The sequence below is a fragment of the Providencia huaxiensis genome, assembly GCF_002843235.3.
Classification (GTDB): Bacteria; Pseudomonadota; Gammaproteobacteria; order Enterobacterales; family Enterobacteriaceae; genus Providencia; species Providencia huaxiensis.
Map to the genome: position 1 here is coordinate 2249192 of NZ_CP031123.2, position 922746 is coordinate 3171937.

Here is a 922746-nt window from a genome sequence, read left to right on the forward strand (position 1 = left end):
TGTACACCAAGGCGGTTGCTACCTATGCTCTGATGCTATGCGAGCGCTACGCCATTCACCACAACAGCAAAAAAGCCTACAAGAACTGACGCCCCGAGAACGGGAAGTGTTTGATTTATTAGTGGCTGGCTTGAGTGTAAAAGTGATCGCAGAGCAACTTGAACTAAGCCATAAAACTGTGCATGTGCACCGCGCAAATATTTTAGGCAAACTACAATGTGAAAATACCATCGACCTTGTTCATTACGCGTTAGAACATAACCTAATTTCAAGGTAATTCAGGCATGAATAAAAGCTTACGGTTAACGCTGCAATCCATCTTTTTATTTTTTACCTATTCCCTGTTATGGATTGGGTTGTGGATCATCGGCTTTTATTTAAGTCAAAACAGTTTTCAGGCAACGTTGTTTCTTCCACAAGGCTTGCGCCTAGCATTGATGATTATCCTTTGGCGGCGCTACTGGCCAACACTGCTGCTTAGCGAAGGAATATTGAATTTTTGGTTATCATCGGAGCAACTTCTCTTTCAACCTGTTTTGCTGTTGTCTCCATTATTAAGTCTCGGTGTTGCTTTTGTTATTCAAAACATCTGGTGGCGCTATACGTTATATTGGCAACGATTATTATTATTGCTCGCAGGTGTTGCCGCAAATAGTGTATTACATGCCTTATTATTCAGTGGGTTATCACCCTATTCCATTAGCCAGTTATTTCTAACAACATTCACAGGGGGAATACTCCTTTCTCCTTTTGTTTACCTTATTTATGAGTATCTCCACGAACAGCACTACCAGATGTTACTGGATTATGGAACGCCAGATAAACAATTGCGCACATCCTTAATTGTTTGGTGTTTTCTATTTTGTGTTGTCGGGCTCAGTGTCCAAGTTTTTTTCGCCCCCGAAATCGAACGGTTAATTGTCCTTCTGGTATTTATTCCTAACGTTTTTATGGCCTACCGCTATGGCTGGCAAGGTGGCGTACTTTCTGCATTATTAGGCAGTTTAATTATTACTTTTGCACGGCAATTTCACGGGGCATTTGCCGATTTAGAAGAGTTAGAAATGTTTCTCAGCACGCAGGCCTTAATTGGCATTGGGCTTGGGATAGCAATTAGCCGGCAGAAACAATTAGCCAGTAATTTACAGCGTTATCGCCAACGCCTAGAAGAGGAGTTAAAAGCACGCCGCGACTTAATGCGGCAGCTCGTGCACACAGAGGAGGATATCAAAAAAGCGATTGCCCGTGAGCTGCATGATGAGATTGGGCAAAATATTACTGCCATCCAAATTCAGTCGATGCTAGTGAAAAAAACGGCGCCAGATGATATTAGCCACCAAGCTGCAAGCCAAATAAATGAATTAGCCCAGCAAATTCACCAATCTACGCGGCAAATGTTACGCCAATTGCGCCCTCCCGTATTAGATGAAATGTCCCTTGAAAATGCACTTAAGCACTTAATTGCTGAATTTTCTTTCCCACAAAATAATATCCAGTGCCAATTTCATTATGGCTTACAAGAAACACCGATCAATGAAACGGTTTTGTTTACACTTTATCGTCTCGTCCAAGAGTTACTAAACAATATCAGTAAACATGCAAAAGCCACACAAATCCACATATCTCTTAAGCAAATAGGTGACTCGATCCAGCTAGTTGTTGATGATAATGGCGTTGGTATTCCATTTAGCAAACGCACGAGTGGCTTTGGTTTGCGCGGTATTGAGGAGAGAGTTCGAGCCTTAGGCGGTGACTGGACACTGACCACCCAAAATGGAACACAAATAAGTGTTAACTTGCCCACATTTTGAGATAAAACCTCACAAAACTAGGAATAATTCCTAGTCCTCTAATACCTTCTCTCATCCTTTTTGTTAAAAACTTGATTACATTCTGCCTAACAAGAGAAACCGCCCTATGACAGGTAAAGACACCTTGAGTCTGGATAACACGTATCGTTTTTGGCGTCGCCGCTTAATGCTATCAATGATTATTGGTTATGCCACTTTTTACCTTACGCGAAAGAGTTTTAACTTCGTGATGCCTGTCATGCAAAACGAGCTGTTTCTCGATAAAAGCGATATTGGCTGGATAGCGACTGCCTTTTATTTAACCTACGGTATTTCTAAGTTTTTATCGGGGATTTTCCACGATATTACCGGATACCGTTGGTTTATGGGCGTCGGTTTAGTGATGACTGGGCTACTGAATATTATTTTTGCCTATTGTTTATCGTTTCCCGCGTTATTAATTGTCTGGACACTAAATGGCTTTTTTCAAGGTTGGGGCTGGCCACCTTGCGCACGTATTCTAACGCACTGGTATTCACGCAATGAGCGTGGGTTTTGGTGGGGGCTGTGGAATATTTCCATCAACCTAGGTGGAATGTTACTGCCTTTGCTTACAGCACTATTGGCAACCCAGTACAGCTGGCAAATGGCGTTAATTGTCCCCGGGATTATTGGTGTCATCATTGGGTTATGGCTGTGCCGCCAATTACGTGGCACACCACAAGAAGAACAGCTACCAAGCGTGGGGCAATGGCGACAAGATGTTTTGGAGTTACGCCAAGAGCGTTTGTCCCCTCCCATGCCGATGTTAACGATTTTAAAAGATGCCATTATTTTTAACCGAATGATTTGGTTACTAGGCTTCTCCTATATTTTGGTTTATCTGATTCGCATGGCGATAAACGATTGGGGGAATTTATGGTTAACAGAAAAGCATGGCACTAACTTACTCAGTGCAAATGCCACACTGTCGTTATTTGAATTAGGGGGATTATTAGGTGCGCTCTGCTCGGGCTGGGGCTCTGATATCCTATTTCGTGGCCAACGTGCACCTATGATCCTACTGTTTTCATTGGGGCTTTGTGTCTCCGTGAGCGCCTTATGGTTAACACCAATTCATCACTACGCTTTATTGGCTGTATGTTTTTTTGCTATCGGATTTTTTGTTTTTGGGCCCCAAATGTTAATCGGTCTAGCTGCAACAGAATATTGTCATAAAAAAGCAGCTGGAGCGGTAACGGGCTATCTGGGTTTGTATGCCTATTTAGGGGCTGCAATCGCTGGATGGCCACTCTCTCAAGTCATTGCACACTATGGTTGGTCAGGGATGTTTTCTTTACTAGCCAGTGCCGCGGCTTTGATGGGATTACTGCTAATGCCTCTTTTGATTGCCAATGTCAGCAAACGAGAGCATTTAGCAGGCACTGTTTCACCCTCTGATAATAAAACCTGAATAAAGGACTGAAAATGAAACTGAAAACTCTCTCTACGCTTATCGCTGCGGGTTTATCCCTAGCGGCTATTTCTACCACTGTGAATGCGGCAGGCCGTTTAGTTGTTTACTGTAGCGCCACTAACGCCATGTGTGAAACTGAAACGCAAGCTTTTGCTAAGAAATACGATGTCAAAACCACCTTTGTACGTAATGGTTCTGGCAGTACTTTAGCCAAAATTGAAGCAGAAAAACGTAACCCACAAGCTGACGTGTGGTATGGCGGTACATTAGACCCACATTCACAAGCTGGGGAAATGGATTTACTTGAGCCATATAAATCGCCGAATCTGTCTGAGATCATGCCGCAGTTCCAAGACCCTGCAAAACGTAAAGGCAACTACTCTTCCGCTGTTTACATCGGTATTTTAGGTTTCGGTGTCAATAAAGACCGCTTAAAAGAGAAAGGCTTGCCAATCCCTACTTGCTGGAAAGATTTAACTAAACCTGAATATAAAGGCGAAATTCAAATTGCAGATCCACAAAGTTCAGGAACTGCTTATACCGCATTAGCCACTTTCGACCAATTATGGGGAAATGAGCAAGCCTTTGATTACCTGAAAAAACTAAACTCAAATATCTCTCAATATACTAAGTCTGGTATTGCCCCGGCACGTAATGCCGCTCGTGGTGAGTCGGCAATTGGTATTGGCTTCTTACATGATTATTCATTAGAAGTGGAAAACGGTGCGCCATTAGAACTTATCGCCCCTTGTGAAGGAACAGGCTATGAAATCGGTGGGATCAGTATCTTGAAAAATGCACGTAATATGGACAACGCGAAACTGTTTGTCGATTTCGTCTTATCGAAAGAAGCTCAAGAGCTGAGCTGGAAAGAAGGGAAATCTTATCAAATCCTGACCAATACGACGGCTGAATCCTCACCTATCTCATTGAAACTCAATGAGTTGAACCTAATTAATTACGATATGGATAAATACGGCGATGCTGACGTCCGTAAAAACCTTATCAACAAATGGGTTACTGAAGTCAAAATGAGCAAATAGTATTAAGTGCGGCGTTAACTCGCCGCACTGAGCACTTACTTAACTAAAATAAAAAATTAATTTAATTAAGCTTCGAGTTATGAGCGTTGCTACTAGGCGGTAAGTGACGTTATCTCTAAGAACATGCAAAAATATGTGACTAGGGTTAGCGAAATAAGCCAACACCGTGACAATGCAAAATATGACGAGCTTAGGGGGAACTATGTCTCAAACCCTAACCTTATCGACCCCAACCAAAAAAGATAGTATCTTTTTTTGGCTGCTGATTGCTTGGCTAGGTTTCGCATTACTACCTTCTTGGAGCCTAGATTATGGCGTTCTTGACTCAACACAAGACGAAATCATAGCGGCTTACGGTTGGAGTAGCCTAAACATTAGCTGGCTTTGGTATTTATTACCTTCCATTTTATTTATTCGCCCGTTAACACCAGCGGACCGTTATCACAAAACACGCCATTATTTCGATATTGGCGTGGCTGTTGTCACCGCTGCGGTGGTGATCTTAACCTCCTACTTTGAAGGGAAAGGGTTAGGTTACTCCGCTATTGTGCTATTTATCGCCTTGGGAATGGTGATGACATTGGCGTTAACCCGCCTTGAATGGCTCGGCGGAGACCAGTTTGTTATTGGCTCGCTGATCACCGTTGTTGCGTTGATAACACTGTTTATTGTGTTCCCAAGTGTTGCCATTTTTATCCCAATGTTTACGGATGGAAATGGCGACTTTGCGCCATTCGCCTTTGTGGCAATTTTGACACAATCTCATATTGTCCAAGTTATTATTAACTCAGTATTTTTATCGTTAGCAGTAGGAGCTGGCTGTACCTTCTTTGGCTTAATTTTAGCCATTTATACCACGCGTATTGCTAAACGCTCTGCCATTATTGGCCGTGTTTTTTCTATTTTGCCTATCGTCACTCCGCCATTTGTCGTCGGTCTCGGAGTTACCTTGATGATGGGGCGCTCAGGGTATATTACTGAATTCCTTGCGACCTATATGGGCCTTGAAAATACCAACTGGCTGTATGGCTTTACAGGGATTTGGTTAGCGCAAGTTCTCGCCTTCACGCCAATGTCATTCATGATCTTAGATGGTGCGATTAAAACCATTCACCCATCTTTAGAAGAAGCGTCTTATACTTTACGAGCCAACCGTTACCAAACTTTCTTTAATGTATTTATGCCATTACTGAAACCTGCTTTGGCAAACGCATTTTTAATCGTTATCGTGCAATCATTGGCTGACTTTAGTAACCCATTAGTTTTAGGCGGAAACTTCGACGTACTCGCAACACAAATTTACTTCTATATCACCGGGTCACAGCTGGACTATCAAGCCGCCAGTACCTTAGGTGCGTCACTATTAGTGTTCTCACTATTAGTATTCTGCGTTCAGTATATGTGGATAGGCAAGCGCTCCTATGTCACTGTGTCAGGAAAATCTTACCGTGGTGATGTTCAACCATTACCGACATCGTTAATTGCCACCGTAACAACTTTCTTAGCCATTTGGGTTGCATTTAACGTCTTGTTATACGGCAGTATTTTCTACGGCAGCTTTACCGTGAACTGGGGTGTTGATTACACATTAACCTTAGATAATTTTATTAAATTATTTGGTCAGGGTATGAGCGATGGGGCATGGCCGTCATTGTTGGATACCCTTCTGTACGCAGGTATTGCCGCACCTATTACCGCAATCCTTGGTTTACTGATTGCCTATATCGTGGTTCGCCAAGACTTCCGTGGTAAAAAGACCATCGAATTCACGACGATGTTGTGCTTTGCGGTTCCAGGTACCGTGGCTGGTGTGTCATACATTTTAGCCTTTAACGACTCACCGTTTTATTTAACGGGAACGGCTGCCATCGTAATTATTTCAATGACCATGCGTAACGTCCCTGTGGGTATCCGTGCTGGTATTGCAGGTTTAGGGCAAATTGATAAATCATTGGATGAAGCGTCACTCAGCTTACGAGCGGGTTCAATGCGTACCATCTTCTTTATCTTGTTGCCACTGTTGCGCCCTGCCATTCTCTCCGCGTTGATTTATAGCTTTGTCCGCGCGATAACCACTGTCAGTGCGATTGTATTCTTGGTTACTCCAGATACTCGCGTCGCAACGGCTTATATTTTGAACCGTGTTGAAGACGGTGAATATGGCGTTGCCATTGCCTATGGCTCAATCCTGATTGTCGTAATGTTGGCAATTATTTTCTTATTTGACTATTTGATTGGCGAAGCCCGTGTTTCACGTTCCAAAGCCAAAAATGCACAGTAATCATGGAGTAACTGACATGACACAACATCATTTTGTTGAACTAAAAAATGTGACTAAACGCTTTGGCAACAATACCGTCATCGATGATTTAAGTCTTTCAATCCCTCAAGGTAGCATGGTGACCCTACTCGGCCCATCAGGCTGCGGTAAAACCACCGTATTGCGTTTAGTGGCTGGCTTAGAAAAACCGACTGAAGGCCGTATGTTTATTGACGGTGAAGATGTGACAGACCGTTCCATTCAACAACGCGATATCTGTATGGTTTTCCAATCTTACGCCCTGTTCCCGCATATGTCCTTGGGGGACAACGTGGGTTATGGCTTAAAAATGTTAGGATTACCCAAAGCCGAAATAAAAAAACGAGTTGACGAGGCATTAGAATTAGTTGATTTAGCTGGTTTTGCTGACCGCTTTGTCGACCAAATTTCTGGGGGACAACAGCAACGAGTTGCCTTAGCTCGCGCATTGATCCTTAAGCCAAAAGTGCTGTTGTTCGATGAGCCATTAAGTAACTTGGATGCAAATTTACGTCGTAGCATGCGTGAAAAAATCCGTGAGTTACAGCAGCAGTTTAATATCACCTCTTTATATGTCACTCATGACCAAAGCGAGGCCTTTGCGGTGTCGGATATGGTTTTAGTGATGAATAAAGGGAAAATCATGCAGCTAGGCTCACCGCAAGAACTCTACCGCCAGCCAGCCTCAAAATTTATGGCGAGCTTTATGGGTGATGCGAATATTTTCCCTGCAACACTCAGTGCGGATTCTGTGGATATTTTCAATTATCGCTTACCACGCCCAGAACAGTTTGTGACTGATGAAACTGCGGTGACTGTGGGGGTTCGTCCTGAAGCCATCACACTGAGTTTACAAGGCGACGATAGCCAACGCTGTACGGTGACTCACGTTGCTTATATGGGGCCTCAATATGAGGTTACTGTTGATTGGCATGGTCAATCAATGTTGCTGCAAATCAATGCCACTCAATTACAACCTTCTGTTGGGGAAAACCTCTATTTGCAGATCCACCCATACGGCATGTTTATCTTAAACGAAAAAGAATAATCTCAAATGTAATAGCTTAAACCGTCACTTCATCGTGGCGGTTTTTTTCGTTATTAAGCCCAAATAAAAAACAGAAGAGTTTCCCCTTCTGCTTTTCTTAACAAACCAATTAATCACAAAAATGCTTTATATGGCAATTCAGGTTCATTTTTAAATATATCGTTAAAACCGCGGAAATGTTGATAATGCATACGGTCTTTATCCGTTGGATAAGTGTATTTTCCACCTACTTGCCAGAAGAACGGCGCAAATTTATATTGCAGACGCTCTTTTTTCATATTCCATAAAACTTCAATTTCACGTGGGTCGTTTTGGAAGTTCGCCCAAATATCATGGTGGAATGGAATAACACGTTCGCAATCCAATGACTCTGCTGCACGTAAAATATCTGATGAAGTCATTTTATCGGTCACACCACGCGGGTTCTCACCATAGGAAAGCAATGCCACATCAATTTGATAACGGTTACCGTGAGCCGCATAATAGTTTGAATAATGTGAATCGCCTGAATGGTAAATCGAGCCACCTGTCGTTTCAATCAGATAATTCACTGCACGTGAATCCATACCATCTAAAATTTGCTTATCATAGGAAGAAACGCCCTGTGGCAATGTCACTAACGCAGTACGGTCGAATGAATCTAATACACGGATTTTCATATCACCGATATCAATCACATCCCCCACTTTGGCGACCACACAGCGCTCTACGGGTACGCCCCACTTCGTCCATAAATCCACACAGGCTTGAGGGCCAATAAATTTAACGTGGTCACCGCAGTTTTGCATTACCGCAGCAGCAACATTGACATCTATATGGTCAGCATGGTCATGAGACGCTAAAATCGCATCAACCTCTTTAATAGCAAACGGGTCGAGAGGAAAAATTGCAGTACGTAAATTAGGTTGCAGCGCTTCTACCCCCCCCATACGCATCATTTGATGCTGTTTATTCATCAGTGGATTTTTTTGCGTTTTTTTCCCAGTTCCACACCAAAAATCGATACAAATATTGGTATTTCCCTCACTTTTTAACCAAATTCCTGTGCACCCAAGCCACCACATTGAAAAGGTATTGGGTTCAATAACCGTTTTTTCAATTTCTTCATTTAGCCACGTTCCCCACTCAGGAAACGTACTTAAAATCCAAGATTCACGTGTGATTTCATTTACTTTGCTCATAGTAACAATACCTTTTCTAGAATTTTAGATGTAGGGAGCCTGATGCCTTAATCGAGAAATTAAGGCATGGCGGCTGAATTTGTCTATATTAAAAAATCAGGTATTCGACGGAATTAAACCAGTATCACTCGCGTGCCCTGTGCAGCAATCGCTTTGATAACTTCAGAGTTGGCATTCCTCCCAGTGATAAGAACATCTATCTTCTTAGCTGGGCAAAATAACATTCCGGTTCGATGACCCACCTTGGAACTGTCTACAACAACGACTAATTTATCAATTTGGTCAAGCATTTGCTGCTCAGCTACCGCGGTTAGCATGTCAGCTTTATATAAGCCAGCTTCGGTTAATCCTTTACCTGAAGTGAACATCCAGTTACCTGCGTAACCCATTAACGTGTTCAATGCAGGGTTTAGAAAGATATTCTGAGCCTTATTATACTGCCCGCCGATTAAAATAACGTCATCATGGTCTTGGTCAATCAAATAGCTCGCTAATGGAAAATAATTAGTCACAATTTGTACATTTTTCCCGCACAATTGCTGCCCTAACATAAAAGCCGTTGAACCACAGTTAATGACAGCACTTTCCCCAGGAAGACACAGCTCCGCGGCTTTAATCGCGATTTCTGATTTTTCTTCATAGTGCTCAGTGCTATTGATGTTTAACGGTGACCACTTACGCTTTTTATTTTCAATGCGTTCAGCACCATTACGGACTTTTCGTAATTTACCTTGCCCATCTAACTTTGAAATATCACGACGAGCAGTTGCAGGAGACACACTAAATTGTTCGGTTATATGAGAAACATTGATCACTCGATGTGATTCCAATAACGACAATATTTCATTGTGTCTTTGCACTTCATTCATAATCATCGCCTTATTTGTTAATAATCACCACCATGATGACAAATGATTCAAAATGATTATCTGTGATTAGTTTTGATTCTATTTATCTCATCTAATGTTGTCAACCTTTGCTCATGCAAAAATACAACATTTGACATAAGTAAAAATTAACATATTGATATATATTGATAATTTAAATTTTACGTGATCAAGTCGCCATTTATTCATTTTTTTACTGGTAAAAAAACAGACAAATGCAAACAATCATAAAAGAGCAATTCGTGATTACATATGATCACCTTTGATTTTTGCGAGACTGTTTGACCGCTTTAAATGATTATATCGCAATAACACCAGATACGATCAATATGAATCATCTCTGACCCAGATAAATTACAAATACAATTTGATTAGAGGTAAAAATATGGATTTTTTATACGACGCTTTCTATATTTTTTACAGCCAAGTAATGACAAAAGCGCCTCTATTATTAGGCTTAGTCACATTTATTGGTTATTGGCTATTAAAGCGCGATGGTACGACGATCCTCAAGGGTACAATCAAAACAATTGTTGGATTTATGCTAGTTGGCGTGGGTGCTAGTACCTTAGTTTCCAGCTTTAAACCCGTCATAGAAAAAATGTCTGAATACCACGGACTGACAGGCTCAGTTATTGACCCTTACACTTCCATGATGGCCACGATGGAAGCGATGGGGGATAACTACTCTTGGGTGGGCTATACCGTCTTATTAGCCCTCGCCCTTAACATTCTTTTAGTCCTTTTTCGCCGCGTGACGGGTATTCGTACCATTATGTTGACGGGGCATATTATGTTTCAACAAGCTGGCTTGATCGCAGTTTTCTATTTTGTTCTCGGCTCAAGCATGTGGGAAACCATTTTATACTCCTCGGTTTTAATGGCGCTGTATTGGGGTATTTCCTCCAATATTATGTTCAAGCCAACACAAGAAGTTACGGGTGGTGCAGGTTTTTCTATCGGCCACCAACAACAGTTTGCTTCGTGGATAGCCACCAAAGTTTCCCCGAAATTGGGCGATAAAAATGACAGTGTTGATAATTTAAAACTGCCCAAATGGCTGCATATCTTCCACGACAGTATCTCCGCCACTGCCATTGTAATGACCTTATTCTTTGGTGTGATCTTAATTTCCTTTGGTATCCCCAACCTACAAACCATGGCAGGAACCACCCACTGGACCATTTATATTATTGAAACCGGCCTAAAATTTGCCGTCGCTATCCAAATCATTGTCACTGGCGTGCGAATGTTTGTTGCCGAGCTTTCTGAGGCCTTTAAAGGGATTTCCGAGCGTGTCATTCCTAATGCAGTGCTCGCCATCGACTGTGCGGCAATCTATGCATTCTCCCCTAATGCTATGGTATTTGGTTTTATGTGGGGTGCTATCGGGCAATTTGTTGCCGTTCTGGGTATGTTGGCATTTAATTCGCCAATTATGATTATCCCTGGTTTTATCCCAATGTTTTTCTCCAATGCCACTATCGGTATCTTTGCAAACCATTTTGGCGGCTGGAAAGCGGTCATGAAAGTGTGTTTCGTGATGGGCATCATCGAAGTATTGGGTTCTGCTTGGGCAATCAGCTTAATTAACAACCACGGAACTGAATTCAGCGGTTGGATGGGCATGGCCGACTGGGCACTCGCCTTCCCTGTCATTATGCAAGGTTTGTCGTTCACTAAAATGTTCTTCTTTGTCATTGTCGCCTTAGCCGTTGTCTACATGTATTTTGCGGCAAAGAAATTGCGTGCCGAAGAAGATGCACAGAGTACAAGCGAACCCGTCGTTAGTATTAGTGAAGAAGCCGAATCAGCGCCTATTGAACATAGTGGAGCTAAACCTGTACGTATCTTAGCCGTTTGTGGTAATGGGCAAGGCTCGTCCATGATGATGAAAATGAAAATTGGCCAGTATCTTGAGAAAAAGGGGATCCCACACATCATGGATTCCTGCGCAGTATCTGACTATAAATCGAAATTAACAGCGACAGACATTATTGTCTCTTCTAAGCATTTAAGCTCAGAGATGGATCCCGGTGATGGAAAATTTGTGCTTGGCGTACAAAATATGCTCAACCCCAACTCATTCGGTGATGAACTACTCGATATCATACATACCAATTTTATCGTAAATAAATAGCCTAAGTCATAGGAATAGATATCGCTCATGGCGGTATCGATTTCCTTAACATTAAAAAATAGGAACGCAATGATGGGATTTAAACAATCACTAATCGACAATAATTCGATACAGCTTCAAGCATCCGCTGATAACTGGCGTGATGCCATTAAGATAGGTACAGACCTGCTCATCGCTTCAGGTGCAATAAAACCCAGTTATCATGAGGCAATCATCAGCAGCGTCGAAAAACTCGGACCTTATATTTGCATCGCGCCTAGCTTGGCCCTGCCCCATGCTAGACCTGAAGATGGTGTGCTAAAAACCGCCTTTGCTTTAGTCACACTGAAAAAACCGATTATTTTTGAGGGTGAAGATGAACCGGTTGATGTGCTGATCACTTTAGCAGGCAGTTCATCCGATGAACATATGGAGGGCTTGATGGAGGTGACGCGCGTCCTCGATGATGAAGGCAGCGAAACCGGTGTCGACCTTGATAAATTACGTCGCTGCCGCACCATTGATGATGTTTATCAGGTTATTGATCAAGCATTATGCTAATTTAATGATAATAAAAGAATCATTAATTAGCGATAGAGGTAATCAACTATGTATAACGTATTAGCGCTTGACTTAGATGGCACAGTTTTAACCCAAGAACACACTATCCATCCCGCTGTCAAACAAGCTATTAACAACGCAGCAAAGCAATGCCATGTCATGATAGTCACAGGGCGCCACCACACCGCAGCCCGTCCCTATTATGATGAGCTTGGTTTAACCACGCCAATTATTTGTTGCAATGGTACTTATATCTATGATTACCAAAATGAAAAAGTTCTCACACACAATGCTCTCACCAAAGAGAATGCGCTTACTTTTATTGAATTAGCGCAACAGGACAAACTAAAAATGGTGATGTATATCACCGACGCCATGGTGTATTCAAAAATCGACCCTATCGATTACATGAGCGCGATGGAGCAATGGGCTAACAACCCAACCATGGCACATCCGCCAAAAATTTATCGCATTGATTCATTTGAAGAACAAGTCCAGCACGCTGACTATATTTGGAAATTTGTCGTCGAAGGTGAACCCGCTACGTTAGCGCGTTTCTTAAACTTGCCTTGGATAAAACAAACTTTTAATGCAGAAAAATCATGGTCAAACCGTTTCGATTTTGCTGCTAAAGGCAATAACAAAGGAACGCGTTTAGCTGAGTATCTTAACTCTCTAGGTTATGACTCAAACCAAGTTATTGCTGTTGGTGATAATCACAACGATATCTCCATGATTGAGCTAGCAGGCTTAGGAGTTGCAATGAAAAATGCCGATGACACCGTGAAGTCCCACGCGGATTTTGTTTGTGCGACAGATAACAATGGTGATGGCCTTGCGCGTCTAATACATGAAAATATTTTAGGACAATCACAATGACAAAGCCTTTGATCCAAATTGCTTTAGACCAAACCAACTTACCCGCTGCTCTCGAAGTGGCTGAAAATGTACACACTTTTGTTGATATTATTGAAGTGGGTACCATTTTGGCTTTCGCTGATGGCATGAATGCGGTCTCGACTTTACGTCAAAAGTACCCCAACCACATTCTGGTTTGCGATATGAAAACCACCGACGGGGGAGCCATTTTATCGAGAATGGCATTTGAAGCGGGAGCAGACTGGATCACGGTTTCAGCCGCAGCGCATATTGCCACTATTGCTGCCTGTAAAAAAGTTGCCGATGAGTTTAATCGTGAGATCCAAATTGAAATCTATGGTAATTGGACATTTGAAGATGCCAAAAATTGGGTCGAACTTGGTATTACGCAAGCAATTTACCATCGTTCCCGCGATGCCGAACTTGCTGGTATTGGCTGGACAAATGAAGATATCGAAAAAATGCGTAAACTGTCTGATTTAGGGTTAGAACTCTCGATTACAGGTGGAATAGTCCCTGAAGACCTTCATCTATTTAACGGTATCAAAGCGAAAGCCTTTATTGCTGGCCGTGCATTAGTTGGCGAAAAAGGCAAAAAAACGGCGGAAGCATTAAGGGAACAAATTGACCGTTTTTGGAAATAATGAGCTTTAATTAAACTGCTATATTCGCTCGAATACGGTCAGTTATAATACAGCTAGCCCTAAGACTATCAATAGGTTAGGGCTTCATATTTTATTCGCTCTATAACGTTAAAAATAAATCGCTCATGTACTTAATATTTTTTTGTACTTACCTTTTTGACAAAAAATTATTAACAAGTTGAGCTGGTTGCCAATGGTTATTTATTCTTTCAAAATCATTAATTCCACCGCTATTATATTCATCTTGCAACCGCATTTCTGCTAAAGTATTCACTAAATACTCAAGTTTTTGGGCTGTTGTATACTTTCGAGCCCCTGATAATGAATTATGATGAATAACGATTGGCTCTTGACTATTTTTGTGTTGGATAATCGTGACTTTATAACCAGACTCAGAGCTATAAATATAGTGAACTATTTCATTTTGGTTATCAGGCTCTATTAGTTCAGGTATTCGATTAAAGCTAATTAGGTGTATTTTGTCTTTATCATTATAGTGGTGAATAATACTCTCCCCTCTGAACTCCCCATTAACAATAAATATATTTTCTCCTTCTTGGTCACTTAACAACCCACTATGGCCATTAGCAATTAGTACGTCATTTCCTGCACCACCGTATAAATCAATATTTCCTTCTTCTGCATACAAGACATTATGGCCAGTATTATTGTGTGCCATAGATATACTTCCAGTACCCATATTGGCTTTAAATACTCGTCCGTGTTTACTTTCATCTATTACTTTATGTTGATTACCAGTAAATTGCATAACTAACTGAGAAGGTTTGGAATCCTTTGTAATATGGATCTCCGGTAAAGATAAATCGATTATTGCGTGATCCGAGTTTTCGAAAAAACCTTTAAAAGCAAACATCGGCTGCCATGGTAATAATGGAGATTCTCTTTTCCAATATTGTTTATGTTCTGCCAAGTACCTTACCATATGACTCATACTTTCCTTTACATCATTTGGGATATTACCAGGAAGCCTATCATAATGGTGAATATGATTTTTATTTATTTCATCAGAGGATATTCTTTTTATTTTCACCTCGCGTAACTTTGAATTTGACGTAAAAACTTGATACGTCACCCCATTTTCTTCTATATCTTTATATTTATTATTAAAATGCATTAAATGGATGTTGTTAATTCCATTATTATCATTGATAACTGTTATTCCGCTGCCTATAGAACCATCAACAATATAGTGATCATTACCATCATTGCCATTTAAGGTATCATTACCTAAATCTGATAATAATAAGTCCCCTTGCACACTGCCCTCTAAAAAATCATTCCCAGCACCACCATATAAAACATTCATTCCTTCATGTGCAGCGATTCTGTCGTTACCCTTTCCACCATTAACAACCATGCCAAAATAACTATAATTATAAATTTTATCATCTCCATCTAATGCATCAATAATCGCATTTTGATAAATCTCTCCTCTTCTATGGTAAAATTCATCAGATTGCTGAGTAAATAAATCGGGTCTTTTTTCAGTAACTATTTCATGTCCATCTACCTTTAGGTTAATCTTAAATAGATTATCATTCGCATCCTTTATATATATATGTTGGAATTCTTTATTTTCATAACCTACGAATTTGATATTCAGTTTTTTATCATTAAACATATTGGCAAAATATATTGAGTGACCCTCTGCACGTAACTGCTTTCCATATTCATCAAACAGCTTTATAATAATGCTATTATCGCGACCATCCCTTCCTTTCATATTACTAAGATCAACGGTCAATTCTGACTGTGCAAGACCACCTATTTTCAATTGATAAATATCATTCCCTTTTGTTGCTATAATATAGCTATCTCTATTTACCATAGTTAAGTTATCATCATTATGACTACCTGTGTACGTTAGGTTTTTAACATTCCCATTAGGATTAAAATCCCCCCATGACGGAGATGAATACCCCTGATTATTGATAATAATATTTTTCTTTTCTTGATTGATGATAACTTTGTCATTCTCAGCACGCCTCTTAAGATAATCTTTATCTTGAAAATAGCTAATCTCATAAATCTTATCAAAACTTTCCTTATTTCTATAATTTTTTAGAATAGGTGTTAAACAGAAACCATCATGGGTATAAAGTTGATAATGATGTTTTAATACTTTTCCATCTGCTGAATTTTGATACGCATTTTTTAATGTTAAGTTCAACTCTAAAGTATCCGTCGTTTTATAAGGCGACTTTGTCTTAATTGTTAACATCAGGTCATTATCAATGAGTTTTACATTAGCTATCTCATTTAGCGTATAACCTAAGTTAACTTCACTCTGGCTTTCAGTTTTTTCAACAATTCTCGCATTTAATTTAATTGTTTTTTTATTCTTAACATTCTCCCATTGATAACGGCGTAAATAATAATTATCATCGCCATCTCCACCTCGTGCAACACCCGACCGAAAAATAAGATGATCGTTTCCATCATACCCATTAATCGAAGCTTTCATTTTACCTGCATCTAATACATTGTTTTCTTTATTCCCTTTTATAAATAAATTTGATTTTACCTCCCCTGAAAAAACAACATTTCTAGTATTTTTCAGTTTAACTTCATGCCCTTCCTCCTCATTTAAATTAAGGCCATCTCTCATTAAATTAATGTATATTGATTTCTTATCAATATAATCCAAACCTTCAATTTCCTTATCATAAGACATCATCATTTTTAATTTATTTATAGCATCCATATTAACTCTCTAGAATTTTACCGTGAATATAAATAACTAAGTCATTCACTGCCTTAGCACTATTTAACATTCAACAATTTAGCACTTAATTTATTTTTTAATTAAAAAGTTAATCTGATATATTAATAAATTTATTCATGAAATAAATTAGAAATTAATTAATATTTAAATAATAAAAAAGCACTCTATCAAGTTGGCTTTATACCTAGTGATAGAGTGCTTGTATTCAAAATTTGCTTAGAGACTAATTTGCTTAAATGCTAATTAACCTAATTGCTTACGTGCGTTACGGAAAATACGCATCCATGGGCTATCTTCTCCCCAATTTTCAGGGTGCCATGAATTGCTCACGGTACGGAAAACACGCTCTGGGTGCGGCATCATGATCGTTGCTCGGCCATCTTTCGAGGTCACCGAAGTAATACCATTAATTGACCCATTCGGATTAGCTGGATATTGTTCTGTCACTTGGCCGTAGTTATTTACGAAGCGCATTGCCACCAGCCCATTATCTTCTAACTGCTGTAAATGTGCAGCCGCACGGGTTTCCACTTGCCCTTCCCCATGAGAAACCGCTATTGGCATACGAGAGCCCGCCATGTCTTGCAGCAACAGCGATGGGCTTTTTGCTATTTCAACTAAGCTAAAACGCGCTTCAAAGCGTTCAGAACGGTTACGCACAAAACGCGGCCAGAACTCTGCACCTGGAATAAGCGTATGTAAATTCGACATCATCTGGCAGCCATTACATACCCCCAGTGATAAGGTGTCTGCACGGTTAAAGAACGCAGCAAATTCATCGCGGACTTTATTGTTGAACAGAATAGATTTTGCCCAACCCTCGCCTGCACCTAATACGTCCCCATAAGAGAAACCGCCGCAAGCCACTAATGTTTGGAACTGTTCCAAAGACAAGTTACCTGCAAGTAAATCACTCATATGCACATCAACTGCGTCGAAACCAGCACGGTCGAAAGCGGCAGCCATTTCCACATGGGAGTTCACGCCTTGTTCACGTAAAACGGCCACTTTAGGACGCACACCAGACAAAATAAACGGTGCTGCAATGTCTTCTTCAATGTCATAAGTCAGTTTCACATTCAAACCAGGGTCTTGGTTATCCTGTTTTAATGCGTGTTCTTCATCTGCGCACACTTCGTTATCGCGCAAACGCTGCATTTGCCAAGTCGTTTCAGCCCACCATTGACGCAGTAAGCTGCGAGACTCACGATAAACAACGGTATCTCGGCTATTGATGATCACGGCATCATCCTTTATTGCAGAACCTAGATGATGAACACAGCCTGCAAGCCCTGCTTGCTCAAAGCATTCTGCCACATACGCTCTATCAGCTTCATGAATTTGAATGACCGCACCTAACTCTTCGTTAAATAACGCTGCCAGCGTGTCTTCATCAAAAGAGCTGATATCAACATTAATGCCGCAATGACCCGCAAAGGCCATTTCCACTAACGTCACGAATAAACCACCATCTGAGCGGTCATGGTAGGCTAATAGTTTTTGCTCTGATAATAACTTCTGAATGGTATTAAAGAAGCCGAGCAAGACTTCCGGGCTGCGTACATCAGGGGCTTTATTACCTAATTGACGATATACCTGTGCAAGTGCAGAACCGCCCAGTGCGTTATTGCCTTGTCCAAGGTCAATTAATAACAAGGCGTTATCATGGCCTGTTTTTAGCTCAGGTGTCACTGTTAAGCGGACATCTTCAACACGGCCAAATGCGCTGATCACCAAGGACAGTGGCGATGTCATTTCACGTTCTTCGCCATCTTGCTGCCAACGGGTTTTCATTGACATGGAGTCTTTACCAACTGGGATCGTTAACCCTAACGCAGGGCAAAGTTCTTCCCCAACCGCTTTAACCGCTTCATATAAACCTGCGTCTTCCCCCGGGTGCCCAGCTGCTGCCATCCAGTTTGCAGAAAGTTTTACACGTTTAAGATCTTGCACATAAGAACACGCTAAGTTAGTTAATGCTTCACCTACCGCCATACGCGCTGACGCAGCGAAATCCACTAAAGCCACTGGCGTTCTTTCGCCAATTGACATGGATTCCCCATAGTAGCTATCTAAGCTAGCAGTGGTTACCGCACAGTCAGCGACAGGAATTTGCCATGGGCCAACCATCTGGTCACGAGCAACCATACCTGTAACTGTGCGGTCGCCAATGGTAATTAAGAATGTTTTTTCAGCTACAGCAGGTAAATGCAGGACACGTTTTACCGCTTCATTTAAATTAATCGCCGTTCTGTCTAATGAATCCGGCTCTGCCTTTAATGTTTTCACGTCACGCAACATTTTTGGCGTTTTGCCTAATAAAACATCCAGTGGCATGTCTATTGGTTGGTTAGCAAAGTGTTCATCATTCAGCGTTAAATGACGCTCTTCAGTGGCTTCCCCAATCACTGCGAACGGAGCACGTTCACGTTCACAAATCGCGGTGAACACAGGAAGTTGCTCGGGTGAAACGGCCATTACATAACGTTCTTGAGATTCATTACACCAAACCTCCAGTGGGCTCATTCCTGGTTCATCATTGAGAATTTTACGTAGCTCAAAGCGCCCACCACGGCCACCATCACTGACCAGTTCAGGCATTGCGTTCGACAAACCGCCTGCGCCGACGTCATGGATAAATAAAATTGGGTTATCATCACCCAGTTGCCAGCAGCTATCGATGACTTCTTGGCAACGGCGTTCCATCTCTGCATTATCGCGCTGTACCGAAGCAAAATCGAGGTCTGCATCTGATTGGCCGGATGCCATGGATGAAGCGGCTCCGCCACCTAATCCAATATTCATCGAAGGGCCACCCAGTACAATGAGTTTGGCACCAACCGTAATTTCACCTTTTTGTACGTGATCAGCACGGATATTGCCGATGCCACCCGCCAACATGATAGGTTTATGATAACCACGTAACTCTTCACCATTGTGGCTATTGACCTTTTCTTCATAAGTACGGAAATAACCTAATAACGCAGGACGGCCAAATTCATTATTAAATGCCGCGCCGCCTAATGGCCCTTCCATCATAATATCTAAAGCGGTCACAATGCGTTCTGGCTTACCAAAATCCTCTTCCCAAGGCTGTTCAAAGCCGGGAATGCGTAAGTTAGAAACAGAGAAACCCACTAAACCGGCTTTTGGCTTAGCACCACGGCCCGTTGCGCCTTCGTCACGAATTTCACCGCCAGAGCCCGTTGCTGCGCCTGGCCAAGGGGAAATCGCTGTTGGGTGGTTATGAGTTTCGACCTTCATTAAGATATGAGCATCTTCTTGATGATAACGGTAGGTACGCCCTTCAGGCTCAGGGAAGAAACGCCCAACAGATGAACCTTCCATCACCGCAGCATTATCTTTATAAGCAGATAAAACATGGTCAGGTGTTTTTTCAAAGGTGTTTTTAATCATTTTAAACAGCGACTTAGGCTGTTCTTCACCATCAATAACCCAATCTGCATTAAAGATTTTGTGGCGGCAATGTTCTGAGTTTGCTTGAGCAAACATGTAAAGCTCAACATCCGTTGGGTTACGTTCTAACCCAATAAATGCATCTAGCAAGTAATCAATTTCGTCATCAGCTAACGCTAGACCCATTTCCCTATTTGCTGTTTCCAATGCAAGGCGGCCGCCCGTAATCACGTCAATAGATTTCATTGGTGCCGGCTGCTGCTGCACAAATAATGCGCTCGCTTGTTCAAAAGAAGAGAAAATGCTTTCCATCATGCGATCGTGTAACGCCGCGATCACTTCATGCCACTGTTCTTGGGTCAGTTCATCACCTTGAATATAGTAAGCAATCCCACGCTCAATGCGCTTTACTTGGCTAAGGCCACAATTATGGGCAATATCCGTTGCTTTTGAAGACCATGGAGAGATAGTACCCGGACGAGGGGTGACTAAAATAAGCTTACCGAATGGGTCGTGCTCTGCCAGAGAAGGACCATACTTTAACAAACTGCTTAGTTTGCCTTGCTCGCTATCACTCAACGGCGCTGATAATTCAGCAAAGTGCATATATTCAGCATAGATATCCGTGACAGGAAGCTGTTTTTCTGCAAACAGCGCCAAAAGGCGGGTAATACGAAATGCTGATAGAGCAGGTGAACCACGCAAAATTTCCATCGTCTTAATTTCTCTCTTTTAAACGCCAGCCCTGAACATGAAAGCAGGGAAACCGGAACACATTATAGAGCAATGTTCATCAATACGAAACCGTTTGCGTGATTAAAAATAAAGCGATTAGTTAAATATTATTCTGTGCTAAATACGATAATATAGGTTGCACCGTTCCTAAATGTTGAGCAAAATAGCCGACCACTGGAATTATAACCATTACTTAGCCATACTCTTTTATGGACATACAACACCAGTCAATGCACGAGAAACTATTATTTGAATAACTTAAAAGTTAACTATTTAATTGTCGTGGTCATCGCGCTACTGGCTACTATGGTCATCGGTTTTAACGTCCGTTGGCCCAATACGCAAGATTCACAAATTAATAAAATTATTTCTCAAGGTGAATTACGTATTAGTGCCGTTAGCTCACCACTTATCTATATTGATGAGCAAAAACAGCTGCGTGGGTTTGACTACGAGCTGGCTCAAGGCTTTGCCTCATACCTAGGAGTTAAGCTTAAAATAACCATCCGCCCAACATTCGAGCAAATATTCGATGACCTTGAAAATGGTGATGCTGATATCGCAGTCGCGGGCTTGCTGTATAACAAAGATCGTTTAGCCAAAACGAAAACAGGTCCAAGTTATCTTAATGTTACTCAACAGCTTGTCTATCGCAAAGGGACCAATCGACCTAAAAATTTCAATGAAATTAATGGTAAATTGTTAGTTACAGCAGGTACGGCTCATGCAAGTACACTGAAAGAACTGGCCAAAGAATACCCAAACCTAAAATGGGAAGAAACCTCAAAATACAATACCAATCAAATCCTTGAAATGGTTGCCGATGGTGAGGTTGACTACACATTAGAAGACTCTATCGCTGTTGCGCTACAGCAACGCATTCACCCTCAAATTGCCGTTGCTTTTGATCTCTTGGATGAACATGCTGTCACTTGGTACATGCGTCGTAGCAAAGAAAACAGTTTAGACGCTGCATTGCTTGATTTCTTCAATCTCAGCCATGAAACCGAATTACTCGCACGTCTTAATGAAAAATATTTTAGCCATGTAGAGTCTTTCGATTATTTCGACACAATGGCATTTATAAAAGCAATTGATAGCAAGCTCCCTGAATATCAACCACTTTTTGAAAAATACGCTCAAGTCATTGACTGGAAACTGTTAGCGGCTATCGCATGGCAAGAGTCCCATTGGGATCCTTTAGCAACTTCGCCTACAGGGGTACGCGGTTTGATGATGCTAACCAAGCCAACAGCAACAACAATGGGTATTGTGGACAGGTTAGACCCTGAAGAAAGTATCAAGGGTGGGGCCGCGTATATTGCTTATATTATGGAACGTTTACCTGAAACCATCGAAGAGGATGACCGTATCTGGTTCGCCCTTTCTGCCTATAATATGGGATATGGGCATATGCAGGATGTGCGTAAATTAACTGAAATGTTAGGTGGAGACCCTAACAGGTGGTTAGACGTAAAAGCCCGTTTACCCTTATTAACGCAGAAAAAATATTACTCACAACTCACTTATGGCTATGCTCGTGGCCATGAAGCTTATCGTTACGTTGAAAACATTCGTCGTTATCATCAAAGCCTAGTTGGTTACCTACAAAGCCAAGAAAGAAAGCAACATGCGCTTGATATTGCGCAAAAATCACTTATTTATTTAATTTCTCCAGAAGATCTTACCCCAGCAGGGGCTCAAACGATTCAAAACCAGTCCCCTGTTACTGAAAAAGTGAGTATTTCGCACTTAGAGAAAATGCGTTCTACGACACAACCCCCTAAAACTCTTGAAGAAAAAAGACTACCATTAGGAAAATATTTGCTTTCACTGCACCCATCGCAAAATACCGATGAGGCCGATGGTGATGCCGCTGTCTCTCCACCAAAAGCACCTGAAAACCCGCTATAAGTTGTGCAGAAATAAAAAATAAAAGCGCTAAATTTTATTGTGTTAGCGCTTTTGTTCTTTTTTTTGGGCTCTACGCAGTTTAAAAAAAGCACTCAGCATTGAAGAACACTCTTTTTCTAGAACACCACCAGTAACATCAACATAATGATTTAGCCCAGCTTGCCCCATGATATTTAGGTAAGAACCACAAGCTCCTGTTTTAAAGTCCTTCGCGCCATAAACTACACGGCTAATGCGGCTGTGGATCATTGCACCTGCACACATAATACAAGGCTCTAACGTGACATATAGCGTGGTATCTAATAGCCGATAATTTGATAGCGCTTGCCCTGCATGTTGCAAAGCTATGATCTCAGCATGTGCTGTCGGATTGTGATCAATAATAGAGCGGTTCCAACCCGAAGCAATTAAGCGGTTATCTTTAACTAAAACCGCACCAACAGGAATTTCTCCGAGATCTTGTGCTTTTAGCGCAAGTTCAATGGCTTGTTGCATCCAATATTCATCAATTTCTATTTGCGTCACTCTTACCTCTGGCCAATGCGTTTACACGTAATTATCCTTAAATGTTAGAGTGACCGCAATTAAAATGCTTTTGCCTCTATAATAACAGCCTAATTTTAATTACTAAAAATCGCTAATTTAGCGGCAAAACCCATAAAGAAAGCACCTACCGTACAATTTCCAAGCTTTGCAAGGAGTTGTTTTTCACGTAAAAAACGCGCTATCAAGTAACCACTAAAAATCAATAAGCTTAAGTATAAAAAACTAACTAATTCTAAGATCGTCGCGAGTACAAGGTAGGGCACCCATGCATGAGAGTAATTAAAATCAACAAATTGAATGAAGAAAGAGATATAAAATAAAATAGCTTTCGGGTTTGTTAAGCTAAGTACAAGGGCACGAGTAAAATGTTTTTCTGTTTTAATTGAGATAACGTCAATGCCGTCTTGATTCGATTTTTTACGCATAAAGGTGCTATATAAAATCTTACCGCCTAAATATAGCAGATAAGCCGCACCTAAATAGCGCACTATCATAAATAACGTTGGAGATGCTTTTATCACTGACGCGACACCGATAAATGATAGGAAAATTAATATCGCATCCCCAGTAAATACCCCTAGCGCAGCCCGATAACCAAACCGTGTGCCGCTCGATGTACTTGTTTTTAATACATATAATGAATTAGGCCCTGGTACGATAATGATTAGTACAAGCCCTGCCAAATAAGTCCAGAAGTTAAGAACGCCAAGATTTTCGAACATATTTTTAACCCTTTATCTTTTTTATTATTTCTATCATAACTTTCAATCTTTGTGAATGTTTATTCTATTAATTAGATATATGAAATGAACTAATAATAAAGATTATTTTAAATCTAACTTATTTATTTATGATAACTAGGCAATCACATTATTATTCATTATTAACATTAGAAGGAATAAATATATGGCTATCATTAGACGATTAGTACAAGATGGTTCATTTGAAGAGTTTTACCCAACAACAATGACGTTCAGTGCTGCAAAGCGTAATTATTTTTTAGGTCACTCAAAAGATAAAACTTACGTTGTATATTCTATGGCTGAAAATGGTAAAATTGACCCAAATGCTCCAGCACAAAAAGGAAAATTAAGATCCTACCTTGGTAACATTCAAGCATTCTATGATACGGTAGAGAATAAACAATATTTATATGGATATAATTTAAGCGAAAAAATTGTCGAGTTATATGAAATCGACGATAAAGCAGGTATAAAACTACTCTATGTTGATGAATTTACTGTTGGAAGTACGATTCAATCAGCAACTCTGTTTATCGCTAATGGGCTTATTCATATATTTAGTCAAGCTGAAAAAGATAAAAGCTGGAGAACTCATAGCTATAGTATCATATAATATCAGCCTTATATTTTATGAAAATTTAAATTAGTTTCCAAGGGGCACCATGCCCCTTATTTAAAATAACTAATTTTAAATTATGTTTTTATAAAAAATAAATAAAAATATTAATCATAAAAATATAAATTTATCAGCGTAAAAAACTCTATCATGAGTAATTAATTTAAAATAATAAATTTTATTTCACACATCTAAATTCAATTTTTTAGTACAAGTCTAGTTATATCCTCATCTAAGCTTACATTATTATTATATTCTAATTTACTGATTATTGTAAAATCAGAAGGTAACTATCCAGATATCACTCAAATAACAGAAAAGACTGCCAACATCTTGATGTAACAAAAATTGAACGCAAAAAACATAAATTTATCGTTTAAATGATATAAAGCATCTACATTATGATTTGTTGTTACTTTTTTCGAACTTTAAAGGTAAAATACACGACATAAAAATATAAAAACCAAACGAAAGTAACGAATAGGTGCAAGGTATAAGTTACTAGTTTTTAACTTAATACAATGTAAATCACTGATATGTCTTTATTAATTACAAAACGCTGTATCAATTGCGATATGTGCGAACCTGAGTGCCCAAATGATGCAATTTTTATGGGCGATGAAATTTATGAAATTGACTCAACTCTATGTACTGAATGTGTAGGCCATTACGACAAACCTACTTGCCAGTCCGTATGCCCAATTACTAATACGATCATCACTGATCCGCAACATATCGAAACTGAAGAACAGCTTTGGGATAAGTTTGTCGCCATTCACCATGCGGATAAAATTTAGGCTTAACTTCACTTTGTTTTCAATTATTCGCCTAGTTACCCCTAAATGCTGCCAGTAACTCTTACTGGCAGCTCAATATGACATCGGTTTAAGAATTACTTTCTATGATAACTGTCGCAGATGCATAGTGCCGCTCATCGGTAATAGAAACATGGCAATGCGTGACTCTTAACCGATTTGCTAGTGCCAATGCTTCTCCTGTTAGGCTTAGTAATGGTTTCCCCAATTTATCATTGCTGACTTCAAATTGGTTAAATGCTAAGCCATTACGGATCCCAGTGCCTAATGCTTTAGCTGCTGCTTCTTTCACTGCAAACCGTTTAGCTAAAAAGCGAGCTGGCTTTGACTGTTGTTGATATTGAACTAACTCAGTCTCCGTTAAGATCCTTTTTGCTAAGCTATCACCCGTTCGTTCAAGAACAGACTCAATACGTGCAATTTCAACAATATCCGTTCCCAATCCAACAATTGCCATTATTTGCGTGCTTCTAATAAGATTTTTTTCATGTCAGCAACGGCTTGAGCCAACCCACTAAATAAAGCTCGACCAATAATTGCATGGCCAATATTAAGCTCATAAATTTCAGGCAACTGCGCAATGCGTTGAACGTTATGGTATGTTAAGCCGTGACCTGCATTGACTTTAATGCCTTTACTTGCTGCGTACACGACGCCATCACGAATACGACGAAATTCTAACTCTTGCTCTTGTTCTGACTTCGCATCAGCATAAGCTCCAGTGTGAATTTCAATAAATGGTGCGCCACACGCTTGAGCAGCATCAATTTGTTGATGATCCGCATCAATGAATAATGAAACAAGAATACCCGCATCAGTTAGACGTTTTACAGCATCAGCCACTTTTTGCTTTTGGCCCGCAACATCTAAACCACCTTCAGTAGTGACTTCTTCACGCTTTTCTGGCACTAAACAGCAAAAAGTTGGTTTGATACGGCATGCAATTTCAACCATTTCCTCAGTTACTGCCATTTCAAGATTCATACGCGTTTGAATAGTTTCATTCAACAAAGCGATGTCTCTATCTGTAATATGGCGACGGTCCTCGCGTAAGTGCACTGTAATACCGTCAGCTCCGGCTTGCTCCGCAACAAATGCAGCTTGTACAGGGTCTGGATATTGAGTTCCTCTTGCATTTCTAACCGTTGCAATATGGTCGATATTTACGCCTAACAAAAGCTCTGCCATTTTTTATTCCCCATTAATAAACGCTAATAAACTTATCTACCCACTATCCTACTGTAATTTTCTCTGTTGAGGGAATAAATCTCTCACCATTCGAAGCAAATTCCAATCCGCACGCTCTGTTTCAGTATTTGAACTTTATTTTTGCGAAGCGCTTCGTAAGATTTTATATCGGCAAAAAATTTGCGTTGTCTGATTACGCTAATTCAGCTAAAAAGACACATGAGAAAAGGATATATGCTAGTAATAACGGCGTGACAAATTAGATAAAAATAAAATTAAAAACAGTTTTAACTCTGTTTGTTATGTTCAACGGGTGAATAAGTAAACTGACGAAATAATTCTCGGCTTTTTAATGGCTTACCACCTAAATAGGGTTTTAATGCCAACCGGGTAAAACGTTTTGCTGCTTTAAGCGTATCTGTGTCAGGGAATTCTCGACTCGCCAATGCTTTCAGTTGTTTCCCCGTAAAACTAAGTTGGTCAACAACCAAACTGCCAATGAACCCCTTTTCTTCTCTATACCGGTAAGTCATTGTGTCAGAAACAGGTTCCCCGCTACCAGCACAATGTAAAAAATCAACACCATAACCAAGGTAAGAAAGCAAAGCTAGTTCAAATCGACGCAATGCAAACTCGGGAGTGTGCTCACTTGCAGCCAGAATTTGTAAGCAGGAGAGGTAATCAAAAAATAGTGCGGAATATGGTGTACCAAACTCTAATACACGCGCGGTTAATTCATTAAGGTATAAACCGCTATATAGAACGGTACCTGTTAAAGGGAGGGCTAAAGATACGGGATCAGCATTAATTAAGGTTTTGATTTCACCTTTGCCACCCCAACGGATGAGCAAAGGTGTAAAGGGCTGTAAACAGCCCCTTAATGGTGAGCGATTACGGCGAGCGCCTTTTGCAAGTAAACGTATTTTTCCTTCACCTTCAGTAAAAAAATCGAGCAGTAAACTCGTCTCACTGTAAGGCCTTGAATGGAGTACAAACGCACGCTGCCAACCACTCACTTTGCCACCTACTATTTTAGGTCGTCAACATAACCTAGGCTGCGTAATGCTCTTTCGTCATCAGCCCAACCAGATTTAACCTTAACCCAAAGCTCAAGGTGAACCTTGTTATCAAACATTCTTTCCATATCGATACGCGCTTCGGTACCAATAGTTTTCAATTTGCTACCTTTGTTACCAATAACCATTTTCTTTTGGCCTTCACGCTCAACAAGAATTAAGCCATTGATATGGTAAATACCCACATCTGTTACTTTAAATTGTTCAATTTCAACTGTAACTGAGTATGGCAGTTCGTCACCTAAGAAACGCATGAGCTTTTCTCGGATAATTTCTGATGCCATAAAACGCTGCGAACGGTCAGTAATATAGTCTTCTGGAAAATGGTGCACTGCTTCAGGGATATGCTGTTTTACAATCTTAGCAATGGTATCAACACCTACACCTTTTTCTGCACTGATAGGAACAACATCCAAGAAATTCATTTTCTGGCTGATCATACCAATATGAGGAAGTAAAACCGTTTTATCAGTGACGTTGTCAATCTTATTAATCGCTAAGATCACAGGGCAGCGTAAGCTAGATAGCTTGGTCAGTACCATCTCATCATCAGCGGTCCAATTAGTCCCTTCAACAACAAAAATAACTAACTCAACATCACCGATTGAACTGGATGCAGCGCGGTTCATTAAACGATTAATTGCACGTTTTTCTTCAATATGAAGTCCTGGGGTATCAACATAAATAATTTGGTAATTATCTTCTGTATGGATCCCCATAATACGATGGCGAGTCGTCTGTGGCTTTCTCGATGTAATCGAAACTTTTTGCCCCAGTAATTGATTCAATAATGTCGATTTACCGACATTTGGCCGTCCAACTATGGCAACAAAACCACAGTGGGATTGTAATTCACTCATTCAAGCTCCAAAATTTTCAATGCTTGTTCTGCTGCTGCTTGCTCCGCTTTACGACGGCTTGAGCCAACGCCATTAATCGGTTGGTCAATACCACTGACTTGACAGTGGATCGTAAATTCTTGATCGTGAGCTTCACCCTTAACCTGAACAACCAAATAATTAGGTAGTGGTAAATGGCGCCCTTGCAGATATTCTTGTAACCTTGTTTTCGGGTCTTTTTGTTTATCACCCGGACTGATCTCAACCAGTCTACTTTGATACCAATCTAAAATAATTCTTTCGATCGTTTGGATATCACTATCTAAAAAAATACCACCGATCAGTGCTTCAACAGTATCAGCAAGGATAGATTCGCGACGAAAACCACCGCTTTTTAATTCCCCCGGCCCTAAACGTAAACATTCACCGAGTTCAAATTCACGTGCGATTTCTGCTAATGTATTTCCGCGTACAAGCGTTGCTCGCATACGACTCATATCCCCCTCGTCTACCTTTGGAAAACGATGGTATAAGTCATTTGCAATCACAAAACTTAAAATCGAGTCACCTAAAAATTCTAGACGCTCATTATGTTTGCTGCTTGCACTTCTATGTGTCAATGCTTGGATTAATAATTCGTTCTGTTTGAATTGATAACCAAGCTTACGCTGTAATCTTTCTAATAAAGAGGGGTTCATGTGCGCCCAACCATTTTTATTTGATAAAAAAGCACACGCAACAGACCTGTAAAATGTCCCATTTTACAAAACTGTTGCGTTTGCACTGACACCTTATTTTCCCACATTTTTTGCAGCTCAGTGGAACTAATTATAAAAAACCATTAGTTACAATAAGTTAAAATAGGTGAGTTAATAATTGAGGAGCCAATAATATTAATTAATTTACATTGTACACTGGGTAAAACAATAATGCTTCGGATAATGCGGATTTTCAAACAAAAACCCGCATTTTCAATATTTAGCTAAACTGACTAATCAAATTATAGTGGACCAATTCGACTAAAGCGTACACCCGTCGGCCATTCGTTTTCTTGCTTATCTAAACTTAACCAAATAAATACCGCACGACCAACTAAATTTTCTTCCGGTACAAAGCCCCACATGCGGCTGTCAGAGCTATTATCTCTGTTATCACCCATCATAAAGTAGTGCTTTTCAGGAACAATCCATTCATTCTTCGGCATGCCTGGTTGCAAATATTTTGCTTCAGTAATCGCTTGGCGAATAATAAGAATTTGATGCTCTACAGTATCTAATTTTTCGCTGCGCTCATACTGACGTAGTGCATTTCTTGGTAATGCTTGATCTAACGGAACTTCATAATTCCCTTTTTGGTTATCAACAACAGAACCGATATCAAGGAACATTGTCCACTCACTCGGGGCTAGAGGACCATAAACAATTGGCAGTTTCTCTGTGCACTTGTTGTCAGCACAATTAGGGTAAATTGTTAGCTCTTTAGCATCCGGGTTATAAACAATTTTATCTCCCGGTAGACCAATAACACGCTTCACAAAATCCACGTTAGTATCTTTCGGATATTTAAATACCGCGATATCACCACGCTTTGGCTTACCCGTTTCGACTAGTGTCGTTTGGGTAATTGGATCTTTTAGCCCATAAGCAAATTTCTCAACCAACATAAAGTCACCAACTAACAATGTTGGCATCATTGACCCTGAAGGTATTTGAAATGGCTCATAAATAAATGAGCGCACAATCAATACAATCGCTAACACAGGGAAAATAGACGACCCTGTTTCAAGCCAAGATGGACGGCGGACAGCATTTGCCACATCCGCTTCACTCACTGCGCCATTCGCTGCATCCTGTAACTGCTTGAGTTTTGCTTTACGCGCAGGTGCAAATTTAAACTTGTCTAAACACCATATAATCCCTGTGATTAATGTTGCCAGTGTTAGGATCAAGGCAAAGGTGTTCGCCATTGAGGCTCCTTGTAAACTTAGTCTTTACCAACGTGCAATATAGCAAGGAACGCTTCTTGTGGTAGCTCAACGTTACCAACTTGCTTCATACGTTTCTTACCATCCTTTTGCTTCTGCAACAGTTTTTTCTTACGGCTAACGTCACCACCATAACACTTGGCGAGTACGTTTTTACGCAATTGTTTAACTGTAGAACGAGCAATAATGTGGTTACCAATCGCTGCTTGGATCGCAATATCGAACTGCTGACGCGGGATCAACTCTTTCATTTTTTCAACCAGTTCACGGCCGCGATATTGAGAATTCGCACGGTGAGTGATCAAGGCCAAAGCATCTACACGCTCATTGTTAATAAGAACATCAACACGCACCATGTCTGATGTCTGGAAGCGTTTAAATGCATAATCTAAAGATGCATACCCACGAGATGTTGATTTTAAGCGATCAAAGAAATCCAATACCACTTCTGCCATTGGGATTTCGTAAGTCAGCGATACTTGATTACCATGATAGACCATATTGGTCTGAACGCCACGTTTCTCAATACAAAGTGTAATAACGTTACCTAAATATTCTTTAGGCATCAGCATGTGGCACTCTGCGATTGGTTCGCGTAATTCTTCAATATTGTTCAATGCTGGTAGCTTAGATGGGCTATCAACATACACAATATCACCGTTGGTCTGCTGCACTTCATATACTACAGTCGGTGCAGTGGTAATCAAATCAAGGTCATATTCACGTTCTAAACGCTCTTGAATGATTTCCATGTGCAATAAGCCAAGGAAACCACAACGGAAACCGAAGCCTAGCGCTGTCGAGGTTTCCGGTTCGTAGAATAAAGAGGCGTCATTTAGACTTAACTTACCTAATGCATCACGAAATGATTCATAATCATCAGAACTTACGGGGAATAAACCCGCATAAACCTGTGGTTTAACCTTTTTAAAACCAGGTAATGCTTTATCTGCTGGATTACGAGCGCCAGTTAACGTATCTCCAACTGGGGCGCCGGTGATATCTTTAATCGCACAAACTAACCAGCCCACTTCACCGCAACTCAAAGCATCACGGTCAATTTGCTTCGGTGTGAAAATACCAAGACGGTCTGCGTTATACACTTGCCCTGTGCTCATGACTTTAATTTTGTCGCCTTTTTTCAATGTTCCGTTCTTAATACGGATCAATGAAACAACGCCTAAATAGTTATCAAACCATGAGTCAATAATCAGTGCTTGTAAAGGTGCATCCACATCCCCAATAGGCGGTGGGATCTCTTTAACGAGGCGCTCAATCACATCTTGAACACCAATACCTGTTTTTGCAGAGCAGCGAACTGCATCATGTGCGTCAAGACCAACAATATCTTCTATCTCATCGGCAACACGCTCAGGATCGGCAGCGGGTAAATCAATTTTATTTAAAACCGGAACAACTTCTAAGTCCATTTCGATAGCGGTATAGCAGTTTGCCAAGGTTTGAGCTTCAACACCTTGCCCTGCATCAACTACCAGCAAAGCACCTTCACAGGCTGCTAATGAACGAGATACTTCATAAGAGAAGTCAACGTGACCCGGTGTATCAATGAAGTTTAATTGGTAAGTTTCACCATCTGAAGCTTTATAATCAAGCGTCACGCTCTGTGCTTTAATGGTGATCCCACGCTCACGCTCTAAGTCCATCGAGTCTAAAACTTGTGCCGCCATTTCGCGGTCGGTTAAACCACCACAAATTTGAATAATGCGGTCTGACAAGGTCGACTTACCGTGGTCGATATGAGCAATGATGGAAAAGTTTCTTATATTATTGATTTTCAAGGTAATATCTTCTTTTAAATTGCCTTACAAAATCAGTTTTGTGCAAATATCGCAACAAAACTAAAATGCTATGATTATCACAAGATTGTTAATTAGCTGCATTTTACATATAAGAACCCGCTAACACAAAGATTCAATGTAAAACAACTGTAAACCTGCATCAGGTTAATAGGTTAGTTGCCGTAATTCATCATTAATACGACCCACATCAACCACTTTTATAGCCATAATCAATCTATTGTAATTTCTAACTCAAAACTGACAAAATATGTTAATGACTTGATTTGTCATAATACTATATCTGTCATAATACTATTTGCCTGCTAACTAACTCTCATCCACAAAAAAGGGAAACATATGTTCCCCTTCTATTGATAATATCAAATTAACCTTCTAACTCAACATATTGAAATTTAGCAATTAATTTGCACTGAAAGCTCGTTTGGAGGTAACCCAATCTGTAAAACGACGGGTTGAAAAGCTTCATCATCACGCCAATTTGATGCAAGTCTACGCGCGACATAAAAACCAATAATACCACCAATTACACCTGAAATCGCTATCCAGAACTGTTCAAAATCAAACGCCTGCGCTAAGCCAGCAAAAATAAATAACCCCAAAATAGGCGTTAGATAAACTAATAGCGCTGAACGAATCAAACTTCCTTCAGGAATACCGACTTCAATTTTTTGTCCTTCAACTAACGGTTGTTCAATCGCAATTTCTAATTCATGTTCCGTATTTGGCCCTATTTTGCTTAAAGCATAAGAACCACAGGTTTTACGAGCACCACAACTGCCACACCCGGACGAAGAACCATAGCGCAATAAAGCCCTACCGTTTTGCCAACGGACTACTGTTGCCCACTCTTTTACCATAATTTACTCCCGAAACTGAATACTACCAGCGACCACTTGTGCTGTTGCTAACGGTAATTCACCGATGATAGTGATGACATTTTGCTTTTGCGTCATGGTGTAAATAGTCCGACGCCCATTTTGAAGCGGTTGGTCAAGTAACGGGCCTTTAGTCGATTTTGTCACATTTACAGAAAAGGTAAATAAACCATCACTAAACATTGCGGTTTCTACCACGTCATCTTCAGCTAATTTTCGCGAAGAGCGGGATATTTCTTCAAAACCAGGTGGTAACATGCCAACTTGCCACTTAAAGGAAGGATTTCCATTTTTAGGGGAAATCAATAATGGCGGCATATTTACCTTACTTAACGCAAGTAATGAATCCTTAACTGTTTGGCTATCTAGCACCGTCGAGATCACACGAAATTGTTCTAATGTTTGGCTATTATTATCGAGAAGGTCGATACGTAATGGCAATTTCGTTTCTTCGTCGATCAATACTACATAGTTAAACCGAGAATTGTCTTTCGATATTATGCGAATTACTAATGCTGGCCTATCGCCAATGTGGGTACGCCCAGCATCAATAAAATTATAATAAGGTTTAATCTGTTGATAATTGGCAAAAACTACTGATGGTAAATTATCAACTATATATTTACCACTTAAGCTAAATGCATCAAAACCAGGTTCAAAGTAACTGATACTATTGCCTTTCTGAACAATTTCACGACGCGATGAGTCCATTTGGATCATTTGTGAAACAGGCTCACCATTAATGATTGCGTGGCGGTAACGTACTGGTGTTATTGATTGCGGACTGAATGTCATATAAGACATTTCATAAGAAAGGTTCTGGGCAGCATTTCCCATTTCTTTAAAAAGAACATCGGCATCTAGTTCAGATGCCGAAGCTTGATTAGAAATAATCAGGCTGCCCGTCAGGCAGATGACGGATAACCATTTGTTCATTATTGCAATTTAACTCCTGCTGAAGACGCAGGTTGTGCAGACTCTTGATATTGCTGGTTAAGCATCGAGCGTCTTTCAATTTCATATTGTTGAAGCATCGCATTAATGCGTTGATTTTGCTGTTCAACTTGTTGAATTTGCTGTTCATTACCAAATAATTGGTTATCTGAGATATTCAAGCTAACTGGCGCCCCACTACCAACAGGGATCGTGTTGAACATTGGCTCGTCAACAGGAGAGTCAACAGCACTACTTTGGTTATATTGTTGAACACCAACAATCACGGCCAAAGATACACAAGCTGCAACACCAATTTGAGTTAACTGGCTCGCCCAAGGACGAATTTTGCCCCAGAATGGGAAAGCCCCCCAAGTCGCAGGTTCTGGCTGCGATTCGACAACTACCTGAGGATTAATACGCACAGCTTCATTCTCTAATGCTGCCGCAACTTTACTTGCAATATCAAAGTGCATGACTTCACTAGTATCGTTACGCAGAGTATCACGAATAAGATGATAGCTCTCCCAACGTTGTTTTAACGTTGAATCACGTGAAATAGCGTTGACCAGTTCTAAGTCTAGTACTTCGCCATCCATCATTGCGGAAAGTTTCTCTCTTTGCATGCCCAATTACCTTCAGTTAATTGCATCACAATTATATTTAATTGACTGACTTAACATATCAATATTGTTGAATCAGTGGCTGAACTTTATTGTCAATTGCTTCCCTTGCCCTAAAAATTCGAGAACGTACGGTGCCAACTGGGCAATCCATTATTTCTGCGATTTCTTCGTAGCTCAACCCATCTAACTCGCGAAGCGTAATTGCCATTCTAAGATCTTCAGGCAGCGATTCGATGGTTCGGAAAACAACTTTCTTTAATTCATCAGACAACATTAAGTTCTCTGGGTTCGAAATTTCTTTTAAGGCACCTGCGGTTTCAAAGTTTTCTGCATCACTCGCTTCCAAGTCCGACGCAGGTGGGCGTCTATCTTGGGCAACTAAATAATTTTTAGCTGTATTTACCGCAATCCGATAAAGCCAAGTATAAAACGCGCTGTCACCACGAAACGAACCAATGGCACGATAGGCTTTTATAAATGACTCCTGCGCAACGTCAGGCACATCTGCTTGCGGTACATAGCGGGATACTAGGCTCGCGACTTTATGCTGATATTTTATCACCAATAAGTTGAAAGCTTGTTGATCGCCTTTCTGTACCTTTTCAACCAAAATCTGGTCGGTCAGTTGCTCGCTCATTCCAGGAAATATCTCCCGAATTCAGGCCGATAATATGTTAACTTGATCATGTTCTCCCTTCCTAAAGCAAGCACTACTTTGAGTAGTAGAATTCGTTGAAGTTCAATTTAATCTAAAAAAATAGTCAAAAATTTACAAAACTGATAAAAAAATTACTTAGATGATCTTAAAGATCCTTATTAAAACAACTGCCTATAATAATCTTGCAGACTCATATGACAGCATACAGATTTTAAATACGAATGCGATAGCTATCACAGTAAAACCATTTGAATACGTAAATAGCGCTAGGTCAATATACTGTGTCTTAACAGATATCCACTAATAGCAATAGGGCACTCGATAGGCTAACATAAAAAACTCAATACATACTATTATATACATGCAAACACTTATGAACGGATCCACACAGCATTACACTGATATTTTAATCATTGGGAGTGGTGTCGCAGGACTTTCAGCTGCCTTACGGCTCGCCCCTTTTCATCAAGTGACCATTCTCAGTAAAAGTAGCCTCAGTGAAGGGGCATCTTATTACGCACAAGGCGGTATTGCCGCTGTTTTTGATGACACTGACAGCATCGAATCTCATGTAGAAGACACGCTAATTGCGGGTGCTGGTATCTGCCAGAAAGAAGCGGTTGAGTTTATTGCCTCCAATGCGAAACATTGTGTTCAATGGCTTATAGACCAAGGTGTTTTATTCGATACTGAAATTACCGAGAACGGTGAAACACAGTATCATTTAACACGTGAAGGTGGTCACAGCCATCGTCGGATCCTACATCATGCAGATGCGACAGGAAAAGAAGTTGAAACCACCTTAGTCGACCTCGCTTTTGCCCATCCAAATATTCATATTAAAGAACGTTATAATGCCGTCGACCTTATCCTTTCTAATGAGGTTGAATCACCACGAATTCTAGGCGCTTACGTATGGAACCGCCAAAAAGAACAAGTTGAAACCATTCGAGCGAAAACGATTGTTCTCGCCACAGGTGGAGCGGCTAAAGTTTATCAATATACCACAAACCCAGATATTTCTTCTGGTGATGGCATCGCAATGGCATGGCGAGCTGGCTGCCGTGTTGCTAACCTTGAATTTAATCAATTCCATCCGACTTGTTTGTTTCACCCACAAGCACGTAATTTTTTATTAACTGAAGCATTACGTGGTGAAGGGGCTTACCTCAAGCGCCCTGATGGAAGCCGGTTTATGCCTGATCACGACGATCGTGGTGAACTTGCCCCTCGTGATGTTGTTGCGCGTGCTATTGACCATGAAATGAAGCGTCTTGGGGCTGATTGCATGTATTTAGACATCAGCCATAAGCCTAACGATTTTGTTAAAAATCATTTTCCAACTATTTATGCGAAATTGATGACTTTAGGGCTAGACCTGACCAAAGAGCCTATCCCTATCGTTCCTGCAGCCCATTATACCTGCGGTGGTGTTATTGTAGATGAAACCGGTATGACTGATATCACGAATCTCTATGCTATTGGCGAAGTTAGCTACACAGGCTTGCACGGTGCAAACCGTATGGCTTCCAATTCGCTATTAGAATGCTTGGTATACGGCTGGGCTGCGGCAGAAAACATTAATAAAACGATCAAACAGATCGATGAAATCCCCTATTTATCTGAATGGGATGAAAGCAGAGTACATAATTCAGATGAACAGGTTGTTATTCAACATAACTGGCATGAATTACGTCTATTCATGTGGGATTATATGGGGATTGTAAGAACCACAAAGCGCCTTGAACGCGCACTGCGTCGCATCCATCTATTACAGCAAGAAATTCATGACTACTATGCAAATTTCCGTATTTCAAATAACTTACTTGAATTACGTAACTTAGTTCAAGTCGCTGAATTAATGGTTCGTTGTGCATTAGAACGCAAAGAGAGCCGTGGGTTACATTACACCTTAGATTACCCAGAGCCACGTCCTAATTCAGGCCCCACTATTTTACAGCCTGAATAACCAAAACTTTAGCCGGCCCTTAGTGCCGGCTTTAGTATTTACCTAATTTAGTATTTCACATAAAATGGTTGGATTAGTTTACGAAATTCATCGGTATATTCCCCATTTTCTTCCTTGAGCGCTAATGATGTCACCTTAGTTTCAATATTCTGTAATCGTAAACCTAACAATATCCGATGATAAGGTGTTACCCTTTTATCACTCACATTGACGCGAAAAGCAGTAAACCAGCCAGAATCTTCGGCCATCTTCTGTAATTTTTCCCCTGCGTCATGTGGTAGCACTAAGCAAAATAGTCCATGAGCAGCAAGGCAAGCTTTCGCACTTTCAAGTAAAACATCATGTGTTAACGTTGATGTATATCTTGCTTGGTCTCGTTTTTCATCTCGACATGCAACCGCAGGCTCGAAGTAAGGTGGGTTACTGACAATTAAATCATATTGCGCGGGAGACGACTGGCTGTAACTTACAATGCCCTGGTTGATAACCTGTAAACGCTCAGCCCATGGTGACCCAATAAAGTTTTCTTGCGCTTGCGCTGCTGCATCACTATCTAACTCAACGGCATCAACACGTAATATTGTATTTCTCTGTGCTAGCATCAACGCGATTAACCCGCTACCGCTCCCAATATCTAAAGCAGACTGGATACCCTCTACAGGGGCCCAAGCACCCAATAGCACGCCATCCGTTCCCACTTTCATCGCACATCGGTCATGAGCCACAAAAAACTGTTTAAACGTAAAACCGCCTTTGCGGTAATTCTTTTGTTGCTTACACATTCAGGCACTCTAATTGGTTAATACTTATTCGATCATTCTCATTTTAAGCAAATAAAAGTGATAATTTAACCTATTTGCTACAATATAATTCTCATATTACGGGAATTATATTTGAGACGGAAAAAATTTACTGATAAGTTCGAAAAAAAGGAGATGCCATGAACAGTATAAATAGAACCTTAGACATCTTGTCTTACATTACAACTTGCGCCTCTCCGGTGACACCACAGTCTATTTCGTCAGCGCTAGATATCCCATTATCAACCGTTTATCGGTTACTAACAATTCTCATAGATTGGGAATTTGTATCTCACGCAAAACAATACGGTACATATTGCGTCGGTTCGCAGAGTATCAAAAATCAAGAAAAATACTATCACCACAGTTTATTGATGAGCGCCTCTAAACAAGAGCTACAAACTTTAGCGAAAAAAACCCAAGAAACCGTGGCAATTATCACCTCAAATCTACGAGAAACCATTTGTGTCGACATGATTGAGAGTGAACAAGCACTGCGCTGTTCCTTTATTATTGGTCGTGGTAATACCTTAATTAAAGGCGCCAGTGCGAAAACATTGTTAGCTTTTCGCCATGAACTCTATCAAAAACAAGTGGTTGAAGCTCATACAAAGCAATTAACCACTGAACAACAAAAAATAAAGCTACAACAAGATTTACAACAGATACGCCAACAAGGTTACGGCATGTCTGTAAGTGAAATCGATGAAGGCGTACTGGGTGTCTCTGCCCCCATTTTCAAAGGGAATGATGTATTAGCCGTCGTTTCAGTTATGGCACCTGAATTTCGTTCTACACATCGCGTGGATGAATTTATCACGCACACCTGCCAAGCCGCGCATAACATCACTAAACTAATTAACTTGGAGTAACTATGACACAACCTTTCCAATGGCAAGGGCGCACAGATGGTGAAACACAAGAACACTTGCGCATCCACCAAGTCATGAACAAACATGCACCCGCCAAATTTGCATTAATTGGTTTTGCCTCTGATGAAGGCGTCCGACGCAATAAAGGCCGCCAAGGCGCTAAAGCAGGCCCTGATGCAATTCGTCATCAGCTGGCAGGGTTGCCTATTCATCAACCACTTGCGATCAAAGACGTTGGTACAATCCGCTGTGATGATGGCAATTTAGAAGCAGCACAGCGCTGTTTATCTGACCAACTTATTGCTCTCCTCACTGATAACCAAAAGCCGATTGTCCTTGGCGGTGGTCATGAAGTTGCATTTGCAAGCTTCCAAGGTTTGTTTGACTATGTTGAACAGTATCAAACAGGTAAAACGATTGGCATTATCAACTTTGATGCACATTTTGATTTACGCGAAGCCCCTGTCGCCACATCTGGCACCCCATTTTTACAGTCCGCCATGCTGTGTCAGCAACACCAACGTCCTTTCCAGTATTTATGTTTAGGCATCGCTGATCATGGCAATACAAAAGTCCTATTCGATACCGCAGATAAATTGGGTTGCCAATATATCCGCGATAAAGAGTTAGCTTATTCCAAGCTACCTCAAGCTATTGAAAAAATTAAAAACTTCATTGACGCTGTAGACTATTTATATGTCACCGTTGATTTAGATGTATTTTCTGCAGCTATCGCACCGGGTGTGAGTGCGCCTGCACCGAAAGGCATTTCCACTGAAATTTTTGATGAACTATTTGCCATTATCAAGCACAGCCAAAAAATTGCTGTTTTTGATATCGCAGAATGCAACCCTGAATTTGATATTGACAACCATACTGCCAAACTCGCGGCTTATTTGATTTACCAATACTTATTCTAATAAAACAACACAACAACTCGACTGATAAATACACTGTTTCTCACGCTGTTAAGATAATTAATTTTCAAACACCACAATAAAAATAGCTTTGAAGTTGATTATCAAACTAGCCGTAGCGCAATAACTTAATGGTTTTTAACTATTGAATTTCGCGTTACAGCTAGGCGGCAAGTGACGTTATCCCTAGGAGCATACAAAAGTATGTGACTAGGGTAACGGAGCGCGGCCAACAACGCTGTAGCGCAATGACTTAATAGTTTTTAACTATTGAATTTCGCGTTACAGCTAGGCGGCAAGTGACGTTATCCCTAGGAGCATACAAAAGTATGTGACTAGGGTAACGGAGCGCGGCCAACAACGCTGTAGCGTGAAAGACAACAGTTAAAAAGGGAAAAATATGATTCTACACCTCGACACACTCTCCACCCTCTTCCTAACGGTGATCTGCCTACTCATGGGGATCCACTTAAAAAAACGCATCGAATGGCTACAACGCTTCTGTATCCCTTCTCCCGTCATTGGTGGTTTTCTCGTTAGTTTGATCATTTGGGGGCTTAAATCATTTAACCTAGCCGAAATCAACTTTGATACCAGTTTACAAACCTTCTTAATGGTCGCCTTCTTTACGACTATTGGTATTGATGGCAGCTTCCGCATCTTAAAAAGTGGCGGCCGGTTACTCTTTATCTACCTGTTTATCTGCTGGTTTGTGGTTATCTTCCAAGACACCTTTGGTGCAGGCCTTGCGCATTTACTCGGTGTTGACCCTGTTATTGGTATCATGGCTGGTGGTGTTTCACTTACTGGGGGCCATGGCGGTGCGGCTGCCTTTGGTGGAATGGCTGAAGGCCTTGGTGTGCAGTCTGCAACAGTTGCAGCAATTGCCGCGGCAACTTTTGGCCTAATTACAGGAAGTTTACTCGGTGGCCCTATTGCAACATTCTTAATTAAGAAATTTAATGTGCAGATTAAAGCAGATGAAAACGTTGAGCGAGTTCAAGTTCCTGAAACTATCGCAGGGAAAATTGAATCTATCGATGCTCATGCTTTTCTAAAAATGCTGGCGCTCGTCCTAGGGATTATGGTCATCGGCCAATTCGCTTCAGCGCAATTTACTAGAGCAACCGGGTTTTCATTACCCAGCTATGTTGGGGCGATGATCATTGCAATCGTAATTCGCAATGTTAATGACCAAGTAGAATTATTCCGTATTAACCAAAAGTCGGTTGACCTTATCTCTGAAGTTTCACTTGGCCTATTTTTAACTATGGCTATGATGTCACTGAAAATATGGGAACTAAAAGCTGTAGCTTTGCCACTATTCACCATATTATTGGCACAAGTCATTATTTTAATTCTATTAGTTGTCTTTGTCATTTTCCGCTTATTAGGCAAAAACTACGATGCCGCGGTAATGTGTGCTGGCTTGATGGGGCATGGTTTAGGCGCAACGCCAAATGCAATGGCAAATATGTCCTCTGTATGTGAACGTTACAAACAAGTATCAATGAAAGCTTTCATGATTGTGCCACTCAGTGGCGCGGTGCTCATTGACTTAGTTGGTATTCCTTATCATACATGGTTAATTAATATACTTAGCTAAGCATGATGAAGGAGGAGCTTTCTCCTCCTTCAATTATTTATCTTCCCTGTATTTCATTCATATGTATCGATATATCGCTCCCTGTCCGTAATGAAAACAGTTACACTTGAGCAAAGCTGATTTTTTCAGGTGAACAATTTTGCTAACCTGTTTATAATCAGCGCCCCAAATAGAGGTATATCATGACTGCATCCACTTTTACTGAACTTGAACTTGATGAAAGCCTAATAGATGCGCTTTCAGACAAAGGCTATCAACGTCCGACCGCTATTCAAGCGGCAGCCATTCCTGCTGCAATGGATGGCCGCGATGTATTAGGTTCAGCCCCGACAGGAACAGGTAAAACCGCCGCGTTTTTACTGCCTGCGATCCAACATTTACTTGATTTCCCTAGAAAGAAATCAGGTCCGCCTCGCGTTCTAGTTGTCACGCCAACGCGTGAATTAGCCATGCAGGTTGCTGACCAAGCAAAAGAATTATGCGCCCATAATCACTTAGATATCGCTACAATCACGGGTGGTGTTGCTTATATGAATCACGCTGAAGTTTTCAGCGAAAATCAAGACATTGTCGTCGCAACAACAGGCCGTCTACTCCAATATATTAAGGAAGAAAACTTTGACTGCCGTGCCGTTGAAATTTTGATCCTTGATGAAGCTGACCGCATGCTCGACATGGGGTTTGCAAATGACATAGAAACAATCGCAGGTGAAACACGCTGGCGTAAGCAAACCATGCTGTTTTCTGCCACTCTTGAAGGCGAAGCGATTCGTGATTTTGCTGAGCGCTTATTAGAAGACCCAATTGAAATTGATGCAGACCCTTCTCGTCGTGAACGTAAAAAAATTCAGCAATTTCATTACCGAGCTGACACGCTAGAGCATAAAACAGCCTTACTGTGCCATTTATTAAAACAAGACGAAGTCACCAAAGCCATCGTTTTCGTACGTAAGCGTGAGCGTTTACGCGAATTAGTTCAATGGCTACGTGAGGCCGGTATCGAGCCTTGCTATCTCGAAGGTGAAATGCCACAAGCTAAACGCAATGAAGCTGTACGCCGCCTAGTTGATGGCCAAGTTAAGGTACTCGTTGCAACAGATGTGGCTTCTCGTGGTTTAGATATCGAAAACGTTAGCCATGTATTTAACTTTGACTTACCGAGAACTGCTGATGTGTACTTGCACCGTATTGGTCGTACTGGTCGAGCGGGCCGTAAAGGAACGGCAATTTCCTTAGTCGAAGCGCATGATTTCCCTTTATTTGGTAAAATTACTCGTTATATTGAAGAGCCTATCAAGATCCGTGTTGTGGATTCTTTACGTCCAACAACTAAAGCCCCTTCAGAAGCGATGTTAAATAAACCAAAACCATCGAAGAAAGTACTTGCTAAGCGTAAAGAAAAGAAAAAAGAAGAACAAGCCAAGAAAAAAGAAAAAGTACGCCATCGCGACAAGAAAAATATTGGGAAACGTCGTACTCCTGCTAGCCCTTCCGTATCAACAGATAACGACAAAAGCTAGTCACTAAAAACGGGTTTAGGCCCGTTTTTTATTTAGCTCATCATTTGAAAAGCTTTATCTCGCATTTGTTTACCTTCAGGCGTTAATAAATCATATTTAATAATGTGGTTACCAAGTATATCCTTACAGTCTAACCCTTTATTATTTTTGATTCGCCAATCAGCCCCATTCTCTAATAATAATGCAGCAACATCGAGAGCATGGCTATTTAAGGCATCGTGTAAAGGAGTATTCCCAAAATTATCTCTAATATTAACTGCTAACCCATTTTTTAATAAAAGTTGTGATTGTACAAAACAGCCATTTTGCGCCGCTAAATGTAGAATACTTTTTTGTTCTCTTGATTGAAACATTTTAATTGTTTGACCATATCGGGATTCAATTAAAATTTTCATAAATTGCCCATTAGCCGTTCTAACTGAGTGTTGAGCCAGAAAATTAATGTCACAAGGTTTATGGCCTAATGATAAAAGTGCTGAAAACTCAGTTATATTCCCTTTTCTTATTGCACTTTCACAACACTCTTGCCAACTCATTTCCTGTTTTTCTTCTTTAATTGGAAACGTTTCTAATGGTATTTCTTTTACCTTATTATATTCACCTGTAATTGCATTCCAATTATTCCATGGTTTATACTTGCACATAACCCTAATAATTTTAAGCATTGAATGAGCAATAAAACTTCTTGTCAATAAACGGGTCGGTAACCAATCTTTCCAAGAACTATGTTCGCTATAAGCCATTTTAATACAATTTCCCAATGCAGAAGGGATCGGTAAAGAGTTTTGTAATCTATCGAGCCAGTCATATTGCACCGTGTAATAGCGTATCAACCCTTCTTGTGCCATTTTTTCAGCAATGTGATAATCAATCCCAATATTATTAATAGTGTTTTTTGCCAACCCTGCAGGACTGAATGCAATACAGGGGGATTGACTCGCTAACGCCGCAATTGAAGCTAGTCCTCCTCCTAATGAATGTCCCGTGCAAATCGTATTTCCATTTACTGCATTGAATAAAATATTCATCAAGTTAACAGCTTGATAATATTGAAACTCATAAAAACCAAGACCTTGACGAATATTACTGTAAAAATCGATAATATCATTAGTACCAGCAAAACAAAGAATATATAAATCATTAAATCGACAGATATTAGCTTGAAATCCTGTTTGATCGTCATTTAATAATTCAGCGTTAATTCCAAGATCATAAATCTCTTTATTATTTAATCTTTCAACTCCTTGTATATTCCGCCAATCTTTATGATAGGCCCCCTGCGATAGTAAAGCTAAAATATAATCGTTTTGTTGAGCATTCCCTCCTAAAAAATCCTCTCTTAATATATTTTTAGGCCATTGTTCTGTTATGCAAGGTTTAATCTCTTGGTGTTCTTGCCGTAAATAAATATTTAAATTTTCTCTAACAAAAACATATTCATCTTTTTTTGATAGTGTTTGTTGTGTAGATAATAACATGAATTCTCCCTAACAAGTGTATTTGTTGGAAGAATATTGAAATACAAATAACCAAGGAGGGAAATAATCAACTTTATTAGTAACAAATAAAAAGCCATTGATAACAATGGCTTTAGAATTTAATATACATTACTAGATGTAATTATATTTAATATTTATTACAAGCTTTCAGTGAAAGTACGAGTAATAACATCACGCTGTTGTTCTGGTGTTAATGAATTAAAACGCACAGCATAACCAGAAACACGAATTGTTAATTGTGGATATTTTTCTGGATTTTTGACTGCATCTTCTAATGTTTCACGGCTCAATACGTTAACATTTAAGTGCTGACCACCTTCAACGCGTACAGTTGGTTTCATTTCTAAAGGAACTTCACGATACTCAAAAGCACCTAATTCGTCTTTAGCAACGATTTGCCCTTCGTTATAATCGGCTTTCGCACAAACACAACGAGCTTCATTTTTTTCGTCATCGAGTAACCAGAACGAATTCAACAATGCTGCATTATCAGTTTTTGTAATTTGAATACCTGTAATCATGTCGACCTCCACGTTCGAGCTAGATTGCATTCGATTTGCTTAATAAATCGAAGCTACATTAACCATTAATCTTATGAAAACTTGCAATTGGATATTTGGTCTAACCAATGTATATAGGTATTTTATACCAGCTAGAACCCCTTTTTTCTTTGATATTTATCAATTATTCCACTTAGCAACTAATTTACTCAGCTCAACTTTATGATTTAAATCAAAATTCATAATTTGTTTTTTTAACTATTTTTATAAAATTTCAATTTTTTTTAAATTAATCGTCAATATCAGGGCTTTATCTCTCCCTCATGAACCAGTAAGCTTATAGCTATCAACTGGTTCATATAATTGTTCCTTCATAAATTCATTGTTATGGAATATTTCATGTCAAACTCCATTACGTGGCACGATGTTATTGGCCCTGAAAAATCAAAATCTTATTTCAAAGAAACATTGGCGTATGTCGCAGAGCAACGTAAAAATGGTAAGGTTATCTACCCTGCTCAAGACGACGTTTTTAATGCATTTAAGTATACCGAGCTTTCCGATATTAAAGTGGTTATCCTAGGACAAGATCCTTATCATGGACCAGGGCAAGCCCATGGTCTCTCTTTTTCCGTACTTCCTGGAATTAAGCCACCCCCATCATTAGTGAATATGTATAAAGAGCTCGAAAAGGATATTGATGGATTTCAAAGGCCGGCTCATGGTTACTTGCTCAGTTGGGCTCAACAAGGCGTTTTACTCCTTAATACCGTCCTCACCGTAGAACAAGGCAATGCCCATTCCCATGCGCATTTAGGTTGGGAAACATTTACAGATAAAGTCATTGAAGCAATTAATGAAAATACTGAGGGTGTGATTTTTTTACTCTGGGGCTCGCATGCCCAGAAAAAAGGTAAAATTATTGATACCAAACGCCATCATGTTCTGAAAGCACCTCACCCTTCTCCGCTTTCTGCTCACCGTGGTTTTCTAGGATGTGGACATTTTTCACAAACAAATGAAATTTTAGCTCAGCAGGGCAAAACCCCCATTGATTGGGCGCCAGTGATTAATGAATAATTTCAGATTGTAGACATAGAAAAAATGGGATACTTATGCATCCCATTTTATCAATTACTTAGACACAATAACCATTGCAGGTCTGAGTAAACGGTTATTTAGCGTGTACCCTTTTTGCATCACATTAATCACATGATTAGCTTGGTGATCAGGTGACTCTATCATCGTCATCGCCTGATGAACTTCAGGATTAAATGGCACATTCACTTCACTTACAGGCTCAATACCGAACTTAGCCACGGCATCTAAGAAGGTTTTCAGTGTTAAATTTAGCCCTTCTAACATCGCTTTAGACTCTTCACTTTCATGGTCTGCAGCATCTATTGCGCGTTCTAAGTTATCAATCACTGGTAATAATTCATTTGAGAATTTTTCCAATGCAAATTTATGTGCTTTCTCGATATCTTGCTCAGTCCTGCGACGAATATTTTCAATTTCGGCGTGTGCACGCAACATTGCTTCACGTTCAGTTTTTTGTGAAGCCTCTAATTGTTGCTCAAGCTCAGCAATACGCGCGGCTAACGCTTGTTCGTCTGCTTGTAATTCATCAGCTTGTTGAACGTCTACTTCTTGCTCTACTTGAACTTTTTGTGATTCATTTTGCTCAGAAGCTTGCTCATCATGCATGTTTTGGTCTTTACTACTCATGAATATCTCCGCGTATTTAGCATTAATCCCATATATGAGAGTATTATGGGGATCTAATACAGGGATTCAAGGGAAGTCATACAATCAGAGGCCAAAAAAGTATGCGAAAGGACAATAATACACCACCAACACATTTTAAAACGATAGGCATTGTCGGGCACCCTAGGCACCCTGAGGCATTGGCAACTCATGAATTAATATACCATTGGTTAATTTCAAAAAATTATCATGCCATTATCGATAAACAAGTTGCTAAAGATTTAAAATTAACTAATGCCAACACTGGGACATTAACTGAAATAGGCCAACAGGCTGATTTAGTTGTCGTCGTTGGCGGTGATGGCAACATGCTTGGTGCTGCTCGTATTTTATCTCGGTATAATAATAAAGTTATTGGTGTAAATCGTGGTAATCTCGGTTTCCTTACTGATTTAGACCCTGATAACGCATTACAACAACTTTCGAGTGTTCTTGACGGTAAATATCGTGAAGAAAGACGTTTTTTGCTCGAAGCACAAGTTATTAAAGCTAACCAAAAAGCACGTAAAAGCACCGCAATTAATGAGATTGTTCTCCACCCTGGCAAAGTTGCGCATATGATCGAATTCGAGGTCTACATTGATGAAAAATTTGCCTTTTCTCAACGTTCTGATGGCTTGATTATCGCCACACCAACGGGCTCTACAGCTTATTCTCTTTCCGCAGGTGGCCCTATTTTAACCCCAAACTTGGACGCGATTGTATTGGTGCCCATGTTTCCACATACCTTATCCTCAAGACCACTGGTCATTAGCAGTGACAGCAGTATTCGGCTGAAATTTTTACGAACAAATATTGATTATGAAGTCAGCTGTGATAGCCAAATCATGCTTCCTATTCAGGATGGCGAGGAAGTCATTGTTAAACGTAGTAATAAAAATCTTAATTTAGTTCACCCACAAGATTATAATTATTTCAATACGTTAAGTTCAAAATTAGGCTGGGCTAAAAAAACTTTCTAATTTTTTCATTCTGCCTCTTTACTGTATAAAAAAACAGTCATACACTGTATTAAAACACAGGTGTGTATTTTCACAGGAGAGCGCAGATGCTTACCCAACTAACAATTAATAATTTTGCAATCGTACGTGAATTAGAAATTGATTTCCGTAATGGTATGACCGCCATAACCGGTGAAACAGGTGCGGGTAAGTCTATTGCTATTGATGCACTTGGCCTGTGTCTAGGAAATCGGGGTGAAGCCAATATGGTACGCCCTGGTGCACAACGTGCTGACCTTTGCGCTCGCTTTTCCTTAGTAGATGCACAATTAGCTGCCAATTGGCTTACAGAACACCAACTTGATAACCAAAATGAGTGCTTATTACGTCGTACTATCTCTCCAGATGGTCGCTCCCGTGGCTTTATTAATGGCGTTTCAGTTCCTTTATCACAACTTAGAGAACTAGGCACATTGCTGATTCAAATCCATGGTCAACACGCACACCAGCTCTTGCTAGATAGCTCTCATCAAAAATCCTTGCTTGATGCCTATTCCAACCAGCGAGAACTACTGGTTCAAATGAAAAAAGCATGGCAAACATGGCATGATTCCTGCCAACAATTAGCCGTCTTTCAAAAGCAGGTGCAAGAGCGTGAATCTCGGCAGCAACTGCTGGAATATCATCTGAAAGAACTAAACGAATTCCGCCCTGTTCAAGGAGAGTTTGAAGAAATAGACCAAGAATATAAGCAACTCGCTAATCATGGGCAGTTTTTAGCTATTGGACAAACAACAACGCAAATACTATCCGAAAATGATGATTCGAATGTTATTAGCTTATTAAATATGGCAAAAAATGAATTGACTGACTTGGTTGCTCTCAATCCTAAATTCTCAGAGTTACTTGATATGCTTGAAGAAGCATCAATACAAGTCAGCGAAGTCAGCGATGAAATCAAGCACTATTGTGACCAATATGAGCTTGACCCTAATCGCTTGTTTGAACTGGAAAAGCGTATCTCCAAACAAATCAACTTAGCGCGTAAACACCATGTCACACCAGAAGCCTTACCTGAATTATTTCAGCAATTACTAAGCGAACAAGAACAGATAGCCAATCAGAATGAAGACGCAGAAGTCTTAAATGCACAAGTACAAGCAAATCATCATACAGCTCTCGAATGTGCAGAACGCTTACACCATGTACGCCTACACTATGCCCAAGAGTTAAGTACACTAATTACCAATAGTATGCATCAACTTTCAATGCCTCATGGCCTATTTACTATTGATGTAAAATTTATACCTGAACAACTACAAATCGATGGTGCCTGTAAAGTAGAATTCAATGTGACAACTAACCCAGGACAACCACACCAAACGCTTGCTAAAGTTGCATCGGGTGGTGAATTATCACGTATAGCATTAGCTATCCAAGTCATTACTGCTAAAAAAATGGATACCCCTGCATTAATATTTGATGAAGTCGATGTCGGTATTAGTGGACCAACCGCAGCAATTGTAGGGAAGTTACTACGTGAACTAGGTGAGTCAACGCAAGTGATGTGCGTGACACATTTACCACAAGTAGCTGGGTGCGGCCATCATCACTTTTATGTGAGTAAAGAGACAAACGGTGTAGAAACAGAAACTCACATGCAATTACTGGATAAAAAATCCAGATTACAAGAACTTGCGCGTCTTCTTGCTGGTTCTGAGGTAACAAAAAATACGCTTGCCAACGCGAAAGAGTTACTTGCAGCATAATTTTTGACAACTTTTTTATGCTTATGTGGTCTTAGAGTCGATAAGGAAGGTTTTAAATTGTATCAATGTCGATTATCATTGATGTTCTGACTCCAAAAGGAATGAGATATCCATGCGTTATAAATTGTTAACTGCTGCAGCACTATCACTCGCATTAATGTCTACGGGCTGTTCAATGATGGAACGTCTTGTCTATCACCCGGACATTAACCAAGGTAATTACCTCACAGCGAAAGATGTTGCTAAGATCCAAAAAGGAATGACACAGCAACAAGTCGCTTATACTTTGGGCACGCCAATGTTATCTGACCCGTTTGGTACTCAGACTTGGTATTATGTTTTCCGCCAAGAACTTGGTCATGACCCAGTTCAGCAAGAAACTTTAACTCTGATCTTTGATCGTAATGGCATTCTGACTGACATCAAAAACGAGAAAAATCTTGCCGCGCAGGAATCAATGGAAGCCGCTGAAACAAAAGTATCAGAAACTAAATCCGCTGACTAACCATAAGACACTAGGGCCACCTAGTATGATAATAACAGCCTGTCTTTTGAAAAGTTATTCAGGCGGGTTGTTATTATGAGAGCCTTTATTATAGATTTATTTAATCTCATTTTAACTAAATAAATTTCAATAAAAAAACCGAGCTTTTGCTCGGTTAGCTACAATAGAATAAAGTTACTTATTTTTAGCTTCTTTAGATTTTTCGGCTCGTTTACGCCTTAATTCTTTTGGATCAGCAATCAAAGGTCGATAAATCTCAACACGATCCCCATCTTGCACTAAATCAGTCAATTTAGCGGGTCGGCTATAAATACCAATCTTGTTTTTTTTAAGGTCAATATCATCCCTAAGGGCTAGGATGCCAGAAGCAAGTATTGCTTCTTCTATTGTGCTACCTTCTTTAACTTTAACTGATAACAAAAATTGCTTTTCAGGAAGCGCATATGTCACTTCAATGTTCAGCTCAGACACTGTAAACATCCTTTGCTCTTAAAGTGAAAGCTTGTACCATATTATTTGCTAATTCTTTGAAAACTTTGCCAAATGCAAGCTCTATCAATTTATTTGTAAATTCAAAATCAAGGTGAAATTCGATTTTACAAGCATCCGCACTTAAAGGAATAAATCTCCAACCACCCGCTAATTTACTAAATGGCCCTTCCACAAGTTGCATATGAATGCACTTGTTATCTTCTAGCACATTTTTTGTGACAAAAGTTTTGCTAATGCCTGCTTTTGACACCTCAACAGAGGCGGTCATCTCTTCAGAACTATGACTAATAATTTGGCTACCGACACACCCTGGCAAGAAGCTTGGATATGAAATAACGTCATTAACGAGTTTATACATTTGTTCTGCGCTAAACGGAACTAACGCAGAGCGGCTAATCTGTGGCATATCAATTCCTATCCCCAAAAACTGAGCGTATAATACCACCTTTGATTGGTTAAACAAAAAACAAAACCCACATAGGGCAAGATTTGCACAATCAAAAAAATATCAGCTTAGAAAGATTTCTTTCAACTCAGCTTACAGTATAATGATTGCACTATGACAAAGAAAAAACCATATAAACCCGGTTCAGCAACAATTGCTATGAACAAGCGTGCTCGCCACGAATATTCTATCGAAGAGGAGTTCGAGGCGGGTCTATCCCTACAAGGTTGGGAAGTTAAATCACTCCGAGCAGGCAAAGCCAACATTGGAGATAGCTACGTTCTTTTAAGGGACGGTGAAGCTTATTTATTCGGTGCAAACTTCACTCCACTGACAGTTGCATCATCGCATGTTGTATGCGACCCAACTCGTAGCCGTAAGTTACTTTTAAATCAACGTGAATTAGATACACTCTACGGTAAAGTTAATCGTGAAGGTTATACCGTTATTGCACTCTCCCTCTACTGGAAAAATGCATGGTGTAAAGTTAAAATTGGTGTTGCCAGAGGTAAAAAATCTCACGATAAACGTTCTGACATTAAAGAACGTGAATGGCAACTCGATAAAGCACGTATAATGAAACATTCTAATCGCTAACCTCTAGCTTTATAGAGTATTTTTCTGTTATACTGCGCTCAACAACTTGGGGCTGATTCTGGATTCGACGGGATTTGCGAAACCCAAGGTGCATGCCGAGGGGCGGTTGGCCTCGTAAAAAGCCGCAAAAAAATAGTCGCAAACGACGAAAACTACGCTTTAGCAGCTTAATAACCTGCTTAGAGCCCTCTCTCCCTAGCCTCCGCTCTTAGGACGGGGATCAAGAGAGGTCAAACCCAAAAGAGATCGCGTGGATGCCTTGCCTGGGGTTGAAGCGTTAAATTTAATCAGGATAGTTTGTTGGTGGCGTGTCTGTCCGCAGCTGGCAAATGAATTTAAAGACTAGACTAAGCATGTAGTACCGAGGATGTAGAAATTTCGGACGCGGGTTCAACTCCCGCCAGCTCCACCAAATTATCTTCTAAGGACGTCCAAAGAAGACTGAAAAGCCCGCTAACTCAATGAGTTGCGGGCTTTTTTATGTCCTGCGCAGTCTGATGTCACCTAATTAAATCCAATCATCTTAGGCACCTTGATAGGCACCTCGTAACCTTTGTAGTTTTTGAGGTGCCTAAAAACAATGGAACATCAAAAATGGCAAGACAAACCAAACCATTATCCGCAAAAGAGATCGATGCAGCAAAGCCAAAACAGAGTGATTATGTCCTCTATGATGGCGATGGATTAGAGCTATTGGTTAAATCCAATGGCAGCAAGCTGTGGTCATTTCGCTACATTCGACCTCTCACTAAGAAACGAGCTAAAAAGAGCCTAGGCTCTTACCCTGCCGTCAGCCTTGCTGATGCACGTAGTTACCGCCTTGAAGCAAGAACACTACTCTCTAAGCAGATAGACCCACAAGATCACCATAAAGAGCAGATCCGTAACACCTTAGAAGCTAAGGCAAATACCTTTCAACTAGTTGCTGAACGTTGGTGGGAAGTGAAGAAGTCCACCGTAACCGAAGATTACGGTAATGATATTTGGCGTTCACTTGAACGAGATGTATTTCCCGCCATAGGCGATATCAGCGTTACCGATATCAAAGCACATATATTGGTTCAAGCAATACAACCAGTTCAAGCTAGAGGTGCGCTAGAAACGGTTCGTCGCCTATGTCAGCGTATCAACGAAGTGATGATCTATGCTCAAAATACTGGCTTAATTGATGCCGTACCGAGTATCAATATTGGCAAAGCTTTTGAAAAACCCAAGAAAAAGAATATGCCAAGTATTCCCCCTGATCAGCTACCAAAGCTCATGAAGACAATGCGTACAGCTAGTATTAGCCTATCCACTCGATGCTTATTCATGTGGCAGCTGCTTACCATATCCCGCCCTGCCGAAGCCGCTGAAGCCCGTTGGGACGAAATCAACTTAGAGACTAAGGAATGGAAGATACCGGCTGCTAGAATGAAAATGAACCGTGAGCACACTGTTCCATTATCTGACGCTGCTTTAGCTATCTTAGAACTAATGAAACCACTCAGTGGTAATCGTGAGTTTATCTTTCCTAGCCGTATCAAGCCTACCCAACCAATGAATAACCAAACCGTCAATGCTGCATTAAAACGTGCCGGATTCGGTGGTGTATTGGTTTCTCACGGTCTTCGTTCAATAGCCAGTACCGCACTCAATGAACAATGCTTCCCACCTGATGTTATCGAAGCCGCCCTCGCCCACGTTGATAAAAATGAAGTTAGGCGTGCTTATAACCGCAGTGATTATCTAGAGCAAAGACGCCCTATGATGCAATGGTGGGCTGATTTTATTGAGGAAGCTGATAGAGGAAGTATTATTGAAGGTGGAATAAGAGGGATATCGCTAGTTGGGTGACTTGTGTACCAGCTCAAATTTGAGCTGGTACTAATAGTAGTACGAAGCTATACATCATCTAGATGTCAGTTCTGTGCCAGAAGCAGACCTTCAATGTGTCTGGAAACTAGGGGACATTCAGACGAGCATAGAGTTTAAAGATACACTTACTAAATAAAATGCCTCATGTACCCATAATAGCCCTACCGTAGATAAACTTGAATAATATCAGCTAGCCCTGATAACTAAGATAAAGTAAAATTTCACAATTCAAGGCTTTACTGAGTCCAATATCAATCAAGGAGTGGCTCGCCGAATGACAGCAGTTATAGATGATAGCTTAAACTCACCCGGAACCCATGCGCTGATCATTGGTGTAAGCGCGTATGACTATCTGATGGGCTCTAGTGAAGGGGAATGTAGTGAGCAAGGCTCAGATTCTGGCCTCAGACAACTAAGTGCGGCCGCAAGATCTGCTTCCCAGTTTGCGACGTGGCTGATGACGAAATATCGACGCAAAGACTTTCCGCTTCGGAGTTTACGCGTACTTTTATCGCCAGCGACTGAAGACGAAGTAGGTGTAGCCCTCAAAGATCATCTTAGAGATGATTCAATCCCAACAAGGGAAAATGTATCAACCGCATTTAGAAACTTTAAACAGGCTGCAGCAAGAAACCCGAATAATATCGCAATCGTTTATGTGGCAGGACATGGCGTTCAATTTACTAATACTGGCGCAGTACTCCTATTAAAAGATTTTGCCCATCCTGAGCATGAGGAAGAACGATATAAGGGGGCTGTAGATATTAGATCCATGCATGAAAACATGACGTATGCTAACGTAGCGCGGAGTCAGTTTTGGTTTGTGGATATATGCAGGCAAAGAGCTCCGGATGCTAAAGAGTTCGAGGAATTAGCTGGCGTACTAAAATTCAACATACCTGTCAAGACAAGTAGTTCTAGTGCGGCCACATGCTCTCCGCTATTTCTATCAGCATCATCGGGCGAGCAAGCGTTTGCCAAACCTGGAAAGTTAACCCTTTTCTGCGAGGCTTTGATGTCTGCTCTTGAAGAAGGTCATGCTGCTTCCTCCGATGGGGAACGCAGTTCACCATGGCTAGTGTCAACTAGCGGATTGCAGATGTATCTTCGAAAAACTGTAGAATCGTTAGCTGCCTGTCATGATGAAAAACAATTAATCGAATGTACAGGGATTTTTAGCGATGAAGTCTTTCATGAATGCGAAAAAGCTCCAAATGTAGATTTAACAATACAGATCAAAGACGGCTTACCTGGGACCCACTACAGTGCAAAATTGTCTCAACTCAGTAGAGTTCTTTATGATAATCATACAACATGGCCGCTTCGTGACAGTATACCTGCGGGTATTTATAAGATAGAAGTTACAACTTTAACCACTAATGAGAAAGACTCCGATAATCTCAGACTTTTGCCTCCAAGTCGGATAAAGGAACTTCCACTATGAATGGGATCGAAACTAAAAATATAAATCTTAGTATTAAAGTGAAGTCTAAGTTTAATTTCGGCGGACGATGTACGAAAATCGACATCCGAGATAGTGAACTGATTCTTGTTGAGAAGCTCACTACAAGAAGAGAGTTCAATCTCCCCCCAGGACTATATGAAGTTAGCACATTTCTTGGTGATGGAAAGAGAGCATCGCAAATCGTTGAAGTATTCGAATCACAATTAACTGAGATAAATTTAGAGCCAGACCTTGATTATCAGCCCGCGCCTCCAGAAGATGACAGCCAATTTAAGAAAATTGAGGAGTTGAATCAGGATGATTCACTGGGTTTGACTATCTTTGATAAAGATACTGACTTTACTATTTATCCGGCTAGAAACTATTGGATCGTACAGCATAAAGATGCAATGCAAAAGATGCCTATAATAACACTTGAAAAAAACGGGTCGTATATTCAAGCTAGTCTCCCTATTAGCCAAGGCCATCGTTTATCCGTTACTTGCCATGTGAAACAGGCCTTGAATTCGAAATATGGGCACGTAGAAATAAACATCTCGCAGTCTAGAGGGATGGCTTTTGGCTTGGAGTGCATGCTTAAAAGTGGGCAAATCATGAATGCAGCTGAGGTAGCTTCTAATGCGCTTGAAGCCTTGATAAAAAAATACACGGACCCTACAGGAGCAACACTTGCAGCACTGATTCTTTACAAGACGTGCCGACTAGATGAGTCGAGCATAATACATTTAATCGATTTGGCAAAAGAACATGATTGGCTACCTGATGCCAAAATAATATTAGCTCTATATTTCGCTCGCATTGGCAAGTTAGACGAATCAATGCAACTTGCGTGTGAAGCTAGCGAAAAACGCATTCTTTTAACTGAGTGCTTTTCATTATTATTGGATCTTCTTCGTTATTTACCAGATACAAAATACGATGAAAAAAGAAGTGAAGCTCTCGCACGTTTAGCGCAAACCGCGCCACTCGTAATTTGGAAGTCTATGTATCTAACAACCAGTATGGCCGGAGATTAAATTGTTCTCAATACAAATGCTACCTGCACGTGAAGGCGATGCAATTTTGGTGCGCTGGGGAGAGAAGCATCCTCATTATCAGATGCTTGTCGATATGGGTATTGAGGAAACAGGGAAGGAGATTAATGATAAAATTAGCGGCCTGCCCGATGAACAGCGGACCTTTGAAGCAGTTGTAGTCACACATATCGACGCTGATCATATTGGAGGATTATTGAGTTGTTTTGTTGACTGCGAAGAGCCGTGTGCCATAGTGAAAGACTTTTGGTTTAATGGTTACATGCATCTGGATGGTCACAGAAGCAACTCTGCTCTAGAAGGGCTAGGTGTAGCCCAAGCCGAAAGACTCTCTGAATGGTTGAGCACACAGCCCTGGAATAATTTGTATGATGGAGGTTCCATCTGTCGAATCGAGGGAGAACCGCTTAAAGTTATTGAGCTGGCTGGAGGCATGAAGGTAACCGTCCTTGGGCCAACTATGCAACGACTTGAAAAGCTTAAATCGGAATGGGACAAAGAAATAAAAAAAGTCTTACAAAAAAAACAAAAGAAATCCTCAGTATCTAATCTAGAATCTATGGGAGCAAGTTTACCATTGGAGATTCCAGATACTCAGTCCCTCAATCTTTTAGCAAAGCAAAGGCCCTTGCAAGACACTAAAGCTGCAAATGGGAGCAGTATTGTCTTACTATTAGAATATGATGGTAAAAATGTTCTACTCACTGGTGATGCGTTCGCTGAAGACTTGGTTGACGCTATTTTAGTTTTATCGAGTGAGCGCCCCTTAAAGCTCGATGCTTTCAAAGTCCCCCACCACTGTAGTCGTGGGAATATCTCAAAGAAATTAATTGAAGCTGTTGATTGCACAAATTGGCTTATATCGACAGATGGAAGCAGACATAAGCACCCCGACGACGAAGGGATAGCATCTATCCTGCGTTATAGGACAACTGATTTTGTAAATTTGTTTTTCAATGTAACTAGCGATTACAATTCAAAATGGTCGAACGATACGTGGCAGCAATGCTTCGGATATTCAGCAAACTATGGCTCTCAAGAAGATGGTTATTTGCTGAATCTTTGATTTCATAAATTTACCTTATTTAAGGTCAGCGAGTACTTGTGACCTTAATGTCCGCTTTTCACTCACAGCAGACCACCCGACGCTTCAGGTGACCAGTTTTATGTCAGGAGCGAAAGTTGCTAAAATGGTTTGCCGTGACCAATAGAGCCAGAAGGCAACAAATCTGCATGTTTTGAGATATAGACTGATTAGTTTTCTTAAATGCTATAGATTGCTTTTCTTAAATATTATAGATTGGCTTGATGCTAACATAACATAAATTAAGTGTGCTTAATTAAATGGACGGTTACTTGAGGCAATTTCACTTATTACAGATTGAACTTTCGGTTGGAGGCTGTGGGAGTTAGAATGGGACGGAGATCAGGATTTGAAGGTTTTATACGAGCTACAGGCAGAGCCGTTGCAGCAGCAGAGCGTGAGCGTAAGAGAGCAGAACGTCATTATTTGGCCGAAACTCGCCGTATAGAACGCGAAATAAAACGTGATAATGCTCAGAGACTTCGCGAGCAAAAAGAGGCTGATAAGTTAGCAAAAATAATGTATCTGGAAGAACGTCAAGATGAAGTTTCCGATCTAAACGCTGAGCTGACCGAGAATATCACTGCACTTTCTACACTTCTGGAACATACCCTCGAATTTGACGATTCAATTGATTTTTCGGTATTAAAAAAACGCCCAAAATTCGAAGACTTCAAAACCCCCAAACATCTCTTACCAGACCCTGAACCTGAGATGAAAGTCGTGAACGCTCCAGCCCTATGGATGACTATTTTCCCATGGGTAAAGAACAAATATTATCGAGAATTGCAGAGTGCAGAAGAATCTTTCAATAAAAATAAGGAAGATTATTCAGTTAAACTCTTAAATCAAAAAGTTGAGCTTGACGCTTTAGTTTCTGAGTATCAGGCCCGAAAAACTGCTTATCTTGAAGAAATAAAAAGTCAACACGACGAAATTGACCAATTTGAGCAAGACTATCTCAACTGCGATCCTGACAGCGTGTTGACTTATTGTGAAATGGTATTGACACGGTCGGAATATCCTGAGAAGGGCTTTCCCCAAACCTTTAGATTGGCCTATTTACCTGATAGCAAAGAGTTGGTAGTTGAATACAACTTACCTGAAATTGCAGTAGTTCCACGCGAGTTAGAATACCGATATATCAAATCAAGAGATGCTATTGATGCTAAGGCGCGAAAGATTAGCGAGATCAAAGAACTCTATCAGAATATAATCGCCGCGATCACACTCCGTACAATGCATGAGCTTTTCGAAGCTGACAAGGCATCTGCTTTAACGTCAGTTTTGTTTAACGGTGTAATCGAAACTATCGATCCTACAAGCGGACATGACACCAAAGTCACATTAGTATCTGCCCGTGCTCACAAGGACGATTTCATGCAAATAAAACTGGGAAGGGTCGAAAAGAGCGCATGCCTTAGAAGTTTAGGCGCACAAGTTTCAGGGCGGCCAGATGAGCTTCAAGCAGTAAAACCTATTATCGAGTTCAACATGGTTGATAAACGCTTTATTGAACAAGGCGACGCTTTATCTGCCCTCGAAACACGACCAAACCTTATGGAACTTTCACCATCAGAATTTGAGGTATTAGTATCAAATCTTTTCACTCAAATGGGACTGGACACCAAACTCACTAGAGGTACAAAAGATGGGGGTGTTGATGCAGTGGCATTTGACACTCGTCCGATCCTCGGAGGCAAAGTGGTGATTCAGGCTAAAAGATATAAAGACACCGTTGGCGTCAGCTCTGTTAGAGATCTTTATGGGACAATGATGAATGAAGGGGCTAACAAAGGAATTTTGGTGTGTACAAGTCAATACGGTAAAGATGCATATCGTTTCTGCGAAGACAAACCAATCGAACTGATTGATGGCGGTGGACTTCTTTACCTCCTAAAAGAGCATGCTGGAGTATCAGCACGTATCAATCCCAACTTTTAATTACCGTTCCAGACTTGGGCTAATGCTTGTAGCGAATGTTCACGAATAGAAATTCAGCACGAGCTTTTTAGTCGAGTAATTCAAGTATTTTAACAGCCATAATTAAATCTCAACGCCACAAGATATTTAATTATGGCTAAGCTACAAAATGTAGAACTACTTTTATGTTGTATAAACCTTGATGCGTGTATCTACCCGCTTGAAAACATTAACACCTTCAGATGATTGTTGCTCATCTTGAGTGAAAATACCAAGAAATCGATATAGTGTCCGGTTCAGCTCATCACGAGAGTGAGCCATTACGATACGATAACGCCACGTTTCCCTATAGTTGCGTGTTGGATTAAGACTTTTTTCCGTTATCAGGTCACCATCAGTGGAAAGTGAATTGTCCCACTCCCCCGCCTTATACAACCGTGGAAACCAAACCATTACATCTCCGTCCAAACCGATTGCTTTTACAACAGTCTCAGGTACCCGCCAGCTACCTGATTGGTGGTGTCCTTTATCCCCATAACCAAAGCACTGCAAAGCATCCTTGTGATATCGGAATACTGCGTAAGGACCCACTTCAATAACGCCTTCGTCAATATGCTTTTGAGAGGTATAACGGCTGTCATAGTCCCAAGGACGAAATAAGCCTTGGGCTTCCTGTTGGGCTTTTCTATCCCTAACAAGAAGGATGAATTCGTCAACGAGATGATTAATCTTGTCCAGTGTCGTGTTATTAGCTGGAATTCGTTTTTCAATAAATCCAGTCGCTTCCATGATGTCCAAACGGCGGATTCCGTCAGCCATTTTAGCTTCATCGCTATCATGGTGCGCCTCGTCTATTTCAAGATACAACTTTAGCTGTGGAAAAAGCAGGTCTGCGAGATAAATTTTTCCAGAGTGCCCTTCCTTTCGAATACACTGCTGGCAAACGAACTCAAGGTCAGGGTCATTCAACCTGTGAAAAATGCGATTGATAATGTAGTGTTCCCAGCGCTTATGAGAGATTTTTGATAGTGCCCGAAGAATATAGTCATCTTTACTCATGTTAATACCATTTAAAAACAAATAAATAACCAGACAAAAGACTTAACTAAGACGCCTGTATTCGCAAGCGTAGTATCAAAATAGTAAATATATCATCACCATAATACTTAGCACTGTAAATAGCGACGGGATGCTCAATTCCATCGACTTTCATCATAAAAAAAATTATTCCATTTGATTTTTTTGCCATTAAATTCGATAACGACAAGTTCAGATAACAGCTTTTTATCTGAACTCTCTTCTATTCTTTCCCAAATTTTTGCTATGCCCGCTGCTGAGTTAAAATAATTAGAAAGCCTTCTCTCAGATGCCTTATACTCTCGACTTTTACGCTCCCGAATTTCACTATCATATTCATCTTCATACGCTTTTTTTGCTCGTTTGAAATCTGATTCAGCCTCTAACAATACATTCATCCGAAATATGAATGTGCCTTGTTCTGAAAGAAAAATATCTTTGGTATCTTCAATATTTGTAGACTTTGCAACCAATACTTCTACCGCCCTTCTAACATTATTTTTGCATGATGCAGAATGTTCTTGATTAGGACCTAAGCGTAAATATGGCGAAATCGTTCTACCTAAACGCACAAAAGAATCCACCCAAGTCACATTCGCATCGCAATACTCGCAAATAAGCCCATCTTTACTGTCTTTTGTAATCGCAGAAATAGAAACCAATTGATCATCGTTTTTAGATTGTCTAGCAAAAAACATTTTTAAACCTTTCGCCATACCATCTCCCCCAATCTGTTTATCGCTATAAGGTGAAAATAACCTTATCATCACACGTATACAGCAACAAAAATTAGATAAAAACAATGAATTAATTATCTATGTCACGATAAAATGGAGCTTATTATAAAATAATAAGTATTATTGTGTATGTCGAATAGTAAACACCCTACACTCATTAAATTTAAATTCTGTATAAATCGAAAATCCAGTTCCAATCACTAATAAATACCCATCACGGAATTAAAAGCTGATATTAAATTTTATTTACCAAAAAATGCGATTTCATCTTATTGTCCTTCATGTCAATTTATGTAAATGTTAACAGTAAATTTAACTTAAGATAACGTTCTCAATGAAATTTAGCGACTCCCTAAATTCCGCACTTTAAACTCACGCTTAATCAGCGTCACAACGGATTTGTGGATGTATTAGCAAGGATGCCCTGAACCGATATTTCATCACTGGCACCGCCTTAATTCATTGGGTTAGATAACTACATGTATTGATTTATGAATTAGGCAAAAATATGCAGGAAAAAGCATTACCCTCCGCGCGTGGTCACGTTGGTGAGCAACACCGTTCATTAAAATGGAGTTTGCTAAGCTTATGTTTTATGTCAGCCCCCTTATTGGCTGACCCCGTCAACCAAGCACTCTCTATCGATGCCCGTGAACAGCAACGCCAGCAAGAACGTGAACGTATGCTACAACAGCAGAACAACCCCGTTGTGGATACACGTATTCAACAGCCTGATTTGTCACTGCCGGATTATCCGCAAAATGAGCAACCCTGCTTTACCATTTCCACTATTAGCCTTGATGGTGAATCCGCCGCCGATTTTCAATGGGCGTTAAAGGCCGTTAACGACGCCAAAGGCCAGTGCTTGGGTAGCCAAGGGATTTTGTTGGTCCTCAATAAAGTCCAAAATGCCATTTTAGAGAAAGGGTATGTGACTACCCGCGTGATGGCTCAGGAACAAGACTTGAATCAAGGTGAATTAGTCCTCACGCTCCAGCCGGGGCGCATTAACACCATTCGTTTTGATGAAGGCACCTCATGGCGTGGTCGCTTGTGGAATGCCGTTCCTGCTTCCTCGGGCGATATTTTGAATCTGCATGATATTGAGCAAGGGCTGGAAAACTTTAAACGCGTACCGAATGTCACTGCCGATATTCGTATCGAACCCGGCCCGATTGATGGCACCAGTGACTTAGTGGTCAGTTGGCAAGAAAAACGCCCTGTGCGATTAAGCTTAAGTTTGGACGATAGCGGATCAAAAAGTACGGGGCGCTATTTGGGCTCTGCGACGCTCGCCATTGATGCGCCGTTTGCCCAAAATGACATGTTTTACGCCAACATCAGCAAAGACTTGTTTGATAAAGGCCCTTTTGGTAACCGTTCTTATACCCTGAACTACTTTATTCCCGTTGGCAATTGGGGCTTTGCAGCCAATTACAATGAATATAATTATCACCAAAATATTCCCAATGCCAACGAAGTGCTGCGTTATAGCGGCAAGAGTGATACCGCACAATTTACCGTGTCACGGTTGCTGTTTCGCGATCAAACCCATAAAACCACGCTTAACTTACGTACCTACCGAAAAACGGCCAGTAACGCGGTCAATGACATTGATATTGAGCAGCAACGTCGCCGTACTGCTGGCTGGGAAGTCGGTATTAATCAGCGCAGCTTCTTAGGCAATGCCACACTCGATGCCAATGTCAACTGGCGTCGCGGTACAGGTGCGTATGGAGCTCGCCGTGCGCCAGAAGAAGATACCCACAGCGGCAGTGCCCGCGTGGGGATTTTGCTCGGAGACATCAGTTTCAATCAACCCTTCACGTTGGGTGAACAACCTTGGCGTTTGAATACCGCTTTACGCGGTCAATGGACTCAGCACGCCCTAACACCGCAAGAGCGCATGTCTATTGGTGGACGTTATACCGTCCGTGGTTTTGACGGTGAGCAAGTGCTGTCAGGAGAAAAAGGCCTGTTATGGCGCAACGAACTGGCGTGGAATGCCTTTTCTCAAGGGCAAGAGCTGTATTTAGCCGCTGACTACGGGCGTGTTGAAGGCCAGAGCACTAAATACCTTGTGGGGCATCAACTCGCGGGTACCGCATTAGGGCTGCGCGGCTCAATTTCATCACGTTTAAGCTACGACCTGTTTGTCGGCGTGCCGTTATATAAGCCGAAAAAATTCGATACATCAGGGGCGACAGCAGGCTTTAGCCTCAACCTTGAAATTTAATCGCATTTCATTGATTTGATAATCGATAGACATTTTCAGTTTTACCCGTGTCTGCACTGTTTTTTTTGAAGGAACTCCATTATGAACAAGCATTGTTATCGTTTAATTTTCAGCCGCACTCACGGGGAATTACGTGTTGTATCCGAGCTAGCTAAAAGCTGTAGTACCGAATCAGGCCAAACGCGCGGTTCAAATGGCGGCCGCCTGTGGGTCACTCTGCGCCGCACCTCGCTGCTGCTGTGGTTAGCCTTGTGGGGTGGCTCAGCCATGGCGAGCAGCATTATTGCCGATAACAATGCCCCTAAAAACCAGCGTCCTGATGTGATCAACACGCAAAATGGCATTCCACAAGTCAATATTGCGGCACCGAATGGTTCGGGCATATCCCATAACCAATATAAACAATTTGATGTCGATAACCGTGGCGCCATTCTCAATAACTCGGCGGTGATGACTTCAACGCAAACCGCGGGGATGATCCAAGGCAACCCGAACCTTGACCCAAACAAAGCCCCTGCGCGCGTTATTCTGAATGAAGTCAACAGTAATAACCCTAGCCAAATTAAAGGCTTCCTCGAAGTGGCTGGCGGTAAAGCACAAGTGATTGTCGCCAACCCATCGGGAATTATTTGTAATGGCTGCGGCACCATCAACGCTGGGCGCATGACCCTCACCACAGGTAAACCACAATTTAATCAAGATGGTAGCCTCGCGGGGTATCAAGTCGAGCGTGGTGTTATTCGTGTTGAAGGCGGTGGCTTGAATGCCGATAGCCGCCACGATACCCAATATGTGGATTTGCTCGCCCGCGCCGTTGAAATCAACTCCGGCGTGTGGGCGAAAGAAAAAATCGCGGTTGTCGCGGGTAAAAATAAGGTTGATACGCAAAATAACCCCACCCCGATAGAGAGCCAAACCCCACAACCTGAGTTTGCTATCGACATGGGGCAAATGGGCGGCATGTACAGCGGTTATATCCACATGGTAGGCACCGAAAAAGGCGTGGGCGTGCGTAACCAAGGCGGGCACATCCAAGCGGATAAAACCTTAACAGTCAGCAGCAACGGTAAGCTGATTTGGGGCAGTGCATCGCAGCAAGCCACCACCCAAGCCGGCAGTGATATTACCCTGACCGCTAAAGACGCCATCGACCACCAAGGTAAATTGCACAGCGGCGGCACCTTAAACATTGAAAGCCAAACAGGCTCAGTGAGCAATACCGGCACACTAGCTGCGCTAAAAGATGTCAATATCAATGCGAAAGGCGATATCCGCAGCCAAGGCAACGTGCTCGCAGGCAGTGATAACAAAAGCAATATTATTAAAGATGCTAATATCACCTTAAACAGTGACGGTAAAATTAATACCCGAGGTACACTTTTAAGTAAACAAAACGTCACAGTAGTAGGCCAGTCACTGGATTTAAGCCAAACACAAGTCGCCGCCTCGACGTTGGCACTCACCGCCAAACAAGGGGATATCGCCCTCACCCAAGGCAAAATTGACGCCAACAACGTCAAACTCAACAGCGCACGCGATATTCATACCGAGCAAGTGCAAGTCAAAGCCGCGCAATGGAACGTCAGCGCTAACAACTTGTTTAACCAGAAAGGCACATGGGTACAAACAGGGCAAAATGAGAGCCAATTTGCGCTTTCTGGGCAACTGAATAACCAAGGCGGCGCGATTGAAGCCAATCGCCTCAAGTTCAATGCCGACTCATTGAACAACCAAGCGGGCCGGCTGGTTGCGTTAGGCAATACCAAACAAGATTGGCTGGTGAAAAATAGCGTTAGAAACCAGCAAGGTGAAATCGGGGCGAATGGCGATTTAAGCCTAACAGCGAATGCGATTGATAACCAATCGGGCACCATTAAAAGCCAAACCACACTGGTATTGAATGCCAAAGAGCAGATTGATAATCGCGCGGGTAACCTTGTCGCAGGGAATGCCGTCAACCTGCAAGCAGGCAAATCGCTGAATAACGCATCCGGTACTATCAACAGCCAAAAAGTGACTATCACCACGGACAATCTCAATAATGCACTGGGTAAACTGATTAGCCAGACGACCCTCGATATTGTCGCTCGCCAACAGATGAATAACGCCAACGGATTTATTGGCTCAGGTGACAAACTCACTCTCGCCACTCCAAACTTGGTTAACAACCAACAAGGTACGGTGCAAAGCGATACTCAGCTCACGGTAGATGCACAACGTATTGATAACCAAAGCGGAAAAATACTGTCTGGGGAGCAACTTACTCTTAATGCAACGACTGACCTCGATAACCAAAGCGGAACGCTTTACAGCAAAGATATTACGCTGAATGCAAACAAGATTAACAACCAGCAAGGGCAAGTCGTTGGTGAAAATAGCGTTGATATCACTGCAAAAAATGCGTTAGACAACACCAAAGGTAAAGTGATTGCCAATGAGACATTAACCGCGTCTATCGGTCAGCAACTCGCCAACCAAGTAGGTTTACTGCAAGGGGGTAAGCAGGTTGCCATCACTACCAAAGCACTGGATAACCGAGATGGTCAAGTACTATCAGGCAAAGCCTTGGATATCACAACCACCGCGCAAATTGACAATGTAAAAGGCGAAATCAGCAGCCAAAACGTCAATATCCACACCGCTCACTTGGATAACCAAACGGGTAAAGTGATTGCGACCCAAAATCTCGACCTTATCAGTCAGAGCGATGTGAATAATCAGTCTGGCTTATTGGAAGCAGGCAATCAATTAACCCTCGATACCCAAGGGGATATCAACAACCAAAAAGGCACGCTGCAAGCAGGAAAACAGACGAACCTCAACGCAGAGAATATTGATAACACCCAAGGCCAGTTATTGTCGGGTAGCCAGCTCATCGTAAACACGCAAAATGACCTCAATAACCGCCAAGGCAAAGTCAGCGCTGGCAAAACATTGCAGTGGCAAGGTAATCACTTCAATAATACCGCGGGCTTGCTACAAAGTGGTGGCACATTAACGTTAACCGGTAACCAACTGAGTAATCAGCAAAAAGGCCAAATTCTCAGCCAAGATGCACTATCGTTCACCCTCAGTGGCGATTTTAATAACCAAGCGGGTATTTTGACCAGCCAAGGTGATACCGCAATTAGCGCTAATCTTGTCAATAACGCGCAAGGGGCACTCAATGCCCTTGGGCGCTTAGATATTCAAGTGGCACAGCTGATTGATAACCGCGATGGGCGACTCTTCAGCCAGCAAGCGCAAACACTCAACGCACATAATATTCTCAACCAACAGGGTTGGATGGGCAGCTTAGATTCATGGCAGGCTACGACTCAGTCATTGAATAACCAAAACGGTGAAATCCAAAGCCAGAAAAATGTTGAACTCACGGCAAACGCCCTGGAAAACCAGCAAGGCACATTGCAAGCGGGTGGCTCTGCATCACTCTTGGTTGCCAACGAAATCAATAATACCCAAGGCAAAATCAGTGCCAGTCAAAACCTCACCGCCACAGGGCAGTCCGTCAGAAACCTGCAGGGACAATTACTCTCCGGTGGCACATTGCAGCTCAGCGCGTCGAGTGTCGATAACTCGCAAGGCGGCTTACTGTATAGCCAAAAACAACTGTTGTTATCCATTGAAAATGCGCTGAATAATCGTCACGGCAAGCTGCAAAGTGGTGAAAACCTCACGTTAACCAGCCAAGCGTTAGACAATACATCTGGCAGAATAGAAAGCCAGCAAACCCTGAATATCACCAGTACCACGCTGATTGATAACACATCAGGGTCAATCCTCAGTAATCAAAACCAACAACTGGAAACAAAAACCTTTAAAAACCAGCAAGGGATGGTGAGTAGCCTCGGAGAGCTTGCGTTGAATACAACAGAGCTTGATAACACCCAAGGTACCCTCATTAGCCAACTCGCGGGCACCTACAACATCGCGCAGCTCAATAACACACAAGGGAAAATTCACAGCGGTGATACCTTGACGTTAACGGCTGCCGATATCCAAAACCAACAAGGGCAACTGGTTTCCACCAACGCACTGAAACTGATTGCGCTCACCTTGGATAATCGACACAACGGTATTCTCAGCAGTCAAGGTAGCCTCAGCCTGTTACTCAATGTCTTAGATAACCGTGAAAATGGACTGGTTCACGGCAGTAAAGAAACCACGCTGACCGTTAAAAATATCGAAAATACCCAAGGCCGGCTGCAAAGTAATGAAAACTTGACGTTTTCAGGGGTGAACATTCTCAATAACCAATCAGGTCAGGTGTTAGCCAATGGGGATATTGCGCTGAATACCGATGCCGCTTCCACCTCGGCTCAGCTTGCCCTCTCAAACCAACAAGGTACCCTGCAAAGTGGTTCGTCACTTGCCATCAGTACCCAGTCCATAAATAATCAGGGCGGGACAATCAAAAGTCAGAAAACGCTTTCGCTGACCGCGGCGCAGGACTACACGCACCGCGCAGGTGATACCCTCACTAGCAACCAATCGGTCACACTGAATATCACGGGTACTTTGACTAACCTCACTGACTGGTTATTACCAGGTGACTTTACCCTGTCGAGCCTAAACTTCACAAACCAAGGCTCATTGGTCAGTAAAAACCTCGCTATCACAACAGGTAGACTAAATAACCTGAATCGGTTAGAAGCCGATAAGATGGCGCTCGACGCCGACGCTTTAAACAATAGCGCGACATTGATGGGGGATGAGATCCGCGTTAAAGCTAAGACCCTTGATAATCAGGGGAAAAAGGCCGTCATTGCCGCAGCAAAACACATTGACCTACAAACAGAAAAAACACTCACCAACCGCGACCAAGCGCTGATTTACAGTGGCGATACCCTCACACTCACCAGTGCTGACTTAATTGAAAATAACGCCAGTTTTATTGAAGCGGAAGGCGCTGTTTCCATTACCGCACGTCAATTGAATAACTTACGTGAAGGGTTAGATATTCAGCTCGAGGCTGAAGTCGAAAATTATAAAAAGCAACTGTATAACTTTTACTGGCGTTCATTTGAAACTCAGGCCCATAAAAACCCAACTGCGATGGCACCGACCACGCAGCAATTGACCTTTCAAAACGATCAGGCCGCATTGGATAACAAGTATGGCACAATCTTAGACATTGATGCCAAAAATAAACGTGCACAAATGAAGGTGAAACAGCAGGATGGTCAAGTCACTACCCTGTGGGTCAATTATTTGGCGCTCACCCCCAATAGCGATGGCAGTTATGCCATGACCTTCTATGAGTCGCGTGGCATACCAGGACGTATCAAAACCCCTCCAACGCCTTACCATGGTGCGGTATGGCGTGTGCACAACCAATATCGCTATGAAGTATGGGATCCCAACCAACACATTGATGTGGCAACTGCAACCGGCATTGATGATTTCAGCTGGATACGCAATCGTTCGGTCACAGGCTCTGTCACCCGTGACAAATTGATCTCCGAAGGAATTGGCGCGCGCATTTTGTCGGGCGGCAATATGACGCTCAATATCACGGATTTACTCAAAAATGATGCCAGCACCATTACCTCAACCGGTGATTTGGATATCAAAGGTAAAGGGCACATTGAGAATACTGGCTATTCCGTGAATGAACGCCGTAAAGAATTTTATTCCGACCATTATGATGTCAGTAAAAGCCACTGGTATCCACAGTCCAGTAGTGACAAAACCACGGCACTCACCACCATCGATGGCATTATTTCGGGTAATGGCAATGTCACCATCACCAGTGCCAATATCACCAATACCACCGTCAATGCCGCGCAAATCACCACGCTAGAAGCGGCGATGAATGCCGCCAAAGCGGAACGTGCTGAATGGGAACGTAATCCACTGGCATTTGATATTGATGGCGTGAATAAACAAGACCTCAATACCACCATCAATGAGCAGGGAAAATCAGAGCTCAATCAAGCAGAGGGCACTTCGCCAATCGACCGCCCTCTGCTCCCTGCCGAATTGGCGTTAACCGAAAAACAGCACATCGGCGATGTGGCAACCTCTATCCCAGATAATGGCTTATTCCGTCCGAACTTAACCCCAGACAGCCCATTCTTAGTGGTCACCGACCCGCGCTTTACCGACAGAAATAAATTTATCAGTAGCGACTACCTACTTGAGCGGGTTGGCTACTCCCCTGCCGATGTGCATAAGCGTTTAGGGGATGGTTTCTATGAACAACGTCTCGTCCGCGAGCAGGTGCTGAAACTTACTGGTCGCCCTTCTCTGCGTGAAGAAGATGCCATGGCACAGTATCAATACCTGATGAATAATGGTGTTAAAGTCGCGGAAGAGTTCAACTTGCGTCCCGGTGTTGCTTTGACCCCGGCACAAATCGCTGCCCTGCAACAGGACATCGTATGGCTAGTCAGCGAGACCATCAACACCCCACAAGGCCCACAAACGGTCTGGGTTCCGAAAGTCTATTTAGCTAACACGACACTTAGCCTGACACAGCAAGGGGCGATGATCAGCGGTAAGACACTGAACTTATCCGCTGACAGCATCGATAATGCAGGGAACTTATTAGCAGAAAAAGGCCTTGAGGTCGATGCGAAACAATTTATGCACCGTGATGGGGATATCAAAGCGGATACTATCAATATCCAAGCCGATAGCCTCACGTTAAGCACCAACTTACAAGATGCACTGCGTCAAGCGACAATGAGCGCCACCGATATCACCTTAAGTGGGCATGACGTTCAACTACAAGGCGCGAAACTGGATGCAACAGGCGATATCAAGCTCAATGCACGTGACAATTTATCCATTACCGCAGTGAAAAGCACCCATACTGGCAGTATTGATGTGATTGCGGGGGCAATGGGTGAACGCGGTAATGAAGGCATGGATGCGACTGGTAGCCTCGCGCATATCAGCGGCGAATGGCAACTCGCACAAAGCAGTGAACTCAGCGCTGGTGGCAATCTCAGCCTCAATGCCGGAAAAGATGTCACCGTCAAAGGCAGCCAAGCGCAAGCTGGCGGCACATTAGATGTCAACGCGGGTGGCGATATCAATATCCTATCGGATAAAACCACCAATAAAAGCCAACTCGATGCACAAGGCAACGGTTCTTCCGTCAGCAACACCCGTGAAGAAGACCGTTTGGTGCTCAGTACGCTCAGTGGCGACAAAGGCGTTTCATTGAACGCAGGTAACAACTTGGTGGCAGAAGGCGCCCAAGTCGATAGCCAAGCAGGTAAAATCAGCGTCTCAGCGAAAGATGTGACTATCACGGCAGCAACTCAAGACACCCACGCGCTAGACCAAGAGCAAACGCGCAATGGCAGCAGCAAAGGCTCCCGAGTCGATGAAACCTCATCCCATGAGGTGGTCGGCAGCACCTTCAGCGGGCAAAACGGCATCGAAATCACGGCGCGTGATAAAGACATCACCGTCACGGGTAGCACCATCCACAGTGAAAAAGGCGAAATCACCCTTGATGCAAAACAGAATGTGACACTCAATACCGCCACGGAAGAAAATAAAAAATATGTTGAAGAGCAGCGTAGCAGTAAAGGCTTCTTAAGCGCCAGCAGTGAGCACACCATCCAAAACGATGAAACCACGCGAGAAAAAGGCAGCTTGCTCAGTGGCGAAAAAATCACCATTACCGCAGGGAACGACCTGACCGTTAAAGGCTCTTCCGTGGTTGCAGAGAATGATGTCAGCTTAACCGCTGGCAACAATGTGGATATCACCGCTGCGACCGAAACCGACTCACATTATCTGCTCGAAGAGAAGAAAAAAAGCGGCCTAATGAGTAGCGGTGGCATTGGCTTTAGTGTCGGTAAACAATCCTCCCGCCATGAAGTAGATGAAAAAGGCACCACTCAAAGCCAAAGTGTCAGCACCATTGGCAGCACACAAGGCAATGTCAACATCACCGCCGGCAACAAACTGCATGTGGGAGGAGCTGACCTGATTGCCCAAAAAGACTTAAACCTCACGGGCGACAGCGTCCAAATCGACCCGGGCTATGATGAACGAACTCGCACTGAGACATTTGAAACCAAGCAAAGTGGGTTTGGTATTTCTCTCTCTGGCAGTGCAGGCAGCGCCCTCAACACCGCCGTCAGCACTGCACAGCAAGCTCGCAAAGAAAGTGACGGTCGTTTAAGTGCCCTGCAAAACACCAAAGCGGTATTATCGGGTGTTCAAGCCCAGCAAGCCGTTGAATTAGATGGCCTTAAAACTGAGGCCGCCAATAACTACAATGCGGCAAACAACCTCAAGCCAGGTGATAAAGGCTACCAAAAAGGCGCGACCAATACGGTTGGCGTCAGCGTGTCTTACGGCAGCCAATCGTCGAAAAGTGAAACCCACACCGACAGCCGCCAGTCCCAAGGCAGCACCTTAAACGCAGGCCAAAACCTGTCGATTACCGCAACAGGTAAAAACAAAGATACCAACCCCGACAGCGGTAATATCACGGTCGTCGGCAGTGAGCTCAAAGCAGGCAAAGACTTATCACTGTCTGCCACGCAAGATATCAACCTCGTTTCTGCCCAAAATACCGAGCAGACAAACAGCAAAAATAGCAGCAAAGGTAGCAGTGTCGGGGTTGGTGTGGGCGTTGGTGAAGGTGGTTATGGAGTCAATATCTCAGCCTCCGTCAACCAAGGCAAAGGCCATGAAAAAGGCAATGGCCTCACCCACACGGAAACCACATTGGATGCAGGCAACAAACTCACCTTAAACAGTGGACAAGATACCACCCTCAAAGGGGCGCAAGTCAGTGGTGAGCAAGTCACTGTCAATGTCGGTCGTGACCTCACCCTGCAAAGTGAGCAAGACAGTGACCGTTATGATGCGAAACAGCAAGAGGTCAGCATCGGTGGCGGTTACACGATAGGTGGCACGCCAAACATCAATATCAGTGCCAGCAAAGATAAGATACACAGTAACTACGACAGTGTGAAAGAACAAACCGGTATCTTTGCAGGCAAAGGCGGCTTTGATGTCAACGTCAAAGAGCACACTCAGCTTGATGGCGCGGTGATTGCCTCAACAGCGGATAAAGACAAAAATCGCCTCGATACAGGTACGTTGGGCTGGAAAGATATCGACAACAAAGCCGACTTTACCGCCGAGCACACGGGCGGTTCGATTGGCACAGGTGGCCCAATTGGCGGTCAACTTCTCACCAATACCGCAGGAGGATTATTATCCAATGCCAATAACAGCGGCCATGCGGAAGGCACCACACAATCAGCGGTCAGTGAAGGCTCCGTGATTGTTCGCAATGAAGACAAGCAAAAACAGGATGTTAACGAGCTCAACCGCGATACCGAGCACGCCAATGACGGCAGCATCAACCCGATATTCGATAAAGAGAAAGAACAAAACCGCTTAAAACAATCCCTGTTGATTGGCGAAATCGGCAATCAGACCATGGATATCATCCGCACCGAAGGCGATATTGCAGGTCTGAAAGCGCAGAAAGACCCAGATGCGCTAGCCATCGCCAAAAAACAACTGGAATTAGAGGGGAAAACACTCACTGATGACGCGATTAAACAGCAAGCTTACAACAACGCCATGGCACAGTACGGCACGGGCAGCGACTTCCAAAAAGCCGCCCAAGCCGTCACTGGCTTGCTACAAGGGCTTGCTGGTGATAATTTAGCGGGTGCATTGGCAAATGCCTCCTCGCCGTACTTAGCGACCAAGATTAAAGAGCTTACAACTGACCCTGCTACTGGTGAAGTTAACAAAGCAACCAATGCCATGGCGCACGCCGTATTGGGCGCCGTCGTCGCTGAGCTAAATAACCAATCCGCCGCTGCGGGTGGATTAGGTGCTGGTGGCGGTGAGCTATCGGCTCATGTTATCTTGAACACCCTCTTCCCGGGCAAAGAAATTTGGGAACTGAGTGAAAGTGAGAAACAGCAAGTCAGCGCACTAAGCCAGCTGGCTTCAGGATTAGCGGGTGGACTGACTACCGGTGATGTGGCTGGGGCAATTACCGGCTCGCAAGCTGGGAAGAATGCGGTTGAGAATAACTCAATGGCACTTGGTGGAAACCTTGGGTTCTTATTTGCTGATATCCCAGATTGTGATGCGAGCTGTAAAGCAGACATAACTAAAGGCATTAATAATGGTAATTTAGTTGTGTCTGGAGCATCGATGGGCGTCGTTGCAGCTGGCTACTCATTAGTTATAGCACCAGAAATGATAGCAACTGTTCGAACTGCTTTAACAGGCTGTAAAGCAGCACCTGTAATATGCTTAAATGAAGTGGGTATATTTACAGCAGAGGTAGTAACACCGGGAGGAACTGGTGCCGGCGGTGCATTGATTATTGGTAAAACAGCACAAGAAGTCTCGACAGTTAAACAAGTAATACAGTCAGAAGCCAAGGCTGGTAAGATTAACTTGAATCAGTTGACGAGTGCGGAGTCAACAGTAATAAACTCAGGTAAAGATATCCTTAAATTACCTAATGGAAAACAAGGGACAGTCATACAGAATGCATTAGAACCTCATGAATACCAGCAAGCATTAGATATTGTTAAATATAAGGGCGGTAATTTTAAAGGAGTTGAAAAAGAAAATTTCCAAGGAATAGATGGATGGCTAGATGGTGTTCCGGTCCAATTAAAATTAGTAGAAGGGCAGAGCATCAACGCTGTTAGGCGCAATATTGTGAGTGGTGCCAAAGATATGCAAAAAGCTGGCTATCAAGGGGATCTATATGTGGATGCATCTAAAACAGGTGTAAGCATGAAAGAAATGATTGACCACTTTAAATCTGGCTCTCCAGTTAGCAATATCACAAAAGAAGGCACGGTAAATAATATTTACATTAAAACCCAAGATGGCTGGCTTAATGTTACAAGTGGTTCAATTAGTACCAATGGAGGAAAATAATGTCTAACGAAATTTTATTTCCAATTAAAAAGCTTCCTCAATTTGAAGATATCCTCAATAGTATCGTCGATGGGTTTAATGACTTTTCTTTGTCTACAAAACAATTAACTATAGGTATATCAGCTAAAAAAGGACTAAATTTACTTGATAAGTTTATTTATATACACGACCACCAATATGATTATTTTTGTTGGATAAGTTTTAACTTTATTGAAGAAAATCTACGTGATATAGATGATATAGAGTACCCATACATGGTAAGTGTCTCCACAAGAGGTGAGAGCAACTTAAAGTTTTCAGTTTTAATTTTGTATATAATATCTAGCTCATTGAATTCAAGAGTAATTTATGATGATGCTTATTTAATCCAAGCTAAAGAACCTTATCCATCTTCTGAATTAAAACTATTTGTTGAGCGTTACATTCAAGATCTTTACTCTATTAATTAATGAGACGATCCCAGTTATCTGCTGGGATCGTCCTTAAATATCTTACTCGTTCTCAACCAGCTGGATAATCAACTGTCCGGCTTGGTGGGAGAGGCTGTAGTGACTGCCCACCTCAAACCCCAACTCATTCAGCCACTTACCGCTTAAGGTGAGTTGCGGGCTGGGGGTGGGTTTACCGCGGTTGGGGGCGTAACCCACTGTATATTTTCTGGTTTTACCCCTCCCTTCTTCTTTAGCTGTCTAACTTTTTGCCTTACAACTGCGCACTAATGCCAATCGTCGAAAAGCAAAAGGCGGCTTTGATGTCAACGTCAAAGAGCACACTCAGCTTGATGGTGCGGTGATTGCCTCAACAGCGGATAAAGACAAAAATCGCCTTGATACCGGTACGTTGGGCTGGAAAGATATCGACAACAAAGCCGACTTTACCGCCGAGCACACGGGCGGTTCGATTGGCACCGGTGGCCCAATTGGCGGTCAACTTCTCACCAATACCGCAGGAGGATTATTATCCAATGCCAATAACAGCGGCCATGCGGAAGGCACCACACAATCAGCAGTCAGTGAAGGCTCCGTGATTGTTCGCGATGAAAACAAGCAAAAACAGGATGTTAACGAGCTCAATCGCGATACCGAGCACGCCAATGACGGCAGCATCAACCCGATATTCGATAAAGAGAAAGAACAAAACCGCTTAAAACAATCCCAGTTGATTGGCGAAATCGGCAATCAGACCATGGATATCATTCGTACCGAAGGCGATATTGCAGGTCTGAAAGCGCAGAAAGACCCCGATGCGCTAGCGGTCGCCAATCACCCCAGCTGATATTTTTTAAAATTCTCGGCTTGTTCCAGCACACTTTTATATACCTCGTCATTGGCCACTGGTGGGAAGCCATAACGGTGCAATAATAAAATCAGGTCAACTTTCAGCTTCGCTTTAATATCGTCCCGGTTGCTCCAATCAGGGTATTGCGTGCTGTCATCGACAATCAGCTTCATATCTTTAGCAAGCGCCAACATTTTGGCGTCATCGTAGGTAAAATCGTATTTCTGGCACATGTGCTGTAAAATATCGAGGAAAGCTTTTTCTTCCATATCGATACCAATGCCTTTAAATGACATCATTTCGGCTTTGATGTCACAAATCATCGTCGCCATTTGTTCAGTGAAATCGTCGAACTCTTCACCATTGAGCACATCATTCTCTTTGCGTTGGTTATATTGCTCGACTAAAGCTTGAAAACGCTTGGAAAAGTTGATCCCTTGGAGTTGATTGACCTTTTGAAAATCACTAATGGCTTTTTGTAGCATCTTTTGTAGCAGCTGCATTTTTGTGTTTGGCAGCTTGATTTTATTGATACGAGCCATGTATTCATCATCAAAAATATCAATGGTCTCCGCTTTGTCATCACCCAACGTGAAAATCTCTTCCACACCTTCGGATTTAAGGGCCTCGGCTATCATCTCTCGCACTTTTTGGTTCATTTGCGCTGTATCCGGTGCGTCCCCTTTCGTTAATTTGTAAACGATGGAGCGTACCGCGAGATAAAAATGAATGTGTTCCCGTTCATCTTGAGTAATATCTTCACTGCCCACACAGACATCATAAGCGGCTTTCAACCGCTTCACTAACCCCATAAAACGCAGTTCAACTTTCTTGGTTTGCAGGATAAATTCAGCCGCTCGATTAAGGCAGTCTAGCTGTCGTGTTGGCGAACCTGAAAAGTAATCATCGCTATCAAATTTATGGAATATTTGCGCCAATAAGTTCAAGTGATTACGCACTTCAACGATAGATTGCTGAATATCTTCGAAATTAGACTTATCCGCTTTCGAATACATGGCCAACGCCATATTCATGCGACTTTTAATACCAATATAATCAACCACTAACCCCTTTTCTTTCTCTTCAAAACGGCGATTCACGCGGGAAATGGTTTGAATAAGATTATGCTTTTGTAATGGCTTATCGATGTAAATAGTATCCAGCTCTGGCACGTCAAAACCGGTCAGCCACATATCAACCACAATGGCTATTTTGAAGTTGGATTTCGGGTTCTTAAATTGTTTATCTAACTCTCTGCGGTAATCTTTCGTTCCCAGCAAATTGTACATGGCCTCATGGTCATCTTTTCCACGAGTCATCACCATATTGACCATCGGCAGGCGCATCAATTCGCTTTTCTCTTGCTCAGTGAGTTCAGCACCCTCTATTGCCAGTTTCGCCTCAAACCACTCTGGCCGTTGTAACTTCAGGCTCTGATAAAATGCATAGGCAATATCACGGCTAGCGCAAACCACCATCGCTTTGCCTTTGATGGTCGAGCCTTCTTCAACACGTTTTTCATAATGTTGCGCAAAATCCTTCGCTAGCGCATCAATACGGTCAGGATCCCCTAAAATGGAGTTCATATTCGCTGTAGCTTTTTTGCTTTCTTCTATCTGATATTCGCTGGTGCCTTGCGCTTCACACTCTTGGTAATAGCGTTCGATTTCTTCTAATTTGCTGTTATCAAGGGCGATTTTAGCTGCACGCCCTTCGTACACAATGCGCACAGTAATTTCATCATTCACCGATTCGGTCATGGTGTAGCTATCGATAGTTTCACCGAATACATCTAAGGTGGCGTCGATAGGCGTTCCCGTAAAACCAACGTAAGTGGCATTCGGCAGTGAATCATGCAGATATTTAGCAAAACCATAGGTCTTTTTAACCGTGCCGTCTTCTTGGTTAATACTGATTTTTTGGTCGAGGTTAATTTGGCTGCGGTGAGCTTCATCAGAGATACAGATAATATTACTGCGCTCAGAAAGCAGTTGAATATCTTCTGTGAATTTATGAATGGTGGTGAGGAATACCCCGCCACTGGCACGCCCTGCTAACTTGTCGCGTAGATCTTGTCGGCTGGTGACCGGTACAATAATTTCATCGCCAATAAAGGCTTTTGCATTGCAAAACTGTTTGGCGAGTTGTTCATCAAGATCGGTTCGGTCGGTGATTAAAATAATGGTTGGGCTAGCGAAATCGACGCTTTTCATCAATAAGCGCGCTAAAAATTGCATGGTGTAGCTTTTACCACAACCAGTCGCACCAAAGTAGGTGCCCCCTTTACCGCTACCCCCGATGTTTTCACCGCCCGAGTTTATCTGCTTACGCTCTTTTTCGATGTTGTAAAACAGCTTACGAGCCGCATAATACTGAGGATAACGACAACATACTTTCACTTCGTGCTTGCTGGTATCAGGAAAGAAAATAAAATTTTTCAATACATCCAATAAACGAACGGGATGAAATAGCCCTTCGATCAGGGTATATAGGCCATTGATACCTTGTTTTTCCGTTGATTCGTTACCGCTGATTTTGCGCCATGCGTAGTAGAATTCATAAGGGGCAAATAGGTTACCCATTTTGTTATTCACGCCATCACTAAGAATACACAAGGCGTTATAAACAAACAGCTTAGGAATATCGCGGCTATAGCGAACGCAAAGCTGTGTCCATGCGTCAAATAGGGTAGCTTCTTCACCTCGCACCGCTGATTTAAATTCAAAGACCACCAGCGGTAAACCATTGACGTATAAAATTGCATCAGGGATGCGCAGTTGGACTCCCCCATCACGGGCTTGCCCTTCGATTTCGAGCTGGTTAACTAACCGATAGCGGTTATTATCTGCCTCCGATACGATATCTTCCCCGGCAAATAATTTAACCAATTGAGCAGGCAATGTTTGGGTATCGAGCAGTTCGATATACAGGTCTTTTTGCTTGCGGTCTTCGCGTTTGAGTAAAAAACCATTACTGAGCCAATGGCAAAAAGTTTTATTACTTTGGTAGAGGTCGCTGGCTGGTAAAGATTGTAATTGCAGAACAATCGTGGTGATTTCACTTTCAGTGATGCCATCAGCTTGATATTGGTTAGCAAGGTACTGACGTAAGTCGTCCACTATCAACACTTCGCTATTGTCTTTGCGTGGAATTGTGTTGCCGACATAATGCGGATAGCAGGTTTTTCCTGCATTGTTTGCATGTTGTCCTAGCAGTTCAATAATTGCCTGTTCCAATTTGGCTTCGGTGAAGATATGGCTCATGTCAGTAGCTTCTTGTCTGTTTTATAAATTGTTTTTTATCGTGTTTTTTAATTAAGCTAGTTTAATTGATTAGATAACAAAAACCGCTGCACAATAAGAAAAATGTGAAGCGGTCGAATAAATTAGATGAGTGTTTCTTCTGGAATGCCTATTTTGATATCGTCTAAAGACAGCTCGCCGGAGATCAGTTTAGGGAGGAGAGTGTCACGGAGATGCTCAAGAATAATATTTTGCTTTCTCATCTGAATGATTTTTTGGAAACTATCATTTGTTTTGTCATTGAATAGTTCCCTTATAGATTGTGGAGCAGTAATTAACGGCATTGCAAGAATATCTTTTGCACTTATATTCGGCTGAGCACTTCCTTGCGCTGTATTAACAATATAAGACTCGGTAATCTTTCTATTGAGAATACAATATAAATAAGCAGTACTTTCATCAATAGCCTCAAACTTTGCAACGCGTTGATTTAAATAATACGGTTCTTGATTTTCAGTGACAAGAAAACCAAATTTACCAACGGTTGCACCTGTCATAGCCATTAATAAATCTCCATCTTTAAGGCTAAAACGTTTAGCTTTCTCAGCTAATGAAATATCAATTCGTTGAATGTCACATATATCGACACTTTTATCATTACCGATATTTTTAATTTTTATGACACCGAATCCAGAATTTTGGAACTCGTTACTCTTAAAAGCAAAACCACTCAAAATATCAGTTACATCACTCAAATTACCGAGTTCCCATCCACTTGGCACCCATCCCCCAAGCCCTAACGTAGACTCTGTACATTCTTCAAAAGCATTAGGAAATAACTGACGAATATCTTCTGATAACGGCTTAAAATCATCACTTTCACGTACAGTTTTACGCAATTCAGCCCGACGCAGTAATTCTTCTGAAAAGGCTAAATCCTGCTCAAAAAAACCAGCATCTAGTGCATTATCGATAACAGGATCAAAATCCACAAACCATGATTTAAATAGGGCTTGCGCCATTTGCTCTAGGGTTGAATTAATTTGAGAATTAATATCTATCTTGTCATCGAGATCACCTAATAACTGAGCTATTGCCCTCTCATTATTAATACCTAATTCATTTACCAACAATGAGCTTAAATGATTTCGGTTCAGTGTGGGAACACCAGATCCAACATTAAATATAGAAAAATCAATGCTTCGCATTAAGTAATACACATACCGTGGGTCATGCCCCTTGAAATCTTTAATCCATAATGTGGTATTTAAAGGCCAAAATGGCTCCTTAATATACTGACCGCCACCAATGCTGCCACTTCGACCAATTACTACTCCAGGGGCTTCAACTTTAGCTATATTGTGATATCCACCAATACCTGTAGATGCAACAACAGGTATTGTTCCTTCTAACCTATCCCCCTTGGGAAGATCAAACCCTCTTTGTAAGGTAATAAATTCATTAAGCGGTACTTGTTTAATACCCATACCCCAACGCCTCCATATTTTTACGGATAGCTTTATCAAGCTCTGCCGCTTCATCCATCTGGCGATAAAGAGTTTGGGTTAGTTCCTGCATCTTGGTTTCAAACGACACACCGTCATCTTCAACTTCCGCAGCACCGACATAGCGCCCCGGTGTGAGTACAAAATCATTGGCCTTGATATCGTCAAGGGAGGCAACTTTGCAAAAACCGGCTTGGTCTTGATACTGCTCAATACTGATTTCATTGGCTACAACACGACGTTTCAGTTCACTTTCACTACTGCGCCATGCATGGAAGGTATCAGCGATAGTGGCGATATCCTCACCTGTAAGTTCTTTTTGGGTACGGCTGATCATCGTGCCAATATTACGCGCATCGATAAACAAGGTTTCCCCTTGGCGGTCACGATAACCATATTTGGCGCTCGCGTGTTTACTTTTACTGATAAACCACAAACAAACGGGGATTTGCGTGGTAAAAAAGAGCTGACCGGGCAAAGCTATCATGCACTCAATACGGTCATCTTCGATGAGTTTTTGGCGAATTTCGCCCTCACCACTGGTATTCGAGCTCATCGAACCATTGGCTAACACAAAGCCCGCAACCCCGTCTTCACTGAGCTTAGATAACATATGCAAAATCCACGCATAGTTAGCATTGCCCGTCGGTGGGGTACGGAAACCCGCAAAACGTGGGTCGTTGGTCAGCTCGGCTTCATTACGCCAATCTTTTAAGTTAAACGGCGGGTTCGCCATAATAAAGTCGGCTTTTAAGTCAGGGTGTTGGTCTGCGAAAAAAGTATCCGCTGGGCGTTCCCCTAAATTGCCCGTCAGCCCCCTCACCGCCAAGTTCATTTTCGCCAGTTTATAGGTGGTGCTGGTCAGCTCCTGCCCATAAATCGCAATATCTTTGCTTTTCCCTTGGTGGCTTTCCACAAATTTCAACGACTGCACAAACATACCGCCTGAGCCGCAGCACGGGTCATACACTTTGCCTTGGTAAGGCTCTAACATTTCAGCAAGTAGGGTTACTACCGATTTTGGGGTATAGAACTCGCCCCCGCCTTTACCTTCGCTCGCAGCAAAGCGCCCTAAAAAATACTCATAAACACGGCCGACGAGATCTTCTTCCCCTACCCCACACTCCGTGGCAAGGGTATCGATGTTTTCAATGCTGTCGATAAGTGAGGCGAGCCTTTTCGGTTCAAGCCCTTGACGAGAAAAATAGTTATCCGGCAATGCGCCTGTCAGTGATGCGTTGCTTTTTTCAATGGTGGATAACGCAGTATCAATAATCACCGCGATATCATCTTGTTTCGCACGCTCTTGCACATAAGACCAGCGGGACTGTTGCGGCAAAAAGAAAACGTTATCTTGTTGATAGAAAACATCCATATCAACAAAGGCTTCCTGACCATTTTTGATTAATTCGCTACGTTTGGCTTCGAATTTGTCACTAATAAATTTCAGGAACACCAAACTGAGTACCACATGCTTATACTCAGAGGATTCAACGCTACCACGCAGTTGATTAGCGGTATCCCAAAGGGTTTCTTCAAAGCCTTTGGTTGGTTTTTTCGCGGGTGATTTTGCCATGTCGATAGATTCTCTTTTCTTATCAGTTATTATCGGAGAGCACTGAGTTAGTGTTGATTGTTTTTACGCCAGCTGCCGATAATGTATACAAAATAGGTATGAAGAAGATTATCTCATAAAATCAGATGGGTTTGGGCGGCTACCGCTGAAATTCTTTTTGAAACATTCGCTTTAATGTCCAATGAGATCTTACCCATAATTAGCTGATACACAACAAAATTAGAGAATTAGCGTGGTATCGGCAGCAAAATCCAAAATAATAATTTCAAAATAATTAGAGAGAAAAACTTGAAGTTATATTGTTATGTTATAACATAACTTTCACGTATCGGATCTATATTGGGTTTATTAATGAGAACAACAGCATTAGCAACTTTTTTTATTTTATTTCTAGGGAACCATAATTCGAGTTTTGCCGTTTCTACTGCAAAAGACTCAACAATTACTGTCACAGCAACAGGTATAGAAACGGAACAATTTGAAGCACCTTCCATCGTTAATGTAGTACACAACAATACGGCATTAACTTATACCTCAATGACTGCAGGGGGACTGTTAAAAGGGATCGCGGGGCTCAGTGAAGTTGGCGTAGGTCGTACTAATGGGCAAACATTTAACTTACGGGGTTATAACAAAAATGGGGTTTTAGTTCTGGTTGATGGTGTGAAACAGGACACTGGAATGGATAAGGGAAGTGCGACATTTGTCGACCCATTTTTAATCCAAAAAGTTGAGGTTGTCAGGGGACCTATGTCAAGTTTGTATGGTAGCGGTGGACTTGGGGGAGTCATTGATTATCGTACTGTAAATGCAAAAGATTTTCTGAATGGTAACGAAAAATATAGCTTTCGCGTATTTACCGCAGGGGCAACAGGGGACCATAGCTATGGGACAGGTGTGATGGCATATGGGCGAACAGCACAATTTGATGGTTTGCTTTCGCTGAGTCAACGCCAGCGAGGTAATATTTATCAAGGAGATGGATACTCCGCACCAAATGATGAGGGAAATAATAGTTTGTTTGCCAAAGGTGAATATGCGATTGACGAAAACCAAAGTATAAGCGGCAGCATCAAACACTATAGTAGTAAATCAAAAGAACCCGGAAACCCAACAGTCACTAGTCCCAGTGTTGATAATTCAGAATACTATCACCGCAATACTACTCAGCGTGATATACAAATGAATTATCATTTTAACCCTACTTATTCAGGCTTAATTGATTTGAATACACGGCTTTATTCTTCTGAAGTGGATGTTCATTCAACACCTGCGGGACAAAAAAGTAAACACCGCAATAGTACAAGTTATGGAACAAAAATAACGAATACGAGTGTGATCCAATCGCCGTTATTTGGTCAACAAATTATTGTAGGTGGCGAATTTTATCATCAAAAGCACCAACCTTCAGGTGCTGAAACCGTCTACCCTGATGGGAAAATCAATTTTTACTCAGGGCTAATCCAAGATGAGATTACATTACGTGATTTACCAATGACTTTTATCATTGGTACTCGTTATGACCATTATCAAAGTAGCAATTCAAAATATGGTGATTTAACTGCTAGCAACTACTCGCCAAAAGCCGCAATTGTATTAAATCCAACCGATTGGCTGATGCTATTTGGTTCCGCATCCTCAGCCTTTCGGGCGCCCACAATGGAAGAAATGTATCGTGATGGATTACATTTTTATTCACGAGGGAAACCTAATTATTGGGTACCAAATCCAAACTTAAAGCCTGAAACTAATAATTCACAAGAGATTGGGGTAGGACTGACATTTGATTCTATTTTCTCTGATGGAGATAACATCGAACTGAAAGGCAGCTACTTTAATACCCATGCGAAAAATTATATAGCAACGCATGTCGATAGAAAAAAGGGAATTACCTATGCAAATAATGTCGCGTTAGCAAAAATTTGGGGATGGGATATCCAATCAAGTTATGAACATCGTGATTTCAAATTAGGCCTATCCTATAACCATACTGAAGGAATTGATGCAAATAATCGTGAATGGTTAGGAAATTTAAGTCCTGATACGGTGGTCACTTCTCTAGAAATACCCACATCACTCAGTGGAGTATCCGTCGGTTGGCGAGGCACTTTTGTCGCCCCAGCTCGCCATGTGAAAACAGGCACAGACACTCAAGCAGGCTATGTTTTAAATACATTTTCTGTGGATTATCAACCTCTCGAAAATCTAAAAGGCGTAACAGCTGCGTTAGTTTTAGATAATGCATTAAATAAGCAAGCGAATTCAATTCAAGGTGCTCCTATTGCGGGCCGCTCTGTTAATGTTTTTGTTAGTTACCAATGGTAAATAGGAATACTGAAATGAAAAACCAATTAATTACGATTAGTTTATCCACATTGTTGATGACATCTATAGCGTCCGCTCATGATGTTTGGCTCACTGCTAAGCCAATAAGCGACCGTATTATTGCTGAGATTGGCTATGGCCATGATTTCCCGTCGAAAGGACGTTTACCTAATCGACAGGATTACTTTGTATTACCGCAAATAACGACAGAACAAGGAAGTGAACCATTAGAAAGTACAGGAGCAGATTATGTTTATGAATATAAGCAAAATCTAAAGAATGCCGATAATTTCATTATATCAACAAATATGAAACCGATGTTTTGGTCTAGAACTAAGAAGGGGTGGCGGCCATTAAATAAGCAACAAGCAGAACAAGCGAGCTATTGCCAGTTTAGCGTTAAATTCGCTAAAACGATAGTGAGTGACGGTAATATCAAATTAGATAGTTATATCTTTAAACCAATAGGGCAAGAATTAGAAATAGTTCCAATTAATAATATTTTTTCTAAAAATGAGCAGGTAGATTTATTTCAGGTTTTTTACCGTGGTAAGCCACTTAGTTATAGTCAAGTTGAAATAGATTCTGCTGAGTATATTAAAAATAGTCATAACCATAGTCATACCGCTAATAACGAATCAAAGCACCCGCCACATACAGCGGAATATTCAGTGACGAGTAATAATAATGGCATTATTTCCGTTAAACATTTACCTGCCGGTGAATGGATGTTGTTAACTAAGTATAAGCAACCATTTGAAAATAGTGAGCAATGTGATGAAAGTGTGGCGGTAGCAACGTTGTCATTTAAACGTTAATCGCAATCTTTTTACTGCTCTGAAAGCTTTCTCATAGATAAAATTGAATTATAGGTGAGATAGCTTTTTCTCGTGGGGTTCGGGGCAATAGATAGCTAGTCTGATTTCAGTGTTTATGATAAGCCATTATTGCGCTTAACAAACGCAAAAAAATAAGGCGGGAATTACCTTTCCCGCCTTATGCTATCATTTTACTTATCAGCTTGTTCGATGTATTTCGTTACCAGAACAGTGCATATAAAACACACAAGATAACCATAATTGCGTATGACGCAATATTGAAACCTTTCGACGTTTTAAACGTTTCGGACGTTAGGATAATTGCACCCTCACAGTCATCGTCTTTTGCCGTTGTCAGGCTAATTAAGCCAATCACAACCGCAGTAAAGAAGAAGGTGTACATCATTTGGTCTAGGAATGGCATACCTAACGGCATCAGTTTTAAGAATAATGCAAACGGAATTGAGAGCAGCACACCGATGATCGCCCCTTTCGCATTAGTTTTCTTCCAAAACAAACCTAATAAGAATACGGCTAAGATACCTGGGCTAACTAACCCCGTATATTCCTGAATATATTGGAAAGCTTGTCCAATGTTACCCAGTAATGGGGCGATAAAGCATGCAACGATTAACGCAACGACTGCACTAATCCGCCCGACATTCACTAATTTATGATCCGCGGTTGATGGAGCAATGTATTCTTTGTAGATATCCATGGTGAAAATAGTTGCCACTGAGTTCAACATGGAAGCTAAAGAAGAGACGATAGCCGCAGCTAATGCCGCAAACACGACCCCTTTAGCGCCTACTGGTAAGAACTGAGTTAACCATGGGTAAGCTTTGTCCGCTTGGGCCAGTGTTGGTATATGTTCTTGTGCCATCGTTCCTAATCCCGCCAGTAATGCAGGGTCAGAAACAATCACAAATGCCGCAATACCCGGTACGACAACAAGGATTGGGACAATGAGTTTAAGAAATGCGGCAAAAACCAAGCCTTTTTGCGCTTCATTAATAGACTTAGCGGCTAATGCGCGTTGAATAATATATTGGTTAAAGCCCCAGTAATATAAATTGGCAACCCATAAACCACCAATTAACACTGCAATACCGGGTAAATTACTAAACTGTGGGTTGTCTTGGCTTAAAATCATTTCAAAATGCGCGGGTGCTTCACTTGCCATACGGCTCATACCTGCGAATAACCCCGCATCACCGCCAATATAGCTTACCGCCATTATTGTGGTTAAAAAGCCGCCTAAAATTAAGAAGAAAACTTGTACAACATCCGTCCACGCAACCGCAGACAGCCCGCCATAAAGAGAGTAAATCACTGCAAATAATGCTAAGCCGAAAATAGCATAATGCATTGGGATACCTAGGATTGTTTGTAGTGCTAACGACCCTAAATAAAGAACTGAAGTTAAATTAACAAAGATAAATAATGCCAGCCAGAACACGGCTAAGATCGTTTTTAACGTTTTATTGAAACGTTTTTCAACAAACTCTGGAATAGTAAAAATGCCTTTATCAATAAACACTGGCATAAAGTATTTTGCGACAATAATCAGTGTTAGTGCTGCCATCCATTCATAGGACGCGATAGCCAAACCTATTGAAAAGCCAGAGCCCGACATACCAATAAACTGCTCTGCTGAGATATTTGCCGCAATCAATGAAGAACCAATTGCCCACCAAGGTAATGTTTTTCCTGCTAGAAAATAGTCTTTTGTACCTTTCTTTTGCCCTTTTTTATCTCGAGAAACCCAAAGACCAACACTAATAATGACAAGCACATACAGAATGAATATTCCGTAATCTAATGTGCTTAACCCAACCCCTTCAGTTTGCATAGTCAAATTCCTTCGCCAAGTGATAACAAAGCAAGTGTAAACGTTACCACAAAATATCACCGTTAAATGAATCACATATTTTCACAATATCATCTAAAATATTAACTTAGTAAGCTAAATAGCCGGAATCAATACAAAAAATCACCGAGAAGTAGAGAGGAAGTGGCGAGAACAAACCTGTTTTATAATAAATTCGTGAAGTTCATCAAATACAAATGAAAACGTTTACATTTTTTTCGTCATTCTATGGACTATAAAATAATTAGGCGTGCAAAGGCCTAACTGAATTACGTTGAACCAATGTCGGAGAATAAATCAAACTTTCACCTGTCGTTTTTTCCCCTCTTGCTAAAGAGAGCGCTAGTTGAGTGGCTTTTTCTGCCATCATTTGGATAGGATAACGAATAGTTGTCAAGCGTGGATGGATATAGCGGGCAATCAACACATCATCAAAACCAATGACTGAGACCTGTTCTGGTGAGTGAATTTCATTTTCATCTAATACCGCGATGGCTCCCGCAGCCATAAAGTCGTTGTAACCCACGACCGCTGTGATTTCGAGTGATTTTATCAGCAAGTTAGTCATCGCTTGCTCCCCGCCTTCTCCATAAGGCGTACCATATTCAATATAACTATCAGACAGTTGAATGCCATTATTTTTTAACGCATCTCGATAACCCTGTAAACGCTGCACGGCATCCTCAATTTGGTGATTTGAAGAAATGTACGCAATTTTAGTATGTCCATGTCGAATGAGATGTTCTGTCGCTAAATAGGCTCCCTTATAGTTATTTAATGAAATACAACGGTTTGCAATTTCATCAATATGGCGGTTTATTAGTACCATACTTGGGACTTCTTTCGCATATTGCAGCAGTTCCGCATCATCAAGGGCTTTCGAGTGGATCACCAGAGCATCACAGCGGTTGTTGATCAACAGCTCAATAGATTGGCGCTCTTCCTTGGCATTGTGGTAACCATTACAAATCAGAATATGTTTACCGTTTTTATGCGCTACGCCATCAACGGCTTTGACCATAACGCCAAAAAAAGGGTCGGAAACATCGTTAACTAACACCCCAATGGTATTTGAACTTTGGTTCACAAGAGCACGAGCAGCGGCATTGGGGCGATAACCCAGCTTATTCATTGCACTCTTTACTGAGACAATAGAAGCTTGACTCGCCTTCGGTGATTGGTTAATCACTCGAGAAACAGTTGCAACCGAAACACCTGCTTCTTTTGCCACATCTTTGATTGTCGCCATCGTATACCTCTACAATTAGGATGGCTTATTAAACAATGCGCTAGAATTAAAAACAATGGCATAACGCATATTAAAATTATTTAAATTAAAATAATGGGTTTATGGTGCAAAAAAGAAAACACCGCTTAAATGCGGTGTTAATGATATATAGATTTAGAAAATAAATTGATAACAGGTTTCACTGCAATAAATTTGATTAGGCTGTGAAATTGGGCTGTATCGCTCTCCCCATTCAGGGTGATTAACGGCATCGGGTGGAAACTGCGTTTCAAATGCCACACCGGAAAAAGGCGTATACAATTTGGTTTTACCTGGCACTGAAACTAAATAATTCCCTGTATAAAGCTGCATGGTGGGCATCGTTGTAAAAATATTCATCTTTACGTCTCCCTCAGGAGCACTCAACGATGCCACTGATTTGCGCCCATCGATACAGGCTGAATCAAGCACAAAAGTGTGGTCATAGCCCCCAGCCGCAACTTGGTCACTATCTTGTAGAAAATCACGACCAATGAGTTTGCTTTGGCGAAAATCAAAATAACTCCCCGTAACATCACGCCAATCTCCACTCGGGATCCCTGCTTTATCTGTAGGTAAATAATAATCGCCGTGTATAGTAAGAGCGTGATCTAACACCGTTTTTTCGCTACCTTCCCCCGCCAAATTAAAGTAAGTGTGGTTGGTTAAGTTTACAGGACAGGCCTTCGTGGTTTGGTGTTTATAACGGATAATCACTTGATTTTCATCCGTTAATTCATAACTCACCTCAACCTTTAATTCCCCGGGGAAACCTTGGTCACCATCCGGTGAGGTGAGTGAAAAAATAACCTGTTGAGCACTCAGTTGCGAAACCGCCCAAATCCGATAACTAAAATTATCTTTCCCACCATGTAAGCAATGCGCTCCTTGATTGGCTGATACTGAATAATTTTCACCGTGAATGGAAAAACGTGCATTTGCGATACGGTTAGCCACACGCCCTACTGTTGCGCCCAAGTACACGTCCTGCTCTGTGTGTTTATCCACATTCGGTGAGCCTAAAACGACATCCCGTTTTCCACTCGCTAGCGGCAAAATGCAACTCATCCAACTTGCCCCTAGACTTGTCAGGGTAATTTCCATTCCATTTTTATTGGTCAACGCGATGACTTTGGGCGTACCTAATGTCGGGTCTTTCTCTTGAGTAAACGGCATTTTATCTCAACTTTTTCAATATATTAGTTTAGTTTTAACGCACTACACTCGCGCCTGAACTTGGTTGGCAAACATAAATATCGGCTTGCAAACCTGTCGCTTTCTGATATTGCGCTTCTACTGCGTCAATCACAGGCTGCACACATTGTTGCTGCATTAATGCCACCACACAACCACCAAAGCCTCCGCCTGTCATTCGCACCCCACCTTGAGCACCTAAAACGGACTTAACGATATCCACTAAAGTATCAATTTCTTGAACTGTAATTTCAAAATCATCACGCATAGAAATATGTGATTGCGCCATTAGCTCGCTTAGCTGCAATAAGTCATTCTGTGTCAATGCTTTTGCTGCCGCTAAAGTACGTTCGTTTTCACTGATCACGTGTTTAGCTCGCTTGGCAACGATAGGGGATAATTGATGTTGCTTCTGCAAAAACTCATCAAAAGTGACATCGCGTAACGCTTTCACCCCAAACAAATTAGCGGCTTCTTCGCATTGTTGGCGACGCGTATTGTATTCACTTCCAACCAAGCCGCGTTGTTTATTTGAATTAATTATCATCACAACTAAGTCATCAGGTATGGAAATAGGAAATAGTGCCAAACTGCGGCAATCAATCAATAGAGCATGGCCTTCATCACCACACGCTGAAATAAGTTGGTCCATAATGCCGCAGTTACAACCGACAAATTGGTTCTCAGCTTGTTGGCCATTAAGTGCGATATCTTGTTGACTAATATCTAATTGATACAATGTTTTCAGTGTTTGCCCAATCACGACTTCGAGTGAGGCAGAAGAACTTAAACCAGCCCCCTGTGGTACATTTCCACTCACAGCAATATCGCAACCGTTAAATGAAAACCCGCGTTGTAACAGAAACTTCACGACACCGCGAATATAGTTTGCCCACATTTTTTCAGGCAAAAATGCAATTTCGCTATCCAAACTGAATTCATCGCACTCATTATGGTAGTCAGCCGCAACGACTCGGATTATACGATCATCACGTTTTGACGCTGCGGTCATCGTTTGGTAGTCAATGGCACAAGGTAAAACAAAACCATCATTGTAGTCCGTATGTTCACCGATAATATTCACGCGCCCTGGGGCTTGAACATAAACTTCAGGTTGATAGCCAAAGGTTTTTTCAAACGACGTGGCAACAATTTGCTTTAACGTTTCCATTTTTAATTATCCTTAATGCATAATTTGCTTAACCCAGCAAACAGCTAAGTTAATTGTAATTTGATAAATTATTTAGCGGTTTAGCTTTGCTTATAATGGCAGTCACTCACATCACGCAAACGTTGTGCAGCTTGTTCTGGTGTGAGGTCTCGCTGGGTTTCCGCTAACATTTCATACCCCACCATGAATTTTTTTACTGTCGCTGAGCGCAATAATGGTGGATAAAACAAGGCATGTAATTGCCAATGTTCAATGCCTTGGCTTTCATTCATAAAAGGCGCAAAGTGCCATCCCATTGAATATGGGAAAGAACAGTGAAATAGATTATCGTAACGACTTGTGAGTTTTTTTAGCGCAACAGCAAGGTCTGCGCGAATGGCTTCACTCATTTCATCCATACGGCGAATATGTCGTTTCGGTAATAGCATGGTTTCAAATGGCCAAGCCGCCCAATAAGGGACAAGTGCAATCCACTCTTCAGTTTCGACAACAATCCGTGAGCCATCTTGTTGTTCAGCTTTAATGTAATCAATCAATAAATTACGGCCATGGCGTTGATAATATTGCGCAAGAAAATGGTCCTTGCGTGCAATTTCATTTGGTAAAAAATCACTCGCCCAAATTTGTCCATGAGGATGAGGTTGAGAGCACCCCATTATTTCCCCTTTATTTTCAAAAACCTGAACCCAAGCATAATGCTCACTTAACTCAGCGATTTGTTGCTGCCATGTTTCGACAACGCCTTCAATTTCAGATACAGACAGCTCTGGCAGTGTTTTACTGTGGTCAGGTGAAAAACAGATCACCCGGCTAACGCCACTCACCGATTGTGATTGAAATAACTCAGATGAGTTATCAGGTTGGGCGCAGGGTTGTGCTAATAACGCACCATGGTCATTTTGGAAGACATAAGTCCCTTGGTAGTTAGGATTCACTTCCCCAGAAACCCGTGTATTACCAGGGCAAAGGAAGCAATGCTCATCATATTGAGGTAAATTCTCTATTGATGGCTTTTCATCTTTACCACTCCACGGCCGTTTTGCTCGATGAGGAGACACCAGCACCCACTGCCCCGTTAATGGGTTATAGCGACGATGAGGGCAATCAGAAGGGTTAAATGGCATTGTATTCATATTATTTATCTCCTAAACCTCATAACCATTGGGATTTTTTGATTGCCAACGCCAGCTGTCAGCCGCCATATCCTCTAAGGTTCGCTCCGCTTGCCATCCGAGTTCGCGGTACGCTTTTTCCGGTGTGGACCAGTATTCTGCGATATCCCCAGCACGACGGGGTTCAATCACATAAGGGATGGCTTTTCCAACTGCTTTTTCAAATGCATGTAACATTTGCAAAACACTGGTGCCGTTACCCGTGCCTAGATTGTAGCAATGTAATCCAGCTTGATTTCCAACCCCTTGCAGGGCGGCAACATGGCCATCTGCTAAATCCATGACATGAATGTAATCACGAACCCCCGTTCCATCTACCGTAGGGTAATCGTTTCCATAAATCACCAGTTTTTCTCTTTTTCCCACCGCAACTTGGGTAATATAAGGCGTTAAGTTATTTGGGATCCCTTGCGGGTCTTCTCCCATCAAACCCGATGGATGGGCACCAACAGGGTTAAAGTAGCGTAATAATGTTAATGACCATGACGGGTCTGAGTGAAATACATCAGATAAACAACGCTCAACCATGTATTTACTCGTGCCGTAAGGGCTTTGTGTATTACCCGTTGGAAACGTTTCAGTGATAGGTAAACAACTGGGTTCGCCATATACCGTGGCTGACGAACTAAAAATCAAACTTTTCACGTTCGCTTTTTGCATACAGCGCATTAATACCAATGTTCCATTAAAATTAACATCATAGTATTTAAGGGGGTTTTCTACTGATTCTCCAACCGCTTTTAGCCCTGCAAAATGAATAACTGAATGAAATTGATGAGAAGAAAAAACAGATGCTAGTTGTTGCTCGTTGCGGACATCACATTGATAAAACACCGGACGTACACCGGTTAATGCCTCAAGACGATTAAGCACTTCTCGCTTTGCATTACACAAATTATCAATAATAACTGGCGATAGCCCAGCCTTTATTAATTGAACACAAGTATGACTACCGATATATCCAAGCCCGCCTGTAACGAGTATTTCAACCTGTTGCATCTCTTTTCCCCCAATACAGCCTAAATTACATTCTGTCTTCCAACGTGTCATTGCTACGGAGTATAACAACGAGTTGGGATAAGATTCTGTGATCAATCTCGACTTAGTGTAAACGTTTACACAAAATTATAAAATAGCCTATTTCTCACATAAAATGAACCGCATCAGGAAAAGATCATTCAAGCTAAACAAATTCTCCTGTTCTCACCAATAACTTATTTATCTATTTGCGTCCTTTCCATTGTTTCGCTAACAGGAACAGCTAAAAACCAAAAAAAATAGATTAATTTCAAATAATTACAGCAAAACCAAGAAAAAAAGATAAATAATAAGAACTGTTTTAGTGACCAACTTAACACGGATGCAACAAATCATTTACTTTGCATATTGTTTCATCTAAATATGTTTGTATTACAAAGCGGCACACTGTTCCTGCATCAGGAACAAAAATATAACAATAGTGCTAAGTCAATTGATTATAAACAGGGGAAGCTATGAATAACCGACTACAATCTGCTGGATTCGTATTAACCTTGTTAGATTGCTTTTCAATCAACAAGCCCATATGGGGAGTGCGTGAGTTAGCTCGTCATCTTGATAAGAGCCCTTCCGTCATACAGCGGGGTTTTAATATTTTAGAAGAGCAAGGTTTCTTACAAAAAAATAAGAATAAAGAATATTTATTAGGCTTGCGGTGTATTGAAATCGGTCATTTAGCCAATAACACACGCCATTTTTCACAATTAGCGAGTGACTACCTACGCCCTCTCGCTGATAAAACACATGAAACCATATTTATTTATCGCCGTTACAATGATATCGCTATTTGTAATTTCATTTTAGAAAGTGACCATCTTATCCGCTTTACATCTAAAGAAGGAGAAGCGTTGAGCTTACATGAAGCCCCATTTACACAAATAATTTTAAGCTCAATGGATATTTCTTATATTGATGAATATATTTCTAAACATAATTTGCAAAATAACACCTTATTAAGAAAGCAATTAAGTCTCTATGCTGAAGAAGGATATGCATATTCAAAAGAAGCTTATTTAGCAGGAACACAAGGGTTATCCGTTCCTATATTTTCTTTTGAAAAAGGAGTATTAGGCTCGTTATGCATTGCAGCATCAAGCCAAAGTAAAAATTTAACCGAGTATTACCCATTATTAAAATCCACAGCCAGTAAATTATCTGCCATATTTTAAACCTATGGTGAAATTAATAAAATAAAAAGCAGTTATTAATTATTAAAATAAAATAGGTAACTCTATGAATATATCTCATGATAAAAATGATACTGAGGTACGTGTATCTATTTTTTCTCCGGCACTACTCATCGCAATAATTATATTATCTTTTGTTGGTGCTATTATTGGCATTCAGATTATTGTCACACTAGGCATCTCCGCAAACACATCAATTATCGGAGCTGTTCTCGCCATTTTATTGTCTCGTGTCCCGCTTTCTATTTTCGCATCATTTAAATTTATAGATGCACAAAATTTAATTCAAACCAGCATCTCTGCAGCAACCTTTGCTGCAGCAAATGGGTTAATGGTTGCCATCGGTGTACCTTGGGTGTTGGGTATGCCTGAATTAATTTATCCGATGATGGCTGGGGCTTTCGTTGCGATTATCATTGATGGCACGATTTTATATGGTTTGTTTAATACCCGCGCCTATCCTGCCAGTGCTTCTTGGCCTGCTGGTGTTGCCACCGCAGAAACTTTATGGGCAGGAAATAAAGGTGGAAAGCGTCTTGGCGCATTGCTGACAGGCTTTGCTGCTGGAGCCATCGGTGCAGGTTTTGGTATCCCAATGGCATCCGCAGGGATCGCGTTGATTGGCAGTATTTTCGCGTTATTCATGTTTGCTGTTGGACTACTTATTCGTGGTTTTTCTGAGTCAGGGCTAATTACTTATAATTTATATGAAAACTATGTCCCACATGGTGTGATGATTGGTGCAGGTATCGTCGCCTTAATCCAAATCGGAGCCATTGTATTTCGCAACAAGAAAGATAGTCAGCAACAAAACGAGGAGAGTGATGAATTACGCCAAAGTAGCAAACGTATCAAGTCAACCTTAATCAAAGGGGCAATTTTCTACTTTTTAACCGCGTTAGCACTCACATTTATTAGCCAAATATTTGCCACTATGACATTGCTGCAACTTATTGGATTCCTCATTTTTGCGACCTTAGCCGCTTTAATCCAAGAGATGATTGTGGGTATGGCTGCAATGCATTCTGGCTGGTTTCCTGCAACTGCAGCAGCTCTTATCTCATTGATGATTGGCATTTTACTGGGGTTCCCTCCTGAAGCATTAGCTGTTTTAGTCGGTTTTTGTGCCGCGACAGGCCCTGCTTTTGCCGATATGGGTTTTGACCTAAAAACGGGGTTTATGATCCGCGGTTATGGTAAAAACCAATCTGCAGAACATTATGGAAGAAAACAACAATATTTTGCCGCTATTATCGGTTTTTTCTGCGCCTTGGTGGTGGTTGCGCTTACCTACGATTTTTATTTCGAACAAGACAAAATCGTTCCTGCATCAAGGCTTTATGCTGCTACTATCCAAGCAGGAAGCTCCTCAAATGTGGCGATGATGTTGCTATTGTGGGCCATACCGGGAGCCATCATTCAGTTGATTGGCGGTGCTAAAAATCAGATTGGCGTACTCTTCTCAACTGGCTTAATGATTAACTATCCTATTGCAGGTTGGACTGTTCTTACCGCACTCGCAGTTCGAATTATCATTGAGCGTTTCTTCAATATCAGTTCCGATAAAATTTCAACTTTCGCTGGTGGGCTTATTGCCGGCGATGCTCTTTACTCCACGGCTAAAGCTTTCCTGCCAACCCTCAAAGCGAAGCTACTTTCCTTCTGGGCTAAATAATTTTATAGGAAATAATAATGACGAATATCTGGTCGCAAGTGCAAAAAGACACGCTAGTTTCACAACATTACGCTTATTTTGATACGGGAGCCGCGGCACCACCACCAAAACCAGTAATAGACGCAGTAAAGCGCTATCTTGATAAAACCGCAGAGCAAGGGATTTATTTACCGAGCTTCCGCAAGCAAACTTATGAGCAAGTTGAAATTTGTCGAAAAAAGTTGGCCGCATTTATCGGAGCAAAGCCCAGTGAAATTGCATTTACCAAAAATGGTACAGAATCTATCAGTTTGATTGCTAGAGGTGTTTCTTGGAAAGCTGGCGATGAAGTGATAATCCCTGATACTGAGATGCTCAGCAATATTGCAATTTGGCAACTGTTAGCGCATGAAAAAGGAATAAAAATTATTAAGGTGAGTGCGGATAGCTATGGTGTCCTTTCACCTGAATCTATCGAGCAAGCGATAACCTCTAAGACAAAGCTCATCAGTTTCGTTGCGCTATCTAACATAACTGGGGTAATTCAACCTGTGCAGGCTATTTGTGAGATAGCCAGAAAGCATGGTGTACTTAGCCATATTAGTGCTTCACAAGCCATTGGAATGTATAACGTTAATGTTCAAAAATGGCAATGTGACTTTATGTCATCATGTGGCCGAAAAGGGTTGAGAGCTATAGAAGGCAGTGGCATTCTCTTTGTTCGTGAACCACTGGTCCCATCATTATCCCCCACACTGGTCGGTTGGTGGAATAGCTCAATTGACCCACAAACAGGGAACATTATTCTGCCTCAAACGGCAAAACGTTTTGAAGCGGGTTGCCCAAATATTCCGGCTATTATTAGTTTAGATTCGGCTTTAGACTATGCAGTAAATATCGGTATTGAGCAAATTGAGGAACGTAACCAAACACTTACTCAATATGCAATGCAGCAATTATCTCAACTTTTTGGTGTCGAAATTTATGGCCCTAATAATAGCCACCAGAGAATAGGAATAATTCCATTTAATATTAACGGAATTCCCTCTGACTTATTAATGCAAAAATTAGAAGCTAAAAATATCATTATTGAATCAGGTCACTTTATGGCAACCGCGATATTAGAGTTCTATCAAATAGAAAAAATGGCTCGCTTATCACTTCATTATTTTAATAGTGAAAAAGAGATTGATTTATTAATTAACTCAATAAAAGAAATCAAAAAGGAATATAGCAATGACTAATGCGTTATTAATGAGCAGCTCACGTATGGGGAATATGAATTATTTACAACATGCGGACGAACAAATCCATCGTTTATTACAACACAAAAAACAAAGTATTTTATTTATTCCTTATGCTGCAGTTACATTCAGTTTTGATGATTTTGAAGCGATTGTGAAACCAGTATTTAATGCTTTAGGTTATGAGTTAACATCAATTCATCACTTTAGCGACCCTGTTGCGGCAGTTAAACAAGCACAAGCGATTGCTATTGGTGGCGGAAATACCTTTGCTTTATTAAAACGCCTATATGATGCAAACATAGTAGAGCTGATTTCACAACGAGTTAAATACGAAAGCATTCCCTATATGGGATGGAGTGCAGGCAGTAATGTTGCAACACCGAGTATTCGCACCACCAATGATATGCCAATTATCCAACCCCCTACATTTAATGCACTGAATATTTGCCCATTTCAAATTAATCCGCATTTTATTTCTGGTAAACCGATTGGCCATAATGGAGAAAGCCGTGAAGAGCGGTTAAATGAGTTTTTAACGATTAACCCCATGGAAGAGTTGATCGCACTGTATGAAGGTACTGCATTATTTATTGAAAACGACCATGGCACCATTTTAGGTGAGCAAAATGCCTTATGGTTACGGGGACCTAATAAGATTGAAGAAATTGCTACCAACAAGCCATTCAAATTAAATATGATTAAAGGAGTGCAATAATGTCTTTGAATTACCTAAGCCAAGTTTATGACTTATTAGACACCCCTGATGTTGATGGCGAAAAAATGGCAGCGCTACTTCATTCTGTTGGCTCAAGTGATGCCATCATCACTGTTATTTCTATTCCTTATGAATCCCCAGAGGATACGAGTAAGTTATGCCATTTTATAAAAGTATTGATCCCAGGCTCTGAGGGCAAACACCGTGGAGGCGCTTACCCGACTTTAGGCATTATCGGTCGTTTAGGTGCACAGCAGGCACAGCCGAGTCGTATTGGGATAGTTTCTGATGCAGATGGGTCAATTGTCGCTTTTGCCAGCGCGATGAAGTTGTTGGATATGGCAGCAAAGGGGCAAACCCTCAAAGGGGACGTAATAATTAGCTCTCATATCGCCACGCATGTTTCGATTACGCCTCATGACCCTGTCGATTTTATGGGAATGCCAGTTTCATCCAATACCATGAACCAATATGAAGTCGATAAACAGATGGATGCTATTTTATCCATCGATACATCAAAGGGAAACAGCATCATTAAGCAGCGAGGAATTGCTATTTCTCCCACGGCTAAGCAAGGCTATATTTTACGCGTCGCACCTGATTTAGTACGCTTACTGGAGTATGCAACAGGAGATATGGCAAAGACGTTTCCTATCACCACACAAGACATTTCTCCTTATGATAACGGTGTTTATCACTTTAATTCTATAATGCAACCGCATATTGCAACACAGGCACCTGTTGTTGGCCTTGCCATTACGGCTAAATCGATTGTTCCCGGCAGTGAAACAGGCGCAAGTTATGAAAGCGAGTTAATCGATGCCATGCGGTTTACTGTAGAAGTCGCTAAGCAATTTTGCTGGGATAAAATTCGATTTTATCAGCAAGATGAATATGAGAGGCTTTATGATTTATACGGTTCATTAGCGCAGATTCAGGGGTAACCTTCGAAAGTAAAAAGCCCACATTTGTGGGCTCTGTCATTCATAAATCACGCTGTACTAGCCTTCTACACTGACTTTTTTCTTCGTCATTATCATTGCAATAATTAACATTAAAATTAAGAAAATGGATAAGACTAATAGCAAGGAATAGAAGCCATTCCATTGGTATTTTTCAATGACGATTGACAATGGATACCCCGCGATTGATGCCCCTATATACGCAAACAAGCTAACAAACCCTGTTGATGCTCCTGCGGCATTTTTATGCGAGTTTTCAGCGGCTGCCATCGCAATCAAGAATTGAGGACCAAAAATGAAGAACCCTGTCATAAAGAATAAGAAAGAAAATACATATTCGTTATCAACAGGAACAATCCATAAACAGAATGACGTGATAATAATTCCGAGCGCATAAATAACATTCATTTGCGCACGGTTTCCTTTAAAGATTAAATCGGAGCCCCATCCTGCAACAATTGCACCAAAGAAACCGCCAATTTCAAACATCATGACGACAGCATTGGCCGACAATAAATTAAAACCGTGCTCTTCAATTAAATACAGGTTTGCCCAGTCATTTATCCCTGTTCTGACGATGTAAATCACTGCATATGATATAGCAAGAACCCATAACACTTTATTTTTAAAGATATATTCGTTCAATATTTTGCCTAAAGGTAAACCCGCCCCTTTGGCTTCATATTTTAATTCTTCAAGGTCATTTCGCCATTCACCAACCGTCGGCAAGCCCATTGTCCGAGGCCTATCACGTAATAAAATACATAATCCAATACCAATCACAATGGCAATAATTCCCGGTATGATCATCCCATAGCGCCAACCAAGGGCTAATGCGACACCGCCCGATAGAATTGGAATTATCGCGCCACCAATATTATGTGATGTATTCCAAATGGCCCACCAGAGCCCACGTTCATTACGTGAATACCATGTATTAAGTATTTTTGCACAAGGCGGCCAACCCCAACCTTGGAAAAATGCATTTACCATCCACAACACGATAAACATACTGATTGAGGAGGTTAGCCCGAACAGGATGTTTACAACCCCTGTCGCTATCAAGCCAATCCCCATAAAATAACGTGGATTTGAACGGTCACCAATGATGCCAGAAAGGAATTTAGATGCCCCATAAGTCAGGTAAAATGCGGTTCCAACCATCCCTATATCGGCCTTTGTAATACCTAAATCAGTTAGCATTTCAGGCATAACAAAATTGAAGCTTTTGCGTGTGAAATAAAAAACGGCATAGCCAATATAACTGACAATCATTAAGTGTAATCGCCAGTATTTATATTTAGCGTCGATTTCAGATTTCGACATTATTACTGGTATATCTGGTTGTTCTTTAAATATTGACATATTCAACCCCGGCTAAAAGTACAAGCAGGCAAAAATATGACAATAATTTAGTGGCAACAATAAGTAAAAACACCTAATTGTTACATTTTTATTACAGTTTTATTACAAAACGTTACCTTCATCAAAAAATGAATATTTTTATCTATTCCCTATAACACTCAAAAGAAAAATGAACTACCCAGTGTTATATAAGCTGTTTAGATGAAATAACATGAACCCCTTTAGTGGGGCTCACTGCGGATTCAAATAATGCCTTCGCAATATGTGTTGCAGGGCTAACTTGGCAACTGGCAGGCAATACAGATGATAGAAAAGAAATAATTCGTATCACAACAACTTCCCCCAAACGCGTATGTTCACGCTCACCACCAATCACATTCGGCCGAACCAAAGTTAAAGAATCAAAACCCAGTGACATTAAATCTTGTTCAAGCTGCCCTTTGACTCGGCTATAGAAAAATGGTGACTTCGCATTTGCCCCCAACGCAGAAGTCAATACAAATGTTGGGCAACGCCATTTTTTGGCCAGCTGCGCACAGGTTAAAGGATAGGTGTAGTCTACTTGGCGAAATGCCGCCTTCGAGCCCGCCGCTTTGAGGGTTGAGCCCAGCGCACAAATCACAGCATCGACTTCCCATAATGCAGCCTCGTCAGGCAAATGATTAAAATCAACAATAGGTGCTTGTAATTTCTCATGTTCTGCTAATGCATGTCGTGTTGGCGCTATCACCTGAGTCACACGAGAGTCTGCCAGAGCCAATGATAAAACATGGCTGCCCACAAGGCCTGTCGCACCTAAAAGTAATATTTTCATTTTATTCACCCATGCAATGAATGGAGAAATTCAATTATAGCCTTGTCAGTGGGGTTCCACTAGATTAATGCTGTTTTTTCGTACTAACTTAGTTTTTTGTGGCTCTTTTGTTGTTTGATTGTGAAAATTGCTTGATATTAGCAATCATTCTAAAGATAATCATTCTCAATATCATTTCGATTATCAACAAACTTAGTATGGTAAATAATATGACAGCCCCAGTTGCAGAAAATACCGTCGAAACGGCAAAACACACCGTAAAAACTGACGTGATAGAAAGCCAACAATTATTGGGCCCTGCCGGTAAGGTCTCAATTCAACATAATGGCGAGCTTTATCAATTGAGACAAACACGTACCGGTAAATTGATCTTAACTAAGTAAGCCATACCCAAAGTAAGTCGCACCAAAACTTAATTCGCAAGCCACCTAGAGCAGTTATCCAGGCAGCCAGCTTAATCTAAACATAGGAAAAGGTTTCTTATGGAGTTTAAACTGACGTCTGTATTCCACATTTGTACCGCTAAATATCGAATTAGCAAGGATAGCCACTCGATACTTTACTATCGCACAGCGGTCGCTTTCATGTGCAAAACCCTAAATAGTCCTGCTGAACACAAACCAGTAGTCTGCTATTACCTCAGCTTTATACTTTCATTATGTGTTTACTCCTCTTGCTATGTTCAGACACTACTTACATGCAATTTTTCCTGTGTCATACCGAATTCAGGTCCTCCAGACCAACGCATCGTCATCAATTAATACGAATTCACTCTGCTTAATACAGATAAAAACTATATGGAGTATCACAATTATGTCCCCTGTTTTGCGAATGTCAGTCCTGACCAGCGCCATCTTAGGCGTGATAGCAAGTGCTCAAGCACAAACGACAGAGCCAACACCCAAAAAAAACCATCATGATGTGATGACCGTTTATGCGACAGGTAGCGAACGAGACAGTTTTGAAGCCCCGATGATGGTTACTGTGATTAAAAACGATTCACCTGAAACGCAAACGGCCAATACGGTCAATGATATTTTACGCAAAGTACCAGGGATTGGTGTCACGGGAACCAGTCGAACGAATGGGCAAGATATCTATATGCGCGGCTTCGATCGTAAAGGGATTTTGACCCTTGTGGACGGTGTACGCCAAGGCACAGATACAGGCCATGTCAACGGCACGTTTATTGACCCGGCTCTGATTAAGCAAGTTGAAATCATCCGTGGCCCTTCTGCTCTGCTCTATGGCAGTGGTGCTATGGGAGGTGTGATTGCTTGGGAAACTGTTGATGCCAAAGACTTGTTGCGTGAAGGCCAAGACCACGGTTTCCGTGTCTTTACCGAAGCTGCTACCGGCGATCATAGCTTCGGTTTCGGCGGTACCGCATTTGGTCGTAGTGATAACCTTGATGGGTTATTCAGCTTTGTGACAAAAGAAACCGGTAATGTCCGCATGAGTAATGGCGATGACATGAAAAACAAAGAAACCATCGGTAACCTGCTCGCGAAAGGTACATGGCAAATCGATGATGCACAAAAATTATCAGGCCAAATGCGCTACTATAACAACGATGCCTATGAGCCGAAAAACCCACAACAAATCACCAGTGCCAGTAAAAACTTAAAAGTGAACCGCACCACCCGCCAACGTGATGCGCAAGCTACTTACAACTTAAAACCGTCTTCGCAAGATTGGCTTAACCTGACAGTAACGCCCTATTATTCTGAGGTCAATATTACGGCTAAAGGCCAAGGCACTCCTTACGAGGGCCGGACACAGAAAACTTATGGGATGAAGGTTGATAACAAAACCAATTTCTATGATTTCCCTCTCGCTGCCCACAACTTAACGTATGGCAGTGAAGCTTATCAGCAAAAACAGACCCCTTATGCCAACACAACCCAATTCCCCGATGCGGACATCACCTTTGCATCCGGCTTTTTACAAGATGAAATTAGCCTAAAAGATTTACCTGTTTCCTTTATTGTCGGTACGCGCTATGACCATTATAAAGCCACATCGGATGGCAATGAAGATGTGAAAAAAGGTAAATGGTCATCTAAAGGTGCCGTTAGCATTACACCAACAGAGTGGTCAATGCTATTTGCGTCATATTCAGAAGCCTTCCGAGCCCCTTCTATGATGGAAATGTATAACGACGAGGTCCATTTCCAAATGGGGCCAATCGTTAATAGATGGAAGCCAAACCCTAATCTGAAACCTGAATCAACCCGTACTGCAGAATATGGTTTTGGTCTGCGTTTCGATGACTTATTGACGGATCGCGATAACCTGCAATTTAAAGCCAGTTATTTTGATACCAAAGCCAAAGACTATATCAATACTTACGTGACAACACCTGATTTTAGAAATCCTAAAAATAACTACACCACATCAATCAATACTAAACGCGCCAAAATTTGGGGATGGGATGCCTCGATGGATTATAAAACAGACTATTTCAACTGGAGTTTGGCTTATAACCATACTGAAGGAAAAGATGAATCTAATGGAAAATCAATAACATCAATTAAACCTGATTCTGTCACCAGTAATCTGGCCGTGCCTATCTCAGACAGCGGTTTTTCCGTGGGCTGGTTAGGGGAATTTACGCGCCATACTGAATTCAATAAAGCCTCTAAAGCAGAACAACAAGCGGGCTATGCCGTGCATGACTTCTACGTCAGCTACCAAGGTGACGGGCAACTCAAAGGGTTAGGAACCAGTGTCGTGTTAGGCAATGCTTTTGATAAAGAATATTACTCATCACAAGGCATTCCTCAAGATGGACGTAATGCCAAGCTGCTTGTCAGCTTCCAATGGTAATTCACACAATATTAAGGAGATAAACGTGAATTCAGCACTTTACGAGCGTTACCAACAAGCAAAAACAGATAACAAAGCCAAATACGCTCGCGATCTCGCCGCTTATTTAAATGTATCTGAAGCTCAGCTGCTGCATAGTCGTGTTGGCCACGACAAAGCGGTTCGTTTAAACGTCGATGCCCCCACTTTATTGACAGAATTAGCCACTGTTGGAAAAGTGAAAGCGATTACCCGTAACGAGTACGTGGTTCATGAGCAAGTTGGCCGTTATGACAATGCGACATTTAGCCCCCATGGCGGTTTGATTTTAAACCCTCGTGCCCTTGATTTACGGATGTTTTTCAGCCATTGGGACGCTATCTTTGCTTTGACAGAAGACAGCAAGCACGGTGAACGTCATAGTGTCCAATTCTTTGATAAACAAGGTGATGCACTACATAAAGTTTACACCACCGATGAAACGGACATGGCGGCATGGCAAGCACTGATTGAAAAATACGCTACGCCAGACAATGCCGAGTTAACCCACGAACCTGCGGCTGCATTTACTAATCAGCCCGTCAGCGAAGAACTGAAACAACAGTTAGAGCAAGAGTGGCGCAACATGACGGACGTTCACCAGTTCTTTGTTCTGCTCAAGAAAAACAACCTCAGCCGCCAGCAAGTTTTCGCTGCGGTTAGCGATGATTTAGCGTGGAAAGTGCCTAATGATTCCTTCAATCAGCTGATTAACACGGCGTTCAAAGATCAAAATGAAATTATGATTTTTGTGGGCAACCGCGGATGTGTGCAAATTTTTACTGGTGAAATCAAAAAAATCATGCCATATCAAAGTGAAGGTTCAGACTTAAAGTGGCTAAATATTTTCAACCCTGATTTCACCTTGCACATGATTGAAAATGGGATTGCCGAATGCTGGGTTACACGTAAACCAACACAAGATGGCCATGTAACTAGCCTTGAAGTCTTCGATAACCAAGGAAATCAAATCGCACAAATGTATGGGCAGCGTACGGAAGGGACTCCAGAGCAAGAGCAATGGCGCCAACAAGTCACCGCATTACCCCGCATTTAAAATAGGTAACTTATTATGAAACAATGGCTTCTAATCTTATCAACGCTGTTTATCTCTTTTGGTTCTTATGCAGCAGAACGTATCGTCACCTTAGGGGGTGATGTGACGGAAATTGTGTATGAACTCGGAGCACAGGAACAGCTCGTCGCCCGTGACAGCACCAGCCTTCACCCAGAGCAAGCCACCAAGCTCCCTGATGTAGGCTATATGCGTATGCTTAACGCAGAAGGCGTGCTGTCAATGCGCCCGACTTTAGTACTTGCGAGTGAGTTAGCCAAACCCTCAATGGCTCTCTCGCAAATCGAAAAAAGTGGCGTAAAAATTATTAAGGTGACAGGGAAACCCAGTTTAGAAGCCATTCCAGAAAAAATTACCACCATCGCTAACGTGGTCGGTAAAACAGAGCAAGGAAAGCAATTAGTTAATCAATTTAACCAACAGCTCAGCCAAGTAAATACAACTCCTATCGATAAAAAAGTCCTGTTCATTATGAGCCACGGTGGTGTTATGCCTTTAGCGGCAGGACGGCACACAGCGGCAGACAGCGTGATTAACGCAGTCGGTGCAAAAAATGCCATGAGCAGCTTCGACAGCTATCGTCCTCTATCCCAAGAAGGTTTGCTATCAAGCCAACCCGATTTAATCATTTTCACCAAAGAAGGGGTTAAATCATTAGGAGGAATAGAAAAAGTGTGGAAATTACAAGGAATGTCAATGACCCCCGCGGGGAAAAATAAAGCGCTTCTGGTTGTTGATGATGTCGGCATGCTCACCTTCAGTTTAGGTACGCCTGAAGTCATGAAACAACTACGTGAGGCATTAGAAAAATCCCAATGAGTCGCTTTAAAAACCCATTTTTGGTGATTATCGTTTTATTGTTCGCACTTGGTGGTTTAGTTCTCATCGCGTCGAATGCAGGCGCAATGAACTTTTCATTAAAAGCACTGTGGCAGGCATCTGCCACAGACTCGGATTGGCAGATATGGCTGAATATCCGCCTTCCTCGTGTGTTAATTGCCATTTTAGTCGGCCTTGCTTTGGCGGTGTCTGGTGCCATTATGCAAGGGTTATTTCGTAATCCTCTCGCAGATCCGAGCTTACTCGGTATCAGCAGCGGTGCAGCCCTATCCGTTGCTGCATTTATTGTTTTCTCGGTTTCATTACCTACCGTGATGCAAGGGTATGGCCATGTTGCTGCCGCTTTTATTGGTAGCCTAGCCGTTTCTTTTATTATTTTTAGCTTAAATCGCTCATCAAATGGCAACCTCGCAAAGTTACTTCTCGCAGGCATCGCTATCAATGCACTGTGCATGTCATTCATTGGCGTTCTTAGCTATATCAGCAATGACCAACAACTAAGAACATTCAGCTTATGGATGATGGGCACACTCGGTAATGTTGACTGGACGTCATTGACCATTGCAGCTTCCGTGATTCTGCCTATTTGTGCTATCTGTCTAATGCAGGGCGCTAAACTCAATATTCTGCAATTAGGTGATGAAGATGCACATTACCTTGGGCTTAATGTTGAACGAACCAAATTTATTTTATTATTCCTCAGTGCCATGTTAGTCGGTTGTGCTGTTGCTATGAGCGGCGTTATTGGTTTTGTTGGCCTCGTGGTTCCGCACCTCATTCGCATGACGCTCGGGCCTGATCATCGTTGGCTCATTCCAGGTTCAGCTATCGTCGGTGCGGGGTTATTACTCATTGCCGATACTGTCGCGAGGACTGCGGTTGCACCTGCTGAAATTCCTGTTGGTTTACTGACAGGTTTGATTGGTGGCCCCTACTTCTTATGGCTTATTTTACGCCAGCCTGCAGGGAGGATCTAAATATGCAAACAAAACCGTTCTTGTTAGAAGCCCAAAATTTATCGTATAAAATCAGTGAAAAAACGCTTATAGATAATGTGAGTTTATCTATTGAGCAAGGGGAATTCGTGGTGATTATTGGTCCCAATGGCGCAGGGAAATCCAGCCTATTAAAATTGCTAACAGGCTATAACACCCCAACTCATGGCGCATGTTTTATTGAGGGCCGAGCGATGGTTGACTGGGACCATAATGCATTAGCGCGAAAACGTGCCGTCATGAAACAACATAGTCACTTACAATTTGCTTTTACTGTTGAAGATGTCGTTGCGATGGGGAGAACCCCCTACGGCTCAGAGCACAAACACACCGCCATCGATGAAGCCTTATCACAAACCAGTTGCCAATCACTACGGCAGCGAGACTACCGCCAACTTTCAGGGGGGGAACAGCAACGCGTTCAATTGGCTCGAGTATTAGCGCAATTATGGCAACCCACAGCTCAACCCGCTTGTTTGTTTCTCGATGAACCCACTTCAGCGCTTGATTTATATCACCAACAACATAGCTTACGGCTACTACATCAACTTACACGTCAACGACCGTTAGGCGTTTGCTGTGTATTACATGACCTTAATCTAACCGCATTATATGCAGATAAAGTGTTATTAATTCATGATGGGAAGTTGGTCGCCCAAGGTTCCCCTACCGATGTTTTAACGACTGAAAACTTAACACGTTGGTACCAAGCTGACCTCGGTGTAACTCAACATCCTGAAAATAACACGCCTCACATTTATTTGCGTCACTAACTTAGGCTTAATAAGCACTTTATTTAACCCATTTTAAAGGTAAGGTGCTTTGTTATTTAGATCTTATTAAAAAATCATCAAGTCATATCTATTTTAATATTTAACTAATAGATTTAATAATCTTAATTTTTATATCAATAACCTTTACTCCCTTAGTGCACTTCAGTTAATAAAATAGTTATTAGCCTAAAAATGAGTAAAATCTATATAATCTATTAATAAAACCTTAAACTTCAAAAATAAATCTCAAGTACTTTCACTTAGAATACCTTGGCATCGTGTAGGTATTTCAAAGGGTTTACATGGAAAATAACATTATTGAAACATTAATTGAGTTAACACATCGTGGAAATGATGATGTTAAAATTGCAGCTATTTCAGCCTTAGGTGATTATAAAGTCACCGTTGAACAACAAAATGCAATCAATCGCTTACTTGAACTCTGTAAAGACCCTAATAGAGATGTTGCAGTGTCTGCAATAAAAGCATTAAGTAAACTCTCTGAACATTTTTAATCTAAAATCAATATCTTTCATTAATACTTTTTAAAACCAAAAGCTTTTAATTGAATCTCACCACCTCTCTAGTAGCTAACGGATGAATAGATAGTGATATTTCCACTTGTTCATCCGTTAGCTCCCCTCCATATTAACCAACACTCATATTAGTTGTGTTTTTTGATATTAATAAACCATTTCTTTTAGTAGCATTCCCAACATTGAGATTAGTATTTGAAAAAAATGAGTTTTAATTAGCTTATTTATTAATACCCATAAGTAGGATAATAAATGGATAGCAAAGTCATCAATACATTACTTGATTTAACAAAAAGAAAAAATGATGATGTGAAAATAGCCGCCATATCCGCTTTAGGTGATTGTAATATACGGCTAAAACAACATAGTACGATTAATCGGCTGCTTGAATTATGTAATGACCCAAATAAAGATGTCGCAATCAGTGCCATTAAAGCAATAAGCAAGCTCTCATACGGGGGCTTCGAATAGTGATTTAGTCTTATTATGGTAAAATTATAGAAATAGTTAGGTGAAACCAATTATTGGTCCCACCTAGTTATATTTAGCGATTATCGTTTAAATAGCGAGCATGAAATGCAATATGCTCACCAATAAAGCTACTAATAAAGTAGTAGCTGTGATCATAGCCATCACGAAGATTCAATCGATATTCAAATTGCTTTTTGTCACAAACACCAGCAAATAACTCAGGTTTTAATTGCTCTTGATAAAAAGGATCCGCAGTGCCTACATCCACTAAAATAGGTGGGATAGACTCAGATTTTTCAATCAGTTCAACTGTATCATATTGGGACCAACTACCCGTATCTTCCCCCAAATAAGCCGTAAAGGCTTTTCGTCCCCAAGGAACTTGGGTTGGCGCAACAATCGGAGAAAATGCAGATAAACTACAATATCGACCTGGGTTACGTAAGCCAATCATTAAAGCCCCATGCCCTCCCATTGAATGGCCAAAAATAGAGCGTTTATCCGTTACAGGCAAATGCGTTTCAACTAAAGCGGGTAACTCAGATACGATATAATCATACATTTTGTAATGATTGCGCCATGGCGCTTGCTGAGCATTCACATAAAAACCTGCACCTTGCCCTAAATCATATGCCTCGTCATCAGCGACCTCAGCACCACGAGGGCTGGTATCTGGTGCAATTAAGATCACGCCATATTCTGCCGCAAATTGTTGGGCTCCCGCCTTAGTGATAAAGTTTTGTTCATTACAGGTTAACCCTGATAACCAATAAATCACTGGGCAAGGCGCTGTTTTCGCTTGTGGCGGTAGGTAGACGGCAAACTTCATTTCACAGCCGAGTACGGTGGATTGATGTTGATAAACATCCTGCCAGCCCCCAAAGCACGCATGGCGTTCAATTCTCTCCATCAAAGACTCCTTAATCATAGTGAATAACGGTGCGGATTGATTTACCTTCATGCATTAAATCAAATGCGTCATTAATACTCTCTAATGGCAATGTGTGCGTCACAAATGGAGACAGCTCAATATCGCCCTTCATAGCATCTTCAACCATTTTTGGTAATTGACTACGGCCTTTCACACCACCAAATGCCGTGCCACGCCATGATCGCCCTGTTACTAATTGGAATGGGCGAGTTGAGATTTCTTGCCCAGCCCCTGCGACACCAATAATAATTGATTGGCCCCATCCTCGATGTGCACTTTCAAGTGCTGCACGCATAACATTAACATTACCAATACATTCAAAGGTATGATCAACTCCCCACTGGGTTTTCTCAATCAACACTTGTTGAATCGGCTTATCAAAGTCATTAGGATCCAAACATTCTGTCGCACCAAATTGACGCGCTAATTCAAACTTAGACGGGTTAGTATCAATGGCAATAATACGGCCAGCTTTTGCTTGTCTTGCCCCTTGAATAACTGCGAGGCCTATCCCACCTAGCCCAAAAACAGCAACAGAGTCGCCTTCTTGTACTTTAGCCGTATTATGTACAGCACCAATACCCGTGGTCACACCACAACCTAACAAGCACACTTCTTCATGATTAGCTTGAGGGTTAATTTTCGCCAAAGAAACTTCAGCAACCACCGTATATTCGCTGAATGTTGAACAGCCCATATAATGGTAAACCGGCTGCCCATTATAAGAAAAACGGGTTGTCCCATCTGGCATCACACCTTTACCTTGTGTTTCCCTAACAGAGACACATAAGTTTGTTTTACCTGATTCACAAAAAACACATTTTCCACACTCTGCCGTATAAAGAGGAATGACATGGTCACCCACGCTAACGCTGGTAACACCTTCCCCGACTTCCACAACAACACCTGCACCTTCATGTCCTAATACCACAGGAAATAAGCCTTCAGGATCATCACCTGACAATGTAAAAGCGTCAGTATGGCAAACACCTGTATGGCTAATCTTAACTAACACTTCCCCGGCTTTTGGTGGCATGACATCAATTTCGACAATTTTTAATGGCTCACCAGGGCCAAATGCGACTGCTGCACGTGATTTCATCGTTATTCCTTCTTTTTACCGCAAATATGTTCGAATTAATGAGATAGCGTCGTCTACAGAGTCTTTTTGCAACTGTGTTGTCGCAGACTCCTGAAGCCCTTCTCGTAAATGACTCTCTAATACCCCAGCCATCAAGCCATTAACTGCACCGCGAATAGCAGCAATTTGTTGTAAAATGGCTGCACATTCAACTTCATCTTCCAAGGCCGACTCCAAGGCAAGCAATTGCCCTTTCAACTTTCTGACCCGTGTAAGGACTGCTTTTTTTTCTTTTGGGGAATGTGGCATATTTAAGCCCCTTTGATATACATAGGGGGAGTATAGTATTAGTCAGATTATCTGTACAGAATTCCTTATTTTTATGACCAAAAAAGACAAAATAATACCCAGTGGAAAAGTGAAACAGTAAAACACCAATATCGAGCTTTACTGTCTCCAATTAGGAATAGATCAACGCTACAACAAGTTGAAGTATTTATCTGGCTGGTACTGAGGGGGAAGTGGTTTAATATCTAACATATCCAATGCATTACGTTCAATACTATTACAAATGGCATTAAGCGGTAAATCATTTGCAGCAATCCCAAAAGGATCCTCAAGTTCCTCCGCTAATGCATCCCACGCTAAGAAGGTATAAGAAATAAAAACAGACACAAATGGCGTCATAAAATGCAAGTCAACGACCAATGCAAAAGGAAGTAATGAACAAAATAAGTAGACTGTTCGCTGCAAAATGAGTGTATAAGCAAATGGGATCGGTGTATTCGAAATCCGCTCACAGCCACCAAGTACCTCCGATAGCGCATTAATATCTTTATTAATGGCTTGAAAGAGCACATCACTGATGACTTTTTTATCGCGTAATTCCCCCACCTTTAGGCCAATCTGCAATAATATTCGGCTAGTGGGAAACGGACTTTGGATAACTTCATCAAAAATAGCTCGGGGTAGCAACCTATACAAATCAATGACTGGGCTGGTTTTTCTTAATTCATGTTTAAGGCTCCAACCAAAAGCGATCAATAAATTAGCAAATTCCTTTTGAGCTGATGGGTCATTGGGTAATAATCCTTTAATATTTCTTAGAATATTTCTTTGGTTGATCAATAACGAAGCCCAAAGCGTCCTAGCCTCAATCAAGCGGCTATAACATGCGTTATTACGAAAACCTAGGAATATTGCGATAGCAATCCCTAGCAAACTAAAAGGGGCTATCGTTAAGTGTATACCTAATCGTTCGTACCATTGAAAACTGAGTACAGCCACGATGGATATCATTATATTTAGAGAAAGCCGAAATGTTATTTTTGACAGTACAGAACCATGCCAGTCAAATAACCGAAAAAACCAGTGTTGATGAGGGCGAATAACCATAAGAAGACATATTGTGTTAAGAAAACGACATTAACTTATTATTTCATTGATTAATTCAATACGCTAGCGCCAAACAAAAATTAAAGTGAAAGTTACTCTAATTATAACAAGCTGCAATAGTGCTAAATTCATCCAACACGGTTTTATTCTATAAATAATATTGGGTTTTAATATTACCTATTACATTATTTTTTAGCGGCTTTTAAGCGTTCGATTTCATCTTGTAACGCCTCTATCTGCTGCTCTAAATGATCAGTTTCAGTAAAACTATATCGATGATTTAGTTTAGTTGGGCCTGTCGCTCCAGAATAATGGTCATAGCAGTTATTTTGTACATTTGAAATCGCACGCTCTAATCCTGCAACCCTATTTCGATTCCCATGCATTTTGGCATATTTTAGTTGTTTTTCTAGTTGATAGATTTTTTTATCACAACCATAGTATTTATAACTTGCTTGAGCGGATACTGGAATAATCAGTGTTGATAAAATTATTAACAGTATTTTTTTCATATTACATTCCTAATTCAAGAAATAATTTACCAGTAACTATTTCATCACTTTGACACATTATTAATATAGGTAAGCTCCTAATTTAGCTTAAGCAAGATAAATATAACGAGCAATTCAAGTAAACCAACTAAAAATGATAACCGCAATTTATTATTAACATAGGAAAGCAAATGAAATCATTTTTTCACATGATTTATTACAGACAGACATATTTTTCCCTGATACTTTACAGCTAAAGGATTTCTCTACAAGGATGTAGCCCGTTTTTTGTATTTCAATAGATTGATAATACATGTTTTACTGAGTCGCCCATAAAAAAACATATCAGTTTAATTAATCCATAACTCACATTTTACCGTTTATACGGCTGGAATTATTCATTTATATTTATTTCCATCAAAAACACTTATTTAAATTGTCGGAATTTATTACTTTCGATGAAATCTGATTCAGAATAGGTCGAAACGTTCTTCCCCTGTCATATTTATTTTGCGATGATTAACTTAGTATGGATATACTCTTTGATTAAAAGAAGATCACATCAAATGAGAGTCGCATGCATCACACTGAATTCGAACTCACGTTCTCAAATGCTAACGAACAACAATTTCATATCGCATTAAAACAAGCAAGTCAGGAATATCTGCAAGCTAAACAAGATCACGTGTATGCCAGCCTAGCTGACCTTACTATAATTGGAGTCTTATTTATTGTTGCCCTTCTGAGTTATCTTCCAACACTCATGACAACATCTACCTCAATTTACATATTGTCCTATTTTGTATTTGTTTTACTTATCATGTTATTAAATGTAATTGGCCAGCACGATGCCTGCCACAATACCCTATTTAAATCAGGCTGGAAAAATCGGTTATTTGGCCGTTTGGTGACATTGCCATTAGGCTTAGAACCGGAGTTTTGGCGTACACGTCACGTTCATTATCACCATCACTACGCCAACATCGAACATTACGATTTAGACACTGAAGAAAATGGTATATTCCGCCAAACGCCATTTCAACGGTGGCGGCCTTTTATGAAATATCAGCATATTTATTGGCCTTTCATTGCATCGTTGTCACTCACATGGATAGCTCTCGTATTTGATTGGTCCGATAGGACTGGGAAAACACGCTTAAAGACGCAGAAAGTACTCGAGGGTAAACTGGGCTGGGGGCTATTTTTAGGCAGCAAAATATGCCATTTAATACTGATGCTCGGCCTCCCGTTGTTCGTAGCTCACAGCCATGGGATCAGCTTAGCAACAATATTTATCACTTACTTATTGAGCCAAATGGTCGCATCCATTTTTGTAATTTATTTATTACTAGGCACACATTGGGCAGAGACACAGTTTTTCACTGCGCCTGAAGATAAACAAATTCAGCATGGCTGGTACCACCATAATTTTGTCACGGCTTGTGACTGGCTACCTACCCCCCACTATTTATGGCGTTTAACAGGGGGATTAAACTACCACCTTACACATCATATTTTTCCTCATTGGCATCATCGTCACTACCCTGCTTTAGCTCAAATTTTAGCTAAGCTGGCGCAACAATATGATATGCCATACCGCTGTATTGATTACAAACAACTCGTTGCGGCTCAAATACGATTCCTAAAAAAAATGGGGCAACCGCCATTACAGTAAGAATATTAGTCATTTTGAAAATAATAACCTTCTCAATTATTATCTCTGAGCCCACGGGTTTAGAGATAATATCTAAATAAACCCTTAAGGTTTATCTTCCTTACCTTTGTTACACTTTAAATAGCAATTTCCACATTATTAATGTCGAATAATTAAAACAATCGATTGAATTATTGATATAAAAGCAGACAGATTCCCGGCTATTATTAACAAAATGGCTGTTATTTATCTTTTGTTTACTATTTATTGATTAAGAGATTATTAAATTGGTCGTTACATTTATTGATGCTTTATTTAAGTTATAAAAAATATAATCAAATAAAAATTAGATTTCATTTACACACTACAATATTAGAATGGTTGGTGCTCGCATGAAAAAAGCAGAGTATTTTATAAAAAAATTACGTACACTCATTATGAGTGATAATATCTATCTCTCTAATAAATTCACTAAAAAACTCAATTATCGCCCTGACTTTAAAGCACCAAAAAGCTTTAATGAGAAGGTCAACTTTAGAATGCTACGAGATAAAAATCCATTATATTCACAATTTGCGGATAAACTCACCGTTAGAGAATATATTTCCCGAACAATAGGAAATGAATATTTAGTTCCTATTATAGCTACTTATAAAAATGTCGATGAAATTGATATAAATAAACTGCCAGAGCGTTTTGTTTTAAAATGCAATCATGATAGTGGCAGTAGCATTATTTGTCGCAATAAAGCGCAATTTGATTGGCCAAAAGCTAAAAGCAAATTGGATTTTCACTTAACTAAAAATCTTTACTATATTACTCGAGAGCGCCATTATAAAACGATTCCCGCACAGATTATGTGTGAAGAATATATTGATTTATTCGCTAATAAAAACCGAAAGTTAGTGCCTGAAACATGCAGGATCCACTGCTTCTCTGGCAAGCCTGTCTATGCAGAGATTGACTACTCCGATGAATTTGGCAATGAATTTATTAATATTTACGATACCAACTGGCAATTGCAACCCGTGACTTTTGGTTATCCAAACATGATGGAACCCGTATCTGAGCCACCATTATTCAAAGAAATGTTACGGTTAGCAGAAATACTCGTCACACCCTTTGATTATTGCCGAGCTGACTTTTTGATGTCTGATGAAAATACGTTGTATTTCAGTGAACTCACTTTCGCCCCAAATGCAGGCAGAACAGAAATATCACCCCTGTCATGGGATTTCAAATTGGGAGAACTTTGGGAACAACGTATTGTACGTAACACAAGGCATTTACCCATCGAAGCACAACTTGCACCTTCAGCTGCAAGTAAAAAGAAATAATTAAAACGTAAAAAAGGCTCTGAGATAACTCACAGAGCCTTTTATTAATCAGTTTTATGTCGACAAAATTAATTTGCTAACACACTGGCTTTGCGGCGTAAGCTAGCAATTAACATATAAATTGCAGTCACTAACAGCACAATAAAGAAGAAATTCACTAACCCATTATATTGGCCTAAGAACGTCCCCGCAGCGATAGGTCCCATCGCTGAACCAATACTGTAACTAAACAGCATCACTTGGGTTGCAGCAACAATATAGGAGGAGTCTAAGCCATCACACGCTAACGTTATCGCTACAGGGTATAAGGCAAAAGTTGACATACCGAGTAACGCTAAAGCGACAATCATCACCAAGTAGTCACTCGAAATATAAATAACCCCCATAGCAAAAACACCTAATAATGAAACCATGGCAAGCAATAAGGTTTTACTCATTAAAATAGATAATTTGCTAACAACTGGCTGTATTAACATCCCACCAAGAATAATTGAAGCCATCAACACCCCCACTTGGTCGGTGGTGAACTGGTCTTTTTTCAATGATAACGGCATTAACCCATAGATAGTCCCCATGGTAATACCAGAAACCATACAACCAATAATTGCAGGTTTACTTAAACGAGCAATTTTCTTCAATGACAATTTTTGATGTGAACCACTATCTGGCTGGCCTTGACGTACCAATAACGGTGGCATTACCGCTAATAATAATAGCCCTAGTACCACCATAAACGGATAGGCACCATGGGTTCCAATGACACCAATAGCAAGCTGCCCAAGCGTTGTTCCGCCATACAATGACGTCATATAAAAACTTAAACGCTTAGCGCGCTCTTTCGGGTTATCACCAATCAATAACCAAGATTCGACAACCACAAAAATACCCGCTACTGCTACCCCCGCAATTAAGCGGTTCGGTAACCAAGATTCAATGGTCGGTGCCCATGGCAGTACGATAACTGTCGCGGCAAGCATCAATAAGAAACCTATAAATGCAAGGCGATGGCCTATTTTGGCAATAACTGGTTCAATTAACATTGAGCCAATTAATAGACCAATATAATACGCGCTCGCTAACCAGCCCGCATATTGCGTATCAATACCAAAGCTTCCCATCGATAATGGGATTAAGCTCATTAAATAACCCGATGCAATAGCAAAAATCGTTAACCCTGCAACAGGAACGAATGCATTGTCGCGTTTGCGCATGATAGTAGTGGACTGATTCACGCCCCACTCTCCAACTAACAAAATAAATAATATGCGCTGCAACTACATCGTAGAATACGACAACATTGTGTTCCTAATTAAAGAACACATTTCGGCGATTAGTGCAGTAGTAAAAAAACAAAGATAAGACTAATTTGAGCGCAATATAGAACGTTCAATCATGAAGTTAAAATGAGAAAATCTAATGGTGACTAACAAAATAATTTATGTGAGAAAAATCACGTTTTTTATGTCAGCGAATCCAGATCAAAAATGGCAGAAAAAAGAAGATAATCACTTAAAAAACAGCCAATTATAAAAACCGCAAATAAAGCCACCTCTGTTACTTTTAGATACAACTTAAACTAAATATAAAATACCTAAAAAGTGCTTAATCACAAAAAAAACTATTTATTGTTTTCTCCTGCTGCATAAGCTGATCGATGAAGCAAATTCACCTTGCTCAATTTACTAAAACAATTTATTTCACTTTTTAATTAAAATAGAGAAATAAATTTTCTAATAATAAAAATTAAGCCCATTTTGATTGGTCGCCAATAAGCGGATCTCCCAGACATTTCAAAGGATGATTAGGAATGTGAAGAAAGTCGCCGCCAAAGGGTTGTCCTGCTAATACCTAAATACTGAGCTACAGCTTTGCGGTCACCATTAAACCTAGCCATCACGTCAGTGAGTGATTCCTTACTTTTATCAATAACAACCTCATGACTAGTTGCTTCCCATTTGCGCTCAGGAGACAAACTCGCTAACATTTCCTCACTGATGGCTTTTTCGGAGTATGCGCTACAATAGAGAGCCACCCGCTCCATTAAATTTCGCAGCTCACGAACATTTCCTGGCCACGCGTAATTGAGAAAATAGTCACGACAACTTAACAGCTGTTGCACGCGAAAAGCAGGGAGTGGCAAGACCAATCCAGCAAAGGCTAACTTAAGTAGCCGCTCCGCTAATACTAAAATATCATCACCACGTTCATTGAGCGCAGGCACGCGCATTCTCAGCACCCCGAGCCGATAAAATAGATCGGCTCGAAAATGCCCTTCTTTCACCCAACGGTCTAAATCACAGTGGGTCGCACAAATGACTCGAACATTCACTTGTAGCGGTTTATACCCACCGACTCGTACTACAGAGCGTTCTTCGAGAACCCGCAACAACTTTGTTTGCAATGCGATAGGCATTTCACCAATTTCATCTAAAAACAGAGTTCCCCCACTCGCCAATTCAAATAGTCCTGCTCGGCCACCGCGACGAGAGCCAGTAAAGGCGCCTTCTTCATAACCAAATAATTCTGCTTCTAATAATGTTTCAGGTATCGCACCACAGTTAACAGCGACAAAAGGCATTTGCTGTTTACTACGCTTATGTTGATTAAATAAGGTATATTCGTGATGAATAGCTTGCGCCACCATCTCCTTTCCTGTTCCACTCGCGCCTTGAACCAATACTGTTGCATCAGAACGTGCATACAACATAATAGTTTGCCTAACACGCTCCATCGATAATGACGAACCAATCAGGTCGTTTATCGTATAACGAACTTTTGCGGGGTTAGGGGGAAGGTATTTACCTTGCGAATGGTTTTCACGCCTCGACATTCGGCTTAATTCGATAGCATCTGAAAATGCTTGCTGTATGGTTTCTGTGGAATAGACAAAAACCCCAGTCATCCCCATTTCATCCGCCAAGTCCATGATTAACCCAGCCCCCACGACAACAGAAATCCCCATAGCTTTTAGTGCTTTAAGCTGAGACCTTGCATCTTCTGCCGTGACATAACTCCGCTGCTCGATTTGTAAACCAAAGCGCTGCTGAAATTCATCTAATGAAGACAACGTTTTTTTATAATTGATGATCCCGACTTTATCGCTAATCTCTCGGGCTTTAGCCAATGCTTGCATAACATCGAAGCCACTGATTTTCACGATAATAACAGGGACTGAAACATGGCTTTTTAAATAAGCCCCATTTGAACCCGCACTGATAATGGCGTCACAGTGTCCATCCTTTAGTCGTTGACGAACAGCCTCTACCGCCTGTTCAAAACCAAGATTGAGCGGCGTGATTTCCGCTTGCTCACTAAATTCAGGGCTGATATCTCGAAACAATGTAAATAACCGGGACACTGAAACCGTCCAAATAATGGGTTTTTCCACCATCACCCTACCTTCTCAATACGTTTCAAATTTGTTTCATTTAACAATATATGGTTTCAATGAAACATGCCAACCGATTATTTTAAATTTGTTTTTCTTATCACAAATCGAGAAAATCATCACGCCATTGATTTTAAACACTTTTTACCTGTACGTAATTTAACTCAAGGTTGGCACGTCAATTGCTATATGACTATAGTTATCTCAATTTAATTACAATTAATTAACACCACATGAGGCTATTATGTCGTCATTTAGTGCAGGTCAAAAGTTTCGCGAGGCTATCACCCAAGAATCTCCACTACAGCTTGTTGGGGCCATCAATGCCAACCACGCACTCCTTGCTAAACAAGCTGGCTATAAAGCTATTTATTTATCTGGAGGTGGCGTTGCTGCTGGGTCACTGGGCATGCCGGACTTAGGTATTTCAACGTTAGATGATGTTTTAATTGATATTCGACGCATTACTGACGTATGTGACTTACCACTAATGGTTGATGCTGATATTGGCTTTGGCCCTTCTGCTTTTAATGTCGCACGCACGGTAAAATCATTTTACAAGGCGGGCGCAGCCGGGTTACATATTGAAGACCAAGTAGGCGCAAAACGCTGTGGCCATCGCCCTAATAAAGAGATTGTATCGACGCAAGAGATGGTCGACCGCATCAAAGCAGCCGTTGATGCACGAACTGATGACAGTTTTGTCATTATGGCTCGAACCGATGCATTAGCGGTCGAAGGCCTCGATGCCGCGCTGGAACGTGCACAAGCCTACATAGAAGCCGGTGCGGATATGCTTTTTCCAGAGGCAATCACTGAACTTTCTATGTATCAACAGTTTACGAGTAATACTTCCGCTCCCGTACTGGCCAATTTAACCGAATTTGGCCAAACCCCTTTATTTACCCTTGATGAATTACGCAATGTGGGTATTGCCATTGCGCTATATCCACTGTCTGCGTTTCGAGCCATGAATAGAGCAGCTGAACAGGTTTATACAACGTTACGTAAAGAAGGCTCGCAAAAAAGTGTCATTCCACTAATGCAGACTCGAGAAGAACTGTATCAAAGTATTCATTATTACGATTATGAACAAAAACTGGATGCACTATTTTCCCAAAAGAAATCATAATTTTTAAACACTTATCATTACTCAAAGTTGCATCTCTTCTGTCCCCTACAAGGAATAAATGATGAATGAACAACTTAGTCGTACTGAAGCACCTCAATTTAAACCTAAAAAATCAGTTGCACTTTCTGGTGTAGCAGCTGCAAACACAGCGCTTTGTACCGTTGGACGTAATGGTAATGACCTGCATTATCGCGGGTTTGACATTCACGACTTAGCCACACAATGTGAATTTGAAGAAATCGCACATTTGCTCATCCATGACAGGCTCCCTACGGCAACTGAGCTCGTTGCATACAAAGAAAAACTACAATCCTTTCGAGGGTTACCCGCAAGTGTCAAACAAACCTTAGAATCAATACCGGCGAACGCACACCCGATGGACGTCATGCGTACAGGCGTATCAATGATGGGATGTGTGTTACCCGAAAAAGAATCACACCCTTTTTCTGGCGCTAGAGATATCGCTGACCGCTTGTTAGCGTCACTGGGTTCGATGTTGTTGTATTGGTACCACTTTAGCCACCATGGACGACGCATTGAAACCCAAACGGATGATGATTCGATTGGCGCGCATTTTTTGCATCTATTACACGGTAAAAAGCCCCCTACTCAATGGGAAAAATTCATGCATATTGCGGCAATTTTATACGCAGAACATGAATTTAACGCATCCACATTCGCAGCTAGGGTTATTGCGGGAACAGGCACAGATTTTTACTCTGCAATGACAGGGGCAATTGCCGCCCTGCGTGGCCCAAAACACGGTGGTGCAAATGAAGTTTCATTAGAAATTCAGCAACGTTATGCATCAATGGACGAAGCGGAACAAGATATTATCGCCCGGGTTAAAAAGAGTGAGGTTATCATTGGCTTTGGCCACCCAGTTTATACCCTCGCAGACCCTCGTCATCCCATAATCAAATCTGTCGCCTTACAGTTATCAGAACAAAATCTAAATCGACATCTTTATACCGTTGCAGATCGCATTGAATCTGTCATGAAACGTGAAAAAAATATGTTTCCAAACTTAGATTGGTTTTCTGCTGTGGCTTATCACCTTATGGGCATTCCCACCGCTATGTTTACTCCATTATTTGTTATGGCCCGTACCGCTGGCTGGTCAGCACATATTATTGAACAACGACAAGATAATAAAATTATTCGCCCTTCAGCCAACTATGTTGGGCCTGAAAACCAATTATTTATTCCTATAGAACAGCGTTAAAAGGTAACCTAATGACAACACAAACCGTGCGTTCGCAACAAATTGAATTTGATAAAGTGATCAGCGATATTGTTGATTATGTAATGGATTACCCGATTATTTCTGAGCTCGCCTATGATACGGCTTATCATTGCCTGCTCGACACCCTTGGTTGCGGTATGGAATCCCTTGAATACCCTGCATGTAAAAAATTATTAGGCCCTATCGTCCCGGGGACTATTGTCCCAAATGGCACAAAAATCCCAGGTACACAATTTCAATTAGACCCTGTGCAAGGCGCATTTAATCTTGGCACAATGTGCCGCTGGCTTGATTTTAATGACACTTGGCTTGCTGCCGAATGGGGACATCCATCTGATAACCTTGGCGGTATTTTAGCTACTGCGGATTGGCTTTCACGCGAAAATATTGCGAAAGGCAAGCCCCCGCTAGTGATTAGAGATGTTTTGACGGCATTAATTAAAGCGCATGAGATTCAAGGCTGTATCGCATTAGAAAACGCCTTTAACCAAGTTGGGCTCGACCATGTTATTTTAGTCAAAGTGGCCTCAACTGCGGTTGTTTCTCATTTATTGGGCTTGGAAAGAGAGCAAATTCTCAATGCGGTCTCCCAAGCATGGATTGATGGGCACAGTCTGCGTACCTACCGCCATAGCCCCAATACAGGGTCTCGCAAATCATGGGCTGCTGGTGATGCAACATCTCGTGCGGTTCGGCTCGCTTTAATGGCTCAAAAAGGGGAGATGGGCTACCCAACGGCGTTAACCGCTAAAACCTGGGGTTTTTACGATGTTTTATTTAATGGGCAACCACTGCGTTTTCAACGCCCTTATGGCTCATATGTCATGGAAAATGTGTTATTTAAGATTTCTTTCCCTGCTGAGTTTCATTCCCAAACTGCAGTAGAAGCAGCGTTACAACTCCATCAAACCCTCGAAAAACTAGGAAAAACGGCTCAAGATATTGAGTCGATTGCCATACGTACCCATGAAGCTTGTATTCGTATCATTGATAAAAAAGGCCCATTACATAATCCGGCAGATAGGGATCATTGCATCCAATATATGGTCGCTGTCCCATTAATTTTTGGTCGTCTAACGGCCGCTGATTATGAAGACAATGTTGCTAAAGACGAACGTATTGATGCATTACGTGCAAAAATGCATTGCACAGAAGATGTACAGTTCACCCAAGACTATCATGACCCTGAAAAACGCTCGATTAGCAATGGATTAACCATTACATTGAAGGATGGGCAAGTGCTTGATGAGGTTGTTATCGAATATCCTGTTGGCCACAAGCGCCGCCGTAAAGAGGGTATGCCATTATTATTAAATAAATTTAGAGTTAATTTAGCAAGGCAATTCCCTGAGGCTCAACAAATTCGAATTCTAACAGCCTCTCTCGATAAACCAATGCTAGAAAAAATGCCCGTTAATGAATATATGGATTTATTTGTTATTTAAGTCTAAAGCAATTATTAGCGAGCAATTCAATTCAGCGCCTTAATATTGAGGCGCTGAACATTCACTGAGGTATCAAAAAACAAATTGGTAGCGAGTTTGGTTTCGGTACACTTGTTGAGGAAACGCAATCGAACTGTATTGTTCTCCCCACTCTGAATGGTTAATGGCATCCGCTGGAAACTGAGTTGCCAACACTACCCCTGAATAAGGGACATACGTTCGAGTTTTCCCCGATGTTGCAAGCAGGTTATTTCCACTATATACATGTAATGCAGGCTGTGTTGTTGCGATATTGAGCCATACATCCCCATTTGGCGCCCCCAGTGTTGCCACTGTCTGCTCACCGTCGGTTAATGCATCGTTTAATATAAACCCATGATCATACCCACCAACGCGGTGCTGCACATCGTCTTGTAAAAAATCTCGGCCAATACGCTTGCTTTGGCGAAAATCAAAATTGGTTTCAGCCACGTTATGCCATTCGCCCGTTGGAATACCGTCCATATCTGTCGGCAAGAATTGGTCTGCACCAATATATAAATCATGTTCCAAAGCCGTTCTGACCGAATCTTCCCCCGCTAGGTTGAAGTAGATGTGGTTCGCGAGGTTAACAGGGCAAGCTTCTGTCGATTGATAAGTATGGTGAATAACGACTTGATTATCTTCTGTGAGTTCATAGCTCACCTCAACCTCTAGCCGACCTGGAAAGCCTTGTTCACCGGCAGGAGACACTAAAGAAAAAATAGCCTTCTGGGGAGTTGGCTGAAAAATACCCCATATACGCTGGCTAAAATTATGCTTTCCACCATTCAAGCAGTGTACACCTTGGTTATTCGCAAGCTGATAACGCTGTTCATTTAACGTGAACTGTGAATTATTTATACGGCTAGCGACTCGCCCAACGGTTGAACCAAGGTATACTCCTTGTTCCATCTGTTTCGCCATATTGGGTGACCCCAAAACAACGTCTCGTTTACCTGTTACTAATGGAAGTATACAGCTAACCCAACTAGCGCCTAGACTACTGAGAATAATCTTCATACCATTTTGATTTGTAAGGGCAATAACCTTTGGGGCGCGAAATATCTGACATTGTTCTTGAGTTAACTGCATTTTTTCCTCAATCATTCAATAATTACTATAAAGAGCTGCTTGCTATATTTGCCCTTTACGTTGGAAAAATACTATATTGTGCCGTGCTGAAACAACATATTAATTTTCACCTTGTTATCAACTAGGTGCAATAATTAATGGAGCCTTTTTACATAATAGCTTGCAATAAAAAACCGAGCCACTTTTATGCTCGGTTCTTATCGGAAAATAAAATCAACCTATAATTAATGCTTAATCTCTTTGTCATATGGGTCAAGGTGTGTCATGACATCCAAAATTAATGGGTTTTCCATCAGCTTTTTACGCACATTTACCGCAATCTCATGGCCAACAGTAATACTCATATTTCCATCAAGCTCTAAATGTACATCTACCAATAAAAAGTCGCCTGACTTACGTGTTTTTAAATCATGATACCCTGATAATTCACTGATATTATCCAAAATAGAACGGATTTCCTGCAAAGTTTCTTCATCTGCACCTTTATCCATTAAATCTTGCATGGATTGATTGGTGAATTTAAACCCCATCCGAAAAACAAATGTCCCCACAATCAACGCGGCCAGTGGGTCAAAAATTTTAAATCCGCACAAGCTACCAACAATACCAATAGCCACCACTAAGGAAGAAGCCGCATCAGAACGAGCATGCCATGCATTCGCCACTAACATACTGGAGTTCACTTTTTTCGCGACATGCAGCATATAGCGAAACAGCCCCTCTTTTGCGACTAAAGCAATCAGTGCGACAATCAATGCAATTGAGTGAACTTCAGGAATTAACTCAGGTTTCAGTAATTTTTCAATCGCTGACCAAACCATTCCCACACCCACAATTAATAAAATAATACCTAATATTAATGACGCACCATTTTCATAACGAAAATGGCCATATGGGTGGTCTTCATCTGGCTTTTTGTGGCTTTTCTTATTCGCTATCAACACCACAAAATCAGCAACCAAATCCGATAATGTATGAATACCGTCAGCTACTAACCCGGAAGAATGAGAAAAAACGCCAACAATTATCTGCCAAATCGATAAGAAAATATTTACGACAACACTGACTAATGTGCTTTTTTTTGCGGCTTTAAATTTTATTTGTTGAATTTCAAAATCACTTTTTTTCTGTGCTGAAGCATTATTCATAGTCATAAAATGGGTTCTTTAATGAAAAACAAAACAATTATCATTCAAATAATACATTTAAATCAATTAGTTAAACAACTTACCGCAATATTCGCATATATTTTATTAAAAGTCTCTGTGTGATTTGTAAATAACACAGAGAGTTGATAATAATTATTCTTTCTTTTCAAAGAATAAGTTATGTCATTTTTAGATTATCGCCATAAATGCGCACGTTATAGCATTTATTACTTTTCATTTAACTTATAGTATATTGTAGATAACCTTTTGTAATTAATTTTAAATAATACGAAAATGAGGTAGCTATGTATAAAAAAATCCTAGTCCCTATTGATTTGTTAGAAGATGAATTAAACCAAGAGATCATCAAACACGTTGAGGCACTAGCGCAACTAAGCTCAGCCGAAATTCATTTTCTATCCGTTATTCCGAGCCTTGAGTTATTTTTTGGTATTGAAATTGCCGCATTACCAGAAAGTAACAAAGATTCTGCGGAACGTTCAATCCTTGCAATGCGTGCATTAGAAGAAGTCATTAAAGATATCAAAGTTGCTGATGAACGGATCCACTGCAAAATTGGTATTGGTTCAGCTAAAGATGAAATCTTAGATTATGCGCAAGACATTAGCGCAGACCTCATTGTTGTTGGCTCTCATCACCCAAGCACTTCAACCTATCTATTAGGCTCAACAGCCTCTGCAATCGTGCGCCATGCGAAAACATCTGTCTTCGTTATTCGCTAAATTGGTTCTATAAAAAATGCCGCTAAATGCGGCATTTTCTTGAATATTTATTTTGTAACTGAATCCATTAATTTATCGTCTGTAGACCAGATACGGTATTTTACTTGCATATCTTTCGGAGCATAAACCACAATCGGTAATTTGCTGTTATAACGCACAAATGCATCATCACCTAATTGAGTTGTCACAAAACGGTCTTTTGCAGGTTCAGAACACCCCATCATAGTAGATGCAGGGCCTTTTACTTCGTCAAGTTTATAATAATCATAACCCCAGCCTTCCAACGTCTTTCTGTCTAGGTCACCCATAAACCATTGGCGGTTACAATCTGCTTTGATCGTTTTTCCAATAACTAACTCAACCATAAAGTCATTTTCATTTTGTTGCTTGGTTAATTCAATCACATGACGAGTCATACCCGATTCTGCTTTTGGGTATGGCGCGATCTTTTCCAAATCCTCCGTTGCGACTGCACATGATGAAATTAATGCCGCTGCCATTACAGATAAAATCGCTTTTTTCATTATTTATTCCTATCTAGAAATACAAAATCAATTTTAAAAACCAGAATTTTATACATACTAAGTCATTTACACCGTAATTATCACTATAGATGATTCTTAATTACAAAAATATAGATAACCCGGGTAAAAACAATGTAATACTACTTAATTCTAGTTGAAGGATCATAAAACTAATAAAAATTATGTAAATTACAAGCTATTTGGATGTACAAAATGTACGCTCTGTTTATACTGAATCTGAGGCTTAATATATTCTGAGGAGGTAGTATGTTATCAGCAGATCAAGATTTAGTTTCAAAATTAATCTCTACGCATCCCCGTTTTCAAACGCTTTATGAAAAGCATCATCAACTCGACAAAGAAATCAGTAAATTAGAAGGCCCTTCTGGTGCTGGTTACAATGAGCATGTCGCTAAGCTAAAAAAAGAAAAATTACATCTTAAAGATGAAATGCAAAAAATAATGCTCTCGAGTCAATAGACTATCACGATAACAACATGTGTTGTTTTTCTAACATGATGAAAATAAAAAGATTAGCTAACACCCTAAAAAATGACGATGTTCTATTGTTCATTTAGTACCTAGCTAAGTATTTTTCATTCAACTAAAAGAGGGTAATTTTTACCCTCTTTTTTGTTACATTGAAAAACTCTTTATTTTGTTGAGCTCCATCAATAAAAGTAAGAATACATTATCATTAACTCGCTATCCTCATATAAAATTGTATATTAAATGTATGTTTGTTTTTTATAGAGACTTATTTTATGGCTGGTAAACGCATTCAACGTGAAATTAAAACGATTGAAAAAATGATAAAAATCTATGAAAAAACCTACCCCGCCCCCATAGAATCGCCTAATTTCTATCAAGAATTATTTTCCTATGCCGTTAATAGGTTAGAGAAATGCCGATATGGAGAAGAAAAACCAGCTTGTAAACAATGTCCAATCCATTGTTACCAACCCAAAATGCGAGAGCAGATGAAGCTAGTTATGCGCTGGGCTGGCCCTAAGATGCTAATCCATCACCCAATACTAGCTGTACGCCACTTACTTGATGACCGTAAACCCGTTCCTGACTTACCAGCTAAAGTGAATAAGCGAACAGCTAAAAGCATGGGTCATGATGAGTGAGACCCTAGCTCAAATTGGCACCCTCTATTTGAGGTTTCAAACAAAACACAGCATAAGGAGAAAAATAAGGCATAGGTAGGCTGAAAAATGATGAATAAAAAAGTAATAACATTTGAAATTATGCATAAAAATACATATTTAAAATGCCTATCAGAGCAATTGTACAAACCTATCATTATAAAAATGAGATACCTGTCGCAATAAACCCGCTATCCAGCCCTATCTTGATAAATTAATATTATCGATACGATAAGCATAATAAATAACTCAAGTTAACAATTATTTATTACATAAATAATATTAATCAATGATGGTTTTAACGAATTTTAATATCATCATTAACATAGCTAAAATTCACATTACTATACTAAAAATGACAATTGAGCAAAAAGTAGAAAAAAAACGCCTGTTATGCGTAAAAAACGATAACATATTAACAACCGACTAATTTTAGTATTTTAGATTAATAACCCAAACTAAAAAAAATAATAAAAATAAAAAACCAAATAAACTTTTTTTAACACTATAAATACCGAGCTAAAACCAAGAAAAGATCGGAAAAAACATATTTGGAAACATTTATTTATATTTAGAATTACAATGTGACACAAAATTAATCGATTTATATAATTTCAACCATACTAATAACACCCATGCTTTATATTACCAGATGGAAATTGTTGAATATTTTATTTTGAAATTATATTTGAAATACAATTAATGAAGGTATCGTCATGCAAGTAATAAATTCACCGAATCAATACGTAATTAAACAGATAAACATTAATAGTCACGCATCTCATAATATCATCGACTTAGAAACCAAAGGGCTTTTGATCATAGAACAAGGCTCTGTGTTACTAGAAACCCCAGCTAACTCACAACACTTAAATGAAGGTGATATTTTATATCACAAACAAGGGGCTTACTCCTTGCAACTCACCGAAGCCACAGATTGCAAATTACTTTGGATCCCCTTAAATGATGATTTCTTGCGTAACTTCATCTCCAATCATGGTGCAGAGTTAAGCGAAATAGACCGTAATGAAGCCTTACCATGTGATGTGATTAAATTTAATTCATCTCCTATCATTGATGAGATCAAAGCAAGCTTAAATGCATTTATCAATAATGAATACCCTGACGTCATCTTCACACTCCGAGTAAGCGAATTATTATTATTACTCAGCTACAGTGAACAAGGAGCTCTATTGTTATCTAATTTTAGGCAGCTGAGTAGTCGCCAAGTTGAGCGCTTGCAGTTATTTATGGAAAATAATTATCTTAAAGAATGGAGACTAAGTGAATTTGCACGTACTTTTGGTATGGGATTAACAACGTTTAAAGAATTGTTCAATACCGTTTATTCAACCTCACCACGCTCGTGGATTAGTGAAAAACGTATCATGTATGCACACCAGCTATTAATTAACACGACAATGAGCATTGTAGAGGTTTCAATGGAAGCAGGCTTTTCCAGTCAATCTTACTTCACCCAAACTTATCGAAAACGATTTGGATACACACCGAGTAGATCAAGAATAGCAGCTTAACCGCTCAGCAATCTTCGAACTCATGCCCTGTCAGTTATAGAAATATAATCTGGCAGAAAGGCAAGTCTCAGTCCCTTCCGTTACACAGCCATATTCACTTCTTAGACTTCTTAAATTTCTATAATCCCTTCAGATTGATATATCACAAAAAAAGGTAATTCGCCTTTCAGTGACAAATTACCTTTAAGATGAACTCAGACAAAAGCTATATTATTTTGCTTTGATTATTTTTAAATCAATGATTGACATGGAGTTTGGTGGCACTTCTCCTGGTATACCGTCAACACCATACCCTCCTTCAGGTTTAATATAGACTTTAACCATACCCCCTTCCCCTGCTCGTTCTACAAAGGAATTTAATGGCGTTGGTAACTGACTATAAGGTAATGTGACCGGGTTTTGGTCGGTGTACAATACCGTAACCTTACCATCCGTTAATTGCTCTCTCATAATAAAAGTCACGTCTTTATTTTTAACATCTTTTATAGGAGAACCTGCTTGAATGATTTTATAGTAAGTGTTGCTATCGAGCTTACTGTATTTTTGAGCGGTGATTTGCTCAATAATTTTTTGGTTTTTCTTCGCATTTTCTGCGGCAACCGCTTTTGCATCTTTGCTAGGTGGAACTCGCCCTGCCAAGCCAGTATTCGGTTTTGTGCCACTTCTCGCTTTTAATGCATCATTTTCATCTTGTAACTGAGTTATCAATCGGTTTAATTCCATAATTTGTGATTTTAAAGTTTCATCACTCGAAATGGATTTACGCGAATCTAGCTCTGTTTGTAATTTTTTCAACTTCTCTTGTGCTGATGCCAACTCTTTTTGAGAATTAGTTTTTAAATCACCAAGAAGTTTATTCGTCTCTGTCAGTTTTTGCTCAATCTCAGGCTGTTTCTTTGTTTTAGCCGCAATATCGCTTTCAAGTTTACTAATTTTGTCTTCTTGGGACTTAGCCTGTTTAACAAATTGCTGGTTTTGCTGCTCAAGTTTTTTCTTCTCACTTTCCTGGGCAGTCAGTGCATCATTAATTGATTTTTTCTCAGATTCCAACTTAGCTAAAGCGGCTTCTTTCTGTTTCAATAATGCAATTTGTTTATTTAAGTCTGTCGTTAACTCTTTGACTTGCTTGTCACTTGCTTGCCCTATTAGCGCCGTTTGTTTTTCAACATCTTTTTGCAACTTCAACAGATCCGCATTGGCCTGTTGCAATTGTTTTTGAGCATCAACAAAATTCTGTTCATTTTGCTTTAAGTTTGTTTGTAATTGTTCCTGTTGCTTTTGGCTCTCAGCATATTGTTTTGATAATGTATTTTGTGCTGCTTGCTGCTCAGCTAACTGTTTTTTCGCTATTGCTAATTCTGACTCTAACGCCACTTTCTGAGCCGCCTTCGCGGTCTGCTCGGCTAAAGAGGCTTGAATTTTGTCTGCTTGTTGCGCTTTTTGTTGCAGCTCGGCGGTCAGTTGCTGGTTTTTCTCCGCTAATACTTTTGCATCCGCTTGCTGCTTCGCTAAAGCCTCACGAGTAGTTTGGCTTTCCGTTTCCGCTTTCTTCAAACCGTCTTCTTTTTGCTTCAACAAGGCGAGTTGTTTGTTTAAATCGGCGGTCAGTGCTTTAACTTGCTGATCGCTCGCTTGATTCATTAAAGCGGTTTTCGTTTCGACTTCATTTTTTAACTTCTGTAAATCTGCATTCGCTTGCTTCAGCTGCGCCTGTGCTGTGGTGTAATTTTGCTCTTGTTGAAGGAGTTTTGCCTGCAAGTCTGCCTGCTGTTTTTCACTGTTCGCAAACTGTTTGGACAACGCATTTTGCGCAGTTTGGTGCTCGGCTAACTGTTTTTTCGCCTCAGCCAGCTCAGCTTCTAACGCCACTTTCTGAGCCGCCTTCGCGGTCTGCTCGGCTAAAGAGGCTTGAATTTTGTCTGCTTGTTGCGCTTTTTGTTGCAGCTCAGCCGTCAGTTGCTGGTTTTTCTCCGCTAATGCTTTTGCATCCGCTTGCTGCTTCGCTAAGGCTTCTCGAGTAGTTTGGCTTTCCGTTTCCGCTTTCTTCAAACCGTCTTCTTTTTGCTTCAACAAGGCGAGTTGTTTGTTTAAATCGGCGGTCAGCGCTTTAACTTGCTGATCGCTCGCTTGGCTCATCAAGGCAGTTTGTTTTTCCATATCAGCTTGGAGCTTCTGTAAATCTGCATTCGCTTGTTTCAGCTGCGCCTGTGCTGTGGTGTAATTTTGCTCTTGTTGAAGGAGTTTCGCCTGCAAGTCTGCCTGCTGTTTTTCACTGTTCGCAAACTGTTTGGACAACGCATTTTGCGCAGTTTGGTGCTCGGCTAACTGTTTTTTCGCCTCAGCCAGTTCGGCTTCTAACGCCACTTTCTGAGCCGCCTTCGCGGTCTGCTCGGCTAAAGAGGCTTGAATTTTGTCTGCTTGTTGCGCTTTTTGTTGCAGCTCAGCCGTCAGTTGCTGGTTTTTCTCCGCTAATGCTTTTGCATCCGCTTGCTGCTTCGCTAAGGCTTCTCGAGTAGTTTGGCTTTCCGTTTCCGCTTTCTTCAAACCGTCTTCTTTTTGCTTCAACAAGGCGAGTTGTTTGTTTAAATCGGCGGTCAGTGCTTTAACTTGCTGATCGCTCGCTTGGCTCATCAAGGCGGTTTGTTTTTCCATATCCGCTTGGAGCTTCTGTAAATCTGCATTCGCTTGTTTCAGCTGCGCCTGTGCTGTGGTGTAATTTTGCTCTTGTTGAAGGAGTTTTGCCTGCAAGTCTGCCTGCAGTTTTTCACTGTTCGCAAACTGTTTGGACAACGCATTTTGCGCAGTTTGGTGCTCGGCTAACTGTTTTTTCGCCTCAGCCAGTTCGGCTTCTAACGCCACTTTCTGAGCTGCCTTCGCGGTCTGCTCGGCTAAAGAGGCTTGAATTTTATCTGCTTGTTGCGCTTTTTGTTGCAGCTCGGCGGTCAGTTGCTGGTTTTTCTCCGCTAATGCTTTTGCATCCGCTTGCTGCTTCGCTAAAGCCTCACGAGTAGTTTGGCTTTCCGTTTCCGCTTTCTTCAAACCGTCTTCTTTTTGCTTCAACAAGGCAAGTTGTTTGTTTAAATCGGCAGTCAGTGCTTTAACTTGCTGATCGCTCGCTTGGCTCATCAAGGCGGTTTGTTTTTCCATATCAGCTTGGAGCTTCTGTAAATCCGCATTCGCTTGTTTCAGCTGCGCCTGTGCTGTGGTGTAATTTTGCTCTTGTTGAAGGAGTTTTGCCTGCAAGTCTGCCTGCTGTTTTTCACTGTTCGCAAACTGTTTGGACAACGCATTTTGCGCAGTTTGGTGCTCGGCTAACTGTTTTTTCGCCTCAGCCAGCTCAGCTTCTAACGCCACTTTCTGAGCCGCCTTCGCGGTCTGCTCGGCTAAAGAGGCTTGAATTTTGTCTGCTTGTTGCGCTTTTTGTTGCAGCTCAGCCGTCAGTTGCTGGTTTTTCTCCGCTAATGCTTTTGCATCCGCTTGCTGCTTCGCTAAGGCTTCTCGAGTAGTTTGGCTTTCCGTTTCCGCTTTCTTCAAACCGTCTTCTTTTTGCTTCAACAAGGCGAGTTGTTTGTTTAAATCGGCGGTCAGCGCTTTAACTTGCTGATCGCTCGCTTGGCTCATCAAGGCAGTTTGTTTTTCCATATCAGCTTGGAGCTTCTGTAAATCTGCATTCGCTTGTTTCAGCTGCGCCTGTGCTGTGGTGTAATTTTGCTCTTGTTGAAGGAGTTTCGCCTGCAAGTCTGCCTGCTGTTTTTCACTGTTCGCAAACTGTTTGGACAACGCATTTTGCGCAGTTTGGTGCTCGGCTAACTGTTTTTTCGCCTCAGCCAGTTCGGCTTCTAACGCCACTTTCTGAGCCGCCTTCGCGGTCTGCTCGGCTAAAGAGGCTTGAATTTTGTCTGCTTGTTGCGCTTTTTGTTGCAGCTCAGCCGTCAGTTGCTGGTTTTTCTCCGCTAATGCTTTTGCATCCGCTTGCTGCTTCGCTAAGGCTTCTCGAGTAGTTTGGCTTTCCGTTTCCGCTTTCTTCAAACCGTCTTCTTTTTGCTTCAACAAGGCGAGTTGTTTGTTTAAATCGGCGGTCAGTGCTTTAACTTGCTGATCGCTCGCTTGGCTCATCAAGGCGGTTTGTTTTTCCATATCCGCTTGGAGCTTCTGTAAATCTGCATTCGCTTGTTTCAGCTGCGCCTGTGCTGTGGTGTAATTTTGCTCTTGTTGAAGGAGTTTTGCCTGCAAGTCTGCCTGCAGTTTTTCACTGTTCGCAAACTGTTTGGACAACGCATTTTGCGCAGTTTGGTGCTCGGCTAACTGTTTTTTCGCCTCAGCCAGTTCGGCTTTTAAGGCGTTTTCTAATGCAACTTGTTGCTCTGCTTGTTCCGTTTTCTTCGCCAGAGAAACTTGAATTTTTTCTGCTAATTGTTCTTTTTCTACCAACTGAGTTTGTAATTGCTGGTTTTGTAACTCTAATAATTTACTTTTTTCTTGCTGGGCGACTAAAGACGATGCAACACCATCTTTTTCACTTTTAACGGTCGCTAATTCATTTTCTTTCTGTTTCAACAGTTCTTTTTGCTGTAAAAGTTCAGCTGTCACTGATTTCATCAGCTCATCAGCGTTACCCGCGACTTGCAGTTGATTTTTAGATTCCAACTCTAATTTTGCAATATCCGCAGTTAGTTGCTCAATTTTCAAATTTGCAGCAGCAAATTGCTGTTCTTTATCTGCTAATTGCTGTTTAAGTTGGGCTTGTTCAACGACACTTTCATTTAATTGTTTTTCAAGTTGAGCAATCGTTTCTTGGGTTTGCTGATTTTCTTGACTCAATTGATCAAGACTATTTTGCTTTTGCTCAATTGTTTTTTGAGCATCCGCCAGTTTAGTCTTTAATGTGTCAATTAAAGATTGGTCATCTGATGAATTGACAATTGCCTGTAATTTCGCGATTTGCTCTTTACTTTTCAGAACGTCATCATTTAGTTTATCAATCTCAAATTGTTTTTCCGTAATTGTATGCGTTAATTGCGCGATACTCTTATTATGATTAATGAGTTCAGAAACGAGTTGTTCATCATTGAGCAAATGATTATAGGCAATAAGTTGGCCTACACCTTGAGCAATACCAAACTTATATAGATGTGCTAATTGCTGACGTTCAATTAATTGCGCCAATTGCTCAAGATAAGCAGAGGTATTAATACCTGTTGGCTTGGCAAATTTAGATGCATATAAGCCGAGTGGGTCAAGAACCAATTGATATTTTGCAAAATCTTTGGCTAGATAAGCAGGATCCCATTGATTGCTTTGGAAGAAATAAGGGTAAGACGACAATAAAATAGGGGATGCCCCATTTTCTGTCGTCACCGCACACACTTCAGAAAAAGTCGTTTTTTCCGGTTCAGCAGGCTCTGCCTTCGCAACATCTACTTTCTTCGTTGATGCCGCAGTAGATTTATTCTTCCCTGTAGCTTTGCCTTTCGTTCCTTTATTCGCTGCCGCAGATTTTTGTTTCTCTTTTGGAGCAGGAACAGTAGATAGCGAAGAAAAGATTTCATAACCCTGGTTTTGTGTATTAACTGGCAATTGTTGCTTTTGTTCTTGTACTTTGCCTTCTTTTTCCATTTGAAGATAAGTATCAAAATCATCAATTACATTGTTAAAGCGCTCTGCTTTTGGAGCATGACTAAAAAAAGTCGTAACAAGTGCCAGTGACACACAAAGCCTAAGGTTTATTCTCATAATCCACTAATTTTCTTCAATGTTGATTCGGTAGACAATACTGAGTTATAACGAACTTTTGCACACAATACTTTGGTTTTAGATTCTATCGCCATTTGTAATAATTCAATTGTGTCAGGGCTAGCAGTCCCTTCAACTTGTCGATATAGACGGTTGATTTCGCTAACTTCTTTAAATGAACCTACTAAGCGATTGTAATCTTTTGGTGAGAGTGTTTTGAGCGCGTTTAATTCTTTAACACACGTATTCAAATGAGCAAATGTTTGCTGATCAGCACCCGCTTCACCATAAGTTGTAGAAGCAACTGGTGTACGGTTAATTGCGTTGTTTAAAACTTTTTGAGATTCAGGATAAGAGTTATCAGCCTGACCTGGATTGGTATCAACAGTCGATTGTGTTACCGGCTGAGTGGTACTTGTATTGACTACCTGTTTACTTGGGGTATTCGGTGTTGCTGTATTGTATGAGTCTGAGCCAAATGTACAACCTGAAAGAAGAGCTGTACCTGCTATAAGCAAAGATGCAACATAAAATTTATTTTTTAAAAACATATGGTTACCTTACCAGCACTTTTCTTCGCTATTATAATGATGTCAAAAAAACCTAGTGTAAGCTAAAAATTAGCTATTTTCTATAAGTCCGAATGTAGAAATAGAGTCATCTCATAAATTTAGATTAGCTTAACTTTAGTTTTAAAATTATTTTATTGCCACATTTTCATTAATTTTATGAGCTAATTCCCACTAGTCACCCTATAAAGGGATAATTCTACACCTTTGCCGTAATTTTTTATTATTTTATGTCAGAGAACGGTCGAGTTACTCTATAAACCTTGTAAGCGACCCAATTCTTTCCAAGTAAATTCTTATTTTAGTTCTGTCACCTGTAACAATTGTTAACAAATAAAATATTCACTCACAAAAAAATAAACCTTTTTCCATTTTTCAAGCTGCTAACACATTTTAAACTTGTGATATAACAATAAACGTCATCATACAAAAAATGAGTAACCTGCTTAATTCAATTCTACAGGCTAACAATAATTAAAAATTATAAATAGGATCAAGTTTTTATCAAAATACGTATTTATTGATGCTAAAAATGCGTAATAGAGCATAGCAGTTATCTGCCATAATTACTTATATTAAATTGATACGATTCGTAACTCAAATCTATTTTTAATAAAATACATTGATTACATAGCCATAATCACTAAAAAAACACTTTTCAGTGATTTTATTTCACCTTACTCATTTCGCGTCTAGTAAATAGTGTTTTATCTTATAACTAAAATGAACTGCTTGAATGAAACATAAGAGGAGTCAATATTGATAGCTTACAAATGTTAATATATGCCCGGTATTAACCGGGCATAATGGCATTTAAGCTTTGCTAGGACGTAAAGCTGGGAATAAAATAACATCGCGAATAGTATGACTATTAGTGAATAACATCACCATACGGTCAATACCGATACCTAAACCTGCTGTTGGCGGCAAACCATGCTCTAATGCGGTAACATAGTCTTCATCATAGAACATTGCTTCGTCGTCGCCTTCATCTTTTTGACGAACTTGCTCTGCAAAACGTTCAGCTTGGTCTTCTGCATCGTTTAATTCCGAGAAACCGTTACCGATTTCACGACCACCAATGAAGAACTCAAAACGGTCAGTAATGAATGGGTTATCATCATTGCGACGCGCTAATGGTGAAACCTCTGCAGGATACTCAGTGATGAATGTCGGCTGGATTAAGTGGCTCTCTGCAACCTCTTCAAAGATTTCACACTGAATGCGGCCAAGCCCCCAACTTTTCTCAATTTTGATACCAATTGATTGAGCAATTGCCACCGCTTTATCCATATCATCCAAATCAGCAACGTTGGTTTCAGGACGATATTTGCAAATCGCTTCTTTCATAGTGAGTTTGGTAAAAGGTTTACCAAAATCAAACTCTTGCTCACCATACTGAACAACCGTGTTACCTAAAACATTTTGTGTCAATGTACGGAACAAATCTTCTGTTAGCTTGATCAGATCACGGTAATCCGCATACGCCATGTACAGTTCCATCATGGTGAATTCTGGGTTATGACGTGGAGATAAGCCTTCGTTACGGAAGTTACGGTTAATTTCAAATACACGTTCAAAACCACCAACAACTAAGCGCTTCAAGTACAGTTCAGGCGCAATACGTAAGTACATATCGATATCTAATGCATTATGGTGAGTCACAAATGGACGCGCAGAAGCACCACCTGGAATGACTTGCATCATTGGGGTTTCGACTTCCATAAAACCGTAACCAACCATAAAATTACGCACTTCAGCAAGGATCTTAGAACGAACAATAAAAGTATGACGAGATTCATCATTCGCGATTAAGTCAAGGTAGCGCTGACGGTAACGTGTTTCTTGGTCTGATAAACCGTGGAATTTGTCAGGTAATGGGCGCAATGCTTTGGTCAATAAACGGACTTCATGACAATGAACAGTCAACTCACCTGTTTTGGTTTTAAATAAACGGCCTTTAGCGCCTAAAATATCGCCTAAGTCCCATTTTTTAAACTGTTCGTTATAGATGCCTTCCGCTAAATCATCACGGGAAACATAAATCTGAATACGCCCACCAACGTCTTGTAACGTTGCGAATGATGCTTTACCCATGATACGACGAGTCATCATACGGCCAGCAATCGACACTTCAATATTTAGGTCTTCAAGCTCTTCGGATGTTTTATCATCATATTGCGCATGAATTTTATCGGAAATATCTTCACGACGAAAATCATTTGGAAATGGAATACCCTTTTCACGCAGTGCCGCTAACTTTTCTTTACGGGCTTTAAGTTCGTTATTCAAATCAGGTGCTTGTTCAACACCTTGTTGTTCCTGAGACATTTTTTCCTCACAGGCCAGCTTTTAAACTAGCTTCAATGAATTTATCCAAATCACCATCCAGTACGGCTTGCGTGTTACGCGTTTCCACACCAGTACGTAAATCTTTTATTCTTGCATCATCAAGGACGTAAGAACGAATTTGACTTCCCCAGCCAATATCGGACTTATTCTCTTCCATCGCTTGCTTGTCTGCATTTTTCTTCTGAATTTCCAGTTCGTATAACTTCGCTTTTAACTGGCGCATCGCTTGGTCTTTGTTTTTATGCTGTGAACGGTCATTTTGGCATTGCGTCACAATATTCGTTGGAATATGTGTGATACGAACCGCTGACTCTGTTTTGTTAACGTGCTGACCACCAGCACCAGAAGCACGGTATACATCAATACGTAAATCCGCTGGATTGATTTCGATATCAATATCATCATCAACTTCAGGATAAATAAACGCAGAACTAAAAGAAGTATGACGACGCCCACCTGAGTCAAATGGACTCTTACGGACTAAACGATGAACACCTGTTTCCGTTCTTAACCACCCGTAGGCATAGTCACCAATAATTTTGACCGTTGCCGATTTTAGCCCAGCAACATCACCATCAGACTCTTCGATAATCTCGGTTTTAAAGCCCTTTGACTCAGCCCAACGCAAGTACATGCGCAATAACATACTTGCCCAATCTTGCGCTTCAGTACCGCCAGAACCCGCTTGTAAGTCAATGTAACAGTCTGCACTATCATATTCGCCTGAGAACATACGACGAAATTCAAGTTGCTCTAATTTGCCTTGTAATTGCTCTAACTCAGCTTCTGCTTCATTGAATGTGTCTTCATCATCCGCTTCAACCGCAAGCTCTAATAAACCTTCAACATCTTCAAGGCCTTGCGTCATCTGGTCAATTGTTTCAACAATTGCCTCAAGTGATGAACGTTCTTTACCAAGGGCTTGCGCTCTTTCGGGTTCATTCCAAACATCAGGCTGTTCAAGCTCAGCGTTGACTTCTTCTAAGCGTTCCTTCTTGGCATCATAGTCAAAGATACCCCCTCAGAACCACTGTCCGCTCAGACAGGTCCTGAATCTTACTTTTTATTGGGTTTATTTCAAACGTCATTTTTCAATATCTTATGGTTAGTCAAAAATATTTTTTTGTTCACAAACCGCTTAGTATAGCGGAATTTATCTCATGTTTATAGCGCCATAAAACGCTATTTCATCGTTATTCAGTGTGTTAATTACCCGTTTAATCCGGCCAAATATGTTCAATCATTAATTGTACGTTTTTTTGCCCTCGAAACTCGTTTACATCCAATTTAAAGGCTATTTTAGCTTTTTTGATACTATTATCTGGCCATCGGCGCACATCAATATTAAACATTATTGCATCTAACATTGGCCCGCCATTCACCGGCTCTAACATGAGTTTTAGATGACGCTCACCCACTAGCCTTTGCTGTAATAATTGGAATTCACCATCAAATACTGGCTCGGGGAATGATTGTCCCCAAGGGCCACTCTCTCGAATAAGTTCCGCTGTTTCTAAACAAAATTCATTGCGAGAAAGCTCACCATCACTCCATATCACTCCAGCAAGTTGTTCAGGCTGAATAAGTTCCCCCATCAATAGCTCAAAGTGATGTTTAAAAGCATCAAATTTATCCACTTCAAGCGTCAAACCTGCCGCCATCGCATGACCACCGAACTTCTGCATTAACCCCGGTTGTAAGGTATTCAAGCGTTCAAGTGCATCGCGCATGTGCACCCCTTGAATAGAGCGCCCTGAACCTTTTAATAAGCCATCACCAGCAGGGGCAAATGCAATAACCGGACGATGGTATTGTTCTTTGATCCTAGAAGCCAATATCCCTACAACGCCTTGATGCCATTCGGGGTGGTAAATGGCTAGGCCATTTGGTAACTGGTTTTCACCGTATTCGAATTGGTTAAAAAGCACGAGAGCTTCTTGCTGCATACCCGCTTCAATCTCACGGCGAGTTTGATTTAGCCCATCCAACTCATTTGCTAGTTCCCGCGCATAGGCCATATCGTCAGTCAGCAATAATTCAATGCTCACCGACATATCATCTAACCTGCCTGCTGCATTTAATCTAGGACCAAGTGCAAAACCAAAGTCATTTGCCACTAGCCTTGATAAATCCCGCTTGGAAACCTCAACGAGGGCTTTAATACCCGCGCAACAACGCCCCGCTCTAACACGATTAAGCCCTTGATGAACTAAAATACGGTTATTTACATCAAGAGGAACCACGTCTGCGACAGTTCCCAACGCAACCAAATCAAGGTATTCGGCTAAATTAGGCTCTGCCACGCCTTGTTGCACAAACCAACCTTGCTGACGTAAATACGCACGTAATGCCGACATTAAATAAAATGTGACACCAACCCCTGCTAATGATTTAGAGGCAAAGCCACACTCGTTTAAATTCGGGTTGATTATCGCATCCGCAGCAGGCAAAGTTTCCCCCGGCAGATGGTGATCAGTAATAATGACATTTATTCCATAATGGCTAGCTACTTCAACGCCTTCATGGGATGAAATGCCATTATCAACGGTAATAATGAGATTCGTTCCTTGGTTACGCGCTTCTTCAACCACCAAAGGCGTTAAACCATAACCATTTTCAAAGCGGTTCGGAACGATATAATTGATATTCCTATATCCCATTGATTTTAAAGCTCTAATCGCTAACGCAGTACTGGTTGCTCCGTCGGCATCAAAATCCCCAACAATGGTGATAGCCTCATGTTCATTTAAAGCACGATAAAGTAGCGGTAATGCCTTATCAATACCCGATAATGTCCGATAATCCAATAAATTGGCCGCTTTACGCTCTAACTGAGTGATATCGGTGACGCCTCGGTGTTGATAAATCCGTTGTAATAGTTCAGGCAAGCCAGGAAGTTGAGCAGCAGAACTTTGCTGCTGCCTTTGTTGTAAGAGTGTTTCTACATTCACAATAATTAACTATTTTTCGTTGAGTAATTGAACAAGGGCATCCGGTTTCATGTAGCCAGGTAGTAATTGCCCATCCGGTAGGATGATCGCTGGTGTTCCCGTCACTTTAAATAAATTACCCACACTCATATGTTTACTTAGGTCAATTTTGCAATCTTCAATCATGGCAATTTCCTCACCTTTAAACGCTTGAGTTAGCGCTTTTTGTGGTAGGCCATTACACCAGATAGACGCCATTTTTTTCCCTACGTCGCTGTCCGCACCTTGACGTGGATATGCAAGATAACGCACCGTGACACCTTGGCTATTTAGTTCACCAACAGATTCATGTAATTTTTTACAGTAACCACAGCTAATATCGGTAAAAACGGTCACAACATGCTTTTCCTGCGGTGCTTTAAAAACAATCATTTCACCTTTGAGCGCTTCTACTTTTTTCATTAATGGCTGATTACTGATATTAACCGGGCTTTTACCGCTCATATCATAAATTGGCCCTTGCAATAAATATTTGCCGTCATCAGTGATGTATACAACACCCGTTGATGTTTCAACAACATTCAGCCCAACAATGGGTGAAGGTTTAATCACTTCAACAACCATGTTGTATTTTTCCAACGTATCACGAATAACTTTTTCTTCCGTTGCCCCATAGACTGAGGAAGTCAACGTTGCAATACATGCAGCAGCCAATAATATCAATTTGCGTTTCATAAATAGTCCTTTAATCATGCATCACCCCCTTGGATGATGCTGCTCATGTAATACTCGTAACCGCTCAGTCGCTACATGAGTATAAATTTGTGTGGTTGATAGATCACTATGACCTAACAACATTTGTACCACGCGTAAGTCTGCCCCATGATTAAGTAAATGAGTTGCAAATGCGTGTCTTAAAACATGCGGTGAGAGTAGCTCGCTATCAATATGTGCAAGTACTGCGTAATATTTTATTCGGTGCCAAAACGTTTGCCGAGTCATTTTCGTGCCACGCTTACTCGGGAATAGAATATCGCTCGTTTTGCCATTTAATAAATCTGGGCGACCTTCATCAATATATTTCTCTAGCCAATATATTGCCTCTTCCCCCAAGGGAATCAATCTTTCTTTATCGCCTTTACCGACAACACGAATAACCCCCTGCCGCAAACTAATATCTGAAAAAGTTAAACCAATTAATTCAGAAACACGCAAACCACATGCATATAGCACTTCCAGCATCGCTTTGTCACGTAGCTCTAAAGCATCTTCGGTAGCAGGGGCATTCAATAAATCTTCAACTTGTCTTTCACTTAAATCTTTGGGCAAACGCTGCGGAATTTTGGGAGCAGCAATCACCGCTGAAGGGTCATCCAAACGGATTTTTTCCCGGTACAAATATTGAAACAACCGACGCATCGCACTTAATAAACGTGCTGAACTCGTTGCTTTATATCCACAATCAATGCGTTCAGCAAAAAAAGATTGTAGGTCAATTGATTGAACATTTTCTAAATGCAACTGATGTGCATCAAGCCATTTATCTAATAATTGAAGGTCATTACGATAAGAAGCCAATGTATTTTCGGCTAGATCTTGTTCAAGCCAAATTGTATCAAGGAATTGTTCAATTAATGGATTAAGTTGTTTGATTTCCACGACAGATAAGCTTCCTTTAGATAATACCACACGATTCTATTATGCCTGAATGTGGCTGCTTCTGTTACAATACATCTCTTGTGATGAAAACCATAGCTGGACATAGTAATAATATATATGAAAATAGGTCTTTTTTACGGTTCTAGTACCTGTTATACCGAAATGGTTGCAGAAAAAATACGTGATATTCTCGGCGATGATTTAGTCACACTTCATAACGTTAACGATACACCGCCGACAGAAATGGAACAGTATGATGTTCTTATTTTGGGAATACCTACGTGGGATTTTGGTGAAATACAGGAAGATTGGCTTGAAATTTGGGAAGCGCTTCCCAATCTTAACCTCGCAAATAAAATTATTGCGATGTATGGGCTGGGTGACCAAATAGATTATGGCGAGTGGTTTCTTGATGCCCTTGGGATGCTCTACCACCAACTGAAACCAACCGGTGCTAAATTTGTTGGCTTCTGGCCAACTGAAGGCTATACCTTTGATAGCCCTAAACCACTCAATGACACCGGTGATATGTTTGTTGGCCTTGCATTAGATGAAGTCCACCAGTTTGAACAAACTGATGAGCGCATCGCACAGTGGTGTGTACAGATTTTTGAGGAAATTGAAGCGTTGTTATAATGCAAGTATGGCGCAAGCTTATATTAGCTTGCTTATTGATAACCCAAAGTGAGGGTTATCTACATACTCTCAGGCTACCCATGCGGTTTATCGCCAGTGATCTTGGTAGCCTAGATATCAGGGTATTGCAGTAATAACTGGTTTAAATTACGCCAATTCTCTTCTGACACAGCATCTTTCGCTATCCATAAATGAACCTTTTGCGGTTTACCTTGCAAAGCTTCTAGTGTCAGCAATACCCCATAACGGCTAAGCCAAGGCGCTTTCAGTATTCTCCACTCATTTTTCTTCCATTGAACCTTATTGCCATTAACCAGTACAGCAACCCCTTTTATTTTACTGATATTTTTCTGGCTCTTTGCCCAACTCGCAACGACAACCACTAATAGCGGCAACCATATCATTGAGTTATCAGGGGACCATGGAGCCAATAGTAAAAACATCCCAACAACCCCATGAACACAGGTTGAGAACAATTGAGTTTTCCATGAAATGGAGAGATTAGATTTCCACAGGACCACGATTTTTATTTTTTTCCTGAATCAGTTTAATCATACGAAAAAGTTCGTCATCATCTGGGCGACCATGATTCATTAACCAATTGAATAAATCAGGGTCCGCACATTCTAATAAACGGACAAATACCTGCTTATCGTGAGTTGTTAGGTCATCATATTCATACTCAAAAAACGGCATGATTGAAATATCTAATTCACGCATACCACGACGGCATGCCCAATGAATTCGCGCTTTATTCTCAATATCCATTCTACTACGGCCTTTTTTGCAGTTAACTGATTAGATTGATTATTTTCCATACTCTAACAGATTATCCGCTAAGAAAACATGTTATAGACTACATTGTTGTAATTTTAGTAGTAAAATACCGTTTTTCTACAAACAGATGATAAAAAACTATTAGATAATACAGCTTCATCATAATAACTACTTGCAATGTTATCTAGCTATTTTACCATTAGGCACCTTTATCTATCAAAGAACAACAGGTGAAATCATGACTAACCACATTGATAGTACACAGCAGTTTCCTCTCGGATCTCAGTCTTTACCACTCGTTTTGATTTCACTGGAAAACTGGGAACTTATTCATCTCCACGGTGCTGATGCAGAGAAATACCTGCAAGGCCAAGTGACCGCGGATATTGCCATACTCACTCAGTCACATGCATTAACAGCACACTGTGATCCCAAAGGTAAAATGTGGAGTGATCTCCGCTTATTCCATCACTTAGACGGTTATTCATATTTATTGAGAACCAGCGTGGCCGATTCACAACTTGCTGAGCTGAAAAAATATGCAGTTTTCTCAAAAGTCACCTTTGAAAAAAAACCGGACCTAAAATTAATCGGGGTCGCAGGTAAAGGTGCAAGAGAAGCGCTGGCAACATTATTTACTGCATTACCTGACGAGCAAAACCAAGTCATTACAGACGGTGCTTCCACAATATTGCATTTTGCATTACCCACAGAGCGTTTTTTGGTGATCACCAACGAAGAAACCGCACAAAAAATGGCTCAAACCTTAGACGCTATTCAAGTTAATGATGAACAATGGCTAGCCCTTGATATCGAAGCGGGTTTTGCCGTTATCGATCAAGCAAATAGTGCCCAACATTTACCTCAAGCCACTAATTTGCAAGCCCTACCTCACGGTATCAGCTTTAAAAAAGGCTGTTATACCGGGCAAGAAATGGTTGCACGTGCAAAATTCCGTGGTGCAAATAAACGCGCGATGTACACCTTGAAAGGCACAGGCACCACTATTCCTGTTATCGGCGAAGGTGTGGAATGGCAGCTTGGTGATAAATGGCGTCGCACAGGAACTGTTTTAGCAGCTATCCGCTTAGGTAGTGGTGAAATTTATGTACAGGTCATTATGAATAACGATATGGAAGCCGATAGCGTTTTCCGTGTTATGGGTGATGAGCAAAGTCACCTAACCATCGCACCATTACCTTATACATTAGAAGAGAATTAATTGGAGTTTTTATGTCATCTGCATTAGGTAGCAAGCCCGTAGAGGTGGTTAATTTTGGGGCTTTTACCGAAGTCGTCCAATTTTTAATGGAATTAGATAAACTCAAAAGCGTTTATCGTAAAAATAAGTTATTGAACCGTGAACGCCAAGAAAATACGGCAGAGCACAGTTGGCAATTTGCGGTTGCAGCAATGAGTTTTGCACCTTATGTACAAGGCATTAATATCGAACATGCGATAAAGCTTGCCCTTGTGCATGACATTGTTGAAATTGACGCAGGTGATGTATTGGTCTTTGATAATGCAGCTCGTGATGCTATTCATGAAGAAGAAGTTAAAGCCGCTAACCGTATCTTTAACTTGTTGCCTAGCCCACAAGCTGAAACCCTTTTAGCATTGTGGAATGAGTACGATGCATTAGAAACGCCAGAGTCTGTCTATGCAAATGCCATTGACCGAGCGATGCCAATGCTAATGAACTTGCACAATCAAGGACAAAGTTGGGTTGAAAATAATATCCGCCTTGAGCAAGTACTCAGTAAGTGTGATTATATCGAGCAAATTCTGCCTGAATTTTATCAGCAGTTAAAATTACAGTTAGAACTCGCCCAACAAAAAGGTTGGTTGTTGTAATTTTCGCCAAAAGCGGCTGAAAAGCCGCTTTATTTAACGTGTTACACTCATCTAATTTATATTGTCCGTGACAAGATATACTTTTCACTAATTCATTATTTTAATTTAAATAATAAACTACTTTATATTCTATATATAATTATTAATCTCGACTAATAAAGAAATATCAATATTAATAACTTGCTAATTATTAATATCACTCCTATCTTTATCATTGAACATTTGCCTGAGAGGTTTAAAATGCAAAAATTCAATGAATATTCAACCCCTTACCTTTTGCTACTAGATGTCCATTCACCCGCAATAATTCAATTCAATAAATCAACACATCAAACAACCCCAATTATCGAAGGACTCGGTGGAACTCCTGACGGCATTGCCATTGACCCTACTAATCGATTAATTTATTGGAGCAATATGGGGGATGATTATGACGCTGACGATGGCTCCATCAATGTGATGAATTTTGATGGCACAAGCAGAAAAATGCTATTAGGCAATGGAAAAGTAAGAACGCCAAAACAATTACACCTTGATTTAGTGAATCAACGATTATACTGGTGTGACCGTGAAGGCGGTATGGTTTCATCATGTCATGTCGATGGTTCTGATTTATTAATCCATGTAGCAAGGCCTCGAGATAAACACAATAACGTAGATATATTAGACCAGTGCGTTGGTATTACTGTTGATGTTGCAAATAACTGGCTCTACTGGACACAAAAAGGCACCGCTAAAGGCAATTTAGGCCGTATTTTTAGGGCACCATTAACACCTAAAACCCAGCAACCAGCCAATCAACGCACTGATATTCAATTGCTCCTTCAAGACCTACCCGAGCCTATTGATTTATTGCTTGATGAAGAAACCCATATTTTATATTGGACAGATAGAGGCGCTGAGCCCGATGGCAATAGCTTAAATTGTGCCAATATTGCTTCTGATGGATTGAGCCATTACAAAGTAATAAGCCGTGGTTTTAAAGAGGCGATTGGGCTCACATATGATAAATCAGCACAACTAATGTATATCGCCGACCTTAATGGGGGTGTTTACCAAGTCGTTATGGAAACAGGCGAAGTGGAAAAACTATATCAAGGTAAAAATTACACGGGTATTTCACAATATTCGGGCTAGAGATACCCATAATAAAGGCTTGATTTCAGTAAACTACCGAAATCAAGCCTAAAAACAGTTAATTCACACTATTTAATGAAAAGCGTGATTTATTCCTACATATAATCTTCAATCGGTACGCACGAGCAGTGTAAATGGCGATCACCATACACATCATCAAGGCGTTTAACCGCTGGCCAGTATTTATTCGCTTTCGTTTGTGCTGTAGGGAACACGGCAAGCTCACGGCTATAACGATGTGGCCACTCCCCGGCTAACTCTGTTTGCACATGAGGCGAATTCACCAGAGGGTTATCTTCGAGTGTCCATTGGCCTTTCACTACTTGGTCAATTTCATCGCGTATAGCTAACATCGCATCAATAAAACGGTCAATTTCCGTCATACTTTCAGACTCAGTCGGCTCAATCATTAATGTCCCTGCGACAGGGAAAGACATGGTTGGCGCATGGAAACCATAATCAATTAAACGCTTAGCAATATCGAGCTCACTAATACCGGTATCTTTCTTTATTGGGCGCAAGTCAACAATACATTCGTGAGCCACATAACCGTCTTGCCCTGTATATAAAATGTCATAACGACCAGAAAGGCGCTTAGCAATATAGTTCGCATTTAAAATAGCCACTTGGCTAGCTTTACGTAAACCATAAGAGCCCATCATACGAATATACATCCAGCTAATGGGCAAAATTGATGCACTACCAAATGGAGCCGCAGATACCGCACCTTGGTCGGTTAACATTTCTTGCTCAACCACAGAATGCCCCGGTACGAACGGTGCCAAGTGTTTTTTCACACCAATAGGCCCCATACCAGGGCCACCACCGCCGTGAGGGATACAGAATGTTTTATGTAAATTCAGGTGAGAAACATCCGCACCAATAAAGCCCGGCGTTGTTAACCCAACCTGAGCATTCATATTTGCGCCGTCAAGGTATACTTGGCCACCATATTGGTGAATAATTTCACACACTTCACGAATACTTTCTTCATATACCCCATGTGTCGATGGGTAAGTTACCATCACACAAGAAAGTGCTTCGCTATGTTGCTGAGCTTTTTCACGTAAATCCGCTAAATCGATATTACCTTCATCATCACAACGCACTACCACCACTTCCATACCTGCCATATGCGCAGAGGCCGGGTTGGTACCATGAGCAGAAGCCGGGATCAAACAAATATTTCGTTCCCCTTCATTGCGACTTTCATGATAACGACGAATAGCCAACAAACCTGCATATTCACCTTGTGCTCCTGAGTTAGGTTGCATACAAACCGCATCATAACCGGTCAATTGCACTAACCAATGAGAAAGCTGCTCTATCATTTGGTGATAACCTTGAGCCTGCTCAGGTGGGCAGAATGGGTGTAACTCGCCAAATTCAGGCCACGTAATTGGGATCATTTCCGCTGCCGCATTGAGCTTCATCGTACAAGAACCCAGTGGGATCATCGCTTGATTTAAGGCTAAATCTTTGCGCTCTAAACTATGCATGTAGCGCATCATTTCGGTTTCACTATGGTAACGGTGAAAATTTGGATGCGCTAAAATTTCATCATTACGTAACATAGTGCTTGGGATCGCTTGCTCTGTCGCTGAAACCGATTGGTCTAGTTTTTCAAAATCCAACTTAGTTTCAATGCCTGTGATCACCGCAAATAATTCATTTAAATCTTGGCGAGTCGTGATTTCACTAAACGTCACGCCAACTGCACCACGAATATCAGTGCGTAAATTCACTTTAGCTTTCTCAGCACGTGCTAGCACCGCTGTTTTGTCTGCCACTTCAATACATAATGTATCAAACCAGGTTTTATGACGTGAAGTAACCCCTGCGTCTGCTAATGCTTTGGCAAAAATAGAGCTGAAGCGATGGATACGCTCAGCGATCATTTTCAGCCCTTTTGGCCCATGGTAAACCGCATACATGGCGGCAATATTGGCTAACAACACTTGGGATGTACAAATATTCGAGTTCGCTTTTTCGCGACGAATATGTTGCTCACGAGTTTGCATCGCCATACGCAGCGCGGTATTACCTGCCGCATCCCGTGAAACGCCAATCAGACGTCCCGGCATTGCCCGCTTAAACTCATCACGACAAGCAAAGAATGCTGCATGTGGGCCACCGTAGCCCATTGGTACACCAAAACGTTGAGCTGAGCCGAATACAATGTCAGCGCCCTGCTTACCCGGAGCAGCTAACAGCACAAGAGCCATCATATCTGCAGCAACGCAGCTGACAATTTTGCGCTCTTTTAGTTGAGCAAATAGCGAACTGTAATCATGGACGTTACCTGTCGTACCGACCTGTTGAAGTAGCACACCGAAAACGCCTTCGTGTTCCAGTGCTTTCTCTGCGCTATCCACAATCACTTCAAAACCAAAAGTCCCCGCACGTGTGCGAACAACATCTAGGGTTTGCGGATGAACATCATCTGCAACAAAGAAGCGTTCTGCATCTTTCAGTTTGCTGATCCGTTTTGCCATCGCCATGGCTTCCGCTGCCGCAGTAGCTTCATCCAATAACGACGCAGAAGCGAGGTCTAAGCCGGTAAGGTCGATAGTGACCTGTTGAAAATTCAATAATGATTCTAAACGGCCTTGAGACACCTCCGGTTGATATGGCGTATAAGCGGTATACCAACCCGGGTTTTCTAATAAATTGCGCAAGATAACTGGCGGAAGCACTGCGGGTGCATAGCCCATACCAATATAGCTTTTGTAGCGCTTATTGAGTGATGCTATCGCTTTTAATTCAGCTAAAGCTTCTTGCTCAGTTGCTCCACCACCCACTCTTGGCGGTTCTGCAAGCAGAATGGCTTTGGGGACAATTTTGTCCATCAAGGTATCTAATGACGTTGCACCCACGGTGTCTAACATGGTTTTTAATTGTTGTTCTGATGAACCAATGTGGCGCGAAATGAATTCTGAACGGTTTTCTAATTGACTCAGTGACATCGACATATCTGTGTTCCCATCCTTTGTCTGCTATGCATAAGTTGTAGGGCGGCTATTACGGAACTTGCGAGATAACGCTTAAAATCAATAATATTGCGGTTGTTTCTTGTTTCTTGTTTCTTACTAATTATATTTGTTCAACCCTCTAAATAGTTCACCTTGTGACTAGGGCGAATGAGCGAAGCCAACACCGCCACAAGATGAAATATGACGAGGTTGTGGCTAGGCGGCAAGCAAATGAGACCCTAGGAGCATACATCAGTATGTGACTAGGGCGAGAGAGCGAAGCCAACACCGCCACAACACAAAATATGACGAATAAACTATTCTTCGGCTTCGATCATAGAGGTATACCCCGCCGCATCAATCAAATCCGCCAGCTCTGCGGTATCTGATGCCTTAATACGGAAAATCCAACCTTCTTGATACGGTTGTTCATTCACGAGCTCTGGTGCGTCATTCAACTCACTATTAACCGCCACAATTTCTCCACTCAGTGGTGCGTAAATATCGGATGCCGCTTTAACTGATTCGACGACTGCAACGTCATCGCCTGCACTTACCGCAGTACCCACTTCGGGTAAATCAACAAACACCATGTCACCCAACGTCTCTTGCGCATGTTCGGTGATACCAACTGTAAATTCACCATTACCTTCATCGCGCAGCCACTCATGTTCACGGGTGTACATTAATTCTTTAGGTGTATTGCTCATCACTAGCCTCTCAATTTTTAAATTTATTAATTAGATTCGCCCAAATTACACTAAGCAGTTACCTTCACGGACAAAGCCCGGTTTAACGACTTCAACTGGCATTTCTCTTTGTCTGATTTCAACAATTGCTTTGTCTTGAATTCCGTTCGGGACACGCGCTAACGCAATACTAAAACCTAGGGTTGGCGAGAAAGAGCCACTGGTTATCACCCCTTCTTGTAGTTTCCCCAGTTCATCAGTAAAGCGGACAACTTGCCCTGCACGCAGTATACCTTTTTCACGCATCACAATACCGACAAGTTTTTCAGTACCTTGTTCGCGTAATTTTTCCAATGCTTCACGGCCAATAAATTGGCGATCTTCGGGTTTCCAAGCTACCGTCCATCCCATATTCGCGGCTAATGGCGAGATTGTTTCATCCATATCTTGCCCATATAGGTTCATACCCGCTTCAAGGCGCAAAGTATCCCGTGCCCCTAAGCCCGCTGGGTGAACCCCTGCCTTGAGCAACTTATGCCAAAATTCAATGACTTGCTCTTTAGGCATGGCAATTTCATAACCTTTTTCACCCGTATACCCAGTGGTTGCAATGAATAAATCCCCAGTTTGAACACCATAAAAGGGTTTCATTCCTTCGATGGCGCTGTTTTGTTCCGAACTGAGTAACGAATGAACCTTTTCTGGCGCTTGCGGCCCTTGAACAGCCAGTAACGCTAAATCATCGCGGACACGAATTTCAACCGCATAACCTTTAGCATGCTGTTCAATCCAAGCGAGGTCTTTATCACGTGTTGCTGAGTTTACAACGAGGCGATAAAAGTCATCAGCAAAGTAATACACAATCAGGTCATCAATAACACCACCAGAAGCATTCAGCATACCTGTATATAAAGCTTTACCTTGTTCTGTGAGTTTATTGATATCGTTGGCGAGAAGGTAACGCAGAAAGTCACGACAGCCTTCGCCGTGTAAATCGACAATAGTCATATGGGAAACATCAAACATCCCTGCTTCGGTTCTGACAAAATTATGTTCATTGATCTGTGAACCATAATGCAACGGCATCATCCAACCATGAAAATCGACCATTTTTGCACCGCAGGCTATATGTTCATCATATAGTGTTGTTTGCTTTACCATGAATACCCTCTTTACATTATTAATATGACAGGGTGATTGCGTGGTGAAAATTACCCATCTACAACAAAATACCTTGGTAATTTTAACCCAACGCAAACGATAACTTTTTAAAAACCTACCACTGTTTGCTGTTCTATCCTATAAAAAAAAATAGGGCTACCATTCCTCTGTATTACTGATTGCGCTCTGATTTTGCCAGCGCTTTTTGTTAAATAATTGAGAATGATCACTCAAAATCCTTACATACAGGGTCAAATGGCGCAAAATATAACCAAAAACAGAATTTGAATGATAGCTCTGCCAATAAAACCCATCACAGCAATATAAATAAAACTAATGCGAAAAATGAATGTAATTAGTTTTTTTCAGTCATGAAGGAAAGGGAAAGTTCCGCTTTTTATACTAAAACGTAATAATAAGAATTATTTTTATGCAGAGTTCAATAATGACGCTCTGTATTTTGATATAAGAAAAAGGCACAATTTTATGAACTGTGCCTTTTGAGAAAAGGATTTAGAGGGCGTCTTCGACTTGTAATTGTTCCAACCACTTAGGCATATCAAATAGCCCCATCGCATGGTTTAATAATTGCGGTTTAACCCCCGGCAAACTGTCCGCTAAGACAAGCCCAATATCACGGAGCAATTTCTTCGCAGGGTTATTACCATCAAACAACTCACGGAACCCTTGCATACCCGCTAACATCAGTGCTGCACTGTGTTTACGGCTGCGCTCGTAATCACGCAAGTATAAATATTGACCAAAGTCTTTACCTTCACGGTGCAAACGTTTAATTTCACCGATTAGCATGGCGACATCCATAAACCCAAGGTTAACCCCTTGGCCTGCTAATGGATGGATGGTATGTGCCGCATCCCCTAACAGCGCTAAACGTTGAGCCGCAAATTGCCTTGCATAGCGCCCCGTAAGAGGAATAGTTAATCGGTCACTTTCAACTTGGCAAAGGCCAAGGTGAACATCAAGCGAAACCGCCAGTTCTTTATTAAAATCAGCAGGTTCTAAAGACTTGCGCCTTGCTGCTTCAGTAGCCGGTTGAGACCAGACAATCGAACAAAGATGTGGGTCACTTAATGGTAAAAATGCCAAAATACTTTCGCCATCAAAAGCTTGGCGAGCAACGCCTTCGTGAGGTTTTTCAGTTCGGATCGTAGCAACTAACGCGGTATGTTCATAATCCCAAAAGGTTAATGGGATATCTGCATGGCTACGCAACCACGAGTTTGCCCCGTCAGCCCCCACAATTAACCGCGCTGTTAACATGTTTTCATCATCTAATGTAATGAAAACATCGTTTTCCCCCCACACCACTTTTTTAATCGTTGCGGGGGCTAATAATGTCACATCGCGAAGTTGCGATGCTTTTTGCCATAGGGCATCACGTACAACATTGTTCTCAACAATATGCCCTAAATGCGTTAGGTTACGTTCTTGAGCAGTAAACGTAATTCGCCCAAAACTGTCGTTATCCCAAACTTCCATGCCATTATAAGCAGAAGCTCGCATTCCTTTAATGGTTGACCATACACCTAAGTGGGTCAGTAACTTCTCACTTGCCGCATTAATGGCAGATACCCTTAATGCATGTGGCTCTGCTGCACTGAATGGCACCTGCGGTGGATGATTTTCAATGACCGCAACACGTAGCCCACTCCCCTCAAGCCCACAAGCGAGCGCTAACCCAACCATACCACCACCGGCGATAACCACATCAAATGATTGCATATTTTTTATTCCTCTTTATTTCGTGGTTATTGGTGTGCAACCCAGCCCAATGTTTGGCGAGCCAAAACATCACGAGCTGGTGGCAACATTTCCATTGCCATTAAACCTAAGTTACGCCCGACAATAAGCGGTAAACAGCGATTCGCAAATAAACGAACCAAACCGTCGGTTATCGTAACCGTTTTGTCTCTATCTTGTACCCGAGCTTGCTGGTATTGGCTTAGTAGCGAATAACGACCGATATCTTGCCCCTTCGCGTTTGCCTCTACCACAATATGAGCCAATTGCATCACGTCACGGATACCTAAATTAAAGCCTTGCCCCGCAATAGGATGCAGGGTCTGAGCAGCGTTCCCCACTAACACGACTCGGTGACTAACTGGGTTAAGCGCTTTACGTAATACCAGCGGATAACAATGACGCTTACCGGCCATGACGATTTCGCCTAGCCGCCAGCCGAACGCTTGCTGTAACTTACTAATAAATGTTTCATCATCCCACGCATTGATGTCTTCGGCCTGCTCCTGATGATGGCACCATACTAAAGAACTGCGCCCTTGTGACATGGGTAATAATGCCAAAGGACCGAATTCAGTAAAGCGCTCAAAGGCTTGACCTTTTGGGTCAATAGCAGTTTTCACATTGGCAATAATGGCCACTTGCCCATAATCGTCCTGTTGCCATTGCATATGACAGGCTTTGCCAATCGCAGAATGGCTGCCATCCGCAGCAATCAGTAATTCCCCAGTCACCTTATCTCCATTATCCAAGGTGACCGTAACGGCATCTTGTTCACGATGAACATTTTCTACTTTTGCAGGGCAATAAAGAGTGACTCCGGGCGCTTTACGTAACAATGAAAACAGACGGGCGCCCGCTTCGTGTAGTTCAATAACATTGCCTAGAGCATCGATCTGATAATCATCGGCAGCGATATTCACAAAACCAGCATGGCCTCTATCAGACACATGAACATGATTAATGGGGGTCACGCAATCCGCTAAAGCGGACCAAACGCCTATTTTTGCTAATGACTGGCAAGTACCGTGGGCTAACGCAATCGCACGTGCGTCGAATCCCGGATGTTTGCCATCAGGCAAAGCGGCCTCGATTAGTGAAACCGATAATTTTCCTTGGCTAAGGGATGATATCGCCAGTGCTAATGTTGCACCCGCCATACCGCCCCCCACGATGATCACATTCATGCGTTGTTTATTACCTTTCTATGATGACTGATATCTACCCTAAATTGTGCGTTGCAGCCGCCATTAGAGCTTCAATTTCATCAGGGTCTTTCACGACTAAATCCGTTAAGTTTTCATTTCCGTTTTCGGTGATCACAATATCATCTTCGATACGTACACCAATACCGCGATATTGTGGCGGCACATCTGCATCTGGAGCAATATATAAACCAGGTTCGACAGTTAATACCATCCCCACTTCAAGTATACGGTCTCGGTCTGTGCCGTAAAAACCTACGTCATGTACATCTAACCCTAACCAATGACTTAAACCATGCATAAAGAATGGATGATATGCTTTGTTTTCGATCAATTGATCCACATCGCCTTGTAAAATTCCAAGTGCGACCAGGCCTTCAGTTTTGATACGAACAATTTCACGAGTCACTTCATGGATACTGGTTCCCGGACGATATAGCGCTAACGCGGTATTTAACGCCTTAAGGACGATATCGTAAATTTCTCGTTGTGCTTGGCTAAATTTGCCATTAACAGGGAAAGTCCGTGTGATATCCCCTGCATAACCTTCAAACTCTGCACCCGCATCAATTAAGACTAATTCGCCATCCTTCATTAGGCTCTCATTTTCGGTGTAATGCAAAATACAGGCATTTTCACCACTACCTACAATGGAGTTGTACGAAGGAAAACGTGCACCATGGCGAGTAAATTCATGTTCTAACTCACCACAAAGTTGGTATTCATACATATTCGGTCGGCAAGTTTCCATAGCTCTGACGTGTGCTAGAGCAGAAATTCGCCCAGCCATACGCAGGGTATTAATTTCTTCTTCCGACTTAAATAAACGCATTTCATGGACAATCGGCCGCCAATCGACCAATGTTTGTGGCGCTCGTAAGTTACGACGGCTACCTTTACGTAGAATATCTAAGGCATCAAATACCAATTTATCGGCATAGGCAAACTCACCTTGTGCATGATAAACCACGTCGAGGCCATTTAGTAATTGATAAAGTTGCTCTTCTATTTCATTGAAAGGTAACGCTTTATCAACACCTAATTTTTCAGGTGCGGCGTCTTGCCCAAGGCGGCGACCAAACCAAATCTCAGCAGTTAAATCACGGACACGGTTAAAAAGAACAGTATGGCTATGTTTCTCATCGCTTTTAATCAGGACTAATACAGCTTCTGGCTCACTAAACCCCGTTAAATAAAGAAAATCGCTGTGTTGACGATACGGGTATTCGCAATCCGCATTACGTTGTGCTGAAGGCGCAGAGAAAATAATTGCTGCACTGCCTGATTGCATTTGAGCCAATAATGCATTGCGACGAGAAATAAATTCCTGTTTATTCATACCGTTTTTGCCTTATTATCAGAATAATTAGATTGCTGAATATATTGCTTGTGTTTAACCAATCACATAGCAACATACACTGGCGAAATGACTTAAATCTGGATACATCACGCTTTCAAGCACTTAATTTATCAATAATAAAATATTGATTGATAAAGTTAAGTGCTTTGAAAACTCACATTAATAGAAATTAATGAAGAACCGGTTTATCATTTTCCACGGCTGTTGGGCCTTTAGTCGGCTCAATCAACGCAATGTAACATAATTGCACCGCCACCCTGACATACTCAACCACTTCTTCTAACGCTTGCTCGAGTTCTTCTTGGTCTTCGTCTTCGTCATAACCAAGCATACCAATATTGCGTAAATCTGTGATAACCTCGCTTATCTCTTTTTTATCAGCCAGTTTCGGTTGTGTAACACCAACACCTAATAAAAAGTGATTTACCCAACCAGCTAGCGCATCAGCATGGTCAAAAACAGAAGCGTCTTCGTCAGGAAATAGCATAGTAAATGCAAATTCGCTGTCATCAAGTGCTTCGAATGTGGTATCGAAGAGCTCTCGCAGTGGCTGCGAAACCGTTTGTGGAAACGCTAAGCCATCGTTAGCAAGGTCATGGACCAACGTTTGCCAGCTATGGTCACGGCCCCCGCCACAGATCAACCCAGTTATTAGACCATGGATCTCCGCAGCAGTAAGTGCGATTGAGTGCTGTTGCAGTAATTTGTCCAGTGATTCATAGTTTGGTAAAGATTTTTGTATAGACATCTGAATTCGTCATGTTAGCTTATGATTCGTGATATGCTACCATCAAGGATAGCCGCTAGACCAGTATGCTTTTGTCTTATCTATTAATTGCGCCAAATATGATGTATTTACGGCGAGTATTATTCAGTATGGAGGTATAATGTCCGCACAACCTGTCGACATCCAGATTTTCGGGCGCTCAATGCGAGTCAATTGCCCAGCAGAACAAAAAGAAGCCCTTCTTGAGTCGGCTAAAGAATTAGAACAACGCTTGCAAAATCTGAAAGATAGAAGCGGTGTGACCAACACGGAACAACTTATTTTTATTGTAGCATTGAACGTCTGTCACGAATTAGCACAAGAAAAGACAAAAACGCGTGATTATGCTTATAATATGGAAGAGAAAATAAAAATGTTGCAGCTCACAATCGAACAAGCGTTGCACGATCAGGTGAAAATTACTGAGAGGCAGGTATTGCCCCTAGAGTAAATCTGCTTATTAATCAGACACTAGTAGAAAAAAATATACAAAATTAAGGTTGCATTTTAAATCTAGTTTCGTACAATGAAATCACTGAGTAACGATAAGTTCTCAAACCAAATTTCTCTGAGATGCGCGTGAGTGGGCGAGTCCCCTGAGCCGATATTTCAACTAAACAGAATGTGGTTATGGCGCTGGTGAGCATGCCTGATTCGCTCAGGAAGCCTAAAGGTTGCTAAACTGCGTTCACCTTGAACCAAGGGTTCAAGGGTTACAGCCTACAACGGCATCTTGGAGACCCCCAATTAAGTTCCTGCTTATTTTTCATTTGTTTCCTACATAACCTCTCATCTTGCGATATACTTTAAGTAATTTACTTTCTTGGTTAACTGTTTTTTATCGCATATACAACAGGTTATCACATGCAAGACTCCCTCTCGACACAACGCCAGCAGGTACGTCAAACAATCCGTCAAGCACGTCGTCAATTAAGCGCTCAGCAGCAATATGACGCAGCGGAACAACTCATGCATAATGCATTAAGCCACCCAAAAATTGCACAAGCCAACACTATTGCTTTGTTTCTTTCTTTTGATGGCGAAATTGACACAAGGCCACTCATTCATGCGCTCTGGGCTGAAGGTAAACAAGTCTATCTCCCTGTTTTGCACCCCTTTAGTCGCCACCATTTATTGTTTCTTCACTATCGCCCCGATAGCCAACTCGTTAAAAATCGATTTAATATTGATGAGCCACCGCTTGATGTCAGAGATGTGCTACCACTCGAAAAATTGGATATCATGCTTATCCCATTAGTGGCATTTGATACTCAAGGGCAACGGTTAGGGATGGGAGGTGGGTTTTATGATAGAACGCTTGCTAATTGGCAACAAACCAGGTTTTATCCCATTGGCCTTGCCCATAATTGCCAACAAGTAGAAAAACTCCCCATAGCTCATTGGGATATTCCTTTACCCGAAATTATTACGCCGCAAAAAATATGGCGCTGGTCATAAACACCCGCGCCATCATTTCACACACTTTTTAGCGTTACTTAGAACAGTAAACGCGCACGAATGGTTCCAGGTAAATCTTTTAATTTCTGGAGTGCTTCATCTGTTTGGTTTGGCGTTTGCATTAATACATCAATAACCACATAACCTACGTTGCCTGATGTACGTAAGTACTGGCCGACAACGTTAATGTTATTTTCCGTGAAGACTTGGTTTATGCTATTCAAAATACCTGGACGGTTTTCATGAATATGCAAGAAACGGTTGGTATCTTCAGTATGCACTGGCAAAGAAACTTCAGGAAAGTTAACCGCAGATAATGTTGAACCATTATCTGAATACTTAGCCAGTTTACTTGCCACTTCTAACCCAATATTTTCTTGAGCTTCTTCTGTCGAGCCCCCAATGTGCGGTGTTAAAATCACATTGTCGAACTTAATCAATTCAGAGATAAATGGGTCATTAGGGTCATTGTTCGCAGCGGGTTCACTTGGGAATACATCCACCGCAGCACCTGATAAATGCTTGCTTTCCAACGCGGCTGCCAGTGAAGGGATATCCACGACTGTTCCACGTGATGCGTTAATGAATATAGAGCCAGGCTTCATACGGTCGAATTGTTCTTTAGCAAACATATTCTTCGTACTTGGGGTTTCAGGCACATGTAAGCTAACCACATCGCTCATGTTCAGAAGTTCAGTTAAAGAACGAACTTGAGTTGCATTACCTAAAGGCAGTTTGTTTTCAATATCATAGAAGAAAACATTCATACCGATACCTTCAGCTAAGATCCCTAACTGAGTACCAATGTGGCCATATCCAACAATCCCAAGACGCTTACCACGCGCTTCAAAACAGCCTTTAGCTTGTTTTTCCCAAATACCGCGGTGTGCTTGCATATTGGCTTCAGGAATACGACGTAGTAAAAGTAATAATTGGCCTAATACCATTTCTGCAACGGAACGTGTATTTGAAAATGGTGCGTTAAATACAGGGATACCGCGTTTTGCCGCAGCATCTAAATCAACTTGGTTGGTGCCAATACAAAAGCAACCCACTGCAACGAGTTTTTCTGCTGCAGCGAAAATTTCTTCAGTAAGATGAGTACGGGAACGGATACCTACAAAACGTGCATCTTTAATCGCTTCTTTTAATTCTTCGTCGGATAACGCACTTTTGTGATATTCAATGTTGGTGTAGCCCGCGGCTTTTAAGTTATCAACCGCACTTTGGTGCACACCTTCTAGCAGTAAAAATTTAATTTTGTCTTTTTGCAAAGATACCTTAACCATTTCCCTACCCTATCGTGAACGTACTTAAGATTTATAACAGATGAACCTATGTGTTTGCCTAACATAGCTCAAGAGAGATAACATCCATCTACCTTGAGCTATGAAGCGTATACCAACATAGCAAAAAATAGCGCAGTAGCAATACAACCGTTTGCTTAATGGATGCTAAAAAGCGCGAAGAAAAAGAAGTAAAATGGTAGAAAATCAGGGGTGGTAACACAAAATAAGGATTTTTCCTGTACAATGCCTATTTGTGTGAGATATATCACCAAAATAGCCAGACATTAAAAAAAATAAAATAAATTTCAAATTGATGATATTTATAAAACTGGTTAATTAATTTAGCTTCTATCAAATCATAGACTAATGACAAAATACCAGTAAAACAAAAAAACCAGCGGGTATAACTCCACTGGCTTATTGGAATAATTAAATATGATATAGATTATAACTTGATGGTTTTAACGCCTTCGTTTGCAGTCCCCATCAATACAACATCAGCACCGCGATTGGCGAATAACCCAACGGTCACAACCCCCGCAATCCCATTAATCGTATTTTCTAATGCCACAGGGTCAACGATATTTAAATTATGGACATCTAAAATCACATTGCCGTTGTCTGTAATCACATTTTGACGGTACTCTGGCGTACCACCCAGTTTAACCAATTCACGTGCCACATAGCTACGCGCCATTGGGATCACTTCAACAGGCAGTGGGAATTTACCTAGTACATCAACTAACTTAGATTGGTCAACGATACAGACAAAGGTTTTTGCAATTGCGGAAACAATTTTTTCACGTGTTAAAGCCGCACCACCGCCTTTGATCATATTCATATGGTGGTCAACTTCATCAGCGCCATCAACATAAACATCTAATGAATCCACTTCATTACAATCAAATACTGTAATACCCAGTGATTTTAATTTTTGAGTTGATGCTTCTGAGCTTGATACCGCACCTTCTATTTGGCCTTTCATTGTGGCTAATGCATCAATGAAGTGTGAAGCCGTTGAACCCGTTCCAACACCAACAATAGTGCCCGGTTTTACGTAATCAAGTGCTGCCCAACCTACCGCTTTTTTTAATTCGTCCTGAGTCATACTCATGCCTTTTAAGATTTAATTGAGTCGTGATTAAGGTTATTAATAACTAGTATATACCGGACACCCAATAAGTTGCAGCTTTGTTCGCTGTATTTATGTCACGGTTCTTGGGATTTACGCCACAACAATAATATTTTTAAGTGTTGCGTGTAAAAATATGGCATAGTGCTTGGTAGAATAACAACAAGGAGATTTTTTTGATGAAGCGCCCTGACTATCGCGCATTACAAGCACTGGATGCCGTTATCCGTGAACGCGGCTTTGAGCGTGCGGCTCAAAAGCTCTGCATCACGCAATCTGCTGTGTCACAACGTATAAAGCAGTTAGAAAACCTGTTTGGGCAACCACTACTTGTGCGTACCGTTCCGCCGCACCCAACTGAACAAGGGCAAAAACTGCTAGCACTGCTTCATCAAGTTGAATTATTAGAAGAGCAATGGTTAGGTGATGAAAATAGTGGCTCAACCCCGTTGTTACTCTCACTTGCCGTCAACGCTGACAGCTTGGCAACTTGGTTTCTTCCTGCCCTAAACCCTGTATTAGGCAATAGCCCTATTCGGCTAAACATTCAGGTTGAAGATGAAACACGGACTCAAGAACGTTTAAGACGCGGCGAGGTGGTCGGCGCTATCAGTATTCAACCCCAAGCCTTACCGGGTTGTTTAGTCGATAAACTTGGCGCACTGGACTATATTTTTGTTGCGTCACCTGGCTTTGCGGCAAAATACTTCCCTGATGGTGTGACTCGCTCTTCGTTATTAAAAGCACCTGCGGTTGCTTTCGACCATCTAGACGATATGCACCAAGCCTTCGTACAACAAAACTTTGGTTTGTCACCGGGCAGTGTTCCATGCCATATCGTGAACTCCTCGGAAGCCTTTGTGCAGTTAGCGAAACAAGGTTCTACCTGCTGTATGATCCCACATTTGCAGATAGCCAGTGAATTAGCGAATGGTGAATTGGTTGATTTAACCCCGGGGTTATGTCAGCGACGGATGCTTTACTGGCACCGCTTCGCACCTGAAAGCCGTACAATGAAAAATGTGACTGACGCCCTATTAAAAACGGGGCGCCAGATGTTAAAACAAGAAGATGAACCCGCAAAAAGCTAGCGTTTTAATTCAAATACCACATCGACTTGGTCATTAAAATCAATACTCTGTTGTTCATAGGTCTCATCAATCTTGAGGTCTTGAGCAACAGAGGCTTTCATCGCCCCACCATAATTTCTTTCAGCCATTGGGTATGGCACCGCGGCTGGCGCATTATAGTTAATGCTATACACAGGACCTAACTGGACATTAAAGCCTTTTGCTAAGATATTGGCTTGTTCTGTCGCATTTTTAATCGCTTGAGACCGTGCTTCATCACGATACTGTTGCGGGTTAGCCACACCAAACTGTACTGAGTTGATTTCATTGAGACCTGCGGCTAAAGCACCATCTAACAAGACATTAAGTTGGTCTAATTTCTTCACTTCCACTTCAACAGAACGTGTTGCCGTGTAGCCTTCGATGGTTGATTTTTGCTTCACGCTACTGTAATCATATTTAGGCTGAGTTCGCACATTTGCCGCGTTGATATCTTCTTTTTCAATGCCATTTTTCTTAAGAAACTCAAAATACTCTGCAACTCGCTTATCGACGCCAGCTTTCGCAGCTGCCGCATCTTTTGCAGTGACTGTCACAAGAATGTTCAGCGTCGCCATATCTGGAGTCGCTTTCACTATTGCATTACCCGAAGTTGTAATGTGTGGGCCATTGGGTAACGGGTCAGCCAAAGACATGGTAGGAACCGCAGCACCTGCTACCATCGCAGCTAAAACTAAAGATTTTAATTTCACAGAACCTCCCAAGAAAATTATTTATCGCTAAAAAAGGGATAATTGGTAATAAACTATCCCTGAGCTCAATTTAACAGTAACACATGAAACAAAAAGTACAGTCAGAATAATGAGAAATTGAACTTTATTGCTTGTCTGTTGAAGATATATTGTTATTGAGAAATCAAACCGAGTCCCTTAAGCCCCTGTATCGCAAGTTGAAATGCAATAAACCACATCACACTCCCCACGAAAATGTTAATAATGCGCTGTGAACGCGGTTTATTTAACACAGGTGAAAACCAAGCAGCAAGTATCGCCAATGCAAAGAACCACACAAATGACGCCGTTAGTGCTCCAGCCGTAAACCAAGGTCGTAACTGGTTTTCTAGCTGTCCACCGACACTACCTAGAACCACAAAGGTGTCTAAATAAACATGAGGATTCAGCCAAGTGACGGCAAACAGTGTAACAATCACTTTCCACCTTGTGATAGCCCGGCTTTCCGTTTGAAGTATGACCTCATCAGGGCTGAACGCTGTACGAAACGCACCATAGCCATACCACATAAGAAATGCTACGCCAGCCCACGTGATCAATTGCATTAATATTTCAGACTGGCTGAGTAAAGCACTGCCACCAAACACACCTGCGATAATTAAAACGGTATCACTTAAAGCGCATAATAATGCACTCATTAAATGAAACTGCTTTCGGCTTCCTTGCTGTAAGACAAATGCGTTCTGTGGTCCTAAAGGTAATATCATTGCAGCACCTAATAGCGCACCCTGTAAATAGATCGAAAACATGTATTAATTCCAATTTTTTATTCAATTAATATGCATGAATATTAGCGATAAAAAGTTATTAGTGGAAATGATTAAGTCTAATAGGTCATAAGTATCACTTATAACCAAAAATGCATCGGTAAGAAAAATATCGGGGTGGAAATATAGGAGTGAGAAATGAATAAGAGCCCATCGAAGACAGGCTCTTATTTTCAGTGAAACTGCTGAATATGACTTTCTAAATATTACTCTGCAGCATCTTGCTTGATAGGCGCATTTTGCTTATGAACATGAACATCCATTTGTGGGAATGGGATACCAATATTATGTTTGTCCAGAGCGCGCTTAAACTCTTCTAGCAAATCCCAATATACAGGCCATGCATCACCATTAGTGGTCCAAAAACGCACTAAATAATTTAATGATGACGGAGCCATATCATGTAAACGGATAGTGACGCCTTTAGCATGCTGAATACGGCTATCCGCAGCGACGATATCACCTAATACTTTTTTCACCACATCAATATCAGAATCATAAGCAACACCCACAATAATATCTTGACGGCGATTAGGCTCACGACTGGTATTAATGATGTTATCAGCAATTATCTTCCCATTAGGAATAACAATAATACGGTCATCTGCGGTTCTTAACGTCGTTGAAAATATTTGTACATTTTGCACTGTGCCTTCAACAGCACCGATTGAGACATACTCCCCCGCTTTTAGTGGCCTAAATACCACCAGCAACACACCTGCCGCAAAGTTACCCAGCGAGTTTTGTAATGCTAAGCCAACAGCTAAACCGGCCGCACCCATTACCGCGATCACAGAAGCAGTTTGTACGCCAATTTTCCCTAATACCGCAATTAAGGTGAATGCAACAATGGTATAACGTGCTATCGCTGATAAAAAGTCACTGACTGTTGAATCAATACCTTTCATGGTCATCACGCGATGTAAACCACGCCCGACCCATTTTGCAATCATCATCCCGACAATCAAGATAACAATTGCAGACACGATATTCACAGCATACTGAACTAACAGATCTTGGTTTGCCACAAACCAATTCGTTGCATCATTCAACGCGCCTGTAACATCATCAGTATTCATATATATATACCCTTTAGGATCCAATTATCAATATTAACCCCAACCAGTAAATCTTTAAAAAAACGTTTAATGGTTGGCCGTACATTGCAAATAATAGCGATGATTCATTAAAACACAAAACAAATCACTAAATAAAATTATTCTATCTATTTTCTATAACAAAAATTCGATAATCCTTTAGCATTAATAAGAAGTCATCAGTGCCGCAAAATGCAACACTTTCATTATCATAATAACTCATTCCTTCTTCCAACCCTTCAGTTTCAAATGATAATTGGTTGGCGCGGATCATCACTTCTTCATCATCAAGCAACAATGTATATTCGTGGCCAATAAGCTCCCATTGTTTTTCACTGCCTTTGATTTTTTCGTAATTTTCTTCAATAGCATCTAACAGACTAAGGTCATTTTTGACCTCTTCATTAAGCCAATATCCAATAGCCTCATGATCCATCGAGAATTTAGCGGAGATAGCTCCGGTGATATCTTGGAAAAATTGGTAGTCCATATGCAGTCCCTCTACTCTTGCGTTATTGACGCTAGTATAACGCGAGTCAAACCGCTTTGTTGAGAGGTATTACCAACAGAAAAAATAAAATTGAGTAATGACGTGCAAAAGCATATTGAACAACAAGGTATAAAAATTATCGAAGAGCCGGTGAATCGGACTGGTGCTACTGGAGCAATTAGATCTATTTACTTACGTGATGTCGATTTAAATTTAATCGAAATTTCTGAATATATTTAGCGAATACACCCAATTAAAAAAGGCCCCTAACATTAGGAGCCTCCATAATTAATATTACCTTATTACACGGCTGTTTGGAAAATCACGCCATCCGCTTTTTCGGTATATTGTGATAACTGGTCAAAGTTCAAGTAACGGTAGGTATCCGCTGCTGTTTCATCGACCTTATCCATAAATTGCAGATATTCTGCTGGTGTTGGTAAACGACCTAATAAAGAGGCTACCGCTGCCAGTTCTGCTGATGCGAGGTAAACATTCGCACCTGTCCCTAAACGGTTCGGGAAGTTACGCGTTGAAGTGGAAACGACCGTTGCTCCATCAGCTACACGTGCTTGGTTACCCATACACAGTGAACACCCTGGAACTTCAATACGCGCACCACTCTTACCAAAGACGCTGTAGTAACCTTCTTCAGTTAATTGTGCTGCGTCCATCTTAGTTGGTGGCGCAACCCATAAACGCGTTGGTAATTGGCCTTTGTGGGAATCCAATAACTTACCTGCTGCACGGAAGTGGCCAATGTTTGTCATACAAGAACCGATGAAGACTTCATCAATTTTCTCGTTTTGCACATCAGACAATAAACGTGCGTCATCTGGGTCATTTGGTGCACACAGAATTGGCTCTTTGATGTCATTCAGGTCAATTTCAATGACTGCTGCGTATTCCGCATCTGCATCACCTTCTAGCAGTTGTGGATCCGCTAACCAGCTTTCCATCCCTTTGATACGGCGTTCAATAGTACGACGATCACCATAGCCTTCTGCTATCATCCATTTTAATAGAACGATATTCGATTGCAGGTATTCGATAATTGGCGCTTTATCTAATTTGATAGTACAACCCGCTGCTGAACGCTCTGCTGACGCATCCGCTAATTCAAACGCTTGTTCAACTTTCAGCTCAGGCAAACCTTCGATTTCTAAGATACGGCCAGAGAAAATGTTTTTCTTACCTTTTTTCTCTACGGTCAGTAAACCATCTTTGATTGCATACAGTGGGATTGCATGAACAAGGTCACGTAATGTGATACCCGGCTGCATTTCACCTTTAAAGCGAACCAGTACTGACTCAGGCATATCCAGAGGCATTACCCCTGTTGCTGCAGCAAATGCGACCAAACCAGAACCCGCAGGGAATGAAATACCAATTGGGAAGCGCGTATGGGAGTCACCACCTGTACCGACGGTATCAGGTAATAGCATACGGTTTAACCAAGAGTGAATAATACCATCGCCTGGACGCAGAGAAACACCACCACGGTTCATGATGAAATCAGGTAAGGTATGGTGCGTTGTGACGTCAACAGGCTTTGGATACGCAGCAGTGTGGCAGAATGACTGCATAACCAAATCTGCAGAGAAACCAAGACAAGCCAAGTCTTTCAGCTCATCACGGGTCATTGGGCCAGTTGTATCTTGTGAACCTACAGAGGTCATTTTTGGCTCACAGTATTCACCAGGGCGAATACCTGGGCGACCGCAAGCACGACCAACCATTTTTTGTGCTAATGAGAAACCACGGTTGCTTTGTGCAACGGATTTCGCGTGACGGAATACATCTGTTGCTTCTAAGCCCAGAGATTCACGTGCTTTGCTGGTTAAACCACGGCCGATAATCAGTGGAATACGACCACCCGCACGGACTTCGTCAATCAGCACATCTGTTTTTAATTCGAATGTTTCGAGTAGCTCACCCGTTTCATGGTTACGCACTTCACCTTTAAATGGATAGATGTCAATTACATCACCCATATTCAGTTTAGAAACGTCCACTTCAATTGGTAATGCGCCCGCATCTTCCATTGTATTAAAGAAGATGGGTGCAATTTTGCCGCCCAATACTACCCCACCGCCACGTTTATTTGGCACAAATGGAATATCGTCACCCATAAACCATAGCACGGAGTTAGTCGCTGATTTACGAGAAGAACCAGTACCGACAACGTCACCCACGTAAGCTAGTGGGAAACCTTTCTTATTCAGCGCATCAATTTGCTTGATTGGGCCAACATTACCCGCATCGTCTGGTTCAATACCATCGCGTGCGTTTTTCAGCATTGCTAATGCGTGTAATGGGATATCTGGACGTGACCATGCATCAGGAGCTGGCGATAAGTCATCTGTGTTAGTTTCACCAGTCACTTTGAACACAGTTACGGTCATTTTTTCAGCTAACGCAGGGCGCTCTTTGAACCACTCGGCATTTGCCCATGATTCAATAACTTGTTTCGCGTGAACATTTCCCGCTTTCGCTTTTTCTTCCACGTCGTAGAAGTTATCAAACATCAGTAAGGTGTGGGAAAGTGCTTTAGCGGCGATTGGCGCAAGTTTTTCGTCATCCAACGCTTCAATTAGTGCATGGATGTTATATCCGCCCTGCATAGTCCCTAGCAGTTCAATGGCTTTTTCAGGGGAGATAAGAGAAGAGGAAGTTTCGCCTTTAGCTATCGCGGCTAAAAATCCAGCTTTTACGTACGCTGCTTCGTCAACACCAGGGGGGACGCGGTTGGTCAGCAGGTCTAACAGGAAATCTTCTTCACCTTTGGGTGGGTTTTTGAGTAACTCTACCAGTGCAGCTACTTGTGACGCATCTAATGGCTTAGGGACAATCCCTTGAGCGGCACGCTCGGCTACGTGCTTACGGTATTCTTCTAGCACGACGTTCTCCTCGCTTCATTGTAATTTGTATACCCGGCTGTCTGCACCATACTGACAAAATTATCATCCGGTGCCAGGTCAGAGGAATTTGCTCGCATAATCTCAATGGCGGTAAAATTATGCCCAGCTTCGGGCGATCAGCATAGCAGAATTTAAACGTAATGTTAATTCATTCACAAGAAAGCAACATTTAACTACTAACTTTACGCCTTAACACTTCATTACTGGTTATTTTTCAGCTTAAGATACTATTAATCATCGTAAAATGCCGAAAAAACCATACTTTTTATAATGCATTTTAAAATTTAAAGCACCCTAATTAGTGCCTTTTTTCATCAGCTATCACAAATTATATTTTTTATCGCAATTTTATTTATATTACTAATTGATAAGGTAAATCATTGCGATTGGTTTTAATCCTTTTAAAGGTTTTAATGGATTTTACCGCCCTTTTAAACCAATTAAATTGCCAAACGGGTCTTCAAGTTGGCACATTCGGTTGTTACCATCTATTAACATTGGCCCGCGGTACAGTTTTGCCCCTAGTTGAGTGAAATGCTCAAAAGCCAAATCAAAATTATCGACTTGCCAATACAATACCGTTCCTTTTTTCCCTTCACTGACTTTTTTATCCGCTTGCACCACCTCTATCGTGAAGTCTCCGACATGCAGTAAGGTGAAATCAAATTCAGGCAAGTATTCTGCCTTTGCTTGTGGAAAAGCTTGCTGATACCAAGCCAAACCTGCTTGAACATCAGGGACATGAATTAAAATTGCAGTGGGTTTTAGTTCCATAGCGCTTTCTTATTAATAGGTATTATTTTGTTTTAGCTTACACCAATGATTGAAAGTTAGTAAATGTAGATAAGGTGTAAACAATGGCCAAACCAGCGATTGCTTACGCCTTGAGCATCATCAAGTCAGATCATTTTGCGTGTTTTTCTGATAAATAACGAAGAATGGCTGATATATTTTTTAAGTTATATTTTACGAGTAGTTCATTTTCTTTAGCTTTACATAACATCTCATAATCAGCTTCTAACTGCCCAATATCTAACTGAGCCGGCTCATTGTAAATATCATAAATAGATTCAGAAGGTACATTCCAATAAAAATCTGCATCTAAGTCTATATTATCCATTCCCTGTACTTTCATTTCTTTGAAAATGGCTACTATAGCCTCTTCCAGTAGACTCAGTTCTATTTTCATATTTTAACCTTTACCATTCTTAATTTCATTTATGTTCTTTTCAAATGTTTCAATTTATATTTCTAAACATTTAGTTAGTCATCAATAATATTAATTTCTTTATCAATTAACCGACCAAAATCTTCACTTTGTGAAATTACTGTGATGGTTTTCTGTATTAATTCCTCAATACTAGCTTGGAGCTGTTCTGGAATTAAACATTCAACATCGTCCAATTCGCAACCTAGGTTAATTATCCCTATTAATTTTTCATCTGAACCCATTTGTTCGAGTAGTTTAGCCAAATAAGGTTTGAAAACAAATCCTTCTGCCTCATCAATCGATATCAAATTTTTATCTAATGCAGTTAATACACCTAAAGTTAATAAGCTTATAAATTTGCTCGTCTGTTTATCACTAATACTATAATTAAGCCTAGTCACCTCTTACTCCAACCACATTTAATTTTCACATTAATGACTCTGCCACTTTGGTTCCCCCACGCTAAAAATGGAGGAACCAACCTGCTTATGCGGAAATTAAACTAAAGGTTCTAAACGTAAAAGATGATCTTTAGCTTTCTCTATCAATAATAAAAATTCACTGTAATTAAATTCTAAAAAACCCGAGTCAGGATAAATAATAATTTTCACCTCTTTCTTATCTTCAGACAGTGAAATTTCCCCCCACTGAACATCATTAAAAGAGAGCTCAGCATATAAATCATCTCGGCTTAAAGAACTTCCAACACTGTATTCCAACATAAAATCCCCCCATCAATCATTTGCAAACATTATGGCTCTCTAAAAACAATAAATTTCTTACCATCTATACTAAATCTTAATACCCGACCATCAGGTGATTTAGCATCAATCACTTCAATTCTTTTCCTATTTTCATAAATAGTTCTAGGTCTTATTATTACATTTGGATTATCTAATATTTCATCGATTAATGCTCTAGCTTCCTGATTCAATACTGAAGCTTTTTGGTTGGAATATGAGTATGCAGATCCTTCCCTACCCCCATGCTTTTGGAGCGATCTGCCAGCATTTGTTAAACCATTGCGATTGATTTCTGATGCTGCTTGCTTTAGTTCTTCTTTAGAAGGAAGATCATTATTTTTTATAGAGAACTCATCAGGTTCCCACCCCTCCGGTCCTCCTGCCCCAGAGCCCCCTGCCTCTACTTTATCTGAATTTGATAACTCTTTCCCAACATTTGGATTTTTTGCTGTTTTATCTAAATCATTTGAGCAACTCATGCCAAAAGAGCAATCAAACGTTTCCGCTAGGCCATCGCGAATATTACCTAATGCCTTTTCGATACCTTTTGCAATACTGCTATCTGCTGTTTGTGTTACTTGTGAATTTGAACCAACGCCATGAGGTAATGTAGGAACATTCGGTGTGGGAACGGCAAATACACTACTTTGGGCTATTTTCAGCTTATTTAATTCATTTACATTAAACTGAATTTTATCCGTAATATTTTTATGTTGTCTCTTAATTTCGAGCAATTGATTTCTAGCATCACGGTCAGCTCGCTTATTAACCGCATCTATATATAGATCTATATTATCAAAAGGAAACCTCGGTATACCCGGTATATTATCGTCAAAATCATCTGCGAGGAGCCTGTCTCTATCTTCAATTGTGCGAAATTTAAAGGTTGCTGAAATTTTTAATTTTGAGGAGTCTGAAGATTGAAAATGCCATTTGTACGTACATGGATATTTTTGTGGATCAATGATAAATTTCCAGCCAGGCGATTTTTCAATCTCCGCAATATCCTTTCTCAATATAATTAAATCATTTTCAATTAATGTTTGTTTAGATTTTAAATTATCCTTAATTTTAATCGAAGGATTTTTAAAAATGTCGACTTTGTGATTATTAACATCATCATGAATGTCAGTTAGTTTTATATTATCATAAAGATTTTCATGTAAAATACATTTTAATTTTTCATACCTCCCAGTTAAATCAATATCTTCATGAGCATTATCATAATTATTAAAATAATCATTAAGATGTTCTCTTGGATTGTTTCCCCATACAGTTATTGTACCTAGATGTGTCACATCATCCATAAACTAACTTCCTTATTAGTTATCAATAAAAAATAGAATAAAGAAATTAGAATTTAATATTTTTATAGTCAACTAACTGTTATTATTAATAAACATTCTATTATTTAAAATTAAATACACATTACTTATAAAATGATTAATATTGATTTTAATAAATAATTGGATAAAAGCATGTGACTAATTGTTTATATTCACAAAAACAAAAAAAAGCCAACGTGTTTCCACATTGGCTTCAATTCGCTTTGGTGATAAACAGCATACTAGAGATACTGTTTATCTATGCGATTAAAGAAAATTATTTTTTCTTTTTCGCTTTTGCGTTTGGTAAATCAGTAATGCTACCTTCGTAAATTTCAGCAGCCATACCGATTGATTCGTACAGTGTTGGGTGAGCATGGATAGTTAATGCTAAGTCTTCTGCATCACAACCCATTTCAATTGCTAAGCCGATTTCGCCCAGTAATTCACCACCGTTCACGCCGACAACCGCCCCACCGATAACACGGTTAGATTGCTTGTCGAAAATCAGTTTAGTCATACCTTCTGAGCAGTCAGATGCAATTGCACGACCTGACGCAGCCCATGGGAAAGTTGCAACTTCATAGCTGATATTTTGTTCTTTCGCTTCTTTCTCAGTTAAACCAACCCATGCAACTTCTGGCTCAGTATAGGCGATGGATGGAATAACTTTCGGGTCAAAGTAATGTTTCAGACCAGAGATAACCTCTGCGGCAACGTGACCTTCATGAACACCTTTGTGAGCCAACATTGGTTGACCAACGATATCACCAATAGCGAAGATGTGTGGAACGTTAGTGCGCATTTGTTTATCCACACGGATAAAGCCACGGTCATCAACTTCAACGCCTGCTTTGCCTGCATCCAAGTTTTTACCGTTAGGAACACGACCGATTGCCACTAATACTGCATCATAACGTTGTGGTTCTGCAGAAGCTTTTTTACCTTCCATAGAAACGTAGATACCGTCTTCTTTCGCTTCAACTGCCGTTACTTTAGTTTCTAACAGCAGATTGAATTTTTTACTGATTTGTTTGGTGAATACTTTAACCACATCTTTGTCAGCTGCTGGGATGACTTGGTCAAACATTTCAACCACATCGATTTGAGAACCCAGTGCATGATACACAGTCCCCATTTCTAAACCGATGATACCCCCACCCATAACCAGCAGACGCTCAGGAACTTCAGTCAGTTCTAATGCATCTGTTGAATCCCAAATACGTGGGTCTTCATGTGGAATGAATGGTAATTGAATTGGACGGGAACCCGCAGCAATGATTGCGTTATCGAAATTGATAGTTGTGCTACCATTTTCACCTTCAACAACCAGCGTGTTGGCACCTGTGAATTTACCGAAGCCGTTAACTACGGTAACTTTACGGCCTTTAGCCATACCAGCCAGACCACCCGTCAGCTGATTAATGACTTTTTCTTTCCATAAGCGAACTTTGGAAATGTCAGTTTTTGGCTCACCAAAAACGATACCATGTTCTGCTAAAGCTTTTGCTTCTTCGATCACTTTTGCAACATGCAATAACGCTTTAGAAGGAATACAACCAACGTTTAAACAAACACCACCAAGGGTTGAATAACGTTCTACTAAAACAGTTTCTAAACCTAAGTCAGCGCAACGGAAAGCCGCAGAATAGCCTGCAGGGCCTGCACCAAGCACAACCACTTGGGCTTTAATTTCAGTACTCATCATGACCTCTTTTTGTTTTGTCCAGCGGTACTGCTGAATAAACGATCTTCCACTGGAAAAGTACACACTGAGAGCAGTTTACAGAATTGTTAACACCCTGAAAAGGCTCATTTCGTGATGTAACTCCCAACCTTTCGTAGCGGCAGCAAAAAATTCTGCCCCAGCCTAAATAAAACAGACCGGCTTATTCGCCGGTCTTATTATTTACATCACTAAACGGCGAATATCGCTCATTAATTGCCCTACTAGGGTGATGAAGCGAGCTCCATCAGCACCATCGATTACACGATGGTCGAAGGACAGTGACATTGGCAGGATCAAGCGAGGAACAAACTCGCTACCATTCCAAACAGGTTTCATTGAAGAACGTGACAGCCCCATAATTGCAACTTCTGGTGCGTTCACGATTGGTGCAAAACCAGTTGTTCCGATACCACCAAGGCTTGAAATCGTGAAGCAGCCACCTTGCATATCAGACGCAGTCAATTTACCTGCACGCGCTTTCTTAGAAACTTCCATCAGTTCGCGAGATAACTCTAAAATGCCTTTTTTGTTTACGTCTTTGAAGACAGGAACAACTAAGCCATTTGGTGTATCTACCGCAATACCGATGTTGATATATTTTTTCAGGAACAGGCGCTGCGCATCTTCAGAAATAGAGCTATTAAAGCGCGGCATTTCTTCCAAAGCACGAGCAACCGCTTTCATGACAAAAACTAATGGTGTGATTTTCACATCCAGTTTTTTCTTTTCAGCTTCTTTATTTTGTTGCTTACGGAATTCTTCAACTTCAGTAGTATCCACTTCTTCCATCAGCGTAACGTGTGGGATCATTACCCAGTTACGGCTCAGGTTAGCACCAGAGATTTTTTGGATACGACCCAGTTCAACTTCTTCAACTTCACCAAATTTGCTGTAGTCCACTTTCGGCCATGGCAGCATACCAGGTAAACCGCCACCTGCTGCTGCAGGAGCTTCCGCACGTTTTACGGCATCTTTCACGTAAGCTTGAACGTCTTCACGCAGGATACGGCCTTTACGGCCTGTGCCTTTAACTTTCGCTAAGTTAACACCAAATTCACGCGCTAAGCGGCGAATAACTGGTGTTGCATGGATGTATGCATCGTTTTCAACAAATTCAGTTTTGCTGTCAGTTGTTTTTGCTGGCGCTGCTGGTGCTGGAGTGGCCGCAGGAGCCGGAGCAGATGACTGAGCTACTGGAGCCGCTGCTGGAGCTGCACCTGCCACTTCAAAGGTCATGATCAGCGAGCCAGTTTTCACTTTATCGCCAGTCGCAATCTTAATTTCTTTAACGGTTCCCGCAAATGGTGCAGGAACTTCCATTGATGCTTTGTCGCCTTCAACGGTAATGATTGATTGCTCAGCAGAAACGGTATCACCCACTTTTACCATCACTTCAGTGACTTCAACTTCATCACCACCGATATCTGGTACGTTGACATCTTTAACCGCTGAAGCAGCTGGCGCTGATGGCGCTGCAGCTTGAGCAGCCGGAGCCGCTACAGGAGCCGCGCCTGCAACTTCAAAGACCATAATCAGTGAGCCAGTTTTCACTTTATCACCGGTTGCAATTTTAATTTCTTTAACGGTTCCCGCAAATGGTGCAGGAACTTCCATTGAGGCTTTATCGCCTTCAACAGTGATTAAAGATTGCTCAGCCGTAACCGTGTCACCAACTTTAACCATAATTTCAGTAACTTCAACTTCATCGCCACCGATATCTGGTACAGCAACATCTTTCGATACCGCTGCGCTTGCTGCTGCCGCTGGAGCTGCTGGGGCTTCTGCAGGAGCTGGCGCTGCTGCACCCGCCTCCGCTTCGAATACCATGATTAATTTGCCTGTTGTCACTTTATCGCCAACAGCAATTTTAATTTCTTTTACCACACCCGCTTGTGGAGATGGGACTTCCATAGAAGCTTTATCACCTTCAACGGTAATAAGCGATTGCTCAGCTTCTACTTTGTCGCCAACTTTAACCATCACTTCGGTGACTTCAACTTCATCAGCACCGATATCAGGCACTTGGATTTCAATAGACATTGATTTTTACCTCTTATGCCAAACGTGGGTTAACTTTATCTGGGTTGATGTTGTATTTTTTAATCGCTTCTTCAACGACTTTTACATCAATCTCACCACGTTTAGCTAATTCACCTAACGCTGCAACAATCACATAGGATGTATCCACTTCAAAGTGGTGACGCAGGTTTTCACGACTGTCTGAACGACCGAAACCATCTGTACCCAGAACGCGGTAATCACTTGCAGGAACATAAGTACGAACTTGTTCTGCAAACAGTTTCATGTAGTCAGTTGATGCGACTGCTGGTGCATCGTTCATAACTTGTGCAATATAAGGAACACGTGGTGCCTCAGATGGGTGCAACATGTTCCAACGCTCACAATCTTGACCATCACGTGCCAATTCAGTGAATGAAGTCACGCTATAGACATCAGAACCAATTCCATATTCAGCAGACAGAATATCCGCTGCTTCACGCACGTGGCGCATCATCGAACCTGAACCTAATAGCTGAACTTTACCTTTGCTACCTTCAACAGAAGCCAGTTTATAGATACCTTTACGGATACCTTCTTCTACGCCTTCTGGCATTGCTGGCATGTGGTAGTTTTCATTCAGCGTCGTGATGTAGTAATAAACGTTTTCTTGTTTCTCACCGTACATACGCTCTAAGCCGTCTTGCATGATCACCGCAACTTCGTAAGCGAAAGCTGGGTCATAAGAAATACAGTTAGGAATAGTCAGTGATTGAATATGGCTATGGCCATCTTCATGCTGTAGACCTTCACCATTCAGTGTTGTACGGCCTGAAGTACCACCAATTAAGAAACCACGTGCTTGTTGGTCACCCGCTGCCCACATCAAGTCGCCAATACGTTGGAAACCAAACATTGAGTAGTAGATATAGAATGGGATCATCGGCAGGTTGTTAGTGCTGTATGATGTCGCAGCCGCTAACCAAGAAGAACCCGCACCCAGCTCATTGATACCTTCTTGCAGAATTTGACCTTTAGAGTCTTCTTTATAGTAAGCAACTTGCTCACGATCTTGCGGAGTATATTGCTGACCTTTAGGACTATAGATACCGATTTGACGGAATAGACCTTCCATACCAAATGTACGCGCTTCATCAGCGATGATTGGTACTAAACGTTCTTTGATCGATTTGTTTTTCAACATGACGTTCAACGCACGAACGAACGCGATAGTTGTTGAAATTTCTTTAGATTGTTCTTCCAATAATTGGCTGAAATCTGCCAGTGCAGGAATATCTAATTTTTCATCAAAGGTTGAACGACGAGCTGGCAAATAACCACCTAACGCTTGACGGCGTTCATGTAGATATTTGTACTCTTCGGAATCTTTTTCAAACGTAATGTATGGCAGTTTTTCAATTTGCTCATCAGCAACAGGCACATTGAACTGATCACGGAAATGACGAACGCCATCCATGTTCATTTTCTTCACTTGGTGAGCAATGTTTTTACCTTCTGCAGTTTCACCCATACCATAACCTTTGATGGTTTGCGCTAAAATAACAGTCGGTTTGCCTTTAGTTTCTTTGGCTTTTTGGAATGCAGCATACACTTTCTTCGGATCGTGACCACCACGGTTCAGAGCCCAAATCTCATCATCAGTCATATCTTTAACTAATGCTGCAGTTTCTGGGTAACGATTAAAGAAGTGTTCACGAACGTATGCACCGTCACGTGATTTAAAGGTTTGGTAGTCGCCATCTAAGGTTTCGTTCATCAGTTGAACAAGTTTACCGCTCGTATCTTTACGCAGTAATTCATCCCAACGGTCGCCCCACATAACTTTGATAACTTGCCAGCCAGCACCATTAAAGATACCTTCTAGTTCATTAACAATTTTACCATTACCAGTAACTGGGCCATCTAAACGTTGCAGGTTACAGTTGATAACAAAAACTAAGTTATCTAATTTATCGCGAGTTGCGATAGTAATTGCACCTTTAGATTCTGGCTCATCCATCTCACCGTCACCAAGGAATGCATATACACGCTGAGCTGATGTATCTTTCAGCCCACGGTTATCAAGGTATTTCAGGAATTTAGCTTGATAGATAGCATTAATTGGCCCCAGTCCCATTGACACAGTCGGGAACTGCCAGAAGTCAGGCATTAATTTAGGGTGTGGATAAGAAGACAGACCATTTCCACCAATTTCTTGACGGAAGTTGTTCATTTGCTCTTCAGTTAAGCGGCCTTCCAAGAACGCACGTGCGTAAATACCAGGAGAGATATGACCTTGGAAGAAGACTAAATCTCCGCCGTCATTGTTATTATGTGCACGGAAGAAGTGGTTAAAGCACACTTCATATAAAGTTGCTGATGACTGGAAAGAAGCCATGTGGCCACCCAGTTCTAAGTCTTTTTTGGAAGCGCGTAAAACAGTCATCACTGCGTTCCAACGAATTGCAGAGCGAATACGGCGCTCTAAATCCATGTTACCAGGGTATGCCGGCTCATCTTCAACAGCTATTGTGTTGATGTAATCAGAATGACCAGATGCACCAGCGGCAATATTAACACCGCCTTTACGTGCTTCGCTTAATACCTGTTCGATAATAAACTGAGCACGATCAACACCTTCTTCACGGATGACCGATTCAATCGCCTGTAGCCAGTCGCGAGTTTCAATCGGATCCACGTCATTTTTTAACATATCTGACATGGTGTATTCCTTATCTGTTATCTATTTTATATGTTTATGTGGAGCCTATCTTCCTGCTATTTTCCTCATTGCTGTAAAACAGCAGGAAGATAGGCCCTGATGTAGTTGCCGCTTTAACTCTTAATTAGAGTACTCACAATAATATAGACGCAGCAGTCAGGATCTATATTATTAATTCAAATCAGGATGTTGCTGTAACCGACGTAAAGAACGTTCTCTGCGAGTTTGCTCTCGGCTAATATCCAACAGTAGATCTTCGATAAAGGCTAAATGACGATGAGAAGCTTCACGTGCTTTTTCAGGTTCTCTTGCCATTATAGCGGCAAAAATCTGTGCTCGATGTTCACTAACTGCTTTATACATTTCTTTACGGGTATATAAGAACTCGAAATTCTGACGAATATTTTGTTCTAACATCGGGATCATACAACGCAAAAGGTGTAATAAAACGACATTATGAGCAGCTTCAGTCACAATGAGTTGATATTGTAATACTGCGTCTGACTCTGCTTCTAGCCCACCATTTTCTTGCGCTGTCTTAATTAATTCATAGCTTTGGCGAATCCGTTCAAGATCCTCATCTGTGCCACGAAGTGCTGCATAATAAGCTGCAATACCTTCAAGGGCATGGCGAGTTTCAAGGAGATCAAATTGAGATTCAGGATTGCCTTCAAGTAGCTGAGCCAAAGGGTCACTAAAGCTTTGCCACATTTTTTTTTGTACGAAGGTTCCGCCACCTTGGCGGCGAGATAAAAGGCCTTTCGCCTCTAACGTTTGAATTGCTTCACGCACTGATGGTCGAGATACGTCAAACTGCTTTGCAAGTTCGCGTTCAGGGGGCAGCTTTTCGCCAGGGCGTAATGTCCCTTCGAAAATAAGATGTTCGAGACGCTGCTCTATTACATCTGATAACTTTGGTTGGCGAATTTTACCGTAAGTCATAATCTGCCATATTCATAAGTGAGTAACTATTGATTACGTATTACCCAGTGTTAATTGGTAATACCAATTTATTTATGGGTTAATAAAGTAACAAAGTATTCACTATCTGTCCATAAAGACCTTGCGCTAAATCATAAAATCCTGCAAATCTTAACAAATTTTTTTAAAATTTAGCATGAATTGATAACCTAATATGTAATTTAGCATGACATATTTTAACATTAAAAACGATTTTTTATGCTAAAATGCAAAAACTGAACCGTTAAAGCAACCAGTTGAGTGAATTTAAATTCACAATTAATGAATTTAAAAACAAGCAACCCCCTTAATAGCAATTTTTACTCCCCAAGACTGCAAGTGTGTTAGTTTTATGTTAACAAAACAGTTCAACCCAAACTTAACTAAAATTTATTTGATAGATTTACATTCAAGCCTATCCATTACCTTAGAATAAAATTGATGTAGAAAATAAAATAGCGCTGTAATGTTTCAATTTATTGATGAACAAAAAAAATGCAGTAATGTTTCGATTGATGAGGAACTACAAATATTTCGTGGTAATCCCTTAATTCGTTGCAACCCCTTAGATATTTAAATCAATATCAAAGTACAGTTAGGCGATAAGTAAGTAGGATGCCCACATCCGACTTAACACGAATAGATAACGTGTATTAAAGCTTTATTAGCAATACTATGGCTAAGGCATCCCGAATTGATTAATTAGATCAATTACCCATTCTTATCAATAAAACGCATAGACAAATCCATGGCTTTAATATGCTTGGTTAACGCACCAACAGAAATAAAATCAATCCCTGTTTCTGCGAATTCTTTTATCGTTGCTAATGTGACATCACCGGAAACTTCAAGTGCGGCTTTTCCTGCGGTTAACACGACAGCTTCTTTCATCATAACTGGAGTAAAGTTATCTAACATAATGATATCAGCTTGCGCTTTCAGGGCTCGTAATAGCTCATCTAAGCTTTCAACTTCAATTTCAATTGGGACATCAGGATGTGCGTTACGTGCTAGTTCAACAGCTCGTTCAACTGAACCGGCCGATATAATGTGGTTTTCTTTTATTAAGTAAGCATCAGATAAACCTAGGCGATGGTTAAACCCTCCCCCCATCAATACTGCATATTTTAAAGCGGTCCTTAAGCCTGGGATAGTTTTACGTGTATCAAGTAACTTCGCTCTTGTACCTGTGATTTGTTTTACATATTCAGCAGTTATACTTGAAACAGAAGAAAGCGTTTGAATAAAATTCAAAGCCGTGCGCTCACCAGTTAATAAAATTTGTGATGGGCCATGCATCTCACAAAGAACTTGATTAGGAGCCACGGTTTCACCATCTTGAACCTTCCAATCAATTTTGACTTGCCCGCCAAGTTGAAGAAAGACTTCATCTAACCATTGCTTACCGCAAAAAACACCTTGTTCACGAGTAATAATTCGAGCACTCGCTTGCCTATCCGCATTTAACAACTGACCAGTAATATCCTTTTTATAATCAACAGATTGACCTAAGTCCTCTTTCAAAGCCACACTGACCATAAAAGGAATATCAATCTGTAACCGCTCAAAAAGTTTTTCGCGTCTTTGTTGTTCATCATATCGCCGTATAGTCATTTTTAACTCCAAAATATACACTCGCTTCGTTTCATCTATGCTAATCTTTCCGTTTGCAGATAACGAGTGCTAACAAAAAAGAAAAGAGAATACTATGGATAACGATATGAAAATACATAATGGTTGGCTAAATAATGTGACTCATATCCCTTCTCCACATCATGATGAGCGCCCCACTAATGCCATACCTTCTCTTCTAGTCATTCATAATATCAGCCTTCCACCGGGTCAATTTGGTGGCCCTTATATAAATCAATTATTTACAGGGACTTTAAACCCTGATGAACATCCATTTTTTAATGAAATTAAACACCTTCGTGTTTCAGCTCATTGCCTAATACGCCGTGATGGTACAATTATTCAATATGTCCCTTTTCATTTACGAGCTTGGCATGCAGGCCAGTCTTCTTACCAGGGCCATGAAAAATGTAACGATTTCTCTATTGGTATTGAACTAGAAGGTACTGATTTTGATCCATTTACAGAAGAACAGTATCAGTCCCTAACTTATTTAACTAATTTGCTTACAATTGAATACCCACTAATTAAAAATAATATTACTGGTCACAGTGATATTGCTCCTGATCGCAAAACAGATCCTGGACCATTTTTTGATTGGACGCATTATAAAAGTAAATTAAATAATTAGTGATTCAATTATTACTCCGGGTAATATCTCTATTGATCTTACCCGTGAATACAAAACAGGCACATTTATCTTCACTTAATTTATCAACAAATCCCACTTTCTATTTTATCTTTATTATTTATTGCGAAGCTGCTCGAAGAAAAATGCAATCTGATCTATTTTTCAATAAACATTTACAAAGTGCTTCGCACTGCTTTTTTTAACCTCTAACTTTAACTAAAAAATCTAATTATGATAAAACCTCACTTAACAACGGAGGTTTTTATTTATGAATCAACAAGGATTTTCACTCATTGAAATTATGGTAGTAATTGCAATTATATCAATTCTAAGTGCTATTGCGATCCCTGGCTATCAAAGCTATATGCAAAAAGCAGCGATTACTGATGTGCTCCAAACCGTCATCCCTTATAAAAACAGTGTAGAAATATGTAGTTTTAACCGGGGTAGTTTATCACAATGCAACGGGGGCAATGATGATATCCCTACCAATATAACCGGGAGATATATTAGCAAAATAGAAGTTAAATCAGGCGTTATTACATTCTCCACAGATAAATCACTAGCAGGCTTAAAGGTTACATTAACACCAACCATTCCATCCTTAAATGCTCCCTTTAATTGGGCAGTTGCTTGTGAAAACAAAAATAATATCAAATTAAAGTCATTGTGCGAAAAAACCTTTGTATTTTAATTGGAAACATACATATGAATATAGCTAGAAACGATCAATTTATTTATAAAGAACTTAAGAGTCTATGTGATAGGAATTACATTATAATCATCGACTATAATCAAAAACGGTTATCTATCGCTGTAGTTAAAAAACCGGATGATAATTTAATAGCCACATTAAAATTTATTGCTAGCGTCCCTGTATGCTATGACATTTGGCCAAAAGAAAAAATAGACCATTATTTCAATAATACAATACATGAAATAAAAGAGGAGGAGACCCATTATCAACCAAAAGAACCCGAGCCATTAAATACTTCATCCCCTGCGATTAACTTTGTGGATGAATTACTAAAAACAGCGGTTCATAAACGTTCATCGGATATACACCTTGAACCGACTAAGCATGGGTTGAAAATTAGATTACGAGTCGATGGAAAACTATATTTTATTCCTTCTCCTCCTTATGAGATTAATAGTGAAGTTATTGCTCGTATAAAAATACTCGCAAAAATGAATATTGCGGAAAAAAGACTTCCACAAGATGGCCAAATGAGTTGGTACTTTGACGGGCAAAATTATAGCATTCGTCTTTCAAGTATTCCGACAATTCACGGTGAAAAATTAGTCCTACGTATTTTGAATACACAATTAAAATATTCTTTAGAGCACATAGGGATGTGCTCTTCCCTTCTTGATTCATTAAAAGAATATTTAAATCGACCACAAGGGCTAATCTTAGTTACAGGGCCCACAGGAAGCGGTAAAACAGTAACTCTTTATAGTTACCTAGAATATTTAAATCAGTCCTCAAGAAATATAACAACCATTGAGGACCCAATTGAAATTCCACTACAAGGAATTAATCAAACCCAAGTTAATGAAAAATACAAACTTAATTTCTCTTTTATTTTAAGAGCACTTCTGCGACAAGACCCGGATGTCATTATGATCGGTGAAATTCGTGATGAAGAAACAGCCAAAATAGCGACTAGAGCAGCTCAAACTGGCCATCTAGTTTTGTCTACATTACACACAAATTGTACATTCAGTGCAATAGAGAGAATGAACCAACTAGGGATAGAAAATAGCCAACTAAAATCTTGTCTCAAAATGGTCATTGCACAAAGACTGGTACGAAAACTTTGCCCTCACTGCAAAGAAGCAATACCTAAGAAAACCAAACTACACGCTAACCATATAATAAATGAATGGTCCGCAAAAGGGTGTGAACTCTGTTTTTCTGGCTTTATGGGGAGAACCGCAGTTTATGAATATATCGACCATAAAAGCATCTGTGAAATACTCACAAAGAATACATTAGAGAATCCAAATAATTTTATTAGTCTTTTTAATGCAGGTATAGAACTTGTTGAAATGGGTGAAACAACTCTTCAAGAAATCTATTCCATTATCGGAAATGGAGTGAGTTAACATGTTTATTTATTCATATAGCGCCATTGATTTTAACGATCAACTAACACATAGTACGCTAATAGCGAAGAGTAAAAAGCAGGCTTTCATCAACATATCTGAAAGGAACTTAATTCCTATACACATAAAGCTAAAAACAATATTCACTTTAGACAAAAACAACATTAATTATAGAATTCATTTTTTTCATCAGTTATCTTTATTATCCTCATCCGGTATTAATCTTGTACAATGTTTGAAAATATTACAGACCAACTGCCAACTCCCCTTTTGGATTGATATTATTGAGAACTCAATAATTCATATTGAAAAAGGAGAAAAACTCTCACAGTACTTACAAAAATACCCAATAATCTTTGATGACACAGTAATAAGTATTATTACCATTGCAGAAAAAACAGGTCAATATGAGGAAAGCTTTAGTACAATCAACAAAATTTTAGAGCATAATAATAGAACATCACTACTTATCAACAAGTCAATACGATACCCAATAATCCTTTCTGTATTCTCAATAATATTATTATTCATTATGATGTTCTATGTCGTCCCCCAATTTGAGAGTATCTATGAAAATGTTACACATGAATTACCTCTCATCACAAAAATAATAACCTTTATCTCTAACTCCCTACGAGATTATTCCTCCTATTTATTTATTACTTCATTATTTGCATCCTTTATAGCATTTAAATTTAAGATGAAAATATTAGTTCTATTGAAAAGAACAATCATGCACCTACCCATATTCAAAAAATCATTACAGTTTCATAATTTAAGCCTATATTTCTTAACGATGCACTCAACTATTAACGTAGGATTGTCATTATCTGAATGCTTAAAATGTACAATTCAAACTATCAGCAATCCTCAATACCAAAAAGACTGTAAATACGTACATATGTCGGTACATAGAGGAGAATTACTGTCCTGTGCAATGAAGCAAACCAAATTTTTCCCTGATTTATCTGTACAGCTAATGTCTATTGCCGAAGAATCTGGAAAAATACACTATTTCTCAAATTATTTATTCAAATATTATTCAGAGCAATATGTTTTTATTACAGAAAGAAACTTAAAAAATCTTGAACCTATTTTACTCCTTTTAATTGCTATACTGGTAGGAATGATCATGTTAGCAATGTATCTACCGATATTTAACTTAGGAAATGTTATAACTGAGTTATAAATAATTTTATGTAGATATGAATATGGTATTTCACCTTAAATATTTTATATAAAAATTTGTTTTTTAACCTATTCATCGTAATATTACTTTGGATGAAGACAAATGATTTATTTCAGTGTAATCTATTTTTTTTCAACGAGTAAATGAATAATCATATGCCTTATATAGTTGCTTTAACTGGTGGTATTGGAAGTGGTAAAACAACCGTTGCAAATGAATTTGCTAAACTTGGAGTCCCCCTAGTTGATGCAGATGTGATTGCTCGGCAGGTTGTTGAGCCAAATACCCCTGCCTTAGAAAGCATTACACGCCACTTTGGTAAGGGTGTTATTCTTCCGAACGGAGAGCTAAATAGACAACGCTTAAGGGAAATTATTTTTTCCAAGCCCGATGAAAAAAAATGGCTGAATGCTTTGCTTCATCCATTGATCCAGCAAGAAACACAAAAGCAATTTCAGCAAATAAATTACCCTTATGTGTTATGGGTAGTCCCTTTATTAATTGAAAATAATATTCATCATTTGGCTGATAGGGTATTAGTTGTTGATGTTACTACTGAAGAGCAAATTCAGCGTACATTAAAAAGAGATAAGACCAGTTTAGAACAAGTTACTAATATACTTAATGCACAAGTTAGCCGTGAAAAACGACTTAATTATGCCAATGATATAATAACAAACCATTCTCATGATACGGATCTCTCAGGCAAGGTCGCTGCTTTTCATAACCAGTACTTAACGCTAGCAAAAATAAAAAAATAGGAATTAAAATGGGCGAATTAATTGCAACAAATTTTATTACTTATGAATACCCAATGAATGAAAAAATTCGTTCGTGGCTGCGCCTTGAAACACTTTTATCTCAAATTTATGAGCTAAGTAATATTACTTCCTACTCTACTGGTATTGCCTTTTTCCGTTCTGTTTCAGAACTAATTGAAATTCTAGATAGAGGAGAGGTACGTTCTGAGCTCATGAAAGAGCTCGAAAAACAACGGATCCAGTTAGCGAATTGGGCCGAAGCGCCTAATGCCGATAACCAATTAATTTCTACATTGCTTGAACAATTATCTGAAACAATCTCCAAATTAATGTCAGCCCCACGTTTTGGCCACCATTTACGAACAGATAAAATTATCAGTATGGTACGTCAACGTTTAAGCATCCCTGGTGGCTGCTGTAGTTTTGATCTCCCCACACTACAGCTTTGGTTGAACATTTCACAGATCGAGCGAAATAAGTCCATCAATGGATGGTTACAAAGCCTCGACCCACTGAAGAATGCATTAAACACCGTTCTTACATTAATTCGACAAAGTGGAAATTTTGAGATAAAAGAATCTCATAATGGTTTCTATCAAGATAATGTCGAGGGTAAAGAGTTACTACGCATCAAATTATCCATTGAACATCTCATTTACCCGCAAATTTCAGGCCATAAAACACGATTTGCCTTACGCTTTCTACATATCGACAGTGAGAATGGTATACTTCCAGATGTTATTAATTTTGAGTTATCCTGTTGCTAGCTAGAGATATATATTTATGAGTGAAATCATTGAAGTAAATTGCCCTACATGTAAAAAGATCGTTGTTTGGAATGAAAATAGCCCTTTCCGGCCATTTTGCAGTAAACGTTGTCAACTTATTGACCTTGGTGAGTGGGCTAGTGAAGAGAAACGAATTGCTAGCCAAGGGGATATATCTGACAGCGATGATTGGAGCGAACAACCAGATAAATAATACGTTAAGTCGCGACAGCATAAAATTAAGTGGAAAATATATCATTGTGTATTTTCCACTTAATATCAATATCAGCTATTATGTTGATCACTTCTCTGCGTTAATAAATCAACAATGATACGATTTGCTGGAGGGAATTCATCTGCAATAAGATCATGTTGATAAACCCAACGCGAGTCTTGCCCTTCTTTACCATACGGTTCATTTTCCCACGAAGAAACTACGAAAAAATAGAGTGTAATGAAACGATCATCAAACTCATGATCAACGCGATGAAATAACTCACTCTTAGTCACTATAATTCCAACTTCTTCTTCAAGCTCACGAACTAATGCTGCTTCAGGAGATTCATTAGTTTCAAGTTTTCCGCCAGGAAACTCCCAAAAACCAGCCATGTGTGAGCCTTCAGGCCGTTTAGTAATAAAAATTTTTTCCTGAGAATTACGAATGATCCCAGCTGCGATATGTAAATGTTTTTTTTCCATAATTTTTTCGTCAAAAAGGCGGGTTACCCCGCCTTTTCTTTATATTAGAGTTAATGATGAACTAGTTTAAGCGACCGTGACATTGCTTATATTTTTTACCTGAACCACAAGGACAAGGATCATTACGACCAATTTTATGACCTTGAGTTGCAATTTTAGCTTCATTTTCAGTCATTAAAGATTCAGCACCTGCTTCATGGCTTAATTGTTGCCTTTTCGCTAAACGCTCAGCTTCTTCACGACGCTGTTGCTCTAATGCTTCAACCTCTTCAGGTAAACGAACTTGTACCTTAGATAAAGTGCTAATGACTTCATATTTCAAGGCTTCAAGCATGTTAGCAAACATGCTGAAAGATTCACGTTTGTATTCTTGCTTAGGATCTTTTTGCGCATAACCACGCAAATGAATGCCTTGGCGTAAGTAATCCATTGACGCTAAGTGCTCTTTCCATAACGTGTCTAATGTTTGCAACATGACACCTTTTTCGAAATTACGCATCGCTTCTGCGCCAACAATTTCTTCTTTACGACCATAAACTTCAATCGCTTTTGCCATAATGCGTTCACGCAATGTTTCTTCGTGTAACTCAGGCTCTTTGTCTAACCACTCTTTGATTGGTAAATCGAGGTCAAAATCATTGACTAAACGCTGATGTAAACCTTCAATATCCCACATTTCTTCAAGTGATTGAGGTGGAATATAGGCATCCATAGTTGTGGTTAACACATCCTCACGAATGCTATCAACCGTTTCTTTAATATCACCGCCATCAAGTAATTCATTACGTTGAGTATAAATAGCACGACGCTGGTCACTTGCAACATCATCATATTCAAGTAACTGTTTACGAATATCAAAGTTGCGGCTTTCAACTTTACGCTGTGCGTTAGCGATAGCCTTAGTCACCCATGGGTGCTCGATAGCTTCACCCGGTTTCATACCTAACTTTTTCATCATTCCAGTAACGCGGTCTGAGGCAAAAATACGCATCAGCGCATCTTCCATAGATAGGTAAAAACGAGATGAACCCGCATCCCCTTGACGACCCGCACGACCACGTAACTGGTTATCGATACGACGTGACTCATGACGCTCTGTACCGATAATATGCAAACCACCCGCCGCTAATACTGCATCATGGCGTACTTTCCAGTTTGCTTTGATCTCATCGATTTGCTCTTGGGTTGGCTCTTCTAATGCTGCAACCTCAGTTTGCCAGCTACCACCTAACATAATGTCAGTACCACGACCTGCCATGTTAGTTGCGATCGTCACGGCAGCAGCTTGACCTGCATTCGCGATGATATCCGCTTCCATTGCGTGGAATTTAGCATTCAAAACATTATGAGCAATTTTGGCTTTTTTCAATGCATTAGAAATCAATTCAGATTTCTCGATAGAAATCGTACCAACAAGAACTGGTTGTCCATTGGCGGTTCTTTCGCGAATATCTTCAATAATTGCTGCAAACTTATCAGTTTCGTTCATATAAACGAGATCAGGTAAGTCTTTACGAACCATTGGACGGTTAGTTGGGATAACAATTGTATCTAGTTTATAAATTGAACTAAACTCAAATGCTTCGGTATCCGCAGTCCCCGTCATACCTGCAAGTTTTTCATATAAACGGAAATAATTCTGGAAAGTAATAGAAGCTAAGGTTTGGTTTTCATTTTGAATTTCAACCCCTTCTTTCGCTTCAACTGCTTGGTGTAAACCGTCAGACCAACGACGCCCTTCCATTGTACGGCCGGTGTGTTCATCAACAATGACGATTTGACCATCTTTTACAATATAATCAACGTCTAAGGTAAACAACGCATGTGCACGCAAACCTGCCATTACATGGTGCATTAACATGATGTTAGAAGGCGAATATAGGGACTCACCTTCATCCATTAAACCTTCTTTTACCAGAAGCTCTTCGATTAATACCAGCCCACGTTCAGTTATGGTCACTTGACGTGCTTTTTCATCAACAGAGAAGTGGCCTTCCCCTTGGAAAGTGTCTGAATCTTCTTTCTCTTGACGTTGTAGATGTGGAATAAGTTTATCTACTTTTTGGTACAATTCAGAGCTGTCTTCTGCAGGGCCTGAAATAATCAGCGGTGTACGTGCTTCATCGATAAGAATGGAGTCGACCTCATCCACCAATGCATAATGCAATTTGCGTTGAACACGCTCTTCAGGGCTAAATGCCATGTTGTCGCGTAAGTAGTCGAAACCAAATTCATTATTCGTACCGTAAGTGATATCTGCCGCGTACGCTTCACGTTTTGCAGGAGGAGCCATACCTGGCAGGTTGATACCTACCGTTAGGCCTAAAAATTCAAATAATGGACGGTTATTTTCAGCATCACGTTTGGCTAAGTAGTCATTCACCGTAACTACGTGAACTCCTTTGCCACTTAACGCGTTGATATAAGCGGGCAATGTTGCCGTTAATGTTTTACCTTCCCCTGTACGCATTTCAGCGATACAGCGTTCATTCAGTACCATCCCACCAATAAGCTGTACATCAAAGTGGCGCATACCAAATACACGTTTACTGGCTTCACGAACAGTTGCAAATGCTTCAGGAATGATGCTTTCTAAGCTTTCACCTTTCGTTAAACGTTCACGAAACTCCACCGTTTTTGCTTTTAGCTCATCATCAGATAATTTTTCGAAGTCTGGCTCAAGGCGGTTAATTTTTTCAACTTCTTTACGTAAGCGGCGTAACGTGCGGTCATTACGACTACCAAAAACTTTGGTTAAAATCTTTGTTAACATGTTTTAATCTCTAATAATCAATTAATTGTTTTAAATTTTAATAAATTTTATGACATAAAACAGCGCAGCAATAAGCTGGCTTGTCATGAATGAAGATTAGGCTGTTAACGGACCGGCACGAATACCGTGAACTTGGGCAATCCAAATTGCAGGTTGGTAGGCAATAATATGAGGATAGTTATAATGACTAAATTGGATAACACTTTCATCCCACTGAAGTGAGCGCTGTGCTAACATGGCATACAGCGTATCTAACATCAATTGTGGAACAATAAGCTGTTCAGTCTCTTTTGTTGCAGCGTTTACATCATCGTCTTCCGTTGCCGAAAAAGCAAAAGTTAGCTGCCGAATGACATTCCTTACCGCATGTTGCTGCCAGTAATTTACTGAATAAGATGACGATGATGACGAAGAGCGTTGGGAATTCTGTTGAGCAAATAAATTGTCAAAAGCATTAACAGCTTGGTTTTGGCGATTAACTGGTGAAGAGTTAACCTGTGTATGTTGAGACTCTGATAACGCATTTAAAATTGTAGGCAAGCCGACACCCGTGGCAACCACACCTAATAACAGGTGGGACCAAAAGTATTTTCTACCAAGTTGTCGCCAAAAATTTAAAATGCCCATCAAACTCTTATATAATAAATAAGTGACAAAATTATTATTTGTAATTCGTTGTTTCATTCTCAGCTGGAGCTAAAAATGAGAGATAGTCATCCACAAGCACTTTTTGATGTTCTTGAAGGATCATTGGCAACATCATCGAACACTTTACAAACTATTCAGCGTAATGCAAAAGCAATTATCAAACTGAATCGGGCTGTAAAAGGGTTACTACCGGCTGAAATTAAACCCATGTGCCGTGTTGCAAACTACCGTAATAATATTATGGTCATTGAAGTGGCAAATGCCAGTTGGATGACCCGACTTAATTACGAAAAAATCAATCTTCTTTCTGCATTAAGAACATCTATTCTACCATCTTTATCTTCTATCGACATCAGAATCAATCCCGATCTTGTGCGAAAATCGAAGCAAAATAGCTCAGTAACTAAGCAAACAGCTTCAACAAGTCAAAAAATGAACGAACGTCAGATAAGCACACAGACAGCGAAAACACTTTTGAAATTAGCGGAAAATAGCCCGAAAGGATTAAAAGAAAGGTTTGAGCGGCTGGCTGCACTAGCCGGAGAGAGTACTAGTGCAACCAACAGAAAAGGCTAGCTTCGATTAGCTTTCGAAGGTAGCTGCATAATCAAGTATTATGCAAACACCGTTGAAGGTGCTTTGAATGCGACAGGCAATTGAGCTTCGTCTTCAAATGTGACGAGGTCCCAAGCAGATTCTTTCGCTAAAACTGCTTGTAACAGCTTGTTATTCAATGCATGACCTGACTTAAACGCAGTGAATGCGCCAATAATGTTGTGCCCACACATGAATAAATCACCAATTGCATCTAACATTTTGTGACGAACGAATTCATCTTCAAAACGTAAACCATCTTCGTTAAGAACTTTATAGTCATCAACAACGATGGCGCAGTCGAAACTACCGCCTAAGCATAAGCCTTTTGATTGCAGATATTCAATATCACGCATAAAGCCAAAAGTACGCGCACGGCTAATTTGATTTACAAATGATTCCGCTGAGAAATCAAGTGAGTAGCGTTGTGTGCTACTATCAATTGCTGGGTGTTGAAAATCAATTGTGAAATCAAGGCTAAACCCATTATAAGGTCGCATTTCAGCCCATTTATCACCATCTTCAACGCGTACAGTTTCTTTTATACGTAAAAATTTCTTCGCACAATTTAACTCTTCAATACCGCCATCAAGCAGTAAGAATACAAATGGTGCTGCACTGCCATCCATAATAGGGATTTCAGGCGCATTGACTTCAATAACAATGTTATCGATACCTAACCCTGCTAAGGCAGCATTCAAATGCTCAACAGTCGAAATACGCACGTTATCTTCATTAACTAAGCATGTACATAACATGGTGTCACGAACTGATTTTGCATCTGCCGGAAAATCAACCGGTGGATTAAGGTCAGTACGACGGTAGATGACCCCGGTATTGGCCGGCGCTGGACGTAATGTAAGCGTAACTTTCTTGCCGGTATGTAAACCAACACCAGTCGCTGTAATAATACGTTTTAGTGTCCGTTGTTTGATCATCGTATTTTTCTCGCAATGTTATAAGTCCTACTGATCATCATACAAGATAATCAGTAGGAAATTTTAGCACAAAAAGCGGAGAAACCAATATAAATAAAATTAATCGGCCTGCTTACGCAAGAACGCAGGAATATCAAGATAATCTGGTTCTTTGTTTGTTTGCGTATTTTGGTCGTTAACTGCTTTAGCAGCTGGTTTCTCTTCTGTTAATGAAGACATGCTATTTTGCATTTGCTGATAGCGTTGCTCCATTGACGCCTGCTGAGACATTTTGTTGCTAACTAAAGTAATTTCTGGACGTTTGTCCATACCAATACCTGTAGCAACAACAGTGACACGCAGTTCTTCGTGCATTTCTGGGTCAAGAGATGTACCGATTACCACTGTTGCATTATCAGATGCGAAGGCACGAATAGTGTTACCTACCGTTTCAAACTCATCTAAACGCAGGTCGAAGCCAGCCGTGATGTTAACTAATACACCACGTGCACCAGACAGGTCGATATCTTCAAGAAGTGGACTAGAAATAGCCATTTCTGCCGCTTCTTCTGCTCTATCTTCACCACGAGCAACACCTGACCCCATCATCGCGTAGCCCATTTCTGACATCACAGTACGTACGTCAGCAAAGTCTACGTTCATTAAACCTGGGCGAGTAATCAGTTCAGCGATACCTTGTACTGCACCTTTTAGTACGTCATTTGCCGCACCGAAAGCATCCAGTAATGAGATACCACGACCAAGTACTTTTAATAATTTATCATTTGGGATAGTGATCAGTGAGTCAACATGTTTTGACAACTCAGTGATACCCGCTTCTGCGAATGCCATGCGTTTTTTCCCTTCGAAATTGAAAGGTTTAGTCACAACAGCAACTGTCAGAATACCCAATTCTTTGGCAACTTCGGCAACAACCGGAGCTGCGCCAGTCCCTGTGCCACCGCCCATACCGGCTGCGATAAAGACCATATCTGCGCCATCTAAAGCATTACGCAGCGCTTCACGGTCCTCTTCAGCGGCATTACGGCCAACTTCAGGGTTTGCACCTGCACCCAGACCTTTGGTAATACCTGTACCGATCTGGATAGTTTGTCCAACTGCGGTTTTACGCAGCGCTTGCGCATCTGTATTGACAGCGAAGAATTCGACGCCTTCAATACGTTCACGCACCATGTGTTCAACGGCATTTCCGCCGCCGCCGCCAACGCCGATGACTTTAATCACCGCATCGTTGGTTAGCTCCATTGGTTCAAACATAATGTCTCTCCGTTTTGTGCTTACTACTTTCGAAGCTAATAATATGCTTCTTTATCAAAATTAAAATTCTTTTCTCAGCCAACTGGTGATTTTACTAAACCATCCGCTAACTGATGCACGTTTTTCTACTTCGGTATCATCGCCTAAGTGACTTTCTTTACCGTAATGCAGAAGCCCTACTGCTGTTGAGTAATATGGCTCCTGCGCATAATCCGTTAACCCTGTGATGTTGAGCGGTGTACCAATTCGCACTTGCGTATGGAACACTTTTTGCGCACATTCGACTAGACCGTCAATTTGTGCGGCTCCACCCGTCAACACGATACCAGCTGCCAAATGGTGTTTGACACCTTGTTGACGCAACTGTTCCTGTAAATTTAAAATTTCTTCATTTACTAAGTTTAACAGCTCAGTATACCGTGGCTCGATAACTTCTGCTAAGGTTTGACGCTGTAAACTTCGTGGTGGTCGCCCACCAACACTTGGCACTTCGACAGTTTCATCTTTACTAACGATAGAACCGACTGCACAACCATGACGCACTTTAATGGCTTCGGCATCACTTGGAGGTGTTCCAAACGCATACGCGATGTCACTTGTCACCACGTTACCTGCATAGGGGATCACTTTCGTATGACGCAAAGCCCCACCAGTATAAACCGCCATATCCATAGTACCGCCGCCGATATCGACGACACATACACCTAATTCACGCTCATCTTCCGTCAAAACGCTATAACTTGCAGCGAGACCAGCAAAAATAAGCTGATCAACTTTTAACCCACAACGTTCAACGGCTTTAACAATATTTTTCGCCATATCGTTATGGCAGGTAATCAAATGAACTTTAGCTTGCATACGTACACCCGATAAACCAACTGGGTTTTTAATCCCTTCTTGGTAATCTATTGCAAATTCTTGCGGTATCACGTGCAAAATTCTGTGTTCATCACGAACACGCACTGATTTTGCTGTATGCACAACACTGTCAACATCTTCTTGCGTCACTTCTTCTTCTGAAACTGGCACCATACCAATTTCATTTTGGCAACTGACGTGCTTACCCGATAGTGCAAGGTAAACCGATGAAATTTGGCAGTCGGCCATAAGTTCCGCCTGATCAATGGCTCTTTGCACACATTTTACCACTGATTCAAGGTCGTTTACGCCACCTTTGTCCATTCCACGAGATGGACAACTTCCCACCCCAATAATATTAACCATACCATCGGGCAGAATTTCGCCAACAAGGGCTGATACCTTGGAAGTTCCAATTTCAAGGCCTACCACTAATTTTCTGTCCGTTGCTTTAATCATTTTTTCTGCCTAATTTTTGTTATTAGTCATCGTTTTTATTGTAACTCCGGTGGAGCATCGACCAAGAGTGGCGCCCAGCCCACCGCAGCACCACTGGAATAACGTAAGTCAACATAGTCAACACGTTTATCCGTTGTTTGCTGCAAAAGCGGATACAGTTCAAGGAACCTATTTAACCGCTCTGACACTTCTTTCTTACCTAATTCAATTCTAACATCGTTGTCTAAAATAATTTGCCATGCGTGTCTGGCTGTCATCGATAGTGATTTTAGCTTTAGGTTATGTGCCGCTAATGTGTTCTTAAAGATAGAATATTCTTTGAGAACCTCTTTCTGGCTACCTTGTGGCCCATAAAGCAACACATAATCCCCTTTACCATTTTCGCTAACCGGCAAATTAAATACTCGGCCTTGTTCATCCACCATGTTTTGATCATTCCACCTAGCGAATGGGCGGTATTCAACAATATGAATTTTCAATTCATCTGGCCATTGTTTACGCACTGTCACTTGGCGTACCCATGGCATCATACTTATTTGGTTTTGGATAGCGTTGACATCGACGGTCATAAACGTTCCCGGCTGCCCTAACGCTAAAATGGCCTTTCTGACATCATCATTTTTGGTGTAATGGCGTTCACCCGTTAGCACCAATTTAGACATCGGCAGCCTGTCAGCATCTTTCATCCAAGTCATCACCATCCAACCACTCCAGATGATAGTGCCAACCACAAATAGAAAGAAAAATAACCCACCTAAAAACGCACCATTACTTGGCCCTGAACGCGGGTCCTCGTCGTTCTTCTGATTATGATGCCTAACATTTAGTGCTGCTTGTGACATATCAACGAGCCAATTTCAAAATTTGTACAACTAACTGTGAAAAACTCATCCCCGCTTGACGAGCTGCCATCGGTACTAAGCTATGGCTTGTCATACCTGGCGATGTATTAACTTCCAGCAGATAAAATTGACCATCGTTATCTTGCATTACATCAACTCGTCCCCAACCTTCGCAGCCAACAACTTGGTATGCTTTCAGCGCTAAGTCTGTGAGTTCAGACTCGAGCTGTTCACCTAGGCCACTTGGGCAAAAGTATTGGGTTTCATCAGATAAATATTTCGCTTCGTAATCATAAAAAATACCCGGTGGTTGAATACGAATTGACGGCAGAGCGTTATCTCCCAACACTGCAACCGTGAACTCAGGGCCACTCAACCATTTTTCAATTAACAATGTTTCATCAAATTGAAACGCGAGATCCAATGCAGCGGGCAATGCCTCTAAGCTATCAACTTTACTCATGCCAACACTTGAGCCTTCTAGGCTCGGCTTCACAATGAGCGGTAACCCTAGCAATTGTACTTTAGCAACAATTTGTTCACGAGAAGCCTGCTTATACTGCTGCTTTGTTAAGTAAACATATGGCGACACACTTAGCCCTGCACCTTGCCATAATTGTTTTGTTCTCAGCTTATCCATGCTAAGTGCACAAGCCATAACACCACTGCCGGTATAAGGCAGATTTAATGTTTCTAGCAGCCCTTGCAATGTCCCGTCTTCACCACCACGGCCATGTAATGCAATAAAAACTTTATTGAAACCTGCATCTTTCAGTGTTTCTACAGGGAAATCTTGGGGGTCAATAGGATGAGCATCAATGCCTGCTTGGCGTAACCCCGCCAGCACAGCATTTCCTGACTGAAGTGAAACCTCACGTTCAGCGGATGAGCCCCCTAATAGAACCGCAACTTTCTCTGTCATTTTTATTCCTCAACCATCGGTGGCTGTAATTTTGCTTCTGCCAAGTTTTTGGCTATTTTACCAATATTTCCTGCGCCTTGAACTAAAATTAAATCATTTTCATCAAGAGTTTGAGCTAAAATATGTGGAATTTGTTCAGTATCTGCTACATAAATAGGATCAATCTGACCGCGGCCACGAATTGTTCTACATAATGAGCGGCTATCTGCACCCGGTACATGCTTTTCACCCGCTGAATATACATCTAGCATCAGCAGCACATCTACCTGCCCTAAAACATTAACAAAATCATCGTATAAGTCACGAGTACGAGTATAACGATGCGGTTGGAATACCATAACAATGCGTTTATCTGGCCAACCTGCTCTCGCTGCTTTAATCGTTGCGTCAACTTCCGTTGGGTGGTGACCATAGTCATCGACTAGCATCACTTCCCCCTCTTTACCATTCACATTGCGCAGAGGGAAATTCCCTAGGAAATCAAAGCGACGACCCGTACCTTGAAATTCAACTAGTGCAGATAAAATATGAAGGTCATCAATACCTTCTTCAGTTGCAACAGCAACGGCAGCTGTCGCATTAAGGGCATTGTGACGTCCCGGTGCATTTAGAACCACCGTCAGCTCTGGCATATTTTCACGGGCAATGGTGAAAAAGCCTTGATTTCCTTTTTGCTCATATTGGGTGATACGCACATCAGCGTCTTCACTAAAACCATAAGTGGTAATGTAACGACCAATTTTTGGTAGTAACGAGCGGATCACAGGGTCATCAATACACATCACTGCACGCCCGTAAAATGGCAGATTGTGCAAGAAATTAATGAACGTATTCGTTAAATTATCGAAGTCGCCTTGGTAAGTATCCATATGGTCTGCTTCGATATTTGTCACAACGGCAACTAACGGTTGCAAATGTAAGAACGAAGCATCGCTTTCATCAGCTTCTGCTATCAAGTAGCGGCTACTACCTAAACGCGCGTGTGTTCCTGCTGATTTAACTAAGCCCCCATTCACAAATGTAGGGTCAAGGCCTGCTTGTGCATAAATCCCAGAAATCATTGCTGTGGTGGTGGTTTTCCCGTGGGTACCTGCAACGGCAATACCATGACGGTAACGCATTAATTCAGCTAACATTTCTGCACGGCGAATAACTGGAATACGCAATTCTTTGGCGGCTTGAATTTCAGGGTTCTCGCTTGAAATCGCTGTTGATACGACGACAACGCTCGCATTTTCAACGTTCTCTGGGCGGTGATTAAAGTAAATCGTTGCGCCTAATGCGGTTAATTGTTGTGTCACTGCATTGGGTGCTAAATCTGAACCGCTAATTTCATAGCCTTCATTTGCCAACACTTCAGCGATACCACCCATGCCAGCACCGCCGATGCCGACAAAATGGATGTGCCTGACTCTTCTCATTTCTGGCACTGATGTTCTTAATTTCGCTAATTGTTGTGTATTCACTATATTTCTTCGCTTCTAATTAATTCGGTATCAATTATGGCTAATATTATTTAGCCACTTCACAAATCACGGCAGCAACTCGTTCTGTTGCATCAGTAATTGCACAGCTATGCGCTTTTTCAGCCATTGAGAGTAATTCGTTTCTATCCCATTGCTCTAATAAGCTCGCCACAGCATCTGCGGTAAATTGTGACTGTTCTAAAATTTTAGCCGCTCCCGCTTTTTCTAGCGGTAATGCATTCCAATACTGCTGACGGTCTTTATGTTGAAAAGGAACAAAAATAGCCGGTAAACCTGCGGCTGCAATTTCACTTACTGTTAGTGCACCAGACCGACAGACGACAATATCTGCCCATGCGTAAGCTTGCGCCATATCATCAATAAATTCAGTAACTTTATACTCGGAATTGCCTGAAACTTGCATATGCTCATTATACAATGCTTCTGTTGATTCCTTACTGCCTTTTCCCGCTTGATGCCAGATATTTAACTGTTTGCCTACTTTTTCAGCAACAAGAGGCATCACTTGATTCAAAACCCGTGCCCCTTGGCTACCACCAACGACTAATACGCGTACAGCGCCTTCTCGGTCTGCTAAACGTACCTGGGGTGCCGGTAGTGCTAAAACATCTTCACGTACCGGGTTCCCGACAACTGGTGCGTCAGGAAATGCGCCCGGAAAGGCTTGTAACACTCTTTTTGCGATCCGCGATAACCATTTATTCGTTAAACCCGCGATTCCATTTTGTTCATGAAGCACAACGGGTACACCGCATTGCCATGCCGCAATACCACCAGGACCTGAAACATAGCCCCCCATGCCTAATACTGCATCTGGCTGATAACGCTTGATAATCGTTTTTGCTTGGCGGATAGCTTTATAAATACGCCATGGTGCCCCCAGTTGTGCGGCAATACCTTTACCCCTGAGTCCCGAAATTTGAATGAATTCAATATCGATACCATGCTTAGGGACTAATGTGGCTTCCATTCGGTCAGCCGTACCTAACCAACGGATCTCCCAGCCTTGAGCCTGCAAATAATGAGCCACAGCTAACCCCGGAAAAACATGCCCTCCGGTTCCACCTGCCATGACGAGTAATTTCTTTGCCTGACTCATTTAGTGCTCCTTACAAACGCCTGCGCTTTTTCAAGGCGTGTTTCAAAATCAATTCTCAGTAATATCGCAATGGCGGCAGCCATCACCAGTAAACTCGAACCACCATAACTAATTAACGGCAGTGTTAAACCTTTTGTTGGTAACATGCCTGATGCGGCACCGACGTTAACCAAAGCTTGGAAGGTAAACCAAATACCAATTGAACAAGCCAAATAACCACCGAATAATTGGTTCGACATCAATGCGCGACGGCCAATCATCATTGCCCTAAATGCCAGCATAAAGACCATCAGCAGAACCAATACAACGCCAAAGTACCCGAGCTCTTCGGCTAAAACTGAGAAAATAAAGTCAGTATGTGCTTCTGGCAAGTATTCTAATTTTTGTACTGAATTTCCTAACCCTTGCCCAAACATTTCACCACGACCAAAGGCCATTAAAGATTGGGTTAGCTGATAACCACTGCCAAACGGGTCATCCCACGGGTTCAAAAACGACGTCACTCGACGTAAGCGGTACGGCTCGAACCAAATCAAAGCCAATACCCCCACCGCACAAGCGGCAATACCAATAATAAAGGGGGCTAACCTTGCTCCCGCTAAAAACAACAACCCCAGAGTGGTTACCACTAATACGATAACGGTCCCTAAGTCAGGTTGTAATAAAAGCAATGACGCCATCACAATCAAAATACACATCGGTTTGATAAAGCCAAGAAAACGGGTTCTGACTTCATCAGACTTACGCACTAAATAACTGGACACGTAACAGAATAACGTAAATTTCGAAATTTCTGCCGGTTGAATTTTAACCAAACCGATATCTATCCAGCGAGATGCCCCGTTAACTGAACTCCCAGCCACCAGTACCACGACGAGCATGCCAAGTGAAACCATCAACAATACGAAGTTGTACTTTTCCCAAACCGCCATCGGAATACGCATGACACCTAGGGCTAAAATAAATGCGATGACGATATACACCACATCACGCTTAGCAAAATAAAAAGGATCTTCCGTTAAGCGCTGGCCAACTGGCATGGAGGCGGATGTGACCATAATAAAACCCACCGCGGCTAAACCGAATGCCAACCACACCAATGTACGGTCGTAAAGCGTTGAGCCTGAAATCACGCCATTTTTTTCACCAATGACCCAATTTTTTAAACGCATCGCACCCGGTATCGTCATTAACCTAGCTCCTGGGCTAATTGAGCAAAGACAGTCCCACGCTGCTCAAAACTTTTAAACTGATCCAAGCTGGCACATGCAGGGGATAACAACACCATGTCCCCCGCTTTTAATTGTGGCGCAATTTGGCGTAAGCTTTGTTCCATAGTTTCAGTCAAGACGGATTTTTCAGGGGCCATATCAGCTAATGCTTTCCCATCACGACCAAAACAGTATAGACGGTAGTTATCCGCAGCAATATATTGTTTTAATGGTGAAAAATCAGCTGACTTACCATCACCACCCAATAATAAATAGATATTGCCATCCACATGTAACCCATTTAACGCCGCTTCCGTACTTCCAACATTTGTGGCTTTAGAGTCATTAATCCAGCGCACACCGTTGTTGAATAACACTAACTCGAAGCGATGTGCTAGCCCCGTATATTCTTTCAAGACTTGAAGGCATGCAGAGCGAGGAATATTCACGGCATCCGCCAATGCTAACGCGGCTAACCCATTGAGATAATTATGTTGACCCGTTAGGTGCATTTCGTTGACATCGAGCAGCTCTTTTCCTTTCGCCACTAACACCCGTTTTTGAGTATCAAAGAAATAATCACCACTATTTAAGCCAAAGCTTATGCATTCACCCAAAGTATGATTTGCGGGTAAGGTCAGCGCATCTTGTACGTTAACAATGCAGTTTTTAGCATTGTGATAAATTTTTAATTTTGCTTCACGGTACTGGTCTAGACCTAATGGATATCTATCCATATGATCTTCACTAATATTTAAGACTGTCGCAGCGGTCGCTTCTAGGCTTGATGTGGTTTCTAGTTGGAAGCTTGAAAGCTCTAAAACGTATAAACGATGCCCTGCATTGAGTAATGAAAGCGCAGGCGTACCAATATTTCCACCAACACCAACTGAAATACCCGCTACTTTCGCCATTTCACCCACCAATGACGTGACGGTACTTTTACCATTTGAACCGGTAATGGCGACAATCGGTGCATCCGCTTCACGGCAAAACAGTTCGATATCACCCACAATTTCGATGCTGTTTTCTGCCGCTTGCTGTAACTGAGGCGTTGCCAACGCAATTCCTGGACTAGCAACAATTAAATCGGCTGCTTGTAGCCAGCTATTATTCAAGCTACCACTATGACATTCCACATTTGCTGGGAGTTTATCTACACCTGGCGGCACTTCACGGGTATCCATAACACGGGGGACAACACCGCGTGCCAAGAAAAAGTGAACGCAAGATAGGCCGGTGATCCCCAGCCCAATAATGACTACGTTCTTACCCTGATAATCGACCATATTAACGCACCTTTAAGGTTGCCAGCCCAATCAGGACTAACATTAGCGAGATAATCCAGAAACGCACGATAACACGTGGCTCTGGCCAACCCTTCAATTCATAATGGTGGTGAATTGGTGCCATACGGAAAATACGTTGTCCGCGCAATTTAAATGAACCGACTTGTAAAATAACTGACAGCGTCTCAACGACGAACACACCGCCCATAATCACTAATAAAAACTCTTGGCGCAGTAATACCGCAATAGTCCCTAGAGCACCGCCAAGCGCCAATGAGCCAACATCCCCCATAAATACTTGCGCTGGATAAGTGTTAAACCATAAGAAGCCTAACCCTGCTCCAACAATGGCAGTACAGACAATCACTAATTCACCTGCATGGGGTAAGAATGGAATATGTAAGTAACTGGCAAAATTGACGTTACCTGTTGCCCATGCCACTAATGCAAAACCTGCGGCAACGAATACCGTTGGCATGATAGCTAAGCCATCCAAACCATCGGTTAGGTTTACGGCGTTACTGGTTCCAACAATCACAAAATACGTCAACAAAATATACAGCATGCCCAGTTGTGGCATCACATCTTTGAAAAATGGCACAACTAACTGAGTTGCCGGAGTATCTTTACCAATCGCGTACATGGAAAAGGCAACAATTAACGCAATCACGGATTGCCAAAAATATTTCCAACGGGCAATTAAACCACGAGTATCTTTGCGTACCACTTTACGGTAATCATCAACAAAACCGACAATACCATACCCAACGAGCACAAGCAGAACACACCAAACGTAAGGGTTGTCTAAGCGAGCCCATAGCAACGTTGAAACGGTGATTGAAAATAAAATCAATAACCCGCCCATGGTTGGGGTTCCACGCTTACTAAAGTGAGACTCAGGGCCTTCGTTACGAACGACTTGACCAATTTGCATTTTTTGTAGGTAAGCAATTAAATGAGGTCCCATCCACAATGCAATAGCGAGTGCTGTCAGCAAACCGACAATGGCCCTGAACGTCAAATAAGAGAAGACGTTCAGAACAGAAAACTTGTGGACCAACATTTCGGCAAGCCAGACTAACATTCGAAGCACTCCTTCAATGCATTCACCACATCTTCCATCGCGGAGCTGCGTGAACCTTTAACTAAAATAGAAACAACGTCCTTCTGCTGTGCTAGCGGAATTAGTCGGGTTAATAAATCTGCTTTCACTGTGAAGTGCTCACCACACTCACTAAATTGGCTGATCAACTCACTTAATTGACCAACACTGAATACTTTGTCTAAGCCAGCCTGCTTAGCGGCAACACCAACACGCTGATGGCAATCTTCTGCATAATCGCCCAGCTCCCCCATATCCCCAACCACCAAGATGCGGTAGCCCGGCATTTTTTCAAGGACATGAATTGCCGCAATCATCGAGCCATCATTCGCGTTATAAGTGTCGTCTAATACCACTTTGTGCTCACTCAAGCGCACTGGATATAAACGCCCTGGTACTGCTTGTGTTTTTGCTAAGCCGTTTTTGATGTCTTCTAGGCTAGCGCCAACTGAAATCGCCAATGCACTCGCTGCTAATACATTCGCGATATTATGTAGCCCCGGTAATGGCAAAGTGATATCAACGCTTCCAACAGGGGTATGTAACACAAAATCTGTTGTCAGCTGTTTCACTTGGATATCAGAAGGATAGAAATCCGCTTTTGCTTGTGGCGTTAGCGAGTAATACCAAACAGTTTGGCGTGGCTGAAACTGCCATTTTTCACTGTAGCTATCAAGGTTAACAATCGCGGTTCCTTCTTCAGGAACGCCTTGATAAATTTCACCTTTCGCTTTAGCAACCCCTTCAGGTGAACCAAAGCCCGCTAAGTGCGCAGCAAATAAATTGTTAACTAACGCCGCTTCTGGTTTAACAATACTGGTTGTGTAGGCGATTTCATTTGGGTGATTTGCACCCATTTCTATCACCGCGAAGTCATCATCATTTGTTAAACGAAATAGTGTCAAAGGCACACCAATATCGTTGTTTAAATTACCGGCGGTATATAAAGTTTTACCGCGCTCAGATAAAATGGATGCGGTCATTTCTTTGACCGATGTTTTGCCTGAAGACCCCGTCAAACCAACAATTCGAGCTCTACTTTGCTGACGAACCCATGCTGCTAATTGGCCCATCGCAATACGCGTGTCTTTTACGATGACTTGAGGGCAATCCACTTCCAGTTTGCGCTCAACGAGTAATGCTTTCGCTCCCGAAACCACCACTTGCTGTGCAAAATCATGGGCGTCGAAGCGTTCACCTTTTAAAGCAATAAAGAGACAATTTTCAGCAATTTTGCGGCTATCCGTACTCACTGCGCTAATCAAGAGCGTTGTATCCGCAACAGATTCAACCTGCCCTTGAGTTACTTGCGCCAATTGAGCGAGTGTTAGCGAGATCATGCGATTACCCCCAACAGACGTGCTACCGTTAAACGGTCTGAGTAATCTAATTTACGATTGCCAATAATTTGATAATCTTCATGACCTTTACCAGCGATCACAATCACATCATCAGGAGATGCTTGTAAAATGGTGTTTGTCACGGCTTCTGGGCGACCCGGAATGGCCAAAGCACGGCTCGAATCTAATAAGCCCGCCATGATGTCGTTGATAATATCAATTGGGTCTTCGCTGCGTGGGTTATCGTCAGTGATAACGATTTTATCTGCATACTCCTCTGCGGCTGCTCCCATCAGAGGGCGCTTGCCTTTGTCACGGTCACCACCGCACCCAAATACGCACCAAAGTTGCCCTTTACAATGTAAACGCGCTGCCGCTAAGGCTTTTTCTAACGCATCTGGTGTATGTGCATAATCAACAACAACGGTCGGTTTGTTTGGTGCACTGAACACTTCCATTCGACCGCAAACGGGTGACAATGAAGAGGCCGCCGCAAGCAGTTTATCCAATGGATACTCCATCATTAGCAAGGTTGCCATTGCAACTAATAAGTTGCTGACATTAAATGCCCCCATCAGTGGGCTTTCAAATGCGCCTTTGCCCCAAGTGGAGTCAAAATGAATGGTCGCGCCCTTGTCGTGGTATTCCACTTCAGTGGCTTTCAACCATGGTCCTTGCCAGTCTGCTGGGATACGGTTTTCCATCGTAACAGCGCAGGCTTGTGGTAAACGTTGTAGCCATTTCAAGCCAATAACATCATCTGCATTGATGATTTGCGATTTTGCATTATGTGTAGAAAACAATAGCCATTTCGCGGCTTCATAACTCTCCATGTCACCATGATAGTCAAGGTGATCACGGCTTAAATTAGTAAACACAACGGCATCGAACTGTAAAGCGGCAACACGACCTTGCACTAAGCCATGAGAAGACACTTCCATCGCGGTTAATGTCGCTTTTTGGTTTAATAACTGAGTCAATTCAAGTTGGATATCTACCGCAGAGCCTGTGGTGTTTTCGCTTGGTGATACATGGCCTAATAAGCCATTACCCACAGTTCCCATTACAGCGCTAGTTTCCCCTAGTCCATGAGCCCACTGAGCAATTAATTGTGTCGTGGTTGTTTTGCCATTAGTACCGGTCACGCCAACAAGTTTCATATTTGCTGATGGCTGCTGATAAAACTCACCAGCAAGAGCTGATAAACGGTTATTCAGGTCATTTAAATAAATAACAGGTACACCGTGAACAAAACGAATTTCGCCTTCAACGGCTTCACCTTCTGCTTCCGCTATCACAGCGGAAACCCCTTGAGCAATCGCTTGAGGAATATAGTGTCGCCCATCCGATTGATGGCCTTTTATTGCAATAAACAGATCGCCCGCGGCAGCCTTTCGGCTGTCTAGCGTCATCTCACGTAGTGAGATTGGAGTTGTGCTCACACCAAAGGGTGAGAGTAGATCACAAAGATTACGATCTGCCACTTTTAACCTCTTTTTGACTATTTACAATTTCATTTTGTTCATTTGGTTGCAATGCATCAGGTTCAACGTTCATCAACCGTAAAACGCCGCCCATAATCGAACCAAATACCGGTGCAGATACTGCACCACCATAATAACTACCCGCGCTTGGCTCATTAATAAGCACCACTAACGCATAGCGTGGATTGCTCGCAGGAGCAACACCAGCAGCGTAAGCTAAATATTTATTAATATAACGCCCTTCAGGCCCCACTTTTTTCGCAGTCCCTGTTTTAATCGCAATACGGTAGCCTTTAATTGCCGCTCGTGCTCCCCCGCCTCCGGGTAAAGCCACGCTTTCCATCATATGAACCACTGTTCGCATGATTGGTTCAGGAAAAACGCGTGTTCCTGACACAGGAGGATCAACTTTTGTGATGGATAGCGGCCGATAAATACCAAAACTACCAATGGTTGCGTAGGCTCGCGCTAACTGTAACGGTGTTACCATTTGCCCGTAGCCAAAAGAAAAGGTGGCCCTATCTAAATCAGACCACCGTGTTTTTTTACTTGGAAAGATGCCACTACTTTCCCCGACTAACCCCAGATTAGTCGGCTTGCCAAACCCAAAGCGGCTATACACATCCACCAGCTCAGTGGCAGGCATCGCTAACGCAAGTTTTGAAACACCTACGTTACTCGACTTCTGTAAAATCCCAGTAATTGTTAGCTCTGCATATCGTGCTACGTCTTTGATTTCATGGCCGCTAATACGATATGGATAAGTATTAATTACTGAGTTTTCTTTAATAATTCTGTTATGTAGCGCACTCATTACCACCATCGGTTTTACCGTCGAACCCGGTTCGAAAATATCCGTAATGGCGCGGTTACGCATTGCATCCATTGATGTACCGGTTAAGTTATTTGGGTTGTAGGATAGGCTATTCGCCATAGCTAAAATTTCACCGGTATGAACATCCACTAAAATTGCCACACCCGATTCAGCTTTGTTTTCCTGCACGCCACGTGTTAGTTCACGGTAAACAATCGATTGAATTCGTTCATCAATACTTAATGTCAAATTATGCGCAGCTTGGCTGTCAATAGACGAAATCGTTTCAATCACTCGCCCATTACGGTCTTTGCGGACAGTACGTTCGCCCGGCGCACCTTTTAACCAACGGTCAAAGCTTTTTTCAACCCCTTCAATCCCTTCACCATCAATGTTTGTTACCCCTAATAAGTGAGCGGTAACTGGGCCTGATGGGTAATAACGACGAGATTCTTTGCGTAAGTAAATACCCGGTATTTTTAATTTTTTAACGTAATCACCAATAGAGGGGTTAACTTGGCGCGCTAAATACACAAAACGGCCTCTTGGATTGGCCGATATTTTGCTCGTAATTTGTTCTAGTGGAATTTCAAGTGCGTCTGCCAGTGCTTTCCAGTGTTCGTCATTGCTGATCCCCCCTTTTTCAAACACCTCTTTGGGGTCTGCCCAAATCGCATTGACGGGCACACTTACCGCCAGTTGCCGCCCTTCTCGGTCGCTTATCATACCTCGAGAGGTTGCAACTTCTTGCACTCGTAAAGAGCGCATATCGCCTTCTTTCACCAGTTTCTCTGGCGCAATAATTTGCAGATAAGCCACCCGAGTTAGCAACCCTGCTAACGCCAAGACAATGCATCCGCACAGCAAAATAAAGCGCCAGCGGACAAAGCTGGTGCTTTCTTCTTGTTTCTTATTTTTCGCTGTTTTTGGTGCTTTCATTAGGAACCTTTTTTATTGCTTAGAAACAATAATTTTTTCTTGTGATGGTTCAACTTGTACCATCTGTAATTTTTCAACCGATAAACGTTCTATTCGGCTATGGCTCGCAAGGGCATTTTCTTCAAGGATCAGATTGCGCCATTCGATATCTAATAAGTCTTTTTCTTCATACAATTTATCTTTTGCGGCCGTTAACAAACGCGTTTCATGTGCGGTAGTCACGACAAAAACGGCACTAATTATAATTGCAGACAATAAAATCAAAGGAACGATGCCATAACGAAATAAATCACGCCCAATGACGCGTGCTAGGCTGTGCCTTTCTGGAACCATTATTCCGCCGCCTTTTCAGCAAACCGCAACACAGAACTCCGTGCGCGTGGATTTTCGTCAATTTCGTTTTCAGAAGGTTTCATCTTGCCTAGGTCACGTAACTGCGCTGCGCCTAATGCTTTAATCTGCGTTTCAGTTAGCGGAATACCTGCTGGTACTGATGGCCCTTTACTGTTTTTGCGGATAAACCGCTTTACTAACCTGTCTTCCAAAGAATGGAAGCTGATAACCGATAAACGACCTTGTGGAGCTAAAACGTTCATTGCGCCTTCTAGCGCTTTTTCTATCTCTTCCAATTCACTATTGATATAAATCCGTATGGCTTGGAAGCTACGCGTCGCTGGGTGTTTGTGCCGATCTTTCATCGGACTAACTTTTGCGATTAATTCAGCCAGGTGCCGTGTGCGTGTTAATGGCTCTTCTTCTGGGTTATGGTTACGCTCAACAATCGCTCTCGCAATTCGTTTCGCAAAACGCTCTTCACCAAAAGTTTTTAAAACCCAAGCAATGTCATCCGCTTCTGCGTCCATCAACCATTGCTGTGCAGATTGCCCTTTGGTTGGGTCCATTCGCATATCTAACGGCCCGTCACGCATAAATGAAAAGCCACGCTCTGGGTCATCTAACTGCGGTGAAGAGACGCCTAAATCCAGCAATACACCATCAATTTGCCCAACTAAACCTTCTTCTTCCACATACTCTGCAATCGCAGAAAATGGGCCGTGTTTAATCATAAAACGAGGGTCATCAATTGCTTGAGCTGCTTTTATCGCTTCTGGGTCACGGTCAATGGCGATCAACCGCCCTTGTTCGCCAAGCTGGCTTAATATCAGCCTTGAATGGCCCCCACGCCCAAATGTGCCATCGATATAGATACCGTTAGGTTTAATGTTTAAGCCGTTCACGGCTTCATCCAGTAATACTGTTACGTGTTTAAATTGCTGTTGCGTCATTATTAAAGTGACAAATCCTGTAAGCGGGCTGAAAGTGGTTCATTGGTAAGGCGCTCAGCGGCAATGTCATCTTCCACTTGCTGATACCAAGTTTGTTCATCCCAAAGTTCAAATTTATTAATCTGGCCAACCAACATGACCTCTTTTGTTAGCCCTGCATGCTGACGCAATGTATTGGCTAACAAAAGACGCCCCGCGTTGTCCATTTGACATTCACTTGCATGGCCCAGTAACAGCCGTTGCACGCGTCGTTCCGCTGGGTTCATCGTCGATAACCGAGAAAGCTTTTCTTCGATAATCTCCCACTCCGGTAAGGTATAAAGCAGTAGGCACGGCTGGTGAAGGTCAATGGTACAGACCATTTGCCCTTTCGATTCCTCGTTCAGCATACCTCGGTAACGAGTCGGCACGGTTAGACGCCCTTTGCTGTCGAGATTAACCAGTGTTGCCCCACGAAACATACCCGATTATACCCCTTTTATTTTCAATTCACCCACTTTACCCCACAATTCACCACATATAAAGTTTACGAATGGTATGAAAACGTTGTCAAGCCAGTCGCACTCAGCTTTAGCTTTATTTACAGAACAATTCAGAAAAAATAAGGATAGGTAAAATATAACTTGGAAAGAAAATGGGAAATAACAGGTTGATATAATTAATATATTTTATAGAGTGCAACTTAAATAAGCGTGATCACTATAGATTGCTGCAAAATCATACAAATCATCATAAATTCAACTTATGTCTCATTTTTAATCAGTATATCTTGTACCGGTAATTTACTTTTATTGAGTCCTCAAATAATCGTTAATATCTAGTGATGATAAAATCACCCCGAAAGAAAAATAAAATCATTAAATATCAACACAATAAATAACTGTTTTAATAAACAGTATTCAATTTTAAATATTTATCGCACGAATCAATAATACACCCACAATAAATTTGTATTAATTTCATAATCCAATTTAGCTTTCATTTTAAAATCAGCAATAAATATATTAAGATAAATCCTAAAGTTAAATATTTACCTATTTTTAGCCTATAAAAAAAAAGCCCCTACAAGATAGGGGCCGTTATATTACTCATTATTGTGACTAACATCACTCATTATCGTGTAAATATTCACTATTCGATTAAAGTTAGGCCTGTTTTATTACTGCTTACGACCTAAGCTTCCGCGGCGACATAAATCACGACGAATACGAGTAATACCCGCTTCTGGTTTTTGCTTTTCATCAAGGCTGGCAAGAACCAGTTCTAAGATACGTTCAGCGATATCTCTATGGCGCTGTGCAAGGGACAACACTGGGCATTCAAGAAAATCTAATAGCTCGTTATCACCAAATGTGGCAATAACCATGTGCTCAGGTAAACGACCACTGCGCTTCAACGCAACATCCAAGACACCTTGTAGTAAGGAAAATGATGTTGTAAATAACGCGTCTGGCATCTCATTACCGCTATCCAGCCAATGTGCAAACACCTCTGCGGCTGAATCGCGTTCATAGCTATTTGCATACAGGTAATCAATCTTGCGCGGGTCTTCATTCCACGCCTTACGGAAACCTTGTTCGCGTAGATAACTGACTGACAGTTCAGGTAACGCCCCTAAATACAACACTGACTCAGCTTTAAATTTGCGTAATTCTGCTGAAATCATGAAAGCATCTTCTTGGTCATCACCAACGACACTAATAAAGTGTTCTTTTTCAAGGGCTCTATCAAGTGCGATAATCGGTAACGAACGGTTCGCCCAACGCTGATAAAACGGGTGCTCTGGCGGTAATGCTGTCGAGACAATAATCGCATCAACTTGCCGCTGTAAAAGGTGCTCAACACAACGAATTTCATTGTCGGGTTGGTCTTCCGAGCATGCTATCAGCAATTGATAACCACGTTGACGCGCCTGCCTTTCAAGGTAATTTGCTATACGGGTATAGCTAGTATTCTCCAAGTCAGGGATCACTAACCCAATCGAACGGGTGCGCCCTGCTCGTAGCCCCGCAGCAACTGCATTTGGATGGTAATTGTGTTCTCTGACGACTGCCATCACTTTTTCTACAGTTTTATCGCTGACTCGATACTGCTTGGCCTTGCCGTTGATCACATAACTAGCCGTTGTGCGGGAAACACCCGCTAGACGGGCTATCTCATCCAGTTTCACGTTAACCTCTTTACAATTTTGGGAATAGCCCCGAGTCATTCGGGGCCTTAAACGCGTTTATTCTACCTTCGGATGATAAATTTTTCATCGCATAATTTTATCACCGCGTGAAACACCGACGATCCCTGAGCGTACAACTTCAACAATTTCAGCAACACCACGTACTGATTCGATGAAAGCATCCAGTTTTTCGCTTGTTCCCGCTAGCTGAACGGTATAAAGCGTTGGAGTGACGTCAACAATTTGTCCACGGAAAATATCCGCACAACGCTTCACTTCGTCACGCCCATATCCAGAGGCTTGTAGCTTCACTAACATGATTTCACGTTCGATATGTGCTGACGCCGTCAGCTCACTGACACGCAACACATCAACCAATTTATGCAGTTGTTTCTCAATTTGCTCAAGAACCTTTGCATCCCCTTTCGTTTGGATAGTCATACGTGACAAGGTTGGGTCATCTGTTGGTGCAACGGTCAAACTTTCAATATTATAACCACGCTGAGAAAACAGACCGATGACACGGGACAAAGCACCTGATTCATTTTCTAATAAAACGGATAAAATACGACGCATGATCAGGTCCTCTCTGTTTTGCTCAACCACATTTCATCCATTGCACCACCACGGATCTGCATTGGATAAACGTGCTCAGTTTCATCAATATTGACATCAACGAAGACTAATCGCTGATTTTCATTCACTTCAACAAGGGCTTGTTTTAGTTTTTCTTCCAGTTCATCAGGTGTTGATATTGAAATACCAACGTGGCCATACGCTTGCGCTAACTTGATGAAATCAGGCAATGACTGCATGTAGGATTGTGAGTGACGGCCTTGATAAATCATATCCTGCCACTGCTTTACCATACCTAAGAAACCGTTGTTTAAATTGAGAACCAAAACCGGTAAGCCATATTGCAGAGCGGTTGAAAGCTCTTGGATGTTCATCTGGATGCTGCCATCCCCCGTCACACAGACAACGGTTGATTTTGGATGCGCTAATTTCACCCCTAATGCGGCAGGCAAACCAAATCCCATCGTTCCAAGCCCTCCTGAGTTTATCCAATGGCGAGGTTTATCAAAGGGATAATACAATGCCGCAAACATTTGGTGCTGCCCAACGTCAGACGTCACATAGGCTTCACCTTTTGTTAAACGGTAAATCATTTCAATGGCTTGTTGTGGTTTAACTTTGGTTTGGCTTGTTTCGTAGCGTAAGCATTGTTTACTACGCCATTGTTCAATTTCTTTCCACCATGAGGTGAGTGCTTGGCTATCTTGTTTAGCTGAAGCTTGGTCTAACTGACCTAACATTTGCTTTAATGTGAGTTTCGCATCACCCACGATTGGGATATCCGCATTAACTGTTTTTGAAATAGACGTTGGGTCAACATCAATTTGAATGACTGTCGCATTTGGGCAGTATTTTTCTAAATTGTTCGTTGTTCTATCATCAAAACGAACCCCAACGGCAAAAATCACATCAGAGTTGTGCATAACCTTGTTGGCTTCGTATGTTCCATGCATTCCAAGCATCCCGACAGACTGCTTGTGAGTTTCTGGGAAAGCCCCTAATCCCATTAAGGTTGATACCACTGGTAATTGCAGTTTTTCTGCCAACTCAATAAGTTCAGCAGAGCAATTCGCGTTAATCGCACCCCCGCCAATATAGAAAACTGGTTTTTTTGCCGAAACCAATTTGGTTAATGCTTTTTTGATTTGCCCTTTGTGGCCTTGCAACGTTGGGTTATAAGAACGCAAAGAAACGTTTTCGGGATAACGGTAAGCAAACTTTAAGGCAGGGTTAACGGTGTCTTTAGGGAAATCAATCACTACAGGACCGGGGCGCCCACTTGCCGCAATATAAAAAGCCTTCTTAATCGTTTCAGGAATTTCTTCTGCGCTTTTAATTAAAAAACTGTGTTTAACTATTGGCCTTGAGATCCCAACCATGTCGCACTCTTGGAACGCATCATTACCAATTAGCGAGCTTGCGACCTGCCCCGATAACACCACCATCGGTACAGAATCCATATACGCGGTCGCAATACCAGTAATAGCATTCGTTGCCCCAGGGCCGGATGTCACTAACACGACCCCCACATCCCCTGTTGAACGTGCATAACCATCAGCCATATGCACCGCAGCCTGTTCATGACGCACTAATATGTGTTCTACCCCGCCAACTGTATGAAGTGCATCATAAATATCTAATACTGCACCGCCTGGATAACCAAACACGTGCTTTACTCCTTGGTCAATCAACGATTTGACGACCATTTCCGCTCCCGACAACATCTCCATGAGTTTGCCCCCAGACATTATTTGCAAGTGAAGAGGTATGATCTACCCCTTTATTTTTATCATTTAAATTATGAAATTCGTGCTATTAACATATCGCTCTGGCTGAAACGAAGCAAACACCATTTCAGTGCAAGGATCACGAAACTTTCACATCATCTTGAACATGGGTATTTGATAGATAAATTGACTGCAGATAAAAATAATGGGAGGAAAAATGACTGGTATGAATGAAAATACAGTGCCAATTTAATTAGTTGGCACCGTTAAAATTGTGATATTAAGCGATTATCTGAATAAATTGATAAAAATAGAACAAAAACAAGACCCAGCCTACCCATAATACGGGTAAGCCAGGTTACTTAAGTTATAAATTATTCTTTGTACATTGATTCAATTTCTAATTGATAGCGCTCAGAAATAATTTTACGTCGCAGCTTTAAAGTCGGTGTTAATTCGCCTTTTTCCATTGAAAAAGTTGTGGGTAACAAAGTAAAGCGCTTAACTTGGTGGAAGTTTTCGATATTTTTCTGTAAATCTCTTAAACGGTTTTCAAATAATGCCACAATATTCGAGTCTTTTAAGAGTTCTAAACGATCCCGATATTTCAAATTTATTGAGTTCGCATATTCTTCTAGGCTCTCATAGCAAGGTACGATCAGCGCTGAAACAAACTTGCGTGCATCAGCAATGACTGCAATGTGTTCAATAAACTTGTCTTGCCCTAATACGCCTTCAATCATTTGTGGTGCAATATATTTTCCGTTAGACGTTTTCATTAAATCTTTTAGTCTATCTGTAATATATAAATTGCCTTGTTCGTCAATTTTCCCTGCATCACCCGTTTTAAGCCAGCCATCTGCTGTAAACGTATCTAAGGTTTCAATCGGGCGGTTGTAATAGCCTTTCATAACCACCGGCCCTTTCACTTGTATTTCATCGTCCCTGCCAATACGCACTGAAACAGAAGATAGCGGTGTACCAATCGAGCCTAATGGGTATTTGCCCTCTTCCCAGCAAGATACCGTGGCGCAGGTCTCTGACATACCATAGCCATATTTGATGTTTACCCCTGCGGAAAGGAAAAACGCAATCACATCGTCATCTAGACGAGCGCCTGCGGCTGGCATGAAGCGAATTCGTCCACCTAATCCTTCACGAATTTTATTGAGTACCAGTTTATCGGCTATCGGGAAAATAGCGCGGTTAATAAAAGAGGGTTTGCGGCCTTTAGCTAAGGCTTTCACACGCTGCTTGCCAAGAGATATTGCGCAGCGAAATAGCGCTCTACGCACTAGAGGCGCTTTTGCTACTTTACTTTGTATTGCTGAATAAACTTTTTCATAAAAACGAGGAACCGCACACATCACTGTTGGTTTTATCTCAGCTAACGCTTCCCGGACCTGATTGGTGTCCGTTAAATAAACGTTTAGTGCGCCAACGTGCATAACGTAAAAGCTCCACGCACGTTCAAAAACATGTGAAAGTGGTAAGAAACTTAAAGAGACATCATCAGCAGTTAGTTGTAATCGTTCGTCATGGAGATACAGTTGCGCAGCCATGTTGTAGTAATCCAACATAACGCCTTTTGGTTCTCCGGTGGTGCCTGATGTATAGATGATGGTGAATAAATCACTGAGATTATGTGCAGCGATGCGTTCATCAAGTTCTGCTTGGTATGCCGCTTGTGATTGCGCCATAAAGGTGGATAAATGCAATGTGTCGATTGAGATATCAGCTAACTCAACATTGTCATTCATCGCAACAATCGTCGTTAATTGAGGGCAAAGAGCGGGTAATTGGCATGCAACTTGATATTGCGCATCGTCCCCAACAAACAGCACTCTAATATTCGCGTCATTAATAATATACGCGGCTTGCTCGATACTGCTAGTTGCATAAAGTGGCACCGTGACTGCCCTAATTTGTAGCGCGGCAAAGTCAACCAATGACCAGTTCATACTGTTATGGGCAAATAACCCAATATTTTCTTGTGCGATAACGTTTAATGCTAAGAGACGCAGAGAAATCGCTGATGTACGATCGCCTACCTCACCCCACGTTAATGAGCTTCGTTGCCCGTTATCCCATTGACTGAAAGCTATCCGGTTCGCTGATTCGTGTGCAGTGACCCTGCTACGTAAGCGATTAACCAAGTGGTATGGATATAGATTTTCAGTAATCAAAGTGTATTCCCTATAAGTCATTATCGATATAAGTTACCCGGCACATTCACAAGCACTTAACCATTCTTATTATTTCAGCTTACAAGTGTTAGCTGAATATTCGCAGTGTATCGACTAAAGAGATGCGTGAAAAGCATTTATATGTAAATTTTTTGCAAATGTTATGTCTGCAACAAAACACATCATAGGGCTAACTATAATGAGTTAATTACCTTATTGGTGTGTATATTTATAAGTGCGTCTGCAAGAACATAGAGATTGTAAGCCTTAACAAAATGACTATTTATTTTTCATCATGTCTAGGACAGCCTACAACCTCTCACAATGTTTAAATAGGCGTTCTACGCTGCTGCGGCTTGTTCAGGGAGTTCTTCAATCAATTGGTTAAATTGGGATTTCATCCATTGATGGCCTTTATCTCTAACCGTTGATTCATGCCACGTTAAATAGCAAGGTAGTGAGTCCCTAAGCCAAGGTAATGTTAATGTACGTAATTTCAGTTGGCCAAAGTAATGACCTACTAGCCATTTGGGTACAATAGCCACGAGATCCGTTTGAGCAACAATGCTCAATACACTATTTAAGTCAGTACCTTGATAGCTAATCGTATGCGATAACTCAGTATTATTGTAATAAGGTTTACTAAATGACCCCATGTTATCCATCGACATAATGGCATGACGTTCATTATTTAGTTCAATTTCAGAAATTGAATTACCAATACGTGGATGATGATTTGCAACTACTAAGACCAATTCATCATCAAATAAAACTTGATGTTGGAACTCTGCCTTTTCTAATTGGTTATAGCCAAGGAAAAAATCCATTTCTTGGTATTTTAATTGATGAGCAATCTTATTATCCATGAAAGAGTGGATAACTATATTAATATTAGGCGAAACTACCTTAAATTTTTCGACAATAATAGCAGCCAGACGAATGTCTAATGGCGAACAAATAGATAAATTAAATACTCGCTCACTATTTTGCGGATTAAAGCCTGCACTAGGTAACTCATTATGAACTAATTGTAATGCTTGCCTAATAGGCCCGAACAGTTGCTTAGCACGAGATGTCGGCTGAATACCACGCCCATAGCGCACAAACAATTCATCATTAAACATTGATTTTAAACGTGAAACTGCATTACTCACTGCAGGCTGAGACATCCCTAGAACTTGCGCCGCTTTTGTTACGTTTTGCATCTGCATCACTACGTCAAAAACCGTTAATAAGTTGAGGTCAACATTACGCAAATGAATATCGCTACTGTCTTTTTTAGCTGTTGAAATTGTATCAAAATCAGTCATTTTTTACTCCACTAATATATTTATCATTTTTCATTAACGAAAAGAGTCATTCATCTTAAAAACCGACGAATATATAAATTCATTAAATATTATTCTTAAAACAACTTATAGATAATAAGCTATTTCGCTTTCCCTGCATTTATTAAAACGACGTTTATATTACTTAACCTATTAATTAAACTTGCAGTATAAATATCATTATAAAACGTAAATATTCATCAACATAATGAATGATAACCACTTATTAGCCTTTCGCTCACTCACCATAAAAATAATAAAGCAATTTTTGCAAGAAATCATAATAAATCGCATTTAGAATCAATAAATATTCTCATTATCAGATTATTTTTTAAATACTCATTTATTAGATAATTAACTTAATTAAAAAGCATTGGCGAAGATGATTTATTCCCTGTATTGAGTCTCATTTCACATCAAAACAATAAAAACCACATAAAAATCAATGAGTTTAATCAAAACAACACTCAACCACACTTAACGAAAGAATTTTACCCTTATAACTACATAGAAATCCAGATAAAACAGAAGAGATACACCAAAAAAATAGCAACAACCACCAAGCGCGAGCCATAATTCATGATTGGTAAAAATATGCTAAAAATCTATGATTGACATTAACTTTAAGATAACGTATCAATAAATACAGTTTGATTAAGATACTCAAGAGAGACAGTTAAAATGACATTTTCTATTCGCCTACTAAGCCTACTACTACTCGCATTAAATTTGCGCGGTATGCTTATGGACGAAAAATAGAAACAAACTGTCCACAAACATGAAGAACCCGCGCAACCCGCGGGTTTTTTTATGCCTGCGGCTTTGGAAGAACATAACGCTAAGTAAAAACAAAATTCGATATGAGGAACACAATATGAGCAACCAAGTCATTATCTTCGATACCACCTTACGCGACGGTGAGCAGGCATTACAGGCAAGTTTGTCAGTCAGAGAAAAATTACAAATCGCCTTCGCATTAGAGCGTTTAGGCGTTGATATCATTGAAGCTGGTTTCCCAGTCTCTTCACCGGGTGACTTCGAATCTGTTCAAACTATCGCGAGAGAAATAAAAAATAGCCGAATTTGTGCATTAGCGCGTTGTATTGAAAATGATATTGATGTGGCCGCCGAGTCATTAAAAGTTGCCGAAGCTTTCCGTATTCATATTTTCTTAGCCACCTCCAACTTGCATATGGAGAAAAAATTAAATAAATCATTTGATGGTGTAATGGATATGGCAATCAACTCCATCAAGCGCGCTAGACGCTATACCGACGACGTTGAATTCTCCTGTGAAGACGCTGGCCGTACTGATCCCGACAATTTGTGCCGCATTGTAGAAACCGCGATTAATGCAGGCGCAACCACGATTAACATTCCAGATACTGTCGGTTATACAACACCTTACCAGTTTGGTGGCATTATCACTGATTTGTATAACCGAGTACCTAATATTAATAAAGCCGTTATTTCTGTTCATTGCCATGATGATTTAGGGATGTCCGTTGCTAACTCAATCAGTGCCGTGCAAGCCGGTGCCCGCCAAGTAGAAGGTACCATCAACGGCTTAGGTGAACGCGCAGGCAATACGGCATTAGAAGAAGTGATTATGGCCATTAAATTGCGCGAACAAATGTTGAATGTGCATACCAATATTAATCACAAAGAAATTTACCGTACCAGCCAATTAGTTAGCCAATTATGTAATACACCAATCCCAGCCAATAAAGCGGTTGTCGGCAGCAACGCATTTGCTCACTCATCAGGAATTCACCAAGATGGTGTGCTGAAAAACCGTGAAACCTACGAAATTATGACGCCAGAGTCCATTGGTTTAAAAGAACAGCAATTGAATTTAACCTCACGTTCTGGCCGCGCCGCTGTTAAGCACCGTATGGAGGAGATGGGGTATCACGAAGGTAAAGATTTCAAATTGGATGAATTGTATACTGCATTTTTGAATTTAGCCGATAAAAAAGGCCAAGTCTTTGACTATGACTTAGAAGCTTTGGCTTTCTTCACAAAACAACAAGATGAAACTGACCACTTCGTCATGGACTATTTCAGTACACAATCAGGCTCGAGTATCGTCGCAACAGCGACAGTCAAAATGCAGTGTGGCGATGAAGTAAAATCTGAAGCGGCAACCGGCAATGGCCCTGTTGATGCCATCTATCAAGCCATCAGCAACATTACCCAATTCCCTATGAAATTAGTCTCTTATCAGTTATCGGCTAAAGGCCACGGTGAAAATGCATTAGGCCAAGTGGATATCGTGGTTGAGTGCCATAACCGTAAGTTCCACGGGATGGGGTTAGCGACAGATATCGTCGAATCATCAGCAAAAGCCATGGTGCATGTGTTGAATAGCATTTGGCGCTCAGAGCAAGTTGAAAAAGAAAAACAAAAAATAAATCAAGAATCACAATCAAACACAAAGGAAGCTGTTTAACAATGTCTAGTTATAAAATTGCCGTATTACCGGGTGATGGCATCGGTCCAGAAGTGATGGCGCAAGCTCACAAGGTTTTAGCTGCTATCAGCAAACGTTTTGCAGTAACAATCAACACCACTGAGTATGATGTGGGCGGTGCGGCAATCGACAAACACGGTGAGCCATTACCACAGGCCACTGTAAAAGGTTGTGAGGAAGCTGATGCTGTCTTATTTGGTTCTGTCGGTGGGCCGAAATGGGAACACTTGCCACCCGACAGCCAGCCTGAGCGTGGTGCATTATTACCTTTACGTAAGCATTTTAAATTATTCAGTAATTTACGCCCTGCTCGTTTATATCAAGCATTAGAAGCATTTTGCCCATTACGTGCAGACATCGCAGCTCAAGGCTTTGATATTCTTTGTGTGCGTGAATTAACCGGTGGGATTTACTTCGGTCAACCCAAAGGCCGTAAAGGTGAAGGCCAAGAAGAGTATGCATTTGATACTGAAGTTTATCACCGCTATGAAATCGAGCGCATTGCACGTATTGCGTTTGAATCGGCTCGCAAACGTAATAACAAAGTCACATCAATTGACAAAGCAAACGTATTGCAAAGCTCAGTATTATGGCGTGAAGTGGTCAATCAAATCGCAAAAGAATATCCAGATGTTGAAGTCAGCCATATGTATATTGATAACGCGGCCATGCAAATGATCAAAGCCCCATCTCAGTTTGATGTGGTGTTATGTTCTAACTTGTTCGGCGATATTATTTCTGATGAATGTGCGATGATCACTGGCTCCATGGGTATGCTGCCTTCTGCGAGCTTGAATGAAGCAGGATTTGGTTTGTATGAACCTGCGGGCGGCTCTGCACCAGATATTGCTGGAAAAAATATTGCTAACCCAATCGCACAAATTTTATCTGCTTCCATGCTGCTAAGATTTAGCTTAGACCAAGCCGATGCCGCAGATGCCATCGAACGTGCGGTCAATAAAGCCTTAGAAGAAGGTTATAGAACATCAGACTTAGCAGGTGCAGGTCAGTCAATAAGTACCAGTGAAATGGGCGATATTATTGCTCGTTATATTGCAGAAGGGGTTTAACATGGCCAAGACTTTATATCAAAAATTGTATGATGCCCACGTTGTCCGTGAAGTCGAAAATGAAATCCCTTTGATTTATATCGATCGCCATTTGGTGCATGAAGTGACATCACCTCAAGCCTTTGACGGTTTGAGAACTAAAAACCGCCCGTTGCATCAGCCAAGTAAAACATTTGCAACAATGGATCACAACGTATCAACACAAACCAAAGATATCAATGCTTGTGGTGATATGGCCCGCATTCAAATGCAAGAATTAATGAAGAACTGTAAAGAGTTCGGCGTAACTTTGTATGATTTGAATCACCCATACCAAGGTATTGTCCATGTGATGGGGCCTGAGCAAGGTATTACTTTGCCCGGTATGACCATTGTATGTGGCGATTCCCACACCGCAACCCACGGTGCATTTGGCTCATTAGCCTTTGGTATCGGAACATCTGAAGTTGAGCACGTGATGGCGACTCAAACGCTGAAACAAGCACGCGCTAAAACAATGAAAATTGAAGTCGTAGGCAAAGCTCCAGCAGGTATTACCGCAAAAGATATCGTGTTAGCCATTATCGGTACAACTGGCAGCGCAGGCGGTACTGGCTATATTGTTGAATTTTGTGGTGAAGCCATCGAAAACTTGAGTATGGAAGGCCGTATGACTGTGTGTAATATGGCTATCGAGTTAGGCGCAAAAGCCGGGATTATCGCACCGGATGAAACCACCTTTGCCTATATGAAAGGCCGCCAATTTGCACCTAAAGGCCAACAATGGGACGATGCAGTTGCTTATTGGAAAACATTAAAAACCGATGACGATGCTAAGTTCGATAAAATCATCACAATTCAGGCTAGTAGCATCGCGCCACAAGTCACTTGGGGAACCAACCCTGGGCAGGTGATTGCCATCAACCAACCGATCCCTGCTCCTGAGTCATTTGCAGACCCCGTTGAGCGAGCATCTGCTGAAAAAGCATTAGCTTACATGGGATTAGAGTCTGGCATTAAATTATCTGACGTCAAAATTGATAAAGTCTTTATTGGCTCATGTACGAATTCACGTATTGAAGATTTACGTGCTGCTGCTGCAATTGCCAAAGGCAAAAAAGTGGCGAATGGCGTACAAGCCATTGTTGTTCCCGGATCTGGCCCTGTTAAGGCCCAAGCTGAGCAAGAAGGTTTGGATAAAATCTTTATTGAAGCAGGCTTTGAATGGCGCTTGCCGGGCTGCTCCATGTGTTTAGCGATGAATAATGACCGTTTAAACCCAGGCGAGCGCTGTGCATCAACCAGTAACCGTAACTTTGAAGGCCGCCAAGGTCGTGCTGGTCGTACCCACTTGGTTAGCCCAGCAATGGCAGCCGCTGCGGCGATTAATGGCCATTTTGCTGATGTACGTGATATTCAAATCTAAGGAGAAAATGATGGAAAAGTTTATTACACACGTCGGGATTGTCGCTCCTTTAGATGCAGCAAATGTTGATACTGATGCCATTATCCCTAAGCAATTTTTACAAAAAGTCACGCGGACGGGTTTTGGCCAACATTTGTTTAATGACTGGCGTTTTTTAGATGAGAACGGGCAACAGCCTAATCCTGATTTCGTATTAAATAAACCAGTTTTCAAAGGGGCAAGTATTTTATTAGCTCGTGAAAACTTTGGTTGTGGCTCATCTCGTGAGCACGCACCTTGGGCATTAACTGACTTTGGTATTCAAGTGGTTATCGCCCCAAGTTTTGCTGATATTTTTTATGGTAACTCGTTCAATAACCAATTATTACCAATTAAATTAAGTGAAACCGAAGTGGATGAGCTGTTTAATTATGTTAATAGCCATGAAGGTTGCCAATTTACGGTGGACTTAGAAGCCCAAACCGTGACCGCAGGAGATAAAACCTATCATTTTGAAATCGACAGCTTCCGCCGCCACTGCATGATGAATGGTTTGGATAGCATTGGTTTGACACTGCAATATGTCAACCAAATCAAAGATTTCGAAAGCAAGATCCCATCTTTTATGCAGTAAATTCTTTTCTACGCCTACTTTGGTGGGCGTAGTTCCTCTTTTATCTCACATTTTTTGTTATATAGCCGCTTTTCATCTCAAAAATGCGGAATTAATCCTTCTTAACAAATTTACTCTCCCAAACTGCTTCCTCATTAAATTTTTCCTGTATAATTAACCTAAATATTTTGCCCACCACAAAATTTACTTTTACTTTTACTTAACTATTTTTTCTAAATAGTTTGTGTTGTGGCAAGGCGGCAAACGAGGATATCCCTAGGAGCATACACCAGTATGTGACTAGGGTAGCGGAGTGAAGCCAACACAGCCACGGCGCAAAATATGACGAAAAAATAAAAAAAAGCCGGTAAAAACCGGCTCGGTGATAAACACCATTACTCTAAATGGGGGAGTCGGTCGGCAACATGCAGACCAAACGAGCTACTTACTGCCTTCTATTATCGTGAGATTTTAGGAAATTAAAATTGATGTGTTTTTTGCCGGAGTTCCTCTTTTATGTCTAATTCTCGATTACAAACCCAATTTATTCGTCTCTGGCAACATTTTCAGGGCCAAGACAGTGAAACAACGCTGCAAGATATCGCTGATACGCTGTTTTGCTCTCGCCGTCATGTTCGGACACTGCTTAATAATATGCAATCACACGGTTGGCTTAGCTGGCAAGCAGAGTCTGGTCGAGGAAAGCGCTCCACTCTTATTTTCCATGTTAATGGCTTAGAGCTACAACAGGCACAGGCTGAACAATTACTCAAAGAAGAAAGTATTGAGAAATTGGTTGCACTGGTTGGTGATAAGGAAACCATTCGCCAAATGGTATTGTCTGAACTGGAACGCAGCTATCGACAAGGTAAAAACTTATTACGGATTATTTATTATCGTGATTTTCCGACACTGCTTCCCGGTGCGCCAATGCGCCGCTCAGAAATTCACTTAATGAGCCAAATATTTAATGGCCTTACCCATATAAATGAGGAAAAAGGGGAAGTGGAAAATGGCCTTGCCCACCATTGGCAGTCCGTCAATGAGACCCAATGGCGTTTCTATTTACGCCCCGCTATTTATTTCCATCATGGGCGAGAAATGGTTGCTGACGATATTATCTATTCCCTTTTACGCTTAAAAACCTGTTGGCCTCTGTTCTCTCATATACAATCCGTCAGCTCACCACACCCTTATGTTATTGATATCACGTTAAGTGAGCCTGATAAACAACTGCCTTGGTTGTTAGGCAGCCATCATGCGGCTATTTTACCGAAGGAGTGGGAGAGCCTAGAAAATTTTAGCCGTTGCCCAATCGGCACGGGTCCTTATCAAGTGGAAAAAAACTTGCCACAAAAACTCACTATTACGGCTTTTGACCGCTATTTTGGTTATCGTGCGCTGCTTGATGAAGTGACTATTTGGGTGGTTCCTGAACTCTCAGAACAAATGGTTTGTACGACATTAAAAATGGATGGTGATAAGCACCATAATGGCTCGCTCGAAAGCCGTATGGAAGAAGGCTGTTATTTTCTGTTAATGGACCAGCGTTCAACCATTACTCAGCGTGAAGATGTCCGTAAATGGTTGTGTAGCTTTTTAACCCCAATCAACCTGCTTGCCCACTGTGAGCCGTTTTATCAGCGCCATTGGGCCCCTGCTTATGGCCTGTTACTCCATTGGCACCACAGTAAAATGCTAACCTTGTTCCCTAAGCCTGAAGATTTAACAGAGCTAACTGTCACTTTTTATCGCAACCACCATGAGTTCTATGCGATTAGCCAAATCATGAAACGCGTGTTGCAGCAGCAAGGTGTGGAGCTCAAGATCAATATTATTGATTACGATGATTGGTTTAATGGCAATGGGCAAAGTGATATCTGGTTAACAACCGCTAACTTTTTTAAACCTCTTGAGTTTTCCATTTTTGCAACCTTGTACGAAATGCCGTTGTTACGTCAGTGCCTTAATAACCCCCTCAGTGATGAACTCAATCTATGGCGTAATAACCAATTAGATGTTGAAGCTTGGTGTGAAAGCTTAATTGACTCACAAATTTTTCACCCCATCTTTCATCATTGGCTCGAACTGCAAGGCCAAAACACCATGCGCGGTGTACGGATGAACACCTTTGGCTGGTTTGATTTTAAATCCGCCTGGTTTAAACCTTCTGAGGATAACCTAACAAAATATTGATAGTTATGAACAGATAAAATGAATAATAAGGATGTTATTCACTTTTTCTGTGGATATCCATGTGAACAACCTCATGGTAATCAGGGTATATCCCCAAATCACTTTTTTATCAGAAAAAAGAAAAATTAAATAATCACTGATAAATCAAATAAATAAATAACGAAAAATCAGTTTATCCACTGACTATTTTTTTTACTAAAATGCCTAAGACTTCAACTGAGCAAAGATCAAACAACGTTGTATTTATCCACAAGATATGTGCTTAACTTACTCATATTCTGTGACTCTCGTCATAAAAACCGTTTCGTCAAGGCTGTAAATACACACAGTAATCTCGATTTTTCACAGTTATCCAGAAATCCTGTGGATAACCTAGTGCATGATCCTGTGATTATCTTGGGATGAACTTGAATAACCTCTGTAATAATTTATAATTCAGATGAATAAATAACATTATATTCATATATATCATATAGTTAGAAATACCATAGAAAAAGTGTTATACTTCTTAAGTTATATGTATTTCCACTGGCTACTTTTTATACATTACTATTCAAACCATGACGCCATTTATTGCACCGCCACCACCAGATAACGAAGCGACCTTAATGGCCCGAGCGCAAGCTCTTGCTGGCTACACGCTTGGTGAACTCGCCCAACATGCAGCGATCCCTATTCCTCCTGATCTCAAGCGAGACAAAGGCTGGGTTGGCATGTTATTGGAATATTATTTAGGCGCGAGCGCGGGAAGTAAGGCAGAGCAAGATTTCGCCCATATTGGTATTGAATTAAAAACTATTCCTATTGACCGTCATGGTGCTCCACTCGAAACCACCTTTGTTTCTGTTGCACCGTTAACGGGAAATAGCGGCTTAACATGGGAAAATAGCCATGTTCGTCGCAAACTATCCCGTATTTTATGGTTTCCTATCGAAGGGGAAAGGCAAATTCCGCTCTCACAGCGCCGAGTCGCAAACCCATTAATCTGGAGCCCCTCCCCCTTAGAAGAGCAGTTACTACGACAAGATTGGGAAGAGTTAATGGATCTCATTGTGTTAGGCAAAGTGGAAAGTATCACTGCACGTCATGGGCAGGTATTACAGATCCGTCCTAAAGCGGCGAACAATAAAGCATTAACTGAAGCTATTGGTGAGTTTGGTCAACCTATTATGACGCTACCTCGTGGCTTTTATCTAAAAAAGGATTTTACAGGCCCGCTGTTAGCACGGCATTTTAGTTTATCTTAATCAACAAGGTGTCGCCTGTACCAAAGCAGACGATAAAAATTTATCACTGTTTCATTGTAGAAGGTGCACAGATGTTTGAGTGGATACTCGACCCCAATGCATGGATGGCACTTGCCACCCTAACCATATTAGAAATTGTCCTAGGCATCGATAATATTATTTTTCTGAGTATTGTGGTGAGCAAGCTTCCGAGCCACCAGCAAAATAGTGCCAGACGGACAGGCCTTATTGCAGCAATGGTGATGCGCCTTGCGCTATTGGCTTCGATTGCTTGGTTATCACGCCTTACCACCCCACTTTTTACAGTTGCTGACCATGTGGTATCTGCACGCGATCTCATATTATGCGCAGGTGGAATATTCCTTATTTGGAAAGCAAGCCAAGAAATTTTTGAAACCATTGAAGGAGAAGGTGAAAATAATCTAGCCAATAAGAAAGTGAGCTCATTTTGGGGCGCTATCGTACAAATTGCTTTATTAGACATTATCTTCAGTTTAGATTCAGTGATCACCGCGGTGGGGCTTTCAGACCACTTATTTATCATGATGGCAGCAGTGGTCATCGCTGTACTCATTATGATGCTTGCGGCCAAACCCATTGGCGACTTTGTTGAACGTTACCCTTCCGTAAAAATCTTGGCCTTATCATTTTTGATTTTAGTTGGCTTCACATTGCTGCTTGAAAGTGTTCAAGTCCATGTTTCTAAAGGCTACATTTATTTTGCTATGTTTTTTTCTATGGCAGTGCAAGTTCTCAATATCTTGCGCAGTAAGAAATGGAAAACCAGAAACCAAACTGATTAAGATGGCAATCTAACCGCTTGTTTAGCCGCTAAAATAGCCCCTTCTACCGCTTTTTTTGCTTGTGGGCTATTTTTCCAGCAGCTTGAGCCTGTTAATGCGGCTCCAGAAATTAAAATTTCATCATAGGAGGCTTCACTTAATTGTGCGAGTGAACTAAACCCCATTTGTTCTAAACGGCTAATCACCATGGGGCCAACACCTTTGACAACCAATAAAATCTGTTTTTCTGATTCGGAAAATGCCATTTGACGATCCTCTTGTGAATGAATTGATATTTATTAAGCGAATATTTTGCATTTTACCTATTTAATACTTTAAAATTGCAACTATAACAATGCCAGTTTTAATAATTATTAACTGACCTATCTTATCACCCATCTGTACCTGCTTTGTGTTAGGAATTCACCATGTATAACGCGCCACTGACCAACCCACATCAACACACGATGCAATTACCTGATAGCCGTCAATTTTGCTGGTTTGAGTCGGGCCCTAAAACAGGCTTTCCTGTTATTTTTTGTACCGGTGCGGGTATGAGTGGTTCATTAGGATTTGGTTTGGATTTACTCGAACAACTGAATATTCGTTTGATTGTTCCTGAACGTGCGGGGCTTGGTGAGTCAACATTTCACCCTGAAAAATCATTAAAAAATTTTGCTATGGATGTTCAAGCACTGTTAGATAAGCAGTCCATTACTCAATATTCTGTCATCGGCTTTTCTCAAGGTGCTGTTTTTGCCATGGCTATCGCTCACTATTGCCAACCTATCTCACTGTCTATTGTGTCAGGGCAAGACCAATTTGAATACCCTGCAACTCGCGCAATACTCAGTGCTGATATCGTGAACATGCAAGAGCAAGCCCTTAACAGCCCTGAAGCGCTGTCTGATTGGCTATTAAAAAATGTCACTGGTGAGTGGCTATTGGCGTTTATTCTTAATTGCAGTGCAGAAATCGACCAACAACTCTACAATGAAGAACATTTCCTTGAGGCATATAGCCATTGCATGAGACGTGCTTTCGCCCAAGGCAACCAAGGATATGTTCAAGACTTATTAATTGCATTGCAGAAATGGGAATTCGCCCCTGAAACGACCTGCGTGCCCGTCTCTTTATGGTATGGCGAACTCGATATGAGCACAGTCCATTCCCCTGATTTTGGCAAAATATTAGCCAGCCGTTTTCCCAATTGCCAACATCATTTATTAAGCGATGAGGGAGGCTCACTACTTTGGACACAAGCGGAAGCTATTTTAGCCGATATTCAGCAGCACGCTGCATAAGCAAAAACCGCGATGAGTTATTCATCGCGGCTATTATTTACACCCTAAATTCACATGAGTGAATTAACGATAGACAATCCCACCGTCAGTCAAAATAGATTGACCAGTAATATAGTCAGAGTCATCGCTTGCTAAGAATGCCACTAGACCCGCGACATCATCAGGGGTTTGAGCACGACCAAGCGCGATCCCTTCAACATATTTTTTGTAAGTTTCACCTTTTGGCGCGCCTGTAATTTCAGCGAAGCGCTCATCGATTTCCACCCACATATCAGTACCAACAATACCAGGGCAATACGCATTCACCGTTATACCTGAGCTTGCGTATTCTTTGGCCGCGGCTTGGGTTAACGCACGAACCGCAAATTTAGTTGCAGAGTACACACCTAACATCGCGAAACCATCATGCCCTGCAATAGAAGATGCATTGATGATTTTCCCTTTATGTTTACGTTCTTGGAATTTCTCGCTCGCGGCTTGAATACCCCACATGGTGCCATCTACGTTAATTTTGAAGATTAAATCCATATCTTCTTGGCGAACATCAGCGATTGGCTTAACTTGTGCAATCCCTGCGTTGTTAATCATTACATCAAAACCACCTAACTCCGCTTCTGCATGAGCCACCGCGGCAAAGACTTGGTCACGCTGACTGATATCTGCAGCAAATGTGGTAACTTTACGGCCTAATGCTTCAATTTCTTTGGCAACATCTTGGAGTTTGTCTTTTTTCAAATCCACCAGTGCGATATCAGCCCCTTCTTTCGCTAAACGCAGTGCGATACCACGACCAATACCCTGCGCTGCACCAGTAACTAAAATAACTTTATTATTTAACGCCATACTTATCTCCTACTGAATAATAGCCAAATTGACTAGTCCACCAATCCTCATAAGTTAACAATAATAACAACAAGTTACAAAGTAATGATTTTTACCTACTATTCCTAACTAATAAAAAATATTTCACTATTGGGGCTGTGAATATTTTTTATTTACCAAAGAAAAAGGTATGAATAATGAAATTCGAAGATAATCTTTAATAAAAATCATTCTCAATAAGATAAACAAAAAATGCTATTCCTTTAACTTTATACGATTAATAAACAATTTAATGAGGTTTGAATATAAAAAAGCCACCGAGTAGGTGGCTTTTGTTCGCGTAAACGTTAAATTGTTTATTTTTTAGCGGCTTGAATATATAACATTTCTAATGCGATAGATGCGGCGGCTAATGCTGTGATCTCAGATTGGTCATAAGCGGGAGCGACTTCCACTAAATCCATACCCACGATATTTAATGACTGTATTCCACGCAATAATTTCAATGCACGATCTGACGTTAAACCACCAATAACAGGGGTTCCCGTTCCCGGCGCAAAGGCAGGGTCAAGGCAGTCAATATCGAAAGTCAGATAAACAGGCATATCGCCAACAATCTCTTTGATCTGTGCAACCATGTCATCCACACTGCGATCATTCACCTGAGCTGCATCCAGTACAGTAAAACCATTGTCGCTGTCATGTTCAGTACGAATACCAATTTGCACTGAATGAGTTGGGTCGATTAGGCCTTCTTTTGGCGCATGATAGAACATGGTTCCGTGGTCAAACTTGCTACCATTACCGTAAGTATCTGTATGTGCATCGAAATGAACTAAGGCCATTTTCCCAAAGTGTTTCGCATGAGCACGCAGCAATGGCAATGTAACGAAGTGGTCGCCACCAAAGGTCAAGCAACGTTTACCTGATTCAAGCAGTTTTTCAGTATGGGCTTGCAGTTTGTCACTCATATCTTGTGCATCACCGAAAGCAAATACCACGTCACCACAGTCAACCACATTTAAACGTTCAGTTAACTTAAAGTTCCATGGCCAGCGGTGGCTTTCCCACGCAAGATTCGTGGAAACTTGGCGAATTGCAGCTGGCCCATGACGGCTACCAGCACGACCAGAGGTTGCCATATCAAACGGTACACCGGTGATCACCCACTCTGCATCTGAGCTATAAGGCTGAAAATTCAGCGGAAAACGTAAGAAACCAAATGCGTTAGAAACCAGTGAGTTATCAACTTGATTACCTAAAGTACTATTAATCATTTCTGTTCCTCAAAACGGGCCGGCCCATTAGCAAGCCCTTTTAATATTCAATTCGAATAGTTTTTACCAAATTAACTTCGCACAGTATAAATAATAAACAAATCATATTATTTGCACAAAGTTATTATCTGTTCAGTATCTTAATACGTTATGACTCATATAGTGCGCTAAATAGTTCGTGCTGTCGCTAGGCGGCAAAATGAGCCAATCCCTAGGAGCATACACAAGTATGTGACTAGGGTTGGCAAATGCAGCCAACAACGCGACGGTGCGAAATATAACGCGCATTGAGCATTTATTCGTCTTCAAGATAAGTATACCCATACAAACCATTCTCGAACTCTTCGACAAAGTCTTTTTGCAACTGCTCACTCAAACCCGTGCCTTTTACTTGCTCTGTGAAACTTTCTAATAGGACTTCAGGGACTAATTTAACGTATTGCAGCATATCTGCCACAGAATCGCCCTCTTCACTTTGCAAGTAACGCAGGTTACCTTGGCTATCAACCCAGACATCTATTGCGGCAGTATCACCAAATAAGTTATGCATATTTCCTAAAATTTCCTGATACGCGCCAATCATAAAGAAACCTATCATCGGCGGGTTTTCAGGGTCATAAGCCGGCATTGGCATTGTGGTTTCAACGCCATCACCATCAACGTAGTGGTCAATAATACCATCAGAATCACAGGTGATATCTAACAATACCGCACGGCGGTCTAATGGTTTATCTAACCCTTCAATCGGTAATACTGGGAACACTTGGTCAATTCCCCAAGAGTCTGGCAGCGATTGGAATAAAGAAAAGTTCACATAAAACTTATCAGCCATGCGCTCTTGCAGTTCGTCGATGATTGGACGATGAGCACGATTGCTTGGGTCGAGATCTTGCTGGATACGACGGCAAATATTCAGGTATAGCTCTTCTGCCCATGCACGTTGAGTCAAATCTAACACGCCATGTGCATACTGAGTGTGCGCTTCTTGTAAGTCAAATTGGCTATCATGCAACCATTCACGTAATGAACGGCTATTGCCCTGATGCTGCATCGACTCCCAGGTATCCCATAAGGAAATTAATGAACGCGGTGCATCTTCATGTGGCGGTGTTGTTTTGGTAAATTCATTGCGTTCAACCCCAATCACATTGGAGACTAAAACGGTATGATGAGCGGTAAGTGCTCGGCCAGACTCCGTGATCACCGTTGGGTGCGGTAAATTAAACTCTTCACACGCATCCCCAATCGCCCAAATGACGTTGTTGGCGTATTCATTTAAGCCATAGTTGACGGAGCAATCGGATTGAGAACGAGTACCTTCATAATCAACACCAAGGCCACCGCCCACATCAAAGCACTGGATATTGACACCTAAGCGATGCAATTCCACATAAAAGCGGGCTGATTCACGGACACCAGTGGCAATATCGCGAATATTGGCCATCTGAGAGCCTAAATGGAAATGAAGCAACTGCAAACTATCTAGGCGATTTGCATTGCGTAAAATTTCCACTAACTGTAATACTTGGGTTGCAGCCAAACCAAATTTAGATTTTTCACCACCACTTGCTTGCCACTTACCTGAGCCTTGAGAAGCCAAACGGGCGCGAACCCCTAAGCGTGGCGTGACATTTAAGCTTTCCGCTTCTTTTAACACCATCTCAATTTCAGACATTTTTTCGATAACAAGGTAAACCTTATGACCCAATTTTTCCCCAATTAACGCTAATCGGATATATTCACGGTCTTTATATCCATTACAGACGATAACGGTTTGTGTTTTACCTGCGTTCGCTAAAACTGCCATTAACTCAGCTTTTGAGCCAGCTTCAAGCCCTAACGGTTCCCCAGAATTAACTAATGATTCAATGACTCGGCGTTGTTGGTTAACTTTTATTGGATAAACCAAAAAGTAATCGCCTTTATAGCCATAAGACTCACGTGCGCGTCTAAATGCTGCGTTTATTGAACGCAAACGGTGCTGTAAGATTTGCGGGAAACAAAACAGTGCAGGTAAGCGTAAATGCTCCTGCTCTTCTTTCACTTGATTAACAAGGTCAGCTAAATCAACAAAGGTGTCAGGGTTCTCAGGGTTCGGGCAAACACAGACATTTCCGCGCTCATTCACCTGATAGTAACCACCACCCCAATACGCGATGTTGTACGTCTGACGCATTTTGCGAGCGATATTATCATTCATAATAAACTCCTTTATGGAGGGGTGAGTGACGCGTTCTCCTTCCTGATGTATGTCAGTGAAGACATAACACTGCAAGGCAGTTATGTTGGGGAAACGGCAATACTCAGATTTTAATAAAAAGTGCTTAGAACTTCTAAACAGTGACAATATACGACCTTAAGCTGACAGATTAATGACTCAGCCTCGAAGGTGTATTAAAGATGTGACGGTAACTTCGTGATGAAGTAAAGAATGACAGGAAAGTAAATGCCAAAGTCACGCGGCGGTCCGCATATGACGGTTGGATACTGTTATTCAGTAGATTATGGATCATTACCCATTAACCCCCAATATAACTGTTTACCCTTTTAAAATTTCAATGTGGTAGCACTATTTTGGCAGGTTGACCTGTTGATTTAAGCTATATCACCTTATTTTTTATTGAAATTCAAAAGCTTATAAACATTCCTGATAGATAGCAGTCATTTTATATTATCCTGCTGGTATATAACGGGAAATAACAACCATCCGTTACGGTCGCAGTTTATACATCTATTACGCTCAAAAAGCAAAACCAAAATGACTAAATTGCGATAAAACTTTACCTATTGCTGTTTTATGTCCCTATTCGTTTTTTGTATAAATACAGGTAGAAATTTTTACTGTATGGGACTAAAATAGCCGTCTAGATGTTAAAACATCCAATTATAAATTTGCGAATTCTTAAGGTATTAATCTCATGGCTACACATCTCTTTACTTCTGAGTCTGTATCAGAAGGGCATCCAGATAAAATTGCTGATCAAATCTCTGACGCAGTACTTGATGCTATTCTGGAACAAGACCCGAAAGCTCGCGTTGCCTGCGAAACCTACGTCAAAACAGGTATGGTAATGGTCGGGGGAGAAATCACCACCAGCGCTTGGGTTGATATTGAAGAAATCACGCGCAAAACTGTTCGCGAAATTGGCTATACCAGTTCCGAAATGGGCTTTGATGCCAATTCATGTGCCGTTTTAAGTGCGATTGGTAAACAGTCGCCCGATATCAACCAAGGTGTTGACCGTGTTGACCCATCAGAACAAGGCGCGGGTGACCAAGGCCTGATGTTTGGTTATGCAACCAACGAAACTGATGTATTAATGCCTGCTCCTATTACTTATGCACACCGCTTAGTGCAGCGCCAAGCAGATGTTCGTAAAAATGGCACGTTGCCATGGTTACGCCCTGACGCGAAAAGTCAGGTTACTTTCCAATACGACAATAATAAAATTGTGGGTATTGACGCTGTTGTTTTATCTACTCAACATTCTGAAGATATTCAACAAAAAGACCTGCATGAAGCCGTGATGGAAGAAATCATCAAGCCAGTTCTCCCTGCAGAATGGTTATCAAAAGAGACAAAATACTTTATTAACCCAACGGGCCGTTTTGTTATCGGTGGTCCTATGGGTGACTGTGGTTTAACAGGCCGTAAAATCATTGTAGATACCTACGGCGGTATGGCTCGCCATGGTGGTGGGGCATTCTCTGGTAAAGACCCATCAAAAGTTGACCGTTCAGCAGCCTATGCAGCACGTTACGTGGCAAAAAATATTGTCGCAGCTGGCCTTGCAGACCGTTGTGAAATCCAAGTTTCTTACGCTATCGGTGTCGCAGAACCTACCTCGATTATGGTAGAGACGTTCGGCACAGGTAAAGTTGATGAATCACTGTTAATCCAATTAGTTCGTGAATTCTTTGACTTACGTCCTTACGGCTTAATTAAGATGCTGGATTTATTACACCCTATTTACCAACAAACTGCTTCATATGGCCATTTTGGTCGTTCTCAGTTCCCTTGGGAAAAAACGGATAAAGCAGAAGCATTGCGCGCCGCTGCGGGCTTGTAATTACTTTAGTAAATAAATTACATACAAAAAAACCCATCATTTGATGGGTTTTTTATTGCTCACAATGAACGATTAATTTTTTTGCGTAAACTGAAAAATTGCCATTCCAGCAACCATCGCTAATGTGAATATTATTCCTTGCGTTAATCCCATTCCTGTTAACAATAATGCAGGCCCTGGGCAGATCCCGGCTAGCCCCCACCCCACACCAAATAACACACTTCCAGTGACTAGTTTTTTATCAATCGTTTGATTTGTGGGTATTTGTAATGGGCAGTTAAGTAGGCTAACAGAACGTTTTTTGACCCATAAAAAAGTCATTCCACTAATTACCATTCCAACGGCCATCGTAATTAATAAAGAAGGATCCCACGTTCCAGTAATATCTAAAAACGCTAAAATTTTTGCTGGGTTTCCCATTCCGGCAATGACTAATCCTAGGCCAAATAATATCCCTGAAATTAATGCGATAAGAATAGGCATTGCTTTATCTCCCTATCCCAAAATGGTTGGCTAGAGCGACAGTCACAAAAGCAACGATCATAAAGAGCAATACTGCAACAATGGAACGACGGGATAACCTTGCCATACCGCAGATCCCATGACCGCTAGTACAGCCACTTCCCAGCCGTGAGCCAAAGCCGACAAACAGCCCAGCTAAAACTAAAATAGGTGTGCTGGTCGCAATGTTAACTTCAGGTGTATACGCCAACCATGTAAATAACATTGGAGCGCTCATCAGGCCAATAATAAAAGCCACTTTCCACGCTGTATCCCCCTTAGTCGGTTTCAACAACCCGCCTAGGATACCACTGATACCGGCAATACGACCGTTAAATACTAATAAAATTGCAGCGGCTAAGCCAATCAACACTCCCCCAACTGCGGCAGACAGTGGCGTAAAATTAGCCCAATCTATGGTCATTTCATTTCTCCTTCACGGGGCAATAAAGCTGATATAACGTATTGAGCAGCGTAAATAATTTCTCATCTGCAATCGCATAGTAAATACGCTTTCCTTCTCGGCGCGTCATCACTAAGCCTTCATTACGCAATACCGTTAATTGTTGAGAGAGTGTCGGTTGTAATATTCCTAGCTGCTCTTCTAACTCACTAACGCAGGCTTCACCCTGTGTTAACTGGCATAGTAAAATTAAACGATCTGGATTCCCTAGTGTTTTCAGTAACGAAGCTGTTTCTAACGCGGCCTGCTTCATCGCTAACAGTTGCTGTTCAGAGGTATTATTGTGCATATGTTATGTCTGACATTTATTATATAAAAATACAATATATCTTTCGGTATAATGTATGTCAATTATTGCTTGTTTATGTCCATTACCTTCACGTATCCTTTACCCCATGAAAACAATCCGTGTGCCACTCTTTTTACAGCAACAAGTCATGCGCATATTGCGAGAAAAGCTCGCACTTGCAGAGCACAAACTCGAGCAGTCATTTTCGGAACCAACGGTTAATTACAAGCAACGAGGGACAACCGCGGGGAGTGCTTATTTAAAAGAATGGGAAATCCGCCTTAACCCCAGTTTACTCATTGAAAATACAGAACAATTTATTGATGAGGTTGTGCCTCATGAATTAGCACATCTGTTGGTTTTTCATGTATTTGGCCGCAAAGGTATCGCTCCACATGGCAAAGAATGGAAATGGATGATGCAACATGTACTGGAAGTCACTGCGAAACGTACACACAACTTTGCGGTTACAACAGTAAAAAGTCGAACATTTCGCTACCGTTGTGCCTGTGAAATGACCCATGAATTAACCATACGCCGTCATAACAAAGTGTTACGTGGTGAGAACCAATATTTATGTCGAAAATGTGGGGAAGTGTTAAAACAAGAAGAGATTTCTATCGCTGCGACAGAAAATTAGCTTTTCTGCCGCATCAAGTTTGAGGTGTGCGCTTAAGCAAACTCCGTCATCACTAATTTTGCGATTTCAAAGTAGATAATTAAGCCAGTTCCATCAATAAAAGTCGCAATGAACGGTGCAGAAACAACTGCTGGGTCCACTTTTAACTTCTTCAATACCATTGGAATAATTGAAGAAACAACCGCACTCCACATTGTGATAGCAACGATGGTTAAGCTAACCACAATAGTGACCTCGTGGCCAACACCTAAAATCCACGCACGGATTAATGCTGCACCACCGATAGTCACCGCCACTAAAAATGAGGTGGAGACCTCTTTCTTCAGAACGGTACCAAGGTTGCGTAAACTCACCTCGCCGAGCGCCATTGCACGGACTAATGTCGATGTAATTTGCGTTCCACTATTACCGCCTGTACCAATCAACAGTGGAATGAAAAACGCTAACGAAATTGCTGCTTCGAGTTGTTCTTCAAACGCTTTTAACACTGTTCCTGTATACGCTTCGGCCACAAATAGCATCAACAACCAAACGACACGTTTACGCCATAGAGTTACAGGGCTTGTCGTTAAGTAAGGCTCATCTAACGGGGTGGTCGCGCCTTGTAACTGCGCATCAAGTGTATTCTCATCTTCAATCAGTTCGGCGATATCTTGCGGACGCAAAACACCCATTAATTTGCCAAATTGCACCACAGGTATCATATCTAAACCGCTATGATTAATCAGATCATAAACATCATGACGTGACTGTTCCGGGGCAACAGAAAAATAATTGTGTCGCATGATATCAGACACTAATAAATTTTCAGGTGAAGCTAATAATGATTTGACTGAAAGAATACCATTTAAATAATTGTCGTTGTCGACAACAAATAAATAGGTTGGGATTTGCTCGCCATCAAGATGCTCAATAAGATTTTGTTTCACGCAAGCTATTGAGTCCGCGACAGATACTGGCAAATATGATTGGCTCATATAAGCACTTACTGTTGCATCATCAACTTTTGGTGATTGTGTATTATTGTCTTTGAGGCGTGCGCCTTTCATTGCGGACTGAGCAATAGCAACTGCTCCCGCTTTGTTCTGGGTAGTGAATGTCATTTTTTAGTCCCTATTACTGTTGGTTACTCAAACAGTACTCACATAGGGGCGAAACCAGATGAGAGAATGCAAAAGCTATCTCTTCGTCTCGGTTTTAGCACTATACAACGTATCCTGACTTTAGCAGGAAGTTACATGGGGATATACCTTCGGTCGATATATCCTGTCCTGATCTTGGGCGTCTCTCGACGTCGTCAGATCAGTAACCTATGTTTGTATAGGAGCCTCGCCTAACGAGATACTGCACTTTGGATGCGGCGCGAATTATACCCACTGGTGAATTAATTGCCACCCTATATCTACGTTTTTTTACGCATGGGAAACTTATTGTTTAAGTTCTGTTTAAGTTCATATGAATTACATCCACATAATGTAATAAAATGTAACTAATAATAAAATTAGATATTCAAATTAAAATAAATATATTTAGTTACTTCCCTACAACCAATCCTTGAATAAATCAAAGTAAGATCTGTAATATTATTTAACAAATCTTATCGATAATTAGTCAAAACTTATCCTTCTATTTACCTTACAATACAAAAATAACAACATAAAGGAGTAAGCATAATTAAATATAAACAATACGCTCTATAAGAGTAGATGCAATAACTAATGCCAACTGCCAATTGGTTTTTTATATTAACAATGTGCAAATAAGCAAATAATGAAATAAGAAAATACACTTATGTCGCTATTTAAATCGACATTGTTATTGGAAAGCATTTTTTTAGATTGTTAATATTTAATATCAAGCATCAATTTAGTATTAAATATTACGGGAATTATCTTAGAATATTTTTTATTTTATTTAACAGTGAAAGTTTTATTATGGATAAAGTAATTGTTGGGATGTTAACAAATTTAACATTTCGCGTAAACGATGAAATCAAAATTGCAGCTATTTCCGCTTTAGGTGATTTCAAAGCAACGATTGAATATAATGATGCCATCATTCGGATCATAGAGTTATGTCAAGATCCAAACAAAGAAGTGGCTGTATCAGCGATTAATACACTGAGTAAGCTATCTATTTATTTTTTACGTGGTTCACTACCAGAACATTAATTACACTCTCATTCTGAGTACTGTAAATAATTACTATGATCTATTTTATAATACTGTCCCATTAATAATCTAATGAGACAGTTTGCGTATATTAAATGGTTTTACGCTATTTCAGTGTTACCTTGTAATTGGCAGCTGCAAGCTAAAACATAACCTTCAGCGATTTCTGCTTCAGTTAATGTCATTGTGCTTGTTGTTGTGTATTTCCCTGATAGCACTTTTGTTTTACAGCTTCCACAAACCCCTGCTCGGCAAGCCGCAATAACGGGCTGTTTATTTTGCTCCAGTGCAGATAATAAAGAAGTACCTACTGGGACTTTAAAATCGACCAATCGTTGACGAATTTTTAACGTAAGAATATCTTCACTATCAACAATATCTGGTTCAGTAGAAAAACGCTCCATAAAGAAATGTTCAGTAGGAACACCTAAATTCGCAGCAAATTGCTGTGCATTTTTCATATAAGGCACTGGCCCACATGTCATTACAATTCGTGAATCAATATCGGGTACTAAAGCTTTTAGTTTCTCTTCAGTTAAACGCCCTTGAGCAACATCGCCATTATCGGGAGTTTCTGGCATGACACACAACTGCAATCGTTCTGGGTATAGCTGAACCAGCTTTTGCCACTCCTGCGCAAAAATAACTTGCTTATCATCGCGAACATTAAAGAGTACTTTTACATGAGAACTCGGACGATTTACCATCAGCCAACGAGTCATTGACATAATCGGTGTCACACCACACCCTGCTGCTAACATCAAATACTGAGTATTTTTTAGATTAGCACACGTGAATTCCCCTTGCGCTTCAGAAAGCCAAAGATAGTCACCCTCTTTAACCGAACGTGTTAACCAATTTGACCCTTGACCATCATCTAAACGCCTGACTGTAATGGATATAAATCGACTTTGCCCGGGTGATGATGAAAGAGTGTAAGCACGCATGACATCATCACTATTTTTAATACTGACCAAGGCATATTGACCAGGTGAATATATATAAAAATCATGATTGATAAGATTGATTGTCCAGACATCCGATGTTTCTTGGATAATCGAATGAACTTGCATTCTATTTGGACATAAACTGCTTGGCATGGTCATCGCGCTACTCCTTTAAAGGGGGTCGCAGCCCCCGGCTTTCACATCGTTTTTAAGCTTTTTCTATCGTTTTATTGATCATGCAGGTAAGATTTCTGCCAGATCTTGCTCAACCGTCGTAATACTACGCATGCCAAACTTCTCATTTAGCACATTTAATAAGTTTTCAGTTAAGAAACCCGGTGCTGTTGGGCCGGTATAAATATTTTTCACACCCAACGCTAACAATGTTAAGAGGATAACGATCGCTTTTTGCTCAAACCAAGACAGAATCAAACTCAATGGCAAATCATTAATACCACAACCAAGTTTTTCTGATAGATTCACTGCAAGCATGATTGCAGAATACGCATCGTTACATTGTCCTACATCCAGTAAGCGTGGCAGCCCTTCTAATGTACCGAAATCTAATTTGTTAAAACGATACTTACCACAAGCAAGTGTTAGGATTAAGCAATCTTCAGGCACACTACGCGCAAAATCTGTGTAATAGCTACGCTCACCGCGGCTACCATCACAACCACCAACAAGGAATACGTGACGTAATTTTTTCTGTGAAACTAAATCAATCACCGCATCTGCCGCGCCTAACAGTGTTTGACGACCAAAACCAACGGTAATTTTGTGCTCGATTTCAGTATACGGGAAACCGGTAAGCGACTGAGCTTGAGCTATCATTGCAGAAAAATCATCGCCAACTAAATGTTTTGCACCCGGCCAACCCACAATACTACGCGTCCAGATACGGTCTTTATAATCTCCAACATCAGGGTCAATGATACAGTTAGAGGTCATCAAGATAGACCCTGGGAATTTTGCAAATTCCACTTGCTGATTTTGCCAACCGCTACCATAGTTACCGACTAAATGAGGGTATTTTTTCAGTTCTGGGTAACCATGTGCTGGCAGCATTTCACCGTGAGTATAAATATTGATACCCGTACCTTCGGTTTGCTCTAACAGCATTTTTAAGTCTTTCAGGTCATGGCCTGAAATCAAAATACATTTCCCAGCGACTGGGCGAACGTTGACTTCCGTTGGTGTTGGATGACCAAATTCACTCGTTTCACCTGCATCCAGAATTTCCATGATCTTGAAATTCATCAAACCAATTGCCATGGCATTATCAAGCAGCTCATTCATATCTGATGGCAATGTTCCAAGCCAAGCCATAATTTCATGATATTGACCATAAACATCATTATCATACTGGCCTAAAACATGGGCGTGTTCCATATAGGCTGCTGCACCTTTTAAGCCATACAGGCATAACATACGTAAACCGTGAATGTCTTCACCGACTTCAGCTTTATCAATATCTAATGAAAATTGAGCCGCCTGTTCCTGCAAGGTTGGAATATCAGTCCCATTTAATTGCAAATTAATTAATGGGTGATTGAAAGCCACTGCACTATTCACAGATAGGCAATGTTTGATTAATTTATCACGTAAATAAATAGCTTCACGGGCATAACCAATAATACGCTCTGAATCAAAGTTGACGTTGGTTAAGGTAGAGAAAAATGCGCGCGGAGCAAAACTATCAATATCATGGTCAATAATACCCAGTGAGCGAGCAGTGACTGCGCTTGCAGATAAGCTTTGCAATACAGCAACTAATAAATCTTGTAGGTCAGATGTTTCTGCTGTTTTACCGCACATACCCTGCGCGTATGCACAGCCATTTCCAGCTGGAGTTCTAATTGTTTGTTCACATTGCACACAGTACATGTTGTTGGCCTCTTAAAGTTGCATTTCAAATACAACATTAAGACTACGCTCTTTATTAGAATAAAAAAGTGGAATTATTCGTTATCTAACGGTTTATTGATCTATATTAATATTCATTGCAAATGAGAACTATTAACAATATTAAAAGTATGCTATTCGTGCTGATTAATTTTATTTTTCACCTTTCTTGCTTAAATTCCCTATTTTGCATTTTATTTTATTCCTGATAACGTTCTTACGATAACTCTTGTTATACTTACCTATAAGTGTTTGTTATTCCATCGTATAAAGAGAATCCAATAAAGATGAGCCAAGTAAATTCAGTAAGTAAATCTATGATGAAAAATAGATTGCGGATTTTTAAACGGTTAAAAGAGTCAGATAAAACACCTGTAAAAATCTTACTACTCGCCGCACTGATTGGTGCAGCAGTCGGTCTTATCGGCTCACTATTTGAATTAGGAACAACTTGGATTAGCAACTATCGCATTCAATCGGTGAGTGAATGGGTTGCCCCTAAATGGTTGATGGTTGTGGGGATGTTTTTTATCTCTGCACTTCTTGCCATGTTAGGTTACTACCTTGTTAAACGGTTCTCTCCTGAATCAGGTGGGTCTGGGATCCCAGAAATTGAAGGTGCATTACAGGATTTACGCCCTGTAAGGTGGTGGAGAGTCATCCCGGTTAAGTTTATTGGTGGATTAGGGACATTGGGCTCAGGCATGGTGTTAGGACGAGAAGGGCCAACCGTGCAACTTGGTGCGAACCTTAGCCAAATGTTCTATGATTTATTTCGTTTAAAAGACAATGAGTCACGCCATACGTTGCTTGCCTCTGGTGCTGCCGCGGGTTTATCCACTGCATTTAATGCCCCTTTAGCCGGTATTTTATTTATTATTGAAGAAATGCGCCCACAATTTAAATACAGTTTAATTTCAATTAAAGCGGTATTTATCGGTGTTGTTACCTCCACGATTGTCTATCGGTTAATTAATGGGGAAGCTATTGTATTAAATATCGGCCAATTTTCTTCTGCGCCAATGAATACTTTATGGCTTTATTTAATTTTAGGTTTAATGTTTGGTGTCATCGGTATCTGTTTTAATGGCTTTTTATTGTACTTACAAAGCAAATTTTTAGCATTTTACCAAAATAAAATTTCTCGCTTTGTCTTGATGGGCGGGTTAATTGGTGGTGCCTGTGGTGCAGTTGGTGTTTACCTGCCTGAAATTGTTGGTGGTGGTTATTCAGTGATCCACCAGATGGTTGCAGGCCAATTCACCATCACATTGTTATTCATATTTTTTGCTTTACGGTTTTTGACTTCAACGATCAGCTTTAGCTCTGGTGCTCCAGGGGGCATTTTCTCCCCTTTACTCGCCCTTGGGACCTTATTTGGTGGTGTTTTCGGCTATGCTGCCCTCGAAATATTCCCTAATTACCAAATTGAAGTGGCTACTTTCGCTATTGCTGGCATGGGAGCTTTATTTGCCGCAACCGTCAGAGCGCCATTAACGGGAATAGTTTTAGTTTTAGAAATGACAAATAACTACCAGTTAATCTTACCTATGATTATTACCTGCATTGGCGCCACAATGGTGGCTCAATTTTTAGGTGGCAAACCGCTTTACTCTGTGTTGTTAGAAAAAACCTTAGCCCGTAGCGAAAAAGAAACCGCTCCCCCCGCCACTGACAAACCTTAAATAGTAGAAGTAAAAAGAGTTGCCGACAGTGGCAACTCTTTTATTAAGATAACCTATGCTAGTTTCTTACTTATTTTTTCTTGGCAATGAGTGTCGCAAAGTTTAATTTAATACGGTTACCTTGTGAATCCGTGCGATGTAAGTGACCAGGATTTTCATTATATTTCAAAATATCCCAATCTTTATAGTACCCTTCTAGCTCGCCTGGTTTTAAGAAGCATTTGAATGGCACTAAATCCAGTGGTGCATCTGGCGTTTCAACAGCACACACAATAACGTTAACTCCCCCTGGCAGGGTATGTTCTTGCATATTAGTAATAACATTGGCAATTTTTTCTCTTTGCAAGAACATCAGTACAACAGTGGAAATAATAAGTTCGTAATCCTCTTGTATCTGGTGACTATTAATGTCGTAAACCGCTGTATGAATATTTTCAACTCCGGCTTGTTTTTTAACAAAGTCAATCGCTTGGATATGTTGAGGGTTAATATCTACCGAGGTCACGTCGTACCCCTGCAAGGCAAGATAAAAACTATTGCGGCCCCGCCCTGAACCTAAGTCCAATGTTTTACATGGCTTACTAAGGTGATTCTCACACAAATAGCGCACTTCTGAATGTGGGGTCGTTAGCCCGTGCTCTTTATAAAATTTCAGTTCTGATTTGCATAAAAAATCGAGTTGGCACTCCATGTCATCACTACACGCGGAAATGCGGTGCCAAACCTGAGGCTCAATAATAGGCGGTTGGTTATGAATATCAAAGGTAAAGTGTTGCTCGCTGCCATCTTCATTAAAAATGATAAAGTCTAAAGAGCCTTTTAGCACTTTCAACTGTGCGTATGTATCCTCTTTTGTATTATGGCGCTCTTGGAACATTAACGGTAAGGAATTTTTATTCCAAACTGGCATAGTTTTGTAACACACGAGATCATTCATATCATCACCACCAATAAGTTGCATTTTAAATACATCTTATACCGTTAGTTTGCTATCTGCAAAATATTCATGAATAAACTATCGAGGACTTGATTCATATCAACCCCCTAAAGGTAAAGGAGGCTGATATGCTTTATAAGCGATATTAATATCTTAATTGTTCCGCGCTTAATCCTAAGAATTCAAAAGGTTTTGAAACGACATAACTGTTGGTCGCATCCCCTGAATAGATATGGCTCTGCTCTTCACCAAGGTCCAATTTCTTCACTTTTCCCGTTTCAGCCGAAAAGTCAATTTTTGCTAAATCAGTCCAAAAAATATTTGGCGTTAATGCCGATTCAAAAAAGTAGAGCTGGCGTTTATGGTCAACTAATGTTCGCCAACGTGTAGATGAAATTTCAGGCGAACTTTCGGACGTCAATCCGTAAGGAACGGATACATTACGTACCACACTGAAAACGCTAGCTACCGCTTTATTAGGTGTTGTTTTTTGAGGGATTGCATTAATATAAAACTGAGCACGAGCAAATCTATCAGCGGAACGGTTAGTCCCCGGTAACATGACAGTGCCACCAATACCTTGCCAATATTCCTGCATTGCTAATTGCTTTTCATAAGCCGGTGAGTTAGTCATCACTTGATATTTGCGGCTATGATGAATGACCTGTTTACCATCAATATATTCAATAATTGCGCTATCGCCACTCGCATCTGATAATGATAAATGCAACGTTGCTAGTCTATCTTGTCCTGGAACATTATCCGTTGCGACGACAAGTGGATTTTTTTCTAGGTCAGCTACCGCTTCTTCTACTGTCGCATAATTATCTAGAACATATTGCGCCCATAAAGATATCGACAATGCAGGTTGCTTGTTATCGAGTTGAGGGTATTTTGATTCCGCAAGCCAGAGTAAATTAGCAACAAGGCCTTCCTCGTTCACTCCATCAGTCGTTGAAATGTCATAACCCGAGGCTATCACACTACCGTATTTTGATTTCCATTTTAAAGAGTTAGGCCCTGCAATACCGTCACGCTCCATGCCTCGAGGAAAGATCCATAGATTGGTACCAATATCATATTTCCAATCCATTGTTCTTCCGGTCATTATTTGTTCATTTTCACCTAAATAAACAACTCGGGTACAAGCTTGGCTAACTGTAATCGGCATTGATATCGCTGCAGTTGCGGCAAGTGCTACGATACTTTTCTTAATAAATTGCATGCCATCTCCAAAATAGTTAAAAATAAATTTACATAATAAGCATACTACATAAATACGAACTATTTATGCTCAAAGAATAATGTATTAAAAAAAGTGCGATTAACACAATGAAATATAATAAATAATGACACAAAATGGCACCCATATTAACCAGTGCCATTTTGCGAGAAAGAATTAATTATTTACTGATGAAAATAAAGAACGTAACAATGCGGCTTTTTTCGGATTATCTGGAATCGATAATATTTCATCATAAAAGCTGATAGAAATACGGCAAGCTAGTGCAGGAGATTTCTTCCCAGCCTCTAAATTCCCAAGGATTGCAGTATCTGCACCATACTTTGCAGAAAGACCGCTAGCAAGTTGCGTTAACTCATCCGAATACTCTTTAGAGGACATCAACGTCTGTCTTACGCCTTCCTCACTGGAAATTAAGAGTTCATTAGTTGCCTGAATTTGCTTCAGCAAAACAGCTTGGCTTTTTTGTGGCGGAATAATTTCTGCTGTTTCTCTTAGGTGCGGAAACAATGAATAAAAACATGTTTTTCCTGTTGGATCTTCTTCCAATAAGACTTTCAGGTAATCATTCACTCTACTGGTAAAATTAATCACGGAATCATCAGAGGCATATTCCATTCGTTCGAGTACTAACTTCATGACATTTCCAACAACCTGATCAAACAGTTGGCGGCGTAAGTCTTCATTAGCTGGGTCGTACTGTGTAATTAAGTGCTCAAAACTTTGGTAGGTTTCAGGGCTTATTTTCTTAACCGTCGCGATAATCGGCAGCTCTTTTTCTACTTGAGCAAGTGCTTCTGAATGAATGGCACTATTATTTTCTGTAGATAACACATTGTTATCTTTACTTAACCAATAAAAACCGAATGCAAATGCAATAAAAATAATGCTAACAATTAATGCGGTTTTACGTGAGTTATTTGTATTCAAAGTTACCCTGCCTTTTCTTGGTAAAACGGTTCCCCACAAACACTTTCAAGCTGATTATAGATTGCAAAACTAATTGAATATAATGTCATGGCATCTAAAAACGCTAATCTTCATGTATCTAAAGCGCTAATCCATGAATTGATCTATAAAAAGTGATAATGCTTATTTTAGCTTGTATCAAAGTCGTCTAGCTATAGGAATAAAGGAAATTGCGAGGTTAAGACGAGGGAATTTGCCACAAAGAAGCAATTTATAATACGTTGGATATAAAAAAACCTTCAGGATTCGAAAGCCCGAAGGTTTTTTATGGCAAAAATCTTATTTAACTTGAACACCTTCAACTGAAATTAACAGTTGTGCTTCTTGAGATTTAGGCCCCAAATCAGATTTGATGTTAAATTCTTTCAACTTGATATTACCTTGAGCTTCAAAACCTGCACGGTATCCACCCCAAGGATCTTTACCTTCGCCCATTAATTTAGCATCTAACGTAATCGGTTTAGTGACACCGTTTAACGTGAAATCACCCGTTATTTTGTATGCTTCACCGTCTTTCTTCACTTCTGTTGAAACGAATTTCGCTTCAGGGAATTTTGCTGCATTTAAGAAATCACCACTGCGTAAATGTTTATCACGCTCTGCATGGTTAGTGTCAATGCTGCCAGTCTTGATAGTCACTTCAACTTTATCTTTTGATGGATCTTTTGCATCATAAGTAAAAGTCCCATCAAAGTCTTTAAAACTACCATATACCCAGCTATAACCTAAATGCTGAATACGAAATTCAATAAACGCGTGTTGGCCTTGCTTATCAAATTGGTAAGTTTCTGCTAATGCTGAACCTGCCGTTAAAAAAAGTGCACCAGTAGCCAGACCAAGAACCGTTTTCTTCAACATAATTATCTCCACGTTACTTATCGGGGTTAAAACCCAATATTCTTTTTAATGTAATATCACGATCAAAAAAGTGATGTTTAAAAGCTGCAAAAGCATGCAACACTGATAATAAAACCACTGCCCAAGCTAAATATAAATGAACTTCACCTGCGGTATCCGCTTGTGTTGCAGCACCAGTAAATAGTGAAGGTACATCAAACCAACCAAATACACTGATAGGCTGTCCATCAGCGGTTGAGATTAAGTAACCGCTGTTCAAAATACTGAATAAAATAATATAAATCAGAATTTGAACAATAATAGAGCTAGCTTTCGTTAATTTACTGTAGCTTGCTAATGGCTTCGGTGGCGGTGAAATAAATCGCCAAATCACACGAAATGCCATAACAATAAATAATAATATTCCTATACTTTTATGTATCTCTGGAGCTTGATGATACCAACTATCATAATAACCTAGTGTCACCATCCATAAACCTAAAGCGAACATTCCATATACGACAATTGCGACCAGCCAATGTACGAGCAAAGAGATATGCCCATAGCGGCTTGCATTATTTTTCCATTGCATGATAAAAACCATTTAGAGAAGAAGGTAATATTTTATTAACTAAGCCGTAATAATCATAAGGTGAAATTAATTTTATTCCTATCCCAAAGTTAAACAAATATTTTGTTGAAGATATTCAAATACGATCAACATAATAAAAAATAGATTACTATTTGATTTTGTCTAGTTTTAATTATAAAAGTTGAATAAAGATTCTTCCACTTTTGTAAATGGTCGTAACTAAATACTTAGTTCATTTATTTATTAATTTCAATTAAATCTAACTTATTCCTAATGGATATAAGCTATTTTCGATAAAATAACATTTGTAGGTCTGCCTTTTTCCCCATACATTGGTATTCTTCCTTTTAACATTGCGAACTGACTGATAGGTTAAATACTATGTATAAACTTTGGATAGCAAATAAAAACTACTCTTCATGGTCATTGCGCCCATGGGTTTTACTAAAGGTATTACAAATCCCGTTTGAAGAAAATTTGTGTTTATTTGAAAACGGTAAAAGCAGCCATGAAAAATTCAGTCGTTTTTCCCCTACCGGTTTAGTCCCTTGTTTAATCGATGAAACCCAAACAATATGGGATTCTTTAGCCATTTGCGAATATATTGCAGAAGACTTTCCTCAAGTCTGGCCAAAAGATCGCAAAGCCAGAGCATGGGCTCGAAGTGCTAGCGCAGAAATGCACTCAGGTTTTAGTGCACTACGCCAGCAGTGTCCTATGGATGGTGCTCATAATGCACCACTTAATAATATTTCAATTGAATTACAAACTGACTTAAACCGCTTGCAGAAATTATGGCAAGATGGGCTAAACCAATTTGGTGGCCCTTGGCTTGCAGGTAGTGAATTTACGGCTGTAGATGCTTTTTTTGCACCAGTTGCCTTCCGAATTCGCAGTTATCATTTACCTGTAAACCCAGCGGCTAAACAATGGGTTGACCGAATTTTAGTTTTACCCGCAATGAAAGAGTGGCATGAAGCCGGCTTACAAGAGCCGAATATTGAGCATTAAAATGGGCGAATAAGGAGGCAATATGTGCCTCCATTTTATTTGATTAGAAAAAAATCACCTGCTCGAACATCAAAATTAATATTTAACCAATTTGCTGGCTATTCAAACCACGATAGGTTATTTAACAGACAATTAACCGCCTATAGCTTTTCATCCCAAGGGTCTGACGTCATCACGTCGCCAAGTGGTGTATGTAATGTAACTTGTTCATTTTTAAACCACTCAGCTAATGAAAACCCACCTTTAGGGGTTTCGATATGAATATCAATTGGGCAATAAGGAGTATTCGCCTTAATAGCAAACTCAGCAAAATCCTCTTTTTCTTGAGGATGTGGGCAGCGAATGACCACATCAAGGTCGCAGTCTGACAACATACTTTGGATATCTGTCGCTAAAGTGTAAGCACAACTCCCTGCAACTCCCCATTGCCAAGGCCATTTAGTCTGTGAAATTATCCATAAAACTTGAACTGGCGGTAATGCAATAAACATAGAACGTTGTAATTCAACTGAATTAGCAACCAGTGACTCAACATTCATAATGTGAGTGATCGCCGATTTTTCAATCTGAGTGGTCACACGTTGATGTGGTTTTATGCCTCTGATAGCAACTGTTAGCTTGTTATTTTCTGCTTTATCTCGATAAACAGTTAGAGGGAGTTTATTATTCCACTGTGAGGCGACCCATTCTGGAAGTGTATCTAGCGCAACGTCTTCATTACTACCAACCCAAACAAAATCATGCGGATTAATTATTTGCATTTTATTCCCTTTATGATTGCTACGACTGCTCCCCCCTATTATGCCTTTTTTGTCACATAAAAACAGAATATCGCAACCAACAATTTCACTGATGCCATTTAATGATAACTTGTCATAAATACTGAGTTTTCACCTTGAAATTTCATACCATATATTATCTAATTATGTTATTAATTAATAAGTTAGGTATCTTTTTTTGAGCATCGCATTATGAGAACGTTTCCTGCTATCCACGATGGCGTTATTTTTACCAGTTGTATGTTTTTTAGTGCCGCAACCGCTTTTGTGATTTTAGATGCACAAGCCGCAATGTGGGCAACATTCTCAACACTGTATTCATTCAATTTATTTAATGCGGCAAAAGAATATAAAAACTATGCCTACACGGCTTGTTGTTTGTTGATGATTTTAGTGGCTATTTTTATTGGCGATACCTTACGTCTCGGTACAGCATATTATATTTATCTCGCTATTTTTTCGTTCATTTATTACCAACTGTATGGCACAGATCCCGCGATGGATTTAACCATGAAGTTTATGATCATCATGTCAACAATTGGGACCATATTACCTGATATATCGAAGAGCTTGGCGTTAGGCTTTATTATTGGCAGTGGAGTCACGTTGATTACGTATTATGTCCTTAGCCATAAAATGACACGCCATAGCGTAATTACGAGTGCTTTAGTTGAACAAAATTTGTTTACCTTAAGAAAAAACATTATTCCACGTTCAATGATTTATACTTTCGGGCTATTACTCACACTAGCCATTCCACGCAGTATAGATCTAGGGCACTTTTATTGGACATTACTGACCTTCGTTTTTGTATTGCACCCAAAATCACAAAGTATCGTTAAAATTACTTTGCAGAGGGTCTTAGGCAGCCTCATTTCTGTCTTATTACTATATTTTCTGTTCAATTTACCCTTTATGCCATACATCGGTTTAATTGCAGTTGTGGTATTCGCCTTTTTAATGCCAATGAGTTTTCATCACGGATATACATTTATGACGTTTGTCGTGACAAGCTTAATTTTGTCCATTCTTGAGCTCGTTGTATATTGGCGTCACCCAACCTATGAACTATTGTTTGACCGCGTTCTTGAAACTGCCTTAGGGGGAGCCATCGCCATTATGACGAGTATTATCTTGAAGTTATTTAGAGAAACAAAATAAATTTAGGTATAAAAAAAGCCGGTAAATATTTACCGGCAAAGATAGATAACAGAACTTAATTCACATATTACTGTTTTGACTTACTTTTCACGGTGTTTAGCAGCATAGGCTTCGCTATTCACCCAGTTATGGTCTTTTTCCCATGTAAATAACCACTTACGTGTTGGCCCTGCCATCACATTAAGGTAATAGTTATCATAACCCGCCACAGTCGCCATTGGATGATACCCTTTCGGTACCATGACAACATCTTTGTTATACACCGCCATACACTCATCTAACTCTCGGTCATCCGTATAAACGCGCTGCATGCAGAAACCTTGAGATGGGTTTAAACGATGATAATAGGTTTCTTCTAGATAAGTTTCATTGGGTTCATTATCGGTGTCATGTTTATGACTTGGATAAGAACTAGTGCAGCCTTCGTCTGTAAAGACCTCCACAACTAATAAGCTGTCAGCCGCTTTATTATCCGGCAAAATATTATGCACATAGCGTTTGTTATAACCATGGCCACGTTGTTCCGCACTAATATCATCAGGGCCAATTAAACGAGTTGGATACGTTCCTTTTCCTTTAGCCTTACAAACTGCCAATTCAAGGTCGGTATCTGCGATGACTTCAGCAAACTCTTGTGCTGTAACATAGACCGCATAAGGTTTCTTGCGTTCGAAAGGCTCCATACGGTCGCCAATATTTTCAAACGTTTGATTAGGCGTTTTAATCGTCGCTTTCCCCGCCACCAGCACTAAGCACATTTCGTTTTCAGAAGCAGGCAAAGAGATTGATTCGCCTTGTTTTAATTCAAATACATCAAAGTGAACATATCCCCAGCTAGCAATTTGTGGAGTGATATGCTGAGTACGCTTATGTGCATCTGGAGCATGGTATTTCGACAGTAATTTTGACATAACTTTCCTCTGACACTTTTTAGGTTATAGATAGGTAATTCTTTTCAGCCACTAACCTTTTTATCAATTAAATATTTCAGTTTGTGGCTAGAGTTGGCAAACGAAGCCAACAACGCCACAGACTGAAATATGACGACGATTTAGATTAAACCTGCATCCTTAGCAAACTTAGACAGATTTTTATAACCCAGTGTGGCATAAGTCAACGGGTGTGCAATCGCAGGGTCTTGCTCTGCTTCAACCACTAGCCAACCATTTTCATATTGGCTATTTTTCAATACTTTAAACACTTCGGGATAGTTAACACAGCCATCTCCAGGTACCGTGAACACCCCTGCTAATACTGCATCTAAGAAGCTGGTTTTACGGTTTTTAACATCTTTTAGGACATCTGCACGGACATCTTTGCAATGCACGTGATTGATACGTTTTGCCCAACGTTTTGCCACTTCAACAGGGTCTGCGCCAGCAAAGGTTAAATGGCCAGTATCTAGCAATAAACCGACCTCATCACCCGTGTGCTTCATTAAATTATCCACATCCTCTGCAGACTCGATCACAGTTCCCATATGGTGGTGATAGGCAATTTTCACACCTTGAGATAACGTATATTTTGCGAATTCAGTCAGTTTCTTGCCGTATTCTTCCCATTGGTCGGCTGGGAACAATGGACGCATATGAACAGGTTTATTTTGATCGCCATGAATACAATGGGTCACTTCCGCAAAAACCATCACTTTAGCGCCTAAATCACGCAATAACGCTAAGTGCTCTTGTACCGCTTCAATTTCTTCTTCCACACTGCGAGATAATAATTCTCCCGAATACCAGCCTGAAACCAGTTGTAAGTCATGCTGTTTTAAAATCGGCCCTAAAATTTCCGCTTTACGTGGAAATTTATTACCTAACTCAAAACCAGCGAAACCTGCTTGACGGCCTTCAGTTAAACATGTTTCTAGAGACGTTTCTGCCCCTAAAGTGGGTAAATCATCATTCGTCCATGTCAACGGGTTGATACCAAGTTGGATTGCCATGATGAAGCTCCTGTGTAGGTAAAAGTAATATTATTTACGCTGACGCCATAGGGCTATCAGGTTTAAGTAATTAGTTTTGATTTTCTGTACCAGCTCATCGTCATTGATTTCACCTTTCATCCACTCCAACGAAGGCTTACCAAATAAAGTCCGGCCAACGGCAAATCCTTTGACGATTGATTTACCTGCTGCTGCATTGAAACCAGCTTGTAACTCAGCTTGTGGTGCATCAAGCCCTAAGAGCACGACACCGCGGCAATAAGGATCACGTTCTTGAATTAATTGATCAACGGCATCCCAGTTTTCCGCTTGTAGTGGTGGCAATTTCCACCAGTCAGGCTTGATACCTAAGTTATAGAAGCGTTTGATTGCGCGTAAGTACAGCTCATCGTTGCGTTCCATATCTGCGGGCAATATCACCTCGAGCAATAATTCATGCCCTGATTGGCAGCATGCGCTATACACTTCTTGAACGGTTTTTTCTTGCTCTAAGCGCAGTGGATGGTTGTCTTCTGGGTGGAAAAATACCAAACATTTCACAATATGCTCTTTTGGCCAGCTAATCAGCTGAGAGCCGATATTGCCATGCTCTAAACATAATGGTCTTGAGGCAGGTAGCTCGATTGGGCGGCCTATCCACCAACCACGTCCGGTCACATCATTCAATACGTCTTGGCCAAATGTACTATCACAGAGTAACCCTGCTTTTCCCTGCAGATTTGCCTCTTCGGCCACTTCACTACTAGCGCGGTAAATCAATTTTTTCAGGGTTGGAATGCAAGAAATATCAACCCCTGCGAGGCGTGCCATGTCAACAAATTGAATGCGATGGTCGAATGCCATGACACAAAGTTCATTCCATTGTGTGCTGCGTGTGGTTACACGGTGCAAATGGTTAAGCATCGGGTCGAGATCTGGGCGAGGAACTGCCGCAGCACGTTCAAGGTAATTATCTAACTCGATTTTTGTTGGCATTGCAGGCGCACAGCCATGGCGCGAAACCACTAAAGCCCCACAAGCATTCGCGTAGGCGCAGGCTTTTTCCCAACCATCACCGTTTAAATAACCGCGTAGTAGGCCAGACATAAATGCATCGCCAGCACCTAATACGTTAAGTACTTCAACTCTCACACCATGAACGGTGATCCCTTCGTCCAGCGTTTCAGGGATCGCACCGCTAAATACGGAGCAGCCAAGAGAGCCACGTTTACACACCAGTTCCGCATCCGTTAATTGGCGAATGTTCTTGAGTGCTTGTACAGTATCCGTTGTCCCACCTGCAATATGAAACTCCTCTTCTGTCCCGACAATCAAATCGAACATCGATAACACATCTTGCAGTTGTTGCGTGACACTATCGGAAGCAATAAAGCGCGTTTCACCATCACCCAAAGAGGTCAGCCCCCATAAGACTGGGCGATAATCGATATCAATAGCTGTTTTGACGTTATTACGTTTAGCATATTCCAATGCTTTCAATACTGCAGCGCGAGTTTTTGGATTAGATAAATGCGTTCCTGTAATTGCCAAGCAACGTGCGGATGCAATATATTCTTCCGTAAAATCATTTGGCGTAATCGCCATATCAGCACAGTTATCACGATAAAAAATTAATGGGAAAGTATCCTGATCTTTGATCCCTAAGATAACTAATGCCGTTAATCTGTCTTTGTCTGTTATAAGATGGCTGGTATCACAACCTACACGCTGTAATTCCTCACGTAAAAAACGCCCCATGTGCTCATCCCCCACACGGGCAAGCATTGATGATTTCAATCCTTGTATTGCAGTGCCGAATGCAACGTTTCCTGAAGAGCCGCCTAAATATTTGGCAAACGAGCTCACATCTTCTAAACGAGAACCTATCTGTTGTCCGTACAGGTCAACGGCAATACGACCCATACAGATAACATCTAACTTCTTCTGCTTATCCATTAATTACCCCTTAACTACAACAGAATTAATTGATTTCTTTAACGTTAACCCAACGTTGTTCATCATATGAACGTGCTATCGCGTCTAATATTCGTGATACTTTCCAGCCTTCTTCAAAATCAGGCCACATTGGTTGCCCTGTTGCAACACCATCAATTAAATCGCGTACTTCGACCGTTTTTTGGTCATTGAAGCCAATACCATGACCCGCACCATTACAAAATGGCGCGTAATCTGGGTGCTCTGGCCCAACAAAAATGGTTTTAAAGCCTTGGCGGTTGCTAGGTTCATCATGACGATAGAGCTTTAGCTCTGCCATTCGTTCTTGAGTGAAAGACAGCGTTCCTTTGGTGCCTGTCACCACATAGGTTAGCCCCATTTTACGGCCAGCTGCGATGCGTGAAGTTTCAATGACGCCCATGGCGCCGCCAGCAAAACGTACCATGGCATGCGCTTGGTCTTCATTTTCAACCGTAACCATAACGGTTGAACCCGCCTTTTCAGGACGCTGTTTAATCACAATTTCCATATCACCACAGACGGTTTCAATATCGCCTACTAGGAATTGCGCCATATTGATAATGTGTGCAGATAAGTCCCCTAAAGCACCTAACCCTGCTTTTTCTTTAAAACAATGCCAGTGAATTGGCGCGCTAGGGTCAGCCATATAATCTTCATTATGGGTGCCATAAAAATGGATAACTTCGCCGATTTCACCATTAGCAATAATTTCTTTGGCTAGTTGCGAGGTGGGGTTTTTCATATAGTTAAAACCCACTAACGTTAGGACGCCAGCCTTTTTAGCCGCTTCGACCATTTCTTTGGCATCTTCAGAATTGAGCGCTAATGGTTTTTCACAATAAACATGTTTACCATGCTTGATAGCTTCCATTGCCATTTCTTTGTGCAGGAAATTAGGCGAACAAATATCCACTACATCAATATTTGGATCTGCAACTAATTTGCGCCAGTCATCTGTTGCACGGTTAAACCCCATTTCCTGAGCTCGGGTTTGTGCTAGCTCAGGGGTAATTTCTGCAATCATTTCGCGAACCAATTTCCCCTGCAATGGAAAAACGGTTGGAGCTTGTGCATAAGCAATGGCATGAGCTCGCCCTATATAGCCAGTACCTATCATCCCGATACGGATCTCTTTCATCTGTTCTACCTCTCGCTCATTTCCTGTAGTGCAATGGCTGGCCCAATATTCGTTCCAGATTTTATTTCAATAATCATGTTATACGGAACATTCATTTCACTTTCAATATTATTGGAAATATTAATTTCATTATGTGATCTGACGTTAACTTTTGATGTAATCAGTTAATATATAAGAAAATAAACATTCAATTCAGAGGAATAGAAAACAGTAGGGACGTAATAAAGCGGAATGAAATGAAATAGAATAACTAGAAATGAAATTTATTGAGTATGGGATCCGGCAAAAATCCCATACTCTCTTCAAAAGCAAAAACTAGCGATGAAGAATACTTAAAAACTCTTCCTTACTTGACGTCAGAGACAATGCATTGGCAATAAATTCATCACTAAAAATCAATGCTATTTCCCTAAGTACATCAATATGTTCCCTTGATTTTGCAATCACACCTATTGCGATAAACATCACATTGGTTCTGTCCCATATCACACCATCAGGGAATTGAAAAATTTCAACACCAGTATGCAAGATAATATCATTGGCCGACTTAGGGAGATGTGGCAATGTGATACCATTCCCCAAGAATGTTGATATCTGTTGTTCCCTTTCCGTTAAGAAATGGACACAGTCCCTATCAACATAACCTTTATTTTTAAATTCCGTACCAACCATTTTGAGTACTTCAGCTTTATTTCTTGCCTGACAACCTAAATGCAAATTACTTGTGGTTAGTTGTTCTATCATATCCAACCCTCGATTAAGTTAATTAGGTATATTCACACCACCAATAAGTAATAATTACATTGATGAGAGCTCTTCTTCTAATTGCTCTAATGATTTGTTTGATGTTTCTGGCAATAACTTCACCACAAAAACGATAGCTAAGTAGTTTATTACTGCAAAAATTAAGAATACTGGGCCTAAACCAAGTTCTGCTTGTAATACAGGGAATAAATAACTCACAATCGCATTCATAATCCACATAAAGAAGACCGAGATCCCCATGGATAACCCGCGAATTTTAAGTGGAAATAGCTCTGCAAGAACAACCCACGTTAAAAAGCCCATCGTTCCTTGCATAACCCCAACAAATACCGCACCAAGTAACCAAATTAATGTGGCTTTAACATCCCCTGTTAAGAAGTAATCTGTTGCTGCAATCAATAAGTGTAGCGATGCCATTAGTGCAAAACCACCAACTATCAGTGTTTTACGTTTGAATCTGTCAACAAGGAATAACACCCCTATCACCATACCACCAACAGAAAAAACACCATTTAATACGTTGAAAACTAAAGAGGTTTGCTCAGAAAAACCCGCTGTTTTGAGAATTTCTGTACCATAATACATAATAACGTTAACCCCGGTCGTTTGCTGTAATGCCGCCCACACCATCCCAATTAATACCAATTTAAAAATCCAAGGCGTATTAAAAATTAACGCTAAATTTTGTTTATTGGCATTCGGATGACGTTTAGCTTCCGCAGCTTCAACATCTAACAAGGTCACGATATCTTCATATTCTTGAATGGCACGCTTTTCAGGGCGAATTTGCTTCAGTATTTTCAAGGCTTCTTCACGACGGTTTTTACTCATTAACCAACGCGGGCTTTCAGGTGCTTTCCACATACCAAATAGCAGGCACAGTGCGGGCACAGCTTGTACTAACAGCATATAACGCCAAACATCAGGAAGGTGGCCCCAAATTGAACCAATAATCGCATTGATAGCAAATGCCGCTAACTGCCCGATAACAATAGCAACTTCATTTAGCCCGGTAAGTTTTCCCCGCATTTCAGTCGGAGCCACCTCAGAGATAAATGTCGGTGCCGTCACAGAGGCCCCCCCCACCGCAAAGCCCAATATAAACCGAGCAATAAGAAGAATTTCAATATTTGGGGCTGCTGCAGATAAAAATGCCCCAAATAAAAACAGAAATGAGAGATAAAGCAAATAAGTCCGACGTCCAATAAAATCTGCTACACGTCCACCACACACACTGCCTAATGCCGCGCCCACTAATAGGACACTCATCACCAGCCCTTCCGTGGTTGGCGTTAAGCTCATGTTTTCTTTCAATGATGAAAATGCACCGTTAATGACGCCTGTATCATAACCAAATAGTAATCCACCAAAGGTTGCAACCAAGGTTATTTGGTGCAACCTTTTTCTCTGTTGTTGATTGAGATTCATGATTAATGACATATTATTACCTTATTATTTGAATCATTATGTCTTACCAAAAAAACAATTCTTCAATATTTAAATAAATGTTTAATGTTAAAGATTAAATAATGAAATGATTTCTGGCACTCTGGTTTGAATCGCTACTTTGCTAGCTTTAGGCCTGTTCTATAAACTTATTAAAAATAGTTTTCGCAAATTTAAAATAATAAATACAGCAGCTAAATTAAAAAAATAAGATTACAACAGCCTCAATTAATCTCTGTTCATTGAAAGCCTAAAGAGTATTAAATAAAATGTAAGGTCAATATTTTATATATTCATTGATAAATAAATATATTCACTATTGCGGCCAAAAAGCGTTTTTTAACCGCAAGTTTATAACCAAGTTAAATAGTATTATCGTATTAATTACAATTTAACTTCTTTACCTGTTTTGAGTGACTCCAGTGCTTTGTCTGCAAGATATAAAGCTAGCTCGCCATCGGTACCTGTCGTTTCAGGCACCGTACGACCTGCTAAGATATCAACAAAATGCTGCCACTCTGCTTTGTATGCTTCGTGGTAACGTTGCAGGAAAAAATATTCTGGCTTAGCAGATAAGCACCCAACTTCACTTAAAAGCGCAACGCTATTCTCTTTGATATTTCCTGCCGTTAATAAGCCCTTTTCACCATGCAATTCAATCCGTTGGTCATAACCATAACCTGAACGACGGCTATTAGAAATTGTCGCCATTGCACCAGATGGGAATTTTAAGATAATAAACGCGGTATCAATATCACCTGCTTGACCAATAGCAGGGTCTACAACATTACTGCCTTGTGCGTAGACAGAACAAGGCTCTTCACCAATCATAAAGCGAGCCATATCAAAATCATGAATAGTCATATCTCTGAACATACCACCAGAGACTTTAACGTATTCTGCGGGTGGTGGTGATGGGTCGCGAGACGTGATAATTAAAGATTCTGCTTTACCAATTGCGCCTTGTTGGAATAAATTTTTCAAGTGGCGAAATTGAGGGTCATAGCGACGGTTAAAACCAATGAACAGTGGAACATTATGGTCTTTCACACTTTTTAAACACTGTTTCACACGCTCAAGGTCTAGATGAACCGGTTTTTCACAGAAGATCACTTTTTTATGTTTAGCGGCTAGTTCGATTAAATCAGCGTGAGTATCTGTGGCTGATGCAATTAAGACACCCTGTACATTAGGGTCTTGCATCGCTTCTTCTGTCGTCTGCACTTTTGCTTGGTATTTTTCAGCCAAGGCAACCGCATTCGGTTGGTAAGGGTCGATGACAGAATAAAGTTTAGTTTCTTTATGGCCGGCAATATTAACAGCATGAACCTGTCCGATACGTCCTGCGCCGAATAGTGCTATATTGAACATTCAAATGCTCCTTGATACCTTAAATCCACTATTTGGATATTATGGAATATACCAAATAAAACATTCATTTCAATTTATAATTTTTTGAAAGTTATATTTTTGGGCTCTGGATAACAAATGTTATATTAAAGTGTATTTTTAGTGTTATTCAGATCACAAATTGACAATGTAAGCGAGAAGCATTTAACAATAAAGTCTGTGTTTGCTGGCATATTAATTTTTCATAGCCTCTTTTTTAAATTTTTACCCACCCCCAAATAAAACATATATTTCAATTATGCATTTTTTAAACTATAAGAATCATAAAAAACCCAGCCTAAACTGGGTATATGATCCAAATAATTCGAGTTAAACGTAGGCGACTAGCGTAGCGCAGTTCCCCATGCAACTTGAAGTATGACAAATATAGAACGACAAGTAATAACCACTATGTAAATTAAAACCAAAATGTAAATTAAAACCAAAGCAATCCTTGCTAAATTTCCAATAACTACCCTACTTAGTTACATCAGACTCATTAAGAAAACGAAGAACATTCCTCGACGGTAAAACACCGTCGAGTTATTTCGATAATATAAAGCACTACCGCAATAGATTGATTAATAAAGACGAACTTTATGCTCAATCATTTGTTTAATTTTTTCAGCGGAAGCAACTATTTGAGGCTTTTTAGAAACTTGTGCTGTTCCTGTCCTCCACCACGCTTCATAACCATCTGTCATTGTTTTTGGGAGTACTTTAATATCAATCAATACACAGCCTGAATGAGATTTAGCATCTTCCAGGGCCGCAATCAATTGTTTCTCATCATGTACCCGATAACTTTTACAGCCATAACTTTCTGCATTTTTGGCAAAGTCCACCTTCACTAACGGCCCATCCATCAAGCCCGTTTGTGGGTTCCTGTAGCGGTTTTCTGTACCAAAACTCCCCATTCCTTGGCTCATCTGCAGGTTATTAATACAACCAAATCCTGCATTATCAAACAGTAAGATGGTGACCTTGATATTCTCCTGAATCGCGGTTTGTAATTCGCTGTGTAACATCAAATAAGAACCATCTCCGACCATCGCATAAACAGGTTGCTTCGGCGCAGCAATTTTAGCCCCAACAGCGGCCGCAATTTCGTACCCCATGCATGAATAGCCATATTCAAGATGATAGGTATCTCTTTGTTTTGGTAGCCAAATACGTTGTAAATCACCCGGTAATGAACCTGCTGCCCCGACAATAATGGCATCGTCTTCCATGTATTGTTGCATCAAACCTAATACCCGTGTTTGCGCCAGCTCTGTACCTAACGTTTTACTGTATTCTTCAAGCTTATCATCAAGATGGCCTGCAATCTCAGGAACAAAATCCAATGGGCGATACTGAATACTAAATAATCGTTCTAGCTCATCCTTCCACTGTTGCTTAGCCTGCTGAATTTCATCCCCCCATTGAGTTTCATAGTGAGGATCTTTCAATTTTATACTCAGTGCTTGTAATGCTTCTTTGGCATCCGCAACCACTTTCAATGCATCTAACTTACTTGCATCAAACTCCGCAACATTGATATTCAAGAACTTCACATTTGGATGACTAAATAAAGACTTTGATGCGGTGGTAAAATCAGTAAAACGCGTACCGACACCAATAACTAAGTCGGCCTCTTTAGCTAACAAGTTTGCGGCTAACCCACCTGTCGTCCCAATTCCCCCCATATTCAAGGGATGGCTGGCAACCACAGTACTTTTACCCGCTTGGGTTTCACCAAATGGAATCTGATAATCTTCAGCAAATTGCAAAAATGCTTCGTGAGCTTCGGAGTAACGTACACCACCGCCACACACAAGCAGTGGTTTTTTCTTACTGCGGATCAAATTTACGGCTTCTTCGATACTCACCGTCGTCGGTGGCCTACGCTCAATACGATGAACCCGTTTTTCAAAAAAGTAATCAGGGTAATCCCACGCCTCACCTTGAACATCTTGCGGAAGGCAAATGGTTACTGCACCAGTATCTGCAGGGTCAGTTAACACTCGCATCGCATTGATCATGGCCGTCATCAATTGCTCAGGCCGTGAGATCCTATCCCAATAACGTGAAACAGGACGAAAACAGTCATTGGTGCTTATTGTTCCGTCACCATACTGTTCAACTTGCTGCAAAACGGGATCTGGCTGACGTGTTGCAAAGGTATCGCCTGGTAGTAATAACAGTGGGATGCGATTCGCCGTTGCTGTTGCTGCAGCTGTGATCATATTCGCAGCACCAGGGCCAACAGAGGACGTAACCGCAAAAATTTGTTTACGTTTTTTTTGCTTTGCAAAGCCTGTGGCAATATGTGCCATGCCTTGCTCATTGCAACCTTGGTAAACACGTAGATGCCCAGGCGCCTCTTCGAGCGCCTGACCTAAACCCACAACGTTGCCATGGCCAAAAATCGTAAATACTCCCTGAATAAACGGATACTGCTCACCATCAACATCAACGTATTGTTGGTTTAGAAATTTAACCAACGCTTGAGCTGTCGTCATTTTCTGCTTATTCATACGGGTCTCCGTTTATTCCATGGTAGGCATTGTGAAACTACTTTCATGGTGTTCTAAGCGAACGCTTGCAGGCCAACGGCTAGTGACTGTTTTCATGCGAGTATAGAAGCGAACACCGTCATTTCCATGTACATTTAATGGACCAAAAATAGAGCGTTTCCAACCACCAAAACTGTGGAATGCCATCGGTACTGGAATCGGAATATTGATGCCAACCATTCCCGCTTGGACATTTTCTTGGAATTCACGCGCAGTTTCACCATCACGGGTAAAAATCGCTGTTCCATTACCATATTCATGTTGGTTAATTAGTTTCAAACCTGTTTCGAAATCTGGAACACGCACCACCGCTAATACAGGCCCAAAAATTTCTTCTTTATAAATGTCCATTTCAGGGGTGACATTATCAAATAATGTTGGCCCTACAAAATAACCATTTTCGAAGCCTTTAACTTTAAAATCACGGCCATCAACCAATAAAGTTGCACCTTGTTTTTCACCGCTGGTAATATAGTCACAGATTTTAGCTTTATGCTGTGCTGAAATGACGGGTCCCATGTCATTTTCTTTGCCTTCGGTAATACCAGGACCAACGGACATTTTAGCAATTTGGCCTTTCAAGTTAGCAATGAGTGTATCTGCTGTTTCATCACCGACTGCCAAGACGACGGATAATGCCATGCAACGCTCACCTGCAGCGCCAAATGCCGCGCCCATAATAGCATTAGCTGCCTGCCCCATGTCCGCATCCGGCATTAAGATACAGTGATTTTTTGCGCCACCGAGTGCTTGGCAGCGCTTGCCATGAGCAGATGCCGTCGTGTAAATATATTCAGCAATAGGCGTTGAACCAACAAAACTAACTGCCTGAACTTCTGGCGCAGTTAAGAGCACATCGACAGATTCTTTGTCCCCTTGAACAACGTTAAATACGCCATCAGGTAAGCCAGCTTCTTTTAACAATTTAGCTAATGCTAAAGCTAAAGAAGGATCTTTTTCTGACGGTTTTAAAACAAAGGTATTTCCTGTTGCAATAGCCACAGGGAACATCCACATCGGTACCATTGCTGGGAAATTAAATGGCGTGATCCCCACACAAACGCCCAAAGGCTGCATTAATGAGTGGCTATCAACCCCTGTAGCAACATTGGCTGAGTGCTCACCTTTTTGTAAGTGAGGAATACCACATGCAAATTCAACAACTTCCAAGCCACGAGTTAATTCACCTACCGCATCAGAAAAAACTTTACCGTGTTCCTGTGATATTAAACGCGCCAGTTCATCCATATTCTCTTCAAGCAATGCTTTAAATTTGAATAAGATCCGAGAACGTTTCAAAGGAGAAAGTTTTGACCATTTAGGAAATGCTTTATTCGCAATTTCAATGGCTTTTTTTGTTTCATCGGCACTGCTAAGCACAACCTGAGCACTTTGCTCCCCCGTTGCTGGGTTGAATACGGGCGCAAAACGCCCACTTTTACTGGATACTATTTCACCACCAATAAAATTATGAATCTGTTCCATGTTGCCTCTCTTTAGCTGACAGAGTTACCTAGTTACTCAATGTATATGAAATATTTGTTTCATTTACAACTAAATTTGAAATAACATTCAATTTATGTGATCTAGACAAAGTTTTTATGCAATTTCTAATAGTGACGAAAAAACACCAGACTTAAACTTACTTTCATCACTTATTTATTGGCTATTTGGCTGTTGTGTTGAGCAAAATATGTCTTGCTTTCAATCAAGAAAACAAGAGAACAAATTGATGTAAGCTGTTCAATTTATTATCCCAAATTCAAATTATTTTGAGATTTCAAGAAAAGAAAATTTTTAAATATGAACTAAGTGTTTCAAAAAGATTCGACTAACGCCGTAAAACAACTACAATTAGAGCCAAATTCTGGAGGTTATATGTCAAGTGCATCAAATTTAAATGAGTTTCAAGAGCAGGTTCGCTCGCGATACGACGAATTAAGTAAACGGCTACAGCAAGTGGCACGCTACGTATTAGACAATACGAATAGCGTCGCATTTGATACTGTCGCCGTCATTGCGAAAGAAGCGAAAGTTCCGCCTTCGACACTGATCCGTTTTGCAAATGCGTTTAATTTCAGTGGGTTTAATGAAATGAAACAATTGTTTCGTATGAACCTTGTTGAAGAAACCGCCAGCTATACCGATAGAGCGCGCATGTTTCGTGAAATGGATGGCTCTCAAGAACTAAGTGATGATCCTTCACAAATTTTGAAGGAATTCGCGCACTCTAACGCCCAAGCTTTGCAACAAATGGCAGCTAGAACTCCCGCAGAGGATATCGAAAAAGCGGTATCGTTATTAGCGAACGCACAAAATATCTACATTATCGGTTTGCGTCGCTCATTCAGCGTTGCAACGTATTTGAGCTACGCCCTTAGCCATTTGGAATGTCGCCCAGTACTCATTGATGGACTTGGTGGGATGTTCAAGGAGCAGATCAGCCGGATCAGTGAAAATGACGTTGTTATTTCAATCAGTTTCACACCTTACGCCTCGGAAACGGTCATGGTAAGTGAGAAAGCAGCTCAAGCAGGCGCACAACAGATCGTTATTACTGACAGCCAAATCAGCCCGTTGGCAAGTTTCAGTGATGTTTGTTTTGTTATCAAAGAAGCCCAAGTAGATGCATTTCGTTCGCAATCAGCCACCTTATGTTTAGCACAATCACTGACAGTGGCATTAGCCTATCGCCAGGGCAGCAGCTTAGTCTAAGTTATACGGCTCTGTAATTAAACACCTCCATTAATTCAGAGCCTCTTCCAATCCTCTCCCTCATTAACATAAACGTATTTATTGAATGTTAATTAAGTTTCATCTTTTTCTTGGATTTGTGAATCTCATCAGAAAATACAAATTCTAAAAAGACAATCAAATGAAATTATTATTTCACCCTGCTATGTTGGGATTATATCTCGCGTTAGATAAAACCAAGAATGAGGGCTAAGCATGTTAAATACACACTTTCTTTATTTACTCGGCCACCTTCGTTTACTTGAAGAACAGCATTCTGTCACGTCAATTAATCGCTCTGGTATTGGTTTAATCGGCACAGCACCTTATAACCAACTTTATATTGATGCGATAAAATGCTGCACCCATCATAGTGAGCTAAAGTCAATTTGCCATTTGACTCCATCACTCCCTTCTATGACTGACTTTATGTGCCAAAAGAAAAAGATAGAAGAACTGATCAATAATGACGATGTTGATTGCATCATAATGACGTCCACTTGCAGTGATGAGTTACTAAAATTTGCTATTCAGATGGCTGTAACAGCAGGAAAAGATATCCTATTAAATGATATCCCCAACTATAGTGAAAGCGAATTGAAGGAAGTATTAAAGAAAGCAATATTCCATGACACATTGATTAACTATAGCCAGCCTCTTAGCTTTGATTACCAGTTCAACCAAATAAAAACGTCATTAATGTCTAAACGTGGCACAGAAACAGGGTTATTACGTATCGTAACACACAGAATATTAGAGACTGAAAACCAATTGCCATTCAATACATTACGAAACACTATCGCAAAAAATATAGAACTATTGTTATCTTTAATACCTGATGTTGTACTTTCAAACCCTGCGATCCAATACTCACATCCCTTTACGAAAAGAGCTGATGGCGATGTATTGATGATTAACTTTCGCCAAGAAGGTGGTTTATTGATTTCATTTGAAATCTTTTTCAATACAGGAAAGGTTTCAGACAAACTGTCTTTAAAACAATGTAATAACCGATATGAAGTAGAGAAAAATCTCCCTTTTAATGAAAGAAATCAAGAAATTAATCAAAATAATTTTATTGTAGAGCAACTCGACCAATTTGTTTTAAGACTCGGTAGCAACACAAAGTTAGCTAAGATTAATCAATGGAGTCGCGCTAATGAACTAACAGATAAAGTAATAAAACAGCTAAATACCTATGGATATATTTGATTTCTATAAAATATAAAGATAACCCTAATAGTAACAAGTAATATTATTCTACAAGTAAATAATGCAATATTATTTGTAACACACCTAAATCACTTATAATCAATGTATTGAGCTATATGTACCACCATTTACATTTACGACGCCATATAAAAAAGACGTAGGATCAACATTGAAAAGATAAGCAAATTGAAATAATGAATCAACATCAATGCAACTTTCGCCAGTCTCGAATCGATTCATTTCTTCTTCTGTTACACCGATTAAGCTTGCCATTTTTTCTATCGATATTTTATGGTTTTCTCGCTGTTTTCGGATTTTTATCCCTAGCATTTTAGCAATGCTTTCCTTGCCCATAATAACCTCTACTAAATATTAAAATGAATATTATCAACCGGTGCGTAAATTATCACCAACCGTAAATTTATAAATTGACTTAAAATAATAAAACTCTGATTAAATGAATCGTTTTAAGACAATCCATTAATGAAAAACAAACAGAAAAACCAGATAAGCAGATGATATAATTAGATTATATCTATTTCATTGTTACATTTTAGTTGTGATGGTCATCACATAACATTTTAAGACCCAATAAAGATAGAAACTAGGTTATAGTCAGTCACCAGCTAATAAATTGTATTTCCAATTTAATTTAAATTCTAGCTTACATTTCCAATTTGATAAAACTATATTGCCAAATTTAATGTTATAACCTTAGGAAATTCGTGACAATTTGTATTCATCCGTATCAATAAGTTTCCACAAAGCAATTATAATAAAGAAAAATTTTTTTCATCATAAAAAAAGACGTTTTTTTTTATTTATTAGTCGAAATAACAAGATTAGATTCAGGTAATAATAATAAGACATTCTATATTACGCTTATAAGGTTAAAGCACTTTTAAGATTAGTAAGTTACATTATTTCAATCTTATTTTGAATCTCTAAAATAGATTACTATAACAGATCGTCTTAGATGTAAATAAAATTATGTCTCACACTTATGCCATATTCATTACTTTCAGTCTATACACAGTATGTAAAAATTAGGCAAATTACGTAAACGCCTAACAAGTGTATTTAAGCATTCAATCTAACCCCTCCCTTATCAAAACTTACTTAACTTCACATCTTTTTAATAAAATTGTCAGTTAGCATGCTATCCTATTACGAGCACCTATGAATACTTACCAGTCATCACACTGAGTTATTATATGACCTCTTATTTTATTGGTAAGTAAAAGAGACCTGAAAGGATAATCATGCTACAAGAAAGTGTTATCAGGGAAATCATTCTCTGGATAGAACAAAATTTAGAATCTCGCCTATCCCTAGATACTGTTGCCGATAAATCAGGATACACAAAATGGCACTTTCAGCGCCTATTTAAAAACCAAACAGGACTCGCACTTGGCTCCTATATCCGAGCAAGACGTCTTTCTTGTTCTGCTGTCGCATTACGGCTAACAAATGACAGCATAATGGACATTTCTCTAAGATACCGCTTTGACTCGCAACAAACTTTTTGCCGCGCGTTTAAAAAGCAATTTAATCTGACCCCTTCTGAATATAGAAAACGAGAAGGATGGAAAGTTGAAGGGTTCTGTTTACCTTTACGAGAGAGTAAAGAGCTCAGTGTTCAAGTTAAATTGGCTCAGTTACCCGCAATCAACTTACTCGGAACCCCCCTGTGTCAGGATAGTTGTCGCCTCAGTTTTTCATAAAAATATAACAGGGAGCGGTAAGTTAGATATTAGTGAAGCATTATCCTGAAGATCATAAGAAAGCCATCATTAGAAAGCTGGTTGAAAGTGGCTTATCATTACGCCAATTCGCAAAGCTAGAAAGTATCAACTTATCTACTTTGTATTCATGGCGAGATAAGTATTTAAAAGCAGGTTCTAGTTTGGCTGATAGCAATAGTTCAGATGGTTGGTCACCAGAGCAAAAGTTCTCAATTGTTTTAGAAACAGCAGCATTGAGCGAAATTGAGTTAAGTGAGTATTGCCGTGAAAAAGGGCTTTACCCTGAGCAAGTTAAAGAATGGAAGCGAAGCTGCATTGCAGGCAATCAAACTAAAGCCCAGCAACGTAAGCAATTAACCCAAGAGCGAAAGGATGATCGTAAGCGGATTAAAGAGTTAGAAAGAGAGTTAAAGCGCAAAGATGCTGCGCTTGCTGAAACGGCAGCGTTGTTGGTGCTCAGAAAAAAGTTAAATGCCTACTGGGGGGAAGACGAGGACAATTAACCTCACTCACAGATAGGCAGCATTACGCATCTCTGATTGATGAAGCAGTCGGCTCAGGTGCTAGAAAAGAGAAAGCCTGTGAAGAAGTTGGTATGTCTGTACGCACATTACAACGCTGGCAGGAAAGCGGTGAAATCAGTGGTGACAAAAGACCTACAGCTGATAGGCCAGAACCGAGTAACAAGCTCACTGAGGAAGAGCAGCAAGCGATATTAGCTACCTGTAACCAAGAAGAATACGCCAATTTAGGGCCAAGTCAGATAGTGCCAATGCTGGCAGATAACGGGCAATATCTCGCGTCTGAATCGAGCTTTTATCGTGTGTTGAAAGCCAATGACCAGCTAGCCCATCGAGGTAAAGCAAAACCTAAAGGTAGCCGAGCTAAACCTAAGGGGTACACAGCGACAGCGCCAAACCAAGTGTGGACTTGGGATATTAGTTACTGCCCGTCAACGGTCATTGGTCGGTTCTTCTACCTCTACATGATAATCGACATCTTCAGCCGTAAGGTTGTCGGGTGGGAAGTTCATGACAGTGAATCAGGTGAACATGCTGCCCAATTGCTTGAGCGCACGCTCTGGTCTGAGAAATGCGTTAAAAAAGACGTGGTATTGCATTCAGATAACGGTAGCCCGATGAAATGTTTGACGATGCAAGCCAAAATGCTTGATATGGGTGTCATTGGCTCTCGTAGCCGCCCCGGTGTCAGCAATGATAATCCGTACTCAGAATCATTGTTCCGCACGGTCAAATACAGTCACCGCTGGCCAAGCGAAGGCTTTAAAAGCCTTGAAGATGCAAGAGCTTGGATGAAAGGCTTCGCTCAATGGTACAACACTGAGCACAGGCATAGTCGCATCAAATTCGTGACACCAGCGCAACGCCATAATGGTGAAGATAAAGCGATATTGGCAAGACGCCATGAGCTATATACCAAAGCGCAAAAAAAGAACCCTAACCGCTGGTCAAAGGGTATTAGAAACTGGGAGGAAATCGGTGATGTGAAATTAAACCCAGAGAACAAAAAAGAAGCTGCTTAACAGCTCAGGCGACAACTACCTTGAAAAACGCCGGAACTAAGCATCGTTATACTAAAGATATTAATGAGTGGAACCTAAAAACCGATGAACTGCGCCGATACTATTGGAGGGCTTTTTTTGAGAAAAACCCTTATGTCACGCAGCATTTATATGCTATCCATGGTATTGACCAAAGCGCTAATGCAGAAGGGCATTTCCTATATACCACGGCTCTAGATGAACAAGATGTTAGTATTGCGCTTCCGCAAGCAACTAACTTACAGTTACCCTCAGGAAATTATTTAGAAATCAAAATCACTAGTAGCCTTCATGGTATAGATTATAATGATATTATCTATACTGCTTATGGGAAGGTGCTTGCTGAAATGGATATCGTCCGTGGTGAAGGGCCAGATGTTGAGCAATATGTCCTAAAGTCTAAACCCTCTTATGAGGCATTCATTAATGATTCACGCCATTTCATTCAAGAACTAAATTATTATATTCCCGTTATTATTTAACGACTAGGTATTTAACAAATAGCTATTTAACAACTAGCTATTTAACAACCAGCCAGCAAGCAACCCACACAAAAGTTGTATGGGTTGTTGAGCTAATAATTAAAAAGTCACATTCATTTTTGCCCAGAAATTTCTCCCTGGTTCATTCACTGGCACGTTGGATGAATAGCCAAAACCGCTGTTTCCAGCTAAATTAAGGTGCTCGCTATAGGTTTTGTCAAAAAGGTTATCAACACCTGCGCTTAATTTCATGTTTTCATTAATTTTATACGCTGTATTTAATGAAAAAATTGTGAAACCCGCACTTTTGCTAAAATCTTTACCCACTACATTACCATCATTAATGGCAACGCGATTTTGGCGGCTCACGACTCGTACTAAGCCTGTCGTGGTCCAATCGCCTTTTTCCCACGATAAGCCAAATCGGCTTTCCAACGGTGGCATTTGCGGTAATGCCTTTCCATCTGTACGGTTTTCGCCCCATGAATACGCAAGGCTTGCATCCGCTTTCCACTCATCACTGAGTTTTTGTGCAACACCGAGTTCTCCTCCCATAATTAACGCATCCACATTTTCCACCTGGCTCATTCTTGGATTTGTTGCGCTATAACGGAAGAGAATAAAATCATCAACACGCCCTACATATGCAGAAACCCATGCATTGGTGTCTTCATGGCTATATTTAGCACCAATATCTAGCTGAGTCGTTTTTTCAGTTTTTAGCTTATCAAACACATTATTGCTACCATCCGGGCCGAGTTTAGGCGAGAACAATTCCCAATAATCAGGAAAGCGTTCTGTATAACCGACACCTGCATATAACATAACAGGCGTACCCGATAAAGAATGCTCATAACGCGCAAAGCCTGCTGGCATCACAGTATTACGCCCTGAAGAACCTACTCCGGTATTATTTTCGACTATCACGCGGTCTAAACGTACCCCGCTGACCACTTTGCCTTGCTCAGTTGGATGCCAAGTTAGCTCGCTAAAAACACCATAATCTTGAAATTGTGCATCTTTTTTCCAGCTATTGTGATTGTTTTTTCGATGCTTATTGGTTTGCATGTCTGCGCCGGCACGCAGTTCATAGTCTGACCATAACCATGTTCCCATCGTTCGCCCCCCCATGGTTTCACGGTCAACTCGCATTTTCATTGGCATATTCATCATGCCATGGCCACCATGCCCCATATGACCACCACTCATTCCGCCACCTGATGGAGAACGAAGCGAGTAGTTATCCATTATATGATCGGCATAATTGTAATAGACATTCGCTTCAATTTTATCTAACACATCGCTGAGATTACTTTTCTCAAAGCGCAATCCTAAGCTTTCGCGTTTAAACTGAGAGCCATCCATTCCCCTCCCCGCATAGCGAGCTTCCCCATCGCCTTTACCAGCAGTCAACTCTAATAATGTGTATTCATCAGGAGTCCAACCAACCGCAATATCAGTATTCCATTTGTCCCATTTAGACGGTACTTTGTCCCCATTACCATCTTTATAATCATTAGAACGTGACTTATTGCCAATAACGCGAATGTAGCCAGACTCATTACCTAAACTCACATCTGCATTGCCATCCCAACGCTCATTAGATGCGGCTAAAACACTCGCGTTTCCTTTCATTCCTGCTTCAGTAAATAGCGGTTTTTCACGTTCAAAACGGATGGTTCCCGCAGAGTTCCCAGGCCCCCATAAAACAGTTTGAGGGCCTTTAATCATATTCAGTACATCAAAGTTTTCCGGTGAGATATAAGATGTAGGCGCATCCATACGAGAAGGACATGCACCTAACATCTCGCTATCATTGGTCAAAATACGCAAACGCGAGCCGAACATGCCACGAAAAACAGGATCACCGTTAGTCCCACCGTTTCGTATTTGTGAAAAACCCGGAATAGTTTTGAGATAATCAGAACCATCACTCGCAGGGACGGGCTGCCTTGGTGTTTTAGGTGATGTCGTAATGGTTAATGGTGAATCAACTGGCGCAGTCACAATCATCACTGAGCTATCTGAGATTGGGCTTTGGTTAATTTCAGCTTTAGCGGCTGTAGACGCCGTAAAAATTGCACTAATTACCAGTGTTGCAATAGGAGCCACTTTAAAAATGTGTGTGTTCATTTTTTACCTGTTTCTTAGAGTATAGCTACGCTGCTTTCGCCTCTTAGCTTGCAAATACATTTTCAGCCCTCAAGGGGGAACCTCTTAAAAATCAAAGAAATTCAAGATGAACGAAAACGCTTTGCACAATAAAAGCAAAAGTAGCAATTTAATTAATTTGAAAATTTATAATATTAAGAAATCAGGAGATTGGTGGGGCTCGAGCGAGATGTAATGACCATGGTCTAAATAACCAAATGTGAGTGCAACTCTCAAAGGGAATAAATAGAGTTAGCGTGGCAAATTGCCGAATAACCGCAGCAATAAGTAAGATAAGAAATGGGAAGTGGATCAATAATTGGCAGTAACCACATGCAATATCTTCCATCGGAGACTGCCCTATCCCCGTCATTAACATATGGTTCATTGGTATAGAAACGTCACAGCCTTCAGACATAGGCATACTGTGATGCGAATGCATAGAAGAGTCTACCCTCTCACTTTGTATATCTGTACAAGTGTCCATATGCACCATGGACTTAGAAACCAAAGGTGCAATAAACAACATTGCAATGGCAAGCAAAGCAAGATAAGCGGATAGCTGTTTGATAAAAGGGCGCAGGTGCAACGTTTTTCCGTCATCTCAGTATGAATTTTATAGTGCGGAATTGTATCTTATTTGGAAGGGTGTTGTTATTTATTTTCAGAATTAATGTTAACCACAGCGCAGCATCGCATACAAAAGACTAAAAAACAGACAATTGCTGATTAAAATCAATCTATTGATTAAATCTCTATTCTCAATACAACAGATTGAAATTAAAGTAAATAATAAGCTCATTATTTACTTTAACATTATTTGGCTATTAACCATCTAACCCTAGCGATTTAGATGAGACCATTTTGTGTTAACCATTACCTTGGTTATCTCTTCTTTAGTTTGAATTGGCTTGAGTTTATCCAGTTCAATCCAAACCGTTTTGGTTGATTGAAATCGGTTATCTGGCGTCAAACCACTCAATTTAATCTGTAAATATTGCTCTTTTTCTTTATCGCTAACACCTTGTTTAAATTCTTCATAAGCAACCATATATTTTTTTACTTCCTTGCCAGCTAACCCTTTTCTGAAAGTGACCAAAATTTTATAGCTGAGCTTTTCGTTAAGAAAATTTTTAACCACATCAGAGAGTGATTGATATGCGGCGATCTTGTCGTCTTTTGCTTTTTGAATATATTGTGGGCTTCTTGGAGCCTGACTTGGCTGATAATTAGGTTGCGCTCTCGCTAATGTCCTCTTTTGAACTGGCGTCCTGTGGGAGCGATTTAGATTGCTTGGCTCCGAAGCCGACCGATTTAATGCCAATGCCCCTGATATATTTTTTTGATGAATACTTGAAGGCTCTGAATAGGCGCGCCTTAAAGTAAAAACCCGAGTGGGAATTTTTGACCCTATCAGGTCAATCTGTTTTTTTTTAATACTACCAGCAAATTTATTTAATTTTAGCTGCTGATTCACAAGCTTTGTTTTAACTTCTTTATCTAATGGGAGTTTATTCAAACCTGATACGACTGGGTGAGAGATATTGGTTTGATGATAATTACGCATTAGTCGAGTGGCCATATTGCTTCCTTTTATCTAGTTATAAACTCAAACTATATTAAAAGAATTGATATCAGCTATCTTTAACAAACCGAAGTAATCAAAATCGTGGATTGTAATATGAAAGGGAGTGTTATACAGGCGAACACCTGTATAACACTATCAGTGAAAAAACTTACTTATCGGAAGGCTGCCCTTTCTTTTCATGCACCATCATCAGAGCTTGTTCAACACTGCGTTCGATAATAGGACGACGTTGGTCATTCTCTGGCAGCAGTTTTAGCATCATTTGCCAAGCAGAAATGGCTTCAGCGTAGCGTTCTTGCTCAAATGCATTGAATGCAAAAATACTCAACGCTTTCACATTAGTGCGGTCTTCTGCGATCAGCTTTTTAAGTAATTCTGCACCTTGGCGGTTATCTTCAGGATCAGAAGAGCGCGTCAAAACCTCCGCATATCCCATCACTACATTTTCATTTTTAGGGGCTAGGCGATAAGCACGGCCATAGGCATCGGTTGCCATAGTAGCATTCCCCAACACCATACCAATACGGCCTAGCATTTCCCACGCTTCTACATTTTGCGGGTCTTCCTGCAATCGAGTGCGTAACCCTAAAGCAAGGTGTTCCATTTCCGCATTATTGAGTGGCGGCTCAGATGGGTCTAGTGCTCTATCTAACAAAGCAGGGGCTTGTTGATAGGCATTATTCCAATCTGCCACTTTCTCGTAACTGCCTACCTGATAATAAGCCCCACCCGCAACACCTAATGCGATGATAAACCCGGGTAAATAAACCCAATTGCTGGTACGAGAGGCCTCAGGCAATGCTTCCTCATCACCCTGCTCAACCTGTTTTAATCTAACGCGTTTTTTAGAACGGGCAAAAATGATCCAGCCGCCTACCGCTATAGCAACAAATGGTAACCCCCATAGCATCACCGTGAGCGGTGTCAGAGGTGGGTTATAAGTGACGAAGTAACCATAGCGCGCAACCATATAATCAACGATTTCATCGCGGTTTTTGCCTTCTTTCATTAACTCATACACTTTTTGACGCAAGTCCAGTGCAATCATTGAGTTAGAATCCGCAATACTGTTGTTTTGACATTTAGGACAACGCAGCTCTTCGGTTAACTTACGGAATTGCTGCTCTTGCTGTTCATTATCGAAAGTAAACACTTCTGTCGATGCATATGTCACCGTTGCACTTAACGCTAACATCAATAAACCCAATAAATACCTCATTGGTTCGCCTCCTGATTATAGCGCTCCCAAAGGGGTTTAAATTCTTTTTCCCAAACGCGCTCGTCCATTGCCCCTGCGTGACGATAACGGATCACACCATTGCCATCAATTAAGAACGTTTCAGGTGCACCATATACCCCTAAATCAAGGCCTAACATACCTTCACCATCAAATAAACTCAGAGCATAAGGGTTACCCAACTCACGTAACCACACAATGGCCTTATCCCGTTTATCTTTATAATTCAACCCGACCACACGGACACCTTGTGCAGACAATTTATTCAAATATTGATGTTCTGCACGGCATGTTGGGCACCATGTTGCCCAAACATTCAACAAGATAGGTTGCCCTTGTGTTAGCACATCCGATTCATAATGTTGACCGGGGTTTTCTAGTGACTCAAGGCGAAAAACGGGCACTGGCTTACCAATTAAAGCGGATTCTAATAAGCGAGGGTCATCCCCTTCTGCATTACGCATCAATTGCCATAACAGAACCGCAGCAATTCCTGCAAAAATAATAAAAGGAATTAAGAAGACTTTGCGGTTCATGCGGTTTCCCCTTGTAATTTACGACGACGATAACGTGGGTCAAACAAGCAAAATAACGCACCTATAGCCATTAATACGCCACCAGACCAGATCCAACGAACAAACGGTTTATAATACAAACGCATCGTCCACGTATCTTTAGCAATTTCCTCACCCAATGCGGCATATAAATCGCGAGTAAAACCGCCATCAATCGCGGCTTCGGTCATAACAGCTCGGCTAACGCTATAAAAACGTTTTTCTGGCATTAAAACACCGATGACTTTGTCTTTCTCTTTCACTGAAATACTGCCAATAACGCCTTGGTAGTTAGGGCCATCAGCCTCTTTTACCCCATTAAATACAAAGGTATAAGCACGAATTGAAATGCTATCACCCGGCTTCATTTTCACATCACGCTCAATACTGTAATTTTGGCTAAAGGCAATACCGACGATGGTTACCGCTAAACCTAAGTGCGCCAGTACCATTCCCCAATAACTTGGCGTGAGCTTGATTTTCTTACTGATGCGCACTCGCATTTCCGCGAACGCAAGAATAGCTATCCAGCACGCCATCATTAAGCCGACAACCGTCAGCGCTTCTACCCTATCTTCCATTAATAATGGCAAGGCAAAAGAGAGAATAACGGTTAATACCGTTGCAATGATTAATAATTTTTTGATAGCCGCAGGGCGGTCACGCCCCCAGCGTACGAGTGGGCCAATTCCAAGTAACAAGGCAAATGGCACCATCAACGCGATAAACATGGTATTAAAGAACGGTTCACCAATGGAAATCGTACCCAGACCAATTTGTTTATGGACCAACGGTAGCAATGTACCGAGTAACACGACTAACATCGCTGCTGTTAGGATAACGTTATTGCCCAATAACATGGATTCACGAGACCATAGCGCATTGTTAACTCTTGAGCGTACTTTGTGCCCACGCAGTGCAAACACCAATAAAGAGCCGCCAATCACTAACACCATGAAGGCTAAGATGAATAACCCTCGAGATGGGTCTGAGGCAAAGGCGTGTACAGAAACCAATACCCCTGAACGGACTAAGAAAGTCCCGAGTAAACACAGTGAGAAAGCAAAAATCGACAATAATAGTGACCAGGCTTTAAACGTGGCTCGCTGTTCAGTAACGGAAAGTGAGTGGATCAATGCCGTCCCCACTAACCATGGCATAAAGGAGGCATTTTCCACTGGGTCCCAGAACCACCAGCCTCCCCAGCCTAATTCGTAATAGGCCCATGCGGAACCTAGCATGATCCCCAGTGTTAAAAAGAACCATGCTGCCATCGTCCAAGGGCGAGCGAAGCGCGTGAAAGAGCTATCTAACCGGCCACTTAACAATGCCGCAATCGCAAAGGCAAATGCCACTGAGAAGCCGACATAGCCCATATATAACAATGGTGGGTGGAAAATCAGCCCGGGGTCTTGCAGTAATGGATTGAGGTCACGCCCTTCAATCGGAAAGGCGGGTAGCGTGCGCGAAAACGGATTTGAAGTGAAGATGATAAACAGTAAGAAACCAACGCTAACCATCCCCATGACGGCCAAAACACGGGCGACAATGTCGAGAGGCATTCGGTAACTGCAAATTGCTACCGCAAATGTCCAGCCGCTCATTAATAATACCCAAAGTAATAATGAGCCTTCGTGAGCTCCCCATGTTGCAGCAACACGATACCAAATTGGCAATTGCGTATTCGAGTTATTGGCAACATAAGTGACTGAGAAATCATTAACAACAAAGGCATTCACTAATACTAGGAATGCCCCTGTTACACAGAGAAAAAGTAACCATGCTAATGGACGCGATGATGCCATCAGGCGGGCATCATTGCGAGCCACTCCCCATAGCGGGTAAAAAGACAGCAAAACGGCAAGACCTAATGCCAAACACAGTAAAACGCTACCAATTTCAGGGATCATGATGCATTGTCCTTATAGGCAGCAGCTGGCCTGCGATGGTTTTCCTGCATCGCCTTTTCAACCTCTGGTGGCGTATAGTTTTCATCATGTTTAGCAAGCACTTCTTTCGCTAAAATATGATTATTCTCTTGTAATTCCCCTTGAACAACAACACCTTGCCCTTCTTTGAATAAGTCAGGCAAAATTCCATGATAACTTACGTCCACTTCACCTTCGGCATCATAAACTGTGAAAGTAATATTGACGGCATTAGAGACGGGGTAAGAATCACGTACCACACTACCGGGCATCACCATGCCGCCAACGCGCAAACGCTGCCCAACTTCAGGGATTTGCTGAGTTTCCCGCTTACCGTAGATGATTTCACCGGGGGTATAAAACAAGTCAATACTTGAGCGCAATGCGTAGAGAATCAATGCGAGGGTTAACCCCACGCCAACCAATATGGAACAGATCAACCAAAGTCGGTTACGACGACGAATATTCACACTCCCTCCCTACGCGCTCTTGCTGCTTTTTGTCTTACTTCACGAGCTTGCTGTTGAATAATTGCATTTATTATCATTTTTCTTTGTATGTATGTATGCAAACAGAGTAACAAAATAGGTATTAATGTCAGCGCAACCGCCAGCCATACATAAAAACCATAGCCGCCCATCGCCCAAAACTCACTCCAAGATGCAAATGCGCTAGTCATGATTGACGTCCTTTTTTATTCACAATATCTAATACCCATGGACGGTTACGTTCTAACATCAATAATTGGCTACGTAAACGGATTAACGTTAATGAGATAAAAAGAAATAGGTAACCAAGGATAGCTAAACGAAGTGGTGTACGCATAGCAGGGTTGATGCTTTCTTGCATACGTGTAGATGGTTGGTGCAAGGTTTGCCACCATTCAACTGAATAATGAATGATAGGTAAGTTAATCACACCAATTAATACTAAAATTGCAGCGGCCTTTCCTGCTGTACGGCGGTCATCAAACGCATGCCATAAAGCAATAATCCCCACATACAGAAAAAACAGAATTAATTCAGAAGTTAAACGTGCATCCCATACCCACCATGCCCCCCACATTGGTTTACCCCATGTCGCACCGGTAACCAATGCGATAAAGGTAAATACCGCCCCGACAGGCGCCATTGCAGCTATCGCCAATTCAGAGACTTTCATTTGCCATACGAGACCGACAAAAGCGGTGATCGCCATGGTGGCATAGATCCCCATTGACCACATTGCAGCAGGCACATGGATATACATAATACGATAACTTTGGCTTTGGACTTTATCGGTTGGCGCAAAGCCAAATCCCCAAATCCATCCCACTGCTAAACAAATTACACTCAATATGATAAACCACGGTATTAGACGCCCACATAACCGGTAAAGGTTAACTGGGATGGCAAGTTGATGAAGCTTTTTCCACATAGTTTAATTACCCTGATTTATTATATTGTTAGTAAATGCTGCGCGACAGAATCATACAATACACATTAAAAAAGCAAATATATTGATTTAACACAAATATAACTTAGGCTGATCATACTCAAACGCATAACCAGCCTATTTATTGATCATTACTTATAATTCATCGGTATAACTCATCATAAAATGATTACCTTAAATTAAAAGCCAGGTTCAACTTCACGCATGTCCGGCAACTTATGGGCGATCCCTTTATGGCAATCAATGCAGGTTTTGCCATCCGTGATGGCTTGGTCATGCATTTTAGCTGCAACCCCTTTTTGTGCCGTGAAATCCATATACTCAAAGTTGTGGCAGTTACGACACTCTTGTGAGTCGTTATTTTTCATCCGTCGCCACTCGCTTTGCGCCATCGCTAACCGATGGTCTTCAAATTTTTGAGGCGTGTCGATGATGCCAAAAATTTTTCCGTATAACTCCTTGCTCGCTTGAATTTTACGCACCATTTTGGGGCCGAACTCATGCGGTACGTGACAATCTGGGCAAGTTGCACGGACACCACTACGGTTAGTATAGTGAATAGTATCCATATATTCTTCATAGACATTCTCACGCATTTCATGGCAGCTAATACAGAACTCTTCCGTATTGGCCATTTCCATACCCGTATTGAAGCCGCCCCAGAAGATAACACCACTCACGAAACCAATCAGTAATAAGGTTCCTAATGCTAAACGGCTTGGCCTACGCCACCACCGCCATACTCGGCCGATTAGCCCAAACAAACCCTTTTTCTTCGGCTTGTCATCATGTGTTTGCTTATCATTGTTATTTGACATAATTCCCCCTTATTTCCCAAAACCTTTGGATGGGGTAAATGTGTTATCAACAATCGGTGCTGTGTCTGATTGCGGCACGTGGCACTGTAGACAGAAGTAACGGTTTGGTGCGACTTCGCCGAGGACTTTGCCTGTTGCATCCATAAAGTGCGTTGGGCTAACTCTTGGTGCCCCTGTGGTACGATAATTTTCCACGCCATGGCATTGCAAACAACGATTAGTATTAGTGGTAATTTGATAACCTTCAACACTATGTGGGATCATTGGTGGCTGATTCACATAGTTTAATGCCATTCTTTCTTGCTCTTTCGGAATATGAATGCTTCCTTCTGACGTACCGGATACTTCTGGTGATTGGGTCAGGTCTACACCATTAGCAGCCCAAACAAGACTGCTTACAACAAAGGCCATTCCAGCCACCCAACGGCTGATCGTCTTTTTCAGGACAGGATTTTTCATGATTTCGCTCCCGAACTCCATCTTAGTGTTATTTTAAAAACATCCTCAGAACAAACATCGATGCAACGACCGCAAGTGATGCAATCCTTATCTGATATCTGCGCTGGAGCTTGTTTATCTAGGACCGGTGCGCGCAGAACTTGCGGCTCCGGGCAAATGTGGAAACAGTCCATACAACGGCTACAGTTTTCTTTATTTTCCGCTGTAACAACCAATGCGCCTTTACACCCAGCTACGCCATATAGCGCACCTAATGGACAAAGGTGACCGCACCAACCATGTTCCACAACTAATAAATCGAATAAAAACAGTGCAACTAAAACCAATGCACCGCTGCCAAAACCAAAAATTAAACTGCGCCCCATTAATGAAACGGGATTAAGCCATTCCCAAAGTAAGGTGCCTGTAATCGCAGAGCCGATCAGGATCACCACCAGCAATACATAGCGAATATTGCGGGGTATGGTTGCAGACTGGTTAAAATCAAACTTACGTCTTAACCACGCTGCAGCATCCGTCACTGGGTTTACAGGGCAGACCCAACTACAGAAAATGCGCTTACCCAACAGTGCATAAACCCCAAATACGATAGCAGCCCCAATTAGCGCGGAGATCCCCGGTAAGTAACCACTTGCTAAGCTCTCTAACGTAATTAAGGGATCAGTCAAAGGTACGGTGTCTAACAATAAGCTACTGCTGTAGTTACCATGTAAAATCCACACCCCAAACCAAGGCCCACTTAGGAACATCGCTAACACCAGCAATTGGCTTATGCGTCTAAACACCAACCATTTGTGGCTTTGCCACCAGCCTTTTTTTGCCTGAGCTTCACGTCCGGCATCACGTTTACGATTCGCCATTGTTACCCTCCAGCCAACCAAAGCGGTAATGGTGCCCTAACTCACCTTTTGCCAACGACCTTGGTAATACCTTGATAGCTGCCTCTTCCAATACACAGGCTTGTTCACATTTACCGCATCCGGTGCAGTAGTTGCTATTGACTGTGGGTAAGAAGCGCGCGTGCTTACCGGTTCGGTGGTTTTGTTCCAGTTCCAATGTGATGGCTTCATCAATCAGTGGACATACGCGGTAGCATACATCACACCTTAGCCCTTGAAAATTCAGGCAGTTTTCCTGATCGAGTAAAACGGCTAACCCCATGCGTGCATCGTTAATCGACTCAATGTCTTTATCCAATGCGCCACTTGGGCAAACCTTAGCGCAAGGAATGTCCTCACACATTTCACACGGGTTTTCTCGAGCGATGAAGTATGGCGTTCCAGAAGCCAAGCCTGATGCCAATGTCGCTAACTTCAACATGTCATACGGGCAGGCTTGAACGCATTGCCCACAACGGACACATGCACTGGCAAATGTTTTTTCATCAAGGGCGCCCGGCGGGCGGAGCTTGACGCCACTCGCACGGGAAGTTTGTTGCTGAAGCCCCAGCACCACACCAACAGCCGCCAACCCGCCCGCAGTGCGGGCGACATCGCGTAAAAAGCGACGACGGCTGTTCTGGGACTTAGCCTGTTGAGACTTAGCTTTCTGGGGCATGAGCAATTACACCTTTTCCAGTTTAACGGCACATTTTTTGTAATCCGTTTCTTTTGAAAGCGGATCGGTTGCATCCAGTGTTAAGTTATTCACTAGCTGCGCAGCGTCAAAGAACGCCATGTAAACTAAGCCTTTTGGTGGTCTGTTACGGCCGCGTGTTTCAACAATTGTTGTCACATCACCACGACGTGAAACCACTTTGACTTTATCACCACGGCGTAAACCTCTCTCTTTTGCATCGATTGGATGAATAAACACTAGAGATTCAGGGAAAGCACGGTGTAATTCAGGAACACGACGAGTCATACTACCGGTGTGCCAATGTTCTAAAACACGACCTGTTGATAACCATAAGTCATATTCTTTATCTGGCGATTCAGCAGCAGGCTCAAATGGCAGTGCAAAAATTACCGCTTTACCGTCGGGTTTACCGTAGAATTGATAGCCAGCACCAGCTTCAACATAAGGGTCATTTCCTTCGCTGTAACGCCACTGAGTTTCTTTGCCATCAACCACTGGCCAACGGATACCGCGCGCTTTGTGATAGTCATCAAAATCCGCTAAGTCATGACCATGACCGCGACCAAAGCCTGCGTACTCTTCGAATAGCCCTTTTTGTAAGTAGAAGCCTAATTCACGTGATTCATCGTTAAGTTGGTCTTCTGCTAACTCGCTCACAGGGAACTTCGTTACCGCTTGGTTAGCGAATAACACGTCATACAACGTTTTACCGCGTAATTCAGGTTTTTTCGCGAGTAACTCTTCAGGCCACACTTCATCCGTTGTAAAGCATTTTGAGAACAACACCATCTGCATTAAGTCAGATTTCGCTTCGCCTGGTGCTTTAACTTGTTGGCGCCAAAATTGAGTACGACGTTCCGCATTACCGTAAGCGCCTTCTTTTTCTACCCACATTGCCGTCGGTAAAATCAAGTCAGCAGCTAACGCACTGACCGTTGGATAGGGGTCAGAAACCACGATAAAGTTGCGTGGGTCACGCCAACCAGGCATACGCTCTTGGTTGATATTCGGGCCCGCTTGCATGTTGTTGTTACACATAACCCAGTAAAAATTCAATTTACCGTCTTTTAAAGCACGGTCTTGGGCAACGGCGTGTAAACCGACTTTTTCAGGGATCGTCCCCGCGGGTAGTCCCCACACACCTTCGACTTTCTCACGGTGTTTTTCATTGGTAACCACCATGTCAGCAGGTAAACGGTGCGAGAACGTACCCACTTCACGTGCAGTACCACACGCGGATGGCTGGCCTGTTAATGAGAATGGCCCACAACCCGGTTGAGAAATTTTGCCTGTCAGTAAGTGCAGGTTATACGCTAAGTTATTTGCCCAAACACCACGAGTGTGCTGGTTAAAGCCCATGGTCCAGTAAGAAACCACTTTAGTTTTAGGGTCTGCGTAAAGTTTAGCTAACTCTTCTAACTGATCTTTTGGAACACCCGTCATTTCTGCGGTTTTGTCTAAAGTATATTCCGCAACAAAGGCTTTATATTCATCCCACGTCATTGGCTCAGATGCATCAGAACCTGCATTTTTCGCGTTTTGTTCGAGTGGGTGAGTTGGACGTAATCCATAACCGATATCTGTAGCACCACGACGTAAATTCACGTGTTTATCGAGGAATTCCTGATTAACTGCATTGTTTTGAATAATATAGTTTGCAATATAGTTCAGGATCACTAAGTCAGATTGTGGTGTAAAGACGATGCCGTTATCGGCTAATTCAAAGCTACGGTGTTTGAAAGTCGATAACACGGCAACACGCACGTCAGGGTTAGACAAACGGCGGTTAGTAATACGAGACCACAAGATTGGATGCATTTCTGCCATGTTTGAGCCCCAAAGGACAAACGCGTCAGCATGCTCAATGTCATCATAACAGCCCATTGGTTCATCCATACCGAAAGTACGCATGAAGCCCACTACCGCAGAAGCCATACAGTGGCGTGCATTAGGGTCTAAGTTATTAGAACGGAACCCACCTTTGAACAGTTTTGATGCTGCATAGCCTTCCCAAACTGTCCACTGGCCCGAACCGAACATACCGATCCCTTCTGGGCCTTTTTCTTTTAATGTGGTTTTGACTTTTTCTTCCATAACATCAAAGGCTTGTTCCCACGTAATCGGTGTGAACTCCCCATTTTTGTCATATTCACCGTCTTTCATACGCAACATTGGCTGCGTTAAACGGTCTTTTCCGTACATGATTTTTGGTAAGAAATACCCTTTGATACAGTTTAAACCACGGTTTACTGGCGCTTCTGGGTCACCTTGGCTGGCCACAATGCGACCATTTTGAGTTCCCACCAGTACCCCACAGCCTGTCCCACAAAAACGGCAAGGGGCTTTGTCCCATTTAATACTTTCTTGTTGACCAACCACTGCTTTCGCAATGCTCGGTGCGCCAATACCTGCCGCCGCAGCAGCGGCCGCTATCGCATTGGCTTTCATAAAGCTACGACGACTGAGTTTCATAATCTTCCTCACCTTGCTCTTCCTGCTGGTGGTAAACCAGCGAAACATCTAGTACGCCGTCAATATCGCGTACTAAATCAATAGTATCTAACAACGTTCTACTACCTTGCCCTTCAACAACCACAATCAGTTTTCCGTTTTCTGGGGCGCTTAACGCCACCTCACAATTAGAAAATTGATTAATTTCTTCGGCCACAGTAGACAGTCGCTCACTTTTTACTTGTACTATTAAACTGCACACTTGATAGTTACTGTGCATGTTCATGCTCCACGGTAATGGCTGAAACTGGGCAACCTGCTACACAAGCACCACAGCCTGTACAACCTGGTGTTTCTACTTTTGGCTGGTATATACCTGCCATTGACGGACGAAAAGAGATGACTTCAGGCTCACAACTGTCTTGGCAACGACGACATTCAATCGAAAGATAAGCAAGACAATTTTGGCCAATCGAAATTGAGATATCCCAAGGTTGGGAATGTTTTGGAAGGAAAATAGGTTCTGGACATGCTGTTGCACATGCATAGCAAAATGTACATTCACCACGCTTAAAATCAACAACAGGGTAGCCCCCTGCTCCCGGTTGGATAATTGCCGTTTCGCAACTCTCAACACAGGCATTGCAACGGGTACACAATTCAATAAATTGCGTTTCACTACCACTCCATGGCGGCCGAACCACTGGAGCCGCGCTGCGCCACGCACCAGTTAATACTCCCCGACGGGTGAGATCAACCATGTTTTTTTCCTTTACATTGCCAACAAAAAAACTAAAACGTATTGATAAACCGCATTTTTTATATGTGTATTTATGAGAAATATTAACGATAGCAGCTATAAAAATACATACTACCAAGTAGGTAAAAGAGGTAATTCCCCGTATACGACTAGAAATAACCAGATTTACGCTATTTGCTATGCATGACCTCAAAACAGCCTTAAAATGATAAAGGAATAGGGGTTTTTAATTATTTATTAACATTTTTTTAATGTGGATTATTAATTTAAACTCAATTTTTAATTTTTTAAATTATAACATCAACCAAAAACTACCACTAAAGTGGTATATGCAATGTCATTTAGCAAAAAAATATATGCATTTTTTTTGATATTAAACAAATTTTGTTTGTCACTTTTTTTTAAAAATAACCCAGAAATATTAAAGATAAAAAATTAATTAAAAATCAACAAACTACAACAAGCAAATGTAGAATGTCAAAATAAGAATCATTACTAATTAATTATTGGAACTAACAATTTAGAACTATTAAAAAATAACTATATCAATTTCAATAATACCTATTTTTTATTATTTTTTCACATTCTATTTCCTTATTCCAAATTAACTCTTGATCAAAAACAATATTTTTAGTGTGGTTTTTTGTTACACATATAAATTGGCAATGTCTTGATAGTCTCTGTGCGCTTACTATCAAACCTAAATAACAAAAAGATACCCAAAATAGTTCGAGTCATAGGTCACAATACAAAAACAACTCGAAAAATGAAGGGATGACTGGCTAAAATTACTCGAGGCCCTTTTTATGGCAAACATAAGAAATAATGCACTATGCTTATTGAGTCTGGTTGCAGGAATATTTCTCTTTACCTCTGTTCATGCTCAAACTCCTACCAAAGATAGTACATCCACTATTAACGCTCGAAATGAAACTTTCGAAGCTGCTCACCCTGATCAATACCACTCTTGGCGAGCAACATCCGAGCAATCAAACCGTGAAGATGCATTAGCGGAAGACCCTCGCTTAGTCGTACTGTGGGCTGGATACCCATTCTCACGCGACTACAACAAACCACGTGGCCACGCTTATGCCATTATCGACGTCCGTGAAACCTTACGAACCGGTGCACCGAAAGACGCCCAAGATGGCCCGCTCCCGATGGCATGTTGGAGCTGTAAAAGTCCCGATGTGGCGAGGCTAATCCAAGAACATGGCGAAGATGGTTATTTCGAAGGTAAGTGGGCAAAAGGTGGCCCTGAAGTGGTTAATGTTTTAGGCTGCGCTGACTGCCATAAAACAGATTCTGCAGATTTTGCAAAAGGCAAACCAGAGCTAACGCTTTCTCGCCCTTATGCGGAGCGTGCAATGGAAACGATTGGCAAACCGTTTGATAAAGCCAGCCGATTCGACCAACAGTCCATGGTGTGTGGCCAATGTCACGTGGAATATTATTTCTCTGGCGATAAAAAAGCCGTGAAATTTCCATGGGATAACGGCACCAAAGTTGAAGAGATGGAAGTTTACTACGACAATGTTGGTTTCTCTGACTGGACCAACTCATTGTCGAAAGCACCGATGCTGAAAGCTCAACACCCTGAATATGAGACTTGGAGTGCAGGTATTCATGGCAAAAATAATGTGACCTGTATTGATTGCCATATGCCAAAACTGCAAAACGAAAAAGGCGAACTGTATACCAGCCATAAAATTGGTAACCCATTCGACAATTTCGAACAAACCTGTAGCACTTGCCATACCCAGAGCAAACAACAGCTGCAAGATGTCGTTGCTGAACGTAAAGTCGCTATCCAAGAGATGAAAATCAAAGCGGAAGACCAATTGGTTCGAGCTCACTTTGAAGCGAAAGCCGCATGGGATGCAGGCGCAACAGAAGATGAAATGAAACCAATCTTAACGGATATTCGTCATGCACAATGGCGTTGGGATTTAGCTATCGCTTCCCACGGTATTCATATGCATGCACCAGATGAAGGCTTGCGCATGTTAGGTGGTTCGATGGATAAAGCCGCAGATGCACGAACCAAACTCGCTCGTCTATTAGGTTCAAAAGGCATCACCCATGAAATTGCCATTCCAGATATTTCAACTAAGGAAAAAGCGCAACAAGCTATCGGTTTAGATATGCAAAAAATCAATGCGGAGAAACAAGAGTTCTTAAAAACTGTGGTTCCGCAGTGGGATGAACAAGCTCGTAAAAATGACCTATTAGCCAAATAACCATGATTTGCCCCAAATAATGGGGCAATACAACCAATGGAGTGAATATGAGCGTACTACGTTCGTTATTAACTGCTGGGGTGCTGGCAACAGGCTTATTATGGGCAACAGCCGCATCCACAACCCCACAAATGGCCCAAGAAAATGCAGAAGGCCGTTGGGTTGTTACGCAGCAACGCAGTGCTGACAAAGCCTGTTTAGACTGCCATAAGCCTGACCAAGAAGGCATGCATGGTACCCACGCAGAAGTGATTAACCCTAACAATAATTTACCCGTAACTTGCACCAATTGCCACGGTAACCCAGGGCCTGATCACCGTGAAGGCGTCAAAGATGTCATGCGCTTTAACAACCCAATGTATACCGTTGAGCAACAAAACAGTGTCTGTCTATCATGTCACTTGCCAGAACAACTGCAAAAAGCGTTCTGGCCTCATGATGTCCACGTCACTAAAGTGGCCTGCGCAAGTTGCCATGACCTTCACCCGAAACAAGACACCATGAAGGTACTGACTGATAAGGGCAAAGTAAAAATCTGCGTCGATTGTCACTCAGACCAACGCAATAACCCTGATTTCAACCCAGCAGCGGTGAAATTGCGTAAGGAGCAGCCATGAGTTGTTCTCGTCGTCAATTCATTATCTACTCAGGAGCACTGGCGGCGGTAGGAGGAGTTGCTAGCCATGCGCTAGCTAACACCATGAAAATAGATGGCGTTCGCTACGGCATGGTGCACGATGAAAATCTGTGCATCGGCTGTACGGCGTGTATGGATGCATGCCGAGAGGTTAACCAAGTGCCGGAAGGTGTTTCGCGGTTAACTATCATCCGTAGTGAGCCTATTGGCCAGTTTCCTGATGTTAAATACCGTTTTTTTCGCCACTCCTGTCAACATTGTGAAAGTGCACCTTGTGTCGATGTTTGCCCTACTGGTGCCTCTTTTATTGATAAAACGACAGGGATTGTTGATGTCAACCCCGACTTATGTGTCGGCTGCCAATATTGTATTGCGGCCTGCCCTTATCGCGTCAGGTTTATTCACCCCATCAATAAAACCGCAGATAAATGCGATTTCTGCCGTAAAACGAATCTAAAACAGGGTAAGCAGCCGGCTTGCGTCGAATCTTGCCCGACCAAAGCATTAACCTTTGGTAATTTAGATGACCCTAAGAGCGATATTTCGTTGATGCTAAAAGAAAAACCGACTTATCGATTCAAAATTGCACTCGGTACTCACCCCAAAATGTATCGAGTTCCGTTCAAATATGGGGAGGTTAGCCAATGACAACAGCTTCTGCTTTCCATTTTGAATCCTTAGTGTGGGACTGGCCCATTGCGGTTTACTTATTTTTAATTGGTATTTCAGCTGGGCTCGTGGTTCTTGCGGTGCTTATACGCCAGTATTATCCCACTGCGGCTGGCAGTGATAGCACAATCATGCGCACAACACTGATTTTGGCGCCGACCACGATCATCTTTGGGTTATTGATCTTAATTCTCCATTTAACGCGTCCATGGACGTTTTGGAAATTAATGTTTCATTACAGCCCAACTTCAGTGATGTCGATGGGGGTGATGTTATTCCAAGTATATATGGCGGTACTTGTTATTTGGCTGGCTAAAATCTATGAAAAAGAGCTCATTGTTTTACAGCAAAAATGGCTGCCAAAATTGACGCTGATCCCAAGAGTATTAACCCTACTAAACCGTGCGATGCGTTTTCTCGATATTGTAATGCTAATATTGGCTGTTTTGCTTGGGGCTTATACTGGTTTTTTACTTTCAGCATTAAAATCTTATCCATTCTTAAACAACCCATTATTACCGGCTTTATTCCTATTCTCAGGAATATCTTCAGGTATCGCGGTATCGTTAATGGCAATCGCATTGCGCTATCGTAAAAATATCCATAATACTGAAACCGCATTTTTACATCGTATCGAAGGCTTTGTGATTTGGTTGGAGATATTCCTATTAGCGGCCTTTTTCGTCGGGCTAGCATTAGGAGACGATGGGAAAATTCGCTCATTAATTGCCGCATTAGGTGGTGGTTTCTGGACTTGGTGGTTTTGGATTGGCGTTGTTGGGTTTGGTTTTATTATTCCTCTTCTATTCAAAAAATGGATGGATAAAGGGCAAGGTGCAGTAAGAGTATTGATTATCAGTGGTGCAAGCCTACTGGGTGTCTTCTGCTTACGCTTTTTTGTGTTATACGCAGGGCAGTTGACCGTTGCATAATTCACTCAACAATAAGGGTAATCATTGGAACTAATACTCCCAGAAATTGGCTTTCTCTGCCTAACATTGGCACTTTGTATTGCCTGTTTTCAAGCATCATGTGGAGTTATTGGTTTTTTACGCCATATTCCGAGGCAAATGCCTCGGAATGTCCTTTGGACCTACTTACAATTTCTTTTCTTACTCGTTGCTTATTTTTGTTTAACCATCAGTTTTATTCAAAGTGACTTTTCTGTCGTATATGTGGCGCAGCATAGTCACAGGTTATCACCACTATATATTAAAATTGCGGCAGTATGGGGAGGCCATGAAGGGTCAATATTTCTTTGGTTGCTGTTTATTTCAGCTTGGAGTTGTCTATTTGCTTGGCGTTATCGTCGGCAAACTCACCCTGTATTTCCCCTCACATTAACCCTACTTGCCATTATTAGTGCAGCATTACTACTGTTTATCGTCTTTTATTCCGACCCTTTTGTACGCATTTTCCCACCCGCTATAGAAGGACGAGATCTCAACCCAATGCTGCAACATTGGGGGCTAATATTGCACCCTCCGCTACTTTATTTAGGCTATAGCGGGTTAATGGTCGTGACCGCCTTGGCACTTGCATCCACGCTGTGCGGGCAATTTAACCAAACTATTTCAGGACTTTGTTGGCGCTTTGTCGTTCCTAGTTGGTGCATACTCACTTTGGGTATCACTTTAGGGTCATGGTGGGCATACAGCGAACTTGGTTGGGGAGGATGGTGGTTTTGGGACCCCGTTGAAAATGCGTCGCTGTTGCCATGGTTAAGTGCAACCGCGTTACTCCACAGCCTCAGCGTTACATACAAAACAGGTCATTATCGCCATTGGTCAATACTACTGGCGATCCTCACGTTTATTTTATCTCTATTGGGCACGCTGATTGTCCGTTCAGGTATTTTAATGTCTGTCCATGCGTTTGCTTTGGATAACGTTAGGGCTGTTCCCCTCTTTTTATTGTTCAGTTTTCTGAGTTTCGGTGCTTTATGTATATATGGCTGGAAAGCTAAAAATATTGATGATTCACCAACCAACATTAATCGCCGTCAGCTTTACTTATTACTCACGTTAATCCTATTTTCAACTGTATTATTTATTGTCCTGACGGGCACACTTTACCCGATGATTTACACATTATTTGGTTGGGGAAAAATATCGGTTGGGGCACCTTATTTTAATCAAACATTATTACCATTTGGTATTTTGATGCTAATTATAATGGCGGTCAGTGCCATTTACCCGCAGAACAAAACTCGCATTAAACCCCGATGGCGTATTCTTTTAATCATACTTCCCAGTATGTTATTAAGCTTCTTTCTTTGGCCTAAAGGGCTTATTATCGCCCTTTCTTGCGGCTTTTTATTTGCAATTTTGCTTATCTTTTGGCTACGTCCTATACATGCTATTCGACAACAATTCCCATCCCTTATTGCTCATACAGGAGTTGTGATTTTTGCAGCTGGCATTGCCTTGTCAGTTGGTAGCCACCACGAAACCAGTGTTAGTCTTTCTATTGGGCAATCTATTTCTCTCGCAGGTTATCAATTTCAATTCAACGAGCTGCAGCTTGGTGCTAAATCTAACTACACAACCGAAAAAGCCATCATACAAATTAGCAAAGCGGATCAACCGTTACACCAGTTAATCACTGAGCGCCGGTTTTATACCGCTCGTCAGCAATTAATGATTGAACCCGGTATATATTGGGGGTGGCTACGTAATTGGTATGCGGTATTAGGTGAGAAAACGGGAACAAATAGTTATGCAATACGTCTTTACGTCCAAGATGGCATTCAATGGATTTGGAGCGGTGCATTTGTGATGTGTTTTGGCCTATTAATAAGCTGGATAAAAAGGAGGATAAGAAATGCTTAAAGCTCTATTCGCACTTTTTTTCCTATTTTGCTCTTTTATATCCAATGCTCAAATTGTTGATGTGTGGCAATTTAATTCCATTGAAGAACAAGAATATTCTTTGCAGATAGCCTCACAATTACGTTGCCCTCAGTGCCAAAACCAAAACTTACTCGAATCTAATGCCCCGACAGCTGTCAGTATGCGTCATCAAGTCTTCAAAATGGTCGCTGAAGGGAAAGATAAAGCACAAATTATGCACTATATGACCGAGCGATATGGTGATTTTGTACTGTATAATCCACCGCTGACTTTTGGAACTGCCCTGCTTTGGGTTTTACCTGGAATTGCTTTAGTTGGAATTTTTTATTTAACGTTCAAATTCAACCGGTCACATAAACAACGGATCATAGAGAACAACTTTAGCCATCGACAGATATCCGAACAGTTATTATCCTCAGATACAACAACACCATCAGCTGTCCGGCTACAGCATGTTAATAAAGTACTTACCATATTCATTGTGTCGATCGTTGTTGGTTACTTTTTCTCACCTCGATTTGAATTAGCCTATCAGGAATACCAACGTATTTCCGATCCCTTGCTATCATTCACACCATTACAGCAAGAACAAAATGATTTATTACGTTTGCAAAATGATATTCGCCAATCACCTAAAAACAGTGAGCTTTGGGCTACACTAGGTGAATATTATCTCTATCAAAATAGTTATGATAATGCACTGATTGCTTATCAGAGAGCTCTAAAATATGGAGGGGAAAATGCTCAAATATATTCCGCTATTGCAACCGTACTATATTATCAAGCAGGCCAACACCTAACAGATGATGTTAGAGTTGTAATCAATAAAGCATTAGAGATTGATAATCAAGAAGTTACTGCTTTGATGCTAGTCGCTTCAGATGCCTTTATGAATGCAAATTATGAGCAAGCAATTGATATTTGGCAAAAGTTATTAGATAGTAATAGTTCCCGTATTAATCGCTCTCAGCTCATTGAAGCTATTCATATGGCAAAAATAATGAAGAATAAAAAAGGCTAATCTTATTTTTATTATTAACTTTGTTACTTTAGGGATTAATACATAATAAATTATCACAATAGTGATTAAATATCCCTTAATGAAATGTCTATTTATTTAAATGTGTAATTTTTCGTTTCTTATTGATTACCATTGTTTCCCTTCTATATTACTTCAAATAATCTTATGTTAGATTGGCTCCAGTTAATTACCCCAAATGTAATTCAAGTATATCCACCTAAGTGAAATTAACAATTAAATTTAGCTTAAGTGCGGAATATTTCATTTCCTTTATATATTTTGGCATTCTTTGGGGATATCAAAAATAATTACATAAGAAATAAACACTATGAAAAATAAAATATTTTCATTTTTAGTCGTCGGCTTAATTGCGGGCGCTTCCTTTATAGGAGGCGTTGTAAGTAACTATACACCTGATTTAGATATCGTAGAAAAATCTCAAAAAGCAGTTGAGGATTTTTTAGCATTCCCCAAAACAGCTGAATATAAAAATGTTAAATATCATGAGATAAGAGAAACCTTAGATCATGGTATGCTAGGCTATGTATGTGGTGAGGTACTTATTTTCACTAGCCAAAACTCATATTCATTTCAGCGCTTTGTGGTCAAAACCTACCTTCATAATGATGGGCGTAATGTTGTTTCTATTCCATTAATAGATAGAGATGATAAAGAGTTTCCTGATAATGATTTTAATGTTATTTGGAATAAGTATTGTAATAATTAAAGAGATATAAGACCCAGTTTTTTAATAAGATATTTCCGAGAGTCACTTTTAATACTTCATTAATATATTAAGAAAATTTCAATTAAGTGATTACTTATATTTAATACATAAATAGCTATAAAAAATATTTACCATATTATTATTTACAGATTATCTCACACCACTGTATATATTAAGATAAACTAACAAATATCTTTTGAAGAACAACAGCATGCCAGTCCTCCAGTTAACATTACTTCTTGTATTGGAGGACATTTTACTGACCCATATGAACAAAAAACACAGCAATCCCCCTTTAATGGCTTTAATAATACCCCACAGTGCTTACATTCATAAAACCATTGGCAAGCGTCTGTCGACATTTCCTCGACTTGTTTAAAATGACACTCTGGACATGTTAGTTCTGATTTCAGTTCTATATGAAATTTACTCATCGACTTTCCCATAATTTTTTATCACACAGGTAGCTAAAAGCAGCATCTATTGAATACTAAATTCATCGAGATTTCTTTGCGCTTATACCCTATTTAGTGCCAATTCATACTGTTTTCCTCGTCACGCACCTAGCGTACATCACCCATCTTTTAATAGTAATTCATTGTTGCTTGATATAAAGTCTCAGCCTTTTTTCAAAATCGTTATTTTGGAGGCGAAATGTTTATTGGTTTTGATTACGGTACATCTAACTGTGCTGTCGCGGTCATGAAAAACGGGGTACCCACACTATTACCATTAGAAGGCGATAGTGTTTATATCCCATCAACCTTATGCGCGCCAACAAGAGAATCAGTCTCTGAGCATTTATTTCGCCATTGCAAAATATCCCCTTCAAATGAAATCGGGCAGCAAATTTTAAAAAGATCTATCGCGTTTAACCGTGATGAAGGGATCGATTTAATGCCTGAAGACATCGTATTTGGACAAGCCGCTTTAGATTTATATTTAAGCGACCCTAGAGATGTTTATTATGTAAAATCTCCGAAATCATTTTTGGGGGCGTCTGGCTTACATGATACCCAAATTAGTTTTTTTGAAGACCTTGTCTGCGCCATGATGAAAAATATAAAAGACACTGCAGAACAAAAGTTACAACAGATTATTGATGATACTGTCATTGGCCGACCTATTAACTTTCATGGCCGTGGGGGAGAACTCTCGAACCAACAAGCTGAATCAATACTCTATCGTGCCGCAAAGCGCACAGGGTTTAATCATATTGCTTTTCAATTTGAACCTGTTGCTGCAGGACTTGAATATGAATCAACATTGAATAAAGACCAGATTATCCTAGTCGTTGATATTGGTGGAGGAACAACAGATTGTTCATTAATCCAAATGGGGCCAACTTATCGAAATGCACAGGACAGAACACAATCCTTACTTGCTCATAGTGGGCAACGAGTGGGCGGAAACGACCTTGATATTTACCTTGCATTGAAACAATTGATGCCGCTATTTGGGATGGAGAGCCAATCTTTATCAGGTATTAAAATGCCATTTCTACAATTTTGGAACCCTATTGCCATTAATAATGTTGAAGCACAAAAAGAATTTTACTCACGACAAAATTTAACTGCGTTAACACGACTAAAACAAGATGCAAAAGAGCCTCAAAAAATAGCTCGATTGTTAGAAGTCTATAATGAAACACTAGGTTATAGCTTAGTACGTAAAGCTGAAGAGGCTAAAATTGCATTATCAGATACGCCTAGTTATTTAGCTCAAATTAAATTAGCTTCTGAAAAACTAGAGGTGGATATTCCACATGAATACATGGTGGAATCAATTGAATCACCGAAAAGTAAAATGATTGAGTTAGTTAAAGAAGCAGTCAAGCAAGGAGGAGTCAAGCCAGATGCCATTTACATTACAGGCGGGAGTGCTCGCTCACCAGTATTACACCAGGCTATTAGCCAAGAATTACCTAATATTCCGATAGTACGTGGGGACGACTTTGGTTCCGTTACCGCAGGATTAACACGCTGGGCTGAAACGTGTTTTAAATAAACAACAGAAACACTAATAGCGCAGAATAAATAAGATTCATATTTAGACTGCGCTATTGGTACAAATCTTATTTCTTAACTTTATGAACAATATCAAAGTACTTATCTTTATTATCTTGCTCTGGATAAATACGATATGTGTATTCTTCTGGGGTTACTGTGACATTTTCGACAACACGAGTAAATAAGACTTTACCATCGCCATCTTTTGCTGTTAATGAGCGGCTTTTGCCATTTTCATCAAATGACCAGTCACCTTTCATTTTAGGCTTTCCATCAAACGTGGTCATATTAAATGTACCATCTGGATAATACTCCGCTAAACCAAAAAAGTTAGCGACTTGTTTATCATCCGCATTAACTTCTTTTTTATCTTGATCTAAAGCTTCTGTCGTTGTCCAAACTTTGCCTACCATAATTTCTTCGTAAGCATTTAATTTATGTTCCGCACTCTGCGATTGGCTTGCTGCTGGAGTTGTCGCTGCCTGAACAGCAAATGACATAGTAGATACAACAGCAAAAAGTGTAGGTACTAATAATTTTTTCATTTTTATCCTCTAATAAATTAACTCAAACAACAATTTGATTAAGTTCAGATTAGCGATATAAAACCAATTTTTAAAATTATATTACGTTTATTTACAAGATAACATCTTATTACATTTAATATATATTGTTTTACAATATAAAATATATCGAAAATTAACAACTTTTAGCATTAACAATCTTAATCTTGGCTATTAAGCAACTTATTGACCAACCAATAACCGGCTTTTCCCGGTGGATTATTCTTAGACCAAACTAAATCCACATCAATTTTTCGAGGCCATAAATCATAATTAATACTCACCAAACGATTATGGCCAAATTGCTTAACTAACCATGTCGGTAATATAGCCCACCCAGCACCTTGTTCTGCCATTTCTAATAATAGTAAATAATTAGGTGCAAACCAGTTCTTTTCACTATTAATAATCATTTGGCTACTACTGCTTAGCCGTAGTTGGCGTGTCATTGTTAAATGCTGATAAGTTATTTTTTTCTCTTTAGCTAATGGATGGCTATTTAATACATACAAACCTAGTTCACCTTGAATAGGTAAACGAGAAAAGGAAATATCCGCAGGATATTCTGTTCGGGATTCCATCATTCCAACATGAGCTTGCTGGTTTTGGATCATTTCGATAACGTCATTATTTTCTGCAATTAAAAATTCGAATTCAAGATGTGGAAATTGCCTATCTAACGTCGTTAAAATATGCTCAGCATGTGGAGGTTGATAAATATCTGAAAAAGCACAACTTAGTCTAGGTTCAATATCTGGCAGTAATTCAACTCTTAGCGCTTGAAGACGCTCGTCTGCCGATAAAATATCCTCAACTAAACTCAAAACTTTTCTACCCGCAAAAGTTAATGTTGATTCACGCCCCTGCCTATTAAACAGCACAAACCCTAAATCATCTTCAAAACCACTGATCGTTGAGCTGACGGTTGATTGGCTTTTATTCAATTTACGTGCTGCAGCAGAAAATGATTTTAAGGATGCTGCCTCCACAAAGGTACGCAACGTTTCTATAGAATAATTCATAAGGTATCGCTTTTTTCGATGGCTGCCATTTTGTATATATATAAAAAATAGCAAATAATTGCACCCGATTTTTACCCAAAAAATAATTTTCTATATCTTTGAGGTAGTTATGAGCAAGCATACAAAAACATTAACTGAACGAATTTTTCATGCAGTTTCATTTGAAGTCATTGCTATCGCAATAACTGCACCGGTCAGTGCGTGGCTTTTAGGACGCTCAATTTTCCAAATGGGAACAGTGGCGATTGTCTTATCAACACTAGCAATGCTATTAAACGTAGTTTATAACATGATCTTTGACCATTATTGGCCTTTGTCTAAGGGGCCTCGCCCAGCCAAAGTGCGCGTTTTTCACGCCATTGGTTTTGAATTAAGCTTTGTTATCATGGGTGTACCCATGTTGGCGTTTTTACTCAAAATGTCATTCTTAGATGCATTCTTACTTGAAATCGGCTTTTTTGCCTTTTTCTTATTTTATACCTATGCATTTAACCTCGGATATGACAACTTACGTGACCGTTGGTTTGCGAATAAAGAGAACACAATACACGTATCAGAAACAGTGGTTAAACGCTCTTAATTTAAAATATTAATTAAATATTCTAACGCCGTGTAGCTTATTATCTACACGGCGTTATTTGTATTTCAAGACACCGATAAAGACGCCAAAATAATTCTCTTTTCTTTTGTGAATGTAAAATGATGAATGCGTTTTATGCACTCATCATTTGCATAGATATCAATTTTATCATTGAACACGATCACCTATATTTACGGCATCGCAATGATTATTTCTACGATAACTTTATAAAAATACAGCTTAGATAGTTTATCTATTCAATAACATACCTAAGATAGAGTGTGAAAATGGGCGTTAAAAATGCTTTGCCTTCATTTTTGAGAACTTATTTATATAAAGTTATCCATTATTTTGTCCAAAATATAGGCAATGTTATTTAAAGGTATTCCGATGAACAAATTATTTATTTCCTCTGCATTTTTATTGGTATTTAGTCTAAGTGCTCAAGCAGACGTAACTGCCCATAAAAATGCCATTATTTCTCTCAATTTTATTGAAAATAATACCGCTTATGCAAACCAAGCGGCTATTGCTAACCATGCAAAAGCCGCTAATTTATCTCCTAATGGTATTCAAGGTGTTACGAAATCTTTTGCACAAATGAATTTGCATGAAAAAGCAGTTACTGCATTAAGTTTCAATGAAAATAGTATGTCCGCAGCAAATCAAGCAGCGATTAATTCACATATAAAAGCGGGTAATTTATCAACAAAGAAAATTAATGGTATCAGTAAAAGCTTTTTAGCGATGGATGACCATGAAAAAGCCGCTGTCGCCTTGAGTTTTACCGAAAACAACCAATCCCCTTCAATCAAATACTCAGTACAACAACACTTAAGTAGGAGCCAGACAAAGTCGTAAAAAAGAGAATAGTATTTAGCTGATTTATCACATAGTTAGCCTCATTAAGGCTTGGTTACTCACCAAGCCTTTTTATTTGAAATAATATTCCTTAAAAATCAAAGGATTAATATGTAATGAAATACGCCCATCAAAGTTGATAATAACTATCATTTGCAATTGATAATTATTAACATATAATTCGAGTCATTATTTTATCTTATGAGTTACAGTTCAAACATAACTACTTAATACCTGTATGGTTTGCCCTCTTTAGGTTCAGTGAGAAAAAATATTGAGGTTTTATGATGAGTCGAAAATTAGTGACTTTTATTCTATCAATAACATTACATGTTCTTGTTATTGGGTATTTAACCTATGTTACGGCTCAATCATTATCCTTAAAAAACCAAGCACAACAGGATGCGCCTATTATCTCGATCGCATTAACTCAAGCTGTCAACGTTGCAGAACCTGAAGAGATCCCCCAACCTACAGACCCCCTTCGTGAGGTAAAAATAGATCCCAGCCCAATAGCGGAACACGCTGCTATTGTTGTACCTAAAAAACCAAAAAAGGTGATAAAAACGCAAAAAGAGCCTATAAAACCTAGAGAACTGACTAAAAGAAATGAAAATACTCATAAACAAGCTGATTCAGAGGTTAAAAATGATTTACCGATCGCACAACAACAAAAAGCAGGTGACCTTGTTTCGTCTCAATCAGCAGGAATAAAAGGCCCCAAAAACCAATATGCAACGAGTGATACTAATAGCCAATTAATTAATGCTTACCGTGAAAAACTACGCCAAGAAGTTGAGAGAAATAAACAATACCCTCGCCGCGCAAAAAAAATGAAAAACCGTGGTATCGCAACAATTCAATTTCAATTAAGCCAAACCGGAGAAATTAGCTTAATTCGCTTAGCAAGTAGTTCAGGAAGTGATTTATTGGACCAGGCTGCTTTACTTGCAGTACAAAAAAGTCGTTCTGTCGGTAAACCACCAGCAGGTTTTGCTCAATCGATAACACTCAATATTGAATTTAATTAACCACTTTTGAAAATAAAAACTATTCTCACTAAAAAGTTACACCTTAATAGGATATTAGATGAGCAATTTATAGATAATTATTCTGCATTTACTTTTCAATCCTTTTAATAATATTAAAGTTCATTATTTTTTTAGAATAACAAATGATCCGAGAGAAATTTATTATTATTTTCTGACAATACTGCCAAAGATATTTCCCCCATTTCCCGAAAACTCCTTACCAAGAGAAATATTTTCTATATTAAACCCAATATTAACATTTCCAAATTTTCAACCTCTAATAAGAAAATAGAGAAAACCTTTTTATTCATGATGTTAGAGTGATATCAATTATCATTAATATTTATTTATTATGAAAAAGTTACCAGTTTTACAAATATAACTTCGTTGATATGGCGCAAAAAAAACTAAATATGTCAGAGTAACATAGCCCTTGAATAACACTATATTTAATATGGTCATAAAGGCTAATATCAATGAATACAAAAAATAAATTATTAAATAGCCCTATCACAAGGCGCAATGTCGTGAAATCTGGCACTGCAGCGGTTTATTTGCTGCAGTCGGTGGTTTATCACTTCCTTTTAATGCAAAAGCAATCGATAACACTCAAAACTCAACATCCCCTGAAGAAAAAGCCGTTTGGAGTTCATGTACCGTTAACTGTGGTAGCCGTTGCCTATTACGCCTTCATGTTCGTGACGATGAGGTATATTGGGTTGAGTCTGATACCACCGGGAAAGATGAGTATGGTAATCATCAAGTAAGAGCTTGCCTACGTGGTCGTTCAATCCGCAGGAGAATGAATCACCCAGATAGATTGAAATACCCAATGAAACGCGTAGGAAAACGTGGAGAAGGCAAATTTGTCCGAATTTCATGGGAAGAAGCCCTAGATACTGTCGGCAATAGCTTACGCGATACATTAAAAAATTATGGTAATGAAGCCGTTCATGTTTTGTATGGAACGGGTGTTGACGGCGGTAATATCACCAACTCAAATGTTCCCTACCGCTTAATGAATTCATGTGGTGGTTTCCTGAGCCGCTATGGCAGTTATAGTACCGCGCAAATTCGTGCGGGTATGAATTATCTGTATGGTTCTCAAGAAGCCAATAGCCCTGATGATATCGCAAATACAAAATTAGTTGTGATGTTTGGAAATAACCCCGCGGAAACTCGTATGAGTGGTGGAGGTGTGACTTATTATGTCGAACAAGCACGTGAACGTTCCAATGCGCGCATGATAGTTATTGACCCTCGTTATAATGACACTGCTTCTGGTAGAGAAGATGAATGGTTACCTATTCGCCCTGGTACTGATGGTGCACTCGCTGCTGCATTAGCTTACGTGATTATTACTGAGGATATGGTCGACCAAGAGTTTGTTGATAAATACTGTATCGGCTATGACGAAAAAACCTTACCGGCTTCTGCTCCTCAAAATGGTCACTATAAAGCCTATATTTTAGGCCAAGGTACTGATGGTGTGGCTAAAACACCACAGTGGGCCGCTAAAATTACAGGTATTCCAGCAGATAAAATCATAAAGTTAGCCCGTGAAATAGGCCAAGCAAAACCCGCTTATATTGTTCAAGGCTGGGGTCCTCAACGTCATTCAAATGGTGAGCAAACCGTTCGAGCAATTGCCATGTTAGCCATTATTACGGGGAATGTTGGCATCAGTGGTGGAAATTCAGGCTGTCGTGAAGACACTTATGATTCCGGTGTTGAATGGTTTCCAATGCTCGATAACCCAGTCAAAACTCAAATTTCTGTTTTCACATGGACAGATGCTATCGAACGCGGTACAGAAATGACTGCTATTCATGATGGTATAAAAGGGAAAGATAAATTAGATGTTCCCATTAAATTTTTATGGTGCTATGCCAGTAACACATTGATAAATCAACACAGTGATATCGCTCGCACTCATGAAATTTTACAAGATGACAGCAAATGTGAAATGATTGTTGGTATCGACCACTTCATGACAGCATCTGCAAAATATTGCGATATTTTACTACCTGATTTAATGCCTACCGAACAAGAAGATCTCATTCCTAGTGAGTCCGCAGGAAACATGTCATACATGATCTTAGGCCAACCAGCCACTAGCGCTAAATTTGAGCGTAAGCCCATCTATGAAATTTTGTCTGAAATTGCTAAACGCTTAGGCCCTGATGTCGAACAAAAATTCACTGAAGGCCGCACCCAACACGAATGGGTTAAATATTTATGTGAAAAAAGCCGTGAACGCTTCCCTGACATGCCAACTTATGAAGAAATGAAAACCGTGGGTATTTTCAAACACAAATGCCCAGATGAGCATGTCATTGGATTTAAAGCCTTTCGAGAGGATCCTCAAGCCAATCCATTGAAGACACCTTCCGGGAAAATAGAAGTTTACTCTGAAAGCCTAGCTGAAATAGCGAAAACATGGCAATTAGCACCTGATGATGTGATTGACCCGTTACCAATTTACACCGAAGGCTTTGAAAGCCATATCGATAATCTTAATAAAAAATACCCATTACAAATGACAGGTTTTCATTATAAAGCCAGAACGCACTCCAGTTATGGCAACATTGATATCTTAAAACAAGCTTGTCGCCAAGAAATATGGATTAACCCAATAGATGCTAAAGCACGTGGTATTAAACAGGGTGATATGGTCAAAGTTTTCAATGACCGAGGTGAAGTTCATATTCCAGCAAAAGTGACACCAAGGATCATGCCAGGCGTGACTGCTATGGGCCAAGGGGCTTGGTTAGATGCCGATATGTTTGGCAAAAAAGTAGACCAAGGCGGGTGTATTAATGTCCTCACGACTCAACGCCCTTCACCGCTTGCTAAGGGGAACCCTCAGCATACTAACTTAGTTGAAATTGCTAAATTATAAGGAGCCCGGTATGTCACAACAATATGGTTTTTATATTGATACACAACGTTGCACGGGCTGCAAAACGTGCGAACTCGCCTGTAAAGATTTTAAAAACTTATCCTCTGATGTTCATTTTCGTCGTATTTATGAATATGCAGGCGGTGACTGGACTGAGCAAGATGGTGCATGGCATCAAAATGTATTTTCTTATTATGTTTCCATTTCATGCAACCATTGTGAAGACCCTGCTTGCGTTAAAGTTTGCCCAAGTGGCGCGATGCATAAACGTGAAGATGGCTTTGTCGTTGTCGATGAAAGTGTTTGTATTGGTTGTCGTTATTGCCATATGGCATGCCCTTATAGTGCACCTCAGTTTGATGCCGTTAAAGGGCATATGACGAAGTGTGATGGCTGCTATGAACGTGTAGCTGAAGGTAAAAAACCCATTTGTGTTGAGTCTTGTCCACTACGTGCATTAGATTTCGGGCCTATTGAAGAATTACGTACAAAATACGGTACTATCAATGAGATAGCTCCTCTACCAGCAGCACACTATACCAAACCCAATATTGTGTTAAATCTCAATGCAAATTGCCGTCCTGTTGGCGACACCACAGGTTATTTAGCAAATCCGGAGGAAGTTTAAAATGGGCGCAGGTTTACATGAATATCCGTTAATCTTCTTCACCGTTATAGGTCAAAGTGTTGCTGGCGCATTTATACTTATGGCTCTGGTATTATTAATGAAACCCATAAAAGAACAGCATCATAGAATTGTCATGAGCATGTTCGGTTTATGGGCATTAATGGGAATTGGCTTTTTACTGTCCATGTTGCATATGGGATCACCGATGCGCGCCTTCAATTCAATGATACGTGTTGGTCATTCAGCGCTCAGTAACGAAATAGTCAGTGGCTCAATATTCTTTGTCTTAGGTGGGCTGTATTGGTTACTGTCATTACTGAAGAAGATGCCCAAGTCTATTGGTACTATTTGGTTAATTGTCACAATTATTTGTGCGGCAATATTTATTTATGCCATATCTCGCGTATACCAAATTGATACCGTCCCAACTTGGTTTAATCATTATGGTAGTTTGCAGTTTATCTTAACCAGTTTTATTGCGGGGCCTGTACTTGCTGCATTTTTATTGCGCATAGCAAGCTATGATATCAATAACGTCCGCTTTTTTACATTAATCAGTATTGTTGCGGTGATTGCGAGTAGTATTTTGGTAACGGCACAAGGGTTTGAATTAGGCTCTATCCAAAGTTCAGTACAAAAAGCCTCAGAGCTTGTTCCTGATTATGCCTCGCTAATGGGATGGCGTACTGTTTGCTTAACATTGGGGCTAGCTTTCTGGATTTACCCGCATGTTAAAATGAAGAACCCTTCAATTATTGGGCTATTAGTCGCCGTCTTATTAGTAATTCTTGGTGAATTGATTGGTAGAGGCATATTCTACGGGGTGCATATGACTGTGGGTATGGCGGTTGTAGGCTAATTACTAATCCCTTGTTTTTGCGATGATAAGAAGGACAATTACCTTCTTATCATCGACAACAATCTCATGTTTCGCTACGATCACATCAACGCATCATCATCAACATAGCAAGTGGACAAATATGGAACAAAAATTATTGGCAGATTTTTCGCTTTGCGCGCAAACTTTGGGAGCATTATTTTATTATGATCCTTCTGATGCACGCGTAAATACGTTAATTGATTTATTTACAACGAGCGAATGGTTAGCTGAGTGGCCATTTACTCAGGATTATGATTGCCAATCTATTGATAAACTCTTTCAAGATAGTCTTTCTGAAACAGAAACATTACAAGAAGCCTACCAGCGCTTATTTATTGGCCCTTATGCATTACCTGCACCACCTTGGGGTTCCGTTTATCTTGATAAAGAAAATGTTATTTTTGGTATTTCGACACTTGAATTAAGAGCATGGCTTCGTAATAACCAAATTAATATTGAATTAAATCAAAAAGAACCTGAAGATCATGTAGGGCTATTATTTCTTCTCACCGCTTGGGTGATTGAAAATAAACCAGAATTATTACGTGAATTTCTAGAAATACATTTTTTACCTTGGGTATATCGCTATTTAGAAAAAATGCAATTGCAAAGTGGGAATGCATTTTATGTAGCCAGCGCGCTGCTCGCGACTGAAACTTTAAAACATATCCAACAAGCTGTTCAATTAAATCCTGTCAATAAAGAAATCTGTCTTTAATTTTACCTTACTCAAATAAGTATTTTGCGAAGTATAACGCCCTCTAAATAATCTGACTATTTAGAGGGCTTAAAATATTATGGGGGTTTTTTAGGTGTATGGCAGGTATCACTCAGAAGTAAAATGCATCACTAATGGCCTAATTACTGAACCTGCGATAAAGCAGAATCGACATCAGCGAGTAAATCATCTATATCTTCACAGCCCAATGAGAACCGTAATAACCCATCTGTTACGCCTTGCAATAATCTCTCCTCATCAGGAATACAAGCATGGGACATCATTCTGGGGTAGGAAATAATTGACTCAATTCCCCCTAAGCTGACCGCAACAAGTGGAATACGAACCGTATCTAAAAATCGTTTTACGTTTTCATAACTCCCTAAATCAAAGGAAACCACCATTCCGCCATTTTTAGACTGCTGCATATGAGTCATATGGTTTGGGTGTGAAGCTAACCCCGGATAAAAAACGTGTTGTACTTTTGGGTGCTCATTCAGATATTCTGCAAGCTTTTGTGCATTTTCACTGGCTCGTTCAACTCGCATTGCCATTGATTTTAAACCACGCATCGTCAGCCAGCTGTCAAATGGTGCAGCAATACTACCAATAGCAACTGCTGACTTATGTAACCACCTAGCGTATTCAGCGTTATTCGTTGCTACCGTCCCCAAGATCACATCACTGTGGCCATTAATAAATTTAGTCGCGCTATTAATAGAAAAATCAATTCCAAGAGAGATAACATCTGATAACAATGGCGTCATAAAGGTATTATCACAGATGGTGATCATATTATGCTGTTTCGCTATCCCAATAACAGTTTTTAAGTCAGTCACTTGTAATGTTGGATTAGATGGCGTTTCAATATAAAACGCTTTGGTGTTTTCCGTTATGGCTTGCTGATAATTCATTGGATTGGTCGCATCAACAAAGGTCACTGAAATGCCATAACGAGGCAGAAACTCAGTCATTAATTGAAAAGAACCACCGTAAATATTTTTGCAGGCAACGATATGGTCGCCCTGACTAAAATTAAGCAATACGGCACTTATTGCTGCCATTCCTGAAGAAAAAACCTCAGCAAATTTTGCATTTTCAATTGCGCAAATAGCCTCACTTAATGCATCTCTCGTTGGATTGGAAAAACGCGAATAAATATGGTCGTAACTTTCCTCAATATTGGCTTGTGAAAAAGTCGATGATTGATATAACGGGATAGAGGAACTTCCGGTATATTTATCCGTCATGGGGTAACCATGAATAACCTTAGTATTAATTTTCATAAATAAATCGCATTATCAAAAGTGTATTTAATCATTGCTACATTGATTTCAGAATAAGCAAAAATAGCGAGTGCACCACTCGTATAAATATCACGACCTAAGTATTCTGAAAGATTATTTAATTTTGCTAACGGTGTTAGCCCTTGAAGTAAATCTATTTTATTTATGGCGACTGATCGTTGTCTAATATTCGTTGAATTATTCACCTTATTAGTATGTAAAACCTAAATAAAGGTAAACCATCAGCGCAAATGCAGCTGTCACAGTGGCATAAGGCATTTGGGTACGAATGTGCTCAATATGGTCACAATCTGTTGCCATAGACGCCACAATTGCATCACTGGAAATGGGTGATGTCATGTCTCCGTATATTGAACCTGCAATGGCTGCACCAATCATATATTCAACAGGCATTCCAACTGAAAGCCCTAACTGCACACCGATTGGGATCATAATGGCAAATGTTCCCCACGATGTTCCCGTTGCTAATGACATCACCGCACTGATTAAAAAGATAAAACCAATTGAGAAAGCAGGCGAAATAACACCCGAGGTGACTTCTGCGATATAAGCACCGGTATTTAAATCGGAAGAAACGGTTCCCATTAAAAAAGCGAGGATCATCACTGAGCTAATTTTTACCATGCTGGCATAGCCGATATATAATTCTTTAAAGAAAGTCTCAATATTGAGTACTCGACGCGCTAAGAACCATACAAAAGAGACTAAAGTTCCAAACATGACTCCCCAATATACCGATGTTGAACCACTACCTTTACTAAAATCCCCATTACCTGTGATATAAAGCGCAACAGGTACCATTAAGACCGTTGATAAAATTGGGATAAAGAAGTTAAGAGAGGTATGACAATTAGGGTGCTCAATAATATCTTCATCATCCTGCTCAGTTTCTTCCGCGGATAACAGCGTTAAAGCCTGCTGCTCTGCACGTAAATCTGCCTTTTTCATTGGCCCCCAAGACACATTGGAGAAAATATAAAATAGCACTGAAGCGAGAGAAAACCACGCCATGATATTAAATACCATGGAGCCGGCTAAAATTTCAAAAGGTTCTCCAGTAATAAGGCCTTTAGATATTTGTACGCCAATAACGCCCATCATTGCCGCTCCCCAACCATTGATCATGGCTGATGAACACACTGATACACAGGAAGTCTGCACAATGTAGGACATTTTTTCTGGCGAAACACCGTATTTTTTCGCTAATGTTTTTGTTGATGCTCCAGCAATTAATTGGTTAATAGAGCTTTCAATAAAAATTAATGATGTAATAATCATCGCCATTAATTGAACAGCTTTTTTATTTTTAATTAACTTTGTTTTATTCGTTAATAATTTAACTAATGATCGCACACCACCAGTAACAACGACTAGCCGCATAATACCGCCAATCATAACCATAAATAGAATTGTTTTAGTATTTCCCGGTGATGCAAATGTATTGATAATACCATCGAGCGTTCCATTTATACCCAATAATATATTGTGATCATATATAACGGTAAAACCAACTAATATCCCCAGTAATAATGACAATATAACTTGTCGTGTAAAAATGGCTAGAAGTATCGTCACCATTGGCGTGACAATGGTCCAAATTCCATAATCATTCATTAGATGCTCTCTTATTATATTTTATTTTGATTTTAATAAATTAAGATAATGCGTTTTCTAAATCATTTAATAAGTCTGTGATATCTTCAATGCCTACAGATAAACGTAACGTAGTATCATAGACATGGATACTTTCTCTTTCTTCTTTTGTCATCGACCCATGTGACATGGTTGCCGAATGGTTTACCATGCTCTCAACACCACCTAGCGATTCCGCTAAAACAAAATATTTAACTTTAGATAAAAATATTTTGGTGTCTTCAATATCCCCTTTCAAATTAATCGTCACAACCGCTCCACCTGTACGCATTTGTTTTTTGCATAATTCATGTTGTGGATGTGAAGCTAACCCCGGGTAATAAACCTGCTCCACCTTCGGGTGAGTTGATAAATATTTCGCGACTTGTGCTGCATTGCTACATTGTGCCGCCATACGTAAAGCCAATGTTTTTAATCCACGTAAAGCAAGGTAGGCGTCAAAAGGAGAGGCAATTGCTCCAAGGGTCGTTTTTAGAAAATCGAGGCGGCTGGCTAAGTCTTCTCTTTGGGTGATCACCGCACCACCAATTAAATCGGAATGGCCACCAATATATTTACTTGCCGATAACATCACTAAATCGGCTCCTAATTCTAATGGTTTTTGGTTCCAAGCTGTTGCAAATGTATTATCAACACAAGTTAAAATATTATGCTCTTTGGCAAGTGAACAAATGACATTGATATCAACTAATTCTAATAATGGATTAGTTGGGCTTTCAATCCAAATTAAGCGTGTGTTATCTTTTATTTTTGTTTTAACTTCATCAAGATTATTCAAATCAACATAGTCTATTTGGTGACCGCTATTAATGGTTGAAACTCGTTCAAATAACCGAAATGTTCCACCATAAACACCTTTCATCGCAATAATATGTGAATCTTTTGGTAATAAATTTAATACTAAACTTGAAGCAGCCACACCGGAAGCCGTTGCTGTTGCATAGCTTCCACCTTCGATTTCAGCTAATAAGGTTTCATATGCATAACGCGTTGGGTTGCTGCAACGTGAATAACAATATTCGCCATGCTCGGTTAAACTTTGTTGAACAAATGTACTGGCCGTTGTAATAGCAGGAAAAATAGCATGATTAACAGTATCTTGCTGCTTCCCACCATGAATTAAAACTGTAGCAATATTCTTAGTCATAATCTAAAACCCAATATAGTAAAATAAAAACGATATCTTTATATTTGTTGCCAAAAGAAATATGCCACAGGGAAATAGAAAATTTTTTCTAAAAACTGATGCCTTTTTCCAAATTAAGAGAAAACTTTTCTATTTGGATGTTAATATTCTTTAAATTCATAACGTTAGTTAATTACCAGCAAATGAGCTAGCCGTCACAATATTATTATTTTGTTTCTCCTTCACAATCAACCATATCGCAAGAATCATATAACCCATTAAAATAAAACAATAAATGTTTTGTTTTGGTTAAATGTATCATCACGTAATGTAATTGATTGGTGGCAAAAACCGAGTTAATTTAACATTAATATCTGTAATTACTCTTAATTTCCATCGAGTAATACTATTAAAGAAGAATATGAGAGAAATTTATTCTCCCCCTCTCATTTCAGACATTTAACCCATATCGATGATTGTAGGGTTTAACGTTAATCTTGAATTAAAAACAGACAGAGTAAGGTAGGAATAGTATTATTAGCGCCATTATGTCTTTTATTCTATTTGAGATTGTATTGTGACTTCATTTGCTGACCTAAACGCGCTTTCTGCGGAACAACTCGCTAACTTGCAAGAGTTAGGCTACCTAAACATGACGCAGATCCAAGCGGCCGCTCTTCCCCCTATCCTTGCCGGAAAAGACGTTCGAGCACAAGCTAAAACTGGCAGCGGCAAAACGGCTGCTTTTGGTCTGGGTTTATTACAACATATTGACGCTAAATTATTTAAAACTCAGTCATTAGTTTTATGTCCAACTCGCGAACTGGCAGACCAAGTCGCTAATGAATTACGTCGTTTAGCTCGCGCGATCCCTAATATCAAAATTTTAACGCTCTGTGGTGGTGTGCCATTTAGTGTACAACGCGACTCCCTTGCCCATGCTGCTCATATTATTGTTGCCACCCCGGGACGTTTACTTGATCATTTAAATCGTGAAACAGTACAACTTGATGCATTGCAAACATTAGTTTTAGACGAAGCAGACAGAATGCTCGATATGGGCTTTATGCCAGATATTGAGTCCATCATTGACTACGCACCAATTAATAGACAAACACTATTATTTTCAGCTACTTGGCCAGATGAAATTGCACGAATTAGTCAGCAAATTCAGAATGCCCCTCAAACAATTGAAATCAATAGTGTTGATGAACTTCCTGCCGTTGAACAACAATTTTATGAAGTCGCTCGTCACGAAAAAATTGAATTATTACAAAAACTCTTGAGCCGTGAACAGCCAGCTTCTTGTGTCGTTTTTTGTAATACGAAGAAAGATTGCCAAGCCGTTTATGATGCCTTAACCGCAAGCAAGCAAAGTGTCTTAGTGCTTCATGGTGACATGGAACAGCGTGAACGCGACCAAACTCTTGTGCGTTTCGCTAACGGAAGTAGCCGTGTATTAGTGGCTACGGATGTTGCCTCCCGAGGGTTAGATATTAAAGCCCTCGAAATGGTGATTAACTATGAATTATCATGGGATCCTGAAGTGCATGTTCATCGCATCGGCCGAACTGCACGTGCTGGAGAAAGCGGTTTAGCGGTGAGTTTGTGTGCACCAGAAGAAGCCCAGCGAGCCAATGCTCTAGAAGAAATGTTAAATATGAAGCTTAATTGGCAAGCCGAGCCTACAGGTATACGTATCGCTCCGTTAGAAGCGACGATGATGACCTTATGCCTTGATGGTGGTAAAAAAGCCAAAATACGCCCCGGTGATATTCTCGGTGCCTTGACCGGCGAAGTTGGCCTCAATGGTGCCGATATTGGCAAGATTGTGATCCACCCTACCCATGCCTATGTCGCACTCAAACGTGAAGTTGCGGTACAAGCTTGGAAACATTTACAGCAAGGGAAAATCAAAGGAAAATCCGTTAAAGCTAGGCTACTAAAATAACCAATATTTTCTGTGTTTCCTTCCAATATAAAAAGGAAGGAAACACATTAGTCATTCTATAATGCCACGTTATTTTCTTGCGGTAATGCCGATTTCGGTAAACCAAATATTTTGTCGAAAGCCCAATTAAAAAAGAAAGTATAAATTGGGATAAAAATAATTAGGGCAAAATCAAGTATTAATGCTTGTAAAAGACTAATTGACAACCACCATGCAATTAAAGGAATTAAAAAAACCACCAACGTTAATTGAAATAATATGGCGTGTACAAACCGGCGCCTAAAAGTTCTAATGCGTGATTTTTGCTTTGATTCCCAATATTCAAACGCAGTATTAAAAATAAAGTTCCAGCTAACCGCAATCGTTGTTATGACTAAAGCTAATGGACCTGTTGTTTCCGCAGAATTACCAGAAAGAAAAGCTAATGCTAAAGCTGAAATTAACCAACCAATAACCTCATAAGCCGTTACAAAAACAATTTTACGTTTAATCCCCTGCATTTTTCCACCCCCAAAAATATCATTATCAATAAGGTGGTAAAATAAATATAATTCAATGATAATAAAAGTCAGCTTCTATCAGTTTTATTGAAAGGTCAACAATGCCATTTAATAGTGATAACTTAACAGTTTTTCTTACTGTATTAGATAAAGGCTCATTTTCTGCAGCGGCAAGGGCCTTAAAACGCGTACCTTCAGCGGTTAGCATGGCAGTAGCGAATCTAGAGGCTGAACTTGGATTTGAATTATTTGATAGACATACGCGGGAACCTAAACCCACAGAAAAAGCGCTTTCATTAGCGCCCTACGCACGACATATTATTGCCAATTTATCTCAACTCAATACTTTTTCTCTGGAATTATCTCAAGGTGTTGAAAGCACACTGACCATTGGTATTGCGGCTGGTATTAATGCCAATTTACTCTTTGATGCTCTACATATTTTAAGCCAGCGTTACCCTTTACTGCATATTGAGCTGATTACCGCACCTCAAGATGATCTTTTACCGTTACTACATGAACAACAAATTCATCTCGCGATTGTCTTTGGCGGTTTAAATGTTAATTCCCAAGAGCAATTTCATTACATTGGCGAAGAATCAATTATTGCCACCATTTCTGCTAAACATCCCTCTCTACAAAATAAAACTTCACTTTATATCGAAGATCTTGTTGAAAGTCGGCAAATAATTATTGCGAGTCGTCAGCGTGAACTGAGTGATATCCGCATTCTAGTTTCCAGTAATTATTGGAAAGCAGACAGTTTCTCTTTGGCTCTCGGTTTAGTCGAGAATGGTATGGGATGGGGAAATTTTCCTTTATCACTGATTAAAGATAAATTAAACGATGGCTCACTAAAACCCCTTGAGTTTAAAAATACCCCAAATGGCTTTAAGTTGCCTATTCATGCAGTATGTTTGAAAGGGCATGTGCTTAAACGTGGTGCACAAGAATGCATTGAATTACTAAAAAAAGTGACGCTACCCTCAACCCATTCTTAAATCGCCGCCATACTACTGATTCGGAGATAACCGTGCTTAATCAAACTATCAAACATATCCATAATATCCGTTTACCTGAGTGTGATGGGCTGTGGCGTATTGATATCGATAATCAGAAAATCCAAGCTATTCTTCCACAAATTGAAGGCGAAGTATTGCCAAACAGCGTAGACGGTGAAGGTGGTTTAGTAACCGCTCCCTTCGTTGAGCCACATATTCACTTAGATACCACTCAAACCGCTGGGCAACCCAATTGGAACCAGTCTGGAACGCTCTTTGAAGGTATCGAACGTTGGGCTGAGCGCAAAGCGATGCTCACCCACGATGACGTTAAAAGCCGAGCGTGGCAAACCCTTAAATGGCAAATAGCCAATGGTATTCAACATGTTCGCACCCATGTGGATGTGTCAGACCCGACATTAACTGCACTGAAAGCGATGTTAGAGGTAAAACAAGAAATCGCACCTTGGGTTGATGTGCAAATTGTTGCTTTCCCTCAAGAAGGTATCCTGTCTTATCCAAATGGCGAAGCCCTGTTAGAAGAAGCATTACGCCTCGGTGCCGACGTCGTCGGTGCTATTCCACATTTTGAGTTTACCCGTGAGTATGGCGTAGAATCTCTCCATAAAACATTCGCTTTAGCGCAGAAGTATGACCGTTTGATTGATGTCCACTGTGATGAAATCGATGATGAGCAATCCCGTTTCGTTGAAACGGTCGCAGCGTTAGCGCATGCACAAGGCATGGGCTCTCGCGTCACAGCAAGCCATACCACCGCAATGCATTCATACAATGGTGCTTATACATCTCGTTTATTTCGCCTGCTAAAAATGTCTGGGATTAACTTTGTGGCTAATCCGTTAGTGAACATTCACTTACAAGGCCGTTTTGATACTTACCCTAAACGTCGAGGTATCACCCGTGTTAAAGAGATGCTAGCCGCGGAGATTAACGTCTGTTTCGGTCACGACGATGTATTTGACCCATGGTACCCTCTAGGTACTGCCAACATGCTGCAAGTCCTGCATATGGGGTTACATGTTTGCCAATTAATGGGTTACCAGCAAATCAATGACGGATTAAAGCTGATCAGTGAATACAGCGCACGTACGTTGAACTTGCAAGATTATGGTGTGAGTGAAGGAAAACGCGCTAGTTTATTGATTTTACCAGCAGAAAATGGCTTCGATGCCGTGCGCCGTCAAGTCCCCGTGCGTTACTCTATTCGAGATGGTCAGGTGATCGCCAATACCCAACCGGCGGTAACCCAAATTCATTTAGAACAAACGGAAACAATACGTTATGGATATACTCCAAAAATCTAACCATTAATTTTTTATTCCAAAATGGCTCCCTATAATCATCGGTGAGCCATGTATCTTGTAGCTCATCATTAAATTTAAATATGATCAGCCCGAAAACTAATCTTAATCGGATAAAAAGCAACTAATAGCGTATTTCTTACACAAAAGTCATTCCTATATACTAGACTTAATCCAATACTTATTGCAGAGCTTAAAAAGCTTTGGAGTGCAAATAAACGTCTTATAAGAACTCCTTTTTTGGTTATAAGTGCCATTTCTACGTATTAAGTGCAATTTCTATTGAAATTCAATGTGAACGTTTTATATTTTTTAGAGAGTTATCTGAAACTGGATTTGAGCTTTATTTATAGCAACAATAACGCTAATACACTGACTGTCATGCAGTGGTGGTCAATATTCCTGTTTTGCTGTACCGCGAATACGTCACAAATAAAGTTCTCTGAATCCCACTTTGAAAAAAATTGGAGATCAGATGAGTACTGAACACATCGTTAACCAAAAAAACACTATCGACCCTTGGCAACGCATTGCTGCCGAGCTATTAAGTGAAGCTGGCATTAAAATTAATGGTTCCCGCCCTTTTGATATTCAAGTTCACAACCCCCTATTCTTTAAACGCGTGCTACAACAAGGTTCAATAGGATTAGGTGAAAGCTATATGGATGGTTGGTGGGATTGCGAGCGCTTAGATATATTTTTCCAATATGTATTACGCCATAGACTCGATAAAAAAATACCTCATAACTTCAGTGATACATTAAAAATTGCTGTTGCTCGTGTTCGTAATCTACAAACCTTAAAACGCGCTCGTATTGTTGGAGAAGAACATTATGACCTCGGGAATGACTTATTTTCCTTGATGCTCGACCCTTATATGCAATATTCCTGTGGCTACTGGAAAGGCCTAGAAACGGTTCCTGAAAACCTTCATCTCGCACAAGAACAAAAATTAAATTTAATTTGCGAAAAACTGCAATTAAAACCGGGGATGCGATTACTTGATATTGGCTGTGGCTGGGGGGGACTTGCCGCCTATGCGGCAAAAAACTTTGGCGTTTCTGTCACCGGTGTCACTATCTCCGCGGAGCAACAAAAATATGCTCAAGCGCGCTGTGCAGGCTTAGATGTCAATATTAAATTAGAAGATTATCGAGGTCTCAATGACCAATTTGACCGTATTGTCTCTGTCGGCATGTTTGAGCATGTCGGCCCGAAAAACTATGCGGCTTACTTTGATGTTATTCAGCGCAATTTAAAAACTCATGGCCTGTTTTTACTTCACACCATTGGCTCTAACCAAAGTAAAGTGAATGTCGACCCGTGGATCAATAAGTATATTTTTCCAAACGGCTGCCTACCTTCTGTGCAAAATATTGGTGAAACCAGTGAAGGTAAATTAGTGATGGAGGATTGGCATAATTTTGGTGCTGATTATGACCATACACTCATGGCATGGTACTCCCGTTTCCAAGCCGCTTGGCCTGAACTCGAATTTAATTATACACCTCGTTTCAAACGCATGTTTTCCTATTATCTAAATGCTTGTGCAGGTGCATTTAGAGCTAGAGACATTCAGTTATGGCAAATACTTTGGAGCCCACAAGGTGTGAATGGAGGCCTACGGGTTGCTCGCTAAGCTTCTATCTTGAACATATACCTTCGTTAATCTTACGGGCTAGTTAAAGAATCAATGTGTTTCATTCAACCATTGCTCAATAGCCTGTAAGCCTTGCTGCACATTATCTTTCAATTGAGTATCCGCCATTGGCTGCTGCTCTAATAACTCACAAGTTTTTACTGCACTTTGCATTCCTAAACTGGCACAACTGCTTTTTAACTGGTGCGCAAGGCGCTTGACTTGTTCTGTGTTATTTTCTGCTCGTGCAATGTCAATTTGGTCAATCAAAGGCAAGGAATGCTGTTTAAAAATACTCACCCATTCGCGAATTTTCGGAAGTCCCATTAGTTCGGCATCACTAATAAGCTGTTGTAAATCTATAAATTTCTCCTGAATACTAGGAGCAGGCAATGTATATTCACCGCCTGAAATATATTTAACGATTAACTTGTTTAACGTATCTCTTGGTACCGGTTTTTGAATAATTCCACGAAAAACTTGGCTGGTCCGTTGGCGTAAAGTTTCATCAATCAAATGAGCACTAAAACCAATCAAAATCAATTGGGGATAGGTTTTCGCTAATTGTTTAGCTAAGGTGATACCATCGATATCAGGTAAACCGAAATCCACCAATGCCGCGGTAAATTGTTGCCCAGTTTGTAGGGCTGCTAGCGCCTCAGCTGCAGACCCAACAATAGTGACCTGTGCCCCGCTGCGGGTTAACATTTCCCCACTAATTTTCTGAGTCAATGGGTTGTCTTCTATGAGTAATAAATGCACGCCCAACATGTCTAATGGCAGATCAGCCGATTTACTTACGGGATGCGAGGCGATACATAACGGCAGTGTTAAACGAAAACAGCTCCCGCTCCCTAATTGGCTACTAACCGTTAATTCACCGCCCATCGCTTGCGCTAAACTTGCACTAATTGTCAGTCCAAGCCCCGTTCCACCCCGCTGGCTATCTACTTGCACAAATGGCTTAAAAATATCCGTAAATCGCGAGCTATCAATGCCGCACCCTGTGTCTTCCACTTCAATAAACCAATATTTGCCATAACGGCAACTGCGTAACGTAATTTGCCCCTGTTGAGTAAAGCGCAATGCATTACTGAGTAAATTTGTGATAATTTGTCGGATCCGTAGCGGGTCCCCTTGTAAAGCAATCGGCAAATCATCCGCAATATCTGCAACTAACTGAATAGCAGGGTTTTTATTACTCGCATTCATTAAATACAAAGTACTTTCTAATAACGGCTTGGGTTCGAAAGGCTCATCATTGATAGACACATTATGTCCTCCGGCTTCAATTGCGGAGTAGTCCAAAATGTCATTTAAAATGGCTAATAAAGATTCACCTGAGTCAGTAATTGCATATAAATCATCATGATACTGATTAAGTACTTTATTTTCTAATAACAGTTGCGCTGTCCCCAAAATCCCATAAAGAGGAGTACGGATTTCATGGCTCATTGCCGCCAAAAATGCCGATTTCGCCTGATTGGCTTGTTCCGCTTCAGAACGAGCTTTTCGGTGCTCAACGACCATCACACGCAGTTCTGCCGTCCTCGCTTTGACTTCATCTGCTAGCTGTTCACGCTGATTATTTAAGGCATGAACACTTTCACGAAATGCATCCATTAAACGGCCAATCGTATCAAGCTCTTTCACTCCTGCGGTTTCAGGAAATGCGGAGTCAATATCGCCCTCTAACAACCGTTGAAGTGCTTGAGTCTGCTGCGCCAACGGTTTTGTCACTAAGCGATAAACCACTCGCCAAAGGATCAAAACCAATGAGAGTAGAGAGACAATACTCAATGCTAACAACCAATTCTGCCCCCGCTCACTGGCTTGCTTTAGTTGCCCCAATGCGGTTTGGTTACGCAGCTCAATGATGTTAACTAATTGCGCTACTTCACTACTAAAACGTGCAAATTGGTCAATATTATTTTGTGATAAAATCTGTAAACGTGTTGTGATGTCGTTATCTTGCCGGTACAACGCAATTAACTCTGTATAGCGCTTCACGCTATTTAACGCGTTTTCTACTTGGCCTCGCACTGCGGGGTCTTCAATATATTTTTGCCGACGTTGTAAGATTTTAACTGCAGAATTCAACTGTTTTTCTAATTCAGCCATATTACGGTGGGGCTGGTTTGAACCTAAATTAAGTACCATTTGCTGTACACGCATCGCGCTTAATCGAAGTTCATTCATTTGGCTAGCATATTCAAGGTCAATATCAATTAGTTGATCAAGGGCTTGTTGGGCTTGTTCCCCTTGATTCCTTTCGATAAGGTCATAAATACTGACCTGAGTTGCTCCCGCTGAAGTGGCAGCATTGTTTGCCTGACCATGTGCCATTTGGGCGATATCACCTGCCGCTGCAATTATATGCTGCCTTAATTGTTGTTGCTCTGCGCGCAGTTTTAAACGCTGCCCGACTAACTCACCCTGTTGGCTTAATGATTGAGCAATTTCTTTTTCTTGCTGTTCAATATCTTGTGTATTAAAACCTTGTTCTCGTAATGTTTTCAGTATATTCGTGATTTTCAGGCTTTGTGCTGTTAACATCCGCCCTTGTGCTAACCAAATACTTTCACTATCCGCATTTGTGAGATTTTGTGCAGAAAATAATTCCCAAGCACTTGCTTCGCTCAGTTGCCTTGCCATATTCATGGTTGGGATCAGAGCCTCGGTATTGGCCTGTTCAACTTGGCTAACAAAACGTAAGTTGTACCACCCTACAAGGGTGCTGATAAAGGTCAATGCGGCCATCAGCGCAAAGCCCATCCACAATCGTCTAGTTAGTGATAAATTCACGGTTTGGTTAGCCTAAAAATTAAAATGATTGAGTTAGTAGTAAGAAAGCATTTAGGATAACGGTTTCTGGTTTGTGAGGCTATCATGCGTGTATTGATTTTACTCCTGTTCATATTTCACTCGTTGTTGAACCTAGCAATGGCACAGAATAGTTCACTCATTCAGTGGCGTGATAACCTACATTTTAATCACCAAACACATGATCCCGTAACCGCCACAAAAACCTGGAAGTTGTGCGCGCTTTACCCTAGTTTAAAAGATTCTTATTGGTTATCAATTAATTATGGCATGCAAAAAGCGGCAAAACACTATGGCGTTGACTTAAACGTACTAGAAGCCGGTGGATATAACCAACTAGCAACCCAACAAAAGCAAATTACGCAATGCCAACAATGGGGAGCAGATGCTATCTTACTGGGAAGTAGCACCACAACTTTTCCAAACCTTAGCCAACTCGTGGGAAATACGCCTGTCATTGAAGTCATCAATGCCACCCACGATAACACAATAAAAACCCGTGTTGGTGTGCCTTGGTTCCAAATGGGCTATCAGCCGGGGCGCTATTTAGTGCAATGGAGCCAAAGCAAGCCATTGAAAGTTTTACTCATGCCAGGGCCATTAAATGCCGGTGGCAGCCATGAAATGGAACAAGGATTCCGAGAAGCTATTGCAGGTAGCCAAGTACAAATTGTGGACGTCGCACAAGGGGATAACGACCTTGAGGTGCAACGCAATTTGTTGCATGAAATGTTAGAGCGTAACCCTGATATTAATGTTGTCGTTGGCACAGCGATTGCCGCTGAGGCCGCAATGGGTGAAGGCCGTAACTTAACGAAACCACTTAATATTGTTTCTTTTTACTTGTCTCATCAAGTCTACCGAGGCTTAAAAAGAGGCCGAATAATTATGGCCGCCAGCGACCAGATGGTTTGGCAAGGTGAGCTAGTGATTGAACAAGCCATCAAAGTACTACAAGAGCAGCCGGTTCCAAACAATATCAGCCCGCCGATTTTAGTGCTTACTCAACAAAATGCCGATAGTGAACACTTACGCAATTCATTATCCCCTGGAGGCTTTAGGCCCGTATATCAATATACATCGGCAGCTAAAAAATAGCCTTCACCGTGCTGAGTTACTAATAAATCAGCATTGATTTTATGGCGTAAACGACGAATAAGTACATCCACGGTGCGTAAATCAGGGTGATCGACTCGTCGGGCAGATAACATACGTAACAGACGTTCTCGGGTTAAAATCTCCCGCGGGTTAGTCACAAACGCCACAAGTATTTCATATTCTGCCCGTGTGAGTTTGATAACCTGATTTTCAAATTGGAGTGTATGCATTGAGACATTTAGGCAATAGCCCGCAAACTGATAGCAATTATCTTGAGAAACAACTTGGGTTTGCGAAGGCTTAGCAAGGTCAATGCGCCAAAGTAAATTTTTAACGCGAACGACTAACTCCCTCAATTCCAAGGGTTTAGTAACGTAATCATCTGCTCCCATTTCTAACCCCACAATACGGTCAATTTGGTCACAGCGGCCGGTGACTAAAATAATCCCCACCGTGAAACGCTCACGTATTGCTCTTGTTAACATTAACCCGTTTTCATCCGGTAAATTAATATCTAACAGAATCAAATCAACGGCCTGCTGATCCATAATTTCACGTAGACCCGCACCATTCCCCGTCACAGAAACACGATATCCTTCTTGCTCAAAATAAGCCTGTAAGCGAGCCTGAGTAACGGGTTCATCTTCAACAACCACAATATGATGTGATGTCATTGATACACTCTCTTCTGTTCATATCTGTTCATATTTGCTCATATCTTGCCGTAAGCTGTTCATTCTGGCTAGTACCGCTATTCATATTAACTCAATAAGATTGCCTGTATTAAACCATATAATTACAGGGGCTATTATGCGGAAACTCTGGAGAGCGTTGCGAAAACCAAGTGCTCGTTGGTCAATGCTAACGTTAATCGTTGTCGGGATTGCAGTGGGTGTTGCGTTAATCGTTGTCCCCCATGTTGGGATGAAAGTGACTAGCACCACTGAGTTTTGTGTCAGTTGCCATAGCATGGAACCCGTTTACGAAGAATATAAACAATCTGTACATTTCCAAAATGCATCTGGCGTACGCGCAGAATGCCATGACTGCCATATTCCCTCCGACCTTCCAGGCATGATTAAACGGAAACTCGAAGCAAGCAATGATATTTATCAAACATTTATTGCTCACTCGATAGATACCCCAGAAAAATTTGAAGCCAAGCGTGCCGAACTTGCGGAACGCGAGTGGGCTCGCATGAAAGAGAATAATTCAGCCACTTGCCGCTCTTGCCATGATTATGACTCGATGGATCACGCAAAACAAAACCCAGAAGCGGCTCGCCAAATGCAAATTGCTGCGAAAGAAAATCAATCCTGTATTGATTGCCATAAAGGGATTGCCCATCAACTACCCGATATGAGTAGTGGCTTTCGTAAACAATTTGATGAGTTAAGAGCGAAAGCAAACAGTGATGCTGACATTCTTTATTCACTTGATATTAAACCTCTTTATGCCAATAAAGGGGATAAAGACCCCGCAGGCTCGTTACTTCCTGCCTCAGAGGTGAAAGTTCTAAAACGTGATGGCGATTGGCTACAAGTTGAAATAACAGGGTGGACAGAAACCGATGGTCGCCAACGCGTTCTATCTGAATTTCCGGGTAAGCGAATTTTCGTCGCTTCGATACGCGGTGATGTTCAAGAAAATGTGAAAAATTTAGAAAGCACCGTTGTCGCTGCAACAGATACGTCATGGAGCAAACTGCAAGCAACTGCATGGATGCAACAAGGCGATATGGTCAATGATATCAAACCGATATGGGCTTATGCAGATTCTTTATATAACGGTTCATGTAATCAATGCCATGGTGCGCCAGATATCGCTCACTTTGATGCTAACGGTTGGATAGGCACATTAAACGGTATGATTGGCTTTACCAGTTTAGATAAGCGAGAAGAGCGTACCTTACTGAAATACTTACAAATGAATGCATCTGATACCGCAGGATCTTCACACGGTGATAACGGAGTACAGAATGAAAAATAATCCAACTTTTCAAGCTTCTCGTCGACGCTTTTTGTTCCAGCTTGGCGGGCTCACTGTGGCAGGTATGTTAGGCCCTTCCCTATTAACACCGCGTAAGGCTAGCGCTGCGACAGTTGGCGAACAAGCTGCGGTAGTACAAGAAGGCATTCTGACTGGGTCACACTGGGGTGCAATTCGCGCCACTGTAGTTGATGGCCGTTTTATCGAAGCAAAACCTTTTGAACACGATAAATTCCCATCAAAAATGATTGCAGGATTGCCTGACCATGTACATGGCACCGCTCGTATCCGTTATCCAATGGTTCGTGTTGATTGGCTACGTAAACGTCATTTAAGTGATACTTCTCAACGGGGTGATAACCGTTTCGTACGTGTTTCTTGGGATGAAGCCCTTGATTTGTTCTATCAAGAGCTAGAACGTATTCAAACAACTTATGGGCCAAGTGGGCTGCTCACTGCAAATGGTTGGCAATCAACCGGGATGCTCCACAATGCTTCAGGCATGTTAGCCCGCGCCATTGCCCTGCATGGCAATAGTGTTAGTACTGGCGGAGACTACTCAACGGGGGCTGCACAAGTCATTTTACCTCGAGTCGTTGGGTCGATGGAGGTTTATGAACAACAAACCTCTTGGCCGCTAGTCCTGAAAAATAGTAAAACCATCGTATTATGGGGCTCTGACCTGATTAAAAACCAACAAGCTAACTGGTGGTGTCCTGATCATGACGTTTATGAATATTATGAACAACTCAAAGAGAAAGCGGCTAATGGCGAGATAAAAGTCATCAGTATTGACCCTATAATCACCTCAACTCATGATTACCTTGGACGTGCAAATGTTCAACATATCGCTATTAACCCCCAAGCGGATGTACCGCTGCAATTAGCCATCGCCCACACGCTTTACAGTGAAGGCTTGCATGATAAAACCTTCTTAAAAGAATATTGTGTCGGTTTCGAGCAATTTGTTCCCTACTTAATGGGAAAAACGGATGGACAACCCAAAGATGCACAATGGGCAGCTGAAATTTGCGGTATTGATGCCGACACAATCCGAGCTTTAGCTCGCCAAATGGCAGCAGATAGAACCCAAATCATTGCAGGTTGGTGCGTTCAACGTATGCAACATGGTGAACAATGGTCGTGGATGATTGTTGTTTTAGCTGCGATGTTAGGTCAAATTGGCTTACCGGGTGGAGGATTTGGCTTCGGCTGGCATTATAATGGCGCGGGTACACCAAGCCGTCAGGGGATTATTTTAAGTGGTTTTTCCGGCTCAACTAAAGTGCCACCCATTCATGATAACAATGACTACAAAGGCTACAGCAGCACCATTCCTATTGCTCGTTTTATCGATGCGATTTTAGAGCCAGGAAAAACAATCAATTGGAACGGTAAAGCAGTTAAATTGCCACCACTAAAAATGTGCGTATTTGCTGGAACCAACCCATTCCACCGCCACCAACAAATTAACCGTATTATTGAAGGTTGGCGCAAGCTTGAAACGGTTGTTTCTATTGATAATCAATGGACATCCACCTGTCGCTTTGCCGATATCGTATTACCGGCAACCACACAATTTGAACGTAATGACCTTGACCAATACGGTAACCACTCAAATCGTGGCATTATTGCGATGAAACAGCTCGTTGAACCGCAGTTTGAATCACGTAATGACTTCGACATTTTACGCGATCTATGTCGTCGTTTTGGCCGTGAAGAAGCCTTTACTGAAGGTTTAGACGAAATGGGCTGGCTAAAACGCATTTGGCAAGAAGGCAGCCAGCAAGGAAAAGGCCGTGGTATTCATTTACCATCCTTCGATACGTTCTGGGAAAAAGAAGGCTATGTGGAATTTGAACATCCACAAATGTTTGTTCGTCATCAAGCGTTTAGGGAAGATCCCGACTTAGAACCTTTAGGGACACCGAGTGGTTTAATTGAGATTTATTCGAAAACCATTGCCGACATGCAATATGATGATTGCCAAGGTCACCCAATGTGGTTCGAAAAAGCGGAACGCTCCCACGGTGGCCCTGGTTCAAAAAAATGGCCATTACATTTGCAATCTGCTCACCCCGATTTTCGCTTACATTCACAATTGTGCGAATCTCCTGTATTACGCCAATATTATTCCGTTAGTGGCAAAGAGCCTATCTTTATTAGCCCTAAAGATGCAAAAGCCAGAGGTATACAAAATGGTGATATCGTTCGTGTTTTCAACGACCGAGGGCAAGTGTTAGCCGGAGCCGTGGTTTCGGACCTATATACAGAAGGCGTTGCTCGTATCCATGAAGGAGCTTGGTATGACCCGACTAAGGGTGGAGAAATTAATGCTCTGTGTAAATACGGAAACCCAAACGTATTGACATTGGATATAGGAACCTCTCAACTCGCTCAAGCCACCAGCGCACATACGACGATCGTGGAGATAGAAAAATACACAGGGCAAGTGGATAACGTCAGTGCATTCGATGGGCCAATTGAAATGGTGGCTCAATGTGAATATGTTCCTGCATCACAGGTGAATAGATGACCAAAGAAATTACTTTATCGTCAGAACAAATAGCCTGTGTTTATGCATGGTTAGCACAATTATTCTCACGTGAATTAGATAGTGCAACGATAGCGCAACTTCAATCTAGCGAAATGATGGATTGGTTTACAACTATCGAACAGGAACCCGTTTTAATTTCGCCAATTCAAGAGGTTAAAACAAAAATCCAAGCGCTAATGATGCGAAATGATGCTCAGCTCGAATTAGCCGCAGATTTTTGCAGTTTATTCTTAATGTCAGATAAGCAATCCGCCTTACCTTACGCCTCAGTTTATCCAAACAGTGAGCATGGTAATGAACAGATTAAGTACCTATTAGCCGAGGCAGGAATGGAAACCAGTAAGGCATTTAACGAGCCTTCTGACCATATTTCAATTTTTTTGGAGCTATTAAGCCACTTACATTTTTCATTAAATGAAGCCCATTTGGCGCAAGAAAAAGTGGAACAATTACGCCTAAAAACGTTGTCACTTTTACTGCAATGGCTACCGATATTTAGCCAAAACTGCCAACGATATGATGAATTTGGTTTTTATGCTGCTTTGAGTCAGCTGTCGTTAGCGCTAGTTCAATGGGATAAGCAAACCTAATAGATACCATTTAAATAATTTATATATTATTCAACTATTATTAAAAACAAAGGGATATTAATAAATAATATCCCTTTTAAATCTTAGTCATAACACCTGAGTTACTGTAAAGAAATAAGTTTTTCACGGCTCAGCCCAGTGCTTTTCATTATTATCTCAATATTAACTCCTTGCTCCAAAAGATTCCGTGCAGTTGTTATATTTGCCTCTTCTTGGCCTTTTTGAAATCCTTCTTGCAGTCCTTCTTGTCGTCCTTTATCTTGCAATCGTTGCGCAATATTCATGATTGTCTCCTTATGCTTTTCTGTCTGTTCCCCTAAAACTTGAATAACTTGTTCAAAATTATGCGAGTCTAAAGCAATAAACAGATAATTGAGGATAGTTATGATGTCATTATCACTATTATAATGTTTATTGAGTGCCTTCGCCAAGAGAGGGAGTACCTGTTGGAATTCATCCCGAAGATATTTATGTTTCATCGCTAATTCCATTACCGCAATTTTTCGATGATTAACGAGTTCATTATCGTCAATAACGGTAATATCTACGAGTGGAAATGGTTGTGTGTATAACTCATGTGCAATCCCTGGTAATGGAAAACAATCCGTCCAAAGTTGTGTATATGGATAAGGCGAACGCGCCCCATGGTAAAATAATATCGGTACAACAATGGGTAATGTTGTTTTTCCTTGCTGCATATGCTGATTCATCGCTAAAAACGCATAATGCATTAAACGCCACGCCATGAGTTTATCGGGAGTTGATTGATGTTCAACTAAAAGATAAATATACCCTTCCCCTTGAGAGGTTTGTACTGAATACAATACATCCGATAACCGCGAGCGAAGTTGTTTATCAATAAACGAGGAATTTGTCAGCGATAACGTATTGAAATCACATAATGATTTTATATATTCCGGTAAATGAATTTCGAAGAAGTCTCGCGCATTTTCAATGTTTGCCATAAATCCTTTAAAAGCCGCATCATGTATCGTTGATGTCGTTTTTTTCTTCATTCAATAATCCTTATTGAAAAGAGCAACGACCACACAATAAAGCAAAATACCTAGATTGTCTGTTCAGTATAACAATATGATAAAATTCGAAATTTTGGAGTGAAATAATATTTATAATGTCAATATTATATTAATAAAAATAACGTTTGAGTAATACCACAAAGTATATCGATGGCTTTATTAAAAAGCACTAAAATAGTTTTTAACACTAGCACATTAAAATCACCACAACCTATTTTGAACAGCGATATACTACTCTACAAGCTTAACCATTTTTCCATTTTCTCCTCTTTGCAATTATTCCACGGTGCTAAATGACAATAGAATATAAACACAAACACACGTCTCAACTTTCAACAGAAAATAGAGAGGCATTGTATTCCGTGCTATATCAAAGCTTTGAGCAAGATTTTACCCATGATGATTTCGAACATGCTTTAGGGGGAATGCATGTTTTAGCCTATGACCATCAACAGATTGTTGGTCATGTTGCTATTATTCAACGCCATATGGCAATCGGTAACATGCCAATAACGGTTGGCTATGTTGAAGCGATGGCTGTACTAGAAAACTACCGTCGCCAAGGGATCGGTAAACAACTCATGCAGGCTACCAACCAAATTATTGCCAGTTGCTATCAGCTAGGCCTCCTTTCTGCATCAGATGAAGGCTTTCATGTATATCAATCTGTCGGTTGGCAGGTTTGGAATGGACCGTTGTATGAGCTCAACCAAGGCCATTATATCCACTCTGTGGATGAAGAAGGTGGTGTTATGGGGTGGTCAAAAAACAATTTAATTGATTTTTCACAGCCCCTATATTGTGACTTTCGCAGTGGAGACCAATGGTAGCCTATATGTGATAAAAGCCAGATAGGCTAAAAAACAACATTAGTTTTATTAAGCGGGTGTCAGGCCGGGCTGTACCACACTATAAATTTGTTTTTTCAATTCTTCTTGCTTAGCCAATTGGTAAACATGTGAAGCAACATCTGCGCGCATCACTAAACCATGAACTTCAACCTCTTGTTGAAGAACTGCTTTTCCCGTTGGCTCACCATGTAATAACCCACCAGGGCGAACAATCACATAATCTAACGAACTAGTTTGTAGCCATGACTCCGCAAGGGATTTTTCTCTCACTGCCTGGCCAAACGCAGCACGTGACCGAGCAGACAAATAAGGCCATGAGTCTCCACAACCTAGTGACGTGACTAGCACCATACGAGATATACCTGCTTGCTCGGCACAATCAATCACCGTGCGGTGAGCTAAGTAATCTTGCGTACCTCCCATGGTTGAAATAACCGTAGCAGTTGTTCCTGCGGAATGACAAGCTGCCTTAACCACCTCACTATCACAAGCATCGCCAATTAACACTTGTACCCCTAAAGCCTCTAAACCTGATGCGGATTGCCTATTACGTACAACTGCGATGACTGGGCGTTTCTCTGCTATTGCCAACTGAGCAACCTGATGACCAACACCTTTTCCACCCGCGCCAAAAATTAACCATGGAGCCATTTTTTTCTCCCTTTGTTTTGAGTGATACATCAATCTATTTGTGATTTAAAGATCTAAAATTACCACAATATAGATGATAATGCGCATTATTTGCATTTATTATTTGAATCTATTTAAGCCGCGAATAGCTATCATCAACGATGGAAAAGTAAACAACACTAACTTTAATGTTTTTTATGTAATTCATTTAATCAAACTCATTAAAATGTGACTAGTTTAACTTTTTCGTAAAAAAACACTTATCATAAAAAATGATAAACCAACAAATTAATTACAAAAATAAATCGTAATATCAACAACTAACAACAAACAAAATACCAGTATCCCATTGATACCCATAATTATTTTAATGTTAATGCGAAGAATTATCATTTGCATTTATATTATTATTTGATTTAATACCTACCGTCATATATATGCGAAATAATAATTTCTTAATCAATAGTATCGTTAATATCTTTAATAAAAATGGAGTATTTCGATGAAAAAGTTAACTATTATCGCCCTAGCATTCGCCACGAGTGGGGTCACTTTTGCCGCTTCTGCTGAGATCGGCTTTGACCAAAGCCAGCCTTTCAACCCAAATGAACCTTCCGTGCGCGTTGGTAAAACAGAAGGGACAAATGGTGGCCATGGTGGCGCTATCGGAGATCCCGGTATTGGTGTGCAAACTGTATATGGTGGAAAAATAATTTCATTCTCAGGCCTAACAAAAATGGCGCCAAAAAAACAGGGAAATGAAGCGCATGTGATTTCCATGCCTAATGGCCCTGGTTCACATGACAAAATGGGCGTATTTAACTTTGCCAAAGTCGCGGATGCTGAGGTGTATTTCGGTGAATGGTCATCGACAGGGCAAGTTAATGACACCACACACACGGCTTACTACTCAGGTAAAGACATCACCACCAATATGCCAACAGCGGGCACTGCGGAATACTCTGTTAAAGGAATAAGCCAATATAACGGAGGTGCAATGGCCGCAGGTACCCTGACAGCTAACTTTGGTACTAAATCTTTAGCAGGGAATATTGGTGCGACGAACATTGATGCCACCATTAAAAATAATGCTACCTTCGCAGGAGATGCGACACTTAATGGCGCATTAGGTGAAACCCGCGGGCACTTTTTTGGCGACCAAGCTAAACATATTGCTGGGGTAACTGAATTCAGCGACCACAGTAAAGATATGGCCTTTGGGGGAAGCCGTGGGAATATTTCCCAGTAATCCATAAATCAATCTCGGTGACCACAACAAAGCATCACACATTGCTGGTCACCACCCTTTATTACCGAAGCTAACCCTATGCAATATCTTTTATTAACCCTTGCCATCATGGTTACAATGGTCGCGCCCTCTGCATTTTCAACCAGTCTGGATACAGACCGTGAACAGTTGTTATGGCAAAAAGATAAACAAAATTATCGTGATAAAAGTGCAGTTGTCCCCCATAAAGACCAATTGCTACTCCCAGATGACCTATCAATCAAACTAAATGGGGAAAACTATACCCTAAAAAATAACGCTCAAGATCTAGGCCAGGCGATTTATTTGGCAATCAACCATCGGCAATTTCAAGACGTACAACGCTTATTGCCTCGCTACCAGCAGCTAACTGATGCGGACCCATTGCTTATTTTATTTGCAAAAGCAGAAATCGCTAAAACGCAAAACCATTACCCTGAAGCAATTGCCCACTACCAACAAATACTGGCACTGTCACCAAAGTTTCTTCGCATTAAGTTGGAACTTGCCCGAGCTTATTTTGACGATAATCAAAATAAGGAGTCTTTGGCTTTATTCCAAAACTTAATCAACGATGAAACACTTGCATTACCTGCCAGTGTAAAGCAGACCATCCAACAATTTATTAGCGCTATCGAAAACCGAACAGCTTGGAGCGGGAGTCTCTCTTTCGGATATAAAAATAACAGTAATATTAACCAAGTCCCTGATAAAAATAAAATTTGGGAAGTACCAGGTGGCACATTAAAAATGGACAACCCTATCGCGTCGTCAGGGCTCACCTATGACGCGAGCCTGAGTAAAATAATTCCTATCTCTGGCCATCATTCGCTGCAAATCAAGGGGACATCATATGGCGACCGCTATCCTCACTATGCCGAATTTAGTGAGAATACCACCTCTTTAGCTGCTTTATACCGTTTTAATGATGCGAATACCACTGTCGCCGTTGGCCCATTAGTTGAATTAAAAACAGTCAATGAAAAGCGTCGTTATTTAGGGATAGGTGGCAAAATTGAAGCTGATTATCAATTCAGCCCAAACATGATCCTCAGTATGTCCGCGGATCACCAACAGCTTCATTACCAAAAACCGTATGACAGTGCCGATGGTAATCGAAGTAGCCTACACCTAACGGGTGTCTATGGAATCACCCCAGATACCTCCCTATTTTTGGGAGCTGACGCGACGCGTCTCACCACAGAAGTTCGTAGTGATGATTATGACCAGTTGGGTGTCCGAGGCGGCTTCTATACCGTGATTACACCTGATGTGCATTTATTAGCACTAGCCACCTATCGAGAAAGCCAATTTCAAGCCTTCAATTACCTCCTGAATGTGAAACGCCATGATCGTGAAGCGATGTACTTTGCGCGGCTCAATTTTCCAAATTATTCATTTTTCACATTTACGCCTTATACCAGTTATCGCTTTCGTGACAATCGCAGCTCCGCAGATGGAATTTACTCCTATCACCAGCACGAAATTTCTATTGGGTTAGAAACCCGTTTTTAAGCGTTATGGCACAGAGAAAAACACTATGTATAAATACAAATTAACACCTATTACTACTGCAATTATTACTGCCCTTTTTATTCCATCGATTGCTTTAGGGGAAAAAGAAGAACACATCGGTACCATTACTGTTCAAGATTCCGCAAAAACTATCAAAGAGCGTGATCAACAAGGCTACGATGACCAATATGATGCAAAAGGCTCTAAAATTTATTTAGGAAAAGACCTTGTTGAGCGTTATAAAGGTACCAGTACCGCGGATGTGCTAAATAGCGCAGTTGGCGTCTATAGCGGTGACGCAAGAAACAGTGGTGCGTTAGACCCAAATATTCGAGGGATCCAAGGACAAGAGCGTGTTCCTGTTACGGTTGACGGAACAGAGCAATCACTAACAGTTTACCGGGGTTACAATGGGGCAAATAACCGTAATTATGTGGACCCAAACCTCATTAGTAGTATTGAGATTGAAAAAAGTGGTTCTCTTGCTGGTGATATAAAAACCTCTGTTGGTGGTGGGATAGCCATCAGAACCCTAGGAATAGATGACGTCGTCGCTCCAGATGAAAAGTTTGGTGTCAGCTTAAAATTAGAAACCAGCAGTAATTCAACTCGTGAACGTATTCCTCACTATGGTTATGGCGAAGATTACCGAGATCACCCAGAGATTTATAAAGATAATAACTCCGTATTCTCCGATCCTGTCGTCCACATCACACCGAAATCCCGAGGAAATGCACAATTTTTCAATTTTAAAGATAATGGCGGAAGAATAGCGGTTGGGACTCGACAAGAAAAATTCGATTTAATGGCTGCCTATGCCTATCGCCGCCAAGGCAACTATTTTGCAGGGAAAAATGGCGCTCACCGTTATAAAGAATCCGTTCAACTAAATGAACAACAAACAGTACAGCAACAACTTGGCCCAGATCCTTACTTACCTTTTGCCGCGAATGTATTTCTCCCCGGAAAAGAAGTGACTAATACCTCTAATGAGCTGGAATCTTATTTAGTTAAAACCAATTTATATCTCACTGAAAACCAAACACTACACCTTGGCTTTCGCCGGAGTGAAAGTACCTATGGTGAAATTATGCCCTCACGTTTAGGATTTGCTGAGCTTGAAGGTAAACAAGTGCTACCACAATGGCCGTTGGCTCACTTTACAGTCAATGCCTATAATGCCGAATACAAATGGAAACCCGAAGATAACCAATGGATTGACCTAAATGCGAATATCTGGATGACGCATTCCGTAGGAGATACCAATACCTCTGGCGGCTACCCTCGAGAGCCCAAAGAGCGTGACTGGGCCTTTGAGTATGGCTATGGCGATGGCAAAGATCCTAACATTGATGGCACGTTAATTAATACCGCAGCAACTAATTCTGAAAATGATCGCATTGGATTTAATTTACGCAATACCATGGCGCTCACCCCCGATCTTGATTTAACCATTCGCGGTTCAATGCTCAAAGAAAAATTAGACTCAAATGACGTTCCACCATCGCAAACTGCTAGCCCGTTTATTGCCCTTCCACGTAAAGGCCATCGACAAGAAACCAGTATTGCCTTTAACTTTAACTATCGCCCAACGAGTTGGTTGGAGTTGGATGCGGGAGCAAAATATATTGATGGCTGGACAGAAGATGATTACTTAAAAGAGCAAATGCGCAATCGAACCAAAGGCTTTCAAAACCCTGATGAACGACTTGCTAAACAAATCAATTACAACCGAATTTTAACCCAAGATGAATATAATAAAGCTATTGAAAATGGCTACCAACCCTTCAATGGTGGCTATAGGAACAAACAAATCTTACTCAAAACGATAGGGCTTGATGACACGAATTATACTGTTTTCATCACCAAGAGAAATAGCTCTCAACATCCAGAAGAAAATGGCGTTTTAGATGTCAATTTCCGCACGGAATGGAAATCAGATAAAGACGGGCGCTATACGACAAAAACGAACCCTTTCCATAACGGAACTTTTGACTCTCAAGCACGCGCTGTCGACCCAGTAACGGGTAAAGAAGTTTACGTCTATGGGGCAAGTTATTCGCATCCTTCAGATGATATCGAGCGAAAGCTCACTGAAGAAGAAAAATGGAAATTCTCAGGCAAACAAAAAAGCCATGGCTGGGCGCCTGCTTTTGGTGCAAATATTTGGTTGTCTGATAACGACCGCGTTTATGCGCGCTACATCGAAACAGTACGCTTGCCAAGTATTTTCGAAAATAGCATTGGGTTTGCTGGGGAAAGTGAAGCTCGCAAAGAGAAAATGTTATTCAAACCCGAACGTGCGAAAACCATAGAATTTGGCTATTCCCGTAATTTACAAGGGTTACTCGGTGCTGAACGTCACGCTGATGTGAAAATAGGCTATTACCATACTGTCATCGAAAATGCATTTGACCGTGATGGACGTCTTAATTTTGTTCAAGTAAAAGAGCATAAAACCGCGGGGATTGAAGCTTTGGCCCGCTACGATAATGGTGGGGTATTTATGGATATTGGTGTTGATTACCGCCTCAAAAATGAAGTTTGTGATGACTCCGCACCCGCTAATTTGGATCCAACTAACCGCTATAATATCTCTCAATGCACCACCGCAGGTTTCCCCGGTGGCTTTTTACGCACACAATTACAGCCTAAATATGCGATTAACTCTAACCTCGGCATGCGTTTTATGGATGAAACTCTCGAGGTGGGAACACGCTTACGTTATACCAGCAGCGTGCAAAATAAAGATGAACGGAAATTAATGCAGCAATTCCCAGGGAGTTATTCAATGGCGAATAATAGCCCAATGCACTGGACCCCGACCTTTACAGCAGATGCCTATGCCAGTTACCAAATTGATAAAAATATCAATGTCGAATTCTTAGTAACCAACTTAACTGATCGTTATTATATCGACCCACTAACACGCAGTATGATGCCAGCTCCAGGCCGCACACTACGCTTAGGATTAAATGCACAATTTTAGATAAATGCTGTTGATTTACCCACTATAAATATCCGCTGCTAACCTTAAGTAGGAGCGGATATTCATCACTTCAGTATCAGAAAAATAACCGCATAATGGTTTTGTCGAATTCATCTTGGTCTACAACTGCAAAACCAAACTGCTCAAAGAATGGTTTCATCATGTCGTTGCCTTCAACATAACAAATTGATACGGACTTATATTTGCCCAAATTTTTAATTTCTTCCAGAACTAGCGGAATAGCCTGAGAACCAAAGCCTTTTCGTTGATGCTTTATATCAATCATCAATTGGTCAATAAACACTTCTTCTGGCCAACCATTTTCATGGTTTGAATAATATTGAACAAAGCCAACAGGCTCATCATCAACATAAATCCCTCGATTAATATAATGATCAAAAAATTTTGAGGCTGCGATTGACTCTGAGTTAAGAGCAACAAAGTCTTCCTGCTCTTTGGTTATCTCGAGGCAGATGATATCCACCCAATTGTCTTTGGTGATATCTTTTAGGGTAATAATCATAAACACCTTGCTTTAGAATTTACCAATTACAATACCGTTGTGATAAAAAGATGGCTAAACATAAATTTAGCAATAAATACTTTTTTGTTCGCGCCATTCGTGCCTTTGTATTTTTCAAGACGCAATAAACAAATAGCAGTCGATATGTTACGGATAACATTAATATCAGCATTTAGACTAAAATAAAATTTCGACTCATTTATTGCTTTCTAATTAATGAATATTCAAAATTGGGATCCAAGTCAAATATCACAGCCAAATACAATATTATTGTAATTTATCAAATTTTTTTGAAGAAACCTTAAAAAAACAAATTGGTTTATTAAACTAATAATCAGACTCAAATCAGGTAAAAGCAAAACCAAAAGATATAATCACAATAATAAACTCCAATAAAATCTAAATTTTCATCATTATACAAACTCAATAAAAATAAAACCTTTTCATATAAAAATACATAAAACCTGAACAACCTCACATTTATTAGGTATTTGATAACTCTTCGCATTAATGCATCTAAAAATCAAAATCACTTATGAAATAACATGTTAAAAACTTAATAAAATATTGTATCAGACTGAAAAATAACAATATTTTTAATATTAAAATGCAAGAGAAATTCAATAAGCACATTTTTATTAATTAATTTTAATTAATTGATTTTAACCATGCCTTTTAGGCATGGCTAAGAGACTTTCGGAATATTGTCAAGAAAATAGTTTCATGGATAGTATGAATACGAAAATGATGCATTTTTATTATAAATATATACGAATAACTCTTAAAAACATTTCCAATGAAAGGTAACACTATGGGTATATTAAAAGATAGTAAGTTGCTTTTGGTTAGCTTACTTATCATTCTTCTTTCGGAAGCTATAGGGCAAATTAAAATCAGTTTAGTTATGGTTTTTCCAATGCTTTATTCCATGTTGATGGGTGGTATTATCAGTTTTCCAAAATTCAAAATCCTCAGCGAAAAAAACATGGCACACGCAAGCTCTATAATGAGTGTCGCGTTAGTTATCTTAATTGCAAAATTAAGCACCTCCGTTGGTGCATCTTGGGAAAAAATTATTCAAGCCGGTGGTGCATTAATCCTGCAAGAAATCGGTCACTTTATCGGTACCATTTTACTCGGTTTACCCCTTGCCATTATGTTAGGTATGGGTCGTGAAGCCGTTGGTGCAACTTACTCTATTGGTCGTGAACCCAATATCGCCATTATCGAAGCCAAATATGGTTTAAGTTCACCAGAAGGCCGTGGCGTTATGGCAATGTATATTTGCGGAACACTATACGGAGCCGTTTGGATGGGCATCATCGCCAGTGTTATCGCAGGACTCGATATTATGAGCCCTCTCGCTTTAGCAATGGGAGCCGGGGTCGGAAGTGGTTCGATGCTAGCTGCGTCAGTCGCACCATTATTGGAGCTTTATCCTGAACATGCTGCGGATATTCAAGCATTCTCATCCTCCGCAAACTTGATGTCTTCAGTATTAGGTCTGTACATCTATATTTTCTTCTCCTTACCGTTTGCCTCTTTCTTATACAACAAACTCAAAAGAAAACGTGCAACAGCATCAGCAGATACAGAATAAGGATATAAGATCATGAAAAAGATGGCAGAAATTGCAATAATCATCGTGTTAGTCATCATCTTCACTTCACTGGGTGATGCTCTCGGAGGCTCAATTTATGGCCGCGGCAGCTTTGGCGCAGTCTTTAGCGACTCACTTATCGCCATGGCATTATTAGGGGGTATGTCATTTGTGGCATACTTAATTGCACAGATCCCACCATTAGGTAAGTTACCTGTGATTTTCTGGGTATCTTTAATTGCTGCAGGTCTGTGTTCACCATTATTCCCTTACGATAAAGAAATGATCGCAATGACAGGTAAAATTTCACTCGCTGTCATCAGTACGACAGTTCTGGCATTTGCCGGTCTTTCACTCGGTAAAGATATTGATAAATTTAAAGCCATTTCATGGCGGATCATCCCAGTTTCACTGGCGGTCTTTACGGGAACTTTCTTATTCGCTGCACTTATTGGTCAAGTGACACTTTCATGGAGCGGCGTTATCTAACCAGAGGAAATATTTACCATGACAATGACCAAAGACCAATTGAAAGCCATCGTCTGCGAAACAATTGCATCCCATAAAGGGGATATCAAAAAATTAGCAGAAGATATTTGGGCAGAGCCAGAGCTAGGCTACAAAGAAACGAAAACAGCAAAAAAAGTGGAAGCCGCATTTTCTGCATTAGGCGTTAATTACCGAAACCAACTCGCATTAACAGGGGTTAAGGCACGTCTAAAAGGTGGAAAAGGTAGCAAATATAGCATTGCTGTGATTGGTGAGCTCGACGCGATTATTTGTGCTGAACACCCAGAGGCCGATGATTTAACGGGTGCAGCCCATTGCTGTGGGCACAATGCGCAAATAGCCAATATGATGGCTGTGACTATTGGTCTGGTTAAGTCAGGTGCTATGCAATACCTCGCGGGAGACGTCGTTCCTTTCGCCGTTCCCGCTGAGGAATATGTTGAACTGGCTTATCGTAATAAACTGATTGAACAAGGAAAAATTAGTTATATCGGCGGTAAGCCAGAGCTGATATCCCTTGGCGAATTTGATGATGTCGATATGGCTATGCAAATTCATTTAACCAGCGTCAAACCTGAGCGTGATACTGGTTTTATTGAAATGTCGACCACCACCAATGGGTTTATTGGCAAGTTGATTAATTACAAAGGGACTGCATCCCATGCAGCGGCAGCACCTCACTTGGGTGTCAATGCCCTCAATGCCGCAATGATGGGGATCATGGGAGTAAATGCTATTCGCGAAACTTTCCAAGAAAAAGATTACATTCGTTTCCATCCGATCATCACGCAAGGCGGTGATTTGGTCAATGTCACCCCAAGTGATGTCCGTATGGAAAGTTATGTTCGAGCGTCAAATGTCCCAGCAATGATTGATGCGAATGAACGTATTACTCGCGCACTTGTTGCTGGCGCAATGTCTGTTGGTGCAGAGGTAGAAGTTAAAGATTTACCGGGTTACCTTCCATTATATAACAACGATACATTGAACAGTTTATTGCAACAAAATGCCCACAGCTTGATTGGCGAAGAAAATGTTTGGATTGCTGGGCACATGACTGGAAGCACGGATACAGGGGACTTATCACATATTATGCCAGTGAGTCACCCATGGATTGGTGCAATTCGTGGTGGGTTGCATGGTAAAGATTACGTTGTTTTTGATGATGATATGGCCTATATCCGCCCTGCTCAAATGATGGCAATGGCAATTATTGACCTGTTATTTGATGATGCGTCCCAAGCTAATGAGATGTTAGCTGATTACACCCCATTAATGAGCAAAGAGGAATACCTCTCATTTATTGGCTCTTTTAAGAACTAATTATTAAAACATTCCCCTTATTGCTATGTTCATTATAATAAGGGGAATATGATTTTTAGCTTTTATCCCACTTTTAAAATTTTTTCTTCGCATTAATTTAATTTCTTTTTACATTGGCCATTTCATTTAAAACAATTCCTAAAATCATGCCTCTCCCCCCTACTTTAAATAAAAAATTTAACTTAAACCCTACTCATGCTCACTTTAAAATGCAAATATTCCCAACATTAAAAACATACCCATAACCTATTGATATAAATAGACTTAATAAGTTAAGCACTCTTTATATTATTGTTTTAATAAATTACCATCCTTATTATTCATGAGCCATGCAATACTGATATGATATAAATACGATCTCCGTCACGCTCACTTTTTTAATATCCACGTTAAAATTCACTCTATAAATTGATAGATAAAGAATAACGAGTAGAAGTAGAAATCATCCTATTTCTGAATCTAATTTTTAAAATACACATAAATTAAATGAGCGCGCTGTTCATTATTCCATGCTCACACCAGGGGCCCTTTAACAGCATTAAAAATGCTTTCTGTATACGGGATAAAACGTAATGACCAACAAATACAATATCAGTGAAAAGCTCTTTGCTTTAGAAACGTTTAGCAAAAAAACACGTCAGGATTTACATAAAATCCCTGAATTGTCTGGGCAAGAATTCAAAACCTCACAATATTGCCGTGAATTGATGGAAAGCTTTGGCTATAACATTCGTTTATTTGAAGGCTACACAGGCTTTACCGCTGATTTGATTGTCGACCCAACCAAGCGCTTAATTGCCTATCGTACCGACATCGATGGCCTTGAAATGCCTGATTTAACGTGCAATGAACACAGTTCTGTCCATGAGGGTTGCGCTCATAACTGTGGCCATGATACCCACATGACCATCGCCTTAACAGCAGCTAAATACCTCAGTGTGAACCGTTCTGAACTCACCCATAACGTCCGTTTTATCTTCCAGATGGCTGAAGAAGATATGCGCGTACCAGGTGCTAACAAAATGGTCGAAATGGGCTGTATGGAAGGCGTTGACGAGGTTTACGGTCTACACAATGATGCGGCCTTTGAAACGGGTTATATTAAATTCAATTCAGGGGTTATGTCCTCTTATGGCTCAGCGTGGACACTAGATGTCCACGGTGTTTCTGCTCACGGCTCAACCCCTCATAAAGGGTTAGATGCTATCCGCGAAGCAACGCGTATCATCGATTATATGGACTACATTGTTGCCAAAAAAACCGATCCTTTCAGCCCTGCCGTATTTGGTTGTGGCATGATTAACGGGGGAACCATCCCAAATGCGCTGGCAGATCATGTTCAGGCACGCGGAACCATCCGTTCAATGGATGAAGAAACGGACAAAATATTAAAAGCCAGCTTCAATGAAATTGTGGCTCGTAGTGAAGCCGGCGGGTTTAAAACAACACTGGAAGCCAGCGGGTATCCTGCTGTTGTCAACCACCCACAAGCAGCCAAAGTCATTTATGATGCCGCAGCCGCCTTTTTACCAATTGAGCATATTGATTCAAATGGTAAGCCAATGACTGGAAGTGAAGATTTCAGTTATATGATCAATGCCACTAAAGGTAAACTCGGTGCCATGTACTTTTTAGGAAGTGGTAATCAAGCAAAAGGGATTAATAATTACTTACATGCAAACCCTTATTTTGTTGATGACGACTGTTTGCTGATTGGCGCTCAAATTTTTATTAATATTGCCACTCGTTAGAATAAATATAATACACACAGTAATACTAAAGCCGAGTAAATCTCCTATTACTCGGCTTTTTTCTTAATCATCCGCAGATAAGTCATAGCTCAGGCAATTCTCTATATAACCTATCTTTCTCACTTTGTTCTGTAGGTACCCATTGGTTCGGTTGATGAATATAATTCAAATCAAGGTGAGGTGCGTAATGAGAGATAAAATCATACATATAATCTTTTAGGTGCATGTGCCGATTAATGCAAACATGTGTATAACTTGGCTTGACTAAGTGGCTAATATCAATACAGCGTAATGCCTCACTATCTTCCTCTGGGTCAAAAGCTACGGTTGAAATAATACCGACCCCAGCACCGCGTTTTACATAGTATTTAATAATTTCAGTATCTACGGCAGTTAAAACAACATTTGGCGTTAATTTATGTTGATAAAAGACTTGGTCGAGCTTCGAATGCCCTGTAAAACCAAATACATAGGTAATTAGTGGGTAGCCCGCAAGGTCTTCAATCCTAAGCTGTTCACATTGAGCCAATGGGTGGTCATGTGGAACAATAATACTGCGAGACCATTGATAACAAGGCATTACCAATAAATCATCATAAAGATGCATCGACTCGGTCGCAATGGCAAAGTCCACATCGCCATTATTCACCATCTCTGCAATTTGAGCTGGCGCACCTTGGTGAAAATGCAAAGAGATATTAGGGTAACGTGCGTTAAAACGCTCAATCACTTGCGGTAATTTATAACGGATCTGGGTATGGGTTGTTGCAATATGCAAGTTCTGTTTTATCGTCGTATCTTCATGAGAAACAATACTTTTTATTTTATCGAACTGAGCAAGAATATCACACGCGACATGATGAACTTTTTCGCCAATCGGGCTCAGAGACAATAAGTTATTATTTTTCCGATTGAATAATGAAACGTTCAGCTCATCTTCCAATATTTTAAGTTGCTTACTCACCGTTGGCTGAGAGGTATACAGTTTTTCAGCCGCATTAGTGATATTGAAATCACTTTTGACCACTTCAACAAAGCTTTTAAGCTGACTAATGTTCATTGCTGGGGTATCCAATGTAAAATGGACTAAAAATAAGATTTAAAAAATATAGCTGTATTGTGCGCTTATTATACCATAAGCAACCGTCCAGCTAGAAGCATCCTTTTAGCATTGCTGAGCTCGCATTTACATTTTTCACAAGATCCCCAAATAATACCGTTTTTATTTTCCCCATAGAAACAAAATACCGCTATCACCATAGCAGTATATGTAAACTGAACATACTTTTTTATAAAACAGACAGATATTAAAAATAAGTATAGAGAAAATTAGTCATTGGTGTTGCCATCTTCTTTGATGTCTTCATCAAATATAAAAATGATTATGTCTACATATAATTATTTTTAATAGCTTCTCTTTTAAGAAGCTATTAATTTTAATATTCTGCTTATAATGGGTAGCTCATATCAGCCTCACGCCCCAAAAAGTAATTTAAATCACACTCCAGTATATTTGCAAATATACATAAACGATAAATAGTGAAATTCTGTGTTCCTCTTTCATAGCGTGAAATTTGTTGTTGGCTCAAGCCTGATTTTTTCCCTAGTGTACTCGCAGACCAACCGAAAAGAAGACGGCGTTTACGAACCTGCTGCCCAATAAAACTATTAGAAATTTCAGTGTTATATACGTTCATACGTACTGTCCTAATTATAATGACACTATTATTTTTAGTGTTGTAGCCTTAAAATTTAACGCCCTGACATGCTATAAAAAAGCGTATTCGAGATTTACAACCTCAAATAAACTTATATTTCTCAAATAAAAACAAATCATAAACTCATATAATAAAAGTTATTAAACCATTACTATCAATTTAATTAATAAACTATTATGTTTTATATTAAAATTAACGATAATTAACACTAAACTCTGCATTTACATTCACTTTACCGTTAGTGATATCACTCGTCTTAATTAATGCACCATTATAAGTTAATAATTGTTCACTACTTGATGAATTGAAACGCCATGTCACCACTTTGCCTGAAGGGTTCTGAATTTCACCATTTGTGGACTTAATACGCAGTGCTATTCCTTTCGCTGAATCTTGGCTCGTGGAATCTAATGCAAAATAATCCGCATTAAAACTATCTGGAGTACCACTCATCGAAACATCAGCAACGGCGGCTGACTCACAATTTTGTAGTTTAATCGTAAATGGTTTCTCAGCTACAACACTTCCAGAAGGATAACTCACCGGCACATTGACCTTTTTAAAATCAACAGTCTGATCTTTTGATCCGGTATCAACCTCGCATCCCATTAATTTTATTTTGCCTTTAATCTGAACAGAAGCATCCAAAGCCAGTGCTCCTGATGAAACGAAGCTTATACCTGCGACTAAAACAGTTCTCCTAAATAAACAGCTTATGTTCATCCTCTCTCTCCCATATTAAATAACTATTATTTATTGATACCCAATACTGATATCAATACTCGCTTGTGCGAGACCACCGTCAACATTCCCTGTTTTATACAAAGTGGCTTCATAATCTAATGGCTGTGCCGTCGATGACCACTCAACAACTGTGCCATCGGGTTTTTGCTTTTTATTTTTATCCCCTTTTACGTTCACACCATAAACCAACCCTTGTGCACTGCCGGTGCCACTATTAATTGCAAAGTATTCAGGAAAGCCGGTATCAGCCTTACCAGACATACTCACGGAAACTTTATTAATTGTTCCCGCACAATTAGATAGTTTTAATGAAAATGGTTGAGTGACCAAGCCAGAAAGACCTGTTCCACTTTTTGTCGTTGTTACTGTTTTAAAATCGATTTCTTGATTCTTACCACTATTTCCAAATTCAACATCACATCCCGTAACGATTGCATTTCCAGTAAAATTTAACGATAAATCACTAGCCGATGAAAATAGAGGGCATAGCGAAAAAACCATGCCAAAAATATAGCAATACCTGTACGAATATAATTTCATAATCAGTCCAAATAATAATCGCAGATCAAAACTAACGAATAATGATGCTAGTTCTTGAATTAATCATTGCCTTATAACATGCATATAAATTATTGAATCACTTCTACAAAAAAAATAGATAAACTAAACTTTCTTTGTCGTTTTAAGAAAATAAAACGACAATGTTATCAGTTATTTTAAATATCTATAAAACCATTCAATATATTAGTATTTTATTTATATGCTACGCTAACTTCGGCAACTGAACGAACATCTCCCCCGGTTATCGCATCTAACGTTTTAACTAATTCAGCACGATAAGGTAAAGTCACGCTAGCCCCTGAAAGGCTTCCCCAAACAACCGTGTCACCAACTGGCTTCTGGACTTTTTCTCCACCGGTTGTCTTTGCAATAATTTTAACGCCTACGCCTTTAGACATGTTTGCACCTTTATCAATCGCAAACAGCTCTCCACCAGCCATATCAGTATCAGCAGTACCTTTCATTGAAACATCAATACCTTTTAAATCTGCACAATTTTGAAATTGCAGATTAAAATCCTTTTTAGCTATTGAGCTTCCTTTAACCGCATTTTTAACTACAGTAACATCCGAAAAATCAACTAATTGGTCTTTACCTGTGCCTGTTGAAATATCACACCCCGCCAACTTTATTGTTGCTTTCAATGTTAATGTTGCATCAGCCGCTTGTGCACCTGAAGTTAAAGCAATACCCGTCATAGCGCCCATTAGCGCTAATAGAAAATTTTTCTTCATTTATATAGCCCTTAATTCAATATTATTAGTAATAATATTTTTATATATGGATACTCTATTAATTATATTTTACAGTGACATTCACAAGCCCAGTAATTGCCCCCGCAGTTACTGCACCAGTTTTATATAATGTCGCTTTAAAAGGAATATTATTCGCTGTTGCTGTTTTTGCCCATAAAACCTCTTTCCCTGGTGACTGAACCGTTTTTGCTGTATCAGTTCCTTTAATACCAACCGCTAAACCACCAGCTTTACCAGCCCCCTCATCAATAGAATAGTAATCAGCAAAGCCCGTCACAGCTTTGGTTGTATCCATGACTAAACTAATATTTTTAAGATTCGCACAACTAGTGAAATCTAAAGAGAAATCCACATCTTTTAAGGCTGAACTCCCTGTTCCCCCCGCTGTCGCTTTAGCTAAATCCACAGTACCAAAAGCGATCGCTTTTGTTTTACTACTCGCTGAAATATCGCATCCTGTTACTGTTACATTTCCACTAAAGTTCAACGTAATATCCGCTGCATGTACTGCACCACTGACTGCAATCAATAATGATAAAGCCCCCACTTTTTTCATTGTTGACCACGGGAAATTACGACTATTTTCCATTGCATTACTCATAATAGTTATCTCCATTGTTATTATCTAAAGTCTAAACGCACAGTTACAATTGATGAATATTTACCAAGCGCAGGAGCTAGACCAGTACTACTGAAAGGATAAGTTTTGATTGTTACCGAACCATTTTGATTAGCATCTAATTGCAAAGGGAGTTTCCCTGTAGTCGGTGTTAAGCGGCCATTAGGCCCTTCTATTGCAATAGCAATATCTTTATTATCCGTACTAAAGCCATCAGTAGTGCTATTTGGGTCAGCAGTACCAATAAAGCGCATATCTAAATTTGCATAAGCATCCATATTTGAGCACTTCAAACTCAATGTTTTAGACTGCGGTACTACACCTGCGGGCATTCCTCCTTTACCTGCTGTGACGAAATTTCGCTGAGGAATATCATTAAACGGAATCGATATACTCTGACCCGCATTAATTTCACAGGACTGCGGGGCTGTAATGTCAACACTAATACCTACAGTAGCAATAGCAGGTCCATTCTGCTGAGGGGCATTATTTGCAAACAGAGTATAAAAATCTGGAATACTAAAAGTCGTACGACCAACAAATGGTTTCCTTATATAAAGATCCATTCTTCCGGTACCACCACTAGTTATAGTCTGCCTTATTCGACTTCTACCAAATTGGTTAAGCTCCGTATTTGGGCATACCCCTTCAGAGGTATAATTAGAAACACTTCTGAATGGAACTTCGGTCGAGTATTCAATGAGTTGATAATGGGGTAAACTGAGCTTTTCTGTTGAGGTTTAGTATGGCTACCATTTCAGTAAAATGCCGATTCTGTGGGTTAACCGACCCTGTTAAAAAACATGGCACCGGCAATGGAGGTCATCCCCGTTATCGCTGTCAGGCCTGTTGCCGCACTTTTCAACTCGATTATACCTACAACGCTTGTCAGCCCGGCATCAAAGAGCAAGTGGTTGAGCTTGCCATGAATAATGCGGGTATTCGTGACACCGCTAGGGCATTACATATCAGTATCAATGCCGTCGTCCGCACTTTAAAAAACTCTCGCCACGGAATGTAACAACACTGCCCCTAGATAACCTACAAATTCAGCTCATTTGTGAGGTCGATGAGATGTGGTCATTTATCGGTAACAAAAAAAGTCAGCGTTGGTTGTGGTATGCATGGGAGCCTCGCTTAAAGCGGATTATCGCTCATGTATTTGGTTCCCGAAGCAAGAAAACACTGGGGAAATTGTTAAAACTGCTGTCTGGGTTCCGTATCGCTTTTTGGTGTACGGATGGTTACAGGGCGTACAAAGAGACACTCCCTAGCGAAAAACACATTTTAGGAAAGCTATATACACAGCGAATTGAGCGTGAAAATCTGACGTTGCGTAACCGATTGAAACGACTTAATCGCAAGACGTTAGGGTATTCAAAATCATCCGGCATGCATGACAAGATCATTGGGACTTTCATTGAGCGAGAGTATTACGTTTGAAATGCCATCAACCCTTTGGATACGTGACCGGAACTTCATGCATGGAGGTAGTACCCGTATTTTGGTTCCAAATTGCAACAAAAGTTCTGACATCTATATACTCATTAGCTTTTTCCCAGCCCGGCGCATGGCCAGTAGTCGGCCCATTATTCCCCTTATAAAACGTTGAGTAATAAGTCTGATTCCATGATTCACCAGGTATGCATGCACAAACTATCTTGTATGATTTCCCATCATTCCAACTAAATTTCGATGGGAGTTCAACACCAGACTTATTAAATGATGAACCAATATCACCGGTAAGACTGAGTGTATACCTCGTTACTGCCCCATCAGGATGACAAATGTTATACCACTCAGTATCGATCCCACTTGCATGAGTATTTGGGACTATTAGAAATGGAGCAATCAATAAACTGGGGGCAAATAATAGTGCTGATATATGAATATTAAATAATTTTCTCATTGTAATCTCCCAATTACTGGCATACCGCTTGAGTCTGAATAATACCAATGGCATCTTTACTCAATGGTTTCACAGGTAATTGATAATTAACGAAGCAACTCTGTGCCGCTTGTTGTCCCCATTTAATTTCCAGCTTACCGCTTTCCGGTAACCCACTGATAAATAACTGACCACCTTCCCCAACTATCGAACTATTAACCGCTTTCCCATCATTTTGAACTAGCTGTGCGGATGCGCCAAAAGGGATCACTGTGCCATTTTTATGTTTTAGTGTGATTAAAGCTCGGTACCCTATTTGAGTAATAAACTCAACCCTAGAAATCGCCCCTTTACTCGGCACAACACTCTTAGCACTTTCTTGTAATTCCACGTTGTCACCCAATGTTTGTGTATCTAGCTCAACATGGTTAAATCGATAGGCTTGAGCAAAAGGTAATACGGCATAGCCCCGCCAGTCTGTCTTAACACCGGTATAACTTGTAATATTGGTATCTTTGGCACCAATAGCTTTAACTAGAATGGAGGTTTCATTAATTGGTTGAGAAAGCGTTACCCCATCCTCATGAACTAAAACACCACCCTCAACACCGTAGTTTAACTGCCTAGAATCTTTGCTATAGTTATAACCAAAGTTCATATTGCCGTAGCCACCTCGGTAACTGAGACTAGCTCCACCACCATTACCCTGTCCTTTCGAACCATAGCTCTCCTGAACGCTATAACTGAGATTATTATCATCTAATAATGTGCCTGAAATTCCCGCTTGATGAGTTATTGGCCCATGGCGCTGGCTAACCATGTTGTAAGTCGCCCATGTGTTAGGTAATAATGCAGAGAGTGGAAATGAACCATTAAAACTGAAAATTTGGTCTGTTTCTCTTTGGTTTGGGTATGTTGCTCGACTATAAGAAACACCGTAATTTAAAGGGCCCCAGTTATTGTTATAACCTACTTGTAACCGACTTTGCTTACCTTGCCCTTTCCAGAAATCTTGTCGGTTAGCAGAAAAATAGATAGACCCTAAATCTTTACCTAGTTGCTGCGTTAATGTTCCTTCAAGACGGTAGCGTCGGTGGTAAGAGTAGCGGCTATCATCTGCAAAATCCCAATCTTGATATCTACGCTCAACGGCTTCTTGGAAGGTATAAAACCCTTCCGTTGAGTAACGGTAGCCTAATAAACGAAAGTCCGTGCCCGTATTAGCAAAAGATTTAGAGTACAATAAGCGATAAGATTGGCCTGTAGCGCCATTACCATATCGTGTTACATCTTCGCTATGAGCTGTTGTAATATCAAAAGAATATGCACCAAAATCGCCGATATTCTGACCAACCCCTAGCACCAGAGAACGGTAGCGCTCTGCAACTTGCAGGCCTCCATATGCAGTCAAACTATTTAGGATCCCCCAGACCAGAGAGCCCTGCGTTATAAATGGCCGCTGGCTACTGTGACCATTTCGATATTGCCCCGCTGAAAATGCATACTTAATTTGCCCTTGGCGACGTAAAACAGGCACACTCGCAAATGGTTGAATAAAGCTTTGGATGGCTCTTTTATTTCTACCTCAAGGTCACCACTCGCAGCAGTTGGGTACAAATCCGTGATAGCAAATGGACCAGGAGCCACATAACTCTGGTAAACGGTATATCCATTTTGCTTAATCGTCACCGTCGCATTAGTACGCGCTATCCCACGTACCACGGGGGCATAGCCTTTCAGGCTATCCGCTAGCATGTCATCATCAGTACCAATTTGTGCACCACGAATTTGCACACTGTCGAAAATATCGCCCGGTGTATAGGTATCACCCATAATTATTTGCGACTTCAACTGCACAATATACCGCTGGAGATAGGTATTAATATTTCTCCAGCTATTATTACCATTACTGCTGTTCCACGTTGAATAATTACGTAAGCGCCATGCCCCCACGTTAACCCCAGAACGTAAACTCAAAAAATAGCTATCACTCGACTTATCACTAATATGACTGCCTGTATTCGTCGAATTACTCCCTGTAAAGCTATAGTTTGTTAGCAATGCGGGGATCCCTTCATCCCACATTGATGGGTCAATCGTTCCCTTTGCTAAATTGGTCAAAGATGCTTGAGGAAAACTCAAATACAATCTCTGCTGATTAAAATCAAAATGGGATGATGCATAAGGAATAATTTCTTCAAAAGCTGAAAATGGCTTACACTGAACAGGGTCTTGCGCATATTGAGCTAATTTAGGAAAAGCCTCAACACGGACACCATAAGCTTGTAATTGCTCATACGAAATACAAGGTTCTAATGATACGCCATCAGATGAATGATTAGCTTTATATTCCCTAGTACTAAAATTTACATTCTGCTTTGCCACTGCTTGTTCATTAACATATATATCGACCAAATACTCTCCGGGTAATTGATCCACATTGCCTTTTGACAATAAAGAAAAATCGGCAACGCTATTACTACTAATATTTTCTAAAAATTGAGAGTTAAACAATTCTTTCGCTAAAACAGGATAAGCGCTAAATATTCCCAATGTAATGCAAGAGAAAGCCAAAAGCTTCTTTCTATATCGTATTTTGTTCATTCCCTCGTTCCCTCTAATATATTGCGCAAAACTTTCTTATAAAAAAATAATAAAAGGTATCACACGACTTATCTTTCTATTAAAATTAACGCCTTATTTATTGAAGTGTCGCTTTTTGCAATTCAGAAGTGCCGCCATAATCATTGATAGTTGTAAATATTATCTGAGCACCCATATTTGCTGTTGAAGGTAACTTATAAACTGTACTGCTCATCGGTAGGACAAGGTCAACTTTATCTATTTCACTGCCATTAACTTTCACTTCACTTAATGTGACAGAAAAAGGAGTGTTATTAACTATACGCAATTTATCACCCTCTTTTTTCCATACTAGAGCCTTATAGGAATCCATTGGGTTACCTTTCAAGCCAGCAGGTCTATAGAATAATTTCATTCTAGTTTTAATTGCTAGTTGTAAAGTATTAGCACTTTCTTCAGCTGGAGCGGGTGGAATAGCTTTTACATTGACATAATAAACCGACTCACGATCTTCAGGTAAATCCCCACCTGCACGAATAATGCGAAGCATATTTTCTTTAACAGGCTCTAGTTTAAAAAGTGGCGGTGTTATAATGAATGGAGTTTTATTATTCCCTGAAGCATCCTCAACCCAAGATTGAATTAAATAAGTACTCTTATCATTATTATTTTTTAAACTAAGATTAGCTTCTTTCTTTGAGCCATCAAATACAACACGGGTGGAACCAACAACAACACCACCCGCAGCATAAATAGAGAAACTAAAACACATGAGTAAAAAAATAAGTATTAACTTATTAATAAAAAGGCTATTAAGAATCATTACATCCCCTTCGAACAAAAAAGCAGGCCACCAACATAGTGGCCTGAAGGAAATCAATATTATTTATATGTCAGGTTGAAATCTGCTGTTGCATTAGCAGAACCCGCTTTCACATCTTTCTTAGTAGAAACATAAGCTGCTGAGAAATAAAGGGTATTTGAACCAACTTGTAATGCAGTATCAGCTGTTGCTGTACCTAAAGCCAGTTTCTTACCTTTACCGTCATAGATAGCAACACCTACGTTTTCTGCTGAACCTTGGCCACCATCAAGTGCTAAAAGGGTTGCATCATCACCATTAGTTTGACCTGCAAATGAAACTGCAACATTTTTGAACTGAGCCACATCACAATTTAGTAGGCTAATTTGGAATTTTTTATCCGCTGATTTAGCGCCTGCATCTGCAAATGTAGCTGTTTTAACTTGAGACATCTGAACGGTTTGATCCCAAGAATTTTGTGCCACTTCACAAGGTGCAGTTACAATATCACCAACGAATTTAACCGTACCATCTTTAGCATTCGCAACTTGACCAACACAAAGCGCAGCAAAAATAGCAGTAGCAATAATCTTTTTCATTTCTAATTCCTTTTTACTGAATCAATATATAACCCAGTGTTAAAATATTTAATTTATTAATATATTATGGTTATCACTACCACATTAATTCCCATTAATGTTTGTGGCACCTGTTTAATCCATTAACTTATTAATCCTTATGCTATTAATCTGTTAAATAGAAATAGCCAGACACACTCCATGTAGTGAAATAGAGAAAAACATAGTTTCGTAAAGTTAGTTTCCATGATTGTCATTATCTATTAAAATAATATCATTCACCTCCTAGGTTTGGTTTAAGCTAATCTAATTATTAAGAATTGAAGGCTCTATTGTATTTTCCGTAAAACAGTAGAGGGTCACGTATCCAAAGGGTTGATGGCATTTCAAACGTAATACTCTCGCTCAATGAAAGTCCCAATGATCTTGTCATGCATGCCGGATGATTTTGAATACCCTAACGTCTTGCGATTAAGTCGTTTCAATCGGTTACGCAACGTCAGATTTTCACGCTCAATTCGCTGTGTATATAGCTTTCCTAAAATGTGTTTTTCGCTAGGGAGTGTCTCTTTGTACGCCCTGTAACCATCCGTACACCAAAAAGCGATACGGAACCCAGACAGCAGTTTTAACAATTTCCCCAGTGTTTTCTTGCTTCGGGAACCAAATACATGAGCGATAATCCGCTTTAAGCGAGGCTCCCATGCATACCACAACCAACGCTGACTTTTTTTGTTACCGATAAATGACCACATCTCATCGACCTCACAAATGAGCTGAATTTGTAGGTTATCTAGGGGCAGTGTTGTTACATTCCGTGGCGAGAGTTTTTTAAAGTGCGGACGACGGCATTGATACTGATATGTAATGCCCTAGCGGTGTCACGAATACCCGCATTATTCATGGCAAGCTCAACCACTTGCTCTTTGATGCCGGGCTGACAAGCGTTGTAGGTATAATCGAGTTGAAAAGTGCGGCAACAGGCCTGACAGCGATAACGGGGATGACCTCCATTGCCGGTGCCATGTTTTTTAACAGGGTCGGTTAACCCACAGAATCGGCATTTTACTGAAATGGTAGCCATACTAAACCTCAACAGAAAAGCTCAGTTTACCCCATTATCAACTCATTGAATACTCGACCCAGTAGAGACATCTGAACACAGCCACAGTGCATAGGTGTATTTTGAGAGGAATAGCCATAAAATGTAATAAGACAAAAAAGCAATTTATGTAAGTTAATTATTAAATTTATGACAGATAAATATTACAAAAATATACATTGCAGCAAATTAAAACGCTCATTAAACTAATAAAAAAAACAATTAATTTTTCATTTGGCACCTGCACCTAAGTTCATCGCGCTTTAATTTACTAGCCAGAAAGGGAAAAACATGAAAACAGTACTGATAGTCGATGACCATCCAGTAGCACGGCTTGCTGTAAGAATACTATTAGAAAAAGATGACATGACCATTGTAGGGGAAACCGCTGATGGCCATGAAGCTATCCAACTTGCCAAAACACTCTCTCCCGACTTGATCATGATAGATATAGATATCCCATCACTTAATGGGATTGATGTCATGCAACGATTGCGTAAGAATAACTACACTGGAGGGCTTCTTGTGCTATCTGCAAAAGATGATGACCATTACATCCGCCGCTGTGCAAGTGTCGGTGCTAGTGGTTTCATTAGTAAACGCAATAACTTAACGGAATTACATGTCGCCATTCATGCGATTAGAAATGGATATGGCTACTTTCCACTTAATCTCAATAAAATGGATACCTCCCCGAATAATCATCTTAATGACAAACAAAAAATCGCCGAGCTCTCTACAAAAGAATTACAAGTCTTACATTTATTAGCTAAAGGGATGAAAAGCATTAACATTGCACAACAAATGCGTATCAGCGATAAAACTGTTAGCACTTATAAAAGACGACTAATGCTTAAATTAGATCTTCACAATATTGCAGAGCTATACGACTTTATTCAACGCAATAATTTGGATTAATATATCGATGCGTAACCTAATCCTAATAGTTTGCTTGCTTATTGGTCTATTTCCTTGCTCATTTTCTGCATTCCAACCTTATGAAGTCAGACTTTATAGCCAAATTGAAATTCTTCCATCAAAATTTGAATTGAGTGATCGTGATTGGAGATGGCTAGGAGAAAAACAAGAATTAGCTATTGGTGTCTACGCTCCTAATAACCCCCCTTTTGATTTAGTATTAGAATCAGGAATTTATAAAGGAATTTCTGCAGATAGCATTATGACCATCATGCGTAACTTAGGTTTGCGCTTCAAAATCATCTACTACCCAGATAGAGATATGGCATTACAGGGCCTACTCAATGGTGAGATAGATATGTTAGCTGATGATGGCAAAAGACAAAGAAACGAAAGCTATGGTTTTCTCAAAAGCGCTCCATATATTCCTGATTATCCCGTACTTATTTCACGAAAAGCGGCAATGTCCAATAAGCACCCAATACCTCACGGTGCTCGTATTGCTACGGTTCAAGGCTACCCAAGCAATGAATGGATCAAAAAATATTTTCCCGACGCAAAGATTGAACGTTTTCCTTTACCACAAAATGCATTATCTTCCGTCGCATTTGGTGAAAATGATTATTTCCTAGGCAGAATGATCGTGGCTAATTTTTTACTTGAACGCCACTATGCAACAACATTATCCACTGCTGAGATTTTCTCTAATGAAAATATTGGCCCAGTCTTTCTCTTTCACCCTAAAAATGCGCAATTAAAGCGTACTGTGGATATCATTTTAAGCTCAATATCATTAGCTCAGCATGATATTATTTTTCATCATTGGAGTTCAAAACCTGATTTATGGGCACTAAAACAATCTGTTGTATTCACACAAAAGGAAATAGATTGGCTAAAACAACACAATGAGTTAAAAGTCGTCATTAATTCACTAAATGCCCCTTTCACATTTTTTGACTCACAAAAACAATTTCATGGCCTCTCTGCAGATATACTTAATCTGATCCATTTCAAAACAAATATTAATTTTAAAGTCATTGAAGCAAGCTCTGAAAAAGATGAGATTACTTTATTAAAACAAAATAAAGGGGATTTCATTGCTTCAATTACAAAAAACTCAAAAAATGATAAAGAATTATTATTTACTCGCCCCTATGTTCTCCCCCCATTTGTTTTAATTGTTAGGGACACACCATTAGCCCATAAAAAAATTGCTCAGGCAGCAAAACTTGCGATCACCCCAGATAATGCAATTCACGACTGGTTAACAAAGAACTACCCTCAAGTGGAATTAATTGAAACTAAAGATACCTATTCTGCTTTGCAAATGGTTAATGAAGGAAAAGTGGATGGTACCATCGAGAATCTTATCAGCGCTCACTATATGATTGACCGATATTTTCGTAATCGATTAAAAATCAGCGAGCAATTAAGCGAAGACACAGCTTATATATCGTTTGCCGTAGGACGTGACCAACCTGAGTTATATAGTATATTAGATAAAACAATTGCCTCTATTCCGCCGAGAGATATATCAGTATTAACTAATAAATGGCTAGGCTCACCAGATGTTGAAATGGATACATGGACAGTATACCGTGCCGAGTTCTACACATTAGCTTGCATTGCCGCTATTCTTATTATTACATCTTTAATATGGAATTATTATTTACATCGTGAAATTCGATTAAGAAAATATACACAAAAACGCTTACAGGAACAGGCTATATTCTTATAAACTCTTTATAATGGTACTCCTGTTCCTATTTATGTCATTGATAAAAACGGAACGATAATAAATAGCAATTCAGCATGGGAGAGCTTTTTCAGTCCTGATAATGAAAACATAAAACAACTTTCATTAACATCACAACAACACCCGCTATCGGCAATTTACCAAAAATTGTATTCTCTTTTTGATGATCCTAAGAGTCTAGTTTCTCCACCTAAACGTTATCAAATAAAAAACAGAATGGGTGAAAGGGTGATAGTGCATCAAGCCGTCGCATATAGAGACAACCAAGGTAATATTTCTGGTCTTATTTGTAGTTGGCAAGATATAACTGAACATGAACAACTCCTTACCGAGCTCTCTAGTGCTCGCCAACGCGCAGAGCATGCAAGCCAAACAAAAAGCAATTTCCTTGCTATCATGAGCCATGAAATTCGTACCCATATCAGCGCAATTATTGGGTTATTAGAATTAGCCGCCACGAATAAAAATCAACAAGATGATATTACGGAATCAATTCAAATACCGTATGAGTCCGCATTATCATTGATGGGGCTTATAGGCGATATTTTAGATATGGCAAAAATTGAGTCAGGCAAACTGGAACTCGTTCCTGAGTGGGTAAAAAGTAATGAATTAGCAACGCCCGTTGTCCGTTTGTTTGAAGGACTAGCTAAACAGAAAGGTATTTCTCTACATTATCATCTTAATGCTATCCATCCTGATGAAATATATATCGACGTTTTTCGACTACGTCAGGTTATTTCCAATCTACTTAATAACGCAATTAAGTTTACTACCGAAGGAACGATTGAGATTATCATTAATTACCTCCCCAAAAACCATGATCAAAATATTTTAAGGATCATTATTTCTGATACCGGAATGGGGATTGAAGAGAACCGACAAGAATTGATTTTTTCCCCCTATACCCAAGCTGAATCAAGCAGTAAACATAAAGGAACAGGCCTTGGCTTAGCTATTTGTAAACAACTTATATCCATGATGAATGGGACTATTACCTTATACAGCCAATTAGGGCATGGTACTCAATTTTTAATCGATATCCCCGTTAAGCATCGGAAAAATACTAGAGTTTCGCTTCCGACACTTTATAAGGCCACAAAAAATAATAAACGCTTACGAATACTTGCCGTTGATGACCACCCTGCAAATCGCCTGCTATTAGTACGCCAATTAACAAGATTTGGTCATCATGTCATTGAAGCAAAGAGCGGGAAACAAGCCCTAGAATTATGGAAAAAAAATGCAATCGACATAGTAATTACCGATTGCAATATGCCTGACATTGATGGGTTAGAATTGACTCGGCAACTACGAGAAATATCTTCCCAAACTCTAATTATTATTGGGTTAACCGCAGATGCAAGGCAAGAAGAACGCCAACGCTGTATAGAGGCTGGCATGGATGACTGCCTATTTAAACCTTTACGTCTATCTCAGATTGAAGCTCTGCTATTACGCTGTACCCTTCAACAAATAGAAGAAGATACAGAAGAGCCCATTCCTCCAATGTTAAATAGTTTAATCAATTTAGATGCATTAATGCAGTTGACTCAAGATGACCAACAGCTATTAAATAAATTACTTCAAACAAGTCTTCAAGAAAATATAGAAGATATACAACAAGCAGAACGTTTATTCGAAAAACAAGACTGGCTTAATTTAGCGCATTATTGCCATCGTTTAGAAGGTTCTAGCCAAATTATTGGTGCTAAGAAAATTGCATTGGAGTGTAAATTACTAGAAGAGTATTTCCTTACTGGTAATATATCTGATGAAGCAATATTAAAATTTAACCAAACAATGCGAACAATTAAAATCTTAAATCAAGCTATTGAAACATATCTTTCTATGCCACTTAAGTGCTAGATTTTCATGAGATAATTAGCAGACAAATAGAAAACGGGTGCGCCTTGGTGGTAATGCAAAGAAGTATGGGGTTAGAGTGTATTAAAACACTCTATCACTTGAGGTAATTTATAGCGGATCTGGGTGAATTGTTTTCCATACACAAGTTTTGTTCTATCGTCGTGTCTTCATAAGACACGATACTTTAAATTTTATCGAACTGCGAGGATGTCACACTCTACATAATGAACTTTGTCGCCAACCAAGCTCAGCGACAATAAGTTATTATTTTACCGATTGAATAATGAAATGCTTAACTCATGATAATCACAAAAAATAAGTCAACAAAGGCTGTAAAACTAATCCTGTCAGGTAAAGACCTAAACCAAATACACTATGAGATAATAAACTCATTAACCGAGCTTTATTAGGATTTGGCATCTTACTGGCTGCAATACCTGCTCCCATCGCTGGTTGCATAATAAAATAAGGGGCAGCAACTGTAATTATTCCAAAAAGTAGCGCAGGCCATAATACAGGAGATGTAAACCAAATTTCGCCTACCAATAATATAAATATAAAGGCAAAAATAATGCCCGTTACATAGTGAACACCCCAACCTAATGCATTCTCCGCAGGAATTATTGCCTTTTGGCCGATTGATGGGCGGTGTATAAACTGCCCATTTATCATATATCCTACCCAACGTCCTACCAGTGAAAATTTTAACGTCGATTGGCCACACAGTTTAAGGATAAGCGCCCATAAATCCATCACGATGGTTGCTCCCACCCCAAGAAAAACCACTAAAATTACTATTGAGAAAGTCATTATTAATTTCCTGTTCTATGAAAACTACCCACTACTTACCATCGAATAAGTCTGTAATATTAGCTAAAGCTGAATACAACGAAGGTAAAATAATGCTTTCACCTCCCCATGGAATAAAAACCGAAATAGAGGTTGACTTAAAGTCCACTTGAAGATGTAACATTCATGCTTTGATTTATCCAATAGCATAAATAGCTTTTCGAAAAAAAATGAATCGTAGTACAACTACGGCATAACCATTATCTATTTTATAAATTGAATACAAATTGTTAGTAAATAAATTCTAAGGCAGAATAAAGTGAGTACTTTCACAGATAACAGAAGTGCAATATTTAATAACACGTCACAAAACCTTTTAGTATGGGAACAGCAATTTAAAGCTGATGGCCCTGGTTTTACATATATGGCCAAATTTGACCATGGCGTATCCTATTCAGGTAACCTTGGGTTTGCTGAGCTGGAACAAAAAGAAGCATTAACACCCCAAACTATTTTTAATTTAGCCTCAGTATCAAAACAATTCACGGCCTTTGCTATCTTGCTATTAGAACAAAACAACAAGCTTGCTTTGCACGACCCTATTACTAAATATATTCCTGAATTACCTAAATACGCTAATGAGATTACGATTCAAGACTTGATTTATCATATTAGTGGCATGGTTGATTACATTGAATTGGCCTTGAATAAGGGGATTGATTATTCTGACGCCTTAGGACCAGAAGAAAGTTTGGCAGATTTAATTGCCTTCCCTCACCCACTTACCCCTGTCGGAACACAATTTGATTATTGTAATACAGGCTATTTTTTATTATCCATGATTATTGAGCGCGTTAGTGGCCAAAGTTATAACGAATTCGCCCAACAATATATTTTTAAACCATTACAGATGAGTAATACTTTTATTGTTGAATCGTATCCTGTTCACACAGCGATTGCTCGAGGTTATCGTGAAAATACTGAATCTGGCTATCAATTAAGCGAAAGTCTATGGACTCAAACAGGTGATGGCGCTGTTCATTCCAATGTCTTGGACTTAATGAAATGGGGTGAGAACTATACGAGTGGGAAAGTTGGTGGTAAAAAACTAGTCGAGAAAATGCTTCAAGCATTACCTTCCCATAATAGAACAGGTGAAGTCATTGAACATCACCAGCAATATGCCTATGGCGTTATTATTTCACAACACTTTGGCTTAATGCATTTCGAACATTCTGGGGGATGGGCTGGTTATGCCACCTATTTTCTACGTATACCTGATTTAGGCTTAACCGTTGCAGTTTTAGGAAATATTGAAGATTTAGATACGCAAAAAATTGCTTATGAGATCACCGATATCATTTTGACCCAATATAAGGAATTCTATGATGCCCCTGATAAATAATGATATTGCTGCATATTGGCTGAAAGAAAAAACTTCAGGCGAATGTTATTTAAATCAAAGTGATTTAGCCGTGTATGTAAACGCTCATATTGATGAAGACTATTTAGCGGTCGCTATTCAAGAACAAAATAAATATTGGCTTTCATTACATCCACAGCTCTGTGCTAAATTATCTATCACTCCCGATTTGACTAGAGAAGTTGCAGAAATATTGCGTGATACCCTCGCGGAACAATGGCATGGAGCAGACCAATTTTTTTATTTCAGCCAAGAAGCGTTATCAAAACTACAACAACAACAAATACTGAGTGATATTCGCGTATTAACAAATATAGATGCCGCCGTATTTCAATCTTTCTGTGAAGCATCTAGTGAAGATGATTTAGAAGGAGCGTCCGTAGAACTTGATCACTGGTTGGTGTACGGATTGTTTTCCAATGACCAATTAATTGCCGTTGCGAGTATGTATCCTTGGGATGATGAAAAGTTGGCTATCGCTGATTTAGGGGTTTTAACCTTATCTGAGCATCGTGGTAAAGGCCATGCACGCGAACTTGTCTCTGCCATTTGTAAAATCGCCTTAGAAAAAGGGTATCAACCACAATATCGATGCCAGCTAGACAATACTGCGTCCCTAGCACTAGCAAACTCGCTGGGGTTAATTCCATATATTAAATGGGATGTTATCGTTCACCCTAATGCTGAAATATAGAATCAATAGTAGAGAAAATAACTTTATGATTATTATAAGTAGTATTAATCAGGACAACTTATTTGATGTATGTGAATTGACCTCTAATTCAGATGGGATCGCCACAGTATTAGAAGACTATATCTGCTGTAATGCGACATCAATTGCAGAAGCAAGTTACTTCCCAAATTTTTACCCAAAAGCCTTATATTTCCAAAATAATTTAATCGGCTTTTTTATGTATAAGACAACAAGCTCTAATTTAAAAAAAGTTATGCTTTGTAGATATATGCTTGACTATAAATTTATTGGTAAAGGATTAGGTCGAAAGTCATTCAAAGCAATCCTCGATTTTTTCTCTGCGGAAGCTATCCAGCTTATTACATTAGGGATTAATGAAAAAAACACGGTAGCGAAAAACCTGTATCAGTCATTTGGCTTTGAATTTACAGGTAATATTATTGATGGAGAGCATATTTATCATTTAAATCTATGATGTAATATGTATTAATTGCCTTAGTAAGGTAATTAATTTATCGATATTTTGCTTGTTTTTAAGGGAAAAAGTCTCTATCACGAATTAGATTAACGCTCATTGGTCATCGTTTCAGTGGCCAATAGTAATAGGCAGTAACACATTGTTTTTATTACTAACGGTCACTGTGACCTCTTTAAACCTTAGCGTAACCTCACCGTTATTGGCTTAACCCTTGCTGTAATCTTGCCGATTATAATTGATATTTAACACTAAAAAATTATTGTAATTTCTATCGTCCTATTTCATATTCAAATAGAACTTAACTAAAATTAATGGGGCATTATGGACAAGGCATTAATTGTTATTGACGCACAAAATGACTATCTTTCTGATGGCCGGTTTCCCTTATGGAATATTGATACTACTTTGGAGCATATATCCAATAAAATTTTAGAGTATGAAAGAACTGATGATATTGTGATTTTTATTCAACACTTATCACCACAAGGAGCCGCTTTTTTTGATGAAACAACAGATGGTTGTGAACTTATCTCTAAGCTCACTAACTTATCTCCAGGCCATTTGATTGTGACTAAAAAGCATGGTAATTCCTTTGATGAAACAAATCTCAATGACTTGCTTATAACCCATAATATTAACCATATCGAATTATGCGGGATGATGACTCAAAATTGCGTCCTATTTACTGCTATTTCTGAACAAGCAAAAAAATATAAATTATCAGTATTAGGTAACTGCTGTACAAGCGTCTCACCTGTAATCCATACTGTAGCACTGAGGGGCTTATCTAGAATAACGAATGTTATCTAAATTACTATAAATACACACCAAGGCTACGAACTCGTAGCTTTTTCTATTATCTTTGAGGTAACTTATTGATATTCACTCAGAGGACCAAATTGTCCTGCAGGTATCGCAATGCTTATTTATATTGTGGTTACTTTTATCTCATGAGCATTATTAGAGTATTGCCAGCCAGTAACGAGCCACTAATTTCAGAGTCTCTTAATGATAAATTAACTATTGAACAATATAATCAGCGGTCAATATCATTATATTTCCACCATGTCCGTTGCAATCAATCCTAACTACATTTTTTGGTCTCTGTGTTATTAATGTGTGCGCGTTTTCGAAATGAGTTATTGATGTCAATTTATGATCGATTGCGCCAGATGTATAAATAGCCTCTACTGATAGCTTACATAAATCATAGTTCATTTTTTCAGCATAAAGAAAATCCCAATCACCATAATTAGACCTTTTTCCATCTGCTACTAATGGGTCAATACCATTACTAGAATGTGCATAAAAACCAGAGCAAGCAATCATTAGCAAGCTAGCAACTATGTATCCTTTCATCTCACCATTCCATCAATTAGTTTCAGTCATGTTAGCTTAGCGGGAGTGCAAATTGAAGTTAATTAGCTGGTGGCACATAGCCTGGAAACATAATCAAAGTGCAATACGTTATTAGAAATATGATTATGATTACGACTAACACCGTCATCCCAACCCAAGGATCCCATGGTTTCATCGAAAATCTCCATTTTTCATTGATAAAACATTATCCTGAAATGTTGGCATTTGGAGCTATAGTCATAGTGCATTTTGCTATAGCGAATATAATAGAGAAATATATTAAGTACCCAAGCCAATTACGCATATCACCCCCTCCAGTTGTATAGAAAACAAATACTAGGATAGATGCAGATTTCAGGCAATAACCAGCAATACCCCCAACAGTATGGAAAATAAGAGTTGATGATAATAACGCCTGGTATGCAGGATTAAAAAGAGCAGGAATAGAAAACTTCCGCTTTCATGCTCTGCGGCATACATGGGCGGCTGGAAATCGGTTGACATGGTGAGAAGATATGCCCACTTAGCACCTAATCATTTAACTGAACGCACGAAGCAAATAGACAATATTTTCGATACTTGCGTCCCAAATACGTCCCAGTTAGGAAAAGTGGAGAATTTTAAATGATGGTAAGTGATTGAAAATTAATGGTACCCCTACAGGATTCAATATAAACACATAATACACTGATTATAAACGCATTAAATTCATTCAATTTCGTGTCATGCCCCCAATTATGCCCCCTTTTTATTTTGTGACTCAAAAATTAAGAGGTTCAGGCTTCAGTATTCCCAATGCCACCAGCATTGCATAAATATCATCAATGGCAATTTTATTGCAGATAATGAAACACCAACCAGAAATAACCCTCCCCGTGTTTTTCACTGCCTCTGTTTCAAACGGAATGAGTGATTATCACTAATGCGATTTCAAGTGACGGCAATGATTATTTGCGCACCTCAATATGAGGTGTACAAAATAGAATAGGTAGGCTGGTGGACTTATTCGAACTGCCCCGATATTTTCGGGTTAGCTGAACCACATATCTTTAAGAGTTTTAGTTGTTAGCTAGTCTAATAATATTGGGTTAGCTTAAAGAGGAGAAATAACCTCTTTGGATTTCCCGATTTCAAATCGGCTTATTGATACTAACATTTACTAACAGGTAACTATCTGCGCCCCTGTTAGCTGATAACCATTAAACCATTCATAACGACCTGTAGCAGTTACTTTGTTTCCTTTCTGACAGGTCATTAGCTCCAGCGCGTTAATATCGAATGCCACTATCTTTAATGGGTACGGGCTACGCTTGTCACTCTCAGCCTGAATAGTCATTGTGGCCATAACTTTACCTGACGCTGTTTTAACTCGCTCAGGGGCTTTTATTACCGTTCCTGACGTGGTGATCCTTATTGATTTTACGCTTCTCATTTCTGGTTTATTCATCTTAATACCATCACAATATAAGCAATTGGTTAAAATATAATGCTATTGGGACTCTGGAAGGTCGGGTAATAATTCCAATTTCTAGGGGTGATCTAAACGTTAATTTATCCATGATGATACGGGATAATCCCGTATGTATCTATAAGCTATTGATTATGCTTAATTCCGTAAATCGACGGAATCAAAATATAACTAATTGATAACGTTTAATTCTGTCACAAAACCAGATTAACGCTCATTGGTCATCGTTTCAGTGACCAATGGTAAGGGGTGACAATACATTGTTTATATTACTAACGGTCAAATTGACCGCCTGAAACCTTAGCGTAACCTTAGTGTTAGTTTCCATTTCCTAAAGTGTGTTTTCACTGGAAACCATTATGGAAACCTCGCCCTAATCTCGCCCTGATTCCTTACCGTAACCTTACCGTTATCGGCTTAACCCTCCCCGCAACATCCCCGTCTAACCTTGCCGTAATCTTGCCGTTCAATCACATTATACGGACCGCAATAGGACCGTTATTTTAGCTTTGGTTATTCATGTTCAGAGTAGATAAACTATTGATTTACTCGGTAACGCATATTTGCGTCACGGTAACTTATTAGCATCTACAGATTGCAACAAAATATCATTTAATGAATATGGGCGACTAATCACCCATATTGCCAATGAGGTATCAAGCAAACCTATTTATTTTTACTTTTTTTCCAAATTATAAAATGAATAATCCCTAAACCACCGTGACCATAAATATAAATCTCAATTAAAATTGTGAGTGATTTATGAATACTTCTAGCCTCTAAAGCAAGTGGTGACTGCTGTAACCATAGAATAAACCATGCAATACCAGACAAAATAACAATTGATAAAGCACCTAACCCTAACCCTTGAACTGTCGCGGCAAGCCCTTTAGGTGAGCTGTCTGGTAGCTTTTTAGCTAAAAGAGAGTTTATATCTTCTTTGATTTGCTTAAAGTCCCCCCAGAGATAGGGATAAAAATATCTAAACCCTCGCTGGTTAAAACATAACACGACTAAAAAGAACGTTAAGAAAAAAAGCACAAAACCTGAAACGATATGAATCCAAGTGAATAAATAAGTCTCGTCAAAAAACGGAACAACTACTGACTTAGTTCCCGTCATCCAATTACTCACAATGATTTGTGATATTACCAAAAGTAGAATTAACGCATGTAAAATTCTTATTTTTTTAGTCTGATAAAGCCCAAAAAAATCCCAAATCGATTTTAATATGCTCACAATGCTTCACCTTTTTTATAATATTTCTCACAGACACAATTTAATAGCTTATAACACTCTTGTTTATGGCTTTAAGTCCTAAGCGTAGAATATTTTATATGAAATATAGTTCACATCTACCAATTAATTACGACCATCCTTTTAAGATGATTACATTTATCGTTATGAGATGTTTTTATTATCAGTATGAAATTAATATTCAGAGGACAAAATTGTCCTGTGGGTATCGCAATGCTTATTTGCATTGTGGTTACTTTTGGTGGTTACCAAAGTGGTTACTTTTATCTCATGGCCATGATTAGAATATTGCCAGCCAGTGACGAGCCTCCAATTTCAGAGCCTCATGACTCCTTAATCTCAAGGAGTCCTATTTAACCGCCTTAAGTACCCTTGATATCAAGGCAACCTATTATCGTTTTGGTGCTGGCTTAGTCCATTGGTAGGTTGGTGCTGTCATTCTCCGCCTATGACGCTCTTTAGCCTGCATTGTCTGCGCTACACCCGTTCTAATAGCTAACCTATCGCGTCCATTGAGTGATTGCCCTTGCTGGTGGGCTATCTCCATCATAACGGCTTCTATTGCCTCACGTTGTAACATGGCTATACCTCAAAGGTGTTGTGATTATCGCTATACCTTGATTGTGCTGAATTGGAACAATCAAAGCCCATCAATCCACTAGCATAAAACATGCTGTTTTGCTGGCAACCAGAGTGGCAACCGTCAAGATAGCAACCAAGTTATATCCGTCAAAACTAGTCCAAACTTATTACCCTTGTTTTGCTGCGTACCATTCTGCGTACTTTTATGCAACATCATGATTTTATTTAATTATAACGAATCGTTAGAATTAAATGTGTACCTACTGCGTACCTATTTGATTTTGGACGGGGCTTATAAATTTCTTTGGCGTGATGACAAGTTTTGACAAGTTTTCGACCACAACAATTAACAACATTTACTTTGTTCTCATGTCAGGTTTTGTCAGGTTCCCATGTCTGGTTTTGTCTGGTTCTGATGTCAACAATTGTCAACATTCAGCGGATGGAGTATCCAGTAAAATATAGCCTTTTCGGTGGATACCAAAACGGATACCTTACAATCACTATAACAACACCATAGTACCACCGTGGTTTATACTAGTACCATTTTGGTACGTTATTACCGTAAGTCTTTTTGATATCAAAATAACTACACCGTGTTTTTCGTATGGGTTAGCTGTACTGGCTAATACTTAGCTGCTTTGGCTAAAGACACTAATTTGTGGTTTTGATATGAGAGCTTCATTTCAAGCCGTCCTCAGTATCAAGGGTAACATTTCAACTGTCACCCTTTTCGACTATGGCCATAATCACAATCGTTAACCCTCCTCAATTTTGAGGGCATTGTTTCTATTGATAAATACAGGCTCAAAAATGAGCCGATTGATTCTATTGGTAAAATTAGACTGTGCTCAAATTTGAGCTTTGCCATGTATTCAGTTAGTTACAAGGCGCAATAATACGCTTTGCTTGTTTTACAGTAAGTTACCCTGACTTTGTTATATTAAGTTATACAATTACTCGTTAAATCCACCAGCAACTTGACATTTTCTAATCTGTATAACAGTGTTATACGCTGATATAATAAGCACTCACTGAGCTAATAACGGACTATTATCATGAGTAAATCTAATCTTATTGCCTTTCGTCTACCTGCTGAACTACAAGCCCTGTTTAATGATGCTGTATCGAACTCTGGTAGCGATAAAACATCGTGGATAGTCTCAGCTATCAAAGAGAAGTTAAACCACCCAGACAGCAATCCTGACGCTCGTATGTTATCGCTAGTGGAACGCCTAGAATCATCTGTAGCGTCTTTAATTGCTGGTAAGGCAGATATCCCACCGTATACCTATAATGAGTCTGCTGTCGTTTCTGTGGTTAATTTGGTGCTATCAGAGGGCATAGATAACGGGCGCGTTATCGCTGAACGAATTAACGAGGCTGGATATCAAACTAAAGGCGGTAAAGCGTGGGATAAGGATATTTATTCAGCGTGGAAGCGTCACAAGGATATAGCAGGTAAATTACATTCAAATATCTAACTGCATATTTTAATAACCCTCTGTAATATTGCTCGTCTGCTATCGCTTAATGGGTGCTGAATGGTATATGAAAGTTAATCAACTAAAAATCAGACATTACAATGATATCTTACCTGTACTTTCAGGAAGAATATTTCATGTTACTCCTACAGCTAATATGCCACTTATAAAACAATCTGGTGCTTTGATTCCGAATTCTGAACTATTGCAAGTTTCAAGATTTGGTAACTCCTCTAATGGTTTTTTTAGGAAGCGAAATTGTGTGTCTTTTTTCGACTATAGATGCTGTGGCTCCAAGTACTGGGAAGAACATGCATATAAATGCTTTCCTACTCTAATCCTTGAGCGTGGACGTGGTGATAAGATTTCAATACTGTTTCTTCACGAAAGTAAGTTTAACAAACTGATTCCATGGACACTCTGGAAAGAAGAGGAAGCATGGGGCGATAGGGTGGTCCCTTATGTTGAGGCTGGATATAACGGTATAGTGCCTCTAAGGTATATTACCGAGGAATTAGTTGTTGAGTATGACCACTAGCAGATCTAGACGGCATAGGAGGGTAAATCAAGCTTTCAATTATTGGTGAGTTGTCAGAGCCAATGATTATATATTAGGCGAAATCACCCCTGTAAAACTTGGCATTCAACTGCGCATTAAACCTTAGCATTTCTTAGCATCTAGTGCGCAATTTACTGATACATTCCGATACATATCAAACTGCGAATGATTACTAAGTTTTACTAAGTTCAACCTGAAGTTTTATGAAGCAGCAAACTGCGAACAACCTTAACAATTGTTAACAGGCCATCATTGAATAAAGCCACCCAGAAAGGGGCTTCAACACTACATTCCCACTTCATGGCCAACTGTGAAATTCGCACTTTTGTTCGCAATTTTCAAACTGCGAATTCGCAATTCTGTGCGCAGTTTTAGTGCGCAATTTTGGCATCAATGCGCAATTTCATTTAATAATAAATACTATCCACTTATCAATATGTTATCTAACAACAACTCATGTTAGCTGTTTAGAGTGCGCGTTTCGTTTTGCGCAATAACCTCTAGTTTTCCCTAGTAGCAAGGCTAGTTTTGGCTAGTAGTAAAATATTAATGGCGTGAGGTTTCGTGAGGTGGTATTGCGTGGAAATATTAGGCTATCCTTATCTTAATACCCGACGTTAATTTATCGACAAATGGTATAAATGCCTGCCAGTAATAATCCTCTAATCTTGCTTGTTCTGCTACTTTCTCCCTGAATTTCTCCCACCTCATGCCCTTGGGTTTATCGAAAGAATACACATGCTTGGTTAGGTTACTAACATCTTGGCTATAACCCCAAATAGCAAAGCGGCCTACTCGCACCTTGCGCCTTAATCGGTCAAGCTTGTTTTCACTCTGGCTGGCATAGTGGAAATTCCAACACGCTCTACAGGCTAAATCTTTACGACTAAAATAAAGCTCCGCTCTACGTTTACGGCAATAGGGGCATAAATACCAGTAGCGAACGCCATAACCTGCTTGAGTGGTGACGAGTGATAAAGAGAATCGCTTATCGCCTATAACGACCAAGTAATTATCACCATTTTTACCAATGATTAGTTTACCTGCGCTAGTATCCCACTGTAGGCCTTCACCATTGTTTTTAAACTTTCTGATAGCAGCAATAGTGCCATGCCCGATAGTTGGTAATGCGTCCGTATAGTGCCTTGATTGTGGTCTCATAATGCCTCGCCATTTTCAATCCGAAATAATATGAGTTTTTCATAAATTGTCATTATCGTTACTTCATCAATCCCTGTGATACCAATAGATACAAGCCTATTTCAAGGTAAGATTAATATTCTCTTTTTATGGACTCCGAAAACTCTTGCTACGATGTCCGAAAATTAACCGCTAACGTGTCCGATAATTCCGTCTAACGTGTGTAAAAACTCCCATTATACGATGTGTAAAAACTATCTAACTACCTTTGCTAACGTGCCCGAAAAGTCATATTTCTCCCTCGCGCGCGTACTGTTCACGAAAGTACCAAGTTAACGCTTCAATTCTTCCTGAATATACTTAGCTAAATTGGGTAACGTTTCCTCTACACCTTTTTTCAGGAACTCTTTTTTAGCCGTTGGACGCTTAAAGTTCTGCTTAACTTTCGGGTCATGCACATACGCGGCATAGCTGGCGGAATAACCAATACGCCCCGTTACTCGCGTACCGTTAATGGTGACTGTGCGAAACTGGCTATTGATCAATGTTGAGGTATCGATAGGCGTATAGACTGAGGCCTGTGCTCCAGCGTCGATAAGAAACCGCTGCATAGCTAAAGACACTCTTTGCTGAACATGGCTAACATAGCGGTCAAAGCTACCATTTCCTTTTTTACTGACAACTTTTACTTTTATCATTGCTGTACTCCAATAAAACTAAAGGGCAGAAATCTGCCCATACTTATTATATTTTGGGGCCTGCTGTTGTGTTGTTGATTACTGAACGGTGTATGGGCCCTTTCTCATTCATATCAGTGATAATGATCCTTGCCACATCTTCACCAGTAAGCCCTTTTTCCATTCTTGGTTCGATGGCGGCATTTGCCACATGGTTTTCAATTACCACACTGAAATTAACACTACTGCCACGTCCGCCCTGTAAATCTTTGTTTGATATAACTCGCCCATTGTCACCAGGGATCATGTATTGCTTGCCCGTACTCGCTTGGAATATCTCAGGCTTACCATTTTCACCGACACGATAATATTTACTCGCATCAACTACCCCGCCATTCTTACGCCCTCCGCCAAAGCCAATCATTGACATCGATGTAGCTTTCCCTGCGGCCTGTGCGGTTGTATACGCTGATAATCCCGTTCCTGATGCCGCCCCACCTGTTGCGATAGATGCCGCGATTGCCGCTGGTGTCCAAGCCGCTAATGCTGCCGCGCCTCCTGCTGTTGCTGCCGCTGCGTTCGCTGCCTGTGAAGCAACGCCAATTGTTTTGGTCAGGATGAAGTTTTTAAGCATCTCCACGCCAACCTGAGCAATGGAATTTACAACACTGTTTAGCATCGTATTACCTAACGAACGCAACGCCTCGGACGCATCCATTGAGCCAGTGATTAACCCTGTCATGACGTTTGAAACATTACCCGCCAGAGAATCAACCGCCGAGGCTAACATCTCATAGCCTAGGTTCTGCTGTCTCATTAACTCCCATTGTGCCGCTAACTGCTGCTGTTGATACTCTTTCTCTGCTGCGGTTCTGAGTAGCTGGTATTGCGCATCGGTTGCCGCTTTGGATGCGGTGAACTGATCATGGCTAATTTGTTGTTTTGCATAGGCTTCATTGAGTATTTGTAACTCTTGCGCCTTGTATTCTTTCATCATGGCCAACTTCTGAGTATGCTCATTAGCCAATGCCTGAATTGGGTCAAATTTAGCGCGGTTCTCCTCAATATAATTGACTGAGGCGTTGATTTTGATATCGGTCATTCCCTGATTAAATGACACCATCGCCTCACGCCCCATGCGCTCAAAATCTTCCTTGTTGATGAATCCCTCATCTAACAAACGCTTGAGGGTTTTCACTTCCTCACCAAAGGTATGCGCCAGTTTTAATTCTGGGGTGATTTCCTGAGCCGCAATGAAATCATTCACGCGCTGATTGAGGTCAAACAGTTCCGCAGCCTCTTTTGAGATAGCCGCTTTTTGTTTCTCTGTTGCCTGTGCTCCAAGTCGCTGAACAGCTTCATAGATTGCCATTTCGCGGTTAACATCGGCTGCGCCACTTTCCAGTAATCCATAGCGTTTTTTCAGTGTGGCCAATTGCTCACTCTGACGTTTTATCGCTTCATTCGCTTGGTTGGCGGCTTTAGCTGACTTGTTGCCTTTTGATTTACTGCTTAGTGCGGCTTCTTGGGCTTCACGTAACTTACGTATGGCTTCAATGGCTTTCGGGAGTTCGGTATTGTAGGCCGCTGAACCTTGTTGTAATCCCATTTGCATAAGGAGCAACGAGGCGTTGTATTCATCCAGTGCCGGTTTACCGTCTTTCATGCCAATAGTGAGGGCTTGGGTGCGCTGCTCAATCTCAGTAAGCGAGTTAGCAAGGTTCAAGCTGACCGTTTTATCAAACTCATCCGTTAATTCTTGGATTTTCTGTTTAAATATTTCAGAGTCTTTAACAAAGCCGTCAGCAATTAACGCCTTTTCTAGCTCTTTGATAGCCTGCTCTTTCTTAACTGCTGCCTCGCTGCCTAATTCCAGTGATCGGGCTACTTGTTGATTAGCATCAATCACGCCTTTAGCTTGGCGTTGATAAATTAAATCGGCTCTGGTCAGTTCATCCGTTTGTTGCGCTCTAACCTTAGCAATATCAGCGGCTTTGCCTTGTGATACCGTCCAGCGACGAATATTTTGCTCGCCTTCTGAAATAAGTAGCTCATATTGCTGCTGTTTCTTGGTGAGTTTTTCAATTTCCTTAACGAAATCATCTAACGAGTATGATGGGCTAACTTCTCCATCTTGCTTTTTAAGATCCTGAATTCCTTTTTCAATTCTGCCAAGTTCTTCTCTATGATTTCGTAGCTTTTCGTTTACGGCTTCAAGACTTTTTTTCTGTCCATCTAGCTCTGTGGTTGTTTCCGCTATCTTCTCGCCTAAGCGGTTAGCGACAACACGCGCCTGTTTTGCCGACAGTTCGTCAATTTTATCAATCCACTGATCTACCCTGTCATTAAACTCTTTAGTGGCGGTGTCATCGTTCATGGCGTTATACAATGCGTAAACACCTGCGGCAGCTAAAAAGAATACGCCAGTAGGACCACCTAATAACCCAACCGCGCCCCGTAACCCTTGCATAGCCATAGACTGAGTTTTAGCGGCTTGGGCTGCGCGGTTATTGGCTGCGGTCATTGCGTCCGTTGTGGTCGCTAGTGTGGTTTTCGCTTTTTGCTCTAATGCTAATGCCGCATTTAATTTATGGGTTGCGTTGGCTTCAACTTCTTTCGCTTTAGCAACTTGAGCCTCTACACGCGCAATTTCTTTCCCTGTTGTGGCTAAATGCGTTTTGATTTTGGTTTCTGTGGCATGTAGGGCGTTGCTGGCTTTGGTGACGCGTTGTAGATTTTCCTCACTCGCTGCCATTTGGTAGGTTATTTCGGCATCCTTGAGCTGTGCCGCCTGTCGTGCTCTCAGTGACTCTAAATCACGTTGCTTGGCATCGTTAGCCGCTTCTAGTGAATAAACGTGCTCTAACGCTGCCTGAGCCGCTTTTAACTCGGCTTGTGCTGATACCGTCAGATTTCTAGCGTTAATGACTTCTTGGGAGGCTGCGGCTTGTAATGCCTGTGCTTTCATTTGAATAGCGCGAGTATGTGAAACCTCGGCTTGTGTGGCGTTAATTGCCCCTTGAGTGTGCTGTAAGAGTGAGGAGGTCGCACTACCAATATTAGAAATATACCCCGCACCTAATAACCCAGAGACATTACTAATTATCCCTGTAAAACGCGCATTCGCGTTAGTTGCTCTATCTGTTGCGGCTGACGCTGCGCCAATTTGCCCCGTTAACTCGCTCATTTGACGTGATAATCGGTTAATTTCAGGCATTTTTAACGCACTGGAAACCGCGATTGCTGTTTTATCAAATCGGTAAAAGGCTTTTGACGTATCATCGGCCTGTTTACCCATTTCAGCCATTTTCCGTTTTGTTTCTCTAACCGCTTTCCCCGCCTCAAGAACGCCCTCGGTATCAGCTTTAATGATGATTTCAACCCCATCAATCTCAAACATAATGACCTCTCTTTTAATGTTTCGCTGATAACCCGCTGACATTACCGTCACGTAATGCAAAGCGTGTCATTTCGCCAATCACATAAATACACTGATCTGTGATGGAATATGGCTTAGTGAATACATTCAAATACGGACGCAATAAATCACAGGCCTTACTCTCAACGTCGAACGACTCACCGCGAGACTTAACAATTGATACCGCATTATCAAATAGCCCTGCCGCCAGCAATTCAGGGATCACCTCGCCTGTAATGCCGTTATAAGTCACTAATGTTGTTCCCGTTTCCGCTTTTAGCCCATCAACATAAATCTGAGCTATGGTACTTGCTAACTGCTGTAACTTTTCCATTAGAACCCCTCACGCTGTAAGGCATCACTTAATAGCCCTTGAATCAATTGGCTAATAGGCGCTCGTTGAATGAAAACATCTTTTTCACCCTGTTTTTCTTTAAATTTTTTAACGCGATCTACTATGTCGCTTTCAATTGACACTGCTTTGAAGGTTCTTTTTGGCTTATCCATGATTATTTATCCACCCTGTTGTTATATACACTACAATTATAATCCAGAGCAAAAAATAAACAATAATATATTGCTATAAATAATTATGAATGTAGAAATATTTTCTACTTATTTTGACTTTTATGAAATTAAGACAACAAAAAACCGACTCAAGGTCGGCTTTTCTTATAGGTAAGAGTTCTAGTTTTTGGGTTTTAGATAATTGGTAAGAATAGCTAATTTTTTATCTTTATTTCTTATCCCAACAGATACAGATGCTTTATAACCGTTATTATCATATTCTGCAGATATATCACTACATCCAATTTTATCTAAACAATCAAAGAAATTATTTTCATCATCAACTCTGGCTGTCTCAGCAGTAGGCTCACCATATATCAACTTTAAGTTATTAGTGACTTTAGTAAACTTATCAATCACATCTTTTTTATCGGTTCTTTCCAGTTCCTCAGAATGTAAGATTTGCACCAGTCCAGCATCAGGTGCAAATATTAAAAATGTAATTCCATCAGTGTTATCTGGCGTATTTTCTAACGTACAAGTAGCTAAACTACATCCTTCACCATCTAAGTTTAACTTTTGGATATCCTCCACCGATTGCCCCCACTTAAAGCCGTAGGGTGCTGGTGGACTGTTATCACATCCCGATAGAAACAAAGCCAATAAAGCCGTTATCATGATTTTTTTCATTTGGTTATCCTTTTAGTTGATAAGGCCAATTATACATAACCGCCTCGGCTTATGCTTTGGCGGTTGTTACCTTGCTATTTTTTAGCCCATTCCGCCAGCTTTTTCTCTGCTATGGCTTGCTGTTCTGGCGTGATTTCTCCGTTAGGTTGCCCGTACATATCAAACCGATTGCCACCCAAGATAAGAGCCTTTAAATATACCTTACGATTGATATAAGCGTGTAGCCCTTGCTTTATTTGCCCCTCTGGGATATTCAGACCTTTATCTTTAACCTCAGCAATCATAGCTTCCTTGATGCCAATCATTAGCGGCTTGGCTTCTGGCTCACTGAATAGCGTCCAATGCTGCGCTATACGGTCGATACGGTGTTGTTTCTTCTTCGCATGAACATCTGCCTTGTTTTTCTTCTTCGATTGCTGTGAGGCTTCCTGTGGCGTTTTAGCCTGTATGCTTTTTGGTGTGTTCATCACTGGTGAATTTGTTACACCATTGTTATTTTTTCTTAATGATAAAGTCACTCGGGTCATGATTTCTTTTTCCTCAAAAAAACTTTTCTATTAAATACGCGATCAGGTGTTGGTTCAGTCGGTTCAGTTGGTTCAATTTGTAAAGATGCTTGTTTTCAAAGTATTTATTTGAAAATACTGAACCAACATACCCATGATTTGAACCGACATTTTCTATGTATGAACCAACATCGAATTTAAAAATGCCATCCAGTGGAAAAACTCTTTAATTCTGTGTGTTGGTTCAAAATGCCACTTTGTCGGTTCAAAACAGCCTCTTGTTGGTTCAGTGTTGGTTCAATAAATGCTATTTTTCCCTTATAAATCAATAAAACTTATCTACTGAACCAACTGAACCGACACTAAAACGATAAAATCACGCACATGAAAAAAACATTATGGGATTTTCATCCCTCCGCTAGTTGTTGCTCAATTGTTATCTTCTTCTGTGCTCTCTGGAGCGAACTGCAAAACGTAAACATTAAATTGCCGTCCGTCTATGCGTGGGCTTTTTCGTTGATAACCTCTCCCACTGGTGGGTGGTGTTAACATGCCAGCCATTTTTAACACCTCAGCAAATTGTTTGTAGTTAAACCCTGCCGCGATTTCTTTCTCAAAGGCGGACGGGAAGGTATAAAAGATTATCGGGTCATCCTCGTTACTGCCTTTCTTCCTATATCCTGCAAGGTCTCTAATAGGTAGATCCCTAACATCATAAGGAATTGGGGCAAATCGGCTTAATCCGTGAGCATTCAAAAACGCCTCAGCTTGTTCTTTGATTTGCTCATACTCTTTGTTTCCCGTGCCGAACTCTGCGACCCATACGTTAAATATTGCTTGAACTACATCCCTACAATCTTGTTCACTCCACCCCGTAATCACACGGCCCATAATCAAAGCGGCTTCAATCGTGGCGAATCGGTCGCTCGCTCGGTGTACCTGTTCCCCGTAGCTACTTGGAATTAACTTATTCCAGCGTTGCTGGGCGGCTCTGTAGGCTTCTTTAGCTTCGTCTTTGTGATTTGATAGGTACTCAATCCAATAGCGTCCTGCTGCCCCGTAGCTATCACGACAATTCACCTTGATTAAATCTGCGTGGGCTTTCCCTGTTTCACATTCGTGTAGTTCGGTGGCGCGTTCAATGGGGATATTCAGTAATCGCACTAATTGCCCTGCGTTCACTTTCACACCTGAATTTAATAAAAAGGTCTCAATGTCCTTTTCCCCTGTACTGATAGCCACCGTCCGCCAGCTTTGAACCTGCCTATTGCCGCCATCTTTCGCACCTTGTATCTTGCCTTTGCCATTAAATAGCGTGTAAGCCGATTTATAGACGTGTTTAGGGTCTGCTCCTTGTCCGACTTCATCCAAATACAAAAGCCCGTCATTGTGCGCTACAGCCTCGTTAGTCATGCCGTATTCAGTGCCATACCACGTTAAACGCTGCAAATCGGGATCACCGTACAAACTCACAGCCATATCTGCGGTGGTGCTTTTCCCTGCTGTCGATTGGGCGTAAATGTGAATACCAAAACTGTCCGCCCCTGTGATACTCGTCATCGGTGCGGCTAAGGCTGCGCCAATCGCAAACATCATAAAACTATTACCGTTAGCCAATCGTGCAACATCATTCCGCCAGCTTTCTACTGTTCCGCTTGTCTGGTAGGCGGTAGCGGCTGCGCTTTGCCCGTTAAAAAATATCGGTTGCTCGGGTGTGCCAATAATTGAGCCGTCTGGCATGATGTACGCGCCTTTGTGCCAACCTGATTTATTGGTAATACTCCAATTCTTTTTGAATTTCTGGCGCAATAACCAATCAGACAAAGACTGTCTTAGCCCTGATTTAGTTGTCACAATTAGCCCTGCATTTTTAAGCGTTTTCCAGCCCTCACGCTCGCCAATATCCCCCATCGGAACGGCTTGAACATTGTTATTACCCCATTCGAAAATCAAATACTTTTGATTCAGGTCATTAACGCCTTTCGTAATGCGTTTTATGGCGTTAGATAACCATTGTTCATGATTGATGATCTCCCCTGTTTCTTTGTCCGCTTTAGGCGTAACCAGAAATACACCATCGTCGCGTGATTCAATGCGTATTTTCATGGGGTCGCTTGGTTTTACTGTTTCGGTAACGCTTTCCTTTGCCGTTTCAGGCAATGTAATCTCACTCATTGCCTCGTCTCCTTGTGGCTGATATATTCCCTCGCTGAAAGCAGAGGCAGTAGCTTCCCTCTCTCTGGATTGCAGGTAATCGTTCCAATCTCCCTGACAAGGTGGAATTGAAACATAGCCGCTAACTTCTCTCGCTGCGGCTTCTGCTTTCACCTTGCCCGTGTTAATCTCATTTTTACTGTCGTTATCTCCAGCAATGATAATTTGGCTCTCTGGGTACTTTGTCCGCATCACCTTAGCCACATGAATTAAGTTACCCGCATCAATTGCCGCTACTGTGTGCGCTTCTGGTTGGATTAACTGGCACGTCATGGCGGTTGCTAATCCTTCAGCGATAATCACCGTAGAAACGTTTACAGGCTCATTAATGGGGTAATAGCTGCCATTCTTCGCACTATCGAGTAATAGCCGTTTATCGCCATTGGGTTTAATCGTCTGTGCCGCTGTAATTGTGTCGTCAGCGTCCATCAATGGAATAATCAACGAACCATCGGCTAATAGAGTCACGGTGGTACTCTCAAAGCCTTTCGCTTTCAGGTATTCAGACTCGCCCTGTTTAGCATTGGCAATAGTGCGGCTGTATCGCGCTGTAAAGCGTTTATGCTTCTCTATCTGCTCGTTAGCTTGGTTCTGGGCTTGCTGTGCTTTCAATGCGTCCTGTTGCGCTTTTACCTCATGGCTACGGTAGGCTGGTGGATTATCTGAACGGGTATCAATTCCAATCATGCCTGCCACTTCATACGCTGCCTCAGTCACGCTGCCACCCAGAACACGCTGAACTAAGTCCAACCCATCCCCCGAGCCGCACTGACTACAAATAAACGTGCCGTTGCCGTCTTTGTCGTCGAATCTAAAACGGTCTTTACCGCCACAATGAGGACAAGCCGTGTGAATGTTTAGGGGCACTTCTGCCCCAAGGTTAGATAATATGTTTTGCCATTGTCCGTTAGCTTTCAGCTTCACATCACGGATAACATCAATCGGTTTCATCGTCTGCGCCTCCTGCTGGTTCAGCCATTTCATGAGACACACTTAAAATAGACTGATATAACGCTTCACCCTCCAGAGTAAGAAGCCCACAATCTACCGCTTTGGTTAATGCTTCCAGTGCGGCCGTTTCGTATTCTTCAAACTGGTCTATTAACGGCTCAATAAAACAAACCTCAGTTAAAAAACCAAGGTACTCAATCGGTGAAATTTGTTGCTTGTTAGTACGGCCTTGGCATGTTTCCGTGTAGGTGTAACATTCCTCAAAGTCATTAGGGCGGCTTTTAAATACAGCAAAAGCAAAGGCTTTCAGCGCATCATCAAGCGAGTTCGCTTTGGTCTTGAATGGAATAATGTTGCTCATTTATTTACCTCCTACCGCTTCGTTCATTTCATCCCTAATCGAATAAACAACAATCAACACCGCCCAGATCATGTTTCTGGTTTCGCCACACTCTTCAGCTTCCAGCCACGTAGAAAGTAAAGTAATTAGCATTAATACTTTTGCTTTGTGCGGCTCTAGTAACATTTCCACTTCGCGTTTCTGTTCCTGATTCATCACTTCACCTCACGCACATAGTTAATTCGGATATCGGTTAAACCGTCACGTTGCGCTTCTCGCATCACTTGCGATTGTGCGTCTTTCTGGGTGGCTGATATCACACGCTTGCTAATACCTAGCGTTAACCCTTTCGGTGTTGTGCCATACCCTGCGATTTGAAACGTTCTCATGAGCGATAATCCCCCATATCCTGAATGTGTAGCTGTGAGGCTTGTTCAATGGCCATTAGCATTGGTTTTAGTGCTTTCTTCTCCTTGCGACGTAGGTTCATGGCATAACTACCGCGCCTACCGTGACCTTGATAAGAGTCAGCTTCTAAACGGCTAATCAAGTTCTGAGCCTCACCAATTGGCATGGCTTCAAGTTCCGCCAGCGTGGGAATTTGAATGTGTTTAATTTCGGGAAACTCAGACAGTCGAAAGTAGCTGTTAACCATTGAGCGTTGAACCTGCCACGACAAATCATCGGTAAATGGCTTGGCAACCATCAAATAACCTGACTCAGTGATAAGCATTAACTCTTTTGCTTTCCCACCTATTTCCAGCTCGGGTAACTCGGTACGTATTACGTACTTAGTGAGCAAAAAGTAATCTACTCCATCAATGAAGTGCTTTTTATGCGTGTTGAATGTGCGCTTTGCTGTACCTTTCGGGCGTTGGTGTACCTCGTCAATCATGGCAAAGGTCACTACTCGCTTACCTTGATACATGAATGGACTTAGGCTGGTGGCATTGATAGTGACTTGTCTCATTTCATCACCTCCGCTAACCGAGTAATTTCTTTCCCTTGAGCATGTACAAGGCGATTAACTGCTCTCAGTAGAAAATGTGTATCTGTGTCAGCCTCATTCTCTACAGCCGTTAACAGTGGGATTAGTAACGCTTGGAGCTCCTCGTTAATATGCTCGACTTCTTCCAAGGTAGATAAGTGACCAACTTTTAATTTAATTGTTTTCATTTGGTCGCCTCCTCGAGGGATTCCCGAATTTCACCACTTAAATCACAAGCGATAGTAATTAGGTCTACTAATTCAGTCGGGCATCTCCCGTTAGCCTTTTCCAGTATGGCCATAATCAATGAATGGGCTTGTTGCGCCTTGTATGCAGCTACATCTAAAGAAATTGGCTTGCTCATACCTTTCCCTCCTGCGCTGCCACATCGTTCAAGAATGCGGCTACATCACCAGATAATTCAGACATAAGTGAGGAAATAGCGACGATATCGCTTGGTGTAAAATTACGAGGATAATTAGGGAGCATCAGGCTAAGCAGCTCTAACTGTTGCGCCTTTTCTGCTGCTTGATGAATGGTTATATCTGTCATAACTAAGCCCTCCCCGAATAGGTGTATTCGTTGCTGAACTGGCTTAATGAAACAATGACAGGGCTATCAAAGCCGTCTCGCTGAAAGGTCACACGGTTAAATTGAACCGATAGAACTCTGACGGTTTCGCCATTATTTTTGTGAGTGTAGAAATCATTAGGTTGAGGGTTACGCATGATGTTTACCTCCAATAGCAGGTAAGCGACCAGCGAATGACAGAATGTAATCACGTACAAGCATGAGCCTCGCATCGTGTTCGTTCGGTGCTGTAACAGCAATACGGCAAGGTTTCGCGGTGTAATCGCTACGGTTTAACGCGAGGAATAACCATCTGTACGATTGGTTAGGGGTGAGACTAGTCCGCCCTGTGACGGGTGTGTTAATATCTTGCATAGCTACCTCGATAGTATCAGTATCGTTGGTGGTCAGCCCTTGAGTGATACTGGTAATATCATTCGAGGGCGTTTTATTTTGCACATACTTCATGTTAGAGTACGTACATAACAAATAACATACTAAGGGATTACGTACGTACATGTCAACGCCAAAAAGAGACAAAACAGAAAAAGGAAAAGGGTTATCTCCTACATTCCAAATCAGGATCACGCCAGAACTTAAGGCGCAATTTGAATCTGCAGCATCTGAAGCGGGAATGAGTTTAGGTAACTGGCTTAAAACTCTTGGGCGAAAAGAGTTAGAGCGATTAGGTATTGAGCCTAAAAACTGATATTTGCCATACCAGAGAAGTAAGCTAATATTAATATTCTCACTTGCTCGGTATTTAATATCGACGTCTCCAAGGGTAGCCGATTGGCTGCCCTTTTTTATGGACTCCAAAAACTCAATTCGTTCCTTTTTTATGGTGTCTAATAACTCAATTTTCCCCTTTTTTATGGACTGACAAAACTCAATTACTTTGCCTTTTATGGACTGTAAAAACTCAATTCTGCCTCGTATAGTGATCCAGATTAAACCTTGCCAATGAGGATAATTCGCCTCTTTAGAAAGGTGAGAAAAATCACCTTTAGCTAATGGTGTAAATTCTCCACGTTTTGCGCTCCCCCGTTTTGGAGTGCTCAAATATTCACCAGAATTACAACCTGATAAATATTCCCCAGATTGATTTCCCGTAAATTTGGGTGATTGATTGGCGTAAATTTTCGCTGATACATCGGCTAAAGTTTTAGCCAGTTGCTGAGCCAAAATATTGACCGAGTAACCAGACGAAATTTTGTCTGATTGACTATAACTTGAAGTTAGATTCAAGATGGATAAAAGGGCGTCCACTTTAACCGACTCCCCACCTGCCAGTAGGGAATCATTCACTTGGTAGGCAATATTCCCCAACTCTGGGGATAATTGATTAATATTTGAACTTTGATACACCGCTTTGGGTGTACCAATCATTTGTAAGTTAATAGCCGTCATTAGTGGATTTCTCCATCAAGAAAATCAGGCTGGTACTTCTTCCACAATTCGCGTTCTTCACGCTGTAAATCAGCTTTCTTTTGCTTACAGGATTGCAGGTCACGCCCATGCTGTGAGGATGTAATTTGGTATTGTTGCTGACGTTTGGTGAAGTCATTTAACGCTGAGAATGGCACACCATACACGCCAGTTTTACGAATAGATGGGATAACGTCACGGAATACCCAATTAGTAAAACGATGTGCGAATGTGCCTTTAGTGGTTGCCTTGCGGCTACGGGCAATTAGTTTATAGAATCCAGACTCCGCTATAACCTGTCTGTTAGGGTTTCCCTGAATACCATAGTTTAAAGCTATAGTATTTTTTTCGTCCAAATCTAATGATTTTAAAGCATCACTTGAGTTTAATATTTCCAATGCGTCACAAACATCTTTAGCAACGAACCACGGATCATTATTAATTTTAACTATCCGTACCTCTATTCCCTCAAATCGAATAACGGAAATATCATCTGAATTAATATTTAAAATAGCCTCGTCGCTGAATTTAGGGTGAGCGAATCCACCAGCATTTAAGCTGTTATTTTTTAGTTTCATTTTCTTATTCCGTTATTTTGTCGGGTAGAGACTTAAAATGTTATTTACGTGTGCTTTATCCAGCGTTTGGTAATTACCTTGTTCAGCGCGTTCATTAATTAAATTGATGACCTTTTGCGCGTCCTGAGCCGTCTTAAAGCGGTAACGGTAGTGTGAGCCAATACCATCAGGATTAGGCTCATCAATACGTTCTAGTTCGATATTTAATAAACGTTCCAATTCATTTGGATAATTACGACCTGACGATAAGCGACAATGAATTAATATTTCATTCTCAGTAAATCCATTAATGCCAGTACCTAACATATATAAACGGGCACGGTGTTTTTTTGGTGGGTTCTTTGATAGAATAGATGCTGTCGCGTTATCCTGAGAAGCCACCTGTAGCGGGTGGTTTTTCTTTTCCATTATGCCACCTCACCAGTGCGTGATTCAGCAATCTTATTTGCTACCCATTCATCTACTTCAGATTCAACGAAAGCAATCGAACGAGTACCGATTTTTACTGATTTAGGGAATTGACCTGTTTCGATAAGGCGATAAATCCACGCTTTACCATAGCCAGTACGACGCATAACTTCAGGTAAGCGAATGAGGTTTTCTTTTAAGGTTGTTACTGTTGGCATGATGCCCCCTGTTATCTATTTCATAATACGCCTTGATAGACGTCCGTAGATCTCAGGGGAACTTTATGTATATTTGATACCGTAGTCACCGCAGTTGCGGTACTCTTTACCGCAGTTGCGGTAACTATTCTTTTAAGCTTCTTTTGGCCTCTGCAAATTTTTGTTCTAAAGTCCTAGGGCTAATACCCTGCTTACCTTCATGATAAGCTAATAACGCACTTATAATGCTTGCTTGATTATCATAAACAGATAGTTTGTTTCCTGATGGAGACTCACCGAGAATAATATCGAGTAATCCCCCAATAATATTCAAGTATGTCGTTTCTGCTCTGGAGCTAATATTAGGTTTATGGTTATCAACCATTTGTCTAAGTGAATCTCGCTCACCTTGTAACTCTGAAATTTGTTCTTTTTGTTGTTTAAATGTTTTTATCGCATCCTGCAATCTAATATTTAGGCGTTTATTTTCAGCTTCTATTGTTTGATATGCTTCAATAGTTATTCCAGCATGAAGTTTCTGCTCAACAGAATCAAATAGAAAAGGAGGTTTTTGATTTGGATAATTTTTCGACATCCAAATTTTCAAATCTGAATGCCTAATTGTTAATCGGTGCTTTGCTACCTGCTCACCTTCTCTAACAGTTTTTCCATCCCGCCCGTATGGTATTTCCCCATTATGAATAGCATCTAATATTTTTTCCGCATTAACCCTTAAGCACGGCCACTGTGGAAACATACCAACGGATGGCAAAACATCCATTCCTACCTTTTCGAGAATAAGCACCTCATGAGATATCAGATTACACCACCTCAACGCGGCCTCAACTGGAGTGTAATAAGCTTTTTCTAAAGAACTACAGCTATTTTTATCGTAATCAATCATTTTTCACCTCATCAGGGATAGCTTTTAGCTCATCGAACTCAAATCCTTTATCTTTTAAAACTTTTTTAGATTTAGAAAATCTTTCTTCTAAATTTCTTTTAGAAAATGGCTCAGCATCTTGGAATAGCTCAGTTAGTTCATAAATAACAGAACTCTGATTTTTTTTACTATTTTTGATAATGGTAACCAGCAACCCACCAATAATCGCATGAAGGTTATTTCTTTCTCTTGTTCTCATGGGTTTGTCTAGTTCCACTGAATGTGTTGTAACCGTTATTTCTTCTGTAGCTATGCCATCTGTAGAGTCTTCTCTTTTTGAAGGCTTAGTATCAACAATCTCAAGCTGCTCAGGAAATTTAATATTATGAGAATTTAAAAATGATTTAATTTCATCATATTTAAAATAAAATTCAGGAAAGAAACCTTGGTAATCATCGGGTAATCCAATATATTCATTCGGAGTTACCATGTAGCCAAACTCATATTCTGGTAACTCTTCATCATAAATTTGATACTGTTCGCCAATCGCTCTTATCAAATCAAAGCATCTTTCTTGAAACCATTGATCAGGATACGGATCGAAACCAGAAATTCGAGAGTACGTATAACACTGATATGCAGGAACTGAGATATTATCCAACTCTTCATCGGAGCAAATATCTGTTCTATTTCTATAAAAAAAGGCAGCGACAACATCAATTGGCTGTTCTTCTTGCTCTGCAATCGCGTCAAACAACTTTTTAAATTGAATAGCCTGATTTCTTTCCGCAATAAAGCTATTTAATACACTCACAACGCCACCTCACGCCCTCATTCTGTAGGAGCTATGCCAGCTAGTAGAGGTGTACTAGTTTTCGGGGATCAGCCTAGGCATAGCTTTATTCTTTATAGTCTACACAAGTCTACTACAGTCTATAATTACTGTCTATTTGTCCAGTTATGGCTATTTAAGGCACAAAAAACAGACCTTTTATTGTCTGGTTATGTATGTGGTTGCTGGTGGATTAAGCACGTTTAAAGTTGCCGTGTACAACATTATCCCCGTTCTCTAATGCCCCCATGTAATCAGCGTACCATTGAAGCATTTCTCTACGGCCATCAATATACTGAGCATGGTTATACGTTCCACGAATAGAGTTCTTATCAACGTGTGCTAGCTGTGTCTCAATCCATGCTGTGTTATAACCTTGTTCATGTAGGATCGTGCTCATTGTGTGCCTGAATCCGTGGCCTGTGGCTCTACCATCATAACCAATACGTTTTATGACCTGATTTATTGCCGCTTCACTCATCGGCTTAGAGGCATCATTCCTGCCATGAAAGATATACTTAAACCGCCCTGTTAAGGTTTGTATTTCTCTGAATAATTCTAACGCCTGTGTAGAGAGTGGAACCATATGGGGACGACGCATTTTCATACGCTCTTTGGGGATTTCCCAAATAGCTTTATCAAAGTCAATTTCTGTCCATTCAGCGGCTCTAAGCTCAATAGTACGAACACCTGTTATCATTAATAGCTTTGTCGCAATTTGAGTGATCTTACTTCCACTACATACAGATAGTGCCTGTAAAAAATCAGGTAATTCATTAACGTTTAAATGGGGGAAGTGTTTTGCTTTTGGTGTAGACAGTGCGCCAGCTAATTCTGATGCAGGGTTATACTCCGCCCGCCCCGTCACAATTGCATAGCGGAATACTTGGTTACATGCCTGTCTTATCTTCTTTAGCTTATCTAACACACCACGCTTTTCTAATTTTCTAAGCACCTCTAGCATATCTAGCGGCTTAATTTCTGTAATGCTAGCTTTACCAATATAAGGGAAGATATCTTTCTGGAAGGCTTCTAATAAGTCATCAGCATAACCTTGCGACCAATTCGGCTTTTTATAGTCATGCCATTCAAGCGTGATTTTCTCAAAGCTATTATTGACCTGAGACTCTTTTTCTCGCTTTTCGGCTTTCTTTACCAACGATGGATCATCACCTAACGCTAATATGCGCTTGGCTTCTTCTCTTTTAGCCCTAGCTTGTGCGAGTGATATTGATGGATATACACCTAAAGCCAGCCTTTTCTCTTTACCAGCATATCTATATTTCATACGCCAATACTTAGAGCCATTTGGAGCAACTTCTAAATACATGCCCCCACCGTCAGAAAGTTTATAAGCTTTCTCTTTTGGCTTGGAAGTATCTACTTGTCTGGCTGTTAGCTTCATTTGGGGGCACCGATTTTCATTGAACGGGGTAATGCCCCCAATTATGCCCCCACATAGTTGTAGATTTCAATAGACGTGACTAGACCTTGGAATACTATGATTTCTTGTGATAACTGATTTTATAAGGGTTTTATAGACTGTTGTAGACTTTGAAATACTTGAGAATGGTACGCCCTACAGGATTCGAACCTGTGACCTACGGCTTAGAAGGCCGTTGCTCTATCCAACTGAGCTAAGGGCGCATTGATAATGCAGGCAGCCTATCTGGCTGATGGCGTTGAATTATACGGTTGCTGAGCGCTGAGTCAATGGCTTTTCGCTACTAAAATAACTATATGCTCATTTTATGTAATAGTTTGAACTGACAATGGCGTTAACTTCTGACAAAATAGAGTCATTACCGTGTCTCATATATGGATTAAGTTACAGATGTTAGCAAAAATTATTGATGGGAAAACGATTGCGCAGACAATTCGGCAAGAAGTTGCCCAAAAAGTACAATTACGTTTAGAACAAGGAAAACGTGCTCCCGGCCTTGCCGTGATTTTAGTCGGTGCTAACCCTGCTTCACAAATCTATGTCGGCAGTAAACGCCGTGCTTGTGAAGAAGTCGGTTTTATTTCGCGTTCTTATGATTTACCGGACACAACGACAGAAGCTGAATTACTCAAGCTCATTGATGATTTAAACCAAGACCCTGAAATTGATGGAATTTTAGTTCAACTTCCATTACCTGCGGGTATTGATAACGTCAAAGTCATTGAGCGTATTCACCCAGACAAAGACGTGGATGGGTTTCATCCATACAATGTCGGCCGACTGTGCCAACGTGCACCACGCCTTCGCCCATGCACCCCAAAAGGAATTGTTACTCTGCTTGAACGTTGTGGTATCAACACCTATGGTTTAAATGCTGTAATTATTGGTGCATCGAACATTGTTGGTCGTCCAATGAGCCTAGAGCTTCTGCTAGCAGGCTGCACCACAACAGTAACCCACCGCTTTACTAAAGATTTAGAGCACCACGTTCGCCATGCTGATTTAGTGGTCGTCGCTGTGGGGAAACCTAATTTTATTCCTGGAGAATGGATTAAGCCAGGTGCAATTGTGGTCGATGTCGGTATCAACCGTTTAGAGAGCGGAAAAGTCACCGGAGATGTCGATTTTGACGAAGCCGCGAAAAACGCAGCTTGGATAACCCCCGTTCCTGGTGGTGTTGGCCCAATGACCGTTGCGACTTTAATTCAAAACACCCTTCAGGCATGTGAAGAGTACCACGATATTTAATGTAATTTTGGAGTTATCATGGATATATTCAATTTAAATGGCCACCCACACGTTGAATTGTGTGATTTGCTGAAAATTGAAGGCTGGGCGGAAAGCGGTGCAATGGCAAAAGCCATGATTGCAGATGGCTTAGTTGAAGTTGATGGCGTGGTCGAAACACGTAAACGCTGTAAAATTGTCGCGGGTAAAATCGTTTCAATGGGCAGCGAAAAAATTAAAGTTGTAGAATAATACCGTTAGATAGGCTGAAATATTTCAGCCTATCTCCTTTCTAAAACCAATAGTGCCCTCCCTCCCCCTTTTCTTCAAAGTAACAATATTTATTGTAAGAACGATAAAATGCTTTTTTAGGTTTTAGACAAATTTTTTCTGTGATCACTTTTTCTGTAATAAGCATCTAAACAATTACGCATATTGAAAATTTAATTCATTGTTTTATATAAATAAATAATTTCAGCAACCACTTCAGCTTTGTCATTAAACACACAAATCACACCCTTATAAAATTTAACTTAGATCTCATTTTTTGTATTTCACATGTTAATCGCATAGACAAGATTAAACGATTCAGCTAACCTTGTTAACGATAACATGATTAACAAATAATCAGATCCGCTTGCAAGTCTTCTGGCTGATCCGGCTACGAATAATAATCAGGAGAAATTATGTTTAACTTACCAATAAGCGATATCCACCTTGCAGCTGCTGCATCTGATAAAAAAAATGCAATAGAACAAGTTGCCAAATCATTAGAAAATGCAGGCTATGCAAAAAGCGGTTATGCGCAAGGAATGCTTAACCGGGAAACCCAAGCGCCTACCTTTTTAGGGAATGGTATCGCTATCCCACACGGGACAGTAGAGACGCGAGATCAGGTATTAAAAACGGGTTTTGCTGTCTTTCAATTCCCTGATGGTATTGATTGGGGTGATAACCAAACTGCTTATATTGTTATTGGCATTGCCGCTCAATCAAATGAGCATCTCGAATTGCTACGCCAATTAACCCACATAATCAGTGATGAACACACCGCTGATGCTATAGCCAAAGCTGACACCGCCGAAACCTTAAAGCAACTTCTAATGGGTGAGCGTCAAACTCAACCGGTGAAATTTGATGAATCAATGGTCACGGTTAGTGCTCAAGTTGATAATATAAATACATTGAAAATACAGAATATTATTAACCTACAAAACGCTGAAGCTATCAGCACCGACTTTATTTCTCGAGTTCTCACTCAAACCCCGTCATATTTAGGTCAAGGTATTTGGTTAAGTGATAGTCCAATCGGAAACATTGAGAATGCGATTGCGATATCGACGGTAAAAAAACCATTTAGCTTTCAAGGTAACCCCGTCAGCATTCTAATTACCCTCTCTTACGCTAATTATCAAATAGAGACTTTGTTACTAAAAATAAACAATTTATTGAAAAATAAAGAAGCAAATCTCATTCTCGAAAATGATAACGTTAACAAACTAATTGATTTATTGCGTCCTGATGACTCACACACAGAAAGTGATTCATTGAATACAAACATATCTGGAATAACTCAGGACTTCACCATTCTTAACCCACATGGGTTACATACGCGGCCTAGCACTCAGTTAGTCACTGCTATTAAGCAATTCGAAAGCACGATTACAGTCAGTAATCTTGATGGTACTTCGACTCCCGTAAATGGTCGAAGCTTAATGAAAATTGTCAGCTTAGGGGCTAAATGTGGGCATCGTTTACGCATTCACGCAGAAGGTGTAGATGCACAAGAAGCCATCAATACCATTGGTGAGGCAATCAATTCAGGACTTGGAGAAAAAGTCGCATGAGCAGAAGAGTCGCAACGATCACGTTAAACCCTGCCTACGATTTGGTTGGGCTATTACCTGATATTCATCGCGGGGATGTGAACTTAGTCAAAACAGCAGGCCTTCATGCCGCTGGAAAAGGCATAAATGTGGCTAAAGTACTTAAAAATTTAGGGATTGATGTCACTGTTGGTGGTTTCTTGGGTAAAGAGAATCAAGATGGCTTCCAAAAAGCCTTCAGCGAAACAGGAATTGCTAACCGCTTTCAAGTTGTTGAAGGCCGCACCCGCATCAATGTCAAACTAACAGAGCAAACTGGTGAAGTTACCGATTTTAACTTTTCAGGATTCAGTATTACTAAAGCGGATTGGCAGCGTTTCGTCACCGACTCATTAAGCTGGGCGGGTCAGTTCGATATGATTTGCGTCAGTGGCAGTTTACCTCAGGGCATTGATTTAAATGATTTTACTCAATGGATGTTACGCCTTAGAGAACAATGTATGTGTGTCATTTTTGATAGCAGCCGCGAGGCCTTTGTCGCTGGGCTCAAAGCTTCTCCTTGGTTAGTAAAACCTAATCACCGTGAACTTGAAATTTGGGCCGGAAAACCGCTCCCTACCCAGCAAGATATCGTAAATGCCGCAAATCAACTTCGACAACAAGGTATTGCCCATGTGGTGGTTTCTTTAGGCGAAAAAGGCGCTATGTGGGTCAATTCATCGGGCGCTTGGTTTGCTAAACCACCTGAATGTGAGGTTATCAGCACCGTTGGCGCAGGGGATTCAATGGTAGGTGGATTAATTTACGGGCTAATGATGAGGCAAACAAGTGAGCACACACTTCGCTTAGCTACCGCGGTTTCTGCACTTGCTGTCTCTCAACCCAATGTCGGTATCACAGACCGAGCGCAACTTGCACATATGATGACGAAGGTTGATTTACAACCGTTTACGGCTCAATGAGGATGAAAAACATGAAAATATTAATCGCTCCAAGCCACCAGCAAGGCCCTGCTATTTGCTGGCTAGCCATCGATGCCTTAAAAAATGTATCTGCCTTACAAAATATCACCTTCACAGAACAACTTACTGATGCAGATATTGTGATTTGTTTCGATACTCAGTTGCCGGAAAATTTTAATTGCTCAGATAAAAAAGTCTATTTCGGTCACCCCGATGTCGCTGTTAGGCAACCTGCTGAATTTCTGTCATCTGCAATTAACGAAGCGACACTGTGTGAGCAAAAAATTACCGAGCCGCAGCATGCGAAAGCTTACTCTGTATTAGCCGTTACCGCTTGCCCAACAGGGGTTGCGCACACTTATATGTCCGCGGAAGCACTCGAGGCTGAAGCAAAAAAACGAGGCTGGAATATCAAAGTCGAAACCCGGGGCTCTGTCGGGGTTGGAAATGAAATTACGCCAGAAGAGATAGCACAAGCTGATTTAGTCATTGTCGCTGCCGATATCGAAGTCAATGTGGATAAGTTTTCGGGGAAGCCAATGTACCGCACCTCCACCAGTGCCGCATTGAAGAAAACAGCACAAGAAATGGATAGAGCAGTAGAAGAAGCAAATATATTCACACCACAAAGCGGAAAAACATCAGCCCAAACGAGTAGATCGACAGAAAAACGCGGAGTGTATAAGCACTTACTTACCGGGGTATCATACATGCTCCCTATGGTTGTCGCTGGGGGATTATGTACTGCGCTTTCATTTGCTTTTGGTTTAGACGCATCCAATGTCGAAGGCTCTCTGGCTTGGGCACTTAGCCTAATTGGCGGACAAACAGCCCTTGCATTAATGGTGCCTGTACTATCGGGTTATATCGCCTATTCCATTGCTGACAGAACGGGGTTAACCCCAGGTTTGGTCGGCGGGGTACTTGCAACCACTTTAGGTGCAGGGTTCTTAGGTGGGATCATTTCTGGTTTTCTTGCCGGTTATAGTGCTCACTTTATTAGTACCCGATTAAAATTGCCGCAAACTATGGAAGCGTTAAAGCCAATTCTAATCGTACCGCTCATTTCCACTTTATTCACGGGTTTAGCGATGATCTATGTCATTGGCCACCCTGTAGCGTGGTTAATGGATTGGCTAACTAACTGGTTAAATACCATGGGAACCACTAATGCGGTGATCTTAGGCGCAATTCTAGGGGCGATGATGTGTACGGATATGGGAGGCCCAGTCAATAAAGCCGCATATGCCTTTGGTGTCGGTCTATTAAGTTCACAAACCTATGCGCCAATGGCAGCAATTATGGCGGCAGGAATGGTGCCACCTCTGGCAATGGGCGTTGCAACACTATTAGCACGACATAAGTTTGTACCTGCTGAACGCGAAGCGGGTAAAGCCTCTTTTGTTCTCGGTTTATGTTTTATTTCAGAAGGTGCGATCCCATTTGCGGCCAAAGACCCGATTCGTGTTCTCCCTACTTGCATTATTGGTGGCGCAATAACAGGGGCGCTATCCATGTATTTTGGTATTCAGCTAATGGCACCTCACGGTGGTTTATTTGTGCTGTTAATACCCGGAGCTATTAATCATGTATTGATGTATTTATTCGCGATAGTGGCTGGTACGGTGGTTTCAGGTGTGCTTTATGCCATTGTCAAAAAAGCGACACCTAAAGAAGCCCAACAAGAAATGGCGAGTATCGCTTAATCACACAACTTTAAGTTCCATTCCTAGTCCCTGTTGGTAGTCTTATTCCCCCCCTTAATTGGGGGGCTTTTTATCCAATGAGAAAAAGATAATATTATTACTCGAAGGCCTTTCTATTGGTTCAATATAACTATGCTGATATGAATCTAAACTTAAATTTTCTCGGTTTCTGATTACTGTTAGACATTTTATGAGTGGAGGCCTGTTAGGAGCATTAAGAGACAATGAAGCATCTTCTATCTTTATATTTTTAATTGTTTTTTGTCTATATTCGGAATAACTTTGGGGGCGGAGTTATCGACTTTACCAATATAACTAATAAAAGTTCGTTCTAGTGGTACAACCCTTTGAGAAGGTTTGAAAAAGTTTCGGAGTTTTTGAGTAAACCTCGTAATCGGCTGACTAATTTTATTTTTTATTCCTTTTATGCATCTAGCGATATTTTTGGATGCATTACTTGGAACTTTATGATCTTTCATATAGTTATTGATTAAATTCTCATCAGTACACCCACCTGATTTTACAGAACTTTGACTCGTCTTAATTACCATAATTACCCTTACTCAAACTTTAATTGATGAAAATATATTCTATGTGCATCAATTCTTTGGTAAATAAATAATTATTTCTTTCAATTTTAGCTAACAAAATAAAAACGGTTAGATACCAATACCTAACCGTTTGAATATATGAAAATTTATTTTTAAATCAATCAGTACTTAAAATGATAACTTGGGGAGCATACAAAAGTATGTGACCCAAGTAGCCAAGTGATGGCAACACCGCCACAGCGCGAAATATGACGCGTATTATTTGCGACGCCAAGTGGTCCCCTGTGCCCCATCCTCAAGCACAATCCCCATGGCAGTAAGTTCATCACGAGCCGCATCCGCTTGTGCCCAATCTTTATTCTTACGTGCATCTAGGCGTTGTTGAATTAATGCCTCAATTTTTGCCACTTCCGCATCATCTTCAGTTTGTGCACCGCCTTTTAAAAAGACTTCAGGGTCTTGTTCTAATAAACCCAGCACGCTTGCTAACTCACGCAATTGTGCAGCCATACCATTTGCTGCTGACATATCTTCTGATTTCAGGCGGTTAACTTCACGAACCATGTCAAATAATACCGAATAGGCTTCAGGTGTATTAAAGTCATCATTCATCGCTTCAATGAAACGTGCTTTAAACTCGTCACCACCTGCAGGCACAGCTGACTTATCCGTACCACGCAACGCAGTGTACATGCGCTCAAGCGCAGTACGTGCCTGTTTCAAGTTCTCTTCTGTGTAATTCAGTTGGCTACGGTAATGGCCTGATAACAGAAAATAACGCACCGTTTCTGCATCGTAATACTCAAGCACATCACGGATAGTAAAGAAGTTATTGAGAGATTTAGACATTTTCTCTCTGTCTACCATGACCATACCGGAGTGCATCCAGTAGTTCACATATGGGCCATCATGGGCACAGGTAGATTGCGCAATTTCATTTTCATGGTGAGGAAACATTAAATCAGAGCCGCCACCGTGAATATCAAAATGGTTGCCTAACGTTTTGCTGTTCATGGCCGAACATTCAATGTGCCAACCTGGACGGCCTAAGCCCCATGGGGATCTCCAGCTTGGTTCGCCTTCTTTAGACATTTTCCACAAGACGAAGTCCATTGGATTACGTTTTACATCAGCAACTTCGACGCGAGCACCTGCTTGCAGCTGTTCTAAATCTTGACGCGATAACAGTCCATAATTTGGATCGGTTTTGACTTCAAACATCACATCGCCATTCGCAGCAACATAGGCATGACCACGCTCTATCAAGCTTTGGGTTAATTCAATAATTTCACCAATATGACGTGTTGCGCGTGGTTCGCTATCAGGACGTAAAATATTTAACGCATCGAAATCTTTATGCATTTCAGCCAACATACGCGTTGTTAGCTCTTCGACACTTTCATTATTTTCTGCCGCACGTTTAATGATTTTATCGTCAATATCGGTGACGTTGCGTACATAATTTAAGTCATAACCCAAATAACGTAAATAGCGGCTAATTGCATCAAACGCCACAAATGTACGGCCATGGCCGATATGACACAAGTCGTAGATAGTGATGCCACACACATACATCCCAATCTTCCCTGCTTGGATGGGCTTAAACTCTTCTTTTTGACGACTTTGTGTATTAAAAATTTGTAGCATCTGAACTTTTCCATTTATTTGAAAAATGATTATCGATTTCTACCGATAAAATATCATGTTATTGAACCCCGATCACCTTAAGAATGCAAGGGTTTACCCCGCTTCCTTTTCAGTTTATTGATTAGGTTTAATACACATCTATTATGCTATAAACGGCCGACTAAGCTTCCTTCCGCTTCAAGTCAGGTTTTATCTGTGATATAAACGTGCTGATCTCAACGCTTTCGCAAGTTAGCGCACAAAAAACAATTATTCAGGATAGCTATTATGGTTACATTTCATACCAATCACGGTGACATTGTTATCAAAACGTTTGACGATAAAGCCCCCGTTACTGTCGGAAATTTTTTAACTTACTGCCGTGAAGGTTTTTACAATAATACCATTTTCCATCGTGTTATTAATGGCTTCATGATCCAAGGCGGTGGTTTTGAGCCAGGCATGGAACAAAAAAACACTAAAGCACCTATCAAAAATGAAGCTAACAACGGTCTAAAAAATACCCGTGGTACTTTAGCGATGGCTCGTACTAACGACCCGCATTCTGCAACAGCACAATTTTTCATCAACGTTGCTGACAACGACTTCTTAAACTTCCGTTCAGAACGCCCTGATGGCTGGGGTTACTGCGTGTTTGCTGAAGTGGTTGAAGGTATGGACGTTGTTGACAAAATCAAAGGTGTCTCAACAGGTCGTAGCGGCTTCCACCAAGACGTTCCACGCGAAGACGTCATCATTGAAAAAGTGACGGTCAGCGAGTAAACCTGAACGCATGTCCACTTACATCATTGCAGATTTGCATTTGAGTGAAGATGAACCGGCGATCACCGCCGGTTTTATTAATTTTATTCAACAGCAAGCCATCCATGCCGAAAGCCTATATATTCTCGGTGATTTTTTTAATTATTGGGTGGGCGATGATGATGCCAATCCGCTGCATCAGCTAGTTGCCAATGAATTGAAACAGCTCACAGAACGCGGCATTCCCTGCTATTTCATTCATGGAAATCGAGATTTTTTAATTGGTAAACGCTATGCGAAACAGTGTGGCATGACCATACTCCCACAAGAAACATTGCTCGAACTTTATGATAAGCGCATTTTAATTCTGCATGGTGATACTTTATGCACAGATGATGCCGCCTATCAAAATTACCGTAAAAAAGTTCACACGCCTTGGATCCAACGAGTGTTTTTACTACTCCCGCTCTTCATACGTCGCCGTATCGCACAAAAAATGCGGCAAAATAGCCAATATGCAAGCAGCATGAAAGCCGAGTCGATTATGGACGTCAATTCACAAGCCGTTATTGATGCATTACAAAGGCACCAAGCGCAATGGATGATCCATGGTCATACTCACCGGCCTGCCATTCATGAGATAAATATTGGTGGTAAATTGCATTATCGAGGTGTATTAGGTGCGTGGCACCACGAAGGTTCAGCCTTTGTGATTAACGAGCAAGGCATTGAACTAACTTTCTTTCCCTTTGAGTAATTTTGCCTGACTAACCATTTTCAATATCTCCCACAACTGTTTGCTTATTTATTAATCACGCAAACGTTTTCCTTGCTGCTTTACCATGATATGATCAAGACAATTCAATTTCCCACCTCAGGGTGATGTTTTTTTTCAATACAGGAAAGCACCAAATGACTGCCCAAGTTCCTGCTCAATCTGCGGCAAAAATCGCCATTGTTATGGGTTCGAAAAGTGATTGGACGACCATGCAGCACGCAGCTGATGTATTAACAGAACTCCAAATCCCTTTTCATGTCGAAATCGTCTCTGCGCACCGAACACCAGATAAACTATTTTCTTTTGCTGAAACCGCCAAAGAGAACGGATTTGATGTGATTATCGCGGGCGCGGGTGGTGCCGCACATCTACCAGGAATGATTGCCGCTAAAACATTAGTCCCTGTTTTTGGTGTTCCGGTACAAAGCACTGCATTGAGTGGTGTTGATAGCTTATATTCTATCGTGCAAATGCCTAAAGGCATTCCTGTTGGTACGCTAGCCATCGGTAAAGCAGGCTCAGCAAACGCAGCGCTGTTAGCCGCGCAAGTATTAGCGATAAGTGATACTGCTATTTTCAATCGCCTCATTGCATGGCGAGAAGCACAAACCAATGATGTGTTAAACAACCCAGACCCGAGGAACGCCTAATGAAACCCGTTTGCGTGCTTGGTAATGGCCAATTAGGCCGTATGCTACGCCAAGCTGGCGAGCCATTAGGCATTGCCGTTTTTCCTGTTGGTCTTGATGCAGAGCCCGAAGCGGTTCCTTATCAACAAAGCGTCATCACCGCGGAAATTGAACGCTGGCCGGAAACCCCGCTAACCAAAGAATTAGCTCGCCATAATGCCTTTATTAACCGTGATATTTTTCCACGTTTAGCGGATAGGTTTCCACAAAAAAGCTTATTTGATAGTTTGCAACTTTCCACTGCACCTTGGGCTCTATTAGAAACCCCCGAACAATGGCCTGAATTATTTGCCAAACTCGGTGATTTTCTCATTGTAAAACGCAGAACTGGCGGCTATGACGGGCGTGGTCAATGGCGTGTTCGCCCTGGTGATGAAAAAGACTTACCCGCTGAAATTTACGGTGAATGTATCGTTGAGCAAGGTATTCCCTTTGACGCCGAAGTCTCTGTCATTGGTGCCCGAAACGCAGCGGGAAAATCCGTTTTTTACCCGATAACCCATAATTTGCACCAAGAAGGCATTTTACGTACAAGCGTAGCTTTCCCTAAGTCGACTAACCCGCAGCAGGAACAAGCTCAAGCCATGCTTAGCGCTGTCATGGATGAGTTAGGCTATATCGGTGTAATGGCAATGGAATGTTTTGTCGTGGGTGATAACCTACTGATTAACGAGATTGCGCCTCGAGTACACAATAGCGGCCACTGGACACAAAATGGCGCATCCATTAGCCAATTTGAGCTGCATTTACGTGCCATATTAGACCTACCAATGCCGTCACCTGAAGTGTATAGCCCTGCTGTTATGGTCAATTTAATCGGTACTGATGTAAATATAGACTGGCTGAGCTTACCCCTCGTTCACCTTCACTGGTATGAGAAAGAGGTGCGCCCTGCTCGTAAAGTTGGCCATTTAAACCTTTCTCATAGTGACCACAACCAGTTATCTGCAACACTTAACGCATTGGCTTCACTTTTGCCAAATGAGTACAAAAGTGGCATTGAGTGGGCAAATGCAAAATTAGACTGGTACTCTCATCAATAAATAGGGAAAATAGCCCTATTCGATGCCCGAAACTATTTTCGGGCATTATGCTATTTTCGCCGTCATCCAGAAAACAAATATCCTGATTTAAGGTGTGCGGCATTACTGGAGTCAATATGTCCTCGCAGACTTTTAGTCCGTTTTATCAGTGGTGCATTCTTGTTCTGTTAGGACTTGTTTATTTTTTAGCCACCGCGACAACCTTTACCTCTCTTGGCGTGGTCTTGCCTGAAATGATAAGTGAGCTCAAATGGAGCTGGAGCGAAGCTGGGTTTGGCTTTACGCTACTGGGCTTAACTTGTGGACTTGCGAGTTTCCTCCCTTCTTTATTGATCCGTAAAGTCGGTGTACGGGCTACTTTATTGCTAGGTACCAGTGTCTTTGTTGCGGGCTTTTATAGTCTTTACTCCACCCAAGCCATTAGCACCTATTTTTTAGGTACCGCATTAATTGGTGTTGGTTTCACCTTACTCGCCACCGTCCCGGGGACTTACGTACTTTCGCGGCTATTTGAAAAACAATCCCTTGCCTTTGGGTTATATTTCACCATCGGGGGCTTGGGGGGTGTTGCAGGCCCTTGGATTTACTTTTACGCATCAAACCAATTAGGCTCATGGCGCATGCATTGGGTTCTATGTGCTGTTTATCTTAGCATCGTCACGTTAATCACGATTTTCATGCTACGTGAAGGTAAAAAAGAGCAAGAGCACGCAAAAAAGGTGATGCAGAAACAAGTTAGTGACGCAAGCAAGCCTATTTATCGCACTGCTGAAGTATGGACAGTCGGCAGAGCGCTACGTACATGGCAGTTCTACTTGATTGCTGCGACTTATACCTCGTTTTTATGGTGTGGCATTACCGTTAACAGTTTTGCTGTTGCCCATATTGAAGAGCGTGGATTTGGCATGACCGTGGCGGTTTCATTATTAAGCACAATGGCATTTGTGAATGCATTCTCAAGATTTATTGGTGGAGCCGCTGGTGAATGGTTAGAACCGAAGAAACTATTAATCGGTAGCCTAATTATCATGGTGTTAGGTGTTATTTTCCTCAGTATTGCCACGTCATGGCTATGGTTAATTTTGTTTGTGTTATGCGTTGGTATTGGTTATGGCATGACCTTTTTGGCATCCAGTGTTTTACTGTCAAATTATTTTGGTCGAGGCCCATACCTAGAGCTATTCTCTGTGGTGAATTTAATCTCAACCGTTGCCTGTTTAGCGCCTTTCATTGCCGGTGGTATCAAAGACTTAACAGGCAGTTTCACCCCTGCATTTTTGGTTATTGCCGCGCCTGTTATCATCATTTTATTGCTTACTTTGATGATGAAACCCCCTGCCCTCAATCACAAATAAAAAATCCCGAGTGATTAGCTCGGGAAAAATTGAAACCAAAGGGAAAATAAGCTTAAGACCAGATATTGGATCAAAACATAGCGTTTATTTGCGCCTCCGAAAAATCAAACAGAGGCGCAAAATTAATTAGGGTTTTAACAGCTCGGGGACTTTTAATAAGATAAATTCATTATCATCCGCTTTATTTGGTTCACGGCTAGATGAAAACGGAAAGTTATTGTCATTACCAACAATAATGTGTTCGCTATCAACCACATCAACGTTTTCAATGGTGAAGAATGGGAAGGTAAACACGCCATCATTTAATGGTTTTCTTGCCATATTACTTGGGTCTTTGATATTCATTAAATCAATATAAGCTTGCTTATCTACGGCTTTCCCTACGTTGTTATCTGAAAATTCAATACGATATACACGCTTGAATTTAGCTAAATGACTAAAGCAATTTTCAGTATTACTGTTTCCCGCCGTGCAGGCTTTATCTGCTGTACCTTCACCATTATCACGCTCAATGATTAGGCCGTGGGTATCATCAATAAGATTGAAATCACCAATGGCATTTTGATTGTCTTCAAAGACATACAACCAGCTTCTACCCGTCCAATCTTGCTTTTTCACATCAAACTCAAGAATACGTGCTGCGCGTTTACCATCAACATTTTCATAATCTTGCTTGTCATCAAGCCAAATCGCACCTTCTAGCATTGGGTAGAGCTTAGAACCGTCTGGTGATGACGCCATACCTTCAAAACCTTTCGAACGGTTGACTTGGAAATTCACTTTATCAGCAGGTTTACCCGGTGTTGTGATTTGGTAGTGATCAGGAGAAACAACTTTCTTTCCATCTACTTGTGTTTCAAACAAGGCTAATACCTTGCCATCCAAATCCATTTTGATTAGGTAAGGGCCAAACTCATCGCCAACCCATAGAGCACCACCTGCAAATTGAAAGCTTTCAGGGTCAAAATCACTTCCTGTTAAATAGCGTTCTTTTGTGCTCTCATTCGTAATATGAAAAGGAATAATTTTATCGGGATCATGGAAGAAAACCGTTTTTAATGGCGTTGTATTACCTGATTGAAAATCAATATCATATTGAGTGGCATACAACATAGAATCAGGGGAATTTACTTTATTGCCGAATCCATTGTCGGTTAAAACCCAATAAGTCCCGTCCGCCATGCGTTTGATACCCGAGTGCCCTTGGCGTGGCTGGCCTTTAATTGGAATATGCATTCCTGTTGGGCGATCTGCAGATTTACCTTCCACTTTCCCTAAACTATCAACACGAGCGCCAGTGGTAAATTTACCACTCACTTGCATGTCTGAAGGTGCATTTTCGGGGGAAGAAACCGTTGAATTAACTGGAAGAATGGAGTGCCCCGCTAACGTTGCGGTCACTTCTTGTTGTGCAAACCCTGTGATGCTAAATGAAATTAAACTAGCCAATAAAGATAACGAGCCCAGCTTACGTTTAATCGAATGGTTATTCTGCATTGTTATGTTTCCATTATAAGGCTATCAATAATTGATGGCGGAATCATAACGTCGATGAATGAAGCTTTTATGAAGGATTAGAGACAGTTATTTTACTGAAAAACAAGTTGTTTTTATAATGTTCAATAAATAGTGGCATTAAGATATTTCCCTAACACCACTATATTCTAAATAATTCGAGTTGCAGCTAGCTGAACGTAATCAACAACGCTGCAACTTGAAGTATGACGAGTATTTAACCATTCAAACGACGGTGCTGACTCCCCGTCCCTAATAAACGTAACCCCAACCAACCACCACAAATGGACAGTAAGAAAGCCGCGCTTAAGGGTAATAGCACCCACATACGCCACTCAGGTTGCCAAGGGAAATCAAACACTTTACTTTGCAACAACCATAAAGCAATTTCTGCCCCAAATGCCGCGGCAAGCCCTGCCATTAAGCCAAGCAATGCAAACTCGCTCCACAGGGTTCGACGCATCAATTTTTTACTGGCTCCCAGAGTTCGGTACACCACTAATTCACGTTCCCGTTGGCTCATACCGACTTGAATTTGAGCCAATAATAGCAACAGCCCACAGAAAATAACCAGAACCACCATCACTTCAAGGGCTTGGCTCACTTGCTGAAGAATTTGCTGGATTTGGGTGATAATTGCACCGGTGTCGAGCACATTAATGGTTGGGTAATGGCGGCTAAGTTGCGTTAATAGCTGCCCATCACCTTCATAGTGGAAGCTGCTCAACCAAGTGGCCGGCATCTGAGAAAGGCTTTCTTCAGAGAAAATAAAATAGAAGTTTGGTCGTAGGCTTTCCCAATCAACCGTACGAATACTACTAACTGTTGCACTAAAGACCTGGGCCCCTGCGTTAAATGTGAGTTTATCACCTAATTTCAACCCAAGCTCTTTAACGACCGTTTGTTCAATCGAGACTTCACCTGCTTTTGGTGGCCAAGTTCCTTTATCAACCACATTAGCTGGCGCTAAATCAGATTGCCAAGTTAGGCTCAATTCACGTCGCACCGTATTATTATTTGGATCACGTTGATCGGCCCATTCAATTGCTGACTGGTCATTAATATCGGTTAAGCGCGCTAACACCACAGGGTTGAACTCGGTGGGTTTCACGTCAAACTCAGCCAATAGCTTGGTGACAGGCTCAAGCTGTGACTGGTTCATATTGATCAAAAAATAGTTCGGGCTATCTGCGGGTAACTGTTGCTGCCAACGGTCAAGCAAATCACCACGCACTAAAATTAGCAGCGCCAACAACATAAATGACAGCGAAAATGCACTCATTTGTGTGATGGTTTGTAACGGCTGGCGCAATAGGCGACTAACGGATAAACGCAAACTTAATTGGCGAAACTTAATATGACGCAGCCCCCATAAGCCAACCCAACCAATCAGCGCAAGTAGAATGGCAACCACGACAATACCGGCCAAAATTGACCACAACAGAGGGTTAACGCCAGCAAACACAAATAAGCCGCCAACCACAATTAAAATAACAATTGGCAGATAATAATATAGCGGCCAAACAGGTGATTTGGCATCTTCACGTAATACCCTTGAAGGCTGTGTTGCCATCAGTTGGTAATAGGGGCGGCTGCCAACAATTATCGCAATAATAAATAATGTACCGATCGCCCAAACCCAAGGCATTAAACTTGCAGGCGGCAATTCCTTCGGCAACATAGCCCCTAAGATTTGCATTAAAATGCCTTCAAAAGCCAAACCTAATAATGAGCCGAGTAAAGCCGCAGCAATTAAAATCACTAACCACTGCCCAATAATCCACTGACGTAATGCGCTACGCCCTGCCCCTAAGGTTTTTAATACTGCAATTAATTGATGGCGGCTACGGCAGTAATGCGTCATTGAAACCACAACCGCAGCAATGGCTAGCAGCAGGGTTAATAAAACTGACAACAATAAAAACTGTTGGGCACGTTGGAAGGTTTTCCCCACTGCACCGTTATTTTCGCTTAACGTAAACCAACGCTGATCATTTCGTAGGTCTTGGTCATATTTTTGTTGAAATACATCAATAAGCTGGCGATCGCCGGCAAACATGTCGCGATAAGTTAACCGGCTGCCTAATTGAATTGCCCCTGTTAATGGTGCATCTTCAATTGCTATCAATACTCTTGGCGCAATCTGGAATGGGTTAAAACCGCTGTCAGGCTCTTGAATTAGTTTACCCGAAACTTTTAGCGTCGCATCTCCGATATCAATGTTATCCCCTACATTGAGGTTCAATAATTCTAATAACCGTGGTGCGACTAATATCTCCCCTTTTGTCGGGGTTACCCCAGCCGGTTCTGTGATGAGCTCGCCATATAATGGATATGCCTTATCCGCTGCTTTCACTAACACCAGTTGTGGCCGAGCGTCTTCATCTTCCGTCGCATAAGCCATGGTAGAAAATGATATTTGCTGGCTTAGCGTTAACCCCTCTTTTTGGGCCTCTTGTAACCATGCAGGGTCGCTTGGGTGAGAAGATCGTAAAACTAAGTCACCCGCTAATAGCTCACGGCTTTGGTAGCTCATGCTATTTTCAATGCGATCGCTAATTCGCCCTAAAGCCAGTACACAAGCAACCGCAAGGGTAAGCGCAAGCCAAACAATCAATAACGAGGGTGTTTTCCATTCACGCCAAAACCAACGCCAAATCATACTTCTTCCCTCAACTGCCCATCGACCAAGCGCAAGCGGCGTTGGCAGCGTGCAGCCAGCTCGTTATCGTGGGTAACTAAAATCAAGGTTGTTCCATGCTCTTTGTTCATATCAAACAGTAAATCTGCAATTTTATCCCCGGTGTGGCGATCGAGATTCCCCGTTGGTTCATCGGCAAATAAAATCTGTGGGCGGCCATTAAAGGCACGAGCAAGTGCAACACGCTGCTGCTCACCCCCTGACAACTGTGGTGGCATATGTTTTAGGCGATCTTTTAAGCCTAAATCCGTCAATAAACTTGCCGCGTGTTGGTAGCTTTCAGACTCAGATTCACCACGTAACAAAGAAGGAAGTTGCACATTTTCAATAGCATTTAAGGTTGGGATCAACATAAAGGATTGGAACACAAAACCGACACTTTGTGCCCGTAAACGTGCCCGTTGTTCTTCGTCCATTTTAGTAAGGTCTTGGCCTAATAAATTAACCGTTCCGCTTGAGCCGTCATCCAACCCCGCAATAATCCCTAACAAGGTTGATTTCCCCGAACCTGACTCCCCAATTAAAGCAATTGTTTGCCCGGACTCGACAATTAGCTCAACACCTTGCAATATAGTCAGTTCATGTTCACCTTGACCAACACGTTTAATGAGATGATGAACTTCAAGAATATTATTCGCCGACATATATTGGTATTTCTCCTGTTACTGACTGCAAGTGGGCACGCACTTGCGTCAACTAAGCTATTAATCTTAGGTGATAGCCTAAGTGCAGGCTACCGTTTACCGGCTGAGCAGGCTTGGGCCTCCTTGCTTGCCGAACGTTGGCAGAAACTTTCCCCACCCGTTGCTATTGTTAACGGTAGTATTAGTGGAAATACCTCTGCACAGGGGTTAGAACGCCTTTCCGTTTTACTCGAACAAAACAAACCTAACTGGGTATTGATCGAATTAGGTGCAAATGATGGCTTACAAGGTCTCCCTGTAGAGCAACTCGAAGATAATTTACAGCAAATTATCGATCAAATCGTGCAATCGGGTGCGAAACCGCTCTTAATGCAAATTCGCATTCCACCTAACTATGGCAAACGTTATACGACAAGTTTCGAAAAAGTCTATCCGAAATTGGCGCAAAGTAATCAAATTCCATTACTCCCGTTTTATATGGAAACCGTGATAACTAAGCCTGAATGGATACAACAAGATGGTATTCACCCTACCGTTGAAGCCCAGCCATCCATTGCTGATTTTATGGAAAAACAGCTTTTCGAACACATTTTACCGTCTAGTAAATAAAACAGACGTTAAACAAGGGTATTAAAACGCTCTTTTATACCCGAAATAGATTCAGCTGCATGAAACCAAGGTAAAGTTATGCAAACATCGGCACGAAACAAAAAATCAGTCCTAGTCACAGGTGCATCAAGCGGTATTGGCTTTTGTGCTGCACAGACACTTCGGCAGCGTGGCTACCATGTGATTGTTGCTTGCCGTAAAGAAAGCGATATTTTGCGCCTAAAAGAGCTAGGTTATGACACGGTATCCCTTGACCTCGATGATAAGAATAGCATAGAAACCGCGGCTAAAACGGTGCTAACACTCTGTAATCATCGCCTTTTCGGTTTATTCAATAACGCCGGTTTTGGGGTGTATGGCCCGTTAAATAGCGTCAGCCGTGAACAACTTGAAGCACAATTTTCCACTAACTTTTTTGGTGTTCACCAGTTAACCTTTTTGCTATTACCTGCAATGCTAGCGCACCATGAAGGGCGAATTATCCAAACTAGTTCAGTGATGGGGGTAATTTCAACCCCCGGTCGTGGCGCTTATGCTGCCAGCAAATACGCGCTGGAAGCATGGTCCGATGCGCTACGCTTAGAATTGGTAGGAACAGGGGTGAAAGTGAGTTTAATTGAACCGGGCCCGATCCATACGGCTTTTACTCAAAATGTTGAACAAACACAAAAAGATAAACCCGTTAAAAACCCAGGTATTGCTTCACGTTTCACCTTAACACCAGAACATGTGGTAGAAAAACTGATCCATGCGTTAGAAAGCCCCCGCCCAAAAGTACGCTATTCTGTCACGTTATTAACCGTCGCTGTGCGTATCTTAAAACGTATTCTACCTGACAAAATAATGGATAAAATACTGGCAAATCAGGGGAAAAAAGCTTGAAAAAAGCAAAATCAGCCCCACTTTATTACTATTGCTCACAAATTCTATTGATAACAAATTCAAAAGAGACTTCTTATGTTTGCTAACGCTCAGATAATTGATATTAACGAAACGAACCTACACCAAGTCATTGAACAATCAATGAACTTACCTGTCATGTTTTACTTTTGGTCACCGCGTAGCCCTCATTGCCAAGATTTCGGTACCATGTTGGAAAAAATTGCCAACGACTACGCAGGGTCATTTATTTTAGCTAAAGTTAATTGTGATGAAGAACAAATGATCGCAAGCCAGTTTGGCTTAAAAGCGATCCCTACTGTGTATGTGTTGCAAAATGGTCGCCCTGTTGATGGCTTTGAAGGGCCACAACCAGAAGAAGTGGTATTGGAAATTTTAGCTCGTGTGCTGCCAAGCCCAGAAGAAATGAAAGCAGCACAAGCCGCTGAATTAATAGCAGAAGGTAAAATACAAGAAGCACTGCCACTGCTAAAAGAAGCGCATCAGCTGAACCCCAAAAATAGCGATATCACATTATTATTGGCAGAAACCCAAATTGGTTTAAATCTCGTTGATGACGCACAAGCTACTTTAGAAGCTGTCCCATTACAGGATAAAGACAGTCGCTACCAAGGTTTAATCGCACAAATTGAATTATTAAAGCAAGCTGCGGACACCCCTGAAATTCAACAATTGCAAGATGAATTCAATCAAGATCCGCAAAATACAACGTTAGCGGTTCAATTAGCCCTAAAACTGCATGAAGTGAACCGCAACGAAGAAGCGCTGGAAATGTTATTCGGTTTTTTACGTACCGACTTGGGTGCAGGTGACGGCGCAGTAAGAAAAACCATGATGGATATTATGTCTGCAATGGGTACTGGTGACGCCATTGCCAGTAAATACCGTCGCCAAGTATATTCACTACTTTACTAATTAAGGGTTAAATATGGACTTGTTCGCCTTTGGTGCAATACCGATTATCATTTTTGTCGCTGTCGTTATTGTTTTTACCTGTGTTAAAACAGTACCTCAAGGCTTCCAATGGACGGTTGAGCGCTTCGGTCGCTATACCCGTACGTTGCAACCCGGCTTACATATTATTGTCCCATTTATGGACAAAATTGGCCGTCGCATCAATATGATGGAACAAGTCCTTGATATCCCATCTCAAGAAGTTATTTCTCGCGATAATGCCAACGTCACGATTGATGCTGTCTGCTTTATCCAAGTCGTTGACCCAGTACGTGCAGCCTATGAGGTTAGCAACCTTGAGCTTTCAGTCCTGAATTTGACGATGACCAATATTCGTACCGTATTAGGTTCCATGGAACTGGACGAAATGTTGTCACAACGTGATTCCATTAATAGCCGTTTGTTGCACGTGGTGGATGAAGCAACCAACCCTTGGGGTGTCAAAATTACCCGTATCGAAATTCGTGACGTGAAACCACCAAAAGAATTGATTAGTGCGATGAATGCTCAGATGAAGGCTGAACGTACTAAACGTGCCGATATTCTTGAAGCCGAAGGGATCCGCCAAGCGGCAATTTTGAAAGCTGAAGGTGAAAAACAGTCACAAATTCTCAAAGCCGAAGGGGAACGTCAGTCGGCATTTTTACAAGCCGAAGCGCGTGAAAGAGCCGCGGAAGCGGAAGCAAAAGCGACACAAATGGTATCTGAAGCGATCGCCGCTGGGGATATGCAAGCAATTAACTACTTTGTGGCGCAAAAATACACCGATGCACTGACCAGTATTGGTTCTGCCGAAAACAGCAAAGTCATCATGATGCCATTAGAAGCCAGTAATTTAATGGGCGCAATTGGTGGGATCACTGAGCTAATCGGCGAAAGCAAGAAAACCAGTGCCATGAAAAAGCAGGTAAAAGAATGATAGAGCTTATCAGTGCTCAACCCGCATGGTTTTGGCTGTGTCTTGGTGGGCTATTACTGATTGGTGAACTTCTTGGAACCGCAGGCTACCTTTTATGGTCGGGTATTGCGGCGGTACTTGTTGGGGTTATCGTTTGGGCTCTACCATTCATCGGTTGGGAGTGGCAAGGGGTCTTGTTTGCTATTTTTACCGTGGTCTCCGCTGTTTTATGGCGAAAATGGTTGAGTAATAGGCAAAAAAACAAGGCTGATAACGTCAACCAAATTAGCCATCAACTCATCGGTGTTAAAGGCCGTTTGTTGTCAGATACTGAAGAAGGTTTTAGCCGTGTACGCCTTGCTGATGGCAGTTGGCGTGTCTATAGCGACACGCCATTAAGTTCCAACACCGAAGTCGTCGTCATCGCAGTAGACGGCATCACCTTGCAGGTTAAGCCTTCGCATGGTGACAACACCCACGCGCCAAGTGGTCAATAATCGGGCAATCTGCACCATCATCCCCAGGGCACACGTCCACAAGCTCTTGTAATGTATCTCGAATGGCAGACAATTTAACGATTGTCTGCTCTATTTCATTTATCTTGGCTATCGTTGTCGTTTTTACATCTGCGCTATGTCTAGTTGGATTACGAAACAAACCTAATAGTTCGCCACATTCATCCAAGGTAAAACCCACATCTTTTGCCTGTTTGAGCAATACAAGTTCGTTTAAATGACGTTCTTGATAATAACGGTAGCTATTTTCCCCTCTTTCAGGGGGGGTAATTAGCCCTTTGTCTTCATAAAAACGAATAGCTTTTGCAGTTAGGCCAGTTTTTTTGGCAATTTCACTAATATTCATAATTCCTCTTGACCTTAACCTTGCTGGAAGGTGTAACCTTTGTTCATTGTCGAATTATAGACCTAATTGTAGATAAAGTTATAGACCCAATACATCAAACGGGTTTTAGAGACTGCAAAATGAGTAACATGATTATTTTAAAATTACAGGGACTAAGCTGCATGCATTGTGTCGGTTCAGTCACTAAAGCGCTCGAAGGGCGTGGCGATGTCGCTAACTTAAAAGTCACTATCGATTATGCCGTGATGGAAAGTGATGCCAATGTCGCTGACTTAATTAAAACCATCGTTGATGCAGGTTATGAAGCTGAAGTGGCTAACACTCCAGATACCGAGTTACAGCTTTCCGGCCTCAATTGTATGAAATGTGCAGGTAAAACACAAAAAGCTCTCGAAGAGGTTGACGGTGTCGCTGCCGCTGTTGTCGATACCTCCAGCGCCAAAGTGTACGGTTCAGCTGATGCACAAGCGTTAATCGCTGCCGTTCAACAAGCGGGCTATAACGCAGAAATTGCCCAAACTAAGGCGATCACTTTAGCCCTTTCGGGTCTAAGTTGCATGAAATGTGCCGCTAAAACGCAGCAAGCGCTAGAAGCCGTTGACGGCGTTGATAGCGCAACTGTCGATACCCAAACCGCTGTTGTCCATGGTACCGCATCCGCAGAAGCCTTAATTGCGGCAGTTCAAGCCGCTGGCTACCAAGCTACAGAGGAGGGATCTCACCCAAAAACTGAGCCGCTGAGTACCACAACTGAACAGCCGGAAGCTGATTCAGCGGCAATCTGTGAGATCCCGGCACAAGAGTCTGATTTAGGTGAACAACCTGAAATTAGCCCAATGGATGACAGTGTACAGTTACTGCTTGATGGCATGACCTGTGCCAGTTGTGTCAATAAAGTTCAAAAAGCCTTAAATAGCGTACCCGGTGTTGAAAATGCACGAGTCAACTTAGCTGAGCGTAGCGCTTTAGTCACCGGAACCGCTGAACCTAATGATTTAATCGATGCTGTTGTCAAAGCAGGTTATGGCGCAGAGATCATTCAAGATGAAGCCAAGCGTCGTGAGCGCCAACAAGAAGTTGCTCAAGCTAATATGCATCGCTTCCGTTGGCAATCAGCATTAGCACTTGCCCTTGGTATCCCTGTGATGGTGTGGGGGATGATGGGCGATAACATGGTGCTGACTGAGCAAAACCATACCATTTGGCTCACCATTGGTGTATTAACCCTTGCAGTCATGGTATTTGCAGGTGGGCACTTTTATCGCAATGCATGGCAAAGCCTGAAAAATGGCAGCGCCACTATGGATACCTTAGTTGCGTTAGGAACAGGAGCAGCTTGGCTCTATTCTATTGTGGTGAATATTTGGCCTGAATGGTTCCCTGATCAAGCCAGACACCTTTATTATGAAGCCAGTGCCATGATCATCGGTCTTATCAACCTAGGTCACGCCTTAGAGCAACGCGCTCGCCAGCGCTCATCAAAAGCTCTTGAACGTTTGCTAGATTTGACACCACCAACAGCACGCGTTGTCACAGAGCAAGGCGAAGTGGATATGCCACTGGAACAAGTCAAAAAAGGGATGGTTTTACGCTTAGCAACCGGTGATCGTGTGCCTGTTGATGGTGAAATTATCGAAGGCGAGGTCTGGCTAGACGAAGCCATGCTAACCGGTGAGCCGATCCCACAGCAAAAGAGTAAAGGGGATCAAGTCCATGCCGGAACCGTGGTACAAGATGGTACCGTACTATTTCGTGCCGCTGCTGTCGGTAGCCAAACGACTTTAGCACGAATTATCCACCTTGTTCGCCAAGCACAAAGTAGTAAACCACAAATTGGCCAACTTGCTGACCGAATTTCAGCCGTGTTTGTCCCCATTGTTGTGGGTATTGCCTTAATTTCAGGTGCTATTTGGTACTTTGTTGGGCCTGCACCACAGATTACTTACGCACTCGTTATCACAACAACCGTATTAATTATTGCGTGTCCTTGTGCGCTAGGCCTTGCAACACCAATGTCGATTATTTCTGGCGTGGGCCGAGCAGCTGAGTTTGGCGTGTTAGTACGCGATGCGGATGCATTACAGCAAGCCAGTGAATTAGATACTATTGTGTTTGATAAAACAGGTACATTGACTGAAGGAATGCCTCAAGTTACAGATATCCATGTGTTTAATGGGTTTGAACAAGACACCGCCTTACAGTATGCCGCTTCATTAGAAAATGGCTCTAATCACCCACTAGCTCGCGCTGTTTTAAATCGCGCAAAAGGTTTAACGCTGCCGGCTAATGAACAGTTTAGAACCTTAGCTGGGTTAGGTATTAGTGCAATAATTAACGGCCAAACTATTTTGTTAGGTAACCAAAAACTGTTAGCGCAAAATAATGTTGAAACCCGTGACGTGGAAGAAACGCTACACCAACAAGCGACTCAAGGCGTAACCCCTGTATTGCTAGCTATTGATGGAAAAGTTGCTGCGCTATTATCTATCCGTGACCCATTACGTGAAGACAGCATAAGTGCGCTGGCGCGTTTACATAAACAAGGTTTCCGTTTAGTCATGTTAACCGGAGACAACCCAGTAACCGCCAATGCGATAGCCAAAGAAGCGGGTATTGATGAAGTGATTGCAGGCGTCATGCCAGACGGAAAATCCGCTGCAATTGAAGCCTTACAAGCCAAAGGCCACAAAGTGGCGATGGTCGGTGATGGTATCAATGATGCCCCTGCTCTAGCCCGAGCTGACGTTGGTATTGCGATGGGTGGCGGTAGTGATATCGCGATTGAGACCGCATCCATTACCTTAATGCGCCAAAGCTTACATGGCGTTGCCGATGCAGTGTCTATTTCAAAAGGAACACTGCGTAACATGAAGCAAAACCTATTTGGTGCCTTTGTTTATAACACATTAGGCATTCCAATCGCGGCGGGTATTTTATACCCAATTACGGGGACTTTACTTAACCCTGTTGTTGCAGGTGCAGCAATGGCCTTATCATCCATTACCGTGGTCAGTAACGCCAACCGCTTATTACGCTTTAAACCTGAGAAATAATACCCAAAAGTGGGAGGAACATATGTTCTTCCCCTTTTTAATGATGAATGCTGTTCATATCTAAACTTTATCACCACAACACTTCATTTTCTTACTAAGTAAAAATCGCATCATTTTTTATGTCATTAATATCAAGCTAAGCCTATACTTATAAATAGTTAGTTATTTAATATTTGGAGTACAAAATGCTTAATATTGATCGTGAGAAACTCGCCAAACTTGCGGGAGAAGAGTTTAAAAAACAACGCACCTTTCTGGTGATCTTATCCATTTTACTGTTAGCTGGTGGGCTTTTTTGTATTATCAACCCGATGATCTCCGGTATTGCCGTCAGTACAGTACTGGGTGTATTGCTGATTATTGGCGGTGTTGGTGCGATAGTCAGCATCTTGAGTACGGTGATTTATACTGGTTGGTCACGGTTATTTGGTTTTGTTATTGGTCTTATTTATATTATTGTCGGCTACTCGTTTATTAAAGATCCGTTACAAAGTTTAGTGGCGTTGGCTATTTTGGTGGCCGCGTTATTTATTGTTGGTGGGGTGATCCGGCTCTATGTCGGCTTCCAACAAATTAGCTCTGCAGGTGGCTGGTTACAAATCATCATTGGGCTGTTAGATTTCTTTATTGCCTATTTACTCATCGGTAATGGTCCAATTACATCAATTACCTTACTGACAACACTAATTGGGATCGAAATGGTGTTTAGTTCCTTTAGCTTATTCGCTTTACTCAGTGTATTTAAAGGCATTAATAAGAATAACTAACCCTATGATGCCCCTTTATTAGGGGCATTTTTTTACTTTGTCTCGCCTCCACGAAAAATCAGTCAGCTAAAAAATGCGTAATCGGTGATGAGCATTCGCAAATTGCGGCAAGATTGTTTAACCTAGTAAAATGAGAAATAGCGCAGGGACGAAATCGTGGGCAAACTGATTGAAAATTTAAAAAACTGGCTTCATACGGAAACTGCTCCAGTTTACCCTTACCCTGCGGTTGATATTCGGCTATCAAAAAACCTTAAATTGCACGTTGTGGGGAGTATCCATATGGGAACAGAGAATATGTTTCCTTTGTCTGCCACATTATTAGATAAACTTAATTTCGCAGATGCCTTAATTGTTGAGGCAGATATCACTGAAACTCACTCCCCATTTCCTAATGATGTAGCAGAGCATCTTCCTGTAGAACAGCGGTTAACCGATGGTGAATATCATCTTTTTCAACAATATTGTTTAGAGCTCCGCCAATCCCCCGAACGCTTTGATACCTTACCCTCATGGCAAATCGCCCTGATCTTGCAAGCGACCCAAGCTCAAGAGCTCGGGCTCAGAGGCCATTATGGTATTGACTACCAACTTATCCGTAATGCGCAATCACAACTCAAACCAGTTATTGAGTTAGAAGGAACCGCCTCTCAAGTTGAATTGCTGCTTTCTTTGCCTAATAATGGGTTAGCGTTGTTACAAGACTCATTGAACCACTGGCGTGAAAATGCGCGCTCGCTACAGACAATGATAAGCTGGTGGCTAGATTACCAACCCAATAACCGCACGGCTTTACCCAATACGTTTAGCGAAGACATTTACCAAGTATTGATGAAGCAACGAAATGCGAATTGGAGTGAGCAGCTTAAGTCACTTCCTGATGGTAACTATGTTGTCGCTGTTGGTGCATTACATCTGTTTGGTGAAAATAGTCTGGTAGAATATTTGCGAAATTAAGCTATAAGTTATAAATAGAAGGCTCAAAATGACCCCAGCCGTGAAATTACTCGAAAAACAAAAAATTTCCTTCACTTTACATCCTTATGACCACGACCCAAATGAAAATAACTTTGGTGATGAAGCGGTACGAAAACTTGGGTTAGATGCCAAACAGGTGTTTAAAACCTTATTGGTTGCGCTCAATGGTGATCAAAAAACGTTAGCCGTCGCTGTTACACCTGTTTCAGGGCAATTAGATTTAAAACAGGTCGCCAAAGTGTTTAAAGTCAAAAAAGTTGAAATGGCAGATCCACAAATAGCCCAAAAGACTACTGGGTATTTACTTGGTGGCATTAGTCCATTAGGCCAAAAAAAGCGCCTGCCAACGGTAATTGACGACCAAGCTCAGCAATATGCCACACTGTTTATTTCAGGTGGAAAGCGTGGATTAGATATTGAACTTGCTCCTAACGATCTCGCAAAAGTACTGAATGCAACCTTCGCTGAAATACGTAAATAGCACTAAGCCATAATGGTTCTGGTGGCTGTTAAATCACCTTTAGCTAAAAAAGCCCCACCGCGAGCAGTGAGGCTTTCAAGGTAATAATGATTTAATTATTTATTATTATAAATAATTTCACCTTTGGGTTCATAGTCTGCCGCTTTCAGAGGGGAATGTTTTTCAATATACCCCTTGAGCACTTCCGCATCGACAAAGCCGGTATTAACGTAGTTAGGATGGTTGTCAATTTTCGGGTAACCGTCACCACCAATCGCATTAAAATTCAACGTGGCCATACGATAGGTTTTCGCTGGGTCAACAGGCTTACCATCAATTTTGACATCACTGATCGTGCCATCTTTATTCAGCGTTAAGTTCACATTGTAGAACTGGCCATATGCACCTGCATCCGGTTTCATATTCGCAACTGCGGTCAGGTATGGGATAACTTCATCACCTTTGAAATCCACATAAACTAACTCATTGGCAAATGGCTGAACTTTAAGAACATCTTTATAAGTGATATCGCCACTTTCGATAGAGTCACGAACACCGCCACCACTCATGATCGCGAAGTCAGCTCCTGCACGTTCTTTCTGTGCAGCTAACAGAAGGTGCCCCATATTGGTTTGTACAAAACGCACTTTGCTGCGATCGCCTTCGAGTTTGCCTTCAACAGATCCCACTTTAACACTCAGTTGCTTGTCACCTTTTTCTTGATAAGGTGTCAATAACTTCATCATGTCAGGGTTGTGAGCAATTTCTTGCGTATAATAAACACGCTCGCTAGTCCCATCTTCTTTTGTCACTTTTTTCTTCAAGTTAATTGGGATTAACTGGTAGTGCTTGAGCGTAAACTTGCCGTTTTTAAATTCAAAATCCGCACGGCCTACATATTTACCCCATTCATGGGCTTGCACAATCCAAGTTCCATTTTGGTTATCTGGCGCACACGGTGTACCTGGTACATAGTCTTCTTGCTTGTAGTTTTTCTTTTCTTGAGACATACAAACAGGGTCTTGTGAGTGACCACCCACTATCATATCTAAATAGCCAGCCGGTAAGCTGCGCGCCATTTCGACATCGCCTGGGGCATTGGAGCCATGACTGCCATCGTCATAGTGGCCCATATGCGTTGCTGCGATGATAATGTCTGGTTTTTCTGTTGCGCGGAGCTCTTCAACCACTTTTTTAGCTTCATCCGCAGGCACACGGAATTCAACATCAGGGAAGTTAGCAGGGTTACCGATACGTACGGTATCGTCAGTTGTCAGCCCCATCACTGCAATTTTTACACCTTGTTTATCAAAAACTTGATAAGGCTTGAAAAGACGTTTGCCTGTGCTGCTTTGATAAATATTGGCGGATAAAAACGGAAAGGTTGCCCACTTTTCTTGCTGACGCAGCGTTTCAAGCGGGTTATCAAACTCATGGTTCCCTAATGCCATCGCATCGTAACCCACTAAGTTCATTCCTTTAAAATCGGGTTCTGCATCTTGTAAATCAGACTCTGGTACACCGGTATTAATATCACCACCAGAGAGCAGTAAAACACTACCACCTTGCTTAGCGACTTCGTCACGAATTTCATCAACCACCGTTTTTTGCGCGGCTAAACCATATTCGCCATGGTCGTTGTGCCAGAAATGGCCGTGATGGTCATTGGTATGTAGAATGGTAATATTGTATGTTTTGTCTTTTTCCCACGCATTTGCCATAGTTGCGGGTATTAACGCTAACGATACCGTTAATGCGCATGCGGATGCCTTAAATGCAAACTTCATACATTTCTCCCTGCTGATATAGGAATTTTTATTCAGTCATATTAGATTATAGTTTGTCACTACCTGCTGTCTTATAGCATAAAAATATGATCAGGATTTGATACCTATTGCAGAATAAGAAATTCGTTTCATAAAAATGAGATCATCATCAAATAATTAACCGACACTAATTATTCACGTGATTTATTTATCCATTTAAATAAATTGTATTTCAGTTATATTGATAACAATTATGTAACACAGAAAGTTGATAATAATATGAGTGAGCAAACCACAAACCCTAACAACCCAAGCCCGTCAAAGCCAATAAACAAAACGGGGAAAACGGTCTTTAGTATCCTAACTGCCATCAGTGTCTCTCATTTACTTAATGACATGATCCAGTCACTGATCTTAGCCATTTATCCTTTATTACAATCTGATTTTTCATTAAGTTTTGCCCAAATTGGGATGATCACCCTCACTTATCAGATTACTGCATCATTACTGCAACCTATTATCGGCTATTATACCGATAAACACCCGCAGCCATATTCTCTGCCAATAGGTATGAGCTTCACGTTAACGGGATTAATATTGCTAGCAATGGCTGAAACCTTCCCGACTATATTACTGGCCGCGGCACTCGTTGGAACGGGCTCTTCCGTATTCCACCCTGAGTCCTCACGTGTTGCACGTATGGCATCAGGGGGGCGTCATGGCCTCGCACAATCCTTTTTCCAAGTGGGTGGCAACTTAGGGGCCTCCCTTGGGCCATTACTTGCAGCGCTGATTATTGAACCTTATGGTAAAGGCAATATTGGCTGGTTCTCACTGGCTGCCCTACTTGCAATTGTTATTTTGCTGCAAGTCAGCAGTTGGTATAAACACCAACATCGTGCCGCAAGTAAAAAACCGATCGGCGCGGGAAATGTAAAAGTTTTACCACGTAAAGTCATTGTTGGCTCTTTAGCTGTACTATTAGTCCTGATTTTCTCCAAATACTTCTATTTGGCCAGTATCAGCAGCTATTACACCTTTTATCTGATCGATAAATTCGGTGTTTCAGTGCAAAATGCGCAAATTCATTTGTTTGTTTTCTTATTTGCCGTTGCCGCTGGCACAATGATTGGCGGGCCAATAGGTGACAAAATAGGGCGTAAATACGTTATTTGGTTCTCAATCCTTGGTGTTGCGCCATTTACTTTAATTTTACCCTACGCATCCCTCTATTGGACTGGGGTACTTACCGTCATTATTGGTTTGATTTTAGCCTCCGCATTTTCAGCTATTTTAGTCTACGCACAAGAGCTGATCCCCGGTAAAACCGGCATGGTATCAGGGTTGTTCTTTGGGCTGGCCTTCGGTATGGGGGGCGTTGGTGCAGCAGTTTTAGGTCATATCGCAGACCAAACCAGTATTGAACAAGTTTATCATTATTGCGCTTTCTTACCATTACTTGGGATTTTTACAGTATTACTGCCAAATATTGGTAACAAATAGTTTTATTTTCTTATTTTACCCATACTTACCTAAAAATAAGTATGGGTCTTTCCTTCCTCAATCCAAACAAATTCCAGATAAAAATCTCACAAACATAGCGCTTGTAACGATTTAGCACCTTTAAGCTGTCTTTTTTTTAAAAACATTTCATTTTTTTAAGGAAATTTATCTCAAAAAAAGTTAGAATATAAAAACATGCAAATTGCATTTTAAAATGAAGGCCTCATTTTAAAAGTCAACGGCATGTACCCACCTTTCTATTTTTATATTCACCAGAGGAGACTAAATGGAGCATTCAACGCCCTTAATCACAACCATTGTTGGTGGTCTCGCCCTTGCATATTTGTTAGGTATGATCGCGCAGCGATTAAAAATTTCCCCTTTAGTTGGCTACCTTGCAGCCGGTGTTCTCGCAGGCCCATTTACCCCCGGTTTTGTTGCTGATGCAGCACTGGCACCTGAACTTGCTGAAATCGGTGTTATCTTACTGATGTTTGGGGTTGGCCTACATTTTTCATTAAAAGATTTACTTGCTGTTAAAGCTATCGCCATTCCCGGAGCCATTGCACAAATCGCAGTAGCCACCTTATTGGGTCTTGGCCTCTCTATGCTATTTGGTTGGGGAATATTTACAGGCGTTGTATTTGGCCTGTGTTTATCCACTGCCAGTACCGTCGTATTACTACGGGCCTTAGAAGAACGTCAATTGATTGAAAGCCAGCGTGGGCAAATTGCTATAGGCTGGCTGATCGTTGAAGACTTAGCCATGGTCTTAACACTTGTTCTACTGCCTGCTGCAGCCGCTATTATGAACACGGATGACGCAAGTTTCAGTGAGCTTGCATTAGGCCTTGCATGGACAATTGGTAAAGTAGTTCTATTCATATTCATTATGATTGTCGTGGGTCGTAAAGTGATCCCATGGATTTTATCACGTACCGCATCAACAGGTTCTCGTGAACTATTTACCCTTGCTGTTCTCGCACTTGCATTAGGTATTGCCTATGCCGCTGTGGCGATTTTCGATGCTTCATTTGCCCTCGGTGCGTTCTTCGCAGGGATGGTATTAAATGAGTCTGAGCTCAGCCATCGCGCTGCACAAGACACTCTGCCATTACGTGACGCCTTTGCTGTTCTGTTCTTTGTCTCGGTTGGGATGCTATTCGACCCAGTCGTGTTAATTGAACAACCTTTAGGGATTTTAGGGGTTCTGGCCATTATCATTATTGGTAAATCTGCAGCGGCCTTGGTTCTTGTCAGGATGTTTGGGCACTCACGGCGAACAGCGCTAACCATTTCCGTCAGTTTGGCGCAAATCGGTGAGTTTGCCTTTATCTTAGCAGGCATGGGCTTGACCCTTGGCGTGATGGATAAAGACGCACAAAACTTGGTATTAGCAGGCGCAATTGTCTCTATTATGCTGAATCCTGTGTTATTTAGCTTATTAGATAAGTACCTTGAGAAAACCGAGACTATCGAAGAGCAACTGCTGGAAGAGACTCTGGAAGAAGAAACTCAAGTTCCTGTCGATATCTGCGGCCACGCAATCATCGTCGGTTACGGCCGAGTCGGTGGCATGCTTGCAGACAAACTGCGTAGAAGGGAGATTCCGGTTGTTGTTGTTGAAGATACCCGCGCTCGGTTTGAAGAGCTTGCTGAAAATGGCTTTAGCGCAATTTTAGGCAATGGCGCAAATAAAGATATCATTAGTCTTGCACGTATTGAATGCGCCAAAACATTGCTTTTAACCATTCCGAATGGTTATGAAGCAGGGGAGATTGTCGCAACAGCAAAAGAAATGAACCCAGATATCACTGTGATTGTTCGTGCCCATTATGATGATGAAGTCAGCTTTATCAAAGAACGAGGGGCTGAGCATATTATTATTGGTGAACATGAAATTGCTAAATCTATGGCGACACTCATGTGCAATGATGTGGAAGAGTTCGGTTGTTCTATTGATGATTTTATTGATAACGACAATAGAAAAGTCGAAGGGAAAAACTTAGATGAATATCTAAAACCTAGCCACTAAACGCCGCCCTATCTTTAAAGCCGTAGCCTTTGGGTTACGGCTTTTTTGTGCACAAAAAAATCCATGACGATAAAACGTCATGGATCATCAAGATAGCGATAAATAAACGTTATTCTGCCATTTGTTCTTTGAACTCATCCCCTGTCCAAACCGGCAACCCTTGATCTTTAAAAAACTGAATTTCCGCTGCAACACCGCCGCTCTTCTCCCACCCCGGTAATGTCAGCACAATTAACCCATCACAACGCTTTAGAAACTCCATATCAATAGAAGACCAAGCGACTTTTTGTCCTTGTGAGGCAAGGTATTGGTTAATAGGATGGGTCATCGTGATTTGGCTATAAGTTGCTATACCTTTAAGCGCAAGCTCTGCCGCGAATTTAGTGCACTCTTGGAAGCGCATTTCCACAACATTGCTATCGGGGTCTGAATAAGGGCAAGCAATAAAATAGAGGCTCATAATAATTCCTAGTATTGGCGTTAATCAAATTTTGGGTAAAGTAACCCTATGAAAAATAATTAAATATATTTCATAGGGAGTGTTTATAATTAAATGATAAAAATTAAAGCTTATTCAACATCCGCAACAATAATCTTCGTTTTAGGGTGTTTTTTATTTTCAGGTAATTTAAACTCTTTGCTGGTTGTCACCAAATAGTCAATGTTTTCCCAACTTGTCACAAAATTAATCGCATGCTTATTGGCCTTTGTGCCATCTGCTAATACCATTAATTTATCGCTATTTTCCATCATCTTTTGCGCGATCGCAGCTTCATCGACGTGCTGGTCCATTACACCATGCAGAGCGTGTATCGCCCCTGCGCCAATCACTGCGTAATCAGCAAAAAATTCAGCAATGTTTTTTAGTGCTATCGCACCTAAGCATGCATTTTGCGCTGCATTAAATTGCCCACCAATCAAAATTGTTTCGATGGTTGAGTTTTCTTGTAACGTATTTGCCAATAAAGGCGAATTCGTAATGACGGTTAAATTATCAATCAACTTAATTCTTTGGCTAAATTCAAAGGTGGTTGTGCCAAAATCAATAAACAATGTGTCTCCGGGTTTTATCAGCTCAGCCGCTTTTGCTGCAATCGCTTTTTTCTCATCAACCGCGGCTTGTGCTCTTTCCGTAAAATTACGCTCAAATTTTGACTGGATATTAACGGCTCCACCATGGACTTTTTTCAGTAACTTTTGAGTTTCAAGTTTACTAAGGTCACGACGGATAGTTTCTTGCGCGACATTAAAATGTTTTGCAAGCTCCTGTACGTAAACCTGCCCTTGAGTAGAAAGCAGCTCAATGATGGTTTGATGACGTACTTTTGAGGAACGTCCCTCACACATAGTTTAATCCTTCTTAACCATTTAACTTTCCAGCACTATACAACAGTGATACTAATTTCAGTAGCGTCCCGTTGTATTTTTGTTAAATCAATATTTTTCAGTAAAATACGTCGTGTTGGTAAACAGCGATGGCGTTTTTCATATAACAGGGTATTTCCTGCCATAACTCGAATAGTTCCGCTCACAGGTTGTTCAACTTTGATATTAAAATCAATTTGTCGCACTGATAAATTATCAATATCAATACATGCAGGAACACTAAAACAAATTTTCGAGTCAAACTGCACAGGAATATGTTGGGTTTCTTTCAATTGTTGTTGATGATGATTCGCTAATAAATCGTCTGCTATCCGCCCTCCTGTCACTAAACCTTCTTGATAGCATTGGTCACCCATATCGGCCGGATGCAACATATTGCCCGCAGCATAATAACTAGCATCTGAGCAACGCCCATATTGGTCTGTTACCGGTTTTCCTGTCGCTGCATCAAACCCCAAATGGCTTTTACGGATTAAGGTGTTTTCACCAACAAATTGCCCCGTAAAAATGACCGAATCACACATAATTTTGTGGCTTTTACCTTTGGTTTCAATAACCACATATTCCACGCGATCTAATCCACCAATTTCAGTAATTTTACTATTCAAATAAACGGGGGTTCCCATCGCTTTGGCAAATAAAGTCGCGGGTTTAAACGCTAAAATCCGTTCGCCACTTTCAATCATCGCTTGGGCTTTAACACCTGCATTTTTTAGTGTCCATAATGCAGAAAAACTCACTAATTCACTGCCTACTATCACTGGATTGCGGCAAGGCTTCTTGCCGTTTAAATAAACAAATTGCTGTAATGCCCCGGCTGTTAATACCCCTTGAGGGCGCAAGCCTGAAACTAAGCGCGGGTGTCTAGGTGTTTCTCTGACCCCAGTCGCTATCAGAACCCGCTTAGCTTGCATTTCGACAAGGCCTTCTGGTGTTGAAACCGTTAATTTTCCATTAGGCTGCAGTGCCGTTACCGTACTACGGGTGAAAATTGGTGTATTTCCCAGTTGATTAACAATTTTTTCTGCAAATTGATTGCCTTTCATCGGGCGCTTGAATGCGAGTATGCCAAAAGTTGGGTGCTGGCAATGACGCGGAACGCCTCCTGCCTGCGCTTCACGTTCAATAATGGCGATATTTTGAATACCGCGACGACGCAAAGCCTGTGCAGCAGCAACACCAGTAGGGCCCGAGCCAATGATAATCACATCATAATTTAAACTCATTTTACGGCCTCCACTGCTAGTGTGTGGTCGAAACGACCATTAATGATTTCAGCCACCTGGCTACTACAATAAAACCCATTACAGCGCCCCATCATCACTCGCGTTCTGCGGCGTAAAGCGCCCAAACATTCGGGAGGAATATCCGAATCAAATGCGGCTTCAATCTCCCGCTGAGTCACTAATTCACAATGGCAAACAATACCGCCATTGCTTTTGCATTGGTAATCCCGCTGATGATATTCAGAAATCATTGGCATGGTTGGCCAAATTAGCGCTTCTGGCGGTGATAATTCAAAAAGTGGTGTGAAGTTTTCTTGATACAATTTACCAAGATAGCTTGCCACCCCTAAAGCCGAAGTTAAGCCTGTTGAACGAATTCCCCCCGCACATATCCACTGTTTTTCAGGGTAATCATTAATGCGGTAATATTTTTCTTCTGTGGCAGGACGTAACCCCGCATAGGTTGCGGTCACACTGTAATTGTGCAATGACGGTAACATACGTGAACCTTGGGCAATTAAGTCCTCAAGGACTTCTTGTTTTACTTCTGCCTTCCAACGGTCATCTTGTTCCTCCGCTGTTGGGCCAAGTAAGAGGTTGCCAAAGATGGTTTTTGATAGCAAAACACCTTTTGTGATAGCCGTTGGCACTGGCAAGATAATCGCATTGATATCTGCTGCTGCGGCTTTATCATAAACGAGGAACTGCCCTTTACGTGGTTTTATTTGGAACGGTGATGGGTGGCAAATTGATTCAACAATGTCCCCGTTGATCCCTGCGCAGTTAATGACTAAACGGGCAGAAAACTCACCTTTTGATGTGGTTAAACGCCATATTCCATCATTGAGTGCTCCACCGCTTACCTCACAATGAAAACAGTATTCAGCCCCATGTTTCACAGCTTGTGTTAAATACGAAAGTGGTGTACTCCATGGGTCGATAACCGCCTCACCTGGCACAGAAACGGCCGCAAGTGCGCCTTGTGCTAAATGTGGTTCTCTACGATAGAGTTCTTCTTTATCAATAATTGTCACATCTAATACATTATTAGTGTGCGCTTGCTCAACTATCGCAGGTAATTTACTGAGTTGCTCATCATTCCATGCAACCACTAATGCTCCTGTTTCAAGAAGAGGTAAATTCATTTTTTCTCTGATTTCAATGAATTCACGATACCCTTCTTGCATGCACTCAAGTTCTAGACTCCCTGGTGTGGCGTCAAAACCTGTATGTAATAGCGCACTATTTGCCTTACTTGCTCCCGAAAGAATGTCACCTCCACGTTCGAGTAACAACGTGTTGGCACCCATCAGTGTGAATTTGCGTGTCACTGCACAGCCAATGACACCACCGCCGATGACAATGACATCCCAAATCTTTTTATTATTAATTTCCATGGCTGAGATCCTTAACTTAAAACTTGCACACATAAAACCACACAATTCCCACAATCACAATAATTAAAACAACACAAAGCACAACAACAACCAAAAACTTACTCACATTGTTACTTTATTGTGAGTTTTGTCACATTAGTGAAACTTGCTGTGAGTTTTTTGTGGATTTTATTTCCGATTAAACGATAGTAAGCAAAAAAACAGACCTATTTACAACATTTATAACACTGGGAATACTGTGATGCTCAATCAACGTTATGCGGCTATCGATCAGGGAACAACGGGAACCCGGGTCGTTGTCTTTGAAGAAGGCGGCCATTACCACTCCCCTATGAGCATTCCTCATAAGCAAATCACATTGAATAGTGGTTGGGTTGAACACGACCCAGAGGAAATACTGGCAAACATCATTAAGTGCTTACACAGCTGTGAAGTTGTTGATGCTATTGGGCTTTGTCACCAAGGTGAAAGTATTGTGGCATGGGATGCGGACAGCAAGCGTCCTTTATACAATGCCATTGTCTGGCAAGACTTGCGGACAGAGAAAACCATCTCAATGCTCAAAGAGGCAGGGTTAGAGCCACTGGTGCAATCTAAGTCGGGATTACCTCTCGACCCGTATTTTTCCGCCAGCAAAATGGGGTGGATAATTGAAAATGTCGTCGGAGCAAAAACATTAGCGGATAAAAATAAACTACGTATCGGTACGATGGATGCTTTTTTTCTCGACCGTTTATGTGGCGTATTCGTCACCGACTATAACTCAGCATCTCGAACGTCATTACTCAACATTCATACATTAGAATGGGACCAAGAACTGTGTGACATTTTTGGTGTTCCCATCCACTGCTTACCACCAATTAAAGATAACATCGGTGATTTTGGTGCAGTAAATCTCGATGGGCATCTCACACCAGTCACAGCCATTATTGTTGACCAATTTGCTGGCACATTTGGCCATGGCTGTCGTGAAAAAGGTGATGCAAAAATTACCTTCGGTACAGGCGCTTTTTTGCAAGCATTGACTGGTACAGATATACCACAAACTCATGACAGCGGTTTACTACCCACACTCTGCTGGAAGTTCCCCAATCAACCCCCTGTATTTGGCTTAGATGGTGGCGTGTACAACGCAGCGTCTGCCATCAATTGGGCTCGCAAAATCGGTTTATTTGACTCATTCGATGAGCTTGGTGATTTCAGGGCTGAATCTGCGATTAAACGTGGTCTCGCCTTTGTCCCAGCGTTATCTGGTTTAGGCTGCCCATACTGGGATCGCAGTGCTGCGGGTCTCTGGGCGGGGCTTTCATTAGATACTGACAAAAAAGATATGATGCAGTCTGTTTTGGAAGGCATCGCAGCGCGCTCCGCTGAAGTTATTTTTGCAATGGAAAAAATTTCACCGTTAGGCCAATCAATCTCAGTCGATGGAGGGCTTTCTTCAAATCAATATTTTAAACAATTTTTAGCGAATTTATTACAGAAAGACATTGAAGCACCAGCAAATCGTGAAGTCACCGCACTAGGCGCAGCCTTGCTGGCTCGCAAAGGCATCGGTATCACTCACGAAATGGCGGTAAGACGCAACGCTACTGTGACACATCCTGATGGAACGAACATGCAAGGTGTGATGGAACAATATCGCGACATCATTGCCCGTTCTCGCCAATTAAGACACTAAAATAATAAAAGGAAACCCTACCATGGCTGAATTCGGAAATTACATTATTTACTTGATCATGTGCGGAGCCATCATTGGCGCAGTCGCATCCATTGTCAGACCCACCAGCGATCTTGGAAAAGAGTTTGTTAACGGGATCTTTTCTATTGGTCCCGTGTTTCTTGCTCAAGCGGGGATCATGGCTGCAGTTCCACTACTCTCACAGTTAATCTCTTACATTCTTGGGCCTGTCTTTTCCTCTGTTGGATCAGACGTTTCCATTGCGGCCTTATCGATTATTGCAGTTGACATGGGCGGTTACCAACTAGCCGATGCACTGACGACGAATCGAGACATGTGGATCACCGCAATGTTGATCGGTTATACCTCTGGGGCCACTATTGTTTACCTGATCCCAGTAGGGTTAACAATGCTAAATCGCAAAGATCATAAATACCTTGCGCTTGGTGCAATGGCTGGGTTGATCTCAATACCATTTGGCGTACTCGCTTCACTGCTATTAATTACGTTCAATAATATTCCTGTCAGGGATATTATCTCTACAAACTCACCGGCAGCACATCAATTAACCTTAGATTTCTTTACCATGTTGCAATACTTGATGCCGCTGTTTGTATTCTGTTTTTTATTAGCTGCTGGGCTAAAATATCGCCCAATGTTAATGGTAACGGGTTTCCTGATTTTCGGTAAAATCATGGATGCATTCGTCAAATTAGTCTTAGCATTTTCAATCGTTGAACACTTTACCGGGGTATTCACTAAAGTTTTCGGGGCATGGGGCTTCGACCCACTGTTTGCGGACCAAAATGAGTTATTCCGCGCCATCGAAATTGCGGGCTATATCGGTATTATGTTAGCGGGTACATTCCCAATTTGTTATTTGTTCCAACGCTACTGTAAACCTTTAGTGCGTGCATTAAGTAACCGTTTAAAACTGAGTGATACCGGGTCTTTGGGTTTTATTATGGTTATGGCAAACATTATTGCAACTTATCATTTATTCAAAGAAATGCGAGCTAGAGACAAAGTACTCTGCGTTGCATTTGGTGTTTGTGCGCAAGCCACCATCGGTGACCACCTTGCGTTCACGGCCAATTTCCAACCCACGCTTGTTTTACCTATTCTGCTTGGTAAGTTGGTTGGTGGCTTCTTAGCGGTATTTATTGCGATTAAAATATCAGTGCCACAAGCAATGCGCTATGAAGCTGAAGATATAAAAGCGGCTGAAATAGCCAAAGAAGAAAGTGAACTCGCTGTTGCGAAGCAACATTAATCATATTTATATATTTAAATATACAACTCGCTGCATACTAAATATAAATACTCATAAAGTAGTATGCAGCTTTTATTTATTTGCCTGAAATTAATTCAAACTCTCATCAATTATTAACATTGCACTCACTATATGGTTATTTATATTAGTCATCATTAACCATTACATTATTTATAGATGCATAATTTGAATGTAAATAATTACTTCAATTAATAAAATTTAGTGACAACAATTCATCAAAATAATTGTTCAAAAATAAAGGCACCTCAATAACAATTATATTGAAGTGCCTTAAAATCGATATCATTAATTAAAATGAGAATTATTTCGCTTTAACGTTCCCAATAAGATTCTTCTAAGCTATCTTCTTTTTCAGGTAAGCCACGAGTCAAGCGAGGCGAATGCTGAGTTAATACTTGATAACTTACACGATTAGCATATTTACACACTTGGGCTAAAGATGAATAAGTTAAGTATTGGCGCTCATGTTTACTGGAATTAGGCACATTAGAGCGATGGTAAGAATTGGCAGTAATATCGTGAAGTAATGCAGATAAAGCCCCGTCTCCCGCCCCATTCGTGTTCATGATTTTCTCAGGCCCGCCCATGTAAGGCTCAATATGCGAGAAAATTCGTAATGGAACTTGGCAATCTTGCTGACGCATTGCTCGGCTAAACTCGTATAAGTTAAATTCTGCAATCGCCCCCGGCAATAGTGGGTGCTGCGTCGTACGTTTATAAGCGTCTTCCGTATAGCCAGCCATATACAAGCCTGACGGGCCCGCTGTGCATAAAACTAAATCGACCCAGTCTAATGCCATATTAGAGGCAAGTAATGGGTCACTCAGCCCTGTCAGCTCCTGTGCTTCATCTTCATTCATTGCAACTACTGAAATATGTTCCGCTAAGAAATCACGCCAGAACTGAGGGTCTTGAGCGATGACAAATTTAGTTCCAAGCGTCAACACAACGGGAACATTATGCTTTTTCGCATACGCAATAGCCTGCATAGTCGCATCCGGCATAGTTTCTCCGGGTTTGCAGCGGACTAAATAAGCCGTTAAAACCAGCGCGGAAGCCCCCGCAATGATATCTTCGGGAATGCTATTTGGGTGCAAGCGGTTCATATGGCCTGGACTGATAGCAAAAGTTCGCTCGCCATTTTCAGTAACTAAGGTAAAACAACGCCCAATAGGGCCATCCACACCTTGTAGAAAATTTAAATCCATACGGCTTGAGGTGTGGCATAAATAGCGATAGGCATAGCTACCAATTTGGATGTTATTACACATTGTGCCCAATAACACAGATCTGTCATCGGCTAATACTGAATAATTGTGCAGTGTATTGCCAATTGTCCCACCCGCAAACTCATGAGTAATCAATGCATTATCTGTAAGTTCTTTATATAAAGCTTCAGCGGCATCATCTTCAATAACCAATGAATGTCCCTTACTCAACTGGTAGCGCTGAATGAAATCGTCATCCACTTTCGCTTCAATATCGACTAGTGTTTGATCGATACCAACGATATAGGACTTACAATTCTCATCATCCGCCAATGTTTCTTTTAAAGGCTGTAATAAAGGATCTCTGAGGCTAACAGGAAAATAGTGTTTTGACTTGCGTTGACCGGGGAATTTCATAATTAGAAGATTAACAATGGAACATCGCCCTATTCTAGCACGATAAAGTAAAGCCAGCACCTGCAAAGAAGGCACTGGCTCCATTGTTTGTCATTTGGAAGTTATTTTACTGATTTTGATATTTATAATCGCGGTAAAGTTCCCGACTTAACACAAATGCACAACTCAAAATTAAACCAAGTATTGCGCTTAATGCAACAATTAACGATGATTTTGGTGAATCTTTATGCAACGGTAAGTCTGGCGTTAAAATAAATTTAACTGGCGTAAAATTTAATTCTTTACTGGTTAACTCTTGTAAATCATCAATATAAATTTTACGGTTTTGTAGGTTTTCGCTCATCAATGCCAAATCACGATTTTGGGTTTCGATCAGTAATTTTTTCTCTAAAGCTTCAGTTCCTAACGCAATAGGGTAATCAGGGTCATCATTGATAGCAACAGAATCGCTGGCTATCGGCTTTTCAATTCCAGCCGCTTTTGCAATATCAACAGCTCGTTTAAGCCTTTCAACCTTAACATCGTATTCCGTTTGAATTTTGCTGACTTCGCGTTTTAGTGACTCACTGGCATAAATAAGTTTCTCTGAAATCATATTGTCGATTTCAACTTTTAACTGTTGCCTTACTTTCGATGCACTATAGCGAATATAACCTTCAAGTAAGTCCTGGGCTTCCGTTGGCAAAGGGGCAGTAAAGCTCAAAACAATATCACTTGAAGTACTGTTTTTCTCTTTTGAGAGATCTTGAATTTTAATATCATTAGAAATGATTGAGTTTACTAACCTTTGCTGAGCGATAACATCATCTTTTGGGTCAATTTTCTCTGCAAGATTATGATAATACTCAGTACTTCTTATATAACTCTCTTGATTAACTTTCGAACGATATTGGTCAATAAATGCAGTAAAAACACGTTGAGCACTGAGATCAATAGGAATATCTAAGACATCCAATTGCGCTTTAAATGCATTGACTTCTTTAAGCTCTTCAGATGCAGGAGGAATAACAATAGCAGTACTGCTCCATTTTTGAGGTAATAACTTAACAACACCAACACTTACCCCAATACAAACAATCGTAAATATAAGAATCAAAAATTTATGTTTTAACAAAATGGAAAACAAGGCCATCAAATCAATTTCATCGTTTTGCTGTATATGAAATTGATGAGCAGAAGACGACTTCTGCTCTATATTACCTTGTGGTGGCTGCTGCTTATTGCTCATATTAATTCCAAAAGACATAACATTCATTCAATCATTTATAATTTCAGATAAGTGATTATAGTCTATAATCAGCTTATTGATATATCGATAAGCAAACTTTTCTGCATTAATTTACTGAATTACTTATTTCAGTACATCTTGAATTATTGAATTAATCATATGAATACTATTTGGATTATCATTTAACGCCGGTATGTAATTATATTTATTGCCGCCACTACTCATAAAAAACTCTTTATTTTGCTCGCTAATTTCTTCTAATGTTTCTAAGCAATCAACTGAAAACCCTGGGCAAATGACCTGAACTGACTTTACTCCTTGTGCGGGTAATTCATGCATCGTTTTATCCATATAAGGCATCAACCAAGGCTCACGTCCAAAACGTGACTGGTAGGTAAGCATGACTTTGTCACTTGGATAATTCAGCGCCTCACGGAGTGCCTCCGCCGTTTTTTCGCATTCTTGCTGGTAAATATCTCCGGTATCACAATAACGCTGCGGAATACCATGGAAAGACAATATAAGCCTATCTGGCTCACCATGCAGAGCAAAGCTTTCTTCTATCGAGCTGACTAGCGCTTGAATATAAGCGGGATGTGTCGCATAGCTCCGAATAAATTGCACACTTGGAATGGTACGTCTGCTTGCAAATGCTCTCGTTAATGCATCATACACCGCTGCAGTTGTCGTACAGGAGTACTGTGGATACAGTGGAAGTACCACTAAATCGGTCACGCCTTGGTCTAGCAAGCTATCCACCGCACTTTTAATTGAAGGTGAACCATAACTCATACCTATCTCTACGGCAGTATTCGGCAATAATTCAGCGAGTTTTTGCTTTTGACGTAAAGAATAAACCAGTAATGGCGAGCCACCTTCTAACCAAATAGATTGGTATAATTTCGCTACCTTAGAAGAACGAAGCGGTAAAATCGCCCCATGCAAAATGGGTTTCCAAATCAAGCGGGGTACATCAATAACGCGTTTATCACTAAGAAATTCGGCTAAATAGCGTTTCACTGCTGAGGTCGTTGGGGCATCAGGGGTTCCTAGGTTAGCTAACAAAATGCCGTATTTTTTTTCTGACATGAAACAACTCCTAATTGATAATTATTCCCAACTTTAGCACAGTTAATTAACGATTTTTGTCACCAAGTGGTATAAAAAACAAAGGCAGCGATCATCGCTGCCTCCATATAATACCTTATACTTAAAATAATTCGAATTGCAGTGACTATTACTGCAATACACATCATGATAAGTACAAATATTAACCTAAAATTTTCGCCAGTTCTTCACTAACTTCTGCTACTTTACGCGTACCGTCTAATTTGAAGTACTTGGTATTCCCTTGTTTAGCTTCATTTTGGTAATACGCAATTAAAGGTGCAGTTAATGCATGGTATTCAACCAGACGCTTACGTACGGTGTCTTCTTGGTCATCTTTACGGATGGTTAGTTCTTCACCTGTTACATCGTCTTTGCCTTCAACCTTTGGTGGGTTAAAGTTGATATGATAAACACGGCCTGATGGTGCATGCACACGACGACCAATGATGCGCTCAACAATGATTTCATCAGGTACATCAAATTCCAGCACGTTATCAACAGTGATGCCAGCTTCTTTCATGGCGTCCGCTTGAGGGATAGTACGGGGGAACCCATCCAACAAGAAGCCATTGCGGCAGTCATCTTGTTTGATGCGCTCTTTAACTAATGCGATAACTAATTCATCAGTAACTAATTTACCGTTATCCATCAGCTCTTTAGCTTGTAAACCAAGTTCGCTCCCTGATTTAACAGCGGCACGTAACATGTCACCGGTTGAAATTTGAGGGATCCCAAACTTTTCCATAATAAATTGAGCTTGAGTGCCCTTACCAGCGCCTGGAGCGCCAAGCAGAATGATACGCATTGCGTAAACCCCTTGCTATTTAGATTTTTATAATTTGAAAAGAAAACAAGCTACCATACCATTAGCATGCCGCTTTACTCAAGAACACACGTAAACGATTTCGCATTTATCTTTTTTCGCAAAAGAAAAAAACCACGCTAAAGCACAAGCAAAAGCGTGGTTTATGCTCAATAACGAAAATACTAGATTAAATTACTTTAGAAGTAATTCATTGATTTTTCGTATAAATAGGTTTGGATCTTCCAATGTACCACGTTCTGCTAATAATGCTTGATCCAACAGGACATCAACCCAATCAGCAAACACGGACTCATCAGTGACTTCAGCTGCTTTTTTAACCAAAGGATGCGTTGGGTTCAATTCGAAGTTATATTTCACTTCTGGCGCGGCTTGTCCTGCTGCTGCAAACAGTTTCGCCATCTGTGTACTCATTTCATCTACATCTGTCGTGACAATTGCAGGTGTATCCGTTAAGCGATGCGTGAGTTTAACCTCTTTAACACGCTCACCTAGGAATGACTTAACGCGCTCAATAAAAGGCTCTAATTGCTTATCAGCTTCCTCTTGTTCCGCTTTGTTTTCATCCGCTAGCTTATCTAATGACTCATCGGCTTTACTTACGGATTGGAACTGTTTACCGTCGAATTCCGATAAGTAATTCATCATCCATTCATCAATACGGTCAGATAACAGCAAGACTTCTATGCCTTTTTTACGGAATAACTCAAGATGCGGGCTGCCTTTTGCCGCTGCATAGCTGTCTGCCGTGATGTAGTAAATTTTATCTTGGCCCTCAACCATACGGCTTACATAATCGTCTAAAGAGACGTTCTGTACACTGCTATCAGTATGAGTCGTTGCAAAACGCAGGAGTTTAGCAATAGTTTCACCATTTGCCATATCTTCCGCAGGGCCTTCTTTCATCACTAAACCGAATTGTTGCCAGAAGGTTTGGTATTTTTCTGCATCTGATTTAGCCAGTTTTTCCAGCATTTGCAGAACGCGCTTGGTTAATGCACTGCGCAAACTACGAGTTAATGCGCTGTCTTGCAGTATTTCCCGCGAAACGTTCAACGGTAAATCATTGGAGTCCAACACCCCACGAATAAAACGCAGGTAATTCGGCATGAACTGTTCTGCGTCATCCATAATAAATACGCGTTGAACATAGAGTTTCAAGCCGTGTTGTTGGTCACGATTCCATAAATCAAATGGCGCTTTAGAAGGTACATACAGCAGGCTGGTATACTCTTGCTTACCTTCTACACGGTTATGTGACCATATTAGTGGGTCTGCGTAGTCATGGGAAATATGTTTATAGAACTCGGTATATTCTTCGTCTGAAATTTCAGACTTACTACGCGTCCATAATGCTTTCGCTTGGTTAATTTTTTCCCAAGTGATCGTACCGTCTTCTTCATTTTTTTCTTCGATTTCAACTGGTAAAGCAATATGGTCAGAATATTTGCTAATCACTGAACGCAAGCGCCAGTTATCCAAATATTCTTTTTCGTCATCGCGCAAATGCAAGGTAATTTCGGTGCCGCGTTCGGCTTTTTCAATATCAGCGATGGTGTATTCACCTTCACCAGCAGATTCCCAGAACACACCTTCATTTGCAGGAGCACCTGCCGCACGGCTACGTACCGTTACTTTGTCAACCACGATAAATGCAGAATAGAAGCCCACACCAAATTGACCAATCATTTGGCTATCTTTGACTTGGTCACTACCTAATGATTCTAAGAATGCTTTTGTGCCGGACTTCGCGATAGTTCCGAGGTTTTCAATCACCTCTTCACGGCTCATACCGATACCGTTATCGCTGATGGTCAATGTACCTTGGTCTTTGTCAGCACTAATGCGCACGCGCAGCTCACCATCGTTTTCATACAGTTCGGGTTTAGATAATGCACGAAAACGCAGTTTATCCGCCGCATCTGATGCGTTGGAGATCAATTCGCGTAAGAAAATCTCTTTATTTGAATAAAGAGAGTGGATCATTAATTGGAGGAGTTGTTTAACTTCTGATTGGAAACCACGCGTTTCCTGTCCTTTCATACTCATTAATCGCCTCTATTTCATCAATCTAATTGGATAGGTTTGACTTATCGATGCAGATTAGTTGGGGGCGAAAAACAGAAATTCAAGCGAAAAGAACAAAAAATTTAAACCATCAGAACCAAAAGCTAATGATTAGAAAGAAAATAATCACATCCGTCATCATTCTAAAGGAAGTTGATGAAAGGGATCGTTTTAATCACCCCCAAACATATCCTCTAAATAATTTGTGCTGTAGCTAGGCGTCAAATGCGTTAATCCCTAGGAGCATACCAGTATATGACCTGAGTCACCGAGTGCAGCCCCCTACGGCTTAAATTAGTAACTGAATTCTATAGGGTAATTTTAGAAAAACGAAATCAATACTATCCTCTAAATAGTTCAAGTTGTAGGTAGGCGGCAAATGAGGAGATCTCGGGGAGCATACATCAGTATGTGACCCGAGTCGCCGAGTGCAGCCAACACCCCTACAGCTTGAAATATGACGAGGATATTACAACCGAGAGCGGCCGGAGAGCGAATGCGATAACGTCGTACTATCGACAAGCTCCAGTTCTCCGCCAACAGGCACCCCGTGTGCAATTCGGCTCGCCGCCACTCCATATTGGCCACACATTTGCCCAATATAATTTGCCGTCGCTTCCCCTTCTACCGTTGGGTTAGTTGCTAAAATCACCTCATTGACCGTCTCTGACGCCAAACGCTCTTCGAGCCTATCAAGACCGATATCCATAGGGCCAATGCCATCAAGTGGTGATAAATGCCCCATAAGTACAAAATAGCGGCCGGAAAATTGCCCGGTTTGTTCGATTGCATAGATATCTGCGGGGCTTTCAACCACACAAATTAAGCCATTCTGTTGGCGGCGTGGGTTATCACAAATATTACAAACATCTTGTTCTGTAAATGTTCTGCAATCACGACAGTGGCCTATTTCAGACATGGCTCGAGTGAGTGATTGTGCTAAACGCATTCCACCACTACGGTCACGCTGTAAAAGATGAAAAGCCATTCGCTGCGCTGACTTGGGGCCAACCCCCGGAAGACAGCGCAGCGCTTCCATCAACGATTCAAGAAGCGGACTTGTTTGCATTAGAATGGCATCTTAAAGCCTGGTGGTAATTGCATACCACTGGAAACACTCGCCATTTTTTCTTTCTGAGTTTCTTCGATACGACGTGCAGCATCATTGAATGCCGCGGCAATCAAATCTTCTAACATTTCTTTGTCGTCTTCAAGCAAGCTAGGGTCGATTTCAACACGACGGCAGTTGTGTGAACCATTAATGGTCACTTTAACTAAGCCAGCTCCAGACTCACCTGTAGCTTCGAGTTGAGCGATTTCTTCCTGAACTTTTTGCATTTTATCTTGCATTTGCTGGGCCTGTTTCATCAGGTTACCCAATCCACCTTTACCAAACATAGTTATCTCTCACAACTGAGGCTACAGCTTAACAATGAGACTGTAGCGTTAAACGGGGCGAATACTCTCTTCATCTAATTGCGCATCAAACATTGAGCGCAGTTTTTGAATCGTTTTATCCGCAATAATAGACTGGCGCGCTTGTGCCAGTTTTTCTTCATAAATCGCCTGTCGCCATTCTAGCGGGGTTTTCACCTCGCTATTATCATCATGAACGATTTTCAGTTCAACAGTACGACCATATAGTTCGCTCAGAGCTTCTTCCAACGCTTTGTGTGCCGATGGTTTATCGAGATGCTTCTGAGCCGAGCGCAAATGTAAAACAATTTGCGACTCGCTTAACTCTTCTATATATGAATTCAAAGCTAATTGTTCAACCAGTTTGGGAATATTTAATTTTGCAATTTTCCCTGACCAACTGTCACGAACTCGCCCTTCCTCAATAATTTTAACGGCTAACTCAGGCGTTTTTTCATATTCTAACGCCTCTTTGATCCCGCTTGGCGTTGTCACTGCCTCTTTTGGCGCCATCGCCTCTTCATTTTGAGGCTTCCATTGGTATTGCTTTGGTTTTTGTGGTTTTGCCGCCTGAGACGCTTTATTAACCACATTTTGTTGATGTTTGCTGGTCACGGCGGCCAGCCTTTCCAGTGCTGATGCCGCCGGCTTAGCCCTTTCAGGCGTCACCGGTTTAGCCTTTTTTGGGCTAGGATCCTCACTTTGTGGAGATTGTAACGCCTGCCTAGCCTTCAATAACTGTAACGTTGGGCTATTGTCTGGCAGATTTTCTGCTCGCGCTTGTGTCGGAGGCACCCTTTGCGTCATATTTGATGCCGCAGACGGTGCAGATTGAACAGCGGCTTGTGGAATAACTTTTGGCGGTGCTTCAATTTCAGCAATCACATTTTTAGGATGAAAAGCTAATGCACGTAATAGTGCCATTTCAACCCCCATACGCCGCTCAGGGGCATAGGGAAGTTCTTTCCTTCCGACTAATAACGTTTGGTAAAACAGTTGAAGGTCTGCAGGGGAAATGACCCTTGCGACCTGCCGTAGCCGCCCTTCTGTCGATGACGGGTCTGTTTCTTGTTCAGCAGGAAGCAGTTGGATCATAGCGATACGGTGTAATTGCGACAAAATTTCCACCAGCAAGTTCTCCCAATCCGCTCCGCGACTGGCAGCTTGCTCCACCTGCTCCATTACCGCCATGCTATCGGCACGTACTAGTGCTTCAATAATGGCTAATGGCTGCTCGTCATCAAGGGTTCCTAGCATTTGGCTGACAATATCAGCCGTGACTTTCCCTTGCCCCATCGCAATGGCTTGGTCAGTTAAGCTTAATGCATCACGTAAACTACCATCAGCCGCTCTTGCTATCAGCTGGCGAGCACGTTGGTCATGCTCAATATTTTCTGCATTTAGGATGAGTTCAAGTTGCTCACTGATTTGCGTGACATCTAACGCTTTTAGATGGAATTGCAAACAGCGAGACAAAATGGTCACGGGGAGTTTTTGCGGGTCCGTCGTCGCCAATAAAAACTTCACATGTTCAGGCGGTTCTTCAAGGGTTTTTAACAACGCATTGAAACTATGACGAGACAGCATATGTACTTCGTCAATTAAATAAACTTTGAAACGCCCACGTGCTGGTGCGTATTGGACGTTGTCTAATAATTCACGAGTGTCTTCGACTTTAGTACGGGAAGCCGCATCAATTTCAATTAAATCGACAAATCGCCCTTGTTCTATTTCAAGGCAATTAGCGCATTGTCCACAAGGCGAGGCGGTGATCCCTGTTTCACAATTAAGACCTTTAGCAAATAGGCGCGCAATTGTCGTTTTCCCTACACCACGTGTACCTGAGAAAAGATAGGCGTGATGAAGCCGCTGATGCGTTAGCCCATTAGCGAGTGCAGTCAAAACGTGCTGTTGGCCAACAACGTCTGAAAATTTTTGGGGGCGCCACTTACGGGCAAGTACCTGATAGCTCATGGATTCCACTGTCATTTAACATGGTACGTGAATATATATAATCATAGTACCATGCTACCACAGCCTCAACCTATACAGCGAGGCTGTGATAAAAATAGAGGGAAAATAAAGATTAGTGGCCTGGGAACTCAACAAGGCTATAAGAAGAAACACCTTCTTTTTGTAGACGTTCAACGCCGCCAAGATCAGGTAAACAGATGATAAATGCCGCATCAACAACATTAGCACCAAGCTGTTTGATCATTCTTACCGTTGCTTCCACGGTACCACCGGTCGCGAGTAAGTCATCAACAACTAAGACGTTATCTTCAGGGCTGATGCTATCTTTATGGATCTCAAGCGTATCGGTGCCATACTCAAGGTCGTAAGTCATACTCAATACTTCACGTGGTAATTTCCCTTTTTTACGCACAGGGACAAAACCTACGCCTAAACGTAATGCAACTGGCGCGCCAAATAGGAAACCACGCGCTTCAGTTCCTACAATTTTAGTGACGCCTTTATTTTGATAATGTTCCACTAACATATCAATCGTTGCTTGGTATGCAGCAGGGTTATTTAATAAAGTCGTAATGTCACGAAAGATCACGCCTTCGATTGGATAATTTTGAATCGATGCGATACTTTCTTTAATCAATTGCAGTTGTTGCTCTTTAGCGGTCATAATAAAAGCCATGTAGTAAACACGAAAGTGTAGAATCTATGTAAAGTACCATAAAAATGCAATAAGAAGCCGTCAATTTGGCATCAGTTTTGTTGCTGAATATCAATATTCCGCTATTTTTGACACTTAATGAGAACAAAAAATGAAAATTCCCGCTCTTTTGGACGCGTTAAAAAAGCAAATTGATGAATTGAAAACACGAGTGGAACCCATAAAGGATCTTGAGTTTTCACATTCACGCTTCGATATGCAATTGTTTAGTCGCAAATCAACCCGTTTGGGTGATTGCCAAAACGAATTACAGACCTTATACCAGCAATTGTGCCATAGCGTAACGTTAAACCACAGCGAGCAGGTCAATTTTCTGACTGAGAAAATTGTCCATCAAATGCAAGCAATTTCACGAGAGATCTCTACACAAACTTTACGTGAAAAAGAGTCTAGTTTCACTAAAAAAAGGGAACAGGTTGATTTATATGAACGTTTATCACAACACCAAGACTATGAACGACGCTTGCAGGCCATGGTGAGTGAAAAAGAACTTCATTTAAGTGAGCTAACCGACCACCGTTTGCAGCACCAATGCCAAAAAGAACTCGCTGTACTCGCAGGCCGTTTGTACCGATGCCGCCAAGCACTTTTGCGCATTGAAAAAGCCATTGAACATCAAGAAAATCAATACTTTGATTAAATATTAGAAGGGAACGCTATGAATTCGCTCAAAGATGCCCCACAAGAAGTACAACTTGCCGTTGATTTGATTTATTTACTCGAAAATTCAGATATTGAAGCCGATATTGTATTAAAAGCTCTTGATATTGTTAAAAATGATTATGTTTCCAAACAGATGCAGGCGGCACAAGCCACCCGCACAGATGAAATCTAATTAACTTGGTAGGTTGTCATCACTGTCTTTTGGTGTACGTTTCACTTCTTGCACTTCATCCCCTTTGCTATTATGCAAATGAACTTCTAACTGGTTGAATGCAATATCAATATCATTTTCTCGACATAATTTATCTATCGCACGGTTCACTTCATCGCTGGTCACACCACGGTCACCTATCTGCCGCACATAAAAACGCAATTCATGATCTAGCGTGCTCGCGCCAAAACTGGTGAAATAAACATTGGGAGCAGGTTCCGTCATTACCTTGCTGTTACTGGTTGCGGCAGATAGTAAAACGCGTTTTACTTTATCAAGATCAGAACCATACGCTACCCCGATCGCAATCGTAATACGTGTAACGGTGTCTGATAGCGACCAGTTGATCAACCGCTCAGTCACAAATGCTTTATTGGGTATGATCACTTCTTTACGATCAAAATCGACGATCGTTGTTGCACGAATGCGAATTTTACTGACTGTTCCTGAATAGGTCCCAATAGTGACCGTATCGCCAATGCGGATCGGCCGCTCAAACAATAAAATGATCCCTGAAACAAAGTTAGCAAAAATTTCTTGTAAACCAAACCCTAACCCGACCGTTAAGGCTGCCGCCAACCATTGCAGCTTGTTCCACGTGACACCAATCATCCCTAATGAGGCGATCGCCCCAATTCCCACAATAATATAAGTCAATATTGTCGTGATGGCATAAGTGGAACCTTGACGAAGTTTTAACCGCGACAAGACCAAAACCTCCAGTAACCCGGGGAGATTTCGCGTCATCACCCAAGCAACAATAATGATCACCAGAGCCAAAATTAAATTCGCTAACGTGACGAATTGTAAGATATTTCCTCCATCTGCCGATGTGGCGGTATAGCTCCACAAATTCACGCTATCTAAGAAAGAGAAAATAGTGATGAAATCAGACCAAATTGCGTAAAACGCCAATGCAAAGATAATAAACAACACCATCGTGGTAAGGCGTAACGATTGCTGGCTAATCAGCTCAATGGTCATTGGGGGTTCTTTAATAGGTTCGTTCTCAACCTCTTCTTGCTTCAACATCGCACGCCGCTCAATAGCACGCTGATACGCCAATTTACGGGCAACCAATGTTAACCCCCTCAAACACGCGCTATAAGTGATATACCACAGCAATAACAGGTATAAACTGTCTATCCAACGGTTTGCTAAGCGTAAAGTGGTGTAGTAGTAGCCTGCCATCATTAAGCCCACTAAAATTAATGGCGAAAATGTCAGCAATGTCACGACAATACTACGCGTTAAGTGACTACCCTTCTCTTGCCAAACTTGTTTGCAAAAAGGAACAGTAAAGATACATAACAGGATAAGAGAAACCAGCACGATCAACTGACCTATCACGTCCTCAGACACTTTCAGTGGGTTAGTAACCCCATAAGTGGAGAAGAAAATGAGTGGTACCAACGGAATCGATAACCGGAGCATTTGGCGCCGCGTCTGGGATATTTTCTCTTTTTCGATACCAAAATGTTTTCGAGCAATACCTTGCGGTTTTAACACGCGAAAAGTCAGCTCAAATAATGCCCAAAATATCGCCAACTGTTGGCAAAATTGCCAGAAGAATGGCCCTTGTACATTTCCTGTTTTCAAGAACCAATAGCCAAATGCCAGTAAAAACAGTGAAATAGGTAAGGTTTGCATTAATGTCAGCAGTAGCGCAAAAGGTGTGCTTAACACACTATCGTTACGCAAACTGGAAAGCCGTTGGTCAATATCTTGCAATCGATTATTAATTTTACGGTTAAACCAAATAAACAACAGCGCGACCAATACAAGTGGAATAACAACTAACAGTGAATTACTCATTCCCCGTTTAATACTGCGATTCGATAAACTAAAATCAAAGCTATTAATTTGTGTTGCTGCGGCTTCAGGGAAACCTTTAACCCATTCCAAATCAATTGGTTTATTACTATTCACCCAAAATATTTGCTGGGCTAATGTGTTTTCAAGAGAACTCACCACACTCAATAATTGGTTTTGATCCAATTGCAAGTTGATAGCTTGCGAAATTTGCCCACCAAGCTGCTGGTTAAGTTCGTCTAATAACCCCCGACGTACTTCCAATAGTTTCAATAACGAGGATTTATCTTCAGCTGATAATAATGTGCTATTTGCTGGCTCATCCCCTGTTTTTATCTCAAATTGCTGTTCCAACTTCGTAATATAATCATTAGGTTGGTAAAGCTCATCACGCTGTTGGTTAATATCAAACTGTTCAAGCCGCAAATCGGCAATCGTTGTAGGTAAATTCTTAGTTAAAATGTCAGGAGGCAAATCAATTTGTTGTTGAAATAAAATTCGTGAAAGCAATAAGCTACCGCGTAATACATTAATTTGTTCTTTTAGATTTCGTTCTGACTGCGTCGCTCTTTCAAGCCATGTTTTCACTCGAATACCATTTTGCACCAGTTTATTACTACTTTCTGTCACTGCGATTAAACGGTCACTGAGCGCATTATTAATCGCAATTTCTTTTTGAATAATGGGATTCTGTTGCGCTTCAATATCGGTTTCAGAAGTACTCAATGCTTCACGCACTGTTGATTGGGAGTCATTTAGGCGACGATGGCTAATCGCGTTTTGTACTTGCTGAATATGATGTTCCAATTGCTCAATATAGGCGGCGGTATAATCACGCTGTTTTTGCAGCACATCTTGTAATTGAGTGTTAGCCTGTAGAATACGTTTTTGATATTCATTTTGTTGCTGCAATAAATACTGTTCAACTTGCAGCATGGTAATTTGAGTTGGTCTTAAATTCACAGATTCATTCAATGAACTATTTAGCTCATTACGAATTTCCTGTAAGCGCCTCGCATTTTCCAACATCATCGCTTGTGCCCTTTCAGGCTGCGTTTGTAAGCCAATTAATTGGCTACTATAGGTTGCAAGGTCATTTTGTTCTGTTTGCAGATTTTCTAAATAAGAGGCTTGTAATGCTTCTAATTGTGAAAGAGAACTATCTTGTATTTTTCGTAGGAAATTTTCGGTGCGCTGCTCATTTTCATTTTTTATTTGCAACAAACCTTGTGCTGCTTGTTTCGATTCTTCACTCGCGTTACTCAGTTTTTTTTGCAGTTCAGCCGTTCGCTGTTCGAGTTTATCCAGCTCGTTATAAAAATCTGAGGTTTTTTCCAGATCAGCGAGAGCAAGTTTATCTTCTTCACTGAGTGAACTTTTTTTATTCAATGCGCTGAGCGCACTTTTTATTTCATTCTTATCAGGTAAGTTATTTGATGTTAATGCCGTAATTGAACTGGAAAAAGATATGATGAAAAAAAACAGTGTTATCGATACTAACTGCCGCCACTTCCATTGTTGTTTCATCATAATGGCATTCCTTTATACAAATAATTATATTGTTTAATTAAGCAAAGTGCCGATAGTCGCCTACCCACACTTACTTTCACCTAATTAAACATATTTTACGTAATATATTAGAAAGTTAATACTTTATCTGCCGTTAATGTCCAGCTTGCAAGCTCAACTAACGTGCCTACTTCAACACCATCAGCAAGAGTTAACTCACTTACACCGCGGGCATCTGTACAAGTTTTACATAATTTCACGGGGACATTTTGTGCCGTTAAAATCTCTAACATTTGTTGAAGATTATAGCCTTCTTTCGGCTTTTGAGCAGCCAATCCTGCGCCCACAGCATCTGACATCAGAAAAATTTTTAAATCTAACTGCGGCTCTTGCTCTTTTAACGTTATCGCTAGTCGTAATGAGTTGAACAGTGTTTCACTGCCGTAAGGTGCCCCATTGGCAATAATCAAGATAGAGGTCATATGGACTCCACTTATTCAGTTTGAATTGGTTTTAACCGGATTGTCGTACTACACTTTAGTGTTTCTAATAGTGTATCAACCAATGTAATTGTATGTTGATTAATATTAAAATTTTCTGATTGGAGTAGCCAGTTTTCTAATAAACCAGACATTAATGAACGGATCATAATCGCGGCTGCTTCCACATCAAGGTCAGCAGGAAGTTGACCTGCATCAATACAGGCAGTCAAATTGTCAACTATTCGGCATTGACTCGCAACATAGTTAGCGCGTTTAAAATCAACTAACTCTGCCATTTCACCCACTAATTCACACTTCAAAAAGAAAATTTCCATCAAAGCGCGATTTTTAGGACTTTCAATAAAACCAGTCAAAATATAAACTAATAATTCTCTTAGTATTGAAAGTGGATCATTGGTATATTTAGAACGATAATATTCTTCAGCTTGTATTATTTGGTTATCACCAAATTCACAAGCTTGATAAAAGAGATCAACTTTGTTTTTGAAATGCCAATATATTGCACCTCGGGTAACCCCCGCTGCTTTTGCAATATCGGCTAATGATGTGGCAGAAACTCCTCGTTCAGAGAATGTTTTGATGGCAGCATCTAATATTTCCTGACGGGTTTCTTCAGCCTGTTGTTTAGTTTTTCGTGCCATTGTGACCCGTTTCTATCGAAAGCTGATTTACATACATTCGTGTATGTTTGTACTATAGCACAGTGATAAATCATATTGTTTACCATTTTTCTTATTTTTGTTTTGAACTCATATTGATTAATTGAGGTTAACTTATGCGAAAAAACAGAGGGGTGTTACCTCTGGCTCTGTTAGTTCTTTCAGGTGGCTTGGCTTTATCTGGTTGTAACGATGAACAACAAGGTGGCGGAGAACGCCCGGCGCCTGAAGTAGGAATTGTTACGCTTAAAGCCGAACCTCTGACTCTCAAAACCGAGTTACCAGGCCGTACATCCGCATTTCGTGTTGCCGAGGTTCGCCCTCAGGTTAGTGGCATCATTTTAAAGCGCAACTATAAAGAAGGTAGCGACGTAGAAGCAGGGACATCTTTATACCAAATTGACCCAGCACCATTCCAAGCAACCTATGACAGCGCAAAAGCGGAGCTAGCAAAAGCACAAGCAAATGCAAATCTGGCTGCCTTAACGGTGAAGCGTTATAAACCATTGTTAGGAACTAATTACATTAGTCGTCAGGAATACGACCAAGCGACCTCAACCTATGCACAAGCACTTGCTGCCGTCAAAGCGGCTGAAGCAGCGGTTGAAACTGCACGTATTAACCTGAATTATACCAAAGTCACTGCGCCGATTAGCGGCCGTACTGGCAAATCGAGTGTGACTGAGGGAGCTTTAGTATCATCAGGACAAGCCACTGAATTAATGCGTGTTCAGCAACTTGACCCTATCTATGTGGACGTAACACAGTCGAGTGACGATTTCTTACGTCTGAGAAATGAGATAGCGAAAGGTGCTGTACAGCAAGAGTCAGGGCAAGCGCCTGTCCGTTTGATCAATAATAACGGTCAAGAATACGCACAAAAAGGGGTTTTGGAATTCTCTGATGTCACTGTTGATGAAACAACAGGGTCTATCACGATGAGAGCCATGTTCCCTAATCCGAACAAAGAGTTACTTCCAGGTATGTTTGTTCGTGCTGTATTAGAAGATGGTGTTGTTGAAAATGCGATTCTAGTTCCGCAACAAGGATTGTCTCGTACGGCTCAAGGAACTTCTCAAGTCATGGTTGTTGGCGCTGAGAATAAAGTTGAAGTCAGACAAGTTAAAGCAGGACAAGCAGTTGGCAACAAATGGCTGGTAACTGAAGGTCTACAAGCAGGTGATCGTGTCATTGTCATCGGCTTACAAAAAATCAAACCAGGAATTGTTGTGAATCCTAAGGAAGCAAACTTAGAAACGCAATCCATAGACAATCAGGCAAAACCTGAAGAAAAGTCTAAATAAGGGAGCGGCTGATTAATGCCTAAGTTTTTTATAGAAAGACCAATTTTTGCGTGGGTAATTGCAATTATCACCATGCTTGCTGGTCTGTTGGCAATTATCCAGTTACCTGTTTCACAGTACCCGACCATCGCGCCACCGGCTGTTTCTATTTCAGCTAACTATCCGGGAGCGGATGCTGAGACGGTACAAAATACAGTAACGCAGGTTATCGAACAGAATATGAACGGTATCGATAACTTGGTATATATGTCATCGAGCAGTGATTCATCAGGTTCTGCTAGCATTACGCTGACATTTGAAGCAGGAACTGATGGTGATATCGCGCAAGTACAGGTGCAAAACAAATTGCAACTGGCGATGCCATTGTTGCCACAAGAAGTTCAGCAACAAGGTATTAGTGTCGATAAATCAACTAGTTCATTCTTAATGGTTGCGGGTTTCGTTTCTAGCGATGGCTCAATGGGGCAATACGATATTGCCGACTACGTAGGGTCAAACATTAAAGACCCACTTAGCCGAGTTAACGGTGTAGGTGAAACTCAACTGTTCGGTACCCAATATGCAATGCGTATTTGGTTAAAACCAGAGCAACTCGTTAAGTACAACATGACCACAACGGATGTCATTAATGCGATCAAGGTACAAAATAACCAAGTCGCAGCAGGGCAACTCGGTGGTTCACCGTCTATAGCAAACCAGCGTTTAAACGTTTCTATCATTGCGCAGACACGTTTGAATAGCCCTGAAGAATTTAGCAATATTTTATTACGTGTAAACCAAGATGGTTCACAAGTGCGTATTAAGGATGTTGCTGATGTCCAATTAGGTGCTGAAAACTATAGTACGATTGCCCGCTTTAATGGTAAGCCAGCAGCAGGTATCGGTATTAAACTGGCAACTGGTGCGAACGCGTTAGACACGTCTAATAACGTCCGTGCTGCACTTGAGGAAATGAAACCTTTCTTCCCTCAAGGGTTAGAGATTGTTTATCCATACGATACAACTCCATTCGTTAAAATTTCAATTAACGAAGTAGTTAAAACGTTAGTGGAAGCAATCATGCTGGTTGTTGTCGTTATGTATTTGTTCCTACAAAACATCCGTGCAACGCTGATACCAACAATTGCAGTACCTGTCGTATTGTTAGGTACCTTTGCTATCTTGTCGGCATTTGGTTATTCCATAAACACCTTGACCATGTTCGCGATGGTACTCGCCATCGGGCTTCTCGTCGATGACGCCATCGTCGTTGTTGAGAACGTTGAGCGTGTTATGCAAGAAGAAGGCTTGTCACCAAAAGAAGCGACCAAAAAATCAATGGGTCAAATCCAAGGTGCGTTAGTCGGTATTGCAATGGTTCTATCTGCGGTATTTATCCCAATGGCCTTCTTTGGAGGTTCTACCGGGGCAATTTATCGTCAGTTCTCTATTACCATTGTATCGTCCATGATCTTGTCAGTACTGGTTGCGATGATCTTAACACCAGCACTATGTGCCACCATGTTGAAGCCAATTGAAAAAGGCAGCCATGGTAGCCAAAAAGGGTTCTTTGGATGGTTTAACCGTACATTTGAAAAACAAGCACACCACTACACCGACAGTGTAAGCCGTATGCTTAACGGCACTGGCCGCTATTTAGTGATTTACCTGCTGTTAGTGGTTGGTATGGCGTTCATGTTTGTTCGCTTACCGTCTTCCTTCTTACCCGCGGAAGACCAAGGGGTATTCTTGTCTATGATCCAGTTACCACCAGGATCAACACAGGAACAAACCCAAGCGGTATTGGATGAAGTAAATAACTACTACCATACCGAAGAAGCCAAAAACGTTGAATCGGTCTTTACCGTAGGGGGCTTTAGCTTCGCAGGTCAAGGACAAAATATGGGTCTCGCTTTCGTCGTTCTGAAAAATTGGAGCGAACGTAAAGGTGATGAAAACCACGTTGATGCGATTGTACAGCGCGCGAATATCGCACTGTCACAAAAACAAGAGGCATTGATTTACGCCTTTAACCTACCCGCAATTGTTGAGTTAGGTACCGCAGACGGGTTTGACTTTGAGTTAGTCGATAAAGGTAACTTGGGGCATGATAAATTAATGCAAGCCCGTAATCAGTTACTTGGATTAGCTGCTCAGCACCCAGAAATGCTTCAAGGTGTTCGTCCAAATGGTCAGGATGATACCTCGCAATACCGTATTTATATTGACCAACAAAAAGCACAGGCTCAAGGTGTTGCTATTAGTGATATCAACGCAACATTGAGTTCTATGTTTGGTGGAAGCTACGTGAATGACTTTATCGACCGTGGTCGTGTGAAGAAAGTTTACGTACAAGGTGACGCAGAAAGCCGTATGTTACCTTCTGACATCAGTAACCTATATGTTCGTAATAACCAAGGTAAAATGGTTCCGTTCTCTGCCTTTATGGACGAATCCAAGGACCCTTGGAAGTATGGTTCACCGCGTTTAGAGCGTTATAACGGTGTCCCTGCGATGAACATTCAAGGCCAAGCAGCTCCTGGGAAAAGTACGGGTGATGCGATGCTGTTAATGGAAAAACTCACCACTGAAAACCTGCCTGAAGGAATTGGTTACGAGTGGACAGGTATGTCATATCAAGAACGCTTAGCAGGTAACCAAGCCCCTGCTCTGTACGCAATCTCCTTGATAGTGGTCTTCCTGTGTTTGGCGGCTCTCTATGAAAGCTGGTCAGTTCCATTCTCAGTTATGTTAGTCGTTCCATTAGGTATTATTGGTGCGTTACTGTTTACCAGTGTTCGTGGTCTAGACAACGACGTTTACTTTAAAGTGGGTCTCTTAACAACCATTGGGCTCTCGGCGAAAAACGCAATCTTGATTGTTGAATTCGCCAAAGACTTGATGGAGAAAGAAGGTAAAGGGTTAGTCGAAGCAACGCTGAATGCAGTTAAAATGCGTTTACGACCAATTCTGATGACATCTTTAGCATTTATGTTAGGTGTTATCCCACTGGTGTTTAGTAACGGTGCAGGTTCTGCATCCCAGAACTCAGTAGGTACTGGTGTTCTTGGGGGAATGTTTGCCGCAACCTCATTGGCTATCTTCTTCGTGCCTGTCTTCTTCGTGGTGATCCGTCGCCGCTTTACCAAGAAGTCAGAGGATATTGAACACAGCCATCCACCAACAGCACAATAATTGCTGATAGGTAAATTGAAAAGAGCCACATAAGTGGCTCTTTTTTTGTGTATTAATTCTAACTTGCTGCAGACCGCCTCCCCTTTCAAGCTAATCAGTATCTGTGCCTTCGCTCTCTTGATAACCCAAATAGAGGCGTCTGATAACCAAAATAGAAACGCCCCTTAGTGCGGCTAGAATGAAAATATCGTGTTTCATCTAGGACAATGAGGGTCTGCGTATCATATTTTATTAAACCCAGCTAATTTTTGATTAGTAAAATAATCAACTCGGTGCATTATACTTTTAATCATAAAAGGAATTTTTACAGCAAGGAGCTACTAAAAATGAAGAAAACCATATTATTCACTCTATTAACTTGTACCTTGTATCACAATGCATCATTGGCCGAATCCCCTGATATCTCTAAGGCAAAAGTCATCAATATAGAAGCCCCTCTAAAGAACAACATTTCATTTAATACATTTGAAAGTCTCTCATCTAATGACGATGGCTTAATTTTCAATAATGACATTAACAGTAATACTAAGCTTAATAATAAAGCAGCAAGGCTTATTTTTGCAGAAGTCACAGGAACTGAAGCAAGCCACTTGCAAGGAATATTAGGTATTAAAGGGCAACGCGCTAACCTTGTTATCGCGAATCCTAATGGTATTTCATGGAAAGACGGCACCGTTGATAATATTAATAGCCTATCCTTAATTGCCGGTAAGTTTGAAAAAAAATATGTGAAAAACAAAGATAAAGACAACCAACTAGAACTCCAAAAATTGGAGGACTATAACCAATTGAAGTTTTCAACTCAGCCAGCTAGCCAAATCAGTATTAGCCAGCAACAAGGAAACCCAATTCAACTATCAAAGCTAAATGTAGTTGCAGACCAAATAAAGCTGCAAAACTCCCTTAATATCCACTCTGCCATACAAAATTATATCAGCGCATCTGGCAATAGCACCCTTTCCCCTAGTGAAGGCGTTGTCAAATACAGTTCAAAATTCAAAACTGATATTCCATATATTCAAGGTAATCAGTTAGAGCTAAATGAACAGGCTAAATTGACAGGTCGTAATATTGTGCTTGAAAGCCACCAATATCAATGTAAAGACAATTTTCTTTGCCCTCAAAATAAAATAGATATTCAAGGGGTTATAAATACGATGAGTTTCTCTGTACGCGGGGATGCAGACATTACATTTTCAGATAAAGGCATAATAAAAATAGGGAAAAACCAGCAAGCTCTTATTGCTAAAACGGCGCACTAATTTCCATTTGGAGTGCAAAAAATAACGGCCTCAAAAAGAGGCCGTCAGACTGCTGACAAACATATTATGTTTGGCTGCAAGTCGAATAGGCTTTGAAAATAAATTAGGAAAATCAATTTGTTGATTTTCGGCTGATAACACAAAGCGGGAAAAACCACGCTTTTATCCCGCTTTGCCAACAACCTTACGGCCTCAAAAAGAGGCCATTAAGTTAAGATGAATTGATACTAAGTTACATCCAGACAAACCAAGCAAACAATGAAATAACTAGGATACAGGCCACGTTCAATACCGCACCGACACGTACCATCTCAATCTGCCTAATATAACCTGAACCAAACACAATCGCATTTGGCGGTGTAGCGACAGGTAACATAAATGCACAAGATGCACCTATCCCGATAATCATGGTTAAGACAATGACAGGCATACCTAATGCTTCAGCAACTGTTGCAAAAATAGGTACTAATAAAGCTGCACTCGCCGTATTACTGGTAAACTCAGTTAGAATGATAATAAAGGTAGTAACAGCTAGAATAATAACAAACCAGTGGCTTTCACCAAATGTCATTTGCATCCAGTCGGCCATGATCTTACTTGCACCAGAAGAACTCAAGATTGCGCTCAGTGTTAAACCACCACCAAACAGCATCAATACGCCCCACTCAGTATTTTTTTGAATTTGAGACCAGCTAGCAACACCTGTTATACCGATTAAAATGGCAGCACTCATCGCAATAATTGTATCTAAATCTTTTACGCCACCTAATGCATCACTAATAAACGTACTTGTGATCCAACAAACTACGGCTAAAAGGAAAATCGTCATTGCGGTAATACGTTTGCCATTCCACTCAACGTGTTCTAACTCAATTTGAAAACGGTGTTTCAGGTTAGGGCGTAACATCATGTACATCAATACAAACATCATTGGCAGCAACACTACCATGATTGGAATACCGTATTTCATCCACGATAAGAAATCTAAACCTAAAGCTGCAGCTGCAATTGCGTTTGGTGGACTACCGACAATCGTACCTAAACCACCAATACTTGCACTATAAGCAACACCTAATAGAACAAACACAAAAGTGTTGCGCTCATGGCGGACATCGAGATTAGACAGTATACCTAATACTAATGGCAGCATCATTGCTGCGGTCGCTGTGTTACTAATCCACATAGACAGCAATGCAGTTACACCAAACAGTAATAATACCGCTACTGATAAGCGCCCACGAGCAGCCATGAGTAAGCGATTTGCAATTAGCCTATCAAGGCCTTGGATATGTAGAGCTGTCGCTAGCGCAAAGCCACCGAAGAATAAGAAAATGATTGGGTTTGCAAATGATTTCAATGCATCCCCTGTATTCATCAACCCTAAGCCGACTGCTAAGATAGGAATACACAATGCAGTAATGGTGACGTGGATAGCTTCAGTTAACCAAAGCACACCAATGAAAACCATCATTGCAAGACCTGCATTCGCTTTGTCATCGAATGGTAAATATTTTAGTAATAGAATTAATAGTACGATATCAACAGCTAAGATTATCCACCCTCGTTTGTTCGAGGGCGTTGGGCTCACTGATGGTGTTAACGATTCTGAAGCGTCCATGTTTACTCCATAGCTTTGGAAGCAAGTTTAGTTTTAGCGCGTGCATATTGTTAATAGTTATTTATAAGCTGTGAAATATAGAGTTAATTTATTGAGATGAAAATGTGGATAAGTTAAAAGTGCGATCTACCCCGCGCAATTTAATTCATTTTTGATTTAACCAACAAGAAATGCTTTATTTTCCTTACAAAAACCAAGATAAGTGTATCCCTAGCGACACAAAAGACTACAAAGCTAAATATTCAGCCCTAACCACCAATAAACAATTAAAAAAAGCGAATTAAAAAACAAAATAAAAACTTAAGCTACATAAGAAATATTTTAATTCAAATTAAGCCGTTTTATTAGCCAGCGCTGATGGCCGGCTAATTTATAATAATTTATAGTATATGTCCGATGTGAAGAGGGGGATTTGTTAAAGGGGATTGAACAATACGCTGATTGCTAAATGTACTCTCATCAGTATTCAACGACACTGCTGTGTCTGCCAGTTGTAACAATTGATTTTCATTTCTCAGTGCTATTTCTTCACTACTTTTATCAAGCTTACTGGTTTCGGACAAAAAACCATCAGTAAGCCCATAGCTTTCTACTATCGTTTTTACTTTGATTTCTTCTGTTGAATTTAAAAAACGCAGTTGTAGATGCTGATACTTTTCAGCATTTGGTTCAAAAGCCTTATTAATTAATAACATACTATTAGTATTGATATCAGTAAGAATAAGGTCATCGTCAAAACGGCTTACAACTAATGTTTCCATATCATCTACAGGTAAAACGAGAGTATCAGTTAAATAATCACTAGCATGATTGTTAATAATAATCACTTGGTAATGTAGCCAAGCCGCTCGGGAAATAATATAGCTATCTTGTTCATTTCCAGCACTCAAGACAATATTTTTGACATTATCAATAACAGGAGGATTAATAATATCTTTTTGATTCCCTCCTTTGATAAGCAATGAAGAAAGAAATTCTTTTTTACTACCTTCTGCATGAGCCATAGAACTGTCGTGATATAAGATTTCATTATTTGAAGTATACATGATCAACCCACTTGCTAATCTTTTAACTGTTTCAAATCTCATGTTAGGGTATATTTCATACAAAGATGGTAATGAAGCAGGGTTATACATTTTATTTCCAGTAAAGGCTTTATCTAACTCTTGAGTCGTTGCTAAAGGTTGCCAATAAAGTCGCTTACTTGACATATCATAAATAATAGCAGCAGAAGATTTTTCATCTACTCCTAAATATTGTAGTGTATTTTTAGAAGATAACTGGTGAGCTATAATAATATTTCCATTATCATACCAAGCAGGTATCACCTCATTATTATGCAATTTTTTAATCCCAAGTAATAAATATAAACCATTCTTATTATTTACTTCTTTTAAACTTTCCCACCAAATCGTTTTTTTATCAAACCAGTTTTCATTTATAGCAAAATTTTTCATTTCTCCTTTAGCTGAAACTTGGCTAACAATACCATCTTTATTAATAACAAGGAGTATCCCGTGAGAAAAAACAATGCTATCTACATTAGAAACTTCAATGCACTTAACTTGTTGTTCAACTATTTGAGATATATTAGGAGACGCACCAACCTGACGATAAATCCGGCTCTTATCTCGACTATAAAAATAAAATACATCATTACCCTCTTCATCAATTAGACTAGCGACCAATATAATATCTTTAGGTTGATTTAATTTATTGGAGTTAACGTTTTTTTTGTCAATAGAGTCTAAATAGGAAATGACATTTGACTTAATAACCGTGCCATCTTCATATTTTAACCAATAATGATAAACGTTATTATTCTTATCAACACCGGTAATTAATATTATTTCCGCAAAATTTGATGAGTTTGCATTATTATCAGTAACTAGTTTTTCATGATCACTCACTGACAGAATATACTTATCTAAAACCTGTTCTAACATTTTTTTAGGTATTTTATCTTGCCCTTCAGATAATTGGTAGTGTGTTAACTCATCGACAAAAACGCCAATAAATATAATACTATCACCATCAATCATGTAGGTCACAACTTCCGGTAAATCATGAGCTTGATAACGACATGAAAAATAAACAGCTCCATTATTTTCCCATATATTTATTAATTCAAAAGACTTACCCTGATTATTAACTAGCATATATTTGCATTTTATTTTATTATCAGAGCCAGTTACCCATATTAAATTGTATTTTTTAGAATAAAAATAAAACGAATCACCAAGAATAACAAAAGAGTCTGCACTATTCGTTTTATCATCAGAATAATGAGTAAAAATATAATGACCTGTAGATGTTTGATAAAATGCACGCCCCACATTCCTTCCATTATATTGATAGTTTTCAATTATTATATATTGACTATTAAACTTGTGTTGAGAATTTAATTCATCCAAATGTTCAGATAATCTATCACTTTTACCTATCCACTTATTACCATCTTCACTGATTAGATAGTAAGTTAAATTCAAACAATCAATCTTATAAATTTCATTTTGACTATTAATATACAATATATTATCTTTAGGCATTGAGGATGAAAAATAAACTTCCACTCCAGAAATAATAACTTTATCATGGTGAATTATTATTTCATCATTTTCAAAAAATGTTCCATCAATCAACCAATTAGAAGGTGATATAGAACCAGACTCATCAAACAATGTAATTTTAGTTCCTAATTGAGGTGCTATTCTATATACCCCACCATTTCCTTTAATAGAATAATTCAACTTACCGTACCATTCATTAGGGATTTTAGGAACAACCACATAACGATACTTATCATCTAAATTTACTTCTATTGATGTATCCACATACTCATGGAATATTTGTGTTATCGTATTCTCACTTGGAAAAATATAAAAGTCATAGTCAAATTTATCTGTATTTTCTAAGCGACGAATAATATCAAATCCATTATCATGACGTGTTGTTGCACCAGGCCACAGATTATAATTATATTTAATGTAAGATTTAGGTGTCACTGGTAAAACAATTATTTCAGCCTCTAAATAATCATAAGCTCTGTAGCTATTTGTATAACCAATACCTTGGCGTATATTTAGTGCTTGTTGCCGATCATGAAGCATTGTAGGGAAATTACCGGCCCAAAAAATATAATTTTTTCGTCCTCCACCCGCAGAATGCGGAGTTGTTCTATAAATATACTGGCTATCAAACTCTATCTGGTTATTTTTAAGATCTATTTTTTTGAACACTGCTCCAAATTTTGGCGTTGCTATTTTTCTTTTAGTCAAATAATCATATCCATTACTTTGATAAGCTTGATCTAACATATAAAAATAATGACCAACCGATTTTGCATCCTCTCCAATAACTACAAAATTACGGGCTAAACTCGTGAAGCCAATACTCAAACCCGCACAAATAACACCAGCCCCACTCATAAAGGTTGATACACCGCTAGCCCCTAAAAGCCCAGCACCTAAACTCGCGCCACCAGTGATCAAGTTTGCTGAGTCAAAAGCAAGCTGTGTGCCGAAGATGATCTTATATGGCTCGCTTTTTGCACGGGATAGCTCATATACATCAATACCAACTAATGCACCATTGAATAATATCGCTGTACTTTCATTCGCAGTTCGAGCCAATGAGGAAGAAAAAATATTAATGGCTTTAGACTCTACTATTAAATTATTTTTCAATCCTTTTCGAACAACCCCTACAATTTTAGATAAATCACTCATTATACCGTGTGAGATCATGCCATAATTAATATAACCATGAATCTTTAGAGCAAGTGCTAAATTAAAATCATCTGTTTCCATTGGTTTAATATTATTATTTTCATCAGAATACCATTGGATTAATGATTGAACAGCAACTCCCGTATTTAATCCATCAAAAGAGTGAATATCATTGTCAAACTCTTTAAGTTTAGTATCACGTTCTTCAACATGGGAATACTCTTTAAATTCTTCCATCTTTTTATTATAGTAATGGTTGAACTCTAAAAAAGTGGTATCTTCAGTTTCTACCCAATGACTTTTTTCTGGGTCGTCATAATTAACGAACTGTAGGCGATATTTGCCATTCTTAGTTTCTTGTAAAGTAGAGAAAATAGGAACCCATTTTTTAGTCATTTGATACTCAAATAACAAACCTTTGATTGAATTATCTAGCCTATCCCCCCATTGCTCTGCCTCTAAAATGCTGAGAGTTCCTTGTAACTGTAGGTCATTTTTTATTATATTCTGTTTTTCAATGACTCGACGGCTTTCTTGCTCCCTTTTAGTTAACTGACTAAGTTCATTTGAATCACTTAAGTTACCTACCTTTAAGCCATTACCAACAGAGACAATCGCCATATCTTCCGTTGAAATTGTAATAATCTCAAAATGAGGTTTTTTAGCGCTACCAAATGCCGAATAAAAGTCAGCCATTTTGTGTTCAACCATATACATTTTAAAAGCAATGAAGAGTTCTCGACTATTATTAAATGTAAATAGCCCAAAATTAGGATCATAAAAATAGTAATGTGATTGGTCATTCCCTACCGTTTTCCCAATCAGCATTGAGTGGTTTTGGCTATTAATAGCAAACATTACTGTTTTTTCCCCTGCGTCCAATAATTTTTGCGTCTCTTCAATTCCCATTCGGCCATGCGAAAAAGAAGCTTCAACCGCATCAATATTTGAATGGAGCTTCTCTAACGCTGATTTAAGCAGTATTGAGTCTTTATCTTTTGGACTCGCAGAGGCAATAAATAGCTTATTAATTAATACATCAGCACCATTTTCCCCATCTTTAGCTAATGCTACAGACATTGCCCTTACTAATGGATAACATCGCCCCTTAGTTTCTCCTCCCATAAGTGACAAATAGAAGTCTTGTGGAATTAACCGATTTGATTGACTATTAAAGGAATAAAACAGCTTGCTGACTTTACCTGCTTCACTCAATATATAATTTATGTATTCTTCATGGCTGACTTTGCTAATTCGTTGATACAATGCCCCACGCTCTATTGGGCTAAGTTCCAATGTTAAGTACAGCTTTTTTAATTCCAAAGACGACATTTTTCTATTAACACCTGAAATATTCACTTCATTGAAATCCTCCATGCCTTCGCTAAAACGTCGTCTAAATGGCATATTGTTTGAATTCTTATGTACAAAAACTAAATTTTCATAGCGCTCATTTACCGTTTTCTTGTTTTCATCACTTCCTCCTTGAATAATCTGTTCCCCTGCCTTTACAGCGGCGCTCATTCCATATTTTTCTTTTAACTGCCACCATAGCCAACTACGTTCAACTTGCCGGGCTTCTACCAGGGCTTTACTGTAACGGTTTTGATAAAGGTTAATGTATATATCACTCTGTATTATTTTTTGTTGTAGAACCTTTATTTTTATGCTTTCACTGGCTGAGATTTTATATAGTTGTTTTATTTTATTCCTCCAGCTATTTTGCACTTCATCTAATATTGAAATGTTTCTATTCAATTTTTTATAGATTATTGTATTCAAATCTCTCCACGTATTATTTATGGAACTTTCAGGAAAATCCTTATCTTGAATATAGAGACCACTATCTATCTTCTTTACTTCAATATTCAGCTCATTTGCTAATGATAATATATCTTGGTGTACTGCATCTCTATACTTTATAAACTCATTTTTATTATTAATTTCTTTGCTAGGTGAGTTTTGCACTAACCTGCCATTTCCGTTTAATATTAAATTTTTTTTACCTTCATAATATTTTGTTTCTTGCTTTTGATAGAATAATTGCCATTCATTATTAACATACTGCATATAAGCCGTTGCATTGCCACTATCCTTCCCTTTAATACGATAATCTTTATAATCAACAGCCATAACAACATTATCATATAATATAGAACTATTAATACGACAGTCATTGTATACCCGATAATGATCTTTATCATAATCAGTGACAATTAAAGAATGTTTATCTAGCGTATCTGTAAATAGAAAAAAACTGTCTGATGGTTCTTTAGGGATATCAATATAGTATGGATAAAAATGACTTTGGTCAGTTTTGTTATAACTCAAAAAATAACTATTAATTGAGAATTTACTTTTATTATCATCTTTTAAATACCTTACCACATAGCGATCATCTTTTGTTTTAATAAATTCCACTTTTCCTTTTTCAGCAATACCACTCGAATTTATTAACTCGCTTGTGTCTATCGTTGATTTTTTTGACATTTTTGTTAAATTAGCAATTTCATTACTGCGAGTAATATTATTTTCCGTAATCGTTTTTAGTGATTTAGTTTTATCATTATTCATATTCATTCCTTTGAATATATTGTATAAGTGAAGGGTAGAGCGGAAAAATAAAAATAGTTTATTATTAATAGAAAAACCACCACTGGCTTCTAATTTCAGACATACTTCTATTTAACAATAAAGTTGTTTTATATGTTTATTGGGGGGAAATATAATTGATTCAAACAAAAAATGGGAAGCGAACGCTTCCCATTAACTAATTTAGCTAAACAAAAATAAATTATGCTTGGCCTTTAACTTCTTTTAAGCCATTGAATGGTGCATTTTTACCTAATGCTTCTTCAATGCGAATCAGTTGGTTATATTTAGCTACACGGTCAGAACGGCTCATAGAACCTGTTTTGATTTGACCTGCTGCTGTACCTACTGCTAAATCTGCAATAGTCGCATCTTCAGTTTCGCCTGAACGGTGAGAGATAACAGCTGTGTAGCCTGCATCTTTCGCCATTTTAATTGCAGCCAAAGTTTCAGTTAAAGAACCGATTTGGTTGAATTTGATCAGGATAGAGTTAGCGATGCCTTTATCAATACCTTCTTTCAGGATCTTAGTATTCGTTACGAATAAGTCGTCACCAACCAGTTGGATTTTGTCACCAAGAACTTTAGTTTGGTATGCGAAACCATCCCAGTCAGACTCATTCAGACCATCTTCGATAGAGACGATTGGGTACTGTTTAGTCAGCTCTTCTAAATAATGAGTGAACTCTTGTGAAGTGAAGGTTTTGCCTTCGCCTTTCAGCTCATAATTACCTGTTTCTGCGTTATAGAACTCAGATGCTGCACAGTCCATCGCCAGAGTTACGTCTTTACCTAATACATAACCCGCTTGTTCAACCGCTTCTTTAATTGCTGCTAATGCTGCTGCGTTTGACTCTAAGTTAGGTGCATAACCACCTTCATCACCTACCGCAGTGTTCATACCTTTAGATTTCAGTACTTTTGCTAAGTGGTGGAAGATTTCAGAACCCATACGAACCGCTTCTTTCAGCGTTGGCGCGCCAACAGGCTGGATCATGAATTCTTGGATATCAACGTTATTATCTGCGTGCTCACCACCATTGATGATATTCATCATTGGCAGAGGCATAGAGTATTGACCGTGAGTACCATTCAAGTCAGAGATGTGCTCATACAGAGGCATACCTTTCGCCGCTGCTGCTGCTTTAGCACTTGCTAAAGATACAGCGAGAATTGCGTTTGCACCAAATTTAGATTTGTTCTCAGTGCCATCGAGATCAATCATGATTTTATCGATGTTAGCTTGGTCTTTAGCATCTTTACCAATCAGCGCTTCTGCGATTGGACCATTAACCGCTGCAACTGCTTTCAGAACACCTTTACCCAGAAAACGTGCTTTATCACCGTCACGCAGTTCCAGAGCTTCACGAGAACCTGTTGACGCACCTGATGGTGCCGCTGCTAAACCAACAAAGCCACCTTCTAAATGAACTTCAGCTTCTACAGTTGGGTTACCACGAGAGTCAATGATTTCACGACCGATCACTTTAACAATTTTGGACATTAGGTTTTCCTCAGTACAAGTTAAATTTTGGGAAGTTGGTGCACCTGCGCCGACTTCCCCATATCTTATTTCAACTCACCTTTCTGGTACTTACCAGCGGCTTTAACAAAACCTGCAAACAACGGATGACCATCTCTTGGTGTAGAGGTGAATTCTGGGTGGAACTGACAAGCCACAAACCATGGATGATTAGGGTTTTCAATAATTTCCACCAGCTTATTATCCACTGAACGGCCTGCAATTTTTAGACCTGCATCTTCAATGCGTTTCAGTAGTAAATTATTCACTTCATAACGGTGGCGGTGACGTTCAATGATAGTTTCTGAACCATACATCTCACGCACAAGGCTGCCATTCACTAAATGACATGGTTGCCCACCAACGCGCATTGTTCCACCAAGGTCGCTCTCTTCTGTACGCACTTCAAGGTTACCCTCTTCGTCACGCCATTCAGTAATCAGCGCAACAACAGGGAATTTACAATCCGCTTTAAATTCTGTTGAGTTTGCATCTGCCATGTTGGCCACATTACGTGCAAATTCAATCAATGCGACTTGCATACCCAAACAAATACCCAAGTAAGGGATCTTGTTTTCACGTGCATATTGAGCGGTCAGAATTTTACCTTCAACACCACGCTCGCCAAAACCGCCTGGTACTAAAATAGCATCTAAACCTTTTAATAACTCAACACCGCGAGTTTCAATATCTTGTGAATCAATCAATTTGATGTTCACGGTTAAACGGTTTTTCAAGCCACCGTGTTTTAATGCTTCAATTACCGATTTATACGCATCAGGTAACTCAACATATTTACCCACCATTCCAATGGTAACTTCACCAGCAGGGTTGGCTTCTTCGTAAATAACTTGTTCCCACTCAGCTAAATTAGCTTCTGGCACATCAATACGGAAACGGTTACAGATATATTCATCCAAGCCTTGTGATTTCAATAAGGCTGGGATTTTATAAATTGAATCAACGTCTTTGAGAGAAATAACGGCTTTCTCTGGCACATTACAGAACAGTGCAATTTTTGCACGCTCATTTGCCGGGATCACTCTGTCTGAACGACAAATTAACACATCTGGTTGAATACCAATTGACAGCAATTCTTTCACTGAATGTTGAGTTGGCTTAGTTTTCACTTCACCAGCCGCTGCAAGGTATGGCACTAAGGTTAAGTGCAAATATAATGTGCGCTCACGGCCGACTTCCGCCGCCATTTGACGAATTGCTTCAAGGAATGGTAGGGATTCGATATCACCTACTGTGCCACCAACTTCAACCAAAACAACGTCATGGCCTTCGCCACCACGGATGATGCGGTCTTTAATTTCATTAGTGATATGTGGGATAACTTGAATTGTCGCGCCTAAATAGTCGCCACGGCGCTCTTTGCGCAGAACTTCAGAGTAAACACGGCCGGTCGTAAAGTTATTACGACGAGTCATTTTAGTACGAATGAAGCGCTCATAGTGACCTAAATCTAAGTCAGTTTCAGCGCCGTCTTCTGTAACGAAAACTTCCCCGTGTTGGGTTGGGCTCATTGTGCCTGGGTCTACGTTAATGTAGGGATCCAGTTTCATAATAGTCACATTGAGTCCACGGGCTTCGAGTATAGCCGCCAAAGAGGCTGCGGCAATGCCTTTACCCAGAGAGGATACGACCCCGCCGGTCACAAAAATATAATTAGTTTTCATGCTGAACCTGAAAGTTTAGGTTTAAAAGATGATGGATATAACAGGACGGGAAAACAGTATACCCGAACCTTAATTTCGCTACAAATGTTCTAAGCATAATAAGGCTAAATTTCATCAATACTCTAATATTATCAGCAAGTTAAAAGCGAAAAAATATTTATCGCTTCAAAATTAGTCATCTTTATCTATTTTTATAGATTAACACAGTTCAATGATAAAAGCTAAATCCTTTCAGCTCATTGTATGGCATAAAAAATGCGATTCTGCACTAACTTTGATTTTGAATAACTATTTACTCTAACTCTCCACATTTAGCCTTCGAAAACTTCAACCTACTTATTATTTTTGAAGCTTTGTTTGGAACCATTGCATAAGGTAATTTTAGAACAAACCACATAGAATTTTTCTGTAGATGCTTCGTTCTATATATCATTCATGCTCTATATAGTTCGTTCTACAGCTAGGCGGCAAGAGAGGATACCCGGGGAGCATACACCAGTATGTGACCCGAGTAGCCGAGCGCAACCAACAACGCTGTAGTGCGAAACCCAACGAGCATTGGCTCTATATAGTTCGTGCTACAGCTAGGCGGCAAGAGATGATACTCGGGGAGCATACACCAGTATGTGACCCGAGTAGCTGAACGCAGCCAACAACGCTGTAGTGCGAAATATGACGAGCCATCTTATTCTTGGTTCTTAACCTGCTGCCAAAGCCCTTCCATCTCATCAAGTGTAGCACTTTCTGTCGTTTTGCCACTCTCTGCGAGGCTTTTTTCGATTTGGCGAAAACGACCTTCGAATTTCTTACAAGCTTTTTGCAGCGCTATTTCAGGCTTATGACCTAAATGACGAGATAAATTCACCGTTGCAAACAATAAGTCACCGATTTCTTCTTCTAAGCGAGCTTGGTCAACGACCACTTGCGTGGCTTCTTCCATTACCTCTTCAAGCTCTTCATGGACTTTCCCAACAACTGGCCCTAGCGTATCCCAGTCAAACCCTACTGAAGCACAACGCTTTTGAATTTTATACGCTTTCATCAATGCAGGTAGTGAATTCGGGATATCATCTAATACTGAAAACTGCGATTTTTCAGCTCGTTCCTTTGACTTACGTTTTTCCCAACCATCAATCACTTCTGAGCTACTCAGTGTGTTATTGGAATCGAAAATATGTGGATGACGATGTTCGAGTTTATCGCTCACCGCTTGGCAAATATCATTAAAATCAAACAATGATTTTTCATGCGCCATTTGCGCATAGAAAACCACTTGAAACAATAAATCCCCCAGTTCACCTTTTAGGTCAGAAAAATCCTCTCGTTCTATCGCATCAAGTACTTCATAAGTTTCTTCAAGCGTATAAGGCGCAATAGTTTTAAATGTCTGTACCTTATCCCATGGACAACCTGTTTGTGGATCACGCAGCTGTACCATAATGGATAATAAGCGTTCGATTTGGGGTTTTTCCTGACTCATTGTATTAACCTTTGATTTTCTTTTGTTTCTAATTGTCATCTTTATCTCAAACTTATCAGAAATGACACCCGTTCAACAAATTTTTCAGGAAAAAGCCATTTTCACTGATTAATAACAATTAAAAAACAATTCTAGGTAACCCGGAAAATGTGATTTTTAGAATATATCGGAGCCATTTTCAAAATAGTTTGAGTTGCAGCTAGGCGGCAAGTAAACGAAACCCTAGGAGCATACATCAGTATATGACTAGGGTGAGAGCACGCAGCCAACAACGCTGCGGCTCAAAATATGAAGAAAATCACCGACAATATAACAGAGCTATTTTCAAAATAGTTTGAATTGTAGGTAGACGGCAAGCGAAGATATCTCGGGGAGCATACATAAGTATGTGACCCGAGTAGCTAAGTGTAGCCAACACCCCTACAACTCAAAATATGAAGAAAATCACTGAGAATGACGTTTTGCTTCTATAACATCCGGCAACTGATTTAATTTTGCTAACACCCGACTCAGCACCTCAATATTATACAGCTCAATTGTCATATCTATCGTTGCCAATTGCTGCTTCACATCGCTGCGGCTACTGACGCCTAGCACATTAACCTTCTCATTCGCTAATATTGTCGTGATATCACGTAGTAGACCACTACGGTCATTGGCGACAACTCTAACCACCAGAGAATAGCCACTGGAATAGTTTTCACCCCAAACCGCATCAATGACACGTTCTGGTGCATGACTTTGTAATTCGGCTAATTGCTCACAATCTGCGCTGTGAATGGAAATGCCTCGTCCTTTGGTGATAAAACCAACGATTTCATCCCCTGGAATTGGTTGGCAGCAACGTGCAATATGGTGCATTAGGTTACCAACCCCTTCAACCACCACTCGGCCGCTACCATGGGATGGCGCTCTTGGGAGTGAAGACTTACTTTCCAATGTTTTCATTGCCGCGCGGTCTTCTTCTTCCGCAGTGGCTTTATTAAATTTGCTTTGCAGGAAATTCACTAATTGGTTGATACGGATATCACCACCACCAATTCCGGCTAAAACTTCATCCAATGAATGAACATTATAGCGCGCAATTAGCAGTTTCTCTGCTTCTCGCAGGCTGATATCAAGCTGTGATAATTCGCTATCTAGAATTTGGCGCCCGGCAAGGATGTTTTTGTCTCTATCTTGTTTACGGAACCAATTTTGGATTTTGGCTCGCCCACGGCTGGTTGTTACATACCCTAAGTTAGGATTTAACCAGTCACGGCTTGGGTTTGGGTGCTTTTGAGTAATAATTTCAATTTGGTCACCCATTTGTAATTGATAGCTAAATGGGACAATACGCCCACCTATTTTTGCACCAATACAACGGTGGCCGACATCACTGTGAATGTGATACGCGAAATCAAGCGGCGTCGAGCCTGCTGGCAAATCCACCACATCCCCTTTAGGGGTAAAGACATACACGCGGTCATCAAACACTTGGCTACGAACTTCATCTAGCATTTCGCCAGAATCTGCCATCTCTTCTTGCCATGCAATCAGCTTACGTAACCACGCAATACGGTTTTCGTAACTACTGCCCTTGCCAATGCCAGTCGCGCCTTCTTTGTATTTCCAGTGCGCGGCAACCCCCAGTTCTGCATCTTCATGCATTTGGCGGGTACGAATTTGAATTTCAAGGGTTTTACCGTTAGGGCCTAACACCACAGTATGAATCGATTGATAGCCATTAGGTTTCGGGTTCGCCACATAGTCGTCAAACTCATCAGGAAGGTGGCGAAAATGGGTATGAACGATCCCTAATGCAGCATAACAATCCTGCAAGCGTTCAACGACAATGCGCACTGCTCGCACATCAAACAGTTCATCAAATGCCAATGATTTTTTCTGCATTTTACGCCAAATGCTATAAATATGCTTAGGTCGGCCGTAGATATCTGCTTGAATACTCTCTTTTAACATGTACTTACGTAAGGTTGTAACGAAAGTATCTATATACTCTTCACGGTCAATACGACGTTCATGGAGGAGCTTTGCAATTTTTTTATATTCATCAGGATGTAGATAACGAAAACAGAAGTCTTCTAACTCCCATTTCAATTGCCCAATTCCAAGACGATTTGCTAAGGGTGCATAAATATTGGAACACTCTTTTGCGGCTAAAACGCGTTCGTCTTCAGTCGCATCTTTAACTTCACGTAAATGGGCAATTCGTTCCGCTAATTTAATGACAACACAGCGGAAATCTTCCACCATCGACAATAGCATACGACGAATATTATCGACTTGTGTCGAGCTTGTTTCGCTCGATTGTGTTGCTTTGAGTTGACGAATTGCATCCATTTCCAGCACACCTTTCACAAGTTCGTGAATGGATTTGCCAAATTCATCAATAACTTCTTGTTCTTCTAACTTCCCTTCTTCCACTAAGGGGAAAAGTAAAGCCGCTTGTAAGCTGCCGATATCCATACTTAATGTCGATAGGATTTCGGTCATTTCAATACCACGCCACAGTAATAGAGGGGCGATTTCTTGTCCGGCTAATTTATCGTGACAATATTGCCAGGTATGGATGAGCTTTTCTTCTGATTGTTTATTGCTCAATCCCAGGCCGTTAACCCACTTTTCTGGGGCAAACTCACCTGCTGGGGTAAGATGCGCACTTCTTACTGCAACCATATATTCTCCCTACCTATTAAACCTCTGGGCGACGGATAAATAACGCCATTGACTCTAAATGGCTAGTTTGCGGAAACATGTCTAGCATCCGCAACTGTAATAATTGATAGCCCCCATCAAGTAAAACTTTGCTATCTCTCGCCAATGTTGTGGGGTTACATGAAACATAGACAATTTTTTCTGGCATCAGTTTAATTAAATGTTCCATAACACCAGCTGCTCCAGCCCTCGCTGGGTCTAATAACACTTTATTAAAGCCATGAGCCGCCCAAGGTTGTGTGTGTATCTGAGCTTCTAAGTTTTCATTATAGAAGGTTGCATTACAAATAGTATTGAGCTGTGCATTGTTTCGAGCCTGTTCGACTAAATTTTCTACACCTTCAACACCCACAACGGATTTCGCTAACCGTGCAATTGGCAACGTAAAGTTACCCATTCCACAAAAAAGATCTAATACTCTATCTTCACTGTTTAGATCTAACCATGCTAATGCTTGTTCTACCATCTGCTGGTTAACTTGCCCGTTCACTTGAATAAAATTTAATGGATCAAATTTTAGTATCTCCCCAGCAACTTGATATTCAGGCTGTGGAGAAATTGCTGACAAAGCTTGTAAGTTTTCATCATTCCCCGCTAACCAGATAGACACTCCGTGCTGATTTTCAAAATCACTCAACCTTTGAGTATCTGATAACGAAAAAGGCGTTAAGTAACGAATCAATACAATCTTGCAATTGTCTGCACGAATAAGTTCTACATGACCCAGTTTTGCCTTATTACTGAGCTGGTTAATACATTCAGAAAGCGGCTTTAATAAGATATCCAATTCAGGGGAAAGTACCGGGCAATTTTTTATATCAACCAATGTGTTAGATTGAGGTTGACGGAACCCCATAATGACATTTTTACTTTTAGACTGATATTGTAGCCCTAATCGAGCTCGACGGCGGTAACCATATGGCTCACCACTAATCACCGTAGGAACGGATATATCTAGCGATGTTTCGCGCTGCATCAGGTAAGCTAATGCATGAGCTTTACTTTCTCTTTGCAGTGCAATGTCAACATGCTGCTGTTGGCATCCTCCACATTGATTAAAATAACGGCAATGAGGCTTTACTCTCTGGGAGCTAGTACTCAAACGCTTAACCACCTTTCCTTTAGCAAAATGTCGTTTCTCTTCCGTCAATGCAATGTGTGCTTCTTCGCCAGGCAATAAACCTGTTACAAAAATGGTTTTCCCTTCGATACGGGCGACACCTTGCCCTGCGGCATCAAGGCTGTCAGCAATAACCGTGATTTGACGGCGTGAAGTGGTACGACGAACAGGAGAGTAAAATTGAGCCATAAAGTAGTCACTACAGAGTATTAAGTTATAAAAATCATGATTGTCGAGTTTCCAATTTTAGTGCGATGTTTTTTTTCGCTAATTAATTAAGAAAAACGACCTATACCATTATACCTATTTTCCTATCATTTGATTGACTACTTTTCTATTTTTATCATTCCATTCAAGTATTATATTAATTGCTAACCATAAATTTACGATATTCTTCATAAGCATAGTGGTCGGTCATGCCACTAATATAGTCTTGAATCAAACGAGCTCGATAATAAAACTCTAGAATAGATTTATCTGATTCATTCGTTGCGGAGATTTTCTCAAGTGCTTCCGTGTAAGATAAGCGGTGCTTATTAGATAATTTATGAAATAACCTCGTTTCAATGAAAAAGTGCTTGTGATAATTTTTTTCAACAAGATCAGCGAAATCCTGCCTATCCATCATCAATAATGGGCTATAGAAATCTAATAACCCACTGATAATTCGGTAGCCTTGTAACTCTAACTCTTCAACTTCATGGTGGTTAAATACATGTTTAAAAGCCACTGTTTTCAGTACTTTCAATAACCTATGTTCTGGACTTTTATCTTCTAGCAACGCACTGTTAAAAGTGCCATTATAAATTTCGGGCAGATTTTTAATGAATTGTTGTGCGCTGTAATGAGACAATTTCCCTGTGATATTCACGCGCAAATACATAAAGAACTGATCTTGCTGAATACGCCTTGTGTGGTTGTCACTGATATTATTGAAAGCTCGCATAATGGTTTGATCGAACAAATCATTTTGTACAATATCTCCCCACTCTGCTTTCAAATATTCAATCAACTGTTCAACAGTAAAAATGCCTTTTTCCGCGGCATCATCCAAATCAGCAATACAATATGAAATATCATCAGCCGCTTCCATAATATAGGACAGCGGAAAACGACAATATTTCTCCATATCGAGCTTTTTGGTTAACTCACTAACAAAGTCCACCTCAGACCAATAATAGCCTGGCTTTTTCATCAAATAATCAAACTCAGGTGGAATTGGCTCCAAATCATAAGCACCACGCGTATATTTTAAGATAGAACCAACTTGCGCATAGGTTAAGTTTAATTTGAGTAAGCGATGCGCCATACGCAGCCCTTGCGCATTACCTTCAAATGAGCATAAATCCTGCTTTAATTGGCGGCGGAATAAATCTTGTTTTTCATTCCCAGTTAACTGTAATGCAGGTATTTTGCATGGGTCAGGGGAATCCGGTGTAAACAGGTAACTTGGCGACAATAATTTGGTAAACCATCGCTGAATTGCGGCCTCACCAAAATGTCCAAATGGAGGATTTCCGATATCATGCATTAAACACGCCATTTCGACTAAGCTTTCAAAAGCATCACAACGTTCATCTAACCCATAGGGCTCGAGCAATTTTTTCTTTTTTAATTCACCTAAAACCGTTTTACTGATGTAGCGGCCAACTTGCTGGACTTCTAGTGAGTGAGTTAAGCGACTCCGCACTGCTGCGTTTTGCTCTAAGGGAAAAACTTGTGTTTTTTGTTGTAAGCGGCGAATGGCAGCCGAATTAATGATCCGCCCACGGTCACTTTCAAATAAGCGATTAACCGCATCTTCATCTTTAGGTGAAATTTTTTGGTTTTTCGCACTACTCATATAGTTACGCTGAAAGTTTAGCTTTTTAACAAAATTAATCTCACCCACTCTGCCACCTTCCCTATCTCGATTGATGTTTCATTATATAGCCTAAATACAGGAAAAATACTTCACGGCTCACCTTTCAATGTTACACTTCGTGCACCTTTGTAATTTCGTTGTCTAAATCCGAGTTGTTGCAATTAAAATTGCGAACCTGCTCGAAAAATACAGCAATAACACAATAAAACATTATCGTCCCTAGTCAAAATATTGACACTATATTGACATTAATAGTGCAAATTGAGCAGGGAAAAGGAGACAAAATGAAAGTTGGAATAATTGGTGCCATGGAACAGGAAGTGGCGATTTTGCGCTCACAAATAGAAAATTGCCAAACCATTAGCCGCGCTGGCTGTGAAATTTACACAGGTCAAATTAATGGCGTTGACGTCGCCTTATTAAAATCAGGTATTGGTAAAGTCGCAGCCGCAATCGGTACAACACTGTTATTAGAGCATTGCCAACCAGATGTCGTGATTAACACGGGTTCCGCAGGTGGTTTAGACCCTCGTTTAAATGTTGGCGATATCGTGGTTTCTACGGAAGTTCGTTATCATGATGCTGATGTGACAGCATTCGGTTATGAACCTGGCCAAATGGCACAGTGCCCACCCGCTTTCGTTGCTGATACTAAACTGATTGAAGTTGCTGAGCAGTGCATTAAGTTATTGGATATGAATGCTGTTCGTGGTTTAGTCTGTAGCGGTGATGCTTTTATTAATGGTGCTGAGCCACTGGCACGCATTAAAGCCATGTTCCCGCAAGTTGCGGCAGTAGAAATGGAAGCTACCGCGATTGGCCAAGTATGTCACCAATTTGGCACCCCGTTTGTCGTCGTTCGTGCTATTTCGGATGTGGCAGATAAGGAATCCCATACGAGCTTCGATGAGTTCTTACCTGTCGCTGCTCGTCAATCCTCACTGATGATCACAGCCATTTTAGCTAAACTCGCTTAATGATTTTCATAAAAGGTATAGCCATTTGTTAGTTATGCCTTTTAATTAATTCTACGATGAGTTTTGTTATGAAACGAATAACGCATTATTTTTCTCTTACTGTTACCTTATTATGTGCTTTATTAGTGGCTTTTTCTGCCCTAGGAGCAGCAAAGCAGCGTATTATTAGTCTATCACCAGCCAATACTGAACTAGCTTATGCTGCAGGGCTTGGGGATAACTTAATTGCGGTCAGTGCTTACTCCGATTACCCAGAACAAGCAAAAAAATTAGAACAAGTCTCTGATTGGCAAGGTTTAAATGTAGAACGTATTATCGCGCTTAAACCTGATTTAATCCTCGCATGGCGAGGAGGCAACCCCCAGCGTCCCCTTGATCAACTTGCGGGTTTTGGCATTCCAATTATTTATTTCGATCCTCACACCATTGATGATGTCATCAATTCAGTTATTGAATTAGCGCAATACAGCCCAAACCCAGCGTTAGCACAGCAAAATGTGGAAAAAATGCGCGCTAAGCTTGCCCCTTATCAAAATAAAAAAATTTCTAATAACAAACCCAAAAAAGTGTTCATTCAACTCGGTACTCAGCCTTTATTTAGCGCGGGTAACCACACGCTGCAAAATAATATCGTAGAGTTTTGTGGTGGTGAAAATGTTTTTGTAAATAGTGCAGTTCAATGGCCACAAGTCAGCCGTGAGCAGGTACTCACTCGCAAACCAGATGTAATTATCATGACAGGCTCGCCAGAACAGGAAAAAGTAGTGAAAGAATTTTGGCACTCTCAGATGAATGTCCCAATTATCCGATTAAATGAAGATTGGTTTCACCGTGCAGGCCCCCGTATCATCAATGCCACCGAGCAGCTATGCGACCAACTAAACACACTACCAAACTGAAAAATAACGTCTTAAATCAAAAAGTAAAAATTAATAAGTTTAGAAGCTATATATGGAGAAAAGATTTTTCTAAATAGTTCGAGGTGTGGCAAGGCGGTGAATGAGGAAATTCCTAGGAGCATACACAAGTATGTGACTAGGGTTGACGAATGAAGCCAACACAGTCACAACTTGAAATATGACGAAAATTAGACGCTAAAGGACGAACCGCACCCACAAGTAGACTTAGCATTCGGGTTAGTGACAATAAAACGCGAACCTTCCAAGCCTTCAGTATAATCAACACTTCCACCTACCAAATACTGTAGGCTCATTGGATCTACAACCAAAGCAACACCTTGCTTTTCAATGGTCATATCGCCTTCGTTGATTTGGTCATCGAAGGTGAAACCATATTGGAAACCGCTGCATCCGCCACCAGTGATATAAACACGCAGACGCAGATTTGGGTTGTCCTCATCAGAGACTAAATCTTTAACTTTAATTGCTGCCGCATCAGTAAATTGCAATGGCAGAGCTGCATCATCACTCATTTTTTACTCCAAACCGGTGACCGGTAAATTCATGTGTAGGCAAAAGCCTACTCAGATCAATTAACCTAATTATCCGTCACTTGACTAAATCGTTCAAGTGTTGTTACGCAATTAGACACATTGTGCATATCTTCGTTTCAACATTTGGTTTAATTGGTGTGGTGCTTTAGAATGAGAGCAATTTTTTTCTTAGCCTCTTTCTGGAGCCCTGCGATGTCACAATCTGAAAAACTTTACGCACAAGCAAAAGAACAAATTCCTGGGGGTGTAAACTCCCCTGTTCGTGCTTTTAATGGTGTTGGTGGAACCCCATTATTTATTGAAAAAGCGGATGGCGCTTATATTTATGACGTTGATGGTAAAGCCTATGTGGATTACGTTGGCTCATGGGGACCGATGGTATTAGGCCATAACCATCCTGAGATCCGCGATGCCGTGATCAAAGCTGTTCATAAAGGGTTAAGTTTTGGTGCACCGACTGCCGCCGAAGTTGAAATGGCTGAGTTAGTTTGTGAATTAGTACCCTCTATGGATATGGTACGTATGGTGAACTCAGGTACTGAAGCCACCATGAGCGCAATTCGTCTGGCGCGCGGTTACACTGGCCGTGACAAAATCATCAAATTTGAAGGTTGTTACCACGGCCATGCAGACTGCTTATTAGTCAAAGCGGGCTCTGGCGCACTTACTATGGGTGAACCTAACTCCCCGGGTGTACCTGAAGATTTTGTAAAACACACATTAACTTGTACCTATAATGACCTAGCTTCAGTTCGCAAAGCATTTGAAAATTACCCAGAAGATATTGCATGCGTGATTGTTGAACCAGTTGCTGGAAATATGAATTGCGTACCACCAACAGCTGAATTTTTACCCGGTTTACGTGCATTATGTGATGAATTCAATGCCGTACTCATCATTGATGAAGTTATGACAGGTTTTCGTGTCGCATTAGGTGGAGCACAAGATTACTATGACGTTCAGCCTGATTTAACCTGTTTAGGTAAAATCATCGGTGGTGGTATGCCTGTTGGTGCCTTCGGTGGCCGCCTTGAAATTATGGAAAAACTAGCACCAATTGGGCCTGTTTACCAAGCAGGGACCTTATCTGGTAACCCTGTCGCGATGGCTGCAGGTCTTGCTTGCTTAAAAGAAGTCTCTCAACCGGGTGTTCACTCACGTTTAAATGAATTAACAGAAAAGTTAGCTCGTGGTTTAAAACGTGTTTCCGCAGAGCAAGGTATCCCGATGGTTATCAATCACGTCGGTGGCATGTTTGGTATTTTCTTCACCGACGCCCCAACCGTAACTTGCTACCAAGATGTGATGAAATGCGACGTTGAGCGCTTTAAGAAATTTTTCCATTACATGTTAGAGCAAGGTATTTACCTCGCGCCTTCTGCATTTGAAGCAGGTTTTATGTCTATCGCACACAGCGATGAAGACATTGAGAAAACGATCAAAGCCGCAGAAACTGCATTGATGAAAATTAAAAAGAATTAATTCACATTGATGTTATAGAGGTGAAATTTATCCAATTTCACCTCTATTTTTTTATAGCTAAGAATAGATAACTCTAGGTTCGACACCACAGTTCCCTAACTAGCCTTTAAAATAATTAATTCACCAGCTAATTCTCTAAATAGTTCGAGTTGTCGTAAGAGGCAAATAAGGAAATCTCTAGGAACATACACAAGTATGTGACTAGGGTTGACGAATGAAGCCAACACCGTCACAACTTGAACTATGACGAGAAGAGCCTTACACCACAACTCCCTAACTAATTCATATTCAAATAACTAGCCTTTAAAATAATTAATTCACTAGCTAATTCTCTAAATAGTTCGAGTTGTGGCAAGGCGGTAAATGAGGAAATCCCTAGGAGCATACACAAGTATGTGACTAGGGTTGACGAATGAAGCCAACACCGTCACAACTTGAACTATGACGAAAAGAGCCTTACACCACAACTCCCTAACTAATTCATATTCAAATAATTGGCTTTTCAAATAAGCAACTCGCCAACTAATTAATTCTCTAAATAGTTCGAGTTATGGCAAGGCGGCAAATAAGGAAATCCCTAGGAGCATACACAAGTATGTGACTAGGGTTGACGAATGAAGCCAACACCGTCACAACTTGAAATATGACGAGAAGAGCCTTACACCAAGGCCCCCTAACTAATTCATATTCAAATAATTGGCTTTTCAAATAAGCAATTCGCCAACTAATTAATTCTCTAAATAGTTCGAGTTGTGGCAAGGCGGCAAATGAGGAAATCCCTAGGAGCATACACAAGTATGTGACTAGGGTTGACGAATGAAGCCAACACAGTCACAACTTGAAATATGACGAGAATTTAGGGGTTATTGCCAAACATATCCTTAACCCAATCCGGCGCATCACCTTGCTGCTCGCCATTATTGCCATTTAGATCCCAAACTGGAGCTTCACTTTCAGACGCTTGGCATAACCCTTCTGGGTTATCCGTCCAAATCGGCAACATTCTACCGCCGCCAAAGTTTGAGCAACTTAATTGGCCATCAGCTGTGACTTGCATATCAACAATGCCCTCTGGTGCGCGGTTGATAAGTGCTAATGGCGCTTGGTTATCTAAGTAGCGTTGGTACACTTTCAGTGCGCCTGTTGCTCCTGTTAATTGTGTTGGGCCATTATTGTCACGGCCAACCCACACAATTGCGACCTCTTTGCCGTCAATCCCTGCATACCAGCTATCACGTAGGTCGTTAGTTGTCCCTGTTTTACCGGCTAAATTATACTTCGCATATTTAGACAACAAGACTCTGCCCGTACCTTGTTTAACCACTTGTTGCATACCATACAATGTGAGGTATGCCGCTTGAGAAGATACTGCTCGCTCAGCAGATGGGTAGCTTTGGTAAATCTCTTTACCATCTCCGTCAATGACTGAACGTAATGCCGACAATTTCGCACGATTACCATTACCGCCAATGGTTTGGAATACCTGAGCAACTTCCGCTGGTGTTAAGTTAACCGCACCTAAGAACATAGCGGGAACTTTTTCCATAGCCGCTGCAGGAGCCCCTAAGCGTACAAAGGTGTTAAACACTTGGTCTAAGCCAACTTCTAAACCTAGATTTACCGTTGGGATATTCTGTGATTTAGCCAAAGCGTCTACTAACATCATCCGGCCGTTGAAATTGCGGCTGTAGTTTCTTGGGCTCCAGTTTTGATTCCCAACCTTCACTGTTAGTGGCTCGTCTTTTAGCCATGTGTTTAACCGATAGCGGTCTGGTTCACTTAATGCCGCGAGGTAGACAGGTGGTTTTGCTAGGGAACCAATACTACGTCGTGCATTTAACGCGCGGTTAAAACCTGAAAACTGCGGTTGAGAACCGCCAACCATCGCGCGTACTTCGCCATTAATGCGATCAACCACCACGATTGCCCCTTCGATATCATCCAATTTACGGGATTTACGTAAATCAGCGACACCATTTTCAACTGCATTTTCAGCCGCAGTTTGAGCAACTGGGTCTAGGGTAGTAAAAATTTTCGCGCCTGAGAGTTCTTTAACTTTATCGCCCAATTTCTCATTGAGTTCTAAACGAACCATTTGCATAAAGGCAGGTTGAGAAGCCACCAGCCCTTCTTTGTTTTTCACCCCAAGAGGCCTTGCGCTGAGTACCTGATACATTTCTTGGTCAATCACGCCACGTGTTTCCAAGATTTTCAACACGATATTACGGCGTTTAATCGCATTTTGTGGCTTAGTCCAAGGGTTATATGTTGATGCCCCCTGCACCATCCCCACTAATAAAGCCTGTTGGTCAAAACTTAACTCATTGATTGGTCGACCAAAGTAATACAAACTTGCTAATGGGAAACCACGAATTTCGTCATTACCATTTTGACCTAAAAAGACTTCGTTTAAATACAGCTCTAAAATACGTTCTTTACTGTAGTTGTAGTCCAGTAAAATCGCCATATACGCTTCATTAGCTTTACGCTTTAATGTGCGTTCATTAGTTAAAAATAAGTTTTTGACTAACTGTTGGGTTAATGTACTTCCCCCTTGAACGGAGCGTCCTGCACTTAAGTTAGCAACAACAGCACGGCCAATAGAGTACAAACTGACGCCATCATGCTCATAAAAGTTGCGATCTTCGGTTTCTAGTAAGATTTTAACTAGAGATTCGGGGAAATCAGATATCGGTAAAACTAACCGTTGCTCATTATTCGCCGACTGCATCATCGTGATCAGTTTCGGGTCTAAACGGAAAAAGCCAAATGAGCGACCGTTCTCCATATTTTCAATTTTGCTCAAGGCATTATCTTCAAACACCATTCGAGCAAGTATTTGCCCCTCTTTTTGATCAGGGAAATTAAACGGCCGGCGTAAGATTTCGATGCTATTACCGCGCACCACAAATTCGCCTGACGTTGTTATCTTACTCACTTTACGGTACTGCATGCCTTCAAGTAGGCGAACCATTTCTGCCTGGCTGTAGTCCATACCTGGCTCGAGGTTAACCATTCGGCCGTATACGGCTGCGGGTAAATCCCACACCTTACCATCAAGGCGTTCTTTAATTTGTTGATTTAAATAAAAACCATATGCCGCGAGTAGAACAGCAAACACGATCATCAGTTTGACGAGCAGCCAAAACCAACGCCATTTACTTTTTACCTTTCGAGGCTTGTTATTTCTTGAGCCTTTTTTAGCCATTTGCTCTTCATCTTCATCATCGAGATATTGTTCATCAATATCATCATGTTCGAATAAATCTTCATCATCATAGTCATCGCGGTCTCTACGACGGCGGGATGAAGATTGTTTTTTCCCAGCAGTTTTTTTGTTACGTCTGCCGATTGGTTCAAAATCTTTACCTGACATGGTCGCTCCATATCACCTTACAAAATATCTTAATAACTCACTCGTTATGCCAGTTTAGTGGTTAATTTTGGCCCATAACCTCAGAGATTTCACCAAAGAAAGCTCTTAATTACATTTCCTTACTCAGTTTAGCCTATCAATTGGCTGAATAAGGAAACTCGCTATTAGAGCATAAAAATAGGCTATTTCGCACCCATCATCGCTTTTTTTGTTTGCCTTGTTGGCGCAGTATTTGCGGGGTCATCCGGCCATAAATGTTTTGGATAACGCCCTTTCATCTCTTTTTGTATCTCTTTATAGCTGCCTTGCCAAAACGCACCAAGGTCTTGCGTGATCTGCAACGGCCGCATGGCAGGAGACAGTAGAGATATCGTTACTGCTATTTTTCCTTGTGCTATTGTCGGGTTCGTTTTTTCCCCGTACATCTCTTGCATACGAATCGCTACCACTGGTGGCTTATCTAACGCGTAGTAAATACTTACATCATGTAAAGATGGCGCTCGATAAGTTTTCGGAAACATACTTTCTAACCACTGCTGTTGCTGCCAATCCAATCGATTGATTAATAAAGAAGCTAAATCAATTTGCTGTAGTTTTTGCTTATTTGTTATGCCATCAAGATAGGGTTCAAGCCATTCACCCAGCGAATCCAATAGCGCTGTATCATCAAAATCTGGCAAGTCAACATCGGGAAAATACTGCTTAGCTAACGTACAACGGACACATAATTGTAATGCATCTTCCTGCCAATTTAGCTGCTGTAAGCCATTTTGCTTCAACCAATACACCAACGCTTGGCGAACCTCAGTCTTATCTGGGTTGCTTAAACGTTCTGATTTCACCACTAATTGACCGCATTGCAAGCGCTTCCAAGCTAATAATGTCCCTTTTTGTTCATCCCATTCGACCGTTTCTTGCTTGTTAAACAGTGATGGGCAATCTGCTTGTAACCTTTCAATCTCTACAGGGTAAGCCAAAGAAATACGCGCATCCGCTGTATTTTCAGGCTGCCATAAAGACACCACTATTAACCACGGAGTCCCCATTAGTCTATCTGACTCACCCAACGTTGCCCCTAAGCCACTCGCTAATTGGTAACGTTGTTGGTTATCTCGAGATTTTGCTATGTAGTCGGGAAACCCTGTAGCCAGCAACGTTGGTAACCACTCACTAATGAGCGCATCTCGCTGACCAATGGTACTCGGCACTTTTTGTTCGCAAAGTGCTGATGCTCTCTTACACCACCCCTCTGTTGGCCTTTCTATGCAATAGCGAAGATCCGCATCTTGTTGACGAGGAGGTTCTTCGATAATCGCCACCAGTAGTGCAGCTAATTGAATAACATGCTGATTTTGGCTTTGTTGTGCTTTGCATAACATTGCCGCTGTTCGTACTGAACTACCTAACTCCGCCATCTGCTGCCCAAAAGGCGTTAACTTACCAGCTGCATCAATAGCACCTAATTTACCCAGTAAATTTTTTGCCGCAGATATTGCAGGCTTCGGGGGTAAAGTCAGCCAATTCAGCTGGGCTGCATCGTGGCACCCCCACTGTAATAAAGATAACCATAAGCTGCTCAGGTCACTTTGCGCAATTTCGGCCTCGCTAAATTGTGCCGCACGCTCAGCCTGCTCTTCACTCAATAAGTGCCAACAAACACCCGTTTCTAAACGGCCAGCTCGACCAGCTCGCTGCGCCATCGATGCTTGGCTGATTCGCTGTTTAATTAGCTTTGTCAGTCCTGTTCTTGGGTTGAATTGACCCACACGTTCAAAACCACTGTCCATCACAAGGCGGATGCCTTCAATCGTTAAACTGGTTTCCGCAATATTAGTGGCTAATACGACCTTCCGCATTCCTTCTGGTGCCAGCTGTATCGCCTGTTGCTGGGCTTGTAGGGTTAATGCTCCGTATAAAGGACATAAAAGTATGTCCTCACTTACCATCGAAGCGAGTTCTGCTCTTACTTTCTCGATTTCCCCCATACCTGGAAGAAATAATAGTAAAGACCCATGCTCTTGCTGTAATAATTGCCAAGCCGCCAATGCGACTTCTTTATGAAAGAGTTTATTTGGGTTAATTGGATGATACTCACGTATTACGGGAAATGTACGCCCTTGTGAAGTGATAACCGGAGCATCAGGAAACAGCTGGGACAGCCCTTGATTATCTAATGTCGCTGACATCAACAGAATACGTAAATCCTCACGTAAGGCTTGTTGTGAATCAATTAACAAGGCTAGGCCGAGGTCTGCCTGTAAATTTCGTTCATGAAACTCATCTAGAATGACTAAACCAACCCCTTCAAGCATGGGATCATTTTGCAGTAAGCGGGTCAGTACGCCTTCGGTCACCACTTCAAGACGAGTGTGGCGGCTAACTTTAGTTTCAGAGCGCATGCGTAAACCAATGGTATGACCGACTTCTTCGCCAAGTTGCTGTGCAAGACGAGCCGCCACTGAACGTGCTGCTAAGCGACGAGGCTCCAACATGATAACCCGTCCATTAATAACCCCACTCTTTAATATTTCTAGCGGCAAAACGGTTGATTTACCCGCACCTGTAGGTGCATGAAGCAATACTTGAGGTGAAGCCATTAACGCGGTAAGTATGTCCTCACAAACTTCGAATATCGGTAACACTGGGGCTATCACTCCATATATTTAACTTTTGCTGTCAGACATTGTAGCATTAGCCTCTTTTGCCAGTAAGCATATTACCGATACCCTAGCGGAGATCCCATGGAATTTGAACCCGCCTTACAACCTGCCACTTTAATTAAGCGGTACAAGCGCTTTTTGGCTGATGTGACTTTACCGAGCGGTGAAGAAATAACAATTCACTGTGCGAATACGGGCGCTATGACAGGTTGTGCAACCCCGGGTGATACCATCTGGTATTCAACGTCCGATAATAAAAAACGCAAATACCCGTATAGCTGGGAGTTAACCCAAACAGCAAATGGTCATTTTATTTGCATTAATACCCTTCGTGCGAACCAATTAGTTGCGCAAGCCTTAACCGAAAAACACATTCCAGAATTATCCGAATACAGCGTAATAAAACCTGAAGTCAAATATGGCACAGAAAATAGCCGAATCGATTTCTATCTCACGCAAAATGGATTACCCGATTGCTTTATCGAAGTAAAATCAGTAACTTTACTCGAAAATAATCAAGGTTTTTTTCCTGACGCTGTGACACTTAGGGGCCAAAAACATTTAAGAGAACTAATGTATATTGCGAAAGAAGGAAAAAGAGCCATACTATTGTTTGTTGCTTTACACACAGGTATTCACGTAGCATCTGCAGCGGCACATATTGATAAACAATATGCGCTATTATTGGAGGAAGCGAGACAAAGTGGTGTTGAAGTGCTTTGTTATCAAGCTGATATAACTGTTCAACAAATGGTGTTAAGTAAGCAGATTCACTTTAACTCTATTAAATAAAGTTTTTTTAACCGATTTTTATACGAGGCCGCAGAGTTCTGGGCGCTAAAAAGGGAATAAACACGCTCGCCCTCACAGCATTACAAAACTCATTGCAGGAACGATTGCCAAGAGAGCAGTCTTCTGCTATTTATAGCGACCTTAATTTTTCCCCCTTGGGGTTTTTGTAAAATTTGCGTGTGTAGGAGAAGCATTATGCAAGAAGGGCAAAAACGTAAGACATCGTCCTTAAGCATTCTCGCCATTGCTGGGGTTGAACCCTATCATGAAAAAGCTGGCGAAGAGTATATGAACGAGGCCCAGTTGGCGCATTTTAAGCTCATTCTCGAAGCATGGCGCAATCAACTCAGAGATGAAGTGGACCGGACTGTTACTCATATGCAAGATGAGGCAGCTAACTTTCCAGACCCCGTTGATAGAGCCGCTCAGGAAGAAGAATTCAGCCTTGAATTACGTAACCGGGACCGTGAACGTAAACTGATTAAGAAAATCGAAAAAACGCTGAAAAAAGTTGAAGATGACGACTTTGGCTATTGTGAATCATGTGGTGTAGAAATTGGTATCCGTCGTTTGGAAGCCCGTCCTACCGCTGATTTATGTATCGACTGTAAAACATTAGCTGAAATTCGCGAAAAGCAAATGGCTGGCTAGTGTCTGTATGGAGTCCTGAACGGCGCATATTACTGCGCCGTTACAAGGGAACTCCACATTCTGTTATGTTCCGCTCAGAGCCTATTTCTTGCGTTAGCTATCACGTAAAATCTATCCTTCTCGCATCTTTTTGCCAATTGGCTGGCGATAACGTCCTATCATGTTCCTTTAAATAAGATAAATATTTACTTTCGCGTAATTTTTTACGGAAATAGCTTATGCTATCTTTTAACCCCATAGTGTGAATTTGAACGATAATCTAATAACAGAAAAACGCTTAAAATAAGGCTTCTAACCCTATACACCTATAGCAAGAAAGCTTTTTGCGCTATTATTTTGCGTAAATTTTATTGGTAACGTTTATAATTAGAGACGACTTTTATTCGTTTAACCATTCTCAAAGAAACTTCTGTGAGCTATGATTAGCCGCTTATTTTGTTTAATGAATATTGGTAATGACATCGAGGTGTACTATTTTTAACCGAGTAGCAAATTTCTGCCGTAATATTTTATCTCGCAATACAGATGCATCTCCTGAAGATGTAGTAAAACATCGTGATCCTTCGCGAGATAGTCAGGCAGCCGGTAAAAGGCCAGTCACTCATTCTGCTCATGCGCAAACCGCATCTAAAGAGCAGAACACCGTTCAACCCCATAAAACAACCCCTATTAGAAAAACGGTTCGTCAATCTCAACGTGCCGATTCAACACCTGAGAAGCGCCCTACAATGACAACCGTAAACGAAGAAAACATTACTGTTATCCCGCGTTCCGAACACCCTATTTCACGCAGTGATATCAGTGATAATGCGTTAAAAGTGCTGTATCGCTTAAATAAAAGTGGCTTTGAAGCCTATTTAGTGGGTGGGGGTGTGCGTGATTTGCTTTTAGGCCAAAAACCTAAAGACTTCGATATTACGACAAACGCAACACCAGAACAGATCCGCAAATTATTTCGTAATTGCCGTCTAGTTGGTCGCCGTTTCCGCCTAGCACACATTATGTTTGGCCCCGAAATTATTGAAGTTGCAACTTTCCGTGGCCACCATGACCAAAGTGCATCAGATGACAAAAACTTATCTGCACAAGCACAAAATGGCATGTTGTTACGCGATAACATCTTTGGTTCCATTGAGGAAGATGCGATCCGTCGGGACTTCACCGTTAACAGCCTATATTACAATATTGAAGACTTCACATTACGTGACTACGTTAATGGCTTAACTGACCTCAAAGCTGGTGTTATTCGTCTAATTGGTGACCCAGAAACACGCTATCGTGAAGACCCAGTCAGAATGCTAAGAGCGGTACGTTTCGCCTGCAAATTAAATATGAGCATCGAACCAAAAACTGCAGAGCCAATTTACCAACTTGCTCATTTATTGAGAGAAATTCCATCTGCTCGGTTATTTGAAGAGTCACTCAAATTACTACAAGCAGGCCAAGGTTACGATACCTATAAAATGCTCAAAAAATATGGTTTGTTTGAGCAGCTTTTCCCTGTTGTCGCAAGCCGCTTTACGGATAACAGTGATTCGCCAATGGAAAAAATCATTGAGCAAGTCCTTAAAAATACTGACTTCCGACTAAAAAATGATAAGCGTGTTAACCCTGCTTTTTTATTTGCGGCTATGTTATGGTACCCAGTTACAGAGCATGCTGAAAAGCTCTCTCAAGAAGGCGGGCTAGCCTATTATGATGCCTTTGCCCTTGCGATGAATGATATTTTAGACGAACAGTGCCGTTCGATTGCGATCCCAAAACGTATTACAACCACGATGCGTGATATTTGGTTGCTGCAGTTACGTTTACCTCGTCGCCAAGGTCGTCGTGCCAATAAATTAATGGAGCACCCGAAATTCCGTGCCGCGTTTGATTTATTAGAATTAAGGGCCAATGTTGAGCACCGCAACGAGCTACAAGAGTTAGCATTATGGTGGGCTGATTTTCAACAAGCGAATAATACCAAACAGCGTGAAATGATTTCGGAATTAGGCAACGCACCCACTCGCCGTCGCCATCGCCCACGTTCATCACAAGGTGGAACAGGTGCACGCCGGTCGAATAAGTCATAATTGATAGAGAGAATACAATGGAACAAGTCTATATTGCTGTAGGAAGTAACCTTGGTGAGCCGCTATTACAGGCACAACAAGCTATTGCAGCATTAGATGCGATTCCCAATAGCCGTGTTGTTTCTACCTCTTCTGTGTACCGAACTAAACCACTAGGTCCACAAAACCAGCCAGATTTTCTGAATCTGGCTGTACTACTCGAAACAAGTCTTGAGCCAGAAATACTCCTCAACCACACACAAAAAATCGAGCTTGAGCTTGGTCGTGTTCGCAAAGAGGAACGTTGGGGTCCACGAACTCTTGACCTCGATATCATGCTTTTTGGTAACCGTATTATCAATACTGAACGGTTAATTGTTCCACATTATGGGCTAAAAGAGCGTGAGTTTATGTTGTATCCGCTTAGTGAAATCGCCCCTTCCCTTGTTTTTCCTGATGGCGAAAAGCTTTCAGAAAGACTCACACAAGTCCCTCGAAATGGCCTAACATTTTGGGATATTCCAGCCTAAAATGTTCAACCTCTTATGAGGTATGGTCGCAGGGAGATCATTTCCGGAGGTTATTATAATGAAACCAATTTCTCTGGCTGATTTATGTCAGTTTAAAAAAGACAAACACAAATTTGCAACTATGACTGCCTATGACGCAAGCTTTGCTCAATTATTTTATGAGCAAGGTATTCAAGTGATGCTCGTTGGAGACTCACTGGGAATGACAATCCAAGGTGAATCATCTACTTTACCAGTTACTGTCGAGCAAATTGCTTACCACACCCGATGCGTTCGCAAAGGTGCACCAAACGCCTTCATTATTGCAGATATGCCATTTATGAGTTACGCCACACCAGAACAAGCTTGTGCTAATGCAGCAATTTTGATGCAAGCCGGTGCAAACATGGTGAAAATTGAGGGTGGCAGTTGGTTATGTGATACCGTAAGAATGCTAGGAGAACGCTCTGTTCCTGTGTGTGGTCATCTCGGTTTAACACCACAAGCCGTCAACGTTCTTGGCGGCTATAAAGTCCAAGGACGCGATGAGGTCACGGCAAATCAATTACTCAAAGATGCGATTGCACTAGAAAATGCAGGTATCCAATTATTGGTTCTCGAATGTGTTCCAACCGCATTAGCGAGCCATGTTTCTGAAGAGTTGCTATTACCGGTGATTGGTATTGGCGCAGGAAATGGAACTGATGGACAAATCCTTGTTATGCATGATGCACTGGGTATTACCGCTCGAGCGCCTAAATTTGCTAAAAACTTTTTAGCTCAAGCAGGCAACCTTCATGATGCTATTCGTATGTATATCCAAGAAGTGGAAGATGGCATTTACCCAAGTGAAGCACATTCTTTTTCTTAATTGATGCCAGTAATTATAAGGAACTCACGTATGCTTATCGTTGAAACGGCACTTATCTTACGCCGTGAAATTCGCCGCTGGAAACAAGAAGGTAAACGTATTGCACTTGTCCCTACGATGGGTAATTTACACGATGGTCACTTAACACTCATTGACCAAGCGAAAAAACAAGCTGATATTGTGATTGCCAGTGTATTCGTAAACCCAATGCAATTTGATAGGCAATCTGATTTAGCCAATTACCCACGGACTTTGCAAGAAGATTGCGAAAAATTAAAGCGTCGTGATATCAATTTAGTTTTTGCCCCTTCCCCGCAAGAATTCTATCCAGAAGGGATGGAAAAACAGACTTTTGTTGACGTTCCCGAGTTATCGACGATGTTAGAAGGCGCAAGCCGTCCCGGTCATTTTAGAGGTGTCGCAACGGTTATCACTAAGCTGTTCAACTTAGTACAGCCCGATATTGCTTTGTTTGGTGAAAAAGATTACCAACAGTTGCAATTAATTCGCAAATTAGTCGCTGACTTATCATTTGATACTCAAATTGTTAGTGTCCCAACGGTTAGAGCCAAAAATGGCTTAGCATTGAGTTCACGCAACAACAATTTGTCAGCGGAAGAGCTAAAAACAGCGCCTAAACTGTATCAAATTATGCAACAAGCGGGTGAAAAATTAGTCGCTGAGCCTAACGCATCTGAGGTTATTATCGAAGAGATGAATAATAGCTTACGTGAAGCCGGTTTTACCCCTGATGAGCTATTTATTCGCGATGCAGATACATTATTACCACTTGGTGAGCCGAGTAAACGTGCGGTTATTTTAATGGCTGCATGGTTAGGTCAAACGCGTCTTATTGACAATTTACAAGTTGACCTGCAACGCGATATTGCATAAAAATAAATCAATTATAAAAATGAAATAACACACTGCAATTACAGTGTTTATAGCGTTAATTCAATGTCTGTGTTCCGAATGGCTTTTATTTTTTCAAACTCATTTGGTTCACAGCTAGGCGGTAAGTAAACGAGTCCCTAGGAGCATACATAAATATGTGACTAGGGTGAGTGAGCGCCACCAACAACGCTGTGTTCCGAATGGCTTTTATTTTTTCAAACTCATTTGGCTCACAGCTAGGCGGCAAGTAAACGAGTCCCTAGGAGCATACATAAGTATGTGACTAGGGTGAGTGAGCGCCACCAACAACGCTGTGAGCCAAATGAGGAAGAAAAAATGTTAAGAAGAATGTTACAAGGCAAACTCCACCGAGTCACTGTTACACAAGCAGACCTACACTACGAGGGCTCATGTGCAATAGATCAGGACTTCATGGATGCCGCTGGGATCATTGAATACGAAGCCATTGATATTTACAACGTTGATAACGGTGAACGTTTTTCAACTTATGCAATTTCGGGCGAACGTGGTTCAAAAATTATTTCGGTTAATGGTGCTGCTGCACGCCGCGCTGCGGTTGGTGATAAACTGATTATTTGCTCTTATGTGCAAATAGAAGATGAAGACGCTCGCTTACATAAACCAAAAGTAGCTTACTTTGATGAAAATAATAAAATGAGTCGCCTAGCAAAAGCGGTTCCAGTCCAAGTGGCATAATTTGGGTCTTTGCTTACCCAATAAATTGATTAATAACACCATTTATATACATTTCAATAAAAAACGGCTTTTGATTACATTCAGTATCAAAAGCCGTTTTTTTAACACAATTTCATCCCTAAAACTTAGCTTCTGAGGCCTCGACCCTGCTCAATTAGGAACCATGTTAATGCATAAAAGACGACTAAAAAAATCATTAAGACGCCTAATGTAATCGCGATAGAAACATCAGCTATTCCCAGAAAGCCATAACGAAAGCCGCTGATCATATACACAATTGGGTTCAGTTTAGAGACGGCTTGCCAAAACGGGGGGAGCAGTGACAACGAATAAAACACACCGCCTAAATACGTTAATGGTGTTAATACAAAGGTAGGAACAATACTAATATCATCAAATGTCTTAGCGAAGATGGCATTTAATAAACCAGCAAGGGAAAACACAATTGCGGTTAGTAATAACGTTATGACTACCATTGCCCATGAATGGACTTGCAATGGAATAAAAAATAACGATACCAATGTGACGAGAAAGCCGACTAAAATCCCTCTAGCAACACCACCACCAACAAAACCTGCGATAATAATATGCGTCGGAACAGGGGCAACGAGTAATTCTTCAATATTTTTCTGAAATTTAGAGCCAAAGAAAGAAGAACAAACATTTGAATATGAATTAGTGATCACCGCCATCATGATCAGCCCGGGGACGATAAACTGCATATAATCCACACCGCCCATATCACCAATTCTTGAACCAATTAAGTTACCAAAAATCACAAAATAGAGCGACATGGTGATCACAGGTGGTAATAATGTTTGTATCCAAATACGGCCAAACCGCGTGACTTCTTTTATCCAAATGGTTTTTAATGCGACCCAATATAGTGAGATCATCTTGCAATCTCCTTCTCGGTTGCATTACTTTCTCTTTTGACTAAGTTAACAAATAACTCTTCTAACCGATTTGCTTTATTTCGCATACTTAAAATCTGAACACCTTGCTCACTGAATTGACTAAAAACACTATTTAGACCTTGCTCTCTTTTGACATCTACCTCAAGTGTTGAGGTGTCTATCAAACGTGATTCATACCCTAATAATTGAGGGATCGGACTTTTTGGCATTAAATCAAAAATAAAGGTTTCTGATTCTAATTGACTCAGTAATTGCTTCATACTTGTATTTTCAACTAATTCACCGTGTTGAATAATACCAATATTACGGCATAACATTTCAGCTTCTTCCAAATAGTGAGTGGTTAAAATGATTGTCGTTCCCTGAGCGTTAAGATTCTTTAAGAATGTCCACATTGAACGGCGAAGTTCAATATCAACACCTGCGGTGGGTTCATCCAAAATTAATAGCTTTGGTTGGTGCATCAACGCACGGGCTATCATTAAGCGGCGTTTCATACCACCGGACAAATTACGAGCCCGCTCATCACGCTTTTCCCATAAATCAAGTTGGGTCAGGTACTGCTCTGCACGTTGTACAGCAACAGAGCGCGTGACCCCATAATAACCGGCTTGGTTAAGAACGATTTGTAATACCGTTTCAAATGGGTTGAAATTAAACTCTTGAGGCACTAATCCAAGTTGCTGCTTTGCTTGCACAACTTGCTTTTCTAAATCATAACCAAATACTTTTACAGAACCACTCGTTTTATTCACCAGCGAGCTAATGATCCCGATCGTGGTTGATTTACCCGCGCCATTTGGCCCCAACAATGCGTAAAAGTCACCGTCTTCAACGCTCAGGTCAATCCCTTTCAGGGCTTTTACACCACCTGGGTAGGTTTTGGTTAATTGCGATAACTCAAGTGCATATGTCATATGTAAAAAAAACCTTTATTCTTAGGACGATTTGAAGGCAATATATCACCATGATGCCACTTTTTTCTGCACTATGTTATGCAGAAAAGAGATAATTAGTTTATACAATATAATTCAATACGTTATGAATTTAGGGTTGTCTTGACTAAAAGACAGGTTCATCATAAGGATGTTGAAATTAGTATAACTAATTATTAATTAATCAATAAATGTTGTATAAGATTTTATCGCAAAGTAACACAACTAGGCTATAAGTCATGATGAGAAAAATCGAAGAGCTGTTTGCTAACAATGAAGCATGGTCAGCATCAGTCAATGAACAAGATCCCGAATTCTTCAAAGAATTATCAAAAGCGCAAAAGCCGAGATTCTTATGGATAGGCTGCTCTGACAGCCGAGTACCTGCAGAAAAATTAATTAACGCGGCACCTGGCGACCTTTTTGTGCACCGTAATGTTGCCAACTTAGTTATTCACACTGACCTAAACTGTTTATCAGTCATTCAATATGCCGTTGATGTCTTACAAGTTGAGCACATCATTATTTGTGGCCACTACGGCTGCGGTGGTATTGAAGCAGCGGTTGATAACACCGAACTTGGCTTAATTAATAACTGGCTATTACACATAAGAGATATTTGGTACAGACATAGCTCTATGTTAGGTGAGCTAAAACCTTGCGAGCGTCTTAACCGTTTATGTGAATTAAATGTCGTTGAGCAAGTTTATAATTTAGGGCATTCAACCATCATGCAATCTGCATGGAAACGAGGCCAGAAAGTGATGATCCACGGTTGGGTATATGGGATTAATAATGGCCGGTTACACGACTTACATATTACTGCTGACAGCCGAGAAAAACTTGAGTTATGTTACCGTGAAGCTATTTCAACATTAACTCAAAAAAAATAAATTAAATTATTAATTCGAAGCTCTTAGACATAAGAGCTTCTATGCACAACAAAAAAGGACAGCAATGCTGTCCTTTTTTGGTCGTTTTATTCAGAAGATCTAATCTTCTAATAACGTTACGTGCCCAATATAAGGCAGATGACGATATTGCTGAGCGTAGTCAATACCGTAACCCACCACAAATTTGTCTTCAATCGAATAACCAATCCATTCAACAGGAACCTGTACTTCTCGGCGTGAAGGTTTATCCAGCAATGTACAAATAGCAACAGATTTAGGGCCGCGTAATTCGAAAATTTCACGAACTTTATTTAAGGTATTGCCAGAGTCGATAATATCTTCAACGATTAATACGTGTTTATCACGGATATCTTCGTCCAAGTCTTTGACAATTTTAACATCACGGCTTGATGTCATCGCATTACCGTAGCTTGAAACGGTCATAAAATCGACTTCATGAGGGACATCAATCTTACGACATAAATCAGCCATAAAAATAAATGAACCTTTCAGCAAACCAACAAGGACTAATTCACCATCAAGTGTTTGATAATGAGCGCTAATTTTATCGGCTAATTCACTGATTCGTTGAGCAATCTCTTCTTCAGAGATCATTACTTCAAGGGTATGTTTCATCGTCTATTACGCATCTATGGGAATGGAAAGCACGTAATTTTAACATAGGCAGCACGCATATACTAATAAAGGAAAATGCAGTGCTAAAATTTCACACTGCATTTTATCTGAAAATAAATGTGGCTGTTAACTTACAGTGAAGCCCAACATCATTCCGGTATCTTCATGCTCTAAGAGATGGCAGTGAGCCATATAAGGATGTTGTTGAGTTGCAGGGTGTTTAAATTCGACTAAAATTTCACTCACCTGCCCTTCCACTTTAACAATATCTTTCCAACCTTGGCGATGAGGCTCTACGGCTTGGCCATTTTCTTTTAGGATACGAAAACGTGTTCCATGAACGTGGAATGGGTGCAACATCATATCGCCACGCCCTGAAACGACCCATATTTCTTGTTGATTCATAGGAGCATTGAATGCAGGATGAGTCATTGAAAAAACCTGTCCATTAATGGTATTCGCGTTATGAATATCTAAACCATCAGAACCTGAACCACAGTGGCCGCCACTTCCCATTTTGCCATTCATATTTCCATGGTTCATATTTCCATGGTTCATATTGCCTGCATTCATGTTACCGTGGTTCATATTGCCCATCATTGCACCATGGCCGCCCATGTTACCCATGGCCTGGTCACCATATTTTTCACGTAACATCATCATGCCTTGCATGTCCAAACGCATATCCATCATTAAGTGGAAACGACGACGGTTTAAGCCAGCAAGAGAAGGAATAGCAGACATTGCTGCAAGTGTTGATGGTAAGTCACCTTCTCCCTTCGTCAACGTTGTTTCGATACGCAATACAGGCAAAGGCTGGTCAAATGGTGCGATCGTCATGCCCATTTGCCCGACGGGTAGCGTAACCAAATCGAATGCGCGACCATCGGAGGCATCAATTAAGACTTCAAAGCGCTCTCCCATCAAGATAGGTAATTCTGTTACGACAACTGGCTCGGCTAGTAAACCACCATCACTCGCAACGACATACATTTTACGTCCATCACTGGTGGAAATGTTTAAACTTCTCGCATTGCAGCCATTTAATAACCTTAAGCGTAGCCAACCTTTTGGGGCAACATGTTTAGGGTAAACAGCTCCGTTCGTCAACATGATGTCTCCGAACCACCCCACTGCCGCGCTCATCACATCAAGCTGGTAGTCAATTTGACCATCATCTTTTAAGCGTTTGTCCTGCAAAATGACAGGAATATCATCAACGCCCCAATCACTTGGTAAGCCGTGCTTTGTGCTGTCTTCATCTTTAATTAATACAAGACCAGCTAAGCCCATTGCGACTTGATAACCCGTTTTTCCATGAGTATGTGGATGAAACCAACATGTCGCTTCACTTTGGTTTACCGTAAAATTCACTTTACGGCTTGCTCCCGGCTGAATTATCGCTTGAGGCCCACCATCTTGTTCACCTGAAATTTCTAAGCCATGCCAGTGAACGGTTGTATCTTCAGCCAATTGATTCACAATATTGATATTAACGCTTTGCCCATTCTTTAAGCTAATCGCAGGGCCCAATAAATTTCCGTTATAACCCCATGTCGTTGTTTTCTTTCCTGGAATAAACTGCGAAATACCTTGTTGGATAGCTAGCTGAATATTGCCTTGTGCATCTGGCTCAACTAGCGGAGGGATTGCCAGTTCAGGGTAGTTTCCCGCTGCGACCGCGATGCGGCTCCAAATAGGCAGCGCACTTGCAGCATATGTGATAGCACTTAATTTCAAAAAATCGCGACGTAGCATTGATAACCTTCCTTTTATTTATCAAATTAATAATCATCAGAGGGGTAATTTATGGCAAATTACACTTTCGAAGCAAAACATGGTTTAATGAAGGTATGATAAAGCCTCCCCTTACAGGAAGGTCAATAAAGCCACTCTATAAATGTGGGTTTATTACATGGATTTAAGAAAAATATAGTTGACTAACAATTCTATTCTTATGCTAACGTAACTTGACATAGAAAACAGATAGAATAACGAATGCGCAAATTTATATTGATGTCATGCTTAATGACTCTGTTAGGGATAACCAATTCTGCCAGAGCTCTTTCTACCAACGAAGCTGAAGATCTTGCTGATCTTACGGCCGTTTTTATTTATCTAAAATATGATTGTGGGTATTCACAAATCCCTGATAGAGAAATTGAACGTGCTATCGTTTACTTTGCTAAAAGCAACAAATGGGATCTTAGTAACTATAATGCGGAAAAAATGACCGCTCTTAACAAAGAAAGTTATAGTGACCTAAAAGGAATACCACTTACCACCGAGTTTAAATGTCAGTCCCTTGCTCGCGATTCGCTAGGCCTTTTTGCTTACGTAAAATAAGCGGAGGATAAAGCCCATCAAGAAAACATGCCCAAATATAGTCTGCATGTTTTCTTTCTTTACTCTAAATTATTATTCCTTTTTTGCCTTCGTTCTTGCCAAAACAGGGCTATCGATGGAATACTTTGAATAATCACCATTCTGATAATATGATTTGACATCACAAAGCCCGCATCTAAATTCATGGTAATTGCTGCGAATGTCATTGCTTCCATACTCCCCGGCGCCCAAGCTAATAATAATACTGAAATATCATAGCCTGTCATCCAAGATGCAAATACCGTGATAAGAAAAGTCAGCACGATATTTACCACCACAACTTGGGCTGAAGAGTATATATTTTTAATCAACGATGAAAGTGGAAAAACAATGAAATGGTTACCAATATTCATCCCGATCAATACCATACTGAGTTCAGTCAACATCAGTGGGAAATTCAATGGGATATCAACCCAACCTTGAATGAGTGTTGCCGCTGCTAATGACGTTAACATAAAAGGCGCAGGGACTCTTAAACGCTGTAAAATTATCCCTGAAATAACACCAACAACAATAATAAGTAGTAGCCATCCCGTTGAAACTAATGTGAGTTCTGGAAATTCGATTATCGGTTGCGGATCACCATCACTACCAACAACAATACCTGCTAATAAAATAAGAATAATTAAGCGAATTGTATGGGAAATAACAATTTTTTGGGGTGGTGTATGGGTATGGTCAGTTAATGCGAGAATTGCAGCCATCGCACCGGGGACAGAGCCTAGCATTGCCTCTTGTTTTGTCCAACCGACTTTTCGGTAAAACCAAAAAAAGCTGAACGAAAATTGCACGGCCAAACAGACAACTAGCATTAATAGTAAAAGAAATAAATTGTCTGCTTCATTAAGAGATACTTGATTGAACATCAAGCCGACAGAGGTTCCCAGTGTGACTTGAACAAAGGTAATGGTATGTTTAGGAATTGCGAACGAAATACCAAAACGATGAAAAATGATAATCGCAATGATCGGGCCAAACATCAATGCAAGGGGAATTCCAAGATAAGTAAGCCCACCACCGATTAAAGCACAGATGGAAATTCCACCTATCATTTTTAATAATTTCATCATATGGTATTAACCATTAAGTCTTTTTATAGCCCTAATTTATATCACATTATTTAAGCCATATGGCTTTAGTTTTTAATTATTTATCCCCTTAGTGACATCTACCAGTATTTATTCATTTATTAGGTTTTGATCTAGTTATTTTAACTTAGTCTGAAAATATCTCTCTAACACAAATTAACATAGCGTAGTAACAAAACTATTTTTTACTTTAACTGTTTTCTTCATTTTATATTATCAGCGCGAGCTTGATTCATAATCGCTTTGGACATCCATTGGGCTAATTCTGTTACTTGAGCATCATCCATTTTCCAAATATCTTTTAATACTAAAAATATTTCGGAACCATAAATAACAGAAAAGGCTCGAATGACTCTGTCTATAATTTCTTGCGGATATTCTGATTTCATTGGCGATGTCACCATCGCAAGAATTTCTTTACGATTTCCGCGTTCTAGAGGCTTATCTTTAATATTTTGTGGAGCAGCTCGCCCCTGTGCCCATTGCTGTAGTGATACTTGCAGCGCGGCGCGCAAAACACCTTCATGTTCAAACATACGTGGAAAAGCATAGGTTAATAGCTCGCCAATACGCTCTTCGGTTTGCTCACTTTGTGGCCGCCAAGTTAAAATAGGACCTAAACTTTCATTAACCGTTGCGGTAATTAAATCGGCTTGTGTCGGAAAATAACGATATGCTGTCGCACGAGAAACTCCCGCCTCAACTGCCAATTCAGAAACAGAAGGCATCGCCCCTTTTTCAAATAAATCTAAAGCTGTCGTAACCAATAATACATAGGTCCGTTTTCGTGTCCCTTTGTATTCTGAGAGTGAGTGAGTTTTAGACATTAATTTATCCTTAAAATACTGTCACTTACTATAAGGCCAGTTAGCGTTAATGAAAACACATAAGTGTAAACAGGTAAATATACTTAATTGATAATTTGAAAAGATTTATCTATGGAGGTGATTTCAACGATAATAGCAAAAATCATAACAATCACATTTAAATCTTTTAATCTTCTACATGTATTCGAAGTAATTCAAGATTATTAATAAGTATTTATTACATTTTATCAATAGGATATGAATACTAGCAACCAATGTCTTTCACAATAAAACAAAAAATGAGACTGCGGTCTCATTTTAAAACTAAACCAAATGATACCATGGTCTCATTATGATGAAAAATTCAACGCTCGTTTTACTCTGAAAGGGTTGTTCTATGAAAAAACATCCGGGTTTTATTTATGTTGTAACGACGCTTGACACTAAAAGTGCTGAACTATTTTATGTCAGTGAATTAATCAAAAACGCCGGATTAGCGGTACGTACCGTTGACCTGACAACACAGCCAACGCAATTAGAAAAAAACGCAGATATCAGCGCACATACCGTTGCAAGTTTTCATCCGCTCGGCACTGAAGCCGTTTTCTGCGGTGACCGTGGTAAAGCCATTGAAGCCATGGCACATGCTTTCAGCCTTTATCTTGCCGCACAAACAGATATTGCCGCTATTCTTGGCTTAGGCGGGTCAGGAGGAACAGCTCTCATCACACCGGCCATGCAAGTATTGCCTGTGGGTATTCCAAAATTAATGGTTTCCACTATGGCTTCAGGGGACATTTCTGGTTATATCGGTGCGAGTGATATTTCAATGATGTATTCCGTCACTGATGTATCAGGTTTGAATATCATTTCTCGCAAAGTATTAAAAAATGCAGCCAATCAAATCGCAGGAGCTGTTTGGTTTGATGACGAAGAACAACCGCATGACTTAAAACCAGCAATTGCACTCACCATGTTCGGGGTAACGACCCCATGCGTACAACAACTTACAACACAGTTAGAGGCGCAATATGACTGTCTAGTTTTCCATGCGACAGGCAGTGGTGGTAAAGCCATGGAAAAACTGATTGATAGCCAATTACTGCATTCAGTTTTAGACATTACAACCACCGAAGTGTGTGACCACTTATTTGGTGGCGTATTGGCTTGTGATGAAGACCGTTTCGGTGCTATTGAGCGTACTCAGACCCCTTGTGTGATGTCTTGTGGAGCCTTGGATATGGTGAATTTCGGCCGTCCTTCCAGCGTGCCCGAACACTGCCAAGATCGCTTGTTTTATCACCACAATGCTCAAGTCACTTTAATGAGAACGACCAAAGAAGAAAACCAACAAATGGGTCGTTGGATTGCAGAAAAATTAAATCGTTGTCACGGTGAAGTGCGCTTTATTATTCCAACAGCAGGGTTTTCGGCATTAGATATTGACGGTGCTCCATTTTGGGATCCTATCGCAGACCAAGCCTTCATTGATGCTTTAACCGAAAATCTAATCATAACAGAGAAAAGACAGCTTATTTTGAGTCCTTATCATATTAACTCCTCCGAGTTTTGTGACCAGGTTATTCAGCTTCACCAGGAAATTTTGAACAAATAATAGAGGTTAACTATGAAACATAACCGCGCAGATTTATTAAAAAAATTTAGAGACATGATTGCTCGGGGAGAACCAATCATCGGTGGTGGCGCAGGAACAGGGCTATCAGCTAAGTGTGAAGAAGCGGGCGGTATCGATTTAATCGTTATCTATAACTCAGGCCGTTATCGCATGGCAGGTAGAGGTTCACTTGCAGGCTTATTAGCCTATGGCAATGCAAATGAAATCGTTATGGATATGGCAAAAGAAGTTTTGCCCGTAGTGAAACATACTCCTGTCCTTGCCGGTGTGAATGGAACAGACCCATTCTGCCAATTCGATAAATTCCTCGATGACATCAAAGCAACAGGCTTCGCAGGGGTACAAAATTTCCCTACCGTAGGGCTAATTGATGGTAACTTCCGCGCCAATTTAGAAGAAACAGGAATGGGCTATGGGTTAGAAGTTGAGATGATCCTCCTCGCTCATGAGAAAGATTTACTCACGACGCCTTACGTTTTTAGTGCTGAAGATGCAATTGCAATGACTAAAGCCGGGGCTGACATTATTGTGCCACATATGGGGTTAACGACCGGGGGAAATATTGGAGCTGAAACCGCACTGACGCTCAGGGATTGCGTTCCACTAATCAATGAATGGGCAAAAGCGGCAAAAGCAATACGCGAAGATGTGATTGTTCTGTGCCACGGTGGCCCGATAGCCACCCCTGAAGATGCTGAATACATTTTAGCCAACTGCCCTGATTGCCATGGTTTCTATGGTGCCAGCTCAATGGAGCGTTTACCAACAGAAGTAGCATTAACTGCCACCACACAAAAATTTAAATCAATTACACGTTAGTTTTTTTACTTTATGTTTTGCCAACACCAGGCGCCTACTTCGGTAGGCGTTTTTTTTATTTTTTAGCTGGGTTTAAATAGCGCCATAACACCCAGAGTAATGATGTCGAATAATATAAAACCCCAAATTGGATAACCATTAATGGGTTTTCTGTCGCTCCAGTCATCTTGAGCATGCCATAATAGTTATTTTGCTCCAAATACTGTTCCGTTAACCCACCTTGCGGTAAATAACGACCAAGCAGCATGATAATAATAAAACACGCGACATAATGACGTAATTTGGCAATGCCTTCATCAAAAGCATTAAAATGGCTATTCATATCATTAGCCTGTTTTCGTCCAATAATAATACGATTAATTAATGTTGCGGCATAAATATAGAGGATCGCAGAGGAGTTAATTTGTGTGGTATGAAAAATATACGCAACGCCACCTAAAATCGCGGCAATCACAATAAAGAAAAAACCTTTCGCCACAACAGCCATCATGGTGCTCATATGAATCAAAATAAATTCAAATAATAAAATCAATACCATGTTGTAAATAACAGCCACCCCAGACCATTGAGGTGAAAACCAAAGTGACAACAAAAATACAATATAAAAAATAGTGAGCCCGTGCTCAACCAATGTTGGCAACGTCCCCATTATTCCTTGCGGTTCTTCTGATTCAAGAAAATAATTTTTTTTGTTCGTCCCTATAGTCGACGTATTTTTGCGAGGAGTTTTCCTTTTTTTTATCTTTCTAGCCACAAAGTTATTTCCCTTTTTCCTGGTAAATAGAATGCCCTTTGCATAAAAAATGCATTAAGCAAGCCATAAATACAGGCATACCAAAGTAGAGCACGCCAAAGGCAAAAGCCACATGGGGTTTATCTGGGAATTCACCACCGCTAGAGATACTCGAATAATAGCCAATAGACCTTAAATATTCAGGCGTTAACCCGCCATAAGGCACGAGGAAAGATAAAATTAACACTGAGAAAATACAGAACATAAAATTAAGTGCCATTAATGCTGAATAGCCCATATTTTCTGAACGTTCTTGCTCTGTTCGGCTGGTTAAACCAAAAAGCATTCGATTTGCAACAGTGGCACTGTATAAATATAAAATTAATGGGGAATCACCTAATACTGACATATTAATGGCCAGTGCAAAAAGACCATAGAAAAGAGCAAATAACGTTAATATTCTCCAATCACGAAATACCGCCATAAAGACGCCCGAGTGAACTAAAATAAATTCAAAAATCAGGATCAATGTTAGGTTATAAATAATTTCTACCGTATAGTATTCAGGAAAAAACCATACCGATAAAATAAAACCAACATAAAATAATGAAAAACCGTAGTTTATTATTTTAGAAAAAGCACGAAGAATACTGAAAGAGTGCGAATTCTCCTTCACACTTTTTACTGAAGATTGTTTTGGGAAAAAACCTTGGCTTTTATCTTTCCCACTCCTTGGTGGCTTTACCATTACCTCACTCCATGCCATCAATACCACTTTATTAATAAGCTACTTGATAATACAAAAAATAAACAGTGGCTAAAGTCTGAATGATAGACTCGAGATAGGATAAAGTGTAAAAAATATCGACAAGATGGCATGAACGTAGAAACGCCATGCCACAGATAGACTAAATGGAAATTAAACCAGTTTGGCGATCAGCGTATCTAAGTCACCTTGTAAGAAATTTACCGGTGGAATTTCAATCACAGTATAGGCGCCTGCGGCTTGTTTCATCGTCGCTCGTGCGGCAGAAACCATAAATTGAGACGTCAGTGCAGGGTTATTAATACGCATTGAATATTCGAACAACTGGTTATGTGTTGCCCCTGAAACGCCTTTATGAGTCATGTGCACACCGTGCCCAACATCTTTTAGTGCATCAATGCTATCCACCTGACGAATATGTGTTTCATCAGAAGAAAAGTAGCTGTCTGCTTTAATCGCTTGAGCCACTTCATCGAACTTAGCGCCACCGTCTAATTCAACATAAACCATACGACGATGAACCCCTGTTCCTAATGGAATTGTGACAGAAAGTGCATCTTTTACGCCATTGATAGCCTTAGCGGCCACACTGTGCCCCATACTCATCCCCGGACCAAAATTCGTATAAGTTACCCCTTTTGGTGCCATTGCTAACATCAATGTACGCATAATCGAATCAGAACCGGGATCCCATCCGGCAGAAACAACCGCCACGCTATTATGCTGCTTCGCGATATCATCTAAGCTACGTTTTAAAGCCACAATATCCGAATGTACGTCAAAGCTATCAACCGTATTAATTCCCAAACTTAAAATTTTTGCTGCTAATGGGCCGATTGCACGCGTAGGTGAACAGAGTAGCGCAACATCAACTTTTCCTAATTTTTCAATATCATCAACCACTTTGTAGGCTGAAAGTTCTGCAGGAATATCTTGTGTATTACGACGAACTACCCCGACTAACTCAAAATCTTCAGCGGCCAGAACAGCTTCTAGTGCATAGCGACCAATGTTACCGTAGCCCACTATTGCTGCTTTAATTTTTGTCATTTTTGCTCCTATACAGTTCTGATGTTGCTTATTAAATTATTTATAGCGAAATTGAATTTAACAGAATAATTAAAAGTAAACAAAACATTAGCCTAATTAAATCAGACGCATTTTAACCCTATTTTCATTATTGAAATCCATGTAGAATTAGCCACTCAGAAAGCTTTCCCTAACATTCATGAATATATAAAGGTTCTCAATGCATCAATCCGATGTGACTGAGCGGTCACTCTTTTCGCTCAGCTGGCCAATTTTTATCGATATTTTTCTTCATTTGGCCACATTATTAATTAATACCTATATGGTCAGTCACGTTTCTACTGCCTACCTTGCCGCTATGGGGGTGGGAAACCAAGTATTTGATCTATTTATCACTATTTTTAACTTTATTAGTGTGGGGTGTAGCGTTGTTATAGCCCAATACCTAGGGGCAGGCCGCCGAGAAAAAGCCAGCCAAGCGATTCATATTTCAATCGCTTTTAACTTTATTCTTGGTTTTTCCAGCGCATTAGTTGCGTTATTTTTTGGCTATAGCATTTTAACTATTATGAATATGCCATCGCATTTAATGGCTGATGGTTATACTTATTTACGTATTCTAGGGATTTGTTTAATCCCTGAAGCAATTTCAATTATTTTAGCGGCATGCTTGCGGGTTTATGGTAAAGCACAACCCGCAATGTGGGTCACATTAATCGCTAATGTGATTACTGTATTTGGTAACATCATTGTGCTTTATGGTTTCTTCGGCTTACCACAATATGGGCTGGAAGGCGTTGCATGGTCAACTGTCGTAGGGCGTATTGTTGCCGTTATTTTACTTTTCTGCCTACTGTTTTATGGGCTGAGAATTAAATTTGTCCCAATGATGTTAATACACTGGTCACGGAAAATATTGGGGAAAATTTTACACATTGGATTACCCTCTGCGGGAGAAAATCTCGTGTGGATCCTCCATTTCATGACCGCATCTGCATTTATCGGTTTAATGGGGGAAACGTCCCTCGCGGCACAAACGCTCTATTTCCAATTGTCATTGTTTATCATGCTGTTTGGGATCTCTATCAGCATTGGTAATGAAATTATGGTTGGTCACCTTGTTGGCGCAAAGCGCTTTGAAGATGCCTATAGGCGCGGTGTAAAAAGCCTTAAAATGGGTTTTTACGTAACAATTGGTGTCGTTATCGCCTTTTGGTTATTCCGCGATCCTATTTTAAATAATATTACGGATGACCAAGGTATTATTAAGGTACTGCTGCCATTATTTTTACTTTCGGTGTTCTTAGAGCCTGGCAGGACAATTAATATCGTGATGGTAAATGCCTTGCGTGCTTCTGGCGATGCTCGCTTTCCGCTATGTACTGCCATTATTTTTATGTGGGGCGTTGCTATCCCATTAGGCTACTTCTTAGGCATAAAAATGGAGATGGGTCTCTTAGGCATTTGGCTAGGTTTCTTTGCTGATGAATGGCTGCGCGGCTTAACCAATGCATGGCGCTGGCGCTCACGTAAGTGGCAAAGTAAACGCCTTGATGTAGAAAACTAACCTTTTCAATTATCACTTGGTCCTGTCGAATTTCATAGGCAGGACTTTTGTGACAAAGCTCAAAGTTAGAAATATTTCATTTTTATAGTTCAAATTAGAGATAATATTTCTCCCCACTCTCTTTAAATCCCCTAACTTAGTGAAGTTTTTCTCCAGACTGTTGTTTAAAATAATAAAATTGAAAAAGATTTTATTAAGGGGATTTGCCATGCATGCTCAATCACAACCACTACTTTGGCAATATTTTATCAACGCAGTAAAACAAGAAGTAAAACCTGCCTTAGGTTGTACTGAGCCGATTTCATTGGCATATGCTGCCGCCAAAGCCGCTTCATTACTTGATGGAGCCGTGATCCGTGTCTGTGCTTTTGTCTCCCCTAACCTCATGAAAAATGGCATGGGTGTAACTGTACCCGGAACAGGTATGGTTGGTTTACCTATTGCCGCAGCCCTTGGCGCAATTGGCGGTGATCCTGAAGCGGGTTTAGAAGTATTAAAATCAGCATCTACGGATGCTATTGCATTGAGTAAAAGCATGTTAGCTCAAGGGGCTATTACCGTTGATATCAAGCACCCTTGTGATGATGTCATATACTCCGAAGCCACAGTATACACACAAACTGGATCCGCAACCGTTATCATTGCGGGGTCTCATACGAATATTGTTAAAATGATCCACAACAATCATACCGTATTTGATGCCACGACAGCTCAACCTCATCATGAATCTCCTGTTGACTGTGCGGCAGACGTCCCACTGCCGCCAGTCACCGCTAAATCTGTTTATCAATTTGCTACCGAAGCGCCATTAGAAGATATTCGTTTTATTCTTGAAGCGGCCCATTTAAACGAAGCCTTATCTCAAGAAGGTTTACGCAATGTTTATGGTTTACATATTGGTAAAACATTGCAAACCCAGCGAGATCGTGGCCTGCTTTCAAAAGACTTAATGTCAGAAATTATGATCCGTACCTCTGCGGCCTCTGATGCTCGAATGGGTGGGGCTGTATTGCCAGCCATGAGTAATTCAGGATCAGGTAACCAAGGTATCGCTGCAACCATGCCAGTGGTTGTCACGGCTGATTATTTACAATCTTCCGAAGAACAACTGGCTCGCGCCTTAATGTTGTCGCACCTAATGGCGATTTATATTCATAATCAGCTCCCTGCATTATCGGCACTGTGTGCCGCGACAACCGCAGCGATGGGGGCTGCGGCAGGCATCGCCTGGTTACTCGAGTCCCGATATGAAGTCGTTGCAATGGCAATTTCCAGTATGATTGGTGATGTTAGCGGTATGATTTGTGATGGTGCGTCAAACAGTTGTGCCATGAAGGTGTCAACCAGTGCAAGCGCAGCTTATAAAGCCGTGTTGATGGCATTAGATAATAGCTGTGTTAGAGGGTCGGATGGTATCGTTTCTGATGATGTCGACCAGTCCATTGCCAACTTATGTTCTCTAGCAGCGGGGTCTATGAAGCATACTGACGTGCAGATTATTGAAATTATGGCCGCTAAAGCGCGCCCTTAACGCCGTAGCGTTGTTGGCTGCATTCGCCAACCCTAGTCACATACTTGTGTATGCCCCTAGGGGTTGGCTCTTTTGCCGCCTTGCTACACCGCTAATTCTTCGTCCTTAACGCCGTAGCGTTGTTGGCTGCATTCGCCAACCCTAGTCACATACTTGTGTATGTTCCTAGGGATTGGCTCTTTTGCCGCCTTGCTACGCCGCTAATGACTTTGAATTTCTTTTTTTGAAATTCTTTTTTTTGAATTGTTCTATTTTGAATTAACTTCTAGGGCTGCGAATTTTTCGCGGATCATCTCTTCTGGTAGGTCAATACCAATAAACACTAATACACTGCGGCGTTGTTCATCAACGTCCCAGTCTCTATCCCAATCCGCACTGTAAAGGCGCTGAACACCTTGGAATAGCAACCGCTTTGGCTCATCCACAATGGAAAGTATTCCTTTATAACGCAGTAAATTATCAGCAAAACCAAGTAATAATTCTTCCATTACCTGAGAAACTGCCATCAGTTCAACAGGGTAATTAAATTCAAGGACAATCGAGCCCACTTCATTTTGTTGTTTAGGGGCGAAACGGAATGTCGGCTGTTTGACATTCAATTGTGAATCCAATAAAAAGCCTTCGATGTCCAATAATAAATTCAGGTCGATATCACCGTGAATAACGGGGTAAATCGGTGCCCTGGCATTAATACGTTGTAAACGTTCAATTAAAGCTTCATTATTTGGCTCAATATCGGTTTTGGTCAATAAAATACGGTCTGCATAGCCAATCTGCGCTTGGGCAATGGCGAAATCATTCAATTGTTTATCAGCGTGGACAGCATCCACTAAGGTAATAATGCCGTCTAATACATAACGTTCACATAAGACTTCATGGGAAAAAAAAGTTTGAGTGATCGGGCCTGGATCTGCCATGCCAGTGCACTCGATGACTAGACGGTCAAAGTCTAATTTTCCACTATCAAGGCCATCTAATAGGTCTAATAAGGCATTTTCTAATTCATTCGAACGGCTACAACAAATACACCCATTACTTAATGTAGTAATTTGTGTCGCACGATCACCAATTATTGCGTTATCAATGGGGACTTCACCGAACTCATTTTCAATCACTGCGATTTTATGACCATGCTCAGCATGAAGAATATGGCTAAGGAGAGTCGTCTTACCTGCACCGAGAAAACCGGTTAAAATTGTTACGCTAATAGGTTTCATTATTGCCCTCACACTTCATTGATTAACAGCAGCGAAATCCGCCTTTACCACTACCACCATACCGTGCATCTTGTCTTTCGCGAAAAAACTCTTTATATGTCATCACGGGTTTATCTGGGTGATTATCACTCATATGCTGTACATAGGTATCATAATCAGGAATACCAATTAACATTCGTGCGGCTTGCCCGAGGTATTTTCCTGTTTTGCCGAGATTTCCAAACATCAGCCTCTCCAATACAAATGCCCTACATCATGAGTACACAATGTAGGGCGACCTTTCATTTATCAAACACCTTTCGATGTTCAAATTCGTTGAAGGGTAACTTAATGTGAAGATGAAACTTTCACGCCCTCTTCAGGTACAGGAACATAAGGTGTTTCTTTGTCTGTACGCTCTGGGTTTTTGTATGCTTTCATCCCAACACGGATACCGTAGAAAATGATACCGTAGACAACCACTAAGAATAGAATACTCAGGCCTGCGTTGGTGTAGTTATTAATAATAATGTGATTCATATTAGTAATTTCTTGTGCAGTTAATTCTGCACCACCTGCCGCAATCTTATCTTTATAAGATTTCGCTAAGTATAGGAACCCTTCCAGTTGTGGGTTATCACTGAATAATTTCAGTCCTAATGCCCAAGTTGTACAGATTAATAGCCATACCGCAGGTAAGACGGTCACCATAATGTATTTACTGCGTTTCATCTTAATCAATACAACTGTACTTAAGATTAAAGCAACCGCGGCTAACATTTGGTTCGAGATACCGAACAGAGGCCATAGGCTCTTAACACCGCCCAGTGGGTCAACAACGCCTTGATACAATAAGTAACCCCACAGGCCAACACATCCCGCTGTACCGATGATACCCGCAACCAGTGAATCAGTTTTCTTCAAGAACGGAACAAAGTTACCTAATAAATCTTGCAGCATAAAGCGGCCAGAACGGGTTCCTGCATCCAATGCTGTTAAGATAAACAGAGCTTCAAACAGAATACCAAAGTGATACCAGAAGCCCATATTTGCCGCAGGCATGATTTCATGGAAAACATACGCAATACCTACTGCTAATGTCGGCGCACCACCTGCACGGTTTAACACCGACGGCTCACCAATATCTTTAGCTGTTTGCATGATTTGTTCAGGTGAAATCACAAAGCCCCATGAACTCACTGTAGCAGCTGCATGAACAGATACATCTTTGAGCTGAGCCATGATAGCTGCGCCATCTGGGCCACCCAACTCATGCAAGTTAGGCATTGTAATACCCAACGCTGCCGGTGGTGTATTCATTGCAAAATACAGACCTGGTTCGATAATAGAAGCCGCTACCAGTGCCATAATCGCAACAAATGACTCCATTAACATTGCACCATAACCGATGTAACGCGCATCTTTTTCGTTTGCTAATAACTTAGGTGTAGTACCTGAAGAAATTAACGCATGGAAACCGGATACCGCACCACAAGCGATGGTAATAAATAAGAATGGGAATAGAGTACCTTTCCAAACAGGGCCGGAGCCATCAACAAATTGTGTGACTGCTGGCATTTTTAATTCAGGGTTTAGAATAACGATACCAATCGCTAAACCAACGATAACCCCAATTTTCAGGAAGGTCGCTAAGTAGTCACGAGGCGCTAAAATCAACCATACAGGTAATAATGCTGAGATAAACGCATAACCCACTAATGCATAAGTAATTGTCGTGTCTTTGAATGTCAGTGCTGGGCCCCAGTATGGGTCGTGAGCAATCACGCCACCAAACCAAATAGAAGCCACTAACAGAACAATACCGATAACAGAAACTTCACCTACGCGTCCCGGCCGGATATATCGCATATATATCCCCATAAACAATGCGATAGGCACCGTTGACACAACGGTGAAGACACCCCATGGGCTTTCTGCCAAGGCTTTCACCACTATCAATGCTAATACAGCAAGGATAATGATCATAATTAGGAAGCACCCAAAGAGCGCCAGCGTTCCCGGAATTGGGCCAAGCTCCTCTTTAACGATTTCCCCTAATGATGCACCATTACGGCGTGATGAAATAAATAACACCATGAAATCTTGCACCGCACCGGCTAACACAACCCCCGCAAGCAACCATAAGGTGCCGGGTAAATAGCCGACTTGAGCCGCAAGAACCGGTCCGACTAATGGCCCTGCCCCTGCAATCGCGGCAAAGTGATGACCAAATAGAACATTTTTATTTGTCGGAACATAATTTAATCCATCATTATTAATGACGGCAGGAGTCGCACGTGTTTCGTCCAGCTTCATCACTTTCTTAGCAATATATAAGCTGTAATACCGATATGCGATGAGATACACCGCCACAGAAGCGACGACAATCCACAGAGCACTGATGTGCTCACCACGTCTGAGTGCGACTACCCCCAAGCAGACCGCACCGATTATTCCTAGGATCATCCACGGAATGTGCTTTAAAATACCATTTTTGTTCATAGAACACCCTTCTGAGGTAAAACGAACATGCCATTGATTTTGTATTAACCACCATAAAAAACGATATCGCTGTGTTTTCATTGCTTATCATTTATCGTTGATGGCTTTTTAATTGGCAGTGGTTGAACTGCATTACATTAAAAAATTGAGCTCTGCCATGGTCTATATGGTATGAAATTACACTCCGCAAATGACTAAAGTTAGGCTAAGTGGTGACATAAGGAATTAAGCGGTTTGTTTTTTACTTTGAATGGTTTTTAGGAGGGCTAGATACGGCCAAAAGTGTGATCCATATAACTATTCCAATTTGTTTTCAATAAGTTAAAAACTAAACTTAATATGAGCAAAATGAGAGTTTTTGTGAATAAATTTCATTAATAACGTAAAACTCAAAATTGGTTCATCTAAAACTGCATAATATCTATCTACTATTAGCGTGTAATCGTTGTCCATTTACCACCAACCCACCAACTGTGTTCACCGTCTGTTTGTGTTTCGCATCCGATACCGACTTTTGCTTTCCCTGCTTCAAATGGATACGCGCAATCATAAATTGCATCAATCACAATTTCTCCTGTTATTGCGTCTGCAAAACCAATTTTATCTTCTTTGCGTATTCGATATACCCCGTCTTGTGCTTCATCAAGCCAATTATCAAAATAGTAAAGTTGGTAAATCTCTTCTCCTTTTTGGTCAAAAACAGCTAAACCTTTATTAGGTGATTTACCTAAGCAATACTTAAATGAAGACTGTTGCTCAAAACACACAATTTTATCTTTTTCGTTCTCTACCCATAAACTAAATTGTTGTTCAAGATTTTGCGCTGTTGATAAAACAGATATTAATCCTAGAGACATTAAACCCACTACATAATGAATCTTCATAACTTTCCTTGCTCTACTTTTACGCCTAATAGGTGATAAGAAACCAAGCTTATCTGATTTGTTCTATTGAATACTCACTTAATAAAGATAGCTGATATCCCTTTCAATGAAACTAGGAATAACGGTAAACAAAGTCTTATATAAGAATAATCTCAAGACTGAAATTGAGTCATCAACTAGAAATGATGGGGTAACATACCATGCTTATTTATCAAACCTATTCACCCATATAACATATAAGACCAAAAACCAACTATCGATATCACTTAAGACAATGAAAAACCACATAACCAATTGAAACAAATAAAAATTAACAATTAGAAATCAATTAAAAAAACAGAAAAATGCATTTTCTGCCTGTTTGACAACCTACGTGAGTAGAATTAATGTTAATCACGTTCTCCGGTGAACCTGTGTTCACTAAATAAATACTAAGACATTTAAAATTAAGTTTTTATGAAGAAGTAAATTATTTATTAAATATCTAATATTAATAAACTCGTTTTATTAATAGATTCTTAAATAATGATTGTCGGGTTGTTAATATTTATCAATAGAATAAAAACTCAATCTGAAATATGAAACTTTAAATATATATTAATTTAAAAACAAAATTAAAATTTTCCCATATACTTAGGAACTATGATTATGAAATTAAATAAACTTGCTCTGATTGGTGCTTCACTGTTGCAACTCTTTCTTCTCAAGCTTTTGCTGCTCAAGATGCAACTGTTAACTTTAATGCACGTTTAGTTGCTGCAACTTGTAATATTAGCGCTTCTAAAGACTTAATCAGCTTAGGAACTCACTCAAACGAAAAAATTGATACAGCTAAAGCATTATCAGAAGCAAACTTTAATTTAGTTTTAAATAACTGTACTAAAGTCTATGACGCTGCCGCTGGTAGCGATAACGAAGCTGGAAAAGCAACTACTGTTTCTATCTTAGCAACAGGTGAAGCATTAACTGGCCATTCAGACATGTTTGCAGATGCTCAAGCATCACAAATCAGTGTTAAGTTAGCAGCTGGTAAAGATAAAGTTGCGGTTAAGCCTAACACAACAACTGAAGTTGCAGACCTGAAAGTTACTGGTCAAAGTGATTACATCATCCCAATAGTTGCAGGTCTTTATGCAACAACAACTGATGCTGTCGCTCAAAACTTAAACGTACCAGTAACCTTCAGTGTTGCTTACGACTAATAACAGTCGTCCGTTAGTTTAGCTAGTAATGCAGGCAGTAATAATTTCTTTAATGATGACCCTAACGGAGTGATTGGTGTCCAATTATTAGATGGGACTCGAGTTATTAGTATCAATCAAACACCATTAGCCAAACCAGATGCATCTTCAATTATTTGGGATAATATAAAAAGCATGAATGAAAAAAAATGGTCAATGCTAAATTGCGTTGCGCCAAAACAGATTGTGAACCCGATGAAGGTGATTTTTCAGCAACTTTAACGATTGGCTATTACGCCGATTAATAATGATTATAAAGCGATAACAAATAAAAAGTTAAATAATTCACTTTGTTCAAAAATAACCTATATAGATAAATAATTATATCGTTTTTTGATGTTTGATTATTTTAAATGAGCCAAATTATTTTAATAGAAATGACAACGTTAAAATAATATTAACTCCTCTTTAACTAGTAATATTGGGCTACAGCGTTAATAAAATATATTCCGGTTGAAAAATAACTCACAACAATAAATAACAAAAGGTGATGCAGTGAAAGGGATGAAATTTACAGTGTCAGTAATTGGCGCTAGGGGATGACTCGGTTCCGTTTCGACCCTTCATAAAACGGTCACAACGACCATTTTGAAACAATCAAAGCAGGCAGCTATCGCTGCAATATACAAGCGCTCACTCACTTAAAGTGGATGAGCGCAGATCTCATCGAAGTCAACCAGAAACACACACTGTACTAGCGGTTTTTTTGGCCATATCTAATGCATTTTCAATAGAATCCGCAATAGCCAAAGCAACACCTAATCGGCGAGTACCTGCAATTTCAGGTTTACCAAATAATCGTAATTGGGTATCAGACCCCAACGCTGAACCTATATGTGAAAAAACCACATTTTGACTGTGTAAATTGGGTAAAATAACGGCTGAAGCGCTTGGCCCATATTGGCGGATCACACCGATTGGGAAACCAAGAAATGCACGCACATGTAAGGCAAATTCAGATAAACTCTGTGAAATAAGTGTCACCATCCCCGTATCATGAGGGCGAGGTGAAACTTCATTAAAGATGATATCATCACCACACACGAATAATTCAACACCGAATATTCCGTAGCCCCCTAGAGAGGTAACAATTTTCTCAGCAACGTCCTGCGCTTTTTTCAATGCAACCTCACTCATGTACTGTGGTTGCCAAGACTCACGATAATCGCCTTTTTCTTGCCGATGCCCCACGGGTGCACAAAAGTGAATACCATCTATCGCACTGACCGTTAACAATGTAATTTCAAAATCAAAATTAACCATTTTTTCAACAATCACACGTCCCTGCCCTGCTCGCCCACCTAGCTGTGAGTAATCCCAAGCCTGCTCTAATTCATCTTGAGAGCGGATCACACTTTGCCCCTTCCCTGACGAACTCATCACCGGTTTAACAATACAAGGAAAACCAATTTTTTCTGCCGCTGTGACAAAATCGGGTTTGCTATCCACAAATTGGTACTCTGATGTTGGCAGCTTCAACTCTTCTGCGGCTAATCGGCGGATCCCTTCTCTGTCCATAGTAAGCACAATGGCTTTCGCTGACGGAACCACTTTTTGCCCTTGCTGTTCAAGCTCCATTAATACCTGTGTCGCAATCGCTTCAATTTCAGGCACAATAATGTCGGGTTTTTCAATTAAAACGATTTGCTTCAGCGCTTCGCCATCAAGCATATTTATCGTATAACTGCGGTGTGCAATATGCATCGCCGGCGCATTATCATAGCGATCAACTGCAATAACTTCGATACCCAACCGTTGACATTCAATCGCCACTTCCTTGCCTAACTCTCCAGCGCCTAACAACATCACTTTTGTTGCTGATTTACACAGCGCAGTACCTAATTGATTCATAATTGATAACCCTACCGACAAAAAGTTAATATCAATTATATACGCAATCGATTGCTTTTACTATCAAGGATAAAAAGTCACAAAACAAAAACCTCATAACCATTTGATAATAATATCAATAAATTAATCTAGCGGTGTTTTATCACGCCCTGTAATAAAGGGGTCTTTATGTGAAAATTTAATATACTGTTTGCGTAAAATAGCGAATACACAAAACATTAAACCAACCCAGATGAATGAAAAACTGATGCCTTTAACCCAATCAAATAGCTCATTAAATAAAAATACGGCTAATAAAAATTGAATTGTTGGTTCTATATATTGTGCCAACCCGATCACCGTTAATGATGTTCTTTTAATTGCTGCTGTAAAAAAGAGCAACGGAATTATCGTAACAGGAGCGGCCAACATATAAAGAATTTTGATTTGCCAATCGCCTTGTGCCACTTCACTTAAACCATTAGATACTAACCACCACGTGATCGCTATTGCGATAGGAAGTAGCCAAAGTGCCTCTAGAAATAAAGACGTAATCACATCAAATCGAATAAATTTACGAATTAACCCATATATCGCAAATGCACTACCCATAACTAACGCTAAAATAGGTAATTCACCATACTGCCAAATTTGGTAACCGACCCCCGCACAAATAAAAATAACAGCCATTTTTTCTGCGAAAACAAGCCGTTCGCGAAGAAACAAAACGCCAAGTAAAATAGAAAATAATGGGTTAATAAAATACCCAAGGCTAGCGGCTAACACCTGCCCATGAGTTAATGCGTAGGTAAATGTTGTCCAAGATATCGCCATAACCGACGAACTAAATAAACAGAGGATTATCGATCGTTTATCAGACCATACCTGGCACCACAAAGATTTGTTTTTAATAATTAAGCGAACAAAAAAAAGTATAGGGATAGACCAGATAAGACGTTCAGCAAGCAGCTCTAGAGGTTCAGCGCCGGGAAGTAAACGATAAAATAATGGTGTTATTCCCCATAAGATATAGGAAAAAATAGCAAGGGCCACTCCCGAGCGAAGCAACATAATTTATCCACAATACAATCTGATTAAATATATTAGCTCCGTATCATACGCCAAAATGCAGAAAATAAAACTTGTTAGAAAAAGCGGTTTATTGGGAACTCAAAAAATCAATTGAATAGCTGCTTATTAGATTTGATTTTCTCGACAAAATTAAAAAGAATCACGTTCTAACAAGTCACAAGCAACATATTCAACACGGCTTTGCTGCCGTTCTTCTATAATATGCAAAGCAGCTTGTTGGCCTAACTGATAGTGTGGCAACACAACCGTACTTAATGGTGGATAAAACAGCTCCCCAACCCCTATCATATTATCATATTATCATATTATCATAGCCAAGTACTGCAATATCTTGTGGGATACGCAAACCATGGCTAAGCAGTACTTGATAAGCTAAAAAGGCAATACGGTCATTTCCACAAATAATGACATCAAAATCAGGTTTTTTATTATCAAAATGACTATTAATTAAAGCTATCACATCTAAATAGTGTTCATCACCTAACTCTAAATGGTATTGCTGAAGTGATGATAGTGGTAAATTAGCATTTGCCCATGCAGACTCCACCGCTTCACGGCGCGTTTTTCCAGCTAGAGTCTCTTGTGGAATATAAAGACAAAGAGGATTTCGATACCCTTTCTCTATTAAGCGATTCACCGCATTAAATTGACCATTAAAATCATCTGGCACATAAGCTGGAAATTGCCCTTTTTTATCTATGCAATTAGCTAAAACCAAACGATTATTATGCAATGCTTCTGGAATAGCCACTTCTCGAAGCCCCATTGTAGTATAAATAATACCATCTGGCCGCTGAGATAATAATTGCCGAACAGCTCTTTCATTATCTTCACTAGATGTAATATTAACAACAAAGCTACTCCAACCAAATTGCCTCGCTGTTTGCTCTATGGAAAGAATGATTTCGACAGAAAACGGGGTTGTTGCTGTATCCAGGGCCAAAACGCCGACGGTTGACACCCTAGAACCTTTTCCTCTAATTTTTCGTGCCGAAAAATCAGGAACATAATTGAGTGACTCAATAGCTTGTTGGACCTGTTTCAAGGTTTCAGGCCTAAGTAATTCAGGATTATTAATTGCCCGTGATACTGTCATCAATGAAACGTTTGCAAGCCGAGCTACGTCTTTTAAAGAAGCCATTACGTATATTCACTCATCGAAACTAGATAAAAATAAATTCTAACATGTTAGATATAAAAAGCACTTAATCTTCATCAATTCACAAGTTAAGTACTATCACCTAAAAAATAGCATAAAGTTCACATCTAAGACTTTTTCTGACTAATGATTTAAGATATTATTGATTAGCTTTAACAATATTTCCATCAATCACTTTATGTTAAAGAACACATTTAATAAGTAAATTTACCTAAGATGTTACACGTCATTAATCGAATATTACTCAATGACACAAACTTTAACTATTGTTTCTATTTTTATATTAAATTTAGCTAGATGATGTTTTTAATATAAATTAAGGTCGGTTATACATTATAAAAAAAACAACGATCAGTAGAAAATATTATTGTGAAATTTAAATTTCACTTTATTTATCTACGTATTTTATCAGATTGATATGAATATCAAATCAGTTCAACAGGAGTATGGTGATGAATAACACCATTCATATAATTGTAGAAAGTGATAATGTCTTTAAGAATAAACTGAAATTAATGATAGAATCTTTTGGTTTCACCTTGAGATTTTATAATAATGAAGAAGTGTTTATGAGTAATTATACTTATCCTAATGAGGATAATGTAAAAGAGTGTATTTTATTATTCTTAAACAATGATGAAAATCGTATTAATCGATTAAACAATATAAGTAATTCATTTGGTATTGTTCCATTCATTGTGCTTGCCGAAGAGCCTTCTGTCAGTCTGTGTCGAGAGAGCTTTAAAGCTGGAAGTTTTGATTTTTTTCCCTTTCCTTTCAAGGACATTGAAATCTCAAATGCCATCAATAGTGCAACGGAATTATTTTTAAGCACGCATGAAAAGCATAAGAAATATACTCATCTCTCTGATAAATTTAACCGCCTTTCGGTTAGGGAAAGAGAAATTATGGATATGATATTAGAGGGCAATACGAGTAAAGAAACGGCTGAAAAACTGTCTTTATCACCAAGGACTGTTGAGGTTCATCGCTCTAACATTTATACAAAATTAGGTATTAAGTCATTGCCACAACTTATTCAAGAATACGAATACATTAATACTTATCCTAAATATATTTAATTCATATGATATGTTTACTTTTCTATAGCGTTATTATTTCTGATGGTTTTATTCTAAACCATCAGAAATTAATTATCTGAGAAATGCTAAAGACACTATAATTTAGATAAATATAGATTAAAATTCTGCCAATTATGAAATAATGATTTATTTTTACATGAGATAAACAATAGTACCACTCTATTATGGATTAAAAAACCAAGTAAATTGATAATTCCAATAGGAATAACAGCCCCTAATACTTACAAGATAAAATAATATTTTTTTAGGTTATTGAAATACTATTTAAAATAAAATGTTTTCTATCACGCCATTTTTTAGTAAGACAATAGCCTTTCTCATCGGTATTCATCCATCATAAATCTAAAAAAACAAGGCTAAAAACAGTATACCGCCTTACCAAATCCCTGCATAATGAGCATCGTTTTCATTTTCTTTTCTCGATACATCAAGTAACGATACAAGCAGATAGCTACGCTTTATTTATCTATTGGCTGTCGTTCAAAATATTGGTAAATTTTGTGCGCTTTGCTATTTTTGTTTTGTTGTTGTCCACAAAAACATGCGAAAGCGCTATTTTTTTACTCATCAGAACACATGCAAGAAACTATTTATAGTCTTTAATGTTGATTTCGTACTGCTTTAGTTTGCGCCATAACGTTGTCCGCCCCATAGCAAGGACTTTATGCATTTGCTGAATTTTACCTTTGCAAGCTTGTGCAACTTCAATAATCAAAGCTTTCTCAACTGAGTGAATATCCAAGTTAGTGAATCGTTGCTCTTCCTTATCTACCTTAAAAGCCTCTTGTTCATAATAGTGGAATTTCAATTTTTCACTCACTTCTCTTGCCAAAGATTGCGTAAGCGCAAACAAAACATTGCAGCAATTCTGAGTTGAAGATATAGCGACAACTAATACAGGCTCACCAGTGTGTGAATATACTGGTGCTAAATAATAAAAGATCCCATGTAGTTCAATTGGAGCTGCATATAGCCTAACTTGTGATCCACAAGTTAAATTACCTGATAACAAGTTTGCTATTTCAAAATTACCGCTAAACTCATTACTAAGCCAAAACGTTTTTCCATCAGTGCTAACGAGAGAACTACGAATATGATCATCATGTAATGAGGCTAATCCATCTTCAATAGTTGTATAAGCAAGCTCAACGATGTCTTCGTAATCATCTGAATTATAATTACTTTCTATTACAGGTGTTGTAGTTGGAAATGTTAAATGGGTTGACATAGTTATCCTTATTCTTCGATAAGAGTTATCTGATTATGTCAACTTGCCATTTAATTTTTATATTCTAGATCAAGTTATTAATTGATAGATTTAAAACCATTGATCTGCATCAATTTTATAATTAAAAGCAGTATATCTGTGTCCTAAAAAACAAAATGGCTAACTTAATTTACCTAAGTTAGCCACATAGACTTTTAAAACGCTTTCATCAAATTACGAAGTAACTATATTCCCCCACAGATCATATTCATCTGCATGCTCAACGAATACTTTCACTATATCTCCAGCGCTAACTCCAAATTCACCATTAAGATAAACCATGCCATCAATTTCTGGTGCATCAGCCATACTACGGCCAATGGCACCTTCATCATCAACTTCATCAATAATAACTAAAATCTCTTTACCAATTTTATCTTGTAATCGCTGTGTAGAAATTTGCTGTTGTAGTTGCATAAAACGATGATAACGTTCCTCTTTAATTTCTTCAGGAACTTGATCAGCTAACTCATTCGCTTTCGCACCTTCGACAGGACTATACTTAAAGCAGCCTACTCGATCTAACTTAGCTTCTGACAAGAAATCTAATAGCATTTGGAAATCTTCTTCTGTCTCACCAGGAAATCCGACAATAAAAGTTGAACGTAAGGTGAGTTCAGGGCAAATTTCACGCCAACGTTTAATACGTTCAAGTGTTCTTTCAACAGCACCAGGGCGTTTCATTAATTTTAAAATTTTGGGACTTGCATGCTGTAACGGAATATCTAAGTAAGGTAAAACTTTACCTTCTGCCATCAAAGGAATGACATCATCAACATGTGGGTAAGGATAAACATAATGTAAACGCACCCATACGCCCATTGAAGCAAGTTGTTCGCATAACCCCACCATGCTGGTTTTTACAGGTTGCCCATCCCAAAAGCCTGTTTTATTTTTAACATCAACACCATATGCGGAAGTGTCTTGTGAAATAACCAGTAGCTCTTTTACGCCTGAAGCGACCAAACGCTTAGCTTCATTTAACACATCACCGATTGGACGGCTATCTAAGTCCCCTCGCATAGAAGGAATTATGCAAAAAGTACAACGATGATTGCACCCTTCGGAAATTTTTAAATAAGCATAATGTTTCGGTGTCAGTTTTACCCCTTGTTCTGGGACTAAACTAAAGAAAGGGTCATGTTCAGGCTTCGGAACATAGTGGTGCACATGGTTAAGTACCTGCTCATAGCTATGTGGACCTGTGATCTCCAATACTTTCGGATGCACTTCACGAATCTGGTTCTCTTTCGCACCAAGGCATCCTGTCACAATCACTTTACCGTTCTCATTCAGTGCTTCCCCAATCGCTTCTAACGATTCCTGCACTGCACTATCGATAAATCCACACGTATTCACAATAACTAAATCAGCATTATCATAGCTTGGAACCACTTGGTAACCATCAGTGCGTAATTCAGTTAAAATACGTTCTGAATCAACTAGGTTTTTTGGGCAGCCAAGAGAGACGAAACCAATTTTTGGCACCGGATTAGTATTTTGCGACATAACTCACTTCTTTTATTGTGTTATAAATATTGTTTTAGAAAAATGGGCGAAATTTTACCTGAAGAATTGAGGGAATTGTATAAATTTTTGTCGAAAATAATCTGTATTTAGAGCTGAAATAGGAGAAAAAAATCTTGCTTGAAATAGGCGATTTCTGCAAAGTATTTTTGTAAAAATCACCTAAGAATGTTAATCAACGATTAACTGAACGAGCAATACGTGAGTAAGTGTGCCTAACCCCTCGGATCACAATACTATAATTTAAAATATTCTCAGGTAATGCAATTCCGTTATACCCTGAATCACCAATATGATGTAAATCTGTCCCGGCCATTTTACACATTAATGCTATTTGTCGAATAGTTTGTAAATCTGCACCTTCTTGAGAAGTCCCAATCGCTGTCATTGTCATCACACCTTGGGAATGGCAATAACTTACCATTTTTTGCACAAATTCTAACGAGATCCCGGGGACCGTTCCCGGCGCTGGGAGCAAAATGATATCTGCACCACTGTTAATAAAAGTACGAATATCATCTTCTGTTATGAGTTGCTCAGCTGAAGCATTCAAAACCCCTGAAGCGTGCATTTTCCCTGTAATAAGCACAATATCTTCACCCACAACAGCTTTAAGCTCTTTAAGACTTTGGTTAATTTCCTGATTAGTAACTCCATTTCCAGGGTTTCCCGTTAAAACAATAATGTCAGCACCCATTTCTTTTAACTTAATGGCATTTTTTACTGTTGCTAATCGCCCTTCAGATATTTTCCATTGCTCATCTTGTGTCGGATTATTAAATCCATCAGGGACGGGCTCTAAATTAACGCCTATTGCTCGTCCTGTTAAACGCTTAAGTGTGCGAATGATTTCTTCGGGTTCAATCCCTTCAGGTAGGCCTTGCATAATTGGTTGATTAACATCAAAAACATTTAGTAGCAAGATATCTGCGCCTTGACTCGCGGCTAATTCAGCATTCGTCACTGTCATTAATACAGGTTGAATAGTACCAATGGTTTCGGAAACTAATATCCGCCCTTCACTGGCTTTAATAGATTCTAATAGTTTCTTTTTATTGAAATTTATAATTTCAGAAGCTGAACAATCAAGATAACGTCGTTGCATGGCTGTACCTTTATTTTCAACAAAATTGATGAAGAACTCTTTCGAAATAAAATATCTACGTTCGAAATATATCACGTAGTTAATAATAAACAGCCTAATAGAACACACTATTAGTAAGTTATTTTTTTTAAAATAATAACTATCTCTAACACTCAGATTTTTATATAAAAACAAACTTTTCAGTGGCAAGTAATTTACTTATCGTAAATTACCACTTGTTTTTTAGTAATAGTAATGATTATCATTACAGCTCTATATCACTTATGGTAAGGACTAAAATAATGAAACTCGCCTACAAAGCTGCTGTTTCAGGTCTTGCGTTGTTTTCAATCTCTGCATTAGCTCAAGAGTACCCTCTCGGTCACCCTGTGATCAAAAACGGAATGGAAATCCAAGGTGTTTATCTACAACCCATTACAATGGATACCGAAGAAGGCCATCATGCAATGTCGCACTTAGCAGCAGATAAAGCAGATGTCCACTTAGAAGCAGATATTCACGCGGTTGAAGATAACCCAAATGGCTTTGCAGAAGGTGATTGGATCCCTTACCTAACCATTGAATATTCGGTTACCAAACTCGGTGATAAACCACAAACTCAAACGGGCACGTTTATGCCGATGGTGGCCAGTGATGGTCCTCATTATGGGGAAAACATTAAATTAGATGGCAATGGTAAATACCGTGTCACTTATAAAATTTATCCACCATCACACAATAAAGATGTTGCCTTTGGGCGCCATATTGACAAAGAAACGGGCGTAGCACCTTGGTTCCAACCTTTCGAAGTCTCTTGGGACTTTGACTATGCAGGTGTTGGCCGTAAAGGTAGTTACTAATTTTAATCGAAATTAACTAAGGGCTTAATCAAGGAAGTTTTCTTGCATGAGCCCTTTTTTGTTCGTACTTATTATTTGTACTTATTATTTTATTTGTACTTATTAAAGGATAAACCAAGCCAAAATGAAAACATTACTGCGTTTTTTACTGGTTATCGCTTGTACAATAATTCCCCTATCTTCATTTGCTGCGGAAAAATACACTGTCGAATTAGAAATGAAAAATGGTGATCTCATCCCACGTGTTCTTGAAGTTCCCGCAAAAACGATTATTCGAATTAAAATTACCAATACAGGCACTGAGCCCGCAGAATTTGAAAGCATTCAGTTAAGAAAAGAAAAAGTTTTAGCACCTGGAGCTAGCTCAGTTGTTGTTATCGCACCACTAAAACCCGGTACTTATTCTTTTTTTGATGACTTCCACCTTTCTCACCCCAAAGGCGAGATCATTGCGAAATAAAAGGATTTAATATGGGACAAGTTCTATTTGTTGTTTGGCGTGAAAGTTTTGAGGCGCTACTTGTCATTGGCATTATTTATGCGTGGATTAAACGTCATCCTGACGCACAAAATGGTATGAAATACCTTTGGGCTGGTGTCGCTATTGGGGTTATTACCTCCATATTACTAGCACTTCTGATTTATGGCGTATTCAATGTCCTTGATGATACAGGGCAATCACTGTTCATGATTTTTATGGAATTACTCGCCTGTATTTTGATTGTCCAAATGGTGTATTGGATGAACAAACATGGCAGCTCAATGAAATCAGAAATTGAATCAGGAATCAGCCGTAATGCCTCTCACCATAACTGGTGGGGAGCCGCACTAATTATTGCCATTGCCATCGCCCGTGAAGGGAGTGAAATAGTCGTCTTCCTATCTAGTTTTATTATGTCTTTAACCGCATCTAATGCATCGGCTTTCTTTATCGAGGTAGGTGGAGGAATTGCAATTGCAGGTCTTACACTTTATATCTTCTTATTAACAAATCGCTTAGTTTCTTGGTCTATCTTCTTTAAAGTTACAGGGGTTATTCTATTATTCCTTGCATTATCTCTGTTGCTTAAAGGGGTCGAAGAAAGTGCAAACTTACTAATCGAATATGATTTTACTATCCCTGACTTTTTAATTTATCCCGCTTGGGATACAACTGCATTTCTCGATGATTCTGGTATCGCTGGCAATTTTATCTCTTCTTTCTTTGCTTATCGTTCACAACCTATTTGGCTCAGCGTCATTACCTTTGTCCTTTATTGGGCTATTGTGATCCCATTGTTTGCTCGGAGCAAAAAAAATGTCTAGCTCACTGAGACGGAATATCAAATGGATATCTTTTAGCTTAATACTCAGTGTTGCGCTGCCTACTTTAGTTCAAAGTAAAGCACTGAGATCCCCTGTGCAAACAGGGGATAACATCATTATTGCTAAAGGGGATATACCCACTCCAGAAAAATATCAACATGCAATCCAAACCTATCTCACCTTTGCCAATACTGAGCTAGCAGAAATGGTCACGCAATTGGAATTATTGCAACAGAGTTTACAGCAAGGAAAGCTACAACAAGCTCAAACTGCATATATTCAAGCTCACCAGCACTATGAAACAGTGCGCCCAATTATTATTCTATTTGGTAATACAGATAGGACGATTAATCCAAGAGCCGATTATTTCCTCGATAAAGAAACTGATTATCGCTTTACGGGGTTTCATCTTGTTGAGTACCAATTATTTGAGCAAAAAAATGCAAAACTTGCTTTAACCGCAAACCAAGATTTATTACTCAAAGGGCGTGACTTACATAAACGAGTGGTAACAGAAACTATTGAAATACCAAAGCTCGTGCAAGCCTCGGCTGATTTTATTGAAATGATCTTAGAAACGAAATTGGGTGGTAAAGAAAATATCTACAGTTTGTCTGATTTAACTGATATTGCCGCTAATTTAAAGGGATCACAAAAAATAATTGAGGTTCTTAAACCTTTTATCAAGCCAGAAACACTTGAGAGAATACAGCAGAATGAACAGCTCATTAATCAAATAATGCAGCCATATCAACTGTCAAATACCACATATCAACCTTATAGCCAATTACAATTAAAAGACAAAATGGCGCTTTATTCATTACTCACTCAGCAAGCTGAAACCTTAGCGAAATTACGTGCTGAGCTCGATGTCGATGTTTACTATAAATATTAAGGCATATATTTATGCAAGCTAAACTAAGAAGTATATTGCAAACCAACGGAATGTCTCGGCGTAATGCCCTAAAAATGCTCGCTATTAGTAGCGCAGTTTTAGCAGCTCCAACATTAAAAGCTCAAGGGAAAATAGCTAATTGCCAACTCACCTATAACAAAGCAATCAATTACCTTGGGCTTAACCAAGCCGGTGTTTTAACGCCTGAACCCAAAAATGCCAGCTTTATTGCATTTAATATTACAGCGAATTCTGTTGAACAATTACAAACTGTTTTTACTTTACTGACCCAGCGTATTGCTCACTTAACTCAATCCCAAATAGAGCCGTCAATCAATAACGATAAGATCCCTCCGGCAGAGTCAGGTATTCTTGGGACACAACAACAACCCGACTCACTAACTATCACCGTTGCTTTAGGAAATTCTCTTTTTGATAACCGGTTCGGCTTAAATAAAATTAAGCCTAAACATCTTAGTGAAATGACCAGTTTCCCTAACGATCGACTAGAACAAAAATGGTGTGGTGGTGATCTCCTTCTGCAAATATGTGCGAATAGCCAAGAAAGCGTTATCTATGCATTACGTGACATCCTACGTCATATTTCGCCATACAGCTTTCCTCTCTGGAAAATAGATGGCTTCTTACCTGCACGGGATATTGATAACCACTCAACTCCTATCAACCTTTTTGGTTTTAAGGATGGAACAGGAAATGCGCCTGCCGATGATAATTCGTTAATGAACGAATTAATATGGATAACAAAAGGTAGCCAAGAACCATCTTGGTGCGACGGAGGGACATACCAAGCAGTACGTCTTATTCGTTTTAATTTAGAGTTTTGGGATAGAACACCATTAGAAGATCAAGAAAATGATTTTGGTCGGCATAAAGACTCAGGGGCTCCAATCGGCATGAAAAATGAGCATGATGATCCTAAATTTGGCGAAGATCCCCATGGTGACCGTATTTTATTTGATTCCCATATGCGTCGTGCAGAGCCTCGTAATCCTGAACGTTATACCGCAAAACTGAGGCGTAGAAGTTACAGCTATTCACTCGGGCTGACCGAAACTGGGGCCCTCGATATGGGGTTGATTTTCGTCTCTTTTCAGCAAAATTTAAAAACAGGCTTTATTGACACTCAAAAACGTCTCAATGGCGAACCACTTGAACGTTATATCAAACCTTTTGGTGGTGGATACTATTTTGTATTACCAGGAGTCGAATCAGCACAAGACACCCTTGCTGAAAAAATGTTTACGGCTTTAAAACAAACCGAGTGATGATACTGATAAAATAAAGCCCCTATTACACTTTCTATAGGGGCTTTACTCAGAGCGATATCATCAATTATTCAACATGTTAATTAATAAAATGCCCTCTAGATTTGTATTCATTATTATTTTTTACGTTCATTCACATCCGCTTCGACTTCTTGCTTCCAGTCCTCTGATATTGGCGCAGACATTTGTTTAGCTTCCACCGCTTTATTTACAGCACGATAAGCCTTATCGTATCCAGTCCCATCTTGGACATAACCCGTGGCATTTGAACTTTTAATTCCAATATTTTCAGCTTCAGAAATGGCATCAATATTGGCACCTAAGAAAATAAAATCCCATTTGTCTTCTGTTTCTGCTGACTTAATCATCGCTTTAATTTTTGCTTGGGAATACTTACGGCTACTATTTTCTTGCCCATCGGTAATGATTACAAAAAGAACATTATTATTTTTAGTAACTTTTCTATTTTCTTGCATTTTTTCAATGCCTTCTCCTATTGCGTCCAATAATGCGGTATAGCCACCAACAGGATAATCATCAAGCGTTAGATTAGAAACTTTTTCAATGGGTTCTCTATTATGGAGTAAACTTGTTTTATCATTAAATAAAATAGTTGTAATGTAGGTCTTTGCTTTTTTTCCTTTATTTTCAGTCAATACACTATTATATCCACCGATTGTATCAGTCTCGAAACCTGACATTGAGCCACTTTTATCAAGAATGAATACTAAATCCAAAACATCAGGATCTTTTTTGGTATCAATAATAGTTGTACTGCTAGCGACAGAAGAAAATAAAAACAAAAATACAGCTGATATGACGGTGAAAACAGATTGTATGGATAAATTCATCGCCGAGTTCCTTGGTGAGGTTAATAAAAATATAACCATCTCAATCTCGCTTTTTCACCAAATATTTCAAATAAGATTACTCTGTATACTTAATAAGCATTTTCTTAATTAATTTCAAAAAACCACTATTACATAAAAATAATATTTTTATATCAATACACAAAAAAGTAAATATACTTAAAATGGTTACTCTTTCAACCAAATACCATTTTCTCTAAGTATGTTAATTTCTTGAATAAAATTATTATACTTTATATTTTCAGCGACAGAGCTTGACGAAGCGCTTCGAGACTGTTCAAGTACTAATTCTGTGATAGCATAGTGAAATTCTTGGTTTAATTTTTTATGAATATCAACATCATCGGTATTTTTTAATCGTGTAACCAACTGAATTAATTTTTCGGCTTTTACCTGTACATCTGGATTATCAAAAATAACTGTTGGAACTTCATACATAAATAGCATATTGATAGAGTCTAAAGTTTTATGACTAGCAGGATCCTGCAATAAGCTTTGACCATATTCATTATCTAAATAGGTAACTAATTCTTGTTTATCAAAGCACTTAGATTTAATATTTCCATCTAATTTATCATCATAAAGTGTAATTGAATCAGGAAAGCTTTCACCCACAGGGTAGCTACACCTGAATATATTTGCATCAATAAGCGTCGCGTTGGAACTGCGAGCGGGTAGTTCAAGCTCATGCCCATTAATTGTAATGGGGTAGCTCGCAGGCTTAAACTTATCTTCTTGGCCATCGACGGCATAGACTTCAGATAATGTGTAATAAACAAAATTATTTGGGTTAATAATACCACCAGAGTTATTTTCAAAAACAAAAAAATCTGTCACATGACCTTCATCACTTTTTAACTGGTGTAACCCACTAGAAAGTAAAACAACCCCTTTATCATCTGGTAAAACGTCATAATCTTTACCATCTAGCGTAAACGTAATAGTGTTTTCACTTGGATTACTATAATAAAATTTGCCTTTACCACTTAAAAGATCCATATCATCACAAGCGGAAAGTAACATAACTGCAGAGACAATACAGCTATATTTTAGTATAGTATTCATAATGTTATTCCAAAGCTTTTTAAAATTAATTTATTAACTAAAAACACCAGAGCTATCCATGATGCTCTTTAACATATTATTGTCGATATTAGAAACCATTATTCAGTTATTCGAATAAAATAACTTTACGATAAATGCGATAATAACCAAACTTAGTGGATATATCTCATACGTTATTTTCACGCAATACTTTTAACAATACCTGAAAAACCTCATCCATTAATGGTGTTGTTTGCTGGCTATTGCGAATTAAAGCGACTGTACGCGTTAACTCAGGTTGTTGTAATTGCAAAACTTTCAATTCAGGGTCACGTAAATGTACAGTATAAAGCTGTGGTAAAATAGCAATTGCTAATTTCGAACGAACTAAGCCATATAAGGTTTCAATATAATCTACTTGATAACGAATATTTAATTTTAGTCGGTGACTTTCCACCGTAGCAGCAACTAAACGTTGAATATTTCCTTTCGAAAATACGGCAATATCACGATTATTTAGCAATTTCCACGGCAAGTGAAACGCATTAACAGATACAGGGTCATCATGATGAATAACGGCAACAAAAGGGTCATCCTGCAATGGAAAGATATTTAAATTTTGAGGCACTGAGCTATCTAACACACCAATGCCAAAATCAATTTCATGATTGATAAGCTTTTCCACCAAAGCGTCATTCGTTTGGTCATAAAATTCAATATTAAGCCTCGGAAAATATTGAGTTAATAATTCAGGTACTGCTGGAAATAACAAAGAACTTACGGAAGGAACTAACCCAATACGTAATGTACCATCCCCTCCCTCTACGATGATTTTCTGAATTTCACTAAATGCACGGTGAGAAACACTCAGAATTTGCTGTGCATATGGCAAAATTGCAGCGCCTAGCTCCGTTAATGTTACGGATGAAGCGGTGCGATTAATTAACTTTCCTCCAATAACCGTTTCTATTTGCCGCAAAGCACTACTCAAAGCAGGTTGGCTCACCGCTAGACGATTTGCTGTCTCGGTAAAATGACGCAGTTTTGCTAATGTCACAAAATACTGCAGTTGTTTGAGCGTGAGTGCTGGCAGTCTCTGCCAAGGTTCTATCATAATAATGTACTTTTATTTTTATTGGGTTAGCCAATATATCTGTTCATTATAACCATTTCTTATCGCATGATAAATTTTATCATCTTGGCAAACGTTTGCGTTGCTCATAAAGTAACAGTCATAAACTGTAGCAATGGTAACTTTATGTGCATAACAAAACAAAATAGGCGTCATGTCATTCAATCCGCTAAAGGTGAAAAGCCTTTTGACCTTTTACTCGCTAATGCCAATATTGTCGATATGGTCACAGGTGAAGTTCGCCTTGCAGATATCGGGATAACCGGCAACCTAATTGCTAGCGTTCACCCTACAGGAACTCGTAGTGATGCAAATGAAACCCATGATTTATCTGGCTATTTCATTTCACCCGGCTTAATAGACACTCACGTCCATTTAGAAAGCTCACACTTACCCCCTGTTCGTTATGCAGAAATAGTTCTAGCCCAAGGAACAACAGCTGTCTTTTGGGATCCCCATGAACTTGCCAATGTATTAGGTTTAGAAGGTGTACGTTATGCTATTGATTCTAGCCGAAATTTGCCGCTAGATGTTATGGTTGCAGCCCCTTCATCAGTGCCATCAACACCTGGCTTAGAAATGTCTGGTGCGGATTTTGCTGGGAATGAAATGTCAACCATGCTGAGTTGGCCGGAAGTCCGCGGTGTGGCTGAAGTTATGGATATGTTTGGTGTGCTCCATGGCAGTGATAGAATGGAAGAAATTTTAAATGCAGGAATTACATCAGGCAAACTTATAGAAGGCCATGCAAGAGGTTTAAAAGGGGCTGATCTCCAAGCTTATCTGGCGGCTGGCGTCACCTCTGATCATGAATTAACTTCGGCTGAAGATGCCCTTGAAAAGCTGCGTGCAGGTCTTACGTTAGAAATTCGAGGCTCACATCCTTATCTCCTTCCCGATATTGTTGCCGCATTAAAATCTTTACCTCATTTATCATCACAAATTACGGTATGTACAGATGATGTGCCACCCGACATGTTGATTGAAAAAGGTGGAATTATTGCGTTGCTAAACCTTTTAATCGAGCATGGAATGCCGGCAACTGACGTACTGCGCTTTGCCACATTCAATGCGGCAATACGCCTACAACGCCATGACCTTGGCCTGATTGCTGCGGGGAGAAAAGCAAATTTAGTCATTTTCGATTCATTGGAAATATTAAGAGCACAAGCGGTGTATGTATCAGGGCAAAAAATTGCAGAAAACAACCAACTTATTAATGCGTTAAGTATCCCTGATAATATTTTACCACCACGCGATACCATGCGACTTTCGCCAATAACCCCAAATGATTGCACATTAAAAATTGATGGAATCAATAATGGTAGTGCGCGTTTACGTCACATTCGTGGAGCACGCTTTACCCAGTGGGGAGAAATTGACGTACAAATCAAAAATAGCGTGGTACAACTGCCGAATAATTTCAGTCTTATTCGAGTTCAGCACCGTCACGGCCGCCACGATGCTTTACCTCAAATAGCCTTACTTGAGGGCTGGGGGGAATTACGCGGAGCCATTGCAACTAGCTATTCACACGATTCACATAACCTCGTTGTGCTTGGTCGTGATCCTGATGATATGGCCACTGCCGCTAATTTATTAATCGAAAGTGGTGGAGGTATGGCGTTAGTACAAAATAGCAAGGTTTTAGCTCATGTCGCTATGCCAATTGCCGGTATGTTATCTGATTTACCCGCAACTGAACTGGCCGCTCAATTTCGTCAATTACGTGAATTAAGTAGTCAAATCGCAGATTGGGAGCCGCCATATCGAGTCTTTAAAGCCATTGAAGGAACTTGTCTTGCATGCAATGCGGGACCGCATTTAACTGATTTAGGATTAACTGATGGAACAACGCGTCAAATCGTTAACGCAATCATCCATACTGTTAAGCATGCCTAGAAAACTATAAATATCAAAAATAATAATAGGAGAGCCAATTAATGGCTGACAATTCAATAGATAAGCCAACATCAGGGAGTTGGCTGGAAAGACGCTTTGCTTTACGTGAGCGTGGAAGTTCAGTGAAAACAGAGTGTTTAGCCGGAATTACTGGTTTTTTAGCCGCGGCTTACCTTCTTGTGGTGATCCCCGGTTTACTTGCCGCTGGAGGGATGGATAAAGGCGCAGCAACCACTGGAACGATTATTGTCTTCGTTATTGCCAGTTTATTAATGGCATTCTACGCAAACTTACCCTTTATTGTTGGCCCTGGTATCGGAGGTTCTGTTCTTGTCGGTATTACTCTTGCAGGCAGTGAAGGTATTGACTGGCAAATAGGGCTAGGCATTGCTTGTTGGTCAGGGATCTTATTTTTTCTATTAACTAAATTTGGCTTGCGTGAAGTCGTTACACGCTCTGTCCCTCAATCAATTAAACTCGGATTAACTGCATCAATTGGTCTTTTCGTTGCCGTTTTAGGCTTTCGAAATGCAGGATTAGTCCTCGCTAACCCAAAAACAAATGCATTAATGCTTGGTGATTTCCTTTCTCCTGGAGCGTTAGTCGCACTCGCAGGCTTTTTCATTGCCATTGCTCTACAAGCTCGCAAAATACCAGGCGGAATTTTATGGGCAATTTTATTTGCCACCCTTTTGGGTATTCCATTTGGCGTCACAAAATTACCTGAAAGTTTTATTGGTATTCCACATTCTGTTGCCCCTGTCTTAGGCCATGTTGATTTAATTGGCGCACTAAATATCGCGTTTCTCCCTTTCTTATTTGTCTTTTTTGCCGCTGAATTTTTTTCAACGATGGGAACAACATTAGCCGTTGGCGGAGAAGCCGGTTTATTAGATAAAGAAGGTAATATGCCAAATATTAACCGCCCTTTTATCGTTGATTCTATTGCTGCTGCATTAGGCCCGTGGGTAGGTATTCCTGCGGCAACTGCACTTATTGAATCTTCAGCCGCGGCAGAGGCTGGGGGGAAAACAGGTATGACCGCCCTTGCCGCTGCCTTTATGTTTTTATTAATGCTGTTATTTACGCCTATCGCATTAATGATCCCAGCCCAAGCCACAGCTCCAGCGCTCATTTTAATTGGACTAAATATGTTCAGCGGCTTACGAAAAGTGGACTTAGGCAATTTTACTGATGGCTTACCGGTATTAATGATGGTGATGATTACGTTAATCGCTAATAGTTTTGGTACAGGCATTGCGGGTGGGCTGCTATTTTATATTTTAATCAAAGCGGTTGCAGGCAAATGGAGAGAAATTCCAATTAGTTTGTGGATCCTCGCGGTACCGCTTGTTTATTATTTTTCAACGTTAGTAAAACACTAATACCACGAGTGCCAGAAAAGCCGATACATCTGTTGTCGGCTTTTCTATTCGAATAAATTTAGTTCAAAACTGCATGAGCTTCTATTTCTATTAACCATTCCGGCAAGGAAAGCCCTGAAACAATAACCCAAGAAGATGCAGGTGGCATATTGGGAAATTTTTCTTTTAATGCTCTCGCAATATCAGCTTGTTCTTCATGGCTATTAAAGCCCTCTTTGATATAAATACGTAGCATAGCCACATGAGATAAATCGCCACCGGCCTCATGCAGTACATGTTCAATATTAATTAATGATTGCACGGTTTGTTCGTAAATTCCCCCAGCAACAGTTTCTTCCGCAGCATTCACACCAACCTGGCCTGATAGAAATAATTGTCGGGTTCCCGTTGTTTCTACGGCTTGGCTAAAGCCGTACTGCAAAGAATTGAAGACAGACGTTGGATTTATCAATTTTTTAGTCATTTTTGTTCCATCTTGAATAAAACAGTGAGGCAGTATAAGACTTTTTCTTTTCAATTCATTAAATATCAGGCAAACGTTATTTAATTAGTATAATGAATCAAAAAATATTTTTGCAAAATAACCAATGCTTTTTCTGCTCGGGGTGGAGTCACCATTAATGTCGCGCTCTATGATATTTAACCATGCCAATACCCATATAAACAGTAATCCAATCAACAAAATAAACTAATAAATCAATAAGTTACATTTATGGCACAAATAAAATCATACTATTATTTTAATCAATAATATTCACATTCATTCCACTGAGGTTAAAAGCAATTAATCGTTCAGATACTGAGCCCAAACGACATGTCCAAAACATCAATTTTCATTTGAATTATTAAGCGCATTCTACATCATGTAGCATTCCCCCTTTTCTCCTATATTTGCTAAGCGTCTTACATGCGGCACATCACACTTCTCATCATTCATATTGAATACGGTTTTATTACCACGAGATAAAGCCAGTGCAAATATTAGTCATTACATAAATGTTCCCCAAATACACATCAGATATAAAAATCATAATTAACAATTAGTTAAGTTAAAAATGAATAATCTATTGCAGAATTTAATGACTCAATAAATGAAAAAGTAAAAATATCGCGGTTAACTAAAAGTTATAGATACCCAAACAAAACTCATTGTTAAATAAAAGTTACGCAAAGTAACTTAATTTATCGCTAATGTTAAATAACAACAGTGAAAGTTCTGGTAAACTAACTTGAGGTAAAATAATGATCCTAGATGCCAGCTACACTTTATTAGTCGCTTGTTTGGCGCTATTGATTGGTATGTTTGTTGTAAAATACACACCTTTTCTACAAAAAAACCATATTCCTGAAGCCGTTGTTGGCGGTTTTATTGTTGCTATCATTCTACTAATTGTTGATAAAACAGCAGGATACTCATTTACTTTTGATGCCTCGCTACAAAGCATTTTAATGATTACCTTCTTTTCATCAATTGGATTGAGCTCAGATTTTTCGCGATTAATAAAAGGTGGTAAGCCACTTGTCTTATTAACTATCGCGGTGACTATCTTAATTGCTATTCAAAATACCGTTGGTATGGGAATGGCTGTCATGCTTAATGAAAGCCCATTTATTGGTTTAATTGCGGGTTCAATCACACTAACCGGTGGCCACGGCAACGCAGGGGCTTGGGGACCAATACTGGCTGATAAATATGGAGTGACAGGTGCCGTTGAATTAGCCATGGCATGTGCAACCTTAGGTTTAGTACTCGGTGGGTTAATTGGCGGCCCTGTTGCTCGCCATTTATTGAAAAAAGTATCAATTCCTAAAAGCACTGAGCTCGAAAAAGAAACGATCGTCGAAGCTTTCGAACAACCGAGTGTTAAACGAAAAATTAATGCTAATAATGTTATTGAAACCATCTCAATGCTAATTATCTGTATTGTCGTGGGCGGCTATATTAGCGAGTTTTTTAAAGATACCGTCATGCAATTACCAACCTTTGTTTGGTGTTTGTTTGTTGGCATTATAATTCGTAATGTCTTAACACATGTATTTAAGCACGAAGTTTTCGAGCCAACGGTTGATGTATTAGGTAGTGTTGCCTTGTCCTTATTCTTAGCAATGGCGCTAATGTCTTTAAAATTCGGTCAGCTCGCCAGTATGGCAGGCCCTGTTCTAATTATTATTGCCGTACAAACGGTGGTTATGGTTCTATTTGCAACGTTTGTTACCTTTAGAATGATGGGCAAAGATTATGACGCAGTTGTTATTAGTGCTGGGCACTGTGGGTTTGGAATGGGAGCAACACCAACCGCAATAGCAAATATGCAAACAGTCACTAAAGCATTCAGTCCTTCTCATAAAGCCTTCTTAGTGGTGCCGATGGTAGGTGCATTTATTGTCGATATTTCAAATAGTATCTTAATTAAAATCTTTCTCGAAATTGGTACGTACTTTACCTAGCACACAATCATAAAGGCCAGGCTATAACTTATGTATATAGCCTGGCCTTCGCTTTTTTATCTCTTTTTAATTTATACCGCCTAATTTCCTTCACCATTTTCAGTACTAAATGAAGAGTTATTCAGATTAATTTGTATTAATTCGGTAGAATATGCGAATTAATACCAACAGTCGGTTTCTGTGAGTAAAGGCAAATAATAGGTTTCTGAAAATGAAATTAAGGCATCTCGATATTTTTTATGCGGTCATGACCTGTGGTTCTTTAACCCGTGCAGCGGAGGTTTTACATATCTCACAACCCGCAGCAAGTAAGGCCTTAAAACATGCAGAACAACAACTTGGCTTAGTCTTATTCCAGAGAATAAGAGGAAAATTAATTCCGACTGCTGAGGCAAACCTACTATTTGAGGAAGCCAAAGAAGTTTATCATAATTTAGATAAGCTCAGAATTTTAGCGCAAAACTTATCACGTGATCCACAAGGTAAATTAGCCATTGGCTGCTTACCTAGCTTAGGGCTAAACTTAGTGCCTGAAGTAACCGCGCAATTTATAAAAAAGCACCCCAATATCAAACTCACGATCGGTACACATCATACAACGGATATTCTGCAGCTATTAACCCAACAAGATCTCGATATTGGTATTGGCTTTAATCTTGAAATTGAAGGGGGGATTACTGTTCTCCCCATTGCTGATATCCCATTAGTTTATGTAGATAGCAAATTACCATTACACTCCCCTGTATCACTCACTGATATCGACCAAGAGCGTTGGATCCACCCTGGTTCTGATTCCTTATCTCAGCTATTACAAAAGCGTCACGAGTTTGCAGAATCAAATATTAGTGTGCACACCTACCATATGGCAGCAGAATTTGTCCAAGCTGGATTAGGCTGCAGTATTACCGATATTTTTTCAGCCGAACACACATTACCTGAATCGATGATTTACCCATTACAGGAAGGTTTACATCTTGCCGTATCTGTTTTTCATCGAGCAGATAAGCCATTAACCAAAGCCGCACAGAATTATGTTAACACCTTGGCATCCACACTCGAAAAAAGAAACAAGGTAGTTAACCAAAAGTTATACTCTAGTAATGAAAACTCAATTGTTTAGTTAGCTTATTCGCCGTTAAATAATAACATCTTGGTTATTATGGGTTACGGATTATTATGACTAAACATGTGGTGGTAATTGGAGCTGGTGTTATTGGTTTAAGCACCGCCTATTCATTAATTAAAGCAGGCCAAACCGTAACATTAGTTGAATCAGATACCGATGTCGGTATGCAAACCAGTTTTGCTAACGGTGGGCAGCTCAGCTATCGCTATGTATCTCCCCTTGCTGATGCAGGTGTTCCTTTACAAGGCTTACGTTGGATGGGGAAAAGTGACTCACCTTTAAATTTAAAAATAATGCCTTCATTACAACAATGGTCTTGGTTAGCGCAATTCACATTAGCTTGTAACCGTAAAACCAATAAAGTTAATGGTGCCCATCTTTTACGTTTATCACTCCTGAGCCAAGAAATAATGAATAAATGGCGTAGCAATGGTGATATCGCTGATTTTGCTTGGGAAAAATCAGGGAAATTAATTATCCACCGTGATAATAAAAGTTTCCAAAAAGCCAGTGAAACGGTTGATAAACAATTTCAAAAAGTATTAACACCCGCTGAAATTGTTGAACTAGAGCCTTCTTTAAAAAAGATACAGTCTCAGCTAGTAGGTGCAATATATGCCCCTAATGATGAGAGCGCTGATTGTTATTTATTCTGTAAAAATCTACTGCAATATTTACTCACACAACCTAAATTTAAACTTTGTTTGCAGCACAGTGTTAAATCTTTCATTACACAAAATAACGAAGTCACTGGAATAGCCACTCACCAGGGAACGATCCAAGCTGATGATTTTATTGTTTGTGCAGGAAATGGTAGCCGCGAATTATTAAAACCACTGAATATTAATGTTCCTATTTTAGGGTTAAAGGGGTATAGCCTAAGTGTCGAATACCCGCAAACTGAACATATTGTTCCGAAAATTAATGTTACCGACTACGCCAATAAAATTGTCTATGCCAAACTGAATGACCAATTACGCATTGCTGCAATGGTTGATATTGGCTATGACAATCAAGGTTTACGTGAAAATAGAATACAAGCACTCAAAAATATTATAAAAAATACCTTCCCTGAATTACCCAAAATTAACGATGCTGAAAGTTGGTGTGGCTTACGCCCTTCAACACCCAAAGGCCCTCCTTTATTAGGAAAAACTGCCTATAAAAATTTATGGCTTAATATTGGACACGGTAGTTTAGGGTTTACTCTTGCCGCAGGCAGCGCGGAAATATTGACTCAGCTTATAACAAAACAAACATCCCCCATTTCTTTAACTGGATTAACGAGGTAATCATGTCAATTAAACGGAACAACCCGAAACCACGCTTAGCAGACAGCGTTGAATATGCAGGGATAGTTTATTTATCAGGGCAAGTGCCTAATGATCTAACTGGTGACATAATTCAACAAACAACTGAGGTTTTAGCGAAAATTGATGCCTTACTCGCTGCAAGCGACAGTGATAAAACTCGAATTTTATCTGCTCAAGTTTGGATTAAAGATATGGCAAGGGATTTTTCAGCGTTTAACGCTGTGTGGGAAAAATGGATGCCAGTTGAAAGCAGCCCAGCCCGTGCTGCTGTTGAAGCCAATATGGCTCGAGACCAAGTGCTTGTTGAAATAATGGTAACAGCCGCTAAATTTTAATATTACATTTAATAATAGCAGCGAGATCTTATAATAAAGATCTGCTGCTTTTTATTCATTATTTTTCAATTCATTCTATCAGATAGAAAATGACTATTTTTCAATTTAACAAATATACTCAATCCCATTACGAATAATAATATTTTATTATTTACCACATTAATTAGTATTAATTTTATAAAAATAAAAATCACAAGACTATTATTAATTAATAATTGGAGAAATAAAATGAACGAAACTGTGATTGAATATATTTTATCTAAACTATATGACTTAGGAATTGAAGATATTTTTGGTGTACCGGGTGATTATTCCTTTCCTACTAATGATACGGTTTGTACAATGCCTTATTTACGTTGGGTTGGTAACTGCAATGAACTCAATGCAGCCTATGCTGCTGATGGGTATGCTAGAGTTAAAGGAATGGCCGCATTATCAACAACATTTGGCGTTGGCGAACTAAGTGCGCTAAATGCGATAGCGGGTTCTTTTGCAGAACGATTACCAATATTTCACTTAGTTGGGATGCCACCAAGCCAATCACAGCAAAACCAACGCATTGCTCATCATACATTAGGAAATGGAAACTATGATGCATTTTATAAAATGAGCCAGCATATTGTCTGTGCTCATGCCATCATTACCCCTGAGAATTGTATTGAAGAAACAAAGCGACTAATAGCTTGTGCATTACATGAACGACGCCCAGTTTATTTTGGATTACCTGCTGATTTTGCAATGCAGCCTATTATCAAACAAACTAACACCCCCTTATCATTAGAGCCAAAAAGCTGTTCAAAAACGCTAAAAATCACCGTTAATCAGATAATTAATAAATTAATTAATAGTAAACAAGCCTGTCTATTGGCTGGCTCTATATCTTTACGTTTAGGGCTAGAAAAAGAGTTACAAGATATTATTGAACATACCCAAATTCCCTATGCAACCCTCTTTATGGATAAGAGCGTGTTAGATGAAACTAACACACAATATATGGGAATGTATGCAGGTGATTTCATCAATCCACAAGTGACTTCATTTGTAGAAAGCTGTGATTGTATTTTAAATTTCGGCACAATTATGTCAGATTTTAATACGGCTTGTTATACCTCAAATATTAAAACTGAAGACATCATCCATATTATGGATAACTACGTAATTATAGATGGCCAATGCTACAATAATATTTATATGAAGGATATTCTTTTAGCCTTAAAGAATAATTTAATATCTCCTACTCATTATCCTTTTAGTCAAAATTCATTCCCAAGAGCACAATCACTTGGGGAGCCAATCGTTTCAGCCACAAAAGAAATAACGGAAACATTCTTATACCCTCGATTAGAAAAAATGCTCAAACCTAACGATATGATATTTGGTGATACAGGCACATTCACCATGGGCTTAGCATTTGCACTTTTACCTAAAGGTGCATCCTTTCAAACTCAATCTTTGTGGGGATCAATTGGTTGGGCGACTCCTGCTGCATTAGGTGCAGCCTTAGCATCTCCCTCTCGTCGTATTATTTTAATAACCGGTGAAGGTGCTCATCAATTAACTATGCAAGAAATTAGTCAATTTGCACGATTCGGATTAAAACCTATTATTTTTGTTCTAAATAACGATGGCTACCTTATCGAGCGACTATTTTGTCGAGAACCTGAATATTATTATAACGATGTTGCTAAATGGAATTATGCACAACTACCTTCGGCACTTGGGTGTGATGATTGGTATTGTAAAAAAGTAACAACCTGCGAGGAACTCAATGACACCTTACTGCATATTGAAACTCTAGAGACCGCAGCTTACATTGAAATAATTACCGATCGGTATGATGCATCAAAATATTTGGTGAAAATGGGAGAAGCGATTACCTCCATATATTAACTAGATTATTTGTAATTAGCTCCGCCATCTAAAATGGCGTGAGCTATTAGAAATACAATTACGTTATATTTAATTTATACCCATCAATTTCTTAGTTTTATATGCAGTATCTGATGAGGTCACGCCATTTTTATAAGCAACAATGTCGGCCATTATCGCTAAAGCAATTTCAGGTGGTGTTTTGCTACCTATCGGAATACCAATGGGGGCATGGATACGCTCTATTTCCTCTTCCGTCATCCCACCGGATGCGATAAGCCGTTCACGACGGCGAGCACTCGTTCTTACTGACCCCATTGCACCAATGTAAAAAGCATCTGTATTAACCGACTCCATCAGTGTTAAATCATCAATTCGGGGATCATGGGTTAAGGAAACAATGGCAGTATTTGGAGAACAACCTTGTTCTTCTAAATAGCGAGCGGGAAATAAAGAAACAACCTCAACTTGAGGTGGAATTTGTGGTGCAAACCGCGCTAGTTCGTCTTCTCGGTGATCGCAAATAATGACCTCAAACCCTAATGTTAAGGCAAAATTAGCGCAATAAGCTCCGACGGTAGAAATTCCTGCAATAATTAACCGAGGAGGAGCCGCAATATATAGCTGAATTTTATCACCATCACGTTCTATCTGTGTTGGTTGCTCTGATTTATTAGCTATATGAATTTCACCGCTCTGCGGCAAGGTGACTTTCTTGATAATCGCCGAATAACCCAATAGCGCATTTTGGATCTCAACAAGGTAATGAAGCGATTTTTCATTATTGGGTAAATATTCAATCAAAACATCTAAGCTGCCATCACAGGGCAAGTTGACTTTAGTTTCAATCCCACCTCTTCCATAGCGAACAACTTGGCTGCGACTAACATAATCAATATTTTTGATTCGTTGAATAAAATCCTCTTCAATGCAGCCACCAGAAAGCGAGCCTACATATTGGCCATTCTGTTTTGCAACCAGCAAGGAGCCAGGACTTCTAGGCGAAGAGCCATAAGTATTCAATACCGTACATAACCAAACTGGCTGCTCTTTTATCCAATCAACAGCTTGGGAGATAACAAAAACATCTTCACGCAACATATTTGTTCCTTACTCGTTATCAACACTTGGATAATCAATATCTTTCACAACATTTTCATCATTTATGTCTAGTTTATAGACAAAATTATTCTGTAATATTGATTTTGCCCCTTCATCTCCAGACAATTTAATTAAATCTGAATAATATTTTGCAGATATTCCCACAGGATGTCCCGGCAAGCCATTATATACTGGCCTTACTAATGTATATTGTTTTAATTTATTCGCTACACGGATAAATAAATGGCTATTGATGTATGGCATATCCGCCAAATGAATTATCCACCCATCTAAATTTGAAGTGTTTTTAACACCAAATGCGATTGAGTCGCCTAACCCATTACTATTGATCAATGAGTATGGAATATTAAATTGTAAACAATTATTAATGACACCTTCATTCTCAGGCCGTGTTACCACATGCATAGGAAGTCCACTATCAATTGAATTACATAGTGTTTTTTCAAAAACTGTGTTTTCCTCTAACACAAAGTTTAATTTACTTCCTTTACCTCCAGCATTTTGAAAACGTTCACTTTTTCCTGCTGCCAATATTAAAATGCCAATATTCATAGTTTTTATTTTAAATCGATATACTGATTGCATACCTCATAAATAAAGTATATTCAGTAAGATCACAAGAACTACTTAATCATTAATTTGAAAATTATTAAGAGAAGTATAATATAAATGTGATACAAGTAATTTTTCTATGTGACTATAAAAATAAAAATACTGATGTAATAATAATAAGTGTAAGGGTGTATTATGAGCAAAAGCAATGTCGAACTCTCCCGCAGACACTTTCTAAAATGTGCCGTTATAGCGGGAATATCTGTTTATTTAGCCCCTTTGTATAGCCGTGCTTTCGATGTGCTATTCGAAGAAAAAATCCTTCAATCTCCTGACTGGAACCCGGTCGACAAACAAATCAAATTCCGTATTGATGGTTTTGCCAAAGTCCAAGGGGAGAAAGTCTTCGCCAGAGACATTCGTGCACGTGATATCCCTCACTGGCCAAAACAACAAGGCCATGCATTTTTACTCCGCGTGACTCAAGCCGATAAAATTTACCAAGGCTTTAACCTTGATCTGCTAAAAGATGGCCTGATGCCTGACCGCATCGTAACCGCAAGTGATTTAGAAAAAGATGGTGTCGCTTTCCCTGAATTTTATGGCGAGGATCTATTGCTTCCTGAAGGAAAAACACCAGCCTACCTCGGCCAAGCCGTCGCATTATTGATTTACCATGATTTTGCTAAATTCCGTTTTGCCAAAGAAACCTTAAAATTCCGTGACGATGTTATCCAATATGGTGCATTAACTGGCCCATTAGAACGAGACCCATGGGGAAGCTACCGTGGCGTGCGAGTTGGCAATGAAAACCCTTATGAGCCCGATATTTACTCAAGCCTAAAAGACATGCCAATCTCCCCTATTGGCATGAAAAAACACTTACCCGTTTGGCCTGAAGGCCGCGAAGGTGGAAAATTAGACCAACAAGGCATGCTATATGCTGATGAGCTCGCCAAACAACTGGAAAACCCGCCAGAAGACTGGTTAGTGATCAAACGAAAATACTTTTCTCAATCGATAGATACTGCCGCCTTAGAGCCTGATAATGCTAACGGTTGGTACGACGCCAAAACACAGTCATTCCATCTTGTTATTCCGACACAGTCCCCTCAGGAGGTTGCGGCATCATTACCAGAGATGTTGGCAAAATCACATTTCCCAATTAAGCAAATTTTCCTACACCCTTGTTTTACCGTTGGTTATGGTTCTAAAGACCACACTCCATTCCCCTATTATGGGGCGATGGCAACATTATATGGAGACGGAGTCCCTATTCGTCTGGCTAATGACCGTTATGAACAATTTCAATCCACCATCAAACGCCATGCTTTCGATATGGATTACACCTTAGCGGTTAATAAAAAAACGCATAAAATTGAAGCTCTTTCAGCTTCTTTTATCGGTGACGGCGGTGGTCGCTGTAATTTTACGCCTTCCGTTGTTATGGTCGGGGCTACAGGTGCCCAAGCTATCTATTATATTCCTCGCAGTGATTTATCAGCGGTCGGTATTGCATCACGAGCAGTAGATGCAGGTTCAGCTCGCGGTTATGGCACATTACAAGCCATGGCTGCAACCGATATGTTAATGGAAGAAGCCGCAAAACTACTCAAAGCCGACCCCATCGAGTTCCGCCTTAAAAATATCATCAAGTCTGGGATGAAAAATACCCAAGGGGCAATCCCTGGTGGCGCTATTCGTGCAGATGAAGTGTTAACTCGCTGTGCTGCGCATCCAATGTGGACAGATAGAGCCAAACGTAAAGCCGACTTCGAAGCGAAAAATAGCGGTAAACTATTTGGCACAGGGATTTCTTGTGTGCAAAAAGACTTCGGAACAGGCGCGGAATCCTCCTTTGCTCGCGTGGAACTCACCCCCGAGGGGAAAATTGCCATTTACCATAGTGGTGCAGAAATTGGTACAGGCATGTCCACGTCACAATCGGTGGTTTGCGCTAAATGGTTAGGAAAGCCTGCGGAACAAGCTCATTTTTCTGTTGTTGATTGGTCAATTTTACCGATGGTATCGACAGGTAACCCATTTGCCATGTCACAAGATGAACAAAACCACCTAGCTCAAAACCCATTATGGACACCGAACTACTGCTCACCTGCGAGTGCCAGTAATTCCGCCTATTATTTCACCCATAGCACCGAAGCTGCAGCGCGCCTTATTTTTGAACATGGGTTATGGCCAGCGGCTATGTCAATTTGGCAAGAAGGCATTGGTGGCGGGCAAGCTGCTCCTCTCGTTGTTCGTCGTGAAGATGCACGTTGGGTTGCTGAAGGCTTAACCGCTGATGGGCTCGAGGTGCTGAGTTTATCGCGCTTAATTGAACGCACTTTTGCAATGGGCGGAGTAACCGGCGCAGTGTGCCACGTATTTAACCGCTGGCAATGGGCTGAAGCGGAATTCCCTATTCAGGGAGAAACCCGCCGTTTACCGATTGATGGGCTATCGCTACGATTTGCCGATAAAGAATACCAAGTTTGCCACCGCGAGAAAGCGTATTACCCTGATACACAAAGAAATAATGCCGGAGTTACATACTACAGTGCCGTTGCCACGGTGACAGAGCTCTCCGTCGACAAAGCGACGGGACATGTTGAATTACTCAACCATCACAGCGTGGTGGAATGCGGTAATCTCATTGTTCCACAGCTGGTTTCAGGGCAAATTCAAGGTGGATTAGCAATGGGTATCGGCCATGCGCTCCATGAATATTTACCTCTCTACGAAGATGGCCCCGGTAATGGGACATGGAACTTCAACCGTTATCACCTCCCTCTTGCCAGTGACGTTGCTGTTTGGCAACAAACCAACGAAGTCCTACCAGGACTTTCGGACACTGACCCGCCGAAAGGCGTTGCTGAGGTTGTTATGATCCCGGTGGTTTCAGCCATCGTTAATGCCATTGCAGATGCAACTGGTCATCATTTCTTGCATTTGCCTGTACGCACAAAAGACATTTTAGAGGTAATATCATGAGCCTAAATTTCCTTCCCCTTACCTTAACCATTAATGGCCAACAGTATGGACCAATGGACGTGCCTGAAGGCCTCATGATGATCGACTTTCTTCATGAATATGTCGACCTAACAGGTTCTCGCCTAGGCTGTGGTCAAGGTATCTGCCATGCATGCGTTGTTATCTTAGATAATCCATCTGGTACCAGCGAAGAGATCCGCACCTGTATTACTGGCGCCCATTTTTTCAATAATAAAAGTATTCGGACTATCGAAGGGGCGGCCACTAAAGAAGAAAATGGAGAGGTAAAACTATCCCCGGTTCAGCAAGCTTTTGTTGAACATTTCAGTTTTCAGTGTGGTTACTGCACCCCAGGGTTTGTGAATGCCGCTACCGTATTTATTGAAGAACTTCAGCGAAACCCTATTGCAGAAGAAGAACTAGAAGATGCTATCAAACAAGCTCTAAATAACCATATTTGCCGTTGTACGGGCTATGTCCGCTATTATGAAGCAGTACGCGATGTGGTTCTTGCGACTCCTGGTCTTATCAAGGAGGCAATAAAATGATCAAACGAATTATTTTATGGTTGATAGCCATCGCTATCATCGTTTGGGCGGTGCTCTACTGGTATGAAAGCCGTACCTTAGATGGCCCGGTACAGAAAGTCACCGCGACTCCCCAAGAAATTGAGCGGGGCCGTTATCTCGCCCTTGCTGGTGACTGCGCTGCATGCCACACCAGCGCTGATGGCGCGCCATTAGCCGGTGGTTTTCCTCTAGATACTCCATTTGGGATAATCTACAGCAGCAACTTAACCCCTTCAGCTGACTTTGGTATCGGCCGCTGGACAAAAGATGATTTTTATAAAGCACTGACCCAAGGAATTTCACCGCCGAGTAAAAATCTTTATCCGGCCATGCCTTATACCTCTTACAAAGGGATCACTCGTGAAGATTCTGACGCTATTTACAGTTATTTGATGAGTCAACCCGCAGTTGATGTCGCGCCACCTGAAAATTCATTGCCATTCCCATTGAACCAACGTATGGCAATGATTGGCTGGAATTTATTGTTTTTTAACGACAAACCGCTCCCAGATAGCTCACAAGGTAGCTCCTCTGAATGGCTACGTGGCCGGTATTTAGTTAATGTATTAGAGCATTGTGCCGAATGCCATACGCCAAGAGGGAAACTGGGTGAAATGGATTTAGATAACTTTATGAAAGGCGGTGCATTAGGCCGTTTTATGGCGCCAGATATTACCCCGAAAGCGCTTGCAGAACGAGGATGGACAAAAGAAGATTTACAGCAGTTTTTCATGACTGGGCTCACGCCACAAGGTTCCGCCTACAGTGATATGCACCCTGTAATTTATCTGAGTTCACAACATTTAACTCCAGAAGATAATAGTGCCATAGCCACCTATTTAATGGGCGATAACCCACCAGCCACTTCACCATTAAGAATGGGGGAAGGTAACGCACAAGGCCGCCAAATTTATTTAGAAACCTGCTCCGGCTGCCACTCTTATGATGGTAGCGGCAAACCGAATGTTGCCGTGGCAATGAAAGGAAATTCAACATTACGTGATGCGGATAGCACTAACCTAATTAACGCTATTTTAGATGGTTTACCTGAACAGCCGTTTCCTAATAACCAAAACATGCAAAGTATGCCAGGGTTTGCTAATAAGCTAAATGACCAACAAATTAGTGAGTTAGTGAACTTCCTTCGCGTTCAATGGGGAGGACAGCCTGCCGATGTCACCCCGGAGCATATTAAATCTTTACGTCAATAATGACGAAAAATGACCAGTCGGGCTTGTTAATATTTAATGAGCCCGACTGGCCTCTATTTAATCCCCTTATAGGAATATACTCTATATAATAGAATACATATTGATTTAATTATTCATTAATAAGAATTAATATCATTTAAATAAAATACATTCTAATAAAGCTCAGTTATTTTATTCAATACTGTCATATTAAGATGACTCCAACAATATTATTCACTTTCTTGTATAAATCCCCTTACTCATTCTTGATATATCATTACAGATACCCATAATATTTGTGTAACTTACTGAGCTATCTGATATTAGTCATCGAATTGTGAGCTAATTTAATCAAAATAAAACAGTCTTATAGTGCATGGCTAAAAAATATTATTTACTTCCATTGCTCATAATAAAAACCCTAAAAATATAATCAGGGAGCACACTATGTCGGGTCATATTTCTAGACGTAACTTCATCAAACTAGGCACGATTGCAGGCATTGCAGTGATGGTCGGCAAACTCCCTTTTGCGATAGCAATGGAGCTCGATTCTGACTCTCCATCAACGGATTGGATTGGTCAAAATGGTAAAGCACGTTTTCGCTGGGATGGCGTTGAAAAAGTTACTGGCCGTAAAAATTTTGCTCGTGATTACCGCGCTAAAGACATCCCTGGCTGGCCTAAAAAACAAAGCTATGCCTTTATGTTAAAAGCAACAGAGGCAGATAAAACCTTTGAAGGCATTGATATTTCAATGTTAGGTCCAAATTTACAGCCTGATAAAGTTGTTTTACAAGAAGACCTTATCCGTGATGGCTTAAATATCCCTCAAGACACCAGTATGGGAAAAGGCTTCTATGGCACTAATATTCTAGTGCCTCTAGGGGATACCCCGCCAATTATTGGCCACCCAGTTGCTATCTTGATTTATCATGATTTCGATAAATACAGTGCAGCGCAGCGGATGTTACGCTTTGCGACAAATACCGTAAAATATGGAACGGTGACAGGGCCAAAACCGCCCGCTAACTACGGTGCAGCGCGATATGTGCGTATTGGTGGTGACACCCCACTTTCGCCTTCTATCTTTTCTCCTTATCAAGATTCGGGTATTAAAGGCGGGTTCGATGGCAATACGCCTATTTGGCCACCTTATGACCCCAAACACGCCATTTCTATTCCACCCGTAATCCGTAAAGATCGTGGTGGCGGCTTTATTCAAGCCCTTCATCAGGCAGAAAAGAGCCCTGATAAACAAGAAAAAGCGATGGATTATGCACGGCAAATTGAGCAAGAAATTGCAGCCGCTCGCCAGAACCCTGATAAGTTTGTGATTGAACGCCATGGTTTTTCACAATCCATCGACCCTTGCGCGATGGAGCCTGATAACTGTAATACTTGGTATGACGCACAAACCAAAACGCTGCATATCTTAACAGCAACGCAATCTCCTGCTGGTGTGGTCAATGCCACGGCTGAGCTATCTAAACACAACAAACATTTTTCCGTCGAAAACATTGTATTATTAACCGGTTCGACTGTCGGTTACGGCTCAAAAGACTATTCAGTTTTCCCTTTCTATTCGATGGTTGCCAGTTTCTACGCTGATGGCTTGCCTGTTCGCATGGCAAATGACCGCTATGAACAATTCCAAATGGGGATGAAACGCCACTCCATCGAGATGGATGTCACCATTATTGGTGATAAAAAAACCGGTAAATTTGATGTTTTAAAAGGCACTTACAACTGTAATGGTGGAGGCCGTGAAAACCTCTCCGTTGCCGTATCCCACGTTGCGGTACGCGGCGCCCAATCTATTTATTATTTCCCTAAATCTGACCTCACCGCTCTCGCCATGGCCACTCCGGCTGTCGAAGCGGGCTCAATGCGTGGCTTTGGTTCCTTGCAATCGATGGCTGTCACTGAATTGATGGTCGATGAAATCGCTCACAACCTCAATATTGACCCGATTGAACTGCGCCGCCGTAATGCTATTTTAGAAGGTTATCCGAATACACAAGGCGGTGTTATCGCCGGTGATCCTCGCAATGTCGAAATGTTAAATCTCGCAGAAAAACACCCGATTTGGGTCGATCGTGAGAAAAACAAAGCCAATTATGAAGCGAAAAACCCCGGTAAGCTATACGGTGTTGGCTTCGCACAAGTGCAGCAAGTTTATGGCTCTAGTGGTGTCCCTACCATTCTTTCCCTCGAATTTGATATCAATGGCAAGCTAACAATGCGCCATTGTATGCAAGAGATTGGTACAGGTGGTACAACCGCGCAGCAAGTAATGGTATGGCAAGCACTCAGCAAAGCCCCTGATGTGGTTGAGTTTGGGGTGACTGAGTTTGAAGAACTACCGCTTAAAACCAGTTGGGCCGACCAGAAAAAACAAGACGAATTGTCCAAAACTGATCCCTATTGGACTCCTGCTCTGATCCCTGACATGAGTTCATCGAGCGGTGTTTATTACATTGGGTTCGGCACGCGCCAAGCGGGTCATTTTTTATTGGAAAATACCCTCTGGCCTGCGGCCAAAAGCATTTGGAGTGAAGGGCCCGGCGGCGGTGCGTTCAACGGCTTAAATGTTGAATTTGCCGATATCCGCGTTGGCCCAGAAGGTATTGGCGGTGGCGGAATGAAGCCCATTCCTTTTGACATTTTAGCCAAAAGAGCCCATGAGATGGGGCTCATCACCGGGGTTGCTGTTCATGGCTATTCCAGCTGGCAGTGGGCTCGCGCAGAATTCGATATCCCAACGGTGGGCTTAAAAAATCTGCCTCTTGATGCGATATCCGTTCGTTATGGCGAGGGTGCTCCACAAGAACTAAAAAAACAGATGACAACTGGCGGTTATCATTTTATTAAACGTAAAATTGCCTATTACCCCCCCACACAACGCGCAAAAGCAGACCCCACAACGGTCACACCCGCTTCTTGCCTAGTCGAGCTCAACGTCAACACGATGACAGGTGAGGTCGATGTCATGCGCCACCATATGATTATGGACCCCGGTACTATGATTGTCCCTGAATTAGTTTCAGGCCAGATCCAAGGAGGTACCGCGATGGGTATTGGCCATGCATTGATGGAAGAATTACCACTGTATGAAGATGGGCCAGGTAACGGGACATGGAACTTTAATCGTTATGTCCTACCGCGCGCAAAAGATGTGGCGGTTTGGCAGCAAACCATTGATTACTTACCACCTCTCTCAGAAACTTCGCCACCAAAAGGCATGGCTGAACTGGGGATGATCCCAATCTTACCTGCGACGAGTAATGCATTAACCCATGCGACAGGCAAGCGTTTCTATGAATTTCCTATCACGGTAGATAAAATTAAAAAGGCACTCTCATGAAAATCAACAATGCCGTTCCGATTATTGAGCGCAAGCCACTAACACTGACCATTAACGGCCAAAAAGTTGGTCCTATTGATGTCCCTGTTGGGATGCCAATGATTGAGTTTCTACATGAATACCTAGACCTCACTGGCACCCACTTTGGTTGCGGACAAGGGATCTGCCATGCTTGCACCATTATGGAAATCCAGCCCGATGGTTCAACGGTTGAAAGCCGCACCTGTATCTTTGGTGCCCATTATTTCAACAATAAAAATATTGTGACCATCGAAGGGCAAGCCAAACTAGATGAACAAGGCAAAGTTGTTGAATTAACGCCAATTCAACAAGCTTTTATCGAAAACTTTTCGTTCCAATGCGGTTATTGTGCGCCCGGTTTTGTCACGGGCGCGACGGTATTTCTTGATAAACTGAAGAAAAACCCAGTGAAACGTGACCAACTCGAACACGCCATTGAAGAAGCCCTCAATGAGCATATTTGCCGTTGTACAGGTTATGTACGCTACTATGAAGCTGTGAGGAAAGTCGCTCTTGACACTCCTGGCTGCGTGATCGACTAGGGGGAAACATCATGGCTAAATCCAGCTCTCTACGTAAGAGCATTTATATTATTATCTTATTATTCATAATATTAATGCTTGCGATCCTGTTTGGCGCTTTTCGTACCTCCAGTATCGGCCCTGATTTAGATAAACCGCTGACCTCAGAAGAAGTCGCCAAGTTACTGCCTAGAGGACAAGAACTGGCAACCGCTGGGGATTGCTTTGGTTGCCACTCATTACCTGAAGGGCCATTGGCTGCGGGTGGTCGTGCTATCGGAACCCCTTTCGGTACCATTTACTCCACAAATATAACGCCTGATAAGCAATTTGGTATCGGTAACTATACCCGTGCTGATTTCCATCGTGCTTTGAAAGACGGAATTGGCAAAGAGAGAGGTAATCTCTACCCTGCGATGCCGTTTGTATTTACCCATATGACCACATCGGAAGATATTGATGCCCTGTATGCTTATGTGATGTCACTTCCACCAATGGCGGTGCCAAACAAAGAAAATACCGGGGTATTTATCCTACCCGTTCGCCCATTTATGAACTTCTGGACTTTACTCAATTTTCCTAAACAAAATGCGCCCCATGACCCGCAACGCTCTACCGAGTGGAACCGTGGCGCGTATATTGTCGAAGGTTTGGCACACTGCGGTGCTTGCCACTCACCACGTAACCTAATGATGGGCGTCGAGTTTTCACGGTCACTTCAAGGGGGTGAAGAAGCCGGTTTAGCGATCCCTGATATCACGGCAGAAGCGCTTTCCAAACATGGGTACGATACCGCCTCTTTGAGCCAGTTTTTACTGACAGGCAATGCCCCACAAGGCTCTGCATTTGCAGACATGAGCACAGTAACCCACTTTTCCACCAGTCAGATGAAAAAGAGCGATGTGGATGACATGGCGATTTATTTGATGACCGATAAACAAGGAAAAATACTCGGAGCCAAAACTCCACCAGCGCCATTACCTGAAGCAAGTTCACCAGAAGTGGGTGATGTCAGTCAAACCATGGAAACGGGCCGCTTGATGTATATGTCTACCTGCGCAGGCTGCCACGGGATCACCGGAGAAGGTGTGCCAAATGGTATTCCAGCGTTAAAAGGTAATGCTATCCTAGCCATGGACAGCCCTGAAACCTTTATCAGTGTGGTACTAACTGGTATTCCAACCACCACCTTCCCGAATGGGCAGCGTATGTATGCCATGCCAAGTTTTGCTGATGATTTAACGCCTCAAGAAATGGCAGATTTAATTTCATGGGCACGTGCTGAGTGGGGTGGACAAGGTAAACCCGTCACCGCCGAACAAGTTGAAAAACTGAAAAAAGCAGCGCAGTAACTAAAATACTCCTCGGCGACTTATATTAGCTCAAAGAGGGGTATTCATAATAACGACATAAGATATGACTAAAAACCCCTTACTAAAAATTAAGAAGTTAATTAAGGGGAAAAGACGTTTTTTCTATATTAGATAATAGCGCATCATGACATACATAAAGGCGCCAAAATACATAATGAAAAATACGATTAAAGACTCAGCGCTTCAATTCTGAAATAAGTCAGTTTAACCTTACACGCTAACATCACATCCCCTATTCCGCTTCCACCAAGTAAAGCATCACCTTGACGTTGACACTCACTGGTTCTGAACGCCAGAAAAGCATCCTGTGATTTTTTTAGAGAAGCAATCGCTTGTGCTGTTGCAGAAGAGTCAATTTTTTTCAGTTCAGTTTCATTATCTGCAAGTGATTTACTCATCATCTCATCTGCTCTATCTAGCTTACTTTGTAAACATGCTTGAACTGCTGTCCGTGGAGCATCTGCAATCTGCTCATAGCATTCGTTGAGAGGATCCGTTGCTAACCCAGGTACTGGGACATTACTAGCATAAACCATCACAGGCATAGTCATTGCTGCAGCGATAAATAATGCTTTTGATGTACTTAACTTCATAAAAACCTCTCAATTTGTATATGAAGTGCCTTTTTAACTTATACGAATAAAAAAATCGATATAACACACTAACTTTATGGACTATTCTTAGTATTTACTCATAGTAATAAAACTTATCCTACAGTCTAGATTTTTATCTTGAATTTGCATATTCCTAATATGAGGCAAAATCCAGAACAACATGCCTACATAAATTTCATTTTTAGTCATCAATTTTACCTTTGTATCACTAATACATATTTCAGACACTTTATCACCAAATGCACGTTGCTCCCGATAACCTCAACGTAATACCATAAAGAAATCCATGGCTAACACGTTTGCCTACTCTCATTTGATACGATCTGTGGTATTTTAGTCTCTGAACACCTCACAGAATTTAGTTAACTCAATACGTTAGAACAGACAACATTATGACTGATAAGCAAAGTTTCGAATCCCACACACCAATGATGCAGCAGTATCTAAAACTAAAAGCACAACATTCAGACATACTGCTGTTTTATCGCATGGGTGACTTCTACGAATTGTTTTTTGATGATGCTAAAAAAGCGTCTCAACTGTTAGATATTTCCCTCACCAAGCGAGGTCAATCCGCAGGGCAGCCGATCCCTATGGCAGGTGTCCCTCACCATGCTGCAGAGGGTTACTTAGCTAAATTAGTACAAATGGGTGAATCCGTCGCCATTTGTGAGCAAATTGGCGACCCAGCGACCAGTAAAGGGCCAGTTGAGCGCCAAGTAGTACGCATTGTGACACCAGGCACAATTACCGATGAAGCCCTATTAAATGAAAGGCAAGACAACCTTTTAGCCGCGGTATGGCAAGACCAACAAGGTTTTGGTTTCGCAACATTAGATATTACCTCAGGCCGCTTTATTATAAGTGAAATTGCCGACGAAGAAGCATTACAAGCCGAACTGCAACGCACTCGCCCTGCTGAACTTCTATACCCCGAAGATTTCGCCAGTATGGCATTAATTGAACATAATAAAGGCCTACGTCGTCGCCCACTGTGGGAATATGAACTCGATACAGCAAAACAACAGCTAGGTTTACAGTTTGGCACAAAAGATTTAATCGGTTTTGGAGTTGAAGACGCACACAAAGCGCTCAGAGCCGCAGGCTGCCTATTGCAATATGTAAAAGACACACAGCGTACTTCACTGCCCCATATTCGCAGTATTGTGATGGAAAAACAAAATGATAATGTCATTTTGGATGCAGCGACTCGTCGCAATTTAGAGATCACCCAAAACCTTGCAGGTGGTACAGAAAACACACTTGCCGCCATTTTAGATATGTGTGTGACCCCAATGGGCAGCCGTATGCTAAAACGTTGGCTACATACCCCATTGCGTAATATTCAAGTATTAAATAACCGCCAACAAGCTATTAGTGCATTGCAAGAATGCGGCTTTGAATTGCAACCATTTTTGCGCCAAATAGGGGATTTAGAACGCGTATTAGCACGTCTAGCCCTACGTTCTGCACGCCCACGCGACTTAACCCGTATGCGTTACGCATTCCAACAATACCAAGATATTCATCAAATACTAAGCCAATCAAGCTGTTCGTATTTACAGGCCCTTCAAAATCGTATTGGTCAATTTGATGAGTTACAAGACTTACTTGAAAAAGCCATTATTGATGCGCCACCTGTATTGGTACGTGATGGCGGAGTTATCGCCCCGGGTTATAACAGTGAACTCGATGAATGGCGCGCCCTTGCTGATGGGGCAACCGACTACCTCGATAGGCTCGAAATTCGTGAAAGGGAAAAACTGGGGATCGATACCCTGAAAGTCGGTTATAACGCGGTTCATGGCTACTATATTCAAGTTAGTCGCGGTCAAAGCCATTTAACGCCTATCCATTACGTCCGTCGCCAAACGTTAAAAAATGCGGAACGCTATATTATTCCTGAACTCAAAGAGTATGAAGATAAGGTATTGACATCAAAAGGAAAAGCACTCGCTATTGAAAAAGCGCTGTATGATGAGCTGTTTGATATGCTATTGCCTCATCTTGCTGCGCTGCAAACCAGTGCTGAAGCACTTGCTGAGTTAGATGTCCTAGCCAACCTTGCGGAGAGGGCTCAAACTCTAGGCTACGCTTGCCCACAACTAACTGAAAAACCGGGTATTCAAATTACTGAGGGTCGCCACCCTGTTGTAGAACAAGTGCTTAGCGAGCCGTTTATTTCCAACCCGTTATCATTGTCACCGCAACGTCGTTTATTGATCATCACAGGCCCAAACATGGGCGGTAAAAGTACCTATATGCGCCAAACAGCATTAATTACCCTGTTAGCATATATCGGTAGTTTCGTCCCTGCCAGCAAAGCGGTGATAGGCCCAGTCGATCGCATTTTCACCCGTGTCGGTGCCTCGGATGACCTTGCATCTGGCCGTTCAACATTCATGGTCGAAATGACAGAAACCGCTAATATTCTTCATAATGCGACAGAGCATAGCTTAGTACTGATGGATGAAATTGGTCGCGGGACTTCAACCTATGACGGTCTTTCTCTTGCTTGGGCTTGCGCTGAAAATTTAGTAAATAAAATCAAGGCAATGACATTATTTGCAACGCATTATTTTGAATTAACAACACTGCCTGAAAAACTCGAAGGCGCGGTCAATATCCATCTCGATGCTATTGAACACGGTGATACCATTGCTTTTATGCATAACGTTCAAGACGGTGCCGCCAGCAAAAGCTATGGCCTTGCTGTCGCTTCTCTTGCCGGTGTACCAAAGGAAGTGATTAAACGGGCAAAACAAAAACTTAAAGAACTCGAAGTTATCTCAAACAATGCCAATGCGAGCCATGTGGATAGCGCCCAGCTTAGCTTTTTAACCACAGAAGATGTCGAGCCATCACCAGTATTAACTGCTCTCGCTGAAATTGATCCTGATAAACTCACTCCGCGCCAAGCCCTAGATTGGATTTATCGGTTAAAGGATATGGATAACTAACATGGATGAGTATGCGCAATTACTCACTCCAATCAGGCAGTTTCTACAATGTGAAACGCCTGATGCGTGGGTAAAAAAAGCGAGTTTGCCTGAAAACTTGCCCATTATATTAAAAGACCATTTGTTATGTGAATTAAAAGCCGCGCAAAGTGCGATGTTTTTAATTCGCAAATATGCCGTTGATAAAGAAAGTGCGGCAGTCCTACTCGAATGGTTTAAACCTTATGAATCATTTGCTTATGATAGGGTTGGTGACATCCATACATTAAGAAACAAAAATCAGGTTTCTAAGCAGATATTGGCAAAAAAACAATCACCTTATAGCCAAGACTTAATTGATAAAATGGTCTTGCTTATCAAAGAAGAACTTCATCATTTTTACCAAGTTCTAGAGATCATGCATGAACGTAACATCCCCTATGATGGCGTCACTGCAAGCCGTTACGCCAAAGGGTTGTTGAGCCATATCGACCCGCACGATCCAAAAACCTTAGTTGATAAGCTAATAATTGGAGCTTATATCGAAGCGCGTTCTTGTGAGCGCTTCGCTAAACTCGCCCCATTTCTTGATGAGCAGCTAGCAAATTTTTATATTTCATTATTACGCTCAGAAGCTCGCCACTATCAAGATTATTTGCACTTAGCACAATTAATTAGTAAACAAGATATTACTGAGCGAGTTAATTATTTTGGTATTATTGAAGCTGAATTAATTTCGACACCTGACGATGATTTTAAATTTCATAGTGGTGTCCCCATTAACTAAGCTTGTTCTCTATTATTTACATATAAAAAGCCCCTATAAACCTTAGCTTATAGGGGCTTTAACTACCGAATCAACACCCTACATATTAAATAGCGACTCCAGAGTCAGCTCTTCGCCATGTAAAATATCTTTTAATCGCTTTAAACCTTCTACTTGGATCTGACGAACACGTTCTCTTGTTAACCCAATTTCACGGCCAACTTCTTCCAGAGTTTCAGCTTCATAGCCTAAAAGCCCAAAACGTCGTGCTAAAACCTCCCTTTGTTTTGGGTTCAATTCATATAACCACTTAACAATATTATCTTTTAAGTCATTATCTTGAATTGTATTTTCTGGACCTGAATCATTATCATCAGACAATACCTCAAGCAAAGATTTCTCTGAGTCCCCTGCAATTGGCGTATCAACAGATGTGATACGTTCATTTAAACGTAACATCCTACTGACATCTTCGACAGGTTTATCTAGCTGCTCAGCGATCTCTTCAGGGCTTGGCTCATGGTCCAACTTCTGGGCTAATTCACGTGCAGTACGAAGGTAAATATTGAGTTCTTTAACGATATGAATAGGAAGGCGAATAGTTCGAGTTTGGTTCATGATCGCGCGTTCGATCGTTTGACGGATCCACCACGTTGCATACGTCGAGAAGCGGAATCCTTTTTCAGGATCAAACTTTTCAACAGCACGAATCAACCCAAGATTTCCTTCTTCTATCAAATCGAGTAATGCGAGACCTCGATTATTATAACGACGTGATATTTTTACAACGAGACGAAGGTTGCTTTCTATCATGCGCTGCCGTGATGCGATATCACCCCGCAATGCACGTCTTGCATAGAAAACTTCTTCTTCTGCTGTAAGGAGTGGTGAGAACCCAATCTCACTAAGATAAATTTGAGTGGCATCCAGAACACGTTGATTTGTGTTCTGGAGTAAATCCATTTCGTCATCTAGCTCAGTAACCAGATCCTCTTCTTTAAACTGACTCTCGTCAAAAGTGTCATTTAAATTACTTTCGTCGAGGTCATTATATAACTCGTTAACTTTCAGCGAACTTTGGCTCATCAGTGACTCCTACCCTAGATAATGCGGACAGAATGTCAAAGCACTCTGCCCAGTTTATCGTTGCGGCAAATAGCGCAACGGGTTTACTGATTTTCCCTTGTAACGAATTTCAAAGTGTAGTCTAACCGAACTAGTTCCAGTACTACCCATAGTGGCTATTTTTTGACCCGCAGTGACGTCCTGCTGATCACGCACAAGCAATGTATCGTTGTGAGCATAAGCACTTAGATAGTCATCGTTATGTTTTATAATTATTAGATTTCCATATCCACGCAAGGCATTACCCGCGTAAACGACTTTTCCTGGCGCAGCAGTAAGCACAGCTTGGCCTCGAGAACCGGCGATATCTACCCCTTTGTTCCCACCTTGAGCATCAGAGAAACCTTCAATCATTTTCCCTTCGGCTGGCCAACGCCATTTTATTGACGAATTATTCGTACTACTGACTGCGGTAGAAGCGGTTGTTGTCGAGGCTGTTGTCGTCGTTGAAGCCTGCGTTGCAGGTTTCTTATTATTAGGCAACATCTTACCTGAATTTTGACCACCACTGTTTGCAGGATACTCATTAGTTGTTCGAAGATCAACCGCTTGCTGATGACTATTTGATGAATTTGCCGCTAATTGAGTGTTCGAGTTCACATTTGTGTTACCAATATTAATAACCTGCCCGACATTGAGACTGTAGGGCTCTGGAATATTGTTTCGCGATGCTAACTCACGGAAATCATTACCTGTTAAGTATGCGATATAGAATAACGTGTCACCACGCTGAACCGTATAGCTATTACCGTTATAACTGCCTTTTGGAATACTGCCATAATCACGGTTGTATACAATGCGCCCTTCACCATTAGTTGTTACAGGCCCTGAGCTACGACTTACAGGCTGAGTATTTGTATTACTTGATAAATTAGGACGAGACGATGGCATTGCCGTGCTCATCCCCGTATTTGGTGACGAGGCCGGTGTCGTCCTTTGCACCGTTTGCTGGCTAGACTGGCTATCATTCACACTCGAAATAGGTGCCGCTGTATGATACGGTGTTGAACAACCTGCCAATAGCGCTCCGCTAAATGAAAAGATGACGGCCCATCGAATTCTGCTTATAGGGCTAACAATTTTCATGCTTCTTCTCCCGTGAAGAAAAATCTGACGTGACAATTCAAAATAATGTCAGCAATAGAGTTATCATAAAATATTTCACTTATTAAAGCAGAAATACAAAATAGTGAACAAGTTAAATATATTAAAAATATAACAATTTGAGAAAATGACTAACAGTTTAAGCTATTCCCACAAATTCAGCTGGGTAAAGTATCATATTTGGAATAGTTTTACTGCTATTTGAGTTAATAGAACCTTTGCAATGATATTTCATTTAAATCGATTATAAAAATAACCAGACTTTGATTAAATACCATTGCAAATAGGTTAAAGGAGGTCGCCGGCAATCAATGGAACAAAACGGACTTTTTCAATAACATTAGTATGGTAATCATTACCACGTCGAGTAATTAGCTTCAGAGCTTGTTCTTTATCACCGACAGGTAAAACCATTCGACCACCATCTTTTAATTGCCCTAATAGTAAAGCCGGTATTTCTGTTGGCGCCGCAGTAACGATAATGGCATCAAAAGGTCCTTTTGACTGCCAACCTTCCCAACCGTCTCCATGACGAGTTGAAACATTATGTAAATCAAGCTGTTTCAAGCGCCGCTTTGCAGCCCATTGCAAACTTTTCACCCGCTCAACAGAAAAAACATGCTTAACCAAGTGTGCCAATACTGCTGTTTGATACCCTGAGCCTGTCCCTATCTCGAGAACGTGATCATCCGGTGCTAAAGCCAATAGCGCCGTCATTTTAGCTACAATATACGGCTGAGAAATAGTTTGCCCATGACCAATAGGTAATGGGATATTGTCATAGGCTTTATGGGAGAGCGCTTCATCCACAAACCGTTCCCGAGGAACGAGTGAAATGGCATCTAATAGGCGCTCATCGTGAATTCCCTGTTGGCGTAATTGAGCCAAAAGTTCTTTCATGAGCCCTGTATTCATTTTACTGACACTCCTGATTTTTCTAGCCACTCTTCCACTAATGAGTGTACTTTATAAGCGGTTAGGTCAACTTGTAATGGGGTGATTGAAACATACCCATTTTGCACTGCTTCAAAATCCGTTCCAGGACTGGCATCACGAATTTCCCCAACGGGACCTAACCAATACAATGTATTCCCTTTCGGGTCCTCTAAGCTATATACCTCAGAAGCGGCATGGCGGCTACCACAGCGGGTGACTTTGATACCTTTAATTTCTTCGTACGGGATATCAGGTACATTTATATTTAAAATGTTCCCAGCTCGCAATGGGTTTTTCTGTAAGAGTGCAAGGATCTCGCATGTCACTTTAGCGGCACTTTCATAATGCGTTTCCCCATCTAACGATACCGCAATTGAAGGTAAACCTAAATGGCGGCCTTCTGTTGCCGCTGCAACCGTGCCTGAGTAAATAACATCATCCCCTAAATTAGGGCCACAGTTGATACCAGATACAACAATATCAGGACGTGGGCGCACCACTTTATTCACCCCAATATAGACGCAATCTGTTGGTGTACCTTCTTGTACAGCAAGGTCACCATTACTTAATGTTTGAATTTTAAGTGGTTTATCTAATGTTAATGCGTTCGAAGCCCCACTACGATTGCGATCAGGCGCAATCACCTGAACATGATAATATTGGCGTAGCGCAGCTGCAAGGGTTTGAATTCCCGGCGCATTTACCCCGTCGTCATTACTCAATAAAATCTTTAGCATCGACATTATCCTGCCCATTTTGATTAATAATTTCTCTCACAACACTGGTTGCAAAACAACCTGAGTTTAAGAAAAAATTCAGTTTTACCGTCGAGTCATCCAACCATTCCCACTGTAAGTTTTGGGGTTTAACAACGATAGCCCTTCTAGCTGAAGAAACTCGTTCACGCTGCATTAAAGAGATAAAGGGCTGGTAATCCGCTAAACACTGAGTTTCAAATGCCAGAGCTTCATCCTGAGTTCCCAGCTCCCCATCACCGGGTAATGGCGCTGTGATGCTTAATTCGTTGGACTCCAAGCGAGGTTGTAATGTAGCAAATTCATCTTGTGTCGCGACAAACCAACTCCCTCTGCCCGTTAATTGCAATGCATCACCTAGCATCACGTGTTGGGCGGTATTATTTGCAATTCGTTCGCTTGCTACATGGTTAAACATTGCACTACGAGCAGCAGAAAGATAAAAACTACGCTTGTTGCGTTCACGCACGTTGATTTCTTGGTTTGCCCAACGCAACGCTTGCGATAAATTTTGGCCATCGCGTCCAAAACGTTGTTCACCGAAGTAATTAGGCACACCTGCTAATGCGACTTTGTGTAAACGTTGTTCAACGTCTTTCGCATCCGAAATATCACGCAAGGTTATTTCAAACTGGTTTCCTTTCAAGGAACCAATACGTAATTTACGTTTTTGCCTGGTGACTGCCAGTATTCGGCAGCCTTCTAGCTGCCAAGTTGAAAAAACAGGCGTTTCTTTACCTGGCATTTGCAGACAGAACCATTGCTCCGTCACTGCGTGTCTATCTTTTAAACCTGCGTAACTGACTGCTCTGGCTGAAATTTTAGCAAATTTGGCGAGTTGTTCGGCAACAAATACTGTATTGCAGCCTGTTTTTTCCACGCGAACCATAACATGTTCGCCTTCACCATCTAGCTCAAAACCTAAATCTTCTTTGACGATAAAATCTTCTGGAACACTTTTTAATGTGCCAGAAGACAATGGCTTACCATGCAGGTACTGAACATTCATTACTTTCATTACTATTATCTTTTATTAAAAGAACAACCGCAGCACAGGCAATGCCTTCTTTACGCCCCACAAAACCTAACTGTTCTGTCGTGGTCGCTTTCGCATTGACATCATCCATATGGCACTCAAGATCTTCGGCGATATTCACACGCATTTGAGCGATGTGTGGCAACATTTTTGGTGCCTGAGCCATGATGGTGATATCAATATTACCAATGCGATACCCTTTGGCACGTACATGGCAAAACGCATCTCTCAATAAGACTCGGCTATCTGCCCCTTTATAGGCAGGGTCAGTATCGGGGAATAATTTACCAATATCCCCTAATGCTGCAGCACCAAGAATTGCATCAGTTAACGCATGCAATACCACATCACCGTCAGAGTGCGCGAGTAAACCTTGTTCATAAGGGATACGCACGCCACCAATGATGATAGGGCCTTCACCACCAAATTTATGTACGTCAAAACCGTGTCCGATTCTCATTTTTTTTCCTTAGTTATTCATTCTTGAAAGATAAAATTCCGCTAAAGTGAGGTCTTCTGGGCGCGTCACTTTTAAATTATCAGCGCGGCCAGCCACTAACACCGGTTGGTGGCCGCAATACTCTAGCGCAGAAGCTTCATCAGTAATCACCGCGTTTTCTTTCAAGGCTTTACTTAGACAGTCCCGTAATAATGCTAACGGAAAAAATTGTGGTGTGAGCGCATGCCATAGCGCTTCACGTTCAACCGTGTGGTCAATTAATTGACTCGCTGTTGAGCTGCGTTTCATGGTATCGCGTACGGGGGCAGCGAGGATCCCACCACAACAATTTTGTTCCGCTGCTAATTGAATAATTTCATTTAAATCTGATTGATGGAGGCAGGGACGTGCCGCATCATGCACTAATACCCAGCAATCTGAAAAGTTGGGGTTAGTGATTAAAAAATCCAGACCTGCTAATACTGAATCGGCACGCTCTTTGCCACCAATGACCGTCGTCACTCGAGGGTCATTAGCAATTGCAAGCTGCTGAAAATAATCGTCTTCCGCACTCAAAGCAACCACAATCTCTTGCACTTTATCATTTTCAAGCAATGCGTTTATGGTGTGCTCAATGATCGTTTTACCTGCAACCTGCAAGTATTGTTTTGGGCACTCTGCATTCATACGGCTACCTATCCCTGCTGCAGGGATCAGTGCAACAATTTGCGGGAGATTGCTTTGTAGGGCATGGTTTGGATTTGTCATTGTTGAATTCTTACATCAGAAATTATCAGGCTAATGGGTACACTATTTTGATATCATTTTATTGTGTCTATTTCTGGTTATTACTTTCTTTAACCATTCGATAAAATGACTCTCCAGGTTTGATCATCCCAAGCTCCGTTCGAGCTCGTTCTTCAATCGCATCTTGACCATCATTTAAGTCATTGATTTCAGCGAATAGCTGTTCATTACGCATTTTTAAGCGCGAATTTACAATTTCCTGAGCAGCGACATCATCTTTGACTTGTACGTAGTCATGTATGCCATTTTTGCCTAACCATAAGGAATACTGTAACCAAGCTAATATCGCAATTAATAGTAGCGTTAATTTACCCATTTTGCCCCCTGAAATGATTTGCTAATCATCCCATAACTCAACGATTGACGCTACTGTGATACTGAAATTGTGATAAAAAGTCAGATTAAGTCGGGTTTGAATCCGCAAAATACCACCTTATTTTACCATCGGATAAAATAAAGGGGGTATTTGAGCTGTATTAATAATCTAGCGGAATGACATGATTGCGCAATAAAAGCGCAATAATTTGGGAAAGGGAATCAGAAATCAGTTGTTGCCCATCCAGATGTAGCTCTGGGTGTTGCGGTTCTTCATAAGGGGAGTCAATTCCTGTGAATTGCTTAATTTTCCCTTCCCGCGCTTGTTGATATAACCCTTTAGGGTCTCGCTGTTCACAAATACTTACGGGTGTATCCACGTACAACTCAAAAAATTGATCGGGTTCAAACAAGTCACGGACTTTCTGCCTATCCGCTTGAAAAGGTGAAATAAAGGCGGTCGCAACAATCAGCCCTGCATCGACCATTAACTTCGCCACCTCACCCACTCGACGGATATTTTCTTGTCTATCAGCCTCATTAAATCCTAAATCACGGCATAAACCATGGCGGATATTATCGCCATCCAACAAATAGGTTTTCATTCCCATTGACGTAAGTTGGTGCTCTATTGCTCCCGCTAATGTTGATTTTCCTGAACCTGATAACCCGGTGAACCACAACACAGCACCTTTGTGGCCATTATTACTCTCACGTAGCTGGCGAGTTACTGCGTGTTGGTGCCAAACAATATGGTTTTCTTTTGTCATCCGTATTATTTCCCACCTAATACATCGCGTGCACCCCAATGAGGGAAATGGCGGCGAACTAATTTATTTAGCTCAATTTCAAATTCACTAAAATCACTGTTTTTTTCAAAGACAGGGGCTTGTGTTTCGCGGACTAAACCCGCCCCGACAGTCACATTTGTGAGCCTATCAATAAAAATCATTCCGCCAGTGTCTGCATTGCGTTGATAGTTTTCCAGTAACAATGGTTCATCAAAGGAAAATTCCACTAAACCAATGCCATTCAACGGTAGTTCCGTAGCCACTTTCTGTGTTAAATTATTGATATCTACTTGATATTGAATATTTTCTACTTTTGCCCGGCTGCGTTTTCCCGCAATTTTAATATCAAGTTGTTGCCCTTGAACTAACGGCTGTTCAGACATCCATACCACATCGACAGATGCATGCTGTGTGCTTTGTAAGGTTTCATCTTGTGCAACAATCAAGTCGCCACGACTGATATCAATTTCATCTTCAAGCACTAATGTAATCGCTTCCCCCGGGACAGCAAAATCTTGTAACCCTGAAAATGTCACAATTTCTTTGATTGCTGAGGTCGCACCAGAGGGTAATACTTTGACCTTTTGCCCCACTTCGACAATCCCTGATGATAATGTTCCGCTGTATCCACGAAAGTCTAAATTTGGGCGGTTCACATATTGCACAGGGAAACGCAAAGCTTGCTCCGAGGCTTTTTGTTCCACTTGAACATTTTCCAATATCGATAATAGCGTATCACCTTGATACCACTTAAAATTATCGCTAGCATTCACAATGTTATCGCCATCAAGGGCTGAGATAGGTACAAACCATACCTTTAAATCAACCGGCAATTCCATCGCAAACTTTTGGTAATCCTGCTTTATTTTTTCAAAAATGGCTTCACTGTAATCCACTAGATCCATTTTATTGACGGCAACAATAAGATGGCGGATCCCAAGCAATGTACTAATAAAACTATGGCGACGTGTTTGTTCCTGTACTCCTTTTCGAGCATCGATCAACAAAATAGAAAGTGAGCAAGTTGATGCCCCTGTCGCCATATTGCGCGTATATTGCTCATGACCGGGGGTGTCCGCAATAATAAATTTGCGTTTTTCTGTTGAAAAATAACGATAAGCCACATCGATGGTGATCCCCTGCTCACGTTCAGCAGCAAGGCCATCCACCAGCAAAGCAAGGTCAAGCTTTTCCCCTTGAGTCCCTATCCGCTTACTGTCACTTTGCAAGGTTGACAGCTGATCTTGGTATATTTGGCGAGTATCATGCAGTAAACGGCCGATTAGGGTGCTTTTACCATCATCCACATTGCCACAGGTTAAAAAACGCAATAATCCTTTTTGTTGCTGCGCCAATAAATAAGGCTCTACACCACCTTGCTGTTCAATTTGATGAGCGATTGATTCATTATAAACGGCTTGTGCCATGATTTTTCTCCTGACTTTGCGTATTAACCTTGCCCACTAAAAATAACCTTGGCGCTTTTTCAACTCCATCGAAGCGGATTGGTCGCTATCAATCAGCCTCCCCTGCCGTTCACTCGTCGTAGAAATCAACATTTCTTCTATGATCTCAGGCAGTGTTTGTGATTCAGATGGCACAGCTCCCGTCAATGGCCAACAACCTAATGTTCTAAAACGCACTTTTTGCTGGCTAACCACTTCGCCAGGTTGTAGGTCAATACGGTTATCATCCACCATTAATAAAGTCCCATCCCGCTGAATAACTGGTCGTTCTTTTGCAAAGTACAGGGGAACAATGTCGATATTTTCCAAATAGATATATTGCCAGATATCAAGTTCAGTCCAATTTGATAGCGGGAAAACACGAATACTTTCCCCTTTATTGACCTGCCCATTGTAGTTATGCCATAGCTCAGGCCGTTGGTTTTTAGGATCCCAACGATGAGATCGGTCACGAAAAGAGTAGATCCGCTCTTTTGCACGTGATTTTTCTTCATCACGACGAGCGCCACCAAATGCGGCATCAAAACCGTACTTATCCAAAGCCTGCTTTAAGCCTTCCGTTTTCATAATATCCGTGTGCTTAGCACTGCCATGCACAAACGGGTTGATCCCTAATTTTTCCCCTTCAGGGTTACGATGAACAAGTAGCTCAAAACCGTATTTTTCTGCAGTTGCATCGCGAAACTCGTACATTTCACGAAATTTCCATCCTGTATCAACATGTAAGAGAGGAAATGGGAGCTTTCCTGGATAAAATGCCTTGCGTGCTAAATGCAGCATCACAGAAGAATCTTTACCAATAGAATACAGCATCACTGGGTTAGCAAATTCGGCGGCAACTTCACGAATGATATGAATACTTTCTGCCTCTAACTGCTGTAAATGAGTCAATTTTTTGTCGTTCACGATAGCCCCTTACTTAAGCCAGTTCCAATACGGCACTGCGCCATCTTATGTCTTCAGTTTGAGAACCAAACCACGCGAGTTGTTGGTGCAATGCAGCTACTTCACCAACCACTATCAAAGCAGGCGCGGGTGCCTGCTGTGCTAATACTTCAAGCTCATCGAGTTTTCCGGTTACTACTTTTTGTTCACGCCTTGTACCACAGCCGATAACCGCTACCGGGGTATTTTTCGCTCGGCCGAATTGGATTAATTGCTCGCTGATTTTTGCGGCCTTCACTGTGCCCATATAGATAGCTAAGGTTTGATTTCCTCGGGAAAGCGCCTGCCAATCGAGATCCGTTCCATTTTCACGGCAATGGCCCGTAATAAAGGTAATGCTTTGTGAGTGTTCACGGTGAGTCAGCGGAACCCCCGCGTAAGCGGCTGCACCAATTGCCGCGGTCACACCCGGAACCACTTGAAATGGGATCCCCGCTTGCGCTGCAACTTGTAGCTCTTCTCCCCCTCGCCCAAAAATGAAAGGATCCCCCCCTTTAAGGCGCACGACTTTTTTACCTTGTTGAGCAAATTTCACGATCAGCGCATTGGTTTCTTCTTGGGAAACACTGTGGGCCCCTGCGCGTTTACCTACACAAATCTTGTCTGCATCACGGCGAACTAACTCGAGAATTTCCTCACTCACCAGATGGTCATATAAAACCACTTCTGCACTTTGTAAAACGCGCAGTCCTTTTAATGTAAGCAGCCCCGCATCCCCTGGCCCAGCACCAACTAGGGTTAATTCACCGTGGTTATCTGGCTCATACAGCTGTCGTTCCAGCTGTTGTTCAGCTTCGCTGAATTGCCCTTTTTCAACTAAAGAGGCAAAACGACCACTAAAACTTTTTTCCCAGAAACGTTTTCTTTCACGCATATTAGTTAGCGTTTCTTTAACTTTATGACGCCAGCGACCAGCTATCTCCGCCATTTTCCCCAAAGAGGTTGGCAACATCGTTTCCAATTTTTCTCTGAGTAAACGTGCTAATACGGGTGCGGTTCCCCCTGAAGAGATCGCCACAATCACCGGGGAGCGGTCAATAATGGAAGGAACAATAAATGAACATAATGGCTGGTCATCGACTACGTTAACGAATATTTTTCGTTCATTAGCATCGTAGAAAACCGTTTCATTCAATAATGCATCATCCGTTGCAGCAATAACCAGAAATGCATCATCTAAATGAGTGGATTGATAATCTTCTGCTAACCAAATAAATTTATTTTGTTGATATTCAGTTTGTAACTGAGTACATAACGTCGGTGAGATGACCACTAAATTCGCTTGTGCTTTTATTAGCAACTCTGCTTTTCGTGCTGCGACCACACCGCCGCCAATTAACACGACCTTGCGCGTGCGGACATCGACAAATAATGGTAAATAATCCATCTTGCTCACCCATCGTTATATAAACTTATTATAAGAAATAGACAATTGACTATATGGCTTCAATCAACAGGTTTGAAATGACAAAAAGCTCTTTCTTGTAACTTAAAAGCATAAGCCTGAGCTCTTGCACAAAAACACTAAAAACCAGCCAATACCGAACAAAAATACAAGACTTAACGCAAACTTCTAATAATTATGAGAAAAACAAAAAATAATATAAAAATAAGAAATACTTATTTTTAACAAAGGGCATTCCTTTGTAATTAAACAAATATTTTATTAAATTCGTAATTATTTATATTTTAAACTCAAGTCATGGCTTTGAACATGACAAATCAATCTTCTAAATTATTCAAATTGCGCGTAGCCAACAACACTACGGATTGAATTATAACCTAATCAATATTCTAAATAATTCAAGTTGCAGCTAGGCGGCAAGTAAATGAGTCGCTAGGAGCATACACTAGTATGTGACTAGTGCGAATGCGCGTAGCCAACAACGCTGCGGATTGAATTATGACGAATATTTAGTTTTCATGCAGCCCACACTCCCTCTTTAATCCAAAAAAACGCGTATCTTCTTCATTCATCCCCTCTTCCCATTTACGAGTTGTATGGGTATCACCAACTGATAAATACCCTTGTTCCCACAGGGGGTGATAAGGTAAATCATATTTTGTTAGATATTCATAAACTTGCTTATTATTCCAATCAATCACTGGTAAAACTTTAAAAATCCCTTTTCCGATACCTAACACAGACAAATTTGCGCGGCTCGCAGATTGTTCTCGCCGTAAACCAGAAAACCAGGTTTGTGCTTGTAATTCATGTAACGCACGCGCCATCGGTTCAACTTTATTCAATTGGTTATAACGCTCAATACCATCAAGCCCTTGTGTCCAAAGTTGGCCATACAGTGCTTCTTGCCAAGCAGGTGACTGCTTTGCGCGATACACCTGTAAATTTAAATTCAATTTATCTGTTAACGCCTCAATAAATTGATAGGTCTCTGGGAACAAATAACCAGTATCCGTTAAAATAACTGGGATATTAGGCATAACCTGCGTCACCATATGCAGCGTTAGTGCCGCTTGGATACCAAAGCTGGAAGACACCACAAACTCTGCCGGTAAATATTCAACCGCCCACTCAACCCGCTGTAATGCATTCATCGCTTCTAACTGGGAATTAAACTCAGCGAGATAAGCGATTTGTTGAGGCTTATCGAGTTCGATAAGCGTTGCTAGTTCAAGTCGGCTCATACTGCCTCCTTAACCTCATAAAAATCAACAGCAGAATTTAATACGGGCTTCACAACATTGGTGCGAATAACAAAATCGCCAAATCCTTCATTAGGTAGACGTTTTTTTGCCCAATCACCGATTAACTCATCCAAAATAGCTAAAATCTCTGTACTAGTGATGTTTTCACGGTACATGCGTGGAATACGGGTGCCAATGCGATTTCCACCTAAATGTAAGTTATATCTATCAATCGCTTTACCGACCAGCCCTACTTCCGCCAGCATCGCTCGTCCACAGCCATTAGGGCAACCCGTTATCCGTAGAACGATATGTTCATTGGCGACTTGATGAGCGGCCATAATATTTTCTACCTGACTAACAAATTCAGGTAAAAAACGTTCCGCTTCTGCCATCGCAAGTGGGCAAGTTGGAAATGAGACACAAGCCATGGAATTTTCACGTTGCGCTGTAATTTCATCACTCATTAACCCATGAGCTCTGGCAATCGCTTCAATCGCCGCTTTTTCACTTTCGGGTACACCCGCAACAATTAAATTTTGGTTTGCGGTTAAACGAAAATCACCTTGATGAATACGCGCAATTTCAGCCACACCCGTTTTTAATGGCTTATTTTCTAAATCAATTAATCGACCATTTTCAATAAACAATGTTAGGTGCCAGCGATTGTCAATTCCTTTAAGCCAACCAATCTTGTCACCGCGTTCAGTAAATTCATATGGACGAATAGGTTCGAAAACTACGCCTGAGCGCCTTTCGACTTCAGCTTTGAAGGTGTCGATACCCACACGCTCAAGAGTATATTTGGTTTTCGCATTTTTACGTTCAGTACGATTTCCCCAATCCCGTTGGGTAGTCACTATCGCTTCTGCAATGGTTAATGTTTTGTCTAATGGAATAAAACCAAACTCACTGGCTAAGCGAGGAAACGTCGCTGTATCACCATGTGTCATTGCAAGGCCGCCACCCACCAGCACGTTAAAACCGATCAATTCCCCATTTTGGGCAATCGCGACAAAGTTCATATCATTTGCATGCAAATCCACATCATTTAATGGTGGGATCACAACAGTGGTTTTAAACTTTCTTGGCAGATAAGTTTGCCCTAAAATAGGCTCTTCATCCGTTGTCACTATCTTTTCTTTATCTAACCAAATTTCCGCGTAAGCACTAGTGCGTGGTAGTAAGTGTTCAGATATTTTCTTTGCCCATTCATAAGCTTGTTGATGCAATTCAGACTGCACTGGGTTAGAGGTACATAACACGTTACGGTTAACGTCATTCGCCGTTGCAAGGGCATCTAAACCAACGTGACTTAGCATCTGATGGGCAGGCTTTACATCCCCTTTTAAGATGCCATGGAACTGAAATGTTTGCCGATTCGTAATGCGCACACTGCCATACAGCGTGTGCTCTGTGGCAAACTTATCAATATCAAGCCATTGCTTGGGGGTGATAATGCCGCCCGGTAAACGACAGCGCAGCATCATTGCATGGCGAGGCTCGAGTTTTTGTTCCGCACGCTCAGAACGAATATCACGGTCATCTTGTTGATACATGCCGTGAAAGCGTATCAACAGGAAATTATCCCCTTCAAAACCGCCCGTTAACCCATTTTTTAAGTCGTCCTTAATGGTTCCACGCAAGTAATCGCTGTCTTGCTTCATGCGTTCACTGTCTGCGAGTTTACCTTCGACAATTAAGGGCTTTTGTTGTTGTTCATTGCTCATTAATAAACATCCCTCTGATAACGGCGCATTACGCGCAGCTCACTTAAAAATTCATCAGCTTCTTCACTGTCCATGTTCCCGTATTGACTGACGATATCTAATAATACCTGTTCGACATCTTTGGCCATGCGGTTTGCATCACCACACACATAGATGTGCGCACCTTCTTGTAACCATTGCCATACTTCCTCGCCTTGTTCGCGAAGTTTATCTTGTACATAGATTTTTTCTTGTTGGTCGCGAGACCACGCTAATGAAATATGGGTTAGTAAACCGTCTTTGACATAACGCTGCCATTCCACTTGGTAGAGAAAGTCATCAACAAAGTGTGGATTACCAAAAAATAACCAGTTTTTCCCTGTCGCACCGTCATTGTCACGCTGCTGTAAGAAAGCACGAAATGGCGCTATCCCTGTTCCTGGGCCAATCATGATCACTGGCGTATTTGGGTCTTGTGGCAGACGGAAGTTATCATTGTGCTCAATGAATATACGGAGTTCATCATCCTCATTTAAGCGATCCGCTAAGAAACCTGAAGCACCGCCAGTGCGAGCCTTACCATCAATCTCATAGCGGACAACGCCAACCGTTGCGTGAACTTCATTTTCCACCTCTGATTGTGAAGAAGAAATCGAGTACAAACGAGGGGTTAACGGGCGCAGTAGTTCAACAAATTCTTGGGCAGTAGGCTGAGATGCTGCTTGGCGTACCATATCGACAATTGGCGTATTTTGCGCGTAGTGCAAAATAGCTTGCTTATCACTAATTAATGACAATAGTGCATCATCTTTTGATAGCTGAGCGTATTTTTCGACAATTACTGGGGTATTTTGTGTCAGTTCTAATTGATAAATCAGCGCATCACGTAATGAATGCCGCTGTGAGCCAATAAAGACCTCTTCATCACCTTGTAGCCACAATAAAGCCACCAACTCATCAACTAAAGCAGGGTCATTATCGAACCAAACTCCTAGCGCATCACCCGGTTGATAACGTAAACCAGAGTCACCGAGGTCAATTTCAATATGGCGAACATCTTTTTGCGAGTCGCGACTGGTGATCTTTTGATTACTCAGTAGCGACGCAGTTAATGGTGCGGTTTTACTATAAGGTGATGAATGAATTTCATTCACACTTCCTGTTTGAGTCGCCAATAATTGGCTATCACTTTGAGTAGGAACGCGAGCTTTTAAAATCTGTGTGAGGTTTTCAACCCACTCATCTGCAACCGCTTGGTATTCAACATCTGCATCAATTCGTTCCGTTAATGATATCGCCCCTAATAATGCAAGCTGAGAATCAAAATCTTTACCCGCTTGGCAAAATTTTTCGTAAGAGGAATCTCCCAGCGCGAAAACCGCATAGCTGGTTTGTGATAAATTAGGCGCTTTTTTAGAATGAAGGTATTTGTACAATGCAACCGCTTCTTCGGCTGGCTCCCCTTCACCTTGGGTTGACGCTACAACAACCAACACTTTCTCTTGGTTGATTTGTTTGAATTTATAATCCCCTGCATTCACTAAGTTCACACTAATTTTTTCACCGACTAAACGCTCTCTAAGCTGCTCTGATAGGCGGCGTGCATTTCCTGTCTGTGATGCAGAGATGATTGTGACCGTATCTTGGGTAACCACAGGCGCACTGACAGATGCATCAACTTGCGTATTTTGATTTACCACTCCCCACAAATAACCAGAAAGCCATGCGAGTTGATGGGATGAAAAATCATCAACGGCCGTCTGTAAACGTGCTAATTGCTCAACAGATATTGGCAGCGCCGCTAATGGCGGCTGTTTTTTTGTCATTATCTTGTAACCCCAGCGTTATTCATCTTTGATTTAAAAAAACGATGCCATGTCATTACCCAAAAAAGACCGACAACCTAACACCTGCTCATTCCCCCAAATAATTAAGGTAATAAAGCAAAAAATACCGCAGTACCTGAAACATATAGGGTATGCAGTTAGGTTATAACAACCATAGATAATGGGATAAGAAACGATAGCCATAATTAATAACTAAAAAGCCTAAAGCAATTAACTGATGGATCATATTGATAAAAGCGGTTAACGCTATTTTAGTAATTAAAGATATTTTCACCTAAAAATGCAGTACAATGCGCTGTTTATTCACAACAAGGAGCCACATATGAGTACAACAATCTATAAAGATTTCACTTTCGAAGCCGCCCACAAACTTCCTCACGTCCCAGAGGGTCATAAGTGTGGTCGCCTCCATGGGCATTCTTTCATGGTGCGTTTAGAAATCACAGGTGAAGTTGACTCCCATAGTGGTTGGATTATTGATTTTTCTGATGTAAAAGCCGCTTTTAAGCCTATCTGGGAACGCTTAGACCATCATTATTTAAATGATATCGAAGGGTTAGAAAACCCAACCAGTGAGGTATTAGCCCAGTGGATTTGGCAACAAACTAAACCTTTACTACCCTTATTAAGTGCGGTTACCGTAAAAGAAACCTGCAATGCAGGTTGCGTCTATCGCGGAGAAGCTTAAAAGTACAAGCGCTAAAAAAGTCATATAATATAGGGATACACGCTCCTCAGGCCGCTGACTTAGCGGCAAGCCTAATAGGTTTTGAATATAAATGAGGGGTAAATCCCTATATCCTTTACCTTCGACTAGTGACCAAACCAATATCAACGCCTAACTCTGCATAGAAAGCTGCCTAATTACCTTTAATAATCGAAATTCTAAAAAAACATACGTTATCAAGGGTGAGGCTAAGGCAAGAAATAAATCAGTGACTGACATTTCCCCTTTTAACATTAAGGATATAAAAACTTTAATTTGACATAGTGCATTAAATTATAACCTGATCTATTATTTACCATTATTTACTTTTAATAAGGCAGGGGAAATGCATTTATTTCAACAAACACCAAAATCCAGAAGGCGTTATGGACTGGCAGCATTTATTGGTCTAATCGCAGGTATCGTCTCTTCGTTTGTCAAATGGGGGGCTGAAGTCCCATTACCGCCAAGAAGCCCAACGGATATGTTCAACGCAGCTTGTTCGCCAGAAACACTGATCCGTGCAGCGGAACAAATTGACTGCTCACGTAACTTCCTCAATCCACCTTATATTTTCTTAAGGGATTGGTTAGGAATTGCTGATCCTAACTCTGCAGTGTACACCTTTGCTGGGCACGTTTTTAACTCTGTGGGCGTTACTCACATCATATTTTCTATCGTGTTTGCTGTCGGGTATTGCATCGTTGCTGAAGTATTTCCTAAAATTAAGTTATGGCAAGGGTTGTTAGCGGGTGCACTGGCGCAATTATTTGTCCATATGATTTCATTCCCTCTTATGGGGCTCACCCCTCCACTTTTCGACCTGCCATGGTATGAGAATGTGTCAGAAATATTTGGCCATTTAATTTGGTTTTGGTCTATTGAAATTATTCGTCGTGACTTACGCAACCGTATTACTCACGAGCCAGATCCTGAAGTACCACTAAACCAACCATTTAGGTAATTTAAAGGCCCCCAATGAGTGTTTTTCAACTATTGGGGGTTACTAAAATTTATCGCTATTTTTTATTATTGAATATCCAAATACTTATGTGTTTGAATCGATAAACGCCAGTTGCGTTGAATGCAAGTTTCAATACACAATTTTGTTGCCGCCGTCTTTTGGCTGATTGGCTGTAATGCCACTACTGGCGGCATTTCGACAGTACGTAATGCTAAAATTTTCTCAAGTGCCTCAATATCTTTTTCGCGAGCAACAGGATGTTTAATTTCATTAGCGCGGTTTACTGCTTGGCTAATCACCTGTAACCCGCCTTTCATACCCACTTTTGGCGATACCGTAACCCATGTTTTATTTGTGCATTGAATAGGATATGTGCCGCTAGTTTCAATTTGGCATTGATATCCATGCTGTTCTAATGCCTCAGTCAGTGGCTGTAAATCATAAATACAAGGCTCTCCGCCTGTAATAACAATATGCTGTGCGCTGAAGTGTTTTTCTTTCATTAACTGAATCAATGCCTCACTATCTGACATCGCCCATGCATCTGAATCAATCGTTTTAAGTGCGATATCCCCTAGGGTAGATTCTTTGTCTTGTTCTATTTCCCATGTTTGTTTGGTATCACACCAACTACATCCAACTGGGCAGCCCTGCAAACGAATAAACACCGCAGGAACACCAGTAAAAACCCCCTCTCCCTGAATGGTTTGGAAGATTTCATTAATTGGGTATTTCATATCACTCCTAAAATAGTTAGCTGAGCACGCATTATATTGCAGATATCTATCTCACGAACAAGGAAGTTTGTGATAATGTAGCCACCTTAGGGTTCAATAAAGTACGTCCGACTTAATAAACAATACCGAAAGCCTATTCGGAACAATATATCGAACGAAGAAAAAGACAGGAAAAGACATGCAAAGTAGTGAACAAAATCAACTCAGAAAGGGACTGAGTGTTCGGCACATTCGCTTTATGGCTTTAGGCTCAGCGATTGGTACCGGCTTATTTTATGGTTCTGCTTCCGCAATTCAAGCGGCAGGGCCTGCAGTTCTCCTCGCTTATATGGTCGGTGGTGCTGCTGTATTTATGGTTATGCGAGCCTTAGGCGAGATGGCAGTGCATCATCCTGTACCCGGTTCGTTTTCTCACTACGCTAGCCATTACATGGGCCCCCTCGCTGGTTTTTTAACTGGCTGGAACTACGTATTTGAAATGCTGGTCGTTTGCTTGGCCGATATTACCGCTTTCGGGATGTACATGGGGTTCTGGTTCCCACATGTCGACCAATGGGTGTGGGTATTAAGTATCGTGCTATTTATTAGCGCACTCAATTTATGTCACGTCAAAATTTTCGGTGAAATGGAATTTTGGCTGTCTATCGTGAAAGTCTCGGCCATCATCGCAATGATTGTTGGTGGTACTTTCTTAATGTTCTACGGTTTCGGCCAAGAAACTGACCATGCGGTAGGTATCCAAAATCTATGGGAGCACGGTGGCTTTATGCCAAATGGCATTGAAGGCGTTATTGCCTCTTTAGCCATAGTCATGTTCGCATTTGGCGGTATTGAAGTGATTGGTATTACTGCCAGTGAAGCGCAAAACCCAGAAAAAACCATTCCAAAAGCAATTAATGCCGTTCCAATCCGTATTTTATTATTCTATGGGTTAACATTATTCATTTTGATGTGCATCTATCCGTGGAACCAAGTCGGTCAAAATGGCAGTCCATTCGTCCAAATTTTTGATAGTTTAGGTATTCAATCAGCGGCAAATATCTTAAATATCGTGGTCATCACTGCGGCAATCTCAGCGATTAATAGTGATATTTTTGGTGCAGGGCGCATGATGTACGGAATGGCGCAAGATGGACAAGCTCCAAAAGTCTTTACTAAGTTGACGAAAAGCGGTGTGCCATGGGTCACTGTATTAGTAATGTCCGTTATTATGTTACTCGGTGTGTATTTGAACTACCTACTTCCAGAAAAAATCTTTGTGATTATTGCTTCAATCGCAACCTTTGCAACGGTTTGGGTGTGGTTAATGATCCTGCTTTCTCAAGTCGCCATGCGTCGCCAAATGAGTCCTGAAGAAGTTAAAAACCTGAAATTCCCAGTCCCATTTTGGCCAATTGGCCCTGCGGTTACTATTGCATTTATGGTCTTTGTCATCGCACTACTTGGCTTCTTTAAAGACACACAAGTTGCACTTTTAGTTGGGTTTGCTTGGGTCGCGATATTGAGTGTGACCTTCTTCATTATGCGTAAATTTCAAAAATCTTAACTAATTAACGCATCCACAAAATAAATAAAGGCCCTATATTTTATATGATATAGGGCCTTTTGTTATCAACTGAGCGCTTGCTTAATATCCGCAATCAAATCATCAACACTTTCTAATCCGACTGATAAACGAATAAGCCCATCACTAATCCCATACTGTTTCCGTTCCTCAGCAGTGTAAGTCGAATGGGTCATACTCGCTGGGTGTTGAGCCAATGACTCACAATCACCAAGACTAACCGCACAAGAAAATAACTGTAGGCGGTTTAAAAACTGCTTGCCCGCCTCAAGTCCCCCTTTAAGTTCAAAAGCAATCATGCCCCCGGGTAGCTTCATCTGCCTTTGAGCTAATGAATATTGAGGAAAACTCGGTAAACCCGGGTACATCACTTGAGAAACCTCAGATAGCGAGGCTAAATATTCTGCAACTTTTTGTGCACTCTCAACCAGCCTCTCCATTCTGATTGGTAGTGTTTTCATTCCACGTAATATGAGGTTTGCATCATGAGGGGATAGGCATGCTCCAGTCATGTCTTTCAGTCCAACCAACCTGATTTGCTTAGCTAACGCCTCAGATGTAATAACCGCCCCAGCCATCACATCACCATGTCCATTCATATATTTAGTCAATGAATGAACGACGATGTCCGCCCCAAGTTCAAGAGGTTTTTGAATGTAAGGAGTGCAATAGGTATTATCAACGGTCACCAATATCTCTTGGTTATTTGCAAGATTATATTGACGAACGATATGGCTCACAGCGCTAATATCAACTAAACGCATGTTTGGGTTTGCAGGCGATTCGAAAAATATCATCCTTGTTTTTTTAGTGAGCGCCTGTGCGACATGATTTGGATCACTCATATCAATGTGACGAACTTTGATACCAAATCGAGCTAACCCATGGTGAAAGAATGCATATGTACAGCCATAAACCGTCATGTCAACTAACAGCTCATCACCTGGGTTCAGTAATGTCCAAAGAGTCGATGTTATTGCTCCCATCCCTGAAGAGAATGCAATTGCGGCGTCCCCCTCTTCTAAATCAGCAAGCCGCTTTTCCAACAAATTTAATGTTGGGTTATTTATTCGAGTATAAATATAACCGTTCGATTCACCGCTAAAACAAGCGGCACCTTCTTCAACACTATCAAATACGTAAGTTGACGTTTGATAAATTGGTGAAGCTAGTGATCCTAAATTTTCGGCTGCATCATAGTAATTATGTATCACACGCGTATCAAAAGAATACAGTCTATCTAATATCATACCACCTCCGAAATATTACCCCTCTTGGGGGGAAGACAATCGAGAACCCATTATTTGCAAGGTTCGTAAAACGGTACTAATTCCACGTAATGTATTTGGATCTTTTAATAAAGCATACACCGAACGAAAATTTGGATTTTTACTATTATATATTTCCTCCATTTTAGCCATATTATATGCAGTTCCGAATTCCCAGACTGGCGCTAGAGTATCCTCAAATGAGTTCGCCAGTTTTTCTACTGTGCTATTATCAGTAATATCAATAAGGTCAGAAATTAGAGAAAGTAAATCAACAATATTATCTAAACGGTTCAGTTGTAATAGCGGTGCTAATTTGTCTGCGAAATGATCACCCGACTCAGAATTAAGAAGTTCAATTAGTTTACTTTGATTTTCATTATTAGACATTTTGATTTCCTCCTTAAACTAAGCCACGAATAGCAGCCCAATAAATACCTCTATTAAAGCCATTTCTTAGTAATCCCCCTAATTTAGTCGGAGGCGTAGGAATAACATCGTGTTTATAATCGTATTGTAAAGGCATCCCTGCAGTTAATCCCATTTGAGCAACAGCTTGAACTCGCCCATCATAGATAGCTGCGGGATAACCATAAATTAATTCTCCGCATATATTATCAGCTATAATGGCAGCCTGATTATGACAGCTTCCTCCCGCTTTACTGATTGGTAAATCAACGGTATCACCTATAACATAAACGCCATCAACACCATAAACTTGCATAGTTTCATGGTCGGTAGGTAACCAACCTTCACCATTATTATGCTCACTTAATCCGGTATTAATAACTGCCTCAACCGCGGTAATCGGTGGAGTGCTAATCAGTAAGTCGAAATTTTGCTCATCACCTTCTTTCGAATAAGCTATTTTTTTATCTGGATCAACTTTATCTAAAGTAAACCCTCTCTGCGCTTTAATATTTTTAGCAGTAAATACCTCGGGAATAACTTCACAAACAGGTTGTTGCATAAATAAACAGTTACGCAATAATTGTGAAACTGTTGGATAAGTATAAACGATTTCAATATTATCCCTAACTCGACGTTTACGTAAAAACTCATCAATCATTAAAGTTGTTTCCATCGGCGCAATACCACACTGATGGGGCACATTCGGTGTTTCAGGGAATGATACTGTAATAAAAATTCGACCTTTTTCAATCTTAGCAAGTTGGTCAGCTAGCTTCCTTGATGCTTCATAAGCATAAAAGTGGTTACCGATATCTTTTAAACCTTCAATACGCTCAGGTTTAGGTACGCAACCTGTCGCTATCACAAGAAAATCATAATTATATTTTTTTCCATGTGTTGAGTTTAGCTCTTTATTTTTAAAATCAAAGTATTCTATTTTATCAATGGCTAACTCTATTTCAGGCCTTAACAGCTCTCTTTCAGGGCGACTCAGTTCATCCTTAAAAAATAAATTAAAAGCAACATACATAAATGCAGGTTTATAATAATGGATTGGATTATCAGTAATTAATGTTATTTTTATTTTCTTTGAAAAAATTTCTTTACTCAATTTTCTAGCAAGTGTATTTGCTAGCATCGTCCCGCCCGTCCCACCACCAACAATAACTATATTTTTCATAACATTAACCACCATTTATTTATGTTTTATACTTTATACGTTTAACCATTCATTTATAAATATAGTTCATGCGAAATTAATGCTAATACAATAATTAGCATATAATCAAAAAAACAACAAATTAAACTAATTACTTAAATATATAAAAACCCACAAAGAAGTTAATTTAAAATATTATAACCATAGTAATTATATTATATAAAAATTATCCCACTTAATAAGAATAATGCCCAACAATATCCCAACGAAATAAAATATCCTCAGCTACTTGGCCATATCCAATATTGTGCATAACTAAATAATTTTGTGTACTTGATGACTTTATCGAAGTTACAACACCGATATGTGGCCGACCATTACCCAAACGCCAAGAGACAATATCACCAGGAATATAATCACTGGCATTCTTTGAGATAGACTTATTTTTCCCTTTTCGCGAAAAAAAAGCCTCTAAATTAGGAACGCGACGATGATCAATATTTGTATCTGGCTTACGTAATCCCCATATACGTTGGCTGGGATATTGGCGAAAGTTTGCTTTCATGTCTTCATGTACTAATTTTTGTAAATCAACCCCCATTTTTCGGTAGCTTCGTATAACTACATCAGAGCAGACACCGTAGTGTTCGGGCACATCACCATTTGGATAAGAAATTTGTCGATAAGACGGGTCATAAATAACTAAACGAGGTAACTGTTCCGCATGTTTTGCCAACAATAAGCTAGATCCATTAGCTATTTGTGCAAAAAAGAAAAGGATGTATAAAAACGATGATTTCAATCTGATGTCCCCAATAAAAATAGCTCATCAAATCTACAATTAAATGCGAGGGAAAATAAGGGAGATAATCTTAATTACTTAGAAAGCGTAAATTTGGTCATAATAGGGTTATGATCAGATGCATCTGTCGGTAGTACAGTGCTATTTTTAACTTTCAATCCACGATAAAACACGTAATCCAAAGGACGGCCAAAAGCCTTAGTACGGTAATCATCACTAAATGCTATTTCTTTTAGACCCACACTACGAATAAACCGTTTTAGTGCATTTACCCGTTGCCTACTCCATGCATTAAAATCACCCGCAAGGATCACTGGCCCCACATGTTTAGCAATATGAACACCCAATTTATTTAGTTGCCGCGTATATACATCCACACCAAAACTGAAGTTAATTGCATGAACATTTGCGACCATCAAGTGCTTCCCATCTGGTAACGGGTATACTGTAATCAGCGCAGATTTAGCCAGTCGTAAAAGTGGTTCTTTTTCTCTTAAAGGACAGCAATATATCGGATGTGAAGCCGCAAGTGTCATCACTCCAGCTGGATGAGGTGAAAAAGGTAATGCAGGTACCTGATCAGCAATTAATTTGTGTGATGCAGCAAAAGATATTAACTCAGGTGACATTTGAGCCTCTTGCAACAAAATAAGTTTTCTATCTTTTACTAACTCATTAAGAGTGTGCTTCCAATTTGGCCGTTGCTGTTTGTAAATATTCCATGTAACCACATCTAGGGTTTCACCCGCAGCGAATAGAGGTAAACCTATTGGAAGTGATTCACCTAACATATGTACAGGCATGGGCTGAATACGTTTAGCGGGCTCACCTGCAATATACCGAACAGAATAGGTTCTTTTGGCCAAATTTGAAGTCCCTATATCACAGAGAAATAATGAAAATCTTATAATTTTTGATTAATTACTGTGTGCAGTATATCAAATTTGAGTAGTTATAGCTTATCAAATTTAGCATAATCACCATCTTAACTATAAGGTCTTTAAATTTTACACAGAAATGTTCTGTTCTTCTTTTACTCTTCTTTTGAAATGATAAACATGTTAATTACTTGCTACTTTGTTCCCTTCTATCGGATTCACCACCTAAATAAACCGGGGTAAATACAATCCTCCTATCTATTTTTCTCCCATATTATCTCCCTCTATTCCTCTGCTACTAAAAAATGTGAGCTGTTACTTACTACTTTAGCTCAAGTGATTACATTCTCTGGAGTAATAGATAATTATCAAAAAACCATATCCATTTAATTTTATTGACTTACCTGTACTTAATTAAGAAACACGTGAGTTGTTACTCACTACTTTGCATCTAAAACATCCATTCATCACACCAATACAACCAGTTATCCTCCATTACCCCCTCCTAACTCCCGTCACCCCACCTCCATCGTCAGCAGCCGCCGTCCCATCTCAACAAGTGAGTTGTTACTTACTACTTTGGCTCAAATGATGTCATTCATCACCGTGATGGCAAAACACCCAGTTCACAACACTCACGTGATATTCTTAAAATTCTCTTTTCCACAAAAGAGCCTGTGAGTTGTTACTTACTACTTTGGCTCAAGCGATATCATTCATCACCATGATGGAAAAACACCCAGTCCACAGTACTCATGTGATATTCTTAAAATTCTCTTTTCCACAAAATAACCTGTGAGTTGTTACTTACTACTTTGGCTCGAGTGATTACATTCTCTGGAGTAATAGATAATCATCAATACACTATATCCATTTGATTTTATTGACTTACCTACATTTAATTAAGAAATAAGTGAGCTGTTACTTACTACTTTACATCTAAAACATCCATTCATCACACCAATACAACCAGTTATCCTCCATTACCCCCTCCTAACTCCTGCCCATCACCAGCAGCCGCCGTCCCATCTCAACAAGTGAGTTGTTACTTACTACTTTGTATCTAAAACATCCATTCATCACGCCAATACAAACGCTTTTCTTCCATTGCTCTTCCTAACTCCTGTCAACCCACCACCATCACCAGCAACCACAGTCCCACCTCAACAAGTGAGTTGTTACTTACTACTTTGTATCTAAAACATCCATTCATCACGCCAATACAAACGCTTTTCTTCCATTGCTCCTCCTAACTCCCGTCAACCCATCACCATCAACAGCAACCACTATCCCCTTCAACATGAGAGCTGTTACACACTACTTTATATCCAAAATTTTCATTCACAGAGCCAATGCCACTAAGAGTCACCTATCGATTGCCTAACCTAACTCTCTTAACTCTTTTTACCCCACAGCCATCACTTATCTCTCCGCGCGCTCTTCAACACGTGAGTTGTTACTTACTACTTTGGCTCAAGTGATTACATTCTCTGGAGTAATAGATAATTATCAACAAATTATATCCATTTGATTTTATTGACTTACCTGCACTTAATTAAAAAATACGTGAGTTGTTACTCACTACTTTAGTTCCAACAATTCTATTCACCACGATCAGCGGTAAAGATATATTAATGGCTTCCCATAAGCCAAAGAGATGAAAAGGGGAAGGGGAAATAGCGTGAGAAATACAGTAATAAAGAAATAAAAAAGAAAAAAAGAAAAAAAAGAAAAAAAAGAAAATAGTTAGCAAGTTAGCACAATACCGAGGATATCCCTAAACGCAAAAAAGCCACCCAATGGGTGGCTTCTTCACTAATTTAATGTCTGGCAGTTCCCTACTCTCACATGGGGAGACCCCACACTACCATCGGCGCTACGGCGTTTCACTGCTGAGTTCGGCATGGGGTCAGGTGGGACCACCGCGCTATTGCCGCCAGACAAATTCTATTTGTTCCCGTTTAGTTTTCTCCACTAAACCAGAACCTCAATCTCAAACAAGCTGTGTGTCCTTCACCTCTCGGCTTCTCACTTTATTGAATCAACTTTAATCTCTCAATCCCTAAAACACCTTCGGTGTTGTCAGGTTAAGCCTCACGGTTCATTAGTATTGGTTAGCTCAACATATCGCTATGCTTACACACCCAACCTATCAACGTCTTAGTCTTAAACGTTCCTTTAGGACCCTTAAAGGGTCAGGGAAGACTCATCTCAAGGCAAGTTTCCCGCTTAGATGCTTTCAGCGGTTATCTCTTCCGCACTTAGCTACCGGGCAATGCCATTGGCATGACAACCCGAACACCAGTGGTGCGTCCACTCCGGTCCTCTCGTACTAGGAGCAGCCCCTTTCAATCTTCCAACGCCCACGGCAGATAGGGACCGAACTGTCTCACGACGTTCTAAACCCAGCTCGCGTACCACTTTAAACGGCGAACAGCCGTACCCTTGGGACCTACTTCAGCCCCAGGATGTGATGAGCCGACATCGAGGTGCCAAACACCGCCGTCGATATGAACTCTTGGGCGGTATCAGCCTGTTATCCCCGGAGTACCTTTTATCCGTTGAGCGATGGCCCTTCCATTCAGAACCACCGGATCACTAAGACCTACTTTCGTACCTGCTCGAGCCGTCACTCTCGCAGTCAAGCTGGCTTATGCCTTTGCACTAACCGCATGATGTCCGACCATGCTTAGCCAACCTTCGTGCTCCTCCGTTACTCTTTGGGAGGAGACCGCCCCAGTCAAACTACCCACCAGACACTGTCCGCACCCCAGATAATGGGGCAACGTTAGAACATCAAACATTAAAGGGTGGTATTTCAAGGTTGGCTCCACGCAGACTGGCGTCCACGCTTCGAAGCCTCCCACCTATCCTACACATCAAGGCTCAATGTTCAGTGTCAAGCTATAGTAAAGGTTCACGGGGTCTTTCCGTCTTGCCGCGGGTACACTGCATCTTCACAGCGAGTTCAATTTCACTGAGTCTCGGGTGGAGACAGCCTGGCCATCATTACGCCATTCGTGCAGGTCGGAACTTACCCGACAAGGAATTTCGCTACCTTAGGACCGTTATAGTTACGGCCGCCGTTTACTGGGGCTTCGATCAAGAGCTTCTCCTTACGGATAACCCCATCAATTAACCTTCCAGCACCGGGCAGGCGTCACACCGTATACGTCCACTTTCGTGTTTGCACAGTGCTGTGTTTTTAATAAACAGTTGCAGCCAGCTGGTATCTGCGACTGGCTTCAGCTCCATCCGCGAGGGACTTCACCTAGCGCCAGCGTGCCTTCTCCCGAAGTTACGGCACCATTTTGCCTAGTTCCTTCACCCGAGTTCTCTCAAGCGCCTGAGTATTCTCTACCTGACCACCTGTGTCGGTTTGGGGTACGATTAATGATAATCTAGAGCTTAGAGGCTTTTCCTGGAAGCGGGGCATGAGCTACTTCATCACCGTAGTGACTCGTCATCGAACCTCAGCATGTAGTGAACCGGATTTGCCTAATTCACCTGCCTACATTCTTAAACCGGGACAACCGTCGCCCGGATAGCCTAGCCTTCTCCGTCCCCCCATCGCAATTATCACCAGTACGGGAATATTAACCCGTTTCCCATCGACTACGCATTTCTGCCTCGCCTTAGGGGTCGACTCACCCTGCCCCGATTAACGTTGGACAGGAACCCTTGGTCTTCCGGCGTGCGGGTTTTTCACCCGCATTATCGTTACTTATGTCAGCATTCGCACTTCTGATACCTCCAGCATACCTCACAGTACACCTTCACAGGCTTACAGAACGCTCCCCTACCCAACGAACGTATCCTTAAACTGACTGCCTGACGTTTCCGCCTCGACTTTGTTGGACGCATTGACGTCGCTTCGCTCCGTCAATCGTTTTGATACATCTGAGTATCACTTAATCAGTTTAAGTGATACGTTCGCTGCCGCAGCTTCGGTGCATAGTTTAGCCCCGTTACATCTTCCGCGCAGGCCGACTCGACCAGTGAGCTATTACGCTTTCTTTAAATGATGGCTGCTTCTAAGCCAACATCCTGGCTGTCTGAGCCTTCCCACTTCGTTTCCCACTTAACTATGACTTTGGGACCTTAGCTGGCGGTCTGGGTTGTTTCCCTCTTCACGACGAACGTTAGCACCCGCCGTGTGTCTCCCGTGATAACATTCTTCGGTATTCGTAGTTTGCATCGAGTTGGTAAGTCGGGATGACCCCCTAGTCGAAACAGTGCTCTACCCCCGAAGATGAGTTCACGAGGCGCTACCTAAATAGCTTTCGGGGAGAACCAGCTATCTCCCGGTTTGATTGGCCTTTCACCCCCAGCCACAAGTCATCCGCTAATTTTTCAACATTAGTCGGTTCGGTCCTCCAGTTAGTGTTACCCAACCTTCAACCTGCCCATGGCTAGATCACCGGGTTTCGGGTCTATACCCTGCAACTTATTCGCCCAGTTAAGACTCGGTTTCCCTACGGCTCCCCTATACGGTTAACCTTGCTACAGAATATAAGTCGCTGACCCATTATACAAAAGGTACGCAGTCACCCCACCCCAAAGCACATTCACTGCTTGTTTTGTGTGTTGGACGTCGCAAAAAGCGCTCCGTCAACGCGTGTTGAATGCCACTTCAAAGTTGTCCTCAACACCAGAAAATGCTTTGGTGGTGGGGCTCCCACTGCTTGTACGTACACGGTTTCAGGTTCTATTTCACTCCCCTCGCCGGGGTTCTTTTCGCCTTTCCCTCACGGTACTGGTTCACTATCGGTCAATCAGGAGTATTTAGCCTTGGAGGATGGTCCCCCCATATTCAGACAGGATAACACGTGTCCCGCCCTACTCGTCGAGTTCACAACACTAACACCTTCGGATACGGGGCTATCACCCTTTACTGCCGGACTTTCCAGACCGTTCTCCTGATGCTAATGCTGATTAAGACTCTGGGCTGCTCCCCGTTCGCTCGCCGCTACTAGGGGAATCTCGGTTGATTTCTTTTCCTCGGGGTACTGAGATGTTTCAGTTCCCCCGGTTCGCTTCGTTTGACTATGTATTCATCAAACGATAGTGCAACGAATTGCACTGGGTTTCCCCATTCGGAAATCGTCGGTTGTAACGGTTCATATCACCTTACCGACGCTTATCGCAGATTAGCACGTCCTTCATCGCCTCTGATTGCCTAGGCATCCACCGTGTACGCTTAGTCGCTTAACCTCACAACCCGAAGGTGTCTTTTTTGTCACTCGACACAAAACCCGACGGCTTCTGTCTGTTGACGACATCTTCAAGTTGAGATTTTTGAGAGACTCTCACATTGTTTAAGCGATAAACAATGTGCGTTGTTTTCAATTTTCAGCTTGTTCCAGATTGTTAAAGAGCATAATTATTCGCAATAGACTAGTTGACTAATCTATTCTGAATAATCAGAAAAATTTATGGTGGAGCTAAGCGGGATCGAACCGCTGACCTCCTGCGTGCAAGGCAGGCGCTCTCCCAGCTGAGCTATAGCCCCATAAAGGTATTTTTCGGTATCGATGAATCTCTTTATAAGATTTTCTTATTCGAGGTCTTTTTTCTTAGGCAAGGCGTGGATTAGCGAAGTTTACTTTTGGGTAAACGAGCTGAGCCATAACGCAACATAAGAGAAAAGTGGTAGGCCTGAGTGGACTTGAACCACCGACCTCACCCTTATCAGGGGTGCGCTCTAACCACCTGAGCTACAAGCCTATCGATACCGCTACTCTATTTCATCAGACAATCTGTGTGAGCACTTCACAAAAACACTTCAATGGTAAGGAGGTGATCCAACCGCAGGTTCCCCTACGGTTACCTTGTTACGACTTCACCCCAGTCATGAATCACAAAGTGGTAAGCGCCCTCCCGAAGGTTAAGCTACCTACTTCTTTTGCAACCCACTCCCATGGTGTGACGGGCGGTGTGTACAAGGCCCGGGAACGTATTCACCGTAGCATTCTGATCTACGATTACTAGCGATTCCGACTTCATGGAGTCGAGTTGCAGACTCCAATCCGGACTACGACGTACTTTATGAGTTCCGCTTGCTCTCGCGAGGTCGCTTCTCTTTGTATACGCCATTGTAGCACGTGTGTAGCCCTACTCGTAAGGGCCATGATGACTTGACGTCATCCCCACCTTCCTCCGGTTTATCACCGGCAGTCTCCTTTGAGTTCCCGACCGAATCGCTGGCAACAAAGGATAAGGGTTGCGCTCGTTGCGGGACTTAACCCAACATTTCACAACACGAGCTGACGACAGCCATGCAGCACCTGTCTCAGAGTTCCCGAAGGCACCAAAGCATCTCTGCTAAGTTCTCTGGATGTCAAGAGTAGGTAAGGTTCTTCGCGTTGCATCGAATTAAACCACATGCTCCACCGCTTGTGCGGGCCCCCGTCAATTCATTTGAGTTTTAACCTTGCGGCCGTACTCCCCAGGCGGTCGATTTAACGCGTTAGCTCCGAAAGCCACTCCTCTAGGGAACAACCTTCAAATCGACATCGTTTACAGCGTGGACTACCAGGGTATCTAATCCTGTTTGCTCCCCACGCTTTCGCACCTGAGCGTCAGTCTTTGTCCAGGGGGCCGCCTTCGCCACCGGTATTCCTCCACATCTCTACGCATTTCACCGCTACACATGGAATTCTACCCCCCTCTACAAGACTCTAGCTGACCAGTCTTAGATGCCATTCCCAGGTTAAGCCCGGGGATTTCACATCTAACTTAATCAACCGCCTGCGTGCGCTTTACGCCCAGTAATTCCGATTAACGCTTGCACCCTCCGTATTACCGCGGCTGCTGGCACGGAGTTAGCCGGTGCTTCTTCTGTCGGTAACGTCAATCGTTGATGATATTAGCATCAACGCCTTCCTCCCGACTGAAAGTACTTTACAACCCTAGGGCCTTCTTCATACACGCGGCATGGCTGCATCAGGCTTGCGCCCATTGTGCAATATTCCCCACTGCTGCCTCCCGTAGGAGTCTGGGCCGTGTCTCAGTCCCAGTGTGGCTGATCATCCTCTCAGACCAGCTAGAGATCGTCGCCTTGGTGAGCCATTACCTCACCAACTAGCTAATCCCATATGGGTTCATCCGATAGCGCAAGGACCGAAGTTCCCCTGCTTTGCTCCTAAGAGATTATGCGGTATTAGCTACCGTTTCCAGTAGTTATCCCCCTCTATCGGGCAGATCCCCATACATTACTCACCCGTCCGCCGCTCGTCAGCGAGAAGCAAGCTTCCCCTGTTACCGCTCGACTTGCATGTGTTAGGCCTGCCGCCAGCGTTCAATCTGAGCCATGATCAAACTCTTCAATTAAAAGTAGCTTGATGCTCAAAGAATGTTACTGTCGTTTGATTTCCGAAGAAACCAAATTACCTATTAGTTCATATATATGAATTAACGTGTTAGTCACTCTTCAAGACTTAAAATCAAATATTTTTTTGATAGTGTCCTGTGAGTGCCCACACAGATTGTCTGATAAATTGTTAAAGAGCGTTGCAACTCATCTTTCGATGTCGACACCTGATTTCGTGAACCGGGTCGTTGTTGCGAGGAGGCGTATATTACGTTTTCCTCCGTGAGAGTCAAGCAATTTTTTGCTTTTTCTTTTCAGAATCTCTCGCTGCCGTTTCAGTGTTCATCGCGCTTTGCGTTGTCTTGTTCCCGGTCAGTGGATGCGCATTATAGGGAGTCAGAAAAATCTGGCAACCCCTTTTTTGCATTATTTTGTTCAACTGCTTGCTTATCACTCAAAACGACTATTTTTTGATTCTTTTTAAGGCTTCTGGCAGTTCTGCAATGCTACTAATAACAATATCAGCGTTATTTATTCCTTCATCTGTTACAGCTTCGCCACTTTTTACTAATACCGTTGTGCCAACTTTAGCTGCTTTTCCTGCTTGTATATCAGCGAGCTTATCACCCACCATAATAGAAGAAGCCATATCTATATTTAAAAATGATTGCGCATCTAATAGCATTCCAGGTTTTGGCTTACGGCAATTGCAGTCTTGGCGATATTCTTCAACATCAGCATCAGGATGATGCGGGCAAAAGTAAATACCGTCTAAGTCCACACCTCTGTCAGCTAATGACCAATCCATCCATTCAGTTAGTTGCATAAATTGGTCTTCTGTATAGATACCACGCCCAATACCAGACTGGTTAGTTACCACAACTAATGCATAACCCATTTTCTTTAATTCAATCATTGCCTCAATTGAACCTTCGATAAATTCGAAATCATCAATTTTGTGTACATAGCCATGATCGATATTAATTGTTCCATCTCTATCTAAAAAGACTGCTGGGATCCCGTTACTCACCTGTTCACTCCTAAAATTTAATCTCTTTTTAGTATCTCATGAAAAGAAATAAAAGGAGAATAGAATAAATAGAACAATCTTTATTGACTTAGACGTCTAGACGCCTTAACATCCAACATTATTAGATACACTATCTAAAAACAATTCAGATAAAGTTAGAAACTATAAATGATAAAGCTCTCAAATATTAATAAAGTTTTCCAGCAAGGAAGCCGTAACATTCAAGCGCTTACTGATATTAGCTTGCATGTGCCTGCTGGTCAGATCTATGGCGTTATTGGCGCTTCAGGTGCGGGTAAAAGTACGCTTATTCGTTGCGTGAACATGCTTGAGCGTCCAACTTCAGGCCAAGTTATTGTCGATGGACAAGATTTAACATCAATGACTGAAAAAACGTTGACGAGAGCACGTCGCGGCATTGGCATGATTTTCCAACATTTTAACCTGTTATCTTCACGTACTGTTTTTGATAACGTTGCTCTTCCTTTGGAGCTAGATAATACGCCTAAAGAAAAAATTAAAGAGCGAGTGAATGAATTACTCGATTTGGTTGGGTTAACTGAAAAGAAAGATGCATACCCAGCAAACCTTTCTGGCGGACAAAAACAACGTGTTGCTATCGCTCGCGCATTAGCTAATTCGCCTAAAGTATTGCTCTGTGACGAGGCGACAAGTGCATTAGACCCCGCAACAACACGTTCAATTTTAGAATTATTGAAAGATATTAATCGCCGATTAGGCCTAACTATCTTATTGATTACTCACGAAATGGATGTTGTAAAACGTATTTGTGATCAAGTCGCTGTAATAAGTGGTGGGCAATTAATCGAGCAAGACAAAGTGAGTGAAGTATTCTCTCACCCGAAAACACCTGTCGCTCAAGCGTTTATTCAATCAACATTAGTGATTGATATTCCAGATGATTATAAAGAACGATTAAAAACAGAGCCTGGTAAGGACTCATCACCATTACTCAAACTTGAATTTACAGGGCAGTCTGTTGATGCTCCTTTAATTTCAATGGCTGTACGCAAGTTTGATATTGATATTAATATTTTAAGTTCACAAATTGACTACGCTGGTGGCGTAAAATTTGGGGTGATGTTAGCCGAGCTACATGGCATTAATGGTGGCGTTGAATCCACAATTGCATTTCTGAAAGAGCATCACGTGAAAGTAGAGGTTTTGGGTTATGTCTGAGAGAATGATTTATCTGCTGATTAACGGCACAATTGACACTATCACAATGACCTTTGTTTCCGGCTTTTTGGGCTTTGTTTTAGGTTTACCATTAGGTGTATTGCTCTATATTACACGCAAAGACCAAGTAATGGAGAATGTAGGGCTATATCGAGCTCTTGCAGTTGTCATAAATATTTTCCGTTCAGTGCCATTTATTATTTTACTGGTTTGGATTATTCCATTAACTTCGTTTCTTGTTGGGACGACTATTGGTTTAAAAGCGGCAATCGTGCCTTTAACAATTGGCGCTGCACCGTTTATCGCTCGCATGGTTGAAAATGCGTTATTAGAAATTCCAAGTGGCTTAATTGAATCAGCCCGTGCGATGGGAGCGACTCCGCTTCAGATTATTCGTAAGATTTTAATCCCAGAAGCATTACCAAGTTTAATTAATGCAGCCACTATCACATTAATTATGTTAGTCGGATATTCCGCCATGGGTGGTGCTGTTGGTGCAGGTGGTTTAGGACAAATCGCACTGCAATATGGTTATCAAACTTATAATCCTGTTGTGATGAATACCGTTATTGTTCTCCTCGTCATTTTAGTAAATCTAATTCAGTTTGGTGGCGAGTATTTAATGAAAAAAGTTTCACATCGATAGTTAGTAAAATAGCTGCGCCGTTGAGGTGCTTATAAAGTCCGTATTAAAGGGGTAAAACAATGTCTATTAAATTAAAATCTATCGCAGTTGTCGGCGCGCTATTAGGCACACTCGTTCTCACTGGTTGTGGTGAGAAAGAGAAAGATGCTAACAGCATTAAAGTTGGTGTGATCATGGGCAAAGAATTAGAAGTTGCTGAGGTCGCGCAAAAAGTTGCTAAAGAAAAGTATGGTTTAAATGTTGAGCTTGTTTCATTTAATGACTTCGTTTTACCTAATGAAGCATTGAGCAAAGGCGATATCGATGCAAATGCATTCCAACATAAACCTTATCTTGATCAGCAAATTAAAGATCGTAACTATAAATTAGTCCCTGTTGGAAATACCTTTATTTATCCAATTGCGGCTTACTCTAAAAAAATCAAGTCTGTAGATGAACTCGCTGATGGTTCACAAATTGCGTTACCAAATGACCCAACTAACTTGGGCCGCTCATTACTGTTACTACAGCAACAAGGTCTAATTAAATTAAAAGATGGTACAGGTTTAATGCCAACGGTTTTAGATGTTGTTGAAAATCCAAAGGATCTAAAATTTGTTGAGTTAGAAGCCCCTCAATTGCCTCGTGCTTTAGATGACCAAAAAATTGCATTAGCGATTATTAATACGACTTGGGCAAGTAGTGCGACACCTAAATTAACCCCAGCAAAAGATGGTTTATTTGTTGAAGATAAAGATTCACCATACGTAAATATTATTGTTGCTCGTGAAGATAATAAAGATAGCGAGAACGTAAAGAAATTTATTCAAGCATATCAATCGGATGAAGTGGCAAATAAAGCTAATGAAGTCTTCGATGGTGGTGCAGTTAAAGGTTGGTAATCTTTTTTATTATTTAAAAAGCGATTAAAATACTAGACGGCTTAACGCCGTCTAGTATTTTTTGTAATTTATAGACTATAAAAATATCACGGCATTATTTTGAACCACATAAGAAAGGTATAATTTATGAGACTGTTATTGCTCACTTTGGTGACATTTGTGTTAGCCGGGTGTGGAATTAACCAATACACGAGTCCAGGGCAAAATAAAGGTTTCACTAGTATGAAATTATCTAAACCTGTACCAAGTGTGACAGAGCCTGACACAGCAAACGTTAAATTAATGAATAGTCCAGAAGAGTTATTAGGGATGCCTTTCAAAGATTTGGGTGTTGTCTCTGGGGAATCTTGTCGAGAAAGCGTTCAAAGCCCTCCGGCAAATTTAAATACCGCAAAAAACAGCATGTTATCACAAGCTGCCTATATTGCTGCTGATGCCGTACTTTTACATCAGTGCCAAACCATGACCTCCCCGGGGTGTTATCAGGCAACAATTTGTGAAGGCAGTGCATTACAAATTGTTGAATAAAGATCTTATGCAATCTTTTCAGTTTAATGTTATTGGGCACATTGAATCTCCGTATAAAGAAAAGTTTGCAATCCCTCGCCAACCTGGACTTGTTCAGGGAGGTGCGGGGCGCTTACATTTGCATTCGCCATTTAACGACCCTAATTCGGTACGAGGACTCAATCAATTTAGCCATGTGTGGGTTTTATTCGTTTTTCATCAAACGATGGAAAATGGTTGGAAACCACTGGTGCGTCCTCCAAGACTCGGTGGCAATGAAAAAATGGGGGTTTTCGCAACCCGTTCAACATTTAGGCCAAACCCAATAGGTATGTCACTTGTTGAATTACATGGAATAACAGTAAAAAACAACCAGGTGATCCTTGAGCTTGGTAGCCTTGATTTAGTTGATGGCACTCCTGTTATCGATATAAAACCTTATTTACCTTTTGCTGAAGCAGTATCAAACGCAACCGCAGGGTATGCGCAGGACACTCCTTCAGATGATATGCAGGTTATATTTACCCCACAAACAGAAACTGAATTAGTTGCTTATCAAAATCACTATCCGGGCATTAAACAATTTATTTCACAAGTCTTAATGCAAGACCCTCGCCCCGCATACAAAAAACAATCGACTGAAACTCGTGAGTATGCAGTCCATTTATTAGATTTTAATATTCGTTGGCGAGTAATTGATGGTGTGACTGAAGTATTCGCTATCGAACCATGCGAAAAATCACGTTAACCCCTTTTGGCAAGCCTCCGTCACTGGTAGACTAGCTCACTATATACCTTGGCAAATAAATCGTTTGCCATAACTTATTGTTCTAATGGAACCTATACAATGCGTACTAGCAAATATCTGCTCTCAACTCTAAAAGAGACCCCTGCGGATGCAGAAGTTATCAGCCATCAGCTGATGCTGCGTGCAGGAATGATCCGTAAACTTGCTTCAGGTCTGTATGACTGGTTACCCACCGGTGTGCGTGTTCTACGTAAAGTAGAAACCATCGTTCGTGAAGAAATGGAAAATGCAGGCGCTATAGAGGTATCTTTACCCGTTGTTCAACCTGCAGATTTATGGCAAGAAAGTGGTCGTTGGGAACAGTATGGTCCTGAATTGCTACGTTTTGTTGATCGTGGTGAGCGCCCGTTTGTTCTCGGTCCGACTCATGAAGAAGTGATCACAGATTTAGTGCGTAACGAAATCACGTCTTACAAACAATTGCCATTGAATTTATTTCAAATTCAAACCAAATTCCGTGATGAAGTTCGCCCACGTTTTGGTGTGATGCGCTCACGTGAATTTATTATGAAAGATGCATATTCTTTCCACATTAGCCAAGAATCATTGCAAGAAACCTATGATGCAATGTACGAAGCCTACACCAAAATTTTCACACGTATTGGTTTTGACTTTCGTGCTGTTCAAGCTGATACCGGTTCTATCGGTGGCAGCGCATCCCACGAATTCCAAGTATTAGCGAAAAATGGTGAAGATGACGTCATTTTCTCTACTGAATCTGATTACGCAGCTAATATTGAATTTGCAGAAGCATTAGCACCAACAACACCACGTGGCGCTCCAACAGAAGAAATGCGTCTGGTGGATACACCAAATGCAAAAACAATCGCGGAGCTTGTTGAACAATTCAATTTACCTGTTGAAAAAACCGTTAAGACATTGATTGTTCATGCGAAAAAGGATTCAGGCCATACACTAGTCGCTTTGTTAATTCGAGGCGACCATGAATTAAATGAAATCAAAGCAGAAAAACATCCTTTAGTCGCTAGCCCATTAGAATTTGCCACTGAAGCTGAAATCAGAAATGCGGTGAATGCAGGCCCTGGATCTTTAGGTCCTGTAAATATGCCACTACCGATTGTTATTGACCGTAGCGTTGCAGTGATGAGCGATTTTGGTGCAGGTGCAAATATTGATGGTAAACACTATTTTGGCATCAACTGGGAACGTGATTTAGCATTACCACAAGCTTTTGATTTACGTAACGTTGTTGAAGGTGACCCAAGCCCAGATGGTAAAGGTGTACTGCAAATTAAACGCGGTATCGAAGTTGGTCATATATTCCAATTAGGCACTAAATATTCAGAAGCAATGAAAGCTTCAGTCCAGAATGAGGATGGGCATAACCAAATCGTCACTATGGGTTGTTATGGTATTGGTGTAACGCGCATTGTTGCCGCTGCTATTGAACAAAGCCATGATGATCGCGGAATTATTTGGCCGGATGCAATTGCTCCGTTCCAAGTGGCTATTTTACCGATGAATATGCACAAATCTTATCGTGTTAAAGAAGTTGCAGAAAAACTTTATGCTGACCTAAAAGCAAACGGTATTGATGTAATTTTCGATGACCGTAAAGAGCGCCCAGGCGTGATGTTTGCCGATATGGAGCTGATTGGTGTTCCATACACTATCGTTATTGGTGACCGTAACTTAGACAACAACCAAATTGAATATAAATCACGCCGTAGTGATGATAAAGAACTGGTTGGCCTAGAAAATATCATTAGCTTCCTAAAAGGTAAGCTCGGTAAATAAAATAGGTTAAAAGCTAGAAAATAAAGCCCAAATGTCAGTTATTTCATTGAATTTGGGCTTTTTCTTTAAATATCGCGATACGAACCAATCTTAAAACCATGCGCCAAAATCTGTGATTTTAAACTCTCAGATGTTAATACTTCCAATTCATTTAAACGTGGATAAGCATAGTTACTTTTTAGTAGTGCATTATCAATAAAAGCAGGATGACTCATAACTTCAATAGAGTTATTCCCTTGCGCTTTAGCTTCATTAATAATATTCAAAAACAACGCTTCTGAAATTTCATCACCATAAAACTCACTACTGAAACAATCAGTGCTTGCCACTTGATATGATAATGGCGGCCAATTTTTCTCTAATTGGCGGTCAACTCGTAACGCAACACCCTTGTTTTGGGCGAAAGCTACAACAATTGGAAAAATACCCTCAATCATATGAACATGATGATGGCTATCAATATGGCTCGGTTTTCGACCAAAAATTTCGATAAATTTTTGATATTGCTGATTTAGTTCTTGTTCAATTTCAACCAATGGTAAGTCATTAATATCAATATCCCAAAGCCATTTACCCAACATTCCATCACGGCTGAGTGTCGGCATTGATGAGAAAGGCTTCCCAGCCGTTAAAACAAAATGCATACCCACAGCTAGATTCGGATTTTCTTGGCTTAATTTAGCTGCATGGGATATTGCGGGCATATTCATCATCGCGCTTGTTGAATGAACAACCCCATTACGATGAGATTCGATAATGCCGTAATTAACCGCTTCACAGAGTCCAAAATCATCGGCATTCACAATAAGTAATATAGCCATATGCTCTCCCTTAACACTATAAGCTATTAGCTTATTAACCTTCTTGCTCAAGCTGTTGTATTGCTTTAGCAAAGTTCGGTAGATATTTTTTATGAGCGATAAGTAATTCCTTAGAAATTAAACGCGCATCGTTATCAGAGTGAATTAATGGGTTCAAATTCATCGCCAATAATACATCATTAAACTGGCCATTTACTGCGGCTTGGCTAGTGGTAATTTCAAAATTTTTTAAGGTATAAATTAAGCCAAGGACTTTATCATCAAAGTGTTTTACACGTGGGTGCGGTTTTGCACCATCACGGCCTAATATACATGTCATTTCGACTGTCCAGTCTTCAGGGATATTATCGATATGTCCATGATGTGGAATATTAACGTAGTGCTCAGTTTGTTTGTCATTGTATATCGCATTGATGACTTCACAAGCCGCATCTGAATAATAAGCTCCACCTCTTAATTCAAGCTCTTTAGGTTTTACATCTAATGTTGGGTTTTTGTATAGTTCAAAGAGTTGATGTTCAACTTTTTGGACAATTTGTGCCCTAGCGCCACCTTTATAATATTCGCCAAGCTCAATTGCTAGCATCTCCTTAGGTTTAAAGTAATACAATAAGTAGGAGCATGGGATCAGATTTAATCCACGAATTAGGCCTTCGTCAAAAGCAAGATCAGTAATGTTTTTAACTGAATTTGCACTTAACGTTCCAGAGGCAATACCCTCTAATAATTCATTAAATCGCGATGAACCATTTACAATAACATCTTTGATAAAAACCATATGGTTTAAACCAAATAAATCGATAGATAACTCATCGCTATTAGATAATTTTAAAACATCGGTAATAAACATTTTCATACCGATTGGGATATTACAAACACCAATAAAACGTTTGAAGTTGGTATGGCGATATACCGCTTCAGTTACCATCCCTGCTGGGTTGGTAAAATTAATCACCCATGCGTTAGGGCAGATCTCTTCGACATCTTTAATAATGTCAAAAATCACAGGTATAGTTCGTAGCCCTTTAAATAAACCACCAGCTCCATTCGTTTCTTGTCCTAAATAACCATGTTTTAAGGGGATTGATTCATCTAATTCACGTGCTTTTAATTGCCCAACTCTTAATTGAGTTGTGACAAAATCAGCGTCTTTTAATGCTTCTCGCCTATCAAGCGTTTTAAATATTTTGAGTGGTATATTGGCATGTTTAACCATTCGCTCGCATAAATTATAGATAATATCTAATTTTTCTTTACCTTCTTCAACATCCACTAACCACAATTCAGTAATAGGTAATTCATGGTAGCGTTTAATAAAACCTTCTAGCAATTCAGGAGTGTAGCTACTCCCCCCTCCAATAGTGACAACTTTTAATTTCTGTTTCTGAGTCATATTAACCTCATTGTACCTTTATAATAGACATAGAAAAGCACACCATCTTTATAAAAAAGATGGATATGCTAGAGATTTTTAGAAATGGAAAGCTTATTTAGGTAATAATTTAACCTACCATTTTTTGTTCAACACTAAATAGATTTTTTCGGTAATCACTCGGTGTTAATGAAGTTAGCTCTTTAAATTTTTTCACAAATAAACTTGGACTGCTATAACCTGATTCAAAAGCAATATCTGTAATTGAATAGTTAGTTATTTCAAGTTGCTTTTTAGCAAAATTAATTCTGATATCATTAATAATCTGCATTGGCGTTTTGCCATAATAACGTTTTGTTGCTCGGGTTAAGTATTCTTGTGATTTCCCCGTTATAGAGATCATATTTTGTAGAGCACTTTCACTAAACATAGCGATATCATGCATTTCTTCCAATGTACTTTTTAGCCACTGAGGTGCATCATCTCGCATACTTTTTTCACGATAATGACGCAATCGATTTACCACATTAAATGTAACTAATTCAATAAATTCATTAAATTCACTGTCGCGAAAATTTAACGATGCGATCACAGACTCTATATAAGCCATAAATTCATTTTTCAATTGATAGCCTTGTGATGCAACAAAACAACTTGGTAATAGTGGTAAATAATGTTTATCAAAAAATGATTTGCTAATACCTACATTCAATATTCGTGTTGGCCCAAAATCATAAGAGCTTTCGTGATAAGAGCCTATCGGAAGAAAAATAAAATCACCTCGCTCTAATAAAACTTTTTTTCCATTAATTATTTGATAACAACGACCCGTTAATACGATCATATACTCATAATAATCATGTTGATGCAGTCCACTTGCACTCTCAACTTTATTATAAATAAAGACATGAAAGGTTTTATTATTAAAAAGCTCACTTTCTTGAACTAGTTTAACTTCAGCATTAGTGTCGGTTCTATTCATCAGTGCCTGCATCATGGCTCCCTCTCTAATGGTTTAATTTTTCATGTAACTCAATTAACTCTGTAATTAATTCACGGGCTAACATGGCATTCATTAAATGATCTTGTGCATGAACCAGAACTAAACTAACTTTGATCCGCCCCTCCCCCATATCACTTTCAATCAATTGAGTTTGCACTTTATGCGCCTCATTCAGCGAAGAGTGCGATTGCTCCATTAAACTTTTTGCTGTCGCAAAATCACCTTCTTTCGCCTTTTTTAATGCGGTATAAGCTAAGCTTCTTGCTTGTCCTGCATTAATAATCAGTCCCATGACAACTTCTTCAAGTTCATCTGTAGTGGTATCGTCTTGGATATCATTAAGTTCAAACATATTTTTATCTCTTTTTAATGGGAGGAGCACGCTCCTCCCTATTTTAAAACTTCAGTGCGTTAGCAATATCTTCTTCACTTTCTTCTTCATCGATTGTGTTTTGTGCTTTATTCGAAATCACAACGAATGGAAGATAAACGAGTACCGCCACACCAAGGTTAAATAATGCAAGTAATAAGGCAGCGATACTACCATTAGTATTGAAGAATGCAGCTAGCCCTGTTGGCATTGTCCATGGTGCGATATTCGTCACTGGTGGGATAATCCCTAAATAATAAGCTGCAACCATTATTCCTGCTAATAGAGGCTGAATAAGAATAAATGGAATAAACATTACTGGGTTCATAATGATCGGCAGACCAAAGATAATCGGCTCATTAATTTGGAAAATACCTGCTGGTAATGCTAATTTCGCAACCTGGCGATGATCGGCACGACGAGATGCAATAAAGATAGCAATAATTAATCCTAATGTAGCCCCGGTTCCACCTAAGAATACATAGGAATCAAGCATCGGTTTTGCCCACATATGGAAAGATTTACCCGCAGCAATCGCAGCGTCAACTGAACCATACTCTGCATATAAAGACACGTTTTCTAATGCCCACGGAGTCATTATTCCACTGTCTAATGCGGTTAATGCGAGAGAGCCGTGAATACCAAAGAACCATAATAGAGAGGTAAATACAACATATGCCCAGCCAACAACATTCCCCATAGAGGCAAGTGGTGTGGATACTGTGTCCATAATGATTTGATGGAAATTACTACTAATACCACTTAGTGCCCACGACACAATTCCCATAATCGATAAGATAATAAAACCAGGAATAAGTGCAGAAAATGAGCGAGATACGGATGGCGGTACACTATCTGGTAATCTAATCACCCAATTACGGCGAACAATAAAAGTGAACATTTCAGCAACGACTAGCCCTAGAATGATCCCTGAAATGATATTTGCCCCACCGAGCCAATTAGCACCAACGGCATAAGCACCATTGACGTCATATGGTGTGACTGTCATAAAAGAAGCAACAGCCAACAAACCAGCAGCAAGTGGATCAACCTTGCGCTCTTCCGCAAGTGCCATTGCAATAAAGAAAGGGGCCATTAAGGACATAATTCCCAATGTCCCGTTATAAACGTTTCCACCAATGGCTTTAAAACCATTTAGTGTTTCTATCGTTGAAGGCTCTAGTCTAACCCCCAAAGAATAGAAAAATGACCCTGTATCAAAACTCAGAAAAACATTATTAATTAACACAAACATTGCCCCAACTAAGGTCAGAGGCATAATTCGAATAAAACCATTCTTTATTGCATTAACATGAGGTTGCTTTCCCAATCTAACCGCGAATGGAAGGAGTACCTTTTCAAGCGAAGTGATAAAAAGACTCATAAAAATACCCTCAATTTTTTGAGTGTGCTCCATTCTTAACTCATTACGTTATATTAATAGCGTTAATGTTGATGGAGTTATTATGTTGTAGAGGTAGTAAATAGCTGTGGGTATTAGCTTGCTGTCTGTTTTCTTATAATTGCAACAGCGGCTTTTAGTACACCAAGCCCATCCACTTTTCCGTATAAAAGTGAATCAATAACTTCAACTGGCTTATTAGGCAATAATTTCTGAATATCAGATAACATCCATGCAATTTGCGGGCCCAGCAATATGACATCCGCATCTACACCTTTTTCTGAAGCTAAGCTTTCAGGGAAGGCTTCTATATTGACAGGTACATCGTATTTTTCTGCTTGCTGTCTCATTTTGTTAACTAGCAGTGAGGTAGACATTCCTGCAGAACAAAATAGATAAATATTTTTCTTATTCATTCCTTATCCTTTGATTCGTTCTATTTTTCATTACCGCTGTGACTTATAAATTTCCTTATAGACTTATCATGTAATCAAACCTTGCACACTAAAGGAAATAATTATCTCTAGTTGAATGGAGTATACTGCCTTCCCTGCATTTCCGATAATTCAAACTAGCTAACAATTGTCTCCTATTGACCAATAGCCATGACGACCTTCACATTTATATAAATATTTTGCGTCAATAAAAAAGTTATACTGATATCAAATAATGATAAAAATGAATGAGAATTAGGTAATACGAGGTTTTAGTTGATAATTTAGGAAACCTGAAACAAAAAAGACCCACTTCAACAGAAGTGGGTCTCAGGCTGAGGCCAAACATATGATGTTTGGCCGCAAGTTTAATAGGTTTTTAAATAAATTAGTTACAAGAAGCCGTTTTGTCGAATTTAATTGCACCTGTTGGTACTAAAGCAGCATCAAACTGGCCATCTTCCATTGAAGGGCGGATTGTATAATAACCTTCAATTTCAGCGTAGACAGGTGTACCACCATCTACCCCCGTTTCACCATATGCTTTTTCTAATTCAATACCAGAAACAGCGTATTGGCGACCACTATCGCACTCTTTGAAAACAGCTGCATCTGCCATATAGCGGTACTGCCCCACTTTTTTACTTGGCTTAACTTGGTCTAGTGTATAATTCATCTGTGTTTCAATCGGATTACCTTCTAAATCCAGTAAGGTCACTGATTGGCCATCTGCCGATTGGGCAAAATAAGTACTTTCACCTTTAGGATTAGTTGCACGTAATTTGTTATTTTCTATATCCCATTTACCAGTATCATGGAAAGCAGTATCGCCATCTCGGGTTCCTAAATAAACGAGTTGCTCAACATAACTACCATCTTGGTTAACTAACAATGTTGCCTCAATACCAGAGCAATCAGCGCAAGGTAAAACCCCTGTATACACTTTATCGACTGGTGCTGTATCGGTATTTTTTGTCGCACTCTGGCAACCAGCTAACGTAATGCTTCCAGTCACCATTAAGACTAACATTAGTGATTTTTTCATTATAATTCCCTTAAAACCGTGGATTTTGACTTATTAACCAATGTAAACATCATAGCATTTCATCTAATAAAAATATGGCATACCTAAGAAAATTCGGACATTACTGATAAAATACGTCATGCATTGATTTGGTGAATAAGAATTGTCTTTTTCCCTTCGCTGTGATTATAGTTATTAAAGTTACTGTGCTATTATCGTATTAAGCACATTTCTGCTTGGTACAACATGTTCAAGGCGGCAATAACCGCCACTAACACAGTGGTGAGGGAATATGTCTACAGATACTGAATATCAACCTATCAATTGTGATGATTACGAATATCTAGAAATCGCATGCCAACGTCAGCTAAAGTTGCAAATAGCACTTAATGACGGCATGAATATTGAGGGGCAGGCCAGTGATTTACTCCTACGAAAAAAAGTTGAGTACCTGATTGTTGAAACACATGAAGGAACCAAGGAGTTAAGATTGGATTGCATAATTTCCTTCAGTCATCCAGAAATCGGCACGATTGTTGTCGACCACTCTCACTAATACTCACGATTTTGAGTCCTTCTATAGCCCCTTATGGTAATCACAGTCATAAGGGGCTTCTCATTAGTTCAACATCTTAAATTCACCCTCTTTTTGCCAATCGATGGCAATACCCAGAGACGCTTCATCAACTAGCCCTTCAGGGGTAATAAAGCACCCTACTGCGGTAATGAGCTGGTCGTTATAATAAATTAATGGCACTCTTTCTCTCATCCATGGAGCTACGCCTAATTCTTGCCAGATCTTCTTACTGCTTCTGGAACGATGACGCCCTACAATGTTTAGCGTGCCTTGCAGCCCAAAACGAATTGTCACAATTTCATCTGGTTTGGGCGGACGTATTTGCCCCTCACCTTCCATAATCTGTAAAATTCCTAAAGATCCAGGCAATTCAAAGACATCAGGGAAATTCCATTCAAACTGTTGATTTACTAAGCTATTAATACGCTTAACAACCCACAATGCGCCTTGATAACGACGAATTTCAAATTGCCCTAACTGGCAAATAGGGTCAGCGTCTTGCCGAGCTAACGCCACTTCTTGCCAAATTCGTTCCAATTGGTTAAATGGCGGCATTGGTAACTGGTGCAACCCAACCCAGCGACGGATGAGTGCATTGCGCTTTGATGATGAGCAGGTTTTCAGGTCATCAATAAATAGCCCACCTCGATAGTCCATCATGTTTTCAAGGGTATCTTTTAATAATTCATCGAGTAAGCTTTCTTGCTCCGCACATAGCGCTGCACTACGGGCCACTGCACTGGAAAAGTGAGGCCAGCGCTCAACCAAAATGGGCATGATATTCAATCGCAAAAAATTTCTATCATAACGGTCATCTTGGTTACTATCGTCTTCAACCCACGATAATTTCTGCTCTTGCATATAAGCTTCTAGCGCTATGCGAGGCGTTGTAAGTAATGGACGTAACAACCATGTTGAGCCACTACACGCTGTAAAAGCTAATAATTCAGGCATTGAAGATAACCCAGCAGGCCCACTGCCACGCTTTAACGCTAACATGAAAGTTTCTGCTTGGTCATCAAGGTGTTGAGCTGTGACTAACACCTCACCACCTTGTAATTCTTCTCGGTAAGCCTGATAACGAGCATCTCGTGCCGCAGCTTCAATTCCTTTTTGGCTCGAGTCAACCACTACATGTCTGCAAATGAAAGGAATGTCCCACTGTAAACATAATTGAGTACAGTGCTGCTCCCATTCATTTGCTTTACTATTCAACCCATGGTGAACATGAATAGCGCGAATTTCTAGTGAAGGGAGTTGCTGTTGACGAATAAGATAAAGCGCATGTAATAAAACAGTTGAATCAATACCGCCACTAAATCCCACTAGAATTTTTTGAATACCATTTATTTTATTGAGAACCCGTTCAACAATGACTTGCGAATGCTGTATCATTTATTCGCCCTTCTCATAATTTTTGACCATGTTTTTTTGTACCAACACACAAAATACCAGAAATAATTACTAGTAATACCCCTGCAACATAAGCGGCTTCAAAAGCATCATTTAATATCAAGACCAACCAAAACACTGATAATACGGGAGATAAAAACACCACTGATGCAATTTTAGCCGAATGCCCTGTATTCATCGCCTTGAACCACAAAATATAAGACACCCCATTGATTAAAATGCCATTAACCAATGTTGGCCAAAAAGTCGTTTTTGATGGTAATCGCATCTCACTAAATAATATCAGTAAAACAAAAGAAACCAGCGTTGAAAAAATAAATAACCACACAGTACTAATATAGGGGTCTATCGAATATTGGCGAGAAAAAACTGACATTAGTGCAAAGCAAAATGCACCACTAAAAACCAGTAATAATGCTGTTGGATTTTCAACATAAAGTTGTGTAATTTGCCCTTTGGTAAAAGTAATAATTACTGCAATAAAACCAATGATGATACCAACTACTTGTCTTCCCGCTAATTTGTCTTTTAGCAATACCACTGATAACAAGATAATAACTAATGGCCAACTATATTGAATGACCAATACGGCGATACCATTTTCAATGGAATAGCCGTAGTACAGTAACAAATAGAATAAACAATCAAGAAAACCAAGAACAAAGACTTTAACTAGTACATCTCTTGGTAAGATAAACAATTTTGCCAGTCTATACCCTGAAGCAAGTGCAACAATAATCACAGATATCGCTGAAATTAAGTTCGACCAGAAAAGGAATTGGAAGCTATCCATGCCTTCTTGCCCAAAACGAGAGACAATAGGAATAAAGCTCCATATCAATACGCAAGTAAAAGCATATAGCAAATAATTATATTGTCGCACCCTAGCCCCTATCTATTGTTATTTTCAGCAGATGGATAATTAAAATAAATAGCTTGAATAAAAAACGGGAGCTAGCAAAAAGCAAACTCCCGTTTTTTATTAACGATTAGCGGTTAATGATCAACAATAACCATAGTCCATCAGGCGCTGATAGCGACGGTTTTTCAACGCTTCGGCATCTAATACTTCTAATTCATTTAAATCCTCAGTCAGGCGTGCTTTTAGCTGTTCTGCGATTTCATCATAATTACGATGTGCACCGCCTAATGGCTCAGGAATAACATTATCAATTAATTTCAGTTCTTTAAGACGTGGAGCAGTAATCCCCATCGCCTCTGCTGCTAATGGTGCTTTATCTGCACTTTTCCATAAAATAGAAGCACAGCCTTCTGGTGAAATAACAGAATAAGTACTGTATTGCAGCATATTGACTTTATCACCCACACCGATGGCAAGTGCACCACCAGAGCCACCTTCACCAATAACGGTACAGATGACAGGGACTGATAAACGTGACATTTCACGTAAATTACGTGCGATAGCTTCTGACTGGCCGCGCTCTTCAGCACCAACGCCCGGATAAGCACCTGGAGTGTCAATAAAGGTAATAATAGGCAAGTTAAAACGCTCAGCCAGTTCCATCAGACGCAATGCCTTACGGTAACCTTCTGGGGCTGGCATACCAAAATTACGACGGATTTTTTCTTTTGTCTCACGCCCTTTCTGATGCCCAATAATCATGACTGGGCGACCATCTAAACGCGCCATTCCACCGACAATGGCTTTATCATCTGCATAAGCACGATCACCCGCTAATTCTTGGAAATCAGTAAATATGCGAGAAATATAATCCAACGTATATGGACGACGTGGGTGACGAGCGAGTTTAGCGATTTGCCAAGCTCCTAGATCAGAGAAAATTTTACGTGTCAGTTCAACACTTTTTTCACGTAAACGAGCAACCTCTTCATCTAGGTTGACTTCTAAGTTGTTATCTTGACGGCTAACCGCTGTTAGAGAATCAATTTTCGCCTCTAATTCTGCGATTGGCTGTTCAAAATCAAGAAAATCCAGACTCATAATATTCCTATTTTAGTCAAATTCTAATTCTACCTGCTCACTACCCAGCAGAGTTCGAAGATCGTTCAGAAGGGGATCCACTGGCGTCACACGCCAAACAACACCAAATTTAAGCTTGGCTCTGGCATCATCCTTCTGGTAATACAGATGAACCGGGATCGTTCCTGAACGATGAGGTTCAAGAGTGCTACGAAGCCGGTTCAGCAATTGATCGTTAATTTGTTTATCTGACAGTGAAATTGCAAGTCCTCGAGCATATTTTTCCCTTGCTTCACTAATATCCATTAACTCACGCACTGTCATTTTATTACCACCATTGAAATCATCAAAGCTGACCTGACCGGTGGCTATCAGGATATTGTCTTTTTCCAACATATGTTGGTATTTATCGAGCGCATCTGAAAATAACATAATATCCAGACGACCGGAACGATCATCAAGCGTACAAATACCAATTCTATTTCCACGCTTGGTTGTAATCACTTTAGCTGAAAGTACTAAACCTACCACAGTTGTCACTTGACCACGAGGGGTGGGGTTCACATCTTTTAATCTAAGCCCGTTAGTATAACGCTCTATTTCGCTCAAGTATCGCGTTATTGGATGCCCTGTTAAATATAAACCAAGCGTCTCGCGTTCACCATCCAATACCACCTGCTCTGGCCATTTAGGTACGCTTGCATATGAACTTTCAACTTGTTCGGGTGCTTCAGCTAAGACACCAAACATATCTGCTTGGCCTATTGCCTCTGCTTTAGCGTGTTGATCAGCCGCTTTTAACGCATCTTCAAGGGAAGACATCAATGCTGCACGGTGAGGGCCTAATCGGTCAAATGCCCCTGCCATGATAAGCTTTTCCATCACACGACGGTTAATTTTTTTAATATCAACTCGTGCACAGAGGTCAAAAATCTCTTTAAATATGCCGCCTTGTTGACGCGCTTCAACAATCGCTTCAATCGGACCTTCACCGACCCCTTTGATTGCACCGATACCGTAAACTATCTCACCTTCATCATTCACATGGAAGTGATAAAGCCCACTATTGATATCTGGCGGCAATACTTTTAAGCCCATTCGCCAACATTCATCAACTAAACCGACCACTTTTTCGGTGTTATCCATATCTGCGGTCATGACTGCAGCCATAAATTCAGCGGGATAGTGGGCTTTGAGCCACAGTGTTTGGTATGAAACTAATGCATATGCTGCTGAGTGAGATTTGTTAAACCCATAACCGGCAAATTTCTCTACCAAGTCAAAGATTTTCATCGATAGCTCGCCATCAACCCCGTTTTTGATTGATCCCTCTTCAAAAACAGACCGTTGTTTGGCCATCTCTTCAGGTTTCTTTTTCCCCATCGCACGACGCAGCATATCTGCACCGCCAAGCGTGTATCCGGCTAAAACCTGAGCAATCTGCATAACCTGTTCTTGGTATAAAATAATACCATATGTGGGCTCTAGAACAGGTTTTAATGATTCATGTTGCCATTGTACATCTGGGTACGATATTTCTTCACGACCATGCTTACGGTCAATAAAGTTATCTACCATGCCTGACTGCAGTGGCCCTGGACGGAACAATGCTACCAGTGCGATCATATCCTCGAAGCAGTCAGGACGTAATCGCTTAATTAAGTCCTTCATTCCTCGTGATTCTAACTGGAATACTGCTGTGGTTTCTGAGCGCTGCAGCATATCAAAACTTTTTTGATCGTGTAGCGGAATAGCAGCAATATCAATCGGCTCTAAGTTTTTCTTAGCGCGACGCGCGTTGATCATTTCCAACGCCCAGTTAATAATCGTCAACGTCCGTAAGCCGAGGAAGTCAAACTTAACTAACCCTGCATACTCAACATCGTTTTTATCGAATTGTGTGACGGGGTTATTGCCTTCCGCATCGCAATACAGTGGGGCAAAGTCCGTAATTTTAGTTGGCGCGATAACCACACCACCCGCATGTTTACCGGCATTTCGTGTGACACCTTCGAGTTTACGCGCCATATCGATAAGCGCTTTAACCTCTTCATCAGCCTCATAAATTTCAGGGAGCTGAGGTTCTGCTTCGAACGCTTTTTCCAGTGTCATACCGGGATCTGGCGGCACTAATTTCGAAATTCTATCCACAAAACCATATGGGTGCCCGAGTACACGACCAACATCTCGGATCACCGCTTTTGCCGCCATCGTACCAAAGGTAATGATTTGAGAAACTGCCTCACGGCCATACATTTGAGCCACGTGATCAATCACTTGGTCTCGTTTTTCCATGCAGAAATCGACGTCAAAGTCAGGCATGGAAACACGCTCAGGATTCAAGAAACGCTCAAACAGTAAATCAAATTCCAGTGGGTCAAGGTCGGTAATTTTTAATGCATAAGCAACAAGGGAACCCGCCCCGGAGCCTCTTCCTGGCCCAACGGGTACGCCATTATCCTTCGACCATTGGATAAACTCCATAACGATCAAGAAGTAGCCGGGGAAACCCATTTGGTTGATTACGTTGAGTTCGATCTCTAAACGTTCATCGTACTCAGGACGTTTTTCTGCCCTGACTTTTTCATCAGGAAACAGAAATTCTAAACGCTCTTCGAGCCCTTCTTTAGAGCGCATAACTAAAAAGTCTTCTGTTTTCATATCCCCTGTCGGGAATTGAGGTAAGAAGTATTCACCTAAACGGATCGTCACATTACAACGCTTAGCAATTTCTACACTGTTTTCTAGCGCTTCAGGGATGTCAGCAAACAGCTCACACATCTCTTCTTCGGAACGTAAATATTGCTGAGGGCTATAATTTTTAGGCCTTTTGGGATCGGCTAATGTAAAACCATCATGAATAGCAACACGTATTTCATGAGCGTCAAAATCACTACTTTCAATGAAACAAACATCATTCGTTGCAACGACAGGTAGGCCTTTTTTAGTCGCTAACTCGACAGCCGCATGTAGATAACTTTCTTCATCAGGCCGCCCTGTTCTAACCAATTCTAAATAGTAGCTATCTGGAAAATGGGTTTCATAGAATGCAAGGCACTCATCCACTAAGGCTTGATTCCCCCTTAATAGCAATTGCCCGACATCCCCTTTACGACCACCGGACAGTAGAATCAAGCCGTCTTTATGCTTGGCTAACCATTCACGTTTTATGGTTGGCCCAACTGCACCATAACCTTTTTGATATGCTTCAGAAATCAGTAGGGTAAGGTTTTGATAACCTTCATTATTACGTGCCAAAACAGTTAAGTGAGATATTTCATCACCTAATAATTCACTTTCCACATAAAAATCAGCACCAATAATTGGCTTGATCCCCGCCCCATGCGCTGCACCATAAAACCGGACTAACCCACAAAGGTTAGTAAAATCGGTGATCGCAAATGCAGGCATGCCCATCGAAGCCACTTTTTTAACCAGTGGCCCCGTTTTGGCTAGCCCATCAATCATGGAATAGTCACTGTGGACGCGTAAATGAATAAAACGAGGTGATGCCATCGACCTAATACCTACTTATTGCTGTCTAAAGCTTTTCTCACAGGAGCAAAGCTTTTACGATGGAATTCGGTTGCGCCATGCTGCGCCAATTTTTCTAAATGATAAGCCGTTGGGTAGCCTTTATGCTTCGCAAAGCCATACTCAGGGAAAGCTTTGTCTAACTCGACCATTTCCCTATCTCTAATCACTTTAGCTAAAATGGATGCTGCGCTAATTTCTTGTACTAGACTGTCGCCTTTAATTACTGCCTGTGAAGGCATTGGTAACTCAGGGCAACGGTTGCCATCAATGAGAACATACTCAGGAACAATGGATAAACCCGCAACAGCGCGCTGCATCGCTAACATGGTTGCGTGTAATATATTTATATTATCAATTTCTTCTGGCTCTGCGCGGCCAATGCACCAACACAGCGCTTTTTCCTGAATTTCATCAAATAATTTCTCACGTTTTTTTTCGGTGAGTTTTTTTGAGTCTGCCAGCCCTATAATTGGCTTATTGGGATCAAGGATCACCGCTGCCGTTACTACAGCTCCAACTAAGGGGCCTCGACCCACTTCATCAACACCAGCAATTAAATTTGCTTTTGGATAGATAAATTCCATTAATTTTTGACCATCTCTAATACTGCTTCAGCCGCTTGTTTATCTGCATCACAACAAATAAGCTGATGTAATTGTAAAAAAGTTTCTTTCAGGTTTTCAACCTGCTCGCCACCTTCTAGGAGTGGAAGCAACTGCTGTGCGAGTTTATCAGGCTGACACTCCTCTTGGAGTAACTCTTTAACAATCTCTTTTTCTGCTAATAAATTAGGCAAAGAAACATACGGCGTTTTTACTAATCGTTTTGCTAACCAAAAAGTGAAAGGTTTCATACGATACCCCACCACCATTGGGCATTTTGTTAACATGCACTCGAGTGCCGCCGTTCCCGATGCTAATAACGTCGCGTCCGCTGCAATCATCGCATCACGTGCTTGACCATCTAAAATATGAATTTGCAGTTCAGGCGTAGTATTTTGTTTTATCTCATCAAACTGCTGGCGGCGTTTTTCATTCACCAGCGGCACCACAATATGTAAATCTGGGATATTACGCTGTAATATTTTCGCTGTATTGAGAAAATCTGCGCTTAGCATTTCGACTTCTGAATGACGACTTCCCGGCAGTAAAGCTAAACATTTGACATGCTCAGGAATATTCAGCCGATGTCGAGCGGCTTGTTTATCAGGGTGTAATGGAATGGCATCGGCCATTGTGTGCCCGATAAAACGGCAAGGAACATTAAAACGATCGTAAAATGCTTTTTCAAAAGGTAAGAAAGCTAATACTAAATCCGTTGAACGACCAATTTTAAATACCCGCTTTTGGCGCCACGCCCAAACTGATGGGCTAACGTAATGAATAGTTTTGATACCTTTCGATTTTAAACGACCTTCTAAGGTAATATTAAAATCAGGGGCATCAATTCCAACAAAAACATCGGGTTGCAGTTCGGTAAAACGCTGGGTTAAATCCTTACGGATGGATAATAACCTAGGCAGGCGGCCAAGGACTTCAACAATGCCCATGACAGCAAGCTCTTCCATTTCATACCAAGCTTCGCAACCCTCGGCTTGCATTAAAGGGCCAGCGACACCAACAAAGCGAGCATTCGGTATTTGTTCTTTAAGTGCACGGATAAGCCCTGCACCGAGAATATCGCCAGATGTTTCTCCGGCAACAAGGCCAATAGTAAGTGGGCGGCTATTATTCACCGAAATTCGCTCCTTATTAAAGGCCTCGATTCATTAATGCTAGATTAACGAATAATACCACGTTTAGACTGCGCTGAATCCTCTAAGAAATCACTAAACACTTTAACGTGTTCATTGGCTTTTGCCATTTCTGCGATCTCTTCACGGGCTTCTTCTAACGATTTGCCTGAACGATACAACACCTTGTATGCATTACGGATAGCATGCAGTGATTCTTTTTCAAAACCACGGCGTTTTAAACCTTCAAGATTTAAACCAAATGGTGTCGCGTGGTTACCTTGTGCAATGACATAAGGCGGCACGTCTTGTGCAACACCAGAACAACCACCAACCATGACATGAGCACCAATTTTGCAAAATTGGTGAACTGCGGTCATACCACCAATAATGGCATAATCACCCAATGTTACATGGCCACCTAGCGTACCGTTATTTGCAATAATACAACGGTTTCCAATGATACAATCATGGGCAATGTGCACATTCACCATCAGTAAATTGTCGTTGCCCACTTTTGTCAGGCCAACATCTTGAACGGTACCACGGTGAATAGTGACGCTTTCGCGAATACGGTTTCTATCCCCGATTTCAACTCGCGTTGGTTCACCTTGGTATTTAAGATCTTGGTTAATTTCACCGATGGAAGCGAACTGGAAAATCACATTGTCACGGCCTATTTTTGTATGACCATTAACGACAACATGAGATTTCAACTCAGTACCTTCGCCAATTTCGACATTCGCGCCAATATAGCAAAAAGGGCCAATTTGAACATTGGCACCGATGATAGCTCCATCTTCTACGATAGAAGATGGATGAATATAGGCTGTATTATCAATCATATCAGACCTCACGGCGACGGGCGCACATCATTTCTGCTTCGCAGGCCACTTCTCCATCAACTTTAGCAACACCTTTAAAACGTGCAACTCCGCGACGTTCTTTGATAAATTCAACTTCTAAGACCATTTGGTCCCCAGGCAGAACTGGACGTTTAAAACGCGCATTGTCTATCGCTGCAAAATAGTACAACTCACCAGGCTCTAATTTCCCAACGCTTTTAAACGCAAGGATCCCAGTTGCTTGTGCCATGGCTTCTAAAATTAATACGCCAGGAAAAATGGGTTTGCTTGGGAAGTGCCCTTGGAAAAATGGCTCGTTAAATGACACATTTTTCACTGCACGCAATGATTTGCCTTTTTCAAAATCTAATACACGGTCAACCAAAAGGAATGGGTAACGGTGTGGAAGCAGTTCTAAGATTTCTTCTATATTCAGAGTATGATTATCACTCATCGAAATACTCTTCCTGTCTATTAATACGGTTTAATTAATGAATCGGCCTGCTTTAACCTTAGATTAGGTTAACTGGCAGGCCGGAAAACGTAACTCAGATAACTATTTTAGCCTGAATTACAAAATGATTACTGATTTTTTTGATTTTGGCTATCTAATTCACGCTCGACATGTTTCAGGCGCTTATTCATCTCATTGATATTTAAGACTAAAGCAGCTGTTTTACGCCAAGATTTATTAGGCTGTAAAGGGATCCCCGAAGAATATACTCCCGGTTCAGTGATAGGTCTCATGACCATCCCCATTCCTGTTACTGTGACCTTATCGCAAATTTCCATATGGCCGTTGATGACACTAGCACCACCAATCATACAGTAGCGGCCGATTTTTAAACTACCCGCCATGATAACACCACCAGCAACCGCGGTATTATCACCAATTATGACATTATGTGCAATTTGGCACTGGTTATCGATAATAACCCCATTACCAATCACTGTGTTATCTAAAGCACCGCGGTCAATGGTCGTGCTCGCACCGATCTCAACACGATCGCCGATGATCACCGTGCCTAATTGAGGAATTTTGATCCAATTACCACGATCATTCGCATAGCCGAAACCATCAGAGCCAATTACTGTGCCAGATTGAACCAAACAGTGTTCGCCAATCTCAACATTGTGGTATACGCTGACATTCGCCCACAAACGGGTTCCTGTACCAATACGCGTATTTTTGCCCACAAAACAACCTGCGCCAATCACCACATTATCGCCAAGCTCAACACCACTTTCGATAACCGCATTTGCGCCAATTGCGACATTCTTACCAAGTTTTGCATCATCAGCAATGACCGCTGATGCATGGATATCTTCAGCCGGACTTGGCGTTGTATCCATAATTTGAGCCATTTTCGCATAAGCCAGATACGGGTTATCAACAACCAGTGCTGCGACTTTGCAGGCTTCGAGATCTTTTGCTGTGAGAACCACCGCTGCAGCTTGGCAATCAGCCAATTTATCGCTATAACGGCTATCAGATAGAAAAGTAATCTGTTGATTATTCGCTGAATGCATTGGAGCAATACCGGTGATGGTAATATCACCATCACCGTGTAATTGCGCATTCAACTGCTGAGCAAGGTCAGCCAATCGAATTGAAGACATCTATTATTTAACCTGTTTTTGAACCTGACTTGTAATGTCAACGCTATCTTTTGCATAAGCAACTGCATTTGCATCGATAACGACATCATAGCCTTCTTTAGCTGCAACAGACTTAATAGAGTTCTGAATACGAGTTAAAATTTTAGTACGCTCTTCACCTTGACGACGACGGTTGTCTTCTTCAAATTTTTGAGCTTTTTCAGCAAATTGATCACGTTTAGTCATGAGTTCAGATTCAAGCTTTTCGCGCTCACTTTGTTTCATTGTTGCACCATCACGGCGCAATTTTTCAACACGAGTTTGCAAATCTTTTTCTAGATTTTGTAACTCAGTAGCACGACTTTTGAATTCACTTTCAAGCTGTTTAGCAACGGCTTCACGCGCAGGCATATTTTGGAAAATTTCACCAACATTGACGATAGCGATTTTCTCAGCATAAGCACCCGCAGACATTGCTAAAGCAATACTCACACCCGCTGCACACAACAATTTTTTCACACTAAACTCCTTAACCCATACGTATGGCTGGAAATTTTGGTTGCTCCCATGAAATCATGGGAGCCATCATAAGTAGAAACTGTAGTAGATTACCACGTTCTACCAATATTAAATTGGAACTGTTCTGATTTATCCCCTTCGTAGTCTTTAATTGGCTGCGCATAGGAGAAGACCAGTGGTCCAAGTGGGGACATCCATTGTAAAGCCACACCCGCAGAAGCTCGAATGTTAGATGCCTTACCATAGTCAGGCATACCTGCACGCCAAGCTGCTGGAATACTATTCCAATTAGTGTCCCATACCGTACCCGCATCAACGAACAAAGATGTACGAACTGAGTTCGAATATTTTTCATCAATAAATGGAGTCGGAGTGATTAATTCAAATGATGCTGCGTACATCGCATTACCACCGACCGCATCACTTGATGGGCTTCCAGGCTCTGGACCATCTTTTCCATTAACTTTCTTCAGGTAAACCGCTTTTGGACCGATATTATTCGAACGGAAACCACGAATGGTGCTTGAACCACCCGCATAGAAGTTTTCATAGAATGGCATTTGCTTGCTACCAATACCGTCGCCATAACCTGCTTGTGCACGCCCCAGAACGACCCAACTTTCGTCTTCATCCAGTGGGTAATACTGTGCTGTATCAAAGCGCAGTTTATAGTATTCGTTATCAGAGCCAGGTATTGTCACTTTAGCCGAAACGTTTGTTTTATTACCCGATGTCGGGAAGAAACCACGATTTAACGAGTTATAAGTCCAACCTAAGTTGAGCGTAAAGTCATCCGCATCAAAGCTTTCTTTATTGCGTCCATTTTCTGTAACTGGTGGATTTTTACCCATAGAATCAAGGTAATCCCACATAGCAGCTTGAGCACGCATATCTGAAAGTCGGTTATGAACATAACCCGCACCGACACGGAAAGAGTTATTTTCATTGAATGGGAAGCTTAAGAAACTGTCTAGGCCATACGTTTTGTTGTTATAGCCTGACAAGTCAGCATCTTTCGCACTAAAGTCGTTATAGAAAATACGACCGCCTAAGCTCACACCATTAACCGTGAAATACGGGTCAGTAAATGAGAATTCAACGTTAGTTGAGTAGTCATTTTTACTTGCGTTAATACCAACCGCATTACCAGTGCCCAGCCAGTTATCTTGTGTAACCCCAACTTGGAAACTTACACCACTTTCAGTACCAAAACCGATACCGAAGTTCATTGAACCTGTATTACGCTCTTTAACCTTGTAGATAACATCAACTTGGTCAGGGCTACCAGGAACACGTTGAGTTTCAACATCAACCGTTTCAAAGTAACCAGTACGATTCAAACGTTCTTTACCTAGCTCAACAAGGTCATTTCCGAGCCATGCACCTTCCATTTGACGCATTTCACGGCGTAAAACGGTATCTTTACTGGTGTCATTACCTTGGAAACGAATTTCACGTACATAGAAACGGTTACCTGCATCAATATTTAAATGCAATTTAACTGTTTTATCTGCATCGTTGATTTCAGGCTGTGTCATGACTCGAGGATACGCATAACCATAACGGCCAAACATATCTTTGATTTTGTTTTCCATGCTCGTCACTTGAGCACCGTTATATAACTCTCCCGGTGTGATAGTGATAAGCTCTTGGATCTCGGCTAAGTGTTCCGCAGTATTACCATTAACCTCGACGCCAGATATTTTATACTGGTCGCCTTCTGTGATGTTAATCGTAATATAAATGCCTTTTTTATCTGGGGTCAGACTGACTTGTGTGGAGTCAATATTAAAACGTGCATATCCACGATCAAGATAAAAACTGCGCAGCGTTTCTAAATCACCCGCCAGTTTTTGCTTCTGATATTTTTGGTCTGCAGCAAGGTTCCACCAAGGTACATCATCACGCAATTGCAGCTTATTAACTAATTCTGCTGTAGTGTAATTTTTATTACCCACAATATTAATTTGCTGAATTTGAGCTGAAACACCTTCAGAGAAAACAAATTTTAAATCCACACGGTTACGCGGCAAAGGTGTTACAACAGCTTTTACTGTTGCATTATATTTACCAACGCTATAGTAAAAATCTTCTAAACCTTTTTCGATATTCGCAATTGTCGTGCGGTCAAGTGCCTCACCAACGCGGATATTCGAAGCTTCCAAGTTCTGCTTGAGCATATCATCTTTAACAGACTTATTACCTGTAAAGGTGATACTTGCAATCGTTGGCCGCTCTTTAACTTGAACGATCAGCGTGTTTCCATCACGCAGGACCCTAACATCTTCGAAGTTACCGGTTGAAAATAGGGAACGGATCGAACGGCTGATATCATCGTTATCAACTGAATCGCCAACCCTAACTGGCATGTTCAATAATGCTGCACCAACGGCGACGCGTTGTAGACCTTCGAAACGAATGTCTTTAACTACGAATCCGTCTGAACCGTATGCAGTGGCGCTGCCGAAAAGCAGCGACGCTATGAGCAACTTTTTCATCGCCATCGTTGTTATGCGTATTCCTTACTGGTCCCCAGCTTACAAAAATTAGAAGCGAGAGAAATCATTAAAAAGTGCAAGTCCCATTAACAGAATCAATGCCATTGCACCTATCCGAAAACTAAAGTCTTGTACTCGCTCAGACACCGGACTTCCTTTAATTTTTTCAATTAATAAGAAGAGCAAGTGCCCCCCATCTAAAACAGGCAATGGAAACAGATTGATGATACCTAAATTGACGCTAATAAGCGCAATAAACATCAAATAATATACCAAGCCTGATTCGGCGGATACCCCCGCGCCTTTAGCGATAGATATCGGACCGCTCAAGTTATTGAGTTTGACATCCCCAACAACCAGTTTACCCATCATATTGACCGTCAACTTCATTAACTGCCACGTCTTATCACTGGCTTGGTAAAACGCAGAAAATGGCCCATATTGTTGCACCATTTTATATTCATCTGCTAACGGTAACACTGAAAGTTCTACACCTGCAAACCCAATTTTCTCTCCACGCTGCCCATTTTGGCTATCAGGGGTCAGCGTGAGTGAAATCAATTGTTGCGACCGTTGTACTTCAAGTTTTAACGGAACGCCTGGGTTATTACGAATAATGCGCGTTACAGGGTTCCAAAGGCCTAATACTTCCCCGTTAACACTGACTATTCTGTCGCCTTTCTGTAAGCCTGCTCGTTCACCAGCTAACCCTTGCGTCACTTTTTGGATAACAGGGTCAATTCTTGCAGAAACGGGCATTATACCTACCGACAAAATTGGATCTTGTTTCTCAGGATCAAGCTGCCAAGTCGTTAAATCAACTGTTTTTGTAATCGGTTCATTATAACCATTTGGTAGTACTTGAGCTGTCAGCTCGCGGTCGCCTATTTTGCCGACCAATGCTAAGCGAACTGAATTCCAGTCAGGAGTTTCGATACCATCAATGGATTTTAGTTCCATTTTTGGTTCAAAATTTGCAGTTGCCGCAATAGAACCTGGTTTTACGTCTTCAATGATAGGTTTCACAGAAGGAATACCAATCATAAAGACTATCCAATAGACAACAATTGCTAATAAAAAGTTCGCAATTGGCCCCGCACTAATAATGGCCGCTCGTTGACCTACTGTTTTATTATTAAACGCTTGATGACGACGCTCAGGAGAAACGCTCCCCACTCGCTCGTCAAGCATTTTGACATAACCCCCTAGCGGGATCATCGCTAAAACAAATTCAGTGCCATGTTTATCGACTTTGCGCCATAACGTTTTGCCAAACCCAATAGAGAAGCGTTCAACATAGACACCACAGCGACGAGCAACCCAGTAGTGGCCGAACTCATGCACTGTAATTAACACGCCTATCGCGATAATAAATGCAACTAAACTCCAAATAAATCCCATGTATCTTCCTAAAGACCAAAACCGTTAAAAATTAACAAATTTAGCCCAGCAAAAACAGGAATCGCGGCTGTCAGGCTATCAATACGATCCAAAATACCGCCATGCCCTGGAATTAAGTGGCTACTATCTTTAATACCTGATTGGCGCTTAAACATACTTTCGGTTAAATCACCAAACACAGATACTACAACAACAATAATTGAAGTCACTAGCAAATAATCAGGCATCACTGGAATTGGCGCAAAGGCACTAAATAACCATGAAATAACCCCAGCAGTTATAAGGCCTCCAACTAAACCTTCCCATGTTTTACCGGGTGATACCTTAGGTGCCATTTTGTTGCGCCCAATAGTACGACCAAATGCATAAGCACCTGAATCCGCGCCCCAGACCAGCAACATGACATACAATAACCACCACGCACCGAAGAATGTATCACTTTGATAACCAACGGTTCTTAAAACCATCATTCCACAATAAAACGGGATAATCGTTAATACGCCAAATAACAATCGAATAATGACGGAGTTACCCCAAGCAGCAGATGCGGGATAGGTAACCACTAAAATAATGGCAATTCCCCACCAAATAAGACCTGCCCATAGGCCATATAGGATCATCGGTTCAGTGGAAAACTGATTTATGTCGGAAATAGAAAATTGCATTGCAAGTAATATAGCTGCAAATACAACCGCTAAGCCTATACGCTTAGCTTGTGAGTGCCAGCCGACAAATTGCGCCCATTCCCAAGCGCCTAAAGCACAAACCGCAATCACGACAAACCCAAAATTCGCTGGAGAAAGTAAAAACAGCGCTGCAATAACAATCGGTATTAAGACTATCGCAGTAAGCAAACGATATTTCAGCACATCTTTCCCCTATTCTTTGCCCAGTTCATCATCTGATTCAGCTCCACCATAACGGCGCTCACGCTGACTAAAAGCATCAACTGCACTTTGAAACACCATTTCATCAAAATCTGGCCACAAAACGTTGGTGAAATAAAATTCCGCATAGGCGACTTGCCATAATAGGAAGTTGCTAATACGGTGCTCCCCCCCCGTTCTTATGACTAAATCAACATTCTCTTGGTCATGCATACAAATATGGTTGTCGATACTTTCTTCATTGATATCATCAATAGAAAGCTCACCACTTTGAACCTTTGCAAATACTTGTTTTACACTGTTACTAATATCCCAGCGGCCACCATAGTTCGCTGCAATATTCAGTTTTAGTCCAGTATTGTTTTGCGTTAATGCTTCCGCCTTATCAATTCTTTTTCTGAGACGTTCACTAAAACGACTAACATCACCAATAATTTTCAGTTTCACATTGTTTTTATGTAAGTTTTTAACTTCATTATCAAGAGCAAAAACAAAGAGTTCCATTAGAGAACTGACTTCTTTCTCTGGCCTTCTCCAGTTTTCACTACTAAATGCATACAATGTCAGAGAGCTAATTTTATTTTTTACCGCAAAGCGCACAGAATTACGGACAGATTCAACGCCTGCCTTATGACCTGTAATTCTGAGCTTCCCTCTTTGTTTAGCCCATCGGCCATTACCATCCATAATGATAGCAACATGCTTAGGTATCATTGAATCAGAGAGATTTTCACCACTAGAGTTCATTAAATATTAATCCTTGTGAGTACCACTTTGAGTAAACAGACCAATAATAACTACTATTATTGAGTTTGCTGATAAGACACATCCTTAAATCTCTAAGAGGTACTATGTTATTTTTCTTTTTTTTAACACGTCACATATTAAAGAGTTATTATGGCTGACAGCAACTAAATAAAACACATACCAGCTTTAAATTGTCTGAGCGATTATTTTTTCTGCATTTTTGCGCGCCCATCCGTCGATTTCTAAGACCTCTTCAATCGAAACTGGTTCAGAAAAAACTTGGTTTTCTAATACATTGTGGTTAATTTTTGCTATATCCGTAAAGCGTATTTTACCTTCAAGAAAAGCAGCAACGGTCATTTCATTCGCACCATTAAGTGCAGTTGTAGCGGCTTGCCCTTGATGACAGGCATCGATTGCGAGCTTCAAGCAAGGATAACGTTGATAGTCAGGCTGAACAAACGTTAATGATGAAAGAGTTGCAAAATCAAGCGGTTTCGCACCAGACATGATACGCTGGGGATAAGCCATACTGTATGAAATTGGTGTACGCATATCTGGCGTGCCCAACTGAGCTATCACGCTACCATCTTTATACCGAACCATGGAATGAATAACAGATTGAGGATGGATAATCACTTCCATTTGCTCAGCACTCGCATTAAAAAAGTAGCAAGCCTCAATATATTCTAGACCTTTGTTCATCATTGTCGCAGAATCTACTGATATTTTTCGTCCCATCGACCAATTTGGGTGGTTACACGCTTCATCAGGGGTCACATTATCAAAATGCGATAACGGTGTATCCCTAAATGGGCCACCTGAACCTGTTAATACGATGCTCGAAATACCCGAGGCAGACAAATCAGAGAAACCTAAATTTAATTGAATAATTTCAGGTAAACTTTGGAAGATAGCATTATGCTCACTATCAATAGGAAACACAGTTGCATTGTGCTTGCGAATCTCATTAAAGAATAAACGGCCACTGGTAATTAAAGACTCTTTATTCGCTAATAATATTCTTTTACCTTTGCGTATTGCCGCTAGAGTAGGAAGTAAACCGGCAACCCCGGTAATTGCTGACATCACTTGGTCTGCATCATCAAGACCAGCAAGGTCAATCGCAGCTTGTTTTCCTGACAAAACCTCAGTTTTGCAATTGTTCTCGGTCAAAATAGCTTTTAACGCTTTTGCTGATGATTCATCCGCCATTGAGACATATTTCGGATTAAACTCAAGGCACTGTTTCGCCATTTCAGTGACATTCTTTCCTGCCACTAAAGCGGTAATTTGAAATTTTTCGGGATTTTGGCGAACAACAGAAAGTGTATTGGTACCAATTGAACCTGTAGAACCCAGGATTGTCAGACGTTTCATAGTGATTGGTTGCTCTGTATTAATTCAATACTGAGATTATATCAGCTTAATGATTGGAAAGGATTTATTAATAGATATGAAAACAATAAAGCCACGCTAGCGCACACTTTTACAGTTGTTTGCTTTGGTGGCTTTATTATCATGATGGATTAAAACTCCATCAGCTCCGCTTCTTTTTGCGCTAATGACTCATCAACTTTTTTGATGAAGTTATCAGTCAGCTTTTGGATATCATCCTGTGAACGGCGCTCATCATCTTCACTGATTTCTTTATCTTTCAGTAAAGCTTTTACTTTGTCGTTAGCATCACGGCGAACGTTACGAACAGCAATACGGCCTTGTTCTGCTTCACCACGAACCACTTTAATTAAGTCTTTACGACGCTCTTCCGTTAATGGAGGAAGTGGAACACGGATCACGGTACCCGCAGATGATGGGTTCAGACCTAAGTCAGACGCCATAATCGCTTTCTCAATCGCAGGTGACATACTGCGGTCAAATACAGAAATCGCTAATGTGCGTGAATCTTCAACAGTGACGTTTGCTAATTGGCGCAGAGGTGTTGCTGAACCGTAATATTCAACAGTAATACCATCTAACAGGCTTGGCGATGCACGGCCTGTACGAACTTTACTAATTTGGTTTTTGAATGCTTCAAGGCTCTTTTCCATACGGTCTTGAGCATCTTTTTGGATTTCATTAATCACGTTTTCAACCCTTAAGAACTGGTTATTAAAGGCCGCGATGCGACCTCGCTTAAATAGTCTGAATTTATATGCTAGATAATACATTTAAACTCAGGTCATGTCTCTGAGTATTAATTGTGAGAAATCAGAGTTCCTTCATTTTCACCCATAACCACGCGTCGTAAAGCGCCCGGTTTATTCATATTGAATACGCGGATCGGTAAGTTATGGTCACGTGCTAATGTGAACGCAGCTAAGTCCATCACTTTGAGTTCACGTTCTAAAACTTCTTGGTAACTCAGATTTTCATAAAGGACTGCATCAGGGTCTTTAGCCGGGTCTGCTGAATACACACCATCAACTTTTGTCGCCTTCAACACAACATCCGCTTCAATTTCAATGCCACGTAAGCATGCAGCGGAGTCTGTTGTAAAGAATGGATTGCCTGTTCCTGCAGAAAAAATAACAACACGTCCGTGACGTAACAAGCTAATGGCCTCTGCCCAGCTATAGTTATCACAGACACCGTTAAGTGGAATTGCAGACATCAGTCTTGCATTCACATAGGCGCGATGTAATGCATCACGCATCGCGAGTCCGTTCATCACAGTTGCTAGCATCCCCATGTGGTCTCCGACAACACGGTTCATTCCAGCTTGTGCCAAACCAGCACCACGAAACAGGTTACCACCGCCAATAACCACACCGACCTGTATACCCAGTTCTATGAGTTCTTTGATTTCCTGAGCCATACGATCTAAAACGCTAGCATCGATACCAAAACCTTCTGCGCCTTGTAAGGCTTCGCCACTTAATTTAAGCAGAATACGCTGATAAACGGGTTTTGCATTGGTTGCCATGGTGTTCTGTCCTAACAGATATTTATTGGGGTAACATACGTAGAATCACAGTTTTCTACATACCTAAATTTTTAAATAGACGTATATAAAACAGAGCCGCCAATTGGCGGCCCTTAGTTGATTACTTGCTCATTGCAGCAACTTCTGCTGCAAAGTCAGTTTCAACTTTCTCGATACCTTCACCTACTTCGAAACGAAGGAAACCAGAAACAGTAGCACCTTTCTCTTTCAGTAAGTCACCAACAGATTTGCTTGGGTCCATTACGAAAGGCTGGCCAGTCAGAGAGATTTCGCCAGTGAATTTGTTCATGCGACCGATAACCATTTTTTCTGCGATTTCGCGTGGTTTACCAGATTGCATAGCGATGTCTAACTGGATTTGATGCTCGTGAGCAACAACATCAGCAGGAACATCATCTGGAGTCACATATTCAGGTTTGCTTGCAGCGATGTGCATAGCAATGTGTTTCAGTAATTCTTCGTCAGCGCCTTCAGCCGCAACTAAAACACCAATACGAGCACCGTGCAAGTAGCTACCTACTTGTGCGCCTTCCAGAATAGCAACGCGACGAATATTGATGTTTTCACCAATTTTCGCAACTAATGTTGTACGAGCTTCTTCGAATTTTGCTTTCAGTGCATCGATGTCTGCATTTTTGTCAGCAACAACAGAAGCTAAAACTTCTTTACCGAATGCTAAGAAACCTGCGTCTTTAGCAACGAAGTCAGTTTCGCAGTTCAGCTCAACCAGAGCACCTGTTTTACCACCGTTGAAAACTTCAGTCAGGATAACACCTTCAGCTGCAACGCGACCTGCTTTTTTAGCCGCTTTTGCTTGACCTGATTTACGCATGTTATCAATCGCTAATTCGATGTCGCCATTAGCTTCAACAAGTGCTTTTTTACATTCCATCATACCTGCGCCAGTACGTTCGCGCAGTTCTTTTACCAATGCAGCGGTAATTCCAGACATGTGATTTATTCCTCGATATTCCCCGTGGGAATTTTCCCCACGTGGATAGTTCTGATTCATATATAAAAGGGGCCTAAATCAGGCCCCTTCTAACATATAGCAGTACCTGTATAGCAATACCTAAATAAGGGTTTAAACCTTATTATTCAGCTTCTACTAAGCTTTCTTCTGCTTGAACAGCCAGATCTTGTGAACGACCTTCACGAACGGTGCTTGCTACAGCGCCCAGATACAGTTTGATTGCACGGATTGCATCATCGTTACCAGGGATAATGAAGTCGATACCGTCTGGATCAGAGTTAGTATCAACAATAGCAAATACTGGGATACCCAAGTTGTTTGCTTCTTTAATAGCGATGTGTTCGTGGTCTGCATCGATAACGAACAGAGCGTCAGGTAAACCGCCCATATCTTTGATACCGCCTAAGCTGTTTTCTAACTTACCAAGTTCACGAGTACGCATCAGCGCTTCTTTCTTAGTCAGTTTGTCGAAAGTACCGTCTTGTGATTGAACTTCTAAATCTTTCAGACGTTTGATTGACTGACGAACGGTTTTCCAGTTAGTCAACATTCCGCCTAACCAACGGTGGTTAACGAAATACTGATCACAGCTGTTAGCAGCTTCTTGAACGGCTTCGCTTGCAGCACGTTTAGTACCGACAAACAGAATCTTGCCTTTACGAGAAGCAATTTTAGTCAACTCAGCCAGAGCTTCGTTGAACATTGGAACAGTTTTTTCCAGGTTGATGATATGAACTTTGTTACGCGCACCGAAAATGAAAGGTTTCATTTTTGGGTTCCAGTAACGAGTCTGGTGACCAAAGTGTACGCCTGCTTGTAACATATCGCGCATGGAAACAGTTGCCATTTAATACCTCTGTATTTAAGTAATTGGGGTTATGCCTCCACAAATCCCATGCTACCGACTCCAAAGCTGCGTTTAAACGCATAAGAGCACCCCGGTGCACGTGTCGATTTGTGTGTGTTATTACACAATTGAGTTTTAAGTTTCGCACATCCAAACTTTTCATTAGCCACTTCATATTGATGCCATAAAATGACATTTCGATGATGGTGATAAGAAATAATATGGATTGCCGGCGCGCTTTATACCATAAAACCAATCTAGAAGCCAACTTTTGTTGTTTTTTTCGCTCACAAAAATGGCAGTGAAATTGATTTAATCAGAGCAATCGCGCTTTATAATTATAGACGCTTTTTGATTAGATAAAAAAGCCCTATTTAAAGAATGGTTTTTATTGTTTCACATACTTCTTATATCTCTCTTGCGGTTAGTTATTTGCATTTTGTGCTACGCAAGGCTCAAAATGAACAAGCCAATCCCCTCTCATCACCTATCCTACAAACAACTTCAACTTTCGAATCTATCGTTAGCTAGTTGGCAGAAAATGCGGTGGCTGTTACCATACGTCTTATCGATGTAAAAAATGGTATTCAACCTCCATTTTCAAACCCTCTTATTTAACATGTCATTAAGCACTAATGGCATGAATGGACTGGACTCATGGCTATTATTATCAAAACTGAAGAAGATATTCAGAAAATGCGCGTTGCTGGTCGCTTAGCAGCTGAAGTATTAGAAATGATTGTACCGCACGTTGTGCCGGGTGTTAGTACAGGTGAATTAGACCGCCTATGTCATCAACACATTGTTGATGTGCAGAAAGCTATCCCTGCATGCTTGGATTACCACGGTTTTCCTAAATCTGTTTGTATTTCTGTCAATGATGTTATCTGCCACGGCATTCCTAGCGACGATAAGATTTTGAAAGATGGCGATATTGTCAATATTGATGTCACCGTTATTAAAGAGGGTTTCCATGGCGATACCTCCAAAATGTTTATCGTAGGTAAACCGACGATTCAAGGTGAACGCCTTTGCCAAGTCACTTTAGACAGCTTGTATCTAGCAATCCGTATGGTTAAACCGGGTATTCGCTTACGTACTCTGGGCAAAGCTATTCAAGAATTTGTCGAAAAACAAGATTTCTCGGTTGTACGTGAATATTGCGGCCACGGCATTGGACAAGGTTTCCATGAAGAGCCACAAGTTCTGCACTATGACGCTGATGACAATGGCGTAGTCCTGCAAAAAGGGATGACTTTTACCATTGAGCCAATGGTCAACACAGGTGATCACCGCATTCGTACCATGAAAGATGGCTGGACAGTTAAAACCAAAGACCGCGGTTGGTCAGCACAATATGAGCACACATTAGTCGTAACGGATAACGGCTGTGAAATCCTCACTCTACGTAAAGAAGAAGAACCATTTATCTCTGCCGTATTAGTCAACGAATAATCTTCTCCCTAGAGCCTTCTTAATCGAAGGCTCTACCTCTGTTCATTTTTATCAAAAAACCGTAAGCTGGTAGCTATTCCCCTATTGCTATCAATACGGAAAGATAAAGATGACTGTAAATTCAGCTTCCTACCTATCTCCGAATCAATTTAGTACTCATGACCTTGAGTTGAATTCATTAAGACAACATGTCGATGATTTCGATCAGTGGTTGGAAGAGGCTTTCAACCAAGGTAAAAATGTTGCCGACCTTATTCACTTACGTAGTGATTACCTTGACGCATTGCTGACAAGATTATGGCAATCTTTTAAATTTGATAAGCAACCCGATATGTCATTGATCGCCGTTGGGGGTTATGGTCGCCATGAACTTCATCCACTTTCTGACATCGATATTTTAGTTTTAAGTAAAAACCCCCTTCCAGAACGCGTCGCCAGCGAAATTGGGCAATTTATCACGCTATTGTGGGATTTACGGTTTGATATCGGCCACAGTGTCCGTTCGCTTGCTGAATGTATTGAAGCTGGAAATGCCGACCTAACCACCGCAACTAACCTCATTGAATCACGGTTAATTTGTGGTGATGTCACCTTGTTTTTACAATTACAAAAAACCATTTTTAGCGATGACTTTTGGCCCTCGGCCCTCTTTTTTGCTGCAAAAATTGAAGAACAACAAGAACGTCATCAACGCTACCATAGTACCAGCTACAATTTAGAGCCCGATATTAAAAGTAGCCCTGGAGGATTACGAGATATCCATACCTTACTGTGGGTCGGCCGGCGCCATTTTGGTGCAACCACCGTCGATGAAATGGTGGGTTTTGGCTTTCTCACTGAAGAAGAGCGCCAAGAACTCAAAGAGTGCTTAATGTTTTTATGGAAAATTCGCTTTGCACTCCATTTAGTGGTGAAACGCCATGATAATCGCCTGCTATTTGACCGCCAATTTAGCGTAGCTCGGTTACTGGGTTATGAAGGCGAAAAGAACCAACCCGTTGAACGGATGATGAAAGATTTCTATCGCGTCACTCGTCGAGTGAGAGAACTCAATCAAATGCTATTACAGCTATTTGATGAGGCCATTTTGACACTTAATCCTAACGAAAAACCTCGCCCTATTGATTCATTATTCCAATTACGCGGGTCATTGATTGATGTCATTGATGAAGAGTTATTTATTAAGCAGCCAGCTGCTATTTTAAAAATGTTTTATCAAATGGCTAGATATCCAAATATTACAGGGATCTATTCCACCACATTGCGTCAGCTTCGTTATGCACGGCGTAACCTTTCGGTGCCATTATGCGAAATCCCTGAAGCCCGAAAACTGTTTATCAAAATTCTACGCCACCCCAGAGCAATCAAAGGGGCTTTTGTTCCCATGCACCTTCATAGTGTATTAAGTGCCTACACACCGCTATGGGGCAATATCGTCGGGCAAATGCAATTCGACCTATTTCATGCATATACCGTTGATGAACACACTATTCGCGTGCTGCAAAAAATTGATAGCTTTACATTAGAAGAAAATCGTCGTGACCATCCACTTTGTGTCAGTGTTTACCCCAAATTATTACAACCCGAACTTTTACGATTAGCTGCGATTTTCCACGATATTGCTAAAGGCCGCTCAGGGGATCACTCTGATCTCGGCTCTGAGTTTGTTTATGATTTCGCCTTACTGCATGATTTTTCTGTCAAAGAAGCTGAATTAGCTTCCTGGTTGGTAAAAAATCACTTATTAATGTCAGTGACAGCTCAACGACGTGATATTCAAGACCCTGATATTATCAAGCAATTTGCAGGAGAAGTTAAAACCGTTTCACGGCTTAACTACTTGATGTGTTTAACGGTTGCGGACATTTGTGCCACAAATAGCACGCTGTGGAATAGCTGGAAACAAAGTTTAATTCGTGAGCTATTTTTATCAACAGAACACCAATTAAATCAAGGCATGCAAAGTACCCCTGACTTACGCGAACGCATTCGTCATCACCGTTATCAAGCTTTATCATTACTGCGCCAATCATCAATTGATGAAGAGAAACTGCAAAGCTTATGGTCTCGCTGCCATGCGGATTATTTTTTACGTCATACCCCATCCCAATTAGCATGGCATGCTAAGCACTTACTAGCCCATAACTTGAGCCAGCCTTTAGTGTTAATTAGCACGCAGCCTAAACATGGCGGAACAGAAATTTTTATTTGGTGCCATGATAAACCCCATTTATTTGCAGCTGTCGCTGGCGAATTGGATCGCAGAAATTTAAGCATTCACAGTGCTCAAATTTTCACCAACAAAGACAATATGGCCATGGATACCTTCGTCGTACTGGAACCTAACGGTAGCCCTCTATCCAAAGACAGATACGACCATATCCGAAAAATGTTGTTATTAGCCGTTCAGCAACCTGAAATTTCACTGCCTAAGCCACGTACTCTGCCGTCAAAGTTACGTCACTTTACTGTGCCAACAAAAGTTAATTTCCTACATTCCACTAACGAACGTCGCACTTATATGGAGCTATTTGCCTTGGATCAACCGGGTTTATTGGCTCGCATCGGTCATATTTTTGCTCAAATGGAAATTTCTCTGTATGGCGCACGCATCACCACAATTGGCGAAAAAGTGGAAGATTTCTTTGTTTTAGCTGATAAGGAACACAAAGCGTTGACTAAAAATATGCAACAAGAGTTATCAGAAAGGTTGACAGAAGCCCTAAAATCGAAGGATAAAATATAGCGTTCATCACATTTTCATGGTGAACGTTCACTTTTATATCATTCAAGAGGAAAATACAATCAATGCAGCATTTACAAGCGATCATTGAACAAGCGTTCGAAGAACGAGCTAATATCACACCAAATACCGTATCAAGTTCGGTAAAACAAGCCGTGTTAGATACCATTGCATTACTCGACAGCGGAAAATTGCGTGTCGCTGAAAAAATTGCCGGTGTTTGGGTTACCCATCAATGGCTGAAAAAAGCAGTTTTGTTATCATTTCGCATTCAAGATAACCAAGTCATTGACGGTGCAGAAAGCCGTTATTTCGATAAAGTCCCAATGAAATTCGCAGATTATGACCAAGCTCGCTTCGAGAAAGAAGGTTTCCGAGTTGTTCCTCCTGCCGCGGTTCGTAAAGGTGCTTATATCGCTAAAAATAGCGTATTAATGCCGTCATATGTCAATATTGGTGCTTACGTCGATGAAGGCACAATGGTAGATACATGGGCAACCGTTGGCTCCTGTGCGCAGATTGGTAAAAACGTGCATTTATCTGGTGGCGTAGGGATCGGTGGTGTACTAGAGCCATTACAAGCCAACCCAACGATTATTGAAGACAATTGCTTTATTGGAGCTCGTTCTGAAGTGGTCGAAGGGGTGATTGTTGAAGAAGGCTCCGTCATTTCAATGGGTGTTTATTTAGGACAAAGCACCAAAATCTATGACCGTGAAACAGGTGAAATTCATTACGGCCGAGTCCCTGCAGGTTCCGTGGTTGTTTCAGGTAATTTGCCATCAAAAGATGGTCGTTATAGCCTGTATTGCGCCGTCATTGTCAAGAAAGTCGATGAGAAAACCCGCGGTAAAGTAGGCATTAATGAATTATTAAGAACGATTGATGAGTAATTAAACGTTTAAAACTTCATGCCAAACCTATTACTGGTTTTTATAATAAGCTTTATAGTGAGCCACTGTAATTAGGTTAAAAAACCAAAGCTATCCCGAATCGCATACCCCCGTATGCAACTCGGGTGGCCATATCAGTGTTACCTTTTAATATTAGCGCATTAATTGCAAAGAGAAGTTTGTCAATTTCTACAAATCGCGCATAATATGTCCGTGGCTTTTGCCGTTTACCTCTAATAAAACTGTATTATTTTATTTTTCATTATAATGATGCTGTTTGTGTAATAACATCATTCTATCTATCACCCAAACGAATGGGATAGATAACTTATTAACGAGAAATAGACCGATATTGTTACGGCCTGCTCACACTATCACTTTGTTCACCGACTCTGTCTCTACAGTAAAGCGAGCTAACATGTACGATAATTTGAAAAGTTTAGGCATCAGTAACCCTCAAGACATAGACCGCTACACCTTGCGCCAAGAAGCGAATAATGACATTTTAAAAATTTATTTTCGCAAAGATAAAGGTGAGTTTTTTGCTAAAAGTGTAAAATTCAAATATCCACGCCAGCGTAAAACTATTGCTGACGGTAATAATAATTTCAAAGAAATTAATGAAATTAACACTAACCTGCGTTATGCCATCGAAGAACTAGACCAAATTTGCCAAACAGATCAAACTGATATTGATTTAAAACACAAAATTCTTGATGACTTACGCCATCTTGAACACGTGGTTTCAAATAAGATCGCAGAAATTGAAGCGGATCTAGAAAAATTGACCCGTAAATAATTTACAGGTGAAATGATTAATTTACTGCGCCGTAGCACTGCCAATATTTATCATTAATATAGGTAATACTACGGTGCAGACATTTAGAGCAGCCCCGCCCACGCTTCAACCCAAGGCTTAGCAAACTCCTCTGGAACATCCACCTCAATTGCATCAATAAATAAAATATCACCAATACGGGTCGCTGATTGTTCAGATAACAGCTCATCAAAACGAATACCAGCCCCACAAAAACTTTCATAACTGCTATCACCTAAAGCAATTAGGCCATAACGTAAATCAGGTTGATAACCGACAACATCTTTGATTTCACTATATAACGGAGCGATGGTGTCCGGTAAATCCCCTTGCCCCGTCGATGAGGTAACAATAAGTGCAATTTCATTACCTGAATTATAAAGTTGCCAATCATTCAAGGTGGGCTCATCAAAAACAACCACTTCATGCCCTTGCTGCTCTAAAATTTCTTGTGCTGTTTCTGCAACAGCTAAAGAGTTACCGTAGACAGTTCCAACAAAAATGCCTATTTTTGACATAACTTTCCCTCTATTTTATCGTTAACTTGATGAGTTAATAACGTTTATCCCTAGTTTTTCAACTTTGCCTGACCATCCAAATTGCTCAATTAATGACAACCATTGTGTATCCCATGTGGCAACCAACGATATATTTTCTTTTGTTATTGGGTGGTTTAAATTTAATAAGCTGGCATGTAGCATCAGGCGAGACACTGAAAAATGCGTATTCACACCTCTATTTTGGCGTAAGTCTCCATGCTTGCTATCACCAATAATAGGGTGACGAAGGTGAGACATATGCCTTCTCAATTGATGTTTACGGCCAGTTTCAGGTTTTAATTCAACTAAACTAAATCTTGATGTTTCATACCGCCCAATACCAATGGGACATTCAACTGTCGCTATCGGTTTACAGTGGGTAACACACTCCTGCAAAACAGGCTCACGTGATGCATGTTTATCCGCAATTTTATCTAACTCTTCTAATAGCGGATAATCGATGGTTTGCTCTTCGGTTAAATAACCACGAACAACAGCGTGATACACTTTTTCTAACTGATGGTTTTCAAATTGAGCCGATAACAGCCTTGCAACCTCACTCGATAATGCAAAAAGCAATATACCTGATGTTGGCCTATCGAGACGATGAATGGGATAAACATACTGGCCAATTTGGTCCCGTAATGTTTGCATCACAAAGACGGTTTCTTTACTGTCTAGCCAACTGCGATGCACTAGCATCCCCGCGGGCTTATTCACTGCGACCATATACTCGTCGTGATAAATAATTTCCAACATCAATAAATTACCCACGGGTCTTCGTTGAGAAAAATCCATCTAATTCACGCAAATAATTAATAATTAGCGTGTATTGTTCTTCTTCATCATGTTTATAAGCTTCTTCAAAATAAGGAGCAACCGCAAAATTAGTTGGCAGCGTAGCCCCTTGCTCAATTAACATTTGCAGGCGGGGGATCAAAATCCACTGTAACCACTCTATCGCCTCCATCGTGTCTATACAAAAAGGCTCTACACTGTTAAAAGCATCTGGCAAAGGCGGTTGTTCCCCCCAAAGAGATTTTAATTTCATTTCCTCTTCTAAGTGACGAAGTTTCTCAATGATACGTTGTTCAATATTCATACTTAAACTCATTTAGTGATGACAATGGCAAATATACGGTATTTTCTATCACAATTCTGTCGAATAAATGGGGTTAAAAATGAGTAAATACAAGTTTATTCATTTTTCTTATCTATAGTTATTATCACCACCATTAATCTGACAACTCACTTAATAAGATTTGTTTATATTTCGTTGCAGATAACACATGTAAAATTAAATGTTTTATCAATTTAGAACTTACAAAATAATTAACAACAAAATGGTTTATTTATGGGAAGACTAAAACAGTGGCGCAAGGAAAGTAAAGTTTGGAAAGCCTTAAACTCTAAGTATTTTGAATTAAAAAGAAAAATACGCATTACAAAGCTACCTTCGTCACAATATCAGCAGTATCAATTTATGTGTCAAAACTACCGTAGCGCTCAGTTTTCTTCAGTTATTGAAGGCGTTCCTCACTTCATTGAGCGCCCAATCAATAAGTACCTACATAAAAGCTGGAATGGAAAACAAAAATTATTAACTGCCAGCTATACGCTCAATTTAATTGAAAACACATTTACACCCGAAGCTATTGAGACAATGTTCTGTACAAAGCGCGAAGGGCTTCTTGTGGCAAACATTGAATTAAAATCAGGGGAATTTGCTCAGTTAACGTTGATTTATTCTCAATATCCTCGGGAAGGTGACCTCACTTTACACTTGAGAAATGAAACGGGTGACGATATTTATTTAATGAGTTTTTCCTTTGGCCCAGAAGGACAATTGTACGTGTGCTCTTTGCAAGGCCCTTCCACTGAACAAAGTGTCGACCAAGTTAGGTTGATAACTAAGCAAATGCACGGAATGAGGCCCAAAAACCTATTAATGTCCGCGGTTTATGCAGTAGCAACCTTCTTTCAGGTAAAATCAATATTAGGGATTTCAAACCAGTGCCATATTAAGAGCCAGCATTTGAAATCAAGCTACGATACGTTTTGGCAAGAATGTAGTGCGACGAAAACACCTGATGGTTGGTTCCAATTACCTATTCAAGAACCTGTACGAGATATAGAGTCAGTGAAAAGCCAGCGTCGTGCTGAATTTCGCCGCCGAGAAGCACTTCGCGATACCATGACCCAAGATATTATTGCCTCGTTAACCGAAAATTCGATTAAAGCAGAGCATTGATTTTTAATCAATTAACGTATCTTTGATACTTTTTTCACCACTCTACTGCAATAAACGCATAACTAAAAAAGCCAGTCAACCGAAGCTGACTGGCTCATACTTTAAAATTTACGCATCCTGCAAATGACTTCCCGTCACTCAACATCCTGTTGATTAAAACAAATTTATAGATCCGTCACCTAGTCGCGTTCCATCGCCTTGTTTTAAACAATTTTCACACCTTACACTAAGCAGTAAGGTATAAAAAGCTAAACGAGTTTACCCTGTCCAGCGAGATAAGAATGCATTAAATGTATTAATGAAACAACCTAGCAAAATAAACAATAACATAGTGAAAACACATACAAATCACAAACCAGATAGTAACGCCATGAAATTAAAAGTTAAATAATTATCATTACAATATAAAGAACATTTTTTAAGAAATGACTTAGCTCAATTGTAGGCATTTACTTACACAAACCCACTTAAAAACACTTACCCCTGAGGTTCAATGACAACCACGAGTTCATCGAGAAAATTTGTTAAATTCGAAGAAAGTACACGCCTTTGCTGACTACCAAATTTTTCTAATATAATTTCTCCCGTGAGATTACACATTGAAATCATTTCAATCTCTGATTCTAAAGTCGCAATAAACAGCGTGGGTGATAGCTTTAAACGCTTCTGAGTAACTAAATGACCAATTAAATTTTCTTGCAAACGGATGAAGTCATCTTCATTCCATACCTGCACTAAACTCAGCGTAATATCACGAAATGTGGCTTTCATATCACCAGCAAGCTGTGTCGTATAAAAAGCATGGATATCACCTTGCAAATTTATCTCCAATGCTGCCGCGACTTTGTCTAAGCTCGCATCCTTTATTGGAAATGGCTGAGGTTCCCAATAAACCCAGTTTTCACCTGTACGGACAATACATGGAGATGGAACACCATATAAGTCTGTTGAAGCAGGAGGCAAACCCGTTTGTTGGTGCCATTGCGAAATATATTTCTGCGTAAAATTTTGTAGTGCGACAGAGTGTGATGTATTCATAGTTATGTGTTTTCTGTAGCCTATTTAAAGAGAAAGGCGTCAATGTGGTAGATAAATGGTATTATGACAGAAGTTTGCAAATGAAGAAAATATCCCAATTTTTACCTGTTAGCCTCATTTTAAGTTTATGAAGTATAAGGACCCCTATGTCACACTACCAAAATAATCCCGCACTTAATAATTTAACACTTGGGAAGAAAACGGCTTACCATGACCAGTATGATGCCACATTATTGCAAGCCGTCCCTCGTAGTTTAAATCGTGACCCTTTAGCTATTCACGCTAAAGCACTTCCGTTTCACGGTGCCGATATTTGGACAATGTATGAGCTTTCATGGCTAAATCAGCGTGGGGTTCCTCAGGTAGCAATAGGTTCGGTTAGTGTTGATGCTAATAGCGAAAATTTAATTGAATCAAAAAGTTTTAAGCTTTATCTAAACAGTTTTAACCAAACACGTTTTGAAACTTGGGAAAATGTGCGAAGCGCTTTGCAAAATGATTTAAGCCACTGTGCTAATGGCCAAGTAAGCGTTACACTTCATAAATTAGCCCATTTTTCTCATCAACCTATCCAGCCATTACTTGGCGAATGTATTGATGAGCAAGAAATTGATATTGATAATTATGAGTTTAATCGAGACTATTTGGCGAATTGTACTCAGCAACAGGTTGTCGACGAAACGTTAGTGAGCCATTTATTAAAATCAAACTGCTTAATTACCAATCAACCTGACTGGGGCTCTGTGCAGATCCACTATCGTGGGCCCAAAATTGATCGCGAAGCCTTATTACGTTATTTAGTTTCATTTCGCCATCATAATGAATTTCATGAACAATGCGTTGAACGCATTTTCACTGATATTATGCAATTGTGTAAACCTGAAAAATTAAGTGTTTACGCACGCTATACTCGCCGTGGAGGGCTTGATATAAACCCATGGCGTAGTAATGAAGAATTTAAGCCTGAATTAGGTCGTTTATCACGGCAATAAATGTATACAGTTGAAAAATAAATGTAATTAATACATTTACAGTACAATCACATATCAAGAACCCATTGGGTAAAGGAGTACTACTTGATTACTCATATCAGTCCATTAGGATCTATGGATCTACTCTCTCAACTTGAAGTTGACATGCTAAAACGCACGGCCAGTAGCGATTTGTACCAATTATTTAGGAATTGCTCTTTAGCCGTTTTGCATTCAGGCAGCTTAACCGATAGCAGTAAAGAGCTTTTAGAAAAAAGTAAAGATTTTGATATCAACGTATTACGCCGTGAGCGTGGCGTTAAGCTTGAACTTATCGAGCCACCAGAAAAAGCCTTCGTTGATGGCAAAATCATCCGCACCTTACAAGCAAACCTGTTTGCTGTATTACGTGACATTTTATTCGTACATGCGCAAATTACGCATGCCAAAGAGCGATTCAATCTAGACCTCGAAAATGGCACACACATCACTAATATGATTTTCTCCATCTTACGTAATGCTCGCGCACTGCATATTGATGAAGACCCAAGTATGATTGTTTGCTGGGGCGGCCACTCAATTAATGAAATTGAATACCTATATGGTCGTAAGGTCGGTAACGAACTTGGCTTACGTGAACTCAATATCTGTACAGGCTGTGGTCCTGGAGCTATGGAAGCACCAATGAAAGGTGCCGCTGTTGGCCACGCCCAACAACAATACAAAAATAGCCGTTTTATTGGCTTAACTGAACCTTCAATTATTGCGGCTGAGCCACCAAATCCATTAGTGAACGAGCTCATCATTATGCCTGATATCGAAAAACGTTTAGAGGCATTCGTTCGATTAGGTCATGGGATTATAATCTTCCCAGGTGGTGTCGGTACTGCTGAAGAGTTGCTTTATTTACTTGGTATTTTGATGGATCCGGCTAACAGTGAACAAGTTCTGCCATTAATTTTAACGGGTCCAAAAGAAAGTGCAGAATACTTTGAAGTATTAGACGATTTTATTCGTCACACTTTAGGTGATGAAGCCAGTAAGCACTACCAAATTATTATTGATGATGCACCAGAAGTTGCTCGTGTGATGAAACGTAGCATGCCACAAGTTAAAGAAAATCGCCGTAGCACTGGTGATGCCTATAGCTTCAACTGGTCGATCAAAATTGCTCACGATTTACAGCATCCATTCGAACCAACCCATGAGAATATGGCATCACTGAACCTACACCCAGGACAAGCGCCTGAAAAATTAGCTTCAGATTTACGTCGTGCTTTCTCAGGTATTGTCGCTGGTAACGTGAAAGAAGTTGGTATGAAAGCCATCGAAAAACATGGCCCATTCAAAATTCACGGTGATAGTGAGCTAATGAAGCGTATGGATGTGTTATTACAAGGCTTCGTTGAACAACATCGTATGAAATTACCTGGTGGTACAGCATACGAACCTTGCTATGAAATCGTGAAATAAATAATGATGGCGTATTTATGATCCATTTATTAATTATTGATGCATTAAACTTAATACGCCGGATCCACGCTGTGCAAGGAAGCCCGTGTGGAGAAACTTGTTTATCTGCAATAGCACAGTTGATCACCCATACAGACGCCACACACATTGTTGCAGTGTTTGATGAAGAAGGTCGTCATCAAAGCTGGCGTCATGAAAAACTGCCTGATTATAAAGCTGGCCGGCAACCGATGCCTGAAGATTTGCATGCCGAACTCCCTGCATTAATCGCTTTATTTAAAGAAAAAGGAATTCACTGCTGGCAGTCTGAAGGGGATGAAGCTGATGACTTAGCCGCAACCTTAGCAACACGCATTGCGGGCTCAGGGCACACGGTTACCATCGTATCCACAGATAAAGGTTATTGCCAACTACTTTCCCCTAACTTAAGAATTCGCGACTATTTTCAAAAGCGCTGGCTTGATATCCCTTTTATCGAAAAGGAATTTGGTGTTTCTCCTGAGCAACTTCCTGATTATTGGGGACTCGCAGGGATCAGTAGCAGTAAGGTTCCTGGGGTTGCAGGTATTGGCCCCAAAAGTGCTACAACCCTATTGCAGCAATACCATTCTATTGAAAATATATTTGCTAATTTAGATAAACTTGAAGATAAGTGGCAGAAAAAACTCATCAATCAACAGGAAATTGCATTGATTTGTCGAGATATCGCGACTTTAAGAACCGATATCGCGCTACAAGGAAATTTGAATCAGCTACGTTATATAACCAACTAATATAAAAAAGGCCACTTTATTAATTAGTGGCCTTCTCATTGACTGATTTTATGGATTAATAATACTCACGTGCCATTGGATTTGCCGACCATATCCTCATCACGTGCACAGTCACTTCTTCACGGTCATGATAAAGCTGCTTCGCTTGAATCAACACATTAATGCCTTGCTCTTTGAGCTGTGTTTTCATCTTTTCTAAGATATGTGAAACTTCTTCATAGCGCTTTTTCATCGGCAATTTTAAGTTAAAAATGGCTTCTCGGCACCAACCTTGTGCAAGCCAATCCGTCATTAACGCAGCAACTTTAGCGGGTTTTTCAACCATATCACAGACTAACCACGTAATGTTGTGGGAAGTAGGCTTAAATTTAAACCCATCTTCACGGTGATGCTTAACTTGCCCTGTATCCATAAGGCTTTCTGCCATTGGGCCGTTATCTACAGCATCCACCATCATACTGCGTTTTACCAATTGATAAGTCCATCCACCTGGACATGCACCAAGGTCGACTGCTTTCATCCCGCTCGCTAGACGCTCTTCCCACTCTTCATAAGGAATGAAGACATGGAAAGCTTCCTCAAGTTTTAAGGTTGAACGACTCGGAGCATCCGATGGGAATTTTAATCTTGGGATCCCCATATAGAAGTTCGAACTATTATTAGTATATGAATACCCGGTATAACAACAACCTGGGGCTATAAAAAATACATGAATAACAGGCCGCTTAAAGTTTTCGAGTGGCAATAAGATTTTTTCTTTACGTAATGCATTACGTAAAGGTACCGTAAACTTGCGGCAAAATTTCAGCAGCTCTTTCGACTCGTTGGTATCAGCAACTTCAACACGGATATCACCTGCCCGCGCAACTTGCTGACTCAATGCATTTACAATCGGAGTAATACGGTCTTCAGGCGGTAAGTCCTTAAGTAAATCCCCTATTACAATCATTTGACGAGCAAAAATTAATTCTCGAAAAGGCAACGTCCGTGCGAGTGTGTCTGCATCTTCTGCTTGATAGCACTCAAAAATAACATAACCACTGTTTTCTTTTACGCGAGCAAAACCATAAATCTCTTTTTGCCCTGCTTTATCTGTAATCTCTGCTGCACATTCTTTTTCAAAGCCTGGACGGCAATATAGTGCAATTTTATTACTCATTGCGTGACGCCGATTTCCTTAGACGCATAGCGCCAATAACCACTAACAGCCAACCAATTAGGAAACATACACCACCTATTGGCGTAAAATAAGAGAAGTATTTTACCTGCAATAGTGCCATACAATAAAGGCTACCGCTAAAAAGAAGTATCCCAACAGAGAAAAACACACCTGACCAATAGAACCATAGGATAATTTTACGTAATAAAATTGCCCCGAGCACCATCAGTGCTACAGTATGCAACATTTGATAACGCAGTCCTATTTCAATCCAGTCCATTTGATGGACACTCATAATTGACGATAACGCATGTGAACCAATAGCCCCAAAAGCAACAGTAAAGAAGCCACTAATTCCAGCAAAAATTAACATCAAACGACTATTCACAGTAACACCTTTTATTTAAATACTTGATTACTGAATAAGCGCCACATCTTGGTCACCCGTAATAAAGCCTAATTTCTCTTGTTCACTTGCTGCCTGCCCAAGGATCCATTGGCGAAATGCAGCTATTTTGCCTAAATCTGCCTGATTTTCTTGGCAAACTAGGTAGAATGCGTTTTTACTAACTAACACCTCACTAAAAGGGCAAACTAAGCGCCCAGCGTCAATTTCATTTTTGGCCATCACATTATTCGTTAATGCAACCCCCTGACCATGAACAGCAGCTTGAATAACCATAGCACTATGACTAAAAATGGGACCTTGCTGTACATTGACTACATTTTGTAACTCTAGTTGCTTAACATATGCCTGCCAGTCTCTTCGTGAAGAATCGTGAAGTAACGTATGTTTTGCTAGATCTTCAGGAACTTTTAGTTGGCTATCCCCAGTTAATAAAGATGGCGAACACACAGGCATTAAATATTCAGCATAAAGCCTATCTGTTCTTAATCCAGGCCAATTACCTTTACCGTAGAAAATAGCGACATCAACGTCATCAGCCAATTTATCTTCTTCTCTATCTACAGCCTGGATCCGCACATCAATGCCTGGATAGGCTTGATTGAAGCCTGAAAGCCTTGGTACCAGCCATTGAATTGCAAAGCTTGGGGATAAACTCACTGTTAATGCCCCCTTCGCGCTTCTTGCTTGTAACTTACGCGTCGCCTCATTCAAAGAAGAAAAAATTTCTTTAATATCAAGGTAATAACTTTGTCCCTCTTCTGTCAACAACAATGAGCGATTGCGCCGACGAAATAATTTCAACCCAAGGAAATCCTCCAAACTTTTCATCTGGTGGCTAACGGCCGCTTGAGTAACAAATAATTCTTCTGCTGCCTTAGTAAAACTTAAATGACGAGCTGCAGCGTCAAAGACTCTCAGTGCATTTAGGGGCGGTAATCTTTTAGACATAATCACTTCTACTTGGCATCTTGTTATGCATTAGTTTTTTTCATCCGAAGCATTATAATTTGTCCCTTGAGGATACGCTAGTAAATACCTATAGTATGCACACTTCCTAAGCCGGAACGAAAAGTTACAGAGTTTAGTTACTTTGAAACTTTTGGCTTTGTGGTTGTGATGTTGTGTTTGCAAGTTGTCTGGTTGAACCAGACCTTTGTAGCTTTAGCTACTGTTTTTTCACTTCCTGTACATTTACCCTGTCTGTCCATAGTGATTTTATATAGTGCACCGCCAACGCGCGGTGCTTTTTTTTACTCTTTTTTTAATGCTATTTCGGCATTTACTTAAGCAATTTAACTTAATAAATACAAATATCTATAGATAAATACAAGTGTACCGAAAAAACTTTCAGTAAGATATTTAAGATAAATCTTGAAAATTATTCACTAAGTACTTAAAAAAATAAATTTATAAACAAAAGGCGTTGCATTGCAATGCAAAACACTGAATCATCTTGAAACCACATCTGGAAGAATTGCTAACAATTAATACCAAACGTAACAGAATATTTCAATGATTAGATTGAAAAATGATAAGTTTAAATTAATCAGAAAATAACTATAAATGTACTAATAAATGTACAATCAACTAATACAGCACTCAGTAAAATCAAAACACATTGAAATTTTGACTAAAAAGAAAATACTCATGGACCATTTTAGCGCTACCACATTTCGCCTCGCCTTCCCAGCGATAGACTCGTCAACACTATTTTTTGATAGTGCGGCCACGGCTCTGAAGCCTATTGCCATGATCAATGCATCAAATGACTATTATCGCTTGTCAGGCAGTTCCGTATACCGAGGTCAGTCACCTGAATCACTAAAATTAACACGTGATTATGAGCAGGGGCGAATTCGTGCCGCAAAATATATTCATGCTTCAAATGAAAAAAATATTATTTGGACACGCGGGACAACAGAATCAATTAATTTAATTGCACAAGGTTATTTTCGCTCAACATTACAACCTGACGATGAAATTATTGTTAGTGAAATAGAACATCATTCAAATTTATTACCATGGATTATGCTTTCGCAACAAACAGGTGCCAAAATTATAAAATGGCCAGTTGAAAAAAACCTGACGTTAAACCTTGATGTACTCAAATCTAAATTATCTGAAAAAACGAAAGTTATCGCTATCACACAAATGTCCAATGTAACTGGGTATCAACCAGATATACAGACAGTAACTCAACTTGCTCACCAAGTAGGAGCTCTCGTCGTTGTTGATGGTGCACAAGGTGTCGTTCATAGCCCTATTAATGTCAGTGAGCTGAATGTCGATTTCTATGTATTTTCAGCACATAAGTTATATGGACCCACAGGGCTTGGGGTTTGCTATGCCAAAACAGAACTTTTAGAGCAAATGACCCCTTGGCATGGTGGCGGTAAGATGTTGACTCACGTCACATTTGATAATTTTACGCTTGCTCCTATTCCCCAACGATTCGAAGCAGGAACACCGAATATTGCTGGTGTAATTGCCTTTTCAGCTGTTCTAGAGTGGCTGGAAGAGATAAATTTAACACTAGCAGAAACATATACTTGCTCATTAACCGAATATGCAGCTAAAAAACTATCGGCACTTCCCGGCTTTATTAGCTATAGTGTGCCTCATTCTCCTTTGCTATCATTTAACTTCAAAGATGTTCATCATAGTGATCTGGGAGCCCTCTTGACCGAGCAAAATATTGCACTACGCTATGGTCAACACTGCACCCAACCATTAATGGATGCATTAAATATAAGTGGCTGCTTGCGCGTCTCAATGATGCCTTACAACAACCTGCAAGATGTCGATAAATTTATTGACGCAGTCACCGTTTCACTTTCTATACTCAATGAATAAATCAATAAAGGAAGCCTAATGACTTCGACTAACCATGAACTTGCTCCGCACCCATTCGGTACAGAGATTAAAATTCAAGAAATAGTTGAACAGTTTTCCACACATAAAGCATGGGAAGATAAATATCGTTTATTAATTCAATTTGCGAGAAAGCTGCCTGTATTGTCTGATGATGAAAAACTGCAAACTCAAGAAGTTAAAGGCTGTGAAAACCGAGTTTGGATCGGAGCACGGCTCAATGATAATGAAACATTTCATTTTTATGGGGATAGTGAAGGCCGGGTAGTAAAAGGGTTATTTGCTATTTTATTAGCCGCGGTAGAGCAAAAAACAGCAAAAGAGATCATGGAAATTGATTTTGACCACTTATTAGCTCAAACCGGCTTACCTTCGCAACTCAGCGAGTCTCGCCAAAATGGTATTCAATCACTCGTTACTGCAATTCAAAATATTGCCAATGAAATGACACCTGCGTAATTCATTAAATGAGGCTATCTATCGCAATAGCCTCATTCGCTTTACAGATTTTCCATTTCTCGTTGTGACTTTGCTATCATTTTTTTAAGTGCATGTGAAACGGCAACAAACCCAAAACTCGCTGTAACCATAGTAACTGCGCCAAAGCCTGAAGCGCAGTCCATACGCTTAGAACCATCCGCAGTACTTTTTGCCGCACATACCGTGCCATCGCTTTGTGGATAAACAAGTTGCTCGGTAGAAAAAACACAGTCAATCCCAAGCTTTCCTTTCCCGTTTTTAATGACGTTAAAATCAGATTTTAAGCGTTCTCGCAACTTAGCCGCTAATGGGTCTTGGATAGTCTTAGCCAAGTCTGCCACTTGAATTTTTGTTGGGTCGATTTGCCCACCAGCGCCCCCTATGGTGATAATAGGTATTTTAAAGCGCCTACAATACGCTAGTAACGCTGCTTTAGGCCTCACACTATCAATAGCATCAATAACATAATCAAACCCCGTACTAAGGTAGTGAGCGACATTATCGACAGTAATAAAGTCATCAATAACATTCACTACACACTCAGGGTTAATTTCTAAAATACGATTTTTCATCACCTCAACTTTTGGTTGCCCAACCGTCGACTTGATGGCATGTAATTGACGATTAGTATTAGTCACACAGATATCATCCATATCAATCAATGTGATGAACCCAATACCTGAACGAGCAAGCGCCTCCGCGGCCCATACACCTACCCCACCAACCCCAATGACACAAACGTGAGAACGTGCAAAAAGATGAAGAGCATGTTGCCCATATAAACGCCCGATCCCAGCAAAACGCTGCATCCAAGCATCAGAAAGCTTAGCTTGCATAATAACGAACAACCTCAGTTAAATCTGTGACTACAGTGAACCAAATAGCGGCTGGCTTTTTTTCAGCACCCAAACTCGCCCATAATGGTTATAAAAACCGGCCATTTTCCCAGCGTCATGACCTATACCGTGGTAAATATCAAAATGATGCCCTTTAATTGCACCACCGACATCCAAGGCTATCATCATACGCATTTCATACTGCCCCGTAAATTTCCCGTTATTATCTAATACAGGGATTTCTGCGAGCAAAGCTGTACCCGGTGGAATGAGGGTTTTATCTGATGCAACGGATGCTTTAGCAATTAAAGGAACCGCACTTGCGCCTCTAACAGGGACAAATGATTGCGGTTTAAAAAAGACAAATGACGGGTTTTCTTCTAAAAGCTGGCGAACTTCTTGCTCGCTATGCTGGTCCGTCCAATCATGGATAGCTTGTAATGACATTTGGCTAAGAGGAACCTCACCGCGGTCTACCAGCACTTTTCCGATACTTTTGTACGCATGGCCATTTTTACCTGCATAACCAAAGAAATTCAAAGGGCTACCATCCCCAAAATCAACATAGCCACTTCCCTGAACTTCCATCATAAAATTTTCAACGGGTGAATTACTATAAGCTAAAATTAAATTATCACTCAGGGCACCGTTATAAATCGCGGCTCGGCTAGGTAAACGCTTCTTTCCTTTTGGGGGCATACCGTATAACGGATAACGAAATTCACCTTGTGCCATACGACGGGCCTCAATCACAGGTGTGTAATATCCTGTAAATTGCACGTTTCCATAATTATCGGCACCTTCCATTTGGAAAGCCGTTAAATTGAAATTTGCCAATTGAGCCGGATCTCCTCCCGCCATCAACCAGTTTTCTATGGCATGGTAAGCATCATTGTTACTTTTAAACAACCGTGGTGATGCATTTTTGATTTCATTAACCTGCTGATTAAAATCTGGTGCATTGATTGGTCGTCCCTGTACATTCACTTGATTTACTTTCTGTAAATCTTGAACTAAGCGACCATCTTTATATTGTTGGCCTTTATCCGTTGGATGGGTTTGGCACCCAGCTAATAAGGAAAGAAATACACTGGTTACTAACCACTTTTTTACTGTTTGTTTATTGACGATTTTTGTTAGCCCTATATTCATGCTCTACCACCCAGATAAATCCAACAATCCAATATGAAGCGCACAATAGCAAACCCAATTAGGGAATGAAACGTGTAAATATATTTAGAGTGGTTATTTTCCTTCACCAACTCATCAAAGTGTAAAAAACAGCCAGACAGAACAAATTTTGTTCGGTAAATGCTAAATTTTGAAAAAAAAACACGAAAAAACTTGCATCAGATCTCATCCCGAGTATAGTGCCCGCATCGGACGCGGGGTGGAGCAGCATGGTAGCTCGTCGGGCTCATAACCCGAAGGTCGTTGGTTCAAATCCAGCCCCCGCAACCAATTACTGATTAAATCAGTAAAGTAACAAAAAATCTGCAGTATAAAGTCGTAAAAATTCAGTCGCGGGATGGAGCAGCATGGTAGCTCGTCGGGCTCATAACCCGAAGGTCGTTGGTTCAAATCCAGCTCCCGCAACCAATTTTTTACCTCTTCAGTCGCGGGGTGGAGCAGCATGGTAGCTCGTCGGGCTCATAACCCGAAGGTCGTTGGTTCAAATCCAGCCCCCGCAACCAATTCTTTTGAGTCCCCTTTCTGGTCCCCCATCACCTTTTTAATATCACTATAAAAATTCTATTTTTAATCATAACTGAAAAATAAAAAAGGCGATCCACATACGTTTATCACCTTTCTTAATCTTTTTAAATTAACTAGTTGCGGATCGCTAATGCACCACCGTTACGGAAATAAGCTTTTACTCCTTCAAAAATGGATTCTGCCATTTGCTGTTGGAATTTTGCTGTTTTTAATTTCTTCTCTTCTTCCAAATTACTAATAAAAGCGGTTTCGACTAGAATCGATGGGATCTCAGGTGCTTTAAGTACCGCGAAACCGGCTTGGTCAACTCTGTTTTTATGCAGTTTGTTAACTTTCCCCATCCGTTTTAGTACTTCATCACCGAATTTCAAGCTGTCATTAATTGTCGCAGTTTGCACGAGATCAAACATCGTATGGTCAAGATACACATCACCACTTTTACTCACTCCGCCCACTAAGTCCGCTTCGTTTTGTGTTTGTGCAAGGTAACGAGCCGTATTACTGGTCGCGCCTTTCGTCGATAGTGCAAAAACAGAAGAGCCTCGGGCTGAACGATTAGTAAATGCATCCGCATGAATTGAAACGAATAAATCTGCCTGCATTTTACGCGCTTTCGCCACTCGGACTTTTAATGGAATAAAGACATCTTCATTGCGTGTCATATAGGAGCGCATTTTAGGATCTTTATCTATCAGTGCTTTTAGCCGACGTGCGATCTGTAAAACCACATCTTTTTCGCGCGTTTTATATTTGCCGATCGCACCGGGGTCTTCGCCACCATGTCCTGGGTCGATCATAATAATAATTGGGCGATCCGTCCCTGCTTTACCTGGTTTCTTCGCTTGAGCAGGCATGCTCTCCTCAAGATCACCTTTATTATAATCCTCAAGTAATGCCAATAGAGGATCATCATTGGTGTCAACGCCTTTACCTGGATAAAAATCAAGAACTAAGCGATGCTTAAATTCCGCAACAGGGGCCATCGAGAAGAATTGAGGACTGACTTTATTTTTAACTTCAAATACCAAGCGAACCGTTTTCGGATCAAATTGCCCAACTCTAACTAGTTTAAGGTAGGGATCACGTGTTTGAATTTGAGTTCCCATATCCTTCAATACATTATTTAACTGCACCCCTTCAAGATCGACCACAATACGCTCAGGGTTATTAAGCACAAACTGACGGTACTTCAATGGAGTACTAGATTCCAATGTAACTCGTGTATAGCTCGATGCTGGCCAAATGCGCACAGCCACCACGCTGCTACTCGCAGAAAAACCGAATGGGCTAATGCTCAGTAACATAACTGCTGCTGCGCCTTGAATAAAACGACGCTTCGATGGGTTGTGATCTTGGTGACTCATCAATAATTCCGAACCTAGAACTGAGAAATAAAGTGATTTTAGGATAAATGCTAATAGTTAGCCTTGAAATACGCACTCTAACTAATCATTTGCACTCTGTCATTAAGAATATATCAAAGCATCTATAGAGTTACAGACATGAGTATAACCTAATCATACTGAGAGAAAATATTTGTGAGTGACTTTCTGTGTCAATTTTATGCAATTTAGTTTTCATAGAGTATATCGAGTTAAATTTAGAGATATGTAAATGTAAAAAATAAAAATGTTACTTTTTTTATCCCATCTTTTACTTGATATTTACCGACAAAAAGAATAAAAATACATTATTAACGAATAAAAATTCAATTAAGAGGGTTGTTATGAAAGAGCGCAGCACCGAGTTGGTTGATGAGTTTCGCCATTCGGTTCCTTATATAAACGCCCACCGCGGCAAAACATTTATTATTATGCTTGGTGGTGAAGCGATTGCGCATGAAAATTTTCCTAGCATTGTCAATGACATAGGATTATTGCATAGTTTAGGCATCAGAATTGTTGTCGTTTATGGCGCTAGGCCTCAAATTGAGGACATTTTAGCAGAGCATAAATATGATGCGGTTTATCATAAACATACTCGCGTCACCGATGCGAATACTCTTGAATATGTAAAGCAAGCTTCTGGCGCTTTACAATTAGATATCACGGCTCGGTTATCTATGAGCTTAGGTAATACCCCGCTTCAAGGCGCACACATTAATGTGGTTAGTGGCAATTTCGTTATTGCCCAACCTCTGGGCGTTGACGATGGTATTGATTATTGCCACAGTGGAAGGATCCGTCGTATTAATGAAGAAGCCATTAATAATCAATTAGATAATGGTTCTATTGTACTAATTGGGCCGGTTGCCGTCTCAGTCACAGGGGAAAGTTTTAATCTGACCTCTGAAGAAATTGCCACTCAATTAGCAGTAAAAATGAAAGCGGAAAAACTGATCGGTTTTTGCTCCTCACAAGGTGTAGCAGACAAAGAAGGCAATATTTTGTCTGAATTATTCCCAAATGAAGCAGAAAACCGCATCCAAGAACTTGAATCTGAAGGTGATTACTATTCAGGAACTGTGCGCTTTTTACGCGGAGCCGCAAAAGCTTGCCGCCGAGGCGTCCGCCGTAGCCACCTATTGAGCTACCAAGAAAATGGCTCGTTAATTCAAGAGTTATTCTCTCGTGATGGTATTGGTACCCAAATCGTCATGGAAAGTGCGGAACAAATCCGCCGTGCAAACATTAATGATATTGGTGGAATATTAGAGCTTATTCGCCCATTAGAACAACAAGGTATTTTAGTTAGACGTTCACGTGAGCAATTAGAAATGGAAATTGATAAATTTACCATTATTGAACGTGATAACTTAGTCATCGCTTGTGCAGCGCTTTACCCTTACCCAGAAGAAAAACTAGGTGAAATGGCTTGTGTCGCTGTTCATCCTGATTACCGAAGTTCATCTAGAGGAGAGGAGTTACTGCACCGTGTTGCTGTACAAGCAAAACAATTTGGTTTAGATAAACTATTTGTCCTGACAACTCGTAGTATCCATTGGTTTCAAGAGCGTGGTTTTACCCCCGCGGAGATTGAGATGTTACCAATGAAAAAGCAGGCTTTATATAACTACCAGCGTCGCTCTAAGATATTGATTTTAGACCTAAAAAACCAAGCTGATAAGTGAATATTAGAGTCTTAAGCATAATTACTGTTTCGTCACTGACTTTAGCCCCAAACTATACAAGGATGCATAGTTTGGGTCGTAGCTTTAAAACTACGGAATAGCCGTTAAGCTATCTGAATAACTCTAGCTTTCTCACACAAAGGAATGGAATCTAAATGTGGTTGGATTGCCGCTTTCATCTCAGCGAAAGATGTACCATAAAAATAGAATGCGGTTTCTGTCGGGCCATCCCAAACGCCATGAATGCTTCCAATATCTTCCACAGCATCATCTAGAATATCGAACACTTCACTGATATCCCCGTTTTCATAAACGTCATCCGCGAGTTCTGTCCCGTTGAAATAAATAGCCATACCTTCATCTGAACCAAAATCGATTCGAACATCTTCCCCATGAATAAATAAACGAGAGCCTTTTGGAGCTAACATTGAAGAAAAAAGTTGAATAATTAAACTGATATTTTCGTCACTCGCCTCTTCAAGTGCTATTTCTATATCACATTCCTGCGCTTCACCATTATCACCTAATAATGTCCCACCACCTGTGACATGGATATTTTTATCCATGCTTTTCATGACTTCATTAAATGCATCGTCTAAGTCACCACGCCTAATAGGCTCAAGCCTTGCATTTAATGTTACTGTAATTGCCGTCATTTCTTGCTGGTTATCCATCTCATTACCTTTACTTTAGGGTGAATTATTCACGTAACTTACAAATAAGTTAGTTACATTAATTGGGTCGCTAAACCGCTCCGTCGCTTAGTTGGCGTTTCAACGGCTCGACGTAATACTTTTGGGCTACCGTAAAGAGATAGCTCTTTTTTAGCTCGAGTTATCGCTGTATACACAAGCTCACGTGTCATCACTGGAGAATATACATTTGGTAAAACCAATGCGGTATGAGCAAACTCCGAACCTTGTGATTTATGAACGGTCATTGCATAAGCTGTTTCATGCTGTGGAAGCCGGTTAGGTTGTACTCCACGAATAGACCCATCTGGAAATTGGAAATAGGCTCTCAGTGCATTTTCTTCATCTGGTAAAATGATGCCTATATCCCCATTAAAAAGTCCTAATGGGCTATCATTACGACTAATCATAATTGGTCGGCCTGCATAGTGTTTATTCAATAAATTATATGGGCGGTTTATTATCCCTTGCCTATGAAATAATTTTTCTAATTTATCGTTAAGGCCAATAACGCCAAAAGGCCCTTCCCGCAGAGCCGTTAGTAACCGATATTGGTTAAATTTTTTCAGAACTTGCTCAGGATCTTCTTTATCTTTAACCGCAAGTAGATATTCCTTATAATTTTCAGCGGCATCTAATAAAATTTTCGCGTAATCATCCGCTGTTTCTTGAATATAACTATGCACATCTGGACGTTGTTGATTTAGTAATTGTTGAACTCGAGAAACATTCCCTTCATTTACAGCAAAAGCGAGTTGGCCAATCCCTGAGTCTGCAGAAAAACGGTAGCTTTTACGCAATAAACATAGGTTATCACGAATAATTGGGCCGTTTGGTGATGCATAAGCTGCAACTGAATATCCTGTTAGCGCCGAAAGTTGAGATGCCCTTTCCACACTATAACCGTTATCAGCAAACTGACAAATATCCCCTAACACAGCACCCGCTTCGACAGAAGCAAGTTGATCTTTATCACCTAGAAATATTAATTTTGCATTTTCAGGCAGTGACTCAAGTAATTTACTCATCATGGGTAAATCTACCATTGAGGCTTCATCAACAATGAGTACATCAAGAGATAAACGGTTGTCTCGGTTATAACGAAACTGCTGACTTTCAGGTTGAGCCCCTAATAAACGGTGTAATGTTTTTGCATGATTAGGCAAAACAGCGCGTTCTTCATCGGTTAAAGGCATCTTTTTCATCGCTTCACCAAGAGATTCCGTCAACCTAGCTGCCGCCTTACCAGTTGGAGCAGCCAGCTCTATTCTAATTTTGTGGTGAAGTTTGGTTTCAAGCTTAATTAATGCGGCAAGGATACGTGCAACCGTTGTTGTTTTTCCCGTCCCTGGCCCCCCTGATATGATTGACACCTTGCTGGTTACGGCAACTGCTGCTGCAATTTTTTGCCAATCAATATCATCAGTAGTAGGAAATAAATTATCTAGTACTTCCTTGATTTGGGCATTATTTTGCTTTTCTATTGATGTGTTAGAGAAAAACTTTGCAACATATTGCTCATATTGCCACATCCGTTGAAAATATAAGTATTCCCCTGAAAGTATTAAAGGCGAGATCTGGTTTTCTGTTGATAGCGACACTGCATTTGCTTGTTTGAGCGTTTGATAAAGTACTTGTTCGCTCGGCTCTCCCATTTTTTGCCAAAATTCAGCGGCTAATTCAGGATGCCTTCCTGCAAATAACTTTTCAGGTATAACATCTGCCAATGCTAAGCAAACGTGCCCAGCCATAGTTTCTGCGCTAAGAAGTGCGGCAATCATAAGCACTATCGGGTGCTTATCATCAGAAATACTGTAAGCAAATTGCACATCAAGAGGTGTAAAGATACGTAGCTCAATAGCCTGATTAAATAGGGATTTCATTAAGCGGGTTCCCCTTGTTGAACATTTTTAAATAAGCTATCTAACGCTTCAATAAACGCTTCTATAGGGCGATAAAAGAAAATACCGTTACTGGAGTTAACATCATCTACCCCCCTTAGAAATAAATAATAGACACCCCCAAAATGGGTTTCATAATCATAATTAGGCATTCTTTGCTTTAGGTAACGATGTAACGCCAACGAATATAGTTGATACTGCAAATCATAGCGGTGGTCTATCATCGCTTCAGCCATCGCTTCTTGAGTATAAAAGCTAGCGTCTTCCCCTAGATAATTTGACTTATAATCAAGGAGGTAAAATTTACCTTTCCAGTAAAAGGTGAGGTCAATAAACCCTTTTAAAATTCCCTGAACCTTCTCAAAACTTAGTGGAGGACAACGTTGTGATAATGGATCATATTGATGTGTTATTTTATCTAAATGGCCTGCACTCAACATTGACTCAATAGGCAGATAAAACTGCATCTCATCTAATTGGTCTTGAGGCCGTAAAGCAGATAAACATAACCCGTCTTCTGATAGTGGTGCATGTACAATTGCGTGTAGCCATTCTTGCAGCATTGGTGCCCACTGTAAGTCGAACCCTGAGGATTCAAGTTTTTCAGCCAACCATTCTTGAGAAACTGGTTCACTAAAATCAATCTCTTCCATTAAGCTATGTAAAAATGTTCCTGGTGACGCACCTTTAGGAAATTGATGAGGAGTTAGGGTCAAAGACTCGTCTTCCTGCTGCTCTACATCAACACTAGCCTCAATATCCATATTCGGGGATAATGAATTCGCAAATTGCAATGCTGAAACTGATTCTTCTGCTTCAGTATGGCTTGAACCGTAACTTAACCCCGAATAGCTAGTAACACGCCAGTGGTCATTAAAATGACGAGTCACTGCTCTTGCGGATAAGTTTACACGATCATTTTGTTCTAATAATACGCGTTCCGACTTAGGTTGATTAATCACTGCAACATCAATAACGTCATTGCTAATTTCAGCCAACATCTCGTTTAAGAGTTGGTAATCACCAGCTTGCCCTTTTTGGATAACGTAACCCAATGCAGATAAGTGTAAATCGGTTTCACCACTTTTTTTCCTGTTACCTTTAATTAATGGTGCAATACCGACACTACAGTGATAAATAGCCCTTGTGAGTGCCACATATAATAAACGTAGGTCTTCTGCCAAGCGTTCTTCGTCAGCTAAAGCGACATTTTCTTCGCTATCATTTAAATCTAGCCGTACCCCATAATCTGTTCTGTCGTGATATAAGCCTTTAGATTGAGGTAAAAAATTGCTCGCAAAAGGCAGCCATACAATTTTGTATTCAAGGCCTTTAGATTTATGTATGGTACTGATCTGCACCAAATGTTTATCACTTTCAAGACGCATTTGCTGTGCGTCAGATTGATGATCAGGATGGGCTATTTGTTGCGCTAACCAACGGATTAGTGTGTGCTCACCTTCAAGTTGTAATGACATTTCTTGCAGTAATTCACCAATATGCATCACATCCATCAAGCGACGCTCTCCGTTGGTGCCTGATAATAATGTTTCTGCAATTTGCCTCTGCGCCATGACCATTCTAAGCATGGGGAGCACGCCTCGTTTTTGCCACACCACGGCATAACGAGCAAATTCATCTACAATTTTTTCCCACGACCTTTCATCATGGTTTAGGTCATCAATTTGTTTAGCGGTTAAACCCAATATTCCTGTCGCCAATGCACTGCGCAAAACACGTTCTTTTTCAGGTGTTAAAACTGCCTGTAGTAACCACAATAAATCCCTAGCTTCTGACGTTGAAAATACACTCTCCCGATTAGATTGAAACACCGAAGGGATATTTAACCGATTTAAAGCATCACGAATTAATACGGCTTCGCGCCGACTGCGCACCAACACAGTAATATCCGAAGCTTCGACAGGAGTATGCGTTCCTTTATTGTCAAAATAGCTACTACCTTGCAAGCCACCTTGCAAGTATTGTGCGATTTGTACTGCACATTGTGAAGCTGTTGCTTGCTCATATTCAGCAACGGAGACACCTTCTTCTTCCATTTTCCAAAATGTAAGCGCGTTGACTTCTTCACCATTATGGATAAGTTTTCTACCGCTATTTTGCTTAGCGAAATTAACGGGTTGAAAAGGAATTTGTTCAAAAATAAAAGGTGACTGACAATGGCTAAATAGATGATTAATAGCTTCAACCATATTTTGTGATGAGCGATAATTAGTCTCTAATGTATAGTGAGCGCTAACTTCATTTTTTGCTTCAATGTAAGTGAAAATGTCAGCGCCTCGAAAAGCATAAATAGCTTGTTTAGGGTCGCCAATAAAAAGTAATGCGCTGTCATTAACTTCTCGATAAATTCTTTGGAAAATACGATACTGCTGTGCATCCGTGTCTTGAAATTCATCTATCATCGCAACGGGAAAACGTTGGCTGATAGCTTGAGCTAAAAACTTTCCACTCTCTTGAGCAAGAGCACTATCTAAACGGGTCAATAAATCATCAAATCCCATTTCACCACGGTTATGTTTTTCAAAACTAATCGCTGACCTCACCTCTGAAATTGCCAGTGGAATAATTAGATCTTTTAGGGTTAATGATTGAGAAAGTAGCTCATCTATTCTTTGGAAAACAACATGCTCTGGCCCTGAGCCACTTTTTGATTTTTTATGTAGTACCGTTTGTGAGAAGCGTTCAAGATCTTTAGGCAGCAGATAATCTTCTGTTTCTTCTTGAGCCCATTCGCCAATTTTTATCAACCATGCGGGTAGAAAACGAGTACTATAACTTCGTTTATCAACATCTGACTCAGCGATGAGCTTCTCAAAATCCGCTGAATTTTCTAACCATGCCGTTTTAACTGACTCAATTAACAAGATTAGCCGCTGATGCCGTTCTTCTAGAGTTTCTACTTGTTTCGGTTGGTTAATAATTAAAGGAATATCACCCTGTAAGAAAGGTTTAATCTCCGAAAGCAATGCTTCGGGACTATTCCACAGTGACTGAATAACTTTTGTCATGGAGTAATTCAGAGGATAAAAATGACGGCGCCAAAAGTCTGCACAGGCTTGTTTTTGAATCGGAGATTCATCTTGAATCATTGTTTGTTCGAACAATACTCCCGACTCAAATGCATTATGAACTAGCATTCTTTGGCAAAAACCATGGATAGTATATATCGCGGCTTCATCCATTTGCCTTTCCGCTGCCTGTAACCATTGCGCAGCGAATTTTCTTTGGGACTCCCCCGAAAGCTCGGCTAATAATTCAAGGTACTCAGGCTGCGACTCGAAACCAACACCATTTCTTAAGCAAACTAAGCGCATGTCATGAATACGTTGACGAATACGTCCCCGTAACTCATTCGTCGCAGCCTCAGTAAATGTCACAACTAAAATCTCTTCAACACTTAACGGCCTAGGAAACGCATTAACGCCTCCCAAACCTAGTAAAAGCCGCAGATAAAGTATACCAATTGTGTATGTTTTACCCGTTCCTGCAGATGCTTCAATTAACCGCTGTCCACACAGAGGCAATGAAAAAACATTCAGTAATTGGGACTCTACCTGCACTTTATTCACTCAGCATCTTCCTTTATTGGTAAAATCTTTTGCAACTGAGAAGCTGTCGAGTAAAGCACCCAATCTTTCAGATGAGCATACCCCACCTTAGTATCAACTCCTTGGCCTATAACTTGGGAGCTAACTGCTAATCCTTTGTGCTTTATAACCGCATTTTCATAATACTCGATGACTTGTTCTTTCGTTGCGGTCCCTAAAGTTGCAATAACTTTTTCACGTGTATCAAAACTGAAAATATTTCTAGAAAAATCAGATGAGTAACGGCCTACTTCCTCATAGAATGTTTGAGGTGGTTGGTTCATCTCTGTGATAATAGATTGTTTATATTGATTAAACTCATCTATCGGTAGTTTTTTCAGTTTCTCTAATGCTTGAAGATAAAATTGTTGGTAACGAGTATTTAAGTAACTCGGGGTTTTAGCATTACTTTGAATTAAAAAGCCCATTCCCCACTGATCCCCCAGCCCTGCTTTAAAAGCAAATACTGCGTAACCAAGTTGCTCATTGGTTCTTAATTGGTCATAAAACCAAGGCTGAATCACTTTAGAAAGAATACCTGATAATACTGCACCATCAATGCGGCTATAACCGTCTGGGATAAAGATTTCAGCAAGTGCGTTATCTGAGCTATTCCCCTGTTTGTGGAAATCTGCTAGGTAATTTTTGTCAATAACGACAATGTCACCACGCCACCAATTGGTACCTTCGCTCTTTAATAATTGCTGTGCATCTTTAATAGTTTTAATGCTTTGCGATTCAGTCATATTACCAAAGACCAGCGCTTGTAATGCGGCACTTTTAACTACCATTTCACGGTAGTTAGTGATGTCCTGCAATGAAATTTTATCTAGCTCGGCTAAACGCTGTTCTTGCTCAAAATAAGGCACACTATTAATACGCTGAAGCGGTTGCATGGCCAGCTCATAAGCTTTCGCATTATTAGCAACTTCAATTTGCTCTTTATACCAAGACTTCGCTTGAGCTAACTCTTGTTCCGTTGGCTCAAAATTCAGGTATAGCTTTGTCATGGATAAAAAGAGTTCAGGTAAATGTTGGGTGTAACCACTAGCATTTAATTGCAGACCGATTCCCTGAGAAACAGAGACAGACATGCCAGCTACAGATGCCTGATATTGCAGTTCATCCATTTTCAATGAAGCGATATATTGTAATAAAGAGCCCGTGACTTGTTGCTTAGCGTCTTTGTCACCTTGGTTAGAACGTAATGATAAGGTGATACTCGCCTTTGGCTCATCTGCAAAATATTGACTTGGCATATATAACACACGTGTATTGCCATCTTGATAGATGAACTCGGGGTGTTTATAAGCCTTATCAGTTTTAATTAGTGATAAATTATCAGCAATATACGGGTTTAAAGCAGGCAATTTAAAATTCATTTTAGATTCTAAACTTGCCCAGGTTTTAAATTGTTTTGCTGTGATTTTATTAACTTGATACGGTGCATCAACAAAGTAGGCTTTTTTGTTATTCGGTTCATTTGGACTAATAAACCAAATTCTCGCCTCTTGCGCAGTGAGCTCTGATAAACGCTGTTTAATCGCTTCAGGATCATACTTATCAGCAATGTAATCTGAGTCAAGAACATGATTAACTGGAACATCAATCATTTGGTCTGATAACCATTCAATGTAGTTCATGTCCCTGACAATTGAACCATAACGAAATGATAAATTAAGAACTTTTGCTATTTCATCAAAGTAGCTTTTATTAACTCCATCATTCTTAATTAACTCAATATAAGAAAAGATAGCCGCGATAATTTCGTCTCTTTCCTGTAACCCTTTATCTGTCAGCGTGACATAAATAGAGAATGAGCCATAGTTTCTATCTAAATTTGGAGTGGCAGAGGCGCTGATACCTTCAGCAAGCCCTTGCGATATTAACCAATCCGCCAATGTTCCTGGGCTTCTATTACCAATTAAGTAACTAATATAGTTGTCACTTTTACTGCGAAAATCTGCCATATTATTTTTAATGCTAAATTCAATTTGTATGGCTTTTTGTGGTTGAGCTGGCACATAATGAATAATAATGCCTTTTTCATTATCCGTTACCGCAGGGGTATTAACAGCCGGAACAGTGGCATTAAAATTAGGTATACGCCCAAATGTTTCCTGTGCAATATTCGCTAATGACTCAATAGATTGGTCGCCGTAAAGCACTGCATTCATTAGGTTTGCAGAATAATACTGCTTATAAAAACCCACGAGCTCATCTTGTAGTTTGCTATTAGGTTTATCTTTCAGAGTCTCTAAATTCCCCCCAGAAAAGCGTGAGTTCGGGTGTAATGGGTTCAATGTTTCAGAACGTACTTGCCATATACGCATCCCGTCACGAGAGCGTGCCATTGTAAGTTCTGCATTAACTGCATTACGTTCTCTGTCCGCATTAATCGGGTCTAAAAGTGGCTCAGCTAATGCATCTGCAAGCCTATCCGTCGCTTCTTTTAGTGCTCCATTTTCAACTTCAAAGTAATAAGCAGTACGATGAGAAGCGGTACTTGCATTATGGCTACCACCGTGTTTTTGCAAAAATTCAGAGAAACTACTTGGCTCTGGGTACTTTTTGGATCCCATTAAAACCATATGCTCTAAATAATGGGCCAACCCTAACTGGCTACTTGGGTTTTCAATACTACCAACAGGTATAGATACAGCAGCCAATGATTTTGTTGCTTTGGTATCTGATACTAATAAAACCGTCATATCATTACTGAGTTTGATGGCTTTGTATTCCCTAGGGTCACTTTCACTTTTATTTACTGTTTCAGGCAAAACTTGCCAAAGTGGTTGTGCTGCAACCGCTTGGCCACCGAAAAAAATTATCAGTAATAAAAATAGATGAGCGATATTTTTGGATAAATATTGCATCCTTTGGTGCTCTCCTGTCATTTCAAGTATTTTGTCATCGGTAATAAAAACCGTTGAGTGTTTGATAACAAAGATTTAATCATCGCATCATCAATGCTTCTGCAAACTCTTGACACATAGTCGTCTTCCATCTCGCCTTTTTGCATCTGACTTCCTTGTAAGCTTTGGAGCAAAGCAGATAATGCTTTTTGTTGAATTTCTTCGCTCGAAAAATCGTACTCTTTTGTCTTTTTATCAAAACAAGCCTTAACCCAACTCCAACCACTTTGAGAAAGAAGAATTAGTGGGGAATTAAACCCTTCGCAATAGCCTACAACTAAATCTTGTAGATAAGCCAATGCATCTTCTTTGCTAATAGCGGAAAACTGCCAAATACTATTATCTCTTCCTAGTGCAAGGCTTTCCCCTTCACCTATTTGCGAGTTAAATAGCAAATGCTCCACCCATAGCTGCACCCCATCATTAGCAGTTAAGTAAGCCGGACGATAGCGTACTATTCCTGTTTCATGAGCATTTTTCAGTACACCTGTAATTTTGACCCCATTTAACTGAAAATCAAATGGATAATCAAATAGCTGCATATCATATTCTTTAACTTTTTCAGCTAATGGCGATATCTCATTCAACTGCTGTTCCCAGAAAAGTTGACCAAATTGTCTGGCTGGCAGCTGACCCGATGCCTTTAAAGCAGAATAAAAAGGCTCAATACTTTTATCTTTGACAAGTAAATTTAAAATTTGATCATTAATTTTATATCGTTGTAACCGACCTAAGTTAAACGGTTCTTCTTCTGGCAGTTCAGTTTCTTCAATAGAGAAATGCACTTTCAAACGCTGTTGAAAAAATGCCCTAATCGGATGACGATAAAAACGTAATAATTGTTCTAACGAAATTTCAGTAATAGGTTCTCGTATTTCAAGTACTGAACAAAATGGCTCATCAACTTTATTTGTTGTTTTTGCGGCAGGTAACCACTCACTCGCGAAGCTCTGATAAGGCGTTTCTGGTAAGAAATTTTCTTTTGCGAATGGGACTCTATTATGTTGAATGACCAGATGTCCCCTTAATCGTTTCGCACTTTTATCTATGTTCAAGGTTTCATCGCCAATTAGACAAAAACTTTGGCAAATATAGTCAATTAATTCAGTCACTAATACCGATGGATTACAAGGCTGATTATCACGAATAGAAAGCCCAATATAGCTAACATACAGTTGTTTAGATGCTGAATTCAATGCTTCTAAGAATAGATATCTATCGTCGTCCCGGCGTTTTCTATCTCCACGAACAGGCTTTTCAGCCATCAAATCAAACCCTAAAGGTGGTATATTTCGCGGGTAAGCCCCATCATTCATTCCCAATAAACACACAACCTTAAATGGCACTGAACGCATTGGCATCAACGTACAAAAATTAACAGCCCCCGCCAAGAAACGTTGACTAATCTTTTCATCATCAAAACGAACTGAAAGCTCATCACGAATTAAACGCAATGGCACTTGTTCTTCATATCCTGAAGTTATCGCATTATCAACGATTTGATGCCACTGTTCCGTCAATAGTGCGAGAACGAGTTCAGTTTCTCCATCAACCATAAAACAGCTATTAAGTAGTTGTTGGCAAAGCTCTTTCCACTCTTCAAGTGGACGTTCTTGTGCTAGTAAAGAACGCCATTCTCTAAGTGTGTTGATTAATAATGCTAATTTCCCAGCTAGTTGAGCCGCTAAACCACTACATTCATCATAAGGTAAAATACCACTCCACGGTCCATTTCTGCTATCCATTGCATAGCCAAGCAACATCCTACTTAAACCGAATTCCCATGTATTTTGCCCTATCACTGGTAAAGCGAAAGAACGTACATTATCGTCATCAAGCCCCCAGCGGATCCCTGATTCATTAACCCAGCGGCGTAATAAGCCTAATTCACTTTCATCAATACCAAAACGTTGAGAAAATGCAGAAACTTCAAGTAGGCTGAGAACTTGCTCCGTTGAAAAACGGCTCTGAGGTAAGTCAAGTAGCATAATAAATGCTTGTAAAATGGGATGAGCTTGTAGTGCTTTCCTATCTGAAATTGAAAAGGGGATATATCGAGTTGATGTAGTATTACCGAAAACAGCCTGAATATACGGTGCATAGCTGTCAATATCTGCAACCATGACTATCACATCACGCGGTGTTAGCGATGGGTCTTCCTCAAACAGAGAAAGCAAATGATCTTGTAATATTTCAACTTCTCTCTGTGCGCTATGACACAAATGGAATGTTATCGAATCATCTAGCTCACTGATCGGTCGTTTACCAAGACTCGTTTCATAATTTTCTATTGTTGTCCCTAATTGAGCGTGGTTTTCAAGATCTAAAATATCTTGCTGGACATTCTCTAATAAATTGACTCGTTCAGTATCAACATAGGCTGATATTTCATTAGCGCTATCGATTTGAGAAATAAAATATAAATTGTCCCTGCCAAGCCTCCCCCACGATGCAAGCAGTGGATTGGCAATGTCCTGCTCACCATTTTCATTAAATAAATCAGGAACCTGTCCTTCAAATTTGAAGCGAGAAATTTCATGTTTATCAAGATAATGTCGCAGCTTTCTTTGCTGTAATCTAGCTAAAAATGACGCACTCTGAATGTCTCCCCAATAATAACGACAGGGGTTAGTGAACATTAAGTGAACATCTGTATGCTCTGCTATTGCATTGAGAGCTTGTAGATAAACAGGCGGGAGTGATGAAATACCGCAAATAAAAATACGTTTAGGCAGCATTTTTCCTAAATCAGGAGTCGATGACAATGTACCAATAAAATGTTGATATAAATTAGCACGGTGCCAAGGCGGCTGTTTTAATTCATTTGAATAATCAACAAGGCATTGCCACAAACGTTTTTGCCACAGTTGATTTTCACTTAGCCCCTCTACTAGTTCATTCCTTTGCCATACTTCGACCCATTGTGGGCGATAAACTAAATATTGGTCAAATAAATCGGCAACCCTACCAGCAAGCTGATGAAGTTTACGTTTATCTGCATCCTCTTGAAGATAATGCCTTAAAGGTTCAAATTCGTCCTCGTCAATGACTGTTGGCAGTATTGTCATGAGTTTCCATGTCATTGCTTGTTTGGTATAAGCACTTTCTTTTGGAATATCCGGTAAGACTCGCCTAAACATGTCCCAAATAAATGTTGCCGGTAAGGGATAGTTAATATTTGCAGCAATACCAAACTGTTTAGCAAGTTCGATTTGCAGCCACTGTGACATCCCAGGACTTTGTACTAAAATTATTTCTTGCTCAAAAGGGTGAGAAAGTGGTTCATTTTTCATTAAATGAGTCATTAGATCTTTTAATAAATCTAATTGATTAGAATGATACACTTGAAACATAGTGCTCTCCTGTTGAGCAATACCAACGACTTAATGAAAATGGTTGTTTTTTTATTGTTAACGATACCACTAACTCAGTACAATTATCGGCCTGCGGTAAACGAGTTGCTTGTATTTTCCATTCAGGGTAACGCAAATCTGGGTCCATGGCAGAATTTTTCTCCCCAGATATTGATGCTGTTAACATTGCGCTCTTTTCTAATGTACTATGCAATCCCCTAACCGCTGAAGAATTCATATACAATTGATTAAAATTCAATATGATATATTGCGAATAGTTTACCAAAGCTACCAATGAAATAGCAAAAATAACCACGCCAATCATTGCCTCTATTAATGCGAATCCTTGCTGTTCTATTTTCACTAGCAAAACCCTTTTTTTACCACTGGGCAATAATCTAACCACCCATTTTTACGGGGAAAAAGCTGTTGCTTATTTGCATCTAATACCATCCATCGATAAACTTTAATATCATTTCCTAGACGATAATGGCTTTGTCCCGACAGCAAAAAAGTCGCCCCTTTATAATGTTTTAAGCAGCTTTTCCACTGTTGAGTTTTCTCTTTCTGGCAAACCCAATTCTTTAACCCTCTCTGTTTACTATCCCATTGCAATGTCGCCCCCCATGAAAGAGCTGATTCTGCTTTATTAAAAGTATCGAAATATTTAATTTCCTTACGCAGATCATCCCGAGCCCGCTCTTGGAAAAAATGCACAGATTTAATCAATAATGAGCCTATTGTGATAAAAATAATAACCATAAGTAGAGAGGCATTTCCCTGTTGTTGCGCTATATTCTTCATAAGTTTCTAACCAAGACTGCTATTTGGTAATTAAACGTTTGGTTGGGCAACAAATCTGTCTTAAGATTTATTTTCATTTCAAGTAATTGGGTATTTTCCTGCCAACCAAATGCTAATGTTTTAACTTTGATTAGCTTCTCATCAAATAGCGATTGCCAACGCGTTCCATCGCAATCTCTGACATTTCGATTAGACTCTAATTTTTCATTGTTTAACCGATACCCAAAATAATCAGACTCTATCGACTTAGATTTAATGTCCTCCCACTTACCCGATAAATCTTGGTCATAGGCAAAAATAATGCATGAATTATTTCCTCGGCTTAAAAACTTAGATGTAATTTTTAAAGGCTCTTTTCCACAATCTAAGCTACCGCAGTAACCAATCCTTCTAAAATCTTTTTCCATGTTTATTAATGTCTGCCTTATATCTTTGTCTATTTGATATTGAATGTAAGCTCGGTAGGTTTGTTTAAATAATGTAGGGATGACACTCATCGCTGATACACAGACAATGCTACTGATTGCCATTGCCATCAACATTTCAATCAGTGTAAAGCCTCGCTGTTTTTTAAATTTATCGTGATTTAAGGAGTTCAGCATTTAGGCACTCCAGTCATTTTTTTATGACTACAGCTTCTAATGCGGCCTAATGAAGAGATATAAATTGTGATCTGCTCATGCTGATTTTTTAGCCCTATACTGAAAGCACGAATAGTCCCCTGCTTCCCATACAGCTGAATTGACGTCCGGCTCGCTTTCCAGAGCTCTATTCCTCGATGCCTTTCTGCTGTCAGTTTGCCAACCTCTTGCTTGTTATTTGCATCTTTAACAATCAGCTGCCAATCACCTACCCCAACTTTAACCGATAATATTTGGTACCTATTTAAATAGACACCTTCCGTCATTTGACTATAAATAAACTCTGATACTTGCCTAGCTGCGTCGATTAATCGCTGCCTTTCTACCTGCTGCTGCCATTGATATAAACCAGACAACATGACCAAAGAACAGATAAATAGAACAATCAGAATTTCAATTAAGGTGAAACCACGCTGTGTTGTATTTGATTCAACTTTCATCTTGTTGTGACCTCACTTTTTCATACGCAAGACAGAGATTGCCAAAAAAAACCGGTATAGCGAGGATTGTCATTGCAAACTGCATAACGTTTCGCAACAAAATAAAGAGATTCATATAAATACAACTCGGTCTGCGAAGCGCTTCGCAAAAAAATAGTTAATTCAAAGTAAATACAAGAAAGTAAATTACTTATGAGCCAAGATAAAATTTATCAAGGGCGATGGAATCAATGAGGAGTGATGGAATCAATAAAGGGGGAAATAGTGAGATGTAAAAAACAAGACTAAGATGGCTTTTAGATAAAACCATCTTAGTAAAAAATATATTCGCTAATCAAACAGTAAATGGATACTTGATAGCTTCATGGCACTGGTACCCTTCGAGGGTAAAATCATCTGAAGTTACCCATGTTTCGAGGTCTTCTAATGACTTAATTTTGGGGTTAATAACCAATGAAGGGGAAGCAAAAGGCTCACGTTTCAGCTGGACATCACGCATCAAAGGCAATTGGTTTTCATAAATGTGCGCATTCACAATTTTATGATAAGCCTTACCGGCTTTATGCCCTGTAATGCGAGCCATTAGAGCAAGTAGAACAAAGCATTGTACTTGATTGAAATTTAGGCCAAGCGGAACATCACAACTACGCTGATAAGATGTTAAATGTAGTGTATCACCTAATAGTGAAAAAGTATGAGTATGCATGCAGGGACGCAAACAGCCCATTTCAAATTCACCCGGGTTATAAAAAGTGATGATTTCAGCACGGTCATCAATTCCATTTTTTAAGTTATTGACGACTTTTTTTAATTGGTCTAAGTGCGTACCGTCTGGACGTTGCCATGAGCGCCCTTGAACGCCATAGACGCGCCCCATGTCATCTTCACCTTTACGATGGGGGTTATTCAGCCATGCTTGGTTTTCGTTTGCATTCGCATTCCAGGTATTACAACCAATTTCACGGAACTGGGCTGCGTTATCATAGCCGCGAAGGTAGCCAAGAAGCTCTGCTATTGCTGCTTTATAAAAACTTTTACGAGTCGTAATCAAGGGGAATTGATTATTACCAACATCATATTCAAGGTCAGCGTTAATAACGGTTAAACAACGAACTCCTGTTCGTTTGTTTTCAACCCATTGCCCTTCATCAATAATACGTTGGCATAAATCAAGATACGGCTTCATAGTGACTCTCTTTTAAAAAAATAACTTAAGTGGCTAACCTTTGTCTTGTTGTACTTCATTGCTTTATTTACAAAATAGTTATATTCCGCAGACTAAGTTAGCCCCAGTAATTGTACTTATTAACTCTTTTTAGGCTCTTTTAGTGGCTTATGGGCCGGCACATTTTTACCATATTTGTAAGCCCAAACAATCATTAGAATTCCAATAATAATCATCGGTATTGACAGAATTTGCCCCATACTAATACCACCAAATAAACCAAGCTGTGCGTCTGGCTGCCTAAAGAATTCAACAATAATCCTAAATGCACCATAGCCAATCAAGAATAGCCCGGAAACACTCCCCATTGGGCGAGGTTTACGCACAAATAAGTTCAAGATAAGGAACAGAACAATCCCCTCTAAGAACATTTCATAAAGCTGTGATGGGTGTCTTGGTAGCACACCGTATTGCTCTAATATGGGTAATAGCGAAGGGTCCTGGGCGGCAAGTTGAATATCTTCACTGCGTGAATGAGGGAATAAAAATGCCCATGGCGTATCGAGTGTTACTCGTCCCCATAGCTCCCCATTAATAAAGTTACCAATACGACCCATACCTAGGCCAAATGGAATTAATGGTGCAACAAAGTCAGATACTTGCAAGAAACGACGGCGAGTACGGTGAGCAAACCACATCATGGCACATATCACACCGATTAGGCCGCCATGGAAGGACATACCACCATCCCAAACCTTAAATAGATATAAAGGATCGTCAAGAAAAACAGGGAGATTATAAAAGAAAACGTAACCTAACCGACCACCGATGAATACGCCAACAAAGCCAACGTACAGCAAGTTTTCTACTTCATTTTTTGTCCAGCCACTATTGGGTTTTGCAGCGCGACGTCCTGCTAGCCAAAGGGCAAAAACAAAGCCAACAAGGTACATAAAGCCATACCAGTGTAACGATACTGGCCCAATCGAGAACATAACAGGATCTATTTCTGGAAATGCTAAGTAGTTGTTACTCATTGTTCCCCACTTTTTAATCATTAAGCCAACTACTCGTCGACTATTACGTATTCAACAGACTTCAATGTGTGAAGTCCCCTGAAGCATACAACAAAAAGTATAGTCATTTATACTTGATATTTTTCGAACTAAACCAAATTAACTACTTACATCTTAACTAATTACATCTTGTTGTAAGTTAAATCCCACCACGTACAAAACCGCCTAAATGGTGTTGCTCCATAAATTCACTCGCCTCTAGCCTGACACTATCACTCGTTTCCGCAGCCAATAATTTCGGTACTAACTGCGACATCAAGACTGGGTCAAGCTGGCGGATTAAATATTTCATGCGAGGAACACTACGCCCACTCATACTTAAGGAGCGATACCCTAGAGCAATTAATACCATTGCGCTAAGTGGCTGCCCTGCCATTTCCCCACAAACACTGACAGGGAGCTGAAGGCGTTGGCACTCTTCACTTACTTTTGCTAAAAAGCGCACAACTGAGGGGTGAAGATTATCATATAGTGCCGCTACATGGGTGTTATTACGGTCAACAGCAAGTAAATATTGTGTAAAGTCATTAGTCCCAATAGAGATAAAATCAACGCGTTTTTTTATCTCTGGTAATAAAAATAGCAAAGAAGGAACTTCAAGCATAATACCAATTTGGGGCATCTCAACGGGCATTTTTAATAAAATACTCACTTCGTCTCTTGCTCTTTTAACCAACAAAATGGCTTCGTCTATCTCATTAACACTAGTCACCATCGGTAATAAAATACGTAAATTACCTGAAAACATATTCGCCCGTAACATCGCCCTTAGCTGAATCAAAAAAATCTCGGGCTGGTCTAACATAATACGAATACCACGCCAGCCTAAGCTTGGGTTTTCTTCGCTAATTGGCATGTATGGCAGCTGTTTATCAGCTCCTATATCAAGGGTTCTTAACACAACCGGTTTGGTTGGGAAGAGTTGTAAAACTTCCTTATAGAGCTGTTTCTGCTCATCTTCCGAGGGAAAACCATTGTGCAGCATAAAAGGCAGTTCAGTACGATACAAGCCAACACCGTCAACCCCTGTGTTAATTTGTTGCTCGTAACGCGGACTTAAACCCGCATTAAGGTAAATATGAACGTGTTCGCCACCTTTAAGTGTTGCATCTTGCCCAAGAGTCCCTTCTGCTAAGCGACTAATGACATTTTCTTCTTCAATAATTTGCTGGTATTCCTGAACAATTAAGTTCTCAGGTTCAATAAAGAGCTCACCACGATAGCCGTCCAATATTAAATGGCGATTATGTAACAGCGAAGGCTCAATATCTGCCCCCATAATTGCAGGGATCCCCATGGCTCTGATTAAAATCGCAGAATGAGAATGTGTTGCTCCGTCACGCACGACCACACCAGCAAGTTGCTCAATAGGTAACTCAGCCAATACGCTAGCGCTTAATTCATCAGCAACTAAAATAAAACGCTCTGGCCACTGTTCATTTGCGGTCAGTGAATCATCAAGATGAAATAATAAACGTTGCCCCAAGGCTTTTAAGTCAGCCCCTCTTTCTCTTAAATAGAGGTCACGAAGGCGAGAAAACTGCTCTACATAATTTTCAATGACCGTTTTAACCGCCCATTCAGCGGTTGCGTTGTCATTAATGGCAGCAAATAGGTGTTTTTTTAGCTGAGGGTCGCTAAGTAGATGATTATAGAGATCAAATATTGCTGCACTTTCTTTTGCAGAGCTAGCCATAAAACGTTTACTAATACGACGACATTCCGCAGTAGCACTTTCGAGGGCAGTGACAAGGCGTTGCTTTTCTTTGTCGATATCAATGGTACTGGCTTGGAAAATACTATCTAAAGAGGGTTGGGAGCTATCTTGCCACCCATAAGCCATTGAAATTCCCTGAGATACAGGGATAGCTTTAATTCTATTTTGTCGATATTGCCCAAAAATACCTTTTGCCTGAGCTTGTGACAAGATCACAGCGAGTTGCATCGACAACGTGACCATGAAAGATTCTTCGGTTTCATTAAACAGTCGTTTTTCCCGCTGCTGTACCACCAGCACGCCTAATAATTGGCGGCGATAGACCACGGGGACACCTAAGAAAGCTCTTAACTGTTCTTCTTTAAGCTGAGGCAGGAATTTATATTGAGGATGTTCACGAATATCGGCTAGATTGAGCATCTCAGATTGGCGCCCGACGGCACCCACGACACCTTCATCAAACCCTAGGCGAATAGCAATCCCGCTAGGTTTTTTTAACCCGCGGGTTGCCATTAAGTAATAGCATTGGCGAGGGTGATCAGCTAAATAAATGGAACAAACGTCTGTTCGCATTGCTTTGCAAGTCTCATTCACCAACACTTCTAGCGCATCAGTCAAACTTGTCGCCATTGCAACTTTTTCGACAATTTCACGTAAACGCATCAACATAGGCTACTTTGCTCCACGCCTACGGTTATTAAAAGTGGGTCGTTGTGGTAATTTTTGTTCCTGCAGAGGCATAACAACAGGGGCAAATTCCTTCATAACACGCCGATAAACTTCACGTTTAAAAGAAACCACCTGCCTAACAGGATACCAATAACTGACCCATCGCCAGCCATCAAATTCTGGCGATTTACTGCGCTGCACGTTTATATCGGCATCATTGCATTGAAGTTGAAGTAAAAACCAACGCTGTTTCTGCCCAATACAAACAGGTTTTGTATCCCAACGCACCAAACGCTTGGGTAATTTGTAACGTAACCAATTACGGGTAGATGCCAATAACCTGACATCCTTACGCTGTAGCCCGACTTCTTCGTATAGCTCACGATACATCGCCTGTTCCGGCGATTCCCCGGGATTGATGCCTCCTTGAGGAAACTGCCATGAGTGCTGACCATAGCGGCGGGCCCATAAAACTTGCCCTTGCCGATTACAAATTACAATTCCTACATTCGGGCGGTAGCCATCATCATCAATCACAGACTACCTCAATAACCAAATTTGAAAGATGCCTAATTGTTTCACACATACCTAAACTGGTAAACCTATATCAATACAGTTTGCAGATATGTCTGAAGTCACTACAATAGTGAACATCTCAACGGGGTGCCGAATTTATTTAGGCTGAGAACTAACCCGTAGAACCTGATCCGGTTAATACCGGCGTAGGGATTTGAGCCACCGTCTGCATATCTGCACCGGTTTCTCCTCAAATCCTGTGTCACTATCTTTTAGCGCAGGAAAAAGCATGTTTAAAAACAAAATTATAGCATCGATTTTTACCTTTAGTGCACTCAGTTTAAGTCAATTAGCATGGGCTGATAAACCAACGCTTACTGTTTATACCTATGATTCCTTTGCAGCAGAGTGGGGCCCTGGCCCTCAAATTAAAAAGAATTTCGAAGCGCAGTGCGATTGCGAGTTAAAAATAGTGGCGCTGGGAGATGGCGTAGCGCTGCTAAACAGACTCAGAATGGAAGGGAAAAAAAGCAAAGCAGATGTGATTTTAGGGTTAGATAATAATTTATTAGATTCTGCTGAAAAAACAGGCCTGTTTGCCCCCGCTGACATTGATACCACTGCATTGAAACTGCCTATTTCGTGGGATAGCTCAACCTTCATTCCTTATGACTATGGTTACTTTGCATTTATATATGACACTAATAAAATTAAACACCCCCCAGCAAGTATGGATGCATTATTAAATAGTGATAATAATTGGAAAATTATTTACCAAGATCCTCGCACCAGCACTCCGGGGCTTGGCTTAATGCTATGGATTGAAAAACTGTATGGCGACAAGTCTGCGGATGCATGGCAAAAAATGGCAGGCAAAACACTTACCGTCACTAAAGGTTGGAGTGAAGCTTATGGCCTGTTCTTAAAAGGAGAAGGTGATTTTGTACTCAGTTACACCTCATCACCGGGCTACCAAATGCTTAATGACCAAAAAGATAACTATGCAGCGGCATTATTTAATGAGGGTCACTATATGCAAGTTGAAGTGGCTGCAAGGCTGAAAAATAGCCCACAACCGGAGCTCGCCAAGCAATTCCTACAGTTTGTCTTAACACCTGATTTCCAAAACACCTTGCCAACGACTAACTGGATGTATCCGGTCATTGATATTCCCTTACCTGAGGTATACAACCAGTTACCTCTACCTGAAAAAGCCTTACAATTTAGTTCTCAAGAAGTTGCAAAAGAACGCCAAAACTGGACTCGTTTATGGCAAGCCGCCGTCAGTCGCTGATTAATTTGTCTTTACTACCGGGGGCGTTGGCCTCCGGTTTACTGATTACGGTTGCACTCATTAGTTTTGGTGCGCTGTGGTTTTTTGCACCTGAAATCTCAGTGGCTGACATTATCAGCGATAGCTATTTGTGGCATGTAATTGGTTTTACTTTCTGGCAGGCTTTTTTATCTGCTATTTTTTCTGTGATCCCTGCTATTTTTCTCGCAAGAGCACTGTATCGCCGTCGTTTTTTTGGGCGAACTCTATTTTTACGCCTATGTGCAATGACATTGGTTCTTCCGGTGTTAGTTGCCGTATTTGGTATTTTATCGGTTTACGGGCAGACGGGTTGGCTAGCTAAACTTTGTCAATTACTAGGGCTTGATTACACCTTTTCACCTTATGGCCTAAAAGGCATTTTGTTAGCGCATGTATTTTTTAACATGCCACTGGCAACACGTATGCTATTGCAATCTTTAGAGAATATCGCTATTGAGCAACGGCAGATTGCAGCACAACTGAGGTTTAATGAGTGGCAGCAATTCACTATTTTAGAATGGCCCTATTTACGGCGACAAATATTACCCACTGCCGCATTAATTTTCATGCTGTGCTTTGCCAGCTTTGCGACGGTTCTCGCTCTGGGAGGTGGCCCGGCAGCAACCACCATCGAATTGGCTATTTACCAAGCACTTAATTATGATTTTGATTTAGGACGAGCCACCCTTTTGGCGCTCATCCAGCTGTTTTTCTGTGTCGGTTTAATGTTTATCTGCCATAGAGTAAATAGTGTATTTTCAGTGGGGTTTAGCCAACAAGCGCAATGGGTTGATCCCGCTGATAACGCATTTCGTCGTATTCGTGATCTGCTGCTCATTATCGCTGCCATGTTATTGCTACTGCCCCCGCTGTTCGCTGTTATTTTTGATGGCTTGAATGGGCAACTCTGGGCGGTACTGCAGCAATCAGCCTTATGGCAAGCCACTGCAACCTCGGTGTTTATTGCACTGTGTGCGGGCACCGTCTGTGTGGCACTCACCTTAATGTTGTTATGGAGCAGTCGTGAATTGCGCTTACGCCAAGCTGCTCGTCTAGGGCAAGCCATAGAACTTAGCGGGTTAATTATTTTAGCCATGCCCGGTATTGTGCTAGCGACAGGTTTTTTTATCTTTTTTAATGAAACGATAGGCTTACCTGAATCCCCTTACCCATTAGTCATCATGACAAACGCTTTGTTAGCTATCCCCTATGCGTTAAAAGTATTAGAAAATCCCATGCGAGACAGCGCTGAACGCTATAACCCATTGTGCCAATCACTCGATATTTCAGGGTTTAATCGCTTTCGAATTATTGAACTTAAAGCACTGCGTAAACCAATCGCCCAAGCGCTCGCATTTGCCTGTGTTATCTCAATTGGTGATTTTGGTGTCGTCGCGTTATTTGGCAATGATAACTTCCGCACGCTCCCTTATTATCTTTATCAGCAAATAGGGGCTTATCGGTCGAACGATGGGGCTGTTACGGCCATGCTATTGTTATTACTTTGCTTTTGCTTATTCAGCTTGATTGAACGTATTTCAGGAAAACATCATGATTAAATTGACTCAGTTAGATTACCAATACGACAACCTGACAATGTCATTTGATTTTTCTGTTCAGTCCGGTGAGTCTGTGGCAGTCATGGGGCCAAGTGGTGCAGGGAAAAGTACGTTATTAAGTTTAATTAGCGGTTTTCAATTTCCCAATAGCGGTAAGATTGTGCTCAATGGCGAAGACCATACCTTCACGCCACCTGCTAAGCGCCCTGTTTCCATGCTATTTCAAGAAAATAATTTATTTTCACACCTGACTATCCGGCAAAATATTGGTCTGGGTCTGCAACCCAATTTGCGCCTTAATAAAACGCAAATTCAGCTAGTTGAACAAATGGCGAGCCGAGTCAGCCTGAGTGAATGTTTAGATAGGTTACCGGCTCAATTGTCGGGGGGACAACGCCAACGCGCAGCATTGGCACGCTGCATGATCCGCAATCAACCAATTTTACTGCTTGATGAGCCTTTTTCTGCTCTCGACCCTGCATTACGCCGAGAAATGCTGTTATTACTTAAGGAAATTTGTGCGGAAAAATCAATCACGTTATTAATGGTTTCCCATAATGTCGATGATGCCCTGCAAATTGCCCCACGGACACTGGTTATTGCAGAGGGGAAAATCGCCTACGATGGCGATACTCAATTACTATTACAGGGGCAAAGTGCGGCATCTGCGTTACTGAGTATCACCACCGCTGCCAATAATTAACACTGTATAAATTCACACTATTCGCGTATATTTATCGTAACTATTTTTATACGAGTTTTATGCGAGTAGCCTAATGACCCAACTTATCGCTCCAGCAGAAAGAGGCTTTATTCTTAGCCGCCACTGGAAAGACACCCGCCACGGTGTTGAGGTCTCTTATTGGCTACTCACTGATAACCAACCTCAAAAGGTCACTGTTCCCTATCAAAAAGCGATTGGCTTTTTAGCTGAGTCTCAATTCCCTCAAGTAAAACATCTATTAGATGAACAACCCAGCATTACCTATCGGCTCCTTGAATTAATTGATTTTAAACGCGAAAAAGTCTATGCAATTTATTGCCACCAATATCGACAATTGCAAAATCTTGAAAAAAGTTGCAACGAATTGGGTGTCGAATTATTAGAAACCGATATTCGCCCAAGTGAACGCTATTTAATGGAACGCTTTATCGCGGCCTCTGTCTGGTTTTCTCGAAATCAGCAAGGGGAGTTTCAACTAAAGCCTTGCGAAGGCTACCGCCCTTTAGTCAAAGCCGTTTCCCTTGATATCGAAACCAGTCAACATGGTGAACTCTATTCGATAGGGTTGTCTGGCTGCGGTGACAACGTGGTATTTATGTTAGGGCCAGAACAAGGGCCGGCATTGAGCACTGAACATCGCTTAATTTATGTGAATAGCCGCCCGCAATTACTTCATAAACTCAATGAATGGCTTCACCAATACGACCCTGATGCCATCATCGGTTGGAACCTAATCCAATTCGACCTACAAGTATTACAAAAACATGCAGAGCGTTATGGCATCCCCTTATTATTTGGCCGACAAAGCAAAAAACTGGAATGGCGAGAGCATGGCTTTAAACAAGGGGTATTTTTTGCTGCCGCTGAAGGCCGGTTAATTATTGATGGTATCGATGCATTAAAAGCCGCGACATGGAGTTTTTCCTCATTTAGTTTAGAGTCTGTCGCCCAAGCGCTACTTGGTGAAGGTAAAGCGATTGATACCCCTTATGACCGAATGGATGAGATCAACCGCCGCTTTGCTCACGATAAACCCGCTTTGGCACATTACAATATTCAAGACTGTATTTTAGTCCATCGGATCTTTGAAAAAACGGATTTAATGGCGTTCTTGCAGGAACGTTCAACAGTAACCGGCCTTTCTGTCGATAAAATGGGCGGGTCTGTCGCGGCATTCTCACACCTTTATATTCCCCGTTTACACCGCCTTGGATTTGTCGCTCCCAACTTTACGGAACATAAAATGCAACTGAACCCTGGGGGCTTTGTCATGGACTCCCAACCCGGGCTATATGACTCCGTATTAGTTTTGGATTACAAAAGCCTATATCCTTCAATTATTAGAACTTTTCTCATCGACCCGGCGGGTATGATTGAAGGATTAGCGCATCCAGACCTTGAATATTCTATTCCCGGTTTTCGCCAAGCTTGGTTTTCTCGCACAACCCACTGTTTACCCGATATTGTCAGCCATATCTGGCAAGAACGGGATAAAGCCAAAAAAGAACATAATGCACCGCTATCCCAAGCGTTGAAAATTATTATGAACGCATTTGCTGGGGTACTTGGGGCTGAAGGTTGTCGTTTTTTTGACCCAAGGCTAACTGCGTCAATCACCATGCGTGGCCATGAAATCATGCGTACAACCAAACGTTTGATTGAGTCACAGGGTTATCAGGTTATTTATGGGGACACCGACTCCACGTTTGTGTGGTTACGTGATGCCCACAATGAAGAACAAGCGCAAAAAATTGGTTTTTCTTTACGTGATTACGTGAATAGCTGGTGGAAAAAACATTTAGCCGAAGAGTGGCAATTAGAGGGTGTTTTAGAGCTCGAATATGAAACCCATTACCGCCGATTTTTGATGCCAACGGTACGTGGTGCCGAAATGGGGAGTAAAAAGCGCTATGCAGGGCTGAGTAAAGACACCATGGTATTTAGAGGGTTGGAGACCATTCGCTCAGACTGGACACCTTTAGCACAAATATTCCAAAAAGAGCTCTATACCCGTATTTTTTATCGCCAACCTTACCGTGAATATATTCGTGAATATGTACAAAATATTCGTTCAGGCCAATATGATGACCGTTTAGTTTACCGTAAACGTCTGCGCCGAAAATTGACTGATTACCAAAAAAATGTTCCTCCCCACGTTCGAGCCGCTCGTGCCGCTGATGATTATAATTTAAAATTACAGCGCCCTTTGCAGTATCAAAATGGCGGTTGGATAAACTATATTATCACTCAAGCGGGGCCTGAACCGCTGGAAATCATCACAGCAAAACCGGATTACGAACATTATATCGCTAAGCAAATCAAGCCAATAGCCGATGCCATCTTACCTTTCTTACAAGATGACTTTGATACCCTGCTAACTGGGCAAATCACCCTTTTGTTTTAAAATTTATTCCACCTTTGATGCTTTTTTAACAGGTGACGATAGCCCTCGGTTGAATTAATATATCGCCCCTTTGGTATCTCGCACGTCTGGCTACACAAATTATGCGTGATAATCAACAATACCCGTTATAATTCAAATAGACATTGCTTATTGTCTTGGCCACAAGCCCAGCAAACGCTTTGATGCTTACTTTGCTGCAATTTGAATGATTAAATGTGTATAATTAATCATCAGGTAACGACTGTTTTTAAAATAATTCGAACTCTTCCTTGTGTAACTAGCTAATGAGTTACACCAACACTGGGCGAAGACACTGATAAAAATTGTCTTAAAAAATCTAAAAAATAAACTCTCAATTTTATGGAATTAAGTTAAATCTATGCCATTTACTCTTGGTCAACGCTGGATCAGCGATACAGAAAGCGAACTTGGATTAGGTGCCATCGTGGCAATTGATGCCCGTATGGTAACGCTGCTTTTCCCTGCTAGTGGCGAAAACCGCCTGTACTCTAGCAGTGATGCCCCTATTACCCGAGTGATGTTTAATGAAGGTGATACCATTACCAGCCACGAAGGCTGGCAACTTCAAGTTGAAAGCATTGAAGAAGATAAAGGATTATTGACTTACATCGGCACACGCTTAGATACGCAAGAAACCGGTGTGAGCCTTAGAGAAGTGTTCCTTGACAGCAAGCTCACATTCAATAAGCCGCAAGACCGTTTATTTGCTGGGCAAATTGACCGTATGGATCGTTTTGCTTTGCGCTTTCGTGCACGCAAGTTCCAAAGCGAGCAAGTCAAACACCAAACGACAGGGCTACGCGGCATTCGTGCAAGTTTGATCCCACACCAATTACATATTGCCAATGAAGTGGGAAAACGCCACCACCCGCGCGTATTACTCGCTGACGAAGTGGGCTTAGGTAAAACCATTGAAGCAGGGATGATTATCCACCAGCAATTGATGGCAGGCCGTGCTGAACGTGTCTTAGTTATTGTTCCTGATAGCTTACAGCACCAATGGCTCGTTGAGATGCTGCGCCGCTTTAACCTGCGCTTTTCTCTGTTTGATGATAGCCGTTACAGTGAAGCGCAACATGATAGCGATAACCCATTTGAAACAGAGCAACTCGTTCTGTGTTCACTGGATTTCGTCCGCCGCAATAAGCAGCGTTTTGACCAATTAGTTGAAGCTGGCTGGGACATGATGGTTGTCGATGAAGCTCACCACTTACAGTGGAGCGAGACTGCCCCGAGCCGCGAATATCAAGTGATTGAAACATTAGCCGAAAATATCCCGTCTATTTTGCTATTAACGGCAACACCAGAACAGCTAGGCCAAGAAAGCCACTTCGCTCGCCTGCGTTTACTTGACCCTAGCCGTTTCCATGATTACCAAGACTTTATTGCTGAGCAAGAAAACTACCGTCCAGTTGCTGATGCGGTTTCCCTGTTACTGTCGGGTGACAAACTGACTAATGACCAGCAAAATTTACTTAACGAGCTAATCAAAGAACAAGATATCGAACCACTGCTAAAAGCGGCAAACCTTGAAAGTGAAGATGGCCATGCTGCACGCCAAGAGCTGATCAACATGTTAATGGATCGCCACGGTACCAGTCGCCTATTGTTCAGAAATACCCGCAATGGTGTTAAAGGCTTCCCTCGCCGTGAATTGCATTCGTTAAAAATGCCCTTACCCACCCAATACCAAACCGCAATTAAAGTGGCGGGTATTATGGGCAGTAAAAAAGACCTTGAAACACGTGCAAAAGAGATGCTCTATCCAGAGCAAATTTACCAAGAGTTTGAAGGTGAAAATGCCACTTGGTGGAACTTTGACCCGCGTGTTGAATGGTTAATGGGCTTTTTGACCGCAAACCGCCATGAAAAAGTGTTAGTGATCTGCGCGAAAGCCGCAACTGCTTTACAATTAGAACAAGTTTTACGCGAACGCGAAGCGATTCGTGCTGCTGTGTTCCATGAAGGGCTATCGTTATTAGAGCGTGACCGAGCGGCTGCCTATTTCGCATCTCAAGAAGAAGGGGCACAGGTGCTATTGTGTTCTGAAATCGGCTCTGAAGGACGTAACTTCCAATTTGCTAACCAATTAGTGATGTTCGACCTGCCGTTTAATCCAGACTTACTCGAACAGCGTATTGGCCGTTTAGACCGTATTGGCCAAAGCCGTGATATCAGCATCCATGTGCCTTATTTAGAAAGTACTGCACAATCGGTGTTGATCCGCTGGTATCACGAAGGCTTAGATGCCTTTGAACATACCTGCCCAACAGGTCGCGCTATCTACGATAAATACTACCAACCATTACTGCAATTTATGGCTGAACCGACAGTCACTGAAGGTTTTGATGATTTTATTAAAACCTGCCGTGCTGAACATGACAGCTTAAAATTACAATTAGAACAAGGCCGTGACCGTTTACTTGAAATGCATTCAAACGGTGGCGAGTCGGGTAATCAATTAGCTGAAGAAATTGGCGAAGGTGATAACGATACCGAATTGGTCAACTTTGCACTCAATCTTTTTGATATCGTGGGTATTAATCAAGAAGATAAAAGTGACAACTTGATTATCCTAACCCCTTCAGACCATATGTTAGTACCTGATTTCCCAGGGCTTCCTCAAGATGGTTGCACCATCACATTTGATAGAGAGCAAGCGCTTTCCCGTGAAGACACGCAATTTATCAGCTGGGAGCACCCTATTATTCGTAATGGTTTAGATTTAGTGTTATCTGGCGATACCGGCAGCTGCGCAGTTTCTTTATTGAAAAACAAAGCATTGCCTGTTGGCACCTTATTGACTGAACTCATTTACGTTGTGGAAGCGCAAGCGCCTAAAAACCTGCAAATTAGTCGTTTCTTACCAGCAACTCCGGTACGTTTATTAATTGATTTAAAAGGTAATAACTTATCATCTCAAGTTGAGTTTGAAAGTTTTAACCGCCAATTAAATGCCATTAACCGCCATATGGCGAGCAAATTGGTCAATGCCGTACAAAATGAGGTTCATTCGGTATTACGCTTATCTGAACCAATGATCGAAAAAGAAGCCAAGGCATTGATAGAAAATGCAAAAGAAGCTGCGGATAAGGCACTGACGCTGGAGCTCTCTCGTTTAGAAGCACTTAAAGCGGTCAACCCAAACATCCGTGATGAAGAGCTTGATATCATTGAAGAAGAGCGCCAGAAACTGATGACCAATATCGACCAAGCTACGTGGCGCCTAGATGCCATCCGCTTAGTTGTGGTGACTCATCAATAAGCGTATTAGGTGCTAAGCCATTCAATCCACTTATTATTAGCTATTTAAATTATGGTGAACGTAGCTTAAAATTATCACCAATTTCTCCCTCATTAGAGGGAGAATTTATTTTAAGAGCTTTGGGAGCGATATACCTTATGATGGAACCTTACCATCCCTCCGTTGAACCTTGGCTGCATGTGCTCTACCAAGATGACCATATTATTGCGGTGAATAAGCCAAGTGGGCTACTTTCTGTGCCTGGGAAAGCTCCTGAGCACCACGACAGCATTATGAGTCGTGTTCAGCGTGATTTTCCCGCAGCTGAATCCGTACATCGCTTAGATATGGCGACAAGTGGTGTCATGGTTGTGGCACTACACAAGAAGGCTGAGCGGGAGCTTAAACGCCAATTTAGGGAGCGTGAGCCCAAAAAAGTCTATATTGCTCGTGTTTGGGGGCATTTAGAAAAAGAAGAAGGTTTGATTGATTTACCACTGATTTGTGATTGGCCAAACCGCCCTAAGCAAAAAGTGTGTTTCGAAACAGGGAAATCAGCACAAACTGAGTACCAAGTTTTACAATATGAAGAACAAGCAACTCGCGTGAAACTGTCACCGATTACAGGTCGTTCTCACCAGCTGAGAGTTCATATGTTAGCTTTAGGCCACCCAATCCTTGGTGATCGCTTTTATGCTCACGATGAAGCCAAAGCGCTCGCCCCTCGCTTACAATTACATGCACAGGAATTATATATCACCCATCCTGAATATGGCACGCCAATGCATTTTACCTGCCCACCGGATTTTTAATGCTAGATTTATTTGATCGTTTGATTAATTTTCCCTCCCCCTAGCATACCCTAAATGGTTTGTGCCGCAGCTAGGCGGCAAGAGAGCGAATCCCTAGGAGCGTAGATAACTACGTGACTAGGGTTCATGAATGAAGACAACAAAGCGAGATTTTTTGGTTTTTCTTCGTTAGCCTGATTTCCCTTAAATAGTTCGTGTTGCAGCTAGGCGGCAAGAGAGCGAATCCCTAGGAGCATACAGTAGTATGTGACTAGGGTGCGCGAGCGCAGCCAACAACGCTGCGGCGCAAAATATGACGGGGAAATTTATTTGAAGCCGAGCTCCTTCTTGACTAAGTCATAAGCTGCTTGGATTGATTGCGCTTTCTGCTTCGCAATCTCCATCATCTCTGGCGGTAAACCTTTCGCAACCAACTTATCTGGGTGATGTTCGCTCATTAATTTACGATAGGCACGCTTAATTTTTGTTGGGTCGTCACTGGGAGACACACCAAGCACTTTACAAGCATCGTCAAGGGTTGGGCCATTCGATTGCTGATAATACCCTCCTGATTGCTGCTGAGAGTAACCTTGGCCAAATTGGCGACCACTTTGGATCATATCCAAGAACTGTTCAAACTGAACCTTAGAAATCCCTAGCTCTTCTGCAATGATAAACAACACTTTTCGTTCGTTTGGGTGTAATTGTCCATCTGCAAAAGCAGCTTGTAATTGAATTTCCAGAAACATCTGAATCAAATCAAAACGGCCATAACAAGCCATTCGTAGTTGTTTTAATACATCTCGTAATGGAAAGTTAGGGGATTTACCTTCTCTAAACGCTTGTTGAGCCGCTTTTCGTGTTTCTCCGTGTAATTGCATTCTGTCCATTAAATTGGTCGCAAGCTGAATATCTGTCTCGGTTACACGGCCTTTGGACTTCGTTAAATGCCCCAAAATTTGGAAAGTACTCGCAAAAAAAATGATTTGGCGATCTCGCTTATTCATTCTCCCTGCAAATTTACGTTGGATCGATGCTTTATCAAAACCATGCCCAATAATTAACCCAATTAGCGCTCCCCAAAAGCCCAATCCAGAGACGATTGCGAGTATAACGCCAATAATTTTGCCCCAATAGTGCATATATCCCTCAATTCTTCAATGCTCAAAATGCAATTTTGCATTATCATACTATTCATTCAGCTCTATGCATAACTACCCGCGCGTAAAGTTTCTTACATTATACTGGCGCAAAGTGGTTGGCTAAGTTAGTCTTTGAGCGTTTGCTGGCGATGCCAATGATGACGGAACCCCATATTTAATGATGAAAAAAAGCTATCCAACACTACTCGCCACCATGGTATGGGCGGCAATTTATAGTCAGCAAGCGCATGCTGACCTTGCACAGCAGTGTATGCTGGGTGTCCCTGTTTACACAAAACCGATTGTAAAAGGTGACCCTAACGACCTGCCGATTCACATTACCGCTGAAGATGTCCGTGGTGAATACCCTAATTTTGTTGAATATGAAGGTAATGTCGATATTCAACAAGGGAACCAAACATTAACCGCTGATAATGTGAAGCTCACCCAAACAGAAACAGCGGGTGAACTCCCTGTGCGCGAAGTCACGGCAACCGGAAATGTTCACTACGATGACCCACAAATTATCTTAAAAGGCCCTTCTGCGTGGTCTAACTTAGATAATAAAAACACGGATGTGAATGATGGTAACTACATGATGGTAGGCCGTCAGGGGCGTGGTGACGCGAAAAAAATGAAAATGCGTGGTGAAAACCGTTATTCAATTATGGAAAACGGCACGTTCACGACCTGTTTACCCGGCAATAATAGCTGGAGCGTTGCTGGCTCTGAAGTGATAATCGACCGCGAAGAAGAAGTCGCTGAAATTTGGCATGCACGTTTTAAAGTCGGTGACGTGCCTATTTTCTATAGCCCATATATGCAATTACCAATTGGTAATAAACGTCGTTCCGGTTTCTTAATTCCGACTGGGAGCTATTCAAGTAACGATGGGCTAGAGTTTTCATTACCCTATTATTGGAATATTGCGCCAAACTACGATGCCACGATTACACCTCAATTTATGACCCACCGTGGTGTAAAATTAAATAATGAATTCCGTTACCTAATTGCTCCTGGTACAGGGACCGTGGCCTTTGATTTTCTAAATCATGACCGAGCTTATATCAAAGACAAAGAACGTGGTAAGCGTGAAGATCGTGATAGCGATGACCGCTGGTTATTCTACTGGCGCCATTCTGGGACTTATGCAGGGCACTGGAATTTTAGCTCTGACTATACCAAAGTGAGCGACCCTAGCTATTTTACTGACTTTAGTTCCCAGTACGGTAGCACCACTGATGGCTACGCCACGCAAAAATTCAGTGCAGGTTATTCAGATACAAACTGGAATGCGAAAGTCACTCACAAACAATTCCAAATTTTTGCGGACAACCCCAACAAGCGTGCTTATAAAGCAGAGCCACAGGTGGACTTCAATTATTATAAAAATAATTTAGGTGCCTTTGATGTGCATACTTACGCACAAGCTGCCCGTTTTACGAGTGTGGGGAAAAATAACCCAGATGCAACTCGCTTACACATTGAGCCTGAAGTGAACCTGCCATTATCTAATGGCTGGGCAAATATGAATAACAGTATCAAACTGTATGCGACGCATTACGACCAAGATATCCCTCGCTCAAATACGGATAAAAGCTTAGAAAAAAATGTGACGCGCGTTCTGCCTATGTTTAAAAGCGATGCAAAAGTTGTCTTCGAACGAGACCTTTTCCAAGGCAGCGATTTCGTTCAAACATTAGAACCACGTGTCCAATATTTGTATATTCCGTATAAAGATCAAGACAATATCAATAACTTTGACTCTTCATTATTGCAGTCAGACTATAGCGGTTTATTCCGTGACCGAATTTACAGTGGCCTTGACCGTATCGCCTCTGCAAACCAGTTCACTACAGGTGTTACAACACGTGTTTATGACGATGCTTTAGCGGAACGCTTTAACTTCTCCGTGGGTCAAATTTATTACTTTGAACGCCCACGTGCAGGTGATTCAAATCGTCCAATTGATGATAAAAGCAACACTGGCTCATTATTGTGGGCCACTGACTCTATGTGGCGAATTGATGATAACTGGGGCTTACGGGGTGGTTTGCAATATGACCGCCGCCTCGGTAATGTCACTATGGGGAATGCGGTTGCAGAATACCGTTTAGATGCCGATCGTTTAGTTCAGTTGAACTACCGTTTCGTTGACCGCGATTATATTCAAGCAACCTTCCGTCGTGAAGATACGGCAAACGGAGGCTATACCTATACGCTGCCTGAATACCAACGTGGTATTTCACAAGTGGGTACTGTCGTGAGTTGGCCATTAAGCGAACGTTGGGGCTTTGTAGGGTCATATTATTATGATACTAAACAGCAGCAACCTGCTAGCCAACTGGTTGGTTTGCAATACAATACTTGTTGTTGGGCAGTCAATCTTGGTTATGAACGTAAGATAGTTGGTTGGCAAAAAGAGAAGTTCAGCAGTGAATATGACAATAAATGGTCAATCAATGTGGAACTTAGAGGCCTAAATAACAATCATAGTTTAGGTAGCCAGAAAATGTTAGAAAGTGGCATTATGCCTTATCAACGCGCTTTCTGATAAAAATAACATAAATTTGCTCTAATAATTCGAGGGCTGTTGGGAGCATACATAAGTATGTGACTAGTGCGAATGAGCGCAGTCAACAACACTGCAACTTGAAGTATGACGAGTAAAAAGAGATTAGCCCGCTTTTGCGGAATCAAAGTCAATATTTATAGGACCATTATGAAGAATTGGAGAACGCTTATTCTGGGACTGATGTTCGCAAGCTCCACTGCTTTGGCTGCGCCTCAGCAAATGGATAAAGTCGCTGCGGTCGTCAATAACGGTGTTGTACTGGAAAGTGACGTCCAGAATATGATCAACACGGTAAAACTGAATGCTCAGAACGCACGTCAACAGGTGCCTGATGATCAAACTCTGCGTCATCAGATCCTTGAGCGTCTCGTTATGGATAACATCATTTTGCAAATGGCTAGCCAAATGCAAATCAATATTCCAGATGAAGCCGTGGATGCAACTATTACTGATATCGCTCGTCAAAACGGTTTAACACTGCAGCAAATGCAACAGCGTTTAACCGCAGATGGCATCAATATGAATCAATATCGTAGCGAAATTCGTAAAGAGATGCTGATTGCTGAAGTGCGTAACAATGAAGTTCGCCGCCGTGTTACCATTTTACCTCAAGAAGTTGATTCGCTTGCTGAACAAATGAGCTCACAAGCAAATTACGAAATGGGCGTTAACCTAAGTCATATCTTGATCCCATTAGCCGAAAATCCAACACAAGAACAGCTAAAAACCGCTGAAGCGTTAGTAAATAAAATTTTAGATGAACTGAAAAAAGGTGGAGATTTTGGTAAATTAGCTATCGCTTATTCCGCAGATCCCCAAGCGCTGAAAGGCGGTAATATGGGTTGGTCACGCCTGCAAGAATTACCAGTTGTCTTTGCTGAACAACTGAAAAATGCGAAAAAAGGCGATATTGCTGGCCCAATTCGCTCCGGTGTCGGCTACCATATTTTACGTGTTAACGATGTCAGTGGTGGCAGCCAACCTATTTCTGTCACAGAAGTGAAAGCGCGCCATATCTTGATTAAGTCATCTCCAATTATGGATGATGCACAAGCAAGACAAAAACTAACTCAAATTGCTCAGGAAATTCGTTCAGGCAAAATCTCATTTGAAGATGCTGCAAAAGAAAATTCTGAAGACCCGGGTAGTGCGTTAAAAGGCGGTGAATTAGGTTGGAATATGCCTGACGTCTATGACCCAGCTTTCCGTGATGCGTTAATGAGATTGAATAAAGGCGAATTAAGCCAACCTGTTCAATCAAATTTTGGTTGGCACTTAATTCAGTTAGAAGACACACGCAACGTTGATAAAACAGACGCGGCACAAAAAGATCAAGCATACCGTTTGCTGTTTAATCGTAAATTTAACGAAGAAGCGCAGAGCTGGATGCAAGAACAACGTGCCTCCGCTTACGTAAAAATGGTTGATGGTCGTGACAGCCAATCTGCAGATGAAAAATCAAATTAAGCCTATTGTCATCACTCCCGGTGAACCTGCCGGGATTGGCCCAGACTTACTTATTCAGCTCGCTCAACAGCAATGGCCTGTTGAGCTGGTTGCCTGCGCCGATCCTGACTTATTACGCCAACGTGCCAAAGCACTCAATTTGCCTCTGACATTAATTGAATATTCCCCCAATTCAATTACTGAAGTACAGCCTGCAGGCCACTTATCCGTTCTACCAGTTCAGTTGGCAACGGTGGCAAAAGCAGGTGAACTCAACGTTGATAATGGCCAATATGTTGTGGAGAGCTTAGCAAAAGCTTGTGACGGCTGTTTAAATGGTGAATTTTCAGCGCTTGTAACAGGTCCCGTACATAAAGGGATTATTAATGATGCAGGCATGTCATTCAGTGGCCACACAGAATTCTTTGCACAACGAAGTGGCTGTGAACGCGTTGTTATGATGCTAGCTACCGAAGAACTGCGTGTTGCATTAGCCACAACGCATCTACCACTCAAAGACGTGTCGGCCGCCATCACTCAACAGAGCCTGCATGAAGTCATCACGATTTTACACCATGATTTACAAACAAAATTTGGTATTGAAAAACCAGCCATCTATGTCTGTGGTTTAAATCCGCATGCAGGGGAAGGTGGCCATATGGGTACCGAAGAAATTGATACGATAGAGCCTGCACTTGAAAGCCTACGAGCAAAAGGGATTAATTTAATTGGGCCGTTACCTGCCGATACCTTATTTCAAGCTAAGTATTTAGACCATGCAGACGCAGTGTTAGCTATGTATCACGATCAGGGCCTTCCTGTGTTAAAATACCAAGGTTTTGGCAGAGCAGTAAATATCACTCTCGGCCTGCCTTTTATCCGTACCTCTGTCGACCATGGCACAGCCCTTGAACTCGCAGGTACGGGTCATGCTGATGCGGGAAGTTTTATCACCGCATTAAAGTTAGCTATCCAAATGACATCTAAGAATACATGAATAATCGAGTCCATCAGGGGCATTTTGCCCGCAAACGCTTCGGGCAGAACTTTTTAACTGACCAATTTATTATCGACAGCATCGTGGATGCTATGAACCCGCTGCCGGGTCAGTCCATGGTAGAAATTGGTCCCGGCTTAGGTGCCTTAACCGAGCCTGTCGGTAGCCGAATCGATAAAATGACTGTCGTTGAACTTGACCGTGACCTTGCAGCACGTTTACACGTTCACCCTCAGCTAAAAGATAAATTAACTATCATTCAGCAAGATGCAATGACAGTGGATTTTGGTGAATTAGCCAAACAAGCAGGTCAACCCCTGCGAGTTTTTGGTAACTTACCTTACAACATCTCCACACCGCTAATGTTTCACTTATTCACATTCACCAATTCTATTTCTGACATGAACTTCATGTTACAAAAAGAAGTGGTGAATCGCCTAGTTGCAGGCCCAGGCAGCAAAGCCTTTGGTCGCTTGAGTGTTATGGCGCAATATTATTGCAACGTGGTGCCGGTATTGGAAGTACCACCGACTGCATTTACACCTGCGCCAAAAGTAGATTCTGCCATTGTTAGGCTGATCCCTCATCGCGAAAATCCATATCCGGTAAAAGATATTAAATTTTTAAGTCGTATTACCACACAAGCTTTCAACCAACGCCGTAAAACGATCCGTAACAGTTTAGGGGATTTATTCAGTGTTGAAGAGCTAACTGAACTGGGTATTGATTTAAGCACCCGAGCAGAAAATATTTCTGTTGAACAATACTGTAAAATGGCAAACTATCTCTCTAACCGTTCAGAATAGTCTGTTGAAGGAGGCACTATGCTTAATGAGCCAAATGTAAGCATCCAAGTTCAGAGTGTCTATATAGAAAGCCAATCTCAACCCGATATTGCGAGATATGTGTTTGCTTACACAATCTGCATTCGTAATTTAGGACGAGAGCCTATCCAACTAATGAGCCGTTATTGGCTCATTACTAACAGTGATGGCCATAAGACCGAAGTTCAAGGTGAAGGCGTCGTGGGTGAACAACCCCTTATTCCACCAGGAAAAGAATACCGTTATACCAGTGGCGCAATCCTTGAAACACCAATGGGTACGATGGAAGGTTATTATGTGATGATAAGCACACAAGGGGATAGTTTCCACGTTGATATCCCAGCTTTTCGTCTTGCTATCCCAACACTGATTAATTAATTATGTCGACATATTTAGTAGGTGATATTCACGGTTGTTATCGTGAGCTCCGTGACTTGATGGAAAGTGTCCATTTTGACCCAACCAAAGACACATTGTGGTTAACAGGCGATCTCATTGCCCGTGGAACTGAATCACTGCAAGTTTTACGCTATGTAAAAAGCCTTGGTTCTGCCGTGCGTTTAGTGCTTGGTAACCATGATCTCCATCTATTAGGGATTTACTGTAAAATCAGTCGTAATAAGCCCAAAGATCACCTCGATGAGTTATTACATGCACCTGATCTTGACGAACTGATCAATTGGTTACGTCGTCAGCCTTTATTACAAATTGATGAAGAAAAAAAGATCTTGATGACTCATGCAGGTATAACGCCACAATGGGATATCGAAACAGCACGCATGTGTGCAAGGGAAGTTGAAGCGGTGCTGTCTAGTGATGCCTATCCATTATTTATCGACTCCATGTATGGCGACATGCCAAACAATTGGTCTGAAGGCTTAATGGGGCTAGCTCGTTTGCGTTTTAGTACTAATGCATTAACACGTTTGCGCTACTGTTTCCCGAACGGGCAGTTAGATATGATTTGTAAGGAAAACCCTAAAAAGGCACCTGCTCCACTAAAACCTTGGTTTGATCTACAAAGTAAAATTCCTGATGACTATTCAGTGTTTTTTGGCCACTGGGCATCGCTCGAAGGAAAATGCACCCCTGATAACGTTTATGCTTTAGATACAGGATGCTGCTGGGGAGGCGATTTAACGCTATTCCATTGGGAAACCAAGCAATATCACCGACAAAAGTCATATCAAAAAAGCCGCAAAGAATAATTTTTTGTATGATTAACCGCAAGTTATAAAAAAAATGGCGCCATTAAGCGCCATTTTTGTATTCAAACCCAAAATTATGCTCTTTTGGTTAGGATCTCAAAACAATAACCATGGGTATTGTTTTCGTCAGCTTCATGGTATTCCGTAAAAATAGAATCCCATTCATCAGGCTCATAAGCTGGAAAATGGGTATCACCGATAACTTCGGCATCTACGTGCGTCAAGTAAAGCTTGTTCGCGAGTGGCAGGAACTGCTGGTAAATTTTACCACCACCAATGACCATAACTTCATCATTACCTTCAACGGCTTGTGCCGCAGCCAACGCTTCTTCCATTGACGTTACCCAAATAACATCAGAATCAGTACCAGGTGCACTGCTTAATACAATATTCACACGTTGTGGTAATGGGCGCCCAATTGATTCATAGGTAACACGGCCCATAATAACCGGTTTATTTAACGTATTTCGTTTGAACCACGCGAGATCCCCCGGCAAATTCCAAGGCATCGCTTTTTCCATGCCGATAACCTGATCGATCGCCATTGCTGCGATTAAGCTAATATTCATCTATTCACCTTAGAAACAAGATATAAAAATTGAGCACACTATACGGAAAGAGAATTGTTTCGTCGACTAAATTTAAGCTTCCTTAAACAGCTTTGAATCACTTATACTCGAATTGATAAACTTACGACGAAAAATAACATTTAAAAACAAAATGAACCCTCTGATATCAGCCTAAATGTAAGTATTTAGCAGGTCATTTTTATTTGCCAACATTGAACGGGAAAAGAGATTATAACATGTACGAAACGAGTATTATGGTTGCTACCATCGCTGCACTCGGTATGCTCTCTCCAGGGCCTGATTTCTTTTTGATTGTCAAAAATGCTGCGCGCTATCAACGCTCTGCTGCATTGATGAGCGCGTGTGGTGTGATAGTTGCTATTGCACTGCATATGTCCTACTGCGTTGCAGGCCTAGCCGTTTTGATTACCACCACGCCTTGGCTATTTAATATTTTAAAATATGCAGGTGCGGCCTATTTGGTTTGGATCGGTATTAAAAGTTTACTCCCACAATCAAGCCATTTAGTTGACTTAGCAACGGGTAAACATGAAGTAGTTTCGTTTAAAAAAGCCTTTATGCAAGGTTTTCTCTGTAATGTATTAAATCCCAAAGCCACTCTGTTCTTTTTAGCGGTCTTTACCCAAGTGCTAGACATTAATTCTACTGTTGGTGAGAAGCTGTGGTTTGCCTTTATTATTTGGGGTTTAGCCGTTATCTATTGGCCTATTTTAGTTTTCTTAATCCAAAGCGCTCCTGTAAGAAAAGGCCTAGCAAAAGTGCAAAAATATGTTGATAAGGTTCTCGGGGTGGTATTAATCGCTTTCGGTATTCGAGTCGCGCTGAGCTAACCTTATTCTCTCTCATCAAAAAAGCAGGCTAAACGCCTGCTTGGGGTTGTTGACAAAGCGGGATAAAAGCGTGGTTTTTCCCGCTTTGTGTTATCAGCCGAAAATCAATAAATTGATTTTCCTAGTTTATTTTCAAAACCTATTTGACTTGCCGCCAAACATAGTATGTTTGTCAGCAGTCTGAAGCAGGCTAAACGCCTGCTTTTTGAATATTCAATATTGTTATAATGCCTATTATTGCATGGTGTCTTGCGGTGCAACCACCATTTGCCCTGCCGAGCCTAAATCCGCCTTCTCTAAATTATGGCTATAGAATAAGAATGGGAAATGGTTATAGGACGGTTGCATCATTTGTACTAATAATTCAACTCTACTATCAACCCATACCGTATCTTTCCAACCATAATCTTCTGCTGGTGTTGGCTTGCCATTGCGATTTAGTACCTTAAAGCGCACACCTTCAATATGAAACGCTTGTGGTTCATTTGTCGTCACAGCCCAACGCTCCCAATTACCTTGGCGACTTGAAAAATCAACCCTGTTTGTATCAATGGTCGCATTATTAATACCAAAACCATCATTAAGGTGAATATTGCGTTGTGTAATACTGGATGTGACCTGTGTTTTATCTTCAACTAACTGCGTTGGTAAGCCATCTGTTACTAATGACATCAAACCTGTCGCTTTGATAGTTAGTACATTAGTTGAAATTAAATTATTCGATGGCTCGAACAACCCTTTTAAACGGTCCATAAAGGTAGCTGACTCACCCGCAGTAATCGTTAATTCCTGCGTTTTCGCCATATCAATCAAGACTTCTCGCCGTTCACCGGGCGCTAATGGTAGTTCTTGAACACTCACAGGGACGGTTAGCAAACCTTGGTCAGATGCAATTAACGAGAATGGGCGACCATCACTGATTTTCATCACATAATGACGGGAGTTCGACGCATTTAATAACCGTAAACGAACCCACCCTCGAGAAACCTCAACATAAGGATCTTGCACGCCGTTAACCAGTAATGTATCGCCTAAAAAGCCATTTTCATCTGCTTTATATTCTGGAACACCAAAATTATCTAAACGCTTATCTTGAATAATGATAGGAAAATCATCAACACCATAGTGTTTCGGTAAGCGCAAATTTTTCGTCACGTCATCTTCAATGATCCACATACCCAATAAACCATTGTAGACTTGTTCACCCATTTTTCCTTGGGTATTGGCATGATACCAAAGCGTTGCCGCATTTTGGCGAATTGGGATCACCGGAGACCAATCTGCATTAGGTGAGATTAACCTTGCAGCGCCGCCAATTTGTGTACCGGGTATTTGCAACCCACTGATTGTCATTGAAACCGCTTCAGGTAAGCGATTACTATAGATAAGCTTAATATCATCGCCATTTTTTACTTTGACAGTCGGCCCAGGAGAAGAACCATTAACCCCCCAAATATCGGCTGAATATTTTCCATCAAAAGACCAATGAATTTTTTGTAAAGTTAAAAATAATGGCTGTCCCGACCGTGATTCTAATAACGGTGGCACAGGTAAAGCTGTCGCCCCTTCTGCACTTGCATAAATAGGCGCATAGGACATACATAGAGCCATCCCTGCCGCTATCAGGGTTTGGCATCGATTGAATGACATAAATTCTCCGCTAAACAAAATTCCAGCGCATTTTATTATTTAATATTATAAATTTTCAGCCAATGAGATGGCTAATTTCAGTTTGGCGCTAGTAATATAACTACTTAGATGCAACAATTTAAGGCCATAATAATTTGTGAGCCATGATATCGCGAAAAAAGGTTAAATTCTAAAAATATCTAGCAAATGTGTAAAAATATAATTAATAAGATTATAAATAGTAGGGGTAAGTAATTAAAAAAGGAAATAAGACAGGTAGGAAACAATAAAGTCAATTTATGCTATGTTAAATCTAAAAAAATAGGCAATATTCACATATTGCCCATTATTAAAGTAAATTCAATCGATTAGGCTATTTACCTTGTTTTGCCATCTCTTCAACCTCAAGATCGAGCGCTTTAATTTTTGCTTCCATTAAAGCATGGCAATGCTCAGATAATTCCCTAACTTGCTCACGGCTATAGAGCGATGTATCGATAGGGTCTAGCATTTCAATAATAACGGTACCATTATTCCAACGGTTTAGCTTAATTTTACCTTGTGTGCTCGAAACGCAAACAGGCACAATCGGTACCCCTGCGGCGATCGCGGCATGAAACGCACCCGTTTTAAATGGCAGCAAACCACGGCCACGACTGCGAGTCCCTTCAGGGAACATCCATACCGAAATTTTACGTTTTTTAATCTGGTCAGCAACTTGCGTAATTGTGTTATGGGCTTTAGAGCGATTAGCGCGGTCGATTAAAATATTACCCGTGATCCAATACAAAAAGCCAAAAAAAGGTATATAAACCAAGCTTTTTTTACCCACAGTCACCGTTCTTGGTAACACCCCATTTGACATGGTCACCATGTCGTAATTGTTTTGGTGATTACCAATATAAATACTCGGGCCATAGCTCTTCGCTTTCTCAGGTACGCGATTTATGACGTTAATCCCAAAAACGACTGATAACCGCCCGAACATGTGACCAAATGTCATTACGTGTTTTGGGTTGCGTGGGCTAAATAGGCAGTAAATCCCGCCCCCTACACACACCGCAATCGTATAAATAATAACAATGATCGCTCTAATAAGCGCTAACATACTAACCCCAAATTGTAAGAAGCTTTTCAGCCCCATGATGAATATTATCTACTTATAAACCTTTTGAAGTTCATACTAAAAAAGGTTTATAAGGTTTGTTCTTTGTTAATTATTTAGACTCTACTGGCTCAATATCAATACGCTCAATATTGTGCATTCCGCGCGGTAACGACGTCCCTTTACGACCTCGTTCTGAGCGGTATTTTTGCAAGTCTTCTGCTTTAAACTTCAGCTTCCGCTTACCAAAATGCAAGGTCATTGATGCCCCCACAGGCAAAATCATCAACCAAGTCAATAAATCATCGCCAGTTGCCGCTTGCGCACCGGCAATATTGATAATTTTATTCCCTTTACCTTTCGAAAGCTGAGGTAGATCTGCCACAGGGAATATTAACATACGCCCTGCTTTGGTAATTGCCAACAGCAAATCTTCTTGCTCATTATGCAACTCAATTGGCGCCAATACTTTTGCATTTTCAGGTAAAGAAATTAAGGCTTTACCTGTTTTATTTTTAGTGACTAAATCATTGAAGGTACAAATAAAACCGTAACCTGCATCCGAAGCCATTAAATATTTTTGTTCGTCAGGCGCCATTAACACATGTTCAATGGTTGCGCCAGGTGGCAAGGTTAACTTACCGGTTAAAGGCTCACCCTGACTGCGTGCAGATGGCAACTCCAGCGGGTCAACAGAATAACTGCGCCCTGTGGTATCAAGGAACACGGCTGCTTGATTTGACTTGCCTCGCGCTGCCCCTTTAAAGCCATCTCCCGCTTTATAGTTCAGGTTAGTCGGCTCGATATCATGCCCTTTAGCACTACGCACCCACCCCATATCAGAAAGCACAACGGTAATCGGTTCTGATGGTAAAATCTCATGTTCGCTCATGGCTTTCGCTTCTTCGCGTTCATGCAATGGGGAGCGACGGTCATCACCGTAATCTTTGGCGTCGGCTTGAATCTCTTTTTTAATCAACGTATTTAAACGTCTTTCAGACCCAAGGATCGCTTGTAATTCATCACGCTCTTTGGCTAATTCATCTTGCTCGCCACGAATTTTCATTTCTTCAAGCTTGGCTAAATGGCGTAATTTTAGCTCTAAAATAGCTTCAGCTTGGGTATCACTGATACTAAAACGTGACATTAAAACCGCTTTCGGTTCATCTTCTGTACGAATAATTTCAATGACTTCATCAATATTCAGGTAGGCGATTAATAAACCATCTAAAATATGTAAGCGTCTTAATACTTTTTCTAACCGATGATTTAAGCGGTTACGCACAGTTTGGCGACGGTAAGCAATCCACTCATTTAAGATCTCAACAAGCCCTTTCACCGCAGGTCGGTTATCTAAACCAATCATATTAAGATTAACGCGGTAACTACGCTCTAAATCCGTTGTCGCAAATAAGTGTGTCATGACCTGTTCAAGATCAACACGATTACTGCGCGGAACAATCACTAAACGAGTTGGGTTTTCGTGGTTTGATTCATCACGTAAATCTTCAACCATCGGCAATTTTTTTGCACGCATTTGGCTGGCAATTTGTTCCAGTACTTTTGCACCTGAAACTTGATGAGGTAATGCCGTGATCACCGCATTACCATCTTCTTTTTCCCACACCGCACGCATTCGTACAGAACCGCGTCCATTTTGATAAATCTTACGGATATCATCACGGGAAGAAATAATTTCTGCTTCTGTTGGGAAATCAGGTCCCGGCACAAATGCCATGATGTCATCAAGATTTAGCGTAGGTTTATCCAACAAGGCAACCAACGCTTGAGCCACTTCTCGGGCGTTATGTGGTGGAATATCTGTCGCCATCCCAACGGCAATACCTGTTGTACCGTTTAACAGAATATTCGGCAAACGCGCAGGCAACATTTTTGGCTCGTTTAGCGTACCATCAAAGTTTGGTACCCAATCGACGGTGCCATGACCAAGTTCGCTGAGTAAAACTTCAGCGTATTTGGATAGTCGTGATTCGGTATAACGCATTGCTGCGAATGATTTAGGGTCATCGGGTGCCCCCCAGTTTCCCTGCCCATCCACCAGCGGATAGCGGTAAGAAAATGGCTGTGCCATCAATACCATCGCTTCATAACAAGCGATATCACCGTGTGGATGGTATTTACCTAACACATCACCCACAGTTCTGGCTGATTTTTTATATTTCGCAGTGTTGCTTAAGCCAAGTTCTGACATTGCATACACAATACGGCGCTGAACAGGTTTAAGCCCATCGCCAATAAATGGTAATGCCCTATCCATGATGACGTACATCGAATAGTTCAGATAGGCATTTTCAGTGAAGGCGTGTAGCGGTAAACGCTCTACACCATCATGAGTAATTTCACTCATTCAATTCGTTCCTTTCTCATCGCAATTCGGATATTAGACATCAATTTCAGCCATATCGCCTTTCTCTTGCAGCCAATTACGGCGGTCTTCCGAGCGTTTTTTCGCCAGAAGCATGTCCATCACAGCAAGAGTTTGTTGGTAGTTTTCATCATCGATAATTAGCTGTACAAGACGACGAGTATTTGGATCTAATGTGGTTTCACGTAATTGCAGTGGGTTCATTTCCCCCAGCCCTTTAAATCGCTGAACATTGGGTTTACCTCGCTTGCGGCTAAGGCGGTCAAGCACAGCATTTTTTTCGCTTTCATCAAGGGCGTAAAACGTTTCTTTGCCTAAATCGATGCGGTATAGCGGTGGCATTGCCATATAGACATGCCCTGCTTTAACCAGTGTTGGGAAATGACGGACAAATAGCGCACATAGCAATGTAGCAATGTGTAAGCCATCGGAGTCCGCATCCGCAAGTATGCAAATTTTCCCATAGCGTAATTGGCTAAGGTCTTCGCTATCAGGGTCTATTCCAATAGCCACAGAGATATCATGCACCTCTTGGGAAGCTAAAACCTCATCGGAAGACACTTCCCATGTATTGAGGATTTTACCGCGCAACGGCATGATAGCTTGATATTCACGGTCACGCGCTTGTTTTGCAGACCCGCCAGCGGAGTCCCCTTCAACAAGAAACAGCTCCGTCATACTTAGATCTTGCGAGCTACAATCGGCCAATTTACCCGGCAATGCAGGTCCACTGGTGAGTTTTTTACGCACCACTTTTTTCGCTGCACGCATTCGACGTTGTGCGCTAGAAATGGCCATTTCTGCAAGCTGTTCAGCCACTTGCACGTTTTGATTAAGCCATAAACTGAAGGCATCTTTTACCACGCCCGAAACAAATGCGGCACATTGACGAGAAGATAGGCGCTCTTTGGTTTGCCCGGCAAATTGTGGATCTTGCATTTTAACAGAAAGCACATAGGTACAGCGCTCCCAAATATCATCCGCTGAGAGCTTAACACCGCGAGGCAATATATTGCGGAACTCACAAAACTCACGCATAGCATCAAGCAACCCTTGGCGAAGCCCATTAACATGGGTTCCACCTTGTGCTGTAGGGATAAGGTTAACGTAGCTTTCCGTGAGTAATTCACCACCTTCAGGCAACCAAAGCAGTGCCCATTGAGCGGCTTCCGTTTCCCCAGAAAATTCACCTGTAAACGGTTTTGGTGGCAATGCCTCAAGGCCGTCAATTGACTCCATGAGGTAATCGGTCAACCCATCACTGTAACACCAACTTTGTTCTGTATTGTTGAGCTTATCCTTAAACGTGATTTTCACGCCAGGGCATAAAACAGCTTTGGCTTTTAAGTTATGAGTTAAACGTGTTACTGAAAATCTTGGGCTATCAAAATAGCTGCCATCCGGCCAAAAATGCACGCTAGTCCCTGTGTTACGTTTGCCACAAGTCCCTATGACATGTAAATCTTCCACCTTATCGCCGTTCTCAAAGGCAATTTGATACACTTGGCTATCACGACGAACAGTAACTTCAATACGTTTTGATAACGCATTGACGACAGAAATCCCGACACCATGCAAACCACCTGAGAATTGGTAGTTTTTATTGGAGAATTTTCCCCCTGCATGTAGTTGCCCCAAAATCAGTTCAACCGCTGACACTTTCATTTCAGGGTGGATATCGACAGGCATACCGCGCCCATCATCGATGACTTCAAGGGATTGATCGTCATGTAAAATAACCTCGATGTGGCTCGCGTGCCCCGCAAGCGCTTCATCGACGCTATTATCAATTACTTCTTGAGCCAAATGGTTCGGTCGACTGGTGTCGGTATACATCCCCGGACGACGGCGAACAGGCTCTAAACCACTGAGGACTTCAATGGCCTCTGCGTTATAACTAGATTGAGTCATGTTGTCATTCTGCGGTAATAGGTGATTAATTGAACTATTCAATCAGTGAGTTACTGTTGATAATAACAGTGTTCATACGTTTTGACACTATTTCTCTGCCAATTGTAGGAAATCAACAATTTGAGAAAAGTAAGATTCAAAACCAATAAAGGCATGATTACCGTCAGGTTCCACAGTTTGTTTGCACTTTGAAAGATAGGCAACAGCCTCTCGATAATCAAGTACTTCATCGCCCATTTGTTGTAACAACCAAATAAGATGAGGGGAAGTTAATCTTTCAATGTATAAAGATTTTAGCTCATGGATATGCTTTTCTTCCAACACATATTGTGCATGAGTATATGGGTTTGTATTGTCGCCTAAGTAATCTTGTAGTAAATCAAAAGGACGCACTGCGGGGTTTACGATGACAGCAGGAAGCTGATAACGTTCTGAAAACCAAAGCGAAAAATAACCACCGAGTGAAGAGCCGACTAGCCCCATTTTTTCATGCTGATGCTGTTGGATAATATCATCCAACATGGCTTGAGCTTGCTGAGGGTAATTTGGCAATTGCGGTACAAGCATATTAATATGCGGATAATTCGCATCAATCCATTGCTTTAAATTATTAGCTTTAGCGGATTGAGGTGAACTATTAAAACCATGAATATAAAGTAAAGTAGACATAAGCGAATTAATAACCGTCAGAGTCAAGATCAGGGCTAAACTCCCTTGTATCTAAACGGTGAACGCGAGTTGTAATATGCCTTTGGTTTTGTTCATTAATACTTAATTCTAAATATCGCCAACCTGGCGCGACGGTGTCTAGCGCAAAATTAGTACAGTGAGGCTTAAACTGCACACAGGTAGAAGGCGTTGCTAACAACCGAATACCGTGCCAATTTTCATCCATTTCTTGATGAATATGGCCACATAGCATCGCTTTAACATTTGAATAGTTTTTTAAGTAGTCAGCTAAAATATGTGAATTTCTCAAGCTGTGCTGATCAAGCCAAGTACAACCCGAAGCTAGAGGGTGGTGATGCAGCATAATCAATGTAGTACGCTCAGGTTCAGCATCTAAGCTGGCTTTCATCCATTCCAATTGTTGTTCAGAAAGCTCGCCATGAGGTACATCTTGAAGTTGGCTATCAAGCATCAAGATTTGCCATTCATCGCCAATCAAAATTTGTTTAGCACTTGAAATCCCAGCGACTCGGAGTGTTTCTACCATCGCAGGCGGGTAGTCATGATTACCAGGAAGCCATACACAAGGAGCAGGGATACGCGCAATGCCATCCGCAAAATGCTGATAAGCTTGTGGTGATTGGTCTTGAACTAAATCCCCTGTCGCAACAATTAAGTCAATTGGGAGATTTTCCTCAGTGATAGCATCAAGTACCGCCTGATAGCTTTTGTAAGTATTTACCCCTAAAAGCGTATTTTCTGTATTAGCGAAAAGATGCGTATCAGTAACCTGTAAAATTCTCACAATTTTAGAGTTCTTTGCAGTCACTTCAAGCTGGCTGTCCAAAAGTATTCCTTTTCCTTAAATATTATTTAGTACCTAATCTATTCATTACAACTATATAAAAGCTAAACACACTTACAACTATCTTAAAACTTTACTTTCTAACTTTCTGCTAATCAGCACACACTTCACCAGATTAATCGGTATTTAAAACGATTTCATCCACTTTTCATGTAGTTTTTGATAGTGAAGTTGTAACCATTGAATCGCTATCACGGTTGCCGCATTATCAATTGTGCCATCTTCAACCCATTGATAAGCTTGTTCTCGGCTAACCACATGTACACGAATATCTTCATTTTCTGACGCGAGACCATGCACACCTTTCGCTTGGCTGCTATCGGCTTCACCGATAAATACATGCATGCGCTCAGTTGTCCCGCCAGGGCTAGAAAGATAACTTAGCGCTTTTTCAGTGCGGCCAATAATCAGCCCTGCTTCCTCAACGGCTTCACGGCGAATAACTTCTTCGAGTGATTCGTTCTGCTCTATCATTCCCGCAACGGCTTCGAGCAACCAAGGTGTTTCACTCGTTTCGATTGCAGGTAACCTAATTTGTTCAATCAAAACAACACTATCAGCTTTCGGATCATAGGGTAAAACCACGCCTGCATGGCCCCGCTCAAAAACTTCACGGCGAATTTCTTTACTCCATCCGCCCGCGAAGAGGCGATGACGAAATTGATATTCAACCATTTGAAAAAAACCATTAAATAATTTACGCTTGGATATAATTTCAACATCATTTTTGCCGTATTTAATTGGCTGCTCTATTTGTTTTGTCATTTCATTCTCCAAACTCAATTATTCCATCTTAAGGAAATAATTGTGGATTAAAACAGTTTTTGAGGTTTTTTAACCTTAGATGAGGTAATGTTTAATAAATTGAGACAAAATGGCACAAAAGGCTACCGTTAATAGAAGTGATACTCTGTTACAATAAGCGCCATTATTCAAATCAAAGAGCAACATAGTGTCTGTTTTTAATAACTGTCTCTAAAACGGATAATTTAATATCTATCGCCTAGTTAGGCATGGTACGTTTTAGGCAACAGACTCAACTTAATTTGCTGTTTAATCAAGGAATCAAAATGAAGAAACTGCTTCCCCTTTTAATTTCGATGAGTTTTGTGGGTCTCAGTACCAATAGCTTTGCAGAAGATTTACTACAGGTTTACCAAAAATCCAAAGAAAGTAACCCTGAATTAAGAAAATCATTAGCTGAACGTAATCAAGCTTTTGAAAAAATTAATGAATCTCGCAGCCCATTGTTGCCACAATTAGGTTTAGGTGCAGGCGCTAGCTACGGCAGTGGTTACCGTGACGCAAGAAACACTGAAAGCACAGGTTTAAATGCTTCATTGAAACTGACCCAAGTTGTGTTTGATATGTCGAAATGGCGTCAATTAACTATCCAAGAAAAAACTGCGGGTATTTCTGATGTCACGTATCAAACAAGTCAACAGCAATTAATTTTAAATACTGCAACTGCGTATTTTAACGTCTTAAAAGCGATTGACGCGCTATCTTATATTGAAGCAAATAAAGAAGCGGTTTATCGCCAATTAGACCAAGTTACACAACGTTTTAACGTGGGTCTTGTTGCCATTACCGACGTGCAAAACGCCCGTGCAAACTATGATAGCGTTATTGCACAAGAAGTTGCAGGCCGTAACGAGTTAGAAAATGCGATTGAAAAACTGCGTCAAGTCAGTGGCGTGTACTACAGCCAACTCGCCTCTTTAAATATCGACCGCTTTAAAACTAATGAGCTGGGCGATATCAACGCTATCCTAAAAGAAGCCGAAGAGCGTAACCTCAGCCTGTTAAGCGCACGTTTAGCGCAAGATGTTTCTCGTGAAAACATCCGTTTAGCAGAAACAGGCCACATGCCAACAGTTAACTTAGATGCATCAACAACAGTCACAAATAGTTACCAACACGGCAGCGGTTATAACACGCCATATGGCGGTAGTGCGAGCAACAGCTATAACGGCCAAAATAGCATTGGCTTAAATTTAAGCATTCCACTGTATACTGGTGGCGCAGTCAGTTCTCAGGTTGAACAAGCACAATATGGTTTCCAAGGTGCTAGTGAACAACTTGAAAGCGTTTACCGCAATGTGATTCAGTTAGTTCGCTCATCATTTAATAACGTATCATCGTCAATCAGTAGTATTAATGCTTACAAACAAGTCGTTGTTTCCGCACAAAGCTCATTAGATGCGATGGAAGCCGGCTATCAAGTAGGGACACGTACCATTGTTGACGTATTGACAGCAACAACAGCGCTATACCAAGCGAAACAAAATCTGTCTAATGCGCGTTACGACTACATGATTAACCAACTGAATATTGAATTTGCTCGTGGTACATTAAACGAAGACGATATTGCACGCCTAAATGCGAATTTAGGTAAAGAGATTTCAACCTCTGCAAGTAGTATTATTCGTAGTACCAATGCACCAAAAATGAACTAAAATTCTTAGTTTATTTGAAAATGATATAATGGCCCGCTTACATAGCGGGTTATTTTTTGAAGGAAGCCAAGTAAATCGTTTAGAATTGCTAATTTGTACTAATTGGCCCGCTTACAACCCCTTTTCATTAGCCTATGGTACAAATTCAGTGAATTCTCACTCTGTTCACTACGTTTTAGATCAAAAAACAACCTGCAGCTAATTTATTGATATCAAATAAAAATATTATTTTACTCTTCAATAAATACCCGGCTAATTAGAAAAAAATAGCAGAAAGTTATCAAAATGATAAATTCAGCTCATTTCTCCTATATTTCTGCTTTAATTTTCAGCGGTTATCCCCTATCCTAGAGCTAACATCTAAAAACATCTTACTTAATTAAATTCAGGGTAATTACCATGACCATGAAGCGTACCAAAGATATTAATCAGAGCGCCTTCCGTAAGTCTTGGCGTTCATACCGTTTAGCGCCTGTGGCTGTTGCAGTCAGTGCCGTATTTATGCTTTCCGCTTGTGAAGAAAGCGATGAAACTGTATCACTGTACACCAACGCGCAAGATTGTAGCCAAGCGAACCCATCACAAGCCGAACAGTGCACCGTCGCTTACAATAATGCACTACAAGAAGCTGCTAAAACTGCACCTAAATATGAAACTCAGGCTGACTGTATTGCTGAGTTTGGTGAATCTATGTGTACTCAAGCCCCTGCTCAAGCGGGTCTTGCAGGCACTAGCTCAACAAATGGTGAACAAACTGCTCAAGCACAAAGCAGTGGCGGTAGTATGTGGATGCCATTAATGATGGGTTATATGATGGGCCGTATGATGGGCGGTAGCGCTGCATCACAACCATTATTCAGCTCGAAAAACCCAGCGAGCCCAGCCAACGGTAAGTTTGTTGACGCTTCAGGTAAAAGCTATGGCCCTGCCGTTGCAGGTGGACGTTCAATGAGCGTACCAAAAACCGCCATGGCACCTAAACCACCAACAACTTCAACCGTGACTCGTGGCGGTTTTGGTGACACCGTCAATAAACAAGCGATGGCACAACGTTCATCTTCTTCTGCAAAATCAACTTCTTCTTCCCGTTCGATGGGTGGTTGATAAGTAATGAAACGAGTTCCTATAGTAGAGCGCCCAAACTGGCGCGAGAAAGCCTCTGAGTTTGGCTTTGAATTTCATACTATGTATGGTGAGCCTTACTGGTCAGAAGACGCGTATTACCAATTCACGATGGCACAAATTGAAGAGATCGAAGATGCAACCGAACAGTTGCATCAAATGTGCCTAAAAGTGGTTGAACGTGTTGTTGAAAGCGATGAGTTAATGGCGCGTTTTCAGATCCCTAAACATTGTTGGGAATTTGTTCGCAGTTCATGGAAAAGCGAGCAACCTTCGTTATATTCTAGGCTTGACCTTGCTTACGATGGTATTAACCCACCTAAGCTTTTAGAAAATAACGCGGATACTCCAACTTCATTATATGAATCTGCATTTTTCCAATGGATCTGGTTAGAAGATCAAATTGAAGCAGGGAAATTACCTGAAAATGCTGATCAGTTTAATAGTATTCAAGAGCAATTGATCGAGCGCTTTACGCAATTAAAAGATCAGTATGGTTTTCGCTTGTTACATATGTCTTGTTGCCGTGACACAGAAGAAGATCGCGGTACCGTTCAGTATTTACAAGATTGCGCCAATGAAGCGGGTATTGCTACTGAATTCTTATATATCGACGAAATTGGTCTAGGTGAAAAAGGTGAGTTTTCGGATACACAAGATCAGGTGATTAGTAACCTGTTCAAACTATATCCGTGGGAATTTATGCTAAGAGAAATTTTCTCAACTAAATTGCAAGACGCTGGCGTGCGCTGGTTAGAGCCTGCATGGAAGAGCATCATTTCTAACAAGGCCTTATTGCCAATGTTATGGGAAATGTTCCCTGATCACCCAAATTTACTACCTGCTTATTTCGCAGATGGCAAAACCCAGCCAGAACTCGAAAAATACGTCATTAAGCCACTATTTTCTCGTGAAGGTGCCAATATCCGTATTATCGAAAATGGCAAGGAAATTGCAGCCGCAGACGGCCCATACGGCGAAGAAGGTATGATTATTCAACAGTTCCACCCACTTCCACAATTTGAAGGTAGCTACACCTTAGTCGGAAGCTGGTTGGTGAATGATCAACCAGCGGGGATCTGTATTCGTGAAGATAAAGAACTGATCACTCAAGACTTATCACGCTTTTATCCACATACGATCATCGATTAATCGTATTTAAAATTAAAAGCTCAGCCCAAAACATAGCAATATGATTTGGGCTTTTTTATCAATCAATTCCATAGAAGAAAAACTTATCCTACCTGAATAGACAGCATACTTAACGATGCCGACACAATTCCTTCAATCGGTGTACTGATCTCTTCTTGCCCATCCCAAGCCCCTAAAATAGGTAAAATAGGCAAGTAATGCTCTGGTGATGGGTTCGATAATTTCCCATCCTCCCGTTCCAACCCTTTAGTCAATGGATGAGGCATTTCATGACTTTGCAGATTATCATACACAAACTTTTCAAAAGATATTGCCCATGGATACGGCTCGGCATGAGAATTTTGCCAATTCATCGCCCGTAGATTATGTACAACATTGCCACTTCCCATAATTAGTACGCCTTCTTCTCTTAGAACCGATAACTTTTTTCCGAGATCATAGTGCCAAGTAGCAGGTTTGCTACCATCGATACTCAGCTGGATCACAGGGATATCGGCTTCTGGATACATACGTACTAAAATTTCCCATGTACCGTGGTCTAATCCCCACTCTTGTTCATCAAGGTGAATGGGCTCAGGAGCTAATAATGATGCAACTTGCTGAGCTAATTCAGGAGAACCAGGGGCAGGATATTCGATTTGATACAAGGCTTCGGGGAAACCACCAAAATCATGAATCGTTTGTGGTTCTAACATCGAAGTCACAGCAGTGCCACGCGTATACCAGTGAGCTGAAATCACCAAAATTGCGCTTGGCCGAGGTAAGACTTTACCGAGTTTTTCCCACGCTTGAGTGTAAGGATTATCCTCAATCGCATTCATCGGGCTACCATGGCCAATAAAAATGGCAGGGATCTTATTTTTTACCACTGAAGTATTTACCGACATGATGATTAAACTCCAACTCAATTAGTTTCTCCCTACAGCATACGCTTTTCAGCAAAAAACACAGTGGGCTAATTATGAGTATGATCATCAAAAAAATTGAAAAGGCCACGAGGTGTGCAACTCAGTGGCCTTCGAGATATTCTATATGCTTAACGTACTATTAATAATTTAAATAACTTAGCTTATTAATATTTAAACTTAACAAAACCTCTATCTAGAGCTCTTCCTCTAAGAGGATCAGCTCGCTTTCTTTTCATGCTGCAAACGGTATTGCACTAAATCTTCAATCGTCACCACCGTCAAGCCATGCTGCTTACCAAATGCAGCGACTTCTGGAGTACGAGCCATAGAACCATCATCATTAGTCAACTCACACAACACACCGGCAGGTTTGAAACCCGCTAGAGTCGCAAGGTCGATAGATGCTTCAGTGTGGCCACGACGTGCTAATACCCCACCGTCACGCCCACGTAATGGAAAAACGTGGCCTGGGTGATTTAGATCGGCTGGAACTGCGTTATCTGCAATTGCAGCACGAATAGTGGTGATACGATCCGCTGCGGAAACGCCCGTTGTAACCCCTTTCGCGGCCTCGATAGTTACCGTGAAACCCGTTTGGTTTTGGCTGGTGTTATTTTCCACCATCATCGGTAATTCGAGCAACTTACGACGCTCTTCAGTAATACAAAGACACACGATCCCACTGCTATAACGAATGGTAAATGCCATTTGCTCAGCGGTCATGGTTTCTGCTGCAAAAATTAGATCGCCTTCGTTCTCACGATCTTCATCATCGAGAACAAGAACACCTTTACCTTGGCGTAAAGCCTCGATAGCGTTTTCAACACGTTCGATAGGATTACCGAATACAGAAAGTAGCGAATGATCCATGGTAAAAAACCTCTTAAATAGTTATTAACTAGTTACCAGAATCAAGGCAGTCTTAGGAATACGAGAAATGGTGAATATATAAATAGCCAATAAAAGGCATTTACCTATTCAGGTATGCAGAACACTATTGTGCGTAATAGCACAAATATGCAGATACAGTTAATTCTCTCCCATCCGGACTATAACCGTCGGCCCCAGATTCACACTGGGTCTGCTGACCTTTACCACAGAATGGTAAAGCGCTCGCGGGCTTCATGCGTGATGCATGTTTACCGCCGGTGGGGACTTTCACCCCGCCCTGAGATATACGCAATTAATATAACGCCAATAATTCAAGTTCGCAACGATGATAATCAAAATTGGCGAACGACTCACACTTTTAGTCAAAAAACATGAATAAAAACTTAGAGTTATCAAGGTTAATTTTACTGCCACAGACGAATACCAAGCTTTTTTCATCACAGATAATACACCTAGGCCTTTTCGCTAACTAATTCGAGCTAGCACAAGGCGAAAAGAGGTATTACACTACGCTTAATTATATCTTGATTAACTGAAGGACCCGCGAATGCTCGATCCGAAAAAAATTGAACAAGTTGCCCGCCAAATTCAAGGCGCTTTACCGCAAGGCGTACGCGATTTAGGTGAAGATTTTGATAAAAAACTGCGTTCACTGTTACAATCACAACTCGGCAAATTAGACTTAGTCAGCCGTGAAGAATTTGATATTCAAACTCAAGTCTTGTTACGCACCCGCGAAAAATTAGCAAAAATGGAACAACGTGTTAGCGCACTTGAAGCCCATTTAAATGTAGAAGAAAAAACGTCTGAGTAATTAAATTGAAAAAGTGACACCGACTAAGGCGTCACTTTTGTTATTTGATATTCAGCTCGCGTTCAAGCAATTGAACAATATACTGGTTTTTAGAAACATTATGCTCAGTTGTTACCGCATTTAAATAAGCCTCCAAGCGGCTTGGGTAACGCAGCGTAAATGACTTTACCGTTTCTTGTTCTTTGAACGGGTTAATCCCTTCTTCTTGGCAGCCTTCGATGTATTCCGCTAAAGATATTCGCGCTTCTTTTTTTAACCCTTCAATGCTATCAGAGACAAAATCACAGTAACCACTTACATCTAAAAACTTACCACGAAACGCTTTAATTTCAGCTTCATAGATAACAGATGCAGGATGGCCGTCTATCGTCATCACATTACTGCTTTTAATCATATTCCACCCCTATCGTATTTTCTAACCACTCACGTAACCCGTTCACCGCACCTTTATCCAGTGTATTCCCTGGATGGGGCTGATGTGTCAGAAACAAAGAACTTTGTAAAACAAACCTGCGACGTGAACCACTTCCATTCTTTATAGTGCCGCCTAAATGCTCAACTAAACTTGTTACATCGCCCCACTTGAGTCCTGATTTAGGTGGAATTGTGAGTATATCCACCATCGTTTTACGGTGCTTCGAATCCAGTTCCCTCATTTTTATCATCGTCTATTCCATGACGTCATATTGTGACGTTAAAATCTAAAACAAAAAAAATATGACGTCAATGTTTGACGCCATATTGATTTTAGATAAATAAAAACCTCACTTGGCTTGAAGTTCCATAGTGAGGTTTTTTAATAGCTAATAATAAATTAACTGGTTTTCATGATGTTCTTGATAATATTCGTTGTCGAGATACCATCTTCGAAGTTAAGGACTTTAACTTCGCCTCCAGCAGCCCACACTTCAGCACTGCCCGCTATCTCTTCAGGGCGGTAATCCCCCCCTTTCACTAAGATGTCTGGCAGAACTTCTGCGATTAAGCGTTGCGGAGTGTCTTCTTCAAAAGCAACCACCCAATCCACTGCCCCCAAAGCCCCTAGAACGGTCATACGCTGTTCTAATGGGTTAACTGGACGTGTTTCACCCTTTAAGCGGCGCGTCGATGCATCGCTATTGACCGCCACAATCAAGCGGTCGCCCAATTTACGTGCATTGGCTAAATACGACACATGCCCTGCATGGAGAATATCAAAACAACCATTCGTCATCACGACACGTTCACCGCGCTGCCTTGCATTCTCAACGGCTTGTTTTAATTCACTTTCAGTCATGACACCAAAACCAGTATCAGCGCGACCCCGGATCGCATTTTCCAATTCAATTGGCGAAACCGTAGAAGTCCCTAATTTACCAACCACCACGCCAGCTGCGGCATTCGCCAATGCGCAGGCTTCATGTAGTGGGCGACCAGAAGCAATAGACGCAGCCAATACGCCAATAACCGTATCCCCTGCCCCAGTCACATCAAACACTTCTTGTGCCTGAGTCGGTAAATGCAATGGAGCTTCATCACGGCGGATCAGGCTCATACCTTGCTCTGAACGCGTAATTAATAGTGCTTTAAGCTCCAATGAGTGAAGCAGCTTCATGCCTTTTTCTTCAACGTCTTGGTTGTTTTTACATGGCCCAACAATCGCTTCAAACTCAGACATATTTGGCGTCAATAATGTTGCCCCACGGTAGCGTTCGAAATTGTTTCCTTTCGGGTCAATCAAAACGGGAACATTGGCCTTGTTAGCGAGCGCTATCATTTTCTCAACATGCGTTAATGCCCCTTTTGCATAGTCAGACAGCACTAGTGCACCAATGTGTGGCAGTGCTTGTTCTATGCGCTCCAGTACGGGGGCAACATCCACGTTTTCAAAACCTTCTTCAAAATCAAGGCGAATAAGTTGCTGATTACGTGAAAGTACGCGTAATTTAGTAATCGTTGGATGAGTGGGAATAGCGACAAAATCACAACGCACCTGCACCGCATTTAAATTTTCAGTCAGTGCTTTTGCCGCGTCATCAATCCCAGTTAACCCAACAAGACGTGAATTTGCCCCTAACGAGGCAATGTTCATCGCGACGTTAGCCGCGCCACCGGGACGCTCTTCTACCATCGTGACTTTAACGACCGGAACAGGGGCTTCTGGCGAAATTCGGTTTGCAGGACCATGCCAATAACGGTCTAACATCACATCACCAACCACCAGCACACCGGCTTGTTTATAATCCGGGAGAGTTACTTTCATCCTGCACTCCAGTTTTAAAAGGAAATCTAATAATAATTAGCAACAATACTAGCATATTGCGCTGTTTAGCTAAATAAAATGCGTTTGTTCCTTATTCCTCAAGCCATTTTTGCCAACTCGCTAAAACTTGTTCACGTTGCTGAGTAAATTGGTTTATTTCAACACGGCTTGGCAATGATTGTAATGCTAAGTGATGGAGTTCATTACGCATCGTGACATACGCTTGAGTTAAAGCATTCGCCTCATCTTCAGGCATGAAACCATATTGCGCCATTAGCTCGAAAATACGCACATTATCAGACCAACGTGTTAACACGTTATTTTCTGCGGCAAAACGCAAAACTAAGTATTGCGCGATAAATTCAATATCGGTGATCCCACCTGGATCCGCTTTTAAATCGAACTCATTAGCTTGATGGCTTCCTAGGTGCTGATGCATTTTCAACCGCATATCACGCACTTGTTGCTGCAAGGTGTGAGGGTCTCTTGGCATACACAACGTTTCGTGGCGAGTTTGTATAAATTTCCGTTGTAAATCCTCATCACCAAACACCATTCGAGCTCGAATGAGTGCTTGATGCTCCCATGTCCAAGCATCATTTTTTTGGTAGTCATCAAATGATTGTATTGTACTGACTAACATCCCTGACTCACCGGAAGGCCTGAGTCGCGCATCAACTTCATACAACACACCAGAAGGGGTTCGAGTACTAAACAAATGGATAATGCGTTGAGCAACACGCAAGTAAAATTGGCGTGCATCAATGGAACGTTCGCCGTTGGTGACGACATCTAAAGGGCAATCGAAAAGAAAAACGAGGTCTAAATCAGAACCATAGCCCAATTCCCAGCCACCTAGTTTTCCATAACCTAATACCGCAAACCCATATTGTTTTTTGTCACTTTGCTCTAGATGCGCTGGCTCACCATAGCGTTTTACCATTTTTTGCCACGCTTGGTGTACCACCGCATCAATAATTGCTTCTGCAAGGTAAGTCAGATGATCACTGACTTTCATTACCGGCAAAACACCTGAAATATCTTCAGCAGCGATGCGTAATAATTGAGCCTGTTTGAATTGACGTAATGCTTCAAGTTGTTGTTCTTCGTCATCTTCAGGAACGCGCATTAAATATTGGCGTAACTCGTCACGGTAGGCCGCTAGTGGCAGAGGCTGGTATAAGGATTGAGGGTCGAGCAATTCATCAAGCAACAATGGGTGGCGCGCTAACTGCTCCGCTATCATGGGTGAAGCCGCACATAAACGAATAACGTGCGTCAAAACCTCATCAAATTCAAGCATTAACTCTAGGTAAGTTGTACGGCTAACAATGCTCAATAACAGTGGTGTGATGCGCTCAATGACTTGGCCTGCATCATCACGTTCACCGATTTTAGCCAATAATTTAGGCATTAATTCATCAAGAACATCCCGTCCACGAGGGCCAATGGTGCGTTTATTGAGATCATGGCGAAACATCACTATGCCGTGAATAATGCGTTGTGCAATATCTTCATTTTTAGAGGGCAAATAGGCGGCTAATTCTTCTTTCGATAATTCACTTTGCCACAGTGTGATATAAATTTCATCGAATGCATCGGTATTCTCAGTGTCATCTTCCTGGCCTATTTGCTCAGTGAATATTTGATGTACTGCCGCCATTTTCTGGCTCAAAAGTTGGTAAAACTCAGGCCAATCCGCAAACCCCATTCCCCACGCTAAGCGCGTTTGGTTTAAAGTATCTTCAGGGAGTGTTTGTGTCTGTTGGTCATCGATACTTTGCAGTAAGTTTTCGACTCTACGCAAGAAAAGGTAGCCATCTTGCAGGATATCAACTTGATCTTCAGTTAATAATGCAAGTTCTCGGATCCCTTGTAATGTTGAAAATAAGGATTGCGACTGTAAAACAGGTTCTCGCCCCCCTCGAATAAGTTGGAAAACCTGTGAAACAAATTCAACTTCGCGGATCCCTCCAGCGCCTAATTTGATGTTATTGACCAAACCACGACGCCGAACCTCTCGCTCAATCATATTTTTCATATTACGTAAGGATTGGATCACGCTAAAGTCGATATAGCGACGATAGACGAAAGGACGCAAAAGTTTTCGCAAACACGCCTCATAATGCAGGCTATCAGCCCCCATAATACGGGCTTTAACCATCGCATAGCGTTCCCAATCTCGCCCTTGTTCTTGGTAATAATCTTCTAGCGCAGAAAAACTAAAAACCAGCGGGCCGCTATCTCCAAATGGCCGTAAACGCATATCGACCCGATAAACAAAACCATACTCCGTCACTTGATCGAGTACGCGGATCAATTTTTGCCCTAAACGCGTAAAAAATTGTGCATTATCTAACTCTTTCCGGCCACCTTGGGTAACCCCATTTTCTGGATAAGCAAAAATCAGGTCAATATCTGAAGAAAAATTGAGCTCTCTGCCCCCTAACTTTCCCATCCCTAAAACCAATAGTGGCTGCGGTTTTCCTTCTGCGTTACAAGGGGTTCCCCATGACTGACTATATTCTTGATACAACCAGTCTCGCGCCGCAACAACCAAGGTCTCCGCCAATATACTGAGCTGATAAATCGTTTCTTCTTGCGTGCTTATTTCTAACACTTGCATCCATGCGCAGCGCACTAATATATAGTGGCGAAAGATGCGCAATACTCGCATCAAATGTTCTTCATGACTAACTGACGACAATTCTTGTGATAACCATGATGCATAACTTTTCCATTCATCGGCTTTCGGTGGCTGAGAACGAATTTCAAGTAAAAACTGTGAATGCGCGAGTACTTTCTTGAATGCAAAATCGCTGAAAGACAGCACCTGAATTTCTTGTTCGCTTAACGGCAGTAACTCGTGAGCCTGTTCCGTTATTCGGCTTAAAACGCGTTCACCTTGGCTTTGTAATAACTCAGGAAAAGCATGCATATTATCAATACCTTAATGGGCTTCTTGATAGGTTAAAGCACTTAACCACTGGATAAAGGCTAATTTACACTTTAACCACTGGCTGCTATAGCAAAAATCCTCCGCACTGATGGTTTCATCGGCAATATCTGAACGTAATTGTTCCAGTGGCGTGTCATGGATAAAGTGAGGCACTGAATTTTGGTAATGCACTAAAAATGCCTGAACAAAACGTAAAAACTCACTGAAGCCTTGGCGTGCATTGCTGCTATTTGCTAACCAGTAGTCTTCATGCTGCTGGCAAAGTAATTGCATATGCATTAATGACTTTTCTAGGGGTTGCTCTTCATAGTCAAACACCGAGTCAGGGCGAGCTAATAGCTCTTTTGACGGTGATAGCAATGAATATCCACGTGCAGCTTTGCTAAGTGATGACAGGTGCAGACCATCAATATCTGCAAATTTCTTTGCTAAATTGAGCACATCAGCAATAAAACCTTTTTTGAGTTCTAATTCAAACTCTTGAATAGGCAAATCCTTTGAACCTGCGGATATCTCACCTTGGTCAAAAACGACTTCTATTTCACTATCTTCAAACGTGACTAACCATTTTTCACGCGTAAAATTCGTGCTGAAAAGGATATTTAATTCAGACTTAAGCTGTGAAATGTCAGTTCCTTCGGGCCAAATTTCAGCGGGTAATGCCGCTAAATCAAGCTCTGGCGAATCTATGTCAACGTTATATTCAGGCCGTTGATGCAAACCACCTACCGCCTGTCCTGCCGTTTTCATTGTCATTTCATAGCGGCCATCACAACCTCGGATACGTAAGCCCATATCCCACTGACGTAACTGCTTATTTGCCGTATCAAAGTAGATATTGGTTAACTTCGTCGGCTCACTGTATTGGTGAGACAATGTCGATAGACACTGTCGTACAGCCTCTATTGCGGAACTCTTAGCAGCAAGTTTGAGTTCAACCTCTACGTGGCTCATACATATCCTTATTTAATTATTTCACTTCACTCATATTACCCCAATCGAGCTAAGCTGAGAAAAGAAACTGTGCGATAAACAAAAATTCTACCTGTCATATTTCTTTCAGTGAGTTATATTGAAAACAAAGTAAAAACAAGGGTAATTTAGACAGTTAGGATAGTTCTCATTCTCCTTTAGACTGTAGAGACATCTGCGTTTAGGATTTGCACCCTCGCGTTTTACTCATTAGTATTCAAATAATATAAAACTCATTCACCATCAAAAGACTGTAAATACCATGCGAAAAATTCCATTATTATTAATTTCAATCATGGGGCTAGGCCTTTCCTTAAATTCACATGCAGCAGAAAAACGTTATGTATCAGATGATTTATCCACATACGTTCATAGTGGACCTGGCACAAAATATCGTATCGTAGGTACGCTCAATGCCGGGGAAGCGGTTGAACTGCTCTCCACAGATAACAAATTTGCACAAGTTCGCGATGAAAAAGGCAGAACGGTCTGGTTACCCGTTGAGCAACTAAGTAATACACCAAGTATGAAAACTCGCATTCCAGAACTTGAAGCTGAAAACCAAAAACTACGTCAACAGCTCGACAATATTGATAGCACGTGGAATACACGAACTGCAGATATGCAGCAAAAAGTCGCTGATAATGACAATATCGTCAGCCAACTAAAAGCTGAAAATGAAAAATTAAAAAATGAGTTGATCAAATCCGGCAAAAAGCTAGAAATTGCTGAGGTCAACTTAGATGATCGCCGTCGTGAATTGATTTTACAATGGTTTATGTATGGTGGTGGCGTCGCTGGTGTTGGCTTAATTTTAGGTTTGATTTTACCGCACATTATTCCACGTCGTAAAAAACGTAATGATGGTTGGATGTAATTGAGGCCATTCAAATGAAAGTCTATCTCGTGGGGGGGGCTGTACGTGACCAACTTCTTGGACTACCTATTTCAGATAGGGACTACGTGGTGGTTGGCACAACACCCGAGGCAATGCTATCTCAAGGTTTTCAACAAGTCGGAAAGGATTTTCCTGTTTTCCTACATCCAAAAACCCATGAAGAATACGCTTTAGCCCGAACAGAACGTAAAACTGGCGCGGGCTATACTGGCTTTAGCTGCTATAGCGCTCCCGATGTCACCATTGAAGATGATCTACTACGTCGCGATCTAACAATTAACGCGATAGCACAAAGTGGATCAGGCGAAATTGTTGACCCATTCCAAGGCGTAAAAGATCTCAACAACCGTATTTTACGTCATGTTTCTGACGCATTTTCTGAAGATCCTTTACGGGTCTTACGGGTTGCGCGATTTGCCGCTCGCTACTTTGAACAAGGTTTTACGATTGCGCCTGAAACATTAGCATTAATGCAAAAAATGGCCACAACAGGGGAACTATCTCACCTCACCGCCGAGCGCGTTTGGACAGAAACCGAAAAAGCACTGAAATCAAACTCCCCACAGATTTATTTTGACGTTTTACGCCAATGTGGTGCTTTAGCCGTTCTTTTTCCTGAAGTTGATGCACTATTTGGTGTCCCAGCCCCTGAAAAATGGCACCCAGAGATTGATACTGGCATTCACACCCTAATGGTAATGAAAGTGGTTACCGAGCTATCTAACAGTGTGGATATTCGCTTTGCTGCCTTATGCCATGATTTAGGTAAAGCGCTGACACCACCGGATGTTTGGCCAAGTCACCCAAACCACGGTGAAGCAGGTATCCCATTAATAGAAGCACTCTGTGCAAGATTAAAAGTGCCAACTACCGCTCGGGACTTAGCCCGTCTAGCGGCTCGCTATCATGATAAAATCCATGTTATCAATAAATTACCTGCTAATGAGCTCATTGCGATTTTTGATGGGCTTGATAGCTGGCGCAAACCAGAACGTATTGAACAACTCAGTTTAATCAGCGAGGCGGATGCAAGAGGTCGATTAGGCCTTGAACAACAAGCCTATCCACAAGGACGGTACTTCAGGCAAGCTTTTTCCATTGCACAATCCGTTGAAGTAAAACCAATTATTGAACAAGGCTTTCAAGGCCCTGAAATCCGTCAAGAACTTACGCGACAACGTATTGAAGCCGTTGCAGGTTGGCAGCAACAACAAATCATCTAACACTCATAAAGCTGGCGGCTGAACACCGCCAGTCATCATTTAAGCGCTTTTCACGCCTCTTTCGATAACAACCCCAACCTGCTTGGCTCGCGCCACGGCTCCCGGCTTAGCGACCTTAATACGAACCCATGGGCTAGCAAATTGTGTCATCAATAATTGTGCAACTTCTTCAGCAACACGTTCTACTAACCCAAACTTGTTATTCCCTACATGAGCGAGGATAGCCTGACTAACCTTGGCATAATCTAGGCAATATTCTACATTATCGCTCATAGACGCGCGTTTGTTATCCCATCCCATTTCGATATCGAGCACGAGTTTCTGTTCAATATCTTGTTCCCAGTCATATACACCAATCGTGGTGATGACTGATAATTGCTCAATAAATACGATATCCATCACGTCATTTTCTCATTTATGTACTGAATTGATACCACTTCAGCAAAAATATGCGTATTATCCAAGACTGAAGTGAATTTATGGCCTTAACCGTTTTGGAGTTAGCTATGAGTGCAACCGCGCTTGGCATGATAATCTTCGCCTATCTTTGCGGCTCAGTTTCGAGTGCGATACTGATCTGCCGTTTGGCGAGACTACCCGACCCCCGTCAACACGGCTCTGGTAACCCTGGTGCAACTAACGTATTGCGTGTAGGCGGTAAAGCCGCCGCTGCCGGGGTACTCATTTGTGACGTATTAAAAGGGATGATACCCGTTTGGCTTGCTTATTATTTAAATGTGCAGCCATTCTATCTTGGCTTTGTTGCAATTGCAGCCTGTCTTGGGCATATATATCCCATTTTCTTTCGTTTCAAAGGCGGAAAAGGTGTAGCAACTGCATTTGGCTCAATTGCCGCTATTGGTTGGGATCTTTCTGGTTTAGTCGCAGGGACATGGTTACTTACAGTATTGCTTAGTGGTTATTCATCACTCGGCGCGATTGTCAGCGCCTTACTTGCTCCCTTTTATGTTTGGTGGTTTAAACCTGAATTCACCTTCCCTGTTGCCATGTTGTCTTGTTTAGTGTTAGTCCGCCATCACGGTAATATACAACGCCTTTGGCGCGGCCAAGAAAGCCGAATTTGGCAAAAACTGAAAAACAAAAAACAAAAAACAAAAAACCAATAAAGAAATAGCCCAAGAAGCCAAAGAGCAAGAACAGGATGACTGATCGTTACATTTGATTTTTCCCTAAGAAGAGCTGATTTCAGCTCTTTTTTTATGCTATTTTGCCTTGTTTAAAATTTCCCAAAAAAGCCCATCAATAACAACAGCGCGATATCCCTCCTTAAAACTGTACTGGTAGCAATTTGTGCTGCGTTACATTTTAGCCATAACTAGCGCACACTTTTAAAGAAAAGTTAAATTATTGCAAAATTATTACTAAGGAATATTTAAAAGCTGTCGACTATATAAAAGGAAAATTAAACAATAATAATGGTATTGTAATGAGCAGAACCCCTTATATCACTCAAAATGAATATGTGTTAGATGAAAATATCACATTGATGACAACTAGCGATCTGCAAGGAAACATTGTTCACGCTAATGATTTCTTTGTCCAAGTTAGTGGTTATGAATTAGATGAGTTATTAACACGTCCGCACAATATTATCCGCCATCCAGATATGCCCAAAGAAGCTTTTGCCGACATGTGGGCAACACTTAAAAAAGGAGAACCTTGGACTGGTATTGTAAAAAACCGTCGGAAAAATGGTGACCATTACTGGGTTAGAGCCAATATCATCCCAGTGGAACGCAAAGGTGTCATTACGGGCTATATGTCCATTCGAACCCGTGCAACACGCCAAGAAATTGCGACAGTAGAACCGCTCTATACCGCAATGAATGAAAATAGAAGTAAACGAAAAATTTTTAAGGGAATTGTACTTTCTAAAAAAATACCGTTTCACTTTTCTATATGTTCAACACGCTGGCGTATCCGACTCGTCATGAGCCTGTTGTTTATTCTTTGGCTCATCATGGCAAGCGTTGTTTTGCAACCAATCGGATCCCTTTTAATCATGAGCATCTGTACATTTATCACATTACTGGTCGGTAATGTGATATTTGAAAAAATGCTCGCCACACCATTGGAAAACATCACCCAACAAGCACTTGGTATTGCACGAGGAAATCAACATAGCGTTAACCATATGCAACGTACAGATGAAATTGGCTTAGTATTACGCGCTATAGGGCAACTTGGACTGGTTTGCCGCTGGCTAATCAAAGATGTCTCCGAACAAGTTGATAACGTCCGCAAAGGCAGTGAATCTTTAGTCTCCGATTGTGGTGAATTAGAAACGCATACTCAGCAAACCGTCGGTTATATGCAACAAACCGTTGCGACCATGAACCAAATGGCTGTTTCTGTAAAAATGAATGCCGATAATACAATCCAAGTTGATCAGCTTTCTAATACCACTAGCGAAACCGCAGTAAATGGCGGTGCAATGATGGAAGCCGTTGTCGATACCATGAATGAGATTGTTAATAGTACCAGCAAAATCAATTCCATTACGGATGTGATTAAAGACATCGCATTTCAAACTAATATACTCGCGTTAAATGCCGCTGTAGAAGCCGCTCGTGCAGGTGAACAAGGCAAAGGCTTTGCTGTTGTCGCAAATGAAGTACGCAGCCTCGCAAGCCGTAGTGCAAGCGCAGTGAATGATATTCGCGAATTAATTAATGATTGCGAAAAGAAAGTCAATTCAGGGAAAAATCAAGTAAATACGGCAGGGGACACCATGAAGGAGATTGTTGACCAAATACAGAATGTCACGCAATTGATTACCCATATTAGCCAAGCAACCTCTGAACAAGCAGCTGGGATCGCCGATATTACCCAAGCGGTAAGTGAGCTCGAAACCATCACACAACAAAGCACATTACTGGTAGAGCAAAGTACAGAGACATCAAATATGGTAAAAGCTCGTTCAAGCAGGCTTGAAGATGCGGTCGTTGTCTTACACTAATCGTTGTTTTACATTAATATTTAATTGAAAAGTAAAAGGGCTGTCACCCAGCCCTTTTTATCAAAAACATAAACTCATCAGCGATGTTATTTTTCTAACGGTGGCAATTCCGCCAGTGGCCAGCGCGGGCGAACTGTTACACCAAGCCCTGTTGTTGACCCACCTTTAAGGCGAATAAGCCCCGCTAAAGCAATCATCGCGCCGTTATCCGTACAGAATTCAGGGCGCGCATAAAAAACTTCACCGCCGCGCTGTTTAAGAACGTCTTCCATTTTAGCTCTGAGTGCGCGGTTAGCACTAACGCCCCCCGCCATCACTAAGCGTTTAAACCCAGTTTGTTCTAAAGCGCGTTTGCATTTAATTGCCAGAGTATCTACCACGGCATCTTCAAAGGCTCTCGCAATATCTGCTCGGGTTTGGTCGTCATCCGCATTTTCACGAATGGTATTGGCTGCAAAGGTTTTTAACCCTGAGAAGCTAAAATCAAGCCCTGGCCTGTCTGTCATTGGGCGAGGAAAAACAAAACGGCCCGCAGTCCCCTGCTGCGCCATGCGAGATAGCACGGGGCCGCCAGGGTAGTCTAAACCTAATAATTTCGCTGTTTTATCAAACGCTTCACCTGCCGCGTCATCGATGGATTCGCCAAGTAGCTCATACTCACCAATTCCCGTCACACTGATAAGCTGGGTATGCCCACCAGAAACCAGTAATGCAACGAAAGGAAATTCAGGGCTTTTCTCTTCTAACATTGGAGCCAATAAATGGCCTTCCATGTGATGAACCGCCACGGCTGGAACATTCCATGCAAAAGCTAATGAACGCCCAACGGTTGCACCTACCATTAAAGCCCCCACCAAACCTGGGCCAGCAGTATAAGCGACAGCGTCGATATCTTGGCTTGTTAAATTAGCTTCTTTCAGCGCGGCTTGAATTAACGGCACTGTTTTGCGAATATGATCGCGCGAAGCCAATTCAGGCACGACACCACCGTAATCTGCATGAACTTTAATTTGGCTGTATAATTGATTGGCTAATAAGCCACGCTCATCATCATAAATTGCGATACCCGTCTCATCGCAAGAGGTTTCGATACCTAAAACACGCATTGCACTACCCTTGTTTATTGCATAACCGCAAGTCTATCACTATTTTCGCGCAATCGCGTAATTAATGTTGGTAAAAGGCTGACTTTCCTGACTGTATAGTCTATAATCAGTCCCCTGTAATAAAAAATTTCGTGTGGCTAATTCTCATTATTATCTGGTTTTGTTTGCTTTTTCATCGAATGAACTGCAAATCAGGTAATCTTGTGTGATTCAATTTTATACGGCACTTTACAAACCCGTACTCATTGAAGTAAAATTCCGCACCATTTTAAATGAAGGCTGGTGAATCAGTACCAGCAACAAACCGATTTCTATTGAGGTGAGAGGCACATGCCGGTAATTAAAGTACGTGAAAACGAGCCATTCGACGTTGCACTGCGTCGTTTCAAACGTTCCTGTGAAAAAGCAGGTGTTTTAGCTGAAGTTCGTCGTCGTGAATTCTATGAAAAACCAACGACTGAACGTAAACGCGCTAAAGCATCAGCTGTAAAGCGTCACGCTAAGAAACTGGCTCGCGAAAACGCACGCCGTACTCGTCTGTACTAGTTGTTTGCAGTGAAAACTGCATTCATTACAGACGATAGCTAATACAAAACGTTGGTTTCTCTCGTAGTCACTTAGTTTTTGTAGTAGTAAATAGCTAAGCAGTTAAAGGCCGTGCTTTCCTCAAGGAAGCGCGGCTTATTATCGTTCATCAACAGGCGAAAAAGAGGCTTATGGCTGGACGAATTCCGCGTTCATTTATCAATGACTTGTTAGCAAGAACTGACATCATTGATTTAGTAGATGCAAAAGTCCCGTTAAAAAAACAGGGTAAAAACCATCACGCTTGTTGTCCGTTCCATAATGAAAAAACACCTTCTTTTACCGTAAACGGTGAAAGACAATTTTATTACTGTTTTGGTTGTGGCGCTCACGGCAACGCTATCGATTTTTTGATGAATTATGACAAACTCGATTTTGTCGAAGCTATTGAAGAATTATCTGCACTGCATGGCCTTGATGTCCCTTATGAAAAAGGAACGGGTTCAAGCCAAATAGAACTTCATCAACGGCAAAATTTATATCAGTTGATGGAAAAAATTAATCAATTTTACTGTGCTGCCTTAAGTCATTCTTCGGCTAATAAAGCGAAAGATTATTTAAGCCAACGTGGTTTAAGCGCTGAAATTATTGAGCATTTTTCGATTGGTTTCGCCCCTGCGGGCTGGGACAATTTACTCAAAAAATTCGCTGTAAACCCAGAAAGTCGCAAACAGCTTGATGATGCAGGCATGTTAGTGACAAATGATAATGGCCGAATCTATGACCGTTTTAGAGAGCGTGTCATGTTCCCAATTCGGGATAGACGCGGTCGTGTAATTGCCTTCGGTGGGCGTGTGTTAGGGGATGCCCTTCCCAAATACTTAAACTCTCCCGAAACTGATATTTTCCATAAAGGTCGTCAATTATTTGGCCTCTATGAAGCAACACAAAATAGTAGTGAATTAGCGAAGTTACTCGTAGTTGAAGGCTATATGGACGTTGTTGCTCTCGCTCAGTATGACATCCGCTATGCGGTTGCCTCACTTGGCACATCAACAACCTCTGAACATATTCAGCTACTTTATCGTTCAACAGATACAGTTATTTGTTGTTATGATGGCGACCGCGCTGGCCGAGAAGCGGCTTGGCGGGCACTGGAAACAGCACTTCCCTATCTAACGGATGGTCGCCAGCTGCGCTTTATGTTTTTACCCGATGGTGAAGACCCTGATTCATTAGTGCGTAAAGAAGGCAAAGAGACTTTTGAGCAACGCATGAAAGATGCTCAAACCCTTTCCGCCTTTTTATTTGATTCACTTGTGCCTCAGGTAGATTTAAAAACGCAAGAAGGGAAAGCAAAATTTAGTAAACTGGCTATCCCTTTGATTAAACAAATACCTGGTGAAACACTGCGCCTTTATATGGCTCAAGAGCTAGGAAATTTTATTGGTATACCGGATATTTCTCAAGTTCTTGCTATGATTGATAGAGAGAGCACAGAACAAGTTAACTATCAGGCGCCCAAATTAAAACCAACCACAATGCGAATACTTATCGCGCTGTTGGTACAGAATCCGAACTTTTCGGAGCTTGTTCCCTCATTAGAGGGGATCGCCCATATTCAAATGCCGGGGCTTTCTCTATTTCAGGAATTGGTTGATGTTTGCCGTTCCACCCCCGGAATGTCAACTGGGCAGTTGCTAGAGCGTTATCGTGATAATAAATTTTCGAAACAGCTTGAAAAACTAGCAACGTGGAACGATATAGAAATAGAGGAGATAGCGGAAAATACCTTTATAGATGCGTTAAACCATCTATTTAATAGCGCACTCGACGAACGTTTTGACTATTTGATAGCAAAAGAACGAACTGAAGGGCTGACCCCAGAAGAGCGCGAAGAAGTCCGCTTAATCACTCTTTCAAGAGTGAAAACATAATCTAACCCAAAACAGAATTAATATTTTAAACGGCTTAAGTGCCGATAAACACAAGGCAAATGCCTGTAAAATGCTACGAAAATAAAGGGCGTAGCGAATAATAAATATTCCCTTTGTATGTTCTTGTTGGCCGAATGTTTCGCCGACCGACACCAATTAAAATACTCAGAAGTGTGGATACCGTCTTATGGAGCAAAACCCGCAGTCGCAGCTTAAGCTACTCGTAACCAAGGGTAAAGAGCAAGGTTACTTAACCTATGCCGAGGTCAACGACCATCTGCCGGAAGATATCGTCGATTCAGATCAAATTGAAGATATCATTCAGATGATTAATGACATGGGCATCCAGGTCATGGAAGAAGCACCTGATGCCGATGATTTAATTTTGGCTGAAAATACTTCCGATACTGATGAAGATGCAGCAGAAGCCGCTGCACAAGTGCTGTCCAGTGTTGAAAGTGAAATCGGCCGTACAACCGACCCTGTCCGCATGTATATGCGTGAAATGGGTACCGTCGAGCTTCTCACACGAGAAGGCGAAATCGACATTGCAAAACGCATCGAGGATGGTATTAATCAGGTTCAGTGCTCTGTTGCTGAATATCCTGAGGCTATCACCTATCTTCTTGAGCAATATGACCGTGTTGAAGCAGGAGAAAGCCGTTTATCTGATTTAATCACCGGCTTTGTTGACCCTAACGCGGAAGAAGATCTTGCACCAACAGCAACTCACGTTGGCTCTGAATTACCACAAGCAGAGCTTGATAAAGACGATGACGAAGACGAAGAAGATGAAGACGGCGATGACAGCGATAGCGATGACGATAACAGCATCGATCCTGAATTAGCGCGTCAAAAATTCTCTGATCTTCGCGAGCAATATGAAAAAACGCGTCAACATATTAAACAATATGGCCGTAGTGATGCGAAAACGGCTGCCGCTATTGAGCAGCTTTCCGAAGTATTTAAAGAATTCCGTTTAGTTCCTAAGCAATTTGACTACTTGGTCAATAACATGCGTGAAATGATGGACAGAGTTCGCTTACAAGAGCGTACCATCATGAAACTGTGTGTTGAACAATGTAAGATGCCGAAGAAAAACTTCATTACTTTATTTAGTGGTAATGAGACCAGCGAAACTTGGTTAACTGCTGCAAAAGCAATGAACAAGCCTTGGTCAGAAAAACTACTTGAAGTTGAAGAAGAAATTCTACGTTGCCTGCAAAGACTGCGTCAAATTGAAGAAGAAACGGGTCTGACAATTGAACAAGTTAAAGATATCAACCGTCGTATGTCTATCGGTGAAGCGAAAGCACGCCGTGCGAAGAAAGAGATGGTTGAAGCAAACTTACGTTTGGTAATTTCTATCGCTAAGAAATACACCAACCGTGGCTTGCAGTTCCTTGACCTGATCCAAGAAGGTAACATCGGCCTGATGAAAGCCGTTGATAAGTTTGAATATCGCCGTGGTTATAAGTTCTCAACTTATGCAACTTGGTGGATCCGTCAGGCTATCACGCGTTCAATCGCTGACCAAGCACGTACTATTCGTATCCCGGTTCACATGATTGAAACTATCAACAAACTGAACCGTATCTCTCGTCAAATGCTGCAAGAAATGGGCCGTGAGCCATCGCCAGAAGAGTTGGCAGAACGCATGCTAATGCCGGAAGATAAAATTCGTAAAGTACTGAAGATTGCTAAAGAACCTATCTCTATGGAAACCCCTATTGGTGATGATGAAGATTCACATTTAGGTGATTTTATTGAAGATACAACTTTAGAACTACCTTTAGACTCTGCAACGTCAGAAAGCTTACGCTCTGCAACTCACGAGGTGTTAGCAGGCTTAACCGCTCGTGAAGCAAAAGTGCTACGTATGCGTTTTGGTATCGATATGAATACTGACCACACCCTTGAGGAAGTCGGTAAACAGTTTGATGTTACCCGTGAACGTATCCGTCAGATCGAAGCGAAAGCATTACGTAAATTACGTCACCCAAGCCGCTCAGAAGTTCTGCGCAGTTTCCTTGACGAGTAATTAGTTGATTTATACCTAAAAACACCTGCTCCGGCAGGTGTTTTTTTATGTCCGTAACCTCAATATCAATTAATTCACTGATTTATACCTTGCCATCAGGCATAACGTAATCATTATGGCTACCGCTCCACCTAACATCGCTACATTAAAACCAGAAACAAAAGCTGACCGTGTGACTTGCTCAATAAAGGCAGATGGCATTGCTGAAGAAGTTTGAATCAAATGTTTGATTTCCTGTGTCGATAACATCCCAACCAACTTGTCATCCTGTAATAGCTGCTCTACAGCGCGATGTGTCATCAACGTTCCCAAAAGAGCAATACCGAGGGTCATACCTGTTTGCCTCAATGCATTCATAACAGCGGATGCAATGCCGGAATAGGCCTTATCAACACTCGCCATGACAAGTGCCCCAATTGCAGGGGTAGACATTCCCATTCCAGCACCCAAAATAAATAATGTTATCGCAATAGGTATATAAGGTGTCTCAGCGTTAACACGAGTTAATAATAATGAAGCCAGCGCGATTAAAATAAAGCCAAAGATCATCAGATTTCGCACGCTTAAATAGCGAGAGAGTTTACCGAAAGAGAATGAAAAAATAGCCATGGCAATAAACTCAGGTGCCATGCGGATCCCCGCTTCAAATGCCCCCCACCCTTGGCCTTTTTGTAAAAATAGCGCAATAAAAAATACATTGCTGTAAGTTGCAAAACCCAACGCAAAAGAAGCCATATTATATTGAAAGAAAAATGGATTTTTTTTAAATAAAAAGAAAGGTAGTAATGGCCGAGCTACGTGACGTTCAACCCAAATAAATCCTAAGAATGCAATAATTGCAATGATTAACCCACTCAATGTGAAATAGCTCCCCCAACCTTGCTCCCCTGCCTCAATTAAAGCAAAGGTTAAACCACCTAATGCAATGATACTTAAAGCTTGCCCCATCGGATCCAGTGCGGCTTTATCTGGATCTGAACTTTCTTGTATCCCTAGCCAGCCTAACAGGAATGTTAGCAATCCTATCGGGATATTGATTAAGAATATCGTTGTCCAATTGAAGCTATCGACTAAAAATCCCCCTAAGATAGGGCCGATAATTAAGGAAAGTGCACTCACGGCTGACCAGATACCAATAATTCTTATACGTTCAATATCATTCGAGAAAGCTTGCGTAATGATAGAAAGTGCCCCTGGAATTAAAGCAGCGGCAGCGATCCCTTGAATTACCCGTCCCGCAATCAACACGTGTGGCGATGTAGAAAATGCACAAATTGCAGACCCTAGAGTGAAAATAACAATTCCTGTTAGCCAAATTTTTTTACGCCCATAACGGTCGCTAATAGGGCCAACAGACAAGATCAATGCTGACAAACATAGTGCATAGGCGTCAATAACCCATTGTAGCATAGACATATTCGCATCGAGATCACGCCCAATAGCAGGTAGTGCAACGTTTACAATACTGATATCTAACGTTGCCATAAAAGTGCCCAAGCAAACAGCTAGGATCAAAAAAAGTCGTCTCATTTTTTATACCTCATCTTCGATCATAGTAGCATGATAATACTCGACCGACCGACGGTCAATTAAAATGAGAATAAATATCATCTATAAACTTATGCTGTCTGTTGGTGATAAAACAGTAATTACTCTGTTTTATCACCCTCATTTTATCTCATTTACACTACTGGAGTTTCATGCAAATAAACCCAGACACATTTTTCTGCTTCGACCCTGATACATGCAGCAGAAATTCTTAACGACTCAATACCGTTTATTTGCTGTTTTTCTTGATATTGAACCCAACAATAACCATTGTCTTCGCGTAATGGCATCAGATTAATACACTCTGTTGTAAATAATGTTCGAGCCCCTACATTCTGACTGAATAACTGAGTCACTTCATTTAATCCAATACAATGGCCCTGGGTTGTAACCATTTTAAAGTGCTCATCGAAACTGGCTAATAGAGGAGCCAAACTTTTATCACCATGTCTCCCCATAAAAACATTCTCAATTAAGACATGTACGTCCACAACGCTTTGCAGCGCTCTTTCCATTGTTTCACTCATTTATTTTTCCTTGATCACTGAAATTAATGAAAGTAACCCGAGTATTGATGCGATAAGAAACGTATATTGATAGCGTAATAAATCACTCGAAAAAGTCGTTAGGCTAAATATAGAAATAAATATGACGGTACCAACACTAAATGCGACTTGTCGATTAATATTCCACAATACGCTCCCTTGAAGTAAATCTTTGTCTTTGAAATCCATCAGCGAGCTAATTTGTGCAGTATTGGCGCTCAATCCACCCCCCATCCCCATCAATAAATAAGCGATTATTAATAAATAGAGCTGACTTGAAGATGAGACCCAATAAAGCAGAAAAATACCAAGGCTATGTAATGTAATACCAATAATAAATAATTGTTTTTTCCCTATCTGCAAATAAAGGCGACCACCAGTTAACATTGATATCACCGCTCCCAATGCATATAGCACCATGAATAACCCTGTTTGTGCCGCACTGAATCCCATGTTCTCTTGTAGATTAAAAATATTGAGTAAATTAACCCCTGTAAAAATACCGGGAACAGCATAGTAAACAATAAAAGCGTTACGCAGATTGGCGTTTTTCAATAACTGAAAATTTAAAATAGGTTCTCGACATTTTTTTGCATATTTAAGATAAACAATAAATACAAGGGCTGAAGTAGAAAAACTCACCAAAGCCAATAATAAATTGTGATAGTCATTATAAAAAGAGAATGATAATAATAAGCTTAATAAACTTAAACTTACCATTATTAACCCCAAAATATCTGGCTTTTCTCTTATTGTTTTCCCATCATTTTTTATCCAAACCCAGGCAAGTACGGCCGTTAGCAATGAAAAAGGTAAATTAGCATAAAAAACCCAATGCCAAGATAAAGAATCAATAATTAAACCACCAATGGCAGGTGAGAATGCAGGCGCAATTAACGCGACTGTCATAATCAATGTTGATATACGCTGACGATCATTATTTGGAAATAATGCAAAAACGAGTGCCTGACCTACAGGAATTAATAACCCTCCCGCGGCTCCTTGGATAAAACGCCAAAAAATTAAACTATAAATTGAATCACTGCTCCCACTGAACCAAGCTGCAACAGAAAAGAGCAACATGGAATAGCAAAGTAGCTTTTGATTACCTAGCCTGCCTGCTAGCCATAAACTGATGGGCATCACCAGAACTAAACCTAAAATATAACCATTGGCAACCCAAGCAACTTGAGATTGGCTCGCTGAAAATGACGATGCAATATCAGGTAATGCTATCGCTGACATAAAAATATTAATACAATCAATAAAGAAACCGAGTAAAAATACTGTGGCGATTTTGTATCGATAAGTCATGGACTTCCTCCGGTGGCAAAGAATAGATTTAAGTACTTTCTTTGTCGATACAAGGGAGGTAACATGATTGTTTAATAAAAAAGAACAATCATTGTCATTATGCAAAAAAATCTCAAAAAGATTATCAGCTTTCTACAAGTTGTTGACTCCGGTTCATTCACGAAAGCCGCAGATATTTTAGGGCTAAGCCGCTCTATGGTTAGTGTGGATATCAAACAATTAGAAGCTCAGCTCAATGTAAGCTTGCTAACACGAAATACGCGGAATATTGCATTAACAGAAGTGGGAAAACATTTCTATGACGACTTTAAACGTATTCAAAGTCAAATAGATGAAGCTTTTGAAAGAAGCCAAAATTTAGGCACTAATATTGCCGGTTTGCTGCGTTTTTCATCAACGAGTGAGTTTGGCCAACGTTTTATTTTGCCACTACTTCCTGAATTTTGCCGTCTTTATCCTAAGCTACGGTTACAATATTCATTTAACTCATCCTTAGACGACCTGATCACAGAAAAACTCGATTTATCCATTCGATTAGGCAACCTAAAGAACTCATCTCTTAAAATGAAGAAACTGGGTGAATATGAAATTTACTTAGTCGCCACCCCGGAATTTATAGAAAAACACCCAATAAAACAACTCACTGATTTAGCAAATGTTCCATGGATTAACCATGCCCTATTAAACTGGCAAGATCCGCAATATTTTTTACAGAACGCAAAAAATGAAAAATATTACTTACCTATAATTAAAAACCAATACGAGTCTAATTCTGCCGCCGTTATTCACCATATGGTGTTAGCTTCTTTAGGTATTGCAATATGCCCTGCTTGGATGGTTGATGACGACTTGCGGTATGAACGCTTAGTTCATGTATTACCTGAATACCATTTACCTAAACAAAATATTCAATTACTTTATCCAAATACTCTTGTTTTACCGGCTAAGACACGTGCTTTTATTGATTACTTAGCTGATAAATTAGCTGTAAATAAATGAAAATATAGAGATAGACAGGTTAAATGTTTCAAAAATTTAGTTTCTAATCGACCACAGAATAAAAGCTTATCCTTCTCGTTGGTAATGCCTATTATGCCTTCCATGGCATAATAGTTTGCTTTATTTCTTAGATGCTAAATAATCTTGCAGAGTACCTTCCGGTTTTTTCTTACAAAACTCAACAATCTGAGGGACTTCAGCAACACTTTGCTCTGTTAGCGCAACATAATCCCCACCTTTAAATTGCGTTTCTTGGTTTGTTACCCATAACGCAACAGGTGCCCAACTTTGAGGATCTAAATTAATAAATTGCTGGCAAGTCATATTTTCAGGTGTAACCGTATTTTTGTCTGCTGCCATTGAGTTAAATGAAATTGTAGACACTGCAAATAATACGCTAGATATAATAACCTTTCTCATTTTGAACTCCATTGAAAATTTAAAACATAGAATTATGTGGCTAGCTATTATTAGCATATTATTTATATAAATTATATATTCTAATTTTGATGATTAAATTTATACTGAATTAAAAATAGAATAACAAACAATAAGAACAATAAATTACAAATGACAACTTAATTAGAGCATCAATATAAGATTTGTTTTTATAGAAAAGCCACTTATAAAAAGTGGCCATAAATATTTAACTATATTACTTTTACTTCCATCTCTGCAGGGTCTTTAATTGGTTCATTTACACAGAAGAAGTATGACTCAGAAGACATAAACATCATATCTAACCGATTAAAAATTTAATTTAAAATAAGTATCTAAGATAATAAAAACATGATTTACCATCTTGATACTTATACTTCAAAGGGCGAAGGGTGACTTTGTCTATAAACTCACCCAAAACACCCCTGTTTCTCGGATCTCTGTAAATTGATTTTGAAATTCGACTAAGTTTTGTTCTGGATTTAATGCGCTAAATCGTTCTGGATGCATAAATTTAGCCATAGCTTCAATGGCAAATATATTCATCGGGTTGTTGTAAAAATTATGGTAAATCGCCATAACGCGCTTTTCTTTAACTGCCGTTAATGATGAGATCCCTTGTCTATCCATTAATACTGATAACTGCTTCTGCACGTTAGCTTTATTTGCATTATATCCTAAGCTTACTGCGAGCGAGCGACGATTAAAGTTGTGCCAATCGGCGCCTGTCAGTAAATAATATTCTGGGTTTAATGTAATAATATTCTCAATGGAACTTTCAGCCCCTTTTGCAGGGAAACTATCTGCAACAAGATTATTTCCGCCTGCCAGGGCCGCTAAAGAACCGTAACCTGAACGACCATAAAGTTGACAACAATTATCGCTAAATAACCCTGCATTCGCTTCAATCAAGACAGTTGGAAATGGCTGAGATAATTGGCTTTCAATCGCATCTAATTTTTCGTGGTACAGCTTCGCAAATCGTTCCGCTCTTTCTTGTGTTCCTAATAATTCACCTAATAATAGAATACTTTTTGGCGTGTTTTTCGCGATATCCATTCGAAAATCAATAAAAATGACTTGGATACCAGCGGCTTCAAGTTGCGGTAAAATTTGGCTATCACGCATCGCACCATAATTAGCCTTATGCATAATTACCACATCAGGCATTAACTCGATCAATTTTTCAACTTGGAGACCGGCTTCACGTGTTTTCTTTAACGTGGGTATTTTGCCTAATTCAGGCAACACACTGAAATAAGCTTGTTTTAAATCTGGTGCGTATTGTGTAAGCGAATCACTCCAACCCGTGATACGAGATATCCCACTTTTACCCGCAGCAATATCTACTGGCAAAATATCACGGCTATCCACCAGAAATAACTTTTCAACGGGAAGATTAACTGTGACTTCACGGCCTTGTAAGTCGGTGATCACCGTTGGCGTTTTTGCCTGCCCCCAAAAGCTTAGTAAGCACAATAATCCTGTGAGAAATAATTTCATGGAAAATCTTTTACCTTAAATTTAAAAAGGTTGGTATGAATAAAGCCACTGTAAAGTGGCTTCAAACTGCTGCCAAATATATTATGTTTGGCAGCAAGTCGAATAGGTTTTGAAAATAAACTAGAACGTCACACTGTAATTCAGAGCAAAGGTTCGACCACGGCCTTTATAATCGTACAGGTTTGCAGCACCATATTTAGGGCTATATAAGCTTTGTGCTCGTTGCCCCCAAATTGTGGAGTAATTTTTATCCAGTAAGTTTTCAACTGCAAAACTGACTTTACCCACTGGCAACATATAACTTCCTAATAAATCAACGGTATTATAGCCATCAAGTTTCTTACCAGCCGCATCCGTTAAATTGAACGTTTGCTGGCTTTGTAAACGTAGTGCCCAGTCATTCGGCTCCCAACCAATATAGGCATTCACTTTTGATGGGCTCGCGAAATCAACGCTCCATTTTTCCCAACTACCATCCACTTTAGTTTCTGATTTTTGTAGATTGAAGTTACTTCCAACACTCCAATCTGAATCAGCAAAGAAGTAATCCACAGCACCTTCTACCCCATAGATACGGCGTTTATCGGTTTTCATATAGATGCTCATGTCATCTTTATTAATGCCGTAGCTTCTATCAGACAACGAATAATAGGTAGCAACTTGCGTGCGTAGGTTTTCCCCTGTGTAGCGCCATCCTAACTCAAAGGAGTTAACCTTGATTCCTTTTACCTTGGTATCATTAATGTTAACGCTTTTATTTAGATGATAGTGGCCATTGGCATCTGGAGTCTTCGCATAGTCACCAGTTCCGTAATACTTAGCAATATCAGGAATTTCAAAACCTTGAGAGAAATTAAACCATGTTTGTTGCTCTTCGGTTAGGTTAACCAGCAGCCCTGCATTAAACAGTAAGTTATTATAATCCGTTTTCCCACCCGGTACTGCATCGGCTGATTTACCTTTGCCGTTAGCAATGGCTTCTTGCTGTGCATAACCAATAAAATCATCCACTTTATTTTCTGTGTACTGATAACGCACACCACCGCTTAACGTGAACATTGGCGTAATGTCATAACTACTTTGTAAAAATGTCGCCATATTCGTCGTGGTATAGCTTGGATAGCGGCCAATTTGGAAAGCTTTAGTTAAGTCCATTCCCCCGGATTCTTTCGCTTTATCTAAATCAAAAAACATTTGGTTCGCGCGAAATTGCTCATGCTCTGCATCCACACCATAAGTTAACGTTAATTCATCGATAGGTTGGCTATTGAACGTCAGCTTAGTTCCATAAAAATTGGTTTTTTGATCCGATGAGCTGATACTTGTAACATCTTTGCCTGTAAGGGTTGGGAAGGGATAAAACTTTTGTGATTCATCACGATAATAAACCTGTGCAACAAAATCCTGCCCAAATACATCTGCATTTGAATATTGTAAGTTGAGCAAATTACGCTCAGTTCCCGGCAAACGGTCAGAACTTAATTTACTGCTGTTATAAGCATCACCTTGCCCTTTAACCGCGGAAAAATTTTTTCCTAAATAGAGGCCGTGTTTACCATCAGACTCACTTTTATAATGCTGATAAACAGCTTGAACCTGTTGTTTTTCATCGATTTTGATAGTACCTGATGCCATCACATCCAAGCGATCAGAAAATTGTAACCCTGTTTGGGTATTATCGATATTAATCGCATTACCTTTACCATCATACCAACCGCCATAGCGTTGATAAGCAACAGAAACACGTCCGTGAGCGTTCTCGTTACCACCACTTACTGCTGCAGCAATATTTTCATCGTGATCTTTACCATTGTTAAAGCCTGTTTTTCCACCTAATTGAAGGGAAACTTGTTTTTCTTCTTGGCCTTTTTTCGTCACAATATTAATCAAGCCGCCGCTGCTACCGCCACCGTACATCGCCGTAGCACCTGAAATAACTTCGATATGGTTAATATTAAAAGGATCGATGGAGTCTAATTGGCGGCTATCACTACGAGAAGAGTTAAGGCGTACCCCATCCACCATCACAATCATTGAACGGCCACGCATATTCATGCCATAGTTTGTCCGCCCTTGGCCGCTGACACTCATTCCTGGAATAAGCTGCGCTAAAATATCTTTTAATTCTTTTCCACCTTCAGCTTGCTGCTCAATTTCAGCATTATCAATCACCCATGTGGTTTGTGCCATTTCTGAAACCGATTTATAGCCACGTGTAGCGGATACGGTTATGGATTCTTCTTTTTTATCAACGGCAAATACAGAGGGAGAAATAAAAGGGAGAAAGCAAGGGGAGATAATAAAAAAATGCTTTATTTTCATTAAATTAAACCTTTACATTATTAGAATTGCTGTTATTGAATCTAAAAAATAAATCACAATGCATAATTAAATTACTGTTTATTATTTTATCAAATAATTATTAACAACAGTAACTAAGAATCAAGATAAATATAAGAATTATTATTATTAACAACAAAAAATGAAAGGTTATTCAGTACTAGTCACGCATCCTTGCGCAAAGCCTTCCTATTAATTACTTCACGCTAACGACAGCGATATAATTCAATTTTCCACGATTTTGCCGAAAATGACGGAACATACGCAAAAATTGGGGACGATTTTCTTTCTTCAATGCATTACGGACAATCTTTAATGCACCGAATATACCTTCATCGTAAATCAGCCCTTTTGGTGATAGCAACGTCATTGGCCCTGTATGAGATACCACTTGCTGGAAACCCGCTTGTTGAAACAATTCCACCCATTGTGTCTCAGGTAATGGCTGCGCTTTGACATTAATCGCCTGCTGCATTTGAGAAACCACATTTTGTACCGCTTGGGCATCCTTAAATGCAATATCGTGGGTTAATAGACAGCCCCCCGGTTTTAGTACTCGATAATACTCCTGCAATAACTTCGCTTTCGCTTTATCACCATACATGGTCAGCATGGCTTCATTAATGACCACATCAAAGCTGTTATCTTCAAATGGTAATTTTGATGCATCCGCCATTTGGATTGTCACTAAATCTGTTAACCCTTTATTCGCCACATTTTTTTGTGCTTGAGCGAGCGCCTGCTTGTCCATATCAATACCCGTAATATGGCAATGAAATTGGGAGGCTATTTCAATAGCTGTGGTTCCCATATTACACGCGACTTCAAGAACTTGGCTGTTCTTGTGTAACCCTGATTGGCTAAGTAGCCACTCGGTGGCTTCTTTTCCCCCTGGGCGTAGGCGTTTTTTTCCCAAGCGCGCTAAAAATTTGTGCCCAGCTTCATGGGCGGTAAATGATTGGTCCATTCGCACCTCCAAGCTAGTGTGTACAAGCCGTTTCAGGCTCACGTAACATAACTAACAACATTTTTGCAGGCTCTAGCGCATCTACCGCATGAGGAATATTGGCGGGCATTCTGACGATTTCCCCCGGTTTAGCCATCACAGGCTTTCCTTCGATGGTGAGTTGTAAACTCCCTTCAACAACCATTACAATAGCGTCAAAAGGGGCGCTGTGTTCAGATAGCGCTTGGCCTTTATCAAAAGCAAATAAGGTGATATTTCCCCCGCCATTCTTCGCTAATACACGGCTAGCAATCCCCTGTTCAGTATAATTAATTAACTGATTGATAATCAGCGCTTCTGCGGGTGTTATAGTGTTACTGCTTACTGTGTTATTGCTCATCGTTTTATATTCCTTAATTCAATCGTTTTCATTCAGTTATCTAAATAGCGGAATGACCCCTTGGGTCTGCCGGCCTTGATAATCCATTGGCGTAATTGCGACAGGTAATTGGTACAGCTGTGTCAGGTTTTCTTCCGTTAAAATTTGTTCAGTTTCACCAAATAAACAACCGCTGCCGTTAAATAACAACAGTGAATAATCAGCGATATGCAGCGCATGTTGTGGATAATGACTCGTAAACAAGATAGTCATTCCGCGGTGTATGGCTAAGTCACGTAATACGCTGAGCACACTGTCTTGGTTGGCGAGATCCAATGCGGAAGTCGGTTCGTCAAGGATCAGGATTTCTGGCTCACTGGCTAATGCTCTCGCAATCATGACCATCTGCTTTTCCCCTCCACTGAGGCAGTTAAAGGGCTGGTCCGCAAATTTGCTTATGCCTAAGTACGCTAAGCATTGATCTACAATTTGGTGATCTTTTTCATTAGGTGAGGCATACCAAGGCAGATGACGAATACGCCCGAGACTCACCATTGTGCGAACAGAGTAATGAAACAGTGAACCACTAAGCTGTGGAACATAAGCGACCGGTGCATTCAATAAAATATTGCCCGTTGCCCCTTTTTGTAAGCCGAGTAAGAGCTTTAATAAGGTTGTTTTACCTCGACCATTTGGCCCTAAGATTGCGCCAATACTGCCTTTTGGTTGCCGAAAACTTAAGTTGGTAAATAACTGGCGTTGGGCAATTTTGAAATTAAGGTGTTCAACTTGGATCATAAATCGGCCACCTTTTTATTTAATGTATGGATAAGTAACGCAAAAATGGGGGCGCCGATCAGTGCGGTGATCACACTCAATGGAATTTCTGCATTGGTCATACTGCGTGCGAAAGTGTCAACAGCCACCATATAAATCCCACCAATGACGGCACTGGCAGGCAGTAATATTCGGTGGTCATGCCCTACCATTAATCGTGCAATATGGGGAACAATTAGCCCTACCCAGCCAATAGTGCCGGATACCGCTACTGTCGCACTGGTGATCAAAGTAACGCTGAGTAACACCGCCCAACGGGTTCTATTGATTTTCATCCCTAAGGCTTGTGCATTTTCTTCCCCAAGGGACAGCACATTGATACGAAAACGCAGTGCAAAAATAACCAAAACACAGACCAGCACAACCGGAAAAACAATATTGAGTTTGAGGTAAGACGCACTGGCAAAGCTGCCCATAAGCCAGAAAACAATGGTTTGTAACGTGTTGTTTGGGTCTGCAAAATAAGTAATTAACGAAATTAATGCAGCAAAAAAAGCATTAATAATGACTCCAGCGAGGATCAACATTAATAGCTGGCTGCCTTGGCGATTCAAACCAAGTAAAAAAACCAGTACGATAGCCAACAACCCACCGATGAAAGCGAATGAAATGGTGATAACTAAAGAGGAAAATAATAAAATGGCTAAAGCCCCGCCGAGTGCGGCGCCTGATGAAACACCAATAATTTGTGGCCCAACTAATGGGTTACGAAAAATCCCCTGCAAAGCCGCCCCCGCAACGGCTAACCCCGCCCCTGCTGTACCGGCTATCAGAACACGTGGTAAACGTACATTCAGCACAACATTTTGTTCTGTACGACTATAGTTCCCCACCATTTCGTTACCAAAAATAGTGTCATAGAGAATATGCCAAACCGCGGAAAACGAAACTGGGTAGCGGCCACAGCTGAGTGCCAAAACAAAAGTCAACGATAGGCAAATAGCGAAAACAAGCCAAAGATATTGGGGCCTACGCATGCGGTTTCCCCATTAAAGAAAGATAGTGTTGGCTACTTTTGTTCATCTCCATTTGCAATATGCCGTCTATTTGCTCATCCGAAACGTCATAGCCATAAAGTTGCTGATATCGCAGGCGAATTTCTTCTCGCAATGGCATTTTCATCGTTTCTGGGTGAAAAATCATTGATAGCCATTGCCAGTACAGTGGGGTTTCTTGGTTTGGTGCATCCCAGATAAAACCACCAATGGGGAGCTTATACACGCGCTGGTTTTTCACTGCAGTGACTTCACTTAACATAGGGTTACGATAAACGTCAGCTGGCGATAACCCCTCTTCGAAATTCCCCAAGAGAATAATGTCAGGATCCCAAACCAGGATTTGCTCAATATTGAGGGTTCTTGGCCCTGTGAGGTCACGGTTTAAACTTACTCCACCCGCTAGCGCAAAATCCGCATTGTTGTGCGATGTTGAACCAAACGTTTGAATGCTTTGATTAAAGTGTGAAAGATATAAAACACGAGGCTGTTCAGATTCAGGAATTTTAGCGGCTGTAGAGGAGAGTGAGGTCACTACCTCTTGGCGCCACTGGATCATTTTTTGTGCTTTATCATTGTGGCCAAGTGTTTGCCCCATTAGGCGAACCCACTCTTGCGTATAGCGCTCTTGCCCATAATCTAACGTAGCAACAGTCAGCCCTGCATCACGCATAGGGGAAATAATATCATCTCCTCGATGACCCCATTGCCATACCAAATCGGGCTCGACATTAAGTAACGCTTCAATATTTGGCGTAAAATTATTCCCCACAACATTTGAATTCACCTGTAAAACTGGTGAAAACATTTGGCTTAGCATGCCGTCCCGAGCGGCAACCCTTGCAAAAGGGTGCATTCCGACTAATTTTTCACTGCTTTCATCCATGCCAACTAACATCGAAGCAGCGGGAATTGGGATCACGACAATACGTTTTGCAGGGGCTGATAAATGAATTTCATCACCTGACATATCTGTGAAATCAACGGCTTGTGATGCGCTTGCATTGGCCATCCCACCAATAGTTAGAAAAACAGCGGCTAGTCTAAAAGCATTATTTATCATAGGGTTATTCAGCTCTCTGCTAATATCTCAATTGATAATGTGTATGATTATCATTTATACTCAAGCCATTCTAAGACGACGTAAGTGGATGACCTATGACATTTGTCAAAAACGTTTTCCCCCATACACAATCGCTCAATGCCCTTAAATCGTGCTTGCTGTTTAATGAAGTGGAAGATGAAAAACTGGCATTACTGCTAGAAAATTGTGGCTATATTCGCTTTAAAAGTGGTGAAATTCTGAACCATGAAGGGGAGCCATTCAAACATTGCCCCCTAATGATAAGCGGGCAAATCGAGGTGTACCGCCACACTTATCTGGGCGAGGAAAAAATTTTCGGTTTATTTTGTACAGGGGAAATCGTTGCCATCGCCGCGGTTTTTATGCCGCACAACCGCTATCCGATGAGTTTACGGGCGAAAACCGACGGTGAAGCCTTGCTACTCGATAAACGCGATATTTTGCGGCTTTGCCATGCTTGCCCACAGATTATGGAAAAATTACTCATGCGTTTTAGTAGCAAACTGTATGAAAACATTAACCATATCGATTGGCTAACCTCGAGTTCTGCGGAGCAACGACTAGCCGCTTATATCCTTGATTTAAAACACAAGCAATTAACTTCAAATATTATTTTGCCTTTATCACGAGGCCAGCTCGCGGCTAAATTAGGCATACGCTACGAAACACTCAGCCGGTTGGTTTCTGGCTGGCGGCAAAAAGGATTTATTGATATCGAAAAAGACACTGTGCATATCCATAATGAAAACTACTTAACGCAATTATCTATTTCTGCACAGCGTCCATTTTAGGCATAACGCATTAACCAATATTAATGCGTTATTTATTATTAGAAATTATAGGTTACGCCACCATTCACATTAAACCCCATACCGGGGAATAAGGTACTGTCTTTTGCGGTGACGGTTTGGTTAGCAACCGATGTTGTCGCATAATGTTCATCCGTTAAATTATCCATCGATAAATACACAGACCACTGCTCTGTTGGCTTATAACTGCCTTTAAGTCCCAGTACGGCATAATGTTTACGTTTTTGAATATCAAGGTTGTTTTGGTGGTCAACAGCCATATCTGTTGGCGCCCAATGAATATTCGGTCCAACACTCCAATCCCCAATTTCATATAGCACCTCAGCAGCGACAATATTGCGTGGAATACCTGCGATATAGTTGCCATTATATTCTCCGCCCATAAAGCGAAAATCGTTATAAGTCCAAGAAACTCGGTAATTAATATCTCCCGGCCCTGCGCCAACGCGTCCTGCAAGCCCTGCTTCTAAACCTTGATGGCGAGTTTTCGCGGCATAATTAAACACGCCCACGACAGTCCCTGCACTGTCATAAGTGGTGATATACTCATCTTTAATTTGGCTACGATACAGCGCTAAGTTCCATTTCAACGCATCCGTGATATCCCCTTCCCCTCCAATTTCATAAGTGATGGCTTTTTGTGGTGAAAGTTTCGTCAATTTTCCATTGCTGGAGTTAATAATTTCCCAAAATGTCGCTGGTTCTTCACTCGCACTGATATTGGCAAAGTAGCGCTGACTTTCTGTTGGGCGCCAAATAACACCCGCTTTTGGTGTCCAAAATGTCCAACTTTGGTCTAACGACAAATGACTTTGCCGTTTTTCAACATCACGGCGTGCATGCGTACCTTTGACATCTAAATTAACTGTCACGGTTGGCGTAATATGTAAATCCACCCCAACACTGCCGTAGAGGTTTTCAGCTCGGCCATCATATTTACCTATTTTTGTTTTGTCTGCTGGTGTTCCTTTACGGTTTTGCATTAATTCGGTCTGCAAGGTCATTTGGTCCCAAGCAAGTGCCGTGCGATAAGTAACGGGTTCAGTTTCAATATTATAGGTAAATTGCAGCCCTTCACTGTGGCTGCGGCTAAAGCGATAGTACGCAGGGGTGGTAAAATTATCATGGGTACGAATGTGCCAAACTCCTGCGCCAATCGCTTGGTTATCCACTTGCCAGTCAGAGCGGTTAGCCACTCGCAATTGCTCAACATTACGGTGTGGGTCACGCAACCATACCATCGGGTACACATCCGTTGGGTTATTATTTAGTACCTCTTCGGAAACGGGCCCTGCAACGTCAAAACGCAAGTCTGTCCAGCTCAACCAAGTTCGGTTTTCAAAGTTATCGGTCACATAACCAAAGTTACTGCGTAAAGTTTTGCGTTGAGAAGAAGAATGTTTTCGATAACCATCAAAATGGTCGTAGGTAAAATTAACACGACCATCAAGTACCCCATCGTCAGAAACACCACCGAATGCCGTTTGCAACCCTTCGCGCCCATGAGAGCCGTACTCATAGCGTAGTCGGCCTTGTTCGTTTCGACCTGTGTAAGAGAGCACGTCCAATTCTCCCCCCAAACTATTGCTCTGTGGGTTCAGGCTATTTGCACCACGGCGTACGCTCACCATCCGCGCATCACGCATTTCTAAAGTACTGATATGAAAACTGCCATCTGCATCCGTTGCAGGTAAACCATCTTGGAGCAGCAACACACCACGGGCAAGCGGTGCGCTTTGCACTCCTGAGCCACGAATATTCAAACGCGGCTGGTCAATCCCTCCAAAGAAATTCTGGATCACCAGCCCTGGCTGGTAATCAAGGGCATCTTGTAAAGTCGCAAGGCGAGTCTCTTTTTCGATAACCACTAAATTTGTTCCGCCTGCCACTTTTTCGAGTTTATCTTTTTCTTGCTGTTCACTCGGTACTAAGCGGCTTTGCCCTGTTGAAGACGTGACGATCAGTTTATCTGCTGTTACTGCTGGTGCAGCGAACCCAATTGGTGTCGCCAAAGATCCGATGCCTAAAGTGAGTGCAATACAATGCGCCAATTGGTGCCGTTTTAAACGATAAGACATATATTCACCCCAATAATAGTAATGGTTATCATTTTCATTTGAGGGGTTTAAAATAGAGGATGGGAATTGATATCCCTATGACATTTGTCAAAACCAAAATAAATTAATTTATGACTTATCTTGAAATCATAATTTCCATTAAATTCTGTTTAATTATCAATCTTGTCGTAAATACATTTTCTCCTTTAAATAACCTACCCAATTTAATGTTTAGATAATTAAAAAAATATCAATAACGTAATATAAAAAGAGAATGTATGAATATAAAAACCTTTAAATTTATCGATGGAAATCAAACTGGTATCGTGGTCAATTTTAATAATGTAGATAAAAACCCTGTTACCGTGAGTTTATTTTTAGATAATGAAAAAATAGAAACCATATCTACAAATAAATCTCACTATCTTTTCAACATAGATAAATCAGGAAGTTACCATGTTTCCATTTCATTTATAGATAGCAACAAGAGCATTTGTCATTTAATTGATAACCCAGTTAGCTATCACCTTTCTCAACAAAACATTAAACAAGAAACCAAACCAGAAATAAAATTAAAAACCATCAATCATAAAATAGATGGGATTAACAATTATTTTCTCGAGATCAAGTTCAAGATAAATAACACACATTTAGTTATGGATACATTATCAACTGAATTAATAAATTCCAAATTAACATTAACTAAGCCAAATATTGAATTACCGACTCAACAATATGAGTATCTGAATCTTTATGGTGAAGATAACTTTGATCATTTAGTTGAAATAGCACAAAAACTTGAGCAATTAGATTATGTCAATTATTGCTGCATCTGCCCTGACACAACAGACTACCTGCCTCCCAAACTCCCGTTAAATAACCAAATCATAAAAGAAGATGACATCCTCAGTGATGAAATAACCCCAGATTTTTCTGAGTTACAAAAATATTTAGATGCCCCAATGGGAATGAATGTAAGAGAATCATGGGAAAAAAATATTAATGGCTCGCAAGCAGTTGTACGTCATATGGATTTTGGCGTATACCGAAACCATGAAGACCTTAAAGATGCAAACCTCATAGTGGTAAGTAGCCGGTCTGAAACTCAAAATTGTAACCACGGTACCGCGTCAACAGGCTGCGTAATTGCAACTAAAAATGAATTCGGTGTGACTGGTGTTGCGCATGGTTGCCAATTTTATTTCTATGACACCGACGATTTGGACCGACTTACTGATGATACTCAGCCGGGTGACATCGTGAGTTTCGACCTCCAATTTCATATTGATAATAAATTGCTTCCTATCATATCAGTTCGTAATTGGTGGGAAAGGATTAAAATCATGGTCGATAAAGGCGCGACTGTTCTTTTAGCGGCTGGTAATGGCGGCTTGGATTTAAGCCAATTCGGGATTATGGATGATTTTGGTGATAATGGCTGCATGTTAGTGGGAGCTTGTGACCACCTAACAGGAAAACGCACGTCTTTCTCAAATTATAATCAAAAAAACTCCCTGATTAATTCATGGGGAGACTGGAGCGTGACTACTACGGGGTATGGCACACTGCAAAAACACCCCGGCAATGACCGAAATTATACCGACAGTTATTCAGGAACATCGAGTGCAACACCGCTGTGTTCAGGTGCATTAGCGTTAATTCAAGGCTATGCTAAGCAGCATCAAATTATTCTATCTGCGTGGGGAATGCGTGAGCTGATAAGAAAATCGACATATATGGAAGGCGTTTGTGATGGGATAGGTTACCGACCTAATGTCAATCAGTTATTAGAAGAAATTGATAAACTCGCCCAAATTACTGAATAATTCAGTTGTTATTTGGCCATAATAAGCACCTGTTATTTGACTAGTGAAATAACTCGGCTACACACTTTCTCTAATAACGCTTTGTTATGGCTAAAAATAACCATTGCTAGTGGCCGCTCTTCGGATAACTTCAGTAACAATTGCCAAATCTCTTTTTGCAAATTAGCGTCTAATTGCGCAGTGACCTCATCAGCAATTAAAATTTTCGTTCGCGGGTCAAGGGCTCGCAGTAACGCAATACGAGCAAGCTCACCACCGGATAACTCACTGGGAAGCCTTTCTAGCCAAGCAGGTTTAATTGAAAAACGTGCTAACCAATGGGAGTCTGGCTGCCAAGCATCAAACAAACTCGCACCGACCTTACGGTATGGGTTAAAACTTTTTTCTGGATGCTGAGGGACTAATTGAATCGGGCAATAGCCTTGTTGAGGTAGCCGTCGCCCTTCAAACAAAATGGTTCCTTGAGATGCCTTTTGCCACTGAGCCAATACTCGGCCCAACGTAGTTTTACCAAACCCACTAGGCGCAGAGATCCCAAGGCGTTCACCGCTAGCGAGTGATAAGTTAAAGCCATCCCACAGCCGCCGCCCACCTTGTTCAATGGATAAATTATTTACTTGTAAAATAGGTTCAGTGATACTCATTTACTTGCCATAAATTGATGTTCCGGTAACGCATTCCACAACGACTGCAGCCATTTTCCACCGCCACCTTGTTGTAGCGTTTGGCTACTTAACACTTCTTCCAATGCTCCGTTACGCAATAAGGCAATACGGTCAGCAAAACGCACTGCCATGGACAAATCATGGGTGACCCATAAAACACCTCGGCCATCGTGGCAGAGCGATTTAATGTTTTCGAGTAGCTGCATAGCATGGTCATCATCCAACCATGATGAAATTTCATCCGCTAAAATATATTGTGCGCAGGAGAGTGTCGCACTGCTGGCAAGTACCCGTTTTGCCATTCCACCAGATAACTGGTTTGGGTAGCTATCCACGAGTGAGCTTTGTAGATTATATTGCTGTAAATGCCGCGCGACATCGTGCATTTTAATGTGCTGCCCACTTAACACAGCGGCACGTTCTAATTGTGGGCCGATACGAATTAACGGATTAAGTGCGCTAACCCCTTGAGGGATATAACATAATGCGTTACCACGGTGCTGCGCTTTGTTTTGTTCGGTCAGTTTTTTACCATTAAGGTGAATACCGCCACGACAGCGCATATTATGGGGAAGCAACCCCAAAACACTCTGTAATAACAAGCTCTTACCTTCTCCGCTCCCACCTACCAGTGCAACCATCTCACCGGGCTGAATATCCAAGGAAATCCCTTGTAGTAATGGCGCCCAACGTTTACGCCCTAACCAACGAAATTGCGCGACATCCACGGTGAGATTATCAAGACTCAACATACGGCCCCCTTCAACCATAACTGCTGCAAGGCTTTGGCAAATTGGTCAAATAATAACACTAATCCAACTAAGGCAACGCCTGGAAAAACCACCAGCCACCAAGCTCCTGTGCTGAGATAACGCAACGCATCAGACAATAAAATGCCCAGTGAGGGCTCATGGGGCGATAAACCAAAACCTAAAAAACTTAATGCTGCGCTGTGTAATACTGCGTGGGGAAACATTAATAACGTTCCTACCATCCATTGCGGCAAAATCATGGGTAAGTAGTGATAGCGCCAGCGATAAAATGCACTGTTACCAATACGTTGAGATAACATAATGTAATCTGACTGGCTAACTCGTTGTAACTCCGAACGTAAAATTAAGGCTAGTTTTGGCCAATGTGTCAGTGCAACCGCCCAAATAACCCCCATTTTTCCGCCTCCCAACGTGAAACAAATCAATACCAGCAATAAAAGATGGGGTAATGCCAACATGGCATCAATAATACCACGCACCACATAGTCCATGGCTTTGCTTATTGAAGATAACCCCGCCATGACAAGTGCAATAAAACCACTGGTAATGGCAGCCATAAGGCCGATTTGCAAACTGGTTGCCACACCTTGAAAGGTTCTGGCAAATAAGTCACGCCCTAAATTATCTGTACCAAATAGATGTGCCCACGACGGAGGCAGCCGCCTATCGAGTAAATTCATTTCAATATCATTGAGGGAGAAACCAAACGCATAGATACTGACGATGACCAATAAAAGCAACGAGAAAGCTAACTTAAGCAAAGCGCGATTCGGGTTATATGTCATGACTACCTCATCACTCCCTTATTCACTTTTTTTAGCAAGCTGTCGGCTACCGTATTGCTAAAAAATATTAGCGCAGCACATAACATCACGATCCCCATCAATAAGGGAATGTCTCCACGTAGCCCCGCATCAATCGTCGCCTGACCTAAGCCTGGATAGGCAAAAACTTTCTCTGCTAATAATGCCCCGCTTAATAACTCACCAATAGACGCAAACTGTAAACAAATTGCGGGGGTGATGGCATGCTTTAGGACATGAAAGCCTATCATCGACCAGCCTTTATCTCCTTGGGCTTGTGCATAATGAATAAATTCACTGCTCATCACCTCAACCACTTTGGCACGTGTATGCAGTGCGATATTGCCGACGCCTAACATACCCAACGCAATGACAGGTAAAACCAGGTGATGAAGTTTTTGTGAAAATGTTGCCGTTTGCTCATCCAAGCCTATCGGCCAAGCACAGCATATCGGCGCCCACTGTAATGTCACCGCAAACAGAGACAACAACAGCAAACCCACCCAAAAAACAGGAATTGAAGCAAGTAAATAGCATAACGTTGAAATAAGTTTGTCTGGCCAGCGGTTTAAATAACGTCCCGCGACCAAACCCAACGCAAAACCAACAACGCCAGAGAACAGCCAAGAACTAATAAGTAGGGCTAAAGAAGGCACAAGGCGGTCAGCAATCACTTGAATTACTGGGGTGTTATAGAGCATGGAATAGCCCAAATCCCCCTGTAAGACTTGCGAAAACCAGCGCCAGAACTGAACCCACAGTGGCTGATCAAGCCCCCATAGAGCAGCAATGAGCGCATATTGCTCAGGGGGAACGTGCAGTAAGTCATTGCCGATATAGGCTTTTATTGGATCAATAGGCGAGTAACTCAGCAGGATAAAAATTCCTGCTGCCGTTACGGTTAATAAGCAAATAAATCGTAATAAAAGCCCGAGTGCGGTTCGCATTACTGACAGGTCCACGCCCATTCATCGACATTATTTAACACTGACCAAGAGCCGTGAATTTCAGGGGCACTGGTGCCTAAATCAACACAATTATTCAGTAAATAAATATGTTGCAGGTTCATCAACCAAGCCCATGGGGCATCACCTTTAATACCCACCCCTGTGTTACCGTTCCAATCCACTTGTTGCCATAACGGGATCGCTGCGTCTTGGTCAGCTTGCGCTAACGCTTTTTCAATCAATTGATCGACTTCAGCATTTTTATAATAACCCGGGTTGTAAAAGCCAACACCCGCAGCCTTGCTGCTGTAATTATGGACAATCTCCATCGGGTCTAAGCTTCCCCAACCAAACAGTGTTGGATTCGCATGCATATTGAGTTCAACGGTTTCCCAGCTCCCCGATTTTAAATCCATTTCGATACCAATCGGTTTTAAGCTTGAACGAATAGCCTGAGCCAAATCGCGGCGTGTGGTATCGCCACTCGCATACCATAAGGTTAGCTTAGCCACTTTACCGTCTTTTTCCCTTAAGCCATCTTTGTTTAGCGTCCACCCCGCCTCTTCTAAAATGGATTTCGCTTTCTCAAGATCGCCATCTTTAAAAGCGGAGTCTGGGTTATTCCATGGCAGCCCCGCGACGCCGGTATAAGCCGGTACGGCAAAGCCTTCCAATACAGATTCTGCCAATAGTTTACGGTCAAGTGCATAGTTAATCGCTTTACGGACAGCAACATCAGAAGTGATGTCGTTACCGATAGGGTTACCTTGAGCATCTTTCTCACCCGCAGGTGGAATTGGGAAAGAGATACCGCGATTTTCCACACTATAGCGTTCAACCAATTTCATATTTTTCACATTATTGGCATTTGCCGCTACCGCAGCGGGAATACGGACGATTTCCAGTTGATTGCTTTGTGCTGCAGCAAAGGCCGCATCTTCATCAAGGAAAACAAAGACCATTTTACCAAAGGCATTTTTTGGCCCTGCATAATATGGATTTTGCTCAACAATCAGTTGCTGCCCCGGCTGGAATGCGACTAAGCGATAAGGGCCTGCGCCAATCGGGTTATGTGCATAGGTTTTCGCATCATATTTATCGGCACAAACAATCCCTAACGAGCCTAGTACATTCACAAAGGTACTTTGTGGGGAAGATAACGTGATTTTTACGGTGAGTGGGTCAATTTCCTCTGCTTTGGCAAAGTTGCCCATGTCCACCTTACCGCCACTTGCTGCGGCATTGTTATAGGTAAAAACCACATCTTTGGCGGTCAATGGAGAGCCATCGGAAAATTTTAAGCCTTTTTTCAGCTTGAGTGTCCACTGTTTACCATCTGCATTATGTTGATAACTTTCAAGCATATAGCTATGCCATGAAAGGTCAGCTTTTTGTTTCAGTAATGGGCTATGCAACAGTAGGTAGCTGCCGTGGCTCCACCCAAGCATAGGGTCAAAACCTTCAGTCGGCTCTGAGCCAATCGCTAAACGTAAGGTTTGTGATTGAGTAGGTTCCACAGCTTGAGCTTGCAGTGTGAGCCCCATCAGGCACATTGCTGCAACGATATTTTTAATCATACATCCCTCTATAGATAGGTTTTATTTTTTATTTCAAACCACCAATGTCGTTATTTTCATTGATGTCGCTATCGGTGAGATATTTACTAAGTGTAAGGTAGCAAATATGAGTTATATTAAATTTAATGTCTTGATTGCTAGGCGCTACATCAATAGAACAGCGAATTTAATCGAGAAACCGCTAAAATTAAGTCGTTATTTGACCTACCTTAACAACTACTCATCTATTTCTTTGTCAAATTCAATTGGGTTAGAACGCAAGGACAAATTAGTAATAAAATTAGGGTCATTCGACTGCCTTGATTGCAACCGAAACTGGGAAGGTGTCATATTATATTTTCGCTTAAAAACATCACAAAAATAAGCATTGCTACCAAAGCCGCAGCGATGACTAATTTGAAAAACAGAATAGTTCGAAAACGTCAAATAATTCAACGCCATCCCCATGCGAACATCTAACAATAATTGACGAAAAGACACCCCTTCGCGGTTCAAATGGCGGCGCAATGTTGAAGGTGTCGTAAATAACGCTTTCGCAACATCGTCTAAATGCCATTTTTTTTGCGGTTCTTGAGTTATCAAATGGGTAATCGCTTGGTTTTTCGGTTCATCATAATTGAAACGAAAAAGATTCAGAATATCGATACCTTCTTGATATATCGCCATTAAAATAAAATATAGGCTCTGTTTCATTAACAATGCTTCTTGGGATTCACTCTGTTTTTCTAATGGTAAGCATTGTTTTAACAAACTAAAGTTATCTCTCACGGTTTCTGGGGGAGAAATATGGTAAATCGGTTGGTGGCTAGTCAGAGGCGCACCAGACTTCATCAATGTTTTCAGTAATAAAAATACCGCTTGTAATTCTTCTGCTGACATCGACAAGGTGTGTAACTCAAGCGGCTGCTTCACGGTGTTACACACAATATTGCAGGAAACTTGGCTGTATTTAGGAATAATTAAGGTGACATCGCTTTCAATTTCAATGGATTGGCCATTGATCACGATATTTCCTTTCGCGCCAGTTAGCATGGCTATCATCGCGCTTTCAATATAAAACGCTTTTAACACCATTTGGCTTTTCGAAAGAAAGAATTTATATTCCATAATCTCTATAAACTGCCGTTAATGTCAGAATGACTTCCCAAGAAAAGGGATTGTTGAATAGATATAAGGTAACGTCGTAAAACATCTCCACCCCATATCAGTGCGGCTGAGAATATAGTCCTGTTACGCTGAAATCGCAATATAGATATACGCTCATTTTTTACTGTTATTTTGATGGTTGTTATATTTTCTAAATAAAATGCTGTTTAATTGAAAGGCAAATTTCGATATAAGGTGTAGAATCGCGCGGCAGACAAATGTAGCTGACAACACTGCATAATAATAATTTTAGTGTTCATTCTCATCCTACCCTACTTGCATTAGCTTTTACATCATAAGTACCCAATTTTTGTTTGGGCTATAGCTAAACATGTTCGCGTATTTTTAGTTGACTGAGTTGCAGGAGAAAGTATGTCTGATTTTTCAGGATCAGGCTGGTTAGCTGAAATCTTTTTACGATATGAACTAAAACGTGGCGTCACCCGCTTAACGGATAAACAACATATCGGCCCTTTAATGGTTCAGCGGCCATTCTACCCCGAGCAAGGAATTGCACACACGTATTTACTTCATCCACCCGGTGGCGTTGTCGGGGGGGATAAACTTCTTATCAATATTGATGTTCAACCACACGCCCATGCGCTATTGACCACGCCTGGGGCGACAAAATTTTATCGTAGTGCGGGCGGTATTGCACGGCAAGTACAAACCTTAACTGTGTCACCTAATGGGTTCTTAGAGTGGTTACCTCAAGAAAATATTTTTTTCCCTGAGGCGCAAGTTCGCTTAGAGACCCATGTGCGGATCGCCAGTTCATCAAAATTTATCGGCTGGGAAATCCAGTGTTTAGGCCGCCCGGTATTAAACGAGCAATTCGACAACGGTAATATTCGGGGCCGATTGCAGTTTTATATTGATGACAAGCTCACCCTGGCGGAATCTATCTTTATCGACGGTTCTCAAAAACAGTCGGCTGTCATGCGTGAGTTTCCCATGATCGGTTCTTTGTATATCTACCCCGCCAGCGATGAGTTGAAAGCTGAACTTCAAGATAGCTTGGCCTGTTTTTTCTCTACAGATGCTAGGCCGCTTGAGTATGGGCTAACTGATGTGGACGGTATTTTAGTTTTGCGGCTATTAGGCTCCCAAACCGAGCCAATGATGGCCTGTTTTGCCCATATTTGGCAGGCAACAAGGCAATACTGGTTAGGTTATTGCCCTGAGCCACCGCGTATTTGGGCAACATAAACGTTTTTTTAGGAGCAAAAAATGGAACTAACCCCAAGAGAAAAAGATAAATTATTGCTTTTTACGGCAGGCCTCGTCGCAGAAAGGCGTTTAGCGCGTGGATTAAAGCTCAATTACCCTGAAGCGGTCGCGCTAATCAGTTGTGCGATTATGGAAGGTGCCCGCGATGGCAAAACGGTTGCCCAATTAATGAGCGAAGGCAGAACCGTGTTAACCGCAGAGCAAGTAATGGAAGGCGTGCCAGAAATGATCAAAGACATCCAAGTGGAATGTACATTTCCTGATGGAACAAAGTTGGTTTCTATCCACGACCCAATTGTATAGGAGGCAACATGATCCCCGGTGAAATTAAAGTCAATCAAGCTTTAGGTGACATCGAACTCAATGCAGGCCGAGAAACCCAAATAATCCTCGTCGCAAATACAGGCGACCGCCCGATACAAATTGGCTCTCACTACCATTTTTACGAAGCGAACGAAGCGCTAAAATTTGCACGTGAAGGCACGCTTGGGTTTCGTTTAAATATCCCTGCGGGAATGGCCGTTCGTTTTGAGCCCGGACAGAGTCGCACTGTTGAGTTAGTCGCATTTAGCGGTAAAAGAGAAATTTACGGTTTCCATGGCAAGATCATGGGAAAATTAGAGAGTGAGAAATAATCATGAAAACCATCTCACGGCAAGCCTATGCGGATATGTTTGGCCCAACAACGGGTGACCGCCTACGCTTAGCAGACACAGAATTATTTTTAGAAATTGAAAAAGATTTCACGACTTATGGTGAAGAGGTCAAATTTGGTGGCGGTAAGGTCATTCGTGACGGTATGGGACAAAGCCAAGTAACCAGCGACCAATGCGTTGATGTGATAATCACCAACGCCATTATTCTAGACCATTGGGGCATTGTTAAAGCCGATATTGGCATTAAAAATGGCCGCATTGCGGGTATTGGTAAAGCCGGCAACCCTGACGTGCAGCCGAATGTCGATATCGTGATTGGCCCCGGTACTGAAGTGGTTGCAGGCGAAGGCAAAATTATCACCGCGGGTGGCGTTGATACCCATATTCACTTTATTTGCCCACAACAGGCTGAAGAAGGCTTAGTGTCAGGCGTCACCACCTTTATTGGTGGCGGAACCGGCCCTGTCGCGGGCACCAATGCCACGACCGTCACGCCTGGTATTTGGAATATGTACCGCATGTTACAAGCCGTGGACGAGCTGCCGATTAATGTCGGTTTGTTTGGGAAAGGCTGCGTCAGTAAACCCGAGGCTATCCGCGAACAAATTGAAGCGGGAGCAATCGGCTTGAAAATCCACGAAGACTGGGGCGCGACCCCGATGGCTATCCATAACTGCTTGAATGTGGCTGATGAAATGGATGTCCAAGTCGCCATCCACTCCGATACATTAAACGAAGGCGGTTTTTATGAAGAAACCGTAAAAGCCATCGCTGGGCGTGTGATCCACGTGTTCCACACCGAAGGCGCTGGTGGCGGCCACGCCCCTGATGTGATCAAATCGGTGGGAGAGCCCAATATTCTGCCTGCGTCAACTAATCCAACCATGCCATACACCATCAATACCGTTGATGAGCATTTGGATATGTTGATGGTTTGCCACCACTTAGACCCGTCCATTCCTGAAGATGTGGCATTTGCTGAGTCCCGTATTCGCCGTGAAACCATCGCCGCTGAAGATATTTTGCATGATATGGGCGCCATTTCAGTCATGTCTTCGGACTCACAAGCCATGGGGCGTGTTGGTGAAGTGATTACTCGTACTTGGCAATGCGCTCATAAAATGAAATTACAGCGCGGAACTTTAGAAGGCGATACACCAGAAAACGACAATAACCGCATCAAACGTTACGTGGCGAAATACACCATTAACCCCGCTATCGCCCACGGTATTGCCCATGAGGTCGGGTCGATTGGAAAAGGTAAACTCGCGGATATCGTCTTGTGGGATCCCGCATTTTTTGGCATCAAGCCCGCCTTGATCATGAAAGGCGGCATGGTTGCTTATGCCCCTATGGGAGATATCAACGCGGCTATCCCAACGCCTCAACCTGTGCACTACCGTCCAATGTTTGGCACATTAGGTAAAGCCAAATACCAAACGTCGATGATTTTTATGTCGAAAGCGGGGATTGATGCTGGCGTGCCTGAAAAACTCGGTTTGCAGAGCAAAATTGGTCGTGTGGAAGGCTGCCGGAATATTAGCAAGGCATCCATGATCCACAATAGTTATGTGCCACATATTGAGCTGGACCCGCAGACTTACATCGTAAAAGCCGATGGTATTCCATTAGTTTGTGAGCCTGCAATTGAGCTGCCGATGGCACAACGTTACTTTTTATTCTGACCCCGACGAAAGAACCCAAACATGAAAAAATTCATTAAAATTATAGATAACCACCAAGCATCACACACCGAGTTATCTTTGTGTTTGACTATGGATGAGCGCACAAAGAGCCGCTTAAAAGTCACCTTAAGCGATGGCCAAGAAGCCGGGTTGTTTCTGCCACGTGGTACCGTGCTTAAAGAAGGCGATATCTTAGCCACTGAAGAGGGTGAGTTAGTCACCATCGAAGCGGCAAAAGAGCAAGTATCAACCGTTTATAGTGATGACCCTCTTCTGTTAGCGCGTGTTTGTTATCACTTAGGTAACCGCCACGTACCGCTGCAAATCGAAGCAGGCTGGTGTCGTTATTTTCATGACCATGTCTTAGATGATATGGCTCGTGGGCTTGGTGCGACCGTCAGTGTTGGTTTGGAAAAATACCAACCAGAGCCGGGGGCTTATGGTGGTTCATCCGGTGGGCATCACCATCATCATCACGATCACGATCACGATGACCATCATCACCATTAATCATATTTTGGAAGTTTATCCATGTTAGCGGATTTGCGTTTATATCAATTAGTCAGCCCGTCCTTGCCTGTTGGGTCATTTACCTATTCCCAAGGCTTAGAGTGGGCCATTGAAAAAGGCTGGGTAACCACGCCTGAAACGCTAGCAAGCTGGTTAACGGCACAAATGACCCATGCGATTGCGACATTGGAACTCCCTGTTTTACGGCAAATCCACACCCACTTATTGAGTGCTGATATGGAAAAAGTTTCCTATTGGTGTGAATTTATAATTGCCAGCCGTGAAACCAAAGAACTACGGTCAGAGGAGCGCCAGCGCGGCATTGCATTTGCCCGTTTGCTGCCTCAGCTGGGTATTGAGCTTGATACAACCACATTGAGCTGCGTTAAACAAACTCAGCTAATGGCCTTCGCCCTCGCTGCGGTAAATTGGCAGATTGACGTTGAAAAATTATGTGCCGCATATGCATGGGGCTGGCTTGAAAACACAGTGATGTCAGGTGTTAAGCTTATCCCTTTAGGGCAAAGCGCAGGGCAAAACATCTTATTTACCCTTGCTGAACGCATACCCGAGGTGGTCACGCAATCGGCAATCTGGCCAATAGACGATATTGGCAGCTTTACCCCAGCACAAATTATTGCCAGTAGTCGGCATGAAACCCAATACACACGACTTTTTCGTTCATGAGAAAATGCTATGCAAGAATATAATCAACCCTTAAGAATTGGTGTCGGTGGGCCGGTTGGCTCAGGAAAAACTGCATTATTAGAAGTGTTATGTAAAGCCATGCGCGACACTTACCAAATTGCCGTTGTCACCAATGATATTTACACCCAAGAAGATGCCAAAATTTTAACCCGTGCCGAAGCATTAGATGCAGACCGCATTATTGGTGTTGAAACTGGTGGCTGCCCTCACACGGCTATTCGTGAAGATGCTTCAATGAACTTAGCCGCAGTTGAAGAGCTCGCCATGCGCCATAAAAACCTCGATATCGTATTCGTGGAAAGCGGTGGCGATAATCTCAGTGCGACATTTAGCCCAGAACTGGCAGACTTAACCATTTATGTGATTGATGTCGCTGAAGGGGAAAAAATCCCACGTAAAGGCGGCCCGGGGATCACGCATTCCGATTTACTGGTGATTAATAAAATCGACCTTGCACCGTATGTCGGGGCTTCATTAGAAGTCATGGAAGCGGATACAGCAAGAATGCGCCCAGTGAAACCCTATGTGTTTACGAACTTAAAGAAAAAAGTCGGCTTAGAAACCATTATCGAGTTTATTATCGATAAAGGCATGTTAAGACGTTAATACATTTGTTCACCCTATAGGTTTTATCTATAGGGTGCCCAATTAACAAATGCGCGGTAAAGGCTCACTGTGGGGTAAATCTAATAACCTTGATGTACCGAAGATCCCAACTAATCTGACTTGTTTCTGTTCGGTGACACAACCAATCGTAGTCGCATCTTTCCCTAATGGGTGCTGGTGTAGTGCAGCAAGTACCGCATTTTCCGCTTCAGGTTTCACCACAATCACTAATTTACCTTCATTGGCAAAATTTAACGGTTCTAAACCTAATAGCTCGCACACGCCTCTAACTGCTGAAGAGACAGGTAAATCCCCCTCGTTTACCGCAATTCCACAGCCGCCGGCTTGGGCAAATTCATGCAATATTGCCGTTACGCCACCACGAGTTGCATCTCGTAATGCACGAACGCCATCAATTTCACGTAACAGGGCGATTAATGGTGTTAATACTGCACAATCACTGCAAAGTTCTGCTTCTAACCCGAGCTGTTCGCGTTGGTTTAAAATAGTGGCTCCGTGGTCGCCCAACGTACCACTGACAATCACTTTATCCCCCACTTGAATATGCTGAGCTCCCCACTGAATATTGGTCGGGATCACGCCAATACCTGCTGTATTGATAAAAATTTTGTCTGCCGCACCGCGCTGTACCACTTTGGTATCGCCTGTCACAATAGCCACGCCAGCCGCTGCTGCCGTTGCAGCCATCGATTCCACAATTAAAGTAAGTTCAGAAAGTGGAAAACCTTCCTCCAAAATAAAGCCGCAAGAAAGATACTTGGGTATCGCACCACTGACTGCGACGTCATTCACTGTACCGCATACAGCCAGTTTTCCAATATTACCGCCCGGGAAAAAAATCGGGTCGATAACATAGCTGTCAGTACTGAATGCTAAACGGTCGCCCAATGCGGTCATTTCCGCCAGTGCTAGCCGAGCTTGGTCTTCCCGCTCATTCAACGCTGGGTTAGCAAATGCCTGCAAGAACAACTGTTCAATCAATTGCTGCATAGCCTGCCCACCACTACCATGTGCCATCGTCACCACATGATTACTCATTTATACCTCCCGACGATATTGGTAATAAGCTGCACAGGCGCCTTCAGAAGAAACCATCAGTGCACCAAAAGCGGTTTGTGGCGTACAACGGCGCCCAAACAACGTACATTCGTTGGGTTTGCAGCGCCCTGTTAATACTTCGCCACAACGAGCTAGCGGGTCATCCGCCACTTTATGAGGTTGTACCTGAAAACGCTTCTCGGCATCAAAAAACTGATAAGCTTGAGTTAATTGAACCCCTGAACCTGCAATTTCCCCCAATCCACGCCATTCACTGGTTTGTTTGAGTTCAAAAACTTCTTCTAACGCCTTCATTGCCAACAGGTTACCTTCATCGGCCACAACACGTTTATATTGGTTTTCTACCTCACAACGGCCATCAGCGATTTGGTCAACTAACATGGCTAATGACTGCAAAATATCTAAGGGTTCGAACCCTGTGACCACCAAGGGTTTATGAAAGTCTTCGGTAATAAATTGGTAGGGATGCGCCCCGATCACCATACTCACGTGTCCCGGTGCTAAAAAACCGTCAATACGGACATCCGGTTGCTCAAGTAAGCTACGCAAGGTGGGAATGATCGTAATGTGCTGGCAAAATACACTAAAATTTGCTAATTGGCGTCGCTTCGCCTGCTGCAAGGTAATTGCCGTACTCGGCATTGTGGTTTCAAAGCCTAAGCCAAAGAAAACCACTTGCCGATGAGGGTGCTGCTCTGCCAATGCCAAAGCATCTAACGGTGAATAAACGATACGGACATCCGCCCCATTGCGTTTGGCGTCGAGTAAAGACCCCTTTTCCCCCGGCACACGCATTGCATCGCCATAAGTACAAAAAATAACCTCTGGGCGCTGCGCAATTTCGATACAGCCATCAATGCGTCCCATTGGTAATACACAAACAGGGCAACCCGGCCCATGAACAAACTCAATTTCAGCGGGTAATAACTGGTCAATACCAAACTTAAAAATCGCGTGGGTATGACCACCACAGACTTCCATGAGTTGTAATGGGCGTCGTTTCGCTTGGGGTATTTCATTCACCCGTTGATGAATATGCGCCAACAGCGCTTTTGCAAGAACAGGGTCGCGAAATTCATCGACGTACTGCATCTGCCGCTCCTGCATTTAAACCACTAAAATCGCTGACCTCGTGGTCTAGCTGGCTCATCGCGGTTAACGCATCCAAAGTGGATTGCGCTTCTTCTTCATTGATGATACTCATGGCAAAACCGACGTGTACCAATACCCATTGGCCTAATAAATCAGCGGTTTCTCCTTCACAAATGAGGCCAATATTCACATCGCGTTTTACACCACAAACATCCACTTGAGCGAGTTGGTGAATGTCTTCACCAACGGCAACTATTTTGCCCGGAATACCTAAGCACATAGCTGTGTCTCCAACCATGCCAGCCATGCATCCATCCCTTCGCCGCATGTCGCAGACACTTGGATAACTTGGATATTGGGATTCACCTGTTTGGCATTAGCAATACAGGCTTCGACATCAAAATTCAGGTATGGCAATAAGTCAATTTTATTCAATAACATGATATCTGCTGCCGCAAACATATGTGGGTATTTGAGGGGTTTATCTTCCCCTTCCGTGACCGACAGCACCGCCACTTTATGGCGCTCGCCCAAATCAAAGCTAGCAGGACAAACTAAATTCCCCACATTTTCAATAAATAATAAGCTGTTATCGGCTAACTCTAAACGCGCTGTTGCATCGTGCACCATTTGTGCATCTAGGTGGCAGCCTTTTCCTGTATTCACTTGAATCGCAGGCACACCCGTTTCGCGGATCCGCTGTGCATCATTGGTGGTTTGTTGGTCACCTTCAATCACTGCACAATTGATTTTGTCACGCAGCCTTAACAACGTTTCCGTTAACAACGTGGTTTTCCCTGAACCGGGACTAGAAACGAGGTTTAGCGCTAAAATATTCTTCTGGTTAAAATCTTCACGGTTATGCTCTGCCAGATGGTTATTTTTATCTAATACATCCATCTCGATTTGTAGCATGCGTTTTTGGCTGATCCCCGGTGCATAGGTACCCGCTTCACCGTGTCCATAATCAAGGTCATGATGTTCGCCAGCCGGTTTAAAACTTGCCTCTGCGGTTTGGTAAATATGTTTGTGCTTATGTTTGTGTTTATGCTTTTTAGATTTGCTTTCAGCAGGTGCGGGTTCATATTGGTGATAGTGGTTGTGAACATCACCTTGATGATAGTAATGGTGATGAATGATCACCGTTTGCCCGTGAGGTTCATGATCATGGTGATGGTCGTGATCATGGCCGTGATGGTGGTCATGGTCGTGATGATGATCGTGACCGTGATGGTGGTCGTGAGCATGGCCGTGATGGTCATCACCCTCGATTTTGCGCTCTCCCGATGCACATCCACAAGTACTGCACATAAGTTTCACTCCCAACAGCTAAATTGTTAAATTAGGTTAATACATAATCCATAGGGTCTGGTTGATACACCTCAAGCTCACCTCAAAAAGCTATTCCACTTCCAACTCTTTGATGCGTAAACTCTCCCCACTTTCCACTTTCAGATTCAACCCCTGACAGCATGGACAAACCGATTGGTGGCTATCTATTTCCACTATTTCACTGCAATCCCAACACCATGCTTGTGCGGGCTGGTAAATAATGTGGAGCTGGCAGCCTTCTGCAACCGTCCCACGACAAACGACGTCAAAACTGAAGCGAAAGGCACTCTCTTCAACACAAGAGAGCGCACCAATTTCAAGCCAAACAGCGGTGACTCGGTTAACTGCATTTTTTTTCGCCTGCTGTTCAATAATTTCTATCGTACTTTGGCATAACGAAACCTCATGCATCCTGCCCCCTTAAGTGGCGGGCAAACAATGCTCTACGTTCAGGTGCTTGAGGAATATTTGGGTCACTCACTGGAAGCGATAACAATATTCGCTGGCAATCATCCGTTAGGTGAATACCTTGTTCTGGTGTCAGTTTCTTTTCTAATGGCGACATTAATGAGCAAGCAAAATATTGGGTCAAGCCGTCTAATTCACCCACGGTATACGTCATTTCACCATAGGGGAGGATTAGCCCAACCTTGTCACCGACCACGCGACGAGACCAGTATTGTTCAGGCCCCGGTAGAATAATCGCGCTGAGCATCCAAGGCGTGATCACCACGCCCACCCATTGCCCTTCGAACAGGCCAAACTCACTGGCGTGCACAGGCATAGTCGGATGCAAAAATGACAAATCATGCATCGATTGTTCAGCAACTCGCGTAAATGCGGCCTCAACTAGAGGCCGAGGGTTAGTTTCATAACCTAAGATGTCATCCGACATGCAAACTCTCTTCTTTCGCTATGATTTCCAAGCCTTCGCTTCGCAAAACCTCAATAACCTTTTGTAAAGCTGGCTCTAAAGCGGCCTGCCCTATTGCCGTCAAACCGATATGCGGTTCGAGGGATCCAGGCACAACGCCAACTAATGTTAGCCGCTGTGGGAATTCATCGGTTAAATGCAAAGCGGATAGCACATCTGATAAACCGAGTTGATGCGGGGAGATTTTACGCGTAAACAGTGCAGGAACTTCGTCATCGCGCAAGACTAAAATCGAGCCAGCCTGCTGGCTCGATAACACAACATCAGCAATGATCAAATGGTCTCTATCTGCCATCGGGCCAATCAATTCCATTCCCGCCGTTCCACCATCTAGCACTTCCACGCATTCAGGCAGGTGATAGCGCTGCTCTAAAGCCTCAACGATGCGTACCCCAATCCCTTCATCGCTCAGCAATATATTGCCAACACCTAAAACTAAAATACGCATTACAGCACCTTAACCTTAGTGACTTCGCCACCTTCTGGGTCAACAATGTGCACAGCACAAGACATACAAGGGTCAAATGAGTGAATGGTTCGCACCACTTCAAGGGGTTTAGCGGGATCAGCGACAGGAGTTCCTACCAATGCTTGCTCATAAGGGCCTGGCTCATCATTGAAGTTACGTGGGCCTGAGTTCCAAGTGGATGGCACTACCGCTTGGTAATTTTCAATTTTACCGTCTTTGATTACAACCCAGTGCGACAATAAACCACGTGGGACTTCCCCAAAACCAACACCTTTAATAGTGGCATTTTCAGGGAATACGGGTTTTACAAAGGTGGTGTAATCGCCTTTTCCTATGTTATCGACCAGCGCTTGCCATTGAATAGACAGAGTTTCATTCAGCACACAGCAGCGAACACTACGTCCGATAATTCGGCCCAATGTTGAATGCAGTTGATCCACACTAATCGTATTGCCTGTCAGTGTTTGGTACAGGTTTACCACATCATTAAAGTGTTTTTCTGTCGGCTCATGTTTTGCCGCTAATTTACACAACAAGTCAGCAAGCGGCCCGACTTCGACGGTTTTATCATAAAAAGTTGGGGCTTTTACCCATGAGTATTTACCGTCATCGTCCCAGCCCGTGTAATCTGGGTTGGTGGTGCCTTCCCATGGAGCCTGTGGTTCATTTTCTTTGTACCACGCGTGTTTGCTACTTTCTTTGATGCCGTTGATCAAGTACTCATCCATATGGCTAGTAATGGGGCGATAAGTACTAAAATCGCTGTTTTCCAGATAACCACCCGGTAATAGGAAACTCCCATTTTTACCGTCCATTGGCATTTCAGGCATACACATGTAATGTTTCGCGCCTTGGCCGACTTCGAGCCATTCAGGGTAGCCCGCAGCAATCACTGCTGCATCAATCTTATACACTTGCTCAATGAAATCCCCTAAACGGTCAATAAAGGATTTTACATACATCAAACGTTCGAGGTTCAGAACCCCGACACCATCAAGGTTAATAGGGTTTGCGACACCACCAACGGCAAGGTTTTGAATATGAGGTGTTTTCCCCCCTAATAACGCTACAATTCGGTTGGCATCTCGCTGACATTCAAGGGCTTGTAAATAGTGAGCTACGGCGATTAAGTTCACCTCCGGCGACAATTTCATCGCTGGGTGCCCCCAATATCCATTGGCAAAAATACCCAATTGCCCACTGGCAACCAGTTTTTTAATTTTATCTTGAACTCGCGTGAATTCTTCTGGGCTATTCAATGGCCACGTCGAAACGCCGTTCAAGATTTCTGCTGCTTTATTTGGGTCTGCATTCAATGCAGAGGTGATATCCACCCAATCTAATGCAGATAATTGATAAAAATGGACTATATGGTCTTGAATGGTGTGCGCGGCTAAAATCATATTACGGATATACTGCGCATTCACTGGCACATCAATATTTAAAGCACTTTCAATAGTGCGTACCGACACAATACCGTGCACCGTGGTACAAACCCCACAAATGCGCTGCATAATCATCCATGCATCACGGGGGTCTTTCCCTTTGACTATCTCTTCCATACCACGCCACATCGTGCCTGAAGCCCAAGCCTTGGTGACTTTTCCATCTTCAATTTCACAATCAATGCGTAAGTGACCTTCGATACGAGTGACTGGGTCTATTGTTATACGTTGGCTCATGCTTTACCTCGGGCCTCTGAATGGCTCATCGTTGTTTTTTTCAATGCTGGAATAACAGGTAATAAGCGGATCAATAAGATATAAGCGCATACCTCTATTGCCACAAAACCTATTGAAATTAAAAGTTCTTCTGTTGTTGGGAAATAGTCATATCCGCCCCCTGGGTTGAATGCAACGAGGGAATAGCTCATCCGCCACATGGCAGCCCCAATCAACATGCTCAAACCGCTTGCATATAACCACCGTGAATCATTTCTCAATGATGGCATGCGGAAAATAATCAATGGGAAAACCATTAATGCGGTTTCTATCCAGAACATCATGGCGTAGAAATCGGTATTGAAGATATGGTGCAACTTGCCCCGATAAATTAGTTCACCGAAACGGCAGACCAAGAACAGCACTAACAATACCTGCAAGATCCGAGTGATACGAACAAACAGCGGCCGTTCATCAGCGCCTTGCCCCCGCAACGCGGCTTGGAGTAATGATCCTTCGAAAATGACGATGGAAAAACCCATAATGAATGCAGTCAGTAATGAGAGTAGTGGCAGCATTTCATAACTTTGCCAAATAGGGTGGACTTTATACCCCGCCGAAATCATCAATGAACCCATAGACGATTGGTGCATCATCGGCAGTAATGCGCCAAGAGCAATAATAAAAAACATCGCTTTATTCAGTCGTTTTAACGAAACCTTCCAACCAAAGCGCTCACACAGTGCAGGGGCAAATTCCAATGCCATCACACCGATATAAATCGTCATACACACTGCGGTTTCAAACAGCACTGAGTTGGTGTTAAAGAAACCGGGGATGTAGAAATAAGGCAAGTTCCAGTAACGACCTACGTCAATAGTGATAGACAAGCCACCGAGAGAGTACCCGAACAAACTGGCTAATAATGCAGGGCGCACTAACGGGTGATATTCACCTCGGTTAAATACATACACCGCCCAAGCCAGCGCCCAACCGCCACAAGCAAAACCGGTTCCAATCAGCAAGTCAAAAGCAATCCAGATCCCCCAAGGATAGCCACCATTTAGGTCAGAAACTGAGCCTAAGCCGAAGACCAAGCGTTTAACTATCAAGATGACACAAATCAGCACTAAGGGCCCAAAGACCATAATTGGCCAACTGACTAAACGCCCGCCTAGCGGCTGCTCTTTATGATGCGTCGTCATTTGAGTCATCTCCTTCGTGTTTGTCATTCTTGGTATTGCGATACACCAAGAAACTCAGCCCTGCCAACGCGGCCAATGGCAGTACCATGCCTTTGTAAAGCGTGTGCTGCACATATTCAGAACGCGCCCCTGTAGACAACTGCTCCAATTCAGGTAGCCCAAGGTTTTGATATGGCACACCGGAAAGAACAATGACTTGTGTACCACCGCCTTCAAGTTCGCCATAAACATGGGACTCATATTTCGGCACTTTAATCACATTTGGGTCATTGCTGTGTAAGGTTTGTCTTGGGTAGCCGTACTCATCCCCCACTTTGAGTGTTAAGCGTTTTTTGGCTTCCGCGAGTAATTCTTCACGCGTCCCGAAAATTACTGCGCCCGTTGGGCAAACTTCGACACAACCGGGCAAACCGCCCTTGTCTAAACGTTCGACACCTTTTTGGTTGCATAACTCGCACTTATGAATTGCACCAAATTTGTCATCGTAGGCATATTTCGGGATATTAAATGGACACGCCACCATACAATAACGGCAACCAGTACATACGCTGGCATCGTAATGAACAATGCCGGTTTTTGGGTCTTTTTTCAGCGCTTGAACAGGGCAAACCGACACGCAATTAGGGTCAACACAATGCATACATTGCTTTTTAATGTAGGCATAGCCATCTTTTTCTTGGTCTTTATGAACGCCTGTTCCACTGCTCCAAACCTGAATAATATTGTTGGTATAAGGGGTGAGTTTGTCATTATTTGACCAAGTTTGCTCCCCGACCGGGTTACGTTCCGGGTGGTTAATATCTTGGCATTTTGTCACGCACGCCTGACACCCAATACACAGGGTCGAGTCATATAGCATCCCCAAAGAATTAGGAATTGGCGGGCGGTTTTCAGGCCCCGCCAAGCTGGGTGAACTTCCCGCAAGTAATGCTCCCCCAGCGGAGAGTTTAAGAAAATTTCGTCTATTCACGGTTATTCTCCCCGTGAGTCAGTATCTTGTTGGCGTTTTTGACGACCTAATTCACGTACCGCCATCACGCTAACCCCAGCCACTAACCCGACAACACCACCAATTAACCCCACAGCTGTAGATGAAATTTGGCCACCTTCGCGGTTATTCACATCCGGTTTATCCACACGTGGTGTTGGGTTTTCAACACTTGCTAGTTGGTGGATAGCTTTATGGAACCCTACATTTTCTTCATTACAGCCATAACAAGGGTGACCAATTGCCACAGGCCAGACACCGCCAACATCACAGAATTGCAATGTGGAGCAGTTACCGTACGTTTCAGGTCCCTTACAACCTAAATGGTATAAACACCAACCTTCACGATGGCCATCATCACCGAACTCTTTTGCGAAGCGGCCCGCATCAAAATGAGGGCGACGTTCACAGTGTTCATGAATTAATCGACCGTACGCGAACATTGGGCGATTTTTGCTATCCAATTTTGGTGGGCGATTAAACGTAATTAAGTGTGCGACCGTCGCAAGGAAGTTATGTGGATTAGGCGGGCAGCCTGGAATATTAATAACGGTTTTATCTTTAATGACTTGATCTAAACCCACGGCTCCTGTTGGGTTATCACCTGCCGCAGCAACACCGCCCCACGAAGCGCAAGAACCTATCGCAATCACAGCCGCAGCGTGTTCAGCCACTTCACGAATATGCTCAACAATCGGTTTCCCCGCCACCATGCAGTAAATGCCACCATCTTTCAATGGGATAGAACCATCGACGACTAAAACATATTTTCCTTTGTACTTTTCAATTGCATCATGTTTATTTTGCTCAACTTGCTCACCAAAGGCGGCAGACAACACCTCATGGTATTCCAATGAGATGGTATCGAGAATTAAATTTTCCAAAGTTGGATGGGTTGAACACAGTAAAGATTCCGTACACCCTGTACACTCTTGGGCGCCAATCCAAATGACAGGAGGTCGAGCTGGGTCACTAATAGATTCCGCAATTTGGGCAGCTGCCTTCCCGCTTAATCCCATTGTTGCAGCCAGTGCTGTACATAACTTCATAAAATCACGGCGGTTAATGCCATGCGAAGAAATAATAGAGTTATCTCCTATCATTCTTTTTTCCTATTATTATGGGTGGCTTAAAACCTATTCATTAGGAGGGGATTTTTGTTTACTACCTTAAAGTTATAAATACCACAAAGCCCTATACACAAATGATGAATACGCTTTTTGCTTGTATTTATCTATTTAAGAAGCAAACAAAACCAACTCTAATGAAATAAATTCTTATTTAAGTAACCTGATGTATAAATATAAAATAAGATCCTATTCCTACCGCGCCTAAATCATTTGATCTTCATCAAAAGGCAATAAGAAATTTTATTTTTTTTATATATTTGCTAGAAAAATCGATTCAGTAACCCGTAACAAAACAAGAATGGAAATATAAATAAATAGATTTTATTTTCAATACTGCGTTATACATCACATCATTTAAAATAAAAAATCATTTATTTTTCATTATGATATCAAAACCAATCATCTTAATATAATTAATTAAGCGGAATAGGTGTATTAATAACAACCCAACCATTAATATAAAAACAAATATGTTAAATAAGAATCAATATCAAAAATAAAATATAATCTATTAAAATGAAAATCTGAAAAAATAGGTAAGTATACAACCCTATAAATATAATACTGCCCATTAGTAATAGATTAATTTTTCAACATCGCAGAAGCGATAGCGACTTGCCCCAATGATAGCCCACCATCTCCCATGGGAAATTGTTTTGCATATAGCACATCGAACTCAGATAGGTTATTCACTAATAGTTTTCTCAATAATTGGTTATGAGTCACGCCACCTGACAAAACAATTGTCTTAGTACCATATTGGTTCGCTGACTTCCTTGCTAGCTCAGCAAAACCTTGCGCTAATGCCACATGAAAGGCATGTGCCCGTTGTGGTTTAGGCGCACAGTACGCTATCCATTGTTGCCAAAATGTATATAAATCTAATTGTCGCCCCACTAATGGCATAGTGACCGGATGTACGCTCACGGGTGATTTCATGGCAATCGCTTCCAGTTGGCAAGCAGCCTCCCCTTCCCAACTGGTTTGTGCCGTACAAATACCTAACGCTGCAGCAACCGCATCAAAAAGCCGCCCAGTAGATGAAGCCGTTGGGCTATTAATTCCTTTCTCAATCGCCTTTTGTAAGCCTTGCCAAGGAAATGACATTAAATAAGCGGCGCTCTCTTGCTTTTGCCACTGGGGAACAAATTGTAAACAATGCGCAAGGAAATTACGCCATGGCTGCCGAGAAGCTAATTCCCCTCCCGGCAGTGCAACTGGGGGCAAGCCTCCTAGATATTGACTAGATTTATAATCCACTAGTAAGCATTCACCTCCCCATAGCCGGTGGTCATCCCCATACCCCAAACCATCCAAAGCTAACCCAATGACTTTACTTCCATTTAATGGCAAACCATGCTCAGCCATTACCGCAGCAATATGTGCATGATGATGCTGCACTTTTATCAATGGGATCCGTAATTGCTGTGATAACGCCTCGCCATAGCGCGTACTCACATAATTAGGATGCATATCAGAGACTATAGCGGTTGGCGTAAAACGATAAATAGATTCAAATAATGCAATCGCAGACTGATATTGCTCAAAAATATCCATATCATCAAGGTCGCCTAGGTGTTGGCTCATGACTGCACTTTTGTCTCGCAATAAACAAAAGGTATTTTTAAGATCAGCCCCTAAAGCCAGTATTGATGGGGAATTTTCAAACCCTTCAGGTAAATCAATCGCATCAGGGACATAGCCCCGTGCACGGCGGAGCATTTCCGCTTGTCCATCATGATAACGCACCAATGAGTCATCTGCACGTTGGACAATATCGCGGTTATGAGTGAGCCAAACATCGGCGATATTGGCTAAATCAACCAGCGCAGCTTGCTCGCTCAACACAGGGGGCTTCCCTGCTGCATTTCCTGACGTCATCACTAATGGGCGATTAACTTGTGCCATCAATAGGTGTTGCAATGGGTTAGAAGGCAACATAACACCGATTTCCGCTAGATTTGGCGCAATATATTGGCTTAATACAGGATTTTTCCAATTTTTAACCAATACAATCGGAGCGGCAGGGCTTTTTAATAATGCACGTAAGCCATCACTCAGCGGCATATTGTGCTGCTCTAACCAATTCAGTGATGGGATCATAACCGCCAGCGGCTTGGTTGGGCGGCATTTACGCCCTCGTAAAGCTTCTACCGCCTCATCACTACTTGCATCACAAGCAAGATGAAAACCGCCAATCCCTTTAATAGCAACAATTTTCCCGGCCAATAACTGCTGAGCTGCCAAGGCTAATGCATTCTCTTTATTTGCGATCATTTTTCCTGATGGGCCGCACAATTTAATTTCAGGACCACACACCGCACAGGCATTGGGTTGTGCGTGAAAACGCCTATCTGCGGGGGATTGATATTCCACTAAGCAATTAGGACACAAAGGAAAATCGGCCATTGCAGTATTGGGCCTATCATAAGGCATACGACGAATAATCGTGAAGCGAGGGCCGCAATGCGTGCAGTTTGTGAACGGGTAATGAAAACGTCGATTCGATGGAGCAAAAAGCTCTTGTTGGCATGCATCACAAGTAGCAGCATCTGGGATGACTTGAGTATCCATTTTACCTTCGCCACTACGGCGAATAGTAAATGCGTCGGGTAATTTATCCCATTGAAAAGGTTGCAGTTCAATACTTTCTATATGGGCTAACGGTGGGCAGTGTTGGTACAATAACTGAGTAAATTCAGTGGGTTCCGAATCAGTACATAAACGAATCAGCACCCCTTCGCCATCATTACAGACATCACCTAATAGTTTGCATTGGTGGGCTAATTGCCAAACATAGGGACGAAACCCTACCCCCTGAACTTTCCCTTTGATGCGTAACTGTATACCGTTTTTCACTCGTGCACCCTCTTAATACACTGAGGATATTTTCCCGCGAAGACATAAAAAAAACCTCACTTGAGATCAATAAAATATGAAAAACACATTAACAATACTCGCTCAATAGAAATAGCCACAAAGCAATTCTTGTGGCTATTTTAACAATAACAGTGAATTTATCAGTTTAATCGCTGATAAAACCATCTTCCATACGATTAAAGTTGTAGAAGAACTCAGAAGGATCCACGACCGCTGCGTCGCTATATTTTCTTGCTTCATCCCCCCATAATTGCTGCAATGCTTTCAGTTTTTCTAGGTACTTTTTCGCTAAGTCGGTTGATTCAGAAAAATCTTCTGCTGTATTGAACAGTTGCCATTGGTCATCATCATAGCTGGTGTTGTAACGGTGTAATGCGACAGCTCTCCAGTCTCCTTGAGTAATAACTCGCTGACTACGCAGTTAAAAATACTGCACGTCACGGGTTTTTGCGTCATCCGAATTTAGTGTTCCCAAGAAAGATTTACCTGCCACAGGAATTTGTTTCCCCCATCAACCTCTGTTGTAAATGAAGTTCCCGCTGCATCTAAAATTGTAGGGGCAATATCAATGACACTAACATATTGGGAGCGAATACTATTTGGTTGCTGTGTATGACTAGGCATGACACAGTCAGTGGAGTTCTAACACCGCCTAAATAAGGCCATAATTTATAACGCTTAAAAGGTGTTGCCCCACTGGTTGCTGGCCCTGAACCATGAGGCGTTTCTTTCGATGGCACATTGAAATATCAGGATTTTTCAATCGATACGCTATATGTTGATAGAGTTATGGAACGCTTTACCCCGAATAAAGAAAAATTCCATAGTGCAAATAAAACCCCTGTTGAATATATCGCAGCGGGTGGTATCAACTATAAAACAAAAGAACTCACTGCCAGTTATAATTATGGCTATGCGAAAGATTTCATTGACCGTCATGTTCTTGAACTAAGCTATATGCCTTATTCTAATATCACTCTTGGGTTCCAAGCTTTTGGTAATGTCCCTTTAGAATTATATAAAGATATGCCCTCCGCACAGCAGGCCGCTAATGGCACCTCTTGGGTCTATGAAGGTACTGTTAGATGGTAACATGATGCCTTAGGTATGAAACTGGGTATTGGCTATACTGATGCTTCAAAAAATGACGGGTCACTCGGTTATTTTGACAGGCATCCTTTGAGAAATGCACGTTGGCGTATTGAGCCTATGTCATCTGCCGCTTATCACTATCAGCGTGATGGTGAATTAGCTCTAACAGGGCTTATTGATTATAAATATGCTGAAGATTTTTATTCTGCAGTACAATTAAATTACGGTCAGTTTGATTTTAAAAATAATAAAATTAAAACAGGTGAGATTAATCTCATCAATGCTTGGCAACCTAGTGATCCAAGCTTAAAAAACTTTACGATATTTACTAAATTAACCAAAGCTTGGTTATATCAAGTACAAGAAAACCGCGTACAGCCTGTTTTTGATGATAGTGGCCACTATATTCGAAGAAATGCTATCGCCGCAGATATTATTTTTGATTATAAATTCAATATATTTTAATACCACTAATCATGTGTCGAGGGGCAAAATGAAAAAAACAATTTTAGCTATTAGTTTATTAACGTTATTTGGACTTCAAGCTCAAGCCAGCAACGATAAAATGCGTATTTTATTAGTTAATGACGATGGATGTGAGGCATTTGGCCTAACTGAATTAAAGTCTCAATTAGATGCAAAAGGTTATGATGTTTGGCTTGTCGGTCCAGCAACAAATCAAAGCGGAATAGGGACTGCTATTACATTCAAAGCAGGGAAAGAGTTTGATGTTAAAAAAGTCGATGAGCGTACTTATTGTTTCCCTGGTACTCCTGCAGATTCACTGGATTTTGGTTTGCAGGGATTATTACGGGAAACACCACCAGACCTTGTAATTTCTGGAGTCAACGATGGCCCAAATACCGGAGCCTCTCAACTTAATTCAGGAACGGTCTCAGCCGCAGCTCGCGCTGTACGTCTTGGCTACCCAGCGATAGCCGCAAGTATTGGTTATATTATGACTGAAGAAGAAATAAAATCAGGTTGGCCTAGCACCCAAAAATATTGGCCTGATTCAGTCACTTATATTGTTGATCTCGTTGATAATTTAAATAAAAAAAGGGAGACTGGCGAGAAAGTACTTCCAGCGAGATCAGGATTAAGCATTAATTACCCTGCACTACCTAAAGATAAAATTAAAGGCGTAAAGTTTATTGAAAACGAATATACCGTTTCACCACAAGTTTTATATGAAATAACCGCCGAAGGAAAAACTAAGCAATTCATTAATCCTGAAGCATTAAAAATGAGAAATGATAATTCGGATACTGGATACCTCGACAAAGGATATATTACTTATACTGTATTCGATGGTGATTGGAATGCTCCTGAAGAAAAAGTAAAAGAATATAAAAATGATTTCAATTTTTAGGTCACAAAAAGGATTACAACATCCATCACATAGCTTCAAAAAGCCAGTAAGTATACAGATTAACAAGAAATTAAAAGCCGAGATGAATTACAAAAGTATTTTGGTGAGTCATTAGCGTGATATGTTTTAGAAAAACAAAAAAGCCACTTGCTAAGAAGTGGCTTAATGTGCTGATTTAACAGCTAAAATTTGGTGGCCCCTGCTGGACTTGAACCAGCGACCAATCGATTATGAGTACGTTCCCCACCCTTTATAAATCAATAAATTGCATATTTATCAAAAGGATAGAAAACGGTGACTAATGGTTATTCAGGAGGATTCTGGTTCTCTGCCGCCAGTTTGTCGCCAAATATGTCCCTCATCTTATCCCCCAAAATATTTATTTTTGTATCTGCATCGGGAATATCAAAATCACAAAATTTATTTTTTATCTCAGGCATAATCATTGATAATATAGAAATTAAAATTTTTATATTATCAATAAAATCCATATATTCACATAATACTCTATGTTGCTCTGATACATAAATAAAGCTTAACACCTCTTTTTTTGTTAATTTTTCCTTTTTTGTTTTAATATTATATTCATTAATTACTGAATTGATATCACTAATAAAAATCTCATCATCAAACTTTAATATAAAATTCACTTTACTTTTGGAGGTTTCTTTTAATTTAATTTTCACCGAACCAAAATATAAATAATTTTTAACAATCAGCTCATTAAATGATAACGATTTTTGTTTTATTTTTTGTTCTAAAAATTGTTTCTCATGACTTTTTTCTTCTTCATAACTTAAATTACAAATAGCCAAAGTTAATTCTTTGCATTTTTTTAGAGAAGAATTAAAAAAATAGAGATATTCATCGTTTATGGCGAATGAGTACTCTCCTTCCATTTTAAAAAAATTATCAATAATAACATTAGGTTGAAAAATTTTTTCTTTATATTTAGTTTCAAATAAACCCAATTGCTCTAAAGCAAATTTTCTTTTAGAAAAATAGATATCTATCTGATTTTTTTCCTCTGTTAGTTCAATTTGTTTTTTTGTGGTTTTTATCTGAATGTCTGTTTGAAATGAACGATGTGCACTCGTAACAAATGCACCTAAAATTGGTGATAAAGCTAAAATTAAAAATGGAAATTTCGCATTCTCCATGAGCCGACTATAACCCCTAGTCGATACATCTAACTCATAGTCCTGAGCAACTAATACCCATGCAATACCACTGATAATGAGTGGAAGAAAAACTAAAAACCAAAATAGTGGTTGTACATGTAAACTAGATTCATCTAGCCAAAACTTCCATTTTCTTTTTTTTAGTAAACAAAAAAATGGAATAGCAGGCACTAATATAATTAATAATATGATTATAGCTAGGCTCATATCTTCAACTTCACCAAAGGATTATAAACCAGTGCATCATTAAGATGATCTGGGGCGAAATGGGAATACCGCATTGTCATTTTAATATCGGTATGGCCAAGGATTCTTTGTAATACTAAAATATTTCCACCGGACATCATAAAGTGAGATGCAAAGGTGTGCCGTAAGACATGCGATGACTGTCGTTCTGGTAACTCAATACCTGTACGTTTTAATGCAGAACGAAACGCAGAATAACAAGACTTAAATAACCGCTTAGAGCCTTTACCTTTCGGTAATTCTGCAATTAATTCTTCGCTGATAGGAATAGAACGGTTGCGCTTCCCTTTAGTCTTGGTATAAGTCACCGTATTATTGCGAATCTGTATGGCGGTTAAATTCTCAGCCTCTGACCACCTAGCCCCTGTCTCAGCGACACAGCGCACAACCAAATCAGCCGGAAAGTTATCTCTCTTGTATCTACCCGCAAGGCTACTAGAAGCCATTTCAAAGTGCTGTGCGAGCATCAGCTTAGAGCTGAAGCCGTATGCTTCAATGATACGACCAAGAACTGGTGCGCTTTCGCCAAACATCTCTAAATTAAATTTTCCCATAGCCATTACGTCAAATTCGCTAAAAACTTAATTAGTTTAACTTATAGTTAAATGGGAAATAAAACCATCTTACTTTGTAGTTAAAAACCAATAAAACTGGATGCGACCAGATAAAATACGAATAGGAAATTTTGCCTTATGAGATCTATAATTTCAATTAACATTCCGTCCCCTTACCTCACAGTTTAGGCATTTAGCCAACACTCAGGGCTTTCAAAATCGACCATCCGCGACATGATTGCTAATAGTCACCCGAAATACCACCATTCAAGCCACCGATAAAACCATGGGACTGGGCACAGCAACATTACTGGCAGGCGCTATCCAACAGATAGCCGATGGTGATTACAGCATTGCATCAAAAGGTAGCTTAGTGGCCAGCATCGGCAAAAAAGCAGAGATTGATATTACCGAAGATATCACACTCACCATTGGCCAAAAGCTGATTGAAAAGGTAGGCGCACTTAAGCAGAGTATCGCGGGTACCAAACAAGAAATTATTGCACCGGTTGTTTGGATTGGTAGCCAAGAAATTAACGTGGCGCAGCTGATGATTGATACATTGGATATCGTGAAAGAGTTGGCCGAACTCACCGCCAACCACAGCCACCATAATACGGGAACCCCATTGAATGCCGATGCCATCAAAGGTACAGCAAGTAAATCAGATGGCTTGAAAGAAAAGTATCAGCCAGTTATTGGTTAACACAATTTTAGTCCAACTCTTGCCCACAGCCGTGGGCTTTTTTATACCTGTAATTTAACAGCATGTAAGACAGCCTAAGCATTCCAGCCATCAAACCACATCAAGCAACCTTTCATTTGGATCACATCAATAGCATGGCGCAGAGGCAACGCTACCCCACGAAATAAAGTCCTCTACCACGTAAAATGCACTACACCGCACCCGCCTGCACAATTTGGATCTAAACTTTATTTCAGTTTTGAAATTCTACAAAACATATCGCCAAGCCGTGTCAGTGATGGGGAGTTACAAATATACCGCTACTGAAATCTGTGAAAGGTTTTTCAGTTTTTTTCAGTAAAAGGATCGCAAAAAAGAGCCAGAATAAAAGTCAACACATTGAAACAAAAGGAAGTATTCTATTTTAAATGGGAAATAAAAGATTACCACAAACATCGCTGAATTTTAAAAAACCAGAAATGGTGCGGTGTTGCGGGATTTGAAAAACTGAAATCAGTTATACTTTTAGGTGGTTATATTCGAGGAGTGGTTTATTATGAGACATACTCTCCATTAACAATTTATACAACATTTCATCACAGAAAACACCACTAAAATAATACCAACGATATAGGCAAACGTTAATTACCGTTGCATTCAATGGGTCGGGTAAATTATGTAATTTCCAATTGAACACATAATCAGTTGAGTTTAATTTGTCTGTATTATTTTTAATAATCGTTTCGTTTTTATCTATAAGTAAATTCAATTTGAAAAATTCAAGTACTTTATCATATGACGATTTTATTTCTTTTTCTTCTTCAGTCATCGGTTTAGCGAAACTGATATCGTCTCGAACATATCCAAAGAAATTAGAATAAGGGAAGAAGAAAATATGATTTTTAAACGTATGTTTATTTAAATAGTAAAATAAACCGCGAAGCACTGATTCTTCAAACGTCTTGTAAGTTTTATTATCAATGTTAACGTGGTTATATGTTCTGCTTCCAAAGTAAATATGTTTATTTTCATTTAATTTAAAGAAAACAGGGTGCTCCGAAATTTTATTTATCTTTGAGTATGTGCGTGCTTTACCACTTATTATTTTTTCTAATACATTAGGTAATGCTTCATATGGTTTATATGGAGAGCATCCCATCAAAAAAACCCTCATGATTTCATCAATGTGAGATTTATCATTATTATGAATTTCGCATGATGGAACTGTTATAAGGTTACTTCCTTTTGGAAAAAAACATTTAGGCGGGACGTGTTCTCTTGTGGTCGCAGGATTACCACAATAGTAACAACGCTCTATATTTTCCATTACTTTATTCATAAGTGATTTGACCCACATTTTATCATGAATGTAAATTAATTTAGTAGTGAGTATTCGACTACGTTAGTATCTCTGTCGCCATTTTGTCGCCATTGGCTTTTAGAAACAAAAAAGCCACTTGCTAAGAAGTGGCTTAATGCGCTGATTTAACAGCTAAAATTTGGTGGCCCCTACTGGACTTGAACCAGTGACCAATCGATTATGAGTCGACTGCTCTAACCAACTGAGCTAAGGGGCCAAAGTGGAGAGGATTATACGTGTAGTTTTAGCTTAGGTCTAGTGTTTCGAAACCGTATGATGAAATTGTGTTCAACCTAGTTACCTTTCTTATAATTCAATGCGATAGCACAGGCTATTACTATCATTCGAACGTCGTTTTTTGCAATTTGAATGAGCCCTGCTATTTTTTATTTAAATCACTTTCTCGCACTTTATCTATATTTAACTCTCACCAATATCAAATTAACAATAAAAACAACATCATAATTGCAATCAATTTTATTAAAAATTCTTTATTCAAACAATTGATATAGAACAATATTTTTTATATTCAAATCTCACAATATGGTCTATAGATAATTCGCATATAGGACAATAATGATGAAAAAAGTACGTGCAGTTCAATATGGTTGCGGAAAAATGGGTAAATTTTTGATCCGTTACTTGCAAGAGCATGGTGCTGAAGTTGTGGCGGCTTTTGATATCAATGAAGCCGTTATTGGCAAAGATATAGGTGAAATTGCAGGAACGACGCCAACAGGGGTAAAAGTACAGCCGCTACATGAAGCAGATAAAACCCTCGAAACCTTAAAGCCTGATGTTGGCATCATCGCAACATTGAGTACCATGGCTGATTTAGAAGACGCATTCTCCCTATTTGCTCGTCATGGTGTAAACGCCATTTCAACCGGAGAAGAAGCTCTTTACCCATGGAATTCATCACCTGAAATTACACAAAAGCTTGATGCATTAGCCAAAGAAAACAATTGTACCCTTGCGGGCAGTGGCTACCCTGATATGTATTGGGGCGTACTCATTGACACCTTAGCAGGCTCCATGCACAAATTGGTGAAAATTAAAGGTTCTAGCTGCTATAACGTTGAAGATTACGGTATCGCTCTTGCTGTCGGTCACGGTGCGGGTTTAACTGTTGATGAGTTCGACAAACAAATTGGTAACTATAATGACTTACCTTACGATGTTATTTCGCAGAAAATCGAAAGCGGTGAATATGCACCACCGTATATGTGGACACAAAACGGCTGGCTATGTAGCCGCCTTGGGTTAACGATCACCAGCCAAACTCAGCGCTGTGTACCGCAAATTGCCCAGCAAGATATTTACTCCGAAACGCTCAAAATGACCGTTAAAAAAGGCGATGTCTTAGGCTTATCTGCAGTGGTGATCACCGAAACCGCAGAAGGTATTACCCTCGAAACAGAGTGTATTGGGAAAATCTTAACAACGGGTGAGTGTGATAAAAATAGCTGGCAGTTAATTGGTGAACCCGACACCTCAATTGAGGTGAATAACCCAGCAACCGTAGAATTAACCTGTGCAAATTTAGTGAACCGCATTCCTGCACTGATTAATAGCCCAGCAGGCTATACCACCACAGAAAAAATGCCCAATAATGTATTTATGACCAAACCAATGCATGAGTATTTATAGCTAACATTGCCCACCTTTCGGTGGGCTATTTCCCCACACCTAGCCTTAGCGCGGTTTTACCATCTGCCATTCTAAGTGGTGTTTTATCGACGGCCATTCTGACTCGATAATGCTATATACGCAGCTATCACGCAGTTCACCCGTTTTAGTTTTCATATGATTACGCAAGATACCATCGAGCTTAGCCCCTAAACGTTCAATGGCACGGCGACTTTGGCTATTTAAAAAATGTGTACGAAACTCCACTGCAACGCAGTCTAATTCCTCAAAGGCATGTTTTAACAGCAAATATTTAGCCTCTGTATTTAATGCGGTACGTTGCACCTCTATTCCATACCAAGTGGCCCCGATTTCAACCCGCCTTACTGCATGGTCCACACGGTTATAAGAAGTAATACCCACTGGTTTATCGCTTCGTTTATCGATCACCACAAAAGGTAAACATTCCTTTTTCTTGAAATTTTCCAGGCGCTTTTCCACATCTTGAGAGAAATGCTCAGGCTCAGGCACTAAGGCATACCACAAATTATGCAGCCCATCTCGCCGAATGATATCTGCCAGTTCGACGTCATATTGGTGAGATAGAGGTTCAAGGCGAACGTATTCACCTTCTAAAGTAATAGCTTGGCAAATCTCTTTCATCATGGTTTCCCTATATTGCTCTTTATGCTGTGTGTTTCTTTTTTTAATCTCTTTTTATGACATAAAAACAAAAAAACACCTATTTTTTTATGACACTCAGCTATTTAACCGAAAACATATGATAAAAATCACAAAATTTTAACATCTTTACCAAATTACCCCTTCATTACGCTACAGTTAACTCATCTGACCTGTTAATGAAATCCCGAATGGGAGTATAATAATGAGCAATTTCCCACACCTTTTTACCCCACTTGATTTAGGCCATACCGTCCTAAAAAATCGCATCTTGATGGGTTCAATGCATACTGGGCTTGAAGAACACCCACAAGGCAGTGAGCGGCTAGCACATTTTTACCGCCTACGCGCTGAAAATGGTGTCAGCCTCATCATTACCGGTGGTATCGCCCCCAATCCAGAGGGGGCGCTTACCGCTCATGGCGCGGTATTAAACGATAAAAACCAGCTTTCATTTCATCAACAAATCACGGATGCCGTCCACCAAGCAGATGGTAAAATCGCCTTACAAATCTTGCATGCAGGGCGTTATGGGCTGCACCCTAAATTAGTTGCGCCAAGCCCTATTCAAGCAGAAATTATTCCTTTCGCTCCCCGAGAACTTTCAACTGATGAAGTTGAAAAAACGATTGATGACTTCGTGACAACAGCCAAGCTAGCTCAGCAAGCTGGGTATGATGGTGTTGAAATTATGGGTTCCGAAGGTTATTTAATTAACCAATTCATTACCAAGCGTACCAACCATAGAACTGATGAATGGGGAGGGAGTTACATAAACCGAATTCGCTTTCCCATTGAAATCGTGCGACAAATACGGGAAGCCGTTGGGGAAAACTTTATCATTATTTATCGACTTTCCATGTTGGATTTAGTCGAAGAAGGCTCAACATGGGAAGAAGTTGAATTTCTTGCCAAACAAATTGAAAACGCAGGTGCCAGTATGATCAACACGGGTATTGGTTGGCACGAAGCTCGAGTACCTACGATAGCAACACAAGTTCCCCGTAGTGCGTTTAGTTGGGTCACGCAAAAATTAATGGGAAAAGTGAATATTCCGCTGATAACCACAAATCGCATCAATGACCCCTTTGTTGCAGAACATATTATTGCCAATCATCAAGCAGATATGGTTTCAATGGCTCGGCCGTTTCTTGCTGATGAAGCATTTGTCCGTAAAGCAGCAGAAAATCGAGCTGATGAAATCAATACCTGCATTGGTTGTAATCAAGCCTGTCTCGACCTTATCTTTAGTGGAAAACTCGCCAGTTGTTTGGTTAACCCACAAGCCGTTAGGGAAATGGATTACCCTAACGAAAAAGCCCCACAGAGCAAATCTGTCGCAATTGTTGGCGCAGGGCCTGCCGGGTTATCTTGTGCAATTTATGCAGCAAAACGTGGGCATCGCGTCACTTTGTTTGAAAAGTCTAACCACATAGGTGGGCAATTTAACCTCGCGAAGCAAATCCCCGGTAAAGAAGAATTCCATGAAACTATTCGTTACTTCTGCCGACAACTGGAACTATTAAATGTTGATGTGCGCCTTGAACAACAAGCCGATGTTGACTGTTTATCTGGATTTGATGAGGTCATTATTGCAACGGGTGTCGTTCCACGAAAGATCCAGCTCGAAGGGGTTGACCACCATAAAGTCATTTCTTATATCGATGTCATCACCAAACAACGTTCAGTGGGGAAAAGTGCCGCCATTATTGGGGCTGGGGGGATTGGTTTTGATGTTGCCGAGTTGCTAACCCAAGAAGGAAAAAGTAGCAGTTTAGATTCATCACTATTTAATAAAGAGTGGAATATTGACACCACAATCCATTCAAAAGGTGGCGTATTTCCCCCACAAAAATCCCTTATGGCATCAGCTCGCCAATTGTACTTATTACAGCGTAAAAACAGTAAAGTCGGTGCGGGTCTTGGTAAAACAACCGGTTGGGTGCATCGCTTATCCCTAATGAAGCGGGGCGTGCAGATGCTAAATGGTGTTGAATATATGCGAGTTGATAACGAAGGGCTACATATTCGCTATCAAAATGAAATCCAGTGCCTTCCCGTTGATAATGTGATTTTATGTGCAGGGCAAGAGCCTTACCGCCCATTAAAAGTACAATTAGCAGAACGTGGGATTAATGCCTATGTTATTGGTGGTGCTGATGTCGCCGCGGAGCTGGATGCGCGCCGCGCTATCGAGCAAGGTATGAAAATTGCGTATCAGCTTTAATTTTTCTGCTCCGTTGTTCGGGATTTTCGCTAGGATTTATCACATATCCCAAAAAAAAGGCAGAGATTGCTTTCACAGTCCCTGCCCTTCTTTTGGTTCACACAATTAATCGCGGTGAGATAACCGTGCTTCAGCGTTAGCCAGTTTTTCATCTTCCGCTATGCACACAGCCGCAGTAAATAACACGTCAGTTGAAGAGTTAAGCGCTGTTTCGACCGAATCCTGTAACACGCCAATCATCACACCAACCGCAACCACTTGCATCGCAATCTCATTTGAAATACCAAACATGTTACAAGCTAATGGGATCAGTAACAGTGAGCCGCCCGCAACCCCAGAAGCGCCACACGCACAGACTGCGGCCACTACACTTAATAGTAATGCTGTTGGGATATCAACAGGAATACCTAAAGTGTGTACCGCGGCTAACGTCAGCACTGTAATCGTTACCGCTGCGCCTGCCATATTGATGGTTGCGCCTAATGGGATAGAAACAGAGTAGGTATCTTCGTGCAGATTCATACGACGGCACATCCCCATATTCACAGGAATATTTGCTGCGGAACTACGCGTAAAGAATGCCGTTACCCCGCTTTCACGTAAGCAAGCTAAAACTAATGGGTATGGGTTGCGCTTCATTTTCCAATAGACAATCAGTGGGTTAACAACCAAAGCAACGATCAACATACAGCCAATTAAAACTGCGAGAACGTGGATATAACCTTTTAAGGTTGAAAAACCTGTCGTTGCGATAGTTGAAGCAACCAAGCCAAAAATCCCTAAAGGCGCTAAGCGGATCACAACACGTACCAGCTGTGTTACTGCATTAGAAAAATCATGAACTAAATTTTTTGTGGTTTCATTTGCATGGCGCAGTGCAATACCCAACCCAATCGCCCACGCTAAAATACCAATATAATTGCCCTTAATCAGTGCATCGATAGGGTTCGCAAATATATTGATTAGCAAACCTTTTAACACTTCAGCAATATTTCCCGGAGGATTTAGCTGTGTATCACCGACCACTAACACTAAATTTGATGGAAATAGGAAAGAACCAATAACGGCGACAACCGCGGCAAAAAATGTTCCCAAAATATATAAGACCAGTATGGGTTTGATATTGGTTTTTTGCCCTTGGCGGTGGTTAGCAATGGATGACATCACTAACACCCATACTAATACAGGCGCAACAGCCTTTAATGCACTAACGAATAAATCCCCTAACAACCCGACATTTTTTGCAGCAGATGGCCATAACCATGCAAGCAAAATACCTGCTATCAAGCCAACCAGTATCTGCTTGACTAGACTACCTTGGCTAATAACTCGCCATAACCCTGTTTTATTTGTATCCATAATAGACCTATATTATTTATCTTTATTAGGAATTAAATGTGTTTGCACAGCAAGTATAAGGAATAATAGTCGCCTGAAAAGGCAATTATTCAAAATATACACAATGATTGATTTTGTTTAACAAACATTTTACATAACTGTGATCTCAATAGAGTTTTGTTTCTTATAGTAGAATGGCATGAGCAAAATGGTTGAGTGTTTTCAGAGGGTTAAAAAAAATCCCCTGCTTTTACAGCAGAGGATTTAAAAAATGAAAAAAATGAAAAAGGTAAATTAATTTTTTGCTTCGTTGCGTTTATTAACAATAGCATTAATAACTAGCGTTACGACTAAGATTGACGCAATCACGCCCAATGAAATCGGTGTTGGGATGTGGAAAATATCAATCAATAGCATTTTTATACCGATAAAGCTTAAAATCACCGCTAAACCGTATTTTAGCATTGAGAATTTCTCAGCAACCCCAGACAACAAGAAGTACATGGCACGCAGGCCTAAAATAGCAAATAAATTCGATGTTAAAACAATGAATGGGTCAGTTGTTACCGCAAAAATAGCGGGTATGCTGTCCACTGCAAATATCACATCACTAATCTCAACTAAGATCAGTACTAAAATAAGTGGGGTCGCAAATAAAATGCCATTACGTTTAATGAAGAATTTTTCACCATGTAATTCATCTGTCATGCGTAAATGAGAACGAACCCATTTGACTAACGGTTTATCTGTAATTGGCGAGTCATCTTCTTTAGCAAAAGCCATTTTCAAACCCGTAAATAGCAAGAACAAGCCAAATACATATAAAATCCAGCTAAATTGTGTGACTAACCAACTACCTGCAAAAATCATAATCGTACGAAGTACGATAGCGCCCAATACTCCATAAACCAACACGCGACGCTGTAAATTGGCTGGGATCGCGAAATAACTAAATAACATTAACCAGACGAATACGTTATCGACAGCTAATGCTTTTTCTAATAAATAACCCGTTAAGAACGCCATGGTTTGGCTATCGGCAAACTCACGTCCTACGTTCTCATTAAGATACCACCAAAAGCCTGCTGCAAAGAGCAGTGAAAGTGTTACCCACACGATACTCCAAGCCGCAGCTTGTTTCATCGACATTGCTTGGCCTTTGTGTTTCCCTTGCCAGAACAAATCAATGAGTAACATAAGTAAAATAATAACGGCAAAACTACCCCATAAAATTGGGTTACCAACTGAGTGCATTTTCCTTTCCCTTAAAAACAAAAAACGGCTGATATCCAGAAGACATCAGCCGCTTAAAATTCGTTAACCACAAGTTATTTCTTTTGGTTGTAAATTATGAGCAAACCCCGCCTTCTGGCAAGGTCTCACTTACAACACAAACACCCCAAAAATAGGGAACTGTGGTGCTCGGCTACCGGGTGTAATATGTACACCGTAATGACGATAAACCGACAAGAAGAAGTTACTCCCCTTTGCTATGGCGATAAGATACGGTAAATAGTCTTAAAATGCAATAATTAGCCGTTATTGTTTTATCGTTATTTTTTTACATTAAAAGATAAATTAACCAGTATATTTCGCATACTCTGAGAAAAAAAACAGGCTAAACGCCGTTTTTAAGCACTTTACATCGTTACATACCACACGATAAATTGTAAAAATAAACCAAAACTTAAATGAATTCTAAAAATAAGCTTAAAATTTGCTGTTTAGTTATTTTCTGTTTTGTTAAAGTGAGCGTGCTTTACACTAACAGCCTGAGGAAACACTACTTTCACTTTGGCATTCACTTAATCCATTTCTCCCTGCCCAACAACAAGTTTGTTGCTGTTATTGCCGTTTAGGAAACATTAATGGAATTAGTTAAAGAACTTTTTTTCGCCCTTTGGCACCAAGATTATGTCACCTTATCTAACCCTGCGTTAGTGTGGTCGATTTACTTCATGCTGTTCGCTATCTTGTTTCTTGAAAACGGGGTATTGCCTGCAGCGTTTTTACCTGGTGATAGCTTATTGATTTTAGTTGGTGTACTCATCGCTAAAGGCGCGTTAAGTTATCCGCTCACCATCGTCATTTTAACCGCTGGTGCCAGTTTAGGCTGCTGGGTTGGTTATATACAAGGGCGATGGCTGGGTAACACACGAATTGTTAAAGGCTGGCTAGCGCACTTACCTGAACACTACCACCAACGCGCTTATGGCTTGTTCCACCGTCATGGCCTCGCTGCCTTATTAATTGGCCGTTTTTTAGCTTTTGTCAGAACACTACTTCCAACTATCGCAGGCCTTGCAGGCTTGCAAAATGGTCGTTTCCAAGTATTTAATTGGTTAAGTGGCTTACTGTGGGTGTTAATTTTGACTGCGATTGGTTATGGCTTTGGTAAAAGCCCGATTTTCCTACAATATGAACATCATATTATGAATATTTTGATGTTGATCCCTGTAGGGCTACTGATCCTTGGCCTAATTGGTAGCATTGCCGTTGTCGTCAAGAAAAAGTTTTCAAATAAAAAAGTAAATTAATCCTCCGTGCGGGAACGCCCTGTTCTCGCATTTTCATTTTTACTTAATTTTACCTCTCAATATTTCGGCTCACCCCAACAAAGATAAACCACTGAAAATAAAAATATTTTCCTTAATACTGTTTTTTACATTTTTTCTGAGCCCACAATTTATTGTTGAATAACTCATTGCACTTAATGTAAAAACGGTTATTGTTAATACAGTGAAGTTTCTTTTCTATTGATAGGAGGTTCTACATGTCATCAAATCATTCATCAGAAGACCTACGCGCAGAACTCAAAGCGTTAGCTGACTCTCTTGAAGCTGTATTGAATGATACAGGCGAGAAATCGAAAGAAGAGATTGAAAGCTTGAAATCCAAAGCGAAAGACGCACTTTGCTCATCTCGCGCTAAACTCGGTCAAACGACTGAAAGGATCACTGAACAAACTAAAGAAATTGCGGGCCGCGCAGACAACTATGTCAAAGAAAACCCATGGACTGGTATCGGTATCGGTGCTGCTGTTGGTGTGGTTCTTGGCGTACTTCTCGCGAAACGTTAATGACTTATGGAACAAAATCAACAACGTCAGGGCCCCGGTAAAGGGGTCCTTGAAATACTACAGCGTATCGCGAGTATCACCGTTAATATTGTTGAAACTCGCCTTCAGCTCATTGCTGTTGAGCTTGAAGAAGAAAAAGTTAATTTTATCCAACTGCTATTGTTAGTTGGGCTAGCGCTTCTTTTTACTGCTTTTGGTCTAATGTGTCTAATTGGACTCATTTTTTGGTCTGTAGACCCTATTTATCGTTATCAAGCCCTGGCGATAACAACAGGATGTTTAGTTCTACTCGCCATTATTTTTGCTATTTGGGCTCTCAAAAAAGCGAAACAATCTACCTTATTGAGCTCCACACGGGAGCAATTAAGTCAAGATGCAAGTGCATTAGCAGGTAAGGATAATGACCAGAAATAAACGCCAATTACTTGCCGCAAAAAAACAGCGATTACTCAACAGAATTGAGCAGCAACGGAGCGACCTTGCTGCAAGTTCTGAAGATTGGCTACATGTGACAGCCCCTTATGACCGCACATGGAAAACCTTGGTTACCTTCCGCCCTTTATTTATTGCGGCAACAGGCCTGCTTTCAATTTATTCACTGAAAAGACCACAGCGCATACTCCAATTAGGGAAAAAAGCCTTCACGATGTGGGGCATAGCCAGAACAATTCAAAGTACGATCAATGCAGGAAAGAAATAGTTTCAATTAAAATCAATATGTTAAATTAAACCTCTTCACTTTAGCTAGTTCCTCCTCCATCTCCATTCAATTTTTTTGACTATCTTTGTTAATAAGCTTTGCTTTTTATTGAAAAAGCAAATGACTACTATAAGTCCATCAAATGTTTTCTTGCCTATTTGTGCTGAAAACAACATTACAAAGCGACACATATCGCAAATAATTTATATTTAATGGCTTATTAGTCTGGAGAATCTTAATGAAAAATTTAGAAAGTGGTGCGGTATTGTTAGCTCGTATTATGATGCCAATTCTGTTCATTGTTGCTGGGTATGGAAAACTGGGAGATGCATACGCAGGAACACAGCAATACATGCAAGCAATGGGTGTTCCAGGCTTTTTATTACCGCTAACCATTTTATTAGAACTTGGTGGTGGCCTAGCCATTCTGTTCGGTTTCTTAACTCGAACTGTGGCCCTATTTACTGCAGGCTTTACCGTATTAACGGCGCTACTGTTCCATATCGACTTTAGCGTGGCACCAAATAGCTTAATGTTTATGAAAAACTTTACTATTGCAGGCGGTTTCTTACTGTTAGCTGTGACTGGCCCAGGGAAATTTAGTATTGACCATTTATTAAATAAAAAATGGTAACTCCGATTTCATTATCACCCTTATTGATTTAGTTTATTTTTGTCCAATTTGTACCTCCTTCGGGAGGTATTTTTTTGCCTAAAATAAAGGTTTTGGCTCAGCTAAAGGAAATTTATTTGGGTAAGGAGTTTTCAGTTATTGTTTTAGGGGGCTGCATAATCAAACCTTACTCGTAAACTCTAAATAGTTTGAGTTGTAGGTAGGCGGCAAATGAGTCTCAATTTATTTTTTCAGCTACGGGCTAACTTTTAAATAATTCGTGCTACAACTGAGCTATGACTGAGATAGTTTTACTCTTTTGAACCGCTACCAGCAAACCCTACTCGTAAACTCTAAATAGTTTGAGTTGTAGGTAGGCAGCAAATGAGTCTCAATTTATTTTTTCAGCTACGGGCTAACTTCTAAATAATTCGTGCTACAACTGAGCTATGACTGAGATAGTTTTACTCTTTTGAATCGCTACCAGCAAACCTTACTCGTAAACTCTAAATAGTTTGAGTTGTAGGTAGGCGGCAAATTGAGTCATCCCGTGAGCATACATAAGTATGTGACTCGGGTGACTCAATGAAGCCAACACCCCTACGGCTCAAAATATAACGAGTTTACACTCTAAATAATTTGGGGATCTCTCGGAGACACCACGACTTAGCCTCCCCCATACTATCTCTACGCCACGCCATAATAATATTCGTCTCATGGCTGAACTCAGCGCCAACCACCTTCAAACGCCCTTCACGAATATCTTGCTCAACCATTGGGTACGGCATCGTCGCAACACCAAGGCCGGCCAACAGTGCATTGTGTTTATCTTCAATCGTCGACACCGTTAATCGTTGTTGCTTATCCAACAACTGCACCGTTATCACAGGCCGCTCACGTGCGGTATCAGCCACTGCGATCCCACGGTACTTCACTCGAGTCGCATCAGATAACGGTTCTGGCTCTTGGTGAATGGGATGATCCGGACTCGCCACGTAAATATGATTAATGGTATATAACGATTTAGAGTTAATCTCTGAAGATGATCGGAAATGCATATCAGGGGCAATCACGATATCCGCTTTACCACTTTCAAGGCGCTCCCATGCGCCCGCTAAAACCTCAGTAATTAAAGATAACTGTGTTTCTGATTTTTCCGCCAATCGTTCCACCAGCGGAAAAAGAGAATGAGCAGGAACTAGCGCCTCGCACACGATGGTTAAATGCGTTTCCCATCCTTTTGCCAGGGCTTCTGCATCAGATGTTAGCTTATCAGCGGCTTCAAGTAGGATCCTCCCTCTATCAAGTAACATCCTACCGACATTAGTAAACTTAGTTCTATGCCCTGAACGGTCAAATAAAATGACATCGAGCTCTTCTTCTAATTTTTGCATGGTATAACTCAGCGCAGAAGGAACTCGCCCCAATTCTTCAGCGGCTGCAGCAAAACTACCACGGCGGTCGATTGCATCCATAACCCTTAATGATTCAAGTGTTAATGCTCTCTCTTTACTCATGAAGCTTCTCTTTCAGGAAATTTGAACAAGGGAAACAGATTAACTGGCTAACAATTCAACGTCCAGCTATTTATTATAACAATAGATTATTAACTTATTTATTTTCGATAGGGGGTTAACCATTATGATGATACTAAGACCCGCTAATCATTGCGGCAAAGCTGATTATGGTTGGCTACAAGCGCGTTATTCCTTTTCATTTGGTCATTATTTTGACCCAGACTTTATGGGTTTTAAAACACTCAGAGTGCTGAATCAAGAAGTTATCGCGCCACAAAATGCATTACAGCCAAGAACCTACCCACATGTCGATATCTTAAATATCATCCTAAAAGGGCATGCGGAGTATCGTGATAGCTCAGGTAATACTATCCAAGCGAATGAAGGTGAATGTGTGCGTTTTTCACCGCGCCCAGACCTCAGCTACAGTGAACAAAATGTGTGTCCCAAAACACCGCTAACGCGTTTACAGCTCTGGCTAAATGCTTGCCCACAGCAAGAATCGTTACCTTTGCAAAAAATAACCATTAATGAAAATGAGAACAAACTTATCGCATCTCCTGACGGGGAGGAACAAAGTATTCAATTACGTCAACAAATTTGGATCACCCAAATTCATTTGGCAGCCAATGAGTCATCATCGATAACGCTAAAAGGAAGGAACTCATTCCTTCAATCTATACATGGTGGAGCAACATTGCGTACACCAAAAGGCGAGCAGTTAGGAATGAATTGCAATGACGGGGCGTTTATCCAAGACGATAATCAAGTCATCATTAGTGCAGATAAACCGTTTAGAGGCCTGTTAATCGACCTTGGGGAATAAAAACTCCCCCCTTCCAGCTATAACAGCATGAATTTTGCGAACGGATTCGCAAATTTCATGATTTACATATCCTACATATTGACACGCTTGTGTTAGAGTCCTGCCATTAGCGAGCAAAAAACACGTAATTTTCTTGCTCAAATGCTTTTTTGTTTTGATTTTAAAGGTGTTTCCGTGGCTCTATTCACTCAACAGCGACATAATCAAATTTTTGCTCAAATTCTTAATGAGGTTGTGCCTCAAGACGAATTAGCAAAAAATTTTTCGGTTTCTACTCGAACTATTCGTTCTGATATCAATGAAATCAATGAATTGATACAGCCATATAGTGCACATATTGTGTATGAGCGAGGTCGTGGTTACCGATTGAAAATTGAAGATGAAGCCCTATTTGCCACTTTTACGCAGCAAAATGATGAAGACAATCATATTCCTCGTACGAGCAAAGAGCGCATTGATGCGCTGCTATTAAAGCTCTTAATGCTATCACTCCCCGTAAAGCTTGATGATATCGCTGAAGAGTGGTTTATCAGCCGCGGTACATTACAGCAAGATATGGGCGCAGTGCGAGAACAGCTTCAAAAATACCAAATTGCGTTAGAAAGTATTCCTCATCAAGGCATTCGTTTAAACGGTAGCGAGTGGGCGGTTCGAGCTTGTATGACCGAAACTTTATGGCGTCGTTATTCCGCACAGATAACGCCTGATTTAACCACTTTCCGCCCTGATTGCCTTGATAATTTAGACCTGACATACATCGATAAAGTTTTGCATAACAGTATGAATCGCTTTGATATTCGTATTAGTAATGAAGGGCATTTGTACTTGGTTTTTAATTGTGCAGTCACTATTTTACGTATCACTCGCGGCCATGAACTCACCACTGCTGTCAAAGATGATGACAGTGAAGAAGCAATCCGCAAAGCCTGTGGTGAAATATCTAAAGGATTAATCTACTTCCTTGGTAATGACCTTTCAGGGGCAGAACTTAGCTATTTACATGACCAAATTATCGCCCAACGCATTAGTCACCAAGACTCTAGCACGCAAAAAAATGGAACGCATAATGAGCTATGCGAATATATTTTAAATTATATTAATGAATTATATAATTATGATTTGCGTAATGATGAAAAACTCAAAAAAGATCTCAATACGCATCTCGCTGCGTTGATTACTCGCTTGCAATACCATATTTCCACACCAAATCCATTACTTTCTGATATTAAACAATATTATCCTTTTGCCTATGATGTCACACTGAGCGCGTTGACCAGTGCCAGCAAGCAGTTACTCCCTCATCCAATCAGCGAGGACGAATTAGGTTATTTAGCGGTGCATATCGGTGTCAGTCTTGAAAGAAATTATGGCGCAGGCTCAATACGACAAACGGAAGTACTGGTGGTAACAGATGCAGGAAACTCCACGTTTCGCGTGGTTGAATCTAAAATCATGCGTGAATTTCCACAGCTCAAATTTAGCCGAGGGTTAACGTTACAAGAGTACGAGTCCTTGGATGAAGTCTCTGAAGATTTCGTCATTACCACGGTGCGAATTTCAGAGAAAAACAAGCCTGTCATTAAAATCGCGCCTTTTCCGACCCCCTATCAGCTAGAGCAAGTTGGCCGCCTCGCCATGGTTGACCAAACTCGCCCTTATATTATCGAGCGTTTTTTTGATGAACGGTTCTTCATGGTCATTAATGAAAAAATTAGCCAAGAAGCGCTCTTTCAAATGGTTTGCCATAAATTACAGCAAGAAGGCTATGTCACACCCGATTTTTACCCTTCACTGCAAGAGCGTGAGTCAATTGTTTCCACATTGCTCGGGGAAGGCATTGCATTGCCCCACTCTTTAGGGCTACTTGCCAATAAAACGGTAGTTGCAACCGTTGTCGCCCCCAAAGGCATTGAGTGGAATAAAGAAACCAAAGAGAACGCTTATGTCATTTTCTTACTCGCGATAAGTAAAACAGACTATGAAGAAGCAATGGCTATTTATGATTTATTCGTTACCTTTGTAAAAGAAAAAACGACTCGTCGCTTAGTCAGTGTCAAAAATTTCAATGAATTCCAGGTGATAGCTAAAGATAGCTTAGCGCGTATCCTTTAATTTGATAGCAACTTCCACTTTTTAGCGGAAAAGAGGAGGTTGCTGATTTTTACGTGATCCTAAGCACAACTCTCACAAATATTTTCCTATCCTAAACGGCCTGTTTTACACACAAAACGACTAAGTGGAAGCAATTACAACTAATGTAAAATAATTTCCATTTATAATTTCCACTTTCATTTCCAGTCCATTTTTTTATTTCCATTTTTTAGTTAAAAAAATAATCAATTGATAAATAACATATTTTATTCACAGTATTGTTATTTTTATCCTTTTTAGAGAGTTGATTAATGTCAATTTTTCCACTTAATTTCCAAATAGAACAAAAAACACACCAAATATACACTCGTTAGCTTCCAAACAATTTCCACTTACAAGTGGAAATTCCCTGCCTGCAAAAAATACGAATAAGCGTCTAATGTATAAGACATGAAGGAACAGAGTAGTCTAACTTGCAATATTACTTTGGATTTTAAATAGTTATGAGTGAATCAGTTGTCGTTTTTAAAATGTTAGAACATAACCTTGATATTGATGAGGTGACACAAAAACTGCTAGCAGTGATTACTGACTGGCTCAAGCAGGAGGGCTGCTATACCACAGATGTACAACAACAAATGTTGGAGTCTCATTTACGTGCCATGGTCGGTAGAGCAAAAACGGGTGAAGCCTTACCAGAAGTCGATATCAGCCTATTCGATGAAATTTCTGAACATTCGATTACGCTCGCACAACGGGTCGTTGACACACTTCCCGGTTTAGCACCTGAAGAGACCTATTTACTCTCTGTTCACTTTGAAGTCGCACGTTCAAATGATTAATTACTAATTTTGTAGGATTTGGAGAATATTTTATGAAACAGATAGTTGTTGTTATCGGTGACCGTTTAGGTAAAGGCCAAAAAGTGGCTGCAGGTGTTGAAGCTGCCGGTGGTAAAGCTGTTGTTGTTCCGGGTGTCGCTGCTGACATGAAACTCGGTGATGTCATGAACGCAGAGCAAGCTGATTTAGGTATCTCATTTTGTGGTAGTGGTGGCGCTGGCGCAATTACCGCTCAAACGAAATATGGCTATAAAGCTCGCTATGGGATGCGCTCTATTGAAGAGGGAGAAACCGCGATTGCAGACGGTTGCAATGTATTAGGTTTCGGTTTTATGGACAAGGAAGAGTTAGGCGAGCGCTTGGTAAAAGCATTCAATAAAAAATACGGCAACGCTTAATGAAAAAATCTATCGAAACGGTTGTGCGGGTAACAGGGCAAGGCGACACTAAGCAAAAAGCGATAGCTGACGCCTTAAATTCAATTCAAAAAACCGTACTTAAAAACAGCACAGACATCATCCTACGGATAGAACCAAAGGATGTTGAAGTGATTAGTGCTCACTCTCATTCGCGGACAGAAAAATTTCTCTTTCTCTTTTTGCCACGCAAACGTGAACATTTTCGTGTTGTACTCGACGTTTCGCTGGATGTCACTTTACTTTCTGTCAACGAAATACCATTTACAGAACAATAATAGCAATCAGGTCTGGAGTTAATTCCATGAGTGAAACTGCATCTTTTTTAGAAATATTGGGTATGTCCCTAATCATCGGTGGGCTCTGCGGCTTTGGCTTAGGCGCAGGGGCTGCGCGTATGTTCCACGCGCCAACCATACAGGGCATGGGGGCATTCCGTACATTGGGTGAGCTGAACGCTTGTGAAGGCGATCCCGCATCTCACTTTTCTTTCGGCTTAGGGTTCTTCTTTAACGCATGGGCATCGTCAGTTGCTGCAGGGGCATTTACACAAGACGTTGACCACCGCATCATCCCAAACTGGGGGGCCGCAGCGTTACTAACCAAAAACCGTAGCGTTGCTGACACACTGCATAACCCGAAAAAAATGGCTATCGCTTGTGCCATCATCGGGGCACTCGTTGTTGCCTTCTTGAACACTACCGCTTCTGCAGTTCCGGCTGCTCTGCAAACAACAGCCATTAACGTACTAGTGCCTGCCGCAAACTTGCTCGTTAACACAGTGATGCCAGTTATCTTCTGGTTAGCCGCTATGGATGCAGGCCGCCGTTCAGGTTTCTGGGCAACGCTATTTGGTGGTTGTGCCCAATTAATCATGGGTAATGCCATCCCTGGTTTAGTTTTAGGTATCTTGATCGGTAAAGGCGTTGATGACAACGGCTGGAACCGTATCACTCGCACAATGATGGTAACAGTCGTTCTGCTGTTTGTTCTTAGCGGCTTCTTCCGTGAATTCGACCTGAAGATGATCACCTCTTTCAACCTAGATAAACCATTGTGGCTTGAATACGTCCACGGTCTGCTGAGCGGGAAATAATCATGACAACTGAAATTAACAAACAAGATTTTTGGTATGCAGAGTGGTCCTTCCCGATTTTTGTTGGGCTGTTATCAGCGGGGAGCTTCGCAGGTACCCACATGTATGTCGTCTACGGCTTTGGAGCATTTAACGAAGTGGCGTTCGTCGCCATGTTACGTGCGGGCTTAGATACCGGAGTTTATGGTGCGGTTGCCGCATTTGGTGCGAGTTTCCTATTTGCTCGGATTATCGAAGGCTCACTGGTAGGTATTTTAGATATCGGTGGCGCGCTACAAACCGGTATTGGCCTCGGTGTTCCCGCCTTATTTTTAGCCGCGGGTTGGGATTTTTTAGTCACTAACTTCTGGATGTCGTTACTAACTGGCTTATTTCTTGGCGTATTAATCGGCTTACTGATTGTATTTGCACGTAAATTCACGATTGCTCAGGCTAACTCAACCTTTGGTGCTGACGTCATGATGGGTGCGGGTAATACCTCCGGCCGTTTCTTAGGTCCACTAATTATTTTAGCCGCGATGGCCGCATCCATTCCAATCGGAATTGGCTCTTTAATTGGCGCATTGATTTTCTATGTATGGCAAAAACCCGTTGCCGGCGGGGCAATTTTAGGGGCGATGTTGTTCGGTTATTTCTTCCCAATCGTCGCCTAACTCGTATCCTCCCGGAGCATCTGCTCCGGGTTACTAAATAACATCATTAAAAACAGGCTCGAAATAGTTCAAAGAGTAGCATAAGAGTAAACAACAACGCTGCGGTTGACATCATAAAGAGGACAACTATGTACACCCTAATCATCAAGCATGGCAAATGTATCGATGGCACCATAATCGACATTCTTATTAGAGATGGAAAAATCGAAGCGGCAGGCCCTGAGTTAGCGAATAATCAGCAAGCCGAAAAAGTCATTGACCTACAAGGAAAAACTTATGTCAGTGCTGGGTGGATTGACTCTCATGCTCATTGCTTTGTTGAGTCACCTATTTACTTCGATGACCCTGATTTAGCAGGAGCCGCTGGCGGAGTTACCTCACTGGTTGATGCAGGTAGTGTCGGTGCTGATGATATTGATAAATTTTATCAGCTCACCCAGAAATCAAAAACGAATGTCTTTTCTCTGCTGAATATTTCGCGTATTGGCATCATTGCACAAAATGAACTGTCCGATATGAACAACATCAATGAAACCTGCTTTCAAGACGCTATCGAACGCCACTCAGGCTTTGTCGTTGGTATGAAAGCCCGTATGAGTAAAAGCGTGGTGGGTGAAAATGGCATTGCCCCACTGGTTAAAGCCAAAGAAATGCAAAAAAAACATCATCTTCCACTCATGGTACACATTGGCAACAACCCACCGGATATCGATGAAGTCGCTGACTTACTGACGCGCGGCGATATCATCACTCACTGCTTTAACGGTAAACCCAATAAAATTTTAGGCGAAGATGGCTATCTAAAACCGTCAATTGCTCGCGCTTTAGCGCGCGGTGTCATATTGGATGTTGGCCATGGTGGTGAAAGTTTCAGCTTTAAAGTTACCGAACAAGCAATGCGTATCGGCACTTACCCTGACATCATCAGTTCAGATATTTACCACCGCAACCGCGTTAATGGCCCAGTTTATAGTCTCGCTTTTGTGATGACTAAATTCCTGTGTATGGGTTTTAGTGCGGAACAAGTGCTTCGCTGTGTGACCGAAAAAGCGGCCAATTTCTTATCTTTGCCAGCGAAAGGGTATTTAAGGCCAGGCTTTGATGCCGACATTACCCTTTTTGACCTCAAAGAAGAGCAAACTGAGCTCACCGATGCAGAAGGCGAACAGCGTATAGGCACACACCGCTTCGTACCGCTGGCCGCTATTGTCGGTGGAAAACACATTATTCATGCACAAGGTGAATCCGAACATGCAATCGATTTATGATAAATATCAGTTAAAACACGTTATTAATGCTTCTGGCCGCATGACAATCCTTGGTGTTTCAACGCCAACGCCAGAAGTTGTCGAACGTGTTGCTTACGGCCTAAATAATTATTTTGAAATTAAAGACTTAGTTAACAAAACTGGCGAATACATTGCTAGTCTATTAAACGTTGAAGCTGCAGTTGTTGTTTCCTGTGCATCTGCTGGTATTGCACAAGCGGTTGCGGCAGTCATTGTACAAGATGACGATGATTTACTGCTCAATTTGCATTCATCCGACAAAGTGGTTCCACGTGAAATTATTTTACCTAAAGGCCATAACGTTAACTTTGGAGCCCCTGTCGACACAATGGTGAGCTTAGGTGGTGGTAAAGTGGTAGAAGCGGGTTTTGCTAATGAGTGCAACGCTGCTCAATTAGCTGCAAAAATCACCCCCAATACCGCTGCTATTTTGTATATCAAATCGCACCATACCGTACAAAAAAGCATGTTGACGGTTGAACAAGCCGCCAAAGTGGCTCATGACCACCAGCTCCCTCTGATTGTTGATGCTGCTGCTGAAGAAGAGCTCACGGCTTACTACCAAGCTGGTGGTGATATTGTGATTTACAGTGGCGCAAAAGCGATTGAAGGCCCAACAAGCGGCCTTGTTATCGGTAAAAAACAGTATGTTGAGTGGATAAAACGCCAAAGCCAAGGTATTGGCCGTGCGATGAAAGTGGGCAAAGAAGGTATTTTGGGCCTCACCCTTGCTATCGAACAGTATCTCACTGCGACAAAAGAGACGGGCGCAGAGATGGTCAATCGAATGAGTCAATTCATCAGCGATTTGAATGCAATTAAAGGTATCTCCGCCCAAATCGTCTGGGATGCTGCGGGACGTGATATTGCTCGCACTGAAATTAGCTTTGATGAAAAAACGATAGGCAAAACCACTTACCAAATCATGGCTGAATTAAAGCAAGGTGATACCGCGATTTACTTCCGTGAATACAAAGCCAACGAAGGAAAAGTAGAAGCTGACATTCGTAGTGTCAGTACTGAGCAACTTAATGTTATTTCAAAGAATATTCGTTTGTTAGTAGAAGGAATTTAAGATGAAATTGTCACCGAATTTTTATCGTGACCGTGTCTGTTTAAACGTTTTGGCGGGCAGCCATCAAAATGCAAAAGATATCTATGCCGCAGCAGAAACCTTTGTTGTTGTTGGTGTTTTATCTAAAAATTACCCTGATTTAGAAAGCGCGATTGCTGATATGCGCATTTATGCACAAGAAACGGATAATGCGTTATCTGTTGGCCTTGGTGCTGGCGATCCAAACCAATCCACTATGGTATCGTTGATTTCAAAAGAAGTTCAGCCACAGCACGTAAACCAAGTCTTTACTGGTGCACCGATTAGCCGTGCATTGTTAGGCCAAAATGAAACCTTCGTTAACGCATTGATTTCACCAACAGGTACCGTTGGTATGGTTAAAATTTCAACTGGCCCACTAAGTTCTCAAGCGCCAGATGGCATTGTGCCGATTGAAACTGCCATTATGATGCTTAAAGACATGGGAGCTGACTCTGTTAAATTCTTTAATATGAAAGGGCTAACTTATATTGAAGAATATAAAGCCATCGCCAAAGCGTGTGCTGAATTTGATTTTTCTTTAGAGCCTACAGGCGGTATTGATTTAGATAATTTTGCCGAAATTTTGCAAATTGCTCTCGATGCTGGCGTGAAGAAAATCATTCCTCATATTTATAGTTCAATCATTGATAAAGAGTCGGGCAATACTCGTCCAGAAGATGTGCGTCAATTATTGCAGATGGTTAAGCAAGCGGTTAATTGATGCGGTAGTGAGTAGTAAGTAAGAAAATAAATATAAGCGAGACGTTATAATATAAGTCATTGTCACAATGACGAAACAATAAATCCCCCACTCATCAAATATGAGCGGGGGATTTTTTACTATGAGTTAATGACCTATCGTTCTTGCATTCGGTATAATATGAAACCAATAATTATCAGGCACTGGGCTACCCCAAACGCCAAAATACATGGCAATTCCAATGGTTATAAATAAAATTGCTAAGGTTAAAATGGCCATCAGCATACCCGATAACCGAAACTGACGTTTTTTTGTTGGCACTTGCAATGAGAAATCTAGCGTTGATGCAACAGGGCAAGATTCCACGCACGTCATACATCCCGTGCACTCCACTGTTTTTACCGTAATTAACTTGTCGACAGGGATCCGTGACGGGCAATTTTTCGCACATTTTCCACAATCAATGCAGTTTTCCCTGTTTCTGCGAATTTTAAACGGTGAAAATAACGAAAATAGCCCTAATAATGCACCATAAGGACATAAATAACGGCACCAAGCGTTACGAATAAACAAGCTTGCCACCACTAAAACGACCACAGTGATAAGCGCAAATAAGCTAATATAGCGAAAGAAATCCAACATTTTTACGTCAATAATGATCCCATAAGGGGACATCATAAAATATTGGATCATCTGCGCAGACATGGAAAATGCAATATAAAGAAAGAAACCTAATAATAAATATTTTAGGCCTCTTAAAGGGATATCGAGCCATTTAGGTAAACTGATTTGGTTTTGATAACGAAAGAGTTTTTTCCCTAACTTACCTGTGTACTCTGATATTGTGCCAATCGGGCACATCCATGAACAGAATGCTTTTTTGAACAGCAAGCTAATCACGATAAAAGAAACTAAAAGAAACATTGAGGCCGCATGAATGACAGGAAAGCTGCCCGTTTCCAACGTATATTTTAAATTCATTAGCCCAGCAATCGGCAGCCAGCCTTCAATTCCACCAGGGCGAGGAAGATAAAGGGTTGCCCCACCCGTTTCGTAGTAACGAACCCAGTAATAGAAAGTAATACCGATATAAAGGTTAATTGCTAACAGTGTTACCTGTACAAATTTACGCCAAGTTGACGCGTTTCGCCAATCATTCCAAGGAAGCTTTCCTCCTGTTGTACCGGGGCGACGTTGGTACCTTATACGTGGTTTTTCTATCATGTCCGCACATCTCTTTAACATGCATTATAAATACCACTATTCTATTTACATATTCAGAGAGCGTATTGATTTGCATCAGAGGGTTATGATCTTGATGCTTTGATACTTTGATACTTTGATACTTTGATACTTTGATACTTTGATACTTTGATACTTTGATACTTTGATACAGCGAATGGTGAAGACAAACAAGATAAGTATTTTGATATTAAATAAAAAGATTATGATTTTTTCTAAATAATTCGAGTTGTGCCACGGCGGCAAAATGAGGAAATCCCTAGGAGCATACACCAGTATGTGACTAGGGTTGACGAATGAAGCCAACACAGGCACAGCTTGAAGTATGACGAAAAAAAGGAGCATACACCAGTATGTGACTCGAGTTGCTGAATGCAGCCAACAAAGGTACAGCGCGAAATATGAAGAAAAAAGGGAGTTGGCCGATAAGCCGGGTTCTGTCATGGACAACCATTCATCTAGGCCAGCACTTGCGCACTGGCTCCAGCAACCTACCCGAGTTCAATGCGGGCCGCACCATATGAACCCCTATTTGGTCTTGCTCCGGGTGGAGTTTACCGTGCCACGAACTGTTACCAGTCGCGCGGTGCGCTCTTACCGCACCCTTTCACCCTTACCTGATCCTGTAAACAGGCCATCGGCGGTTTGCTCTCTGTTGCACTAGTCGTAGGCTCGCGCCTCCCAGACGTTATCTGGCACCCTGCCCTATGGAGCCCGGACTTTCCTCCCCTCTACCCGTCTCCCGAAGGGACTACGATAAAGCAGCGGTTGTCTGGCCAACTCCGCGGCGAATTATAGGCACTTTACTGTGTCTTGTACAGACTCTAACGACTTTCATTTACCACTTATATAAATGAACTCGTCTATTTGCTCAAGAATCATTCATCAGCTTGATTATCAAGCATCAATTTATACAACATATTTTTCTTGAGGCCATAAATTTCAGCCGTGATTGCAGCCGCTTTTTTCGGTGGTAACTCTTTTTGTAATAAATTCAAGGTACGAACCACATCCGGTGAAATTGCAGAATCATCTTCAGGCTTCTTATACCCTTCAACAATTAACACCATTTCGCCGCGGTGACGATTCTCATCTTCTTTTACCCAAGCGAGCAACTCCCCTACGGGGCGGCCTTCAATGGACTCCCACGTCTTAGTGATTTCTCGCGCTAAAACAACATGGCGCTCCGGTCCCCAGACTTCCACCATATCTGCTAAACTGTCTAACAAACGGTGGGTTGATTCATAGAAAATCAGCGTGCGAGTTTCTTGTTCGAGTGATTGTAAAACATCTTTACGGCCTTTTGTTTTTGCGGGTAAAAATCCTTCATAACAAAAACGGTCTGAGGGCAAACCTGCGGCAGATAACGCAGTGATAGCGGCACAAGGCCCCGGTAAAGGTACAACTCGAATACCCGCTTCGCGGCAACGATTGACGAGATGATAACCCGGATCATTAATTAAAGGTGTACCAGCATCGGAGACTAATGCGATACTATCGCCTTGTTGAAGTAGACTAATTAATTGATCTGCCTTTTGCTGTTCATTATGATCATGCAGAGCAAACAACCGTGCATTTATCGCAAAGTTCTGTAATAGAATGCCTGAATGCCGAGTGTCCTCTGCAGCAATAAGGTCAACATGTTTAAGAACATCCAACGCGCGTTGCGTGATATCCTTCATATTACCAATTGGGGTAGGAACGATATACAGCGTGGATGCCATAACCACAGCTTGATTAGGTTGGTTCATTGTTTCATCCAAATAGCCGGTTTAAAATTAAGCAATTGAAAAATACACCATTGGATACAGTATGCGTCCTTCAATTTTTTTGCATTTGAAAAAAGGGTTAATGTGCACAGCAATGCTGTCCACATTTGCACTGTCAGGGTGCCAAATTGTCTCGGAATATTTTCCGTCAACCCAAAAAACGCCTGAGCAAAGCACATCTGATAATGCTAGCCATTACCAAGCAATCATCGATGCTGCACAAGGTAAGCCTTCAATGGAGGCGATACGCGCCTACATTAGCCAAGAACCTTTATTAAAAACAGCCGCTGAACGCCAAGCTAATATTGATGGGTTATGGCAGATGTTAACACAGTTAACGCCAGAACAAATTCATGGCGTTGGTGCCGATGAAAATATTCTCCAAGGCTGGGTCGATCTTTTAGATATTTATCAAAACAACCGAGATGACACAGATGCCTTACTCGCTGGCTATAACGATTGGAAAATGCGTTATTCAAATAACCCAGCAGTAACGACAACGCCGACTCTTTTGCAGCAAGCCATGATACCTCAAGTGGGTAAAACCCCTAAGATTGCTTTATTTTTACCCATGAGTGGCCAAGGGAAAGTATTTGGCCAAGCGATCATGCAAGGCTTTATGGATGCGCAAAAAGGCCTACCTCAAGGGTCTGCCCCTCAAGCTGCCGTAACACCAGCGAGTAGTGGAAATGATGTCCTCGACCAAATCTATGAACAAGTTGCGGCAACCACAGGTAATGCCCCTACTACTAGCGATAGCGATGTAGTGACATCCGCTTTGCGTATCGATGCCGCCCCTGTGAACACCCAAAGCGTCAAGGTGTTTGATACGACAAACAAGCAAATGCCTGAGCTTATTGAACAAGCAAAAAATGAAGGCTTTAATCTCATTGTTGGGCCATTATTAAAAAGTGATGTTCAAAGCATTACCCAAATGGGGGCACCTGTTAGTGTGCTCGCGCTCAATGAACTTGATGCGAACCAATTACAGCCTCGACCAAATCTTTGCTATTTTTCATTATCGCCAGAAGATGAAGCACAAAATGCAGCGGCTTACATGAAAGCTGAGGGCAAGCAAATGCCATTGGTATTAGTTCCAGCTAATGCTTTCGGTGATAGGATAGCCAAAGCCTTTGCCCAAGGGTGGCAAGAAAAAGGCGGCGGGACCGTTCTAATGCAAACCTTTGGCTCAATCCCTTCTTTAAAAGAGTCAATTAATCGTGGTGCAGGGATCCGTATGACTGGAACGCCAGTGAATACGGGTACACAGTCGATAGATACACAATCAATAGATCCACAATATATCGATTCAACAGGGGCGATTGACAGCGTTTATATTGTTGCTACTCGTGATGAGCTCACCTTAATCAAGCCAATGATTGAAATGGCGATTAGCTCCCGCTCTCGTCCTGCACTTTATACAAGCTCCCGTAGTAACCAAGCAGGGTCTGGTGCAGACTATCGCTTTGAAATGGATGGCGTTAAATTTAGCGAAATCCCTTTACTCGCAGGCGCAAACAATAACTTACGTAAACAAGCTCAACAAAAGCTGAGTAATGATTACTCTTTATTCCGTTTATATGCCATGGGTATTGATGCATGGTCTTTAGCCAACAATTACGACAAGCTGCAACAATCTGGGCAATTTCGTATCAATGGCGCATCCGGGACCTTAAGCACAACACCAAACTGTGTGGTGTACCGAGAATTACCTTGGCTGCAATTTAAACAAGGTAAAGTGGTTTCGGCGCAATAGCATCATTCAATACCTCACTTTTTTTCAGACAAGGACGTCATGAAAATTATGCCAAAAGCCATACAATGGTTAACAGGCCGGTACTATGAGAACCAAGTACTCGCTTTCCTGCAACAACAGGGATTAACATTTGTCGAACGTAATGCAAGGAACCGAGGCGGAGAAATCGACCTCATCATGCGAGATAATACAGGTTGGGTATTTGTTGAAGTTCGTTTTCGCAAAAATTGTGACTATGGAGATGCACTTTTATCAGTAAACTGGCACAAACGTCGAAAACTATTAGCTGCTGCTAAAATTTGGCTCTCAAAAAGACAAGAAAGTTTTGAAACTAGCGCATGCCGTTTTGATATCTGTGCCATCACGGGAAACCGATTTGACTGGGTACAAAATGCATTCAACGAAAATGATGTTTATTAACAGATAAGATAGTCAGCTTTATACACTGTTCATGCAGTCAACAACGCTATAATTCAAATATAATGGTAATACACAAAATGATTTGAATTATATCGAGGCGACAAAGGAAAAACTCGTGCTAGACCGAATAAAAGTTTGCTTTACTGAAAGCATCCAAACTCAAATAGCAGCCGCTGAAGCGCTGCCTGATGCCATTTCAAGAGCCGCGATGATGATGGTTCAGTCTTTACTCAATGGCAACAAAATTTTATGTTGTGGTAATGGCGCTTCCGCTGCTACCGCACAACGTTTTGCTGCGAGTATGATCCATCGCTTTGAAACCGAGCGCCCTAGCTTACCCGCTTTAGCACTTAATACCGATAATGCCGTGTTAACTGCCATTTCGGGTAGTAAGCAACCTTCTGAAATTTATGCGAAACAAGTTAGAGCATTAGGCCAGCATGGCGATGTTTTGATGGCAATTTCAACCCATGGTAATAGCAGTGATATTATTAAAGCTGTTGAAGCTGCAGTCACTAGAGACATGACAATTGTCGCCTTAACAGGCTATGACGGAGGGGAACTCGCGGGTTTACTTGGCCCCCAAGATGTTGAAATTCGTATTCCATCCCAACGAAGTGTTCGAATTCAAGAAGTTCATCTTCTTACTGTAAATTGTCTGTGTGACCTCATAGATAATACTCTTTTCCCACATCAGGACGATTAAGGAGACAAAATGCGATTAATACCAATTTTTGCCATAGTCATCAGTACTGTTCTATTACAAGGCTGTATAGGGGCTGCCGTCGTAGGTTCTGCGGCCGTTGCAACGAAAAGTGCCACAGACCCTCGTACAGTTGGTCAACAAGTTGACGATGGGACCTTAGAAGCTAGGGTTAGTGGACAACTGAATAAAGATAAGGATATCACAGGTAAGGCTCGTATCATTGCGACCGCTTATAAAGGTAATGTGCTGTTAACTGGCCAAAGCCCTGATATGGCTTGGGCTGAACGAGCAAAACAAATAGCCTCTAACGTTGATGGCACCATCGCAGTTTATAATGAAGTCCGTAGTGGAGAGCCCGTTGATTTGGGAACTGCTTCAAAAGACACTTGGTTAACAACCAAAGTGAAATCTAAAATCCTTGCTAGTGATAGTGTTAAATCTGGTAGTGTAAAAGTTATTACTGAAAATGGTGAGGTTTTCTTGCTAGGTGTTTTAACAAGGCAAGAAGGTGATGCGGCGGCTAAAATCGCCAGTGAAACAGATGGTGTTCGTCGAGTAACGACTGCTTTCACTTATCTTAATTAATCATAAACAATAATATATTGTTATAAATACAAAAGCCGTGAGAGAAAAACCATGGCTTTTTTCTTATTCATCCATCAACTGGTTTATTTTCAGATAATTCTTACCTCCTAATAAGTGCATTTGATTCAAGATCCAAGCTTGCCTTTTGAGGACGTAAGAGGATGGGTTTTTTACGCTATATCTATGAGGATTAGGAAGAACCGCAGCTAATAGCGCAGCCTCACTCATTGAGAGCTTGCTAGCAGGCTTATTAAAGAATTTATTTGCAGCCTCTTCAACCCCAAAAACCCCATCACCAAACTCAACTATATTAAGATAAACAGTCAAAACCCTTTGCTTTGACCACAACAGCTCCATAATAGGAGTCATTACTGTCTCTAGGCCCTTTCTTAGCCAGCTTCTCCCATCCCATAACCACAAGTTTTTTACTGTTTGCTGGGAGATAGTTGAAGCCCCTCTAATTGTTTGTTTATTGCTCAAGTTGTGTTTGTAAGCACGCTCGATTGCATCAAGGTCGAAACCCCAGTGATGAGGAAAATTTTGATCTTCCGCAGCAATTACCGCTAAATAAACATACGGAGAAATGTGATTTTCGTCTACCCATTCAGAACGAGATACGTAAGAAAAATTTAAGTTTACCCATGCGGTAATTTGTCGTTCGATCATCACCGCAGAAAAAGGCACTGGTATGTATTTAAATAAAACGACTGAACAAATCCACACCACAAGTAATGAAAATGTGATCTTCTTTAACCAGTGCCATAATTTAGAAACAATAGTTCGCATTCAAATAATCACGCCATTTCCAATACTTTCTTAACAAGCTTATTAATGCCCGTATTTGCTTCAGAAATTGATTGAGCCAGCATATAAGCAGGTGTTGTAACAACTCGGTTAACTTCATCAATTACAATGTCATCAACAGCACATTCAATATGCTTTCCTCCCATAATTTCTATTTGAGCAATCGTTTCACTATCATTACCAATAGTTAGTACTACTGATGTATTTAACATTTTAGGAAGCATCACAGGAGCAATACACATCAGCCCTAGCGGCTTTTTCTGTTGGTGCATTTGGCGTACTAAACTTAATAGTTCTTTATTAATTACACACTCACTTCCTTTAACTGCAAAATCACATAAATTTTTTGCGGCACCAAAACCACCAGGAATTATGAGGGCATCTAGCGTTGAAGCATCAGCTGATGACAAAGGCGATATTTTCCCACGTGTAATACGTGAAGATTCTTCCATTTGATTGCGTTTTTCTGATTTAGACTCCCCAGTCATATGATTAATAACAGTAGGTTGTAGCTCATCAGGTGCAAAAAAGTGAATTTCAGCATTATTTTGACTCAAAGCTAACATAGTTAGCACTGACTCATGGATCTCACTTCCATCAAAAACACCACAGCCACTTAAAATAACCGCAATTGATTTCATATCTTCCTCCATTTGTAGTAAATTATCTCTCAAGCGCTAAGGTGCATAAACATCAATCTTCATCACAGATTTTAATGAATCTTGTAACAGATTCGCTAAATTTTGGTATCTTGATGTTGCCCTTTACAGTGATATACCTAATTTAATGATTTGCAAAAAACAAAAAACACATGCAGATCAACGATTTCCCTGGTGTTGGCGCAGTATTCGCGCACCCCAACTTCGGTTGGGGTTATTTTTTTGTACGTTCATCAACCCAGTTTCTCAAAGTTTCTATATCTGCTTTCCAATCTTGTTTTAGTTCATCCACCCATTCCTGTACATTGTCCCACCATGCTGGTAATTCAGGAGATTGAATCTGTTGTGCTATTTTCTGTAAGTTCTTTAAGCCAACAGAACCTGCCGCTCCTTTGATTTTGTGGGCTTCCTCAACAATGCCTTTTTGGTCTTTAGCCACCATGTTCGAGTCAAGAATAGCTAAGTAGCCTGGAAGCATTTTTTCAAAGACATCTAGCCCATCATAAATAAGCTTAGGGCCAACTAATTCAATATACTGCTCTAGCATATCGCAATCTAATATTGACTCATCAACACTTGAAGCCTCACGGTCATTCGATGCTTCTTCAGGTTGAACAGATTGCTCACCCCAAAATTGCTCAATAACTTGGGTCAATGCAGGAACTGATAATGGTTTACTCAATACGCCATCCATACCTGCATCAAAGTATTCTTTCTTATCTTTGAGAACATTTGCAGTTAATGCAATTAATGGTGGCAGGTCTTGCTTATCATACTGCTGTTTTAGTTGCCTTGAGATATCTAAGCCTGTCATATCAGGTAATTGAATATCCAATAAAACTAAGTCATATTCACCAGGGGCAAACATTTCGAGGGCATCTTTACCATTCATTGCCACGTCGACCGTGTTGCCTAAATTTTCTAATACAGAACAAGCAACAACAATATTCAGTTCAATATCTTCTACGAGTAGAATATGCAATGCTGGCAATGGGTAATCGTCTTCAGGATCTTGCTGTTCAATAACATTATTTTCAACAACTGGCGCTGTAATGGATAAAGTAAAAGTGGAACCTTGGCCTATTTCACTTTCAACTTGTATATCGCCTCCCATATTTTGTGCTAAGCGACGAGATACAGAAAGCCCAATCCCCGTCCCCGTAGCGGGTTTACCACCAGCAGAATCTGTTACTTGATAATACATTGCAAAGATTTTATCTAACTCATCTTTCGGTATGCCTATGCCGCTATCCTGAACTCTAAAAAACAATTTATTTTCAGCTTCTTGCCAAATACTAAGCTTCACTTCACCTTTCTGCGTGAACTTAACTGCATTACCAATTAAATTCCATAGGACTTGCCGTAAACGAGTCCCATCGGTTAAAACCGTTTTGGGTAATGCAGGCGCAACGTCCATGACAAATTTAAGCCCTTTTGGCTGTACCAATAACCCACTTAAATTCTCTAAGTCATTCACAAATTCAGATAATGTGATTGGCTGGTTATCTAACTGAACTTTACGGCGTTCAATTTTATCCATCTCAATAATATCATTGAATATATTACCCAAAGTGACGGCACTAACATGAATAGTTTTTAAATAGCTAGATTGTTCCGAAGTTAAATCGGTGTCTAATAAAATTCGACTCAAACCAACAATGCCGTTAAGGGGTGTACGAAGCTCGTGGCTGATTGTAGAAATAAAGGTGGTTTTCTCCCTACTCGCGTTCTCTAACGCTTCCTGATAGCGTTTACGCTCCGTTATGTCACGCCCAAAGCCCATCAGGCCATGTCGTTTGCCAACTCGGTCATAAAAAGGCACTTTACGGAGCTCAAAACAGGCTTTACGGCCATCTGGATATACCAGCCATTGTTCATAAGTGAGAGAAACATTATGACGAAAAACTTTTTCATCGGTTTCCATAACCTTGGAGGCAATTTCAACATCATAAATATCTAATGGCGTTAACCCAACTAAGTGTTTTTCACTTTTCCCAGTCAACAGTTCCATTGCTCGGTTACATCCCGAAAACTCATTATTTTCATTGCGGTAATAGACTAAGTCAGGAGAAGCATCTAAGAATGAACGAAGTAATACAGATTGCTGCTCAAGTTCAATCTGTGTCTGCTCACGGTATTTCATTTCTTGTTTTAATTGCTCAAGGAGCTCTAAGTGAGCGCGCTCGGCTTTTTCTCGTTCGAGAATCTCAAGGTTAAGTTGTTCAATATTTCCCTGCAATTGAATGTTTAAATCCGCATCACGCTTTCGCATAACTTCAAGTTTATCAACCATTCGTGATAAACGCTGCCGAGACTCTTCAAGTTGCTCAACCACCACCGACAAAAAATAGACGGCCAATGGAGTAATGATTAACCCAAAGAAAATTGACCCCACCATGTCGAGGCTATCAACATGCCCTCTTAAAACAATTGTCACTGCCATTTGCATTATCATGGCGAGAACAACCAATGCAGCTGCAAGTAACAGAGAAAAACGCACTAGACCGAGCTTCATCATTAAATCGACATAGTATTGCGCCAGGCCGCGAAGTACTTTCATAACCACCCCTTAGTTAAATTCTCTTTGAATCATATATCAAACAAGGCAGTTTCGGATGATTATTCACTCGAAATGTCGATCCTGCTCATTCAATAGCCATTTTTTACGATTAATGATAAAAAACAATCAGGTATTTTCTTTCTATTAGATAAAGTAAAAGTTCATTTCGGATAACTTTTAATCATAATCACATAAAAATCAAAATAATAGCACTATTGTTCCTTGGGTAAGGCCGCTAAAATCACAGTAAAAGCCCAAGCTATCTCAAGTAAAATCAGACAAAATTCAGTAAGGAATACCATGAGTTCGAATATTTTCGGTCACCAACGTCGCGAACCGCTCAAAAAAGCGCTGGCAATCCGCAAAATAGCGTTTACTGAAATCTATGAGTCCGATAATACCGTTGATGTACAACAGCAAGCGAGCCGCTGCCTCTCTTGTGGTAGCCCTTTTTGTGAATGGAAGTGCCCGTTACATAACCCAATATCAAAGTGGCTCAAACTTGCTGCTGAAGGAAAAATAATTGAAGCGGCTGAATTATCTCATCATACCAATAGCTTACCTGAGATCTGTGGGCGCGTTTGCCCACAAGAAAAACTCTGCGAATTAGCATGTGTACTTCATGATACAACAGGTTCTATCACTATCGGTCATATTGAACGATATGTTAATGATACCGCCTTTGAGATGGGATGGCGTCCAACCTCTTCCCCTATTCGCTCTGTAAACAAATGTGTCGCCATTGTTGGTGCAGGCCCTGCAGGCCTTTCTTGCGCTGATGTACTTATTCGAAATGGTGTAAATGTCGTCGTTTTTGATAAACACCCTGAGATAGGGGGATTACTAACTTTTGGCATTCCCTCATTTAAGTTAGAAAAGAAATTAATGGTCCAAAGACGAGAAATATTTACAGAAATGGGCATTCAGTTTCAATTGAATACCGAGGTGGGTACAGATATCTCTCTAGATGAGCTTCTTTGCACTTATGACGCTATTTTTATTGGTACTGGTACTTACCAAGCAATTCGAGGCAACGTGCCTAAAAAACCGATTCAAGGCGTTTTTGAATCACTCCCCTACCTAATCGCAAATACGCGCCATTTAATGCAACTTCCTACTCCTAATGATGAACCCTATATCAATTTACACTCAAAAAGCGTTATCGTATTAGGAGGTGGAGATACCGCGATGGATTGTGTTCGTAGCGCTATTCGCCAAGGAGCGAAGCAAGTTAGTTGTCTCTATCGTAGAGATGAACAAAGTCTGCCAGCCTCACGAAAAGAAGTCGTCAATGCATTAGATGAAGGCGCTCAGTTCCACTTTAATTTGCAAGTCACTCAGTTTGTCGTTAATGAGCAACAACAGCTTACAGGGGTTTACGCCACTCGCACACAAAATGGCAAATTAGAAAATGGCCGCTATCAATTAGAACTCATTGATGATTCAACATTTTTTATCGAAGCCGATGCCGTAATTGTGGCTTATGGATTTGCACCTCATGACCAAGTTTGGTTGAATAACGCGTTAATCAAGCGTGATAAGTATGGTCATATTTTAGCAAACCGTAATAGTCCCATCCCTTTTCAAACTTCACATGAAAAAGTGTTTGCTGGTGGAGATATAATAAGAGGTTCAGATCTTGTTGTGACTGCGATTGATGATGGGCGTAATGCTGCTGAAGGTATTTTGTTATTTCTAGGGGTTTAGTTATCCATTTATTTGAACATAGAGGGAATATAAAAACAGAGGGTTTCCCCCCTGTTCTTAATTTGCTGCTAACCCGCCTAATGAGTTATTTAACAACCCTTAAAGAAGGCCTACCTTTTGGTGGTCGTGGTGGTTCATCCCCTGATGGCTCATGTGACTTTTCATCCACAGATTCAGCTTCATGAACTAGAGTAATGTTGTCTTCAGGTTCTTCAACGTGTTCAAAACCTGCTGATAACTCTGCATCATAAGCAGCTTCAGGCTCAAACATCATTCCAGCCCCATTTTCACGTGCATATACCGCCATAATTGCGGCCATAGGGACATAAACTTGGCGAGGTATTCCACCAAAACGAGCATTAAAACGCACTTCATCATTGGTTATTTCAAAATTACCAACAGCTCTTGGCGCAACATTCAACACAATTTGCCCATCACGGGCAAATTCCATAGGAACGTTAACAGCAGGAACGGTGACATCAACCACCAAATGCGGAGTCATATCGTTATCAAGCAACCACTCATAGTGGGCACGTAACAAATAAGGGCGACGTGGTGACATTGCTGTCATTTCCATCATTCTTTTAGCCTCTTGTAGACAAACGCATTTCGCGCTCAGATTCAGTCAACGATGCTAAGAATGCGTCACGTGCAAACACACGTTGCATATATAACTGCAAGTATTTGCTGCTAGATGGGTTCAATTCAATACCAAGAACAGGTAAACGCCATAATAATGGTGCTAAATAGCAATCTACGAGACTGAATTCTTCACTCATAAAGAATTCCATTTCAGCAAAAACAGGAGAAACAGCGATCAACTCTTCAGACAGCTGACGACGAGCATTTGCGGCTTCTTGCGCACTGCCGTTCTCTATTTTACTCATTAATGAATACCAATCATTTTGAATGCGGTGCATCAATTGACGGCTAGTACCACGCGCAACAGGGTAAACTGGCATTAATGGCGGATGAGGAAAACGCTCATCAAGGTATTCCATGATAATGTGTGGGTCATAGAGAGTCAGGTCACGGTCAACTAATGTTGGAACGCTCTGATATGGGTTGAGATCGATCAGATCTTGAGGCAGATGACCGGGTTCGACATGTTCAATTTCAACACTTACCCCTTTTTCAGCCAGCACGATACGTACCTGATGGCTAAAAATGTCAGTAGGGCCAGAGAACAATGTCATTACCGAACGTTTATTAGGAGCGACAGCCATTAAAACCTCCAAAATACAAAATGGACGAAATGTAATTAATTTTTAATTACCCATTACCCATTTTAAAATCCCCTGTGTTTAACTTTCATTTATCCATATTGAAAGTCAACACAACCCTCCCGCACAGTAAAGGCGAGAAATGTGAAATAAAAAAACAGGGGCATATTCTAACAGATTTTGTACAACTTAGGGGCGGCACATCGAAAAAATCATAGATTTATTTCATAACAAGAAAGAAACAGGAAGAAAACTAGAATTTAATTAAAAATTAAATCAAAAATAAAGAATAAAAACCCTAAAGTTAACTCCATAGTTTGAGTCGTATTCATTAAAGATATGCCAATTCAGTTAACTAATAATTATTTTTAATTTTAGGCTAAACTATTATTTTCTCTTTAAACTATATATTCGTTCTTTTATAAAGCATCATGATTAGACGCAGTTATTCTATCATTAATAATAAAAATATAAGTAAAACAATAGACAATAAAAAACCCGTCATTAAGACGGGTTTTTTCATCAATTTTATACCCAAAGGGTAATAAATTAACGTTTGGAGAACTGTGGACGACGACGTGCTTTGCGCAGACCCACTTTTTTACGTTCAACAGAACGCGCATCACGGGTAACGAAACCAGCTTTACGCAGATCAGAACGAAGAGTCTCATCATAAGCCATCAGTGCACGTGTAATACCGTGACGGATTGCGCCTGCCTGACCTGAAATACCACCACCTTTAACAGTGATGTACAGATCCAATTTTTCCAACATTTCAACCAATTCTAACGGCTGACGAACTACCATGCGCGCAGTTTCGCGACCAAAGTATTGTTCCAGTGTACGTTGATTGATTGTGATGTTACCGCTACCCGGCTTAATAAAGACACGAGCAGATGAGCTTTTGCGGCGACCAGTGCCGTAGTATTGATTTTCAGCCATTGCTATAATCCCGATTAAATGTCAAGAACTTGCGGTTGTTGAGCCGCGTGGTTGTGCTCATTACCTGCGTAAACTTTCAGTTTACGGTACATTGCACGACCCAGAGGTCCTTTTGGCAACATGCCTTTAACCGCGATTTCAAGCACACGCTCAGGACTGCGAGCAATCATTTCTTCGAAAGTTGCTTGCTTGATTCCACCTACATGGCCAGTGTGGCGATAGTAGATTTTGTCTTCGCGTTTATTGCCGGTAACAGCAATTTTTTCTGCATTCAGAACGATGATGTAATCACCAGTATCCACGTGCGGAGTGTATTCCGCTTTATGCTTACCGCGCAGACGGCTAGCAATTTCAGTTGCAAGACGGCCTAAAGTTTTGCCATCTGCATCAACAACGTACCAGTCGCGTTTTACGGTCTCTGGTTTAGCTGTAAAAGTTTTCATTAAAACTTACCCAATATTGAAGTTACACGTTGGTGAACACTCATGTTCATAAGCTTTCTGAGGTTCACACGACTCTTTGTCCAGTAAACCTACCCCTTCGAGCAGCCTAACTGGCATTTATGCGTTATTTTTTGGGAAATAAAAAATAACGCTGTAACGTGGGGTCGCAAGATTATAGAGAAGTCAGAAACAAAAATCGACCCCAAATGCATTTTTTTTACGTTTGCTCGAATAAACATCGCATTTTGTACTTAAATTATGCAATCCAGGTAACTTTTGCTAACAACCCTGTTTGATTACTCCCTTAAGTTAAATGCGGTATTTTCAAGTACTCTTCACTTTGCATTTCTTGTAATCGAGACAAGCAACGCTGGTACTCGAAAGCCAAAAGTTTCCCTTGATACAGCGATTCCATTGGCACTTCCGCATTAATAACCAATTTAACTTTTCGTTCGTAAAACTCATCAATTAATGCCAAAAAACGACGTGCTGGGTTTTCATCTGTTGTTCCCATCACGGGCACATTGTACAACAACACGGTGTGGTAGCAATTTGATAGGTAAATATAATCATTTTGACTACGAGGCTCTTCACACAACACTTTAAACTCGATGGCTAACACCCCTTCCGCTGCATGAATAGCTTGCATCTTACGATGGTTAACCTCTAAGACGGGATGTTGTTCTCCTTTCTTACCTGCCAATTTAATGAAAACCTCATCCAAATGCTGGCGGTTTTGAGAATTAATCGGGGATAAAAAAAGATGTGCTTGAGTTAAAGTCCTTAAGCGGTAATCAATGCCTGCATCGACATTCATCACATCACAGTATTTTTTAATTTGCTCAATAGCAGGCAGGAAACGCGCTCGCTGCAAACCGTTACGATAGAGATTATCAGGGATGATATTTGAGGTAGCGACCAGTGTAATGCCTCGAGCAAAGAGCCCTTCAAGCAAAGTGCCAAGGATCATAGCGTCGGTAATGTCTGACACAAAAAACTCATCAAAACACAACACATCTGTTTGTTTTTTAAACTCATCCGCAATAATATCTAGCGGGTTCTCTTGCCCTTGCAATGCCATCAAATCTTCTTGTACTTTTTTCATGAAGCGATGAAAATGTAAGCGAAGTTTACGAGTACCTGGTAAACTTTCGTAAAACATATCCATTAGCCATGTTTTCCCACGCCCTACCCCGCCCCACATATAGAGCCCTTGCACCGGAATAATCGGTGCTGTTGACGTTTTACCTAAAAGACGACTAAAGCGTTGCTTTAAACCTGAAGGCTTATCTTGTAAAGTGGAAGAAGTTGCATTAACAAGCTGCTGATATATTTTATCCAAGCGTTCCACAGCGAGCCTTTGGACGTCATCTGGCTGATAGTTACCATCAGCAAGCGCTTGTTGATAACGCATTGTAGGGGTCATCGGCGACATTAACTGAATAATCCTTAAAAATTTTTCGGTTTTTTTACCGTTATTTGATATACACTGCCTTTATTATAACCAGATTCAGTTATCATTTAACTTTCGGTTAACGAGCCGCTATAGAGTAAGGAAATTCGATTTAAGATTCCACTCTTAATAAGTTGTTGGCTAATTTAACCTGTCGACTTCAAGGCTTGTAGATTTTGTTATCACTTAACTAGTCAGATTACAATATGTTAAGGTGCTTTACTTGACGCTTACATGCAACTTGAATTATTTAAGGTATAGTAACGGTAACAACACTAATTTCTGCGAACATTGAATCTGTGAACATTGAAGTAATGAAGGAGTCAGCATGACCTGGGAGTATGCATTAATCGGATTGATTGTGGGTTTTATCATCGGTGCATTAGTTGTGCGCTATGGCAACCCAAAGCTTCGCCAACAAAAAACAGCGCAAGCTGAGCTAGACAAAAAAAGTACTGAACTCGAAGAGTACCGTAAAGAACTTGTTAGTCATTTTGCTCGTAGCGCAGAATTATTGGATAAAATGGCGCGTGACTACCGTCAGCTATATCAACACATGGCACAAAGTTCATCTGAATTAATGCCTGATATGCCAGCACAAGACAACCCATTTAACTATCGTTTAACCGAATCTGAAGCGGATAACGACCAAGCACCAGTTAAAATGCCACCAAGAGATTACTCAGATGGTGCTTCGGGTCTTTTCCGTCCTATCGAAGAGAAAGAAAAGTAAATTTTTATCTTTTATCACCAGTAAGCACCACTTACTGGTGATTTTCTATAAAACGCACTAAATTTAGTCACTTTCCGTATGTCTTCCATTATTAAATTTTTATTTAATAATTCTGAACAAGATTTCCATCCAAATATAATTTAACAATTCATTTATATAATGTATAGAAGTTAAAGTTTCACTTAAAGCACATGTAAATAGATGTAAAAGAGTAGATATTCGCTACCCGTCATGGGAACTTTTGCGCATAATCGGTAGTCATAGTCATCAGTAAAATTGAATCTGATACCAACCAATATTATATCAACGCATTGTGTTTCTTCTAAAATTGCATTCACAGTGAGTTAATAATTTATTCTTGAGAGAATCGACTGAATTATGAAAAGAAAAAACTTTTTTCTTACCGCAGTAGCAATGAGTTTAGGGTTATCTTTAGCGGCTATTCCTGCTGTTAGCAGTGCAGCATTACCCGCCACTTTACCGGCTACAGCACAAAGCCAGAACATGCCTAGCTTGGCCCCTATGCTTGAAAAAGTATTGCCTGCTGTAGTGAATATTCATGTGTCTGGTACTCGCGTACAGAACCAACAAATTCCAGAAGAACTTAAATTCTTTTTTGGCCCAAATATACCACAGCAACAACAAAGCGTGCGTCCATTTGAAGGCTTGGGCTCTGGTGTCATTATTGACGCCCAGCAAGGTTATATTTTAACTAACAATCATGTAATTGATGGTGCTGACAAAATTCAAATTCAATTAAATGATGGCCGTGAAATTGCGGTTAACTTAATTGGCAAAGACCCACAAACTGATATCGCGTTATTGAAAATAAGCAATGCAAAAGATATCAAAAACTTAACTGCGGTTAGTATTGCAGACTCCGACAAATTACGTGTTGGTGACTTCGCTGTTGCGGTTGGTAACCCATTTGGCCTAGGCCAAACAGCTACATCAGGGATTATCTCTGCGCTGGGGCGTAGTGGCTTAAACCTTGAAGGGTTAGAAAACTTTATCCAAACCGATGCTTCCATTAACCGTGGTAACTCTGGTGGTGCACTCGTTAACTTAAATGGTGAATTAATCGGTATTAATACCGCTATTTTGGCACCAGGTGGCGGTAATATCGGTATCGGTTTTGCGATCCCAAGTAATATGGCTAAAAACCTTAGCGAGCAGTTAATTAAGCATGGTGAAGTAAAACGCGGGATCTTAGGTATCAAAGGTACTGAGATGAACTCCGATATCGCTAAAGCATTTAATATTGATGCACAGCGTGGTGCTTTCGTAAGTGAAGTTTTACCTAAATCATCGGCTGCTAAAGCAGGTATTAAATCCGGTGACGTTTTAGTCTCTGTTGATGGTAAACGCATTAATAGCTTTGCTGAGTTAAGAGCTAAAATCGGTACCAGCCAAATTGGTAAAGAGATCACTATTGGTTTAATTCGCTCAGGCAAACCGATGGAAGTCAAAGTGGTTCTTGAGAACGACGAAGGCTCAGCAACAAAAGCAGAAAAACTGAGTGAATCGTTATTAGGTGCAACAATTTCTAATGCAACCGTTAGCAACACTAAAGGTGTACAAGTTGACAGCGTGGCGCCAAAATCGCCAGCCGCAGCCATTGGCCTCGTAAAAGGTGATTTAATCTTTGGTGTCAATGACGCTCGTGTTGAGACTATTGAGCAATTCCGTAAGATTATCGACGCTAAACCTCCGGTGTTAGCAATGAAAGTATTACGTGATGGTGAAACCTTATATTTACTGATGAAAAATTAATTCATCAAAAACCCTCTGAAAATCAATAAACGGGTACAGTATCACTCTGCTGTACCCTTTTTTTTGTGTTATGCTCAGAATATGTTTAAGCAATAACTAAATATTCTATATCCTATGGTGAAGAAGCTAACTTTATCTGTCATGCTTGGCCTGTTGACTGCATTGATCATTATCGTTGCGGTTCCTTCTTTGCGCCCTCAAGGTTTAGCCGATTTACTATATGGTAAAACAAGCAGTGAACCCGTCAGTTATAACAAAGCTGTACGTCGTGCTGCACCTGCAGTGGTCTATGTTTATAGCAGTTCAAAAGGAAGCTTCTCCCAGTCAGGACGTGAATTAAAGTCTCTCGGTTCAGGTGTGATCATGAGCCAAAATGGCTACATTATCACGAATAAACATGTCGTTGATAACCCAGACCAAATCTTAGTGGCTTTACAAGATGGTTCTATTTTTGATGCCCTATTGGTTGGTTCTGATCCATTAACTGATCTCGCCGTACTGAAAATTGACGCTGATAACCTACCTGTTATTCCAATTAATACACAACGAGTCACTCATGTTGGTGATGTCGTACTTGCAATCGGTAACCCTTACAATATAGGTCAAACTGTTACTCAGGGGATTATCAGTGCAACAGGTCGCGTAGGGCTAAGCTCTACTCGCCGGCAAAATTTCCTGCAAACAGATGCCTCAATCAACTCGGGTAACTCTGGTGGGGCATTAATTAATACCGAAGGTGAGTTAGTCGGAATCAACACGCTTTCTTTCACTGCTGGCCAGGGCATTAGCTCTGAAGGTTTAAGCTTTGCCATTCCTACTGCCCTTGCGACTAAAATCATGGATAAACTAATTCGTGATGGTCGAGTTATCCGTGGTTATATTGGTATTACAGCACGCGAACTGCCTCAAATTAGGTCAAATAACAATAATATTAACCAAATACAAGGGTTACGGGTTTTCCAGGTTGCCCCAAACGGGCCCGCAGCCAAAGCGGGGATATTGCAAGGAGACATCATTTTATCCGTTGATGGCAAACCGGCTATTTCAGCCGCAGAAACCATGGACTTAGTTGCAGAAATCCGCCCTGGAAGCAAAACCGCAGTACAGATTTTACGAGATGGCGAAATTAAAAATATTGATGTGATTATCGAAGAAATTCCTGATGAACAGGCAGGATAATCATTTTAAAACGGTCTTTCGTAAAAAAGGTTGTTCGATATCGAACAACCTTTTTTGATTTATCAAATAGATGAATGAAGCCAACACTTCATTCACCTTTTCAAAGCATTAATCATCCGAATGCACGCGCTGAATATCAGCACCTAAGCCACGTAGTTTATCTTCGATATGCTCATAACCACGGTCAATATGATAAATACGGTCAACTGTTGTTGTCCCTTCAGCAATACAGCCAGCAATAACTAAACTCGCAGAAGCGCGTAAATCTGTTGCCATTACCTGTGCGCTGGTTAATTTTTCAACACCGTGACATAACACAGTATTGCTTTCAATCTCAGCGTGAGCACCCATACGAATTAGCTCAGGGATATGCATGAAACGATTTTCAAAAATGGTTTCAGTGATCATCCCCGCCCCATCAGCAACAAGATTGAGTAAACTAAACTGTGCTTGCATATCAGTTGGGAACCCAGGGTGTGGTGCTGTACGTAATGTCACCGCTTTTGGACGCTTGCCTTCCATATCTAAGCTAATCCAGTCATCACCGATTTCAATTTTAGCCCCTGCTTCACGTAGTTTAGCTAACACTGCATCGAGTGTATCTGGACGTGCATTACGGCAGATGACTTTGCCACGTGAAACCGCTGCAGCAATTAAAAATGTTCCTGTTTCAATACGGTCAGGCAGTACTTTATAGACCCCCCCACCTAAACGTTCAACACCTTCTATAACAATACGGTCAGTACCTGCGCCTGTGATTTTTGCGCCAAGAGTATTTAAGAAGTTGGCTGTATCTTCAATTTCAGGTTCACGTGCCGCATTTTCGATGATTGTGGTGCCTTCAGCTAAGGTCGCAGCCGTCATAATAGAGACTGTCGCGCCCACACTGACTTTATCCATCACAATGCAAGCACCTTTCAAGCGACCATCAACCGTGGCTTTCACATAACCATCTTCTAAAACAATTTTTGCGCCTAATTGCTCTAAACCAGAAATATGTAAATCAACTGGGCGAGCACCAATAGCACAGCCTCCAGGTAAAGAAACTTCACCGTGGCCAAAACGAGCGACCAATGGCGCTAAAGCCCAGATGGATGCACGCATGGTTTTAACGAGGTCATAAGGCGCACAGTATGTCGTTACAGTGCTTGCATCGACGTAAACTGAGCCATTGCGTTTAACTTTAGTACCTAGTTGATTCAATAATTTAATCGTTGTGTCAATGTCCCTCAAATGAGGGACATTCTGTATTTCTACTGGCTTTTCAGCCAATAGAGCAGCGAACAGGATTGGTAATGCCGCATTTTTTGCGCCAGATATAGTGACCTCACCCTGTAAGCGGGTTGGTCCTTTAACTAAAAACTTATCCATTCAAGTATTCTCGTATGTCGAATTTTACAGTCTGTTCGCTTAGGCTTTGAAATCAAAGACCACTAAGTTTACGATCGCGCTCCCATTGCGCAGGGGTATACGCTTTAATAGACAGAGCATGGATGCGGTTATCCGCAATATACTCCATTAAAGGCGCATAAATTGCTTGCTGTTGCTTAACACGGCTCATACCGTCAAACATGTCACCGACAGCAATAACCTGAAAGTGGCTACCATCACCAGTAACAATAGCCTCATTCAGAGACAGTTTTTCCATCAATACTTGCTTAATTTCGTTGGTATCCATAATGACTCAATTTATTAATTATTTGTGATTTATAATTTTACTCTAAATAGTGCAAATTGCATGCATAGCGTACAGAAGCATCCCAATAAGAATACTCAGAGCTTAATCCCCTATCCTAAAGGATTAGGCTCAACACTTAAACCAAAGAAAACGCCTCTCGTGCCGAAAAGCACATAGAGGCGCTTATTTTTACATAACTTGACCCAATTTAGGATGTTTAACCTAATTGAGGATAATCGCTTGAACCCCATATAGTTCAATCAATGTATTCAAGTTATCACTGACACCGATAATATTCAGTGAACGGTTTTTAGCTTGGAGTTCACTTTTTAAGCGAACCAGCATCGCTAACCCTGTTGAGTCCACGTGCTTAAGACCAGAAACATCTATATTTTCAACCTGTTCCAGCGATGAGTTTTTTTTATCCCAAAACGACATTAACGAATCACGGTCTAATGTCCCGGTGAGATACAGTGTTGTTTCATTGAGTTCCCATGCTAACAACTGACTCATATTACTTTTTCTCTTCTAAAGTAATTGGCGCTTTTGCACTGATTTCTAACTGTTTTGTTAAGCCATCGACACCCTGCTTACGTAGAATATCACCCCATTCATTTTGCTTAGTCGTAATCATGCTCACGCCTTCTGCAATCATGTCGTAAGCTTGCCAATAACCTGTTTTGCTATTTTTTCGCCATTGGAAATCTAAACGTACGGGAGGACGACCGTTGGTATCAATAATCGTCACACGGATAGCCACAATGTTTTTATCACCCAGTGGTTGCTCTGGTGCAATTTGATACGTTTGGCCATGATACATCGCCAATGCTTGGCCATAAACTTGCTCAAGGTAATCTTCAAACGCGTTGAAGTAAGCCTCGCGCTGGGCAGGGGTAGCCCCTTTATAATAGGTTCCTAGCACCAAAGCCCCTGCATATTTAACTTGTACATAAGGTAATAGTTCCTCACGAACAATTGTTCTGAGATACTCGGGGTCTTGCTTAATTTTTGGTTGCTCTGATTTCAAGCGGTTAAACGTTTTCGCCGCCGCTTCATCCATTAATTTATAAGGGTTGGTTTGGTCTACTGCCATGGCAAATGGCGCAATTGCCAACATAGCAACCATCATTAAACGTTTAAACATAATTCATTCCTTTATTCTTCAAAGGGAGCATCAAATTACTGTGCAGTTGACTCTGGCTCTGCACCTTGGCTATCACCACTTTTATATAAAAACTGGCCAATTAAGTCTTCTAATACCATAGCTGGCTTCGTATCTTCAAGGCGCCCGCCATTTTTTAAGATTGCGATACCTAATTCTTCATCATCTGGGCCGATATTCATTGCAATATACTGTTCACCCAACAAACCTGATGTGCGAATTGACAGTGAGCTCGAATCAGGAATATTGTCGTATTCACTCAATAAATCAATTTTCACTTCAGGAACATAATTTTTTTTATCTAATGTGATACTGGCAACTCGACCAATCACCACACCGCCCACTTTGATTGGAGAGCCTTCTTTTAAGCCACCAATATTTTCAAAAGATGCTGATATTTGATAGGTGGATTGGCTTCCTATCGATTTTAAATCAGCGACTTTTAAACATAAAAAGATAATTGCGGCAATCGCCAGCAACATAAAACAACCAACCCATATTTCACTTTTTTTACTTTGCATGACTTAGTTCCCAAACATCAGTGCGGTAAGTACGAAATCCAGTCCTAAAACAGACAATGACGCATGTACAACTGTTCTTGTTGTAGCTTGGCTTATCCCCTCCGAAGTTGGGATGGCATCATAGCCATTAAATAATGCGATCCAAGTAACCGTGATGGCAAAGACTAAGCTTTTGATCACACAGTTGACTAAATCTAGCCGCCAATCAATGGAAGATTGCATTGAAGCCCAAAAAAAGCCTTCATCAATACCCTTCCAGTCAACCCCAACTAATGCACCACCTAAAATACCGACAGCAACAAAAATTAGAGATAACAATGGCATACTAATAAAACCAGCCCAAAAACGTGGGGCGATGACACGCCTAAGAGGGTCAACTGCCATCATTTCAAGGCTAGAAATCTGTTCAGTCGCTTTCATTAAGCCAATTTCAGCTGTTAACGCTGAACCCGCTCGTCCAGCAAACAACAAGGCAGTCACAACAGGGCCTAGTTCACGCAATAGTGAAAGCGCCACCATCATACCTAAGCTAGCTTCAGCACTAAACGTCGTGAGAACCAAATAACCTTGTAACCCTAAAACCATCCCAATAAATAACCCTGAGACGGCAACGATCAGCAATGACTGCACACCAATGGCGTACAATTGCTTCATCAATAATGGCCATTGTTTACGAAACTCTGGTTTGCCAAGTAAGGCGCGAAACAGCATGTAGCCTGCTCGACCAAACGCGGAAAATATGTCAATCCATCGGCGTCCGAAGGCTGCAATCGCCTTTATTATCATTTTATTTACCCTAATAAATCAGCTAGATAATCATTGGCGGGAAAACGAAATGGAACAGGCCCATCCGCAATACCATCAAGGAATTGTCGCACACGAGGGTCTTGGTTTTCACGCAATTCTTCACCCGTTCCCTGAGCAATGACATGCTGCTGCGCAACAATATAAGCATTATCTGCAATGCTCAATACCTCTGGAACATCATGGGAAACCACGACACAGGTGACACCCAATGCTTGATTAAGCTCATCAATCAATTTAACCAAAACACCCATAGTAATCGGATCTTGACCAACAAAAGGCTCATCAAACATGATTAAATCAGGATCTAGAGCGATAGCACGCGCTAAAGCTGCCCGCCTAGCCATACCTCCCGATAACTCAGATGGCATTAATTTTGCGGCTCCTCGCAAGCCAACCGCCTCTAATTTCATCATCACTGTAGTATGGATCAGCGATTCAGGCAGGTTAGTATGCTCACGCAACGGGAAAGCCACATTATTGAATACGTCCATGTCTGTGAATAACGCCCCCGACTGAAACAGCATGCTCATCTTTTTACGAGACTGATACAGTTTTGAGCGTGACAGTGCAGGAATATTGTCACCATCAAACCAAATTTCACCTTCATTTGGCCGTAATTGCCCACCAATCAAGCGCAGTAATGTGGTTTTACCGATCCCTGACGGCCCCATAATTGCCGTAATTTTCCCACGAGGAACGGTCAGATTAATATTTTCAAATATTTTCCGATTTCCTCGAGTAAATGACATGTTCCGTACTTCAATTAAGTTGTCTGTCTGTGCTTGCATTGTTAAATAACTCGTTATACACCACGCGTAAATATTTTTATCCGTTCAGATGTTACCGAAAGATAAACTGAAAATCGTCAAATATCACAACAAAATAGAATTTATAGTATTATAGCGTCGAAAATATGACTTTTAGTATTACAACTTTGTTTTTACCTAAAGGAAACAGAGAAAAAACAATATAATTTCTTTATAGTCAGCAAAAGCTTTCGCTATTAACAGCAGATAGCTCTTAGAATGCTATGATTTACCTAACTGAGGATACGCGAATTTGCCTATCTTTTTTTGGTTCAAGATGCTAATAAAACCATCTTATACGTATTAAATTCTACATCGAAGTGCCAAAAAATACTTATTAAGTCTAAAACTAACATTAAAAAGTGCTTAACTGACAAAATACTTACTGATACCAAGTATTCGTTATACAATTTGATTTCGCTAATCCGATTAACTTAAAAGCTACGCATGGAACTAGAAATGTCAAACTTCGATTTTCAGAAAGTAGGTAAAGAAGTTCTCCATATCGAACATGAAGGTTTAAAAAACCTAGAACAATATATCAATACTGATTTTGACCGCGCTTGCCAGCTTATTTTTAACTGTGAAGGCAAAGTCGTCGTAATGGGAATGGGGAAATCGGGGCATATTGGGCGTAAAATTGCTGCCACACTAGCGAGCACAGGTACGCCGTCATTTTTTGTTCATCCAGGGGAAGCTAGCCACGGCGACCTTGGGATGATTACGCATAAAGATGTTGTGTTAGCCATTTCAAATTCTGGGGAGTCAGGGGAAATTTTAGCTTTACTCCCTGTTTTAAAAAGAATTAAAGTGCCTTTAATCTGTATGACTAACAACCCTGAAAGTAATATGGGAAAATATGCAGATGTGCATTTGTGCATCAAAGTGCCTCAAGAAGCCTGCCCTTTAGGGCTTGCACCTACCACGAGTACAACAGCAACACTCGTGATGGGAGATGCATTAGCGATTGCCTTATTAACTGCGCGCGGTTTCACGGCTAATGATTTTGCGCTTTCGCATCCGGGTGGCGCACTTGGGCGCAAACTTTTACTCCTCGTTCGTGATTTAATGAATACGGGTGATGATATCCCCCATATTCCTAAAAGCGCGTCTTTACGTGAGGCTTTAGTGGAAATTACCCGCAAAAAACTCGGTATGACAGTCATTTGTGATGATGACATGAATATTGAAGGTATTTTCACTGATGGGGATTTACGCCGTATCTTTGATATGGGAATCGACCTGAATAACGCTAAAATTGCTGATTTAATGACCCCCGGTGGAATTCGGGTATCGCCAACCATGTTAGCGGTTGAAGCGCTCAATTTAATGCAGTCTCGACACGTGACTTCATTATTAGTCGCAAATGATAACAAATTAGTTGGTGTGCTACATATGCACGATCTGCTACAAGCAGGTGTTGTATAACAGAAGGAAATACTATGACGTCTACCTTTTTGGAAACCTGCTATGGCCCTGTTGCCGATACTGTTTTAATCAAAGCAGAAAAAATCAAATTACTGATCTGCGATGTTGATGGTGTCATGTCCGATGGCTTGGTCTATATGGGAAATAATGGCGAAGAACTCAAGGCCTTTAATGTCCGTGACGGCTATGGGATACGTTGCTTATTAACGTCCGGTATTGAAGTCGCCATTATTACAGGAAGAAAAGCGAAACTTCTTGAAGATAGAGCTCAAACATTAGGCATTACATATCTTTACCAAGGCCAAAGCGATAAGCTTTTGGCGTATCACGAACTGTTAGATACACTACAATTATCAGATGAAGAAATAGCTTATATTGGGGACGACCTGATTGACTGGCCTGTTATGGCTAAAGTAGGCTTATCCGTCGCCGTCGCTGATGCCCACCCTTTGCTATTACCGAAAGCGGATTACGTGACTCGTATTGGCGGGGGAAAAGGTGCAGTCCGCGAACTTTGTGACCTTATTTTGCTTTCTCAAGACAAACTAGAAGAAGCAAAAGGTTTATCAATATAACGAATAGATTGAATTCATGAGCAATGCGAAGAAGTGGTTAATTATTATTTTATCCTTAGTGGTATTAGGACTTATCGGTTGGAATTTAGCGGGTAATGATTCCGACAGCGCAGAGGATAAAGTAATTAATGATGGGCAACCTAATTATCAAACTGATGATTCAGTGACTTTTGTCTATAATCCAACGGGTAATTTAGCGTATAAACTCGTTTCAGATAAAATAGATAACTACACTGAAGGAAAAATCACGTGGTTTTCGAAACCTGTTCTAACCACTTATAACGAAGCCGGTGAGCCTACCTGGACAGTTAAGGCTTTCAAAGCAAGGTTAACGAACGATAGAATTCTCTATTTATATAGCGATGTTCAAGTTGATAGCTTAACTAAAGACTCGCAGATCCAACGAATTACAACTGAGAGTGCAGTTGTCAATTTGACAACACAAGACGTTTCATCTGATGATAAAGTGACCATTGTTGGACAAGGTCTCAATTCTACTGGTATGAAAATGAAGGGAAACCTTCGTACAAGAACGGCTGAATTAATCGAAGATGTAAAAACTCATTATGTGTTACAACCAGAAGAGCATTAAAATGAATCAAGTAACTAAGAAACGTTTTATTCAAGGAGCTGTTGCCAGTGCAATTTTGGCTCTTAGCCTACCTGCGATGGCATTAAAAAGTGATACGCAGCAGCCAATGACGATTAATTCGGTCAAACAATCTCTTGATTTAGAAAAAAACGTCACCACTTTTACAGATGATGTTGTTATTAAACAAGGCTCTATTGATATCAGAGCCAATAAAGTGGTTGTTACACGCCCAAGTAGTGACTCAGATAAAATTGTGATTGAGGCCTTCGGGACCCCAGTTACCTTTTACCAGTTGCAGGATGATGGCAAGCCAATTAAAGGCCATGCCAGTAAAGCCCGTTATGAGGTTGATAAACAACTCGTCACATTAACAGGCAATGCTTATCTTGAGCAATTAGACAGCAATATTCAGGGTGACAAAATTACCTATATCGTGCCAACGCAACAAATGGAAGCATTTAGTGATAAAGGCAAACGCGTCACTACCGTAATACTGCCAGCCCAATTGCAAGAAAAAGGCCCTGCAGCGAATAAAAATTCATCAGAAAGTAAGAGTAAATAACTGTTATGGCGACACTAACCGCTGAGAATCTAGCTAAAGCCTATAAAAAACGTAAAGTCGTTGAAGATGTCAGCCTGGAAGTTAAATCAGGTGAAATCGTTGGCTTGTTGGGACCAAACGGGGCCGGTAAAACAACGACCTTTTATATGGTTGTGGGTATTGTTCAGCGGGATGCTGGCAAAATTATGATTGATGGTGAAGATATCAGCCTTCTACCGTTGCATGAACGTGCACGCCGTGGAATTGGCTATCTTCCTCAAGAAGCCTCCATTTTCCGTCGCCTCAGTGTTTATGATAACCTAATGGCTGTGTTAGAAATTCGCGAAGATTTGAACTCTCAGCAACGTAAAGAGCGTGCTGAAGAGCTGATGGAAGAATTTAGTATTACCCATCTTCGGGGCAGCATGGGGCAATCGCTATCCGGTGGGGAACGCCGCCGTGTTGAAATTGCTCGAGCACTTGCAGCTAACCCAAAATTTATTTTATTAGACGAACCTTTTGCGGGTGTTGACCCTATTTCCGTCTTAGATATCAAAAAAATCATTCAGCACTTAAGGGATTACGGCCTCGGTGTATTAATCACCGACCATAACGTGCGTGAAACCTTAGATGTATGTGAAAGAGCCTATATTGTCAGCCAAGGACACTTAATTGCTCATGGGTCACCAACCATGATCTTAGAGAACGAACAAGTGAAACGTGTATACTTGGGTGAAGGTTTCCGGTTATAAATTAGCGTATCGTCATTTTTTAGGGAGAATAAAACAGATTCATGAAGCAAAGCTTGCAGCTTAGAGTCAGTCAACAACTTGCAATGACCCCTCAATTGCAGCAAGCCATTCGCTTGTTGCAGCTGTCTACACTTGAGCTTCAGCAAGAAATTCAACTCGCCTTGGAAACCAACCCACTTCTTGAACAAGAAGAGTTAAATTCCGAGTCTGAATCTATTGACTCCCTAAATGAAAATTCCGATACCAGTGAGCTCGATACCAAAGACGCGCTCGAAAACCATGATATGCCAGATGAACTCCCTTTAGATACTAATTGGGATGAAATATATACGGCAGGAACACCGTCAGGGACCAGTAATGATTATAATTTTGATGAACTCCCTGTTTACCAAGGTGAAACAACGCAAACATTGCAAGATTACCTGACGTGGCAAGCTGAGCTGACCCCTTTTACTGATACGGACAGGGCAATAGCCACCGCTATTATTGATTCAATAGATGATTCCGGTTACCTGACAACAGCAGTTTCTGATATACATGAAGGGATTGATAACCCAGAGATTAGTATTGAGGAAGTCATTGCTGTCCTCAAACGTATTCAGCATTTCGACCCACTGGGTGTCGCAGCACAAGACTTAAAAGAGTGTTTATTAATTCAATTGTCACTCTACCCTAAAGAAACTGATGGGCTACAAGATGCGAAGCTCATTATTAGTAACCATATTGATTTACTGGCTAACCGTGATTTTCGCCAGTTAGGTAAATTAACTCGCTTAAAAGAAGATGCGCTCAAAACCGCGATAGACCTGATTTTAACGTTGAATCCAAAACCTGGCCAATCTATCAATACCGGGGAATCGGAATACGTCATTCCTGATGTTTTAGTGAAAAAAATCGCAGGGCACTGGCAAGTTGAGTTAAATACAGATAGCATCCCTAAGCTAAGCATTAATAACCATTATGCTTCGATGCTGAATAATTCAGCGAGTGAAGATGACTCGCAATATATTCGTAGTCATCTGCAAGATGCAAAATGGTTGATTAAAAGCCTTGAGAGCCGCCACGAGACACTATTAAAAGTCGCGACTTGTATTGTAGAACAGCAACAAGAATTCTTTGAGCTGGGAGAGGAGTACATGAAACCGATGATACTGGCCGATATCGCCTATCAAGTGGACATGCATGAATCAACTATCTCACGAGTGACAACTCAAAAGTTTCTCCATAGCCCACGAGGCATTTTTGAGTTGAAATATTTTTTCTCCAGCCATGTTAATACGGACACAGGTGGCGAAGCCTCCTCAACCGCAATTCGAGCATTGGTGAAAAAACTGGTTGCTGCTGAAAACCCAGCAAAACCATTGAGTGACAGTAAATTGACGAGTATGCTGGCTGAACAAGGCATTCAAGTCGCTCGCAGAACTGTTGCTAAGTATCGAGAATCGTTATCCATTCCGCCCTCTAACCAGCGTAAACAACTGGTTTAATTGATAAAATAAGGAAGATTGTATGGAATTTCAGATTACTGGACACAATATTGAAGTTACTCCTGCATTGCGCGAGACTGTTGAGAAAAAACTCAAAAAATTGGAACAATTATTTGATCGTATTAATAATATCCAAGTTGTCTTGAAAGTTGAAAAAGTTCAGCAAATTGCGGAAGCAACCGTGCAAGTCAATGGAGCGGATCTCCACGCATCAGCGGAAGAAAACGATATGTACGCCGCTATAGATATACTCGTAGACAAACTGTCGCGCCAATTAACCAAACATAAAGAAAAACTGAGACAACATTAATACATTGATACGGCTTATTAATGAGCCGGATAATGTTTCAAACCAGATGGTGGGATACACCATCTGGTTTTGTAGTCCTAAGTGAACAATAAAATGAATAGTGATATAGAAATCCAGTTAAACGTTGTTTTATCATCAGCCTGTACACGTAATAATATTGTGTGCACCAGTAAAAAAAGAGCTTTAGAAATTATTAGTGAGCTGGCTGCCGTTGAATTGGAATTACCTGAAAATACGGTATTTGAAGCGTTATTAACCAGAGAAAAAGTTGGCACAACAGGTATTGGTGGGGGTATTGCCATTCCTCATGGAAAGCTGAACGAAGGTGAAAGTAGCCGTGCTGTCGGTGTCTTTTTGCATTTAGAGGAGCCGATTGCGTTTGATGCAATTGATAATCAGCCTGTTGACTTGTTGTTCGCGTTACTTGTGCCATCAGACCAATGTAAAACGCACTTGCATACATTGTCGCTTATCGCCAAAAAATTAGCCGATAAAACGCTCTGTAAACGCCTACGCAGTGCACAAAGTGATGAAGAGCTATACCGCATAATTACAGAGTAAGTGATAAATTATGTATCTTGCCATATGCAAATGATATTGTTATGGTTTCTAAGTAATATTATTTGGCAAATACTGCTTTTCAAGAAGCACATTATTAGGAAACAAAAGGGAGCAAGCTCATGGTGCTGATGATAGTCAGCGGCCGTTCCGGTTCGGGGAAATCCGTTGCCTTACGTGCGCTGGAAGATATGGGTTTCTATTGCGTAGATAACCTACCGGTTGTATTACTACCGGAGTTAGCGAATTCACTGGCTGATCGTAATATTTCAGCAGCGGTAAGCATCGACGTGCGTAATATGCCCGACAATCCAGAGATTTTCGAAGAAGCGATTGATAAATTACCTTCAACCTTCTCTCCTCAATTATTGTTTCTAGATGCCGATCGTAACACGCTTATTCGCCGTTACAGTGATACTCGTCGACTACACCCGCTTTCAAGTAAAAATCTTTCACTTGAAAGCGCAATAGATGAAGAAAATGAGCTACTTGAGCCTTTACGCTCTCGGGCTGATTTAGTTATCGATACTTCTGAAATGTCCGTTCATGAATTAGCTGAGATGCTAAGAACACGTTTGATGGGCAAACGTGAGCGTGAACTGACAATGGTGTTTGAATCTTTTGGCTTCAAACATGGTATTCCTATTGATGCGGATTATGTATTCGATGTGCGCTTTTTGCCCAATCCGCACTGGGATCCGAAATTGCGTCCAATGACAGGCCTTGATAGACCCGTGGCTGCATTCTTAGATAGGCATACTGAAGTCCATAACTTCATTTACCAAACCCGTAGCTATTTAGAATTATGGTTACCGATGTTAGAAACCAATAACCGTAGCTACTTGACTGTCGCAATTGGCTGTACCGGGGGTAAGCACCGTTCAGTGTATGTCGCTGAACAACTTGCCGACTATTTCCGCTCTCGTGGTAAAAATGTGCAGTCACGCCACAGAACGTTGGAAAAACGCAAGTAACAGCAATGACCGTAAAAGCCACAATAACGCTCAAAAATCGGCTTGGAATGCATGCAAGGCCTGCTATGTTACTCTATGATTTAGTTAAACAATTTAACTCAAGAGTTATTTTGCGTAATAATAATCAAATTGAGGCTGAGGCCGATAGCGTTATTGCGATGTTGATGTTAGACTCAGAACAAGGCAGTAATATTGATATTGAGGTTAGCGGCCCAGATGAAAATCAGGCATTATCCGCAATTATTAACCTGTTCGAAAGTGGGTTTGACGAAGAGTAGTCAATTCAAACCTAACGATAAAAATATCAATCTGTATTTTTTACAAAGGTAGGCTTAGAGATCGTGATCATGATCTCTTCCCTTTAAAGCGTATAGCGCCTAATATTTTAAACAAACTTATTTCTAGCGACACCCCCTACCTTATGGGTGGGGGGTGTTTGCTTTGTATGTCTCTATTGGAGTGTGGTATGACAAAGCCAACAATTATTATCAATGATTTAGATGCTGAACGTTTAGATGCACTGATGGAACAGCCGGCTTATGCGGGCACACCGGTTGCCGATGCGCTCAATGATGAACTTGACCGTGCGGATATTCTGACCCCACAAGAAATGCCTGCTGATGTGGTCACGATGAACAGTACCGTTCGCTTTTTGGATTTAATCAGCAACGAAGAGCGCACACGTACCTTAGTTTACCCGGCGTCACTGAAAGATAGCGCAGAGCAGCTGTCTGTTATGGCACCGATTGGTGCGGCCTTATTAGGCTTGCATGTCAACGATGAAATCAGCTGGGAACTGCCAAACGGCGTTCAAACACGTGTTCGCGTACTTGAAATTGTTTATCAGCCAGAAGCGGCTGGTGAGTTTCACCGTTAATCTCGACAACGGCTGAATTAAGGAAGGCTTAGCGAAAAAAGTTTTATTTAAAAAACTCTGGTAAGTCCTCTAACATATTCAGGCACTCAATTGAGTGCCTTTTTTGTTGCTTTAAAATGAGCAAAGTAGAAAACTATTCTCCCGCAATACTCATTTCAGGGATCAATACCGAACCACACTGAATATTGCTACGAGTTTCAATATCATCAGCGATAGTGACCATATTCGCCCACATATCTTTTAGGTTCCCAGCAATGGTAATCTCACTCACAGGGTATTGAATTTCACCGTTTTCGACCCAAAAACCTGAAGCCCCACGAGAGTAATCCCCCGTAATACCGCTAACCCCTTGGCCCATTAATTCAGTAACGATTAGGCCTGTTCCCATTTGTTTCAGCAATGCATCGAAAGAAAGGCCTTGCCCTGCAATACGCCAGTTATGGATGCCACCCGCGTGACCCGTACTTTGCAGACCTAACTTTCTTGCGGAATAGCTGGTCATCAACCACGTTTGCAAAACACCATTTTCAACAATATTGCGTTCACAGGTACGAACACCTTCGCTATCAAAAGGGGATGACGCCAACCCACCCATTAAATGAGGTTGCTCATTGATAGTTAGCCAGCTTGGTAAAATTTGCTTTCCTAAGCTATCCAATAAAAAAGAGGATTTACGATAAATACTGCTACCACTAATGGCGCCGACTAAATGACCAAATAGACCGGTTGCCACTTCTGCTGCAAAAATAACAGGGGCTTTCATTGTCGGTAATTTACGTGGCGATAAACGAGATAAAGTACGGCGAGCACACTCCTGCCCAACCCACTCAGGCGACTGTAATGCCCCTAAGCTACGGCCAATCGTATAAGCGTAATCACGCTCCATTTCACCATTTTGCTCAGCAATCACACAGCTCGACATTGAATAACGGCTAGAACAGTAACTTTGCAACATGCCATGGGAGTTACCAAATACGCGAACCCCATAGTGGCCGTTAAAACTTCCACCTTCCGTGTTTACAATGCGTGAGTCTGCATTTAATGCTGACATTTCCGCAATCGACGCTAAGCGGATCGCTTCTTCAGGAGAAAGCTCGCTCGCTTGGAACAGGTTGAGGTCTGGTGCTTCAAAAGCTAGCAAAGATTTGTCTGCTGGCCCTGCACACGGGTCTTCTGAGGTGTAGTTAGCAATATCAATTGCCGCCTGAACAGTCCGTTCAATGGCTTCAGGGCTTAAGTCTGTAGAAGACGCACTGCCTTTACGTTGTTGATGATAAACAGTGATCCCTAGCGCGCCATCACTGTTAAACTCAACATTTTCGACTTCCCCTTGGCGGGTACTCACACTAATCCCTGTGCTTTTGTTTACTGCGACTTCCGCGGCATCACAACGTGTTTTGGCAAATTCTAATGCGTGTGCGACGGCTTCTTCGAGTTTTTTGCGTTGTTCGGTGACTTGTTCAGTTACACTCATGCTTTAGTCCAATCAATAATGTGGGGGAAACGTGATTTTCTGCCCTAACAAGCAAATGCTAGGTAGTCATAGAGGGGTTTTCCCAGTTACAATATATAATAGATGAATGTTAACACTCACAACACAGTAAATCATATTAATTACGCGTAATTAAACCACTGTGTTCGGTAAAAAGGAAAATCGATATGGCCAAACAGCCTGATGACTGGCTGGATGATATCCCAGCGCCGCAAGACGAAGAAGACGAGGAAATCATTTGGGTCAGTAAAAGCGAAATTAAACGCGATGCTGAGATCCTCAAAAAGTTAGGGGCTGAGCTCGTAGATTTAAGTAAAAGTGAGTTAGAGCGCATCCCGTTAGATACTCAATTACTTGAAGCCATTGAACTTGCCCAAAAAATCAAACGTGAAGGCCGTCGTCGCCAATTGCAACTGATCGGTAAATTATTACGTTCACGTGAAGTTGAGCCAATTACAGAGGCTCTGGATAAGCTTAAAAACCGTCACAACCAGCAAGTGGTCATTTTACATAAACTGGAAGACTTACGTACCCGTTTATTAGATGGCGGTGATGAAGTCATTGAAGACGTGGTTGCCCTGTTCCCACAAACAGACAGGCAACAACTGCGTGCATTAGTCCGTAATGCGAAAAAAGAGCGTGAAGGTAACAAACCACCAAAAGCCTATCGACAAATCTTTCAATACTTGAAAGATCTCTCTGAAATGGCTTAATGAATTATCCCCTATGCTGTGGCTAGGGGATTTTTCTTTGTAAATTAAGCAATAATCTGAAAAACCTAACAGCGTGTTGATAGCGCTGCCGAAACAACCTATCATGCCATTGTTAGTCATACTCTGACCCGTATTATCGCGGCTGCTGAACCCCGATCAATAATGAGGAAGATATGGATAATACCCGAAATAGAGCATGGCGCAGAGCCAAAGCTCGGATCAATAAATCCCGCGATCAACTAAATTCACGCTTAGTTGACTGCTATACACCTGAAAAAAACTGGAAACAGATGTACGGTCGAAGCGAAAAGATGATCCGTGCAGCCCAATTAGGGATGGCATACCCGCAAGTGAGTAATATACAGCTTGCCCGTATTAGCCTTGAAGAGACACACAATAACTCGTGAATATTTTATTCATTTGCAGTAAAAACCAATGGCGTAGTCCAACCGCTGAACAGATCTGGCGCAACCATGAAAGTTGGGTCACCCGTTCAGCGGGAACGAGCCGCAATGCGAGGCGCCCTGTTAATGCGGATTTAATCCGCTGGGCAGATGTAATTTTTGTGATGGAGCAAAAACATAAAAACCGCTTAAGAGCAGATTTCCCCCGCCTTTTGGAATACAAACCGCTTCATGTTCTGGATATTCCTGATGATTACCCCTATATGGACCCAGAGTTGATTGAAATACTCAAAACCAGTGTGCCTAGTATTCTTACCAACCATAACTAGCTAAAATGCGTTTTGATCGTATCAAGTAGTGTTCTGAACTCAGTATAGCCTTCTCTATCAAGAAAATGACCGGCTGAGCCTTCAATAATAACCTGTGTTTTTAAGGCATTAGCCAATGCTTTCGAAGACTCTGGTGACACAATTTCATCATTAGTTGATATAATCGATATTCGATTATTTGCCACTTGTATGAGTTCATCATAATTCAATGGTTCGCTTGTGTGGTGCTGTAATTCAGGCAATGTAGGCTGTTCTTCATCAAACCCTGATACCAATACATAACCCGCTACCAGCTGCCCTGCATTTTGAAGAAATCGTAATACGGTAACGCAACCTAAGCTATGGCCAATCAAAACCGTATTTTCATCAATATCAAAAGGCAAGTGTTGTAAGCGCTGCTGCCATCTCTCAGGGTTGGGGGCTAATGAGTCAGGCATGGTGGGCACGTTAACAAAAGCGCCTAAAGCTTCGAGCTCTGATTTCAACCATGGAAACCAGTTTTTTTCAGGGGATGCGGTATAGCCGTGAACAATCAGGAATTTTTTTTCTTTTAGCGGAAATGCAGTACAGGTAACGTTATTCATCCTAAAGACCCCTATCAGCTCAGTTATCTTATTTAGACTTTACCATGAGTGATAGGAATATTAGTTAGAGCTTTTTGTTATATCTAAAGCAAAAATGAACTCTTCTTCCCACATATCTTGTGCGTCATTCATCACATCAATAACATCTGCGAATTGGATACGTTGTTCCGCAGTCATGTGTGAAAACGTGATAGTTACAGGTAACTCAATGCCTGCGGAAACCATGTCCCACAGGGCATCAAGATTACGACCAAACCAGTCAGGAAGGGAAAATTGCCGAGCAAATTGGTCATAAAAATCATTCAATGAGTTTATCTGCCTGAAATCAAAGCTCACCTGTTTGCTCATCACGATTTTCCTTTAGTTGACTTGTGTAAAGCTCTTATAATGGTCATGCGTCACAAAAATCATCCCATCAGATGAGTATAGCAAACGGTCTGCCCCACGATGGCCACAGCGATAATTAATGTCAGCTTCAAACCACTGGCGCCCTTGTGCAATGGGTAACCCTTTCTCACGGTTAGAAAAACGGTCGCCGCCAATCGCTCTTCCTGGTAATACATCGCAAAGATTGCCTTTTTTCGCATCCCATCCAGCTTCACGGGCTTGCTTCTTTGTCATATAAAAAGCGGGAAGTTTTTGATATTTTTCCATAAAACTAACGACATTATCTTGTGCGGTTAGTTTATCAATCGGTTGTGCTGTTTCTTTTGGCGTTATCGCTTCACGAGAAGGTGGATTACTTTGATTAACCGGTGGCTCAGATGGGGTTTTATCTCCACCATTAAAATACAGGCTAATCACAATCAAAATAGCCATCAACACGACGGGTAAAATACGTTTATTCATAACACCTCAGTTGTTTTGTGCTTTGCAGACACACAAACGCCCTAGTCACAACATCTCCAAGAGTTTGTCACAAGGGCGAGCAAAGCCTAATTTATATCATAACCGTGAAAATTAAGCGGTACCACCAACGGTCAGTTTGTCCAGTTTTAATGTAGGCTGCCCCACACCAACAGGCACACTTTGGCCTTCTTTACCACAGACACCAACGCCTTTATCTAGCGCTAAGTCATTACCGACCATTGAAATCTGCTGCATAGCTTCAACACCAGAGCCGATTAACGTTGCCCCTTTCACAGGAGAAGTAATCTTACCCTTTTCAATCAGGTAAGCTTCTGATGTCGAAAATACAAATTTACCTGAGGTGATATCTACCTGACCACCACCAAAGTTTGGTGCATATATGCCTTTATCCACACTTGCGATGATTTCTTCTGGCGTTGATGCCCCTGCTAACATGTAAGTATTGGTCATACGCGGCATAGGTAAGTGTGCATAAGATTCACGGCGTGCATTACCTGTTGGAGCAACTCCCATCAGGCGTGCATTCAGTTTATCTTGAATATAATTACGTAAAATACCATTTTCTATTAGGACGTTATACTGCCCGGGTACCCCTTCGTCATCAATGGCAAGGGAGCCTCGACGGCCTGCTATCGTGCCATCATCCACCACAGTGCACAGTGGTGATGCCACTTGTTCACCTATTTGACCTGAAAAAACAGAGGTGCCGCGACGGTTAAAGTCACCTTCTAAGCCATGGCCCACCGCTTCATGTAATAGAACCCCCGGCCAACCAGCGCCCAGCACAACTGGCATCATTCCAGCAGGAGCGGCAATTGCAGACAAGTTCACCAGCGCCATACGCACCGCTTCACGTGCATATTGCTCAGCAACCACTTGCCCTTGATGAATTTCCAAGAAATACTCGTAGCCATAACGGCCACCGCCACCACTCGCACCGCGTTCGCGCTTGCCGTCATGTTCCACCAGCACGCTGACCGATAAACGCACTAATGGGCGAATATCTGCCGCTAAGGTGCCGTCTGTTGCAGCGACTAACACTTGCTCATAAACACCGGTTAAACTGGCATTGACCTCAATGACACGCGGGTCTTCTGCGCGAGCAATTTGGTCAACACGATGCAGTAAATCAATTTTTTGTTCCCGCGATAAGCTTTGCAGTGGATCTGCCATTGAATACAGTTTTTTATATTCAACGTTAGTTAGAATTTGTGATTTACCAGAACCTTGCTCATTCACAATACTGCGTGCAGCAGTCGCACTTTGTGTCAGCGCATGTAGCGAAATTTGGTCTGCGTATGCAAACCCGGTTTTTTCACCACTGACAGCTCTCACACCAACACCTTGGTCGATATTGTAAGAGCCATCTTTGATGATCCTATCTTCAAGCACCCACGATTCATGGAAGCTCGATTGAAAGAACAGATCCGCATAATCCAGATGGCGCTCAGATAACAAACCTAAAATGTCATACAGATTTTCTTGCCCAAGGCGGTTGGCGGCCAGCAAATGTTCGCTGACAGAAGCTAAACTCATATTCGTTACTCTTTGGTTTCTTTTTTAATCAATGATGTCAATTGCGGTCTAAAGCGGTTGTGTTTTACCACTTTAATTTGCCCACGCATGACACTTAAGCTGTCTGTTTTAATATTCAGTACCGTAGAAGCGACTGCATCCACGTTCTTTTTCATCACTTTACCCCACCCATCAACTGCAAGGCTGTGCCCCCATGTGCGACGGGTACCATGCACACCGACTTGAGCAGGCGCTAAAATATAGCATTGGTTTTCTATCGCACGAGCGCGTAATAATGGCTCCCAATGTGCTTGGCCGGTATAACGGGTAAATGCAGCGGGTACAGAGATAATTTCTGCGCCTTGCTCACGTAATGCTTGGAATAAACCAGGAAAACGTAAATCATAACAAATTGTCATGCCAAGGCGACCAACGGGTGTATCAACGACGGTAATATGTTCACCGCGTTGATAAATTACAGACTCGTTATAAGTGCCTTGCTCATCTTCGATATTGACATCAAACATGTGAATTTTGTCGTAGCGTGCTTTAATATTTCCTTCTGAATCAAATAATAAGCTACTACTTGTAATACGCTCAGGATCTTCACGGCTAACCATTGGCATTGAGCCAATTAAAATCCAAACATGATAACGTTTGGCCATTTCGCTGATCGCATTTTGCAAAGGACCTTTTCCTTGCTCTTCAGCTTGTTTGCGATACGTTGCTGCATCCGCAAATAACAGTGCGTTTTCAGGTGTCAGTACTAACTCAACAGTTTCGGGTAACTGTTTGATTTGTTGTTCTATTTGCGCCAAATTGTGTTTAGTATTATTTCCGCTACATAACTGCAAAAGTGCAACGTTGCCATTTTTCATTACTCTTGAGTCTCCTTAAGTTGACGTAATACCTCATCAATTTTTGGCTCGTCCAAGCTACCAGTTACTCGGTAACGAATAACAGAAACTTTACTCCATAATGGACCGAGCACTTTCGTTGCTGCAAATACCGCAGCCCCAGCAAATGGATTTACCACAAACGCGGTTGCTACTCCTACTGTAGCAGATATTTCTGGTGTGATGACGGCTTCAACGTTAATTTGGCGTTTAACAAGGTCAATTTGACCATCAAATGAAATGTCTGCAACTAAGCCATCAACATAGGTATTTTTCGAAACCAACACACCATTTTTAATCGTCGCATCACCTTTAATCGAGTCAAAATCGAAGTCATTACTAAACGTGTCGCTAAAATCAAATCGTAGTTTACGTAACAAGGCGTCAAAGCTGACTAAACGCAATATTTGCCCTGCCCGGCCACCGCCCATTTGGGCAATCGCACCTTTACCCAATTTCACAGACATTTTACCATTTAAAGAGGCAATATCGGGTGACCAAGGCAAATCGGCCCAATCTAAATCAAATTCAATAGTATAAGGTGATTGGATAATAGGAACTAATATACCAAAATAGGCCGCTGTTTCGTCGAAAGCATCACCCGTTAATGAGCCTGCAACTTGTGTTTTGTTGCCTTTTTTGCTGTCCCAAATAGCATCTAGCTTTAATTTCGTGACACTGTTATCTAGCGTACCGCCCGTCAATTGCAATAATGACCCTTTAGGTTGGATATTCGCACTAATCTCCCCCAGTTTCTGCCCAGCAACCCAACACTCTTTACAGTGCAACTGTAATTGCGGCCATTGGCTAAAATCAAATTGGGTTGTGGCAAGGTCATTAATTTGGGCGCTCGTGGAAGCACTGGGATTGTAATACAAATAATCAATGGCAACCTGCCAAGGCTGTGAAGCAAATATTTGTAACGAACCTTTCAGGTTTTCACTATTGATATGAACCAGTTGCTCAGCCCGTTGTAGATCATAGGAAAAGTTGACTGCATTCCATTGCTGCCCTACGAGATAAATAGATGGAATATTGACCTCGAGCATGTCAGGTAAGCGAATATTCATACCGCCTTCTCGGCTATGAGAAGACACTAACAGCCCAGCTAATTTCTCCCAGTTCATATCGGTAATAGCTGGCAAATTAACGACAAAAGTCGAGCTTTTAGGTAATTCAGGAATGCCATTACGCCATTGGGCAACATGGGCTTTTAATAAGCTTAAAGGCTTATCACTCAGCCCCCATTGAGTATTAAAACCAATGCGCTTACCAATATCACCACCAACCACCAACTGCTCTGTCGTTCCTTTCGCCTGAACATTGATTTGCCCAAGCTCGGCTAATAGAGCGCTATCAATAGCGGGTAGCTGGCTTTTCAGTTGTTTGAGCCCTGCGGTGACGTCTATTTGTAAACCTACTGGCTCTTTTGCCGTATTTGGAATGGTAATGGCGACTTGGCTTTTCCAGTCAGTGGTTCCTGACACCTTTTGCTTAATCTCAGCAGGCAACATTGCCAATTTATTCACCGCCCAGTTTCCGTTAATATTCACATCCACTAAATAATTTTTTGCTTGGTCTGTGGTGGTGAAGTCGACAGTTATCGGCTGTTCAAACCAATGGCCCCGCAGGTTTTCACCGCGTAAATCGCCATTGTTAAACTCAAAACTGCCCGTTAAAGCGGAAATAGTGCTATCAATCGGCTGAATGTATAAATCATTTTTATTGAGATTGACCTTCCCTTTGGCAACAATGTCCTTACCCGCTACCAGTGGAATAGATAATCCCAACTGCCCATTAACTGTTCCCCCAATTTGTAACTCTTCAAGCGTATCGCCAATTGAGTGGTTCATCGGGGTATGTACAAAATATTGTTGGATTTGTTTTCCTGTCCCACTGATATCCGCATTGATATACAACATTTCTTTAGTGTAATCCGGGATATTAGCATCAAGATTGGTTGCGGTGGCATCCGCCAATTTCACAGTTGGTGCATGCATATATAGCCCTGCACGCCTGAAGTCTAAATCCATATCCAAGTTCAATAACGCAGGCCATTCGCTGTCATATTCAAATGTGGCATCACGCAGAGGGACGTAAACTTGGAATTGCCCATCATTGTCATCATAAGGAAAATGAGCAGGATCACCTTTATAGACTAAAGTCGCGTTATCTACACTACCTGCGATAATCGCTTTCGTCAGGTAATCTGCCACATCTTGGCCCATTAATTTTTGGGGGAAATAACGCCATGCATCCCCCGCATCATCTAAACGAATTCCTGCGAGGATCGCGAGATCCGCATAATTTCCTTTTTTCGCTTTTGCGTAACGAAACTCACCATTTGCCCAAAGAGACTGAGCTTGTACATCTAATGATGGGCTCCACAATTTAAATTCACTGTCATTATTGACCCAATGGAATTGACCTGTTGCCGTTTTTATCAAAAAAGGGGCTTTAAATTCATCACGATAATCCACTTCACTATCTTGTAAGCGAACTGTGGCACCACCACTTTGCATTCCACCAATTAAAGCCCCCGAAAAATGGTTAACCGAAGGTAATTCTTTCCATTTTTTCCAGCTAACATTTTGCCAGTCCATGTTAAATTGTACGTTTTCAGGCAGATTTGGCGTGATATCAAGCGCAAATTCACTCACCACCCCCGTTGGTTGGCGGTGTTGCCAATCCTGTACCATTTCAGGGGTTAAAAAGGAAAATGTGGGTAAAACTTCGCTTAAACGTTCAAGTTCAATATCTTTTGCACGGATGCGCCAATGGTCATTATCCTGATATTTCTTGCTGGCAGGCAAATACAAGACAGAGACGCTCCCTTGCGGCCAGATAAACTCATTGGTTTTCAAAGTATCAAGCTCAGGAATGTTAAATAACCACCCATTCCCCTGCCTTTTCATTCGCAAAAGCAAATCATTGACTTGCAAGTTTTGCGCTAATTCGCCCGTTCCCCAGTTAGCTTCACCTTGCCGTAGTTGAATAAGGCCACTATCAATCCGGTTATTTTTCAGGGTTACCCAAGAAGACAAACTAAAATTGGCATCCCGCAATGAGGTATTATCACGCAGCCAGCGGCTAAGCCATGGCTGCATGTCAATATTATCCGCTTGCAAATAAAAAACCCCATCACTTAACACGCCATTTTTATCTAACACATCAAGCTTTACTTGCAGATAACCATGCTGCTTATTAATGGTTTCAAGGCTTACAAAACCTTGAGCACGATGCCGTTCATTGTCATTAAGCCATGAAAGCTCAGGTAAAATCAGCGTTGTTTTTTGTTCAGAAGGTGTGAGAAAGGTTAATTGGCTTTCTTTTAATACGAAATGGTCGAATTGCCTTAAAAATAGATCTTCAATCCCATCTAAAGAGCCGCCTTCCGCCGAGTCTCCAAAGCTAAAAGGAATTTTATAATCCACATTTAATTGGTAAAAGGTTAAGTCACGAAAACGCCAGCGTAGAGAAAATAACGAGCTCCAGATATCTAATTCAACCCTAATAGTATTCGCTGTGACATCGATGGCTTGATTCTGTAAAACCACATCAGATAACGTCAGTGCAGGACCAAAAGATTGCCAAGCCCCTTCGATTTTACCAAGCTGCACGGACATATCGGTCTTTTTTTCAACGTAATCGACCAAGTCTTGCCGATAATTATCGATATTTGGCAGAAGAAAACGCAGCCCTGACAACACTAATGCGCACAGCAATAATATAACCGCAGTCGTCACCAGTGCTACACGTGGCAGTCGTCTCACTCATATCTCCTTTATTACATCATCACGACATCAAAACGTTCCTGACTGTAAAGAGGCTCAGTCTGAACTTTAACTTGCTTCCCAACAAAGATTTCAACTTCTGCAAGGGCGTGTGACTCATCCCCTTTAAGGACATCTACCACCGCTTGAGAGGCATAAACCAAGAACCTATCGGCATCTATCGTGCGGTGCACGCGAACTATTTCACGTAAAATTTCATAACATACTGTTTCGACTGATTTAACGGTTCCACGTCCTTGGCAAGTTGGGCAGTCATCGCATAACACATGTTCTAAGCTTTCTCTTGTGCGCTTGCGCGTCATTTCGACTAAGCCTAGCTGCGAAAAACCATTAATGGTTGTTTTGACTTTATCTTTACTCAATGCCTGCTCTAATGATGCTAGCACACGGCGACGATGCTCTGGGTCAGCCATGTCAATAAAATCAATAATAATAATACCGCCTAAGTTGCGTAAACGCAGCTGCCTTGCTATCGCTTGAGTGGCTTCGATGTTGGTATTGAAGATGGTTTCTTCAAGGTTACGATGCCCAACAAATGCCCCTGTATTGATATCAATAGTCGTCATGGCTTCAGTTTGATCGATAATCAAGTAACCACCTGATTTCAATTCCACTTTTCGATCCATTGCTCGCTGAATTTCGTTTTCAACGTCAAACAAGTCAAATATCGGCTGATTTCCCTGATAGAGTTCGAGCTTAGCTGTCATTTCTGGCACATACTCTTCGATAAACTCTTGTAATTGAGTATAGGTCAAACGAGAGTCAACACGAATGCGGTCAAGATGAGCGCCTGCAAAATCACGGATAATACGGAAGGCAAGCGCTAATTCACCATAAATTTTTGTGCGAGTCACATTACGTTTTTTTCGCTCAATCACTTTCGCCCACAGGCGCTTTAAGAATGCAGCATCCTGTTTAACTTCCTCTTCCCCGACCCCTTCTGCTGCCGTACGGATGATAAAACCGCCATTTTCATCACAATACTGTGAAACACAGGCTTTTAAGCGTTCTCTTTCATCTTCACTTTCAATACGTTGTGAAACGCCAACATGGGAAGCCCCTGGCATAAAGACCAAATAGCGAGAAGGAAGAGTAATGTCCGTAGTAAGGCGAGCGCCTTTAGTACCAAGAGGGTCCTTAACGACTTGGACGATTAAATCTTGTCCTTGCTTAACCAGCTCTGCAATATCCCTGACATGAAAGTTTTTCTGCTCATCACCCGCAATACATTCCGTGTGAGGCATAATATCAGACGCGTGCAAAAAAGCCGCTTTATCTAGACCAATATCAACAAAGGCCGCCTGCATTCCTGGTAAGACGCGGCTCACACGGCCTTTGTAAATATTCCCTACTAGCCCTCTTTTCGCTTCTCGTTCAACATGAATTTCTTGTAATATCCCACCATCAATATAAGCAACGCGCGTTTCAGATGGTGTAATGTTCACTAATAGTTCCGCTGTCATGACTTCCCCTTACCATCACTTAACGCTAAAAATCGCTGAATTAGCTCGTCTGTTTCAACCAGTGGTAAACCAACAACCCCATGATAGCTGCCATTAATTTTACGTATAAAACGCCCACCAATTCCTTGTATTCCATAAGCGCCTGCCTTATCCATTGGCTCACCTGACTGTATATAATCCTGTATTTCGAGCAAAGATAACTCGCGGAATGTCACATCTGTCACAATTAGTGACTGCATCGTCTGTTGACGACTGGATAAGGCAATCGCCGTCATGACTTGATGGGTTCTTCCCGATAATGCACTTAGCATCGCTTCTGCGTGCTGGCTATCTTGCGGTTTCTCTAAAATTTTACCTGCGAGAACAACGATAGTATCAGCGCCCAAAACAGGCTGATTATCGGGTGCTATCGCAACACCAGCTAAAGATTTATCTCGTGCAAGACGCTGAACATAGTCTTGAGGCGTCTCCCCCTCTTGCCACTGTTCTTCTACCTCTGGACGCAAAATTTCAAAGGTATAATTAAGTTGCTGAACAAGTTCACGTCGACGGGGTGAACCGGACGCAAGATAAATTAAACACATAAACTGAATTCCCAGTCAGACCGACAACTAGCACTCTAACATACTGAAAATTGCCGGCGAATTTTACGTAAAAGCAAAAATAGCCATGGCCATAGAATACCATTCACTAAGCTATTCCAAAATACTTGCGGATGGAATAATACTTGTGATGATAGAAATTCAGCCCAAAAAACAGCAAGATCTTGAATGATAGTAAGCAACATAATCACCAACGCTTGCTGCCACAACGCCATATTGCGCAACAGCTGGTGCTTATAAGAGACGAGATAACAAATAATACTAAAAGAGAGAGCATGCACTCCTAGTGCGGAACCCTGAATGGAATCAACGATAATTCCTAAGATAAAGCTTGTGCCAACACTCACTCGGTGTGGTAACGCCATCACCCAATAAGTAAGAATCAACAGAAGCCATGATGGCCGGTAAAAACTGAGTTGCTCCGGCCAAGGCATGACTTGTAAAATCAATGCAATAAAAAATGATAACCAAATAATGGCACGGCCATTTCCACGATACTCATCCATGCTAATTTACTCTCTTGCCCATAACCATACTGTGTTTCCTCTACTTATGGTTGTGACGTCGGAGCCATTGATGGTGGCAATGGAGGCCCCTGAATTTCATTCGGGTTAGGTAATACTTGCGGCAACACTTTCATTAAGCGTTCATTTGCTGCACGATAAACTTCCGAAGGCTGTAGTGGCGTTTTAGGATCGTTATCATTTCCCCATAATAACAGCAGGTAACGTAAACGTTGTAATTCAGCGCTCGGCTTCGCGCTTATGATCGTATAAGCTCGTTGTGTGTCATGTTTTACGGCTGATACCACCCCAACTGGATACCCTTCAGGGAAACGCCCCCCTAACCCCGATGTGACAAGGACATCACCAACACGAATATCGGTATTTTCAGGTAACGGTTCTAATTGTAGATCATCGGCACATCCAGAACCCGCCGCAATAACACGTACATCATTACGTAATACTTGTACAGGTAAGGCATGGGCAGTATCACAAATTAACAAGACACGACTATTAAAGTTACTCACCCCAACCACTTGGCCAACAACGCCTTTATCACTAATAACGGGCTGCCCTTCATACACCCCTTCGTTACTGCCCTTGTCTATAACCACTTGGTCACGATAGGGTGTATTTGCCCCTGAAATCACTTGCGTTACCATCATGTGTTCATCTTGACGAAGTGGCGAGCCAAGCAACTCCCTTAAGCGCGCATTCTCCTGCTTAAGTTGCTCTAAAAGCAAGTTATCCGCTTTTTTCAGTAATAACTCTTGGCGTAACGCTTTGTTTTCAAATTGCAGTTGGTCCCTTGAAGAGAAACTTTCAGAGATATTATCTAGGAATTGGCGTGGGCCATTCGCTAAAAAATAGAATGGGCTAACCGCCGTGTCTAAGTAGTTACGGACTTTATTGAAAGGCTCGAAACGATGGTCAATCACCACCAGTACAAGTGCAATGATTACCGCAAAAAAAATGCGTAACTGTAGGGATGGACCTCGCCTAAAAATTGGCTTCATGTGTGGCTAAGTTTCGCTAATGTCAGAGGAACAAAAAATAGTCAAAACAGTTGGAGAACCGTCTCCAACTGTTTCTAAAAGGCCATTTAGTCTTCGCTAAACAGGTCACCACCGTGCATATCGATCATTTCTAACGCTTTACCGCCACCACGAGCGACACAAGTTAGAGGATCTTCAGCAACGATAACAGGGATACCCGTTTCTTCCATCAATAGGCGATCTAAATTACGAAGAAGCGCGCCACCACCGGTTAAGACCATACCGCGTTCTGAGATATCTGAGGCCAATTCAGGAGGACACTGTTCAAGTGCTAACATGACTGCACTGACAATTCCTGTAAGCGGTTCTTGCAGTGCTTCTAAAATTTCATTTGAATTCATCTTAAATCCGCGAGGCACACCTTCTGCAAGGTTACGACCGCGAACTTCAATCTCGTAGACTTCATCTGTCGGGAATGCAGAGCCAATCCCATGTTTGATGCGCTCGGCTGTCGCTTCACCGATTAGTGAGCCATAATTACGGCGTACATAGTTAATGATGGACTCATCGAAACGGTCACCACCAATACGTACAGATGAAGAGTAAACAACGCCATTTAGAGAAATAACAGCGACTTCTGTTGTACCGCCACCGATATCAACAACCATTGAACCCGTCGCTTCTGATACAGGCAACCCAGCACCAATCGCCGCAGCCATCGGTTCTTCGATTAAGAAGACTTCACGCGCACCTGCACTTAATGCTGATTCACGAATGGCTTTACGCTCAACTTGTGTTGCACCAACGGGAACACAAACAAGCACTCGCGGGCTTGGGCGTAAAAAACTGTTGCTATGAACTTGTTTGATGAAGTGTTGTAACATTTTCTCTGTCAGGAAAAAGTCAGCGATAACACCGTCTTTCATTGGCCTGATTGCCGAAATATTACCTGGTGTACGTCCCAGCATCTGCTTCGCTTCACCACCGACAGCAGCAACGCTTTTTGGCGATCCAGAGCGGTCTTGACGAATAGCAACTACAGAGGGTTCATTTAATTTTACGCCTTGTCCTTTGACATAAATAAGGGTATTGGCCGTACCCAAGTCAATAGACAGGTCATTAGAAAACATGCCACGAAATTTTTTAAACATAACGAAAGAGTTATCCTGCAAGCTGGGGACGAATTTAAACCCGTCTACTCTACCAACCACTTGAAGCGGTCTCAAGGCGTTAATGAGCTGCTTCTACAAATATGGTTAGTTCATCTATTTTTCACGTACCGTACTGTACATGCTTCTTATATAAACGAAGCAGATAAAAACCCCAAAAACAGAGATTAATTGCATTTTTACCGACAGGATAAAATTATACAAAAAAATTTCTACTCTTTGGTTGTTATATACTCCATCTTTTTCTTCCCAGTGTGACAAGCTATTGGGGCAACAAGTTCAAATATTATTTAGTTCTTTTTATTATTGCTACACACTGGCTATTTCCAATACAAATTGGGTGAATTCGCTGAGTGTTCGCTCTATTATCTACCAGAAACGCGGCAAATTTATGTCAATATACAAAATGAATCCGTCAGGATGCGATATTTTGCATGATAAAAGCCTATTTATGCCAGAAAAAAATAAATTTTTACAAATTAATTACAATATTAATAGCTTAAATACTGTTACTACGTCAATGAAATGCACTCAAATTTTAGTAATTTTCAAAATACATATTTAATCATTATATAGGAGTGAAAGATGAAAGCTCTCGTCCTACAACAAACTGACGAAAAAATCGTCTCTGGCATTCAACCATTAACTACAGAAATGCTTCCAGCCGGAGATATTGTAGTCGATATTCATTGGTCCACACTCAATTATAAAGATGGATTAGCCATTTGTGGAAAAGCAGGTGTTGTTCGCCAATATCCAATGGTACCCGGTATCGACTTTTCAGGCGTGATCCATCACAGTGAAGACCCGCGCTTCCAAGTTGGCCAACATGTGCTACTCACTGGATGGGGAGTTGGTGAAACGCATTGGGGAGGCTTAGCCTCTCAAGCCAGAGTCCCGGCCAAATACTTAACACCCCTTCCAGAAAATTTATCTTTAAAGCAAGCAATGATAATTGGCACTGCCGGCTTTACCGCTATGCTCTGCATAAACGCCTTAGAAGACGCAGGTGTGACACCAGATAAAGGTGAAATCATTGTTAGTGGAGCAAGTGGTGGTGTTGGCAGCACCGCTGTGCAAATACTTGCGTTATTAGGTTATGACGTTGTCGCGATATCAGGTCGAGCAGAAAACAGTAATTACCTAAAAAGTTTAGGTGCCAAGAGGGTATTACCTCGTAGTGATTTCACTCATCCCGCTAAACCATTAGACAAACAGCTGTGGGCCGGTGCAATTGATACTGTAGGCGGTGAGTTACTCGCCAATCTTCTTGCACAAACACATTATAATGGTGCGGTTGCTGCCTGTGGCTTAGCCGGTGGTTTCGATTTACCGACCAGTGTCATGCCATTTATTTTACGTAATGTTCGGTTACAAGGTGTCGATTCCGTTTACTACCCTGCTGCAAATCGTCCTAAAGTATGGCAACGGCTCACGGAACTTCTCCCATCTTCTTTCTATGAGCAAGTCAGCAATGAGATCACGTTAGAAGATTCTGTCGAATATGCAAAAAAACTCTTAAAAAATGAAGTGACTGGGCGTACGCTAGTTAACCTGCGAGGTTAATCACCAACTTGTCGCGGTACTTTCGCCTAAATAGGGATTACCGCACATTTTCCAAAATAAATTCGGGTATTTTCTCTGATAAGACCAGTATTTTGCTGCTATATGTCACGAAATAATTATAATGACGAACCTTGTCAGTAGAAAATCCATTTATTTTTATGATAAAAGATGACAAACGCTTAGCATCGCGTTATGTTGTCGGGCTATTGATAATATCGTCGGAGTTAGCAGCATAATGGCAGAAGATATTCACATTTTACTCTTGAATGGGCCAAACCTAAACCTGCTAGGTACACGGGAACCCGATAAATACGGCAACCAAACTCTTGCCGATATCGTATCCAACCTTGGGGCAGAGGCTAGTCAACTAGGGGTAAAACTGAGTCATTTTCAGTCAAACGCAGAATTTGAACTCATCGATAAAATTCATGCTGCACGTCATGATGTTGATTTTATTCTCATCAATCCGGCTGCATTCACACATACCAGTGTTGCACTACGTGATGCATTACTCGCGGTGAGTATCCCGTTTATCGAGATCCACCTGTCTAATGTGCACGCTAGGGAATCATTTCGCCAACATTCTTATTTCTCCGATAAAGCAATCGGTGTAATTTGTGGTCTAGGTGCTGATGGTTATAGTTTTGCTTTACAGGCAGCGGTTAACCGTCTGCGCCTAATTAATTCAATCCAAATATAAGAGTACGGAATCATATCCATGGATATTCGTAAAATTAAAAAGCTGATCGAGCTGGTCGAAGAGTCTGGCATTTCTGAACTGGAAATTTCTGAAGGTGAAGAGTCAGTACGTATCAGCCGCGTTTCACCTGCTTCTCAGGTTATGGCTGCACCTCAACAATATTACTCAGCACCGGTTGCACAGCAACCTGCTCTGGCTAATGCGGTTGCACCATCTGAAGCGATGGTAGCGCCAGCTGCGCCTGCAGCAGTTGCAGGTCACCAGGTTCGCTCACCAATGGTCGGTACTTTCTACCGCGCGCCAAGCCCAGAAGCGAAATCATTCGTTGAAGTTGGCCAAACGGTCAGCGTTGGTGACCCACTTTGCATCGTTGAAGCGATGAAAATGATGAACCAAATCGAAGCAGATAAAGCAGGCGTTGTTAAAGCCATTCTGTTGCAAAACGGTGATGCAGTAGAATTTGACGAGCCATTAGTTGTCATCGAATAACGAGGCGTTTCCATGCTGGAAAAAATTGTTATCGCTAACCGTGGCGAAATCGCATTACGTATTTTGCGTGCCTGTAAAGAACTCGGCATCAAAACAGTAGCGGTTCACTCTACGGCAGATAGCGATCTAAAACACGTGTTACTGGCTGATGAAACAATTTGTATCGGCCCAGCAGCATCAGCAAAAAGTTACTTAAATATCCCTGCGATTATTTCCGCAGCGGAGATTTCAGGTGCTCAAGCGATTCACCCAGGATATGGTTTCTTGGCTGAAAACGCAGATTTCGCAGAACAAGTTGAAAACTCTGGTTTTGTTTTTATCGGTCCAAAAGCTGAAACCATCCGCCTAATGGGTGATAAAGTTTCTGCGATTAACGCGATGAAAAAAGCTGGCGTACCTTGCGTTCCGGGTTCTGATGGCCCATTAGGGAACGACACTGAAAAAAATAAAGCCATCGCGAAACGTATCGGCTTCCCTGTCATCATCAAAGCATCTGGTGGTGGTGGTGGTCGTGGTATGCGTGTGGTACGCAATGAGAAAGATTTAGAATCTTCTATCAACTTGACGCGTGCTGAAGCGAAATCCGCTTTTAATAATGATATGGTTTACATGGAAAAATTCCTTGAAAACCCACGTCATATTGAAATTCAAGTCATGGCTGATGGCCAAGGCCATGCGGTTTACTTAGCTGAGCGTGACTGTTCAATGCAACGTCGCCACCAAAAAGTGGTTGAAGAAGCACCAGCTCCAGGCATTACGCCGGAAATTCGCCGTAATATCGGTGAACGCTGTGCTAATGCATGTATTGAAATCGGTTATCGCGGCGCAGGTACCTTCGAATTTTTATTCGAAAACGGTGAGTTCTACTTCATTGAAATGAATACCCGTATTCAAGTTGAACACCCAGTCACTGAAATGATCACGGGTGTAGACTTGATTAAAGAGCAACTGCGTGTTGCCTCTGGGTTACCATTATCTGTGAAGCAAGAAGATATCGTGGTACATGGTCATGCTGTTGAGTGTCGTATCAACGCAGAAGATCCGAATACCTTCATCCCAAGTCCAGGTAAAATCACCCGTTTCCACTCACCAGGTGGTTTTGGCGTACGTTGGGAATCTCATATTTACGCAGGCTACACTGTACCTCCGTATTATGACTCAATGATTGGTAAATTAATTACTTATGGTGAAACTCGTGAAATCGCTATTTCTCGTATGAAAAATGCGTTAAACGAATTAATCGTCGATGGTATTAAAACCAATATTGAATTGCACCAAATGATTATGAGCGATGAAAACTTCCAAAAAGGTGGCACTAATATCCACTATTTAGAGAAAAAACTGGGGATTGCTGAATAAGTCAGCGATAACCTGTTTGGCTCATCGTCAATCGATACCGTAACGCGCTGCGTTGCGGTATTTTTTTGTGTTAAATACGCTTTATTGCACTTTTCTTCTGGTATTTTTCACACTCAGCCTGCGGATTATCGTACAATTGCTGATTATTTTTTTATGGGAATGAAGGGGAAGAACGGGTGGATAAACGTTTTCTTCAATCAAATAAAGAAGCACGCTGGTCATTTTATTTGACTATCGCCTATCTAATTGGCTGGGTTATTAGTGCCTACCTACCGGACAACACGCTTGGAGTTACAGGACTACCACTGTGGTTTGAATGGTCTTGTCTCATCTTACCCATCATTTTTATTTTGCTCTGCATAATGATGGTTAAACTGATTTTTAAAGACATTTCTCTGGAGGAGAATGATGCAGATTGAAGTTCTCCTGCCTCTCGTCGGCTACCTAGCTCTCGTTTTTTTGCTATCCATTTATGCATATAAAAAACGAACAAAAGGCGAGTTCTTAAATGAATACTTTTTAGGTAATCGTTCAATGGGCGGCTTTGTCCTTGCGATGACCATCACAGCGACTTATATCAGTGCGAGTTCATTTATTGGTGGGCCAGGTGCTGCCTATAAATATGGCCTAGGTTGGGTGCTATTGGCGATGATCCAACTGCCTGCGATTTGGCTTTCCCTCGGCGTGCTAGGTAAAAAATTTGCTATTTTGGCGCGTCGCTATAATGCCGTTACGCTTAACGATATGCTGTATGCACGCTATCAAAGCCGGTTTTTAGTATGGTTTGCCAGTGTCAGCCTGCTCATTGCCTTTTTTGGCGCCATGACGGTGCAATTTATTGGTGGGGCGCGCCTATTAGAAACCGCAGCAGGTATTCCATATACTTATGGGTTAATGATTTTTGGGGTATCCATCGCACTCTACACCGCAATTGGCGGGTTTAGGGCCAGTGTCCTAAATGATGCGCTACAAGGGCTTGTAATGCTTTTAGGTACGGTGATCCTGTTAGTCGCGATTATTTACCATGCAGGTGGTTTACCTGCCGCGATAGAAAAAATGCATAGCATAGACCCTAAATTGGTATCGCCTGAAGGTGCAGATGACATTTTAAGCGGGCCATTTTTAGCTTCGTTTTGGGTTTTAGTCTGTTTTGGGGTGATTGGTTTACCTCACACCGCAGTACGTTGTATTTCATATAAAGACAGTAAAGCGGTTCACCGTGGAATTATCTTAGGAACGATCGTCATGGCCATGCTGATGTTTGGCATGCACTTTGCGGGGGCACTCGGTCGCGCAATTTTACCTGACCTGACGATCCCAGACCAAGTGATCCCAACTTTGATGGTGCAAGTGCTGCCACCTTTCGCAGCAGGGATTTTCCTAGCGGCACCAATGGCTGCGATCATGTCGACGATCAACGCACAACTACTGCAATCTTCGGCAACCATCGTAAAAGATATCTATCTAAATACCGTGCCAACACAAATCAAAAATGAAAAGCGTCTTGCGCGCATCTCTAGCCTTTCCACTTTGGTCTTAGGTGCATTGCTTTTAGTTGCAGCATGGAATCCGCCTCAGATGATTATCTGGCTGAATTTACTGGCTTTTGGTGGTTTAGAAGCTGTTTTCTTATGGCCATTAGTCCTCGGGCTATACTGGGAAAAAGCCAATGGAACAGGCGCTATCAGTGGGATGGTCGTCGGAGGCGTCAGTTATGCCATACTGGCTAGCTTTAAAATTGAGATCATGGGTTTCCATGCCATCGTTCCCTCACTGGTTTTTAGCCTTGTGGCTTTCTTAGTGGGTAACCTTTTCGGTAAAAATCCCGTACAATCGACGCCAATTGAGCAGGTAACTAGCACGCACTAACGCCTATTATAGGCAAGTGATTTTGCTCAACCTGATATAAACGAATAAATAGAGAAAAAATAATGCCTTGGATCCAAATTAAAATTAACTCCACCGCTCAACAGGCAGAAGCGCTTGGCGATGAACTGATAGAAACAGGGGCGGTATCCGTCACTTTTCAAGACAGCCACGACACGCCCGTTTTTGAGCCGCTTCCGGGGGAAACCCGCCTTTGGGGTGATACCGATGTCATTGGCCTATATGACGCAGAAACCGACATGAAAATTGTCGTTGCTCAACTAGAAAATAGTCCTCTATTGAGTGCAGGTTTTATCCATAAAATCGAACAATTAGAAGACAAAGATTGGGAAAGAGAATGGATGGATAATTTTCATCCAATGCGCTTTGGGGAACGTTTGTGGATCTGCCCAAGTTGGCGCGATGTGCCCGACCCGACCGCTGTCAATGTAATGTTAGATCCTGGCCTTGCTTTTGGTACTGGTACGCATCCAACGACCTCATTGTGTCTTCAATGGCTAGACAGTCTTGATCTCGAAGGTAAAACCGTGATCGACTTTGGTTGTGGATCCGGTATTTTAGCGATTGCTGCCTTAAAATTAGGTGCTGCTCACGCGATTGGGATCGACATCGACCCTCAGGCTATCACTGCAAGCCGCGATAATGCGCAGCGTAACGGTGTTTCAGAGCGTTTATCTCTATACCTACCAAAAGACCAGCCTGATGACTTACAAGCTGATGTCGTGGTTGCTAACATCCTTGCTGGCCCATTGCGTGAACTCGCCCCTATGATTAGCGTTCTACCTCGTCCGGGTGGGTTATTAGGACTTTCTGGCGTGCTCGCCACTCAAGCAGAAGGAGTGGCTGATGCTTATCGTTCCACTTTTGAAATCGACCCTGTTGCTGAAAAAGAAGAATGGTGCCGGATTACGGGTGTCAAGCATTTTTAGTGAGTTTTTTTATTAAAATTAGAGAATAATTTCTTTGAAAACAACGCCAGAATAGATTATCTTATAGCTCAAATATTGCTCAATAGCTGGCGATAATCTGTTCTGCACGAGATTTGAACAGCACAACCGTTATTTTAATAAATCGTTATAGGATGAACTTAACTATTTGTTAAATATAACTAATTTTATTTTTGCAAAAATGCAAGATAAAAAAATTAGTGATAAATAACCGTTTGCTCAAAGTTTGTCCTTTCATATCTCGTAAAAAATGCGTAATATACGCGCCCTTGCAGTCACAGTATGGCCCCCATTTAGTTATGCGAATCGGACAATATCAGTTGAGAAACTGTCTTATTGCTGCCCCCATGGCAGGCATTACAGATAAGCCGTTTAGGTCGCTCTGTTATGACATGGGTGCTGGGATGACAGTATCAGAGATGCTTTCTTCTAATCCTCAAGTTTGGAAGACCGACAAATCTAGACTTAGAATGGTTCATCGCGATGAACTTGGGGTTCGTTCCGTGCAAATAGCTGGCAATGATCCCGATGAAATGGCTGCCGCGGCTCAAATTAACGTTGAGAGTGGCGCTCAAATCATTGATATCAACATGGGCTGTCCAGCTAAAAAAGTGAATCGTAAGCTTGCAGGCTCTGCACTGCTACGCTACCCAGAAATCGTGAAATCGATTCTTGAAGGTGTCGTCAAAGCAGTGGATGTGCCAGTTACCCTTAAGATCCGCACAGGCTGGTCACCTGAAGAGCGAAACTGCATAGAGATTGCCAAATTGGCCGAAGATTGCGGCATTCAAGCTCTCACTATTCATGGCAGAACTAGAGCCTGTCTGTTTAATGGGGAAGCTGAATACGACAACATTCGGGCAGTTAAGCAGACTGTTACCATTCCGGTTATTGCCAATGGCGACATTACTGACCCGCTAAAAGCCAGGGCTGTTTTAGACTACACAGGGGCGGATGCCTTGATGGTAGGCAGAGCGGCTCAGGGAAGACCTTGGATCTTCCGGGAAATCCAGCATTATCTGGACACAGGTGAAATATTGCCACCAATGCCAGTGGCAGAGGTAAGGCGTATTATGCTAGCGCATGTACAGGAATTGCACGACTTTTACGGTCAAGGCAAAGGAGCCCGTATAGCGCGCAAACATGTTTCTTGGTACTTAAAAGAACATGCACCTGATGACCAGTTTCGGCGCTCATTCAACACCATTGAGGATGCCAGCGAACAGCTGGAGGTGTTGGAGGCATTTTTTGAAAATTTTTGCGTAAATAAAGATAAGAGCTGACAGAACTATGTTCGAACAACGCGTAAATTCTGACGTACTAACCGTTGCTACTGTAAATTCACAAGATCAAGTAACTCAAAAACCGTTACGTGACTCAGTTAAGCAAGCACTGAAGAACTATTTTGCTCAATTAAATAATCAAGATGTTAATGATTTATATGAGCTGGTATTGGCTGAAGTAGAACAGCCTTTGTTGGACATGGTTATGCAATATACCCGTGGAAACCAGACCCGTGCAGCCCTAATGATGGGTATCAACCGCGGAACTCTGCGTAAGAAACTGAAAAAATACGGCATGAACTAATCCTAGTCGGTTAATGCAGTGTTTTTGTGAGCCCTCACTGTAACGCAGTGAGGGCTTTTTATTTGCAAAAATAATGGCTAGTTGCCAAAATAATGTGCTAGGCCATTTGGGTGGATAAACTGAACTGCTGAACAGCTTGTTGTAATTCTTGCGTTTGCTCCGCTAATGAACTGGCCGCTGTAGCCACTTGCTCAACTAAAGCCGCATTTTGCTGCGTAACACCGTCCATCTGTGTAATAGCGACCCCAACTTGGGCTATCCCTTTGCTCTGCTCTTCTGAAGCCACCGTGATTTGCGCCATAATTGCAGTCACTTCATTGACTCCCTGTAAAATATGCTCCATCGTTTTCCCCATCTCATTCACCAACCCCGTTCCTTTTTGTACGCAAGTTCCTGAATCTGCAATAAGCCGTTCAATTTCCATCGCAGCTTCCGCACTGTGGCTCGCTAACTTGCGTACTTCTGCAGCGACTACCATAAAGCCGCGTCCATGCACACCAGCACGAGCGGCTTCGATGGAAGCATTGAGCGCCAAAATATTAGTTTGGAAACTAATATCGTTAATCATGTTGATAATATCAGCGATTTTTTGTGAGCTTTGAGAGATTTCAGTCATGGTCACGACAACCGAATCAACAATACTATTCCCTTTATTAGCGGCCACAAACGCTTCGCCTACAAGTTGATTAGCTTGATGTGTGTTTTCCATATTCAGTTGAACTGCTGCGGTAATTTCCTCCATACTCGCAGCTGTCTCTTCCAAAGCAGCGGCCTGCTCTTCTGTTCGTGATGAAAGGTCGCTATTACCATTTGAAATCTCACTTGCTCCCAGATAAATATTTTCACTTCCTTGCCGGATTGAATTGACCGATTCACTTAAGTCTTTTCTCATCCCTTCAAGTATTGGAAACAATTTTCCTACACAACTATTTCCGAATGGCTGTATAGGATGGCTTAAATCGCCTTTGGCGATATCGATAAAATGCTGCCTTAATAAGCCTAATGGTTTTTGCATCATCTCTGCCATATAGCGATCCGTAAAAATGAGCATAAAGATCCCTAATATTGCCGTGATAATCATAACCATTCGCGTAATATCCATCACGTTATCAACATGATTTCGAGCTTGGCTAATCAACTCTTCTGCAGTTTGGTTGAATTTTTGAATTGATGCACCAAACGTTCGGCTCAATGCAGGAGTGACATTGTGGGCGTGAGATAAATATTTATTGGTATCACTTTCCATACTAAGGGTTAATTGAGGTTTTACCCCATCATCAAGTAGTGCTTGCCAGTTATTAATTGCCTGTTCTGCTATTTCAGGCGTCATTGGCCCAGGGGAAATCAATTTCATCTGCTCTAAATATTTTTCCATATTGGACATCGCCTCTTTGACTGGGCCATAATCCACCGTTTTCCCTTCACTTTTACTTTCCATTACTCGGGTTAACCGAGTGACAAAACGAAAATATTGGTCATTTCCCTGACTAATTACCGTCATTTGCTGCACTAATTGTCTATCGATGTCATTTCCATCTGCGATACGTGATAGTGACCAACCACTGTATACATTCGTTCCCCCCAAGATCAGGCACAAAATACTTAATAATACGAAGACCACAGTGCGGATTGAGTAATTTCGAAGTTTCTGCATAGAATTTCTCTTTCGCTGGGATAAAATAAGGATATTTAACTTTATCGGCACTATAGAGAAATATTTTAACCACTGTATTTGGTTGATTTTTACCCAAAATAAGTAAAAGCACTTATATTTCAAAAGGGTTACTATTTGATTTTGGAAATCAAAGAATAATAAAAATTTGAGATTAATATGAGGAATTTGAAGTAGATCGCTAAATGCAAACATCCAACCTGGGTAAATGAACCAGCCTTATCGCTATTATCACACCTAACCTAGTGCAAAAATTGCTACCCACTCAATTAGACACTCCGATAAGTCAACAGCTTATTTTCACTTAAATCAAATAATTAGCTACAGAATAAATTTGTTTAAATTAATTGATCTTGAAACTAACAATAATATAATAAGATTGATTATCATTTGCATTATCATTACAAAAGGCAAGCCTACTCCAATGAAAAACATTTCCTCCGTTGGAAACAATATGGTTAAATTTAAGCCAAGTTTTATTTGTTTCATTATTTTATCAACACTTTCTTTTACGACACATGCAGCCAATAAAGAACTTGAATCACCACAACTTCAAGAAACAACTGATGCTATTGAGCTACAAGATAGTTATGCACGACCTGACTATGTTGAAATAGAACGTTTACGAGACACCAAACAAATTATTGTTATTTCAAAAGAAGATATTCAAGGCAAAGGAAACCGCACAATCTCTGATGTGCTTAAATCCGTTCCTGGTATTAGTGTCGATACCTCTGGACAAGGTAATATTGACTTGCGGGGACAAGGGGCTGAAACCTCACAACGTAACCTACAAGTATTACTTGATGGGGCTCCAATTACCACATTAGCAAATCACCCTTATACCACTAACTACGATATTATTCCCGTTGAACAACTTGAGCGTATTGAGATCATTCCCGGTGGTGGAAGCGTTATTTACGGCTCAGGGACTGCCGGTGGCGTCATTAATATCACTTCAAATCTGAGAAGTATGGCTGATCCAAAAACAAGTGTTTTATCTGAATGGAACTCAGAAGGATATCGCTTAAATGCCAATTTGGGCGCTCGGGTTAATGATAAGTTTTCAATTTTAGGTACTGCCAGTAAACTAAATCGTGATCTTTACTATAAAGATACCTACCGTAATTCAGAATATTATTCATTAGGTGGAAGATGGGATCTTACCCCAGATCAAAGCCTCATGTTACGAGGAAGTCATCTCACTGAAAGTTCTCAATACGTGAAAACGCTCACATCACGTAATATCAAAAAGTATGGAAAAGACTACGTTCCACCAGACAAAACCGTCACTGTCGGTATTGATGAGAATGGTAAACTAATTAAAAAAACAATCAGCGGTTATCTGATCGGTGACCGCGAAGTCGATAGCTATAATTTAAGTTACCAAAATGCACTTACTGAAAAACTCAATTTTGCTACAGATGTTTTCTACACTGATGGTTTTTATACTAATAATGCCAACTGGGAACAAAAAGTTAATCAAAAAAGCCATGGAACAAAAATCAAATTAGATATCGGCTATCTCGATGATAGCAATCTACTTTTTGGTGTAGATTATGCAAAACAAAAGGCTTCTATTCATTATATTGGGAGCTATAAAAAAGACAGTAAAGGCCGATATTATGGGGTTCCTCATAATTTTGATTATGATAAAACAACAAAGGCAATTTATGTCCTTAACAGCCTAAAATCAGATCAATTTGTATTTACTCAAGGGTTGAGACGTGAATTGTCGGAATGGTCATTTGATAAAAGTGGCACAGTAAATGGGTCTGGTACTTCAGACCGTTGGAATACCGCAGCTGAACTTTCTCTTGCTTACCTTTATCGCGATACTGGCCGAATTTATGGGCGATACGAACGAGGCTACACCCTTCCCGATGGCTTGCAAATCAGCGACCAATCTGTCGTCAATGGTGAGAAAATTTACACTCCCACTAAGGCCGAAGATGAAAAATATGACTTATTTGAAGTCGGTTTAAGAGACAAACTAGCGTTTAGTACTGTCAATGTCACGTTCTGGACATCCAATACGAATAACCAGCTAAATCGTATTTATCTCACTAGTGTCAATGATGCGAAGACAATGAACTTGTTAAAAACTCGTCGCTGGGGAGCTGATGTTGACTTCCAACAGACACTCGGTGATTTCACTTTCCAAGAATCCTATTCATGGCTCAGAGGGCGTTCTGATTATAACAACCATGGCCGTCAGTTTTTGGAAGAAAACGGCAAAAATACCATTGATTACACAAAAAGTGGTTTAACTAAAGTGCCAGAGCACTCCGTTAAGCTAAAAGTAAAATACGACTTCACCGAAGATTTATCGGGAGATATTCAGTACACCTATTACGGTTCGTACAATAATTTCCTTTCTGATGCCAATAAAGAGGAAGATGGCGTTGTTAAATCACGTGAGCTCATTGACCTCAGTGTTCGTTACACACCAATTGAACATATCGAATTATATGGTGGCGTCACTAACTTAATGAATAAAACTTACTACGACTATGTTACTGCAGGTTATGGTTCATTGATTCCTGGAAATGAGCGCTCATTCTTCGCAGGTATTAAAGCTACCTACTGATTTAAACAGGAAACGTTTCAGTGACTATACACCCGTTTTTTCGTTATAAACTTGCTTTAGCGCTGTCACTCGTTATCCATATCATTGTCATTATGTTTATCGCCCTACAAATAGGTAGGGCGGTACCTATAGTGGAAGGGACGGAAACGATAACTTTATCTCTAGGGGGAGCAATGGGCTCTTCAGGGGGCACAGGAGAACAAAGTAGTAAGAGACAAGCGCAATTACAAGAAGTTGTATCAGAATCCCCCTCGAAGGCTGAAGCTGCTTCCCAACAGAAGCAGGTTAGCAAGTCTCAACCGAATGAAAGTAAAATACCTTCAAAAGCTCAACTTAAAAATTCATTGATTCCAGTGAATGTTCCCGTTGATAACACGATTGAATCGCCTTTACTCACGCAAAAAACAAAAGTAAATACAAAACCGGAAATCAGTCAGTCTGTACAAGGAAAAAAACAAGAAAAGCAAAGTAAATTACTGAACAATAACTCTCGAAATAACACAGAAAATCAACTTATTGCTAATAAGATAAGCCATGAGATGCAACAAGGCTCACAAGAAACGGCTAAAGAAATGCCATCTAATTTAACTGATGAAAATCATTCTTCCGCAAACCCATCCGCTTCAGAGAGTAATCAAAGTGGTAAAGGGAATAATATATTATCTGGTAATAGCCAATTTTCGGATAATGGTGATGGAAGTTATACTGCACTCGGTTCGAGTGGTATTTCCTATACAATTTTACAGGATGCAACCCCTAAGTATCCGAAAGAGGCTCGCTCCTTAGGTTATACAAAAGTGGTTAAAGTACAACTCCGGCTATTAGTTGGATTAGATGGTCAAATTGAGTCCGTTGAAATACTAAATAATAAAATTCCTGATTTAGGTTTTAAAGAAGAAGCGGTTAAAGCGATTAAAAAAATGGTCTTTAAGCCCATTGTTTATCAAGGACAAAATATTAAAATGTATTTTAAAAAAACCGTCATCTTTCAATATTAGCCACAAACCATCGTATCGTTGGATAGGAAAAAAGGTACAGCGAACCCTCACTGTACCTTTGCAGTTATTTTACAGCCTGTGTTTTGAAAAATTAACGGTATATCGGTAACAAATTAAACTGCGCTAACAATTGGCAAATAATGCCGACGACTCCAAAGGCGATAACGGCATAAATTAACCCTTTTCCGCCCCACACTTTGAATCTAGAATCAGGAAAACGTTCTCTTACTTTTAATGCCATAACAGCAGGGCAAATAATTGCCCAGATACATGCAGCCATACCTGCATAAGCTATAGCGATTAAAAAACCATTTGGGAATAACATGCAAAGAATAAGTGGTGGCAAGAAGCATAATAATGCAGATTTCATTCTACCCGATGGGTTGTCCTTAAAATTCAACGAAGCAAGAATGTAATCAAATAACCCAATTGCGACGCCTAAGAATGAACAAAATACAGCACTAATAGAGAACCACAGTAAGAATGTTGCGATATTTTTGCTATTGAGTACTGCATATAGTGATTCAATAAATGCATCTAAATTACCACCTTTATTGATAATAGTTAAAAACTCAGGTCTAGGTAGGTTTCCCATCGTTCCTAATATCCATAGAAAATAGAGAACCAATGCCAAAACACAACCAATAATACAGCTCTTAACAACCTTTCTTTCATTCTCATGGTATAACTTATATAAGCTACAAACGTTACCATGATAACCAAAAGATGTGATTGCATAGGGAATAATAATAAAAACAAATGGTAGTAATGATGCTTGCCCACCTTCTACTGGTGAGGTTAACAGTAAGTCTGTTTTAACAATAAGAAATAGTCCAGAGAAAGCCAGTACAAACAAAATTATTTTGATAAATAAAAATAGTGATGTTAAACGACTTGCCCCGATACCACTCCACCAAATACTCGCGCCTAAGATTAAGGTGAATAAAATAAATATCAATCTTAGATTTATGCTGTATCCGTAAATGGCAGCGGCTTCTTTAATAACTGAACCTGCTGCAGATATATAGGCATATATTAATATATAAAGTACAAATATTAATGCTATATTGGCAATGTAACATGCCCATTTTGGTAATAGTTCTTTAGATATAAAAAAGTAATTCGTTCCTGAACCATATTTTGATATACATTCTAGAATATATATTCCAGAGTGAAACATAAAAAAGCAAACAATTAATAAAATAACTACAGAGTTAATAAACCAAGCTCCTGCCATAATAGTAGGCAAACTAAACATTCCTGCCCCTATCATGGCACCGCCTAGCACAAAACCCCCTACCATTATGGAGGGTTCTTTCTTGGCTGCCGAATTATTCATGGTGTTTACCTTAAGAATAAGGATGAGGTTCCCGCATTGCACGGGAACCATAAGAACAACCTATTATTTAATTGGTTTTAATCTCGCAGTAAAGTGTCTTAATACTGGCGGTTCATATTCGAAATCTAGCCCTTTTAGGGTTGCAAATTTATCTTTTAAGCCAATCAGAGCATCTGCAATGTAATCCATGTGGTCATTGGTATAAACCCGTCTAGCAATCGTTAATCGCATAAACTCCATATCAGCATGTTTTTGTTTACCCGTTTCAGGATCACGGCCTAATAAGAATGAACCAATTTCAACCGCACGAACACCTGATTCTAAATAAAGTGCGTTAATTACCGCTTGAGCTGGGAACTGATCACCTGGAATATGTGGAACAAGTTTCTTACAGTCAACAAATACCGCATGGCCGCCTGTAGGATACTGAATTGAAATACCACCTTCACGTAAACGGTCACCTAAATATTTAACTTGGCCAATACGATAATGCAGATATTCTTCTCCAGCCCCTTCTTCAAGCCCCTGTACCATTGCTGCCATATCACGCCCTGCAAGACCACCATAAGTCACGAAACCTTCCATTGGTACGCAACGCTGTCTTGCTAAGGTAAAGATTTTTTCATCATTTTTAATACTGACTAACCCACCAATATTTAATAATGGGTCTTTTTTCGCTGACATTGTTAATGCATCAGCATATTTATACATATCGAGAATGATTTCTTTGATAGTAGAATTTTTATATTTAGGATCACGTTCTTTAATAAAATACGCATTTTCACAGAAGCGCGCAGAGTCCATAACAACAAAAATATTATGTTGTTTTGCAATTTCATAAACTTCTTTTAGGTTAGCCATAGATACTGGCTGACCGCCCGCACTATTACAAGTTACTGTAGAAACGATAGCCACAACGTTTTCTGCACCATGCTTTGCAATATTATCTTTTAATTTTTGAATATCAAAGTTACCTTTCCAGTCATCATAAGTATCCGAGTCATAGGCTTTTTCGGTAACAATATTAATTGCTTTACAACCGTTTAATTCAACGTGCGCTGCGGTTGTATCAAAGTGGAAGTTAGAAATAAATACAGGTTTTTTTGCGCCGCCTTGTTCCTGTTTAACTTTCAATAATACAGGGAACAACATATTTTCAGCACCGCGACCTTGGTGAGCAGGAATGATATAATCATAGTCAAACATCTCTTTCACTTTATCTTTTAAATCATAATAGTTACGAGATCCTGCATATGCTTCATCACCGGTGATCATTGCTGCCCACTGGTGGTCACTCATCGCATTGGTGCCTGAGTCAGTTAATAAATCAATATAAACCGCACTACTTGGCAGTAAAAATGGGTTATATCCTGCTTCTTTTAGCGCTGCTTCGCGTTCTTCTCTTGATGGAATACGGATATTTTCTACCATTTTAATACGGAATGGTTCTACAATTCTTTTAGCCATGATAATACCTTTAATTTTTCATTAAATAATAAATATTAGAGATTTAACCTATAATGAAATAAGTTAAAAAAACTTTAAGGAAAGAAAAAAGAAAGGTTATTTATTTGGAAAGAAGAAGGCTAAGGAAATATCAATATTGAACCATTTCTTCATATAGAAGAAATACCTTGATATAAGTGATTCGTTTAACAAGAACATACTATGACTCCTATCAACGAGGAATTAGTACAACCGACTGCCATTATATATATAACAGTTGTATTACCAAAGTAATCGCCATTGTCATAATATTGTACCTATATCACACTATTCTTGATATAGGCCAAAACAACTTGACTTAAATCACAGTATTAATCTCTATATCAAATTAAGAATTTAATATGATGATTTTTCGCTTAATCACACCAATTAAGATATACATAAATAATGTAATTAGATAATTGCACAGGTTAATTTAGCTTAAACTTATTGCAACTTAAGTTAAATTGGTAAAATATTTTTTATTTTACCCATTATTCAATCAATTAATAATTACTGAGCATCTTTGCCATATTTAGGTGATCTAGGCCCATATAAGATACCATTAGGCTTACCTGCAGATAATAACCTGACACTTGTTATACCCGCAATTGCATAGCTTTTGTCCGTCATTGTATCTACGATTTGGTTAACAACCGCTGAAACTAATGCTCCAATAATGCCATTTGAGGAAGAATTATTTTCAGCACTCGATGCCGTCGCGGAGCCACTCCATAATAATGTCCCTGTTCTGGCATCAACCAATTTCGCATCCGCGGTGACCCGAGTGTCACTAGAAATGACCTGATAACTTGTACCATACTCAGTAATATTCAAATAAAGTACTGCATCAGTACCAAAAATTTCGCGCAATTTTGCAGGTGGAACAGCCTGAATATCGCCCGCATTTGTTATCCCATTTTGCTTAAATGTTTCTTCAACAACAGCAACAGGGAAAACATAATAACCCGCTTCAGCTAAAGGAAGCGTCGTTTGTGATAATAATCCATGACTGGCTTGTACTTCTGGTGAGCTATTTTGTGGTAACAGCACCAGAATACTTTTGGGCTTACTTTGATTAAATGCCGTGTAATCAACTTTCGTTGGCTGAGCACACCCCGTTAATAACCATGTCATTATCAATCCACAGACTATAAGTAAATGTTTCATTTTACTTTTCCTTTATTCTTCATGAGAAAATCCATGTAAGCCGCAGATTCTGGATACAATGCTTTTTCTGCAGTAAATTCTTGCATTGCAAGATCAATCGCTCCGGTTGTTGAATACAATAACCCTAAATGCGCATGCAGCCCCGGTGGAGTTGCCAAACCATTTGCTTTACTCATTTCCAAATTCTTTTTCAAAGCTTGAATTTGTTCTTGAGGGCCAGTTTCTGTTTGTTGGTAATATTGGTAAACCGTTGTTTGATAACCGTCCCAGTGATATAGCGGTTTTGGTTCATTAGCACAGCCATTTAATAAAATAGTACCGGCTAAAACAGCCAATAATTTAATTTTCATGTTATTCCCTTATTTAGCTGGCTGCCATGCACCACTTTCAATACCAGAAACTAAGTTATTTACAGCTTCCCTAATTGCTAAATCTAATACTTTGCCATTTAAAGTTGAGTCATAACTGGCTGTGCCACCAAAACCAATCACTTCCCTATTTGATAATTCATATTCACCAGCACCTTGTGAAGAAAATACCACTTCAGATGTTTGAACATTAACAACGTTTAAATTAACTTTGGCATAAGCGACTTGTGATTTTCCACGCCCTAAAATACCGAATAACTGGCGATCTCCTACTTCTTTTCGCCCAAATTCAGTCACATCACCAGTAATCACGTAAGTTGCACCTTTTAACTGTTGCGATTGGCCTTTAATTCCAGCTTCTTCTTTAAGTTCTTGCATATTTGCACGGTCTAATACATTAAAACGCCCCGTTTGCTGCAAATGTGTCATCAAAATAGTTTTAGATTGATTACCTAAGCGATCAACGCCATCAGAGAAAATGCCATTCATATAACTAGAACGATTATCAAATTTCCCTATTGATATTGGGCTTTTAGGACCTGAATATTGCGTGTTATATGTTGCAACTTTTTCTACGGCTAAGGAACGAGAAGATTCTTTAGCACAACCGGTTAATAATGCACTTGCAATAAAAATTGATGCAATGCTGATTTTGGATATATTCATTTAGCTATCTCAATTAAAAGAAAATTAGAATTAGAATTAATTTTTGCATTGTTATTTTGCATTAAATGAAAAACCGAATCTAGTCAAGATTACTTATTTTTTATCTTATATTTAGTTTTACTTTCAATTACTATAGTATTCATAAAGTAACTAGGGTTTACTAAAATGGTTTTCCAAAATAAAATCAACCGTTTGATTATGTATTGATAGATTTAGAGGAAATGATTTAATTAGTAATCTTTAGTGATGATATCTAATATGGCCACGTATAATTAGTAATGTATAGTATTAACTGTATTTATTGGATTCTAATTATAATTTCCTAATTAGCGGTTATATTTCCATATAATAAGTTAAAGTTGTCTATTTTTTCAATGTGTCATTGGAAAGAGGCCTTTCTCATCTTGCATGTGCAGATTTACTGCAAACTATATCCATTTCCTGCATTAATTTAACCTTTAGTTAACATTAAGCATTGTACTTTACCTTAGAAACGTTGAGTGTAACTAAGTCACCTTGGACTCAAGAAATAGGCTTGTAATTAAAAAAATCAAACCCTCACCATAAGAGAGTTAGCCATGACAATGCAAACAATCGCAGTGAAATCATTTGGTTCTACAAAAACAACATCTAAAGTTTTACTCATTTGTTGGATGAGTATTTTATTTGAAGGTTATGATGTCGGTGTTATGGGGGCAGTTTTACCTACACTTGCTGAATATAAACAGTGGAATTTATCTCCTCTAGAACTAGGTGCTTTGAGTAGCTATGCGCTTGTTGGGATGTTTTTCGGCGCGTTTATCATCGGTACTTTGAGTGAATTGTATGGTCGGCGCCGCATGTTACTTGCTTGTGTTACCTTATTTTCATTGACCATGTTAGGCGCAGCATTCGCACCAACACCTTGGCTTTTTGGTTTAATGCGTTTTATTGGTGGCATTGGTTTAGGAGGAGTTATTCCTGTTGCAGCGGCACTCACGATTGAATATTCCCCAACAGAAAAACGCTCTTTTAACTATGGAATTATGTATTCAGGATATTCATTAGGTATATTAAGTGCCGCGCTCGTCGCAATGTGGTTATTAGAACACTTTGGTTGGCGTAGCGTGATTGCATTTGGTGCATTACCTCTATTACTTATTTGGCCAATGGCGCGTATTCTGCCTGAGTCATTAGAATATTTGACACACAAGGGCTTACATTCTGAAGCTCAAACTCTCGCTAAAAAACTCGACATTGATTACCAATCATCTTCAGAATATGTGCAACATAAATCACAAAGTATTAAAGAGATTGTAGCAGTCGTATTTGCTTGGCGTCATTTGCGTGCCACCGCTTGCTTCTGGGTTGCATTATTCTGTGGGATGCTATTAGTTTACGGGTTAAATACTTGGCTGCCATCTATTATGCGAAAAGAAGGTTATAACCTTGGCTCTAGTTTAACATTTTTAATTGTGTTCAGTTTAGCCTCCGCATTAGGTGGATTATTTCTCGGAAAAATTGCAGATAAATATGGCGTACGTAATTCTGTCGCATTTTTCTTTTTACTGGGTGCAATCGGTGTGGGTTGCTTGATATTCAAGCAAAATATCTATATGAATTACGTTCTCGTGGCTTTTGCAGGTGTTGGAAGTATTTCTGCCGCACTCATATTAACGGGTTATATTGCCAATTATTATCCATCCAATGCACGAGCTTCCGCAACAGGTTGGGCCCTCAGTTTTTCTCGAATTGGCGCAATGACAGGCCCTATGTTTGGTGCTTATATCGCTAGCCTGGGGATTGCCACTAGCTGGAATTTTATTGCTTTTGCTATCGTTGCCGTCATCGCAGCTACCGCGGTTATTTTGTTACCTAAACAACGCGCACTATAATGACAAAAAAGGATAGGGTTTTCCCCTATCCTTCTTGAATGAGAACGCACTAAACCATCACTAGGTATCAATGCAAAGATTGATAAGAAACTTGAGCTCCCTTAGTTAATTTATCTTCATTCGAATAAGTACTTTCTATTTCAATTAAGGATTGATCCGCCATATTGTATATTTTGTTATACAAAGGAAACTGAGGACGATAACGGATCTCTTTCGTGGCAAAATCCATCATTAAATATTGTTGCGAACCTCTAACTATATTCGAAACAATTAAACCTTGATTGCCGACTTCTAAGCTGTTCATGTGGTTATAACCGCTTTCTGCCATCACCTCAAAATGACCATTAGTATGAAATTGCATCAAAGAAAATAAGCGACGTGAGGGCTCTTGAGCAACTACAAAAATATCACCATTACGATTTTGTGCTGATTCATTGATCCTGACAGGCAGCCATTTACTGCTAATAACCTGTTTTGTTGAGATATCCATAATAACTTCTAATGATCCCATTTGGTTGCCATAGCTATACCACATCACTATTTTATCTCGATATGTTGCATAAGAAAAATTTGAATTTCCTTCAATTTCTTCAGGATATAATGACTTGGCTAAATCTCGAACATTCATAAAATGTTCCCATGTCATTCCTTTATCAGCACTGATAAAAATATTTTCATTATCCGCAACAACATAGAAAGGAGAGCTTTTAGATAAGTAGATTTTTCCCATAATCAACGTTGAAAATAGCTTGCCAGTTTTTTTACTCCAAGGTGTAAATTCACTCACTGAAAAATCAGTTAAGTTAATTTTTTGATAGCCATCACTGAACATCATTAAACATTGTTTTCTTTCACAAACCGCATTATAGAAACTTTGATCGCTATGAGTAATAAAATGCACGCCATTATTATCTGCAAATAAAATCTGGTTATCATATTCGCTTGAAGGCATATAAGTATTATAAGAAGAGTAATAATAATTAGAACGGCCACTTTTTTTAGCTACAATTAGCATCCCATTTTCTGCTGGAAATGTTGTTGCAAAATCATAACTACCAATCGGGAAGCTATTTTTATTGTGGTTTTTCCACTGCCAATCAACCGTACCAGCACGAATAAAAATAATAAAAGTGAAAGCGAGACTTAGTGCAAACACCAAAGCCAAAAAGAGAAAACGTTTACTCAGAAATGGGTTCATGAGCGCACCTCCGTCACATAATCCGTTTGGCCATTATTACGACGTAAATGCTTCAAAATATATTGCGCTTGATAATACCCACTTCCACGCTGAGATAATTTAAAATATATCGCCACGCACAAAGCAATAAGAAAACTGATACCGAATAAAATCGTTACTGCGAAACTGATAAATAGCACACCTGTATCCACAATATTAACCCAGTCCCAATAATCCCAATATCCGCCTTTCTCTAGGGTTTCGGAAATTGATAACCCTCCGGCCATAAAGACAAAGAACATTAAAAGTAAGCAAACGAACCCCCACAGCCCGAAATAAAAACCTCGTTCTTGAGGAGCCCCCTTACCAATCAAGCTATAGGCAAGTCCGTCTTGGTGATTGTAAATACCAAAAATTACCTGATCTTTTGAATGCGCTTGGATATTTTTATGAAAAACCTCAAGTTCGTCACCTTGGGCAATAAAGAGATTATGGTTGTTAAATAATGGCTCATTAGCTGAAACCAAAACATCCATATGGCTTTTATTAATCTGCAAGCCGATATGATTAAGCTTTTGTTCTGTATCCCCTCTTGCAACGGTTAAGCTAAGGGTTGAGGTAATATTAACCTTCCCACGAGTGGTGAGTAGTGACGCTTTATCACGATAATTATCGACTGATTGACGCAATTTACGGGCTTTGGCTTTCGAGGTTTTAATCCCTGGAATGTTAATTTCCTGCTCTTGCTCGCTTTTTTGGTATTGCCCATCAATAACCAAATCCAACGCCTTTAAAATTCGCTTTCGTTTTGGACTTAAAATATATTTGGTTTCGGCCAATGCAAGGCCAAACAGAACGATCCCGCCGAAAGCTGCTAAACCTAGAATTGCCACTAGGATGATCATTAAGAAACTATCATCTGCATTAATAAAACAGTAATACACTGCAGGAATTAGCATCATTAACAACAATGAAACTAAATATTGTATTCCTAACTTTCGAGTAAAACCGACTGTTCTGTCAGGCTCTAAACGACCATGCTTTTCATGGTAAACCCATTTAACCCAATAGCTTCCATCGTTCATCTCTTCTGCGCAAATTATCAATGAGTCACCTTGCTGTATGCGCTCTAAAAAAATTTCGCTATTTGAAAAATCATCCTGATTAAAGAAAAATACTTTTTCACAAGCAATCAGTCTTACCATCCCCATTGGGCTGACATTTCGATAATCACACTGAGTAAGATTGACATGGAAATATTGAGCTCGCATGAATAGTGCCTAATTTGCTAAGTAAATTTAACATTATGATAATAAATAAAGGTATATAGCCCTAGCAAAACTTACCTTATAATAAAATAATTCAGACAATGATTAACGCCTTTAACCGCCAATTATCTTAGGCGTTATACTCTAAATAATTCATGGTGCAGTTAGGCGACAAATGAATGAGACGCTAGGAGCCTACACCAGTAGGTGACTAGTGCGAATGAGTGCAGTCAACAACACGGCAACGTGAAGTATGACGAGTATAACTAGCAAAGCCCATAATTACTGATAAACTGCATTACATACAAAGTTTGTGAGTGAAATGTGGCAATAAAACAATTTTACCACTCCTTCCTTTAACAATAATTTTGAATGACAGCGATGACATCACAACCTGCATATAAGCAAATTCAGTCTTACATTTTACGCAGTATTGATTTAGGAATTTTTAAGCCTGAAACTCAAATTCCCACAGAACTTGAGCTGTGCGCTCAATTTAATGTGAGCCGTATGACGGTGAATAAGGCCATTTCCGAGTTAAGCCAAAAAGGGATCTTGAATCGTATTGCAGGAAAAGGCACATTTGTTGCCACTCAAAAACATGAACTCCCCGTTACAAAAGCATTTGATATTTTTGATGAAATTTCAACAAGCGGTAATAAATATAGCGGTCACCAATTACAGCTTAAAATTATTTCGGCATCAGCAGAAATCGCGCTACAGCTAGGAATTAGTGAAGGAAGTGATGTGGGTTACTGTAAAGTTCTACATTTTGAAAATGATATTCCTTTAATGTTAGAAGAACGCTATGTTAATCATGCCATTGTGCCTGATTTTGTTAAGCAAAAATATGGTGACACTGAAACGCCGAGCGGTTATTTACAACGCCATTTTCCTGTTAGTGAAATGGAACATACTATTGAAGCCGCATTAGCCACAAAATCCATTGCTCAATCATTATCAATTAAAGAAAACTCACCTTGCTTACAACTTAGCCGTCGCACTTGGACAGGTAGCACTCTAATTAGCTACGTTAATATGATCACAGCTGGCTCGCGTTACAAATTAAAATTACATTCGCGAATTGAGAATTAATGCAAAATAAAAAAATGGGGCAAAATTGCCCCAAAGCGACTGATAAAACAAAAATATCAAGCACAACTACATCACAACAAATTCGTTTTACATTCCCTGATAAATAGGGCCTTCGCCTCCTTGCGGGGCTGTCCAAGTGATATTCTGTAACGGGTCTTTAATATCACAAGCCTTACAATGTAGGCAGTTTTGCGCATTAATTTGCAGTTTTTCTTCGCTCTTATCCTCTACAATTTCATAGACTCCCGCGGGGCAATAACGCGTCTCGGGCGCAGCATATTTCATTAAATTAACTTGGATAGGGACATTAATATCCGCCAATTTTAAATGGCAGGGTTGTTCCTCTTCATGATTCGTATTCGATAAAAACACGGAAGAAGGCTTATCAAAAATTAATTTTCCATCGGGTTTTGGGTAATTTATTGGCGAAAAATTTCGTGCTTCTTTTATTCCTTCATGGTCTGCGTGTTTTAGCTTTAAAGTCCACGGACTACGGCCTTTTAATAACAATTGTTCCGCACCAAATAACATTGACCCAATCACTAACCCTTTTTTCATATAGGGTTTAAAATTGCGTGTTTGATAAAGTTCTTGATATAGCCAGCTCTCTTCAAATAGCTGGCGAAATTGTTTTTTAAACTGTGAATAGTCAACCATTCCATTCTGGTTAGCACTGAACCAGGCTTCTGCTGCTAATAACCCACTTTTCACTGCACAGTGTGTACCTTTAATTCGAGCTGCATTAAGAAAACCTGCATCATCACCGATTAATACACCACCGGGAAAGCTCAATTCAGGTAACGCGGCCAGCCCACCGGCCACCATCGTTCTAGCGCCATAGCTAATACGCTCTCCCCCTGATAAAAAAGCACTAAACTCAGGGTGGGTCTTTAAACGCTGAAACTCATCAAACGGTGATAAATAAGGGTTTTCATAATTTAACCCGACTACCAAACCCACTGCGACTAAGTTATCTCCATAGTGATAAGCAAAGCCGCCGCCATAGGTGTGGTTATCTAGGGGCCAACCAACAGAATGCACAACCAGCCCTGCTTGGTGTTGCTCTTTGGGAATTTGCCAAATCTCTTTGATGCCCAAGCCATAGGTTTGTTTACCGCTCTCTGCGGCTAAATTAAAATGATTTATCAATCTCTTACCTAGCTGGCCACGGCACCCTTCCGCAAAAAAGGTCATTTTTGCCAGTAAATTCATACCTGGTTGGTACATCGCTGTTGGGTTGCCTGATTTATCCAGCCCCATGTCTCCGGTGGTGACGCCTATTACTTGGTTTTTATCATCAAACAGCACGTCAGTGGCAGCAAATCCGGCAAAAACATCAACACCTAATCTTTCAGCCTCAACGGCAAGTGCAGCACTTATCTGCCCTAAGCTACCAATGAGGTTGCCATTATTTTTCAAACAGCTTGGCAATAAAGATAGAGGTAAATGGCTCGCTTTATTTTCTTTCAACCATAAAAAACGGTCATGGTTTACAGGGGTTAAAGAAGCCGACACCTTTTGTTGCCAATCTGGCAGCAATTCATCAAGAGCCCGAGGGTCTATCACCGCGCCAGATAAAATATGAGCACCTATCTGCGCACCTTTATCAATTAAACAAACTGATATCTCTGTGCCTTTCTCTGCTGCTAGCTGCTTTAATCGTATTGCTGCAGATAACCCTGCGGGTCCACCACCGACAATCAGGACATCGAACTCCATCGATTCCCGCTCGGGAGCCTCGTTTATCTTATCAATATTGTCGATAGCCATTTGTCCACCTCTTACGCTAATGCTTTGTCAAATTCCGGTAAGATCTCAAATAGATCGCCAACAATGCCATAATCCGCGACTTGGAAAATCGGTGCCTCAGGATCACTATTAATAGCAACGATCACTTTACTTTCCTTCATACCAGCAACATGTTGAATTGCCCCGGAAATCCCTACTGCGATATATAAATCGGGTGCAACGATTTTCCCTGTTTGTCCTACTTGGTAGTCATTTGGAACAAAACCAGCATCTACCGCAGCACGTGAAGCACCCACCGCAGCGCTAAGTTTGTCAGCTATCGTTTCCAATAACGCAAAGTTGTCACCTGAACTCAAACCTCTCCCCCCTGAAATAACCACTTTTGCAGAACTCAATTCCGCACGGCTTACTTGGGTTAGAGATTGGCTTTTTAACTGACTACGCAAGGGAATATCAGCAAAGGAGACTTTTTCAATTTCAGCATGATTTTGCGCTTCATATCCCCCAGAAAATGCCGAACTACGCACTGTAATGACCACCTGCTGGCCATTATTTTGTACTGTTGCTAACGCATTTCCTGCATAAATAGGCCTAATAAAAGCTTGAGGATCAATAACTTGGGTAATGTCTGAAATTTGTGCGATCCCTAACGTTGCCGCAACCCGTGGAGCAATGTTTTTACCAAATGTCGTCGCTGGAAACAGTAAATGGGTATATTCTTTTGCGATACTTGCCACTGCATGGCCCATCGGCTCTGCAAGTTGGTTTTTAAGGTTATCTGATTGTATTTCTAGGACTTTACTCACGCCCTGTATACTTGCAGCTGACTGAGCGACCTGTTCCGTCTCACTTCCTGCAACTAATAAGTGCAAATGACCACCAGCTGTGAGAAGTTGCTTTGCAGCGTTAATACTATGATAAGTAGATGTTTTTATTGTTTGATTATCATGTTCGACAACCACTAATACCGATATTTGGCTCATAGATATTTTCCTCGATTAAATCACTTCTTTCGCTTGTAATGCACTAACTAGCTCTGTCGCGCTGCTTAACAATGTGCATTGCCCCGCTCGTTTTTTAGGTTCTGAGACACTCAGCGTTTTAATTTGCCCTAATGGCGTAAAATCCATCTCAGCAATATCGATAATATCTAACGTTTTTTTCTTAGCTTTCATGATATTAGGCAAAGTAGCATAACGAGGTTCATTGAGCCGTAAGTCCGTTGTGATAACCGCTGGTAATGGCATCTCTAACGTTTCTAAGCCACCATCAATTTCCCTTGTCACTTGCAATAATTGGCCTTCAAGCTTCACTTGTGAGGCAAATGTTGCCTGCGGATAGTCCAATAATGCACTAAGCATTTGGCCGATTTGATTACAGTCATCATCAATCGCTTGTTTGCCTAATAAAATAAGATCTGGCTGTTCCTTTTGCACAATTTGTTGAAGTAAACGTGCAATATCCAGTGGTTCTAAGGTTAACTCTTCCGGCTTTTGGACTAAAACCCCGCGATCTGCCCCAATCGCCATCGCACTGCGTAATGTATCTTGATAACCAATATCACCAACGGAAACAGCAATAACTTCTGCCGCTTTTCCCGCCTCTTTCAAACGTACAGCTTCTTCGACGGCAATTTCATCGAAGGGGTTGATGGCCATTTTGACATTTGCCAGCTCAACTCCTGAACCATCGGCTTTCACTCTTATTTTGACGTTATGGTCTATCACTCGCTTCACTGCGACTAAAATTTTCATAGCAACTCCTATCCCAATTCTTCAGCGATTGGTGGGTATGGTAATGTTCTAAAATCGTTTTTTAGGTTGAGAGAAACCGTAACAGTGATATTCACACTGCTACTGGCTATCTCAATTTTTACTATTTTGAATGCTAATTTTTTATGAAATGGTTATTTACTCGTAGGTAATATCAATCTGTCTGCCACTGACATAGGCCATTTTTTAATCGCCACATAGTAAATAACGCTGGTTGCGACTAAACCCACAATCCATGAGATATCAACCCCGCCCAGTTTTTCGACTAAAGGCCCGGTATAGAAGCCCGTGGAAATAAATGGCAATTGAATCAATACCCCAACGATGTAAGTGATAATCCCAACTTTATTCCAACGTCCATAACGGCCATTTGGATTAGCTAGCTCAGGTACATCGTAGCGGCCTTTAGTGACCCAATAGTAGTCAACGAGATTAATTGCACTCCAAGGGGTGAAAAATGCGAGTAAAAACAGCAAGAAAGCAGAGAATAACTTTAAGAATGAGTGCTGGCCTGCTAACCCTAAAGCGGTCGAGAAACTCACCATCAGAATGATGAAAAATAACCTTTGTCCGCGAGAAATTTGGCTTTTCCCTCGGAAACCACACCAGATCGCTGCCATAGACATAAAGCTACCATAAGCATTCAGTGCAGTTATGGTCACTTTCCCATAAAAAATACTGATGTACAGCAACGCTGCGATTAAACCTGTGCTACCTAACCCTACGATATAAGAGACTTCGTTACCTGCAAATTGATTGCCGGCAAGTGCTGCGGCAAAAACCCCTAAAATCATCGATGCTTGCGTACCAATCACTGTACCTGAACCGACGGCCAAAAAGGCTTTTATTGTCGGAGTTTTAGTCGGTAAATAGCGAGAATAGTCAGCAACATAAGGCCCAAATGCAATTTGCCAAGAAGCGGACAATGACATCGCTAATAGAAAGTTCGTCCAGCTAAAATGGCGGTTTTCGAGTAGTATTGAGACATCATTCATATAAAACAGACGGAAAAATAGATAGAAGAACGTAATTACGCCTATAACGCTCGCCACTTTCCCTAAAATATGGATGATGCGATAACCACAAATTGTGATGCCGATTATCACCACACCAAAAATGATAATTCCCACCCAATCCGTCACATGTAATAACTGACCGACTGCTTGCCCTGCCAGCACAGTACCACTAGCAGAAAACCCGACATACATCATACAAACCAGTAAGATAGGGATAACTGCACCATATACGCCAAACTGTACACGGCTCGAAATCATTTGTGGTAGCCCCAATTTCGGCCCTTGCACTGCATGCAAGGCCATCACCGCACCACCTAATAATTGGCCAATAAATAAGCCTATTAATGACCAGAATACATCGCCACCCAGTACCACAGCCAAGGCACCAGTGACAATTGCGGTTATTTGCAAATTAGAACCAAACCAAAGTGTGAATTGGCTTGATAAGGTGCCGTGGCGCTCGGACTCTGGAATGTAGTCGATGGAACGCGCTTCGATTAAAGGTACATTCTCCTGCCGGGCTTTTTGCCCTGTTGCGATGTCGTTTGAAACTGTCATGGTAACTCCTCTTTAAGCAAGGCTGGCTTAAAGAATGAACCAATTAATCGTAATGGAACCGCAATAACTACAGTTGTAAGGTACAGTTATTAAGCATTACGCTGGGTGATGTTTTATCTGTTATTCACCCTAAATAACTAATTGAAATACATTCTTAAACCTGATTGTTGTTGTGTTTTTAATTCCATGATCCTGTTGTCAGGTAGTGCTTCCTATGGTGCTCCATAAACCAGTAAACGCCTGTCCCGCTTACTGGCTCAATACTGATAAATAACTTAATGGGCGTCTAAAACGGCACGTGAAATAATAATTTTTTGTATTTCTGACGTCCCTTCAAAAATTCGTAAAATCCGTGCATCCCGCACATAACGCTCGAGAGGCAGGTCACGAATATAACCGTAGCCTCCGTGAAGCTGTAATGCTGCATCCGTAACAAAACCTGCGCACTCAGCTGCAAACAATTTTGCCGTAGCAGATTGCAAACTAAAACGTTCCCCTGAATCACGTAATTCCGCAGCTTGCCAAGTCAACATACGAGCAGCTTCCAATTGCGTGTGCATATCCGCAATACGCCATTGGGTTCCTTGGTAAGCCGCTAATGGCTTTTTACCAATTTGGCGTTCTTTTACCCAGCCTAAAGCACTTTCCATCGCGGCTCGAGCAATACCTAATGAGGTTGCGGCCACTTCGACGCGCCCTTTATCTAAAACTTCCATGGCGGTATGAAACCCTTTGTTTTCCTCTCCCAGTAATGCAGATTCAGGTAGCCAACAATTCAGTGCTAATTCATAAATGGTGCTACCCCGTAACCCCATGGTTTTTTCAGGTTGAGAAAATGCCACACCTTCCGTGCCTTTAGGGATCATAAATGCGCTGATCCCGCGAGCCCCTGCTTCTATATCCGTTTTCGCATATAACACGATGAAATCAGCTTCTTTGGCGTTAGTAATATAGTGTTTATTACCCCGAATGCGCCAGCCACCATTTTCACGAGTTGCCACGGTTCGCATATCTGCAGGGTTAGAGCCAGCAGCTGGCTCAGTTAAGCCAAATGCACCTAATAATTCCCCAGCTGCGGCTTTTGGTAACCAATGCTGTTTTTGCTCTTCTGTACCGCCAATCAGAATTGAATCTGTCGCCAAAAAATGCGCTGTTAGAGCCGATGAAGTCGAAGCACAAGCCGCTGCAACCGCTTCTACCACCTTACTCATCGCTACACTACCAATACCAAAACCGCCATACTGTTCAGGTAAATTAATTCCCCAACAGCCCATTTCCCCCAACGCTTGTAAACTTTCAGCGCAAAAGGTTTCGGTTTCATCGTATCTTTGTGCATTCGGCTGTAAAATGTCGTGACAAACTTTTTCTATCGCATCCACAACGGCTTGTTCTGTTTCATTAATATCAAAACTCATTGCATCGTCTCCGCATTTTTAATTGTTGTTTTCGCTGGCTTATAAACTGCGTTTGCCTCACCTAATTTCGGGGCCCGGTGGGTCGAATGAGGTTTCTTTCCATTAAAAAAAACCGGTTGAGAAACCAATGGCGTTCCTCCGTCATTCAGGTGTGTTAGCACTTGCCTCACTTGGGCATGCTCACTTTGTGTGGCTTGGTGTAAATTATGGATTGGTGAGGCAGGCACACCCGCGTTTAATAATATGTCGCATACCTCTTCAACGGTTTTTTGGCATGTCCAACTTTCGATTTCTTCTCGAAGCTCAGCTTGGTGCTGTGTTCGACTCGGGTCATTAAGGTAACGTGGGTCGTGGCATAACTGCGTTTTTTCCATACACTCGCAAAAGCGTTGAAATAACTTTTCACTGGCAATCGCGATAACCACTAAACCGTCTTTTGCTTGATAGGTATCGAATGGCGTGGATACTGGATGGCGGTTCCCCACTAAGCTCGGGGCCTTATCATTCGCAAATAGGTTTGAAAGCCCAGTTAACTGCATGCTTAATAAGACATCCACCATCGCCACATCAATATACTGTGCCGCTTCGCCATGACGCTCTCGCGAAAATAACGCACTGCTTATCGCCCATGATGCAAACATCCCTGCACACACATCGCCAATTGACTCACCGCTACGTGTTGGCCCCGTTTCTGGGAAACCCGTGACACTCATTAGGCCCGACATCGCTTGTGCCACGATGTCATAAGCGGGATAACTGGCTAATGGGCTATTTTGTCCAAAACCAGAAATACTGGCGTAGATTAATTGGGGGTTGTACTGCTTCAAGCTATCGAAATCGATACCAAGTCGTTGAGTCACACCAGGGCGAAAGTTTTCAACTACCACATCACTTTCTTGGATTAATTGGAATAGAATCGCCCGGTCTTCGTCCGCTTTAAGATCCAATTCAATACTGCGTTTACCTCGGTTAATCAAACCGTAATAAACACTTTCGCCATCAATGAATGGCCCTAAATGGCGGCTATCATCACCGTGGTTGGGAACTTCGATTTTGATCACTTCAGCACCGAGATCGGCCATCATACCCGTGCAATAAGGGCCGGCTAACACACGGCTTAAATCGATCACTTTGATCCCCGCCAGTGGCCCTTGTCTTTTCTGAGTTAACGCAGCATTCATACTGAATTCCTTCTATTTCAGAAAGATGCCAGCTCAATTTCAGCTGGCACACGACATTACTTCACCATAGGCAAACTAAGCCCTTGCTCTTTCGCACAGTTAATGGCGATGTCATAACCTGCATCTGCATGACGCATAACACCTGTTGCAGGGTCATTATGTAAAACACGCGCTAAACGTTTATCTGCAGCATCGGTTCCATCACACACAATGACAACCCCCGAGTGCTGTGAGAAGCCCATTCCAACACCACCACCATGATGTAAACTGACCCATGTTGCACCACCAGCGGTATTTAACAGTGCATTCAATAAAGGCCAGTCTGATACGGCATCAGAGCCATCTTTCATGGATTCCGTTTCACGGTGTGGGCTTGCAACAGAGCCTGAATCTAAGTGATCACGACCAATGACAATCGGGCCCTTTAACTCGCCACTTTTCACCATTTCGTTGAAAGCACGCCCCAATCTTTCTCTGTCTTTTAAGCCTACCCAACAAATACGAGCAGGAAGCCCTTGGAATGCGATACGTTCACGTGCCATATCGAGCCAATTATGTAAGTGTTTGTCATCGGGTAATAATTCTTTTACTTTTTGGTCTGTTTTATAGATATCTTCTGGGTCACCTGATAACGCAACCCAACGGAATGGGCCAACACCTTCACAAAATAGTGGGCGGATATAAGCAGGAACAAAACCAGGGAAATCAAAGGCATTGCTAATCCCTTCATCTTTTGCCATTTGGCGAATATTGTTGCCGTAGTCAAAAGCCGCTGAGCCTCGTTTTTGCATCGTTAGCATCGCATCCACTTGTACGGCCATACTTTTTTTCGCCGCTGTGGTTACCTCGGCAGGTGCAGTTTGCTGTTTTTCACGCCATTGGGCGAGTGTCCAGCCCTGTGGTAAGTAACCGTGTACTGGGTCATGGGCACTCGTTTGGTCGGTGACTGAATCAGGGGTAATATTGCGTTTCACCAGTTCACTGTAAACATCAGCCGCATTACCTAATAGCCCAACAGAAACGGGTTGGCCATTGGCTTTGGCTTCTTCGATATATTGCAGGGCTTCATCAAGCGAAGTCGCTTTTTTGTCTACATAACGGGTTCTTAGGCGAAAATCGATACGGCTTTCATCACATTCGACCGCTATCATGCTAAAACCCGCCATGGTTGCTGCTAACGGCTGCGCCCCGCCCATCCCACCTAAACCGCCCGTTAAGATCCAACGCCCTGCTGCGTTACCATTAAAGTGTTGTTTGGCCAGTGAAACGAACGTTTCATAGGTGCCTTGGACGATCCCTTGAGAACCAATGTAGATCCAAGAACCAGCCGTCATTTGGCCATACATCATTAAGCCTTTACGATCTAACTCATTAAAGTGATCCCAATTCGCCCAGTGAGGAACAATATTTGAATTTGCAATCAATACACGCGGCGCATCTGGATGGGTAGGGAACACACCGACGGGTTTACCTGACTGCACTAGCAAAGTTTGGTCATCTTCCAACGTTGTTAGCACATCTAAAATTTTGTCATAGCATTCCCAATCACGTGCCGCACGGCCGATGCCACCATAGACCACTAAGCTTTGAGGGTGCTCAGCAACATCCGGGTCTAAATTATTTTGGATCATGCGGTATACCGCTTCTGTCAGCCAGCTTTTACAGGTTTTCTCACTGCCACGTGGTGCGCGGATCACTCGAGTTGAGTCAGTACGATTTAACATGGTTGTATCCCCTATCATCCATTTTTAATTAACTTTAAATTAACAATTTTATTTGTAATAATCTGCGAGATACCTAGTTAGTGGCGATGCACCTGCGTCTTCAAACCAATTAATTGATTATAAATCAACTAATTAATTTTCTATCAACTTGCTCGAGACTATCTATTCATTGAGAGTGTTTATCGATGATTTAAATATATATACATTTACTTCACAAAGTATATACATTTAAATTTGAAATTTTGTAGGAAGTGTGAAGGTTGGAATACCAAGGGAGTTATACAACAACAAGTAGATCCCTGTTTCTAGAGAAAAAGTTGTATATACATTTAATTTTTCACATAGAAACAAGCAAATAGCTGAAATGGGAGATACCTCACATTCTAGAAAAGTAGAAAAGTTAACAGTTAAAATGACTAAAATTCGTCTTCATAAGATTATCACCTGCCATACCATCGTATCATCCCCTGATTAGGTACTATCTATTTATGCAATAATTTATTATCCCAGTGAGATACCCTAACCTGAACTTAAATATACCTCTAAGTGAGCTTTCATGACTAAAATTAATAACAATATGCTTTACTCTACGAAAAACCCTCAAACAATAAATAGTAAAACACCGAATAAAAATCGATTCGCCCGTTTTATCTGCCGAATTAATACAGCATTAGAACCATTTTGGAAATTATTCAAATCGCCAATAAAAAATAGAAAACGCGAATTAAATTTAGAAAATAATATTGTTTTTATTAAAGAATATTTCAGCATTAATAATAAATATAAAAAAGAAATCATTCATGATGAAAAATCAACTTCTATTATATTGAGAACAAAAATAGCAGGATTCAAACCGAACAAGGACGATAGTTATACATCTACTCATCTTGGTCACATTTATGAATCTAATGAATTTACTTTTGATAAAGAACTATCTGATAAATTCAACAAAGATTTCAATAGAATGAATATTTATTTACACACACCATACCGCCAAGAAAACTCAGTAGAAATAAAAGATGCAAAGTTTCTCAGTGCAAAATTCGGGTTGAAGAATGCCCAGCTGATATCGCAAATTGCTCATCAAGGCTTTCTTGCAGAACCAACAATTCTTTTACATCAAATAAATAAAAATGAGCATTACAATATAGGTGTAAGGGCGACTCAAGAGTCTAAAAATAACAGTTCAATTGAGAGTATGAGAACCAATTTTACTATTAAAGAAACAGAGAATGGAAGTTGTATTATTACAGCAAATAAAAACTTTGAATATATAAACACAGGTGATGAATTTGGTAGTCCATTACCAGATCTTTCAATTTCAGTAGAACGAAAAACACATTTAAATAAAGAAAATAAAAACGAAACCAAATCAAATAATTATAAAAATATTTTTAAGCTTACAAATAATAAGAAAGATGAGCTTAAAATCAAAATCACAAAAAATAATATAGAAAATATTGAGCAATGAATACTGCGAGCTATAGTTATCTATAGTTCGCAGTATAGCATTTTTAACTATCCACCCAAATACGCGCTTCTTACCGCTTCATTGGCTAAAAGCGCCTTTCCACTATCTTCCAACACAATATGCCCATTTTCCAACACATAGCCACGGTCTGCGAGTTTCAACGCTTGATTGGCGTTTTGTTCGACAAGGAAAATTGTCATACCTTCCTCGCGTAGCTGTTGAATTGTATCGAAAATTTGCATAATAATAATGGGGGCAAGGCCTAGGGACGGCTCATCAAGCAACAGCAGCTCTGGCTGGCTCATTAAAGCACGGCCTATCGCTAGCATTTGTTGCTCCCCACCTGACATCGTTCCTGAACGTTGACTTCGGCGCTCATACAGCCTTGGAAACAGCTTATAAACCCGCTCAATACGTTCTTGGTACTGTTGGCGATTTGCAAAAAAGCCCCCCATTGCGAGGTTCTCTTCCACTGTCATACGAGAAAAGACACGCCGCCCTTCTGGCACTATTGCAATGTCTTCACGCATAATTTTGGACGTTGGCAATTGAGTAATATCCACACCTCGGTAGATGACTTGGCCTTCCGATGCACGCGGGTCGCCACAAAGGGTACTGAGCAACGTTGTTTTCCCTGCACCATTTGCTCCGATTAAGGTCACAATCTCACCTTTTTGGATATTCAAGCTAATTTCATGTAACGCTTGTATTTTTCCATAATGGGTAGAAACTTTTTTAAATTCAAGCATCAGTAAGCTTCCCCCAAATAGGCTTTTATCACATCAGGATGTTGACGAATTTCACTTGGTGTCCCATTTGCCAATGGCGTTCCTTGATTCACGACATAAATGCGATCTGAAATCCCCATGACTAATTTCATATCATGTTCAATTAATAGAATTGAAACATTATGATGTGCACGTAATTCGGCAATTAAATCATCCAAATCATTGGTTTCTTTAGGGTTAAGTCCCGCAGCAGGTTCATCTAACATTAAAATTTCAGGGCGAGTGACCATACAGCGAGCAATTTCTAACCGACGCTGCTGCCCATAGGCCAAATTGCCAGCCTGCCGGTTTGCAAAGGGTAGTAAATCTATGCGCTCCAGCCATTTTACTGCATTATCAAGCGCTTCTGATTCTGCACGACGAAATGCAGGCGTTTTCAATAACCCAGAAAAAATGCCACTTTTTAAATGTTGATGTTGCGCCACGAGTAAATTTTCAATCACCGTCATTTCTTTAAATAGCCGCACATGTTGGAACGTTCTTATCACTCCGAGACGAGCAATCGCCTGCCCTGTCAGTCCCTCAAGATGTTTTTCTCGATATAAAATCGTGCCACTGGTCGGCTTATAAAAACCGGTTAAACAGTTAAAAATGGTGGTTTTACCCGCCCCATTTGGGCCAATCAGTGAGACGATTTCCCCTTGATTAATAGTTAACTCAACATTATTGACGGCAAGTAACCCACCAAAACGCATTGTTAAGCCATTCACTTGTAACAAAGGCGTGGTTATATGGCTCATACGCCCTCCCCTTCAGGGACTTTTTTCACCTGCATTTGACGACGTTTCATCGGTAATAGGCCTTGTGGCCGCCAGATCATCATCAGCACCATCAGCGCCCCTAATAACAGCATGCTGTATTGGTTAAGGTCACGCATCATTTCCCGTGATACAACTAAGATAATTGCGGCTAAAATTACAGAAGTTTGTGAGCCCATTCCCCCTAAAACAACAATGGCTAACACAAATGCTGATTCCACAAAGGTAAAGGACTCAGGGCTGATAAACCCTTGCCGTGCAGCAAATAACGTCCCCGCAAACCCCGCAAAGGCTGCGCTAATAGTAAATGCGGTTAATTTTATTCGAGTTGGACTTAACCCTAATGAGCGGCAGGCAATTTCATCTTCGCGTAATGCTTCCCACGCACGACCTAGTGGCATACGCAGTAACCGATTGATAACAAACAAAGTTAAAACCACTAATAACAAAGCGACAAAATACAGGAAGATAATTCGGTCACCTGGGCTGTAATCTAAGCCGAAAAAGTTATGGAAAGTGTCCCAGCCATCTTTTGCTGTACGACTAAATTCCAAACCAAAAAAAGTCGGTTTCGGTAATTGGCTGATCCCATTTGGCCCGCCAGTGATTTCGGTATTATTCAGTAATAAAATACGAACAATTTCCCCAAACCCAAGCGTCACTATTGCGAGATAGTCCCCGCGTAGCCTTAGAACAGGGAACCCCAATAAAAAGCCCGCTAATGCAGCGGTTAACCCTGCAATCGGTAGACTTTCCCAGAACCCAAAACCATAGTAATGATTTAATAAACCAAAGGTATAAGCCCCTATCGCATAGAAGCCTGCGTAGCCTAAAACCAGTAAGCCGGATAACCCAACCACCACGTTTAAGCCTAGCCCTAACATCACGTAAATTAGCGTTAAGGTTGCAATATCCACACTTCCACGAGAAACAATAAACGGCCAAATAATTGCAGCAATAATAATTATAACCGCAAGGATTTTTTGCTTAGTTGTCGAACCATCAAAATCAGGAATAGCCCACGCTTTCTTAGGCACCCCTTGCCACACTTTTCTTAAGGTTGGACGAACCAACTGGTACACAAAGATCACAACAATGCCGGCAATGATCCAGTTCCAACGCACGGAGTCCCCAACCGTCACAACCAGTTTCGTGCCATCCAGTGCGAGCTGCAGCCCCATCATAAACAGTGCCAATACGAAAAAAGTCACTGAAGCCACAATGGCATTAATCCAATTTTCTTTTCTCATACTTTTTCGACCTCCGGGCGTCCCAGAATGCCGGTTGGCATGATCAATAACACACCAATCAATAAACCAAATGACACAACATCTTTATATTCTGTACTTAAATATGCAGAGGTCATCGCTTCTGCGACACCTAAGATTAAGCCGCCCAACATAGCACCGGGAATACTCCCAATTCCCCCTAATACCGCCGCAGTAAATGCCTTCATTCCTGCCATAAAGCCAATGTATGGGTTAATCACACCATAAAATTGCCCCAGCAATACACCGGCTACAGCAGCCATTGCCGCACCGATAACGAAGGTCAATGAAATAACGCGATCCGTGTTAATACCTAATAAACTGGCCATTTTAAGGTCTTCTGCGCATGCTCGGCAGGCTCTACCCATTTTTGAATAGCGAATAAATAACGTCAAAGCTAACATCGCAAGCACGGTAACCACCCAGATGGTCAACTGCATCTTAGTCACCGTGGCTTCAAAACCATCGCTTTCACCCAGAACCCATTGCCCAGTGATCAAACTCGGTAGGGCTAAATCACGCGAACCTTGTGACAGGCTGACATAATTTTGTAGGAAAATAGACATCCCGATCGCTGAGATCAGTGCAATCAAACGTTTAGAATGACGTACTGGCCGATAAGCAACCCGCTCAATACTCCAACCATAGGCGCTAGAGACCACGATCGCGGCAATAAAGGCAGCAGCAACAAGGATCCAGCCGATATCGATCCCAAGCATCATCAAGCCTGCGATCACAATAAAAGAGACATAGCTGCCTATCATATACACTTCGCCATGGGCAAAGTTAATCATCCCAATGATGCCATATACCATCGTATATCCAATGGCTATCAATGCATAGGTACTGCCGAGGGTTAAACCATTCAGAAGCTGCTGAATAAAATAGAGAATTTGATCTGACATAAGACTATCCTTTCGAACTACTTGTCCTATATAGAGAACAGAAGCCGGAAGCAAGTTACTCACTTCCGGTTCTTATTCACTATGCTGGAACACTGCTGAGTACTATTTTACAGAGGTGGATGTCCCATCTTTGTGCCACTCAAATACGCCGAACTCAAACCCTTTCAGATCACCGTTTGGCTGCCAGCTTAATGTTCCCATAACGGTTTCGACTGGATTTGCTTTCAGGTCTTTCACCAAATCTTCAGGCTCGATGCTGCCAGTACGCTCCATTGCTGTTGTTAAACCTTGGATAGCAGCATAAGTTGTCCAAACAAATGGGCCCGTTGGGTCTTCTTTCTTCGCTTTGATGGCATCAACAATCGGTTGGTTAGTCGCGACTTGGTCATAACGTTTTGGTAAAGTTACCAACATGCCCTCAGAGGCATCGCCTGCAATATTTGATAATGAAGAGTTACCGACGCCTTCAGGCCCCATAAAGCGAATATTCAACCCAGCTTGTTTCGCTTGGCGTAAAATTTGCCCCATTTCTGGGTAATATCCCCCGAAGTAAACAAAATCCACGTTCTCTTTCTTCAATTTTGCCACTAAAGCGGAAAAGTCTTTGTCTCCCGCGGTTACCCCTTCAAACATGACCTCTTTAACGCCCGCTTTATTGAGGCTTTCACGCACAGAACGGGCTAAACCTTCCCCATACTGTTGTTTGTCATGCACAACAGCAATACGAGTTGGTTTGATATCTTCCATAATAAATTTAGCTGCAGTTGGTCCTTGGTCTGAATCCAAACCTGTTGTACGAAGCACCATCTGGTAGCCACGCGTGGTTAAATCCGCATTAGTGGCTGCAGGGGTGATCATAATGACACCTTCATCTTCATAAATATCGGATGCAGGCTGTGTTGAAGAGGAACATAAATGCCCAATGACATGGCGAATACCATCGTTAATGACTTTATTTGCCACCGCAACCGCTTGTTTCGGGTCACAGGCATCGTCATATTCAACTGCCACTAATGTGTTTCCATTAATGCCACCTTTAGCATTAATGTCTGCTATCGCTTGGCGTGCCCCTGTAAATTCCATATCACCATATTGCGCCACAGGCCCTGACATCGCGCCAACAACCGCTATTTTAATTTCCTTTGCCCATCCTGCAGAACTGAACGCCATCGCAATACAGCCCGCCAATAATGCTTTATTCATATTCTTCATTTTATCGTCCCCGTCTTCATGGTTCTGAGTGTTTGTGTTTGATTTGTAGTAGATTATTATGGTTGACAGGTACAATGCCTGATATTTCAAAATACAGCGAATAAGGCTATATATTTCATAACATTAAACAAGATAATTATGCTAAATAGCAAATGGATATGGTAGGTTTTTACATTAGAAGCAGAATAAAAAACTGATGTGTTAAAGTGGTTTTTTTATAAATACTAGTGTTATATTCGGGTTAAATTTAAATTAATCCGAGTGAAATTCGGAAAATTCAGTATCACCAAATTTTTCTCTCTAAAATCAAAAAATCGGTTGTAGATCACTCTGGCAGGATGAGTAACTGCAACTCTTACAGGGAAACAAACAAAATATCATGAGACTCACTATTATCCCGCTGGTCAATCCTACTGAGCAACAATATCTGGACTTACATAAAATCTGGCCTGACCAGAGCCCTTTTGAACTGGCAAAAATGTGCAAAGCAGGTCAGCAATTTTACGCTGCGCGCTTTAATGACCGACTTCTTGGTGCCACAAAAATTACCGTGGATCATAACGCAGCCACTTTGCACGATTTTTGTGTACGAGAGGTTACTCGCCAACGAGGTGTTGGCTCATATTTATTAGAAGAAATTTGCCAAGCCATCCCTGACATTACACTATGGAAATTTGATATTAGCGGGGTAGCGCTACAAGAAAAAGAAGTGATGCAACTATTCTTGGCGGCTAATGGCTTCAATGCCACCACACAACCTGATATATGGACAAAACAGCATGAAGTTAAATAAAATTCATCATGTTGCTGTTATAGCATCCAATTTTGAAATCAGTAAGGATTTTTATTGCCGTATTTTGGGTTTAAATTTACTTGAAGAACATTACCGCCCAGCGAATAATTCGTGGAAAGCGGACTTAGCCTTTGGTGAACATTACCAAATTGAGTTATTCAGTTTTGTTAACCCGCCAGCAAGGCTGAGTTACCCCGAAGCCACAGGGCTGCGTCATTTAGCCTTCAGTGTCGATGATTTAGATAAATGGGTCGCTTATTTAACTAAACAAGGGGTGGCTTGTGAAACAATACGGGTTGACCCCTACACGCAAAAGCGTTTTACATTTTTCACAGACCCAGATGGCTTACCACTAGAGTTATACAGTGATTAATTGAACAATCAAAAATATAAAAGTAGAAATGATTATCTGCATTTATCCACCGCTTAATGGGTAATAAATGCAGATAATTTTAGTGAACAACGAATTGGCCAGTAATAAATCACATTTCGCTGTCTTCGTCTTCTTCCATCGCCAAACGTAACTTCTTCATGGCGTTCTTTTCAAGCTGACGAACACGCTCTGCAGAAACACCGTATTTATCAGCAAGTTCTTGCAACGTCGTTTTGTTGTCATCATCTAGCCAACGAGCTCGAATGATATCCTGACTGCGCTCGTCTAAAGAGTCTAATGCCTCTGCAAGGCGGTCAGTTGCATGGCTTTCCCAATTATCATCTTCAATTGAGCCGGCAAAGTCTGATGCTTTGTCTTGTAAGTATAAGACCGGGGCTACTGGGCCACCAAAATCACTGCTGTCGTCGTCATCTGACATATCAAATGCCATGTCTTGTGCAGCCATACGTGATTCCATTTCACGCACATCTTTAGTACTTACACCTAACTCTTGGGCAACCATATCGACTTCATCTTGGTTAAACCAACCAAGACGTTTTTTATTCTTTCTTAAATTAAAGAATAGCTTACGTTGCGATTTTGTCGTCGCGACTTTCACAATACGCCAGTTACGTAGAACGTATTCATGAATTTCAGCTTTGATCCAGTGAACCGCAAAGGAAACAAGGCGAACGCCAACTTCAGGATTGAAACGACGCACCGCTTTCATCAGGCCGATATTACCTTCCTGAATTAAATCAGCTTGCGGTAAACCATACCCTGCATAACTACGAGCAACATGAATAACAAAGCGCAAATGCGATAAGATCAGTTGCTTCGCAGCATCCAGATCACCATGGTAATGCAGCCGTTCAGCAAGTTCCTTTTCTTCCTCAGCGGTAAGCATCGGGTAAGCATTAGCGGCCCGAACATAGGCTTCAATACTTCCTTGTGGAACAAGAGCTAATGATTGCATGTCTTTGGTCATTCAGATCCTCAATAAAATAATAGGAAACAGATTAGTTTGTATTGATAACCGCATTGGTTAACCATGAGGTAAACACTTTAAGTCTACCAGTTTAACCGCGTTAAATAAATTATATACAAAATTTGTTAACAGTAGGTCAATGTAGGACAAAACAATTCAGACTAAGTTCATTTTTAACGCAAATTTGCAATAGAATCAAAGAGTCATGATATAATAAAATCATAACTCTTTAATAAAAATGACAAAAAACAACGCATTACTCAGGTGTAAAGTGTCGTAAATGTTGAAGTGTTGCCAACCATGCCGCTATCCAACCAACCATAGCGGATAATAATAGGATCAATAAAGACTCTTCCCATAACAACCCTTCAATCTGAAATTGTGTACCGAATACACTGGCCACTTTTGCCACACCGTCTGCTAACTGCCAAACAAGTAGAAAGGTCATAATCAAGGAAATAATGGCACCTAATGCGCCTAATACAAGACCACCATTTAAAAATGGCCTCATGATAAACCCATCAGTAGCACCAATTAGTTTCATCACATTAATTGTATCGCGGCGAGCAAAAATGTTGAGCCGAACGCTATTACCTATCACAAGGAACAGTGACACAATCATTAAAATCCCAATGACAGAAGCGATTTTCCCAACCAAGCCCGTGAGTGCGGCTAACCGAGCAAACCAGCTATCATCCATGCGAACTTCTTCAATTCCATCGACTTGGCTGACTCTATCACGCAGTGTTGTTAATACATCAGAACCTTCAAAATCAATTTTAGGTGTAATTATTGCGACTGCAGGCAGTGGGTTTTCCTCTAGCATATCGAGTGCGGTACTAAAACCAGACCAGCTGCGAAACTCACTCATGGCTTGGTCACGAGAAAGGTAATTCACATGGTCAATACCATCAAGAGCCTGTAATTGTGTTGCCACATTTTGCCCACCTTGTTCATCAAGAGATTTATCTAAATAAACAGTGAGTTGAGGTGTTGGGTACCATTGTTCCGCGGCTTGCGAAACATTTTTCCACACAATATAACAAAGGCTCGGTAATGTGAGTGAAATCGCAATAACCATGATTGTCAAAAAAGTGGCTAAAGGCTGCCTAAGCATATCAGCGAGCGCATTCAACCACGAATAACGCCACTGCTCTTTCCAACCGCCTTTTAATGCTTTACTTTTCGATTGCTTGGCTCGTTCCGGCTTGCTTTTACGGACATTCTTAGCCATGTTGACCTCCAAGCATACGACCTTCACTTAATGTAAGAACACGGTAGTTACGACGCTCAATCAATGCAATATCATGGGTCGCCATTAAAACAGTCACCCCCACACGGTTGAACTCTTCGAATAAACGCATTATCCCTTCAGACAATTCACCATCAAGGTTACCTGTTGGCTCATCCGCTAATAACATCGTTGGCTTATTCACCACCGCTCGGGCAATACCGACACGCTGTTGCTCCCCACCAGATAACTGAATTGGAAAGTTTTTAGCTTTGTCCAATAACCCGACTTTATCTAATGCCGCAGAAACTCGCCGACGAATATCTTCGGTACTGGCACCAGAAATGATTAGCGGCATTGCGACATTGTCATATACCGTTCGATCAAAAAGCAGGTGATGATCCTGAAAAATCATCCCGATCTGCCGGCGCAGAAATGGGATCTCTCGATTTTTCAAGCGGCTGATATCATGACCATTGAATAAAATATGACCCGCACTTGGGCGTTCAATACCACAAATCAGTTTAAGTAATGTACTTTTACCTGCGCCTGAGTGGCCTGTTAGAAATGCCATTTCTCCAGGTTGAAGATGAAAATCAACCCCTTGGAGTGCTTGGCGGCCACCGCGATAAGCTTTACTAACGTGTTCAAAGCGAATCATCGAAAATTATTCCTCTCGGGCAAATAGAGCCTCGATAAAGTCATCTGCTTTAAATGGACGTAAATCTTCAATACCCTCACCAATACCAATATAACGAATTGGAATACCAAATTGGTCGGCAATAGAGAAAATTACGCCACCTTTTGCTGTGCCATCTAGCTTAGTCAATGTAATACCTGTCAGACCGACCGCATCATCAAAAAGTTTTGCCTGACTTACCGCATTTTGTCCAGTGCTTGCATCTAGCGTTAACATAATTTCATGGGGAGCATTTTCATCGAGTTTTTTCATTACCCGGACAATTTTTTTCAGCTCTTCCATCAAGTGCGATTTATTTTGTAAGCGCCCAGCGGTGTCTGCAATTAAAACATCAACCCCTTTCGCCTGCGCTGATTGGATCGCATCAAAAATAACCGATGCGGGATCTGCGCCAGTATGTTGGGCTACCACAGGGATTTTATTGCGCTCACCCCATACTTGAAGTTGCTCAACAGCCGCCGCACGGAAAGTATCCCCCGCGGCTAACATGACGCTTTTTCCTTCTGATTGATATTGACGTGCTAATTTACCAATTGTTGTCGTTTTTCCGACCCCGTTCACACCAACCATAAGAATAACATAGGGTTTTTTGTCTTCGATCACGAGTGGTTTATCCACTTTCGCTAAAATATCAGACATTTCCTCACGCAATTTGCCATATAACGCTTCTGCATCTTTGAGTTCTTTACGGCTCGCATGTGCCGTTAAGTTGTCAATGATTTTGCGCGTGGTATCAACCCCGACATCCGCTATCAATAACTGCTCTTCGAGCTCTTCGAATAAGTCATCATCAATTTTTTTACCTGAGAACAGCCCAAAAAAGCCTGAACCTAAATTCTGTCGAGTTTTTAATAGCCCTTTCTTTAGCCTAGCAAAGAAACCTGCTTTTTTAGGTTTTTCTTGCTCAGTTGGTGAATTATTTTTTTCTTCTTCTAAACGTAAACGCTCAGCTTCAGCTTCTTCCTCTGCAATTCTCGCTTCTTCAGCGGCTTGTTCTTCGGCTAAACGCGCGGCTTCTGCCGCTTGGCGTTCACGTTCCGCTTGTTCTTCGGCTAAACGCGCAGCTTCTGCTGCTTGGCGTTCCCGTTCCGCTTGTTCTTCTGCTAAACGAGCGGCTTCTGCCGCTTGGCGTTCACGTTCCGCTTGTTCTTCCGCTAAACGTGCAACTTCTGCCGCTTGGCGTTCACGTTCCGCTTGTTCTTCCGCTAAACGCGCGGCTTCTGCTGCTTGGCGTTCGCGTTCTGCTTGTTCTTCAGCTAAACGTGCGGCTTCTGCTGCTTGGCGTTCACGTTCCGCTTGTTCTTCCGCTAAACGTGCAACTTCTGCCGCTTGGCGTTCACGTTCCGCTTGTTCTTCCGCTAAACGCGCGGCTTCTGCTGCTTGGCGTTCACGTTCCGCTTGTTCTTCTGCCGCTTGGATTGCAGCTAACTCAGCTTGACGACGTTGTTCTTCAGCTTCTTCTGCTGCTTGGATCGCAGCTAACTCAACTTGACGCTGACGTGCCATTTCTGCTTCAGCAATACGTATTGCTTCAGCTTCTTGGCGTTCACGCTCCGCTTTTTCTTCCGCTAATATTTTCTCTTGGGCTTCCTGATGCGCTTGTTCCGCTTGCTCTTGGGCCGCTTGGAGTTCTGCTAATTTAGCTTCTCGCTCACGTTCTGCTTGTTCGGTTGCCGCATCAATCGCAGCTTGCTGCGCTTCATACTGGCGCTCAGCTTCATCTTCAGCGGCTTTAATAGCGGCTTGCTCTGCTTGATGTTGACGTTCCGCTTCGGCTGTTGCGGCATCTACCGCAGTTTCATGGGTTGATTGGTTTTCAACGTCCTTGACTACATCATTATCATGCTGTTGAGCTTCTTGTTGCTGGGTTTCTTCTTCATTTTTACGCCCAAACCCCAACCATGAGAAAAAACCTTTTTTCTTGTCTTTAGCCATTTGCCACTACACTCCTCGCGGTAAAAATATGGCACTCGATAATCAAATCGCAATAAAATTATATGCAGTCTACCATTTCATCGCTCAGCAACACATATCTGAAAGAAAAATCCTGCCAATTTAATCTGAATTTCAGTGTTAAAACGGTGAAAATAAAGTTCTATAATTGAAAAATGACCAATCAGAGATAACAACACTGCAACTTATCGCCTGACAGGTATACAATAGTAACAATCAAATTTAAGTACATAAACCCGTTAAGCAACAATAAACATTATGGCAAAAAAACCACAATCCCCCTCTTTAGGGCAAATTCGTATTATCGGTGGAAAATGGCGCGGAAGAAAGCTGCCAGTTCGTGATAGTGAGGGCTTACGTCCAACTACAGACAGAATAAAAGAAACGTTATTTAACTGGTTAATGCCAATTATTCGAGATGCTCGTTGCTTAGATTGCTTCGCAGGAAGTGGCTCACTTGGCTTTGAAGCACTTTCTCGTTTTGCAGAAACGGTCACCTTTATTGAGCTCGATAAACAAAACGCACAACTGTTAACTGAAAACAAAGCTCGCTTACAAGCAGATAACGCAACTGTAGTGAATCACAATAGCCTAACTTTTTTAAGTCAAGCAGGTACACCTTTTGATGTCGTTTTCATTGACCCACCATTTCGCAAAGGGCTGCTCAATGAAACTATTCAATTGTTAGAAAAAAACCAATGGTTAGCTGAAGAAAGCTGGATATACGTTGAGTCAGAAGCGGAGTCACCACTTACTGACATTCCAGCTAATTGGCAACTTCATCGCGAAAAAATAGCGGGGCAAGTCGCATATCGCCTTTTTATTCGAACTTCACTTTAGGGACAAAAACATGTTTATCAATATTGGACGCCTACTCATGATTTGCGTTTGGAGTTTTATGGTCTTTAACCTCGTCCATCCATTCCCTAAACCATTGAAATACTTTATGGATATTGCAATGGTTTTTATGATTTTCATGCACGCATTACAAACTATTTTCCTAAAAGCAACGCTACCAAAAGGGGAGAAAATATCGGGTTTAGTTCAACTGCGCATTTTCTTTTTTGGTGTATTCGAAATGCTAGCGATGCAGAAAAAAAATAAAGCTGATTTAGAAAAAGCGAAGAAAAAACAATTAGGCGAGTAACCTATTCTACGCTGGCTCAAAACGAATAAAGCGGGTACCTTGCATAATAAGCTTACCTTCATGGCCAAGCTCAACGCCTTGATACTGTTCTTCAGTTACAATAGTTTTAATAATTTCGCCACTTGATAGCGTCTTAAAGTGAATCTCATAGCGAAAAGTTTCAGGGGAAACAACATCCCGCTCTCGAGAGCGCATATTTGGGTATGGATAGTCTTTTTTGCTATCAACCTTGACTAAGTAACTCACAGGCAAGGCGTTATCGTTGATTTCATTTTGCTTGCGTTGATCAAAAAAACGCTTGGTTGCTAGGACAGCAATGATCGCTAAAACAATGATCAATAATATGGGCTTATTCATAATGTATGCTTTTCACTTAAAAAGTCAGTCGCTATAGTTTATCTTATTTAACTAAGTTGGACACGCTTCTATACTCTACATAGCTTGAAGTAAACGAGTATAAGTTGCCGGATCACTGTCGTGTCATTCATTGAACATATAAGGATGTGTATATGATTAGTTGGCCATTCCTCGCAGTACTCTTTTCTGGTTGGTTATATGTCGATGCCGCCTATCGAGGACCCGGGTGGCAACGGTGGTTATTTCGCCCGATCACACTGCTACTTTTATTACTTTGGGGCTGGAGTTCCGACGATCTTAACCTGCAAAATTACCTCATTCTTGCGGGGCTACTAGTCTCGCTCGTCGCGGATCTGTCTCGTATGCTTTCAAGTGAGCACTTACTAGCTTCCGTTGCGTTGATGTTCTTGAGTTACCTGATTTATACCATCAGCTTCGGAATGCAACTCAATTTCGGGCTCTATCTACCTTGGCTAGCCGCCCCTCTGATTGTCGCTGCCATTACTTTAGTATTTATCTGGGGCAAACTTGAAAATCTTCAAGCCATTGTTTTTGCATCATTAATAATGTGTATGATTATGGCATGGGTTGCTGGTGACCAATATTTTGGTCTCGGTCGTGAATACAATTTTTCAATCATGGTTGGTGCATCACTGCTCTTTCTTTCTAACTGTGTTTGGCTAATTGCTCGATTCCGTATCCCATTTAAAGCTTCAAAAGCCGTTGTTGCTGCTCTCTATTTCCTTGGGCAGTTCTTTATTGTCCGAGCAATTTATTTATAACCCCTTTTTAGTAAACACCATGCCAATTGATAAAAAGTGCTATTTGAGAATTTTATCAGTTGGCAGCCCCTCTTTTAGTTTGACTCTGGAGTAGACTCCAGAGTGTAGACTTATCTGCAATGAATAATGAAACGAATTATTGTTAGATAAGGGGGCGCTTATGCACTCACACTCTCATAAAGAAAATCATACACATACCAGTTCTTGCTGCTCGAATAGCGGTACTTGTTCTTCTGTAATCACAGAGAACAGCAAAGAAGTGAGTAATGGCTCACATACTCACGAACATGGCTATACAAAGCAACACTCTGATGACGATGAAGAATCTCACCAGCATCAAGGATGCCATTCATCCCATGAGCATGATACCGACGATACGCACCATAACCATAGCCATGCAGGCCATGACCACCAACACGGTGATAGTTGTGGGTTAAGCGCGAATATCATCAATGAAGTTGAGCCAACCCAAGCCGCAGGGCAACGATTCAGTTGGGTTATTCGCGGTATGGATTGCCCTAGTTGTGCCAATAAAATTGAAACCGCAGTCGGCCAAATTAGTGAAGTTAAACAAGCTAAGGTATTGTTCGCTACTGAAAAATTAGTGGTTGATGCCAATACGGATATTAGCGCGGCGGTTCGTTCCACGGTTGAAGCTGCTGGCTATGAATTGCTCGAAGTGACTGGTAATAGTGCGGCGGCTATTGCGCCACCACAAAGCTTACTCAGTGAAGCTAAGCCCGTCATTATATTAGCGATTTTAATGGCAATTAGCTGGGGTATTGAATCATTCAGCCCAAAAATTGGTAACATCGCCTTTATTTTGACAACCCTGTTTGGTTTATACCCTATTGCTCGTAAATCGTTGCGCCTAATTCGTACTGGCTCACCCTTTGCTATCGAAACTTTGATGACCGTTGCCGCGGTAGGTGCAATCTTTATTCAAGCCACAGAAGAAGCCGCAATGGTTATCTTACTGTTTATGTTAGGCGAAATGTTGGAGTCTTATTCTGCCGGAAGAGCCCGACGAGGAGTTAGCGCCTTAATGGCACTGGTCCCAGAAGATGCTGTTTTGATCAAGGATGGACAAAAAACCACCATACCTGTGGCACAATTACGCCCTGGTGACATTATTGAAATCGCACCGGGTGGTCGTTTACCTACCGATGCCGTATTAGTCTCAGGTTTTGCCAGCTTTGATGAGAGTGCGCTAACAGGTGAATCTGTTCCCATCGAACGCAATGCAGGCGAAAAAGTTGCTGCTGGCTGTTTATCCGTTGATAGAGCCGTGCAGATGAAAGTGGTGTCAGAGCAAGGCCAAAATGCCATCGACCGTATTTTACAGCTAATTGAAGAAGCTGAAGAACGCCGCGCTCCAATAGAACGCTTTATTGACCGCTTTAGTCGCATATACACACCAATCATTATGCTTATTTCTGCATTGGTGATTATTATTCCACCAATTTTCTTTGATGCATCATGGGAAACATGGATTTACCGCGGTTTGACACTGCTATTAATCGGTTGTCCTTGTGCCTTAGTAATTTCGACCCCTGCCGCAATCACCTCTGCACTCGCAACGGCGACACGGCGCGGTGCATTAATTAAAGGCGGCGCAGCACTTGAACAACTGGGTACTATCACAACAATTGCTTTAGATAAAACAGGCACACTAACGGAAGGTAAACCGCATGTCACTGACCTTGTCCCTGAAGAAGGCATGACAGAAAGTGAATTAGTACGGATAACCGCTTCCGTTGAGGTGGGCTCCCATCACCCACTGGCTAAGGCGGTAGTGAATAAAGCCGAAGCATTATCGTTGGTAGTAACCGAAGCTCAAGACCGAAAAGCACTGGCAGGGAAAGGTGTTGAAGGTGTTTTGAACGATAAACATATACTGGTTAGTGCACCAAACCGCCTTGATACCCCGCTAAATAGCGAATGGCAAGGTAAAGTTGAGGCACTTGAGGCCGAAGGGAAAACGGTTGTTGTCACACTAGAAGATAACCGTGTAATTGGTTTAACCGCGCTACAAGATACACTGCGCAATGATGCAAATGACGCAATGAGTTTGCTTAAAGCGCTTAACGTTAATGCGGTGATGCTAACGGGTGATAATCCTCGTGCTGCGAGTGCCATTGCAGGGCAACTAGGCATGGAGTTCCGTGCTGGCTTGTTACCTGAAGATAAAGTTACCGCAGTAATGGAACTTAATCGTAACCACAGCACCATGATGGTTGGAGATGGTATTAATGATGCGCCTGCGATGAAAGCCTCCAGTATCGGGGTAGCCATGGGAAGTGGTACGGACGTTGCGTTAGAAACCGCCGATGCTGCATTAACTCATAACCGTTTAACGGGGCTAGCTGAAATCATCGCGCTTTCTCGTGCAACGCGAAAAATCATTCGTGAAAATATCGCGATTGCCTTGGGGTTAAAAGCCGTATTCCTTGTCACAAGTTTATTAGGTATTACAGGCCTTTGGGTCGCTGTACTTGCTGATTCAGGCGCAACAGCACTCGTCACAGCGAACGCAGTGCGTCTATTACGCGTTAAATTACCCCAAGTGAAAAAATAGCTTTAATTAACAGAGTTTCAATCAACCAATTTAAACGCCGCGTTAAGTGGCGTTTTTCATTTACAACATTTCCAATAAATACCTGTATTACAATATGTTAAATGCAAATTCAATTAAAGAATTAGGACTAACTTTTTCTCCATAAACCTCAGTTTTCGCTAGAATACGTTTTATCAATAGATTATTTTGGTATAACGTTTAGTGGGTACTGAGTATGGTAAAAAATCACAGTTCAACACCGCATGATGCTGCATTTAAAGGGTTTATGTCTAAAATTGATAATGCACGTGATTTTTTTGATATTCACTTACCTAATCATATTAAGCAATTATGTGATTTCAAAACATTAGCGATAACAAATTCATCTTTCATTGATAATCAGCTACGTACTCGTCTTTCAGATGTTCTCTACACTGTCGAGACACAGCAAGGTGAAGGATATATTTATATGTTAGTTGAACATCAATCAACACCCGATAAACTAATGGGTTGGAGGATGATGCATTATGCGTTCCTTGCCATGAATCAGCACTTACAACAAGGTCATCGTGATTTACCACTAGTTGTCCCAGTTTTATTTTATCATGGGAAAATAACCCCTTACCCATATGCTAAGCCGTGGACACACTGTTTTCAGTGGCCTGAAATTGCGTCAAACTTATACAGTCAGCCATTTCCTCTCGTCGATATTACTGTTATTGATGATAATGAGCTCGTAAACCATCGCAAAGTTGCCGTCATGGAACTTGCTATGAAACATAGAGACCTAAGAGATAACATAGAAAAAATTACGCAATTACTAGCTGAAGCGATGAATCGAAACTATCATCATAGTGATGACATAATTACTATTTTCAATTACTTATTTATTACTATGGATTCACCACATTTTGAAACAGTGGTCAATCAACTTATATACCAACTAGAAAATAACCAAGAGGATATCATGAACATCGCACAACGATTAAAAAACCAAGGATTACAAGAAGGTATTGATATCGGTGTAAATAGAGGCATTGATATCGGTGTAAATAGAGGCATTGATATCGGAGAAAACAAAAAACAACATGAAATTGCTCTTAAAGGTTTACAACTTGGTACAAGTATTGAACTTATCTGTCAACTTACAGGGCTGAGCTATCAGGAAGTATTAAACCTACGTTAATCCCTACTTCTTGGCAGGAATTAACGTACAAAATGAAATTAGCTAATAACTATTAGCTCGACTTTTTACGCAGCAAATAACGATACGGGGTATTATCAACCTCTACGGCTAATAAATCATGCTCCATAAAACGGCAAAAGCCCGGAATGTCGCGTGTGGTTGCTGGGTCATCCGCAATAATTAACAACGTTTCCCCATCTGCCATATTACGAACCGTTTTACGCACTAACATCACAGGCTCAGGGCAACGCAACCCAAGTGTGTCAAGGGTCTTAGTAGCATTATCAAAAGAATCAGACATAAATAAACACTTCTAAAGAGAGATCAATAATCGAATTATATAATAAAACGTGTCTTGATGAATGAACTGTTTTGCTTTCGTTGCGCAACGAGCGTATGATGCGCAGTTCCCAACTGTTGGGATGAATTTCATGGGTTCCCTCACCCCATTGTCACTAAAAAGGTACAATATGTTTAATTTTACTGCGCAGCAAAAAGCCACTGCGTTAATTTGGCTTTCGTTATTTCATATTTTAATTATTACTTCTAGTAACTACCTAGTGCAATTACCGATTAATATTTTCGGTTTCCATACCACTTGGGGTGCATTTACTTTTCCATTTATTTTCTTAGCAACTGACTTAACCGTCCGTATTTATGGCGCGCCACTTGCACGCAGAATTATCACTGCGGTTATGCTGCCGGCATTACTGATATCCTATGTTATTTCAGCATTATTTTTCCAAGGTGAATGGCAAGGCTTTACTGCATTGTCTGAATTTAACTTATTTGTCGCACGTATCGCAGCCGCTAGCTTTATGGCTTATGTCCTGGGGCAAATATTAGATGTCAGTGTTTTCAATCGATTACGTCAAAATGCACGTTGGTATGTGGCTCCTGCTTGTGCCATGTTCTTTGGTAACTTAATTGATACTATCGCGTTCTTCTTTATCGCATTTTTCCGTAGTAGCGACCCATTTATGGCCGCAAACTGGGTAGAAATTGCTTTAGTTGACTATGTCTTTAAGCTACTTATTTGTATGCTGTTTTTCTTACCTGCTTATGGTGTGCTTTTGAATTTTATCTTGAGATATTTCTTCGCAAACTCAGATAAAAAGCAGTTAGTCAATCAACACTAAAAACAAAAAAAGGAGATAGCTAAATGCTATCTCCAAATAAGATTAACTGAGCTAAAACAACAAATAACAACCCTACAATTCGATAAGTAATAGATCACAAAGCTTTTGCTAAAAGTGAGATGGGATGCTCACACTTCTTACTCGTCGACATCTCAATCTGCCACTTACACGTTTCACAATCAGTGATCACCATATCAGCACCACTTTCTTCAATTTGGCGAAATAACCCGGCACCAATACCTTGAGAAACCTCATAGTTTTCTTTTTTGAAACCATAGGTTCCTGCGATACCACAGCACTGTGAGTCTAACACTATCAGCTCAACACCGGGTACACGCTTAATTAACTCTAATGTGTAGGAGGTCCAACCCATTTTTTCCATATGGCATGGTGTATGATAAGCCACTTTTAAAGGCGTATGTTTCAGTTTGAGTTCACGCCCTTCTTCCAGTAAACGATAAATATAACGTGTTGCGAGCTCGATGTTATCCCTCATTGCAGAAGTATCAACATCAAGGACATGTGTATATTCATCACGGATAGTAAACGTACACGTTGATGAAGTTGCAACAACAGGTACACGTTTTTCAAGGATAGTTTCTTGTAATGACTCTAAATTCACATTGGCTTGGCGTTTTGCCTGTTTCATAAAGCCATTCGCAATTAACGCCACACCACAACATTTTTCACGTTTAAGTAATTGAACGCCAATGTTCATCCCATTGAAGACTTTAATTAAGTCTTTACCTAATTGAGGGTGGTTATAATTCACATAGCAACCATGGAAAAACGCAACTTGCTCTTCAAATTTAGCTTGTTCAGCGGCTTGTTTTGCATACCAACGACGGAAAGTCCCAAATGAATATTTTGGTAATTCACGGCGATGGTCTATTTTCAGTGCTTTATCAAGGATTTGACGTACAGGTTTTAACCCTGTAATCGTATTTACAACTGGTGCAAATGGCGTAGATAGCGACCCCATTAAATCGGTATGACTGAGAATTGCATCACGAATTTTCGGTTTTTGCTGGCTGTAAGTATTACGCGCACGGGCAATAATATCGCCAATTTTCACATCCGATGGGCAAGCCACTTCACAGCGCTTGCAGTTTGTACAATATTTAAGTGCCTCGTCATATAACATTGGGTCTTTTAAGCGCAAGCGCTCACCATCGGGCCCGGCTTGCTTAGGGCCTGGATACAATGGATTAACCTTTGCTACAGGGCAATAAGTGGTACACACCGTGCATTTAATACAGCTTTCAAAGCTTGCATCTTGAATACTCATTGTGCCACCTCCACCTGCATGGTTTTACTCTTAATCAGTTCATTAATGATTTCATTAGCGGCATATAATGCGCTAATTATTGATACACCCGCCCCACAACCTTGGGTGAGAGGGTCAAAACCGCCTAATACAGCGCCAGCGACATAAAGGTTTGAAATAGCGTTCCCCTCTTTTTGTGCGCGCAGCTTTTCATCAGTTTTCACGCCAAAAGCCATATAAGGTTGGGAAGCAAAAAACTCTTTGTTAGTCCATTTTGCACGTTCTGAAATTTCACACAGGTCCAATTGCATCAATGGCTCATACACACGGTCAAACTCTGCCACCAATCCATTATTGAAAAAACTCCCCGTTGCCAGAACAAAATGCTTAGCTTTTAAAGAGATGTCACCATGATTACGAGTCTGGACAGATTCAATTCGGCCATCCACACAGTTTACCGCAGTGACTTTATCACCTGGCATCACTATGCCACCTTGGCGCCGAAACTGACGCAATAACATTTCGTGTAAACGGATCCCCAATAAAGAAGGTGGAAGAGTCGGCAATAAAAATATAGGCTTACCTAAGTTCCTTTGTAATTCCTGTAAAGGTTCATCACTGTCGAGTCCGATACACGCTGGCATGAAAATCGCTTCTGCATCTGCGACCAACGGGGAAATTTCAGCTACCATTTGAGCCATGTTTTCTGGACGGTCTAACCAACGAGCAACATTAACGGCTCTAAACTCGCTCGGGTTTTCTCTTAACCGGTCTAATAATGGTAAATGCACATAGTGCGCTGTTGCTTGTAGCCCTTCACGTTGTAGCTCATCCGCAACCATTTGGGGTTGAAAATCCAAGAAACCTTCGATACCAACCACCGCAATATTGTTAGCATCCATTTTATGGTGTAAGCCAACCGTTGGAACAAATTTAGGACTAAGCCAAGTCATGCGCTTATGGCCTAGAGGTGTAATGCGATAGTGGTTTTCTTCACAAAAGCCTTTTAAATGGACTCCCGCTTGCTGCAATATCGACTGCGCCATATGCGCTAATTCAGTAACCTGCGTTTTTCCGATTAAACTATAAGGGTGAGCTGGCGACTGTTCCTTTAACGCATCAAGCATTTCTAATGGTTTTTCAGCCACTTCCCCATTAGGCAAATGGGTTAATAAATCTAAGGAGCCTGATGAAAAATGCAATGCATTTTGCCCTGCGCTAACAATTGCGCAAGATAGGCCAGACTGGGTTAAACGTATACCGCTCATTAATCCAGCCAAACCGCCGCCCATTACCACTACATCATATTTCATTATCTGCCTCCTTCTGTGCATCCTTGCCTAGTGTCGCTTCATTCATGCCACATAACCCGTGATATACCCAGCTAGTAAATTCACTTTCACGCAGCGCATCCCCCCAAGCTATTGGACGTACACCTTTCCAGCGCTCATTCAGGAAGTGACTTAATTGCTGCTCTGTTTCATGAGGCGTTGTAACATTAAAACGATTGAGTAAGCCAGCTGCGCGGCATGCACATAGCTCACCTTGGCAAGTTCCCATACCCACACGAGTACGGCGCCTTAAATCAAGCAGATTATTGACCGTCAATGAATTCACGGCATAACGCACCTCACCCGCAGTAACGGCTTCACACTCACAAACTAAACTTTTATCGAGCCTATCCGTACTGAGAATTGCAGAAGCTCTGTCACCATGGCGATAAACCGCAGAGCCACGAATAGGGGCTGGGATAGAAACAACATTACGTAAGGCTTCTTCTGCGCTATGCTGCGACCCCGGTAATGGGGCTTCTGCTGTTGTACATTTGGCGCTGTGACCAAGTTTTTCGCAAACTTTATCTGTCGCCCATTCCGCCATCAGGCGATAAGTCATCAACTTACCCCCTGTAATGGTGATAAAACCTTCTAAGCCATCGCGTTTAGCATGGTCTAACAACACAATACCGCGGCTTACGTTACGCCCTGATGGGTCATCATCACTAGCAACTAATGGTCGAACGCCTGCATATGCACGTAAAATGCGCGTTGTCGCAAGTGCAGGAGACAACATCGAACCTTCGCGAATCAGAATATCCACCTCTTCAGGGGTGACATACATATTATCAATTTGGTCATATTCAATATGAGTCGACGTGGTCCCAATCAGGGAAATCGTATCGCCGGGAACCAAAATATCGGCATCTGCAGGTTTACGGCAGCGGTTTATCACCATATTGTTCAAACGGTGACCTAAAATTAATAGTGCCCCTTTCGCAGGGAACATTTTAATTTTTAATTCGCCATATTCTGCAATTTTCTGCCCCCAGATCCCGCCCGCATTGACGACAATTTCTGCGTAAATATCATATTGTTTCTTAGCATGATGATCATATACCGTCACACCGCGTACCGTATCACCATCACGAATTAAGCCAATAACTTCATGATAAGTTAACACTTTTGCGCCATGCTCTCTGGCATCTAACATATTTGCCGCAGTTAAACGGAATGGGTCAACCGTACCATCAGGAACACGAACCGCACCAATTAAATGCGGGTTAACGGAAGGTTCAAGGCGAATAGCCTCTTTAGGGTCAATCGCAGTCGCATCAATACCTGCCGCTTGGCAGGCCGTAATGAATTGCTGCTGATATTCTAAGCTGTCTTCAGGAAGAGTAATAAACAAACCGTCCGTTCGTTCAATACAATGATGTGCGATACGCTTTAAAATTTTGTTCTCTTCGATACATTCTCTGGCAGATTCACCATCTGTGACGGCATAACGCGCGCCACTATGCAGTAATCCATGGTTACGTCCTGTCGCGCCAGTCGCAATATCATGTCTTTCGAGTAAAACGGTTCTTAGGCCTCGGCGAGCGCAGTCACGAGCGACTCCTGCACCTGTTGCGCCACCACCGATAATGATGACATCCGTTTCAGTCACAGATGAGCCATTCATGTCGCATTCCTCACATTAATAAACGTTTCTATAATAAATAAGTATAGGTTCTATTTTTATAATCTATTATTAAATATAGCCCAGAAACGCGATCAATGTTTGATAAGGAACAAAAACGAAAGTAATTGCGACATTTTTAGCACCTCAAAGAACAAAATCGTGATGAAAATCACAAAATAATTAACATTTCCAGTTCCATTCTATTCACAAATGTCATTTACTATGCAACTTCATAAACAAAATCAATAATTGTGCGTTAGATTACAGATAAATTGTTTTTTAACGACTACAATTTAGAGCAATTAAGAAAATAAAGACTCTTAAATTACTCGAATACTTTCGTTTTTGTTACTTCACCAATAATAAACACTCAATATCTCTGAAACAGAGAATGGAAGTGTAAATAAAAATTAGCATGCCATCGGAGGCGTATATGTTAAGCATTTTTAAACCAGCACCTCATATAGAGAGGCTGCCAGCTGATAAGGTAGATCCTGTCTATCGTAAGCTTCGTTGGCAGATCTTCATGGGTATTTTCTTTGGTTACGCAGCGTATTATCTAGTCCGAAAGAACTTTGCGTTAGCGATGCCATATCTTGTTGAACAAGGTTTCTCTAAAGGTGACCTTGGTTTCGCATTATCAGGGATCTCAATTGCTTACGGATTTTCTAAATTTATCATGGGGTCGTTTTCCGACCGTGCAAACCCGCGCTATTTCTTACCCGCAGGTTTGATTCTTGCCTCCGTAGTGATGTTAGTCATGGGATTCGTACCATGGGCAACATCAAGCATCATGGTAATGTTCGTATTACTGTTCCTTTGTGGTTGGTTCCAAGGTATGGGTTGGCCTCCTTGTGGACGTACCATGGTTCACTGGTGGTCACAAAAAGAACGTGGTGGTATCGTTTCGGTTTGGAACTGTGCGCACAACGTCGGTGGTGGTATCCCTCCATTACTGTTCATGTTAGGTATGGCATGGTTTAACGACTGGAAAGCTGCGCTGTATATGCCTGCATTGGCTGCTATTCTAGTTGCAATCATTGCATTTGCGTTAATGCGCGATACCCCGCAATCTTGTGGTCTTCCTCCAATTGAAGAGTACAAAAACGACTATCCAACAGACTATAAAGCATCCGATGAAGAAGAATTAACTGCAAAAGAAATCTTCATGAAGTATGTTTTCCCTAACAAACTGTTATGGATGATTGCGATTGCGAACGTGTTCGTTTACTTACTGCGTTATGGTGTTTTGGACTGGTCTCCAACTTACCTGCGTGAAGTTAAACACTTCGCAATGGATAAATCTTCATGGGCTTACTTCTTATATGAATACGCAGGTATCCCAGGTACGTTACTGTGTGGTTGGATGTCGGATAAAGTCTTCCGCGGTAACCGTGGAGCCACTGGTGTGTTCTTCATGGTTCTGGTAACCATCGCAACTATCGTGTTCTGGATGAACCCAGCCGGTAACCCAAATGTTGATATGGCATGTATGTTGATCATCGGTTTCTTAATCTATGGTCCTGTTATGTTGATTGGTTTACACGCTCTTGAACTTGCACCGAAAAAAGCAGCAGGTACCGCCGCAGGATTCACAGGCTTGTTCGGCTACCTCGGTGGTTCTGTCGCAGCAAGTGCTATCGTTGGTTATACCGTAGACTACTTCGGTTGGGACGGTGGCTTCGCAGTCATGATCGGTGGTTCAGCATTGGCTGTTGTTCTACTGTTTATCGTCATGTTGAGCGAAAGCAAACATAAACGTGAATTAGCAAACTCACAATAAACATTCATTAAATGTTCATTGTTAATCGCTAGACTCGTGGGCTATATCAAAAAATGATATAGCCCATTTTTTTACCCAAATAAAGTGCCAAGGAGATATAATCATGAGCTTTCCATTAAAAACATTGGTGGCTAGTATGGTTTTAGTGATGTCAGTGTCTGCTGTAGCTCAAGCTTCAAGTAAAGTTGTCATTGCACATCGTGGTGCAAGTGGTTACTTACCGGAACATACCTTACCTGCAAAAGCAATGGCTTACGCACAAGGTGCTGATTTTCTTGAGCAAGATTTAGTTATGACGAAAGATAACGAGCTCGTGGTCTTACATGACCATTATCTCGATCGCGTGACTGATGTTGCTGAACGTTTCCCTGACCGCGCGCGTAAAGATGGCCGTTATTATGCGATTGACTTTACCCTTGATGAAATCAAATCACTCAATTTTACAGAAGGATTTGATATTGTTGATGGTAAAAAAGTCCAAAGCTATCCGAACCGCTTCCCGATGGGCAAATCAGATTTCCGCGTTCATACTTTCCAAGAAGAGATTGAATTTGTTCAAGGATTAAACAAATCAACGGGTAAAAATATTGGTATCTACCCAGAAATTAAAGCCCCTTGGTTCCACCAGCAAGAAGGCAAAGATATCACCAAGAAAACACTCGAAGTTCTTAAAGAATATGGTTACACCACCAAGGATTCCAACGTTTATCTACAATCATTTGACCCAAATGATCTAAAACGTATTAAAAATACCTTGATGCCTGAAATGGGAATGGATCTTAAATTAGTTCAGTTGATTGCTTACACCGATTGGAACGAAACTCAAGAGCAAAAACCTGACGGAACTTGGGTTAACTACAATTACGATTGGATGATGAAACCGGGTGCCATGAAAGAAATTGCAACCTATGCAGATGGTATTGGCCCTGATTATCATATGCTAATTAGTGAAGAATCTACGCCAACTAACATCAAAGTGAATGGCATGGTCAAAGAAGCCCATGAAAATAAAATGGCGGTTCACCCGTTCACTATTCGTGTTGATAAGCTGCCAAAATACGCCAAAGATGGGCAACAGCTTTATGACATCATTTATAACCAAGCTGATGTCGATGGCGCCTTTACAGACTTCCCTGACTTAGGGGTTAAGTTCTTAGAACAACAGAAACAAAAATAGTTTTCTGCACCAAAAACAATAATGCAGCCAAATGGCTGCATTATTTTCAAGTTAGGCGTATTAGTTAAGCGATAGTGACAGGGAATGCGATCACATCACTGATTTTATCTGCATTTAAAGCAATCATAATCAACCTATCAACCCCAACAGCGACACCAGAACAATCAGGTAAACCATGCTCTAAAGCCGCAAGTAAGTGCTCATCAATAGGTGCAGTAGGTAACCCCATTGTCACGCGTTTACGGTTGTCTTGTTCAAATCGCTGGCGCTGTTCGCTTGCATCGGTGAGTTCATGGAAACCATTCGCCAGTTCCATTCCTTTATAATACACCTCAAAACGCTCAGCAACACGATGATCTTCCGAGCTAATTACAGCAAGAGAAGCTTGGGTAGCAGGGAAATGATACACCACCACAGGCTTTTCTTTACCGATATGAGGCTCAACACCCATGGTAAATAACAGCTGTAGCAAGGTATCTTTATCTTCTTCGTGATCCGCGATATTGCTTAAATCTAAACGAGCAGCAACCTCACGTAATTCACTTTTCTCAGCAGACAATGGGTCAATATCCAAATAACGTAAAAACGCTTGCTGATAAGAAAGTAGCTCCGCACTCTCGCACTCTAAGACTTGTTGCAGTAAGTCATCCACTTCATTAATCAAGCGATACATATCAAAATGCGGACGGTACCACTCTAACATGGTAAATTCAGGATTATGATGCCGCCCTGCTTCTTCATTTCTAAAGCTACGACCTAGCTGATAGATAGGCCCACTACCTGCTGCTAATAAACGTTTCATGTGGTATTCAGGGCTAGTCATTAAATATAAATTAATGCCTTGTGCCGCACCTGGGCCCACAAAACGCGTTGCAAATGGAACAAGATGAACGTCAGTGACTGTAGCCTGACTCATTGCGGGGGTTTCGACTTCAAGTACACAGCGATCAGTAAAAAAACGTCTGATTTCCGCAATTATTTTTGCGCGCTGTAACAGGTTAGCGATGGGGGCGGTTGGCTGCCAATTCGCTATATCACTCATTAAGATGACTCCAAAATAAACTTAGTCGTGCAGTGTACCCACCTCACTTGCAACACACAATGCATTTACACTGATAAAGCGCATTTATCTGAGCGTCAGCGCTTGTAACTGTCGACATAATGAGTAAGTAGGGATAGCCTGATTATCCCTTGCTTTATACGATTAGGCAAAGCCTTTGCTTTTAGCTTTACATAAGCTGATGGGAAGACGTAAAGAAAACAGCCTAAAACATGATTATTTCTTATATTATGTGACATAGCTGTTACTAAAAAAGCGAAACGATTCGCTTTCTCAATCTATTTTAAAATTTTCTCTTCGAAATTGAACTTCCTCTAAAAATAAACAGTGAGACTCCTCGCAAATTAGCATTCAATATGAATGAAACTCTTCAGCTATAATAATAGTATTATTCACTTATTATTGGTAAAACCTGACTAATTCCCTTGGTTTTATACGCTAAGATTTTATGTAAATTTAATGATAATTATTTGAAATTCCTTTTTATTCGATGTTAACAGCCTAGAAAATCGAGTAATGTAAAAACAATTTACAAAAAGAAGATCTACCTCACACTTTATAGCTAAATTTGGCCAAAACCCCCCTCTATATCAAATTTATCTTGAGTACTATTCGCTATAATTCACAGCATGATAAGTCATTATTAGCTATTATATTATTTACTATTAAAAAACAGATATTTCGGAGTTTAGCTTTAAGTTGAACTGAAAATGACATAGCTAATTATCAAAAGTATTTAAAAGAATTTATCAATTTTACACTTGAACAATGGAGAAGCGCAGTGCAAACCTTCAATGCCGATTTAGCGATTATCGGGGCCGGGGGCGCAGGCTTACGTGCAGCAATTGCTGCCGCTGAAGCAAATCCCAATATCAAGATTGCTCTGGTCTCAAAAGTATACCCAATGCGTAGTCACACCGTGGCCGCAGAGGGGGGATCAGCAGCAGTTACTCAGGCTCATGACTCCTATGACTATCATTTTAATGATACTGTAGCTGGTGGGGACTGGCTGTGTGAGCAAGATGTCGTCGATTATTTCGTCGAACACTGCCCAACAGAAATGACCCAACTAGAACTATGGGGCTGCCCGTGGAGCCGTAAACCAGATGGTTCAGTTAACGTTCGCCGCTTTGGTGGGATGAAAATTGAGCGTACGTGGTTTGCTGCTGATAAAACTGGCTTCCACATGCTCCATACCCTGTTCCAAACTTCATTAAAATACCCACAAATTCAACGTTTTGACGAACACTTTGTCCTCGATATCATTGTTGATGAAGGCCAAGTCCGTGGTCTTGTCGCGTTAAATATGATGGAAGGAACAAAAGTCCAAATCCGTGCGAATTCTATCGTCATGGCAACGGGCGGTGCTGGACGTGTTTATCGCTATAATACCAATGGCGGTATTGTAACCGGTGATGGGATGGGAATGGCATTCCGTCATGGTGTTCCTTTACGTGACATGGAATTCGTTCAGTATCACCCAACAGGTCTTCCTGGCTCTGGTATCTTAATGACCGAAGGTTGTCGTGGTGAGGGCGGGATCCTTGTCAATAAAGACGGCTATCGCTATCTGCAAGACTACGGAATGGGACCTGAAACTCCACTGGGTAAACCTGAAAATAAATATATGGAACTGGGTCCACGTGACAAAGTTTCCCAAGCGTTCTGGCACGAATGGCGTGCAGGCCGCACTATCAGTACCCACCGCGGTGATGTTGTTTACTTAGATCTTCGCCACCTTGGCGCAGAAAAACTGCATGAACGTTTACCATTTATTTGTGAGTTGGCGAAAGCCTACGTGGGGGTTGACCCAGTAACAGACCCAATTCCTGTTCGCCCAACCGCTCACTACACCATGGGTGGTATCGAAACGGATCAACGCACAGAAACACGTATCAAAGGCCTATTTGCTGTCGGTGAATGTTCTTCTGTTGGCTTGCACGGTGCAAACCGTTTAGGTTCTAACTCATTAGCTGAATTAGTGGTATTTGGTCGCCTAGCAGGTGAAGAAGCCGCTCGCCATGCTGCTGAAGCAACACCAGCTAATGCAAATGCTATCGAAGCCCGTACCCGTGATATCGAAGCTGACCTTAGTAAACTCATGAACCAAAAAGGGAAAGAGAGCTGGTCGAAAATCCGTGATGAGATGGGTATTTCAATGGAAGAAGGCTGCGGTATCTACCGTACTCCTGAATTAATGCAAAAAACCGTTGATAAAATTGCTGAACTGAAAGAACGCTTCAAACACGTCGAAATTACCGACCATAGCAGCGTATTTAATACTGACCTACTGTACACCATTGAATTAGGCTTTGGCCTTGATGTGGCTGAATGTATGGCTCACTCTGCAATCAACCGTAAAGAATCACGTGGTGCACACCAACGTCTCGATGAAGGCTGTACTGAGCGTGATGATGTGAATTTCCTTAAACATACTTTGGCATTCTATAACCCAGAGGGCTCCCCTCGTTTAGAATACAGTGACGTGAAAATCACGAAATCTCAGCCAGCTAAACGTGTTTACGGTGCCGAAGCTGAAGCTCAAGATAAGGCGAAGAAGGAGCAAGCTAATGGATGATATGAAACACCTAAAAATGGAGATCATGCGTTACAATCCAGAAACGGATAGTGAGCCCCATTTGGTGACGTATGATGTCCCTTACGACGAGCAAACTTCTTTGTTAGATGCGTTAGGCTATATCAAAGATAACCTCGCTCCAGACCTGTCTTACCGCTGGTCTTGTCGTATGGCGATTTGTGGTTCTTGTGGCATGATGGTCGATAAAGTACCTAAACTGGCTTGTAAAACATTCCTGCGTGAATACCCGCAAGGCATGAAAGTTGAGCCATTAGGTAACTTCCCAATCGAGCGCGACCTTGTTGTTGATATGACTCACTTTATCGAGCGTTTAGAAGCGATCAAACCGTATATTATCGGTAATGACCGTAAACCTTCTGAAGGCCCGAATAAGCAAACGCCTGCCCAGATGGCGAAATACCATCAGTTCTCAGGCTGTATCAACTGTGGTCTGTGCTATGCAGCTTGCCCACAATTTGGACTGAATCCAGAATTCATCGGTCCAGCCGCTATCACATTGGCAGAGCGCTACAATTTAGATAACCGAGACCATGGTGCGAAAGAACGCATGACCTTGTTAAATGGTGACAATGGTGTCTGGAGCTGTACGTTTGTAGGCTACTGCTCTGAAGTCTGTCCTAAGCATGTCGACCCTGCGGGCGCGATCCAACAAGGTAAAGTTGCCAGTGCGCAAGACTTTGTTATCGCCATGCTGAAGCCACGATAAGGAGAATTGAAGTCATGACAACGAAACGTAAACCCTATGTTAGGGAAATGAAGGGCGACTGGTGGCAAAAGTTGGGTTTTTACCGCTTTTACATCATGCGTGAAAGTACTTCAGTCCTTCAAGTTTGGTTCAGTATTTTAGTCCTGTATGGGGTATTTGCGCTGAAAAGTGGCCCTGAATCATGGGCGGGTTTTGTTGGGTTCTTAAGTAACCCAATCATTCTTATCATTAACATTATTACTTTGGCGGCAACACTATTGCACACCACTACGTGGTTCAATCTTGCACCAAAAGCCGTCAGTATTATTGTAAAAGATAAGAAAATGTCTGATGAGCCTATTGTTAAAGGCTTCTGGGCTCTCACGATTGTTGTTACTGCGGCAATCTTAGCAATCGCATTGTTATTTTAATCTAAGGAGAATCTGATGAATCTAACGCCTAAACGTTCCGATGAGCCGATTTTCTGGGGGTTATTTGGTGCTGGTGGTATGTGGAGTGCCGTGATTGGCCCTGCTATTATCATTCTGTTAGGGATTTTAATTCCTCTCGGCGTTGCACCAGAAATGCTGAGCTATGAGCGTATTATGGCATTTAGCCAAAGCTTTATCGGCCGCGTATTCTTATTACTGATGATTATTTTGCCAGTATGGTGTGGTATGCACCGTATCCACCATACTTTGCACGACTTTAAAATCCATGTCCCAGCGACAAAATGGGTTTTCTATGGCGGCTCAGCAATCATCAGCGTTATTGCAATTATCGGTGTATTCACACTGTAAATAATTCAATTACACATTATTTTAATACAAGGTATGGCAGCAATGGCCATACCTTTTCTTTTTTAGAGCTTAAAAACTATTGCTTAAAGCCTCGAATAAGTGATTCTAAACCAAATAAAAAAGCGGCCGTTCCATCATCATTATCCATGATGTGTATCGCCTGCTTTAATAACAATGGCATTGAGCTATCTTGTTCTACATCCCGCTCACTGATTGCGGCAATATGTTCTTGCTGTTCTAGCACCGAACCTAACGTAAAATGCCCCACCGCGCTAATTGCATATAAACCGTTTTGTAATGAAAAACCGTTATCAACCATAAACTGTAATTGTTTTTCCACAGTTGCATATTGCTCTGAACTTGGGCGAGTCCCCAAATGTACCTTTGCCCCATCACGATAGCTAAGTAAGGCACGGCGAAAACTTAATGCATTATGACGCAAAAATTCCTGCCACGTTTCCCCCTCGGCAGGTAATGGGTGGTCATGGTGCCGTTTTAGCATTTCAACCGATAATGCATCTAACAGTGTGCGCTTATTCTTCACATGCCAATACAGTGTAGGCTGCTCAACGCCCAGTTTTTGGGCCAATTTTCGAGTTGTCAGCCCTTCCATTCCCACTTCATTCAGCAAGTCTAATGCAGCACTAATAATGGTTTCTCTATCCAGCCTTGCCATATTGCTCCCCTATTTTTATTGACACTCTATCACTGATAGGGATATATTCCAACTCTATCACTGATAGAGAAATCAATTATGAATAAGTTTGCGATCACCGCTTTAACGATCACCGCCCTAGATGCCATGGGGATCGGCTTGATCATGCCTGTTTTGCCAGCCTTACTTCGTGAGTATGTAACAATAGAACATTTGGCAAACCACTACGGCATCTTATTGGCCCTGTATGCCGTCATGCAGGTGTTTTTTGCTCCAATACTGGGAAAATGGTCCGATAAATTCGGTCGCAGAGCTATCTTACTGCTTTCCCTTGCGGGAGCCGCTCTAGACTATACTTTACTGGCTTTATCCAGCTCACTTTGGATACTGTATTTAGGCCGCTTAATTTCAGGGATCACCGGAGCAACAGGCGCTGTTGCCGCTTCTATTATTGCTGACAACACTGCCCCGCAAGAGCGTACAAAATGGTTTGGGCGACTAGGTGCAGCATTTGGTGTTGGCCTAATCGCTGGCCCTGCGATTGGCGGCTTTGCAGGGCAATTCTCTCCACACTTACCTTTTGTTATTGCAGCCGCCTTGAACGCGTGCTCTTTTGTCGTGATCTTGCTTATTTTTAAAGATCAAAACAGACGTGCTATACAGAATGCTCAAAATGAAACTGTAGAGCAGCCGGTTTCCTTCATACGGCTGATAAAACCTGTCATTATGCTCCTTTTTGTCTTTTTTATGGCGCAGCTAATTGGCCAGATCCCTGCAACAACTTGGGTGTTATTTACCGAAAGTCGCTTTCAATGGGACAGTATGCAAGTTGGGTTATCTCTGGCGGGTTTAGGCGTCATGCATGCCCTATTTCAAGCCTTTATTGCCGGGGCGATAGCCAAAAAATTCAATGAAAAAGTGACAATTATTGTCGGTTTTATCGCAGATGGCACCGCATTCATTATTTTGTCATTACTCACTGAGGGTTGGATGATTTTCCCTACATTAATTTTGCTCGCCGGTGGCAGTATTGCGTTACCCGCGCTACAAGGGTTAATGTCCGCTCAAGTTAATCAAGCTAACCAAGGCAAACTACAAGGAATATTGGTGAGTCTAACCAATACTACGGGGGTAATTGGTCCATTATTATTTAGCTTTATTTTTGGCCTTACACTGGCAAACTGGGATGGCTGGGTGTGGCTAATTGGAGCAACAATGTATGTTTTCTTGATCGCATTTAGTTTATCTTTTCATAAAAGCGACAGCTCGATAGTTGAAACAGCAAAACTACCGGGGAGTTAAGTTTTAGCATATCAATATTAAGTGCTATGATACCCTTATCAGATTTGCTTTTGGAACATGACGTTAAGAGATATTTCAATGACAATACAACCTAAAAAGCCAAGAACGAAACCTGCGGAAGAAAGGCTAGATGACCTGATGAATGCAGCAGAAAAACTCTTTCTTTCCAAAGGATTTGTTAATACAACTGTCAGCGAAATTGTCTTATCTGCCGATGTTGCAAAAGGGACTTTTTATCACTATTTCCAGTCAAAAAATGACATTATGGAAGCCTTACGCTCTCGCTATATGGACTGGTATTTAGGCCACATTCAATCCGCTGTAGACTCACAAAAAAGTGCATCTGCCAAACTCAAATCATGGTGTGAAAATAGCGTCAAATACTATGTTGAAAAACAAAACATTCACGACATGCTATTTCACGACGAATACCACGGGCGCAGTAATGACCATGAAACCCGTGCAGTTGAACAAATTAAAGCTATTCTAGCTTTCGGTGAACAAAACAAAGCGTGGCCAGAATTACCCCAAGAATTGATAGCGACAATGATTTACCACTCCATGCATGCTGCTGTTGATAATTTAGCTAATAGCACCGAGTATAATCAACAGACTCTGGGCGAAATCCTATACCAACGTTTTAGCCAGTTGATCAAGTAACACTTTTCATTGTTAGTACTTCTTATTGCTACTTTTTATCCGCAAAACATTTGTATAGCTAATAGAGCAGACATCTTATATTTTATTACTGCCATTCTACCTACTGTAGACCTATCATTTATGAAGATTTAATCCCCCTAAGGGGGGAATTAAATCATGACTGACACTAAACAGGATTTGGTTTTGGCAACCAAGTCGAAATAAAGTAAGAAAGCCCACAACCCGCAATAAATAACCCAACATAGCCTAAGTTAAAGTGACTTAAATAACTAACAATCAGAGGGGTGATCCCACCGATAGATGCAGCTGCACTGTTATAACCCACTCCTAATATTGTTGCCTGCCCATTAGATTTATCCATCAGCACTGCTGATAAATTACACAATATCATTGCTGAATATGTGGACATAACAACTTGAGCTAAAAAAACCAGAAGTAAATTATCTATTTGTAGTAAAAAATAAAGGGGTACTGAAAACAATACCATCCCAATAACTCCCATATTAAAAACAGATTTAGCCGAACTATACTTATCTGTTAACCAACCACATATCATCATAAAAACTAACAATAAACCGGATGAGAATATTTCATAAAAATTTTTTATCTCGTCTATCTTTAATTGTTGAATAATTAGTGAAGTTGACAAATTTTGAGAGTAAAAAGTGACAGTCCCAGGGATGGTAAATAAAAATACCCAAAAAACATGGTACCAGCTGAACATTGTTTTTTTGTTCAAATCATTTTTATAATCTGGTAATTTAGCTCTAAACCAAAAGCTAATTAAAATATTAATTAAACCAATTAATAATGGGATCCTCCACCCAATTGACTGCATAGTATCTTCAGATAACGTATTCTTTAGAATGAAAACGATAACTAATGATGCAATGACCCCACATAAAGAGCTACCAACAATAATTGACGAAACTCTAGATTGAATATTTCCATCTAAATCCTTAAATAAATACGTAATTAGAGAAGGAAACTCACCTGCGAAACTAAAAGAAAGAGCCAATTGTAAAATTAATATTGCTAATGGCGTATAGTCACCTAATAATTCAATGGGTAACAGTGCCATCATTAATGTTGCCGTGCCGGTTATCATACTTGTTAATATCAAAGCAGATTTTTTTCCTACCGTATCAGCGTACCGGCCGATAACATACCCTCCTAGTGGGCGAATTAAAAAACGTAATGCAAAAATCCCCCATACCATTTCCGTAGCTTGGGAATAACCTAATTTAGTTAATTCCATACTTAAATAAGTGGATATAGCTGCAAAAACAGCAATATCATAGTATTCCAAAGCATTACCAGCGACTGCACCAAATCTAAATTTCCATTTCATTTTGATATTTACATCCATTTAAAAATGATAAAGTATTTTAATTATTTAAATATATATTTAAATTTAAGGATAGCTTACTAAGGTTTCTAAACAGGCTAGTGTAATTCCATTTTCCTTTAATGCCATAAATAGACCACTAGAAGAAGCATGTGGACAACCAAGTTTTTCTTTAATTCTTTGAATTCTCTTATGTTCACACACTTCAGAACAACCTTGTATGTAGCTAATTTCTTTTACTTTACAATGTGATAATAATAACCTAATAGTAACAACCTCTTTTCGGGTGAAATGAATATTCCCAAACCGCATGTATTGATGCATATCTAAAATCTCGGTTTCTTTTTCATTATCATCCAGATTGTTTTCTACCAATAACTCTATATTCTCTCTTAGTGGTAAATAATCATCATTTGATTTCCATATACCATGTGCGTAATCAGCAATTGTAGGACGACATTTATATATTGCGAGCATCTCCTTCACTGAAAGTTTTCTTTTTGAATTAATTGAGGTTATTTCATATACACTTCCATATTTGGTACAAAAATCCACCTTCAACTCATTCTTTTTCGTTCTCAATAAAGTTTCCATATAAGCTTTAGAGTAATTATTCCAATATTGTATCCCTGATGATAACCGCTCACTCATTAGTTTATCTAAATCAGCATCCCAATAAACCAACAGCCATTCATAGTTATTCGAAATAATGTTAACCTTTTTATTACTAACATCAACCCTAGAAAAAGAAAGATCAATATCATTCCAGTCAAAATAATTAGAGAATATATCTTTCAAATCAGCACAAGATTTTTCTAAAAAAACATTCTTAACATCCATAATAAATCCTTTTAAGTTTAAAAATGATTAACATCAAGAGACGTATCTTTATCATAGGATGAAAAACATTCAAAGTATTATTTAATGAGACTATTAAATGTAGGGCTAATAACTTTATATTAATATGAAATAAAAATTCAAATTAAATTATTAAACAAACAATAATTGGAGATAAAATGAAAAAAGATTGGCATTCAGCTGATATTATTGCAGCGATAAAGAAAAAAGGCTCTTCTCTTTCTCAAATATCACGGCAAGCAGGATTAAACTCATCAACATTAAATAATGCCCTTTCAAGACGTTGGCCTAAAGGAGAAAGAATTATTGCTGAATTTTTGGATATACCGGCATCTGAAATTTGGCCATCGCGTTATAACGAAAAATAATATAAAAATAGTTTTCTCTATGCCCAAAATATCAAAAAATGCGGGTAACTTTCTCTGCTACCCGCTTATTATTTATTTTTAATTAAAAAACACTTAATTTGAAAGCTAACTTGATACTTTTAAGCCAATTAGCCCTGTAATAATCAAGGCAAGGCTTAATAAGCGAAACATATTCGCTGATTCCCCAAGGAAAATAATCCCAACAATTGCCGTACCCACTGCACCAATACCTGTCCAAATTGCATAAGCGGTGCCGACAGGCAAATCACGCATGGCATAAGCCAATAGCCCCATACTCGCAATAATAGCGATAATAGTGATGATACTTGGCGTTAAGCGGGTAAAACCATGGCTGTATTTTAACCCTACAGCCCATACTACTTCTAATAAACCTGCAAATAAAAGGACTACCCAAGCCATGGCTGGTTGCTCCCGTTAATTCATCGGGGTCGTCCCCATATTTAAATGACGTTATTTCAGGTCGTCCTGAATACGTGTGATGTGAAAACACATTATAAACATTCACAGACCCAGACTCAAACAACGAAAAATAACAAATAAGTGCAAATTAACAATAATATTTAACCTTTTTATACTGTTTTTTATGATTAAGCATCATAACCATCGCACTCAAAATTATACGCAGGTAAAGTAGGTCTCTTATCTGGCAAGTTCATCGAGAAAATAGCATGAGTCTCAGAGACATCTTACTCGCCCTTTGTGTGGTAATCATTTGGGGAGTTAACTTCGTTATCATTAAACTCGGTGTGACCGCACTTCCACCGTTATTATTAGGTGCCTTACGCTTCATGTTTGTGGCCTTTCCCGCTATTTTTATTTTTAAGCGCCCTAAAATTCCATTCAAATTATTGCTTCTCTATGGGCTAACGATTAGCTTTGGCCAATTCGCCTTCTTATTTTGTGCTATTCGAGTTGGAATGCCTGCGGGTATAACCTCTGTCATATTGCAATCCCAAGCTTTCTTTACCCTATTACTTGGCGCAATGATTTTAAAAGAATCATTACAGCCAACACACTTTATTGGTATGTTTATCGCGATTGCAGGGCTAACGGTGTTAGCCAATGGTGCCACCGCCGGTGGACTAGATGATATTCCATTACTCGGGTTGGTTTTTACACTAATTGCTGGGTTATCATGGGCTTGTGGAAATATTACCAATAGAATTATTATGAAACAGGAAGGCGCTGAAAAATGCAGTGCCCTATCTTTGGTCAGTTGGAGCGCACTGATCCCAATTATCCCGTTTTTAATTAGTTCATGGATATTAGAAGGTGAAGAAGCGATTACGGAAGGGCTATCCGGTTTTAACTGGTCAGTCTTTGGTGTCATTATCTATTTAGCTTATTTATCAACATTTGTCGGCTATGGGATCTGGGGAGTATTACTTGGTCGCTATGAAGCGTGGCGAGTTGCTCCTTTTTCATTGTTGGTTCCTGTCTTTGGTTTAAGCAGTAGTGCTTTATTCCTTGGAGAGCACATAAATGGCGTACAAGTTGCTGGCCTCGTTTTAATCATGCTTGGCCTAATTACGACGCTTTTTGGCAAAAAAATGATTCAAAAATTAAGGCGAGCCTAGTTAGCCAATGAATAATCGGAAGTTTTTTACCTTCCGATTATTCCCCGAACCTTTTACCCTCGCCCTTATCAGCAAAAACACCCCAACAGTTATTAATTCCAAAATAAATAACAATTTAAGATAAAAAACCAATTAAGCCGATAGCTGCTAGTTCAAAACCAGATAAAATCCAATAAATAATCCTAAATTAGTGATATTGGCAACAATTATTAAATTTATCTCAAATTTCAATTAGGTGTCTCGTTTTAGCTACTTTTTCTTTAACTTAAGTATGGCTATATCTTTCTCAGTTTTACTTAAACAAATAACAAAAAGTAATCAACTGAACAGATGGGGATGGCTATGGGTAAACAATTAATATGGATTGTGCTCGCATTACTTGGTGCTTTTTCACTGGGTTACATCGCCTTAAATCGAGGTGAACAGATTAATGCCCTGTGGATCGTTGTTGCTGCTGTGTGTATTTATCTGATTGCATACCGATATTACGGGCTTTTTATTGCTAAAAAAGTACTCCAAGTTGATGCAACTCGTATGACACCAGCAATTCGTCATAACGATGGCTTAGATTACGTACCAACAGACAAAAAAGTATTATTTGGCCACCACTTTGCCGCCATTGCAGGAGCAGGCCCTCTTGTCGGCCCTGTGCTTGCGGCGCAAATGGGCTATTTACCTGGTATGCTTTGGCTACTTGCCGGGGTTGTCCTAGCTGGTGCCGTACAAGACTTTATGGTGCTGTTTGTTTCAACACGTCGAGACGGCCGCTCACTGGGTGAATTAGTTAAAGAAGAAATGGGCAATACCGCAGGGGTGTTGGCTTTAATCGCTTGTTTTATGATTATGGTGATCATCTTAGCGGTACTGGCCATGATTGTCGTAAAAGCCCTCACTCACAGCCCATGGGGAACTTACACCGTTGCCTTTACTATTCCATTGGCTATTTTTATGGGTATTTATACCCGCTATATACGCCCAGGACGTATTGGTGAAGTTTCTATTATAGGGCTAGTTTTCCTCGTATTTGCCATTATCTCTGGGGGTTGGGTTGCTGAAAGCGAAACTTGGGCACCTTATTTTGACTATACCGGTGTTCAACTCACTTGGATGTTAGTGGGATACGGCTTTGTTGCTGCCGTTTTACCCGTTTGGTTGCTACTTGCACCACGTGACTACCTATCAACCTTCTTAAAAATTGGGACTATTATTGGTTTAGCAATTGGTATTTTAATCCTCAATCCAAATCTACAAATGCCATCACTGACGAAATATATTGATGGTACAGGGCCTGTCTGGGCAGGGGATCTGTTCCCATTCCTATTTATCACCATTGCTTGTGGTGCAGTATCCGGTTTCCACGCACTGATTTCATCAGGCACCACACCAAAAATGTTGGCGAATGAAAACCAAGCTTGTTTTATCGGCTATGGTGGCATGCTGATGGAGTCCTTTGTGGCGATTATGGCGTTAGTTGCCGCTTGTGTGATTGACCCGGGTGTTTATTTCGCCATGAATAGCCCTATGGCGATGTTAGCGCCTGCGGGTACGCAAGATGTCGTCGCTTCAGCTGCCCAAGTCGTCAGTAGTTGGGGCTTCCAGATCACCCCTGAACAGCTCAACAGTATTGCTAATGATGTGGGTGAAACCAGTATTATTTCACGTGCCGGCGGTGCTCCAACACTGGCTGTTGGGATGGCGTATATTCTCCACGGTGCCCTTGGCGGCCTAATGAATGTTGCCTTCTGGTACCACTTCGCCATTTTATTTGAAGCATTATTTATTTTAACCGCAGTGGATGCAGGAACTCGAGCAGCACGCTTTATGCTGCAAGATTTACTGGGTGTGGTTTCTCCCTCCTTGAAACGCACCGATTCGTTACCCGCAAACTTGATAGCAACTGCCCTGTGTGTGCTAGCTTGGGGTTATTTCCTCCACCAAGGTGTTGTCGACCCGCTTGGTGGTATTAACACCTTATGGCCACTGTTTGGTATCGCGAACCAAATGTTGGCGGGTATGGCATTAATGCTGTGTGCTGTGGTACTGTTCAAAATGAAGCGCCAAAGATACGCATGGGTCGCTTTAGTCCCAACTGCATGGTTGTTAATCTGTACCATGACTGCTGGCTGGGAGAAAACCTTCAGTGAAGATGCCCGTGTTGGTTTCTTAGCTGTCGCAAATAAATTCCAAGCAATGATTGATAGCGGTAATATTCCTGTTCAATATACGGAATCTCAATTAACTCAGTTAATTTTCAATAACCGCTTAGATGCAGGATTAACTATTTTCTTTATGATTGTTGTGGTATTACTGGCTCTATTCTCCATCCGCACTGCGTTGAAGGCATTAAAATCTGACCAACCAACTGCGAATGAAGTACCCTACGAGCCAATGCCAGCCAACTATGAAGAAATCGTGGCAAATACGCGCCATCATTGATTTTCGTGGAAAAAGCTTGTCACTGTTTAGGGCATATACTCTTTCTCCAAAATAATTCACGTTGGAGCAAGGCGGCAAAGAAGATAATCCCTAGGAGCATACTCCAGTATGTGACTAGAGTTAGCGAATGAAGCCAATGCAGCAACAGCGTGAAGTATGAAGGAGAAACTAGGAGCATACATAACAGTATGTGACTTGGGTGGCCGAGAGCAGTCAACAACGCTGTAGCGCGAAGTATGTAAGGAGAAAAAAATGTTTGGAGAACTGGGAAAAGCAGCCCGCTACCTAGGCCAAGCGGCAAAAATGATGGTCGGCGTCCCCGATTACGACAACTACGTCGCTCATATGCAAAAAACACACCCTGACCAAACTCCCATGACCTATGAAGAGTTTTTCAAAGAGCGCCAAGATGCACGCTACGGTGGTAAAGGTGGGTTTAAGTGCTGTTAAGCCTTAAAAAAATAGACAAAAAAAGCCGTGGCACTCGACCACGGCTTTTTATTTCTAACGATTCAGTATAGGATCAACCGTTATTTTACACGTGAAACATACTCACCAGAACGAGTATCAACACGGATCACTTCTCCGATCTGAACAAACAGAGGAACCTTAACCACTGCGCCAGTGCTCAGTGTTGCAGGTTTACCACCTGTACCTGCGGTATCACCTTTCAGGCCAGGGTCAGTATCAGTAATTTCTAACTCAACAAAGTTAGGTGGAGTGACTGCGATAGGACGGCCGTCCCACAGTGTTAAAATACATTCTGCTTGGTCAACTAACCATTTCGCGTTATCGCCAACGGTTTTTTCGTCCGCTGCTAACTGTTCGAAAGTTTCGTTGTTCATGAAATGCCAGAACTCACCGTCGTTGTACAGGTAAGTTAAGTTCATATCCATGACATCTGCACCGTCAACAGAGTCAGTAGACTTAAATGTTTTTTCCAACAGTTTGTTAGAAATCAGTTTACGAATACGCACACGTGCGAACGCTTGACCTTTACCCGGTTTGACGAATTCACTTTCTAAAACGACACAAGGCTCGCCATCTAACATGATTTTAAGACCTGAGCGGAATTCATTGGTACTATAAGTAGCCATGGTGATCCTCTAATTTATAAACTAAAAATGGCATAGCCAAAAAATGGTCGATATTGTAACTCAAAATACCTCATCCAGAGAAGTCTGGATACAACAACTTGCAGAAGCAATCACTAATCCAGATGAATTGCTGCAAATACTTAACCTAGAAAACCACCTTTCATCGAAAGAAGGCAGTGAGGCACGCAAATTATTTCCTTTACGCGTTCCAATGCCCTTTATTTCCCGCATGAAGAAAGGCGATCCACTAGACCCTCTGTTATTGCAGGTATTAACCGCAAAAGCAGAGTTTGATATACATCCAGGTTTTTCTACTGACCCACTAGAAGAGCAGGATAATGAAATTCCAAGTTTACTGCATAAATACCACAACCGCGCATTACTGCTGGTAAAAGGTGGCTGTGCAGTCAACTGTCGCTACTGTTTTCGCCGGCATTTTCCTTATGAAGACAACAAAGGAAATAAAAATAACTGGTTGATGGCTGTGGATTATATAAAAAACCACACCGAACTCAATGAAATCATCTTCTCAGGTGGTGACCCATTAATGGCAAAAGACCATGAACTCGATTGGCTTATCAGCCAATTAGAGGCAATCCCACATATAAAGCGCCTTAGAATTCATACTCGTTTGCCTGTAGTGATACCAGAACGTATCACTGAAGCTCTCTGTAAACGCCTTGCTAGCTCAAAGTTACAAGTCATTATGGTGACGCACGTTAACCACGCTAACGAAATCGACGAGCCATTCACCGCAGCAATGCAAAAGCTAAAGTTATCAGGTGTGACATTATTAAACCAAAGCGTATTACTGCGCCAAGTTAATGACAACGTGACAGCTCTGATGAATTTAAGTAATGCTCTATTTGACGCGGGTATTTTACCTTATTACTTACATGTATTAGATAAAGTCCAAGGTGCTGCTCACTTTTTAGTGAGTGATACTGAAGCTAGACAATTAATACAGCAATTATTAAGTAAGGTCTCAGGGTACCTTGTGCCTAAGCTCGCTCGGGAAATTGGAGGAGAGCCAAGTAAAACGCTGCTTGACCTGAACTTAAGGCAGAACTAGAAAGCAAAACGCCCAAATAACCATTTGGGCGCTATGAATTCATTTTAGGGGCACTTATAAACTTGGCCAACCATTTTGCTATCTAATGGGATGAAGCTAGATAACACGGTTTCACTTGGGCTTGATGCACCAAAAATCACGTTACCGCCCATTGCTGCGGCTTTATTACGTAAATCATTTGCTGCGCTGCGCATTGAGCTAGATTCATTATTTACTCCACTCAACCAGTTGCTTTGAGTCCCTGCAACCTGACCGAGAAGTTGGCAATCACTTCCAGGTTGATTCTCAACAAAACGAACTTGTGAGCCTGCCGCAGTCAAATTAGTTGTTGTTGAACAACCAGCTAAAAGCAATAATGCAGCAGCACCAAGCAAGACTTTAATTCGCATGTTTTCCCTCATTTTTCATTGTGTTTTTGCAGCTGGCTTGAAAATCGCTTTAGTTCCAATAGCCTATTGATTGAAATACCTAGGAGGTGATTAACATGCAGCACCATCATTGCCGCAAACCACCAGCCGAATAGAGTCTATCACAAATTAACCAAAAACCTGCTCTATTCTTTGCGAATTCAAACCATTTACCTTACGTTAAATATAACCCGCGAAGCAACGTTGACGCAAAAATAAATCGTATAACGCATTAATTGTACATCGTTTCGAGGAAATACATTCATCAATAATTAATAGTTATATATTTATTAAAAACCAATAAAAAACCGGCACCGCTAGGAACACTAACGATACCGGTCTTATATTACTCATTCAAGAAGTTATATGACCTAACCTTTAGGCGGGAATGGATCATTACCATAAGAATCTTTGTCTCTAATTCGTCCATCCCTACCATGTATAACTACTTCACTTTTTTGATTCTTTGCTATTTCACGAGCTGCAAGCCTTGCATCTTCTTGTGTTCGATGAACAGATGTGTCTCTAGAATTATTTTCTCCGCGGACAGCCCAACCCTCAGGACGCTTTACTACATGTTGATTTTTTCCAGCCATGAGTTAATTCCTATCAGTGAACGTGAAATACATATTATCACACCAAAAATAAACCACAACATATAGATGAACTGACAAAAAAAAACACAACATATAGTCACCCATAAATAATAAAAAACCGGCACCGCTAGGAACACTAACGATACCGGTCTTATGGTGAGTAGTCCTAACTGGGTTAGTAACTACTTGAGCTTGATGTCGCCAAAGGCTTACATCATACCGCCCATTCCACCCATGCCGCCCATACCAGCGCCACCTAAGTCAGGTGCATCTGATTTTGGCATTTCAGTGATCATCGCTTCAGTGGTGATCATCAGACCCGCGATAGACGCTGCAAATTGCAGAGCAGAACGCGTTACTTTAGTTGGGTCTAAGATACCCATGTCGATCATGTCGCCATAAGCATCAGTTGCTGCGTTGTAACCTTCGTTACCTTTAGCTGCTTTCACGTTGTTAACAACAACTGAAGCTTCTTCACCTGCGTTGGTAACGATTTGGCGCATAGGCGCTTCCATCGCACGTAGAGCAACACGAATACCAACAGTTTGCTCTTCGTTATCACCTTTCATGCCTTCCAGTTTCGCTGCAACGCGAACCAGTGCAGTACCACCACCAGCAACAACGCCTTCTTCAACAGCTGCGCGAGTTGCATGCAGAGCATCGTCAACACGAGCACGTTTTTCTTTCATTTCAACTTCAGTTGCTGCGCCCACTTTAATTACCGCAACACCACCAGCTAATTTAGCAACGCGCTCTTGCAGTTTTTCACGGTCGTAGTCTGAAGAAGACTCTTCGATTTGTTGACGAATTTGTGCAACACGGCCTGCGATCGCAGATTCTTCACCCACACCATCAATGATAGTGGTAGTGTCTTTGTTGATAACGATACGTTTTGCTTGACCTAAATCTTCTAATGTCGCTTTTTCTAACTCCATACCGATCTCTTCAGAGATAACAGTACCGTTAGTCAGAATTGCGATATCTTGCAGCATTGCTTTACGGCGGTCACCGAAGCCCGGTGCTTTAACCGCGGCAACTTTAACAATACCACGCATGGTGTTAACAACCAGAGTTGCCAGTGCTTCACCTTCAACATCTTCAGCGATGATTAACAGTGGTTTGCTTGCTTTAGCAACGCCTTCTAATACTGGCAGTAATTCACGGATGTTAGAGACTTTTTTATCAACTAACAGAATGAATGGGTTTTCTAACTCAACAGCACCTGTTTCTGGTTTGTTGATGAAGTAAGGAGACAGGTAACCGCGGTCAAATTGCATACCTTCAACCACATCCAGCTCATCTTCCAGACCAGTACCTTCTTCAACCGTGATAACGCCTTCTTTACCGACTTTATCCATAGCTTCTGCAATTAATTTACCCACGGTTTCGTCGGAGTTTGCAGAAATAGTACCAACCTGTGCGATTGATTTAGTGTCTGAACAAGGAACAGACAGGGCTTTCAGCTCTTCAACTGCAGCAACGACGGCTTTGTCGATACCACGTTTCAGGTCCATTGGGTTCATACCCGCAGCAACCGCTTTTAAGCCTTCAGTAATGATAGCTTGAGCCAATACAGTTGCAGTTGTTGTACCGTCACCCGCAGCGTCGTTAGCTTTAGAAGCAACTTCTTTCACCATTTGAGCGCCCATGTTTTCGAATTTGTCTTCTAATTCGATTTCACGTGCAACTGAAACACCATCTTTGGTGATAACTGGTGAACCAAAAGATTTATCTAAAACTACGTTACGGCCTTTAGGACCTAAAGTCACTTTTACTGCGTCTGCCAGAACATTCACACCACGAAGCATTTTCGTACGTGCATCACTACCAAATTTAACGTCTTTAGCTGCCATTATCTCTTTCCTTCAAATTCTTTTCGTTCGTTGAGAAGTTTTAAGTGAAAATTACGCTTCAACAATTGCCAGGATGTCACTTTCGGACATAATCAGGACTTCTTCATTGTCGATTTTTTCAGCTTTCACGCCATAACCATCGTTAAAGATTACGATATCACCAACTTTCACATCCAGTGCTTTGATTTCACCATTTTCGAGGATGCGGCCGTTGCCGACAGCAAGAACTTCACCACGAGTTGATTTGCTTGCAGCAGTCCCCGTTAGAACGATCCCGCCTGCAGATTTTGATTCAACTTCTTTACGTTTAACGATAACACGGTCATGCAATGGACGAATTTTCATTAATAGTTCTCCTATAAATAAAGTCCATACTAGGTAAAAGGACGATACCAGCATGTCTTAAATAAACTAGTACCATGTTTGAGCAGATTGGGGCGAAGAAGAGGGACTTCAAGGGGGGAGATAAAAAATTTTTCATTTTTATCTCCCCACAAACAGGATGGTTTATGACTTAGGGCGATCGTCTTTATCTGATAAATCTGTTTTATCTGAGTTATCAATTGTAAAAGAAGGATCATCTTGCTTACGTTGGAATTCCCCCTCAAAAATATCGCCACGTTGATGGCCGCTATTTCCCGTTTGATTGAAACCAGAACCCGGCTGGTAGAAACGAATATGAGGAATTAAGCGCATTACAATAAGCTTTTGAATGGGTGGCAACAATAACAGTAAGCCAATGAAATCCGTAAAAAAGCCAGGCACAATCAACAAGAAACCCGCTAAAACCAATGCAACGCTCTTGATCATTTCAGCTGCTGGGCTTTCACCCGACGCTAACTTTTGTTGGATTTGCAGTACATTTTTCATGCCTTGATTTTTAACGAGTGACACACCTAAGCACGATGTTAAAACAACTAAAATCAAAGTCATTAAAACACCCACTTCGGATGCAACCCGCACAAAAATGACGGATTCAATGTAAACGAGAATACATATCAGAATGAGTGGTAACCAGCGCACAAGTTCTCCTTTATTTCAATAAGCTATCGACTATTTTACGCCCCTAGGGAAACCTTTGTGAACTGCATCTAAGAGACAACTATCAATATTCGCTTTTTTCTTTAGTATAGCCATAATAATTGGGGCAGATATAACGCTTTTCAACTCACAGATTTTTTTCATTAATGATACTTATCTGTGATGAATATCACACAACGTGAAATCTGTTGCATAAATCAAACTATATAGTGATCTAGGTTCAAGGCAACACATGATTAAAAGCATATCATCTACCCATAAATCAGTAGATCATAATGCTGATAACGTAGTAGATGGTGTTAATTGCTTGTAAAGTTTTACTTTGCAATATTAATCACCTGTAAATTTTGTTTTACGAAGTATCGATTTTTAAAAGCGCATAAACGGACAGTAACTGTAATCTAATTAAGAAGGTTCTCATGTCAAACAATACTCGTATCGAAGAAGACCTGTTAGGTAAAAAAGAAGTTCCAGCTGATGCCTATTATGGTGTTCATACTCTGCGTGCGATTGAAAACTTTTATATCAGCGACCGCACTATTAACGATGTCCCAGAATTTATTCGCGGCATGGTTATGGTTAAAAAAGCGGCGGCTTTAGCCAATAAAGAACAACACACTATTCCACGTAATATCGCGGACACCATCATCAAAGCGTGTGACGTTGTTCTAAATGAAGGCAAATGCATGGACCAGTTCCCTGTTGATGTATTCCAAGGTGGTGCGGGCACATCACTGAATATGAATACCAACGAGGTTCTTGCAAACATCGGTCTTGAACTGATGGGTCATAAGAAAGGTGAATATGAATTCTTAAACCCTAATGACCACCTAAACAAAAGCCAATCCACTAACGATGCATACCCTACAGGGTTCCGTATCGCAGTGTATAATTCTATATTGAAGTTAATTGAATCTGTTGAATACCTGAAAAAAGGCTTTGAAGCTAAAGCTGAAGAATACAAAGACATTCTGAAAATGGGTCGTACCCAGTTACAGGATGCCGTTCCAATGACCGTCGGCCAAGAATTCCATGCTTTCGCGACTCTCTTAAAAGAAGAAGAGAAAAACTTAAAACGCAGCATCGAATTACTGCTCGAAGTTAACTTAGGCGCAACTGCTATCGGTACTGGCCTGAATACTGCGCCTGGCTACTCAGAGCTTGCAGTTAAAAAATTAGCCGAAGTGACTGGTTTACCATGCATTCCTGCTGAAGACTTAATCGAAGCAACCTCTGACTGTGGTGCTTACATCACTGTTCATGCTGGCTTAAAACGTCTGGCAATGAAACTGTCTAAAATTTGTAACGACTTACGTCTGTTATCTTCCGGTCCTCGTGCAGGTCTGAAAGAAATTAATTTACCTGAGTTACAAGCTGGTTCTTCTATCATGCCAGCAAAAGTTAACCCTGTAATTCCTGAAGTTGTTAACCAAGCTTGTTTCAAAGTTATTGGTAACGATATCTGCGTAACAATGGCAGCTGAAGCGGGCCAATTACAATTAAACGTAATGGAACCAGCGATTGGCCAAGCGATGTTCGAGTCTATCTCTCTAATGAGCAACGCATGTCGTAATCTGCAAGAAAAATGCATTAGCGGCATTACAGTAAACAAAGAAATCTGTGAAGCGTTTGTATTTAACTCCATCGGTATCGTCACTTATCTGAACCCATTCATTGGTCACCACAATGGTGATATCGTGGGTAAAATCTGTGCTGAAACCGGTAAGAGTGTACGCGAAGTTGTTCTTGAACGCGGTTTACTGACTGAAGCTGAACTGGATGATATTTTCTCTGTTGAGAACTTAAAACACCCAGCTTATAAAGCAAAACGCTTTGATGACTAAAGTTTTATGTTTATCATAAATAACACTTAAAAATAAAGGCACGCCTCTCAATAGAAAGCGTGCCTTTTTTGATTGATACACACACAAATAATTAACATAACAGTTTCATAATTTTAATTTTCATTTTGTCGAGGAGTAAACACTATGTTAGCCGTAGAATTTATTATTGTTCTGCTGGCCATCTTTTTGGGGGCCCGTTTAGGTGGGATAGGTATCGGCTTTGCCGGTGGCCTTGGGGTACTGGTACTCGCTGCTATTGGCGTAAAACCAGGAACCATTCCATTTGACGTTATCTCAATCATCATGGCTGTTATTGCCGCAATCTCTGCAATGCAAATTGCAGGGGGTCTGGACTATTTAGTTGCCCAAACTGAGAAATTACTGCGTCGTAATCCTAAGTACATTACCATTCTTGCACCTATTGTTACCTACTTCCTGACACTTTTCGCAGGGACAGGTAATATTTCTTTAGCAACGCTGCCTGTTATTGCAGAAGTTGCAAAAGAGCAAGGTGTAAAACCGTGCCGTCCATTATCCACTGCGGTTGTCGCTGCACAAATAGGTATCACAGCATCACCAATTTCAGCGGCAGTGGTTTATATGGCGTCAGTCATGGAAAACCCAGCAATGGTGGGTGCAGGTAATACCGTCAGCTATATCACACTTCTTAGTGTTCTATTGCCTGCGACATTCCTTGCAATTATTTTGATGTCATTCATTATCTCTTGGACATTCAACTCTAAGCTATCTGATGACCCTATTTACCAAAAACGTTTAGCTGAAGGCTTAGTTGAACTGCGTGGTAGCCAAGTAAAAGAAATCAAAGCGGGTGCTAAATCCTCTGTATTGTTATTCTTACTCGGCGTTATCGGCGTTGTTTGCTATGCCATCATTAATAGCCCAAGCTTAGGGATTGTTGAAACACCATTAATGAACACCACAAATGCAATTTTGATTATCATGCTAACTGTGGCGACATTAATTACTATTCTTTGCCGTGTTAATACTGATGCTATCTTAAACTCAAGTACCTTTAAAGCAGGTATGAGCGCATGTATTTGTATTTTAGGTGTTGCTTGGTTAGGCGATACTTTCGTACAGCACAACATTGACTGGATCAAAGAAACTGCCGGTGATTTAATCCATGAACACTCTTGGATGCTAGCGGTTATTTTCTTCTTCTGCTCTGCGTTACTATACTCACAAGCCGCTACAGCAAAAGCATTGATGCCAATGGCATTAGCGCTGAATGTTAGCCCATTAACAGCTATCGCATCATTCTCTGCGGTTTCTGGCCTATTTATTCTGCCAACTTACCCAACGCTGGTTGCAGCAGTACAAATGGATGACACCGGTACTACACGCATTGGTAAATTTGTCTTTAACCACCCATTCTTTATTCCGGGTACCATTGCCGTGGCATTAGCTGTTTCATTCGGCTTCTTATTTGGCGGTATGATCATATAGCTTATATGAGTACCACGTAATCTTATACCGACCCGTGCAAATCGCACGGGTTTTCTATATCTGCATCTACGTAAAATATATTACTTTGGTCGCCCCATATAAAGTCACTCACGTAATTATAAAATAATAATAACCATTTAAAAAAATTTTAAGCCATGCCTTAGTAATATATATTTCACTCGATTATGAATAATTAAGATAAAATCAAAAATAAACATTTTTCCAATAATATATGTATATTAATACTCTACATATAAGTGTAACAAACAATGACTATAAGCAGGTGATGATAGGTAATCCCATTCATTTTTCAGAAATCATAAGCTCAAATATAATTCCAAAAAACAAGTTAATATAAACTATTTTCAGAATAAAAAACCATAAAAAAAACACTCAAAGGTGATAGTTTTAAATTCACTTTCCTGAAACACGAATTCAAGGTAATAGGGATAGAAATTATCTATCAAAAATTTAAAATCAATCTGCCATAAATATTGGTAATAATTAACTCAGCCTTGTTTAATAATAACTGGAAAGTCTGATTATAATCATTTAATCACTCAGATTGACACCAATTAAACAATAAGGATTTTTGGTAGCAATATACTTTATTCTAACAAGATTTATATACTTGGAGGAGGCATGCTAAATACTCAACGAAATGAAAATACAAATGTAACCGTTTATATTGGAACCTTTTTAAAACACCGCAGAAAAGTGGTTGGCTTGACTGGCGCACAATTAGCTTCTCGGCTAAAAATCAGCCAACAACAAGTTTCTCGTTATGAAAGAGGTAAAAACGCCATTACGATCCAAGGTCTTTTGGATATTTTACAAGCTCTCGAATTACGAAAACATGACATCGATGACTTTATGGAGAAAGTCTTTCAGTTTTATTATATCGATGCTGCGTTGGAAGCTAAATTGATCAATTAAAGTCTGATATAAACCCACAAGTTCGTTCCAGGGGGGTTCTTCCCCCTCCTGTTCGCTTTAAACTCCCCACTTTTAAATACCCACTCAATTTCCTATTTGATTTTGTTCCCCTTCGAAAACGACGACTCATAATAGCACTGCAAATCGCTATAATTCACAATTGAACATTGTTATGATGGAGAAAAATCAGACATATTGTGATGGAGTTAACAATGCCTATCCAACGCGAAACTATTTTGAGCCATGCCTTAAATCAATTGGAAATCCAAGGCTTATCCGCATCTACAGAAAATTTACTCAGTGAAATTGAATCTGATTTCTCAACTATTCGGCAATTCTGGCCAGACGATGAAGCACTTGTTTATGATTGCTTGCGTTATCATAGCCAGCAAATTGAAGTATGGCAGCGCCAAACCTTGCTAGATGAGTCTCTAAGCCCGCAGCAAAAATTAATGGCTCGCTACCAACAATTATCTGAAAAAGTCAGCCAAGGGCGTTTTCCTGGATGTTTATTCATTTCTGCCTGTAATTATTACCCAGATGCCGAGCACCCTATCCACCAATTAAGCCGCTTACAAAAAGACAATTCATTTCACTTCACTAAGAACCTATTAGATGAACTAGATATTGAAGACTCTGCATTGGTTGCTAACCAAATGGAATTAGTGCTTGAGGGTTGTTTAAACCGCTTATTAGTACAAAGGGATATTCAAGATGTGGAGATTGCACAACACCTTTCAGAGGATATTCTCACAATCGCACTGTGCCGTAAAAAAGGGGCGTTAAGTTAAAAAAGCAATTAACGCATACTAAACACACACCTTTTGCTGAAAAAGAAAACACTCAGTAAAAAAAAGTGTTTTTTTATTAAAAATGCATTGACGCAAACGGCTGAATACGGTTTAATGCGCCCCGTTGCCCGGATAGCTCAGTCGGTAGAGCAGGGGATTGAAAATCCCCGTGTCCTTGGTTCGATTCCGAGTCCGGGCACCACTTATTTAAAGAACCCGCCCAAAAGGCGGGTTTTTGCTTTGCATCTCCCGATAAAATCATATCTCATTGATATTCATTAAGTTCTATAATCACTTGCGCTCTAAATAAGCTTAGAACAAAATAATGTTTTATATCACCTACGCCTTATAATAAGGCCGACACACACTCATCGTAATTAGGGCTGTGACCATGAACAGTGCGCCATCTTTTCGAGATATCATTTATAGCCTCATAGGGAGCATCCCTAGCGGAAGAGTCACCACTTATGGAACACTCGCCAAAATGGCCGGTTACCCTGCTCATGTACGCCAAGTTTGCCAAGCGATACGGACTATCCCAGCAGGCAGTTCCCTACCCTGCCACCGCGTTATTAATGGTCAGGGGAAGTTATCCGTCACGGGGGAATGCTATCTACGCCATAAACAAGCACTTGTAGATGAAGGGATTATCTTTAGCGTGAATGATAAGGTAAAACTAAAAGACTATTTGTGGGAAGGGCTTGATTAAAGCAAAAAAATCACACTTATCAATGAGTTAGCGTCACCCTCATTAATACTGAGATAAACTCAAAGATATAGCCCTCTTTGAGACGGGCTATACCACGTACAATGATTAGCTTCCTGGCGTGAAATATATCGGAGAGCCTGGGCCCACAGGGATACCCAATACAAATACCCACACTATAAAGAACAACGACCAGCCAATGAAGAAAATGATGGAATATGGCAGCATCATTGAAACCAATGTCCCTATTCCTGCATCTTTTTTATATTTAACCACTATCGCCATAATCAACCCAAAATAGCTCATCATCGGAGTGATAATATTGGTTACCGAATCCCCAATACGATAAGCTGCTTGAATAGTTTCAGGCGCATAACCGGCCAACATCAACATTGGAACGAAAATAGGCGCGGTGACAGCCCACTGAGCTGATGCAGAGCCAATCATTAAATTAATAAATGCACAAATAAGAATAAAGCCAATAAATAGCACGCCACCGTGGAGATCAATACTATTTAAAAAGTTGGCGCCTTTAACCGCAATAACTTGCCCGATATTTGTCCAACCAAAGAAAGCAACAAATTGTGCGGCAAAGAAAATGATAACCAGATATAAGCCAAGAGTACTCATTGCCCCTGCCATTGCGTCAACAATGTCTTTATCAGAGCGCATAGTTTTAGCAATATAGCCATACACAATACCCGGGACGGCAAAGAACACAAAAATGAACACCACGATGCCTTTTAGGAAAGGCGAGTTGCTGACTAACCCAGTATCTTGGTTACGTAATATTCCATTTTCGGGTACCACCATTAACGCCAAAATCGCGGCTAATCCCCAAAATGTTACCGATGCCCAAAATAACGCTTTTTTCTCTAGCGGGGTGACATTTGCTGAGGCGTAGAGACTATTTTCATCTTCGTCGACTGCCCCTCCTGTGTATGGGCCCAGCTGTGGCTCAACAATTTTTTCTGTGATCAAGTAACCTAAAATAGTGATCAAAAACGTACTCGCAAACATAAAATACCAGTTCGCTTCCGCTCCCACGATATAAGTCGGGTCAATGATTTGCGCAGCCTGCTGGGTGATACCAGACAGTAATGGGTCAACCGTACCTAATAATAAGTTTGCTGAATAACCGCCTGAAACCCCTGCAAATGCAGCGGCAAGGCCAGCTAAAGGATGACGTCCTAATGAATGGAAAATGATAGCGGCTAACGGAATAAGTACCACATAACCCAATTCTGCCGCGGTGTTTGACATGATGCCTGCAAACACGATCGCCATTGTCGTTAATTTACGTGGGGCTTTGGTTACAACCAAACGCATGGCAGCAGAAAGCAAACCTGCTCGTTCTGCAATTCCAACCCCTAATAATGCAACTAATACCGTCCCTAATGGTGCGAAACCGGTGAAGTTAGTGACGACGTTAGCAATAATTTTTCGGATCCCTTCGGCATCCAATAAGCTAACGATATGAATAATACCGTCTTCTGCACGCCCTTTTGCCCCTTCTGGGCGAGGGTCTGGCACGCTGACACCGAAATACTGACCTATTGCTGAAGAAACTAATAAAATTGCAATTAAAATAATAAATAAGATGACGGGATGTGGTAGTGCATTACCTAGCCACTCAACCGTTCGCAAAAAACGGCTTCCCTCTTGCTTCTTTTGTTCCATATTTTCTCCTTATAAACAAGAAAAACGGACATTACACAATGTTTTTGCTTTTTGCTATTTACAAATAGATAATTTTAAATAAACAAAATTCATACAAATCAGATATAAAGTTCAACATAATTAAGAATGATTTATTTCAATTAGTCGTTAATATTTATAATTTATATAAAGTTGATAGTTAAAACTAAAATAAACAAGATAAATTAATTTCTATAAGTGTGGTCAACATAACAATTTTCATATTATCCTTAGCTTTTTTCCGCCATTTATCACTAATTAAATACCATTTTTTAGCAGTTTTATTTTATAAAAATAGCCAACCCCTTATTTATCAATACTCGATAAAACCTTGCCAATAACTCGGAATAACAAGCGCAATAAAAAATAATCTACCAGGTTCCTTTATATTGATATAGGGGGCTATAATAGTAAAAAATCAACTCATGGAGTCGCTATCATGTCAGTTATTGATCTTTGGGCAGAACGCCATATTCAAGAGGCGCTGAATAAAGGGGAGCTTTCAAATTTAAATGGTGAAGGGAAAGCTTTACAGCTTGAAGACGACAGTTTAGTTCCACCAGCGCTAAGGGCTGGATATCGCATATTAAAAAACTCAGGTTATTTACCTGTAGAATTACAACAAAGGAAAGATGCTCTAACGCTAAGCCATATGCTACAAGGTCTCTCTGTGGACGACCCCAATTATACGTCGATGAGTAAGCAATTAGCTTTACTCGAACTAAAACTCAAGCAAGCCAATGTAAATACTGATTTTTTACATGGCAACTATGCAAATTCAATTTCTGAACAAATAACCAATAAGTCAAATACCAAATAATGTAGGCAAGCCTTCCAATAAATTAACCCATCATCTATTTGCTATTTATCTTAATCATTTTCCCTTTATTTATCTTTGATTGGCTCATTATTAAAAACATCCCTCAATAGTCACATTAAGACTATTTACCTCTTTTTTATGCGGTTATCCAAGTATTATCAATCCCGATTTTATACTTATTAATAAGCAAGGGATGGAAAATGGAACAGAAGCAATATTCTAATAAATGGCAAAAACGTTTCGATTTCTTTGATAAGCATGGTGCTCCTGATACGCCTGAATTCAAAGCAGCGTTAAAAGCCGCCTCTTTCGGTGAGCGTATTCTCATTAATATGAACATTTTTGCCTTTTTCTTCGGTATTATTTATTTCCTCATTTTAGGGCTTTGGAAGAAAGGGTTAGTGATGCTTGGTATCACTCTTGGGGTTGCTCTCGTTTTGAATATTATTGATTTTATGATTGGCGGAACAATTCCTAACGCCGTCTTTACTGGGGTATCTGTCGGTATGTCAGCGCTGTGGGCCATGGTTGCCAACTATGCTTACTATATTAAAGAAACCAAAGGATTGGATAACTGGAACCCATTTGAAGGGATCCGCATGCTGTAGATAGCAAATATTGTAAAGATTGGTGGCTAGCAAAGCTGCTAATTTTTACAAGGTACTAAGTTAATGCCCTGAATTCGATATTCATTTGGTGTTCTGCCATAAAATCGACGAAAAGCTTGGCTAAATGCCGAATGAGATTCATAACCGACAGATAATGCAATTTGTTCTATTGAGGTATTGGTTAGTAATAAGCTTCCTGCAATTTCCATTCGTTTTTGTAATAGAAATTGCATCGCTGTTAATTGTGTTTCTGCTTTTATTCGTCGTTGCAATGTACTCACTGACATACAAAAAGCAGTTGCCATATCTTCACAACTAATAGGATGGTGTAGGCGCAGTTCTACCCATTGAGAAAGCTCATCAATCCATTTATTTTCAGATTTTAACTGGGCCAATAATAGACGGGCAACCGTAAAATTATGTTCGGGAGCTTGTGGGAAGTTTCGCAACCAATTCAAAAGGCCAATTGCGGCAGGCGTCAGAGTAAACTCCGTCATTTTTTCACTCAATGCCCATTGTGCTGTGGCAGGCATTTCTAATACATAATTTTGATTTCCTAGCTGCCCGCTAAATGCATGGCTCACACAAGGCGGGATCACAACCCCCTTTCCTGCATTTAATAGATAATGTTGCCGGTACATATTGATTTCCATCTGCCCAGATAACGACAACACAACTTGCCACTGCCCATCATGTTGATGAGAAATGACTTCGTCTGAATATTGGCGAAAATGAAGTTCAGGCAATCGCAAAGGGTCACACTCCTACTGATACAGATAATAGCAGTATAACCTTTTTACTAATAAATGGCAGTGATGCCAATGTGCCACCTATTGAGGAAAGTGAGTGCAACAAAAACGTTAAATGCTCTAAATAATTCGTGTTATCGCTAGGCAGCAAGCAAAGTAAGCCCTAGGGGCATACAAAAGTATGTGACTGAGCGAGTGAGTGAAGCCAACAACGCAATAACACTAAGTATGACGAGTATTAGAAGTATAACGAGCATTATGCTAATAAAGCACCATTTGGCAAAGGCAGGTTAAATTCAGCAAGGACAATCGCCCCCGTTTCGTCAGGCGCCCCCGTGATCAACACTTCAGATTTAATGCCTGCTATACGCTTTACTTCAAAATTACACACGCACAGTACTCGCTTACCAATCAAGTCTTCAGGCGTATAATTGACGGTGATCTGTGCACTTGAGCGCTTAATGCCCAATTCACCGAGGTCAACCTCCATTATATAAGCGGGCTTTTTAGCTTTAATATTAACTTCTGCACTAACAATAGTCCCAACACGCATTTCAACACGGGTAAAATCATCCCATTCAATTATGTTCATTCATTTTTCCTAATTAGATTATTTATAGAACGTAAATTAACATAGGATAGATCCTTTCTTTTATCGCCAAACCATCACTTTGTATCGTGAAACAGTCATACTATCGTATGATAAAAAAATAGCCCTCACGAAAATACATTGAGGGCCAAATAATGAACGAAAGAAAGATGCAACAATGGTCTAAAAATTAATTACATAGTCGAGAATGTATTCATAATAATCCCACCACTAATGATGAGCCCCATCGCGAATACCGCTGGAAAATCGGGTTTTTGTTTATATAAAACCATAGAAACGAGTGTCACACCGACAATACCAAACCCACACCACAGTGAATAAGCGACACCAACTGGGATATAGCCCATTGCACGAGTTAAAGCGAAATAACACAGGCAATAAGCAATAATAACTAATACGGATGGACCCAACTTGCTAAAACTATTGGTCTTTTTAATCATTGAGGTGCCCGTTATTTCAGAGCCAATAGAAAGTGCTAACCATAGAAATCCAGTAAACATAATATTCCCCTTAGCTTTAAATTAATGAGCTGTGTTATTTTTTGCGGATAATAATGAAGACTCTGTTTCATCTTTAGGTGGCTCATTTTCTTCTGGATCATCTGAGCCCATTTTGGAGAATAGATTCATGATCACAATACCACTTGCGATCACCGCCATGCCAATCATGGCTGCGGTATCAGGATGTTGCCCATAAAATAGCATACCAAGGGTTGAAACCATTAGGATCCCAGTACCTGACCATGTTGCATAAGCTAAGCCAACAGGAATATATTTTACCGCGCGGGAAAGTGAGTAATAACAAATAACATATAATACAACGATTAATGCCAATAATAATGATTTGGTCATACCTTCGCTATTATCAAACATTTTTAAGGTCGATGTTGCTGAGGTTTCAGAAATAATAACCGCCAGCATCCAAAGCCATGACTTTGCTTTAGGGGACATAGATAATACTCCTACGATAAATAGAATGATTAAAATTAATTTTTTAATTTAATAACTTTATTTTTTAAGTGACTTTAAATAATCGATTGCTGAATCCGTTAATTTATTTTCATTCGCACAATACCCCCTAGGGTTATTCATTACTTCCTTTAAAGTAATATAGCGATTTGGATGTTCATTATTTATTTCAGGTTTTAATTCCTCAGTAATTTCATTGACTATAAATTTTTTTTCTACTTCGTTTAACGAGCCAAAATGAATTCCTAAATTAATAGCCTTACTGATATTTTCTTTAATCAGACGATTATAATTTTCGTTTTTATTTAAACCTAAAACCTGACTTAACTCACTTTCAGGGCAACAATGATATTTCAGTGCCAATATCGACATGTTTTGTGATAAGGCATGTAGGGCTAGCTCACTTTCCTCACTCACAAACAAACCATTGGCTATCTCACCAACCACTTTTGCATCAATAAACGGTAAAAACAGGCTGTCATAATGACTTAACCTACTTATTGATAAGGTACTTTTATTTACAACACTTCCCAATTCAGCCCATTTTTCAACATCAGCGGACTGAAGCATGGATGCGGTGGCATAAAAGGAAAAAGAAACAGAATCTAGCTGTGCCAGTCTTTGGTAAATCGCTTGCTGATACCCCTCAACAGGCGATAGCACAACCAGAACTTGTCGCTTCAACTGACGTAAAACTTGTTGCACAATTCGCTCGATCCGTTTTTCGTTCATTTTGCCACCGCTCCTTAGCCTGCAATGAATACGCTATCGTTATTCCGTAATCCCGCTGCGTTCGCTTCATCGGTATCAATATGAAATTCAAGAGAAAACCGCTCATCGACTCTCACGACAACTTCATCAAACACTAAGCTGCGTTCACCTTCAGTACGGATATTCACCTTTTGCCCATTCACTACATTTAGTGCTCTTGAGTCCATCACACTCATATGAATATGGCGCTGAGCACAAATGACCTGTGACTCAAGATTGACATGTCCTGCTGGGCCAATCAGTAAAGCATTACCCGAATTCGTCATATCCCCAGACTCTCTCACAGGAGCTTTAATGCCAAGGGCAAAACAATCGGCTTTAGACACTTCGAGCTGCGTTTTTGGGCGAACAGGCCCTAGCACTCTGACTTTGCTAATAGAGCCTTTTGGCCCCACGACCATCACGCACTCTTTCGCAGCAAATTGCCCTGGCTGTTTTAAATCTTTGAATGGCGTTAGCTGATAACCTTGGCCAAACAACGCTTCAACGTCCTGCTGTGAAAGGTGAACATGACGGTTAGAGATGCCAACAGGGATAGCGATGTTAGCAACGCCATTTTGTGCCGGTGTATAGGCTGAAAGCCGAGCCAGTATTTTCCCCATCAATTGCTCATTCATCATGATTTTTTCCCTTTACGCGGGTCATTTTTGATGTCTTTCACATTGATATCGGTTTTAACTTCAGCCACTGGCGCTTCAGTTTTAGCTTCAATAACTACTTTTTCCACTAACTTTTCTGTTTTTGCTTCTGGTTGAATACTTTTCTCTAATTCGCCCTTTTTACTTTTCACTGTCAGTAATTTGGTGATCACACTTTCTTCAGGCCGTGCAATCACTAATGAACCGACTAATAGTTGGCTACTGGCGATCACTTCAATGCCATGGTCAACTGCGGTGCGAACGGCACTGATTTCGCCTTGAAAACAAACGGATACCAGTCCAGAGCCGATTTTTCGATAACCTACAATTTCTACACTGGCGGCTTTACAGGCTGCGTCTGCAGCCTGTATGGCGGATGTCAGCCCCCGAGTTTCAATTACGCCTAAACTTTTCATCTGTCTCTCCTACTTAATGACGAACCAGTCGAATATCGAAATCAAATTGTTTGAAGAATGCTTCAAGTTGATCTAACTCTTCTGCGCTATAGGTTGGGTCTTGTTTAACGGGATAAATCATATCCAGTTTGTCGTATTTGCCGCGTCCCAACTGGTGATAAGGCAGAATATCAATACGTTTTACATTGCCACGTTTGGATAATTCCATCGCATAGTGAATCGCCCCCGTGATGGCATCAAAAGAGTCGTTATAGCCGCGAACCAATGGCATTCTCACTACAACGTTGGCACCGAGTTCAACCAACCTTTCAAGGTTGCGGCGAACATTTTCATTGCCAATACCGAACAGGTTTTTATGCTGTGTAGTATCAATATGTTTAATGTCATAGAGGAATAGGTCGACAACTTCAGCTAACTTTTCATAGTTTTCTAACGATGTAGTGCCTTGGGTTTCTATTGCGGTGTTGATCATCATTTTTTTACACTCACGCAGTAGCGCAACGGCAAAATCGGTTTGTAGGCTCATTTCACCGCCACCGATTGTCACGCCACCACCGGAAGAAATATAAAAATCATAATCTTGCATGATGATTTCCATCATTTCGGCTACTGTGACATCCTTCCCCATAATGTCTAACGCACCACCAATACACACTTCTTCGCATTTACGGCAACCAATGCAGTCAATACTACGATTCACGCGGTGAATTTGTTCACCTTGCTCATTAATGGTTTTGTAGTGGATCCCTGTTGGGCAGACATCAACACATTTTCCGCAGTTGACGCATTTGTCATGGGAAAACATCACTTGGAACTGGCTGCTTAGCCCTTCTGGGTTGGCGCACCATGGACAACGAATATTGCACCCTTTTAAGAAAATCAATGTGCGGATGCCATCGCCATCATAAATCGAGTATTTTTGGATATTAAATATCCGACCTTTAATCTCTGCCGCGCTCATCATTGCACCTCTAAAACTATGTTTATAAATCAAAATTTATTATTGTTGTTATGAAATAGCCGGTATAAAATGGCAGGTATAAACTCATACCTGCCTACATGGGTTTAGAACTTCTCAATTACAGTACGGCTAATAATTTCATCTTGAACCTCTTTACAGAGCTCCACGAAGTAAGCACTGTATCCTGCGACACGAACGATTAAATCACGATATTTTTCAGGCTCTTGCTGGGCTTTTTTCAGCATTTCGTTATCTACATAGCTGAACTGCATTTGCCCGTTTCCTAAGATAGACGCGGTTCTCAGCAAGGTGATTAAGCCATGACGGCCTTCTGGCGTGTCCAATAAGCCTTTTAAGAACTTAAAGTTATGCACCATACCAATGTTCATCGTTTCAACATTCATTTTGCTGATTGATTTAATAATGGCAGTTGGGCCTTGTTTATCCGCACCTTGTGTTGGGCTGATACCATCGGATAGCGGCATCCACGCCAAGCGACCATTGGCACTCGCGGCGGTTAACTCACCAATCGGTGTGTTGTTGGAGATAGATAAGGTTCCGTGGCTCAGTGTTGAATACAGCATGTCGTACTTACGGCACTCACGCTCTGTCCACTCCGTAATATCCAGTGCATATTGGTCAACATAGTCATCATCGTTACCAAACTTAGGCGCATTTAAGCAGTCACGACGCAGTTCGTCGTAGCCTTCAAAGTTGGCTAGCAGGCCATCACGAATTTGCTCAAGGGTGTAGCGGCCATCTTCGTAAACTAATTTGCGAATAGCGACAATGGAGTCAACATAGGTTGCAAGACCAGAGAAAATCAGCCCTGGGCCGTGGTTGATCATCGCCCCACCCGCTGCAACGTCTTTCCCTTTTTCCATACAGCCTTCCACCAGCAAGGACATTAATGGTTTTGGTGCCACATCGCGGTGAACGCGTTGGCTGATGACGGTACCGATAGCGGATAAGCGAACAATATGAGCAATCTGCGCTTTCACTGCATTATCAAAGTCTTCGAATGTTTTCAGGTCACGTAAGTCACCAGTATCTAAACCTTGATAGCTATCGAATAACACCATGCGACCACGATTTAATACGAATTCAATCGCAATTGGCCATTGGGTGTAACCCGTTGAAGTCCACTGATAAATACGACCTGATTTTTGTGGCTCAACACAGCCCATCAAGCAGTAATCACGCGCATCTTCAAAGTCGAAGCCTTTACGCAGCATCATTTTGATGTGGGAATCGTCGAAGTGACATGCAGGGAAGCCCATACCGGCTTTCACGACATCAACGATTTTTTCCATGTATTTCTGTGGTGATTGGTTATGAATACGGCATGCCAGAGAGGGCTGATACACTTTAACGAAACGAACCGCATCCATAATTAAGTAGGTCAGGTCGTTACAAGCGTCACCGCCTGAACGTTTTTGTCCACCCACTGTTAAGTTGATAAATGGCTGATAACCGGCGAAATATTTTGCACCTAATTCGCTCGACATCCACATTAACTCAGCACATTTGATGATAAACGCCTGCATCATTTCTAGCGCTTGGTCTTGGGTCAAACGGCCTGATTTGATGTCGTTTTCATACATTGGCAAACAATATTGGTCGAGGCGTCCTAGAGAAAGACCGGTTTGGTTCTCTTCGATTTCAAACAGTGACTCAACCGTCCAAATGCTCTGTAATGCTTCTTGTAACGTCGCCGGTGGGTTCGCTGGCACATTTTCGTTGACTTGTGCAATAGTTAGCAATTCTTCACGACGTTTTTGGTCTGACTCCAACACTGCTAATTCACGAGCGTGAGCAGCAATTCGGTGTGAATACGCCACAACCCCTTCACAGGTTTCAATTGACGCTTTATAGAAATAAATGCGGTCAATATCATCTGGGTTTTCCATGCTTAATTCAGCCAGTTTCGCCTGAGCATCTGCTTTAATACCATTCATTCCTTTGGTGAATAACAGCACGTCATAACCAGGGCAGGTATCGCCACCACCGTTAATTTGGTGATAAGACAAGTCACTGACAAAGGTTTCACCGCTGAATTCCCACACCCCCGCTTCGCGGTATTGAGCCTCACAAATCTCATCCAGCGAACGACCTTCCCAGAACGGAGCGATTTCCTCACGGATCACTTTTTTGTCTTCTTCAGAGATAACAAACGGGTCTTGTGGACGCGTGCTCATGGTATCAAGTTCTTCGACTACCCAACGCCATGCGATATCCGGTGAGAAGGCACCCGCACGGGCTTTACCACATGGATGCCCCACAATCAGTTCTTCAGGTTGAATTAAGATTGGCGCGGTTTCACAAGCGCGGCGGAATGCTTTCGCACGCAATAGAATTGGCGGTAAACCCGGGTTATTTTTAACAACTTCAGTGAAGGCGAGTGCGCGATAAATAGACACACTTGGACGCGCTTCTAAGTAACGGTTACGTAAGCGTTGTAAGCGAGGCGTTAAGCCTTCCATCACTTTGAATTCGGTTTCTACTTGTGCCGTTGGAGCAACATAATTCGCATTTGGTGCAGAATATTGCGGCTGAGCGCTGTTTTTTCCACAATATAAGCGAACTTTCAATCCATTATTGATAGCACTGATATTTTCATGAGCGGATAACATCATGGCAGATAATTCGTTAATGCATACACGCGGGTCATTCAGATAAATGCCATCTTTCAATGCATCGAACATTGGGTAGCCATCGACTTGCTTGGTTGAGCGAACTTCAGAGAGTTCAGCCAGTTTCAACCATAAACTTTCTACAATTTCATAAGCTTGTGCTTGGGTTAAGCGGCCTTGTTCGATATCACGTTGATAGAATGGATAAACGGCTTTATCGAACCCCATTGGGTTCACCGCATAACTGCCATTTTCTAGATGTAAAATTAGCTGAAGCAAGTAGAAAGCTTGGCAAGCCTCTTTGAAGGTTTGCGCTGGTTTTGCCGGCACATTGCGTAAAATGGCTGCGCTTTCTTGCAATTCTGCACGACGATATTGATTAGATTCTGCTGCCGCCATGCTCTCTGCTTTAGACGCTAAAGCTTGTGCAAAATGAATGGCCGCATCACATGCGTAAATTGCTGAGCGGCAGTTATTCGCTTCATCAATGCTATTACGGCTAACTGCACTGCCAATGTTTCTGACTTTGTTTTCTAATTGGGCTTTGATAGCCAAGAAACCAATATTTAAAACCGCTAAGTAATCAGGCGCATCCACTGTGCTATCGCCAGCTAAAAAGGTATAAATACTGTGGCTGTTGATTTCATTTTCAGTATGGAAAATGGCACCTCGAGGGGTTGATGATTGGCTACCGATGATCAGCTCATCTTGGCCAATAAATGCAGGAAAATGCCGGATAAATTCATAAAAACGTTGTGCAGGTTTAATCGCCTGTGGTGCGCCAGACAGTTGGTTGCCAAGCGCTTCTAAAATATTCGCACGTTCAGTAATAATTGAGCTGTTGCGGGCACTTAAGCGTTCAGCCAGCATTTTTACGCGTGGGGTCAAAGCATATTTATTCATGTTAGCCTATCCTGATGTTCTTTCTAGTTTGTTGTTCATCACATAAAAGCGTTAACTGTTAAAAAGACTGTCTATACAGCATTTCCAGTTGCACCTTGCTCACATCCCGTGGATTGGTCGGAGTGCAACTATCGCGCAGTGCTTGCCCAACCATTTCCCCTAAACGGGCGTTAAAATCGAATTCATTGGTACCGGTTGCTTGAATGCCTTTTGGCATATTCATTTCATCTTTCAATACGTTGATTGCCATAATTAAGCTTTCAACGCCTTCTCGTATTGTTGAGGCGGGTAAATTTAAGTTTTTCGCGAGATGAGCGTAACGTTTTGCAGCTTCGTTATCGCATCGCCCTTCTAAATCCGCATTGAAGGCCACAACTTGTGCCATCAATAAGGCATTTGCACGACCATGTGGAATGTGGAATACGCCGCCTAATGCATGGGCTAAACTGTGAGTTATCCCTAGTGATGCGTTAGTAAAGGCCATTCCCGCAATGCATGAAGCGTTGTGCATTTTTTCGCGTGCCACTAAGTTGCTACCGTCGCGATAACAATCAATTAAGTGGCCGAACACTAACTGCACGGCTTTTTCTGCTAAGGCATCAGAAAAATCAGATGCAGTACGAGAAACATAAGCTTCTAGCGCGTGGCACAGCACGTCCATACCTGTGTCAGCCGTAATAGAAGCGGGTACTGACTTCACCAGTGCAGGGTCTAAAATGGCGACATCTGGCAACATAAATTCGTCAACTAAAACCAGTTTTTCAGACTGGGACTTGATCACTGAAAATGAAGTGACCTCCGAGCCCGTCCCACTGGTAGTTGGGATCGCGATAAACTGCGGTTTAACTCGATTGACGTCTTTTTTCGTGTGCCAGAGGGAGTAAATAACAGCTTTCGCAGCATCAATAACCGACCCACCACCGAGTGCAATCACCACATCTGGATATTGCTTATCCATGATTTTCATACCTTTAACGATGGCTGAAATGTCAGGATCTGGCTCAACATCGTCGTAAATCGAAAATGCGATGCCACTTTGGGTTAGCCTGCGAGTGACTTCATCAGCTAAGCCAAACTTCACCATCGCTCTGTCAGTGACGATAAAGGCATGGTGAGCACTCATTTGTGAGATAAAATCCAATGCGTTAGCACCGAATTGGACTTTAGGTTTAATCAAAAACTGGTTCATGCTGTTTTTACTCCTTGGTATAAACCTTCTCAACAATGGCAACCACTGACATGGCTTTGTAATTGTCTTTATTCAAAGCGAAGTAAGCTTCAGCTAACACAATGTCGTTAATACCTGCGCCAACACTGTCGACTGCCACATACGTTTTGTTTTTCAACGGTTCAAGGTCATCCCCTAGCTTGGTAACCATTAATAAGTTACTGCCACTAAGTTCTTGGCATTTCTGCGTTGCAACAACATGTCCGACTACCTTTGCGAGGATCATGGTTTATACCGCCTTATTCCAATGAGTTACTTATTTAGGCGTCCGAGAACAGCCTTGATGATTTGCTCAACATTTTCTTCAGTGATGTCGCCTTGAGAAACCACCGCTTCAGCAATCGCAGCTGTTGTTACCGCACTGCCGAATCGGTCATCGCCCGTTGGATTAACTACTGCTGTTGACACTGCCGCTGGATTACGGAAGCGGTTATCATCAAAAATGCTGACTTGCGGTTGATTTACCGTAGCCGGTGCCGTTGGCTGAGCCACTGCACAAGGCTGGGTGGGTTGCCTTAAATCATCAATGGAACGCACGCCATAACCCACTTTACGAATATTCAGTAAGTTCATTGGGCCAACGTTATCAGAGCTAGAACCGCCGCCAACCGCACCACAGCCCAGTGTTAACGCTGGCGTGATATTCGTCGTCGCACCAATTCCGCCCAATGCTGCTGGCGTATTGATCAAAATACGATTAACGGGTTTTTCTAAAGAGAACTGGCGAATGACATCTTCGTTTTGCGTGTGGATCACCAAGGTATGGCCGAGACCTTCGTTGGTCAGCAAATCAACCACGCGATGGCAAGCGGATTGCCAATCTTCCTCAATATACATCCCTAAAATTGGACATAATTTCTCGCGGGAGTATGGGTTTTTCGGTGATACGGTGTCTTGCAACGCAATCAACACACGTGTGTTAGCCGGAACAGTGAAACCTGCACGTTGGCTGAGTGTAATGGCATCTTTCCCCACCACTTCTGGGTTGATGGTGCCGTTCGCTCTAAGCAACATCGATGCCATGCGTTTCGCTTCGTCTTCATTCATGAAGTAAGCGCCTTGAGCGAGTAATTCACGATGAACTTCGTTGTAAATACAGCGTTCTACAATGATGGATTGCTCAGAAGCACAGATCACACCGTTATCAAACGTTTTACTGGTGATGATGTCACTTACCGCCTGTTTGATATTGGCGCTACGTTCAATAAATGCAGGGCCATTACCTGGACCGCCACTAATGGTTGGTGTACCGGATGCGTAAGCTGCACGTACCATGCCTTCACCACCCGTTGCCAAGATTAAAGAGACGTCTTTGCTGTGCATCAGTTCTTTCGTTGCTTCTAAAGTCAGCATTGTGACAGCATCGACAATTCCAGCTGGAGCACCCGCTTCTAATGCGGCTTTTTTGACAATTTCTAATGTGCGGAAACTGCAGGCTTTGGCATTTGGATGAGGGGAGAAGACAATGGCATTACCCGCCTTCAAGGCAATCAACGTTTTGTAGATGATGGTAGATGTTGGATTAGTAGAAGGAACTAACGCCGTGATCACACCAAGAGGAACACCCACATCCATGACTTTGTTGATTTTGTCATCATTAATGATGCCAACGGTTTTGAGATCTTTAATGTGTTCATAAACACGCATTGAAGCAAAAGTGTTTTTCAGGACTTTATCTTGCCACTTACCAAACCCAGTTTCTTCGTTAGCCATTTTTGCCAGCTCTTCTGCATGAAGTGCGGACTCAATTGCGATGTGTTTAACAATATTATCGATTTTTTCCTGCGAAAATGTCGCAAACTCTTTCTGCGCTTGTTTCGCGTTTCTAACTAGCTCTCTTGCCAGTTGTCTGGATTGCAGATCTTTGTCTAATGCAACCATGTCTTCCCCCGTATCGGAGCCAAAATTAATTCATTCGCTTGTCGAGTTATTGGCTTATTAGCCAATGACTTAGGCTTTGTGTTGTTGTGCAATTTTGCCAATATCGTTGTGTGGTCTTGCAATCACACGTGAAGTCACCACTGTTCCGATACGTTTTGCAGCCTCAACACCTGACTCAACCGCAGCATTAACGGCACCGACATCGCCTTTAACCATCGCTGTTACCAGCCCTGAACCGACATTCTCATAACCGATTAGCTCGACATTTGCGGCTTTACACATGGCATCAGCAGCTTCAATACAAGCCACTAAACCTTTGGTTTCAATCAGACCAAGTGCTTCTTTCATAAGTAATTTCCTGTTTTATTCCGTGACTTTATACTGGGCGACAATTTTCTGAATATCGCTATGAGGACGAGCGATAACCAGTGATGTCACAACGGTGCCAATACGAGAGGCAGATTCAACACCTGAATCCACTGCAGCTTTCACCGCACCCACATCGCCTTTGACCATGGCGGTAACTAAACCTGACCCAACATTTTCATAACCAATCAGCACAACATTTGCGGCTTTACACATCGAGTCTGCAGCTTCAATACAAGCCACTAACCCTTGAGTTTCAATAAGACCTAATGCGTCACCCATGTTTTTTCCTCCGGAAAAAGTTATGCTTTATGCTTAATAACGATTTTGTTGATATCGTTGTGTGGACGCGCAATGACCAGTGAGGTCACGACTTCACCAACACGCTGTGCTGATTCAACACCTGAATCGACGGCTGCTTTGACTGCACCGACATCGCCTTTAACCATTGCGGTAACGAGGCCTGAACCGACATTTTCGTAACCAATTAGCTCAACATTTGCCGCTTTGCACATGGCATCAGCTGCTTCGATACAAGCCACCAGACCTTTTGTTTCAATAAGACCTAATGCATCACCCATTGTTGTTTCCTCCGAGAAGCCTTCTTTATTTTTCTTTACCTTCGATATTCCAAGCTAATGTGTCCGAGTACATGTCCCTTGAAATATCTAAGTAATCATTTACGCCAATGGTGTCTGCGCGGTGATCTATTGAACGCAGCCTTTGGCTTCAAACCCACTATAGAACTGAAAAATAAAAACAAAATATAAATCCACAAAGCACAGATATTTAGTTTTTAAGGCTAATAATTAGAGCGAACACTCAGGTCATTTATATGTTTATGCTAAAAAAACCAAAAATTCACGTTTGAAATTTGAGGTGAAAATTGAAGGGGAAATGTATTTAGAGCTATTTATGAAGGATTGTTAATGAGGTATTACTAAGCTGCTATGCCTACGTTTTTTCTTCTCTTATAACTGTGCTCGTGATCGCTTTGCGGCATATTTTTACTTTCTGTTAATTCCTTAATTTATATACTCAGACCACCGCACTCTTTGAAAACCATTCGCCATAACTTCCCTATCAATGGCTATCGCGTACTTAAAAATATTCCCTTCTGCTAAATAATAAAAAATAACGGCGACAACAATTTTGCTACTTTCCATCTAAAAGTGATAAAACTCATAGGTGAAAAGAATGACACATAAATTTACTATTGCGATTGTAGGTTGTGGCCTTGGCGGTTCAGCACTCGCCCTCCTAATGCAGAATATAGGGTTTAATATTGCTGTCTTTGAACAAGCTTCTTCGTTTGAAAAAATCGGGGCAGGGATCCATATATCCCCGAACCTCATGTACATAATGGAAAAAATAGGTGTTTCAAAATCTATTGAAAAGCTTGGCTGGGAGCCTAACGGATTTATCAGTCGCGATGCCTATTCAAACAAAACGCTAAATTACTTGAAATTAGGACAGGAAATGCGCGACCTATATGGCATGCCTTACCTGACTATCCATCGAGGAGACTTACACCGTGCAATGACGGAAAAAATTAACTTAAACAATCTTCATATGGGAAAAAAGTTAATTGCGCTTAATGAGATAAAAAACAAAATTGAACTCGTTTTCAACGATAACAGTCGTTACGAGGCCGATATTGTCATTGGTGCCGACGGGATATTTTCAAAAGTAAGAAATGCAATAACTGGCACAGATATTCAATGCTCCAGCTATACTGGACAAGCTGTATTTAGGGGATTAGTCGAGCT

General features: G+C 41.1%; 807 protein-coding genes, 8 tRNA genes, 3 rRNA genes, 3 other RNA genes, 7 pseudogenes and 3 riboswitches (2 of these 831 only partly in view). Of the genes and pseudogenes, 349 read left to right on the forward strand and 479 right to left on the reverse strand.

From position 1 onward, the window contains the following. The 6 genes from CYG50_RS12160 to fbpC all read left to right on the forward strand — a co-directional run. Positions 1-277: the end of a response regulator transcription factor gene (locus CYG50_RS12160; protein WP_102137529.1), read on the forward strand. The gene continues 350 nt to the left of window position 1, outside the view; the window shows 277 of its 627 coding nt (coding positions 351-627); its start codon lies beyond the left edge, outside the window; it ends in the stop codon at positions 275-277. Positions 278-284: 7 nt separating this feature from the next. Continuing rightward, positions 285-1811 carry an MASE1 domain-containing sensor histidine kinase gene (locus CYG50_RS12165; RefSeq protein ID WP_102137528.1) on the forward strand — a complete coding sequence of 509 codons (1527 nt, stop codon included), beginning with the start codon at positions 285-287 and terminating at the stop codon, positions 1809-1811. A 106-nt stretch (positions 1812-1917) separates the two neighbouring features. Further along, the gene (gene uhpC, locus CYG50_RS12170) at positions 1918-3243 is read left to right on the forward strand and encodes an MFS transporter family glucose-6-phosphate receptor UhpC (protein WP_102137527.1); all 1326 of its coding nucleotides are present in this window, start codon (positions 1918-1920) and stop codon (positions 3241-3243) included. Between the two features lie 14 nt (positions 3244-3257). Next, positions 3258-4289 (forward strand): ABC transporter substrate-binding protein, encoded by a 1032-nt coding sequence (locus CYG50_RS12175; RefSeq protein WP_102137526.1) that lies wholly within the window; start codon positions 3258-3260, stop codon positions 4287-4289. Between the two features lie 202 nt (positions 4290-4491). Continuing rightward, positions 4492-6570 carry an ABC transporter permease gene (locus CYG50_RS12180; RefSeq protein WP_102137795.1) on the forward strand — a complete coding sequence of 693 codons (2079 nt, stop codon included), beginning with the start codon at positions 4492-4494 and terminating at the stop codon, positions 6568-6570. A gap of 16 nt (positions 6571-6586) precedes the next feature. Then, a complete protein-coding gene (gene fbpC / locus CYG50_RS12185) occupies positions 6587-7636 on the forward strand; it encodes a ferric ABC transporter ATP-binding protein (RefSeq protein ID WP_102137525.1) in 1050 nt (349 codons plus the stop codon). A 113-nt stretch (positions 7637-7749) separates the two neighbouring features. On the opposite strand, the gene ulaG is transcribed toward fbpC, so the two are convergent. Together ulaG and ulaR are read right to left on the reverse strand one after the other, a co-directional pair. Continuing rightward, positions 7750-8817: an L-ascorbate 6-phosphate lactonase gene (gene ulaG, locus CYG50_RS12190; RefSeq protein ID WP_102137524.1), complete on the reverse strand. Its 1068-nt coding sequence runs from the start codon at positions 8815-8817 to the stop codon at positions 7750-7752. Between the two features lie 113 nt (positions 8818-8930). Then, positions 8931-9686, reverse strand: a complete 756-nt coding sequence (gene ulaR / locus CYG50_RS12195) for an HTH-type transcriptional regulator UlaR (protein ID WP_102137523.1) — start codon at positions 9684-9686, stop codon at positions 8931-8933. Between the two features lie 403 nt (positions 9687-10089). Between ulaR and CYG50_RS12200 the strand changes: the two genes are divergently transcribed. The 4 genes from CYG50_RS12200 (at position 10090) to CYG50_RS12215 (ending at position 13907) form a co-directional block, all read left to right on the forward strand. Further along, positions 10090-11844, forward strand: coding sequence for a PTS ascorbate-specific subunit IIBC (locus tag CYG50_RS12200; RefSeq protein WP_102137522.1), 1755 nt, complete (start codon positions 10090-10092; stop codon positions 11842-11844). Between the two features lie 72 nt (positions 11845-11916). Continuing rightward, entirely contained in the window at positions 11917-12384 is a 468-nt protein-coding gene (locus CYG50_RS12205; protein WP_102137521.1) for a PTS sugar transporter subunit IIA, read from the forward strand. Between the two features lie 48 nt (positions 12385-12432). Next, positions 12433-13263 (forward strand): Cof-type HAD-IIB family hydrolase, encoded by an 831-nt coding sequence (locus CYG50_RS12210; RefSeq protein WP_102137520.1) that lies wholly within the window; start codon positions 12433-12435, stop codon positions 13261-13263. Further along, complete coding sequence (locus tag CYG50_RS12215; protein ID WP_102137519.1) at positions 13260-13907, forward strand: 3-keto-L-gulonate-6-phosphate decarboxylase UlaD; 648 nt, start codon at positions 13260-13262, stop codon at positions 13905-13907. Before CYG50_RS12210 ends, CYG50_RS12215 begins: the two co-directional genes overlap by 4 nt. Before the next feature lie 148 nt (positions 13908-14055). Here CYG50_RS12215 and CYG50_RS12220 read toward each other — a convergent pair whose 3' ends face one another. Together CYG50_RS12220 and purL are read right to left on the reverse strand one after the other, a co-directional pair. Then, entirely contained in the window at positions 14056-16632 is a 2577-nt protein-coding gene (locus CYG50_RS12220; protein WP_102137518.1) for a calcium-binding protein, read from the reverse strand. 264 nt (positions 16633-16896) lie between these two features. Beyond that, positions 16897-20784 carry a phosphoribosylformylglycinamidine synthase gene (purL, locus tag CYG50_RS12225; protein WP_102137517.1) on the reverse strand — a complete coding sequence of 1296 codons (3888 nt, stop codon included), beginning with the start codon at positions 20782-20784 and terminating at the stop codon, positions 16897-16899. A gap of 270 nt (positions 20785-21054) precedes the next feature. On the opposite strand from purL, the gene mltF reads away from it, so the two are divergent. Next, the gene (gene mltF, locus CYG50_RS12230; RefSeq protein WP_102137516.1) at positions 21055-22719 is read left to right on the forward strand and encodes a membrane-bound lytic murein transglycosylase MltF; all 1665 of its coding nucleotides are present in this window, start codon (positions 21055-21057) and stop codon (positions 22717-22719) included. 42 nt (positions 22720-22761) lie between these two features. Here mltF and tadA read toward each other — a convergent pair whose 3' ends face one another. Continuing rightward, positions 22762-23244 carry a tRNA adenosine(34) deaminase TadA gene (tadA, locus tag CYG50_RS12235; RefSeq protein ID WP_102137515.1) on the reverse strand — a complete coding sequence of 161 codons (483 nt, stop codon included), beginning with the start codon at positions 23242-23244 and terminating at the stop codon, positions 22762-22764. A 95-nt stretch (positions 23245-23339) separates the two neighbouring features. Next, positions 23340-23987, reverse strand: a complete 648-nt coding sequence (gene leuE / locus CYG50_RS12240) for a leucine efflux protein LeuE (RefSeq protein ID WP_102137514.1) — start codon at positions 23985-23987, stop codon at positions 23340-23342. A gap of 184 nt (positions 23988-24171) precedes the next feature. Here leuE and CYG50_RS12245 point away from each other — a divergent pair, with 184 nt between their 5' ends. Together CYG50_RS12245 and CYG50_RS12250 are read left to right on the forward strand one after the other, a co-directional pair. After that, entirely contained in the window at positions 24172-24621 is a 450-nt protein-coding gene (locus CYG50_RS12245; protein ID WP_102137513.1) for an XRE family transcriptional regulator, read from the forward strand. A gap of 539 nt (positions 24622-25160) precedes the next feature. Then, positions 25161-25421 carry a YfhL family 4Fe-4S dicluster ferredoxin gene (locus CYG50_RS12250; protein WP_036959019.1) on the forward strand — a complete coding sequence of 87 codons (261 nt, stop codon included), beginning with the start codon at positions 25161-25163 and terminating at the stop codon, positions 25419-25421. A gap of 88 nt (positions 25422-25509) precedes the next feature. Here the strand turns inward: CYG50_RS12250 and acpS are convergent, their stop codons facing one another. From acpS to rpoE, 11 genes are all read right to left on the reverse strand, one after another. After that, positions 25510-25896, reverse strand: a complete 387-nt coding sequence (gene acpS / locus CYG50_RS12255) for a holo-ACP synthase (RefSeq protein WP_102137512.1) — start codon at positions 25894-25896, stop codon at positions 25510-25512. Beyond that, a complete protein-coding gene (gene pdxJ / locus CYG50_RS12260; RefSeq protein ID WP_102137511.1) occupies positions 25896-26627 on the reverse strand; it encodes a pyridoxine 5'-phosphate synthase in 732 nt (243 codons plus the stop codon). The genes acpS and pdxJ overlap by 1 nt, the downstream gene beginning before the upstream one ends. A 287-nt stretch (positions 26628-26914) precedes the next feature. Beyond that, on the reverse strand, positions 26915-27643 hold the full coding sequence (recO, locus tag CYG50_RS12265) for a DNA repair protein RecO (RefSeq protein ID WP_102137510.1): 729 nt from the start codon (positions 27641-27643) through the stop codon (positions 26915-26917). An 11-nt stretch (positions 27644-27654) separates the two neighbouring features. After that, the gene (gene era / locus CYG50_RS12270; RefSeq protein WP_102137509.1) at positions 27655-28563 is read right to left on the reverse strand and encodes a GTPase Era; all 909 of its coding nucleotides are present in this window, start codon (positions 28561-28563) and stop codon (positions 27655-27657) included. Continuing rightward, complete coding sequence (gene rnc / locus CYG50_RS12275) at positions 28560-29240, reverse strand: ribonuclease III (protein ID WP_102137508.1); 681 nt, start codon at positions 29238-29240, stop codon at positions 28560-28562. The genes era and rnc overlap by 4 nt, the downstream gene beginning before the upstream one ends. A 302-nt stretch (positions 29241-29542) precedes the next feature. Beyond that, positions 29543-30508, reverse strand: coding sequence for a signal peptidase I (lepB, locus tag CYG50_RS12280; RefSeq protein ID WP_102137507.1), 966 nt, complete (start codon positions 30506-30508; stop codon positions 29543-29545). Between the two features lie 17 nt (positions 30509-30525). Then, a complete protein-coding gene (gene lepA / locus CYG50_RS12285; protein ID WP_102137794.1) occupies positions 30526-32319 on the reverse strand; it encodes a translation elongation factor 4 in 1794 nt (597 codons plus the stop codon). Positions 32320-32738: 419 nt separating this feature from the next. Further along, complete coding sequence (gene rseC / locus CYG50_RS12290; protein ID WP_102137506.1) at positions 32739-33203, reverse strand: SoxR-reducing system protein RseC; 465 nt, start codon at positions 33201-33203, stop codon at positions 32739-32741. 3 nt (positions 33204-33206) lie between these two features. Next, on the reverse strand, positions 33207-34157 hold the full coding sequence (rseB, locus tag CYG50_RS12295) for a sigma-E factor regulatory protein RseB (RefSeq protein WP_102137505.1): 951 nt from the start codon (positions 34155-34157) through the stop codon (positions 33207-33209). Next, positions 34157-34780, reverse strand: a complete 624-nt coding sequence (gene rseA, locus CYG50_RS12300; RefSeq protein ID WP_102137504.1) for an anti-sigma-E factor RseA — start codon at positions 34778-34780, stop codon at positions 34157-34159. The genes rseB and rseA overlap by 1 nt, the downstream gene beginning before the upstream one ends. A gap of 58 nt (positions 34781-34838) precedes the next feature. Next, positions 34839-35417, reverse strand: coding sequence for an RNA polymerase sigma factor RpoE (gene rpoE, locus CYG50_RS12305; protein WP_004264984.1), 579 nt, complete (start codon positions 35415-35417; stop codon positions 34839-34841). Between the two features lie 394 nt (positions 35418-35811). Here rpoE and nadB point away from each other — a divergent pair, with 394 nt between their 5' ends. Next, positions 35812-37407 (forward strand): L-aspartate oxidase, encoded by a 1596-nt coding sequence (nadB, locus tag CYG50_RS12310; protein WP_168222854.1) that lies wholly within the window; start codon positions 35812-35814, stop codon positions 37405-37407. Positions 37408-37454: 47 nt separating this feature from the next. Here the strand turns inward: nadB and trmN are convergent, their stop codons facing one another. After that, positions 37455-38189: a tRNA(1)(Val) (adenine(37)-N(6))-methyltransferase TrmN gene (gene trmN, locus CYG50_RS12315; RefSeq protein ID WP_102137502.1), complete on the reverse strand. Its 735-nt coding sequence runs from the start codon at positions 38187-38189 to the stop codon at positions 37455-37457. A 158-nt stretch (positions 38190-38347) separates the two neighbouring features. On the opposite strand from trmN, the gene CYG50_RS12320 reads away from it, so the two are divergent. From CYG50_RS12320 to srmB, 4 genes are all read left to right on the forward strand, one after another. Beyond that, positions 38348-39079: an IclR family transcriptional regulator gene (locus CYG50_RS12320; protein ID WP_102137501.1), complete on the forward strand. Its 732-nt coding sequence runs from the start codon at positions 38348-38350 to the stop codon at positions 39077-39079. Between the two features lie 2 nt (positions 39080-39081). Further along, positions 39082-39999 carry a formimidoylglutamase gene (gene hutG / locus CYG50_RS12325; RefSeq protein WP_102137500.1) on the forward strand — a complete coding sequence of 306 codons (918 nt, stop codon included), beginning with the start codon at positions 39082-39084 and terminating at the stop codon, positions 39997-39999. Between the two features lie 397 nt (positions 40000-40396). Beyond that, positions 40397-41602 carry a sodium/glutamate symporter gene (gltS, locus tag CYG50_RS12330; protein WP_102137499.1) on the forward strand — a complete coding sequence of 402 codons (1206 nt, stop codon included), beginning with the start codon at positions 40397-40399 and terminating at the stop codon, positions 41600-41602. A 182-nt stretch (positions 41603-41784) separates the two neighbouring features. Then, on the forward strand, positions 41785-43122 hold the full coding sequence (gene srmB / locus CYG50_RS12335; protein ID WP_102137498.1) for an ATP-dependent RNA helicase SrmB: 1338 nt from the start codon (positions 41785-41787) through the stop codon (positions 43120-43122). A 32-nt stretch (positions 43123-43154) separates the two neighbouring features. On the opposite strand, the gene CYG50_RS12340 is transcribed toward srmB, so the two are convergent. Together CYG50_RS12340 and grcA are read right to left on the reverse strand one after the other, a co-directional pair. Next, positions 43155-44600: a Tle-like phospholipase domain-containing protein gene (locus tag CYG50_RS12340; protein WP_102137497.1), complete on the reverse strand. Its 1446-nt coding sequence runs from the start codon at positions 44598-44600 to the stop codon at positions 43155-43157. Positions 44601-44758: 158 nt separating this feature from the next. Beyond that, the gene (gene grcA, locus CYG50_RS12345) at positions 44759-45142 is read right to left on the reverse strand and encodes an autonomous glycyl radical cofactor GrcA (protein ID WP_004912835.1); all 384 of its coding nucleotides are present in this window, start codon (positions 45140-45142) and stop codon (positions 44759-44761) included. A 378-nt stretch (positions 45143-45520) separates the two neighbouring features. Here grcA and ung point away from each other — a divergent pair, with 378 nt between their 5' ends. After that, on the forward strand, positions 45521-46201 hold the full coding sequence (gene ung, locus CYG50_RS12350) for a uracil-DNA glycosylase (RefSeq protein WP_102137496.1): 681 nt from the start codon (positions 45521-45523) through the stop codon (positions 46199-46201). A gap of 54 nt (positions 46202-46255) precedes the next feature. On the opposite strand, the gene grpE is transcribed toward ung, so the two are convergent. Next, on the reverse strand, positions 46256-46849 hold the full coding sequence (gene grpE, locus CYG50_RS12355) for a nucleotide exchange factor GrpE (RefSeq protein WP_102137495.1): 594 nt from the start codon (positions 46847-46849) through the stop codon (positions 46256-46258). 101 nt (positions 46850-46950) lie between these two features. Between grpE and nadK the strand changes: the two genes are divergently transcribed. The 3 genes from nadK (at position 46951) to bamE (ending at position 50103) form a co-directional block, all read left to right on the forward strand. Then, positions 46951-47850 (forward strand): NAD(+) kinase, encoded by a 900-nt coding sequence (nadK, locus tag CYG50_RS12360; RefSeq protein ID WP_102137494.1) that lies wholly within the window; start codon positions 46951-46953, stop codon positions 47848-47850. An 86-nt stretch (positions 47851-47936) separates the two neighbouring features. After that, positions 47937-49598: a DNA repair protein RecN gene (recN, locus tag CYG50_RS12365; RefSeq protein WP_102137493.1), complete on the forward strand. Its 1662-nt coding sequence runs from the start codon at positions 47937-47939 to the stop codon at positions 49596-49598. Positions 49599-49710: 112 nt separating this feature from the next. Beyond that, positions 49711-50103: an outer membrane protein assembly factor BamE gene (gene bamE / locus CYG50_RS12370; protein WP_102137492.1), complete on the forward strand. Its 393-nt coding sequence runs from the start codon at positions 49711-49713 to the stop codon at positions 50101-50103. A gap of 174 nt (positions 50104-50277) precedes the next feature. Here the strand turns inward: bamE and CYG50_RS12375 are convergent, their stop codons facing one another. After that, positions 50278-50574, reverse strand: a complete 297-nt coding sequence (locus CYG50_RS12375) for an RnfH family protein (RefSeq protein WP_102137793.1) — start codon at positions 50572-50574, stop codon at positions 50278-50280. Continuing rightward, positions 50567-51001: a type II toxin-antitoxin system RatA family toxin gene (locus CYG50_RS12380; RefSeq protein ID WP_202981462.1), complete on the reverse strand. Its 435-nt coding sequence runs from the start codon at positions 50999-51001 to the stop codon at positions 50567-50569. Before CYG50_RS12380 ends, CYG50_RS12375 begins: the two co-directional genes overlap by 8 nt. A gap of 153 nt (positions 51002-51154) precedes the next feature. Between CYG50_RS12380 and smpB the strand changes: the two genes are divergently transcribed. The 7 genes from smpB (at position 51155) to CYG50_RS12415 (ending at position 59021) form a co-directional block, all read left to right on the forward strand. Then, positions 51155-51637: an SsrA-binding protein SmpB gene (gene smpB / locus CYG50_RS12385; protein ID WP_004265004.1), complete on the forward strand. Its 483-nt coding sequence runs from the start codon at positions 51155-51157 to the stop codon at positions 51635-51637. Positions 51638-51685: 48 nt separating this feature from the next. Further along, positions 51686-52049: a transfer-messenger RNA gene (ssrA, locus tag CYG50_RS12390) on the forward strand. A 182-nt stretch (positions 52050-52231) separates the two neighbouring features. Beyond that, entirely contained in the window at positions 52232-53473 is a 1242-nt protein-coding gene (locus CYG50_RS12395; RefSeq protein WP_102137491.1) for an integrase domain-containing protein, read from the forward strand. Between the two features lie 295 nt (positions 53474-53768). Further along, positions 53769-54938 carry a caspase family protein gene (locus tag CYG50_RS12400; protein WP_102137490.1) on the forward strand — a complete coding sequence of 390 codons (1170 nt, stop codon included), beginning with the start codon at positions 53769-53771 and terminating at the stop codon, positions 54936-54938. Next, positions 54935-55975, forward strand: coding sequence for a hypothetical protein (locus CYG50_RS12405; protein WP_102137489.1), 1041 nt, complete (start codon positions 54935-54937; stop codon positions 55973-55975). Before CYG50_RS12400 ends, CYG50_RS12405 begins: the two co-directional genes overlap by 4 nt. Position 55976: 1 nt before the next feature. Then, the gene (locus CYG50_RS12410) at positions 55977-57059 is read left to right on the forward strand and encodes a ComEC/Rec2 family competence protein (protein WP_102137488.1); all 1083 of its coding nucleotides are present in this window, start codon (positions 55977-55979) and stop codon (positions 57057-57059) included. A gap of 348 nt (positions 57060-57407) precedes the next feature. Further along, complete coding sequence (locus CYG50_RS12415; RefSeq protein ID WP_102137487.1) at positions 57408-59021, forward strand: restriction endonuclease; 1614 nt, start codon at positions 57408-57410, stop codon at positions 59019-59021. Between the two features lie 162 nt (positions 59022-59183). On the opposite strand, the gene CYG50_RS12420 is transcribed toward CYG50_RS12415, so the two are convergent. Together CYG50_RS12420 and CYG50_RS12425 are read right to left on the reverse strand one after the other, a co-directional pair. Further along, on the reverse strand, positions 59184-60059 hold the full coding sequence (locus CYG50_RS12420) for an AbaSI family restriction endonuclease (protein ID WP_102137486.1): 876 nt from the start codon (positions 60057-60059) through the stop codon (positions 59184-59186). Between the two features lie 134 nt (positions 60060-60193). Then, positions 60194-60793, reverse strand: a complete 600-nt coding sequence (locus CYG50_RS12425) for a hypothetical protein (RefSeq protein ID WP_102137485.1) — start codon at positions 60791-60793, stop codon at positions 60194-60196. 616 nt (positions 60794-61409) lie between these two features. On the opposite strand from CYG50_RS12425, the gene CYG50_RS12430 reads away from it, so the two are divergent. The 3 genes from CYG50_RS12430 (at position 61410) to CYG50_RS12440 (ending at position 74398) form a co-directional block, all read left to right on the forward strand. Beyond that, entirely contained in the window at positions 61410-63050 is a 1641-nt protein-coding gene (locus CYG50_RS12430; RefSeq protein ID WP_238706861.1) for a ShlB/FhaC/HecB family hemolysin secretion/activation protein, read from the forward strand. An 81-nt stretch (positions 63051-63131) separates the two neighbouring features. Then, complete coding sequence (locus CYG50_RS12435; protein WP_116068650.1) at positions 63132-73949, forward strand: hemagglutinin repeat-containing protein; 10818 nt, start codon at positions 63132-63134, stop codon at positions 73947-73949. Then, positions 73949-74398, forward strand: a complete 450-nt coding sequence (locus CYG50_RS12440) for a hypothetical protein (protein WP_102137482.1) — start codon at positions 73949-73951, stop codon at positions 74396-74398. The genes CYG50_RS12435 and CYG50_RS12440 overlap by 1 nt, the downstream gene beginning before the upstream one ends. Positions 74399-74440: 42 nt before the next feature. Here CYG50_RS12440 and CYG50_RS12445 read toward each other — a convergent pair whose 3' ends face one another. Next, entirely contained in the window at positions 74441-74596 is a 156-nt protein-coding gene (locus CYG50_RS12445) for a SymE family type I addiction module toxin (protein ID WP_102137481.1), read from the reverse strand. 91 nt (positions 74597-74687) lie between these two features. Here CYG50_RS12445 and CYG50_RS23510 point away from each other — a divergent pair. Continuing rightward, positions 74688-75200: pseudogene (locus tag CYG50_RS23510) on the forward strand (hemagglutinin repeat-containing protein); the annotation flags it as partial. 11 nt (positions 75201-75211) lie between these two features. On the opposite strand, the gene CYG50_RS12455 reads toward CYG50_RS23510, so the two are convergent. The 3 genes from CYG50_RS12455 to CYG50_RS12465 all read right to left on the reverse strand — a co-directional run bounded on the left by CYG50_RS12455 (position 75212) and on the right by CYG50_RS12465 (position 81550). Next, positions 75212-78490: a type I restriction endonuclease subunit R gene (locus CYG50_RS12455; protein ID WP_102137480.1), complete on the reverse strand. Its 3279-nt coding sequence runs from the start codon at positions 78488-78490 to the stop codon at positions 75212-75214. A 122-nt stretch (positions 78491-78612) separates the two neighbouring features. Continuing rightward, complete coding sequence (locus tag CYG50_RS12460; protein ID WP_102137479.1) at positions 78613-79956, reverse strand: restriction endonuclease subunit S; 1344 nt, start codon at positions 79954-79956, stop codon at positions 78613-78615. Continuing rightward, positions 79946-81550, reverse strand: coding sequence for a class I SAM-dependent DNA methyltransferase (locus CYG50_RS12465; protein ID WP_102137478.1), 1605 nt, complete (start codon positions 81548-81550; stop codon positions 79946-79948). The genes CYG50_RS12460 and CYG50_RS12465 overlap by 11 nt, the downstream gene beginning before the upstream one ends. Positions 81551-81901: 351 nt before the next feature. Between CYG50_RS12465 and CYG50_RS12470 the strand changes: the two genes are divergently transcribed. Both CYG50_RS12470 and CYG50_RS12475 read left to right on the forward strand, forming a co-directional pair. Beyond that, a complete protein-coding gene (locus CYG50_RS12470; RefSeq protein WP_102137477.1) occupies positions 81902-83875 on the forward strand; it encodes a TonB-dependent receptor domain-containing protein in 1974 nt (657 codons plus the stop codon). 14 nt (positions 83876-83889) lie between these two features. Beyond that, complete coding sequence (locus tag CYG50_RS12475) at positions 83890-84693, forward strand: DUF4198 domain-containing protein (protein ID WP_166267914.1); 804 nt, start codon at positions 83890-83892, stop codon at positions 84691-84693. A 220-nt stretch (positions 84694-84913) separates the two neighbouring features. On the opposite strand, the gene CYG50_RS12480 is transcribed toward CYG50_RS12475, so the two are convergent. The 6 genes from CYG50_RS12480 to galE form a co-directional block, all read right to left on the reverse strand. Further along, the gene (locus CYG50_RS12480) at positions 84914-86545 is read right to left on the reverse strand and encodes a sodium/sugar symporter (protein WP_102137475.1); all 1632 of its coding nucleotides are present in this window, start codon (positions 86543-86545) and stop codon (positions 84914-84916) included. A gap of 262 nt (positions 86546-86807) precedes the next feature. Then, the gene (locus CYG50_RS12485) at positions 86808-87812 is read right to left on the reverse strand and encodes a substrate-binding domain-containing protein (protein WP_102137474.1); all 1005 of its coding nucleotides are present in this window, start codon (positions 87810-87812) and stop codon (positions 86808-86810) included. Positions 87813-87965: 153 nt separating this feature from the next. Continuing rightward, positions 87966-89006, reverse strand: a complete 1041-nt coding sequence (galM, locus tag CYG50_RS12490; protein ID WP_102137473.1) for a galactose-1-epimerase — start codon at positions 89004-89006, stop codon at positions 87966-87968. Positions 89007-89040: 34 nt separating this feature from the next. Beyond that, positions 89041-90195: a galactokinase gene (gene galK / locus CYG50_RS12495; protein WP_102137472.1), complete on the reverse strand. Its 1155-nt coding sequence runs from the start codon at positions 90193-90195 to the stop codon at positions 89041-89043. Between the two features lie 80 nt (positions 90196-90275). Further along, positions 90276-91328 carry a UDP-glucose--hexose-1-phosphate uridylyltransferase gene (locus CYG50_RS12500; RefSeq protein ID WP_102137471.1) on the reverse strand — a complete coding sequence of 351 codons (1053 nt, stop codon included), beginning with the start codon at positions 91326-91328 and terminating at the stop codon, positions 90276-90278. Positions 91329-91340: 12 nt separating this feature from the next. Continuing rightward, positions 91341-92366, reverse strand: coding sequence for a UDP-glucose 4-epimerase GalE (galE, locus tag CYG50_RS12505; protein ID WP_102137470.1), 1026 nt, complete (start codon positions 92364-92366; stop codon positions 91341-91343). A gap of 494 nt (positions 92367-92860) precedes the next feature. On the opposite strand from galE, the gene CYG50_RS12510 reads away from it, so the two are divergent. From CYG50_RS12510 to CYG50_RS12530, 5 genes are all read left to right on the forward strand, one after another. After that, positions 92861-93574, forward strand: a complete 714-nt coding sequence (locus tag CYG50_RS12510; protein WP_102137469.1) for an IclR family transcriptional regulator — start codon at positions 92861-92863, stop codon at positions 93572-93574. Between the two features lie 64 nt (positions 93575-93638). Further along, entirely contained in the window at positions 93639-95267 is a 1629-nt protein-coding gene (locus CYG50_RS12515) for an OPT/YSL family transporter (protein WP_102137468.1), read from the forward strand. Between the two features lie 17 nt (positions 95268-95284). After that, entirely contained in the window at positions 95285-96490 is a 1206-nt protein-coding gene (locus tag CYG50_RS12520; protein ID WP_102137467.1) for an aminotransferase class V-fold PLP-dependent enzyme, read from the forward strand. Further along, positions 96483-97208: a dipeptidase PepE gene (gene pepE / locus CYG50_RS12525; protein ID WP_102137466.1), complete on the forward strand. Its 726-nt coding sequence runs from the start codon at positions 96483-96485 to the stop codon at positions 97206-97208. Before CYG50_RS12520 ends, pepE begins: the two co-directional genes overlap by 8 nt. Further along, positions 97208-98152 carry a DUF1177 domain-containing protein gene (locus tag CYG50_RS12530; protein ID WP_102137465.1) on the forward strand — a complete coding sequence of 315 codons (945 nt, stop codon included), beginning with the start codon at positions 97208-97210 and terminating at the stop codon, positions 98150-98152. Before pepE ends, CYG50_RS12530 begins: the two co-directional genes overlap by 1 nt. A 57-nt stretch (positions 98153-98209) precedes the next feature. On the opposite strand, the gene uhpC (CYG50_RS12535) is transcribed toward CYG50_RS12530, so the two are convergent. Next, entirely contained in the window at positions 98210-99535 is a 1326-nt protein-coding gene (gene uhpC, locus CYG50_RS12535) for an MFS transporter family glucose-6-phosphate receptor UhpC (RefSeq protein WP_102137464.1), read from the reverse strand. A gap of 184 nt (positions 99536-99719) precedes the next feature. Continuing rightward, positions 99720-100349 carry an NAD(P)H-binding protein gene (locus tag CYG50_RS12540; RefSeq protein WP_102137463.1) on the reverse strand — a complete coding sequence of 210 codons (630 nt, stop codon included), beginning with the start codon at positions 100347-100349 and terminating at the stop codon, positions 99720-99722. A gap of 209 nt (positions 100350-100558) precedes the next feature. Between CYG50_RS12540 and hemP the strand changes: the two genes are divergently transcribed. The 8 genes from hemP to CYG50_RS12580 all read left to right on the forward strand — a co-directional run bounded on the left by hemP (position 100559) and on the right by CYG50_RS12580 (position 107886). Next, positions 100559-100732, forward strand: a complete 174-nt coding sequence (gene hemP, locus CYG50_RS23135) for a hemin uptake protein HemP (RefSeq protein ID WP_229597470.1) — start codon at positions 100559-100561, stop codon at positions 100730-100732. Positions 100733-101162: 430 nt separating this feature from the next. Further along, on the forward strand, positions 101163-103178 hold the full coding sequence (locus tag CYG50_RS12550; protein ID WP_102137462.1) for a TonB-dependent hemoglobin/transferrin/lactoferrin family receptor: 2016 nt from the start codon (positions 101163-101165) through the stop codon (positions 103176-103178). Between the two features lie 25 nt (positions 103179-103203). Then, positions 103204-104253, forward strand: coding sequence for a hemin-degrading factor (locus tag CYG50_RS12555; protein ID WP_102137461.1), 1050 nt, complete (start codon positions 103204-103206; stop codon positions 104251-104253). A 15-nt stretch (positions 104254-104268) separates the two neighbouring features. Then, entirely contained in the window at positions 104269-105090 is an 822-nt protein-coding gene (locus CYG50_RS12560; protein ID WP_102137460.1) for a heme/hemin ABC transporter substrate-binding protein, read from the forward strand. Next, on the forward strand, positions 105087-106088 hold the full coding sequence (locus tag CYG50_RS12565) for a FecCD family ABC transporter permease (RefSeq protein WP_102137459.1): 1002 nt from the start codon (positions 105087-105089) through the stop codon (positions 106086-106088). Before CYG50_RS12560 ends, CYG50_RS12565 begins: the two co-directional genes overlap by 4 nt. 2 nt (positions 106089-106090) lie before the next feature. After that, a complete protein-coding gene (locus CYG50_RS12570; RefSeq protein ID WP_232368237.1) occupies positions 106091-106879 on the forward strand; it encodes a heme ABC transporter ATP-binding protein in 789 nt (262 codons plus the stop codon). 302 nt (positions 106880-107181) lie between these two features. After that, a complete protein-coding gene (locus CYG50_RS12575) occupies positions 107182-107394 on the forward strand; it encodes a HEAT repeat domain-containing protein (RefSeq protein WP_102137457.1) in 213 nt (70 codons plus the stop codon). Positions 107395-107667: 273 nt separating this feature from the next. Further along, positions 107668-107886: a HEAT repeat domain-containing protein gene (locus tag CYG50_RS12580; protein WP_102137456.1), complete on the forward strand. Its 219-nt coding sequence runs from the start codon at positions 107668-107670 to the stop codon at positions 107884-107886. Between the two features lie 73 nt (positions 107887-107959). Here CYG50_RS12580 and fghA read toward each other — a convergent pair whose 3' ends face one another. The 5 genes from fghA to CYG50_RS12605 all read right to left on the reverse strand — a co-directional run bounded on the left by fghA (position 107960) and on the right by CYG50_RS12605 (position 111805). Continuing rightward, a complete protein-coding gene (gene fghA, locus CYG50_RS12585) occupies positions 107960-108796 on the reverse strand; it encodes an S-formylglutathione hydrolase (RefSeq protein ID WP_102137455.1) in 837 nt (278 codons plus the stop codon). A gap of 10 nt (positions 108797-108806) precedes the next feature. Further along, positions 108807-109919: an S-(hydroxymethyl)glutathione dehydrogenase/class III alcohol dehydrogenase gene (locus CYG50_RS12590; RefSeq protein WP_102137454.1), complete on the reverse strand. Its 1113-nt coding sequence runs from the start codon at positions 109917-109919 to the stop codon at positions 108807-108809. Positions 109920-109934: 15 nt separating this feature from the next. Then, a complete protein-coding gene (gene frmR / locus CYG50_RS12595) occupies positions 109935-110207 on the reverse strand; it encodes a formaldehyde-responsive transcriptional repressor FrmR (protein WP_004261729.1) in 273 nt (90 codons plus the stop codon). Between the two features lie 168 nt (positions 110208-110375). Beyond that, on the reverse strand, positions 110376-111293 hold the full coding sequence (locus CYG50_RS12600) for a bestrophin family protein (protein ID WP_102137453.1): 918 nt from the start codon (positions 111291-111293) through the stop codon (positions 110376-110378). Between the two features lie 185 nt (positions 111294-111478). Further along, complete coding sequence (locus CYG50_RS12605; protein WP_102137452.1) at positions 111479-111805, reverse strand: DUF1090 family protein; 327 nt, start codon at positions 111803-111805, stop codon at positions 111479-111481. 556 nt (positions 111806-112361) lie between these two features. Here CYG50_RS12605 and CYG50_RS12610 point away from each other — a divergent pair. Together CYG50_RS12610 and CYG50_RS12615 are read left to right on the forward strand one after the other, a co-directional pair. Further along, complete coding sequence (locus CYG50_RS12610) at positions 112362-113459, forward strand: fatty acid desaturase family protein (RefSeq protein WP_102137451.1); 1098 nt, start codon at positions 112362-112364, stop codon at positions 113457-113459. 371 nt (positions 113460-113830) lie between these two features. Beyond that, positions 113831-114775 carry an ATP-grasp fold amidoligase family protein gene (locus CYG50_RS12615; protein WP_102137450.1) on the forward strand — a complete coding sequence of 315 codons (945 nt, stop codon included), beginning with the start codon at positions 113831-113833 and terminating at the stop codon, positions 114773-114775. Between the two features lie 68 nt (positions 114776-114843). Here the strand turns inward: CYG50_RS12615 and CYG50_RS12620 are convergent, their stop codons facing one another. Both CYG50_RS12620 and prpR read right to left on the reverse strand, forming a co-directional pair. Next, the gene (locus CYG50_RS12620) at positions 114844-115986 is read right to left on the reverse strand and encodes an MFS transporter (protein WP_102137449.1); all 1143 of its coding nucleotides are present in this window, start codon (positions 115984-115986) and stop codon (positions 114844-114846) included. A gap of 590 nt (positions 115987-116576) precedes the next feature. Next, positions 116577-118166, reverse strand: coding sequence for a propionate catabolism operon regulatory protein PrpR (prpR, locus tag CYG50_RS12625; protein WP_375373105.1), 1590 nt, complete (start codon positions 118164-118166; stop codon positions 116577-116579). 241 nt (positions 118167-118407) lie between these two features. Here prpR and prpB point away from each other — a divergent pair, with 241 nt between their 5' ends. From prpB to CYG50_RS12640, 3 genes are all read left to right on the forward strand, one after another. Next, positions 118408-119295 (forward strand): methylisocitrate lyase, encoded by an 888-nt coding sequence (gene prpB / locus CYG50_RS12630; protein ID WP_102137448.1) that lies wholly within the window; start codon positions 118408-118410, stop codon positions 119293-119295. 61 nt (positions 119296-119356) lie between these two features. Continuing rightward, a complete protein-coding gene (gene prpC / locus CYG50_RS12635; protein WP_102137447.1) occupies positions 119357-120520 on the forward strand; it encodes a bifunctional 2-methylcitrate synthase/citrate synthase in 1164 nt (387 codons plus the stop codon). A gap of 11 nt (positions 120521-120531) precedes the next feature. Further along, entirely contained in the window at positions 120532-121986 is a 1455-nt protein-coding gene (locus CYG50_RS12640; RefSeq protein ID WP_102137446.1) for a bifunctional 2-methylcitrate dehydratase/aconitate hydratase, read from the forward strand. 72 nt (positions 121987-122058) lie between these two features. On the opposite strand, the gene CYG50_RS12645 is transcribed toward CYG50_RS12640, so the two are convergent. Both CYG50_RS12645 and CYG50_RS12650 read right to left on the reverse strand, forming a co-directional pair. Beyond that, positions 122059-123099: a galactose-1-epimerase gene (locus CYG50_RS12645; protein WP_102137445.1), complete on the reverse strand. Its 1041-nt coding sequence runs from the start codon at positions 123097-123099 to the stop codon at positions 122059-122061. Positions 123100-123323: 224 nt separating this feature from the next. After that, complete coding sequence (locus tag CYG50_RS12650; RefSeq protein WP_102137444.1) at positions 123324-124253, reverse strand: cation diffusion facilitator family transporter; 930 nt, start codon at positions 124251-124253, stop codon at positions 123324-123326. Positions 124254-124552: 299 nt separating this feature from the next. Between CYG50_RS12650 and CYG50_RS12655 the strand changes: the two genes are divergently transcribed. Further along, a complete protein-coding gene (locus tag CYG50_RS12655; protein ID WP_102137443.1) occupies positions 124553-124990 on the forward strand; it encodes a universal stress protein in 438 nt (145 codons plus the stop codon). A 47-nt stretch (positions 124991-125037) separates the two neighbouring features. On the opposite strand, the gene eco is transcribed toward CYG50_RS12655, so the two are convergent. Further along, a complete protein-coding gene (eco, locus tag CYG50_RS12660) occupies positions 125038-125514 on the reverse strand; it encodes a serine protease inhibitor ecotin (protein WP_102137442.1) in 477 nt (158 codons plus the stop codon). Between the two features lie 267 nt (positions 125515-125781). On the opposite strand from eco, the gene CYG50_RS12665 reads away from it, so the two are divergent. From CYG50_RS12665 to CYG50_RS12675, 3 genes are all read left to right on the forward strand, one after another. After that, entirely contained in the window at positions 125782-125994 is a 213-nt protein-coding gene (locus tag CYG50_RS12665) for a DUF465 domain-containing protein (RefSeq protein WP_004261774.1), read from the forward strand. Positions 125995-126278: 284 nt separating this feature from the next. Further along, the gene (locus CYG50_RS12670) at positions 126279-126647 is read left to right on the forward strand and encodes a nitrous oxide-stimulated promoter family protein (protein WP_102137441.1); all 369 of its coding nucleotides are present in this window, start codon (positions 126279-126281) and stop codon (positions 126645-126647) included. A gap of 734 nt (positions 126648-127381) precedes the next feature. Then, positions 127382-128200: a helix-turn-helix transcriptional regulator gene (locus CYG50_RS12675; RefSeq protein ID WP_102137440.1), complete on the forward strand. Its 819-nt coding sequence runs from the start codon at positions 127382-127384 to the stop codon at positions 128198-128200. A gap of 210 nt (positions 128201-128410) precedes the next feature. On the opposite strand, the gene CYG50_RS12680 is transcribed toward CYG50_RS12675, so the two are convergent. The 7 genes from CYG50_RS12680 to xerD form a co-directional block, all read right to left on the reverse strand. Beyond that, the gene (locus CYG50_RS12680) at positions 128411-133909 is read right to left on the reverse strand and encodes a hypothetical protein (RefSeq protein ID WP_148241597.1); all 5499 of its coding nucleotides are present in this window, start codon (positions 133907-133909) and stop codon (positions 128411-128413) included. Between the two features lie 20 nt (positions 133910-133929). After that, positions 133930-134484, reverse strand: a complete 555-nt coding sequence (locus CYG50_RS12685) for a YuaE family lipoprotein (RefSeq protein ID WP_102137439.1) — start codon at positions 134482-134484, stop codon at positions 133930-133932. An 831-nt stretch (positions 134485-135315) separates the two neighbouring features. Then, on the reverse strand, positions 135316-136833 hold the full coding sequence (lysS, locus tag CYG50_RS12690) for a lysine--tRNA ligase (RefSeq protein WP_102137438.1): 1518 nt from the start codon (positions 136831-136833) through the stop codon (positions 135316-135318). Between the two features lie 7 nt (positions 136834-136840). Then, positions 136841-137942, reverse strand: a protein-coding gene (gene prfB / locus CYG50_RS12695; RefSeq protein ID WP_102137437.1) for a peptide chain release factor 2 whose coding sequence is annotated in 2 segments (ribosomal slippage) — positions 136841-137863 and positions 137865-137942 — 1101 coding nt in all. Because the reading frame shifts where the segments join, the coding sequence is not laid out codon by codon here. A 129-nt stretch (positions 137943-138071) separates the two neighbouring features. Beyond that, positions 138072-139805 (reverse strand): single-stranded-DNA-specific exonuclease RecJ, encoded by a 1734-nt coding sequence (gene recJ, locus CYG50_RS12700; protein WP_102137436.1) that lies wholly within the window; start codon positions 139803-139805, stop codon positions 138072-138074. Between the two features lie 9 nt (positions 139806-139814). After that, on the reverse strand, positions 139815-140519 hold the full coding sequence (gene dsbC / locus CYG50_RS12705) for a bifunctional protein-disulfide isomerase/oxidoreductase DsbC (RefSeq protein WP_102137788.1): 705 nt from the start codon (positions 140517-140519) through the stop codon (positions 139815-139817). Between the two features lie 21 nt (positions 140520-140540). After that, complete coding sequence (xerD, locus tag CYG50_RS12710) at positions 140541-141443, reverse strand: site-specific tyrosine recombinase XerD (protein WP_102137435.1); 903 nt, start codon at positions 141441-141443, stop codon at positions 140541-140543. Between the two features lie 117 nt (positions 141444-141560). Here xerD and fldB point away from each other — a divergent pair, with 117 nt between their 5' ends. Then, on the forward strand, positions 141561-142079 hold the full coding sequence (fldB, locus tag CYG50_RS12715) for a flavodoxin FldB (RefSeq protein WP_102137434.1): 519 nt from the start codon (positions 141561-141563) through the stop codon (positions 142077-142079). A gap of 110 nt (positions 142080-142189) precedes the next feature. Here fldB and CYG50_RS12720 read toward each other — a convergent pair whose 3' ends face one another. Together CYG50_RS12720 and sdhE are read right to left on the reverse strand one after the other, a co-directional pair. Beyond that, positions 142190-142600: a protein YgfX gene (locus CYG50_RS12720; protein ID WP_102137433.1), complete on the reverse strand. Its 411-nt coding sequence runs from the start codon at positions 142598-142600 to the stop codon at positions 142190-142192. Beyond that, on the reverse strand, positions 142581-142847 hold the full coding sequence (gene sdhE / locus CYG50_RS12725; protein ID WP_004261864.1) for an FAD assembly factor SdhE: 267 nt from the start codon (positions 142845-142847) through the stop codon (positions 142581-142583). The genes CYG50_RS12720 and sdhE overlap by 20 nt, the downstream gene beginning before the upstream one ends. 247 nt (positions 142848-143094) lie before the next feature. Between sdhE and ygfZ the strand changes: the two genes are divergently transcribed. The 3 genes from ygfZ (at position 143095) to CYG50_RS12740 (ending at position 145847) form a co-directional block, all read left to right on the forward strand. Further along, complete coding sequence (ygfZ, locus tag CYG50_RS12730; RefSeq protein ID WP_102137432.1) at positions 143095-144078, forward strand: tRNA-modifying protein YgfZ; 984 nt, start codon at positions 143095-143097, stop codon at positions 144076-144078. Positions 144079-144089: 11 nt separating this feature from the next. Beyond that, entirely contained in the window at positions 144090-144710 is a 621-nt protein-coding gene (locus CYG50_RS12735; RefSeq protein WP_102137431.1) for an HD domain-containing protein, read from the forward strand. Positions 144711-144950: 240 nt separating this feature from the next. Beyond that, positions 144951-145847 carry a YncE family protein gene (locus CYG50_RS12740; protein WP_168222855.1) on the forward strand — a complete coding sequence of 299 codons (897 nt, stop codon included), beginning with the start codon at positions 144951-144953 and terminating at the stop codon, positions 145845-145847. Positions 145848-145942: 95 nt separating this feature from the next. Here CYG50_RS12740 and gcvP read toward each other — a convergent pair whose 3' ends face one another. The 7 genes from gcvP to CYG50_RS12775 all read right to left on the reverse strand — a co-directional run bounded on the left by gcvP (position 145943) and on the right by CYG50_RS12775 (position 155743). After that, a complete protein-coding gene (gcvP, locus tag CYG50_RS12745; RefSeq protein ID WP_102137429.1) occupies positions 145943-148819 on the reverse strand; it encodes an aminomethyl-transferring glycine dehydrogenase in 2877 nt (958 codons plus the stop codon). Positions 148820-149136: 317 nt separating this feature from the next. Next, positions 149137-149529: a glycine cleavage system protein GcvH gene (gene gcvH, locus CYG50_RS12750; protein ID WP_036958523.1), complete on the reverse strand. Its 393-nt coding sequence runs from the start codon at positions 149527-149529 to the stop codon at positions 149137-149139. A gap of 45 nt (positions 149530-149574) precedes the next feature. Continuing rightward, positions 149575-150669 (reverse strand): glycine cleavage system aminomethyltransferase GcvT, encoded by a 1095-nt coding sequence (gene gcvT / locus CYG50_RS12755; RefSeq protein ID WP_102137428.1) that lies wholly within the window; start codon positions 150667-150669, stop codon positions 149575-149577. A gap of 513 nt (positions 150670-151182) precedes the next feature. Continuing rightward, a complete protein-coding gene (gene ubiI / locus CYG50_RS12760) occupies positions 151183-152412 on the reverse strand; it encodes an FAD-dependent 2-octaprenylphenol hydroxylase (RefSeq protein WP_102137427.1) in 1230 nt (409 codons plus the stop codon). A 26-nt stretch (positions 152413-152438) separates the two neighbouring features. Next, positions 152439-153617: a 2-octaprenyl-6-methoxyphenyl hydroxylase gene (gene ubiH / locus CYG50_RS12765; protein ID WP_102137426.1), complete on the reverse strand. Its 1179-nt coding sequence runs from the start codon at positions 153615-153617 to the stop codon at positions 152439-152441. 34 nt (positions 153618-153651) lie between these two features. After that, positions 153652-154974: a Xaa-Pro aminopeptidase gene (gene pepP, locus CYG50_RS12770; protein WP_102137425.1), complete on the reverse strand. Its 1323-nt coding sequence runs from the start codon at positions 154972-154974 to the stop codon at positions 153652-153654. A gap of 190 nt (positions 154975-155164) precedes the next feature. Next, a complete protein-coding gene (locus tag CYG50_RS12775) occupies positions 155165-155743 on the reverse strand; it encodes a YecA/YgfB family protein (RefSeq protein WP_102137424.1) in 579 nt (192 codons plus the stop codon). Positions 155744-155882: 139 nt separating this feature from the next. Here CYG50_RS12775 and zapA point away from each other — a divergent pair, with 139 nt between their 5' ends. The 3 genes from zapA (at position 155883) to CYG50_RS12790 (ending at position 157219) form a co-directional block, all read left to right on the forward strand. Beyond that, on the forward strand, positions 155883-156212 hold the full coding sequence (gene zapA / locus CYG50_RS12780; RefSeq protein ID WP_102137423.1) for a cell division protein ZapA: 330 nt from the start codon (positions 155883-155885) through the stop codon (positions 156210-156212). A gap of 111 nt (positions 156213-156323) precedes the next feature. Continuing rightward, positions 156324-156505, forward strand: a non-coding RNA gene (gene ssrS / locus CYG50_RS12785) — 6S RNA. 120 nt (positions 156506-156625) lie between these two features. Further along, a complete protein-coding gene (locus tag CYG50_RS12790; RefSeq protein ID WP_102137422.1) occupies positions 156626-157219 on the forward strand; it encodes a 5-formyltetrahydrofolate cyclo-ligase in 594 nt (197 codons plus the stop codon). 38 nt (positions 157220-157257) lie between these two features. On the opposite strand, the gene serA is transcribed toward CYG50_RS12790, so the two are convergent. After that, entirely contained in the window at positions 157258-158508 is a 1251-nt protein-coding gene (gene serA, locus CYG50_RS12795; protein ID WP_004261923.1) for a phosphoglycerate dehydrogenase, read from the reverse strand. A gap of 445 nt (positions 158509-158953) precedes the next feature. Further along, positions 158954-159616: a ribose-5-phosphate isomerase RpiA gene (rpiA, locus tag CYG50_RS12800; protein ID WP_102137421.1), complete on the reverse strand. Its 663-nt coding sequence runs from the start codon at positions 159614-159616 to the stop codon at positions 158954-158956. 203 nt (positions 159617-159819) lie between these two features. Here rpiA and CYG50_RS12805 point away from each other — a divergent pair, with 203 nt between their 5' ends. Next, positions 159820-160731 carry a LysR family transcriptional regulator ArgP gene (locus tag CYG50_RS12805; RefSeq protein WP_102137420.1) on the forward strand — a complete coding sequence of 304 codons (912 nt, stop codon included), beginning with the start codon at positions 159820-159822 and terminating at the stop codon, positions 160729-160731. Here CYG50_RS12805 and CYG50_RS12810 read toward each other — a convergent pair. From CYG50_RS12810 to CYG50_RS12825, 4 genes are all read right to left on the reverse strand, one after another. Beyond that, positions 160728-161462: an oxidative stress defense protein gene (locus CYG50_RS12810; protein ID WP_102137419.1), complete on the reverse strand. Its 735-nt coding sequence runs from the start codon at positions 161460-161462 to the stop codon at positions 160728-160730. The genes CYG50_RS12805 and CYG50_RS12810 overlap by 4 nt on opposite strands. A gap of 152 nt (positions 161463-161614) precedes the next feature. After that, positions 161615-162250 (reverse strand): arginine exporter ArgO, encoded by a 636-nt coding sequence (gene argO, locus CYG50_RS12815; RefSeq protein ID WP_102137418.1) that lies wholly within the window; start codon positions 162248-162250, stop codon positions 161615-161617. Between the two features lie 224 nt (positions 162251-162474). Further along, positions 162475-163347, reverse strand: coding sequence for a small-conductance mechanosensitive channel MscS (gene mscS, locus CYG50_RS12820; RefSeq protein ID WP_102137417.1), 873 nt, complete (start codon positions 163345-163347; stop codon positions 162475-162477). Positions 163348-163489: 142 nt separating this feature from the next. Beyond that, positions 163490-163855, reverse strand: a complete 366-nt coding sequence (locus tag CYG50_RS12825; protein WP_102137416.1) for a YacL family protein — start codon at positions 163853-163855, stop codon at positions 163490-163492. Between the two features lie 96 nt (positions 163856-163951). Between CYG50_RS12825 and CYG50_RS23140 the strand changes: the two are divergent. Next, positions 163952-164095, forward strand: a pseudogene (locus tag CYG50_RS23140) (VOC family protein); the annotation flags it as partial. Between the two features lie 62 nt (positions 164096-164157). Here CYG50_RS23140 and acnB read toward each other — a convergent pair. From acnB to nadC, 11 genes are all read right to left on the reverse strand, one after another. Continuing rightward, on the reverse strand, positions 164158-166755 hold the full coding sequence (gene acnB / locus CYG50_RS12835; protein ID WP_102137415.1) for a bifunctional aconitate hydratase 2/2-methylisocitrate dehydratase: 2598 nt from the start codon (positions 166753-166755) through the stop codon (positions 164158-164160). A gap of 441 nt (positions 166756-167196) precedes the next feature. Then, on the reverse strand, positions 167197-167550 hold the full coding sequence (locus CYG50_RS12840; RefSeq protein ID WP_102137414.1) for a VOC family protein: 354 nt from the start codon (positions 167548-167550) through the stop codon (positions 167197-167199). Positions 167551-167680: 130 nt separating this feature from the next. After that, the gene (locus tag CYG50_RS12845; RefSeq protein WP_102137413.1) at positions 167681-167965 is read right to left on the reverse strand and encodes a hypothetical protein; all 285 of its coding nucleotides are present in this window, start codon (positions 167963-167965) and stop codon (positions 167681-167683) included. Positions 167966-168039: 74 nt separating this feature from the next. Next, complete coding sequence (locus tag CYG50_RS12850; protein ID WP_102137412.1) at positions 168040-168387, reverse strand: DUF3969 family protein; 348 nt, start codon at positions 168385-168387, stop codon at positions 168040-168042. Between the two features lie 96 nt (positions 168388-168483). After that, positions 168484-168708 (reverse strand): hypothetical protein, encoded by a 225-nt coding sequence (locus CYG50_RS12855; protein WP_102137411.1) that lies wholly within the window; start codon positions 168706-168708, stop codon positions 168484-168486. Between the two features lie 29 nt (positions 168709-168737). After that, entirely contained in the window at positions 168738-170036 is a 1299-nt protein-coding gene (locus CYG50_RS12860) for a tRNase toxin domain-containing protein (protein ID WP_102137410.1), read from the reverse strand. A gap of 295 nt (positions 170037-170331) precedes the next feature. Beyond that, positions 170332-171759: a dihydrolipoyl dehydrogenase gene (gene lpdA / locus CYG50_RS12865; protein WP_102137409.1), complete on the reverse strand. Its 1428-nt coding sequence runs from the start codon at positions 171757-171759 to the stop codon at positions 170332-170334. A 204-nt stretch (positions 171760-171963) separates the two neighbouring features. Continuing rightward, entirely contained in the window at positions 171964-173823 is a 1860-nt protein-coding gene (aceF, locus tag CYG50_RS12870; RefSeq protein WP_102137408.1) for a pyruvate dehydrogenase complex dihydrolipoyllysine-residue acetyltransferase, read from the reverse strand. Positions 173824-173836: 13 nt separating this feature from the next. After that, the gene (gene aceE, locus CYG50_RS12875; RefSeq protein WP_102137407.1) at positions 173837-176503 is read right to left on the reverse strand and encodes a pyruvate dehydrogenase (acetyl-transferring), homodimeric type; all 2667 of its coding nucleotides are present in this window, start codon (positions 176501-176503) and stop codon (positions 173837-173839) included. A gap of 171 nt (positions 176504-176674) precedes the next feature. Next, positions 176675-177445: a pyruvate dehydrogenase complex transcriptional repressor PdhR gene (pdhR, locus tag CYG50_RS12880; protein WP_004261987.1), complete on the reverse strand. Its 771-nt coding sequence runs from the start codon at positions 177443-177445 to the stop codon at positions 176675-176677. A gap of 729 nt (positions 177446-178174) precedes the next feature. Then, positions 178175-179077 (reverse strand): carboxylating nicotinate-nucleotide diphosphorylase, encoded by a 903-nt coding sequence (nadC, locus tag CYG50_RS12885; protein ID WP_102137406.1) that lies wholly within the window; start codon positions 179075-179077, stop codon positions 178175-178177. A gap of 106 nt (positions 179078-179183) precedes the next feature. On the opposite strand from nadC, the gene ampD reads away from it, so the two are divergent. The 7 genes from ampD (at position 179184) to yacG (ending at position 184766) form a co-directional block, all read left to right on the forward strand. After that, positions 179184-179726 (forward strand): 1,6-anhydro-N-acetylmuramyl-L-alanine amidase AmpD, encoded by a 543-nt coding sequence (gene ampD, locus CYG50_RS12890; RefSeq protein ID WP_102137787.1) that lies wholly within the window; start codon positions 179184-179186, stop codon positions 179724-179726. Between the two features lie 268 nt (positions 179727-179994). Next, the gene (gene ppdD, locus CYG50_RS12895) at positions 179995-180420 is read left to right on the forward strand and encodes a prepilin peptidase-dependent pilin (RefSeq protein ID WP_102137405.1); all 426 of its coding nucleotides are present in this window, start codon (positions 179995-179997) and stop codon (positions 180418-180420) included. Positions 180421-180434: 14 nt separating this feature from the next. Then, entirely contained in the window at positions 180435-181835 is a 1401-nt protein-coding gene (locus tag CYG50_RS12900; protein WP_102137404.1) for an ATPase, T2SS/T4P/T4SS family, read from the forward strand. A gap of 1 nt (position 181836) precedes the next feature. Beyond that, complete coding sequence (locus tag CYG50_RS12905; RefSeq protein ID WP_102137403.1) at positions 181837-183024, forward strand: type II secretion system F family protein; 1188 nt, start codon at positions 181837-181839, stop codon at positions 183022-183024. Positions 183025-183179: 155 nt separating this feature from the next. Then, positions 183180-183785: a dephospho-CoA kinase gene (coaE, locus tag CYG50_RS12910; RefSeq protein ID WP_102137402.1), complete on the forward strand. Its 606-nt coding sequence runs from the start codon at positions 183180-183182 to the stop codon at positions 183783-183785. Positions 183786-183793: 8 nt separating this feature from the next. Continuing rightward, positions 183794-184552 carry a cell division protein ZapD gene (gene zapD, locus CYG50_RS12915; protein ID WP_102137401.1) on the forward strand — a complete coding sequence of 253 codons (759 nt, stop codon included), beginning with the start codon at positions 183794-183796 and terminating at the stop codon, positions 184550-184552. 16 nt (positions 184553-184568) lie between these two features. Next, on the forward strand, positions 184569-184766 hold the full coding sequence (gene yacG, locus CYG50_RS12920; protein WP_004262008.1) for a DNA gyrase inhibitor YacG: 198 nt from the start codon (positions 184569-184571) through the stop codon (positions 184764-184766). Between the two features lie 71 nt (positions 184767-184837). On the opposite strand, the gene mutT is transcribed toward yacG, so the two are convergent. From mutT to secM, 3 genes are all read right to left on the reverse strand, one after another. Next, entirely contained in the window at positions 184838-185251 is a 414-nt protein-coding gene (gene mutT / locus CYG50_RS12925; RefSeq protein ID WP_102137400.1) for an 8-oxo-dGTP diphosphatase MutT, read from the reverse strand. A gap of 61 nt (positions 185252-185312) precedes the next feature. Next, positions 185313-188024, reverse strand: a complete 2712-nt coding sequence (secA, locus tag CYG50_RS12930) for a preprotein translocase subunit SecA (RefSeq protein WP_102137399.1) — start codon at positions 188022-188024, stop codon at positions 185313-185315. Between the two features lie 96 nt (positions 188025-188120). Further along, positions 188121-188651: a secA translation cis-regulator SecM gene (secM, locus tag CYG50_RS12935; RefSeq protein WP_102137398.1), complete on the reverse strand. Its 531-nt coding sequence runs from the start codon at positions 188649-188651 to the stop codon at positions 188121-188123. Between the two features lie 75 nt (positions 188652-188726). On the opposite strand from secM, the gene CYG50_RS12940 reads away from it, so the two are divergent. Beyond that, on the forward strand, positions 188727-189248 hold the full coding sequence (locus tag CYG50_RS12940; protein WP_102137397.1) for a DUF721 domain-containing protein: 522 nt from the start codon (positions 188727-188729) through the stop codon (positions 189246-189248). Positions 189249-189286: 38 nt separating this feature from the next. Here the strand turns inward: CYG50_RS12940 and lpxC are convergent, their stop codons facing one another. The 21 genes from lpxC to leuO form a co-directional block, all read right to left on the reverse strand. Further along, on the reverse strand, positions 189287-190204 hold the full coding sequence (gene lpxC, locus CYG50_RS12945) for a UDP-3-O-acyl-N-acetylglucosamine deacetylase (RefSeq protein ID WP_004262020.1): 918 nt from the start codon (positions 190202-190204) through the stop codon (positions 189287-189289). Between the two features lie 99 nt (positions 190205-190303). After that, positions 190304-191461 (reverse strand): cell division protein FtsZ, encoded by a 1158-nt coding sequence (ftsZ, locus tag CYG50_RS12950; RefSeq protein WP_004262022.1) that lies wholly within the window; start codon positions 191459-191461, stop codon positions 190304-190306. Positions 191462-191521: 60 nt separating this feature from the next. Further along, entirely contained in the window at positions 191522-192778 is a 1257-nt protein-coding gene (ftsA, locus tag CYG50_RS12955; RefSeq protein WP_004262024.1) for a cell division protein FtsA, read from the reverse strand. A gap of 35 nt (positions 192779-192813) precedes the next feature. After that, positions 192814-193620: a cell division protein FtsQ gene (ftsQ, locus tag CYG50_RS12960; RefSeq protein WP_102137396.1), complete on the reverse strand. Its 807-nt coding sequence runs from the start codon at positions 193618-193620 to the stop codon at positions 192814-192816. Position 193621: 1 nt separating this feature from the next. Then, entirely contained in the window at positions 193622-194542 is a 921-nt protein-coding gene (locus tag CYG50_RS12965; protein ID WP_102137395.1) for a D-alanine--D-alanine ligase, read from the reverse strand. Between the two features lie 2 nt (positions 194543-194544). After that, positions 194545-196008, reverse strand: a complete 1464-nt coding sequence (murC, locus tag CYG50_RS12970) for a UDP-N-acetylmuramate--L-alanine ligase (RefSeq protein ID WP_102137394.1) — start codon at positions 196006-196008, stop codon at positions 194545-194547. Positions 196009-196054: 46 nt separating this feature from the next. Further along, complete coding sequence (gene murG / locus CYG50_RS12975) at positions 196055-197128, reverse strand: undecaprenyldiphospho-muramoylpentapeptide beta-N-acetylglucosaminyltransferase (protein ID WP_102137393.1); 1074 nt, start codon at positions 197126-197128, stop codon at positions 196055-196057. Then, positions 197125-198318 carry a cell division protein FtsW gene (gene ftsW / locus CYG50_RS12980; protein WP_102137392.1) on the reverse strand — a complete coding sequence of 398 codons (1194 nt, stop codon included), beginning with the start codon at positions 198316-198318 and terminating at the stop codon, positions 197125-197127. The genes murG and ftsW overlap by 4 nt, the downstream gene beginning before the upstream one ends. Beyond that, positions 198318-199628 (reverse strand): UDP-N-acetylmuramoyl-L-alanine--D-glutamate ligase, encoded by a 1311-nt coding sequence (gene murD / locus CYG50_RS12985; protein ID WP_102137391.1) that lies wholly within the window; start codon positions 199626-199628, stop codon positions 198318-198320. Before murD ends, ftsW begins: the two co-directional genes overlap by 1 nt. Position 199629: 1 nt before the next feature. After that, the gene (mraY, locus tag CYG50_RS12990) at positions 199630-200712 is read right to left on the reverse strand and encodes a phospho-N-acetylmuramoyl-pentapeptide-transferase (RefSeq protein WP_004262035.1); all 1083 of its coding nucleotides are present in this window, start codon (positions 200710-200712) and stop codon (positions 199630-199632) included. Further along, positions 200706-202070 carry a UDP-N-acetylmuramoyl-tripeptide--D-alanyl-D-alanine ligase gene (murF, locus tag CYG50_RS12995; RefSeq protein ID WP_102137390.1) on the reverse strand — a complete coding sequence of 455 codons (1365 nt, stop codon included), beginning with the start codon at positions 202068-202070 and terminating at the stop codon, positions 200706-200708. The genes mraY and murF overlap by 7 nt, the downstream gene beginning before the upstream one ends. Then, positions 202067-203554 (reverse strand): UDP-N-acetylmuramoyl-L-alanyl-D-glutamate--2,6-diaminopimelate ligase, encoded by a 1488-nt coding sequence (gene murE / locus CYG50_RS13000; RefSeq protein WP_102137389.1) that lies wholly within the window; start codon positions 203552-203554, stop codon positions 202067-202069. The genes murF and murE overlap by 4 nt, the downstream gene beginning before the upstream one ends. Beyond that, positions 203541-205307 carry a peptidoglycan DD-transpeptidase PBP3 gene (ftsI, locus tag CYG50_RS13005; protein ID WP_102137388.1) on the reverse strand — a complete coding sequence of 589 codons (1767 nt, stop codon included), beginning with the start codon at positions 205305-205307 and terminating at the stop codon, positions 203541-203543. Before ftsI ends, murE begins: the two co-directional genes overlap by 14 nt. Before the next feature lie 12 nt (positions 205308-205319). Beyond that, positions 205320-205640: a cell division protein FtsL gene (ftsL, locus tag CYG50_RS13010; protein ID WP_102137387.1), complete on the reverse strand. Its 321-nt coding sequence runs from the start codon at positions 205638-205640 to the stop codon at positions 205320-205322. Beyond that, positions 205640-206593: a 16S rRNA (cytosine(1402)-N(4))-methyltransferase RsmH gene (rsmH, locus tag CYG50_RS13015; protein WP_102137386.1), complete on the reverse strand. Its 954-nt coding sequence runs from the start codon at positions 206591-206593 to the stop codon at positions 205640-205642. The genes ftsL and rsmH overlap by 1 nt, the downstream gene beginning before the upstream one ends. A gap of 2 nt (positions 206594-206595) precedes the next feature. After that, complete coding sequence (gene mraZ / locus CYG50_RS13020) at positions 206596-207054, reverse strand: division/cell wall cluster transcriptional repressor MraZ (RefSeq protein ID WP_102137385.1); 459 nt, start codon at positions 207052-207054, stop codon at positions 206596-206598. A gap of 698 nt (positions 207055-207752) precedes the next feature. Further along, positions 207753-208763, reverse strand: coding sequence for a catabolite repressor/activator (gene cra, locus CYG50_RS13025; RefSeq protein ID WP_102137384.1), 1011 nt, complete (start codon positions 208761-208763; stop codon positions 207753-207755). Positions 208764-208847: 84 nt separating this feature from the next. Continuing rightward, on the reverse strand, positions 208848-209339 hold the full coding sequence (ilvN, locus tag CYG50_RS13030; protein ID WP_004262045.1) for an acetolactate synthase small subunit: 492 nt from the start codon (positions 209337-209339) through the stop codon (positions 208848-208850). Positions 209340-209341: 2 nt separating this feature from the next. Then, a complete protein-coding gene (ilvI, locus tag CYG50_RS13035; protein ID WP_102137786.1) occupies positions 209342-211069 on the reverse strand; it encodes an acetolactate synthase 3 large subunit in 1728 nt (575 codons plus the stop codon). Between the two features lie 371 nt (positions 211070-211440). Further along, the gene (locus CYG50_RS13040) at positions 211441-213273 is read right to left on the reverse strand and encodes an AMP-dependent synthetase/ligase (RefSeq protein WP_102137383.1); all 1833 of its coding nucleotides are present in this window, start codon (positions 213271-213273) and stop codon (positions 211441-211443) included. A 320-nt stretch (positions 213274-213593) separates the two neighbouring features. Further along, positions 213594-214562, reverse strand: coding sequence for a transcriptional regulator LeuO (gene leuO, locus CYG50_RS13045; protein WP_102137382.1), 969 nt, complete (start codon positions 214560-214562; stop codon positions 213594-213596). An 892-nt stretch (positions 214563-215454) separates the two neighbouring features. Here leuO and leuA point away from each other — a divergent pair. The 7 genes from leuA to CYG50_RS13085 all read left to right on the forward strand — a co-directional run bounded on the left by leuA (position 215455) and on the right by CYG50_RS13085 (position 224366). Beyond that, complete coding sequence (gene leuA / locus CYG50_RS13055; protein WP_102137381.1) at positions 215455-217032, forward strand: 2-isopropylmalate synthase; 1578 nt, start codon at positions 215455-215457, stop codon at positions 217030-217032. A gap of 2 nt (positions 217033-217034) precedes the next feature. Then, complete coding sequence (gene leuB, locus CYG50_RS13060; RefSeq protein WP_102137380.1) at positions 217035-218123, forward strand: 3-isopropylmalate dehydrogenase; 1089 nt, start codon at positions 217035-217037, stop codon at positions 218121-218123. A 1-nt stretch (position 218124) separates the two neighbouring features. Further along, on the forward strand, positions 218125-219528 hold the full coding sequence (gene leuC / locus CYG50_RS13065; RefSeq protein ID WP_102137379.1) for a 3-isopropylmalate dehydratase large subunit: 1404 nt from the start codon (positions 218125-218127) through the stop codon (positions 219526-219528). Positions 219529-219535: 7 nt separating this feature from the next. Beyond that, positions 219536-220141, forward strand: coding sequence for a 3-isopropylmalate dehydratase small subunit (leuD, locus tag CYG50_RS13070; RefSeq protein WP_102137378.1), 606 nt, complete (start codon positions 219536-219538; stop codon positions 220139-220141). Positions 220142-220636: 495 nt separating this feature from the next. Further along, positions 220637-222316 carry an HTH-type transcriptional regulator SgrR gene (gene sgrR / locus CYG50_RS13075; RefSeq protein ID WP_102137377.1) on the forward strand — a complete coding sequence of 560 codons (1680 nt, stop codon included), beginning with the start codon at positions 220637-220639 and terminating at the stop codon, positions 222314-222316. A 560-nt stretch (positions 222317-222876) separates the two neighbouring features. After that, positions 222877-223563, forward strand: a complete 687-nt coding sequence (mutH, locus tag CYG50_RS13080; protein WP_102137376.1) for a DNA mismatch repair endonuclease MutH — start codon at positions 222877-222879, stop codon at positions 223561-223563. A gap of 71 nt (positions 223564-223634) precedes the next feature. Continuing rightward, entirely contained in the window at positions 223635-224366 is a 732-nt protein-coding gene (locus CYG50_RS13085; RefSeq protein WP_102137375.1) for a TerC family protein, read from the forward strand. Here CYG50_RS13085 and CYG50_RS13090 read toward each other — a convergent pair. Continuing rightward, positions 224363-224611 carry a Pathogenicity locus gene (locus CYG50_RS13090; protein ID WP_102137374.1) on the reverse strand — a complete coding sequence of 83 codons (249 nt, stop codon included), beginning with the start codon at positions 224609-224611 and terminating at the stop codon, positions 224363-224365. The genes CYG50_RS13085 and CYG50_RS13090 overlap by 4 nt on opposite strands. 162 nt (positions 224612-224773) lie before the next feature. On the opposite strand from CYG50_RS13090, the gene CYG50_RS13095 reads away from it, so the two are divergent. Beyond that, a complete protein-coding gene (locus tag CYG50_RS13095) occupies positions 224774-225649 on the forward strand; it encodes an alpha/beta fold hydrolase (RefSeq protein ID WP_102137373.1) in 876 nt (291 codons plus the stop codon). Between the two features lie 63 nt (positions 225650-225712). Here the strand turns inward: CYG50_RS13095 and CYG50_RS13100 are convergent, their stop codons facing one another. From CYG50_RS13100 to speA, 3 genes are all read right to left on the reverse strand, one after another. Continuing rightward, positions 225713-226492: an acetoin reductase gene (locus tag CYG50_RS13100; RefSeq protein ID WP_102137372.1), complete on the reverse strand. Its 780-nt coding sequence runs from the start codon at positions 226490-226492 to the stop codon at positions 225713-225715. A 335-nt stretch (positions 226493-226827) separates the two neighbouring features. Continuing rightward, positions 226828-227748 carry an agmatinase gene (gene speB / locus CYG50_RS13105; protein ID WP_102137371.1) on the reverse strand — a complete coding sequence of 307 codons (921 nt, stop codon included), beginning with the start codon at positions 227746-227748 and terminating at the stop codon, positions 226828-226830. Between the two features lie 295 nt (positions 227749-228043). Then, a complete protein-coding gene (gene speA, locus CYG50_RS13110) occupies positions 228044-229948 on the reverse strand; it encodes a biosynthetic arginine decarboxylase (protein ID WP_102137369.1) in 1905 nt (634 codons plus the stop codon). A 718-nt stretch (positions 229949-230666) separates the two neighbouring features. Between speA and metK the strand changes: the two genes are divergently transcribed. Continuing rightward, the gene (gene metK, locus CYG50_RS13115; RefSeq protein WP_047755768.1) at positions 230667-231818 is read left to right on the forward strand and encodes a methionine adenosyltransferase; all 1152 of its coding nucleotides are present in this window, start codon (positions 230667-230669) and stop codon (positions 231816-231818) included. A gap of 72 nt (positions 231819-231890) precedes the next feature. On the opposite strand, the gene CYG50_RS13120 is transcribed toward metK, so the two are convergent. The 3 genes from CYG50_RS13120 to CYG50_RS13130 are packed head-to-tail and all read right to left on the reverse strand — an operon-like array spanning position 231891 to position 233071. Continuing rightward, positions 231891-232301, reverse strand: a complete 411-nt coding sequence (locus CYG50_RS13120; protein ID WP_102137368.1) for a DUF6691 family protein — start codon at positions 232299-232301, stop codon at positions 231891-231893. 4 nt (positions 232302-232305) lie between these two features. Beyond that, positions 232306-232743, reverse strand: coding sequence for a YeeE/YedE family protein (locus CYG50_RS13125; protein ID WP_102137367.1), 438 nt, complete (start codon positions 232741-232743; stop codon positions 232306-232308). 1 nt (position 232744) lies between these two features. After that, positions 232745-233071 (reverse strand): ArsR/SmtB family transcription factor, encoded by a 327-nt coding sequence (locus CYG50_RS13130; protein WP_102137366.1) that lies wholly within the window; start codon positions 233069-233071, stop codon positions 232745-232747. A gap of 106 nt (positions 233072-233177) precedes the next feature. Between CYG50_RS13130 and CYG50_RS13135 the strand changes: the two genes are divergently transcribed. Next, entirely contained in the window at positions 233178-233711 is a 534-nt protein-coding gene (locus CYG50_RS13135; protein ID WP_102137785.1) for a SprT family zinc-dependent metalloprotease, read from the forward strand. A 32-nt stretch (positions 233712-233743) separates the two neighbouring features. Here the strand turns inward: CYG50_RS13135 and CYG50_RS13140 are convergent, their stop codons facing one another. Then, complete coding sequence (locus CYG50_RS13140) at positions 233744-234814, reverse strand: magnesium transporter (protein WP_102137365.1); 1071 nt, start codon at positions 234812-234814, stop codon at positions 233744-233746. 72 nt (positions 234815-234886) lie between these two features. Further along, a riboswitch (M-box (ykoK) riboswitch) is annotated at positions 234887-235059 on the reverse strand. A gap of 586 nt (positions 235060-235645) precedes the next feature. Here CYG50_RS13140 and CYG50_RS13145 point away from each other — a divergent pair. Then, positions 235646-235882: a HEAT repeat domain-containing protein gene (locus CYG50_RS13145; protein ID WP_102137364.1), complete on the forward strand. Its 237-nt coding sequence runs from the start codon at positions 235646-235648 to the stop codon at positions 235880-235882. A 101-nt stretch (positions 235883-235983) separates the two neighbouring features. Here the strand turns inward: CYG50_RS13145 and hcr are convergent, their stop codons facing one another. Continuing rightward, on the reverse strand, positions 235984-236988 hold the full coding sequence (gene hcr / locus CYG50_RS13150; RefSeq protein ID WP_102137363.1) for an NADH oxidoreductase: 1005 nt from the start codon (positions 236986-236988) through the stop codon (positions 235984-235986). Between the two features lie 75 nt (positions 236989-237063). Next, positions 237064-238716, reverse strand: a complete 1653-nt coding sequence (gene hcp, locus CYG50_RS13155; protein WP_102137362.1) for a hydroxylamine reductase — start codon at positions 238714-238716, stop codon at positions 237064-237066. A gap of 305 nt (positions 238717-239021) precedes the next feature. On the opposite strand from hcp, the gene clcA reads away from it, so the two are divergent. After that, a complete protein-coding gene (gene clcA / locus CYG50_RS13160; RefSeq protein ID WP_102137361.1) occupies positions 239022-240419 on the forward strand; it encodes a H(+)/Cl(-) exchange transporter ClcA in 1398 nt (465 codons plus the stop codon). A 70-nt stretch (positions 240420-240489) separates the two neighbouring features. Here clcA and tehB read toward each other — a convergent pair whose 3' ends face one another. From tehB to CYG50_RS13185, 5 genes are all read right to left on the reverse strand, one after another. Beyond that, entirely contained in the window at positions 240490-241380 is an 891-nt protein-coding gene (tehB, locus tag CYG50_RS13165) for an SAM-dependent methyltransferase TehB (RefSeq protein ID WP_102137360.1), read from the reverse strand. Positions 241381-241501: 121 nt separating this feature from the next. Then, positions 241502-242581 carry a linear amide C-N hydrolase gene (locus CYG50_RS13170; protein WP_102137359.1) on the reverse strand — a complete coding sequence of 360 codons (1080 nt, stop codon included), beginning with the start codon at positions 242579-242581 and terminating at the stop codon, positions 241502-241504. Between the two features lie 174 nt (positions 242582-242755). Further along, the gene (locus CYG50_RS13175) at positions 242756-243529 is read right to left on the reverse strand and encodes a topoisomerase IV (protein WP_102137358.1); all 774 of its coding nucleotides are present in this window, start codon (positions 243527-243529) and stop codon (positions 242756-242758) included. Positions 243530-243847: 318 nt separating this feature from the next. Further along, on the reverse strand, positions 243848-244426 hold the full coding sequence (locus CYG50_RS13180) for a YceI family protein (protein ID WP_102137357.1): 579 nt from the start codon (positions 244424-244426) through the stop codon (positions 243848-243850). 13 nt (positions 244427-244439) lie between these two features. Further along, positions 244440-244997 (reverse strand): cytochrome b, encoded by a 558-nt coding sequence (locus CYG50_RS13185; RefSeq protein WP_102137356.1) that lies wholly within the window; start codon positions 244995-244997, stop codon positions 244440-244442. 381 nt (positions 244998-245378) lie between these two features. Here CYG50_RS13185 and CYG50_RS13190 point away from each other — a divergent pair, with 381 nt between their 5' ends. Further along, positions 245379-246008, forward strand: coding sequence for a glutathione S-transferase family protein (locus tag CYG50_RS13190; RefSeq protein WP_102137355.1), 630 nt, complete (start codon positions 245379-245381; stop codon positions 246006-246008). Positions 246009-246148: 140 nt separating this feature from the next. Here CYG50_RS13190 and CYG50_RS13195 read toward each other — a convergent pair whose 3' ends face one another. Then, complete coding sequence (locus tag CYG50_RS13195; protein ID WP_102137354.1) at positions 246149-246769, reverse strand: malonate decarboxylase holo-ACP synthase; 621 nt, start codon at positions 246767-246769, stop codon at positions 246149-246151. A gap of 210 nt (positions 246770-246979) precedes the next feature. Between CYG50_RS13195 and CYG50_RS13200 the strand changes: the two genes are divergently transcribed. Next, on the forward strand, positions 246980-247948 hold the full coding sequence (locus tag CYG50_RS13200) for an FUSC family protein (protein ID WP_102137353.1): 969 nt from the start codon (positions 246980-246982) through the stop codon (positions 247946-247948). Positions 247949-248028: 80 nt separating this feature from the next. Here the strand turns inward: CYG50_RS13200 and iolB are convergent, their stop codons facing one another. The 9 genes from iolB to CYG50_RS13245 form a co-directional block, all read right to left on the reverse strand. Beyond that, complete coding sequence (gene iolB / locus CYG50_RS13205) at positions 248029-248859, reverse strand: 5-deoxy-glucuronate isomerase (protein WP_102137352.1); 831 nt, start codon at positions 248857-248859, stop codon at positions 248029-248031. A 140-nt stretch (positions 248860-248999) separates the two neighbouring features. Continuing rightward, positions 249000-249893, reverse strand: coding sequence for a myo-inosose-2 dehydratase (gene iolE, locus CYG50_RS13210; protein ID WP_102137351.1), 894 nt, complete (start codon positions 249891-249893; stop codon positions 249000-249002). Between the two features lie 30 nt (positions 249894-249923). Continuing rightward, a complete protein-coding gene (locus tag CYG50_RS13215) occupies positions 249924-251828 on the reverse strand; it encodes a bifunctional 5-dehydro-2-deoxygluconokinase/5-dehydro-2-deoxyphosphogluconate aldolase (RefSeq protein ID WP_102137350.1) in 1905 nt (634 codons plus the stop codon). A gap of 25 nt (positions 251829-251853) precedes the next feature. After that, a complete protein-coding gene (locus tag CYG50_RS13220) occupies positions 251854-252987 on the reverse strand; it encodes a Gfo/Idh/MocA family protein (protein WP_102137349.1) in 1134 nt (377 codons plus the stop codon). 315 nt (positions 252988-253302) lie between these two features. Further along, the gene (locus tag CYG50_RS13225; RefSeq protein WP_004262128.1) at positions 253303-253731 is read right to left on the reverse strand and encodes a PTS mannitol transporter subunit IIA; all 429 of its coding nucleotides are present in this window, start codon (positions 253729-253731) and stop codon (positions 253303-253305) included. 54 nt (positions 253732-253785) lie between these two features. Continuing rightward, entirely contained in the window at positions 253786-255192 is a 1407-nt protein-coding gene (locus CYG50_RS13230; protein WP_102137348.1) for a sugar porter family MFS transporter, read from the reverse strand. Between the two features lie 390 nt (positions 255193-255582). After that, the gene (iolG, locus tag CYG50_RS13235) at positions 255583-256569 is read right to left on the reverse strand and encodes an inositol 2-dehydrogenase (protein WP_102137347.1); all 987 of its coding nucleotides are present in this window, start codon (positions 256567-256569) and stop codon (positions 255583-255585) included. Positions 256570-257168: 599 nt separating this feature from the next. Beyond that, positions 257169-259106: a 3D-(3,5/4)-trihydroxycyclohexane-1,2-dione acylhydrolase (decyclizing) gene (gene iolD, locus CYG50_RS13240; RefSeq protein ID WP_102137346.1), complete on the reverse strand. Its 1938-nt coding sequence runs from the start codon at positions 259104-259106 to the stop codon at positions 257169-257171. A 12-nt stretch (positions 259107-259118) separates the two neighbouring features. After that, on the reverse strand, positions 259119-260630 hold the full coding sequence (locus CYG50_RS13245; protein ID WP_102137345.1) for a CoA-acylating methylmalonate-semialdehyde dehydrogenase: 1512 nt from the start codon (positions 260628-260630) through the stop codon (positions 259119-259121). Positions 260631-261023: 393 nt separating this feature from the next. On the opposite strand from CYG50_RS13245, the gene CYG50_RS13250 reads away from it, so the two are divergent. Both CYG50_RS13250 and CYG50_RS13255 read left to right on the forward strand, forming a co-directional pair. Next, positions 261024-261860 (forward strand): MurR/RpiR family transcriptional regulator, encoded by an 837-nt coding sequence (locus CYG50_RS13250; RefSeq protein WP_004913314.1) that lies wholly within the window; start codon positions 261024-261026, stop codon positions 261858-261860. Positions 261861-262094: 234 nt separating this feature from the next. Further along, positions 262095-263090 carry a hypothetical protein gene (locus CYG50_RS13255; RefSeq protein WP_229597474.1) on the forward strand — a complete coding sequence of 332 codons (996 nt, stop codon included), beginning with the start codon at positions 262095-262097 and terminating at the stop codon, positions 263088-263090. A 99-nt stretch (positions 263091-263189) separates the two neighbouring features. Here the strand turns inward: CYG50_RS13255 and CYG50_RS13260 are convergent, their stop codons facing one another. Then, a complete protein-coding gene (locus CYG50_RS13260) occupies positions 263190-263444 on the reverse strand; it encodes a helix-turn-helix domain-containing protein (RefSeq protein ID WP_102137344.1) in 255 nt (84 codons plus the stop codon). A 908-nt stretch (positions 263445-264352) separates the two neighbouring features. Between CYG50_RS13260 and CYG50_RS13265 the strand changes: the two are divergent. The 3 genes and pseudogenes from CYG50_RS13265 to CYG50_RS13275 all read left to right on the forward strand — a co-directional run. Further along, a pseudogene (locus tag CYG50_RS13265) lies at positions 264353-264772 on the forward strand (helix-turn-helix domain-containing protein); the annotation flags it as partial. A gap of 74 nt (positions 264773-264846) precedes the next feature. Then, a protein-coding gene (locus CYG50_RS13270) for an IS3 family transposase (RefSeq protein ID WP_374189495.1) occupies positions 264847-266378 on the forward strand; the annotation gives its coding sequence in 2 pieces (ribosomal slippage) (positions 264847-265309 and positions 265309-266378; 1533 coding nt in all). Between the two features lie 20 nt (positions 266379-266398). Beyond that, on the forward strand, positions 266399-266878 hold the full coding sequence (locus CYG50_RS13275; protein ID WP_238706803.1) for an effector binding domain-containing protein: 480 nt from the start codon (positions 266399-266401) through the stop codon (positions 266876-266878). 99 nt (positions 266879-266977) lie between these two features. Here the strand turns inward: CYG50_RS13275 and CYG50_RS13280 are convergent, their stop codons facing one another. From CYG50_RS13280 to napF, 16 genes are all read right to left on the reverse strand, one after another. Next, a complete protein-coding gene (locus tag CYG50_RS13280) occupies positions 266978-269011 on the reverse strand; it encodes a TonB-dependent copper receptor (RefSeq protein ID WP_102139967.1) in 2034 nt (677 codons plus the stop codon). A gap of 181 nt (positions 269012-269192) precedes the next feature. Beyond that, the gene (locus tag CYG50_RS13285; protein ID WP_375373123.1) at positions 269193-269558 is read right to left on the reverse strand and encodes a DUF2946 domain-containing protein; all 366 of its coding nucleotides are present in this window, start codon (positions 269556-269558) and stop codon (positions 269193-269195) included. 312 nt (positions 269559-269870) lie between these two features. Next, positions 269871-270548, reverse strand: a complete 678-nt coding sequence (locus CYG50_RS13290) for a hypothetical protein (RefSeq protein WP_148241598.1) — start codon at positions 270546-270548, stop codon at positions 269871-269873. A gap of 217 nt (positions 270549-270765) precedes the next feature. Continuing rightward, positions 270766-271836 (reverse strand): cytochrome c-type biogenesis protein CcmH, encoded by a 1071-nt coding sequence (locus CYG50_RS13295; protein ID WP_102139970.1) that lies wholly within the window; start codon positions 271834-271836, stop codon positions 270766-270768. Further along, on the reverse strand, positions 271833-272390 hold the full coding sequence (gene dsbE / locus CYG50_RS13300) for a thiol:disulfide interchange protein DsbE (protein ID WP_004262204.1): 558 nt from the start codon (positions 272388-272390) through the stop codon (positions 271833-271835). Before dsbE ends, CYG50_RS13295 begins: the two co-directional genes overlap by 4 nt. Next, a complete protein-coding gene (locus CYG50_RS13305; protein WP_102139971.1) occupies positions 272387-274318 on the reverse strand; it encodes a heme lyase CcmF/NrfE family subunit in 1932 nt (643 codons plus the stop codon). The genes dsbE and CYG50_RS13305 overlap by 4 nt, the downstream gene beginning before the upstream one ends. Continuing rightward, entirely contained in the window at positions 274315-274806 is a 492-nt protein-coding gene (gene ccmE, locus CYG50_RS13310; protein ID WP_102139972.1) for a cytochrome c maturation protein CcmE, read from the reverse strand. The genes CYG50_RS13305 and ccmE overlap by 4 nt, the downstream gene beginning before the upstream one ends. After that, complete coding sequence (gene ccmD / locus CYG50_RS13315) at positions 274803-275015, reverse strand: heme exporter protein CcmD (RefSeq protein WP_004262214.1); 213 nt, start codon at positions 275013-275015, stop codon at positions 274803-274805. Before ccmD ends, ccmE begins: the two co-directional genes overlap by 4 nt. Further along, positions 275012-275752 carry a heme ABC transporter permease gene (locus CYG50_RS13320; RefSeq protein ID WP_102139973.1) on the reverse strand — a complete coding sequence of 247 codons (741 nt, stop codon included), beginning with the start codon at positions 275750-275752 and terminating at the stop codon, positions 275012-275014. The genes ccmD and CYG50_RS13320 overlap by 4 nt, the downstream gene beginning before the upstream one ends. Before the next feature lie 197 nt (positions 275753-275949). Beyond that, positions 275950-276588, reverse strand: a complete 639-nt coding sequence (gene napC, locus CYG50_RS13325) for a cytochrome c-type protein NapC (protein WP_102139974.1) — start codon at positions 276586-276588, stop codon at positions 275950-275952. A 9-nt stretch (positions 276589-276597) separates the two neighbouring features. Then, positions 276598-277047 carry a nitrate reductase cytochrome c-type subunit gene (gene napB, locus CYG50_RS13330; protein WP_004913351.1) on the reverse strand — a complete coding sequence of 150 codons (450 nt, stop codon included), beginning with the start codon at positions 277045-277047 and terminating at the stop codon, positions 276598-276600. Beyond that, positions 277044-277907, reverse strand: a complete 864-nt coding sequence (gene napH, locus CYG50_RS13335; RefSeq protein ID WP_102139975.1) for a quinol dehydrogenase ferredoxin subunit NapH — start codon at positions 277905-277907, stop codon at positions 277044-277046. Before napH ends, napB begins: the two co-directional genes overlap by 4 nt. Further along, positions 277894-278604, reverse strand: a complete 711-nt coding sequence (gene napG, locus CYG50_RS13340) for a ferredoxin-type protein NapG (RefSeq protein WP_102139976.1) — start codon at positions 278602-278604, stop codon at positions 277894-277896. Before napG ends, napH begins: the two co-directional genes overlap by 14 nt. Positions 278605-278610: 6 nt before the next feature. Further along, positions 278611-281097, reverse strand: a complete 2487-nt coding sequence (gene napA, locus CYG50_RS13345; protein WP_102139977.1) for a nitrate reductase catalytic subunit NapA — start codon at positions 281095-281097, stop codon at positions 278611-278613. Beyond that, positions 281078-281356 carry a chaperone NapD gene (napD, locus tag CYG50_RS13350; RefSeq protein WP_181490085.1) on the reverse strand — a complete coding sequence of 93 codons (279 nt, stop codon included), beginning with the start codon at positions 281354-281356 and terminating at the stop codon, positions 281078-281080. The genes napA and napD overlap by 20 nt, the downstream gene beginning before the upstream one ends. Then, entirely contained in the window at positions 281346-281837 is a 492-nt protein-coding gene (gene napF / locus CYG50_RS13355) for a ferredoxin-type protein NapF (RefSeq protein WP_004262238.1), read from the reverse strand. Before napF ends, napD begins: the two co-directional genes overlap by 11 nt. Before the next feature lie 805 nt (positions 281838-282642). Here napF and nrfA point away from each other — a divergent pair. The 7 genes from nrfA (at position 282643) to CYG50_RS13390 (ending at position 289982) form a co-directional block, all read left to right on the forward strand. Further along, on the forward strand, positions 282643-284076 hold the full coding sequence (gene nrfA / locus CYG50_RS13360) for an ammonia-forming nitrite reductase cytochrome c552 subunit (protein WP_102139979.1): 1434 nt from the start codon (positions 282643-282645) through the stop codon (positions 284074-284076). A gap of 47 nt (positions 284077-284123) precedes the next feature. Continuing rightward, entirely contained in the window at positions 284124-284693 is a 570-nt protein-coding gene (gene nrfB, locus CYG50_RS13365; protein ID WP_102139980.1) for a cytochrome c nitrite reductase pentaheme subunit, read from the forward strand. After that, positions 284690-285361: a cytochrome c nitrite reductase Fe-S protein gene (gene nrfC, locus CYG50_RS13370; RefSeq protein ID WP_102139981.1), complete on the forward strand. Its 672-nt coding sequence runs from the start codon at positions 284690-284692 to the stop codon at positions 285359-285361. The genes nrfB and nrfC overlap by 4 nt, the downstream gene beginning before the upstream one ends. Then, on the forward strand, positions 285358-286314 hold the full coding sequence (gene nrfD / locus CYG50_RS13375) for a cytochrome c nitrite reductase subunit NrfD (RefSeq protein ID WP_102139982.1): 957 nt from the start codon (positions 285358-285360) through the stop codon (positions 286312-286314). The genes nrfC and nrfD overlap by 4 nt, the downstream gene beginning before the upstream one ends. A gap of 24 nt (positions 286315-286338) precedes the next feature. Next, entirely contained in the window at positions 286339-288213 is a 1875-nt protein-coding gene (locus tag CYG50_RS13380) for a heme lyase CcmF/NrfE family subunit (RefSeq protein ID WP_102139983.1), read from the forward strand. Further along, entirely contained in the window at positions 288206-289255 is a 1050-nt protein-coding gene (gene nrfF / locus CYG50_RS13385; RefSeq protein WP_102139984.1) for a heme lyase NrfEFG subunit NrfF, read from the forward strand. Before CYG50_RS13380 ends, nrfF begins: the two co-directional genes overlap by 8 nt. 328 nt (positions 289256-289583) lie before the next feature. After that, positions 289584-289982 carry a hypothetical protein gene (locus CYG50_RS13390; protein WP_102139985.1) on the forward strand — a complete coding sequence of 133 codons (399 nt, stop codon included), beginning with the start codon at positions 289584-289586 and terminating at the stop codon, positions 289980-289982. A gap of 182 nt (positions 289983-290164) precedes the next feature. On the opposite strand, the gene CYG50_RS23260 is transcribed toward CYG50_RS13390, so the two are convergent. After that, positions 290165-290428 (reverse strand): GDCCVxC domain-containing (seleno)protein, encoded by a 264-nt coding sequence (locus tag CYG50_RS23260; RefSeq protein WP_425516735.1) that lies wholly within the window; start codon positions 290426-290428, stop codon positions 290165-290167. 208 nt (positions 290429-290636) lie between these two features. Here CYG50_RS23260 and yegD point away from each other — a divergent pair, with 208 nt between their 5' ends. Then, positions 290637-291989 carry a molecular chaperone gene (gene yegD, locus CYG50_RS13400; RefSeq protein ID WP_102139987.1) on the forward strand — a complete coding sequence of 451 codons (1353 nt, stop codon included), beginning with the start codon at positions 290637-290639 and terminating at the stop codon, positions 291987-291989. 67 nt (positions 291990-292056) lie between these two features. Here the strand turns inward: yegD and CYG50_RS13405 are convergent, their stop codons facing one another. Then, positions 292057-292536: a DUF4822 domain-containing protein gene (locus CYG50_RS13405; protein ID WP_102139988.1), complete on the reverse strand. Its 480-nt coding sequence runs from the start codon at positions 292534-292536 to the stop codon at positions 292057-292059. A gap of 179 nt (positions 292537-292715) precedes the next feature. Next, entirely contained in the window at positions 292716-293576 is an 861-nt protein-coding gene (locus CYG50_RS13410) for a LysR family transcriptional regulator (protein WP_102139989.1), read from the reverse strand. A gap of 109 nt (positions 293577-293685) precedes the next feature. On the opposite strand from CYG50_RS13410, the gene CYG50_RS13415 reads away from it, so the two are divergent. The 7 genes from CYG50_RS13415 (at position 293686) to dmsD (ending at position 301176) form a co-directional block, all read left to right on the forward strand. Continuing rightward, entirely contained in the window at positions 293686-294156 is a 471-nt protein-coding gene (locus CYG50_RS13415; RefSeq protein ID WP_102139990.1) for a multidrug/biocide efflux PACE transporter, read from the forward strand. Positions 294157-294546: 390 nt separating this feature from the next. Then, the gene (locus tag CYG50_RS13420; protein WP_102139991.1) at positions 294547-295017 is read left to right on the forward strand and encodes a PcoE/SilE family metal-binding protein; all 471 of its coding nucleotides are present in this window, start codon (positions 294547-294549) and stop codon (positions 295015-295017) included. A gap of 287 nt (positions 295018-295304) precedes the next feature. Continuing rightward, positions 295305-296048 (forward strand): energy transducer TonB, encoded by a 744-nt coding sequence (locus tag CYG50_RS13425; protein WP_168222856.1) that lies wholly within the window; start codon positions 295305-295307, stop codon positions 296046-296048. Between the two features lie 532 nt (positions 296049-296580). After that, positions 296581-298950, forward strand: a complete 2370-nt coding sequence (locus CYG50_RS13430) for a DmsA/YnfE/YnfF family dimethyl sulfoxide reductase (RefSeq protein ID WP_102139993.1) — start codon at positions 296581-296583, stop codon at positions 298948-298950. Positions 298951-298960: 10 nt separating this feature from the next. Further along, positions 298961-299578 carry a DMSO/selenate family reductase complex B subunit gene (locus CYG50_RS13435; RefSeq protein WP_102139994.1) on the forward strand — a complete coding sequence of 206 codons (618 nt, stop codon included), beginning with the start codon at positions 298961-298963 and terminating at the stop codon, positions 299576-299578. Between the two features lies 1 nt (position 299579). After that, entirely contained in the window at positions 299580-300437 is an 858-nt protein-coding gene (locus CYG50_RS13440) for a DmsC/YnfH family molybdoenzyme membrane anchor subunit (RefSeq protein ID WP_102139995.1), read from the forward strand. Positions 300438-300558: 121 nt separating this feature from the next. Continuing rightward, positions 300559-301176, forward strand: coding sequence for a Tat proofreading chaperone DmsD (gene dmsD / locus CYG50_RS13445; protein WP_102139996.1), 618 nt, complete (start codon positions 300559-300561; stop codon positions 301174-301176). Positions 301177-301319: 143 nt separating this feature from the next. On the opposite strand, the gene CYG50_RS13450 is transcribed toward dmsD, so the two are convergent. The 3 genes from CYG50_RS13450 to CYG50_RS13460 form a co-directional block, all read right to left on the reverse strand. Then, positions 301320-302462 (reverse strand): trans-sulfuration enzyme family protein, encoded by a 1143-nt coding sequence (locus CYG50_RS13450; protein ID WP_102139997.1) that lies wholly within the window; start codon positions 302460-302462, stop codon positions 301320-301322. A gap of 210 nt (positions 302463-302672) precedes the next feature. Beyond that, the gene (locus CYG50_RS13455; RefSeq protein WP_102139999.1) at positions 302673-304097 is read right to left on the reverse strand and encodes a Na+/H+ antiporter NhaC family protein; all 1425 of its coding nucleotides are present in this window, start codon (positions 304095-304097) and stop codon (positions 302673-302675) included. Between the two features lie 40 nt (positions 304098-304137). After that, positions 304138-305283 carry a trans-sulfuration enzyme family protein gene (locus CYG50_RS13460; RefSeq protein ID WP_102140000.1) on the reverse strand — a complete coding sequence of 382 codons (1146 nt, stop codon included), beginning with the start codon at positions 305281-305283 and terminating at the stop codon, positions 304138-304140. Positions 305284-305839: 556 nt separating this feature from the next. Here CYG50_RS13460 and dbpA point away from each other — a divergent pair. Continuing rightward, on the forward strand, positions 305840-307213 hold the full coding sequence (gene dbpA, locus CYG50_RS13465) for an ATP-dependent RNA helicase DbpA (protein ID WP_102140001.1): 1374 nt from the start codon (positions 305840-305842) through the stop codon (positions 307211-307213). Between the two features lie 56 nt (positions 307214-307269). Here dbpA and CYG50_RS13470 read toward each other — a convergent pair whose 3' ends face one another. Then, positions 307270-307713, reverse strand: coding sequence for a PACE efflux transporter (locus CYG50_RS13470; protein WP_102140002.1), 444 nt, complete (start codon positions 307711-307713; stop codon positions 307270-307272). Positions 307714-307814: 101 nt separating this feature from the next. Between CYG50_RS13470 and CYG50_RS13475 the strand changes: the two genes are divergently transcribed. The 3 genes from CYG50_RS13475 to cfa all read left to right on the forward strand — a co-directional run bounded on the left by CYG50_RS13475 (position 307815) and on the right by cfa (position 311675). Beyond that, complete coding sequence (locus CYG50_RS13475; RefSeq protein ID WP_102140003.1) at positions 307815-308714, forward strand: LysR family transcriptional regulator; 900 nt, start codon at positions 307815-307817, stop codon at positions 308712-308714. A gap of 32 nt (positions 308715-308746) precedes the next feature. After that, positions 308747-310039, forward strand: coding sequence for a cytosine deaminase (locus tag CYG50_RS13480; protein WP_102140004.1), 1293 nt, complete (start codon positions 308747-308749; stop codon positions 310037-310039). A gap of 472 nt (positions 310040-310511) precedes the next feature. Further along, entirely contained in the window at positions 310512-311675 is a 1164-nt protein-coding gene (gene cfa, locus CYG50_RS13485; RefSeq protein WP_102140005.1) for a cyclopropane fatty acyl phospholipid synthase, read from the forward strand. A 51-nt stretch (positions 311676-311726) separates the two neighbouring features. On the opposite strand, the gene torS is transcribed toward cfa, so the two are convergent. Continuing rightward, positions 311727-314480: a TMAO reductase system sensor histidine kinase/response regulator TorS gene (torS, locus tag CYG50_RS13490; protein WP_102140006.1), complete on the reverse strand. Its 2754-nt coding sequence runs from the start codon at positions 314478-314480 to the stop codon at positions 311727-311729. A 93-nt stretch (positions 314481-314573) separates the two neighbouring features. Here torS and torT point away from each other — a divergent pair, with 93 nt between their 5' ends. Further along, positions 314574-315596 (forward strand): TMAO reductase system periplasmic protein TorT, encoded by a 1023-nt coding sequence (gene torT / locus CYG50_RS13495; protein ID WP_375373124.1) that lies wholly within the window; start codon positions 314574-314576, stop codon positions 315594-315596. Here the strand turns inward: torT and torR are convergent. After that, the gene (gene torR / locus CYG50_RS13500; RefSeq protein ID WP_102140008.1) at positions 315569-316270 is read right to left on the reverse strand and encodes a two-component system response regulator TorR; all 702 of its coding nucleotides are present in this window, start codon (positions 316268-316270) and stop codon (positions 315569-315571) included. The genes torT and torR overlap by 28 nt on opposite strands. 136 nt (positions 316271-316406) lie before the next feature. Here torR and torC point away from each other — a divergent pair, with 136 nt between their 5' ends. The 3 genes from torC to torD are packed head-to-tail and all read left to right on the forward strand — an operon-like array spanning position 316407 to position 320732. Then, positions 316407-317585 (forward strand): pentaheme c-type cytochrome TorC, encoded by a 1179-nt coding sequence (torC, locus tag CYG50_RS13505; protein WP_102140009.1) that lies wholly within the window; start codon positions 316407-316409, stop codon positions 317583-317585. Then, positions 317575-320121: a trimethylamine-N-oxide reductase TorA gene (torA, locus tag CYG50_RS13510; RefSeq protein ID WP_102140010.1), complete on the forward strand. Its 2547-nt coding sequence runs from the start codon at positions 317575-317577 to the stop codon at positions 320119-320121. Before torC ends, torA begins: the two co-directional genes overlap by 11 nt. Next, on the forward strand, positions 320118-320732 hold the full coding sequence (torD, locus tag CYG50_RS13515) for a molecular chaperone TorD (protein ID WP_102140011.1): 615 nt from the start codon (positions 320118-320120) through the stop codon (positions 320730-320732). Before torA ends, torD begins: the two co-directional genes overlap by 4 nt. 101 nt (positions 320733-320833) lie before the next feature. Here the strand turns inward: torD and CYG50_RS13520 are convergent, their stop codons facing one another. Continuing rightward, positions 320834-321748 (reverse strand): Rpn family recombination-promoting nuclease/putative transposase, encoded by a 915-nt coding sequence (locus tag CYG50_RS13520; RefSeq protein ID WP_102140012.1) that lies wholly within the window; start codon positions 321746-321748, stop codon positions 320834-320836. A 314-nt stretch (positions 321749-322062) separates the two neighbouring features. On the opposite strand from CYG50_RS13520, the gene CYG50_RS13525 reads away from it, so the two are divergent. Beyond that, positions 322063-322599: a GNAT family N-acetyltransferase gene (locus CYG50_RS13525; RefSeq protein ID WP_102140013.1), complete on the forward strand. Its 537-nt coding sequence runs from the start codon at positions 322063-322065 to the stop codon at positions 322597-322599. Positions 322600-322647: 48 nt separating this feature from the next. On the opposite strand, the gene CYG50_RS13530 is transcribed toward CYG50_RS13525, so the two are convergent. Next, positions 322648-323271: an SDR family oxidoreductase gene (locus CYG50_RS13530; RefSeq protein WP_102140014.1), complete on the reverse strand. Its 624-nt coding sequence runs from the start codon at positions 323269-323271 to the stop codon at positions 322648-322650. Positions 323272-323752: 481 nt separating this feature from the next. Here CYG50_RS13530 and CYG50_RS13535 point away from each other — a divergent pair, with 481 nt between their 5' ends. The 3 genes from CYG50_RS13535 to CYG50_RS13545 all read left to right on the forward strand — a co-directional run bounded on the left by CYG50_RS13535 (position 323753) and on the right by CYG50_RS13545 (position 329021). Beyond that, the gene (locus tag CYG50_RS13535; protein ID WP_102140015.1) at positions 323753-324499 is read left to right on the forward strand and encodes a Slam-dependent surface lipoprotein; all 747 of its coding nucleotides are present in this window, start codon (positions 323753-323755) and stop codon (positions 324497-324499) included. A 78-nt stretch (positions 324500-324577) separates the two neighbouring features. Continuing rightward, on the forward strand, positions 324578-326032 hold the full coding sequence (locus CYG50_RS13540; protein ID WP_102140016.1) for a porin family protein: 1455 nt from the start codon (positions 324578-324580) through the stop codon (positions 326030-326032). A gap of 25 nt (positions 326033-326057) precedes the next feature. Beyond that, the gene (locus CYG50_RS13545) at positions 326058-329021 is read left to right on the forward strand and encodes a TonB-dependent receptor plug domain-containing protein (protein WP_102140017.1); all 2964 of its coding nucleotides are present in this window, start codon (positions 326058-326060) and stop codon (positions 329019-329021) included. A 76-nt stretch (positions 329022-329097) separates the two neighbouring features. Here the strand turns inward: CYG50_RS13545 and CYG50_RS13550 are convergent, their stop codons facing one another. Further along, a complete protein-coding gene (locus CYG50_RS13550; RefSeq protein ID WP_102140018.1) occupies positions 329098-329544 on the reverse strand; it encodes a GNAT family N-acetyltransferase in 447 nt (148 codons plus the stop codon). Between the two features lie 811 nt (positions 329545-330355). Between CYG50_RS13550 and CYG50_RS13555 the strand changes: the two genes are divergently transcribed. The 4 genes from CYG50_RS13555 (at position 330356) to CYG50_RS13570 (ending at position 334728) form a co-directional block, all read left to right on the forward strand. Continuing rightward, entirely contained in the window at positions 330356-331144 is a 789-nt protein-coding gene (locus CYG50_RS13555) for a DUF3100 domain-containing protein (protein ID WP_036958500.1), read from the forward strand. A gap of 12 nt (positions 331145-331156) precedes the next feature. Next, positions 331157-331633, forward strand: a complete 477-nt coding sequence (locus CYG50_RS13560; protein WP_004262394.1) for a hypothetical protein — start codon at positions 331157-331159, stop codon at positions 331631-331633. Between the two features lie 18 nt (positions 331634-331651). Continuing rightward, positions 331652-332977, forward strand: coding sequence for an amidohydrolase (locus tag CYG50_RS13565; protein ID WP_102140019.1), 1326 nt, complete (start codon positions 331652-331654; stop codon positions 332975-332977). 572 nt (positions 332978-333549) lie between these two features. After that, positions 333550-334728: a M20 metallopeptidase family protein gene (locus CYG50_RS13570; protein WP_102140020.1), complete on the forward strand. Its 1179-nt coding sequence runs from the start codon at positions 333550-333552 to the stop codon at positions 334726-334728. An 82-nt stretch (positions 334729-334810) separates the two neighbouring features. On the opposite strand, the gene CYG50_RS13575 is transcribed toward CYG50_RS13570, so the two are convergent. The 7 genes from CYG50_RS13575 to CYG50_RS13605 form a co-directional block, all read right to left on the reverse strand. Further along, positions 334811-335788 carry a LysR substrate-binding domain-containing protein gene (locus tag CYG50_RS13575; RefSeq protein ID WP_102140021.1) on the reverse strand — a complete coding sequence of 326 codons (978 nt, stop codon included), beginning with the start codon at positions 335786-335788 and terminating at the stop codon, positions 334811-334813. 388 nt (positions 335789-336176) lie between these two features. Next, a complete protein-coding gene (locus tag CYG50_RS13580; RefSeq protein ID WP_102140022.1) occupies positions 336177-336425 on the reverse strand; it encodes a helix-turn-helix domain-containing protein in 249 nt (82 codons plus the stop codon). A gap of 213 nt (positions 336426-336638) precedes the next feature. Then, positions 336639-337169: a fimbrial protein gene (locus tag CYG50_RS13585; RefSeq protein ID WP_102140023.1), complete on the reverse strand. Its 531-nt coding sequence runs from the start codon at positions 337167-337169 to the stop codon at positions 336639-336641. A gap of 30 nt (positions 337170-337199) precedes the next feature. Then, on the reverse strand, positions 337200-337730 hold the full coding sequence (locus CYG50_RS13590; protein ID WP_148241599.1) for a fimbrial protein: 531 nt from the start codon (positions 337728-337730) through the stop codon (positions 337200-337202). A 212-nt stretch (positions 337731-337942) separates the two neighbouring features. After that, complete coding sequence (locus CYG50_RS13595; RefSeq protein ID WP_102140025.1) at positions 337943-338485, reverse strand: fimbrial protein; 543 nt, start codon at positions 338483-338485, stop codon at positions 337943-337945. Positions 338486-338543: 58 nt separating this feature from the next. Further along, a complete protein-coding gene (locus CYG50_RS13600) occupies positions 338544-339107 on the reverse strand; it encodes a fimbrial protein (RefSeq protein ID WP_168222857.1) in 564 nt (187 codons plus the stop codon). A 20-nt stretch (positions 339108-339127) separates the two neighbouring features. Further along, positions 339128-339691, reverse strand: coding sequence for a fimbrial protein (locus tag CYG50_RS13605; protein WP_102140027.1), 564 nt, complete (start codon positions 339689-339691; stop codon positions 339128-339130). Positions 339692-339870: 179 nt separating this feature from the next. Between CYG50_RS13605 and CYG50_RS13610 the strand changes: the two genes are divergently transcribed. Continuing rightward, positions 339871-340568, forward strand: a protein-coding gene (locus CYG50_RS13610; protein ID WP_102140845.1) for an IS1 family transposase whose coding sequence is annotated in 2 segments (ribosomal slippage) — positions 339871-340120 and positions 340120-340568 — 699 coding nt in all. Because the reading frame shifts where the segments join, the coding sequence is not laid out codon by codon here. Positions 340569-340575: 7 nt separating this feature from the next. On the opposite strand, the gene CYG50_RS23515 is transcribed toward CYG50_RS13610, so the two are convergent. The 6 genes from CYG50_RS23515 to CYG50_RS13635 form a co-directional block, all read right to left on the reverse strand. Then, entirely contained in the window at positions 340576-341034 is a 459-nt protein-coding gene (locus CYG50_RS23515; RefSeq protein ID WP_102140748.1) for a fimbrial protein, read from the reverse strand. Positions 341035-341047: 13 nt separating this feature from the next. Continuing rightward, on the reverse strand, positions 341048-342550 hold the full coding sequence (locus CYG50_RS23175) for a fimbria/pilus outer membrane usher protein (RefSeq protein WP_253059588.1): 1503 nt from the start codon (positions 342548-342550) through the stop codon (positions 341048-341050). Next, positions 342460-343617, reverse strand: coding sequence for a fimbria/pilus outer membrane usher protein (locus CYG50_RS23180; protein WP_253059591.1), 1158 nt, complete (start codon positions 343615-343617; stop codon positions 342460-342462). Before CYG50_RS23180 ends, CYG50_RS23175 begins: the two co-directional genes overlap by 91 nt. A gap of 97 nt (positions 343618-343714) precedes the next feature. Next, positions 343715-344419, reverse strand: coding sequence for a fimbrial biogenesis chaperone (locus tag CYG50_RS13625; RefSeq protein ID WP_102140747.1), 705 nt, complete (start codon positions 344417-344419; stop codon positions 343715-343717). 59 nt (positions 344420-344478) lie between these two features. After that, on the reverse strand, positions 344479-344997 hold the full coding sequence (locus CYG50_RS13630) for a fimbrial protein (protein WP_102140746.1): 519 nt from the start codon (positions 344995-344997) through the stop codon (positions 344479-344481). Between the two features lie 365 nt (positions 344998-345362). After that, positions 345363-346060, reverse strand: a protein-coding gene (locus CYG50_RS13635) for an IS1 family transposase (protein WP_102140845.1) whose coding sequence is annotated in 2 segments (ribosomal slippage) — positions 345363-345811 and positions 345811-346060 — 699 coding nt in all. Because the reading frame shifts where the segments join, the coding sequence is not laid out codon by codon here. 309 nt (positions 346061-346369) lie between these two features. Here CYG50_RS13635 and CYG50_RS13640 point away from each other — a divergent pair. The 4 genes and pseudogenes from CYG50_RS13640 to CYG50_RS23650 all read left to right on the forward strand — a co-directional run bounded on the left by CYG50_RS13640 (position 346370) and on the right by CYG50_RS23650 (position 350621). Then, positions 346370-346996, forward strand: coding sequence for a response regulator (locus CYG50_RS13640; RefSeq protein ID WP_102139331.1), 627 nt, complete (start codon positions 346370-346372; stop codon positions 346994-346996). Positions 346997-347126: 130 nt separating this feature from the next. Next, positions 347127-348734 carry a transporter substrate-binding domain-containing protein gene (locus tag CYG50_RS13645; protein ID WP_168222858.1) on the forward strand — a complete coding sequence of 536 codons (1608 nt, stop codon included), beginning with the start codon at positions 347127-347129 and terminating at the stop codon, positions 348732-348734. Positions 348735-348749: 15 nt separating this feature from the next. Continuing rightward, positions 348750-350189: pseudogene (locus CYG50_RS13650) on the forward strand (ATP-binding protein); the annotation flags it as partial. 105 nt (positions 350190-350294) lie between these two features. Then, positions 350295-350621, forward strand: a complete 327-nt coding sequence (locus CYG50_RS23650) for an Hpt domain-containing protein (protein ID WP_375373125.1) — start codon at positions 350295-350297, stop codon at positions 350619-350621. Positions 350622-350927: 306 nt separating this feature from the next. Here the strand turns inward: CYG50_RS23650 and CYG50_RS13660 are convergent, their stop codons facing one another. Further along, positions 350928-351431, reverse strand: a complete 504-nt coding sequence (locus tag CYG50_RS13660) for a DUF2938 domain-containing protein (RefSeq protein WP_102139334.1) — start codon at positions 351429-351431, stop codon at positions 350928-350930. 298 nt (positions 351432-351729) lie between these two features. Between CYG50_RS13660 and CYG50_RS13665 the strand changes: the two genes are divergently transcribed. The 4 genes from CYG50_RS13665 (at position 351730) to CYG50_RS13680 (ending at position 354815) form a co-directional block, all read left to right on the forward strand. Continuing rightward, positions 351730-352815: a serine hydrolase domain-containing protein gene (locus CYG50_RS13665; RefSeq protein WP_102139335.1), complete on the forward strand. Its 1086-nt coding sequence runs from the start codon at positions 351730-351732 to the stop codon at positions 352813-352815. Next, positions 352796-353527 carry a GNAT family N-acetyltransferase gene (locus CYG50_RS13670; protein ID WP_102139336.1) on the forward strand — a complete coding sequence of 244 codons (732 nt, stop codon included), beginning with the start codon at positions 352796-352798 and terminating at the stop codon, positions 353525-353527. Before CYG50_RS13665 ends, CYG50_RS13670 begins: the two co-directional genes overlap by 20 nt. A gap of 25 nt (positions 353528-353552) precedes the next feature. Beyond that, positions 353553-354002, forward strand: a complete 450-nt coding sequence (locus tag CYG50_RS13675; RefSeq protein ID WP_168222860.1) for a GNAT family N-acetyltransferase — start codon at positions 353553-353555, stop codon at positions 354000-354002. 324 nt (positions 354003-354326) lie between these two features. Then, positions 354327-354815 (forward strand): isochorismatase family protein, encoded by a 489-nt coding sequence (locus CYG50_RS13680; RefSeq protein WP_102139338.1) that lies wholly within the window; start codon positions 354327-354329, stop codon positions 354813-354815. 210 nt (positions 354816-355025) lie between these two features. On the opposite strand, the gene CYG50_RS13685 is transcribed toward CYG50_RS13680, so the two are convergent. Beyond that, complete coding sequence (locus CYG50_RS13685; RefSeq protein ID WP_102139339.1) at positions 355026-355364, reverse strand: hypothetical protein; 339 nt, start codon at positions 355362-355364, stop codon at positions 355026-355028. 371 nt (positions 355365-355735) lie between these two features. On the opposite strand from CYG50_RS13685, the pseudogene CYG50_RS23150 reads away from it, so the two are divergent. Beyond that, positions 355736-355992 (forward strand): annotated as a pseudogene (locus CYG50_RS23150) (integrase); the annotation flags it as partial. A gap of 531 nt (positions 355993-356523) precedes the next feature. Here the strand turns inward: CYG50_RS23150 and CYG50_RS13695 are convergent. From CYG50_RS13695 to CYG50_RS13705, 3 genes are all read right to left on the reverse strand, one after another. Beyond that, a complete protein-coding gene (locus tag CYG50_RS13695; RefSeq protein ID WP_102139340.1) occupies positions 356524-356811 on the reverse strand; it encodes a hypothetical protein in 288 nt (95 codons plus the stop codon). A 687-nt stretch (positions 356812-357498) separates the two neighbouring features. Next, entirely contained in the window at positions 357499-358071 is a 573-nt protein-coding gene (locus CYG50_RS13700) for a cytochrome b/b6 domain-containing protein (RefSeq protein WP_102139341.1), read from the reverse strand. 409 nt (positions 358072-358480) lie between these two features. Continuing rightward, complete coding sequence (locus CYG50_RS13705; protein ID WP_102139342.1) at positions 358481-358669, reverse strand: hypothetical protein; 189 nt, start codon at positions 358667-358669, stop codon at positions 358481-358483. 1060 nt (positions 358670-359729) lie between these two features. On the opposite strand from CYG50_RS13705, the gene CYG50_RS13710 reads away from it, so the two are divergent. Beyond that, positions 359730-360155: a hypothetical protein gene (locus CYG50_RS13710; protein WP_102139343.1), complete on the forward strand. Its 426-nt coding sequence runs from the start codon at positions 359730-359732 to the stop codon at positions 360153-360155. A 67-nt stretch (positions 360156-360222) separates the two neighbouring features. Continuing rightward, complete coding sequence (locus CYG50_RS13715; protein ID WP_102139344.1) at positions 360223-360693, forward strand: hypothetical protein; 471 nt, start codon at positions 360223-360225, stop codon at positions 360691-360693. Positions 360694-361302: 609 nt separating this feature from the next. On the opposite strand, the gene CYG50_RS13720 is transcribed toward CYG50_RS13715, so the two are convergent. The 17 genes from CYG50_RS13720 to CYG50_RS23525 all read right to left on the reverse strand — a co-directional run bounded on the left by CYG50_RS13720 (position 361303) and on the right by CYG50_RS23525 (position 373234). Continuing rightward, entirely contained in the window at positions 361303-361875 is a 573-nt protein-coding gene (locus CYG50_RS13720) for a hypothetical protein (protein WP_102139345.1), read from the reverse strand. A gap of 311 nt (positions 361876-362186) precedes the next feature. Then, positions 362187-362552: a hypothetical protein gene (locus CYG50_RS13725; protein WP_102139346.1), complete on the reverse strand. Its 366-nt coding sequence runs from the start codon at positions 362550-362552 to the stop codon at positions 362187-362189. A 46-nt stretch (positions 362553-362598) separates the two neighbouring features. After that, positions 362599-365931: a coiled-coil domain-containing protein gene (locus CYG50_RS13730; RefSeq protein ID WP_102139347.1), complete on the reverse strand. Its 3333-nt coding sequence runs from the start codon at positions 365929-365931 to the stop codon at positions 362599-362601. A 13-nt stretch (positions 365932-365944) separates the two neighbouring features. Beyond that, a complete protein-coding gene (locus CYG50_RS13735) occupies positions 365945-366283 on the reverse strand; it encodes a hypothetical protein (protein WP_102139348.1) in 339 nt (112 codons plus the stop codon). Beyond that, complete coding sequence (locus tag CYG50_RS13740) at positions 366283-366456, reverse strand: 3-hydroxybutyryl-CoA dehydrogenase (RefSeq protein ID WP_102139349.1); 174 nt, start codon at positions 366454-366456, stop codon at positions 366283-366285. The genes CYG50_RS13735 and CYG50_RS13740 overlap by 1 nt, the downstream gene beginning before the upstream one ends. 180 nt (positions 366457-366636) lie before the next feature. After that, positions 366637-367146: a putative periplasmic lipoprotein gene (locus CYG50_RS13745; RefSeq protein ID WP_102139350.1), complete on the reverse strand. Its 510-nt coding sequence runs from the start codon at positions 367144-367146 to the stop codon at positions 366637-366639. A gap of 74 nt (positions 367147-367220) precedes the next feature. Beyond that, the gene (locus tag CYG50_RS13750; RefSeq protein WP_238706804.1) at positions 367221-367673 is read right to left on the reverse strand and encodes a ProQ/FINO family protein; all 453 of its coding nucleotides are present in this window, start codon (positions 367671-367673) and stop codon (positions 367221-367223) included. 408 nt (positions 367674-368081) lie between these two features. After that, positions 368082-370817: a TOPRIM and DUF927 domain-containing protein gene (locus CYG50_RS13755; RefSeq protein WP_102139351.1), complete on the reverse strand. Its 2736-nt coding sequence runs from the start codon at positions 370815-370817 to the stop codon at positions 368082-368084. Further along, positions 370804-371178, reverse strand: a complete 375-nt coding sequence (locus CYG50_RS13760; protein ID WP_102139352.1) for a hypothetical protein — start codon at positions 371176-371178, stop codon at positions 370804-370806. Before CYG50_RS13760 ends, CYG50_RS13755 begins: the two co-directional genes overlap by 14 nt. Next, complete coding sequence (locus tag CYG50_RS13765) at positions 371179-371373, reverse strand: hypothetical protein (RefSeq protein WP_102139353.1); 195 nt, start codon at positions 371371-371373, stop codon at positions 371179-371181. Further along, on the reverse strand, positions 371373-371546 hold the full coding sequence (locus tag CYG50_RS23520; RefSeq protein WP_004255426.1) for a hypothetical protein: 174 nt from the start codon (positions 371544-371546) through the stop codon (positions 371373-371375). Before CYG50_RS23520 ends, CYG50_RS13765 begins: the two co-directional genes overlap by 1 nt. After that, a complete protein-coding gene (locus tag CYG50_RS13770) occupies positions 371543-372127 on the reverse strand; it encodes an ORF6N domain-containing protein (protein ID WP_102139354.1) in 585 nt (194 codons plus the stop codon). The genes CYG50_RS23520 and CYG50_RS13770 overlap by 4 nt, the downstream gene beginning before the upstream one ends. Further along, entirely contained in the window at positions 372124-372333 is a 210-nt protein-coding gene (locus CYG50_RS13775) for a hypothetical protein (RefSeq protein ID WP_004906529.1), read from the reverse strand. Before CYG50_RS13775 ends, CYG50_RS13770 begins: the two co-directional genes overlap by 4 nt. Next, positions 372330-372509, reverse strand: coding sequence for a hypothetical protein (locus CYG50_RS13780; protein ID WP_036960434.1), 180 nt, complete (start codon positions 372507-372509; stop codon positions 372330-372332). Before CYG50_RS13780 ends, CYG50_RS13775 begins: the two co-directional genes overlap by 4 nt. Beyond that, positions 372506-372697 (reverse strand): hypothetical protein, encoded by a 192-nt coding sequence (locus CYG50_RS13785; RefSeq protein WP_102139355.1) that lies wholly within the window; start codon positions 372695-372697, stop codon positions 372506-372508. The genes CYG50_RS13780 and CYG50_RS13785 overlap by 4 nt, the downstream gene beginning before the upstream one ends. Positions 372698-372699: 2 nt before the next feature. Then, positions 372700-372873, reverse strand: a complete 174-nt coding sequence (locus CYG50_RS13790) for a DUF4222 domain-containing protein (protein WP_102139356.1) — start codon at positions 372871-372873, stop codon at positions 372700-372702. Further along, positions 372866-373234: a host cell division inhibitor Icd-like protein gene (locus CYG50_RS23525; protein ID WP_311136303.1), complete on the reverse strand. Its 369-nt coding sequence runs from the start codon at positions 373232-373234 to the stop codon at positions 372866-372868. The genes CYG50_RS13790 and CYG50_RS23525 overlap by 8 nt, the downstream gene beginning before the upstream one ends. Between CYG50_RS23525 and CYG50_RS13800 the strand changes: the two genes are divergently transcribed. Continuing rightward, positions 373233-373424 carry a toxin-antitoxin system HicB family antitoxin gene (locus CYG50_RS13800; protein WP_102139357.1) on the forward strand — a complete coding sequence of 64 codons (192 nt, stop codon included), beginning with the start codon at positions 373233-373235 and terminating at the stop codon, positions 373422-373424. The genes CYG50_RS23525 and CYG50_RS13800 overlap by 2 nt on opposite strands. A gap of 700 nt (positions 373425-374124) precedes the next feature. Here CYG50_RS13800 and CYG50_RS13805 read toward each other — a convergent pair. From CYG50_RS13805 to CYG50_RS13835, 7 genes are all read right to left on the reverse strand, one after another. Further along, positions 374125-374721, reverse strand: coding sequence for a BRO-N domain-containing protein (locus CYG50_RS13805; protein WP_102139358.1), 597 nt, complete (start codon positions 374719-374721; stop codon positions 374125-374127). Positions 374722-374733: 12 nt separating this feature from the next. Beyond that, the gene (locus CYG50_RS13810; protein ID WP_094960712.1) at positions 374734-375129 is read right to left on the reverse strand and encodes a PM1773 family protein; all 396 of its coding nucleotides are present in this window, start codon (positions 375127-375129) and stop codon (positions 374734-374736) included. After that, on the reverse strand, positions 375129-375347 hold the full coding sequence (locus CYG50_RS13815) for a helix-turn-helix transcriptional regulator (protein ID WP_036951665.1): 219 nt from the start codon (positions 375345-375347) through the stop codon (positions 375129-375131). Before CYG50_RS13815 ends, CYG50_RS13810 begins: the two co-directional genes overlap by 1 nt. A gap of 124 nt (positions 375348-375471) precedes the next feature. After that, positions 375472-376230 (reverse strand): protein kinase, encoded by a 759-nt coding sequence (locus tag CYG50_RS13820; RefSeq protein WP_238706805.1) that lies wholly within the window; start codon positions 376228-376230, stop codon positions 375472-375474. Beyond that, positions 376223-377023: a hypothetical protein gene (locus tag CYG50_RS13825; protein WP_102139359.1), complete on the reverse strand. Its 801-nt coding sequence runs from the start codon at positions 377021-377023 to the stop codon at positions 376223-376225. The genes CYG50_RS13820 and CYG50_RS13825 overlap by 8 nt, the downstream gene beginning before the upstream one ends. A gap of 211 nt (positions 377024-377234) precedes the next feature. After that, positions 377235-378446, reverse strand: a complete 1212-nt coding sequence (locus CYG50_RS13830) for a tyrosine-type recombinase/integrase (protein ID WP_102139360.1) — start codon at positions 378444-378446, stop codon at positions 377235-377237. Between the two features lie 165 nt (positions 378447-378611). Then, positions 378612-378688: transfer RNA gene (locus CYG50_RS13835), tRNA-Arg, on the reverse strand. Positions 378689-378875: 187 nt separating this feature from the next. On the opposite strand from CYG50_RS13835, the gene folD reads away from it, so the two are divergent. The 5 genes from folD (at position 378876) to fruA (ending at position 384206) form a co-directional block, all read left to right on the forward strand. Then, complete coding sequence (gene folD / locus CYG50_RS13840; protein ID WP_102139361.1) at positions 378876-379733, forward strand: bifunctional methylenetetrahydrofolate dehydrogenase/methenyltetrahydrofolate cyclohydrolase FolD; 858 nt, start codon at positions 378876-378878, stop codon at positions 379731-379733. 18 nt (positions 379734-379751) lie between these two features. Continuing rightward, complete coding sequence (gene ybcJ, locus CYG50_RS13845) at positions 379752-379964, forward strand: ribosome-associated protein YbcJ (RefSeq protein WP_004260239.1); 213 nt, start codon at positions 379752-379754, stop codon at positions 379962-379964. 434 nt (positions 379965-380398) lie between these two features. Next, positions 380399-381559: a fused PTS fructose transporter subunit IIA/HPr protein gene (fruB, locus tag CYG50_RS13850; RefSeq protein WP_102139362.1), complete on the forward strand. Its 1161-nt coding sequence runs from the start codon at positions 380399-380401 to the stop codon at positions 381557-381559. Continuing rightward, positions 381556-382500, forward strand: coding sequence for a 1-phosphofructokinase (fruK, locus tag CYG50_RS13855; RefSeq protein WP_102139363.1), 945 nt, complete (start codon positions 381556-381558; stop codon positions 382498-382500). Before fruB ends, fruK begins: the two co-directional genes overlap by 4 nt. An 11-nt stretch (positions 382501-382511) precedes the next feature. Further along, positions 382512-384206 (forward strand): PTS fructose transporter subunit IIBC, encoded by a 1695-nt coding sequence (fruA, locus tag CYG50_RS13860; RefSeq protein WP_102139364.1) that lies wholly within the window; start codon positions 382512-382514, stop codon positions 384204-384206. 242 nt (positions 384207-384448) lie between these two features. Here fruA and CYG50_RS13865 read toward each other — a convergent pair whose 3' ends face one another. Together CYG50_RS13865 and cysS are read right to left on the reverse strand one after the other, a co-directional pair. Continuing rightward, complete coding sequence (locus CYG50_RS13865) at positions 384449-384757, reverse strand: hypothetical protein (RefSeq protein WP_102139365.1); 309 nt, start codon at positions 384755-384757, stop codon at positions 384449-384451. Positions 384758-385015: 258 nt separating this feature from the next. Continuing rightward, on the reverse strand, positions 385016-386404 hold the full coding sequence (gene cysS, locus CYG50_RS13870) for a cysteine--tRNA ligase (protein WP_102139366.1): 1389 nt from the start codon (positions 386402-386404) through the stop codon (positions 385016-385018). Positions 386405-386671: 267 nt separating this feature from the next. Between cysS and ppiB the strand changes: the two genes are divergently transcribed. The 5 genes from ppiB (at position 386672) to CYG50_RS13895 (ending at position 391010) form a co-directional block, all read left to right on the forward strand. Then, a complete protein-coding gene (gene ppiB, locus CYG50_RS13875) occupies positions 386672-387166 on the forward strand; it encodes a peptidylprolyl isomerase B (RefSeq protein WP_102139367.1) in 495 nt (164 codons plus the stop codon). Positions 387167-387176: 10 nt separating this feature from the next. Further along, positions 387177-387902, forward strand: coding sequence for a UDP-2,3-diacylglucosamine diphosphatase (lpxH, locus tag CYG50_RS13880; RefSeq protein ID WP_102139368.1), 726 nt, complete (start codon positions 387177-387179; stop codon positions 387900-387902). Positions 387903-388057: 155 nt separating this feature from the next. Next, positions 388058-388573, forward strand: a complete 516-nt coding sequence (gene purE / locus CYG50_RS13885; protein WP_102139369.1) for a 5-(carboxyamino)imidazole ribonucleotide mutase — start codon at positions 388058-388060, stop codon at positions 388571-388573. Further along, positions 388573-389655 carry a 5-(carboxyamino)imidazole ribonucleotide synthase gene (gene purK, locus CYG50_RS13890; protein WP_102139370.1) on the forward strand — a complete coding sequence of 361 codons (1083 nt, stop codon included), beginning with the start codon at positions 388573-388575 and terminating at the stop codon, positions 389653-389655. Before purE ends, purK begins: the two co-directional genes overlap by 1 nt. Positions 389656-389771: 116 nt before the next feature. Beyond that, positions 389772-391010, forward strand: a complete 1239-nt coding sequence (locus CYG50_RS13895; protein ID WP_102139371.1) for an MFS transporter — start codon at positions 389772-389774, stop codon at positions 391008-391010. Positions 391011-391136: 126 nt separating this feature from the next. Here the strand turns inward: CYG50_RS13895 and CYG50_RS13900 are convergent, their stop codons facing one another. The 3 genes from CYG50_RS13900 to ybbA form a co-directional block, all read right to left on the reverse strand. Next, positions 391137-392507, reverse strand: a complete 1371-nt coding sequence (locus CYG50_RS13900) for an esterase-like activity of phytase family protein (RefSeq protein WP_102139372.1) — start codon at positions 392505-392507, stop codon at positions 391137-391139. Between the two features lie 235 nt (positions 392508-392742). Next, the gene (ybbP, locus tag CYG50_RS13905; RefSeq protein ID WP_102139373.1) at positions 392743-395187 is read right to left on the reverse strand and encodes a putative ABC transporter permease subunit YbbP; all 2445 of its coding nucleotides are present in this window, start codon (positions 395185-395187) and stop codon (positions 392743-392745) included. Further along, a complete protein-coding gene (gene ybbA, locus CYG50_RS13910; RefSeq protein WP_102139374.1) occupies positions 395184-395870 on the reverse strand; it encodes a putative ABC transporter ATP-binding protein YbbA in 687 nt (228 codons plus the stop codon). The genes ybbP and ybbA overlap by 4 nt, the downstream gene beginning before the upstream one ends. On the opposite strand from ybbA, the gene tesA reads away from it, so the two are divergent. The 5 genes from tesA (at position 395838) to CYG50_RS13935 (ending at position 399728) form a co-directional block, all read left to right on the forward strand. Then, entirely contained in the window at positions 395838-396479 is a 642-nt protein-coding gene (gene tesA / locus CYG50_RS13915) for a multifunctional acyl-CoA thioesterase I/protease I/lysophospholipase L1 (RefSeq protein ID WP_102139375.1), read from the forward strand. The genes ybbA and tesA overlap by 33 nt on opposite strands. Before the next feature lie 78 nt (positions 396480-396557). Beyond that, positions 396558-397361, forward strand: coding sequence for an SDR family oxidoreductase (locus CYG50_RS13920; protein ID WP_102139376.1), 804 nt, complete (start codon positions 396558-396560; stop codon positions 397359-397361). Positions 397362-397436: 75 nt separating this feature from the next. Next, entirely contained in the window at positions 397437-398294 is an 858-nt protein-coding gene (locus CYG50_RS13925) for a co-chaperone YbbN (RefSeq protein WP_102139377.1), read from the forward strand. A 13-nt stretch (positions 398295-398307) separates the two neighbouring features. Further along, entirely contained in the window at positions 398308-399252 is a 945-nt protein-coding gene (locus tag CYG50_RS13930) for an SPFH domain-containing protein (RefSeq protein WP_004260315.1), read from the forward strand. Continuing rightward, on the forward strand, positions 399249-399728 hold the full coding sequence (locus tag CYG50_RS13935) for an NfeD family protein (protein WP_102139378.1): 480 nt from the start codon (positions 399249-399251) through the stop codon (positions 399726-399728). The genes CYG50_RS13930 and CYG50_RS13935 overlap by 4 nt, the downstream gene beginning before the upstream one ends. Here the strand turns inward: CYG50_RS13935 and cueR are convergent. After that, complete coding sequence (gene cueR, locus CYG50_RS13940; RefSeq protein WP_094960975.1) at positions 399682-400092, reverse strand: Cu(I)-responsive transcriptional regulator; 411 nt, start codon at positions 400090-400092, stop codon at positions 399682-399684. The genes CYG50_RS13935 and cueR overlap by 47 nt on opposite strands. A gap of 119 nt (positions 400093-400211) precedes the next feature. Between cueR and copA the strand changes: the two genes are divergently transcribed. From copA to ybaK, 4 genes are all read left to right on the forward strand, one after another. Next, positions 400212-403145 carry a copper-exporting P-type ATPase CopA gene (gene copA / locus CYG50_RS13945; protein WP_102139379.1) on the forward strand — a complete coding sequence of 978 codons (2934 nt, stop codon included), beginning with the start codon at positions 400212-400214 and terminating at the stop codon, positions 403143-403145. A gap of 185 nt (positions 403146-403330) precedes the next feature. Then, entirely contained in the window at positions 403331-403912 is a 582-nt protein-coding gene (locus CYG50_RS13950; RefSeq protein ID WP_102139380.1) for an HdeD family acid-resistance protein, read from the forward strand. Positions 403913-404068: 156 nt separating this feature from the next. After that, a complete protein-coding gene (locus tag CYG50_RS13955; protein ID WP_102139381.1) occupies positions 404069-404869 on the forward strand; it encodes a TraB/GumN family protein in 801 nt (266 codons plus the stop codon). A gap of 28 nt (positions 404870-404897) precedes the next feature. Continuing rightward, complete coding sequence (ybaK, locus tag CYG50_RS13960) at positions 404898-405371, forward strand: Cys-tRNA(Pro)/Cys-tRNA(Cys) deacylase YbaK (protein WP_102139382.1); 474 nt, start codon at positions 404898-404900, stop codon at positions 405369-405371. A gap of 95 nt (positions 405372-405466) precedes the next feature. On the opposite strand, the gene ushA is transcribed toward ybaK, so the two are convergent. Further along, complete coding sequence (gene ushA / locus CYG50_RS13965) at positions 405467-407137, reverse strand: bifunctional UDP-sugar hydrolase/5'-nucleotidase UshA (protein ID WP_102139383.1); 1671 nt, start codon at positions 407135-407137, stop codon at positions 405467-405469. Positions 407138-407395: 258 nt separating this feature from the next. Between ushA and CYG50_RS13970 the strand changes: the two genes are divergently transcribed. Both CYG50_RS13970 and ybaL read left to right on the forward strand, forming a co-directional pair. Continuing rightward, entirely contained in the window at positions 407396-408619 is a 1224-nt protein-coding gene (locus tag CYG50_RS13970; protein WP_102139384.1) for an MFS transporter, read from the forward strand. Between the two features lie 286 nt (positions 408620-408905). Next, a complete protein-coding gene (gene ybaL, locus CYG50_RS13975) occupies positions 408906-410654 on the forward strand; it encodes a YbaL family putative K(+) efflux transporter (protein WP_102139385.1) in 1749 nt (582 codons plus the stop codon). A 109-nt stretch (positions 410655-410763) separates the two neighbouring features. Here the strand turns inward: ybaL and CYG50_RS13980 are convergent, their stop codons facing one another. The 4 genes from CYG50_RS13980 to CYG50_RS13995 all read right to left on the reverse strand — a co-directional run bounded on the left by CYG50_RS13980 (position 410764) and on the right by CYG50_RS13995 (position 414663). After that, entirely contained in the window at positions 410764-411114 is a 351-nt protein-coding gene (locus tag CYG50_RS13980) for a DUF1937 family protein (RefSeq protein ID WP_102139386.1), read from the reverse strand. 110 nt (positions 411115-411224) lie between these two features. Continuing rightward, positions 411225-412001, reverse strand: coding sequence for a DeoR/GlpR family DNA-binding transcription regulator (locus CYG50_RS13985; protein ID WP_102139387.1), 777 nt, complete (start codon positions 411999-412001; stop codon positions 411225-411227). A 35-nt stretch (positions 412002-412036) separates the two neighbouring features. Then, the gene (locus CYG50_RS13990) at positions 412037-413266 is read right to left on the reverse strand and encodes an NAD(P)/FAD-dependent oxidoreductase (protein WP_102139388.1); all 1230 of its coding nucleotides are present in this window, start codon (positions 413264-413266) and stop codon (positions 412037-412039) included. Continuing rightward, the gene (locus CYG50_RS13995) at positions 413263-414663 is read right to left on the reverse strand and encodes an NAD(P)/FAD-dependent oxidoreductase (RefSeq protein ID WP_102139389.1); all 1401 of its coding nucleotides are present in this window, start codon (positions 414661-414663) and stop codon (positions 413263-413265) included. Before CYG50_RS13995 ends, CYG50_RS13990 begins: the two co-directional genes overlap by 4 nt. A gap of 241 nt (positions 414664-414904) precedes the next feature. Between CYG50_RS13995 and CYG50_RS14000 the strand changes: the two genes are divergently transcribed. Together CYG50_RS14000 and eutH are read left to right on the forward strand one after the other, a co-directional pair. Beyond that, positions 414905-416344 carry an FGGY family carbohydrate kinase gene (locus tag CYG50_RS14000; RefSeq protein ID WP_102139390.1) on the forward strand — a complete coding sequence of 480 codons (1440 nt, stop codon included), beginning with the start codon at positions 414905-414907 and terminating at the stop codon, positions 416342-416344. A gap of 22 nt (positions 416345-416366) precedes the next feature. Next, positions 416367-417617 (forward strand): ethanolamine utilization protein EutH, encoded by a 1251-nt coding sequence (gene eutH, locus CYG50_RS14005; protein ID WP_102139391.1) that lies wholly within the window; start codon positions 416367-416369, stop codon positions 417615-417617. A gap of 332 nt (positions 417618-417949) precedes the next feature. Here the strand turns inward: eutH and CYG50_RS14010 are convergent, their stop codons facing one another. From CYG50_RS14010 to apt, 9 genes are all read right to left on the reverse strand, one after another. Continuing rightward, the gene (locus CYG50_RS14010; RefSeq protein ID WP_102139442.1) at positions 417950-419263 is read right to left on the reverse strand and encodes an inosine/guanosine kinase; all 1314 of its coding nucleotides are present in this window, start codon (positions 419261-419263) and stop codon (positions 417950-417952) included. Between the two features lie 106 nt (positions 419264-419369). Beyond that, positions 419370-420491, reverse strand: a complete 1122-nt coding sequence (gene wzz(fepE) / locus CYG50_RS14015; RefSeq protein ID WP_181490076.1) for an LPS O-antigen length regulator Wzz(fepE) — start codon at positions 420489-420491, stop codon at positions 419370-419372. A 123-nt stretch (positions 420492-420614) separates the two neighbouring features. Further along, on the reverse strand, positions 420615-421580 hold the full coding sequence (gene hemH / locus CYG50_RS14020) for a ferrochelatase (RefSeq protein ID WP_102139392.1): 966 nt from the start codon (positions 421578-421580) through the stop codon (positions 420615-420617). A gap of 181 nt (positions 421581-421761) precedes the next feature. Beyond that, positions 421762-422406 carry an adenylate kinase gene (adk, locus tag CYG50_RS14025; RefSeq protein WP_102139393.1) on the reverse strand — a complete coding sequence of 215 codons (645 nt, stop codon included), beginning with the start codon at positions 422404-422406 and terminating at the stop codon, positions 421762-421764. Between the two features lie 192 nt (positions 422407-422598). Further along, positions 422599-424467 (reverse strand): molecular chaperone HtpG, encoded by a 1869-nt coding sequence (gene htpG / locus CYG50_RS14030; protein WP_168222888.1) that lies wholly within the window; start codon positions 424465-424467, stop codon positions 422599-422601. A 493-nt stretch (positions 424468-424960) separates the two neighbouring features. After that, a complete protein-coding gene (gene recR, locus CYG50_RS14035) occupies positions 424961-425560 on the reverse strand; it encodes a recombination mediator RecR (RefSeq protein ID WP_102139395.1) in 600 nt (199 codons plus the stop codon). After that, entirely contained in the window at positions 425560-425889 is a 330-nt protein-coding gene (locus CYG50_RS14040) for a YbaB/EbfC family nucleoid-associated protein (RefSeq protein WP_004260403.1), read from the reverse strand. Before CYG50_RS14040 ends, recR begins: the two co-directional genes overlap by 1 nt. 48 nt (positions 425890-425937) lie before the next feature. Continuing rightward, complete coding sequence (gene dnaX, locus CYG50_RS14045) at positions 425938-427881, reverse strand: DNA polymerase III subunit gamma/tau (RefSeq protein WP_102139396.1); 1944 nt, start codon at positions 427879-427881, stop codon at positions 425938-425940. 112 nt (positions 427882-427993) lie between these two features. Continuing rightward, positions 427994-428545 carry an adenine phosphoribosyltransferase gene (gene apt, locus CYG50_RS14050; protein WP_102139444.1) on the reverse strand — a complete coding sequence of 184 codons (552 nt, stop codon included), beginning with the start codon at positions 428543-428545 and terminating at the stop codon, positions 427994-427996. A 142-nt stretch (positions 428546-428687) separates the two neighbouring features. Here apt and priC point away from each other — a divergent pair, with 142 nt between their 5' ends. Next, the gene (priC, locus tag CYG50_RS14055) at positions 428688-429236 is read left to right on the forward strand and encodes a primosomal replication protein PriC (protein ID WP_102139397.1); all 549 of its coding nucleotides are present in this window, start codon (positions 428688-428690) and stop codon (positions 429234-429236) included. An 18-nt stretch (positions 429237-429254) separates the two neighbouring features. Further along, the gene (locus tag CYG50_RS14060) at positions 429255-429431 is read left to right on the forward strand and encodes a DUF2496 domain-containing protein (RefSeq protein ID WP_102139398.1); all 177 of its coding nucleotides are present in this window, start codon (positions 429255-429257) and stop codon (positions 429429-429431) included. Here the strand turns inward: CYG50_RS14060 and mscK are convergent, their stop codons facing one another. The 3 genes from mscK to acrR all read right to left on the reverse strand — a co-directional run bounded on the left by mscK (position 429432) and on the right by acrR (position 433935). After that, positions 429432-432812, reverse strand: coding sequence for a mechanosensitive channel MscK (gene mscK / locus CYG50_RS14065; protein WP_102139399.1), 3381 nt, complete (start codon positions 432810-432812; stop codon positions 429432-429434). Between the two features lie 107 nt (positions 432813-432919). After that, positions 432920-433273 carry a DsrE/DsrF/TusD sulfur relay family protein gene (locus CYG50_RS14070; protein ID WP_102139400.1) on the reverse strand — a complete coding sequence of 118 codons (354 nt, stop codon included), beginning with the start codon at positions 433271-433273 and terminating at the stop codon, positions 432920-432922. Positions 433274-433284: 11 nt separating this feature from the next. Continuing rightward, positions 433285-433935 (reverse strand): multidrug efflux transporter transcriptional repressor AcrR, encoded by a 651-nt coding sequence (gene acrR / locus CYG50_RS14075; protein ID WP_102139401.1) that lies wholly within the window; start codon positions 433933-433935, stop codon positions 433285-433287. Positions 433936-434069: 134 nt separating this feature from the next. Here acrR and CYG50_RS14080 point away from each other — a divergent pair, with 134 nt between their 5' ends. From CYG50_RS14080 to CYG50_RS14090, 3 genes are all read left to right on the forward strand, one after another. After that, positions 434070-435257: an efflux RND transporter periplasmic adaptor subunit gene (locus CYG50_RS14080; protein WP_102139402.1), complete on the forward strand. Its 1188-nt coding sequence runs from the start codon at positions 434070-434072 to the stop codon at positions 435255-435257. A 15-nt stretch (positions 435258-435272) separates the two neighbouring features. Beyond that, entirely contained in the window at positions 435273-438431 is a 3159-nt protein-coding gene (locus CYG50_RS14085; protein ID WP_102139403.1) for an efflux RND transporter permease subunit, read from the forward strand. Between the two features lie 326 nt (positions 438432-438757). After that, the gene (locus tag CYG50_RS14090; protein WP_102139404.1) at positions 438758-439693 is read left to right on the forward strand and encodes a two-partner secretion domain-containing protein; all 936 of its coding nucleotides are present in this window, start codon (positions 438758-438760) and stop codon (positions 439691-439693) included. Between the two features lie 232 nt (positions 439694-439925). On the opposite strand, the gene CYG50_RS14095 is transcribed toward CYG50_RS14090, so the two are convergent. The 8 genes from CYG50_RS14095 to dgt form a co-directional block, all read right to left on the reverse strand. Continuing rightward, positions 439926-441311 (reverse strand): SLC13 family permease, encoded by a 1386-nt coding sequence (locus tag CYG50_RS14095; RefSeq protein WP_102139405.1) that lies wholly within the window; start codon positions 441309-441311, stop codon positions 439926-439928. Between the two features lie 380 nt (positions 441312-441691). After that, on the reverse strand, positions 441692-447613 hold the full coding sequence (locus tag CYG50_RS14100; protein ID WP_168222861.1) for a TcdA/TcdB pore-forming domain-containing protein: 5922 nt from the start codon (positions 447611-447613) through the stop codon (positions 441692-441694). A gap of 220 nt (positions 447614-447833) precedes the next feature. Further along, positions 447834-449135 (reverse strand): phosphopyruvate hydratase, encoded by a 1302-nt coding sequence (gene eno, locus CYG50_RS14105; RefSeq protein ID WP_102139407.1) that lies wholly within the window; start codon positions 449133-449135, stop codon positions 447834-447836. A gap of 65 nt (positions 449136-449200) precedes the next feature. Then, positions 449201-450838, reverse strand: a complete 1638-nt coding sequence (gene pyrG, locus CYG50_RS14110; protein ID WP_102139408.1) for a glutamine hydrolyzing CTP synthase — start codon at positions 450836-450838, stop codon at positions 449201-449203. Between the two features lie 685 nt (positions 450839-451523). Then, positions 451524-452318, reverse strand: coding sequence for a nucleoside triphosphate pyrophosphohydrolase (mazG, locus tag CYG50_RS14115; protein ID WP_102139409.1), 795 nt, complete (start codon positions 452316-452318; stop codon positions 451524-451526). 444 nt (positions 452319-452762) lie between these two features. After that, positions 452763-454994 carry a GTP diphosphokinase gene (relA, locus tag CYG50_RS14120; protein WP_102139410.1) on the reverse strand — a complete coding sequence of 744 codons (2232 nt, stop codon included), beginning with the start codon at positions 454992-454994 and terminating at the stop codon, positions 452763-452765. Between the two features lie 16 nt (positions 454995-455010). Further along, entirely contained in the window at positions 455011-456342 is a 1332-nt protein-coding gene (rlmD, locus tag CYG50_RS14125; protein ID WP_102139411.1) for a 23S rRNA (uracil(1939)-C(5))-methyltransferase RlmD, read from the reverse strand. Between the two features lie 175 nt (positions 456343-456517). Next, positions 456518-458044: a dGTPase gene (gene dgt, locus CYG50_RS14130; protein WP_102139412.1), complete on the reverse strand. Its 1527-nt coding sequence runs from the start codon at positions 458042-458044 to the stop codon at positions 456518-456520. Positions 458045-458301: 257 nt separating this feature from the next. On the opposite strand from dgt, the gene mtnN reads away from it, so the two are divergent. Continuing rightward, positions 458302-458994, forward strand: a complete 693-nt coding sequence (gene mtnN / locus CYG50_RS14135; protein ID WP_102139413.1) for a 5'-methylthioadenosine/S-adenosylhomocysteine nucleosidase — start codon at positions 458302-458304, stop codon at positions 458992-458994. A 68-nt stretch (positions 458995-459062) separates the two neighbouring features. Then, positions 459063-459893, forward strand: coding sequence for a vitamin B12 ABC transporter substrate-binding protein BtuF (btuF, locus tag CYG50_RS14140; protein WP_168222862.1), 831 nt, complete (start codon positions 459063-459065; stop codon positions 459891-459893). A 188-nt stretch (positions 459894-460081) separates the two neighbouring features. Here btuF and erpA read toward each other — a convergent pair whose 3' ends face one another. After that, the gene (gene erpA, locus CYG50_RS14145) at positions 460082-460426 is read right to left on the reverse strand and encodes an iron-sulfur cluster insertion protein ErpA (protein ID WP_004260480.1); all 345 of its coding nucleotides are present in this window, start codon (positions 460424-460426) and stop codon (positions 460082-460084) included. A 213-nt stretch (positions 460427-460639) separates the two neighbouring features. Here erpA and hemL point away from each other — a divergent pair, with 213 nt between their 5' ends. Further along, complete coding sequence (hemL, locus tag CYG50_RS14150) at positions 460640-461929, forward strand: glutamate-1-semialdehyde 2,1-aminomutase (protein WP_102139445.1); 1290 nt, start codon at positions 460640-460642, stop codon at positions 461927-461929. An 856-nt stretch (positions 461930-462785) separates the two neighbouring features. Here hemL and mrcB read toward each other — a convergent pair. Together mrcB and hrpB are read right to left on the reverse strand one after the other, a co-directional pair. Further along, positions 462786-465305, reverse strand: a complete 2520-nt coding sequence (gene mrcB, locus CYG50_RS14155) for a bifunctional glycosyl transferase/transpeptidase (RefSeq protein ID WP_102139415.1) — start codon at positions 465303-465305, stop codon at positions 462786-462788. Between the two features lie 182 nt (positions 465306-465487). Beyond that, a complete protein-coding gene (hrpB, locus tag CYG50_RS14160; protein ID WP_102139416.1) occupies positions 465488-467947 on the reverse strand; it encodes an ATP-dependent helicase HrpB in 2460 nt (819 codons plus the stop codon). Positions 467948-468046: 99 nt separating this feature from the next. Here hrpB and sfsA point away from each other — a divergent pair, with 99 nt between their 5' ends. The 7 genes from sfsA to panD all read left to right on the forward strand — a co-directional run bounded on the left by sfsA (position 468047) and on the right by panD (position 474453). Continuing rightward, the gene (gene sfsA, locus CYG50_RS14165) at positions 468047-468757 is read left to right on the forward strand and encodes a DNA/RNA nuclease SfsA (protein WP_102139417.1); all 711 of its coding nucleotides are present in this window, start codon (positions 468047-468049) and stop codon (positions 468755-468757) included. 195 nt (positions 468758-468952) lie between these two features. Next, positions 468953-469408 carry an RNA polymerase-binding protein DksA gene (gene dksA, locus CYG50_RS14170; RefSeq protein ID WP_004260494.1) on the forward strand — a complete coding sequence of 152 codons (456 nt, stop codon included), beginning with the start codon at positions 468953-468955 and terminating at the stop codon, positions 469406-469408. A gap of 728 nt (positions 469409-470136) precedes the next feature. Further along, positions 470137-471483, forward strand: a complete 1347-nt coding sequence (gene pcnB / locus CYG50_RS14175) for a polynucleotide adenylyltransferase PcnB (protein ID WP_206276241.1) — start codon at positions 470137-470139, stop codon at positions 471481-471483. A 17-nt stretch (positions 471484-471500) separates the two neighbouring features. Further along, the gene (gene folK, locus CYG50_RS14180) at positions 471501-471992 is read left to right on the forward strand and encodes a 2-amino-4-hydroxy-6-hydroxymethyldihydropteridine diphosphokinase (protein ID WP_102139419.1); all 492 of its coding nucleotides are present in this window, start codon (positions 471501-471503) and stop codon (positions 471990-471992) included. Between the two features lie 58 nt (positions 471993-472050). Then, entirely contained in the window at positions 472051-472842 is a 792-nt protein-coding gene (gene panB, locus CYG50_RS14185; protein WP_102139420.1) for a 3-methyl-2-oxobutanoate hydroxymethyltransferase, read from the forward strand. 30 nt (positions 472843-472872) lie between these two features. After that, a complete protein-coding gene (gene panC / locus CYG50_RS14190; RefSeq protein ID WP_102139421.1) occupies positions 472873-473736 on the forward strand; it encodes a pantoate--beta-alanine ligase in 864 nt (287 codons plus the stop codon). 336 nt (positions 473737-474072) lie between these two features. Beyond that, the gene (gene panD, locus CYG50_RS14195) at positions 474073-474453 is read left to right on the forward strand and encodes an aspartate 1-decarboxylase (RefSeq protein WP_102139422.1); all 381 of its coding nucleotides are present in this window, start codon (positions 474073-474075) and stop codon (positions 474451-474453) included. Positions 474454-474578: 125 nt separating this feature from the next. On the opposite strand, the gene CYG50_RS14200 is transcribed toward panD, so the two are convergent. After that, positions 474579-475349: an ABC transporter permease gene (locus CYG50_RS14200; protein WP_004913713.1), complete on the reverse strand. Its 771-nt coding sequence runs from the start codon at positions 475347-475349 to the stop codon at positions 474579-474581. Next, a complete protein-coding gene (locus CYG50_RS14205; protein WP_004913716.1) occupies positions 475346-476287 on the reverse strand; it encodes an ABC transporter ATP-binding protein in 942 nt (313 codons plus the stop codon). Before CYG50_RS14205 ends, CYG50_RS14200 begins: the two co-directional genes overlap by 4 nt. Before the next feature lie 257 nt (positions 476288-476544). On the opposite strand from CYG50_RS14205, the gene can reads away from it, so the two are divergent. After that, positions 476545-477198 (forward strand): carbonate dehydratase, encoded by a 654-nt coding sequence (can, locus tag CYG50_RS14210; RefSeq protein WP_102139423.1) that lies wholly within the window; start codon positions 476545-476547, stop codon positions 477196-477198. A gap of 99 nt (positions 477199-477297) precedes the next feature. Here the strand turns inward: can and hpt are convergent, their stop codons facing one another. Together hpt and cueO are read right to left on the reverse strand one after the other, a co-directional pair. Further along, entirely contained in the window at positions 477298-477834 is a 537-nt protein-coding gene (hpt, locus tag CYG50_RS14215) for a hypoxanthine phosphoribosyltransferase (RefSeq protein ID WP_102139424.1), read from the reverse strand. Between the two features lie 126 nt (positions 477835-477960). Then, positions 477961-479592 (reverse strand): multicopper oxidase CueO, encoded by a 1632-nt coding sequence (gene cueO, locus CYG50_RS14220; RefSeq protein ID WP_102139425.1) that lies wholly within the window; start codon positions 479590-479592, stop codon positions 477961-477963. Positions 479593-479832: 240 nt separating this feature from the next. On the opposite strand from cueO, the gene CYG50_RS14225 reads away from it, so the two are divergent. Next, the gene (locus CYG50_RS14225; RefSeq protein WP_102139426.1) at positions 479833-480180 is read left to right on the forward strand and encodes a YacC family pilotin-like protein; all 348 of its coding nucleotides are present in this window, start codon (positions 479833-479835) and stop codon (positions 480178-480180) included. 59 nt (positions 480181-480239) lie between these two features. On the opposite strand, the gene CYG50_RS14230 is transcribed toward CYG50_RS14225, so the two are convergent. Both CYG50_RS14230 and CYG50_RS14235 read right to left on the reverse strand, forming a co-directional pair. After that, entirely contained in the window at positions 480240-481289 is a 1050-nt protein-coding gene (locus CYG50_RS14230) for an AbrB family protein (protein ID WP_102139427.1), read from the reverse strand. A gap of 221 nt (positions 481290-481510) precedes the next feature. After that, positions 481511-482134, reverse strand: coding sequence for a TetR/AcrR family transcriptional regulator (locus CYG50_RS14235; protein ID WP_102139428.1), 624 nt, complete (start codon positions 482132-482134; stop codon positions 481511-481513). Positions 482135-482510: 376 nt separating this feature from the next. Here CYG50_RS14235 and CYG50_RS14240 point away from each other — a divergent pair, with 376 nt between their 5' ends. Further along, positions 482511-483728 (forward strand): Tm-1-like ATP-binding domain-containing protein, encoded by a 1218-nt coding sequence (locus tag CYG50_RS14240; RefSeq protein ID WP_102139429.1) that lies wholly within the window; start codon positions 482511-482513, stop codon positions 483726-483728. A gap of 12 nt (positions 483729-483740) precedes the next feature. Next, positions 483741-484568, forward strand: coding sequence for a phosphoenolpyruvate hydrolase family protein (locus CYG50_RS14245; protein WP_102139430.1), 828 nt, complete (start codon positions 483741-483743; stop codon positions 484566-484568). Between the two features lie 55 nt (positions 484569-484623). Here CYG50_RS14245 and CYG50_RS14250 read toward each other — a convergent pair whose 3' ends face one another. The 3 genes from CYG50_RS14250 to CYG50_RS14260 form a co-directional block, all read right to left on the reverse strand. Continuing rightward, positions 484624-485322, reverse strand: a complete 699-nt coding sequence (locus CYG50_RS14250) for a hypothetical protein (protein ID WP_148241602.1) — start codon at positions 485320-485322, stop codon at positions 484624-484626. A gap of 4 nt (positions 485323-485326) precedes the next feature. Next, positions 485327-486049 carry a hypothetical protein gene (locus CYG50_RS14255; RefSeq protein ID WP_102139432.1) on the reverse strand — a complete coding sequence of 241 codons (723 nt, stop codon included), beginning with the start codon at positions 486047-486049 and terminating at the stop codon, positions 485327-485329. 171 nt (positions 486050-486220) lie between these two features. Then, positions 486221-487117, reverse strand: a complete 897-nt coding sequence (locus CYG50_RS14260) for a diaminopimelate dehydrogenase (RefSeq protein WP_102139433.1) — start codon at positions 487115-487117, stop codon at positions 486221-486223. A 199-nt stretch (positions 487118-487316) separates the two neighbouring features. Between CYG50_RS14260 and CYG50_RS14265 the strand changes: the two genes are divergently transcribed. Together CYG50_RS14265 and CYG50_RS14270 are read left to right on the forward strand one after the other, a co-directional pair. Then, on the forward strand, positions 487317-488663 hold the full coding sequence (locus CYG50_RS14265) for an MATE family efflux transporter (RefSeq protein WP_102139434.1): 1347 nt from the start codon (positions 487317-487319) through the stop codon (positions 488661-488663). A gap of 208 nt (positions 488664-488871) precedes the next feature. Next, positions 488872-490194, forward strand: a complete 1323-nt coding sequence (locus CYG50_RS14270; RefSeq protein ID WP_102139436.1) for an L-cysteine desulfidase family protein — start codon at positions 488872-488874, stop codon at positions 490192-490194. Positions 490195-490442: 248 nt separating this feature from the next. Here the strand turns inward: CYG50_RS14270 and yjiA are convergent, their stop codons facing one another. From yjiA to CYG50_RS14290, 4 genes are all read right to left on the reverse strand, one after another. Further along, positions 490443-491411: a GTPase gene (gene yjiA / locus CYG50_RS14275; RefSeq protein WP_102139437.1), complete on the reverse strand. Its 969-nt coding sequence runs from the start codon at positions 491409-491411 to the stop codon at positions 490443-490445. Between the two features lie 22 nt (positions 491412-491433). After that, positions 491434-491637 (reverse strand): YbdD/YjiX family protein, encoded by a 204-nt coding sequence (locus CYG50_RS14280; RefSeq protein WP_004260586.1) that lies wholly within the window; start codon positions 491635-491637, stop codon positions 491434-491436. A 101-nt stretch (positions 491638-491738) separates the two neighbouring features. After that, a complete protein-coding gene (locus CYG50_RS14285; RefSeq protein ID WP_102139446.1) occupies positions 491739-493892 on the reverse strand; it encodes a carbon starvation CstA family protein in 2154 nt (717 codons plus the stop codon). Positions 493893-494323: 431 nt separating this feature from the next. After that, on the reverse strand, positions 494324-494776 hold the full coding sequence (locus CYG50_RS14290; RefSeq protein WP_102139438.1) for a hypothetical protein: 453 nt from the start codon (positions 494774-494776) through the stop codon (positions 494324-494326). Positions 494777-495567: 791 nt separating this feature from the next. On the opposite strand from CYG50_RS14290, the gene CYG50_RS14295 reads away from it, so the two are divergent. Then, a complete protein-coding gene (locus tag CYG50_RS14295) occupies positions 495568-495978 on the forward strand; it encodes a fimbrial protein (protein WP_232368245.1) in 411 nt (136 codons plus the stop codon). A 69-nt stretch (positions 495979-496047) separates the two neighbouring features. Next, on the forward strand, positions 496048-496239 hold the full coding sequence (locus CYG50_RS23530) for a hypothetical protein (protein ID WP_116068835.1): 192 nt from the start codon (positions 496048-496050) through the stop codon (positions 496237-496239). Between the two features lie 450 nt (positions 496240-496689). On the opposite strand, the gene purT is transcribed toward CYG50_RS23530, so the two are convergent. The 3 genes and pseudogenes from purT to CYG50_RS14315 form a co-directional block, all read right to left on the reverse strand. Then, positions 496690-497868 carry a formate-dependent phosphoribosylglycinamide formyltransferase gene (gene purT / locus CYG50_RS14305; RefSeq protein WP_102140072.1) on the reverse strand — a complete coding sequence of 393 codons (1179 nt, stop codon included), beginning with the start codon at positions 497866-497868 and terminating at the stop codon, positions 496690-496692. 123 nt (positions 497869-497991) lie between these two features. Further along, positions 497992-498918, reverse strand: coding sequence for an EamA family transporter RarD (gene rarD / locus CYG50_RS14310; protein ID WP_102140073.1), 927 nt, complete (start codon positions 498916-498918; stop codon positions 497992-497994). A 150-nt stretch (positions 498919-499068) separates the two neighbouring features. Next, positions 499069-500080 (reverse strand): annotated as a pseudogene (locus CYG50_RS14315) (LacI family DNA-binding transcriptional regulator). A 470-nt stretch (positions 500081-500550) separates the two neighbouring features. Here CYG50_RS14315 and CYG50_RS14320 point away from each other — a divergent pair. Then, complete coding sequence (locus CYG50_RS14320; protein WP_102140074.1) at positions 500551-501180, forward strand: response regulator transcription factor; 630 nt, start codon at positions 500551-500553, stop codon at positions 501178-501180. A 607-nt stretch (positions 501181-501787) separates the two neighbouring features. On the opposite strand, the gene CYG50_RS14325 is transcribed toward CYG50_RS14320, so the two are convergent. The 3 genes from CYG50_RS14325 to CYG50_RS14335 form a co-directional block, all read right to left on the reverse strand. Next, a complete protein-coding gene (locus tag CYG50_RS14325) occupies positions 501788-502429 on the reverse strand; it encodes a helix-turn-helix domain-containing protein (protein ID WP_102140075.1) in 642 nt (213 codons plus the stop codon). Between the two features lie 213 nt (positions 502430-502642). Further along, entirely contained in the window at positions 502643-503977 is a 1335-nt protein-coding gene (gene rimO, locus CYG50_RS14330) for a 30S ribosomal protein S12 methylthiotransferase RimO (RefSeq protein ID WP_102140076.1), read from the reverse strand. 193 nt (positions 503978-504170) lie between these two features. Next, complete coding sequence (locus CYG50_RS14335; RefSeq protein ID WP_102140077.1) at positions 504171-505100, reverse strand: DUF7916 family protein; 930 nt, start codon at positions 505098-505100, stop codon at positions 504171-504173. A 281-nt stretch (positions 505101-505381) separates the two neighbouring features. On the opposite strand from CYG50_RS14335, the gene CYG50_RS14340 reads away from it, so the two are divergent. The 5 genes from CYG50_RS14340 (at position 505382) to efeB (ending at position 509425) form a co-directional block, all read left to right on the forward strand. Continuing rightward, positions 505382-505939 (forward strand): iron transporter, encoded by a 558-nt coding sequence (locus tag CYG50_RS14340; protein ID WP_004913787.1) that lies wholly within the window; start codon positions 505382-505384, stop codon positions 505937-505939. A 124-nt stretch (positions 505940-506063) separates the two neighbouring features. Continuing rightward, on the forward strand, positions 506064-506399 hold the full coding sequence (locus tag CYG50_RS14345; RefSeq protein WP_102140078.1) for a cupredoxin domain-containing protein: 336 nt from the start codon (positions 506064-506066) through the stop codon (positions 506397-506399). Positions 506400-506410: 11 nt separating this feature from the next. Beyond that, positions 506411-507244, forward strand: a complete 834-nt coding sequence (locus CYG50_RS14350; protein ID WP_102140079.1) for an FTR1 family iron permease — start codon at positions 506411-506413, stop codon at positions 507242-507244. Further along, on the forward strand, positions 507237-508139 hold the full coding sequence (locus CYG50_RS14355; RefSeq protein WP_102140080.1) for an EfeM/EfeO family lipoprotein: 903 nt from the start codon (positions 507237-507239) through the stop codon (positions 508137-508139). The genes CYG50_RS14350 and CYG50_RS14355 overlap by 8 nt, the downstream gene beginning before the upstream one ends. 11 nt (positions 508140-508150) lie before the next feature. Further along, positions 508151-509425, forward strand: coding sequence for an iron uptake transporter deferrochelatase/peroxidase subunit (gene efeB / locus CYG50_RS14360; protein WP_102140081.1), 1275 nt, complete (start codon positions 508151-508153; stop codon positions 509423-509425). A gap of 116 nt (positions 509426-509541) precedes the next feature. On the opposite strand, the gene CYG50_RS14365 is transcribed toward efeB, so the two are convergent. The 3 genes from CYG50_RS14365 to CYG50_RS14375 all read right to left on the reverse strand — a co-directional run bounded on the left by CYG50_RS14365 (position 509542) and on the right by CYG50_RS14375 (position 512452). Continuing rightward, entirely contained in the window at positions 509542-510276 is a 735-nt protein-coding gene (locus tag CYG50_RS14365) for a vWA domain-containing protein (protein ID WP_102140082.1), read from the reverse strand. A gap of 186 nt (positions 510277-510462) precedes the next feature. After that, positions 510463-511359 carry a hypothetical protein gene (locus tag CYG50_RS14370; RefSeq protein WP_102140083.1) on the reverse strand — a complete coding sequence of 299 codons (897 nt, stop codon included), beginning with the start codon at positions 511357-511359 and terminating at the stop codon, positions 510463-510465. Between the two features lie 166 nt (positions 511360-511525). Next, complete coding sequence (locus tag CYG50_RS14375) at positions 511526-512452, reverse strand: LysR family transcriptional regulator (protein ID WP_102140084.1); 927 nt, start codon at positions 512450-512452, stop codon at positions 511526-511528. Positions 512453-512596: 144 nt separating this feature from the next. Here CYG50_RS14375 and CYG50_RS14380 point away from each other — a divergent pair, with 144 nt between their 5' ends. Beyond that, on the forward strand, positions 512597-514372 hold the full coding sequence (locus CYG50_RS14380; protein ID WP_102140085.1) for an adenine deaminase: 1776 nt from the start codon (positions 512597-512599) through the stop codon (positions 514370-514372). Positions 514373-514413: 41 nt separating this feature from the next. After that, the gene (locus CYG50_RS14385; protein ID WP_102140086.1) at positions 514414-515757 is read left to right on the forward strand and encodes an NCS2 family permease; all 1344 of its coding nucleotides are present in this window, start codon (positions 514414-514416) and stop codon (positions 515755-515757) included. Between the two features lie 58 nt (positions 515758-515815). On the opposite strand, the gene CYG50_RS14390 is transcribed toward CYG50_RS14385, so the two are convergent. After that, positions 515816-516220: a RidA family protein gene (locus tag CYG50_RS14390; protein WP_102140087.1), complete on the reverse strand. Its 405-nt coding sequence runs from the start codon at positions 516218-516220 to the stop codon at positions 515816-515818. 779 nt (positions 516221-516999) lie between these two features. Between CYG50_RS14390 and gltS (CYG50_RS14395) the strand changes: the two genes are divergently transcribed. The 5 genes from gltS (CYG50_RS14395) to CYG50_RS14415 all read left to right on the forward strand — a co-directional run bounded on the left by gltS (CYG50_RS14395) (position 517000) and on the right by CYG50_RS14415 (position 522869). Further along, entirely contained in the window at positions 517000-518205 is a 1206-nt protein-coding gene (gene gltS, locus CYG50_RS14395; RefSeq protein ID WP_102140088.1) for a sodium/glutamate symporter, read from the forward strand. Between the two features lie 211 nt (positions 518206-518416). Further along, complete coding sequence (locus CYG50_RS14400; protein ID WP_102140089.1) at positions 518417-519325, forward strand: LysR family transcriptional regulator; 909 nt, start codon at positions 518417-518419, stop codon at positions 519323-519325. A 56-nt stretch (positions 519326-519381) separates the two neighbouring features. Continuing rightward, a complete protein-coding gene (locus CYG50_RS14405) occupies positions 519382-520623 on the forward strand; it encodes a D-amino acid dehydrogenase (protein WP_102140090.1) in 1242 nt (413 codons plus the stop codon). A gap of 2 nt (positions 520624-520625) precedes the next feature. Continuing rightward, positions 520626-520979 carry a RidA family protein gene (locus CYG50_RS14410; protein ID WP_102140091.1) on the forward strand — a complete coding sequence of 118 codons (354 nt, stop codon included), beginning with the start codon at positions 520626-520628 and terminating at the stop codon, positions 520977-520979. Positions 520980-521207: 228 nt separating this feature from the next. Further along, positions 521208-522869, forward strand: coding sequence for an alpha-keto acid decarboxylase family protein (locus CYG50_RS14415; protein ID WP_102140092.1), 1662 nt, complete (start codon positions 521208-521210; stop codon positions 522867-522869). Positions 522870-522938: 69 nt separating this feature from the next. Here CYG50_RS14415 and CYG50_RS14420 read toward each other — a convergent pair whose 3' ends face one another. Next, a complete protein-coding gene (locus tag CYG50_RS14420) occupies positions 522939-523949 on the reverse strand; it encodes an XdhC family protein (protein WP_102140093.1) in 1011 nt (336 codons plus the stop codon). A 9-nt stretch (positions 523950-523958) separates the two neighbouring features. After that, complete coding sequence (locus CYG50_RS14425; RefSeq protein WP_102140094.1) at positions 523959-524522, reverse strand: nucleotidyltransferase family protein; 564 nt, start codon at positions 524520-524522, stop codon at positions 523959-523961. Positions 524523-524717: 195 nt separating this feature from the next. Between CYG50_RS14425 and CYG50_RS14430 the strand changes: the two genes are divergently transcribed. The 6 genes from CYG50_RS14430 (at position 524718) to CYG50_RS14455 (ending at position 534532) form a co-directional block, all read left to right on the forward strand. Beyond that, a complete protein-coding gene (locus CYG50_RS14430) occupies positions 524718-527513 on the forward strand; it encodes a xanthine dehydrogenase family protein molybdopterin-binding subunit (RefSeq protein WP_102140095.1) in 2796 nt (931 codons plus the stop codon). Further along, on the forward strand, positions 527510-528061 hold the full coding sequence (locus CYG50_RS14435; RefSeq protein WP_102140096.1) for a (2Fe-2S)-binding protein: 552 nt from the start codon (positions 527510-527512) through the stop codon (positions 528059-528061). The genes CYG50_RS14430 and CYG50_RS14435 overlap by 4 nt, the downstream gene beginning before the upstream one ends. Further along, positions 528058-529293 (forward strand): c-type cytochrome, encoded by a 1236-nt coding sequence (locus tag CYG50_RS14440; protein ID WP_102140097.1) that lies wholly within the window; start codon positions 528058-528060, stop codon positions 529291-529293. The genes CYG50_RS14435 and CYG50_RS14440 overlap by 4 nt, the downstream gene beginning before the upstream one ends. A gap of 426 nt (positions 529294-529719) precedes the next feature. Beyond that, positions 529720-532638 (forward strand): xanthine dehydrogenase family protein molybdopterin-binding subunit, encoded by a 2919-nt coding sequence (locus CYG50_RS14445; RefSeq protein WP_102140098.1) that lies wholly within the window; start codon positions 529720-529722, stop codon positions 532636-532638. After that, positions 532635-533201: a (2Fe-2S)-binding protein gene (locus CYG50_RS14450; protein WP_102140099.1), complete on the forward strand. Its 567-nt coding sequence runs from the start codon at positions 532635-532637 to the stop codon at positions 533199-533201. The genes CYG50_RS14445 and CYG50_RS14450 overlap by 4 nt, the downstream gene beginning before the upstream one ends. 11 nt (positions 533202-533212) lie before the next feature. Then, positions 533213-534532 carry a cytochrome c gene (locus CYG50_RS14455; RefSeq protein WP_102140100.1) on the forward strand — a complete coding sequence of 440 codons (1320 nt, stop codon included), beginning with the start codon at positions 533213-533215 and terminating at the stop codon, positions 534530-534532. Positions 534533-534720: 188 nt separating this feature from the next. On the opposite strand, the gene umoC is transcribed toward CYG50_RS14455, so the two are convergent. After that, positions 534721-535146, reverse strand: coding sequence for a lysozyme inhibitor LprI family protein (gene umoC, locus CYG50_RS14460; RefSeq protein ID WP_102140101.1), 426 nt, complete (start codon positions 535144-535146; stop codon positions 534721-534723). Positions 535147-535559: 413 nt separating this feature from the next. Between umoC and mutS the strand changes: the two genes are divergently transcribed. Next, positions 535560-538127: a DNA mismatch repair protein MutS gene (gene mutS / locus CYG50_RS14470; RefSeq protein WP_102140102.1), complete on the forward strand. Its 2568-nt coding sequence runs from the start codon at positions 535560-535562 to the stop codon at positions 538125-538127. 1 nt (position 538128) lies between these two features. Then, positions 538129-538893 carry a tRNA isopentenyl-2-thiomethyl-A-37 hydroxylase MiaE gene (gene miaE / locus CYG50_RS14475; RefSeq protein ID WP_102140103.1) on the forward strand — a complete coding sequence of 255 codons (765 nt, stop codon included), beginning with the start codon at positions 538129-538131 and terminating at the stop codon, positions 538891-538893. A 78-nt stretch (positions 538894-538971) separates the two neighbouring features. On the opposite strand, the gene rpoS is transcribed toward miaE, so the two are convergent. The 15 genes from rpoS to cysJ all read right to left on the reverse strand — a co-directional run bounded on the left by rpoS (position 538972) and on the right by cysJ (position 554775). After that, positions 538972-539958: an RNA polymerase sigma factor RpoS gene (gene rpoS / locus CYG50_RS14480; protein WP_102140104.1), complete on the reverse strand. Its 987-nt coding sequence runs from the start codon at positions 539956-539958 to the stop codon at positions 538972-538974. A gap of 54 nt (positions 539959-540012) precedes the next feature. Continuing rightward, complete coding sequence (gene nlpD / locus CYG50_RS14485) at positions 540013-541083, reverse strand: murein hydrolase activator NlpD (RefSeq protein ID WP_102140105.1); 1071 nt, start codon at positions 541081-541083, stop codon at positions 540013-540015. A gap of 306 nt (positions 541084-541389) precedes the next feature. Further along, positions 541390-542016 (reverse strand): protein-L-isoaspartate(D-aspartate) O-methyltransferase, encoded by a 627-nt coding sequence (locus CYG50_RS14490; RefSeq protein ID WP_102140106.1) that lies wholly within the window; start codon positions 542014-542016, stop codon positions 541390-541392. Continuing rightward, positions 542013-542774, reverse strand: coding sequence for a 5'/3'-nucleotidase SurE (gene surE, locus CYG50_RS14495; protein ID WP_102140107.1), 762 nt, complete (start codon positions 542772-542774; stop codon positions 542013-542015). The genes CYG50_RS14490 and surE (CYG50_RS14495) overlap by 4 nt, the downstream gene beginning before the upstream one ends. Continuing rightward, on the reverse strand, positions 542752-543810 hold the full coding sequence (gene truD / locus CYG50_RS14500) for a tRNA pseudouridine(13) synthase TruD (protein ID WP_102140108.1): 1059 nt from the start codon (positions 543808-543810) through the stop codon (positions 542752-542754). Before truD ends, surE (CYG50_RS14495) begins: the two co-directional genes overlap by 23 nt. Then, entirely contained in the window at positions 543776-544288 is a 513-nt protein-coding gene (ispF, locus tag CYG50_RS14505; RefSeq protein WP_004260732.1) for a 2-C-methyl-D-erythritol 2,4-cyclodiphosphate synthase, read from the reverse strand. The genes truD and ispF overlap by 35 nt, the downstream gene beginning before the upstream one ends. A gap of 9 nt (positions 544289-544297) precedes the next feature. Beyond that, positions 544298-545035 (reverse strand): 2-C-methyl-D-erythritol 4-phosphate cytidylyltransferase, encoded by a 738-nt coding sequence (gene ispD / locus CYG50_RS14510; RefSeq protein WP_102140109.1) that lies wholly within the window; start codon positions 545033-545035, stop codon positions 544298-544300. 67 nt (positions 545036-545102) lie between these two features. Further along, positions 545103-545390, reverse strand: coding sequence for a cell division protein FtsB (ftsB, locus tag CYG50_RS14515; protein ID WP_004260736.1), 288 nt, complete (start codon positions 545388-545390; stop codon positions 545103-545105). 160 nt (positions 545391-545550) lie between these two features. After that, complete coding sequence (gene cysC / locus CYG50_RS14520) at positions 545551-546159, reverse strand: adenylyl-sulfate kinase (protein WP_102140110.1); 609 nt, start codon at positions 546157-546159, stop codon at positions 545551-545553. Positions 546160-546164: 5 nt separating this feature from the next. Next, complete coding sequence (cysN, locus tag CYG50_RS14525; protein ID WP_102140111.1) at positions 546165-547607, reverse strand: sulfate adenylyltransferase subunit CysN; 1443 nt, start codon at positions 547605-547607, stop codon at positions 546165-546167. 36 nt (positions 547608-547643) lie between these two features. Continuing rightward, positions 547644-548552: a sulfate adenylyltransferase subunit CysD gene (gene cysD, locus CYG50_RS14530; RefSeq protein ID WP_102140112.1), complete on the reverse strand. Its 909-nt coding sequence runs from the start codon at positions 548550-548552 to the stop codon at positions 547644-547646. Between the two features lie 13 nt (positions 548553-548565). Beyond that, a complete protein-coding gene (gene cysG / locus CYG50_RS14535) occupies positions 548566-549978 on the reverse strand; it encodes a siroheme synthase CysG (protein WP_102140113.1) in 1413 nt (470 codons plus the stop codon). Positions 549979-550505: 527 nt separating this feature from the next. Beyond that, positions 550506-551240 (reverse strand): phosphoadenosine phosphosulfate reductase, encoded by a 735-nt coding sequence (gene cysH, locus CYG50_RS14540; RefSeq protein WP_102140114.1) that lies wholly within the window; start codon positions 551238-551240, stop codon positions 550506-550508. Beyond that, complete coding sequence (cysI, locus tag CYG50_RS14545) at positions 551237-552970, reverse strand: assimilatory sulfite reductase (NADPH) hemoprotein subunit (protein ID WP_102140115.1); 1734 nt, start codon at positions 552968-552970, stop codon at positions 551237-551239. The genes cysH and cysI overlap by 4 nt, the downstream gene beginning before the upstream one ends. Next, positions 552970-554775 carry an NADPH-dependent assimilatory sulfite reductase flavoprotein subunit gene (cysJ, locus tag CYG50_RS14550; RefSeq protein WP_102140116.1) on the reverse strand — a complete coding sequence of 602 codons (1806 nt, stop codon included), beginning with the start codon at positions 554773-554775 and terminating at the stop codon, positions 552970-552972. Before cysJ ends, cysI begins: the two co-directional genes overlap by 1 nt. A 343-nt stretch (positions 554776-555118) precedes the next feature. Here cysJ and queD point away from each other — a divergent pair, with 343 nt between their 5' ends. Next, positions 555119-555484 (forward strand): 6-carboxytetrahydropterin synthase QueD, encoded by a 366-nt coding sequence (queD, locus tag CYG50_RS14555; protein ID WP_004913900.1) that lies wholly within the window; start codon positions 555119-555121, stop codon positions 555482-555484. A gap of 364 nt (positions 555485-555848) precedes the next feature. After that, complete coding sequence (locus CYG50_RS14560; protein WP_004260761.1) at positions 555849-556466, forward strand: YagU family protein; 618 nt, start codon at positions 555849-555851, stop codon at positions 556464-556466. Positions 556467-556531: 65 nt separating this feature from the next. Here CYG50_RS14560 and queE read toward each other — a convergent pair whose 3' ends face one another. Beyond that, positions 556532-557203 (reverse strand): 7-carboxy-7-deazaguanine synthase QueE, encoded by a 672-nt coding sequence (gene queE / locus CYG50_RS14565; protein WP_102140117.1) that lies wholly within the window; start codon positions 557201-557203, stop codon positions 556532-556534. Positions 557204-557381: 178 nt separating this feature from the next. Here queE and hutT point away from each other — a divergent pair, with 178 nt between their 5' ends. After that, a complete protein-coding gene (gene hutT / locus CYG50_RS14570; protein ID WP_102140118.1) occupies positions 557382-558749 on the forward strand; it encodes an L-histidine transporter HutT in 1368 nt (455 codons plus the stop codon). 65 nt (positions 558750-558814) lie between these two features. Here the strand turns inward: hutT and megL are convergent, their stop codons facing one another. From megL to gmhB, 11 genes are all read right to left on the reverse strand, one after another. Then, positions 558815-560017, reverse strand: a complete 1203-nt coding sequence (megL, locus tag CYG50_RS14575; protein WP_102140119.1) for a methionine gamma-lyase — start codon at positions 560015-560017, stop codon at positions 558815-558817. Positions 560018-560032: 15 nt separating this feature from the next. Next, on the reverse strand, positions 560033-560425 hold the full coding sequence (locus tag CYG50_RS14580; protein WP_094960905.1) for a helical membrane plugin domain-containing protein: 393 nt from the start codon (positions 560423-560425) through the stop codon (positions 560033-560035). A gap of 13 nt (positions 560426-560438) precedes the next feature. Next, complete coding sequence (locus CYG50_RS14585; protein WP_102140122.1) at positions 560439-561626, reverse strand: NAD(P)/FAD-dependent oxidoreductase; 1188 nt, start codon at positions 561624-561626, stop codon at positions 560439-560441. 214 nt (positions 561627-561840) lie between these two features. Then, positions 561841-562386, reverse strand: coding sequence for a DUF1287 domain-containing protein (locus CYG50_RS14590; RefSeq protein ID WP_375373126.1), 546 nt, complete (start codon positions 562384-562386; stop codon positions 561841-561843). A gap of 95 nt (positions 562387-562481) precedes the next feature. Then, positions 562482-563273 (reverse strand): endonuclease/exonuclease/phosphatase family protein, encoded by a 792-nt coding sequence (locus CYG50_RS14595; RefSeq protein WP_168222863.1) that lies wholly within the window; start codon positions 563271-563273, stop codon positions 562482-562484. 1837 nt (positions 563274-565110) lie between these two features. Beyond that, a 5S ribosomal RNA gene (gene rrf / locus CYG50_RS14600) occupies positions 565111-565226 on the reverse strand. A 142-nt stretch (positions 565227-565368) separates the two neighbouring features. Further along, positions 565369-568499, reverse strand: a 23S ribosomal RNA gene (locus tag CYG50_RS14605). Positions 568500-568721: 222 nt separating this feature from the next. Continuing rightward, a tRNA-Ala gene (locus CYG50_RS14610) sits at positions 568722-568797 on the reverse strand. Between the two features lie 138 nt (positions 568798-568935). Beyond that, positions 568936-569012 (reverse strand) — tRNA-Ile (locus CYG50_RS14615). Positions 569013-569077: 65 nt separating this feature from the next. Then, a 16S ribosomal RNA gene (locus CYG50_RS14620) occupies positions 569078-570617 on the reverse strand. The 16S, 23S and 5S rRNA genes sit together here with 2 tRNA genes alongside, the layout of an rRNA operon. A gap of 443 nt (positions 570618-571060) precedes the next feature. Continuing rightward, complete coding sequence (gene gmhB, locus CYG50_RS14625; RefSeq protein WP_102139911.1) at positions 571061-571627, reverse strand: D-glycero-beta-D-manno-heptose 1,7-bisphosphate 7-phosphatase; 567 nt, start codon at positions 571625-571627, stop codon at positions 571061-571063. 168 nt (positions 571628-571795) lie between these two features. Between gmhB and metN the strand changes: the two genes are divergently transcribed. The 6 genes from metN (at position 571796) to proS (ending at position 577427) form a co-directional block, all read left to right on the forward strand. Continuing rightward, a complete protein-coding gene (metN, locus tag CYG50_RS14630; protein ID WP_102139912.1) occupies positions 571796-572827 on the forward strand; it encodes a methionine ABC transporter ATP-binding protein MetN in 1032 nt (343 codons plus the stop codon). After that, on the forward strand, positions 572820-573473 hold the full coding sequence (gene metI, locus CYG50_RS14635; protein ID WP_102139913.1) for a methionine ABC transporter permease MetI: 654 nt from the start codon (positions 572820-572822) through the stop codon (positions 573471-573473). Before metN ends, metI begins: the two co-directional genes overlap by 8 nt. A 59-nt stretch (positions 573474-573532) precedes the next feature. Continuing rightward, entirely contained in the window at positions 573533-574354 is an 822-nt protein-coding gene (locus tag CYG50_RS14640) for a MetQ/NlpA family lipoprotein (RefSeq protein ID WP_004257378.1), read from the forward strand. A gap of 126 nt (positions 574355-574480) precedes the next feature. Beyond that, positions 574481-574882, forward strand: a complete 402-nt coding sequence (gene rcsF / locus CYG50_RS14645) for an envelope stress sensor lipoprotein RcsF (protein WP_102139914.1) — start codon at positions 574481-574483, stop codon at positions 574880-574882. Between the two features lie 7 nt (positions 574883-574889). Next, entirely contained in the window at positions 574890-575609 is a 720-nt protein-coding gene (gene tsaA / locus CYG50_RS14650) for a tRNA (N6-threonylcarbamoyladenosine(37)-N6)-methyltransferase TrmO (protein WP_102139964.1), read from the forward strand. A 99-nt stretch (positions 575610-575708) separates the two neighbouring features. Continuing rightward, positions 575709-577427 (forward strand): proline--tRNA ligase, encoded by a 1719-nt coding sequence (gene proS / locus CYG50_RS14655; RefSeq protein ID WP_102139915.1) that lies wholly within the window; start codon positions 575709-575711, stop codon positions 577425-577427. Positions 577428-577492: 65 nt separating this feature from the next. Here the strand turns inward: proS and chbG are convergent, their stop codons facing one another. The 7 genes from chbG to CYG50_RS14690 form a co-directional block, all read right to left on the reverse strand. After that, positions 577493-578248, reverse strand: coding sequence for a chitin disaccharide deacetylase (gene chbG, locus CYG50_RS14660; RefSeq protein WP_102139916.1), 756 nt, complete (start codon positions 578246-578248; stop codon positions 577493-577495). Positions 578249-578282: 34 nt separating this feature from the next. Further along, positions 578283-579641, reverse strand: a complete 1359-nt coding sequence (locus CYG50_RS14665; protein ID WP_102139917.1) for a 6-phospho-beta-glucosidase — start codon at positions 579639-579641, stop codon at positions 578283-578285. A gap of 109 nt (positions 579642-579750) precedes the next feature. Beyond that, a complete protein-coding gene (chbR, locus tag CYG50_RS14670; RefSeq protein WP_102139918.1) occupies positions 579751-580617 on the reverse strand; it encodes a transcriptional regulator ChbR in 867 nt (288 codons plus the stop codon). A 10-nt stretch (positions 580618-580627) separates the two neighbouring features. Then, on the reverse strand, positions 580628-580975 hold the full coding sequence (gene chbA / locus CYG50_RS14675; protein WP_102139919.1) for a PTS N,N'-diacetylchitobiose transporter subunit IIA: 348 nt from the start codon (positions 580973-580975) through the stop codon (positions 580628-580630). Between the two features lie 43 nt (positions 580976-581018). Further along, positions 581019-582377, reverse strand: a complete 1359-nt coding sequence (gene chbC / locus CYG50_RS14680; protein ID WP_036957985.1) for a PTS N,N'-diacetylchitobiose transporter subunit IIC — start codon at positions 582375-582377, stop codon at positions 581019-581021. Between the two features lie 113 nt (positions 582378-582490). Then, positions 582491-582811 (reverse strand): PTS sugar transporter subunit IIB, encoded by a 321-nt coding sequence (locus tag CYG50_RS14685; RefSeq protein ID WP_102139920.1) that lies wholly within the window; start codon positions 582809-582811, stop codon positions 582491-582493. Between the two features lie 406 nt (positions 582812-583217). Next, complete coding sequence (locus tag CYG50_RS14690) at positions 583218-583874, reverse strand: copper resistance protein NlpE N-terminal domain-containing protein (RefSeq protein WP_102139921.1); 657 nt, start codon at positions 583872-583874, stop codon at positions 583218-583220. 271 nt (positions 583875-584145) lie between these two features. Between CYG50_RS14690 and rof the strand changes: the two genes are divergently transcribed. After that, positions 584146-584409, forward strand: coding sequence for a Rho-binding antiterminator (gene rof / locus CYG50_RS14695; protein ID WP_102139922.1), 264 nt, complete (start codon positions 584146-584148; stop codon positions 584407-584409). Between the two features lie 63 nt (positions 584410-584472). Here the strand turns inward: rof and tilS are convergent, their stop codons facing one another. The 19 genes from tilS to rpsB form a co-directional block, all read right to left on the reverse strand. Further along, on the reverse strand, positions 584473-585825 hold the full coding sequence (gene tilS, locus CYG50_RS14700; protein ID WP_102139923.1) for a tRNA lysidine(34) synthetase TilS: 1353 nt from the start codon (positions 585823-585825) through the stop codon (positions 584473-584475). Positions 585826-585838: 13 nt separating this feature from the next. Continuing rightward, positions 585839-586726, reverse strand: coding sequence for a DMT family transporter (locus CYG50_RS14705; protein ID WP_102139924.1), 888 nt, complete (start codon positions 586724-586726; stop codon positions 585839-585841). Between the two features lie 120 nt (positions 586727-586846). Further along, the gene (gene accA, locus CYG50_RS14710; RefSeq protein ID WP_102139925.1) at positions 586847-587806 is read right to left on the reverse strand and encodes an acetyl-CoA carboxylase carboxyl transferase subunit alpha; all 960 of its coding nucleotides are present in this window, start codon (positions 587804-587806) and stop codon (positions 586847-586849) included. Between the two features lie 12 nt (positions 587807-587818). Beyond that, entirely contained in the window at positions 587819-591301 is a 3483-nt protein-coding gene (gene dnaE, locus CYG50_RS14715) for a DNA polymerase III subunit alpha (RefSeq protein WP_102139926.1), read from the reverse strand. A gap of 11 nt (positions 591302-591312) precedes the next feature. Then, on the reverse strand, positions 591313-591906 hold the full coding sequence (rnhB, locus tag CYG50_RS14720; protein WP_102139927.1) for a ribonuclease HII: 594 nt from the start codon (positions 591904-591906) through the stop codon (positions 591313-591315). Next, positions 591906-593057 carry a lipid-A-disaccharide synthase gene (gene lpxB / locus CYG50_RS14725; protein WP_168222864.1) on the reverse strand — a complete coding sequence of 384 codons (1152 nt, stop codon included), beginning with the start codon at positions 593055-593057 and terminating at the stop codon, positions 591906-591908. Before lpxB ends, rnhB begins: the two co-directional genes overlap by 1 nt. Positions 593058-593101: 44 nt before the next feature. Continuing rightward, on the reverse strand, positions 593102-593899 hold the full coding sequence (gene lpxA, locus CYG50_RS14730; RefSeq protein ID WP_102139929.1) for an acyl-ACP--UDP-N-acetylglucosamine O-acyltransferase: 798 nt from the start codon (positions 593897-593899) through the stop codon (positions 593102-593104). A 1-nt stretch (position 593900) separates the two neighbouring features. Next, entirely contained in the window at positions 593901-594353 is a 453-nt protein-coding gene (gene fabZ / locus CYG50_RS14735; protein WP_004257450.1) for a 3-hydroxyacyl-ACP dehydratase FabZ, read from the reverse strand. 128 nt (positions 594354-594481) lie between these two features. After that, a complete protein-coding gene (gene lpxD, locus CYG50_RS14740) occupies positions 594482-595519 on the reverse strand; it encodes a UDP-3-O-(3-hydroxymyristoyl)glucosamine N-acyltransferase (RefSeq protein WP_102139930.1) in 1038 nt (345 codons plus the stop codon). Between the two features lie 3 nt (positions 595520-595522). Then, the gene (gene skp, locus CYG50_RS14745) at positions 595523-596017 is read right to left on the reverse strand and encodes a molecular chaperone Skp (protein WP_004908780.1); all 495 of its coding nucleotides are present in this window, start codon (positions 596015-596017) and stop codon (positions 595523-595525) included. 89 nt (positions 596018-596106) lie between these two features. Next, positions 596107-598521: an outer membrane protein assembly factor BamA gene (gene bamA, locus CYG50_RS14750; RefSeq protein WP_102139931.1), complete on the reverse strand. Its 2415-nt coding sequence runs from the start codon at positions 598519-598521 to the stop codon at positions 596107-596109. Between the two features lie 42 nt (positions 598522-598563). Beyond that, the gene (gene rseP / locus CYG50_RS14755) at positions 598564-599916 is read right to left on the reverse strand and encodes a sigma E protease regulator RseP (RefSeq protein WP_102139932.1); all 1353 of its coding nucleotides are present in this window, start codon (positions 599914-599916) and stop codon (positions 598564-598566) included. Between the two features lie 8 nt (positions 599917-599924). Next, positions 599925-600785 carry a phosphatidate cytidylyltransferase gene (gene cdsA, locus CYG50_RS14760; RefSeq protein WP_102139933.1) on the reverse strand — a complete coding sequence of 287 codons (861 nt, stop codon included), beginning with the start codon at positions 600783-600785 and terminating at the stop codon, positions 599925-599927. Between the two features lie 9 nt (positions 600786-600794). After that, positions 600795-601550, reverse strand: coding sequence for a polyprenyl diphosphate synthase (gene uppS, locus CYG50_RS14765; RefSeq protein ID WP_102139934.1), 756 nt, complete (start codon positions 601548-601550; stop codon positions 600795-600797). Positions 601551-601736: 186 nt separating this feature from the next. Beyond that, on the reverse strand, positions 601737-602930 hold the full coding sequence (ispC, locus tag CYG50_RS14770; RefSeq protein WP_102139935.1) for a 1-deoxy-D-xylulose-5-phosphate reductoisomerase: 1194 nt from the start codon (positions 602928-602930) through the stop codon (positions 601737-601739). A 149-nt stretch (positions 602931-603079) separates the two neighbouring features. Continuing rightward, complete coding sequence (gene frr, locus CYG50_RS14775; RefSeq protein ID WP_102139936.1) at positions 603080-603637, reverse strand: ribosome recycling factor; 558 nt, start codon at positions 603635-603637, stop codon at positions 603080-603082. Positions 603638-603747: 110 nt separating this feature from the next. Beyond that, entirely contained in the window at positions 603748-604476 is a 729-nt protein-coding gene (gene pyrH, locus CYG50_RS14780) for a UMP kinase (protein WP_004257499.1), read from the reverse strand. A gap of 121 nt (positions 604477-604597) precedes the next feature. Next, on the reverse strand, positions 604598-605449 hold the full coding sequence (tsf, locus tag CYG50_RS14785) for a translation elongation factor Ts (RefSeq protein WP_004908761.1): 852 nt from the start codon (positions 605447-605449) through the stop codon (positions 604598-604600). A gap of 142 nt (positions 605450-605591) precedes the next feature. Continuing rightward, positions 605592-606317, reverse strand: coding sequence for a 30S ribosomal protein S2 (gene rpsB, locus CYG50_RS14790; RefSeq protein WP_102139937.1), 726 nt, complete (start codon positions 606315-606317; stop codon positions 605592-605594). Between the two features lie 657 nt (positions 606318-606974). On the opposite strand from rpsB, the gene map reads away from it, so the two are divergent. The 4 genes from map (at position 606975) to CYG50_RS14810 (ending at position 612207) form a co-directional block, all read left to right on the forward strand. Further along, complete coding sequence (gene map / locus CYG50_RS14795) at positions 606975-607772, forward strand: type I methionyl aminopeptidase (RefSeq protein WP_102139938.1); 798 nt, start codon at positions 606975-606977, stop codon at positions 607770-607772. 109 nt (positions 607773-607881) lie between these two features. Continuing rightward, complete coding sequence (gene glnD / locus CYG50_RS14800; RefSeq protein ID WP_102139939.1) at positions 607882-610518, forward strand: bifunctional uridylyltransferase/uridylyl-removing protein GlnD; 2637 nt, start codon at positions 607882-607884, stop codon at positions 610516-610518. Between the two features lie 62 nt (positions 610519-610580). After that, positions 610581-611408: a 2,3,4,5-tetrahydropyridine-2,6-dicarboxylate N-succinyltransferase gene (dapD, locus tag CYG50_RS14805; RefSeq protein ID WP_102139940.1), complete on the forward strand. Its 828-nt coding sequence runs from the start codon at positions 610581-610583 to the stop codon at positions 611406-611408. 418 nt (positions 611409-611826) lie between these two features. Next, positions 611827-612207: a DUF3461 family protein gene (locus tag CYG50_RS14810; RefSeq protein ID WP_004908747.1), complete on the forward strand. Its 381-nt coding sequence runs from the start codon at positions 611827-611829 to the stop codon at positions 612205-612207. An 83-nt stretch (positions 612208-612290) separates the two neighbouring features. Here CYG50_RS14810 and CYG50_RS14815 read toward each other — a convergent pair whose 3' ends face one another. The 3 genes from CYG50_RS14815 to CYG50_RS14825 are packed head-to-tail and all read right to left on the reverse strand — an operon-like array spanning position 612291 to position 613866. Further along, positions 612291-612743 (reverse strand): flavodoxin, encoded by a 453-nt coding sequence (locus tag CYG50_RS14815; protein WP_102139941.1) that lies wholly within the window; start codon positions 612741-612743, stop codon positions 612291-612293. Between the two features lie 21 nt (positions 612744-612764). Next, positions 612765-613523, reverse strand: coding sequence for a tRNA pseudouridine(65) synthase TruC (truC, locus tag CYG50_RS14820; RefSeq protein WP_102139965.1), 759 nt, complete (start codon positions 613521-613523; stop codon positions 612765-612767). 7 nt (positions 613524-613530) lie between these two features. Next, positions 613531-613866, reverse strand: coding sequence for a YqcC family protein (locus CYG50_RS14825; RefSeq protein WP_102139942.1), 336 nt, complete (start codon positions 613864-613866; stop codon positions 613531-613533). A 252-nt stretch (positions 613867-614118) separates the two neighbouring features. On the opposite strand from CYG50_RS14825, the gene CYG50_RS14830 reads away from it, so the two are divergent. Then, positions 614119-615015, forward strand: a complete 897-nt coding sequence (locus tag CYG50_RS14830) for a DUF535 family protein (protein WP_102139943.1) — start codon at positions 614119-614121, stop codon at positions 615013-615015. A 477-nt stretch (positions 615016-615492) separates the two neighbouring features. Here the strand turns inward: CYG50_RS14830 and syd are convergent, their stop codons facing one another. Further along, positions 615493-616053, reverse strand: a complete 561-nt coding sequence (gene syd / locus CYG50_RS14835) for a SecY-interacting protein (protein ID WP_102139944.1) — start codon at positions 616051-616053, stop codon at positions 615493-615495. 146 nt (positions 616054-616199) lie between these two features. On the opposite strand from syd, the gene queF reads away from it, so the two are divergent. The 3 genes from queF (at position 616200) to xni (ending at position 619270) form a co-directional block, all read left to right on the forward strand. Further along, a complete protein-coding gene (gene queF, locus CYG50_RS14840; protein ID WP_102139945.1) occupies positions 616200-617045 on the forward strand; it encodes an NADPH-dependent 7-cyano-7-deazaguanine reductase QueF in 846 nt (281 codons plus the stop codon). A gap of 84 nt (positions 617046-617129) precedes the next feature. Next, complete coding sequence (gene ppnN, locus CYG50_RS14845) at positions 617130-618497, forward strand: nucleotide 5'-monophosphate nucleosidase PpnN (RefSeq protein WP_102139946.1); 1368 nt, start codon at positions 617130-617132, stop codon at positions 618495-618497. Positions 618498-618514: 17 nt separating this feature from the next. Beyond that, positions 618515-619270: a flap endonuclease Xni gene (xni, locus tag CYG50_RS14850; protein WP_102139947.1), complete on the forward strand. Its 756-nt coding sequence runs from the start codon at positions 618515-618517 to the stop codon at positions 619268-619270. Positions 619271-619325: 55 nt separating this feature from the next. Here the strand turns inward: xni and rlmM are convergent, their stop codons facing one another. Genes rlmM through CYG50_RS14865 form a run of 3 tightly spaced genes read right to left on the reverse strand, consistent with a single transcriptional unit; the run spans position 619326 to position 621786 of the window. Then, positions 619326-620429 carry a 23S rRNA (cytidine(2498)-2'-O)-methyltransferase RlmM gene (gene rlmM / locus CYG50_RS14855; RefSeq protein WP_102139948.1) on the reverse strand — a complete coding sequence of 368 codons (1104 nt, stop codon included), beginning with the start codon at positions 620427-620429 and terminating at the stop codon, positions 619326-619328. Then, entirely contained in the window at positions 620422-620817 is a 396-nt protein-coding gene (locus tag CYG50_RS14860) for a DUF423 domain-containing protein (RefSeq protein ID WP_004908716.1), read from the reverse strand. The genes rlmM and CYG50_RS14860 overlap by 8 nt, the downstream gene beginning before the upstream one ends. A gap of 27 nt (positions 620818-620844) precedes the next feature. Further along, on the reverse strand, positions 620845-621786 hold the full coding sequence (locus CYG50_RS14865) for a transcriptional regulator GcvA (protein WP_102139949.1): 942 nt from the start codon (positions 621784-621786) through the stop codon (positions 620845-620847). 699 nt (positions 621787-622485) lie between these two features. Between CYG50_RS14865 and csdA the strand changes: the two genes are divergently transcribed. Both csdA and csdE read left to right on the forward strand, forming a co-directional pair. After that, entirely contained in the window at positions 622486-623691 is a 1206-nt protein-coding gene (gene csdA / locus CYG50_RS14870; protein WP_102139950.1) for a cysteine desulfurase CsdA, read from the forward strand. Positions 623692-623709: 18 nt separating this feature from the next. Continuing rightward, on the forward strand, positions 623710-624168 hold the full coding sequence (csdE, locus tag CYG50_RS14875) for a cysteine desulfurase sulfur acceptor subunit CsdE (protein ID WP_102139951.1): 459 nt from the start codon (positions 623710-623712) through the stop codon (positions 624166-624168). 41 nt (positions 624169-624209) lie between these two features. On the opposite strand, the gene tcdA is transcribed toward csdE, so the two are convergent. Then, positions 624210-625025 (reverse strand): tRNA cyclic N6-threonylcarbamoyladenosine(37) synthase TcdA, encoded by an 816-nt coding sequence (tcdA, locus tag CYG50_RS14880; protein WP_102139952.1) that lies wholly within the window; start codon positions 625023-625025, stop codon positions 624210-624212. A 30-nt stretch (positions 625026-625055) separates the two neighbouring features. Continuing rightward, a complete protein-coding gene (gene mltA / locus CYG50_RS14885) occupies positions 625056-626177 on the reverse strand; it encodes a murein transglycosylase A (RefSeq protein ID WP_181489889.1) in 1122 nt (373 codons plus the stop codon). A gap of 232 nt (positions 626178-626409) precedes the next feature. On the opposite strand from mltA, the gene CYG50_RS14890 reads away from it, so the two are divergent. The 3 genes from CYG50_RS14890 to CYG50_RS14900 all read left to right on the forward strand — a co-directional run bounded on the left by CYG50_RS14890 (position 626410) and on the right by CYG50_RS14900 (position 626719). Further along, positions 626410-626486: transfer RNA gene (locus CYG50_RS14890), tRNA-Met, on the forward strand. A gap of 61 nt (positions 626487-626547) precedes the next feature. Further along, positions 626548-626624 (forward strand) — tRNA-Met (locus tag CYG50_RS14895). An 18-nt stretch (positions 626625-626642) separates the two neighbouring features. Continuing rightward, positions 626643-626719: transfer RNA gene (locus tag CYG50_RS14900), tRNA-Met, on the forward strand. A gap of 135 nt (positions 626720-626854) precedes the next feature. On the opposite strand, the gene amiC is transcribed toward CYG50_RS14900, so the two are convergent. Beyond that, a complete protein-coding gene (gene amiC, locus CYG50_RS14905) occupies positions 626855-628105 on the reverse strand; it encodes an N-acetylmuramoyl-L-alanine amidase AmiC (protein ID WP_102139953.1) in 1251 nt (416 codons plus the stop codon). 362 nt (positions 628106-628467) lie between these two features. Here amiC and argA point away from each other — a divergent pair, with 362 nt between their 5' ends. Further along, positions 628468-629811: an amino-acid N-acetyltransferase gene (gene argA / locus CYG50_RS14910; protein WP_102139954.1), complete on the forward strand. Its 1344-nt coding sequence runs from the start codon at positions 628468-628470 to the stop codon at positions 629809-629811. A 104-nt stretch (positions 629812-629915) separates the two neighbouring features. Here the strand turns inward: argA and CYG50_RS14915 are convergent, their stop codons facing one another. From CYG50_RS14915 to rppH, 13 genes are all read right to left on the reverse strand, one after another. Further along, on the reverse strand, positions 629916-630485 hold the full coding sequence (locus CYG50_RS14915; protein ID WP_102139955.1) for a hypothetical protein: 570 nt from the start codon (positions 630483-630485) through the stop codon (positions 629916-629918). Positions 630486-630538: 53 nt separating this feature from the next. Beyond that, a complete protein-coding gene (gene recD / locus CYG50_RS14920) occupies positions 630539-632386 on the reverse strand; it encodes an exodeoxyribonuclease V subunit alpha (RefSeq protein ID WP_102139956.1) in 1848 nt (615 codons plus the stop codon). Then, on the reverse strand, positions 632386-635994 hold the full coding sequence (gene recB, locus CYG50_RS14925; RefSeq protein ID WP_102139957.1) for an exodeoxyribonuclease V subunit beta: 3609 nt from the start codon (positions 635992-635994) through the stop codon (positions 632386-632388). The genes recD and recB overlap by 1 nt, the downstream gene beginning before the upstream one ends. Further along, positions 635991-638888, reverse strand: coding sequence for a pitrilysin (gene ptrA, locus CYG50_RS14930; RefSeq protein WP_102139958.1), 2898 nt, complete (start codon positions 638886-638888; stop codon positions 635991-635993). The genes recB and ptrA overlap by 4 nt, the downstream gene beginning before the upstream one ends. Before the next feature lie 17 nt (positions 638889-638905). Then, positions 638906-642280: an exodeoxyribonuclease V subunit gamma gene (recC, locus tag CYG50_RS14935; RefSeq protein ID WP_102139959.1), complete on the reverse strand. Its 3375-nt coding sequence runs from the start codon at positions 642278-642280 to the stop codon at positions 638906-638908. Continuing rightward, a complete protein-coding gene (locus CYG50_RS14940) occupies positions 642258-642644 on the reverse strand; it encodes a prepilin-type N-terminal cleavage/methylation domain-containing protein (RefSeq protein WP_102139960.1) in 387 nt (128 codons plus the stop codon). Before CYG50_RS14940 ends, recC begins: the two co-directional genes overlap by 23 nt. Continuing rightward, the gene (locus CYG50_RS14945) at positions 642644-643084 is read right to left on the reverse strand and encodes a DUF2509 family protein (RefSeq protein WP_102139961.1); all 441 of its coding nucleotides are present in this window, start codon (positions 643082-643084) and stop codon (positions 642644-642646) included. The genes CYG50_RS14940 and CYG50_RS14945 overlap by 1 nt, the downstream gene beginning before the upstream one ends. Then, positions 643081-643686, reverse strand: coding sequence for a prepilin peptidase-dependent protein (locus CYG50_RS14950; RefSeq protein ID WP_102139962.1), 606 nt, complete (start codon positions 643684-643686; stop codon positions 643081-643083). The genes CYG50_RS14945 and CYG50_RS14950 overlap by 4 nt, the downstream gene beginning before the upstream one ends. After that, a complete protein-coding gene (locus CYG50_RS14955; RefSeq protein ID WP_102139963.1) occupies positions 643680-644165 on the reverse strand; it encodes a prepilin-type N-terminal cleavage/methylation domain-containing protein in 486 nt (161 codons plus the stop codon). Before CYG50_RS14955 ends, CYG50_RS14950 begins: the two co-directional genes overlap by 7 nt. A gap of 334 nt (positions 644166-644499) precedes the next feature. Then, entirely contained in the window at positions 644500-645351 is an 852-nt protein-coding gene (locus CYG50_RS14960; RefSeq protein WP_102137809.1) for a thymidylate synthase, read from the reverse strand. Between the two features lie 119 nt (positions 645352-645470). Continuing rightward, positions 645471-646367: a prolipoprotein diacylglyceryl transferase gene (gene lgt / locus CYG50_RS14965; RefSeq protein ID WP_102137810.1), complete on the reverse strand. Its 897-nt coding sequence runs from the start codon at positions 646365-646367 to the stop codon at positions 645471-645473. A 178-nt stretch (positions 646368-646545) separates the two neighbouring features. Beyond that, a complete protein-coding gene (ptsP, locus tag CYG50_RS14970) occupies positions 646546-648792 on the reverse strand; it encodes a phosphoenolpyruvate--protein phosphotransferase (protein WP_102137811.1) in 2247 nt (748 codons plus the stop codon). Positions 648793-648795: 3 nt separating this feature from the next. Further along, a complete protein-coding gene (gene rppH / locus CYG50_RS14975) occupies positions 648796-649329 on the reverse strand; it encodes an RNA pyrophosphohydrolase (RefSeq protein WP_004908658.1) in 534 nt (177 codons plus the stop codon). Between the two features lie 112 nt (positions 649330-649441). Continuing rightward, positions 649442-649539: riboswitch (TPP riboswitch) on the forward strand. Between the two features lie 58 nt (positions 649540-649597). Here rppH and thiB point away from each other — a divergent pair. From thiB to rluA, 6 genes are all read left to right on the forward strand, one after another. Beyond that, positions 649598-650602: a thiamine ABC transporter substrate binding subunit gene (gene thiB / locus CYG50_RS14980; protein ID WP_102137812.1), complete on the forward strand. Its 1005-nt coding sequence runs from the start codon at positions 649598-649600 to the stop codon at positions 650600-650602. Next, the gene (thiP, locus tag CYG50_RS14985) at positions 650578-652182 is read left to right on the forward strand and encodes a thiamine/thiamine pyrophosphate ABC transporter permease ThiP (RefSeq protein WP_102137813.1); all 1605 of its coding nucleotides are present in this window, start codon (positions 650578-650580) and stop codon (positions 652180-652182) included. The genes thiB and thiP overlap by 25 nt, the downstream gene beginning before the upstream one ends. Next, positions 652175-652885 (forward strand): thiamine ABC transporter ATP-binding protein ThiQ, encoded by a 711-nt coding sequence (thiQ, locus tag CYG50_RS14990; RefSeq protein WP_102137814.1) that lies wholly within the window; start codon positions 652175-652177, stop codon positions 652883-652885. Before thiP ends, thiQ begins: the two co-directional genes overlap by 8 nt. A 73-nt stretch (positions 652886-652958) precedes the next feature. Next, entirely contained in the window at positions 652959-655310 is a 2352-nt protein-coding gene (locus CYG50_RS14995; protein WP_102137815.1) for a DNA polymerase II, read from the forward strand. A 379-nt stretch (positions 655311-655689) separates the two neighbouring features. Continuing rightward, positions 655690-658596: an RNA polymerase-associated protein RapA gene (gene rapA, locus CYG50_RS15000; protein WP_102137816.1), complete on the forward strand. Its 2907-nt coding sequence runs from the start codon at positions 655690-655692 to the stop codon at positions 658594-658596. A 137-nt stretch (positions 658597-658733) separates the two neighbouring features. Further along, positions 658734-659387 (forward strand): bifunctional tRNA pseudouridine(32) synthase/23S rRNA pseudouridine(746) synthase RluA, encoded by a 654-nt coding sequence (rluA, locus tag CYG50_RS15005; protein WP_102137817.1) that lies wholly within the window; start codon positions 658734-658736, stop codon positions 659385-659387. A 305-nt stretch (positions 659388-659692) separates the two neighbouring features. On the opposite strand, the gene djlA is transcribed toward rluA, so the two are convergent. Next, positions 659693-660508: a co-chaperone DjlA gene (gene djlA / locus CYG50_RS15010; RefSeq protein WP_102137818.1), complete on the reverse strand. Its 816-nt coding sequence runs from the start codon at positions 660506-660508 to the stop codon at positions 659693-659695. Between the two features lie 178 nt (positions 660509-660686). On the opposite strand from djlA, the gene lptD reads away from it, so the two are divergent. The 6 genes from lptD (at position 660687) to apaH (ending at position 667558) form a co-directional block, all read left to right on the forward strand. Further along, positions 660687-663062 carry an LPS assembly protein LptD gene (lptD, locus tag CYG50_RS15015; RefSeq protein WP_102137819.1) on the forward strand — a complete coding sequence of 792 codons (2376 nt, stop codon included), beginning with the start codon at positions 660687-660689 and terminating at the stop codon, positions 663060-663062. A 168-nt stretch (positions 663063-663230) separates the two neighbouring features. Beyond that, positions 663231-664550 (forward strand): peptidylprolyl isomerase SurA, encoded by a 1320-nt coding sequence (gene surA / locus CYG50_RS15020; RefSeq protein WP_102137820.1) that lies wholly within the window; start codon positions 663231-663233, stop codon positions 664548-664550. Then, positions 664534-665526, forward strand: a complete 993-nt coding sequence (pdxA, locus tag CYG50_RS15025) for a 4-hydroxythreonine-4-phosphate dehydrogenase PdxA (protein ID WP_102137821.1) — start codon at positions 664534-664536, stop codon at positions 665524-665526. The genes surA and pdxA overlap by 17 nt, the downstream gene beginning before the upstream one ends. Then, on the forward strand, positions 665523-666332 hold the full coding sequence (gene rsmA, locus CYG50_RS15030; RefSeq protein WP_102137822.1) for a 16S rRNA (adenine(1518)-N(6)/adenine(1519)-N(6))-dimethyltransferase RsmA: 810 nt from the start codon (positions 665523-665525) through the stop codon (positions 666330-666332). Before pdxA ends, rsmA begins: the two co-directional genes overlap by 4 nt. Positions 666333-666350: 18 nt before the next feature. Beyond that, on the forward strand, positions 666351-666728 hold the full coding sequence (apaG, locus tag CYG50_RS15035) for a Co2+/Mg2+ efflux facilitator ApaG/CorD (protein ID WP_004257676.1): 378 nt from the start codon (positions 666351-666353) through the stop codon (positions 666726-666728). Between the two features lie 2 nt (positions 666729-666730). Continuing rightward, positions 666731-667558: a bis(5'-nucleosyl)-tetraphosphatase (symmetrical) ApaH gene (apaH, locus tag CYG50_RS15040; RefSeq protein ID WP_102137823.1), complete on the forward strand. Its 828-nt coding sequence runs from the start codon at positions 666731-666733 to the stop codon at positions 667556-667558. 74 nt (positions 667559-667632) lie between these two features. Here the strand turns inward: apaH and folA are convergent, their stop codons facing one another. Further along, the gene (gene folA / locus CYG50_RS15045) at positions 667633-668127 is read right to left on the reverse strand and encodes a type 3 dihydrofolate reductase (RefSeq protein ID WP_102137824.1); all 495 of its coding nucleotides are present in this window, start codon (positions 668125-668127) and stop codon (positions 667633-667635) included. Positions 668128-668363: 236 nt separating this feature from the next. Here folA and CYG50_RS15050 point away from each other — a divergent pair, with 236 nt between their 5' ends. Continuing rightward, complete coding sequence (locus CYG50_RS15050; protein ID WP_102137825.1) at positions 668364-668978, forward strand: LysE family transporter; 615 nt, start codon at positions 668364-668366, stop codon at positions 668976-668978. 234 nt (positions 668979-669212) lie between these two features. On the opposite strand, the gene ftsP is transcribed toward CYG50_RS15050, so the two are convergent. The 7 genes from ftsP to nudF form a co-directional block, all read right to left on the reverse strand. After that, positions 669213-670628 (reverse strand): cell division protein FtsP, encoded by a 1416-nt coding sequence (gene ftsP / locus CYG50_RS15055; protein ID WP_102137826.1) that lies wholly within the window; start codon positions 670626-670628, stop codon positions 669213-669215. Positions 670629-670980: 352 nt separating this feature from the next. Further along, the gene (locus CYG50_RS15060; protein WP_102138252.1) at positions 670981-671715 is read right to left on the reverse strand and encodes a 1-acylglycerol-3-phosphate O-acyltransferase; all 735 of its coding nucleotides are present in this window, start codon (positions 671713-671715) and stop codon (positions 670981-670983) included. Between the two features lie 109 nt (positions 671716-671824). Beyond that, the gene (parC, locus tag CYG50_RS15065) at positions 671825-674080 is read right to left on the reverse strand and encodes a DNA topoisomerase IV subunit A (RefSeq protein ID WP_102137827.1); all 2256 of its coding nucleotides are present in this window, start codon (positions 674078-674080) and stop codon (positions 671825-671827) included. Between the two features lie 33 nt (positions 674081-674113). Beyond that, positions 674114-676009: a DNA topoisomerase IV subunit B gene (gene parE / locus CYG50_RS15070; RefSeq protein ID WP_102137828.1), complete on the reverse strand. Its 1896-nt coding sequence runs from the start codon at positions 676007-676009 to the stop codon at positions 674114-674116. Positions 676010-676096: 87 nt separating this feature from the next. Further along, positions 676097-676678 carry an esterase YqiA gene (gene yqiA / locus CYG50_RS15075; RefSeq protein ID WP_102137829.1) on the reverse strand — a complete coding sequence of 194 codons (582 nt, stop codon included), beginning with the start codon at positions 676676-676678 and terminating at the stop codon, positions 676097-676099. Between the two features lie 7 nt (positions 676679-676685). Continuing rightward, positions 676686-677525 (reverse strand): 3',5'-cyclic-AMP phosphodiesterase, encoded by an 840-nt coding sequence (gene cpdA, locus CYG50_RS15080; RefSeq protein WP_102137830.1) that lies wholly within the window; start codon positions 677523-677525, stop codon positions 676686-676688. Positions 677526-677669: 144 nt separating this feature from the next. Further along, positions 677670-678308 (reverse strand): ADP-ribose diphosphatase, encoded by a 639-nt coding sequence (gene nudF / locus CYG50_RS15085; RefSeq protein ID WP_102137831.1) that lies wholly within the window; start codon positions 678306-678308, stop codon positions 677670-677672. A gap of 305 nt (positions 678309-678613) precedes the next feature. Between nudF and tolC the strand changes: the two genes are divergently transcribed. From tolC to CYG50_RS15100, 3 genes are all read left to right on the forward strand, one after another. Then, the gene (gene tolC / locus CYG50_RS15090) at positions 678614-680002 is read left to right on the forward strand and encodes an outer membrane channel protein TolC (RefSeq protein ID WP_102137832.1); all 1389 of its coding nucleotides are present in this window, start codon (positions 678614-678616) and stop codon (positions 680000-680002) included. Positions 680003-680401: 399 nt separating this feature from the next. Beyond that, positions 680402-681106, forward strand: a complete 705-nt coding sequence (locus CYG50_RS15095) for a DUF1190 family protein (protein ID WP_102137833.1) — start codon at positions 680402-680404, stop codon at positions 681104-681106. A gap of 6 nt (positions 681107-681112) precedes the next feature. Further along, positions 681113-682276, forward strand: a complete 1164-nt coding sequence (locus tag CYG50_RS15100; protein ID WP_102137834.1) for a glutathionylspermidine synthase family protein — start codon at positions 681113-681115, stop codon at positions 682274-682276. Positions 682277-682359: 83 nt separating this feature from the next. Here the strand turns inward: CYG50_RS15100 and ygiD are convergent, their stop codons facing one another. Continuing rightward, positions 682360-683163: a 4,5-DOPA-extradiol-dioxygenase gene (ygiD, locus tag CYG50_RS15105; protein WP_102137835.1), complete on the reverse strand. Its 804-nt coding sequence runs from the start codon at positions 683161-683163 to the stop codon at positions 682360-682362. Positions 683164-683400: 237 nt separating this feature from the next. Continuing rightward, the gene (gene ribB / locus CYG50_RS15110; RefSeq protein ID WP_102137836.1) at positions 683401-684054 is read right to left on the reverse strand and encodes a 3,4-dihydroxy-2-butanone-4-phosphate synthase; all 654 of its coding nucleotides are present in this window, start codon (positions 684052-684054) and stop codon (positions 683401-683403) included. Positions 684055-684212: 158 nt separating this feature from the next. Further along, positions 684213-684364: riboswitch (FMN riboswitch) on the reverse strand. Between the two features lie 258 nt (positions 684365-684622). On the opposite strand from ribB, the gene ubiK reads away from it, so the two are divergent. Beyond that, the gene (gene ubiK, locus CYG50_RS15115; RefSeq protein WP_102137837.1) at positions 684623-684889 is read left to right on the forward strand and encodes a ubiquinone biosynthesis accessory factor UbiK; all 267 of its coding nucleotides are present in this window, start codon (positions 684623-684625) and stop codon (positions 684887-684889) included. Between the two features lie 40 nt (positions 684890-684929). Here the strand turns inward: ubiK and CYG50_RS15120 are convergent, their stop codons facing one another. From CYG50_RS15120 to CYG50_RS15140, 5 genes are all read right to left on the reverse strand, one after another. After that, positions 684930-685283, reverse strand: a complete 354-nt coding sequence (locus tag CYG50_RS15120) for a type II toxin-antitoxin system HicB family antitoxin (RefSeq protein WP_004257748.1) — start codon at positions 685281-685283, stop codon at positions 684930-684932. Continuing rightward, entirely contained in the window at positions 685276-685554 is a 279-nt protein-coding gene (locus CYG50_RS15125; RefSeq protein ID WP_102137838.1) for a type II toxin-antitoxin system HicA family toxin, read from the reverse strand. The genes CYG50_RS15120 and CYG50_RS15125 overlap by 8 nt, the downstream gene beginning before the upstream one ends. Before the next feature lie 149 nt (positions 685555-685703). Then, entirely contained in the window at positions 685704-687131 is a 1428-nt protein-coding gene (gene hldE, locus CYG50_RS15130; protein WP_102137839.1) for a bifunctional D-glycero-beta-D-manno-heptose-7-phosphate kinase/D-glycero-beta-D-manno-heptose 1-phosphate adenylyltransferase HldE, read from the reverse strand. Positions 687132-687222: 91 nt separating this feature from the next. Further along, positions 687223-690069 carry a bifunctional [glutamate--ammonia ligase]-adenylyl-L-tyrosine phosphorylase/[glutamate--ammonia-ligase] adenylyltransferase gene (gene glnE, locus CYG50_RS15135; RefSeq protein ID WP_102137840.1) on the reverse strand — a complete coding sequence of 949 codons (2847 nt, stop codon included), beginning with the start codon at positions 690067-690069 and terminating at the stop codon, positions 687223-687225. A gap of 12 nt (positions 690070-690081) precedes the next feature. Beyond that, positions 690082-691044, reverse strand: a complete 963-nt coding sequence (locus tag CYG50_RS15140) for a CYTH domain-containing protein (protein WP_102137841.1) — start codon at positions 691042-691044, stop codon at positions 690082-690084. Positions 691045-691324: 280 nt separating this feature from the next. On the opposite strand from CYG50_RS15140, the gene CYG50_RS15145 reads away from it, so the two are divergent. Together CYG50_RS15145 and CYG50_RS15150 are read left to right on the forward strand one after the other, a co-directional pair. Further along, positions 691325-691939 (forward strand): TIGR04211 family SH3 domain-containing protein, encoded by a 615-nt coding sequence (locus tag CYG50_RS15145; protein ID WP_102137842.1) that lies wholly within the window; start codon positions 691325-691327, stop codon positions 691937-691939. 14 nt (positions 691940-691953) lie between these two features. Further along, on the forward strand, positions 691954-693183 hold the full coding sequence (locus CYG50_RS15150; protein WP_102137843.1) for a multifunctional CCA addition/repair protein: 1230 nt from the start codon (positions 691954-691956) through the stop codon (positions 693181-693183). A gap of 39 nt (positions 693184-693222) precedes the next feature. Here the strand turns inward: CYG50_RS15150 and folB are convergent, their stop codons facing one another. After that, positions 693223-693582, reverse strand: coding sequence for a bifunctional dihydroneopterin aldolase/7,8-dihydroneopterin epimerase (folB, locus tag CYG50_RS15155; protein WP_102137844.1), 360 nt, complete (start codon positions 693580-693582; stop codon positions 693223-693225). A gap of 107 nt (positions 693583-693689) precedes the next feature. On the opposite strand from folB, the pseudogene plsY reads away from it, so the two are divergent. Continuing rightward, positions 693690-694353, forward strand: a pseudogene (gene plsY, locus CYG50_RS15160) (glycerol-3-phosphate 1-O-acyltransferase PlsY). Between the two features lie 277 nt (positions 694354-694630). Continuing rightward, a complete protein-coding gene (locus CYG50_RS15165; protein ID WP_102137845.1) occupies positions 694631-696163 on the forward strand; it encodes a methyl-accepting chemotaxis protein in 1533 nt (510 codons plus the stop codon). Positions 696164-696249: 86 nt separating this feature from the next. Here the strand turns inward: CYG50_RS15165 and tsaD are convergent, their stop codons facing one another. Continuing rightward, a complete protein-coding gene (gene tsaD / locus CYG50_RS15170; RefSeq protein ID WP_102137846.1) occupies positions 696250-697269 on the reverse strand; it encodes a tRNA (adenosine(37)-N6)-threonylcarbamoyltransferase complex transferase subunit TsaD in 1020 nt (339 codons plus the stop codon). A gap of 330 nt (positions 697270-697599) precedes the next feature. Between tsaD and rpsU the strand changes: the two genes are divergently transcribed. From rpsU to rpoD, 3 genes are all read left to right on the forward strand, one after another. Continuing rightward, a complete protein-coding gene (rpsU, locus tag CYG50_RS15175; RefSeq protein WP_001144069.1) occupies positions 697600-697815 on the forward strand; it encodes a 30S ribosomal protein S21 in 216 nt (71 codons plus the stop codon). A 170-nt stretch (positions 697816-697985) separates the two neighbouring features. Continuing rightward, positions 697986-699731 (forward strand): DNA primase, encoded by a 1746-nt coding sequence (gene dnaG / locus CYG50_RS15180; RefSeq protein ID WP_102137847.1) that lies wholly within the window; start codon positions 697986-697988, stop codon positions 699729-699731. Positions 699732-699918: 187 nt separating this feature from the next. Next, entirely contained in the window at positions 699919-701772 is a 1854-nt protein-coding gene (gene rpoD, locus CYG50_RS15185; RefSeq protein WP_102137848.1) for an RNA polymerase sigma factor RpoD, read from the forward strand. A 69-nt stretch (positions 701773-701841) separates the two neighbouring features. On the opposite strand, the gene CYG50_RS15190 is transcribed toward rpoD, so the two are convergent. From CYG50_RS15190 to CYG50_RS15200, 3 genes are all read right to left on the reverse strand, one after another. Beyond that, positions 701842-703302, reverse strand: coding sequence for an MFS transporter (locus CYG50_RS15190; protein ID WP_102137849.1), 1461 nt, complete (start codon positions 703300-703302; stop codon positions 701842-701844). 152 nt (positions 703303-703454) lie between these two features. Next, complete coding sequence (locus CYG50_RS15195) at positions 703455-703847, reverse strand: hypothetical protein (protein WP_102137850.1); 393 nt, start codon at positions 703845-703847, stop codon at positions 703455-703457. Further along, complete coding sequence (locus CYG50_RS15200) at positions 703848-705179, reverse strand: MFS transporter (protein ID WP_102137851.1); 1332 nt, start codon at positions 705177-705179, stop codon at positions 703848-703850. A gap of 99 nt (positions 705180-705278) precedes the next feature. On the opposite strand from CYG50_RS15200, the gene CYG50_RS15205 reads away from it, so the two are divergent. Then, positions 705279-706178: a LysR family transcriptional regulator gene (locus CYG50_RS15205; RefSeq protein WP_102137852.1), complete on the forward strand. Its 900-nt coding sequence runs from the start codon at positions 705279-705281 to the stop codon at positions 706176-706178. A 120-nt stretch (positions 706179-706298) separates the two neighbouring features. Here CYG50_RS15205 and CYG50_RS15210 read toward each other — a convergent pair whose 3' ends face one another. From CYG50_RS15210 to CYG50_RS15245, 8 genes are all read right to left on the reverse strand, one after another. Next, the gene (locus CYG50_RS15210) at positions 706299-706598 is read right to left on the reverse strand and encodes an HdeA/HdeB family chaperone (protein WP_036958008.1); all 300 of its coding nucleotides are present in this window, start codon (positions 706596-706598) and stop codon (positions 706299-706301) included. Positions 706599-707018: 420 nt separating this feature from the next. Further along, the gene (locus tag CYG50_RS15215) at positions 707019-708119 is read right to left on the reverse strand and encodes an ABC transporter substrate-binding protein (protein WP_102137853.1); all 1101 of its coding nucleotides are present in this window, start codon (positions 708117-708119) and stop codon (positions 707019-707021) included. A 120-nt stretch (positions 708120-708239) separates the two neighbouring features. Continuing rightward, positions 708240-710441 (reverse strand): TonB-dependent siderophore receptor, encoded by a 2202-nt coding sequence (locus CYG50_RS15220; protein WP_102137854.1) that lies wholly within the window; start codon positions 710439-710441, stop codon positions 708240-708242. A 214-nt stretch (positions 710442-710655) separates the two neighbouring features. Then, a complete protein-coding gene (locus CYG50_RS15225; protein ID WP_102137855.1) occupies positions 710656-711426 on the reverse strand; it encodes a class I SAM-dependent methyltransferase in 771 nt (256 codons plus the stop codon). Positions 711427-711439: 13 nt separating this feature from the next. Further along, the gene (locus tag CYG50_RS15230) at positions 711440-711805 is read right to left on the reverse strand and encodes a cupin domain-containing protein (protein WP_102137856.1); all 366 of its coding nucleotides are present in this window, start codon (positions 711803-711805) and stop codon (positions 711440-711442) included. Between the two features lie 36 nt (positions 711806-711841). Next, the gene (locus CYG50_RS15235; RefSeq protein WP_102137857.1) at positions 711842-712582 is read right to left on the reverse strand and encodes an ABC transporter ATP-binding protein; all 741 of its coding nucleotides are present in this window, start codon (positions 712580-712582) and stop codon (positions 711842-711844) included. Continuing rightward, positions 712579-713598: a FecCD family ABC transporter permease gene (locus CYG50_RS15240; protein ID WP_102137858.1), complete on the reverse strand. Its 1020-nt coding sequence runs from the start codon at positions 713596-713598 to the stop codon at positions 712579-712581. The genes CYG50_RS15235 and CYG50_RS15240 overlap by 4 nt, the downstream gene beginning before the upstream one ends. Further along, complete coding sequence (locus CYG50_RS15245; protein ID WP_102137859.1) at positions 713591-714679, reverse strand: ABC transporter substrate-binding protein; 1089 nt, start codon at positions 714677-714679, stop codon at positions 713591-713593. The genes CYG50_RS15240 and CYG50_RS15245 overlap by 8 nt, the downstream gene beginning before the upstream one ends. A 95-nt stretch (positions 714680-714774) precedes the next feature. On the opposite strand from CYG50_RS15245, the gene CYG50_RS15250 reads away from it, so the two are divergent. Next, positions 714775-715491 (forward strand): Crp/Fnr family transcriptional regulator, encoded by a 717-nt coding sequence (locus CYG50_RS15250; RefSeq protein ID WP_102137860.1) that lies wholly within the window; start codon positions 714775-714777, stop codon positions 715489-715491. A gap of 38 nt (positions 715492-715529) precedes the next feature. Here CYG50_RS15250 and CYG50_RS15255 read toward each other — a convergent pair whose 3' ends face one another. Beyond that, positions 715530-717587: a TonB-dependent receptor family protein gene (locus CYG50_RS15255; protein ID WP_102137861.1), complete on the reverse strand. Its 2058-nt coding sequence runs from the start codon at positions 717585-717587 to the stop codon at positions 715530-715532. A 257-nt stretch (positions 717588-717844) separates the two neighbouring features. Between CYG50_RS15255 and CYG50_RS15260 the strand changes: the two genes are divergently transcribed. Further along, positions 717845-719392, forward strand: coding sequence for a S8 family serine peptidase (locus CYG50_RS15260; protein ID WP_102137862.1), 1548 nt, complete (start codon positions 717845-717847; stop codon positions 719390-719392). A gap of 32 nt (positions 719393-719424) precedes the next feature. On the opposite strand, the gene CYG50_RS15265 is transcribed toward CYG50_RS15260, so the two are convergent. From CYG50_RS15265 to CYG50_RS15290, 6 genes are all read right to left on the reverse strand, one after another. Beyond that, complete coding sequence (locus CYG50_RS15265; RefSeq protein WP_168222889.1) at positions 719425-720018, reverse strand: ATP-binding cassette domain-containing protein; 594 nt, start codon at positions 720016-720018, stop codon at positions 719425-719427. A gap of 14 nt (positions 720019-720032) precedes the next feature. Further along, positions 720033-720809, reverse strand: coding sequence for an ATP-binding cassette domain-containing protein (locus CYG50_RS15270; protein WP_102137864.1), 777 nt, complete (start codon positions 720807-720809; stop codon positions 720033-720035). Further along, the gene (locus CYG50_RS15275) at positions 720803-721615 is read right to left on the reverse strand and encodes an ABC transporter permease (RefSeq protein ID WP_102137865.1); all 813 of its coding nucleotides are present in this window, start codon (positions 721613-721615) and stop codon (positions 720803-720805) included. The genes CYG50_RS15270 and CYG50_RS15275 overlap by 7 nt, the downstream gene beginning before the upstream one ends. 2 nt (positions 721616-721617) lie before the next feature. Beyond that, positions 721618-722580, reverse strand: a complete 963-nt coding sequence (locus CYG50_RS15280; RefSeq protein WP_102137866.1) for an ABC transporter permease — start codon at positions 722578-722580, stop codon at positions 721618-721620. Next, positions 722580-724133, reverse strand: coding sequence for an ABC transporter substrate-binding protein (locus CYG50_RS15285; RefSeq protein ID WP_229597618.1), 1554 nt, complete (start codon positions 724131-724133; stop codon positions 722580-722582). The genes CYG50_RS15280 and CYG50_RS15285 overlap by 1 nt, the downstream gene beginning before the upstream one ends. A 240-nt stretch (positions 724134-724373) precedes the next feature. Further along, complete coding sequence (locus tag CYG50_RS15290) at positions 724374-725264, reverse strand: AraC family transcriptional regulator (protein WP_102137868.1); 891 nt, start codon at positions 725262-725264, stop codon at positions 724374-724376. Between the two features lie 411 nt (positions 725265-725675). Here CYG50_RS15290 and CYG50_RS15295 point away from each other — a divergent pair, with 411 nt between their 5' ends. The 7 genes from CYG50_RS15295 to ureG are packed head-to-tail and all read left to right on the forward strand — an operon-like array spanning position 725676 to position 730698. After that, positions 725676-726512 carry an urease accessory protein UreD gene (locus tag CYG50_RS15295; protein WP_102137869.1) on the forward strand — a complete coding sequence of 279 codons (837 nt, stop codon included), beginning with the start codon at positions 725676-725678 and terminating at the stop codon, positions 726510-726512. 21 nt (positions 726513-726533) lie between these two features. After that, the gene (locus CYG50_RS15300) at positions 726534-726836 is read left to right on the forward strand and encodes an urease subunit gamma (protein ID WP_004908484.1); all 303 of its coding nucleotides are present in this window, start codon (positions 726534-726536) and stop codon (positions 726834-726836) included. Between the two features lie 8 nt (positions 726837-726844). Continuing rightward, positions 726845-727168 (forward strand): urease subunit beta, encoded by a 324-nt coding sequence (locus CYG50_RS15305; RefSeq protein WP_102137870.1) that lies wholly within the window; start codon positions 726845-726847, stop codon positions 727166-727168. Between the two features lie 2 nt (positions 727169-727170). Continuing rightward, the gene (gene ureC, locus CYG50_RS15310) at positions 727171-728874 is read left to right on the forward strand and encodes an urease subunit alpha (RefSeq protein ID WP_102137871.1); all 1704 of its coding nucleotides are present in this window, start codon (positions 727171-727173) and stop codon (positions 728872-728874) included. Positions 728875-728895: 21 nt separating this feature from the next. Next, positions 728896-729384 carry an urease accessory protein UreE gene (ureE, locus tag CYG50_RS15315; protein ID WP_102137872.1) on the forward strand — a complete coding sequence of 163 codons (489 nt, stop codon included), beginning with the start codon at positions 728896-728898 and terminating at the stop codon, positions 729382-729384. A 21-nt stretch (positions 729385-729405) separates the two neighbouring features. Beyond that, on the forward strand, positions 729406-730071 hold the full coding sequence (locus tag CYG50_RS15320) for an urease accessory protein UreF (protein WP_102137873.1): 666 nt from the start codon (positions 729406-729408) through the stop codon (positions 730069-730071). A gap of 9 nt (positions 730072-730080) precedes the next feature. Next, positions 730081-730698 carry an urease accessory protein UreG gene (ureG, locus tag CYG50_RS15325; protein WP_004908472.1) on the forward strand — a complete coding sequence of 206 codons (618 nt, stop codon included), beginning with the start codon at positions 730081-730083 and terminating at the stop codon, positions 730696-730698. Between the two features lie 42 nt (positions 730699-730740). On the opposite strand, the gene hypE is transcribed toward ureG, so the two are convergent. The 13 genes from hypE to CYG50_RS22935 all read right to left on the reverse strand — a co-directional run bounded on the left by hypE (position 730741) and on the right by CYG50_RS22935 (position 744093). Beyond that, the gene (hypE, locus tag CYG50_RS15330; RefSeq protein ID WP_102137874.1) at positions 730741-731757 is read right to left on the reverse strand and encodes a hydrogenase expression/formation protein HypE; all 1017 of its coding nucleotides are present in this window, start codon (positions 731755-731757) and stop codon (positions 730741-730743) included. After that, positions 731758-732870: a hydrogenase formation protein HypD gene (gene hypD / locus CYG50_RS15335; protein ID WP_102137875.1), complete on the reverse strand. Its 1113-nt coding sequence runs from the start codon at positions 732868-732870 to the stop codon at positions 731758-731760. It lies immediately after the preceding gene. Further along, positions 732854-733150 (reverse strand): hydrogenase maturation factor HybG, encoded by a 297-nt coding sequence (gene hybG, locus CYG50_RS15340; RefSeq protein ID WP_004257928.1) that lies wholly within the window; start codon positions 733148-733150, stop codon positions 732854-732856. The genes hypD and hybG overlap by 17 nt, the downstream gene beginning before the upstream one ends. Then, a complete protein-coding gene (hypB, locus tag CYG50_RS15345) occupies positions 733141-734181 on the reverse strand; it encodes a hydrogenase nickel incorporation protein HypB (protein WP_102137876.1) in 1041 nt (346 codons plus the stop codon). The genes hybG and hypB overlap by 10 nt, the downstream gene beginning before the upstream one ends. Before the next feature lie 90 nt (positions 734182-734271). Further along, a complete protein-coding gene (hypA, locus tag CYG50_RS15350; RefSeq protein WP_102137877.1) occupies positions 734272-734613 on the reverse strand; it encodes a hydrogenase maturation nickel metallochaperone HypA in 342 nt (113 codons plus the stop codon). After that, positions 734606-735097 carry a hydrogenase-2 assembly chaperone gene (hybE, locus tag CYG50_RS15355; RefSeq protein ID WP_102137878.1) on the reverse strand — a complete coding sequence of 164 codons (492 nt, stop codon included), beginning with the start codon at positions 735095-735097 and terminating at the stop codon, positions 734606-734608. Before hybE ends, hypA begins: the two co-directional genes overlap by 8 nt. Further along, positions 735087-735584, reverse strand: coding sequence for a HyaD/HybD family hydrogenase maturation endopeptidase (locus tag CYG50_RS15360; protein ID WP_102137879.1), 498 nt, complete (start codon positions 735582-735584; stop codon positions 735087-735089). Before CYG50_RS15360 ends, hybE begins: the two co-directional genes overlap by 11 nt. Then, the gene (gene hybC / locus CYG50_RS15365) at positions 735584-737287 is read right to left on the reverse strand and encodes a hydrogenase 2 large subunit (protein ID WP_102137880.1); all 1704 of its coding nucleotides are present in this window, start codon (positions 737285-737287) and stop codon (positions 735584-735586) included. The genes CYG50_RS15360 and hybC overlap by 1 nt, the downstream gene beginning before the upstream one ends. Beyond that, the gene (gene hybB / locus CYG50_RS15370; protein ID WP_102137881.1) at positions 737284-738471 is read right to left on the reverse strand and encodes a Ni/Fe-hydrogenase cytochrome b subunit; all 1188 of its coding nucleotides are present in this window, start codon (positions 738469-738471) and stop codon (positions 737284-737286) included. Before hybB ends, hybC begins: the two co-directional genes overlap by 4 nt. Continuing rightward, positions 738455-739441: a hydrogenase 2 operon protein HybA gene (hybA, locus tag CYG50_RS15375; RefSeq protein ID WP_094961065.1), complete on the reverse strand. Its 987-nt coding sequence runs from the start codon at positions 739439-739441 to the stop codon at positions 738455-738457. Before hybA ends, hybB begins: the two co-directional genes overlap by 17 nt. Positions 739442-739443: 2 nt before the next feature. Further along, complete coding sequence (gene hybO, locus CYG50_RS15380; protein ID WP_102137882.1) at positions 739444-740562, reverse strand: hydrogenase 2 small subunit; 1119 nt, start codon at positions 740560-740562, stop codon at positions 739444-739446. A 609-nt stretch (positions 740563-741171) separates the two neighbouring features. Then, complete coding sequence (gene hypF / locus CYG50_RS15385) at positions 741172-743448, reverse strand: carbamoyltransferase HypF (RefSeq protein ID WP_102137883.1); 2277 nt, start codon at positions 743446-743448, stop codon at positions 741172-741174. Positions 743449-743931: 483 nt separating this feature from the next. Further along, positions 743932-744093: a hypothetical protein gene (locus CYG50_RS22935; protein WP_168222865.1), complete on the reverse strand. Its 162-nt coding sequence runs from the start codon at positions 744091-744093 to the stop codon at positions 743932-743934. A 165-nt stretch (positions 744094-744258) separates the two neighbouring features. On the opposite strand from CYG50_RS22935, the gene CYG50_RS15390 reads away from it, so the two are divergent. Genes CYG50_RS15390 through surE (CYG50_RS15400) form a run of 3 tightly spaced genes read left to right on the forward strand, consistent with a single transcriptional unit; the run spans position 744259 to position 745933 of the window. Next, complete coding sequence (locus tag CYG50_RS15390; protein WP_102137884.1) at positions 744259-744561, forward strand: hypothetical protein; 303 nt, start codon at positions 744259-744261, stop codon at positions 744559-744561. 15 nt (positions 744562-744576) lie between these two features. Beyond that, the gene (locus tag CYG50_RS15395; protein ID WP_102137885.1) at positions 744577-745026 is read left to right on the forward strand and encodes a hypothetical protein; all 450 of its coding nucleotides are present in this window, start codon (positions 744577-744579) and stop codon (positions 745024-745026) included. Between the two features lie 28 nt (positions 745027-745054). Beyond that, positions 745055-745933 carry a 5'/3'-nucleotidase SurE gene (surE, locus tag CYG50_RS15400; protein ID WP_102137886.1) on the forward strand — a complete coding sequence of 293 codons (879 nt, stop codon included), beginning with the start codon at positions 745055-745057 and terminating at the stop codon, positions 745931-745933. A gap of 305 nt (positions 745934-746238) precedes the next feature. Here surE (CYG50_RS15400) and CYG50_RS15405 read toward each other — a convergent pair whose 3' ends face one another. Together CYG50_RS15405 and CYG50_RS15410 are read right to left on the reverse strand one after the other, a co-directional pair. After that, the gene (locus CYG50_RS15405) at positions 746239-747321 is read right to left on the reverse strand and encodes a hypothetical protein (protein WP_102137887.1); all 1083 of its coding nucleotides are present in this window, start codon (positions 747319-747321) and stop codon (positions 746239-746241) included. Further along, positions 747318-747920 (reverse strand): tyrosine-type recombinase/integrase, encoded by a 603-nt coding sequence (locus CYG50_RS15410; protein ID WP_311271429.1) that lies wholly within the window; start codon positions 747918-747920, stop codon positions 747318-747320. The genes CYG50_RS15405 and CYG50_RS15410 overlap by 4 nt, the downstream gene beginning before the upstream one ends. A gap of 232 nt (positions 747921-748152) precedes the next feature. Here CYG50_RS15410 and CYG50_RS15415 point away from each other — a divergent pair, with 232 nt between their 5' ends. Further along, positions 748153-748620 carry a hypothetical protein gene (locus CYG50_RS15415; protein WP_311136304.1) on the forward strand — a complete coding sequence of 156 codons (468 nt, stop codon included), beginning with the start codon at positions 748153-748155 and terminating at the stop codon, positions 748618-748620. 496 nt (positions 748621-749116) lie between these two features. On the opposite strand, the gene CYG50_RS15420 is transcribed toward CYG50_RS15415, so the two are convergent. Both CYG50_RS15420 and CYG50_RS15425 read right to left on the reverse strand, forming a co-directional pair. Further along, positions 749117-749926, reverse strand: a complete 810-nt coding sequence (locus CYG50_RS15420) for a hypothetical protein (protein ID WP_102137888.1) — start codon at positions 749924-749926, stop codon at positions 749117-749119. 173 nt (positions 749927-750099) lie between these two features. Beyond that, positions 750100-750176: transfer RNA gene (locus tag CYG50_RS15425), tRNA-Ile, on the reverse strand. 362 nt (positions 750177-750538) lie between these two features. Between CYG50_RS15425 and CYG50_RS15430 the strand changes: the two genes are divergently transcribed. Beyond that, on the forward strand, positions 750539-751609 hold the full coding sequence (locus tag CYG50_RS15430; RefSeq protein ID WP_238706806.1) for an NAD(P)H-dependent amine dehydrogenase family protein: 1071 nt from the start codon (positions 750539-750541) through the stop codon (positions 751607-751609). A gap of 45 nt (positions 751610-751654) precedes the next feature. On the opposite strand, the gene CYG50_RS15435 is transcribed toward CYG50_RS15430, so the two are convergent. After that, positions 751655-752251 (reverse strand): GNAT family N-acetyltransferase, encoded by a 597-nt coding sequence (locus CYG50_RS15435; protein ID WP_102137890.1) that lies wholly within the window; start codon positions 752249-752251, stop codon positions 751655-751657. A gap of 223 nt (positions 752252-752474) precedes the next feature. Here CYG50_RS15435 and CYG50_RS15440 point away from each other — a divergent pair, with 223 nt between their 5' ends. Next, entirely contained in the window at positions 752475-754496 is a 2022-nt protein-coding gene (locus CYG50_RS15440) for an NADPH-dependent 2,4-dienoyl-CoA reductase (RefSeq protein ID WP_102137891.1), read from the forward strand. 105 nt (positions 754497-754601) lie between these two features. On the opposite strand, the gene sstT is transcribed toward CYG50_RS15440, so the two are convergent. Both sstT and CYG50_RS15450 read right to left on the reverse strand, forming a co-directional pair. Beyond that, on the reverse strand, positions 754602-755855 hold the full coding sequence (gene sstT / locus CYG50_RS15445; protein ID WP_102137892.1) for a serine/threonine transporter SstT: 1254 nt from the start codon (positions 755853-755855) through the stop codon (positions 754602-754604). Positions 755856-756128: 273 nt separating this feature from the next. Then, complete coding sequence (locus CYG50_RS15450; RefSeq protein ID WP_102137893.1) at positions 756129-757088, reverse strand: TerC family protein; 960 nt, start codon at positions 757086-757088, stop codon at positions 756129-756131. A gap of 614 nt (positions 757089-757702) precedes the next feature. On the opposite strand from CYG50_RS15450, the gene CYG50_RS15460 reads away from it, so the two are divergent. From CYG50_RS15460 to CYG50_RS15480, 5 genes are all read left to right on the forward strand, one after another. After that, positions 757703-758371, forward strand: coding sequence for a DedA family protein (locus tag CYG50_RS15460; RefSeq protein WP_102137894.1), 669 nt, complete (start codon positions 757703-757705; stop codon positions 758369-758371). Between the two features lie 236 nt (positions 758372-758607). Beyond that, on the forward strand, positions 758608-758913 hold the full coding sequence (locus tag CYG50_RS15465) for an ElaB/YgaM/YqjD family protein (protein WP_102137895.1): 306 nt from the start codon (positions 758608-758610) through the stop codon (positions 758911-758913). Positions 758914-758919: 6 nt separating this feature from the next. Next, positions 758920-759327 (forward strand): phage holin family protein, encoded by a 408-nt coding sequence (locus tag CYG50_RS15470; protein WP_102137896.1) that lies wholly within the window; start codon positions 758920-758922, stop codon positions 759325-759327. Further along, complete coding sequence (locus tag CYG50_RS15475; RefSeq protein ID WP_102137897.1) at positions 759314-759613, forward strand: YqjK-like family protein; 300 nt, start codon at positions 759314-759316, stop codon at positions 759611-759613. The genes CYG50_RS15470 and CYG50_RS15475 overlap by 14 nt, the downstream gene beginning before the upstream one ends. A 238-nt stretch (positions 759614-759851) precedes the next feature. After that, positions 759852-760247 (forward strand): DoxX family protein, encoded by a 396-nt coding sequence (locus CYG50_RS15480; protein ID WP_102137898.1) that lies wholly within the window; start codon positions 759852-759854, stop codon positions 760245-760247. 602 nt (positions 760248-760849) lie between these two features. On the opposite strand, the gene CYG50_RS15485 is transcribed toward CYG50_RS15480, so the two are convergent. Then, complete coding sequence (locus tag CYG50_RS15485; protein WP_102137899.1) at positions 760850-761743, reverse strand: LysR family transcriptional regulator; 894 nt, start codon at positions 761741-761743, stop codon at positions 760850-760852. Between the two features lie 124 nt (positions 761744-761867). Between CYG50_RS15485 and CYG50_RS15490 the strand changes: the two genes are divergently transcribed. From CYG50_RS15490 to dagF, 10 genes are all read left to right on the forward strand, one after another. Beyond that, the gene (locus CYG50_RS15490; protein ID WP_102137900.1) at positions 761868-762569 is read left to right on the forward strand and encodes a pirin family protein; all 702 of its coding nucleotides are present in this window, start codon (positions 761868-761870) and stop codon (positions 762567-762569) included. 141 nt (positions 762570-762710) lie between these two features. Continuing rightward, the gene (locus CYG50_RS15495; protein ID WP_102137901.1) at positions 762711-764681 is read left to right on the forward strand and encodes a BglG family transcription antiterminator; all 1971 of its coding nucleotides are present in this window, start codon (positions 762711-762713) and stop codon (positions 764679-764681) included. 482 nt (positions 764682-765163) lie between these two features. Continuing rightward, entirely contained in the window at positions 765164-765502 is a 339-nt protein-coding gene (locus CYG50_RS15500) for a transcriptional antiterminator (RefSeq protein WP_102137902.1), read from the forward strand. 32 nt (positions 765503-765534) lie between these two features. Next, positions 765535-765900 (forward strand): SFCGS family glycine-rich protein, encoded by a 366-nt coding sequence (locus CYG50_RS15505; RefSeq protein ID WP_004258177.1) that lies wholly within the window; start codon positions 765535-765537, stop codon positions 765898-765900. Further along, complete coding sequence (locus CYG50_RS15510) at positions 765900-766196, forward strand: DUF4312 family protein (protein WP_004258180.1); 297 nt, start codon at positions 765900-765902, stop codon at positions 766194-766196. The genes CYG50_RS15505 and CYG50_RS15510 overlap by 1 nt, the downstream gene beginning before the upstream one ends. A gap of 26 nt (positions 766197-766222) precedes the next feature. Further along, complete coding sequence (locus CYG50_RS15515) at positions 766223-767014, forward strand: DUF4311 domain-containing protein (RefSeq protein ID WP_102137903.1); 792 nt, start codon at positions 766223-766225, stop codon at positions 767012-767014. A 2-nt stretch (positions 767015-767016) separates the two neighbouring features. Further along, positions 767017-767667 carry a DUF4310 family protein gene (locus CYG50_RS15520; RefSeq protein WP_102137904.1) on the forward strand — a complete coding sequence of 217 codons (651 nt, stop codon included), beginning with the start codon at positions 767017-767019 and terminating at the stop codon, positions 767665-767667. A 128-nt stretch (positions 767668-767795) separates the two neighbouring features. Next, the gene (locus CYG50_RS15525; protein WP_102137905.1) at positions 767796-768935 is read left to right on the forward strand and encodes an amidohydrolase/deacetylase family metallohydrolase; all 1140 of its coding nucleotides are present in this window, start codon (positions 767796-767798) and stop codon (positions 768933-768935) included. Further along, a complete protein-coding gene (locus CYG50_RS15530; protein ID WP_102137906.1) occupies positions 768919-770031 on the forward strand; it encodes a DgaE family pyridoxal phosphate-dependent ammonia lyase in 1113 nt (370 codons plus the stop codon). Before CYG50_RS15525 ends, CYG50_RS15530 begins: the two co-directional genes overlap by 17 nt. Position 770032: 1 nt before the next feature. After that, complete coding sequence (dagF, locus tag CYG50_RS15535) at positions 770033-770773, forward strand: 2-dehydro-3-deoxy-phosphogluconate aldolase (RefSeq protein WP_102137907.1); 741 nt, start codon at positions 770033-770035, stop codon at positions 770771-770773. 126 nt (positions 770774-770899) lie between these two features. On the opposite strand, the gene CYG50_RS15540 is transcribed toward dagF, so the two are convergent. The 3 genes from CYG50_RS15540 to rsmI form a co-directional block, all read right to left on the reverse strand. Further along, entirely contained in the window at positions 770900-771976 is a 1077-nt protein-coding gene (locus CYG50_RS15540) for a 4Fe-4S binding protein (protein WP_168222867.1), read from the reverse strand. A 428-nt stretch (positions 771977-772404) separates the two neighbouring features. Continuing rightward, positions 772405-772778, reverse strand: an RNA gene (rnpB, locus tag CYG50_RS15545) — RNase P RNA component class A. 94 nt (positions 772779-772872) lie between these two features. Next, the gene (rsmI, locus tag CYG50_RS15550) at positions 772873-773745 is read right to left on the reverse strand and encodes a 16S rRNA (cytidine(1402)-2'-O)-methyltransferase (protein ID WP_102137909.1); all 873 of its coding nucleotides are present in this window, start codon (positions 773743-773745) and stop codon (positions 772873-772875) included. A gap of 61 nt (positions 773746-773806) precedes the next feature. Between rsmI and CYG50_RS15555 the strand changes: the two genes are divergently transcribed. From CYG50_RS15555 to dolP, 4 genes are all read left to right on the forward strand, one after another. Further along, complete coding sequence (locus CYG50_RS15555) at positions 773807-775519, forward strand: penicillin-binding protein activator (RefSeq protein WP_102137910.1); 1713 nt, start codon at positions 773807-773809, stop codon at positions 775517-775519. A 39-nt stretch (positions 775520-775558) separates the two neighbouring features. Beyond that, positions 775559-775939: a YraN family protein gene (locus CYG50_RS15560; protein WP_102137911.1), complete on the forward strand. Its 381-nt coding sequence runs from the start codon at positions 775559-775561 to the stop codon at positions 775937-775939. Between the two features lie 115 nt (positions 775940-776054). After that, complete coding sequence (gene diaA / locus CYG50_RS15565) at positions 776055-776645, forward strand: DnaA initiator-associating protein DiaA (RefSeq protein ID WP_004908326.1); 591 nt, start codon at positions 776055-776057, stop codon at positions 776643-776645. Positions 776646-776654: 9 nt separating this feature from the next. Next, positions 776655-777230: a division/outer membrane stress-associated lipid-binding lipoprotein gene (dolP, locus tag CYG50_RS15570; protein WP_102137912.1), complete on the forward strand. Its 576-nt coding sequence runs from the start codon at positions 776655-776657 to the stop codon at positions 777228-777230. Positions 777231-777293: 63 nt separating this feature from the next. On the opposite strand, the gene mtgA is transcribed toward dolP, so the two are convergent. From mtgA to arcB, 3 genes are all read right to left on the reverse strand, one after another. Continuing rightward, positions 777294-778016 (reverse strand): monofunctional biosynthetic peptidoglycan transglycosylase, encoded by a 723-nt coding sequence (mtgA, locus tag CYG50_RS15575; protein WP_102137913.1) that lies wholly within the window; start codon positions 778014-778016, stop codon positions 777294-777296. An 8-nt stretch (positions 778017-778024) separates the two neighbouring features. Then, positions 778025-778675, reverse strand: coding sequence for an isoprenoid biosynthesis glyoxalase ElbB (gene elbB / locus CYG50_RS15580; protein ID WP_102137914.1), 651 nt, complete (start codon positions 778673-778675; stop codon positions 778025-778027). A gap of 232 nt (positions 778676-778907) precedes the next feature. Next, positions 778908-781253 carry an aerobic respiration two-component sensor histidine kinase ArcB gene (arcB, locus tag CYG50_RS15585; protein ID WP_102137915.1) on the reverse strand — a complete coding sequence of 782 codons (2346 nt, stop codon included), beginning with the start codon at positions 781251-781253 and terminating at the stop codon, positions 778908-778910. Positions 781254-781553: 300 nt separating this feature from the next. On the opposite strand from arcB, the gene CYG50_RS15590 reads away from it, so the two are divergent. Then, positions 781554-782960 (forward strand): glutamate synthase small subunit GltD family protein, encoded by a 1407-nt coding sequence (locus tag CYG50_RS15590; protein ID WP_168222868.1) that lies wholly within the window; start codon positions 781554-781556, stop codon positions 782958-782960. Between the two features lie 85 nt (positions 782961-783045). Here the strand turns inward: CYG50_RS15590 and sspB are convergent, their stop codons facing one another. The 5 genes from sspB to zapE all read right to left on the reverse strand — a co-directional run bounded on the left by sspB (position 783046) and on the right by zapE (position 787003). Beyond that, on the reverse strand, positions 783046-783537 hold the full coding sequence (gene sspB, locus CYG50_RS15595) for a ClpXP protease specificity-enhancing factor (RefSeq protein WP_181490174.1): 492 nt from the start codon (positions 783535-783537) through the stop codon (positions 783046-783048). Between the two features lie 7 nt (positions 783538-783544). Continuing rightward, complete coding sequence (sspA, locus tag CYG50_RS15600; protein WP_004258227.1) at positions 783545-784186, reverse strand: stringent starvation protein SspA; 642 nt, start codon at positions 784184-784186, stop codon at positions 783545-783547. Between the two features lie 546 nt (positions 784187-784732). Then, a complete protein-coding gene (gene rpsI / locus CYG50_RS15605; RefSeq protein ID WP_004258235.1) occupies positions 784733-785125 on the reverse strand; it encodes a 30S ribosomal protein S9 in 393 nt (130 codons plus the stop codon). 14 nt (positions 785126-785139) lie between these two features. After that, complete coding sequence (rplM, locus tag CYG50_RS15610) at positions 785140-785568, reverse strand: 50S ribosomal protein L13 (protein WP_004258237.1); 429 nt, start codon at positions 785566-785568, stop codon at positions 785140-785142. 304 nt (positions 785569-785872) lie between these two features. Further along, positions 785873-787003 carry a cell division protein ZapE gene (zapE, locus tag CYG50_RS15615; RefSeq protein ID WP_102137918.1) on the reverse strand — a complete coding sequence of 377 codons (1131 nt, stop codon included), beginning with the start codon at positions 787001-787003 and terminating at the stop codon, positions 785873-785875. A 346-nt stretch (positions 787004-787349) separates the two neighbouring features. On the opposite strand from zapE, the gene zapG reads away from it, so the two are divergent. The 3 genes from zapG to degS all read left to right on the forward strand — a co-directional run bounded on the left by zapG (position 787350) and on the right by degS (position 790706). After that, positions 787350-787754, forward strand: coding sequence for a Z-ring associated protein ZapG (gene zapG, locus CYG50_RS15620; protein ID WP_004908297.1), 405 nt, complete (start codon positions 787350-787352; stop codon positions 787752-787754). A 378-nt stretch (positions 787755-788132) separates the two neighbouring features. Then, on the forward strand, positions 788133-789527 hold the full coding sequence (locus CYG50_RS15625; RefSeq protein WP_102137919.1) for a Do family serine endopeptidase: 1395 nt from the start codon (positions 788133-788135) through the stop codon (positions 789525-789527). Positions 789528-789641: 114 nt separating this feature from the next. Further along, positions 789642-790706, forward strand: coding sequence for an outer membrane-stress sensor serine endopeptidase DegS (degS, locus tag CYG50_RS15630; RefSeq protein ID WP_102137920.1), 1065 nt, complete (start codon positions 789642-789644; stop codon positions 790704-790706). A 108-nt stretch (positions 790707-790814) separates the two neighbouring features. Here degS and murA read toward each other — a convergent pair whose 3' ends face one another. From murA to mlaF, 7 genes are all read right to left on the reverse strand, one after another. Beyond that, positions 790815-792077: a UDP-N-acetylglucosamine 1-carboxyvinyltransferase gene (murA, locus tag CYG50_RS15635; protein ID WP_102137921.1), complete on the reverse strand. Its 1263-nt coding sequence runs from the start codon at positions 792075-792077 to the stop codon at positions 790815-790817. Between the two features lie 52 nt (positions 792078-792129). Further along, positions 792130-792384 (reverse strand): BolA family iron metabolism protein IbaG, encoded by a 255-nt coding sequence (gene ibaG / locus CYG50_RS15640; protein ID WP_004258269.1) that lies wholly within the window; start codon positions 792382-792384, stop codon positions 792130-792132. A 222-nt stretch (positions 792385-792606) separates the two neighbouring features. Beyond that, on the reverse strand, positions 792607-792897 hold the full coding sequence (gene mlaB / locus CYG50_RS15645; RefSeq protein WP_102137922.1) for a lipid asymmetry maintenance protein MlaB: 291 nt from the start codon (positions 792895-792897) through the stop codon (positions 792607-792609). Position 792898: 1 nt separating this feature from the next. Continuing rightward, a complete protein-coding gene (gene mlaC / locus CYG50_RS15650) occupies positions 792899-793528 on the reverse strand; it encodes a phospholipid-binding protein MlaC (protein ID WP_102137923.1) in 630 nt (209 codons plus the stop codon). Positions 793529-793563: 35 nt separating this feature from the next. Then, complete coding sequence (gene mlaD, locus CYG50_RS15655) at positions 793564-794067, reverse strand: outer membrane lipid asymmetry maintenance protein MlaD (protein WP_102137924.1); 504 nt, start codon at positions 794065-794067, stop codon at positions 793564-793566. Between the two features lie 3 nt (positions 794068-794070). After that, on the reverse strand, positions 794071-794853 hold the full coding sequence (gene mlaE, locus CYG50_RS15660) for a lipid asymmetry maintenance ABC transporter permease subunit MlaE (RefSeq protein WP_102137925.1): 783 nt from the start codon (positions 794851-794853) through the stop codon (positions 794071-794073). Positions 794854-794858: 5 nt separating this feature from the next. After that, a complete protein-coding gene (gene mlaF, locus CYG50_RS15665; RefSeq protein ID WP_102137926.1) occupies positions 794859-795662 on the reverse strand; it encodes a phospholipid ABC transporter ATP-binding protein MlaF in 804 nt (267 codons plus the stop codon). A 477-nt stretch (positions 795663-796139) separates the two neighbouring features. On the opposite strand from mlaF, the gene kdsD reads away from it, so the two are divergent. The 11 genes from kdsD to rnk all read left to right on the forward strand — a co-directional run bounded on the left by kdsD (position 796140) and on the right by rnk (position 803774). Continuing rightward, positions 796140-797108, forward strand: coding sequence for an arabinose-5-phosphate isomerase KdsD (gene kdsD, locus CYG50_RS15670; RefSeq protein WP_166264319.1), 969 nt, complete (start codon positions 796140-796142; stop codon positions 797106-797108). Positions 797109-797122: 14 nt separating this feature from the next. After that, entirely contained in the window at positions 797123-797683 is a 561-nt protein-coding gene (gene kdsC / locus CYG50_RS15675; RefSeq protein ID WP_102137928.1) for a 3-deoxy-manno-octulosonate-8-phosphatase KdsC, read from the forward strand. Between the two features lie 16 nt (positions 797684-797699). Beyond that, complete coding sequence (gene lptC / locus CYG50_RS15680; RefSeq protein ID WP_102137929.1) at positions 797700-798275, forward strand: LPS export ABC transporter periplasmic protein LptC; 576 nt, start codon at positions 797700-797702, stop codon at positions 798273-798275. A 1-nt stretch (position 798276) separates the two neighbouring features. Next, positions 798277-798837, forward strand: a complete 561-nt coding sequence (lptA, locus tag CYG50_RS15685; protein WP_102137930.1) for a lipopolysaccharide ABC transporter substrate-binding protein LptA — start codon at positions 798277-798279, stop codon at positions 798835-798837. Positions 798838-798842: 5 nt separating this feature from the next. Continuing rightward, entirely contained in the window at positions 798843-799568 is a 726-nt protein-coding gene (gene lptB, locus CYG50_RS15690) for an LPS export ABC transporter ATP-binding protein (protein ID WP_102137931.1), read from the forward strand. 41 nt (positions 799569-799609) lie between these two features. Next, a complete protein-coding gene (gene rpoN, locus CYG50_RS15695) occupies positions 799610-801055 on the forward strand; it encodes an RNA polymerase factor sigma-54 (RefSeq protein WP_102137932.1) in 1446 nt (481 codons plus the stop codon). Between the two features lie 22 nt (positions 801056-801077). Beyond that, positions 801078-801365: a ribosome hibernation promoting factor gene (hpf, locus tag CYG50_RS15700; RefSeq protein ID WP_102137933.1), complete on the forward strand. Its 288-nt coding sequence runs from the start codon at positions 801078-801080 to the stop codon at positions 801363-801365. 93 nt (positions 801366-801458) lie between these two features. Continuing rightward, complete coding sequence (ptsN, locus tag CYG50_RS15705) at positions 801459-801926, forward strand: PTS IIA-like nitrogen regulatory protein PtsN (RefSeq protein ID WP_102137934.1); 468 nt, start codon at positions 801459-801461, stop codon at positions 801924-801926. 119 nt (positions 801927-802045) lie between these two features. Beyond that, positions 802046-802897, forward strand: coding sequence for an RNase adapter RapZ (gene rapZ, locus CYG50_RS15710; protein ID WP_004258318.1), 852 nt, complete (start codon positions 802046-802048; stop codon positions 802895-802897). A 5-nt stretch (positions 802898-802902) separates the two neighbouring features. Continuing rightward, positions 802903-803175, forward strand: coding sequence for a PTS phosphocarrier protein NPr (npr, locus tag CYG50_RS15715; protein WP_102137935.1), 273 nt, complete (start codon positions 802903-802905; stop codon positions 803173-803175). Positions 803176-803363: 188 nt separating this feature from the next. After that, positions 803364-803774, forward strand: a complete 411-nt coding sequence (gene rnk, locus CYG50_RS15720) for a nucleoside diphosphate kinase regulator (RefSeq protein WP_102137936.1) — start codon at positions 803364-803366, stop codon at positions 803772-803774. Positions 803775-803907: 133 nt separating this feature from the next. On the opposite strand, the gene pmbA is transcribed toward rnk, so the two are convergent. After that, entirely contained in the window at positions 803908-805248 is a 1341-nt protein-coding gene (gene pmbA / locus CYG50_RS15725) for a metalloprotease PmbA (protein WP_102137937.1), read from the reverse strand. 185 nt (positions 805249-805433) lie between these two features. On the opposite strand from pmbA, the gene yjgA reads away from it, so the two are divergent. The 3 genes from yjgA to CYG50_RS15740 all read left to right on the forward strand — a co-directional run bounded on the left by yjgA (position 805434) and on the right by CYG50_RS15740 (position 806712). Continuing rightward, positions 805434-805979: a ribosome biogenesis factor YjgA gene (yjgA, locus tag CYG50_RS15730; protein ID WP_004258329.1), complete on the forward strand. Its 546-nt coding sequence runs from the start codon at positions 805434-805436 to the stop codon at positions 805977-805979. Between the two features lie 173 nt (positions 805980-806152). Beyond that, a complete protein-coding gene (locus CYG50_RS23540) occupies positions 806153-806386 on the forward strand; it encodes a hypothetical protein (protein WP_102137938.1) in 234 nt (77 codons plus the stop codon). Then, on the forward strand, positions 806383-806712 hold the full coding sequence (locus tag CYG50_RS15740; RefSeq protein WP_102137939.1) for a low molecular weight protein tyrosine phosphatase family protein: 330 nt from the start codon (positions 806383-806385) through the stop codon (positions 806710-806712). The genes CYG50_RS23540 and CYG50_RS15740 overlap by 4 nt, the downstream gene beginning before the upstream one ends. Here the strand turns inward: CYG50_RS15740 and CYG50_RS15745 are convergent. The 11 genes from CYG50_RS15745 to CYG50_RS15795 all read right to left on the reverse strand — a co-directional run bounded on the left by CYG50_RS15745 (position 806709) and on the right by CYG50_RS15795 (position 819085). Next, on the reverse strand, positions 806709-807296 hold the full coding sequence (locus tag CYG50_RS15745) for an RBBP9/YdeN family alpha/beta hydrolase (protein WP_102137940.1): 588 nt from the start codon (positions 807294-807296) through the stop codon (positions 806709-806711). The two genes, CYG50_RS15740 and CYG50_RS15745, sit on opposite strands and share 4 nt — an antisense overlap. Before the next feature lie 60 nt (positions 807297-807356). Further along, a complete protein-coding gene (locus CYG50_RS15750; protein ID WP_102137941.1) occupies positions 807357-807644 on the reverse strand; it encodes a barstar family protein in 288 nt (95 codons plus the stop codon). 12 nt (positions 807645-807656) lie between these two features. After that, positions 807657-808145, reverse strand: a complete 489-nt coding sequence (locus CYG50_RS15755) for a ribonuclease domain-containing protein (RefSeq protein ID WP_102137942.1) — start codon at positions 808143-808145, stop codon at positions 807657-807659. A gap of 111 nt (positions 808146-808256) precedes the next feature. Beyond that, complete coding sequence (tldD, locus tag CYG50_RS15760; protein WP_102137943.1) at positions 808257-809702, reverse strand: metalloprotease TldD; 1446 nt, start codon at positions 809700-809702, stop codon at positions 808257-808259. 5 nt (positions 809703-809707) lie between these two features. Further along, positions 809708-810559: a deaminated glutathione amidase gene (nit1, locus tag CYG50_RS15765; protein ID WP_102137944.1), complete on the reverse strand. Its 852-nt coding sequence runs from the start codon at positions 810557-810559 to the stop codon at positions 809708-809710. Continuing rightward, complete coding sequence (gene yhdP / locus CYG50_RS15770) at positions 810559-814350, reverse strand: AsmA2 domain-containing protein YhdP (protein ID WP_102137945.1); 3792 nt, start codon at positions 814348-814350, stop codon at positions 810559-810561. Before yhdP ends, nit1 begins: the two co-directional genes overlap by 1 nt. Before the next feature lie 14 nt (positions 814351-814364). After that, positions 814365-815834, reverse strand: a complete 1470-nt coding sequence (gene rng / locus CYG50_RS15775; RefSeq protein ID WP_102137946.1) for a ribonuclease G — start codon at positions 815832-815834, stop codon at positions 814365-814367. Further along, positions 815831-816418: a Maf family protein gene (locus CYG50_RS15780; protein ID WP_102137947.1), complete on the reverse strand. Its 588-nt coding sequence runs from the start codon at positions 816416-816418 to the stop codon at positions 815831-815833. Before CYG50_RS15780 ends, rng begins: the two co-directional genes overlap by 4 nt. 35 nt (positions 816419-816453) lie before the next feature. Beyond that, positions 816454-816942: a rod shape-determining protein MreD gene (gene mreD, locus CYG50_RS15785; protein ID WP_004258382.1), complete on the reverse strand. Its 489-nt coding sequence runs from the start codon at positions 816940-816942 to the stop codon at positions 816454-816456. 44 nt (positions 816943-816986) lie between these two features. Next, entirely contained in the window at positions 816987-817955 is a 969-nt protein-coding gene (gene mreC, locus CYG50_RS15790; protein ID WP_102137948.1) for a rod shape-determining protein MreC, read from the reverse strand. An 86-nt stretch (positions 817956-818041) separates the two neighbouring features. Then, complete coding sequence (locus tag CYG50_RS15795) at positions 818042-819085, reverse strand: rod shape-determining protein (RefSeq protein ID WP_004908213.1); 1044 nt, start codon at positions 819083-819085, stop codon at positions 818042-818044. Positions 819086-819688: 603 nt separating this feature from the next. Between CYG50_RS15795 and acuI the strand changes: the two genes are divergently transcribed. The 9 genes from acuI (at position 819689) to fis (ending at position 827638) form a co-directional block, all read left to right on the forward strand. Continuing rightward, the gene (gene acuI / locus CYG50_RS15800; protein WP_102137949.1) at positions 819689-820669 is read left to right on the forward strand and encodes an acrylyl-CoA reductase (NADPH); all 981 of its coding nucleotides are present in this window, start codon (positions 819689-819691) and stop codon (positions 820667-820669) included. Positions 820670-820904: 235 nt separating this feature from the next. After that, a complete protein-coding gene (gene aroQ, locus CYG50_RS15805; RefSeq protein WP_102137950.1) occupies positions 820905-821369 on the forward strand; it encodes a type II 3-dehydroquinate dehydratase in 465 nt (154 codons plus the stop codon). An 18-nt stretch (positions 821370-821387) separates the two neighbouring features. After that, the gene (gene accB / locus CYG50_RS15810; RefSeq protein WP_102137951.1) at positions 821388-821858 is read left to right on the forward strand and encodes an acetyl-CoA carboxylase biotin carboxyl carrier protein; all 471 of its coding nucleotides are present in this window, start codon (positions 821388-821390) and stop codon (positions 821856-821858) included. Positions 821859-821870: 12 nt separating this feature from the next. After that, positions 821871-823217, forward strand: coding sequence for an acetyl-CoA carboxylase biotin carboxylase subunit (accC, locus tag CYG50_RS15815; RefSeq protein ID WP_102137952.1), 1347 nt, complete (start codon positions 821871-821873; stop codon positions 823215-823217). 176 nt (positions 823218-823393) lie between these two features. Next, a complete protein-coding gene (locus CYG50_RS15820; protein WP_102137953.1) occupies positions 823394-823636 on the forward strand; it encodes a DUF997 family protein in 243 nt (80 codons plus the stop codon). Next, positions 823626-825086: a sodium/pantothenate symporter gene (panF, locus tag CYG50_RS15825; RefSeq protein WP_102137954.1), complete on the forward strand. Its 1461-nt coding sequence runs from the start codon at positions 823626-823628 to the stop codon at positions 825084-825086. The genes CYG50_RS15820 and panF overlap by 11 nt, the downstream gene beginning before the upstream one ends. Before the next feature lie 62 nt (positions 825087-825148). After that, positions 825149-826033 carry a 50S ribosomal protein L11 methyltransferase gene (prmA, locus tag CYG50_RS15830; protein ID WP_102137955.1) on the forward strand — a complete coding sequence of 295 codons (885 nt, stop codon included), beginning with the start codon at positions 825149-825151 and terminating at the stop codon, positions 826031-826033. A 317-nt stretch (positions 826034-826350) separates the two neighbouring features. Continuing rightward, the gene (gene dusB, locus CYG50_RS15835; RefSeq protein WP_102137956.1) at positions 826351-827334 is read left to right on the forward strand and encodes a tRNA dihydrouridine synthase DusB; all 984 of its coding nucleotides are present in this window, start codon (positions 826351-826353) and stop codon (positions 827332-827334) included. A 7-nt stretch (positions 827335-827341) separates the two neighbouring features. Beyond that, positions 827342-827638, forward strand: coding sequence for a DNA-binding transcriptional regulator Fis (gene fis, locus CYG50_RS15840; RefSeq protein WP_004258438.1), 297 nt, complete (start codon positions 827342-827344; stop codon positions 827636-827638). 97 nt (positions 827639-827735) lie between these two features. Here the strand turns inward: fis and CYG50_RS15845 are convergent, their stop codons facing one another. Next, the gene (locus CYG50_RS15845; protein WP_102137957.1) at positions 827736-829292 is read right to left on the reverse strand and encodes a methyl-accepting chemotaxis protein; all 1557 of its coding nucleotides are present in this window, start codon (positions 829290-829292) and stop codon (positions 827736-827738) included. Between the two features lie 472 nt (positions 829293-829764). Between CYG50_RS15845 and CYG50_RS15850 the strand changes: the two genes are divergently transcribed. Both CYG50_RS15850 and CYG50_RS15855 read left to right on the forward strand, forming a co-directional pair. Continuing rightward, positions 829765-831900, forward strand: coding sequence for a TonB-dependent receptor (locus CYG50_RS15850; RefSeq protein WP_229597481.1), 2136 nt, complete (start codon positions 829765-829767; stop codon positions 831898-831900). A 173-nt stretch (positions 831901-832073) separates the two neighbouring features. Then, positions 832074-832898, forward strand: coding sequence for an energy transducer TonB (locus tag CYG50_RS15855; protein ID WP_168222869.1), 825 nt, complete (start codon positions 832074-832076; stop codon positions 832896-832898). Positions 832899-832989: 91 nt separating this feature from the next. Here the strand turns inward: CYG50_RS15855 and CYG50_RS15860 are convergent, their stop codons facing one another. From CYG50_RS15860 to CYG50_RS15880, 5 genes are all read right to left on the reverse strand, one after another. Next, positions 832990-834237: an aromatic amino acid transporter gene (locus CYG50_RS15860; RefSeq protein ID WP_102137960.1), complete on the reverse strand. Its 1248-nt coding sequence runs from the start codon at positions 834235-834237 to the stop codon at positions 832990-832992. Between the two features lie 63 nt (positions 834238-834300). After that, on the reverse strand, positions 834301-835704 hold the full coding sequence (locus CYG50_RS15865; protein ID WP_102137961.1) for a tryptophanase: 1404 nt from the start codon (positions 835702-835704) through the stop codon (positions 834301-834303). 531 nt (positions 835705-836235) lie between these two features. Beyond that, positions 836236-836892, reverse strand: a complete 657-nt coding sequence (locus tag CYG50_RS15870) for a DUF799 domain-containing protein (protein WP_102137962.1) — start codon at positions 836890-836892, stop codon at positions 836236-836238. Beyond that, a complete protein-coding gene (locus CYG50_RS15875) occupies positions 836889-837242 on the reverse strand; it encodes a DUF4810 domain-containing protein (RefSeq protein ID WP_102137963.1) in 354 nt (117 codons plus the stop codon). Before CYG50_RS15875 ends, CYG50_RS15870 begins: the two co-directional genes overlap by 4 nt. Before the next feature lie 9 nt (positions 837243-837251). Next, positions 837252-837926: a CsgG/HfaB family protein gene (locus tag CYG50_RS15880; protein WP_102137964.1), complete on the reverse strand. Its 675-nt coding sequence runs from the start codon at positions 837924-837926 to the stop codon at positions 837252-837254. Between the two features lie 578 nt (positions 837927-838504). Here CYG50_RS15880 and CYG50_RS15885 point away from each other — a divergent pair. Next, positions 838505-839800 (forward strand): MFS transporter, encoded by a 1296-nt coding sequence (locus CYG50_RS15885; protein ID WP_102137965.1) that lies wholly within the window; start codon positions 838505-838507, stop codon positions 839798-839800. Between the two features lie 67 nt (positions 839801-839867). Here CYG50_RS15885 and CYG50_RS15890 read toward each other — a convergent pair whose 3' ends face one another. After that, positions 839868-840998, reverse strand: coding sequence for a hypothetical protein (locus CYG50_RS15890; RefSeq protein ID WP_102137966.1), 1131 nt, complete (start codon positions 840996-840998; stop codon positions 839868-839870). Next, a complete protein-coding gene (locus CYG50_RS15895; protein ID WP_232368203.1) occupies positions 840995-842248 on the reverse strand; it encodes a hypothetical protein in 1254 nt (417 codons plus the stop codon). The genes CYG50_RS15890 and CYG50_RS15895 overlap by 4 nt, the downstream gene beginning before the upstream one ends. 378 nt (positions 842249-842626) lie before the next feature. On the opposite strand from CYG50_RS15895, the gene hutC reads away from it, so the two are divergent. Continuing rightward, on the forward strand, positions 842627-843340 hold the full coding sequence (hutC, locus tag CYG50_RS15900) for a histidine utilization transcriptional repressor HutC (RefSeq protein ID WP_102137967.1): 714 nt from the start codon (positions 842627-842629) through the stop codon (positions 843338-843340). Positions 843341-843427: 87 nt separating this feature from the next. Here the strand turns inward: hutC and CYG50_RS15905 are convergent, their stop codons facing one another. The 7 genes from CYG50_RS15905 to hutU form a co-directional block, all read right to left on the reverse strand. Continuing rightward, positions 843428-845110 carry an electron transfer flavoprotein-ubiquinone oxidoreductase gene (locus CYG50_RS15905; protein ID WP_102137968.1) on the reverse strand — a complete coding sequence of 561 codons (1683 nt, stop codon included), beginning with the start codon at positions 845108-845110 and terminating at the stop codon, positions 843428-843430. An 11-nt stretch (positions 845111-845121) separates the two neighbouring features. Beyond that, the gene (locus tag CYG50_RS15910; RefSeq protein ID WP_102137969.1) at positions 845122-846072 is read right to left on the reverse strand and encodes an electron transfer flavoprotein subunit alpha/FixB family protein; all 951 of its coding nucleotides are present in this window, start codon (positions 846070-846072) and stop codon (positions 845122-845124) included. A 15-nt stretch (positions 846073-846087) separates the two neighbouring features. Next, positions 846088-846843, reverse strand: coding sequence for an electron transfer flavoprotein subunit beta/FixA family protein (locus CYG50_RS15915; protein ID WP_102137970.1), 756 nt, complete (start codon positions 846841-846843; stop codon positions 846088-846090). Between the two features lie 152 nt (positions 846844-846995). Next, positions 846996-848435 carry a purine-cytosine permease family protein gene (locus tag CYG50_RS15920; protein ID WP_102137971.1) on the reverse strand — a complete coding sequence of 480 codons (1440 nt, stop codon included), beginning with the start codon at positions 848433-848435 and terminating at the stop codon, positions 846996-846998. A 275-nt stretch (positions 848436-848710) separates the two neighbouring features. Beyond that, the gene (locus CYG50_RS15925) at positions 848711-849850 is read right to left on the reverse strand and encodes an acyl-CoA dehydrogenase family protein (RefSeq protein WP_102137972.1); all 1140 of its coding nucleotides are present in this window, start codon (positions 849848-849850) and stop codon (positions 848711-848713) included. Continuing rightward, on the reverse strand, positions 849847-851031 hold the full coding sequence (locus tag CYG50_RS15930) for a CaiB/BaiF CoA transferase family protein (RefSeq protein WP_102137973.1): 1185 nt from the start codon (positions 851029-851031) through the stop codon (positions 849847-849849). Before CYG50_RS15930 ends, CYG50_RS15925 begins: the two co-directional genes overlap by 4 nt. Before the next feature lie 56 nt (positions 851032-851087). After that, positions 851088-852755 (reverse strand): urocanate hydratase, encoded by a 1668-nt coding sequence (hutU, locus tag CYG50_RS15935; RefSeq protein ID WP_102137974.1) that lies wholly within the window; start codon positions 852753-852755, stop codon positions 851088-851090. A 556-nt stretch (positions 852756-853311) separates the two neighbouring features. Here hutU and CYG50_RS15940 point away from each other — a divergent pair. Then, positions 853312-854226: a hypothetical protein gene (locus CYG50_RS15940; RefSeq protein ID WP_102137975.1), complete on the forward strand. Its 915-nt coding sequence runs from the start codon at positions 853312-853314 to the stop codon at positions 854224-854226. Between the two features lie 47 nt (positions 854227-854273). On the opposite strand, the gene livF is transcribed toward CYG50_RS15940, so the two are convergent. The 5 genes from livF to CYG50_RS15965 form a co-directional block, all read right to left on the reverse strand. After that, the gene (gene livF / locus CYG50_RS15945) at positions 854274-854975 is read right to left on the reverse strand and encodes a high-affinity branched-chain amino acid ABC transporter ATP-binding protein LivF (RefSeq protein WP_102137976.1); all 702 of its coding nucleotides are present in this window, start codon (positions 854973-854975) and stop codon (positions 854274-854276) included. Further along, on the reverse strand, positions 854975-855754 hold the full coding sequence (gene livG, locus CYG50_RS15950) for a high-affinity branched-chain amino acid ABC transporter ATP-binding protein LivG (RefSeq protein WP_102137977.1): 780 nt from the start codon (positions 855752-855754) through the stop codon (positions 854975-854977). Before livG ends, livF begins: the two co-directional genes overlap by 1 nt. Further along, a complete protein-coding gene (locus CYG50_RS15955) occupies positions 855751-857022 on the reverse strand; it encodes a high-affinity branched-chain amino acid ABC transporter permease LivM (protein WP_102137978.1) in 1272 nt (423 codons plus the stop codon). Before CYG50_RS15955 ends, livG begins: the two co-directional genes overlap by 4 nt. Beyond that, complete coding sequence (livH, locus tag CYG50_RS15960; RefSeq protein WP_004258523.1) at positions 857019-857945, reverse strand: high-affinity branched-chain amino acid ABC transporter permease LivH; 927 nt, start codon at positions 857943-857945, stop codon at positions 857019-857021. Before livH ends, CYG50_RS15955 begins: the two co-directional genes overlap by 4 nt. A 102-nt stretch (positions 857946-858047) precedes the next feature. Next, entirely contained in the window at positions 858048-859157 is a 1110-nt protein-coding gene (locus tag CYG50_RS15965) for a branched-chain amino acid ABC transporter substrate-binding protein (protein WP_004908157.1), read from the reverse strand. Between the two features lie 379 nt (positions 859158-859536). Here CYG50_RS15965 and panM point away from each other — a divergent pair, with 379 nt between their 5' ends. Together panM and gloA2 are read left to right on the forward strand one after the other, a co-directional pair. After that, positions 859537-859950, forward strand: a complete 414-nt coding sequence (gene panM, locus CYG50_RS15970; RefSeq protein WP_102137979.1) for an aspartate 1-decarboxylase autocleavage activator PanM — start codon at positions 859537-859539, stop codon at positions 859948-859950. Then, the gene (gene gloA2 / locus CYG50_RS15975; protein ID WP_102137980.1) at positions 859937-860323 is read left to right on the forward strand and encodes an SMU1112c/YaeR family gloxylase I-like metalloprotein; all 387 of its coding nucleotides are present in this window, start codon (positions 859937-859939) and stop codon (positions 860321-860323) included. The genes panM and gloA2 overlap by 14 nt, the downstream gene beginning before the upstream one ends. 109 nt (positions 860324-860432) lie before the next feature. Here gloA2 and rpoH read toward each other — a convergent pair whose 3' ends face one another. The 4 genes from rpoH to ftsY all read right to left on the reverse strand — a co-directional run bounded on the left by rpoH (position 860433) and on the right by ftsY (position 865177). Beyond that, a complete protein-coding gene (gene rpoH / locus CYG50_RS15980) occupies positions 860433-861311 on the reverse strand; it encodes an RNA polymerase sigma factor RpoH (RefSeq protein WP_102137981.1) in 879 nt (292 codons plus the stop codon). 256 nt (positions 861312-861567) lie between these two features. After that, the gene (gene ftsX / locus CYG50_RS15985) at positions 861568-862545 is read right to left on the reverse strand and encodes a permease-like cell division protein FtsX (RefSeq protein ID WP_102137982.1); all 978 of its coding nucleotides are present in this window, start codon (positions 862543-862545) and stop codon (positions 861568-861570) included. Further along, entirely contained in the window at positions 862538-863203 is a 666-nt protein-coding gene (gene ftsE, locus CYG50_RS15990) for a cell division ATP-binding protein FtsE (protein WP_004258545.1), read from the reverse strand. Before ftsE ends, ftsX begins: the two co-directional genes overlap by 8 nt. Before the next feature lie 6 nt (positions 863204-863209). Next, positions 863210-865177 (reverse strand): signal recognition particle-docking protein FtsY, encoded by a 1968-nt coding sequence (gene ftsY, locus CYG50_RS15995; protein WP_102137983.1) that lies wholly within the window; start codon positions 865175-865177, stop codon positions 863210-863212. A gap of 276 nt (positions 865178-865453) precedes the next feature. On the opposite strand from ftsY, the gene rsmD reads away from it, so the two are divergent. Further along, the gene (gene rsmD, locus CYG50_RS16000) at positions 865454-866035 is read left to right on the forward strand and encodes a 16S rRNA (guanine(966)-N(2))-methyltransferase (RefSeq protein ID WP_166264266.1); all 582 of its coding nucleotides are present in this window, start codon (positions 865454-865456) and stop codon (positions 866033-866035) included. A 10-nt stretch (positions 866036-866045) separates the two neighbouring features. Further along, on the forward strand, positions 866046-866342 hold the full coding sequence (locus CYG50_RS16005; RefSeq protein ID WP_102137985.1) for a DUF1145 family protein: 297 nt from the start codon (positions 866046-866048) through the stop codon (positions 866340-866342). A gap of 6 nt (positions 866343-866348) precedes the next feature. Here CYG50_RS16005 and CYG50_RS16010 read toward each other — a convergent pair whose 3' ends face one another. Continuing rightward, entirely contained in the window at positions 866349-866699 is a 351-nt protein-coding gene (locus CYG50_RS16010) for a DUF2500 family protein (RefSeq protein WP_102137986.1), read from the reverse strand. A 152-nt stretch (positions 866700-866851) separates the two neighbouring features. Here CYG50_RS16010 and CYG50_RS16015 point away from each other — a divergent pair, with 152 nt between their 5' ends. From CYG50_RS16015 to CYG50_RS16025, 3 genes are all read left to right on the forward strand, one after another. Beyond that, positions 866852-867481, forward strand: a complete 630-nt coding sequence (locus tag CYG50_RS16015) for a lysoplasmalogenase (RefSeq protein ID WP_102137987.1) — start codon at positions 866852-866854, stop codon at positions 867479-867481. A gap of 160 nt (positions 867482-867641) precedes the next feature. Then, positions 867642-870059, forward strand: coding sequence for a zinc/cadmium/mercury/lead-transporting ATPase (locus tag CYG50_RS16020; RefSeq protein ID WP_102137988.1), 2418 nt, complete (start codon positions 867642-867644; stop codon positions 870057-870059). A gap of 214 nt (positions 870060-870273) precedes the next feature. Continuing rightward, positions 870274-871224, forward strand: a complete 951-nt coding sequence (locus CYG50_RS16025; protein WP_102137989.1) for an Rpn family recombination-promoting nuclease/putative transposase — start codon at positions 870274-870276, stop codon at positions 871222-871224. Between the two features lie 52 nt (positions 871225-871276). On the opposite strand, the gene tusA is transcribed toward CYG50_RS16025, so the two are convergent. After that, on the reverse strand, positions 871277-871525 hold the full coding sequence (gene tusA / locus CYG50_RS16030; protein WP_102137990.1) for a sulfurtransferase TusA: 249 nt from the start codon (positions 871523-871525) through the stop codon (positions 871277-871279). A gap of 169 nt (positions 871526-871694) precedes the next feature. On the opposite strand from tusA, the gene CYG50_RS16035 reads away from it, so the two are divergent. After that, positions 871695-872363, forward strand: coding sequence for a 7-cyano-7-deazaguanine/7-aminomethyl-7-deazaguanine transporter (locus tag CYG50_RS16035; RefSeq protein WP_102137991.1), 669 nt, complete (start codon positions 871695-871697; stop codon positions 872361-872363). A gap of 94 nt (positions 872364-872457) precedes the next feature. On the opposite strand, the gene glpC is transcribed toward CYG50_RS16035, so the two are convergent. The 3 genes from glpC to glpA are packed head-to-tail and all read right to left on the reverse strand — an operon-like array spanning position 872458 to position 876588. Next, positions 872458-873651: an anaerobic glycerol-3-phosphate dehydrogenase subunit GlpC gene (gene glpC, locus CYG50_RS16040; RefSeq protein ID WP_102137992.1), complete on the reverse strand. Its 1194-nt coding sequence runs from the start codon at positions 873649-873651 to the stop codon at positions 872458-872460. Next, entirely contained in the window at positions 873648-874943 is a 1296-nt protein-coding gene (gene glpB / locus CYG50_RS16045; protein ID WP_102137993.1) for a glycerol-3-phosphate dehydrogenase subunit GlpB, read from the reverse strand. Before glpB ends, glpC begins: the two co-directional genes overlap by 4 nt. Beyond that, on the reverse strand, positions 874933-876588 hold the full coding sequence (glpA, locus tag CYG50_RS16050) for an anaerobic glycerol-3-phosphate dehydrogenase subunit A (RefSeq protein WP_004258606.1): 1656 nt from the start codon (positions 876586-876588) through the stop codon (positions 874933-874935). The genes glpB and glpA overlap by 11 nt, the downstream gene beginning before the upstream one ends. Before the next feature lie 433 nt (positions 876589-877021). Between glpA and glpT the strand changes: the two genes are divergently transcribed. Both glpT and glpQ read left to right on the forward strand, forming a co-directional pair. Further along, a complete protein-coding gene (gene glpT / locus CYG50_RS16055) occupies positions 877022-878371 on the forward strand; it encodes a glycerol-3-phosphate transporter (protein WP_102137994.1) in 1350 nt (449 codons plus the stop codon). Between the two features lie 103 nt (positions 878372-878474). Further along, positions 878475-879548, forward strand: coding sequence for a glycerophosphodiester phosphodiesterase (gene glpQ, locus CYG50_RS16060; RefSeq protein WP_102137995.1), 1074 nt, complete (start codon positions 878475-878477; stop codon positions 879546-879548). A gap of 64 nt (positions 879549-879612) precedes the next feature. Here glpQ and epmA read toward each other — a convergent pair whose 3' ends face one another. Next, entirely contained in the window at positions 879613-880590 is a 978-nt protein-coding gene (gene epmA / locus CYG50_RS16065; protein WP_102137996.1) for an elongation factor P--(R)-beta-lysine ligase, read from the reverse strand. A 799-nt stretch (positions 880591-881389) separates the two neighbouring features. Between epmA and frdA the strand changes: the two genes are divergently transcribed. The 4 genes from frdA to frdD are packed head-to-tail and all read left to right on the forward strand — an operon-like array spanning position 881390 to position 884692. Beyond that, positions 881390-883186 carry a fumarate reductase (quinol) flavoprotein subunit gene (gene frdA, locus CYG50_RS16070; RefSeq protein ID WP_102137997.1) on the forward strand — a complete coding sequence of 599 codons (1797 nt, stop codon included), beginning with the start codon at positions 881390-881392 and terminating at the stop codon, positions 883184-883186. Continuing rightward, entirely contained in the window at positions 883179-883913 is a 735-nt protein-coding gene (locus CYG50_RS16075) for a succinate dehydrogenase/fumarate reductase iron-sulfur subunit (protein ID WP_004258616.1), read from the forward strand. Before frdA ends, CYG50_RS16075 begins: the two co-directional genes overlap by 8 nt. Positions 883914-883927: 14 nt before the next feature. Beyond that, positions 883928-884323, forward strand: a complete 396-nt coding sequence (gene frdC / locus CYG50_RS16080) for a fumarate reductase subunit FrdC (protein WP_004258617.1) — start codon at positions 883928-883930, stop codon at positions 884321-884323. Between the two features lie 15 nt (positions 884324-884338). After that, positions 884339-884692: a fumarate reductase subunit FrdD gene (frdD, locus tag CYG50_RS16085; protein ID WP_004258620.1), complete on the forward strand. Its 354-nt coding sequence runs from the start codon at positions 884339-884341 to the stop codon at positions 884690-884692. A 76-nt stretch (positions 884693-884768) separates the two neighbouring features. Here frdD and tetR read toward each other — a convergent pair whose 3' ends face one another. After that, positions 884769-885368 (reverse strand): tetracycline resistance transcriptional repressor TetR, encoded by a 600-nt coding sequence (gene tetR, locus CYG50_RS16090; RefSeq protein WP_102137998.1) that lies wholly within the window; start codon positions 885366-885368, stop codon positions 884769-884771. Positions 885369-885446: 78 nt separating this feature from the next. Between tetR and tet the strand changes: the two genes are divergently transcribed. Both tet and CYG50_RS16100 read left to right on the forward strand, forming a co-directional pair. Further along, positions 885447-886649, forward strand: coding sequence for a Tet(A)/Tet(B)/Tet(C) family tetracycline efflux MFS transporter (tet, locus tag CYG50_RS16095; protein WP_102137999.1), 1203 nt, complete (start codon positions 885447-885449; stop codon positions 886647-886649). A 78-nt stretch (positions 886650-886727) separates the two neighbouring features. Further along, positions 886728-887309 carry a TetR/AcrR family transcriptional regulator gene (locus tag CYG50_RS16100; RefSeq protein ID WP_102138000.1) on the forward strand — a complete coding sequence of 194 codons (582 nt, stop codon included), beginning with the start codon at positions 886728-886730 and terminating at the stop codon, positions 887307-887309. A gap of 166 nt (positions 887310-887475) precedes the next feature. Here the strand turns inward: CYG50_RS16100 and CYG50_RS16105 are convergent, their stop codons facing one another. Further along, positions 887476-888660 carry an MFS transporter gene (locus tag CYG50_RS16105; RefSeq protein WP_102138001.1) on the reverse strand — a complete coding sequence of 395 codons (1185 nt, stop codon included), beginning with the start codon at positions 888658-888660 and terminating at the stop codon, positions 887476-887478. 63 nt (positions 888661-888723) lie between these two features. After that, the gene (locus CYG50_RS16110) at positions 888724-889497 is read right to left on the reverse strand and encodes a hypothetical protein (protein ID WP_102138002.1); all 774 of its coding nucleotides are present in this window, start codon (positions 889495-889497) and stop codon (positions 888724-888726) included. A gap of 176 nt (positions 889498-889673) precedes the next feature. Here CYG50_RS16110 and CYG50_RS16115 point away from each other — a divergent pair, with 176 nt between their 5' ends. Beyond that, on the forward strand, positions 889674-889883 hold the full coding sequence (locus CYG50_RS16115) for a helix-turn-helix domain-containing protein (protein WP_102138003.1): 210 nt from the start codon (positions 889674-889676) through the stop codon (positions 889881-889883). A 105-nt stretch (positions 889884-889988) separates the two neighbouring features. Here the strand turns inward: CYG50_RS16115 and sugE are convergent, their stop codons facing one another. Beyond that, positions 889989-890303 carry a quaternary ammonium compound efflux SMR transporter SugE gene (gene sugE, locus CYG50_RS16120; protein ID WP_102138004.1) on the reverse strand — a complete coding sequence of 105 codons (315 nt, stop codon included), beginning with the start codon at positions 890301-890303 and terminating at the stop codon, positions 889989-889991. 269 nt (positions 890304-890572) lie between these two features. On the opposite strand from sugE, the gene CYG50_RS16125 reads away from it, so the two are divergent. From CYG50_RS16125 to CYG50_RS16135, 3 genes are all read left to right on the forward strand, one after another. Further along, positions 890573-891481, forward strand: coding sequence for an EamA family transporter (locus CYG50_RS16125; RefSeq protein WP_102138005.1), 909 nt, complete (start codon positions 890573-890575; stop codon positions 891479-891481). A gap of 342 nt (positions 891482-891823) precedes the next feature. Beyond that, complete coding sequence (cstA, locus tag CYG50_RS16130; RefSeq protein ID WP_102138006.1) at positions 891824-893917, forward strand: pyruvate/proton symporter CstA; 2094 nt, start codon at positions 891824-891826, stop codon at positions 893915-893917. Positions 893918-894169: 252 nt separating this feature from the next. Continuing rightward, the gene (locus tag CYG50_RS16135) at positions 894170-894367 is read left to right on the forward strand and encodes a YbdD/YjiX family protein (RefSeq protein WP_004258665.1); all 198 of its coding nucleotides are present in this window, start codon (positions 894170-894172) and stop codon (positions 894365-894367) included. A gap of 80 nt (positions 894368-894447) precedes the next feature. Here CYG50_RS16135 and efp read toward each other — a convergent pair whose 3' ends face one another. Then, positions 894448-895014 (reverse strand): elongation factor P, encoded by a 567-nt coding sequence (gene efp, locus CYG50_RS16140; RefSeq protein ID WP_102138007.1) that lies wholly within the window; start codon positions 895012-895014, stop codon positions 894448-894450. 43 nt (positions 895015-895057) lie between these two features. Here efp and epmB point away from each other — a divergent pair, with 43 nt between their 5' ends. Then, on the forward strand, positions 895058-896086 hold the full coding sequence (gene epmB, locus CYG50_RS16145) for an EF-P beta-lysylation protein EpmB (protein WP_102138008.1): 1029 nt from the start codon (positions 895058-895060) through the stop codon (positions 896084-896086). A 44-nt stretch (positions 896087-896130) separates the two neighbouring features. On the opposite strand, the gene CYG50_RS16150 is transcribed toward epmB, so the two are convergent. The 5 genes from CYG50_RS16150 to CYG50_RS16170 form a co-directional block, all read right to left on the reverse strand. Then, on the reverse strand, positions 896131-896475 hold the full coding sequence (locus CYG50_RS16150; RefSeq protein WP_004908089.1) for a DUF4156 domain-containing protein: 345 nt from the start codon (positions 896473-896475) through the stop codon (positions 896131-896133). 389 nt (positions 896476-896864) lie between these two features. Next, complete coding sequence (locus CYG50_RS16155; protein WP_102138009.1) at positions 896865-897089, reverse strand: DUF2188 domain-containing protein; 225 nt, start codon at positions 897087-897089, stop codon at positions 896865-896867. 209 nt (positions 897090-897298) lie between these two features. Next, a complete protein-coding gene (groL, locus tag CYG50_RS16160) occupies positions 897299-898942 on the reverse strand; it encodes a chaperonin GroEL (protein WP_102138010.1) in 1644 nt (547 codons plus the stop codon). A gap of 51 nt (positions 898943-898993) precedes the next feature. Beyond that, positions 898994-899287 carry a co-chaperone GroES gene (locus CYG50_RS16165; RefSeq protein WP_004908085.1) on the reverse strand — a complete coding sequence of 98 codons (294 nt, stop codon included), beginning with the start codon at positions 899285-899287 and terminating at the stop codon, positions 898994-898996. A 162-nt stretch (positions 899288-899449) separates the two neighbouring features. Further along, positions 899450-899965, reverse strand: coding sequence for an FxsA family protein (locus CYG50_RS16170; RefSeq protein ID WP_102138011.1), 516 nt, complete (start codon positions 899963-899965; stop codon positions 899450-899452). A gap of 437 nt (positions 899966-900402) precedes the next feature. On the opposite strand from CYG50_RS16170, the gene aspA reads away from it, so the two are divergent. The 6 genes from aspA to CYG50_RS16200 all read left to right on the forward strand — a co-directional run bounded on the left by aspA (position 900403) and on the right by CYG50_RS16200 (position 905730). Next, positions 900403-901827, forward strand: coding sequence for an aspartate ammonia-lyase (gene aspA, locus CYG50_RS16175; protein WP_102138012.1), 1425 nt, complete (start codon positions 900403-900405; stop codon positions 901825-901827). Between the two features lie 144 nt (positions 901828-901971). Continuing rightward, positions 901972-903294 carry an anaerobic C4-dicarboxylate transporter gene (locus CYG50_RS16180; protein WP_102138013.1) on the forward strand — a complete coding sequence of 441 codons (1323 nt, stop codon included), beginning with the start codon at positions 901972-901974 and terminating at the stop codon, positions 903292-903294. A gap of 642 nt (positions 903295-903936) precedes the next feature. Then, positions 903937-904230: a helix-turn-helix domain-containing protein gene (locus tag CYG50_RS16185; RefSeq protein ID WP_102138014.1), complete on the forward strand. Its 294-nt coding sequence runs from the start codon at positions 903937-903939 to the stop codon at positions 904228-904230. A gap of 218 nt (positions 904231-904448) precedes the next feature. Further along, positions 904449-905021 (forward strand): division control transcriptional repressor DicD, encoded by a 573-nt coding sequence (gene dicD, locus CYG50_RS16190; RefSeq protein ID WP_413399158.1) that lies wholly within the window; start codon positions 904449-904451, stop codon positions 905019-905021. Between the two features lie 126 nt (positions 905022-905147). Next, positions 905148-905223, forward strand: a tRNA-Phe gene (locus CYG50_RS16195). Positions 905224-905412: 189 nt separating this feature from the next. After that, positions 905413-905730, forward strand: a complete 318-nt coding sequence (locus CYG50_RS16200) for an MGMT family protein (protein WP_102138016.1) — start codon at positions 905413-905415, stop codon at positions 905728-905730. Positions 905731-905835: 105 nt separating this feature from the next. Here the strand turns inward: CYG50_RS16200 and CYG50_RS16205 are convergent, their stop codons facing one another. Next, the gene (locus CYG50_RS16205) at positions 905836-907407 is read right to left on the reverse strand and encodes an AbgT family transporter (protein WP_102138017.1); all 1572 of its coding nucleotides are present in this window, start codon (positions 907405-907407) and stop codon (positions 905836-905838) included. A gap of 457 nt (positions 907408-907864) precedes the next feature. Between CYG50_RS16205 and CYG50_RS16210 the strand changes: the two genes are divergently transcribed. Both CYG50_RS16210 and CYG50_RS16215 read left to right on the forward strand, forming a co-directional pair. Beyond that, positions 907865-908245, forward strand: coding sequence for a DnaJ family domain-containing protein (locus CYG50_RS16210; RefSeq protein WP_102138018.1), 381 nt, complete (start codon positions 907865-907867; stop codon positions 908243-908245). A 200-nt stretch (positions 908246-908445) separates the two neighbouring features. Continuing rightward, the gene (locus tag CYG50_RS16215) at positions 908446-908853 is read left to right on the forward strand and encodes a DUF2628 domain-containing protein (RefSeq protein ID WP_102138019.1); all 408 of its coding nucleotides are present in this window, start codon (positions 908446-908448) and stop codon (positions 908851-908853) included. A gap of 38 nt (positions 908854-908891) precedes the next feature. On the opposite strand, the gene CYG50_RS16220 is transcribed toward CYG50_RS16215, so the two are convergent. The 15 genes from CYG50_RS16220 to CYG50_RS16290 form a co-directional block, all read right to left on the reverse strand. Beyond that, on the reverse strand, positions 908892-909605 hold the full coding sequence (locus CYG50_RS16220; RefSeq protein WP_102138020.1) for an AraC family transcriptional regulator: 714 nt from the start codon (positions 909603-909605) through the stop codon (positions 908892-908894). A 253-nt stretch (positions 909606-909858) separates the two neighbouring features. Continuing rightward, entirely contained in the window at positions 909859-910194 is a 336-nt protein-coding gene (locus tag CYG50_RS16225; RefSeq protein WP_102138021.1) for a tRNA-binding protein, read from the reverse strand. A 191-nt stretch (positions 910195-910385) separates the two neighbouring features. Then, positions 910386-910712 carry a DMT family transporter gene (locus tag CYG50_RS16230; protein WP_042845455.1) on the reverse strand — a complete coding sequence of 109 codons (327 nt, stop codon included), beginning with the start codon at positions 910710-910712 and terminating at the stop codon, positions 910386-910388. A 21-nt stretch (positions 910713-910733) separates the two neighbouring features. Then, entirely contained in the window at positions 910734-911162 is a 429-nt protein-coding gene (locus tag CYG50_RS16235; RefSeq protein WP_102138022.1) for a DMT family transporter, read from the reverse strand. Between the two features lie 57 nt (positions 911163-911219). Continuing rightward, positions 911220-911912: a hypothetical protein gene (locus CYG50_RS16240; RefSeq protein WP_102138023.1), complete on the reverse strand. Its 693-nt coding sequence runs from the start codon at positions 911910-911912 to the stop codon at positions 911220-911222. Between the two features lie 14 nt (positions 911913-911926). Further along, positions 911927-912571, reverse strand: coding sequence for a phosphate propanoyltransferase (locus tag CYG50_RS16245; RefSeq protein ID WP_102138024.1), 645 nt, complete (start codon positions 912569-912571; stop codon positions 911927-911929). Beyond that, positions 912568-913005 (reverse strand): BMC domain-containing protein, encoded by a 438-nt coding sequence (locus CYG50_RS16250; RefSeq protein WP_102138025.1) that lies wholly within the window; start codon positions 913003-913005, stop codon positions 912568-912570. Before CYG50_RS16250 ends, CYG50_RS16245 begins: the two co-directional genes overlap by 4 nt. Before the next feature lie 13 nt (positions 913006-913018). Next, positions 913019-913969, reverse strand: a complete 951-nt coding sequence (gene cutD, locus CYG50_RS16255) for a choline TMA-lyase-activating enzyme (protein WP_102138026.1) — start codon at positions 913967-913969, stop codon at positions 913019-913021. A 101-nt stretch (positions 913970-914070) separates the two neighbouring features. Then, complete coding sequence (gene cutC / locus CYG50_RS16260) at positions 914071-917502, reverse strand: choline trimethylamine-lyase (RefSeq protein ID WP_102138027.1); 3432 nt, start codon at positions 917500-917502, stop codon at positions 914071-914073. A gap of 58 nt (positions 917503-917560) precedes the next feature. Beyond that, positions 917561-918691, reverse strand: coding sequence for a 1-propanol dehydrogenase PduQ (locus CYG50_RS16265; RefSeq protein WP_102138028.1), 1131 nt, complete (start codon positions 918689-918691; stop codon positions 917561-917563). Positions 918692-918698: 7 nt separating this feature from the next. After that, the gene (locus CYG50_RS16270) at positions 918699-918956 is read right to left on the reverse strand and encodes a EutN/CcmL family microcompartment protein (RefSeq protein ID WP_004259057.1); all 258 of its coding nucleotides are present in this window, start codon (positions 918954-918956) and stop codon (positions 918699-918701) included. 26 nt (positions 918957-918982) lie between these two features. Further along, on the reverse strand, positions 918983-920611 hold the full coding sequence (locus CYG50_RS16275; protein WP_102138029.1) for an acetaldehyde dehydrogenase (acetylating): 1629 nt from the start codon (positions 920609-920611) through the stop codon (positions 918983-918985). A gap of 69 nt (positions 920612-920680) precedes the next feature. Next, positions 920681-920959: a BMC domain-containing protein gene (locus tag CYG50_RS16280; protein ID WP_004259063.1), complete on the reverse strand. Its 279-nt coding sequence runs from the start codon at positions 920957-920959 to the stop codon at positions 920681-920683. Positions 920960-920974: 15 nt separating this feature from the next. Beyond that, entirely contained in the window at positions 920975-921259 is a 285-nt protein-coding gene (locus CYG50_RS16285; RefSeq protein WP_004259066.1) for a BMC domain-containing protein, read from the reverse strand. A gap of 20 nt (positions 921260-921279) precedes the next feature. Next, on the reverse strand, positions 921280-921558 hold the full coding sequence (locus CYG50_RS16290) for a BMC domain-containing protein (protein ID WP_004249182.1): 279 nt from the start codon (positions 921556-921558) through the stop codon (positions 921280-921282). A gap of 616 nt (positions 921559-922174) precedes the next feature. Between CYG50_RS16290 and CYG50_RS16295 the strand changes: the two genes are divergently transcribed. Next, on the forward strand, positions 922175-922746 hold the 5' portion of the coding sequence (locus tag CYG50_RS16295; protein ID WP_102138030.1) for an FAD-dependent monooxygenase. The gene runs 568 nt beyond the window's last position; only the first 572 of its 1140 coding nucleotides appear in the window; its start codon is at positions 922175-922177; its stop codon lies beyond the right edge, outside the window.

What these genes read in the sequence shown, in the direction of transcription:
- CYG50_RS12165 (WP_102137528.1), top strand. Translation starts at nt 285, where the DNA reads ATGAATAAAAGCTTACGGTTAACGCTGCAATCCATCTTTTTATTTTTT.
- uhpC (WP_102137527.1), top strand. Translation starts at nt 1,918, where the DNA reads ATGACAGGTAAAGACACCTTGAGTCTGGATAACACGTATCGTTTTTGG.
- CYG50_RS12175 (WP_102137526.1), top strand. Translation starts at nt 3,258, where the DNA reads ATGAAACTGAAAACTCTCTCTACGCTTATCGCTGCGGGTTTATCCCTA.
- CYG50_RS12180 (WP_102137795.1), top strand. Translation starts at nt 4,492, where the DNA reads ATGTCTCAAACCCTAACCTTATCGACCCCAACCAAAAAAGATAGTATC.
- fbpC (WP_102137525.1), top strand. Translation starts at nt 6,587, where the DNA reads ATGACACAACATCATTTTGTTGAACTAAAAAATGTGACTAAACGCTTT.
- ulaG (WP_102137524.1), bottom strand. Translation starts at nt 8,817, where the DNA reads ATGAGCAAAGTAAATGAAATCACACGTGAATCTTGGATTTTAAGTACG.
- ulaR (WP_102137523.1), bottom strand. Translation starts at nt 9,686, where the DNA reads ATGAATGAAGTGCAAAGACACAATGAAATATTGTCGTTATTGGAATCA.
- CYG50_RS12200 (WP_102137522.1), top strand. Translation starts at nt 10,090, where the DNA reads ATGGATTTTTTATACGACGCTTTCTATATTTTTTACAGCCAAGTAATG.
- CYG50_RS12205 (WP_102137521.1), top strand. Translation starts at nt 11,917, where the DNA reads ATGGGATTTAAACAATCACTAATCGACAATAATTCGATACAGCTTCAA.
- CYG50_RS12210 (WP_102137520.1), top strand. Translation starts at nt 12,433, where the DNA reads ATGTATAACGTATTAGCGCTTGACTTAGATGGCACAGTTTTAACCCAA.
- CYG50_RS12215 (WP_102137519.1), top strand. Translation starts at nt 13,260, where the DNA reads ATGACAAAGCCTTTGATCCAAATTGCTTTAGACCAAACCAACTTACCC.
- CYG50_RS12220 (WP_102137518.1), bottom strand. Translation starts at nt 16,632, where the DNA reads ATGGATGCTATAAATAAATTAAAAATGATGATGTCTTATGATAAGGAA.
- purL (WP_102137517.1), bottom strand. Translation starts at nt 20,784, where the DNA reads ATGGAAATTTTGCGTGGTTCACCTGCTCTATCAGCATTTCGTATTACC.
- leuE (WP_102137514.1), bottom strand. Translation starts at nt 23,987, where the DNA reads ATGTTCGAAAATCTTGGCGTTCTTAACTTCTGGACTTATTTGGCAGGG.
- CYG50_RS12245 (WP_102137513.1), top strand. Translation starts at nt 24,172, where the DNA reads ATGGCTATCATTAGACGATTAGTACAAGATGGTTCATTTGAAGAGTTT.
- CYG50_RS12250 (WP_036959019.1), top strand. Translation starts at nt 25,161, where the DNA reads ATGTCTTTATTAATTACAAAACGCTGTATCAATTGCGATATGTGCGAA.
- acpS (WP_102137512.1), bottom strand. Translation starts at nt 25,896, where the DNA reads ATGGCAATTGTTGGATTGGGAACGGATATTGTTGAAATTGCACGTATT.
- pdxJ (WP_102137511.1), bottom strand. Translation starts at nt 26,627, where the DNA reads ATGGCAGAGCTTTTGTTAGGCGTAAATATCGACCATATTGCAACGGTT.
- era (WP_102137509.1), bottom strand. Translation starts at nt 28,563, where the DNA reads ATGAGTGAATTACAATCCCACTGTGGTTTTGTTGCCATAGTTGGACGG.
- rnc (WP_102137508.1), bottom strand. Translation starts at nt 29,240, where the DNA reads ATGAACCCCTCTTTATTAGAAAGATTACAGCGTAAGCTTGGTTATCAA.
- lepB (WP_102137507.1), bottom strand. Translation starts at nt 30,508, where the DNA reads ATGGCGAACACCTTTGCCTTGATCCTAACACTGGCAACATTAATCACA.
- rseC (WP_102137506.1), bottom strand. Translation starts at nt 33,203, where the DNA reads ATGGTAAAAGAGTGGGCAACAGTAGTCCGTTGGCAAAACGGTAGGGCT.
- rseB (WP_102137505.1), bottom strand. Translation starts at nt 34,157, where the DNA reads ATGAACAAATGGTTATCCGTCATCTGCCTGACGGGCAGCCTGATTATT.
- rseA (WP_102137504.1), bottom strand. Translation starts at nt 34,780, where the DNA reads ATGCAAAGAGAGAAACTTTCCGCAATGATGGATGGCGAAGTACTAGAC.
- rpoE (WP_004264984.1), bottom strand. Translation starts at nt 35,417, where the DNA reads ATGAGCGAGCAACTGACCGACCAGATTTTGGTTGAAAAGGTACAGAAA.
- nadB (WP_168222854.1), top strand. Translation starts at nt 35,812, where the DNA reads ATGAACGGATCCACACAGCATTACACTGATATTTTAATCATTGGGAGT.
- trmN (WP_102137502.1), bottom strand. Translation starts at nt 38,189, where the DNA reads ATGTGTAAGCAACAAAAGAATTACCGCAAAGGCGGTTTTACGTTTAAA.
- CYG50_RS12320 (WP_102137501.1), top strand. Translation starts at nt 38,348, where the DNA reads ATGAACAGTATAAATAGAACCTTAGACATCTTGTCTTACATTACAACT.
- hutG (WP_102137500.1), top strand. Translation starts at nt 39,082, where the DNA reads ATGACACAACCTTTCCAATGGCAAGGGCGCACAGATGGTGAAACACAA.
- gltS (WP_102137499.1), top strand. Translation starts at nt 40,397, where the DNA reads ATGATTCTACACCTCGACACACTCTCCACCCTCTTCCTAACGGTGATC.
- srmB (WP_102137498.1), top strand. Translation starts at nt 41,785, where the DNA reads ATGACTGCATCCACTTTTACTGAACTTGAACTTGATGAAAGCCTAATA.
- CYG50_RS12340 (WP_102137497.1), bottom strand. Translation starts at nt 44,600, where the DNA reads ATGTTATTATCTACACAACAAACACTATCAAAAAAAGATGAATATGTT.
- grcA (WP_004912835.1), bottom strand. Translation starts at nt 45,142, where the DNA reads ATGATTACAGGTATTCAAATTACAAAAACTGATAATGCAGCATTGTTG.
- ung (WP_102137496.1), top strand. Translation starts at nt 45,521, where the DNA reads ATGTCAAACTCCATTACGTGGCACGATGTTATTGGCCCTGAAAAATCA.
- grpE (WP_102137495.1), bottom strand. Translation starts at nt 46,849, where the DNA reads ATGAGTAGTAAAGACCAAAACATGCATGATGAGCAAGCTTCTGAGCAA.
- nadK (WP_102137494.1), top strand. Translation starts at nt 46,951, where the DNA reads ATGCGAAAGGACAATAATACACCACCAACACATTTTAAAACGATAGGC.
- recN (WP_102137493.1), top strand. Translation starts at nt 47,937, where the DNA reads ATGCTTACCCAACTAACAATTAATAATTTTGCAATCGTACGTGAATTA.
- bamE (WP_102137492.1), top strand. Translation starts at nt 49,711, where the DNA reads ATGCGTTATAAATTGTTAACTGCTGCAGCACTATCACTCGCATTAATG.
- CYG50_RS12380 (WP_202981462.1), bottom strand. Translation starts at nt 51,001, where the DNA reads ATGCCACAGATTAGCCGCTCTGCGTTAGTTCCGTTTAGCGCAGAACAA.
- smpB (WP_004265004.1), top strand. Translation starts at nt 51,155, where the DNA reads ATGACAAAGAAAAAACCATATAAACCCGGTTCAGCAACAATTGCTATG.
- CYG50_RS12395 (WP_102137491.1), top strand. Translation starts at nt 52,232, where the DNA reads ATGGCAAGACAAACCAAACCATTATCCGCAAAAGAGATCGATGCAGCA.
- CYG50_RS12400 (WP_102137490.1), top strand. Translation starts at nt 53,769, where the DNA reads ATGACAGCAGTTATAGATGATAGCTTAAACTCACCCGGAACCCATGCG.
- CYG50_RS12405 (WP_102137489.1), top strand. Translation starts at nt 54,935, where the DNA reads ATGAATGGGATCGAAACTAAAAATATAAATCTTAGTATTAAAGTGAAG.
- CYG50_RS12415 (WP_102137487.1), top strand. Translation starts at nt 57,408, where the DNA reads ATGGGACGGAGATCAGGATTTGAAGGTTTTATACGAGCTACAGGCAGA.
- CYG50_RS12420 (WP_102137486.1), bottom strand. Translation starts at nt 60,059, where the DNA reads ATGAGTAAAGATGACTATATTCTTCGGGCACTATCAAAAATCTCTCAT.
- CYG50_RS12425 (WP_102137485.1), bottom strand. Translation starts at nt 60,793, where the DNA reads ATGGCGAAAGGTTTAAAAATGTTTTTTGCTAGACAATCTAAAAACGAT.
- CYG50_RS12430 (WP_238706861.1), top strand. Translation starts at nt 61,410, where the DNA reads ATGTCAGCCCCCTTATTGGCTGACCCCGTCAACCAAGCACTCTCTATC.
- CYG50_RS12435 (WP_116068650.1), top strand. Translation starts at nt 63,132, where the DNA reads ATGAACAAGCATTGTTATCGTTTAATTTTCAGCCGCACTCACGGGGAA.
- CYG50_RS12440 (WP_102137482.1), top strand. Translation starts at nt 73,949, where the DNA reads ATGTCTAACGAAATTTTATTTCCAATTAAAAAGCTTCCTCAATTTGAA.
- CYG50_RS12455 (WP_102137480.1), bottom strand. Translation starts at nt 78,490, where the DNA reads ATGAGCCATATCTTCACCGAAGCCAAATTGGAACAGGCAATTATTGAA.
- CYG50_RS12460 (WP_102137479.1), bottom strand. Translation starts at nt 79,956, where the DNA reads ATGGGTATTAAACAAGTACCGCTTAATGAATTTATTACCTTACAAAGA.
- CYG50_RS12465 (WP_102137478.1), bottom strand. Translation starts at nt 81,550, where the DNA reads ATGGCAAAATCACCCGCGAAAAAACCAACCAAAGGCTTTGAAGAAACC.
- CYG50_RS12470 (WP_102137477.1), top strand. Translation starts at nt 81,902, where the DNA reads ATGAGAACAACAGCATTAGCAACTTTTTTTATTTTATTTCTAGGGAAC.
- CYG50_RS12475 (WP_166267914.1), top strand. Translation starts at nt 83,890, where the DNA reads ATGAAAAACCAATTAATTACGATTAGTTTATCCACATTGTTGATGACA.
- CYG50_RS12480 (WP_102137475.1), bottom strand. Translation starts at nt 86,545, where the DNA reads ATGCAAACTGAAGGGGTTGGGTTAAGCACATTAGATTACGGAATATTC.
- CYG50_RS12485 (WP_102137474.1), bottom strand. Translation starts at nt 87,812, where the DNA reads ATGGCGACAATCAAAGATGTGGCAAAAGAAGCAGGTGTTTCGGTTGCA.
- galM (WP_102137473.1), bottom strand. Translation starts at nt 89,006, where the DNA reads ATGCCGTTTACTCAAGAGAAAGACCCGACATTAGGTACGCCCAAAGTC.
- galK (WP_102137472.1), bottom strand. Translation starts at nt 90,195, where the DNA reads ATGGAAACGTTAAAGCAAATTGTTGCCACGTCGTTTGAAAAAACCTTT.
- CYG50_RS12500 (WP_102137471.1), bottom strand. Translation starts at nt 91,328, where the DNA reads ATGAATACAATGCCATTTAACCCTTCTGATTGCCCTCATCGTCGCTAT.
- galE (WP_102137470.1), bottom strand. Translation starts at nt 92,366, where the DNA reads ATGCAACAGGTTGAAATACTCGTTACAGGCGGGCTTGGATATATCGGT.
- CYG50_RS12510 (WP_102137469.1), top strand. Translation starts at nt 92,861, where the DNA reads ATGAATAACCGACTACAATCTGCTGGATTCGTATTAACCTTGTTAGAT.
- CYG50_RS12515 (WP_102137468.1), top strand. Translation starts at nt 93,639, where the DNA reads ATGAATATATCTCATGATAAAAATGATACTGAGGTACGTGTATCTATT.
- CYG50_RS12520 (WP_102137467.1), top strand. Translation starts at nt 95,285, where the DNA reads ATGACGAATATCTGGTCGCAAGTGCAAAAAGACACGCTAGTTTCACAA.
- pepE (WP_102137466.1), top strand. Translation starts at nt 96,483, where the DNA reads ATGACTAATGCGTTATTAATGAGCAGCTCACGTATGGGGAATATGAAT.
- CYG50_RS12530 (WP_102137465.1), top strand. Translation starts at nt 97,208, where the DNA reads ATGTCTTTGAATTACCTAAGCCAAGTTTATGACTTATTAGACACCCCT.
- uhpC (WP_102137464.1), bottom strand. Translation starts at nt 99,535, where the DNA reads ATGTCAATATTTAAAGAACAACCAGATATACCAGTAATAATGTCGAAA.
- CYG50_RS12540 (WP_102137463.1), bottom strand. Translation starts at nt 100,349, where the DNA reads ATGAAAATATTACTTTTAGGTGCGACAGGCCTTGTGGGCAGCCATGTT.
- hemP (WP_229597470.1), top strand. Translation starts at nt 100,559, where the DNA reads ATGACAGCCCCAGTTGCAGAAAATACCGTCGAAACGGCAAAACACACC.
- CYG50_RS12550 (WP_102137462.1), top strand. Translation starts at nt 101,163, where the DNA reads ATGTCCCCTGTTTTGCGAATGTCAGTCCTGACCAGCGCCATCTTAGGC.
- CYG50_RS12560 (WP_102137460.1), top strand. Translation starts at nt 104,269, where the DNA reads ATGAAACAATGGCTTCTAATCTTATCAACGCTGTTTATCTCTTTTGGT.
- CYG50_RS12565 (WP_102137459.1), top strand. Translation starts at nt 105,087, where the DNA reads ATGAGTCGCTTTAAAAACCCATTTTTGGTGATTATCGTTTTATTGTTC.
- CYG50_RS12570 (WP_232368237.1), top strand. Translation starts at nt 106,091, where the DNA reads ATGCAAACAAAACCGTTCTTGTTAGAAGCCCAAAATTTATCGTATAAA.
- CYG50_RS12575 (WP_102137457.1), top strand. Translation starts at nt 107,182, where the DNA reads ATGGAAAATAACATTATTGAAACATTAATTGAGTTAACACATCGTGGA.
- CYG50_RS12580 (WP_102137456.1), top strand. Translation starts at nt 107,668, where the DNA reads ATGGATAGCAAAGTCATCAATACATTACTTGATTTAACAAAAAGAAAA.
- fghA (WP_102137455.1), bottom strand. Translation starts at nt 108,796, where the DNA reads ATGGAGAGAATTGAACGCCATGCGTGCTTTGGGGGCTGGCAGGATGTT.
- CYG50_RS12590 (WP_102137454.1), bottom strand. Translation starts at nt 109,919, where the DNA reads ATGAAATCACGTGCAGCAGTCGCATTTGGCCCTGGTGAGCCATTAAAA.
- frmR (WP_004261729.1), bottom strand. Translation starts at nt 110,207, where the DNA reads ATGCCACATTCCCCAAAAGAAAAAAAAGCAGTCCTTACACGGGTCAGA.
- CYG50_RS12600 (WP_102137453.1), bottom strand. Translation starts at nt 111,293, where the DNA reads ATGGTTATTCGCCCTCATCAACACTGGTTTTTTCGGTTATTTGACTGG.
- CYG50_RS12605 (WP_102137452.1), bottom strand. Translation starts at nt 111,805, where the DNA reads ATGAAAAAAATACTGTTAATAATTTTATCAACACTGATTATTCCAGTA.
- CYG50_RS12610 (WP_102137451.1), top strand. Translation starts at nt 112,362, where the DNA reads ATGCATCACACTGAATTCGAACTCACGTTCTCAAATGCTAACGAACAA.
- CYG50_RS12615 (WP_102137450.1), top strand. Translation starts at nt 113,831, where the DNA reads ATGAAAAAAGCAGAGTATTTTATAAAAAAATTACGTACACTCATTATG.
- CYG50_RS12620 (WP_102137449.1), bottom strand. Translation starts at nt 115,986, where the DNA reads ATGCGCAAACGCGACAATGCATTCGTTCCTGTTGCAGGGTTAACGATT.
- prpR (WP_375373105.1), bottom strand. Translation starts at nt 118,166, where the DNA reads ATGGTGGAAAAACCCATTATTTGGACGGTTTCAGTGTCCCGGTTATTT.
- prpB (WP_102137448.1), top strand. Translation starts at nt 118,408, where the DNA reads ATGTCGTCATTTAGTGCAGGTCAAAAGTTTCGCGAGGCTATCACCCAA.
- prpC (WP_102137447.1), top strand. Translation starts at nt 119,357, where the DNA reads ATGAATGAACAACTTAGTCGTACTGAAGCACCTCAATTTAAACCTAAA.
- CYG50_RS12640 (WP_102137446.1), top strand. Translation starts at nt 120,532, where the DNA reads ATGACAACACAAACCGTGCGTTCGCAACAAATTGAATTTGATAAAGTG.
- CYG50_RS12645 (WP_102137445.1), bottom strand. Translation starts at nt 123,099, where the DNA reads ATGCAGTTAACTCAAGAACAATGTCAGATATTTCGCGCCCCAAAGGTT.
- CYG50_RS12650 (WP_102137444.1), bottom strand. Translation starts at nt 124,253, where the DNA reads ATGACTATGAATAATGCTTCAGCACAGAAAAAAAGTGATTTTGAAATT.
- CYG50_RS12655 (WP_102137443.1), top strand. Translation starts at nt 124,553, where the DNA reads ATGTATAAAAAAATCCTAGTCCCTATTGATTTGTTAGAAGATGAATTA.
- eco (WP_102137442.1), bottom strand. Translation starts at nt 125,514, where the DNA reads ATGAAAAAAGCGATTTTATCTGTAATGGCAGCGGCATTAATTTCATCA.
- CYG50_RS12665 (WP_004261774.1), top strand. Translation starts at nt 125,782, where the DNA reads ATGTTATCAGCAGATCAAGATTTAGTTTCAAAATTAATCTCTACGCAT.
- CYG50_RS12670 (WP_102137441.1), top strand. Translation starts at nt 126,279, where the DNA reads ATGGCTGGTAAACGCATTCAACGTGAAATTAAAACGATTGAAAAAATG.
- CYG50_RS12675 (WP_102137440.1), top strand. Translation starts at nt 127,382, where the DNA reads ATGCAAGTAATAAATTCACCGAATCAATACGTAATTAAACAGATAAAC.
- CYG50_RS12685 (WP_102137439.1), bottom strand. Translation starts at nt 134,484, where the DNA reads ATGTTTTTAAAAAATAAATTTTATGTTGCATCTTTGCTTATAGCAGGT.
- lysS (WP_102137438.1), bottom strand. Translation starts at nt 136,833, where the DNA reads ATGTCTCAGGAACAACAAGGTGTTGAACAAGCACCTGATTTGAATAAC.
- dsbC (WP_102137788.1), bottom strand. Translation starts at nt 140,519, where the DNA reads ATGAAACGCAAATTGATATTATTGGCTGCTGCATGTATTGCAACGTTG.
- fldB (WP_102137434.1), top strand. Translation starts at nt 141,561, where the DNA reads ATGAAAATAGGTCTTTTTTACGGTTCTAGTACCTGTTATACCGAAATG.
- sdhE (WP_004261864.1), bottom strand. Translation starts at nt 142,847, where the DNA reads ATGGATATTGAGAATAAAGCGCGAATTCATTGGGCATGCCGTCGTGGT.
- ygfZ (WP_102137432.1), top strand. Translation starts at nt 143,095, where the DNA reads ATGACTAACCACATTGATAGTACACAGCAGTTTCCTCTCGGATCTCAG.
- CYG50_RS12735 (WP_102137431.1), top strand. Translation starts at nt 144,090, where the DNA reads ATGTCATCTGCATTAGGTAGCAAGCCCGTAGAGGTGGTTAATTTTGGG.
- CYG50_RS12740 (WP_168222855.1), top strand. Translation starts at nt 144,951, where the DNA reads ATGCAAAAATTCAATGAATATTCAACCCCTTACCTTTTGCTACTAGAT.
- gcvP (WP_102137429.1), bottom strand. Translation starts at nt 148,819, where the DNA reads ATGTCGATGTCACTGAGTCAATTAGAAAACCGTTCAGAATTCATTTCG.
- gcvH (WP_036958523.1), bottom strand. Translation starts at nt 149,529, where the DNA reads ATGAGCAATACACCTAAAGAATTAATGTACACCCGTGAACATGAGTGG.
- gcvT (WP_102137428.1), bottom strand. Translation starts at nt 150,669, where the DNA reads ATGGTAAAGCAAACAACACTATATGATGAACATATAGCCTGCGGTGCA.
- ubiI (WP_102137427.1), bottom strand. Translation starts at nt 152,412, where the DNA reads ATGCAATCATTTGATGTGGTTATCGCCGGTGGTGGTATGGTTGGGTTA.
- ubiH (WP_102137426.1), bottom strand. Translation starts at nt 153,617, where the DNA reads ATGAATGTGATCATCGTGGGGGGCGGTATGGCGGGTGCAACATTAGCA.
- pepP (WP_102137425.1), bottom strand. Translation starts at nt 154,974, where the DNA reads ATGAATAAACAGGAATTTATTTCTCGTCGCAATGCATTATTGGCTCAA.
- CYG50_RS12775 (WP_102137424.1), bottom strand. Translation starts at nt 155,743, where the DNA reads ATGTCTATACAAAAATCTTTACCAAACTATGAATCACTGGACAAATTA.
- zapA (WP_102137423.1), top strand. Translation starts at nt 155,883, where the DNA reads ATGTCCGCACAACCTGTCGACATCCAGATTTTCGGGCGCTCAATGCGA.
- CYG50_RS12790 (WP_102137422.1), top strand. Translation starts at nt 156,626, where the DNA reads ATGCAAGACTCCCTCTCGACACAACGCCAGCAGGTACGTCAAACAATC.
- serA (WP_004261923.1), bottom strand. Translation starts at nt 158,508, where the DNA reads ATGGTTAAGGTATCTTTGCAAAAAGACAAAATTAAATTTTTACTGCTA.
- rpiA (WP_102137421.1), bottom strand. Translation starts at nt 159,616, where the DNA reads ATGACTCAGGACGAATTAAAAAAAGCGGTAGGTTGGGCAGCACTTGAT.
- CYG50_RS12805 (WP_102137420.1), top strand. Translation starts at nt 159,820, where the DNA reads ATGAAGCGCCCTGACTATCGCGCATTACAAGCACTGGATGCCGTTATC.
- argO (WP_102137418.1), bottom strand. Translation starts at nt 162,250, where the DNA reads ATGTTTTCGATCTATTTACAGGGTGCGCTATTAGGTGCTGCAATGATA.
- mscS (WP_102137417.1), bottom strand. Translation starts at nt 163,347, where the DNA reads ATGAATACTGATGATGTTACAGGCGCGTTGAATGATGCAACGAATTGG.
- CYG50_RS12825 (WP_102137416.1), bottom strand. Translation starts at nt 163,855, where the DNA reads ATGGACTACCAATTTTTCCAAGATATCACCGGAGCTATCTCCGCTAAA.
- CYG50_RS12840 (WP_102137414.1), bottom strand. Translation starts at nt 167,550, where the DNA reads ATGGAACTAAAACCCACTGCAATTTTAATTCATGTCCCTGATGTTCAA.
- CYG50_RS12845 (WP_102137413.1), bottom strand. Translation starts at nt 167,965, where the DNA reads ATGAAAATAGAACTGAGTCTACTGGAAGAGGCTATAGTAGCCATTTTC.
- CYG50_RS12855 (WP_102137411.1), bottom strand. Translation starts at nt 168,708, where the DNA reads ATGTTGGAATACAGTGTTGGAAGTTCTTTAAGCCGAGATGATTTATAT.
- CYG50_RS12860 (WP_102137410.1), bottom strand. Translation starts at nt 170,036, where the DNA reads ATGGATGATGTGACACATCTAGGTACAATAACTGTATGGGGAAACAAT.
- lpdA (WP_102137409.1), bottom strand. Translation starts at nt 171,759, where the DNA reads ATGAGTACTGAAATTAAAGCCCAAGTGGTTGTGCTTGGTGCAGGCCCT.
- aceF (WP_102137408.1), bottom strand. Translation starts at nt 173,823, where the DNA reads ATGTCTATTGAAATCCAAGTGCCTGATATCGGTGCTGATGAAGTTGAA.
- aceE (WP_102137407.1), bottom strand. Translation starts at nt 176,503, where the DNA reads ATGTCAGATATGTTAAAAAATGACGTGGATCCGATTGAAACTCGCGAC.
- pdhR (WP_004261987.1), bottom strand. Translation starts at nt 177,445, where the DNA reads ATGACTTACGGTAAAATTCGCCAACCAAAGTTATCAGATGTAATAGAG.
- nadC (WP_102137406.1), bottom strand. Translation starts at nt 179,077, where the DNA reads ATGACTATACGGCGATATGATGAACAACAAAGACGCGAAAAACTTTTT.
- ampD (WP_102137787.1), top strand. Translation starts at nt 179,184, where the DNA reads ATGAAAATACATAATGGTTGGCTAAATAATGTGACTCATATCCCTTCT.
- ppdD (WP_102137405.1), top strand. Translation starts at nt 179,995, where the DNA reads ATGAATCAACAAGGATTTTCACTCATTGAAATTATGGTAGTAATTGCA.
- CYG50_RS12900 (WP_102137404.1), top strand. Translation starts at nt 180,435, where the DNA reads ATGAATATAGCTAGAAACGATCAATTTATTTATAAAGAACTTAAGAGT.
- CYG50_RS12905 (WP_102137403.1), top strand. Translation starts at nt 181,837, where the DNA reads ATGTTTATTTATTCATATAGCGCCATTGATTTTAACGATCAACTAACA.
- coaE (WP_102137402.1), top strand. Translation starts at nt 183,180, where the DNA reads ATGCCTTATATAGTTGCTTTAACTGGTGGTATTGGAAGTGGTAAAACA.
- zapD (WP_102137401.1), top strand. Translation starts at nt 183,794, where the DNA reads ATGGGCGAATTAATTGCAACAAATTTTATTACTTATGAATACCCAATG.
- yacG (WP_004262008.1), top strand. Translation starts at nt 184,569, where the DNA reads ATGAGTGAAATCATTGAAGTAAATTGCCCTACATGTAAAAAGATCGTT.
- mutT (WP_102137400.1), bottom strand. Translation starts at nt 185,251, where the DNA reads ATGGAAAAAAAACATTTACATATCGCAGCTGGGATCATTCGTAATTCT.
- secA (WP_102137399.1), bottom strand. Translation starts at nt 188,024, where the DNA reads ATGTTAACAAAGATTTTAACCAAAGTTTTTGGTAGTCGTAATGACCGC.
- secM (WP_102137398.1), bottom strand. Translation starts at nt 188,651, where the DNA reads ATGGGCATTTTAAATTTTTGGCGACAACTTGGTAGAAAATACTTTTGG.
- CYG50_RS12940 (WP_102137397.1), top strand. Translation starts at nt 188,727, where the DNA reads ATGAGAGATAGTCATCCACAAGCACTTTTTGATGTTCTTGAAGGATCA.
- lpxC (WP_004262020.1), bottom strand. Translation starts at nt 190,204, where the DNA reads ATGATCAAACAACGGACACTAAAACGTATTATTACAGCGACTGGTGTT.
- ftsZ (WP_004262022.1), bottom strand. Translation starts at nt 191,461, where the DNA reads ATGTTTGAACCAATGGAGCTAACCAACGATGCGGTGATTAAAGTCATC.
- ftsA (WP_004262024.1), bottom strand. Translation starts at nt 192,778, where the DNA reads ATGATTAAAGCAACGGACAGAAAATTAGTGGTAGGCCTTGAAATTGGA.
- ftsQ (WP_102137396.1), bottom strand. Translation starts at nt 193,620, where the DNA reads ATGTCACAAGCAGCACTAAATGTTAGGCATCATAATCAGAAGAACGAC.
- CYG50_RS12965 (WP_102137395.1), bottom strand. Translation starts at nt 194,542, where the DNA reads ATGACAGAGAAAGTTGCGGTTCTATTAGGGGGCTCATCCGCTGAACGT.
- murG (WP_102137393.1), bottom strand. Translation starts at nt 197,128, where the DNA reads ATGAGTCAGGCAAAGAAATTACTCGTCATGGCAGGTGGAACCGGAGGG.
- ftsW (WP_102137392.1), bottom strand. Translation starts at nt 198,318, where the DNA reads ATGACGATACCGGGTGCGATGCGTTTAAAAAATTGGGTCATTGGTGAA.
- murD (WP_102137391.1), bottom strand. Translation starts at nt 199,628, where the DNA reads ATGGTCGATTATCAGGGTAAGAACGTAGTCATTATTGGGCTGGGGATC.
- mraY (WP_004262035.1), bottom strand. Translation starts at nt 200,712, where the DNA reads ATGTTAGTCTGGCTTGCCGAAATGTTGGTCCACAAGTTTTCTGTTCTG.
- murF (WP_102137390.1), bottom strand. Translation starts at nt 202,070, where the DNA reads ATGATCTCGCTAACACTCGCTCAATTGGCGCAAGTAACTCAAGGGCAG.
- ftsI (WP_102137388.1), bottom strand. Translation starts at nt 205,307, where the DNA reads ATGAAAGCACCAAAAACAGCGAAAAATAAGAAACAAGAAGAAAGCACC.
- ftsL (WP_102137387.1), bottom strand. Translation starts at nt 205,640, where the DNA reads ATGGTTCCAGAAAGGCACAGCCTAGCACGCGTCATTGGGCGTGATTTA.
- rsmH (WP_102137386.1), bottom strand. Translation starts at nt 206,593, where the DNA reads ATGACGCAACAGCAATTTAAACACGTAACAGTATTACTGGATGAAGCC.
- mraZ (WP_102137385.1), bottom strand. Translation starts at nt 207,054, where the DNA reads ATGTTTCGTGGGGCAACACTGGTTAATCTCGACAGCAAAGGGCGTCTA.
- ilvN (WP_004262045.1), bottom strand. Translation starts at nt 209,339, where the DNA reads ATGCGTCGTATTTTATCCGTTTTATTAGAAAATGAATCAGGTGCTTTG.
- ilvI (WP_102137786.1), bottom strand. Translation starts at nt 211,069, where the DNA reads ATGGAGATGTTGTCGGGAGCGGAAATGGTCGTCAAATCGTTGATTGAC.
- CYG50_RS13040 (WP_102137383.1), bottom strand. Translation starts at nt 213,273, where the DNA reads ATGACTTATAGGGAATACACTTTGATTACTGAAAATCTATATCCATAC.
- leuO (WP_102137382.1), bottom strand. Translation starts at nt 214,562, where the DNA reads ATGACTGATTTTGATACAATTTCAACAGCTAAAAAAGACAGTAGCGAT.
- leuA (WP_102137381.1), top strand. Translation starts at nt 215,455, where the DNA reads ATGAGCAACCAAGTCATTATCTTCGATACCACCTTACGCGACGGTGAG.
- leuB (WP_102137380.1), top strand. Translation starts at nt 217,035, where the DNA reads ATGTCTAGTTATAAAATTGCCGTATTACCGGGTGATGGCATCGGTCCA.
- leuC (WP_102137379.1), top strand. Translation starts at nt 218,125, where the DNA reads ATGGCCAAGACTTTATATCAAAAATTGTATGATGCCCACGTTGTCCGT.
- leuD (WP_102137378.1), top strand. Translation starts at nt 219,536, where the DNA reads ATGATGGAAAAGTTTATTACACACGTCGGGATTGTCGCTCCTTTAGAT.
- sgrR (WP_102137377.1), top strand. Translation starts at nt 220,637, where the DNA reads ATGTCTAATTCTCGATTACAAACCCAATTTATTCGTCTCTGGCAACAT.
- mutH (WP_102137376.1), top strand. Translation starts at nt 222,877, where the DNA reads ATGACGCCATTTATTGCACCGCCACCACCAGATAACGAAGCGACCTTA.
- CYG50_RS13085 (WP_102137375.1), top strand. Translation starts at nt 223,635, where the DNA reads ATGTTTGAGTGGATACTCGACCCCAATGCATGGATGGCACTTGCCACC.
- CYG50_RS13090 (WP_102137374.1), bottom strand. Translation starts at nt 224,611, where the DNA reads ATGGCATTTTCCGAATCAGAAAAACAGATTTTATTGGTTGTCAAAGGT.
- CYG50_RS13095 (WP_102137373.1), top strand. Translation starts at nt 224,774, where the DNA reads ATGTATAACGCGCCACTGACCAACCCACATCAACACACGATGCAATTA.
- CYG50_RS13100 (WP_102137372.1), bottom strand. Translation starts at nt 226,492, where the DNA reads ATGGCGTTAAATAATAAAGTTATTTTAGTTACTGGTGCAGCGCAGGGT.
- speB (WP_102137371.1), bottom strand. Translation starts at nt 227,748, where the DNA reads ATGATTAATAGTACTTTAGGTAATCAAGTTGATAACTCACTGGTTTCT.
- speA (WP_102137369.1), bottom strand. Translation starts at nt 229,948, where the DNA reads ATGAATGATAATATCGCTCGCAAAATGCGTCAGACGTACAACATCGCG.
- metK (WP_047755768.1), top strand. Translation starts at nt 230,667, where the DNA reads ATGGCTACACATCTCTTTACTTCTGAGTCTGTATCAGAAGGGCATCCA.
- CYG50_RS13120 (WP_102137368.1), bottom strand. Translation starts at nt 232,301, where the DNA reads ATGCCTATTCTTATCGCATTAATTTCAGGGATATTATTTGGCCTAGGA.
- CYG50_RS13125 (WP_102137367.1), bottom strand. Translation starts at nt 232,743, where the DNA reads ATGACCATAGATTGGGCTAATTTTACGCCACTGTCTGCCGCAGTTGGG.
- CYG50_RS13130 (WP_102137366.1), bottom strand. Translation starts at nt 233,071, where the DNA reads ATGCACAATAATACCTCTGAACAGCAACTGTTAGCGATGAAGCAGGCC.
- CYG50_RS13135 (WP_102137785.1), top strand. Translation starts at nt 233,178, where the DNA reads ATGAAAACAATCCGTGTGCCACTCTTTTTACAGCAACAAGTCATGCGC.
- CYG50_RS13140 (WP_102137365.1), bottom strand. Translation starts at nt 234,814, where the DNA reads ATGACATTCACTACCCAGAACAAAGCGGGAGCAGTTGCTATTGCTCAG.
- CYG50_RS13145 (WP_102137364.1), top strand. Translation starts at nt 235,646, where the DNA reads ATGGATAAAGTAATTGTTGGGATGTTAACAAATTTAACATTTCGCGTA.
- hcr (WP_102137363.1), bottom strand. Translation starts at nt 236,988, where the DNA reads ATGACCATGCCAAGCAGTTTATGTCCAAATAGAATGCAAGTTCATTCG.
- hcp (WP_102137362.1), bottom strand. Translation starts at nt 238,716, where the DNA reads ATGTACTGTGTGCAATGTGAACAAACAATTAGAACTCCAGCTGGAAAT.
- clcA (WP_102137361.1), top strand. Translation starts at nt 239,022, where the DNA reads ATGAGCCAAGTAAATTCAGTAAGTAAATCTATGATGAAAAATAGATTG.
- tehB (WP_102137360.1), bottom strand. Translation starts at nt 241,380, where the DNA reads ATGCAACTTATTGGTGGTGATGATATGAATGATCTCGTGTGTTACAAA.
- CYG50_RS13170 (WP_102137359.1), bottom strand. Translation starts at nt 242,581, where the DNA reads ATGCAATTTATTAAGAAAAGTATCGTAGCACTTGCCGCAACTGCAGCG.
- CYG50_RS13180 (WP_102137357.1), bottom strand. Translation starts at nt 244,426, where the DNA reads ATGTTGAAGAAAACGGTTCTTGGTCTGGCTACTGGTGCACTTTTTTTA.
- CYG50_RS13185 (WP_102137356.1), bottom strand. Translation starts at nt 244,997, where the DNA reads ATGCAATGGAAAAATAATGCAAGCCGCTATGGGCATATCTCTTTGCTC.
- CYG50_RS13190 (WP_102137355.1), top strand. Translation starts at nt 245,379, where the DNA reads ATGTATAAACTTTGGATAGCAAATAAAAACTACTCTTCATGGTCATTG.
- CYG50_RS13195 (WP_102137354.1), bottom strand. Translation starts at nt 246,769, where the DNA reads ATGCAAATAATTAATCCGCATGATTTTGTTTGGGTTGGTAGTAATGAA.
- CYG50_RS13200 (WP_102137353.1), top strand. Translation starts at nt 246,980, where the DNA reads ATGAGAACGTTTCCTGCTATCCACGATGGCGTTATTTTTACCAGTTGT.
- iolB (WP_102137352.1), bottom strand. Translation starts at nt 248,859, where the DNA reads ATGTCAAAATTACTGTCGAAATACCATGCTCCAGATGCACATAAGCGT.
- iolE (WP_102137351.1), bottom strand. Translation starts at nt 249,893, where the DNA reads ATGGCAATCCAACTTGGTATCAACCCGTTGACATGGACGAATGATGAT.
- CYG50_RS13215 (WP_102137350.1), bottom strand. Translation starts at nt 251,828, where the DNA reads ATGGATAAGCAGAAGAAGTTAGATGTTATCTGTATGGGTCGTATTGCC.
- CYG50_RS13220 (WP_102137349.1), bottom strand. Translation starts at nt 252,987, where the DNA reads ATGAAAGAGATCCGTATCGGGATGATAGGTACTGGCTATATAGGGCGA.
- CYG50_RS13225 (WP_004262128.1), bottom strand. Translation starts at nt 253,731, where the DNA reads ATGATAGAACAACTAACCACAAGTAATTTGCATTTAGGTTGTCAGGCA.
- CYG50_RS13230 (WP_102137348.1), bottom strand. Translation starts at nt 255,192, where the DNA reads ATGTCATTAATCATGAATCTCAATCAACAACAGAGAAAAAGGTTGCAC.
- iolG (WP_102137347.1), bottom strand. Translation starts at nt 256,569, where the DNA reads ATGTTCAATATAGCACTATTCGGCGCAGGACGTATCGGACAGGTTCAT.
- iolD (WP_102137346.1), bottom strand. Translation starts at nt 259,106, where the DNA reads ATGAATAAGCAGAAAATGACGACAGCTCAAGCGTTGGTTAAATTTCTA.
- CYG50_RS13245 (WP_102137345.1), bottom strand. Translation starts at nt 260,630, where the DNA reads ATGGAACAGATTCATAATTTTATTGGTGGTGAAATAGTATCCAGTAAA.
- CYG50_RS13250 (WP_004913314.1), top strand. Translation starts at nt 261,024, where the DNA reads ATGTCAAGTGCATCAAATTTAAATGAGTTTCAAGAGCAGGTTCGCTCG.
- CYG50_RS13255 (WP_229597474.1), top strand. Translation starts at nt 262,095, where the DNA reads ATGTTAAATACACACTTTCTTTATTTACTCGGCCACCTTCGTTTACTT.
- CYG50_RS13260 (WP_102137344.1), bottom strand. Translation starts at nt 263,444, where the DNA reads ATGGGCAAGGAAAGCATTGCTAAAATGCTAGGGATAAAAATCCGAAAA.
- CYG50_RS13280 (WP_102139967.1), bottom strand. Translation starts at nt 269,011, where the DNA reads ATGAACACACACATTTTTAAAGTGGCTCCTATTGCAACACTGGTAATT.
- CYG50_RS13285 (WP_375373123.1), bottom strand. Translation starts at nt 269,558, where the DNA reads ATGTTGTTTATTGCACCTTTGGTTTCTAAGTCCATGGTGCATATGGAC.
- CYG50_RS13295 (WP_102139970.1), bottom strand. Translation starts at nt 271,836, where the DNA reads ATGAGGTATTTATTGGGTTTATTGATGTTAGCGTTAAGTGCAACGGTG.
- dsbE (WP_004262204.1), bottom strand. Translation starts at nt 272,390, where the DNA reads ATGAACCGCAAAGTCTTCTTAATTCCTTTTATTATTTTTGCAGGAATT.
- CYG50_RS13305 (WP_102139971.1), bottom strand. Translation starts at nt 274,318, where the DNA reads ATGATCCCTGAAATTGGTAGCGTTTTACTGTGTTTGGCATTAGGTCTT.
- ccmD (WP_004262214.1), bottom strand. Translation starts at nt 275,015, where the DNA reads ATGACTAGCGCATTTGCATCTTGGAGTGAGTTTTGGGCGATGGGCGGC.
- CYG50_RS13320 (WP_102139973.1), bottom strand. Translation starts at nt 275,752, where the DNA reads ATGTGGAAAAAGCTTCATCAACTTGCCATCCCAGTTAACCTTTACCGG.
- napC (WP_102139974.1), bottom strand. Translation starts at nt 276,588, where the DNA reads ATGTCAAATAACAATGATAAGCAAACACATGATGACAAGCCGAAGAAA.
- napB (WP_004913351.1), bottom strand. Translation starts at nt 277,047, where the DNA reads ATGAAAAATCCTGTCCTGAAAAAGACGATCAGCCGTTGGGTGGCTGGA.
- napH (WP_102139975.1), bottom strand. Translation starts at nt 277,907, where the DNA reads ATGGCGAATCGTAAACGTGATGCCGGACGTGAAGCTCAGGCAAAAAAA.
- napG (WP_102139976.1), bottom strand. Translation starts at nt 278,604, where the DNA reads ATGCCCCAGAAAGCTAAGTCTCAACAGGCTAAGTCCCAGAACAGCCGT.
- napA (WP_102139977.1), bottom strand. Translation starts at nt 281,097, where the DNA reads ATGAAACTCAGTCGTCGTAGCTTTATGAAAGCCAATGCGATAGCGGCC.
- napD (WP_181490085.1), bottom strand. Translation starts at nt 281,356, where the DNA reads ATGCACAGTAACTATCAAGTGTGCAGTTTAATAGTACAAGTAAAAAGT.
- napF (WP_004262238.1), bottom strand. Translation starts at nt 281,837, where the DNA reads ATGGTTGATCTCACCCGTCGGGGAGTATTAACTGGTGCGTGGCGCAGC.
- nrfA (WP_102139979.1), top strand. Translation starts at nt 282,643, where the DNA reads ATGGCAAACATAAGAAATAATGCACTATGCTTATTGAGTCTGGTTGCA.
- nrfB (WP_102139980.1), top strand. Translation starts at nt 284,124, where the DNA reads ATGAGCGTACTACGTTCGTTATTAACTGCTGGGGTGCTGGCAACAGGC.
- nrfC (WP_102139981.1), top strand. Translation starts at nt 284,690, where the DNA reads ATGAGTTGTTCTCGTCGTCAATTCATTATCTACTCAGGAGCACTGGCG.
- nrfD (WP_102139982.1), top strand. Translation starts at nt 285,358, where the DNA reads ATGACAACAGCTTCTGCTTTCCATTTTGAATCCTTAGTGTGGGACTGG.
- nrfF (WP_102139984.1), top strand. Translation starts at nt 288,206, where the DNA reads ATGCTTAAAGCTCTATTCGCACTTTTTTTCCTATTTTGCTCTTTTATA.
- CYG50_RS13390 (WP_102139985.1), top strand. Translation starts at nt 289,584, where the DNA reads ATGAAAAATAAAATATTTTCATTTTTAGTCGTCGGCTTAATTGCGGGC.
- CYG50_RS23260 (WP_425516735.1), bottom strand. Translation starts at nt 290,428, where the DNA reads ATGGGAAAGTCGATGAGTAAATTTCATATAGAACTGAAATCAGAACTA.
- yegD (WP_102139987.1), top strand. Translation starts at nt 290,637, where the DNA reads ATGTTTATTGGTTTTGATTACGGTACATCTAACTGTGCTGTCGCGGTC.
- CYG50_RS13405 (WP_102139988.1), bottom strand. Translation starts at nt 292,536, where the DNA reads ATGAAAAAATTATTAGTACCTACACTTTTTGCTGTTGTATCTACTATG.
- CYG50_RS13410 (WP_102139989.1), bottom strand. Translation starts at nt 293,576, where the DNA reads ATGAATTATTCTATAGAAACGTTGCGTACCTTTGTGGAGGCAGCATCC.
- CYG50_RS13415 (WP_102139990.1), top strand. Translation starts at nt 293,686, where the DNA reads ATGAGCAAGCATACAAAAACATTAACTGAACGAATTTTTCATGCAGTT.
- CYG50_RS13420 (WP_102139991.1), top strand. Translation starts at nt 294,547, where the DNA reads ATGAACAAATTATTTATTTCCTCTGCATTTTTATTGGTATTTAGTCTA.
- CYG50_RS13425 (WP_168222856.1), top strand. Translation starts at nt 295,305, where the DNA reads ATGAGTCGAAAATTAGTGACTTTTATTCTATCAATAACATTACATGTT.
- CYG50_RS13435 (WP_102139994.1), top strand. Translation starts at nt 298,961, where the DNA reads ATGTCACAACAATATGGTTTTTATATTGATACACAACGTTGCACGGGC.
- CYG50_RS13440 (WP_102139995.1), top strand. Translation starts at nt 299,580, where the DNA reads ATGGGCGCAGGTTTACATGAATATCCGTTAATCTTCTTCACCGTTATA.
- dmsD (WP_102139996.1), top strand. Translation starts at nt 300,559, where the DNA reads ATGGAACAAAAATTATTGGCAGATTTTTCGCTTTGCGCGCAAACTTTG.
- CYG50_RS13450 (WP_102139997.1), bottom strand. Translation starts at nt 302,462, where the DNA reads ATGAAAATTAATACTAAGGTTATTCATGGTTACCCCATGACGGATAAA.
- CYG50_RS13455 (WP_102139999.1), bottom strand. Translation starts at nt 304,097, where the DNA reads ATGAATGATTATGGAATTTGGACCATTGTCACGCCAATGGTGACGATA.
- CYG50_RS13460 (WP_102140000.1), bottom strand. Translation starts at nt 305,283, where the DNA reads ATGACTAAGAATATTGCTACAGTTTTAATTCATGGTGGGAAGCAGCAA.
- CYG50_RS13470 (WP_102140002.1), bottom strand. Translation starts at nt 307,713, where the DNA reads ATGCAGGGGATTAAACGTAAAATTGTTTTTGTAACGGCTTATGAGGTT.
- CYG50_RS13475 (WP_102140003.1), top strand. Translation starts at nt 307,815, where the DNA reads ATGCCATTTAATAGTGATAACTTAACAGTTTTTCTTACTGTATTAGAT.
- cfa (WP_102140005.1), top strand. Translation starts at nt 310,512, where the DNA reads ATGAGTACTGAACACATCGTTAACCAAAAAAACACTATCGACCCTTGG.
- torR (WP_102140008.1), bottom strand. Translation starts at nt 316,270, where the DNA reads ATGACATCACATCATATTGTGGTTGTTGAAGATGAACCCGTTACTCAG.
- torC (WP_102140009.1), top strand. Translation starts at nt 316,407, where the DNA reads ATGCGGAAACTCTGGAGAGCGTTGCGAAAACCAAGTGCTCGTTGGTCA.
- torA (WP_102140010.1), top strand. Translation starts at nt 317,575, where the DNA reads ATGAAAAATAATCCAACTTTTCAAGCTTCTCGTCGACGCTTTTTGTTC.
- torD (WP_102140011.1), top strand. Translation starts at nt 320,118, where the DNA reads ATGACCAAAGAAATTACTTTATCGTCAGAACAAATAGCCTGTGTTTAT.
- CYG50_RS13520 (WP_102140012.1), bottom strand. Translation starts at nt 321,748, where the DNA reads ATGAAGAAAAAAACGACATCAACGATACATGATGCGGCTTTTAAAGGA.
- CYG50_RS13525 (WP_102140013.1), top strand. Translation starts at nt 322,063, where the DNA reads ATGACAATAGAATATAAACACAAACACACGTCTCAACTTTCAACAGAA.
- CYG50_RS13530 (WP_102140014.1), bottom strand. Translation starts at nt 323,271, where the DNA reads ATGGCTCCATGGTTAATTTTTGGCGCGGGTGGAAAAGGTGTTGGTCAT.
- CYG50_RS13535 (WP_102140015.1), top strand. Translation starts at nt 323,753, where the DNA reads ATGAAAAAGTTAACTATTATCGCCCTAGCATTCGCCACGAGTGGGGTC.
- CYG50_RS13540 (WP_102140016.1), top strand. Translation starts at nt 324,578, where the DNA reads ATGCAATATCTTTTATTAACCCTTGCCATCATGGTTACAATGGTCGCG.
- CYG50_RS13545 (WP_102140017.1), top strand. Translation starts at nt 326,058, where the DNA reads ATGTATAAATACAAATTAACACCTATTACTACTGCAATTATTACTGCC.
- CYG50_RS13550 (WP_102140018.1), bottom strand. Translation starts at nt 329,544, where the DNA reads ATGATTATTACCCTAAAAGATATCACCAAAGACAATTGGGTGGATATC.
- CYG50_RS13555 (WP_036958500.1), top strand. Translation starts at nt 330,356, where the DNA reads ATGGGTATATTAAAAGATAGTAAGTTGCTTTTGGTTAGCTTACTTATC.
- CYG50_RS13560 (WP_004262394.1), top strand. Translation starts at nt 331,157, where the DNA reads ATGAAAAAGATGGCAGAAATTGCAATAATCATCGTGTTAGTCATCATC.
- CYG50_RS13565 (WP_102140019.1), top strand. Translation starts at nt 331,652, where the DNA reads ATGACAATGACCAAAGACCAATTGAAAGCCATCGTCTGCGAAACAATT.
- CYG50_RS13570 (WP_102140020.1), top strand. Translation starts at nt 333,550, where the DNA reads ATGACCAACAAATACAATATCAGTGAAAAGCTCTTTGCTTTAGAAACG.
- CYG50_RS13575 (WP_102140021.1), bottom strand. Translation starts at nt 335,788, where the DNA reads ATGAACATTAGTCAGCTTAAAAGCTTTGTTGAAGTGGTCAAAAGTGAT.
- CYG50_RS13580 (WP_102140022.1), bottom strand. Translation starts at nt 336,425, where the DNA reads ATGAACGTATATAACACTGAAATTTCTAATAGTTTTATTGGGCAGCAG.
- CYG50_RS13585 (WP_102140023.1), bottom strand. Translation starts at nt 337,169, where the DNA reads ATGAACATAAGCTGTTTATTTAGGAGAACTGTTTTAGTCGCAGGTATA.
- CYG50_RS13590 (WP_148241599.1), bottom strand. Translation starts at nt 337,730, where the DNA reads ATGAAATTATATTCGTACAGGTATTGCTATATTTTTGGCATGGTTTTT.
- CYG50_RS13595 (WP_102140025.1), bottom strand. Translation starts at nt 338,485, where the DNA reads ATGAAGAAAAATTTTCTATTAGCGCTAATGGGCGCTATGACGGGTATT.
- CYG50_RS13600 (WP_168222857.1), bottom strand. Translation starts at nt 339,107, where the DNA reads ATGAGTAATGCAATGGAAAATAGTCGTAATTTCCCGTGGTCAACAATG.
- CYG50_RS13605 (WP_102140027.1), bottom strand. Translation starts at nt 339,691, where the DNA reads ATGGATCTTTATATAAGGAAACCATTTGTTGGTCGTACGACTTTTAGT.
- CYG50_RS23515 (WP_102140748.1), bottom strand. Translation starts at nt 341,034, where the DNA reads ATGAGAAAATTATTTAATATTCATATATCAGCACTATTATTTGCCCCC.
- CYG50_RS23180 (WP_253059591.1), bottom strand. Translation starts at nt 343,617, where the DNA reads ATGAACAAAATACGATATAGAAAGAAGCTTTTGGCTTTCTCTTGCATT.
- CYG50_RS13625 (WP_102140747.1), bottom strand. Translation starts at nt 344,419, where the DNA reads ATGATTCTTAATAGCCTTTTTATTAATAAGTTAATACTTATTTTTTTA.
- CYG50_RS13630 (WP_102140746.1), bottom strand. Translation starts at nt 344,997, where the DNA reads ATGAAAAAGATTATTGCTACTGCTATTTTTGCTGCGCTTTGTGTTGGT.
- CYG50_RS13640 (WP_102139331.1), top strand. Translation starts at nt 346,370, where the DNA reads ATGAAAACAGTACTGATAGTCGATGACCATCCAGTAGCACGGCTTGCT.
- CYG50_RS23650 (WP_375373125.1), top strand. Translation starts at nt 350,295, where the DNA reads ATGCAGTTGACTCAAGATGACCAACAGCTATTAAATAAATTACTTCAA.
- CYG50_RS13660 (WP_102139334.1), bottom strand. Translation starts at nt 351,431, where the DNA reads ATGACTTTCTCAATAGTAATTTTAGTGGTTTTTCTTGGGGTGGGAGCA.
- CYG50_RS13670 (WP_102139336.1), top strand. Translation starts at nt 352,796, where the DNA reads ATGATGCCCCTGATAAATAATGATATTGCTGCATATTGGCTGAAAGAA.
- CYG50_RS13675 (WP_168222860.1), top strand. Translation starts at nt 353,553, where the DNA reads ATGATTATTATAAGTAGTATTAATCAGGACAACTTATTTGATGTATGT.
- CYG50_RS13680 (WP_102139338.1), top strand. Translation starts at nt 354,327, where the DNA reads ATGGACAAGGCATTAATTGTTATTGACGCACAAAATGACTATCTTTCT.
- CYG50_RS13685 (WP_102139339.1), bottom strand. Translation starts at nt 355,364, where the DNA reads ATGAAAGGATACATAGTTGCTAGCTTGCTAATGATTGCTTGCTCTGGT.
- CYG50_RS13695 (WP_102139340.1), bottom strand. Translation starts at nt 356,811, where the DNA reads ATGAATAAACCAGAAATGAGAAGCGTAAAATCAATAAGGATCACCACG.
- CYG50_RS13705 (WP_102139342.1), bottom strand. Translation starts at nt 358,669, where the DNA reads ATGTTACAACGTGAGGCAATAGAAGCCGTTATGATGGAGATAGCCCAC.
- CYG50_RS13710 (WP_102139343.1), top strand. Translation starts at nt 359,730, where the DNA reads ATGAGTAAATCTAATCTTATTGCCTTTCGTCTACCTGCTGAACTACAA.
- CYG50_RS13715 (WP_102139344.1), top strand. Translation starts at nt 360,223, where the DNA reads ATGAAAGTTAATCAACTAAAAATCAGACATTACAATGATATCTTACCT.
- CYG50_RS13720 (WP_102139345.1), bottom strand. Translation starts at nt 361,875, where the DNA reads ATGAGACCACAATCAAGGCACTATACGGACGCATTACCAACTATCGGG.
- CYG50_RS13725 (WP_102139346.1), bottom strand. Translation starts at nt 362,552, where the DNA reads ATGATAAAAGTAAAAGTTGTCAGTAAAAAAGGAAATGGTAGCTTTGAC.
- CYG50_RS13730 (WP_102139347.1), bottom strand. Translation starts at nt 365,931, where the DNA reads ATGTTTGAGATTGATGGGGTTGAAATCATCATTAAAGCTGATACCGAG.
- CYG50_RS13735 (WP_102139348.1), bottom strand. Translation starts at nt 366,283, where the DNA reads ATGGAAAAGTTACAGCAGTTAGCAAGTACCATAGCTCAGATTTATGTT.
- CYG50_RS13740 (WP_102139349.1), bottom strand. Translation starts at nt 366,456, where the DNA reads ATGGATAAGCCAAAAAGAACCTTCAAAGCAGTGTCAATTGAAAGCGAC.
- CYG50_RS13745 (WP_102139350.1), bottom strand. Translation starts at nt 367,146, where the DNA reads ATGAAAAAAATCATGATAACGGCTTTATTGGCTTTGTTTCTATCGGGA.
- CYG50_RS13750 (WP_238706804.1), bottom strand. Translation starts at nt 367,673, where the DNA reads ATGACCCGAGTGACTTTATCATTAAGAAAAAATAACAATGGTGTAACA.
- CYG50_RS13755 (WP_102139351.1), bottom strand. Translation starts at nt 370,817, where the DNA reads ATGAAACCGATTGATGTTATCCGTGATGTGAAGCTGAAAGCTAACGGA.
- CYG50_RS13760 (WP_102139352.1), bottom strand. Translation starts at nt 371,178, where the DNA reads ATGAGCAACATTATTCCATTCAAGACCAAAGCGAACTCGCTTGATGAT.
- CYG50_RS13765 (WP_102139353.1), bottom strand. Translation starts at nt 371,373, where the DNA reads ATGAATCAGGAACAGAAACGCGAAGTGGAAATGTTACTAGAGCCGCAC.
- CYG50_RS23520 (WP_004255426.1), bottom strand. Translation starts at nt 371,546, where the DNA reads ATGAGAACGTTTCAAATCGCAGGGTATGGCACAACACCGAAAGGGTTA.
- CYG50_RS13770 (WP_102139354.1), bottom strand. Translation starts at nt 372,127, where the DNA reads ATGAGACAAGTCACTATCAATGCCACCAGCCTAAGTCCATTCATGTAT.
- CYG50_RS13775 (WP_004906529.1), bottom strand. Translation starts at nt 372,333, where the DNA reads ATGAAAACAATTAAATTAAAAGTTGGTCACTTATCTACCTTGGAAGAA.
- CYG50_RS13780 (WP_036960434.1), bottom strand. Translation starts at nt 372,509, where the DNA reads ATGAGCAAGCCAATTTCTTTAGATGTAGCTGCATACAAGGCGCAACAA.
- CYG50_RS13785 (WP_102139355.1), bottom strand. Translation starts at nt 372,697, where the DNA reads ATGACAGATATAACCATTCATCAAGCAGCAGAAAAGGCGCAACAGTTA.
- CYG50_RS13790 (WP_102139356.1), bottom strand. Translation starts at nt 372,873, where the DNA reads ATGCGTAACCCTCAACCTAATGATTTCTACACTCACAAAAATAATGGC.
- CYG50_RS13800 (WP_102139357.1), top strand. Translation starts at nt 373,233, where the DNA reads ATGTCAACGCCAAAAAGAGACAAAACAGAAAAAGGAAAAGGGTTATCT.
- CYG50_RS23525 (WP_311136303.1), bottom strand. Translation starts at nt 373,234, where the DNA reads ATGTACGTACGTAATCCCTTAGTATGTTATTTGTTATGTACGTACTCT.
- CYG50_RS13805 (WP_102139358.1), bottom strand. Translation starts at nt 374,721, where the DNA reads ATGAAACTAAAAAATAACAGCTTAAATGCTGGTGGATTCGCTCACCCT.
- CYG50_RS13810 (WP_094960712.1), bottom strand. Translation starts at nt 375,129, where the DNA reads ATGGAAAAGAAAAACCACCCGCTACAGGTGGCTTCTCAGGATAACGCG.
- CYG50_RS13815 (WP_036951665.1), bottom strand. Translation starts at nt 375,347, where the DNA reads ATGCCAACAGTAACAACCTTAAAAGAAAACCTCATTCGCTTACCTGAA.
- CYG50_RS13820 (WP_238706805.1), bottom strand. Translation starts at nt 376,230, where the DNA reads ATGATTGATTACGATAAAAATAGCTGTAGTTCTTTAGAAAAAGCTTAT.
- CYG50_RS13830 (WP_102139360.1), bottom strand. Translation starts at nt 378,446, where the DNA reads ATGAAGCTAACAGCCAGACAAGTAGATACTTCCAAGCCAAAAGAGAAA.
- folD (WP_102139361.1), top strand. Translation starts at nt 378,876, where the DNA reads ATGTTAGCAAAAATTATTGATGGGAAAACGATTGCGCAGACAATTCGG.
- ybcJ (WP_004260239.1), top strand. Translation starts at nt 379,752, where the DNA reads ATGGATATATTCAATTTAAATGGCCACCCACACGTTGAATTGTGTGAT.
- fruB (WP_102139362.1), top strand. Translation starts at nt 380,399, where the DNA reads ATGTTTAACTTACCAATAAGCGATATCCACCTTGCAGCTGCTGCATCT.
- fruK (WP_102139363.1), top strand. Translation starts at nt 381,556, where the DNA reads ATGAGCAGAAGAGTCGCAACGATCACGTTAAACCCTGCCTACGATTTG.
- fruA (WP_102139364.1), top strand. Translation starts at nt 382,512, where the DNA reads ATGAAAATATTAATCGCTCCAAGCCACCAGCAAGGCCCTGCTATTTGC.
- CYG50_RS13865 (WP_102139365.1), bottom strand. Translation starts at nt 384,757, where the DNA reads ATGGTAATTAAGACGAGTCAAAGTTCTGTAAAATCAGGTGGGTGTACT.
- cysS (WP_102139366.1), bottom strand. Translation starts at nt 386,404, where the DNA reads ATGCTACAAATTTTTAATACACAAAGTCGTCAAAAAGAAGAGTTTAAG.
- ppiB (WP_102139367.1), top strand. Translation starts at nt 386,672, where the DNA reads ATGGTTACATTTCATACCAATCACGGTGACATTGTTATCAAAACGTTT.
- lpxH (WP_102139368.1), top strand. Translation starts at nt 387,177, where the DNA reads ATGTCCACTTACATCATTGCAGATTTGCATTTGAGTGAAGATGAACCG.
- purE (WP_102139369.1), top strand. Translation starts at nt 388,058, where the DNA reads ATGACTGCCCAAGTTCCTGCTCAATCTGCGGCAAAAATCGCCATTGTT.
- purK (WP_102139370.1), top strand. Translation starts at nt 388,573, where the DNA reads ATGAAACCCGTTTGCGTGCTTGGTAATGGCCAATTAGGCCGTATGCTA.
- CYG50_RS13895 (WP_102139371.1), top strand. Translation starts at nt 389,772, where the DNA reads ATGTCCTCGCAGACTTTTAGTCCGTTTTATCAGTGGTGCATTCTTGTT.
- CYG50_RS13900 (WP_102139372.1), bottom strand. Translation starts at nt 392,507, where the DNA reads ATGCAGAATAACCATTCGATTAAACGTAAGCTGGGCTCGTTATCTTTA.
- ybbP (WP_102139373.1), bottom strand. Translation starts at nt 395,187, where the DNA reads ATGATTTGGCGTTGGTTTTGGCGTGAATGGAAAACACCCTCGTTATTG.
- tesA (WP_102139375.1), top strand. Translation starts at nt 395,838, where the DNA reads ATGATGAACTTCAAGAATATTATTCGCCGACATATATTGGTATTTCTC.
- ybbA (WP_102139374.1), bottom strand. Translation starts at nt 395,870, where the DNA reads ATGTCGGCGAATAATATTCTTGAAGTTCATCATCTCATTAAACGTGTT.
- CYG50_RS13920 (WP_102139376.1), top strand. Translation starts at nt 396,558, where the DNA reads ATGCAAACATCGGCACGAAACAAAAAATCAGTCCTAGTCACAGGTGCA.
- CYG50_RS13925 (WP_102139377.1), top strand. Translation starts at nt 397,437, where the DNA reads ATGTTTGCTAACGCTCAGATAATTGATATTAACGAAACGAACCTACAC.
- CYG50_RS13930 (WP_004260315.1), top strand. Translation starts at nt 398,308, where the DNA reads ATGGACTTGTTCGCCTTTGGTGCAATACCGATTATCATTTTTGTCGCT.
- CYG50_RS13935 (WP_102139378.1), top strand. Translation starts at nt 399,249, where the DNA reads ATGATAGAGCTTATCAGTGCTCAACCCGCATGGTTTTGGCTGTGTCTT.
- cueR (WP_094960975.1), bottom strand. Translation starts at nt 400,092, where the DNA reads ATGAATATTAGTGAAATTGCCAAAAAAACTGGCCTAACTGCAAAAGCT.
- copA (WP_102139379.1), top strand. Translation starts at nt 400,212, where the DNA reads ATGAGTAACATGATTATTTTAAAATTACAGGGACTAAGCTGCATGCAT.
- CYG50_RS13950 (WP_102139380.1), top strand. Translation starts at nt 403,331, where the DNA reads ATGCTTAATATTGATCGTGAGAAACTCGCCAAACTTGCGGGAGAAGAG.
- ybaK (WP_102139382.1), top strand. Translation starts at nt 404,898, where the DNA reads ATGACCCCAGCCGTGAAATTACTCGAAAAACAAAAAATTTCCTTCACT.
- ushA (WP_102139383.1), bottom strand. Translation starts at nt 407,137, where the DNA reads ATGAAGTTTGCATTTAAGGCATCCGCATGCGCATTAACGGTATCGTTA.
- CYG50_RS13970 (WP_102139384.1), top strand. Translation starts at nt 407,396, where the DNA reads ATGAGTGAGCAAACCACAAACCCTAACAACCCAAGCCCGTCAAAGCCA.
- ybaL (WP_102139385.1), top strand. Translation starts at nt 408,906, where the DNA reads ATGGAGCATTCAACGCCCTTAATCACAACCATTGTTGGTGGTCTCGCC.
- CYG50_RS13980 (WP_102139386.1), bottom strand. Translation starts at nt 411,114, where the DNA reads ATGAGCCTCTATTTTATTGCTTGCCCTTATTCAGACCCCGATAGCAAT.
- CYG50_RS13985 (WP_102139387.1), bottom strand. Translation starts at nt 412,001, where the DNA reads ATGTGTGAGGGACGTTCCTCAAAAGTACGTCATCAAACCATCATTGAG.
- CYG50_RS13990 (WP_102139388.1), bottom strand. Translation starts at nt 413,266, where the DNA reads ATGAGTTTAAATTATGATGTGATTATCATTGGCTCGGGCCCTACTGGT.
- CYG50_RS13995 (WP_102139389.1), bottom strand. Translation starts at nt 414,663, where the DNA reads ATGGAAATTAATAATAAAAAGATTTGGGATGTCATTGTCATCGGCGGT.
- CYG50_RS14000 (WP_102139390.1), top strand. Translation starts at nt 414,905, where the DNA reads ATGCTCAATCAACGTTATGCGGCTATCGATCAGGGAACAACGGGAACC.
- eutH (WP_102139391.1), top strand. Translation starts at nt 416,367, where the DNA reads ATGGCTGAATTCGGAAATTACATTATTTACTTGATCATGTGCGGAGCC.
- CYG50_RS14010 (WP_102139442.1), bottom strand. Translation starts at nt 419,263, where the DNA reads ATGAAATTCCCCGGTCAACGCAAGTCAAAACACTATTTTCCTGTTAGC.
- hemH (WP_102139392.1), bottom strand. Translation starts at nt 421,580, where the DNA reads ATGTCAGAAAAAAAATACGGCATTTTGTTAGCTAACCTAGGAACCCCT.
- adk (WP_102139393.1), bottom strand. Translation starts at nt 422,406, where the DNA reads ATGCGTATCATTCTGCTTGGCGCTCCAGGCGCTGGTAAGGGCACTCAA.
- htpG (WP_168222888.1), bottom strand. Translation starts at nt 424,467, where the DNA reads ATGAAAGGACAGGAAACGCGTGGTTTCCAATCAGAAGTTAAACAACTC.
- recR (WP_102139395.1), bottom strand. Translation starts at nt 425,560, where the DNA reads ATGCAAACAAGTCCGCTTCTTGAATCGTTGATGGAAGCGCTGCGCTGT.
- CYG50_RS14040 (WP_004260403.1), bottom strand. Translation starts at nt 425,889, where the DNA reads ATGTTTGGTAAAGGTGGATTGGGTAACCTGATGAAACAGGCCCAGCAA.
- dnaX (WP_102139396.1), bottom strand. Translation starts at nt 427,881, where the DNA reads ATGAGCTATCAGGTACTTGCCCGTAAGTGGCGCCCCCAAAAATTTTCA.
- apt (WP_102139444.1), bottom strand. Translation starts at nt 428,545, where the DNA reads ATGACCGCTAAAGAGCAACAACTGCAATTGATTAAAGAAAGTATCGCA.
- priC (WP_102139397.1), top strand. Translation starts at nt 428,688, where the DNA reads ATGAAAATTCCCGCTCTTTTGGACGCGTTAAAAAAGCAAATTGATGAA.
- CYG50_RS14060 (WP_102139398.1), top strand. Translation starts at nt 429,255, where the DNA reads ATGAATTCGCTCAAAGATGCCCCACAAGAAGTACAACTTGCCGTTGAT.
- mscK (WP_102139399.1), bottom strand. Translation starts at nt 432,812, where the DNA reads ATGATGAAACAACAATGGAAGTGGCGGCAGTTAGTATCGATAACACTG.
- CYG50_RS14070 (WP_102139400.1), bottom strand. Translation starts at nt 433,273, where the DNA reads ATGACCTCTATCTTGATTATTGCCAATGGGGCACCTTACGGCAGTGAA.
- acrR (WP_102139401.1), bottom strand. Translation starts at nt 433,935, where the DNA reads ATGGCACGAAAAACTAAACAACAGGCTGAAGAAACCCGTCAGGAAATA.
- CYG50_RS14080 (WP_102139402.1), top strand. Translation starts at nt 434,070, where the DNA reads ATGCGAAAAAACAGAGGGGTGTTACCTCTGGCTCTGTTAGTTCTTTCA.
- CYG50_RS14085 (WP_102139403.1), top strand. Translation starts at nt 435,273, where the DNA reads ATGCCTAAGTTTTTTATAGAAAGACCAATTTTTGCGTGGGTAATTGCA.
- CYG50_RS14090 (WP_102139404.1), top strand. Translation starts at nt 438,758, where the DNA reads ATGAAGAAAACCATATTATTCACTCTATTAACTTGTACCTTGTATCAC.
- CYG50_RS14095 (WP_102139405.1), bottom strand. Translation starts at nt 441,311, where the DNA reads ATGGACGCTTCAGAATCGTTAACACCATCAGTGAGCCCAACGCCCTCG.
- CYG50_RS14100 (WP_168222861.1), bottom strand. Translation starts at nt 447,613, where the DNA reads ATGAATAATGATAAAACTAAATCACTAAAAACGATTACGGAAAATAAT.
- eno (WP_102139407.1), bottom strand. Translation starts at nt 449,135, where the DNA reads ATGTCCAAAATTGTTAAAGTGATCGGTCGTGAAATCATTGACTCTCGT.
- pyrG (WP_102139408.1), bottom strand. Translation starts at nt 450,838, where the DNA reads ATGAAAACTAATTATATTTTTGTGACCGGCGGGGTCGTATCCTCTCTG.
- mazG (WP_102139409.1), bottom strand. Translation starts at nt 452,318, where the DNA reads ATGAGTCAGGAAAAACCCCAAATCGAACGCTTATTATCCATTATGGTA.
- relA (WP_102139410.1), bottom strand. Translation starts at nt 454,994, where the DNA reads ATGGTTGCAGTAAGAAGTGCGCATCTTACCCCAGCAGGTGAGTTTGCC.
- rlmD (WP_102139411.1), bottom strand. Translation starts at nt 456,342, where the DNA reads ATGGCTCAATTTTACTCTCCTGTTCGTCGTACCACTTCACGCCGTCAA.
- mtnN (WP_102139413.1), top strand. Translation starts at nt 458,302, where the DNA reads ATGAAAGTTGGAATAATTGGTGCCATGGAACAGGAAGTGGCGATTTTG.
- btuF (WP_168222862.1), top strand. Translation starts at nt 459,063, where the DNA reads ATGAAACGAATAACGCATTATTTTTCTCTTACTGTTACCTTATTATGT.
- erpA (WP_004260480.1), bottom strand. Translation starts at nt 460,426, where the DNA reads ATGAGTGATGATGCAGCTCTGCCATTGCAATTTACTGATGCGGCAGCA.
- hemL (WP_102139445.1), top strand. Translation starts at nt 460,640, where the DNA reads ATGTCACAATCTGAAAAACTTTACGCACAAGCAAAAGAACAAATTCCT.
- mrcB (WP_102139415.1), bottom strand. Translation starts at nt 465,305, where the DNA reads ATGTCAGGTAAAGATTTTGAACCAATCGGCAGACGTAACAAAAAAACT.
- sfsA (WP_102139417.1), top strand. Translation starts at nt 468,047, where the DNA reads ATGGAATTTGAACCCGCCTTACAACCTGCCACTTTAATTAAGCGGTAC.
- dksA (WP_004260494.1), top strand. Translation starts at nt 468,953, where the DNA reads ATGCAAGAAGGGCAAAAACGTAAGACATCGTCCTTAAGCATTCTCGCC.
- pcnB (WP_206276241.1), top strand. Translation starts at nt 470,137, where the DNA reads ATGACAACCGTAAACGAAGAAAACATTACTGTTATCCCGCGTTCCGAA.
- folK (WP_102139419.1), top strand. Translation starts at nt 471,501, where the DNA reads ATGGAACAAGTCTATATTGCTGTAGGAAGTAACCTTGGTGAGCCGCTA.
- panB (WP_102139420.1), top strand. Translation starts at nt 472,051, where the DNA reads ATGAAACCAATTTCTCTGGCTGATTTATGTCAGTTTAAAAAAGACAAA.
- panC (WP_102139421.1), top strand. Translation starts at nt 472,873, where the DNA reads ATGCTTATCGTTGAAACGGCACTTATCTTACGCCGTGAAATTCGCCGC.
- panD (WP_102139422.1), top strand. Translation starts at nt 474,073, where the DNA reads ATGTTAAGAAGAATGTTACAAGGCAAACTCCACCGAGTCACTGTTACA.
- CYG50_RS14200 (WP_004913713.1), bottom strand. Translation starts at nt 475,349, where the DNA reads ATGATCTCACTATATTGGGTCGCATTAAAAACCATTTGGATAAAAGAA.
- CYG50_RS14205 (WP_004913716.1), bottom strand. Translation starts at nt 476,287, where the DNA reads ATGACATATGCACTTGAGTTATCGCAATTAACCAAAACCTACCCAGGT.
- can (WP_102139423.1), top strand. Translation starts at nt 476,545, where the DNA reads ATGATGAGAAAAATCGAAGAGCTGTTTGCTAACAATGAAGCATGGTCA.
- hpt (WP_102139424.1), bottom strand. Translation starts at nt 477,834, where the DNA reads ATGAAACATACCCTTGAAGTAATGATCTCTGAAGAAGAGATTGCTCAA.
- cueO (WP_102139425.1), bottom strand. Translation starts at nt 479,592, where the DNA reads ATGCTACGTCGCGATTTTTTGAAATTAAGTGCTATCACATATGCTGCA.
- CYG50_RS14225 (WP_102139426.1), top strand. Translation starts at nt 479,833, where the DNA reads ATGCGCAAATTTATATTGATGTCATGCTTAATGACTCTGTTAGGGATA.
- CYG50_RS14230 (WP_102139427.1), bottom strand. Translation starts at nt 481,289, where the DNA reads ATGATGAAATTATTAAAAATGATAGGTGGAATTTCCATCTGTGCTTTA.
- CYG50_RS14235 (WP_102139428.1), bottom strand. Translation starts at nt 482,134, where the DNA reads ATGTCTAAAACTCACTCACTCTCAGAATACAAAGGGACACGAAAACGG.
- CYG50_RS14240 (WP_102139429.1), top strand. Translation starts at nt 482,511, where the DNA reads ATGAAAAAACATCCGGGTTTTATTTATGTTGTAACGACGCTTGACACT.
- CYG50_RS14245 (WP_102139430.1), top strand. Translation starts at nt 483,741, where the DNA reads ATGAAACATAACCGCGCAGATTTATTAAAAAAATTTAGAGACATGATT.
- CYG50_RS14255 (WP_102139432.1), bottom strand. Translation starts at nt 486,049, where the DNA reads ATGGTAAAGCCACCAAGGAGTGGGAAAGATAAAAGCCAAGGTTTTTTC.
- CYG50_RS14260 (WP_102139433.1), bottom strand. Translation starts at nt 487,117, where the DNA reads ATGACAAAAATTAAAGCAGCAATAGTGGGCTACGGTAACATTGGTCGC.
- CYG50_RS14265 (WP_102139434.1), top strand. Translation starts at nt 487,317, where the DNA reads ATGCATCAATCCGATGTGACTGAGCGGTCACTCTTTTCGCTCAGCTGG.
- CYG50_RS14270 (WP_102139436.1), top strand. Translation starts at nt 488,872, where the DNA reads ATGCATGCTCAATCACAACCACTACTTTGGCAATATTTTATCAACGCA.
- yjiA (WP_102139437.1), bottom strand. Translation starts at nt 491,411, where the DNA reads ATGAAACCTATTAGCGTAACAATTTTAACCGGTTTTCTCGGTGCAGGT.
- CYG50_RS14280 (WP_004260586.1), bottom strand. Translation starts at nt 491,637, where the DNA reads ATGTTTGGAAATCTCGGCAAAACAGGAAAATACCTCGGGCAAGCCGCA.
- CYG50_RS14285 (WP_102139446.1), bottom strand. Translation starts at nt 493,892, where the DNA reads ATGAACAAAAATGGTATTTTAAAGCACATTCCGTGGATGATCCTAGGA.
- CYG50_RS14290 (WP_102139438.1), bottom strand. Translation starts at nt 494,776, where the DNA reads ATGAAGATTCATTATGTAGTGGGTTTAATGTCTCTAGGATTAATATCT.
- purT (WP_102140072.1), bottom strand. Translation starts at nt 497,868, where the DNA reads ATGAATCAATTAGGTACTGCGCTGTGTAAATCAGCAACAAAAGTGATG.
- rarD (WP_102140073.1), bottom strand. Translation starts at nt 498,918, where the DNA reads ATGTTGCTTCGCTCGGGAGTGGCCCTTGCTATTTTTTCCTATATCTTA.
- CYG50_RS14320 (WP_102140074.1), top strand. Translation starts at nt 500,551, where the DNA reads ATGAATAACACCATTCATATAATTGTAGAAAGTGATAATGTCTTTAAG.
- CYG50_RS14325 (WP_102140075.1), bottom strand. Translation starts at nt 502,429, where the DNA reads ATGTCAACCCATTTAACATTTCCAACTACAACACCTGTAATAGAAAGT.
- rimO (WP_102140076.1), bottom strand. Translation starts at nt 503,977, where the DNA reads ATGTCGCAAAATACTAATCCGGTGCCAAAAATTGGTTTCGTCTCTCTT.
- CYG50_RS14335 (WP_102140077.1), bottom strand. Translation starts at nt 505,100, where the DNA reads ATGCAACGACGTTATCTTGATTGTTCAGCTTCTGAAATTATAAATTTC.
- CYG50_RS14340 (WP_004913787.1), top strand. Translation starts at nt 505,382, where the DNA reads ATGAAACTCGCCTACAAAGCTGCTGTTTCAGGTCTTGCGTTGTTTTCA.
- CYG50_RS14345 (WP_102140078.1), top strand. Translation starts at nt 506,064, where the DNA reads ATGAAAACATTACTGCGTTTTTTACTGGTTATCGCTTGTACAATAATT.
- CYG50_RS14350 (WP_102140079.1), top strand. Translation starts at nt 506,411, where the DNA reads ATGGGACAAGTTCTATTTGTTGTTTGGCGTGAAAGTTTTGAGGCGCTA.
- CYG50_RS14355 (WP_102140080.1), top strand. Translation starts at nt 507,237, where the DNA reads ATGTCTAGCTCACTGAGACGGAATATCAAATGGATATCTTTTAGCTTA.
- efeB (WP_102140081.1), top strand. Translation starts at nt 508,151, where the DNA reads ATGCAAGCTAAACTAAGAAGTATATTGCAAACCAACGGAATGTCTCGG.
- CYG50_RS14365 (WP_102140082.1), bottom strand. Translation starts at nt 510,276, where the DNA reads ATGAATTTATCCATACAATCTGTTTTCACCGTCATATCAGCTGTATTT.
- CYG50_RS14370 (WP_102140083.1), bottom strand. Translation starts at nt 511,359, where the DNA reads ATGAATACTATACTAAAATATAGCTGTATTGTCTCTGCAGTTATGTTA.
- CYG50_RS14375 (WP_102140084.1), bottom strand. Translation starts at nt 512,452, where the DNA reads ATGATAGAACCTTGGCAGAGACTGCCAGCACTCACGCTCAAACAACTG.
- CYG50_RS14380 (WP_102140085.1), top strand. Translation starts at nt 512,597, where the DNA reads ATGTGCATAACAAAACAAAATAGGCGTCATGTCATTCAATCCGCTAAA.
- CYG50_RS14385 (WP_102140086.1), top strand. Translation starts at nt 514,414, where the DNA reads ATGGCTGACAATTCAATAGATAAGCCAACATCAGGGAGTTGGCTGGAA.
- CYG50_RS14390 (WP_102140087.1), bottom strand. Translation starts at nt 516,220, where the DNA reads ATGACTAAAAAATTGATAAATCCAACGTCTGTCTTCAATTCTTTGCAG.
- gltS (WP_102140088.1), top strand. Translation starts at nt 517,000, where the DNA reads ATGATCCTAGATGCCAGCTACACTTTATTAGTCGCTTGTTTGGCGCTA.
- CYG50_RS14400 (WP_102140089.1), top strand. Translation starts at nt 518,417, where the DNA reads ATGAAATTAAGGCATCTCGATATTTTTTATGCGGTCATGACCTGTGGT.
- CYG50_RS14405 (WP_102140090.1), top strand. Translation starts at nt 519,382, where the DNA reads ATGACTAAACATGTGGTGGTAATTGGAGCTGGTGTTATTGGTTTAAGC.
- CYG50_RS14410 (WP_102140091.1), top strand. Translation starts at nt 520,626, where the DNA reads ATGTCAATTAAACGGAACAACCCGAAACCACGCTTAGCAGACAGCGTT.
- CYG50_RS14415 (WP_102140092.1), top strand. Translation starts at nt 521,208, where the DNA reads ATGAACGAAACTGTGATTGAATATATTTTATCTAAACTATATGACTTA.
- CYG50_RS14420 (WP_102140093.1), bottom strand. Translation starts at nt 523,949, where the DNA reads ATGTTGCGTGAAGATGTTTTTGTTATCTCCCAAGCTGTTGATTGGATA.
- CYG50_RS14425 (WP_102140094.1), bottom strand. Translation starts at nt 524,522, where the DNA reads ATGAATATTGGCATTTTAATATTGGCAGCAGGAAAAAGTGAACGTTTT.
- CYG50_RS14430 (WP_102140095.1), top strand. Translation starts at nt 524,718, where the DNA reads ATGAGCAAAAGCAATGTCGAACTCTCCCGCAGACACTTTCTAAAATGT.
- CYG50_RS14435 (WP_102140096.1), top strand. Translation starts at nt 527,510, where the DNA reads ATGAGCCTAAATTTCCTTCCCCTTACCTTAACCATTAATGGCCAACAG.
- CYG50_RS14440 (WP_102140097.1), top strand. Translation starts at nt 528,058, where the DNA reads ATGATCAAACGAATTATTTTATGGTTGATAGCCATCGCTATCATCGTT.
- CYG50_RS14445 (WP_102140098.1), top strand. Translation starts at nt 529,720, where the DNA reads ATGTCGGGTCATATTTCTAGACGTAACTTCATCAAACTAGGCACGATT.
- CYG50_RS14450 (WP_102140099.1), top strand. Translation starts at nt 532,635, where the DNA reads ATGAAAATCAACAATGCCGTTCCGATTATTGAGCGCAAGCCACTAACA.
- CYG50_RS14455 (WP_102140100.1), top strand. Translation starts at nt 533,213, where the DNA reads ATGGCTAAATCCAGCTCTCTACGTAAGAGCATTTATATTATTATCTTA.
- umoC (WP_102140101.1), bottom strand. Translation starts at nt 535,146, where the DNA reads ATGAAGTTAAGTACATCAAAAGCATTATTTATCGCTGCAGCAATGACT.
- mutS (WP_102140102.1), top strand. Translation starts at nt 535,560, where the DNA reads ATGACTGATAAGCAAAGTTTCGAATCCCACACACCAATGATGCAGCAG.
- miaE (WP_102140103.1), top strand. Translation starts at nt 538,129, where the DNA reads ATGGATGAGTATGCGCAATTACTCACTCCAATCAGGCAGTTTCTACAA.
- rpoS (WP_102140104.1), bottom strand. Translation starts at nt 539,958, where the DNA reads ATGAGCCAAAGTTCGCTGAAAGTTAACGAGTTATATAATGACCTCGAC.
- nlpD (WP_102140105.1), bottom strand. Translation starts at nt 541,083, where the DNA reads ATGAAAATTGTTAGCCCTATAAGCAGAATTCGATGGGCCGTCATCTTT.
- CYG50_RS14490 (WP_102140106.1), bottom strand. Translation starts at nt 542,016, where the DNA reads ATGAATACAGGGCTCATGAAAGAACTTTTGGCTCAATTACGCCAACAG.
- surE (WP_102140107.1), bottom strand. Translation starts at nt 542,774, where the DNA reads ATGCTAAAGATTTTATTGAGTAATGACGACGGGGTAAATGCGCCGGGA.
- truD (WP_102140108.1), bottom strand. Translation starts at nt 543,810, where the DNA reads ATGAAAGTAATGAATGTTCAGTACCTGCATGGTAAGCCATTGTCTTCT.
- ispF (WP_004260732.1), bottom strand. Translation starts at nt 544,288, where the DNA reads ATGAGAATCGGACACGGTTTTGACGTACATAAATTTGGTGGTGAAGGC.
- ispD (WP_102140109.1), bottom strand. Translation starts at nt 545,035, where the DNA reads ATGACAAATCCAAACCATGCCCTACAAAGCAATCTCCCGCAAATTGTT.
- ftsB (WP_004260736.1), bottom strand. Translation starts at nt 545,390, where the DNA reads ATGGGTAAATTAACGCTACTATTAATTGCGATATTAGCTTGGTTACAG.
- cysC (WP_102140110.1), bottom strand. Translation starts at nt 546,159, where the DNA reads ATGACAAAAGAAAACCATATTGTTTGGCACCAACACGCAGTAACTCGC.
- cysN (WP_102140111.1), bottom strand. Translation starts at nt 547,607, where the DNA reads ATGGCACAAGCCGTTTATAATGAATCAATCGCTCATCAAATTGAACAG.
- cysG (WP_102140113.1), bottom strand. Translation starts at nt 549,978, where the DNA reads ATGGATTATTTACCATTATTTGTCGATGTCCGCACGCGCAAGGTCGTG.
- cysH (WP_102140114.1), bottom strand. Translation starts at nt 551,240, where the DNA reads ATGAGCCGACTTGAACTAGCAACGCTTATCGAACTCGATAAGCCTCAA.
- cysI (WP_102140115.1), bottom strand. Translation starts at nt 552,970, where the DNA reads ATGAGCAATGAACAACAACAAAAGCCCTTAATTGTCGAAGGTAAACTC.
- cysJ (WP_102140116.1), bottom strand. Translation starts at nt 554,775, where the DNA reads ATGACAAAAAAACAGCCGCCATTAGCGGCGCTGCCAATATCTGTTGAG.
- queD (WP_004913900.1), top strand. Translation starts at nt 555,119, where the DNA reads ATGAGTACAACAATCTATAAAGATTTCACTTTCGAAGCCGCCCACAAA.
- CYG50_RS14560 (WP_004260761.1), top strand. Translation starts at nt 555,849, where the DNA reads ATGCATTTATTTCAACAAACACCAAAATCCAGAAGGCGTTATGGACTG.
- queE (WP_102140117.1), bottom strand. Translation starts at nt 557,203, where the DNA reads ATGAAATACCCAATTAATGAAATCTTCCAAACCATTCAGGGAGAGGGG.
- hutT (WP_102140118.1), top strand. Translation starts at nt 557,382, where the DNA reads ATGCAAAGTAGTGAACAAAATCAACTCAGAAAGGGACTGAGTGTTCGG.
- megL (WP_102140119.1), bottom strand. Translation starts at nt 560,017, where the DNA reads ATGATATTAGATAGACTGTATTCTTTTGATACGCGTGTGATACATAAT.
- CYG50_RS14580 (WP_094960905.1), bottom strand. Translation starts at nt 560,425, where the DNA reads ATGTCTAATAATGAAAATCAAAGTAAACTAATTGAACTTCTTAATTCT.
- CYG50_RS14585 (WP_102140122.1), bottom strand. Translation starts at nt 561,626, where the DNA reads ATGAAAAATATAGTTATTGTTGGTGGTGGGACGGGCGGGACGATGCTA.
- metN (WP_102139912.1), top strand. Translation starts at nt 571,796, where the DNA reads ATGATAAAGCTCTCAAATATTAATAAAGTTTTCCAGCAAGGAAGCCGT.
- metI (WP_102139913.1), top strand. Translation starts at nt 572,820, where the DNA reads ATGTCTGAGAGAATGATTTATCTGCTGATTAACGGCACAATTGACACT.
- CYG50_RS14640 (WP_004257378.1), top strand. Translation starts at nt 573,533, where the DNA reads ATGTCTATTAAATTAAAATCTATCGCAGTTGTCGGCGCGCTATTAGGC.
- rcsF (WP_102139914.1), top strand. Translation starts at nt 574,481, where the DNA reads ATGAGACTGTTATTGCTCACTTTGGTGACATTTGTGTTAGCCGGGTGT.
- tsaA (WP_102139964.1), top strand. Translation starts at nt 574,890, where the DNA reads ATGCAATCTTTTCAGTTTAATGTTATTGGGCACATTGAATCTCCGTAT.
- proS (WP_102139915.1), top strand. Translation starts at nt 575,709, where the DNA reads ATGCGTACTAGCAAATATCTGCTCTCAACTCTAAAAGAGACCCCTGCG.
- chbG (WP_102139916.1), bottom strand. Translation starts at nt 578,248, where the DNA reads ATGGCTATATTACTTATTGTGAATGCCGATGATTTTGGACTCTGTGAA.
- CYG50_RS14665 (WP_102139917.1), bottom strand. Translation starts at nt 579,641, where the DNA reads ATGACTCAGAAACAGAAATTAAAAGTTGTCACTATTGGAGGGGGGAGT.
- chbR (WP_102139918.1), bottom strand. Translation starts at nt 580,617, where the DNA reads ATGATGCAGGCACTGATGAATAGAACCGACACTAATGCTGAAGTTAAA.
- chbA (WP_102139919.1), bottom strand. Translation starts at nt 580,975, where the DNA reads ATGTTTGAACTTAATGATATCCAAGACGATACCACTACAGATGAACTT.
- chbC (WP_036957985.1), bottom strand. Translation starts at nt 582,377, where the DNA reads ATGAGTCTTTTTATCACTTCGCTTGAAAAGGTACTCCTTCCATTCGCG.
- CYG50_RS14685 (WP_102139920.1), bottom strand. Translation starts at nt 582,811, where the DNA reads ATGAATAAGAAAAATATTTATCTATTTTGTTCTGCAGGAATGTCTACC.
- CYG50_RS14690 (WP_102139921.1), bottom strand. Translation starts at nt 583,874, where the DNA reads ATGAAAAAATCACTAATGTTAGTCTTAATGGTGACTGGAAGCATTACG.
- rof (WP_102139922.1), top strand. Translation starts at nt 584,146, where the DNA reads ATGTCTACAGATACTGAATATCAACCTATCAATTGTGATGATTACGAA.
- tilS (WP_102139923.1), bottom strand. Translation starts at nt 585,825, where the DNA reads ATGATACAGCATTCGCAAGTCATTGTTGAACGGGTTCTCAATAAAATA.
- accA (WP_102139925.1), bottom strand. Translation starts at nt 587,806, where the DNA reads ATGAGTCTGGATTTTCTTGATTTTGAACAGCCAATCGCAGAATTAGAG.
- dnaE (WP_102139926.1), bottom strand. Translation starts at nt 591,301, where the DNA reads ATGGCATCACCTCGTTTTATTCATTTACGCGTCCACAGTGACTATTCC.
- rnhB (WP_102139927.1), bottom strand. Translation starts at nt 591,906, where the DNA reads ATGGAATTTATCTATCCAAAAGCAAATTTAATTGCTGGTGTTGATGAA.
- lpxA (WP_102139929.1), bottom strand. Translation starts at nt 593,899, where the DNA reads ATGATTGATAATACAGCCTATATTCATCCATCTTCTATCGTAGAAGAT.
- fabZ (WP_004257450.1), bottom strand. Translation starts at nt 594,353, where the DNA reads ATGAGTGATAATCATACTCTGAATATAGAAGAAATCTTAGAACTGCTT.
- lpxD (WP_102139930.1), bottom strand. Translation starts at nt 595,519, where the DNA reads ATGTCTTCAATTCGATTGGCTGACCTTGCTCAGCAGTTGAATGCGCAA.
- bamA (WP_102139931.1), bottom strand. Translation starts at nt 598,521, where the DNA reads ATGGCGATGAAAAAGTTGCTCATAGCGTCGCTGCTTTTCGGCAGCGCC.
- rseP (WP_102139932.1), bottom strand. Translation starts at nt 599,916, where the DNA reads ATGGGATTTATTTGGAGTTTAGTTGCATTTATTATCGCGATAGGCGTG.
- uppS (WP_102139934.1), bottom strand. Translation starts at nt 601,550, where the DNA reads ATGAACTCTAGTGGTGAAAATCTCTCTGATTCAATGATACCTAAGCAT.
- ispC (WP_102139935.1), bottom strand. Translation starts at nt 602,930, where the DNA reads ATGAAACGTCTGACAATCCTGGGTTCTACAGGTTCAATTGGTACCAAT.
- pyrH (WP_004257499.1), bottom strand. Translation starts at nt 604,476, where the DNA reads ATGGCAACCAATGCAAAACCCGTTTATCAGCGTATTCTGCTTAAATTA.
- tsf (WP_004908761.1), bottom strand. Translation starts at nt 605,449, where the DNA reads ATGTCTGGAATTACCGCTGCATTGGTAAAAGAACTGCGCGAACGTACT.
- rpsB (WP_102139937.1), bottom strand. Translation starts at nt 606,317, where the DNA reads ATGGCAACTGTTTCCATGCGCGATATGTTACAAGCAGGCGTACACTTT.
- map (WP_102139938.1), top strand. Translation starts at nt 606,975, where the DNA reads ATGGCTATTATTATCAAAACTGAAGAAGATATTCAGAAAATGCGCGTT.
- glnD (WP_102139939.1), top strand. Translation starts at nt 607,882, where the DNA reads ATGACTGTAAATTCAGCTTCCTACCTATCTCCGAATCAATTTAGTACT.
- dapD (WP_102139940.1), top strand. Translation starts at nt 610,581, where the DNA reads ATGCAGCATTTACAAGCGATCATTGAACAAGCGTTCGAAGAACGAGCT.
- CYG50_RS14810 (WP_004908747.1), top strand. Translation starts at nt 611,827, where the DNA reads ATGTACGATAATTTGAAAAGTTTAGGCATCAGTAACCCTCAAGACATA.
- CYG50_RS14815 (WP_102139941.1), bottom strand. Translation starts at nt 612,743, where the DNA reads ATGTCAAAAATAGGCATTTTTGTTGGAACTGTCTACGGTAACTCTTTA.
- truC (WP_102139965.1), bottom strand. Translation starts at nt 613,523, where the DNA reads ATGTTGGAAATTATTTATCACGACGAGTATATGGTCGCAGTGAATAAG.
- CYG50_RS14825 (WP_102139942.1), bottom strand. Translation starts at nt 613,866, where the DNA reads ATGAATATTGAACAACGTATCATTGAGAAACTTCGTCACTTAGAAGAG.
- CYG50_RS14830 (WP_102139943.1), top strand. Translation starts at nt 614,119, where the DNA reads ATGGGAAGACTAAAACAGTGGCGCAAGGAAAGTAAAGTTTGGAAAGCC.
- syd (WP_102139944.1), bottom strand. Translation starts at nt 616,053, where the DNA reads ATGAATACATCACACTCTGTCGCACTACAAAATTTTACGCAGAAATAT.
- queF (WP_102139945.1), top strand. Translation starts at nt 616,200, where the DNA reads ATGTCACACTACCAAAATAATCCCGCACTTAATAATTTAACACTTGGG.
- xni (WP_102139947.1), top strand. Translation starts at nt 618,515, where the DNA reads ATGATCCATTTATTAATTATTGATGCATTAAACTTAATACGCCGGATC.
- rlmM (WP_102139948.1), bottom strand. Translation starts at nt 620,429, where the DNA reads ATGAGTAATAAAATTGCACTATATTGCCGTCCAGGCTTTGAAAAAGAA.
- CYG50_RS14865 (WP_102139949.1), bottom strand. Translation starts at nt 621,786, where the DNA reads ATGTCTAAAAGATTACCGCCCCTAAATGCACTGAGAGTCTTTGACGCT.
- csdA (WP_102139950.1), top strand. Translation starts at nt 622,486, where the DNA reads ATGGACCATTTTAGCGCTACCACATTTCGCCTCGCCTTCCCAGCGATA.
- csdE (WP_102139951.1), top strand. Translation starts at nt 623,710, where the DNA reads ATGACTTCGACTAACCATGAACTTGCTCCGCACCCATTCGGTACAGAG.
- tcdA (WP_102139952.1), bottom strand. Translation starts at nt 625,025, where the DNA reads ATGCAAGCTAAGCTTTCTGATGCTTGGATGCAGCGTTTTGCTGGGATC.
- mltA (WP_181489889.1), bottom strand. Translation starts at nt 626,177, where the DNA reads ATGAATATAGGGCTAACAAAAATCGTCAATAAACAAACAGTAAAAAAG.
- amiC (WP_102139953.1), bottom strand. Translation starts at nt 628,105, where the DNA reads ATGAGTCACCAAGATCACAACCCATCGAAGCGTCGTTTTATTCAAGGC.
- argA (WP_102139954.1), top strand. Translation starts at nt 628,468, where the DNA reads ATGAAAGAGCGCAGCACCGAGTTGGTTGATGAGTTTCGCCATTCGGTT.
- CYG50_RS14915 (WP_102139955.1), bottom strand. Translation starts at nt 630,485, where the DNA reads ATGGATAACCAGCAAGAAATGACGGCAATTACAGTAACATTAAATGCA.
- recD (WP_102139956.1), bottom strand. Translation starts at nt 632,386, where the DNA reads ATGAAATCCCTATTTAATCAGGCTATTGAGCTACGTATCTTTACACCT.
- ptrA (WP_102139958.1), bottom strand. Translation starts at nt 638,888, where the DNA reads ATGCAATATTTATCCAAAAATATCGCTCATCTATTTTTATTACTGATA.
- recC (WP_102139959.1), bottom strand. Translation starts at nt 642,280, where the DNA reads ATGTTTCAAGTGTATCATTCTAATCAATTAGATTTATTAAAAGATCTA.
- CYG50_RS14945 (WP_102139961.1), bottom strand. Translation starts at nt 643,084, where the DNA reads ATGAAGAATATAGCGCAACAACAGGGAAATGCCTCTCTACTTATGGTT.
- CYG50_RS14950 (WP_102139962.1), bottom strand. Translation starts at nt 643,686, where the DNA reads ATGCTGAACTCCTTAAATCACGATAAATTTAAAAAACAGCGAGGCTTT.
- CYG50_RS14955 (WP_102139963.1), bottom strand. Translation starts at nt 644,165, where the DNA reads ATGAAAGTTGAATCAAATACAACACAGCGTGGTTTCACCTTAATTGAA.
- CYG50_RS14960 (WP_102137809.1), bottom strand. Translation starts at nt 645,351, where the DNA reads ATGAAGCCGTATCTTGATTTATGCCAACGTATTATTGATGAAGGGCAA.
- lgt (WP_102137810.1), bottom strand. Translation starts at nt 646,367, where the DNA reads ATGAGTAACAACTACTTAGCATTTCCAGAAATAGATCCTGTTATGTTC.
- ptsP (WP_102137811.1), bottom strand. Translation starts at nt 648,792, where the DNA reads ATGTTGATGCGTTTACGTGAAATTGTCGAAAAAGTTGCAATGGCGACA.
- thiB (WP_102137812.1), top strand. Translation starts at nt 649,598, where the DNA reads ATGTTTAAAAACAAAATTATAGCATCGATTTTTACCTTTAGTGCACTC.
- thiP (WP_102137813.1), top strand. Translation starts at nt 650,578, where the DNA reads ATGGCAAGCCGCCGTCAGTCGCTGATTAATTTGTCTTTACTACCGGGG.
- thiQ (WP_102137814.1), top strand. Translation starts at nt 652,175, where the DNA reads ATGATTAAATTGACTCAGTTAGATTACCAATACGACAACCTGACAATG.
- CYG50_RS14995 (WP_102137815.1), top strand. Translation starts at nt 652,959, where the DNA reads ATGACCCAACTTATCGCTCCAGCAGAAAGAGGCTTTATTCTTAGCCGC.
- rapA (WP_102137816.1), top strand. Translation starts at nt 655,690, where the DNA reads ATGCCATTTACTCTTGGTCAACGCTGGATCAGCGATACAGAAAGCGAA.
- rluA (WP_102137817.1), top strand. Translation starts at nt 658,734, where the DNA reads ATGATGGAACCTTACCATCCCTCCGTTGAACCTTGGCTGCATGTGCTC.
- djlA (WP_102137818.1), bottom strand. Translation starts at nt 660,508, where the DNA reads ATGCACTATTGGGGCAAAATTATTGGCGTTATACTCGCAATCGTCTCT.
- lptD (WP_102137819.1), top strand. Translation starts at nt 660,687, where the DNA reads ATGATGAAAAAAAGCTATCCAACACTACTCGCCACCATGGTATGGGCG.
- surA (WP_102137820.1), top strand. Translation starts at nt 663,231, where the DNA reads ATGAAGAATTGGAGAACGCTTATTCTGGGACTGATGTTCGCAAGCTCC.
- pdxA (WP_102137821.1), top strand. Translation starts at nt 664,534, where the DNA reads ATGAAAAATCAAATTAAGCCTATTGTCATCACTCCCGGTGAACCTGCC.
- rsmA (WP_102137822.1), top strand. Translation starts at nt 665,523, where the DNA reads ATGAATAATCGAGTCCATCAGGGGCATTTTGCCCGCAAACGCTTCGGG.
- apaG (WP_004257676.1), top strand. Translation starts at nt 666,351, where the DNA reads ATGCTTAATGAGCCAAATGTAAGCATCCAAGTTCAGAGTGTCTATATA.
- apaH (WP_102137823.1), top strand. Translation starts at nt 666,731, where the DNA reads ATGTCGACATATTTAGTAGGTGATATTCACGGTTGTTATCGTGAGCTC.
- folA (WP_102137824.1), bottom strand. Translation starts at nt 668,127, where the DNA reads ATGAATATTAGCTTAATCGCAGCAATGGCGATCGATCAGGTTATCGGC.
- CYG50_RS15050 (WP_102137825.1), top strand. Translation starts at nt 668,364, where the DNA reads ATGTACGAAACGAGTATTATGGTTGCTACCATCGCTGCACTCGGTATG.
- ftsP (WP_102137826.1), bottom strand. Translation starts at nt 670,628, where the DNA reads ATGTCATTCAATCGATGCCAAACCCTGATAGCGGCAGGGATGGCTCTA.
- CYG50_RS15060 (WP_102138252.1), bottom strand. Translation starts at nt 671,715, where the DNA reads ATGTTAGCGCTTATTAGAGCGATCATTGTTATTATTTATACGATTGCG.
- parC (WP_102137827.1), bottom strand. Translation starts at nt 674,080, where the DNA reads ATGAGTGAAATTACTCATGATGGTGTAGAGCGTTTACCGCTACACGCC.
- parE (WP_102137828.1), bottom strand. Translation starts at nt 676,009, where the DNA reads ATGACTCAATCTAGTTATAACGCAGAGGCCATTGAAGTCCTCAGTGGT.
- yqiA (WP_102137829.1), bottom strand. Translation starts at nt 676,678, where the DNA reads ATGTCTACTTTACTTTATATTCATGGTTTTAATAGTTCACCTCAATCC.
- nudF (WP_102137831.1), bottom strand. Translation starts at nt 678,308, where the DNA reads ATGACAAAACAAATAGAGCAGCCAATTAAATACGGCAAAAATGATGTT.
- tolC (WP_102137832.1), top strand. Translation starts at nt 678,614, where the DNA reads ATGAAGAAACTGCTTCCCCTTTTAATTTCGATGAGTTTTGTGGGTCTC.
- CYG50_RS15095 (WP_102137833.1), top strand. Translation starts at nt 680,402, where the DNA reads ATGACCATGAAGCGTACCAAAGATATTAATCAGAGCGCCTTCCGTAAG.
- CYG50_RS15100 (WP_102137834.1), top strand. Translation starts at nt 681,113, where the DNA reads ATGAAACGAGTTCCTATAGTAGAGCGCCCAAACTGGCGCGAGAAAGCC.
- ygiD (WP_102137835.1), bottom strand. Translation starts at nt 683,163, where the DNA reads ATGTCGGTAAATACTTCAGTGGTAAAAAATAAGATCCCTGCCATTTTT.
- ribB (WP_102137836.1), bottom strand. Translation starts at nt 684,054, where the DNA reads ATGGATCATTCGCTACTTTCTGTATTCGGTAATCCTATCGAACGTGTT.
- ubiK (WP_102137837.1), top strand. Translation starts at nt 684,623, where the DNA reads ATGCTCGATCCGAAAAAAATTGAACAAGTTGCCCGCCAAATTCAAGGC.
- CYG50_RS15120 (WP_004257748.1), bottom strand. Translation starts at nt 685,283, where the DNA reads ATGATTAAAAGCAGTAATGTGATGACGATAGACGGCCATCCTGCATCT.
- CYG50_RS15125 (WP_102137838.1), bottom strand. Translation starts at nt 685,554, where the DNA reads ATGATAAAAATGAGGGAACTGGATTCGAAGCACCGTAAAACGATGGTG.
- hldE (WP_102137839.1), bottom strand. Translation starts at nt 687,131, where the DNA reads ATGAAAGTAACTCTCCCGGATTATAAACAAGCCGGTGTGCTGGTGGTT.
- glnE (WP_102137840.1), bottom strand. Translation starts at nt 690,069, where the DNA reads ATGCATGCTTTTCCTGAGTTATTACAAAGCCAAGGTGAACGCGTTTTA.
- CYG50_RS15140 (WP_102137841.1), bottom strand. Translation starts at nt 691,044, where the DNA reads ATGAGCCACGTAGAGGTTGAACTCAAACTTGCTGCTAAGAGTTCCGCA.
- CYG50_RS15145 (WP_102137842.1), top strand. Translation starts at nt 691,325, where the DNA reads ATGCGAAAAATTCCATTATTATTAATTTCAATCATGGGGCTAGGCCTT.
- CYG50_RS15150 (WP_102137843.1), top strand. Translation starts at nt 691,954, where the DNA reads ATGAAAGTCTATCTCGTGGGGGGGGCTGTACGTGACCAACTTCTTGGA.
- folB (WP_102137844.1), bottom strand. Translation starts at nt 693,582, where the DNA reads ATGGATATCGTATTTATTGAGCAATTATCAGTCATCACCACGATTGGT.
- CYG50_RS15165 (WP_102137845.1), top strand. Translation starts at nt 694,631, where the DNA reads ATGAGCAGAACCCCTTATATCACTCAAAATGAATATGTGTTAGATGAA.
- tsaD (WP_102137846.1), bottom strand. Translation starts at nt 697,269, where the DNA reads ATGCGTGTTTTAGGTATCGAAACCTCTTGCGATGAGACGGGTATCGCA.
- rpsU (WP_001144069.1), top strand. Translation starts at nt 697,600, where the DNA reads ATGCCGGTAATTAAAGTACGTGAAAACGAGCCATTCGACGTTGCACTG.
- dnaG (WP_102137847.1), top strand. Translation starts at nt 697,986, where the DNA reads ATGGCTGGACGAATTCCGCGTTCATTTATCAATGACTTGTTAGCAAGA.
- rpoD (WP_102137848.1), top strand. Translation starts at nt 699,919, where the DNA reads ATGGAGCAAAACCCGCAGTCGCAGCTTAAGCTACTCGTAACCAAGGGT.
- CYG50_RS15190 (WP_102137849.1), bottom strand. Translation starts at nt 703,302, where the DNA reads ATGAGACGACTTTTTTTGATCCTAGCTGTTTGCTTGGGCACTTTTATG.
- CYG50_RS15195 (WP_102137850.1), bottom strand. Translation starts at nt 703,847, where the DNA reads ATGAGTGAAACAATGGAAAGAGCGCTGCAAAGCGTTGTGGACGTACAT.
- CYG50_RS15200 (WP_102137851.1), bottom strand. Translation starts at nt 705,179, where the DNA reads ATGACTTATCGATACAAAATCGCCACAGTATTTTTACTCGGTTTCTTT.
- CYG50_RS15205 (WP_102137852.1), top strand. Translation starts at nt 705,279, where the DNA reads ATGCAAAAAAATCTCAAAAAGATTATCAGCTTTCTACAAGTTGTTGAC.
- CYG50_RS15210 (WP_036958008.1), bottom strand. Translation starts at nt 706,598, where the DNA reads ATGAGAAAGGTTATTATATCTAGCGTATTATTTGCAGTGTCTACAATT.
- CYG50_RS15215 (WP_102137853.1), bottom strand. Translation starts at nt 708,119, where the DNA reads ATGAAATTATTTCTCACAGGATTATTGTGCTTACTAAGCTTTTGGGGG.
- CYG50_RS15220 (WP_102137854.1), bottom strand. Translation starts at nt 710,441, where the DNA reads ATGAAAATAAAGCATTTTTTTATTATCTCCCCTTGCTTTCTCCCTTTT.
- CYG50_RS15225 (WP_102137855.1), bottom strand. Translation starts at nt 711,426, where the DNA reads ATGGACCAATCATTTACCGCCCATGAAGCTGGGCACAAATTTTTAGCG.
- CYG50_RS15230 (WP_102137856.1), bottom strand. Translation starts at nt 711,805, where the DNA reads ATGAGCAATAACACAGTAAGCAGTAACACTATAACACCCGCAGAAGCG.
- CYG50_RS15235 (WP_102137857.1), bottom strand. Translation starts at nt 712,582, where the DNA reads ATGATCCAAGTTGAACACCTTAATTTCAAAATTGCCCAACGCCAGTTA.
- CYG50_RS15240 (WP_102137858.1), bottom strand. Translation starts at nt 713,598, where the DNA reads ATGCGTAGGCCCCAATATCTTTGGCTTGTTTTCGCTATTTGCCTATCG.
- CYG50_RS15245 (WP_102137859.1), bottom strand. Translation starts at nt 714,679, where the DNA reads ATGATAAATAATGCTTTTAGACTAGCCGCTGTTTTTCTAACTATTGGT.
- CYG50_RS15250 (WP_102137860.1), top strand. Translation starts at nt 714,775, where the DNA reads ATGACATTTGTCAAAAACGTTTTCCCCCATACACAATCGCTCAATGCC.
- CYG50_RS15255 (WP_102137861.1), bottom strand. Translation starts at nt 717,587, where the DNA reads ATGTCTTATCGTTTAAAACGGCACCAATTGGCGCATTGTATTGCACTC.
- CYG50_RS15260 (WP_102137862.1), top strand. Translation starts at nt 717,845, where the DNA reads ATGAATATAAAAACCTTTAAATTTATCGATGGAAATCAAACTGGTATC.
- CYG50_RS15270 (WP_102137864.1), bottom strand. Translation starts at nt 720,809, where the DNA reads ATGTTGAGTCTTGATAATCTCACCGTGGATGTCGCGCAATTTCGTTGG.
- CYG50_RS15275 (WP_102137865.1), bottom strand. Translation starts at nt 721,615, where the DNA reads ATGACATATAACCCGAATCGCGCTTTGCTTAAGTTAGCTTTCTCGTTG.
- CYG50_RS15280 (WP_102137866.1), bottom strand. Translation starts at nt 722,580, where the DNA reads ATGCGAACCGCACTCGGGCTTTTATTACGATTTATTTGCTTATTAACC.
- CYG50_RS15285 (WP_229597618.1), bottom strand. Translation starts at nt 724,133, where the DNA reads ATGTGCCTGATGGGGCTCACACTGCAAGCTCAAGCTGTGGAACCTACT.
- CYG50_RS15290 (WP_102137868.1), bottom strand. Translation starts at nt 725,264, where the DNA reads ATGGAATATAAATTCTTTCTTTCGAAAAGCCAAATGGTGTTAAAAGCG.
- CYG50_RS15295 (WP_102137869.1), top strand. Translation starts at nt 725,676, where the DNA reads ATGTCTGATTTTTCAGGATCAGGCTGGTTAGCTGAAATCTTTTTACGA.
- CYG50_RS15300 (WP_004908484.1), top strand. Translation starts at nt 726,534, where the DNA reads ATGGAACTAACCCCAAGAGAAAAAGATAAATTATTGCTTTTTACGGCA.
- CYG50_RS15305 (WP_102137870.1), top strand. Translation starts at nt 726,845, where the DNA reads ATGATCCCCGGTGAAATTAAAGTCAATCAAGCTTTAGGTGACATCGAA.
- ureC (WP_102137871.1), top strand. Translation starts at nt 727,171, where the DNA reads ATGAAAACCATCTCACGGCAAGCCTATGCGGATATGTTTGGCCCAACA.
- ureE (WP_102137872.1), top strand. Translation starts at nt 728,896, where the DNA reads ATGAAAAAATTCATTAAAATTATAGATAACCACCAAGCATCACACACC.
- CYG50_RS15320 (WP_102137873.1), top strand. Translation starts at nt 729,406, where the DNA reads ATGTTAGCGGATTTGCGTTTATATCAATTAGTCAGCCCGTCCTTGCCT.
- ureG (WP_004908472.1), top strand. Translation starts at nt 730,081, where the DNA reads ATGCAAGAATATAATCAACCCTTAAGAATTGGTGTCGGTGGGCCGGTT.
- hypE (WP_102137874.1), bottom strand. Translation starts at nt 731,757, where the DNA reads ATGAGTAATCATGTGGTGACGATGGCACATGGTAGTGGTGGGCAGGCT.
- hypD (WP_102137875.1), bottom strand. Translation starts at nt 732,870, where the DNA reads ATGCAGTACGTCGATGAATTTCGCGACCCTGTTCTTGCAAAAGCGCTG.
- hybG (WP_004257928.1), bottom strand. Translation starts at nt 733,150, where the DNA reads ATGTGCTTAGGTATTCCGGGCAAAATAGTTGCCGTTGGTGAAGACATT.
- hypB (WP_102137876.1), bottom strand. Translation starts at nt 734,181, where the DNA reads ATGTGCAGTACTTGTGGATGTGCATCGGGAGAGCGCAAAATCGAGGGT.
- hypA (WP_102137877.1), bottom strand. Translation starts at nt 734,613, where the DNA reads ATGCATGAGGTTTCGTTATGCCAAAGTACGATAGAAATTATTGAACAG.
- hybE (WP_102137878.1), bottom strand. Translation starts at nt 735,097, where the DNA reads ATGTCGGATGACATCTTAGGTTATGAAACTAACCCTCGGCCTCTAGTT.
- CYG50_RS15360 (WP_102137879.1), bottom strand. Translation starts at nt 735,584, where the DNA reads ATGCGTATTTTAGTTTTAGGTGTTGGCAATATATTGCTGAGCGATGAA.
- hybC (WP_102137880.1), bottom strand. Translation starts at nt 737,287, where the DNA reads ATGAGCCAACGTATAACAATAGACCCAGTCACTCGTATCGAAGGTCAC.
- hybB (WP_102137881.1), bottom strand. Translation starts at nt 738,471, where the DNA reads ATGACGACGCATCATAAAGAGCAGCCGCTAGGCGGGCGTTTAGTCAGT.
- hybO (WP_102137882.1), bottom strand. Translation starts at nt 740,562, where the DNA reads ATGATAGGAGATAACTCTATTATTTCTTCGCATGGCATTAACCGCCGT.
- CYG50_RS22935 (WP_168222865.1), bottom strand. Translation starts at nt 744,093, where the DNA reads ATGCCTAGTCATACACAGCAACCAAATAGTATTCGCTCCCAATATGTT.
- CYG50_RS15390 (WP_102137884.1), top strand. Translation starts at nt 744,259, where the DNA reads ATGGAACGCTTTACCCCGAATAAAGAAAAATTCCATAGTGCAAATAAA.
- CYG50_RS15395 (WP_102137885.1), top strand. Translation starts at nt 744,577, where the DNA reads ATGAAACTGGGTATTGGCTATACTGATGCTTCAAAAAATGACGGGTCA.
- surE (WP_102137886.1), top strand. Translation starts at nt 745,055, where the DNA reads ATGAAAAAAACAATTTTAGCTATTAGTTTATTAACGTTATTTGGACTT.
- CYG50_RS15405 (WP_102137887.1), bottom strand. Translation starts at nt 747,321, where the DNA reads ATGAGCCTAGCTATAATCATATTATTAATTATATTAGTGCCTGCTATT.
- CYG50_RS15410 (WP_311271429.1), bottom strand. Translation starts at nt 747,920, where the DNA reads ATGGCTATGGGAAAATTTAATTTAGAGATGTTTGGCGAAAGCGCACCA.
- CYG50_RS15420 (WP_102137888.1), bottom strand. Translation starts at nt 749,926, where the DNA reads ATGGAAAATATAGAGCGTTGTTACTATTGTGGTAATCCTGCGACCACA.
- CYG50_RS15430 (WP_238706806.1), top strand. Translation starts at nt 750,539, where the DNA reads ATGAAAAAAGTACGTGCAGTTCAATATGGTTGCGGAAAAATGGGTAAA.
- CYG50_RS15435 (WP_102137890.1), bottom strand. Translation starts at nt 752,251, where the DNA reads ATGAAAGAGATTTGCCAAGCTATTACTTTAGAAGGTGAATACGTTCGC.
- CYG50_RS15440 (WP_102137891.1), top strand. Translation starts at nt 752,475, where the DNA reads ATGAGCAATTTCCCACACCTTTTTACCCCACTTGATTTAGGCCATACC.
- sstT (WP_102137892.1), bottom strand. Translation starts at nt 755,855, where the DNA reads ATGGATACAAATAAAACAGGGTTATGGCGAGTTATTAGCCAAGGTAGT.
- CYG50_RS15450 (WP_102137893.1), bottom strand. Translation starts at nt 757,088, where the DNA reads ATGCACTCAGTTGGTAACCCAATTTTATGGGGTAGTTTTGCCGTTATT.
- CYG50_RS15460 (WP_102137894.1), top strand. Translation starts at nt 757,703, where the DNA reads ATGGAATTAGTTAAAGAACTTTTTTTCGCCCTTTGGCACCAAGATTAT.
- CYG50_RS15465 (WP_102137895.1), top strand. Translation starts at nt 758,608, where the DNA reads ATGTCATCAAATCATTCATCAGAAGACCTACGCGCAGAACTCAAAGCG.
- CYG50_RS15470 (WP_102137896.1), top strand. Translation starts at nt 758,920, where the DNA reads ATGGAACAAAATCAACAACGTCAGGGCCCCGGTAAAGGGGTCCTTGAA.
- CYG50_RS15475 (WP_102137897.1), top strand. Translation starts at nt 759,314, where the DNA reads ATGACCAGAAATAAACGCCAATTACTTGCCGCAAAAAAACAGCGATTA.
- CYG50_RS15480 (WP_102137898.1), top strand. Translation starts at nt 759,852, where the DNA reads ATGAAAAATTTAGAAAGTGGTGCGGTATTGTTAGCTCGTATTATGATG.
- CYG50_RS15485 (WP_102137899.1), bottom strand. Translation starts at nt 761,743, where the DNA reads ATGAGTAAAGAGAGAGCATTAACACTTGAATCATTAAGGGTTATGGAT.
- CYG50_RS15490 (WP_102137900.1), top strand. Translation starts at nt 761,868, where the DNA reads ATGATGATACTAAGACCCGCTAATCATTGCGGCAAAGCTGATTATGGT.
- CYG50_RS15495 (WP_102137901.1), top strand. Translation starts at nt 762,711, where the DNA reads ATGCTTTTTTGTTTTGATTTTAAAGGTGTTTCCGTGGCTCTATTCACT.
- CYG50_RS15500 (WP_102137902.1), top strand. Translation starts at nt 765,164, where the DNA reads ATGAGTGAATCAGTTGTCGTTTTTAAAATGTTAGAACATAACCTTGAT.
- CYG50_RS15505 (WP_004258177.1), top strand. Translation starts at nt 765,535, where the DNA reads ATGAAACAGATAGTTGTTGTTATCGGTGACCGTTTAGGTAAAGGCCAA.
- CYG50_RS15510 (WP_004258180.1), top strand. Translation starts at nt 765,900, where the DNA reads ATGAAAAAATCTATCGAAACGGTTGTGCGGGTAACAGGGCAAGGCGAC.
- CYG50_RS15515 (WP_102137903.1), top strand. Translation starts at nt 766,223, where the DNA reads ATGAGTGAAACTGCATCTTTTTTAGAAATATTGGGTATGTCCCTAATC.
- CYG50_RS15520 (WP_102137904.1), top strand. Translation starts at nt 767,017, where the DNA reads ATGACAACTGAAATTAACAAACAAGATTTTTGGTATGCAGAGTGGTCC.
- CYG50_RS15525 (WP_102137905.1), top strand. Translation starts at nt 767,796, where the DNA reads ATGTACACCCTAATCATCAAGCATGGCAAATGTATCGATGGCACCATA.
- CYG50_RS15530 (WP_102137906.1), top strand. Translation starts at nt 768,919, where the DNA reads ATGCAATCGATTTATGATAAATATCAGTTAAAACACGTTATTAATGCT.
- dagF (WP_102137907.1), top strand. Translation starts at nt 770,033, where the DNA reads ATGAAATTGTCACCGAATTTTTATCGTGACCGTGTCTGTTTAAACGTT.
- CYG50_RS15540 (WP_168222867.1), bottom strand. Translation starts at nt 771,976, where the DNA reads ATGATAGAAAAACCACGTATAAGGTACCAACGTCGCCCCGGTACAACA.
- rsmI (WP_102137909.1), bottom strand. Translation starts at nt 773,745, where the DNA reads ATGAACCAACCTAATCAAGCTGTGGTTATGGCATCCACGCTGTATATC.
- CYG50_RS15555 (WP_102137910.1), top strand. Translation starts at nt 773,807, where the DNA reads ATGCGTCCTTCAATTTTTTTGCATTTGAAAAAAGGGTTAATGTGCACA.
- CYG50_RS15560 (WP_102137911.1), top strand. Translation starts at nt 775,559, where the DNA reads ATGAAAATTATGCCAAAAGCCATACAATGGTTAACAGGCCGGTACTAT.
- dolP (WP_102137912.1), top strand. Translation starts at nt 776,655, where the DNA reads ATGCGATTAATACCAATTTTTGCCATAGTCATCAGTACTGTTCTATTA.
- mtgA (WP_102137913.1), bottom strand. Translation starts at nt 778,016, where the DNA reads ATGCGAACTATTGTTTCTAAATTATGGCACTGGTTAAAGAAGATCACA.
- elbB (WP_102137914.1), bottom strand. Translation starts at nt 778,675, where the DNA reads ATGAAATCAATTGCGGTTATTTTAAGTGGCTGTGGTGTTTTTGATGGA.
- arcB (WP_102137915.1), bottom strand. Translation starts at nt 781,253, where the DNA reads ATGAAAGTACTTCGCGGCCTGGCGCAATACTATGTCGATTTAATGATG.
- CYG50_RS15590 (WP_168222868.1), top strand. Translation starts at nt 781,554, where the DNA reads ATGAGTTCGAATATTTTCGGTCACCAACGTCGCGAACCGCTCAAAAAA.
- sspB (WP_181490174.1), bottom strand. Translation starts at nt 783,537, where the DNA reads ATGGAAATGACAGCAATGTCACCACGTCGCCCTTATTTGTTACGTGCC.
- sspA (WP_004258227.1), bottom strand. Translation starts at nt 784,186, where the DNA reads ATGGCTGTCGCTCCTAATAAACGTTCGGTAATGACATTGTTCTCTGGC.
- rpsI (WP_004258235.1), bottom strand. Translation starts at nt 785,125, where the DNA reads ATGGCTGAAAATCAATACTACGGCACTGGTCGCCGCAAAAGCTCATCT.
- rplM (WP_004258237.1), bottom strand. Translation starts at nt 785,568, where the DNA reads ATGAAAACTTTTACAGCTAAACCAGAGACCGTAAAACGCGACTGGTAC.
- zapE (WP_102137918.1), bottom strand. Translation starts at nt 787,003, where the DNA reads ATGTCGCCGATGACCCCTACAATGCGTTATCAACAAGCGCTTGCTGAT.
- zapG (WP_004908297.1), top strand. Translation starts at nt 787,350, where the DNA reads ATGACCTGGGAGTATGCATTAATCGGATTGATTGTGGGTTTTATCATC.
- CYG50_RS15625 (WP_102137919.1), top strand. Translation starts at nt 788,133, where the DNA reads ATGAAAAGAAAAAACTTTTTTCTTACCGCAGTAGCAATGAGTTTAGGG.
- degS (WP_102137920.1), top strand. Translation starts at nt 789,642, where the DNA reads ATGGTGAAGAAGCTAACTTTATCTGTCATGCTTGGCCTGTTGACTGCA.
- murA (WP_102137921.1), bottom strand. Translation starts at nt 792,077, where the DNA reads ATGGATAAGTTTTTAGTTAAAGGACCAACCCGCTTACAGGGTGAGGTC.
- ibaG (WP_004258269.1), bottom strand. Translation starts at nt 792,384, where the DNA reads ATGGATACCAACGAAATTAAGCAAGTATTGATGGAAAAACTGTCTCTG.
- mlaB (WP_102137922.1), bottom strand. Translation starts at nt 792,897, where the DNA reads ATGAGTCAGTTGTTAGCATGGGAACTCAATGAAACAACACTGTATCTC.
- mlaC (WP_102137923.1), bottom strand. Translation starts at nt 793,528, where the DNA reads ATGTTTAAACGTTTAATGATGGTTGCTATGTTGGCAATTGCGCCATTT.
- mlaD (WP_102137924.1), bottom strand. Translation starts at nt 794,067, where the DNA reads ATGCAAAGTAAAAAAAGTGAAATATGGGTTGGTTGTTTTATGTTGCTG.
- mlaE (WP_102137925.1), bottom strand. Translation starts at nt 794,853, where the DNA reads ATGATAATAAAGGCGATTGCAGCCTTCGGACGCCGATGGATTGACATA.
- mlaF (WP_102137926.1), bottom strand. Translation starts at nt 795,662, where the DNA reads ATGCAAGCACAGACAGACAACTTAATTGAAGTACGGAACATGTCATTT.
- kdsD (WP_166264319.1), top strand. Translation starts at nt 796,140, where the DNA reads ATGTCAAACTTCGATTTTCAGAAAGTAGGTAAAGAAGTTCTCCATATC.
- kdsC (WP_102137928.1), top strand. Translation starts at nt 797,123, where the DNA reads ATGACGTCTACCTTTTTGGAAACCTGCTATGGCCCTGTTGCCGATACT.
- lptC (WP_102137929.1), top strand. Translation starts at nt 797,700, where the DNA reads ATGAGCAATGCGAAGAAGTGGTTAATTATTATTTTATCCTTAGTGGTA.
- lptA (WP_102137930.1), top strand. Translation starts at nt 798,277, where the DNA reads ATGAATCAAGTAACTAAGAAACGTTTTATTCAAGGAGCTGTTGCCAGT.
- lptB (WP_102137931.1), top strand. Translation starts at nt 798,843, where the DNA reads ATGGCGACACTAACCGCTGAGAATCTAGCTAAAGCCTATAAAAAACGT.
- rpoN (WP_102137932.1), top strand. Translation starts at nt 799,610, where the DNA reads ATGAAGCAAAGCTTGCAGCTTAGAGTCAGTCAACAACTTGCAATGACC.
- hpf (WP_102137933.1), top strand. Translation starts at nt 801,078, where the DNA reads ATGGAATTTCAGATTACTGGACACAATATTGAAGTTACTCCTGCATTG.
- ptsN (WP_102137934.1), top strand. Translation starts at nt 801,459, where the DNA reads ATGAATAGTGATATAGAAATCCAGTTAAACGTTGTTTTATCATCAGCC.
- rapZ (WP_004258318.1), top strand. Translation starts at nt 802,046, where the DNA reads ATGGTGCTGATGATAGTCAGCGGCCGTTCCGGTTCGGGGAAATCCGTT.
- npr (WP_102137935.1), top strand. Translation starts at nt 802,903, where the DNA reads ATGACCGTAAAAGCCACAATAACGCTCAAAAATCGGCTTGGAATGCAT.
- rnk (WP_102137936.1), top strand. Translation starts at nt 803,364, where the DNA reads ATGACAAAGCCAACAATTATTATCAATGATTTAGATGCTGAACGTTTA.
- pmbA (WP_102137937.1), bottom strand. Translation starts at nt 805,248, where the DNA reads ATGAGTGTAACTGAACAAGTCACCGAACAACGCAAAAAACTCGAAGAA.
- yjgA (WP_004258329.1), top strand. Translation starts at nt 805,434, where the DNA reads ATGGCCAAACAGCCTGATGACTGGCTGGATGATATCCCAGCGCCGCAA.
- CYG50_RS23540 (WP_102137938.1), top strand. Translation starts at nt 806,153, where the DNA reads ATGGATAATACCCGAAATAGAGCATGGCGCAGAGCCAAAGCTCGGATC.
- CYG50_RS15745 (WP_102137940.1), bottom strand. Translation starts at nt 807,296, where the DNA reads ATGAATAACGTTACCTGTACTGCATTTCCGCTAAAAGAAAAAAAATTC.
- CYG50_RS15750 (WP_102137941.1), bottom strand. Translation starts at nt 807,644, where the DNA reads ATGAGCAAACAGGTGAGCTTTGATTTCAGGCAGATAAACTCATTGAAT.
- CYG50_RS15755 (WP_102137942.1), bottom strand. Translation starts at nt 808,145, where the DNA reads ATGAATAAACGTATTTTACCCGTCGTGTTGATGGCTATTTTGATTGTG.
- tldD (WP_102137943.1), bottom strand. Translation starts at nt 809,702, where the DNA reads ATGAGTTTAGCTTCTGTCAGCGAACATTTGCTGGCCGCCAACCGCCTT.
- nit1 (WP_102137944.1), bottom strand. Translation starts at nt 810,559, where the DNA reads ATGAAAAATGGCAACGTTGCACTTTTGCAGTTATGTAGCGGAAATAAT.
- rng (WP_102137946.1), bottom strand. Translation starts at nt 815,834, where the DNA reads ATGACAGCGGAACTATTAGTGAACATTACACCATCTGAAACGCGCGTT.
- CYG50_RS15780 (WP_102137947.1), bottom strand. Translation starts at nt 816,418, where the DNA reads ATGTGTTTAATTTATCTTGCGTCCGGTTCACCCCGTCGACGTGAACTT.
- mreD (WP_004258382.1), bottom strand. Translation starts at nt 816,942, where the DNA reads ATGGATGAGTATCGTGGAAATGGCCGTGCCATTATTTGGTTATCATTT.
- mreC (WP_102137948.1), bottom strand. Translation starts at nt 817,955, where the DNA reads ATGAAGCCAATTTTTAGGCGAGGTCCATCCCTACAGTTACGCATTTTT.
- CYG50_RS15795 (WP_004908213.1), bottom strand. Translation starts at nt 819,085, where the DNA reads ATGTTTAAAAAATTTCGTGGCATGTTTTCTAATGACCTGTCTATTGAC.
- acuI (WP_102137949.1), top strand. Translation starts at nt 819,689, where the DNA reads ATGAAAGCTCTCGTCCTACAACAAACTGACGAAAAAATCGTCTCTGGC.
- aroQ (WP_102137950.1), top strand. Translation starts at nt 820,905, where the DNA reads ATGGCAGAAGATATTCACATTTTACTCTTGAATGGGCCAAACCTAAAC.
- accB (WP_102137951.1), top strand. Translation starts at nt 821,388, where the DNA reads ATGGATATTCGTAAAATTAAAAAGCTGATCGAGCTGGTCGAAGAGTCT.
- accC (WP_102137952.1), top strand. Translation starts at nt 821,871, where the DNA reads ATGCTGGAAAAAATTGTTATCGCTAACCGTGGCGAAATCGCATTACGT.
- panF (WP_102137954.1), top strand. Translation starts at nt 823,626, where the DNA reads ATGCAGATTGAAGTTCTCCTGCCTCTCGTCGGCTACCTAGCTCTCGTT.
- prmA (WP_102137955.1), top strand. Translation starts at nt 825,149, where the DNA reads ATGCCTTGGATCCAAATTAAAATTAACTCCACCGCTCAACAGGCAGAA.
- dusB (WP_102137956.1), top strand. Translation starts at nt 826,351, where the DNA reads ATGCGAATCGGACAATATCAGTTGAGAAACTGTCTTATTGCTGCCCCC.
- fis (WP_004258438.1), top strand. Translation starts at nt 827,342, where the DNA reads ATGTTCGAACAACGCGTAAATTCTGACGTACTAACCGTTGCTACTGTA.
- CYG50_RS15845 (WP_102137957.1), bottom strand. Translation starts at nt 829,292, where the DNA reads ATGCAGAAACTTCGAAATTACTCAATCCGCACTGTGGTCTTCGTATTA.
- CYG50_RS15850 (WP_229597481.1), top strand. Translation starts at nt 829,765, where the DNA reads ATGGTTAAATTTAAGCCAAGTTTTATTTGTTTCATTATTTTATCAACA.
- CYG50_RS15855 (WP_168222869.1), top strand. Translation starts at nt 832,074, where the DNA reads ATGGGCTCTTCAGGGGGCACAGGAGAACAAAGTAGTAAGAGACAAGCG.
- CYG50_RS15860 (WP_102137960.1), bottom strand. Translation starts at nt 834,237, where the DNA reads ATGAATAATTCGGCAGCCAAGAAAGAACCCTCCATAATGGTAGGGGGT.
- CYG50_RS15865 (WP_102137961.1), bottom strand. Translation starts at nt 835,704, where the DNA reads ATGGCTAAAAGAATTGTAGAACCATTCCGTATTAAAATGGTAGAAAAT.
- CYG50_RS15870 (WP_102137962.1), bottom strand. Translation starts at nt 836,892, where the DNA reads ATGAAACATTTACTTATAGTCTGTGGATTGATAATGACATGGTTATTA.
- CYG50_RS15875 (WP_102137963.1), bottom strand. Translation starts at nt 837,242, where the DNA reads ATGAAAATTAAATTATTGGCTGTTTTAGCCGGTACTATTTTATTAAAT.
- CYG50_RS15880 (WP_102137964.1), bottom strand. Translation starts at nt 837,926, where the DNA reads ATGAATATATCCAAAATCAGCATTGCATCAATTTTTATTGCAAGTGCA.
- CYG50_RS15885 (WP_102137965.1), top strand. Translation starts at nt 838,505, where the DNA reads ATGACAATGCAAACAATCGCAGTGAAATCATTTGGTTCTACAAAAACA.
- CYG50_RS15890 (WP_102137966.1), bottom strand. Translation starts at nt 840,998, where the DNA reads ATGAACCCATTTCTGAGTAAACGTTTTCTCTTTTTGGCTTTGGTGTTT.
- CYG50_RS15895 (WP_232368203.1), bottom strand. Translation starts at nt 842,248, where the DNA reads ATGCGAGCTCAATATTTCCATGTCAATCTTACTCAGTGTGATTATCGA.
- hutC (WP_102137967.1), top strand. Translation starts at nt 842,627, where the DNA reads ATGACATCACAACCTGCATATAAGCAAATTCAGTCTTACATTTTACGC.
- CYG50_RS15905 (WP_102137968.1), bottom strand. Translation starts at nt 845,110, where the DNA reads ATGGCTATCGACAATATTGATAAGATAAACGAGGCTCCCGAGCGGGAA.
- CYG50_RS15910 (WP_102137969.1), bottom strand. Translation starts at nt 846,072, where the DNA reads ATGAGCCAAATATCGGTATTAGTGGTTGTCGAACATGATAATCAAACA.
- CYG50_RS15915 (WP_102137970.1), bottom strand. Translation starts at nt 846,843, where the DNA reads ATGAAAATTTTAGTCGCAGTGAAGCGAGTGATAGACCATAACGTCAAA.
- CYG50_RS15920 (WP_102137971.1), bottom strand. Translation starts at nt 848,435, where the DNA reads ATGACAGTTTCAAACGACATCGCAACAGGGCAAAAAGCCCGGCAGGAG.
- CYG50_RS15925 (WP_102137972.1), bottom strand. Translation starts at nt 849,850, where the DNA reads ATGAGTTTTGATATTAATGAAACAGAACAAGCCGTTGTGGATGCGATA.
- CYG50_RS15930 (WP_102137973.1), bottom strand. Translation starts at nt 851,031, where the DNA reads ATGAATGCTGCGTTAACTCAGAAAAGACAAGGGCCACTGGCGGGGATC.
- hutU (WP_102137974.1), bottom strand. Translation starts at nt 852,755, where the DNA reads ATGTTAAATCGTACTGACTCAACTCGAGTGATCCGCGCACCACGTGGC.
- CYG50_RS15940 (WP_102137975.1), top strand. Translation starts at nt 853,312, where the DNA reads ATGACTAAAATTAATAACAATATGCTTTACTCTACGAAAAACCCTCAA.
- livF (WP_102137976.1), bottom strand. Translation starts at nt 854,975, where the DNA reads ATGCTTGAATTTAAAAAAGTTTCTACCCATTATGGAAAAATACAAGCG.
- livG (WP_102137977.1), bottom strand. Translation starts at nt 855,754, where the DNA reads ATGAGCCATATAACCACGCCTTTGTTACAAGTGAATGGCTTAACAATG.
- CYG50_RS15955 (WP_102137978.1), bottom strand. Translation starts at nt 857,022, where the DNA reads ATGAGAAAAGAAAATTGGATTAATGCCATTGTGGCTTCAGTGACTTTT.
- livH (WP_004258523.1), bottom strand. Translation starts at nt 857,945, where the DNA reads ATGTCAGATCAAATTCTCTATTTTATTCAGCAGCTTCTGAATGGTTTA.
- CYG50_RS15965 (WP_004908157.1), bottom strand. Translation starts at nt 859,157, where the DNA reads ATGAAGAATATGAATAAAGCATTATTGGCGGGCTGTATTGCGATGGCG.
- panM (WP_102137979.1), top strand. Translation starts at nt 859,537, where the DNA reads ATGAGACTCACTATTATCCCGCTGGTCAATCCTACTGAGCAACAATAT.
- gloA2 (WP_102137980.1), top strand. Translation starts at nt 859,937, where the DNA reads ATGAAGTTAAATAAAATTCATCATGTTGCTGTTATAGCATCCAATTTT.
- rpoH (WP_102137981.1), bottom strand. Translation starts at nt 861,311, where the DNA reads ATGACCAAAGACATGCAATCATTAGCTCTTGTTCCACAAGGAAGTATT.
- ftsX (WP_102137982.1), bottom strand. Translation starts at nt 862,545, where the DNA reads ATGGCTAAGAATGTCCGTAAAAGCAAGCCGGAACGAGCCAAGCAATCG.
- ftsE (WP_004258545.1), bottom strand. Translation starts at nt 863,203, where the DNA reads ATGATTCGCTTTGAACACGTTAGTAAAGCTTATCGCGGTGGCCGCCAA.
- ftsY (WP_102137983.1), bottom strand. Translation starts at nt 865,177, where the DNA reads ATGGCTAAAGACAAGAAAAAAGGTTTTTTCTCATGGTTGGGGTTTGGG.
- rsmD (WP_166264266.1), top strand. Translation starts at nt 865,454, where the DNA reads ATGGCAAAAAAACCACAATCCCCCTCTTTAGGGCAAATTCGTATTATC.
- CYG50_RS16005 (WP_102137985.1), top strand. Translation starts at nt 866,046, where the DNA reads ATGTTTATCAATATTGGACGCCTACTCATGATTTGCGTTTGGAGTTTT.
- CYG50_RS16010 (WP_102137986.1), bottom strand. Translation starts at nt 866,699, where the DNA reads ATGAATAAGCCCATATTATTGATCATTGTTTTAGCGATCATTGCTGTC.
- CYG50_RS16015 (WP_102137987.1), top strand. Translation starts at nt 866,852, where the DNA reads ATGATTAGTTGGCCATTCCTCGCAGTACTCTTTTCTGGTTGGTTATAT.
- CYG50_RS16020 (WP_102137988.1), top strand. Translation starts at nt 867,642, where the DNA reads ATGCACTCACACTCTCATAAAGAAAATCATACACATACCAGTTCTTGC.
- CYG50_RS16025 (WP_102137989.1), top strand. Translation starts at nt 870,274, where the DNA reads ATGGTAAAAAATCACAGTTCAACACCGCATGATGCTGCATTTAAAGGG.
- tusA (WP_102137990.1), bottom strand. Translation starts at nt 871,525, where the DNA reads ATGTCTGATTCTTTTGATAATGCTACTAAGACCCTTGACACACTTGGG.
- CYG50_RS16035 (WP_102137991.1), top strand. Translation starts at nt 871,695, where the DNA reads ATGTTTAATTTTACTGCGCAGCAAAAAGCCACTGCGTTAATTTGGCTT.
- glpC (WP_102137992.1), bottom strand. Translation starts at nt 873,651, where the DNA reads ATGAGTATTCAAGATGCAAGCTTTGAAAGCTGTATTAAATGCACGGTG.
- glpB (WP_102137993.1), bottom strand. Translation starts at nt 874,943, where the DNA reads ATGAAATATGATGTAGTGGTAATGGGCGGCGGTTTGGCTGGATTAATG.
- glpA (WP_004258606.1), bottom strand. Translation starts at nt 876,588, where the DNA reads ATGAATGGCTCATCTGTGACTGAAACGGATGTCATCATTATCGGTGGT.
- glpT (WP_102137994.1), top strand. Translation starts at nt 877,022, where the DNA reads ATGTTAAGCATTTTTAAACCAGCACCTCATATAGAGAGGCTGCCAGCT.
- glpQ (WP_102137995.1), top strand. Translation starts at nt 878,475, where the DNA reads ATGAGCTTTCCATTAAAAACATTGGTGGCTAGTATGGTTTTAGTGATG.
- epmA (WP_102137996.1), bottom strand. Translation starts at nt 880,590, where the DNA reads ATGAGTGATATAGCGAATTGGCAGCCAACCGCCCCCATCGCTAACCTG.
- CYG50_RS16075 (WP_004258616.1), top strand. Translation starts at nt 883,179, where the DNA reads ATGGATGATATGAAACACCTAAAAATGGAGATCATGCGTTACAATCCA.
- frdC (WP_004258617.1), top strand. Translation starts at nt 883,928, where the DNA reads ATGACAACGAAACGTAAACCCTATGTTAGGGAAATGAAGGGCGACTGG.
- frdD (WP_004258620.1), top strand. Translation starts at nt 884,339, where the DNA reads ATGAATCTAACGCCTAAACGTTCCGATGAGCCGATTTTCTGGGGGTTA.
- tetR (WP_102137998.1), bottom strand. Translation starts at nt 885,368, where the DNA reads ATGGCAAGGCTGGATAGAGAAACCATTATTAGTGCTGCATTAGACTTG.
- tet (WP_102137999.1), top strand. Translation starts at nt 885,447, where the DNA reads ATGAATAAGTTTGCGATCACCGCTTTAACGATCACCGCCCTAGATGCC.
- CYG50_RS16100 (WP_102138000.1), top strand. Translation starts at nt 886,728, where the DNA reads ATGACAATACAACCTAAAAAGCCAAGAACGAAACCTGCGGAAGAAAGG.
- CYG50_RS16105 (WP_102138001.1), bottom strand. Translation starts at nt 888,660, where the DNA reads ATGAAATGGAAATTTAGATTTGGTGCAGTCGCTGGTAATGCTTTGGAA.
- CYG50_RS16110 (WP_102138002.1), bottom strand. Translation starts at nt 889,497, where the DNA reads ATGGATGTTAAGAATGTTTTTTTAGAAAAATCTTGTGCTGATTTGAAA.
- CYG50_RS16115 (WP_102138003.1), top strand. Translation starts at nt 889,674, where the DNA reads ATGAAAAAAGATTGGCATTCAGCTGATATTATTGCAGCGATAAAGAAA.
- sugE (WP_102138004.1), bottom strand. Translation starts at nt 890,303, where the DNA reads ATGGCTTGGGTAGTCCTTTTATTTGCAGGTTTATTAGAAGTAGTATGG.
- CYG50_RS16125 (WP_102138005.1), top strand. Translation starts at nt 890,573, where the DNA reads ATGAGTCTCAGAGACATCTTACTCGCCCTTTGTGTGGTAATCATTTGG.
- cstA (WP_102138006.1), top strand. Translation starts at nt 891,824, where the DNA reads ATGGGTAAACAATTAATATGGATTGTGCTCGCATTACTTGGTGCTTTT.
- CYG50_RS16135 (WP_004258665.1), top strand. Translation starts at nt 894,170, where the DNA reads ATGTTTGGAGAACTGGGAAAAGCAGCCCGCTACCTAGGCCAAGCGGCA.
- efp (WP_102138007.1), bottom strand. Translation starts at nt 895,014, where the DNA reads ATGGCTACTTATAGTACCAATGAATTCCGCTCAGGTCTTAAAATCATG.
- epmB (WP_102138008.1), top strand. Translation starts at nt 895,058, where the DNA reads ATGGTCGATATTGTAACTCAAAATACCTCATCCAGAGAAGTCTGGATA.
- CYG50_RS16150 (WP_004908089.1), bottom strand. Translation starts at nt 896,475, where the DNA reads ATGCGAATTAAAGTCTTGCTTGGTGCTGCTGCATTATTGCTTTTAGCT.
- CYG50_RS16155 (WP_102138009.1), bottom strand. Translation starts at nt 897,089, where the DNA reads ATGGCTGGAAAAAATCAACATGTAGTAAAGCGTCCTGAGGGTTGGGCT.
- groL (WP_102138010.1), bottom strand. Translation starts at nt 898,942, where the DNA reads ATGGCAGCTAAAGACGTTAAATTTGGTAGTGATGCACGTACGAAAATG.
- CYG50_RS16165 (WP_004908085.1), bottom strand. Translation starts at nt 899,287, where the DNA reads ATGAAAATTCGTCCATTGCATGACCGTGTTATCGTTAAACGTAAAGAA.
- aspA (WP_102138012.1), top strand. Translation starts at nt 900,403, where the DNA reads ATGTCAAACAATACTCGTATCGAAGAAGACCTGTTAGGTAAAAAAGAA.
- CYG50_RS16180 (WP_102138013.1), top strand. Translation starts at nt 901,972, where the DNA reads ATGTTAGCCGTAGAATTTATTATTGTTCTGCTGGCCATCTTTTTGGGG.
- CYG50_RS16185 (WP_102138014.1), top strand. Translation starts at nt 903,937, where the DNA reads ATGCTAAATACTCAACGAAATGAAAATACAAATGTAACCGTTTATATT.
- CYG50_RS16200 (WP_102138016.1), top strand. Translation starts at nt 905,413, where the DNA reads ATGAACAGTGCGCCATCTTTTCGAGATATCATTTATAGCCTCATAGGG.
- CYG50_RS16205 (WP_102138017.1), bottom strand. Translation starts at nt 907,407, where the DNA reads ATGGAACAAAAGAAGCAAGAGGGAAGCCGTTTTTTGCGAACGGTTGAG.
- CYG50_RS16210 (WP_102138018.1), top strand. Translation starts at nt 907,865, where the DNA reads ATGTCAGTTATTGATCTTTGGGCAGAACGCCATATTCAAGAGGCGCTG.
- CYG50_RS16215 (WP_102138019.1), top strand. Translation starts at nt 908,446, where the DNA reads ATGGAACAGAAGCAATATTCTAATAAATGGCAAAAACGTTTCGATTTC.
- CYG50_RS16225 (WP_102138021.1), bottom strand. Translation starts at nt 910,194, where the DNA reads ATGAACATAATTGAATGGGATGATTTTACCCGTGTTGAAATGCGTGTT.
- CYG50_RS16230 (WP_042845455.1), bottom strand. Translation starts at nt 910,712, where the DNA reads ATGTTTACTGGATTTCTATGGTTAGCACTTTCTATTGGCTCTGAAATA.
- CYG50_RS16235 (WP_102138022.1), bottom strand. Translation starts at nt 911,162, where the DNA reads ATGTCCCCTAAAGCAAAGTCATGGCTTTGGATGCTGGCGGTTATTATT.
- CYG50_RS16240 (WP_102138023.1), bottom strand. Translation starts at nt 911,912, where the DNA reads ATGAACGAAAAACGGATCGAGCGAATTGTGCAACAAGTTTTACGTCAG.
- CYG50_RS16245 (WP_102138024.1), bottom strand. Translation starts at nt 912,571, where the DNA reads ATGATGAATGAGCAATTGATGGGGAAAATACTGGCTCGGCTTTCAGCC.
- CYG50_RS16250 (WP_102138025.1), bottom strand. Translation starts at nt 913,005, where the DNA reads ATGAAAAGTTTAGGCGTAATTGAAACTCGGGGGCTGACATCCGCCATA.
- cutD (WP_102138026.1), bottom strand. Translation starts at nt 913,969, where the DNA reads ATGATGAGCGCGGCAGAGATTAAAGGTCGGATATTTAATATCCAAAAA.
- cutC (WP_102138027.1), bottom strand. Translation starts at nt 917,502, where the DNA reads ATGAATAAATATGCTTTGACCCCACGCGTAAAAATGCTGGCTGAACGC.
- CYG50_RS16265 (WP_102138028.1), bottom strand. Translation starts at nt 918,691, where the DNA reads ATGAACCAGTTTTTGATTAAACCTAAAGTCCAATTCGGTGCTAACGCA.
- CYG50_RS16270 (WP_004259057.1), bottom strand. Translation starts at nt 918,956, where the DNA reads ATGATCCTCGCAAAGGTAGTCGGACATGTTGTTGCAACGCAGAAATGC.
- CYG50_RS16275 (WP_102138029.1), bottom strand. Translation starts at nt 920,611, where the DNA reads ATGGTTGCATTAGACAAAGATCTGCAATCCAGACAACTGGCAAGAGAG.
- CYG50_RS16280 (WP_004259063.1), bottom strand. Translation starts at nt 920,959, where the DNA reads ATGAAAGAAGCACTTGGTCTGATTGAAACCAAAGGTTTAGTGGCTTGT.
- CYG50_RS16285 (WP_004259066.1), bottom strand. Translation starts at nt 921,259, where the DNA reads ATGGGTGACGCATTAGGTCTTATTGAAACTCAAGGGTTAGTGGCTTGT.
- CYG50_RS16290 (WP_004249182.1), bottom strand. Translation starts at nt 921,558, where the DNA reads ATGGGTGATGCATTAGGTCTTATTGAAACAAAAGGTCTGGTGGCTTGT.